We start from the raw sequence: 922746 nt of genomic DNA on the forward strand, positions 1-922746 counted from the left end.
GGCACCGGTCAGTCGGGCCAGCTCGATATAGGTGAACAGCGCGATGGTCTCTGCCGCGGTCGGAATGCCGGCCAGGCCGAGGCGTGAGGCGACTTCGCCATCATGGGCGACGCCCTCGCGGGCGAAGTGCGGGGCGATGGGCTGGAGCCAGACGCGGAAACCGAAAGTGGCAGCGTACTGGAGGGCGCAGAACAGGACCTGGGTGTCCCCGATCGGGCGGTTGACCTGGCTGAACGCCACGCAGCCGGCGTCCTTGAGCTCGGCCATCTCGGACAGGCGCTTGCCTTCCAGGCGCTCGGTGAGCGCACCCACCGGGTAGATGTGAGCCTTGTTCAACAGTTTGGCTCGGTAGCGAAGCATCTCGACCAGGCCGGGCTCGTCGAGCGGAGGGTCGGTGTCGGGGGGAATGGCCAGGCTGGTGACGCCGCCCGCCATGGCGGCTTCCATTTCGGAGTCCAGGGTGGCGAGGTACTCAAAACCGGGCTCGCGCAGGCGTGCGGCGAGGTCCACCAGCCCGGGAGAGACGATCAGCCCCTTGGCGTCGATGACCGTGTCGGCTTCGAACCCGTCCGGGCGCTGGCCGACACTGGCCACTTTGCCGTCGGCGATGAACAGGTCGTGGTTGTGGTCGATTTCATGGGCCGGATCCACCAGACGGCCATTGGCGATATGCAGATTCATTCGTGTTCTCTCAACTGCGACCGAGCATGCTCATCACCGCCATGCGCACGGCGATGCCGAAGGTGACCTGCGGCAGAATGACCGCCTGCGCGCCATCGGCCACGGCTGAGTCGATTTCAACGCCGCGATTCATGGGGCCCGGGTGCATCACGATGGCGTCCGGCCGGGCACGGGCCAGCTTTTCCGCAGTGAGGCCCCAGACCTTGAAGAACTCCTGTCCGCTGGGCAGCAGTGGGCCGTTCATGCGTTCGTTCTGCAAGCGCAGCATCATGACCACGTCCACATCCCTGAGGCCTTCGTTCATGTCATGGAAGACCCGACAGCCCATCTGCTCGAGACCGGTCGGCAGGAGCGTCTTCGGGCCAATGACACGCACCTCGGGCACGCCCAGCGTGGTCAGCGCGGCAATCTGCGAGCGGGCGACCCGGGAGTGGAGCACGTCGCCGACGACGGCCACCACCAGCTGGGTGAAGTCCTTCTTGAAATGCCGGATGGTGTACATGTCCAGCAGCCCCTGGGTGGGGTGTGCATGACGTCCGTCGCCGGCGTTGACCACATGGATGTCATGGCGGCCGGTGTTGCGCAGATGATCGGCGATCAGGTAGGGCGCACCGCTGGAAGCATGGCGTACCACGAACATGTCGGCCTGCATCGCGCACAGGTTGTCGATGGTGTCGAGCAGTGTCTCGCCCTTGTTGGTGGACGAGGTGGAGATGTTGAGGTTGATCACGTCGGCCGACAGGCGCTTGGCGGCAATCTCGAAGGTCGTGCGTGTCCGTGTCGAGTTTTCGAAAAACAGGTTGAAGATGCTTTTGCCGCGCAGGATGGGCAGTTTCTTGACTTCGCGCTCGGCCACTTCGGTGAAGGGCGCAGCGGTGTCGAGAATGGCCGTGAGAATGTCGCGCGGCAGGCCATCGAGCGACAGCAGGTGCTGAAGCTCGCCATTGGAATTGAGTTGCGGGTTAAACATCGATCAACCTCAGGGAAAGCGCGCCGTCATCGGCCTGGTCCAGTCGAAGGCGTTGTTTGCCGCCCAGGGGCTGGGGCAGCGTGTGGGCGCAGTAGAGCGGGGCGATCGGCAGCTCGCGCTCACCGCGATCGACGAGCACGGCCAGATCGACCCGGCCCGGGCGGCCGTAATCGAACAGTTCGTTGAGTGCCGCTCGGGTGGTGCGCCCGGTAAAGAGCACGTCATCGACGAGGATGACGGGAGCGCCCTCCATGTCGAACGGGATGTCCGACCGGCGAAGCTGCGGCTGCAGGGCACGCTCGCCGTAGTCGTCACGGTAGAAGGCGACATCGATGGTGCCCAGGGGCTGCTGGATGTCCAGCGCTTCATGCAGGCGTTCTGCCAGCCACGCGCCCCCGGTGTGGATGCCCACCAGGGCCGTCTCGGGGGTGACGTGAGGCTTCATCTTCGCGACGAGCACCTCAAGCAGGGCTTCTGCATCGGGGATGGCGGTCATGGTCAGTGGTCCAGGTAGTGCTGCAGAATGATCTGGGCAGCGGCCGCGTCGAGTTCGGGCTTGCGCTGCTGCCAGCGGGTTTTGCCGGCATCGGCCAGCCGGTGTTCGGCTTCGACCGAACTGAAGCGCTCGTCCACCAGGGCGACGGGCAGGTTGTAGCGGCCATTGAGCTGATTGGCAAATCGCTGGCAGCGTGCGGTGCGCTCCTGGGCTTCGCCCTCCATATCGAGGGGCAGGCCCACCACGAGCTGCACGGGGCGCCATTCGTTGATCAATGCGCCAATGGCATCGAAGCGCGCCCGATTGCTCTGAACGTGCAGGGTCGTCAGTGCGCTGGCCTGTGCTGTTTCGTATTCGCCCACGGCGACGCCAATGCGGGCTTCGCCGAAATCGAAGCCGAGGAGTGTGCCGCGGGTGGGGCGGGGGCCGCCGGCCGCCGCATCAGGCATGCCCGGCGTCCTCCGACAGGTTGGTAAAGTCGATGCCCATCGATTGCATGGCGGCCACCAGTCGTTCTTCGGGCGGCAGATCGAAGATGATGGACGGATCGGCCGGCGTGGAAAGCCAGGCGTTCTCGGCCAGTTCCTGCTCCAGTTGTCCCGCGTCCCAGCCGGCGTAACCCAGGCTGACAAGGATGTCCTGCTCGACCAGACCGCCGGCCACGGCCTCGAGGATGTCGCGCGAACTGGTCATGCCGATCTCTTCATTGACGCTGAGCGTGGCATTCCAGTTGCCTGCCGGTCGATGCAGCACGAAGCCCCGGTCGGTTTGCACGGGCCCGCCGTAGAAGACGGGCTGGCGTGCCAGCGTGGGATCGGTCAGGGGGATTTCAATCCGTTCGAACAGATTCGCCAGATCCATGTCTATCGGACGATTGACGATGATGCCCAGGGCGCCCCGGTCGCTGTGCTCGGCCACGTAGGTGAGCGTGCGTGCGAAGTTGGGGTCGTCCATGAGTGGCATGGCGATGAGAAAGTGATTCGTCAGATTCATGTCAGGCTAGATTTTAAAGGGGCTGTCCGGCCGGCGAAAGCGCTGGGCGACCAAAGCCCGGAAATTGGGCAGAATTTACACCGCCGGGAACCCGTCGGGCGACCCGTGTGGGGAGGCAATGCGTGTCAAATAGCTACAAGTCGGGGTTGGTCTGGTTTCGTCGGGATCTGCGTGCGTATGATCATGCCGCGCTTCATCATGCCTTGCAGGCGTGCGAGACGGTGTACTGCGTGTTCGTGTTCGACAAGGCGATTCTGGATGAGTTGCCCTCCCGGACGGATCGGCGCGTGGCATTCATACACGACAGTGTAGTGAAACTTGACGAACGATTGCGTCAACTGGCTGATCGGCAGATGCCGGTGCTGCATGTCCTGCACGATGTGGCGGCCGATGCGATCCCCCGTTTGGCCCGGGCCTTGGGCGTCGAGGCCGTGTTTGCGAACCGGGACTACGAACCCGACGCGGTGGCGCGTGATTCGGCTGTGTCAGACGCCCTTGCCGGGGCCGGCATTGCCTTTCACGACTTCAAGGATCAGGTCATTTTCGAGCGCGATGAAGTGCTGACCAACAAGGGCACGCCCTATGGGGTGTTCACGCCCTACAAGCGGGCCTGGCTGCAGGCGGTGACACCCGCACACATCGAAGCTTTTTCCATTGAGGTGGCCCCAGACCAGATGCCTGCGCAAGCGCCTGCGCTGCCCAGTCTGAACGATCTCGGATTCGATGCGGGCAATCTCGACGCGCTACCGATCGAGACGGGCGCAGCGGGCGGGGAGGCAGCATTCGAAGATTTTCAGGCGCGCATCAACCGCTACAAGGCGCTGCGTGATTTCCCGGCGAAGAAGGGGGTTTCCTATCTGTCCGTTCATTTACGCTTCGGTACGGTGTCGATTCGCCAGCTGGTGAGCTACGCCCAGGCGCAGGGGGGAGAAGGTGCCGAGACCTGGCTGTCGGAGCTGATCTGGCGCGAGTTCTACCAGATGGTGTTGTGGCATCGGCCAGATGTGGTCACCAAGAGCTTCAAACCGGAATTCGATGCGCTCAAGTGGGATGACAAGCCCGAGTGGTTCCAGGCCTGGTGCGAGGGGCGTACCGGCTATCCGCTGGTGGACGCGGGCATGCGCCAGCTCAACGAGACGGGGTACATGCACAACCGCCTGCGCATGGTGGTGGCTTCGTTCCTGACCAAGGATCTGGGCATCCACTGGTTTGAGGGCGAGCGGTACTTTGCCGCTCATCTGAATGATTACGATCTGGCCGCCAACAATGGGGGCTGGCAGTGGGCGGCGTCGACCGGGTGTGACGGCCAACCCTGGTTCCGGATTTTCAACCCGGTGACCCAGTCAGAGCGATTCGATCCGGAAGGCAAGTTCATCCGGCGGTATGTGCCCGAGCTGACGAAGGTGCCGGATAAATTCATTCATGCGCCATGGACGATGCCTGACGAAAAACAGCAGGATTCGGCTTGTGTCATCGGTCGCGATTACCCCAGGCCGATCGTTGATCACGCGGTGGCGCGCGAACGTACGCTGGCACGATTCAAGGCGATCGGGTCGGACGACTGACGCCGGGACAAAGAAAAAAGGGCCGGATGTTTTCCGGCCCTTTTTTCTATTTGCTTGGCACCCCGGTGTATTGCTCGATGAGGCTGAGCAGTTCGTCTTCCTGGTAGGGCTTGCCCAGATAGTGATTCACCCCGATCTGCTCGGCGTACTGGCGGTGCTTGTCCGCCAGACGCGAGGTGATCATGATGATCGGGATGGCCTTGAGCCGCTCGTCGTTCCGAATGTTGCGGGCCAGATCGAAGCCGTCCATGCGGGGCATCTCGATGTCGGAAAGAATCACATCAGGAGATTCTTCCAGCAGATGCTCCAGGGCATCGACGCCATCCTTTGCCGTGATCACCGTATAGCCCTCACGCTCCAGCAGACGGCCGGTAATCTTGCGCACGGTGAGCGAGTCATCCACCACCATGACGGTCGGGGTATGCGCCGCGCTTTGCGGGGTGATCTCAACTGCATCACCGTCATCGATTTCCACCGCGACGCCCGACAGCGCAATCGGGTTGATGATGAGGACGATCTCGCCGTCGCCGAGCACCGTGGCGCCGGTGTAGCCCACCAGACGGGCCAGCTGCGGCCCGGCCTTCTTGACCACGATTTCCTGGTTGCCTCGCAAGGCATCCACATGCACCGCCAGGGTCTGGTTGCCTGAACGCAGCAGCAACACCCAGTTGAAACGGTGAATCTCCGGCTGGCTGGCATGGTCGGCCAGCAGGCGCGGCAGATAGGCATAGGTGTAGAACTCGCCCTGCCAGGTGGTGCCACTCGCTTCCTGAAGTTCGGCCAGGGCATCCGGCTTGAGCTCCATGACCTGGGCGACCATGTTGGACGGAACCGCATAGGTCCGGCCGCCCGCCTGCACCAGCAGCGCCTGGGTGACGGCAAGGGTCAGGGGCAGATACAGGCGGAAGGTAGTACCTGCGCCAGCGCTGCTGGCCACCTCGATGCGCCCGCCCACGGCGGCCGTCTCGGCCTTGACGACGTCCATCCCCACGCCACGGCCCGAAACCGCAGACAACTCGCCGGCGGTCGAGAACCCGGGTTGGAAGATCATGTTGGTCAGGCGACGCTCATCGGCCTGCTCGCCATCGGCCAACAGGCCCGCTTCGCGAGCGCGCTGTTCGATGCGCGGGTAATTCAGGCCGCTACCGTCGTCGGCCATCTCGACCACCACTTCGTTGCCTTCGTGGCGCACGGTGAGGGTGATCTGGCCGATCTCCGGCTTGCGCGACTGCTTGCGCTCATCCGTCGACTCGATGCCGTGAGCGACTGCATTTCGCAGCAGGTGCTCCAGTGGGCTGGTGATGCGTTCGAGCACCGAACGGTCAAGTTCGATGCGCCCGCCACGCAAGTCGAGGTTGGCCCGTTTGCCCAGGTCTTTCGCACTTTGCCGAACCACGCGATAGAGACGGTCAGCAAGGCTGTCGAACGGGGTCATGCGGACCGACATCAGTTCCTGCTGCAAAGAGCGGGTCTGCCGGCTCTGCGCGACCAGTGCGGCATCCGCCTGGTCGAGGTTGCGCAGCAGGTTGTGCTGCACCGTGGTGACGTCGTTCACGCTCTCGGCCATCATCCGCGTCAGTTCCTGCAGGCGCGTGTAACGGTCCATTTCGAGCGGGTCGAAGTTGGCGTGCTGCGATTCAGCCTGCGCGATGCGCGACTGCATCTGGATGTCGGCCTGGATCTCCACTTCACGCAACTGATTGCGCAAACGGATCACGTTTTCGGTCAGGTCGAGCAGGGCGCGCCGCTGGGTGCGCAGCTCGCCTTCGATACGGGTTCGGGCAATACCGATTTCGCCCGCTTCGTTCACGAAACGATCAACCAGATCGGCGCGAACCCGCAATGTGCCGCCAGACGCGCTCCCGGGCTCGTCTGCCTCGATGGAAACGGCGGCCGGCTTGGCGGTTGCGGTTGAGCCCGCCTCGGCCTCGGTTTCGGCTTCGGGCACGGTCGGCTCGCCCCGGCTGAGGCGGTCGATGTACTGGCTGGTGACGTCCAGGCCCTGTTCGAGTTCATCGAGCAGGTCCGGTGTGGCCTCGGGAGAAGCCTCGAGCCGGCCCTCGAGTGCGTGCAGGTGCTCGCCGAGGGTCATGGCGCCGGTCATCCGCGCGCTGCCCTTGATGGTGTGGAGCAGACGGGCGATGGTGGCGCGGTGTTCTTCATTGGCCGGCTCCGTGCGCCAGTCACGCACGGCGGCGTTGAGCTGCGCCATGAGATCCAGGCCCTCTTCGATGAAGATGGGCAGCAGCTGCTCGTCGATATCGTCCTGCACGTCCAGTGTCTGGACACTGGCCTTTTCGCTCGTCGGGGCATGAACCGGTGCTGCGGTGTCGGCCGCTGCGATCGGTTCGGCATCCGCGAAGTCATCCGCCTCGGACATCGCCGAGTCGTCCGCCTGGAACGCTTCACCTGACGAGATCCCGGACGCAGCGGGAGCTTCATCCGCTTCCGTGTCGGAGATGATGGGCGTGCGCAGCAGGCTGTCGAGCTGGGCTTCGAGTACTGGTGCTTCGAGCGGCAGGCTGCCGCTACGAATCTCGGCGACCATGGCGTCCAGCGTGTCCGCCGCGGTCGTGATCAGCGCGGTCTGCTCTTCCGTGGGGGCCGTGTTGGTGTCCAGCAGTCGGGCCATGGCGTGTTCAAGCGCACGACCCAGCGTCTGGGTGGGGTCAAAACCCGCCGTGCCGGAGATGCCCGCCAGGGTGTGAGCGGCGCGTACTGCATCTTCCTGCGGAACGCGGGTCGGGTTGACACCCAGTTGGGCAGTCTCTGCGCGCAACACCGCGAGATGCTCGCGGGATTCATTCACGTACAGATCGTAGAGCGGGCGGGATAGCGTGACGGAGCCGACCGAGATGGTTTCGTCCGGCATAGCCTCTGACGCTTCGGCTTCGGCTTCGGCTTCGGCTTCGGCTTCGGCTTCGGCTTCGGCTTCGGCTTCGGCTTCGGCTTCGGCGGTTACCTCAGGTGTCTCGGGACTGGCGAGCGAGGCCGGGTCGATGCTGTCGGTGTGGAGTTCGGGCTCGAGTGCTGCGAAAGTGCTCACCTCGGCCGACTGAACGTGCATGCCGGCATCTGGCGTCGATGTCGCCTCGTCGTCGAAATCGTCCAGATCGGGGATGTCGAGCGGTTCGAGTGACGTGATTTCCGCGTCGCCGTTGTCGTCGAGATCGATATCCAGATCGAGCTCGATATCCAGCGTCTCTGCTTCTTCAGGCAACTGGTTCGGGGATTCGAGTTCCGCTTCGAGTTCGCTGAGGTCGAATTCGAGGCCCGCGGCGGGCGCGGACTCGGCTGATGCCGCCTGTTCCGCGGCCTGAACGCCGCTGTCGGCGGTCATGTCGTCCGTGGCCGATGTCGTCGGCACGACCTCTGCCGTCGGCAAATCGGCTTCTGCGACCAGTTCGGGAAAATCGATGGATTCCGGCGCGGGCGGTTCGGCGCTGTCGGCGGTCGGGGCAAGCGGCTCGAGCACCGTGAATTGCAAGCTCTCGTCTTCTTCGCTGGGTGCCTCGGGCACCATCGGGTCGAACGCCAGATCGGTGGCTTCGAGGTCGGAGAAGTCCAGTTCCTCGTCGTCGGATTGATCGAAGACCGGGACCTCTTCTGACGGCGGCGCCATTTCATCGAGGGAGGGCAGGTCCAGTCCGTCAATGGCGGTGGACTCAAGCGACATCTCGAAAGACGCCTCTTCCTCGTCGTCTGCCTGAGGCGCCGACTCGCTAAAGCTGTCTGAAGTCGCAAGCGCGTCGGCCGGAGCATCCATCGCCGGTTCGGCCGCTTCGTCTTCAAGCACCACCGGCTCGGGGGCAGTGTCGACCACGGTTTCAGCGGCTGCGCTGGTGTCGTCCGCCTGGAACTCATCCAGCGGCGCATCCGGGCTGTCGACCGACATCAACTGCTGTGCGCGAGCGCTCACGGCAGCCGTGTCGTTCCTGCCTGTCGCACCGCCGGCCGCCAGTTGCTTCACCCAGGCGTCAAACAAGGTATGGGAATCGCCGATGAGGTCGAGTACGGCGGTGTTGGGCGTCCATTCGAGCTGAAGCCAGCGGTTGAGCATCTGCTCAATGTCCCAGGCCACTTCACCAAGCGCATTGAGGCCAACCATGCGGCCCGAGCCCTTCAGGGTGTGGAAGCCGCGGCGCACTGTCGTCAGCTCTTCACCGTCTTTCGGGTTGGCGCGTACGGCCTTGAGGCTCGATTCGATGTTGCCGAGCACTTCGCGCGCTTCTTCGATGAAGATGTCGAGCAACTCAGCGTCGATCTCTTCATCGCTGGCCTCGAGGAGCTGGGCCGCTTCGGCGGACGTCTCGGGGACCGGGAGCGGAGCATCCGGGCGGTCCTCTTCGTGTTCGATACGACCTTCGTTGCCCGAGAGTTTGACTTCAGGCATGGCCGCAGCTTCCGGCGGCAGCGGACTCGGTGCCGCGGTGGAGGCCGCCACATCGGGTGCGGGCAGATCGAGTGTCGGCGCTTGTGCAGCTTCGTCGTCCTCGGGCTCGTCTTCGCCGGTCAGATGGCGGCGTTCCGGGCGACCCCGGGCGAGGCTGTCGATATAGAACCCGAGCCCGGACAGCAGGTCGGCGAGGGGTTCGAACAGTGCGGTGTCGACTTCCTGCTCTGGATCGGCCAGGCGCTGGATGATGCTTTCGCAATCGCTCAGGCTGTCCTGGGCCTCGGTCTCTTCAAGCAGATTCAGGATGCCGCTGATCTGGGCCATGGGGCCCATGACGCCCTTGAGGGTGTCGCGTTTTTCCGGTGCCCGGAAGAAGCTGTCGAGCGTCTGCTCGATCTGGGCGAGGCTGGATTGCACTTCCTTGCACAGCTGTTTGACGGCGCTGCGCTCCTGGGCAGCACGTGCCGAGGCGGCAGCATCCTGGCTCTCGACCTGTTCGCCGCGAGAGCAGGCTTCGATCCGCGCGATGGCGTCCTCGACCTGCATGGAAAACGAGGCATCCGGAACGCGACCGGAGTCGAGTGCGTGGTCGGCCAGCAGCAGGGCGGATGCCACCTCCATGGAGATGGCATCGTTGGCTCTCATCGGGTCTTTGCGCAGCCACTGCGCAAAGGCCGACAGGGTGCTCATCAGGCGGACGAAGGCGGGGCGTCCCAGCTTGCGACTGGCGCTGGCAAGCTTGGCCATGCGCTCTTCGAAGCTCGGCAGGGCCGCAGCCGTGCCTTCCGAGAACTGGTCCCAGGCATCCTTGGCGTGGTTGAGTTGATCGCGCAACTCGGCCAGCATGGGCGCCAGGGGTAATTCGCTCACCGCGGAGTTGGGCGGCGGCAGCTGGTCGGGCAGTCGATACAGGCCGTGGAGTGCCTTGACCAGCGGTGATGTGGCGGGCGCCTTGGCGACGACGAACATGGTGTCGCGGTGCAGGCGCTCGGGGTAATGTGATGCGCCCGACACCAGGCGACGTATCTGCGCGTCTATACGACCGCAAATACGGCGAATGCGCGGCGTGATCGGAACATGCCCCTCGGCCAGAACCTCGCAGAATGCCGCGGCACTGAGCCAGAATGCACGGTCTTGCTGGCGGGTCTGGCGCGACTCGATGCCGGCAACCGCCTCGTGCATCTGACGAGCCCCTTTCGGGTCCTGCGGCGTGCGGATCCAGTTAAGCAGGCCCTGCTGGAACTGAACACGCAGCCAGCGGGCGAGGCGTTGCTCTTCGTCGGCGCTCAGGGGTTTCGGATCGGCGCGCTTGGGAATTCGCACGCCCGTCGAAGGGAAGAAAAGGTCGCTTTCGTCGGGGGGCTCGATACCGCGCGCAAGCGCGACACGGGCATGCAGGGGCGCCAGACGCAAGGGCTGGTCGGGGGCGCCGTGAGAGATTTCATCCAGGTAGTTGCCGGTGGCAGCGAACGAGCGCCGGCACAGGTCAACCATCTCATCGCTAAACTCTTGCTCGCCCCGGGCGAGCTCGCCCAGCAGTTTGTCGAGGCCATCGGTAAATTGCGTCAGGCCGTCGAGCCCGATGATGGACAGGGCGCCGCGCGCCTGGTGCAGGTGCGTTTGCGCAAACTGCAGGTGCGAACCGCGTTCTTCCTCGTTCTCGGCAGCCTTGTTGATGGCCGTGAGGGCCTGAGCCAAGGCCTGGTCGATTTCGCTCTTGACCCAGGTCAGCGGACCCAGATCCTGCTCAATGGCTTGAGTCATGAATTACAGCCTCGTGGCGCGGGTATGACGGGTCAGACCTTGAAGCCCGACACCGAGCCCTTCAGTTCGACAGCAAGTTCGGCCAATTCACCAATGGACACCGCGGTCTGCTTGGTGCCGCGGGTGGTCTGTTCGGTAATGGCCTGAATGCCGCGCATGGATTCGGCCACTCGCATTGCGTTGGCGGCCTGCTTCTGCGTGTCGTTGGAAATCTGCTCAATGAGGTTGGCGGTTTCGGCAGACACGTGGGAGATCTCTTCCAGCGCCTGACCGGCGGAGTCGGACAGGGCCGCACCGGCCACCACGTCGTGGGTGGCGTTCTCCATGGCGGACACGGCATCCTGAGTGTCGGTCTGAATCGTCTTCACAATGGCCGAGATCTGTTTCGTTGCTTCGGCGGAGCGTTCAGCGAGTCGCTGCACCTCTTCCGCAACCACGGTAAAGCCGCGGCCGGCTTCACCGGCCGATGCGGCCTGAATGGCCGCGTTCAGCGCCAGCACGTTGGTCTGTTCGGTAATGTCCGAAATCAGTTCCACGATCTCGCCAATCTCCTGGGAGGATTCACCGAGTCGCTTGATTCGCTTGGAGGTTTCCTGAATCTTCTCGCGAATCTCGTTCATGCCCTTGATGGTGTTCTCCACCGCCTCGGCACCCTTGTTCGCGGAATCGAGCGAGCGACGGGCAACCTGTGCGGACTCGAGGGCGCGCTGGGAGGCTTCACTCATCGAGCGGGCCATGGCCTGCACCGTCTGACCCACTTCCTCAAGCTCTTCGGACTGTCGCTGCGTGGCGTCGAGCAGTTCGTCGGAGGTCTGCTTGGCGGCCTCGGTGGCACTGGTCACGCGACCGGCTGCGTCGTTGATGCGTCGCACCAGCACGGCGAGTTCTTCAACGGTGTAGTTCACCGAGTCGGCAATGGCGCCGGTGATGTCTTCGGTCACCGTGGCGCGGATGGTCAGGTCACCGTCAGCCAGGTCGCCCATTTCGTTCATCAGCCGCAAGATGGCCTGCTGGGTCATGTTCCGTTCTTCCTCAGCGCTGGTCCGCTGGGATTCGGATTCTTTCTGACGCGCGTCCTGTTCGTTGCGGTAGATCGTCACCATTCTCCAGATGGTGAGCAGAATCAGCACACCGACAGCGGCAATACCGATCTGCAGCAAACCGAAGCCACCGAAGTAGCTGGCGTATTGGCCAGTCAGCTCATGGGCCTCGGAGGAGAGTTGCGGGGCGTTTTCGATGATGCGGCGGCCGGCCTGCTTGGCCTGCACGAGGTACTGGATGTTGCTCAGAATGCCCGAGACAGCGCCCAGTGATTCATTGGCCACCGCTTCGAGTTCGGCCAGCTTGTCCTGGGTCATGGAATCCGGCGTCATGTCCTTCAATTGAGCCAGGATCTCGCGGAAGCTGTTGGTGTCCTTGCCGAGCAGGAAGGCAACTTCCGGGTCGATGGCATCGGCCACGAGCAGGGCGTTTGCGTTCTTGGCGATCCGCTGGGTCAGCATCACCAGCCGGTTGGCGGTGGCGATCTCGGCAGAGGTCGCGCCCGACTGCAGCTTGAGTGCGGCGACTTGCTCGGAAACGTCGAGCAGTTGGGCGTTCTTGTCGTTAATTGTGCTCACCGAACGACCCAGTGTGGTCAGGTTCTTTTCCTGGGACAGCAGGAGGTTGGTGTCTTCCTCGGTCTTGGTCCAGATCGTCGACAGCGCGCTGAGGCGGTCGGTGAACGCCGCCGGGCTGGGCGGCACGGCGCTGGTTTCAACGCTGGCGTCAACCAGGCCCCCTTCGGTCACGGCGCCGAGCATCTTGTTGAATTCAGCCTGGCCATCGCGCAATTCCGTAAAGGCGTCCCGGTCACCCTGGAGGGCCAGCTGGCCGGCCTTGGCGGTCTGTTCGGACAGCATCCGCATTTCACCCGCCGCATAGAGATAGGAGGTCGAGTTCGCGGCACGCTGCGCCTGCAGCACGATCAGCACGATCAGTGCAATGAACAGGAGGGCCAGAATCACGAAGAACTTGCGCAACTGGTCAGACATGGTTCGACCGCCTGTCGCCACGCGCGCTTTGCGCTTGCCCTTCGTCTGAGGGGCGGCGGGGGCGTCCATGACGGTTTCGTCGGGGGCCATGGTGGCCGTCGGGTTCTGTGCTGTGCTCATGAAGATCGCTCCGAAGATGAGGGCGAGTGCATTGTCGGGATGTGGATCAGGCCGCGCTGGCTTCGAGGAAGGACGGATGGCCCAGGAGGCGGATCACATCAATGTGATGCCATGGGCGTCCGTGGCTGTCCCGAAGGGTGTGGCTGACCCAGTCATGGGGTTGGTAGGGGGCGTTGTCCGGCTCGAAGTCGTCCGGGCTGCGCAGGCCGGTGGTGGCGCTGACCAGCAGGCCGCAGTTGGCGCCATGCTTCTGGCCCACCAGCACCAGTCGGGCACTGCCGCCCGTGTTGATGACCGGGCCGCCGCAAAAGGCCGACAGATCAACGATACCGAACAAGGTGCCGCGGACGTTGGCCAGGCCGCGAAACCAGGGCCGGGTAAGTGGTACGGACGCCAAAGGCGGCACCGGCAGGATTTCGCCTGCATCGGACAGATCGACCAGCCAGTTCCGTTCGCCGGCGGCGAGACCGAGAAGATCTCGCCGGGGCGCTGATTCGGCGTCTGCGAGGCGCTTGACCAGGCCTTCCTGAAACTCCCTCAGACTGACGCGCTTGGCCATCGGGTCAGTCCATCGCGCGGATGCGCTCGAGCAGGACGGCGTGGTCCAGCGGTTTGACCAGATAGTCGAAGGCGCCCTGGCGCATGCCCCAGATCTTGTCGGTCTCCTGCCCCTTGGTGGTGCAGATGATGACCGGGATGCTGCGCGTGGCTTCGTCGCGCGAGATGGTGCGCGTCGCCTGGTAGCCGTTCATGCCGGGCATGACGACATCCATCAGGATCAGGTCGGGCAGTTCGGACTTGCTCTTGGCAATGCCCTCTTCGCCATTTTCAGCAGTGATGACCTCGAAGCCGTTCTTTTGCAGCACATCGCTCAGGGCGTAGCGCTCGGTCGGAGAGTCGTCAACGACAAGAATCTTTTTGATCGGCATGTTTTGAAACTCACTCGGTTGCTTGTGGTGTGGAGGCGTGCGCAGCAACTGCTTTGAGCAGGCTGTCTTTTGTAAACGGTTTGGTCAGATACTCGTCCGAGCCGACCATGCGACCGCGAGCACGATCAAACAGGCCGTCCTTGGACGAGAGCATGATGACCGGCGTACTCGACAGGCGCGGATTCTTCTTGATCAACGCGCAGGTCTGGTAGCCGTCTAGGCGCGGCATCATGATGTCGACAAAAATGACGTCCGGTCGGTGGTCGGTGATTTTGGCCAGTGCATCGAAACCGTCTTCCGCGAGCAGCACCTGACAGCCTGCCTGCGCAAGAAAGATTTCAGCACTGCGTCGGATGGTGTTGCTGTCATCAATCACCATCACCTTGAGTCCGGTCAGATCCACGATGTCTCTTCCTGCGAATGGGTTTATGACGCGTGTCGCCCAGGGCAAAACATGACGTCGTCTATTCCTAACGGAGAATCGTCTCGCATCTTGAGAGCGAACGAATCAGATTTCGACCATCTCGAAATCGTCTTTCCTTGCGTCGCATTCCGGGCAGGACCAGTTGGGGGGAATGTCCTCCCAGCGCGTCCCCGGTGCGATGCCCTCATCAGGCAGACCTGCCGCTTCGTCGTAGATGAAGCCGCAGATCAGACACATGTAAGTCTTGTAGTCGTTTTCGGCCATATTGCTGCTGTTGTCTTTGGCGTTGGGTGTGGATGCTAGAATCCGCCAGATCTTAACGCATTTCGAACGTCCCGACTCGGCTGGCATGAGCCCCGATCCCGTGTAGGAAACAATGCTTCGTCTCCCCGCCGTACTGACCATCTCTCCAACCGAGCCGACAAGTGCAACCGGCCTTGCGGCCGATGCCCTGACTCTTGCCTGCATGGGTGTCTATCCCCTGTGCGTCGCCAGCGAAGTATGCCTGCGCGATACCGCGCAAGTCGAGGCGCGAATTCCATTGGAGTGTGACATCGTTGTCGATCAGGCCCGAGTTGTGCTCGAGGATGTGCCGGTCAGTGCCATGAAATTCACGGTGCCGGGCAGCGTGGCCATGGTCTCTGCCATGGCCGAACTGGTCGCCGATTATGCCGAGACGCCCCTTGTGCTCGAGTTACCGCCGCTCATGGCGGAAGAAGACGAGGCCGATGACGATCACCTGACCGCTGCCCTGGAGTTGTTGGTGCCCTATGCCACCGCACTGGTGCTTGATCCGAGTGCCGGGCGCCGTTTGATCGCGGCGGGCGTCGCCGACGAAGAGCCCGATGACCTCACGCTGGAAGAGATGTCGTCCCTCCTGTGTGGCATCGGTTGCGAATCGGTGCTGTTCCTGGGCGCTGGCGGTCACGGACCCAAGGCCGTGCATCTGCTCTATGGCGAGCAGGGCATCTTGCAAAGTATCGACCTGGAACATATCGGGCGTCGTACCCTGGGGTTCGGTTGTTCCGTGGCGTCCGGGCTTGCCGCCGGCCTGGCCCAGGGGCGTTCGCTCGATGAAGCGACGCGTGAAGCCATCCAGTTCGCGCACAAGTGTGAAGCGTCCGCGCTGCACATGGGCATGGGTGCGCTGGTGCCCGATCGCATGTTCTGGGCGCGCCCTGAGGGGGAAGTTGAATGAACAAGGCTGCCAGACGTCTGCCGCAAGGCTTGTACCTGATCACGCCCGACACCCCGGACACCGAGGCGCTCATCGCACGGGTCGAAGTGGCCCTGAAGGGCGAGCCCGTGATGCTCCAGTACCGCAACAAGTGTCTGACGGGGGATGCTCAGCTGGAGCAGGCGGCCGAGATCCGTACCCGATGCTACGCGTCAGGCGTCCCCTTCATCATGAACGACAACCTGGAGCTGGCCGTTCGCCTCGATGCCGATGGCGTCCATCTGGGCCGCGAGGACGGCGACGTGGCGCGCGCGCGTGCCCGCCTCGGTGGCGAGCGCATCCTCGGAGTGTCGTGCTACAACGAATGGCCGCTGGCCGAAGCGGCTGCCGCGGCGGGTGCCGACTACGTGGCCTTCGGCGCCATGTATCCGTCCAGTACCAAACCGGGTGCGGTGGCGGCGAGTGTCGATCTGCTCACGCGTGCCCGAAAGTCGCTTGCGGTCGGCGTTGTCGCCATCGGTGGCATCACACTCGATAACGCGGGCGCGCTGGTTGGGGCGGGGGCATCTCAACTGGCCGTGATCTCGGACGTGTTCGACGCGCCGGACCCCGCGGTTCGAGCGCGCGCATACGCTACGCTGTATGCCAGTCAATCCAATCTTTCAGCTTGATGGACCTAACCGACATGAGTCAGAACGAAACCCTTTTCAATCGTGCCCAGCAAGTGATTCCCGGCGGCGTGAACTCGCCGGTGCGGGCATTCGGATCCGTGGGGGGATTTCCCCGCTTCATCCAGCGGGCGGAAGGGGCGCGGATGTGGGATGCGGACGGCAAGGCCTACATCGACTATGTGGGTTCATGGGGGCCGGCAATCGCGGGTCATGCGCATCCCGAGATTGTCGAAGCCGTGCGCAAGGCCGCGCTCGACGGTCTCTCCTTTGGCGCACCCACCGAGGCGGAAGTCGAGATGGCCGAGCAGTTGTGCGCGCAATTGCCCGGCATGGACATGGTGCGGCTGGTCAGCTCGGGGACCGAAGCGACCATGAGTGCCATTCGGCTGGCACGCGGCTTCACCGGGCGTGACGCCATCATCAAGTTCGAAGGTTGCTATCACGGTCATGCGGATTGCTTGCTGGTCAAGGCCGGTTCGGGCGCACTGACCTTCGGCAATCCGTCCTCCGGTGGCGTGCCGGCCGATTTCGCCAAGCACACGCTGGTGCTCGACTACAACGATCCCGATCAGCTCGAGGCCACGTTCAAGGCCAAGGGTAGCGACATCGCCGCCGTCATCGTCGAACCGTTTGCCGGCAACATGAACCTGGTTCGTCCGAGCGACCGCTTCCTGCAAACACTCCGCGAGTTGTGTACTGCCCATGGGGCGGTGCTGATCTTCGATGAGGTCATGACCGGCTTCCGTGTCGGGCCGCAAGGCGCGCAAGGACTGGTGGGCATCACGCCCGACCTGACGACGCTGGGCAAGGTGGTCGGGGGGGGCATGCCGGTCGGCGCCTTTGGCGGGCGTCGCGACATCATGGAAAAGATTGCACCGCTCGGTCCGGTCTATCAGGCGGGGACGCTCTCGGGCAGTCCGGTGGCTGTGGCCGCGGGGCTGGCCTCGCTCAAGCTGGTGCGCCAGGCGGGGTTCTACGAGCAGCTGGCTGATCGCGCACGGCAGCTGACCGAGGGCCTGAGCGCCGTTGCACGTCAGCATGGCGTGGCCTTCTGCGCCCAGTCCGTGGGCGGCATGTTCGGTCTGTATTTTTCCGAAGAGCCGCCTCAGGGGTTTGCCGACGTCATGGCCTCGGATCGCGAGCGATTCAACCGCTTCTTCCACGCCATGCTGGAGCACGGTCATTACTTTGCACCATCGGCGTTCGAGGCCGGTTTCGTGTCAGCGGCGCACACCGTGGAAGACATCGATGCCACCATCTGCGCCGCCGAGCAGGTGTTTGCCGATCTGGCGGCATGAAGCCGACAGGCGGACTTGAAAAAAAGAACGAGCGTTCGATAAAATGACAGCCATGAATAAAGGTGCACGTACCCGTCAGACCATCCTGGATGCTGCGGTCGCCATGGCGTCCGAGGCCGGATTCGAATCCCTCTCCATCGGCGCGCTGGCCGGGCGAGTGGGCATGTCCAAGAGCGGTCTCTTCGCCCACTTCGGCTCGCGTGAAGACTTGCAGGTTGCCGCCATCGAAGCGGCCGCCGCACGGTTCTCGGACCTCGTCTTCGTACCGGCGCTCAAAGCGCCCAGAGGTATAGCGCGAATCGAGATTCTCTTCAACCGGTGGCTCAACTGGGTCGAACTCGGCGGGCTGGAGGGCGGTTGCCCCCTGCAGGCGGCCGCGCTTGAGTTCGATGACCGACCAGGGCCGGTCCGCGATGCGGTGATGACGCACTTCCTTCAACTGGAGAAGGAACTTGGCAAGGCCGTCACCATTGCCATCGAGGAAGGGCAGTTCCGCAAGGGACTGGACGAGGGGCAGTTCGTGTTCGAACTGTTCGCGATCGTCAGCGCGGCCTACTACCGCGGGCGCCTGCTGGATGATGACATCACGCCGCAGCGGGCGCAGACGGCCTTTGAGGGGCTCGTCGAGCGCTCTTCGGCGAAAACCGTGCATTGATCCTCCGGGGGCGCGATGGCGCCCCCGTTCCAACCGTCATTCGGGACCAGAGAACAGCGTGAAGAAAGCGGGCAAAAAAAGGACGAACGGTCGTGTTGAGTTGCTGACGCCGAATCAGCGTCGCTGGGTGCGCGTCACATCCTCCCTGTTGCCAGGCTGGACGGCCGAGCGTGCCGAGCGTCTGCTGGTGCGCCCGCCGCGCGCACGTGGCCGGGCGGCCGAGGTCCTCGACGCCTGGGGCGCGCGGGAAGATGTCGAGCTGAACGGACAGGCGATGGCACTGTGGCACTTCGGTGAGGCGGCCGGGCCGCGGGCCGTGCTGGTGCATGGTTGGGGTGGCTATGGAGGCCAGTTCTCGACATGGATCAAGCCCTTGCTCGACGCAGGCCTGGCCGTGACCGTGTTCGACATGCCGGGCCATGGCGAGAGTGCCGGTCGTGCCGGGAGGGTGGACGAATTCATGGCGGCCATCTCGACGGTACTGACCCATGTGCCCAATGCGGTGGCGCTTGCCGCCCACTCCATGGGCGGCGCCGCGAGCATGCAGGTCCTGCGGGAACATCACGAGCTCGAACGGGTTGTGGTGGTGGCGGCGCCGGCATCGCTTGCGCATCACATGGCCGACTTGTCCCGTCGGGTGGGACTGAGCCCCGCGGCGCATGAGAATCTGGTCGACCGCATGGAGTCGGCGCACAAGCCGGTGGCTGAGCTCGATGCGCTCTCGGGGCTCCCGCTGGGGCGCACACGCGCGCTGTTCGTCCACGATCGGGACGACGCGGAGGTGAGCTTTGTGCATCTGGCGCGTTTCGGAGATTTGTGGCCGGGCAGTGAATTGATGGCGACCGAAGGATACGGACACTACAAGGTGCTGGGCGCGCCCGAGGTGGTGTCGAGGGCGGTCGGTTTTCTGGCGGGTGCCTGAGCGCGGCCTCAGATCAGGAACAGCGTGGCCAGACCCAGGAAAATGAAGAAGCCGCCGGAGTCGGTGCAGGCGGTGATCATCACGCTCGAACCGAGTGCCGGGTCGCGGCCGAAGCGTTGCATGCCCATGGGAATGATGACCCCCATACTGGCGGCGAGCAGCAGGTTGAGCGTGGTGGCGGCGGTCATGACCGCACCGAGTTGCCAGTTGCCGTAGAGCCACCAGGCCACCAAGCCCATCAGGCCGCCCCACACGAGTCCGTTGATCAGTGCGACGCCCATTTCCTTCTTGAGCAGGCGCTTGCCTGAATCGCCATCCACTTGGCCCATGGCCATGGCACGCACGATCATGGTGATGGTCTGGTTGCCCGAATTGCCCCCGATGCCGGCGATGATGGGCATGAGCGCGGCGAGGGCGACCAGCTTCTCGATCGAGCCCTCGAACAGACCAATCACGCGCGATGCGGCAAATGCCGTGATCAGGTTGATGGCCAGCCAGGCCCAGCGGTTCTTCACCGAGTCGAGCACCGGCGCGAAGATGTCTTCCTCTTCGCGCAGACCGGCCTGGTTGAGCAACTCGGCCTCGGACTCCTCGCGGATGTAGTCCACCACGGTATCGACCGTCACCCGGCCCATGAGCTTGTGCTCGGCGGTGACCACGGGCGCGGAGACCAGGTCATAGCGCTCGAAGGCATTGGCCGCATCTTCGGCCTTGTCGTCCGGGCGCAGGGTCACCGGATCGGTGATCATGATCTCGCTGACCAGCAGCTCCGGGTCGCTCACCAGCATCTTGCCCAGCGGCAGCACGCCGACGAGGGCCTCGTCGCGGCTGGCGACAAACAGCTGGTCCGTGTGGTCCGGCAGTTCGGAGAACCGCCGCAGATAGCGCAGCACCACTTCCAGCCGGATGTCCGGCCGGATGGTGACCATGTCGAAATCCATGAGCGCGCCCACCGCGTCCTCGTCGTAGGACATGGCCGCACGCAGCTGGGCCCGCTCCTCCAGGTCGAGTGCCTGGTAGACGTCCTCCATGACCTCATCGGGCAGATCGGGCGCCAGGTCGGCGAGCTCGTCGGCGTCAAGGGTTTCGGCGGCGGCTTTGAGCTCATCGTTGTCCATGGTCTCGATGAGCGATTCGCGCACCGCGTCGGACACTTCGAGCAGGATTTCACCGTCGCGCTCCGCCTTGACCAGGTCCCAGACGAATTTGCGGTCCTCGATGGGCAGGCTTTCAAGCACCACGGCAATGTCGGCCGCGTGCATGTCGTCGAGCCGGCTGGACAGCTCGTGCACATGTTGTTTGTGCACCAGGCCTTCGACCAGCTCGTGCCGGGGCATGTCTTCCTGACGCTGGACGAGCGACTCCACCAGCTTGTGCCGGTGTAGCAGTTCCTGGATCTCCTTGAGTTGATCCTGAAGCGTATCGCGGGGCTTGATCTCGGGTTCGGACATGGTTTGGCGAGGGGCATGCGGGTCGCCCCGGCGCAAATTGTACGTGCTTTGTTGTTGCAGCGCGATGTGCGCCGGTGCCGCTGACCTAACCCCGTTTCAGGGCACGACGGAGCGATGCATTCGCGCCTGGACGCGGCGGGCATGAGCGGCCAGACGGGGGCCGAACTGGCGCTCGTAACGGCGCGGATTGGGTAGCATGACAGCGAGTCGGGCCGCCTGCTCGGGGCCGAGCCGGCTGGCCGGAATGCCATAGTAGTGAACGGCCGCCGCCTGGGCACCAAAGACGCCGGCACCCCATTCGACCACGTTCAGATACACCTCGAGAATCCTGCGTTTGGACCAGCAGGTTTCGATCATCAGGGTGATGAGCGCCTCCTGCGCCTTGCGCAGATAGCTCTTGCTGGGCGTGAGGAACAGGTTCTTGGCCAGTTGCTGGCTGATGGTCGAGCCGCCGGCCACCGGTTTGCCCTTGCGGGCATTCTTCTCGATGGCGTTCTGGATGCCTTCCCAGTCGAAGCCGTCGTGTTCAAGGAAACGATCATCCTCGGCGGCGACCACGGCTTGCTTGAGATGGCGGGAGATGCGCTCGTAGTCGACCCATTCATGCTTGAGCTGCGCGTCGGGTCGGGCCTCGCGCATGGTCGTCAGTTGCAGATCCATGAAACGGGTGCTGCTCGGATTCACGTGCTGCCACCACAGCACGTGGGCGAAGATCCACACCTCATAGAGCACGAGGGCCGCAACGGCAATGAGCAGGGCGCGCCCGATCACGCGGCCAATGGATTTCATGAAGGCGTCAGCGGCCCGTGGCCAGCTGGGTTCTCAGCATGGCCAGGACCGGGCCGGTTTTCGGCCTGATGCCGCGCCAGATGTCGAAGCTTTCGGCGGCCTGCTCCACCAGCATGCCCAAGCCGTCGGCGGTGCGCGCGGCGCCGCGATCGGAGGCCTCGAGCATGAAGGGCGTGGGGCGCGCACCATACATCATGTCGTAGGCCAGCTGGCAGCCTGAGTAGGCCTGCGGCGGAATCGGCGGCACTTCGCTGCTGAGGCTGGCCGAGGTGGCATTGATGATGACGTCGAATCCCTCGTCTCCCACCGCGTCGAAGCCGCAGCCGCGCAGTACCGTGGCCTCGCACAGAGGGCGAAAGCGTTCGACCAGTTCGTCGGCGCGCGAGGCGGTACGGTTGGCGATGGTGATGGAATCGGGGCGGGTGGCCAGCAAGGGCAGCATCACGCCACGGGAGGCGCCGCCGGCACCGAGCAGCAAGACCCGGCTGCCCTGAAGCGCACAACCGAGGTTGTCCTGCAGGTCGCGTATGAGGCCGACGCCGTCGGTGTTGTCGCCGTGAATGCCATCGGCACGAAAGCTCAGCGTATTCACGGCCCCGGCGGCCTGGGCGCGCTCGGAGAGCTGGTCGGCGAGATCATAGGCCTGGAGCTTGAATGGCACGGTGACGTTCATGCCGCGGCCGCCGCTTGCCGCGAAGGCTCGCACGGTATCGGCAAATCCCTCTTCGGGGCCGAGAACGGCCTCGTAGGTCATGACCTGGCCGGTCTGTTCTGCGAAGGCGGCGTGAATGCGTGGCGACTTGCTGTGGGCAATCGGATTGCCGATGACGGCGTAGCGTTCCATGGCGGGGCGATCTCGGATCAAAAAGGCATTCTACCGGCTGATGGCCGGGCCGTTTTGCCCGGGTGACTCAGTCGGTGCGAATGGCGTCCGCGTTGGTGAAGGTCCAGGTGCGGGTAATTTCCAGCTCGTCGGTGTCCTTGCGGATGTTCGGCGGGAACGGCGAGAAGGGCGCGGCGAGGCGGACGATATTCTCGGCCGCCTGATCGAGCACCGCATGGCCCGAAGAGCGATGAATGGTGAGACGCCCCACCGTGCCATCGGAGCGGATGACCACGGACATCAGCAGGCTGCCGTAGAGCTTGCCCCGGGCCGAGTCCGGGTAGTTGAGCGTGCCGACCCGTTCGATCTTCTGGCGCCAGTCTTCCACGTACTGGGCGAAGCGATATTCCTTGGTGCGCGCGCCGATGAACTTCTTGCGCGGACGCTTGGAATATTCGTTGAGCTGCTTGTCGAGCTTGGCTTCAAGGCGCGCAATGGCCGCGGCGCTGTCGGCCAGATCGGCGCCCGACACTTCCGCCGGTTCTTCAGCAGGGGTATTGCTGTCCTTCTGGACCTGCTTGACCGTTTGCGCCTTCCTGGATTCGGCCAGCAGCTTGCGCTGGGCGGCTTCGAGCTTGGCGACGCGACGCTTCGCTTCGGTCAGCTGATCTCCGTCGACCCGCTTTTCCTTCGGGGGCAGGGGGGTGCTGGCCATCTGTTTGGTGTCGGTGTTGCCGCCACCGTCGAGATTGGCCTGGGCGAGAGCCTCCGCCTTCTCCGGTGCTTTGGCATGCCGGGCGTTCACCAGTACCACCTCGAGACCCGAGTCCTTTTTCAGACTCTGGGCGATGTCCGGAAACTTGAACTGGATGGCGAGGATGACGGCGTGCAGCAGGAACGAGATGCCCAGGGCGGCCATGAACAGCGGCGAGGTCTGCGAGCCCGGTCGGGGCGCCTGGACGGCCTTGGCCCGACCCTTGGCGGGCGCCTTGATCTTGGGGGGCTTCGGCGAGCGCGTCATGACGGCATTCTACTCGGAAGCGTCGGCCCCGGCCGCGGGCTCGGAGAGTACGGAAACGAAGCGAGCGCGCAGATCCACGTCGAGCAGGTCACTGTCTTTCATTTCCAGTGCTACATGCGCACCCGGCACCTGCAGCGGCATGCCGCCGACCTTGAAGACGAAGGGCATGTCGTCGATGCGCACCACGTTTTCGCGCAGCACGCGGGCGGTGATCCGGTCGTCGTCACGCTGGCGCAAGGCACGGATGCACCAGTAGCGCTCCATGTGGCGCTGGAATTCGGCATAGGCGCTGTAGGCCATATCGAAGTCGCGCACCACTTCCATCAGGTCGGGGGACTTGGGCGGGAAAACCGGGTCGGTGGCCTGGAGCACGCTGATCAGCTGCCACTGATTGACCAGATCGACGTAGCGGCGCAGCGGTGAGCTGGACCAGGCGTAGCAATCGACACCGAGCCCCTCGTGCGGCGCGGCCACGGTGGCCATGCGCACCTTGCCGCCGCCCTGCACGCGGTAGATGCCGGGGATGCCGGCATCGTCCAGCTGTTTGCCCCAGGTGGAGTTGGCCACGATCATCAGTTCGGCGACCAGCTTGTCCATGGGCGAGCCACGCAGGCGAGGGGAGATGGCGGCGGCACCGGGGCCGTCACTGGTTTGCACGCCCCAGTCCACATAGAAGCTGTAGTCCACCTGGGTCTGGTTGGTGGCGGGCTTGCCGCGGCCGGCCTCCATGATGGTGGCCAGTTCCCACAGCAGTGTCAGTTCCTGCTTCCAGGGGTAGTCGGGGCCGCCATTGAGCAGGGTGTCCTCGTTGAACACCGGCTCCAGGTCGTGATGACGCAGGTTCGCTTCGACGGGGATGCGCTCAAGGCGCGAGTACTGGTTCGACACCGACAGGTCGGCATTGAGTTCGAGATAGAGCGACACGGCCGGGCAGGTGCGGCCGGCCTGCAGGGTGAAGATCTCGACCAGCGCGTCGGGCAGCATGGTGATCTTGTTGCCCGGCATGTACACGGTGGACAGCCGCTGACGGGCAATGGCGTCGAGGGCCGAGCCGCGTTCGATGCCCAGGCCCGGCGCGGCAATGTGGATGCCCACGGTCCAGCCGCCGCCGTCGCGGGGCGTCACTGAAAAGGCGTCGTCGATTTCCGTGGTGGTTGCATCGTCGATGGAGAAGGCGCGTACATCGGCCACGGGCAGATCGGTCGGGACCTGCGGCAGATCGAGTGCCGGGAAGCCTTCACCCTCCGGGAAAAAGTCGAAAAGGAAGCGGCCATAGTGAAAGTCGTAGCTCGACTCGAGCGCGCCGCAGGCCAGCATCAGGTTGGCTGCGCTCAGGCCGCTGTCGACGCAGGCGGCCTCGAGCGCCTTGGCTTCGAGACGGTTACGGTCGGGCCGGTACAGCAGCTGGGGCACCATGCCCTCGAATTCGGCGGGCAGTTTGTGCGCCAGCAGCTCGTCGCGCATGCGATCGACGGCTTCGGCCTGCTGACGTTTTTTCTCCAGGCCGGCCAGTGCCGCCTGGAGGATGTCGGTGGGGGCCTTGCGGAAACGGCCGCGGCCCTTGCGGTGGAAATACACCGGGGCGGAATGCAGCCTCAGCAGCACGGCGGCGGCTTCGACCGTGTTCGGTGTGTGGCCGAAATATTCTTCGGCAAATTCTTCAAAGCCGAATTCGTCCTCGCCGCACACCTCCCAGAGAAAGTCCGTGTCCAGCTGTTCGGCCTCGGCTTCGGCACGTGGCAGCAGTTCGCTGGCCGTCGGGCTGTCGAAGGTCAGTAGCACGTGATTGCGCTTGAGCTTGAGGCGTTTGCCGGTGGTGGCTTCAACCTGCAGGGAAGCGTCGTTGTCCACCAGAACGGTGCCGCACTTGAATGCACCGCTCTCTTCAAATAACACGAACATCGGATCGACCGTATGAGAACAAGCCCGACAGTTTAATGGATTCGCCCGGCACAATGTCGTGTGATACCGCTCAGCGGACACGCCTGCGGCCAGCGCGCCAGAGGTCGAGCGAATACAGCGCCAGGCCCAGCCAGATCAGCACGAATCCGAGCAGATGACCGGTGTCGAACGGCTCCTTGAAGGCGAACACGGCCAGACAGAACGAAATGCTCGGTGCCAGATATTGCAGAAACCCGAGGGTGGCCAGCGGCAGTCGCCGGGCACCCACGGCAAAGAGCGTCAGCGGCACGGCGGTGACAATGCCGGCCAGCGGCAACAGGATTTCAACCGATGGGTCGCGGCCAATCCATGCTTCGCCCTGGTACACCCGCCAGACCAGCCAGCCGACGGCCAGCGGCAGCACCAGCACCGTCTCGACCAGCAGCCCGGTGAAGGCGTCTACGGCAGTGCGCTTGCGGATCAGCCCATAGAAACCGAAGGTCAGTGCCAGCATCAGGGCCACCACCGGCAGGTGGCCCACACCGACGATGCGCCACAGTACGCCGGCCATGGCCAGCAGCACGGCGGCGCTTTGCCACGGGCGCAGGCGCTCGCCCAGGAACAGGCGGCCGAGCAGCACGCTGAGCAAGGGGTTGATGAAATAACCCAGACTCGTCTCAAGCACCTGGTCGTGGGCGATGGCCCACACGAAAATCAGCCAGTTGGTGCCGTTGAGCACTGCCGTCAGACCCAGGGTGGCGAGCAGGCGCGGTTGCCTGAATACGGCGGTGACCCGGTGCCAATGGCGCCGGGCCAGCACCAGCAGGCCCAGCAGCACGACGGACCACACCACGCGGTGGGCGACGATTTCGCTCGCGGGCACGGCGGCGACCCATTTGAAGTAGATCGGCGTCAGGCCCCACAGGCTGAAGGCCGCGATCGCCGCGGTCAGTCCGGCGCGGATGCCCGCCGGTTCGGCATCACGAATCATGGCATTCAGTCGCTGGCCAATCCGGCAAACGCCAGAACCTCGTCCAGATGCTCATCCCAGTGACGGAAGCCATGGTCACCGCCCGCATGGATGGTCTGGCGACAGCCTGCGTAGCGCGCCACCGCGTGCCGGTAGTCGAGTATCTCGTCGCCGGTGTCGACCATCAGCCAGTAACGCTCCGGGCGGGTGATGCGAGGCACTTCAATGGCGCGCAGCGCCTCGATGTGCGCCGGGGTGAAGTCGAAGGCCTCCCCCGTGTAGAGGTTGGTTTGCGGGCCGACGTACGGTGCCAGCGAGATGTGCGAGACCACACTCGGATTGACCAGAATCGCCTTGAGGTCGTGCTTTTCGGCCAGCCAGGTGGCGTAGTAACCGCCCAGTGAACTGCCGATAAGGGTGGGCGGCGTCTCGCAGCGGGCTATCTGCGCTTCGACCAGGGCGATGACATCGGTGGCGCACACCGGCAACTGCTCGCACCAGTAACGTGCGCCAAGGCCGCGTTCGGTCAGATAGTCACGCAGCCGGGTGGCCTTGACCGAGCCGGGCGCAGAGCGAAAGCCGTGCAGGTAGAGAATCATGGCGCTCAGGCGTCGTTCCAGGTGATCCAGTCAAAGTACCAGGAGGCGAGAATCACCAGTCCGAAAATGATGCGGTACCAGGCGAAGGGTACGAAGCTGTTGTTCGAGACGTACTTGATGAACGCTTTGACGGCGACCATGGCAGCGAAGAACGAGGCAACGAAACCAACGGCGAAAACCGGCAGATCGGCCGCGTCGAACTGGGCCCAGTTCTTGTAGATGTCATACACCGTGGCCGCAAACATGGTCGGGATGGCCAGGAAGAACGAGAATTCGGCCGCGGTTTTGCGCGACAGGCCGAAGATCAGGCCGCCCATGATGGTTGCGCCGGAGCGCGAAGTGCCCGGGATCATGGCCATCGCCTGCGCGAAACCGACCTTGAGCGCGTCGGTCCAGCGCATGTCCTCGACGGTGTTGAGTCTGGGGTGATACGCGCGCTTTTCGATGTAGAGGATCAGCAAGCCACCGAGGATGAGCATGCTCGCCACGACCATCGGATTGAACAGATACGCCTTGATGATCTTGTAGAACAGCAGCCCGAGCACGGCCGCGGGCAGAAAGGCGACGAACAGATTCCACCAGAAACGGATCGAATCCTCACGCAAGAAGCGCGGAAGCGCTTGCATGAGGCCGTGCTGCTTGAATTCCACCCTGGCGTAGTGGCCGGTGACGCCGGCCGCCTGAGTCAGACGGTCCGTCAGTCGCGCCCGATAGTCCCAGCACACGGCGAGAATGGCCGCGAACTGGATGACGATCTTGAACACCTTGCTCTTCTCGTCGGTGTAGTTGAGCAAGTCCCCGAAAATGATCAGGTGTCCAGTGGATGACACTGGCAAGAATTCGGTCAGCCCCTCGATGATGCCGAGCAGAAGGGCCTTGAGCAGAAGCAATAAATCCATGGTGGTTCGGGGCCGGTGGAATCGAGCGCTCGATTATACCGATGCAGTGCAACAAACAGGCGACGCCGATCCGTTGATCTCCCCCTCAAGTATGTTCAATGCATGACGATAATCTGACAATGCGTGTAGCTTTATGCCTTGAGGGCAAATGCCAAGCGCAAAAGAGAACATTCGTGCCATCATGCCCATATGGCGGTATTTGATGTCTGGGGACCGTCCGAGTGAACGGTGAGTCTGCATGAAAGATGAGATTGTCCGTGCCGGATGGTGGCCTCGCGGGCTGTGGCTCGGCGTCGCGCTGGGCGTGGTCGCCAGCATTCTGCTGGGTTGGCAGTTGCGTGAACAGGAGCTGCGTCGGGCGACCGACGAAGTGGCCCGCCTCGCCGATGCACGCGCACGCCAGCTGGTTCAGCAGCTTGAGGTCCGCGCCGAGCGGCTCGGCCAGATCGCCGCCACCATCGCCTCGACTGAAGGTACGCTGCCGACCGAACACCGTCGTGACGCGGCCGACCGGGCGCTGATCTATTTTGATGAAAACGGCGTGGCCCATTCGCTCATGGCGCCGGCCGAGGCAACCGTGGTTCCGGCATCGACCACACACATGCGTGCGCTCGCGCACATGGCACTGGGGGGGCGGGAGCGCGCCTTTGTGATTGACCCGGGCGTTGCGGGCGTCGACGGGCCTGGCGCGTTCTGGTTTTACCGCGTCGAGCGGCCGGGTCGGGAGGGCGGCATGGGCTTGCTGGCCCTGTCGCTCGATCTCGGTGCCTTGCCCCAACCGTTCGAACTCGACAGTCTCAGCCTCTCACTGCATACACCGGATGACCTGCCTGCCGGGCAAATGCCGGGGGAAGGGCCCGGTGCCGTCAGCACCGTGACAGTAGACGGACAGCACATCGCGGTGCGAGCCGAAGCCCGGGCGGGATTCGTCTCGACTCACCTGACTGCCGCGCCGGTCATCGTCTCGCTTTTCGGTATGGCCGCCTCGCTTGCGACCGCGGTGGCGCTAAATGGGCTGTGGCGGCGACAGACCGCCATCCGCCGCGTTGTCGAGTCACGGACACGTGAGTTGCGCGAAACGGAAATGCGCTTTGCGGCTGCGTTCGAACACGTGGCGATGGGCATGGCTCACATTGGTCTGGATGGCGAGTGGGTGCGAATCAACGCGACGCTGTGCCGGGTGCTGGGGCACACGCGCGAGCGCTTGATGAATCTGGGGCGTGCCACCGTGAGCGACCCGCAGGATCTGGCGCGCGAAGCCGATGCACGCGTCCAGATGCTGGCGGGCGAACGCGATATCTACGTCACCGAGTGTCGCTACCGGTGCCATGGTGAGCAGGTGGTGTGGGCGCGATGCGTGCTGTCGCCGGTGCGCAATCATGAGGGCGAAGTCGTCTATTTTTCCCTCAGCGTCGAAGACATTACCCAGCGCAAGGCCGCGGAGGACGAGGCGGAGCGCGCCGAAGAAGACAAGAGCCGCTGGCTGTCGGTGATCGAAGCGGCGGGACACGGCCTGTTCGATTGGCGCTTTGACTCCGACATGGTGCTGGTGTCCCCCATCGGCAAACGGCTGATCGGATTCGACGACTGGGAGCTGGACAACACCTTTGCGCAATGGCTGTCCCTGGTGCACCCGGACGACGTGGAAGTGGCGCGCCAGGCCATTACCGCACATCTCAAGGGCGAGACCGAGGCCTTGCGCGTGGAGACCCGGATCCGTTGCAAGGACGGGACCTACCGCTGGATGCTCAACTGCGGCACCGTGGTCGAGCGTGACGAAAACGGTTGGGCGCTGCGCCTGGTGGGGACCAACACCGACACCACGGACCAGAAGCTGATCGAGAAGGCGGCGCGCGAGGCCGAGATGCGTTGGCAATTCGCCCTTGAGAGCGCCGACCACGGCATCTGGGAATGGGATGTCTCATCCGACGTTCTCGACTGTTCGCCTCAGGCCAAGGACATGTTCGGTCTGACCGATGAAACCATGTTCGCCTCGTTCGGGCAGTTCCTGGCGCGAGTGGCGCCCGAAGACCTGTCTCGTGTGGAAAAGACAATTGATGACATGGTCAAGGGCGTGCGCAGCGCCATGTCCATCGAGTTCAAGGCGCGTCACGCCGGTGGCGGCTGGCGCTGGGTCATGGTGCGCGGCAAGATTGTCGAGCGCGACCGCCACGGGCGCGGACTGCGTGCGGTGGGCACCTACACCGACGTGACGGCCAGCCGGCTGGCTGAAATCGGTCTGCGCGAGCGTGAGAAACAGCTCTCGACACTGGTCGATGCCATGCCCGACGGTGTTTTCCTCAAGGACGGTCAGGGCCGCTGGCAAGTGGTCAACCTGGTCGGGCTCAGCCTGTTCAACCTTCAGCACATTCAGTGGCGCGGCTGCAGCGACCTCGATCTGGCGCGGCAGTTTCCCGATCGTCGCGCCGAGCTGCTGGGGTTCTGGAGCAACGACGAGAGCGCCTGGATCGCCGGGTCGACCACCATGTCTCGTGAAGTGATTTCAGTCTCGGGTATTGGCGAGCGCCAGTTCGATGTCACCCGCGTGCCCCTGTTCGGCCCCGAGGGCGGGCGGCAGGGCATCGTGGTGGTGGCGCGTGACGTGACGCAGCGCATCGAATCGGAGCGCCGCATCAGCTCGGGCGATGCCCTGTTGCGCGGCGTGTTCGAGGCCGTCAATGACGGTCTCATGGTCTTCGATGCAAAGGGCGGGTGTCTGCAGTGCAATCCGATGGCCGAGGCGCTGCTGGGCCGTGTGGCGGCACACCCCGGTCAGATCGAAATGGCGAACCTCCCGCCGGATGAGCGTCGGGTCGCTCAGCGGCTGCTGGCGCGCATGCGCCGGCGCCAACCGGCGCTCGAGACGGCAACCCGTGTGCGCGAAGACGGGGAGGTGGTCGAACTCGAGCTGACCGGTCTGCCCATGAGATCAGACCACGAAGAGCGCTACCTGATCGTGGTGCGTGATGTGACGGAGCAGCAGCGCCATGCGCGCGAGCGTGAGCAGCACAACGAGGCGCTCGAGGCCCAGGTCATCGAGCGCACTGCCGATCTGGAGGCCGCCAAGGAAAGTGCCGAGCGCGCCAACCAGGCCAAGAGCATGTTCCTGGCCAATATGAGCCACGAAATCCGCACGCCCATGAACGCCATCATCGGCCTGTCCGGCCAATGCCTGAAATCCGATCTGGACGCGCAGCAGCGTGATTACATCACCAAGGTGAACGGCGCGGCGCTCTCGCTGCTCGACATCCTCAACGACATCCTTGACTACTCCAAGATCGAGGCGGAACGGCTGGAGCTGGAGCGCGCGCCGTTCGATGTGCGCGAGGCCGTGGGCAATGTCTCTGCCATGGTCTCGTACCGGGCCGTGCAGAAAGGTCTGGATTGGCAGGTCGAGATCGCGCCTGATGTGCCCGAGGTGGTGCAGGGTGACGCCCTGCGTTTTCGCCAGATCCTCACCAACCTGTTGTCCAATGCGGTCAAGTTCACCGAGCATGGCGGCATCTCGGTGCATCTTGCGGCACGCCGGGACGGCGCCCGCCGGGTGTGGTTGCGTGGCGAGGTCAGCGACACGGGCATCGGCATGGCGCCCGCCGTGCTGGCCCGCTTGTTCGAACCCTTTCAGCAGGCGGACAACACCACCACACGCCGCTTCGGCGGTTCGGGCCTCGGGCTGGCCATTGCCAAGCGGCTGGTCCATGCCATGGGTGGCAAACTGACCGTTTCCAGCCACGAAGGGCAGGGCTCGACCTTCGGCTTCGAGATTCCGTATGAACCCAGCTCACGCTCGCAACTGGTGATCACCGCGCGCGCGCAACCCGCGTCGGAGCGGTTGGCGCAACTGGCGGGCGCCCGTGTGCTGCTGGTGGAAGACAACGAACTGAACCAGCAGCTTGCGGTGGAGTTGCTCGAAGAGCGGGGTATTCAGGTGACCGTGGCCGAGCATGGCGAGATGGCCCTGCAGCGTCTCGCTCGTGACCGCTTCGACCTGGTGCTCATGGACATCCAGATGCCGGTCATGGATGGGTACGAAGCCACTCGGCGCATCCGCCTCATGAGCGAACACAAGGCACTACCGATTATTGCCCTGACGGCCCATGCCATGGCCGAGGAGCGTGCGCGCTGCCTGCAGGCGGGCATGAACGATGTGCTCACCAAGCCGGTGGATCCGATCGATCTCAATACCCTGCTGGTGCAGTTCCTGGTTGATCGGTCGCAGGCGCAAGACACCCCGCGCGTGTTCGGCAAACTGCCGCTGCCGGCCGTGGCACAGGTGCTCGACGAAAAGGTGGGCATGCGCTACGCCGGTGACAAGCCGGACCTGTACCTGCGCTTACTCAAACGCTTTCGCGAAACCCAGCATGACCTGATGGATCGTCTGGACGCGGCCTTTGCGGCGGGCGATGACGTCGAGGCTTACCGCCTGGTCCATACCCTCAAGAGCACGTCCGCGACAGTTGGCGCTGTGTGCCTGAGCGAAGCTGCGCGCGAGTTCGAGCGTCTGTTCGAAGCCGGAAAAGCCGACCGGCACCAGGCTCAGCTCAAGCGTCTGCACAAGGTGTTTGCGGATGCGCTGGCAGCGATCGGTCAACGGATCGATCAGCCCGAGACCATGAAATAGGCGCTAGCGGCGGGGCGTGTGTTCCACCCAGCCGATCACATGCCATTGCCGGGGCGTGAGCGGCCACAGGGCAAATTTTGCGGGTGGACGCCAGCCGAAAGTGCCGTGATCTTCCACTTCGCAACGCATGCCGGCCCACAGGGCGCGGGCCACGTCGATTCCGGCCGTCGGCCCCATGGCCGCTTCATTCGAGTCGGGCAGGCGGGCAGGCGCCACGCTCGACGAGAACACGTCATGCCAGCTGGCCCAGGAGTGAGTGTCGAACCAGGCCGCGTGTGTAGTCAGCCAGCGGCCCAGCGCATCGGCCGGAAACACCTGCCCGATCACGTTGCAGAACAGAAAGGCGGCATCTGACCAGTGCTCCGACAGCCGCGACAGGGCCTGCAGATCGTGGAACACGTCGTCGCGCGGGAAGTGCCAGGGCATGTCCCGGAAACGATGGCGCAGCAGCCAGCGGGCGAGGGGGTCCGGCTCGAGCGCGACAAGGCGCCCGAAGCGCGACAGAAAGCGTGCGTTGAGCGCGTAACCACCGGATGGGCCGACCAGTACCAGCGTGCGTGCGTCCGGCTTCCAGGCGTTCAGCCAGGTGCCGACGGCCTGATGAAAAGGTGCCCAGCCTCTGGCGTGGTAGCGCCAGGCGCGCCAGTGGTAGCCCAGCCCGCCGCTGGCATCGTTCCAGCGGTCGCGCAGCTTGGTCGGGTCGGTGTTCAGGCGTTCAGGGCCTGCCACCACTGGCGCAGGGCGTCGGCCGTCATGGCCAGGCTGGCGCTTTCACCACCGGTGAATTCGTTCCACTCGGCGGTGAAACGCTCGGGTACGGCCGTGAGCAAGGGAATGCCGGCAACAACCGCATCGATCATCTCGGCACGCAGACCGTCGCCACCCGCCTCCTGAGCGCCGAATTTGTTGAAGATGGCCAGTTGCGCACCGGCGCTGATGCCCTGCTTGATCAGTGCGGCGGCGTCGGCCATGGCGTTCGGGTCGAGCCGGCAGGCGTTTGACCCGGCACCCAGGTCCTGAGACAGACCCATGCGCTGCCCGGTGGGGAGGACTTCGAACTCGATACCGCAGGTTTCCATGGGCCCGTTGTCATACTGGACAGCGCCCACAAGACGGACACCGGCGGCCTTGAGTTCCTGGGCGAAGTCGGCCAGCAGGGGAGAGGGGTTGTAGTCGGCCGGGTAGATGACCGCGGCAATGGGCATGGCTTCCATACTGCGTTTCCGCTCAATGAACTGGCCTCATTGTCGCATGAGGCGGTGATGATGCATCGACCCAGATCAAGTCTCGCTGGTTTGCTTCAGGTGAGCGCGGATCATGGCGAGCGAATGGCTGTACATGTGCTCGATCTGCTCGGGCGGGTAGCGAAACTGCGTGCCCACCGGGCAGGCGAGCCGGGCCAGACAGGTGGTGGCGCAACTCGAATCCGGGCGGGTGCGATTGGCCAGGCAGGCGGGCAGCGAGAAGCCGTCGCCATCCATCGCGCGGGCCGGGCAGGCGCTCACGCAGGGCGTGCCCTCGCAGCTTTGGCAGGGGCTGACAAGCAGTTCGGCCCGTGGGGTGATGGGCAGGTGCGTGTCGGCGAGGACGGCCGCACGATAGGCAAACCAGCTGCCCCAGCCTGGGTGAACCCCCACCTTGAACGGCGAGTCGTGATGCCAGCCGGCAAGCTGGCCGAGTCGTTGAAGGCCGACGGCAGTCTCTCCGGGATACAGCCAGTGCACATCGGCCATGTCGGTCAGCCCGGCGAGCCACGCGGCGACGACATGCCGGCTGAAGTCATCCATCGGATGGGCGCCGGTGGTGTTCGATTGAAGCAGGGCACGCCAGAAGCCGGGGCCGGCGTGACCCACCAGAATCAACTGTCGGGGTGCGGTGCGCGGCAGGCCGGCACGAACATCCGCCGGCAGTGTGGCCACGTCGAATACCGCCTGCAGGTTGAGCCCGGCCGCATCGAGGGCCGCGAAGGCCGGGCTGCTCACGGGCACGGGCCCATGGCGGCGAGCGCGTCTTCGACCTCCTGAGGCTGTTGCGGGCGCACCACACGGGTGCGCTCCACACCATCACGCAAGAAGATGAGCGTTGGCCACAGCTTGACCTTGAAGTGGCGCCCGAGGCGTCGGCCGGGGCCGTCTTCGATACGCACATGGTTCAGCGATGGATGAGCACTCAAAGCCGGATCGACCAATGCACGTGCCCGCGCGCAGTGCCCGCACCAGGGGGCGCCGAAATCGAGGATCAGGCAGCCGGGCGTCAGGCTGACTTCATCCGGGGTGAGGGGGCTGGGGCTGTACTCGGGCATGGGCTGCGGGGCCGCGGCGGCGGGCATCATCGTTGTTGCCGCAGTCTGACACAGACCCGTAGCACGTGCGTCCAGCGCGGTGTGCCGCCGCGCTCAGTCCTGCAAGAACCCCGGATCGGCAAAGGCTCCGGTGAAGTTGGTTGATGTCGTCGCGTCGAAGATGGCGTAGCCGTTCTTGCCGGCATGCTTGGCTTCGTACATGGCTTTGTCGGCATGCCGGATCAGGTGCTCGCCGTCAACATTGTCATTGGGATAGGTGGTCATCCCCACGCTGGTCGATACCTTCAGTTCGACACCTTGAAAGGAGACCGGTCGGGCGCATTCCTCGATGATCCGCTCGATCAGATGAATGCACTGGTCCAGGTCCGAGAGCCCCGGCATCACCGCGACGAATTCATCGCCGCCAAGTCGCGCCAGGGTATCGGTGCGTCGCAGGACGGCCTTGACCCGGTTGGAGACGGCCTTGAGCACTTCGTCGCCGGCCTTGTGCCCATGGTTGTCGTTAACGGCCTTGAATCCGTCCAGGTCCATGTACAGAAGGGCCAGTGAGGTGTCGTCCCGGTCGCAGCGGGCGATGCCTTGCTCAAGGCGGTCGTGCAGCAGGGCGCGATTGGGTAGCCCGGTCAGCGCGTCGAAATGCGCCATGCGCTTGAGCGCCTCGCGTTGTTCGCGCAACTGGGTGATGTCCGAGATCAGCGCCACATAGCGCCCCACCGACATGTCGTCGCTGGGCACCGAGCTGATGGTGAGCAGACCGGCGTAGTTCTGACCGCTTCTGCGCCGCCCCTGGACTTCACCGCTCCAGCACCCCTCGGTCTGGAGGGCCTGCAGTATGTTGGTCTTGAGCCGCTCAAGCTGAGGGCCGGTGGTGAACATCTCGCCGGTACGGCCGATCGCCTCGCGCCGGTCGTACCCGGTGATCTGGGTGAAGGCCTCGTTGATCTGCAGAATGCGTCCGCTGAAATCGGCGATGGCGACACCCTCGTGGGTATGGTCGAACACGGTGCTGGCCAGGCGCATGTGGGCTTCGGCGCGTCGTCGCTGTGTGATGTCCCGGGCGATTTTCGAGGCGCCGACAATGCGTCCGTGTTCGTCGTGCACAGGCGAGATCGTCACCGATACGTGGATCGGGGTCTTGTCACGGCGGATGCGCACCGTCTCGAAATGGTCGACCCGTTTCCCCGCCCGGATCTGGCCGAGAATGAAGTCCTCTTCATGGGCCTTCTCCTGCGGGAAGAGCATCAGCATGGGTTGGCCGATGGCTTCTTCGGCAGTGTAGCCGAACACGCGCTGCGCCCCGGTGTTCCAGCTGGTGATGATGCCGTCGAGCGTCTTGCTGATGATGGCGTCGTCCGAGGATTCGATCAGCAGCGCGGCGAGTGCGTTCTGTGCATCCGCCTGTTTGCGGGCAGAAATGTCGCGGGCGATTTTCGAGGCCCCGACGATGCGCCCATGCTCGTCGCGCAAGGGCGAGATCGTGGCCGAAATGTGGATCAGTCGCCGGTCCTTGCGGACGCGAAGGGTCTCGAAGTGCTCGATGCGCTCGCCGTTGCGAATCCTGCGCAGGATGTCGTCTTCTTCGTCGATCTTGTACTGCGGGAAGAGCATCAGCATGGGCTGGCCGATGGCTTCTTCGGCGGTGTAGCCGAACACCCGTTCGGCGCCCTTGTTCCAGCTGGTGATGATGCCGTCGAGCGTCTTGCTGATGATCGCGTCGTCCGACGATTCGATCAGCAAGGCGGCCAATGCTTTCTGGGCGTCGGTGTGCTTGCGTTCGGAAATGTCGCGGGCAATCTTGGCCGCACCCACGATCTGTCCGGCCTCGTTCTGCATGGGCGAAATGGTGATCGACACATGAATCAGCCGGCCGTCCTTGTGCCGTCGCACCGTGTCGAACGGGTCGATGCGCTCGCCAGCGCGCAGGCGATCGACGATCTGGTGCTCTTCATGACGGCGCTCGGCCGGGTAGAGCATCAGTACGGACTGGCCGATGGCCTCGCCAGCGGTGTAGCCGAACATGCGCTCGGCGCCCCGATTCCAGGTGGTGATGGTCCCGTCGAGGGCCTTGGTGATCAGGGCATCGTCCGAAGCGTCGAGAACGAACCTGAAGCGCTCGAGTTCCAGAGCGCTGTCGGATGAAAGCGCGGGCGTGGCCGTCTGCGCTGCCATCGGCGCGCGCTGGTCCTGCATGTCGCTCTCGTTCAAGGCGAAATCCTTTCCTGACTATCCGGTTCGGGCGCACCGGACATATCCACATTTACCCTATTGGTATCGGTCGGGAATGGGAAAACTTGAAATAATAAAATCATCAAAAAACATATTTTGACCAAGGTGTATTTGCAGTGCGTCGGCCTGATGGTGGCCGCCTGATCGACTCGACATGGGGTGTGCACCCCATGGTGGAACCCGTCGGGGCTCGACAGAATGACGAAACCGGCATGTGCCGCGTCGGATTCACAACCAACGACCCCGGTGATTGCCAGGGTGCTGACTCAAGGAGAGGCCATGATCAGGCGAATGGCTGGACTGCTACTGCTGATTTCAGGTGCGTCGATGGCCGCGACGCCCGAGGCGCTGTACGCGCAGCGTGACGCGGTCACCGGCGGCGCCTGCGTCCCGATGGCGCAGCTCGCGGATAGCGGCACCGTCGTTCATCCGCTCGAGGACGGTACTGCCCTTCATGTCGTCCCGTGTCGCGCCACCTTCGCCGACGTGATCTCGGTCGTCATTCTTGAGCAGGACGGAGGGCTGCGGACCCTGCACTTTCCCGAACCCGGCATGCGCATGGGCTCGCGCTGGCAGGATGCACGTATGGATCGTATCGGGGTGACCACCCAACTGTCGTCCCCGACAATGCACGATGACGGTTCGCTGGTGAGCCGTCAGCGCATTGCTCCGGGCATGGGCGATGGCTACATCGTCCAGTGTTACCGCATCGAGGATGGCGCGCCCGTGCTGAGCCACTTCACCATTGAACGGGTGGGCGAGCCCGCCATCATCCTGTGGCCCTTGCCCTGAGCGGGGCAAACAAATAACGAGAGAACGCGTATGCGCCCGATACTCAAGACGCTGCTCATGACCGCCCTCGCAGCCATCCATCTGCCTGCAAGCGCGCAGGACGTCCATCGTGACGCCATGGCCCTGACCATCGATCATTTCAACGCCGGCCACACACGTGAGGTGACCGACGCGGGACCTGAATTCCGCTTCATGGTCGCCCTGCTCAAGGCGGTGGGTGAGACCATCCCCGAACTTCAGCCGGCTGAGGCCACTCAGCCCCCGGGGCGAGCCGGTTACCATGAGCCCTTTCGCTTCCTCTCGGCCAGTGACTTCATGGCCGCAGCGACGGACGCGGTGGCAGAGGCGCAGCCGCGCCGGGGCGACGTCCTTCGGGCGGCCGTTGACGATGTCGTTGCAGCTTGCCCGTATCGCAAGAGCAGCACGATCTCCGAGATCTCCAATGGCGAGATGCAGGTGACCCGAAGTACCACGACCATGTACGAACTGGGGACCCGAAGCCGACAGCAGTGCGCTGCCAAAGGGCTGACCGATGCACTGGCCGCCATCGGGCTGAATCTCATCGTCGTCAAGGAAGACGCCGCCCGCTACGGCACCACGCTGACGGTTTATGCCGGTGGGGATTCGGACGGCTGGCGGGACATGCGTTTCGTCAAGGCGGAGGCGCTCAGAATTGAAGGGGCCGAGACACTGTTCAGTGCGCTCGACACCATCAGACTCGCCCGGATCGGTGAGAACAAGGGTGTGCAACTGATCGGCAGTTCCGGGGCCGCCACGTTCACCGATCCCGTCAAGCTGCGCTATGAGCACGGCTGGGGTGATTGTCCGGCCGGTTGCATCCATCGACACTTCTGGGTGATCCGTGTGAAGCCGACGGCCACCGGGGGTGGTGCTTATGATTTTGCCGTGACGGTGGAGCAGGAAGGCGGCGATTCGCTTCCCGGGCGCTAGGGGTGCTTCCGGGCACCTGACCCCCTGAAAAGCACGGCCGTGATTCGATTTGCGCCTCCAAACCCAATACAATCGGGTAACAGGAGATGGCCCGTCGCTCACGATGCAGGCCGCTCCATGGCAGGATAAAACGACGAAAGCCAGGGGGGCGTCGTGGACGAACAGGTCCAGAAAGGACTCATCATCGGCATTGGGGCGTCGGCGGGCGGCTTGCAGAGCTTGCGCCCTCTGGTGAAGGAGATTGCCTCCGACACCCCGCATTTCATCCTCGTGGCGCACCACATGGCGTCGCATCAGCTGAGCAATCTGGCGGAATTGCTGGCCACCCAGGCCGCCGTGTCGGTCAGTTACGCCAGCGATGGCAGCCCGATCAGCCCGCGGCAGATTCTGGTGTGCCCGCCGGGATACGACATCATCGTCGAGCAGGAGCGCGTCCGCCTGGTCGATCCGCTTCCCGGTGCGTCGATCTCACCGTCGATCGATCGCCTGTTTGCGTCCATGGCCGACGTGTTCGGCGAGCGTGCCGTGGCCGTTGTTCTCTCCGGTTCGGGCCGTGACGGCACGATCGGCGCTGGCAAAGTGGCCGCGGCCGGGGGGCATGTCATAGCGCAGGCACCAGATCAGGCGGTGCATCCGTCAATGCCCGAATCGGTGCTCAATGCGGATATTGCCGATCTGATGGGCGATACCGGTCAGATTGCCGCCTGGCTGAACCGGCCGGAGGCATTGATCAGCGAGGGCAACGCCTGCCACGAGGTGGACGCCAAGCGCATCGATGAACTGCTGCAGCGGGTCAGCGCCGCAACCGATCTGGATCTGTCCCGCTACAAGGACCAGACGCTGCGGCGCCAGATCGTGCGGCGCTATCGCAGCCTGGGCCTGGACGGGTTTTCCGACTACATGGAGTACGTCGATACCCATGAAGACGAGCTGCTGACGCTCTACCAGAACTTCCTGATTTCAGTGACCACCTTCTTCCGCGACGAAGAGGCCTTCACCGCCTTGCGCGATGCGCTTGCGCCGGTCATCGAAGCACGTCGCGAAGGGGACAGCTTTCGCGTCTGGGTGCCTGGCTGCGCCACGGGCGAAGAGGCGTATTCGATTGCAATCCTGCTCGCTGAGCTGCTTGAGGGGGCTGACAAGCGCCTCGATCTGCGGATCTTTGCCACGGATGTGGATCAGCGCGCGCTCGAGCGTGCCCGGGGCGCTGTCTTCTCGCAGGAGGCCATTGCCAAGCTGAAGCCGGCACACCGGGACCGATGGTTCTCGGCGTGCAGTGACGGGTGGCGGATCAGCAAGGACATCCGTGATCGGGTGGTGTTCTCCCTGCATGACGTGACGGTCAATCCACCCTTCATCCGGATGGACCTCATCAGCTGCCGTAACCTGCTGATCTATCTCAAGCCGGAACAGCAACTGGAGCTGATCCGCACCTTCCACTACAGCCTCAATCCTGACGCCTTGCTGTTGCTGGGGCGTTCTGAGTCGGTCGGATTCGCGAGCAATCTGTTTTCGGCGGTCGAAGCCGATGCCAAACTCTTCCGGCGCAAGAACAGCGTGGAATCCTATCCGTTGGGACAGTTGCGCTTTCGCAGCCACCGGGCCGGGCCGGTTCAGGCGTTTTCCAAACCGACGGCCACCGTGCAGCGCCAGCATCAGGTCGATGACGCCATGGCGGCGCTGGTCGCCCAGTACGCGCCGCCGGCCGTGCTGGTCAACGCCAACTTCGAACCGGTGCGCTTCTTCGGTCGCGCGCAGCGCTTCTTCTCGCTGGACGAAGACAATCCTGACTTCGCGGTGTTCTCCCTGTGCCTGCCCGAACTGCGTTCCGAACTCAAGGCGCTGTGCTACCGCATGGTGCAGGAGAATGCGCAGGCACTCCATGGCGGCACCATCGCCCTGAGTCATCACGGACTGCCCTCGAGGATTCGTCCATTGGTGCGGCGGCTCGACGTCAACGATGGCGCCAGCGACCTGTCTCTACTGGTGTGCTTCGAGGAGCTCAGCGTCGAGACTGTCGTGGCGGGTGCACCCACCGGTGACCAGGAGGTACTCCCGGCAAATGAGGTGGCGACCCTGAGAACGGAACTCGCCAACACCCGCGAGCACTTGCAATCGGTCATCGAAGAGCTCGAGACCTCGAACGAGGAACTGCAGTCGCTCAACGAAGAGGTTCAGTCCTCCAGCGAGGAGCTGCAAGCGTCCAACGAAGAGTTGCAGTCGTCCAACGAGGAGCTCACGACCCTCAACGACGAGTTGCGCACCAAGTCGATGGAGGCAATCGACCTCAACACGACGCTGGCGAATATCCAGAACTCCCTGCGCTCAAGCCTCATCGTGGTGGACAAGAGCGGCCGGATCGCGCGCTTCAATGCGCTGGCCAGCCGTATTTTCGGGATCGTCGAGAGCGACGTGGGGCAAAGCCTGTATGGCATCCCCTGCCATCTCGATCTGTCGCAGTTGCGCGAGCAGGTCAGCCAGGTCATCGAGACCAGTGTGTCGGTCAAGGAGCGTGTGCATCACGGCGAGTTCCACTACCTGATGCAGATCGACCCGTACCGCAATGAAGTGCAGGAGGTGGCCGGGGCGGTGCTGATCTTCTCCGACGTCTCCGCATTGCATCGTGCCGAGAGCGCCAACGAGGCGCTTGAGCGACGCTTCCGGCTGGTGTGGGAGTCGAGCGTCGAGGGCATGACCGTTGTCGATGGCGACGGCTTCATCCAGATGTGCAATCCGGCACTGGCGCTGATGTTCGGCTACTCGGTCGAGGAATTGACGGGGCAGAGCATCGAGACCCTGGTGCCCGAGGCACAGCGTGCCGCGCACGAGCATTTGCGCACCCGGTTTCTTGGCAAGCATGGATTGCGTCCAACGGCCCGCCTGAACGATGTCGTCGGACGCCGTCGCAACGGCGAGGTATTCAGCGTCGAGATCAGTCTGAGCGCCTTCGAGATCGATGGCGAGAATCAGGTCATCGCGACGGTGACGGACGTGTCGGCGCGAAAGGCCGCCGAGCAGGCCTTGCGTCGCAGTGAGGAGCGTCTGAGGTTCGCACTGAGCGCCTCCAACGCCGGGGTGTGGACCTGGGATGTCAAGACCAACGCCAATGAATGGTCGGACAATCTCTGGGCGGTCTATGGTGTGGCCGATGCCGAGGTCAAGCCCAGCTTCGATGCCTGGCGAAAGAGTATTCGACCCGAGGACCGGGACGCCGTGGTCGAGGCCGTGGAGCGCGCTGCGCACGACAAGGCGCAGTTCGACATCGAATGGCAGGTGGATGTGCCGCGCGGCAGCAAGGCGCGGTGGTTGTTCGCCCGCGGCATGCCTTCTTTCGACGCACAGGGGGAACTCACTCAATACCAGGGGATTGTGCTCGACATCACAGCCCGCAAGGAAGCGGAGCTGGAGATGCAGAAATACGAGACCCTGTTCGCCAACGCCGGCTGGGGCATGGTGATCGTCGACGCGGCGAGCGAACGCATCACGCACGTCAACGAGGCCTTCGCCCAGATGCATGGTTATGCCATCGATGAGGTGCGCGGGCGCAATTTCCACGACTTTTACGCCCCGGATGTGTGCACGGTCATCGACGAGACAAAGGCGCAGGTTGATCGCCAGGGGCATCTTGCGTTCGAGACCGTTCGCTTGCGCAAGGACGGTTCGACCTTCCCGTGTCATGCGGCGGTCTCGGCCTATCGGGATGCGTGGGGCAATGTCGTGTTCCGCGCGGGCGCCTACGAGGATCTGACCGAGCGACGAGCGATGGAACGGCAACTGCTCGAATGGGCCAACGCCTTCCAGAATGCCGAGTTCGGTCTGGCACTGAGTGATCCCCATCGCGGCGTTTTCGTGGCGGTGAACCCTGCGTTCGCGCGGCGGCGCGGCTACCGGGAGGACGAGATGGTCGGCATGTCGATCATGTCGGTTTTTCCGCCGGATATTCATTCCCGGGTCAAACAGCAGCTCGCCGATGTGGATGTGGTCGGTCACGGGGTCTTCCAGAGTGAGCACATCACCCGGTATGGGGATCGTTTCCCGGTGCTGCTCGACATCACCGTCACCAAGTCCGACGAGGGCGTACCGCTTGCCCGGGTGGCCTATGTCGTGGATATCTCCGAGCGCGTGGCTGCCGACATGGAGCTGGCGCGTTATCGCGAGCATCTGGAGGAACTGGTCAGCCAGCGGACCTCGGAGCTCACCGAGGCCAAGGCCGCCGCTGAAGTGGCGTCCAGGGCCAAGAGCGCCTTCCTGGCCAACATGTCGCATGAAATCCGTACGCCGCTCAACGGCATCCTGGGCATGGCACACGTCATTCGCCGCGACGGGCTGTCGGATGAGCAGCTCGCGCGTTTCGACAAGCTCGAAGCCTCGGCCCGGCACCTGCTCGATGTCATCAACTCGATTCTCGATATCTCGAAGATCGAAGCGGGGCGGTTTGAACTCGACGACGAGATGGTCGATGTGTCCCGAATCGTCAATTCCTGCATGTCGATCGTGACCGAGCGTGCGCAGATCAAGGGCTTGAGTCTGGTGCACGACGTGGCTCGGCTGCCCGACCCCCTGAGCGGTGACCCGGTGCGTATCCAGCAGGCTTTGCTGAACTACATGGCCAACGCCATTCGCTTTACCGACACCGGCAGTGTCGTCGTCCGTGTCGAGCAGCTGCAGGAGTCGCCCACCGAGGTGCTCGTGCGATTCTCGGTTGAAGACACGGGCATCGGGATTGAAGCCGAGGCGCTCGAGCGCCTTTTCAGGGCGTTCGAGCAGGCCGACAATTCCCTGACCCGAAAGTATGGCGGCACTGGACTGGGGCTGGCCATCACCTTGCGTATCGCGCGGCTGATGGGGGGCGATGCAGGCGCAACGAGTGTCCCCGGCAAGGGCAGCACGTTCTGGTTCACCGTTCGCCTCAAGAAGATCCAGGCGCCGCCCAAGGCGCGCGAGCCCATTGCGCCAGAGGTGGTCGAGCAGCGCTTGAGAACCGAGTTTGCCAATGCCCGAATCCTGGTGGCCGAGGACGAGCCTTTCAACCAGGAAGTTCTCGACGCCATGCTTTCCGATCTGGGGCTCTCCATCACAATTGCGGGTGATGGGCTCGAAGCCGTCACCATGGCGGGGGATCATCAGTACGACCTGATCCTCATGGACATGCAGATGCCGCGCCTCAACGGACTGGATGCAACCCGGCAGATCCGGCAGCTTCCCGGCTACAGCAAGACACCTATCGTGGCGCTGACCGCCAATGCATTTCTGGAGGACCGGCGGCGCTGCATCCAGGCGGGGATGAGCGACTTCATTCGAAAGCCGGTCGATCCCCAGGGGCTGTTTGCCGCCTTGCTCGACTGGCTAGAAGCAAACCGGTCATCCCGGGCCGAACCGCCGACCGGCGGACAGTAAGTACGTCATGCCACAAGAAACGGGCCGCATCTGCGGCCCGTTTCTGTTCGTCCGTCGCTTGGTGTGGCTCACACCTTGCGATAGATCTCGGCCCCGGATTTGACGAACTCAACCGCCTTCTCCTCCATGCCCCGGGAGAGCGCCGCGTCCTCGCCGATGCCCTGCTGGGCGGCAAACTCGCGCACCTCCTGGGTGATCTTCATCGAGCAGAAGTGCGGCCCGCACATGGAGCAAAAGTGGGCGACCTTGGCCGATTCCTTGGGCAGCGTCTCGTCATGGAACTCGCGCGCCTTGTCCGGATCGAGGCCGAGGTTGAACTGGTCTTCCCAGCGGAACTCGTAGCGCGCCTTGGACAGCGCGTTGTCGCGGATCTGCGCGCCCGGATGGCCCTTGGCCAGATCGGCCGCATGGGCCGCCAGCTTGTAGGTGATGATCCCTTCCTTCACATCATCCTTGTCCGGCAGGCCCAGATGCTCCTTCGGGGTCACGTAGCACAGCATGGCGGTGCCGTACCAGCCGATGTTGGCCGCGCCGATGCCGCTGGTGATGTGGTCGTAGCCCGGGGCGATGTCGGTGGTCAGCGGGCCCAGGGTGTAGAAGGGCGCCTCCTTGCAGTACTCCAGCTGCAGATCCATGTTCTCCTTGATCATGTGCATGGGCACATGACCCGGGCCCTCGATCATCACCTGCACATCATGCTTCCAGGCAATGTCGGTCAGCTCACCGAGGGTCTTCAGTTCCCCGAGCTGGGCTTCGTCGTTGGCATCGTAGATCGAACCCGGACGCAGACCATCACCCAGGCTGAAGGCCACATCGTAGGCCTTCATGATCTCGCAGATCTCCTCGAAGTTCGTGTAGAGGAAACTCTCCTTGTGATGGGCCAGACACCACTTGGCCATGATCGAACCGCCGCGAGACACGATGCCCGTCATGCGATTGGCCGTGAGCGGCACATAACGCAGCAGCACACCGGCGTGGATGGTGAAGTAATCCACCCCTTGCTCGGCCTGCTCGATGAGCGTGTCGCGGAAGATATCCCAGGTCAGTTCCTCGGCCTTGCCATCGACCTTCTCGAGTGCCTGATAGATGGGCACGGTGCCGATGGGCACCGGCGAATTGCGGATGATCCACTCACGGGTTTCGTGAATGTTCTTGCCCGTGGACAGATCCATCACCGTATCCCCACCCCAGCGGATGGACCAGGTCATCTTGTCCACTTCCTCGGAGATGGAAGAGCCCAGGGCCGAGTTGCCGATGTTGGCGTTGATCTTCACCAGGAAGTTGCGCCCGATGATCATCGGCTCCGATTCCGGGTGGTTGATGTTCGAGGGGATGATGGCGCGGCCACGGGCCACTTCATCGCGCACGAATTCGGGGGTGATCTCGCCGGGAATCGATGCCCCGAAGCTCTGGCCCGGATGCTGACGGGTCAGGAGTTTGGCCATGCGTTCCCCCATGGGGCCCGTGCCCTGCAGGGACTCGATATACGCCGCCCGGTTCATGTTCTCGCGAATGGCGATGAACTCCATCTCGGGGGTGATGATCCCCTGACGGGCGTAGTGCATCTGCGTGACGTTGGCGCCGGCCTTGGCCCGACGCGGCGTGCGGTGCAGGCCGGGGAAGCGCAGCTCGTCGAGCGCGCTATCCGCAGCACGGGCACGACCGAACTCGGAGGACAGGTCCGGCAGCACCTCGGTGTCGCCGCGCTCTTCGATCCACTGCTGGCGCAGCGGGCTCAGGCCGGAGCGGATGTCGATCTTCGCCGCCGGGTCGGTATAGGGGCCGGAACAGTCGTAAACGAAGATCGGCGGGTTCTGCTCGCCGCCAAACCCGGTGGGCGTATCGGCCTGGGAGACCTCGCGCATGGGCACACGCACATCGGGGCGTGAGCCTTGCACGTAGATCTTGCGTGAGTTGGGCAGCGGGGCAATGGCCGCTTCGTCCACGTGGGCAGATGAAGCGAGGAATTTTTCGGTGGCGTTCATGCGGTCTCCTGCTGGGAACGGGGAATGGGCGTGGCCCTCTGGGGGGCTGTGTGCCGGTTCAGGTGCAAGTTCCACGCCATTCGGGGGCGGTGGGCCATCCCTGGTGCTCGCATGCCGTCAAACCGCGTCGATCAGGCGGGCTGGGGCGTCGATGTGCTCATGGGCAGGTACCGGCGAGTTCGTGAGACATGGGTCCCGGTACCGCGGATTAAGACACAACTGTCGCGGACAGGCTTCTCCGGATTGAACATCTGTCTCAGCGTTTTTCTCCGATTTTTGCGGTGCAATAACTGCAAGATGCCCGAATTTAGGGGCTCTTGGGCCTTGGCACGGTTGCTGCCTGAGATGCCCTCTGACGGACCATGGCACGCGCCGTGTCATGGCGTCGGACTGAGACAGAACACCACCCAGACTCTCGGAGGAGACAATGAAAAAGCATAACCATGGTGTGACGACCGGGGCACTCGTACTGGCACTGAGCATGGCTTCGGGCTCCGCCCTGGCCGACAAGACCATCGCTGAATTCGAAGGCGGCAAGATTTCCATCTTCGGCATCATCGACGTCGGTCTGCTCTACATGAGCAAGTCCGGCAGCAACGGTGACAGCAAGGTGTCGATGGAAACCAGTGGCCTGCGCCAGACGGTGCTGGGCTTCAAGGGCGAGCGCGACATGGGCGATGGCATCACCGCCTTCTTCAATCTCGAATCGCACTTCGACACCAATAACGGTCAGCTGCACGGCACCGGCGATGCGCGCGATGCCAACGGCGATTACTCGGTGCCGCAATGGCGTCGTCAGGCCAACATCGGCATCCGCGGCGACTGGGGTAGCCTGACCTTCGGTCGCCAGTACGGTCCGGCCCTGCTGGCCCACATCGGCACCGAACCGCGCGCCTTCAAGGAGCAGTTCTCCAACCTCTACGCCTGGGCCTACAACCAGTTGCTCACCACCTGGGACTTCGGTTCCGGTGATCGCAACACCAACAACGACGTGGGTATCTTCTTCAGCAACGCCATCCAGTACCGCAACACGCTGGGCCCGGTGGACTTCGGGATCATGTACGCCCTGGGCGGGCAGGAAGACAGCGCCGAGGACAACAGCGCCTTCGCGCTCGGCGCCGCCTACAACGGCCCGGTCACCCTGTCGGCTTCCTACCAGCTGATCAAGGACGATACCACCGGCAACAACAACGTCACCCACTGGGGACTGGGCGCTGCGGTGCCGGTCGGGGACTTCACCTTCAAGGGCAACTACCTGGGCGCCAAGAACGAGACCGAAGCCGGTGTCGAGCAGTCCGATGTGGCGGCCATCGGCGTGGGTGTGGACTGGAAGTGGAACGAGCGCAACTCAGCCACCGTGGCCTACTACCACAACAAGGATCGCAACAATAACGATGACGAGACCCGCAACCTGGTGATCAGCAACGACTTCGCCTGGAAGCCGGATACCACCATCTATGTGCAGGCGGCCTGGGTGGATGCCGGCGATGCCGCCACCATCAAGACCAGCATCGTGGCGGCCGGTGTGCCGTCGGTGGGCGAAAAGTCCTTCCTGATCAACACCGGTATCAACTTCATGTTCTGAACGTGAGCCGACAGGCGCGACGCCGAACCCGGTCGGCGTCGCGCCTTCGCGCGTCCGCACACCGGACGTGCCAACGATAAGAAACAGAGAGGAAGACCATGACCACACATGCATCAAGCCGCATGGCCGTGCCCAGGGCACTGGCCGCACTCACGCTGAGCCTGGGCGTCGCGTTGCCCGCCCTGGCTGAAGATCCTGAACCGCCCCTGGGCGTGAACGTGCTCGAGGCCAGCTTCAAATGGCGGCCCAATTACGTGTCGGAAGACATGCTGCTGCACGCCGACAAGGACGCCAACAACTGGCTGCATTACGGCAAGGACTATCAGGCCACGCGCTTCTCCCAACTGCGTCAGATCACCCAGGAAAACGTGGGCAAACTGGTGCCCAAGTGGAACCTGTCCTTCGGTGTGACCGACGCGCAGGACAGCCAGACCACCGTGGTCAATGGCCGCATCTACGTGACCGCCAGCCAGAACAAGGTGTTCTCCATCGACGGAGAAACCGGTCGCATCATCTGGAAATACGAGCATCCGCTGCCCGGTGACATCGGCCCGCGCCTGTGCTGCGAGGCGGTCAACCGCGGCGTCGCCGTGTTCAAGAACATGGTCTACATGGCCACGCTCGACTCGCATGTGGTGGCGCTCGACAACACCACCGGCCGCGTGGTGTGGGACGTGAAGCTGGGCGACTACACCACCGGCGAGATCTACACCTCCATGCCGCTGGTGGCCAACGGCAAGATCGTGGTCGGCAACTCGGGCAGTGACGTGGGCGCCAACGTGGGCAAGATCACCGCGCTCGATCCGGACACCGGCAAGATGATCTGGCAGCGCCACACCCGCCCCATCAGTGCGGACGACCCGGTTGCCAAGACCTGGAAGGACGGCTCATGGAAAACCGGCGGCGCCTCGGCCTGGCTGACCGGCAACTACGACCCCAAGACCAACACCATCTTCTGGGGCGTGGGCAACCCGACGCCGGACTTCGACCCGCGCGTGCGTGAGGGCGACAACCTCTACAGCAACTCCACCCTGGCGCTCGATGCCGACACCGGCGAGATCAAGCACCATTTCCAGTACACCCCGAACGGGGCCTGGGACTACGACGGCAACAACGAGACCATCCTCATCGACGACGAGAAGGGTCGCAAGGTGTGGCTGCATGCCGACCGTAACGGCCATCTGTACTCGATCAATCGCGACTCCTCCAAGTGCAACTGGGTGGTGCCCATCGCGCGGGTGAACTGGGTCACCGGCTTCAAGGACAACTGCCGCCCGGTGGTCAATCCGGACAAGGTGCCGGCCTACGACAAGGTGGTCACCGACATCGCCCCGATTCTCGATGGCGGCAAGGAATGGCACCCGGCGGCCTACAGCCCGCTCACCAAGCTGCTCTATGTGCCCTTCATCGACAGCTCCATGGACATCCAGGCCAAGCAGATGGAGTGGAAGTCGGGTGAGTGGTTCCTGGCCTCCAAGGTGCTCAAGGCCAATCCCTACACCGGCGGTGTGAAGGCCTTCAATGCCACCACCGGCGAGTTGGTGTGGACCCGGCCGCAAAGCACGCCGGCCACCAGTGGTCTGGTGAGCACGGCAGGCGGGCTGGTGTTCTCGGGCGATGCCGAAGGCTGGTTCTCGGCCCTGCGTGACGACACCGGCGAGACGCTGTGGCGCTTCAACGTGGGCACCGGCATCCATGGCAACCCGACCACCTACAACGTGCATGGCAAGCAGTACGTGGCCATCGTGTACGGCCCGGGCGGCGGCAGCCTGTGGCCGCTGGTGTACGGCGAGCTGTTCAAGCACCAGAACCGGGGCGGCGGCATGATTGTCTTCGCGCTGCCGGACTGAGCCTGACAGGCGCGCCCGCTGCGGCGGGCGCGCCGGGAGACCGTCATGAAGCACACACGTTTTTCAATCACGGCACTGGCGGCGCTCATGTCCATGCTGGTGAGTCTGCCCGTTCAGGCAGGCGCGCCGCTCAAGGTCTGCATGGCCGAGGACAATGCGCCGTTTTCGTCATCGGCGGGCGGCGGCATCGACCCGCTCGTGACCGCTGAACTCGGTCGCCGGCTCGATCGCCCGGTGCGCATTGAATGGGTGCAGATTCCCGCGCGCGGCGGGCTGGGCAAGGCGCTCAACCAGACTGTGCGCAAAGGCCGGTGTGAGGTGTTTGCCGGCGTGCCCACCGACGGGGAGGAGGGCGAGTCCCTCGCAGAGCGCCAACTGGTGGCCAGTGACACCTACCTGACCGTGGGCTATGTGCTGGTGCGCGCGCCGGGCAGCGGTATCTCCGGCCGGGCCGATCTGAAAGGCGCCCGTCTGGGCGCCGTGACCGCCACGCCGGCCGACCTCTTTCTGTTTCGCGAGCATCTGACCCGGCAACCCTATGGCAACAACGCCTCCTTGCTGCGCGCTGTGCAAACGGGCGATGTGGACGCCGCCATTGTCTGGGGGCCGGCGCTGGCCCGGCTGGTGGCAGATGGCAACACCTTGTGGCCCGGCGCCGTGGTGCCCGACACCCGCTTCGACGATGACATGCTCGCGCACCTGACGCTGGTGTTGCCGGCCGATCAGACCGAGCTGAAAAAAGACATTAACCAGGCCCTGGCCGCCATGCGTGCCGAGGGGGCCATCGCCCGTGCCGGTGCGCAATACGGCCTGCCATCGACCGGGCCTTGAACAGGACTACGCAATGAATCGAATTCACACCAAAGCTCACCTGAGCTACCGCCGCGCCGCCGCGCTGACATCGACCGTCCTGCTGATCGGCTGGGCCGGCGTCGTCGCTGCCTTCGGCGTCGGTGGTGCCGAAGGCGGTGCAGCGCCGTCGGCCGCTCAGACCCAGCAGGATGCGGCGGAGGGCGAGGCCCTGTTCGGTCGCATCTGCCAGCAGTGCCACAACACCCGTGGTCACGGCGGCAAGTGTCCGCAACTGGTGCGCGGCGCCTGGGCGCCGGGCGGAGCGAACTCCGATCAGCTCATGTTCGACACCATCGCCCACGGCCGGCCCAACACCCAGATGGGCGCCTTCGCCGGTATGCTCAGTGACGCGCAGATCTGGCAGATCGTGCGCTTTCTGAGAGAAGAATCCGTGCGCGTCCAGGCCGAAGACGCCAAGGCGCCCAAGAGCGCCGAAGAAGATCTTTGGTACTGATACCGCGCCCACCCAAAGGAGAAGACCGAATATGACACTCAAACCACTGGCCACGACCCTGGCGCTGATGTGCGCGACCCTGGCCGGGGCCGCGTCGGCCGCCCAGCCCCTGTGGCAGACCGACGCCGTCTTTCGCACCCCCGAATCCGTGCTGCCCGACACCCAGGGCGAGCGCCTGTTCGTGTCCAACATTGATGGTGCGCCCAACGACAAGGACGGCAACGGCTTCATCTCCCTGATGGGCAAAGACGGCCACGTTCAGCAACTCGAGTGGGTGACCGGCCTGAATGCCCCCAAAGGCATGGCCCTGGTCGGCCGGCGTCTGTTTGTCGCCGATGTGGATGTACTGGTGGTGGTCGACGCTGACAGCGGACAGGTCGTCGCACGCCATCCGGCCCAGGACGCCGTGTTCCTCAACGACGTGGCGGCCGACGCCCAGGGCCATGTCTATGTGACCGACATGCTGCTCAATCGCATCTACCGTTTTGACGGCAAGGCATTGTCCGTCTGGCTCGATTCAGCCGATCTGACCAATCCGAACGGCCTCGCCGTGAGCGGGGACACCCTGTACGTGGCTTGCTGGGGGGTGATGAATCCGGCCGACTTTTCCACCGAGGTACCGGGGCATGTGAAGACCGTTTCACTGACCACCAAGGCCTTGAGTGACTATGGCTCGGCAGCCCCGATCGGGAACCTGGACGGCATCGAGATGACTCCGGGCGGCCGGCTGCTGCTCACTGACTGGATGGCGGGGGGGCTGTTGAGTGTGGCGCCCGACGGGGCCGTGAGCAAGCTCGATGCCCTGGCGCCCGGCTCGGCGGACCTGGGCGTCTCCGCCGACGGCAAGACGGCCTACATCCCGATGATGAAGGACGGCACCGTCCGCGCGTTCTCCCTCGACGACTGAGCGTTCCGGCACAGTCGATCTCCTCGCAGGTTGCGGCGTCACCTTGGTCCGTGCCTGTCTTCATGCCCCGCGACATGTCGCGGGGCATTTTTCTTTGATGAAGCGCCCATGGCCTGCCGGCCGTGTCCGCCGCCGATGAGACAGATGTCGCTCGCGTCTCACCTCATGGAAACGGGTGAGACAGCTGATCAAGCAGTGGTGTTTTATAAGTTATTGATTTAAGTTGTATTTCCATCTGGCACGGAAGTCGCACTTAGGAGACGCGCGACACCGCCAACGCACCACGGGCTGGAGCGTCGCGGAACCAGACACCGCTCAATGGCGGCTGAAAAAACAACTCACGGAGACACTCATGATTTCAGCGCGAACTACCGTCGTCTGCAGCATGCTCGCCCTGGTGGGGGCCATGGCGACCACGCCGGCCCTGGCCGAATCCGGCCCGGGCTACGACGATCCGAACAACTGGCCGCAGTACCACCGCAGCTTCAACGCCTGGCGCTACAGTCCGCTCAAGGACATCACCACCGCCAACGTGAAGGACCTCAAGGTGGCGTGGATCCACCAGCCGGGTAACATCACCCACGGTCTGCAGGCCACCCCGATCGTGATCGACGGCGTGCTGTACTACATCTCGGCCTTCAACAACGTGTGGGCCGTCGATGCCGCCACCGGCAAGACCCTGTGGCATTACGAGCCCAAGCTGGCCCCGATCTCCAAGCAGGTGTTCTACGCGGCCGCCAGCCGGGGCGTGACCGTCGGTCGTGGCAAGGTCTATGTGGGCTCGCTGGACGGGCGCTTCATCGCGCTGGATCAGAAGACCGGCAAGGAACTGTGGTCCACCCAGCTCACCAACCAGAAGGAAGAATTCGGCGCACTGTTCTCCGCACCGCCCCAGCTGGCGGGCGACGTGCTTTTCGGTGGCACCACCGGCGGTGACCAGCCGATTCGCGGCAAGATCTACGCGGTCAATGCCGACACCGGTGAGCGCGTGTGGACCTTCGACATCCCGCAGGACGATCCGGAGAGCTTCCCGGGCGAGTCCTGGAAAGTGGGTGGCGGTTCCGCCTGGATGCCGGGCACCTACGATCCGCGCACCGACACCATCTACATCGGCACCTCGAACGCCGCGCCCGACTACTTCGCGCGCGACCGCAAGGGCGACAACAAGTGGACTGCCAGCCTGCTGGCCATCGACCCGAAGACCGGCAAGCTCAAGTGGGGCCGTCAGGAAATCCCGCATGACTCATGGGACTTCGACGCCGCCTACGAGGCCCTGCAGGTCAAGGACAAGGACGGCAAGGACGTGATTGTTCACCTGAACAAGAGCGGCTTCGTGTTCGTGATGGACAAGGACAACGGCGACCTGGAAAACGTCTGGCAGTTCGCCGAGCACATGAACTGGGTCAAGGGCATCGACCCCAAGACCGGCGCACTGATCGACCCGGTCTACCCGGAGCAGGGCAAGGTCAAACTCTTCTGCCCGAACCTGCTCGGCGCACGTAGCTGGAACCACGGCGCCTACAACCCGGGCACCGGCCTGTGGTACTCCCACGCCATGGAAGTGTGTAACGAGGTGTCCTCGGCTCCGGACGATCCCGACAGCCTCAAGGCCATCTCGGCCCTGTCGCTCGGCATCGAATCCATCAAGCTGGTGCCGCCTCCGGGTGACAAGCCCCATGGCCGCCTCGACGCCCGTGACCCGATCACCGGCAAGCGCGTATGGTCCATCCGCTACGACATGCCGCCGCTCTCCAGCGTGCTCACCACCGCCGGTGGCCTGGTCTTCACTGGCGACATGGAAGGCAACATCTACAGCTACGATGCCAAGGACGGTAAGGAACTGTGGAAGTTCAGCGCCGGCTCCGGCCTGCGTGGCGGCCCGGTCAGCTACAAGGCCGGCGGCAAGCAGTACATCGTGATCCCGACTGGTCTCGGCTCGCATGCGCCGGGCTTCCTCGCGGGTGCCTATCCGCAGATCAAGGATCTGCCGGGCGGGGCGGCGCTCATCGCCTTCACCCTGCCGTAACGACCTCCTGTCGGCGGGGCGCATGGCCCCGTCGTATTGCCCCGCGGGCGTACTCATCGACGCCCCGGGGATTTTTGTATCACCACGCGGGAGACCCGACCCGCAGGGAGTTGAAAACATGAGTCGAGTCGAGAAATCTATTCCCCAACGGATTCAACACGTGCTGCTGGCATTTGCCGGCATCGCGCTGAGCGCATCGGCCTTTGCGGTCGCGCCCCCGGCCAAGGACAAAACGGCCGACACCACCGCCGGGCAGCATCGCTTCGAAAAGCTGTGCGTCACCTGTCATGGCCCGTCCGGTGATGGTGCCCCCGGTCGCGCACCCAAGCTGCAAGGGCGTACCGATCTGACCAAAGCGGCCATTCACGATCGCATCGTCACCGGCAAGCACGGCGAGCACCCCATGCCGCCCTGGGGCACGGTGCTGGATGAAAAAGCCATCGGTGAGCTGGTCGCCTACGTGAGCTGGCTGGGCACGCAGCAAGGCAAGGTCGAACACGCCGGCCTGGCCCCCTTCGACCTGAAAGACCCGGAACGCATCGAAGCCGGCCACAAACGCTTCAACAAGACCTGCGCAGGCTACTGCCACGGCTACGAAGGCGTCGGCGGCCGCGCACCCGATTTCAAAGGGCGGGATGACCTCACCGCCGAAGACATGTACCAGACCATCTACCACGGCCGTGAAGGTGCCGACGTGATGCCGCCGTGGGGCGGAGCGCTGTCGGACGAGATCATCTGGGAACTGGTGGCGTACCTGCAGTATCTGGGGACGCAGCCGGCGGAGTGAGTATCGCGACGGAATGAAAGCGGGCGGCTTTGGCCGCCCGTTATTGTTTGCTGGATTCGAATTCTGGTGAGGTGCGTAGGGTGCGTTAGGCGAAGCCGTAACGCACCGAACGGGGGGGGAATAAACAAACGCCGCCCGAGGTCGAGCGGCGTTTGAGAAGGCGCACTGCGGGACCGGGGCGGATTTTCGATAGGTAATTGAGTCCCGAGTTGAGGCGCCCAATGGTGCGTTACGGCGGACGCCTAACGCACCCTTGTATTGTTTTCCCAGACCTCTTGTCAGCCTATTCTTCGGAATTGCGGTCATCAGGTCGGGTCGGGGGATCCCCCGACCCGAGTGGCTGGATGCCGAACGCACCCTTGGGAACGAACCCGTAGCGTAGATCCAAGCAGCAGCCGCTCACCCTCACCAACAGATCGGACAGTATCTTTGGCCCGGCATGGCCGGCAGCCCGGATGAACAAGGTGGATCAAGGGAGGAATCGGGATGGACACGGTTGTACTTGGTATCGATGTCTCAAAGAGCAAGCTGGACTGCGTGTTGCTCTATTCGCAAGGCAAGACGCGCCACAAGGTTGTTGGCAATAGCGTTGAGGGGCTTGCCATGCTTGAGCAGTGGCTCGACAAGCACGAAGTGGAGATGCTGCACGTGTGCATGGAAGCGACGGGCATCTATTGGGAGCTGGCGGCCGAAACGATGGCCAAACGCTCAGACTGCGTTGTCAGCGTCGTCAATCCTGCTCAGATCAAGGCCTTCGGTGCATCGCGTCTGGTTCGCACCAAGACCGATAAGGCCGACGCAGCGTTGATTGCCCGGTTCTGTACGGAGCGCCGTCCTGAGGCCTGGCAGCCACCAAGTGCTCAGGAGCAGGCTCTGCGCGCGATGGTGCTTCGGCTCGATGCCTTGCACGGCATGCGCACGCAGGAGAGCAATCGACTTGAGAGCGCTCGGGAAGCCGTTCGCGCAGGAATCGAAGAGCATCTGACGTGGCTGGACGAGCAGATCGCCCGGCTGGAGCGACAAATCCGCGATCACATCGATAGCGACCCTGATATGCGTGACAAGCGACAACTGCTCGAATCAATCCCTGGAGTCGGGGAGCGAACCGTCGCTGTGCTGCTGGCCTTCTATGCGCACCCCGAACGCTTCGGCAAAGCCCGCAAGGCCGTTGCTTTCGCAGGACTCGACCCACGACAGCACGAATCCGGTTCGAGCGTGCGAGGCCGAACGCATCTGTCGAAGATCGGTGATGTGTTGGTGCGCAAAGCGCACTACATGCCCGCCATGGTCGCTGCTTACAAAACCCGCTGGGGCGGCCTGTTCCGTCTAAGACTCGCCAGTGCGGGGAAGCATCCCAAACTCATCATCGGCGCAATGATGAGGAAGCTACTGCAGGTCGCCTTCGGCGTTCTCAAATCAGGAAAACCATTCGATCCGGCCCTTCATGGGGCTTGATTCGGATAACAGTATCTACAGAGTCCGCCTTGCGCGCGTTGATTGTTTGTACGAGTTTGCGATAGTTCGATTGGTAGGTCTGTATGAGGTTCCTTCTGATCTTTTTGAATGCTTTATCAAAATTCTTCTTAAGTACGCTGGAATGTCCATGTCCGACCCAAATGCGGAGATGTCAATTTCGTTAAGTTGATCCGAAAATTCTGAAAGCAGACTAAGTATCTCTTTTTCATCCATAAACTCTCGGCTTGTTTCTGTTGTTGCTCTCTGTCCATTGGGCTCGATGTGGTTTTCGTAACTGAATAATTCCTCTTTTAGGCGTAGGTTTACCTTTTCAGTGTTGGCTTCCAAGAGCTGTTTGATAAAATCAGTTGGATATATCTTTCTATTTTCATCTATCGATGCTACTTCAAGAATAAAGTGAACTACTAAGAATTCCTGAATGCTGTAGTGCGAAAAACGATAATCACCGTCTGAGTTTCGATTGAGTAGCGACCTCCCGGTGATGTCGAGTCTGGTTAATTTCTCGATTTCGCCAAAGCTTTCCGTTAGCTCATCTAGCTCCGGAGGAGATATTTTTACTTTCTTCTTGGCTTGCATCTCAAACGCGAGTCGAGCGCAGACGAGAAATAACGTTTCTGATTTTATTCCGGTTTTAGCTTCCTCTCGAATAAGCCAATTCTTAACAAGAGAGTAGTACAGAGAGTATTCTGACCAAACTTTAAGTTTCTCGTCAGCTTCGACAAGTTCGCCGATGAACGACAACAACATTGGACGGCACCTAAGAGATCCCATTCTCGAGACTATTTGCTTGGCTTTGGATCGGCGCGCCTTGTTTTTGTCGTATATAAAAGATTTTGGAAATCTATTTTCTAGGTATCTGTCGACTTGATAGTCGTCGAAGACGGATAAGTATTTGGATGGGCAGACAAATGGGCCTATTTTTATTCTTCCTAGTGCCTCAAGAGGGTCTGACTCGTGTTCGGGGAAGAATTGTGTTCGGCATGTGATTATTACCTTGCTAAAAGTTTTTGTGGCTTCGAGTATTTCTAGTAGCCTCTCGTGTGTTCTGCCGTACGCAGTAATGTCCTCATCAAGTGAGTCAAGGAGTAATAAAGTTTTTCTTCTGTTTTCAATTGCAGAAATTCTATTTATTGTGTCTTCGCCAAGCTTTTCGAGGTGGCAAGAATAGCCTTTAGGCCAAAATGGAGAGAGATGTAGAAGCTTTATCATAACGAGCGATGATGTTTTTCCCATCCCTGCGTCAGATAGTATGAATAATTGATTGTTTCCTTGTTGGAAGCTTTTTGCTTTTAAAAATTCCTCAATCTTTCTAAAAAGAGGTTGTTTTGAAATGAAAAAATCTTCATCGTGACGGTCGGCTGGATTGACTTCTTGGCAGCAGGGCTCGACGTAAACTTCTGCCAGCTCTAGTGGGTCGCTAAATAGAATTACGTTGTTTATTGAATTCAGCTCGCTATGTCTTTTTTTTCGGATGCGGCCAATATGCGCCCAGAGAGACTTAAGCCATTTGTCTCCCAAATCAAGAGGGATTATTTCAGTAAGCATTCGATTTGAGGCCTTTTGTGCAGGTTTTTTTTTGGTGCTGAAATGACATTGCTGTAATGTGTTGAAGTATTTTCTTGGAAAGAATTTTATATTTTTTATTTTGAATTGTGGTTTAAGCATTTAGTCATGCAAACCTATCTCATCAATACCACACCACCGATCCCCGCGAAGCAAACCAGCTGCGCCAGAAACAGCAAAAATCTGAGCAACACAACCCGGTTCGTCTGCACCATCGACACATGAACCAGTGACTGCAGCACCCGCGCGACCACCGCGATGACCGACAACGTATCAACCGTATGCGTGATCGAATTCGTGGCATACGCACCAAACACCACTGCGATAAACACCGGCAGGTTTTCCACACAGTTGGCATGAGCGCGCATGGCGCGTTTGTAGAAGTCGCTGCCGCGAACGTCGTCGGCCTTGTAGTCGGTGAGTTGTGCCTTGCCTCTGAAGATGTTTCCCCAGCGGTAGATGCCCACGGTCATGACAAGCAGGAGCAGGGTCCAGAGGGCGAAGAGTACGACCATGATGATGGCGATTGGCGTCATGGCGATTCCGTTTTGCGCGGTTCAAGTATCTGAGGGTGTTGCGCTGTGTGGCGTATCTCTCACAGGGCCAGAAGATGCGGCACCGGGTCGATGTTATGGTGCCTCGACCCGACAGGCGATGCAATGCCCCATGGCTAGTGGGCTCAGGGCATCAGAATGCTTCTTATAGCCGTTTGGCAATGGCTATCGATCAGCAAACCGGAATCATTACGCCGGAATAAGTCGCAACGTGCGTGTGTTCATGCAGATGTTCGCCAGGAGCGAACTCCGATCCATGAATGAGCAGGAGCGCAAGATGCTTTCGATCCGACATATCGCCCTCGCACTGGGCACTATCCTTACTCTGGGCGCGGGTGCCGCGCAGGCAAATGGCGCGGTGGTGGACGCCTATGGTGATTTTCTTCCCACGTTCACGGGCCCGGCCAATGGTGATCTGGACGTGATTGCGGCAGCCGGTTTCTACGACGGGGCGGCGCAAAACTTCACCTTCAGCACGATCCTGGCCGACACGGTCGGCACCACCCCGGGGGCGCTGTATGTGTGGGGCATCGACCGGGGCCTGGGCACCGAGCGCTTTGTGACCGGCACGCCGTCCATCGGCGCGGGGGTGAGCTTCGACTCGGTACTGCTGGTCCGGCTGGATGGCACCGGCGTGTTCAACGATTTCATCCAGGGGGTCGTCACGCCGCTCGATCCGTCGATGATTCACCTGAGCAGTGTCACCGTCTCGGTGGAGGCGTTGCCCCTGAGCCTGTTTGCGCCCAATGCCGCGGGATTCGTTGCCCCCGACCAATACACCTGGAACCTGTGGCCGCGTGTGGGGCTGGGCAGCAACAGCCAGATCTCGGACTTCGCCCCCGATGCGAGCAACCTGGCATTCCAGGTCACCGCGGTGCCAGAGCCGGAGAGTTGGGCGCTGTTTCTTTCCGGCCTTGCCGTGACCGGGTTCGTGGCGAGACAGCGCGCTCGCGAGGCCCGCTGATCCGGCGGATGCCGGGTGTCGCGTCGGGCAGGGCAAAGTCACTTGGCCGCAAAATACTCACCAGTGAAATGCGCCCCTGGAGTCTGGTTCTCCAACAAAAAAAAGGGGCGGCACATGCCGCCCCTTTTTTCTTTGCTGGCCTGAGCCGCTTACCAACCGTCCCTCCGGTTCGGCGGCACGATCTGCAGCTTGTCCAGCTTGCGATAGAAGGTCGCCCGCGACATGCCAAGTTCCTCGGCGGACTTCTTCACCTGCCACTGGTTGCGGCGCAGGGTTTCGATCATCTGGGCGCGCAAGGTGGCTTCGGCGTCGGTCTTGGAGACCGGCGTGCGTGGTGCCGGGGGGGCGCGGCCGGTCGTGCTATGGCGGGCATCTGCAGGGGCGTGCGGTCCATGGGCGGCATGTTGGGGGGCGTCATGCAGTCCGAGGCGCCGGAGAAGATCTCCGGCGGGAAGTGCTCGGGACGCAGGGCGTTGCCGTCGGCGATTAAACAGGCGTAGTGCAGTTAGCAGATATTGCCAGGCCATCCTGCTTTTGCTTGATGGAGTATGACAAAGGGTTCAGTCCATGGAGTACAATGAGAATGTCAAAAAAATACCCAAAAGGAATTTCGATGAGGTTTTTGTTCGCTTGTGCATTGGCGCTGACGGTTTCGGGTCCGTCTCAAGCGTTGACCCTGAATTTCTCCGACCTTGAGCAGGCCGGTGATTCTTACGTGCTCATGAATCACTACGAATCGTCGGGTTTCAAAATTGAGCACCCAAATCCTCTATATCCAGAGGATCCAGATCTCTTCGGAACGTGGGGTAGCTCGCATCCAGAATACGACGCGTCGGCAGCGCTCTTTAATAACTACGGAGGGGAGACCTCGCGGATATCCGCCACAAATGGAGGTACATTCGGGTTGGTCTCGATGGAGTTTGACTTGCTCTTTTACGAAGACTACTTCGATCCCAATGGCTTCCCTCTTTTGATCGAAGTCAGGGGGTTTGATGCTTCTGGGGTTGAGCTTGCAAGGCAAGAGGTTGTCCTCGAAAGTGACGGCTGGTCAGCGGTTAATTTTTCCGATGCGTTTCGCAGCATCGCTTACGCTGAATGGATCCAAGCTTATCCGCCAGAACAGACATACGGCTTCCAAATCAAGCCCTTTCAGTTCGATAACGTGGTCTTGTCTCCGGTGCCCGAAGCTAACATTGCCACCATGCTGATTGCCGGTTGCTGTCTTCTCACGGCTGTCGGCAGGAGACGGTAGATCAAGGGCGGCTAGCCAAGCCTTGGGCGATGGGTGGTCGGTAGCGCGCGTTGGGCTGCGATACCGTTACATTGACGAGTCGTTCTGTCGGGAAAAAGGGGCGGCACATGCCGCCCCTTTTTTCTTTGCTGGCCTGAGCCGCTTACCAACCATCTCTTCGATTCGGCGGCACGATCTGCAGCTTGTCCAGCTTGCGATAGAAGGTCGCCCGCGACATACCCAGTTCTTCGGCGGACTTCTTCACCTGCCACTGGTTGCGGCGCAGGGTTTCGATCATCTGGGCGCGCAGGGTGGCTTCGGCGTCGGTCATGGAGACCGGCGTGCGTGGTGCCGAGGGCGCGGCCGGTCGTGCCATGGCGGGCATCTGCAGGGGTGTGCGGTCCATGGGCGGCATGTTGGGGGGCGTCATGCAGTCCGAGGCGGCGGAGAAGATCTCCGGCGGGAAGTGCTCGGGGCGTAGGGCGTTGCCGTCGGCGATGGCACAGGCGTAGCGCATGGCGTGGCGCAGCTGGCGGATGTTGCCCGGCCATTCGTACTGCTCCAGCGCGCGGCGCACTTCGCTGTCCAGCTCCTGCCCCTCGCGTCCCATGGCGGCCGATTCGTCGCGCAGGACCTTGTCGATGACCTGGCCGATGTCGGTGCGCTCGCGCAGGGGCGGGAGCATGAAGACGGCAGCGTTGAGGCGGTAGTAAAGGTCCTCGCGGAAGCGGCCTTCGCGCACCAGCTCGGGCAGGTTCTGGTGAGTGGCGCAGATGATGTGCAGGTTCACCGGGATGGGGGTCTCGGCGCCCAGAGGCAGCACTTCGCCTTCGGCCAGCACGCGCAGCAAGCGGCACTGCAGCTGCAGCGGCATGTCGCCGATTTCGTCCAGGAAGAGGGTGCCGCCGTCGGCCTGCAGGATCTTGCCGCGGGCGCCCTTGTTGCGCGCGCCAGTGAAGGCGCCGTCCCGGTAGCCGAACAGTTCGCTCTCGATCAGGTTTTCCGGAATGGCCGCGCAGTTGAGGGCCACGAAGGGTTTGTCGCGCCGCTCGGAGTAGTCGTGGATGGCGCGGGAGAAGGCTTCCTTGCCGGTGCCGGTTTCGCCCAGCAGCATGGCGGGGATGTCGCGGTTGGCAATCTTGAGGGCGCGCTCCACGTTGTCGCGCAGGCGCACGTCTTCGATGGCCAGGTGGCTGAAGCCGCGCAGGTGTTCTTTCGGTTCGCGTTTGGCCAGTTCCTGCCGCACCATTTCCGGTTCGGGGCGGATGGAGGTGCGCTTGCGCAGCGCCGGGGAATGCAGGTTGGCGAACAGGCGCTCACCCGAGCCCTGGATGCGCAGCGGGAAGGCCTGACCCGGACGACCGTGGGCGGTGGCAAGGATGTCGTGGGCGGTGCACTCGAACAGGTCGTGAATGAACTCCGGGGGCGTGCCGTCGCGGGTGAACAGCTCGAGCTTGGCGCGCCGGTTGCCGCCCATGATGCGTCCGTTCTCGTCGAAACCGATGAGGTAGTCGGTCTGCACGCTCAGGTATTCGGCCAGGCGACCACACTGCAGCACCCAGTAGGGGCGCAGGGTGTAATAGGCAAAGGCATTCTCGATCTGTTGCGCCCGCTCGATCACCATGCGGAACACCAGCGCCTGACTGTCGCGGCCGGTGGGGGAGTGCAGCGCCGAGGCGTCGAGGATGGCGATGGGCGAGTCCTCCATGCCGAAGATGGGGGCCGAGCTGCAGGTGAAGGCGATGTTGTGGGTGCGGAAGTGTTCGTCCCGGTGCACCAGGGTGGGCTGGCCGTCGATCAGGCTGGTGCCCACGCCGCAGGTGCCCTCGGTATCTTCCGACCAGCAGGTGCCGGGGCGAAAGCCCTGTTCGCGGAATTCCTTTTCCAGACTCGGCACGGTGCGGTAGTCGAGGGTGATGCCGGCGCCGTCGGTCATGAGTACACAGTAGTTGGCGGGCAGCACCTGGGCGTGCAGGCGGTCGATGCCTTCACGGGAGATGCGCATGAAGGCTTCCAGGCGGTCGCGGTGCTCGCGCAATTCCTGCGAGGTGACGATACGGGGCGTATTGACTCGTGCCGGATCGACCTGGTGGGTGTTGAGCGAACGCTGCCAGGAGCGCATGAGCCGCTGTGAGCTGGCGTCGGGGCCGAGCTGTGTCTTGCGCTCGACGACTTCCAGCACCTTGCCGACATGTCTTGCGACTGTCTGTGGTGATTGCATTTTGTCTCCTCCGTTCCGGTCTTGTTGCGCCGGATATCTCGAGTAGCACCGATCTCTCGGGGAGCGGTGCGGAGCATCTTTGACCCCGAGTCAAGACTAAGAGTGTGTTTACACGAACGCAATAGGTACACGTGTCTCATTTGGCTGAGACAGCTGTGGCCGGACACACGGTCACTGACGCACCTGTCTTCGAGCGATGCGCCGGTTTTGCATGCCCGTAGCGGGTTGTGGCTGATCTGTGCGTCTGTTTCAAGTGGCTGAAAATAAAGCGATTAGCGAAGTTTTAGCGGTGGATTTCGGTTTGGGGGGGGTGTTCCGGCACGACTCCTGCGCTAGGGCTGAGGACTCAATCCACAGGATGCCTCGTGCCCCACATCGCTCAACCTGCCATCACTGTCGGCATCATCGCCAACCCGGCTTCCGGGCGCGACATTCGCCGGCTGACCGCCAAGGCCTCGGTGTTCCCGACCGCCGAGAAGGCGAACATGGTCCAGCGCGTTCTGGGTCCGCTCGGTCGGCTCGGCGTTGATCGCGTGCTCATGATGCCGGACAAGACCGGTATCGCTGCCGGGGTGATCCGCGCCCTGCGCACCCACCACGCCACCCATCTGCCGCCCTGGCCGCAGGTGGACTTTCTCGACATGCCGATCACCGAAACGCAGGAAGACACGGTGGTGGCGGCGCGCATGCTGGTCGAGGCCGGCGCACAGCTGGTGGTGGTGCTCGGCGGTGACGGCACCCATCGGCTGGTGGCCGCTGCCGCGCCCGAGCTGCCCATGGCAACGCTCTCGAGCGGCACCAATAACGTGTTCCCCGATCTTCGCGAAGCGACGGTGACCGGACTGGCGGCGGCCATGTATCTGACCGGGCGCGTGTCGCGAGAAAAAGCGCTCAAACCGAACAAGCGGCTGGTGGTGCGCTATGGCGAGCGTGAAGAGATCGCGCTGGTGGACCTGTGCGTGACCCGTCACCAGCACATTGGCGCTCGCGCCGTGTGGGAGGCCGACACCATCACCGAGCTGTTCGTCACCTTTGCCGAGGCGGACGCCATCGGCCTGTCGGCCATCGCGGCGGCAGTGGCTACCGTGCCGCGCGAGGGCGATCAGGGCTTGCGGGTGGTCTGCGGGCCGACGGGGCAGCCAGTCCTGGCGCCCATCGCCCCCGGGGTGCTGGCCGAGCTGGGCGTGACCCGCGCCGAGGCGCTGGTGCCCGGCACCGAATATCGCATCGAGCCCCTGATGGGCAGCGTGGCCCTCGATGGCGAGCGCGAGATCGAGCTCGATGGCCGCACGCCGGCCTTTGTGCGCATCGACACCCGCGGGCCGCTCACGCTGGACGTGCCGGCAACCCTGGCCGCGGCCCGGGAGGCATCGATGCCTTCATCCATTTTCCAAGTTGCAGCGTCGCCCGATTCGCGGCGGCTCGCATCCGGTCGATCCGACCAATAACCCAAGAAGGAGACAATCGTGACCAGCACGCTCAATCGTGAAGGCCTGCTCGAGGCCTACCGGACGATGCGCACCATCCGCGAATTCGAGGAACGGGTGCACAACGACTTTGCCACCGGCGAGATCCCGGGCTTCGTTCACCTGTATGCCGGCGAAGAGGCTTCGGCCACCGGCGTCATGGCCCACCTGAACGGCGACGACTACATCGCCAGTACCCATCGCGGCCATGGCCATTGCATTGCCAAGGGCGTCGATCCGGTCGGCATGATGGCCGAGATCTGGGGCAAGGCCACCGGCACCTGCAAGGGCAAGGGCGGCTCCATGCACATTGCCGATCTGGAAGTGGGCATGCTCGGCGCCAACGGCATCGTCGGTGGCGGCGGCCCGCTCATCTGCGGCACCGCGCTGGCCTCCAAACTGCGTGGCGACAGGACCGTGGGTGTGTGCTTCTTCGGTGACGGCGCTTCCAACCAGGGCACCATCTTCGAGGCCATGAACCTGGCCACGGTGTGGAATCTGCCGGCCATCTTCGTGGCCGAGAACAATGGTTACGCCGAGGCCACGTCCTCCACCTTCTCCGTGGCGGTGGACAACATCGCTGACCGCGCCTCCGCCTTCGGCATGCCTGGCGTGATCGTCGACGGCTTCGATTTCTTCGCCGTGCATGAAGCGGCAGGCGAGGCCATCGAGCGCGCCCGCAATGGTGGCGGCCCGACCCTGCTGGAAGTGAAGCTGTCGCGCTACTACGGCCACTTCGAGGGTGACCAGCAGACCTATCGCGCGCCCGGCGAGGTGCAGAAGCTGCGCGAAACCAAGGACTGCCTGATGCAGTTCCGCAAGCGCGTGACCGCCAACGGTGAAATCACCAACGAACAGCTCGATGCCATCGACGCCGAGGTGCTGAAGATGATCGACGACTCGGTGATCAAGGCCAAGTCGGATCCCAAGCCTGATGCATCCCAACTGATGACCGACGTGTACGTGAGCTACTAACAGAATCCGAGGAGACGACAATGGCAAGAAAGATCAGTTACCAGCAGGCCATCAACGAGGCACTGGATCAGGAAATGAGCCGCGATCAGACCGTGATCGTGATGGGTGAGGACAATGCCGGCGGCGCCGGATCGCCGGGCGAGGAAGACTCCTGGGGCGGTGTGCTGGGCGTGACCAAGGGGCTGTTCCACAAGCACCCGGGCCGCGTGCTCGACACCCCGATCTCGGAGTCGGGCTTCATTGGTGCCGCGGTGGGCGCCGCCTGCAACGGCATGCGTCCGGTGGCCGAACTCATGTTCGTGGATTTTCTCGGCGTGTGTTTCGACCAGATCTTCAACCAGGCGGCCAAATTCAAGTACATGTTCGGTGGCAAGGCGGAAACGCCGGTGGTGATCCGTACCATGTACGGTGCGGGCTTCCGCGCAGCGGCCCAGCACTCCCAGTGCCTGTACAACATCTTCACCCACATCCCGGGTCTGAAGGTGGTGGTGCCGTCCAACCCGTATGACGCCAAGGGCCTGCTGATCCAGTCGATCCGCGACAACGACCCGGTCATCTTCATGGAGCACAAGGTGCTCTACACCATGGAAGGCGACGTGCCCGAAGAGAGCTACGCCATCCCCTTCGGTGAAGCCAACGTGCTGCGCGAAGGTAACGACGTGACCATCGTGGCCATCGGCCGCATGGTGAATCTGGCCATGGAAGCGGCCGGCAACCTGCAGAAGCAGGGCATCCAGTGCGAAGTGATCGACCCGCGCACCACCTCGCCGCTGGACGAGGACACCATCCTCGAGAGCGTCGAGAACACCGGTCGTCTGGTGGTCGTCGATGAGTCCAACCCCCGTTGCAGCATGGCCAGCGACATCGCCGGCATTGTTGCCCAGAAGGCCTTCGGTGCCCTGAAGGCGCCGATCGAGCAAGTGACCGCGCCCCACGTACCGGTGCCGTTCAGCGACGCGCTGGAAGACATCTACGTGCCGAGTGTGGCCCAGATCGAAGCGGCCGCCAAGCGAGTCAAGGAGTACAAGTAATGTCTGCAATCCACACCCTCACCATGCCGAAATGGGGCCTTTCCATGAAAGAAGGGAAGGTCAACGGCTGGCTGAAGGACATCGGCGATGAGATCAGTCTGGGCGAGGAAATCGTCGAGATCGAATCGGAAAAGATCGCCGGTGCGCTCGAAGCCGGTGTGACCGGCGTGCTGCGCCGCCAGAGCGCCAACGAGGAAGACGTGCTGCCCGTGGGCGGACTGCTGGGCATCGTCACCGAAGGTGATGTGTCCGACGCCGACATCGACGCTGCCGTGGCCGAGTTCAACGCCAACTTCGTGCCGCCGTCCGACGATGAGGAGGACGACGGCCCCGCCACTCAGAACATCGAGATCGGCGGGCGTCGCATCCGTTACCTCAAGCGTGGCGACGGCGGCGAGCCGATGATCCTGATCCATGGTTTTGGCGGCGACCTCAACAACTGGCTGTTCAACCATGAGCCCCTGTCGGCCGAGCGCGAGGTCTATGCCCTCGATCTGCCGGGGCATGGTGCGTCGGTCAAGGAGGTGGGCGACGGCAGTCTCGACACCCTGGCGGCCACGGTCATCGGTTTCATGGATGAACTGGGCATCGGCGCGGCGCATCTGGTGGGGCACTCCATGGGCGGCGCGGTGTCGCTCTCGGTGGCCGACAAGGCACCGGAGAAGGTGCGCTCGCTCACCCTCATCTGCAGTGCCGGTCTGGGCGACGAGATCAACGGCGAGTACATCGACGGTTTCGTGGGTGCGGCGGATCGTCGCTCGCTCAAGCCGCTGCTCAAGGAGCTGTTCTCGGACGAGAGCCTGGTCACCCGCCAGCTGGTGGACGACATGCTCAAGTACAAGCGCCTCGAGGGTGTGGATGCGTCCCTGTCGGCCATCGCGGCCTCGGCCTTCAAGGGCGGCAAGCAGCAGACCGTCCTGCGTGGCGTGATCGAGCGGCTGGACAAACCGGTGCTGGTGATCTGGGGTCAGAACGACCGGATCATCCCGTCCGCACATGCCCCGGCGGCAGGTGGCAAGGTGCAGACCGAGGTGCTCGAAGGGCAGGGCCACATGGTCCAGATGGAGTCGGCGAACGACGTCAATCGAATCATCGAGCGATTCCTCGCTTAAGCCTTGCGGCGGCCATCCGGATGGGTGGCCGCCGGTTTTTCCGGAGTGACCCATGATGACAGAGCCAAAACCCGTGGGCCTGCGCGGGGGGGACAAGCTCGCCCGTATCCCGGTGAAGGTGGACAGCGAGCGCGCTTCGCCACCTAAACCGGCCTGGTTGCGCGCCCGTGACCCGGGGCTGCCCGCCGTGGCGCGCCTGCAAGGCATTCTGCGCGAGCATGAGCTGCACACCGTGTGCGAAGAGGCTGCCTGCCCCAACATTGGCGAGTGCTTCAGCAACGGCACCGCCACTTTCATGATTCTGGGGGGCATCTGCACGCGGCGCTGCCCCTATTGCGATGTGGCCCACGGTCGCCCGGCGGCTCCGGACGCCGACGAGCCCGAACACCTGGCCCGCGCCATTGCCGCCATGGGATTGCGCTATGTGGTGATCACCTCGGTGGACCGTGACGACCTGCGCGATGGCGGCGCGGACCATTTCGCCCAATGCATTCGCGCCGCACGCGAGGCGCACCCGGGCATCCGCATCGAGGTGCTGACACCGGATTTTCGCGGCCGTGAAGCGGTGGCGATGGACATCCTCGCCGCCACGCCGCCGGACGTGTTCAACCACAACATCGAGACCGTGCCGCGGTTGTACCGTGCCGCGCGCCCCGGGGGCGACTATCTCGGCTCGCTGGCTCTGCTGCAAGCGGCCAAGGCCGCCATGCCCGGTGTGCCCACCAAGTCGGGCCTGATGCTCGGGCTGGGTGAATCCGATGCCGAAGTGATTGCCGTGATGGCCGACCTGCGTGACCACGGCTGCGACATTCTAACCCTGGGGCAGTACCTGCGCCCCTCGAAAGACCATCTGCCGGTGGACCGCTATGTGACACCCGCCGCCTTCGACCGCCTGCGTGAGCACGCGGTGGGCCTCGGTTTTGCCGAAGTCGCTGCCGGCCCGCTGGTGCGCTCGAGCTACCGCGCCGATCAGGTGGCTGCCGCTGCGGGGGTGAAGCACGCATGAACCGAATCGAAATCAACGCACGCCCGACCGACATCCCGACCGGCTGGCGCGTGTCCGATCTGATTGAAGACCTGGGCTACACCGGCAAGCGCATCGCCGTGGAGATCAATGGCGAGATCGTCGTGCGCGGGGCCCACGAGGCCACCGTGCTGCGCGATGGCGACCGGGTCGAGATCGTGATTGCCGTGGGCGGCGGCTAGAGCACACACCGCCCAACCACCACACCAAAACAAGGAGACACCCATGAAACTGCTGCACGCACTTGGACTGAGCATTGCCCTGCTGGTCGCCCTGTGGGTCTATGTGAGCATCGGCATGCCGAATCTCGGCTTCTATCCCTGGATCGGCTTTGTGGCCTGGGCCGCGTTCTACGCGGCGGGCGGCGGGCGCGACGGGGTGTTCAAGCCGCTCGCGGCCGCCACGGTCGCCATCTTGCTGACCGCTGTCACCATGTATGCCGTGGGTGTCGCGGGTGGCGGCCTGGGCGCCATGATCGGGCTGGTCGCCATCCTGGCTTTCGTGCTGGTGGTGCTCTCGGACGTGGCGGTGCTGTCGTATACCCCTGCGGCCTTCCTGGGGGCGGCCACCTACTTCGGCTCGGGGGGCAAGGTCGACGAGAGCATTCTCTTCGTGATCCTCTCGTGGATTGCCGGTCTGGTGCTCGGCTACGCCAGCGAGGCGCTGGGCAAGAAGATGGCCAAGCCGGCCTGAGGACTGCTTCATGAACAAGCCCAAGGACTTCCCCATGGATATGCTGCAACTGGGCTCGCACATCGTGAGCTCCCGCCTGCTGGTGGGCACCGGCAAGTATCGCGACTTCGACGAGACCCGCGCCGCCATCGACGCCAGCGGGGCGCAAGTGGTCACCGTGGCCATTCGCCGCACCAACATCGGGCAGGACCCCAACGCACCGAGCCTGCTCGATGCGCTCCCGCCCGACGAGTTCGTGATGCTGCCCAACTCCGCCGGCTGCTTCACCGCCGACGATGCGGTGCGCACGCTCAGGCTCGCCCGCGAGCTGCTTGACGGGCACAACCTGGTCAAGCTGGAAGTGCTGGGGGACCAGGAAACCCTGTTCCCCAACATGCCCGAAACGCTCAAGGCGGCCGAGACGCTGGTCAAGGACGGCTTCGAGGTGATGGTCTATTGCTCGGATGACCCCATCCAGGCACGCATGCTCGAAGACATGGGCTGCGTGGCCATCATGCCCCTGGCCAGCCTGATCGGCTCGGGGATGGGCATTCTCAATCCGTGGAACCTGGGCATCATCATCGACCGCAGCCGCGTGCCGGTGATCGTCGATGCGGGTGTGGGCACGGCCTCGGATGCCGCCATCGCCATGGAGCTGGGCTGCGACGGGGTGCTCATGAACACCGCCATTGCCGCCGCCAACGATCCGGTGCGCATGGCCGGCGCCATGCGTTCGGCCGTGCAGGCCGGGCGCGACGCCTTCCTCGCCGGGCGCATGCCCAAACGCCTCTACGCGGGCAGCCCCAGCTCGCCCGTGGGCGGCGTGATCGGCGCCAGCAAGTAATTCAACCTATTGAAGTGCCCGCCCGGACCGGAAACGGTCCGTGGCGGCGCTCGTCCGAACACATCACACTCAAGGAGAACAGGGCATGAGCACAAGCACGCCCCTCGAATGCGACATGCTGGTCCTCGGGGCCGGCCCCGGCGGCTATTCGGCCGCGTTCCGGTCAGCCGATCTGGGCATGAAGACCATCCTCGTCGAGCGCTACGGCACCCTCGGCGGCGTGTGCCTGAACGTGGGCTGCATTCCCTCCAAGGCCTTGCTGCATGTGGCCAGCGTGATGGAAGAGGTGGCCTCTTTCGAAGACCTCGGCGTCGAATACGACGAGCCGAACATCGACGTGAGCCGTCTGCTGGCCCACAAGAACAAGGTGGTCGGCAAACTCACCGGCGGGCTGGCGGCCATGGCGCAGATGCGCAAGGTGACCGTAGTGCGCGGCAGCGGCAGGTTCGCCGATGCGCACACGCTGTCCGTCGCGCTGACCACCGGGCCGGGGCAGGCCGCCACGGGCGAGACGCAGCAGATTCGCTTCAAGCAATGCATCATCGCGGCGGGCAGTTCGGCGGTGCATCTGCCCTTCCTGCCCGAGGACGCGCGCATCGTCGATTCCACCGGCGCGCTGGAACTGCGTCAGGTGCCGAAGAAGATGCTGGTGATCGGCGGCGGCATCATCGGGCTGGAGATGGCCACGGTGTACTCCGCGCTCGGCGCCCGGGTGGATGTGGTCGAGATGCAGGACACGCTGATGCAGGGGCCGGACCGGGATCTGGTGCGGGTGTGGGAGAAGCAGAACAAGCATCGCTTCGACCGCATCATGACCGGTACGCGCACCACCGCCGTGCATGCCCGCGACGACGGGCTGCATGTGAGCTTCGAGGGCAAGAAGGCGCCGGCCGAGCCGCAGCGCTACGACCTCATCCTGCAATCGGCCGGCCGCAAGCCGAACGGACTCGCCATTGGCGCTGACCAGGCCGGCGTGACCGTGAGCGAGCAGGGCTTCATCTCGGTGGATGCCCACATGCGCACCAACGTGCCGCACATCTTCGCCATCGGCGACATCGTCGGCCAGCCCATGCTCGCCCACAAGGCGGTGCATGAGGCCCATGTGGCCGCCGAAGTGGCGGCGGGGCACGATCGCCGCTTCGATGCCTCGGTGATTCCGAGCGTGGCCTACACGCATCCGGAAGTGGCCTGGGTGGGCATGACCGAAACCCAGGCCAAGGCCGAGGGCAGGGCGGTGAGCGCCGCCAAGTTTCCCTGGGCCGCCAGCGGCCGGGCCATCGCCAATGGCGCCGACTACGGCATGACCAAGCTCATCTTTGACGAGACCACGCATCAGTGCATCGGCGGCGCCATGGTCGGCCCCAGCGCGGGCGACATGATCGGCGAGGTGGTGCTGGCCATCGAGATGGGGGCCAAGGCTCAGGACATCGGGCGCAGTATTCACCCGCACCCGACACTGGGCGAATCCATCGGCATGGCGGCCGAGGTGTTCGAGGGCGTGTGTACCGATCTGCCGGCCGCGCGCTGAGCGCGGTGGCCAGGTGAATCAGCCCGGGCGCATCTCGCCGCACAACGGTTGGCGGAGGTGCACGCGCACCTGCGCGGGCGTGTGCGCGACGGCCAGCAGGTAGTGCAGCTTGGCGAAGGCGGCCTCGGGCGTGAGGTCGGCGCCGTCGATCACGCCCAGACGGGAGAGTGCCGCGCCGCTGGCGTAGGTGTCCTGCGCCACGCGGCCCTGCCAGCACTGGGTCAGGTTCAGCACGACCAGCTCGCGCTCGGCGGCGCGCTCCAGCGCGGCCGATAGCGTCGGATCGTCGCTGGGCAGGTTGCCCACGCCGTAGCTGAGCAGAATCAGCCCGCGCACGGCCGGGTCCGCCGACAGGGCGTCGATGCGGCGTCCGCTCAGGCCCGGGTGCACGGTCAGCAGTTCGACCGTGTCCGTCGAGAGTGGCGGGTTGCGAAAATCCCGCGCTGGCGGCGAGAGCAGGGCACGCTCATCGACCTGAAGGTCGATGCCGATGCGGGCCAGAGCCGGCGCGTTGGGCGAATCGAAGGCGTCGAAATCGCTGCTCGCACGCTTGCGACAGCGGTTGCCACGCATGAGCGTGCGCCCGAAGCACACCGCCACCTCGCGGATCTCGCGCCGGGCGGCGAACTGCAGCGCCGCGTGCACGTTGCCCAGGGCGTCGCTGCGTGCCTGCAACCAGGGAATCTGCGCCCCGGTGAGAATCACCGGCTTGTCCGCGCCCATCAGCAGGAAGGACAGGGCGGAGGCGGTCCACGCCAGGGTGTCGGTGCCGTGCAGGACCACGAAGCCGTCATACGCGTCCCATTGCGCGATGAGCGGGGCGGCAATCGCCGACCAGTCGCCCGGGCGCAATTGCGCGCTGTCGATAGGGTGCTCGAGCGACTGCACATCGAAATGCGGGAGACGATGAGCATCTTCAGCGAGCGCGGCATGCAGCCGCTCGGCGAACCCGTCCATCGGACGCAGCCCGTCGGGCGAGGGCGCCATCCCGATGGTGCCCCCCGCGTAGAGGACGAGAACCCGCGATGCCATCAGGCCGCCGTCCTTGGCGCGAGCATCGAGCTCGGGCTCAGCAGGGCGTCGAGTTGCCCGTGGTCGAGCAGGCCCTCGGCCACCACCAGCTCACGCACGGTGCTGCCGCTCATGAGCGCGGTCGAGGCAATGCGCGTGGCGTTGCCGTAACCGATATGCGGCACCAGCGCGGTGATCACGCCGATGCTGGTGTCCACGTGGCGCTGGCATTGCTCGCGATTGGCGCGGATGCCCCGGATGCAGCGGGTTTCGAGCATATGGCAGGCGGAGGCCAGCATCTGGGTGGCGTTGAGCAGGTTGTAGACGATGAGCGGCTCCATGGCGTTGAGCTGGAGCTGACCGGCCTCGGCCGCCAGCGTGACCGCCAGATCGGCGCCGATCACCTGATAGGCCACCTGATTGACCGCTTCGGGGATCACCGGATTGACCTTGCCGGGCATGATCGACGAGCCCGGCTGCATCGGCGGCAGAAAGATTTCGCCCAGGCCGGTGCGCGGGCCGCTCGAGAGCAGGCGCAGGTCGTTGGCGACCTTGGAGAGCTTGACCGCGAGGCGCTTGAGAATGCCCGAATAGAGCACGAAGGCCCCCATGTCGGAGGTCGCCTCGACCAGATTGGCGGCCGGGACGATGGGTTTGCCCGAAATGTCGGCCAGGTGACGCACCGCGAGTTTCGCGTACTGCGGGTGGGTATTGATACCCGTGCCGATCGCCGTGCCGCCGAGGTTGACCTCGCACAGCAGCAGGCACACCTCGCGGATACGGTCGATGTCCTCCCCCAGATTGACCGCGAAGGCATCGAACTCCTGCCCCAGGGTCATGGGCACGGCGTCCTGCAACTGGGTCCGGCCCATCTTGAGCACGTCGGCAAATTCCAGCCCCTTGGCTTCGAGGGCACGCTTGAGGCTGGCGATGGCGTCCATGAGCGGTTCGGCCGCGAACTGCAGGCCCACGCAGACCGCCGTGGGATAGGCGTCATTGGTGGACTGGGACTTGTTCACATCATCGTTGGGGTGCAGGTGGGCGTAGTCGCCCTTGGCATGGCCGAGCTTCTCCAGCGCCAGATTGGCGATCACCTCGTTGGCGTTCATGTTGGTGGAGGTGCCGGCGCCACCCTGGATCAGGTCAACCACAAAGGCCTCGTGAAGACGGCCACCGATGATGTCGTCGCAGGCGGCGAGAATGGCTTTCGCCTTTTCGGGCGCCAGCAGGCCCAGATCCCGGTTGGCCCGGGCTGCCGCGGCCTTGACCATGGCCAGGGCCTTGACGAAGTGCGGGAAATGACTGATCGGCACACCGGTGATGGCAAAGTTGTCCAGTGCGCGCTGGGTCTGGATGCCGTACCAGGCATCGGCCGGAATGGCCATGTCGCCGAGCAGATCGTGTTCGATGCGGGTGTTCATGAGAAGGCTTCCGTTGGGGTTGGGGGTGCCCGGATGCAGGGGAGCGTCCGGGCGGGCGGCGCACTCAGGTACGCTCGGGTGTCAGTGCAGAAGAGGCGGACTGCGGAAGCTCGGGCTCCAGTGTCCAGGCAGCGGGGTCGACGCCCACGTCGGTAAAGCGGCGGGCATCGAATCGCGGTTCGTCCGCCCCGGCAGCCACCTGTTGGTCGTAGTCCTTCATCAGACGCAGGCCGGTCTTGAACAGCATGGCCAGGGCAAACAGGTTGACCAGGGCGAGCAGGCCCATGGTCACGTCGGCGAAGGCGAACGCGGTGCCCAGATCGGTGGTGGCGCCCCAGCCGCACAGGGCAATGACCATCACCCGGTACACCACCAGCACGCTGCGGTTCTCACCGGTGAAGAAGCTCAGGCTGTTTTCACCCAGGTAGTAGTTGTAGACCATGGTGGTGAAGCCGAAGAGCATCAGGGCAACGCTCACGAACACCCGGCCCCATTCGCCCACGATGCCCGCCAGTGATGCCTGGGTCAGCGCAACGCCGCCCAGCTCGGTGGCCATGCCGGGTTGATAGACATTGCTCAGCAGCACCATGAAGGCGGTGCAGGAACACAGGATGAGGGTGTCGATGAATACCGAGAACGCCTGCACGATGCCCTGGCTGGCCGGATGGGGCACGTAGGCCACCGCCGCCACGTTGGGCGCGCTGCCCAGACCGGCCTCGTTGGAGAACAGACCGCGCTTCACGCCCAGCAGAATGGCGCCACCGATGCCGCCGCCAATGGCCGGCTCAAGACCGAAAGCACTCTTGAAGATCAGGGCAAACACGCCGGGGACCGCGTCGATGTTCATGGCGATGACGATCAGCGCGATGGCCAGATAGCCCACCGCCATGACCGGCACCAGGAATTCGGCCACCTGGGCGATGCGGCGCACACCGCCGAAGACGATGCCGGCCACCACCAGCGCCAGCACGATGCCCGAGGCGAACACCGGCACGCCGAAGGCGTCGTTGACCGAGGTGGCCACCGAGTAGGACTGCAGGGCATTGAAGCCGAAGCCGAAGGTGGCAAGCAACAGCACCGAGTAGATGCCGGCCAGCCACTTCCACTGCGGGCCCATGCCGCGCGAGATGTAGTATGCCGGCCCGCCGCGGTAGGTGCCATCGGGCTCGGCCTGCTTGTAGGCCTGGGCGAGAGTGCATTCGAAATAACTGGTGGCCATGCCGATCAGGCCCACCACCCACATCCAGAAAATGGCGCCCGGTCCGCCCAGGGTGATGGCCACGGCGACGCCGGCAATGTTGCCGCCGCCCACGCGACCGGCCACGGACAGCATGAGCGCCTGGAAGGAGGACAGATGCCCGTAGCGGTCCTTGGCGAAGGCCTGGTTGGCCCCGAGAATGCGGAACATGCGCCCGAAGTAGCGGAACTGGACGAAGCGCGAGCCCACGGTAAACCACAGGCCGAGACCGATGAGCACCACGATCAGCACCTTGCCCCAGAGCAGGTCGTTGAGCAGATCAAGCATGGTGGCCTCCAGTGAATGAGGCGGTGTGACGGGCGTAGCCAGGTGTGCGCGAATGAAGCAGGGTCATGTCGTTGTCTCCTTGTTCGGTCGTGTGGTCACGACGGCAGCTATGTTTTGCCGACAGGTGATGCCATTGGAACAAGGAGGAGGGCGCGCCGGGAATTTGACGGCTTGATACACATTGGCGCCAATCGACGCTGAAACTGCGCCATACTGCGCCAGTTGCCATGGGCGCTCCGGATCTGCAACCTCATGAATGAAGACTTCGCGCGTAATCTGCGCCTGCTGTGCAGCTACTACAAATCCATCGCCGAGGTGTGCCGGCGGCTGGACATCAACCGCCCGCAGTTCAATCGCTACCTGTCAGGGCGGTACCGTCCCGGCGACGGTACCCTGCGCCGGCTATGCGATTTTTTCGGTGTCGAGGTGCACGAGATCATGCTGCCCAGCGCGCAGTTCGAGCGACTGGTGTCGGTGCGACCGCGTCCGCAGCATGCGCCCGAGGCGCAAACCGCCGAGGCCCGCCATCTGATCCACCTCAAGGAGATCGGCAGTGCCGGGCTGGACCGTTTTCTGGGCAGTTATTTCGAGACCTATCTCTCCATGGCCTGCCCGGGCAAGATACTGCGTACGCTGGTGACCCTTGAACGGCAGGACGACGGCGTGGTGTACCAGCGCACGGAACGGCTCATCGAGCATCCAAGCGAGAAGGCCTATCACGGTGTGTATCGGGGCGTCGTACACCTGCTCACCGATCGCATCTTCCTGAACGACTACGAGACCCTGACCGGGCTCGAAATCACCCAGACCATTCTGTTCCCCTCGTTCAAGAACCGGGTCTCACGGCTGACCGGACTCAAGCTTGGCGTCTCGGGCAGCGGCGAGCGGATGCCATGCTGTGCGCGGGTGGTCTATGAATTTCTGGGGCCGCACATCGACGTGCGCAAGGCGCTGCGTTTGTGCGGTCTCTACGATATGGATGATGCGCGTATTGATTCAGCGACCCGGCAGGCCATTCGGAACGATATGGCACCGGGCGAGTGGCACTTTCGGGCGCGATACTGACTCAAGGCCAAGGTGGTTGAACAGCAGCCAAAGGCAGCCTGACCGGGGGAGGGGCCAGCATAAGGAGTAAACGAAAAAAGGGGCGGTGAAACCGCCCCTTTTTCAGACCTGGTCACGAGCCCGAAAGCGGGCTCTGACGCAATTATTACTCGGCCTTGATGTTGCTTGCCTGCTTGCCTTTCGGGCCGGTGGTGACGTCAAACGACACCTTCTGGCCTTCGGTCAGCGTGCGGAAACCGTTGGACTGAATCGCGGAGAAGTGCGCGAACAGATCTTCGCCGCCTTCATCCGGGCTGATGAAACCGAATCCCTTGGACTCGTTGAACCATTTGACAGTGCCAGTAGCCATGTCTTGTATCTCCGTAGAAATTAATGGGGTCTAGCCCCGAACGTAAAGGGCGAGATCAAGACGGCGAGTACAGATGGGGCTTGGTACGGCGCAGGAGTGCGTGAACACAACCGACAAAAGAACTGGACTGCTTAAAATCGCTGATGCGTACGCTACACGGCATTTCCCATAACTGCAAACAAAATTTTGAATTGGTGAAACACCGTCGAGCCCATATGGCGGGTTTACGTCGGTGCAATTGCGCCCCATGGCCCGGCAAACTGACGCCATGAAGTCGGAACCGGACTGTCTCGCCACCAGCCATTCAGGGGCATGGTGCGAGGTGTGGGCTCAGGCTGTTGGCATGCGCCGTGCCGCAAGCCCGGCGGCGAGGGCCACGATCAGCCATGCGAGCACGGGAAAGGCGAGTATCCATGGTAGCCAGTCAGCCTGCCGGGGCACGCCGCTGGCGCTGACGCCGAGTCGTACGAAGGTGGCCAGTGCCAACAGGGCGAACAGGATGCCCGTCAGGCGTCCATGCTGACCGCGGGCGCTGCCGAACTCGCCGACAAGACCGAAGACGGCGGCCAGGGACACGCCCCAGCCAATGCCGGCGATGAGTTGGCCTGAAGCTGCGGCGGCCAGTCCGGGTGCCAGTCCTGTCAGCGCGGCACCCACGGCGCCGCCAGCGCAGCCCAGCGCCAGCGCGGTGGTGCTGCCCACTGCGCGAGTGAGGCGGCCCGTCTGGGTCAGCGCCAGATGGAATCCGATCCAGAAGATGGGCAGCAACCAGGGCAGTTCATTGGCAGAGGCGTCCAGCAGATAGCGGGGACGCGCATTCAGGTTCGCGTCCGCCTGAAAGCCCAGGGCCGCCAGCATGATGAGACCGAACAGGGTGGGGAGCCGGAATTGGGGCAGGGGCCGCGCCTCACGCGCTGGTTCAGTCTCGCTCGAGGCGTGGCGTTCGGCCTTGATCAGACCGATGGATAAGGCCGCCAGCGCAGCACTCGACAGCGCAAAAGGCAGGCGCGGATCGAGCCCGCTCAGCACGGTGCCAAGGTACGGCGCCAGTGCGCTGGCAAGTGCGGTGCCCATCAACATGGTGGAGGCAAGGCGGGGAATGGCCGGGCGCGCAGCGTGACGGGTGATCATCGCGAAGACAGGTGCCCGAAGCGCCGACGAGGTGATCGCCCACAGGGCCGTCAGCGCCAGCAACAGCGGGGCCCGCCAGGTGTCATCCGCCGGGCCCGCCAGCCACGGTAGCGCCGCAAAACTCGCACACGACAGCAAGGTGGCGCCGAGCAACCATGGGCCGATTCGAGCGTAGGCGCGTCGGGCCCGGTCGGCGGCGAAACCCGCGACCACGTCGAAGACGGCAAACAGGATCTGATCGACCAGCAGGAGCCAAATGGTCATCTCCCGCGCAATGCCCACGCTCTCGAGCAGCGCTGGCAGGAACACGACATAGGCCGTCCAGCTGCACAGGAACAAGAACTGGACGACCGCAACATAGCGCGCAAGGGCGGAGGAGGTCGTCGCAGTCATGATATTGGCAGTGAGAATGGGAGGCTTCGGGACTTTAGCTGAAGCGCGCTGGGAAAAACGTTGATCCGTCACACTGACGTGGAAAATGGCGGCCGTGCGCTCTTGCGGCGCGCGTGCCACCGGCGTCTTGCATCAGCAGGCAGCCCCGAGTTCGCGCTTCGCCTTTTACGACATCCAACAACACAATGCCCGGCATCTTTCGATGCCGGGCATTGTGTCACCTCCCGCGCCGGGCCTCAGGCGTTATTCACATTTCGGACTGCGGCCCGTTTCTGTTGGTCCGTCGCCTGGTGTGGCTCACACCTTGCGATAGATCTCGGCCCCGGACTTGACGAACTCAACCGCCTTTTCCTCCATGCCCCGGGAGAGCGCCGCGTCCTCGCCGATGCCCTGCTGGGCGGCAAACTCGCGCACCTCCTGGGTGATCTTCATCGAGCAGAAGTGCGGCCCGCACATGGAGCAGAAGTGGGCGACCTTGGCCGATTCCTTGGGCAGCGTCTCGTCATGGAACTCGCGTGCCTTGTCCGGATCGAGGCCGAGGTTGAACTGGTCTTCCCAGCGGAACTCGTAGCGCGCCTTGGACAGCGCGTTGTCGCGGATCTGCGCGCCCGGATGGCCCTTGGCCAGATCGGCCGCATGGGCCGCCAGCTTGTAGGTGATGATCCCTTCCTTCACATCATCCTTGTCCGGCAGGCCCAGATGCTCCTTCGGGGTCACGTAGCACAGCATGGCGGTGCCGTACCAGCCGATGTTGGCCGCGCCGATGCCGCTGGTGATGTGGTCGTAGCCCGGGGCGATGTCGGTGGTCAGCGGGCCCAGGGTGTAGAAGGGCGCCTCCTTGCAGTACTCCAGCTGCAGATCCATGTTCTCCTTGATCATGTGCATGGGCACATGACCCGGGCCCTCGATCATCACCTGCACATCATGCTTCCAGGCAATGTCGGTCAGCTCACCGAGGGTCTTCAGTTCCCCGAGCTGGGCTTCGTCGTTGGCATCGTAGATCGAACCCGGACGCAGACCATCACCCAGGCTGAAGGCCACATCGTAGGCCTTCATGATCTCGCAGATCTCCTCGAAGTTCGTGTAGAGGAAACTCTCCTTGTGATGGGCCAGACACCACTTGGCCATGATCGACCCGCCGCGAGACACGATGCCCGTCATGCGGTTGGCCGTGAGCGGCACATAACGCAGCAGCACACCGGCGTGGATGGTGAAGTAATCCACCCCTTGCTCGGCCTGCTCGATGAGCGTGTCGCGGAAGATGGCCCAGGTCAGTTCCTCGGCCTTGCCATCGACCTTCTCGAGTGCCTGGTAGATCGGCACCGTGCCAATCGGCACCGGCGAATTGCGGATGATCCACTCACGGGTTTCATGGATGTTCTTGCCCGTGGACAGATCCATCACCGTGTCCCCGCCCCAGCGGATGGACCAGGTCATCTTGTCCACTTCCTCGGAGATGGAAGAGCCCAGGGCCGAGTTGCCGATGTTGGCGTTGATCTTCACCAGGAAGTTGCGCCCGATGATCATCGGCTCCGATTCCGGGTGGTTGATGTTCGAGGGGATGATGGCGCGGCCACGGGCCACTTCATCGCGCACGAATTCGGGGGTGATCTCGCCGGGAATCGATGCCCCGAAGCTCTGGCCCGGATGCTGACGGGTCAGGAGTTTGGCCATGCGTTCCCCCATGGGGCCCGTGCCCTGCAGGGACTCGATATACGCCGCCCGGTTCATGTTCTCGCGAATGGCGATGAACTCCATCTCGGGGGTGATGATCCCCTGACGGGCGTAGTGCATCTGCGTGACGTTGGCGCCGGCCTTGGCCCGACGCGGCGTGCGGTGCAGGCCGGGGAAGCGCAGCTCGTCGAGCGCGCTATCCGCAGCACGGGCACGACCGAACTCGGAGGACAGGTCCGGCAGCACCTCGGTGTCGCCGCGCTCTTCGATCCACTGCTGGCGCAGCGGGCTCAGGCCGGAGCGGATGTCGATCTTCGCCGCCGGGTCGGTGTAGGGGCCGGAACAGTCGTAGACGAAGATCGGCGGGTTCTGCTCACCGCCAAACCCGGTGGGCGTATCGGCCTGGGAGACCTCGCGCATGGGCACGCGCACATCGGGGCGTGAGCCTTGCACGTAGATCTTGCGTGAGTTGGGCAGCGGGGCTATGGCCGCTTCGTCCACGTGGGCGGATGAAGCGAGGAATTTTTCGGTGGCGTTCATGCGTGACTCTCCAGATGGATTGGGGGGAGAGTCGGATCGCGCTCAGGGCAGGGGCTTTGGCGCGTCGTTTCCCTTCGCCGGCATGATCCGGATCAGGTTCCAAGGGACTCTCTCAGCCGCACCGGCGGCACCCCCAACGAATGAGTGACACGCTAAAGGAAAACGCCAACAAGTTCAATTCAGGTTGACGCCCACTGCCAACGCGATGTGCGTACCGGCCCGGCGAGGCGTGACACATTCATGAGCTTCGGCTCGCTCATTGATTCAATCTATGAGCGCTTCGTATGCCCTGCGTATATAAATAAAGCTGCGTAATATGATCAAGGGGTACTTGATGGCTTCGAACTGGACGACGATGGGTGGGCTTGGTCGCGCACTGGTACTGGCAGCCACCCTGGCGGGGGGCTCGGCCCAGGCGGCTGATGCGTTCGACGTTGATAGCTTGGTCTGGTTCAAGGGCGGTACGCTCGCCGACTGGACCGGGACGAATGCAGCCAGCTTTGCCGCCTTCTACGACGACTTTACCGACAACGTGCCGCCGCCGTCCTCGCCGTGGATCTACGGGACCGGCAACCCCGCGCGTTATGCCCTCGTCAATGTTGCTTCGGGCGCAACCGACGCAGTGACCGAGTCGAACGGTTTTCTGCATATGCACCCCCGTCAGAGCACACCGGGTAGCAACGCGGCGGGTCAGGGGTTTGCGCACTCACTCGGTGTCCGGCTGCTCTCCAATGACGACGAGGCGTTCCCCGAGCGGGGGTTCAACTTCGCGGCAAGCAATGCGGTTGCCGGCATCTTTGCGCTGCCGAGCTTCAGTGACGGGAGCGCCATCGGCATTCGCCTGACCGATGCATTCAGCAACGCCAATAATATGGTCGATCTGCGCATGGGGCGCGAAGCAGGGGCTGAATTCATTCACTGGCGCGTACAGGATTTCATCAACGGGACGGCAACCGTCATCGATTCGGTGCCCTACGCCGTACCGGTGGGGGCTGACCGCCTGGTGCTGGCGCTGACGAAGCCGAACGAGAACGATTCGGAAGTGTTCGCTTACTACGGTTTCATGGACAGCGCGACAGGGGCGTATGTGGCCGGTGGCGAGCTCACCGCGCTCGGTGGCAGCACCGAGATCTTCGACGGCGAGTCGTTCTCGTCGATCGAACTGCGTGCGGTGACAGCGGTGCCGGAGCCCGCCTCGGCGTTCATGTGGTTCGCCGGCATGGCATTGCTGGCAAACCGCATCCGCCAGACACGGCGCAGGGCAGGTGACCCCGCGGTTTAAGGATTTGTTGCGCTGCGGTACCATGGGTTCGACCATCCTCACGACGGGAGAGCTTCATGGCGCTACGCAATGCGGTGCAACTCATCGTCTATCCGGACCGAATCGGTCAGGATCTGGCGGATCTGGAAAGTTTTCTCGATGAGCAGGTCGGGGATGCGATCGGCGGCGTGCATCTGTTGCCGCCGTTTCCGTCGAATGCCGATGGCGGGTTCTCGCCGCTGACGCATCAGGAGATCGACCCCAGGTACGGGAGCTGGGCGCAGGTGTCGAGCATTGCAGCCAAGTACGATCTGTGCCTGGATCTGGTGCTCAACCACATTGCCGATGAATCCATCGAGTTCAAGGATTATCTCGAGAAGGGGAGCGCGTCCGACTATGCCGCCCTGTTCATCAATGTGGACAGCATGGGCGAGATCAGTCATGACGATCTGGCCAAGATCCATATCCGCAAGGAGAAGGAGCCGTTTCGCGACGTGAGCTTTCGCGATGGCAGTCAGGGGCGCGTCTGGTGCACCTTCACCGAGCACCAGATCGATCTGGACTACCGCAACGAAGAAACCTACGCCTTCATGGACGACAACCTCAGGTTCATGACCGAGAAGGGGGTCAAGCTCTTCCGTCTGGATGCCTTTGGCTACACCACCAAGGAGATCGGCACCAGCTGCTTCCTGGTCGAGCCCGAGGTGTGGCGGATTCTCGAATGGTTCCGTGACAAGGCCGCGGAATACAACGCAGAAGTGATGCCAGAGGTGCACGACCACCCCAGCTATCAGTACGCCATCGCTGACCGGGGCATGTGGTGCTACGGCTTTGCGCTGCCGCCATTGGTGCTGTATTCGCTGCTCGATGCCGACAGCAAGTACCTGAAGGCGTGGCTGCGCATGTGCCCGCACCAGATGGTAACCGTGCTCGATACCCACGACGGCATCTGCATTCCTGATGTGGAAGGCATTCTGCCGCCCGAGGCGATCGAAGGGCTCATCACCAATGTGTCCGAGCGCTCGGCTGACCCGATTCTGCGCGGCTCGGCCGCCAACGTGCACAGCGTGGGTGCCATCTATCAGCTCACCTGTACGTTTTACGACGCGCTCAAGCGTGACGACAACGCCTACATCGCCGCCCGGGCCATCCAGCTGTTCGCGCCGGGCATCCCGCAGATCTATTACGTGGGCCTGCTGGCGGGGCAGAACGATGAAGCGCTGATGACTTCCACCGGTGAGCTGCGCGACATCAACCGTCACTACTACACGCTCGATGCCGCCAACATTGCCACCGCTCAACCGGTGGTGCAGCGCCTGCTGGCGCTCATGCGCCTGCGCAGCAACCACCCTGCCTTCGAGGGCGAGTTCGAATTGCGCTACTCGAACGATACGTCGGTGGATCAGGGGTGGCGTTCGGGCGATCACTTCTGCCGCGCGCACATCGACCTGCGCTTCCGCACGGTGACGGTCACGCATACCGATCCGGAGACGGGCGAAGTGATTGAATTCCGCGCCTGAGCGGGCGTGCCTGACAAGAACAAGGTCGGCGTTTGCCGGCCTTTTTTCATGACATCGGTGCGTTCAGTCCCGGCACCACAGTCGGTGGAAGTGATGCACCGGCCCGTGCCCGTGACCCACGTCGAGCTGGCCCGAGGCCGCGATGGCGCCGGCCAGCCACTGACGGGCATCGCGCACCGCCGCCTCGACCGGGCGCATCTCGCGGGTGCGCTGGGGTAGCAGTGCGGCCACGGCGGAGGACAGCGAGCAGCCGGTGCCGTGGGTGTTTCTGGTCTCGATACGATGGCCGCCCATCTCCACCATGCGATCTCCGTCGAAGAGCAGATCGGTCAGTTCGTTGCCGGGCAGGTGGCCGCCCTTGAGCAGTACCCAGCGTTCGGATGACGTGGGGAGCTGCTCGCGCAGGCGCTCGGCCGCCCGGTACATCTCCTTGACCGTTTCCGGCGCACGCTGTTCGAGCAGCACCCCCGCCTCGGGCAGGTTGGGCGTGATCATGAACGCCTGCGGGAACAGCGCCTCGCGCATCATGGCCACGGCACTTTTGGCCAGCAGATGGTCGCCGCTCTTGGCCACCATCACCGGATCGAGCACGACATTAGGGGCGTTTTCGCGAGCGAGGGTGTCGGCCACGGTGCCCACCACGTCGGCGCCGCCCAGCATGCCGATCTTCACCGCGTGCAGGGTGACATCGGCGAACAGCGTGTCCAGCTGCTGGCGCAGGAAGTCGATGGGCGGTACGTGCACGGCCGCCACCACCTGGGTGTTCTGCGCCGTGAGCGCGGCCACTACGCCGCAGCCATAGGCGCCAAGCGCGCTGAAGGCTTTCAGGTCGGCAAAGATGCCGGCGCCGCCCGACGGATCTACGCCGGCGATGCTCAGCACGTTGGGAATGGTGGAAGCCACGGGTTTCTCCAATTCAAGAATTCGTTGCGCCTGCCGAAACAGGGGGTATCCCTGTGATTGTAAAGGTCCGCAGGCTGGAGACCGACATGAAGCAACGACTGATCATCGCCGCGCTCGCCTTGAGCGTTACCCTGCCCGCGACGGCAGCCGACTGGACCATGGTGGTTCAGGATCGCACGCGTCGCATCGAAATCGACCGCGACAGCGTGCTGCAGTCCGACCCCGGTACCAAGGTGGCGTGGGGCCGTATCGTGCTCTCGCAGGAAGATGCCGGCGAAGCCGGCTACAGCACGGTGAAGGCGCTCAATCGTTACGATTGCAAGGCGCGCAGTTTTGCCACGGTCAAACGGGTCTATCTGGATGGCGAGAGCCGTGTCATTCGCGAAGAGCGGGTGGTCGAGCAGCGTCCGATTCAGGTCAATCCGCGCAGTGTGGACGAGCGTCTGTGGCGTGAGGTGTGCAGTCCCCCAAAAGCAATGGACATCGCTTCGCTGGCTGAAGCGGCAAGCCAGGCGGCGGCGGAGGTGGCCAAGGAAAACCCGGTGCGCCATGCGGATATGGCGAGCCTTGACGAGCGCAAGCTCGAACCCCTGCGCACGGCCGATACCGACCACGGAGACGCTAGCCACGGTGGAAAGATCGGTGGTTCTCACAACGCACCGGCGCCCCAGGTGGCTGCACCGGCCCACGAAGAGCTGCGACCCGGTAGTGCCCAGCCGGGTCATGAGCTGGTGACCGAAGGCAAGATCGAGCTGCCTTTCAAAAAAACCAAGAGTGCCGAGGCCGAACCTGCCGATGCACATGCACCGGCCGAGGTGCATGCAGCAGACAAGCACGACACCAGCGGCCACGAGCAGCCGGCGCCCACGGCGCGTGCTGAATCCACACCGGCCAAAACGCACGCCGCAGCCGACCATGCGCCGGTGGTGAAGAAGACCGCCCCCGCGCCCGCACGCAAGGTGGCCAGTCATGCTGAGCCGGCCCGGAAGGTGGCGCATAAAGCAACGCCCAAGGCCAAAGCGAGCAGTCAGCCGAACCTGCTTCAGGTCGCCATGCGGGAAGATGGTCATGGCGCAGCCGAGTCACCCGCCGCGGCGCACCAGGATTTCCACTGGTCCTACGAGGGCCTGGATGGCCCCGATCGCTGGGGCAAGATGAACCCGGCGTGGGGTACCTGTGACAGCGGCAAGCGACAGTCACCCATCGACATCCGCGACGGCATCGGGGTGGATCTCGAGCCGATCAAGTTCGATTACGTTCCGACCTATTTCCGCATTCTCAACAACGGTCACACCGTCAAGGTGAGTGTCGGCATGGGCTCACGCATGACGGTGATGGGGCGTGACTTCGATCTGGTCCAGTTTCACTTCCATCGCCCGTCCGAAGAGCGTGTCAATGGCCGTGGCTTCGAGATGGTGGCGCATCTCGTGCACAAGGATCTGGACGGTCGCCTGGCGGTGGTGGCCGTGCTGATCGAGCGTGGCTCGGCCCACCAGTTGATCCAGACCCTCTGGAACAACCTGCCGCTGGAGCAGGGGCATGACTATGCGCCGGATGCCACCATTGATCCGCTGGCGATCCTGCCAGCCGATCCAAGCTACTACACCTACATGGGTTCGCTGACCACGCCGCCCTGCAGTGAAGATGTGCTGTGGATGGTCATGAAGCAACCGATCCAGCTCTCGCCGGAGCAGATCGCGATCTTTGCGCGCCTCTATCCCAACAACGCACGGCCCATTCAGAAGGGTAACGGTCGCCTGATCAAGGCATCACGCTGAGCGCATTTGGCGTCGGGGTGAATAACGGCGGCTCTGAGCCGCCGTTATTCATTTCAGGCCTTGGCCAGCGCCTCGTCGAGGAAGCGTTCCAGCCGGGGTTCCTTGCCAAAGGTGACGTTCAGTCGAATCCAAGGGCTGGCCTGCATCTGCGGACGGAACACCTTGCCCGGCGCGAGCATGATGCGAGATTCGGCTGCGCGTGAGGCCAATGGCGCCGAGTCTTCGATGTGGGGCGCTCGGGCCCACAGGAAGAGGCCGCATTTGGGTTCGTGGAACACCTCGAGCCCGACGCGTTCGGTCATGCGCAGGGTGACGTCGCGGTGTTCGTCCAGACGGCCGTGGAGTCGCTCGACGTACTTGCGATAATGGCCGTCCGTGAGCATCTGATAGACCAGCTGTTCGGTGAATTCCGAGGTGGAGACGGCAGTGAGCGTCTTCACATCCGTGAATTGCGCGATGAGATCGGGGCGTGCGGCGAGAAAACCCACGCGCAGGCTGTTCGACAGGGTCTTGCTGAAGCTGCCCACGTAAATGACCCGGTCGAGCTGGTCCAGATTGGCCAGTCGGGTCACGGTGCCCGGATGCATGTCCGCGTAGGTGTCGTCCTCGATCACCAGGAAATCGTACTTTGCCGCCAGCTGCAGCACACGGAAGGCCGTTGCGGCAGACAGGTCGGCACACGTGGGGTTGTGCAGCACCGAATGGGTGAAGAACACCTTGGGTTTGTGGGTTTCCAGCAGGGACTCGAGCGCATCGGCGTCGGGGCCGTCAAGGCCGCGCGGTACGCCCACCAGCTTGGCCCCGAGCAGACGCAGGTTACCGAAGAAGTTGAAGTAGCCCGGATCGTCCACGAACACCGTGTCACCCGGCTTGATCAGGTGGCGGGAGGCAATGTCCAGCGCCTGGGTGGCACCATGGGTGAGCATGATCTGCTCTGGTGGGGCGCCGATGCCGAACTCGGCGAGGCGAATCTGCAATTGCTGGCGGAGCGGCAGATAGCCGGCCGGGGTGCCGTACCCGGTGACCCGCGCGTCGGCGCGACGGCCGAGCGAGCGCAGATGGCGTCGCAGGCCGTCCTGGTCCAGCCACTCCTGGGGCAGCCAGCCAGCACTCGCCTTGAGAATGTCGGGCGAATCGTCCAGTGCCTGTCGCATCAACCAGGCCACATCCACGGCCTGTTCGGTGATGACCGGGTCGGGCTTGCGGATGGTTGCCGCACGCTGCGGAGCGATATAGAAACCCGAGCCGCGCTTGGAGTGCAGGTAGCCCAGGGCCACCAGCCGATCATAAGCCTCGACGACCGTAAAGCGGCTCACCTGCTGGGTTTGCGCCAGTTTGCGGATGGGCGGCAGGCGCATACCCGGGCGCAGGATGCGGTCGTCCACCTGGTGGCGGACGGCCTGGACAATCTGTTCCACCAGCGGGGTGGGCTGGTTCGGGTCGATGCTCAGCTGCAACATGCTCATGCCCTTGTCCTCAAATTCGAGTCAGCCTGTCATGGTCGTTTGACCGGTACAGTGTGCTCGGTGTCTGTAGGATTGTTTCTGATTTAACGAGTAACTGTCAGGTATTGTCTGGCTCATGGTTTAGCGGTGTCAAGGAGGCCGCCATGGAACGGAGCAGACTTTTATTGAGCGTGTCGGGCGTGTTGCTCACCTGGGCGCTGGTGTTGGCCGGCTGCAGTGAGCGCGTGGCGGGCATCGATACCGACACACAGGTTTACGGCATTTCTGGTGATGGGCGCGCTCTGGTCGGGCATCTGCGAGGTGAGCCGGGCGTGGAGACCGGGCGCGTGTCCATTGAGCCGGGTAGCGTCTGGTCCATGGCCGGCACGGGAGATGCTGCGCTGGTGTGGGTGCATGGGCCGAGCGAGACCCTGTTGGTCGATGCCCGGCGCTGGCAGGTGCTCAACCGCTGGGCGCGGGTCCGACCGACCGACGAGTCGATGGTGGCGCGTCGCTGAGGGTTGAGTCACAAGCTTGGGGGTCGATGCTTTGCTTCCTTTGAAGGGGTCGGCTCCGGGGGAGCTCGCCGCCGATCCGGGGAGCGGGTCGCACTGAAATTCCGCTGGAAACGATCGCCTTGCCACGGCTGTAGTGGCGCTGGGCGATCGTTCTTTTTTTACCATGGCCAATGGGCAGGGTGTTGGCGACTCCCGATGCTCCCTTTATCGCTCGCGGGGCGTATCGACGCTGCTCGCGCGGTTCGATGCCGGAAGCCGCAGTGTTTGGTTTCGGTTCGCTACACGCGCAGGTCAGGCGGTGCTGGGGCCTAGTTTCCGGCTGGAGTTCGTCGTTCGTTGCATCTGCATGGCAAGGGGCTTGGCGCACCTTGGTGTTCTGCGGGCGGCTGTCTTCCGTGATTCGACGAGCACCAGCTTCGCTGGCGCATGTGAGCATGATCAAAAAGCTAGCGCGCGCTGGCCTGTCTTTGATTCGTTTGTTCTCGCCGCGACGTGAGGGCTCGCCGAGGACGTGCCCATAGTGTGTCCCTGGCGTCGATGGCCGTGGGGCTGAGCGCGAGGAACCCGTTCACGTGCTTCCCGGCGGCGTCGATTGAGGGAGCGTGTCGCGCCAACGACGGCGAGAGGGCACTGCCGGACATCTCGCGGGTGACGCCCGGCGCAGTCAGTGCATTCGCGGTCATACGCATGCCTTGTCAGCGATTCCGAGCGCGACACATAGGCGGCAGCCAAGGCAAATGAGTGCTTGAATAATTCGCGCAACCCACTAAACTGACTAACCGGTCAGTTATTAACTTAGAGGGGCGGCGATGGGTATCGATCCGACGATCTCCTGCATCGGCGAGAACGCGAATGAGTGAGCACACTGCGACCGTGCGCAAACGACGCAAGGAGGCGAGACCCCAGGAGTTGGTGGCCGCCGCGCTGGATCTGTTCGTCGAGAAAGGGTTTGCTGCCACGCGCCTGGATGAGGTGGCTGCCCGCGCCGGCGTGTCAAAGGGCACGCTCTATCTGTATTACGACAGCAAGGAAGCGCTGTTCCTGGCGGTGATCCGCGAGGGCATCCTGCCGGTGGTCGAAGAGGGGCGCCGGTTGCTCGAATCGCACTTGGATGATCCGGTCGGGGGCTTGCGGGCCTATATCCATGGCTGGTGGTCGATGATTGGCGATACGCCCTACGGCGGCATCCCCAAGCTGATGATGTCCGAGGCGCAGAATTTCCCCGATGTGGCCGACTACTATCTCAAGGAAGTTATCCAGCCGGGCCGTGCCATCCTGCTCGAGATCGTCGAGCGGGGCATTCAGCAAGGCGTGTTTCGCCCGGTGGACCCGAAACTGATCACCCATATCGTCATGGCGCCCATGCTGCATCTGGCCCTGTGGCGCAACTCGTTTGCCGTGTGCTGTCAGGTGCCTGACATGAACGCGGACGATTATCTGAACGAATATATCCAGTTGCTCGTCCACGGGCTCTTGGTCGAGGTTAAGGAGTCTTCCGCATGATCCGTCGCATTGTGTCCGTGGGACTCCTGGCCGCGCTCGCTGGGTGTTCAAAAGAAGCCCCCCCGCCGCCTCCGCCGCCGTCGGTGCTGGTACAGACGGTGGCTGACGGGGCGGGCGAACAGCTCCGCGTGTTTACGGGTGAAGTCGTGCCCCGTTACGCCTCGGACCTGGGGTTTCGTGTCGGTGGAAAACTCATTGAGCGGAAGGTGGACGTGGGTGCTGTTGTCAGCAAAGGACAGGTACTGGCCAAGCTCGACGGGACCGACATGAAGCTCAACGTGAGTGCGGCTCGTGCGCAGGTGGCGGCCGCAAAGTCGGATCTCGATCTCGCCCGCACCGAACTGAAACGTGTCGAGACGTTGCTGTCGCAGAACTTCGTGAGTGATTCCGCCGTGGACTCCCAGCGCACGTCGATGGAGGCTGCTGCTGCACGGCTGCGCCAGGCGCGCGCCCAACTTGAGCTGGCCGAGAATCAGACTGAGTACACCAGTCTCGAAGCGGATGCCGATGGTGTCGTGACAGCGGTCTATGCCGAGGTGGGACAGGTGATGGCAGCGGGAAACCCCGTGGTGACGATTGCGCGTGAGGGCGACCGGGAGGTGCGGATCAATGTGCCCGAAGGCATTCAGGAAAAACTCGGCGTCGGCCGGGCTGCTCAGGTGCGGCTGTGGTCCGAGGGGGAAAAGCAGTTCGTCGGGCAGGTGCGGGAAGTGGCGCCTTCGGCTGATACGGTCACCCGCACGTACGCCGTGAAGGTCAAAGTGGACGCCCCCGTGGTTCAGCTGCCGCTGGGGGCAACGGCTACCGTGGTATTCGACGGCGGCGAGCTGGCGGGCGTGCGCGTGCCCCTGCGTGCGTTGGGCAAGCTTGATGATCAACCGGTGGCCTGGGTGTTCGACGAGGGCGCTGGCACGGTGAGCCCGGTGCCGGTCAAGGTGCTGCGATATGACGAAGACGGTGCCGTGGTGAGCGACGGCCTCCTGCCGGGCATGAAAGTGGTGGTCGCCGGGATTCATCTGCTGCAGTCAGGTCAGCAGGTCAATGCTGTGGCTGCTGATTCGGCCATCTTGCTGGACGCCAGCCGATGAGCCGTTTCAACCTCTCTGCCTGGGGAATTCGTCACTCTTCCCTGGTCGCTTACTTCCTGATCGTGCTGACGCTGATCGGCATGCTGGCATACAAGGATCTGGGGCAGTCGGAAGATCCGCCCTTCACCTTCAAGATCATGCTCGTCCGCGCGATGTGGCCGGGCGCGACCGCGAAGGAAGTGGCCGATCAACTGACCGACAAGATCGAAAAGACGCTGCAGGAAATTCCGCAGACCGACAGTATCACCAGCTACTCCAAGCCGGGCGAGATGGTGATCCTCTTCGAGGTGAAAGATTCCACGCCCGCGAAAGAGATGCCGGACATCTGGTATCAGGTGCGCAAGAAGATCGGCGACATGGCCTACACGCTGCCTCAGGGCGTGCAAGGCCCGTTCTTCAATGACGAATTCGGCGACGTTTACGGCAATATTTTTGCGCTGGTGGGCGAGGGCCTCAATTATGCCGAGCTCAAACGGTATGGCGAGGCCGTCCGCACCGAGTTGCTGCGCGTGCCGGATGTGGCGAAGGTGGACTTCTTCGGCGCGCAGGACGAGCGCGTGTTCATCGAATTGTCGAACACCAAGCTGGCCACCTTCGGTCTGGCGCTGAGCGACGTCACCGGTGCGCTGGCCAACCAGAATGCGATGATCGAGTCGGGTTTCTTCGAGACCGGTGAAGAGCGCATCCGCTTGCGTCCGGATGGCCAGTTCGCGGATCTTGAGGATCTGCGCAATACCCTGATCCGAGCCGGTGGGCGAACGTTCCGCCTGGGTGACGTGGCCAAGGTCTGGCGTGGCTATGAAGACCCGCCATCCGACCGGGTGCGATTCATGGGGCGTGCGTCGCTGGGGGTCGGGGTCTCCATGCGCACGGGCGGCGACATCATCGCGCTGGGCAAACATCTCGATGCGGCGGTCAAGCGGATCGACCAGCAGTTGCCCGTCGGGGTGGAGCTGGCGAGGGTTGCCGATCAGCCACGAGCTGTGCAGCGCTCGGTGAATGAGTTCGTCAAGGTGCTCACCGAAGCGGTGGTCATCGTACTGGCCGTGAGTTTGCTGAGCCTGGGCATGCGCACCGGTATCGTGGTGGCGATCACCATTCCCGTCGTGTTGGCCATTACCTTCCTGTTCATGCGCGAATTCGATATCGGGCTGCACAAGATCTCACTGGGCGCGCTGATCCTGGCCTTGGGACTGCTGGTCGATGACGCGATCATTGCCGTCGAGATGATGGCCACCAAGATGGAGCAGGGGTGGGATCGGCTCAAGGCCGCCAGCTTCGCTTTCACCTCCACGGCCAAACCGATGCTGTCCGGCACGCTGGTGACCGCAGCCGGCTTCCTGCCGATTGCGACCGCAGCCTCTGCGACCGGGGAATACACCCGCTCGATCTTCCAGGTGACGGTCATTGCTCTGCTGATCTCGTGGGTTGCTGCGGTGGTGTTCGTGCCGTATCTGGGCTACTACCTGCTGCCGGATTTCACCAAGAAGCGCGACAAGCCGGGCTGGCTCGCCCGGCTGGTGGGCAAGGTGTCACCCAGGCTCGGCAAGCGTCTGGCCGCAGCGCAACCGGGTGGCGGCGAGCACGACGAACATGCGATCTACGACACCGGCTTCTATCGACGCTTCCGTGTGGTGGTGCAGGCCTGCGTGCGCCACCGCTGGGTCACCATTTTCGTGACGCTCGCCGTCTTTGCCGGCTCGATCGTCATGTTCGGTTCGGTGCCGCAGCAATTCTTCCCGGATTCAACCCGGCCGGAGTTGCTGGTGGATCTGGAGTTGCAGGAGGGCGCCTCGCATCAGGCCACCGAGCGCGAAGTGCGCGATCTTGAGGCCTGGCTGGAAAAACAGGCGGGCATCGAAAACTATGTGGCCTATGTGGGCGCCGGGGCGCCGCGCTTCTACCTGCCGATCGACCAGAAGCTGCCCCAGGTGAATTTTGCCGAATTCGTCATCCTGACCGACGGGTATGAAGCCCGTGAGGCCTTGAGAGCAAAGCTGATCGAACACTATCAGGGTCGCCCTGACGGCGTGATGGCAGTTGTCAAACGCCTGGAAAACGGGCCGCCAGTGGGCTTCCCTGTGCGCTACCGGGTCAGCGGGCCGGAACTCGACACCCTGCAGACAGAGGCCGAGCGGGTCGCGGCTGTCCTGCGTGGAAATCCGCATTTGAGCAATGTTCACCTGAACTGGAACGAACCCTCCAAGGTGGTGCGGCTGCGTATCGATCAGGACAAGGCTCGCTTGCTGGGCCTGTCATCGGCGCAGATCTCCAGCTTCCTGAAAACTTCGCTTCACGGCATGCAGATGACCGAGTTCCGTGAAGGTACGGAAACCATTGGTGTCCTGCTTCGCGGTGCGCCGAACGAACGCGAGCACCTGTCCTTGCTCACCGATCTGGCGATTCCGGTTGTGGGCGGTAAAAGTGTGCCCTTGGGACAGGTGGTCACGCCGGAGTATGACTTTGAACCCGGGGTGATCTGGCGGCGCAATCGAATCCCGACGGTTCGGGTGCAGGCGAGTCTCTATGACGGCACCCAGCCAGCGGAGGTGGTGGCCCAGTTGTCCGATCAGATCGCTCAAGTGCAGCAGAGCCTGCCGCTGGGTTATCGGCTGGAGATCGGGGGGGCCGTCGAGAAGAGTGCCCAGGGTGGCGCCTCTGTTGCGGCAGGCATGCCCCTGTTCATCATCGTGGTGCTCACCGTGCTGATGATTCAGCTGCAAAGCTTCTCGCGCATGATCATGGTGGTGCTGACCGCGCCACTGGGCATCATTGGCGTGGCCTCTGCGCTATTGCTGTTCAACAAACCGTTCGGCTTCGTGGCCATGCTCGGCACCATTGCCCTGTCCGGCATGATCATGCGCAATTCGGTGATTCTGGTCGATCAGATCCGTCAGGATCTCGAGGACGGCTTTACGCCGTGGGAGGCGGTGGTGGAATCCACCGTGCGGCGCTTCCGCCCGATCATGCTGACGGCGGCAGCCGCCATTCTGGCGATGATCCCGCTCTCTCGCAGCGTCTTCTTCGGGCCGATGGCCGTGGCCATCATGGGTGGCCTGGCAGTGGCAACGGTGCTGACGCTGATCTTTCTGCCTGCGCTGTATGCCGCGTGGTACCGCGTCAAGCCCGATGAAACATCGGGCCCGGAGCGCGCCGAGGTGCATCAACTGAGCTAAAATAGCGCAGTTTTCGCCCGCTCATACATATTAGAGTGTGCTAATATTTGCACAGGAGTTGATGATGGATTTCGAACGCGCCCGATTCAATATGGTCGAGCAGCAGGTCCGCCCGTGGGAAGTGCTGGATCAGGATGTGCTTGAGTCGATGATGACGGTCAAGCGCGAAGAATTCGTGCCTGCCCAGTTCAAGTCGCTGGCCCTGTCCGAAGCCGAGATTCCGATCGGTTGCGGTCAGATCATGCTGGCGCCGGTAATTGAGGGCAAGCTGCTTCAGGCCGCCCAGGTCAAGAAGACCGACACGGTGCTGGAAATCGGCGCAGGCTCTGGCTACTTCGCGGCCCTGCTGGCCTCCCGTGCCGAGTGGGTGCGCTCCATCGAGATCGAGCCCCAGCTGGCTTCCCTGGCGAGCAATAATCTGCACAACGCCGGTGTCGAAAACGTCATCGTTGAAGAGGGCGACGGCGCTGAGGGCTGGGCCGATCGTGGGCCGTACGATGTGATCGTGGTCTCCGCCGGCATGCCGATGCTGCCGCAGGCCTTCAAGGCTCAGCTCAATGTGGGTGGCCGCCTGGTCGCGTTCATCGGTGAGGGCCATCTGATGACGGCACGTCTGGTGACCTGTGTGAGTGAAGGCAAGTTCGAGACCGTGAATCTGTTCGAGAACGTCGTGCCGATGCTCAAGAATGCCAAGCGCGCCGACGGCTTCCGCTTCTGAGGTTGAATGTCATGCAACAGTGGTCACCTGCCCAGTTGAAAGAGCGCCTCGATACGGCTGGCGATACTCCGCTGGTCCTGCTTGACGTGCGTGAGCCGAATGAATTCGAGTACTGCCACATTGATGGTTCGCTGCATATGCCGATGGCGTCGGTGCCGGCGCGGGTGAGCGAGCTCGACCGCGATGCCGAGACGGTGGTGATCTGCCATCACGGTGGGCGGAGCATGCAGGTCGCCATGTTCCTCAAACAGCAGGGTTTTTCGAACGTCATCAATCTGGCAGGGGGTGTCGCCGGCTGGGCACGGCAGGTTGACCCGTCCATGCCCCAGTATTGAGACAGCAACGGAGTGGTTCATGAAGCGTAGTCTGGGCGTCTTGTTGGCAGGGTTGTTTTCGATCTCCGCGCAAGCGGCAGATCTGATGTCGGTGTATCGCGACGCACTGACCCACGACGCGCAGTTCATGGCCGCCAAGGCGTCGCTGGATGCCGGGCAGGAAAAGCGCATTCAGGGGCGGGCGGGGCTGCTGCCCGGCGTTGGCGCTTCGGCCACGACGGCGTGGAACCAGAACACCTACAACGGCACTGACCGCGACTTCAACAGCAATACGATCGGTGCCGAGCTGCGCCAGCCCATATTCAACTGGAACAACTGGGTTCAGTACCGGCAGGGCGAACTGCAGACACTGCTCGCCGATGCGCAATTCGAGCTCGCCCGACAAGATCTGATCCTGCGTGTTTCACAGGCCTATTTCGACGTGCTCAATGCGCGCGATTCGCTCACCACGCTCAGAACGCTGTATGAAGCTTCGGGCCAGCAGCTCGAGTTGGCCAAGAAGAGCTTCGAAGTCGGAACCGTGACCGTGACAGACGTGCACGAGGCTCAGTCGCGATATGACCTCACCTCGGCACAAGTGATTGCCGCCGAAAATGCGCTTGAAGTGGCACGCCAGCGGCTGGCGCAGATCATCGGCAAAGAGCCTGAAGGTCTCCAGGGCTTGCGTGAAGGTGCAAGCCTTGCCTTGCCCGAGCCGCAGGATATTGGCCAGTGGGCAAGCGCAGCGTCCCAGCAAAGCTATGGCGTACAGATCCAACAGATCGTGGCAGACATCGCGCAGCGTGAAGTATCGCGAACGCGCGCCGGCCACATGCCCACGCTCGACGTGGTGGCGCGCTATGGCGAGTCCAATGCGGGGGCCACGAACTTTACTGATGCGCGCTCTGAAGTGACGACCCGGTCCATCGGGCTTGAGCTCAATGTGCCGATTTTTCAGGGCGGGCTCGTCAGTTCCCAGACGCGCGAAGCAGCGGCGCTGCTGACCAAGTCCCAGGCTGATCTGGATGATGCTCAGCGCACCGCCGCCCTGGCGGCGCGTCAGGCGTATCTCGGGGTGACGAGCGGACTGGCGCAGGTCAAGGCACTCGAAGCTGCCCGTGTTTCATCGCGCTCTGCGCTTGAAGCGAACCGCTTGGGCTACGAAGTGGGCGTGCGGATCAATATCGATGTGCTCAATGCCCAGAGCCAGTTGGCCGACGCTGAGCAGCAATTGGCCAAGGCGCGCTACGACGCACTCATCGCACAATTGCAGCTCAAGGCGGCCGTGGGGACCTTGGGTGAGGACGACGTGGCTCAGCTCAATGAACTGCTGCAAAACCAGTGAGGCGGCGTCCCGACTGATAAAAAGCCGGCACGAGCCGGCTTTTTTTATTTGCTGGGCTCAAGTGCCGCGTCAATGATGGGGCAGAGCATCGCCATGGTGCGTTCAGTGGCGCCGCCATGGGCCGAGGCAAAGGCGCACCCCGCCGTGCTCATTGCACGCAACTCTTCAGGTGCAGACAGAAGGCGAGTCGCCAGCTCAATGGCACTGGTGAGGCCCTCGCAGCGGTGTGCTGCGCCGCAAGCCAGAGCCTGCTCGGCCGCCTGAGCAAAGTTGAACACGCTGGGGCCCAGCAACACCGGTGTGCCAACGGCGCAGCACTCGATAAAGTTCTGGCCGCCCAGCGGTAGCCAGGTGCCCCCCATGAGGGTGAGATCGGCGAGTGTGTAATAGGCGGTCATTTCGCCCATTGAATCACCGATCCAGATCTGCTCGTCCGGCGCTGGGCCGTCTGATTGGCTGCGCCGACCCACCCGGTAGCCTGCCTTCACGGCCAGTTCGGACACGTCGTCGAAACGCTGAGGGTGGCGCGGCACGATGACCAGAAGTACGCCGGCGGCAATCAGCGGGGCCGCAGCGTCCAGCAAAGGCGCTTCTTCGCCTTCGCGGGTGCTCGCCGCCAGGACGACCTGCCGCTCGCCGATGTATTTGCGGAAAGACAGTCCACGCTGAATCTGGTCGGGCTGCGGTTGATTGTCGAACTTGATGTTGCCGGTCACCGTGACAGCGTGACTTCCCAAGGCTTCGAGTCTGGCCGCGTCGGCTGGGGATTGGGCGCCGATACGCGTAAAGCGGGCAAACGCGGCGCGCGCGATCGATCCCATGGTTTCGTAGCGTTTTGCCGAGCGCTCGGACAGGCGGGCATTGACCAGACAGACCGGCAGTGCTGCTCCCTCGCTGGCAGTCAGCAGGTTGGGCCATACCTCGGTCTCCATGATGATCCCGACTCGCGGCGAGAAGTGTCGGAGAAATCGGCGATGGAGCCAGCGCAAGTCGTAGGGCAGATAGACCGAACGGATCATCGGGTCGGCCGCGCCATAGAGCGCCTCTCCTGTGGCTCGGCCGGTCGGTGTCATGTGCGTGATGATCAACGGCACATCCTGATAGCGCTCGCGCAGCGCACGCACGAGTGGTGCGGCTGCGCGCGTCTCTCCGACCGAGACCGCATGCAGCCACAGTGAACGGTCCAGGCGCTCGGCAGCGTATCGTCCAAAGCGTTCAGCCAGATGCTGGCGATATTCCGGCTGTTTTCTTCCTTTCCACCACAGGCGTGCCAGAACGAGGGGCAGGGCGAGTGTCCAGATGCTGGAGTAGATGTGTTGAGCAACAGGCGTACGTGGGGGGCGCATGGCGCGATTATAGGCGAGTGCTTGCTGCAGTCTCGCGCGCATCGCTGGCAGGACTGCCGCGTGCCGTCGAAACCCGGGCCGGATGTGAGACAATGGCGCCCAATTTCAAACTGCAGGAATAACGCAATGAAGGTGCTGGTTACCGGGGCAGCCGGCTTCATCGGTATGCACGCGTCCGAGCGACTGCTGGCTCGTGGCGACGAGGTTGTGGGGCTGGACAATCTGAACGACTACTACGACCCGCAGATCAAGCGTGACCGACTTGCGCGAATCGAGCCGCACGAGAACTTCCGTTTCGTGAAGATGGATGTGGCAGACCGTGCAGGAATGGAGAAGCTCTTTGCCGAAGAAAAGTTCGACAAGGTGATTCACCTCGCGGCTCAGGCGGGCGTACGCTATTCCCTTGAAAACCCCCACGCGTACATCGACAGCAATATCGTCGGGTTCATGAACATTCTCGAGGGGTGCCGACACAACGCGGTGAAGCATCTGGTGTACGCGAGCAGTTCCAGCGTATATGGCGGCAACACGAAGATGCCGTTTTCCGAGCATGACTCGGTGGATCATCCGATCAGCATGTATGCCGCAACCAAGAAGGCCAACGAGCTGATGGCGCATACCTATAGCCATCTGTACGGCCTGCCGACGACCGGCCTGCGCTTTTTCACCGTGTACGGCCCATGGGGACGTCCGGACATGGCCTTGTTCCTGTTCACGAAAGCCATGCTCGAAGGCAAGGCGATCAACGTGTTCAACCACGGCAAGATGCAGCGCGACTTCACCTATGTGGACGACATCGTCGAAGGCGTGATTCGTGTGACGGATCGCGATGCTGCCGCTGACCCCGAGTACGATGCAGTCAAGGCCGATCCGGCACGTAGCAGCGCACCGTACCGGGTGTTCAACATTGGCAACCAGGGGCCGGTCGAGTTGATGGCATTCGTGAACGCCATCGAGAAGTCGCTTGGCATTACTGCCGAGAAAAACCTCATGCCGATGCAGCCGGGCGATGTTCCGGCGACCTTCGCTGATGTCTCGGAACTGTCTGATTGGACAGGATTTCATCCGGGGACGTCGATTGACGATGGTGTGGCGCGGTTTGTGAGCTGGTATCGGGATTATTTTCGCCTCTGAGCGGAGACACGGTGTTTGCCAAAGGTGGGCTGGGTGCTGACTCAGCTCAGCCTGATCCTGCGTTTATGAGCGGTACGTTTCGAAGCTGATCAAGGTGGTTGGCTTTGGCAATTACCTGTGTGAACTGCCCCGGGAATCGTTTGCGTTTACAGCCGATGTTATGAGCGCAGTGTGAAGCATTGGGCGTTCAACGGCTTACGCCCGAATGCCCGCAACACGCAGCCGCCAAGTCGTCAAACGGGGGCTGCTCTGGGACGGTGAAGTCGGGGAGTACCGGTGGGGCACTCGCAGTCCGTTCAGGTGGGGCAGGGCGGTCAGGCCAGACCGTAATCCCGCGTCGCCGGTCGCTGCGTCATGCGTGACGTGTGATCTCTCGTCCGGATCGAAAACATCGTGCTTGGCAACCGCTTCGAGACAATCCCGGGCTGCAAAGCGCGTCGATATATCGCACGGCGCCAATCGATCATTTGCCCCAAGCGTCTGACGCGAGATTTCAAGGTGGGTCACTCTGGTCGAACCTGGGTGACCGACATCATGTGTCATCGTGGCGCTATATGGCAGTTCATGCGCGCCATGTCGCCGCCGGGTCTATCAAGCCGCCACCGGCGAGCGAGCGTGTTGATACCCATCTGTGGCGAAAATTCTGACGGGCGCGTGATCGAACATTCCAATCCGGATTCCCGGTACGATCGCGATGACTGGCAGAGCTTCTGTCGTTCGTAAGGACTTGAACCAGGTATGAGCCGCGGTGACGGTTGCTGGGACGACGCGGTTGCTGAATCCTGCGTGCGCAGTTTGCATATGGAGCGGGCGCGAAAACGTGTCGACCAAGTCCGAGATCTCACCCGCCTTGACGTTTTTGACAACAGCGAAGTCCTCTACAATCGGCCACTCATTGACAGCCATCTGGATGGAATCTGTCCCGCGGCTCTTGTGCAAGCCTCAAATGGAGGCTCAAGAAAACCTCGGACCTCGTCAGAATCATGACGACCTGGCTTCAATATGCAACGGAATGCGGCGTCACTCGATGAATCAATGGCGATCGGGTATTTTCTGCACCTTGATTCGTACAAGATATTTTGCAGTTTTGGGGGTGGCATGGTTCGAGTGCTGGTGACGGGCGCCAGTGGCTTTGTCGGGGGGCATTTGGTGCGGCATTTGGCGACCTTGCCGCATGTCGCGGTCAGGGCCGTTTCGCGGCGTAGGTGCGACGACGTCCCAGCGGGTGTTGAGAGCCTGGCAATTGGGGACTTCGACACGGCAACGCGATGGGAGGGGGCGCTTGCTGATGCGACGGTGGTCGTCCATTGTGCGGCCAGAGTTCACGTCATGTCGCCCGACAATGAAAGTAGTCAAGCATTCGAGGACACCAACGTTGGCGCTACGATGGCTTTGGCCAAGCAAGCGTGCCTGTCGGGTTGTCGCCGTTTCATTTTTATCAGCTCGGTGAAGGTGCTCGGCGAAAGCACGACTGGCCGCCCCGCTTTTACCGAACTCGATACGCCGGCGCCGGTTGACCCATATGGGGTGTCCAAGCTAAACGCCGAGCAACGCTTGTTTGAACTATCGGCTCAGAGCGGGATGGAGGTGGTCGTGATTCGACCGCCGCTGGTGTATGGCCCGGGCGTCAAAGCAAATTTCCAGCGTCTCGTGAATTTGGTTCGAAAAAGCGTTCCATTGCCGTTTGGCAAAGTCGAAAATCGCAGATCTCTGGTCGGAATTGAGAATCTGGTCGATCTCATCGCGACCTGCATCGACCATCCAAAAGCCGCAGGGCAGGTGTTCCTGGTGAGTGATGGGCAGGATGTCTCCACGTCCCAACTGGTGCAAAGCATCGGTCGAGCCATGGGCGTGTCAACGCGATTGGTTCCTGTGCCCGTGCGACTTCTCACCTGGGTCGCCAGGAGATTGGGCCGAAGTGACATGATTGATCGCTTGTGCGGTGACCTGCGCGTCGATATCCGGAAGGCGCGAACTGAGCTCGGTTGGAAACCACGGGTCTCGCTAGACGAGGGGTTGAAGCGCATGGTTACATCCACTGACCCGATGGGCAGAACATGACCGACGAAATCTTGATGGTCGGTGTGCTCGTTGTGGGTGCTCTGGCGTGTGCCTGGTGGTTGACCGGTCGTCTGCGCATTTACGCATTGTCGGCGCAGATCCTCGATGTACCGAATGCGCGCAGCTCTCATGCCACCCCGACACCGCGCGGGGGTGGTGTCGCCATTGTGTTGACCTTTCTGACCAGCCTTCCCGTTCTCTACGCATTGGGAGAGCTGAGCGCCGGGGTCGCCGTGGCGATGTTTGGCGGTGGTGTGGTGGTGGCCGGTGCCGGATTTGCGGATGATCGACGTCATGTGCCAGCGCGCTGGCGCTTGCTGGCGCATTTTATGGGTGTTCTCTGGGTGCTGTTCTGGTTGGCTCCAGCGATTGCGAGCCCGCTGAGTGCGGTATTGCCCTTGGCTGTCGCGTTCCCCGTGCTTGCCATCTTCATGGTCTGGATGCTCAACCTGTACAACTTCATGGACGGTATCGACGGGATCGCCAGCATCGAGGCCATCACGGTATGCGCCTTGGGTGCGGCATTGCTCTGGAGTCTCGGGCAGCCCGACATGGCGGTGCTCCCTCTGGTATTGGCCGCATGTACTGCAGGATTTCTGACATGGAATTTTCCGCCCGCCCGGATTTTCATGGGTGATGCGGGCAGTGGCTTCCTTGGACTGATCGTGGGCTCGATCGCAGTGTGGTGCCTGTCTCTTGGCCTTCCGCTCTTTGCGGCGTGGGTGATTCTGCTTGCCACGTTTGTGGCGGATGCATCCGTCACGCTGTTCCGGCGTGCACTGCGCGGTCAGCGAGTCTGGGAGGCCCATCGGTCACACCTGTATCAGCGTGCAGCCCGGCATTTCGGGCGGCACCTGCCCGTCACGTTGTTGTTTGCTTTGGTTAACCTGTTCTGGCTGGGCCCCATCGCGTTACTCGTCGCGCATGGTTGGGTGCCGGTGCTGATCGGATTGGCGGTGGCTTATGTTCCCTTGATGATCATGGCTTGGTTGCTGGGCGCGGGCCAGCCGGACGAGGTGCCGTTATTTGGTGGAGACTAATGCTGGCCGGATATAATGTCGCTGGTCCAATAGTCTGCACGCCTTTTTGAATGCTGAAGCGCTCCATACTCATCGTCCTTTTTGATTCGCTTGCGGCGGTTGTCGCGTGGGCGCTGGGGTTTCTGCTGCGTTTCAATTTCGAATGGCCTGCAGGCTACGAACTCAAGTTCCTCCTGAGTTCGTTCGCGTTGCTTGTCGTACACATCGGTGCTTGCCGATGGGCCGGCCTCTATCGGGGCATGTGGGTATTCGCGAGCTTGCCCGACCTCAAACGCGTACTCAAGGCAGTCGGTGTTTCGTTTGTCGCCGTGCTGCTTCTGCTCTCGATTGATCGCAGTTTGCCGAATATCCCCCGTTCGATGTCAGTGCTGTACCCCCTGTGCTTGCTGATGTTGATGGGCGGCGGGCGGGCTGCCTGGCGTATGTGGAAAGAGCATCGGTTATACGGCGATCTGAAGGCCTCCGGGAAGCCAGTGGTTGTGGTTGGCGCCGGGTCGGGAGGCGCCATGCTGCTTCGCGAGCTTGAACGCAGCCCCGACTGGCGCGTCGTTGCGCTGGTTGATGATGATGTGCGCAAACGCGGGCTCGAACTGCACGGCAAGCTTGTAGCAGGCGCAATTGATGATCTTCCGGGGGTGCTTGAGGTCTTCAAGGCGCAGCATGTCATTCTTGCCATGCCGTCAGCAGCCCGGCAAGCATTATCGAAAGCGGCTGACCTTGCCGTCAGATCGGGGGCGCACACATTCACGGTCCCCGGGCTTGAAGATATCATGGGCGGGAAAGTGGCCATCAATGCCATGCGCCCGGTGGATATCGAGGACCTTCTCGGACGCGAGTCAGTATCGATTCAGACGGACCATGTCAGTGCGATGGTGCGAGGCAAGACCGTGCTGGTGACCGGAGCTGGTGGTTCGATTGGGAGTGAGCTGTGCCGCCAGTTAAAACGTTTCGAGCCGGCGAGGCTTGTTCTGTTTGAGGCCAGTGAATTTGTGCTTTACAGCGTTGAGCAGTGTCTGAACGATGGAACCGGCGCTGTTCAGATCATTCCGCTTGTCGGCGACGTCAAGGATGCGCTGCGTGTGCGAGAGGTGTTCAGGCAATGGCAGCCACATCTGGTCTTTCACGCCGCTGCATACAAGCATGTGCCCTTGATGGAAGTGTCCAACGCCTGGCAAGCAGTTCGCAACAATGTGCTGGGGACGCTGACGGTGGCACGCGAGGCGCAGGCGCATGGGGCCGAGCGCTTCGTGCTGGTGTCGACGGACAAAGCGGTCAACCCGACCAATGTCATGGGGGCGACCAAGCGTCTGGCTGAGATGGTATGCGAGGCACTGCACACGCGAGGCGGATCGACACAGTTCGAGATGGTCCGCTTCGGTAACGTGCTGGGGAGTACGGGCAGCGTGATCCCCAAGTTTCAGGAACAAATCTCTCGTGGAGGCCCGGTGACCGTGACCCATCCCGAGATCAACCGGTTCTTCATGTCCATTCCCGAGGCGGCTCAGCTGGTGCTGCAGGCAGCGAGCATGGGGCGCGGGGGCGAGGTGTTCGTGATGGATATGGGGGAGCCAGTCAAGATCGTTGATCTGGCTCGCAACATGATTCGTTTGTGCGGCTACACCGAAGAAGAGATCAGGATCGAATTCACCGGGCTGCGGCCGGGCGAGAAGCTCTATGAAGAGTTGCTTGCCGACGCCGAAGAGACCCGCGAGACGCCGCATCCCAAACTCAGAATCGCGCGTTCGCGACCTGTCGACGCGGGCTTCCTGTCCGCTGTGACGGCCTGGCTGGATCAGCCGGGACCGGTCGACGATGCTCGCGTGCGCGACGAGTTGAGACGCTGGGTGCCTGAGTACGCGCCGGCCGTCCACAAACCAGAGCTGACGCTGGTGCACGACCGCGCTGCTGACGCGGTCAAGCGCGCGTCCTGAGTTCGGTTGTGGCGCGATACGTCGTCGGAGACATCCAGGGCTGTCTTGATTCGCTCCATGCCCTGTTGCACCGGGTGCGGTTCGATCCGGAAAGCGACGTGTTGTGGTGCGTGGGTGATCTGGTCAATCGAGGGCGGAAGTCCCTTGAGGTCTTGCGGTTCGTTCGCGGGCTGGGTGACCGGGCGCGCGTCGTGCTGGGCAACCACGATCTCTATCTTCTGATGGTTCAGGCCGGCTTTCGCAAGCGCGGCAAGGACGATACGCTTCAGCCTGTTCTTGACGCGCCCGATGCCGATGCCTTGCTTGACTGGGTGGCCTGTCAGCCGCTGATGCATGTCGAAGACGGGTTCGCGATGGTGCATGCGGGCATCCTGCCTCAATGGGATGTGCCCAAGGCCAAGGATTTGGCTGATGAGGTGACACAGGTCCTGCGGGGGTCGGGGCGGAACGCATTCCTCGCGGCGCTGGCGGGAAACCTGCCAGCGCGCTGGGATGACAGCCTCTCCGGGCAGGGGCGGTTGCGTTGTATCGTGAATGCGATGACGCGAATGCGCTTCTGCTCGGCGGGCGGCGAGATGGAGTTTCGTCACAAGGGCGCCCCGGACAACGCACCGGAAGGGACGATGCCCTGGTTTGACGTACCGGGTCGCTTACACGGTGCATTCACGCTGCTGACGGGGCATTGGTCTGCGCTCGGTCTGCGGGTGACCGATCAGGTCGTCAGTCTGGACACGGGTTGCCTCTGGGGCGGTCATCTCACGGCCTATCGGCTGGAAGACGGCGCCATTTTTCAGGTGCCGTCCCAGGAGGTCAAACCTTAAGCCGCGAGCGAGGCCTCGGCAGGTTGAGCCTGCGTGGGCGAAGCATCAGCGGTGACAAGCGCCTCGATGGCTTGATGCGCCTGCAAGGCAATCTCGCGGCGATGCAGGTTGTCCGTCTCGATTGCCGGAAGAATATCGACCCTGACCACGATTCGCTCGGCGCCGACGATGCTGGCCATGCTCTGCCCTAGGGAAAGATCGCCGTCATAGGCCGCCGCGCGCGTGTAGTCCCCATCTGGGGTCTGATAGCGCAGCGCCATCGGCTGTATCGGGTTGCCGGTGAGGATGGCGGGCTGAAGTAGCGCGGCATGGAAGTGCTGCACATGGCTGCCGTCGGTGGTGGTGCCTTCGGGAAAGAGTGCCACATGGCGACCGCTCGCCATGCAGCGGGCGATCTCTTCATTGATGATCCGTGCATGGCCCCGACTGCCCCGTCGCAGAAACACCGTCTCGTTCACTGCCGCCAGCCAGCCGATGACGGGCCACTGGCGGACTTCGGATTTGGAGATGAACGCCGATGGCGTGATTGCGTTGATCACGAAGATGTCGACCCACGACACGTGATTGGCCACGATCAGCCCGCGCTCGATCAGCGGCGCGCCGCTGCTCTGCAGTTCAATACCGAGGATGGTCAGCAGTTTGCACGACCAGCGTTGTCGGCTGCGCCCGCGTTGCTCTTGAGAGAGCATCGGAAATACGAGGGCGGAAGTGAGCATGCCCCGCAGCAGGTGCAGGGCGATGCGTGAGTAGCGCCACAGACGCTTGGGTCGAGAAGTTGGCTGCAGGGTGCTCAGTCTTTACGTCCCATGAAGTGTTTGGCGTACTTGCCGTCCACCCGGGTCATCGGCATCAGGATGGGCAGGTCGGCGGTGTTGAAGTCAGGATCCCAGGCTGGCTCTCCGCAAATCCAGGCGCCTGCACGCAGATAGCCCTTGATCAGCGGTGGGGCTTCGGCGTCGAGATGCCCGTTCAGCTTGTCCAGCGGCAGTGCCGTGCGTGGGAAGACGCGATATTCAAGCGGTGCCAGGTGTTTTTCCTTGAGCTGATTATACAGACTCGCTGCCAGATGACCGCCGTCGGCCATGCTCACGGAGGCGCAGCCGACCAGATAGTCGTAGCTGCGCTCCTGCATGTAACGGGCCAGGCCCGACCACAGCAGGGTAATGACCGCGCCGGTGCGATAGTCGGCATCGATGCACGAGCGGCCGATCTCGACCAGACGTCCGCGCAGATGCTGCAGGCGGGTGAGGTCGAATTCGTTCTCGGAGTAATAGCCACCGACGCGACGGGCTGCGTCCGGCGGCAGGATGCGGTAGGTGCCGACGATCTTGCCCTGATCTTCGTCGCGAACGATCAGATGTTCACAGAACGGATCGTAGATATCGCGATCGACGCCGGGTGTGCGTGAGGACAGCTTGGCGCCCATCTCTTCGGCAAACACGCGGTAACGCAGCTTCTGGGCTTCGAGGATTTCGGTCTCGCAGGTGGCCAGGCCAACGCGGAGATTGCGGCGACGGCGTGCGGCGGCGTCAAGACGTTTTTCCAACATGGTGCTGTCCTTTTTTCTGAAGTTGCCCCGCACTCTAGAAATTCGACTTTGCAGCACCATGACGGCCGCGTTACGCGAAGGTGACGATGCTTCCCGGGCGACGATGTCATGCGATCGTCACGAACACGTCATGGTGATGTCGCGTACCGGTAGCAGCATCCCGTGCCATGAATCAGAGTCCGCTGACCCTTGAGCACCTGGCCGGGGTGCGCCGACAGTTGCGCGTGGCCGTGGTGACCGAAACCTATCCGCCCGAGGTCAATGGCGTTGCCATGACCACGGGGCGTCTCGTGTCTCAATTGATCGAGATGGGGCATATCGTGACCCTGGTCCGCCCGCGTCAGGGGGCGGCCGACATCCCGGCCCAGGACGAGCGATTCGAGGAGGTGTTGTCCCGCGGCATCCCCATCCCGAAGTACAACCACCTCAAGATGGGCTTGCCGGCGCGCCACCTGCTGACCAAGTTGTGGTCGGTGCGTCGCCCGGATGTGGTGCAGATCGTGACCGAAGGCCCGCTTGGCTGGTCGGCGCTGGGCGCTGCGCGCAAATTGCGCATTCCGGCCATTACCGAGTTCCACACCAACTTCCACAGCTACAGCCGGTATTACGGCGTCGGCTGGCTCAAACAGCCCGTGGAGGCCTACCTGCGCCGATTTCACAACAAGGGCGAGATGTGTCTGGTGCCGACGCGGGCAATGGCGGACAAGCTGAGCCGAAAGGGGGTTCGCGCGGTCGAAGTGGTCGCACGCGGCGTGGATACCGCCCTGTTTTCGCCCGCGCGCAGAAGCGAAGCACTGCGGGAGCAATGGGGCGCCAGGCCAGAGACACTGGTCGCGACGGTGGTCGGGCGGGTCGCTCCGGAAAAAAATCTCGCACTGGCCTTGCGCGCGTTCGATGCGCTGGCCGAGCGCCATGGGGATGCCCGCCTGGTGGTGGTCGGTGACGGGCCGTCACTCGATGCGCTCAAGGCCTCCCACCCGCGGCACATCTATGTCGGCATGCGCACGGGCGAGGATCTGGCTTCGCACTATGCTTCCGCAGACCTGTTCCTCTTTCCGAGCACGACCGAAACCTTTGGCAATGTGGCCACCGAAGCGCTCGCCAGTGGCTTGCCGGTGGTGGGATACGACTACGCGGCCGTCGCCGAGCGGGTTAAGACCGGCCTCAACGGGTGGCGCGTGCCGATGGATGACGAAGCGGCCTTCGTTCATGCGGCCATGGCCGCCGCTAACCCGGGTGCTCTCGAGCCGCTGCGTCATGGCGCTCGTGAGAGCGTCCTGGAGCTCGATTGGCGCGCCATCGCGCAGACCCTGGTCGATGTGATGGAGTCGGTGCTGGCCCGGCACGAAGCGCGGGCGGGGCTGGCGGCGGCGCGCTGAGACGCAGTCAGGCTGCAGGGCCGCGCCGCGTACGCGAATGAAAGCCTATACTTTCACTTTCGCTTAACAGAACGGTTTCCCATGTCAGTGCTTGTCTGCGGTTCCATCGCCTACGACACCATTATGGTGTTTCATGATCGCTTCAAGGATCACATCCTCCCGGACAAGATTCACATTCTGAATGTCGCCTTTCTGGTGCCGGATATGCGTCGCGAGTATGGCGGTTGTGCGGGCAATATCGCCTACAACCTCAAACTGCTCGGCGGCGAGCCCATGATCATGGCCACGGTGGGTGATGATGCCGCGCCATACCTCGACCGTCTCGATGGTCTCGGCCTCAGCCGTGCTCATGTGCGTCAGGTGTCGGGCAGCTTCACGGCCCAGGCATTCATCACCACCGATCTGGACGATAACCAGATTACGGCCTTTCATCCGGGAGCGATGAACTTCTCGCATGAAAACAGGGTCGAGGAAACGAAGGGCATCAAGCTGGGCATCGTGGCGCCGGATGGGCGCGATGGCATGATCGAGCATGCACGGCAGTTCGCCGAGGCGGGTATTCCGTTCATTTTCGACCCGGGTCAGGGCCTGCCGATGTTCTCTGGCGACGATCTAATGCGTTTCCTCGAGGCGGCCACCTATTGCGCACTCAACGACTACGAGGCGCAGATGATGACCGAGAAAACAGGCAAAAGCCTTGAGCAGATCGCAGAACTCGTCGATGCGCTGATCGTGACGCGGGGCGCTTCCGGGTCGGAGATTTACACGGCAGGACAACGTATTGACGTGCCGTGCGTTAAAGCAGATGAGCTGGTCGATCCGACGGGCTGTGGCGACGCCTTCCGGGGCGGCCTGCTGTACGGCATCGTCAACGGCTTCGACTGGCAGACGACGGGGCGGCTTGCCGCCGTGATGGGCAGTATCAAGATTGCCCATCGTGGCGGGCAGAACCATGCGCCCAGTCGGGATGAAATCGCCGAGCGCTATGCGACGGCTTTTGGAGAAAGACCATGGTAAGGAAAGATCTGCGTGCTCGCGTCACCCTGCTGGCGCTGGTCGCAAGCCTGGGGCTGGCCGGTTGCGCGAGCAACCTCACCGGTGACAGCTATTCACGCGACGAGGCCCGACGGGCCATGGTGGTGCGCTATGCAACCATCGATTCAATGCGCCTGGTGAAGCTCGAGGGCACCAAGAGCAATGTGGGGACGGTGGCCGGTGGTGCCGTGGGCGGCATTGCGGGTAGCAGCATCGGCAGCGGCAAGGGCTCGGCCGTTGGCGCCGTCATTGGTGCGGTGGCCGGCGGGCTGGCCGGTGCTGCGGCCGAAGAGGGGCTGACCCGCTCGCAGGGGATCGAGATCACCGTGCGGCTCGACAACGGCTCGCACATGGCGATCGTTCAGGAATACAACGGCGAAAATTTTGTGCCGGGTCAGCGAGTGCGGCTGGTTCAGAACGGTAGCACGACACGCGTGACCCCCTGAGAGACGCACCAGGGCTCAGCATTGAGAAGCACCCCGCGGGGTGCTTTTTTTCGGGCTTCAAGCCAAGAGCACGAAGCCCCAGACGGTGGCCAGATTGATCAGCGTGATCAGAACGGCGGCACTGCCGATATCCTTGGCGCGTTTGGCCAGACGGTGCCGTTCGAGCGAGACGCGATCGACCACGGCTTCTACGGCGGAGTTCATCAACTCCACGATCAGCACCAGCAGCACCGAGGCGATGAGCATGGCCTTGCTCGGGCCTGGGACCGAGAGAAACAGCGCGATTGGAATCAGCACGATGGCAAGCAGGCATTCCTGCCGGAAGGCGTCTTCGTGCTTGAATGCAGCCTTGAGGCCATCAAGCGAGTACTTGAAAGCGTTCCAGATGCGTTTGAGGCCTGTCTTGCCCTTGTAGGGGCTTTCGCCGGGCGGGGGATTGTCCGGGGGCAGCATGGGGGCTGTCATCTGGGTGGTGTCTCGCAGAGGTTATGTTGGCGGTAAAGGCGCGAGTCTCACGCGGCCACATGTCACCCGTGTTAAGGGTAGAAGGCGTAGAGCCGATACCCGGCCGCATTGACGTTGTCGGCCGAGAATTCCACTTCGACTACTTCGGTCGCGCCGCCCGCAAACCCGGTGCCATCCGGCGCCTTGCCGAGCCACTCTTCCGGCGTGAGCACCTTGCGTACCACCGGTTGGTCTCGGGCGTCGGTGAGGGTCAGCTCCAGATGGGGGAACGCCTGGGCTTCCCGGTTGCGGTTGGTCAGCGTGGCCGTCAGCAGGAAAACGCCTTCACGTTCGGGCAAACGGTTCAGATCGGAGGCCTCGATGCTGATCTGCTTGGGGTCGCGGGGCAGGGCCATGCTGCATCCCACGCTCGCGCACAGCGTTTCGAAGAAGGGCTGGAGCTGAGGTGCGGCCTCGATGAGCTGCTTTCGATAGTAGATGGCAATCTGCGCCGCAAGGACTGCAATCAACACGCCGGCAAGCATACCCGAGAACCACGGCGTGCCTTCGCGCCGATCGGGAAGCGAGTCGAGTGCCTTTTCTTCGGGTGCGGGCTCTGTTTCCGGTTCGTCGGCACCGGCGGTCTCGTCCTGCCGGTTGGCCGATTCCGTGTCGGTGGGCGGTTGCTTGCTCTCGACATCCATGATGGTGAACACGTCTTCCGACGATGCCGGCGCCTCGGCTTCGGCATCGTCGGCCCGTGGTTCTTCATCGATGTGTTCTTCCTGGTCGCTTGAGCCTTCAACCGGAGCTGCGCTGGCCTCGGTGGGTGACGCTTCGTCGAGCGTCGATTCGGCCGATTCAGGGTCGTCAATGTCGAGCACGAAGTCGGCATACGCGTCGGATGCGTCTTCCTCGACGACAGTCTCCTGAGCCGCACGTTCGGCGCGCTGCTCGCTGACCTTCGCTTCCAGATGCTCGTCCGGTGCCAGCAAGGCGTCCAGGTCGGCCTCTGCTGTTGCGGGCGAGCCTGCTTCTTCCTCCGTTCGTGTGCTATCCGGCTCCCCCTGCTCAAACTCGCGCAGTGATTCGGGGTCCGTCATGGAGGCCTCAAAGGCGTCCAGCGATGGTGCAGTGAAGCCACCCTCGCTTGGCACTGGAGGCGGAGGCGCGGTTTCTTCGGTGGGCACGGCCTCGTTCGCCATGGCGTAACCATCGGAACTAGAGTCCTCTGCCTGCTCATCAGGCTCGTCTTCGAGCTGAGCATCCAGCTCAAACGTGTCTTCGGCCTCTGGCAAAGAGTCAATCGCCGCCAGCGCGCCGGATTCTTCTTCTGACTCAAGGTCGAGATCAATCGCGGCGTAGTCGCCCGTGTCGGGTTCGAAAGCGTCGCCAGCGCTGGCGGCGAAGCTGGCATCCGACTCGAGGTCTACTTCAAGCGCGGAGTCGAGTGGTGTGTCTGGATCAAACCAGGTCGACGTCGCGTCCGCGGGCATTTCTGCCTCGGGTTCTGCCTCGGGTTCTGCCTCGGGTTCTGCCTCGGGTTCTGCCTCGGGTTCTGCCTCGGGTTCTGCCTCGGGTTCTGCCTCGGGTTCCGGCTCGGGTTCCGGCTCGGGTTCCGGCTCGGGTTCCGGCTCGGGTTCCGGCTCGGGTTCCGGCTCGGGTTCCGGCTCGGGTTCCGGCTCGGGTTCCGGCTCGGGTTCCGGCTCGGGTTCCGGCTCGGGTTCCGGCTCGGGTTCCGGCTCGGGTTCCGGCTCGGGTTCCGGCTCGGGTTCCGGCTCGGGTTCCGGCTCGGGTTCCGGCTCGGGTTCCGGCTCGGGTTCCGGCTCGGGTTCCGGCTCGGGTTCCGGCTCGGGTTCCGGCTCGGGTTCCGGCTCGGGTTCCGGCTCGGGTTCCGGCTCGGGTTCCGGCTCGGGTTCCGGCTCGGGTTCCGGCTCGGGTTCCGGCTCGGGTTCCGGCTCGGGTTCCGGCTCGGGTTCCGGCTCGGGTGGCGTTGTCATATTCTGTTCAGCCGAAGCGGGTGCGCTGAACCCGAAGCCAGTGGCCTCTTCGTTTGACATGGGCGGCGCTGTGAAGCCGCCATCCATGGGCGTGCGCTCTTCCAGAATGAACACACTGGTCGCGGCAGCCCCCGTCACCGCTGATGTCGCAGGGCTGTCTGCGGGGTCGGTAGTCGCAGTCGCCGGGGGCGGCGTTTCGGTCTCGAGCGTGTCGAGGGCGTTGAAGACATGGCGGCATTGACCGCATCGAACGCGGCCCTGTCGTACGCGCAACTGCTCCGACGTAATGCGAAACACCGTCTGGCATGCGGGGCAGCGGGTGCGCATCATGCGCGTACGCCTTCCAGTCGCGCCCAACCCTCCCGCAACTTGCCGACATGCAGGGAGATCCAGGGGGCGTAGGCTTCGATCACCTGATCGGTCTGGCTATCCAGGATGCCGGACAAGGCAATGCGTCCCCCCGGGGCCACGAGGGTACACAGGGCGGGCGCGAGTACACGAAGCGGATTGGTCAGGATATTGGCCACGACCAGATCATATTGCCCTTCAACCGCTTGCGTCGACAGGGCGGCTTCAATATTGACGCCATTGCGTGCGGCATTGTCACGCGCCGCGTCGACCGCCTTCTCGTCGATATCGACGCCTTTGACCGAGCCCGCGCCGAGGCGCGCTGCGGCAATGGCCAGAATGCCGGAACCACAGCCATAGTCCATCACGCTGCAGCCGGGTGTGACCGTCTGCTCAAGCCATTCGAGGCAAAGATGGGTGGTCGGGTGCGAGCCGGTGCCGAAGGCCATGCCCGGGTCGAGTTCGATATTGATGGCGTCCGAATTCGGGGCTTCGTGCCATGAGGGGACGATCCACAGCCGGTCGGTAATCCGGATCGGGTCGAACTGCGACTGGGTCAGTTGCACCCAGTTCTGGTCTTCGATCTCTTCGACGGTAAAGGCCGGCACCTGCTCGAGGCCCGCTTCACCGGCGGCCAGTGACAGGGTCGAGGTCAGATCGCAGTCGGATTCGAACAGGGCGATGACCCGGCTGTGATCCCACAGACTGGCGGGCTCCATGCCGGGTTCGCCGAACTGGGGCTTTTCGGCCTCGGTGCCGGCGTCGGCATCTTCGATGCTCACCGACACGGCGCCGTGGTTCATGAGGGCATCGGATAGCGCTTCGGCGCGCTCTGCATCCGCCTGAAGGGCCACCGACAGCCACATGATGGTCAGCCCTTTTCGGTCTGGGAGCGATCCGCCAGGCGACGCTCCAGATAATGGATGCTGGTGCCGCCCTCGAGGAAGCGCGGGTCGCGAACCAGGTCGTTATGCAGCGGGATGTTGGTCTTGATGCCTTCGACTACGGCTTCGGACAAGGCGATCTGCATGCGGCGCATGGCCTGGTCACGGGTGTCGCCGTAGGTGATCAGCTTGCCGATCATGGAGTCATAGTGCGGGGGCACCATGTAGCCGGCGTAGGCGTGGGAGTCGACGCGAACGCCCGGGCCGCCGGGCATGTGCCAGTTGGTGATGCGTCCGGGGCTGGGGGTGAACTTGTAGGCATCTTCGGCGTTCAGGCGGCATTCGACCGCGTGGCCCTTGATCTCGATGTCCTTCTGCTTGAACCAGAGTTTCTCGCCCGCCGCGATGCGGATCTGCGCCTGAACGATGTCGATGCCCGTGACCAGTTCGGTCACCGGGTGTTCCACCTGAACGCGGGTGTTCATCTCGATGAAGTAGAACTCACCGTTTTCGTACAGGAATTCGAAGGTGCCCGCGCCGCGGTAGCCGATGGTGCGGCAGGCTTCGGCGCAGCGCTCGCCAATCTTGGCAATCAGCTTGCGGTCGATGCCGGGTGCCGGGGCTTCCTCGATCACCTTCTGGTGGCGTCGCTGCATGGAGCAGTCCCGCTCGCCCAGATGAACCGCGTTGCCGTGTTCGTCAGCCAGCACCTGGATCTCCACGTGACGCGGGTTCTCCAGATACTTTTCCATGTAGACCACCGGGTTGCCAAAGGCGGCTCCGGCTTCGCTGCGTGTCGTGGTGACCGCGTTGATGAGCGCCGCTTCCGTATGCACCACACGCATGCCGCGGCCGCCACCGCCACCTGCGGCCTTGATGATCACCGGGTAGCCCACGCTGCGGGCAATCTTGACGATTTCCTTGGGGTCGTCGGGCAGGGCGCCTTCAGAGCCGGGCACGCAAGGCACGCCGGCTTCAAGCATGGCGTCCTTGGCGCAGACCTTGTCGCCCATCAGGCGAATGGTGTCCGGGCGCGGGCCGATGAAAACGAAGCCGGACTCTTCCACCCGTTCGGCAAAGTCGGCGTTTTCGGACAGGAAACCGTAGCCGGGGTGAATCGCCTCGGCATCGGTGACCTCCGCAGCCGAAATGATGGCCGGCACGTTGAGGTAGCTCTGGCCGGAGGGGGCGGGCCCGATACACACCGACTCGTCCGCCAGCTTGACGTACTTGGCTTCAGTGTCGGCGACCGAATGGACCGCCACGGTACGAATGCCCAACTCGCGGCAGGCGCGCAGCACACGAAGTGCAATCTCGCCGCGGTTGGCTATGAGGATCTTGTCGAACATATGCCGTTTTATCCGATGGTCGTTTCAGGGGCTGGATGGGCGATGCGCCCGATCAGCCAACCACCATCAGCGGCTGACCGTACTCGACTGGCTGACCGTTCTCGACCAGGATGGCCTTCACGGTGCCGGAGACTTCCGAATCGATCTCGTTCATGAGCTTCATGGCTTCGATGATGCACAGGGCCTGACCTTCGGAGACGCTGGTGCCGATCTCGACGAACGGGTCCTGACCCGGGGCTGAGGCGCGGTAGAAGGTACCCACCATCGGAGAGGTGACCACGTGCCCTGCGGGCAGGGCATCTTCAGCCGGTGCTTCAGCCACGACTGCTGGCGCTGCCACGGGGGCGGCGGCCACGTGCGTGACTGCCGGGGCCGCTGCGTAGGCCGCCGGGGCCAGGGTCTTGGCAATGCGAACCTTCTCTTCACCTTCGGTGACTTCGAGTTCGGAAATGCCGGATTCCTGAACCAGGTCGATCAATTTCTTCAGCTTGCGCAGATCCATGAAGTTCTCCATACGGCACGGGCCCTTGGGGCGCCGCGCGAGACTTAATCTTGAGTCAGCCGGTTGAGGGCGAAATCGAGCGCAGCCAGGTAGCCATCGGCACCCAGCCCGCAGATCACACCCACGGCTTGGTCGGAAAAATAGGAATGGTGGCGGAACGCCTCCCGGGCGTGGACGTTCGACAGGTGAACCTCCACGTAGGGAATGGCGACCGCCGCCAGCGCGTCACGCATGGCGACGCTGGTGTGTGTATAGGCTGCCGGATTGATGATGATGAAATCCACGCCTTCGGACGCCGCGGCCTGAATGCGGTCCACAAGCTCGCCTTCGTGATTGCTCTGGAAGGATTCGAGCCGCACGCTCGCCACCTGGCAGCGGTTGAGCATGGCTTCGTGGATGTCATTGAGCGTCGTGCGACCGTAAACCTCGGGCTCGCGGGTGCCGAGCAGATTGAGGTTGGGGCCGTGCAGCACCAGGATGAGGGTGCTGTTGTCGGGCGCACTTTGCGCTTCGCTTTGGGCGTCGCTTTGTGACTTTTTCGTGCGTTTTTTCGGCGTCATGACTGCAAGTTTGCCGTAGATCGCTACATTTTGTCCAGCCGGGTTGCTGTTTTCGGAGCTCGTTTCAGAGCATCAGCGCCCGAATTTTGCCCTCAAGTTCCGCTTTGCTCAAGGTGCCGAGCCTGATCTCGCGAATCATGCCTTCGCCATCGAGGATGACAGTGAACGGCAATGCCTGGGAGGGATTGCCCAGTCTGGCCGCCAGCTGGAGGATTTCCGGCGGTGCGATCAGCAGGGGATAATTCACCCGGTATTCATCGCGAAAATCGGCGACCTTGTCGGGCATGTCCAGGCTCAGGCCGACGAACGCGACGTTCTGGTCCTTGAACTGCTCATAAGTCTCGACAAACTCCGGGATTTCCCGCCGGCAGGGCGGACACCAGGTCGCCCAGAAGTTTACCACCGCGATCTTGCCCTTGAGTGTTTTCAGGTCGTGAAACTGGCCGTTGGCGTCGGGCAGACGCAGCGCATGTACCTGAAGACCGGCTTCGGGCGCCACGGCATTGGTGTCGCCTTCAGCGGCGGCTTTGGAATCCAGACGAGGCATGAGGTACACACCGCCACCGCCACGGCTGGTCCAGTAACCGGCAGCAGCAGCAACGATCGCCACGAGCACGTAAAGCAGGGGTTTGGGCAGAGACTTCATGGGGTCGGCAGGCTGTCGTCGATCAGTTTCTCGACCGCGTCGAGGCGGGCGCGTTCCACGTGGCTACGCCGTTCCTGGCGCGATTCGAACAGCGTGAGACGCACGGGAAAGTCATCCCACTCGAACACCAGGATGGCCTCCGGTGTGTCATGCGTGAGTTTGCGTGGCTCGCGGTGCTCGTAGCGGATGTCCTGGTTGAGGAAGAAGATCTCCACGTCCTTGGCGCTGTCGGCGAACACTTCGATGTCCACCTCGGCGTAGCGGCCTGCGGTGCCGTCGAGCACGGGGCCGGTCAGGTAGGCGCGGAACGGGTTGAGCAGTTCGAGAACATCGGCGGCGGCACAGCGCATGGCATACAGGCGCTCTTCGTGCTCTTCATCCTGATAGATGGATTGATATTCGCGCAGTGCCGCTTCGATCTCGGCATTGGTGGGGAGCGAGTCGGCATCGACCGCGCCCAGTTGCTTGGCGGCCTTGCGTTTGGCGAAGCCGTAATCGCTGATGCCATCCTCAGCCATCATGCGGGCGGCGGCGGCGGCGACTTCCTGTCGAAGATGGCTGGATCGGAACCCATGAGCACGGTTTGGCATGCGCTTGTCCCCTATCGCCGTTAGAATCCGGGCCATTCTACACGGCCATCCGGATTTCGGAGTTCGGGTGCGCGCAGCGCTGGAGCAAGCATGCATATTCACATTCTGGGCATTTGCGGCACCTTCATGGGGGGGCTTGCGGTGCTCGCTCGGGCCGCTGGACACACGGTGACCGGGTGCGATGCCAACGTCTATCCGCCCATGAGCACTCAGCTTGAATCCGAAGGGATCGAGCTGACCCAGGGCTATGGGGTGGAGCAACTGGATATCGCCCCCGACGTGTTTGTCGTCGGCAATGCCATCTCCCGCGGGAATCCGCTGCTCGAGGCGATTCTGAATGCCGGTCTGCCCTATGTCTCCGGGCCGCAGTGGCTTGCCGAGCATGTGCTGCAGGGCAAATGGGTTCTGGGGGTGGCCGGCACGCATGGCAAGACGACCACCAGTTCCATGCTGGCGTGGCTGCTCGAGGATGGTGGCCTCAATCCCGGCTTCCTGATCGGTGGCGTGACCGGCAATTTTGGTGTCTCGGCGCGGCTGACCGACTCCCCGTTCTTCGTGATCGAGGCCGATGAATACGACACGGCCTTCTGCGACAAGCGCTCCAAGTTCGTGCACTACCGCCCGCGCACGGCGATTCTGAACAACCTGGAGTTCGATCACGCCGATATCTTTGTCGATCTGGCGGCCATCGAGACCCAGTTCCATCATCTGGTGCGCATCATGCCCGGGCAGGGGCGCGTCATCGCCAATGCCAATGCGCCGGCGCTGGACAGGGTGCTTGAGCGGGGATGCTGGTCCGAGCTGGAGCGCTTCGCCGGCGACGGTGGCTGGACGGCCACGCTCGATGCCGATGGCACCGGGCACTTTGCATTCGATGGCGCGTCCGTCGGTTCCGTGATGATGCCCATGGCGGGCGAGCACAATCTGCACAACGCGCTTGCCGCCATTGCCGCAGCCCGTCACGCGGGGGTGCCGGCGGCCATGTCGGTCGAGGCCCTGTCCCGCTTCAAGGGCGTCAAGCGTCGGCTGGAAGTGCGTGGCACGGTCGGTGGTGTGACGGTTTATGACGACTTCGCCCACCACCCAACCGCTATTGCGCTGACCATCGATGGGTTGCGTAAGCGCGAGCACGACGGCCGGATTCTGGCGGTGCTCGAACCGCGGTCCAATACCATGAAGCTGGGTGTGATGAAGGCGCAGCTGCCGGACAGCCTCATGGCGGCTGACGCCGTGTTCTGTTACGCCGGCGGGGTGGATTGGGACGTGGCAGGCGCGTTGAACCCGCTCGGGGCCAAGCTCGATGTCCGCACCGATCTGGACGCCCTGGTGAGCGCCATCGTGGCCGAAGCCCGTCCGGGTGACCATGTGCTGGTCATGAGCAACGGCGGGTTTGGCGGTATTCACCAGAAGCTGCTTGACGCGCTTGCCTGAAGGGGTTTTGTCGGGCATGAAAAAGCCGCCCGGTGGGCGGCTTTTTCGTTGAAGCGCAATGGCTTACTGGTCGCGCTTGAGCAGATCCAGCCGGCGCGCCTCGTTGGCGTCGATGTACTCGAACACGCGAACCACTTTCTTCACGCCGCTGGTGGTGCGTGCCACCAGCGTGGCGGCATCCGCTTCATTGCGGGTCACCAGACCCATCAGATAGACGGTACCGGCTTCGGTGACCACCTTGATGAGATTGGCCTGCACAGCCTCCGAGTCGATCATGCGCGCCTTGATCTTGGACGTGATCAGCGCGTCGTTGCTGCGCGAGGTGAGGGAGCTATGGCCTGCAACCTGAGCGTCATTGGTGATACCGCGTACGTTCGGCACGCTGGCCACGATGCCCGGCAATTGGGTCTTGACCGTCTCGTTCGGCACTTCGCCGGTGATGAGGACGTTGCGGTTGTAGGACGTGATGTTCAAGTGCACCAGATCGCCCAGTTTTTCTTTCACCGCGGCGCTGGCTTTCCACTCGATGCCTTCGTCTTCCACATAGGCGCCGGAAGTGCGGCGATCGGCGGCCATCATGGCACCGGCGCCAACACCGCCGGCCACCACGGGGAAGCACCCCTGCAGCAGTGGAACGGCCGCAGCGGCCAGGGCGAGTGCGAGCACGGTGCTGCGCAGACCTTTATTCATCATTCAACTCCAAGTAGAAGGCTATCGATACCGTCGCACAGGCAGTGCAGCACCAGCAGGTGAACTTCCTGAATGCGTGCCGTACGCTCGGCCGGGACGCACAGATGGACATCATCCGGGCCGAGCAGTTCGATCATCTGGCCGCCGCCTTTGCCGGTGAGCGCAACCACGTGCATTTCCCGTTCGTGGGCCACATGGATGGCTTCGATCACGTTGGGCGAGTTACCGCTGGTGGAAATGGCCAGCAGGATGTCGCCCGGATGCCCGAGTGCCGCAACCTGTTTGGCAAAGACCTGGTCGTAGGCGTAGTCGTTGGCGATCGAGGTGAGTGTTGACGTGTCGGTGGTCAGCGCAATCGACGCGAGCGGCGGACGTTCCATCTCGAACCGGTTGACCAGCTCGGCCGCGAAGTGCTGTGCGTCTGCCGCAGAACCGCCGTTGCCGCAGGCGAGAATCTTGCCGCCATTCATGAGGCTGCCGGTCATCAGGTCGACTGCCTGGGCGATGGGCGCCACCATGAGTTCGGCGGCGGCACGCTTGGTCGCGATGCTCTGTTCAAACTGGTCTGAAATCCGGGCGTTCAGGTCCATGCAGCGGCGTATCCGGGGGCGAAAAATCGAGCGCCGATTCTAGCATGTGGGCTCTGAACGACTATGTCCGGCGAAGTGCTTCGTTACATTCTGCCTTCAGCGTCAAAGGCATTCTGCAGCCAGACCGGTGCGGCATCGTCTGCTGCGTTGAGCAGGACGACATCGAATCGGCAGGGGGTTTTGGCGTGTCGCGGGTTCGCCAGTAACCAGTGCTGTGCGGCGAGCACGATGCGCCGCCGTTTGGCCGGTGTGATGCTGGCGGCGGCACCGCCGTAGTCTGCGCGTTGGCGCATGCGTACCTCCACGAACACCGTGGTGCCCCGGTCGGTGCAGATCAGGTCGAGTTCGCCCCCGCGCACCGCGTAGTTGCGGTCCATGACCTTGAGTCCGGCTTCGGCCAGGTAACGGGCCGCACGCGCTTCGGCCGCCTTGCCGTCGGCTTGCCCTGTGGGTGCCTCGCGGCCGACAATGCGAGCCTTGAGTCCGCCCAAGAAGTTGCGCATGCCCGACATATCCCGCTCCCTGAATACGACGCCGTCATTGTATGTGGTCGCCACGCCGATGGGGAACCTGCAGGACATCACCCTGCGCGCACTCGATGTACTGCGTCAGGTGGACGTGGTGGCGGCCGAGGACACGCGCCATACCCAGCAACTGCTCACGGCGCATGGCATTGGCGCCAGGCTGATGGCGGCGCATGAACACAACGAACAGAAGGCGGCCACCCAGATTATCGACCGGTTGACGGTAGGGGAGCAGGTGGCCTTCGTCTCCGACGCCGGCACGCCGGGCATTTCCGATCCGGGCGCGCGGCTGGTGGCGCGTGTGCGCGAGGCGGGGCACCCGGTGGTGCCGATTCCCGGTGCCAGCGCGGTCGCCGCGGCCGTCTCGGTGGCCGGGCTGGAACAGGGCGGGTTTCACTTTGTCGGTTTCCTGCCACCCAAATCAGGCGCTCGCAAGACCCGGCTTGCGGCGCTGGTTGGCGAGGCCGACGCGCTGGTCTTCTATGAGGCGCCTCATCGGGTGCTCGATACGGTGGCGGACTTGCTTGCGGTGTTCGGGCCGGAGCGGGCGTTGATCGTCGCGCGCGAGCTGACCAAGCGCTTTGAGCAGATCGTGCGTATGCCGCTGGCCGATGCTGCCGACTGGTTTGCGCAGGACACCAACCGGGTGCGTGGCGAGTTCGTGCTGATCGTCACCGGGGCCCCTCCCGAGACCGGTTTGTCGGCGGAGGCGGAGCGGGTGCTCGGTCTGTTGCTGGACGAAATGCCGCTCAAGCGTGCCGCCCGTCTCGCGGCCGACATCACCGGTGCGTCCAAGAATGCGCTCTATCAGCGGGCCCTCGAGTTGAAGTCCGCAGAAGATTGATTGCGTCCGGGCCGATATAATCCGGCCCAGTCATCCCCGAGGTTCTTTCATGCAAACGCTTACCATCACCCGCCCCGACGACTGGCACCTGCATGTGCGCGATGGCGCCGCCATGGCCGCCGTCGTGCCGGCCACCGCGCGTCGTTTCGGCCGCGCGATCATCATGCCCAACCTGAAGCCGCCGGTGGTGACGACCGCCGATGCGCAGGCCTACCGCGAGCGCATTCTCGCGGCGGTGCCAGAGGGCCTCAAGTTCGATCCGCTGATGACGTTGTATCTGACAGACAACACGGCCCCCGACGAAATCGACCGGGCCCGCGAGAGCGGCATCGTGCATGCGGTGAAGCTCTACCCGGCCGGGGCAACCACCAATTCGGACCATGGCGTGACCTCGATCGACAAGGTGCGCCCGGTGCTCGAACGGATGGAAAAGCTGGGCATGGTGTTGTGTGTTCACGGAGAGGTGACCCATGGTGACATTGATATCTTTGATCGCGAGCGCGTCTTTATCGATCGTGTGCTGGCGAATCTGGCAACGGAATATCCGGCGCTGCGCATTGTCTTCGAACACATCACGACCCGTGAGGCGGCGCAGTTCGTAGCCGAGGCGCCAGCCAACATCGCCGCCACGATCACGCCGCAGCATTTGTTGCTGAACCGCAACGCGATATTTGCCGGCGGGCTGAATCCGCATCATTACTGCCTGCCTGTGCTCAAGCGCGAAATCCACCGCGAGGCGCTGGTGGCCGCGGCCATTTCGGGTAGCCCGAAGTATTTCCTGGGTACCGATTCGGCGCCGCATGCCAGGGGGGCGAAAGAGACGGCCTGCGGCTGTGCAGGGTGTTATTCGGCCCATGCGGGCATCGAGTTGTATGCCGAGGCTTTCGAAGCTGCCGGTGCGCTGGACAAGCTTGAGGGCTTCGCCAGTCACTTCGGGGCGGACTTCTATCACTTGCCGCGCAATCAGGATTCGATCACGCTGCGTCGCGCCGAGTGGACCGTGCCTGAGGCCATTGACTACCTTGAGGGCGATCCTCTGGTACCCCTGCGCGCGGGTGGCCAGATCGCCTGGACGCTCGACTGAAGACAAGCCCAAGCATGAAACCGATTCGCCGATCCTTGCTGATGCTTCCCTTGCTGGCAACGCTGCTCACCGGATGTGAGAACTCGGGGACAGCCTATATGGTCGATGGCAAGGATCACGCGCTCATCCTCGTGCGCGAGCAGCGATTCTTCTGGTCTGACGAGATTGATCAGGCCGTTGTGGTCTCGCGACTGCCCGACTGCCAGCGGCGTGTTGCGATCTGGCCTGGAAATCCCACTGGTCCTGCCATGGATGTGTATGAGGCGGGCTATCGTCTGTGGGCGCTCAATCAGGGGCCGCGCTGGTATCTGGCCAGTACCGACAAGTGCATGGTTCAGGACTGGAATGATCCGCCGGCGTCGCCGCCCGGCGCGCTCGTGGGCACCTTTGTCATGCGCGACGGCGAAATGCAATTCGATCCGGCGACCACGCCCGGGCAATGACCGACGTTGCGACCCACGACCGGCCTGATCTGTTGGCCGGTCGTGTTCTGTTCGAGCCGCTCGCCCACTGGCTGGGCCAAAGCGGTCAGACCCTGCCTTCGCTGGACGCCATCAACCGTATTGAGGCCCCTCGTGGCGGTCGTCCGACCAATGTCCGTGGACAGCCTGTCAGGTTTGCGGCGCCGATAGAGGAGGGGGCCGCCTACGAGACGGCCGTCTTCGACGAAGGGGTCGTTGCGACGCGCCCCGATAACTGGCACGACTACTTCAATGCGCTTGTGTGGTGTGCCTTTCCGCGAACCAAGGCGGCACTCAACGCGCGCCACGTGGCGGAGATCGCCCGATTGCGGGCCAACGGTGCGTCCGAACGGGGGCGAGTCCGCGATGCGCTGACGCAATTCGACGAATGCGGCATGGTGGTGCTGGGCGCTGCCGGGCAGTTGCTGGACGGGTTGGCGCATCACGCCTGGTCCGAGGTGTTCTGGCGCTCACGCGGCGAACTGGTGTCGCGCACGCGCTTCATCCTGTTCGGTCACGCCAGCTACGATGCACTGCGTCAGCCGTTTCCGGGCCTGTGCGCCAAGGTGATCTATCTGGCTGTGCCCGAAGCGGTCATCCAGTCGTCGGTGAGTGACCAGGTGGCGCTGGTCGACCAGTGGCTGGCGCACTATTTCAAGCATGCCGACCATACGCTGAGTCCGCGAGATTTTGCGCCGCTGCCTCTGCTCGGCATTCCCGGCGTCGTTCCCGATAATCAGGCGATCGACTACTACAAGGACGTGACCCAGTTCCGACCGCTGGGTGCGCGCAAGGCACCGGATATTCATGGTTGGCGCCCGCGGGTGGTCAACCCGCTATAATCCGCGGCGGGAAGTTCGCCAGGCAGTCGCGACACGCCGTGTGCGTATCGAGGAAAGTCCGGGCCCCGTAGAGCAGGATGCCGGCTAACGGCCGGGCGCCATACGCTGGAAACAGCTAAAGCGATGGAAAGTGTTGGCCGAAGGGCTGACCCGGTGACTGATGTGATCTGTACCGCATGCGGTGGGGCAACCCGGGCATGAGTCACCCGGCAACAGAAAGGATACCGCCGACGACCACAGGTGTCGGGTAAGGGTGAAAGGGTGAGGTAAGAGCTCACCGCGGACGTGGCAACACGGACGGCACGGTAAACCCCATCCGGGGCAAGGCCAAATAGGGGAGCAATGACGTGGCTCGCGTCGCTCCCGGGTAGGCTGCATGAGCGGCATGGCAACATGTCGCCGAGAGGAATGACTGCCCGGCGCCCGCAAGGGCGTTCGACAGAACCCGGCTTATCGGCGGGCTTCCCACTTTCTCCCCCTTTCGGGGGAAACCGGCGTTCTCGATCGCGACATTCTGTTCGATCAACCCCTTTTCTGGCTGAATCCAGCCGCTGGCGAAAGCGCACTCGCCATTTCGTCCCACTTCGATCTTCGGCCTCGTCGCCCGACGAACGGCCAGTTCACATGATTTCTCATGAAGTTTCCCGTTGTCATTGATTTGACTCGGGAAAAACCGCACTTTGTGCACGTGAAGAATGACACATAAGTGGTTGTGTCCATTGGCAAAAGCCCATCTGGAATGGCTTGACCCCCTGTGACCTTTGCTCTAAAGTGGGCTCAAGTGCACAAATGTGGGAGAGAGTGCACCAAACACACTCTCCCGGTCCGTCTCAGGGGGTTCAATGTTCCAAGGCGCAGCAGCGCTCAGTCTCGATGCGAAGGGTCGCTTGTCGATTCCTGCGCGGCATCGTGGCGCGCTGGCCCAGGACCATGGTGAGGTGGTGGTCACCGCCCATCCCCAGCACTGCCTGCTGATCTACCCCGCGCAGGCATGGCAACCCATTCGGGACAAGATCCTTTCCGGCCCCAGTCTCGACAAGCGATCCGCGGCGCTCAAGCGGCTCTTCGTGGGTAACGCGCGGGACGAGAGTCTGGATGGCTCCGGTCGCGTGTTGATCGCACCGGAGCTGAGAAAGTGGGCCGATCTCGACAAGGCCGTGTGGCTGGTCGGGCAGGGCTCTCATTTCGAGCTGTGGTCAGACGAGCGCTGGCAGCAACAGCAGCAGGAGTGGGAAGAGCTCACCACCGAGGACCTCATGGCCCCGGGGCTCGAGGATCTGTCGCTGTGAGCGCCGAGCACATCACCGTCCTGCTCAACGAAGCCGTCAATGCGCTCGCCATCCGGCCGGACGGGTGCTACGTGGATGGGACCTTCGGTCGCGGTGGGCACAGCCGGCTGGTGCTCTCGCGTCTGGGAGCCCAGGGGCGCCTGATCGCTTTCGATCGCGATCCGCGTGCCGTGGAGGCGGGCGCCGCGATCAATGACTCACGTTTTTCAATGGTGCATGCACCGTTCAGCGATATGGCCGATTCGCTCGATGCCATGGGTGTGTCGCGGGTGGATGGGGTGTTGCTTGATCTGGGGGTTTCATCGCCCCAGCTGGACGAAGCCGCGCGCGGCATGAGCTTTCGATTCGATGCTCCGCTGGATATGCGCATGGATACAAGCCGCGGGCAAACCGTGGCGCAATGGCTGGCCTCAGCCGAGGTTGGCCAAATCACCGAGGTGATCAGGGACTATGGGGAAGAACGGTTTGCTCATGCGATTGCAAAGGCGGTTGTTGCTGCTCGGGCAGGGGGAGCTGTGTCAACCACTGGACAACTTGCCGCTCTCGTGGAGAAAGCGGTCCGCACGCGCGAGCCGGGGCAGCACCCGGCGACGCGCACCTTCCAGGCTCTACGGATTTTCATCAACGCGGAGCTTGAAGAGCTGTCGCTAGTCTTGCCGCAGTGTGTGGCACGACTGAGCGCGGGTGGGCGGCTGGCGGTGATCAGCTTCCATTCGCTGGAAGATCGCATCGTCAAGCGCTTCATGCGTGACGAGTCGAACCCGCCGCCGATTCCCAAGGGTTTGCCGATTCGCGAGGCGGATCGCCCGAAGCCTCGGCTCAAGCTGGTGGGCAAGGCGACAAAGCCGGGTGAGGCCGAAGTGAGTGCAAACCCGCGCTCGCGCAGCGCCGTGCTGCGGGTCGCCGAGCGGACGGAGGCTGCGTGATGGTCAGGATCGATGCCCTGCTGGTCACGCTGGTGGTGCTCAGTGCCCTTGGTGTGGTGGCGTCTCAGCATCAGTCGCGCAAGTTGCACACGGCGCTGGAGCGGGAGACCTCACGCATGCAGCAGCTGGAAGTGGAGTGGGGGCAGCTGCAGCTGGAGCAGAGCACTTGGGCTGCCCATGTGCGAATCGAAAAAATTGCCCGGCAGCGATTGCAGATGCAGATGCCACCGGTCGAGCAGATCCTCGTGATCGAGGGGGGAACATGAAAAAGCGCCGTAATGTGACCTTCAACCACAATCCGCTCCTCGACAAAGGGCTGCCCGTCTGGCGGCCCCGTGTCGTTTTGCTGGCTCTGTTGGCGGGATCGTTCGCGCTGGTGGCGCGTGCCGGCTATCTGCAGGGCGTGAACAACGAATTTCTGCAGGCCGAAGGCAAGCAGCGCTACTCGCGGGTGATCGAGATTCCCGCCACGCGCGGCAAGATCACGGACCGTCACGGCACGGTGCTGGCCGCCAGCACGCCGGTGAAGTCGATCTGGGCGATTCCGTCCGATGCCGAGCTCAAGCCCGCTCAGGTGCGCGAACTGGCCTCACTGCTCGACATGGATGTGCGCGACCTGGATCGCCGTCTTGCGCGCAACACCGATTTCTCGTACCTGAAGCGTCAGGTGCCGCCGGGCATCGCGGAAAAGGTGGAGGCGTTGAATCTGCCGGGGATTCACGAGCACCGTGAATATCGCCGCTATTATCCGGGTGCCGAGGTGATGTCCCACGTGCTGGGCTTTACCGGCGTGGATGACAAGGGGCAGGAAGGCACCGAGCTGGCGTTCGACGAACAACTGTCGGGCAAGCCGGGTTCGCGCAGGGTGATCAAGGACCGTCGCGGGCGCATCGTGGAAGACGCCGGCTCCATCAAGAAGCCGCAGGAGGGGCAGGACATCGCCCTGTCCATCGACGCCAAGATCCAGTACCTGGCCTATGCCGCGTTGCAGGAGGCCATCTCCGTCCACAACGCGAAGGCCGGCGGCGTGGTGGTGCTCGATGCACGCACCGGCGAAGTGCTGGCCATGGTCAATGCGCCGACCTACAACCCGAACAACCGCGGCTCGCTGACCGGGGCGCAATTGCGCAATCGGGCGCTCACCGACACGTTTGAACCGGGTTCGGTACTCAAGCCGTTCATCGCCGGTCTGGCCATCGAGCGCGGCAAGGTCCGGTTCGATACGGTGATCGACACGGGTGAAGGTCGGCTCACCATCGGCAACGCCACCATTTCCGACACGCACAGACACGGTCTCATGACTGTCGCGGAAGTCATTCAGAAATCGTCCAATATCGGCATCGTCCGCATGGCGATGAACTTCGAGCCAAAGGAAATGTGGTCGCTCTACGACAGCCTGGGTTTCGGCAACTCGCTGCGCACCGGCTTCCCGGGCGAGGCGGGTGGCCGGCTGCGTCCGGCGGAACACTGGCGCCCGATCGAGCAGGCCACCATGGCGTATGGTCACGGCATCTCGGTCAGCCTGATGCAGCTGGCGCATGCCTACATGGCGTTTGCGCGTGATGGCGATCTGGTGCCGGTGTCCCTGACCCGCGCAGAAGCACCGCAATTGTCGGGCCAGCGCATCTTTTCGCCCCAGACCGTGCGGGAGCTGCGCGCCATGATGGAAATGGTGACCGAAGAGGGGGGCACCGCCACTCAGGCGCGTGTGCCGGGCTATCGTGTTGCCGGCAAAACCGGGACTGCCCACAAGCTTGAGGGCGCCAAATACACCGACAAGTACATTGCCTCTTTCGTGGGGCTTGCGCCCGCCAGCGATCCTCGTCTGGTGGTGGCGGTGATGATCGACGAGCCGCGCAACAAGAAGTACTACGGTGGCCAAGTGGCCGGCCCGGTCTTCTCCAAGGTCATGGCCGGCGCGCTGCGCGCCATGTCGATTCCGCCGGATGCGCCGATCACGCCCATGCAGGTGGCCCAGGGCGGTAAAACCGAGACGCAGGAGAAGATGTGACGGAAGCCGTTGCCGACACCCTTCTTGCCGAACTGAAAGACGCTGGTATCGAACCGACGGGGGTCACCGCCGACTCCCGTCGTGTCGTGTCCGGCGATCTGTTCCTCGCCTATCCGGGGCTGACCGTGGATGGGCGTCGTTTCATCCCGGCTGCGGTCGAGGCCGGTGCCTGCGCCGTCGTGGCCGAACGAGGCGCCGGCGCATCCGCCGATGCCGGGGTGCCGATCATCGACGCGGACGGCGCCCAGCGACTGGGCGGTTATCTGGCGGATCGCATCTATGGCAGGCCCAGTGCCACCTTGTGGGTGGCCGGTGTTACCGGGACCAATGGAAAGACCACCACGAGCCAGTGGCTGGCGATGGCCCTGGCCAGTTGCGGCGTTCGCTGCGGCATCATCGGCACGCTGGGGAGCGGTTTCCCGGGCCGCCTTGAGGCCGGCATGCACACAACGCCTGACGCGCCTGCCGTGCATCGTGAGTTGGCGTCACTGCGTGATGCCGGTGCCGAGGCGGTGGCAATGGAGGTGTCATCCATTGGCCTGCACCAGGGGCGCGTCAATGGTGTGCGCTTCGATGTGGCCATCTTCACCAACCTGAGCCGCGATCATCTCGACTACCACGGTGACATGGAAACCTACGCCGAGGCCAAGGCGGACCTGTTCCGCATGGCGGTCGGTCATGCCGTGATCAATCTGGACGATGCTTTCGGTGTCGAGCTGGCCCGTCGTATGGTCGACGCCGGAACGGCCACCATTGGCTACACGCTGGTGGCCACCAATGCTGCGGCAGCCCCCGGGGTGCAGCATCTGGTCGCAGAAGAGGTGCGCAGTACCGCGTCCGGCATCCGCTTTACCGTGTGCTGGGCGGGCGAGCAACTGCCCGTCAGCGTGCGCCTGGTGGCCCCTTTCAATGTGTCGAACCTGCTCGCCGTCATGGCGACCCTGCTGGCGCGCGGCGTCTCCCTCAAGGATGCCGTGCAGGCGTGCATGCCACTGACCCCGCCCGAGGGGCGCATGCAGATCGTCGGCGGCGTCGGCGAGCCCCTGGTGCTGGTCGATTACGCGCATACGCCCGACGCACTGGAGAAAGTGCTCGAAGCGGCACGGGACACCACCCGGGCACGTCGCGGCAAACTGATCTGTGTGGTCGGTTGTGGTGGCGATCGCGACAAGGGGAAGCGCCCGATCATGGGTGAGGTGGCCTCTCGGCTGAGTGACACGGCGTGGCTCACCAGTGACAACCCCAGAACGGAAGACCCGAGCGCGATTCTGGAGCAAGTGGCTGCGGGCGCCGGACAGAATGCCGTGCTCGAAATCGACCGTGCGCAGGCGATTCGTTTTGCCATTCACTCGGCCAACCCGGACGACGTCATCGTGCTTGCCGGTAAAGGGCATGAGACGTATCAGGAAATCAACGGCGTGCGTCATCCGTTCTCGGATGTGGACGAAGCCCGGGCCGCGCTGGTGTCGCGCCCGGAAGGCGGTGCCGCATGATCGATCTCAAGTTGGCCGCCGCGACCATGCAGGCGACGCTTTCCGCGCCCGTGAGCGTGGATGCGGTTCAGACCGATACCCGGGCACTGACACCCGGCTGCCTGTTCGTCGCGCTGCGCGGTGAGCGCTTCGACGGCCATGAATTCATCAGCGCCGCCATTGATGGGGGCGCCGCTGCCGTGATGGTCGACGAGCGCTTCGTGGCGGTGCTTGAGGCGCCGTTGCCGGTGCCCGCGCTGGTCGTGGCCGATACCCGTTTGGGTCTCGGGGCACTGGCAGCATGGTGGCGTCTGCAGTTCGACATTCCCCTGATCGGCGTGACCGGCAGCAACGGCAAAACGTCGGTGAAGGAAATGTGCGCGGCCATCCTCGGCGCCAAGGCGCAGCGCGAGGGCGAGGTGCCTGAAACCGCCGTGCTGGCGACCGCGGGCAATTTCAACAACGACATCGGCCTGCCGCTGACTCTGCTGCGCCTGAAACCCGGGCACAAGGCGGCGGTGATCGAGATGGGCATGAACCATCCGGGTGAAATCGGCTACCTGACCGCCGTGGCCCGGCCGACCGTTGCGCTGGTGAACAACGCACTGCGCGCGCATCTTGAAGGCATGGGCGGGCTCGACGCCGTGGCGGTCGAAAAGGGCAGTATCTACCAGGGTCTCGGGGATGCCGGCGTGGCCATCATCAACGCCGATGACCCGTTTGCCGACTACTGGCGGGGGATCAACCAGGGGCGCAAGGTCGTCACCTTCGGCCTGGACGCCGACGATGCCGACGTACGCGTGGTCGGTCAGCTCGACCGGCTCTCCGTGCAGATCGACCTGACCGCACCCCAGGGGCAGGCCAGTTTCGAACTGCCCGTGCCGGGTCTTCACAATGCGCGCAATGCCGCGGCCGCGGCGGCCGCGTGCCTTTCTGCGGGTGCATCGCTGGATGATGTGGCTGCCGGGCTGAGTGCCTATACGGGCACCAAGGGGCGGCTGCAGCGCAAGCCCGGCAAGGGGGGCGCGGTGGTGCTCGACGACAGCTACAACGCCAACCCTGACTCGGTACGGGTGGGTATCGATGTGCTGGCCTCGACGGCTGGGCGCACGGTGCTCGTTCTCGGTGACATGGGTGAGCTGGGTGAAGCCTCTGCGCAGCTTCATGACGAGGTCGGCGGCTACGCCAAGAGCCACGGTATCGACTTCCTGCTGGGATTGGGCAGTGCAAGTGCGACAGCGGTGCACAACTTTGGTGAGGGTGGCAGCCACTTTTCGGATGTGGCGCCGCTCGTCAAGGCGCTCGAGAAACTCATGGATGCCGACACCGTGGTGCTGGTGAAGGGCTCGCGTTTCATGCGCATGGAGCGAGTGGTGGACGCCATCGTGGCTGACGACAACAACAAAAAGGAGCAAAGCCATGTTGCTTGAGCTGGCGCTCTGGCTGGGCCAGGACATCCGGACCTTCAACGTGTTCGGCTACATCACCCTGCGAACGGTGATGGCCGCACTGACCGCACTGGCGATCTCGTTCATTTTCGGCCCGGGCGTCATCCGCTGGCTGGCTGCCAAGAAGATTGGCCAGGCGGTGCGTGACGATGGCCCCAAGTCGCATCTGACCAAGGCGGGTACGCCCACCATGGGCGGGGCGCTCATCCTTATTGCGATTGGCATCACGACGCTGCTGTGGGGCGACCTGCGCAATCTGTATGTATGGGTCACGCTCCTCGTGACCCTGGGCTTTGGTGCGGTGGGCTGGGTCGATGACTGGCGCAAGGTCGTCCATCGCGACCCGAAAGGCTTGGCCAGCCGCTGGAAGTATATGTGGACCTCGGTGATCGCCATCGTGGCGGCCCTGGTGCTGGGGCTGACCGCCGACACGCCGGCCCAGACCGAACTGATCGTGCCCTTCTTCAAGGGTGTGGTGTACCCGCTGGGCGTGGGCGGCTTCGTCATTCTGTCCTACTTCGTGATCACGGGCTCGAGCCACGCGGTCAACCTCACCGACGGACTCGATGGTCTGGCGATCATGCCCACTGTCATGGTGGCCTCGGCGCTGGCGATCTTCGCCTATGTGGCAGGCCACGCGGGCTTCGCAAAATACCTGGGCGTCCCGTACATCGCCGGTGCCGGTGAACTGGCGGTCTTCTGTGGTGCGCTGGCCGGCGCGGGCCTGGGTTTTCTGTGGTTCAACGCCTATCCGGCCGAAGTGTTCATGGGCGACGTGGGCGCACTGGCGCTTGGCGCCGCGCTGGGCACCGTGGCAGTGGTCGTGCGCCAGGAAATCGTGCTCTTCATCATGGGCGGTCTGTTCGTGGCCGAAACCCTGTCGGTGATGATCCAGGTGATCTATTTCAAGGCCACCGGCGGCAAGCGGATCTTCCGCATGGCGCCGCTGCATCACCACTACGAACTGGGTGGCTGGAAGGAAACGCAGGTGGTGGTCCGCTTCTGGATCATCACCATCATGCTGGTGCTGTTCGGTCTGTCGACCCTGAAGCTGCGGTGAGAAAGCAAAGACGATGATGAGGCAAGGCAAAAACGTGTTGGTGCTGGGGCTGGGTGAATCCGGCCTGGCCATCGTGCGCTGGCTGGCGCGCGAGGGTGCGTCATTGCGTATCGCCGACAGCCGCCAGCACCCACCGGGTCTGGAGGCGCTGCATGCCATCGCACCTGCCGCGGAGGTGGTGCTGGGGCCCTTCGAGGCCGGCCTCATCGACGGTATCGATACCATCGCCATCAGTCCCGGGCTCGATCCGCGGATCGAATTGATCGAGGTGGCGCAGGCCCGGGGTATCCGGGTCACCGGCGAAATCCAGATCTTCGTTGACGCACTCAAGGCGATGGGTGAGCGTGATAAGACGCGCATCATTGCGATCACCGGCACCAATGGTAAAACCACGACCACCTCGCTGACTGCGGCGCTATGCGCGGCGACCGGGCTTGATGCGGTAGCTGCCGGCAACATCAGCCCGGCGACGCTGACAGTGATGCAGGACCGTCTCGACCGAGGCGAACCGCTGCCCGACTGCTGGGTGCTCGAGCTGTCGAGCTTTCAGCTTGAAACCGTGAATGCACTGGGCGCGGACGTGGCCACCGTGCTCAACGTCTCCGACGATCACCTCGATCGCTATGCGTCGCTCGATGACTACATTCAGACCAAGGCCAAGGCGCTTTCGGATGCCCGCGCGCGGGTGCTCAACCGCAACGACATGCGTGTTGCCTGCCTGGCTGAGCGCGCCATCACCTTCGGGCTCGATGCGGCACCCGGTGCCGCCGACTTTGGTCTGGCCAATGGATTTCTCATGCGCGGCAACGCACCGCTGCTTGCCGAAACCGAACTGGCACTGCGCGGCCGCCACAATGTGGCCAATGCGTTGGCAGCGCTGGCCATGGCCGAGGCCGTGGGTTGCCCGATGCCGGCGCTGGTCACCGCCTTGCGCGATTTTCGCGGGTTGCCCCATCGGGTCGAGGCCATCGCCGAACGCGACGATGGTGTGACGTACTTCGATGATTCCAAGGGCACCAACGTGGGTGCCACCATGGCGGCGCTCGAAGGTCTGGGGCGCAAGGTCGTGCTGATCGCCGGTGGCGATGGCAAGGGCCAGGATTTCACGCCGCTGCTGACCGCCGTGCGCGAACATGCGCGTGCCGTGGTGCTGATCGGCCGCGACGCGTCGCGTATCGAAGCGGCCATTGCTGAGGCGGGCGTGCCCATCGAGCACGCCACTGATCTTCCCCGTGCCGTGTTGCGTGCCGACGCCATGGCCCGCGAGGGCGACGCGGTGCTGTTGTCGCCGGCGTGTGCGAGCTTCGACATGTTCCGCAGCTACGTGCATCGCGCCGAAGTGTTCGTCGAGGCCGCTCAGGCCTTGCCGCGGGTGAGGGCGCTATGAAACTGAGCCTGAACCTCACCGATCTCTTTGGCCGCAACAAGGGGCATAGTCCCGTGACCAGCCGTGCGGTCCGCCGTCTCGCAGCGCCCGCCAACGATCAGCCCAGCGAGCTCGATCCGGCGCTGATCTGGTCGGCTGTCTCCCTGCTGCTGTTCGGTTGGGTGATGGTCTACTCGGCATCGATCGCAACCGCCGAGGGTCTTGCCTACACCGGCCACCAGGCAACCTTCTATCTCGTGCGTCACGGGGTGTTTCTCGCGATCGGGGCCGTTCTGGGCGTGCTCGCCTTCCAGATGCCCATGCGGGCCTGGCAACAGATGTCGCCCCACCTGTTCATTGTGGGGATCGTGTTGCTCACGGCGGTGATCGTGCCGGGGATCGGCAAGACAGTGAACGGGGCCAGCCGCTGGTTGCCGTTCGGGCCCGTCAATTTCCAGCCGTCTGAAGCCATGAAAATGTTCGTGGCGCTGTACGCCGCCGACTACACCGTGCGCAAGCTGCCGCACATGCAGAGCTTCAGGCGGGCATTCCTGCCCATGGCCGGTGTGATTCTGCTGGTGGGCTTCCTACTGCTCGCCGAGCCGGATTTCGGCGCCTTCGTGGTCATCACCTGCATCGCCTTCGGCATTCTGTTTCTGGGCGGTATCAACGTACGTGCCTTTGTGCTGCTGGCCATCGTGGCGTTGATCGGCTTCGTGCTGCTGATCTGGGCGTCGCCCTACCGGCGGGACCGCATCTTCGGTTTCATGGATCCGTTCGAGGATGCCTTCGGCAAGGGCTATCAGCTCTCGCATGCCCTGATCGCCTTCGGCCGCGGCGAATGGTTTGGCGTCGGTCTGGGCGCCAGTGTGGAAAAGCTCTTCTACCTGCCCGAGGCGCATACCGATTTCATTCTCGCGATCATTGCCGAGGAACTGGGGCTGGTGGGCGTGATCGTGGTGATCGCCCTGTTCGCAACGCTCGTTCAGCGCGCCTTTGCCATTGGCCGCCGGGCCATCGATCTGGAGCGCTTCTTCCCGGGTCTGGTGGCGCAGGGTATTGGCCTGTGGATCGGTGTGCAGTCTTTCATCAACATGGGCGTGAACATGGGCTTGCTGCCCACCAAGGGGCTGACGCTGCCGCTCATGAGCTTTGGTGGTTCGGGTATTGTGGCCAACTGCATCGCCCTGGCGATCCTGCTGCGAATCGACTGGGAGAATCGCCAGATCATGCGGGGAGGTGGCTCATGAAGACACTGCTCGTCATGGCCGGCGGTACGGGCGGTCACATCTACCCGGGGGTTGCGGTGGCCGAAGTGCTGCGCAAGCTCGGCTGGCGCATTGTCTGGCTGGGCAATGAAGACCGGATGGAAGGTCGCATCATTCCCCAGAAAGGCTATGAAACCGCGTGGATTCATTTTGGTGCGCTGCGTGGCAAAGGGCTGATGGCCAAGCTGTTGCTGCCGCTCAACCTGTTGCGCGGCTTCTGGCAGGCGCTTGCGCAGCTGCGCCGGGTCAAGCCCGACGTGGTGCTCGGCATGGGCGGTTACGTGAGCTTTCCGGGCGGCATGATGGCCGCACTGACCGGACGGCCGCTGGTGCTGCATGAGCAGAATTCGGTGGCCGGCCTGGCGAACCGCGTGCTGGCCGGCGTGGCCGATCGGATCGTGACCGGCTTCCCCAACGCGCTGAGCAAGGGCTTGTTCGTTGGTAATCCGGTGCGTGAAGACATCGTGGCACTGCCAGAACCGGAGACCCGTTTCGCGGGCCGCGAAGGGCCGCTGCGCATCCTGATCATCGGTGGCAGCCTGGGCGCGAAAGTGCTTAATGATACGGTGCCCGAGGCGCTCGCGCTGCTGGGCGAAGAGCGCCCCTTGGTGATCCATCAGGCGGGCACCGCGCAGATTGATGCACTGAAGGCGAGCTATGCGAAGGCCGGTGTTGCAGGCGATCTGCGCCCCTTCATTGAGGATATGGCGCAGGCCTATGCCGATGCGGATCTGGTGATCTGCCGCGCCGGTGCGCTCACGGTGGCCGAACTGGCGGCGGCGGGGGTCGGCAGTGTGCTGGTGCCGCTGCCCCACGCGGTGGACGATCACCAGACCGGTAACGCCCGTTTTCTTGCAGATGCGGGGGCGGCTTACCTTTTGCCACAAAGCGATCTGACGGCTCAGACACTTGCGGGTATCCTTCGCGACCTGGAACGAACACGCCTGCTGGATATGGCGCGTGCGGCCCGGGCTTTGGCACGTCCCGACGCAGCCGAGGAAGTCGCCGGGATCTGCCGCGTGCTGGCAGGTGACGAGGAGTCATCGCAATGAAGCACAAGGTCAAACACATTCACTTCGTGGGCATCGGCGGCGCCGGTATGAGCGGTATCGCCGAGGTGCTGGTGAACCAGGGATTCGCGGTCAGCGGCTCCGACCTGGGCACATCCGCCACCACACGCCGCCTGGCAGCCATGGGCGCCAAGGTGATGAAAGGGCACGATGCCGAACACGTGGCGGAGGCCGACGTGGTCGTGACCTCCACGGCGGTCAAGCCGGACAACCCCGAGGTTCGTGCCGCGCGTGCCCGCCACATTCCGGTCGTCCCCCGCGCACAGATGCTGGCGGAACTGATGCGCCTGAAGCAGGGCATCGCCATCGCCGGCACCCATGGCAAGACGACCACCACGTCGCTCACGGCAAGCATTCTGGCCGAGGGGGGCATCGACCCCACCTTCGTGATCGGCGGTCGGCTCAATGCCGCGGGCGCCAACGCGCGCCTGGGCAAGGGTGACTTCCTGGTGGCCGAGGCGGACGAATCCGACGCGTCATTCCTGCTCCTGAGTCCGGTGATTTCGGTGGTGACCAACATCGACGCCGATCACATGGAGACTTACGGGCACGACTTCGCCAAGCTCAAGCAGGCCTTTATCGATTTCCTTCAGCACCTGCCGTTCTACGGCGTGGCCGTGCTGTGCGAGGACGACCCCGGCGTGCGCTCGATCATGCCGCTGGTGTCCAAGCAGATCGTGCGATACGGCTTTGCCGAGACCGCCAACGTGCGCGCCGAGAACGTGCGCGCCGAGAACGGTCAGATGCGCTTCGATGTGGTGCGCATCAACGGCACGGAGGCGCCCAGACTGTCGATCACGCTCAATCTGCCGGGCATGCACAACGTGCTCAACGCACTGGCAGCCATCGCCGTGGCCACCGAGGTGGGTGTGCCGGATGAGGCCATCGTCAAGGCGCTGGCGGACTTCAAGGGTGTCGGTCGCCGCTTCCAGCGCTATGGCGACGTGGCCATCCCCGCAGGCGGGCAGTTCTACCTGGTGGATGACTACGGGCACCACCCGGTCGAGATGGCCGCCACCATCGAAGCGGCGCGCGGCGCTTTTCCCGATCGACGTCTGGTGCTGGCTTTCCAGCCTCACCGTTTCACCCGCACCCGCGACTGCTTCGAGGATTTCGTGAAGGTGCTCTCGAGTGTGGATGCCGTCGTGCTGGCTGACGTGTATGCCGCCGGTGAGGCGCCCATCGTGGCGGCTGACGGTCGCTCGCTGGCGCGCGCCGTGCGCGTGGCCGGCAAGGTGGAGCCGGTGTTTGTTGAAGACATCGGCGACATGCCGCAAACGATCCTCGATGTGGTGCAGGACGGTGATGTGGTGCTCACCATGGGTGCAGGATCCATTGGCGGTGTGCCCGGCCAGTTGGCCGCGACGGAAGAAGAGTAGGGCGTGGGACGGATGAACCAGGACAACATGAAACAGTTCGGCAAGGTGGCAGTGTTGATGGGCGGTGCATCGGCGGAGCGCGAGGTGTCGCTTATGTCGGGCAGGGCTGTGCTGGCGGCCTTGCAGTCGCGCGGTGTGGATGCCCACGCCTTCGACCCGGCCGAAACCGACCTGCACGCGCTCAAGGAACAGGGCTTCGACCGCGCCTTCATCGCCATGCATGGACGCGGTGGTGAAGATGGCACGGTGCAAGGGATGCTCGAGATGCTCGGGATTCCCTATACCGGCAGCGGGGTCATGGCCTCGGCCCTGTCAATGGACAAGTGGCGCACGAAGATGGTCTGGCTGGCGGCCGGGCTGCCCACGCCTCGCTTTGCGATTCTTGAGTCCAGCACCGATTGGGATGCCGTCGCCACCGATCTGGGCTTGCCGATCTTCGTGAAGCCGGTGCATGAAGGCTCGAGCATGGGCGCCACCAAGGTGACCGAGGCGTCACAACTGCCTGCCGCGTATGAACTCGCGGCACGCTACGACACCCTGGTCATTGCCGAAGAGTTCATCGATGGTCAGGAACTGACGGTGCCGTTCCTGGGTGATGCGGTGCTGCCGGTGGTGCGCATTGTGGCGCCCGATGGCAACTACGACTACCAGCACAAGTACTTCACCGACGACACCCAGTATTTCTGCCCGAGTCAGTTACCGGCGGCGCAGGAAACCGAGCTGCAGGCGCTCATCGCCAAGGCCGCCCAGGTGCTCGGATGTCGTGGCTGGGGACGGGGTGACGTGATGCTGACCAGCGACGGCAAGCCTTACCTCCTCGAAATGAACACGGCTCCCGGCATGACCAATCATTCCCTCGTGCCCATGTCTGCGCGTGTGGCCGGGCTGAGCTTCGAGGATCTGTGTCTGCGTATTCTGGAGATGGCCCGCCTTGGTTGATATGCGCCAGCGCCCCGCGTCGAAGAAAACCACTGCACGTAATCGTGCAGCGGGCGGGGCTGTGCGCGAAGGCCTGTGGCACCGACCGGCGCTGCTCAACCTGATCTCCGATGTGCTGCTGCTTACGGCGGCAGCCATCCTCGGCTACGCTATTGTCGTCTGGGTCGCCAATCGCCCGAGCTTCCAGTTGCGCGAGGTGGTCGTGCTCACCCCGCCGGCGCAGGTCAGTGCCGAACAGCTCGAATATGCGGCGCGCTCTGCCGTGAAAGGCAATTTCTTCACGGTGGATCTCGCCCACGTGCGCGAATCCTTCGAAAAGCTGCCGTGGGTGCGCCACGCGCAAGTGCGCCGTCGCTGGCCCGATGCGCTGGAATTGAAACTCGAAGAGCATCAGGCGGTGGCTTACTGGACAGTCACCGACAGCGGCGACACCCGGCTGGTCAATCGCCAGGGCGAAGTCTTCGTGGCGGCGAGCAACGCGCGCATGCCGTTGTTTGCGGGACCCGAGGGCTACGCGCCGTATCTGTTGGCGCAATACACACGCTTTGCCGAGGTGCTCAAACCGCTCGGCCATGACCTGGTCGAAGTGGGCCTGTCGGCCCGCGAGGCCTGGCAACTGACGCTTGACGACGGGCTCGTGATCCGGTTGGGCCGTGATCAGGAGCGGGCACCGGCAGAGGCTCGACTGAACCGGTTTGTCAGTGCCTATCCCAAGGCGTTGGCGCAACGCGACATGCAGGTGGCGGTGGCCGACCTGCGCTATCCCAATGGATTTGCTCTTTTGCCCCGCAATGAGGGGCAAGGAACGGAAAGCGGAAAATGACTAAGGAATACAAGGATCTGGTCGTCGGTCTCGACATCGGGACATCCAAGATCTCATGTATGGTCGCCGAAGTGCGGCCCGACGGCTCGCTCAATGTGATCGGCCTGAGCTCCGTGCCTTCCAGCGGCCTGCGTCGTGGCGTGGTGGTCAATATCGAGGCCACGGTCGATGCCATCTCCCGCGTGATCCAGGAGGTCGAGCTCATGGCCGACTGCAAGATCACCGACGTCTATACGGGCATCGCCGGCAGCCATATCAAGAGTTTCAACTCCAACGGCATGGTGGCGATCAAGGACAAGGAAGTCACCCCCATGGACGTGGAGCGGGTGATCGAAGTGGCGCGTGCCATGCCGATCCCGGCTGATCAGCAGATCCTGCACATCCTGACCCAGGAGTTCATCATCGACGGTCAGGACGGCGTGCGCGAGCCCATCGGCATGAGCGGCGTCAAGCTCGAAGTGAAGGTGCATATCGTCACCGGCGCAGTCTCGGCGGCCCAGAACGTGATCAAGTGCGTACGCCGCTGCGGGCTCGAAGTCATGGACCTGATTCTCCAGCCGCTGGCCTCCAGCTACGCCACCTTGTCCGAGGATGAAAAGGGCCTGGGTGTCTGTCTGGTGGACATCGGTGGCGGTACGACCGACCTGGCGGTCTTCACCCAAGGGGCCATTCGCCATACCGCAGTGATCCCGGTCGCCGGTGATCAGATCACCAACGACATCGCCATGGCCCTGCGCACGCCGACCGCCGAGGCCGAGGAAATCAAGATTCGCCACGGCGTGGCCATGAGTTCCCTGGCTGATCCGGAAGAAATGATCGAAGTCCCGGGCGTGGGCGATCGCGCCCCGCGTCGCATGTCGCGCCAGGCGCTTGCCGACGTGATCGAGCCACGGGTGTCCGAGCTGTTTGAACTCGTGCAGTCAGAACTGCGGCGCAGCGGTTACGAAGAGCTGCTCTCTTCCGGGCTGGTGCTCACCGGTGGCGCCTCCGTCATGGACGGCATGGTCGAACTGGGGGAAGAAATCTTCCATCTGCCGGTGCGCATCGGTGCGCCGCAGTACTCCGGCGGGCTGGCCGACGTGGTGTGTCATCCACGGCACGCGACCGCCATGGGGCTGATTACCGAGGGCATTGCGCAACGACGCCGGGGGATTCAGGCGCGTGACACGCAGAGCTTCCGCCACATGTTTGCGCGTATGAAAGCGTGGTTTGAGCGGAATTTTTGAACGGGTGTTTTTACCCAGGATGTATGAATTTGTTTGTTGCCTGTCGTTCCACAGTATTTAGTTATAGAATGCTCCGTTAATACTAGATACCGTAGGGCGCGGGCGCGAAAGTGGCTGATTAAAGCCGATTTTCAAGGAGGCTTGGCATATGTTTGAAATCGTTGAAAAGGAACCGGTCGGAACCATCATCAAAGTGGTGGGTCTGGGCGGCGCAGGCGGCAACGCGGTGGATCACATGATCCGCGAAAGCGTCAATGGCGTTGAGTTCATCACCGCCAATACCGACGCGCAGGCGTTGCTGCGCAACCTGGCCACCGACAAGGTGCAATTGGGTAACTCCGGACTGGGCGCTGGCGCCAAGCCGGAAGCCGGCCGTTGCGCTGCCCAGGAAGCGCGCGACCAGATCGCCGACGCGATCCGCGGTGCTCACATGGTCTTCATCACCGCCGGAATGGGTGGCGGGACCGGAACCGGTGCCGCGCCTGTCGTGGCCGAGATTGCCAAGGAAATGGGCATTCTGACCGTTGGCGTCGTGACCAAGCCCTTCGATTTCGAAAACCGTGACCGTGTTGCCGACAGCGGCATCGACGAGTTGTCCCGACACGTGGATTCGCTCATCGTCGTGCTCAACGACAAGCTCATGGAAGTGCTGGGCGAAGATGCCAGCCTGGAAGACGGTTTCCGTGCGGCTGACAATGTCCTGCGCAACGCCGTCGGCGGTATCGCCGAGATCATCAACATCCCGGGTCTGGTCAACGTCGATTTCCAGGACGTGCGCACCGTGATGGCCGAGATGGGCCGTGCCATGATGGGTTCGGCCGAAGCCGAAGGTATCGACCGCGCGCGCATCGCTGCCGAGCAGGCCGCCGCCAGCCCGCTGCTCGAAGGCGTGGAGCTTTCAGGCGCCCGTGGCGTGCTGATCAATATCACGGCCAGCCGTTCGCTCAAGATGTCGGAAGTGAAAGAGGCGGTGAATACCGTCCGTGCTTTCGCTGCCAAGGATGCGTTCGTGATCTACGGCACCGTGTTTGAAGAATCCATGGAAGATCGTATTCGCGTCACCGTGGTGGCGACAGGTCTGGGCAAGCCGGCCGTGTCGAACAAGCCGGTCATGGAAGTGGTTCAGGGCACGGGCACCTACGGTCCGTCCGAGCCGATGTCTTCCGACGTCCCGGCGGTGATCCGCAGTGGCCGTCGCACCACCGTCGAGGCCATGAGTGCCAGCGGTGTGGGGACCTACGACATTCCGGCTTTCCTGCGCAAGCAGGCCGACTGAACGTCGTTACGCCCGCCGGGCGCTCAAGGTGCGAACGAACGCCTCCCGTTCGCGCCTCGGGCGCCCGTCTCCGTTCACCGGCACCTTTCGGAACAAAAGTGACGTGCTAGAATCCAAGCATATTGTGCAAGGCAGCATAAGACGTGCCTGACAACGACGGGAGTCATCCGGGAGCCATGATCAAACAACGAACCCTCAAATCCAGCGTCTCCGCCACCGGCGTGGGACTGCATGGCGGCCGGAAAGTGACGCTCACCCTGCGTCCGGCGGCGCCGGACACAGGGGTCGTGTTCCATCGTGTCGATCTCGATCCGGTCGTGAGCATGCCGGCCGATCCGTATGCCGTGTGCGACACGCGTATGTGCTCGGGCCTTCAGAAGGACGGTGCCAAGGTCAATACGGTCGAGCATCTGATGTCTGCACTTGCCGGGCTGGGTGTGGACAACGTGCATATCGACGTCGATGCGCCGGAAATTCCGATTCTTGATGGCAGCGCAAGTCCCTTTGTCTTTCTGGTGCAGTCCGCCGGGCTTGAGGAGCAGAAGGCCCCCAAGCGCTTCCTGCGCGTCAGAAAAACGGTGGAGTACAAGGAAGACGACAAGTGGGTTCGTCTTGAACCCTACGACGGCTTCAGGCTCAACTTTGCCATCGTGTTCAATCATCCGGCCATTTCCCGGACCGGCACCGAAGTGACAGTGGATTTCGCTGACCAGTCGTATGCTCGCGATGTGGCGCGTGCGCGCACCTTCGGTTTTACTCAGGATGTTGACGTGCTGCGTGCGAACGGCCTTGGCCTGGGCGCGAGCATGGACAACGCCATCGTGATGGACGAGTACCGTGTGCTCAATGTGGATGGCCTCCGCTACGGCGACGAGTTCGTCAAGCACAAGGTGCTCGACGCCATCGGCGATCTCTACCTGTGCGGCCACCCGCTGCTGGCGAGCTACTCGGCCTACAAGGCGGGGCATGCCCTGAACAATCAGATCCTGCGGGTGCTGCTCGAAGATGAGAGTGCCTGGGAAATCGTGACCTTCGAGCAGGAAACCAAGGCGGCCCCCGGCGTGGCCGGCATGTTCGAACCGGTATGGGCCTGATCGCGAACCGATGTTCGTGATCCGTCTGGCCGCCGTGCTCGCGCTACTGAGCGTGGGCGGTGCCATTGTTCTGTATTTGCTGACCGGAAACCCTGCCTACCGTGTCTGGGCGTGGCGCTTTGCGCGTATCGGCGCGGTGGTTCTGCTGGTCTTTCTCGGGCTGCTGTTCATTGAGCGATTGCTCGCCCCCATGATCTGATCTGGCCAGTCAGTCTTCCCGCGTGCGGCTGTGTTGCACGAAGCGCTCCAGCGCTTTTCTCAGCGGATCGTCCTCCGGTAAGTGTGCCGCGAGATCATGCAGCGTTTCGCAAGTGTCCTGGCTGACCTCCCGGATCGTGGGTGGTCGTGCCGGCGGCACGCTGGCGGGGGGGCGTGTGGCGACCTTGATCGACGACAGGACGACACCCTGGGCAAGCAGCGCATTGAGTAGCCGTGGTGCCGCCTGGCGCAGTTTGGCCGCGATGGCGCCATTGTTGGCGTGAATCACCAGCACATCGTCTTTCAGGTTCGCCACGTGGCACAGACCCGCCAGATAGGGGGGGAGTGCTTCAGCCACGTGGGTCTGCAGCCGCGTGAGTCGAGACGCGTGAGCCTTGAGGCGATCGAGCGTGTCGGCACGGCCGACAAAACGGTTGAGCGGTTGAGTCATGGTTTGATTCCAGTGCTATCGGCATGTCGGGCAGGCGTTTTCACTCCCAAGGGCCTGTCATGCCGACCGTGCTAGTATTCGCATTTTGCCCGATCTGCCGCCCACTCAACATGATTTCCGGCCTTCTCAAGAAAGTCTTCGGTAGCCGCAACGACCGGCTGATCCGTCAGTATTCCAAGACCGTTCGCGCCATCAACGCCCTCGAACCCGAAATGGAGGGCCTGTCGGACGAACAACTGCAGGCCAAAACCGTCGAGTTCCGCGACCGTCTTGGTCAGGGCACACGGCTGGACGATATCCTCCCTGAAGCTTTCGCGGTCGTTCGCGAAGCCGCCAAGCGCGTCCATGGCATGCGACATTTCGATGTCCAGCTCATCGGCGGCATGGTGCTGCACGACGGCAAGATCGCCGAAATGCGCACCGGTGAGGGCAAAACCCTGGTGGCGACGCTGCCGACCTATCTCAACGCCCTGGCGGGGAACGGTGTTCACGTGATTACGGTGAACGACTATCTGGCCCGACGCGACGCGGAGTGGATGGGGCGCATCTACAATTTCCTGGGTTTGTCTGTGGGCATCAACCTCTCACAGATGGACGAGGCCAGCAAGCAGGCGGCCTACGCCGCCGACATCACCTACGGCACCAACAACGAATTCGGTTTCGACTACCTTCGCGACAACATGAAGTTCGACGCGGGTGATCGGGTTCAGCGCCCGCTCAGCTACGCCGTGGTGGACGAGGTCGACTCCATCCTGATCGACGAGGCGCGCACGCCGCTGATCATCTCCGGGCAGGCTGAAGATCACACCGATCTGTACCTCAAGCTCAACGAGGTGGCCCCGCTGCTCAAGGAGCAGAAGGGTGAAGAAGACAATGTGACCGAGCCGGGTGATTACACCGTCGACCTCAAGTCGCGTCAGGTTCTGCTCACCGAAGATGGTCATGAGCATGCCGAGCAGATCCTCTCAGAGCGCGGATTGTTGCCGGCGGGCACCTCGCTTTACGAGCCGGCCAACATCCTGCTCATGCATCACCTGTATGCGTCGCTGCGTGCCTATGCGCTGTTCCACAAGGACCAGCACTACGTGGTGCAGAACGGCGAGATCATCATCGTCGATGAATTCACCGGCCGGCTCATGCCGGGCCGCCGCTGGTCCGAGGGTCTGCATCAGGCGGTCGAGGCCAAGGAAGGTGTTCAGATCCAGGCCGAGAACCAGACGCTTGCCTCGATCACCTTCCAGAACTACTTCCGCATGTACAAGAAGCTGGCCGGCATGACCGGTACGGCCGACACGGAAGCGTTCGAATTCCAGAGTATCTATGGCCTGGAGACGGTGGTCATCCCGACCAACAAGCCCATGGCGCGTCTCGATCGCAACGACAAGGTGTATCGCACCGCGAAAGAGAAGTTCGACGCGGTCATCGCCGACATCAAGGAATGCCACGAGCGTGGTCAGCCGGTGCTGGTGGGGACCACCTCCATCGAGGCGTCCGAATACCTGTCGGACTTGCTGAGCAAGGCCAAACTGCCCCATCAGGTGCTCAACGCCAAGCAGCACGAGAAAGAGGCCCAGATCGTGGCTGAAGCCGGTCAGCCGGGTGTCATCACCATCGCCACCAACATGGCAGGTCGTGGTACCGACATCGTGCTGGGCGGCAACGTGCAAAAGCAGATCGACGCTGTCATGGCCGATGGCTCCCTGACCGAATCCCAGCGTACGACCGAGGTCGAGAAGATTCGTGCCGACTGGCAAGGGGTTCACGACAAGGTGCTGGCAGCCGGTGGTCTCATGATCATCGGCACCGAGCGGCACGAATCCCGCCGCATCGACAACCAGCTGCGAGGTCGTGCCGGTCGTCAGGGGGATCCGGGTGAGAGCCGCTTCTATCTGTCGCTCGAAGACCCGCTCATGAAGATCTTTGCTGGCGAACGGCTCAACGCCATCATGGTGCGACTCAAGATGCCTGAAGGCGAGGCGATCGAGCACGGCATGGTGACGCGCTCGCTCGAATCGGCGCAGCGCAAGGTGGAGCAGCGCAACTTCGACATTCGCAAGCAACTGCTCGAATTTGATGACGTTTCGAACGATCAGCGCAAGGTGATCTACCAGCAGCGCAACGAGCTGCTGGAGTCGGACGAAATCTCCGATACGATCACCGCCATGCGCCAAGGCGTGCTACACGACACCTTCCGCCTGTACGTGCCACTCGACAGTGTCGAAGAACAATGGGACCTGTCGGCGCTGGAAACCGCACTCGAGGGCGAGTTCTCGCTCAAGCTTCCGGTGACCCAGTGGGCGAAGGATGAGCCCAATATCGACGACGACGCCATTCTTGAGCGCGTCATCAAGGCGGCAGACGAGCAGTACGCAGCCAAGGTCGAGCATGTTGACCCGACGGCCTGGCATCAGTTCGAACGCAACGTCATGCTCCAGAGCCTCGATACCCACTGGCGCGACCATCTGGCTTCGCTCGATCACCTGCGTCAGGGGATCCACCTTCGGGGTTATGCCCAGAAGAATCCGAAGCAGGAGTACAAGCGCGAGGCGTTTGAACTGTTCGAAGCGCTGCTCGATCAGGTTCGTGCCGAAGTAACGCGACTGCTGATGACGGTGCAGATTCGCACCGAAGCCGCATTGGAAGAGTCCGAACCCAAGGCGGAGCTGGAGAACGTGCAATACCACCACGCCGATTATGACGAGGCCCTCTCTTCCGAGGGGGAGGCGGCAGGTGATCTGCCGGCCGACGCCGGGTCGAAAGTGGGGCGGAACGAGCCGTGTCCCTGTGGCTCGGGCAAGAAGTACAAACACTGCCACGGCAAGCTGGCCTGACGGCCACTGTCTGGTGAAAGCGAGCGGCGCCCGATGGGCGCCGTTTTCGTGCCGGGGTGCTCAAGCGTGGGCAGGTAAATGCCGTTAGCTCCGGCATGAACCCAGAACTTGATTTCGAAGATATTCCGCCGCTGACCAACGCCCCTCCGCAGGGGCTTTCTGCGTGGGTTGACCACATTCGCGAGCAGGACATGCCTGCGTTCGGGCAGACCGTTGAGGCGGTGCGCGGAATCGTGGCGGATGACAATGCGTCGGCCAGCCGCCTGGCCAGCGTGATTCTGCGTGATCAGGCCACCACCACCAAGGTGCTGAAACTGGCCAATAGTGCGTATTTCAACGCCTCGCGCCAGGGTGTCAGTACGATCAGTCGCGCCATCGTGGTGCTCGGTTTCGACGTGGTTGCCGACATGACCCTGGGGCTGGCGCTGGTCGACGCCCTGGTCAAGGGCGGGCTGCGCTCACGTGTGACGGAAGAAATGGCCCGCTGCTTTCTGGCCGCTTCCGTCGCCCGTGGCCTGGCCAAGATGCGCGGCGAGGGCCGTGCGGAAGAGGTTTTCATTGCTGCCTTGCTGGCACGGGTCGGCGAGATGGCGTTCTGGTGTTTCGGTGGCGAACCGGCCGAGTCGCTGGATGCCAGGCTGGATGCGGTCTCGGATGATGCGGGCATCCTGGCGGCACAACAATCGGTGCTGGGATTTCCCTTGCGCCAGCTCACCACGCAGCTGGCGCGGGAGTGGCGCCTCAGCGCTTTGCTGAATGACGCGATCGACCCGTCGGTCAAGTCGGGCACGCTGGTCGAATCGATCCGTCTCGGGCACGCCGTGGCCAAGGCCGTGGATGTGGGCTGGGACAGTCCGAAAATGCGTGGTGTGCTTTCCAATGCCGCGGCGTTTACCGGATTGCCGCTGGACGAGCTGAACAAGGAGTTCATCCGCCTTTCGAGCGAAGCGAGCCGGCTGGCGGCCGGTTATGGGGCCCGCGATGCGGCCGCGGCGATTCCGGCGCCACCGGGTGCGGTGCCTGAGCCGGTCGATGAAGTGGTTGCGGCAGTGGAGTTGTCCAGTGTGTCGCCCGCTGAGCGGCAACTGAGCATTCTCCGCGATCTGTCGATGCGCATTCTGTCGGGCGCGAGTTTCGCCGACGTGGCCTATCTGGCCTGCGAAGGCGTGCTGCACGGGGTTGGCTTCGACCGCGTGGTGGTGGCACTGGTCGCCCCCAACCGTCGCCAGATCATCGGTAAATATGCGCTGGGGAACCAGAGCGAAGGCTTGGCGCGCCGGTTCAACTTTGCGCTTGGCGAGTCCCAGAGTGATCCGATCGATCTGGTCTTTCAGTCCCACAAGCCGCTCATGCTCGAACGCCCTCGCGGGCGTCTGCAAGGTATTGCCGGCACGGGGCCCTGTTGTCTTGCGCCGATCATGGGGGTCGGGCGCTGCGTCGGCATCATCTTTGCCGAACGGGATGCCGACAGCACCCTGGATGAGGCCAGTTACTACGCATTCGTGCACTTCGCGCAACATCTGTCGCTGGCCGTCCACTCTCTGCGTGGCAGCGGTACATAGATTTCATCTGCATTCATCTGCGCAACGGGTATGATTCAGAAAAGACGGCTTGGCGCCGTCTTTTGCATTGAACTGAACTACGGAGCGAGCCATGCCTGTCAATCTGCCTGAACTGACCCCTGAAGCCATGCATCCGGTCGCCGGTGTGCGACTCGGTGTGACCGAGGCCGGGATCCGCAAGGCCAACCGTCGGGATCTGACCGTCATTGCGCTCGATTCCGGGAGCCGTGTGGCCGGGGTGTTCACCAAGAACCGCTTCTGTGCGGCGCCGGTGCAGGTGTGCAAAGAGCACCTGGCCAAGAGCGACATTCGGGCGCTGATCATCAATACCGGTATCGCCAATGCCGGCACCGGAGAGCAGGGCCTGGCCAATGCCCGTGCCACGTGCGTGGCAGTGGCGGAGGCGCTGTCGATTGCGCCCGAGCAGGTGCTGCCGTTCTCGACAGGGGTGATTCTCGAGCACCTGCCCATCGAGCGCCTGACGGCCGGCGTGCCCGGTGCCGTGGCCGACCTGAGACCGAATGCCTGGGTGGATGCTGCACGCGCCATCATGACGACCGACACCGCGCCCAAAGGTGTTTCCCGGGTCATCCAGATTGACGGGAAGGATGTGACCATCACCGGCATGAGCAAGGGGGCCGGCATGATCAAGCCGAACATGGCGACCATGCTCGGTTATATGGCGACCGATGCCAATGTCTCTCAGTCTCTGCTCGACAAGCTGGTTGTCGAAGCGGCGGATCTGTCGTTCAACTCGATCACCGTTGATGGCGATACCTCGACGAACGATTCCTTCATTCTGATGGCCACCGGCAAGGCCGGAAATTCGATCATCGAGGACGAGCATTCGGCCGCCTGGGCAGCGTTGCGCGAGGCTGTGGTTGGCGTGGCGATCGAGCTCGCGCAAGCCATCGTGCGCGATGGCGAGGGGGCGACCAAGTTCATGACCATCCGGGTGCAGGGCGGGCGTACGCGCGAAGAATGCCGTGCCGTCGGATATGCCATCGGACAGTCCCCCTTGGTCAAGACGGCCTTTTTTGCGTCCGACCCCAACCTCGGGCGCATTCTCGCGGCCATCGGCTATGCCGGCATTGCCGATCTGGACGTCAGTCGGATCAAGGTCTGGCTGGGTGATGTGCTGGTGGCCGAGCAGGGTGGTCGTGCCGTCAGCTACAAGGAAGAGGACGGCGCCCGAATCATGGCCGAAGCCGAGATTGAAACCACTGTCGATCTGGCTCGGGGTGACGCAGAGGCCACCATCTGGACCTGCGATTTCTCATACGACTACGTGAAGATCAACGCGGACTACCGCAGCTGATGCCGGGGCGTGTTTTCGCGTTTCAGCCCGCTGCTCTATGTTCAGATCTCAGCTGAGCGTATCGTCATCGAAGATGCCTCGGGCGCCCGTCTCGTCGATGAGGTGCCCGATCTGGCCATTTCCCGAGGCCCCGACGTTCGGGTAGTGGCGGTCGGGGCGCCGGCGTGTGATGCAGCCGTCCGGGCAGGCGGGCGATGTGTGAATCCTTTCGCTCATCCACGGACGTTGATGTCCGACTTCACCTCAGCCGAAGTGGTGCTCAGGTATTTCGTCCGACAGGCTGTGGGGAATGGATGGCTCACGCCTTCACCAAGAATTCTGCTTCATCCACTTGGTGATCCGGAGGGGGGATTCACTCAGGTCGAGTGGCGGGCGTTTCGCGAGCTTGCGCTGGGCGCGGGTGCAAGCAAAGCGTATCTGTGGTCGGGGCGTCCCGTCAGCGTGGTCGAGCGCAATACCGCCGAATTCCTCAAGCGCTGCGAGGGCGCCGGCTGACCCGGTGGGTCAGGCCGATGCGACCTGTTTCGGTGCCACGTAGCCAACATGCGACGCCGAAGCTTCGGCCAGTGTCGTCATGAGCTGGTTCAAGCGCGGGTCGCCCGCCAGGTCGGCACGGCCGGCGAGAAAATAGGTTTCCTTGCCCACCGGGATGAAATCCACATTCAGCGTCTCGGCCACCGCACGGAGCGTAAAGCACACGTCCGCCGTTCCTGCGGCCACTGCGGTGGCCACCGCCATGTGGGTGAACTCTTCCCGGCCGTAGCCATTGACCTCGTCCGGCGTAATGCCTGCGTCGCTCAGCAGGGTGTCAAACCAGCGCCGCATGCCGGCGTTTCGCTGGCGGTTGATGAAGCGCACTTCATCGCGCACCAGATCAGCCACCCCGCGGATGTGCAGCGGATTGCCACGGGCGACGACCAGCCCCACCTCCCGCTCCATGACGGCGCTCAGAAAGCAGCTTTTGCTGTGCTTGAGCATGGAGAGGGCCTCGGGCCAGTGCTCGGAAATGGGCTGGTGAAAACCGATCACGTCCGCCTGGCGGTCGAGCAGGGCGGCAGCGACTTTCTGTGTGCCCATGTAGTCAACGCTCCAGCCGGGCAGTTGTGCCTCCTGCAGGCACTCATCCAGCACGGGATCGAAATTGCACGCCAAGCGCAGCGGGGGGGCAGCGCCGGCGAAAAGTTGCAGGAACTGGTGCTCGAACCGGTCGATGTCACGGGCCATGGCGGTGTGCATGCGGGCGTCGAGTTGCTGTAGCAGATCGAGCAGGCGTTGGCCTGCCCGCGTCAGCTCGCTGCCCCGACCACGGCTTTTCTCGATGAGTGGCTGGCCGAGCAGCGCTTCTGCCTGCTCAAGGCGCCCCCAGACGGTCCGATACGACAGCTCAAGGGTATTGGCGGCGCCCCGCACCGTCTGGGGTTCGACCAGCGCGTGCAGGATGCGGCCCAGTTCGGCCAGATCGAGCGTGCCGTCGGCTGACGTCCACGCGGCGGAAAGTTGGATGTTGATGCCCATATGGACAGCAAGGTTACCGCGCAGGCGCTCGCTTGTGTTCAATGTTTCCCGCAGTTGATCGATGGCCGCACGACAATTGCCGTCCTCGCGTCTGAAATAGGCACGCATGTGCCTATTGTTATCGCAATCAAGAACGAATAGAGTCTGCTCGCAATATCTGCGGTTAACAGCAGCAATGAACGTCAGCCCCAAACCCGTCCCTGCCTCGAACGCCTCCCCGCGGATTCGACCCGTGGTCGACGCCCGTCTGTTGCTTGGCATCGATGACACGGATGGCCTCGATAGCCCCGGTACTGGCGTAATCGCCTGCGAGATCGCCAACCGGCTGGGTGTGCAGCCCTGGGCGACGGTCGGGGTGGTCAGTGCGCACCAGCTGTATTCACACCATGACGTGCCCTACACGTCGTTCAATCGAGCCATGGCGTTTCCGCTGGTCGTTCCTGTCGGTTTCGAGGACGAGGTTCTGCGCGTGGCAGCCACCTGTGTGCGTGAATTCGTCGGTCCTGGTGCCAACCCCGGCTTGTGTCTGGTTCCGCTGGATCGACTCGACAACGAGGCCGCATTGCTCGACTACGCCTGGTGTGCTAAGGATCAGGTCCTGGGGATTCCCATTGCCTATGCCGTTGCCCACAAGCTCGGTATTTCATTGCTTGACCTCGGTGGCAACGGTGCCGGCGTGATCGGGGCGTTGGCGGCGTGCGGGCTTCGACTGAGCGGTGACGATGGGCGAGTGTGGTCCCCTCTGCCGTTGCCGGCCCAGGGGGGGCGTTGGTCGGTGCAGGAGTTGACCGAGCGCAGTGGTGTGCACACGGTGCTGTCCGTGCGCGGAGAGCGCATCGAGGACGAGGCGATCGTCGAGGTGGGCGCCGAGGTGTGGCCCATCCTGCGCGATGAGCGCGCCGTGCTGCTGCTGACCGAGGCGCTGGTGGGTGAAGCGCCGTGGCGCACGTGCACCGACCGGGAACTCGACGTTTTCTAGTCTCTTTCAGACCTTGCGGATGACCACCCGGCGGAACCAGCCACCGGCCAGTGCAGGTTCGTCGTGCTCCACGATGGCGTCCGCGCGAGTGCTGAGGAGATCTTCGAGCACCACATCCATGCGGGTCGCGATGCGACCGGACAGCGGCGTCAGCGCCCGGCGAAGCACCGCCCGCTGGCCGGGTCTGAGAAATTTGTCGAACACATGGAGGCGCCCCCCGGGGCGAGTGACGCGAAGGGCTTCGGACAAGGCCTGCGTCGGGTCGGGAACCACCGCCAGGATCAGGTGCAGCACCGTGTGATCGAACTGGTGGTCGGCAAAGGGCAGGGCCATGGCACTGCCCTGGACGGGGGTGTAACGATGCGCCGCCGCGCGTGGGAGGCTGCGCGAAAGCATGGCCCTGGTCAGATCCAGCCCGACGTAGTGATGAACCGTGGGCAGGTGAGGCAGATCGAGGCCGGTACCGACCCCGGCAACCAGCACCGTGCCGGCAGGTGCGCTCGCCAGCGGCCTGAGGCTGAGCGCGCGAGCGCGGCGTGTGGCCCTTTCGAGTACGAGGTCGTACAGCGGGGCGATGAAGGTGTAGCTGGTTTTCAGTGACATGCGGGAGACGCCGGACGCCTCGCCTCAGCAGATGGCCTCAGTGCAGCACATTGGGCACCGCGAGACCGAACTCGGCGATCGGCGCTTCGAAATTCTCGCCATCGGCAGCCACCATCTGATAGCTCCCGCGCATCGAGCCAACCGGCGTTTCCAGCGAACAGCCACTGGTGTATTCGAAGGACTCGCCCGGCGCCAGATCGGGGTGTTCACCAACGACGCCCAGGCCCTTGACCTCCTGCTCCTCGCCGTTGCCGTCGGTAATGATCCAGTGACGGCTGATCAGTTGGGCGGACACGGTGCCGGTATTGGTGATGGTGATGCGGTAGGCGAAAACGTACTGGTCTTCGTCCGGGTTCGACTGCTCCTCCAGGTAAAAGGACTTGGCGGTGACGTCGATACGGTATTTCGGGGTGTCGTCGGACATGGTCGGGGTGTTCTGCGGGGCGAATGAATGCTCATTGAAGCCCAAACGGCGCGCTTCGCGCAACCGAGGTGCCGCGCTCACGGTAGAATGAGCGCAAACAAAAACGGGATCGGGACTTTCACCCAAGAATTGGAGTCACTATGTTCAAGATTGCGCCAAGTCTGCTCTCCGCCGACTTTGCCCGCCTGGGAGAGGAAGTTCGCAACGTCATTGCCGCCGGTGCTGACTGGATTCACTTCGACGTCATGGACAACCATTACGTCCCCAATCTGACCATTGGTCCGCTGGTCTGCGAGGCCATTCGTCCGCACACCACAGCGCCGATTGATGTCCATCTGATGGTCAAGCCGGTCGATCGCATCATTCCCGACTTTGCCAAGGCGGGGGCCGACATCATCACCTTTCATCCGGAAGCGTCCGAGCACATCGACCGGTCGCTGGGACTGATCAAGGAGTCGGGCTGTCAGGCCGGCGTGGTCTTCAACCCAGCCACGCCGCTGCATCTCATGGATCACGTCATGGACAAGCTCGACATGGTCTTGCTCATGAGCGTCAATCCGGGCTTCGGTGGCCAGAAGTTCATTCCCGAAGCGCTCACCAAGCTGCGTGCCGCCCGCGAAAAGATCGATGCCTACACAGCCCGGACCGGTCGCAAGATCCGCCTGGAGATCGACGGGGGCGTGAAGGTGGACAACATCGCCGAGATCGCGGCCGCAGGGGCAGACACCTTCGTGGCCGGCTCTGCCGTGTTCGGTGCCGCCCGTGCTGAAGATCCCAACCACTACGACACCGTGATCGCCGCCCTGCGTGCGCAACTGGCCAGCGGTGGTGCATGATGGCGGCGCGTTTTGATGTGGATGCGGTGCTGTTCGATCTGGACGGCACGCTGCTCGATACCGTGGACGATCTGCACGAAGCGGCCAATCGCATGCTTGCCGAGCTGGGGCGGCCCCTGCGCACTCGCGAGGAAATTCGCAACTTCGTCGGCAAGGGCATCCCGAAGCTGGTCGAGCGCTGCCTTGCCGATCCCGACGTCTCTGCTGCCGATTTCGACGCTGCGGTCGAGGTCTTCCGCACGCATTACCGGGAGACCAATGGATCGAAATCGGCGCCCTACGACACGGTCCGCGAGACGCTCGATGCGCTCAAGGCTAGCGGCGTGTCGATGGGCGTGGTGACCAACAAGGCTCAGGACTTTGCCGTGCCCCTGCTCGAAGCGACCGGGCTGGCGGACTACTTCGGCGCTGTCGTGTGCGGTGGCATGCTCCCGAACAAGAAGCCTGCACCGGACATGTTGCTGCACGCCTGCGAGCTGCTTTCCGTCGGTAAGGAGCGCGCGATCATGGTCGGGGATTCGGGCAACGATGCCCAGTGTGCCCAGGCGGCGGGCGTGCCGGTGCTGCTGATGACCTATGGCTACACGGAAGGGGTGCCGGTGGACACCATCAATTGCGATGGGCTACTATCGAAATTCGCCGAGCTGCCGCCCTTGCTGGGCCGCTGAAGCTCAATGAATTCGCCGCTTTCAGGCATAAACGAAAGATCCAAAGTGACTCAAGTACGTTCGCTGTATCGAAAGGAGATCGCCCCGGTCCGCGCTGGCAATACATGCTGGCGCGGCTGGCGTTCATGGTCGTGGCGTTACAGCCACTAAGCCATCGCGGGGCACACCCGCATCCCCCGGGGCACGCGCTGCCCCCGCTTTCGAATACTGCCAGTCGAACCCGGAGTCATCATGCTGGAATCTGAATTCAATGCCCTGGCCGCACAGGGCTACAACCGTATCCCGGTCACCCTCGAGACCTTTGCCGATCTCGATACCCCTCTTTCGCTTTACCTCAAACTCGCCAACGCACCCAACACCTACCTGCTCGAATCCGTGCAGGGGGGCGAGCGCTTCGGTCGTTACTCGATCATCGGCTTGCAGGCGAATACCCGCATCGAAGTGCATGGCACGAGCTCGTTGCTGCTGACCGGTAACAGTCTGGTCGAACGTCACGACGACAAGAATCCGCTGGATTTCATCGGCGAGTTCATGGACCGGATCAAGGTGCCGCCGCGCGACGGTCTGCCGCGTTTTGCCGGTGGTCTGGTCGGTTGCTTCGGCTACGACACGGTGCGCTATATCGAATCGCGTCTGGCCAAGGCCGATCACCCGGACCCACTGGGCACTCCCGACATCCTGCTGCTGCTGTCTGAAGAGATTGCCATTGTGGACAACCTGTCGGGCAAGCTCACCCTCGTGGTGTATGCCGATCCGCAGGTCCCCGGGGCCTTCCGGCGTGCGAAGCAGCGCCTGGCTGAACTGGTCGACAAGCTGCGCTCGCCGGTGACGCTGCCGACGGACACCTGCGTGGAGCCCGAGCCGGAAGTGTCCAGTTTCGGCGAGGCGGCATTCAAGGAAGCCGTTCAGAAGGCCAAGGATTACATCGTCGAGGGCGACATCATGCAGGTGGTGCTGTCCCAGCGCATGAGCAAGCCGTTCAAGGCCACGCCGCTGGCGCTGTATCGCGCCATCCGCACGCTCAATCCCTCGCCGTACATGTTCTATTTCAACTTCGAAGACTTCCAGGTCGTGGGCGCTTCGCCCGAGATTCTGGTGCGCCTCGAAGACGACAAGGTCACCTTGCGTCCGATTGCCGGCACACGGCCGCGCGGCAAGTCGCAGGAAGAAGACCTGGCACTTGAGCAGGATCTGCTCTCTGATGAGAAGGAACGTGCCGAGCATGTCCAGCTGCTCGATCTGGGCCGCAACGATGTGGGACGTGTGGCCGCCACCGGAACAGTCAAGGTGACGGACCAGTTCACCATCGAGCGCTACTCGCATGTGATGCACATCGTCTCCAACGTGGAAGGCGATCTGCGCAAGGGGCTCGACGCCCTGGCCGTCCTGCGGGCCAGCTTTCCGGCCGGTACCGTCTCCGGCGCGCCCAAGGTACGCGCCATGGAGATCATCGACGAGCTCGAGCCGGTCAAGCGCGGTATGTATTCGGGGGCCTCGGGCTACCTGGGCTTTCATGGTGACATGGACGTGTGCATCAACATCCGCACCGCCGTCATCAAGGACGGGCAGATCCATGTTCAGGCCGGTGCCGGCATCGTGGCCGACTCGGTGCCCGAGAATGAATGGATCGAGACTCGCAACAAGGCGCGCGCCATGCTGCGTGCCGCGGAGATGGCCGAACGCGGTCTCGATTCCCGGCTGGACTGATCCAGACCCGGCGCGTCACGCGCACAAGAACAACGAAGAGGCCGGAGGTGCCCGATGGGTGAAGATACCAACGTTTTCTATCGCGATCCGTTCGCCGAATACCCGATGGTGGCCAAAGGGGAGGGGATCTATCTCACCGACACCAAGGGCAAACGCTATATGGATGCCTGTGGTGGCGCCGTGGTGTCATCCATCGGTCACAGCAATCCCGAAGTGGTCGAGGCGCTCAAAGCGCAGCTGGACAGCTGTGAGTTTGCCCACACCAGCCAGTTCACCAACCGCCCGCAGGAAGAATTGGCCCGTCTGCTGGCCGAGATTGCGCCGGGCGGGCTGAACCATGCCTACTTCGTTTCCGGGGGTTCCGAAGCGGTTGAATCCGCCATCAAGATGGCGCGCTCGTACTGGGTGCAGATGGGGCGACCCGAAAAATGGATGGTGATCGGTCGAGAGCAGAGTTACCACGGCAATACCCTGGGCGCACTGGCTGCGGGGGGTAATCCGTGGCGTCGCGCGGTCTACGAGCCGATGCTCTATCAGCGTCCGCGCGTGGCACCGTGCTACTGCTATCGCTGCCCCTTCAACAAGCAGCCCGAGTCCTGTGGCCTTGAGTGCGCCGAGGATCTCGAACGCGCCATCAAGGAAGTGGGGCCGGAGAAGATATCGGCCTTCATCGCCGAGCCTGTGGTGGGCGCCACCGCGGGTGCCGTGCCGCCCCCCGACGGTTACTTCCGCAAGATTCGCGAGATCTGCGATCGCTATGACGTCCTGTTCATTGCCGACGAGGTGATGACGGGCGTCGGGCGCACCGGCAAGTGGTTTGCAATGCGTCACTGGGGCGTGGTGCCCGACATGCTCACCACCGCCAAGGGGCTGGCTGCCGGCTATGTGCCCATCGGGGCGGTGATGGTGCACGACCGTATCGTCGACACCTTCAACAACCGGCGTAACGTGTTCCAGCATGGCCACACCTACATGGGGCACCCGCTGGCCGCGGCGGCGGGCGTGGCGGTGATCAACTACATCAAGAAGCATGACCTGGTCGAAAAGAGCGCCAGGATGGGGGACGAGCTCATGGCGCGGCTGCGCGAGCACCTGGGGGACCATCCCCATGTGGGCGACATCCGCGGCAAGGGCATGCTTCTGGGCGTGGAATTCGTCGCTGATCGCGAGACCCGGGAGCCGTTCGAGCCGGAGTGGGGCTTCAAACGCCTGGTCGGCGAGGCGGCCTTCAAGCTTGGCCTCATCATCTATCCGATGTCCGGCACGATCGATGGACGCCGGGGGGACCACGTCCTGCTCGCGCCGCCATTCATCATCACCAAAGCGCAGATCGGTCGTCTGGTCGAATTGCTGCACCGAGCCATCGATCAGGCGTGTGACCAGTTGCGTGCCTCAGGCAAGCTCAAGACATGAGCACGCAGGCGGTCAGCATCACGGTGGCGCCCAACGGGGCCCGACGCGGCAAGGCCGAGCATGGGGCCATCCCGCTGCTGCCGGCTGAGATCGCGGCTGAGGCACGCCTCTGTCAGGCCGCCGGCGCAGCGATCCTGCATCTGCATGTGCGCGACGACAGCGGCGGACACAGCCTGGACGTGGGACGTTACGCCGAGGCGGTGGCGGCCGTTCGCGCGGCCTGCGATATCGTCATCCAGCCGACCACCGAGCGGGTGGGGCGTTTTGCGCCTGCGGACATGATGGCCGTGCAGCGCGGGTTGCAGCCCGAGATGATCACCTTCAATCTCAATGAACTGATCGATCCGCAGACCGAAGCACAGAACGCGCTCGTGCGGGACTTTCTCGCCGAGACCGCCGCAGCCGGCACCGTGCCGCAGTACATCGTCTATTCGCTCGATCACCTACACGAACTCGTGCGCTGGTGGGAGGCGGGCTGGGTGCCCCAGCGGGAGCCCGTGATCCTGATCGTGCTGGGGCGTTACGCGGGCACCACCAGTCATCCGACGGACATCCTCGCCTATCTGCCGCACATTCCCGTGCGATGGCGTTGGGGCGTCTGCGCCTTTGGTGCGCCCGAACTGGCCTGCGTGACGCAGGCGGCGCTGGCCGGCGGACACTGCCGGGTCGGCTTTGAAAACAACCTGACCGATGCCCACGGCATGCCGCTCAAGGACAATGCCGATCAGGTCGGCCGCCTCGCTGGCGTGCTCGACACCTTGGGCCTGGCGCGAATGAGCGCCGCCGATGTCAGGTTGCACTTTGGATTGAAGACGCCTGCCTGAGTGCAGGCGTGCAAGGAGTAACACAGCATGTTGCTGATGATCGACAACTACGACAGCTTCACCTACAACCTGGTGCAGTACTTCGGCGAACTCGGTGCCGACGTGCACACCTATCGCAATGACGAAATCACCCTCGAGCAGATCGAGGCCATGAAGCCTGCGCATCTGGTGATCTCACCGGGGCCGTGTTCGCCCACCGAGGCCGGCATTTCGGTGGCCGCCATTCAGCACTTCGCCGGGAAGCTGCCGATCCTCGGTGTGTGTCTGGGCCACCAGAGTATCGGTGCAGCCTTCGGTGGCAAGGTGGTGCACGCCAAGCAGCTCATGCATGGCAAGGTGTCGGAGGTGCATCACGAAAACCGGGGCGTGTTCAAGGGCTTGCCCAACCCGGTGACCTGCACCCGCTACCATTCCCTCGCCGTCGAGCGCGAGAGTCTGCCCGAGTGTCTCGAAGTGACAGCATGGACCGACGATGGCGAGATCATGGGCCTGCGCCACAAGACGCTCGAGATCGAAGGTGTGCAGTTCCATCCCGAATCGATCCTGACGCAGCACGGCCACGATCTGCTGCGCAACTTCCTGCAACGCAGCGCCTGAGCGCATCGGACACCAAGGAGACATGATGAGCATCACGCCTCAAGAAGCGCTTCAACGCGTCATCGAACACCGCGAAATCTTCTTCGACGAAATGATCGCGCTCATGCGCCAGATCATGGCGGGCGAGATTTCTCCCGTGCTGACGGCTTCCATCCTGGCCGGACTGCGCACCAAGAAGGAAACCATTGACGAGATCGCCGCGGCCGCCACGGTGATGCGGGAACTGTCCACCAAGGTGGTGGTGCCGCCACCCAACGACAATTTCCTGGACGTGGTCGGCACCGGTGGGGACGGGATTCACACCTTCAATGTGTCGACCGCCACGATCTTCGTGGCCGCCGCCGCAGGCGCGCGCGTGGCCAAGCATGGCGGGCGCAGCGTCTCTTCCAGCTCCGGCAGTGCCGACGTGCTCGAAGCGCTAGGGGTGAATCTGGCCCTGTCGGCGGACCAGGTCGCCGAATGCATTGCCGAGACGGGGATCGGCTTCATGTTTGCGCCGAACCATCACAGCGCCATGAAGAATGTCGCTCCGGTGCGCAAGGAAATGGGGGTGCGCACCATCTTCAACATTCTCGGCCCACTCACCAACCCCGCGAGCGCGCCCAACACCCTGATGGGCGTATTCCATCCCGATCTGGTGGGCATCCAGGCGCGCGTCATGAAGCAGCTGGGGGCCGACCATGTGCTCGTGGTCCACGGTCGCGACGGCATGGACGAAGTCACCCTGGGCGCGCCGACCATGGTCGCCGAGCTCAAGGACGGCGAGGTGAGTGAATACGACATTCATCCGGAAGACTTCGGTCTTCAGATGCAGTCCTGCCGCCAGATCCAGGTGAATGACGCGGCCGAGTCAAAGGCCATGCTGCTGGGCGCCCTCGACAATGTGCCCGGTGCCGCGCGTGACACCGTCGTTCTCAATGCCGGGGTGGCGCTGTACACCGCCAAACTGGCCGACTCGGTCGCCAATGGCATCGAGCAAGCCCGGGAGGCGGTTGCCAGCGGCGCGGCACGAGCCAAGGTCGATGAATTTGCGAAGTACACGCAACGTTTCGCCTGAGACGCTGTCCATTGAATGAACCGCGACGCCCCGGGGCGGCAAGCTGCCCCGGGGCGCCCGATTTTTGAGAGTCCGATGAGTGATGTCCTGAACAAGATCCTCGCCGTGAAGGCCGAGGAAGTGGCCGCCGGTAAGCGGGCGAGAAACCATGGCGAAATCGAGCAACAGGCGCGCGCCGAGGCTGCGCCGCGCGATTTCGTCGGTGCGTTGCAAGACAAGATTGCGGCCGGTCAGTCCGCCGTGATTGCCGAGGTGAAGAAGGCGAGTCCGTCCAAGGGCGTACTGCGCGAGCACTTCGTGCCCGCCGACATCGCCGCGTCCTACCAGGCGGGCGGGGCCGCCTGCCTGTCCGTCCTGACTGATCGTCAGTTTTTTCAGGGCGCGACCGAATACCTGCAGCAGGCTCGCGCCGCGTGTGCCTTGCCGGTGCTGCGCAAGGACTTCATGATCGACCCCTGGCAGGTGTTCGAAGCGCGTGCCATGGGCGCCGACGCCATCCTGCTGATCGTGGCCGCCCTGTCGCTGGCCCAGATGCAGGAGCTCGAAGCGGTCGCCGACGGACTGGGCATGGCGGTGCTGGTCGAGAGCCACAGTGAAGGCGAACTGGACCTGGCCCTGCAACTGCGTACGCCGCTCATCGGCATCAACAACCGCAACCTGCGCACCTTCGATGTTTCGCTCGACTTCACCATCGACCAGCTTGGGCGCATCCCCGAGGACCGTCTGGTGATCACCGAGTCCGGCATCCTCTCGGCCGATGACGTGAAGCTCATGCGCAGCCACAACGTTAACGCCTTCCTGGTCGGCGAAGCCTTCATGCGCGCGCCGGAGCCGGGCCAAGCCCTGAAGCAGCTGTTCGCTGCATAACTTCGTACTGAATGAGCGACACGCCTGCCCCCAAATCTCGTCGACGCGTCTTTCGCTGGATTGTCGCGGCACTTCTGGGGGCGGTGGTGCTGTTGCTGGCCTTTGTCGGCTGGCTGGTGGCCAGTCAGTCGGGCGCCGCGCAGAGCGCGACATGGCTCGCCCGGCTGACCGATGACGGCGTACGGCTGGAGGGCGTCAACGGCGCGCTGGTCGGCCCGCTGACCATCGACAAGGTTCGCGTGCGTCTGCCGAGCCTGCATGTCGACATCGATCAGATTTCACTCGACTGGAAACCATCCGCGCTGCCCGGGCAGATTGAAGTGGCGTCGCTGGAAGCCCGGCGGGTGGCACTGGCGAGCGCGCCCGCCGAAGACGACACGCCCGCTCAGGCACCTGCCGGATTTGAACTGCCCGTCAATGCCGTTGTGGATCGGCTGCATGTGGCTCAGTTCGCCATTGCACCCTTCCCGTTGCAGGAAGGGGCGGGCGAGGTGCTGGTGAGTCCGCTGTCCGGCAAGGCGACGGCGATCGACAACATGATTCACCTGACGGTGGACGAGGTGGCGACACCCTGGGGTGGAGGGCAGGCGGATGTCTCGCTCGGGACGCTGGCACCGATGGACCTCAAAGGCACGGCGCGCTGGACGACCGAAGCGGCAGGGCCCACAGTCAGTACGGACCTGACCGTGGGGGGCGTACTTGAAGCCATTGAACTGGCTGCCAGGTCCAATGGCGCAGGTGCCAACGTGCGCCTTGAGGGGGTGGTGACCCCATTCGGTTCGCTGCCGGCCGCTCGGCTCAAGATCGAGGGTGAGGGAATCGATCCGTCGAAGTGGCGTGAGGGCCTGCCCGGCGCCGACTTTGCCTTGCAGGCCGATCTGACGGAAAAGGACGGGGCCCTGAGTGGTCCGGTCTCTGTCGCCAACACCCGTGCGGGTACTGTCGACGCGGGTCTGATCCCGCTGGCGTCGCTGGTGGGGCAGCTCAAGGCCAATCTCACTTCGGCGTCCATCGATAACCTCGAGGCTAAAACCGGCGGGGCGGGGCGTGTGACAGGCCGGGCCTCGTGGGCCATGGACGCCCCGGCAACGGCTGAGCTGTCGCTGGCCGAATTGAATCTGAAAGGCATCGATGGCCGTTTGCCCGATACCGCGCTGGTCGGGCCGATCTCGCTTTCGGCGGATGCTCAGGCGCAGCGTGTGCAGGCGAAACTGGCTGATCAAGGCTTGAAGGCGGATCTGGTGGCCGAGCATGCGAACGCTCGTGTGGTCATTGAACAGCTCAAGCTGATGCAGGGTGAGGCAAGGGCTGAGGCGACCGGCGAAATCGCTCTTGAGGGGACGATGCCGTTCAAGGCGGACATCAAGGCGCAGACATTCAACCCGGGTGCGCTATGGGCCGACGCCCCCACCGGCTCGATCACCGGTGATGTGACCGTGTCCGGGCAGGCCGGCGTGCCCAGCGCCAGTGGTCAGTTCAAACTCGGCAACAGCCAGCTGGCGGGGCGCCCATTGGGCGGACAGGGCAGCTTTGAATGGAACAAGGACCGCCTCGCACAACTCAAGGCCTGGCTGGCGGTGGGTGACAACCGGCTGGACGCCCAAGGCACCTGGGGGGCACCGGGGGATGTGCTCGAGTGGCAGCTCGATGCCCCCGAACTCGGACAGCTCGACATGGGCGTTGCCGGGCGGGTGTCGCTCAAGGGACAGCTCACGGGCGGCATTGATCGCCCGGCCGGCAATGCAGAAGGCTCAGCCCGGAATCTGAGTCTGCCGGGGGCCGTGCGGATCGGTCGCGCCGGCATCACGGCGGATCTCGCGCAGGGGGTCGATGGTGAGTTCGCGGTCAATCTTGATGTCAGCGATGTGCGTCTCAGTGCCGAGAACACGCTCGATACGGTGGCGCTCGACCTGGCCGGCACCCGCGGCCGTCATGTGCTCGATCTGAACGTCAAGACACCCCAGGACACCGCCAGCCTCGAAATGCAGGGTGGCCTGACAGGCGACGAACTCGTCTGGGAAGGGGCCATGACCCGTCTGGCCACCACCGGGCGATTCCCGCTCACGCTGCAGTCGCCGGTCAGCCTGACGCTGGCAGCCGATCAGGTCACGACCGGGCGTGCCCGGTTGAGTGCGGGCGAGGGCGGTTCGATCATCCTCGAGCCGGCGCGCTGGTCACCGGGACAGATCGTCTCGGCGGGGCGTTTCACCGGGCTGACCGTCGGGCTCGAGACCCAGCCAGACGCACCGCCCAAGCAGCGTAGCGGTGATCTGGTGCTGGGGGGCGAATGGGACGTCAATCTCGGGCGGACGGCTCAGGGCAACGCTCGCATTTTCCGCGAGTCCGGGGATCTGATTCTGGTGGGCGACACCGTGGTGCGCTTCGGCCTCGAGCGCTTCGAACTGATTGCCTCCATCGACAACGAGCGCCTCGCGGCGAGCGTGGATGCCGCAGGCAAGGCGCTCGGCACACTCACCGGCAGTGCCACCGCGCAACTCGAGCGCAAGAACGGATTGTGGCAGCTCAACGAGGATGCGGCCTTGCTCGGCTCGGCGGATCTGGACGTGCCCGGCATCTCATGGGTGGGTGCCTTGTTGAGTCCGGTCGTCCGCACCGACGGGCAGTTGAAGGCCCAGTTCAACCTGAGCGGTACGCCGGCCCAGCCGGTGGGGGCGGGGCAGATCAACGGCCAGAATCTCGTGATCGAGATCCCCACCGAAGGTCTGCGTCTGGCGGGGGGCACCGTCGACGCGCGCTTCGACGCCGAAAAGCTGGACATCAATACGGTGCGCTTCGTCTCGCAAAGCGAGGTGCGGCCGCGTGATTCCCGTGTGCCATACGATGCGCTGACCCGCACCCCCGGGACGCTGACCGCCAGTGGCAGCATCCGCCTGGCGGACGGCGCGGGTGGGCTGGACTTCCAGGCCGACCGCTTCCCCCTCTTCCAGCGTGCGGATCGCTGGTTGGCCATCAGTGGGCAGGGGCGAATGGACACCCAGTGGGAAGCGCCGCGCATCGAGGCGAGCATGGTGGCTGACGGTGGTTACCTGGAGTTTGCGCGCTCGCCCGCGCCGAGCCTGGGGGGTGACGTGGTCGTCGTCACCGATGAGACCGAGGACAAGACCAGCAAGCCAAGCCAGCTCAAGGCGCGGGTGGCGATCGATCTGGGCAGTCAGTTGTATCTGTCGGCGCTCGGCCTCGACACCCGGCTGGCCGGGCAACTCACCCTGGTGGCCAATGCGGGCGAGCCCCTGCGTGCCACCGGCACGCTCAACACCGTGGCGGGCACCTACGAAGGTTACGGACAGAAGCTCAGCATCGAGCGTGGCGTGGTGAACTTCCAGGGGCCGCTGGACAACCCGGGGCTCAACGTGGTGGCACTGCGCAAGGGGCTGGAGGTGGAGGCCGGGGTGTCGATCTCGGGCACCGTGCGGCGTCCGGTCATCGCACTGGTGTCGAGCCCCGATGTGCCCGATGCGGAAAAACTCAGCTGGATCGTGCTGGGCCGCTCGCTCGACAGCGAAGGCGGCAGTGGTGATCTGGCCTTGCTCATTCCGGCGGCCCAGGCGTTGCTGGGTGGGCCGGGCGGTGGCATCACCAGCCAGTTGCAGCAGGGGCTTGGCCTGGATGAGTTCTCCATCGGGCAGGGCGATTTGAACAGCGTGGGGCGCTCGGCGTCGAGTTCGGTCGTCGGGTCCGGGTATTCGAGTCAGGACGCTTCGGTCAGTGGTCAGGTGCTGTCGCTGGGCAAGCGCTTGTCGGCAGACACCACGCTATCCTTTGAGCAGAGTCTTTCCGGGGTCGAGCATGTGGTCAAGCTCACACATCAACTCAGCCGTCGCCTGGCGGTGATCGGTCGCGCGGGCACGGACAACGCGGTCGATCTGCAGTGGTCGCTCAGTTTCCGCTGAGGCTTGGGCTGCGCGCGCCAATCTTGATCTGAGTCGTTTTCATGGCACGCGCCCGGGGCAAGAATGCAGGCGTCTTCGTCCCGGGATGCGTCCATGTCACCGACGGCTCAGCCGCTCAGTCTGGCCAGTCTTCTTGCCGCCGTGCGCGCGGGCTGGCTGGATTTTCGCGCCCGCCCGGTTGCGAGCATGGCCTACGCGGCCGTGTTCGTCGTTGTCGGTGGCGGGCTGGTCTCACTGCTGGTGAGCATCGGCCTGGCGCCGCTGGCGCTGGCGCTGGGCATCGCTTTCCTGCTCTTCGGTCCGGTGGTGCTGGCCGGCTTCTTTGCCCTGGCCCGCCTGCCCATGGGAACGCCGCTGGGGCCGTCGCTGGCCGCTGCCCTCCTGGCCATGCGGCGCGCGGATCGATCTGTCTGGGCCATTGGGGCCTTCTGCGTTTTCATGGCGCTGGTGTGGCTCACCGATGCCGGCACGCTCTACAGCTTCATGATCGGCGAGCGTTTTCACGACTGGAGCATGGTCGTGCCCCGCTGGTTTCATCGGCGCTTTCATGGCGGCGCCTTGGTGATGGGGGCCGGACTGGCCTTGGTGGTGTTTGTGGTTTCGGTGCATGGCGTGCCACTCATGCTCCGCTGGCGGCTGGGTCTGGTCGCTGCCATCGTGGCCAGTGCGCGCGCGGTGGGGCGCTCGCTCCTGATGCACATGCTCTGGGCGCTCCTGCTCGGAGTGACAGTCATTTGCTCGATCTTCGTGTTCCCCGCATTGGTGCTCGTATTGCCCGTCGCGGCTTACGCAAGTGACCACATCACGCGTCAGGTTTTTGGTGCGCCCCGGGAACGCGGCCCTCAAGAGACGGTCTAGCATCTATTGCAGATGAGAACTGGGGGTGGCCATGAGCAAGCAGACAGCCATCTTGGGCGGCGGCAACTTCTGGAATCTGGATGCCGTGTTCAGTGAAGTCGAAGGCGTGCTCGCGGTCGAAGCGGGCTATGCCGGCGGATGGCTTCGAGACCCGGACCGCGAGCAGGTCTGCAGCGGGCAGACCGGGCATGCGGAAGTCGTACGCGTGACATTCGAATCAGGCAAGGTGCGTTATTCGCAGTTGCTCGACATCTTCTTCGCCATCCACGATCCCACCACGGTCAATCGGCAGGGCGGCGACGTCGGGCCGCAGTACCGATCGGTGATCTTTGCCTTGTCGCCGCGTCAGCGCCAGGTGGCCAACGCCACGATTGCCGAGCTTGAAGCCCAGCACGCGTTCAACGCACCCATCGTGACCACGATCGAAAACGCGGCCACCTTCTGGCCTGCGGAGTCCCATCTGCAGCACTATTTTGCCCAGCATCCGTCCATGTCCTACTGCCGGTTCGTGGTGCAGCCCAAACTGGACAAATTCCATCGCCGCTTTGCCGCGTTGTCGCGCAGCTGATCCCGGTACAATGGCCGCTCGACGAAATCAGGAGTAAACATGTCTGAAATCACCACCGAAAGCGGTCTGGTCTACGAAGAGCTCGAGATCGGCGATGGCGAAACGGCTGCGGCGGGCAAGATGGCGACGGTGCACTACACCGGCTGGCTCACCAACGGGCAGAAGTTCGATTCGAGCAAGGATCGCAACGATCCTTTCGATTTCCCGCTGGGCCAGGGCTACGTGATCCGCGGATGGGACGAAGGCGTTCAGGGCATGAAGATCGGTGGCAAGCGCAAGCTGACCATCCCGCCGGAGCTGGGCTACGGTGCCCGTGGTGCCGGTGGCGTGATTCCGCCCAACGCGACGCTGGTGTTCGAAGTGGAGCTGCTCGGTCTGAAATAAGACCCGGCGCACCGAATGAAAAAAAGGCCGCACATGTCGCGGCCTTTTTTCATTCGGTGCGTTCAGAGTCGGGACAGGGGCGCCTCTGGCGGTTTGTCGCGCTTGACGGGGCGGGGTGTGTCGGCGCTGCCGGCCTTGCGCCGTCTCAGCAGCGTCAATTCGTCTTTATGGCCGGGTGGGTAGTGCAGCAGAGCGCCATAGTTGGTATTGATGAGCAGGCCGCGTTGCAGATAGGCCCAGCGCTCCAGCGGATACTCAGGCTTGAAATGCCCGGCATCCAGGTCCACGACTACCGTCCCCCGGTAACGATTGTCCACCTGGACTTCATCGCCAACCTCGACATCCACGCCGTTCTTGTACTTCATGGTGTCATCCTCCATCAGGTACGGTCTTTTGACTGGATCAAACGATCATATGACATGATGGCATGCGGATCGGGAATGACGAGGACGTATTTCACGGCCGTATGACGACAGCGAATGTCACGCCGTCCTGGTTTGACCGGGTTGGCGCCGGAGGCTGATGCCGGCAACCAGCGCCAAGCCGGAAACGAAGAGCGCGACGCTGCCAGGCTCCGGTACGGTGGAGACGGCTTGCACGGCGGCCGCTTCGCTCGTCCAGTAACCGGGGAGTCCTTCCCAGGCGCCGGCACCGTCGATGTCGGTGACCAAAATGTAGCCATAATTGTTCGCGGCTGCCTGATTCACCAACGACTGCATGGTGGCTTCGTTCGCCCCATAGACCAGCTGTGCGAAGCGGTCAGCCGTGTAGTTGCGCTGGTAGCTCGCCGGGGTGTGGCTGCCGAGTGCGGCGGCCGAGGATTCGTAGGCCACCAGCGTGTCGAACAGGGCCAGATAGCCCTCGTCAGCGGTGGTGCCCGGGTTGGCGATGGTCCGTAGGGCGGGCGAGATGTCGGTGATGTGATCGCTGATCTCGCTGTAGTGGCCGAGCATGTTGGTGCCGGTGGCCATTTCATCCAGAAAGAAGCCGTCGATGTCGTACATGCTGTTGAACGCGTCGAGGTCGGCGGTGACGGCGCTCAGATCACGGGTGCCCCAGGCGGTCGACACATAGCCGTACAGCGTGGCGCCAGCGGCGTGCAGATCGGCAATCACCGCCTGATAATCGCTGTTGACGGTGCTGCCCGGCCCGCTGTTGGGGTTGATGATCACGCTCAGGGGCTGTTGCTGCGCGGTCTCGACCAGTGACTGCCATTGCGCCACATGGGTACTCGGGTAGAAGTACCCCGGCACCAGCAACTCAAGCGCGTGTGCCGGTGTGGCCGCCCATGCGGCGAACGACAGCGCGGTGTATCGGAGCATCTTGCTTGTGGTGTGGGCCATGGTGAGCTCTCCCATCGTCTAACGATCAGGTCCGCATCATGGCACAGTGGATTGCGGATGTCATAGACCGGCGGGTGCCTGCCTCGTGCTCGCCGACAAGACGCACAGATGGGTTGCCGGGCAAATTCCCCGGCAACCGACACGCTTTTGCCCAGCCAGTGGTGGCCGTCTGGCCTTCCTGCATGACGTCCCTACAATTTGCGTCATGAAACCGTGGCTCGACTGGAGATGGGAATGAACACGTGTGTCCGCTGGCTGATGGTGCTGAGCGCAATCTTTTCGGCCGCACCGCTGTTGGCTGCCTCGAACTGGACGGGCGACCTGTCGCCCCTGCCGGCCGAGGACTGGAGCCGGGAGCGCGCGGCACATTTGCTCGACCGTGCCGGCTTCGGCGGCACGCCGGCCCAGATCGAGGCGCTGGCGCAGTTGAGCCCTCGGCAAGCCGTCCGGCAGCTGGTTTATTTCGAAGGCGCGGCTGATGGCGATCTGCCGGCCTTTGAGCACTCGGGCGTCTGGCAGCCGGGTATCGACGAACTGCCCCCGAGCCGCCCGGCCACCACGACACTCGCCAAAAAGACAGGCGAGGCCATCGGTGTGAAGGTCAAACCCGCCGGCAACCGTCCGTTGCAGCCGGTGGTCAATCAGTTCTTCTACTGGTTGCGTGCCAGCAAGCTGGAGACGGGACGGTTGAGCTACTGGTGGGCCAATCGCATGCTTGCCTCGCCGCGCCCGCTGCAGGAAAAGATGGCCTTGTTCTGGCATGGTCACTTTGCCACCAGTGAAGACAAGGTGCGCGACTACCGCAAGATGCTGCAGCAACTCGAGCTGTTCCAGGCCAAGGGCCTGGGCAACTTCCGCGAGTTGCTGATCGACGTGGCCAAAGGGCCGGCCATGCTGGCCTACCTGGATGCCGGCATCAACGTGAAGGACGCGCCCAACGAGAACTTCGCCCGCGAGATCATGGAGATGTTCACCATGGGCGTGGGCCACTACAGCGAGCACGATATCCGCGAGGCGGCCCGTGCCTTCACCGGCTGGAACTTTCAGGGGCTTGAGTATCGCTTCAATGCCGACAAGCACGATGAAGCCGCCAAGACGGTCCTCGGGCGCACCGGCAATTTCGGGGGCATCGAGGTGATCGATATCATCCTCGAGCAGCCGGTCACCGCCGACTATCTGGCCAGCCGCATTTACGCGTTCTTTGTGCGCACAGCACCCGATAGCGACTTGCGCAAGCGCCTGGGTGAGCTGTTGCGGGAAAAGAACTACGAGCTCGCCCCCTTCATGGAGGCCGTCTTTCTCTCGAAGGACTTTTATGCCCCCGAGTCGATGGCAAGCCACATCAAGAGCCCGGTCGAACTGCTCGTGTCCACCTATCGCAAGCTGGAACTGGAGGCCATTCCCGGCGTGCCCGATTTCAACGAGACGACGGCGGCGCTCGGCCAGCGGCTGATGTATCCACCCACCGTTGCCGGTTGGGCCGAAGGCCGCGCCTGGGTGACGCCGGGCCTGCTCATCCAGCGTGGCAACTTCGTGCTCGATGTGGTCTTTCCGGACATCAATTTCCTGCCCACCGACCGCTATCCGGTCTATGCCACGGGGGCTGAGATCCGCCAGGTGCACGAGCGCCTGCGTGCCGGCATGGATATCTCGTCGGCGACCAAACCCGCGGGCATGGGTGAAAACACCGACGTGATGGCCATGGCCAATCGCAATGTGGATCGAGACGAGGATTTCAACACCCGGTACGGCAGCTACCGCGGCTGGCAGATGGCGATCGAGCGCGTCAAGCCGATTCCGCGCATGCTGCCGCGCCTGGACCTCACCGGCTTGGTGCTCGATGCCGGTTGCCGCAAGCCCATGGATGCGGTGCGTCATCTGGAGACGCGTTTTCTCTCCGTGCCGCTGGACGCGGCGACACGTCGATCAATGGCCGATTTCCTGACCACGGAACTGGGCACGGAGGATCTGAGCGCCGCCAGAAGCTATGCCGAAGAGAGCTTGCGCCTGACCCTGCACGTGCTTCTGAGCCGCCCTGAATACCAGCTGAACTGACCGCCCGGATCGGCCACGCGAGGAACCTGATCATGTTCAATCACGACACCAATACCACCCGGCGGCGCCTGCTCAAGGGCGCGCTCGCCGGCCTCGGCCTGCCCGCGCTGACCGGCGCCGGCCTCTTCCCGGCCATCGCCCGCGCAGCGGCAGCCGCGGCGGCGGATGATCGTATTCTTGTGGTGCTTGAGCTCTCCGGTGGCAACGACGGTCTCAACACCGTCGTGCCTTATGGCGACGATGCGTATTACCGGCTGCGCCCCGAGATCGGATTGCGCGCCGACGCGTTGCGCAAGCTCGACGACCATTATGGTTTCAACCCGGGCCTGGCCGGCTTCGAGCGGCTGTGGAAAGACGGGCAGATGGCCATCGTGCATGGCTGCGGCTACGACCAGCCCTCGTTCTCGCACTTCAGCTCGATGGCGTACTGGCACACCGCCGCGCCCGGGGGCGGCGACGACTATGGCTGGTTTGGTAGACTGGCCGATCAGATTGCGCCGCACGCATCGCCCAACCTGCTCATCAACATCGACGCCACCCAGTCGCTCGCGGTGAAGAGCCGGCTGCACACGCCGGTGGTGTTCGACGACCCGGACAATTTCATGCGTCAGGGCTGGCCGCAGGAGCGGCATCTGCTCGATGGCATTGCAGAAAAGGCGCAGGGCAACCCGAGTCTGGCCTACCTGAACGACGTGGCCCGTAGCGCCCGCGATGCCTCCGCCCTGGTGCGCGAGGCCTGGCAGCGTTATCGCACGCCCATGGACTATGGCATCAACGACCTCGGCCTCAACAAGATCGCCGCCTGCATCGCAGCCGGTCTGCCCACGCGGCTCTACTACACCGCGTACCGGAACAACGCCTTTGACACCCACGTGCAGCAAAAGGCGCTACACCAGCGACTGCTGACCTACACGGCCGATGCCGTCATGGCCTTCATGCGGGACATGGAGCGCCTCGGTCAGGCCGACAGGGTGGCCCTGCTGGTATTCTCGGAGTTTGGCCGGCGTCCCAAGGAGAATGCCAATCTCGGGACCGATCATGGCACTGCCAATCACATGTATCTGATTGGTAAGGGCGTGCGCGGCGGCCACTACGGGCAGGCGCCATCACTCACGGCCCTGGACGATGGCAACCTGATTCACACCATGGATTTCCGGCGCGTGTACGCCACGGCGATGGAAGGCTGGCTCAACCTGAAGTCGTCCGACGCCGTGCTGAAGGGGCGCTTCGAGCCCTTGCCGGTTTTTGCGTGAGGGGTCAGCCAAACATCATCAGGAGCAGCGAGAGCAGGGGCACGATCGTGGCGATCGCCCAGCAGCGCAGGATCGCGCCAGCGCCGGCCGTGTCTTTCACCGAATAGAGATAGATGCCATTGACCACTGCAGTGGCTGGAATGGCAAACATGCCCAGCAGCAAGGCCGCCAGCCCCAGCCAGGAACCGTTGCCCGTATTGGCTTCGATGATCACGAAGACGATCAGGGCCTGAAGTGCGCAGGGTAGCAAGATGCCCAGCAGGTATTTCATGACATCGGCCTCATGTAGGTCATGGCTTCATGGTCGATCAGCACGCGCGATGGCGCAAGCCCGCACCGGATTCATTCGGCATGGTCCTGAGCGCTCACGTGCAGACGGGTCGAGAAACGCAGTCGACGGCTCACGCCCGGCGGGTCGGAAAGATAAGGCACATGCCATGACGGTGACGGGCTCACACGCACCGTCCAGCGCAATGCGCCCATGAAATCGAAGCTCAGCGCATCGGCCGCATCGACGCTCGGCGAACGAAACAGCCCCGTGTGATACGCCGCGCCAATGGTGACCGACTCGATCAGCTCATGGTTGGCGCTCAGCAGGTGAATATGCAGTGTCTCTTCAAAAGGCACGTCATCGGTGGTGAATATCAGCGTCTCATCGCCCGCTCTCGCGCAGGCTTCAAGGATCTTGCCCGCGACCCGCGTATCGGTGAGCGCACCACCGAGGACCAGACGGCTCACCGGGGGCTGCTCTTCCGTCACCTGCATCGGGGCCAGGGCGATGTGCGAGTCGCTGATCAATTCCATAAGGCCAGACTCTAGCAGGCGCTGCGCGCCCCGTCCGACACTGCTACACTGGCCATTCCATCGCTGACTATCATCCGGCTCACGCCGACCTTTCAACTTGAGGGGTTACAGGAGACAGCGCGATGGCGACCTTGCAGGCTTTGCTTTTTGATGTGGATGGCACGCTCGCGGACACCGAACGGGACGGCCACCGGCCCGCGTTCAACATGGCCTTCGCCGAGGCCGGCCTGGACTGGGTCTGGGACGAAGCGCTCTACGGCCAGCTGCTGGCCGTCACCGGCGGCAAGGAACGCATCCGCTACTACCTGGATGCCTTCAACACCACGTTCGAAAAGCCCGACGACTTCGACGCCTTTGTGAAAGGCCTGCACGAAGCCAAGACCCGCTTCTATACCCAATTGATGGCCGAGGGGAAAATCCCCCTGCGCCCCGGCGTCGAAAACCTCATTCTTGAGGCCCGCGCCGCCGGTATGCGCATGGCCATCGTCACCACCACGACGCCCGCGAATGTTTCCGCCTTGCTCGAAAGCACCCTCGGGCCGGGGAGTGAAGACTGGTTCGAGGTGATCGCCGCGGGTGATATCGTGCCGGCCAAGAAGCCCGCACCGGATATCTATGAATGGGCACTCAGGGAGATGAAGCTGTCACCGGAGGAAGCGATTGCCTTCGAGGACTCGGGCAATGGGGTGCGTTCGTCGCTGGGGGCAGGGGTGAAGACCATCGTCACGGTGAATGGTTATACGAAGGGCGATGATTTTTCGGGGGCGGCGTTGGTGCTGGATCACATGGGAGATGAATTGAGCTTAGGGCCCGATATTTCTGGTAGTTGCATGGCGAAGGTGTCTTTAGACCTGAGTGCAGTTCAGAAAATTTTTGCCCTATGACTAGAAGCGGTCGGTAAGACTAAATGAGACTGATTCGGCAGCTTGGACGTGGGCTTCCCAAGCTCAAACGATCTCTGTTTCTTAAGGCCAGCCCTGAACTTCATAGCCACAAGCTACGAGTTCTTTCACGACTTCTGTCTTCCACGCACCATAGGTGTCGAACCCGACATATACAACTCCACTGATGTCGTTCGGAGTCTCAATCTCACCTTTGACTAAAGCGCATACGTTTTCTCGACCGAGCCTCGCCATCAAATACCCGTGTTCAAAAACGACGTTTTGGCGTGCGCGTTGTCGTGGGGGCACCTTCGTTTCTGTTACCGCACGACCAAGATCGCAGGGAGTATATAAGACGAGAGCAAAGTCAGCGTCGTTGGCATAGCGTTCAATTTTCTCAATGATTGTCATTCCTGAACTTGCTTGTTCATGGAGGATGATCGATTTGAGGCCGATTTTTTCGATAAATCGTGCAACTTCTTGTTTTGTTTCATTATCTCTGCCATGGACGATGAACACGTTGCGTTTGTTTCGAGCCGCTGGCGGGCTGCCTGGAACTGCGGATGAGGTTGTGCTCGAAGCTGCACCAAATTCGAGCATATCCAACAGAGGGGTAAATTCTTGGGATAGGAACGTTCTTCGTTCAGCGTAACTCCCGAACTTTCCTTTGATGAATCCCCAAAACGCTCCCAGATTACGATTAGTGCGAACGAATGATGGAGTAAGTGCTGCCGTTTCTGGGTCTGACAGTAGTTCGTGCCTTAGTGTTTCATATTCCGATGATTCGGCGGGATTTCCTGTCGCATGGGCTACAAGGAGGTTTTCCAAGTAGCTAGCTTTTTCAAACTTTGAGTTTAAAAATTCAATGCCCATGGTTCTGTGGCCTGAGTTAAATGGGTGTCGGCTCGGAATGATGTCGTCGCGAGATGAGGCGGTTGGAATAGTGTCGCAAATTCTCGTCGGTTACACACAAATCATGGCACAGGGAGATTTAATAGGTGGTGTTATCTTTCTTTTCGAAAGGCCTACGCGGTACGAAATTGGTCCAGGTTAACTAAGTGCGCCCTTGCTTGGCGGGGGGGCAGTCAACAGTTCGATCAACGCCGGCCCGTAAGCTTCAAGCTTCCGATCCCCGATCCCCGAGACGGTCCCCAATTCAGCCATCGACGCCGGCTTGCGCACGGCGATCTCCTGCAACGTGGCGTCATGAAAGATCACGTAGGCGGGGACGTTGCGTTCCCGGGCGGTGTCGGCGCGCCATTGGCGCAGGCGTTCAAACACTTCGGCCTCGGCGCCGGTGGGGACGATGCCGCCGCGGCCGGCCTTGAGGCGTTTCTTCTTGGTGGGGACGCGAATCTCGAAGCGGTCTTCGCCGCGTAGCAGGGGGCGGGCGCTTTCGGTGAGCATGAGGGCGCCGAAGCGGTCGTGGTCCACGCGCACGTAGGCGCGGGCGGCGAGTTGGCGGAAAACGCTGCGCCAGGTCTTATCGTCGTGATCGGCGCCGATGCCGAAGGTGGTCACCGACTCATGGCCGCGCTCGACAACCTTTTCGGTGCGCTCGCCGCGCAAGACGTCGATCAGGTGACCGGCGCCGTAGCGCTGGCCGGTGCGGTAGATGCATGAGAGCGCCTTGCGGGCTTCGTCCGAGGCGTCCCAGGTCTTGGGCGGATCGATGCAGTTGTCGCAGTTGCCGCAGGGCTGGGCGTCTTCACCGAAATAGCGCAGCAGATGGATGCGGCGGCAGTCGGTGGCTTCGACCAGACCCACCAGGGCATCCAGCCGGCTGTTGGCGAGCCGCTTGAATTCGACCGAGCCTTCCGATTCGTCGAGCATGCGGCGCTGCTGCACCACGTCCTGCGCGCCCCAGGCCATCCAGGCCTCGGAGGGCAAGCCGTCGCGCCCGGCACGACCGGTTTCCTGATAATAGCCTTCGATGCTGCGCGGCAGATCCAGATGCGCGACGAAACGGACGTCGGGCTTGTCGATGCCCATGCCGAAGGCGATGGTGGCGACCATGACGATGCCGTCTTCACGCAGGAAGCGAAGCTGGTTCTCGTTGCGCACTTCCTGCGGCAGGCCGGCGTGGTAGGGCAGGGCGGTGATGCCGGCGTCGCACAGGGCCTGGGCGGTTTCTTCCACCTTGCGCCGAGAGAGGCAATAGACGATGCCGGCTTCACCCGGATGCTCGCCAAGGAAATCCAGAAGTTGCTGGCGCGGGCCGTTTTTCTCGACCATGCGATAGCGGATGTTCGGCCGGTCGAAGCTGGAGACGAAGCGCCGCGCGTTGGCAAGGTTCAGCCGTTGGGCGATTTCCTCACGCGTCTGGGCGTCGGCGGTGGCGGTGAGCGCAATGCGCGGCACACCGGGGAAACGTTCGCACAGCACCGACAGCTGCAGGTACTCCGGCCGGAAATCGTGCCCCCACTGGGAGACGCAGTGGGCCTCGTCGATCGCAAACAGGGCGATGCCGTGCTGTTCGTGAGTGTGCTCCACCTGCGCCAGCGTGCGTGGGTTGAGCAGGCGCTCGGGGGCGATGTAGAGCAGGTCCAGCTCGCCGCGCATCCAGCGCTGCTCGACGTTGGCCGCTTCGTCCTGCGTGAGACTGGAGTTGAGACACTCGGCAGCGACGCCGGCTTCCTGCAGGGCAGCCACCTGGTCGCGCATGAGGGCGATGAGCGGGGAGACGACGATCGCCGTGCCCGGGCGCATGAGCGAGGGGATCTGGAAGCACAGTGACTTGCCACCGCCGGTGGGCATGAGCACCAGGGCGTCGCCGCCGTTGGCGACATGGTCGACGATATCGGCCTGCTCGCCGCGAAAGGCGGTGTAGCCGAAGACATGTTCGAGAATTTCCAGTGCGCGGGACATCGGTCGGTATTGTACCGGGGTGTCGAGCGATACGTGCGCCTTGAGCCGGCGTTTGGTCGCGCGCTATCCGGCGCGGTTTCCGCCACCTCTTTCCGGCAAGTTCGGTGCTGCGCAGCTCAAGCGCGCTTCAGAGCTTCGGTTTGGTGGCCCCTGCGTTGCGCGTTTCGACTGCGTCGGCCTGCTGCTTTTCAATGGCTTCCATGGCTGCGAGCTGAGCCTTGACCCAGGTACCCGGATCGATCAGCTCGGCCGTGACCCGTTTGGCCGGCTGATTGTCGCCCAGCCCCAGTTTGTAGCTCAGGCGAATCGCGCAGTCGTCCGGTCCCTTGATCAGGCGGGGATTGACCAGGTGCTCAAGGCTTACCCGCCCCTTGACTCGGCGGTAGATGGCATTGACGTACGCATCTGCCCCTTTGCCCTTGGCGCCGGTGACACAGTCGGCCTTGCCCGGTCCACGCATCCAGACGGGGTTGCCGGAAACATTCTGGTCCGGTGGTCCGTACTTCTCCACCAGCGCGCTCCGGTAAACCCCGATGGTGGGCGCGTCAACGTAGTTTTCGATCGTGCGCCGGATGCGAACGAGCCGGCCGCCCTGCGGCGGTGGTGCGAAGCTCAGTTCCAGCTGATCCTTGATCCACTTGCCGTCCTTGAGGACATCGTTGTTGCCATTGATGCGCTCGATGAAATCTGGCGTCTCGTGTCTCTTGTCTCCGTCCATGAACCAGAAACTCGAGCGTGATTCCTGGATCTTGTCGGCCGGCGCGCCGAAGGCGATCAGCGCCTGGCGGGCTTCCTCTGGCGTCATCCCCAGTCGCAGCCCGGCGACGTCCAGCTCTTCGGCCGTGGCGAGACCGGGGAGCGTGAGGAGAAGTGCCGTCAGAACGGAAACAGTGGCGGATTTCAGACACGGTTGGGTCGGCATGAAACTCTTCCCTCGATGGCAGTGTGCGGTTGGCTGTCGGTGGTCTGGCCGGGCCGATCCACCGATGGGCAACCCGAATGGGCGCATGTTGCGCGTGCGCCTTACCGTGGATGTTGCTGGATCGATCAACTTATCCAATATAGCCGAAGCGCATGATCATTCGATGAACTTGTTTCGCGTGCTCTGCCGCCCCCGGGTCTCGTCTGCATCCGTCAACGAAACGGGCGGCCCGAAGCCCGCCCGCGATGTGGCCGAGGCAAGGATCAGACTTCGAGATCCTGGAACAGGGCGGTGCTGAGGTAGCGCTCGCCGAAGGACGGGATGATCACCACGATCAGCTTGCCCGCGTTTTCCGGGCGCTTGCCGATCTCGATGGCGGCCGATACGGCAGCACCGGAAGAAATGCCGACCAGCAGGCCTTCTTCGGCGGCGAGACGGCGGGCGATGGTGAAGGCGTCTTCGTTCTTCACCCGGGCCACTTCGTCATAGACCTCGGTGTTGAGAATCTCGGGCACGAAGCCGGCGCCGATGCCCTGGATGGGGTGCGGGCCTTTCTGGCCGCCGGACAGGACCGGGCTGGCGTCGGGCTCGACGGCCACCACCTTCACATTCGGGTTGCGCTGCTTGAGCACTTCGCCCACGCCGGTGATGGTGCCGCCCGTGCCCACACCGGAGACGAAGATGTCGACCTTGCCATCGGTGTCGGTCCAGATCTCTTCTGCGGTGGTGTTGCGGTGAATGGCCGGGTTGGCCGGGTTGGCGAACTGCTGCGGGATGAAATAGCGGCTGTCGGCCTCGGCCATTTCCTGTGCTTTTCTGATGGCACCGCCCATGCCGTCGGGCCCCGGGGTGAGGATGAGGTCGGCCCCGTAGGCCTTGAGCAGCAGCCGGCGCTCGCGGCTCATGGTCTCGGGCATGACGAAGGCGCACTTGTAGCCGCGCGCGGCGCAGACCATGGCCAGGCCGATGCCGGTGTTGCCGGAGGTGGGTTCGAGGACGATGGTGTCGGGCCCGATCTTGCCGGCCGCTTCGGCGGCGTTGATCATGGACACGGCGATGCGGTCCTTGACGCTGTGGGCGGGGTTGAAGAACTCGAGCTTGAGCGCGATGGTGGCGCCAACCCCTTCGGCGACGCGGTTGAGTTTGACCAGCGGAGTGTTGCCGATCAGGTCGGTGACATTGTTGGCGATGTTCATGGCTGAGACGTCCGTGTTCTTGCGGTTGATCGCTCCATTGTAGGGAGCGAATCGGGGCAGTCAAAGCCTGTTGGGGAATATGCACATAACCCCTGACTCATTGTCAGCGGGACGACTCAGGTGTGCAGCTGGATTTCGCCGGTTTCGACTGCGCTGGTGAAGGTGTCGGCCAAGGCGGGGCGCCCGAAGCGGTAGCCCTGCGCAAGGGTGCAGCCCATCAAGCGCAGCGCACTGACCTGCGCGGCCGTTTCGACACCTTCGGCCAGGACCCGCAGCCCCAGGCTGCGGCCCATGGCGAGCACGGCGGTGACGATGGCGCGGTCGTTGGCATCGGCCGGGAGCCCGTCGACAAAGCTGCGATCGATCTTGAGCATCTGGATGGGCAGGCGTTTGAGGTAGCTCAGGGAGGAAAATCCGGTGCCGAAGTCATCGAGCGACAGGCCGATACCCATCTCGCGGATGCCGTGCAGGGTGGCGATGGCCGGTTCGGCGTCCTTGAGAATGTCCGATTCGGTCACTTCCAGTTCCAGCCACTCGGGGCGGCAGCCTTCCTCTTCCAGGATGGTGCACAGGCTGGAGAGGAAGTCGAGGCGGCGCAGCTGACGCCCCGAAACATTGACCGCGATCGTCGGGGGCGTGAAACCGCGCGCGCGCCAGGTGGTGATGGTGCGGCAGGTCTGACGCAGCACGAACTCGCCGATGCTCACGATCAGACCGGTCGTCTCGGCCAGGGGGATGAAGTCACTCGGCGGGACATACTTACCATCGCCCGTGGGCCATCGGCACAGGGCCTCGAAACCGGTGAGCTTGCCGCTGCCCAGTTCCACCTGGGGCTGCAGCCACACTTCAAAGGCCGAGTCCTCCACGGCGCGGCGCAACGAGGTTTCCATGCGCATGCGCTGGCGTGCGGATTCGGTCTGCTGTTCGGCGTAGCGCTGGATGCTGTTGCGGCCCAGGCGCTTGGCCTGGTACATGGCGGTGTCCGCATTGCGGATGAGGGCGTCCACGTCCGAACCGTCGCGCGGATACATGCTGATGCCAAGACTGGCGCCGACAAAGAACTCGTGGTGATCGACGGTCATCGGCGGATGCAGGCAGGCGAGGACCCGCTCGGCCGCCAGGTCCGCCTCTGCCGGCGATCCGACCTCTTCCATCAGAATCACGAATTCGTCGCCGCCGAGGCGGGCCACGGTGTCTTCGGTCCTGACGGTTTCCACCAGCCGGCGGGCCACATGCTTGAGGACTTCGTCGCCGGTGGCATGGCCGAAGGAGTCGTTGATGTCCTTGAACCGGTCCAGGTCGAGAAAGACGACGGCGACCATGCCCTCGGCGCGCTTGGCGCGGCGAAGTGCCGTGTCGATGCGGTCGTTGAGCAGGACCCGGTTGGGCAGGCCGGTGAGCGCATCGTGGTGGGCCATGTGCTCGAGCTTCTGCTCAGAGTGCTTGACGTCGGAGATGTCGGAGAAGATGCCCAGGTAGTGGGCCACGTTGCCGGCATCGTCGCGTACGGTCGAGATGTTGAGCCACTCGGGGTACACCTCTCCGTTCTTGCGCCGGTTCCACACTTCGCCCTGCCACAGATCCACGTTGTTGATCGACGACCACATGGTTTCGTAGAAATCGTGCCCGTGACGGCCTGAGTGAAGCAGGTTGGGCGTCTGGCCGACTACTTCGTCGGCGGTGTAGCCGGTGATGCGGGTGAAGGCCGGGTTGACCATCTCGATGATGCCCTGGGGCGAGGTGATCACGATGCCTTCGGCGGCGTGTTCGAACACCTGCGCGGCCAGTTGCAGCCGGTCGCTGGTCTGATATTCGGTGGTGATGCGCCGGGCGACGCCCATGATGCCGATGGCCTGGCCGTCGGGGCCCAGTACGGGGGCCTTCATGGTGTCGAAGATGTCACTGCCCCCATCGTGGCGCGAAACCATCTCGGTGCGGCGCAGCGGGCTGCCGCTCTCGAGGACGGTGCGGTCGATGGCGCGGAATTCTTCAGCCTCGCTGCGCGAGAAGTGGTCGTAGTCGTCGGTGCCGAGCACGTCCTTGACCGTGCTGCCGAGCAGGGCGGCCCCTGCTTCGTTCAGCATCTGGAAGCGTCCCTCGGCATCCTTGAAGAAGATGACGTCCGGGCTGGCGTCGATCAGTGCGCTCAGCAAGGCGCGCTGACGGGCCGTTTCTTCATGGAGTCTGGCGCGCTGACGGCTGGCCCGCATGAGGGCCAGCATGAGGGTGGTCATGACCAGAAAGACGAGCACGGCGCCGGTGACCTGGCGCGGGTACTGGTTCAACAGCGAGTCGGGCTGGTTCACGAACACCGTGTTGTCAGGCAGACCCGCGCTGGACAGGCCCCACAGATCGAGCGCGGCCACGTTGATCATGGGCGAATTCGGGCTTTGGTAGACGATCGGGATGTCACCAGCCGGCGTTCCATCGAGAGCCTTCAGCGCCATGCCCGCGGCCACTTCGCCGTGAATGCGATGGCTCATGACCCAACCCCCGACCAGCCCCTCGCGGACGCCATGCTCCCAGAGGTGGAAGACCGGGCTGCCGGCGTGCTTGAGCAGGAAGTCAACACTGTCTTCGAAATACTTCGGCTGGCCGACGCTGTCTTTGTAGGCGGAGAGCAGGAGCACGGGTTCGTTCGCCGGCGTGCGTTCGAGAATCATCGCCAGCTCGGGCCAGGTCAGGCGCTGCAGGTCGTGAGTCACGAAGGGCAGGGCGGGATAGTCATCTTGCAGGCCCATGAGGGCTCGAAGGTCGGACTGGCCGCCCACGGAGCCGTCGGTGACCACGTGCAATGCACGGGCATCGGGCGAGGTCGTGAGAATCATGTCGAGTGTCTCGCGAAGCGAGACGTGCTCCACGACCCCGGTCACGTCGGGCAGGGCGTCTGCGCTCTTGGCGGCGTCGACATTGTTGACCCCCAGGAAAACAATGGGGGCGTTGGACAGCAGTTCCCGATGGTCAAGCGCGTAGTTGAATGCGTTGTCATCAGCGGTGATCACCACTGAAGGCGGTTGTTTCTGCACCCGGTCGGCAAGCCAGCCCGAGAACTTTTCCAGGTAGCTGGGGCGCCGATCGAAACGGGTGTGCATGAACTCCACCTGGAGTTCGACGCGACGGTCGCTCAGGCCGGACTTCACCCCTTCAATGATCTTGCTCGAGGTGGGAAACTCCGGGTCGTAGGAAAGCAGCAGCAGAACATGGGGTGATGCTCCGTCACCCGGAGCTGGTACTCCGGGGGCATCACCAGCATGAACGCCGGGTGCCAGCACGGCCATCCACAACCAGATCAAACCGATGAAGGTCCGGTATCGTTTTGGTCGGGTCGCGGGTTTCATTCCATGCATTCTGTCGGGTCTTGGCGAGCAGATGCCTGCCGGGTCAGCTGTTCATGAAAGGTTAACGTCCCGCTCAGTTCGCCCTTGAGGGGTTTGTTGCCCGAGGTAGAGCGCTATTTCTGTGCAATCTGGCCGAGCGTGGAACGAATGCGTTCAATGACCCGCGTGGTCGAGCGCTCATGCTCGAAGGGAATGGCGGCGACCGTACCGCCCCATGCCTTGACCTCTGTGGCGCCGACGATGGTGTTGATCGGCCAGTCGCCGCCCTTCACGAGGACATCGGGGTGGCAGGCCAGAATGGTCTTGAGGGGGGTGTCTTCATCAAACCAGGTCACCATCGACACGCTCCCCAGGGCAGCCATGACCGCGGCCCGGTCTGCGAGCGGGTTGATGGGGCGCTCGTCGCCCTTGCCCAGCCGGCGCACCGAGGCGTCGGTGTTGAGTGCCACGATCAGGGCTGCCCCCAGCTCGCGGGCGCGTGCCAGACAGGTCACGTGGCCGCGATGAAGGATGTCGAAGCAGCCGTTGGTAAACACCAGTGGTCGTGGCAAGTCGGCAATGCGCGCCGCCAGTGATTCCGGTGGGCAGATCTTGGATTCGAATTCGGGCGCGGGCATGAGTCAGTCGCTGGATATCAACTACGGAAGCATAGCGGATCGTCGTGGCCTCGTGCGGCGTCAGTGGGAGGGATGCGCTGCACGCCAGCTGAGCAGCGCGTCGAGCGTCTCGCCAATGACCTTGAACGTCAACACGCCCGACGGCAGCTTGCGGGCGGACGGCACACCCGCACCACCGGCCCACAACTCGACATGCTCGGGCAGGTGCGAACGCAGCGCCGAGAGCCCCTCGATGGCCAGTCGTGCAGGAAAGGCGCTACTGAACGACAGCGCGACAATGTCGTAACGGCCTTCACCCGCTGCGGTTGCGATGGCCTCGATGGGTGTGCGGGTTCCCAATGACACGCAGTACGCGCCCTCGGGCACGAGCATCGCTTCGACCATCAACAGACCCAGACCATGCGGTTCGTCGGGAAAGGTGGTCAGGAGAATGCGTGGCGAGCCCAGGTGACTGGCGTGCTGGCCAACAGCCCCACGCACGAGATTCTGCACTTGCTCGGTGTACATGTGCTCTTCCGAGACCCCGAGCGCGCCTTTGAACCACGCCAGACCGACCTGATGGTTGAGCGGGGCGACCGTTTCAGAGACGAATCGCTGCAAGCCTTCGCGCAACAGACGTTGCTGCAACTCACGGCGCAGCTGATCGCAATCGTGGGCGGCCACCATGTCGACCAGGGGTTGCAGTGCGGCCGCCTTACTGTCGCCCTTGGCCTCGCGGGCGCTCTCCCGGTCGATCAACTCGGCGAGGACTTCGTCGGGCGCACCGACGATCTTGCCGGGACGGTATCCGAGATCCATCAGACGGCGGATAAGACGCAGACGCGCCACCTGGTCGGCGGGGTAGAGGCGCTCACCCTTTTCGTCGCGAACCGGCACCGGAAACTCGTAACGGCGTTCCCACACACGCAGCGTGTCCTTGCCGATACCGGTATCACGTTCGACCGCTGCAATCGGATAGAGCGTTTCTGGCATTTGTCTAAGACAAACCTTGACGGAGGAAATTGTTAAGCCTATCTTAGGGGTGAGATTCAGATTTGTCTAGGACAAAGATTATGCGAGTAACAGATTTGGCGACATGGAGCGCCACGCTGTCCTTCTTGGCAGCATTGCTGGTGTTGTCGGCAGGTGCGGTGCGCCCGGCCGGGGCGGGCGAAGCGGACAGCGACATGATAGTTGAGCGTGCCGTTGTCCATGACAAACCCGGTGTCCACGCCCAGCATATCGAGCTGCTGGAACGCCTTCATCGGGGATGGTGATCATGCGCAGACTGATTGCCACGGCTTTGCTCCTGCTGTTCGGCACCGTGCCTGCCCAGGCTCAACCGCCGTGCCCGCCGCTCTTGCAGCAACCGTATCGCGCCTTGCAGGGCGGCGAGCAGGGCGACATGTGCCGGTTTGCGGGCAAGGTGATCCTGGTGGTGAATACCGCGAGCCGTTGCGCCTTCACGCCCCAGTACGAAGGGCTCGAAACGCTCTACCGGACATACCAGTCGCGCGGGCTGGTCATCGTCGGCTTTCCGTCGAATGACTTCGGTAATCAGGAGCCGGGTGACGCAGCGCAGATCAAGGACTTTTGCGAGACCACCTACGGCGTGAAGTTTCCCCTGCATGCCAAGACTGCCGTGACCGGCGCCGACGCACACCCGCTCTACAAGGCGCTCTTCAAGCAGACCGGACAGGTGCCGGGCTGGAATTTCCACAAATACCTCATCGATCACACCGGGACCGAGGTGGTGAGCCTGCCCAGTCAGGTGCAGCCGACCTCAGCACGCATGGTCGAGCTCATTGAAGCACGTCTGAACACACGCAACGGCAACGATTGAGTCCGGAGACAAGCACATGGACATGAATGAAGCGGGCCGGTTTTCCCCCTTGCCCGGGCAGAAGGTGGCGGTGGTCGGGAGCGGCATTTCGGGGCTGGCCACGGCCTGGCTTCTGCGCGAGCGCTACCGGGTGACCCTGTTCGAGGCAGCGGATCGCCCGGGCGGCCACACCAATACCGTCGAGGTGGAGCTCGATGGACAGCGGGCGCCGGTCGATACCGGGTTTCTCGTCTTCAATCGCAAGACCTACCCGAATCTGTGCGGGCTCTTCCAGACGGTCGGGGTTGAATCGGTGGCGTCTGAAATGACGTTTTCGGTGTCGCTGCGCGATCCCGAGCTGGAGTGGGCGGGAACGTCGCTCGATACGGTCTTTGGGCAGCGCTCGAATCTGGTCAAACCGGCTTTCTGGACCATGCTGCGCGACATCATGCGCTTCAACCGCGAGACCACCGGCATGGCGGTCACGGGTGAATCGACGGGTGTTTCCCTGGGCGACTACCTGGAAGGCAACGGCTACAGCCGGGAATTTCGCGACTGGTACCTGCTGCCCATGGCCGCCGCCATCTGGTCGTGCCCGACGCAGCAGATGCTGGCCTATCCGCTGGCCACCTTTGCCCGGTTCTGCCACAACCACGGCTTGCTTCAGGTGACCAACCGCCCTCAGTGGCTGACCGTGGCCGGGGGCGGCCGCAGCTACGTGAGCCGACTGCTGTCGGATCTGAGTGATGTGCGTCTGGGCTGCCCGGTGACATCCATGGCACGGGACGGGCTGGGGGCGACGCTGACCACGCCCGACGGCGAAGAGCGCTTTGATGCAGTGGTGCTGGCCTGCCACAGCGACCAGGCACTGCGACTGCTCGGCGGCCAGGCCACCGACGCCGAGCGCAGCGTTCTGGGTGCCGTGCGCTACCAGCCCAACGTGGCTTACCTGCACACCGATCCGGCCCTGTTGCCGCGCCGGGAAAAGTTGTGGTCGGCGTGGAACTACCTGGCCGGCGAGGGGCTGCCGGGGCAACAGCCGGTTTCCGTGTCCTATCTCATCAACCGTCTTCAGCCGCTGCCGTTCAAACGGCCGGTGGTGGTCAGTCTCAATCCTGAACGTGCGCCGGCGGACGACCATGTCATCGAGCGCATCGAGTACGCACACCCCATATTCGATCAGTTGGCGATCGAGGCGCAATCGTGGCTGGCCGGGCTCCAGGGCCGGGAGCGCACCTGGTATGCCGGCGCCTGGTCCGGTTTCGGTTTTCACGAAGACGGACTCAGATCGGCGCTGGCGGTGGCCTCGCAATTCGGTGTGGAGGCTGCCTGGACGACGCGCGCCGAGGCCGTGGCGGCATGAGCGAGACAGTCTCGATGCTTGACGCCGCGGTGGGCTTCGGCCGGGTCATGCATCGGCGGCACGGGCCTGCACAGCACGGCTTCGTCTATCCGATTGCGTTCATGCGCGTGCCGCTGGGGCAATGGGACGCCTTGCGCGCGCCGTTGCTCGGTGTCGACCGGATCGGGGTCTTCTCGCTGCGCAAGCGGGACCATGGTGCGCGCGACGGTAGCGATCTGGAGCCGTGGATGCGGGGTGTGCTCGACCAGGCCGGGCTGGCCGGTGCGTGCAACGGACGCATCGTCCTGCAGACCTTCCCGCGCATGTTCGGCTACGTCTTCAATCCGGTCAGTTTCTGGTTCTGTCACGACACCGACGGTCGGCTGCGCGCCGTGCTTGCCGAGGTCAACAACACCTTCGGCGAGCGCCACAGCTATCTGGTGGCCCACGAGGACGCTGCGCCCATCCGCGACGGGCAGACACTCGGGGCGCGCAAGTGCTTCCATGTGTCGCCGTTTTTCCCGGTCTCGGGCGAATACCGCTTCCGCTTTTCCGTCACCGACGGGCGCAGCCGGGTTCACGTCGATCTGTGGGAGGCCGGCGAGCGCCGTCTGAGCACCTGTATCGACGGCGCGCTGGTGCCGCTCGATGGTCGCAGCATGACCCGCTGGCTGCTGCGCTTCCCCCTGATGACCTTTGCCGTGATGGCCCGCATCCACGTGCAGGCCTTCCACCTGTGGCGCAAGCGGGTGCGCTTTTTCCGCAAGCCGGCGCCCCCGATCCAGGAGATCAGTACATGAACGTCAATGAAAATACGCTGAGCAGTGGCCTGCCGCGCCTGGAGAAGCGCCTGCCGCGACGGGTGCGCGACGTGCTCTCCCTGCTCGAGGGGCTCGAGGGCGGCAGCATCAGCATGAGTCTGCCGGGCGGCGGCACCGTGCAACTCGGCCAGGGCGAGCACGTGGCTCACTGGGCGGTCAAGGACATGGCGATGTTCGACCGGGTCATTGCCACCGGCGATATCGGCCTGGGTGAAGCGTGGATGGAGGGGCTCTGGCACACCCATCACTTGCCCGAGTTGCTGACGCTGCTGGCGAACAACCGGGCCCGCCTGGGTGCGCGGCTCTATGGGCGCGGGCTGTCGCTGCTGGCCTACCGGATATGGCACCTGCTGCGGGCCAATACCCGCGCAGGCTCCAGGCGCAACATCGAGGCCCACTACGACCTGGGCAATGATTTCTATGCGCTGTGGCTCGATCCGACCATGACGTATTCCGCCGCCTGTTTCGCCACGCCCGACGAATCACTGGCCGCGGCCCAGCGGCGCAAATACCGGCGCATCCTCGACACCATGGATGTGCGTGCGGGACAGCACCTGCTTGAAATCGGCTGCGGCTGGGGCGGGTTCGCGGAAGTGGCGGCCAATGAGTACGACTGCCGGGTCACCGGGCTGACGCTCTCGCCGTCTCAGCTGGCCTTCGCTCAGGCGCGCGCCGAGCGGGGCGGTTGGGCGGATCGCGCCGAGTTCGTGCTGCGGGACTATCGCGACGAGCACGGGCAGTACGATCACATCGCGTCCATCGAAATGATCGAGGCGGTGGGGGAGCAGTTCTGGCCCACTTACTTCGAGCGCATTTCACAGTGCCTGGCGCCCGAGGGCAAGGCGGTGATTCAGGCGATCACCATCGACGATGACCTGTTCGCGCGCTACCGTCGCGGGACGGACTTCATTCAGCGCTATATCTTCCCCGGGGGCATGCTGCCCAGCCCGGAGCGCATGAACCGGGAGGCCGGGCAGGCCGGTCTGGCGCCAGTCGGCCGTTATCGTTTCGGGCGTGATTACGCCCGTACCCTGCGCCGGTGGGACGAGGCTTTTGCTGCGCAACGAGACGCCGTGGTCGCGCAGGGCTTCGATGAGCGCTTCGTGCGCATGTGGCACTTCTACCTCGCCTATTGCGAAGCCGGTTTTCTCGCCGGCGACATCGATGTGTGCCATGCCGCCTTTGTGCACGAGGCCGGCCAGTGAAGCGCGCGGCGCTGTGGGCGTTCATGTGCTGCGCCGCGCTGGCCCTGCCGGCGCATGGCCGCGTGCCCCTGCCGGCAGCGCTGGCCGCGTCTGCCAGTTGGCAGTTGCAGGGGGCCGGCGAGATGAGTTTTCTGGGTTGGCGCATTTACGAGGCGGCCCTGTGGCGGCTGCCCGCCGGTGGGGAGCGCGAGGTGCTGGCGATTCGCTACAACACCGACATCAGCTGCAAGCAACTGGTCGAGAGCACCCTCGATGAGATGCGTCGCATCGGCATCGATCAGCCGGAACGCTGGACCGTTCAGCTACAGAAGGCGTTTCCTGACGTGGACGAAGGCGACACCCTGTTCGCCGAGCGTCATGCGGGCGGCGTGCGCTTCTTCAATCGGACGGGCCTGATCCATGCGGTGGATGACCCTGCGTTCGCGCCGGCCTTTTTCGGCATCTGGCTGCACCCCAAGACCCGCGAGCCGCAACTGCGCGCAGCCTTGCTGGGCGAGGCGCGCCAGTGAGTCAGGCCCGTGCGCTGTCCATGCCACAGATCGTGTTTTACGGCGCGCTCGGGCTGCCACTGGCCTTCGCGGCGCTACCGATCTACGTGCACGTGCCCAAACTGTATGCCGATGATCTGGGCCTGTCGCTGACCGTGGTGGGGGCGATCCTGCTGGGCGCGCGGGTGGTGGATGCGGTCACCGATCCACTGTTCGGGTGGCTGGGCGACCATGTGGCCTCGCGCCTGCGCTGGATAGTGCTGGCCCTGCCACTGCTGGCCGTCGGGATGTTCGGCCTGCTCTCGCCGCCGGGCGATGCCGGGCCGCTGTGGTTGCTGTGCTTGCTGGTGCTGGCCTGCGCGGGCTACTCGATGGCCAGTGTGAACTATCACGCCTGGGGCGCCGAGATGGCGGGCGGGCCCGGCGAGCGCACGCGTGTGATGGCCAGTCGCGAGGGCTTCGGCCTGGTCGGGGTGGTGATGGCGGCGGCCTTGCCCGGCTTTCTGGCGGACGACATCGCACCGGGGCTGCAGCGATTGGCGTGGGGGTTCATTCCCCTGCTGGGCATCGCGGCGCTCATTACGCTCTGGGGCGCACCGCAGGCGGGGGCGTCGGCGCCCGCGCGGGAACGCCCGTGGGTTGCCTTGCGGCGGGCCTTGGCGCGTCCGGCATTCGTGCGCCTGCTGATCCTGTTCGGGCTGGGCGGTATTGCGGCGTCGATACCGGCGAGCACGGTGCTGTTCTTCGTGGAAGACGTGATCGGACGTCCCGACGCCTCCGGCCCGTTGTTGGCGGTGTATTTCGTGGCGGGGGCCGCGGGGCTGCCGGTGTGGGTGAAGCTGTCGGACCGGTTGGGCAAGGTGGGGGCGTGGATGGTCGCCATGATCGTGGCGATTGTCGCCTTCGTTTGGGCGGCCATGCTGGGGCCGGGTGACCTCATGGCCTTCGGCGTGATCTGCGCCTTGTCGGGTCTGGCGCTGGGCGCCGATCTGGCGCTTCCGCCGGCCATTCTGGCGGACCAGCTGGGTGAGCGCGGCGGTGCTGGAGAGGGCGCCGGTGCGGGATCGAGTTTCGGCTGGTGGAATCTGGTCGCCAAGGCCTCGCTGGCGCTGGCGGCAGGGCTCGCGCTGCCGCTGCTCGATCTGTTCGGCTACACCCCGGGGCGTGACGGCGAGGCAGGGCGGCTGGCGCTCGCCCTTGTCTATGCGGCGCTGCCGGTGCTGCTCAAACTGTTCGCACTGGGTCTGACCTGGCACTGGCGCCATCAATTGGGAGCGAAATCATGACGAAATGGATCTGCGCGGTGCTCGGCGTGCTGGGCATCAGTGGCTGCAGCACCACCATTGAGGATTATCGAGACACCACGCCACCGCTGGTGCTGGAGGACTACTTCAAGGGTACGCTTGACGCCTGGGGCATGTTCCAGGATCGCAGTGGCAAGGTGATCAAGCGCTTTCACGTGGTGATCGATGCCAAATGGGAGGGGCCTGTCGGCACGCTCGATGAGCGATTCACCTACGATGATGGCTCTACCCAGCGGCGGGTGTGGACGCTCACTGCCCATGGCGATGGTCGCTACACCGGCACGGCCGGTGATGTGGTGGGCGTGGCCGAGGGCCAGGCGCGTGGGAATGCGTTCCGGTGGAAGTACGTGATGGCCCTGCCGGTGGACGGCAAGGTGTACCACGTGGACTTCGATGACTGGATGTATCTCGTCGACGACAAGGTGATGCTCAATCGCTCGGAGATGAGCAAGTTCGGTTTCCATCTTGGCGAAGTCACTTTGAGCTTCACCCGTCGGAGCGAGGCATCGCCATGAGTCTGAATCGCAAACGATCGGACTGGCACGGCCAGCGCGTCTGGCTCATCGGCGCATCGAGCGGCATCGGTGAGGCGCTTGCCCGGGCGCTGGCGGATGCGGGGGCGGAACTCGCCCTCAGTGCGCGCAGCAAGGACAAGCTTGAGGCCGTGGCCGGGTCGCTGGGTGGCGCCCTGGTTGTGCCCTTCGACGTTACCGAGCCCCATGGCTATGCAGACGCCTGGGCACGCATTGGCAAGCGCTGGGATCGTTGTGATCTGGTCGTGTTTCTGGCGGGCGCCTACAAGCCCACCCGGGCGTGGGAGCTAACTGACGAGGAGATCACCAGGACGGTCGAGACCAATCTGGTGGCGACCATGCGCGGCGTCGCCACCGTGTTGCCGGACTTTCTGGGCCGGGGTGGGGGCGGTGTTGCGCTGGTGGCCAGTGTTGCGGGGTACGGGGGCTTGCCTCAGGCGTGCACCTATGGTCCGACCAAGGCGGCCCTCATCAATTTCGCCGAAACGCTGTACATGGATGTCAGGGAAAAGGGCGTCGATGTGTACCTGGTCAACCCCGGTTTCGTGGAAACCCCGCTGACTGCCGACAATGACTTCGAGATGCCCGCATTGATGCGGCCTGAAGAGGCGGCCCAAGCCATCCTCGAGGGCATGGCCCGCGGGCGTTTCGAGATCCATTTCCCGAAGCGCTTCTCGCGCGTGCTCAAGCTGCTTCAGTGGCTTCCGCGCGGGGCGTACTTCAAGCTGATCAAGAAGGTGACTGGCTTATGACCACTGCACGGCCCATCGATGCCCTGGCCCGCTTCTACGAGTCGCTCACGGCGGACAAGTTGTCGAGCATCACCGCCTTCTATGCGGCCGACGCCCGGTTCAAGGACCCATTCAACGACGTGGTGGGCGTCGCGCACATCGAGCGCATCTTCGAGCACATGTTCGTGCAGGTCGAATCCCCGCACTTCGAAGTGACCCGGTGTTTCGACGATGGTGATGCCGGGGTTCTGCTGTGGACGATGCACTGGGGCGAGGCGGGCAGCGGTGGGTGCATCGAGGGCGCATCGCGCGTTTCGTTTGATGACAATGGCAAGGTTGTCGATCATCGCGATTACTGGGACCCGGCTGAAAGCCTGTATGAAAAGGTGCCGATCCTCGGCGCCGTGATGCGTCGCATTAAACGTCGGCTCGCCACCGACTGATTCGATCACCCGCCATCCGAGGCGGGCACGCTGACCGCATGCGGCGCCCGAGTCGGCGCGCTTGCTGGATCCTATGCGGCCAAAGCGATTGAGGCAGAAAACGTTACGGTAAATGTAACGCTCCTTGCGGCAGGGTGTTTTTTTGCCTATGCGATTTTGCGCTGCAACATATTGATTTAAATCAAAAAAAGCCTTGCGACCCTGAAAATGGGTGTGGCACTATGCCGCAGAGGTTCCGGCCGCGCCAAACCACTAGATATAGCGGGTTCCGGGCCCTAGGGAGTTCGCGACTGGCGCATTGTCACGACCGGATTGTCCACGCCCCAAGGAGATGCAGTAGCGGAGCGTAGGCTCGATGGTTGTGTTCTTTTGCGTCCCTCAAAGACCAGGATGGGGGTTGCACATGAGCTTGTTTGCTCGAACTGCAGTAACCACGGGGCTCGCATCGCTCAGCGCGTCTGCGCTGGCCGTGGAGAAGAACGGCGTCAATCTGCAGACGCCGGTCACCGAAGTGGCTTCACAGATCTACAACATGCACACGCTGATGCTGATCATCTGTCTGGTGATCTTCATCGGGGTTTTCGGTGTCATGTTCTGGTCAGTGTTCAAGCACCGCAAGTCCAAAGGGGCGGTGGCTGCACACTTTCACGAAAACACCACTGTCGAGATCGTGTGGACCGTGGTGCCCGTGCTGATCCTGCTTGGCATGGCCTATCCGGCCACCAAGACGGTGATCTCCATGAAGGATACGTCGAACCCCGACATCACCATCAAGGCCACCGGTTATCAGTGGAAATGGGGTTACGACTACATCAAGGGCGAGGGCGAAGGAATCCGCCTGATCTCGAATCTGTCGACCTCTCAGGAAGCCATCAATGGCAATGCCGAGAAGGGTGACAGCTACCTGCTCGAAGTCGATGAGCCGCTGGTCGTGCCGGTGGGCAAGAAGATCCGTATTCTGACCACGGCCAATGACGTGATCCACGCCTGGTGGGTGCCCGCCTTCGGGGTCAAGCAGGATGCGATTCCGGGCTTCATTCGCGATACCTGGTTCCGTGCCGAGAAAGAAGGCATCTACCGTGGCAACTGTGCCGAACTGTGCGGCAAGGACCACGGCTTCATGCCGATCGAAGTGCATGTGGTCTCGGATGCTGATTACACCGCCTGGGTGAAGACGCATGCCGAAAAGGCCGAGGCCGCTGCCGAGGGCAACGCCAAGGTCTGGGACAAGGGTGATCTGGTCGCCACAGGCGAGAAGGTGTTCAACGCCAATTGTGCGGCGTGCCACCAGGCGGATGGCAAGGGCTTGCCCCCGGCCTTCCCGGCGCTGGATGGTTCGGCAGTGGTCAATGGGCCGGTGGGCGAGCAACTCAATACCGTGATGCACGGTCGCCCCGGAACGGCCATGGCCGCCTTCGGCAACATGCTCGACGACGCCCAACTGGCCGCCGTCATCACCTACACGCGTAACGCCTGGGGCAACACTGCGGGCGATGTGATTCAGCCGGCCGATGTTGCGGCCGCGCGCAACTGATCGCCCAAGGAGGACAACAGAATGTCTGCTGTGACCCCCGACCACGTCCATGATGATCACCACCACCACGGCCCCACCGGGTTGATGCGCTGGATCACCACGACGAACCATAAGGACATCGGCACGATGTACCTGATTTTCAGCTTCATCATGTTCCTCTCCGGGGGTGTGATGGCGCTGACAATCCGTGCCGAGCTGTTCCAGCCGGGCCTGCAGATCGTGCAGCCCGAATTCTTCAACCAGCTCACCACCATGCATGGCCTGGTGATGGTGTTCGGCGCGATCATGCCGGCCTTTGTGGGCTTTGCGAACTGGATGTTGCCGCTCATGATCGGCGCCTCCGACATGGCCTTTGCGCGCATGAACAACTGGAGCTTCTGGCTGCTGCCCCCGGCGGCGCTGCTGCTCATCGGTTCCTTCTTCGTGCCGGGCGGTGCCACTGCCGCGGGCTGGACGCTGTATGCCCCGCTGTCGGTGCAGATGGGCATGGGCATGGACCTGACCATCTTCGCGGTCCATATCATGGGTATCAGTTCCATCATGGGCGCCATCAATATCGTGGTGACCATCCTGAACATGCGCGCACCGGGCATGACGCTCATGAAGATGCCGCTGTTCTGCTGGACCTGGCTGATCACCGCCTACCTGCTCATTGCCGTGATGCCGGTGCTGGCCGGGGCGGTGACCATGATCCTGACGGATCGTCACTTCGGCACGGCGTTCTTCAATGCCGCCGGTGGTGGTGACCCGGTGCTGTATCAGCACGTGTTCTGGTTCTTCGGTCACCCGGAGGTCTACATCATGATTCTGCCGGCCTTCGGCATCGTGAGTCAGATCATCCCGACCTTTGCCCGCAAGCCGCTGTTTGGCTACGCCTCGATGGTGTACGCCACGGCGTCCATCGCGATCCTGTCCTTCGTGGTCTGGGCGCACCACATGTTCACCACCGGCATGCCGGCAGCCACGCAGCTGTTCTTCATGTACGCGACCATGCTGATCGCCGTGCCCACGGGCGTGAAGGTGTTCAACTGGGTGGCCACCATGTGGCGCGGTTCCATGACCTTCGAAACCCCCATGCTGTGGGCCACGGGCTTCATCTTCGTGTTCACCATGGGCGGCTTCACCGGCCTGATCTGCGCGATCGCACCGATCGACATCCAGGTGCAGGACACGTACTACGTGGTGGCGCACTTCCACTATGTGCTGGTGGCCGGCTCGCTGTTCGCGCTGTTTGCCGGGGCGTACTACTGGCTGCCGAAATGGACCGGCCATATGTACTCGGAGACGCTCGGCAAGATCCACTTCTGGTCGTCGATCATCTTCTTCAACATCACCTTCTTCCCGATGCACTTCCTGGGGCTGGCCGGCATGCCGCGCCGGATTCCGGACTATGCATTGCAATTCACAGACTTCAACGCGATTGCATCCGTCGGCGCTTTCGGCTTCGGCCTGACCCAGCTGCTGTTTATCGTGGTAGTGGTCAAGTGCGTGCGCGGCGGCAAGAAGGCATCGGCCCAGGTCTGGGAAGACGCCGAGGGGCTGGAGTGGACCGTGCCGTCGCCGGCACCGCACCACACCTTCGAAACCCCGCCGGTCGTGAAGTAATAGGGTAAAGGAGCGAGCACGATGACCAATCGCCAGGGAAATCGCAGAACCGGACTGATCCTGCTGTCCATCGTGCTCGTCTTCTTCGTGGGCATCATGGTCAAGACAGCACTGCTGGGCCGATGAGCGATCCCGCCAACGAAAACAAACGCCTGATGCTCCGACTGGGCATTGCCGCCGTGGCGATGTTCGGCTTCGGGTTTGCATTGGTGCCGTTCTACGAAGCGATCTGCCAGGTCACCGGGCTGCGCAACATCCTGCAGCCCGATGAGGTGGTCAATACACAGGTTGATCGCAATCGTTCGCTGGTGGTCGAGTTCGACTCCAACGTGCACGACATGGCCTGGACCTTCCGTCCCGTGCAGGGCTCGGTGGAGATTCATCCCGGCGAGCTGGTGACCGTCGAATACGAAGTCACCAACACCAAGGATGAGGCGGTCACCGGCCAGGCCGTGCCCAGTTACGGCCCCCAGATTGCCGGGAACTACTTCAAGAAGATCAACTGCTTCTGCTTCGAACGCCAGACGCTCAAGGCGGGTGAGAAGCGGGTCATGCCGGTGGTCTTCGTGGTGGATCCCTCACTGCCTGAAGATGTGCACACGATCACTCTGTCGTACACCTTCTTCGAGATCGCGGGCACCCGCGCGGAGAAGCCGGCACCGGGTGACAGGAGTTGATATGACCGAGCCAGTCAGGCGCGCAAGCTTTTTCGCCACCATGCGGGCGGTGATGTGGTCGTTTCTGGGCGTGCGCAAGAAGCGCGCGTATCAGGAGGATGCTGCGTCGCTCAACCCTGTGGCAGTGATTGTGGCGGGGGTGCTGGCGGGCGTGATTTTCGTGTTGAGTATCGTCGCATTCGTACGCTTCGTGGTCGGCGCCTGACCACCGAGCGGGAAATGAAACTTTCGTTTTGGCATCAAGCCGGGAGAGCATCCCTATGAGTCAAGCCGTCGAGAAGTACTTCGTACCGGAACCTTCCAAGTTCCCCATCTTTGGTTCCTTTGCCCTGCTGTGCATCGGGGCGGGTGCCGTCATGTGGCTGAACAAGGTGGGCCCGGGCCAGCTGGTGTTCTTCCTCGGTCTGGCCACCCTGATCTACATGTTGTTCGGCTGGTTCGGGCAGGTGATCAAGGAATCCGAAAGCGGCCAGTACGGCAAGAACGTGGATGCGTCGTTCCGCTGGAGCATGGGCTGGTTCATCTTCTCCGAAGTGATGTTCTTCGCCGCCTTCTTCGGCGTGCTTTTCTACGTGCGGGTCATTTCGGTGCCATCGCTGTCTTCGGGCGATAACGAAGCCTTGCTGTGGCAGGGTTTCCAGTCGGCCTGGCCAACCGCCGGGCCGAACGCAGTCGAAAGCTTCTCGCCCATGGGTGCATGGGGTATCCCGGCGATCAACACGCTCATTCTGCTGACCTCGGGCGCGACGCTGACCTGGGCCCATTGGGGGCTGATGAAAGGTAATCGCGGCCAGTTGATTTCGGGCCTGGCCATCACCGTGATCCTCGGCGCGATCTTCATGTGCTTTCAGGTCTATGAGTACATGCATGCTTACAGCGAGATGAACCTGAAGCTGACCACCGGCATCTACGGTTCCACGTTCTTCATGCTCACCGGTTTTCACGGGATGCATGTCACGATCGGCGCCATCATGCTGCTGGTCATGATGTTCCGCGCGATGAAGGGGCACTTTACAAAGGAACACCACTTCGCCTTTGAAGCGGCCGCGTGGTACTGGCACTTCGTGGATGTGGTGTGGCTCTTCCTCTTCGTGGTGGTCTACTGGCTGTAACTCACCGCAAGGAATGAAACCGGCCGCCCGAGGGCGGCCGGTCGATAGACGAGAAACCGAGATCGATCAGAGTCGGGTCTGGATGAGGCCAGTACCGTAACCAAGCATCAACAGCAAGAACAGGCCGATGGAAAGACCCACACGGAAGGTAAGTGCCCGAACGGTTCGCTCCGTGCCCTTGCCCCGGTCGCGGAACAGAAAGGTCAGGGCTGAGCCCAGGCTGAGCAGGATCAGAAGAAGCAACAGAATGACGACGATTCGCATGTGTGTCCCCTCGATAGTCTCCGGGCAGTTTAGCCCAGTGATGCGCAGTTTTGGGGGCGGTGCTTGCGGCGCGTGATGGATTGGCTGCCCTTTGTCGTCGGCATTCTCCTGTGCATTCTCACCGTTCAGCTGGGGCTGTGGCAGACGCGACGTGCGGAAGAGAAGATTGCACTGGGCGAGCGGCTGGAGGTGGCCCGGTCGGAAGCCCCAGTCCAACCGGCAGACATCGATACTGTCGATGAATGGACGCGAGTGGAACTGGCAGGCCACTGGATCGCCGACAAGACCATCCTGGTGGATAACCGGGTCCATCAGGGGCAGCCGGGTTTCCACGTGATGACGCCGCTGCAGACGCGAGGCGGGTCAATCGTTCTGGTGCGACGTGGCTGGGTGTCTACCGGGCGTGATCGTTTGGTGTTGCCACAGATCACGACACCGTCCGGCGACGTGGTCGTGATCGGGCAGGTGCGGATTCCAGAAAAGAAGCCGTACTCACTCGCTGATCAAGCGGGGCAGGGGCGGCTCTGGCAGTACCTGGATATGAACGCCTATGCAAAGGCCTTCGATGTGGCGGTGGCACAACGCATCGTCGAGCAGTTGAGCGACGCCGACGACGCTCTGGTGCGCGATTGGCCGCGGCCGGATCTGGGTATTGACCGGCATCGCGGCTATGCGGCGCAATGGTTCGGATTCGCGGCACTGTCCGCTGCTCTGGTGATCTGGTTCGGATGGAGACGGTGGCAACAACATGGCAACAGCTGAAATGACGGCAGAAGCACCCCGAATGAACAAGAAATCGCGCAGGACCCTGATTGCGTTGATCGCGGTCTGTGTGTTGCCGGTCGCAGCATCCTATTTCGCCTTCTATGTGTGGAAACCCGATGCACGCATGAACTACGGCACCCTCGTGAGTCCGGCGCTGCTGCCTGAAGCGCCGTTGATGAATCTGGCCGGCGAGCCGGTGGCACGTGAGCAACTGACGGGGAAATGGACCTATCTGGTGGTGGCGCCTTCGGCATGCAATGACGCCTGCCAGGAAGCGCTCTATCTCACGCGCCAGATCCGTACTGCGCAGGCCAAGGAGATGGACCGGGTTCACCGGATCTGGCTGGTGACCGACAGCGGCATGCCGGACGGCAAGCTGCTGAGTGCTCACGAAGGGATGGGCGTCGTGGTGGCCAATGACGCCTGGCGCGAACGCTTCGCCTTCGACGGACTGCCCCGGGTGTGGCTGGTCGATCCGCAAGGCTACGTGATGATGCGCTACCCGGACTCGCTTGAGGCCAAGCGCATGATCAAGGACCTCGGCCGCTTGTTGAAGTATTCGCAGCAGGGGTGATCGGCATGTATCGACGCCTGGTTTTCATTGCTCTTGCCCTGACCCTCATCGTCGTTGTGCTGGGTGCCTATGTTCGCCTTTCCGATGCCGGGCTCGGCTGCCCCGACTGGCCCGGTTGCTACGGTCAGCTGACGCCGGCCCATGCGGCGGATGAAATCGCGGCTGCCGTTGCTGAATCGCCCGAGGGTCCCGTGTCCATGCACAAGGCCTGGAAGGAGATGGTGCATCGATACCTGGCGGCGAGTCTGGGGTTCATCATTCTGGTGATTGCCGGGTTGGCCTGGCGACGCCGGGCCGATCCGAGCGTGCGTGCGACGATTGCCGTTTCCTTGGTCGCGGTGGTGATCTTTCAGGGCCTGCTGGGCAAATGGACGGTCACCTTGCTGCTCAAACCGGCGATTGTGACCGGACATCTGATTGGCGGTCTCACGACGCTGTCTCTGCTTGCCTTGCTGGCGCTCCGTGCGGCGCAGGTATCGCGCCCGACTGTCTCCGCTTCGTTGGTGCGGTGGGCGCGAATCGGTCTGTTGGTGGTGATCGTGCAGATCATTCTCGGCGGCTGGACCAGCACCAATTACGCGGCGCTGGCGTGTACCGACTTCCCGACCTGCCATGGCAGCTGGTGGCCCGACATGGACATGGCGAACGCCTTCCATGTGGTTCGCGAGCTGGGTATGACGGCTCAGGGCGACATGCTCTCGTTGCAGGCGCTTACCGCCATTCACTGGATGCATCGACTCGGTGCCCTGGTCGTCACTGGCGTCCTGCTGGTGCTCGCGCTGCGGCTGGCCCTGGCTGGCCAACGCGGTATGGCGAGTGCGGTGTTCGCTGCGTTGGCCGTTCAGGTGAGCCTGGGAATTGCCAATGTCGTGATGAGCCTGCCGCTGGGGCTGGCGGTCGCGCACAATGCGGGGGCGGCGGTCCTGCTGCTGACCCTGGTGGTTGTCAATGAACGGCTCGTGCCTGCACGTGCCTGGGATCTGGCCGGAAGGAGAAATGATGAAAACGCTTACGCTTGATCAATACGATGTCGTCCGTCGTCTGCGCCAGTTCTCGGTGCTGACCAAGCCGCGCGTCAATTCACTGATTGTCTTTTGCGCGATCATTGGCATGTTTCTCGCCGTGCCGGAGGGGGTTCCCTCCGCGGGTGTGGTGCTGGCAGCGACACTGGGTATTGCTTGTGTGGCCGGCGCGGCTGCGGCCATGAATTGTCTGATCGAGCAGCAGATTGATGCGCGCATGGCGCGCACACGTGCCCGCCCCTCGGCGCGCGGTGAGTTGAGTAATTCCGAAACGCTGATGTTTGCCGGTGTGCTCGGTGCAATCGGCTTGTGGATGCTCTACGCGCTGGTCAATCCGCTGACCATGTGGCTGACCTTTGCTACCTTCGTGGGCTACGCGGTGATCTACACCATTTTTCTCAAGCCACGCACGCCGCAGAATATCGTGATCGGCGGGGCCTCGGGCGCCATGCCGCCGGTGCTGGGCTGGGCCGCGGTGACGGGCGAGGTCAGTGCGGATGCACTGTTGCTGTTCCTGATCATCTTCGCGTGGACGCCGCCCCACTTCTGGGCGCTGGCCTTGTATCGCACGGCTGACTACGCCCGCGCCGGGCTGCCGATGCTGCCTGTCACCCATGGCTCGAAATACACCCGCCTGTCGGTGTTGCTCTACACGTTCATCCTGTTCGGCGTCACGCTGCTGCCTTTCGCCACCCGGATGAGTGGCCTGATCTATCTTGTGTCAGCCGTGGTGCTCGGGGGTATGTTCCTGCGTTACGCGTGGCGTCTGTATGTCGATTACAGCGACACGTTGTCGCAGCGCACCTTCCGCTTCTCCATTGTTTATCTATCATTGCTGTTTGCCGCCTTGCTGGTGGATCATTACCTGCGTTTCTGATGGGGCAACCATGCTTCGTGCGTTTATTGTGGCGGCTGCGTTCGCGCTGACCGCCTGTTCTCCTGCTGACCCGACGGTCAGCTACCGCAACACCGATATTACCGGCGCCGAATACGCGCGTGACTTCAAGCTCACCGACCACAATGGTCAGGTCCGCACCTTGGCCGATTTCAAAGGCAAGGTGGTGACCATCTTCTTCGGGTACACACAGTGCCCCGACGTGTGCCCCACCAACTTGAGTACGATGGCGGCGGCCATGCAGCAGTTGGGACCGGATGCCGACAAGGTGCAGGTGATGTTCGTGACCGTGGATCCGGAGCGGGATACGCCCGAACTGCTGAAGAACTATGTGCCGGTGTTCAATCCGACCTTTCTCGGACTGTACGGCACAGCCGAGGAGACGGCGGCAGTGGCCAAGGAGTTCAAGGTCATTTACCGCAAGGGCGGAGACACGGACGGGCCCAACTACACCGTCGATCACTCGGCAGGGACCTACGTGTTTGACCCTGCCGGCAGGTTGCGGCTCTATATCAAGCATGGCACGTCGGTCGATGATATCGCCGCGGATCTCAAGCAGCTGGTCGCTGGCGCCTGAGGTGATGCGGTACCCATGAAAAAGGCGACCCGAGGGGTCGCCTTTTCAACGCGGCCTGTCTATTCAGACCACGGCAGCCAACTCGCCGCGCATTTTCTTCATGGCCTTGGCTTCGATCTGGCGAATGCGCTCGGCAGACACCCCGTATTCATCCGCGAGTTCATGCAGGGTGGCCGACTTGCCTTCTTCGCCAAGCCAGCGCGCCTCGATGATGCGACGGCTGCGTTCGTCGAGGTTCTCAAGCGCGCTGCGCAAACCTTCGGTCGCAAGCATCGCCTGCTCGGTGCGCTCGATCACGTCGACCGGTTCGGCACCCGGATCAGCCAGATAGGCGATCGGGGCAAAGCGCTCTTCGTCCTCATCGCGACCGCCGTCGAGCGGGATGTCCTGACCGCCGAGGCGGGTTTCCATCTCGACGACCTCTTCGGGTTTCACCCCGAGCTGCTCCGCCACAATGGCCACGTCGTCCGGGCTCAGGGCGTTGCTGTCTTTCTTGAAGCTGCGCAGGTTGAAGAACAGCTTGCGCTGCGCTTTGGTCGTGGCGACCTTCACCAGACGCCAGTTCTTGAGGATGTACTCGTGAATCTCGGCCTTGATCCAGTGGATCGCGAAGGACACGAGACGCACGCCACGGCGCGGATCGAATCGCTTCACGGCCTTCATCAGTCCGATGTTGCCTTCCTGAATCAGGTCCGCGTGGGGCAGGCCGTAGCCAAGGTAGCCCCGGGCAATGGCGATGACCAGACGCAGGTGCGACATCACCAATTCGCGTGCCGCATCCACGTCGCCTTCATCATGAAAGCGTGTGGCGTAATCGCGCTCTTCCTGCTCGCTCAACACCGGAACCCGGTTGGCGAACTGAATGTACTGGTCGATGCTGCCGACGGAAGTCGGAACAGGCATGGTCATGAGCTGTGTCATTGATGGATGCCTCCCTCTAGTTCATTGCTATGTTAGCACTCGATGGATGAGAGTGCTAACAGCGGAATTGGTTCCGGAATTCTTGAGTTGTTTCGTCGGGTATGTAACGTGATGTGCATCACGTAAAGCATCGTGCCAAGTGGGCTGACGCCCCCCGAAGCGCTTGTTCTCTATGCGATCATTGGCCTTCGTCATCAAGTTATGACGCTCCTTGTCGTTACTGACAGGAGTTGAGCGACGCCCACTGAACAAGCATGCCAGCATGAAGGACACCATGTCGGAAGACGCGAGCGCAGTATCCGAACCGGACGCCCAGGTGACGCCTGTCGACGCGAGTGCCGATCCGGCCCCCGAGCGCGATCCGCATCGGCCGGACGCCTTGCTCGAGTGCCTGTTGGTGGTGGCGCGTGCCTACAGCACGACCTTGACGCGGGATGCGGCGACGGCGGGCCTTCCGCTTGAAGACCACCGGCTGACCCCTTCGCTGTTCGAGCGCGCCGCCCGACGCGCCGGTCTGGCCAGCCGACTGGCCAAGCGACCGCTGGACCGCCTCAATGAAGACCTGTTTCCGGTCGTGCTGCTGCTCGACGATGAACAGGCCTGTGTGCTGCTGGGCTGGGCCGACGACGGTCAGGCCCGGGTCATTTTTCCCGATCTCAACGATGCCGAAGTGATGGTGCCGGCGCAGACGCTGGCCGAGCGCTATATCGGGATGGCGATCTTCGTGCGTCCGCGCTTCCGCTTCGATGCGCGCAGCCCGTCGGTGGGGTCGATCAAGCGACGTCACTGGTTCTGGGGCGCCGTGCGCGAAAACAGGGCCTTGTATCGTGACGTCTTGCTCGCGGCCTTGCTGATCAATGTCTTCGCTATTGCGATGCCGCTGTTCACGATGAATGTCTACGATCGGGTCGTGCCGAACAACGCCGTCGAGACGCTTTGGATGCTTGCGATTGGGGTGTCACTGGTGATGGTGGCCGACGTGGTGTTGCGCACCATGCGGGGTTACTTCATCGATTTGGCCGGCAACCGGGTGGACGTGAAGCTCTCCGCTTACATCATGGAACGGGTACTCGGCATTCAGATGGAGCAACGTCCGCCGTCCGCAGGTTCGTTTGCCGCCAACCTGCGCTCTTTCGAGACGGTGCGCGACTTCATCACCTCGGCCACCGTCAGCGCCTTCATCGATGTGCCGTTCGCCATCATCTTTCTGATCGTGATCGGCTGGATTGCCTGGCCGATGATCATTCCGATCGTCGTTGGTGCCTTGCTGGTGCTCATTTACGCCATGAGTGTGCAGAGCCGGATGCATGATCTTTCGGAAACCACCTATCGTGCCGGGGCGCTGCGCAATGCCACCCTGGTCGAGAGCCTGGTGGGACTGGAGGCGGTCAAGTCGCTCGGTTGCGAGGGGCATATGCAGCGCAAGTGGGAGCAGAGCGCCAGTTTTCTGGCCCGGGTGAGCTCGCAACTGCGCCTGCTCTCGTCCTCGACCATGAACACCGCGTTGTGGATTCAGCAAACCGTGAGCATCGGCATCATCGTGCTGGGGGTTTATCTGATTGGTGAGGGCGAACTGTCCATGGGTGGGTTGATCGCCTGCTCGATGCTGTCGTCGCGGGCACTGGCGCCGGTCGGTCAGGTCGCCGGATTGCTGACGCAATATCACAATGCATCGACCGCACTGACCTCACTCAACGAGATTCTGTCACGCCCCGTCGAGCGACCCGAGGATTCCAACTTCGTGAGTCGCCAGAGTTTCGAGGGGCGAATCGAATTCAAGGATGTGAGCTTTCAGTATCCGGGTCAGGACATGCTGTCCCTGCGCAACGTGAGCTTTGCGATTCAGCCGGGTGAGAAGGTGGCTTTTCTGGGCCGGATCGGCTCGGGCAAGACCACCATGGAAAAGCTCATGCTCGGCCTCTACCGGCCGACCGAGGGTGCTGTGCTGGTCGATGGCATCGATCTGCGTCAGCTCGATCCGGCCGAGTTGCGGCGCCACATCGGCTACGTGCCGCAGGATGTCACCCTGTTCTATGGCAGCCTGCGCGACAACCTGACCATCAACTCTCGCGATGCCGATGACAATGACGTGCTGCATGCGGCGCAGATCGGCGGCATCGCGGAGTTCGTCAATGCGCACCCCAAAGGGTTCGACATGCTGGTCGGCGAGCGGGGCGAGTCGCTCTCGGGCGGGCAGCGGCAGGGCGTGGCGATCGCACGGGCGTTCATCAACGATCCGCCAATCCTGCTCATGGACGAGCCCACGGGTTCAATGGATCACTCCAGTGAAGAGCACGTCAAGCAGCAACTACGTGCGCACACCGCGGGCAAGACGATGGTCGTGATCACGCATCGCACCTCGCTGCTTGAACTGGTCGATCGCATCATCGTGGTCGATGGCGGCAAGATCGTGGCCGATGGGCCCAAGCAGCAAGTGGTCGAAGCGCTGCGGCAAGGACGTATCGGGAGGGCTTCATGAGTCATCTCGACGAGAAGCACTTCGAGCGCATCGGGACGGTTTCCAATGCCGTGTCAAAGCGCACCCGACCGGTGTTCGATCGTGTTTTCGGACGCTGGCTGTCCGACAAGGACGAGCGCGACCATGGCTGGGTGGGCGATGCTCACTGGGCGCACCTTCAGCAAGAGCCGCTGCGTGCGCGTGCGCTCATGCGCGTCGTGGCGGTCGTGTTCGTGGCACTGATCGTGTGGGCCGCGTTTGCCAAGATCGATGAAGTCACGCGCGGCGAGGGGCGGGTGATTCCGTCCAGCCAGTTGCAGATCGTTCAGTCGCTCGACGGCGGTGTGGTTGAGGAAATTCTGGTCAGGGAGGGCGAGATCGTCCAGCGTGGCCAGGTCATGGTGCGTATCGATCCGACACGCTACATCTCATCTTTCCGAGAGAACCAGGTTCAGTACCTGGCCTTGCTGGCCAAGGCAGCACGCCTGCGCTCGATTTCCGAGGGCAAGTCCTTTGAGCCTCCGCCCGAGGTCGTCAAGGGCGCGCCCAAGGTGGCCATCCAGGAAGAGGCGCTCTACGAGTCGAGCCGTGCTGAGCTCGAGGCCGAACTGGCCATTGCCCGGCAGCAGACCGCGCAGCGCAATCAGGAGCTGCGCGAGGCAAGAGCGAGGCTCTCTCAGGCCAGCCAGTCGCTGGCGCTGGCGGACCAGGAGCTCAAGGTCACCCGGCCGCTACTGGCATCTGGTGCCGTCTCGGAAGTCGAACTGTTGCGTCTGGAGCGGGATGTATCCAATCTGCGTGGCGAGCGAAACCAGGCCAGTGCCCAGATCGCGCGCATCGAATCGTCCATTCTCGAGTCGGAGCGCAAGCTTCAGGACGTGGAGCTGACGTTCCGCAATGCGGCACGCACTGAACTGTCCGACACCATGGCAAAGCTCAACAGTCTCTCGGAAGGCAGCGCCGCACTGCAGGATCGGGTGGACAAGGCCGAGGTGCGTTCGCCCATGCATGGCACGGTCAAGCGGCTGCTGGTCAACACCATCGGCGGGGTGGTTCAGCCGGGCAAGGAAGTGGCCGAAGTGGTACCGCTGGACGAAGCCTTGCTGCTCGAAGCACGCATCAAACCGCAGGACATCGCCTTTCTGCGCCCGGGGCAGGACGCGCTGGTGAAATTCACGGCGTATGACTTCGCGATCTACGGCGGGCTTGAGGCAACGGTTGACCATATTGGGGCGGATACCGTGACGGACGACAAGGGCAATGCGTTCTATGTCATTCGAGTAAGAACAAAGGCTTCAAGTTTGGGTGAGAATCTGCCGATTATTCCTGGAATGGTGGCGCAAGTTGACGTGCTGACAGGCAAGAAGACGATTCTCGATTACCTGCTCAAGCCGGTGCTTCGCGCCAAGGCCAATGCCCTGACGGAACGATGACAAAACACCTCTTCATCAGTTCGAGATCCAGCCTGATGCCCCGATGGCAACAGGCCTTCGCCAATGCTCACATCGCAACCGATATGGGCGGCCAGCGGGCGGATGTCGTCTGGTGGGCTCCCACGGCTTTTGAGCCCGAAGTGCTCGGCCGGCTTCTCGCGCGGGTCGGCGGTGCTGCCCCCGTGATTGTGCTGGTGAATCAGCCAACCCCCGCCGAGGCCATGCAGGCGCTCGCGGCGGGTGCTCGCGGGTACTGCCACGCCTATGCCACGCCCCAGATGCTCGAACAGGTGGCGACTGCGGTCATCAACGGCGGCCTGTGGCTGGGGCCGGAGCTGATGAGCACCATGATCGGTGCGGCCAGCAAACAGTTGTTGCAGGACACCCCCCGGCCTAACAGCTTCGAGAACCTCACACCGCGTGAGCGCGATGTGGCCATTGAGGTGGCCCACGGTGCCACCAACAAGGAAGTGGCGCGGCGGCTGAACATTACCGAGCGCACCGTCAAGGCGCACCTGGGCGCCGTCTTCGAGAAGCTGGGCGTGCGTGATCGCCTGCAACTCGTACTCGAATACAAGGACGCGGCCAAACAGGTCGGCCAGGCCGCTTGATGCGGTCGGGGTGGACCCTGTCCACCAGTCCAATACCGGCCGCGGACCGCGCGCCGTAAATTCCCAGTATCGAATCAGTCTAAGCTGGCCGAGCGTGCCAGCACACGGAGAAAACCGTCATGGCGAGCAATCAACCCATCGCAACCGTTGTCGCAGTCACCGGCGAAGCCTACGCCCGCAACCCGGAAGGCGAATTGCGAGCGCTCAAACCGGGTGACGTACTGCGTGAAGGCGATGTGGTGATCACGCGCAACGGTGGACAGGTCGAACTGGCGACCACCGACGGCCAGTTGCTTGATATCCAGCCCAACGAGACGGTTGCCATGACCGTCGAACTCTCCGAAACGACACGTCCGGCCCCGGAAGAAGCCGTGCTCGGCGACGCCACGATCGACCAGGTCATCCAGGCGCTCGAAGGCGATGGCGACATCGACGCACTGCTCGAAGCGCCTGCCGCTGGCTTGGGTGGTGCCGGCGGTGGTGAAGGCAACAGCTTTGTCCGCTTGCTGCGGATTACGGAAGATACCGACCCGCTGGCCTTCGATTTTGGTGGCACGCGCCAAGGGGAATTCCCGGAATTCGACAGCACGGGTGATGCGTTCGTGCCTGAAACCATTGTGGCCGACGCTGAGCCGACCATTGGCGTGCTCAGTCTCTCGGGCGACGCGGCTGTCGTCGAAGGCGAGATGGCGACCTACACCTTGAGCATCAGTGTCGCGCCGAGTACCGATCTGGTCGTGAGCGTTCTGACCGGGCACGTCACCACCGATGACGGTGATCTGGTGCCGGTGAGCACGACCGTCACGATCCCGGCCGGCAGCACGTCGGCCACCTTCACCGTCTCCACGATCGATGATGCCTATGCTGATGACGGCGAAACCTTCACCGTGAGTATCAATGGCGCCAGCGGCGGTGGCTTCGACAGCATCGATATCGCGACCGGAAGCGTCACCACAACCATCAACGACCAGACCGGGCCAGATGCCACTCCGGGGCCCGAAGATACGGCAACCATCACGCTTGCCGGCCCGGATTCGGTCGTCGAGAGCAATGACGCGACTTACACGGTCAGTGTAGACCGCCCCGCAGCGACGGATCTGATCCTCAACGTCACGCTCACCCATATCGACACCGATAGTGGTGACATCGTCAGCGTGCCAGCCACGGTCACCATCCCGGCCGGTGCGACAAGCGCCAGTTTCGATGTATCGACTTTCGACGATGTGATTACCGAGGCTGGCGAGAACTACAGCATCTCGATCAGCCTGCCGGCGAGCCCGGGCGGTGGTTTCGAGAACGTGGTGATCGGGACCGGGACCAAGGTGACTCAAATCGTCGACAACGACGGAATGCCGCAGATCACGATCGACGACGTGAGCGTCAATGAAGATGCCGGCACGGCGACCTTCACGGTGAGCCTGTCGAACGCCTCGACCTCGACGGTGAGCGTGGACTACGCCAGCGTGAGCGGCAGCGCCACGGGCGGAGCCGACTACGGCAACGTCAATGGCACGCTGAGCTTCGCCCCGGGGGTGCTGACCCAGACGATCACGGTGGCGATCACTGATGATGTGTTCGCCGAAGGCGTCGAGAACTACACGATCGAACTGAGCAACGCAGTCAACGCCGGCATTGCCGACGGCACTGGCCTGGGCACGATCACGGATGAGCCGACCGCAGGGCCGGAAGATACCGTCACGCTGAGCATCAGCGGTGATGCCACGGTGGTTGAAGGTGAGACCGCAACCTACACCGTGAGTGTGGATCAGGCTCCGGCCACCGACCTCGTGGTGAGCGTCGTGACCGGCCATGTGACGACCGACGACGGTGATCTGGTCCCGGTGAGCACCACCGTCACGATCCCGGCCGGTTCGACCAGTGCGACCTTTACCGTTTCGACCATCGACGACGCCTACGCCGACAATGGTGAAACCTTCACGGCCAGCATCACCGGCAGCACCGGCGGCGGCTACGAGAACCTGGTCGTCGGCACATCAAGTGTCACCACCACCATCAACGATCAGACCGGCTCCGACAATCCGCCGGGAGCGGAAGACACCGTTACCCTGAGCATCAGTGGCGACGCGACTGTCGTTGAAGGTGAAACCGCGACCTACACGGTCAGCGTCGACCAGGCTCCCGCAACTGACCTCGTGGTCAGCGTCGTGACCGGTCACGTGACGACGGACGACGGTGACCTCGTGCCGGTGAGCACGACGGTGACGATCCCGGCTGGTTCGACCAGCGCGACCTTCACGGTCTCGACCATCGATGACGCCTACGCTGACAACGGCGAGACCTTCACCGCCAGCATCACCGGCAGCACCGGTGGTGGCTACGAGAACCTGGTGGTGGGGACTTCAAGTGTCACCACGACCATCAACGACCAGACCGGCAGCGACAACCCGCCGGGAGCAGAGGACACCGTCACCCTGAGCATCAGCGGCGATGCCACGGTCGTTGAAGGCGAAACCGCGACCTACACCGTGAGCGTCGATCAGGCTCCGGCGACCGATCTCGTGGTGAGCGTCGTGACCGGTCACGTCACCACCGATGACGGTGATCTGGTGCCGGTGAGCACGACGGTGACGATTCCTGCCGGCAGCACGAGCTCGACCTTTACGGTCAGCACGATTGACGACGCCTACGCCGACAACGGTGAAACCTTCACGGCGAGCATCACCGGCAGCACCGGTGGCGGCTACGAGAACCTCGTCGTCGGCACATCAAGTGTCACGACCACGATCAACGACCAGACCGGCAGCGACAACCCACCGGGAGCAGAAGACACCGCAACCATCACCCTGAGTGGTCCGAACACGGTGACCGAAGGCAACGACGCCACCTACACAGTGAGCGTCGATCAGCCGACGGCGACGGACCTGACGCTGAACGTGACACTCACGCACATCGACACGGTGTCGGGTGACATCGTGAGCGTGCCGGCCACGGTGACGATCCCGGCCGGCAGCACCAGCGCGACCTTCGATGTATCGACCTTCGATGACACGATCACCGAAGCCGGGGAGAACTACAGCATCTCGATCAGCCTGCCGGCAGTGCCGGGTGGTGGCTTCGAGAACGTGGTGATCGGCAGCGGCACGCAAGTGACGCAGATCGTGGATAACGAAGGCGCCCCGCAGATCACGATCGATGACGTGAGTGTGAATGAAGATGCGGGCACGGCGACCTTCACGGTGAGCCTGTCGAACGCCTCGACCTCGACGGTGAGCGTGGACTATGCCAGCGTGAGCGGCAGCGCCACGGGCGGAGCCGACTACGGCAACGTCAATGGCACGCTGAGCTTCGCCCCGGGGGTGCTGACCCAGACGATCACGGTGGCGATCACTGATGATGTGTTCGCCGAAGGCGTCGAGAACTACACGATCGAACTGAGCAACGCAGTCAACGCCGGCATTGCCGACGGCACTGGCCTGGGCACGATCACGGATGAGCCGACCGCAGGGCCGGAAGATACCGTCACGCTGAGCATCAGCGGTGATGCCACGGTGGTTGAAGGTGAGACCGCAACCTACACCGTGAGTGTGGATCAGGCTCCGGCCACCGACCTCGTGGTGAGCGTCGTGACCGGCCATGTGACGACCGACGACGGTGATCTGGTCCCGGTGAGCACCACCGTCACGATCCCGGCCGGTTCGACCAGTGCGACCTTTACCGTTTCGACCATCGACGACGCCTACGCCGACAATGGTGAAACCTTCACGGCCAGCATCACCGGCAGCACCGGCGGCGGCTACGAGAACCTGGTCGTCGGCACATCAAGTGTCACCACCACCATCAACGATCAGACCGGCTCCGACAATCCGCCGGGAGCGGAAGACACCGTTACCCTGAGCATCAGTGGCGACGCGACTGTCGTTGAAGGTGAAACCGCGACCTACACGGTCAGCGTCGACCAGGCTCCCGCAACTGACCTCGTGGTCAGCGTCGTGACCGGTCACGTGACGACGGACGACGGTGACCTCGTGCCGGTGAGCACGACGGTGACGATCCCGGCTGGTTCGACCAGCGCGACCTTCACTGTCTCGACCATCGACGATGCCTACGCCGACAACGGTGAAACCTTCACCGCCAGCATCACCGGCAGCACCGGTGGTGGCTACGAGAACCTGGTGGTGGGGACTTCAAGTGTCACCACGACCATCAACGACCAGACCGGCAGCGACAACCCGCCGGGAGCAGAGGACACCGTCACCCTGAGCATCAGCGGCGATGCCACGGTCGTTGAAGGCGAAACCGCGACCTACACCGTGAGCGTCGATCAGGCTCCGGCGACCGATCTCGTGGTGAGCGTCGTGACCGGTCACGTCACCACCGATGACGGTGATCTGGTGCCGGTGAGCACGACGGTGACGATTCCTGCCGGCAGCACGAGCTCGACCTTTACGGTCAGCACGATTGACGACGCCTACGCCGACAACGGTGAAACCTTCACGGCGAGCATCACCGGCAGCACCGGTGGCGGCTACGAGAACCTCGTCGTCGGCACATCAAGTGTCACGACCACGATCAACGACCAGACCGGCAGCGACAACCCACCGGGAGCAGAAGACACCGCAACCATCACCCTGAGTGGTCCGAACACGGTGACCGAAGGCAACGACGCCACCTACACGGTGAGCGTCGATCAGGCACCGGCGACGGACCTGACGCTGAACGTGACACTCACGCATATCGACACGGTGTCGGGTGACATCGTGAGCGTGCCGGCCACGGTGACGATCCCGGCCGGTAGCACCAGCGCGACCTTCGATGTATCGACCTTCGATGACACGATCACCGAAGCCGGGGAGAACTACAGCATCTCGATCAGCCTGCCGGCAGTGCCGGGTGGTGGCTTCGAGAACGTGGTGATCGGCAGCGGCACGCAAGTGACGCAGATCGTGGATAACGAAGGCGCCCCGCAGATCACGATCGATGACGTGAGTGTGAATGAAGATGCCGGCACGGCGACCTTCACGGTGAGCCTGTCGAACGCCTCGACCTCGACGGTGAGCGTGGATTACGCCAGTGTGAGCGGCAGCGCCACGGGCGGAGCCGACTACGGCAACGTCAATGGCACGCTGAACTTCGCCCCGGGGGTGCTGAGCCAGACGATCACGGTGGCGATCACTGATGACGTGTTCGCCGAAGGGGTCGAGAACTACACGATCGAACTGAGCAACGCAGTCAATGCCGGCATTGCCGACGGTACCGGCCTGGGCACGATCACGGATGAACCGACCGCAGGGCCAGAAGATACGGTCACGCTGAGCATCAGTGGCGACACCACCGTGGTCGAAGGTGAGACCGCAACCTATACCGTGAGTGTGGATCAGGCCCCGGCGACCGACCTTGTGGTCAGTGTCGTGACCGGTCATGTCACCACCGATGACGGTGACCTCGTTCCGGTGAGCACCACCGTCACGATCCCAGCCGGTTCGACCAGCGCCACCTTCACGGTCAGCACGATTGACGATGCCTACGCCGACAACGGCGAGACCTTCACCGCGAGCATCACCGGTTCGACCGGCGGCGGTTACGAGAACCTGGTGGTGGGGACTTCAAGTGTCACCACGACCATCAACGACCAGACCGGCAGCGACAACCCGCCGGGAGCAGAAGACACCGTTACCCTGAGCATCAGCGGCGATACGACCGTGGTCGAAGGTGAGACCGCGACCTACACCGTGAGTGTGGATCAGGCTCCGGCGACCGATCTCGTGGTCAGCGTCGTGACCGGTCACGTGACGACCGATGACGGTGATCTGGTGCCGGTGAGTACGACGGTGACCATCCCCGCCGGCAGCACGAGCGCGACCTTCACGGTCAGCACGATTGACGACGCCTACGCCGACAACGGCGAGACCTTCACCGCCAGCATCACCGGCAGCACCGGCGGTGGCTACGAGAATCTGGTCGTCGGCACCAGCAGTGTCACCACGACCATCAACGATCAGACTGGTTCTGACAATCCTCCGGGAGCGGAAGACACCGTCACCCTGAGTATCAGCGGCGACACCACCGTGGTCGAAGGCGAAACCGCGACTTACACGGTCAGCGTCGACCAGGCCCCGGCCACCGACCTCGTGGTGAGCGTGGTCACCGGTCATGTGACGACCGACGATGGCGATCTGGTCCCGGTGAGCACCACGGTGACGATCCCGGCCGGCAGCACGTCAGCCACTTTCACGGTCAGCACGATCGATGACGCCTACGCCGACAACGGCGAGACCTTTACGGCGAGCATCACCGGCAGCACCGGTGGTGGCTACGAGAACCTGGTGGTCGGCACTGCCAGTGTCACCACGACGATCAACGATCAGACCGGCAGCGACAACCCGCCGGGAGCGGAAGACACCGTCACCCTGAGTATCAGCGGTGATGCGACGGTGATCGAAGGTGAGACCGCAACCTACACGGTCAGTGTCGATCAAGCGCCCGCAACCGACCTCGTGGTCAGTGTCGTGACCGGTCACGTCACCACGGATGACGGTGACCTCGTGCCGGTCAGCACAACGGTGACCATTCCGGCTGGCTCGACGAGCGCGACCTTCACGGTCAGCACGATTGACGATGCCTACGCCGACAACGGCGAGACCTTCACGGCCAGCATCACCGGTTCGACCGGTGGCGGCTATGAAAACCTGGCGGTTGGCACCAGCAGCGTCACGACCACGATCAACGATCAGACTGGTTCTGACAATCCTCCGGGAGCGGAAGATACCGTTACCTTGAGCATCAGTGGCGACGCGACTGTCGTTGAAGGCGAAACCGCGACCTACACCGTGAGTGTGGATCAGGCCCCGGCCACCGACCTCGTGGTCAGTGTCGTGACCGGCCACGTGACCACCGACGACGGTGATCTGGTGCCGGTGAGCACCACGGTGACCATTCCGGCTGGTTCGACCAGTGCGACCTTTACCGTTTCGACCATCGATGATGTCTACGCCGACAATGGTGAAACCTTCACGGCCAGCATCACTGGCAGTACCGGTGGCGGCTATGAAAACCTGGTGGTCGGCACCAGCAGTGTTACCACCACCATCAACGATCAGACTGGTTCTGACAATCCTCCGGGAGCGGAAGACACCGCGACCATCACTCTGAGTGGTCCGGGCACGGTGACCGAAGGCAACGACGCCACCTACACGGTGAGTGTCGATCAGCCCACGGCGACGGACCTGACGCTGAACGTGACGCTCACGCATATCGATACGGTGTCGGGCGACATCGTGAGCGTGCCGGCCACGGTGACCATTCCGGCCGGCAGCACCAGCGCGATCTTCGATGTATCGACCTTCGATGACACGATCACCGAAGCCGGGGAGAACTACAGCATCTCGATCAGTCTGCCGGCAGTGCCGGGCGGTGGTTTCGAGAACGTGGTGATCGGCAGCGGCACGCAAGTGACGCAGATCGTGGATAACGAAGGCGCCCCGCAGATCACGATCGATGACGTGAGTGTGAATGAAGATGCGGGCACGGCGACCTTCACGGTGAGCCTGTCGAACGCCTCGACCTCGACGGTGAGCGTGGACTACGCCAGCGTGAGCGGCAGCGCCACGGGCGGAGCCGACTACGGCAACGTCAATGGCACGCTGAGCTTCGCCCCAGGCGTGCTGAGCCAGACGATCACGGTGGCGATCACTGATGACGTGTTCGCCGAAGGCGTCGAGAACTACACGATCGAATTGAGCAACGCGGTCAATGCCGGCATTGCCGACGGCACCGGCCTGGGCACGATCACCGATGAACCGACGGCAGGGCCGGAAGATACGGTCACGCTGAGCATCAGCGGTGATGCCACGGTCGTCGAAGGTGAGACCGCGACTTACACGGTCAGCGTTGACCAGGCCCCGGCCACCGACCTCGTGGTCAGCGTCGTCACGGGTCACGTGACGACGGACGACGGTGATCTGGTGCCGGTCAGTACGACGGTGACGATTCCCGCCGGCAGCACGAGTGCGACCTTCACGGTCAGCACGATTGATGATGCCTACGCCGATAACGGCGAGACCTTCACGGCGAGCATCACCGGTTCGACCGGTGGTGGCTATGAAAACCTGGTGATCGGCACGAGCAGTGTCACGACCACCATCAACGACCAGACCGGTTCTGACAATCCGCCGGGAGCAGAAGATACGGTCACCCTGAGCATCAGCGGTGACGCCACCGTGGTCGAAGGCGAAACCTCGACCTACACCGTGAGTGTGGATCAGGCTCCGGCGAGCGACCTTGTGGTCAGCGTCGTGACCGGTCACGTGACCACCGACGACGGTGATCTGGTCCCTGTGAGCACCACGGTGACAATTCCCGCTGGCTCGACCAGCGCGACCTTCACGGTCAGCACGATCGATGACGCCTACGCCGACAACGGCGAGACCTTTACGGCGAGCATCACCGGCAGCACCGGTGGTGGCTACGAGAACCTGGTGGTCGGCACTGCCAGTGTCACCACGACGATCAACGATCAGACCGGCAGCGACAACCCGCCGGGAGCGGAAGACACCGTCACCCTGAGTATCAGCGGTGATGCGACGGTGATCGAAGGTGAGACCGCAACCTACACGGTCAGTGTCGATCAAGCGCCCGCAACCGACCTCGTGGTCAGTGTCGTGACCGGTCACGTCACCACGGATGACGGTGACCTCGTGCCGGTCAGCACAACGGTGACCATTCCGGCTGGCTCGACGAGCGCGACCTTCACGGTCAGCACGATTGACGATGCCTACGCCGACAACGGCGAGACCTTCACGGCCAGCATCACCGGTTCGACCGGTGGCGGCTATGAAAACCTGGCGGTTGGCACCAGCAGCGTCACGACCACGATCAACGATCAGACTGGTTCTGACAATCCTCCGGGAGCGGAAGATACCGTTACCTTGAGCATCAGTGGCGACGCGACTGTCGTTGAAGGCGAAACCGCGACCTACACCGTGAGTGTGGATCAGGCCCCGGCCACCGACCTCGTGGTCAGTGTCGTGACCGGCCACGTGACCACCGACGACGGTGATCTGGTGCCGGTGAGCACCACGGTGACCATTCCGGCTGGTTCGACCAGTGCGACCTTTACCGTTTCGACCATCGATGATGTCTACGCCGACAATGGTGAAACCTTCACGGCCAGCATCACTGGCAGTACCGGTGGCGGCTATGAAAACCTGGTGGTCGGCACCAGCAGTGTTACCACCACCATCAACGATCAGACTGGTTCTGACAATCCTCCGGGAGCGGAAGACACCGCGACCATCACTCTGAGTGGTCCGGGCACGGTGACCGAAGGCAACGACGCCACCTACACGGTGAGTGTCGATCAGCCCACGGCGACGGACCTGACGCTGAACGTGACGCTCACGCATATCGATACGGTGTCGGGCGACATCGTGAGCGTGCCGGCCACGGTGACCATTCCGGCCGGCAGCACCAGCGCGATCTTCGATGTATCGACCTTCGATGACACGATCACCGAAGCCGGGGAGAACTACAGCATCTCGATCAGTCTGCCGGCAGTGCCGGGCGGTGGTTTCGAGAACGTGGTGATCGGCAGCGGCACGCAAGTGACGCAGATCGTGGATAACGAAGGCGCCCCGCAGATCACGATCGATGACGTGAGTGTGAATGAAGATGCGGGCACGGCGACCTTCACGGTGAGCCTGTCGAACGCCTCGACCTCGACGGTGAGCGTGGACTATGCCAGCGTGAGCGGCAGCGCCACGGGCGGAGCCGACTACGGCAACGTCAATGGCACGCTGAGCTTCGCCCCGGGGGTGCTGACCCAGACGATCACGGTGGCGATCACTGATGATGTGTTCGCCGAAGGCGTCGAGAACTACACGATCGAACTGAGCAACGCAGTCAACGCCGGCATTGCCGACGGTACCGGCCTGGGTACGATCACGGATGAGCCGACGGCAGGGCCGGAAGATACCGTCACGCTGAGCATCAGCGGTGATGCGACTGTGGTCGAAGGCGAAACCGCGACCTACACCGTGAGTGTGGATCAGGCTCCGGCGACCGACCTCGTGGTCAGCGTGGTCACGGGTCACGTCACCACCGATGACGGCGATCTGGTGCCGGTGAGCACCACGGTCACGATCCCGGCTGGCAGCACGAGTGCGACCTTTACGGTCAGCACGATTGACGACGCCTACGCCGACAACGGTGAAACCTTCACGGCGAGCATCACCGGCAGCACCGGTGGTGGCTACGAGAATCTGGTGGTCGGCACCAGCAGTGTCACGACCACCATCAATGATCAAACCGGTAGCGACAACCCGCCGGGAACGGAAGACACCGTTACGCTGAGCATCAGTGGCGACGCGACTGTCGTTGAAGGCGAGACCGCGACCTACACCGTGAGTGTCGATCAGGCCCCGGCCACCGACCTCGTGGTGAGCGTCGTGACCGGTCACGTCACCACCGATGACGGTGACCTAGTGCCGGTGAGCACCACCGTCACCATCCCGGCCGGTTCGACCAGTGCGACCTTTACCGTTTCGACCATCGACGACGCCTACGCCGACAACGGTGAAACCTTCACGGCGAGCATCACCGGCAGCACCGGTGGTGGCTACGAGAACCTGGTCGTCGGCACCAGCAGTGTTACCACCACCATCAACGATCAGACTGGTTCTGACAATCCTCCGGGAGCGGAAGACACCGTCACCCTGAGTATCAGCGGCGACGCCACCGTGGTCGAAGGTGAGACCGCGACCTACACCGTGAGTGTGGATCAGGCCCCGGCGACCGATCTGGTGGTCAGCGTCGTGACCGGTCACGTGACCACCGACGACGGTGATCTGGTCCCTGTGAGCACCACGGTGACAATTCCCGCTGGCTCGACGAGCGCGACCTTCACGGTCTCGACCATCGACGACGCTTACGCCGACAACGGTGAAACCTTCACCGCCAGCATCACCGGCAGCACCGGTGGTGGCTACGAGAATCTGGTCGTCGGCACCAGCAGTGTTACCACCACCATCAACGATCAGACCGGCTCCGACAATCCGCCGGGAGCGGAAGACACCGTTACCCTGAGCATCAGTGGCGACGCGACTGTCGTTGAAGGCGAAACCGCGACCTACACCGTGAGTGTGGATCAGGCCCCGGCCACCGACCTCGTGGTCAGTGTCGTGACTGGTCACGTCACCACCGATGACGGTGATCTGGTGCCGGTGAGCACCACTGTCACCATCCCTGCGGGCAGCACGAGCGCCACCTTCACGGTCAGCACGATTGATGACGCCTACGCTGACAACGGCGAAACCTTCACCGCCAGCATCACCGGCAGCACCGGTGGTGGCTACGAGAACCTGGTCGTGGGCACATCAAGTGTCACCACCACCATCAACGATCAGACCGGTAGCGACAATCCGCCGGGAGCAGAGGATACCGTCACCCTGAGCATCAGCGGTGATGCGACTGTGGTCGAAGGCGAAACCGCGACCTACACCGTGAGTGTCGATCAAGCCCCCGCGACTGACCTCGTGGTGAGCGTGGTCACGGGCCACGTGACCACGGACGATGGCGATCTGGTGCCGGTGAGTACCACCGTCACGATCCCGGCTGGTTCGACCAGCGCCACCTTCACTGTCTCGACCATCGACGATGCCTACGCCGACAATGGTGAAACCTTCACCGCCAGCATCACCGGCAGCACCGGTGGTGGCTACGAGAACCTGGTCGTCGGCACCAGCAGTGTCACCACGACCATCAACGACCAGACCGGCAGCGACAACCCGCCGGGAGCAGAGGACACGGTCACGCTGAGCATCAGTGGTGACGCCACGGTCGTTGAAGGTGAAACCGCAACCTACACCGTGAGCGTCGACCAGGCTCCCGCAACTGATCTCGTGGTGAGCGTGGTCACGGGCCACGTGACGACGGACGACGGTGATCTGGTGCCGGTGAGCACCACCGTAACGATCCCGGCCGGCTCGACCAGCGCGACCTTCACGGTCAGCACGATTGACGACGCCTACGCCGACAACGGTGAAACCTTCACCGCCAGCATCACCGGCAGCACCGGTGGTGGTTACGAGAACCTTGTGGTCGGCACTGCCAGTGTCACCACGACCATCAATGATCAAACCGGCAGCGACAACCCGCCGGGAGCGGAAGATACCGTCACGCTGAGCATCAGCGGTGATGCCACGGTCGTTGAAGGCGAAACCGCGACCTACACCGTGAGCGTCGATCAAGCCCCCGCGACTGACCTCGTGGTGAGCGTGGTCACGGGCCACGTGACGACCGACGACGGTGATCTGGTGCCGGTGAGCACCACCGTGACGATCCCGGCCGGCTCGACCAGTGCGACCTTTACCGTCTCGACCATCGATGACGCCTACGCCGACAACGGCGAGACCTTCACGGCGAGCATCACCGGCAGCACCGGCGGTGGCTACGAGAACCTTGTGGTCGGCACTGCCAGTGTCACCACGACCATCAATGATCAAACCGGCAGCGACAACCCGCCGGGAGCGGAAGATACCGTCACGCTGAGCATCAGCGGTGATGCCACGGTCGTTGAAGGCGAAACCGCGACCTACACCGTGAGCGTCGATCAAGCCCCCGCGACTGACCTCGTGGTGAGCGTGGTCACGGGCCACGTGACGACCGACGACGGTGATCTGGTGCCGGTGAGCACCACCGTGACGATCCCGGCCGGCTCGACCAGTGCGACCTTTACCGTCTCGACCATCGATGACGCCTACGCCGACAACGGCGAGACCTTCACGGCGAGCATCACCGGCAGCACCGGTGGCGGCTACGAGAACCTCGTCGTCGGCACATCAAGTGTCACGACCACGATCAACGACCAGACCGGCAGCGACAACCCACCGGGAGCAGAAGACACCGCGACCATCACCCTGAGTGGTCCGGGCACGGTGACCGAAGGCAACGACGCCACCTACACGGTGAGTGTCGATCAGCCCACGGCCACGGATCTGACGCTGACCGTGACGCTCACGCATATCGATACGGTGTCGGGCGACATCGTGAGCGTGCCGGCCACGGTGACGATCCCGGCCGGCAGCACCAGTGCGACCTTCGATGTATCGACCTTCGATGACACGATCACCGAAGCCGGGGAGAACTACAGCATCTCGATCAGCCTGCCGGCGGTGCCGGGTGGTGGTTTCGAGAACGTGGTGATCGGCAGCGGCACTCAGGTGACCCAGATCATCGACAATGATCCGGATGCGGTGGATGACACGATTTCGACCAACGAAGACACCGCTGTCGTCGTGCCGGTTCGTGACAACGATATCGATCCGGATGGCGATCCGCTCACCGTGACGGCAGTCACCCAAGGCAGCAACGGTACCGTGACGATCGATCCGGTCTCGGGCAACCCGGTCTATACGCCGAACCCGGACTTCTTCGGTTCTGATTCCTTCACCTACACGATCACTGATGGCAATGGTGGTGTCGATACGGCCACCGTGACGGTCAATGTCGTGCCGGTCAATGATGCTCCGGTCGTCACCGGTGGCGCGGTCAGCGGCACCGAGGATACGTCGGTGGTCGTTGATTGGGCGAGCTTTGGCATCAGTGATGTGGACAACCCGACCTCGGCGATCGAGGTGGAATTGACCAGCCTTCCATCGGACGGCGTGCTCGAAGTGTTCAACGGCACGTCCTGGGTGGCCGCTGTTGCTGGTCAGACACTTACATCCGCCCAGATCCAGGCCGGCAACCTGCGCTTTACGCCGGATACTCATGAATCTGGCGACGACGGGTTTGCGACCGCAGGCACGGGCGACCAGCAAGACGACTACGCCAGCTTCAGCTTTACCGCCAGTGATGGCGCCGGTGGTGTGACGCCGGGCGTGGTCACGGTGGACATCACGCCGGTGGCCGATGCGCCCACGCTTTCGCTCGGCACCACCGTGGTGGATTTCACCGACGGTGTCGCCAGCGATCTGTCGGTGCCGGCCGGCACGGGACTGGTGCTGGATGTGTTCCTCAACGTCTCGACGATGGACAGCACAATTGCCGCCGACGCCGATACGCTCGAGGCGGCGGTGTCGGGCCTGACGCCCAACAGTTCATCGGTTGTTCAAAGTCTCGGGACCGATTCGACAGCCGCCGGTGCCGCCGATATTCCGACGGATGGCCTGTTCCGGCTCACCGGGGTGATCTTCCTGGAGGCGGGTCACACGTATTCGCTTGAAGGCTACCGTGACGACACGATGCACATCGAAATCGGTGACAACGTGGTCTATTCGCAAGGCTTCAATAATTGGGGCGACTACCAGAGCGCGGATTTCGTGCCGAGCGAGAGTGGCTACTACACCTTCGAGCTGTACGCGTACAACGGCGACGGCGTGGGTGACATCAGTGCGCTGATGTCTATCGATGGCGGCACAGCCGTGGCGCTGTCGAACTTCCCCATCTACACGAACATCGGTGATGTTGCGGACGCAGGCGGACAGTACTCGGCCTACGTGGGCAGCGCCGATGGCGGGTATTACCCCATCCGCTACAACGAGGGCCTGGAAGACACGCCGATTCAGTTGCAGGACGTGGCCTCTGCGCTGGTGGATACGGACGGTTCGGAAGTGCTCGACGTCGCCATCTCGGACATTCCCGTGGGCGCGGTGCTGACCGATGGAACAAACAGCTTCACCGCCTCCTCGGGCAACACCACGGCCAACGTGACCGGTTGGGATCTGACGCGCCTGAACATCACGGCCCCGCTCGACTTCGCTGGTAGCTTCGACCTGACGGTGACGTCGACCAGTACGGAATCGTCCAACGGGGATGCGGCCAGCACGACGGCCATCATTCCGGTGACCGTACTACCCATCAATGATGCGCCCACGATCGTTTCCGGCAGCGTCAATGTGTCGGAAGAAGGATTGACCGGTGGCTTGGTGGATACCAGCGGAACACCGGTCGATACCACCGATTCGGCGACCCAGACCGGCTCGATCAGCATCAGTGACCCGGACAGTACCGTCAGCGTCACGCTGTCGGGGCCGGCCGGCATCACCTCCAACGGTGTCGCCATCACCTGGTCGGGCGATGGTACGGCGGGCAACCCCTTGATCGGCAGCGCCGGCGATACGGAAGTCATGCGTGTCACCATCGACTCGGCTGGCAACTATTCGGTGACCCTGGTGGCGCCGATCGATCACGACCCCGGCAATGGCGAGAACATCAAGGCCATCGACCTGAACGTCGTCGCCACCGATGGGGAACTGACCACCACCGGTACGCTGACCGTCAATGTTGAAGACGACGCGCCCAACGCGGTGGCTGCCACCAACACGGTGGTTCTGCCCGCCGTCGATACCAACGTGATGCTCATGCTCGATATCTCGGGCAGCATGGGGCAGAACGGTGGTGAGCGTCTGACGATCATGAAGCAGGCCGTGAATGAAATGCTCGACCAGTACGACAACCTGGGCGACGTCATGGTGCGTGTCGTCACGTTCAACTCCGGCGCTTCGGCCTACCAGAGCAACTGGGTCACGGTCGATGCGGCCAAGGCATATGTCAATGGCCTGACCGCCAACGGCAACACCAACTACGATGCGGCCTTGCTGAGGGGGATGGACGCGTTCGATGATCCCGGCAAGATTGCGGGGGCGCAGAACGTGTCCTACTTCCTCACGGATGGTCAGCCGACAGTCTCCTACGACTGGAACAACGCAGGCTATTCCGGGTTCCTGCCGAACCAGACCGGAATCCAGCCGAGTGAAGAAGCCATCTGGACGAACTTCCTGACCACGAACTCGATCAAGTCGTACGCTTACGGTATGGGCACGGGCGCAACGCTCTCGGCCATGAACCCGGTGGCGTACGACGGTACGACGGCAACCAACACCAACGCGATTGTCGTGGCCGACATCAACGAACTGCCCCCCATCCTGCGCGACTCGATCGTGATCCCGACCACGGGCAACATCACCTCAGGGACGCTGGGTGCCGGGTCTGGCCTGGGCGCCGACGGTGGCTACATGGAAACGCTGACCATCGACGGGGTGGAATATGCCTACGACGGCAGCGTGACCGGTACCTCGGCGGGCGACTACAACGGCACGACCCATGTGTGGTCGATCCAGACCGTCGATGGCGGCAAGTTCGAGGTCGATATGGACACGGGCGACTACGACTACACGCCGTCGGCCGCCTCGGGCGTGGCTTACAGTGAAGACATTGCCTACACCCTGGTCGATCACGATGGCGACCGGGCCTCGTCGATACTGACCATTGATGTGCAGCCACCCGTAGTGGTCGATCTGGCGACCGAGTCAGGCGCCAATACCGGCACCACATACACCGGCGGTGACGCGTCCGAGAAGATCATCGGCACCGATGGAAACGACGTCATCCACGGGGGCGATGGCGATGACATCATTCGTGGTGGCGCAGGCAACGACCTGATCGGCGGCGACGGCGGCGACGACGTGCTGTCCGGTGGCCTTGGCGCCGATGTCTTCGAGTGGACGCTTGGTGATGCCGGTACCAGCGGCGCACCGACGGTCGATCAAATCACCGATTTCGACTCGAGCTCGGTGGCCGCGGGCGGCGATGCCCTCGATCTGCGCGATCTGCTTCAGGGCGAATTGCATGCCGGGAACGATGCCGGCAATCTGTCGGATTTCCTGCACTTCGAGCAGAGCAATGGCAACACCATCGTCCACGTGAGCAGCAATGGCGGGTTCTCGGGCGGTTACGCCGCCGGGCAGGAGGATGCCACCATCGTGCTCAACAACGTCGATCTGTTCGCCGGCGGTCTGTCCAATGACCAGCAAGTGATTTCCGATCTGCTGTCCAAGGGCAAGCTGATTACCGACTGATCTGAGGGGCCGCCCCAAGCGGGCGGCCCGCACTCCGGAGAACGACATGGTGTATGTCAAACGCGATGCTCAAGGGCAACTGATCTCCGTCAGCCTCCAGGCCGATGCCGAGCACACGGAACAGGCCGATACATCGGACCCGACCGTGGCCGCCTTTGCCCACGGCTTGCTGGGAGAGACCGCCCTGGTCGATTCCGACCTGCGGCTGGTGCGGGTGCTTGAAGACGTGATTGATCTGCTCATCAGCCGCGATGTGATCCGCTTTACCGATTTGCCCCCGCCCGCTCAGGCCAAGCTCATGGAGCGTCGCTCCATGCGTCAGAGTCGGGGCTCGCTCGACTTGCTCGGTGACGACGAAACGGTCTGAGCATGAATAAAGGCGCCCGCGGGCGCCTTTATTCATGGGCGGTTGAATCAGCGAACGCCGGGCCCGGTCATGGCATCGAAGCCCAGCTCGGTCAGCAAGCTCTTTTCCTCCGGGCGACTGACGCCCTCGGCAATCACCTGCATGCCCATGGTGTGACCGATGGAGACCAGTCCGCGCAGGAAGGTCTGGTTGCCCGGATGGTGGTCGATTTCACGCACGACGCTGGCGCTGATCTTCAGATAGTCGAGGCCCACATCATGGAGCTCCCCGATCCGGCAGACCTGCTGGCTCACATGCTCGAGGCCAATCCGGCAGCCCAGGGGTTTGAGCGCACCGCACAGGCGGCGGAAGGCTTCGGCATGACGGAAGGCGGCATTCTCGGGTAGATCGATCCATAGTCTGCGCGCCGAATCGGGTTGTGCCTTGAGCTTGTCGAGCAGACGAATGACGGTGCCCGGATGGCACATGGACTCCACCGACAGATTGATACAGACGTCGATTTCGGCCGATTCGGCCAGACTCAGCGCTTTATCGACCACCAGCTCGTCGATCTGAGGCAACAGGCCGCAACGGGTCGCCCAGGGAATGACATCGCCTGCGGTCAGGACGCTGGTGTTGTCGGGATGGTGCATGCGCATCGGCAATTCGTGGTGCAGCAATCCGCCGTCGCTGCGCATGACCGGGAACTGAACCAGACTGAATCGGCCGAGTGCCAGCGCTTCGCTGATCAGGCCACGCCAGCTCGACAGATCCGTGGCGGGTCGGATCGTGGTGTCTACGCGCTCGATGTGCGGTGTCTGCCCGTCATTTTCTTTCGAGCGGTTAAGCGCCACATCGGCGTGGGCCAGCAGTTGCGGCAGCGGCGCGCCGCGACGATAGCAGGCGATGCCCACCGGCAGAACGGCGTGTTCGACCGGCAGGCTTGAGCGCACGCTGACATCGAGTTGTTCCGAGATGCGCAGACCGAGTGCCTCGGGATCCGGCTCGTCGGGGCTCAAGAGCGCGAAGTCGGTGCCATTGAGTCGGCCCAGAATCATCTGACCATCGTCGCCTGCAACGCGCTCAAGCGCATTGGAAAGCTTGCGCAGCACCTCGTCGGCCGTCTTGCGACCCAGGGCCTCGTTGATCTGGATGAGATGTTCAACACGCACGATCGCCAACGCACCTTCGGCCGGGGCGTCGTCGTTGTCCAGCGTGGCGGACACCTGCGCCATGAAATGTTCGCGATTGGACAGGCCGCTGACCGCGTCGTGCTGTGCCTGCCGGCGCAATTGGTCCAGACGCGCCGACTCTCCGTCGAGAATGGCGCGGACCCGTTCGCTCAGGATGTTCATGGCATTGACCACGGCGGCGAACTCCGGCGTCGAAGGCGCGGGGCTCGAAATGAAGCGACGCTCGCCAATCGCCTCCGCCTGTTCGACAACGATATCGAGCGGTTTCAGCATCCAGCGCAGGACCAGACTGCCGAGGGCGCAGACAACGAGCGCGCCGATGGCGAAGCTGCCCAATAAATTCGTGGAGCCGCGCCACAGGCTCTCGTAAGCAAAACCGGTGTCGCTGCGCACCGTCAAAGTACCGAAGGCCTGCCAGCCATCGTTGATGAAGGCGACGCCGGCATCCGGGTGGAGTGTGACCATGTGCTTGAACCACGCTGGCACGGTTTGAAGATCGTCACGGATGCCCAGTTGGCGTTTGCCTTCGGCATCGCTCGTTGAGCGTTCCAGAATGACCTTCTCGCCCGTCGGGTCGGTCAAGCGGATCAGATCGTAATGCGCGTTGTCGAACTGTGCGGCCACCAGCAGTTCAACGGTGGCCGCGTCTTTCGGCATTTGGGTCATGGCCAGTGCCAGCACGTTCGCGTTGTCGCGGTTCTTGAAGCTCAGTTCCTGCTCCAGATAATTGCGTGCAGACAAGGTGCTGATCACGAAGCTGCAGCCGAAGGCCGCGAGCATGAGCACTAGAGTGGCGAGCCAGAGTTGTTTGATCAGGGACATGCGAGCGTCCTCTCGTTGTCGTGTGGTGTCATGGTTCAAACCCTTCCTCGGTCAGTCGTGCGACCAGATCGCGCCAGCGTGACAGGCGCTCTGTGGAACTGGCGCTCGGTCGGCTTGCGCCCTGGACCCAGAGGCCGCTGCTGTTGAAACTGAAGATCGGCGACAGGTCGGTACGACGCGATGCGGGTTGAATGTCTCCGAGCAGATTATCCAGTACAAGTGGTTCTGCGGTCGGCGTTTCGTAATATCCCAGCACCATATGGGCCTGAGTCAGAGAACTGTTGGGCCCGCCGATGCGCGCCCGGACATAGATGAGGCGTAGCTTGCTGTCAGGGATGCCCAGCAGCCTCAGGGAAAGGTATTTGGCGATCACGAAGTCCTCGCAATCACCCGCACCTTTGGAGAATGTTTCAAGCGGCGTTGCCCAGTAGTCTTTCGAGCGCCAGACAACCGGATCGTCACTGAACTGGATGTTGCGATTGAAAAACTGGTTGATGTCGCGCAACTGATCGCGCTCGGACTGCTCGTTCGCCGTATTCAGAGCACTGCGCCACTGGCGAACACGCTCGGCGACGGTGTCGCCGTAGCGGGAGAGGGCGGTGGCTTCGACACGATCCAGGGTGGAGTTCGCGGAAGAAACCAGTGCAATGAAGAAAACGCCGGCTGCAAATAAACGCCGGCGTAGTGCTCGCCAAAAGAAGTCAGGATGACATCGTGATGACGAAGAAATCACGATGCTTATGACAAGGCGTCACAAGACGCCGTTTTCGTGCTGTGCAAAAAGGGATACCCTTCCTGCGGCGCGTTACCGACTGAGCTTGCGATTTGGTTAAAAATGCCAAATTCCTTACATTCTTTCGCAATCTTGGTGGTTATCATGATTTTGGTCGATTCGGGTGATCTTCTCGCCGGGTCTGCGCCACAGATATGAATAACGGATCAACTGGTCAGAAATTGAGTTCATGAGAAAAATTGCCCGAGTCGTGACTGTCGCACTGGCCGTTGTTGCCGCATCAGCGCCGACCTTCGCCGAGCCCGCCGCCAATCTTCGTGAGGCCATCCAGAAAGCCGTTGTGTCGAATCCTGAAGTGCAGGCTGCATGGCATGCTTACCTGGCGGCCGAGCAGGAGCGCAATGTGGCCGAAGGCGGCTACTACCCCCGTGTGGACCTGACTGCAGGCATTGGCCGGGAGCGTCAGACCGATCCGGGCCAGGCCGACCGTAACTACAGCCGCCGCGGCGCGACACTTTCGCTGAACCAGATGGTCTATGACGGCTTTGCGACGCAAAGCGAGGTCTCGCGTCTCGATCACGCCAAACTGACCCGCTATTTCGAACTGCTCGATGCATCCGAGCAGACGGCGCTCGAAACCGCGCGTGCCTACGCCGACGTCCAGCGATATCGTGAGCTGGTCACGCTGGCGCGGGAAAACTACGATCAGCACAAGAGCGTGTTCGATCAGATCGAAGAGCGGGTGAGAGCCGGCGTCGGTCGCCGCGTGGATTTCGAGCAGGCCGCCGGGCGTCTGGCGCTGGCCGAGTCCAACCTGCTGACCGAAGCCTCCAATCTGCATGACGTGAGTGCCCGCTACCTGCGCGTCGTCGGTGAGCTGCCCGCAGACACCCTGGCGCCACTGGACAGGCTCACCAGCAACATCCCTGCAGACGTGGCCGAGGCGCTGCGCCTGGCTTACACCGCCAACCCGGCCTTTCAGGCCGCGATCGAGAACATGAGAGCCGCCCGCGAAGAGGCGCGCGGCAAGAAATCCGCGTTCCATCCGACCGTGGATCTGCGCGCGCGTCAGGGAGTGGACTGGAATACCGATGGCGCGGCAGGGCGTCATTCCGATCGCGTGATCGAGCTGGTGCTGAATTACAACCTGTTCAACGGCGGCTCGGATCGTGCCACCGTCAATCAGTTTGCCGAGCGGCTGAATCTGGCCAAGGACCTCCGTGACAAGTCGTGCCGCGACATGCGCCAGACACTGTCGATTGCCTACAACGACGTGGGCCGGATTGCCGAGCAACTCACCTACCTGAACCAGCATCAACTGTCGATCGGCAAGGCTCGCGAGGCCTACCGTCGTCAGTTCGACATCGGCCAGCGGACGCTGCTCGATTTGTTGGACACTGAAAACGAATACTTCCAGGCGCGTCGCGCTTACGTGAACGCTGCCTTCGACGAGGTGACGGCGCATGCGCGGGCGCTGGCCGGCATGGGCAAACTGCTCACCTCGGTGGAGGTGGCGCGCGAAGACCTGCCGGCCCTCAGTGACATCAGTGACGAGCGCGAAGCGGTCGATCCGGGCGCGGCCTGTCCTGTCCTGGCACCGGCACCCAGCGCAGTACTCAAGACCACGATGGCCGCGGTCAAGGCTGAGCCCGTGACCACCGAGACGCCGGCAGCCGCCGTGGATGGCACCGTGGTTGCCTTGCAGACGGCCACCTCGAACTGGGCCAAGGCGTGGGAAAGCAAGGACTATCCGCGTTACCGCGACTTCTATGGCGAAGCCTTCCGTCCCGAGGGGGGTGAGTCGCTCGCGGCCTGGGAACGCGTGCGCCAGCAACGCCTGGGTAAAGCCGGGCCGATCAGCATCGAAGTGGCGGATGTTCAGGTGCAGAAACTGGGCGCTGATACTGCGGCGACAGTGTTCCGTCAGACATATCGCTCCAATGACTATCAGGATGTGGTGACCAAGCGTCTGGAATGGGTGCGTACCGGTGGTCGTTGGCAGATCGTGAGGGAAGTGGCGCAATAAGCCGGACCGCGTTCAAATCGACACATGAAATTCGGGCCTTCGGGCCCGTTTTCATTTCAGATACCGCTGTTGGGGAACGATCGAGTGCCGATCCGGTTCGAATTGATACTCAGGACTATCAAGGAGACCAGTCATGGCGGACTCGCGAACCGAATACGACTCGCTGGGGGCTGTCGAGGTGCCACGCGAGGCGCTGTGGGGGGCGCAGACCGAGCGGGCGCGACACCATTTCGATATTGGTGACCAGCGCATGCCCATGGCAGTCATGCATGCCCTGGCGCGGGTGAAGGCTGCGGCGGCCCAGACCAATGCGGCATTCGGGCGACTCGACGAGCGCACTGCGGATGCGATTGTCGAGGCGGCGCAGGAAGTGCTCGACCTGCGACATGAACACCAGTTTCCGCTCGCCGTCTGGCAGACGGGCTCAGGCACGCAGTCGCACATGAACATGAATGAGGTGCTCGCCAATCGTGCGTCGGAACTGCTCGGTGGCGAGCGGGGGGCGTCGCGCCAGGTGCATCCGAACGATCAGGTCAATCTCGGGCAGTCGTCCAATGACGTTTTCCCGACGGCCATGCATGTTGCCGCGGCGATGGAGGTTCGTGAGGCACTGTTGCCTGCCGCCCGGCAATTGACGCTGGCGCTGTCAGCGAAAGCCTCTGCTTTTGCCGGTATCGTCAAGATCGGCCGTACCCATCTTCAGGACGCCACGCCGCTGACCCTGGGGCAGGAGTTTTCCGGTTACGTGGCCCAGCTCAACCTGGCGGTGGGGGCCGTCGAGTCTGCCATGCCGGCCGTTCTGTCCCTGGCGATCGGCGGAACGGCCGTCGGTACCGGGTTGAATACGGTGGAAGGTTTCGGTGAGGCGGTGGCCGATCGGCTGGCCAAGGCCACCGGTCTCGAATTCGTCGCAGCGCCCAACCGGTTTGCTGCGCTTGCTGGACATGAAGCCCTGGTGACACTGCATGGCGCGCTCAAGACCCTGGCTACCACGCTTAACAAGATTGCCAATGACGTGCGCTGGCTCGCCAGTGGTCCGCGTTGCGGCATTGGGGAACTGAGCCTGCCCGCCAATGAGCCGGGCAGCTCGATCATGCCGGGCAAGGTCAATCCCACCCAGTGTGAGGCCATGACCATGATCTGCGCTCGGGTCATGGGCAACGACGTGACGGTAGGCATCGCGGGCGCGAGCGGCAATTTCGAACTCAACGTGTTCAAGCCTGTGATCGCTCACGCAGTGATTGAGTCGATCCGCCTCCTTGCCGACGGAATGCGCAGTTTCACGGTGCATTGTGTCGAAGGAATCGAAGCCAACACCGGGCGTATCGAGTCGTTGATGGAACAGTCGCTCATGCTGGTGACGGCGCTGACGCCACGCATTGGTTATGACGCGGCCGCCGCCATTGCCAAGCAAGCCCATGCTGAGGGCCTGAGCTTGCGCGAGGCGGCGGTGGCCAGCGGTCAGGTCAGTGAAACCGATTACGATGCCTGGGTTGATCCTTCGGCCATGGTGGCGCCCACGTCGAGGTAGCGCGCCACGTAGGCGCCCACCGTCGATTCGGGCAGGGGTAGCCACACCCGGTGGCCACTGCCCGGCGCAGCCTCGACGGGCTCGCGCTTGGCGTTTTCCATGACCGCAATCCGGTGATCATGATTGCCGGCCGGTTGAATGATCTCGATGGTGTCACCCAGCTCGAAGCGGTTCTTGACCACGATCTCAACCATCTGGCGGTCGGCATCCCAGGACACGATGTCGCCCACATACTGACTGCGGCCCGACAGGGAATGGCCGCGCAGATAGTTCTGAGTTTCGTGCGGTGTGTGGCGCTGGTAGAAGCCGTCGGTGTAGCCCCGGTTTGCCAGGCCTTCGAGCTGGCCGAGGAGGGCTGGGTCGAGCGGGCGACCGGCCACGGCATCATCAATGGCCTGACGGTAGGACTGGCAGGTGCGAGCCACATAGTACGGGCTCTTGGTGCGGCCTTCGATCTTGAGCGAATCGATGCCGATCTCGGCCAGACGGTGCACATGCTCGATGGCGCGAAGATCCTTCGAATTGAGGATGTAGGTGCCGTGTTCGTCTTCCTCGATGGGCATCTGCTCGCCGGCACGCTTGCCGTCGGGCTCCTCGATCAGATAGACGTCACCGGTGGCATCTTCCTGAGCCTTGTTGACCTTGAAGTCCCAGCGGCAGGCATTGGTGCAGGTGCCCTGGTTGGCGTCGCGGTGATTGAAGTAACCCGACAGCAGGCAGCGACCGGAATAGGCGATGCACAGCGCACCGTGCACGAACACTTCGAGTTCCATGTCCGGGCAGGCCTGTCGGATTTCGGCGATCTGGTCGAGCGACAGCTCGCGCGAGAGAATCACCCGCTTCACGCCGGCCTGCTGCCAGAAGCGCACGGCAGCGGCATTGACGGTGTTGGATTGCACCGACAGATGCACTTCCACGTCAGGCCAGGTCTCGCGCACCATGAGAATCAGACCCGGGTCGGACATGATCAGCGCATCGGGCTTGAGCTCGATGACCGGTGCCATGTCTTCGATATAGGTCTTCAGTTTCGCCCCGTGCGGGTAGATGTTGGAGACCAGATAGAAGCGGTGGCCAAGACGGTGGGCGTGTTCGATGCCCTCGGCCAGAACCGGAAAATCACCGAAGTCGTTGTTGCGCACGCGCAGCGAGTAGCGGGGCTGACCGGCATAGACGGCGGTCGCGCCGAAATCGAATGCGGTCTTGAGCATGGCCAGGGAGCCGGCCGGAGCGAGAAGTTCTGGGGTGCGCACGATGTTCTTCTGTTGGGTGATTCGAGTGCGCATTATAGAAGATTGGCTCATCCGCTTATCGGCCGCTCGGCGCACGGGTGAACGACATCACTGCCACAACCGGGGGATCGGCAGAGCATGGATTGACTCAAGCGAGGAGAGAATCCATGGCAAAGATCACATCGATTCACCTGATCGCATTTGCATTCGGCTTGTGCCTTGCGGGTCATGGCGTGGCGGCTGAACGCATGGTGGTGGTCAATGGCCAGCGCATGACCCCAGCGCAGATTGACATGCTCGACCAGGCCGCCTGTGCGCGGGTGCCCAATGGGCGCTACTGGATCAACATGAGCAATGGGGTGTGGGGCTACGAGGGCGGGCCGCCGCAAGGCCGTGTGGGTGACGCGTGTCGACAGCGGCGCCGAAGCCTTTCCGAGCGGGGCTTGCTCTATTCGCCCGGAGAGCTGCTGCGCTGAGGCTCGTTGGCCGGATCAATTCGCTGCCGAACTGATTGAATTTCCATTCTTTTAAAAAAAGTTTCGCCTCCGCGGGTTGAAATAGCCCAAGGCCGTCCCTATTATTAGCACTCGTCGGCGGTGAGTGCTAACAGTGATTGGCGCCGCCAGTCGAAGACCCGATTTTTTAGTTGATATGCGGCCATGTGGCCGCGAGCAATCGAACCTGTTCCAAGGAGAGAACTCGATGAAAATTCGTCCTTTGCATGATCGCGTGATCGTCAAGCGTGTTGAAGCCGAGCGCACCACGGCCAGTGGCATCGTGATCCCGGATTCCGCCGGCGAGAAGCCTGATCAGGGCGAAGTGATCGCTGTCGGCAACGGCAAGATCATGGACAACGGTGAAGTGCGTCCGATGGCCGTCAAGGCCGGTGACCGCGTGCTGTTCGGCAAGTATGCCGGCCAGGGCGTCAAGGTCGATGGCGAAGAGCTGCTCGTCATGCGCGAAGAAGACATCATGGGTGTTGTCGAGGGCTGATCTGCCTCCCGCCTAAAGTCGTTCAACGTACTAAAACGAATTTCAGGAGCAAGAAATAATGGCTGCAAAAGAAGTCAAGTTTGGTGATTCCGCCCGTGCCCGCATGGTCGAGGGCGTGAACATCCTCGCCAACGCCGTCAAGGTGACCCTGGGCCCGAAAGGCCGCAACGTGGTGCTCGAGCGTTCCTTCGGCGCCCCGACCGTGACCAAGGACGGTGTGTCCGTCGCCAAGGAAATCGAACTGAAAGACAAGTTCGAGAACATGGGCGCCCAGATGGTCAAGGAAGTCGCTTCCAAGACCTCCGACATCGCCGGTGACGGCACCACCACGGCCACCGTGCTGGCCCAGGCCATCGTTCGCGAAGGCATGAAGTTCGTGGCCGCCGGCATGAACCCGATGGACCTGAAGCGCGGTATCGACAAGGCGGTTGCCGCCACCATCGAGCAGCTCAAGGACCTGTCCAAGCCGTGCTCCACCACCAAGGAAATCGCTCAGGTCGGTTCCATCTCCGCCAACTCCGACACCGACATCGGCGAAATCATTGCCAATGCCATGGAAAAAGTCGGCAAGGAAGGCGTGATCACCGTTGAAGACGGCAAGAGCCTGCAGAACGAGCTGGACGTCGTGGAAGGCATGCAGTTCGACCGCGGTTACCTGTCTCCGTACTTCATCAACAACCCGGAAAAGCAGGTTGCTGAACTGGACGATCCGTTCATCCTGCTGTTCGACAAGAAAGTCTCCAACATCCGAGATCTGCTGCCGGTGCTCGAGCAAGTGGCCAAGTCCAGCCGTCCGCTGCTGATCATCGCTGAAGACGTCGAGGGCGAAGCCCTGGCGACCCTGGTGGTGAACAACATGCGCGGCATCCTGAAGACCTGCGCCGTCAAGGCCCCGGGTTTTGGCGACCGTCGCAAGGCCATGCTCGAAGACATCGCCATCCTGACCGGCGGTACCGTGATCTCCGAAGAAGTGGGTCTGTCCCTCGAGAAGGCCTCCCTGGAAGATCTGGGCCAGGCCAAGCGCATCGAGATCGGCAAGGAAAACACCATCATCATCGACGGTGCCGGTAACACCAGCGACATCGAAGGTCGCGTCAAGCAGATCCGTGTCCAGATCGAGGAAGCCACCTCCGACTACGACCGCGAGAAGCTGCAGGAACGTGTGGCCAAGCTGGCGGGCGGCGTGGCCGTCATCAAGGTTGGCGCCGCGACCGAAGTCGAGATGAAAGAGAAGAAGGCCCGTGTGGAAGATGCGCTGCATGCAACCCGCGCAGCCGTCGAAGAAGGCATCGTGGCCGGTGGTGGCGTTGCGCTGCTGCGCGCTCGTGCCAACCTCGAAGGTCTGAAGGGCGACAACCACGACCAGGACGCCGGTGTGAAGATCGTGCTGCGCGCGATGGAAGAGCCGCTGCGTCAGATCGTGTCCAACGCCGGTGACGAGCCGTCCGTGGTGGTCAACAAGGTCTCCGAAGGTAACGGTAACTTCGGTTACAACGCCGGTACCGGTGAGTACGGTGATCTGGTCGAGATGGGTGTTCTGGACCCGACCAAGGTGACCCGCACCGCACTGCAGAATGCTGCTTCCGTGGCTTCCCTGATGCTCACCACCGACTGCATGGTCGGCGAGCTGCCGGAAGACAAGCCGGGCATGCCCGACATGGGCGGTATGGGCGGTATGGGTGGCATGGGCGGCATGGGCATGGGTATGTAATTGCCCGGACCCAAGCGTCCAGCGAAAAAGCCCCGCGTCAAGCGGGGCTTTTTTTATGCCTGTCACCTTGGCAAGGGCGCGCGAATGCGACCCGGCAAGGCGCGAAGCATGGGATAATCGTCGGAAAAAAATCGGCAGGGAGCAGCCCGATGCAGGTGCTGGGTGCTCCCTGGAGACTGTGCCGGAAACCGGACAGAACTCCCGCAGACCGAGAAAAGGAGAACAGCGAGGGAGAAAATAACGATGCCCGCTTACGCAAAACTTACAGACATCAGAATATGCGGATATTGCTAGCCGAGGATGATCCCGTCATTGCCGACGGCCTCGTGCGAGCGTTGAAGCGCGCCGGATATGCCATGGATCATGTGGCCACCGGGACCGAGGCTGACGCCGCGCTGGCGAGTCAGATCTATGATTTGGTGATTCTCGATCTGGGCTTGCCGAAACTGCCCGGGATCGAGGTGCTCAAACGTCTCAGGGGCCGAAAATCGGCCATGCCGGTCCTCATCCTGACGGCGCAGGACGGTGTCGACGATCGTGTGCGCGGTCTGGATGCCGGGGCTGATGATTACCTGACCAAACCCTTCGCCTTACCCGAACTGGAAGCGCGTGTTCGGGCGCTGACCCGGCGTGGCACGGGCCAGCCGCGCTGTATCGAACTTGGACAGCTGAGCTACGATCAGGCGGACCGTGTGGTCAAGATCGGTGGGCAGGTGGTCGAATTCTCGGCCCGCGAAATCGGGCTGCTGGAGATCTTCATCTTGCGTGCAGGGCGGCTGGTCAGCAAGGATCAGTTGGTGGACCATCTGTGCGGGTGGGGCGAAGAAGTCTCGAACAATGCCATCGAGGTGTACGTGCATCGCCTGCGCAAGAAACTCGAGTCCAGTGGTGTGCGCATCGTGACCGTGCGTGGCTTGGGCTACTGTCTGGAAAAGCCCGAAGGTGAAGCCAAGGGTGGCTGATCACGGCACCGGAGGGTGCGTGTGATTCCGCGTCGTCGCAAGGAAAAGGATGGCAACAAGGGGCAGTACAACTCCTTGTTTGGCGAAATCCTGGACTGGATGCTGGCCCCCTTGCTGTTTTTGTGGCCGATCTCGATCATCGTCACCCACAACGTGGCTGACAACATCGCCAATGAGCCATATGACCAGGCCATGGCCGAGAGCGTGCGGACGCTTGCCCGAATGGTCGAGTTCAATGGCACGCAGCCCGAGGTTCGATTGCCGGCGCCGCCGCGCATTCTTTTTCGCGCCGACCAGGAAGACACGGTGTACTACCAGGTGGCCGATCAGAAGGATCGGGTCATCTCCGGTGACGTCGAGATCCCCTGGACGGCGCCACCAGTGCGCCTGTTGCCGGATGAAGTTCATTTCCGTGACGAGGTGATCCATGGCGAGGAAGTGCGTATCGCCTATTTGTTTGCCCGGCCCGAGCCCGACCCGACACGGCCTCCCGTTCTGGTTCAGATCGCGGAGACCCGAAACAAGCGAGCGGATCTGGCCTCGCAGGTAGTGACCGGGGTGTTGCTGCCCCAGTTCGCCATCATCCCGCTGGCGGTGGTGCTGGTGTGGGTGGGGCTCTCCCGGGGGATCTCGCCGCTCAGCCGCCTTCAGGCGCTCATCCGGCGTCGCCGTCAGACCGACCTGTCGCCGATCTCGACGGCAGGCGTTCCCGAAGAACTGCGACCACTGATCGTCGCCTTCAACGAAATGATGTCCCGCCTCGAAGAAAACCTTCAGGCCCAACAGCGCTTCATTGCGGACGCCGCTCATCAGATGCGAACCCCGCTGACCGGATTGCGCATGCAGACCGAACTGGCGCTGGACGAGACCGACCCCGAGTTGTTGCACGATTCATTAACCCGGATCGCCCGAAGTACGGAGCGCGCCAGTCATCTGATCAATCAGCTGCTCACGCTGGCCCGGGCAGAATCAAGCTCCGAGAAAATCTATGCGGTCGAACAGGTCGATCTCGAAATGCTGGTGCGTGAAGTTGCGCTTGATCTGTTTCCCCGAGCCCAGGCCAGGCGCATTGATCTGGGTGTCGAGGATACGGGGTGGCCGCTGCTTGTCGATGGCAACCCTGTGCTGCTGAATGAGATGATCATGAATCTCGTGGATAACGCCATCAAATACACGCCCGAGGGCGGAACCGTGACCATTCGGACGCAGGCCACGGACTTTGCCATTCTCGAGGTCGAGGATACGGGTATCGGCATTCCCGAAGAGGATCAGGAGCGCGTCTTCGAGCGTTTCTACCGGGTACTTGGTAGCGATGCCGATGGCTCAGGTCTGGGGTTACCGATCGTGCGCGAAATTGCCGACATGCATAGGGCGAGCGTGACATTGAAGCCCAATCCCGCAGGGCCGGGATCGATCGCGCAAGTGGTGTTCCCGCGCAGTTACGCGCGTCGCCGGCCGCTTGATGAGGCGTAGTTTCAGAACTATTTGACTCGGACCGAGATTGGGCTATAATGCGCGCTCTTCGGCCAGTTAGCTCAGTTGGTAGAGCAGCGGATTGAAAATCCGCGTGTCCGTGGTTCGATTCCGCGACTGGCCACCAGAATCAAGAAAAACGCCGATCCTCAGGGTCGGCGTTTTTCTTTTTTACCGGGTACCTGCCGTCAATCATCGGCAAGAACCGTCTGATTTTCCTCAAGCTTTGGTCGCGGACGCGGGTGATATAATTCGGCCTCAGCCTCCCGACCTCTTTGCTTCATGCACCTTTTCGCGCTCGGATTGAATCACCACACCGCGCCCCTCGCGATTCGCGAGCGGGTGGCGTTTGGTCCTGAGCGTTTGCTGACCGCCCTCAAGGATCTGACCGGGCGTTGTGCGAAGGAAGCGGCGATTCTCTCCACGTGTAATCGCACGGAAGTCTATTTTTCGACGCAAGAGCCTGACGCCGCTGCGGACTGGCTGGCGCGCTATCACAGCCTGTCTCTGTCAGAGGTGGCGCCCTACCTCTATACCTATCCGGATCGCGATGCCGTGCGTCACGTGTTTCGCGTGGCCAGTGGTCTGGATTCGATGGTGCTTGGCGAGCCGCAGATTCTGGGGCAGGTCAAGGAAGCCATGCGTCAGGCGGAAGAAGCCGGCACGCTGGGCACCACCTTGCACAAGCTCTTCGAGCGCACGTTTTCTGTGGCCAAAGAGGTCCGTTCCACCACCGCGATCGGTGCGAACGTCGTGTCCATGGCCGCAGCATCGGTCCATCTGGCCGAGCGGATCTTCGAACGCATGTCGGATCAACGCGTGCTCTTTATCGGTGCAGGCGAGATGATCGAATTGTGTGCTGCGCATTTCGCAGGCACCGGGCCGAAGCAGATCACGATTGCCAACCGGACGCCCGAGCGTGCGACCGCCCTGGCGGAACGTTTCGGTGCCGACACGTTGCGCCTCGATCTGGTCGGCGAGCTCATGCACAAGTACGACGTAGTGGTCTCCTGTACGGCAAGCCGACTGCCGATCGTCGGCCTGGGGATGGTCGAACGCGCACTCAAGGCGCGTCGCCACCGCCCGATGGTGATGGTGGATCTGGCCGTGCCCCGCGATATCGAGCGCGAGGTCGAGGGTCTCGACGACATCTTCCTGTACACCGTTGACGATCTCGCCCAGGTTGTTGCGTCGGGCAAGGAGTCGCGACAGGCGGCTGTTCTTGAGGCCGAGTCGATAATCGAAGAGCGTGTGACCGGGTTCTTCAACTGGCTTGAAGCGCGCAATACCGTACCGACGATCCGGGCGCTGCGTGAAGAAGCGGACCGCTTGCGTCAGCAGGAACTGGAGCGGGCCATGCGCCGTCTGGCCCGCGGCGATTCGGTGGATGTGGTGCTGGAGTCCCTGAGTCATGGTCTGACGAACAAGCTATTGCATGGCCCGTCCCATTACCTCAATCACGCCGAAGGTGAAGAGCGTGCTCGTGCGGGCGAGCTGATTGGCCAGATCTTCAAACTCGGTGATCGCGGCGATTAGCCCGGACGCCTCGTGTGCCCGCCAGGGCATGCAGTGAGAATTCATGAAAGAAAGTATTCGGGACAAACTCGACCAACTGGTGGCGCGACTCGCCGAGGTGGATCATCAACTCGCCGACAGTGCCTCGCTGGATGGTCAGGCACTGGCTCGTCTGGGGCGCGAGCGCGCAGAGATCGAGCCGGTGGTATCCGCCTTCGGCCACTATCGGCAGGCAGAAGCTGACAGGGCCGCTGCCCGGGAGATGCTCTCCGATCCCGAGATGGCCGAGCTGGCTCGGGAAGAAATTGCGACCGCGGATGCGCAGATAGAGCAGCTGGAAAAAGATCTTCAAACAGCGCTGTTGCCCAAGGACCCGGACGACCACCGGAATCTGTTTCTCGAAGTCCGTGCCGGTACCGGGGGCGATGAAGCTGCCTTGTTCGCCGGGGACTTGCTGCGCATGTATCTTCGGTACGCCGAGTCCCGCCGCTGGAAGGTGGAGCCCGTGTCCATGTCGGAATCCGAGCTGGGCGGTTACAAAGAGGCTATTGTGCAGATCAGTGGCGAAGGTGCGTACGGGCGTCTCAAGTTCGAATCGGGGGGGCATCGAGTACAGCGTGTGCCGGTGACCGAGACTCAGGGGCGCATCCACACGTCGGCTTGCACCGTCGCTGTCATGCCCGAAGCAGACGACGTCGCGGAAGTCGATATCAACCCGGCAGACTTGCGAATCGATACCTATCGGGCGAGTGGCGCCGGCGGGCAGCACATCAACAAGACGGACTCGGCTGTGCGTATCACCCACCTACCGACCGGCATCGTCGTGGAGTGCCAGGATGACCGCTCGCAACACCGTAACAAGGCACAGGCCATGTCGATTCTGGCTGCACGCATTCGAGATGTTCAGTTGCGTGCTCAGCGTGAGTCCGAGGCGGCCACCCGGAAAAGTCTTGTCGGCAGTGGCGACCGCTCCGAGCGAATTCGGACGTACAACTTTCCACAGGGGCGCGTGACCGATCACCGCATCAATCTGACGCTCTACAAGCTGGACGCCGTTCTCGCGGGCGATCTGGATGAGCTGATTGGTGCCTTGTTGGCCGAATATCAGGCAGATCAGCTCGCGGCGCTGGCTGGCGAGGGCGCTTGAGCGGGCTGACCGTCGGTGCGGCGCTGCGGCAGGCCGGCGCGTTGATTGGGCGGGTCGATGCCCGGGTCTTGATGTGTCACGTGCTCGCATGCGGGACGAGTTACCTGATTGCCCATGATGACGCGCCACTCGACGCGAAGCAGACGGCGGCGTTCGATGCGCTTGTGCAGGGGCGGTGCCAGGGGCGCCCTGTCGCCTATCTGGTCGGCCATCGAGAGTTTTACGGACGTGAGTTCCTGGTGAACGAGTCGGTGCTGATTCCGCGGCCGGAGACCGAGCTCATTGTCGATCTTGCCAGGCAACTCTATCCGGAAGGGGCTGCGCGCGTGCTCGATCTCGGGACGGGGAGCGGCGCCCTTGCTGTCACGCTGAGCCGGGAATGGCCCGAGGCGGATGTGGTTGGTGTGGATGCCTCGGTGCCGGCGCTGGATGTTGCAAAGGTGAACTCGCAGCGTCTGGGTGCACAGGTCAGGTTCTGCGAAAGCGACTGGTTTTCTGCATTGAGCGACGAGCCACTGTTCGATCTCATTGTGTCCAACCCGCCTTATATTCGTGAATCGGACCCGCATCTGGCGGCGGGGGATGTTCGTTTCGAGCCCGCGAGTGCGCTGGTGGGCGGGCGAGACGGCCTGGCTGACATTGCGCGAATCTGCGCGGATGCGCCCGCGCACTTGCAGGCGGGCGGATGGCTGTTGTTCGAGCATGGCTATGATCAGGCCGGCGATGTTCGCTCGCTGCTAGCGACCGGGCCATTTCGGGACATTCAATCGTGGCGTGATATCGCCCGGATCGAACGGGTGACTGGCGGGCGGCTTGACGCTGCACGGGCACAGGCCTAAAATTCCCGATCATTTGACTCAACTATTGCGGGTAGCTTCATCATGAGCATTCAAGAGCAGATCAAGGAGTTCGTCTCCGCCAACCCCGTCGTGCTTTTCATGAAGGGCACGCCGCAGTTCCCCCAGTGCGGTTTCTCAGCCAAGGTTGCCCAGGTGCTGAAACTGGCAGGTGTCGAAGAGTACGCTGCGGTGAACGTGCTGGCTGATGAGGCGGTGCGTCAGGGGATCAAGGAGTACGCCAACTGGCCGACCATTCCGCAGCTTTACATCAACGGCGAGTTCGTTGGTGGCTGTGACATCATCAGCGAGATGTATGAAAGTGGTGAGTTGCAGGAGATGCTCAAGCAGGACTCCGCTGCGGGCTGAGTCATCAGGTAGGTTGCGGATCATTGAAAAGGGTGCCCTTGAGGCGCCCTTTCTAATTCTCGGCTGTCCGGATGGGCTCTTTGTCACGCCACTGCATCCATGCTTTACGCACAAGATGCCGCAGGAGCATCGCGAGTGGCATTCTCAGACTATGGCCTCTGATGTAGATAAGTTGTCGGGCCAGCGCCTTGCCCCAACTGGGCGTCGAGTCCAGATCCGGCCCGATGGCGCGCAGATAGCGATTGACCAGACGCGCGTGTGACGATTGCCAGTTGTGCGCCTCAAGAGCGTCCAGAATCGGGGCAATCTCGGGCCGATTGAAATACTGCTGAACGAGCAATAGCGCCAATGAAGTGGGTTCCTGCAGATCATGATGGATCGCCGCTTGCGCCAGCTTCATCCGGGCGTCATGACTGGAAAAACAGGTTTCGAGAAGGCGTGCTATATCGTGAATGTCGCGCAGGATGTTATCGACTTCACCCTCATGCACCAGGTGGCAACAGCTGTGGATCACGAGATCTTCAGGTGACGGGATCCTGAGGCATCGGAAACCGTTCAAGCGCGACGCTTCGGAAAAGATCCGCGCTGGGTCGGGGCGATAGCGTGCCGTCAGCGGCAGGATGGTGTGGTGAACGTCGATCACCGTCCCGCGATGTACATGCATCATGGGCGGTATTTCGTGCATCCACTGCCGATAGTAGCGTTGGTCGTAGGCATCAAGTTTCAGGCTGTTCCAGCCGTGCACTCTCAATTGCATTTCGACCCGGGCAATATGTTCGCGCGGGACGAGGATATCCACGTCGCCGAAGAGGCGGCCGTCAGCTGACGCGAAGTTGCCAAGGGCGTAGGCGGCCCCTTTGAGTAGCACCACGGGTACGTCAAGTTCGGACAACGCCTGATCAATCTTGTGCGCTTCCCAAGTCACTGACTGGCGCTGACGCCGGCTCAGCATCAGGGCGCCGACAAGATGTCTTGCCGGGCTTCCCTTCGGTATCTGATCGTGCGAGGTCAGAATCGCCCCGAGCTTGCCCAGCAGGTTTTCCTCGCGCGCAAGTGCGATCAGCTCGCGCCATTCGGACGAGCTCAGGTCCGCTGACAGCGAGGGTGCTGTCATCAAATGGGTCAGCTTGACGATGTCGGCGCGCATCAGTCAGCCTCAGCGACGATGCTCGCAATAGCGCGCAATCCTGCGTCTGTCGAGCCGTAGTTGATGCTGTAGCAACGTGTTTCGCTGAGCAAACTGCATAGTGTGTCGAAGCCGACGTCCCCCATTCGCTCCTGATTGAACGATTGTTGCTGAATCAGGGTGAAGGCTTCAGCCCGTGTAATCTCTTCAATGCTTGTCGTGCCGTCTTTGCTGAACTTGGGGAAAACAATCCACTTGGCTTGAGCGCTGCTTTCTGCTTTGAGCACCGATGTTTCCGGGACAGCTGCGTGGGCAACCGTGCCTTTTCGCGTGTCGTGAAAAAGAGGGCCGAGGCGGGCCCCCGGGAAACCGGAGACCAGATCAATGGATTCGTTCTTGAGACTGATCGGGCGCGGATGGGCGATCAGGCGACGTGTTGCCGGATCAATGATGGCAAGTTCGTCGGAGAAGAGTTGCCAGTCTTTCAGGTGGCACATCGATGCACACAGGGTGCTTTTGCCGGCGCCCGGGAATCCCGGCAGGATCACCGCGCGTCCTTCCCGTGCGAGAACTGCAGCGTGCAGGACGAGATAGCCGAGAGATCGGCTTGCAATGGTCCAGTTCAAGCCCCATTCGAGTAACGGGGCTGCCTGGTCTGCAGGGAGTGGGAGGAAGGGCATTTGTGCATCGGCGCGAAACCTCACCTGCTTTCGCCACCATCGGCGAACCCCTCCGCCAGGAATCAATTCCACGTCGAAGTCGACAAAGGCGGTTCCTTCGAGGCGTTCATAGGCGGAGTAAAACCGCGCCAGATGAGCGGCGACGTCCGCAAAAGGAGCGCGGACCCTGACATTGAAGGGTGGAATGCGAAGAATCGTGTCGAGCACTGTGTGGCGCGCTTAAGGAGGCGTCATTCGCTGGTGACTCGGAATATATCAAGCGTGACCAGCTGCTTCAAAGCCGCGTCGAATTCCTCGGGTGTCAATTCTTGAGTCACACCATGCAGCGACTCGGTGTTGATCGGTCCCCCGGCATCGAGCAGATGTTCGACCCAAAGCCGGGTCGTGCCGGGAATGACCCAATAGTCGCCGGAGTGCCTGTCAAAAAGAACAGATGGCTCTTCCGGGTGCCACTCAGGTGAAAGCGCCAGCGAGCGCCCCGGGTGAATGCACGTAAGGCTCACGTCGGGCGACTGAGATCACGGATTCGACGCGGACCAGGAGCGCTGGCTGATGAGTTTACTTGGACGTGCACCATTCGATGTTGAGGTCGGCGTTGATGTCATACATGCCGCTAATGTACGACACGAACGAGGAGGGGGTGAATGCTCGCTCACCGCATGCCTCTTCCGAGATGGCATCTGGGCACCAGTTCTGGTTGTTCAGGAGCGCCATGCCGGCATCAATCACCTGGGCGGTGGTCAGGGCGTAATCTTCGAACGCCAGCGAGTTGAGGTAGGCCGCACACAGATGCCACAGCAGATCACCTTCGTTGATGCCGGCGTTCTTCGGGAAAGCCAGAATGCCCCAGAGACCCCACTCTTCAGGGTTGATGGTGAAGGGGCCACCGGAGCCGCATTCGACGCTGCCTTGCGCCGTACCGGAATAGCTGGCCAGATGGTTGCTCGCAGCAGCTCCCCAGACTTCGAATGCCGTGGTTCCTTGGGCGCAGATGTTCGCTGGCGTCATGCCACCCAGGCCGGTCGGACAGAGTTTGACGTTGCGCAGTGTCGGCGGCGTGGCACCAATCCAGGCATTGAAATGCTGAGGGTTGCGCCAGAAGCCCGGAGAGCGGCCACCAGAGCACGGCGGGGGGGCGCCTCGCTCAGGACTGGTGTTGCCACTGACCATGGCCGAAGGGCTTTGGCAGATGTTTGTCCCCAGTGCCGTTTTGGCGCTCACCGCCATCATGACACCAACGCCGCCAGCGGCGCCGCGAACGAGGCGTCGACGCGAAATGCGGACAGACTCACTGGTGCCGGTGTTGGGCATTTGGATGTCTTGGTCTTTGCTGGGCATATTTGTCTTCATAACAATCTCGATCGCGTTTGGACGCTGGATTTAGCTCGGTTGACTCGAGTAAAAGCAAAAAGCAGGCCAAAACATTTTTCTGTGTATGTCCATGAATCTAAACATAAAAGTATTTATGCCATACACGTACTTGGCGGCTCTGTAAGAAAAATCGACAAGCCGATACACGGCATATCCTAGCAAAATGAGGGGCGGGATTCTGTCGATACCTCGCCGCAACGTGACGAAAATCGCGATCCCGTCTCAAGTCCAGGCATTGAGCCATTCAAGATGGCGAAGTGTTTCACGCTTGTATGCGGCGCCGAAGAGGACAAGGTGGTTCAGAAGGTGAAAGCAGCGATAAAGGCGCTCGCGCATGGCGTGATCTTCACGCGCCGGCATTGCAGCGCGATAGGCAAGAAAGAAGCTGTTTGGAAAGCCCCCGAACAGTGAAGCCATCGCCAGATCCGCGTCGGGGTCACCGAAGCTGGTCGCCGGGTCGAAAAGGACTGGCGTTCCGTCCGCCGTCATGCCGGCATTGCCGTGCCACAGGTCTCCGTGAGTCAATGCAGGCTGGAGGGGGTTGTTGGCAAAGAGTGCTGGCAGGCGGTTCAGCAGCTTCTCTCCCGGGATTTTCAGCTCTGTATGGCCCTGGTCAATTGCAGTCGCCAGAAGGGGGGCGAAGCGGGTTGTCGCGAGGAAGCGGCTCCATTGCGTTGTCCAGGTGTTGTTCAGTGGTGTGCGGCCAAGGTAGTGATCTCGCCGCCAGCCAAACTCGGGATTCGTGATGGTATGCAATTGGGCCAGCGCTTCGCCGAATCGTTTGCCTTCCGCGTCCGTGCCCACCGGGCGCAGGTCAAGATGCTCGAGGATGAGGCACGCGTGATCTGCGTTTCCGCGGACCGCGATGACTTCCGGAATCTTGAAGCAGCCAGGCGCCCGGAGCCCATCGAGTCCATCGCACTCGGCTTCGAACATGTCGAGTGCGACGGCGTCACCGGTTTTGACGAAGTATCTTGAGCCATCGCTAGCAAGAACGCTGAAGCTGTCGTGGACGCTGCCGCCGCTCACGGATTCGACGCGAGCAATCGAAAACGCGGGGGCGCAGGTCTGCCGAATCGTATCGGCGATGAAGTCCAGCCGCGCTGTGTTCATTGCTAGACGTTTGCGTAGCGCGCGCTGGTCATCGACAGGCGGGTGGCGAGTACTTCCAGAAATGCCTTGTAGAAGTGCATCCTGCAGGCATCGGAGGCACGCTGCAGTGCGCGGGAGCGCACGGTGATGATTTCGACCTCGGTGCTGGCCTCGACCGAAGCGGTCCGAACGCCACTGCCGGCCGAGAAAACGGCCATTTCTCCGAAGCAGTCGCCCGGCGTCAGCAGGTGCAGCAGGCGACCTTGCTTTGATACGCGCGCTTCGCCGCGTGCGAGGAAGCAGAAGTGATCGCCGGGTTCGCCTTCTTTGAGAATCATGGTGCCGGGCTGGGCGAAGCGCCATTCGGAGAACCGCACCACCTCCCAGATTTCGACGTCGGTAAATTCCCTGAAGAAGGTGAGGCCACGGAGCGTCTGGAACTTCTGGGTGTCCGAGGTCGCGGTTTTGCGGGCCGCCAGACCGATGTTCCTGAACGCGTGGGCGAGGTCATGGGAGAACTCGACCCACGTCTCGTAGCGATCTTCCAGATCCTTCTGCATGGCGCGCTGGACGATGGCGTCCAGTTCGTCAGGGACTTCCGGGCGCAGGGTCGCCGGGGATGGCGGCGTTTCGTTGGCAATCCGGTAGAGCAGGCTGTAGTTGTTCGTGGCCTCGAAGGGCAGCCGGCCGGTGAGCATCTGGTACATGACCACGCCCAGTGAGTAGATGTCGGTCTGATGCGTCAGCGGCATCTCGCGTACTTGCTGGGGCGACATGTAAGCCGGCGAGCCGACACCGGAGATCTGGGTCGTGTCCGACGCTGTAAACAGGGCGGCGCCGAAGTCGGACAGCTTGATGTCCTGCCCCTCCGGGTTGCACATCAGGATGTTGGCCGGCTTGATGTCGCGGTGGGTGATGCCCTGGTGATAGGCGTAGTCGAGGGCGCGGGTGGCCTTGAAGATGATTTCAATGACGCGATCGAAGGGCAACAGGCTGTCTGGCCGGCAGAACTGTTCGAGCGTCCCCCCCGGGACATATTCCATGACCACGTAGCCGTCGTCGTCATCGACCATGGCATCGTAAATCTGGGCGATGTGCGGATGTGACAGCCGCCCGGCGAGTGAGGCCTCGGTGATCAGCAGATGGCGATAAAGGCGCCCCCGTTCGGGGTCCTTGAGGACCTCGGGGTAGATGCGTTTGATCGCAACTTCGCGCTGGGCAAACGGATCGTAGGCCAGGTAGACGGCGCTGGTGGCGCCTTCACCCAGCAAACTGCGAAGCTCGTATTTGCCCAGGCGTTCCATGGCGTCAGCCCAGTCGCGCTCGTGCGCGCTCGACTGCGGCGCGCACCTGATTGGGGGCGGTGCCGCCGATGTGATTGCGGCTGTCCAGTGCGCCTTCGACGGTGAGCACCTGATAGACGTCCTCTTCGATCAGGTCGGAAAAGGCCTTGAGGTCGGGCAGCGGCAGGTCGGGCAAATCACAGCCGCGCGTCTCGGCGGCACGCACGGCGCGCGCAACCACTTCATGGGCGTCGCGGAACGGCAGGCCTTTCTTGACCAGATAGTCGGCCAGATCAGTTGCCGTGGCAAAGCCCTGCGAGAGGGCGTCACGCATGGCGTCGGCCTTGACCCGGATGCCGGGAATCATGTCGGTATAGATGCGTAGCGTGTCGATCACCGTATCGGCGGTGTCGAACAGCGGCTCCTTGTCTTCCTGATTGTCCTTGTTGTAGGCGAGCGGCTGGCCTTTCATGAGGGTGAGCAGGGTGATCAGGCTGCCGTTGACCCGGCCGGTCTTGCCACGCACCAGCTCGGGGACGTCCGGATTTTTCTTCTGCGGCATGATCGAGCTGCCGGTGCAGAAACGGTCGGCCAGATCAATGAAGCCCACGCGCGGGCTCATCCACAGGATCAGCTCTTCGGACAGGCGCGAGAGGTGCACCATCAGCAGTGACGAGGCGGCGCAGAATTCGATGGCGAAATCACGGTCGGAGACCGCGTCGAGCGAGTTTTCGCAGACGTCGTCAAATTCCAGCTCACGTGCGACGAACTCCCGGTCGATCGGGTAGGAGGTGCCCGCCAGCGCTGCTGCACCCAGCGGCAGCCGGTTGATGCGCTTGCGGCAATCGGCGAAACGCTCGGCGTCGCGGCGTGCCATTTCGCAGTAGGCCATCAGGTGGTGCCCGAAGGTCACCGGCTGGGCCACCTGAAGGTGGGTGAAGCCGGGCAGGGGCGTGGCGGCATTGGCTTCGGCCAGATCGAGCAGTGCCAGCTGGAAGTCACGCAGCAGGACAATGATCTGGTCGGTGGCGTCGCGCAACCAAAGGCGGATGTCGGTGGCGACCTGGTCGTTGCGGCTACGCCCGGTGTGCAGGCGTTTGCCGGCATCGCCGATGAGCGCAGTGAGGCGCTTCTCGATGTTCAGGTGAACGTCTTCATCCTGCAGCGACCACTGGAATTGGCCGTTGGCGATCTCTTCCTGAATGGTGTCCAGACCGCGTTCGATATCGGCCTGATCCTGATCGCTGATGATGCCCTGGCGGGCCAGCATTTTGGCGTGAGCGCGCGAGCCCCGAATGTCCTGCGTGGCCATGCGCTGGTCGAAGAACACGGAGGCGGTGTATCGCATCACAAGGTCGGAGACGGGCTCGGAGAAGCGTCCGGACCATGCCTTGCTGTTGTCATCCCGGTTGTTTTGTTGATCTGCCATAATGCGGAAAAAATTTTGCCAGGTTGGAGGATCGGGGCGGACGAGCGTTCAATGCCTGCCGACATGCCGGCCGCCGAATGGAGACGTTGCGCCCGCCAACGGGCGTCATCACGAAAGAGGCAAAGTATAAGTCAAAAGCCACGCGCACTCGCCACCCCGGGCGCACTGCCCGACTTCCGCAATATGGGGGTCATGCTCCGGGTGGTTCTGCTGGTCAATGTCCTGGTGGCGCTGACCGTGCCCATGCGTGTCGATCTCCCTGCTGGCTGGTTCGACGCGTGGCTTGCCCTCATTGGCGTCGTTGAACTGCCGCTGTTTCTGGTGCTCATCTTTGCGTACGTGATCAACCCCGTCCTGGCTGGTCTGCGCCCACGCACCTTCTGGTTCAGCGTGGTCGCGTTGGTCCAGGCAGTGGCTGTGCTGAGCCACCCCCTGCTGGGCGCACAGGCGGGTATCGACACCTGGCGCTGGCATGCCTGGGCACTGGCTGCCACCGTGATCAGTCTCGCGTATTTCGATCATCGCGGTCGTCTGCATTCGCCAGCACTTACCGAGGCTCGCCTGCATGCACTGACGGCGCGCATTCGACCGCACTTCCTGTTCAACAGCCTCAATGCCGTCCTTGGTGTGATTCGGGAAGATCCACGGCGGGCAGAGCGCGCGCTCGAAGAGATCGCGGACATGTTTCGCGTGCTCATGAAAGAGCAGAAAGAGCTGGTGCCGCTCGATGACGAACTCGATCTGTGCATGCGCTACCTCGATGTGGAGCGTTTGCGTCTCGGAGATCGGCTCAATGTGGTCTGGGACCTCGAGAACAAACCGATCGCGGCGCTCGTTCCGCCGCTGTTGCTTCAACCTTTGCTCGAAAATGCCGTCTACCATGGAATTGAACCGTCATCGGCGCCGGGTGACATGGATGTCAGGGTTGCCAGGAGAGGGAATGAAGTCTTGCTGGAAGTCAGTAATCCGATCGTCGAGACGCCCCGCCAGCAGCAAGGCAACCGCATGGCGCAGGAGAACATCCGCGAGCGCCTTGCCCTGTTCTTCGATCTGGAGGCTGACATGACCATCACGCGCCGCAGCGGACGTTATTCGGTTCGAATCCGATTTCCCTACCGGAGGATCAAGTCATGACGCAGTCGGAGCTTCGGGTTCTGGTGGTCGACGACGAGGCGCCGGCGCGTGCGCGGCTCAGGGATCTGCTCGGCGACATTCGCGAGGAGCAGCCCAACCGGATCGCGGGCTTCGCCGCCAATGGCGAAGAGGCGTTGCGACTGGTCGAATCCGAGAAGCCCGATGTGGTGCTGGCGGACATACGCATGCCGGGCATGGATGGCGTCGCGCTTGCCGAGCACTTGCACGCGGTGCATCCGGGGGTTGTCGTCATTTTCACGACGGCCTATGAAGAGTACGCCGTTCAGGCCTTCGATCTGGCGGTGGCCGACTATCTGGTGAAGCCGGTACGGGCGAGTCGCCTGGTCGATGCACTCGAAAAGGCCCGCAAACTGTGCGGACAGCACGGTGAGTCCGATTCCGAAGAAAAGCCGCTGAGCGTCACGGAGCGTGGCCGAATTCTCCTGGTGCCCATCGACACCATCCTCTATCTGAGAGCCGAGCAGAAGTACGTCACGGCCAGAACCCACGAGCGCGAGTACCTGCTGGACGATTCACTTGTGCATCTCGAGCAGGCGTATCCGGATCGTTTCTTGCGCATTCACCGCAACTGTCTGGTCGCCAAGGCGGCCATTGCAGGGGTGGAGCGCGAGCACTCGGAAGGCGAGGGGCGCTGGCTGATCGTGCTCAAGGAGTTTGAAGAGCCATTGCCGATCAGTCGTCGGCAGTGGCCTTCGGTGAAGGAAGCGCTCGGTCTTTAACGACCTCGCACGACCGGCGGCTCAAAGGCCGGGAATGACCTGCATGCCGTCCGACTGACGGCGGCCGCGTCGATGGCGGCGTTCATCGCCACCATGCACCGTAAAACCATGAGACTGGGCGCTGTACGGATTGCGTCGATCGCCCCTGCGCCGATCCGCGTGATGCATGAACGTGCAATTGCATCTCGATGCATCACAACTGACCAGGGGAAGAAGGGGGGCCTCCGCAGACAGGAAGCGGACGCCCTTGAGTGTTTTTGCGGTCTGGCAGGCGCCCGCGCCGAGGGTGATGGAGACACAGTGAAAAGGGGACGGTTGAGGGCCCGACTCATTTTCCGTGTTCGAGCGTTTACGATTCTTGACCAGCCAGAAGACGAGCACGACCGCCAGTGCAAGCAAGATCCACGTAGTAACCGACATGACAACTCCCATACGTTCTTCCCTGCAAGTATGGGAGTTGCATGACGGCAGATGTTTCACCCGGAAACAGACGGCATGCTGTTTTGTATCCGGGTGTATCCATTTCGGCTGTCAACCGCTGTTTCTGAGTCCTGCGGCGATGCCGTTGATGGCGATGTGGATGCCGCGTCGGATGCGTTCGTCCTCGGCACCATTCCGATGTCGCCGCAACAGTTCCACCTGCACATGGTTGAGCGGGTCCAGGTAAGGGAAGCGGTTGTGGATCGAGCGGCGCAGCAGCGGGTTGCCCGCGAGCAACTCCTCCTGTCCGGTGATGTCCAGCAAGGCCTTCAGTGTGTGAGCGTGTTCCTCGCAGATGCGCGGGAAGATGGCCGCACGCAAGGCTTCGTCTTTCACCAGGCGCGAGTAGCGGCTGGCGATCCCCAGATCGCTCTTGGAGAGCACCATGTCCATATTGGACAGGGTGGTGGCGAAGAACGACCACCCCTGGGCCATCTCCTGCAGCAGGGCGAGCCCGTCGTCAGGGCGCTCTGCCAGGAACGCTTCGACGGCCGAACCGAAGCCGTACCAGCCCGGTAGCATGAGACGACACTGTGCCCAGCTGAACACCCAGGGAATGGCGCGCAGATCTTCGATCGCCGTACTCTTCTTGCGCGATGCCGGGCGCGAGCCGATGTTGAGATCGGCGATCTCGGTGATGACCGTCGATTCCCAGAAATAGTTTTCGAAGCCCGGCGTCTCGTACACCAGAGACCGATAGGCAGCGAACGCCAGGTCCGAGAGACGCTGCATGGCTTCCATGTATTCCGGTCGGGGCGCCGGCGCAGCGTCCTTGTCGAGGCTGGCCTGCAGTGTCGCCGCCACCAGCACCTCCAGATTGCGCCGGCCCACCTCCGGGTTGCCATACTTGGCGCCGATGACTTCACCCTGTTCGGTGAGGCGGATCTGCCCCTGGACGGCGCCCCCGGGCTGCGCCAGGATGGCCTCGTAGCTCGGCCCGCCCCCGCGACCGACAGAGCCGCCGCGACCATGGAACAGGCGCAGGCGGATGCCATGCCGCGCAAACACCTCGACCAGCTCGACTTCGGCCTTGTACAGCTCCCAGCCCGAGGTGAGGAAGCCCCCGTCCTTGTTGCTGTCCGAATAGCCCAGCATGACTTCCTGGGCCATGTCTCGAGAGCCGAGCAGCGCCATGTAGGCGGGTAGAGAGAACAGCCGGTCCATGGCCCGGCCGGCGGCCTGCAGGTCCCCGATGGTTTCGAACAGGGGAATCACGTTCATCGCCAGCGATGGCGCACGTGGGTCGAGCAGGCCCGCTTCCTTGAGGAGCAGCGCCACCTCGAGCATGTCGGAGACGCCATCCGTCTTGGAGATGATGTAGTTGGGCAGGGCGGCGGGGCCGAAACGCTCGTGCGCCCGCCGGGCGGCGAACAGAATGGCCAGTTCCTTCTGTGTTTCCTCGCCGTAGGCCACGTGGGGCGAGTAGAGCGGCCGAGGGGTCACGATCTCTTTCAGGAGCTGGTCAATCCGGGCATCTTCATCCATCGACAGATAGTCGATTGACGGGTCCGCGACCTGAAGCAACTCGGCCACCATGCGTTCATGCACGTCGGAATTCTGGCGCAGGTCGATGGGCGCCAGATGGAAGCCGAAGACCTTCACGGCGCGACGCAGCTGCCGCAGGCGTCCGCGGGCGAGTGCGGCGGAACCATTGTTCTCCAGCGAGGCATGGATGATGTCCAGGTCGGCTTCCAGTGCTGCGGCATTGGCGTACGGCTCGGCGCGACTGGCGGCCGGACGGGATGGCTGTGTGCCGAGCAGTGCCTCGTAGCTTGTGGCGAGGCGGCCATAGATGCCGGCCAGGGCGCGTCGGTAGGGTTCGTCCGCCCGATGCAGCGAGTGGTCACCGGATGCGTCGGCGAGGGCGTGCAACGCGTCCGAGGAGGACACCAGCCGGTCGGCCAGGGAGAGTTGCGACGATAGCGTCCAGATCTCGTCGAGGTAGAAATCAAGGGCAGTCCGCGACTGCATCGAGAGGGCCTTTTCGAGCACCTCGGCCGTCACGAAGGGGTTGCCATCCCGGTCGCCGCCGATCCAGCTGCCGATGCGCAGGAAGGCGGGCAGCTCGTTGGTGGCGGTCGGGACGTCGTGCGCCTGAAGCGTGTCCTCCACCTTGGCGTACAGGCGCGGGACCTCGCGCAGGAAAGTGGTTTCGTAGTAGGACAGGCCGTTGGCGACCTCGTCGATGACTGAAAGCTTGGCGGTGCGCAGCATGCGTGTCTGCCACAGCGTCAGCACGGCCCGGCGCAGCGCCGCGTCGTTTTCTTCAGTCTCTTCAGGCGTGAGCGCCATGCGGTCGCGCTCGTCGAGCAGGCGGGCGATGGCGTTCTGACAGTTGAGGATGCTCTTGCGCTGGACTTCGGTCGGGTGTGCCGTCAAGACCGGGCTGACCATGGCGGTACCGAAAAAGTCCTGAAGGTCGCGGGCGTCGGCACCATTGTCGAATGCGTGATCGATGGCATGGGCAAGGCTGCCTGCGCGCGGGGCTGACCCCTTGATCAAGTGTGCCCGTGTGCGCCGGATGTGATGCTGGTCCTCGGCGATATTGGCCAGATGGGAAAAATAACTGAAGGCACGAACCACATCGATGGTCTGGTCGCGGGACAGGGCGTCCAGGGTGGTCTCGAGGGCCTTGCGCGCCTCGGTATCGTCGTCCCGATGAAAGCGCACCGACAGCTGCCGGATGCGCTCGACCAGATCGAAGGCGGATTCGCCGCGCTGATCACGTACCGTGTCGCCCAGCAAGCGGCCCAGCAGGCGAATGTCTTCCCGTAGCGGGAGGTCCTTGTCCTGATTCATGGTGTGGTCCAAAAGTAGTCAATCATTCTGTCGCGTCTGGACCAGACCGCGCCGCCCTAGTGGGCGACGAGCTTTTCGCGTGCCACCTCGATGGCCTGCTCCAGGTATTGTCCGTAAAAGTCCGGCAGGGTGACGCCCACGATGGGTTCGGCCAGGGCGGTGCCATCCGGTCCGAACACCATCACGGTGGGTGTGACGAACACGCCGACCGCCTTCGCGAAGCTGCGGTGGCTTTGCGCCGTGCCGTCGAAACCGATCAGCGCATCATCCGAGTCCAGATCAATCTGCCGGTACAGCGCGCGATCCTGCCAGGGCGGTCGCGAAGCCATGGGCCCAATGTAATGCACCCGGGCCTTTTCGCAATAGCTGCATCCGGCCTGACTGAAGAGCACGAGCATGGGCATTTTCTGGCCCCGCATCAGTGCTGCCTCCTGCCGCAAATCGGTCGGCCGGGTCAAGCCCTCTTGAGCAAAAAGCGCGCCCGGTACCCATGCTAGAATCGCCGCCAGCACAGGCGCTATCAGTGCGAACCCTGATGTTGCGCTGCGATATCCGTTCGGAATGCGTTTAAATGGGTGTCGCATTGCCCCCGTCCTTCCTCTGTCTGATGAGATGACCAACGTGAGCCAGTCCCAAACCAACGTGAATCCGCCTGAAAGGCTCGTGATTGCCACCCGTGAAAGCCGCCTTGCCCTGTGGCAGGCCGAGCATGTCAAGGCGCGGCTCGAGGCATTGTATCCCGGCTGTCAGGTAGACCTGTTGGGTATGACGACCCGTGGCGATCAGATTCTCGATCGGCCGCTGGCCAAGGTGGGTGGCAAGGGGCTTTTCGTTAAAGAACTCGAAACGGCACTGCTTGACCGGCGTGCCGACATCGCCGTGCATTCGATGAAGGATGTCCCGATGGACATGACCGACCCGTTTGCATTGGTGACCATCTCGGCGCGCGAAGTGCCGCTGGATGCTTTCGTCTCGAACAAGTACGACAGCCTCGACGACATGCCGCCGGGCGCCGTGGTCGGCACCTCCAGCCTGCGTCGGGAGTCGCAATTGCATGCCAATTATCCGATGCTGGCGGTCACCAGTCTGCGCGGCAACCTCGACACCCGGTTGCGCAAGCTCGATGAGGGGCAGTACGACGCGATCATCCTCGCCGCAGCCGGTCTGACCCGGCTGGGCTTGGCGGAGCGTATTCGCGGCGTGCTGCCATCCGAAGTGTCGCTGCCGGCGGCCGGGCAGGGGGCGTTGGGCATTGAAGCCCTGTCCGATCGCCCCGAAGTGGCCGCCTGGATGGCGCCGTTGAACGACCGGGTGACGTCGGCCTGCGTGCGTGCCGAGCGCGCCGTGGCCAAGGCACTCGCCGGCAGCTGTGAAGTGCCCCTGGGCGCATTTGCGGTTGAAGAAAACGGTGGCCTGTGGCTGCGCGGCTTCGTTGCGCGACCGGATGGCAGCCAGATTGTCCGGGCCGAGCGACGTGGTTCGCTCGATGAAGCCGAGGCCCTGGGCCAAGCACTTGCCGACGAGCTGCGCGCGGGCGGTGCAGCCAAGATCCTCGCCGAACTCTGATCACATGAATGGGGCGTCGCCCCTGGCGGGGCGCTGCATCATCGTGACGCGCCCGCCGCGTCAGGCCGAAGGGCTGGCCGCTGCCATCGAGGCACGCGGAGGCGCGGCCGAGTGCATTCCTGTCATGGTGGTCGAGGCGGCGCCCATGGATGCTGTGCTCGCCGGTGTCATCGAGCGGCTCGACGATTTCTCACTGGCTTTTTTCGTCAGCGCGAACGCGGTCACATACGGCCTCGCGGCCGTTCAACAGCGGCGCTCATGGCCACATACCCTCAAAGTGGCTACGGTCGGGCCCGGGAGCGAGCGCGCCTTGCACAAGGCCGGCTTCGACCGGGTCATTGCGCCGGACAGCGGATTCGATAGTGAATCCGTACTCGCCCTGCCGGAATTCGCTGCCGAAGCGGTGAAGGGCAAGGGGGTCGTCATTTTTCGTGGCAACGGTGGCCGTGATCTTCTGGGTGATACACTCATGAAACGCGGAGCGAGCGTGGCCTATGCCGCGTGCTACCAGCGCCAGGTCCCCCAGGTCGGGGCTGAGCGGCTGCTGGCCTTGGCCGATTCGGCCGATGCCATCGTACTGACCAGCAGTGAGGGTGTTGGTAATGTGGCAGCCATGCTGGGCGAGGCGGTATCCCGCCTTCATGTCGTTCCCGTGATCTGCTCTCACCCGCGAATCGCTGCGCGGGCGCGAGCGGCCGGATTCCGGACCGTGGTGGAAACCATGCCAGGGGACAACGGCCTGATCGAAGGCATGGAAAATTTTTTCAGGGTTGAATCGAAGCGATGAGCGAAGAAAACAAGAAAGCCGATACAGACGAAGCGAAAGTGCAAGACGCGGATGTGGTCGGCACCGAGTCGTCCGGCGGGACTGAATCGACTGCCCGGCCGGCGAGCGACGCGCCTTCCTTGGCGCGCAGTGATGCATCGGAGCCGCCAAGGAAGAGCAAGCTCGTGCCCACCCTGCTTGTCTTGTGCTTGCTGGGCATCGGGTTCCTGGGCTGGCAGTGGTGGCAGTTGCGCTCGCAACTGACCAATGCCCAGACTCTGGTCACCGAGCGACTCGGCCAGAGCGACGACGTGGCACGCGAAGCGCGCGCTGGTGTGCGCACCGTGCAGGACACGATCACTTCGTTGCAAGGCAAGGTGGGCCTGCTCGAAGCCAAGATGGAAGAGTCCCAAGGGCAGGCCGCTGCGCTCGAAGACCTCTATCAGGAATTCTCACGTACCCGTGACGAACGCATGATGGCCGAGATCGAACAGGCCGTGACCATTGCCAGCCAGCAACTGCAGTTGGCCGGCAACGTCGAGGCGGCACTGATTGCGCTGCAGGGGGCGGAGGCCCGCCTGGCAACCACGACTCAGGGCCGGCTTGGCCCGCTGCGGCGAGCACTGGCGCGGGATGTGGAAGACCTTCGCGCCGCGCCGCGTGTCGATGTGACCGGTATCACCCTTAAGCTGGAGCATCTGCTCGAAGCGGCCGACACCTTGCCGCTGACATTTGCAGACCAGGCTGAAGCCAACCCTGAACCCGAGACCACCCCGAAGGGTCCGTTCCTCGATGACCCTTGGGCTTATGCCAAAGCCTTGGCGCAAGATGTGTGGGCGGAAATTCGCGCCATGGTTCGGGTCGAGCGACTCGATGCCCAGGCCGATCCCGTTTTGCTGTCGCCCTCCCAGAGCACCTACCTGCGTGAAAATCTCAAGGTCCGCCTGCTGACAGCACGACTGGCGCTGCTGGGTCGCGATCCACGTACTTACGAAGCCGACGTGTCGCGGGCTGCTGGCTGGGTGGGCAAGTATTTCGATCTGAGCAAGCCTGAGGTCAAGGCGGCGCTCGACACCCTGAACGAGCTGAAGACGATCCAGATCGCGCCGGAGCAGCCGATGCTCACCGAAACGATGGCTGTGTTGCAGAACATGCAGGGGCGTCCGCCGATTGCGCCGGTGGTGCCGGTCAAGCCGGAACCTGCCAAACCAGCGACCGCAGCGCCTGCCGCCAGTACGCCAGCCACCCCTGCAGAGGCCTCCGAAGCGCCTGCCGCCGAGGCAGCCAGCGAAGCGCCGGCGGAACAGGCACCGGCCCCGGTCGAAGAAGCCCCGGCTGCGGCCACGGGCGAAAAGACGGAGTAAGCCGACATGCGTGGATTGCTCTGGTTGATTGCCCTGTTCGCGCTGGCCGTCGGCGTTGCCATGCTGGCCACGGTCAACGACGGTTATGCCCTGCTTGTGTTGCCCCCGTACCGGGCGCAGGTGTCCCTGAATTTCCTCGTGTTGTCCATTCTCGGCACGGTATTGCTGGTGTACTTCCTTATTGGTGTCGTCAGCCGGGCGGTGCGTCTGCCGGCCAAAGTGGTGGCGTACCGTGACCGCCGTCGCCGCGAGCGCGCTGCCGACTCGCTGCGTGATGCGGTGCGTCTGCAGCTCGAAGGCCGCTACTCCCAGGCCTTGAAGATGGCCAAGAAGTCCTGGGGTGCGGGTGATCAGAGTGGCGTGTCCGCACTGGTGGCGGCGCGTGCTGCCCATGCCTTGCGCGATGAGACCCGCTACCGTGAGTGGATCGGCCACGCTGCCGAGCATGACGACAAGATCCAGACCGCCCGCCTGATGACCGAAGCAGAGATGGCGGTCGATGGTCGTCGCTTCGACGAGGCGGCCGAGCGGATCGAAGCCATGAAAGAGCACGACAGCCGTCCGGTGGCCACGCTGCAGCTGGCGCTCAAGGTGGCTCAGGCGAAGCAGGACTGGAAGGCCGTCGTCAAGATTGTCCGTCAACTTCGCAAGCACCACTTGCTGAGCGACGAACAGGCGGCACCCATGGTGCGCCGTGCACATCTGGCCACCATGAAGGCACTGGATGGACAGGGCGACGCGCTGGTTGAGTACTGGAATGCCATTCCCGCCGATGAGCAGAAAGATCGCATCCTGATTGAAAAGGTCGTGCCGCTGATGGTGTCCAACGGTCAGGGCGCGACGGTACGTCGCGTGCTCGAGAAACAGCTCGACGTGGAGTGGGAGACTGAGCTTGCCCGTCTGTACGGACAGTGTGGCGAGGAAGATCCGGTTGCCAGCCTTGCGCGGGCCGAGAAATGGCTGCAAGCTCACCCCAAGGATGCGGGTTTGCTGTACTCGCTGGGCCGGCTTTGCATGGCTGCCGAGCTGTGGGGAAAGGCCGAAAGCTACTTGCATGCCTCGGTGACGGCGACACCTGCGATCGAGGCGCATCTGAGCCTGGCGCAACTATCCGAGAAGCTCGAGCGTCCGCAAGAGGCACAGAATCACTACCGTCGGGCGGCCCAGCTCACCCATGCCACGGCGAGCGTGCCCGCCTTGCCACCCGCTGAAAACGAGGCTGCATAGAGAATCTGCACTCATGAAAAAGCCCCGATGGATCGGGGCTTTTTTTGGTTCTGAGCGGCGCTGAGAGGGACCTGTAGACCGGGTTCAGACCCATTCGCGAATGGGCAGAAAGTCCTCGTAAAGTCTGGCCTCTGGCGTGCCGGCTTCCGGATGCCAGTCATACCGCCATGCCACTCTGGGTGGCATGGACATCAGAATGGATTCGGTCCGACCGCCCGACTGAAGGCCGAACAGCGTGCCCCGGTCGAAGACGAGGTTGAACTCGACATAACGACCGCGGCGATAGGCCTGGAAGTCACGCTCGCGTTCGCCATAGGCCATGTCGCGACGACGCTCCAGGATCGGCGCGTACGCTTCGACGAAGGCGTCGCCGACCGCCTGGGTGAGGGCGAAGCAACGATCAAAGCCGCCCTCGTTCAAATCATCGAAAAACACGCCACCGACGCCACGCGCCTCGTTGCGATGCTTGAGGTGGAAATAGCGATCACACCAGGCCTTGTAGTCGGCATGCACCGCGTCGCCGAAGGGGGCGAGCGCGTGCTTGCAGGTGCGGTGGAAGTGCATCACATCGTCTTCGAAGCCGTAATAGGGCGTCAGGTCCATGCCGCCGCCAAACCACCACACCGGTTCGGCGTCGGGTTTGGTGGCGATGAAGAAGCGCACGTTCATGTGCGCGGTGGGGCAGTAGGGGTTGCGTGGGTGCATGACCAGCGAGACCCCCATGGCTTCAAACGCGCGCCCGGCCAGTTCAGGTCGGCTGGCGGTGGCTGAGGCGGGAAGGCCCTGGCCCTTCACATGCGAGAAGTTCACGCCGCCGCGCTCGAAGAGGTTGCCTTCCTCCAGCACGCGGGTGATACCGCCGCCGCCTTGTTCGCGGGTCCAGCTGTCTTCGATGAATGGCTTGCCATCGAGCGCCTGCAGCCGGTCGATAATGCGGGTTTGCAGGCCCGTGAAATAGGCGTAGGTCTCGTCCGTGCGCATGGGCTTATCGCTTGACCGCGCGGTGGCCGATGTCGCGACGATACTGTTTGCCCGAAAACTGGATTCGGTCGGCGATATCGTAAGCGCGCGTCTGTGCCGTGCGCACGTTGTCCGACAGGGCGGTCACGCACAGCACCCGTCCGCCGCTGGTGACCACCTGACCGTCCTTGAGTGCGGTGCCAGCGTGGAAGACGTGGGTGTCTTCGGATGCGTCCGGCAGGCCGGTGATCACGTCGCCCTTGCGGGGGTCAGCCGGGTAGCCCTCGGCGGCCAGCACCACGCCCAGCGCGATGCGGCGATCCCATTCGGCCTCGGCGGTGTCGAGGGTGCCCTTGATGGCCGCGTCCACGAGATCGCTCAGGTCGGACTTGAGGCGCATCATGATCGGCTGGGTTTCCGGATCGCCCATGCGGCAGTTGAATTCCACCACGCGCGGGTTGCCGTCGGCGTCGATCATCAGGCCCGCGTACAGAAAGCCGGTATAGGGCGAGCCCTCGGCTGCCATGCCCGCCAGGGTCGGGTGGATGATTTCGCGCATGACCTTGGCGTGCACCTGAGGCGTGACCACCGGGGCGGGGGAGTAGGCACCCATGCCGCCGGTATTCGGGCCTTCGTCGTTGTCCTTGAGGCGCTTGTGGTCCTGGCTGGTGGCCAGGGCAAGGGCATTCTTGCCATCGGCCATGACGATGAAGCTGGCCTCTTCGCCTTCCATGAATTCTTCGATCACCACGCGTGCACCCGCCGAGCCCATGCCGGCGTCACGCAGCATCATGTCGATGGCTGCATGGGCCTCGTCGAGCGTCATCGCCACGACCACACCTTTGCCGGCCGCGAGGCCGTCCGCCTTGATGACGATGGGGGCGCCTTGCGAATCGATGTAGGCGTGCGCCTCGTCAGCGTCGGTGAAGGTGGCGTAGGCGGCGGTGGGGATCTTGTGACGTATCAGGAACTGCTTGCAGAAGTCCTTGGATGCTTCGAGTTGGGCCGCTTTCTGCGTCGGACCGAAGATCGGCAAGCCTGCGGCGCGGAAGGTGTCCACCACCCCGTCGGCCAGCGGGGCTTCCGGGCCGACCACGGTCATGGCCACATCGTTTTCCTTCACGAAGGTAACGAGTGCGTCCTTGTCCGTGATGGCAATGTTTTCGAGCAGGGGCTCATGGGCGGTCCCGGCGTTGCCCGGGGCCACATACACTTTGTTGACCTTAGGGGACTGGGCGAGGCGCCAGGCCAGAGCATGTTCGCGACCGCCGCCGCCAATGACGAGTACTTTCATGTTGCGCTGAATTCCTTCGTGAGGCCCTGGGGTCAGTGACGGAAGTGGCGGAAACCGGTGAATACCATGGCAAGACCGTGCTCGTTTGCCGCCGTGATCACTTCTTCGTCGCGCATGGAGCCGCCGGGCTGAATGACCGCAGTGGCACCTGCTTCAGCCAGCACGTCGAGGCCGTCGCGGAAGGGGAAGAAGGCATCGGAGGCCACGACCGTGCCCGCGATGGACAGCTGGGCATTTTCTGCCTTGATCTTGGCAATGCGAGCGGAGTCCACACGGCTCATCTGGCCGGCACCGACGCCCACCGTCATGCCGTCCTTGCAGTAGACGATGGCGTTGGACTTCACGTATTTAGCGACGCGCCAGGCGAACAGGAGGTCACCCATTTCCTGTTCCGTGGGCGCACGCTGGGTCACGACCTTGAGATCGGCCACGGCGATAAGTGCGGTGTCTGCCGACTGGACCAACAGGCCACCGCCGACGCGTTTGTAGTCGAGCGCGCCTTCGATGGTGCCCAGCGGACAGGTCAGCACGCGCACGTTCTTCTTGGCGGCGAGCAGGGCCAGCGCTTCGGCCGAGTAGGACGGGGCAATGAGCACTTCCAGGAACTGGGCGCTCACGGCTTCGGCCGCGGTTACATCCACTTCGCAGTTGAAGGCAATGATGCCGCCGAAGGCCGAGGTGGGGTCGGTGGTGAAGGCTTTCTTGTACGCTTCAAGCGGGGTCGTGCCCATGGCCACGCCACAGGGATTCGCGTGCTTGATGATGACGCAAGCGGTGGTTTCGAAGGCTTTCACGCATTCCCAGGCGGCATCGGCGTCGGCGATGTTGTTGTACGACAGTTCCTTGCCTTGCAGCTGGGTGTAGCCGGCAACGCCGCCCGCCGGGGCGTTGGGCTCACGGTAGAAGGCCGCATTCTGGTGCGGGTTCTCGCCGTAGCGCAGATCCTGAACCTTGTCGAAGGCCACCTGCAGGCGCTCCGGATAGGCCTGGCGTTCGCCGGATTCCGTGAGCGAGGTGAGGTAGTTGGAAATGGCGCTGTCGTAGCGGGCGGTGTGGGTAAAGGCCTTCACGGCCAGCTCGAAGCGGGTGCGATAGGACAGGGCGCTGCCGTTGGCCTTGAGCTCTTCGATCACCTTGTCGTAATCCGCAGGATCAGTGACGATGCCCACGCCGCCGGCTTCGTCGCCGTGATTCTTGGCTGCGGCACGGACCATGGTCGGACCGCCGATGTCGATGTTTTCGATGGCGTCTTCGAGCGAGCAGTCGGGCTTGGCCACGGTCTGGCTGAACGGATACAGGTTCACCACCACCAGGTCGATACGGTCGATGCCGTGCTCAGCGATTGTGCTCAGGTGTTCGGGCAGGTCGCGACGGGCAAGAATGCCGCCGTGCACTTTCGGGTGCAGGGTCTTGACGCGGCCGTCGAGCATTTCGGGAAAGCCGGTGTAGTCGGAAACATCGGTCACCGGCAGGCCGGCGTCGCGTAGCAGCTTGGCGGTGCCGCCGGTGGACAGCAGCTTGACGCCTAGGGCGTTCAGTTCGCGGGCGAAGGCTTCAATGCCGGTCTTGTCGGATACGCTGAGAAGAGCTTGAGTCATGTGCATGCTTGATGATGAGGCGCTGTCAGAAACGCCGGGGTGATTTAGATGAGGTCGTATTCGGCCAGTTTGCGACGCAGGGTGTTGCGATTGATGCCCAGCATCTGCGCGGCCAGGGTCTGGTTGCCCTCGGTCTGGGCGAGCACGAACTCGAGCATGGGGCGCTCGGCGCTGCGCATCACCATGTCGTGAAGCGCTGCGGGCTGTTCGCCCTCCAGATCCTTGAAGTACTGATCGAGTGTGCGGGTGACCGCACAGGCAATTTCGTTCTTTTGGCTCATGCGGCCAGTTCCTCGTAACAGGACGGCTGACGCTGCAGTTGCACGCCCTGTCGGTGCAGGTGGTCGAAGAAGCGGTCTGTTGCCGCCAGTTGCCCTTCGACCGTCTCCTCGACGTTCATTGCCTGGCGAAACTGTTGGGCACCTGCCAGACCCTTGGTGTACCAGCCGATATGCTTGCGCGCGATGCGCACGCCCGACCACTCGCCGTAAAACGCGTAGAGATCGTTCAGATGACTTCGGCAAATGTCGCGGATCTCGAGCACCTCGGGCGCCGGCAACTCTTCGCCGGTGGCCAGGAAGTGTTCGATTTCGCGGAAAATCCACGGGCGGCCCTGAGCGGCCCGGCCGATCATGACGCCATCTGCGCCAGTGTACTCAAGCACGGCCGCTGCCTTGCGGGCGGAGTCGATGTCGCCGTTGGCGATGACCGGGATGCGCACTTGCTGCTTGATGGACGCGATGGTGTCGTATTCGGCATTGCCCATGTACTTGTCGGCGCGAGTGCGCCCATGAATGGCCAGGGCACGAATGCCAGCCTCCTGGGCAATGTGCGCCAGGCGGGGGGCGTTGCGATTGTCCCGGTCCCAGCCGGTGCGCATCTTGAGTGTCACCGGGAGGTCGGGCACGGCGCTGACGACGGCCTCGAGGATCTGGCCGACGAGCACTTCGTCGCGCATCAGCGCCGAGCCGGCGGCCTTGTTGCACACCTTCTTGGCCGGACAGCCCATGTTGATGTCGATGATCTGAGCGCCATTGGCCTGATTGTGTCTGGCCGCCTCGGCCATCATCTGCGGATCGCCGCCGGCAATCTGGACCGAAATGGGTTCGGTTTCGCCCGCGTGATCGACGCGTCGCTGCGTCTTCTTGGTGGCGTACAGAAGGTTGTTCGATGTGACCATCTCGGAGACGGCCAGTCCCGCGCCCATCCGCTTGCACAACTGCCGGAACGGTCGATCGGTCACCCCGGCCATGGGGGCGACGAACAGATTGTTACGCAGCTGGAAGCCGGCGAAATCCATGGTGTGGGGCAGTGCGGGGAAAAGCGGCAATTCTACCCGATGCCGGCCGCTGGGCGAAGCCCGAAATTGTGACGCACCTCCTTGCCGGCGTTGAATTTTTTCACTTATTCGACGGCAGGTTCAGGGCCAGGCGCGTGCGCCGAACATCATGCGTTTGGCCACGAAATGGCGCAGCGGCGGTGCCAGATCAAGGGCGGTAAGCCCGAGTCCGCGCAGGTGGCGCAAGGGGCCGATGTCATTGCTGAAGACACGTACCAGGGCGTCGGTAAAGCCCACGGTGCTGCGCCGATCGGTCCGTCGAGAGCGCAGGTAGGCGTCAAGCACGTGCTGGTCGCCGGGGTCGTCGGATTCGAGCAGATGTTCGCTCAGGGACCAGACGTCACGCAGTGCAAGATTGAAGCCCTGGCCGGCCACGGGATGGAGTGTCTGAGCGGCGTTGCCGAGCCAGACCAGCCGTTCGTCGGCCGGATGACGGCGCACGCGTAATTGCAATGGAAAGCGTTCGCGCTGACTCACCCCCTGAAGCCGCACTCGATACCCGAATGACTTCTGGAGTTCGGCGAGGTAGGCGGTGTCGTCGAGCGCCAGCAAGGCGTCGGCGTGCTCCGGGCTGGCCGTGTGCACGACGGCAAAGTCGGTGCCGCATGGCAGCAGGGCGATGGGGCCGGTGCCGGTGAATCGCTCATAGGCAGTGCTGCCATGCGCACGGCTCGGGGTGGCCATGCAGATGAGCGCATGTTGATCGTATTCGCGTATTTCAATCTCGGGGTCGTCGGCGCGCATGCCGCCTTCGGCGCAGGCGGCCAGGCGAGACTCGAGGATGTCGGTCACGCCCTCGCGCTCGATCCTGACCCGGCCCGGCAGATGCCTGTCGATCTCGGCCCGGGTGTGATCAAGGAGCTTGATGCCTGCGGTTCGGATCGCGTTGTCCAGTGCGGCAGCCAGATCCCCGGCCCGCACCACGTGGCCCAATCCGTCGACCCCGTAGTCATCCTCTTCAATGACCGTGCGCCCGCCGCCGCCTTGCTGCGATACATGGATGTGGCGGATCGGGGTGGTGGGCAGGTCTTTCCAGACGCCCAGTCGTTCAAGCGTGAGGCGGGTGCCGTGAGACAAGGCCAGCACGCGCGGATCTTGGCGGGCGGCACCCCGTTCGCGGGCGTCCAGCAAGGTGACCGAGTGCGGTCCATCTTTGAGGGCAAGCGCCAGGGCCATGCCCACCGGGCCGGCGCCAACGATGGCAATATCCGATTTCGTCATGCCGTGTCGCGCATCAGCGCTTCAATGTCGTCGATGGTTTTGGGGGCGTCGGCCGTGATCAGCTCGCAGCCTTCAGGGGTGACCAGTGCGTCGTCTTCAATGCGAACCCCGATGTTCCAGAAGGCCTCGGGCACATCGTCGGCGGGTCGGATGTAGCAACCGGGTTCGATGGTGAGCACCATGCCCGGTTCGAGTTCGCGCCAGTCGCCGTGGACTTTGTATTCACCCGCGTCGTGAACATCCATGCCCAGCCAGTGACCGGTACGGTGCATATAGAAGCGGCGGTAGTCGCCTTTTTCGATCACTTCGTCAACGCTGCCCTTGAGCAGGCCGAGGTCGACCATGCCTTGGGCGAGCACCGCCACCGCTGCATCATGAGGGTCGTTCCAGAGGGCTCCGGGGCGGGTTGCTTCGGCTGCGGCGCGCTGAGCGTCGAGCACCAGGTTGTAGATGTCGCGCTGGGCGCCGCTGAAGGTGCCGTTGACCGGGAACGTGCGCGTGATGTCAGAGGCGTAGCCGTCGAGTTCGCAACCGGCGTCGATCAGCAGCAGCTCTCCGTCACGCATTCGCCGGTCGTTGGTCACGTAGTGCAGCACGCAGGCATTGGGACCGCTGGCAACGATGGATGAATAGGCGGGAAACGGAGAACCCGCCGATCTGAATGCATGCAGGAGTTCGGCTTCGATCTCGTATTCGAAGCGATCCGGCGCACTGGCGCGCATGGCACGCCGATGGGCACCGGCCGAAATCTGCGCGGCCTTGCGCATGATGTTCTGCTCAAAGTCGTCCTTGATCAGGCGCATTTCGTCGAGCACGGCATGAATGTCGGCAATGGCGCCGGGTGCCGTGATGCCGGCGCGCGTCTTCTCGCGCACGCGGCCGAGCGCATCGATGATGCGTTTGTCCCATGCGGCATCGTGACCCATGGCGAAATGGATGGTCGGTTGATCCGCCAGCAACTCGACGATCTTTTCGTCGAAATATGCAATGGCGTGGGCTTCGTTCACACCGAACTGGGCCGTGGCAGCCTCTGGCCCCCAGCGATAACCGTCCCAGATCTCACGCTCTTCGTTCTTTTCGCGGCAGAACAGAATGCTGCGCGGGTTGTCGCCGCCGACCAGCACGAGAACGGCCTCCGGCTCAGGAAAGCCGGTGAGGTAGTGAAAGTAGCTGTCAGGCCTGAACGGGAAGTGAGCGTCTCGATTGCGCACCACTTCGGGTGCCGTCGGGATGATGGCGACGCCGCCGCCGGTCTGTTGAATATGGTCGAGCAGGCGCTGGCGACGCGCTATGAAAGGGGCGTAGGGGTGAGTCAAAGAGGGCTCCGGGTCTGCAATGCGTCGATGGTGTGACTTTACGCCCGATCAGGCGTTCTCGCGAAGCTGCCGATCGAGTTCGGCCAGCCGTTCGGGGGTGCCGATGTCCATCCACCGGCCGGTGTGGTGCTGGCCACTGATCCTGCCCTCGGTCATGGCCTTGCGCAGCAAGGGGCCGAGAGGCGCGCGCTCGTTGGCGTTGAGCCCGGCGAACAGGTCCGGATGGTAAGCGCCGATACCGGAGAATGTCAGCATGGGTTGCCCTGTGCTCGACACACGTGCGCCCGCCAGATGGAAGTCCCCCGCGGGATGGTGTGGCGGATTGTTCACCAGCACCAGATGGGCAAGATCCCCGCGAGCTGACAGTGTCCGGGCACGCAAGCACAGGTCGGCAAGATCGACATCGGCGAACACGTCGCCATTGATGACGATGAACGGATCGTGTCCGAGCAGGGGGAGGGCCGTTCGAATACCGCCCGCTGTTTCGAGCGCTTGTGATTCGGGTGAGTACGCAATCGAAAGGCCGTAGGCCGTGCCGTCGCCCAGCCGCGCTTCGATCAGGTGGCCGAGGTGGGCATGGTTGATCACCACGTCGGTGATGCCGGCGCGTTGCAGGCGCTTGAGGTGGTGACCGATCAGGGGCTCGCCACCGGCTTCCAGCAGCGGTTTGGGGCAGGTGTCGGTGAGCGGTCGCATGCGCTCACCCCGGCCGGCGGCCAGAATCATGGCTTTCATCAGAAGGTGTAACCCACGCTGGTCTCGATCGGATCGGATCGGTCGATCAACCTGAGAATGGGTTTGAGTTCGCCATAGCGCTCGCAGGCCTTGCGGAGGTAATTCATCACCCGCGGCATGTCGGCCAGATAACCGTCCTTGCCATCGCGATGGTACAGGCGGGCAAAAATGCCGAGCACCTTGAGATGGCGCTGGACGCCCATCCATTCGAAATCGCGATGGAAGTCGGCAAAATCCTCGCGCACGGGCAGACCGATCTGGCGGGCGGTCTCCCAGTAGCGGGCCAGCATGTCGAGCACGAAGGCTTCGTCCCAGTCGATGTAGGCGTCTTTGAAGAGCGAAACCAGATCGTAGCTCATGGGGCCGTAGACGGCGTCCTGAAAGTCGAGCACGCCAGCGCCGTGGCTGGTGACCATGAGATTCCGACTGTGAAAGTCCCGGTGTACGAAGACCTTGGGCTCGGCCAGATTGACCTCGAGGATTTTGTCGAAGGTCTTGTCCAGCAGCTTGCGTTCGGTCTCGTTCAGCTCGATCTGCTTGTGCGTGGACAGGTACCACGCCGGGAACAGCTGCATTTCGGTAAGCAGCTTTTCGCGACTGTATTCCGGCAGGGCGTCGGGCGTGCTGGCACGCTGGATGCAGACCAGGCTGCCCAGCGCATCGGCGTAAAGGGCGTGTGCCGTTTCCGCGTTGAGCGCCGACAGGTAAGTGGTGTCCCCCAGGTCTGTCAGCAGGAGGAAGCCCGCTTCGATATTACGATCGAGCACGTGCGGCACCTGGGCCCCCGCTTGGCCGAACAGTTCGCTCACATGGATGAAGGGCCCCGTATCTTCCTTGTCCGGTGGCGCGTCCATGACGATCCGGGTCTCGGGTTCCCCCTTGATGTGCGCGCGAAAATAGCGACGGAAGCTGGCATCGGCCGAGGCGGGCGTGAGCTCGATCCGGCGGCCAGGAAAACGGCTTTCAAGCCACTGCTGCAATTGGTCGAGTCTTTGCACTTTTGGCCTTTCGTGTTCGTGTAAAATGCCCGGATTTTAGCAAACAGCACCGTCGGGCCGTTGACCCCAGCGTTCGCCCGAGCGACATGCCACATGGAGACAAGCATTGCCGCAATCTGAATGCTGGAAGATGAAAGCCATCCCGTGTCTGCTGGCCGTATTCCCGGCCCTGGCGGGTGCGGCCGAGGGGCTTTCCCCGCTGCAGGTCGATCCGGCGCTGTTGGCGCCCGCGACTGCACCATCGAACGCTGGTCGCGTGGTTGCGCCCCGGTCGATTGAGCGTGAGCCGGGCGGCGTGACGCCGGCCGACCCCGGGGGGGCGGTGGTGACACCCGTGCCCGAGTCCCGACCCGAGGCGGCCTCCGCCCGACCGGAGTCGGTGCCGCTCGATGACGAGCTGGAGAGTCCGACGCCAGGGGCGACGGTAGTCGTTGCCGACCGTATCGACGGTCAGCAGGATATCGAGATGGTCGCCGAGGGCAATGCGCGCCTGGGTCGCGATGGCACGCGGCTGCGTGCTGACAGAATCGTGTATCGGGAGGTTCAGGACGAGATCGAGGCGTCGGGCGACGTCGAGTTCCGCCGGGGGACCGATACCATTCAGTCACAGAACCTCCGTGTTCAGCTCGATGCCCAGACCGGTGAGGTCACGGAACCCGCCTACTCTTTTTCGCGCGAGGTCGTTCAGGGCGGCATGAGCAAGAAGGTGGTCGGCGGCGGCAAGGCTGATGTGCTCAGACTCGAAGGCGAGAACCAGTACGCGCTCGAAAATGCCACCTGGAGTACCTGCGCACCGCCGGATCCGGACTGGTATCTCAAGGCGGGTGAACTTGAGCTCGACTACGATCGGGAAATCGGCGTTGCCCGCCACACGACCGTCGTGTTCAAGGATGTGCCGATCTTCTACATGCCCTGGGCAGAGTTCCCGCTGGCGGCTCAGCGCAAGTCCGGTTTCCTGCCGCCGACCTTTGGTACCTCGAACAAGACCGGTGTGGATCTCACGGTTCCGTACTACTGGAATATCGCGCCGAATTACGATGCGACCATTGCGCCGCGTTACATGAGCCGTCGCGGCTTCCTGCTTGGCGGCGAGTATCGCTATCTGACCGATTCGATGGATGGCGTGATCAGTGGTGAATGGCTGCCCGAGGATCGGGTGGCGGGTCGCAAGAACCGGGCGGCCGGATCGCTGAGACATAACCAAAATTTCGGCAGTGGATGGACCGCTTACGCAAACCTCAACGGCGTCTCCGATAAAGAATACCTTGAAGATTTGAATTCCAGTCTGGCGGTTGCCTCCCAGACGAACCTGTTGCGCGAGGTAGGCGTGACTTATTCCCCTGGCACATGGTGGTCGGCAAGTCTGAGGGGGCAGAGCTATCAGACACTCACGGGCGAAACACCGTATCGCCGTTTGCCGCAGCTCACGTTGGGCGGCAGGAGGACTCTCCTGAATGATCAGGCGGACCTGATCCTCTTGAGCGAGTATGTAAATTTCGCGCACCCGGATGAGGGCAAGCCCGAGGGCTCTCGGCTCACGCTCTATCCAAGCGTTGAGGCGCCGCTCGGCAATGCCGCCTTCACCCTGACGCCGAAGCTGGGTCTGCACTACACACGCTACTCGCTCGACCGGCCATTGGTCGAGGGCGAGGAGCAGATCACGCGCACACTACCCATTTTCTCGCTGGACAGTGGTGTGGCGTTCGAACGGGAAACCACCTGGGGTGGTCAGAACGCGATCCAGACGCTGGAGCCGCGCATCTACTACGTCAACGTGCCGTACCGCGACCAGGACGCGATCCCGAATTTCGACTCCGGTCTGTATGACTTCAGCTTTGCTCAGATCTTCTCCGAGAACATCTTCAGTGGCGGAGACCGCATCTCGAACGCCAACCAGGTCACCGCCGCAGTGACCACACGTCTGATCGACGCCGAGACCGGGGTTGAACGTATGAAGTTCGCGCTCGGCCAGCGCTATTACTTTGCCGATCAGCGCGTCACGCTGCCCGGGGTGCCGGCGCGAACCGGACGCCGGGCGGATGTTCTGGCTGCCTTCGAAGGACGGATCACGAATACGGTCAGCCTCGATACGGCGTGGCAGTACAACCCGCGTGACAAGCAGACCGAGCGATTCAACACCGGTTTGAGTTACCAGCCGGGCTTTGCCCAGGTCTTCAACATCGGCTATCGCTACACCCGGGACGTCCTGCGCGATCTGGACATCTCTGCGCAGTGGCCGCTTGCCAAGCGGTGGTATGGTGTGGCCCGGTACAACCGTTCGCTTCGGGATCACCGTGTGACCGAAGCACTGGCGGGGCTTGAGTATGCCGGGGACTGTTGGGTCTTTAGAACGGCCCTGCATCGATTCGCGACCACCGAGAACGAAGTGACACAGGCGATTTTCCTGCAGCTGGAACTGACCGATCTGGCCAGTGTCGGATCAAGCCCGGTCGATCTGCTCAAACGCACCGTGGGTGGTTATGGCGTCATCAATCAGCCCATCGCTGATCCGGTGTTCGGCCAGTAATGTCCGATGGGACATGGTTTTGACAGGATGTATATGAAGAAAACGATTTTCAGCATGGCCTTTGCCGCGCTCGCTGTGTCGTCCGCGTTGCACACGGGGGCCGCAGTGGCTGCCCGGGTCGAACTGGTGGACCGTATTGTCGCAGTCGTCAATAACGAAGCGATTACGGCGTCGGCGCTGGAAGAGCGGATCGAACAGATCCGTCGTCAGTTCGCCCGCAGGGGCGACCAGCTGCCGTCCGATGACGTGCTGCGCCGTCAGGTGCTCGACCAACTGGTCGCCGAAAGCGTTCAGGCCCAGCGCGCGCGTGAGGCCGGCGTCCGTATCGACGACATCACGCTCGATCAAGCCATCCAGCGCATCGCCGACTCCAACCGCATGACGCTGTCCCAGTTTCGCTCTGCGCTGGAGGGTGACGGCATTTCCTGGGAGAGCTTCCGGGCAAACATCCGGCGGGAGATGCTGATTTCGCGATTGCGCGAGCAATCGGTCGAGTCCCGTGTCGTGGTCACTGACGCAGAGATCGACAACTTCATCAAGAACAATCCCGACGTGGCAAGCGAGACCGAATATCGCGTTGCACACATCCTGGTGCGTGCGCCCGAGGCGGCTTCGCCCGAGCAACTCCAGGCGCTGGCGCAGAAAGCCGAAGCGGCGCAGCAGAGCGCTGCGGCGGGCGCAGACTTTTCCGCACTGGCCGCAGAGGTCTCGAACGCACCGGATGCGCTTCAGGGCGGTGACATGGGCTGGCGCGCGCCGAGCGCCATGCCGGGACTCTTCGCGCAGGCGGTGCAGAACATGTCGCCGGGCGAGGTGTCTCCTGTGCTGCGCAGTGCCGCCGGCTTTCATGTCATGAAGCTGATCGACAAGCGAAGCACCGGCAAGGCCGAGGCCATGGTCGAGCAGACACATGTCAGCCACATCCTGATCAAGACCACGGAACTCATCACCGATGACGATGCGCGCAAGCGTCTCGAAACCCTGCGCACCCGTGTGCTGAACGGCGAATCCTTCGAGGATCTGGCTCGGGCCAACTCGGACGATCTGTCTGCTGCCAAGGGCGGGGATATCGGCTGGGTCTATCCGGGTGATACGGTGCCCGAGTTCCAACGGGCCATGGATGCGCTGGCGCCGGGCGAATTGAGCGAGCCGGTGAAGTCGCCGTTTGGCTGGCACCTCATCCGGGTCGAAGAGCGCCGGACCGAGGACGTGTCCGACAAGCGCAAACGTGCCGTGGCGCGCAATACGCTCAAGCAGCGCAAGATCGAAGAAGCCACCGACGACTGGCTGCGCCAGTTGATCAGTAGCGCCTTCGTGCAGTACCGGCTCGACGACGTCGAGTAAGCCGACCGATCATGATGGCGCGCCCCTGTCTGGCAGTGACCAGCGGAGAGCCGGCGGGCGTCGGGCCTGAACTGTGTCTGCGCCTGATTGATCACGACTGGCCGGGGCGGCTGGTGGTGCTGGCCGATGAGCAGATGCTGGGCGAGCGCATGCGCCAGCTGGGGATGTCGATCCCCTTGCATTCCTACGAGCCGTCCGAAGCGCCGCCAGCCGGCGCGCTTGAAGTGTTGCATACCCCATGTGCGGTGCCGGTGGCGCCAGGCAGGCTCGACGCGGACAATGGCCGCAGCGTGCTGGCCATGCTCGATCGGGCGATTGATGGGTGTGTGCGCGGAGAGTTTGCCGGCATGGTGACGGCGCCGGTGCACAAGGGCGTGATCTGCGAGGCCGGTGTGCCGTTTTCTGGGCATACCGAATACCTGGCCGAATCAACGGGAACAGCTCGGGTCGTCATGATGCTCGTGGGCGGTGGCATGCGCGTCGCATTGGTGACGACGCATCTGCCGCTCGCGGATGTGCCCTCGGCGATCACCACGACGGCACTGGCTGAAACCCTGGACATCCTCGATCACGATCTGCGCGAGCGATTCTCGCTGACGCAGCCGCGCATCCTGGTGGCAGGCCTCAATCCCCATGCCGGAGAGGGCGGACACATGGGCCGGGAGGAGATCGAGGTGATCAGCCCCGTGCTTGAGCGTTTGCGCCAGACGGGCATGGATCTGGTCGGGCCGCTGCCGGCTGATACCCTGTTTGTGCCACACACCCTGCAGCAGGGGGACGCGGTGCTGGCCATGTATCACGACCAGGGCTTGCCGGTGCTGAAGCATGCCAGCTTTGGCGGTGGCGTGAACGTCACGCTGGGCCTGCCCATCATCCGCACCTCGGTAGACCACGGCACGGCGCTCGATCTGGCGGGGACGGGCCGTGCAGACCCGGGGAGCCTGTTCGCCGCGGTCCGGTTGGCATTCGAGATGGCGGGCGTCGATACCATCGGCTGTGCCGCTTGACCCCCCGGCCTCCGCGGCAGGCCTGACATGCAACCAAACCGGTGTGCATCACACTAAAGACTGTGCGAGCGATCAATCGGGAGAAGCGGTGCGATTCAGACTCTTGGCATGTCGAATCACGAACTATCTGACGCCGGCAATGGCCTGTCTGGCCGTGCTGACCATGGTCGCAAGCACCCTCGCCCGTGCTGCCGGACCATCCGTGGTGGTGGGCGAGAGTCGGCAGCAACCCGTGGTCGAAGAGGTTCGTGTTTCGGGTTCGGTGATTTCTCCGCAATCCTCGCGCTTGTCGCCTCAGGTCGCGGGTCGCGTCGCGCGGCTCATGGTGGACATCGGTTCCCGGGTTAGTGCCGGCGATGTGATCCTGGAACTTGACTCTGCGCTGGTGCGCATCGAGGGCGATGCGGCCCGCGCCGCAGCGGCACAGGCACGCGAAATTCTTGCCGATGCACAGCGCCGGGAGGCGGATGGACGGCGTCTGGTCAAGTCGCGAACGATCACGGCCACATCCTATGAAGCGCTGCAATCCGAAGTGCGTGCCAACGCGGCCGCGCTCCGCCTGCGGGAGGCCGAGCAGCGCGCCGCGGACGAGCGCCTGAAGCAGCACGTGCTGAGGGCGCCCTTTGCGGGCGTGATCAGTGCCAAGCTCACCGAGGTCGGCGAGTGGATCACGCCGGGTACGGCGGCCGTCTCGCTGGTGGCCGATGAGCGGCTCAGTGTCGATCTTCAGGTGCCCCAGCGTTACTTTCCCAGACTCGATCGTGATGTTCCGGTGGAGCTCCATCTACCGGCGCTCGATGATCGTGCCGTCGAGGCGAGCATCACGGCGATCGTGCCGGTGAGTGACGCCGATGCCCGCAGCTTCCGCATGCGTGTCACTCCGGTGGAAAATGGATTGCCACTGACGCCCGGCATGTCGGCCTCAGCGACCTTGCGCCTGGGCGCCGGACGCGAAGGGGTGCTGGTTTCCCGTGACGCCTTGCTACGTCACCCCGATGGACGGGTGACGGTCTGGGTGCTTGAGGGCGCGCAGGACGGCGAAGTGAAAGTCTCGGAACGCGTGGTCAAGACCGGATTGAGTTTTGATGGTCTGGTCGAGATTCGCGACGGTCTGACGGCGGGTGAGCGGGTGGTCGTGGAGGGCAACGAGTCGCTGCGCAATGCCCAGACGGTGACGGTCGCGGGAGCGCGCTAGTGTTCGAGCGCATCGTCAGTCGTGGCACGCTGATGACGGTCACGGTACTCATCGTGACGGTCATCGGCATCGTGGCGGCCTTGCGTATTTCGGTACAAATGATTCCCGATCTGGACGTCCGGACGGTGACCGTGCGCACCTCGTGGCCGGGTGCCACGCCGCAGGACGTGGAGAAGGAGATCCTGCTCGAGCAGGAAGAATTCCTGCGTACCGTGCCCAGTCTGCAGCGACTGGTGTCGACGGCCTCGTTCGGGCGCGCGGACATCCAGCTCGAGTTCCCCTACGGCGTCGACATGAACGAGACGCTGATCCGCATCACCAATGCCCTCAGCCAGGTGCCGTCCTATCCCAACAACGTGGACGAGCCGAGGGTGTACGCCACCTCGTTTTCGGCCAACTCCTTCATGTATTTCCGCATCACGCCGCTGGCGGGCAATCCACGCCAGCTCAACATGGTGATGATGCAGGACTTCATCGAAGACAACGTCAGGACGCGCCTCGAAAGCATCAACGGCGTGTCGCAGATCAGCGTCTATGGTGGCGCCGACCGGCAGGTGCAGATCCTGATCGATCCGGCACGGCTGGCCGAGTACGGGCTCACGGTCGTGGACGTGCGCCAGGCGATCAATGCGCGCAATCGCGATGCCTCCGGCGGTGAGATCGAGTCGGGCAAGCGCCGCTACCTGTTGCGCACCATCGGCCGTTTCGAAAATCTGGATGATCTGCGGGAGATGATCCTGACCCGGCGCGGTGACACCCTCGTGCGCCTGGGTGATGTGGCTGAAGTCAGGCAGGGGCATTTCGAGATCACCAGTCGCATGCTCATGGATGGCGAATCCGTGATCGGCCTGTCGGTGCGTCGCGAGGCCGGCTCGAACGTCATCGAGATCAAGCGGGCGATGATGAGCGAGATGGAGGCCATCAACCACGAGGTGCTCGAACCGGCCGGCATGAAGATGCACGTGATCGGTGATGACGTGGCCTATGTCGAAGCATCGCTCCAGAACGTGTGGCAGAACCTCATCATCGGTGCCTTGCTTGCCAGCGGGGTGATGTATCTCTTTTTGCGCTCGTGGAAGATGACCCTGGTCGGGGTCATGGGTATCCCCATCTGCACCATTGCCGCTTTTCTGGGCTTGCTGCTGGGCGGTCGCACCATCAACGTGATTTCGCTGGCGGGGATTGCCTTCGCCATCGGCATGACGCTGGACAACAGCATCGTGGTGCTCGAGAGCATCGAGCTGGCGCGCCGGCGCGGGCTTGACCGCTTCCGCTCTGCGGTCGAAGGGGTGCGTCAGGTGTGGCCGGCGGTGCTGGCCTCGACGCTGACCACGGTGCTGGTTTTCGTGCCCATCCTGTTCATCGAGCAGGAAGCCGGGCAGCTGTATTCGGACATCGCCATTGCCGTGTCCGCCTCAATTTTCGCTTCCATGGTGGTCGCCATTACCGTGTTGCCCACCGCCTGTGCTTATCTCGACTTCGGTCCGGCAACGCACAGCGCTGCCGAGCAGGGGGGGACGCGGGTGGTGCTCGCGGCCGTGGAGCGCATCGTGGCCAGCCGCCCGCGTCGCATCCTCGCCATCGTGGTGACCAGTTGCGTGAGCCTGGGCATTCTGGTTGCGCTGACGCCGGCGGCCGAGTACCTGCCGGAAGGCGAAGAGCCCAAGGCGTTTGCCCGCATGAATGCGCCACCGGGGTATAACCTGGCGTCGATGGAGCGGATTGCAAAGCAGGTACAGGCGCACTTTCTGCCCTACCGCGACGCAGATCCGTCTCGCTTTGCAGACGGTGAGGACGCCGTCCCGTCAATTCGCTACCTGAACATGCGTGTGCAGGCCGATGGGCTGGTCGTCGTGGTCGAGCCGACGGTGGCCGCCGACATCCGCCCGCTTATGGATGCCCTGAGCAGCCACTTCAAGAGCTATCCGGGCATGCGCTCCTTTGTCTCGAGAGGATCGATCATCACCAGCAACGACGGTGGTACCCGAAGTGTGAATCTCGATATCGCCGGGCCGGACCTGGAGACCATCTACGACGTGGCACTCACGGCCTACCAGCGGGCGCAGGAGGTCTTCGACGGGCCACGCATCAACGCCCAGCCGTCGAGCCTTTCGCTGTCCCAGCCCCTAGTCGAACTGAGGCCCGACTGGCGGCGCGCCAGCGAACTGGGCTTGAGCGCCCAGGACATCGGTTTTACCGTGGCGGCATTGACCGATGGCGCGTTTGTCGATGAGTTCCTGCTCAACGACGACAAGATCGATATCTATCTCTACGGTCACGCCGGCGCCGAGGCGACGCTCGACACCTTGTCGCAGGTCACGTTGTACTCCTCCGCGGGTGCCGTGGTGCCCCTGTCGTCGGTGGTCGATATCGTCGAGCGGGTGGATACCAACCTGATCCGGCGGGTCGACGGTCGGCGCATGGTCACGCTCAACATCATTCCGCCTGAGTCGGTGGCACTCGAAACAGCTGTCGATGTGGTGCGCCAGCAGGTTGTTCAGCATATGCGTGACCGCGGGCAAATCCCCATCAGTGTCGGCATGAGCATCTCGGGGGCGAGCGATCAGCTTGACGCCACCCGCGAGGCGCTGTCCGGCAACTACGTGGTGGCCGTGATCATCATCTATCTGCTGCTCGTCGCCATCTTCACCCATTGGGGTTACCCGGTGCTCATCATGACCACCATTCCGTTGGGGGTCGCGGGCGGCATTCTCGGCTTGTGGCTCATGAACCTGGCTGGCAGCTGGTTGCCGCTGATCGGCCTTGCGCCGCTGGTGCAGCCCTTCGACATGATCGCGATGCTCGGCTTCCTGATCCTGATGGGGACGGTGGTGAACAACCCGATCCTGATCGTCCATCAGGCCATGATGAACGTGCGTGAAGAGGGCATGAAGGCACGCGAGGCCGTGACGGATGCAGTGCAGACGCGGCTGCGCCCGATCGCGATGTCCACCCTCACCACGGTAGTCGGCCTTGCCCCGCTGGTCTTCATCCCGGGGGCCGGGGCAGAACTCTATCGGGGCGTGGGGGCCATCGTGCTCTTTGGCGTGCTGGGCACCGCCATCGTGGCGCTCACCTTCCTCCCCGCCCTGACGGTGATGGTGCTGAACTGGGTCGAGGGTCGGCGCAAGCCATCCCTGTGAGATTGCCCTACAGCGCCATCATGGCCTCGAGTTCTGCACTGCTCATCACGTTGCAGTAGATCATGTTCATGATCTCGAGCTCATGGCGGTGCAGCGCGTCGGTGCCCGCCGCGCAGCAGTCCTCGATCAACACCACGCGAAAGCTTTCGTCGGCCAGCGCCCGCACGGTCGATGACACGCACTGGTCGGTGTATATGCCGGTGACCACCACGTTGCGGATGCCCATGTTGTGGAGGATGAAGCGCAGGTTGGTGCCGGTGACGGCACTGTCTGTGGTTTTGACGATGACGATCTCGTCCCCCACGGGCGCCACTTCCGGCACGATCTGGGAGGCTTCGCTGTCCTTGGGCATGAGCAGGTTGTTCCAGCCCGGCAGTTTCTGGACCAGCGAACGATCGCGTCCGTCATCGAGCTGGCAGGCAATGCGGGCATGCATGACGTCAATGCCTTTGGCCCGGAACGCTTGCTGGAGTGCCGCCAGCTTGGGCAGCACGGTGTGATGCATGCGATCGAGAAAGGGTTGCCAGCGTGCCTGCTCTTCTGGTGTGTCCCGTGGCACAAGCCCATAGTTCTGCACGTCGATGCACAGCAGGGCGGTCTCGTCATGGGGGAGGACGAGATCTGCAGGTTCTGGCGCGTGTTCGTAGTAGAACGAGCGGTGTCGGGTTTTCCAGTTCATGTCGTCGAACAGCGGTTTGGGACATGAACACCATAGCGCGACGGGCGCGCTCGTGCGAACCGGCGTCGCGGATACCGGCTCAGAATTCGACCTCGACGGTCCACTTGAACGTCGTGTTCGGGGTGTTGTCGTTGAGCCCGAACAGAAAGCCTGCCCCCACCAATAGCGCCGTACCGTCGTCCCCTCGACCCAGTTCAGTCGTGTAGTAAAGCAGGGGGCCGAGACGATGCTGGTCGTGGTCGCCAAACAGGCGGGCTTCCTCGTTCCTGCGGCCCGAGTCACCCAGCCGGTCCACGGTACCGTAGGCTTCGATCGTGGCGTGCCAGTGTTCGCTCAGGTGACGGCCAAACTGCGAGGCATAGGCAAAATCGAGTTTCTCGTCACGAGGCCGGTCGCCGCCCAGGTGTTTGACCAGATAGAGGTTCACGTTCGCCCACCAGGGCCCCTGGTTGGTCTGGATGATGCTGCCGAAGAGCAGGGTGCTCGCCTCGCCGTCTTCGAGCGCATGCTCGTATTCGGTCACCAGACCGAAACCCCAGTCGTCGTTATCCTCGATGGGGTCGATGATGGCAATCAGTTCGCCCCCGATTTCGGTCAGCTTGAGGTCGGCATATGCGTTGGCTTGCGCAGGCGAGTCGGGGTCGTCGATGCGCTCCTTCTCGAACTCGATGCCCACACGCGACTTCCATCGGGGGGTGATGCCAAATTCGAGCTCCATCGCGTGGCGTTGCTTGGTGACGCTGTTGTCGTCGTACTCGAACTCGCCATTTTCTTCTTTCACGGCCCGGCGGGGCTGGCCGAACATGTGGGCGTTCTGGGACTGGAATTCCAGGCTACCCGGTTCGGACTCCAGGTCCTTGACCTCGAACTGGCCAATCGATGGACCGGCCAAGGCCCACGCTGGAATGAATAGAAAGACGGAAAGGGCGCCCATGCGGCGCCATTGGGAACGCAGAGTTGTTGGGGGCACGGTGCTTGCCTGTGGATCTGATTATTTTGAGCTTGTGCGCCCATCATCGCCGGAATCGCTCGTGCTGACCAGCCCGGCGTTGCGCTCACGCCATGCAGCCCGGCAGCGCTGACGGCGACATCGTTCGTCGTCGCCGTCGTGGCATCGGTTGAATGGTGAGAGATTCGGCCCGGCCGGCCCGGTACGCCGGGAAACGATGCGCCCGGGCCGAATCGGGATTACGCCAGACCGGTTGGTTGCGGCGTCTTCACGCGGTTGATGCCAGCCCGAGCAATCCCAGACCCGGTGGCATGGTTTGGCGCAAGGCAGACCGGATCAGTCGGCGAGCAAGCAGCGGTTCGCCTGACGGATCTTGCGGCGCAGAAGCGGCGCCAGACCCGCCAGCATCAGGGCGACGGTGGAGGGCTCGGGGACGGCCGTGGCGAGTTCCGGTGTGGCGAAAACGAAGTCGTCTGTCACCACCAGATCGATGCCGTCCTGAAGGCGCTCTGCGCCGAAGCTGGCGACGTTCGTGCCGTCGAAACTGAACAGTGCGTGGGTGCCGACCACCAGTTCGACTTCCGTGATGACCGGAGCGTCGAAGAGCACGCCCAGGAACTGGGTTTCTCCATTGCCGCCGACAGGCACATCAAAGCTGCCCAGATCGACTTCATGGCCATTGATGTTGACGCCCCGGAATTCGATGCGGGTCGCCCCGGCCAGTTCGGTATCGACAAAGATCGCGCCAAAGCCACGGGTGCCGGCAGCGATGTCGGTGTTGGGCAGGACGAAGGTCTGCTCGATGACCTGATCGCTGAAAGAGCCGTTTTCCGGATCGAACATCACAAAGGTGTTGTTCGGGGTGAAGGCGGGAAACTGACCGGCGGACTCTGGATTGACGCTGCCGAAGCCGTCTGCGCTTACTGCATACGGATCCTCGAAGATGGCGCCACGACCACGGAAGCGATCCACCGGAATTTCCACCGTCTTTCCCGTGTCGATGATGCGCGTTTCGGGGTTGGCGTCGGTGCCGTCGACGGCAACGCCGTCCCAGTTGATGCGGCTGCCGCCGTTGATGGCGACACGAAAGGCGTCAAAAGCGGTCGTCGCGTCGGCACCGCTACCGGAAAAGATCTGAGGGCCTGCCCAAGCGTTGAGCGGGCTCAGTAGAGTGATGCCGGCGAAGCAGGCGATGGTCTTGAGTGACAGGTTCATTTGATTCTCCAATAAACTGAAAAGGGATGAGGTGGACTGAATTGACCCGTTGCGGGCAGTGTCTTCTTCCCCGCATTGCCGGGGTCGGCGAAGGGGGGACATGGCGATCACGCGGCAGTGGCTACATGGGCGGTTCCTCTGGTGTCGATAGTGGGCAGCGGCGGCATCTGGACGGGATATTCCATTGGCCTTCACTGAGCACATACGAGGCGACGCCGCGCAGAGGCTTCAGGAATTAATTCCTAAATGAGACAGGATGTTTCGAGGGCGCCGAGGGGCCTCGGGCGTGCCGGCAGCTGACAAATCACGACCTGCACGTCCAGTGACTGCTGCACTCCCGCGTGAGGATTTGCCGGGACGCGGGCTGACTTTTTGTAAGTCGGGGTAAATATGGCGGTGCGGACTACGGTTGCCCGCGTGGCGCTGATAGGCTGCGGTGGTTGCTATCGGTGCCTGCCGACTGCGCGATAACCGACTTCGAGTCTGGTCTGATGCGGTAACCAACCCGCTGGAGCAGACGCCGCGAACCCACTGTTCCCCATGACCCGCCGCCCCGTTCGAAACGCCCCAACGGATCTCGCCATGCTCATCGCGCGCTGCGCACTGCGTGACCAGGCTGCATTTCTGGCGCTATACGATGCGACCTCGGCCAAACTCTTTGGTGTGATCCTTCGTATCGTCAAAAGGGAGCCGTGGGCGGAAGAAGTCGTGCAGGATGTCTATCTCAGGATCTGGGATTCGGCGCCGCGCTATAACGCGACACTGGGGCAACCCATGACCTGGCTGATCAACATCGCACGCAACCGCGCCATCGACTTCCTGCGCAGCAGCGAATACGCGATGGCGCATCAAAACGAAGAACTCGACGATGCCTTGCCCGCAGACGTCGATCTCGCCCTGTCAGCAGAAACCCGCGCGGAGATGAGCCGGCTGGCCGGCTGTATGGATTTGCTGAAGTGCGATCAGCGGGACTGCATATTGCTGGTCTATCATCTGGGCTATACGCCGACCGAAGTCGCCGAGCGGGCCGGGCACGCCATCGGTACCGTCAAGACCTGGCTTCGGCGCGGCGTTCAACGGCTGCGGGATTGCATGCGCTCATGAGATACGACAACCCGACCCTGAGAGAGCACCTCGCAAGTACGTATGCGCTCGGGAGCCTGCGCGGTCTGGCGCGTCTGCGCTTCGAGCGATTGATGCGCGACGATGCGGCCTTGCGGGCGCTGGTCGTCGATTGCCAGGAAATGCTCACACCGCTCGCGCTCGGTGCCCCGGACGTGGCGCCGCCGGCTGTCGTGAGGTCGCGGCTGGCAAAAGCGACATCTTCCGGAGGCGCGACGTCGACGGAGCGAGGGTTGTGGCAGCGTCTTTCGTCGTGGCGAGCGCTTGCCGCTTTCAATGGTCTGGTGGCTGCCGCACTGCTGGCTGTGGTGGGCCTGGGTCTGATCCAGCCTGCCGTGGTCGACTCCCCGGAACTGGTCTATGTCGGTGTGCTCTCCGACCGAGCGAATCGACCTGCACTTGCGGTGCTGGCCTATAACAAGCCGTTCCGTCTCAGCGTCGAGTCGAAGCTGCCGCTGAGCACGTCGGCGGACCGGGAATTCCGGGTATGGATACGTGACAGCGAAACGGATGCGATCGTGTTTCTCGCATCCATTCCTCCGGGCCAGAAGACGCTGGTCATTGAGGAGGCCGCATGGCGTCGATTGAAAGCGGCCAAGGCGCTGTTGGTGACCGAAGCCATGTCGGGCAGCCCGACCGACGCACCCACCGGGGACATTCTCTTCGAGGGGGTGTGCGTCAATCTCAAGAAGTGGTCCGAGGCCGCCGATCCATCCGCCAAACCCTGAGCAGGTGGCCGACATGCGTTTCAGGCATGAAACTCTCTTGGCGGTTGATCCAGACGCCATCGCTCGCCGGTACATAATGTCGTCGAGGCGCGAGTGGCAAGGGCGGAGGGATGCCGCCTCGTAGGCGAGCGGGTGCGTTTCAAGGATAATCGGACCGAAATTGACGTTCCAGGAATGAGCCTTGAATCACCGCGCCCGCAAACGCTTCGGCCAGAATTTTCTTTCCGACCCCAATATCATCCGCAAGATCATCGATACCATTGCCCCTCAGCCCGGGCAGAATGTGGTCGAGATCGGACCGGGGCTCGGGGCCATGACCGCACCCTTGCAGGAGCGCCTGGGGCACCTGAGTGTGGTCGAGATCGATCGCGACCTGATTGCGAAGCTGCACGAGCGCTACACGCCCGAGCAGATCACGGTGCACGAAGGTGACGCGCTGAAGTTTGATTTCGCCATGCTGGGTGAAGACCTGCGCGTGGTTGGCAATCTGCCCTACAACATCTCCACGCCCTTGCTGTTTCACCTGGCTTCGTTCGCCGAACAGGTGCGCGACATGACCTTCATGCTGCAAAAGGAGGTCGTCATGCGCATGGTCGCCGAGCCCGGTTCGAGCGACTACGGTCGCCTGTCGGTGATGCTGCAGTACCGTTTTCGCATGGGGCGCATGTTCGATGTGCCCCCCGGTGCGTTCCGTCCGGTGCCCAAGGTGATGTCGAGCATCGTTCGTCTGATGCCGCGTCCGGCAGATGCCCTGACGGCGATCAACGAACAGACACTCTCCCGGGTGGTTGCGGCGGCCTTCGGACAGCGGCGCAAGACCCTGCGCAACACCTTGCGCGAGTTCATTGACGATGCCGGCCTCGAAGCCCTGGGCATTGACCCCGGGGTACGCGCCGAGCGTCTGGCGGTGGCTGATTACGTCCGCATCGCCAATGCCGTGAGTGCATGAAAAAAGCCGGGCACTGCCCGGCTTTTTTCATGAGGCAGCCGTGCGCTTACTGGCTGCTGCCTTCTTTCTTGAGTGGGCAGGTACTCATGCCCAGCAGCGGGTAGAGCGGGCAGAAGCCGATCAGGCCGGTGGCGAGCGGCACCACGCCGATCCACGCCCAGATCGGGCCACCCATCAGCGCCCAGGCGATCAGCGCGATGCCGGCGACGATACGAAGAATCTTGTCGATACCACCTACGTTGGATTTCATGGTGTCCTCCCATCAATTCGGTTCCAGTGAGTGCATTGGAGCAAATCGGGGTCCGGTGCGTCTGTAACCAAGGTTACACAGCGTGCCGGCGGGGCGGCAGCGTATGGAAAACGTAATAAAGAGTTCGGCCCCGCTGCCGTAATCCTCAACGACGACAAGAACAACACGAATCGAGTCTTGACCCACCCTGTGGCGTAACACGGCTAATCCGGCGCCGTGACCGAGCAGAGGCGGATTCCTGAGGGTAGACAGGCGACGAAGCAGGCAGAGACACTGCGGGCGCGCCGGGAGAAAAACATGCAAAGCGTCTCGGATACACCCATCTGGCTCAGGCTTACGGCCGTCATCGCGGCCATGCTGTTGTGCGCCTTTGGGGCCATGATCTATTGGGAAACCCAGGTCAATCGGGAAACCGCCATCGATCAGGCCCGCGAGTTCGCCCTGTCGGTGCACGACATGACCATGGCCGGGCTGACCGGCATGATGATCACCGGCACGGTGGGGCAGCGCGACGTCTTTCTTGATCAGATCAAGGAGCTGTCCTCCGTGCGTGACCTGACGGTCATTCGCGGTGAGGCCGTGTCGAAACAGTTCGGCCCCGGCATGGCGGGCGAAACGACCGTCACCGCTGAGGAGAAAGAGGTACTGGCGAGCGGCAAGCCCCTGTTCGATGTGCGCACGGAACCAGGCATCGGTGAGCATCTGCGGGTTATCGTGCCGGCGCAGGCCTCGAAAAACTACCTGGGCAAGGACTGCACCACCTGTCACATGGTCGCCGAGGGGACGTCTCTGGGGGCCGTCAGCATGAAGATCGACCTCGCCAAGGTGAATTCGGCGGTTTCGGATTTCCGCAACAAGAGCCTGCTCTTTGCGTTGCTGGTGTCGGTACCGCTGGTCGGTTTCATCTTCTTCTTCATTCGCCGTTTCGTCACGACACCGTTGGCTCACATGACCGGTAACCTGGAAGAGATCGCCAACGGCAAGGGCGACCTCACCGCCCGACTCGATGTGAGCCACCGGGACGAGATCGGGCGCGCGGCCGAGAGCTTCAACCAGATGCTGGCGACCATCGCGGAACTGGTGCGGCAGGTGGGCGGTTCGGCGGCCAGTGTGGCCGGCGCAGCCCGTGGTGTTTCCGGCAGTGCCAACCAGCTGGGGGATGGCTCCCATCAGCAGAACCGACAGTCTCTCGCCGCGGCCGAGGCCATGGAAGACCTGATGCAGAAGACGGCTCACATTGCGACCAGTGCCGAGAACGTGCGCGATCTGTCGCATGAGTCGCTGGCTCGTTCGGAAGAGGGCCTCAAGCGCTTGCGCCACCTGATCGGCGAGGTTGATCACGTGGAAAGCGCGGTGTCGCAGATGGATACGACCGTGACCGCCTTTGTCGATTCGACCACTGAAATCAACCACATGACCCAGGAAGTGCGCGAGATTGCCGAGCAGACCAATCTGCTGGCCCTCAATGCCGCGATTGAAGCCGCCCGTGCCGGCGAACAGGGACGTGGATTTGCGGTGGTGGCGGACGAGGTGCGCAAGCTGGCGGAAAAATCGGCCAAGTCGGCCGGTGAGATCGATGCGATCACCACCACCTTGTCCAAACAGTCCGGTGAAGTGAAATCGGCGCTGCACAGCGGTCGCGATCACCTGGCCAGCTCACGCAAGGCCGCTGACGATGTCAAAGGCGTGCTCGACGCGGCCAATGCATCGGTCTCGCAGGTGTGCAGCGGTCTGGATGACATTGCCGAGGCCACTGAAGCACAGCGCGCCTCCAGCGTTCAGGTGACCCAGAGCATCGAGGCCATCGCTTCGATGGCCCGTGAAAACGATGCGGCCATCAGCAAGACGGTGGGATCCGCGCAGGACATGGAGCGTCAGGCTTCCGGTCTGCAGGAGGCGGTTGCCCGCTTCCGCGTCTGAATCTGACAGCTTGATCGGCGTGCCCCATGCCACCTATAACAGGTGGCATGGGGCACATTTTCATTTCATATCGACGTGACGACAGCGCCGGGTATGCGGGCCGGCTGGAGGAGGCGCTCCAGGCGTACTTCGGCCCCGATGCCGTGTTCCGCGATGTGGACGATCTGGTGCCCGGCATGGCTTTTTCCTCGGCGCTTGATGCCCGGATCGACGCGGCACGGGTGGTGCTGGTGCTGATCGGGCCCGGGTGGCTGGACGCCGATCGCGACGGCGTGCGCCGTCTGGAGCAGGCCGACGACTATGTCCGGCGGGAGGTCGCACAGGCCCTCGCCAGTGCGAAACCGGTCATCCCCGTCCTGCTCGGCGGAGCGCAATTGCCCGCGCGCGAGGCGCTTCCGGCGCCGCTCAAGGGGTTGGTCGATCGTCATGCAGTGTGCCTCGATGACTCCGGTTGGCGCGATGACGTGGCACGCCTGTCAGGTGCACTTGCTCAGTGGGTGCCGCCTGCCGGGCACTCACGGTTTCCGGGCGCAGCCAGATGGGGCGTTGGCCTTGTCGTGCTGCTCGGCGCACTCATGCTTGCCTGGCCTCATGAACCCCCCTTTCCCTCGGGTGCCTGGGAGACCGAGGTGCGTTACGAATGGGGGCCGGTGGTGACCGAACGCTTCGTCCTCACCGAGCGCGGGGAGCAGATCATCGGGTGGGCAAGTTTTCTCGGCGTGCCCCGGCCCATCGTTGCCGCGAGCTGGTCGGAGGGTGTCCTGCAGTTCGAAACGCGCACGCACAGCCAGATGGGCGATGAAGAGCGCAGCCTGCACCATCGCTATCTCATGCAGCGCGACGATACGGACCGCACATGGCGGATGGACTACGTGATCGAAGGCGGATTTTCGCCTGTGAAGCCGATGCGTCTGTCGCTTCGCTACGCCGGTGCCGAACCCTGATCAACCGCCTGCGACGTGTCGCAATCCGGCCGGATCTAGAATCTCGATCTGTTCCCGGGAAAGCTTGACCAGCGACTGGGCGGCAAATCCCTTGAGCAGGCGGCTGATGATCTCGCGCACGCTGCCCAGTTCGTCCGCCAGTTGCTGGTGGGTGGTGTGCAGGATGCGCCCTTTTCCCAGTAGCAGCGTCGCCAGGCGTTGATCGAGTTTGTGGAAAGCCACTTCCTCGATCAGTTGCATGAGCTCGGCAATGCGATCGGAGAACAGGTGAAAAACGAAGCCGCGAAAGGCGGGTTCGCCCAGCAGGGCGTCGAACACCGGCTTGGGCAGCATGACCATCTCGGTTTCCGTTTCGGTGATGCCGCGTGCGTTGTAGTCCTCGTGACCCAGCAGGCATGACGAGGAAATCACGCAGGTTTCGCCCGGAGACACCCGGTACAGCGGCAGCTCGCGACCATTGGGAGACGCCTTGATGACCCGCACCGAGCCGCGAACCACGAATGGAAAACCCTCGCAGGCCTGGTGATCGTCGAACAGCACGGTCCCCGCCGGGACGGTGACCCACTGGGCGGCGTCAAGCAGCGCTGTCCGCGCGGCCTCGGGCAACTCGGCCAGTACCGGATAGCGCTCGATGAAGGTGTCGGTGGAACTCATGCGGTCTCTTCCAGGCGTTTGAGCCAGTCGGTCACGACAGTGATCGCCGCCGCTGGCGTCTCTTCATGCCGTGCCGGAAGACACACGTGGCGGTCCAGCGGATGGCGGCGTTTGCGCGTGAAAGCATAGTCGATTCCCAGCCCGGCGGCAGGGTCTTTGTCACCCACGATCCAGAGCAATGGCAGCTTTGCCTCGAGTCGCCCCATGTTGTCCGGCCACACCAGAGCGCCCACCGGATCGAAATACGACAAATAGTGAGCCGGTCGCATGCGAATGCGACGGGTCGTGCCCTGAAAGGTATCGGTGAGGGGAATGCGCTCGTGTTCAGTGGGCTGGGTCTGCGCGATGGCCAGCGCAGCGAGCGTGTGTCCGTCGGCGGCCATGCGCTCGGGGAAATGCCCTGGTGCCAGAAGCACCAGCCCATCGGCGGCAGCGCCTTGCGCCGCGTGGGCGAGGGCCACCGCTGCGCCGAGGCTATGGCCGCACACGACGATCCGCGCACAACCGTTTTCACGCAGGCTCGCGACATCCGCGTCGATGGTGGCCATGGCCTCCTCGAGCGGGCGGTCGTAAAGACGCCGCAGGGCCCACGGATAGGTCGAAACGGTGGTGCGGTGCCCGGCGTCGTTCAGTGCGTCCGCGAGGGGCGTTACGGCAAAGGGCGGGGCGTCCCATTTGCCGTGCAGCAGGACGACGCCGAGCGTGCTCACAGGTCGAGGTCGAGCACCACCGGGGCGTGGTCGGACGGCCGTTCGAGCTTGCGTGGGGCCTTGTCCACGTGGCAGAGCGTCGTCTTGCTCACCAGCGGTTCGCTGATGAGCAGGTGGTCAATGCGCAGGCCGAAGTTGCGACGGAATGCCCCCATGCGGTAGTCCCACCAGGAAAAGCTGCGCTCTTCCTGTTCAAACAGGCGGAAGGCGTCGGTCAGTCCGAGTCCGGCCAGCGCGCGGAACGCGGCGCGCTCGGGCTCGGAGACGTGGATTTCGTCCTTCCAGTCGGGGTGAGCATCGCGGTCTTCGGGTGCGATGTTGAAGTCGCCCGTGAGCACCAGCTTGGGATGGCGTGTCATTTCTGCCTTGACCCAGGCGGTGAGCGCCTCAAGCCAGCGCATCTTGTACTCGAACTTCTCCGAGCCGACGGCCTGGCCGTTGGGAAAGTAGCCGCAGATAACACGTACGTCACCGACCGTGGCGGCGATGATGCGTTTCTGTGCGTCTTCGAAATCGGGAATGTCCTTGATCGTATCGCTGACCGGTTCGGGGGAGAGGATGGCCACGCCATTGTAGGTTTTCTGGCCGTTGAACACGGCGTGATAGCCCGCTTCCTGAATCGCCTCGAGCGGGAAGGCCTTGTCTTCCATCTTGAGCTCCTGAAGGCACAGGGCATCGGGTTTTTCCGACGCCAGCCAGTCGAGGACGTGGGGCAGGCGGACTTTCAGGGAATTGACGTTCCAGGTGGCGATTCGCATGGGTCGGGTGACTTTGAAAGGCTGAAACCCCGATTCTGCCAGTCCTTGCCGCAATGGGCACGGGAGGCGGCCATGAACGTCGTTCCACACCGGCCGGTTCCGGCTGTGGCTGTCACGAAAACTTCATTCAAGTTGCGGTGCAGCAGTCCGTATTGGGCGTGTCTGCTGTTGCCCGGAACGAAATCATGCGTGCGCCCTCATTCGGATTACCCAGTATTCTGCGACTTGAACAGATCCTGTCCCGGCGCAAGCTGCGCTTTGTTTTCCAGGCGATTGCCGATTGTGGCGACGGCCGCGTGTTCGGGTACGAGGCCTTGATGCGAGGCCCCGACGGAACCGATCTGGCTTCGCCGGAACGCCTGCTGGAAGTGGCCCGCTACGCCGGCATGAGCATGACGCTCGAATCCGTGGCTTGCGAGGAAGCCGTGCGCCAGTTTGCCGCGCTGGGGCTCGGTGGAAACGTGTTCATCAACCTGAGCGCACCCACGCTGGGCGCATTTGCTGATGCCCAGGGCGGTTCGCTGGTGAAGACGGCACTGCGCCACGGCATCGCCCCCGAGCGTATCTTCCTTGAACTGACCGAGCATGAGCGCGTCCCCGACGTGGCACTGTTTGCCGCACAGATGGAGGTGCTTCGAGGGCAGGGCTTGAAGCTGGCCATTGATGACTTCGGGGACGGCCGCTCAAGCCTCAGGCTCTGGTCTGAGCTTCGGCCGGAAGTGGTCAAGATGGACGCCTATTTCGCCAAGGGTCTGAACAAGTCCCATCGCAAGCTGGCCATCCTGAGGCATACGCAGGAACTGGCCGACTTGCTCGACACCCCGCTTGTGGTCGAAGGGATCGAAACGCCCGAGGAGCTTCGGCTGATTCGCGACCTGGGCTGCCGGTTTGCACAAGGCTATTTGCTGGGCCGCCCTTCGGAGGCGCCTGATGATCGCATCAGTATTGCGGCACTCGACGCGCTGGCCGCGCCGTCGCTCGAACTGCAGCCCCAACGGCCGCAGCGTGCCAGCCTGATCGAAACGGTCGAGTCGTTATGCGTGACCACGCCAGCGGTTCGCGCGGGCGATACCTGCGAGCATGTGCTGCAACTGTTCGGCCGGCTCGATGAGGCCCATGCGGTGGCCGTGCTCGAAGGGGAGCGACCGATCGGCTTGATCAACCGGCAGCGTTTCATTGACCGGATGTCTAAGCCTTTTCACGTCGATCTGTTCGGACGCCGTCCGTGTGCGCTGTTCATGGACTCGAATCCGTTGCGGGTGGATCGGTACTCAAGCATCGAATCGCTGACCACGGTGATGCTGGGCGAAAACCAGCGCTACCTGACCGACGGATTCATCGTCACTGATCGGGGCGGCTACTTCGGCCTGGGCACCGGCGAGCGGCTGGTGCGTGCCGTGACCGAGCGACGTATCGAGGCGGCTCGCCTGGCCAATCCGCTGACCTGTCTGCCCGGGAATGTGCCCATTACCGACCACATCCGGCGCCTGCTCGATGCACGGGCACCGTTTAACGCCGCCTACTTCGATCTGAACAACTTCAAACCCTATAACGACCTCTACGGTTACTGGCGCGGGGACGAGATGATCAAGCTCGCCTCGGCTGTGCTGGTGCGGCACTGCGACAGTCGCTGCGATTTTCTCGGGCACGTGGGCGGGGACGACTTCGTGGTGTTGTTCCAGAGCCGGGACTGGGAGATGCGCTGCCGGCGGATTCTGGACGAATTCGATCGTCGCGCCCGAGATCTGTTCGATCTCGCCGAACTGGAGCGCAACGGCTTCATGTCGGAAGACCGGCGCGGTTTCGCGGCCTTCTTCCCGCTGACGTCGATCAGCGTCGGCGTGGTGAGCGTCCCGGCGGGGTGTGATGCGACGCCAGAGGCGGTGGCCTCGTGTGCCGCCGAAGCCAAAAAGGCGGCGAAGCGGTCCGGAGACCACTTCGCCGCCACGTCGCAGCCCGAGACGGGGCGATCAGGCCGTCGTTTCGAGCATGCCGCTGTGGCGTAACAGCGCCTCGACCTGAGGCTCGCGACCACGGAAGGCGCGGAAAGACTCGATGGCCGGGCGGCTGCCGCCCACGGCCAGCACTTCGCGCCAGAAGCGTTCGCCGGTTGCCCGGTCGAGCAGTGAATGCTTGCCCTGACCGGCTTCTTCAAACGCCGCAAAGGCGTCTGCCGAGAGCACTTCAGCCCATTTGTAGCTGTAGTAGCCTGCTGAATAGCCGCCGGCGAAGATGTGCGAGAAGCTGTGGGGGAAGCGGTGCCAGGCGGGCGGAATGAGCACGGCAACCTGCTTGCGCACATCGTCGAGCAGCTTCAGGACCGTTTCGGCCGCCACCGGCGCGTCGGCCTCGATCTCATGATGCAAGCGCAGATCGAACAGGCTGAATTCGAGCTGGCGAACCATCTGCATCCCGCTCTGGAAGTGGCGTGCCGCCACCATCTTGTCGAACAGTGCTTGCGGCAGGGGCTCGCCGGTATTCACGTGGCTGCTCATGCCCGAGACCACGTCCCACTCCCAGCAGAAGTTCTCCATGAACTGGCTGGGGAGCTCGACGGCATCCCATTCCACGCCATGAATTCCAGAGACCGCCACCTCGTCGACCTCGGTCAACAGGTGGTGCAGGGCGTGGCCGAACTCGTGGAAGAGGGTGGTTACGTCATCGTGGGTCAGGGTGGCGGGCTTGTCGCCGACCGGCGGCGAGAAGTTGCACACCACGTAGGCCACCGGTGTCAGCAGGCGACCCCGGCTCATCTGACGGCTGCGGGCCGAATCCATCCAGGCGCCACCGCGCTTGGTCTCACGGGCGTGCAGATCAAGATAGAGCTGGCCGATCATTTGACCGTCGCGTTCGATGCGCAGCACCGTGACCGACGGATCCCAGGTCGGCGCGCTGTCCCGCTTGAGCGACACGCCGTACAGCGATTCGATGACGCCGAACAGGCCGTCCAGCACCTTCGGCTCGGGGAAGTACTGACGCACTTCGTTCTCTGAGAAGGCGTAGCGGGCCTCGCGCAGCTTCTCGCTGGCATAGGCCACATCCCACGGGTTCATCTCGCGCATGCCCAGTTGCTCGTCGGCGAACGCCTTGAGCTCGGCCAGATCGCGTTCTGCAAACGGCTTGGCCTTGTGTGCCAGGTCATTCAGGAACGCCAGTACCTGTGCCGGACTGTCCGCCATCTTCGGCACCACCGAGAGTTCGGCATAGCTCTCGAACCCGAGCATGCGCGCTTCCTCGGCACGCAGGGCGAGGATCTTGCCCATCAGCGGGCCGTTGTCCCATTTGCCATCGCCGTGCTCGGAAGCGCGAGTGGCGTAGGCGCGATACATCGTCTCGCGCAGGCGCGCGCTGTCGGCGTACTGCATCACCGGCAGATAGCTGGGCATGTGGAGGGTGAACTTCCAGCCGTCCTTGCCTTCCTTCTCCGCCGCGGCGCGGGCTGCATGGATCACGTCTTCAGGCAGACCGGCCAGTTCGGCCTCGTCGGTCACGTATTCGGCAAAGGCGTTGGTCGAGTCGAGAAGATTCTCGGAGAATCCGGCAGCGAGGCTGGAGAGGGCTTCCTGGATCTCCTTGAAGCGTGGTTTCTGCTCATCGGGCAGCTCGGCGCCCGAGAGGCGGAAGTCGCGCAATTCATGATCGATGATGCGCTGGCGAACGCCGTTGAGCCTGGCGTACTCCGTGCTCTTGGCCAGCGCGTGGAATTTCTCGTAGACCCCCTGATTCTGCCCCAGCTCGGCGAAGAAACGACTGATCTCGGGCAGCAGCTTGTTGTAGGCAGCGCGCCACTCCGGAGTGTCCATCACGCTGTGCATGTGACCGACCACGCCCCAGGCTCGCCCCAGGTGCTCGGTGGCCTCCGTCATGGGGATGACGAAATCGTCCCAGGTGGCCGGTGTCCCGGCCTGTGCCAGCGCGTCGATGGTGCGCTGGGCATCTTCGAGCAGGTATTGAATGGCAGGTTCGACGTGGTCGGGCGCGATCTTGTCGAAATGGGTCAGGCCGGTGAAGTCGAGCAGGGGATTGCTGGTTGGGCTTGTCATGCGTGAGATCCGGTGGTGATGCTGCGCAGTTTCTGGAGAGTCTGATACGCGCGAACGGCCCTCGCCACCCGCGCACTTTGCTTAGATCGGGGGCGTCGGAAAAAATTCAAGCCCCGGACCGAAGAGCCCGGAGCCTGGTGGACGGGAAAAACGGCGTCGAGCAGACCTGCGCGCCTGGCTCAGCCGACAATATCGCGATACGCGTGCCAGGTGGCATGACCCAGCAGCGGTAACACGATGACCATGCCGACCATCAAGGTGGCGAAACCCACGGCAATGAGGGCCACGATCAGGGCCGCCCACACCAGCATGGGCAGCGGATTGGTGGCAACGGCACGGGCACTGGTCGCCATGGCGGTGAACATGTCGGTATCGCGCGCCATCATCATGGGGATGGCCACCACGGTGGCACTGAAGACAATGGCAGCGAGTGTGCCGCCAATCACGATGTAAGCGGCGAGCAGTACGTTGTAGTCGCCTGAAAACAGGATGGATTGGGCGAAATTGGTCAGATCCGGCACGTTGTCCATGTAAAACAGGGCGAATACCACCGCCGAGACGCGCTCCCACAGGACAAGCATGAGGGCAAGCAGGATGCCGAAGTGAAACAGCAGGTCACTGTGGGCCCGCAGCCCGGAAATGGACGCCTTGAGCGAGGTGCTCTGGCCCTGCTCGTGCCGGCGCGACACCTCATAGAGGCCCGCGGCCGCCAGCGGACCAATGAGCAGAAAGCCGGAAATGGCGGTCGAGAGCAGGTAGGGGCGCGGTGCGGCAAAGGCCAGCAACGCGTAGCCGAGGATGGCAAAGAACACGCCATAGACAATGCTGGTGCCCAGGTTGTCGCGCATGTCTGACCAGCCTCGCGCCAGCCAGTCGAACGGTCGCTGGGGCGTGACCTCTCGCAGATGGGGAATCGAAAAATGCTGCGACAGGAAATCCGCGTGTTCTTCCATGCAAACGCTCCTCGTTCAGACATTCGTCAGAACACTCTAGATCGCTGCAACGCGGAAGGAAAGTTGCGCTGCATCATGGGTTTGCATGATGCAGCAGACAATCAGGGCAGCGTCTTGCCGGTCAGGCGCTCATAGGCCTCGACGTACTTCGCACTGGTGCGCTCGATGACCTCGGCCGGCAGACGGGGGCCCGGAGCACGCTTGTCCCAGTCGAGTGTCTCGAGATGGTCGCGCACATACTGCTTGTCGAAAGACGGCGGGCTGATGCCCTCCTGGTACTGATCCGCAGGCCAGAAGCGGGATGAATCGGGCGTGAGCGCTTCGTCGATCAGGTGCAGCGTGCCGGTTGCATCGATGCCGAATTCGAACTTCGTGTCGGCGATGATGATGCCGCGGGTGGCGGCGTAGTCGGCCGCTTCCGTGTACAGCTGGATCGCGGCGCGGCGCGCCTCATCCGCCAGTTGGGCGCCTTGCTTGCCGGTGCCCGTCAGTTGGTCGGCGAGTACGGTCTGGGTGCGCTCCTGAGCCTGGGCGAACGAGATGTTCTCGTCGTGGTCGCCCACGTCGGCCTTGGAGGCGGGCGTGAAGATCGGCTCGGGCAGCTTGGCAGCCTGTTTAAGGCCGGCGGGCAGCTCGATGCCGCAGATGGCGCCGGTGGCCTGATAGTCTTTCCAGCCCGAACCGATCACGTAACCGCGAACGACCGCCTCGATGGGCAGTGGTGCCAGGCGTTTGACGACCAGAGCACGCCCGGTGACCTGATCGCGCTCATCGGCGGCGACCACGTCTTCGGGGGCAATGCCGGTGAGCTGATTGGGGACCACGTGGCCGAGTTTCTCGAACCAGAAATTGGCCATCGCAGTCAGCACCTGACCCTTGCGCGGGATCGGGTCCGGCAGGATCACGTCAAAAGCAGACAGGCGGTCGGAGGTGACGATGAGCAGTTTCTCGTCATCGATGGCGTAGATGTCACGTACCTTGCCGCGGGCGAGCAGGGGCAGGGAGCGGATGGTCGATTCGAACAGCGGGGTCGTCATGGCAGAACAATCGCCTGAGTGGGATCAAAGCGCGATTATAACGGTGCGCCCGTGAGCTTCGCTCAATAATCAGGCAGCTACCCTGGTGTCGGACTCCTGTGTCACGACCGCTCAATTCCCAAGCCGGTCGGCAACCGCTTCGGCGGCCAGGCGATGTGCGGTGGCGTTCCAGTGCTTGTCGTAAGGACCCACGGCCAGGGAGAGGGGGGACGAGGTCTCCCAGCGAGCGAAGATCGGCGCAAGCGGCACCACGTGCATGCCGGCTGCGCGGGCCTTGTCGGCGAGCATGTCCATATGCACTTGATTCCACGCCTGAATGTTGCCGCTGAAGTGAGAAACGTTGATCACGATCACCGGCGGGCGAGATATGCTCGGCATCGATGCAATGAATCGGTCGATCAGTTGGCTCGCCTTGGTCGCATCGACCGGATCGGCACTGGTTTTGTCCGACGCCGGCTTCGCCTTTCTGGCCTGGTGGGAAACGAGCTCCTTGAGCCACTTGCCCGGTTGGATTCTCAATTGAGAGAAGAGGTATTGCGCCAGCGCCGAGTGACGCATGACACGTTTGAGCAGCCCGGGCTGTGGCGGCGTGACCTGACGAAGTTCCAGCGTATCGGTGTCAACACAATCACGCGCATGGTTGCCCGAGCCACAGAGCATCTGGCGGACATCGCCGGTTTCGACCACGATGACGAACTGCTGAACGCCCCACTGCTCATGAGCGAAGCGCGCCCGGTGTGCGTAGTCGAGCAGGCTCGTGCCGGGCACCCCCATTGAATACACCGGCCCGTCGTTTACGAGAGCTTCAAGCTGCGGCCCGATACGGAGTTCTTCTGCCAGCATGTTGGCTTCGACGTAGCTGTCACCAATGACTGCGATCGCGGCCGGGTTGGGCGCGAAGTCGTGTGCGTCGACAAAACCGAAGTTGTTGGTCTCGTGATGGCGAGCGTTCTTCAGATCCCAGCCCGTGGCAACAGTGAAGCGATGATTGGGCGGATACGTCTCGATGGCGGGGTCGATGTAGTAACCCGCCATGGTCGCCGAAGGGACGGGCAGGAGTTGCATGATGCACTCCAGCCCGACCAGTGTGGCAAGGAAGCCGGTGACGAAGAGCGCTGGTTTTCGTAGCACAAGGCGCCTCAGAAATTGAAGTAGATGAAGGCGCTCATGGCGTCGCGTGTCTCATTGAGCAGGACCAGCAGGCAGGCCAGGATGAAAGCGCTGCCCGCGAGAATCGATCGGGCGTTGCCGTGTTGTCGGGTGACGTTGAGCGCCAGCTCGCCCAGGCGGTTGCTGTTGGGCCCCACAAATGCGATCAGGGACAGGCTTGCACACCAGGAAAGGCCCCGGGCAACGTCCAGCCCGCTGTTCCACAAAATGCCGTGATCGCCACCGTGTGTCGGCGCATACATCGCGCGAAGCATGGCGAACGCGGCGGCGAAGCTTTCTGCCCGGAAGAACACCCAGGCGATCACGACACTCAGGAACGTCAATCCCCACCCCAGGAGTCGGTAGGCCGGCAGGCTGGAGAGTCGGGGCGCCCTGCGCTGGACGATGGCACTGAAGGCGTGATTGATGGCCAGATAGAGTCCGTGCAGCCCACCCCACACCACGAAGGTCCAGGCCGCGCCATGCCACAGGCCGCCCAGCAGCATGGTGATGAACAGATTCACATAGCGCCTTGACGGTCCTTTGCGGTTGCCGCCCAGCGGAATGTACAGGTAGTCACGCAGGAAGTTCGACAGGCTGATGTGCCAGCGGCGCCAGAATTCAGAGATGGACCGGGCCTTGTAGGGCGAGTCGAAATTGAACGGCAGGCGGATATTGAGCATCCATGACAGTCCGATCGCCATGTCGGAATAGCCGGAGAAATCGAAATAGAGCTGGAAGGTGTAGGCCAGTGCCGCCATCCACGCCTCGAGCGTGTCGGGCGTGGCGCCTTGCTGGACGGCATTGAACACCTCGTCGGCATAGGGCGCGATACCGTCGGCAAGCACGACTTTCTTGAACAGGCCGATCATGAAGATGATCAAGCCCCCGACGAAGTTGCCGCTGTTGAAGCGGTGAGTCGAGGTGTCCCTGAACTGCGGCATCATCTGGGCATGATGAAGCACCGGGCCGGCGACCAGGTGGGGAAAATAGGTGACGAACAGCCCGTAGTGGGAGAAAGCATATTCGCGCGTGCCCTTCTGGTAGGCGTCGGCGAGGAACGCGATCTGCGTGAAGGTGAAGAACGAGATGCCGATGGGCAGTTCGATGTGAACCGGCGGCCAGTCTGCGCCCAGCAGCGCGGCCATGCTGGCGACCAGGAAGCCCGCGTACTTGTAGTAGGCCAGCAGCGCCAGGTTGACGGTGACCCCGGTGATCAGCCAGGTTTTACCCCCGGCGGTGCCAGCGCCGTGCGTGGCGATTCTGAGGCCGACCCAGTAGTTCCAGACGATGGAGCCGAGCAGCAGAACCACGTACTCGGGCATCCAGTAGCCGTAAAAGAACACCGACGCGGCGAATAACCAGGCTGCACCCCAGCGACGACACTTGGCCGGCAGCAGAAAGTAGACGCCGACGACGACCGGAAGGTAGAGAAACGCAAAGGCTGCGCTGGTAAAAAGCATCGGACGTCAGCGTGAAAAGATGAAGCCGGGAATATCCCAAGTGCAAGGGGCTTCGTCAATGAAGCGAATCACGCCCCCAAGTGTTATTCGTGCGCCTCAGCGGCGGCAATTTTCTTTTTCATTCGCCTCAGCCCCAGCGCAACCATCAGCGCGATCACCGGAATCGAGATGGCCGTGATGACGTCGGGGGTCAATGGCTTGATGAGAGGTTTTGCGCCCTTGGAGAGGTAATTGACCAGTTGGGACGCGTAATAGGTGATGGCGACGACGGACAGGCCTTCGACTGTTTCCTGCAGGCGTAGCTGGAGCTTGGCGCGCTTGTTCATCTGGGTCAGCACGCCCTGGTTCTGCTGCTGCAGCTCGATATCCACCCGGGTTCGCAGCAGCTGGCTGTTACGGGCAATGCGGGCGGAGAGGTCTTCCTGTCGGCGCGCGATGGCGGCGCAGGTGTTGAGCGCAGGGGCCAGGCGTCGTTCGATGAAATCGGCAATGTTCGGAAAGCCGGGCACGCGCACTTCGCGCAGCTCGGCGGTGCGTTGCTTGACCAGGCCGTGGTAGGCCGCGGCCGCGCCGAAGCGGAAGGTGGTCCGCGCCACCGATTGTTCCACCGTGGCGGACAGGCGCGTCAGGCGGGTGAGGATGTCGCGTTCGTCCTCGTGGGTCTCGGCCCGGCCCATGGCGTCCATGAGATCGGCCAGTTCATTCTCGGCCTCGGTCAGCAGCGGGCTGATGGCCTTGGCGACCGGAAAGGCCAGCAAGGCCATGGAACGGTAGGTTTCGATTTCGAGCAGGCGTTGCACATTCCGACCAGCCTGGCGGCGTTCCAGGTTCTCGTCGATGACGGTTATGCGTGAAAAACCGTCGTGGATCTTGAAGTCGGAGAACATCCAGCCGGCGTTGCCGGCGAAACGCGAGACCACACACATCTGCGACGGGTCCTTGAGCTCGGCGACCCGGGCCTCGGGCGGGTGGGTCTTTGCATCGAGGACGTGCAGGTGCGTGGCGACCAGCACCTGCCCCGGAATCGCCTTGCGCCACGCCGCAGGTACTGTCAGCAGCGCCGTGGTGTCCTCGGATTCGGCGGGGGCCACATCCCGGTAGAAGGTGTAGCTGGAGAACTCGTTGTGGCGCTCCCACTTGAGACGGAAATCGCCAGCGTCGATGATCACGTGCCCCTTGCCGGTGGGGGGCAGTGCAATGCCCAGCTGCTGCGCCAGTTGCTCCAGATGGTGATGTTCCGCATCACTGCTGCCATTGACGTGCACGAACGCCAGATAGCTGATACGTGTGGGGCCGTAGAGCGGTACGGAAGGGCGCGCGTGGACTTCGTCGTTGAGCGCCTGACGGAGCGGATGTTCTTCGAACAGCGACATGGCAAAGGTCAGTCGGGGCGGGGCACCTAATGTAACAGGCTGTCGAGGCGTCGAACAGACGGTGACGACCGGGGTTACAGCGGTGCGGGCGGGTGCCGCTGCAGGAACCGGGCCTTGCCTTCGGCGAGGAAATGCTCGAAATCCCAGTCGCCTGCTGCCAGACGCTCGCGCTGGTCGGGATGAAAGACGTAAACCCAGGCGCTTTCGATGCGACCGTCGCTCAACCTGACCTGAACGCGTTCGCGCAGATACTCGTCACCTTCGAAATGATCAAGCCGAGCCAGACCGTCATGAGGGACATCCAGATACAGCATGCCCGGCACGGATTTGCCTTCGGCCGGCTGGATGCCCGGGTAGTCGGTGCCGATGACCGGATGACGCGTATAGCCGGCCAGTTGAGCGGGCAGGGGGCTGAGCGTCAGGCCGGTGACCGCGGTGAAGATGTCCTCGCACATCAGCGAGCCGTAGGTGAAGCAGTGCGTCATGAGGCACTCCATGAAAAACGGCATCCCGAGAGATGCCGTTGTGATGTCTCATCAGGCGCTGTGTCAGCGCACGACCTGTTTGAGTTCGCCGGCCTTGTAACGGGCGGCGATCTTCTCGAGCGACACCGGCTTGATCTTGCTGGCCATGCCGGCGCAACCAAAGGCTTCGTAGCGGTCGATACACACCCGCTTGGCCGCTTCACGGGCCGGCTTGTTGAATTCGCGCGGGTCGAACTTGGAGGGGTTCTCGGCGAAGAACTTGCGCACGGCGCCGGTCATGGCCAGGCGGATATCCGTGTCGATGTTGATCTTGCGCACGCCGTACTTGATGCCCTGGACGATTTCCTCGACCGGCACGCCGTAGGTTTCCTTCATGTCGCCACCGTATTGGCGGATGATTTCGAGCAGATCCTGGGGCACGCTGGAGGAGCCGTGCATCACCAGGTGGGTGTTGGGGATGCGCTCGTGAATGGCCTTGATGCGCTCGATGGCGAGGATGTCGCCCGTGGGCTTGCGGGTGAACTTGTAGGCGCCGTGGCTGGTGCCGATGGCGATGGCCAGGGCGTCGCAGTCGGTCTGCTTGACGAAGTCGGCGGCCTGATCCGGGTCGGTGAGCAGGGCGCTGTGATCGAGTACGCCTTCGGCACCGATACCGTCTTCTTCGCCAGCCATGCCGGTTTCGAGCGAGCCCAGGCAGCCCAGTTCGGCTTCGACCGTCACGCCAATGCTGTGGGCCATCTCGACAACCTTGCGGCTCACATCGACGTTGTATTCGTAGGAGGATGGTGTCTTGCCGTCTTCCATGAGCGAGCCGTCCATCATCACCGAGGAGAAGCCGGAGCGCATGGCGGCCATGCACACCGCAGGCGACTGGCCGTGGTCCTGGTGCATTACCACCGGAATATTGGGGTAGGACTCGACCGCTGCATCGATCAGATGACGCAGGAAGGCTTCGCCGGCGTATTTGCGCGCACCGGCAGAGGCCTGCATGATCACCGGGCTGTCGGTTTCGGCGGCCGCTTCCATGATGGCCTGAACCTGCTCCAGGTTATTCACGTTGAAGGCGGGCAGGCCATAGCTGTTTTCGGCAGCATGGTCGAGCAGCTGGCGCATGGATACGAGCGGCATGACAGTCTCTCCAGATGATCTGTTGGGTTGTTCGTTGGGGTTGCGGTCGCAGTGCCGCAATGCAATCTTGGGATTTTAACGCGCTTGCATGAAAGTTGTGGTGCGACGCATCACAATGGAGGGCAACCATTTGTTGCCAGCGCCTGCGCAGCCCGCACCTCGGCGCGCAAGGCGTCGTCGCTGTCCTCACCCCCCCACTGGTCGAAGTGGATGAGATCCTCCAGGGGCAGTCGCTGTCGCCAGCCGGCTTTCTCCAGTTCGGGCTGGTCGAGAAAGTGGCTCACATGGCCGATGCACAGATAGGCGACCGGCATGATGCGCTCGGGCAGCTTGAGGATGTCGCGAATGGCGGCCTTGTGAAAGATGCTCACCCAGCCCACCCCCAATCCCTCGGCGCGGGCGGCCAGCCACAGGTTCTGCACGGCACACACGGTGCTGTAGAGGTCCATGGCTTTTTGATGGGTGCGGCCGAGAACGACCGGCCCGGCACGATCACGATCGCAGGTGATGCACAGATTGACCGGCGCCTCGAGAATGCCTTCGAGCCGCAGCGTTTTGTAGGCCTCGCGCTGAGCGCCTTCGAACATATCGGCAGCTTCGTGATTTGCCGTCAGGAAAGCGTCATGCACCTGCTGCTTGATGGCGTCGCGTCTGACCAGCACAAAGCTCCAGGGCTGCATGAAGCCCACCGAGGGCGCAAAATGCGCTGCGGTGAGAATGCGGGCGAGCAGGGCGTCGTCCACCGGGTCGGGGACGAACTGGCTGCGCACGTCGCGACGCGACAGCATGTTGCGATAGATGATGGCGCGTTCGGTCGCATCGAGTGCGGGCGCGCGAGGGCTGGACGCTTGCATGATTCCCCTTGATCAAGCGTGTGGGAAACAGCCGGGCCTTGCTGTTTCAGGTGCCTTCCGGCCGGTCTTCTGACTCGGGTTCATCCACCGGCGACGCCTTCCCTTGCGGTGGCATCGTGGTCGCCGGCGTCCCCCTCACAGCGTTGGGCACGTTGCGGAATCGGGCTCAGCCCTGCACCGCATTCCCGATTCTCCCGCCATGGCGGGCACCGGAAGGTCGATTAACGATTCGGGGCGCAGTCTAGCAAAACTGCAGCCCTCGGGTGGTATGCGTTCAGTCAGCGACGCCCGGTGCCGGGTGGTCGCCCACGCGCACGATCTTGAGCGTGTTGGTGCCGCCGCTCGAGCCGATGGGTTCGCCAATGGTCAGCACGATCAGGTCGCCATACTCCACCGCCCCCTGGTCGAGCAGGATCTGCTCGGCCTCCCAGAGCAGCACGTCGCGATCCTGATGGGTCTGCGACATGAGCAGCGGATAGACCTCCCGGTACAGCGTCATCTGGTTGCGGGCCGCTTTCTCCGGGGTGAGCGCGTAGATGGGCACGCCGGAATTGAGCCGGCTCATCCACAGCGCGGTGGAGCCGGTCTGGGTGAGCGATGCAATGGCCTTGACCTTGAGGTGGTACGCCGTCCAGATGGCCGCCATGGCAATTGACTGGTCGATGCGCGTGAAGGTGCGGGCGAGGAAGTCGCGCTCAAGCGTCACTTCGTTGGATTTCTCAGCCTCGAGGCACACCCGCGACATGGCCTCGATGGTCTCGACCGGGTAGTTGCCGGCGGCGGTTTCGGCGGAGAGCATGACCGCGTCGGTGCCGTCGAGCACGGCGTTGGCGACGTCGGAGACTTCGGCGCGCGTGGGCACCGGGCTGGTGATCATCGATTCCATCATCTGGGTGGCGGTGATGGTCAGCTTGTTCCGGTCGCGTGCGGCGCGCAGCATTTTTTTCTGCAAGGCGGGCACGGCCGCATCGCCGACTTCGACGGCCAGATCGCCACGCGCCACCATGATGCCGTCAGAGGCGTCAAGAATCTCGTCGAGGTTGGCGCAGGCTTCGACGCGCTCGATCTTCGCGATCAGCAGGGCTTTCCCGCCGGCGGCACGCAGTAGCTGACGTGCCATGTACATGTCCGCCGCACTCTTGGGGAACGAGACAGCGACAAAGTCCACACCGATCTTGGCCGCGGTGCGGATGTCGTCCATGTCCTTGGCCGTGAGTGCCGGCGCCGACAGACCACCGCCCTGGCGGTTGATCCCCTTGTTGTTGGACAGCAGACCGCCCACCTTGACCCGGCAATGGATGGCCGAGCCCAGCACCTTTTCGACACGCAGCTTGATGCGCCCGTCGTCGAGCAGCAGGATGTCACCGGGGCCCACATCGTTCGGCAGGTCGGGGTAGTCCAGACCGACGGTCTGGTTGTTGCCTTCCTTGCAACTGGCGTCGAGGACGAAATCTGCGCCTTCCTTGAGGGTGATCTTGCCCTCGGCAAATTTGCCGACGCGGATCTTGGGCCCTTGCAGGTCGGCCAGAATGCCGACCGGGCGACCGGCGCGTGCGCTGGCCTCGCGAATGGCTTCGGCGCGTGCGATGTGGTCTTCGGCCGTGCCGTGGGAAAAATTCATGCGGACCACATCGACGCCGGCATGAACCATCCGTTCAAGGACGGGCAGTTCAGACGAACTCGGGCCGAGGGTGGCAACGATCTTGGTGTGGCGAGCCATCAGGACTCCTCTCGATTTATTGTGATTTCTCTGGCTGCTCGCATTCTAGCGCGATGATGTGTCAGTGATGCGCACGCCGAGCGTCATTGCGACTGAGCGTCCTTGGGTATTGCGGAATTCGTCACCTGCGTGCGCCACAGGTTGCTGCCACTGCGCTTGGCTTCATACATGGCTCGATCTGCTGCGGCAATCAGGGCGTTGATGTCGTAACTGTCGGGCGTGTAATGTGCGACGCCGATGCTCACGCCCAGCGACTTTCCATTCACCGACATGGGGCCGACGCTGCGCACCGCGTCAACAATGCGCTCGCACACGCTGTCGATGGTCGATGCGCCCTGAAGGCCGGGGCACAGCAGAACGAACTCGTCGCCTCCGAGCCGTGCTGTCACATCCGATTGGCGGGCGATGCTCTGAAGGCGATCACCGAAGTTCTTCAGTACATGATCGCCGATCGGGTGGCCGAGGGTGTCATTGATGGGTTTGAAGCCGTCGAGGTCGAGCAGGAACAGGGCGCCGCACTCCGATTCGCGCTGAGCGCGGCTGAGGACCCGTTCCGCGGCTTCGAAAAACCCCTTGCGGTTGGTCAGGCCAGTGAGCGCGTCGTGGCGAGCGAGTTGCTGCCAATGCTCTTTTTCGTTCTCCATCTCTTTGTGGCGGCGGGTCAGGCCGATGACGATGGCGATGAAATTACCCAGTGCGAGCAGGAACGCGAGCGTCTGGATGACGCGAAGCTGCTCGGTCCGTTGGACGGAATCGTGCTCCAGGCGGGAGGTCAGCCGGTTCATCAGCTGGAGGATTTCAACGTTGGTGCTGACCATGTAGGTGGCGGCTGGTGCCCACACAGCGTCCGTCTTCGCGTGATCCACCAATTGCACGGTGAGCGGCTTGAGCAGGCGGCGGGCTTCGGCGATGTACTCGCTGGCGGCGCCGTCGACGGCATGCAATTGCACCGTCTTGCCGTCGCCGCCAAGTGTCTGGCCACCGTGAGCGAAGGCTTCAAGTGTCTGATTGAACAGGGAGTAAGCCGAAATGAACTCTTCGGCGGCGAGGTCGGCATGCTCGGGGGCGCTGGAGTTTGCGGCCAGCAAGAGTGATTTGGTCATGCGCTGGGAGAGCATGCGCTGGCGCCCGGCCATGTTGATGGCCACAGCATCCTCAGCCACCTGATGGGCGATCCACAGGTTGGTGACGAGGACGGAAAGGTCCAGTGCCACGAACAGGAGGATTGCCGCAAGCAGGCGTCGCGGGGAAGCGATCAGAGCACTGACGGGGATGGGCATGAATCTATGTTAGGCGCGATCTACACTGATCGATAATGTCTCAACGGCGCGTCCGCATCATGTTTGAGCGATTTTTGCCCTTGCGGGATGGTCGTGCAGCGCCATCAGGACATCGTATAAAAAAGGGCGGCCTCGGGGCCGCCCTTCATCACGTGTGCGCGAACACAACCGGCTTCAGTCGTTGAAGCGCGCTTCGAGTGCTTCGATGGCCGGCAGGGTCTTGCCTTCGAGAAACTCGAGGAAGGCGCCACCACCCGTGGAGATGTAACCCACGTCGCCAGCGATGTCGAACTTGGCAATCGCGGCCAGCGTGTCACCGCCGCCCGCGATTGAGAAGGCTTCGGAGTGGGCAATGGCCGAGGCCATCATCTTGGTGCCACCGGCAAACTGGTTGTACTCGAAAACGCCGACCGGGCCGTTCCAGACGATGGTGCCGGCATGAGCGATGATGTCGGCGAGCTTGGCGGCACTCTTGGGGCCAAAGTCGAGAATGCGGTCGTGATCGGCCACGTCATCAATGGCGACGCGGTTGGCACGGGCCAGCGCAGACACCTCGTCGGCCACGACCACGTCGGTGGGCAGGGGGACTTCGGCGCCACGGGCGGCCATGATGTCCATGACCTCTTTGGCTTCCTTGACCATTTCGGGTTCGGCCAGCGATTCACCGATGTTATGCCCGGCGGCCAGCAGGAAGGTGTTGGCGATGCCGCCACCGACGATCAACTGATCGACCTTGTCGGCCAGCGTCTTGAGGATGGTCAGCTTGGTCGATACCTTGGCACCACCGACAATGGCCACCAGCGGACGTGCCGGGGCGTGCAGAGCCTTGGAGAGCGCGTCGATCTCGGCGCCCATCAGCATGCCGGCGCAGGCGACCGGGGCAAAGCGTGCGATGCCGTGGGTCGTGGCCTGGGCGCGGTGGGCCGTGCCGAAGGCGTCGTTGACGTAAATGTCGCACAGCGCGGCCATCTTCTTCGACAGCGTCTCGTCATCCTTCTTTTCGCCCTTGTTGCAGCGGCAGTTCTCGAGCAGGACGATCTGGCCCGGTTCGACCTCGACGCCACCATCCACCCAGTCGGACACGAGCTTGACCGGCTTGCCCAGCAGCTGACCCAGACGCACTGCGATGGGCGCCAGGGTGTCGTCGGGGCCCACGGTGCCTTCGGTGGGGCGTCCCAGGTGGGAGGTGACCATCACCGCCGCGCCCTTGTCGAGGCAGTACTGGATGGAGGGAATCGAGGCGCGAATGCGGGTGTCTTCGGTGATGTTGCCGGCCTCGTCCTGCGGCACGTTCAGGTCGGCACGGATGAAGACGCGCTTGCCGGCAACGTCCAGGTCCTGAAGCTTTTTGACTTGCATGAGTTGAATCTCCTGAGAATGGTGAGGATGGCGATGGAAGTTGAAAATTCTGTGCGTCAGTGTTGCCAGCGAGGGTGCCAGTGCGAAAGCACGTCCACCATCCGGCTGGCAAAACCCCACTCGTTGTCGAACCACAGCAGCATGGTGGCGAGCCGGTCGCCGCTGACCAGGGTCTGGCCGCCGTCGATGACGGCCGAGTGGGGGTCGTGATTGAAATCGATCGAGGCATGCGCCTGCTCGGTATAGGCGAGCAGATTGGCAAAACGTCCGTGCGCGGCATCGGCCACGAGCCGGTTCAGGCGCTGGGTGTCGACCGGCTGGTGCAGAGTCAGCGTCAGTTCGATGGCCGACACGTTGAGGGTGGGTACGCGGATGGCCTTGGCCTGAACGCGGCCCGTCAGCTGTGGCAACAGACGCTCGACGCCGCGCGCCAGCCCGGTAGCCACCGGGATGATCGACTGCATGGCGGAGCGGGTGCGTCGCAGATCCTTGTCGTGATAGCCGTCGATCAAGGGCTGATCGTTCATCACCGAGTGCAAGGTGGTCAGCAGGGCATGGTCGACGCCAAACGCAGCGTCCAGCAGGCCCAGCACCGGCACGACGGCATTGGTGGTGCAGGAGGCGTTCGAGACGATGGTTTCGGTACCCTTGAGGTCGTCGTGATTGACCCCGAACACGGTCGTGGCATCCACGGCCTCGGCGCTCTGGCCCGGCTGCGAGAGCAGCACACGCGGGCAGCCGGCCTGGATGAACCGGGTCAGGTCTTCACGGGTGCCGTAGCGTCCGGAGCATTCGACGAGCACGTCAATACCGAGGGCTGCCCAATCGACATCCTCCGGGCGCGTGGCGTGAGTGACCACGATGGGCTCGCCATCGATGCGAAGTGCGCCCTCGGCCACATCCACGACACCGGGAAAACGGCCGTGAGTGGAGTCGAAGCGTGTTAGGTATTCGATACTGGCCAGGTCGGCCGGTTCATTGATGGCCACGACTTGCCATTGATCGCGACGCGGCGATTCATACAGCGCGCGCAGGAAGCAACGGCCAATGCGGCCGTAACCGTTGATGGCGATGCGGACGGTCATGAAGGTGTTGCTTGAGCGTTCACGAAATCGGGGGCGCCGTGGCGCCCCCGAAAACGGTCTTACTTGGCAGCGGCGAACGCGCGGGCGGCGTCCAGCATGCGGCAGGAGTAGCCCCACTCGTTGTCGTACCAGGCCAGCACCTTGACCAGATTGCCGTCGATGACGCGGGTCTGGGTCAGGTCGAAGGTGGAGGACACCGTGGTGTGGTTGAAGTCGCTGGACACCAGCGGCTCGTCATTGACGGCCATGATGCCCTTGAGCGGACCGTTGGCGGCCGCGATCATCAGTTCGTTGATCTCTTCCTTGGAGGTCGGACGCTCGGCGGTGAAGGTCAGATCCACCAGCGACACATTCACGGTCGGCACGCGCAGGGCGAAGCCATCGACCTTGCCCTTGAGCTGAGGCAGCACCAGACCCACGGCCTTGGCGGCACCCGTCTTGGTCGGGATGATGTTCTGGGCCGCGGCACGGGCACGACGCAGGTCCTTGTGGCGCACGTCCACGGTCACCTGATCGTTGGTGTAGGCGTGCACGGTGGTCATCAGGCCCTGCTTGATGCCGATGTTGTTTTCCAGCACCTTGGCGACCGGAGCCAGGCAGTTGGTGGTGCAAGAGGCATTGGAGACCACGGTCATGCCGGCGGTCAGCACTTCTTCGTTCACACCCATCACCACGGTGGCGTCCACATCGTCACCGCCCGGGGCGGAGATCAGCACACGCTTGGCGCCCATGTCCAGCAGCTGCTGCGCCTTGGCCTTGGTGGTGTAGGCACCGGTGCACTCCATGAGCACGTCCACGCCATGGTCACCCCAGTTCACGCCCTTCGGATCCTTGGTGGAGTAGAAGGCGATCGGCTTGCCGTCGATGATGATGCAGTTCTCGCCTTCGGTGCTCACCGAAGTGGCGAAACGACCGTGGGTGGTGTCGTACTTGAGCAGGTGGGCGTTGGTGGCCAGATCGCCGGAGGCGTTGATGGCGACCACTTCCAGCTCGTTCTGCAGGCCCAGTTCGTAAATGGCCCGCAGCGTGCAGCGACCGATTCGACCGAAACCGTTGATTGCGACTTTGATGCTCATAGGATTGCTTCCTTTTCCAGGTTTTAGATTCTGTCTCCCTGTCGCGCCTGCGCTCAACCCACCAGGGTGCGCACGGCATCGACGACGGCATCGCTGGTGATGCCGAATTCCTTGAAAAGCTGCCCGGCCGGTGCCGACTCGCCGAAGCGGTCGATACCGATCACAGCGCCTTCAAGGCCTACGTACTTGCGCCAGAAGTCGGTCACACCGGCCTCGATGGCCACGCGGGGAGCACCCGCGGGCAGGACAGAGGCCTTGTAGGCGGCTTCCTGGCGATCGAATACATTGGTACTGGGCATGGACACCACCGACACGAAGGTGCCCACCTCGGCCAGTTTGGCCTGTGCCTCCATGGCCAGCGCGACTTCCGAGCCTGTGGCGATGATAACGGCGTGGGGCGCTTCACCGCGTGAGGCATTGCCGGCTTCGGACAATACGTAGCCACCGCGACGGATGCCGCTCACCTGCGCGGCAGAGCGCGGCTGGAACGGCAGGTTCTGACGCGAGAAGCACAGGGTGCTGGGGCCATCGGCTCGCTCGATGGCGCAGGCCCAGGCCATGGCGGATTCGGTCGTGTCGCACGGGCGCCAGACATCCATGTTGGGGATGTAGCGCAGGGTGGCGATCTGCTCGACCGGCTGGTGGGTCGGGCCATCTTCGCCCAGGCCGATGGAGTCGTGGGTGAAGACGAACAACTGACGGATCTTCATGAGCGCAGCCATGCGCAGCGCATTGCGCGCGTACTCGCTGAACATCAGGAAGGTGGCAGTGTAGGGGATGAGGCCGCCGTGCAGGGCCGCGCCGTTGGCGATGGCGGCCATGCCGAACTCGCGCACGCCGTAATACACGTAGTTGCCGCCATGCTCACGACTGACGCCCTTGGCGCCGGACCACAGGGTCAGGTTGGAGCCGGCCAGATCGGCTGAGCCGCCGAGCAGTTCCGGCAGCTTCGGGGCAAAGGCTTCGATGCTGTTCTGGCTGGCCTTGCGGGTGGCGATGGTCTCGGCTTTGTCGGTGACCTGGTCGAGCACGGCATCCACATGGGCGGTCCAGTCGCTCGGCAGTTTGCCGCTCATCCGGCGCTCGAATTCGGCGGCCAGATCAGGATGCGCAGCACGGTAGGCGGCAAAGCGCGCGTTCCACTCGGCCTCAGCCTGTGCGCCGGCTTCACGTGCGTTCCAGGCCGCGTACACGTCGTCGGGGATTTCGAACGGCGGGTGGCTCCAACCAATGTACTCGCGCGTGGCGGCGATTTCGGCATCCCCCAAGGGGGCGCCGTGCACGTCGTGGCCACCCTGCTTGTTGGGGGCGCCCGCGCCGATGACCGTTTTGCAGCAGATCAGGGTCGGCTGGGTGGTGTTGGACTTGGCCTGTTCGACGGCCGCCTGGATGGCGACCGGGTCGTGGCCCTGCACATCACGGATCACCTGCCAGCCGTAGGCTTCGAAACGCTTGGGCGTGTCGTCGGTGAACCAGCCGTCCACATGGCCGTCGATGGAGATGTTGTTGTCGTCGTAGAAGGCGGTCAGCTTGCCCAGCCCCCAGGTGCCGGCCAGCGAGCAGGCTTCGTGGGAGATGCCTTCCATCAGGCAGCCATCACCCAGGAACACCCAGGTGCGGTGATCGACGATGTCGTGTCCTGGCTGGTTGAATTCGTCCGCCAGCACTTTTTCGGCCAGCGCCATGCCGACCGCGTTGGTGATGCCCTGGCCGAGCGGGCCGGTGGTGGTTTCGATGCCGGGCGCGTAGCCGTATTCCGGGTGCCCCGGGGTCTTGCTGTGTAGCTGACGGAAGTTTTTCAGATCGTCAATGGACAGATCGTAGCCGGTCAGATGCAGCAGCGCATAGATGAGCATGGAGCCGTGACCGTTGGACAGCACGAAGCGGTCGCGATCGGCCCAGTCCGGGTTGGCCGGGTTGTGCTTGAGATGATGGCGCCACAACACTTCGGCGATTTCCGCCATCCCCATGGGTGCGCCCGGGTGGCCCGATTTGGCCTTCTGGACGGCGTCCATCGCCAGGGCGCGAATGGCACCGGTGATGGGATTGAACTGGGGGGCGGTGATGTTGCGCTCGACTGACATTGCTCTCTCGCGACGGGTGAGTCTGTGGCGGAAAAGGCGCAATTATCGTCGAAATGGGCCCACTTGGGTAGTTTCGAGACACTGGCGCCTGTCACACCTGATGTAACGTGGAAACTAAATTAACTTAATGGAATCATTAATTTGCTTGATCTTTACACCCACTGGCGTCGGCGCTCCATGAGCTTCCAGATCAGCGGGGTGAGGATCAACTGCATGGCCAGGTCGAGCCGACCGCCGGGCACGACAATGGTATTGGCGCGCGACATGAACGAGTCGTGCAGCATGCGCAGCAGGTAAGGGAAGTCCACCCCGCGTGGATCCTTGAAACGAATCACGACCATCGATTCTTCCAGCGTCGGTACGTCGCGCGCCGAAAACGGGTTGGAGGTGTCCACCACCGGCACGCGCTGGAAGTTGATGTGGGTGCGTGAGAACTGCGGCACGATGAAGTGGACGTAGTCGTGCATCCGTCGCAGCACCGTGTCCTGAACGGCTTCCTTCGAGTAACCGCGCACCCGGGTGTCCCGATGCAGCTTCTGGATCCACTCCAGGTTGATCGTCGGCACCACACCAATGAGCAGGTCCACATGGCGTGCCACGTCGACCTCTTCAGTCACCACGGCGCCATGCAGGCCTTCGTAGAACAGGCAGTCGGTGCCCACCGGCAGGTCTTCCCACTCGGTGAAGGAGCCCATCGGCAGTCCTGTCTGTACCGCCTGCGCTTCGTCGTGGATGTAATAGCGCCGCCGCCCGGTGGCCGAATCACCGTAGGAGCGGAACAACTGCTCCAGCAGGTCGAGCTTGTTCGACTCGGGGCCGAAATGGCTGATGCCGCGTTTGTTCTGCGCTTCGGCCTGCTCGATTTCCCGCTTCATCTCGTCGCGGGTATAGCGATGGAAGCTGTCACCCTCCACGATGGCGGCATTGACGTTTTCGCGATGAAAGATCGCCTCGAACGTGTGCTTGACCGTGGTGGTGCCCGCGCCCGACGAGCCGGTCACGGCGATGATCGGATGCTTCATGGACATGGGAGTGCTCCGGAAAGGGGAAAATCAGGGGCGGCAGGGCGTCATGCCCTGCAGTCAGTGGTTCTGCAGCCAGGTGCGCCACTCGGTAAACAGGCTCGGGCAGGAGGCGGCAATGACACCTCGTTTGACCGCCGGGCCGGCCAGCAGGTCGCCGCCATCGAGCGAGACCGCGGTGCCACCCGCTTCTTCGAGAATGAGATGCCCTGCGGCGTAATCCCACAGCATCTGCCCACCATGCAGGTAGACATCCAGTCTACCTGCGGCCACGAAACACCATTCGAGCGCGCTGGAACCGAAGTTGCGCTGAGAGTAATAGGGAGGGCGCACGGCCAGTTCATCGCCCAGATGGTTGCTGATGCGCTTGAAGTCAACGCCGGCGACGGCGTCTTTCAGTTCGGGCGCGGGCTCGCGTAGCGGAAGTTCCGATCCGTTGAGGAACGCGCCGGCCCCCCGCGCGGCGTAGAACGATTCGTCCGTCGCCGGGTTATAGACCACGCCGAACAGCGGTTTGTGGTCCATGAGATAGGCCACCGAGACGGCAAAGAACGGAATGCCATTGGCGAAGTTCGTGGTGCCGTCGATCGGGTCGATGCACCAGAGGCCGCGTTTGCCCTCGGCCCACAGGTGCGCCTGCTCCTCTTGCGTCATCTCTTCGCCCAGGACCGGACCCGGCGCGAGGTTGGGCAAGGCTTTTTCGAGCAGTCGCTGGGATTCCAGATCGGCCTCGGTGAACAGTGAACCGTCACTCTTGCGACGGCGGGCGACGTTCAGATAGCGCGGCAGGATGGCCTCCCGGGCGATTTCGCGAACGAGGGACTCAAGGGCGTGGGCGCGGGACAGGCGCTTGGCGGCGGTGTTCATGCTACCTCCAGCCGCACGGGCATGCGGCAGATGGATCTCGGTGATGCGGGGCGTGACGTGGAGGTCGCCTCGCGCGATTTCAGACGTCGTTGTCGGCCCTATAATAGCACGATGATTTTTCGCTTCTTTTGCCCAATCCCGCTCGTGGCGGGCGATTGCGTCGAGCTTCCTGAGGCCGCGGCGCATCATGCAGCGCGTGTTCTCAGGCTGTCGCCGGGTGCGGCGGTCGTGCTCTTCGACGGGGAGGGCGGGGCATGTGCCGGCACCATTGCTGCGGTCAAACCCCGCGTGACGGTCGATCTCCTGCAGGCTCTGCCCGCAGAGCCGCCATCGCCGGTACGCGTGACGCTTGTGCAAGCGTTGGCCGCGGCCGACAAGATGGACTGGGTGATTCAGAAAGCGGTTGAACTGGGGGTGAGCGCCATCGTGCCAGTGGCGGCGAAGCGCTCCATCCTCAGACTCGATGGTGCCCGTGCTGAAAAGCGCATGGCTCACTGGCGCAACATCGTCGTTTCCGCCTGCGAGCAATGCGGGCGCAATACCATGCCCGAACTTGCGCCCATTCAGCCACTGGGCCAATGGCTGGCCAAGGCGCAGGGGGGCTGGGTGTTGGCGCCTGGCGCCGTTCAGCCGCTGCGTGAACAGGCCCGCCCGGCGGCTGACCTGACGATTTACGTGGGGCCGGAAAGCGGTTGGGAAGAGGCGGAGCTCACGGCCATGGCAGCGCGCTGTATCGAACCGGTGCAACTGGGCCCACGTGTATTGCGCACCGAGACGGCCGGCCTGGCTGCCCTGTCGGCCATCCAAGCCCTCTGGGGCGATTTTTGAAGGATTGACACATGTTCGAATCCGCCGAGTTGGGACACCGGGTCGACAAGGCCGCCTATGAGGCCGAGGTGCCTGAATTGCGCACCCAGCTCCTCGATGCCCAGTTCGATCTGCTCGAATCGGCCGGTTTCGCGGTCGTGATCCTCGTCAATGGCGTCGATGCTGCCGGCAAGGGGGAAACGGTCAAGCTGCTGAACGAATGGCTCGATCCCCGCCACGTCATGACCCGCGCCTTCGACGCGCCATCGTCTGAAGAGCAGGAGCGCCCCCCGATGTGGCGTTTCTGGCGGGCCCTGCCGCCCAAGGGAAAGATCGGCGTGCTCTTCGGCAACTGGTACGAAGGGCCCATCAACGCCCGGGTCGAAAAAGACATCAAGCAAAGCGAGCTCGATCAACGCCTGGCTGAAATCAACCGCTTCGAGCAGATGCTCACGCGCGAAGGCGTGGTGTTGCTCAAGTTCTGGTTCCATCTTTCGTGCAAGCAGCAAAAGGCGCGGCTGGAAAAGCTCGAGTCCGACCCGCTGACCCGATGGCGCGTTACCAGAGCGGATTGGCGTAACTACAAGCAATATGATCGACGGCATGATGTGGCCGAGCATGTGGTGCGTCACACAAGCACCGCCGAGGCACCCTGGCTTATCGTGGATGGTTCCGACGAGCGTTATCGCGGTCTGCTCGTCGGTCAAACCCTGCTCGACGCACTCAGAAAGCGGCTCGACGTGGCGCACAAGTGGCAGGCCCGTGTCAGCACGGCGCCTTTGCCGCCGCAGCTCGATGAGCGCAATTTGCTGCGCCAGCTGGTGCTCGATCAGCCTCTGGACAAGAAGGATTACAACAAGGAACTGGAGCGCTGGCAGGGGCGCCTGGCGTTGTTGACCCGCAGCAAGGCCTTTTGCGAGCGCTCTCTGGTGCTGGTGTTCGAAGGAATGGACGCGGCCGGCAAAGGCGGTTCGATCCGGCGGGTAACCGCGGCGCTCGATACGCGGCAGTACCAGGTCGTGCCCATTGCCGCCCCGACAGAGGAAGAACGTGCGCAGCCTTATCTGTGGCGCTTCTGGCGTCATGTGCCGCGGCAGGGCAAGGCGGTGATTTTCGACCGCTCCTGGTATGGGCGCGTACTGGTCGAGCGGGTCGAGGGTTTCTGCTCGGAAGCCGACTGGATGCGCGCGTACGAGGAAATCAACGACTTTGAGGATGCCCTGATCCGGGCGGGTGCCGTGGTGGTGAAGTTCTGGCTGGCGATCAGTGACGAAGAGCAACTGGCCCGTTTCAAGGCGCGGGAAGTGGAGCCGCACAAGCGCCACAAGATCACCGACGAAGACTGGCGCAATCGCGAGAAATGGCCGCAATACGAACGTGCGGTGTGCGACATGATCGACCGGACCAGTACCGAGGCTGCACCGTGGACCCTGATCGAGGCAGACAATAAGCGATTCGCCCGCATCAAGGTGTTGCGCACGATCTGCGAACAGCTTGAATCCGCGTTCGATGAATAAATCAACCTGCACGATGTGCAAGCTGTCGCGCAATGCACAATCCCGTTAAACTGCGCCTCATTCAACGACTTCCGGCGGATGTTTCATCCCGTTCATGAGCTTGGGAGGCCTCGTGCATTCAGATCCAGACATGCTAGACCCGGCCAAGACGGCCAGTGATCTCACCCGTCACTTCGTGGCATGGGTGCGAGGTGCCGCGCCCTACATCCACGCCTTCCGTGGCAAGACGTTCGTGATCGGGTTCGGTGGCGAGGTGGCGACGGGGCAACTGGGCCAGGCGCTGGCCTACGATTGCAACCTGCTGGCAGCCTTGGGCATCCGGCTGGTGCTTGTCCATGGCGCGCGCCCGCAGATCGACGCAGAAATGGAGCGGCGCGGGCTGGAGTCCCGTTTTCACAACGGCGTGCGGGTCACCGATGCCGCAGCGCTCGATTGTGTGAAGTCGGCCATGGCGGTCACACGTCTTGAGCTCGAAGCGCGGCTCTCGCAGGGGCTGCCCAACACCCCCATGGCCGGAAGCTACATGCGCGTGACCGGGGGAAATTTCATCACGGCGCGGCCGGTCGGCGTGGTCGACGGGGTGGATCTTCAGTTCACCGGGAAAGTGCGCAAGATCATGGCCGACGAAATCGCCGCCGACCTGGATCAACAGAATGTGGTCCTGATCTCGTCGCTGGGGACATCGCCGTCGGGTGAGATTTTCAACCTGCCCGTCGAGGAAGTGGCCGAATCCGTGGCCGTGGCGCTGAACGCCGAAAAGCTGCTGTACCTGTGCGATGCGCCGGGTCTGCTCGACGAACAGGGGGAGTTGATCGATTCGGTCACCGCCGATGAAGCCGAGCGCATGCTGCTCGCTGGCCAGGGACTGACCGAGGATCTTGACCTGTTTCTGCCGTGTGCCATTCGGGCGGTGCGTCAGGGCGTCCACCGGGCTCACCTCATCGACCGCGATCGGGACGGTGGTCTGTTGCTCGAATTCTTTACCCACCAGGGCGTGGGTACCATTCTGTCGCGCGATCCGCTCTTCCGTCTGCGAGAAGCCACCGTAGAAGACGTGGGGGCCCTGGTGACGCTTCTGGAGCCTCTGGAGGCGGATGGCACATTGGTGCGTCGTGGTCGCGAGTTGCTTGAACAGGAAATCACCCGTTTTTCGGTGGTGGAGCACGACGGCGTGCTGGTCGGCTGTGCCGCGCTCTATCCCTTCAGCGAAGAGAAGGCGGGGGAAATGGCGTGTGTGGCAGTGATGACCGAGTTCCGTCGCGCCGGCCTGGGGGAAATGCTCATGCGTCGCATCGAGCGCCGCGCTCGCGAACAGCAGCTTGAGGCGCTGTTCGTGCTCACGACACGGACGGCCCACTGGTTTCGCGAGCGTGGCTTTGACGAGGTGAGCCCGGACCGTCTGCCCAGTCTGAAGCGGGAGCTCTACAACCTGCAGCGGCGATCCAAGGTGCTCATGAAGCCGATCTGAGGCGGCAGCGCAGCACGGGCGTGGCAATCACGCTAGAATGAACCATTGTTTTTCCGCTATCAGAACGCAGGTATCGACATGACGCGAATGGTCAAATGCATCAAGCTGGGTGAGGAAATGGAAGGGCTGGATCGCCCGCCGGTGCCCGGCGAGCTGGGTAAGAAAATCTACGAAAACGTGTCCAAGGAAGCGTGGGCCCAGTGGGTGAAGCATCAGACGATGCTGATCAACGAAAACCGCCTGAACCTGATGGATGCGCGTGCGCGGAAGTACCTGTCGGAGCAGATGGAACGCCATTTCTTCGGTGACGGTGCTGATGGCATCGGTGGGTTCGTGCCGCCGTCTGCCTGAATCGGGCGCTGCACAACAAAAAAGGACGGCCGTGGCCGTCCTTTTTTGTCGGGTGTCGTGATCCGGCCTCAGTCGTTGGCCACTTCCTGCTCGAGGGCTTCGATGCCCGCGTGGCGAATATCCCGACCCTTGACCATATAAACCACGTACTCGGACATGTTCTTGGCATGATCGCCGATGCGCTCGACGGCCTTGGCCATGAACAGCATGTCGATGCCGGCCGAGATGGTGCGCGGGTCTTCCATCAGGAAGGTGATCAACTGGCGGATGATGCCCTTGAATTCGGCATCCACCTGCTTGTCCTCGCGCACGATGTCGGCCACCGAGGAAATGTCGAGCCGGGCGAAGGCATCCAGCGTCTTGCGCAGCATGTCGATGGCGATATTGGCCGAGTGACGCAGCTCGATGCGCGGCTGGAAAGGCTTCTCGCCTGAGTGCAGACGCTTGCTCATCTTGGCGATCTTCTTGGCCTCGTCACCGATGCGCTCCAGGTCGGTGATCATCTTGAAGACGGTCATGACCAGACGCAGGTCGCGCGCCGTGGGCTGGCGCTTGGCGATCATGTGGGTGCAGGCTTCGTCGAGCTCGATCTCCATCAAATTGATGCGGTGATCGTCATCAATGACGTGTTCGAGTTCGTCGAGATCGCCATTGGCGAGCCCGTCGAGTGCCCGGGCAATCTGGAGTTCGACCATACCCCCCATCTGCAACACCTTGGTGCGCATTTGTTCGAGTTCAGCATCGAATTGCTTGGAGATGTGCTCGTTCATGGGGGGGAGAGAATCCAAGTCCACTGAGAAGGCAGACATGTTATTTCGCTTCGATGACATAAATATTTCAGCCTTCTTTGATTTCGCGTACGCCCTCTGGGGTCGCGAGCAGGAGCACGTCGGCGCCACGAAGGGCAAACAGTCCGTTGGTGACCACGCCGGCGATCTGATTGACGGTGGTTTCAAACCCCTTGGGGTCGGTGATCTCGAGATCGTGAACGTCGAGAATGATGTTGCCGTTGTCAGTGGTGAAGCCCTCGCGGAGCACCGGGCGGCCACCCAGTGCCTCGAGCTGGCGGGCGACATGGGCTCGCGCCATCGGGATGACTTCCACCGGCAGCGGGAACTTGCCCATGACCGCGACCTGCTTGCTCTGGTCGCAGATGCAGACGAAGCGGCCGGCAACTGCGGCAACGATCTTCTCGCGGGTCAGCGCGCCGCCACCACCCTTGATCATGGCGAGCGAGCCGTCGATTTCGTCGGCGCCGTCCACATAGACAGGCATCTCGCTGACGTCGTTGAGATCGAACAGGCGAATGCCGTGGCTGGCCAGGCGTTGTGCACTTGCTTCCGAACTGGCCACCGCACCCTTGATGTCCTCCTTCATGCGGCCGAGGCCGTCAATGAAGAAGTTGGCCGTCGAGCCGGTGCCGACGCCCACGATGCTGCCTTTCTCAACAAAGGCCAGGGCGGCCTCTGCGGCCGCTTTCTTCATTTCGTCTTGTGTCATTTCTGGTGTGTCAAAAAGGTCGGTCAATGGTGCCATTCTAGCCAATAGAGAAGGCCAGCTGGGGGTGTTCCATACAAACTTGGCTCGCGGCGAAAACGTGAAACCCTGTCTCGGGACTTGAGGCCGTGCGCTCAAGCGGCCATCATGAATGGTTCAAGGATGTCATCGGTGTATGCAAAAGGAGAGAACGCATGGGATTGTTTGATCAATTGGCAGGGCAGGTACTGGGCGGCGGCCAGAACGGCAATATGGTTCAACTGGTCATGGCACTGATCAACAATACCGAAGGGGGGCTGCCCGGGCTGATTTCCCGCCTGCAGGCCGGGGGGCTGGCCGAGCAGGTGAGCAGCTGGCTGGGTGGCGGTTCGAATGAATCGGTGGGTGCAGGTGAAATCACCAACGCACTGGGCGACGGCATGATCGGTCAGTTGGCCAACCAGTTCGGCATGAGCCATGGCGATGTCGCGGGTGGCCTTGCTCAGGCGCTACCGGGGCTTATCGACAAGCTCTCCCCGCAAGGCGAAGTGTCGAACGACAATGCATTGCTGGAGCAGGGTTTGTCCATGCTTGGCGGCATGTTTGGTCGCTGAGCGGGTCTGGCAGCAACGAAAAAGCGCCCCGCGGGGCGCTTTTTTCATGCCTTGGCTGATTCGCTGGCGGCCACCAGTTGTGGCGCGGATTCGATATGTAGCCCTTCAGGCAAGTGGAGGGTGCGCGTCGGAAAGGCAATTTCCGCTCCATGCGCTTCGATGATGCCGGCAACCTTGAGCAGCACGTCTTGTTTCACTTCGTGGAACTTCACCCATTGAGTCGTTTTGGTGAAGGTGTAGACGAAGAAATCGAGCGATGAGGCGTTGAAAGCGTCGAAGTGCACGATCATGGTCTGTGTCTCATCGATCTCGTCGTGCTCAACCAGCATCTGGCGAACCGCGTCGGTGATCGACTGCATCTTGTCCAGATCGTCGTAACGAATACCGATGGTTTCGTAGATGCGCCGATGGGTCATGCGCGAGGGGTTCTCGACCGAAATCTGCGTGAACACCGAGTTGGGCACATACAGCGGACGCTTGTCGAAACGCCGGATGCGTGTCAGGCGCCAGCCGATTTCCTCCACGGTGCCTTCGATATCCCGGTCTGGCGAACGGACCCAGTCGCCGACCGCGAAGGGGCGGTCGAAGTACACCATCATGGCGCCAAAGAAATTGGCCAGCAGGTCCTTGGCCGCAAAACCCACCGCGATGCCGCCGATACCGCCGAAGGCAAGAACGCCCGAAATGGAGAAGCCGAGCGATTGCAGAACGATGAGCACGGCGGTGATGAGCACGGCCAGGCGCAGCAGCTTGGCGATGGCATTGACCGTGGTCTGATCGGTCGGCTTGCCCAGCTTCGTGCGATGCCTCACCAAGGCCACTTCAATGTTCTTGATCAGGCGCGAGCATGCCCAGGCGATGAGGGCAACGACGCCGATGGTGCGGACCGGTTCGATGACGCCGAAGATGGGCGCCTCGGTGTGCTTGCCGACCATTTCGGCGGCAAAGGCGATGCCGTTGAGCCAGATGAGGAAGCGCAGTGGTCGGCCGATGGCCTCCAGCGCCGCCTCGTCCCAGACGCTATCGGTCTTGTGCGTGCGCGCCAGCAGCTGGCGCAACACGATGCCGAGCACGAAGTTGATGAGCAGCACGCCCACCACGACGAGGAAGACTTGAACGATCAGCCCGCTATGGGCGATGTCGATGCCAATGGCGCTAAACCATTGTTTGATGAATTCGGGTACTTGCATGATGTGCGTGTGGCGTCTGTTTTCTGCGTGAAAACCGAAGCAACTCGGCCTGAACGGCACGCCTGTGGGCGTGCCGGGCGCATCATACCAGCGCCTGTTCGCGGGCGCTCGTCAGTGGAACTGAATCAGCCGGCGCCGCGAACGATCAGCACCGAAATACCCACTTTTTTCAGCAGGCGCTCGGCCACGCTGCCCAGGATCAGGCGCTGTACGCCGCGTCGCCCGTGCGAACCGACCACCAGCAGATCGCCGCCAAGCTCCTGAACGGCTTGATGGACCTGATCCGAGGTGGACTGATGGCGAGAGGTGAGCAGTCGTGTCTTGGCCGTCATGCCGGCATCGGCTGCAATCTGTGCCGCGTTGTCGAGGACGGTCTGGCCTTCATTGATGAGCGCTGCCTCCACTGCATCGCGATTGGCCAGAGTGGTGTGGGTGAAGTGTGCGAACAGCGCCTCGTCCACGGCGTGGACCAGTGTCAGCTCAGCGCCACTGGCAGTCGCGAGAGCCACGGCCTCGCGGATGGCTCGCGTCGAGGTGTCGCTGTCGTCAATGGCAGCAATGATGTGTTGGTACATGGGAAGTATGGCTTCGGGGTAGGAAAAGATGCTTGCGAGGCTAGCACTGAGGGGCACTGGCGGTTATCCGCGTTTTCCCGTAGTGCGTGCAGAAATGAAAAAGCCCCCGCCGAAGCGGGGGCTTGTCCGAATCACGCTTGCGCGTTTTTTCGGTATCAGTGACCGGTGGCCACACCAGCACCACGCGGGGTACGGATGGACTCGACCAGATCCTGAATGTGCTGCGGCGGCTCGGCGGTCATCTTGCACACGATCATGGCGACTGCGAAGTTCACCACTGCGCCGATAGCACCGAAGGCGTTCGGCTGGATGCCAAGGAACCAGTTGGGGCCCAGATCACCCAGGAACTCAGTGCCCTTCACGAAGAAGATGCCTTTGTGCTGGAACACGTACAGCATGGTCACCAGAATGCCGGACAGCATGCCTGCGATCACACCTTCCTTGTTCATGCGCTTGTAGAAGATACCGAGCATGAGGGCCGGGAAGATGGACGATGCAGCCAGACCGAAGGCGATGGCCACGGTACCTGCGGCGAAGCCCGGGGGGTTCAGACCGAGGTAACCAGCCACCACGATGGCGCCCGCCATGGCGATACGACCGGCGTTCAGCTCCTGCTTCTCGCTGATGTTCGGGGTGAAGACACCCTTCATCAGGTCATGCGAGATGGCGGAGGAGATGGCCAGCAGCAGACCGGCAGCGGTCGACAGTGCAGCAGCCAGACCACCGGCGGCGACCAGGGCGATCACCCAGTTCGGCAGCTTGGCGATTTCCGGGTTGGCCAGCACGATGATGTCGCGGTCAACCTTGACCATCTCGTTGCCTTTCCAGCCGAAGGACTCGGCCTTGGCTGCCATTTCCGGGTTCTTGTCGTTGTAGTACTGGATGCGGCCGTCACCGTTCTTGTCTTCGAACTGCAGCAGACCGGTGGCTTCCCAGTTCTTGAACCACTGGGGACGCTCGTCGTACTTCAGGTTGCCGTCCGGAGCGCCGATTTCGCCAGTTTGGATGGTTTCGTGCAGGTTCAGGCGAGCCATGGCGCCGACAGCCGGAGCGGTCGTGTAGAGGATCGCGATGAACACCAGCGCCCAACCCGCGGAGGAGCGGGCATCAGCCACTTTCGGCACGGTGAAGAAGCGGACGATCACGTGCGGCAGACCTGCGGTACCGATCATCAGCGACATGGTGTAGACAAACATGTCGAAGCGGCCGGCGATGGTCTGTTCCGTGTATTTCGGGAAGCCCAGTTCGGTCACCACCAGATTGAGCTTGTTCAGCAGGGTCATGCCCGAGCCGTCAGCCATGGTGGAACCCAGACCCAGTTGCGGCAGCGGGTTGCCGGTCAGGTTCAGGGAGATGAAGATGGCCGGGATGGTGTAGGCCAGAATCAGCACCACGTACTGGGCGATCTGGGTATAGGTAATACCCTTCATGCCGCCGAGCACGGCGTAGGCGAACACGATGGCCATACCGATGTACAGGCCGGTGTCGTATTCCACTTCCAGGAAGCGGGAGAACGCGACGCCAACACCCTTCATCTGGCCGATCACGTAGGTGATGGAAGCCAGGATCAGGCAGATGACGGCCACGATACGCGCGCCGTTGGAGTAGTAACGATCGCCGATGAACTCGGGCACCGTGAACTTGCCGAACTTGCGCAGGTACGGAGCGAGCAGCATGGCCAGCAACACGTAGCCACCGGTCCAGCCCATCAGGAACAGGGAAGCGCCATAGCCGTTGTAGGCGATGAGACCTGCCATGGAGATGAAGGAGGCTGCCGACATCCAGTCAGCGCCGGTGGCCATACCGTTGGCGACCGGGTGGACACCACCGCCGGCGGTGTAGAACTCGCCGGTGCTGCCAGCACGTGCCCAGAAGGCGATACCGAGGTAGAGCGCGAAGGTCGCGCCAACCACGATGTAGGTTAGGGTCTTAAGATCCATTCGTCCGCTCTCCTCAGTCTTCGTGAACGTCGTGTTTGCGGTCGATCTTGCCCATTGCTGATGCGTACCAGAAGGTAAGGATCAGGAAGACGTAGATCGAACCCTGTTGAGCGAACCAGAACCCGAGCGGGTAGCCGCCGATGTGGATGGTGTCGAGCATCGGCTGCAGAATGATGCCGAGGCCAAACGGAACGATGAACCAAATAATGAGAATCGTGGTCAGCAGTCCGAGCGTGTCGCGCCAGTACGCTTCGCCGGATCCTTGAGGCTTCTCCATCGCGTGTCTCCTCTCAAATATTGTTGAAAGCCAGTCTTCCGGACCGACCGATGCCGGTTGTCAGAATGACCCCTGACGCCCGCCACCGGACCGTGTGCTTTGGTTTTGACGCACGCCGCACGCTGCCGGAAGAGGTTGGGCAAGGGCAGTATCGAGAAGAAAACTTACAGAAACCTTAAAGATCTTTATGTGTCGATAAAATGGCTTGAAATGCGCATTTAATCGTCGCTGAATGGCCCTCGGGCCTGAGACAGCGGGGGTGAAGCCTCTTGCTGATAGCGGCGGTCGAGCTGCTCCATGCGACGTACATAGATGGCGATGATGACCAGAAAGGCGACGAGCGCGCCCTGCGCGAAGAGGTAGAAGCCCAATGGAAAGCCGAACACTTCAAAGCGGTTGAGGTCGGCGGCAAAGTAGCCGCCGACGAACGTCACCGCAAACCACACGCACAGCAGGGTGAGGGTCAGTTGCAGGTTCTTGCGCCAGTAGCGGGCTTGGGCAGGCGTGGGGTCCATGGTCGAGGGCGTCCTCCAGCGCGCAGTATGGGGCAGGCGGCCGCGGGCGGGCAAACCGTCAGTGACTGATCCAGTGCTTGAGCATGGGTACCAGCCAGGGGGCGAGGACGGCGGTCAGCAGACCATTGGCGGCCATGGCCAGGGCGGCGAATGCGCCGGCTTCGGGGCTGAGCTGAAAGGCGCGTGCCGTTCCGATGCCGTGGGCGGCAATGCCGATGGCAAATCCCTGTGCGGAGCGATCCTGAATGCGCATGAGGCGAAACAGGCCTTGGGCGGTCATGGCGCCCAGGATGCCGGTGGCAATCACCAGTGCGGCTGTCAGCGATGGCAGGCCACCGAGGGCCTCGGCAACCGCCATGGCAATCGGGGTCGTAACGCTTTTGGGGGCCAGGGAGATCAGGGTTCTTTCATCGGCGCCCAGCCAGGCGCCCACAATCCACGCGGAAGTGATGGCCACCGTACAGCCGAGCAGCAAGGTGACGCCCAGCGGCAGCGCCATGGCGCGCATGCGGTTGAATTGTCGGTAGAGCGGGATGGCGAGGGCGACGGTGGCCGGGCCAAGCAGGAAGTGCACGAACTGTGCACCATCGAAGTAACGCGGGTAGGGCGTGTCGGTCAGGGTGAGCACCAGCACCAGCAAGGCCACCGCCATGAGGACCGGATTGGCCAGCGGATGGCCCCTTAGGCGTTGGTGGATGCGCCAGGCGATGCCATAGGCCACGAGTGTCATGGTGAGACCGAGCAGGGGGCGGGTCGACAGATAGACCCATAGACCGGTAATGCTCTGCTCATTCATCGGATGCGGCCCGGCGTTTGACGAACAGTTGCAGACACAGGGCCGAGACGGCGATGGTCAGTACAGTACTGACCAGAAGTGCGGCGGCCAGCGGTAACCACTCGCTCTCGAGTCGTTCGGCGTGCAACATGATGCCGGTGCCTGCGGGGACGAACAGCAGGGAAAGGTGGCTCAGCAAGCCGTTGGCCGTGCCCTCGAGCGAATCGTCCGGTCCGCCGCGCAGCACCAGCGTGAGAAACAGCAAGCCCATACCGATGACCGGGCCTGGCACCGGCCAGTCGGCCAGGCGGGTGATCACCTCGCCGATGAGCTGAAAGACCAGCAGTATGGTCAGGGCGTTGAGCACGAGCGCCTCCTCAGAAAAGCATCACGTGGGCCAGTGTGCGCACGGCGACGCCCACGCAGGCCGCCATGAGGGCAACCTTCCAGACCGACGCCACCCGCTTGCCCGCCGATATCAGCACAGCGATGCCCGGAATGTCCAGCGGATGGAGGAGGAAGCCGATACTGGCATTGAGCGTGGCAACCGAGGCACTGCCATCGCGCAGCATTTCGCCCATCACGCCCATCATGGCAGTGCCGCCACCGAGGTACTTGGTGAGCGTCGGTAGCACCATGGCTGGGTCGATGCCCAGCGGCGTCAACAAGGGTGCGATCAACGCGGTCAAGGCAGTGATCGCGCCGCTGTTGCGCAGGGCCGCGACGGTGACCAGCGCGAGGACCAGCATCGGAATGGCGCCGATGGTGATCTTGAAGGCCTCGGCGCCAGCCCGATTGATGACGTCGAGCACACCTTTGGCATCCTCGGCGACTGGATGTTTCAGCGTTTCATCCACGTTGCCTTCCCGATTCGACAGGTGTCGGCCGAACACGTGGTAGCTGGCGGTGGCCGCGACGAGCCCGCCGATGAGCGAGAAGAGCATGGTGGTGCCAAGCGACAAGCCCATCGTCGACATGGGCAGCACGACATTGGCCTGTGCCATGGCCATCACCATGGCCAGCGTCGCGGCAATGTGCCGGTCGGAGGCGCCGCGCTGCTCCATCATTGCCAGCGTGGCGACCGGTGCGGCAAAGCTGACGAAGCTGATCTGCATGGCCGCGAAAACGCCGAGGCCGGTCAGCCCCAACGGCCGCAGGAGCGGGGCCAGCAGGATGACGAGTTTATCCAGCACGCCCTTGGCCTCGAGCAGGCGCATCAAGGCCAGCATCACGACCATGACCGGTAGCAGGATGAAGAGTGCAAGTTCGACGCCGGAGCGACCTGCGCGCAGGACGATATCGAGGAATTCAACCATCGGAGGGCCAATGCACGGCAGCGTGCGTTGTGGTTTCTCGTCGGGAGCGCGTCAGTGCGCCCCGATCAGCCAGCCGATTTTACGTGATGTTGCAGCGCGTCAGGCGGGCTCGGCCCGCTTGAGCACATCGTCGGCGTCGGTCAGAAGCCATTGCTCGAGCTCGGGTAGGGGCATCGGTCGGGCGATGAGGTAGCCCTGAATCTCGTCGCAGCCAAGAGCACGAAGGCGTGCGAGCTGGGCGCGCGTCTCCACCCCTTCGGCCAGGACTTTCATGCCAAGATGCTTGCCGAGCGGGACGATCATTTCAGTGACACGGCCCGATGAGCCGTCGTCGAGCGTGCACACAAAAGCGCGGTCGATCTTGAGACGGTCCACGGCGAGGCGATCCAGGTAGGAAAGTGATGAGAAGCCGGTGCCGAAATCGTCGATGGCCACCGCGATCCCGCGTGAGCGAATCGACCTGACCAGACCCGCGACCTGGTCAAGGCCGAGCGCAGCCGCCGATTCCGTGATCTCCAGTTCCAGGTACGTGGGGTCGACGCCGCTATCGGTCAACGCCTGGTCGAGTACGGCGAGGAAATTGGGCTGACGCAGTTGCACGGTTGAAACATTCACAGCCACCGTCAGTCCGGCATGGCCGTTACGGTGCAGATGATTGATTGCCTCCAGCGCGTTTCTCAGAACCCATTCGCCCAGATTGACGATAAGCGAGGAGTGCTCTGCGATCGGGATGAAATCGGACGGAGGCACGAATTGTCCGTCTGGAAGACGCCAACGCACCAGCGTTTCAAATCCGGTCAGACTGCCGGAGCCGAGGCAATACTGAGGCTGAAAGACGGTGAACAGCTGGTCCCCGGAGAGCAGGGCACGCTGCAAGTCGCTGAGCATGCGGCTGCGGGCGCGCGTCTCGTTGGCAATGGCTTCAGAGTAGTAGGCACTCTGACCCATGCCTGACGACTTGGCACGCTTGAGGGCGATGTAGGCGTTCTGGATGCCGTCGGAGCCGTCACCCTGGACATCGCCCAGGTGCACGACACCAATGGACGTGGACAGCGGGTGTTCGACCCGGTCGATACTGAAGGGCGCGGCAAAGACGCGGTGAATGGCCTCAGGCGTCAGGCTTTCGCGACGCCCCAGTATGCCGAACACATCACCCGCGACGCGCGCGATGAAACAATGCGGGAAAAAGGCGCGCAGGCGCTCGGCGATGGCGCGCAGCAGGCTGTCGCCATAGTGATGGCCGAAGATGTCGTTGATGGAGGAAAACTGGTCCACGTCGATGATGGCCAGCCCCTGATGGCCACAATCCGGACCGCCGAGTGCGTTGTCCAGCTCCCGGAGCATGGCCACGCGATTGGGCAGGCGCACCAGGCGGTCGAAGAAGGCCTGCTCGCGTAAAGCGGAGACCAGTTCGATGTTGTTGGCACACAGCGCGATATTGGTGCAGAAAACCTCGAGCAGGTGCTGGTCGACGGCAGCAATGGCCTTGCTTGAATCGATGAACGCCGCGTACTTGTGCCCTTCGCGGGACTCGAAGTAGAGCGTGACGTTGTTGCTCCCCCACTGGCTCCGATGTTCGGTCAGGCTGGTGGTCAGTGCGGCCGAAATCTCGGGCGCCGAGATGCGGTTCAGGTCCTGATCGATGAAATGACAATACTTGCCCGCGGCCGCAATGACCTTGAGCTGCTCGGCGGCGTGCTCGGGCGAGTCGGACGGTATCCGGCTCGCGCAGACGAGCCCCTCGGGCGTAACCCCAAGCAGCCCGGCAATCTGAGTGATCACGCCCTCGGCAAAGCTCTTGAGCCCCGGTTTCGTGATGAATTCATTGCTGGCGGCAATGATTTTCTCCAGCCCCAGTCGGCTGGCGTCCAGACGTTTGAGCTGATCGTACGAGCGTAACGCTGCCGTAAGCGTGGTGAAGAGCTTGTTTCGGGTCAGCTCGTTCTTGGTCTTGTAGTCATTGATATCGAAGCTGCTGATCGCATCCATCTCCGGGGCCTGGCCCGGCTGGCCCGTGCGCAAGACAATACGCAGATTGACGAGTTTCAACTCGGTGCGCACGACCCGAATGATCTGCAGACCGGCATCAGGGGTTTCCATGACCACATCGAGCAACATGACCGCGATGTCGTCGTCCGCGCGAAGCTTTTCGAGGGCCTCGGCGCCGGAATAGGCATGCAGAAACTCGATCGGGCGGTTGAGGATGGTGATGTCGCGCAGGGCGAAAGTGGTGGTCTCGTGAACGTCGGCGTCATCGTCCACAATCAGCACGCGCCATGGCGGGAGCATGGCGATGGTTTGCCCACTGCCGGCTGCCGATTCCTCTTCATCCAGAAACACCAGACGGTCGTCTGTGTCGGTCATGCTGACGCTCTCCCCGCTAACCTATTTATCCGCTCTTTTCTGGTAACGGACCGATGGCAGTGGACTTAAGGCGTTCATGCTTTTTGGGCAGAGATGCAAGGTGAAAAAAAGAGCCGCTCGAAAGCGGCTCTTTTTTCTTCAGTGATTAGACAGTCTTACTGGGAGACCTCAGGCAGTTCCCGCCAGGAGACGCGCTCGGGTGTGCCGCCTCCGGGAGGCGTCGGGACATCGCTATTGAGGGTTTCACCCGCTGAGGTACGCGTTGTTGCGCGAACCTGACCACTCGTCGTGCGGAAAAGCACTGGGCGAGAAAGCAGTGCATTTGCTTGGAATTCGGCGACAACGGTAGCACCAGGAACCAGTGAGCCCGTGGCGATGTCCAGGTAGAACTGATGACCGGAGCCACCGGGTTCGCACGGGTCCGAGTTAGGGATGTTGGTGTTGAAGACCAGCGTGGTAAACGCGATCGCCGGGTCCGTGTTCACTCGCTCACCGGTCAGGTTGAGGTCCAGGTACCATCCCCGCTTGGTATTCAAGTCGACGGTTTGCGGATTCACGATGGTCCGAGTCCCGTTGGAGAGCGTACTGAGCGTCTGCCCGACGAGTTCTCCGCGTACGGCGATTTCACTAAGGCTGTCATCATCGTAAAGCCCGTACATGGTCTGGGTCTGGGCGGCATGGGAATTTGATGTGCCCGTGCCCGGAATGTCGCTGAGTCCGAGATACTGGCCGGTGCCCACATAGATCATCCGCTTGGAATCGCTGGCCGTACCCACCACGCTGAGCTTGGGGGCCGTGGTGATGGGTTGGGGGTTGCCTGAACTATCCTTCAAGGCGGCCAAACGAGTCACGCTCCACTGGCTGCTGTTATTGGCTGACAGGTCGAAGCGCCACAGGTTGCCGAGGAGATCGCCGCCGTAGATCTGTGAAGCCGTGACATCAATGGTAGCGTCGTACGCGAAGGCAGTCAGTTGGGCAAGACCGCTCGGGTTGGCCGCCGTACCCACTCCTGTATCAATGGCCTCGATCACCTCGCCCGTGCGCGCATTGAGCACGAACAGGTAGCCATGTCCGTTCCCACCCGTGGAAGTCCCGTTGTTGTACCCAGAGGAGACGACGACCACCCATTCGCCGTCAGCTTTCAGGATGATCGGCCGACCGAAACTGTAGCCCACGTTGTCCGCATAAAGCGCCGAAGTGGACGCATTCGGAAACTCCCAAAGGACTCGGGTGGCTGCATCTGCTTCGTCGTCGGGCGTGGGGTCGGTCACATCCAGCGCATAGAAGCCGCGCCCACCCTTACCCAGGCCGCCCACAAGAATCGTGCGCCAGTCGGTTCCGTTTCCGTTGTTGCCTCCGGTGTCTTCAAAATCCACATCGCCCGTGGTCATTAACCCATCCACATGATATTCATGCGTCAGGCCGCCGACGTTTGTGAGGTGGTTGAGATCGTCCAGCGCCTGGCTGGGGATATAGGCCCACAGCTCTGCGCCGGTCAGCGCATCGAACGCGTGCACCATGCCGTCGTTGCTACCGACGAAGATCACCCGTTCCCGGTTCGCATTGGCGGATTTGAAGGTCTCATAATCCGTGTACTCATTTCCGGAGTAGTCGGCCTCAGGTGGGTTGAGCAGGACCGGCTCTGCGTTGACCATGTCGCCGAGCAGGCTGTTACGGGTTCGATAGACCGTTCCCTCAAGGCTTCTGTCGCCGCGCAGGTAATTGATGACTGCGGCCCCATCCAGGTTGGTCAGTGACGTGTTGAGTGACGTTTGCTGTGCATTGTTGACCGTGCTCGATGTGCTCGAGCCCACTGGCTGAAACTGCACACCAGTGTTGGTGGCAGTGTCATAGGTGACGATGTAGCGCGTGTCCGGCGCACGCTGCGTGAGCTGCTCCCCGGCGGAGCCTGCGGCCCAGACCACGTCCGGAAGGATGTTGCCGGTTGCGGGGTCTACCTTCTCGGCGAAGAGGTCGCCAGTCCAGCCGCCAGACTCGTACTCGGTGCTGAATATCAGGTTGAGTGCATTGCTGGCAAGATTGACGTCGGTCACGGCAACGGCCGCTGCGGCAGACGTCTGAGCCACGATGGCGTCGAGGGTACGCGTGAGCTCTTCAGCAAACACGTCGGGCTCTGCAGCACTGAAGAAGCCGCCGCGACTGTTGATGGCCGCATGCGCAAAATCGTCCAGTTTTTCCGGATTGCCGTTGGCCGGATTCGGCCAGTTGATGGTAGTCGGGTCGCCAGCCAAGGCTTGGTCGATCAGGTCGCTGCTCACCGATCCCGTCACGCCAAGGCCGATGTTGTACATGGCGACGTGTTGCCAGAACGCGGGATCCGTGTCGCGCGGCTTGACGTCGTTCTTCATCGTCGCGTCGGTGCGCAAATCGTTCTTCCAGTAATACATGGCGACGTCAGCCAGTGTATTTTGGAAGGAGTCGGAGTAGGGCGATCCGGGCGTATAGGTATAGTCAGGTAGGCCATTGGCCGAGCTGATGGCCCCCGAGGTGGTGGATGTGGAGCCGGCTGTACCATCGGTGTTTGCACGTGCAAGTGCGGTGCGGGCTTCGTTGGCCGTACCTTCGGACCAGTAGCCGTCGGACATCAGCACGTGGAAGTTGGGCCGGCACGAGAACTGAGTGCCGGTGGTGAGCCCCGGGAATTCACCATAGGGTCCCGCGTTGTCGCTACGCATGAAATACTGGCCCACGTCGTCTGCTGCGCGCCGCAGTGGCGTGGACAGTGTGGGGATCTGTGCGTTGTAGAGGCGATTGAAAAACGCATCACGGTCGGTGCCGGAGAACTTGCGAACGCCTAGTTCAATCGTGCCGGTGTCAACGCCGTCAATAGTATTTACGCCGGTATTGATCTGTCCGAAGCCGACCCGGATGTTTTCGTTCTGAGACGAAAATGCTGCGCCAATGCCCGCTCGGGCGGCCAGGCCACGCGATCGATAGTAGGTAAACCAGTTGGCGAAGTTCTGGATTTCCTCGGCATAGGTGCACACAGATCCGGCACAGTCGGTTCTCTCGGCTGATTTCGGATACGTGCTGCCGCTCGTGATCACGACACGCTGAAAGTTGCCAACCGTATTGTTGGGATCCGCGAATCCACTCAGCCGCCCGGTGCCCAGGTAGCGGAAGTAAGTCGCGGGTTTGAAGCTGAAGTTCGTACTGAGGTAGTTCTGATACCCGCCGGAACTCGACGTGGAAACGAAAAATCCGGACAGGGAGAGTGTGCCCGTGAGATTCACGGTGCCCGCCACACTGCGAGTGGGGTGCAAAGGTGCGCTGGACGGAGTTGAATTGGGGTAGAACGTGCCGTCCGAACGTCGCCAGGGCAGGTAGCGGATGTTCGGGTTGTAGTACATAGGATTGCCCGCGGCCGAGCGAGCGTATCGGGCAACCGGGTTGTTGATATTGAAATCCGGGATGAGATACTCGAAATACCACTGACTCCCAGTCCAGATCCAAGACCGGTAAAGGTCGCCCGTGTCGTTGTACGTGTTGCTGTTGCGGGGAGGGAACAGGTATTGGATGCCTGCAACCTGCCAGATGGTTGGGTAGTTGGGCACCTGAGCGTCGGCAAGCTGGAATTCCGGGCTGGCTTCAAACTGCATTGAGCCGGAGTCGTCCAGAGTGAACATGATGTTCGGTGAGACCGCGTTCATCACGTTGATCGGCGTGTCGGACAAGTCAGTCGCTGAGTAGGCCGCTGGAAGGTTGGCGGCGGCAAGCAGCGTGACGAACGTGCCACGTGTCAGGGCGCGCATGAGATTTCGTTTTGTGTTCATGGCAATACTCCTTGCCTTACATCTTCACGATGGCTTGAACAAAGGTTTCGGTCGACTTGGGGCCGGTAACACGAACTGTCACGCGGTAGGCCACCGCGTTGGCTTCCGTCAGTTTCTTGCCGCCGACACTGAGGTCACCACCCTGTCGCCCATCGTTGAATGTTTCTGAAACACAGTCATCGATCGGATTGTCAATCGGGAGTCCAGCGGCCGGATCGCACATACGGTCGGCGACGTACTGAACCGAATAACCGCTCGGGATTGAGAGGCTGGCGATGGTGGCGACCGAAGACCAGTTGATTGTCAGCGGAACCCCCTTCGCGTCCGCAGCCTGCTGATTGGGGTAATAAGTGCAATCCCCGTTCGCTACGCTGCAACTGTTCGGCCAATAGTTCTCCTGCGACGCTCCCAAAATGCTCGTGGTCATGTCCGTAATAGCGGTTTCGATGCCAATATCCGCGATATTCAAAGAGTTCTGTTTGAATGACAGGTTGCCCGCGATAGCGTTTGCATTTGAAATCGTTCGTGTCAGTGCCGCGGCGCCGATCATCATGGTCGCCAGAATAATCAAGGCAAGAATGAGCACGACGCCGCGCTGACGACGATGCTTCAGATTCGTATTCATGGCGTGTTCCAGATGACGTTACGGAAGGGCACCGCGGTTTGGAGCACCGCATACCGGTAGTTGGGCCCATAGGTGCCGCCAATGGTCAGTACCGGCCCGCCATCCCACAGTTCCTTGCCGGAGGCAAACGGTGAGGTGTATTCCCGGTCATACTGCGAATTCCGGACCACCAGCGCGATCCGGGCTCCGACGACTTGGTGGGGCTTAACTGCGTTGCCTGCAATTTTCGCTTCCATCTCATCGCGTGACCAGAACTCGTCAGCAACACCGTCAGGGATGACGCTGGTGTCAATAGCGTAAAGGCCCTTCAACGCAACGACGCCTTTCGCGAGGGTGATGGTTGTCACGGCAGACGGGTCGGACAGATCATCCACCACCAGCTCATCGTTATTGCTGATTCGGTAGCGCTGTCGGACCATATCGCCCAGTCGGAAAGCGAGGGCGCCAACGCCGTAGCCTGCTGGAATAGGGGGGCTTGCAGTAGGGTCACCCGCTGGGAAGAAGTCTGTGCCGTTGGGCGTGTTATATGGAAAGGAACCGGAACTGTGCAGAAGATTCCACATGGTTCCGCTTGTTGTCGTATTCGCGGTACCCGTACGTTGTCCGTCCTTGCTCATTTGAACGATCGCGCACGGTTTGCTTGGGTACGCGGGGTCACCGAGTAGTACGAGTTCCCCCTGGAAAAAACCATGGCCGTCATCGACACGCAAGACAGACGAGGACGTAGGCATGGCGGTTTGCAGAACGCTTGGGATCGCACCAAGTGGAGAAGCGCTGTACAAAACTTCAACCTGATCGCTGTCGTCGGGAACATAATCAGAAGCACTGATCAGGAAGTTGGTGTCTGCTGAAAGCCGCACAGGAAAAGTTGAGACACTCTGAGTGCCAAGGCCTTGGTAGAAGATCAGGATGTCAGGGCAACTCATTGCACCGACGGAAAGCCCGGCCATTCGAAGATCGCGTTCGATCTGGAACAGCGCAATCTGTCCGTTGGTAATAGCGTCTGCGCCTCCCGATGCGACACGCTGTTGGCCTTCGTTTACGGAAAACAGCTGCAGCATGAAGACGCTGGCAATCATGGCAATGGCAATGCCCACGAGCAGCTCGACGAGCGACATGCCGCACTGGCGGACAAAAGCAGCGACCGGTTGTGGTTTCGCGTACATGGTGATTTACCTCTGAATCTGCGAGACCGTCTCGTAGTTGTGCATGGTGAATCCCGAGGCAGATTGTGGATCCGCTGACTGCCAGCAGACGGTGACCGTGGCAATGTTGGTTGAACCCGCGCCAATAATCTGAATGCGCGCCTGACCGCCCGGAAGGGTGCCAAGAACCGAGCCGGGCTCGCTGGACGAGCCCAGCCACGTGGCAAGATTGCCGGTAGGAGTGGACGCAGCCGCTGCGCCTGCAGCGAAGGGCGCCTCACACAGTGAGCCGGTTGAGGTGCCGGACAGGTAGGCGTATGAGCCAATGTTGGCAGTGGCGTCTGCCCACATCATGCCGATGACTTGGTTGGCCAGCATGGCAGCGTCGGCACGGACCGACGCTTCGGCCACAGCCCGTGCCGAACTGGCTTGCAGACTGACGATGCCGAGCACCCCAAGCGAAAAGACGAGGATTGCAATGAGTGCTTCAAGTAGGGCAATGCCTCGTTGCGATTGGCGAAGTGAGAATTTCATACGCATCGGTTCTGTCCTGCATTTGCGGCGTCGCAGTAGCGGGGGTCTCGGGTGTCCGCGGTCACGTTAGGGTCGCACATGCGAACCTGACCACCACTTGAGATCATGATGCGGAGGTTTCGGCTGTCCGCCGCGGGGAGCGTGGACGTCGGGACATCGATATCGATGCACGCGAGTGATGTTGCTGTCGTGCTCGATAGAATGCGGCCAAGTCCATCAAAAACGGCTAAGGTCCGGCCATCTGCACCAATGACCTGGGTGTCGACACTCGCTTCGGCGCCGCCGTTGGAGGCAATGATGATCGGGTCGGCGGCAGTGGGCGTTGACGTCGTGTTGGACGGGGAGACACTGCACAGCCCGGCAGCAGCGCCACGGCTGACCACCCAGGCCGGTCCGGTCGCCCTCGGCGCACAGCCCGGCCCAGTGTTAGACATCAGTTGAAAACGAACCGATGCATTTCTGCGGACGGCCTCGGCGCGAGCCATCTGCAGTCCGGAAAGGACGGATTCAGCAGCGGTGCGAATTCGGCGGTTGGTGATCCACTGACTGAAAGATGGGGCGGCAAGTGAGGCGATGACGCCCAGGATGACGACCACAACCATCATCTCGACCAGTGAAAATCCGCTGGAATGACGTTTCAGTAGCATGATCCGCTCTTAGAGACGACCCAGCAGGTAGTGCTTGTCACGCCGGACCACTTGGTCGCCGTGGTTGCCTTCTGGCCTGCTTGATTCATGGTGTAAGTGAACGCTGAGGTTTGGCCCGTGCCGGATGCGGTCAGGGTATATCCTTGTCCGCCGTTGTTCGTCGCGCAATTGAACCCGAAATACTGAACTGAAGTGGGGGCGGCTGCACCGCAGGCTCCGCCGTTGTCATAACTGCGATTGTCCTGATAGAACTGCTCCATGCGGACGCGCCATTCGGACAGGCCGCTCAGCGCCTCCGAGAGTTGGCTGCGCAGCACGTAATCCCGATACGAAGGCAGCGCAATGGAGGCAAGGATTGCCAAGATGGCGACCGTCACCATTAGTTCAATGAGGGTGAAACCTCGTTGTTGATGTGCTTGCGGTTTGTTGTTCATCTATCAACCCCTTTGAGGACACCCTTATCATCGGCATCGCCGGCCGGCAATGCTCCTGTCGTGCGACAAATGGCAAATCGCGCTGGACGGATGGTTTTTCGGCGGGGTGCCGTGCGTGACGTGATTCACGTCTCTTGTCTGTCGGGAGATTCGAGACTAGAATGCCGTCCTCTTGCTGCTGTAGCTCAGTTGGTAGAGCAACTGATTCGTAATCAGTAGGTCGGAGGTTCGACTCCTCTCAGCAGCACCAGACATCGGAGCGGGGCGCATTGCGCCCCGTTTCTTTATCCATTGTGTTACGTTGACGTAAACGTAACACAATGGGGTGTGCAATGAATCTGGCCGGATCGGTTTTTGTCGTGACAGGGGCTCGCTCAGGTTTGGGGGCGGCGGTCACGAAACGTTTGGTTGATGGTGGAGCGCGTGTCGTCGGGGTTGATGTGTCCGAAGGTGACGAGGTGTCTGAATCTTCGTTTTGCTTCGTCAGGGCTGATGTGACCGACGAAGACGCGGCGCGGCGTGTCTTTTCTGTGGCACGTGAGCGATTCGGTGCGGTTCATGGTCTTGTCAATTGCGCCGGTGTTGCCCCTGCGGAGAAGGTGCTTGGGCGCGAGGGCGTGCATCGGCTCGACACCTTCATGCGAACGATCAGTATCAATCTGATGGGCACGTTCAATATGCTCCGCCTTGCCGCCGATGCGATACAGGCGGTTGCGCCGAACGACGCGGGCGAGCGGGGCGTGATCATCAATACGGCGTCGGTGGCCGCATTTGATGGCCAGATCGGTCAGGCCGCATATGCCGCATCCAAAGGCGGGGTGGTTGCCATGACGCTGCCGCTGGCCCGGGAGCTGGCCCGTTTCGGTGTCCGCGTCATGACCATTGCGCCGGGCATCATGGAAACACCGATGCTTTCGGGCATGCCGGATGATGTCCAGCAGGCGCTCGGCAAAATGGTCCCGTTTCCTCCGCGACTGGGCAAGCCCGAGGAGTTTGCCTCGCTGGTTTGCCACATCATCGAAAACGCTTATCTCAACGGTGAGGTCATTCGTATGGACGGGGCGATCCGGATGGCGCCCAAGTGACGGCGCTGTCCCTTCGGGGGGCGGTTGTGCCCTGCGCTTGATGTGGTGCAGCACTGTGCCTTGTCATTTGTGATACAAGGCATCGGTCGGCGCGTCTGGCGCCAGCAACATCGAGGTACCGAGTGTCCGAGTCGTCCGTGTCCTTCCGCCCCAGCCAGGCAGAGTGTTACCACTGCGGTCTGCCGGTACCGTCGGACGCCCGTTTTGAAGTCCGGATCGGTGGCGCGCCCCGCGAGATGTGTTGCGCCGGTTGTCAGGCGGTGGCGCAGGCAATCGTAGACAATGGTCTGGATGACTACTACCGGCACCGCGATGCGATGCCCGAGTCGCAAAAAGAAGCGATTCCGGAGGCGCTCGAAGAACTCGGCCTGTTTGACCACCCAGATTTCCAGAAGAGTTTTGTCCGGCCTGTCGGCGAACATGAACGCGAGGCAGCCCTGATTCTGGAAGGCATTACATGTGCCGCTTGTGTGTGGCTCAATGAGCAGCATGTGGCGGCACTCAAAGGCGTGACCGCGATCTCGATCAATTACGCCACGCGACGGGCGCGTGTCAGATGGGATGAGCGCGAGGTCCATCTCTCGGATATCCTGGCTGCGGTCCAGGCCATTGGCTATCGCGCCTATCCATATGACGAGGCGCGCTCGGAGCAGATTGCCAAGCGCGAGCGTCGTTCGGCCCTGTGGCGACTGTTCGTGGCGGGTTTCGGCATGATGCAGGTCATGATGTATGCCATTCCCGCCTATGTGGCGGGCGATGGCGACATGACTGCCGACATTGAGCAGTTGTTGCGCTGGGCCAGCTTCATCCTGACCCTCCCCGTCGTTTTCTATTCGGCAGCCCCTTTCTTTCAGCGCGCGTGGCGTGACGTGCGACTCAAGCGCCTGGGTATGGATGTGCCCGTGGCGCTCGGGGTTGGGAGCGCCTTTCTGGCCAGTTGCTGGGCGACGTTTACGGCCAGCGGCGAGGTGTACTTCGATTCGGTCGCCATGTTCGTCTTCTTTTTGCTGTGCGGACGCTACCTGGAAATGGTGGCAAGGCAGAAAGCGGTTCGCGGTGTCGAATCGCTGGGCAAGGTTCTGCCGGTTTTTGCCGACAAGCTGCTGGCTGACGGCGGCGAAGAGCGCGTGCCCGTATCAACGCTGGTGGTTGGAGACCAGGTGCGGGTGAGGCCGGGGGAGGCCATTCCTGCGGATGGTCAGGTGCTCGATGGCGAGAGCGCTGCCGACGAGGCCTTGTTGACCGGAGAGAGTCGCCCGGTGAGTAAAACCCCGGGCGATCTGGTCACAGGAGGTAGCGTCAATGTGTCCAGTCCGCTGGTGATCGAGGTGCAACAGATTGGAGACGCCACGCGTCTCGCTGCCATCATGCGGCTCATGGAACGGGCCTCCGCAGAAAAGCCGGCCCTGGTGCAGATGGCAGATCGTATTGCGGCACGCTTCATCGCCTTTTTGCTTCTGGTGGCGGTTACCTCAGGCATTGGCTGGTACCTGGTCGATCCGGATCGGGCGCTCTGGGTTTTTGTTTCAGTGCTGGTGGTCAGCTGCCCCTGCGCGCTTTCCCTGGCCACGCCAGCCGCATTGACGGTTTCGTCCGACGCCATGTCGAAGCTCGGGGTGCTGATCACACGCGGGCATGCCATCGAAGCGCTCGCCAAGGTCGATACGTTCATGTTCGACAAGACCGGTACGCTTACCGAAGGGCGGATGCGTCTGGCCGAGGTGCGTCCGGTCGCCGATGGCTCTCGAGACACCGCCGTGAAAATAGCCGCGGCGCTGGAGGCGGGGTCCGAGCACGCCATTGCCACGGCCATCCTCAATGCCTCCCCGGGGGGCGCCTCGGCCAGTGGCGTGCGTGCCACGACAGGGCAGGGCGTAGAAGGGGTTGTAGACGGCATCCGCTACCGGATCGGGCGCGAAGGGTTTGTGGCCGACCTGGTCGGTCGTGGCGTGCCTGACGTCCTTGCTCAAGGCGACGCCCGCCACACAACCGTCTTCCTGGGTAGCGAAGGCGCCTGGGTGGCTGCGCTCGACTGTACTGATATGCCACGCGAGGATGCTGCTCAGACCATCCGCCAGCTTGAGGCGGCGGGTATTCGAACCGGTGTTCTCAGTGGTGACGCGCCGGACACGGTGACCTCGTTTGCGAAGTCCTTGTCGCTCGATGACGCACGTGGCGGCCTGACGCCGCAGCAGAAATACGAGGCAATTGCATTGCTGCAAGCGCAACACCGGGTCGTGGCGATGGTGGGTGATGGCGTGAACGATGCGCCGGTGCTTGCCCAGGCGCACGTCTCGATCGCCATGGGCGGGGGGACCGAACTGGCGCGCACCCAGGCAGATGTTGTCCTGCTGGGTGGGCGCTTGCAGGCTCTTGTCGATGGGATGATGCTGGCGCGCAGAACCTTCCGGATCATTCGTCAGAATCTGACCTGGGCCTTTGGCTACAATATGGTAGCGATCCCGCTGGCTGTGGCCGGCTGGGTGACCCCGTGGATGGCCGGTATCGGCATGTCTGCCAGCTCGCTCATGGTGGTGCTCAATGCGCTGCGCCTGCAGCGAGCCAACAAAGGGCCCGCGCGCTAATGGAAAGCCTCTATTTACTCATCCCCCTGTCGGTCCTGCTGGTCTTCATCATCGGCTTTCTGTTCTGGTGGTCTGTCAAAAGCGGACAATTTGATGATATGGAAGGACCAGCGTATCGTATGCTGATGGATGATGATGATCCGGCCGCTGATCGCCTGTCCGATACACCGGATGGCGAAGACGGGCGTGATCAGAAATCGCTGTAGAAACAAGGCTTGGCGCCGGGGAATAATGGCGCTGGCAACCGATCAGGGCAAATTTCTGCAACCCGCGTGTGTTTGATTGATCCATGTCAATGACTGGATTCGTGCAATAGGCACAATGCACACATGGTTAATTGAGTTGATCGACGCAAAGGCGGATCGGCTCATGACGCAGGAATTTTTGTCTCTCTGTTGGGGTTGGGGGTGCGTGCAAACGCACCCTTTTTTTTATCCTGCTACCCCAAAAAGCACTCCACATCAAGCATTGGCGAGCATCGTGCGCTGCAATACAATGCTCTATTGATCTGTATCAAAAGGCTTCCCCGACCGGCGCGTATCCTTCGGTTCGATCGTGCCGACAGTCTGTCGCCGCGCGGGAGGTTATAAGGTTTTAAATCAAAGAGGTGACTCACATGCAATCGCAAGCGACTTACAACTATAAAGTCGTGCGCCAGTTCGCCGTGATGACGGTGGTTTGGGGTATTGTGGGCATGCTGGTTGGCGTGATCGCTGCAGCACAGCTCGTATGGCCCGAACTCAACTTCGCCGAGTGGTTCCACTTCGGCCGACTGCGCCCGCTCCACACCAACGCCGTGATTTTCGCTTTCGGCGGCTGTGCGCTTTTCGCGACGTCTTACTACGTCGTTCAGCGCACCAACCACACGACGCTGTTTTCACCAGCGCTGGCCGCGTTCACGTTCTGGGGCTGGCAACTGGTGATCTTGCTTGCGGCCATTACGCTGCCGCTCGGTTTCACCTCCGGCAAGGAATACGCCGAACTCGAGTGGCCGATCGATATCCTGATCACCCTCGTGTGGGTTGCCTACGCTGTGGTGTTCTTCGGCACCATCGCCAAGCGCAAAACCTCGCACATCTACGTGGCCAACTGGTTCTATGGGGCGTTCATTCTGGCCGTGGCGCTGCTGCACCTGGTCAACAGCGCAGCCATCCCGGTCACGCTGACCAAGTCTTACTCCGCTTACGCCGGTGTCCAGGACGCCATGATCCAGTGGTGGTACGGCCACAACGCCGTGGGCTTCTTCCTGACTGCGGGCTTCCTGGGCATGATGTACTACTTCGTGCCGAAGCAGGCTGAGCGTCCGGTCTATTCCTATCGCCTCTCCGTGGTGCACTTCTGGGCTCTGATTTTTACCTACATGTGGGCGGGTCCACACCATCTGCATTACACGGCCCTGCCTGACTGGACCCAGTCCATCGGCATGATCTTCTCCCTGATTCTGCTGGCTCCGTCCTGGGGCGGCATGATCAACGGCATCATGACCCTGTCGGGCGCATGGCACAAACTGCGTACTGACCCGATCCTGAAGTTCCTGATCACCTCCCTGTCGTTCTACGGCATGTCGACCTTCGAAGGCCCGATGATGTCCGTCAAGACGGTCAACGCCCTGTCGCACTACACCGACTGGACCGTCGGTCACGTGCACTCCGGTGCCCTGGGCTGGGTGGCCATGATTTCCATCGGCTCCGTGTATTACCTCCTGCCGCGCATGTACGGCAAGACCGAGATGTACTCCACCAAGCTGATCACGACCCACTTCTGGATCGCGACCATCGGTGTGGTCCTCTACATCGCTTCCATGTGGATTGCCGGTGTGATGCAGGGTCTGATGTGGCGTGCGACCAACCCGGATGGCACCCTGACGTACTCCTTTGTCGAGTCGGTCAAGGCCAGCTACCCGTTCTGGTCCATCCGTTTGCTCGGTGGCGTGCTCTTCCTCGGCGGCATGTTCCTCATGTTCTACAACATGGTCATGACCATCGCCGGCCAGAAGGCCTACAACGCTCCTGTGGTGACCCCGCAGGCCGCTCACGCCTAATCGCAGGAGACGAACATGGCTCAAAATTCGAAGCACGACTTCATCGAGCGTAGCGTTCCCTGGATGATCGTCCTGACGCTGCTCACCATCAGCGTCGGCGGTCTGGTCGAGATCGTTCCGCTGTTCTTCCAGAAATCCACCACCACGCCGGAAAACGAGCTGGTCAAGCCTTACGACCCGTTGCGTCTGGCCGGTCGCGACGTGTATGTCCGCGAGGGCTGCTACAACTGCCACTCGCAGATGATCCGTCCGTTCCGTGCCGAGACCGAGCGTTACGGCCACTACTCAGTGGCGGGTGAGTTCGTTTATGACCACCCGTTCCAGTGGGGCTCCAAGCGGACGGGCCCGGATCTGGCCCGTGTCGGTGGTCGCTACTCCGACGAATGGCATCGTGTTCACCTGAACAACCCGCGTGACGTGGTGCCCGAGTCGAACATGCCGGCTTTCCCGTGGCTCAACCGTGCGGTCAACAGCTCCGATATCGAAGCCAAGATGCACGCGCTGAACAAGGTCGGTCTGCACAAATACTCGAACGAGGAGATCGCCGGTGCCAAGGCGGCTCTGAAGGACAAGACCGAGATGGATGCCGTCATTGCCTATCTGCAAGGCCTTGGCGTCGCGCTCCAGAACGTGCAGTGATCGGGTGAGGTTGCGCTGTGGAAATCAATGATCTGCGTTCCATCCTGACGGTGATTGCCTTGCTCTGTTTCCTGGGCATTGTCGCCTGGGCATACAGCAAAGGCGCCAAGAAGGGATTTGAAGAAGCGGCGCAACTGCCCTTTACCGATGAAGATCCGCCCGCCGGTGACAAGGCCGACGGGCAACGGAAGGAAGGATAAGAAAATGGCTGACTTTGTAAGCGGCTTCTGGAACGGATACGTCATGGTCCTGGTGGGCCTGAGTCTCGCGTTCTGTGTGTTCATCCTCGTGTCCAATATGGGCAAGGGGGCCAAGAAGGGCGAGAAGGTCGAACTGCACGGCCACGTGTGGGACGAGACACTTGCCGAGTACAACAACCCTTTGCCCCAGTGGTGGATGTACCTGTTCTGGATCACGGTGATCTTCGCGATCATCTACCTGGTTCTGTTCCCGGGTTTCGGCAACAACAAGGGTGTGCTGGGCTGGAGTTCCTCGGGCGAGGGTAGCCAGTACGCGCTGGAAATGAAGAAGGCCGAAGAAAACTACGCGCCGATCTTCAAGAAGTACGCCGACATGGACCTCAAAGCCGTGGCGGCCGATCCGGAAGCGAAGGCCATGGGCCAGCGCCTGTTCCTGACCTACTGCGCACAGTGTCACGGGTCCGACGCCAAAGGCGCCAAGGGCTTCCCGAATCTGACCGACAGCGACTGGCTGTATGGCGGTGAGCCTGACACCATCAAGACCACCATTCTCGGCGGTCGCTTTGGTGTGATGACGCCGTTCGGTTCCGTGCTCGGCGCCGACGGTGTGGAAGACGCGGCGAACTATGTTCGTTCTCTTTCCGGTCTGGCTCACGATTCCCTCCGCGCCCAGCGTGGTCAGGAACTGTTCCAGAACAACTGCGTGGCGTGCCACGGTCCGGACGCCAAGGGGACGCAAGCCATCGGCGCGCCGAACCTGACGGACGGTACCTGGCTGTACGGCTCGTCCAAGACCACCATCATGGAAACCATCACCAATGGTCGCCAGAACAAGATGCCTTCGTTCGAAGCCTTCCTGGGCAACGACAAGGTTCACCTGCTGGCTGCCTACGTGTGGGGTTTGTCCAACAACGCCGAAGCCAAGTAATTGCTTCTGCGCATGACAGAGTATCCCCGGGCTCGACCCGGGGATATTTTGGGTTAGTAAATTAGAATCTACTAATAAGGCAATTATGAGTGATCCGGCCCCCCAAACTCCGAATCCTTCCTCCCCGGGCGGCGAGGGTGAAAGCACCCTCTACGCAGCACGCAAAAAGATCTATGTGCGTGCGGCCAAGGGACTGTTTGCCAATTGGCGTTGGGCGCTGGTGTGGTTCACTCAGTTGCTTTTCTACGGTCTGCCCTGGATCAACTGGAACGGGCGGCAGGCCGTGCTGCTCCACCTCGTGGAGCGCAAGTTCTACATTTTCGGCTGGGTGTTCTGGCCCCAGGATGTCTTCTTCCTGGCCATCCTGCTGATCATCTCTGCTTACGCACTGTTCTTCTTTACGGCGATCGCCGGGCGACTATGGTGTGGTTACGCCTGTCCACAGACCGTCTATACCGAGATCTTTCTCTGGATCGAAGAAAAGATCGAGGGGGACCGCAACAAGCGCATGAAGCTGGACAAGGCGCCGTGGAACGGTCGCAAGCTGAGTGTGAAGTTGCTCAAATGGGGTGCCTGGGCGGCCGTGGCGCTTTGGACCGGTTTCACCTTTGTGGGGTACTTCACCCCAATCAACGAACTGCTGGCCTCGGTGCCGACCTTCAGCTTTGGCGGCTGGGAGATCTTCTGGATCATCTTCTACGGCTGCTTCACCTATCTGTTTGCGGGTGTCATGCGCGAGCAGGTGTGCAAGTACATGTGCCCGTATGCCCGTTTCCAGGGCGTGATGTTCGACCCGGACACCCTGGTCATCACCTATGACGAGGAACGCGGCGAACCGCGTGGTGCGCGCAAGAAGGGCATTGATCCGAAAACGGTTGGAAAGGGCGATTGCGTCGACTGTGGGATCTGCGTGCAGGTCTGTCCGACCGGTATCGACATCCGCCAGGGGCTGCAGTACGAGTGCATTGGCTGTGCCGCCTGTATCGACGCCTGCGACGAGGTCATGGACAAGATGAACTATCCGCGTGGTCTGATTCGCTACTCCACCGAGAATGCGATGAAGAAGCACTGGGGCATGAAGGAGATCATCGGTCACGTGATGCGTCCGCGCACGATGATCTATGGTGGCATCCTGGTAGCGATCTGTATTGCCTTTGTTTACGGGCTGGCCACGCGTGAGCCGCTGCGTGTCGACATCATCCGGGACCGTACGACACTGGCCCGAGAAGTCGCTGGTGGCAAGATCGAGAACGTCTATCGGCTGCAGGTCATGAACATGACCGAGGCGCCCCGGACCTTCTCGGTGAGCGTCGAGGGCATGGACGGCATCAGTATGGATGGATTTAATGGCACTATTGAGGTCGAGCCGGCCGCGATGCAGGCCCTGACTGTTCAGGTGCAGGTGCCGGTCGATGTGGGCGAGCCCGGTTCGTCCAACCAGATCTTCTTCAATGTGACGGCAGCCGACGATGACAAGATTGCCGTCAAGGAAAAATCAACCTTCCTGTTGCCCAGATGAGTAATTCGACAATGACCCTTCGCAAGACATCCGACCCCTGGTATCGCCAAGGCTGGCCGTGGTTCCTGATCGCGCTGCCCGCTTCCGCTGTGGTGGCAGGGATTGCGACGATAGTGATTGCGGTCAAATCGAATGACGGGCTGGTGGTGGATGATTACTACAAGCAGGGTCTGGCCATCCAGCAGACCATGGCGCGCAGCGAGGCTGCAGCGACCATGGGCCTGGTGGCGGACCTGCGTCTGATGGCCGAATCGGTCGAGGTGGACCTGAGCAGCGCGCAAGGCGCGCCGTTGCCGGACGCCTTGCAGTTCACCATCAGCTTTGCCACGAAGGGCAACATGGACCAGTCCGTGACCCTGGTAGGCGAGAACGGAAAATATAAGGCCGCAATCCAGCCGCTCCAGCCGGGGCGTTGGCATCTGCTGCTAGAAGACGAGTCCCGCGCATGGAGATTGACCGGGACCACCAATCTCCCGACAGAGACCAATGTGAGGTTGATTCCTCCCGACAAATAGTCTCAACTGAAGGAGATTCGTCATGGCTATGCAAGAGCTTTTCACGACTGATATTGGCCTGCTGAGCGTCTTTACCATTGGCTTCATCCTGGTGATGGGCGTCTATATCTACCGTTTCGTCAGACGCCACATGGCTGAAGATGAGCGGTTGCACGGCGACCACAGTCACAGCCATTAAAACACCGCGGTTCACTGCGGAACTGGAGGAGCACGTGCATGATGAAGTTGATTCAGGTGTTGTGGCCGTCCTTTCTTGTGGCCGGTCTGGCCGAGGCCTTGTTCTTCACCATCGTTAATCCGCAGGAGCTGTACCTGTTCGGCGAGCCGGTGGACTTTTCCGCCGTGGCCACATACTCCATCGGCTTTTTCGCCTTCTGGCTGGTCTGTGCAGCGTCAAGTTTGACAACGATTTTCCTGCAAACGCCCTGCGAGGAGCTCAATCACCCCCAGTCACACTGAGGCACCGGGGCCGGCGTCGCCGGCCTAGTGCTGACTGTCTGCGAAGCGGGTGACCTGCTGCAGTAGCTGATCGATGTCTGCGCGTCGGCTGACGCTGTAGGCAGGGTCGTCGTTTTCGCCGAACGCCTCGGCCACTTTGGCCCAGTCGGCATCGGTGAGGTGTTCGCGTGCCAGCGGCAGAAGCACCTTCTCTTCCATGGCCATGTGTTGCCACATGGCTTCGGTGAAGCGGTCTACCGCGCTTGAAAAAGCCGCCAGTCCCCCCGTTTCTCCGTTTTCAAAGTCCTCAAGCCGTTCGTGCAGTCGCGCCACCAGTGCGTCGGTGCGTTCGTGCTGCCGTTCGAGTTCGTCGAGCACCTTGTTCGCCTCGTCCGTGCGCTCACGCAGTTTGGCGAAAAGGTAGGTTTCTTCCTTGGGGTGGTGGCGCTTCTCCGGATAGGCGTCGATGTAGTAGATCAGCGCCCGCAGGGCTTTGAAGTCGCACCGGCCACCGTTGGATCGGGCTTCGTTGACCACGTGCTTGAGACCGTGCACAACGGCTTTGAGCGAGTGGTGTTCTTCCAGGATCGTGGCGATGGCGTCAGTGGACATGGCAACTCGGTGTGTCAGCGATAGACCAGAACCGGGATTTTAGAATGAGTCAGCACCTTGTGGGTCTCGCTGCCCAATAGCAGGCTTGCCAGACCCCGGCGGCCATGCGAAGCCATGAAGATGAGGTCGCACGCATGCCGGTCTGCGGCCTCGATAATCGCTTCGTAAGGCACTTCGCTCACGACGGTATCTGTATCGCAGACGAGTTCGACCGCTTCGGCCTTGCCACGAGCCGCGTCGAGAATACGGGCTGCCTCCTGTGCTGCGCCCTTGGCGAACTGCTCTGGCGTGGTGGGATCAATCAATGCGCCCTCACCATAGATGGGCATCGGAAAGTCGGGTTGGGCATAAAAGAAGGTGACGCGCGCGCCGGCCTCCCTGGCAAAACCGATGGCCCGGTCAACCGTGGCGACGGACAGCTCGGAACCGTCGGTTGGGACGAGCAGATGCTTGAACATGATGCGACTCCTTGTCGATGGCTTCATCAGTATAGTGAGCCTTTCTCGATGTGACCGATTGACGATGGTCAAGACCGTGTCTGTTGGGCGGCGCACAATGTCATCTGCAACAATGCAACAGCGGTCGAGAGACTTCGAGGAGAGGCATTCATGAGCGCGCGCAAGCATCTGGCTCCTGTTCAGGTCGTCGATCAGGCGATTCACCGGGTCAATGACCAATGGCAGACCTTGGTCGATCCTCTGGGCATGATGGCCCCCATCATCCACGCACATCTGGCGTGGCTGGCCCATCCTCAGGAACTTACCGAAAAGATGGTCGCCTTTTCGGGGCAGGTGTGGGCGCTTCAATGGCACACCATGCAGCGCATGATCGGTGCGCCGAGCAAGAGTCCGGTCGAGCCCCATGGCGACGATACGCGCTTTTCCGACCCGATCTGGGATGACTCCGCTACCTGGGACCTGGTGAAGTCCTGGTATCTGCTGGCCACCCGGCACACTCAGGACATGCTGTACACCACGCCGGGTTTATCCAGTGAAAACCGCCGGCGGGCCGCGTTCTGGTGGCGCAATTGGCTCAACGCCGTGGCGCCCACCAACTTCCTGTTGTCCAACCCGGTCGCTTTGCGCAAGGCAGTCGAGACAAAGGGCGAGAGCCTGCGCCAGGGCTGGCAAAACTACCTCGAGGACATGAAGGCGCGCATGGTGCGCATGAGTGATCCCGACGGTTTCAAGGTCGGGGGAAATCTGGGCAATACGCCGGGCAAGGTGGTGTTTCGCAATCGCCAGCTGGAGGTGATTCACTACGCGCCCACCCAGCCCAAGGTGCATGCACGCCCGGTGGTGCTGATCACGCCGTGGATCAACAAGTTCTACATCCTTGATCTCAACCCGCGCAAGAGCATGGTCAAGTATCTGCTCGACCAGGGGCTCGACGTCTACATCACCAGCTGGAAGAACCCGGACGCGTCGATGCGCGACGTGCGCTTCGACGACTACATCGTCGATGGTGTTCATGCACTGGTCGAGACGGCTTGCAAACTCAGCGGTCAGTCCAAGGTGCATGCGGTGGGCTACTGCATCGGCGGCACCGCTCTGTCCATCTACATGGCGTGGGCGAATCGCCGTTTTGGCGAAGCGGCCATGCCGGTGGCCGACTGGACGCTGCTGACGACCCTGGTGGATTTTCGCAAGCCGGGCGACATCGAAGTGTTCATCGACGAGGGCAGTATCCGCTATCTGTGCAACAGCATGGCCCGTACCGGTTACCTCGATGGCGCTCAGATGGCGGCGTCCTTCCGTCTGCTGCGGTCGAACTCGCTCATCTGGCACTACGTGGTGCACGGCTGGCTCTACGGCGAACCGCCGCCCGCCTTCGATGTGCTGTTCTGGAACATGGATACCACGCGCATGCCTTATGCAATGCACGCCTGGTATCTCAAGGAACTCTACCTGCACAACCGGCTTATCGAAGCGGATGCGCTCACGGTGGCGGGCGAGCCGATTGATCTGAACCGGATCACACAACCGCTCTACATGGTCGCCGCCGAGGATGATCACATCGCACCGTGGCATCAGACATTCCGCATGATCCACTTTGCCCGGGGCGCAAAGCGTTTCGTCCTGTCGAGTTCCGGCCATATTCTGGGCATCGTCAATCCACCGGTGAATCCGCCGAAGCGCCATTACTGGGTCGCCACGGCGCATCGGGCCGATCGCTGGGAGGCGTGGCGCGAACGGGCGCAGAAGACAGAGGGCTCCTGGTGGGAGGACTGGATGGCCTGGATCAAGCCCAAGAGTGGTGATCTGGTGCCCGCACCCGACGTCACCAATGGCGAGTTTCCGGGCCTGGCGGATGCCCCGGGGGCTTACGTGCGAGAGCCATGAAACCCGGGTGAAAAAAATCGGTCGGCCGTTCAAGGCGGACAGGCGGTTGCCGTAATAAAGGCACACGTCCCGGCGAGGGGGCAGCGGGTCATGCGCCCCGTTGATCCGAGAGGCGATTTCGCGGCCGGCGGGCGTGTCAGTGAGGAGAATCATGGACGTCGCAGCGCCGGAAGACACCAGCGAACACATTCACGATACCGAGTTGGCCCGCATTGTCCGGGTCAATGAAGAGATCAAGGGGATTGTCGCGACCGCCTTCAAGATCAATCTGATGGCGCTCAATGCCATCTTCCTGGCCAAGCGGGCAGGGCATGCGGCACGCGGTTTTGGCGTGCTGTCGAATGAGCTTCGCCGCTTTGCGCAGGACCTCACCCGGGAAATGACGCAATTGCGCGAAATGACGGCCAATACCGTCTCGACAGTGACCGGCGTCGTACAGCAGAAGCGGCTCAACGGCATTCTGGACGAGGCCGTCAAGCGCTGTCCCGAGCCGGTGAGCGGTGAGGCGCGCGTCCAGCAGCGGGGGCATGAGCAACTGGCCGATAAACAGGGGTGTCTGAGTGCGCTCGACAAGCGCCTGCGTCGATCCCTGGACGACACGGCTCAGCTGGTAGAACTGGGCGGAGTACTCGCCAGGTCGGCAAAGATCGAAGCCGCCTACGGGGGCAACTTCAGCGCCTCGCTCATGCAGGTGTCCAGCGACTTTGGCGACGTCATCTGCCTGATTCAGGAATCGCTCGAGCGTCTGCGCCATCTGCGCCTGACCTGAACACACGTAAGGAAATACACATGAAGCATGCGCGTTGCATCTTCGATGAAGGCGAGCACCAGTGGTTCGCCATCGTGCGCGATCCGGACAAGCCCGGCTATATCATCGATACCAACGAATACATCATCCGCAGCGGCGCGGAGTTGCTGCTGTGTGATCCGGGCGGCATCGAGGTGTTTCCGGCCGTGTTCTCTGCCCTGTGTCAGGTCTGTGATCCGCAGGCGCTCAAGGCCGTCTTCGCTTCGCACCAGGACCCGGACATCGTTTCGTCGCTGGCCTTGTGGCTTGAGTTCAACCCCGATCTCAAGTGCTACACCAGTCGATTGTGGACCTCATTTCTGCCGCATTTCGGCGGCTGTGCCGAGACCTTCAAGAGCATCCCCGACGAAGGGATCGAGATCGATCTGGGCAGCACGACCTTGCACGCCCTGCCGGCACACTATCTGCATTCGTCCGGCAATTTTCATTTGTATGATCCGAAGGCGAAGATCCTGTTTTCCGGCGATGTAGGCGCAGCGATGCTGCCCGAGGGCCAGGACGATCTGTTCGTTGAGGATTTTGATCAGCACATCCGCTATGCGGAAGGCTTTCACAAGCGCTGGATGGGCTCCGAAAAAGCCAAGAACCAGTGGTGCGACCGGGTGGCCATGCTCGACGTGGACATGCTGTGCCCACAGCACGGTGCCATCTATCGTGGCAAGGACGTGCATCGCTTCATCGACTGGTTCCGCGAACTGGAGGTCGGTGTCGCCAGCAACTGACACCGACCCACCTCACGCGAGCAAGGGCAGGCCTCCGGTCTGCCCTTTTGTCATCGAGTGGGCAGTCCGGTTGATGCCGGTCAATGTCGGGCGAGCCCAAATCGCCAGAATGGGCCATAACCCCAGTGACATTTTCGGAGTCAATCCAATGAAACCTCTGGCCCAGACCATGCGCCTAGACCATGCGCGATGCGATCTGCTTTTCTCCAAAGCGGAGGCCGCCGCGGAAGACGCCCGCTGGCCCGACTGCCATGCGCAGACACATCAGTTCGTCGAGGCCTTGCTGCAGCATTTCGCGCTCGAAGAGGATGTGCTCTTTCCCGCCTTCGAGCGGCGCACCAGCATGACCGGTGGGCCCACTCAGGTCATGCGTAGCGAGCACGACCAGATGCGCCAGCTGGTGGCCGCACTCAATGACGCCGCGAGCTCTCAGGACGCTGACGCCTTCGCCGACGCAGCAGAAACCCTGCTCATCCTCATGCAGCAGCACAACATGAAGGAAGAGAACATCCTCTATCCCATGGTCGAAGATTCCGTCGGCGCCGAACCCGACGTTCAGGCCGGCGTGGAGTCGCTGGCGCAGGAGGCTGCATGATGAGCCCGACGCGCACACCCGATCTCGTTGTCGATGCACGTGCCATGCTCCCGCCAGAACCGCTGGAGCGCACGCTGGAGGCGCTCGATGCGCTACCTGAGGGCGGTACCTTGCTGCTGATCATTCCGCGGCAGCCCGCGCCGCTCTACGACATGCTGGTGAACAATGGCTACACCTACGAGGTAAAGACACGCGACGACGGCGCCTTCGACATTCTGATACGCCAGGCTGATCAGGCTCATGGCGACGGCTGAACTGTCCTTCGAGCAGGCGCCACCACTGTCCGTACCCCTGCGGTTTTTCTATGGCGCGCCGATCTTTCTGTTTTTGGCCGCCCTGTTGATGATGTTCCGGTTCGATCAGGTGTTCGTGTCGCGCTGGACGCCGCAAACGCTGGCGCTCACGCATCTGGTGACGGCGGGCTTCATGTTGCAGGTCATGCTCGGTGCGCTGTTCCAGCTCATGCCGGTCGCCGCGGGGGCCAATCTATGGCGGCCCCACTGGTTGGTATGGCCCGTGCATGTGGGGAGCTTCGCGGGGGCACTGGGCCTGGCGTGGGGGTTCTACGCCAGTCATGGGGCTTGGCTGGCGGCTGGCGGCGTGTTGCTGACGCTGGCGGTGCTGGTGTTCATGCTTGCCTCGGCCCTGGCGCTGCTGCGCACCCCGGCCCGTGGGCCGACAGTCTCCGCGTTGCGTCTGGCGGTTCTTTGGCTGGGGGTGACCGTCGCGATCGGTCTGAGCATGGCCGCCGCACGTGGCGGTTATCTGGGGCTTGAGCCGCTGCAATGGTCGCAGCTTCACGTGGCCGGTGGTCTGGTCGGCTGGGGTGGTCTGCTTGTGGCCGCGACGGCCTATCTGGTGGTCCCCATGTTTCAGCTGACGCCCGCGTATCCGGCGTGGTTCAGTCGAGCCTTCGCCTGGGCGCTCGCTGGCGCGCTGGTGCTCGGTGCCGCAGCGACGCATCCGTTGGCGTGGATTCCGGCCGTCGTCATGGTCATGGGGTTTGCGGTGATGACGCTCGACCGGCAGCGACGGCGGCGTCGCGCCAAGACCGACCTGACGCTGAGCCTGTGGCGCCAGGCCATGAGCTGCGTCCTGCTCGGGGGGGGGCTGTCACTGCTTGTCCTGCTGGGGGAAAACGATCCACGCATCAGCGTGGCGGCCGGTGTGCTGGTGCTGTACGGGGCGTTCGTGTCGCTGATTGCAGGCATGCTCTACAAGATCGTGCCCTTCATCCTCTGGCTGTTCCTGCAGCCGCGCCTGTCACAGGTGCCGCCCATGACGCGCATGCTCAATCAGCCGCTCATGCGCTGGCATTGGTGGGTGCATTCCGGTGGGCTGGTGATGGCCGGACTGGCCGCTTTCTGGAGCCCGATGGGGCTGGGGGCAGGGGTTGCCATCGGTGCGGCCAGCCTGCTCCTGCTGGCCCAGCTCATGCGCGTCGGGCGTCATGCCCAGCGCGCACTGGCGACGCTCTCTCAGCCGTCGTAGCGGCTGAGTTTGGCCACGTCATGCAACATGATCTGCTTGCCCTGGACCGTGATGAGCTTGTTTTCCGACAGATCGTGGAAAACCCGCGAGAGCGTTTCGGGCGTGAGATTGAGGCGGGAGGCAATCACCTGCTTGCTGGTGGGCAGATCGATGGTTTGCTCGCCTTCCTGACACGGGGCCGCATGCGATTGCTGAAGCAGATAGCCAATCACACGCTGGGTGCTCGAGCGCAGGGAATAGGATTCCACGTCGCGTACCATGCTGTGCAGCCGGATGGCCATACCGGCGAGCATGCGCCGGGCAAACCCGGCATCGTGCTCGATCTGATCGAAAACAGCCTCGCTGCTCACGTGCAGCAACAAGGTGTCGCCCAGGGATTCAGCGAAAACGGGGTAGGGCCGGTCCATGAACATCACCGCTTCGCCAAAGCTCTGATGCGCACCCAGAATCTCGACCACCTTCTCATTGCCCTGCGGCGAGGAGAAGGCGAGTTTCATCTGGCCAAAGATGACGTAATAAAACCCTTGGGGGTGGTCGCCACGCTGGAAGAGCATTTCGCCCTTCTTCAGACGTTTCTCGCGCGTGTTCTCTGCAATCTGCTCGATGTCCTCGGCCGACATGGCACTGAACAAGGGCATGCGGCTGAGCAGCCCGGGGATGTCGATCTTGTTTTGGCTCATGGGTCCAACCTTTGTTGATCCGCGAGACTCTAACACGCGGGATTGATCTCTATTTTGATCTTGTTTAACTCACTGACTGTGCCTGAAAAACATGACTGATGCACCCGCCCAACGAATGATCCTCTTCGCAACACCGCATCGAGGAATGTTTTTCACCGGCATGCTACAGAGCGTGCTGGTGATGTTGCCCTGGTGGATCGAGCTGGTCTTGCGCACGCGCGACGGGGGGCTTGACTGGCCATGGCCTGCCGTGTGGTGGCATGCATTGATGCTCATTTACGGGGTGTTCCCGTTCTTCATCTTCGGGTTCTTGTTGACCGTCATACCGCGCTGGCAGAATCAGCCGGATCTTCCGCGCCGTGACTACGCATGGATCTGGGTGGCGCTGACCACCGGGTGGCTGTTGCTTTACGCCGGCTTCGTGGTCCCGGCGCTGCGTGTGGGGGGGCTGCTCGTGGTTGCGTGTGGGTGGGCTGGCGTGTGCGTGCGTTTGCTGCCGATTGCACTTCTCCCCGGACGCGGGCGCCTGCATGCCATGCCCGCGTGGCTGGCGCTCTTTGCCGGCTGGGTGGGCTGGGTCTTGCTGATTGGAATGGCGCTAGATGGAGATGGTCGTTGGGCTCTGTGGGCCATCGACATCGGATTGTTTGCGTTCCTGCTGCCGATCTTTCTGTGCGTGTGTCACCGCATGGTGCCTTTCTTCTCGAACTCGGTACTGCCCGATTACCAGATGGTTCGCCCGGCCTGGGCGCTGTGGGTGCTGCTGGCCGGTGCCGTCCTCCACGGTCTGCTGAACCGGATGGATCTGGCGGCGTGGCGCTGGCTTGTTGATCTGCCGATGGCGGTGCTCGGGCTATGGCTGAGCTCGCAGTGGCGTCTGTTCGACAGCTTTAAGGTGAAGCTGCTGGCCATGCTGCATGTGGGCTTTGCCTGGTTCTGGATCGGCATGGCCTTGTTCGGGCTTCAGTCCCTGCTGCCGTGGTTCGGCATCAGTGCCCTGGGCCTGGCACCGGTGCACGCGCTGGTCATCGGCATGTTTTCGGTACTGGTCATCGGCATGGTCTCGCGGGTCACTTTGGGGCACTCGGGCGCGCCACTGGCTGCCGACGGGCTCACCTGGTATCTGTGCTGGGCGCTGCAGCTGGTGGTCGTTGTCCGCATTCTGGCCGAGTTGATGCCGGGGCGTTCCCTGTGGCTGGTGGCGGCCTCGACCGGGTGGCTGTGCGTGTTTGTGCTGTGGACTTTGCGGTATCTTCCAAGCTTTGTCCGTCCGCGCGTGGATGGAAAAGCCGGATAGGAAACTAACGATGTACATGGCCTTGAAACACCTGCACATGACATGCGTCGCATTGAGCCTGCTGGGCTTTGTGGTCCGTGGGTTCTGGATGATGACGGAGGCGCCGCAGCTCAAGGCGAAGCTCAGTCGCGTATTGCCGCACGTGGTCGATACGGTACTGCTGGGGAGTGCGATCGCGCTCGTGAGTTACTACGACGCGGTGCCCGACTGGGTGTGGGCGAAGGTGGTCGGCTTGCTCATCTACATCGTCCTCGGTACCGTAGCACTGAAGCGTGGGAAAACGCGCCAGGTACGGATCGCTGCATTCGTGCTGGCCTTGATCACGTTTGGCTGGATCGTGTCGGTGGCGCTCAGCAAGTCATCCGCCGGCTTCTTCGCTTGAGTTTCGGAGTCTAAAAGAGCATGACCGAATCGCTCATTCCTGTGGCGCCGGCCTTGGACGAACCGCTTGAAATCCTGTCCGCCTGCCACGGGCGGGTGAGGGCGAATCTTCAGACGCTGGACCGGCTCATTCGCTGGCTGCCCGATCACGGCGCTGACAAGGATGCGCAGCAGGCGGCAATCAATGTCATGCGCTACTTCAACCTCGGTGCGATGAACCATCACCAGGATGAAGAAGAGGATTTGTTCCCGGTGCTGCTCGAACGCTGCCCGGCGAATGTCCGCCAGCGCATCCGGCGCCTGGTTGCCTGGATCAAGGACGACCATCGCGCGCTGGAAGCCACCTGGGCGCAACTGCGTGAGCAGCTTGTGATGGTGGCGTCGGGTGACAGTGATCAGCTCGACGCAGACGTGGTGGCAAATTTTTCGGCGCAGTACCTCAATCACCTCGATCGGGAAGACAACGAGCTGTTTCCGCTGGCAGCCAATATTCTGACCGACGCGGACATCCGTCAGATGAGCGAGCGGATGCGGGCACGGCGAACCGGTAGCCATCAATGAAAACGGGCGCCAGAGGCGCCCGTTTTCATTGATTGAGGCTCAATCAGGCACTCGACTGATTGTTGAGCAGGGCCTTGAGGCCATCGATATCCAGGATCTTGATGTGTTTTTGCTGCACCGAAATCAGCCCCTGATCCTGGAAACGGGAGAAGGCCCGAGATACGGTCTCCAGCTTCAGACCGAGGTAGGAGCCGATTTCGTCGCGCGTCATGCGCAGGTGGAATTCGGCTGCGGAGAAACCGCGTGCAGTGAAGCGCTGTGACAGGTTGATCAGGAACGCTGCCAGGCGCTCCTCGGCACGCATGGACCCGAGCAGCATCATGACGCTGTGATCGCGCACGATCTCGCGGCTCATCACCTTGTGAAACTGGTGTTGAAGTGACTCGACCTCCCGTGACAGCTCTTCGAGCTTGTCGAAAGGAATGATGCACACTTCACTGTCTTCGAGCGCCTGCGCATCGCAGGTATGGTTCTCGGTGCTGATGCCATCCAGACCCAGAATCTCGCCGGACATCTGGAAGCCGGTGACCTGATCCCGCCCGTCCTCGAAGAGCACGTTGGTCTTGAAAGACCCGGAACGCACAGCGTAAATGGCCTCGAAATGATCGCCGGCGCGGTAGAGGTGCTGGTGACGCTTCACCTTTCGACGGCTGCCGATGAGTTCATCAAGCTGCTCGATCTCGCCGTTCTCGAGTCCAAACGGCAGGCATAACTCCTGCAGATTGCACTGGGAACAGGCGGTTTTCAGGTCCGCTGCCGTGACCTTGATGATGGCGCCGCGTTGCATTCAGCTCTCTCTCCGTCTTACTTCCAGTTGCTTGTTCCGGGGCTGTCCGGCAAGCCCCGTTGATCCACGTCAACTCAGTTGGGGCGGGTTTTTGAGATGGTAGGCTCCAATCGAGGAAGCCGCAAATCATGGACAACCAGAAAGAACTTGTATTCGACCCGAACCTGATCCGCAAATTCGACGTCAATGGCCCACGCTACACGTCGTACCCGACAGCGGACCGCTTCGTCGAAGCCTTCAATGCCGACGCGCTAACCGATTGGCTTGGACAGCGCGCGGGCGGGGGGTTGAGCCGACCCTTGTCATTGTACTTCCACATTCCGTTCTGCAACACCATTTGCTACTACTGTGCCTGCAACAAGATCATCACCAAGGACCACAGTCGTTCCGCCAAGTATCTGAAATACCTGGCGAAAGAAGTGGCCATGCAAGCGGCTGCCCTTAATGGAAGCCGGGAGGTGATCCAGCTCCATCTGGGCGGTGGTACGCCCACTTTCCTGTCGCATGACGAAATGCGCGAGCTCATGACCATCGTGCGACAGCATTTCACGCTGTTGCCCGACGGCGAATATTCGATCGAGGTGGACCCGCGCAAGGTCGACTACGCCACCGTGGCGATGCTCGCAGAAGCAGGTTTCAATCGTATGAGCATCGGCGTGCAGGATTTCAACATCGATGTTCAGCGAGCGGTCAATCGGGTACAGAGCTTCGACGAGACCAAGCTCGTGCTTGATGCCGCGCGCGAAACGGGTTTTCAGTCGATCAGCATGGACCTGATCTACGGCTTGCCCAAACAGAATGTGATCAGCTTCAATCGCACACTGCAGCAGGTGCTTGAACTGTCACCCGACCGCATTTCACTCTACAGCTACGCTCACCTGCCAGGGCTGTTCAAACCCCAGCGGCGCATCGACGCGGCCGACATGCCCAGTGCCGACACCAAGCTCCAGATCCTTCAACTGGCCATTCGCCGGCTGACCGAGGCGGGCTACGTCTACATCGGCATGGATCACTTCGCCAAGCCGGACGATGAACTGGCCATCGCCCAGCGCCAGGGCCGGTTGCATCGAAACTTTCAGGGCTACAGCACGCACGCCGAATGTGACCTGCTGGCCTTCGGTGTGTCGGCCATCGGCAAGATGGGCCCAACGTATTCACAGAACGTGAAAACGCTCGACGAGTATTACGACGCCCTCGATCAGGATCGCCTGCCTGTGCTGCGCGGTATCGAGGCGACCCAGGACGATCTGCTGCGCCGTTCGATCATTCAGGCGTTGATGTGCCACTTCGAGCTGTCGATTCCTGCGCTCGAACAGGCGCACATGATCGATTTCAAGAGTTACTTCGCGGCCGAACTCGAAGACCTCCGCGCCATGGCCAAATCGGGCCTGGTGACCGTGGGTGACGAGTGGCTCACCGTCGAGCCTGCCGGGCGCCTGCTGGTGCGTGGCATTGCCATGGTTTTCGACAAGTACCTGCGCGCCGATCGCGAACGGGCCCGCTACTCCAAGGTGATCTGACGCTGGGGCAGGTCGCGTGCTAGGCTCGCGGCCTGTCGTCTCGTTCTGATGTCCCATGCCCGAAACCGGTTACTTCGCTGTCTTTCTCATTGGCCTGCTCGGTGGAACGCACTGCGTCGCCATGTGCGGCGGGATTGTGGGCGCGCTGACCGTTCAGATCCCCGGGCAGGTCAAGCGCCAGTGGCCGATCCATCTCACCTATAACCTCGGCCGCATCACCACGTATACGGCGCTCGGGGCCCTGCTCGGGGCCATCGGCTCGGTGGGCTTGTTGTTTGACAACTTTCTGCCGGTCCAGATGACGCTGTATGTGCTCGCCAACGTCATGCTCGTGGCACTCGGCCTGTACCTCACCGGTTTCACCAAGTTGCTGGCTCCCATCGAAAAAGCAGGGCATGGCATCTGGAAGCGTGTTCAACCACTCACCCGGCGTTTCCTGCCGGCGCGTGGGCCAGCGCAAGCCTTTCCGCTCGGATTGCTGTGGGGGCTGATTCCGTGCGGGCTCATCTACTCGGTGCTTGCCACTGCACTGGTCACCGGGTCGGCGGCCCGAGGGGCAGGGTTGATGCTGGCCTTCGGTCTTGGCACCTTGCCCAACCTGTTGCTGGCCGGCATGTTGCTCAAGCGTCTGAGAGGTATCACGCGCAATACTTGGGTGCGCACGGGCTCCGGCATTCTCGTCCTGGCGTTTGGCGTCTATGGCCTGATCAACGCCCCGACGCTGGGTGCGGCCTTGTGGAGTGGGGTGGTCTGCCACACCTGAAGGGAAAGGGCACTGCGGCGCACGACATGGAAAGGCGCGCTATCATGTCTATATTCAGTTTCTCTAATGGAGTAAGCCGTGGCCAAAACCAGTCATGACCTCGTCGTCGAGGCCAAATCCAAGATCAAGGAAGTGTCCGTGGTCGACGCCCGCGAAATGATCCAGAGCGGCGCGGTCGTGCTCGATGTGCGCGAACCTGGCGAATTCGAGAACGGGCATGTACCGGGCGCCATCAACTTGCCGCGCGGTCTGCTGGAATTCAAACTGGCCGCCACCCCCGAACTCAATCAGCCGGACACACCCATTGTGGTCTACTGCAAGACCAGCGGTCGCTCTGCGCTGGCCGTGGCAACCCTGGCGGACATGGGCGTGACCAATACCGTGAACATGGGTGGCGGCTACGATGCCTGGGCCGAAGCGGGTTATCCGACCGACAAGCCGCCCGCAATCGATTACAACTGATCGGCCGGCTCGTCCGGATGGGCGAGCGTATGCAGGATGGGGCAGGGCTGGGCCTCGCTGCCATGCGCGCAGCAGATCACCAGCTCGGCCAGGGCCTGCTTCATGGACTGGAGTTGTTCGATCTGCGCTTCGATGCGGATCAGTTTTTCAGAGGCGATCTGTCTGGCCAGCGTGCGGTCCTCGTGCTCGTCGAGATCCAGCAGCTCGGCAATCTCGTCGAGCGAAAATCCCAAGGCCTGAGCGCGCTTGACGAAGCGCAGGCGGGAGAGCACGTTCTGGTCGTAGCGGCGGATGCTGCCGCCGGGTAGCGCCGGCGTGGGCAGCAGACCGCGTCGCTGGTAGTAGCGTACGGTCTCGACCCCGACGTCGGCCGCCTTGGCCAACTGGCTGATGGTCATCGATGACATGCGAACCCCGTTGAAAGTGTGTTGACTCTGTACTCAGGTACGGAGTTTAGACTCATATCCATTGAATGGTTCGGAGTTCATCATGAACGCACCCCAACCCCTGGCCACTGCACCACAGCAACTGGATCTGCCCATTGAAGGCATGACCTGCGCTGCCTGCGCTTCGCGCATCGAGCGTGTTCTCAACCGATTGCCGGGCGTGGACGCTCAGGTCAATCTTGCCGCCGAGCGCGCGCGCGTCCGCATCGATGGCAGCGAGACGGACCGTAACCAGGTGGTCGACAGCATTCGCAAAGCGGGTTTTCAGGTGCCTGACACGCACCAGGAACTGGCGATCGAAGGCATGACCTGCGCCGCCTGTGCCACCCGTCTGGAAAAAGTCCTGGGCCGGGTCGATGGCGTCGAAGAGGCAACCGTCAATTTCGCCACCGAAACAGCGCAGATGCACTACCGGCCCTGGGACGTGGTCCTATCCGACATCTTCGCTGCCGTCGAGAAGGCGGGGTTCACGGCGCACCCCCACGGCGACGACAGCCGCACACAGGAAAAAGCCCGCAAGGTCGCCCTGTGGACGGCTGAGCGTAACCGGTTCTTCATCGCGCTTGTGCTTACCTTGCCGCTCGTGGCGCAAATGCCGTTCATGTTCTTCGGTGACGGCGGGCATGACCTGATTCCGCGTGGTTGGCAATGGGTGCTGGCCACGCCGGTGCAATTCTGGATCGGCGCGCGTTTCTATCGGGGGGCGTGGTCGGCGCTGCGCGGCGGCGGTGCCAACATGGATGTGCTCGTGGCACTCGGCACCTCCATGGCCTACGGTTTCAGTGCCGTGGTGACGGCGCTGGGACTGCATCAACACCATGTGTATTTCGAGGCCTCGGCAACCATCATCACCCTGGTGCTGATGGGCAAACTGCTTGAAGCCCGCGCCAAGGCGAAAACGGCAGACGCAATCGAATCCCTGGTGCGTCTGCAGCCGCGCACGGCGTGGGTGGAGCAGGACGGCCAGCTCGAGGAAGTGTCCGTCGACAGCCTCAAGCCGGGGCAGGTGTTCGTGGTGCGTGCCGGCGACAGCGTGCCGGTCGATGGCGAGGTGGTTTCGGGCCGGTCAGCGATTGATGAATCCATGCTGACCGGCGAGAGTTTGCCAGTGGGCAAGAGCGCAGGTGACAAGGTGTTTGCCGCGACGGTCAATGGCGAGGGTGCGTTGCGTTGTCGAGCCGAGGGCGTCGGCAGCAACACCTTGCTCGCGGGCATCATCCACATGGTGGAACAGGCACAGGGGTCCAAGGCGCCGGTGCAGCGCCTGGCCGACAAGGTGTCGGCGGTCTTCGTGCCCGCGGTTGTGGGGCTTGCGGTGCTGACGTTCATCGGTTGGTGGCTCGTGGCCGGAGACGCCGTGCAGGCGCTGGTGAACGCGGTTGCGCTGCTGGTGATCGCCTGCCCGTGTGCGCTGGGCCTGGCAACGCCCACGGCAATCATGGTGGGCACCGGGCAGGGGGCGCGAGCGGGCATTCTGGTCAAGAACGCCGAGGCGCTCGAGCGCGCGGAGAAGCTCGCGGTGCTGGCAGTGGACAAGACCGGCACGCTCACCGAAGGCAAGCCGGCGGTTGTCGACGTGCAGACCTTTGCCGGTTTTGAGCGCCAACAGGTGCTCCAGGCAGCGGGGGCGCTCGAAGCGGTGAGCAGCCATCCTCTGGCGCGGGCCATCGTGGCCGCCGCAGGTTCGACGGCTGCGGCCGCCGAGGTCGATACCGTGCCGGGCAAAGGGCTTCAGGGTGAGATCGACGGCCGTCTGTGGCGGGTCGGCAGTCCGGATTTCCTGCGAGAGCAGGGTGTTGATGTCCCGGGGGAGGCGATCGAAGCGCTGGTCCGCGCCGGGCGCACGCCGGTGGCCGTCGGTGCCGATGACACCCTGGCCGCCCTGATTGCCATTGCCGATCCGGTCCGCGAAACGTCGAAGGCGGCTGTCGCTCGATTGCAGGCCGAGGGGGTTCGCGTGGTGATGCTCACGGGCGACCACCCGGGTACGGCTGCGGCGGTGGCGGGCGCGGTGGGCATCGATGATTATCAGGCCGGCGTGATGCCTGGCGACAAGGCTGCAGCGGTGGCAAGGCTTGCCTCCGACAAAGGGCTGGTCGGCATGGCGGGCGACGGCATCAATGATGCGCCGGCGCTGGCGGCGGCCGACGTGTCCTTCGCCATGGGCGGTGGCTCGGATGTGGCGCTGGATGCGGCCGATGTGACGCTGGTGCGGAACGACCTGAACAGCGTTGCCGATGCCGTGGATCTGTCGCGGGCAACGCTGGCGAAGATCCGTCAGAACCTGTTCTTCGCATTTTTCTACAACGCGCTGGGCATCCCGCTCGCCGCGTTGGGTTTTCTCAATCCGGTGGTGGCCGGTGCCGCGATGGCGGCCAGTTCGGTGTCGGTGGTGAGCAATTCGCTGCTGCTGCGTCGCTGGCAGCCGGGGCGTGGTAGTCGCCGCTGACTATCAGCAAGGAGTTCAGTCATGGAAACAGCACAGTTCAAGGTCGAAGGCATGAGTTGCGGCGGATGCGTCAAGGGCGTGACCGCAGCGCTGTCGGCGGTTGAGGGCGTGACCGATGTCAAGGTCGAGCTGGAGGCCGCTCAGGCGACGGTGCAGTACGACCCGGCCAAGGCCACGGTCGCCCGCTTGCATCAGGCGGTGGAGGACGCAGGCTTCGACGTGGCCTGATAGTGCAGATCGATCTGCATCTGACGGAAGTCGGTGCGTGACAGGGGTCTGGCGTAGAGGTAACCCTGCGCAAGGTCACACCCCAGTTCGCTCAGGAAGGCTTCCTGGGCTTCGGTTTCCACCCCTTCGGCAATCACCTTCATGTCGAGGTTGTGACCGATGCCGATGATGGCCCGGGTGAGGTGGGCGTCTTCCTTGTCGTCGGGGAGGTCGTCGATGAACGAGCGGTCAATCTTGAGTTTGTCGAGCGAGAAGCGCTTCAGATACCCGAGTGAAGAGTAACCGGTGCCGAAGTCGTCGATGGCGAGTTTGACGCCCAGCGACTGCACCGCCTTGAGCGTTGACGAGACGTGGTCCTGGTTGGTCATCAGGGCGCTTTCGGTGACCTCGAGCTCCAGCAGGTCCGGCGGGAAGCCGGTTTCGCTGAGTGCTTCGAGGACAACGGCGTCGAACTGGCCACGGCGCACCTGCATGGCCGATACATTCACAGCAATGGTGATGTCGGGAAGCCCTTCGTCGCGCCATTTCTGGCCATTGGCGCAGGCCTGGCGAAGAATCCAGGCGCCCAAGGGCACGATCAGGCCGGTCTCTTCGGCAATCGGGATGAACTGATCGGGTGGAATCATGCCGCGCTCGGGGTGGTGCCAGCGCACCAGCGCCTCCGCGCCGACCAGCTGACCGCTGCGCAGGTCGAACTGGGGCTGGAATGCGAGGGCAAATTCATGGCGCGACAGGGCACGCCGCAGATCGTTTTCCAGTTCCAGACGCAGCTGAGCGCGTTCGTTGAGTTCGCTGGTGAAGAACTGATACCCGTTGCGGCCGTTTTCCTTCGCGTGATACATGGCGGCGTCGGCGTTCTTGAGCAGGATGTCGCGGTTGTCGCCATCCTCCGGAAAAACGGTGATGCCGATGCTCGGGGTGATGGTCAGCTCATGCCCGTCCAGATAGAAGGGGGCGGCCAGTGACGAAATCATCTTGGAGGCGATCGTCGCTGCGCGCCCGGGCGTGTCCAGCTCGGTGAGCAGCACCACGAACTCGTCACCCCCGAGGCGGCTGACGGTGTCGCTGCCGCGCACGATGCCGCTCAGCCGGTGTGCCACCTGGCGAAGCAGTTCATCGCCCACGGCGTGTCCCAGTGAGTCGTTGATGTTCTTGAACCGGTCGAGATCGATGAACAATACGGCCAGATGGTGACCATGGCGGCGCGCGGACAGGATGGCACTGGCCATGCGGTCGAGCAGCAGGACCCGGTTCGGCAGGCTGGTCAGGGCGTCATATTCAGCCAGGTGGCGGAGTCTTTGTTCGGTTCTCTTCTGGTCAGATATGTCGGAGATCGAGACCACGAAATGGGTGGCATGGCCGGCGTCGTTGGTGACTTCACCCACCGAGACCCATGCCGGGTAGGCGCTGCCGGAAGGGCGGACCAGTTCCAGTTCGCCGGTCCAGTGGCCTTCGCGCTGGATTTCGGCCGCCGTGGTCAGCCAGATGCGGCTGTCGGTAAAGCCGTCGGTCAGTAGGTCGGCGCAATGGCGCCCGATGAGGCCCGAGCGAGTGAAACCGCTGATGCGCTCGAGTGCCGGATTGACCGAGACGATACGGAAACGATGGTCAAGGATGGCAATGGCCTCCTTGCTCGCTTCGAACACCTGGGCGGACAGCCGCAGTTCCTGCGCGTTTTCGCTCAAGGCCCGGTTCCGGCTGGCAATGTCGGTGTGGTAGTGCTGAAAACGCGCTTCGATCCAGCGATAGAAGAGCACTGACAGCAAGATGGCAATCGTGGTGACTGCCAGCATGATGAGCGCAGTGAGCCGAAAATCATTCGCCGTGGCGGTCGAGATGGACTGGCGTTCTTCGGCAACCAGCGCGTCGATCTGGTCGAGCGGTGAGATCGAAACCAGCGTCCATCCCCATTCGTCGGGCATCGAGGCATAAGCCAGATAGCGACGCGACGGCTGGGCGCTGGTCGGTGGTACCTCGAATTTGACAACGCCGCCACCGCGCAGGCTTGCGTCCGCAAACCGGCTCACGTTTCGTAGCAGTGGGTGCGAGTTTTCGGCGAGGGCGGCACGCATCAGGGGGGCTGGCGCCGCAATGAGATGGCTGTCCCGGTCAAGCACCATCAACACATCGCTGTCGACGCTGGAGCCCGAGGCCGCTTTGTTGTTTGCGCGCGCCGAAAGCTGCTCGAGCATGCGGGTACGGAGGCTGGCGTAGGCCGCATGAACGAATTCGCTGTTGCCAATCGTCCAGCCCAGGGGCTCGACGATGCGAACGTAGGCGACGGCGTCGGCCATGGCTTCATTTTCCCCGCGCGGATGCCACCGGAAGCGAACGGAATGAGCCGCGTTTTCATCAGCGGCAATACGTCGGAACTCATCGGCAAAGGCGAGCCCCGTATCGTCCCGCAATCCGGTGAGATGCTGACCCTCCAGCTGGGGCGCGAGCGGAAAATGCAGTGCTGTTCCGTCCTGTCCAATGACGAACCCGGTACCCGCGCCATCAAGATTACGTAGTGGCCGAATGGCCTCGAGAATGAAGGTTTCGATCTGGGCGGGGGCTATTTCCCCCTGGACGGCATGGTAGAGCGCACTGATGAGGTCATGTTGCTCGTCGGTGCGCTGGCGCAATGCGTCCTGAAGATCGGCCGCGAAACGGGCTCGATGGGTCTTGAGCTCCTGACTCAGGTAGTCGATCTCGCCGGCCAGCAGTCGTTCGCGATTGGCGATGGCGCGTTCGGCGATCTCACGGATCTGGTCCGAGGTGGCTTGCTGGTGACGATAGACATAGTAGGCGCCCATGCCGATGACCAGACTGAGCACAAGCGTCATCATCCCGCCGAGGATGACCCGGGGGAGCCAGCGTTCGATGCCGGTGGTGCTGTCTGTCTGCCACGCCGCACGAGGCGGGCTCTCAGGCGGCTGCCTCAATCCGATGTCTCCTGTGAGCGTGGTGTGTTTGGGGAGCCATTTCGTTTTTACGACATCGGGGCGGGGGACTTGAGCCCGTGAGCGTTCGGCAAACTGGCCGCCAGCGCGTATAATCGCGACAATTTTTCAACGGGAGGGGAAGCATGGGCTTCGATCAAGTCAAGGCCGGCAAGGACGTGCCTAACGACATCAACGTCATCATCGAGATCTCGGCTCAGGGCGAGCCGATCAAGTTCGAGGTGGACAAGGATAGCGATTGCATTTTCGTGGACCGTTTCATGGGCACGAGCATGCGCTACCCGGTCAACTACGGCTACGTGCCGCACACGGTGGCTGGCGACGGTGATCCGGTCGACGTGCTGGTGGTCACCCCGTTCCCGCTGCCGCCGGGTTCCGTGATCCGTTGCCGCCCGGTCGGCATCCTGAAGATGGAAGACGAGTCCGGTATCGATGCCAAAGTCGTCGCCGTGCCGGTGTCCAAGCTGACCCCGCTGTACGACAACGTCCAGACGACGGACGATCTGCCCGAGCTGCTGATGAAGCAGATCGCGCACTTCTTCGAGCACTACAAGGATCTCGAGCCCGGCAAATGGGTCAAGGTCACCGGCTGGGGCTCTGTTGAAGACGCCCGTCAGGAGATTCTGACCGGTATCGCCAACGACAAGTAATCGCGTCGTTCGCCATGTAAAAAGCCCGCGGATCCGCGGGCTTTTTATTGTCCGTCACTGTGTCGGAAGGGTTGCCGTTCGTTGAGTTCGTCCAGGTACAGCGAGACGCCATGACGTTCCCGGCGCAGGAAGTCGTCAATGGCGTTGGCGAAGCGTGGCTCTCGAATCCAGTGCGCTGAGCATGTGGGGGTCGAGAGCAGACCGCGCGAGAGTTTGTGCTCGCCCTGGGCGCCGCCTTCGAAGCGTTTGAGCCCATGGCGAATCGCATGTTCGATGGCCTGGTAGTAGCAGGTTTCGAAATGCAGGCAGGAGACATCCTCCATGGCGCCCCAGTAGCGTCCATAGAGGGCTTCGTCGTCTTGCAGAAACCAGGCGCAGGCGATGGCGGTGCCGCCACGATGGGCGACGACCAGTCGTGTCTGATCGGGCATGGATGCATGCAGACGCGCAAAGAAATCCTTGTTCAGATACGGCATGGAGCGGCGTATGGCGTAGGTGGTCGCGTAGCACTGGTAGAAGAAATCGAGCAGATCCTCGCCAATCTGGTCACCGGAGAACCATATGAACTCGATCCCGGCGTCGCGCACCTTGCGCCGTTCCTGTCGGATCTTCTTGCGCTTCTCCCGGGTCAGTGACTCGAGAAAACCCTGAAAGTCGTCATAGCCGGGGTTCTTCCAGTGAAACTGAACACCCTCGCGAATCATCATGCCGGCACCGGCCAGCAAGGCAGCTTCTTCCCGGGTGGGAAACAGGACGTGGAAAGACTCATGCCCGCCCGACTGGATCGACTGCATCAGCGCAGCGACCAGATTCTGTCTGTGCATGGGCGAGGCACCCAGGACCCGTCGCCCGGGAACCGGCGTAAATGGTATGGCGCTGAGCCATTTGGGGTAGTACGTCAGGCCGTGTTGCTCATAGGCCTGGGCCCAGGCCCAGTCAAAGACATATTCACCCCAGGAATGCTGCTTTTCGTACAGGGGCATGGCGGCCACGAGCGTCTCCCCCTCCCACAGCGTGGCATGGTGCGGAGACCAGCCGGAGTCGCCACCGACGGCGCCACTTTCCTCCAGGCTCGACACGTAGGCATGGGACAGACACGGCTGAGCGCCCGCCAGTTCATCCCACGCTGTCGCGCGGAGATCGGCCAGGCGGGTGATGAAGCGAAGCTCAGAAGTCATGTGGCGCAGTGATTCCGTTCAATCGAGCATGGACCGGTCGTTCGGAGTGGTGGTTCCCGCTGCCTCATTTTTAGGCAGCGGAAAAATTCCCAATCCGATCATTGTCGGGCCGGTTTTATCCACCCATTATCCACAGGCTTGTGCACGCGTGCTGTGAATAAACCGAAATCGCTCGAACGCCTTTGTGGCGGGCACAAAAGACCGCGCTGACGGTATAGTTACACCGATATGAACACATCCCTCGCCATTGCCGTCGCCCAGATCAATCCGGTCGTGGGCGACCTTGCCGGAAATTCCCGACTCATCCTCGATGCCATGGCCGAAGCCCAGGCCGGCGGGGCGCGACTGCTGCTGACGCCGGAGCTGTCCCTGTGCGGCTATCCACCAGAGGATCTGTTGCTGCGGCCTGATTTTTTCGAAGCCTGTCAGTCCGCCGTCGAGGCGCTGGCTCGCCAGACGGGCGACATGGCGGTGATCGTCGGGCTGCCCGATTTCGACGAGTACGGGCGCTACAACGCGGCTGCCGTGCTTCGGCATGGGCGCGTGGTGGCGCATTGCCGCAAGCAGCGCCTGCCCAATTACGAGGTATTCGATGAAAAACGGTACTTCGATGCGGCCACCGAACCCTGTGTCTTCGAACTCGACGGCGTGCGCTGCGGCCTGCTGATCTGCGCGGATCTGTGGGGCCCGGCACCGGCGGAAGGGCTGGTGCGTGCGGGGGCTGAACTCATACTCGCGATCAACGCATCGCCGTGTCACCTGGGCAAGCAGCAGGAGCGCTATGCCGTGGCCAGGGCGCGTGTGGCTGAAACCGGGCTGCCGGTGCTCTACGCCAACATGGTCGGCGGTCAGGATGAACTGGTGTTCGATGGTGCCTCGTTTGCCATGCAAAGCGACAGCACGCTGGCGTGGCAGGCAGCTTCCTTTGAATCGAATGTGACCGTGTTGAATTTCGATGCAGGGCGCTGGGCGGCCGCGCCGATTACACCGCTGCGCAGTGTCGAAGACGAGGCCTACACCGCCATGGTCGTCGGTGTTCGGGACTATCTGGGCAAGAACGGTTTCCCAGGTGCCATCATCGGCCTGTCGGGGGGTGTCGATTCGGCGCTGACACTGGCCGTGGCCGTCGATGCGCTCGGCGCCGACCGGGTGCGGGCGGTGATGATGCCGTCGCCGTACACGGCGCAAATGAGCCTGGATGACGCGGCCGATATGGCCCGGCGTCTGGGCGTGCGCTACGATATCCTGCCCATCGAGCCCGCCATGAAGACCTTCCAGGGCATGCTCGCCGAGCAGTTCGAAGGGCTTGCGGAAGATACGACCGAAGAGAACCTGCAAAGCCGCATCCGGGGCATGCTGCTCATGGCCCTGTCCAACAAGACCGGTTCGATCGTGCTGACCACCGGCAACAAGAGCGAGATGGCCACCGGCTATGCAACGCTGTATGGCGACATGGCGGGGGGGTTTGCCGTGCTCAAGGACCTCTACAAGACACTGGTGTATCGTGTTTCGCGCTGGCGCAACGAGCGATCGGAGGTGATGCCGGTCAACATCATCGAGCGGCCACCATCGGCAGAACTCAAGCCTGACCAGGTGGATCAGGATACCTTGCCGCCCTACGAAATCCTCGATGCCATCATCGAGGCGTACATGGAGCGGGATGAATCTCCCCGCGAAATTGTTGCGCAAGGGTATGATGAAGCCATCGTTCGTCGCACCGTCACGATGCTCAAGCGCAATGAATACAAGCGCCGCCAGGCACCCGTCGGCATTCGCCTGACCCGGCGAGGCTTCGGTCGGGACTGGCGCTATCCCATCACAGCCCGGTATCAAGACCCCTATTGACGGCCGGCGACTTACCAACCAGAACCTAGGAGATGAGCAATGAAGAAGATTGAAGCGGTGATCAAGCCCTTCAAACTGGATGAAGTCCGCGAGGCCCTGTCCGAAGTCGGGATCACCGGCCTGACGGTGAGCGAAGTCAAGGGTTTCGGTCGTCAGAAGGGGCATACCGAACTGTATCGCGGCGCTGAGTACGTGGTGGATTTTCTGCCCAAGATCAAGGTCGAGATCGTGGTCGCGGATGACACCGTGGACCAGGCCATCGAAGCTGTCGTGAAAGCAGCTCACACCGGCAAGATCGGCGACGGCAAGATTTTTGTCACCCCGGTCGAGCAGGTGGTGCGTATCCGTACTGGCGAGACCAACGAAGACGCCATCTGAGCGTCTTGCGCGCATGCAAGAACGGCCGCGTTTGCGGCCGTTTCTGTTTTTCCGGAGTCCTGTCAGCGCGTGCGCTTGTCCGCCGCGCGCAGCAAGACCCTCAGGGCGCCGCCGCCGCCTTCGTGGGCCCTGGCCTGGCAAAAGGCCAGAATCTCCTCGCGTTGGGCAAGCCAGCCCTTCGATAAGTGTTTGAGAACGCCGACCTTGCCCGGCGAACGCAGTCCCTTGCCATGCACGACGCGCACGCAGCGCCAGCCCTTGATCAGGGCGCGCGCGAGAAATTCACCCAGTGCGCTACGGGCTTCATCCCGTGTCAGTCCGTGAAGATCGATTTCGCCCTGAACCACCCAACGGCCACGGCGAAGATCGGCCAGCACCCGTCGCGGGATGCCGGGGCGGAGAAAGACAGCTTCCTCGCCGATATCGAGTCGATCCTCAAGCGAAAAGGCGTCGAGACTCTCTTCGAGCACGGCTCGTTGGTCTGCCTCGTGCTGACGCGGTGCCGGCACGGGAGGTAGCGGCTCGACCTCGATACGATTTCGGTCTTTGAGCGGTTGTGTCCCCAGAGCGAGCCAGCCGAGCACATCTTCGGGATCAAGCACCTCTTTGGGTGCAGGTAATTCTCCCGGATCGGGCTTGGCGCTACCGTCGTTTTCGGCCAGGTTGCGGTCCGGCAGCGGGGACACGTCGTGCATCATGTGACGGAACCATGCGGATTCGTCGGCAGGCGGTGGCGGTCGATCAGCTGTCTGGGCAGGGGTGTCCTGCTCATCGGGCTGTGGCTGCCGCGGCACGGGGGCCGGGCGCGTGGTTTCGATTTCCGCCCGATTGAGTTTATTCAGCGGTTGGGCGCCGGCGACGGCGGCACGGAAGAGGGCTGTCTCGTCGTCTTCCGATCGTTCGGCTTGCGCCTTTGGCGTTGTCTTGCGGACTTGAGGTCTGGCCGCGGGTTGCGCGGCATTTGCCTTGAGTTGCTTGAGCGAGGCGAAGCGGTTGTCCGCCAGCCGCGCCGGGCGCTCCCCCGTTGCAGGCGGCGTCCGGCGCTTTTTTGTCATCGATCAGGCGACGCCGAGGCTGTCCAGGTAGCGTTCGGCGTCGAGCGCGGCCATGCACCCGGTGCCGGCGCTGGTGACCGCCTGACGATAGATATGGTCTTGCACATCGCCCGCGGCGAAAACACCCGGGATGCTGGTGGCCGTGGCGTTGCCTTCGCGGCCGCCATGGGTGACGATGTAACCGCCTTCCATTTCCAGCTGGCCTTCAAAGATGTCGGTATTCGGCTTGTGGCCGATGGCGATGAAGACACCCATCAGTTCGATGTCTTCAGTCTCGCCGGTCTCGACATGCTTGAGGCGCATACCGGTCACGCCCATGTTGTCGCCCAGCACCTCGTCCAGCGTCGAGAAGAGCTTGAGCTCGATCTTGCCGGCGGCAACCTTCTCCATGAGTTTGCCCACCAGAATCTTCTCTGCGCGGAAGGTGTCGCGGCGGTGCACCAGCGTGACTTTGCTGGTGATGTTGGCCAGATAGAGGGCCTCTTCCACCGCGGTGTTGCCACCACCGACCACGGCCACGGGCTTGTTGCGATAGAAGAAACCGTCGCAGGTCGCGCACGCGGACACGCCCTTGCCCATGAAGGCCTCTTCCGAGGGCAGGCCGATGTACTTGGCAGTGGCGCCCGTGCAGATGATGAGTGCATCGCACGTGTATTCGCCCGCATCGCCAACCAGCCGTATCGGTTTTTCGTTCAGGTGCGTGGTGTGGATGTGATCGAAGACCATCTCGGTTTCGAAACGCTCCGCGTGCTTCTGGAAACGCGCCATCAGATCCGGCCCCTGAACACCGTCCGCGTCGGCCGGCCAGTTGTCCACATCAGTGGTCGTCATGAGCTGGCCGCCCTGAGCCAGGCCGGTGATCAGCACCGGATTGAGGTTGGCGCGGGCTGCATAAACCGCAGCGGTGTAGCCGGCGGGACCGGAGCCGAGAATGATCAGTTTTTCGTGACGCGTGCTCATAGGAAACTCTTCGGGGGGATACGGTTCATGGGAAGCGTCCGATTATAGCCCGCACCTAAAATTCGGGCTTTCGCTGTCGTAAGAGCATACAGGCGGCATCGACTACCTGCCCGAATCCAATGGCAGCAATCTGGCGCGGTAGCGGGGTTTTCGTGATACTTTCGTGTAAAACGCATAAAAGCGCGTGGCAGGACATTGCTGTCACGACACGTCATCTACCACCAAAGGAGTGTGGCATGGGTCAAACGGCGGCGGTCTCGACGATCGCCTTGCGTACGTTCTCCCTCTTTCAGGGTCTCCCTGATGAGCGGCTCGCCAACGTGACCCGGTGCGCCATGATGCGCCGTGTCCCCCGCGGGCAGGCGGTCGTGCACGCGGGTGACCAGCCGGATTATGTCTATTTCGTCCTTACCGGCAGCCTCAAGGTGCTTGTCAGCGACGAAGACGGTCGTGAGGTCATTCTGACCATTCTCGGGCAGGGCGAGATCTTCGGCGAGATGGGGATCTTTGACGAGCAACCCCGTTCCGCGTCGGTCGTGGCCGTTCAGCCTGCTGACCTGGTGATGATCTCCAAACAGGATTTCAAGCAACTCATGCGCGATGATTTCGATATCGCATGGCGTGTGATGTGCAATCTGGCCGATCGCCTGCGTAACGCAGACCGCAAGATCGAGAGTCTGGCACTGATGGATGTGTATGGACGTGTCGCCCATCTGCTGCTGGAGATGGCCGAGCAGAAAGACGGGCAGACCATCGTGACCCGCAAGATCTCCAAGCAGGACATCGCCAAGATGATTGGTGCCTCGCGCGAGATGGTCAGCCGGGTGATGAAGGATCTGGGCATGCAGGGGCTGATCGAGGAGACGTCGGGCGGGATCATCCTGCGCGAGCGTATACTCGATATCTGATCTGGCGGCAGCGCTGCTGCGGCCTTTTCGCAACGTCTGCTCACATCGCCCCGCCGGAACGGCGGGGCGTTCTCGTATAATGCACCTGTTTTTTTTGTCAGTTGTTCGGTCGATACCGCCCAGCGCTCAATTCGATGGCGTCGAAAATCAGTACTCGTAATCCCCCCTTGCCGGAACGCATTGCCCACTTGCTTCAGGAGACCCGCTGGATCGTCCTCGGTGTCCTGTCCATTTACGTGGCAATGATTCTGCTTGGCTACAGCAAGGCCGACCCGGGCTGGTCGCATGCCACGGAAGTGGCTCGGGTGTCGAACCCGGGCGGCCGCTTTGGCGCCTGGCTGGCCGATGTGCTGCTCTATCTGTTTGGCGGTTCGGCCTGGTGGCTGGTCATTTTCCTTGGATATGGCATCGCCTGGGGTTTCCGGCGTTTTCGTGAAGAGTTCAAGGCCGACAAGCGCTCGTTTGCCATCGTCATGACCGGTTTTCTGGTCGTGCTGCTGGCCAGTGCCGCCCTTGAGTCGCTGCGATTCCATACGACGGGTGAGGGCTTGCCGCTGGCGCCGGGTGGCTTGATCGGCGTCGAACTGGGGAACGCGGCCCGAACCTATCTCGGCTTTACCGGCGGCACTCTGGTGCTCCTGGCGATGATTGCCGGGGGGCTGAGTCTGTTCACCGGCATTTCCTGGCTGATGGCGACCGAGCGGCTGGGTCAGTGGATTGAAGATGCCTGGGCCCGCACCCAGGCCACCTATTACGCCTGGAAAGACCGACGTGCCGGCCGCGAGCTGGCGCAGAAGCGCGAGGCGGTGGTACAGACCCGCCGGGCCAAGGTTGAAAAAACACAACCTGCGCCGGTCCGCATCGAGCCTGCGGTCAAGCAGGTCGAGAAGTCGGAGCAGGTGCTCAAGGAACGCCAGCAAACTCTGTTCGAGGATGCCGGCGAGGGTGCCCTGCCGGCCATCTCCCTGCTCGACCCGGCCTCCAATGACGTGGAGCCGCCCAGCGCCGAGTCCCTTGAGTTCACCTCGCGTTTCATCGAGCAGAAGCTGGCCGATTTCGGTGTGGAGGTGAAGGTGCTTGCGGCCTATCCGGGCCCGGTGATCACGCGGTACGAAATCGAGCCGGCGACCGGGGTGAAGGGCAGTCAGGTGGTCAACCTGGCCAAGGATCTTGCGCGTGCCCTGTCGCTCATATCCGTCCGCGTGGTCGAAACCGTGCCGGGCAAGTCGTGCATGGCGCTTGAGTTGCCCAATCCCAAGCGCCAGACGGTGCGACTGTCGGAGATTCTTGGCTCCAAGGCCTACTACGACATGGCTTCGGCACTGACGGTGGGGCTGGGCAAGGACATCTCGGGCAATCCGGTGGTGGCCGATCTGGCGAAGATGCCGCACCTGCTGGTGGCCGGTACCACCGGCTCCGGCAAGTCGGTGGGGATCAACGCCATGATCCTGTCGCTGCTCTACAAGAGCGAGCCCGACAAGGTGCGGCTGATCATGGTCGATCCGAAGATGCTCGAACTGTCGATCTACGAGGGTATCCCGCACCTGCTCGCACCGGTGGTGGTCGACATGAAGCATGCTGCCAATGCGCTCAACTGGTGCGTGGCCGAGATGGAAAAACGCTACAAGCTCATGGCGGCAGTCGGTGTGCGAAATCTTGCCGGCTTCAACAAGCAGGTGGCTGAAGCCAAGAAAGCCGGTGTGCCGCTGACCAATCCGTTTGCCATCAACCCGGACAACCCCGAGCCGCTCGAACACCTGCCACATATTGTGGTGATCGTGGATGAGCTGGCCGATCTGATGATGGTGGTGGGCAAGAAGGTCGAAGAGCTGATCGCGCGATTGGCGCAAAAGGCGCGAGCCGCGGGTATTCACCTTATTCTGGCGACCCAGCGCCCGTCGGTGGATGTGATCACGGGTCTCATCAAGGCCAACATCCCCACCCGGATGGCCTTCCAGGTGTCCTCCAAGATCGATTCGCGCACCATCCTCGACCAGATGGGGGCCGAAAACCTGCTGGGCATGGGCGACATGCTCTACCTGCCGCCGGGTACCGGTCTGCCGGTGCGTGTGCACGGCGCCTTCGTCGATGACAACGAAGTGCACAAGGTGGTCGAATACCTCAAGAAACAGGGTGCTCCGGACTATATCGAGGGCATCCTCGATGGCCCCGAAGAGGCCATGGATGCGCTTGGCGGCGGAGAAGGCGGCGAAGACATGGAAGCCGATCCTCTCTACGACCAGGCGGTGGAAATCGTGGTCAAGACGCAACGCCCGTCGATTTCACTGGTCCAACGACACCTGAGAATCGGATACAACCGGGCGGCCCGCCTGATCGAGCAGATGGAACGCTCCGGGCTGGTCTCGCCCATGGGCACGAACGGCAATCGTCAGGTGATTGCGCCGTCGCGCGAGGAGGATTGATGCGTTTTGCCGGAATCAAAACACTGCTGGTTGGCGCAGTGGGCCTGGGCGTCAGCCTGTCGGCCCTGGCGGCCGATGGTGTGGTGTTGCTCAGACAGTTCGTCGATTCGACCCATGCGGCCAAAGGCACCTTCGTGCAATCGGTCTATCGGGCCAACGGTGGGCGTGGGGAAGAGTCGAAGGGTGACTTCATTTTCGAGCGCCCGGGCAAGTTTCGCTGGAACTACAGTCAGCCCTATCCACAGCTGCTGGTGGGCGATGGGCACAAGCTGTGGTCCTACGACCCGGATCTGGCGCAGGTGACCGTGAAGACCATGGGTGATGCGCTGGGCGGCACGCCTGCGGCCATCCTCTCGGGGGCCGGCGATCTCGACAAGAGCTTTACGCTGGAGAACGCGGGCGAGGGCAACGGGCTGACCTGGGCGGTGGCAACACCCAAGGCGAGTGACAGCAGTTTTGCCAGCATGAAGCTCGGCTTCGATGGCGCACGCCTGGTGGGTATGGAGATTCGTGACAACTTCGGCCAGATCACCATTCTGAAGTTCACCAAGTTCGAAGCCAATCCAGTCGTTGCCGAGGATGCCTTCGTGTTCACACCGCCAGCCGGCGTGGACGTGATCGGCGACCTGTAAACATGGACGACCTGTTCGCCGGCGTCGAACCGGTCAACGTGCCGCTGGCTGAGCGCCTGCGGCCCCGCACCATCGACGAAGTGGTCGGGCAGGGGCATCTGCTCGACGCGGGCAAGCCGCTCCGCCTGGCTTTTGCTTCGGGCAAGTTGCACTCCATGATTCTCTGGGGGCCGCCGGGGGTGGGCAAGACCACGCTGGCGCGCCTCATGGCGGATGCCTTTGACGCGAGCTTTGTGGCGCTCTCTGCGGTGTTCTCGGGTGTCAAGGACATCCGCGAGGCGGTGCAGAAGGCGGAGGCCGAAAAGGCCCGGGGCCGACACACCATCCTGTTCGTGGACGAGGTGCACCGTTTCAACAAGGCCCAGCAAGACGCCTTTTTGCCGTTCGTCGAGCAGGGGCTCGTGACCTTCATCGGTGCGACCACCGAGAATCCTTCCTTTGAAGTGAATGCGGCGCTGCTGTCTCGGGCCGCTGTGTATGTGCTCAAGTCGCTCTCCGACGACGAGCTGCTTGAGCTGCTCGAGCGGGCGCGTGTCGAGGCGGATGCCGACCTCGAATTCGAGCACGATGCACGTGAGCGTCTGGTGGGCTTCGCTGACGGCGATGGGCGCCGTCTGATCGGGCTCGTGGAACAGTTGGTGACTGCGGCGAGAACGGCCGGCGTCAATCCGGTGACGGCCGAGTTCCTCGATCAGGCGCTGTCGCGCAACCTGCGCCGCTTCGACAAGGGGGGGGATGCCTTCTATGACCAGATCTCGGCGCTGCACAAGTCGGTGCGGGGATCGGACCCGGACGCCGCGTTGTACTGGTTCTGTCGCATGCTCGATGGCGGGGCTGATCCACTTTACATTGCGCGGCGGCTGGTGCGCATGGCCAGCGAAGACATCGGCCTGGCCGACCCGCGTGCCCTGGAAATGACCTTGCAGGCCTGCGCGGCCTACGAGCGTCTGGGCTCACCCGAAGGGGAGCTGGCACTCGCGCAGGCCGTGGTTTTTCTGGCCTGTGCCGCCAAGTCGAACGCGGTCTATGCTGCCTACAAGGCAGTGCGCCGCTTTGTCGAAAGCGACGGCTCGCGCCCCGTGCCCATGCATCTGCGCAACGCGCCAACCAAATTGATGAAGAACCTCGGGCATGGCGACGGCTATCGATACGCGCATGACGAAGCCGGTGCGTACGCGGCAGGCGAGCGCTATCTGCCCGACGAGGTGCCGACCCAGCATTGGTATGAGCCCACCGACCGCGGCATGGAAGGCAAGATCCGCGAAAAGCTCGAGCGTCTTCGCGCGCTTGACGCACAGGCGAACAAGCGCGGCAACTGACTCAGGGGTAGTTCGTCAGTGAGGGACCGGGTGGTCAGCAACGAACTGGGCATAGACCGCCTTGGCTCGCTGCAACTTATCGATCTGCCCCTCGTCCTGTGCGCGCTGGAGCAGGGACTCCATGCATCGCGTCAGTAGCAGGGTGCCTTCGTCCGTCTGCACCAGCCCGCAGGCCATCTGTGCAGCCACAACATCGGGAATTCCTTCATGCTCGGCTATCAGTTCAATCTCGTCATCCGTGAGATTGCAATAGTCGAGGCAGTCTCGCATGGACAGCATCGCTTCTCCTCCGTCATCTCGACCGTCTGTTGCGGTCATCGGCGATATTGGTTTCGCCTGTGTCGTCTCTCAATTTAACTCGCTGTTCACGGAAAGCAAGGCACGGTTTTCTTTCGGTTTTTTACGGCTGATAGGAGAGTTCAATGGTGCGTTGCGAGCAAAGATCACGGGTATGACGGTGCTTCCCGCGCAGTGTCTGGCATGCGTCGCAACAAGCAATTCATTCAGCAAATTCGGTGATTCATAATTACCCGTAATAAATATTTTTTCCAGATTTGAGTCGGCGTTCGGAGCGTGGCTTACGGCTCCAACCCGCGACGGTTTAGAATGTCGGCTTTCCATTGAACACGCGCCGCGCGCGGCCAGGGTTTTTCATGCTCGACATTCAGCTTCTTCGTTCCGATATCGATACTGTGGCCGCCCAGTTGGCCACCCGAGGTGCCACGCTCGATACCGCTGCCTTCACGGCCATGGAAGGCGAGCGTAAGCAGTTGCAGACGCGCACCCAAGAACTTCAGGCGCAGCGCAATGCCTTGTCGAAGCAGATCGGGGCACTCAAGTCGAAAGGGGAGGATGCCTCCGAAGTCATGGCCCAGGTCGGTGGCCTTGGCGATGAGCTCAAAGCCAACGAGGCGGCGCTGAACGATTTGCTGGCGCGTATCGAGGCCTTCGTGAGCGCTTTGCCGAACCTGCCGGCGGAAGATGTCCCGGTGGGCAAAAGCGAAGAGGACAACGTGGAAGTGAGCCGCTGGGGCACGCCGCGTGAATTCGATTTCGACGTGAAAGACCATGTCGATATCGGCGCGGCGCTGGGCGGGCTGGATTTCGAAACCGCGGCCAAGATATCGGGTGCACGCTTTGCGATGATGCGTGGCGGCATCGCCCGACTGCATCGGGCGCTTGCGCAATTCATGCTCAACACGCACACCGGTGAGCACGGCTATACCGAGGTGTATACGCCTTACCTCGTAAACGCCGACAGCATGTACGGCACCGGGCAGCTGCCCAAGTTCGAGGAAGATCTGTTTTCGGTGCCCAAGGCAGATGGGGGCAAGTTCTATCTGATTCCCACCTCGGAAGTCCCGGTGACCAACATCGTGCGCAACGAAATGGTGGCCGCAGAGACGCTGCCGCTCAAATTCGTTTGCCACACGCCTTGTTTCCGTTCAGAGGCGGGCTCTTACGGGCGCGACACCCGGGGCATGATTCGTCAGCACCAGTTCGACAAGGTCGAACTCCTGCGCATCGAGCACCCGGACAACGCCATGGCCGCGCTCGAAGAACTGACTGGCCATGCCGAAGCCATCCTGCAAAAGCTGGAGCTTCCGTACCGCAAGATCGTCCTGTGCACCGGTGACATGGGTTTCTCTGCGACCAAGACTTACGATCTGGAAGTCTGGTTGCCGGCTCAGGGCACCTACCGCGAGATCTCGTCATGCTCCAACTGCGGCCCGTTCCAGGCGCGGCGCATGCAAGGGCGCTTCAAGGATGCCCAGGGCAAGAAAGGCTTGCTGCACACGCTCAATGGCTCGGGTCTGGCCGTGGGCCGCACCCTGGTGGCGGTCCTTGAGAACTATCAACAGGCAGATGGCTCCGTGCGGGTGCCCGCTGTGCTGGTGCCCTACATGGGCGGTCTCGAGGTGCTCGTGCCGAACGCCTGATCGAGAAAACCGCCGGGTGCCGGGGTTTCGAGCGGCATCCGGATCTGGGGCAGCGGCAAGGCCTCTTCGGCATTCGGGCTGTCCATGCGCTGCAGGATGTCGTAAAAGGCGCGGACGTTCTCGGTCATGATGACAGCTTCGCCGCCCCGCGCCCGGCCCGCCTTGAGCCGGCGCGCAAAACTCGGTTTGGACAGCAGCGGCAGCACGGCCCGCATCGACACCCAGGTGGTGTTGTCCCGCTTGAGGCTGCTGGCGATCTGCCGCGCGCCGCGCAGGTGACCGAGCCCCAGGTTGTAGGCGGCGACTGCCATCCAGCTCCGGTCCGGCTCGGGGACGTCTCCATCGATCGATTCACGCATCAGTGCGTAGTATTTGGCGCCGCCCATGATGCTCTGGGCCGGGTCCAGACGATCGCGAACGCCCATGCGTCGAGCGGTGTCGTCGGTGAGCATCATCAGGCCGCGAACGCCGGTGAATGACACGGCGTGCGGATCCCACTGCGATTCCTGATAGGCAATCGCGGCCAGCAATCTCCAGTCGGTATCGGTTTCGGCCGCAGCGTCCTTGAACATCGCGATAAAGCGTGGCAGACGGGTTTGCATGCGATCCACGAAGGCCGCGATATCAACCTGGCTGAGGCGCTCGATATGGCCAAAATACCGGTCTTCGAGGCGTTCGATCAGGTTGTCTTCGTGGGCCTGTTCAATGAAGCGGCTGACCGTGTCGAGCAGTTTGGGCGATGCGTTGGTGGGAAACGCCCATGCCATCTCGGCGCGATTGGGCAGCGTGATCACGGCCTTGAGCTCGGGCCGCAATACGGCGGCCGCAGAGAGATGGACCGAATCCGTCACCAGCAAGGTCAGCTTGCCATCGGCCAGGTCGTTGAGCAATTGCCCGTCGCGCCGCCCGCTGACGCGGTCGACCTTCAGGTTGGGCAAGTCCGCCTGAAACACCTTGAGTTGCTCTGCGGCAAGGGTGTTGCGGCGGACGGTGATCGTATGACCTGCCAGGTCCTCGGCCGACTTGATTTCACTGGCAAGCGGTTCCGTCGCGGCGATGACCAGCTCCATCTGTCGAACAGGCGGTGACCAGAGAATGCCCTTGCGGTGGGGGTTGAGCCCCAGTCCGGCGGCCGCCATGTGAGCATCGCCGCGTCGCACCGCATTGAGCACCTGCGCCGTGCTCTGATAGACCATGAAACGCACGGGAATCTGCAACTCGCTGCCCAGGTCGACCAGCAGGTCATGCTCGAAGCCGCCGGTCTCGCCTTCGGGGGTTTCCCGATAGGCCACGGTGTCGACCCGGGTGGCTACGCGCAGCTCGCCCAGTGTTTCGAAATCGATGATCGCCGGCGGCTCCCCTCGTGGGCAGCCGGTGAGCAACAGGGCGGTGGTCATGAGAACCAGCAGGCGCATGCGCGACGCTCATGTGATGTTGGAACGACGATTGTGACCCGTGGGCCGCACCGGTGCAATTGCACGACCCGCAGATTTGCGCTGGCTCAATATTGGTGCAATGCGGCATGCGTTAGAATGAATATTCGCCAGTTCTAATATTCAAGAGGTCTAACGTGAGCAAGTCCTTCGTCGAAATCACCAATGATGTCTCCCAGGGTCTCGCCGCCATGCGCAAGGACGTGCCCGAAGTCATGAAAGGCTTTAACGACATGGCCAAATCGGCACTGGCCGACGGCGCCATCGACGGATTGCACAAGGAGTTGATTGCATTGGCGATTGGCGTTGCGTCCCGATGCGATGCCTGTATCGGGTTTCACGTCAAGGCGCTCATCCGGCTGGGGGTGAGCCGCGAGCAGTTGATGGAGACGCTCGCCGTCTGTACCTACATGGGGGGAGGCCCGACGCTCATGTATGCCGCCGAAGCCGTGCGTGCCTACGATGAGCTGATGCCCCGCCTCAAGCCACAAACCGCCTGATACTTGTGGCAAAGCCGGGTTGCAGTGTTATAATCCGCAGCCTTCGCGTCAGGCCCCATCCCTGACCGACGGAGAGGTACCGAAGTGGTCATAACGGCGCCGACTCGAAATCGGATGGTCGGCGAAAGCCGGCACGTGGGTTCGAATCCCACCCTCTCCGCCAGACGACCAAAAAAAACGCCGCATTTGCGGCGTTTTTTGCTTTCTGCCCCACCTCCCGACCCACACCTCTCAAACGCCTGGACGACGAGCCCGCCAAGGAGGCCACCGACGATGGTGGCGGCGACAGGATATTTCACCGCATCTCTGTGGGCTGCCGCTGAAAGCGAGTGTTGCAACCGGGGGCCGTCCAGCGTGCCTTTGGTCGTATCGGGGTCGTTTTGGAGGCGAGGGGTGTCGCTTCATGACTCCAGTCTTGTCCTGATCCATAACAACATAACGTGGCGACCTTGCCAGGGGTTCGAGCGTATTCGCTGATTCCGTGCGCATGTCGCTGGTGATGACCTCAGCTTCTCCCGTCAGGTGTCGCGTTCGTAGCGCGCCCCTCGGGCACGGACACGACATGAAAGAGATCAAGAGCATTCTGGTGGCCAACCGCAGCGAGATCGCCATTCGCGTGCTGCGCGGGGCGTCCGAACTGGGCCTGCGCACGGTGGCCATCTTCTCCAACGAAGACCGCTTTGCCCTGCACCGCTTCAAGGCGGACGAATCCTATCTGGTGGGCGCGGGCAAGAAGCCGCTGCAGGCCTATCTGGACATTGACGACATCATCCGCATCGCCAAAGAGAACGATGTGGATGCGATCCACCCGGGCTACGGCTTCCTGTCCGAGAACCCAGAGTTTGCCGACGCCTGTGCCAAGGCGGGTATCGCCTTCATCGGCCCCAAGGGCGCGGTGATGCGCACCCTGGGCAACAAGGTGGCCGCGCGCGAGGTGGCGATCAAGGCCGGGGTGCCGGTGGTACCGGCCACCGGTGCGCTGCCCGGCGACATTGAAGAAGTGAAGCGCATGGCCGCCGAGATCGGCTATCCGCTCATGCTCAAGGCCAGCTGGGGCGGGGGTGGGCGCGGCATGCGCGCCATCGAGACCGAAGCGGATCTGGCGCCGATGATCGACGTGGCCCGCCGCGAGGCCGCCGCCGCCTTCGGTAATGACGAGGTCTATCTCGAGAAGCTCATCCGCCGCGCCCGCCATGTGGAAGTGCAGGTGCTGGGCGACCAGCACGGCAACCTGGTGCACCTGTTCGAGCGCGACTGCTCGGTGCAGCGGCGCAACCAGAAGGTGGTCGAACGTGCCCCGGCGCCCTACATGGACGAGACCAAGCGCACCGAGCTGTGCGAATCGGCCCTGCGCCTGGCGCGCGAAGCAAACTACTCCCACGCCGGCACGGTGGAATACCTCTTCGACGCCGACACGGACAAGTTCTACTTCATCGAAGTGAACCCGCGCATCCAGGTCGAACACACGGTCACCGAGGAAGTGACCGGCGTGGACATCGTCAAGGCGCAGATCCGCGTCACCGAGGGGAAGCGCATCGGCGCTGACGACCTGCTGCCCAGCCAGGACCAGATCACCCTCAACGGCCACGCCCTGCAGTGCCGGGTCACCACCGAAGACCCGGAGAACAACTTCACCCCCGACTACGGCAAGATCGCGGTGTATCGCTCCGCCGCCGGCGGCGGCATCCGCCTGGATGCGGGCACGGCCTATTCGGGCGCCGTCATCACCCCGTACTACGACTCCCTGCTGGTGAAGGTCACCGCCTGGGGTCACACGCCGGACGAGGCGGCCTCGCGCATGGACCGGGCGCTGCGCGAGTTCCGCGTGCGGGGGCTGTCGACCAACCTGCAGTTCCTCGAGAACGTGATCGACCACCCGCTGTTCCGCTCGGGCGAGTGCACCACGCGCTTCATCGACACCACCCCGGAGCTGTTCAACTTCCAGAAGCGGCGCGATAGGGCCACCCGATTGCTGCGCTTCCTCGGCGAAGTGGCCATCAACGGCAACCCGGAGATGAAGGGCCGCGTGGCCCCGGCGCTGCCGCTCTCCAAACCCATCAAGCCGACGCTCAACCTGCGCACCCAGATCCCCAAGGGCACCCGCGACTACCTCAAGGAGATGGGCCCGACCCGCTTCGCCCAGTGGATGCGCGACTGCAAGCAGGTGCTGCTCACCGACACCACCATGCGCGATGCGCACCAGTCGCTGTTCGCCACGCGCATGCGCAGCCACGACATGCTGGCCATCGCCCCGCACTACGCGCGCATGCTGCCCGGGCTGTTCTCGATGGAATGCTGGGGCGGCGCCACCTTCGACGTGGCCATGCGCTTCCTCAAGGAAGACCCGTGGGACCGTCTCGCCCGCCTGCGCGAAGCGGTGCCCAACATCCCCTTCCAGATGCTGCTGCGCGCCTCCAATGCGGTGGGCTATACCAACTACCCGGACAACGTGGTGCGCTACTTCGTGCAGCAGGCCGCGCAGAACGGCATCGACATCTTCCGCGTGTTCGACTCGCTCAACTGGGTGGAGAACATGCGCGTGGCCATGGACGCGGTGATCGAGTCCGGCGGACTGTGCGAAGCGGCCATCTGCTACACCGGCGATCTGCACGACCCCAAGCGCAGCAAGTACGACCTCAAGTACTACGTGAATCTGGCCAAGGAGTTGGAGAAGGCCGGCGCCCATGTGCTGGGCATCAAGGACATGGCCGGGGTGTGCAAGCCGCGCGCCGCCAAGGAACTGGTCACCGTCCTCAAGCAGGAGGTGGGGCTGCCCATCCACTTCCACACCCATGACACCAGCGGCATTGCCGCCGCCTCGGTGCTGGCGGCCATCGAGGCCGGGTGTGATGCGGTCGATGGTGCACTCGATGCCATGAGCGGCATGACCTCCCAGCCCAACCTGGGCTCCATCGCCGCTGCGCTGACCGGCTCCGAGCGCGACCCGGGCCTCGACCTGGACGCCATGCAGAGCCTCTCCCACTACTGGGAGGGCGTACGCCGCCAGTACAGCCCCTTCGAGGCCGACATGCGTGCCGGCACCTCGGACGTCTACAACCACGAGATGCCCGGCGGGCAGTACACCAACCTGCGCGAGCAGGCCCGCGCCATCGGACTGGAGCACCGCTGGCCGGAGGTCTCGCGCGCCTATGCGGATGTGAACCAGCTCTTCGGGGACATCGTCAAGGTCACCCCCACCTCCAAGGTGGTGGGCGACATGGCCCTGTTCATGGTGGCCAACGACCTCACCCCGGCCGACGTGCGCAACCCGGCGCGGGAGATCGACTTCCCCGAATCCGTCGTGCAGCTCTTCCGCGGCGAACTGGGCTACCCGGCGGACGGCTTCCCCAAGGACCTGGAAGCCCGGATCCTGCGCGGCGCCCAGCCGGTGGAAGGGCGCGTGGGCGCCACCCTGGCGGAGGTGGATCTGGACGCCGCCCGCACCAAGGCGGAGACGGCCATCGGCCGTCAGGTGACCGACACCGACCTGGCCTCGTATCTCATGTACCCCAAGGTGTTCACCGACTTCGCCCACCACCGCAAGCAGTTCGGCGATGTGGCGCGCATCCCCACCCCGGCCTTCTTCTACGGGCTGTCGGACCTGGACGAGATCTCGGTGGACATCGACAAGGGCAAGACCCTGGTCATCCGCCAGACCGGCCGCTCGGACACCGTGGATGAAGAGGGCAAGATCAAGGTCTTCTTCGAACTCAACGGCCAGCCCCGCGCGGTGCGTGTCGCCAAGGCCGGCCTCCAGGGCACCGGCACCGCCCGCCCGCTGGCCAAGGACGGCGACCCGAAACAGGTCGGCGCCCCCATGCCGGGCATGATCGCCACCGTGTCGATCAAACCGGGCCAGAAGGTCAAGAAGGGCGACGCGCTGCTCTCGCTCGAAGCCATGAAGATGGAAACCCTGCTCACCGCCCCGGAAGACGGCACCATCGCCGCCATCCATGTGAAACCGGGCGAGACCGTGCAGGCCAAGGAGTTGCTCGTTGAATTGCGCTGAAACCGCGTCTTGATCGGAAGGTCTCGGCGGGCTGAAGCCCGTTCTGCGCAGGTGAACTTCGCTCGCCGCAGGACGGGTTTCTGCCGGCCGGTATCCCACCTGATCACGCCGACGACCGTATCAGTGCCGAACCGTCGGCATAGAGCCACCAAAGAGTGCGAGCCGGCTCGGTGGTGAAATGGGGGCGGGCGCGTGCCCCGGGGCGGCTGTGTGCGTCGTGAGGTTCCGCGGCCGTGCGCGCCTGCCCGGCAAGTTCAACTGCGCCGAATGTGTCGCATTCGAACAACTGCGTTCAAACGGCGTTTCAACCACGCTGATGGGCCGATTGGCTCCGGCACACCTTTGTGTGCCAGTCATTCAGCGGATTTTCGACGCAAGCCCCGCATGTGATCGCATCAATTTTCGTGCAGTTCAAACCCGCATCGGGTGCTGGCGTTTCCTTCGCAAGTCGCAATTGATCAAGTGGGCGTCTTGTATGGCCAATCGTCCCGGAGGCGGTGGGCCAACAATTCGACTTCATTAATCGTCATTTCGCGACACCCGAAGGAGAAGCGCGCCATGAATTCGTTGCACGAAGAAAGCATCATCATCGACGGGCTGATCATCGCCAAGTGGAACCGGGCGCTGTTCGAGGACATGCGCCGGGGCGGCCTGACCGCCGCCAACTGCACGGTATCGGTGTGGGAAGGCTTCCAGGCCACCGTGGACAACATCGCGATGGTCAATGGTCTGATCGCCGAGAACGCCGATCTGGTGATGCCGGTGCGCACCACCGCAGATATCGCAGCTGCCAAGGCCGCCGGCAAGACCGGCATCATCATGGGCTTCCAGAATGCGCACGCGTTCGAGGACAAGCTCGGCTATGTCGAGATCTTCAAGAAGCTCGGCGTGGGCGTGGTGCAGATGTGCTACAACACCCAGAACCTGGTGGGCACCGGTTGCTATGAGCGCGACGGCGGCCTGTCCGGCTTCGGTCGCGAGGTCGTCGCCGAGATGAACCGCGTCGGCATCATGTGCGATCTGTCGCACGTGGGCTCCAAGACCTCCGAAGAGGTCATTCTCGAGAGCAAGAAGCCGGTGTGCTACTCGCACTGCCTGCCCTCCGGCCTCAAGGAGCACCCGCGCAACAAGTCCGACGAAGAACTCAAGTTCATCGCCGACCACGGCGGTTTCGTGGGCGTGACCATGTTCGCCCCCTTCCTCAAGAAGGGCATCGACTCGACCATCGACGACTACGCCGAGGCCATCGAGTACGTGATGAACATTGTGGGTGAGGACGCCATCGGTATCGGCACCGACTTCACCCAGGGGCATGACCAGCAGTTCTTCGAATGGCTGACCCACGACAAGGGCTATGCCCGTCGCCTGACCAACTTCGGCAAGATCGTCAATCCGCTCGGCATCCGCACCGTGGGCGAATTCCCCAACCTGACTGAAACGCTGCTCGCTCGCGGCATGTCCGAGCGCGTCGTGCGCAAGGTCATGGGCGAGAACTGGGTGCGCGTCCTGCGCGACGTCTGGGGCGAGTGATCGTCCACCTTGTCGTCGCCTCCGAACCTGCACCAATCGAATACTGGAGTTCAAAGAACATGAAAATCGCCCCTCAAATGCCGATCGAAGTCGATTCCGAAACCGGCGTCTGGACCACCGATGCGCTGCCCATGCTGTATGTGCCGCGTCACTTCTTCATCAACAATCACAAAGGCATCGAAGAGGTGCTGGGTGCCGAGACCTATGCCGAGGTGCTCTACAAGGCCGGGTACAAGTCCGCATGGCACTGGTGCGCGAAGGAGGCCGAGCTTCACGGGTTGTCCGGCGTCGATGTGTTTGAGCACTACATGAAACGCCTGTCGCAACGCGGCTGGGGCCTGTTCTCCATTGAAGCGATTGATCTGGATGCCGGTACCTGCCGCGTGCGCCTGGATCATTCGGCTTTCGTCTATGAATATGGCAAGGTCGGTCGCAAGATCGAATACATGTTCACCGGCTGGTTTGCCGGGGCCATGGACCAGATCCTGGAAGCCGCTGGCAGCCCGCTGCGTACCGTCGCCGAGCAGACCCAGAGTGCAGCCGAGGAAGGCTGCGATTACGGCGTCTTCGTTACCCGCCCGCGCTGAAGGAGTCCAGACCCATGGCACAGTTCGACGCCCTGTTTCAGCCGATGCAGATCGGCAAGCTGACGGTGCGCAACCGCATCGTCAGTACCGCCCACGCCGAGGTGTATGCCACCGACGGCGGCATGACCACCGATCGTTATGTGAAGTACTACGAGGAGAAGGCCAAAGGCGGTATCGGTCTTTGCATCTGTGGCGGCTCCTCGGTGGTGGACATCGACAGTCCGCAGAGCTGGTGGAGTTCGGTGAACCTGTCCACCGACCGGATCATCCCGCACTTCCAGAATCTGGCCGATGCCATGCACAAGCATGGTGCCAAGATCATGATCCAGATCACCCACATGGGTCGTCGCTCGCGCTGGGATGGCGAAAACTGGCCGCATCTGGTGTCACCCTCCGGCATCCGCGAGCCGGTGCACCGTGCTACCTGCAAGACCATCGAGCCGGAAGAGATCGAGCGCATCATCGGCAGCTATGCCCAGGCGGCGCGTCGTGCCAAGGAAGGTGGTCTGGACGGTGTCGAACTGTCGGCGGTGCACCAGCACCTGATTGACCAGTTCTGGAGCCCGCGGGTCAACCACCGTACGGACGAGTGGGGCGGCAGCTTCGAGAACCGCATGCGCTTCGGCATGGAAGTGCTCAAGGCCGTGCGCGCCGAGGTCGGTCCCGACTTCGTGGTCGGCATGCGGATCTGTGGTGACGAGTTCCATCCCGATGGCCTCACCCATGACGACATGAAGCAGATCGCCAAGTATTACAGCGATACCGGCATGCTCGATTTCATCGGCGTGATCGGCTCGGGCTGTGACACGCACAACACGCTGGCCAACGTGATCCCGAACATGAGCTATCCGCCGGAGCCGTTCCTGCATCTGGCGGCGGGCATCAAGGAAGTGGTGTCGGTGCCGGTGATCCACGCACAGAACATCAAGGACCCGAACCAGGCCCAGCGCATTCTCGAGGGCGGTTACGTGGACCTGGTGGGCATGACCCGTGCGCACATCGCCGATCCGCACTTCGTGAACAAGATCAAGCTCGGCCAGGTGGACCAGATCCGCCAGTGCGTCGGCGCCAATTACTGCATCGACCGTCAGTACCAGGGTCTGGACGTGTTGTGTATCCAGAACGCCGCCACCTCTCGCGAGCATCTGGGCCTGCCGCACATCATCGAGAAAACCACCGGGCCGAAGCGCAAGGTGGTGGTCGTGGGGGGCGGGCCGGCCGGCATGGAAGCCGCACGTGTCGCCGCCGAACGCGGTCATGACGTGACCCTGTTCGAGAAGAAGGATGCCCTGGGCGGTCAGATCACCCTGGCTGCACGCGCACCGCAACGCGACCAGATGGCAGGTATCACCCGTTGGTACCAGCTGGAACTGGCCCGCCTGAAGATCGACCTGCGCCTGGGCGTGGCAGCCGATTCGGCCACCATCATGGACCTCAAGCCCGACATCGTCGTGCTGGCGGTGGGTGGTCGTCCGTTCCTTGAGCAGAACCCGCATTGGGGCGCTGCAGACGGTTTGGTCGTGAGCAGCTGGGACATCCTCGACGGCTCCGTCGCTCCGGGCAAGAACGTGCTGGTGTACGACACCATCTGTGAATTCTCCGGCATGTCGGTGGCGGATTATCTGGCTGACAAGGGCGCCAAGGTGGAGATCGTCACCGACGATATCAAACCGGGCGTGGCCATCGGTGGCACGACCTTCCCGACCTACTACCGCAGTCTGTACCCCAAGGAGGTCATCATGACCGGGGACCTGATGCTGGAGCAGGTTTACCGCGAAGGCGACAAGCTCGTGGCGCTGCTCGAGAACGAGTACACCGGCGCCAAGGAAGAGCGGGTGGTCGACCAGGTGGTGATCGAGAACGGTCTGCGTCCCGATGAAGCGCTGTACTACGAGCTCAAGCCGGGTGCCCGCAACAAGGGCCAGATGAACATCAAGGAGCTCTTCGAGATGCAGCCGCAGTCCAGCCTGACGTCAAACGAATCCGGCTATCTGCTGTTCCGTATCGGTGATTGCGTGTCGCAGCACAACACCCATGCCGCCATCCTCGACGCCTTGCGCCTGTGCAAGGACTTTTGATCCCCGCCGGTGATCACGCAGCGCGCCCGTGAGGGCGCTTGCGTGGCCCGGCCCGGTTGTCGTTCGCGGACGCCGGGCGTCCGGGCCGATGCCAGGAGAGAAGAATGCTTGACGTAGTGTTGCCCATCCTGATCTTCGCCGCGCTGGCGCTTGCCCTGGCGGGCGCGGTACGGCGTATCGGGTTGTGGCGTCAGGGCCGCGCCGCGCCAGTGAATCTGATGGCCGGCCTGGCGGCCATGCCGCGCCGCTATCTGGTGGATCTGCACCATGTGGTGGCGCGCGACAAAGTTTTCGCCAACACGCACGTGGCCACTGGCGGGGGCTTCGTGCTCGCCGCGGTGCTGTTGATCGCGGTGCACGGTTTCGGCGTTCACAACCAGATCCTGGTCTGGGCCCTGTTGCTCGCGACCGTGGCGATGTTCATCGGCGCACTGCGTGTGGCCGCGCGCCGCAAGAACCCCCCGGCGCGCCTCTCGCGCGGGCCGTGGATGCGCCTGCCCAAGAGCCTGTTCGCCTTCTCGTTGAGCGTGTTTCTGGTGACCCTGCCCACCGCCGGCATCCTGCCGGAACACTTCGGCGGCTGGGTATTGGCCGCTATCCTGGCGGTTGCCGTGGCCTGGGGGCTGGGTGAAATGTTCTTCGGCATGACCTGGGGTGGCCCGATGAAGCACGCCTTTGCCGGCGCCCTGCATCTGGCCTTCCATCGCCGGCAGGAGCGTTTCGGCGGTGGCCGGTCGACCGGACTCATCGCACTCGACCTCAATGACCCGAAAGTACCGCTGGGTGTGGGCAAGCCCGAGGAATTCACCTGGAATCAGCTGCTCGGCTTTGACGCCTGCGTGCAGTGCGGTCGTTGTGAGGCCATGTGCCCGGCCTTCGCGGCCGGCCAGCCGCTGAACCCCAAGAAACTCATCCAGGACATGGTGGTCGGTCTCGCCGGTGGCACCGATGCCGCCTACGCCGGCTCGCCCTATCCGGGCAAACCGGTGGGAGAACACGGGGGTGACGCACACAGCCCGATCGTGCTGCGCGAGGGTCGCGCCCTGGTGGATGCGGAGACGCTGTGGTCATGCACCACCTGCCGCGCCTGCGTGGAGGAGTGCCCGATGATGATTGAGCACGTGGATGCCATCGTCGACATGCGCCGCTATCTCACCATGGAACACGGGAACACCCCCAACAAAGGTCGCGAAGTGCTGGAAAACATGGCAACTACCGATAATCCCGGCGGCTTCGATCCCGCCTCACGCATGAACTGGGCTGCCGATCTGGACCTGCCCGTGATGTCGTCCTGCGGGACCACCGACGTGCTGCTGTGGCTCGGGGATGGTGCCTTCGACATGCGCAACCAGCGCACCCTGCGTGCCCTGGTGAAGGTGCTGCGCGCGGCGAAGGTGGAGTTCGCCGTGCTGGGCAACGAGGAACTCGACTCGGGTGACGTGGCCCGACGGCTCGGCGACGAGGCCACTTTTCAGGCCATGGCAGCGCGCAACATTGCGACCCTGTCCAAGTACCGTTTTTCCAGCATCCTGACCTGCGATCCGCACAGCCTGCATGTGCTCGCCAATGAATATCCGTCGCTCGGCGGGCGTTACACCGTTCGCCACCACAGCACCTTCATCGCTGATTTGATGGCGAAAGGACGCTTGCCGCTGAATGCCTGGTCGGGTGGTGAGGTCACCTACCATGACCCATGCTACCTGGGGCGCTATAACGGGGAATATGAAGCACCGCGCACGGCACTCAAGGGCATCGGCATCAAGGTGGTCGAGATGGAGCGTTCGGGCTACCGCTCGCGCTGCTGTGGCGGCGGTGGCGGCGCGCCGATCACCGACATCCCCGGCAAGCAACGCATCCCCGACATGCGCATGGCTGAGATCAATGCGACCGGCGCCGGCATCGTGGCCGTGGGTTGTCCGCAATGCACCGCGATGCTCGAAGGCGTGGTCGGCGAGCGTGCCGAAGTGCTGGACATTGCCGAACTGGTCGCAGCCCAGCTCAAGAGCGCACCGGAGGCGACGCGTGGTTCGGCCGACCCTGTCGCCAAGGAGGTGGCCGCATGAGTGACATCATTCGACGCGATCCGCGCACCGAGTGGATCGCCCGCAACCGGCTGCATCCGGAGCATGATGCCGTGCTCGCCGCGCTGGGCGGTGGGGCGTCGTCGGCCGAGTGGATGGGGCCCAACGGCGTCATCCGGCGCGACCCGCACGCGGTCGGCTTCATTGGCCCGAACGGTATTCGCCGCATTGATCGCAGTGGTGTTCAGTCGGCCAGCGGCGCCAGTGCGGTGCGCCGCGAAAGCGCGGCAGCGCCGAAGAGACAGGCGGTCACGATCGCCAGCCCGGCCTTCATGATTGCAGTAGTGGGCGACATGCCCGGTGGGCGGCTTTCCGCTCATGATCGCGATGTGCTTGGCCTCGCCCGGCAGCTCGCCGGCGCTGACGGCGCCGTGCTGCTGGCCGTCTTCGGCGACATGCGCGAAGACGGGCTTGGTGAGGCGGGCGTCGATCGAGTTATCCATTTCACGGGCCAGGAGGTTGAAGGTTACGCGCCGGACGCACGACTGGCAGCCCTCGAAGGCGTCGAGCGCGAGCATGCGCCACGTCACTGGCTGTTCCCGGATTCCCCCCTCGGTGGTGGCGAACTGGGCCGACGCCTCGCTGCGCGGCTTTCAGAGCGGCCAGCAACCCAGGTCTGGCAGGTTGCCGGCGATCAGTGCACCGGCCGAGGTTCGGCCGGTTCGACCGACATCACTCGCGCCTTGCCTCGCGTCGTGCTTGCGCTGGCCGAGTGTGCCGAGCCTGTCGCCGATACGGTTCATGCGGCCGAGCCGATGGCGCTGCCGTCGGGCTTGCCCACGGTCCTCCGACGCATCGAGGACCTGGGAGCGGTGGCGGTCGATCCGTCCGGCGTGGCCTTGGCCGAGGCGGAGTTCATTCTCTCGGCGGGGAACGGTATTCATGACTGGGATGGTTTCCACCATGCCGCGAAAGTGCTCGGCGCGACCGAAGGCGCATCACGGGTTGCGGTGGACAACGGCTTCATGCCGCGTCATCGCCAGGTGGGTGCGACCGGAACCTGGGTGACCGCACGCGTCTATCTGTCGGTGGGTATCTCTGGAGCCATTCAGCATCTGCAGGGTATTCAGCAGTGTGACAAGGTGGTGACGATCAACAAGGACGCCGGCTGTGACATGGTCAAGCGGGCTGATCTGGCGGTGATCGCGGATTCGGGCGAGGTGCTCTCCGCGCTCGTTGAGCTGGTTGAAGGCAGCCGCAAGGAGCAGCGCAATGCAGCGTGATGGGAAGAACACAACCGGGCAGGGGACGCGCCCCAGGATTGCGGTGCTGGTCTCCGTCGGGCGCCACCCGGTGACCGGAAGGCCCCGTCGGGCCGAATTCGACGCGCGTGCTGTCGAGATGGGTTTGTCGCTCGCTGCGGCCGATGACGTGACGCTGATCCATGCCGGGGTGCGCTCGCCGGAAGCGGAAGGCGCACTGCGCGGCTACCTGGGGATGGGCATCGACTCGATCGAAGTGTTGCTGCAACCGGATGACGCAGACGTTGTACCTGCCCTTGAAACCCGCTTGCGCGACATGGCGCCAAAGCTGGTGCTGTGTGGCGCCCGGGGCGAAACCGGGGAGACTTCCGGTCTGGTGCCGTTCTTGCTCGCCGAGCATCTGGGATGGTCGCTGGTGACGTCGCTGGCGCAAATCGAGTCGATTGATGGTGACAGCATGACCGTGCTGCAAGCCTTGCCCCGAGGGCAGCGGCGTCGGCTGAAGGTGTCACTGCCGGCGATCGTGACGGTCGATGCGGCCGCTCAGCCTGCACGACAAAGCGCCTTCGGCCCCGCGCGGCGAGGCGAGCTGTGCGCTTCGCAGAGCGCGGTGACGGCAGATGTCATGGCCCGCGAGTGGACGGTCGCGCCTGCCAGAAAACGCCCGAAGCGCCTGAAGATCGTCAAGGCTGCGTCCGCTCGAGATCGTTTCAAGGCTGCTGCGGCCAAGGCGGAAGGGGGGACCGGTCAGGTGCTCAATGGGGTGTCGCCGCAGGAAGGCGCAGAGGCGATCCTCAAACTGTTGCGTGAAGAGGGCGTGCTGCGATGATGTTTGCCGATCTGGTGGATGTCGAGGACTTCCGTGTGTGCATGCGTGAATTGGGGGTCGATCTGCCGGCGGATGGATCGCCCGAGCAATGGGCCCGGATTGTCAGGGCGGCCCAGCCGGTCGACGGTTTGCCGATGGTGATCGAAGGCTTGTGCGCAAGCGACGTGACGCTCCAGCCGGAAGTACGACGGGCTGTCGAGCTGATCATCGCTGACTGATCAAGGTTCCGGCCGGCCGCTTCGGCCTGGCCGTGCCCGAGGATCTGCATCTTGCCGCTGCTTCAAGCAGCGGCTTTTTTTATGCCATCCCCGGGACCGGCGGATGGTTTGGAAAAGACCTTTTTCTGCATAAGGTCGTTCTCGGCAAAGTGGGCGTCTGCTTTGGCCAATCTCCCGATGCCGGAGCGTCGAAGAATACGGGCTATGGGCAGTGATGACCGGCGCGCCGACAGAGCACCAAACGAGGTGATCGTCGTTCAGTCGATCAGCAGCCAACGGGCCGGAGATCCGGCAGCGCTCTGATGGGAGGTGACCAATGAAACCGCAGGTGCGATTTGAACTCGATCGACAGGCCGGGATGCCCCTGTCGAATGTTTATGCCAAGTTTCTGTCGAACGACCACGCGGTGTTCGAAGCCTCACTTGGACGCGAGCGTTATGCCGGGATCATGTATCAGGCAGGCTACAAGTCGGCGCGGTACTGGTGCGAGAAGGATGCCAGGCTACACCGCCTGAGCGGCCGTGCCGTGTTCGACCATTTCCTCGCGCATCTGTCCGAAAGCGTGTGGGGCCGCTTCAGTCTTGTCGAGATTGATGCCGAGGCACGGGCGGCCGAGATCCGTCTCGATCATTCGCCTTTTGTGCTGGCTCAGGGAGAAACCTGCGCGGCCAAGCATTGCCATCTTTTCTGCGGCTGGTTTGCCGGTGCGACCGACTGGCTGGCAGGACAGCCGGTCGTCGAGGCGGGCGAAAACGCCGTCCGCACCTGCCAAAACCACCAGTGCGGCGCACGCGGGCACGATCACTGCCTCTTTCGCGTGCGAGCCGAATTGCCGACGGCGTGAAGCCCGTCCGAGCTGCCACCGTGCATTTTTTCGTTCTCGACAAACGGCCCGCGCTTGACCGACCGGTCACGCCGGGTGCACGGGTCGAGCGACGAATCATGTCGCAATCGGATTGGATTGCGTCCGGAAAGTACAAGTGATGCGCGTGAAACTACGCGACCATCGCTCCATAGACCTCCAGATAATTTGGGAGACATCGTGAAGGTTTCCAACGAAGTTCGTGAATTGATTGCCAGCCGCGAGGCGGGTTTCAACCTTGAAGCACCGTTCTACACGTCGGACGAGATTTTCAATCTCGACATGGAGGTGATCTTCGGTCAGCACTGGGTCTACGTCGGTGTTGAGCCGGACATCCCCGAGCCGGGTGACTACTTTACCGTCAAGCTCGGACGCGCGTCGATTGTCGTGTTGCGCGACGATGACATGAATGTCACGGCATTCCACAACGTGTGCCGTCACAGGGGTGCCGAGCTGTGCAGCGAGCAGAAGGGCAGCGTCGGCAACCTGGTGTGCCCGTATCACCAATGGACCTACGACCTGACCGGCCAGCTCATCCATACCGAGCACATGGGGCAGGAGTTCGAGTGCAGCAAAGTGCGCCTCAAGCCGGTGCACGTGGGCAACATCGCCGGCTTGATTTTCATTTGCCTGGCCGACGAGCCGCCGGCAGACTTCGAGCAGATGCGCGCCACCATGGAAGAGTACATTGCGCCGCATCGCGTGGCCGACTGCAAGGTGGTTGCCCAGGACGACTACATCGAGGCGGGCAACTGGAAGCTCACGATGGAGAACAACCGTGAGTGCTATCACTGCGTCAGTAACCACCCGGAACTGACCCAGTCGCTCTACGAGTTCGGTTTCGGCTATCAGCCCAATCCGAGCAATGCGGACGAAATGAAGGCCTTCACCGATCTGATCGGGCAGGAGCATGCGCGCTGGGAGGCCGCCGGCTTCAAGTCAGCAGAGGTCGAGAAGCTTGACGGGTGCGCCACCGGTTTCCGCACGCAGCGCCTGCCGCTGACCCGCGACGGCGAGTCCCAGACCTTGGATTCGAAAGTGGCTTGCCAGAAACTGCTGGGCGACCTCACCGAGCGCAAGCTCGGCGGGCTGTCCTTCTGGACCCAGCCGAACTCCTGGCACCACTTCATGAGCGATCACATCGTCACCTTCACGGTGTTGCCGATCGATTCGCAGCGCTCGCTCCTGCGCACCAAGTGGCTGGTGCACAAGGATGCGGTCGAAGGCCGCGACTACGACGTCAAGCGTTTGACCGAGGTGTGGATCGCCACCAACCGCCAGGACGGTGCCCTTGTCGAAATGTCGCAGCGCGGCGCCGTGAGCCCGGCGTATCAACCCGGCCCGTACTCGCCTTATACCGAGGCATACGTCGAGAAGTTCGCCAACTGGTACATCGAGCGGCTCAACACCGCCGTCGCCTGACGTCCGCCTCGACGATCTGGAGAAGTTATGAGCGCCCACATTGATCCACTCGACCCGGAAACGGTGGAAGGCCTGCCGCCCAAGTGGCAGGCCGACGCCGATGACGAACTGGTGTGTTGCCAGCGGCGGCAGGAGACGGAAGACGTCGTCAGTTTCATCTTCCGTCCGCGTACCCCAAGTGCGTTCCGTTTCATTCCGGGGCAGTTCATCACCCTGGAACTGGAGATCGATGGCGAGACGATCAATCGGTGCTACACCGTCTCATCGGCGCCCACCCGCCCGGACCGCTTGTCGATCACCGTCAAGCGTACGCCGGGTGGCGTGGTCTCGAACTGGTTGCATGACAATCTCCAGCCCGGCATGAGCATTCACGCGCTCGGGCCGTCGGGTGATTTCTGTGCCAGCCATCATCGGGCCGGAAAATACCTGTTCCTCTCCGGCGGCTCGGGTGTGACGCCGCTGATGTCCATGTCACGCACGGCGCACGACATGGCCGAGCCGACCGACATTGTCTTCGTGCACAGCGCCCGCACGCCGAAGGACATCATCTTCCGCGACGAATTGCAGTTGATGACGCGGAACATGAACAGTTTTCGTACCGCCTTCGTGTGCGAACGCCGTGATGGCGAGCCGGGCTGGTCCGCACCGACGGGTTACCTCACGCTGGCGCTGCTTCAACTGATCGCGCCGGACTATGCCGAACGCGAGGTTTTCTGCTGCGGTCCCGAACCGTACATGCGCGCGGTGCGTTCGATGCTGGCCGACGCCGGTTTCGACATGACGCGCTACCACGAGGAGAGTTTCAACTTCGGCAGTACCGCTGAAGCCGACGCTGAACCCGTCGCCGTCGCGAATTCCGAAGACGGTTACTCGGTGGAACTGACCAAGACCGGCGTCACCTTGCGCTGCGCGCCTGGCCAGAGCGTCCTGGACGCGGCTCGCGTGGCCGGCCTGCGAATTCCCTCTTCGTGCAGCAAAGGCGTTTGCGGTACCTGCAAGTCAAAGCTGGTCTCGGGCCAGGTGGACATGAAGCATGGCGGCGGAATCCGCCAGCGTGAGATCGATCAGGGCATGTTCCTGCCGTGTTGCAGCACACCTTTGAGTGATCTCGTGATGGATCGATGAACGCGGCGGTGTGCGCAACCGGTGGCCATGGCCGAGGCGGCGAGCACCTCCGACAACGTGTTTTTCAGCACGACGAAGCGACTCACCCGGGCGGTGAGTGCGCAAGTGGCGAATTGCCTGAAAAAAGGCCAACAGGATATTCAGCGCGGGTCGCCAGAGGGTGGCCCATCAACAGGGAGTCGCACCATGATGAGACCTTTCAAGACCCGATCCACCCCCATTGCACTGGCCGTGGCTGCGGCACTGAGCGTTCCGCTCGGCGCACATGCCCAAAGCGCCGCGGAGTTGAAGGCTCGTATCTCCGAGCTCGAGCAGGCGCTTGCCCAGACTCAGTCCCAACTGAAAGAGGCAAAAGCCAACGAAGCCGCCAGCCAGGAACAGCTGGCCTCCGCCTCCAAGGCACCTGTCGGCCCGTCTTTCGATATCCTCGGTGGGACGCTGAAGGTCGGCGGTGCCATCCGCGCGAACTATGCCATTGGTGATTATGGCAAGTACAGTGGTTACCCGACCCGCGCCGAGCGTGATGGTGGCAACTTCACGCTCGATACCTATCGCGTCAACCTCGATTACGCCAACAACACCAACGGCGTGATCGGCAAGCTCGAGTACCGCTTCTACAACGGCTACCACTTCCTGCACACCGGCTGGCTGGGCTACAACTTCGACGATGGCGGTCAGATCCAGGTCGGCGTCAACCGAGTGCCCTTTGGTCCCGGCCCCTACGGCGTGTCGCAAAGCTGGTTCTTTGATCAGCACTACTACGTCGGTCTGGCCGACGACATGGATCTGGGTGTGAAGTACACCAAGCCGATCGGCAACTGGACCGTGGATGCTGCTTACTACCTCAGCGATGAGGGGACCGGTGCAGGAAAGAGTCGTGACAGCGCCCGCTACTCCTACGACGTAGTGAACGAAAGTGGCGATGGTTACGAGGAAGAGAATCAGGTCAACCTGCGTGCCATCTACCACTTCAAGGACGGGGCCGTGAAGACCGATCTGGGGGGCTCGCTGATGTACGGCAAGCTCAACAGCCAGGGGGCGCAGGATGATGGCGATCGCTGGGCGGCCTCGGCGCACATGGTCAACAAGTGGAACAACTTCACCCTGGCCACTCAGCTGACGCGCTACTCGTTCAATGTGGACAAGGATCAGCCGCTGGGTAACGACAAAGTGGTCCAGTTCGGCGCTTTCGATTTCGGCACTGAGGTTGCGGCCAAAGGCTGGATCCCGGCGGTGTCACTGAGCTACTACAAGGAGACGCCGAGTATCGCCTGGCTCGACTACGTGATCCCGTATATCGAATACAGCAGCATCGTCAAAAGTGAGAGCAGCTTCAAGAACAGCGATCTCATGACGCTGGGTGCGGCCTGGGGCCATGGTGGCTGGTACATCTACACCGAATGGGCGCGTTCGAACGGCAATGACTTCGTCGGTAACGAGACGAGCTTCGCTGACCGCTTGGCGGCGAACTCCCAGCGCGACTGGCAGAACCGCTTCAACATCAACCTCGGCTACTATTTCTGATCGCGTTTCGGGCGGAGGTGGCGGACGGGTCCCCCGACACCTTCGCTTGAGCGCCCTGACGCCGAACCCGGTATGTCCGCCCACGAATGGGTCGGGCATACCGGGTTTTTCGTTCTACCTGGTTGAAAGACCGTGTGGATGAGGCACGAATTCAGCGCTCGGCGAAGCGTGTATCGATGCGAACGATTGCGCCTGCGATAGCCCCAACGAACAACGCCCTGACCGGCTCGGGTCAGGGCGTTGCTCATTTGGAAGGACTCATGTCCTGCGTGCGGGATGTCTGCACCGGGACCTTCACGGATCGAGCCGCACGGGCCGGGTGCCTTAATGCGCCGAGAGGCCTTCGGCGGCGTACTTGTTCGCCCGAGTGGGCGCCGCCAGGTGCGTCATGTCCGGATGCGCGGTGGCGGGTTCCTTGGTGCTGCGTCGGCCAGTGACCAGGCCACTGGCATGCTGTCGCTCACTGCTCGGCGACTGACCGAAAAGCGCACGATACGACTTGCTGAAGTGGCACGGTGACTGGAAGCCACAGGCCACGGTGATGCTGGTGATCGACATGCCGGTCTGAAGCAGCAGTTCGCGCGCGCGACGCAGGCGCAATTCCAGGTAGTACTGGCCCGGTGTGCTGCCCAGTACGACGCGGAACATGCGCTGGACGTGCCGTTGGGAGAGCCCGGCGAGGTGGGCGAGTTCTTCGAGCGACAAGGGCTCTTCGATATTCGCTTCCATCAGCGCCGCAACCTCGGCGATGGCCTGGTTGTTGCAGCCCATGCGGGCCGCGATCGGGACATGCTGCCGGTCCTTGCTGTCACGGGCGCGCTCGTGACTGAACTGGTCGCAGATCTGCGCCACCAGTGTCTTCCCGCAGCGTGCCTGGATCAAGGCCAGCATGAGGTCGATCGGCGCCGTGCCGCCCGTACAGGTGATGCGATCACGATCGATGACGTAAAGGTCATCAACGAAATCGATACGCGGATGCAATTCGCGTACGCCTGAAATGTTCTCCCAATGAATCGTGGCCTTGTAGCCGTCGAGCAGACCTGCCTTGACGAGTGCATAGCTGCCGGTGCACAGACCGCCCAGACTGATGTCGTCCTTGGCGATGCGTCGCAGCAGGCGCAATGTGTCGTCATCGGCGGACCGGGTGACGTTGGTGCCGCCGCAGACAAGAACCAGGTCCAGCGGGCCGACATCGTCGTAGGTCTTGCCGGGTGCGTAGGGGAGGCCGTTGCTGCATTCGACGGACTTTCCATCGACGCTGAACACTTCCCAACTGTATTGCTTCTGGCCGCCGGCGTAGTTCGCCATTCGCAGCGCTTCTATCGCGCTTGAAAACGCGATCATGGTGAATTCATCGAGCAGTAAAAAGCCGATGCGGGACATGGATGACAATTCGACGGACATGGCTGACCTCGTCACTCTGTTTGGGGAAATGCAAACGCTTTATGTGCACGGCGGCCTTGTTTGCGTCGAAGCCGTCGACTTTTCTTATCCAAAGCAAGTCCGATGCCATTGGCACGGACATGATCCGGGTGCGTTTTGCGTTATCCCGCCAGGAAGGAAAGGGCGGTGTTGCCAACTCGCGGATGCGCCTTGATTGGCGGCACATTGCGTGAGCGTTGGCAGACGAGAGCGTCGAATTCGGGAGGGTGAATCTCGGGGGGTTGTTGCAACATCGTTTGTCTCCTCTCTATGGGGTTCGATGTCATTCGTGCCCTCTGGTGGGGCTTGTTTGTTCGTTTTGTGCTGCTTTTTGGGGCGCGATCGTTTGTCGCTGCTCTTTAAACACAATACGCCGGATTTTGGCGCCTTGCCAGCGCTTTAACGAAAGATACCGTCACGATTGAGACAGTGCGATTGCAGTCTGTATGCCCGTGACGGGTTTTTTTGGTATTTGTGCCGCTCCTGCCGGATGTGCGCAAACGCCACCTCGGCGGGCATCCGCGTCGAACCGTGACGCACTTGAAAGAGGATGCATTTGTCGTCTTTGCCGGGTGATTTTCCTGGCTTCATCCGGTGCGCCCCTGCGTGGAGACCCGACGAGCGGAAGCTCGATTCAATGAACACCGAAGCCCGCGCATCGGCGTGGTGGACTCCATTGCGGCCACGGTCAGATCGCCTTTGTCCGTATTGAGCAAGCGGACGGCGGATACAGGCAATACCACCAGCGGCGAAATTCCTACCATCGTTTCCCATCATGTCGCCGTCTTTCGTGCCGGCGCCCGGCGGACTGCCAACCCCAAGGAGATCCATAAAAATGTTTTCAATGACCGACCGTATTGCCGGATTCGACGACGAACTGAAGGCCGCGATGGATGCCGAGTTCAGCCGCCAGGAATCGCATATCGAGCTGATCGCTTCCGAGAACTACACCAGCCCGCGCGTGCTCGAGGCACAAGGTAGCGTGCTGACCAACAAGTACGCCGAAGGCTACCCGGGCAAGCGCTACTACGGCGGTTGCGAGCATGTGGATGTGGTCGAGCAGCTGGCCATCGATCGTGCCAAGGAGCTCTTCGGTGCCGACTACGCCAACGTGCAGCCGCACTCCGGTTCGCAGGCCAACGCCGCGGTCTACATGGCCTTGCTCGAGCCGCACGATACCGTGCTGGGCATGAGCCTGGCCCACGGCGGCCACCTGACCCACGGCGCCAAGGTGAACTTCTCCGGCAAGATCTACAACGCCGTGCAGTACGGGCTCGACGAGTCCACCGGCGAGATCGACTACGCGCAGGTCGAGTCGCTGGCCAAGGAGTTCAAGCCGAAGATGATCGTCGCCGGCTTCTCCGCCTATTCGCGGGTGGTGGACTGGAAGCGCTTCCGCGAGATCGCGGACATGGTCGGTGCCAAGCTGTTCGTCGATATGGCGCACGTGGCCGGTCTGGTCGCGGCAGGGCTGTATCCCAATCCCATGCCTTACGCCGACGTGGTCACCACCACCACGCACAAGACCCTGCGCGGCCCCCGTGGCGGCCTGATCCTGGCGCGTGCCAATGCGGATCTGGAGAAGAAGCTCAACTCCATCGTCTTCCCCGGCATCCAGGGTGGCCCGCTCATGCATGTCATCGCCGCCAAGGCCGTGGCCTTCAAGGAAGCGCTGCAACCCGAGTTTCGCGATTACCAGCAGCAGGTGCTGATCAACGCCCGCGCCATGGCCGGCGTGTTCCAGGAGCGTGGTTTCAAGATCGTCTCCGGCGGTACGGATGATCACCTGTTCCTGGTCGATCTGGTCGCCAAGGGCATTACCGGCAAGGCTGCGGATGCTGCACTGGGCGAGGCCTACATCACGGTGAACAAGAACGCCGTGCCGAACGATCCGCAATCGCCGTTCGTGACCAGCGGTATCCGCATCGGTACGCCTGCCATCACCAGCCGTGGTTTCGGCGAGGCCGAGGCCAAGGAACTGACCGGGTGGATCTGCGACGTGCTGGACAACATCGAAGACGCCTCGGTCATCGCGTCCGTGCGTGAAAACGTCAAGGCCCTGTGCGCGCGCTTCCCGGTCTATCCGGCGAACCGTTGAGCGACCCCCTCAAGGAGAGTGCCCCGATGGCAATCAGTGTCTTCGAGATGTTCAAGGTCGGTATCGGCCCGTCGAGTTCCCACACGGTGGGGCCGATGCGTGCTGCCCTGACCTTCGTCTCCGGCCTTGAGGAGCGTGGCACGCTGCCGCAGGTGCGGCGCGTGCGTGCCCAGCTGTACGGTTCGCTGGGTGCGACCGGCAAGGGGCACGGTACCGATACGGCCGTGCTGCTCGGGCTCGAGGGCGAGGCCCCGGATCTGATCGATCCGGACTGCATCGAGGCTCGCCTCGCACATATCCGCTCGACCAAGACCCTGCAGCTGGCCGGCAAGCACGGTGTGCGTTTCGACGAGAAGGAAGACCTGAGCTTCCTGCGTCGCCAGAGCCTGCCATTCCACGCCAACGGGATGCGCCTGACCGCTTACGGTGAGGACGGGGCCGAAGTCGACAGCCGCGTGTATTACTCGGTGGGCGGTGGTTTCGTGGTGAACGAGGAGGCGGCCGGTGCCGATCGTATCGTTGAAGACACGACGCCGCTCAAATACCCGTTCAACAGCGGCGACCAGCTGCTCAAGCAGTGCGCCGAGCATGGCCTGTCGATCAGCCAGCTGATGCTGGAGAACGAGACGGCATGGCGCAGCGAAGAAGAAACGCGCGCCGGTCTGCTGAACATCTGGCAGGTGATGCAGGCGTGCGTGCGCCGTGGTTGCGAGGTCGAAGGCGTGCTGCCGGGCGGCATGAAGGTCCAGCGCCGCGCAGCCGCCCTCTATCGAAAGCTTTCCGGGTCCCCCGAAGCGGCCCTGCGTGATCCGCTGACGACGATGGACTGGGTGAATCTCTATGCCCTGGCGGTGAATGAGGAAAACGCGGCCGGCGGACGCATCGTCACGGCGCCCACCAACGGTGCGGCCGGGATCATCCCGGCGGTGCTGCACTACTACCACCGCTTCTTCACCGGTGCCAACGACGACGCAGTGGTGCGCTTCCTGCTCACGGCGGCGGCCATCGGCATCCTGTTCAAGCAGAACGCGTCCATCTCTGGCGCCGAGGTCGGCTGTCAGGGCGAGGTGGGTGTGGCCTGCTCGATGGCGGCGGCCGGGCTGGCCGAGGTCATGGGCGGCACGGTGGAGCAGGTCGAGAACGCAGCCGAGATCGGCATGGAGCACAACCTGGGGCTGACCTGCGATCCCGTGGGTGGTCTGGTGCAGGTGCCGTGCATCGAGCGCAACGCCATGGGCTCGGTCAAGGCCATCAATGCCGCGCGCATTGCGCTGCGGGGCGATGGCAAGCACTTCGTGTCCCTGGACAAGGTCATCAAGACCATGCGCGACACCGGTCGGGACATGAAGGAAAAGTACAAGGAAACGTCCCGCGGCGGTTTGGCGGTCAACGTGATCGAGTGTTGAGGGCTGCCACGCGCAGCGCAGCAATGAAGACGGCCTTCACGACGAAGGCGATTGCGGTCCGGTGAGGCGATGCGTCTCCGGACGCCAGGAGAAAGAAGCATGCAACGTTATTCAGGATTCGGCCTGCTCACACATGGTTTGAGCCATCACGAGAACTGGCAGCGCGCCTGGCGCAATCCGGAGCCGCGCAGCCAGTACGATATCGTCATCGTCGGCGGCGGCGGCCACGGGCTGGCAACCGCCTACTACCTTGCCAAGGAGCACGGCATCACCAACGTGGCCGTGGTCGAGAAAGGCTGGCTGGGGGGCGGCAACACCGCGCGCAACACCACCATCGTGCGCTCGAACTACCTCTGGGACGAAGCAGCGTGGCTCTACGAGCATGCCATGAAGCTGTGGGAGGGCCTGTCGCAGGACCTGAACTACAACGTCATGTTCTCCCAGCGCGGCGTGATGAACACCGGTCACACCCTGCAGGACATGCGCGACATCCAGCGCCGCGTGAATGCCAACCGCCTCAACGGCATCGATGGCGAAGTGCTCGATCCGCAGCAGATCCAGGAAATCGTGCCGATGATGGACTGCTCGAAGAATGCCCGCTATCCGGTGCTGGGTGCTTCCTGGCAGCCGCGTGCCGGTGTGGCGCGTCACGATGCCGTGGCCTGGGGCTTTGCCCGCGGCGCCGATGCCCTGGGTGTCGATCTGCTCCAGCGCACCGAAGTGACCGGCATCCGCACCAGCGGCGGCAAGGTACTCGGCGTTGAAACCAACCGCGGTTTCATTGGTGCCAAGACGGTCGGTGTGGTGACGGCCGGTAACTCCGGCGTGCTCGCCAAGATGGCCGGCTTCCGTCTGCCGGTCGAGTCGCACCCGCTTCAGGCGCTGGTGTCCGAGCCCATGAAGCCGATCCTCGACACCGTGGTCATGTCCAATCATGTGCATGGCTACGTGAGCCAGTCCGACAAGGGCGACCTGGTGATCGGCGCCGGTATCGATGGCTACAACGGTTACGGCCAGCGCGGCAGCTACCCGACCATCGAGCACACCCTGCAGGCGATCATCGAACTGTTCCCGACGTTCTCGCGGGTGCGCATGAACCGCCAGTGGGGCGGCATCGTCGATACCACCCCCGATGCCTGCCCGATCATTTCGGCGACGCCGGTCGGCGGTCTGTTCTTCAACTGCGGTTGGGGCACCGGCGGCTTCAAGGCCACCCCGGGCTCAGGCAACGTGTTCGCGGCCACGCTGGCGAACGGCAAGGCCCATCCGCTGGCCGCGCCGTTCAGCATCGACCGATTCATTTCCGGAAAACTGATTGACGAGCACGGCGCCGCTGGCGTCGCGCACTGACGGGAGCAGGGACCATGCTGCATATCTATTGTCCGCATTGCAACGAATACCGCGAGGAAGAAGAGTTTCGCCCCAAGGGTGAAGCCCACATTGCGCGGCCGAAGAATCCGGAAGAAACCAGCGACGAAGCGTGGGGTGATTACCTGTTCTTCCGCACCAACCCGCGTGGCCTGCACCACGAGCAGTGGTACCACGGCGCCGGTTGCCGCAAGTTCTTCAACGTGACCCGCGACACCGTGAGTTACGAAATTATCGAAACCTACAAGGTGGGCGAGTCCTCTTGCCGCCATCGGCCGGAGTGATGATCCATGAGCCAACGTAACCGACTTTCCAGCGGCGGTCGCATCGATTTCGGCCGCAAGTTGCGCTTTACCTTCAACGGCACGTCCTATGAGGGCTATGCCGGCGATACGCTGGCCTCGGCCTTGCTGGCCAACGGCGTGGACATCGTCAACCGCAGCTTCAAGTACGCCCGGGTGCGCGGCATCGTCGCCGCTGGCGCCGAAGAGCCCAATGCGATCCTGCAACTGGGCAAGGCGGAAGCCGAACAGATCCCCAACGTGCGTGCCACCCAGCAAGCCCTCTACGACGGCCTGACGGCGGCCAGCACCAGTGGCTGGCCCAACAAGGACGGCGACATGATGGGCATGGTGGGCAAGGTGGGCGGCCGCTTCATGCCGGCGGGCTTCTACTACAAGACCTTCATGTCCCCGGCCTCCATGTGGCCGGTGTATGAAAAGTACATCCGCAAGGCCGCCGGCCTGGGCCGTGCACCGCGCGAACGCGATCCGGACATCTACGACCACATCAACGCCCATTGCGACGTGATGGTGATCGGTGCCGGTCCGGCCGGTCTGGCTGCGGCACTGGCCGCCGGCCGTGCCGGCGCCCGCGTGATCCTGTGTGATGAACAGGAAGAGATGGGCGGCTCACTGCTCGATTCCACCGAGGCCATCGACGGCAAAGACCCCATGGTCTGGGTCCAGAGCGTGTTGGCCGAGCTGGCCGGCATGCCCGACGTGCTGGTGCTGCCGCGGACCACCGCCAACGGCTATCACGATCACAATTTCGTGACGCTGCACCAGCGTCGCACCGAGCATCTGGCCGATACCGCGCCGAAACGCGATGGTCGTCGCCAGGCGCGTGCCCGCATGTACAAGGTGCGTGCCGCTCAGGTCATCCTGGCCACCGGTACGCACGAGCGTCCGCTGGTATATGCCAGCAACGACGTGCCCGGGAACATGGTCGCCGGTGCCGTGGCCACCTATATCCGCCGTTACGCGGTGGTGCCGGGCCAGCGTCTGGTGCTGTCCACCTCCAATGATCACGCCTACCGCGCCGCGCTCGAGTGGCATGCTGCCGGGCGTGAGGTGGTGGCCATCGTCGACGCCCGCGACAATCCGGACGGCGATCTGGTGGCTGAAGCCCGCGCCAAGGGCCTGCGCATCATCACCGGCAGCGCCGTCATCGAAACCCGTGGCAGCAAGCGCGTGACCGGTGCCCTGGTCGCCGCCATCGACATCAAGAACTTCGCGGTCCGTGGCGAGGTGAAGGAACTGGCCTGCGACACCGTGGCCAGCTCCGGCGGCTACAGCCCCGTGCTGCACCTGTCGGCCCACACCGGTGCGCGCCCTGACTGGAACGAGTCCCTGCTGGCCTTCGTGCCGGGCAAGGTGAAGGGCATGATCGCGGCCGGTGGCGTCAATGGTCGTCTGGCCCTGGGTGAAGCCATGGCCGACGGCCTCGAGGCCGCCAGTTCTGCGCTCATGGCCTGCGGTCTGAAGAGCGAAGGCATGGCACTGCCTGCGGTCAGCCCCGTGCGTGAAGGCAAGGCGGCACCGTTGTTCCAGGTGCCCCACACCAAGCCCACCAGCCGTGCGCCCAAGCAGTTCGTCGATCAGCAGAACGACGTCACCGCCGCCGGTATCGAGCTGGCCACGCGGGAAGGCTTCGAGTCGATCGAGCACGTCAAGCGTTACACCGGTCTGGGCTTCGGCACCGACCAGGGCAAGCTGGGCAACATCAACGGCATGGCCATCGCGGCGCGCTGCCTGGGGCAGACGATTCCGCAGACCGGCACCACCGTGTTCCGTCCCAACTACACGCCGATCACCTTCGGTGCCATCGCCGGTCGTCATTGCGGCGAGTTCTTCGATCCGCGCCGGTATACCGCGCTGCATGCCTGGCACGAAAAGCAGGGCGCCAAGTTCGAAGAGGTCGGCCAGTGGATGCGCCCCTGGTACTACCCGCAGGGCAAGGAAACCATGCACGAAGCCGTGCAGCGGGAGTGCCGCGCGGTGCGTGAATCGGTGGGTGTGCTCGATGCCTCCACCCTGGGCAAGATCGAAATCCAGGGCAAGGATGCGCGTGAATTCCTCGGTCGCCTCTACACCAACCCGTGGGCGAAGCTCGACATCGGCAAGTGCCGCTACGGCCTGATGTGCAAGGACGACGGCATGGTCATGGACGATGGCGTGACCGCCTGCCTGGGCGAGAACCACTTCCATATGACCACCACCACCGGTGGTGCCGCGGCCGTGCTCGAATGGCTGGAGCTGTGGCACCAGACCGAGTGGCCCGAGCTGGAGGTGTATTTCAACTCCACCACTGACCACTGGGCGGCCATGGCGATCAACGGGCCGAATGCCCGCAAGCTGCTGGCCGAGCTGACCGACATGGACCTGTCGAACGACACGTTCAAGTTCATGGACTGGCGTGAAGGCACGGTGGCCGGCGTGCCGGCCCGCGTGTATCGCATTTCCTTCACCGGTGAGCTGTCCTACGAAATCAACGTGCAGGCCAACTACGCCATGCATGTGTGGGAAGCACTGTTCGAGAAGGGCAAGAAGTACAACCTGACGCCGTACGGCACCGAAACCATGCACGTGCTGCGGGCCGAGAAGGGCTTCATCATCGTCGGTCAGGACACCGATGGTTCGGTGACCCCGGAAGATCTGGGCATGCAGTGGTGTATCGGCTACAAGAAGCCGTTCTCCTGGATCGGTCGTCGTGCCCTGTCGCGCCCCGACACCAAGAGTGAGGGCCGCAAGCAGATGGTGGGCCTCAAGCCGCTCGATCCCAACCTGGTGCTGGAAGAAGGCGCACAGATCGTCCTCGACAAGGAAGTGAAGATTCCGATGAAGATGGCCGGTCACGTGACCTCCAGCTACTTCAGCCCGATCCTGGGCCACAGCTTCGCACTCGCGCTGGTCAAGGGCGGTGCCGAGCGTATGGGCCAGACCGTTTATATGCCGATGGCCGACGGCAAGGTGCACGCCGCCGAGATCGTCAGCCCCGTGTTCTACGACCCGAAGGGGAGCCGCCAAAATGTCTGAGTTTGCAATGATCGACCTCGTTCCAACGACGCCGGTGAAGGCAGAATCCCCGCTGGCGATGTGCCGCTCGAAGGTCGCCCAGGTGGCCGCCAGCGAGGCGGGGATCGTGATCCGTGAGCACGCCTTCCTGGGGCATCTGGTGCTGCGCGGCAATGCCACCGACGCCGCCTTCGTCAAAGGTGTCGAGCAGGCCCTCGAGCTGCCGTTGCCACTGGTGATGGGGCCGATTGCCCGTGACGCCTCCCGTGGTGTGAGCATCCAGTGGATGTCACCTGACGAGTGGCTGGTCATCGTTCCCTCAGGCACCGAGTTTGTCGTCGAGAAGCGGCTGCGTGAACTGCTTTCCGGCCATTACGCGGTGATGAACGTCGGCGGCGGGCAGAGCCTGCTGGAGCTGAACGGCCCGTACGTTCGCGAGATGCTGATGAAGTCCACCGGCTACGACGTGCATCCCAGCAACTTCCCGGTGGGCAAGGGCGTGAGCACCACCTTCGCCAAGACCACCGCGATCATTCGCCGTGTCGGCGAGACACAATGGGAACTGGTGATCCGCCGCAGCTTTGCGGACTACCTCTACCGTTGGCTGCTGGACGCGAGCGAAGAGTTCGGCGTGCACGTGGCCGGTTGAGCGGGGCGGTCCGATGAAGATTGAAACCGCCGAAGTGACGGCCCGGCCCCAACGGGCCAGTGCCGCGCCTGCGCCAGGAGATGACAGCATTTTCCTGCGCGGGCTGCGTGTCGAGGCGCTGATCGGCGCTTACGAACATGAGCGTCATGCGCCGCAGCCGCTGGTGATCGATCTCGAACTGGGCCTGGCCCAGTCCCGGGCCTGCTTCAACGATCGCCTCGATGACGCGGTCGACTACGGTGACATCATCGCCGCCGTGCGTCGCCATGCGCTACTCAATCGTTGCGAGCTGCTCGAATACTTTGCGCAGAACGTTGCCGACAGCCTGCTCGCCGATTTTCCGCTGGTGTCGGTCGGGGTGTCGGTGTCCAAACCCGGTATCTTCGATATCGCGGACAGCGTCGGCGTATCGATTCGTCGCCGGGCCTTGCGGGCCTGCGACGCCTGAAGGCCGCGCCGGTCGGTTGTCTACCGGGACCCCCGGTGGACAAACCGATCGCAGCGGTTCGCGGCCGTCAGACAGATGGGCATGAACGCTGTGGCGGACGACACCCCCCGACTGCGCTTTGATTTTCCTGGCGCGGACGGTGTCAGCGAAACGCTGTGCTTTACCGCCCCTTGCCGCACGCTCGTTGCCCGCGCGCCGGGCGAGGTTGCCCAGGTGCTGGCACAGGCGGATGCCGCCTCGCGGGACGGTCATTGGGTCGCCGGGTTCGTATGCTACGAGGCGGCCGCGGCCTTCGATCGTGCCTTTCACTTTCGCGGAATCACCGAGCTGCCCCTGGTCTGGTTCGGTGTCTTCGATGAACCGTCTGCGCCCCAGGATCCGATGACGGACTCCGGGGTGAGCGGATTGGCGTGGACGCCGACGACCGGCCGGCGCCGCTTCAATGACGACATCGCGGCCATACAGGCGCATATCCACGCCGGGGACGTCTATCAGATCAATCACACGCTACGCCTGGCCGGCAGCTTCCGGGGCGACGATCTGGCGCTCTACGAGCAGCTGCGCGCCCGCCAGCCGGGTGGCTACTGCGCACATCTTGCCGTCGGGCGCCATCGCATCCTCAGCCTCTCGCCCGAACTGTTCTTCTGCCGCGACGGCCAGCGCCTGACCCTCAAGCCCATGAAAGGCACCGCACGGCGCGGCGCAACAGCGCCAGAGGACCGGGCGATGGCCGACGCCCTGCGTGCGTCGGAGAAAGACCGTGCCGAAAACCTCATGATCGTCGACCTGATCCGCAATGACGTGTCCCGCATCGCCCGCCCCCATTCGGTTCGCGTTCCGGCGTTGTTCGGGCTCGAAGCCCATCCGACGGTGTGGCAGATGACCTCGACGATTCAGGCCGACCTGCGACCCGGCGTGGACCTCGCGCAGATCTTTGCGGCCCTGTTCCCCTGCGGCTCGATCACGGGGGCGCCCAAGATCAAGGCCATGGACATCATCGCCCGGCGAGAGTGTTCGGCACGTGGTGTCTATTGCGGCGCCATCGGGCTCATCCGGCCCGGCGGCGACGCCGTTTTCAATGTGCCCATCCGTACCCTGACGCTCGATATGGCGCGCGGGGAAGGGCAGTACGGCGTTGGTAGTGGTATCACCGCCGATTCGACCGCGGCGGCCGAATATGACGAAGTGCTCGCCAAGTGTCTGGTGATTCAGGCGCCCCGTGCGGCGGCGCCTGAACACGTGCCGCTGGCAAATCCATTGGCCAGGGTTGCCCTTATGGGTTCCGCCACCCCGGCAGGCGCCAGTCGAAGGTGAGCGCCAGGGCGCGCAGCACGAAGGTGACAGCGGCGCCGGCAATCAGGCCCACCCAGTCTGCGGCATTGAACTGATCGGCCAGCACCACGCACCAGGCGCCGACAAAGGCGCAGATCGCGTAAGGGCGGTGGCTGCTGAACACTCTTGGCACTTCGTTGCACACGATGTCGCGAAGCACGCCGCCGAACGCGGCGCTGATCGTGCCCATCAGCACCGCGACGATGGCGGGCATCGAAGCGGCCAGCGCGATCTGCGTGCCGCTGGCGGCAAACAGGCCCAGGCCCACGGCGTCGGGCCACTGCATGGCGCGCTCCGTGGGGTCGAAGTAACGGCTGCGGACAATCAGCATCGAAACGCATCCGAGGGCCAGAAAGGCCCACAGCCAGTTCGAATGCTCCACCCAGAAGAACGGGCGCCGGTCGAGCAGCACATCGCGCAGCGTTCCGCCGCCAAAGGCCGTCAGGCCCATCACCATGCACACCCCCACCAGATCGAGCTTCTTGCGCTCGGCCTCCATCAGGCCCGAGGCGGCGAACGCCAGGATGGCCGCCGCTTCGATCACCGTCTGGGCGGTGGACAGGTTCAGCAGGGTGTCGACGTTCTGCAATGGATTGGCGAGGGGCATGAATTCCGGCGGTGATGACAAGGTTGAACGATCTGTACCCCCGGACAAACGCGAGGCATTGCACGCGGTCCGGTGCGCCAAGCGTACCAAACTTGCCGAGCGTCGAGGCGACCTGATTGCGGCCGCCGACGGGCGTGCGCAGGCGGTCTGGAGCCAGGTCTTCCACGGGCTACAGGATGTCGCAGACAGACAAGTGGGGGTATCCGCCGTGGCGTACCGTGGCGAGCGTACACACTAGAGGAATGCACGTATGAAACCAGAGCATCGATGGATACTCACCGTATCCTGCCCGAGTTCGATCGGTGAGGTGGCCGCGATCTCCGCGTTTCTGGATGGTCAGGGGTGTTACATCAGCGAGTTCTCGTGCTTTGACGATGAGCTGACGGAGCATTTCTTCGTGCGCTGCGTATTCCGGCCGCCCGCGGGGGCGGAATTCGACGCCGGCGCCATGCGCCAGCAGTTCGAGCCGGTTGCCGAGCGCTTCGGCATGAGCTGGGCCTTGCACGACGCCAGCGAGCGTGCCCGCATTCTGATCATGGTGTCCAAGTTCGATCACTGCCTGCGCGATCTGCTCTACCGCTGGCGCATTGGCGAGTTGCCGGTTAATATTGTGGGCGTGGTGTCCAACCACCCGGACCTGCGCTACCTCGCCGACGCCGATGGGCTGCCCTATCACCACATTCCGGTGACGGCAGACACCAAGCCCGAGCAGGAAGCCAAGCTGATGGCGCTGGTCGAAGAGACGGGCGCCGAGCTCATCGTGCTGGCCCGTTACATGCAAGTGCTGTCAGAAGACCTGTGCGAGCAGCTCTCGGGCCGGGCCATCAACATCCACCATTCCTTCCTGCCCGGCTTCAAGGGCGCCAAGCCCTACCATCAGGCCCATGCCCGTGGCGTGAAGCTGATTGGCGCGACCGCGCACTACATCACCACCGATCTGGACGAAGGCCCGATCATCGAGCAACTGGTCGATCGCGTCACCCATGCCTACACCGCCGAGCAACTGCTGTCGGTCGGTCGGGACATGGAATGCCAGGCGCTCGCCCGTGGCGTGCGTTACCACGTTGAGCGACGTGTGTTCCTGAGCGGCGGACGGACCGTCGTGCTTCCCTGAACCTCAGGTGCTTTTGCGGCGTGCGTCGCTGGGCGTCTCACCGAAGAACTCACGGTAGCACCGGCTGAAGTGGGGCGCGCCGGTAAAGCCGCAGGCAATGGCGATGCTGGTGATTGGATCGCAGGTCTGGAGCAACAGCCGCCGAGCGCGGGTGATGCGCAGTTCGAGGTAATAGCGCGCGGGACTGGTGCCGATGTGACGCTGAAAGAGCCGATCCAGCTGGCGCAGGGAAATCTCGGCCAGGCGGGCGAGATCTTCCATGGTCAGCGGCTCTTCGATATTGTTTTCCATCAGCTCAAGTACCAGGCGTAACGGTGCCGGCAGGGTCGGGCTGCGCGCGAGCGAGGGCATGGAATGCCCTTTCACGTCGTCCATGCTCCGGTCGCAGGCCAGAATGTCGGCGATGCCGCTGGTGATTTCGTCGCCATGTCTTTGCTGGATGAACGCGAGCATCATGCCCAGCGCACTGTTGGCGCCGGCGCAGGAGAGACGATCGCGATCGATCACGAAGGGCAGGGGCTGGACGTGCACGTTCGGATAGGCTTCCTCGAGGCCGGGCCGGCTCTCCGGATGAACCGTGCACGCATAGCCATCGAGCAGTCCTGCCGCCGCGAGCAGGTGAACGCCATTCCACAGGCTGCCCAGAGCGATCTGCGCGCGTGCCGCCTTGCGCAAGATGTCGAGTTCTGTGCGCTGGGCCTGCAGGTTTGAGCGATAACCGCCACATACGATGAGCAGGTCGAGGGCATGCAGTCTGGCATCGGGCAGCGTTGCGTCCACCGATACCTGGATGCCCAGGTCACTGCGAACCGGCTCTGTCTCCAGGCCGAAGGTTTGAAAGGCAAACAGGGGAGTCCCGTTGACCAGATTGGCGGTCACGATGGCATCGAGCGCCCCGGTGAATGCCATGAGCGAAAAATGCTCAAGCAGCAGGAACCCGACCCGGGTGTTCTCTTCAGGCACATCTCCCGTCAGTTCGTCGCTGCGCGTGAACGGCCGGTTGCTGTGGCGCAGCGGGCTATCGAATGGGCGTGACGGTTGAGGGAGCGCAAAAGCACGCGCCGAAGGACTGAGCCCATCCACGCCGGCCGGCCGGCTCGGCGTCGGACGTGTCGCTGACGACGTGCTCGAACTCACTCTGTCTGACTCCCCAAATTCCAATCTAGGCCCTCGACTCGTGAATATTTGCCCGTGCCCCCACTGGCTGAACGCCTTGGCTGTCTTGCGCGGCGCAGACTGCGGGCGTCGCTTCGAGCCATGGTACGTTATTTGCATTGAAGCCGACACTGACGCCGCTCCTTTGTCGCCGACGTGCGTGGCGTCGGTGATCGGCGTTTTCTGTACTCGCTTTGCGCTCGAAGCCCGCGCCAATTCCGTCCGGGCGTGACGGCGGCGGTTGTTCTCTCAGGGGCACCACTCGCGACACAGGGACCCAGGCGGTCGAAAGGCGCATCTGAGCGAGACTGCGTCGGCAGGTGCTCGCGATTTTCCCGTAGCTCGGTGACCCGCTCTCGATGCCCCGGTTCGCCCCTGACCGGGCGCTGGCAACCCTTCAGCCTGAGACTGAAAAAGCCTCGAAGCAGAGGCGCACCATGTGCTCGGCAAGTCAGACGGCTGCAACGTGCCAGGCGCCGCGCGCTTACAGAAAACCCAGGGCCTTGAGACTGGCTTTGCCGATCTCAAGACGTTTCTTCGCGTCAGACGGCTTCCTGATGTCGATATTCAAGGCAAAGGAGTACACGCGATTCTCCTTGACGACCCAGCCAACCCACCAGGCGACACCCGGTTCGGGCGCATTTTCCCAGCCGGTCTTTCCATAGAGTTGCCAGTTCTCACCTTGGTCTTGAAGCACGATATCTCGAACGCTCTGTTGAATTTCAACTGATACTGGAAGCTGATCTTGAGCCAACCTGGATAAGAAAACCGCTTGTTCCTGAGCGCTGATCTTGAGCGGTCCGTCGAGCCAGAAAGTATCGACAGACGTTCCGATATCTGCATTTCCATAGCCGAGCTTCGAGACATGCTCTTGCATTTTCGCCAAGCCGATGCGACGAGCCAACTCCTGATAGATTGGAACATTGGAGATGGCAATGGCATCTCGCAAGCCCATGTCTTTTTCCCATGCATCGAATGGCTGATCCTGTCCCCCGTAGGGAAGAACATCATCAACACTGGTCACGGCACCGACAGAGAGGCCAATCAGGCTGTTGGGGATTTTGAAGGTAGATGCAGGTACAAACCGTACTTTGGATCTCCTCTGGTCATGGCCTGCAAAATGTCCGGAGCTGGCGTCGTAGACGACGAACGTTCCCGTAACGCCTGAACGTCTGAAAAACTCCTTGATTTCAGGGTTTTCCTCCCAGTCTGCGGCAAAGCACTGCACAGAAAAAAATGTAACGACTATTGCAAGAACGAATCTCATATCCCTGATGATCTGGTTGGCCATGGCGTCATGGAAAGGGGCATTGAGCAGGAGCCGCTTGTCCGGGTAGCGGTGACGAAGCCCCACTCGGCATTCCCGCTTCGGGTGAAATGAACGGAGTGCGTTGCACCGCATGGGGTGTTGCATAGTGCCTTGGCGCAACACTCGGTGCAATGCGCAATGGCTATGCGCTCTGAACTCGACCGTCCGCTTCTTCTCCATCTGGCGCTGCAGTGTTTCTTGGTTGAATGAGCCTCCCACCGAGCACTTGATATGCCGACGCTCTATGAATGGTCCGATGGCCCCCGAGACGCGTCGTCGCGTGATCAGGGTGGTTGCCCGACAGCATGGGGCGGGAGCTGTCCCGGCGCCGATGCGCTTCCGCCGGAGATCGCGAAGAAGCAGACCCGACCACGGCCGGCTTGAAGCCCCGGTTGGATCTCCGATTCGAAGGAAAAAGAGGCCGCCCAGTGGGCGGCCCCTTTTGCCGGGTATTGATTGTCGGCGCCTCTCCCTGGCGCCGACTCGGCGCTCAGGCGTAGCGCTCCTGGTGCAATGCCTTGTACAGACCCACGGTCATGATCAGCAGCACGACCGTGAAAGGCAGGCCTGTTGTGACTGCACCAGCCTGCAGTGCGCTGAGCGCGTCCTTGCCGCCCACCGACAGCAGAATGCCGGCGATGGTGCCCACCAGGATGGCCCAGAACATCCGCTGGGTACGCGGGGTGTCGGTCTTGCCGCCGGCCGTGATGGAGTCGATCACGAGGGACCCCGAGTCGGCGGAGGTCACGAAGAACACCAGCACCAGCATGACGGCGAGGGCAGAGGTGATGGCGGTCAGGGGCAAGTGCTCAAGCATCTGGAACATGGCCAGGGACACGTCGCCAATGCCGTTGGCCAGCTCGCCAACACCGGTAGAGGCTTCTGTCAGTGCATTGCCACCGAAGGCGGTCATCCACAGGATGGTCACCAGGGTCGGCACCAGCAGAATGGCGGTGATCATTTCACGGACGGTACGACCCTTGGAGACACGGGCGATGAAAATGCCGACAAAGGGTGACCAGCTGATCCACCAGGCCCAGTAGAAGACGGTCCAGCCGTGGAACCAGGTCTGGTCGTCACGTCCGATCCAGTTGGACAGGGGCAGGATGTATTCCGCGTAGTCGACAAGACTCGTCCCCAGCCCTTTCACGTAGGCCACTAAACCACCGGCGATTGCCACGAACACCATCAGGATGGTGGCAAGCACCATGTTGATGTTGGAGAGGACTTTCACGCCACCGTCGATGCCGCGCCACACTGACAGGATGGTCACGGCACTGACCCCGACGATGATTGCCAGCTGAAGACCCAGGGTGTTTTCAAGGCCGGTCAGGAAGTGGATGCCGCTGGCGGCCTGCTGCGCGCCGAGGCCCAGCGAAGTGGCCAGACCGAACATGGTGGCCAGCGCGGCGATAATGTCGACCACGTGACCGCCCCAGCCGCGGACGCGATTGCCAATGATCGGGTAGAAGGCCGAACGCAGGGTCAGGGGCAGGCCCATGTTGAAGGTGAAGAACCCGATTGCGACGGCGACGACACCGTAGATGGCCCACGGATGAAGCCCCCAGTGGAAAATGGTGGCACCCATCGCGGCGCGCATGCCTTCCGGCGTTCGTGCCGCTGCATTGAGCGGTGTGCCGTACCAGTCGGTGTAGTAGGCCACCGGTTCGGCCACGCTCCAGAACATCAGGCCGATGCCCATGCCGGCAGCAAAGAGCATGGCGAACCAGGACCAGGTGGAGTATTCCGGGCGCTGGGTCGGGCCACCAAGACGCACCTTGCCGACCGGGAGAAATATCAGCGCGATGCAGAAGATGACGAAAAGGTTGCCTGCAAACATGAATAGCCAATCGAAATGCTCGATCGACCATGTGCGTGCTGCACTCATCTGCGCACTGGCCTGCGCAGGATCTAAGAGGGCGTAGATGATGAAGGCGACAATCAGCGTCGCCGTGATTGGAAAGACCGGGTTGTGAAAATCCAACCCCCAAAATTGCTTGTTATCAATACCCGGCTCTAGAACCGTCTCTGAACTGCTGCTCATGGGGAATGCTCCTGTGATCGTTCTGGATGCAGCCTTGGATCCACGCCGTGACCGAGCGAATCGGAGTCCAACGGGGCCAGTTCATTTTGGTGGCAGAGCTCGAAGCGTTATTTCTCAAAAGCGACATCGTGCTGGCCGGATGCGCCATTTGCATCCGGCTGTGGGCACGAAGAGAGATTGTCTCCAGGCGATGCAGGGCATTCCTGGAAACCTTCAATGGCGCGTTTGCGCCAGGAGGGAGATCGGCGCGCGTGCGCGTTTCAGATCACGTATGACCGGTGTTGCGGGCCTCCACTGGCGCGTCGTCACTGTGACTGGACGGCTCCGCAGCCGGCATCAGCTCCAGTGCCTCGGACGAAGTTCGCATCATCGAGACGTAAGGCGTGTGTTCGACCACATCGTCGCGGACGCGGCGTCGGGACACCAGGGCCGTCAGCATGAGCACGACGTGGGTGGCGATGAACCAAACGGCCAGGGCTGAATTGTCCACCCAGGACATCATCAGACCCACCATCAGTGGCCCGATCGCTGCGCCGATTCCGTAGAGCAGGAGCACCACGTTCGAGCCCGAGACGATTTCGTCCCCGCTGAGGTGGTCGACCAGGTGGGCGACGACAATCGGATAGATCGCAAACCCGAAGCCGCCAAACAGGGTGATGGCCGCGATCGCGGCCGTTGCACCCAGATGACCCCACAGGAGCGGCACGGCCGACAGCGCGGCGCAGCCTGCCGCGAAGGCCAGTACGGTGCGCCGATCGCTGCGATCGGACAAAGCGCCCAGTGGCCACTGCAGCAGTGCGCCGCCAAGGATGCCCGCACTCATGAACAGGGCGATCCAGTCGTTGTCGTAGCCGGTGCGCGATGCATAGACCGGTCCCATGCTCCAGAATGCGCCGATCGCCATGCCGGTCAGTACGGCACTGGTGGCCGCAACCGGTGCCCGGCGCAGCAGCGGCCAGGGTGAGAAGCCGCTGGTCTTGTGAACGGTGGGCTGCGCCAGCGGGGTCGCCGCCACCGGCATCACGGCAAAGCAGACGCAGAACGCGGAAATCATGAAGACCGACAGTGAGGTGCCCAGATCGAAGCCGAGGATCTGCTGAGAAAGGGCCAGGGATGTCTGGTTGACGATCATGTACATGGCGAAGATGCGCCCGCGCTGAGCCTGTGGCGTCTGATCGTTGAGCCAGCTTTCGATGAGCGTATACAGCGACACCACCGAGGCGCCGGCCAGCACGCGCAAGACTACCCAGGTGGTTGCCGAGACGAACAGGCCGTGCAGCAGGGCGATACCGGCCAGGCCGGCGGCAAAAAAGGCAAAGGCACGAATGTGGCCAATGCGCTGGATGAGCGGACGGGCAAGCAGGCCGCCGAGCAGGTAACCGGCGAAATACCCGGACCCGAGCAGGCCGAGCAGGGTTTCGCTGAAGCCGGCTTCATTGCCCTTGATGGCCAGCAAGGTGCCGAGCAGGCCGTTGCCGGTCAACAGCAGGGCGACGCCGCTCATGAGGCCGGCGATTGGAAGTATGTTCTTAAACATGTGTCAGTTCGGGGGTGACGTATAGCTCGTCATGATTACGGCAAAAAATGGCACGAAAACAGGGCTGTCCGTGCAAGTCCTTCAATCAGCGTCGACAGCGCGCCGGATGGGCCCGGGGCCTGGTGTTCCGGATCGTTTTTTATCCACGGGAGACCCTTCGCTCATATACCGGCACACGCTGAACAAGGCCTCAATTTGACGTGGCGCCATCGGCGCCCGTTTGCATGCGAGCGACATGAAATTGTCGGATTGAGCCAGCCCGGGCGCAGCGGGATTGGACCTATGCTGCAGTGCAGCGCGCGCGACATTACACCGGGCCGCTGGTTCTGGCAATAGTGCTCGACATGGCCGCTGTTTTTGGCCTTCGGTTCGGCGCCGTCCGGCGGTCAGTGCGCCGGATCCGGCGCAGGTGCCCCGCGGCGCTCGCCCAGCCAGACCCTGATCGCCAGTAGCGTCAGCACGAGGCTCGTGCCGCCGATGACCCCGTACATGGCCTGCAGGCTGCCGGTGAGCTCTTGCAATGTGCCGGCAAGCAGGTTGCCCAGCGCGCCGCCCAAGCCGAAGGTGACCATGCCGATGCCGCTGATCTGCATGGTGGCTTTGGAGTGATACCGCTTGCTGACCCAGCCGGCAACAATGCCCCACATGGGGAAGTACATCAGGCCGTAGCCGAAGCCGGCAAGGATCGCGAACCGCGCCGGGTCGTGCAGAAACGCCATCAGGCAGAGTGCAAAGCTGCCGAAGATCAGCACGAGGGCCAGACCGTGGCCCTTGCGGTCGGCGAGCTTGCCGATCAGGAAGCCGGCCGCCATGCCGCTGATGCCGATCATGGTCCACGCATAGCCACCGAGTGCGGGTGGCAGCGCCAGTTCGGCAAGCCAGGTATTGAGCCAGGTCGAGAACGGCATGGCCGAGAAACCGACCAGAAAGCACACCAGGCAGGCGTAGAACGCGGTGCGCTCGCGAAAGATCGTCTTGAAGAGCTCGCTGGTGTTCATCACGGGCGGTGCGTCCATCGGGTTTGAAGCCTGAACGTTGCCGCGCTTCATCTGGTGCAGCACCAGGGCTGTCAGGGAAAGGGTGAGCAGCCCCAGCACGCCGGCCGCCAGCCAGCCACTGCGCCAACCGAGCGCTGGCACGACCAGCAGAATCAGCAAGCCGTTGAGACCATACCCCCACGCCGTGCCGCTGGAGGCGGTCGACAGGCTGGTGGCGTGGTGCTCCGGCTGGCCGTAGCGGGTGACCAGCTCGACAATACCGCCCCAGCTGATGGCTGCGCTCGCGGACATCACCGTGAGCGCGACGAGCATCAGCATCGGATCGTGAAGGCTGGCCATGCTGAACAGCAGGACGCTGGTGACGACTCCGGAAGACAGCATCAGACGACCGGAATCGATGCGGTGGCCAATCACGCCCAGCAACATCGCGCCGCCCAGATACGCCAATTGCGTCAACGCGCCGATGGTCGCCAGATGCCAGTGGGTGATGCCGATCTCCGCCTGCATGAGCGGCACGAGCGCCGCGAACAGGAACAGACCAAAACCGTGGCTGATGATCTGGTTGATGCCGAAAGTGACGGTCATTCGCATCGCGTGGCTCCGCTGGCCTTGAGATTGATTCAAGAATGATGAAAACTGATTGCGGCTGCGTTTGTTGAAAACCCAGCACTCTGGTGACTTGGTGCTATCGTAGTGTCTTGTGCTGGCGTGGTACATCGATAAATATTCACATCTATGTTCAATTAAATTGAAAACTGAGCCATGATCGACCTGCCCATCAATCTGTTGCGGACCTTTGTCGTCGTAGCCGAAACGCTCAATCTGACCGAAACCGCACGCTTGCTGCACAAAGCACCGTCGACGGTCAGCATGCAGTTGAACAGGCTTGAAGCCTTGGTGGCGAATCCGCTGATGCAGCGCGGTCAGCACGGGGTGCGACTGACCTCCGCCGGAGAGCAACTGACCGGGCACGCCCGCAAGTTGCTGAACCTGCACGACGAAATCGTGGGCGCGTTTCAGCACATGGACATTGGCGGCAAAGTCCGCCTCGGCACCCACGATCAGTACGCCAGCCGCACGCTCGCGCCGCTGCTGGAGGCGTTCATCCTCAAGTACCCGGAGGCCGAGCTGGAGGTCTTCTGCGATCACCGCCCAGACCGGCTGGTCGATATGCTGGAGGGCGGCAAACTGGACATCGCACTGGTGGAAATGCTCGCCGGCACCGAAGACGGTTTGCGCCTGCGTCGCGATACCCTGGTCTGGGTCTGCGCCCGGAACCACGACATTCTGTCGCAACCCGTCTTGCCATTGGCCGTGTTTGAGGAAGGTTGTTACCACCGGCGCTACGCCTGTCGGGCACTTGATGGCGCCGGAATTCCATGGCGGGTTGCATTTACCAGTCAGAGTCGGACGGGGGTGCTCGCAGCAGTTCGAGCGGGTATTGGCGTCGCCATCATCCCGTTGCATACGGTCGAGGACGATCTGGTCGTGATTGATGACGCTCTGCCCGCGCTGCCCGATACCGAGGTCTCCCTTTTTATCGGCAAGCAGGTCAATGAAGCGACGCGGCGCCTGGAGCAGATTGTTGTGGAGAGTCCGCTGTTTGTGCGGGCTGATCGCGTCGAAGAAGCCGACGTCCGGCCTGGAATGGCATCAGTCTGACACTGATGAGTGCGCTGACTTGCGTTCGACCGGTTGAGCGTGTCTGATGCCACTGAGCCAAGCGTGATCCCGCAGAATCATGGACAGTCCGGGAGGCCGGAAGTACTGTCGGCCTGAGGTTTGGGCACGGGAGGAGGTGGTGAGCAAGCAACGTTTCACGACCGACTTCAAGGAGGAAGCCGTCCGCCAGCTCATCGAATGGGGACAGTCTGTGGCCGAGACGTCGGCCCTCAACTGAGTCTCCCCCATCGTCTGTCGTTGGGTTCGTCGATGGCCGTTGCGGGTATCACACCCCGTTGTCGCGACTGCCAGGCGGGGCGGAACGAGGCCTTTGGCGCCAGCTTTGAGCCGGATCCATGCCGGTATGGCCTGCTTGGGTCAGTCTGCCAGGGTCTTGATGTCGTCGCGCCGGGGCGCGATGCGCGGCATCGTGAGGACGAAGCGGGCGCCCTGACCGGGCTCGCTCTCGGCGTGGATCTTGCCCCCGAGCATGCCGGTCACCTGGTTGTAGGTAATGTGAAGGCCCAGGCCGCTGCCACCACCGCCAAGACGGGTGGTGAAGAAGGGGTTGAAGATGCGACCGATGTGCTCCGGGGCAATGCCGCAACCGTCATCGCTGACCACCAGCATCACTTCGTCGTCGCCCAGTGGGCCGGCTTCGATGCGGACGATGCCTTGTTCCTTGTCCGTGAACGCGTGGATGAAGGCGTTGTTCACCAGATTGGCGAGAATCTGGCTCAGCGCACCGGGGTAGCTGTCCATGATCACGTTCTCGCTGATTTCCTTGATTACCTGGTGACCGCTCTTGCGAATGCAGGGGCCGAGCGTGAGCAGGGTTTCGTTGACCACTTCATCGAGCGGGAAGCTGCGTCGCTGGTCGCTGGTCTGGTCCACGGCCACATGTTTGAAGCTGGTGACCAATTCTGCCGCCCGCTGCAGGTTACGCAGCACAATGTCCGAGGCCGTTTGCGTGTTTTCCACAAAGCGGTCCAGGGCGGATCGGGTGATGCCTGACTCGAGTTGAGTGGTAAAGCTCTGCGTCTGGTCGTGCAGGGTGCTGGCGGCAGTCACGCTGTTGCCGATGGGCGTATTCAGTTCGTGAGCGATACCGGCGACCAGGGCACCGAGCGCGGCCAGTTTTTCCCGCTGCAGCAACTCATGCTGGGCCTGCTCGAGTTTGGCGACGGCGGTGCGAAGGTCTTCATTGGTCCGGCTCAGGGCCGCGGTGCGTTCTTCCACCCGCTGTTCGAGCAGGTTGTTCAATTGCATCATTTCCTGCTCGTGGCGGTGCAGGGCGGTGATGTCCTGCTGCGAGACCAGCACCATGCGCTGCTTGCCGACCTCGACCGAGCGTGCGCTGATACGACACAGAATGGGGTCGCGCGCGCCTTTGGCGTATACCCAGGCGTCGTAGGCGCCAAGCTGGCCAGTGCGTTCGATCTGGTCGATGATCTTGCGGCGGTCGTTGGGGTCGGCCCACACGCCCAGCTCGGTTCCGGTCTTGCCGAGGGCTTCTTCGCGGGTGTAGCCGAACTGACTGATCCACTGTTCATTCACTTCGATGACCGCATAGTCCAGTTCGCGGATGGCCACCGCAATGGCGATGGGTGAGGCGTTGAACAGGGTCTTGAACTTGGCTTCCGTCTGGCGCAGGGCCTCCTCGGTGGCGATGCGCTCCTCCAGTTCCTGCTCAAGCTCCACCTTCTTGAGGTCGATCTCGCCAATCACCTCGCGCAGTGCCTGACGCATCACGTCGAGGCCACCGGCGAGCTGGCCGATCTCGTCATTCCGGCTCCAGTAGAGCGGCTTGTCGAGTTCGCCCTTTGCCAGCCGGACGGCTTCCTGCTTGATGTCTTCGATCGGGCGGATGACCCGGTGGTCGAGCGCCAAATACACCAGGATCATCGACAGCGCGACCTGAACGGTCAGCGTGGTGATGGCGGAGAACATCTCGCCGGCGAGCCGGGCATCCACATTGCTGGTGTTCATGGCAATGGTGGCGGTGCCGATGGGCTCGCCCTGATGAATCACGGTGCGCCGGACGGTGTGGATCGACGCTTCCGGGACGTCGGCCAGTTCGCCACGTTCGGAAAAGATGCCCTGGTTGAGCTCCTCGACCCGGACGAGCAGCACGTCCGGGTTGCGCAGCAGGGCGTCGGCCAGGCTGTCGACGGCATCCACGTCGACATTCCACAACGGGATGGCCGCCGCCTGCGCGAGGACATCGGCGTACTGGTTGGTCAGTGTCTCGACGTAAAACCGGCGCTCATCGTCCAGGCGCGTCTGCAGCGACCAGGTGCCGAACACGATGGCCGGCAGCAAGATGCCCAGACCGACCGCGAGAACGGCGATCTGGCGCAGGGAAAAGGATTTTGCATGCTTCCCGGACAGGGGTGACATTACAACTGGAAGCGCTGGAACTGGGATTGCGTGTTGCGCGCGAGCGAAGCGAGCTGGTCGACGGTGCTGCGGGCGTTCTGCAAGGCAACGTCGGTTTCCTGAACACGCGTGGTGATGTCCTCCGTACTCTGCGCGATGGAGGTGGTGGCGCTGCGCTGCTCCTGAATGGACAGGGCGATCTCGCTCATGCGTTCCACCACCGAGCCGATGCGCTGGCCGATGTCGTCGATGCGGGTCTGGGCATCGCCGGTCAGGTTGGCACTGCGCTCCACGCTCGTGACGGTCTGCTCCATCACGCCCACCGCCTGCTGGGTCTCGTGGCGCATGCCGTCGAGCATGTCGGAAATTTCCAGGGTGGCCGAGCCGGTGCGTTCGGCCAGCTTGCGCACTTCATCGGCCACCACGGCAAAGCCGCGGCCCTGTTCGCCGGCGCGCGCTGCTTCGATCGCGGCATTGAGCGCCAGCAGGTTGGTCTGATCGGCAATTTCGCGAATGGCGCCCACGATGCCGTGAATGCTTTGCGAACGGTTATCGAGCCCGGACAGCACCATCGAGAGCTGGCGCACCCGCTCGGCCGATGACTGTGCTTCGGAGACAATGGTGGCAACCTCCTGGGCGGTATCCGTCGTCAGGCGGCCGGTGTCGCGCGCCATGGTGTCGGCGTCGTGACTGTTGTCCGCGATATGCGACACACTCACCGTGATCTCTTCGATGCTGGCGGCGTTGGAGGTCGAAATGTCGGCCAGTGCCTCGGAGCGGCGGCCAATGTCGCCCAGCGTTTTCTCAAGCTTCTGGATGCCCTGGGTGAGCTGCTCGGCATCGCCGCGCAGCTGCCTGAACATGCTCCCCAGGTTTTCGAGCAACTGGTTGAAGCTGCCCGCCATCTGGCCCAGCTCGTCGCTTGAATTCACCGGCAGACGCGCGCTCAGGTTGCCACCACCGGCGGCCACTTCACGCAGTTTGTCGTTCAGTGTCTTCAGTGGCGACAACACATAACGCGGCAGGGTGAAGAGCACGATGGCGAGAATGACCAGCGCGATCAGCCCGGCGATCACCGAACCCGTGTAGGACTGGTGTGCTGCGCTTTCAGCGGCGGCTTCTGCTGTCTTGGCTGCATCGTTGATCAGCCCGGTCAGTTGATCGATCTGGTCGCGCATGGCGCTGAACTGCCTGGCGGCATCGCCCTTGCTCAGCGCGCGCGCCTGGTCCATTTCGCCACGACTGAGCAGGGACACCACCTGGTTGTTGAGGGCTTCCCATTTGGCGCGTTCGCTCAGATAGTTCTTCACCAGTCCGGCAGCGGGGCCGGCAATCTGCGGGAGCCCGATCGTGATGTTGGCCACCTTGGCGACGCGATCGGCGGACTGCTGTCGGTTTTCATTGATCTGATCGAGCAGTTTGGCCTGGTTGCCATCGTTGCCGGTGACAAGCCAGGTGCGCTCGGCCACCAGGACCTGGTAGAGGTCGCGATCGGCTTCCAGCAAGGTGCTGACGGCCGGCATGAAGCGGGAGCCCAGCTCGGTCGTGATCGCTTCGCTCTGTCTGGCGTTATTGACGCTGTAGCCGGCCAGTACCAGCGTAATGACGCCCATGGCCAGCACCGGCCCGAGCGTCTTCCAGCGAATGGAAAGATTTGAAAACATGGTATGCCCTCATCGCATTGGATCGGCGAATTGTTTTTTTCAATGTCGACACGCGTGCCTTCGCCTGGCACGCGATCGGGTCAATCGGGTCAACAACACTTACGGCAGGGCGGAAACAAGCTTTACGATTGGCAACAGATGTTTTCAATGGACCCGTGGCGCATGTCGTCACAGAGGAGCAGCGGATGCAGGAAGGCGACGACTGGACCCTGGTGGCACGCAGCCTCGACCCCACCGAGGCGCACCTGTGGTGCGGATGTCTTCAGGCGGCGGGCGTCGACGCCATGGTGGCGGATGCCCATCTGGTGCAGACGCATTCACTCATTGGCGTGGCGGTTGGCGGGGTGCGGGTGCTGGTGCCGTCCAGTCAGCTGGCTGACGCGCAGGCGGTGCTCGCCGCGTTTCACGACGGGGCGTTTTCCCTGCCTGACGAACCCTGATTGCACAAGAGAATCATGGGCGTGAAATATCCCTTCAAAGTCGGCCCCCTAGAGTGTGGCGCGAGGCATGTGCCTCCACTCAACTCAGGGGAAAACGATGAAGGTTCAAATCAGGCGGCTGGCGCTCGTGCTGGCGACACTGGCGCTGCCGATGGCAGCTCATGCAGATGATCGTGAGCATGGTCGCGCGCACGACCGGGGACATCACCTTCCGCAGGCCGGCTCGTTCGCGCTGATCGGAGACACCCCCTACGGCGCGGCCCGGGAGCCGATGTTCGACCGGGTCATCAAGGACATCAACCGCAACCATCAAGTGCGTTTTGTCGTGCACACCGGTGATATCAAGGCGGGTAGCGAGCGCTGTGACGATGCCCTGTTCATTCACCGTTTCGAGCAGTTCGAGACCTTTGACGTGCCGTTCATCCTCACCCCCGGTGACAACGAATGGACCGACTGTCACCGCACCAGCAACGGCGGCTACCTGCCCACCGAGCGTCTCGCGCGCCTGCGCGAGATCTTCTACCCCGAGGCAGGTGTGACCACCGGGGGGCGCAAGGCTCGGGTCGAGAGCCAGGCCAGCATGCCGGGGCACGAGGCCTACGTCGAGAACACCCTCTGGCAGTTCGCCGGCACCGTCATGGGTACGATTCACGTGGTGGGCAGCAACAACGACCTGGCGCCCTGGAACCAGATCGACCCCAACGATTCATACGAATCACCGCGTGCCGATCGCATCGCGGAGTTCGAGGCCCGTCAGGCCGCCGCACTGGCCTGGATCAACGCCATTTTCGACCGGGCGACCGCCACTGGCGCACGCGGTGTCCTCATCGCCATGCAGGCCAACCCCAACTTCGACCTCGATGCCACCGATCGGCAGCGTGAAGGCTTCAACGCCGTGCTCGATCTCATCAGCACGCGCGCCATTGCCTTTGGCAAGCCCGTGGTCATCGCCCATGGCGACAGCCATTACTTCCGCGTGGACAAACCGCTGGCAGCGGCCACGGTCGACGCAGGCGTACAAACCATCGAGAACGTGACTCGCGTTGAAAACTTCGGCTCCCAGAACGTGCATTGGGTCGAAGTGAGTGTGGATCCGCGCGACGAAAACGTCTTCAGCTTCCGTCAGCACATTGTCGAAGCAAACAGGTTCGCTCGTTAATCATGCACTTCTGGCCGCCCTGCGGGGCGGTCAGGCCTGCGCACCGAGGCCCGTTGCCGTGGAGAGGGCCTTGTCGCGACGCTCCACGCCCTTGAGTGCGATCAGGATGAGCGTGCCGATGACCATGACCCCGGCCGCCATCCACAGCCCCGCGGCATAGCTGCCACCGAGGTGCTCCGCCAGCTTGCCGGTGATCGCCGGACCAATGATCTGCGCCACCCCGTAGGAAATCGTCATCTTGCCCATCATCTTGGCGGGGCGTGTGGGGTAGTAGCGCCCGGCCATGGTCAGCACCAGGCTCACCATGCCGATGAAGGTGCCCCCGAACAGCGCGGCACCGAGCATGACCATCGCGATCGAGTTGCTCAGTGCCGGCAGCAGGATGCCGATGATCTGCAGCACCGAGGCCAGGATCAGGGCATTGAGATCGCCGGTGCGCCGGGCGATGAGATCCCAGTTGATGCAGGCCGGCGCCGCTGCCAGCCCCACGACGATGAACGCCAGGTTGCCATAGCCTGCCGTTGCAGGCAGGTCATCAACGATGGCGACAATGAAGGTGATCGAGACCACATAACCCACGCCGGCACAGAAATAGGCTGCCATGAACAGGCGGAGGAAGGCCGGGCTGGGGGGGTTGTCCACCATGGCCTTCCCGCTGGTGGTTTTGCCGCTCGTGTCGGGCGGGGGTAGCCAGCCGAGCGTCGGCACCAGCAGGATGGCGGCGATCCCGGTGAAGATGAACCACTGCTCGCGCCAGTCGAGCACCGGGTCCATGAGCGCCACTGCGGCGGCGCAGCCGGCGATGCCAGCGCCCATGCCGATGAAGTGGATACCCATCTCGCTCCGGTAGTTGTGCCGCATGAGCCAATTGAGGACGAGACCGGTGCCCAGCAACAAGCCGGCCGTGCTCGACAGGCCGGCAATGTAGCGGGAAATGGCCCAGATCACCCAATGGTCGGACAGCCCCATCATCACGGTGCTGCCGACCGCAACCAGCATGCCGATGCGAAACAGTCGATCCTTGAGCTTCAGGCTATCGATGCGTGAGGCGATGAGCGCGCCTGTCAGGTAGCCCATGTAATTGATCGCGGCCAGCCAGCCCGCCTCTGCGACGCCCAGTTCGGCTTGCTCGCGCATCAGCGGAAGCAGCGGGGTGTATGCGAACCGTGCCACGCCAACGGCGAGGAGCAGGCCGCAGATGCCCGCGATGAGAACCTTGGTGCGGTCGCTTGAAGCTGTCATGGGGCAGGGCGTATTTGGAGGAAGGGGATCAGGCAACATAAACCGCCGCCCTGCCAGCGGCAAATGGAATTTATGCAGGTGACGCATGCGCTTGAAGCATGCGTGCTTCCGGTGTCCGGTTCAGATCTCGAAGCGGGGCACCTGGCGGGCGGGCGCATCGGCCTGGATGCGCGCCATGAACTCGGCAACAGGCATGGGGCGCCCGATGAGAAAGCCCTGGCCGAAATCGCACTGTTCGCGGATGAGCAGGGCACGGTGATCTTCGCTTTCGATGCCTTCGGCCACCACGCGCACGCCCAGCTTGTGCGCCATGGCGATCACGGCTTCAACGATGGCCTGGTCGCTGGGGCTCGAGAGCATGTCCTGCACGAAGGAGCGGTCGATCTTGATGTTGTCGATGGCAAAGGTCTTGAGATAGGACATGGCCGAGTAACCGGTGCCGAAGTCGTCCAGGCTGATCTCCACGCCGGCGCGACGGAAGATGTCCAGCTTGCGGAAGACCTCGTCACTGGCGTCGAGCAGCAGCCCCTCGGTGATCTCGATATTCAGATAGTCGGCCGGTACGCCCAGATCGTTCAGGTAATCGAGCCAGTGAACTTCACTGGTGCCGTCCAGAATCTGACGTGGCGATTTGTTCAGGCTCACCTGCACCATGGGATGCTCTGCGGGCCGCTGCTGGTTCCAGCGCATGACGTCCTGACACGCCTGCTGGAACACCCAGTCGCCGATGGGGCCGATCAGGCCCATTTCTTCGGCCAGCGGAATGAAGCGGTCCGGTGGAACGTTGCCGAGGCTCGGGTGGTTCCAGCGCAGCAGGGCCTCGGCCTTGACGATGTGTCCGCTCTTGAGGTCGATGATGGGCTGGTAGTGCAGGTGAAACTCGTGGCGCGAGAGCGCATCGCGCAGGTCGACGGCCAGATCGCGGCGCGCCCGCGCAGCCGCCTGGCGCGCCGGCACGAACTGGCAGTAGCCGTTGCGCCCGGCGGATTTGGCGGCATACATGCCCTGGTCCGCGCACGACAACAGGGCTTCGATGTTGTCACAGTCGTCCGGGTACATGGCCAGACCCACACTGGCGGTGACCTGGGCGAACTGACCGGACAGATGAAAGGGGCGCGAGATCTGCCCGATGACTTCTTCCACCACGCGGGTGGCGTCGCCGGCATCGCTCACATCGGACAGGGCCACGATGAATTCGTCTCCGCTCCAGCGCGCAACGGTGTCCGATTCGCGCAGGCAACTGCCAATGCGCTGGCCGGCCTCGATGAGCAACTGGTCACCGATGTGGTGGCCCTGGGTGTCGTTCACTTCCTTGAATCGATCCAGGTCGATGAACAGCAGGGCGAGCTTTGTGTGGTGGCGCTTGGCCAGCTTGAAGGCTTCGCCCACGCGGTCTTCGAACAGACGGCGGTTGGGCAGGCCGGTCAGGCTGTCGAAATAGGCGTCCTGGCGAATGCGGGCTTCGAGTTCCTTGCGCTCGGTAATGTCGAGAATCACGCCCACCAGACCGCCGAGCTCACCGTCGGCGCGATTGAAGGTGGCTTTGTTGAAGATGACGTCCCGGTAGCTGCCGTCGGCACTCTTGACCTGCGCTTCGTATGTCTGGGTGCCGGGGGCATCGAACAGGGCCTGGTCGGCCGCGTGGTAGCGCTCGGCCAGCTCTTTCGGTGACAGGTCGAACACCGATTTGCCCACGAAGGACTCGCGCGATGCGCCCAGAAACGCCTCGAAGGCCTTGTTGCACCCCAGGTATTCGCCGGTCGCGTCCTTGTAGAACACCGGATTGGGAATGGTTTCCACCAGGCCCCGAATGAACGCGAGCTGGTCGGCGGCCTCTTTCTCGGCATGCACGCGCTTCGAGACGTCCATCAGAATGCCGATGATCGCCGGGCGGCCCTGGAACTCGGTGGCGACACCGAACACTTCGGTGTCGAAGGTGCTGCCATCCTTTCGTGTGCCCTTGAAGCCGTAGAAGCTCGCACGTACTTCGCCACGCACGCGCTTGTCGATTTCCTGGGCCGCGTGTTCCCGCGTGTCGGCGTCGGTCAGATCCAGCGGCCCGAGCCGGCCGCACACCTCGTCTTGCGTGTAGCCGAAGAGCCGGGCCAGTGTTTCGTTTACATAGGCGAACAGACCGTCCTGTATGACATAGACGCCCACGAGAGCGTTGTCGAACAGGGCGAGCAGGAGCTTCGAGGCATCATGGCGCAACGCATCGAGCGGAGCGTTCCGACTGCTCTGGGTCATGGGGGGGCGCGCTGTGCTCACGAACGTAGATCAGGTGGGTGATTCAGGACATTACGGACATGTGCAACATAACTTGATCTTTCGTTCCGCGCGAGCCTAGCTGCCCCCGAGCGTCTGCAGCATGGCGGCAATCGCTTCGAAACCACGGTCGTAGAACATGCGCATCACCGGGGCAAATGCTTCCAGTGTGAGCACCAGCACGGCGAAGCCGGCCGTCATGGTGATGGGGAAACCGACCGCAAACAGGTTGATCTGCGGCGCCGCGCGGGTGAGCACGGCCATGGCAATGTTGGTGATCAGCAACGCGGTGATCAGCGGCAGGGCCAGCAGAAGGCCAGCGGCGTACAGCAAGGTGCCGGCGGCGGCGACGTCCTTCCAGCCCATGGCGCTGGCCGGTTCGATACGGATGGGAATCCACTCGAAGCTGCGCACCAGCACCTCGATCATGAGCAGATGGCCGCCCAGAGCAAGGAACAGCAGGGTGGCCAGCAAGCCGATGAACTCGGCCAGCACGCCGGTCTGACCGTTGGCGTCCGGATCGAAGAAGGTGGCGAAGGAAAGCCCCATCTGCAGGCCGATCAGCTCGCCGGCCAGATCCACGGCGGCAAACACCAGACGCATGATGAAGCCGATGGCCACGCCGATGAAGATCTGCTGGACGAAGATGGCCAGCCCCAGGCCGGAGCCCGGATCGATGGCCGGTCCCGGCGGCAGGATGGGTACGATGGCAACCGCGGCGGCCAGCCCGAAGCCGACGCGGATGCGGATCGGCACCGCGCTGCTGGAGAACAGCGGCGCGGACGACACCATGCCCAGGATGCGCGCCAGCGGCAGCATCATGCCTGCCATCCAGGCAGAGAGCTGGGCGCTGGAGACCTCGAGCATGCGTTCAGCCGATCAGCATGGGAATGGACGAATACATGCGCTGGATGAAATCCGTGAGCATGGTGATCATCCACGGTCCGGCCACCACCATGGTCACGAAGATGGCAATCACCTTCGGCACGAAAGAGAGGGTCATTTCGTTGATCTGGGTGGCGGCCTGGAAGATGCTCACCAGCAGGCCGGTGATCAGTGCGGCGGCGAACAGCGGGGCGGCCACCAGCAGGGTGACTTCAATGGCCTGGCGGCCGATGTCGATCACGGTGGTTGGCGTCATGGGGGTGTCCTCACACGATGAAGCTCTGCACGAGCGAGCCGATGAGCAGGGTCCAGCCATCGACAAGCACGAAGAGCATGACCTTGAACGGAAGGGAAACGATCACCGGCGACATCATCATCATCCCCATGGACATCAGCACCGAGGCGACCACCATGTCGATGATCAGGAAGGGGATGAACACGATGAAACCGATCTGGAAGGCGGTCTTGAGTTCCGAGGTCACGAAGGCCGGCAGGATGACCTTCATGGGCAGATCGGTGGGCTTCTCCACCGCCTCGACGGCCGCCAGTTCGGCAAACAGGTTCAGATCCGGCTCGCGGATCTGCTTGAGCATGAAGTCCTTCACCGGCGCGGCGGCGCGGTTGGCCGCTTCGTCCAGACCGATGGTGTCGGCAGACAAGGGCAGATAGGCCTCGTTGTATACCCGCTCGATCACGGGCGACATGATGAAGAAGGTCAGGAACAGCGCCATGCCGATCAGGATCTGGTTGGGCGGCGAGGTCTGGGTGCCCAGGGCGTGGCGCAGCAGCGAGAACACGATGATCAGCCGGGTGAAGCTGGTCATCATCAGCAACACCGCCGGCAGGAAGGTGAGAGATGTGAGCAGCACCAGGGTCTGGATGCTGAGACTGTAGGTCGTGCCCCCATCGGCCGCGGGGGTGCCGGTGATGGCCGGCACGGCCTGGGCGAAGGCCAGGTGCGGCAAGAGCAACACCAGCGCGGCCAGCAGGCCGGGAGCGCGTCGGCGAATCCACTCAGCCATGCTTGTTCGCCTCCAGCATCTGCTTGAGGCGCTGGGCAAAGCCGCCGGGTTCGTGGCGATCTGACGTGGGCTCAGTCAGTTTGAGTTCATCGGGCGAGAGGGTGTCGAGCGTATTGATCTGACCGGGCGCCACGCCCAGCACCAGCACTTTCTGACCGACTTCGACCAGCACCACGCGCTCGCGCGGGCCCACCGGGGCGGCCCCCAGTACCTTGAGACCACGCGCGCGGCCGCGTGGCGCGCCGAGGCGTTTGAGCAACCACAGGCAGCCCACCAGCACCACGATGACCACCGCGAGCCCGAAGAACATCTGCCCGACAGAGCCGGCGAGATCGGAGCCGCCGGCCAGGCTTGAGGGCGGTAGCGTTTTTTCAGCCGGCGCCGCGGCATCGGCCAGGGCGGGCAAGGGGAGAAACAACAGCAGGCTGCGAAACAGCATCAACGGCCTCGGGGCTTTCATGACGTGTTCGCAGATTAGCCCCCGGTCTGGCAAACCGAGGGCCGGATAAAGCGGCAAAAATTGCCGCTATTCCATGGGCCGAAGCCTCGGGGACGGCGCCTTTCGGGGTCGAAGGGCGCCAATACCATTTACGGTGTGCGACGGCTCAGCCAGTGGTCCACCGAGGCGCGTCCCGGGCCGAAGGCCACCAGGGCCAGCAGCAGTGCCCCCCAGTAGAAATGGTCATTGACGGCCGCCGGGCAGGAAAACTCGAACAGGGCCGGATAGCTCAGCACCGCCATGGCATTGACCAGGAACAGGCCGAGGGCGGCCGGCCGTGAAAACAGCCCCACAAAGAGCAGCGCGGGCAGCACCAGTTCGCCGAAGGTGCCGGCCCAGGCGGCCAGTTCGGGCGGCAGCACGGGCACGCTGTATTCCTCGGCAAAGAGGAAGAGCGTGGAATCCCAGTCCTGAATCTTGGTCAGGCCGGCCTTGAAGAACTGCCAGCCCACATACAGGCGGATGGCCAGCAGCAGTGCGGCACCGCCCCAGTCGGCAATCAGCTGATCGAAGCGGGTGGTGGATTGGTGGAGTCGGAGCAGGGCGTTCATGGCAATGTTCCTTCAGATGGCGGTGTCGGGTCGGGCGATGAGCCCGTTCTTGAGCCACATGGGCAGCGCCGTGGCAGGGTCGAATGCGGGGTCGAGATCAAAGGCCAGTTGCAGCGCGCCACCGAAGGTGTCACCGGCGTCCATGGCTTCGAGCGCCGCGAATTCGCCGAGTGACAGGCTCACCGGCTGGGGCTGCCATGCCGGGCGTGCGACCACCAGGCGACAGGGCACGGCAAGTGCGCTGGGCCAGTCCGGACCACCGGGTTGATGCGCCCGCCAGAGCGCGTTGATGGCCCATTCGGAGGTCACCAGCCGGGCGCTCGGGACGAGGCTGAACACGGTGCTCTCGAGTTGTTCCAGCGGCAATGCAGAGAGCGTGGGGCCATCCAGCGCGGGGGTGTTGGCCGCGCTGTGCGCTGCGTGAATGGCCCATTCCAGTCGCGCCATGTCGGGCATGTACGGGTAGGGCGCGACCGGCTCGAAGGTCTCGAGAAAGTCCGGCAACTGCGCGCCGAAGTCATTGAGATCGCCTGTTTGCGGCGGCACTGCGCGGCCGTATTCTCGCGCCAGGGCACGAAAGAACTCCGCGCCCACCATCTGCTGTATCACCGGATAGGCGATGGCCAGCGCGCGGTCCCAATGGGCGGTGAGGTTGCCGCGATACAGCGCAAAACGCCGGGCCGCAAGCTCGGCGTCGCCTTTGAATGCATGGGCCGGTCGCTGATTGCCCACCAGCAGGGCATCGGCGAAATCGCGCTGGAGGGTGGCCAGTTCAGACATGGGCGAGCTCCTGATGCTGATTGACGTGATGGGAGTAATCGCACACGACGCGGGCACGGGCTGCTTCTGCAAGCAGCACGTCAAGCGCGGGAATGTCGGTATCCCATTCGATCAGGGTCGGCACGTTGCCAAAGCGCTCGATGCAGCGGCCATAGAGTGCCCAGACTGCGGCCGAAACCGGCGCCCCGTGGTGGTCGATGAGACCGTCGTCCGTCACCAGATGACCGGCCAGGTGAATTTCATCCACCACGTCGATGGGCAACTGTGCGATCGCGGTGCGTGCATCTTCGGCGTGGTTGCGCTCATTCACGTAAAGGTTGTTCACGTCGAGCAGCACGCCGCAGCCGGTGCGCCGGGTGACGGCAGCGAGAAATTCTGTCTCGCTCATGGCGTCGGCCTGATAGCGCACGTGGCTCGACACGTTTTCGAGCAGAACATGGCCAAGGCGGGCCTGCATGCGCTCGACCCGTTCGCACACCAGATCGAGCGCTTCGAGCGTCAGCGGCAGCGGCAGCAGGTCGTTGAGGTGCCGGCCCGGGACAGCGGCCCAGCACAGGTGTTCGGAGATCAGCGCAGGGCGGACACGCTCGACCAGACGGGCCAGCCTGTCCAGGTGCGCGTCGAAATGCGCGTCGCTGGCCGATCCCAGCCCCAGGCCCACGCCGTGGACGCTGATTGGATAGTCGGCACGCAGTTGCTCCAGCACGTGCTGCTCCCAGCCGCCATCGCCAAAGAAGTTTTCTGCATGGATTTCCAGCCAGTCGACGCGGGGCCGGCGCTCAAGAAAGTCGCGGTAGTGCGGCGCGCGCAGGCCGATGCCGATGCCGTTCAGTGGGCGAACCTTGGAGTGCATGGTCGTGTCCGGGTAGGGAGTCAGGGCAGGGGGATGAGGTGCGCGGGCAGCAGGAGGAGACAACAGACCGGTGGGAGGTCGGCTGCCCGCGCGGGGAAACTTACTTGCCGCCGCCCTTCAGCGAGCCGCCCATGTCGGTGCAGGTGCCCTTGGCGACGTACTTCCACTCGTTCGGGTCGTTATCGACCTTGGCCTGGCCCGCGCAGGAGTGGGTGCCGGTGGTCGAGGCGCAATCGTTGGCGCCGGCCTTGGCGATGCCGTAGCACTTTTCCTTGGATGCGTCGGCTGCATGGGCGATGTTCATGCCGGTGGCGGCAAGACCTGCGATGGCGGCGGAGAGAAGAAACTGGCGCTTGTTCATGGTGAGGCTCCTGAGATGTTCGAGTCGATGTACTGCATGAAAAAGAGGGGCTCGGGCAACCGGGGCGACGCATTCTTTCGTCATGTGCGTCGCATTCCGTCTGCTTGCTCGATGAGACCAAGCACGCCTCGCGGAACTTACACTTCAGGCACGAAAAAAATGCGAAGCGCCGGAAAAGCGCTTCGCATTCAGCGGGTTGCAGGGGAAAAGAAACCCCTCGACGGATCAGTCTTGCGAGTTGCCTTCTCGATTGAAGCAGGCCCGGAGCAGGGCACGCATGTGGTCGATGCCGAGTCGCTCGACCGTCTCGATGTTGCGCTCGGGAATGCCTTCCGGGTCCGGATAGTTGGCGATGGCTGCGCCGATGCTCGCCTCGCGGATGAGGTGCAGCATGGGGTAGGGCGAACGGTTGGTGGTGTTCTCGACATCGTCCGGCTCGGTGCCCTGGAACTGGTAGTCCGGGTGAAAGCTCGCCACCTGGATGTCGCCGCTCAGGCGCAGCTGCCGGATGAGAATGTCGACCAGATCGAGAAACTGGTTGTAGTCCTCGAAGTCGGTGAGCACGTCGGGGTGAACCAGCAGGCTGGTCTCGATCTCGGGGTGCTCCTGCAGGTGCCGCAGTTCCTGTTCGAGCGCCTGGATAAGGCCTTCCTCGTTGCTCACGCGCGTCACTGCAAAGCGGATGCGCTCCTTGACCAGCTCGCGCTTGGCAAAGGGGCACAGGTTCAGGTCGATGACCACCGTTTCCACCCAGGCGCGGGTGGCGGCGATGATGTCCGTATCGTTCAAGGTGTATTCCGTGGTGTCATTCGGCGTCAGGCAGCGGATTCGGCGTCGGCGCCGAGCGGATATACACGTCGCGCTGCGGGTAGGGGATGGTGATGCCGGCGGCCTTGAAGGCGCGCCAGATTGCCAGGTTGATGTCGGTGCGCACGTTGCCGATGCCGTTCTCCGGGTCGGAGATCCACACCCGCAGCTCCAGCTCGATACCGTTGTCGCCGAAGTTGATCAGCCGCGCGGTCGGGGCCGGATCGTCGATGACACGCGACGAGGCGCGCGCGGCCTCCACCATGAGTGCCATGGCCTGCTCGGGGTCGTCGTCGTAGCTTATCGACACCGGCAATCGCACACGGGTGTTCTTGTCGGTGTAGCTCCAGTTGATCACCTCGGAGGTGATCAGGTTCTCGTTCGGGATGAGGCGCTCGACCCCGTCGCGGTCGCGCACGACCACGTAACGGGCGCGCAGCTCCTGCACCCAGCCGTACTTGGCGCCATCGGCACCCACCGAGATCACGTCGCCCGGCTTGATGGAGCGGTCCAGCACCAGGATGAAACCGCTGATGAAGTTGCTGGTGATCCGCTGCAGGCCAAAGCCGATGCCGACACCCAGGGCGCCGCCGAACACCGCAAAGGTGGTCAGGTCGATGCCCACCGCGTCGATGGCAACCAGAAAGGCCACGGTGATCAGGAACACCCTGGCAAACTTCGCAAACGCCACCTGCAGCGACGGCGTCATGTTGGGCGAAGCGCGCATGCGCCGCTCGATCACGCCCGACACCCAGAAGGCCAGCGTCAGCGTGAGCCCGATGAGCCCGACCAACTTGATGGTGGCCAGCAGCGAGATGCGTGTCTCGCCCACCGAAAACGCCATGGCATCGAGCGCCGCCTCAACCGCCGGCAGCCAGCCGAGCAGATGCAGTGCCACCATCGACCAGATGAGCGCCACGAACACGTTTTCCCACGCCTTGAGTGCCTTGGTGACGCGAAAGCCCTTGCGCAGCAGATAGACGCCGATGCGAATCGTGGCCAGCGAGGTCAGCAGCGGGACCGCCACGTTTAGGACCGGCGTGGGTTGCCCCTTCGACACCAGCGCGGCCCGGCCGATCAGCACGAAGGCAAGCATGATGATTGGCCACAGCAGGCGTTGCAGCGTGCGCAAGGCCAGGTGGTGGAAGGTGCCCTGGGTACTCGAGTCGGCGCGCGACGACAGGGCCCGTGCCGCCACGTGATGCACGATCAACGAGCCGATGGCGGCCAGTGCCAGTGCCACGAGTTCGTTCTGCACCTCGGCGCGCGCGAGCGCGGCACCGATCAACGGCAACTGGGCAAGCAGGTTATTGAGTGCGTCAGGCATCGGTGTGTCGAACGGGGGATCAGGCCGCCAGTGTACCGCGCTTCAGTCGCGGGGTTTCGCGTGCAAACGGTCCAGCCGCAGGCGCTCGCGCTCATCGAAGAGGCGGCGGCTGGCCGCCGTGACCGCTGCCAGCGTGCCAAAACCGGTGCCCACGGTGATCGTGAACATGATCAGGATCTGGTATTTGACCGCAATCGATGGCGGCGCCCCAGCCAGGATCTGACCCGTCATCATGCCCGGCAGGCTCACGATGCCGGCGGCCGCCATCGAGTTGATGATGGGGATCAGGCCCGCGCGCATGGCATCGCGGCGAATGTCGCCCACGGCTTCCTGCCAGCGGGCGCCCAGCATCAGCCGGTTCTCGATGATGGCGCGCTGTCGCCACACGCCGTCGGTCAGCCGGTCCAGCCCGAGCGCCACGCCGGTCATGGTATTGCCCAGCATCATGCCCAGCAGCGGAATGGCGTACTGCGGCTCGTACCAGGGCGTGGGCTGAACAATGGCCAGCAAGGTGAGGATGGTCACGCTGAAGGCCGAGATGAACATCGAGAGCGTGCCAATGCCGAAACCCCAGCCGCCGGTCATGCGGTGCTTTTGCCGCGCACTCACCTCGCGCCCGGCCATGAGCAGCATCACCATCGCCATGAGCGCAATCCAGGGCAGGGCGGCTACAGCGAACAGCGCTTCGAGCACCACCCCGATCAGGCTGAGCTGGATCACCGTGCGCGCCGCCCCCACAAGCAGCGGCTTGCTCACCCCCAAGCGGGCGTACCAGGTGCAGATCGCCAGCGCCACCACCAGCGCGGCGCCCAGGCTCAACTGCCAGACAGAGAGATCGATGACGTTCATTCGACCGCCTCAAGCCGATGGTTGCGGATCTTCAGGTGCCGCGTGGCGACCCGCTTGATCTGTGCCGGGTCGTGACTCACCCACACCGCCGGGCAGCCGCCCTGGCGAATCCTGTCGAGCAACCACTGCTCGACGCGCGCCGTGGTCTCGGCGTCCAGATTGGCCGTCGGCTCATCGAGCAGCAGGGCCCGGGGCTGGTGGGCCAGGGCCCGCAGCAAGGCCAGGCGCTGTCGCTCGCCGGAAGAAAGCCGGCTCACCTCCCACTGCGCCACATCCGCCGAAAAACCCAGCGCCGCCCAGTCCACCGGCTGACCGGCCGGGAAATGCTCCCCCACCGTATCCGCCCACCACTGGCTATCCGCCGGCACCAGCATCACCTGCTGCCGCCAGTGATGGCCGGGCATGGCCGCTTGCGCCGTATCGCCCAGCCGAATCTCGCCCCGATGAGCGTCCAGATCGGCAATCGCACGCATCAACCGGCTCTTGCCCGAACCCGACGCGCCGGACAGGGCGAGCACCTCGCCCGGGGCAACAGAGAACGTGATTCCGCTCATCTCGCCCACGGTGACATCGGCGAGATGCAAGGTGACGGAAGCGTCGGACCGGAGGATTTGAGGATTCGAATCTGGCATACCCGCCATGATACGGGGCGGAGGCGTCAGTGCTGTCGCACCTTAGGCCCCTTTAGGTGCGCGGGCAGTCGAACCATAGGCCGAAAGTGCTTACGATTCCCCGGGGCCGTCCAAGCGAGCAGGAAAACCGTCTAGGAAACACGGGTCGATTCATCTGGGGATTTTTCTCTGGCCAGCATTTGAAAGAACTGGCGAATTGACTGGTTGACCTCCCGAACTGTTTGAAGGCGGCACTTTGCTACGTTGGAGGACCAACGCTTCAGCAGCTCAATTCGGACGTTGAAGATCAGCATTGCGACAAGACGAGCGTAGAACTCGACATGCCGCTTCGTTATGGAATATCGCAGCCTTATCAACACCGTTTGATATGTGCTGTAAACGGCCATGAACGCAATGAACGGTGTGTACAGGGCCGAAAGGATTACTGGCAAGACAAAGTCCGATGCCGCTTGGCGATTTGCTACTTGTTCAAAGTCCTTGACGAGCAGATACATTACCGAGCCAAGGATGGCAGCTCCGACAATGGCCAAAACGGCGTTTAGAAATCTCTGCACCGATTCATACTTGGGCTTAGTCTCAGCAAAAGCCAGCAAGGCAGACAACAACACAATCAGCGGCAGCAAGACGAGTTCAACAGCAATATGAAAGGTATACGCCCCAACTAGATATTCGATAACAACTACAAGTTTGAAGCTGTCTGCCACTAAGCCCTTGAGCTTGTGGGGCGACTCCGAGAACTTGTTGACTTGGACAAGCGAAAAGACTGCCACCGAGAAAAACCATATCAAACTTCCTTTGAGCAGACTGAAATCCCATAGGCCCAAACGCGCCAGCCCATAAATCATTGTGACCACGTACATGGTCATCAGCGTGATTGCGGAGACAAGGTGCCGTGAGCCGAGCGCTCGAAGCACCCTCTGCAAAGGCTCTTTCAACTTCCGCCATCGCGGAGGCCGAGTGATGTAACCGATCGCGATGAACGCCCAGATCAGGATTGCCCATTCGCGGCTGTTCAGAATGTCCACGTTGGTTCAGGGAGGCATTTAACGTTGGAGTTGTGGGGCCGGGAAAAATGCGCAGCATTTTGGACGGTCCCACACGAACGAATTCTTGGGCCGGTGATTACGCAACATGCTGGAATTGCCAGCGGGGCCGAACCCGGAAAATGAGTATTGAGGGTTCATTGTTGGAGCACGAGAAAGAGCGCAATGACACCAATGGCGACTAGCGCGCCGCGAATCGGGAATAACGCCCAAGCGTTCAGCGCAATAAACGCAACTTTCAGAATCCCGTGAGGCCATAGTGGTTGCTTCCGGTACCACTGTAGCTTTTCATACGCGCCTTTCCGCTCCTGCGACGTGGCATAGAGTAGCCAATAAGCCGGTAGGCCAATTAGCCACAAAAACGCGAGAAATGCGGCGAAGAACGCTAATGACATGCTAGGCCCAACGTTCGAGGTAAGGGGCGGCTTGCGCCCCGGCGCAAGACGTCCCCTTGGAGGGGTTAGGCCTCGGCGACGAGCAACTTTGCAACGGCATTGCGGAGATAAACCGGTTTGAGGGCGGAGAGCGCTTGAGAGCGAAGTTGCTTGGCTCTGCCTTCGTGCCCTGTAGAGTTTAGGAGCTCCTCCATTTGCCGAAGATCCTCGGCAAAGATCTGCAAGAACGCGCGATAGCGCGGCGCTCGTGTTCTTGGTCGCGTTTCAATCTCAGCAACATCGCGCACGAGTTCGCTTGCCTTGGCAAGAACTTGGGTCTCTGGCTCCGGAACGTACTTTGCTGCCAGTGCATAGCATTTGACGCGCACGAGGGCTGGAACTGCAATACGAGCACAAGACTGCGCGAACTCGGATTGCGTTGCGTCGAGCGCAGCGAAGACTTCTGCGGTCCTTTGGTCCTCATTGAGAGACTCGTTCATTGCCTCGATGTCGTAAAACAGGCTACGGCGGAGCTCGCCACCCAGGAGCCTTTCAATCTTGTCATTGAGCTTCGCTTGGTACTCGGCCATGGCGGGTGGGTACTGCTCGGCCAGCTCCAGCCAGTATGAGAGAGCAAAGGACAAACGGACGCCACGGTACGAAGGGTCTTCTTGAAGAGCATGCTCATGGAACCAGACAAAATGCGCTAGAGCATCTTCAAACTGTCCCGCGTGAGTCGCTGCTCTTCCGGCCTGAAGTCTGTCACGTGCGTTCATTCAGATGCCAAACGATTTACATAAGGGGCGCGACGCGGCGCGGCGCGTCCCAGCCCGAAGGGCGACTTGTTGTGATTGTTAGAGCGGTGTGCGCGCATGGAAATCAACATAAAGGTTTTTCAAAACTTGAGGAAGTACCTGCCAGTACGGCGCGGATTTCTGGGGTGATACCTGCCAAAACAGATTTTCGGCAAATGCGACATCTATGCACTTTTTGACTTCGGCACTACCGGTAAGGAACGAGCATTCTACAAATTGAAAGAACGCATGGCTTTCCGATATGTATGCCTCGCGTTGCATCTCGGAATTCAGCGCACGTGACACACTTTCAAACCAACAGTAAGCGTCTTCTGCTGCCGACGGTTGTTTCCCCCAATACTTAACGTGCTGACGATCCACTTTCTCAGCCAGCTCGGGAAATTTGGCGCGAGCACTTTCGAAAAACGCGGCGTTGTTTTCCATCAGAAAGCTCTAACGATAAGTAGACGCCCTAAACGACGTAAAACTTTCCGTCGTTACCCGTAAGGGGTGTTTCTGGATGATAAGAAAATTCAATTTATTCAACGGATTTTCCCCAATTAGTACGTCCTAAACGGAAAAATCAAATTCGTCGCTTTTGAGATGCTGACGAACTCGGGCCTGGCATAGTCGGACGCAGGGTCCAGGTCGCGGTTTATTGTCGAAATATGTTGATCGGATTAGACGACACCTCAACATGAATGGCAAGCCGGGCCGTGAGTGTTCCGTATATATGCATACCGACTGGAGCAGTCTCCTGGCGTGCGGGTCATCGATTGGCATCAATCATTCGACGGTGGTCGTGGAGAACGGCGGATGAGGTCGATCGGCTCATGAGGTGGAAACGCGGCGCTGGTTTCGGTGTAGAGTTGTCGTTAACTCTTCGCTTACCATCGAACCATGAAAGACACCCCTGATATTGCACAAGTCGCTTCACTCATTGGCGATCGCGCTCGCGCGGACATGCTCATGGCGCTCATGGCGGACCGAGCTTTGACGGCGACGGAGTTGTCGTCGGTGGCCGGGGTGACCCGGCAGACGGCGAGTACTCACCTGTCACGGCTGGTGGAGGCGGGGCTGGTGGTGATGTCGCAGCAAGGCCGTCAGCGCTTTTTCCGCCTGGCGGCGGACGATGTGGTCGAGCTGGTGGAACGGCTCATGGCGGTGGCGTTTCGCATCGGGGCGACTCAGGTGCGCAAGCCGGTGGGGACGCCCGCGCTGGCGAAGGCGCGTTTGTGCTACGACCATATGGCGGGGGATCTGGCGGTGTCCGCGTTTGACGCCATGCTCATGCGCGGCTGGTTCAGTGCTCGCCCCGGCATGCTTGAGCTGACGCCCACCGGGCGGCTGGGGCTTGAGGGTATCGGCATCATGGCGGAAAACCACGACACCGGCCGCCGCCCCTTGTGCCGCATGTGCGCCGATTGGGGGGAGGGGCGTCAGCACCTCTCTGGCGCCTTGGGTGCCATCATTCTGGATCACGTATTGACTGAGGGTTGGGCCGAGGTGGATGCCGAGCGGCGGGTGCTGCGGTTCTCCGATGACGGCGAGGACGCGTTCCGGGCCAGCTTTCTGCTCGAGTAGCTCAAGTTTTACGGCGCTGCCTCCGTTACTCTCAATGGGCAGCATCGCGATGGCGACACGCGCCCACCGACAAAGGCAAACCCGACCGAAAGGCGGGGGCGCAAAGTCACCGGCCTTCGGGGGGCAACTCCCATGGTAGCGGGACCGCCGGCACGTCAGGTCATCCAGTGTTCGCTGGTGTCATGACTTCAGTTTGCAGACGGTCGTGTCTTTCCGGTTCGACCTTGGCCTCCGTGGGTCGTCACCGGAGGCAGGCTCATGCGTACTTTCTTTTCCAGGCTGGCACGGTCAGTCGCGGTCGCCGCCGCGCTTGGGTGTTCCCCCGCGCTTTTCGCTGCAGCGCCTGCGGACTTCGCCTGCAGTTACGTGGGCGGGATTGACCTGACATGCACCGAGACGCTGAGCGGCACCGCGGTGCGTGTGCCCATGTATTCCGAGGCCTATGATCTGGCGCGCGTTCAGCGGCTCGCGCGGGCCGTGCTGTGCGGCGGTGCGGTCGATTGCCGGGTGCGTTTCGCCGATGAACCGGTCGCTCTGGCCGGGCTCGACCCGCTGGCACTTGTCGACCAGACGGACGCGGCACTGATCGACTGATCGGCGCCGGGGGCGATCTGGTCCCCGATTTGCTACGTATCGGGCATGAGACGCCCGATATCCCCCATTACGCTTTGCCTGTTCTTGCTTGGTCTGTGTGCGCCTGAAGCCGGCGCATTCCTGCGCGCAGTCGAGCCCAGACCGAGCACTTCGCAGCCCGCCGCCGCGACCGCAGCGACGCCCGAGGGCGAATCGATTCGCCCGAAGGGCTTTATCGATCCGGCCGGCCCCGGGAGCGCGCAATTGCAGCCACCCGGCGAGGCCTTGCACGGCCTGCCCAGAGATGCCGACGGCCGTGTCGATTGGGTGCAGGCCCTGCGAGATGGGCGCATCACGCCCCGTGCCGATGTGCGCGGCGAGCGCTCGGCTACGGTGCTCGACACCGATGTGCTGCTCAAGAACACCAAGGCCATGCCCTGGGTGCGATTCCCGCACCGGGCGCATACCGAATGGCTCGACTGCAGCAACTGTCATCCCGACCCGTTTCCGGCGGGGCAGGCGCCGTTCACCACCCGGATGGAATCCATCTTCCGTGGGCAGGCCTGCGGCAAGTGTCATGACCGGGTGGCGTTCGTGACCCATCGCAATTGCTACCGCTGCCACAGCGTGCCGCAGCCCGGCGCGGCCGCGGTGCCGATGCCCTAGCGCAGCGCCTCCTGCGCCAGCAGGCGGCGCACGTCGGGGATGTGCACGCAGCGCCCCTGGACTTCGATCAGGCCGTCGTCCGAGAGCTGGCGCAGCAATCTGGAAAAGCTCTCGTGCGTGAGATTGAGCAGCGAGGCGATGGTGCGTTTGGTGGCGGGCAGGGAAACCGTCTGCACGTTCTGAGAATCCTCGACCAGATTCGACAGGTAATGGACCACCCGCAAGACCCCCTTGGGGGTGGCATTACAGCAGATGCGTTCCATGAGCCGCTCGGCCCGGCGCGACACCTCGAGCATCACTCGGCGCGACAGGGCCGGGTCGCGCTCGAGGGCGTCGAGAAAGGTGGATCGGGGGATGCGCACCGTTCGCGTCATCAGGTTGGCCTGGGCCCAGTGACGGTGGCTGTGGCTCAGCAGCAGGTTGATTTCGCCGAACAGGTCGTTCGCTCCGAACAGTTCGAGCGCGCGCTCGCGCCCGTCGGCATCGAGCGCCACCAGTTGCACGCTGCCTTCGAGCAGGCAGAACACGCTGTCGGCGGGGGCGCCGCGCCGGTAGATCATGTCGCCGCGCTTGAAGCGCTCGATGCGCGCGTGGGCGGCCAACTGGTACTGAATGTATTCGTCGCACGGGGCGAAGAGGGGATGGCTGGCCAGGGAATGCATGATCCGCTGGCGGCGATGCGCGCGAAAGCGCGGCTCGGTGGCGTAGGTGGCGGAGCAGTCCATGATCAGTTCACCGCCATTTCGCCGCGCAGGTGCGCCACGCCGCCGAAGCTGCCCACCCACAGGCCGCCGTCGTCGGTGGTCGCCATGGAAAACACAGTGTTGTTGAACAGGCCATCTTCGGCCTTGAGAATGCGGAACTGGTCGCCTTCCTTGAGCGCCAGGCCGTTGTTGGTGCCGATCCACAGGCGGTCTTTGCGGTCGCGGTGGAGCATGAACACATGGTTGCCCGGCAGCCCTTCAAAGGTGGTCAGGTTGGTCCACTGGCCATCCTTGAAGTGCGCCAGCCCGCCACCCCAGGTACCGGCCCAGACGCTGCCGTCGGCATCGACCTCCAGCGAGACGATGTAGTTGGGGTTGTAGGCCTGATCCACGTCGTCCAGCCCCATGTCCTTCTTCTGCTGGGCGTGGTGGACCGAGGCCTTGGAGGGGTCGCTGTTGAAGGCGATGGCTTTCTTCACCTTCTCGTAGGGCGCGCCCACGCCACGAGCGTGATTCCAGTTCTCCCACTGGCCGTTCTCGAAGCGCGCCATACCACCTTCGGTGGCCAGCCAGATCTCTCCGTGCTTGCCCTCGGCCAGACCATAGACCCAGTCATTGGGTAGCCCGCCCTGGGTGCTGGCCACGGTGTGCAGCTCCCAGGCTGCGCGGTCGTCAAGCTTGCCGCCGCGAATGCGGTTGACGCCCGACCAGGTGGCCACCCAGATGTCGCCGTTGGCCGCCTCGATCACGTCGTAGACGAAGGCGTCGCCCAGCCCCTCGGGGATGTTGTAGGTCTTCCACTGGTCTTGCGCCTCGTCGAGCACCGACAGGCCGCCGCCGTAGGTGCCCACGGTGAGTCTGCCCTGGATGCGGCCCACGTAGAAAACCCCGTTGGAGAGCAGGCCACTCTTGACGTCGTAGAGTTTGAATTCGTCCTTGCGGGTGTTGTAGCGCACCACGCCGCCCGAGGTGGCCACCCACATCACGTCGTTGTCGGCGTGCAGGGCCTTGACGTTCTTGTTGCCGACGCGGAAATGGGTGAATTTGTCGCCCAGGTTGGCGCCGGTGGAGCCGCTGAGGGGGGCGTCCGGTGATGGGGCCTTGGCCGCTGTCGGCATGGCAGCCGGTGAGGGGGCTGCTGCTGTCTGCGGGGCGAGTGCGGCGGCAGCCGGCGCATCGTTCTGGCCGAGGTGGTAGGCGCCCACCAGGGCGATGGTGACGGCGATCAGGCCGATACCGAGTTGGCTGTGGTTCATGTGCGTTTGACTCCCTATTTGCTGCGGCCGATGCGGGCGACACCACCACGGGTGCCGACCCAGACATCGCCATTGGCAGCGGTGGCGATGGCATAGACATGGCTGTCGAGCAGGCCGTCGTGATGGGTGTAGTTGGTCCAGGTGCTGCCGTCGAAGCGGGACACGCCCCGGTTGGTGCCGAACCACAGGGCGTTGTCCGGATCGCGGGCGATGGCATAGACGATGTCGCCCACCAGGCCGTCACGGCTGGTGAAGTTGGTCCAGGTGCTGCCGTCGAAGCGCGCCGCACCGCCGCCCCAGGTACCGGCCCAGATGCGCTGTTGCTCGTCCACATGCATGGCAAACACGTAGTTGGGGTTGTAGGTGGCCTTGCCCGCCTGCATCGTCGACAGGTCGTGGCGCGAGCGGGTGCCCAGACCGGTGTTCTCGCTGGCCGGCAGCTGCGCCACGTTTTCGCCGCCCAGGCCGTCGGCATGGGTCCACGACGTCCACCGCTGGCCGTCGTACATGGTCACGCCGCCTTCGGTGCCGAACCACACCCGGCCGCTGGCATCCACGTCGATGCCATAGACCCATTCGTTGATCAGCTCCTTCACATAGGTGGTGAGCTTGCCGGTCTTGACGTCGAAGTGATTGACGCCGGCCCAGGTGCCGATCCACAGGTTGTCCTGGGTGTCGTTGGCGAAGGCGTAGATCCAGTAGTCGGCCAGGCCATGCATGGGGAAGTAGGTCTTCCACTGGCCGTCCTTGTAGCGCGAGGCGCCCCCGGCGTTGGTGCCGAACCAGGTGTAGCCGGCCGTGTCGGTGCCCACCGCGAAGACGTACTCGTTGGCCAGCCCGTCCTTGCGGGTGAAGGTATTGACGGCGCTCTTGGTGGCCAGGTCGATCTCATGCACGCCGGCCGAGGTACCCACCCACAGGTGCTTGCCGGTCGGGTCGATGTGCAGGGCGCGCACGTAGACGTTTTCGCCCACCTTGAAGGTTTCCTGCACGGGCGGTTTGTCGGCGGCGGCGGGCGTGGTGGCATGGAACGCCAGGAGTACGGTGCCGAATACGGCCGCGCACAGTCGTTGGAGTCGGGTCATCGGGGTAAGGTCCGCAAGTAGGCAATAAGGTCGAAAATCTCGGCGTCGCGCAGAATGCCGAAGTAGGCCGGCATGGCGCCGCGACCGGTCTTGATCTGCTGCAGCAGGTCCGTGTCTGCGCGCATCAGGCCGTCGCCGCGATTGAATTTGGGAGCGTTGGGGATGACGCCTTCGCCGGTGGCACCGTGGCAGCCGATGCAATGCACGCCGTACAGACGCTGGCCGTTGGCGACGTCAGCCGCGTGGGCGAGGCTGGCGATGCACAGCAGCCAGACGGCGAACAGGCACTTCATGAGGCGGTATCCGCAGGCAGCTTGCGACGGGCCTCGCTGGCGCGGTCGCGCCAGCGGGCGGCCTGGGCCGGGTCGGGTGTGAGTCCGTAGGCGCCGCGCTCGAAGGCATCGGCCAGGGCGTCAATGGCGGGCAGGTAGCCCAGCTCGGCCGCGCGGGTGATTAGGCTGCGGCCTTCAGGAGAGGCGGCATCCTGTGCGTCGAGTTCAGCATCGCCGCGCAGATAGGCCTGTGCCAGCGCGTTGATGGCCAGACGGGCGTCCTGGCGCGCTGCGGCGCGCAGCAGGCTCGCGGCGCGCGCCGGATCGCGCTCGGTGCCTTCGCCGGCCAGCAGCATCACCGCCAGACCGTACTGGCCATCGGCGTTGCCTTGCGCTGCCGCTCGGGTGAGATAGTCGATCGCGTCTTCGTCCATCTCGGCCTTGTCGAGTATGTCGCCATACAGGGCTTGCGCTTGCGCATGGCCGGCGTCGGCCGCGGTTTTGAGCGGTGCCATGGCGCCCATCATGTCGCCATCGCGATAGCGTTTTGCGCCTAGCTCGAAGTCCTCGACCGGGCCGGCCAGTGCGATGCCCGCAACACCGATCAGGCCAAAGAGGATCGAGCGCGCATTCCCGATGACGGGGGCGTTTTTCCCGAATCCGGGAATGAGCCAGAGGCATCCAAGCCGCATGTGTGTTCCTTTTCATGTCGGCCTGTCATGCACTCATGACAGGTCGGTGGTTTCCTCGAGCTTGCGGTACAGGCTGGAGAGTCCGATGCCCAGCCGTTGGGCCGCGAGGCGCCGGTCGCCGCCGGTCTCTTCGAGCATCCGGCGGATCAGCGCTACTTCGATCTCGCGCATCTGATCCCGCAGATACCCTTGATTAGCAATGGATGTGCCAGTGGATGAACCCAGTGCGTGGGCCATGGTCACCTCCGGCGGCAGGTCACTGGTGTTGATGCAGTCGTCGTCGGCCAGGATGCAGGCGCGGTTGATCACGTTTTCAAGCTGACGGACGTTGCCCGGCCATTCGTACTGACAGAGCAGGCGCTCTGCCTCGGGGGCCAGCGCAAGATCCCGCAATGGCCCGCTGCGCTGGGTTTCACGTGCGATCAGAAAGCGGATCAGCGGCAACAGGTCGCCACGGCGTTCGCGCAGCGGCGGGATGAGGATGTGGAACATCGACAGGCGGAAGTAGAGGTCCTCGCGGAAGGTCCCTTCGGCCACCATGCGACCCAGATCCCGGTTGGTGGCGGCGATGATGCGGCAATCGACCCGGCGCGGCTGTTCGGAGCCGATGGCGCGGATTTCCTTGTCCTCGATGGCGTGCAGCAGCTTGGTCTGCATGTGCATGGGCAGCTCGCCCACTTCATCCAGAAACAGGGTGCCCCGGTCAGCCTGGAGGAACAGCCCCTTGCGCGCCTTGTCGGCCCCGGTGAAGGCACCCTTGGTGTGACCGAAGAACTCGGATTCGAGAAGATTCTCGGGAATGGCACTGCAGTTGACCGGAAGGAACAAGGCGTCGGCGCGCTGGCTCTGCTCGTGAATGCTGCGCGCGAGCACCCCCTTGCCGGTCCCCGACTCACCGGTGATGAGCACGGTGCTTTCGGTGGGGGCGACCTTGGTGACAAGGCGCTCAAGGCTGCGCATGGCGGGTGAGTTGAACTCGAATGTCTTCGTTTGCGGCCGGCTGATCTGGCGCAGGACCTGGTTCTGCTCGCGCAGACCGCGCATGGCCGCCACCTGGCTGATGCGGTGAATCAGCTCATCGCCATTGACCGGTTTGGTGACGTAGTCGCTGGCCCCGGCGCGCAGGGCCTCGACGGCGCTCTCCGTCGAGGCGAAGGCGGTGACCATGATGAAGCTGGTCTCGATCCGTGAATCGCGAATCGAACGCACCAGATCCACGCCGCTGCCATCGGGCATCTTGATGTCGCACAGGGCGATATCCACGTCGCCGCGCACCAGCTTGCTCGCTGCCTCCTGGCAGTTGCGGGCTTCGTCGGTGGAGTAGCCAGCGCGCCGGCATGCATCCACCAGGATGTCGCGCACGGCGCGTTCGTCGTCAATGACCAGCACATGCATCGGGTTTGTCTGCCATGGTGTTGTCGTCGCAGTGCGGCACCGGGAGCTCGATCGTGGCGGTGGTGCCAAAGCCCGGGGTGCTGTCGATCTGCAAGATGCCGCCGGCCTCGCGAATGAGTTCCCGGCTCAGGGACAGGCCCAGGCCCGTGCCTTTGCCGACCGGTTTGGTGGTGAAGAATTCGTCGAACACCCGGGCGGCTGTTTCGGCATCCATGCCCTTGCCGTTGTCGGTGACCTGCAACAGCACGCGATCGTCCTCGCACCGGGTCGAGACCTCGATCCGGCTTTCGCTGCGGGACGTGTCCTCAAGCGCGTCGGCCGCGTTGATGAGCAGATTGAGCAGCACCTGCGTGAGCTGATCGGCAATGATGCGCACTGCAGGCAGTTCACTGTCGAGATGTGGCTCGAGCTTGAGGTGACGAAAGCGCTGGTCGAAGCTCAGAAACGCGCAGGTGTTGCGCACCAGCTGGTTAACGTCCTGCAACTGGGGCACTGCGGGCTGCGGGTGGGCGAAATCGGCGATCTGCCGGGTGATGGTGGAAATCCGCCGGGTCTGCTCCAGAATCATCTCGGGCTGGCAGTGCCGGCCGCGATGGGCACAGGCATGTTCCTGGCGCATGTCGAGAATGGCATCGGCCACGCCGCTGATGGCGGCGATGGGGTTGTTGATCTCGTGGGCAAGCTGGGCCGCCAGTGACCCGATGGCGGCCATTTTCTCGCGGTGGAATTCTTCCTGGCGACTGCGCTCGATGTGGCGCTCGCGCTCGCGCAGATCGTGCTGCATGCGATTGACCGCCTCGATGAGCCGGCCCACCTCGTCGTGGCGATTGACGGTCAGGGGGGCGCCGCGGTAACCCTGCACGATTTCCCGTGCGCGGGTCTCGAGTCTGAGAATGTCATCGCTGAGGCGTTTGAAGAACACCGTGATGGCCGCGCCCAGCATGATGAAGGCAATGGCCGAAAACACCATGCCTTGGAGGGTGACGCGGTCGTAGGTGGCCTGATAAGCATCGAGCAGACGCAGTTTTTCCTCCCGTGTCTGGTGGGTGATGGCATCCAGTTCGGTGATGAGTTCATGCAGGGTGTTGCGGGTCACCGCAAGCACCCCGCGCGTGGTCTGATGAACGATGTCATTGACCAGCGCTTCGAGCTTGTTGGCCAGCATCAGCACCCGGGCGTGACGCCCTTCGAGTGCCGTGAGCAGGGAGCGGGTGGCCTCGATCTCGATGACGGTCGGGGGGGCGGCGGACAGGGGGTCGGCGGCCGAGAACGCAATATTGACGGTCAGCAGGGTCCGGGCCATGGACATGTTGATCTGCACCAGCTGTTCCTCGGAGCGGTGAACGGCTTCGAGCTCATGGACCGTGTCGAGCAGCTTCTTGCGCTCCATGTTCGTGAACACCCCCACCAGCAACCCGTAAGTGACCAGCACCAGCAAGGCCAGCATGCTCTTGCCGCGCAGGCTGCCAAGCCATGCACAGCAGGCGCGCAGCGAAGCACTGCGGGTCATGAAGGGGGTGGTCGCGGATTCGGTGTTCACCGATGAGGGTTCCTGTCCCGGGTATGCAAATTGCTGATTGATCAATGACCGTCGAGCAAGAACGGTGCCGGCACGGTTGCCGAGGCCGGAAGCAACAACCTTTCAACAGACAAAAGGGGTGCTTTATTCCAATGGAGACGAGACAGATTCAGCGCCGCCGTCGGTGGCATGGTGTGATGACCGGCTTTTTACTGGCCGCGCTGGCGTCCGCCGTGTTCGCACAGACGGATATCGAGGCGGCGCTAAACGACTACGACAGCGGCAACTACACCGAGGCGGCGCCGGCCATGCAGTCGCTGGCGCGGGCAGGTAATGCGGTGGCCCAGTACAAGCTCAGCATCATGCATTTCTATGGGCATGGCGTTGCCGAAGATGAAAGCGAGGCCATGGTGTGGGCGCAGCGCGCGGCTGCCCAGGGCGAGGTGGACGCCATGTTCTTTATCGGCACGATGTACGTGTTTGGCGACACGGTGCATCAGACCGTGGACGATCCCGACGTGGAGGCGGCCAAATGGTTCTTCCAGGCGGCCAGCCGCGGCCACGCGGATGCCGAATACAGCCTCGGGCTGCTGTTTCTGGCGGGCAAGGGCGTGACCCAAAGCCAGGAAGAGGCGCTCAAGTGGATCGGGCGTGCGGCCGAGCATGGCCATGCCAGTGCCCGCGATTTTCTCGCCGGGCACCGGGGCGGGCACTGAGTCAGAGCGGTTTCTTGTAGGTGACGGCGCCGCGAATTTCGCCCTCGCGGTAGCCGGTCGCCTTGTCGTGCGGGTACTCCGTGTTCATCTGGGCGCGGGTGGCCGCGCTGATCTGCGCCTCGTCGCCATGGCAGTTCAGGCACACCGCCTTGACCGGAATGGCCTTCATGTAGCGGTAATACTTGCCCAGCGGCTCGCTGACCACCTCCCCGAATTCGATGGTCGATGGTGCTTCGCCCGCGGCTGCCCGGGCATCGAAGGCCCTGAGCACTTCCTGCTCCCAGGCATCGGGAGAGCCCAGTGCCGGGTTCCGCACACGCAGGCTCACCCGCTTGATCTGGACACCATACTTGCGTGACACCGACGAGGACACCTCGGGCGCGGTGTACTTGCACACGATCACCGAACGCAAGGCACCACTGATGCGGTATTCGCGCAGCAACTCTCCGGCGATCTGGCTGATGAGTTCTTCGCTGATCTGACGCGCGTCCGAGCGCAGCACGTCGGCATCGGGTGGTGGCGTCTGGGCGCTTGCCGGCAACGGGAGTGCGGTGGCTGCGGCGAGGACAGCCAGCGCTGGAAAGAGCGGTTTCATGGGGTGCGCTCCTGCAGTGAGATGGTGGAACAGACCTCCGGTGCATGACCCGGGCAGGCCTCGACGGACAGCGCCGGTGAGGCGCTCAGGCTTGCCAGCACCGCAAGGGCGGCAAGTGCGAGAGTGAAGACAAGATCACGGATCGGCATGCTTGATTTCCTCCGGTGTTCCTGTGTTTGGTAATCCGCTTCCCGGATTCGGGAAAGCGAGCGGTGTTTGCGGGGTCGAGCCGGTCCACTCCCACAAGGCGGCTTCGGCCTTGCGGCGGAATGGATCGTCGGTGCCTGCCAGGTGAATGTAGGTGCGCATCGCGCCGATGGCGCCCGGGCGGTCCTGCAGGGCGTCGAGGGCGATTGCCAGACCGAAATAGGCGTTGGCCTGCTGCGGATTGAGTTCGATCGCACTGGCGAAAAAGTGGCTAGCTTCCGTCCAGCGCGACAGGCCGGTCAGTGCATAACCCATATTCACGTGGGCTTCCGGCAGATCGGGGGCGTGCGCGAGTACCCGGTGAAAACTCACCATGGCGTGCTCGTATTCGCGCATGTGGAGCATCAGCACGCCCTGGCGGAACTGCTGTTTCAGCGCGTCGGCCCCTTTCGGGCTACGGCTACCCTGGGTGGGATAGAGCGGGCGCGAGGGCGCCAGACGGTCGAGCCAGTCAAAGCTCGGCCAGAACGCAATGACCGCGCCGAGGGCCAGAATGGCCACGCCGCTGCCCAGCCCGGCAGCCACGCGGGTGTCGGTGCGCCGGCTCATGTGATGCCCAGTCGTCGGGCGAGCGCGTGCCTCAGGGGCGCCGCCGAACCCATCGCCGTGAGCACGGCCAGGGCGGCCACCAGCCCACCGAGGCCGACCAGACTCGAACCGAGCAGAGCCAGCCCGTCGGCCGTGCTCGCGTCGAGCACCTGTTTGCGTGCGAGGTCCGAAGAGCCCGCGGTGAGCAGGCCGAGCATCATCAGGGCGAGGCCCGTGCCATGAACGCTGACGGCGAGGCGGGCCCGTGGCAGGGCCAGGGCAATGAGGCCGATGCTCACGGCGCCGACGGTGCCGTGATAGTGCGCCGGGATGGTCGTGTTCTGGCCGTCGATCAACCCGCCGATGAGCAGCCCGAGCACGCTCAGCGCCGTCGCCCAGCGGGTGGCGAGATCGGCATGCCAGGGCTGGAAGACGATCAGGCCGACGAACAGGCTCGACCCCAGGCCGGTGCGCATCACGGTCGAATGCATGTGATCGGCGTCGGCCAGTCCCGACAAGGCGAGGCCGGGCGCCACCACGCAGAGCAGGGCGGTGGACGCAATCAGGGCGGAACCCGTCCCTGGTCGGGGTGCGTGGCGTGACCACAGGCCCAGCAGCAGGACGGTCCAGGCAATCTGCAGCGCATGGCCGCCCCCCCAGAGCGCGCTTGAGGGTGTGTCGCCCATGGCCAGCCGGACGAGCACCTCGATCACGCCGGTCAGCAGTGGCAGACGCATGAAAGTCAGCGCAAGGGCCCAGGGGGTGGCAAGTGAAGACGGTGCCGTGATCGCGGCGGCCGTCAGGGCAACCGTGAAAAGACCGGCGCCGAGCCTGAAAAGGCCGTGATCGAGGTAGGGCAGGTAGTCGACCAGCACCGGTGTGCCGAGCCCGCCGAGCCCGGCCGTGACCATGAGCGCGGCACCTGCCATGGCAAGCCGGGCCGTTCGCGAGCCCGCGCCCCAGAGCCCGGCACTCATGGCGGCGAGCCACAGTACGCTGATCAGGGTGACGTGCAGGACCAGCGCCCGCTCGAACGCGGTCTGGGCGATCAGGCTCGAGAACAGCGGCGTGCGGGCCACCACCAGCAACAAAGCCATGAGGGCGCCGGCGGCGAGGGCGCAGAGGGCGAGGGTGTGCCAGGTGGATGCAGGGCGATCGGTGGGTGAAATCATCAAACGGCTCCCTGGTGAGGCACGGCGGAGATGAAGGGCACGCCGAAGAAGGTGAGAAAGGCCAGGGCAAACACCGCCATGATCATGGTGGCGTGGGCGGGGGGCGCCAGGCGCAGGGTGACGCGGGCGTGCAGGGTGGCGGCGAGCGCCAGCCAGGTGATGAAGGCCCAGGTCTCGAGTGGGTCCCAGGCCCAGTAGCGGCCCCAGGCGTCCTGCGCCCAGATGGCGCCGGCCACCAGCATCAGCGACTCGAAAACGAGACCGATGGCCAGGCAGCGGAAGGCCAGTTCATCCAGGCGGCGGTTGTCGGGCAGGTGGTCGAGCCGCTGTGCGCCCCGGCCGGTGCGACGCAGCAGGATGACCCCGGCCAGCCCGACGGCCACCAGCACCGCCCCCAGAAACACCTTGCCAAAGCCGATGTGGATGTACAGCCACGGGGTCTGGTAGGTGGGCGGGAAGTGTCCCTCGCCCGGGTGAGCCAGCATCAGCCAGCCCATCATCACGAACAGCACCGGCATGACCACCACCGCGGTGGCGCGAATTCTGGGGATACGCCAGTAGGCCAGGGTGAAGGCGAGGGTCAGGCTCCAGACGTTGGAGTTGAGAATTTCGAACAGGGTGATGAAGGGGCCGTGATCGAGTCGCACCCAGCGCATGCCGATGGCCAGGGCGTGTACGGCCAGGCCGCCGACGAGCAGTTGCAGGATGCGCCGGCCGGGCATGTGCCCGAGCGCCACGCGGATGATGGCCGTGCTGCCCGCCAGTACGTAGAGGATGATGGCCGCCCACAGCAGGCGCAGTTCGTTTTCCATGTCAGGCGTCCCAGGCGGTGGCGGCGAACTTGCGCCAGAAGTGGAATCCGAGGCTGAGGATGGCCACCACGGCGGCAGCGCCCAGCCAGGGCAGGGTCCAGTCGTAGAACACGGTGTAGCCCATCCAGCTGGTGAGCCCGTCGAAGCGCAGTTGTCCGCTCGCCAGCACGGCCACCTCGCCGGGGCGAAGTTCGTGACGCTGGTTGCCGTCGCGCACGACCAGGCGGGGCGACTCGGGCAGCCGAAAGCCGTCCTCGCGGGTGGCGTCGATGACCGCTTCTTCCAGCACCAGCCGGAGGTGAATGGGACGTTCGGCGCCCGGCGGCACCCAGTCCTGCATCTGTGCGTCGGCGTGCAGGGGGTAGGCGGGCAGGTGCACGGCGCCATGGACCCATGGGCGGGCATCGAGACGCCAGGCCAGCAGCGGCGCGAAGCCCTTGTTGAAACTGGTGTAGAAGCGGTAGCCCTCGAGCGTGAGCGGGGTCTGGTCACCGATCTGCGCCTCGCGGCGGTGACCGTCCCGGTCGGTCCACTGCACCCGGTTCCGGGTCTGGCCGCGACGCAGTCCGGGGGCGTAATCGATCTCGAATCCCATGTTGGTGAAACGCACATCCGCCAGCGCCCCGTGATGCCACGGGCCGGCCCGCGTCTCGACAAGGCGCCCGTCGAACTCGCCGCCCACGGTCAGTTCGGTATGTCCGCCCAGGGCCGTGAGCCGGCCGATCGCCACCAGGGCGATGAGGGCGAGCAGGGACAGGTGAAAGGCCAGCAGCGCGGTTTGCCGTCGGAAGCGCGTATTGACCGCGATGGCGGCCATCAGGTTCACCGCCAGCGCGACCAGCGGAACGACGATGCCCCACACGCGTGCCGCCTCGACGGTGTAGGCCAGCACCGTGCCGGCGAGCAGGAGCAGCAGCAGGCCGAGCGTCAGGCGCAGCGAGGCGAGCAGATGCAGCATCAGGCGCAGCCGCAGTGGCAGGCGGGCGAGGGGCATCAAGGTGGATTGCTGCATGTGTCGATCATCCAGTCCTTGCCCGTCTGGGTATCGTTGGCGGTGTTGCCGTTACTCGCCGGAATGCGGCTGCCGGTCGCCTTGCCGGCAGACCCGCAGTTGCTGTCCGACCAGTTCCCCGATGCGGCAAAGGTGCGCACCTTGAGTTTGGCGCGCATGTAGTAGGGACCTTCGCTGAAGTTGTCGGTGTTGCCGTTGGTGGCCACTTCCATGCTGCCCGGATAGCCGGCCTCGGGGCCGACATCGTTGAGGTTCACCAGCAAGGCCTTGTTCTTCCAGCCGTGGGGTACGGCCGCATGGCACCAGCTGCAGTAGATTTTCTCGACCTTGTCGGCGTGGTAGTTGTGCAGGTTGCCCTTGCCGCCACCGAAAAATCCGCTGCGCCGTCCCGAGTCGTTGCGCCCGGTGTAAACCGCCGGATCGTGGCACTTGAAGCACAGGAAGTTGGGTGTCGGATCGCCGTCGCGAGTGGCGCCGCCCAGGCCCGGACCCCATTCGCCCTTGAGGATGAACTTCCGGTTCGAGCCGTGAGGCCCCCACGGCTGGTTGCCGGTGGGCACCACGGTGCCATCGGGCGTTTCGGCGCCATGGCAGTCGCTGCAGAACATGGTCTGTGTCCCCACATCGTTGCGCCACGGAGTGAGCCAGGGGGAGTTGGTGATGTTGCCGCGGGCACCCAGGTCCCGCCCGGTGGGACCGATGACCGGATGCCATGAGCGGTGGTTACCGGTGTTGAAGGCGCCGTCGGCGCCGGTGTTGTTGATCGCGTTGTTCGGCTGCAGTTCGCGTGCCTGATTGGTATAACGCGAGAAGTTGTTGCGTCCGTCCGGGTCCTCGGGGGTCAGTCCGGTCGTATTGCCCAGCAGGGGACGCGTCACGCCGTTGGGTAGCACGTTGTCGTCGGTGTAGCCGTAGTCGGAATGGCACTTGAGGCAGATCTGGTATTCACGGGTCACGTAACTGGCGCTGGCCGTGGTGTTGACGCTGGCGCCCGGGTCGCCGCGCTTGACCAGGTAGCTGCCCGGCAGACTGAAGAAGCTGCCGTCCCCATACACCGGCTCAATGCCCCAGGCACCGCGCAGTGCGCCCGAGATGATGTTGGTGTGGCCGGGAGCGTGGTTGTGGCTGGCCCGCTGGTCGGTGGACGTGTTGGCGGCATTGAGTACGCCGGGTAGACCGTTGGCCGAGCGGATGATTCGGTGGGGGTTGTGGCAGTCGGTGCATTCGGCGTGGCGGTTGTCGGTATTGGCGACGCCCAGGCGTTCGCGCGGTTCGAGCATGTCCTTGCCGCACTGGCTGGCCGGGCCGGTACAGTCGATGAAACCGGCGTCGGTAAAGTTGGCGTCGATGTCATGGCGCTCTTCACCGGCCGCCTGCTCGACCGAGCGGATCGGCATGTGCCGGGCGAGCGAGAACTCGGTCTGGATGTCGGGGACGTTGCCCGTCGCATTCACCACGACCGCGCCGGCGCTGTTGGTGTGGCACTGGTAGCAGGTCTCTTCGATGGCGGGGTTGCCGCCGGCTTTGGGGCTCAGCGGGCTGTCGGTGCCTTCGCGCAGCAGGCGGCGCGCTCCGGCCACCGTGTGGGTGTCATGGCAGTTGAGGCAGGCCGCCTTCCACACCGGCTGGGCGGGCGGGAACTGGCGTTGTGCGGCCGGCAGGGTCTTGTAGGTTTCGTCGGCCACGTTGGGGTTGGCGTGAGCCGAATGGGCCCAGCTGCCGTTGCCGGTGTTCTTGTCGTGACACGCCAGGCAGATGATGTCGCTATCGGGGTTGGCGGCATTCGACGGAGGGATTTCCTGGAAACGGTTCAGGCGCAGAAACTTCTGCAGGCCCTTGGCGGCCTCTTCGGTGTCGTACAGGTGGGGGTCATGACAGGTGGCGCACTGCAGCTGACCGGTGCCGCCACTGCCGGTGGGTTCCAGCGGGAGTTTCGGTTTGTAGCCGGGCGCACGCACGCCCAGCACTGAACCATCGGCCGGCCACTGCTGGTTGGCATCGACCACGCGCATCTCGCCGTCGCGCGTGGCCAGGGCGGTGGTGTAGTCGAGCGAGATGGGGTGGTCGTTGCGCAGATCGATCCCCAGGCGGCGGGTGAAGCCGGTGGTCTCGCCAGCGCCATCGGGCATGGTGCCGCCCACCCCGGTGCCGTTCATGGCGATGCTCTGGCTGCCTTCGGCACCGCCCTGGCCGGAGAGCACGTTCACGTTGCCGATGGCCAGCGAGCCGTCGTGGCACGACAGGCACAGCTTGGACGAGCCGGCCGGCTGATCGAGCACCCGGCCGAGCAGGACTTCTGCATCCAGGGAGGACGAGGTGTAGGGCGTGTAGGTCTGCCCGGAGAGTTTGCGATTCCACAGCGGAGCGGTGCCGGCGGTGGCCCCGTGCGGGGTGTGGCAGAACACGCACACCTGCGATTCGCCGGTGGCCTGAACGTCGCGCTGCGGCGGCTGGCCGGTCGTGCGCCCGACGGCAGTCGCCGAGAAATTGTGCTTGGTGGCGCGCACGTCGGACACCTTCTCGGCGCTGGCGGCCAGCGTGACGGCGAGGGTGATGGTCATGACCGCAGCCAGTTCAAAGCGCATCGATGTCGCCTCCGCCCAGATAACGGAAGATCACCACACGCCCGTTGAAGGTGTCGGCGATGAAGATGCGGTCCGTGTCGTCCACGGTGACCCCGGCGGGCAGGTAGAACTTGTCGATGGCGGTACCGGTGCCGCCGATGGGCAGCAGGAACTGACCGTCTGCGTTGAAGACCAGCAGGCGGTCGTAGTAGGACTCGATCACGTAGAGGTTGCCCTCGCTGTCGCTGGCCACGCCCTTGGGCCGCACCAGATTGCCCAGATACAGGCCGCGCTCCCCGACCACGCGCGGCTCGCCACCGTCGAGCGGAATGATCTGGATGCGGCTGTTCATGGTGTCGGTGACCTGAAGCTCACGACCGCGCAGCGCCACATGCGTGGGGTAGTTGAATTGCCCCGGCGCTTCGCCGCGCTGGCCGATGGCACGCAGCCAGCGACCGTCTTCGTCGAACACGTGAACGGTGTGGGCGTAGGTGTCGGCCACATACAGGTGACCGGTGACCGGGTCGCGGGCCAGCCCGGTGGGGCGTTTGAGCAGCGGCTTGCCGATGTGCTGAACGCCATTGCCTTCGGCGTCGAGCCGGACGAGCTCGGCCAGATCGGCATCCGCGACCCACACGCCGCCCCGGCCGTCGGTGGCGATGCCGACCGGCGAGGCGAAACGGGTCACCCCTGCGGCGTATTCCCACACCTTGAGTTCGCCGGCGAGCGGATCGAACACGAACACGGCGGCGCGGCTCACGTCGGTGACGTAGATGCGCCCGTCGGCTGCCGAGATGGCCACGGCCTGGGGGCGCTGCAGAACGTTGGGACGCGCCTCCTGACCGAGGCCGGTGATCCATCGCCACACCTTTTGCAGGCCGCTCTCTTCCGCCTCGTCGCGCACGAAGTTCTGCTCGCCGGTCAGCTCGCCCGCGTACTGGTAGCGCGGGATCTCGGGCGCAGCCGGCCACAGGCGCCGGGCGCTGCCTTCGATGGCATCGATGCCGAAGCTCAGACGTGCCGGCGTGCGCTCGCTGGCGCAGGCACTGAGCAGCAAGGTGAGCACGAGGGTGAGCAGCAGGGGCTTCATGGCGTGCGGACCATCGGTAACAGGCGCAGCTCGATGATGCGGGCGCCCGGCCCGTCGGCCACGAACAGGCTGCCGGGGCCGCTTGCCAGGGCGGTGATCCGGCTGGCGCCGAGGGCGGCCGGCGCATAGAGCCCGAGGCGCTGGCCGCCGAAGTGCGCCTGAAGATGACCGTCGGCATTGTCCACCAGCCAGACGCGGCCGTCGCGATCCACCGACATGGCACCGGGGTCGTCGAAGCGCACATCGTCGAAACGTCTCAACTCACGGCCGTCGAAGCCGACTTCTGCCAGACACAGGCAGTCGTCGGCGATGCCCCAGGCCCGACCGCCACCGCTCTTGATCATGCGCCAGGGCGTGGGCTCGGTGGCGCCGGGCAGGGCGTAGGCCTGGCGTCCGAGCCCGCCAAAGGCATGAAGGCTGCCATCGGCATCGGTGACCCAGGCTTGTGTGCCGTCGGGCGAAAGCGTGATGTCGCGGGGTTGCATTACGGCGTCCTGTCCGCGCAGGCGTGCCAGTTCGCGACCGTTGCGGTCGAGCCGCTGCACCACGCCCAGATCCGGGCGCAGGACGAAAACGCCGCCGGCGGGCGCCGGCTGCAGGCTCACGGCGGGCAGCCCGGGAATGGAAGCGATCTTGCGGACGCGTTCCGTGGTGAGATCAATCACCAGCAGGGCGCCCAGGCCACTGTCCAGCACATACAGTTCGCCCGCGCCGACGGCGATTGCACTTGGATAGACAAACTTCACGTAACCGCCCGCGCTGACGGGCAGCCCGCCCACCAGGGTGCGCAGCGGGGTCAGCGGCGAGGCCGGGTGGGTCGGTTCGGCCAGCGACATGGCGCTGACCGACAGCACGATGGCGCCCATCAGGCGACGCGTCACCATCGGCCCGGCCCATTGGTTTCATGCCCGCCGAAGATCCCCGAGGGCAGGCCGGGCTTGCCTGAATGGCACAGGTGGCAGTTGTCGGGAGCCCAGGCGGTGTGGCCGTCGTGGCAGGCACCGCAGAAGCGACCTTCGACGATGTCGTTCATGGTCACGTCGTTCGATCCGGCGCGCATCTCGAAGCCCAGCTCGGCATGGCAGACCTTGCAGCGAAATCGGATGCGGTGGAACCAGTGAGGAAAGATCACGGGGCGCATGCCGTTGGCCTCGGACCGGCGATTGAGGACCACGTCGGCGTATTCGCCGGCGCCGGGGAGTGGCCATAGCAGCAGGGGAACAAGGGTCAGGAGGAGCGCGCGCGAACGGTTCATCTTGCCGGCGTCCGGGCCTGCGCGGCAGCGTCGAGTTCTTGGCGGGCCGCCTTGTGGGAGACGCTGTGGCAGCGGTTGCACTCGGTGAGCGGGAACGAGACCGCGCCGTGGCATACCCCGCATTGCTCGCCTTGCAGAATGCGATACATGCTGATGCCGGTGGCACCGGTCTTGCGCTTGAACAGATGGTCGTGGCAGTTGCTGCAGTCGAGCCATTCGGTGTGCGCCTTGTGCGGAAAGCGCACCACCGGCATGCCGCCACGCAGGTTGAGCAGAATGTCCTTGTCCAGTTCCGGTGTCTCGCGCGTGGGGTCGAGCTTGCGTCGGGGCTGAATGTGGCCCTCGCGCAGCGCACGTACCCAGCGCACCTGATTGCCGGTCGAATCGGGGGGCAGCGGCGCGAGGGCGTCCGCCGGTTCCTGCAGCAGGCCGATCGCCGGGCCGGCCGGATCGTGCAGATCGTCCTCGGCCAGGGGCTGCCAGTTCCCCGCGTGGGCCGCCGTGAGGCAAGCGGCCATCGCCCAGGGCAAGGGCCAGCGGACAGCGCGATACATCGTCGCCATCAGCCCGGAATGTAGACACCCGCATTGCGGATCGCCTTGACCAGTTCGCCGGTGGATGACTCCAGCAAGTCGATGGCCTCGGCATGCTGCCCCCGGGACGCTGCGGCCTCGGCCTGGCCGCGCAGGGTGCCTGCCTGTTGCAGGAACTTGCGCACCTGCGGATCGAACTGGGTGTTTTTCTCGTCGAGCAGCACCTTGATGAGCATCTGGTGGGTGTCGTTGCGATCGAGCTCGTAGTCGTATTCCTCTTTCGGATTGGCAAAGTGCAGGGAGCGCACCAGGGTGTCGCCGCCGCGCAGGGTGCCGATGGAGGCCTTGGCGATCAGATAGGCACGCTCGAGCGTGGCGCGCGCGGCGGCGGTGTCGCCCTGGCTTGCCTGGGCATCGGCCTCGGCGAGCAGGCCGTCCACCTGGGCGGTGCTCTCGCGCACTTCGGCCTCTCGGTGCTTCTCGGTGGCGATGCGTTGCTGGGCATCGAGCAAGGCGCGCACGCTGTCCCGCTTGGCCCGGTAGTCGGACTTGGCCTTGTCGTCGGACAGGGTGCGGGGCGTGGCGTCGCGCGCGGCATCGAACATGGTCACGCTGGCCTGCGACAGGCGCTCGCTCGCCGCCCGCAGATCGCCGGCAGCCAGTGCCGCCTCGGCCTGGCGGAAGGCTTCGCGCGCCTGGGCATGTTTCTGACGGGCGGATTCATCGCCGGTCTCGTCGATCTGCCGTGCCGCGGTCGATCGTTCGATCAGGGTACGCACGGACTCGAAGCGCTGTTCGAGCTGGCCGCGGTCAGGCGTTCGCGATTCGATCCGGTCCTTGGCGCTTTCGGTATGACCGCTTGTGCTCGTGATCGCCAGCAAAAGCGCGCCGAGGACGGCGAGGATCAGGCCAACGGGCCGATTGGGCATGGTGAACTCCAGAATCTTGAATGCATTCAGTGCTACGAACAGCTGTCATGGGCAATTCATTCCCGAGCTGCCTTGATGAGGTTGAGGCCGGCCGCCTCCAGGCTGCGCTGAATCACCTGGGTGGCCCGGTTGAGGCGCGCCGTGGCGTCCGGATACTGGTCCTGGGCGGCGGCCTGGACGGCTTCATCCACGGCCACCCGGTTGTCGGCAAGGGTGGCGTTGAGTTGGGCCGTGCGCTGGCTGTCGGTATGCAATTCACTGATGGCCAGCGGAATGAGATCGGCGAAACCCTGATTGCGTGCCAGGGCGGCCCGGTAGCGCTGCTCGGGGGTGGCGTGCTCGAGGGTGTAATCGACCGTGGTCGAGCCGACGGCGGAAACGTGCAGGGCGCTGAGCAAGCGCTCCGCTTCGTCCAGATGACGCAAGGCCGCCGGCAGATCGCCGTCGTCGGCGTCGTGACGGCTGTCGGCAACCAGCAGATCGATGGGCAGCAGGGCCTCGGTGGTCGCGCTGCCGGGCGTGAGCCGTTCGTGCAGTGCGCTGCGCAGCGACAGGATGCCGGCCAGTTTGGTCTCGAACTGCGTTCGCGTCTGCGGGACCGGCTCGGGGCGCAGGTTGAGGTGGGCGCGGGCCTCGCGCATCAGGCGAAGGGCCTCGTCCAGCTCACGGTTGGCCTCGGCGTTGTCACTGGCGGCCATGGCGTCGCGGGCACGGGCCAGCGTGGCGCGCGCTTCGTCGAGCAGGGCGCGGCTGCGCACGTCGCTGCCGGCCTCGATGCGCTTGACCAGGGCCGAGTCCGAGAGCATCTGGTCCACGAGGCGCGCCTTGTGGACCACCGGGGGCGCCACGGCGACGTCGCCGATCGCGGCCGGCGATGAGAGCAGGGCCAGGCAGAGCGTCAGACGGTTACGGGCGGGGCGTGGCAGCTTCATGGCGTCGGGCTCAGGGCTTGGCTGCGCTGGCAGTGGGCATGGGCGCCTTCTTTTTGGAATGGCAGTTGCGGCATTCCGAGACCGGGAAGGCCACCTTGCCATGACACACGCCGCACTTCTGGCCCAGCAGGATGGCGGCCATGCTGATCTGGTTGGCGCCTTTTTGCGGCACGAAGATCTGCGGGTGGCAGTTGCTGCAATCGAGCCATTCGGTGTGCTGCTTGTGCGGATAGACCACATCGGGCATCGAGCCCTTCACCTCGCGGACGATGTTCAGGTCCATCACCACCGGTGCCGCCTGGCCGTCGAGCCGGTCCCAGCGCGGGGCGATGTGGCCCTTGCCCAGGGCCTGAACCCAGTTGATGCGGTTGCCCGAGTTGGACTTGGGCAGGGGGGCAAAGGCGTCGCGTGGTGGCTGGAGGGCGAGGGTGCCGTCGTTGGCCGGGTCGTGAATACCGTCTTCCGCCGGGGGCAGGTTGCGTTTGCCTGCCGGCTTGAGCAGGCGATTGAAGGCATTGACCTCGGCGACCGCCGGCGGGGGCGCGGGGGGCGGTGTGGCCTCGGCCGCCGCTTGTGTCGGTGCTGGCGCTTCGGTGGCGGCGGGTGCCGGTGCGGCGCCGGGGCTGTTTGCGGCGGCCACCATGTAGTCGACCGCGGCCTTGATGTCGCTGTCGCTGGCACCGGCCATGCCGCCACGAGGCGGCATGGCCGGTGGCTTGCCCTTGAGGGCCGACTGGTACAGGGTATCGATACCCTGTTTGATGCGCGGTGCCCAATCGTCGGCGTTGCCGAAACGCGGGGCGCCTGCGATGCCCCCGGCGTGGCAGGCAGCACACGCGGAGTCGTAGACGGTCTTGCCGGCCGCAGCGACCGCATCGAGGGGGGTGCTGACGAATCCGGTCAGCGCGGCGAGGGCGAGAAGGGCCGCTTTCATCACTGGCCTCCCTTGGCCGCTGGCGCAGCCAGTTTCTGGATGGTGCTTTCGTGCACCTGGGTGGGCGTGCCGGGCACGGCCGAGTGACACAGGTTGCAGTTCTCCACCGACCAGGCGACGTCGCCGTTGTGGCAGGCACCGCAGAACTGGCCGTCGATGATCTTCAGCATGTTGATCTCGTTGCCCCCGGCCTTGAACTTGAAGCCCAGATCGGCATGGCAGACCTTGCAGCGGAAACGCATGCGGTGAAACCAGTGGGGAAAGACCACCGGACGCATGCCGGCATCGTCCGAATAGTTGTTGATGACCACATCACCGTATTCGGCGCGGGCAACGTCGGCCGGGCCGAGCAGGGTGATGAGCACGGCGGCCAGAAGGGACAGCAGCGCACCGAGGCGCCATCGACGGGGTGGGGGATGCACGGGCATGTTCAACCTCGAAGCGTTGGGTGTTGGGGGTGTGTTTTCATCAGAAGGACCCGAAGTCGCGACTGACTTTGAGGAAGACCAGAGCATTTTTCTTGCCATCCACGGTGGCGACACGGACCTGCAGGTCGGAATGCAGCCGTCCGACGCGATATCGCAGGTGCTGGTCGAGGTCGCGCGTGACGCGCTCGCGGGTGGCATCCGGGTTGCCGCCCAGACGGGTGTCGGTCTGGAAGGTGTTGGTGGTGAATCGCAGCGAGTAGCGCAGGTTCACCACGTCGAAAGCGCGGTTGTGGTTGTAGCTCAGGTTCGCCGACAGGTTGGTGTCCCGGGGCGCTTCGGTGCCGCTGGAAAACAGCGAATCCTCACGCGCTTCTCGGCGCTGTTCGGTGCGCTGCCAGGTGACGTTGGCGCTCGCTTCCGAGCGCGGAGATAGGCGCCAGGTGCCATTGGCCTGCAGGTTGTAGAGGCGGAAGTTGGTGTCGATGTCGCCGCGCGTGCGGCTGTCGGAAACATTGGCGCTGACATAGGTGAGCAGGCCTTCGGCGGGGCGCGCCCGCCAGGCCAGACCGAGGGTGTGGTTGAGCGTGCGGCTGCTCAACGCATCGACCCCGGTAGCGCGGGTGATGGTGAGGTTCTGTGCTGCGCTCAGGGTGAGGCTCGATTCGTCATCGAGCAGCCAGTTGCGGTTGAGGCTGTGGCCGCCGCCGACGGTGCTGGCGCGCTGGTCGGCATCGTCGGCACTCACGGTCGAGAAGCTGCCCGAGCCATACCAGTTGTAGGAATAATTCCCGAAAGTGAGAGGGTCGCCGGTGTAGTTCGCGCCCAGGGTTTCGGCATGGGTGAAGAAGCCGGTCGTACTGGATGTCGTGCGCGTGGCCGACAGGGCGCCATAGACCCCCAGGTTGCGATTGGGCTGATAGTTGAGGCTGGCCGTGCTGCCGACGGACTGCAGCGAGATGTCGCTCTGGCCGCTGTTGGCCTGGGTACCCAGGTAACGCACGCTGGCGGTACCGCGCCAGACGGACTCGGGTGGCGTCCAGTTGGCGAAGGAGTAGGCCTGCAGGGTGCGGTTGCCGCCGCTGAAACCGGCGCTGCCGGCATCGTCGAAGCGTGCGTCGGTGAGCGTGCCCAGCGTCTCGATGGCCAGCGCATCGCTGGCGCGAAAGCTGTGCCGCCCCGAGGCGACCAGGTCGGAGACGCTGCCCTCGTCCTCGCGGTCGTTGCGGGCATAACTGCCGTCCAGGGTGACGGTGTGGCGGTTACGGGTGAGCTGGTAGCCGCCGGCGAGCCGGTTGACCGTGTCCGCACCGAAGCTGCCGGTGAGGCGGCTCATGTCGTACTGGGCGAAGCTGCTCCAGCTGTCGCGCGGAGGACGGTATTCCTGCCGCAGGCTCAGGCGGGTGCGTTGGTATTCAGTCTCGGTGATGGCGCCGTCGGTGCGGCTGTCCGAGAGCGAGAGCGTGGCCAGGAACGGAAAGCGGCTGAGCGGAAAGACGTTGAGGGTGGTGGTGCCGGTGAGGCTCGTGGCATTCAGCGCACTGCCCCCGTCGGTATCGGCATCGATCAGCGTGAACGCCAGATCGGCGCCGACGCGGGCGTACCAGGGTTGCACGAGATAGGAGTTCGCTCGCAGGCGGGCTTCGTACTGGCGCTCGTTGCTGCGACCGGCAGTGTCGCTGTCCCGGTGGCGAAGACCGAGAGACAGGGTGCCGCCCCAACGGATCGGGGCCACGCCCCATCGCGTGGGCACGCCATCGTCAGCGAGCGGCTCGGCACCCGGTGCGTCGGTCGGCGCTTCGCCGGATGGCGCCGGGGGCTCCTCGGCCACCTCGATGACGGCATCCTGGGCGAACACGTCGGGCTGTGCGGCGCCATGCAGGAGGAGCATGGCGCCAAGCAGTGCGCGTCGTGATCGTCGGGTGGCCTCGCACCTGTGCCCACTCATTCACTGCAACCGCCTCAATGCACGGCGGCCGAGCCGTCCGCCAGTGCCGGGTATCGCCGGGTGTTCAGCTCGATATCGGCCTTGCGGCGCAGGCTGAGCCGGTAATCCTGCCACACGGCGTCGCGTCGCTCGCGCATGAGCAGATCGCGGGCGCGTTCGGCCACCCGGTCGAAGGGATGGTGCACGGCCGCCTTGCGTTCGAGCAGTTTGAAGATGGCGACGCCCTGAAGCACGCGGGTCGGGGCTGAGAGCGCACCGGCCTGCATGGTGTCGATGGTGTCCTGCAGGCCCTCGGGGATCATGCCCCGGTGCAGGTAGCCCAGGTCGCCCCCTTCGCTGGCCGAGGCGTCCGCCGACACCAGGCGGGCCTGTTCGGCAAAGTCTTCACCCTCGAAGAGACGCTCGTGCAGGCGCTCGGCCTCGGCATCGGCCGCTTCCCAGGATTCGGCGGGCGAGGAGGGGGCGACGGCGAGCAGGATCATGGCGAGGCGGAGTTTTTCCGGTTCGGTGAACTTGTCGGGGTGCGATTCGTAATAGGCGTGAACCGCCGCGTCGTCTGCTTCCGGGATGTTGCGGATGCGCGCCTCGAGCGCCTTGAGGCGGCTGTCTTCTTCCAGACGGGCCTTGACGGCGGGAATCATCGTGTGGCGGTTCTGCTGCCAGCGCGGGCTGTCCTTGTAGCGTTCCTCGTAGCCGGCGATCGTGCGGGCCACCGCCGCGTCGTCGGCGGGAATGTCGAGCTGTCGAGCGGCCTCGATGAGCAGGATGCGGTCGATCATCTGGTCGGCCACGTCCTTCATGAGCGCGTTGATCTCGGCCTCCGGCGGCTGGCCGTGATAGAACTTCTGGCGGGCCGCGGTGTTGGCGGCCTGCTCGTATTCACGTGCGGTGATGGTGACCGTGCCGACGCGCGCAAGGTAGTCGTTGGTGGCCGGTTGTGCCTGAGGCGCGGCCTGGGCCAGCGCGTGGCTGCCGGCGAGGGCAAAGGTGGTGGCCGAGAGCATGGCCACGATCAGCGGACGTAGGGAACTCATGGCGTTCCATCTCCTGGAATGGGCGGGGAAAGATCCGGGCCGTCGCGCGACGGCCCGGACGGGCCTTACTTGACGTGGCAGGACAGACAGATTTCGCTGCCGGCCAGGGTCACGCGCATGAAGTGCACGTTGTCGGTACCCTTGGTTTCCACGTGCGGGTCGTGGCAGGAGGCGCACTCGACCGAGGGGCCGTCGCCACCCGCGAAGGTGCGGGTATAGAGCGCGATGTCGGTCTTTTCGCGCACACCGGCCGTGCCGACCGAGGTATCGACCCAGAACACCTGACGGGTGTTGACCTCTTTGGTCTGCACTTCGGTGGTCTTGAAGTCCAGGTCGTCACAGGTGCCGCTCACCGTGGTGCTGGTTCCGGACAGGCCACCGCCGCAATACTCGATACCGATCGGGTGATCGTTTCGCAGATCGGTCCCGAGGTTCGGAATCGGGCTGCCGGTGAGCGTGTCGGTGCCGCTGGTCCATGTGAAAGCCAGGCCGCCTGCACCGCCACCGGTGACGTCGTAGCCGCCGGAGCCCGGCGCGTTGATGATGTTGTCCATCGCCTGGGTGCCGTCGTGACATGACAGGCAGGCCAGCGACACCGACCCGACCGGCAGGATTTCACCGTCCAGGCTGGAGGTGTTCAGATCCGCATAGGTCTGATAGGTGTTCGTGGGCAGGTCCTTGTTCCACAGCGGCACCGAGGCCGAGGTGTCGGCGCCGTGTGGCGTATGGCAGAACACGCAGATCTGGTCGGTGGAGCTGGTGTTGTTCGGTCCGGGACCGGTGCTGGTGAGATTGTGCTTGGTGTTGGAGATGCCGGCCCAGGCAGCACTGGAGAGTGCTGCGAGGGCGGTGGCCGCCACCAGGCGTGCGAGTGATTTCTTCATGGAAGACCCCCTTGTGACCCCCTAAAAATGACGAGTACCAAATGTGCAGGCGCATGCTTCGGACATGTCCGAGGTGACTGCGCAGGGGCTTATGCAGCATTCATGCCACGAAGATTGTCCATGGCAGCGTCAGGGGTAATTCGCTTCAGGGTGTTGAAAACAAAAGGAAATGTTTTTTCTTTCGATCCCGTTCAGGTCTGATTGCCGGTCCAGGCGAGCGCGCGCCATTCCCAGCTTTCGGAACGTGTTTTCATCGAAATCGGGAATTCAACCGTCCTGTTTCGGTCGCTGTGCCACCAGGTTGCCGCCGTCTTCGGGCAACGACCAGGGGCGAAACACATCGAGCTTGCGAAACCACTGGTCGACGAAGAACACACGGCCGTCGTCATCGATGGCGATACCCGAAGGCAGCATGTATTTGGCCGGGCCGTTTTTCTCGGAGCGTTCGCCGATGAACATCAGCAGCTCGCCGTCCGGATTGAAGATCTGGAAGTTGCCGAAGGCGGCGTCCACCACATAGACGTTGCCCTCCGGGTCGGTGGCTACCTCCTTGGGGCGGGCGAAATTGCCCACCTGGCGCCCCACGGCACCGAAACTTTCCCGGTAGCTGCCGTCGGCGTTGAAGATCTGGACGCGGAAGTTGCCCCCGTCCACCACATACAGGCGACCCTCCTTGCCGATGGCAAGATCGCGCGGCAGGTTGAATTCACCGGCGCCGGTGCCGCGTTTGCCGATGTCCATGATGTGCTTGCCGTTGTGCGGGTCGAAGACGCGCACCCGATGATTCTCGGAATTCACTCCGCCGATATCCACGATATAGACCCGCGTCCCCTCCGGATTGACGGTCACGCTGGAGAGTCGGTCGAAGAGGTCCTCGCCACCGACCTTGCGCAGGTAGCGCCCGTCACGGGTGTAGATCAGGATGGCCTTCTGGGTGGCGTCGGCCACGTAGAGATTGCCGGCCGCATCGGTGTCGATGCCCAGGGGCTTGACCAGCTGACCGCGCTCCTCTTCACCGATGGTGAAGTAGCGCTGGCCCGGTACGTCGAACACCTTGATGTGTCGCGACGCGGTATCGCTCACGAAGATGCGGCCGTGATGAACCGCCACGGCGTAGGGTTTGCCGATGAAGTCGCCGGTGCGGGCCTCGCCGGTCACATAGCGGCGGAAGGCGTCGTCTTCGCTTTCGGGCTTGATGTCCGCCGAACTGAGGATGGTGCGCTCATAGACGAAGCGCGGCGAGTCCGGTGGCTTGGGGAAGACGATGGGCTCGGCCTTGGTCCGGGCGCGCTGGCTCTGGTCCGGCAGTTGGGCGCAGGCGGCCAGCGCAATCACCGCAACCAGGGTCAGCCGGTGCAGCAGGGTGGCGGTGCATGGAGCCATTTCGGGTCCTCTCGATCGTTGCGCCATGTCACTTCACATGGCAGGTCAGGCACAGGCCGCCATCGGTGGGCGAGCCGCGCAGAAAGACGGGATTGGTCGAATGCGGGTTGTGGCAGCTGGCGCATTCGATGAAGGGCACTTCGGCGCCGTCCGGCCCGTCGGTGCGAACGAACAGGGGCAGATCGTCGCGTTGGCGGCGGTCCGACTGGTCATGGCGGGACGCCCACCACACCGGGCGGTTGTCCACCAGCGCCCGGTGGGCGGGGCGAAAGTCGTCAGGAAATTTCAGTTGCTCGGCGAGCTTCAGGGGCGTTCCGCTCAGCAGCGCGCTGTCCAGCGCCTGCTGGCGCGCGGTCTCTGTAAGGCCGCCGCGGTAGGGCACGCCGAAGGGGTGGTCATAGCCCAGGGGGGAGACTTCGAAGGCTTGCACCGCGTCGTGACACGAAAGGCATGCCAGCGATTGCGAGCCCACGGCCGTACTGTCGCTCAGGCCCAGGCGTCCGATATCGTCAAACATGTCGTAGCGATGCGCTTCGGGCACCGAGGGTTGCCAGCGGGGTGGGCCGCCGTCGGCGCTGGAGGCAATGGGGGTGTGGCAATAGATGCACAGGGCGTCCACGCCCGGCGGTGTCGCACCGGTGCGTCGCGCCAGGTTGTGGGGTGTGTCGCGCAGGTCCAGCGCCAACGCGTTGGCCACCAGCAGGATCAGCACCCCCCGGCCCGACAGGGCGATGGCGCGGCGACATATGAGCGGCCATGACACGATCTTTCTTGCCAATCCAGAGACGGGATTCCCGGAATCGGGAATGAATCGGTGGTGCGACACCACCGATTCGCGTCACCGGATCTACTTCGCGGCGCTGACCATGTAGGCCACGGCGGCGGACAGTTCGCCATCGCTCAGAGCGCTTGCGCCGCCCTTGGGCGGCATGGCGCCTTTGCCCTTGGTGACCGATGCGACCAGCGCGGCTTCGCCTTGCTCGATACGGGGTGCCCAGGCGGCCTTGTCGCCAAACTTGGGGGCTTGTGCAACACCCGTGGCGTGGCAGGCGGCACAGGTCTTCTCGTAGACGGCCTTGCCGTCAGCCGCGAATACCCCGCTGCTGGCAGCGATCAGAAGGGCGGACAGACACAGTTGCAGTTTCATGGTGCGAGCTCCTAGGAACGATGAATTCAACCGCCGAACCGTCGGCGGGTCCGCTACCTAAAAGCAACCCACATGCCATGGACCCGCGCGACGGAAAAAGCTGGATCACTTCTTGCAGAAGGAGGGCATCTGATTCGTCCCCCATGGAGGGTCTGCGTGAAGCCGATTTCGATCCTGTGCCGAGTGGCGCCCATCGTGTTTTCCATGTCGGCCGTTGCCGCCGGCGGCATCCAGCCTGATCTGCTCTATCACAACTACTGTTCCGTCTGTCACGGTGACAAGGGCGATGGCAACTCGCGCGCTCGCAACAGTCTCAAACCCCCGCCGCGCGACTTCACCCAGCCTGGCCAGGCCAACAGGGACGCCATGGTCCAGATCGTGACGCATGGCAAACCCGGTACGGCAATGGTCGGCTGGAAGACCCAGCTCTCGGGCGCCGAGATCGAGGCCGTGGTCGATTACGTCCGCACGCGCTTCGTCTCCGGTCCGGCCTCGCCGGGCCTGCCGCCCGTGGCCGGTGTGTCGGGGATACATGCTCACGGCGGGCGCGCATCGCCCCCCGCGGCGGGCGTGTCGGTGGCTGAACCGGCGGTGCGACGTCTGCCGACGGTGCGCGTCGACATGAGTCTGCCGTACATCGGCGGGCTCAAGGGCACCGCCTCGCAAGGCAAGGCGTTCTATGACGACAACTGCGCCACGTGCCATGGTGTGAAGGGCGACGGGCAGGGGCCGCGGGCTTACTTCATCCGGCCGGTGCCCAGAGACTTTCTGAGCGATGAAGCGCGCATGACCTTGAACCGCCCGGCGCTGCAGGCCGCCATCTCCGCCGGGCGGCTGGGCACCGAGATGCCGGCCTGGAGCAAGGTCATCAATGAGCAGCAGATCGCCGATGTGGCGGAGTACGTGCTGCAGTCTTTCATACTGCCAGCCCCGGCAAACGCGCGGAGCCAGTGATGAGGCCGTGGCAGCGCTGTGTGCGGACAGCCCTCGTGCTTGCCGGCCTGTGGGGCGGGCAAGTGCACGCCGGGGTCGAGACCGACGCCGGACGCGCGGTCTATAACTACCGGTGCTATTTCTGCCACGGCTATTCGGGTAATGCGCAGACACTGGCATCGACCTATCTGTCACCCAGGCCCGCGGATTTCACCCGGCTGTCACCCGATGAGCGCAGTCGGGCGGGCATGATTCGCAGCGTCACCGAAGGGCATCCCGGGACCGCCATGAAAGGGTTTGCCGGTGTGATCGATGCGCGAGAGATCGAACAGGTGGTGGATTTCGTGCGCGATGAATTCATGCGCCGGAAGGCCGTCAATACGCGTTATCACACGGTCGAGAACGGTTGGCCCGATCATGAACGCTACCGGGCGGCCTTTCCGTTTGCCACGGGCGACTTGCCCCTGGACGGGGCCTGGTCATCCTTGTCGCCGGAGGCTCAGTCAGGCAAGCGGCTGTTTCTCACCGCATGCGTGTCCTGCCATGACCGGGCCCGGGTCATGAGCGAGGGGCCGGACTGGGAGGGGCGGCCCCTGTCCTATCCGAGAAACCGGCATCAACCCGGCGTGCAGCCGCCGCCCAGCCGGCTCGATGCCATCACGAGTGCGAGCCCGTACCTGCTTCACGACGTGATTCCGCAAATCGAGGGGCTATCGCGGCTGGAACAGACCGGTGAGCATCTCTACCAGAAGAACTGCGCCTTCTGTCATGCGGCGGACGGTACAGGTAAGAACTGGATCGGCAGCTTCATGCAACCGCATCCACGCGATCTGACGGATGCGCGATTCATGAACGCGATGACGCGGGCGCGCCTCAAGCATACGATCCAGAAAGGACTGCCCGATACCTCAATGCCGGCGTGGGGCGGTGTGCTCGATGAAGCGCAGATCGATGCCATCGTGGCTTACGTATCGCGGGCGTTTCATTCGCTGGAATGAGGCGCACGGCGGCGCCAGAGCCAGCTGACCACCAGCCAGAGCGCGCCGATGGCGGCGCCCAGCCCACTGAAGATGGTGCCGAACATGGCGATCACGCCGGGTGTGGCGGCGCCTTCGCCCGCCAGACCGAAGCCCAGGCTGAGCCAGAGGGGCACGGTGCTGAGGACGCCCAGCATCAGACAGGTGACGATGATCTTGGCGCCGGTGGGCGTGGCGGAGCGATAGAAACGGCAGATCGGGTTCATGGGCGGTTCCTTGGCGAGCAGGTTCAACCTAGCCTGGCCCGCCGGGATTCGCCTTGATCCAGATTCACTGGGTGGCGATATCTTCCGGACGGTCGGTCTCGTCAGCCGCGTCGTCCGCGCCGACCGGGTGCAGCTCGATCAGGGAAATATCGTCGGAGGGGGTGCTGGTGCCGATGAAGGTATCGAGCGTTGCCTGCAAGTGGTCGATCCGGGTCGAGTCGATATCGTCCTGCGCGAGCGCCGCTTTCAGGCGGTGCAAGCCCCAGGCGTCGCCGCGCTCATCACTGGCCTCGATGAGGCCGTCGCTGAAGACGTACAGGGCATCGCGCGGCGCCAGGCTGGTGTGGGTCAGGGTCTTGTTGAACGGCAGCTCGTCACCACCGACCGCCAGTGGCAGATGTTCAGACGGATATTCTTCGACGTGGCCGGTTGCGTGCCGACGAATCAGCATGGGCGGCAGGCCACCGTTCCAGACATTGAGGCGGCCACTCTCGGGATTGAATTCGCCGATGGAGGCGCAGCAAAAATAGCCGACCGGCAACAGGGTGGCGAGCCGTTTATGCAGTTCCTGAGCAATGAAATCGACGCTCATGCCCTTGTGCGCCATGGCCAGGAAGATGCCGGCAGTGGGCACCGCGCCGAGGGCGGCGGGCAGGCCATGGCCGGTGAAATCACCGAGCATGAAATAGATGTGCCCGCTGGGTCCGCGCGTGACCAGCGCGAGATCGCCCGAGAAATTGCTGACCGGTTGCGTCCACGTGCGCACACACGAGGCCTTGCGGTCCGAGCCCGACACCAGCTGGCGATAGACATGGGTCGCCAGCGCCTGTTCCTGTTCAGCCTGCGCCTGCTGGCGGGCAAGGGCTTCGTTGGTGGAGGCCAGCTCTTCATTGGTGGCCTGCAGGCGCACCTGCGCGTCCAGTGCGTCCATCAGCGCGCTCTGAAAGTGTCGGGCCATGCGCAGCAAACCGCCGACGACGAAGACGAAGATCACGTCGGTCAGCAGGGCCTCCATGCCGCTGTGCCATGCGTGGCTGACGATCAGGCTGAAGAAGATCGAGAGCAGAAAGGCGCGGTACTGCGGAAGGATGATGCCGTAGGCGTTGATGGCCCCGGTGGCGATGAAGGTGGGAATGATCAGAACCAGCGCCTGGAAGGCCAGTGGCTGCCCCTCGACCGAATGCAGCGGCAGCAGCCCCCAGGCGAGGCCGGTGAGCACGCCGGTGAGCATGTGGGTACGCAGCCAGAATTTCAGTGGCTTGTGATGCCTGTGGTGCTGGTAGGCGTTGAACAGCAGGAAGCGACCGGCATTCGTGACCAGCACGGCACACAGCCAGAACCACAGGGCAGGGGTGGTGCCCATGTAGGCGAAAACGCAGAAACACACGATGACGGCAACGGCAGCCACCGCGGACGCGGAACGGGCCGTCCTGAACATCAGATCGACCCGTTGCTCAAGAAAACGGCCGTGCCCGGTGCTGAAGGATCGCCCTGTCGCTCGCGACAGGATGGTTTCTGAGCCGGTATTGGTTTCTGTACTGAACATGCTGTTCCATTCCTTCCTGTCGCTCACAAGCTCAGGCTTCGGGAGCGATCTCAATCACTATATCGTGATTAAGTGATATTTATGAAGGATTTTATGATTTTGTTGTTTGACGGCCGACTTGCCTGCAGCAAGTGGCTTTTCAAGTTTTTTTTCATTCAATCGTTTGAATCGAATCCATTCTAGAAGGCAGTTCTCTAGAGATTTGCTGATCTTTCTCAGCCTGTGACGTTTCTGACGTCAATTTCACAAAATGAAACAAAAAACGCCGCCCGAAGGCGGCGTTTTTTGCAAACCGGTGTCGCTCAGCTGCGACGACGGCGGGCTACGGCGCCCATCAGGCCCAGACCGGCCAGGAACATGGCGTAGGTCTCGGGTTCCGGCACGGCCGAGACGCTGATCATGACCAGGCGGTCATTGTCGCTGCTCGGGTGCTGGAAGTTGATGTAGGCCTTGGTGCCGTCGTACGGGTCAAAGAACAGACCGGTCGGCTCGGCGCCGGCCACCTGGAGAGCGGCCCAGCGCTTCACGCCTTCGGCCACGCCGTCACCGTTCTCGTCGATCACCTGGAAGATGTCGGCATTGGGCACGCCCTGATCTTCGATGATGTAGAGGTTGCCGTCGTTGTCGATGGCCATGTTGTCCGGGCTGCGCAGGTCCTCGCCGATGGCCAGGCCGGTGGCCACGTCGATGGTGTCGCGGGTCACCAGCTGGAAGATTTCGCTGGAGTCCAGATCGACCGTCCATACGTCGTTCGAACCGGTGGCGGTGAAGGCAATGGCTTCGTGGCCGCTGGCCAGGGTGAAGATCTCCATGTCTTCAGGACGGTTGAAGGCCGTGGCGCCGACGTTGTCGGCCAGGGCGCGACCGTCCTGGTCGGCACCGGTGACACCGATATCGACCCAGTCAAAACCGTTGCCGTTGCCATTGGTCTTGAGCGCGTAGGTGGTGCCGTTGGCGAAGAAGTCGTCGCCAGTGCCGGCAGTCGGGTTCGTCGAGACGAACTTGTAGAACGAGCCGCTGCTGTTCTCGTCGATGAAGTAGAAGTTGTTGGCGCTGTCGAAGGCCAGACCTTCATGCGAGACGAGCGGCAGCAGGTTGTTGCGCTGGACCAGGTTGCCGTTGCCATCGGTCAGGCTGGTGGCGGTGGCGCTCACCGGGTTGGTCACTTCGAACAGACGGCCGGTGCCGGTGGAACCGTTGAAGTTCTCTTCACCGGTCATCCAGCCGCCCCACGGCGCCCAGCGAGAGGCGTCGCCGCGTTGCCAGTTCTGTGTGCCGACCGGCACGATGGTGGTGGCCGTGCCGGTGAGCAGGTCGTAACGCAGTGCGCCGGAGCCGGTGTTGTTACCACTCTGGTTGCTCGGCTCGAACGGCATGAACAGATAACGACCCTGGTCGGGGCCAGTGCGGTTGGTGTCGATCATGTCCCAGTAGCGACCGACGTTCACGTCACTCAGGCTACCGACCGTGCTGCGCGAGGCGAGCGTGGTGATGTTCAGCGTGAAGCCGGCACCCTGCGACACCAGCAGGCCATTCGTGCCTTCATCGGCAACGGCGACGGCACTTGCCACGTCTGTCAGCGGGGCGACTTCATCGAAAAGGGTATTGCCGGCGGCGAACGCATTGGCAGAGGCAAATGCACCGAGAACGGCGAGGGTGAGCGGTTTAACCATGGCTACTTTCCTTGTCTTGGCTAGGTCTGTCTTTATGGGTATCGGATGAGGGCAACCGACAGCCGGGAAGGTAGGGGGTTAAATTGACCGCCATGTGACGGATGCATGATCCTTTGACGCCATCGGCCATGTTTTTTGGCCTGGTGTCTGTAAGTTCGAGACCTAGGGCGCGGTCGTCTGGATGTCGTCTGCACAGCAGGGGTGAGTCTGTGCCTGGTGTGCACGATTGTGCCCTCAGGTGGCCTGCCCGGAGAGTGTTCGAGCACCGAGTGTCTGCTGCCGGATCGCGTGATGAAACGATGTCGGGTACCGTATCCGTCCCTGCTAAGATGACAGGTAACCGAAATGTCATCTTCAACGCCTAACCTACGCGGTCTTTGCCACGTGAATGGAGCCTAAGTCGTATGCCTCAGATCAGCCGTTGTTCCAGGAAGCAGCAATCGGGTTTCACGCTTCTCGAGCTTTTGGTTGTGATGGTGATCATCGGCCTGCTGGCTGGTTACGTGGGGCCCAAGTTCTTCTCCCAGATCGGCAAGTCCGAGGTCAAGACGGCCCAGGCGCAGATCGTGTCGCTGGAAAAAGCGCTCGATCAGTTCCGGCTCGATGTCGGGCGTTATCCCACAACCGAAGAGGGCCTCGGGGCGCTCAACAGCGCGCCGGCCGGGCTGAACAAGTGGGACGGGCCCTACCTGCGCAAGGGCGTGCCGCTCGATCCCTGGGAGCACGCGTATCAATATCGTTCGCCGGGTGAGCACGGCGATTTCGATCTGTTTTCCTTCGGCAAGGACGGCCAGCCAGGCGGCAGCGATGAAGCCGCCGACATCGTTAACTGGTAGCGCCGGTCGCGGACATGCGATTTCGAATCAAAGCGGTAGCGGACGGTGCCGATCCGGTCGAGGCGGAATTCGAAGCCTCGACGGAGGCCGAGGCCCGTGAACTGGCCAGCGCCCGTGGGCTCACCGTGCTCGCAGTGCGTGCGATGCGGCAAAGCGGTCGCCAGGGGCGCTTTCCCCTGCTGCTTTTCAACCAGGAACTGCTCGCCTTGCTGACCGCCGGCATCCCCCTGGCCGAGGCGATCGATGCGCTCACGGAGAAGGAAAGCCGCCCCGCGGTGCGCGGCGTGCTCGACGATATCCGCAAGGCGCTGCGAGAGGGGCGCACCCTGTCTTCCGCGCTCGAGCGCGCACCCAATGCCTTTCCCGACCTGTATGTGGCCATGATTCGTGCTGCCGAGCGCACCAGCGATCTGGTGCCTGCGGTGAGCCGCTTCATTGCCTATCGCCAGCAACTTGATGTGCTCAAAGGCAAGCTGGTGAGTGCCGCGATCTATCCGGCGCTGCTCGTGGGGGTGGGTTCGCTGGTGGTGCTGTTCCTGCTCGGCTACGTGGTGCCGAACTTCTCCCATATCTATGAAGATGTGGGGGGCGATCTGCCCTTCATGTCGAAGCTGCTCATGGAGTGGGGACATTTCGTTCAGAACAATGCGCTGGTGATGGGCATCGGTTTTCTGTGTGCGGTGGCGGCGGTGGCTTACCTGCTGCGGCAGCCCGCGACCAGTGCCGCCATGGGGCGGGCCATGTGGCGCAGTCCGTTCATTGGTGAGCGTTTGCGGGTGTTTCAGCTGGCGCGTTTCTATCGCACGCTGGGTATGCTGCTTTCGGGCGGCATTCCGGTCGTGACCGCGCTGACCATGGTGTCCGGCCTGCTCAGCCCGGCCCTTCGGGGCGGGCTTGATACGGCCATTGCGCGGGTGCGCGAGGGGGCGGGCTTTGCCAGCACGCTGGCGGCGCAGGGGCTGGCCACACCGGTGGCCTTGCGCATGCTCCAGGTCGGCGAGCGTGCCGGCAACCTGGGCGAGATGCTGACCCGGGCTGCCGAATTTCACGAAGACGACACGGCACGTCAGGTGGAGTGGCTGACCCGGCTCTTCGGTCCCCTGCTCATGCTGTTCATTGGCGTGGCCATCGGTGGCATTGTGGTGCTGATGTACCTGCCCATCTTTCAGCTGGCGGAGAGTGTGGGATGAACGCCACCGACATTCACGCCTTCTCGGACGAAGATCTCGCCGCGGCACGTGCTGCGGGCGGGCGCATGATCGACGCCCTGGTGAAGATCGAATCCGATGCCGAGCTGCGTCTGGCGCGGCTGGCCGAAACCTTCGCCCTGCCGGCGCTGGGCCATGCCCGGCTGATGGCCATGACCCCCGATTTTGCCGTGCTCGGTTTCGAGCAGGCCCTGCGCAAGGAGTGCATTGCGCTGCGTGACGAGGCGGGGCGGCTGTGGCTGGTGCTGGCCGACCCGTTCAACAGGGCCATGATCGATGGCATGGGGGCGCGCATTGCCGAGCCGATTGCCTGGGCGCTGGCCGACCACGACGATCTGTCGGCCTGTCTGGCACGCCATGAAGATGAAGTCCGCCGCGCGGCCGGTCTGTCCGACCAGCGCAGTGAATCCGCGTCGGGCGACGGCGCCGAGGATCTGTCCCTGCGCCGTATCAGCGAAGATGCCAGCCCGGTGGTGAAACTGGTCAATTCGACGCTGTACGATGCCCTCAAGCAGGGCGCCAGCGATATTCACCTGGAGTGCATCCCGGCCGGGCTGGTGATCCAGTACCGGGTCGATGGTGTGCTCTCGCGGGTGGGCAGTGTGCAGGGCAGCGACCTGGCCGAGCAGACCATCTCGCGTATCAAGGTGATGGCGGAGCTCGACATTGCCGAGCGACGCGTACCGCAGGATGGTCGCTTCAAGGCCCAGTCCGGCGGGCGGCAGATCGATTTCCGGGTGTCGATCATGCCCAGCATCCATGGCGAGGACGCCGTGCTGCGTGTGCTCGACAAGGAGCATCTCACCCAGGAAATGACCGGGCTCACGCTCGAGGCACTCGGCTTCGACGACACGGCCCGCGCCACCCTGCGCCGGCTGGCCAGCGAGCCCTACGGCATGTTGCTGGTGACCGGGCCGACCGGCTCGGGCAAGACGACATCGCTCTACGCCACGCTCGCCGAAACGAATCGCGGGCTGGAGAAGATCATCACCATTGAGGATCCGGTGGAGTATCAGCTGCCCGGCGTGCTGCAGATCCCCGTCAATGAAAAGAAGGGCCTCAACTTTGCCCGTGGCCTGCGCTCCATCCTGCGGCACGATCCGGACAAGATCATGGTCGGCGAAATCCGCGACGGTGAGACTGCAGAGATTGCGGTGCAGGCGGCACTCACCGGTCACCTGGTCTTCACCACGGTGCACGCCAACAACGTCTTCGACGTGATCGGGCGTTTCATGCACATGGGGATCGATCCCTACAACCTTGTCGCCGCACTCAACGGTGTGGTGGCTCAGCGACTCATTCGCGTCAATTGTCCGCACTGTACCGATGACATCACCCCGAACCCGCAGGAGCTGGCCGACTCGGCGCTGGTGTCGACGGCCGGGTTCCGCTTCCGCGCCGGTCACGGATGCGGGCATTGTCGCGGGTCGGGCTACAAGGGCCGACGCGCCATTGCCGAGGTGCTGATTCTGGACGACGAGATTCGCGAACTGATCACGACCCGCGCGCCGGTTCGTGTCCTCAAGGCCAAAGCGGCCGAGCGCGGCTTCCGCAGCCTGCGCGATGCGGCGACCGAACTGGTCCGCGACGGACTGACCACACTGGAGGAGCTCAATCGTGTCACGCTCCTCGGCTGATTTCATCGACCTGCAGCTCCTGAGCGACGGCTGCCGTGTGGGCACGGGCAGCCGCGCCATCGTCCATGCCAGGCCGGAAGGCGAGGCGCTCTGGCCCGAGGCACTGGCAAATACGCTGCCGGCCAAGGCCAAGGTGCGCGCGACGATCGCCGACAGCCACCTGCGTTATCTGGTGTGCCGCTGGCCGAAAACCCTGCGTGGCCGGATCGAACGTGAAGCATGGCTGGCGCACCAGTTTCGACAAGTGCACGAAATCGACACGGCCCAGTGGCGGATCATCGCCGATGCAGATGCCGTCGATGCGCCCTTCGTCGCCTGTGCCATGCCCCGACGCCTCGAAATGGAGCTGCGCGCCCTCATCGATCGTGCGGGGGCGCGGCTGGTCAGTCTCAGCGGCCAGTTCGTCCGTCAGTTCAACGCTCATTGCCCGACCATGAGCGAGACTCACGGCGCGCTGGCGGTGGTCGAAGGCGGGCGCATGACGCTGGGCAGCTGGCGCGACGGTCACTGGACGCGCGTGGCCAGCCGGCCCATGGCCGATGGCGATGCCGACGTGGCAGCGCGCGAACTGGCGCAGTTGAAGGTGACCGGCGAGGTGGCTGCGAACGGCACCCTCTATGTCTGTGGCGCCCGCATGGGCGCACCGGCTGGCTGGAATGTGTCTGCCATGGAGATCGCCTGATGCGCCCCGCACCGCTTGGACTCGATTTCGTTCCGCAGCGGCGCCGACCGGGCGCGCTCGGCTGGGTGTTGCTCGCGCTGGGGCTGGCCGTGACGGGCCTGGAAGTGAACCAGTTTCTGTCTCGCCGTGCCGATCTCGATGAACGCGAACACATCGTCGAACGCATGCGCCATCAGCTCACCCGCCAGCGCCAGGCCGACATGGTCGTGGACGACTCGCCCGTGAGCGCCGAGGAGGGCGAGCCGGCACTCAAACTTGCTCAGCGCCTCGACCGCAACTGGCCGGCCTTGCTCGCCGACGTGGCCAGTGCCGGTGGCACCGATGTCTCGGTGCTGGGGTTGTCGCCCGATGGCGCGCGTGGCGTTGTGCTGGTGCAGGCGAGCACGCGTCAGCTCAAGGCCATGTTCGACTACATGGGGCGGCTGGAGGCGACGGGCGCATTGCAGAACGTGGAGTTGCAAGCCTTCGAGCAGCGCAACGGCACCTTCGTGTTCAGTCTCGCCGCACGGTGGCCCGCATGATCCGCCTGTCCCGACTGCCCATGGATGAGCTTCGCGAGCGCACCATCCGGGCGATCCGTCGTGCCGGCTGGCCGGGTGCTGTCGGCCTGGGGTTGATCGCATTCAGCCTAGCGTTTTCGTACTCTGCCGCCGAACTTCAGGATAAACGCGAGGCCGAGCTGGTGACCGAACGCACCAAGCTCATGAAGGTGGCCGCTTCGCCGGTGGGCGGCAGCAACACCAACCGGGCCCGGCTGACCGCCTTCTACGATCGCTTTGCCATGGCCAGCGAGCTGTCGAATGTGCTGGCCGACATCCATCTGGCGGCGCAGCGGCGGGGCTTGCTGCCCGAGCGGGCCGACTACCGCAGCGCTGTGGTGACCGGCACGCCGCTGGTACGCATCAACGCCACCTTGCCGATCGAGGGCCGCTTCGACGCGCTCTACGCGTGGCTGGGTGAGGTGATGCGCGATCATCCCGGCGTGGTCATCGATCAGATGTCGCTCAAGCGCGAGAGCGCGCAGGCGAGCACCTTGTCGGCGGATGTGCGCCTGTCGGTACTGGTGCGGGGGGGCGAATGAACAAGCGTCATCTCGTGCTGGGGACTGCGCTGGCGGTGACGCTGGCGGCCACCTGGTGGGCATCGACGGTCGAGGACGACGATGGGCTGGCGGCGGATGACCGCGCTGGCGAGTCGCGTCCCGTGGCGACGCGCCCGGCGCGTGCGGCGACCCGGTCGGTCGCTCAGGATCTGTCGCCTCTGGCATCGCAGCGCGCGCCGTTCGATGCCCAGGCTCCGGCGCTGTTCGGGCGGCCCGCACCGGTCGTGGCACCCGTGGTGCGCCGTGCGCCTCCGCCGCCGCCGGTGGCGCGTGCCCCGTCGGCGCCCCCCTTGCCCTACACCTACATCGGCTCGCTCAAGGAAGAGGGCCGGAGCGCGGTGGTGTTTCTCATGCGCGGGCAGGAATTCGTGTCCGCGCGCGTGGGGGGCGTACTTGAAAAGAACTATCGAATCCAGTCGGTGGACGAGACCGGGGTAACCCTGATCTATCTGCCGCTTGGACTGACCCAACGAATCGAACTGGCTGACCGCTCATGACACAACCTGTCCTCGTGAGGATCATCAAACCCGTCTGCATCGCGCTTGTCGTGCTCACGCTCAGTGCATGCGCCCACCAGCGCGCGCTCGAATCGGCACAGGCCGAGTTCGAGCAGGAACCCGAGCTGGTGGCCTTCGAGCGTTTGCAGGCCAAGGTGAAGGCCTCGCCCGGAAACGTCGAACTGCGGACCTACTACCTCAACCAGCGCGAGCGCCTCATTCTCAAGCGCCTGGCCTTGGCCGAACGGATGCAGCGTGCCGGTAACACCGACGAGGCCCTTCGCCTGTACGACGAAGTGTTGAGCCTGGCGCCGGGAGAGAAGCGGGCCGAGCGCGGTCGAACCCTGCTGTTGCGCGAGCAGGGCCACGACGAACTGCTGGCGCGCGCCTACAACCTGGGCCAGCTGGGCAAACTCGACGAGGCGCAGGATCTGGTGGACAAGGTGCTGGCCGAGAACCCCCGCAACGCCCGCGGCCGGCAGTTGCGTGCCGACATCGACGCCACGGTCGCCGCGCGCCAGCCGTCGCCGGCCAAGGTGCTCGAAGGCCCGTTCGCCAAGCCGGTGACGCTGGAATTCCGTGATGCGCCGCTGCGTGTGGTGTTCGAAGCACTCTCCGACGCGGCCGGTATCAACTTTGTCTTCGACCGTGACGTGCGTCCGGACGCCAAGGTGACCATTTTCGTGCGAAAGACCAGCGTCGACGAGGTGATCAAGCTGCTCACGGCGACCCAGAAGATCGAGAGCAAGCTCCTGAATGCCAATTCCGTGCTGATCTACCCGTCAACACCGGCCAAGACCAAGGAGTACCGCGACCTGGTCACCAAGACCTTCTATCTGGCCAATGCCGACATCAAGCAGGCCCAGTCGCTGGTGCGCCAGCTGGTGAAGGCGCGCGACGTGTTCATCGACGAGAAACTCAACCTGATGGTGGTCAAGGACACCCCCGAGGCCGTGGCGCTCGCCGAGAAGCTGGTGACGTCGCTCGATGTGGCCGAACCCGAGGTGATGCTAGAAGTCGAGGTGCTCGAACTCAGTCGCACCAAGGTCAAGAACCTCGGCCTCGACTTCCCCGATTTCGTCGGCTACGGCGCGCTCGATGGCAGCGGCGTGGCGCGTACGGTGGCCAGTGGTGTCGTTGATTGGCGCAGTCGTGGCGATCTGCGCCCGTATATCTCCAATCCCTCGCTGCTGCTCAACATCCGCCAGGAAGACAGTGACACCAGCCTGCTTGCCAACCCCCGCATCCGGGTCAAGAACAAGGAAGAAGCCAAGATCCATATCGGCCAGAAGCTGCCGGTGTTCACCACCACCGCCACGGCCAACGTGGGTGTGTCGGCCTCGGTGAGTTATCTGGACGTGGGCCTCAAGCTGGATGTGCAGCCCACCGTGCTGCTCGACGACGAGGTGGAGATCAAGATCCAGCTCGAAGTGAGCAACATCGTGAGCGAAGTGACCGGCCCCTCCGATTCGCTGGCCTATCAGCTGGGCACCCGGACCACCGGCACGGTGCTGCGTCTGCATGATGGCGAGACCCAGATTCTTGCCGGCCTGCTGCAGGACGAAGACCGCAGCGTGGAGGAGGGCTTGCCCGGGATCGCCGACGTCCCGGTGCTTGGTCGTCTGTTCTCGACCAAGCGCGACAACAATGCGCGCACCGAGATCGTGCTGCTCATTACGCCGCGCGTGATCCGCAACGTGATTCCGCCGAGCGTGGCCCGGGCGCTGCTGCCCTCCGGCACCGAAACCAATATCGGCTCCGCGCCGCTCACGCTGACGCCCAAAGAGGGCAAATCGCTGACCCTGTCGGGGGATGGATCGCCGGTGGGTAGTGGTATCCGCGGCCGGGGTTTCAGCACCGCACTGCGCCCGGCCATTCGTCCTTCAAGTACACGCGGCGTGATCCTGCCCGACGATGAATTCCCCGTTGAGGATCCGGCGCAGGATCCGATCGAAGACCCGCTGGACGAAGCGGTTCCCTCCGGGCCACTGACGGTCAGCGTGACCGGGCCCGCCGAGGTTCAGGCCGGGGGCGCCATTGATGTGGAAATCGTGGTTTCCGGCGGGGGCGCCATCGACGGCGGTGAGGTGAGCCTGCGCTACGATCCGGGCCGCGTCGAAGCACCGGGCGCGAGCGAGCCGGGCCTGCTGACGGTTGAAGTGCCTCCCGGGCAGGATTCGGTCACGGCCACCGCGAGCTTCCTGACCCGTCAGGGCACCATCGGCTCGGCCGTGATCGCACCGGTGTCGGCCTCTGTGGGCCGGGGTGGCCAGGTTGAAAGCGTGACGCCCAGCGGTGCCGTCACGGTCAGCATCAAGCCATGAGGGTTCGTGCGCGTTCGGCCCGGCGGCCCGGCAGCCTCAGGGCCGCCGGCTTTACGCTGATCGAGCTGATCGTGACCGTGGCCATCCTGGGCGTGCTCGCCAGCGTGGCCTTGCCGCTGGCGCAGATGACCGCTTTGCGGGCCAAGGAATCCGAACTGCGTGTCGCGCTGCGCACCCTGCGCAACGGCATTGACGCCTACAAGGCCGCCGGAGAGAAGGGGCTGATCGAGGTGGCGGCAGACAAGAGCGGTTACCCGCCCAACCTGACCGTGCTGGTCGAAGGCGTGCCGGATATCTCGTCTGCAGAACCGAAAATGATCTACTTCCTGCGCCGCATCCCGCGCGATCCGTTCAATCAGGACCTCGATCTGGAGCCGGCTCAGACCTGGGAGTTGCGCAGCTACGCCAGTCCGCCGGACAACCCGGCGCCGGGTGATGATGTCTTCGATGTCTACTCGGGCAGCGACCGGGTCGGGCTCAATGGCATTCCGTACCGGGAGTGGTGATGAAGTTGCAACGTGGTTTCACCCTTATCGAACTGCTGGTGGTCATGGCCGTGATCGCCTTGCTGCTGTCGATCGCCGCGCCGCGCTATTTCAACCACCTGGACCGCGCGCGAGACAATGCGCTCAAGGAATCGCTCTTCGTGATGCGCGACGCCATCGACAAGTACGCGGCGGACAAGGGGCGCTACCCCGAGGGACTCGATCAACTGGTCGAAGATCGCTACCTGCGCTCCATCCCCGAAGACCCGTTGACCGAGCGCAACGACACCTGGATTACGTCACCGCCACTCGACGGCTCGCTCGATGGCGTGGGCGATGTGCACAGTGGCGCCGGTTCGCCCTACAGCGAGTGGTGAACGTGCTTTGAGGCGCGCTCACGCACAGGCAGGTTATACCTACCTGCTCATTCTTTTCGTGGTGGCCGGGCTTGGCCTGCTGGCTGCCGGCCTGGGCCAGACGTGGCGCGATCGGGCACAGCGCGAACGCGAGGCTGAACTGCTTGCGGTCGGGGTGGAGATGGCCCGTGCGCTAGCCAGCTACCAAAACCGCTCGCCCGATGCCGGAAAGCAATGGCCTGAGTCGCTCGATGTCCTGGTCGAGGACCGGCGGTTTGCGACACCCCAACGGCATCTGAGGCGCATTTACCGGGATCCGATGACCGGTGAAACGGACTGGGGACTTGTCCGCGACAAGGGGAAAATTGTCGGTATTCACAGTCTGAGCGAGAAAGTTCCGTTCAAGACCCACGACCTCCCCGAAGAGCTGGGGGAGGGGGGCGAATCCGCGAAAAGCTATCGGGAGTGGGTTTTCAGGCCGGTCATGCCCGCCTCAGGCGGCGAGCAGCCGCAGACGCCTGAGCGCGACTAGTCCTTTCGGACTACGGTCGGGTACCTGACGCAGTCAAACTCATTGGCTAACGTTCGGCAGCTTGAATCCTTTGGTTTCACTCTTGCTGCCCACCGATGCCCATCCTGAAGTCTCCAATGCTGTTTCTGCTCGTGAGTGTCTCCATGGCGCACGCCGACGACGTTGCGCAACGCAATCGTCTGGCGGCACCCGAAGCACGTTATGACGAGATTCGCGCGGATGCGCCCGCATGGCAGACGCCGGTGCGCGGGCAGCTGGACTATCAGCTGGCGCTCGCCGCTCAGAGTCACGACTGGAAGGCCGTTGAAGCCGCGCTGGCCGAAGGGGGTAATCCCAATACTCGCGTCAAGCATGTACCCAGTGTGCTGGTCGAGGCGGCGCGTGCCGGCCGGACCGAGACGGTGCGCAAGCTCCTCAAGGCGGGCGCGGATCCCGATGCGCGCGCGCTGGATGGCCAGACTGCATTGACCGTTGCCGTCATCAACCAGGAGGCGAGCTTGCTGCCGCTCCTGATCCACGCGGGTGCCGATGTCAATCGCTCAAACAGCGGCGGCGACCGACCGCTCGGCCTGGCGCTTTCGCTCGGTCGCGCGGATCTGGCCGACCTGCTGATCGACGCCGGCGGAGATATCGACGCCTTCGACGGCGATGGGCGAACCATGCTGTCGGTCGCTGCCCGGCATGGCGACATTGCGCTGATCGAACGGCTTGTCAGCGCCGGGGCCAGCGTCAACACTGTTGGCAAGGATGGGCGCAGCGCCCTGCAATGGGCGGTCACAGCAGGGCAGCCCATGGCAGCCCAGGTCTTGATTGCTCACGGCGCACTTATCGGCGACCTGAGCGAGGGGCACTGATATGCGTTGCGAAGTCATGACAACGACGTGCGGCCGACTTACGACTGCAACGTGTACCGCCGACAATTTCATTTCCAAACGTTTCCGGTTCTGGCCATGAGTGACCAGGTTTCGCTCGACACTGCTGATCTGGAGCGTCTCTTCTTCACGATCGACACTTCGATCAAGGTCACGAAGCGCTTCCAGTTTTTCTTGTGGGCCCAGGGCGCGCTGCAAAGCTTCCTGCCGCACGAGACCATGATCTGTCTTGTCGGTGATCTGGGGTCAATGCGCTTGCGACATGAAGTGTTCTCGCGAGCGCTCGTGGCGCCCGAACTGGACGAAGTCATCGCCGACCGGATCAACGGATTTGTGCCGGCCATCGTCTCTCGATGGGTCGCCAATGATCATGCGCCCCTGAGCTTTCACGAGCAGTCCGTCCCCCACGACAGCCTCAGACGGCTGATGCCCGGGCATCTGCTATGCCACGGAATGCGCCACGGCGCCGGCCAGTTCGACTCGATGTTTATCTTTGTCCGCACGCCGACCGAGGCCAGCGGGCGCGAGAAATATCTGGCCGAACTGCTCATGCCGCACATGCATACCGCAGTGCATCGCGTCTGCACCAACGAAAGTGCCAGCCGGGGCACCACCCACGAACCCCACTCCCTGTCGGATCGGGAGGTTCAGGTTCTGCACTGGATCCGTGACGGGAAGACCAATCATGAAATCGGGCAGATCCTCGGGATCAGCCCGCTGACGGTCAAGAACCACGTCCAGAAGATCCTGCGAAAGCTCGATGTGGCCAACCGTGCACAGGCGGTTGCCAAGGCGGCGGCTGGCGGGCTTTTCAACGGCCAGGCCAGCGCCCGGGCCTGACCGGTATCGAGCGGGCGCTCGCTCGCTGCCTGTTCGTCAATCCCTTCCCATCGAACCACGCGCCTAGTCCTATCGGCCCATCTGCCGGAGGTGTCCGGCGTCTCAGGGCCGACATGCGACATCCCTAGAGTGGCGCATGTCGTTCTCATGGACCAGTGCGGTAGTGCCAACGGACTACGTTGATGACATATCAATAATCACCGCCTGTAAAGCGTGCTGACGAGAATGGGCTCCGACTTCTCTCATTGGAGTCGGGGGTCACCCCAACTGAGCAAACTCAAGGAGTGTTAGACAATGAATTTCAAGACCAAAGCCCTGGTTGCTGCGCTTGCCCTGTCGGCAGCCGGCGCCGCCAACGCTGCCATCACCACTTTTGAAGAGGCAGGCGGTGGCTCTATTGTTTTGTCTGTCTGGGACAAGACCAACCAGGTCTCCGCCATTTTCGATCTGGGCATCGATACCGGTAGCTTCACCCCCGCTACGGCGACCGCCAACATGAGCTGGGACCTGAGCAGCGGTGATTACGCCGACGTCTGGGCCGCCGTGAGCGGTTACGACATGGCCAACACCTACTTCATGGTTTTTGGTGGTGATCGCACGGGCTCGCTGATTACCGATCAGTATTTCGTGTCCACGGCAACCAGCCAAGCGGGCGTCGATGCCATGACGGCTCAGGCAATCCAGAAGTTCGTTAATCAAGACACCCTGCTAATCAACAGTAACGCGCTGGGTAATCACGCGCTCGTTGAAAATGGTGCAAACGTCGACGTTGGTGGGCCTTCATACCAAGGCACCTCGATGGGTGACAACTGGGCCACTTGGTCCACTTTCACCGCGACCGCTCTGATCGGCGACTCCTTGGGTTTCTACGCCCTCCAGGGTGCCGGCTCCGCCCGCAACGTTTACGTGACCAACGAAGTGTTCGCTGGCGAGTTCTCCATGAGCGCCGCGGGTCAGCTCAGCTACGTGACCGCCCCCGTGCCGGAGCCCGAGACCTATGCCCTGATGCTGGCGGGTCTTGGTCTGATCGGTACCGTGGCCCGTCGTCGCGCAGCCCGCTGATTCAACTGTCTTCACGCATCTTCTCGACCCGGTGGTCGAGCGGATGCGCACTGCCCGAATACCAAAAGGATTGATGCAATGAAACTCAAGATGATCGCCCTGGCCGTGGCTGCCGCCGCTGCCGCTGCACCTGCCGCTGCTGCCGTGCCGACCATGGCACAGATGTCCGGGGCCTATGCCGCCGGCCGTTACATGAACGTCTCCGGTGCCTCCGCTACCAAGGCGTCCGTGAAGAAAGCCTTCCAGAACGCCTGCGCCACCCCGGCCGACCTGGTGACCCTGACCAACGATGGCAAGGACGTTAACGCCTACGCTTGCATTCTTGCCGGTGGCAAGGGTTATCCGGCCGCCTGGGCTGGCCAGACCGTGGTGATGTTCCACACGGTCAAGGGCGGTTCGCTCAACTCCATCCTGGGCATGTCGTCTGATGCCGCCCAGCAGGTGAACTTCGTGTCCTCCACCCTGGCCGGCTGCTCGGGCAGCGGCACGGCCTACACGGGTTGCGCCGCCGAGAAGCGTCGCTCCAACGGTGGGTTCTCCGACGTCGAAAAGGCACTGTTTGCCGACGTCCTGGGTGCCACGCCGCCGGCTGGTGTTGACCTCAACAAGATCGAAGTGACTCAGGCACTGGCCGGGCAGTCCTTCGGTATTGCCGCCTCGCTGCCGCTCTTCTATGCCCTCCAGGCGGCCCAGGGCATCAGTTGCGCAGCGGGTGATTTCTCCGCCGCCTGCACCCCTTCTATCTCCCGCACAGAGTACGCCACCCTCGTAGCCAAGCAGAACGCGGGCTCCATCGGCTCCTTCTACGGCTGGGATGTGCTGGATCTGGGTTCTTCCGCAAACGGCACCGCCGGTGATGGCCAGGACGAGGATGTCATCGTTTGCCGTCGTCCGGTCACCTCGGGTACTCAGGCATCCTCCAATGCCTTCTTCCTGAAGAAGAATTGCACAGCTGCTGGCTATGAGCCCTCCACGCCGACTGATTCCGTTGGCAAGTATGTGGTCATCGAAGGCTCCGGCACGTCCGACGTGAAGGCTTGTCTAGGCGACGGCGAAACGGCGGCTGCCGGTTCCAAGTTCCGTATCGGTGTGGTCTCTGCAGAGAACGTGCCGGAGGCCACCGACAAGTGGCAGTGGCTGAAGCTCGACGGCGCAGCGGTGCATGCCGATGCGGGTCAGCGCAAGAACACCATCGAGATGGAATATCAGTTCGCCATGGAAATGGTGCTGCACACCTCGTCTGAAACCACCATCACCCCGGTGAACCAGAACACGGCCCTGAAGGCCCTGACGGCGGAGCTGGGTAACGAGACCAGCCCGAAAACCGGTCTGTACATCGTCCCGAACGGCGGTACGTACTACACCGGCCCGGGCGGTGTGATCGGCCGTGCTACCAACGGTGGCAACAGCTGCGCAGCCATGGTCGAGTTCCTGTAATTCGCCCGGCGTGGCGGGTACTTGATACCCGCCTTGCGTGACTAAAGGGGGGCCTTCGGGTGCCCCTGCAACGAGCCTCTTTTCTGAAGAGGCTCGTTGTTCTTTCAGTTGCCGGGTGCTCGATGGCCTTGAAGGCACGTTGGTCGAGACCCGATCGATATAACGAAAAACGGAACGTCGTCCTGATGCCCAATCGGAGATCGGCCACCTGGCTTCGCCATGTGTGTGCCCTCGTGTTCTTCTGGTCTGCCCTCAGCCTGGCGCAGGGGCTGCCTGAGCGATTCATCCTTACCGAGATCCAGGTCAAAGGAAATACCGTGCTCCCGCAAACAACGGTCGAGCGCGCCATATACCCCTTTCTCGGCCCGGACAAGTCGGAGGCCGACATGCTGGCGGCGCGTGACGCGCTCGCCGCCGCCTACGAGGCGGAGGGCTACCTGTCGGTGCAGGTACGCCCGGTGGCCTGGACCCAGCAGGCGAGGGATGCGTTTCTGTTCACCTTTGAAGTGACCGAAGCCTCCATCGAGCGCGTCCGGGTCAAGGGCGCCGAATACAACCTGCCCAGCGAAATCCGCGCCGAGGCCGAATCGATTGCGCCCGGCAAGGTGCCGCATTTCCCCTCGTTGCAGGAGGATCTGGGACGCTTGCAGCGACGGGCCGACATGTCCGTCACGCCGGTGTTGCGCCCGGGCCGTGACCCCGGACGGATGGAAGTGGAACTGCAGGTCGAAGACACACTCCCCCTGCATGGTTCGATCGAGTTGTCCAACCGTCAGAGTGCCGATACCTCGGCCCGTCGTCTCGAAGCCGCCGTGCGCTACGACAACCTGTGGCAGGCGCAGCACAGCATCGGGCTGAGGTTCATCAATTCGCCGCTCGATACCGATCAGGTCGAGGTGTACTCCCTGGTCTATGGCATGCCGCTGGGCGGCCAGGGGCGGCGGCTTACGGTGTTTGCGGTCGAGTCCAACAGCAATGTGGTCACCGCACAGGATTTCGGGTCGCAGGGGAACGGCATCACCGTGGGCCTGCGCTACTCGATTGAGCTGCCCGCACGGCAAAGTGGCCTGTTCCATTCGGTGTCGGCGGGTGTCGACTACAAGCACCTGAAAGAAACGAGTGGTCTCGTTGGTGCAGACCGGAGCGACAAGCCGGTGATCTACATGCCGCTTGCACTTCAGTACAACGCGGCGCTGCCGGGAGGCGACCGGACCTGGGTCTTCGGGGTGGGGAGCACCATTGGCCTGCGCGGTCTGACCGACAACAACGTGGACTGCGACGGCATTGCCACGGTGGATCAATTCGAATGTCGCCGCGCGGGGGCCAATCGCAACTTCATGACCGGGCGCGTCGATCTGGGCATCCGCCAGTCATTGGGACAGTGGCGTCTGAACGCCGACCTGGCATCCCAGTTCGCCAGCGGCCCGCTGATTTCAAGCGAACAGTTTGCGGTCGGCGGCGTGGATTCCGTACGCGGCTATCTCGAAGCCGAAGCGCTGGGTGACGACGGTGCACGTCTGGGGCTGCAATTGACCTCACCCGGCTTTGCCCCCAAGGCCTGGCCGCTGGCGGTCAATGCGCTCGCTTTCTATGAGACCGGTTGGGTGCATGTCCAGGAGTCACTGGACGGACAAGTGGAGAACCAGGTGCTGGCCGGGGTCGGCGTTGGCCTTAGAGCGAAGGCCGGCAAGTTTCTATCGGCCGCGATGGACTATGCCCATGCGCTGCGAGACGGGCCGCAAACCCGAAAGGGTGACGACCGGTTGCATGTGTCCGTCGGGCTTGAGTTCTAAATCAATCTGGATGTTGGTCGCCCCGGGGCGGCGTTGGGTGGTGGCGTCATGAATCAAAATCGTTTTCGACTGGTGTTCAACGAGCGTGTTGGGGCCTGGCAGGCAGTGCCCGAGACGGCACGCGCGCGTGGCAAACGAGCATCGAGCGGTGTGGCGGCAGCGCTGGCTACTGTGCTGCTCGGTACTTCGGTGGCCGCGTTCGCCGAGCCGGCGGCAAATGCCTTGCCGGTGCCGCGCCTCGACTTCGTGAGCCGCGGCAGTGTCAGCGCGCCAGTCACCAGCGGGGCGGTGATGCGCATCGACCAGCATTCCGACAAGGCCGTGGTCAATTGGTCCAGCTTCAATGTGGGCCGGGACGCTACCGTGCGTTTCAACCAGCCGTCCTCTTCTGCGGCCATTCTCAATCGCATCTGGGACAGCCGCGCCAGCGAAATTTACGGCCACCTCGAAGCCAACGGGCAGGTCTATCTGATCAACCGCAATGGCATCCTGTTCGGCCGGAGCGCGACGGTGAATGTCGCCTCGCTGGTTGCCTCGGCGCTGAACATCAGCGATGACCTGTTCGAGGCCGGCTTTCTGAACAATCCGCAGGCGGGCAACAATCCTGCCTTTTTCCTCGACAGCGCGAATTACGACGGTTCGACCGTCGCCGACGCGCAGCAAGTCTTTCAGGCGGCGAAAGTGGTGGTGGGCGAGGGCGTAACCATCAACAGCGTTGACGGTGGGCGGGTGATGCTGCTTGCGCCGACCGTGGAGGTGGCCGGCAAGGTGCAGACCCCCGGCGGCCAGGCCGTGATTGCGGCGGGCGCCAAGGTCTATCTGGCGGCGAGCGAGAACGAAAACCTGCGCGGCATTCTGGTGGAGGTTGATCCGCTCAATCCCAACTTCAGCACCGGCGACAGCGACGGCGATGGAAAGGTCACCATCGACGAGGCAGCCGAGGTGGTCGCACGGCGTGGCAACGTGAGTATTGCCGCCTATGCGATTCAGGTCGATGGCAAGATCGCCGCCAGCACGGGGGCCACCGGAGCGGGCTCCGTGTTCCTGCAGGGGCGCGACTCGGTGAAGGCCCAGACCGACCCGAATGCGGCGGCCTATAACTATGCCTATTCGAACCGGGCCGGCGAGGTGACGATCGGCTCGACAGGGCGGGTGGAGGTCGGGATCGAAAATGCCGGGACCGACACGTTGCTCGACAGCGTGGACGCGCCTGCGTCACGGGTCTCGGTGACCGGCAGCAAGATCCTGCTGGAAGACGGTGCACGCATCAGCGCGCGTTCGGGCACCGTGTCGATGATCGCTACCACGCGGTTTGATTTCGAGAACGGCATTCAGCGGCTGTCGTTCGGCGATACCGGCCTGAACCAGCGCCCCATCGACGTCAAGGATGTCGATCCGGGTTTCGTGCTGGTGCCGGGTGAAACCGGCAGCGATGCCCGCATCGTGATTTCCAGGGGGGCGAGCATCGACGTCTCCGGAATGCGGGGAGGCGAGGATGTCGGCGCCACGGTCAGCGCGGCGCGAAATCAGATCGACGTGAAGTTTCTGCGTGCCGAGTTGAAAGATGCCCCCTTGCAGCGCAACGGTATTCTGTATCGCAAGGACGGTAGCTTCGACCTGGGTAAGGCGCGTGACGGCGTCCTGCGCATTGCCGACCTGTCGGGCTACGCTGCACTGGTCAAGCGCAGTATCCAGGAACGCAGCACCGATGGAGGCACGGTGCGCCTGCTATCCCAGGGGGATGTGGTCGTCGACACGGGGGCAAAAATCAACGTCTCGGGGGGTTGGACGCGATTCCTTTCGGCCGATATCGTCACCACCGTACTGAGCGCAAACGGTCTGCTCTTCGATATCGAGGCGGCTGACCCGGATCTCATCTACACCAGTATCGCGACGAAACGCACCACAATCCCGACCTACGATGAGGGGGCTGATGGTGGCACGTTCGAGGTGGTGACCCGCAATGCGGTGCTCGATGGCGATGTGGATGCCACGGCTCGTGTGGGGCTCTACCAGCGCCAACGGGGTGCGGCGGCGCCGAAGCGCGGCTCGCTGATCGTGGGGGGCGCCATCGGCAATGGTGACCTGGCAACCGACGGGGTTGAATTCGCTGCGGGCGAGGCGCTGGGAGCCGCGTTTCACGCCGACCCGTTGAATGCCGGCCTTGGTGCGCGCGCCGGCACACTGAGTCTCGACCCGGCACGGCTGGTTGCCTCGGGATTTCAGAACATCGAGATCTACTCGAATTCAGGCATTTCGATCCCAGCGGCAGCGACCTGGTCGTTGCCAGCACTGACATCGCTGACGCTGACGGCGGTTGACGATATCGCGATCAATCGCTCCATTCGGGGGGCCGGACTTGAACTCGCGGCGTCATCCACGGCGGGCGGTGTGAGCGTGGGCGATGGGGTTGCGATCGACACCAGCGGGCTGTGGGTCAACGATTCGCTGGCGCTGTTGACCGGCCGTTCTCCATATGCCGGCCTGATGGCGCTTGACGGTGGCGAGGTCACGCTATCGGCCTCCACGGCGCTTGTGCTCGGTACCGGCAGTGTGATTGACGTGTCCGGCGGTGGCGCCGTCGATAGCAGTGGCCGTTTCACGGCAGGGGACGCCGGGGCGATCAATCTGGCGCACACCGGTGGGCGTGCGCTGGATGGCGGCGTGACGCTCGGCGGCAACCTGATGGGCTATGCCTTCCAGTACGGCACCGAAACCGGGGGCGGCGGTGCCCTCAGCCTGACGGCCGACGATATTGTGGTCAATGGCACCGCCAATTCGAGCGAGTCGCTCGTGCTCGACGACGGGCTATTCACCCAGGGCGGATTCTCCAGCTACGCTCTGACGGCCACCTGGGGGGCCGTTGAAGTCGGCGCCGATAGCCGGATCAATCTGGCGCGATCGGTGCGCAGTCTCGGCCGGGCCCATGCCACGGCAGGCAGCGCGTCCGAGGCTCGTGCCGGTTCGACCATGGCGCGCGTCAACGCGTTTGTCGATGATCCGGCGCAACTGGTCCTGAGCGCCAATAGCCTGCCCGAGGATGTTCCGTCGCCCGAACCTGAGGATCGTCTCCGTGTGGGGCGTGTGCTGTTGAACGACGGCAGCGCCATCCGGGCCACTTCGGGCAGTGAAGTCACGTTTTCTGCCGGCCGCCAGGTGATGGTCGGGGCATCGATTCAGGCCGCGGGTGGTGATGTCAGCTTCAGGATCGCCGACACGGTGGACAGCAATGGTAGCGACGTGGGCTATTTTGACGATCAGGGCATCTTCCTGAGCGGCGCGGCGTCGGTTGATGTCTCGGGGTATTCGCGGGTCTTCTCCAACGTCCTGGGACAGCGTTCCGGGAGCGTGTTCGATGCGGGCACGATCAACTTCACGGCGAACAAGGGTTACGTCATTGCGCAAAGCGGAAGCCAGCTGAAGGCGGACGGTGTCCTTGATCGCGTCAACCTGAGGAATGGGGCAAGCCTCACGGTCGCCAGTGCCGGTGGGGTGATCAACGTCAGCACCCGCGAGGGTGGATTGATTGCCTCGGACATGAGAGCCCGGGGTGGCGACGCCACTGCCCGCGATGGCCGTTTCCATCTGAGGTTGAACCGGGATAACAACGATGCCGTTGCCCTGCGTACCGGTGGCATCGCTTACCCGACCGGCGAACGCGTGATCCGCGTCGTCGATTCGCTGCCCACGCTCGGCGCCTGGCAGGTGGGTGAGGCGGTGCCGGGTGAGCTGATCGCCACAGCCTACGTTACTCCGGCGTCGCTCTCCGCGGCCGGGTTCGACAACGTGACCCTGAATAGCGACAACGTCGTTCGACTGGAAACGGAAAGCGCGCTATCGGCCACGCAGTCCCTGCGCATCGAGTCGCCGGTGGTGGCTGTCAGCGATGGAGTCGAGGGGCGGATCGAGGCACCGCACGTGGCTTTCGTCTATGACGACAAGGACGATCAGGTGGCGCGGAGCGTTGGCGATGGCGCCGGGGTGCTCACCGTATCGGGCAACACCATGGATGTGGCCGGTCAGGTCGGCTTTGACAACCTTGACGCGCTCTACGTGGCCCTGACCGAAGACCTGCGCCTGAGCGGTGTGCAGCCGAACGGCGAGCGCATCTACACGGGCAGCCTCACCGCTGCCGGCGATGCCCATGTCACGGCTCGCCAGGTGTACGCCAGCACGAATACGAGCTTCGACGTCGATCTGGTCACGCCGGGGGCAAGCTTGACGATTGACGGGACCGGGCATGTCCCTGACACCCCGCTGTCTGCCGGCGCAAGGCTGACCCTCTCGGCCGATTTCATTGACCAGGGGGGCGTCGTGCGTGCGCCGTTTGGCGAACTGACGCTCTCGGCCGCCGAGACCCTGACCCTGCGTGACGGCAGCATCACCTCGACCTCGGGTGAGGGAGCCTCGATCCTGTTCGGCCTGCTCGAGGGCAGCGACTGGGTTTTGCCTTACGCAGACGGTTCGAGCGACGTGCTTGCGACCGCGCCGGGCAAGGTGGTCAAACTCGAAGCGTCGGCAGTGGACATCCAGACCGGGGCGGTGGTCGACCTGTCTGGTGGTGGGGAACTGCTGACTTACGAATTCACGCCTGGGTCCGGCGGTTCAACGGATGTGTTGGCCCGGCCAGGCACCTACGCCATCCTGCCCGGCTACGATGGCAGCTACGCGCCCATCGACGCAGCGCATGAGGCGGGATTCGACCTGCCGGCCGGAACGACGATCACGCTGGGCGCCGGCAGCGGCGTGCCGGCGGGCACCTATGTCCTGTTGCCGGGCCATTACGCACTGTTGCCCGGCGCCTACACGGTCACACGGCTCTCGGGTCAGGACATGCTGGTGAGCGAAACCACACGGATGCCGCTTGGTGGCTCGGTCATTGCGGGCACCCTGTCCGAGGCCGCCGCAGGGAAGGGAGATGATCGCACTTCGCGCTGGCTGGTCGAATCCGGCGCACTGACGCGGGAACGCTCGGCATTTGTCGAGACGAACGCGGACACCTTCTTTGCCGAGCGAGCTGACGCGGCCGGCCGTGTGCGCCCGCGTGGCACGCAGGACGCCGGTCAGCTGGTCGCATCAGCAGCCCGTGCGCTGACGCTGGATGGTGACATTCGTTTCGATGTGGAGGACCAGACCGATCGGGGTGGTTTGCTGGACATCGATGCCAACCGGATTGCCATCGGCGCGCCGGTGGCCGATGCGTTGGTGATTTCAGTCGATCAGCTCAATGCGTCCGGCGCGGACAGCATCGTCATCGGCGGGCGTCGCGACATCGACAGGGAGGGCAATACCACGCTGCAGGTGGGCGCGAGTGAGGTCAGCCTCGATTCGCCCCAGACGCTGCGCGCTGGCGAAGTCGTGCTGGCAGCCACGGACACCGTCAGGATCGAGGATGGCAGCAGCATCGAAGCTGATCCGGGTGTCGCGATCGGGGACGCCGGCATGACGACAAGCGGTGACGGCGCACTGGTGCGTGTGGCCAACGGCGGTGTCAGCGTCGCGCGGACCGGGACGAATAGCCTGGCGGGCGTCGCCAGTGTCGGCAATGCACGGCTGACCGGCGAGCACGTCCAGATCGACGCCACGTTGAGCACCTCGATCAGCGGTCAGGCGCATATCGACAGCCGCGCTTTCGCGCTGGGCGCCGACCGGATCACCCTGGGTGATGCCAATCCGGCACAAGGCGTCGGGCTCGATCACGATGCGTTGCGCAGTCTGACGAGCGCCGACGACATCGTCCTGCGCAGCTATACCTCCATCGATTTTGCCCAGTCGGTCGATCTGGGTTCGGACGTCAGTCCACTCAGCGCGTTGACCTTCGATTCGGCACGCGTGGGATGGACCGGACCGGTCGGCGGTGTTGCCCGGATCGTTGCCCGGTCAGTGACCTTCACCAACACGACGGGGACGACCCTCAGCGATGCGGGCGCGCGCGAGTTGACCGGCAATGGCGGGGTGCTCAAGGTCAGCGCGGTTGGCAGTGAGGCCGGCGCCGGGGTGGTGACGGTGGGCGAGGGTGGTTCCTCGATTCGTGGCTTCGATGCCACCGAGGGGCTCCAGCTCAGTGCGGAGCGCGGCATGGTGTTCGCTGGCTCGGGCCAATTGTCCTCTGCGGGCAATGTGCTTATCACCGCGCCGACCATGGTGGCCGAGGGGGGGGCGGACAGTGGTATCGAAGCCGATGGGGTCCTGAGGGTCGATGCTTCGAACCTGACTGACGGCGCGGCGGAACTCGGGGCTGCGCCCGGTCGCCTGCGTCTGGCCGGGGCGAGCGTGTTCCATGGCGGATCCGTCGAGCTGCCCAGCGGGCGCCTGACACTCGAGGCGAACTCGGGCGACGTGGTGCTGGTTGATGGCGCTCATCTTTCGGTGGCCAGCCTTGTCCGGAACTTCGATGGTTCGCAGGTCGCCTTCGATGCCGGTACGGTCGAACTCATTGCCAGCGGAAATGTGAGGGTCGACAGCGGTGCGACCGTGGATGTCAGCGGTCAGGTCGATGCCGACGCGGGCACGCTGGTGGTCACGGCCATTCAGGGGGCGGCGACACTCGATGGTCAGCTGCTGGCCGGGACCGGGTCGGCCGATGCAAGAGGCGGCGTCTTCAAGGCCGACCTCGGCCAGCTGTCGAGCCTGGACGCGCTGGCCGCGGCGACCCACGAATTCACGGAGGGGCGTCACATTCGCTTGCGCGAGGGCGACCTCGTGCTCGGCGCCGCCACGCGTTTGCAGGCCGCGTCGGTCAGCCTGGGGGCAGACAGGGGCGACGTGACGGTCGATGGTGTCATCGACGCCCGCGGGGCTGATGGCGGTGAAGTGCAACTGGCGGCGCGTCGCGCAGGCGCTCAGGGCGGGCAGGTTGCGCTCAATGGCCAGATTCTCGCCAATGCCACCGGGGCAGATGGCTCGGGCGGCCGGGTCGAGCTGGCGGTGAGTGCGGACACCGCCGCCGGGGAGACGGACACCCGGATTGCGCTCGATGCTGGCGCCGTTGTCATGACAGCGGGTCGAAATGCCCAGGGCAATGCGATGGATGAAGGTACACTGATCCTCAGTGCGCCCGTGGTGGCCCGGGCCTCCGACTCGACGATCAATGTCGAGAACCGCGGCGCCTCCCTGTCCGGCATGTCCGCGGTGGAGGCACGCGCCATGATCGTGCAGCGAACCACGGGCGACCTGAGCGTCGACGCCCTGTGGCAGACCCGGGTATCGGGCAGTCTGCAGTCGCTGCACAACCAGTACGCTCAGGCGATCGCCACGCGTGTCGCCGGCAGCAGTGGTGTGGCGGTCAATGTGACGCCCGGCATCGATGCGCAGGCGACTGGTGACATCACCTTGGCCTCGAACCTCGATTTCAACGCAGGGAACGGAAGCACCTGGCGATTCGGAAACGCAGACGAGCTTGGCGGGCTGTTGAGCCTGCGCGCAGCGGGCGACGTGAATGTGGCGCAGTCCATTTCCGACGGCTTCGCCTCGGCGAGCAGCAGCACCGTCACGACCCGGGCGGATGGTTGGGACTACCGGATCGTGGCCGGCGCCGACCTGTCAGCCGCCGATGCGCTGGCTGTGGCGGGCGATGGTGATCTGAGCCTGTCGGGGGCGGCGCTCATTCGCAGCGGGACTGGCGACATCGATATTGCGGCCGGTGGAAATGTTCTCCTGCCGGAAAGCCGAAACGCGATCTACAGCGCTGGCCGTTTGGTCACCGATGTACCGGCCTTCGCCAAAGTGACGGGGGGGCGCGGCGGCAGCGGGTTGAGCCCCGTGTTCACGACTGATGGCGGGTCGGTCAACGTGCATGCGGACGGCGACGTACTCGCCGTGGCCGGACCGTTGTCGCCGTCGCAGTGGTTGTGGCGCCAGGGCGCAGTCGTGCGCACTCGGGTGACGGAGAGCCCCGCCTATTGGGTCGAGTTCGCGAACGTGGCGCAGGTGATCGGTGCCTTGGGTGGCGGGGATGTCAGCGTGACGGCGGGGGGTAATCTCGTTGATCTGGCCGTGGCCGTGCCTCAGACCGGCGTGGCCACCACCTCCGAAGGTGTGAAAACCTGGGGGGGCGGAACGCTGAATGTGATGGCCGGCGGCGATCTCGTGCGGGGAGACTATCTGCTGGGCGCTGGCGACGGCACGATTCGTGTCGATGGACGCGTACGTAACGAACACGAAGGCACGAGTGCCGACGGCGTCTTTGCGTTGCGGACCATGCTGTATGTGGGTGACGCGCAACTGACCCTCAACGCGCTGGGCAATGTGTCCGTCCAGTCGGTGATGGATCCCGCACTGCTCCCGCTGGTGGCCGCGAACGGATCCCGTCGGCTCAGGTTCAGCAGCATGAGCGCGGACAGTGCCGTCGACATTCGTTCTGCCGCCGGTGGGGTGACCTTGGGGAATCCCGCACAGGAGTTCGTGGGCAACGGTCTGGCCATCGCGGCTTCGTCTGTCGCTTTGAACGATGCCCAGGATCTGGGCGCGGAGTGGATCGGGTTCCAGCTCCTTCCGGCATCCGTGTCCGTGATTTCGATGCTCGAGAGCGTCGTGTTGGACTCGGGCAGCGCCCCCACCTACATGATGCCGGCACCGTCCGGACAACTGGCGCTGATGGCAGGAACGTCGGTCGAGGTGGCCGAGGGGCAGGCTTTCGGTCTGCGCATGTATGACATGGATGCCAGCCTGATCGGCAGCCTGTCCAATGCCCTTGAGACAGACGATTTCAGCCAGGTGTTCGTGGCCTCGGAAGGGGCGGTGCGCACCACGTCCAATCGATTGACGAGGGCCTTGCACGCCGGCGATGACGATCCGGCGCGCATCGTGGCTGTGAACGGCGACATTTCCGGCAGTTTCGTTATTTCCAAGGCAGCCGAAGTGGTGGCAGGTGGCGATGTGCGAAACCTGCGCCTGATCACTGCGCATGACGATCACCTCGACACCACCCGTGTCGAGGCCGGTGGCGACATCGTCGTGACCGAACAGCGTGAAGCAGCGACCAACGCCCGCTTGCTCAGTGACGCCGGCATCATTGTGCACGGCCCCGGCGAGCTGCTTGTCCGTGCCGGCGGTGATGTCAATCTGGGCACGGGAGAGGGCATTCGCTCGGTGGGTAATTCGGTGCATTCCGTGCTGCCCGATGGCGGTGCCAATGTGCGCGTGATCGCAGGGCGTCCGGCCACCATCGATGCCGGTGCCTTCGCGTTACGGTATCTGACGCCGGGTTCGGAGGCCCGCGCTGAACTTGTCGCCTGGCTCAATGCCAGTGGCCATTCGGTGGCCGATACCGATGCTGCGGTGGCCGCGTTCGCCACGCTGGACGAATCCGCTCAGATCGAATTTGCCTCGCATTGGCTCCGTCAGGCATTCATCAGCACCTATCTGAACGGTGCGGGTGATCGCGATTACACGCGTCAGTGGTCCGATTACGCCACCCGCCGGGGCTTGCCGGCCGATGCCGCGTCGGCCGGCGATCGCGATCTGGACCGCTTCCGCTACCAGGTTCTTTGGCAGGAGCTGATCGCGGCTGGCAGTGCAGCCGAAGTGGTCAAAGCCGATGCTGAAGCGAATCCGGGCAAATACTCGGCGGCGGAACTGAGTTCGGAGACGCTCTACGCGCGAGGTTTCGAGGCGCTGGATCTGGCAGGGCTGTCGAAGCCCTTCGGGATCAACGGCGACGCCCGTCTCGTGTTCAGTCAGGTCAAGACGGAAGATGGCGGCAATCTGGACATTCTCGTGCCGGGGGGCAGCCTTGACGTGGGGCTGGTGAATCAGCCGGCGGGCTTTTCCAAGTCGGCTTCCGAGCTGGGCATCGTGGCCACCCGGGGCGACGTGAACATCCTGGTCGACGACAGCATTGCGGTGAATCAGTCCCGGGTGTTCGCGCTCGACGGTGGCGACATCCTGATGTGGGCCTCGACCGGTGATGTGGGTGCCGGCAGTGGCGAGCGCACGGCGCTGTCGGCGCCGCCGCCCGTGCTGACCATCGACCGCTTCACCGGGGCGGTCAAACTGGAATATCAGGGGGCGACCTCGGGTTCGGGGATTGCCACCATCTTCACCGATGCGTCGATTACCTCCGGCGGCAACGTGCGGTTGTATGCCCCGGCGGGCATCATCGACGCGGGGGAGGCGGGCATCCAGTCCAGCGGCAATCTCGAACTGGGTGCGATTGCCGTGCAGGGCGCCGATCTCATCGTCTCGGCGGGTTCCAGCAACGTGGCAGCAGCGCCGTCTGTGCCGCAAGTCGCTTCGGTGAGCAATCCGGCCAATGATGCGGCCGCTGCAGCCAACGACCTGATCGAGTCGGAACCGACTGCCGCCGGCCAGGGGGGACTGTCCTCGTTGCTGACCGTCGAGGTGCTGGCGGTGGGGCCCGATTGCGAGGGTTCTGACCGCAACGCCGATGAGTGTCGTCAAAACGAAGGCGGGTAAGCGTTTTCATGTCCCCTGCACCGGGCACTGCCCGACCGATCGAACCCCGCCTGTGGCGGGGTTCTTTTTTGTGACTTTCAGGTAGTCCGAACTGACTATCAGTCACGCGTCATGGCGTCGGGCTGACTTAACACGACATCGACAACATGTCGGGCTCAGTCTGATGACCCCGAGCCATGAAAAAACTTCTTGTTCTCCTGCTTGCCATTGCCTTGCCCGCCACCGCGTTTGCCTGGTGGAACGAGTCGTGGACCGCCCGTCGCGCCATCGTCGTCGATACCTCTGCTGAAACCGGCGTGGCACCCTCGGGCGCCGTGTCCAGGCTGACGATTCCGGTGCGCCTGCACAGCGGGAATTTCGATTTTCTCGGGGCGAAGCTCGACGGCGCCGACCTGCGGGTCATGGCGGCGGATGATCTGACGCCGCTGAGTTTCCATGTCGAGCGCTTCGATTCGACCGAAGAGCTTGCGCTGATCTGGGTGCAGCTGCCCCAGGTGGCGCCACTGATGGCCGATCAGCGGGTCTATCTGTATTTCGGCAATGTGAGCGCCGATGCCGCGGGTGATGCCGCTGCCAGTTTCGACCCGGGCACGGCGGCTGTCTTTCATTTCGGCGAACTCGATGGTGCCATCAAGGATGCCACGGGCAACGGCAACGTGGTCGCAGCACCGATCGCCATCGAACCGGCCGGCCTGCTGGGGCCGAGCGCCCGTTTCGACGGCACGCAGACCCTGGAGATCGCCGCCTCGGCCAGTCTGGCCATGGACGATGCCCGGGGCAGCACGATTTCGTTCTGGGTGCGGCCAGATGCCGGTGTGACCGACGGCACGCTCTACCACCAGGGCGATGTGCGGTTGGACATCGACAATGGCGTGCTCACCCTGCGCACGCCCGAGGCTGAACTGGTGGGTGGCAGCATCACCCCTGACGTCTGGCAGCATGTGGTCGTGACCGCGCGCAGTGGCGAGGTGAAGTTCTATCTCGATGGCCAGCAGTCGGCCGCCGGCGCCGCTGCGCTGCCTTTGCAACAGGCACCGGTGATCGTGGGTGAGGGATTTTCCGGCCTCGTCGATGAACTGCAGATCGCGTCCACCGTGCGCAGTGCCGACTGGGTGAAACTCACCGCCGCGGCGGAAGGGCCCGACGGCCAGTTCGTGAAGGTGACTGAGGACAACGGCGAAGTGGCCGAGGAGGGCGGGCACAACTACTTCGGCATTCTGGTCGAGAACCTCACCACCGATGCCTGGGTGGTCATCATCATTCTGGGCGTGATGTTCGCGCTCGCGGCGGTGGTGATGGTGCTCAAGTCGATGCTGGTGAGCCGTATCGACAGCCACAATCGTGCCTTCCTCAAGCGTTTTCGCGATGCCGGGACGGATTTCCTCAGCATCGACGCACAGCGCAGGCACGACAATTCTTCGCTGTTCCGGCTTTATACGGCGGGCGTGCGCGAGTTGCAGAAACGCCTCGACGCCGGGCAGCAGGATATATCCAGTGCGTCGATCGACGCCATCAAGGCCGCAGTGGATGCGGATCTGGTGCGCGAGTCGCACAAGCTCAATTCCAAGATGGTGGTGTTGACCATCGCCATCTCCGGCGGCCCGTTCCTGGGGCTGCTCGGTACCGTGGTGGGCGTGATGATCACCTTCGCCGCCATCGCGGCCGCGGGCGATGTGAACGTCAACGCCATTGCGCCGGGTATTGCTGCCGCGCTGCTGGCGACGGTGGCGGGGCTGGCGGTCGCAATTCCGGCGCTGTTTGGCTACAACTACCTCGCGTCGCGCATCAAGAACATTTCGGCGGACATGCAGATCTTTGTCGATGAGCTGATCACGCGCATCGCAGAAATGTACGCAAGGTGAGCGGTCATGGCCGGTGACGTTCGCGAAGACAACCAGCCGTACGACGACATCAATGTCACGCCCATGCTGGATCTGGCCTATGTGCTGCTCGTGGTCTTCATCATCCTGACCACCGCATCGGTGCAAGGCATCAAGGTCGATTCGCCTGAAACCTCGGTGGCCGAGAACCTCGCCAAGCCGCAGACCCGCGCCATCACCATCACCCAGCAGGGGGACGTGTTTCTCGATGCCTACCCGGTGGACATGGCGCAGCTCGAAACCCGTCTGGCCCAGTTCAAGGCCATGAATCCGGCCTTGCCGGTGGTGCTCAAAGGCGACGCCGCGGCCCAGTACGACAAGGTGATGCAGGCCCTGGAGATCTGCAAGAAGCTCGGCATCACCGAAGTGGGCCTGGTCACCAAGCGTGCGCAGCCATAGGGACGACCATGCAGGTACACGACGACGCTAAACCCTACGACTCGATCAACGTGACGCCCATGCTGGACCTGGCGTATGTGCTGCTCGTGGTGTTCATCATCATGACCACCGCCTCGGTCCAGGGGCTGACCATGAATCTGCCCAAGCCGAGCAACAAACCGAGTGAGGAGAAGCACGAGACCAAGATCGTGCAGATCTCGCCCGAGGGGCGGTTCATGATCAATGGCATCGGGGTGACCCTGCCCGAGCTCGAGTCTCAGTTGCTCGCGGCCAAGGCGCGCGACCCGAAGCTCTCGGTCATGGTCAAGGGGGATCCGGCCACCCAGTACGCCCGCGTCATCGAGGTGGTGGATCTGGTCAATCGCCTGCAGATCAGTGGTCTCGGGCTCATCACGGCGCGAATCGGCACATGAGCGGCTTGGCTGAAGACGACATCGTCGAGGCTTCGTGGAAGCGCTATGCCCGGGTCGGGGTGCTGGCCGTGCTCGGCCTGGGGCTGGCGGCCGGTCTGGTTTATCTCGTCCAGGGCCTGGGCAGCGATGCCAAACGACCTGCGCGCCAGGTGACCAGGATCACCATCATTCCCGATACGCCGCCGCCACCGCCCCCACCACCGCCCAAGGAGCAGCCCAAGCCGGAACCGCCAAAGGCCGAAACCAAGCCGATGAAGGTGGATCAGCCCAAGCCGGTCGACGCCCCCAGACCCGAACCAGACCCGCAACTGAAGATGGAAGGTGAGGCGGGCGACGGTCCCAGCCCCTTTGCGTCGGGTGAAGTCACCCAGGAGTACTCGGGTGGCGATATCGGCAGCGGCAACGGGTTGCAGTTCCGCTTCTACACCAACCTGATCCAGCGCCACATCCAGGGCAGCCTGCAGCAGGACCAGATACTCAAGGGTGTTGATTTTCGCGCGGTGGTTCGCGTCTGGCTGGACGCATCCGGCCGGTTGGTGCGTTCGGAGCTGGTGGGCAGCACGGGGGATGCGGAAACGGACCGCGCCTTGCGCACCGCCATGGCCGGGTTGCCGAACATGGGCGAGCCACCGCCGCAGAACATGCCTCAACCCGTCAAGTTGCGCATCACCAACCGGGTGACGGGCTGAGCCAAAGACAGAATCAGAAAGACATCAAAGGTCAGATATGAAACGACTTGCCCCACTCGCGATGAGTGTCGCCCTGGCGCTTCTCGCCATGCCGGCCTCTGCGGTCGATGAACGCCATGAGCTGGAGATGCTCCGCGAAACCACGCTCAATCTCATCGATACCCTGGTCGAGGCCGGCGTGTTGAGCCGCGAACAGGCCGACGGCATGCTGGCCAAGGCCCGGCGCAAAGCGGCGCAGACCATTGCCGAGAAGCCGCTGGACGAATCGACGATCCGCGTCACATACGTGCCCGAGTCAGTCCGCCAGGAGATCCGCGAGCAGATCAAGAAAGAGGTGGTGAGCCAGGCGCAGGCCGAAGGCTGGGCCCAACCCGATGCGGTGCCCGGATGGATCAAGCGCATCAAGGTGGAGGGCGACATCCGTCTGCGCTACCAGACCGACAACATGGCCGAGGCCAATACGCCGGCCGCCGACTATGTGCTGGCGGCGCAGAACGGCGCGACCCGGGCGGCCAGCTTCGCGACGGTGGACGGCAACGGCGTGCCGGCAGCGAACACGCTTGAGGATATCGGGCGCTGGCGCGTGCGTGCCCGCCTGGGCGTGCTCGCCGATGTCACCGATCATGTGAGCGCCGGGCTACGGCTGAGCACGGGCAATACGCGTGACCGGGTGTCCACCAATCAGACGCTCGGGCAGAACCTCAATAAATACGATTTTCTGGTCGAACGGGCCTACGTGAAGCTCCAGCCGGTCAGCTCGATCAGCCTCACGGGCGGGCGCATTCCCAACCCGTGGTATTCGACCGACCTGATGTGGGACACCGACCTGAACTTCGAGGGCGTGGCCGCAAGCTGGCAATACAAGGAGCGCGGCGCCCGCTTCCGTCCGTTTGCCACCGTGGGTTACTTTCCGATTCGCGCAGACGATCCACCTTCGGCGCCCGAGGGGCGCAGCCTCATCGGCGCCCAGGTCGGTGCGGGATGGGACGTGGCGCCCTGGCAGCAGTTGCGCTTTGGTCTCGCGCTCTACGACTTCAGGCAGTTCGAAGGCAAGCGCGAACCCAATACGGCATTGGGGATTTCCGGGGCCAATCAGATTGTCCTGACGTCGGACTATGGCAGCACCCAGTACGAGAGTGGCCTCCGGCAGAAGGGCAACACGCTCTTTGAAACGAATGCCAGCAACGACATCTCCCAGCCGATCTACTTCGGACTGGCATCGAAGTTCCGCCCGCTGAACCTGACCGGGGCCTGGGTGCTGGACTACTGGCATCCCGCGCAGGTGGTGTTGTCGGCCGACTATGTCTACAACACGGCCTTCGACAAGCGCGAGATCGAGCGTCGTACCGGGCTCGACGTCAGCGACGCCAGTGCCAACGCCTGGCGTCTGGGCATCAGTGTGGGACAGGCGAAGATCGAGGACCGGGGTGACTGGAAGGCGTCTATCGTGTACAAGCGCGTGGGTAGCGATGCACTGCTCGATGCCTTCACGGATTCCGACTTCGGTGGCGGTGGCACCAACCTCAGGGGTTTCGTGCTCGGGTTCGGTTACGGCCTGGATCACAACACCGCCCTGGGCCTGAAGTACGCTTCCGCGGATACGATCACATCGCCGACACTGCGTTCGGGCGACTCGTTCGGGCAGGATACGTTGCAGCTCGACCTCGCGGTCAAATTCTGAGGAGGCGGCATGAGACAGACACTGATCAGCCTGCTTGTGCTCATGCAGGTCGCTGCAGCGCCTGCGTGGGCTGCCGATGAGCAGCAGATTCGCCAGCTTCGCCTACAGGTGCGCGAATCCATGCAGATGGCGCGTGACGCGCAGCAAGAGGCCGCGAAAGCATCCGCAGCGGCCCAAGATGCGCAGACCGAGCGCGATGCGCTGGCCGGAGAACTGGAAACCATTGGCGAAGAGCGAGGCAAGCTGGCGGCTTCAGTCGGGTATCTGAGGGTGGAGCGTGAGCGCCTCTCTGCGCATGTCGCCGAACTGGAAGCAGCGCTTGAAACGGAGCGATTGGCTCACGAAGACACGCGCGGGCGTTTGCAGGTGCAGACGCGCGGCCGGCTGGAGGCGGAGGCCGCCCTGACCCGCGAGACGGCTCAACTGATGACCTGCCGACAGCACAACGAGGAGATGGCACGTGCCGCCGAAGACCTGTTGAAAGCCTATGAGGAGAAAGGCGTATTTTCAGCGCTGGGCGAACAGGAACCGGTGACGGGCATTGGTCGCGTTCGCCTGGAGAATCTGCTGGAAACCTATCGCGACAAGGTTGAGGAGGCGCGCGAGCCCGAGGTGGCGTCGTCGCCTGCAAGCTGAAGCGCTCACTTTGTCAGCTCTCGGTCAGGGCATAAAAAAACCGCAGCCTCGTTGCTGCGGTTTTTCTGTTTTGGGGACGTTGATCGCCTCAGCTGCACCACTCGCAGGTGACCGGCTCATCGTCGTCGTACCATTCCATCATGGCTTCTTCGTTCGTGTCCTCGTTAACACGCGCGGCTTCCATTTCGAGTTCTTCTTTCATCTTTTTATACCTATCTTATGTTTTTCTGTTTTATACGCGAACACTATGACACGACAGTGACGCGCAAAGTTCCTCCCGAACCGGGTAAGGTGTAACAGATTACGTATGCATAAACAAGTCCGAATCTCCCTGATTCGTGACCCGTTTGGGTAGAAACGCCTCTAATGGCGCAGTTTTCGCATGCGTTCGGCCGGGGTGATGATGTCCGTCAGGCGGATGCCGAACTTCTCGTTCACCACCACGACTTCACCCTGTGCGATGAGCGTGCCGTTGACCAGCACGTCCATGGGTTCGCCGGCCAGGCCGTCGAGTTCCACCACCGAGCCGTGCGCCAGTTGCAGCAGGTTGCGGATGGACAGCTTGGTGCGCCCCAGTTCCACGGTGATCTGCACCGGGATGTCCAGGATCATGTCCAGCTCCGCGCTGCCGCCGCCTGCGGCACCCTGGGCGCCAAAGTCGGGGAACAGCTGGCTGGCCGGTTTGGCCTGGTAGGGCGAATCGGCACTGTCGGCCGCCGCCTGCAGGTCGGCCGCAACCTGCTCGGCTTCGGCCTGTTCGTTCATGGCCGCCGCCCAATCGTCCTCGGCGCTGCTGTCGCTGCCTTCCGTGTCGGCCTGCTCCTGCATGGCAGAAGCCCAGTCGTCGTCGGAGACCTGGTTTTCGTCGGTATCGGTATCAGCCATTTTGCTCTCCCGGATCGGGGGGATCGTCGGAGTCTTCCGGTGGAATCATGCGGTCGACGCGAAGGGCGTATTGGCCATTCAGCACGCCGTACTGGCCTTCGAGGACAGTCACGCCGTCCACTTCGCCCTTGATTCGTTCGGGTACGTTTAGAGGGATGACATCGCCCACACGCATGTTGACGATGTCTCTGAGGGTTACGGTCGCCTCGCCCAGATTCGCAGTCAGTTCCACCGTGGCGGACTTGATCTGCTTGGTCATGGTGCCGATCCAGCGTCGATCCTGGGTGACGCTGTCGCTCTGCATGGTCGAGTAGAGCGTCTCGCGGATCGGCTCGAGCATGGAGTAGGGGAAGCAGATGTGCATGTCTGCCTGGGCGCCGCCCAGTTCGAGCGAGAACATGGTGGAGACCACGATCTCGGACGGGGTGGCGATGTTGGCGAACTGGGAGTTCATTTCCGAGCGCACATATTCGAGCTTCAGTTCATAGACCGGCGCCCAGGCGCGCTCGTACTCCTTGAACACGGTCTCGAGCATGCCCATGATGATGCGGCTCTCGGTGGCGGTGAAATCGCGGCCTTCCACACGGGTGTGGAAACGGCCGTCGCCGCCGAACATGTTGTCCACGACCAGAAACACCAGGTTCGGGTCAAAGACCACCAGGCCGGTGCCGCGCAGGGGCTTGGCATTGACCAGGTTGAGGTTGGTGGGCACCACCAGGTTGCGCACGAACTCGCTGTACTTCTGCACCTTGATCGAGCCGACGGAAATTTCGGCGTTCCGGTGCATGAAGTTGAACAGGCCGATACGCAGGTAGCGTGCAAAGCGCTCGTTGATGAGCTCCATCGTGGGCATGCGCCCACGCACGATCCGCTCCTGCGTGCCCAGGTTGTACGGGCGAACGCCACCCTCGTCGCCGTCATCGGCTTCGGATTCCTCGGTTTCCCCGGTGACGCCGCGCAGTAGCGCGTCGACTTCGTCCTGGGAGAGAAAATCTGACATGGTGGCGTGCGTCCCTTATTGAATGATGAACGAGTTGAACAGCACCGTGATCACCGGGCCCCAGGGGCCGGGGTTGCGGCGCATTTTGTCTTCCGACGGCTTCTCGAAGCCGAGGATGTAATTCACCCGCTCCATGGATTCGACCGCCAGTGCCTCACGTCCCTGAATGGACGATATTTCCGAGGGCCGCTTGCTCGAGAGCACCAGATTCACCTCGTGGCGGATCTCCGGCATGAAGGCTTTCATCTGCTCGGCCACGGTCGGGTCCACCACCTTGAGCACCATCACCACCTGAAGATAGTGGTCGCCGTCCTCGGGCGCCAGATTGACCGTGAAGGGGTCCAGCGGCACGAACGTGGGCGGGTGAGACAGATCCACCTTGAGTTCCGGTGGATGCTCCTCGACGTGCGCCTGCTGGGCACCTCCATGCCCGTCACCGCCTTCGGCATCGGCTGACTTCTTGCTCAGCAGCAGGAAGACCACGCCGCCTGCGGCAATCAGCAGCAGGATCACCACCACCAGCAGGATGATGATGAGTTTCTTGCCACCACCTCCTTTCTTGGGTGCTTCTTCGCCTTCAGCTTCGGTTTTGGCGCCCTTGGCCATGGGTTCGATCTCCGTTTACGACAATTGAATTGTTACGGACACCTTGCCAATCGAATGCTGAAAAAAGCGGGGTTCCATCACCCTTATTCCTCCAGCCTCAGGCAAAGGTGTCGATCATGCCTTCACCCCGGGTCATCCATTGACCTGCCGGGGTGCTGACGGCGTTCATGCTCATGTCCGCGCTGCCGCCGTGGCGGCCGCGTTGGCCATGACCGTCCTGACCACCGCCGCTCGCCTGGTCTTGCGAGGCGGTGTTCACATTCGATTCGGCCAGCGTGATGCCGGCCTGTTCAAGCATTTCACGCAAACGCGGCATGGCCTGCTCGAGGGCTTCACGTGCTGCCGGTGTGGCCGCCGTGAATTGCGCGGTGGTGGTATCACCAGTCACCGTCAGCGAAATCTCCAGCTTGCCCAGCGACGGGGGCGTGAGAATCAGATCGGCCTTGGATTCATCCTTGCCGGCCAGCCACAACACCCGGTTTCCGACCGCATCGGGCCAATCACCACTGGTGGCGGGGGTGGCCAGATGCGAGGGCAGGGCCGACTTCACCGCGGCCGGCATGGCGGGTTGCATGGGCGTGCCACCGGCGATGGCTGCGGTGGCATTGCCGGGCGCTGCCTGTCCGCCCTGTGCGGTCATGGGCAGGGGCTCGCCCGGCTTTACGCCCGCCGTGATGCGTTGTTCCAGTTGCTCGGCAAAATTCGTGGTGCCTTCGCGCAGGGCGGCAGCGCCGGGCCGGATGTCCGAGTCCATCACACGAGCAGCGGCACCCTTGCCGTTCCCGATATCGGCGCGCACGTCGCCTTTCAGGTCGGCCTTCGTGTCTGTGGCGGCGGTGTCGTCGGACAGCACCGCTGCGGCCAGCTCCGCCGGCTGCCCGCCTTTCCCGGTGTTCTTGCCATCCATCAGCGACACACCGGCCGCCGCGGATTCTGCGGCCGGCTTTGCGGTCTTTGCCGCTTCGACGGCAAGCGCTGCCGGTGCGCCGGCAATCAGTTCCGCCGGCGTTGCCGCTTCGCTGGCCGCGGTGGCATCGTCGGTGGTGTCGACGTCTGCCGTCGCGGTGGCGTCTTCATTGGCGTCAGTGCTTTCCTTGCCCGTGGCCTCACGGGGCCCGGCCGGCTTGGCGTTGGCCTCGGCCGGGGCCGTATCGCGAGGCGGCTCGGCAGCCTCGGGCGGCTTCTCGGTCTCAGCCTGCTTGCCCTGAACTGCCTGTCGTTCCTGGGGTTTGGCCGATTCCTGCGGGCGCTGGGCCTGGGGCTCGGGGGGGCGCTCGGGCTCGGACATCTTGCGTTCGAGGGTCTGGGAGAAGGCGTTGGCAGCCGTGTCGCTGCCATTGGCGCGCAACTGGGCGCCCGCGGCCTGAGCCGGGGTCGGTTGCAGCAGTTGCGTCAGGGTCTGTTTTACCGCGGTGGCCATGACCGTGATCCTTTCGTGGATGGTTCAGGCCGTTCGTTGCAAGCCCTGTGCCAGCTCGCTGGCGGCTTGACACTACTCGTCGGAATGGCGGTCGCGGAACTGCTTGCTGGCGTGTTCGTCACTCTGGCGCTGTTCGCGCTTGTGCTCGTCACGGGCCTCTTTGACCTGATGGCGCTTGGACAGGGCATCGAATGCCTTGGCCTTGGTGCGCTGGTCGATCCAGGCTTTCTGGCCAACCGCCGTGCGCTCCTTCGACTGGGCAACCACCTCGCGCTGGGCAATGATGGCCTCGTCGAGTTTGCCGATGAACAGGCTGTAGTTGCGCATGGCCTGCGGATCGATTCCGTTGCGCAGGGCCTCTGCAAACTTTGCCTGGTACTCGGTCCGGTAGTCCTCCAGCACCTCCAGCTTGCGACAATCCTCCGACTCGTTGGCGATCAGTTCGCCCAGCCGACGCGCAGCGTCGTCCATGCGGCTGTTTGCCATGTCGAGCAGGGTTTGCAACGGAAACGGCTTGCTCATCCGTCTTCTCCGTTGCAGGCGGCACACTGCCGCCGTGCAAGGCGTTCAACGGCCAGGGGGCTGAATTCTTTAGGGGCGGCCATGCTTAAAGCTTGTCCCCGAACAGGCGATGGAGCTTGGCGACCGCGTCTTCGTACCCTTCGCGCTCATCGATGGCCTGCTGCAGGAAGGTTTCCAGCGCAGGATAAGCGTCCACCGCCTGATCGAGCACCGGATCGGAGCCCGGCTGGTAGGCCCCGACGGCAATCAGGTCGCGGGAGCGCTGATAGCGGGAGAACAGCTGCTTGAACTTGCGGACATGGTCCCAGTGCGCCGGCTTGATGAGGTTGTGCATCGCGCGGCTGATCGACTGTTCGATGTCGATGGCCGGGTAGTGGCCCTGATCGGCAAGGGTGCGGGACAGCACGATATGGCCGTCCAGAATCGCGCGGGCGGAATCGGCAATCGGGTCCTGCTGGTCATCGCCTTCGGCCAGCACGGTGTAGAAGGCCGTGATCGAGCCGCCGCCGTCGGGCCCGTTGCCGGCGCGTTCGACCAGTGCCGGCAGGCGCGCGAATACGGAGGGCGGGTAGCCCCGCGTGACCGGCGGTTCACCGATGGCCAGGGCGATCTCGCGCTGGGCCATGGCGTAGCGGGTGAGGGAGTCCATGATCAGCAACACCTGCTTGCCCTGATCGCGGAAGTATTCGGCGATGGTGGTGGCGTAGGCAGCGCCCTGCAGGCGCATGAGCGGGCTGGTGTCGGCCGGGGCGGCAACCACCACCGAGCGGGCACGGCCGGCTTCACCCAGGTTGTGTTCGATGAATTCCTTCACCTCCCGGCCCCGTTCGCCGATCAGCCCGACCACGATCACGTCGGCCTTGGTGTAGCGCGCCATCATGCCGATGAGCACCGATTTACCGACGCCGGAGCCTGCAAACAGGCCGAGCCGCTGGCCACGTCCTACCGTCAGCAGCGAATTGATGGCACGAATGCCCACATCGAGCGATTGATTGATCGGGGCGCGCTGCAGCGGGTTGAAGGGGCGGCTTTGCAGTGAGCGACTGTGCTCGGCGTCGATGGGGCCGAGTCCGTCGAGCGGCCGGCCGGCGCCGTCGATCACGCGACCGAGCAGGCAGTCATCGAGCGGCAGGTGTTTGGCGCGGTCCGACGCACGACGGCGCGGAATGGTGCGCTGTCCGGCCACGAGCTTGGGTTGTACCGGTTCGATCGGCAGGACCTGGGCGCCGGGGGCAAGGCCGAACACGTCGTCGGTCGGCATCATGTAGATGCGCTCGCCGTTGAAGCCGACCACCTCGGCTTCCACCGAACCGCCGCCCGGCACCACAATCCGGCAGCCGGAACCGAGCGGCAGCTTCAGGCCGGCAGCTTCCATCACCAGCCCGTTGATGCGCGTGAGCCGGCCCGACAGCTGGAACGGGCTGCTAGCGCCCACGAGCCGCTGGGCGTCGTTGAGCAGGTGCTTCCAGGTTTCGGTGTGGCGTTCCATTTAGTCCTGAGGCTCCCAGTCGGTGTCCTCGCAGTTGAGGTTCTCCATGATTCGCCGCCAGCGGGTCTGCACCGTGGCATCGACCACCGAGCCGGAAGCTTCGACCCGGCAGCCGCCGCGGGCCACGGTGTCGTCCTCGACAATGCGGTGTTCGTTGTGCGCCAGCTGTTCGCCCAGATACTCGCGCACCAGCGTGGCGTCGTCCGGGCTGAGATGGATCATGGCCTTGCCCTGGGGCAGGTGGTGCAGGGCTTCGCGCACCACTTCGACCACCATGCCCGGGTGCTCCTTCATGTTCTGGATGACCATCTGACGGGCCACTTCAATGGCCAGCGCCACGACTTCCTCGGCCACGTCCTGGTCAATCTGCTTGAGCGCGGTGTCCATGCTCTCGACCAGCGTGTGCAGTTGCAGCGCCTCGACGCGACCGCGCGCGGTGCCTTCCTCGTAGCCGGCGTTATAGCCTTCCTTGTGCGCTTGTTCGTGGATGCGTTCGATGTCTTCCGCCGTGGGCAGCTTGAAGGCCGGTTCCGCGGGGGCGTCATCGAACGTCTCTTCCTCGGCCTGGACGGCGTCGGGTGCGTCGGCGTCCTCCGGCGCAGGCTCAAGCACGTCCAGTTCAGGCGGTTCAGGTGCCGGTGGCGCGTCGAAACTGGGGGGCTCCCACTTGCGATAGGCGCCTGCAGCCTGGTTGCGTTCGAACGCCATCAGCACAGCCCCCGATTACACGAAGGCATCGTCGCCTCCCTTGCCGCCGAGCATGATCTGGCCTTCCTCGGCCAGGCGCCGCACGATCTTGAGGATTTCCTTCTGCTCGGCTTCCACCTCGGAGAGGCGCACCGGGCCGCGCGATTCCAGATCCTCGCGCAGCATCTCGGCGGCGCGCTGGGACATGTTCTTGAAGATCTTCTCGCGCATGTCTTCCTGGGCGCCCTTGAGGGCCACCACCAGCGAGTCGGACTGCACCTCGCGCAGGATGGTCTGGATGCCGCGATCGTCGATTTCCATGAGGTTGTCGAACACGAACATCTCGTCGAGGATCTTCTGTGCCAGATCCGGATCGTATTCGCGCACATTGTCGATGACCGCCGTCTCGGCCGCCGCACCCACGAAGTTGAGGATGTCGGCGGCGTGGCGCACGCCGCCCATGGCCGCCTTCTTGACCGTGGAGGCGCCGGAGAGGGTGCGGGAGAGCGCGTCATTGAGTTCTTTGAGCGCACTGGGCTGCACGCCGTCGAGCGTCGCGATCCGCAGCACGACGTCGTTGCGCAGGCGGTCGGTGAAGTGTTTGAGAATCTCGCCGGCCTGGTCGTATTCCAGGTGCACCAGGATGGTGGCAATGATCTGCGGATGCTCGTTCTTGATGAGGTCGGCCGCGGTGGCCGCATCCATCCACTTGAGACTCTCGATGCCGGCGGTGTCGGAACCCTGCAACACCCGCGAGATGATGTGCGCAGCGCGGTCATCGCCCAGCGCCTTGGTGAGCATGGCGCGAATCTCTTCCTCGTTGGCCTCGATGGGTGAGCCCTGTTCGCTATGCGTCTCGAGTTCGTCGAGGATGGGCTCGACCTTGGAGCGCGGGTGCGAGGGCATGTTGGCCATGGCGTGGCCGAGCTTCTGCACTTCCTTGGGCCCCAGGTGCTTGAGGACCTCGGAGGCCAGATCGGAGCCCAGCGAGAACATCAGCAGGGCAGCTTTTTCAATGCCTTCTTCGGCGCTCATTTGCGAGCCTCCTCATTGACGCCCATCCATTCCTTGATGAGGTTGGCCACCAGTTTCGGATCACTCTGTGCCAGCTCGCGGGCACGGGCCAGCTTGGCTTCGTAGCTGTTGGCCAGTCTGGCCGCTGCCGACAGGCTGGTGGTGGCGTCCTCGCCTTCTTCGCCTTCCCCGGTGCTCGTGGCCATGGCGCTGTCCTCGTCCTCGTCATCCGCGTCGGTCCGCTGCGGCAGCACCGACTTCATCAAGGGCTTGATCACGCCGAAGGCGACGAAGGCCAGCACGGCGAGCACGATCAGGTAGCGCAGGGCCTCCTTGCCGATGGAGATCATCTCCGGATCCTTCCAGACCGGGATCTCCGGGGCGACCTGGAACATCTCGGGCGCGAATTCGCTGGCCGCCACGTTCAGGCTGTCGCCACGATCGGCGTTGAAGCCCACGGCCTCGCGCACCAGGTTGTTGATGCGCTGGATCTCGGCGTCGGTCGGCGGTACGGCGATGTCCTTGCCGTCCTTGTCCTGCTGTGTCTTGTGATTGACCACCACTGCCACCGACAGGCGCTTGATCAGACCCATGGCGCGGCGTGTGTGCGAGATGGTCTTGTCCAGCTCGTAATTGGTGGTGCTGGCGCTGTTCCGGGTCTGGAAGTTGTCGGTGGCTCCACCTGGCTGAGCCGTCGCCGGATTGGTGATCGGTGCCTGAGCGGGCACTGGCGGCTGATTGGTCAATGCTCCCGGTACGCCTTCGGGACCCGGATCGCGGGTGACGTTTTCGCTTTCCTGGCGCGAACGGATGGCGGTCTGGGTGGGGTCTGCGTTGGGCTTGTAGGTTTCGTTGGTCTGCTCGATCCGGTCGAAATCCACATCGGCCGTGACCTGAACGCGGAAATTGCCTTTGCCGACCAGTGGTTCGAGGATGTTTTCCACCCGTTGCACATAGGTGCTTTCGAGTTCCTGCACGTAGCTCAGTTGCGTGGGGTCGAGGCCGGCGGCGCGCAACGGGTCACTCTTGTTGGTGAGCAGCTTGCCGGTTTCGTCGATCACGCTCACGCCATCATTCGACATGTTCGGTACGCTGGAGGCCACCAGATGCACGATGCCGGCCACCTGGGCCGCGTCCAGATTGCGACCCGGATGCAGATTCACGAACACCGAAGCGGTCGGTTGCTTGGCGTCGCGCAGAAAGGCGGTGCGCTTGGGCATGGCCAGATGCACGCGGGCACCCGCAACTGCGGCAATCGACTGGATCGTGCGCGCCAGCTCGCCTTCCAGGCCGCGCTGGTAATTGATCTGTTCATGAAACTGGGAGACGCCCAGCTTCTGGTTCTCCATGAGCTCGAAGCCAACCATGCCGCCGCGCGGCAGGCCCTGTGCGGCCAGTTGCAGGCGCACATCGTGCACCCGGTCGGCCGGCACGCGGATGGTGTTGCCGCCGGGGCCGATGTCGTAGGGAATGTTCTGCGCCTGCAGTGCGGTGACAATGGCGCCGCCGTCTTTCTCCTCCAGATTGGAGAAGAGCACCGCATAGTCGGGGGTGCGGCTCCACAGCATCACGCCCACGGCCAGCGCGATGGCCGCGGCAAGCGCCGCCATCATGGCCAGCTTCTGGCGTGATGTCAGCGCGTTGAAGTTTGCAAGTGCTTGCTGAAGCGGCGAGGGCGCGGCTGCAACAGCGTCGTCTGCGGTGGCCATTGATGGGTCCTCGGGCATGTCGCTTTTTTCGATGGAGGCATTCTGGCGCCCTGATTGCAAAAGCTTAGTCGGGAAAAGCGGCAGTTTTTGCCGCCTATTTGCCGTCTGTTCACTTGCCCGGATTCCGTAGTCTTCGCACTGTGCCAAATGACGACATGAGCGAGCGCAGTGACCGAAACCGCTTCTCCACCGCTTGACGCTGCCCAACTGGCGGCGGCCTTCGAACAGTTCAACCGGGTTTCCGCTGAACTGACGGAGGCCTATTCAGGCTTGCAGGGGCAGGTGACGCAACTCAATGAGCGTCTCTCGGTGCTGATGACTGCCTTGCCCGCTGGCGTGGTCGTGCTCGATCGCGATGGCGGCGTGGTGCAGGTCAATCGTGCCGCGGAGGCGTGGCTGGGCGAAGGGCTGGAAGGCCAGTCCTGGCTCATGACCAGCACCGCATTCACGGCCACGGAAACGCCGGGCGAGATGGAGATCACCCCGGCCATTGGGGGCGAGCCGCGGCGCGTGTCGGTGTCGTCCACTGCGCTCGACTCCGGGGATGGCAGCATCGTGCTCATGCACGACGTGACCGATACCCACCGCATGCAGCGCGAGGCCGAACGCAATTCGCGACTCGCTGCCATGGGCGAGATGGTGGCCGGGCTGGCGCATCAGCTGCGCACGCCGCTGTCTGCCGCCATGCTCTACACCAGCAACCTGGGCAAGCCCCAGCTGCCTGAATCCGAGCGTTCGCGCGTGGCCGACCGGGCCGTCGAGCGCCTGCGCCATCTGGAGCGCCTGATCCGTGACATGTTGCTGTTCGCGCGCGGCGACTGCCTCGGGCGTGAGCCGGTGCCGGTGTGCCAGATGGTCGACGAGCTGGCACACACGCTCGAGCCCATCGCCCGAGAGCGGGGCATTGCCTTCGAGTACGCCTGCGATTGCGGGCAGACCGAGGTGGTGGCCGATCGCAAGGCGCTGGTCGGTGCGCTGACCAATCTGCTCGAGAACGCCCTGCAATTCACGCCCGCCGAGGGGCGCGTGCGATTGCACGCCGCCATCGAGGACCGGCATGTGTGCTTTACCGTGGCCGATACCGGCAAAGGCATCCCCGCCGACCAGCAGGATCGCCTCTTCGAACCCTTTTTCACCACCCGCGCCGAGGGTACCGGACTCGGTCTTGCCATTGCCCGCGGTGTGGCGCGCGCCCACGGGGGCGAAATCGATCTGACCTCGCTCGAAGGCGAGGGCACCACTTTCCGCCTGAGTGTGGCCATGGCCACCAGTGGCGCTGAAGACGAGCATGATCATGAGTGACGCACTGAACCTGTTGTTGGTCGAAGACGACGAAGCCCTGCGCGATGCCGTAGGGCTCACGCTGGAGATGGACGGGCACGTCGTGACCGCCGTCGATGGAGGCCCCAAGGCGCTCGAAGCCCTTGAAAAAGGGGTCTTCAACCTCGTGCTGAGCGACCTCAAGATGGACCCCATGGACGGCCTCACGCTGCTGGGCGAGATCCGCGCCCGCCTGCCGCAGTTGCCGGTGATGCTGATGACCGCCTTCGGCGATGTGGAGAAGGCGGTGGCCGCCATGCAGGGCGGCGCCTGCGACTTCCTGCTCAAGCCGTTCGAGCCGGAAACCCTGCTGGCGCATGTTCGCAAGTACGCGACGGCGCCCGTGGCCCAGAGTGGCACGGTCGCCGAGGACCCGCGCACGCGCGAACTTGTGGCGCTGGCGGCCCGCGTGGCCGAGACCGATGCTACCGTGATGCTCACTGGCGAGTCGGGCACCGGCAAGGAAGTGTTTGCCCGTTACGTGCATGACCACTCGCCGCGTCGAAGCAAACCCTTTGTGGCCATCAACTGCGCGGCGATCCCCGACAACCTGCTCGAAGCCACCTTGTTCGGCTACGAGAAGGGGGCCTTCACGGGGGCCCAGACCGCCCAGGCGGGCAAGTTCGAGCAGGCAGACGGCGGCACCTTGCTGCTCGACGAGATCTCGGAAATGCCGCTCGGGCTGCAGGCCAAGCTCTTGCGTGTGCTGCAGGAACGCGAGGTCGAACGTGTTGGTGGCAAGAAGCCGATCAGCCTCGATATCCGCGTGCTCGCCACCAGCAACCGGGACATGGCCGCCGAAGTGGCGGCTGGGCGCTTCCGCGAGGATCTCTACTACCGGTTGAACGTGTTTCCGCTGACCATTCCGGCCCTGCGCGAACGGCCGGGCGACATCCTGCCACTTGCGCGGCATTTCCTTGCCCGGCACGGCGAGCGCATCGGTCGCCAGGCCGTGCTGGCCGACGATGCCACCGCACTCATGTGTGCCCATCCCTGGCCCGGCAATGCCCGCGAGCTGGACAATGCCATGCAGCGTGCGCTCATACTGGCCAGTGCCGGCGTGATTCACGCCGATACGCTCAGGCTTTGTCTTGGGCATGCGCCGGCGATGGCCGCCGCGGTGCAACCGGCAAACGCTGCCGTCCTGCCGGCAAATATTGCCGCCACGGCCCCCGTTGCTCCGGCGGGGGCGCCGAGCAACATGAAGGATCTGGAGCGCGAGCACATCCTGACGACGCTTCAGGCGGTGGGCGGGTCGCGCAAGAAAGCCGTTGAAAAACTTGGGATTTCCGAGCGGACCCTGAGATACAAGTTGCAGCAGTACCGGGAAGAGGGCTACGCTGTGGACTGATCGCTCACTCTTGGCACAGGCTTTGCTGTGTATAGGGTGTCAATTCACAAGGAACTGGACGACTGAGCATGGATTCCGGCGGAATCAACAAGGTACTCGGCGAGTTGCAAGCCACGGCCCAGGCGGCCGCGAGCAAGCCTGCGACCAGTGTCGAGCAGACCGAAGGCCCGAGTTTCGGCGATGCACTGCAGAACGCGTTGGCCGAAGTCAGTGCTGCACAGAAGGATGCCCAGCAGATGGCGAAGTCCTTCTCGGCCGGTGATCCCAACGTGAACCTGCAGGATGTGATGGTCAATCTTCAGAAGGCCAATCTCAGCTTCCAGCAAATGACGCAGGTGCGAAACAAACTGGTGTCTGCCTACCAGGACATCATGAACATGCAGGTCTGACCCGGGTTCGCGTTCCCGTGAAAAGCCGCCTGAGGGCGGCTTTTTTGCGCTTGTTTACCCCTTTGAACCCCACGTTCAGAGGCTGGAAGGCGCCCCCTTCGCTATACTCGAACTCAATTTCGGCCGGATCGTGCATTGCAGCAATCGATCCGGAACGCATGGTTTGAAAAGAAGGAGGTGGGATCATGGTTGACGAAGCAATGTGGCCGGCAATCATCGTTGCGGCGCTGGTATCGCTGTTCGTGGGGTTCCTGATCGGGCGTTTTGCCGGTGGCCCTCGCAGGAAAGCCGATCAGCTGGCGGCCGAACTCGAAGAGAAGCGGGCGGAAACCGAGCGCTATCGGAACGAGGTGGACGCCCACTTCGACAAGACCGCCACCCTGTTCGTTTCCATGGCCGGTTCTTACAAGGACTTGTTCGAACACCTGTCCACCGGTTACGAAAAGCTTTCCGACAAGTCCGCGCGCGACGTGTTTCGCGAACGCGTCGATGCCATGCTGGTGGGCTCGAGCCTGGAACACAAGATGATCACCGAAGAGACGCCCGAGCCGGCTGTGCCCGCAACCGAGAATGAAACGGCGGCAGACGCGCCCGAGGCTGCCGAGGCGCCGACACCGGTCGCGGAAGATGCCACGGCCGACCAGGGCGCACCGGCCATGCCGGACGGCGAGCCCATGGTCGGGGCTGAACCCGTGCAGGCCAAGGACGAGGTCAGCAAACAGGGTTGAGCCCGCATCCGAACCCATGAAAAACCCCGCCGAAGCGGGGTTTTTCATGACCTGCAACTGCAGTCAATCAGCGCTTGCGGGTCTGCATGTAGCGGCTGTAGTTGGCTTCTGCCACGCTCTGCCACAGGTTCTGGTCGTCACGGAACTTGACCATGGAGTCGTAGATCTTCTTGAACTCGGCGTTGTCTTTGCCGGTTTCCTCATAGACTTCGAGGGCGGCCTTGTAGCAGGCGTCCATCACGTCTTTCGGGAACGGGCGCAGCTTGGCGCCACCAGCGACCAGCCGCTTGAGGGCGTCCGGGTTCTTGGCGTCGTACTTGGCCATGCAGTCGACGTTGGCTTCGGCCGCAGCGGCGGACACGATGGCCTTGTACTCTTCGGGCAGGGCCTTCCACTTGTCCAGACCGATGTACAGCGTCAGGTTGGCACCACCTTCCCACCAGCCCGGGTAGTAGTAGTACTGGGCCACTTTCTGGAAGCCGAGCTTTTCGTCGTCATAAGGGCCGATCCACTCAGCGGCATCGATGGTGCCTTTTTCCAGCGACGGATACACGTCACCGCCCGGAATCTGCTGCGGCACGGCGCCCAGCTTGGCCAGCACCTTGCCGGCGAAGCCACCGACGCGAACCTTGAGGTCCTTCAGGTCAGCGGCGGACTTGATTTCCTTGCGGTACCAGCCGCCCATCTGGGCGCCCGTGTTGCCGCAGGGGAAGGGCATGATGTTCTGTGCGCCCAGCAGATCACGGATCAGCTCACCGCCGCCGCCGTGGGTAAACCAGGCATTGAATTCGCGATAGTTCAGGCCGAAGGGCACTGCGGTGTCGAATGCGTAGGCCGGGTTCTTGCCGAAATAGTAGTAGGAGCAGGTGTGACCGGCTTCAACGGTGCCGTCCTTGACCGCGTCCATCACCGAGAAGGCGGGCACGATCTCGCCGCCGGCGAAGCAGCGGATCTGGAACTTGCCACCGGTGGCAGCGGCCACGCGGCTGGCGAAGACTTCGGCTGCCCCGTAGATGGTGTCGAGGCTCTTCGGGAAGCTGGACGCCAGACGCCAGCTCAGGGTCGGCTGGGATTGTGCGATGGCCGGTGCTGCGACAGCGCCAGCGGCAATGCCGGCACCTGTTTTCTTCAGAAAGGAACGGCGTTCCATAAGTCTCCTCGCTCTATGATTGTTTCACGGGACAGGTTTGTTTTATTGCCCTAAAGCGATTCGATTATAGAAACGCCGTGCACCGGCGACCTATAGGGGTTTCCCACAAGACTTCATGAAATTTCGATTACTGGCCGGCCACCGTCATGCGATCGATGAGGATAGACCCCGTTTGACGCGAACCACGGTGGAGCACGTCGTTGCCGATGGCCTGAATACCCATGAACATGTCCTTGAGGTTGCCCGCGATGGTGATCTCCTGCACCGGGTAGGCGATCTCGCCGTTTTCCACCCAGAATCCGGCTGCACCGCGTGAATAGTCACCGGTAACGCCATTGATGCCGTGGCCGAGCAGTTCGGTGACCACCAGGCCGCGGCCCATGCGTTTGAGCAGGGCGGCAAAATCATCGTCACCCGATTTCAGGATGAGATTATGCGCGCCACCGGCATTGCCGGTGGTCTGCATGCCCAGCTTGCGCGCCGAATAGGCACTGAGGAAGTACCCCTGGACAACACCGTCGACGACGACCTCGCGATCGCGGGTCTGTACTCCGTCGTCATCGAAGGGGCCCGACGCAAAGCCTTTTTTCAGATATGCCCGCTCCGACAGCTGCACGATAGGTGAAAACACCTGCGTGCCCAGGCTGTCGAGCAGGAAGCTCGATTTGCGGTAGAGCGATCCGCCGCTGACCGCGCCGATGAAAGAGCCGATAAGGCCGGTGGCCAGCGGGGCCTCGAAGATCACCGGCACGTCGCAGGTGCCCACCTGACGCGCGCCCAAGCGCGCCACCGCGCGTTCGGCGGCCTTGCGTCCGATGGCCTCGGCCGACATCAGCTCGGCGGCATCACGCTTGCTGTCGTACCAGTATTCGCGCTGCATGGCGTCGCCCTCGCCGGCGATGACCGAGCAGGAGACCGAATGGCGCGAGCTGGCGTGTCCGCCCATGAAACCATGGCTGTTGGCAGAGATGAAATGGGATTCCTGCACCGACACGCTGGCGCCCTCGGAATTGGTGATCAGCTCCGAGTGGTCGTAGGCTGCGTTTTCGCAGTCCTGCGCCAGCGCGATCGCCTGCTCGACCGGCATGTCCCAGGGGTGGTGAAGATCCAGTTCAGGAAACTCGGTCGCCATCAATTCGGCGTCGGCCAGACCGGCGCAGTTGTCCTCGGCCGTGAACCGGGCGATCGACAGTGCGGCCTCGACGGTCTTTTCCAGGGCCGCGGGCGAGAAGTCCGAAGTGCTGGCGTAGCCACGCTTCTGACCCACATAGACCGTCACGCCCACGCCCTTGTCGCGGTTGTATTCGATCGTGTCCACCTCGTTCTTGCGTACGCTCACCGAGGCGCCGAAGCCTTCGGACACGTCGGTGTCGCAGCCGGTTGCGCCCTTGCTCTTTGCGTGCTTGAGGATGTCGCTGGCGATCTGACGCAGGGCGTCCTGCGAGTAGCTGAAACCTTGTTGGGACATGGAATCTCTTGGTTGGCGCCGGAAAGCTATAATCTTAACCCTTTAGGCGAAAGGCCCGCGGGCAAATGAACGAATACGACGGCGACGACTACGACGAAGAGGAATTCGAAGGCTATGACGGCCCGAGCAAATCCCAGCTCAAGCGCGAAAGCCATGCCCTGCAGGATCTTGGCAAGGAGCTTATCGAACTCAGGGCAGATCAACTCGCGAAGATCCCGCTGCCCGAAGACTTGCTCGAGGCCATCCACGACCACCAGCGCTTCAAGAAGCACGAAGCCAAGCGGCGCCAGCTGCAATACATCGGTCGCCTCATGCGCAGTCTCGACCCGGAGCCGATCCAGGCGGCGCTCGACGACGTCAAGGGCGTCTCGGCCACCGAGGTGGCGCGCCAGCATCGGCTCGAACGTCAGCGTGACGAGTTGATGGAAGACGAGGGCATCCTCTTCCGCATTGCCGAGGCCAATCCGGGGGCCGACCTCCAGCGCCTGCGTGTGCTGCGTCGCAATGCCATCAAGGAGCGCGAGGCGGGTAAGCCGCCCAAGTCCTACCGCGAGATCTTCCGCGTGCTGCGCGAGATCGACGAATCCAACCCAACCGAAGACTGAAGCAAAAAGGGACGAGCAATGAGTGGTGATCTGATTCGAATCGGCCTGGTATCCATCAGCGACCGTGCCTCCACCGGCGGCTACGAGGACCAGGGTATTCCGGCCCTCAAGGAATGGTTCGGCAACGCACTGACCTCGCCATGGGAAACCGAAGAGCGCCTGATCCCGGACGAACAGGCCATCATTGAACAGACCCTGGTCGAACTGTGTGATGAAGCCGGCTGCAGTCTGGTGCTCACCACTGGCGGCACCGGCCCGGCCCCGCGCGACGTCACCCCCGAAGCCACCATGGCCGTCATGGACAAGCTCATGCCCGGCTTCGGCGAGCAGATGCGCCAGATCAGCCTCAACTTCGTGCCCACTGCGATTCTGTCGCGTCAGGTGGCCGTGATCCGCGGCAGCACGCTCATCATCAACCTGCCGGGGCAGCCCAAGTCCATCAAGGAAACGCTGGAAGGCGCGCGGAACAAGGCGGGTGAATTGATTGCGGAGGGGATTTTTGCGGCGGTGCCTTATTGCATCGATCTGATGGGGGGGCCGTACATGACCACCAACGAGGCGGTGACGCGGGCCTGGCGGCCGAAGCATGCGATTCGGCCTGAGTGAAGATTTCGCGTCAGCGCAAAAAGCGTGCTGCGGCACGCTTTTTTTTGTGTCGGCACAAAGAAAACTCGAGCTGCTAGATTTCGTGTTCAATCCAGGGAGCTAGGCGCAAGCTGCGTGTAACGCGTCTTCGGGCGTTTGTCTGCAGTGAACCTGAAGCGGAAGTAGGGGGTGTAAATCCAGCAATCCCGCTACCGGTCGAGGCTGTGTAAAAACAGCCCTCATGGCATGATGTTCGCATCATCAGGATGATCAGATGCCATGAAGCGATTCATTGAAGGGCAAAGCCGCATACAAGGCAGCTTGCTGCCGGAGACGCTGGATGACTTTGTGTCCGAGACCAATCCGGTTCGCGTCATTGATATCTTTGTTGATGAACTCAATCTGCGACAGTTGGGTTTTGCTGGTGTCGAGCCGGCGGAGACAGGTCGGCCGGCGTATCACCCGTCGGTGCTGCTCAAGCTCTACATCTACGGCTATCTGAACCAGGTTCAGTCAAGTCGGCGCCTGGAGCGCGAGGCGCAACGGAACGTCGAGTTGATGTGGCTGGTGGGCCGTCTGGCGCCTGATTTCAAGACCATCGCCAACTTCCGCAAGAACAATCCGAAGGGTATTCGCGGCGTATGTCGTCGGTTCGTTGTGCTGTGTCGGGAACTGGAGCTGTTCTCTGAGTCGGTCGTCGCCATCGACGGCAGCAAATTCAAGGCCGTCAACAACCGAGATCGCAACTTCACCAGTGCCAAGCTGCAGCGGCGCATGAACGAAATCGAAGCAAGCATCGAACGCTACCTGGCCGAGATGGATACGGCGGACCGTCGCGAGCCCGAAGTGGCTCAGGTGAAGAAGGCGCGGCTCACCGACAAGATCAACATGCTGAAGGCGCGAATGAAAGAGCTCGAGGCCATCGGCGCGGAACTCGAGAACACGCCCGACAAGCAGATCTCCCTCACCGACCCCGACGCCCGCGCCATGAAGACGCGGGGCACCGGTATCGTGGGCTACAACGTTCAGACGGCCGTCGAGACGAAGCACCATCTGATCGTGGCGCACGAAGTGACCAACGACGGACTCGACCGGGATCAGTTGAGCAAAATGGGCAAACAGGCTCGCAAGGTCATGCGGGTGGAGTACCTCACTGCCATTGCGGATCGGGGGTATTTCAAGAGTCAGGAAATCCTCGCCTGCCACAAGGCCGGGATCGTGCCGCTTGTGCCCAAAAGCATGACTTCCAACGCTAAGGCAGACGGCCGGTTTGATCGAGCGGACTTCGTGTATGACCGCGACAACGGCGAGTATGTTTGCCCGGCCGGCGAGCGCCTGATCTGGCGCTACACCAGTGATCAGGCTGGACTGAGGGTGCATCGCTATTGGAGTTCGAAATGCCCGACCTGTCCTATCAAATCACGATGCACTCCCGGGGACTATCGACGCGTCAGTCGCTGGATCCATGAGGAAGAACTGGAGGTCATGCAGGCGCGGCTCGACGAAGCGCCTGAGAGTATGCGCATCCGTCGTCGCACCGTGGAGCATCCGTTCGGGACGCTAAAGGCATGGATGGGCGCAACGCATTTCCTGACCAAGGGACTTGAACGCGTGAAGACCGAGATGAATCTTCACGTTCTGGCCTACAACTTGAAACGGGTGATGAATCTGATGGGAAATGAGGCCTTGATAAGAGCGATCCGGGCCTGATCAGGCCTTTGTTCGGTCGCAAATTCGCAACTCACCTCTCGCCGACGGAATCGATTGACTCGGGGACGTCCTGAATTTCTCGATCCAGGTGCGCGTCCAGAGGCGTTTTTACACAGCCTCGGTCAGGAGCAGCCATAAGGTGACTAATTGGAACAGTGCCAAACCATGCATAATATCGGTCACGAATTAAGTAAACTGCCCCTGTATCTCCAGTTCCTTTTCTATATGCGCGCAATTCTCCCGCTACATTAATCTCCAACCTAATGAACCAAGGACAAGAACAATGAGACAAGCTGATCTGCCGGCTACTGCACTTTTGCTTGATCCCAACAACTATCGTTTCCATGAGCTTGAACACTACGTGGAAGCGGCAGAAGACAGGTTCGCCGAAGATGCAGTTCAGAAGCGCGCCCAGCAGCGGTTGCGGCAGGAAGAGGGCATCCAGGAGCTTAAGAACTCGATCGTTCGAAACGGATATATCCCAGTCGAACGGATTGTCGTTAGACCATACGCCCACGCAGAAGGCAAATACGTGGTTGTGGAAGGAAACCGGCGTACTGCTGCGGTTAAATGGATACTCGACGACCAAGACGCTGGCGTGAACATTCCCCAAGCGACTCTCAATTCTATCGCCAACCTTCCAGTCGTAATCGTCGAAGAGGCCGCACCCGACGAGATATTTCGCGCATCTTTAATGGGCATTCGACATGTATCTGGAATTAGGCAATGGGGTGGCTACCAGAGGGCTAAGCTCGTCGCGCACATGCGTGACGCTCTACAGTTGGAAAGCGGCGAGGTGTCTGATCGCCTTGGCATGAGCACGAACGAGGCAAACCGGCGATACCGCGCCTTTCAAGCGCTTCGGCAAATGCAAATGGATGAAGAATTCGCAGATTTCGCGAACCCATCAATGTACGCAATTTTCCATGAAGCGGTTTCTCTTACGGCCGTAAAGGCTTGGCTCGATTGGCGCGACGTCGAGGGAAAGTTCTGCAACGAGGAAACCCGCACTCAATTTTACGAATTGATCACGCCCCGAGAGGATGATGAAGGGCACAAGCTGGAACCAAAGATTACGTCGTATTCCCAGGTTCGCGAGTTGCGATCAATCCTCGACAAACCAGAGGCAAAGCGAATCCTACTTGATCCATCTCGGCCATTCGTCGAAGCCTTGGGGATCGCGAAACAGGAAGAGTTCGCGAGGCTCTGGGTTTCGGCGGTAGCCGAGGCCATTTCGTCTCTCGAGTCACTTGGGGTCAAAGAACTCAAAGACCTTCAGCAGGCCGAAGTTGACTCCCTTAATAAGCTGCGCAACTTGGCGAGCGAGCGACTTAATGATTACACAGCGTTGACTGGAAAGCAGGTCTGACATGCGGCCCGGGCCGGCAGCTGCAGCAGACTTAATCCAAGGTGAGCTGCCGATTGATGCGCCGCCAAGAAGAGTAAGGGAGATTGTTTCTGAGTTTGTTCTATCGCGCGGGTGGGCAGATAGTGCTCAGGGTGCGCAGGAACTTGGCGAACGCTGGGAAGACCGCGTACTGTCGCGCCTTCGGGTAACCCACAGCGAATACAACAGGGTCGGGCGACCGACGACGTTCGCCTTTAATACATCTTCGGAATATCTCGTTCAGGGAGCTTGCTTTGTCGAGGGGCTAGATTCCCCGGAACTTGTAGAAAAGAAAGCGCGAAGACTCAAACATTCCGAGTATCGTGCTGCGTTGAAAAGACTTAGCCCCAATCAGTTTGAAACCTTATGTGGCAAACTCATCGGCCTTTTAGGTGTCAACGATCCAATTGTGACTAGGTCATCTGCTGATGAAGGGATCGATTTCTTTGGGAAACTCTCACTTGGCGGATTTTTTTACCCTGATGATCTGACACCTACGGTGCAGCAGCAATTGGATATCTGGCTTGTTGGACAAGCAAAACACTATCAAGAAACGCAGGCTGGTACGCCAGAACTGCGGGAGCTCGTCGGATCTGTAGAACTCGGCCGCGCCAAGACGTTCGGTAGTATTCGTTCCCCCCTTGACGCGATGGATATTCGTGTTGCAGATCCTGTATTTTTGATTTTCGTCACGACTGGAGCTATCAGCACGAATGGCTGGACACTCCTTAAACGATCAGGCGTGATTGGGTTCGATGGTGAAATGGTCGCTGCGTTTCTCGCTGATCGAGGCGCCGGCATGGGCGGAGATGAATTCTCCACAGAAGACTTCATCGCGTGGCTGGACACGTAGCGAGCGTAGCCCGGACAAGGCCCGTAGGGCCGCCTCCGGGATTCAACGGTCAATTGCCCACCGCTGCCCCGGATTCCGCTGCGCTGCATCCGGGCTACGACATTACCCACCAGCGGTGTGGCAACCACCTACTGTGACTTGATCGGAATGATCCGCTGATTGAGCTTCACCCCCGGCGGGCCTTCCATGCCGTATTTCCCCGCCAGCTGTGCCTTGCGCTCTTCATTGCGCCACCACACCCGGAAACCCAGCAGCATGGCCAGTACCAGTGAATAGAGGATGGGTTCGGTCAGGTCGGCCTTGACCAGCCACCAGTAGTGAATGACGCCCATGATGGCGATCGCGTACACCGAGCGGTGCAGCGACTGCCAGCGCTTGCCGCCGAGGCGCTTGATCATGCCGTTGGTGCTGGTGGCGGCCAGTGGGATGAGCAGCACGAAGGCGGCGAAGCCGACGGTGATGTAGGGGCGCTTCAGGACATCGTTGGCGATGGCCTGAAGGTCGAAAAACTGGTCGAGCCCGATGTAGATGGAGAAGTGGGCGAACACATAGAAAAACGCGAACAGCCCGAGCATGCGGCGCAGGCGGATCAGCCAGTGCCAGCCGGTGAGGCGGCGCAGCGGGGTGACAGCCAGGGTGATGAGGAGAAAGCGCAACGCCCAGTCGCCAGTGGCGTGGGTGATGGTCTCGATCGGGTTGGCGCCCAGGTCCTGCTGAAAGAAGCGCCAGACCAGCCAGGCCGCCGGGATCAGACAGAGGGCAAAGAGCACTGCCTTGAGCGTGCTGATTTGCCCGGGCGAGAGCATGCGCAGCCCGGGGCTGCGTGATTGAGCTGCAGTGGTCATGACTCAGAAGTTCTTTTTGAGGTCCATGCCTGTGTAGAGCGAGGCGACCTGATCAGCATAACCGTTGAACGGCAGGGTGGGGCGCTTGAGGAAGTCGCCAATGCGGCGTTCCTTGGCCTGGCTCCAGCGCGGGTGATTCACGTCCGGATTCACGTTGGAATAGAAGCCGTACTCGCTCGGCGCGGCGTCGTTCCAGGCGGTGTTGGGCTGCTTGTCGGTGAGGCGGATGTGGACGATGGACTTGGCGCTCTTGAAGCCATATTTCCAGGGCACGACCAGGCGCAGCGGCGCGCCGTTCTGGTTAGGCAGCACATCACCGTAGAGGCCGACGGCCATGAGGGTGAGCGGGTGCATGGCTTCGTCCAGGCGCAGGCCTTCCTTGTACGGCCAGTTGAGCACCGGCAGGCGTGACATCACCTTGGGGTCATAAAGCGTGGTGAATTCGACGTACTTGGCGCTACCGAGCGGATCGACCTGCTTGAGCAGGGCCGAGAGCGGAAAACCCACCCAGGGCACGACCATGGACCAGGCCTCGACACAGCGCAGGCGGTAGATGCGCTCTTCGAGGGGGGCGAGCTTGATGAGCTCGTCAATGTCGAAGGTCTTCGGTTTGCCGACCAGACCATCGACCTTGACCGTCCATGGGCGGGTCTGCATGCGTCCGGCGTTGGCTGCGGGGTCGGACTTGTCGGTACCGAACTCGTAGAAGTTGCAGTAGCTGGTGATGTCCTTGCGTGGGGTGAGTTCTTCCGCTGTGCTGAGCGGGCTCTTGGCGATGGGGCCGGGCAGTCCGCTCTGGGCCGCCAGCAGGCGCGTCGGTTGCGACAGGGCCAGTCCGGCAGCGCTCAGCCCGGCCACCTGCAGGAAGCGCCGGCGGTCGGCATAGACCTCGGGCGGCGTGATTTCGGAAGGCAGGATGTCGTTGGGGCGTTTGATCAGCATGGCGTGTCTCGGTGTGTTGTCCTGTAGAGCAGACCGTGTGGCCTGCCACTTTCTTACACTCGGACGCAAAACCCGTTGCTGAGGTTCCGGGTGTGACGTCTGCTCAGGGGTTGAGTGCCTGATACACCGAGATTGCCACCGCCTGCAGTTCCTCCCGCGGAATCGGGCCCGTGAGTGCATAGCCCAATGGGCCATCGACCCAGTAGAACACATTCACGTCCTGAGCCTGTGCAAACCGGAAGGCGGTTTCCGTCGCTTCTTCCTCGTGGCATATGAACAGCGTCAGGCGCTGCCCCGTGGGGTCTTCATACATGAGCAGGGCGCCCGGACCATCGTGGCTGGCGATCAGGCGTCCACCGATCAGGCTGTAACCGTGTTGCTGCAGGTCGGGGGCGGTGATATGCCCACCAACACGCTTGCTCAACCAGGCGACCAGATGCTCGCGCTGGTCAGCCCCCACTTCGACCGGATGGCGGACCTCAGGGCTATAGACCGCATACGCCATCGCCGCATCCCTGACGATTGGAGACTGGGCCAGTGACGCGTCGGGTTGGCCAGCCTGATGGCCGACCAGATAGCCGCCGAACAGCCCAATGGCCAGCCAGCCGATGGCGGCGGCCATGCGCCAGCGACCGGCACTGGCCGGCTGCCCAGCGTCGATCCTGTCGAGAAGGGCTTCGGGAAGTGGTTCATCCATGACCGGGTCAAAGGCGTCATGGAAGAGCGTGCGTTGCTCGGCCCACGATGCCACGTCAGCCGCCGCTTGCGGGTTGCGCGCCAGCCAGGCGGCCACGCGCTCGCGTTCGGCATCGGCCAGCTGGTCGTCTGCGTAGGCGTGCAACAGGGATTCGTCGGGTGCGTTGTGTGTCATTTGATTCGCGTCAGTACGGCCTTGGGGCTCATGTGGTCTTTCAGTTGGCGTCTGGCTCGCGACAGGCGAGACATCACCGTGCCGATGGGCAGGTCCAGTACCTGGGCAATCTCCTCGTAACGCAGGTTCTCCAGACCGACCAGCAAGAGAATCTCTCGATGATCGGCACTCAATTGCTGCAGCGCCCGGTCCAGATCGCGCAGCTTCAGGCTGTCCTGTGTGGCATCGCGAACCGGCAAGGGTTCCACATCCACATCACTGCTGGCCCGCATCGGGTCGTTCTTGCGGATCTGATTCACGAACACGTTGTGCATCAGGGTGAGCAGCCATGCGCGCAGCGAGCCGCCCTGCCAGTGCCCCTGCTTGCGCAGAGCACGCTCCACCGTGTCCTGAACCAGATCGTCGGCACGCGCCTGATCGCCGACCAGCGCCCGGGCATAGCGCCTGATGCGCGGCAGTTCCGCAATCAAAGCCTGATCGTCGATCATCGACAGGTCCTGTTTTCGTTTTTCATGAGCGGGTTGGGCGTTTGACCTTTGATGGACAGCCTTCATGGGCAAGAACACATGGCATCCCGGATTATTCCCACACACATGAAAAAAAGCTTGACGCACTGCAGCCGCGACAGGTGTGGCGTGATTGGGCTAAACTTGAAGGCTTGTTTTTACACCGCTTTTTGCAGGAAAACCGATGTCCGACGCGACCAACAAACCCATTGACGATGTCCGAATCAAGGAAATCAAGGAGCTGGCGCCGCCCGTGCATGTGCTCCGCGAGTTTCCGGCCACCGACCGGGCCGCGGCCACCGCCTACGAGACGCGTCAGACGCTGCACCGTGTGCTGCACGGCATGGATGACCGCCTGATGGTGGTGATCGGCCCCTGTTCCATCCACGATTACGATGCGGCCATGGAGTACGCCCGTCTGCTCAAGGAGCAGGCTGACCGTCTCAAGGACGATCTGGTGATCGTGATGCGCGTGTACTTCGAAAAGCCGCGCACCACCGTGGGCTGGAAAGGCCTCATCAACGATCCGCACCTGGACGGCAGCTTCCAGATCAACGAGGGCGTGCGCCTGGCGCGCAAGCTGTTGTGGGAGATCAACGAGCTGGGCCTGCCCGCCGGGACCGAATTCCTCGACATGATCACGCCGCAGTACGTGGCCGACCTGATCAGCTGGGGCGCCATCGGCGCGCGTACCACGGAAAGCCAGGTGCACCGTGAGCTGGCCTCCGGGCTGTCCTGCCCGGTGGGCTTCAAGAACGGTACCGACGGCAACATGCGCATTGCGGTGGATGCCATCAAGGCCGCCCAGTCGCCGCACCATTTCCTGTCGGTGACCAAGGCCGGCCACTCGGCCATCGTGTCCACCACCGGCAACGAGGACTGTCACGTGATCCTGCGTGGGGGTAAAGCGCCCAACTACGATGCCCAGAGCGTGGACGCCGCCTGCAAGGAACTGGCCGCCAGTTCCGTGTCGGCCCGCGTGATGATCGATTTCTCCCATGCCAACAGCCGCAAGCAGCACCAGTTGCAGATCGAAGTGGCCGAGGATGTGGCCGGGCAGATGGCCGCGGGCGATGACCGCATCGTCGGTGTCATGGTCGAGTCGCACCTCAAGGAAGGCCGTCAGGATCTCAAGCCCGGTTGCGAGCTGGAATACGGCAAGAGCATCACCGATGCGTGCATCGGCTGGGACGACAGCATCAAGGTCCTCGATACCCTGGCAGAAGCCGTGCGTAACCGCCGTGTGAAGACAGCCAGCGTCTGATTTGCGCCGGCAACGGGCATCGCCCTGCATGAAAAGGTCCGCTCAAGGCGGGCCTTTTTTTGTGCTGGACTGAGCCCGGACGAGAAAAAAAACCCGCTCAGTCTCCCTGAGCGGGTCGGAAACAACAGCCTCGGCGCCGGGATCGGGACGAGTAATGCGCGTTGGCCGGTCAATGCTCCAAATCGTGAATTCCTTGAATCGCCTCCCTTACTTGCCGGCGTACTGGCGCACCAGCGCGTCCAGGGGAAGCGGGCGGATACGGCTGGCGTTGCCGGCGGAGCCGAAGGCTTCGAAGCGGGCACGGCAGATCTCCTGGGCGGCATCGCGGGCCGCCTTGAAGAATTTGCGCGGATCGAACTCGCTCTTTTTCTCCACCGCCAGGCGGCGCATGGCGCCGGTCATGGCCAGGCGCAGGTCGGTGTCGATGTTGACCTTGCGCACGCCGCTCTTGATGCCTTCGACGATGGCCTCGACCGGCACGCCGTAGGTTTCGCCGATTTCGCCGCCGTACTCGCGGATGATCTTGAGCCACTCCTGCGGCACGCTCGATGAGCCGTGCATCACCAGGTGGGTGTTGGGGATGCGGGCATGGATCGCACGAATACGGTCGATGGCCAGGATGTCGCCCGTGGGCGGGCGGGTGAATTTGTAGGCGCCATGGCTGGTGCCGATGGCCACGGCCAGGGCATCCACGCCGGTGGCGGCGACGAAGTCGGCCGCTTCGGACGGATCGGTGAGCAACTGGCTGTGATCGAGCACGCCTTCGGCGCCCACGCCGTCTTCCTCACCGGCCTGGCCGGTTTCCAGAGAACCCAGGCAGCCGAGCTCACCTTCCACGCTCACGCCCACAGCGTGGGCCATCTCGACCACGCGGCGGGTGACGTCGACGTTGTAGTCGTAGCTGGCCGGGGTTTTCATGTCTTCACGCAGGGAACCGTCCATCATCACGCTGGTGAAGCCGGAGCGGATCGACTGCTGGCACACGGCCGGGCTGGAGCCATGGTCCTGATGCATGCAGATGGGGATGTGCGGGTGCTGTTCGACCGCCGCTTCCACCATCTTGCGCAGGTAGGCTTCGCCGGCGTAGCCGCGGGCGCCCGCGCTGGCCTGCAGGATGACCGGGCTGTCGGTCTCTTCGGCGGCGGCCATGATGGACTGGATCTGTTCCATGTTGTTGATGTTGAAGGCGGGCACGCCGTAGCCGTTCTCGGCGGCGTGGTCCAGCAACTGTCGCAGGGCAATCATTGCCATGAGGATGTCTCCTGAAAAGGGGTATTCGTTGGGCGCGCGCTCAGGCCACCAGGGCGCGGGCGGTGTCGGTCACGGCCTCGGCGGTGAAGCCGTAGCGCTTCATCAGGGCGCCGGCGGGGGCTGACTCGCCGAAGCGATCCACGCCGATCACATCTGCCTTGGGCGCGCCGACCATGTACTTCCACCAGGTATCGGGATGCGCGGCCTCGACCGCCAGGCGCGCGACACCATCGGGCAGTACGCTGCGCTTGTAGCTGTCGGCCTGGCGGTCGAAGACGTTGGTGCAGGGCATGGAGACCACGCGTACGCCGATGCCCTCGGCGGCCAGTGCTTCGCGGGCCGCCATGGCCAGCGCCACTTCCGAGCCGGTCGCCATGATCACCAGCTTCGGCGCGTCGGCGTCGGCCAGCACGTAGCCGCCACGGGCAATGTCGTCGAGCTGGGCTTCATCACGCGACTGGTGCGGCAGGTTCTGGCGCGACAGGGCGAGCAGGGTGGGGCCGTCGGTGCGGCTGATGCCGGCGTTCCAGGCGGCCTGGGTCTCGACCGCGTCGCACGGGCGCCAGACATCGACGCCCGGAATCAGGCGCAGGCTGGGCACATGTTCCACCGGCTGGTGGGTGGGGCCGTCTTCGCCCAGGCCGATCGAGTCGTGGGTCATCACGAACACCACGCGCTGCTTCATGAGCGCGCTCATGCGGATGGCGTTGCGGGCGTAGTCGGAAAACACCAGGAAAGTGGCGCCGAAGGGCACATAGCCGCCGTGCAGGGCGATGCCGTTGAGGGCGGCCGACATGCCGAACTCGCGCACGCCCCAGTTGATGTGGCGGCCGAACTGGTCGGCGCGCACGGCACCGCAACCCGGCCAGTCGGTCAGGTTGGAGTGGGTCAGGTCGGCCGAACCGCCGAGCAGCTCGGGCAGGGCGCGAGCGACACGCTCGATGGCGACCTGACTGGCCTTGCGGGTGGCGATGGTGGCGGCCTCATTGTCGGCACGACGCACCAGGGCCGGGGCGAGGGCGCGCCAGCTCGAGGGCAGATCGCCACGCATGCGGCGTTCGAACTCTGCCGCCAGTTCGGGATGGGCGGCACGGTAGGCTGCCATGCGGGCTTCCCATTCGGTGCGATCGCGTTCGCCCTTGGCGCGGCCATCGAAGCTCTCGCGGATTTCCTGCGGGATGTCGAAGGGCGCATGGGCCCAGTCGAGCGCGGCTCGGGTGGCGGCGATTTCGTCTGCGCCCAGCGGGGCTCCATGCACGCCGGCGGTACCGGCGCGCGCCGGGCTACCCTTGCCGATGGTGGTGCGGCAGCAGATGAGAGTCGGGCCGATATCGTTTTCGGTATTGGCCAGAGCTTCGCGGATGGCACGGTCGACGTCTTCCACGTCGTGGCCGTTGACGTTCTCGACCACGTTCCAGCCGTAGGCACGGAAGCGGGCGGGTGTGTCGTCACCGAACCAGCCGGCGGTGTCGCCGTCGATTGAAATGCGGTTGTCGTCCCAGAAGCAGATGAGCTTGGACAGGCGCTGAACGCCGGCCAGGCTGGCGGCCTCGTGGCTGATGCCTTCCATCAGGCAGCCGTCACCCAGGAACACCCAGGTGTGGTGATTGACGATGTCGTGGCCGGGGCGGTTGAATTCCTGAGCCATGAGCTTTTCGGCCATGGCCATGCCGACGGCGTTGGTGATGCCCTGACCGAGCGGGCCGGTGGTGGTTTCCACCCCCGGTGTGTGCCCCACTTCCGGGTGGCCGGCGGTGCGGCTGTCGAGCTGGCGAAACTGCTTGATGTCATCCAGCGAAACGTCGTACCCACTCAGGTGAAGCAAGGCGTAGAGCAGCATCGAGCCATGCCCGTTGGAGAGCACGAAACGGTCGCGGTCGGCCCAGTCCGGGCGCGCCGGATCGTGCTTGAGATGGCGTGTCCACAAGGCGACGGCAATCTCGGCCATGCCCATGGGCATGCCCGGGTGGCCGGACTTGGCGGCCTCGACGGCGTCGATGGCCAGAAAGCGCAGCGCATTGGCGCGCAGGGTGTCGATGGCGGCGGTCGAAAGACGGGTGTTCATGCAGCGGTCTCCGAAGTTTTGGGTGTCCGTGGGCCGGGCGAACCCGGCCGGTGAAGTGATCCGAAGCGAGCCGTGCTCAGAGCAACTTCCTGCGCTGTTCCATCAGGCGCCAGACGAAGGGCGTGAAGATCAGCTGCATGGCCAGCTCCATCTTCCCGCCGGGTACCACGATGGTGTTGGCGCGGCTCATGAAGCTGTCGTGGATCATGCCCAGCAGGTAGGGGAAGTCGATGCCCTTCGGATTGGCGAAACGGATCACCACCATCGATTCGTCCGCGGTCGGGATGTCGCGGGTGATGAACGGGTTCGACGTATCCACCATCGGCACCCGCTGGAAGTTCACATGGGTGCGGCCGAACTGCGGCACGATGTAGTGCACGTAGTCGTGCATGCGCCGCAGGATGGTGTCGGTCACCGCCTCGGTGGAGTAGCCGCGGGTGTTCTTGTCGCGGTGCAGCTTCTGAATCCATTCGAGGTTCACCACCGGCACCACGCCCACCAGCAGGTCGGGATGCTTGGCCACGTTCACGTTGCCGTCCACGACCGCGCCGTGCAGACCTTCGTAGAACAGCAGGTCGGTACCCGGAGGAACATCTTCCCATGGCGTAAAGGTGCCCGGCTCCTGCTTGTAGGGGGCGGCTTCCTCGGCGTTGTGCAGGTATTTGCGGCGCTTGCCTTCGCCGCACTCGCCATAGGTGCGAAACAGGTTTTCCAGCTCGCTGAACAGGTTGGCCTCGGGGCCGAAGTGGGAGAGCTTGCAGTCGCTGCCGGCGGTTTCGCAGGCGGCCATCTTCTCGCGCATTTCAACACGGTTGAAAGCGTGGAAACTGTCGCCCTCGACGATGGCCGGTGTCACGCCTTCACGACGGAAGATGTGTTCGAAAGTGCGTTGCACCGTGCTCGTGCCGGCGCCGGACGAGCCGGTGATGGCAATGATGGGATGACGTTCGGACATGATGTGTGCCCCTGTGACGATGGAAGGATCTGTGCTGGATCGTGCCGAACGGCAGCGTCAGCGATGCCGCGCGACAGTCCTCACTGTCACGTGCCAACGCGCCGTCCGGGCGGTCCGGGTTGTCAGGTGGTCAGGAACAGGCCGCGCGCGTGAAACAGCGGCAGCTCGTGTGTCTCGCTGTTGAACAGCGGCTCCGCGTGGTAGCGCTCGATGCGCTCGACCTCTTCCGAGGAGCCGAAGACGAACCCGATGCGCTGGTGCAGCGATTCGGGTTCGACCTCCAGGACCGGTAACATGCCGGTCGAGGCGCGGCCGCCGGCCTGCTCGATCAGGAAACCGATCGGATTCGCTTCGTACAGCAGGCGCAGACGTCCGGGCTTGCTCGGGTCCTTCCGGTCGCGGGGGTACAGGAACACGCCGCCGCGGGTCAGGATGCGGTGGGTTTCGGCCACCAGCGAGGCCACCCAGCGCATGTTGAAGTCCTTGCCGCGCGGGCCGCTCTTGCCGGCCAGACACTCTTCCACGTAGCGGCGCACCGGGGATTCCCAGAAGCGGGAGTTCGACGCATTGATCGCGAATTCCTGCGTGGCGGCGGGAATACGGATGTCCGGGTGGGTGAGAAAGAAGTCTCCGATGATCGGATCGAAGGTGAAACCGGCCACGCCGTTGCCCACCGACAGCACCAGCATGGTCGAAGGACCGTAGATGGCGTAGCCCGCAGCCACCTGCTTGACCCCCGCCTGGAGAAAGTCTTCGGGCTTGGCATGCTCGCCGGGCGTGGGTGCGCGCAGGATGGAGAAGATCGAACCGACCGACACATTCACGTCGATGTTGGACGAGCCGTCGAGCGGGTCGAAGGAGAGCAGGTACTTGCCCAGCTTGTGACCGTCGGGAATGCGGATCGTCTCTTCGTTTTCCTCGGACATCATCCCGGCGAGGGTGCCACCCCAGTGGGTGGCACGTTCGAAGATTTCGTCGGCCAGCACGTCGAGCTTTTTCTGGGTCTCGCCCTGGACGTTTTCCGTCTCGAGCGAACCGAGCACGCCGCCGAGGGCACCGTGCGCCACAGCCCGCGAGATGGCCTTGCAGGCCTGGGCGACCTGAAGGATGAGGGCGTTGAATTCGCCGGTGGCACCGGGGTGCTGCCGACGTTGGGAAATCAGGTATTCCGTGAGCGTGGTGCGTTCCAGGCTGAACATGAGTGTCTCCTCACAAGGTGTTCCTGGGTCGGCGCTTCTGTGGCGCCGTGGGTGTTACGGGGTGGGCGCCCGGCGTCAGGCGGCCGCTTCGGCAAAATGCCGGCTGCTACGCACGTCTGCGGCAGTCAGGGTCTGGAGTTGATCGACGCTGATCGTCTGATCGGCGCCGTTGAACAGTCTCAATGCCTGGCGCAGGCGCATGCGGTCGAGCGCATTGCGCACACTGCGCGCGTTGGCGAAGTGCGGGTGCTGACGACGCAGGACGAGGTATTCCTCGAAGGCCTTGCGGGCCCCGTCGTCAAAGCGGTAGTTCCAGTCGTCGAGCATGCGCTCGGCGATCTTGAGCAGTTCTTCGTTCCCGTAGTCGGGGAAATCCACGTGATGGGCGATGCGCGATTTCATGCCGGGGTTGGAGGTGAAGAACTTCTCCATGCGGTCGGCGTAGCCGGCCAGGATCACCACCAGGTCGTCGCGCTGGTTCTCCATCACCTGGAGCAGGATCTCGATGGCCTCCTGGCCATAGTCCTTTTCGTTCTCCGGGCGGTAGAGGTAGTAGGCCTCGTCGATGAACAGCACGCCGCCCATGGCGCGCTTGAGCACTTCCTTGGTCTTGGGCGCGGTGTGGCCGATGAACTGGCCCACCAGATCGTCACGGGTCACCGACACCACGTGGCCCTTGCGCACGTAGCCGAGGCGATGCAGCACCTCGGCCATGCGCAGGGCGAGGGTGGTCTTGCCCGTGCCGGGGTTGCCGGTAAAGCACATGTGCAGGGACGGCGGCTCGGTGGCCAGACCCATGCGCTGGCGCACGCGGTCCACCAGCAGCAGGGCGGCGATTTCGCGCACGCGCTGCTTGACGGGGGCCAGGCCCACGAGCTCGTTGTCGAGCCGGTCGAGGACGTCGGCGACGCCCGCTTCGCGGTATTCCGCGGCCAGATCGATCTGCTCGATCGCCTGTGTGCCTTCGGTCTGCTCGGTACGTTCTTCAGTGGCTTCGGTCGTGCTCATGATGCGTGTCCCGTGTTGCTTTGTGTTGGGTGGGGCGAGGTGCGTCCATCGCTGCACACCCCGCCCCGAACTTCCCTGAGGGAGGGGAAGACGGTACTGCGCTCGGGCGTATCAGCCGTAGCGCTTGCCCTCGGGCTGGCGGTTGACCGCGTAGCTCTCGAGCGTGTAGTGGATCGTGCGGCCGGAGCCCTCACGACGGGTCAGGCGGAAGCCCGGCTCCTCGCTGGGACGGCTGACGATGAAGGACAGCCGGATGGTTTCCCAGCCCTTGGTGGAGTCGAAGGCGTTGATCCGGATGTAGTGCTCCGGGTTGGCCTCGCGGCAGGCCTTCAACTCCATCATGGCGCCGGCAGCGTCACTCAGGTCGAACATCGGGTGGCCCCACATGTTCCAGTAGGTGTTGCGCGGGTGCGGATCGTCCGTGTATTCGATCGATACGGCCCAACCCTGACGCAGGCAGTACTCGAACTGGGCGGAAATCTGCTCGTCCGTCAGGTCCGGCAGGAAGGAAAAGGCGCCTTGTGTGATTCGCATGTTGGTCTCCTTGATCTGGTTCAGGCTCAGGCGCTGGTCGGCGTGGCCACGAAGTCGGACGTGTCGGTGCTCGTGTAGTTGAAGGTGACTTCACCCCAAGTATCGAGCGCGGCGCGCAGCGGGCTGCAATGCTCGGCGGCGGCCTTGAGGATCTCCGGACCTTCGTTGACGATGTCGCGGCCTTCGTTGCGAGCCAGCACCATGGCTTCGAGCGCCACACGGTTGGCTTGCGCGCCGGCCTGGATGCCCATCGGGTGGCCGATCGTGCCGCCGCCGAACTGCAGCACCACTTCGTCGCCGAACAGGTCGAGCAGCTGGTGCATCTGGCCGGCGTGGATACCGCCGGAAGCGACCGGCATAACGCGCTTGGTGGAGCACCAGTCCTGATCGAAGAAGATGCCGCGCGGCAGATCCTGCTTGGTGTACATGTCGCGGCAGGTGTTGTAGAAGCCCTGGACGGTCATCGGGTCGCCCTCCAGCTTGCCCACGGCGGTGCCGGCGTGCAGGTGATCGACACCGGCCAGACGCAGCCACTTGGCAATGACGCGGAAGCTCACGCCATGGTTCTTCTGGCGGGTGTAGGTGCCGTGGCCTGCGCGGTGCATGTGCAGGATCATGTCGTTCTCGCGGCACCAGTTGCTGATCGACTGGATGGCGGTGTAGCCGATGATCAGATCGACCATGACGATGCACGAACCCAGGTCGCGGGCGAATTCGGCACGTTTGTACATCTCCTCCATGGTGCCGGCGGTGATGTTCAGGTAGTGGCCCTTGAGTTCGCCGCTGTGGGCCGCCGCGCTGTTCACCCCTTCCATGCAGTACAGGAAACGGTCACGCCAGTGCATGAACGGCTGGGAGTTGATGTTCTCGTCGTCCTTGGTGAAGTCGAGACCACCTTTCAGGGCCTCGTACACCACTCGGCCGTAGTTCTTGCCCGACAGGCCCAGCTTCGGCTTCATGGTGGCGCCCAGCAGCGGACGGCCGAACTTCTCGAGGCGCTCGCGCTCGACCACGATACCGGTCGGGGGGCCACGGAAGGTCTTCACGTAAGCCTGCGGCAGGCGCATGTCTTCCAGACGGGCGGCCTTGAGCGGCTTGAAGCTGAACACGTTGCCGATGATGGAGGCGGTCAGGTTGGCGATCGAGCCTTCCTCGAACAGGTCCAGGTCATAGGCCACGTAGCAGAAGTACTGGCCTTCCTGTCCCGGCACCGGATCCACGCGGTAGGCCTTGGCGCGGTACATGTCGCTGGCGGTCAGGCGGTCGGTCCACACCACGGTCCAGGTGGCGGTGGAAGATTCACCAGCCACGGCGGCGGCCGCTTCGATCGGATCCACACCTTCCTGGGGGGTAATACGGAACACCGCCAGCACGTCGGTATCCTTCACTTCGTAATCCGGATCCCAGTAGCCCATCTGGGCGTACTTCAGCACGCCAGCCTGATAACGCTTTTTCGGATCGGTGATGATCGAATCGCTCGCACCCATTTGTCTTGTCCTCCGTTGTTGATGGACTCGACAATACGGCGGTGTCGATATAAGGTCGAATCGTTTATTCTGAGATTTGAGATAAGGTTTTGTTATGAAGCTCGACCAGCGGGTGACATTGAAGCAACTTCGTGCACTGCTCGCCGTCGCCGATACGGGCAGCTTCACCATGGCAGCGCGCCATCTGCACATCACGCAACCTGCTGTTTCCATGCAGATTCGGGATCTCGAGGCGGTGGTCGGGGGCGTTCTGGTCGACGGTCGGCGCGAGGTCCGGCTGACCGCGTCCGGTGAAATCATGGTGCGGCGCGCAAGAGAGGTGGTGCATGCGCTGGAAATGGCAGGGCACGAATTATTGACGGCGCGCGGGGTCGCGGCGGGCACCATCGACATGGTGGTAATCACCACGGCCGAGTATTTCGTGCCCCGCTTACTCGCCGAATTCGGCCGTCGCTACCCCGACATCCGCATCCGCCTCTCGGTGGCGAACCGAGCCGAGGTCTATCAGATGCTCGACGAGCGCCGCGCGGCCCTGGCCATCATGGGCACGCCGCCCGGGCGGCTGCCGCTCAAGGTGATTCCGTTCGCGCCGCACCGCCTGAGTTTCGTCGCCAGCCCGGACCATCATCTGGCCGGCAAGACCCATATTCCACCGGCAGCGCTGGCTGAGGAACGCCTGCTGTTGCGGGAGCGAGGGTCCGGAACGCGGGATCATCTGGAGCGCTATCTCAAGTATCACGGGGTCCGGCCGCTGCGGGCAGACGAACTGGGCAGCAACTCCACGCTGAAGCAGGCGGCCATGGCGGGGCTGGGGGTGGCCTTTCTGTCACACCACGTGTTCGAGATGGAAGAGGCCGCAGGCCGACTCGTTCGACTCGATGTCACGGGCACGCCGGTAGAGCGCGAATGGAACGTGATCGTGCGCGTCGACCAACAGGTGAGCCCCGCGGTGCAGACGCTGGTGGACTTCCTTCAGGACGACGGCGTGAAGCTCATGCACGCCAAGCCGGCTCAGAACGTGAAGTAGGACTTCTTGTAGGCGATGGCAACCATCAGCAACAGCAACGTGACCAGCCAGCCGCCGATGTAGACATAGGTGACCTTGCGGGCGCGCTCGGCCTCGACCCCCTTGCGCGGATGCATGCCCTTGAACAGGAAAACCAGCTTCGCGGACAGGTTGATGCACACGATGTTCACCGCCAGCAGCATGAGCGCCCCGACCGCGGCGTTCCATTGACCGACGCCAAGGCTCAGACCCACCGCCGCGGCAGGCGGCAGCAGCGCCACTGCCACCATGACCCCCACGAGAATGCTCGATAACCCGGTCGTGAGCGACAGGGCGGCAGCGGCACCAGATGCCAGTGCCAGCGCGATGGCATCCATGCCGACCAGGGTGCGTGAGGTGAGTTCATGGCTCTTGGCGAAGCCTTCAGGCCAGATCAGGCCGATGAATGAAGACACGCCGAGCGCGATGACTACGCCCACGGCCAGCGCCTTGGCGGCCTTGCGCATCAGCTTGAGTTCGCCCAGCGCGGTGCCCAGCGACAGGGCCAGGTTGGGGCCGAGCAGGGGGGCAATCACCATGGCGCCGATGACCACGGCCGGGCTGTCTTCAATCAGGCCGATCGAGGCGACAAGCGCAGACAGGAACATCAGTGCGATCACGTCGCGATCGACCCGGCAGTTGCATTCGACGGTGGTCAGCAGGCTTTCGCGGGTCTCCGGTGCCTTTTCTTCAACCTCTTCTTCTTCGATATCCGGCTTGGGCAGAATGGTCTCGACCGGCAAGACAACGATGCGAGCTGTCATCTGAGCGCCAAGCAAGGACTGAGTGATGTCCAGGGCTTCCTGCAGGTGATCGTCGCGAACGAGCATGCGGCATGGACGCATGCCGTCATCCCCGACGGGGAAAAAGCGGATATCGAGGGCTTTGACCTTGTCGGCGATGCCGATCAGGGTGTCGGTGCTGGTCGCCTCTGCGACGACTTCTACATATTTCATGTCGGGGTCCGGGTTGGGGGGTCAGCCGAACATCAGCGGCCACAGGGCGGTCACCACAGCGACGAGCGCGACCACAAGCGCCAGTCGGGTGCGCTTTTGTGCCCGGTCAATGGCCGAGACCAGTTGCGCCTGTTGCTCGGCCAGCCGGGTGATGAGTTCGGTCTGGGTTTCGTTGCGCTCCTCGAGGGTCAGCACGATGCGGTTGAGTGCGTCGAGCCGGGCCTCGGGCGTGGCGGCTTCAGCCCCATCGTCGGCGGTGCCGGGCTTGGGGTCGGTACGCATGCGCGACCACAGCTCCTTGGCGCCCTTGACGATGGCGGGGGAGGCGGCGATGACTTCGGTCCAGGGAATGGCCTTGGCGGCGATAGCCCACGGGAACGGCATGGAAATCTCCTGAGCGGGTTGTTCATGACGTCGGGTCTTTCTGTCAGACCCGGCGCTCGTGGGGTCGTTCCGGGCGAGCACGGAAAAATGATATTCGGCTCAAGTCGGACGGGGATCGACCGTGAGAACAAGATACAAGTAAAACCGTTCCAGCGAGGGAGCAACCATGATCGACAGCGAATTACGCCATTCGAGGGTGCTGATCTGCGACGACTCCACCACCAACGTGCTGCTGCTCAAGGCACTGCTCGAAGCCGAGGGCCTGACCCGGATCGAAACGCAGACGGACCCACGCCGCGTGCTGCCGTGCCTGGAGGCCAACGTCGACACCGATCTGCTGCTGCTGGACCTGGAAATGCCACACATGCATGGATTCGATGTCATGCGTGCCATTCGCGAGACGATGCCCGGCCGTGCCGATGTGATGCCCATTCTGGTTATCACCGGCACTGCGGCGGCCGACGCCCAGACCCAGGCGCTTGAGCTGGGCGCGACGGATTTTGTCCACAAGCCCTTCGATCAGACCGAGGTGCTGCTGCGGGTGCGCAATCTGTTGAGAATGCGCTACGGCTACGTGCGCCAGTTGCAGATCAGCGAGGAACTCGAGCGCAAGGTGCAGGCGCGGACTCAGGAGCTCACGCGGGCGACCGATGCCTTTGTCCATAAACTTGCCCAGGTGTGCGAGATGCGTGATATCGAGACCGGCAAGCACATCCTACGCGTCGGTCGCATGGCGCGGATGCTGGCCGAAGCCTGTGGCATGCCCGAGACCATCTGTTTCATGATCGAGCGCGCCGCGCCGCTGCACGATGTGGGCAAGATCGGGATTCCCGATGAGATTCTGCTCAAGCCCGGCAAGCTGACCGATGACGAGTACCTGCATATGAAGACCCACGCGACCATCGGGCAGTCCATTCTCAACGAGCATGATTCGCTGCTGGTGCAGATGGCCGCGACCATTGCCACCTCACATCATGAACGCTGGGACGGCACCGGCTACCCGGAAGGCCTGCGGGGCGAATCGATCCCCATCGAGGGGCGCATCACCGCCATCTGCGATGTGTTCGACGCGCTGATGTCACAACGGCCCTACAAGAATCCGTGGTCGGAGCAGGATGCGGTGGAGTATCTGGTGTCCCAGTCCGGGCACCAGTTCGATCCGAAGCTGGTGGATCTGTTCGTTCAGCACATCAACGACGTGGAGCGCATTCGCGACGAGTGCGATGCGATGGCCTGAGCGAAGACCGACGCCGGGCTGACCCGGCGCCGGTTCTCTTGGTCAGCCGGCCTGGTTCAGCTTGTCGAGCTGCGGCTTGAGCTTGGACAGGGTGTCCTGGAAAGCGGCCAGGCGCTCGCGTTCCTGATTGACCACGGCCTCGGGGGCTCTGGCCACGAAGCTCTCGTTGGCCAGTTTGCCTTCAGCCTTCTTGATTTCACCTTCGAGGCGGGCCACTTCCTTGCCCACGCGCTCGCGCTCGGCGGCAATGTCGATCTCCACCTTGAGCATGAGCTTGAAGTCGCCCACCACGGCCACCGGGGCCAGTTCGTCGGTGCCGATGTCGGCCACCGCCGTGACCGACTCGAGCTTGGCCAGCCCCTTCAGATACGGCGCCAGTTCGGCAATGGCCTCGGCCGGACCCGCCACCACCAGCGGCAGGCGCTGGGCGGGGGAGATGTTCATCTCGCCACGCAGGTTACGGCAGGCGTGGGCGAGGCGCTTGAGCTCGGCCATCTTGGCTTCGCAGGCTTCGTCGATGCGGCTCATGTCGGCAGCCGGGTAGCGGGCCTCCATGATGCTCTCGGTGTCCTTGCGCTTGGCCAGCGGCGCGACCGTCTGCCACAGCTCTTCGGTGATGAAGGGCATGAGCGGGTGGGCCAGGCGCAGCGTGGTTTCGAGCACGCGCAGCAGGGTGCGGCGGGTGGCGCGCTGCTGGCTCTCGGTGCCTTCGTTCATCTGCACCTTGGCCACTTCCAGATACCAGTCGCAGTACTCGTCCCAGACGAATTCATAGACGGCCTTGGCCAGCAGGTCGAAGCGGTAGTCGGCGAACTGACGGGCCACTTCGGCTTCCACACGCTGCAGGTGAGAGGTGATCCAGCGGTCGGCGAAGGAGAAGTCCAGGTAGCCGCCCGGGGTGCACGCGTCGGCGTTGTGGTTTTCCAGCCCGCAGTCCTTGCCCTCGACGTTCATGAGCACGAAGCGGGTGGCGTTCCACAGCTTGTTGCAGAAGTTGCGATAGCCCTCGCAGCGCTGCAGGTCGAACTTGATGTCGCGGCCCGGGCTGGCGAGTGAGGCAAAGGTGAAGCGCAGGGCGTCGGTGCCGAAGGCGGCAATGCCGTCCGGGAACTCCTTGCGGGTCTTCTTCTCGATGCTCGCGGCCTGCTTCGGGTTCATGAGGCCGGTGGTGCGCTTGGCGACCAGATCGTCGAGGGAGATGCCGTCGATCAGGTCGATCGGGTCGAGCACGTTACCTTTGGACTTGGACATCTTCTGGCCTTCACCGTCGCGGATCAGGCCGTGCACGTACACGTCCTTGAACGGGATCTTGCCGGTGATGTGCTTGGTCATCATGACCATGCGCGCCACCCAGAAGAAGATGATGTCGAAACCGGTGACCAGTACGGTCGAGGGCAGGTAGAGGTCGATGGCCGGGTTGGATTGCTCCGGCCACTCGGGCGTCCAGTCCAGGGTCGAGAACGGCCACAGGGCGGAGGAGTACCAGGTGTCGAGCACGTCGTCGTCACGCTTGAGCGTGCCGGTGTAGCCGTCGTTGGCAGCCAGCGCCTTGGCTTCGTCCTCGTTGTGGGCCACATAGCACTGGCCGTCTTCGCCGTACCAGGCCGGGATCTGATGACCCCACCACAGCTGACGGGAGATACACCAGTCCTGGATGTTGTTGAGCCACTGGTTGTAGGTGTTGACCCAGTTCTCGGGGTGGAACTTGATCTCGCCCGAGGACACCACTTCCAGCGCCTGCTCGGTGATGCTCTTGCCGTTGGCGCCCGGCTTGCTCATGGCGACGAACCACTGGTCGGTCAGCATAGGTTCGATGACCACGCCGGTGCGATCGCCGCGCGGCACCTTGAGCGAATGCTTTTCGATCTCGACCAGTACGCCGGCCGCTTCCAGATCGGCGACCACCTGCTTGCGTGCGTCGAAACGGTCCATGCCGGCCAGATTGGCGGGCATGTCGGTCGTGCTCTTGGCCTGGCCTTTGGTATCGAAGACTTCGGCGGTGGCCGGCACCGTGCCATCCAGATTGAGGATAACGATCATGTCGAGGCCGTGACGCTGGCCCACGGCATAGTCGTTGAAGTCATGCGCCGGGGTGACCTTCACGCAGCCGGTGCCGAACTCGCGATCCACGTAGTCGTCCGCAATGATCGGGATCTGACGGCTGGTGAGCGGCAGGGTGACGGTCTTGCCGATCAGGCTGGCGTAGCGCTCGTCTTCCGGATGCACCATCACGGCCACGTCGCCGAGCATGGTTTCCGGACGCGTGGTGGCCACGGTCAGGCCCTTCAGATCGCCCACGGGGCCGTCGGTGAAGGGGTAGAGGATGTGCCACAGGTGGCCGCTCTCTTCTTCCTGCTCCACTTCCAGGTCTGAGACGGCGGTGCCGAGCTTCGGGTCCCAGTTCACCAGGCGCTTGCCGCGGTAAATGAGGCCCTCATTGAACAGGCGTACGAAAGTTTCGGTGACGGTCTTGGACAGGCCGTCGTCCATCGTGAAGCGCTCGCGCTTCCAGTCCGGGCTGGTGCCGAGGCGACGCATCTGCTGGGTGATGGTGCCGCCGGAGTATTCCTTCCACTCCCACACCTTCTCGAGAAACTTCTCGCGGCCCAGGTCGTGACGGCTGACGCCCTGTGCGTCGAGCTGGCGCTCGACCACGATCTGGGTGGCGATGCCGGCATGGTCGCAGCCCGGCTGCCACAGGGTGTTGGCGCCGCGCATGCGGTGGTAGCGGGTGAGCGCATCCATGATGGTCTGGTTGAAACCATGACCCATGTGCAGCGTGCCGGTCACGTTCGGCGGCGGCAGCAGGATGCAGAAGGCGTCGGTGTTGGAGGTGTCGAGGCCGGCGTCGAAATAGCCGCGCGACTCCCATTCGGGGTACCAGCGGCGTTCGATGTCCGCCGGCTCAAAGCTTTTAGCCAGTTCCATGGTGTTCAAGAACTCGATGTTGGAATTCGGAGCGAATCCGCGATTATAGCGGACGCAGGCGGGCGCTTCCCGATCGAAGCGCCCGGATTGGGGTGTGGCGTGACTTATCTGCTGCGCGGATCGTTGGCGTCGAGCAACTGGGAGATTTCGTTGGAAATGTCCGAGAGCAGGGTGGAGCGCACATGCGCGTGGATTTCGTCACGGATGCGTGCTTTGGCCGCGTCGATCTGGGCCGAGAGGACGACGGGCAGTTCGGTATTGAGCCAGTCGTCCACCCGGCGATGGATGAGGGCGTCAAGCTCGATGAGCTGCTCGACAAAGTCGGGTGGCACGCTCTGGGGGCTTGCCGCCACGTGGGTGGATGGCGCTGGCATGCCGTCGTCCACCGAGGTCAGGACCGGTAGATCGTCGTCTTCGTCCACCACTTCGGTGAGCATGGGGGGCTCGTCGTCACGCATCGGTGGATGGCGGTGGCGCTGCAAGAAGGCGTCCGCCTGATCGATGAGGCGGTCAGCCTCTTCGGTCTCGGGCAGGAAGATGAAAGGTTCCCGCTGGTCGCTCAAGCGCGCTCTCCCGTGTTGTGAGCCTGCGGCTTGATGCCGCTGGCAGCATATTGCTTCCAGCGCAGGCGCGCCGGCCCCCGATGGTGCTCCTCGCGTCCGACCACCTCGACCACCATCTTGAAGCGGTCGAACCCCGGCGGGACCTCTTCGCAGAGATTGATGATCACATCGTCGTGCAGCCAGCCGCCCTCGGGCATGCCCGTGCCCAGGGTGATCGGCGTCTCGGCCGCCAGCGGGCTGAGGATGCCCACGTGGGGCATGAAGCCCATGGGCTGGCGCGTCCACATCAATTGGTCCAGCTGCCGGGCGATGGCGTCGTCCGGCAGTAGTACGGTCACCTTGCGCCCGGCGTTGAAGGCCTTGGCCGCCAGATGGCAGGCCACACCTGCCAGGTCGGGCGCGTCGTGATAGAAGTGGACGTCGGTCACCGGGCTCAGGCCGCGTTGGCGCGCTGGATCAGGAACTCGGCCAGCAGCGGCACCGGCCGGCCGGTGGCGCCCTTGGCGTCGCCGGACACCCAGGCGGTACCTGCGATGTCCAGATGGGCCCATTTATAGGCCTTGGTGAAGCGCGACAGGAAGCAGGCGGCGGTGATGGAGCCGGCGTCACGACCACCTATGTTGGCCATGTCCGCGAAGTTGCTCTTGAGCTGGTCCTGATAATCGTCCCAGATCGGCAACTGCCAGACCCGGTCGCCCGTGTCGTTGCCCACGGCCGTGAGCTCTTGCGCCAGCTCGTCATCGTTGGCGAACAGGCCGGTGGGCACCTTGCCCAGGGCGATGATGACCGCGCCCGTCAGGGTGGCGATGTCGATCACGCAGGCCGGCTTGAATTTCTCGGCGTAGGTGAGGGCGTCGCACAGGATGAGACGGCCTTCGGCGTCGGTGTTGAGAATCTCGATGGTCTGGCCCGACATGGAGGTGACCACATCACCCGGCCGCGTGGCACGGCCGCTGGGCATGTTCTCGGTACTGGGCACGATGCCGACCACGTTGATCGGCAGGTCCATCTCGAGGACGGCCTTCATGGTGCCGAAGACGGTGGCCGCGCCACACATGTCGTACTTCATTTCGTCCATGCCCGCACCCGGCTTGAGCGAGATGCCCCCGGTGTCGAAGGTGATGCCTTTGCCCACCAGCACCACCGGCGCGTCCTTCGCCTTGCCGCCCTTGTATTCCATGATGATGAACTTGGGCGGCGTGTCGGCGCCCTGGGCAACCGAGAGCAAGGAGCCCATGCCGAGTTTTTCCATGTCGGCGCGCTCAAGGACAGTGGTCTTGAGCTTGCTCTTCTTGGCGAGTTTTTCGGCGGTCTCGGCCAGGTAGGTCGGGTTGCAGACGTTGGCCGGCAGGTTGCCCAGGTCCTTGGTCAGCGCCATACCGCTGGCGATGGCCTGGCCCTGCGCAATGGCGGTCTTGAGCGCGGCGCTGGCGCTCTCGGCCACAAGGAACTGCACCTTGCGGATGCCCGTGGCCGGTGATTTTTCCTTGCGCGGTGCGTCGAACTTGTAGGCGGCGGCAGCGAGAATGCGCGCTGCCTGCTGCAGGCACCAGGCAGCGTCGCGCCCGGGAATGCTCATGTCGATGCACACGGAGGCATCCTTGCCCGGCAGCTTGGCCAGGGTGCGGCCGACGGCAGTCATGGCGTCACGGAAGGCTTTGTCATTGACTTCGTCCGGCGCGCCCAGGCTCACCAGCAGCAAGCGTTCGGCCTTGAGGCCGGCCAGCCCGGCAAGCAAGGCAGTGCTGCCGGCCTTCTTGTCCAGATCGCCCTGCTTGAGCACGCGCGACAGCGCTCCCTCGGTGGCAGTGTCGACTGCCTGGGCAGCGGCTGTGAGGCTGCCGTCGCTGTACGCACCAACGACGATGCAGGCGCGCTTGAGTTCTTCGGGGGTGCCGGTCTTTATGGTAAATTCCACGTGCTGTTCCTCTGGCGGGGATGTGTTCTTCAACGTGTTCGATTATGGCGCGTCGCCAGAGTGCCGTCAAAACGCCCAAATGCCCTCAAACCTCATTCTTTCGTCATTCGCGCGATGATCTTTCTGCGCGCTGCCCAGCGTGAATTTGCCAACACCGCCATCGCGGTGTTCGTTGCCCTGTTCGCCATTCTGGTGACCACGGTGCTCATCCGCCTGCTCGGCCAGGCGGCGGGTGGCTCCGTGCCGTCCGAGGCCGTCGTGGCCCTGATCGGCTTCGGCGCGCTGGCCCAGTTGCCGATCGTGCTGTCCCTGACCGCCTTCATTGCAGTGCTGATGACGCTCTCCCGTGTCTATCGCGATTCCGAGATGGTGGTGTGGTTCGCCTCGGGGGTGCCGCTGACCCGCTGGATTCGCCCGGTGTTGCGCTTTGTGGTGCCGTTGGTGGTGGTCATTGCCGGCGTGACGTTCTTTGTGGCGCCGTGGGCGCAGCTCAAGAGCACCGAATACAAGGCACGCCTCAACAACCAGGACGACGCGACCCGGGTAGCGCCCGGCGTATTCCGTGAATCGTCCGGGGCGCAGCGCGTGTTTTTCGTCGAGGTCGGTGCCGGTGATGATGGCCGGGTCAAGAACGTGTTCGTGAGCACGACCCAGAACGGCAAGCTGGGCGTGATGGTCGCCGAAGAGGGGTTTGTCGAGACAGGTGAAGACGGGCAGCGCTATGTCGTGCTGGAGCGCGGGCGGAGATATGAAGGTACGCCGGGCTCGCCCGATTACAGCGTGATGCTGTTCGAACGCTACTCGGTCCGGATCGAGTCCAAAGCCGCGGCTGCCCTGCCGACAAAGACGCGCATGGTGGCGACCCAGACGCTGGTCGACATCCCCACGCCAGACCATCTCGGTGAGCTGTCCTCGCGTTTCGGTATTCCGATGGCGGCCCTGGTGCTGTCGCTGATGGCGATTCCCCTGTCGTATGTGAATCCGAGGGCAGGGCGGACCAGCAACATGATCGTCGCCATCCTGTTGTATCTCGTCTACTCGAATATGGTCAGCGTGGCCCAGTCCTGGATTTCGCACGGAAAAGTCAGCTTCTGGGTCGGTGCCTTTGCGCCCCATCTGGTCATGGCGGCGCTTGTGGTGGTGATGATGCTCCGACGCATGTGGGTCGTGGCGCCGTGGCGCAGGCGGGCTGCCGCATGAACATACTGCGTCGCTACATTGCGCGTGAAGTGCTCGGCGCCACCTTCATGGTCCTGGTGGCGTTTCTCGGCCTGTTTGCCTTCTTCGACTTCGTGAATGAACTCGACAGCATTGGCAAGGATGGCTACCAGATCCACCATGCGCTGGTCTATGTCGCGCTGATCCTGCCCGGTCGCGTGTATGAGCTGATGCCCATTGCGGTGCTGATCGGGACGCTCTACGCGCTCACGACCCTGGCGCGTCACTCCGAAATCACGGTGATGCGCGCGTCCGGTCTGTCGACCGGACATCTCATGCGTTTGCTCGGATCCATCGGCCTGCTGTTCGTTGTCTTTACTTTCGTGTTCGGTGAGTACGTGGCCCCCCCGGCCGAGAAAGCGGCGCAACAATGGCGCCTGACGGCGACCGGGTCGTCGGTGTCAAGCGAGCTGGAGTCCGGCCTGTGGGTGAGGGATGGCAAGCGCTTCATCAATGTGAAGACGCTGACACCCGAGCGGACCATGAAGGGCGTGCGGATCTACGAGTTCGACGATGCCAAGGCCCTCAGTTCGATCAGCTATGCCCAGGACGGTGAATACGACCCGGGTCATGGATGGACGTTGACGGACATTTCCCGCACCGTCTTCGAGGCCGATCGCACGCGTATCGAGCATGTGCCCACCCTGAGCTGGGCGTCCGATCTGACGCCCGAAGTGCTCAGCGTGCTGATGGTGGCGCCTGAGCGCATGTCGGTGACCACGCTGTATGCCTATCTTCAGCATCTCGAGGACAATGCCCAGCGTGCGGATCGTTACGCGATTGCCCTGTGGAAGAAGCTGGCCTACCCGTTTGCCGTGCTGGTGATGATGGCGCTGGCTTTGCCCTTCGCATACAGCCACGACCGCATGGGGGGGGTGAGCGTGAAGGTGTTCATCGGCATCATGCTCGGTGTGGGCTTCCACCTGCTGAACGGACTGTTCTCCAATCTCGGCGTGATCAATGCCTGGCCTGCGCCGGTCGCTGCACTGGCGCCGAGCCTGGTCTTTCTCCTGGCCGCCATGGTCATGCTGTACTGGACGGAGCGTCGCTGAGCGCTGGAATGCCATCCGGGCACTCTTCATCAATTCGTGTGTCTGAGAGCCTGTCTCGCATCGAGGCAGGTGTCGCCACGCTGTCTCTTTTTGGCGACGAACTTTGCGCGGCGCAGCAAAACTTACATTTAGTAATTGTACGAGTTGCCGGCTTGTCGAAAAATACCGTGCGCTCGACATCCGGCCACGGCTGTCGCGGCGGCCTGAACCCACTCAACTGAACAAGGAAAATTCGTGCTCGATTCGATGTTTCAGCGTCTCCGGCGGTGCCGTGCTCCATGGGCTCTTCTCGCCGCGCTGGCGTTGGCAAGTGGTTTCGGTGCGACGACGGCTCAGGCGAAACGCGGCGGGTTCGGTTTTGATGATGTGGTCGAACTGGCCAAGGCGCGTGCCGGCAGTCCGTACGAGGCACCGAGACAGATCCCCGATTTCATGCAGAAGCTCAGCATGAACGAATACCGGGCCATTCGCTTTGATTCCGACCAGAGCCTGTGGCGGGACGGGGGGGCGCGTTTCGAAGTGCAGATGATTCCGGCTGGCGCGTATTATCGTCGCCCCGTGAAGATCAACCTCGTCGATGCCGGTGGCGCGAAGCCGCTGATGTTCCGCAAGGAGATGTTCGTGGTCGAGAACGAAAGCCTGGCGCGGCGGATTCCCGCCAACCTGGGCTTTGCCGGGTTCAAGCTGACCTATCCCCTCAATCGCAAGAGCCTTCGCGAAGCCGTGCTGACCTTCGCCGGGGCGACCTACTTCCGCGGTGTTGGCGCCGGCAATGAAACCGGTCTTGCCGCGCGCGGTCTGGCGATCGACACCGGGCTCATGTCCGGCGAAGAATTCCCCCAGTTCGTCGAGTACTGGCTTGAGCGACCGGCCAAGAACTCGGAAGCCATGCGTTTCTATGCGCTCATGGACAGCCGTCGGGTCAGTGGCGCATACCAGTTCAGTGTCTATCCCGGCGCGCCCACCAAGGTGGATGTCAAGGCCGTTCTGTTCACGCGCGAACGCGTCGAATTGCTTGGCGTGGCGCCGCTGACCAGCATGTTCTACTACGGCGAAAATACCTCTCGCCCGGTCGGCGACTGGCGTCCTGAGGTCCATACGTCCGATGGTCTGCTGATGCAGATGGGTAATGACGAGTGGGTGTGGAATCCGCTGCTCAATCCCAAGGCGCTCCATGTACAGGCGTTCGGTGCCAACGCCATCAAGGGCTTCGGCCTGTTGCAGCGCGACACCCGCTTCGAGAGCTACGAGGACAGCGAGGTGCGGTTCGACCAGAAGCCCAGTGCCTGGGTCGTGCCCAAAGTGTCCTGGGGGGACGGGCGCATCATGTTGATCGAGATCCCCTCCAAGGATGAGAGCAACGACAACATCGTCGCGTTCTGGGCGCCCAAAGGCGCCATGGAAGGAGGTCAGGAGCTTGCGCTGGAGTACAGGATCAGTTTTGGTTCACCCGACGTGGACAAGGCGGCTCCGCCGAGGGCAATCAACACCTTTGTGGGTCGGGGCGAGCCGCTGGACGAGGAGAGCGCGCAGCGCGCCTACCGCTTGGTCGTGGATTTCGCCGGGGAGGCGCTCGACAAGCTGACGCCTGAGGTCTTGCCTGTGGCCGACGTATCGGCGCAGGAGAATGGCGAGGTGATCGAGCAGTTCCTCACCTACCTCGAAGAACGCAAGATCTGGCGGCTCTCCATTCTGGCGCGACCTGCTGACGGGCGTCCCCTGGCCTTGCGGGCTGCTCTGACCGCCGAGGGCAAGCCGGTGACCGAAACATGGACATATACGCTGCCCGAACCGAATTCAATCTACGGAGCCAAGCGATGAGCGAGGCCGCCCCATCCTGTCTTCATCTGCTTGAGCGGGCCTACAGCTACCTGCAGCGTGCCGGGCTGAGCGAACTGGAGTGCTGTCATCAGGTGCAATGGCTGGCCGGCGCCATGGCCGACGCGCTTGCCCACGGACCCATGTCGGAAGCGGCGCAGGAGGCTTTGTGGCAGGCCCTGATGTCGGAGGCCAAGATCCCTTTCGAGTCAGTTCAACGCGTGCAACTGGCGCCGCCACCGCAGCGTGGTTCGATCGGTTACGCCCGTTTCGGGCGGGGGTAACGCACCATGGCGCAAACCCTGGCCGCTGATCACAAGGCGCGCAAGACGGCGGGACCACGCAGGCGGCATTGGCGCCTGGCGGCCTACCTGCGCAGAACGCTCTACCTCCTGCTGGTTGGTACCCAGACGGCGGGCGCCTGTTTTGCAGTGCTGGCCGTGCTGCCCTATCACGGCACCACGGCCATCGAGATGGCGATTGTCGTGGTGTCGGCCGTCCTCTTCGGCTGGATCTCGGCCGGCTTCTGGATGGCGGTCATGGGCTTCATCTGGCGACGGGTGGGCGGTGACCCGCACAGTCCGGCGCGGCGCCTGGCGCCCGAGAAAATCGGTGACGTGCCGCTGGCAAGAACGGCGGTGGTCTACCCCATCTATCACGAAGACGTCCAGCGTACCCTGTCGGGTCTGTACAGCACATGGCGCGATCTGGAACGCACTGGTCAGATCGATGCCTTCGATTTTTTCGTGCTTTCGGACAGCCGTGATCCGAACATCTGGCTGGCCGAGCGCGAAGCGTGCCTCGCCCTGCGTGAGCGCCTCGGTCCTGACGCGCGCATCCACTATCGTCGCCGGGTGCTCAACCTGAACCGCAAGACAGGAAATGTGAGCGACTTCCTGCGCCGATGGGGGCGAGGCTACAAGTACATGATCGTGATGGACGCGGACAGCGTCATGACCGGCGCCAGTCTCGTTCGCATGGGGCGGATCATGGAGAGCGATGATCGCATCGGCATCCTCCAGACGGCGCCGGCCCTGATCAATTCGACCTCGGCACACGCACGCATCCAGCAGTTCGCAAACCGCCTTTATGGCCCGATCTTCACCGACGGTCTGGCCGCGTTGCAGCTGGGCGAAGCGGTCTTCTGGGGGCATAACGCGATCATCCGGGTGGAGGCCTTCATGCAGCACTGCGGTCTGCCTCACTTGCGCGGATGGGGCTTCCTGCGCGGCAGTGTGCTCAGTCACGATTTTGTCGAGGCTGCGTGCATGTGGCGCGCCGGCTACGAAGTCTGGCTCGATTCGAGTATCGAGGGAAGTTACGAAGAGTCACCCCCGACCCTGGGCGATGAGCTTGAGCGGGACCGCCGCTGGGCGCACGGCAATTTCCAGCATCTCTATTTTCTCTTCCGCCGCGGGATCTCCAGTGCTCATCGGGCCGCTTTTGCCAACGGCATCATGGCTTATGCGGCGTCGGCCATCTGGTTCGCCTATCTGGTGCTGATCACGGTCGAGCTAGCCCAGTTCACCCTCCAGCCCATCGAGTATTTCCCCGATCCGGACAGCCCGTTCCCGGTGTGGCCCGAATGGCAGCCTGAATGGGCTGTTCGCCTGGCCTTCAGCACCGTGTTCGTGCTCTTTGCCCCGAAGCTGCTCGCGGTCGTCGATCTTTTCTTTGATCGGGAGCGACGACGCCAGATGGGCGGTGTCATGAACGTGATGGTCGGCACCATGGTCGAGATGGTTTTTTCCATGCTGCTTGCCCCGGTGCGCATGCTGGCGCACACGCGCTATGTGGTCGTTACCCTGTTTAATCTCAAGGTCAGATGGGCTGGTCAGAACCGGACCGAGGAGGAGGGGTGGCGCGATGCGCTGGTGGATCACCTGCCAGGCGCCTTGCTGGCGGTCGCGTGGTCTGGCTTTGCCTACTGGCTCCAGCCGCTGTTCTTTTACTGGTCATTGCCGATCGCCATCCCGCTGGTGATGGCGGCACCGGTGTCTGTCTGGCTGAGCCGTTTCGCCAATGGACGTCGCCTGCGCGAGCGCGGCGTCCTGCTGACGCCGGAAGAGGCCGCACCGCCGCCAGTGGTTCAGGATTTGCGTGATGCGCCGGCCCTGCGGGAGCCTTCGCGGCTGACGGCCTTCGAACTTGCGGTCATCGATCCGGCACGGCATCGCTTTCACCTGGGCATGGCGCGGCAAAGGAGCGACATCCCGTTCAGGCAGACGCGGCGCGAGGCGCTGGTGGCCAAGGCCATGGAAAGCGGGGCGGGGGCGCTCAGCGCAGGCGAGCGCAGCTGGCTGGTGGATGACGGCAGGGGACTTGCTGAACTGCACCGACTCGTCTGGATGGCGCCGGAGGAGAGTCTGTGGGGGCGATTGGTGAGGCAGATGTGCCGGGAAGCCGGGGCTTGAACTGTGCCGGGCAGACATGAAAAACGGGACCCGAAGGTCCCGTTTTTCATGTGACGCCAAAGATCAGCCGTTCTTGCGAACCAGCTTTTCCTTGATACGTGCGGACTTGCCAGTGCGGCCACGCAGGTAGTACAGCTTGGCACGACGGACATCACCGCGACGCTTGACTTCGATACTTGCAACCAGCGGGGAGTACGTCTGGAACGTACGCTCCACGCCTTCACCGGAAGAGATCTTGCGCACGATGAAGGACGAGTTCAGACCACGGTTACGCTTGGCGATGACCACGCCTTCGTATGCCTGCAGACGTTCACGGTTGCCTTCCTTGACCTTCACGCTGACGACCACGGTATCGCCCGGGGCGAAATCGGGGACGGTCTTGGTTTCGGTCAGACGAGCGATTTCTTCCTGCTCGAGTTGATCAATCAGATTCATTGCGTCATTCCTAAGTTCGAGTGGCCATTGGCCTTGCGGAAAGAGCAGGTCGCAACCTGGTATCCGGCTTTTCTTCGTATGGCGTGTCGGGTCAGACCCTCAACGCCCCGCGTGTTCCTGCCTGAATTCATCAAGCAGTTTCACTTCTTCCTTGCTCAGCGGTCGCGCTTCGAGAAGCTCGGGCCGTCTCAGCCAGGTTTGCCCAAGCGCCTGTTTCAGGCGCCAGCGGCGAATGTTCTTGTGGTCCCCGGACAACAGTACCGGGGGCACTTCGACGCCATGGGCGTCCACTTCCGGTCGCGTAAAATGCGGGCAATCGAGCAGGCCATCCACGAAGGAGTCCTCGACTGCCGAGTCCGCATCGTTCAACGCGCCCGGCAACTGACGGATGATGGCATCGAGCAGCACCATTGCCGGCAGTTCTCCACCAGACAACACGAAGTCGCCCAGCGATATTTCTTCATCCACGCAGCGGTCGATCAGTCGCTGATCCACCCCTTCGTAGCGACCGCACAACAAGGTCAGAGATGGCAGCGTCGCCAGTTCCATGACCTTCTGGTGGTCTAGCCTGCGCCCTTGGGGCGACAGGTAGATCACCCGACCGGTGCTGCCGGTATCGACCAGTTGTGCCGCCCTGGCGGCTGCGATCGCCTCTTCCAGCGGGCTGGCCAGCATGACCATGCCGGGGCCGCCGCCATAAGGGCGATCGTCGACCGTTCGATGAACATCCGTCGTGAAGTCACGCGGATTCCAGCAGGTCAGAGCATACAGCCCCCGGGCAAGCGCCCGACGGCTGATCCCGTTTCCGGTCAGTGCCCCGAACATGTCGGGGAACAGGGTGACGATATCGAACCGCCGCGTGCGGCGATCCAGATCGGTCACGGTCAAGCCCACTTCACCAGTCTTTTTGCCATTGGACCCGGATCACTTTCGCATCGGTATCGACCTTGTCGACATACGCCGGTACGAACGGAATCAGATGCTCGGACTCCCCGTCATTGACCTGCAGCACATCATGTGCGCCGGCTGAAATCAGTGTGGAGACCGTGCCCAAGGGTTCGCCTTCGGCATTTTCGACTGCCAGCCCGATCAGATCGGCCCAGTAGTACTCATCTTCCGCGGTGGGCGGCATCGCCTCGCGCGGGGCTGCAATGTAGCAACCCTTCAAACTTTCGGCGGCCGTGCGGTCGTCAATCCCTTCAAGCGAAGCAACCAGACCCTTGCCCTGAAAACGACAGTTCTTCAGCGCGTAGGCCTGCCAGCTCGTCTCTGCGGCTTTGTCGTCCTGACACAACCACCAGCGGGGCATCTTTTTCCAGGACAGCGGGTCGTCACCGAACGGGTGAATCTTGACCCAGCCCTTGATGCCATAGGGGGCAATGATTCGCCCCATGACAATCATGGATGCTCCGCCTTACGCAGCCGATCAGGCCGCGGCTTTGGCAGCCTGCTTGACCAGACGGGCAACGGTGTCGGACAGCTGGGCGCCGTTCTGCTGCCAGTAGGTCAGGCGCTCGGTGTTGATCACCAGGCCTTGCTCGCTTTCGGAGGCAACCGGATTGTAAAAACCAACACGCTCAATGAAGCGGCCATCACGGCGCTCGCGGCGGTCAGCAGCAACGATGTTGTAGAAAGGGCGCTTCTTGGCGCCGCTACGTGCAAGGCGAATAACAACCATCTTGGCTTCGTCCTGATCTGTGGAATCGAAAAGGGCGAAATAGTACGGGATAAATCCAGAAAAAACAATCTGTTTCGGGCGCTTCAGCCCGTGAAGATCTCCGCGATCGTCTGCTGGATGTCGCGTGCGGCTTGAGCGGGATCGGCCGCGTTGCGAATCGGACGGCCGACAACGATGTAGTCGGCGCCGTTGCGGAAGGCTTGCGCCACGTCCACGGTGCGCTTCTGATCGTCCGACGGGCGGTTCTCCACCGGGCGGATGCCTGGTGTGACCACCAGCAGGCGTTCGCCGAGCTCGCGGCGGATCATCGGCGCTTCGAGTCCGGACGAGACGATGCCATCGACACCGGCTTCGAGGGCGCGGCGCGCACGCGAGAGAACCAGTTCTTCGACGTTGCACTGGAACCCTAGGTCGTTCAGGTCGCCCTGATCGAGGCTGGTGAGCGCAGTGACGGCGAGAATCTTGAGGTCGCCTTTGTCCTTAACGGCGGCTTCCATGATCGATTGGTTGCCGTGGATGGTCGCCAGGGTGGCACCACTTGAGGCGAGTGCCCGGACGGCCTTGCGGACGGTCTCGGGTACATCGAAAAATTTCAGGTCGACGAACACCTTCTTCTGCTGGGCGACAAGCCAGTCCAGGAGTTCGAAGTAGCCACCAGCCATGCACAACTCAAGGCCGATCTTGTAGAAGGTGGCGGCATCACCCATTCGCGTGACGAGGTCGCGAGCCTCATCCGCGTTGGCGACGTCCAGCGCCACGATCAGGCGATCCTGGGGCGCAATGTGTTTTTCCGAGCGGTAATCGATGGCTTCAGATGTCATAATGTCAGGTGCAACTTTCTAAACAGGCGCGCGAAATGCAGTTAGGGAAATTTTCCCCGGGCGCAATGGAAATTGCTGGCATTGTGCCAGAAACCGGCCGTTATTCATTAGAATGAGCTATCAAACCACACCTGAACGGACCGCCATGAGTCCCGGCGAGAGCACGACACAGAGCGCTGCCAGCGGCACAGCCGCAGAGGTCATCGCATGGCTTGGCGCAGAGCCCTCGGTTGATCCCGTCGCGGATCTGCCGGATATGCTGCGCCAGCTCGAGCGCCTGCTGCGTTCCGAGGATGTCATGCCGCTCCAGTTGCATCGTGCGCTGGAGCTTTTTGTTGTCCGGGTCGCCGATGCGCGGGAAGCACTGGTGCCGCGCCTGACAGGGCGGTCCTTGCCACTGCCATCCGATCTATTCAATGCGGTCAGCACGCTCGAGCGCGTCGTGATCAGCATGGCCAATGGTTACAGTCGCGTGCTGTCGGATGTCGGTTCGGCGATGGTGACTCAGAGCCGCAAGCCGGAGGTGCTTTCCGCGCGAGCCCTGGCCTTGCTGACCGATGCAGTGTGGCTGGCCGCACTCAAGGGCGCTTCGCCCCGTGCGGGGGTCTGGAATGAGGCGCATCGCGTCTTCCATATGGCGACGGTGGCGGCGGGGTCGGAGGCACTGCCGGCTGAGTTACCCCGTGGTGCGGTACAGGGCGCCTACAAGGCCATGCTTGCCATGGCGGCGGCACAGCCCGAGGCGCTCACGGCGCGTGAGCAGGAGTGGCTCTACCAGTATCTTGAGCAGACGGCCTGGCGTGCGGAGCTGTCCACCAAGCCCAAGACCGGTATCGAGACCTGGGATTACTGGATCGACCCGGCGCAGGATGCGGGGCCGATCGCCATGGTCCGGCGCTCACCGCCACCGGTCGAGGGCATGATCTATTTCTCGGCGGCGGAGTTGGCGCGAGGAGCGACCGGGCATCTCGAGCGCATCGATGCTGCGCTCGGCGCCGGTGGTGAGGTGATCCCCGGTGCGAGTCTGCCGGAACTGCCGGCCGGATTGCCGCCACAGGAAATTGCGAAACTGCTGCGCAGCTTGCGCGAGCGCTGGGCGATGCCGCCGCGGCGCGAGCAAATGCGCCGTCACAATGACTACACGGTCGATGTCTGCATCGGACTGCGCTCGATCTGGCGGCTCAAGCACGCGGGTGAAGAGGCTGCGCAGGTGATGTCGTGGCGCGTTCAGAATGAAAGCCCCGGCGGCTACGCCATCATGAGTCTGGAGGTGGCGTCGAATACCCTGTCGCCGGGCATGGCGGTTGCGCTCCGTCGCCAGGTGGGTGCGCAGTGGTCCGTGTGCGTGGTGCGCTGGGTACGCTCTGACGCGCCTGACCGTGTGGAAGTCGGGCTTCAGACGATCAGTAACGAGTCCACGCCGGTCCGCGTGGGATTCCGGGGTGGCGAGGGGCCGGGCGAAATGATGCCTGGCCTGGTGCTCCCACCCGTGCCCGGCATCCGGAGCCACCAGGCGATTCTGGCGCCATCAGGGGCCTATCAGTCACGTCGCTTCCTGCTTGTCCACGAGGGCGAGCACATCTATGTGGCTCAAGGACGGCTCTTGAGCCTCGATATGCAGACATCTCACGTCGAACTTTTTCAGTTCGAGTACGACCCCTATCCGCTCTGACCGGCAGGTGAGCCGACACGTCTGAACAGCTCAGGCAGGGGCAGATCACTCGCGCTGAGCATGGCACGGATGTGAGCGGCGGTTTCCGGTGCCAGCCCGTCGGCGGCGAGACCGTCAATGGCCGGGGCGGAGATGCAGAAGCGGGTCAGTACGTCGGAGAGTCGGATGTCATCAATGCGTCTGGCCAGAATCCAGTCTTCCTCATCCGTCCGTGCCAGCCATCCGGCCTCGTGCATGTCCTCCAGGATGGGTTCGCCATGCGCGGGGGTCTGACGGGCAATGCGATACAGCGTCTCAGCCTGGCGGCTGTCCCCGGCGGTCTGCGCGGCGGCCAGTTCCCGAAGCATCAGCAGGGCGCCGTAGGCGCGCGTGCCGGGAAAACTCGGCAATGCACGAATGCGGGACAGGTACGTGGGGATGCCCGCCGCCAGGATGGCTCCGAGCAGGATCACGATCCAGGACAGATACAGCCACAGCAAGAAGATCGGCAGCGTCGCAAAGGTGCCGTAGATCAGCGTGTAGCTCGGAAAGTAGGCGAAATAGAAGCCGAGTCCCCGCTGCATGGCGATGAAGCCGAGTGCGGCGGCCACGCCACCAACAAGGGCGTGCCAGGGATTGATGCGCCGGTTCGGAATGCTGTAGTAGAGGAAGCTGAACAGCATGCCCAGTAGCAATACGGGCAGCATGCGGGCCACGATCAGGCGCAGCCAGGGCGGATCGTTGACGAGCCCCAGCGATGTGCTCACCACGTAGCTGGTGGCTGCCAGAGAGCCGCCCAGGAAGAGGGGGCCGACGGTCAGCACCACCCAGTAGATGGTCAGGCGTGTGACCAGTGGTCGGGGTGTGCGCACGCCCCAGATGGTGTTGAGCGCGCTGTCGATGGTCAGCATCAGGCTCAGCGCCGTGATGATCAGTACGGCCGAACCGATCACGGTCAGATCGCCCGCTTTCTGGGTGAACTCAAGCGCATAGGTGGCGATGATGCGCCCGGCGGTCTCCGGCAGCAGGTTGTCGAGCAAGAAGGCGCTCAGGCTGTCCCCGAACTGGGCGAAGCCGGGAAAGTGGCTAAATACCGACAAGGCGACTGCGAGGAGTGGCACCACGGCCAACAGAGAAGTGAACGTGAGGCTGCCCGCGACCAGCGGGCAGCGGGTGTCGACGAAGCGCTCGAGCAGCAGGCGAAGAAAGTTCTGGATATGTGTCAGTGACATGTTCGGCACGATGTCGGCTTGCCCCGGCCTTGATGGGCTGCCCACCTCGATATCTGGGATAATCGCCGCAATTTAGCCACAGAGTCGTTCATGAAAGAAGTCCTCGTCCTTTATTACAGCCGCAAGGGCTCGGTCCATGCGTTGGCCGAACAGATTGCGCGCGGTGTCGAGCGCGTGCCCGGTGTCGGGGCACGCTTGCGCACGGTGCCGGCCGTGAGCACGGTGTGCGAGGCCACTGAAGACGAGGTGCCGGCAGAGGGGCCACCCTACGTGAGCCTGGATGACCTGGAGTCGTGTATTGGCGTTGCGCTGGGGAGCCCCACGCGTTTCGGCAACATGGCGGCACCGATGAAGTACTTTCTCGACGGCACGATCGGTCCGTGGGTCAATGGGGCCCTGGTGGGCAAACCGGCTGCCGTGTTCACGTCCAGTGGCAGCCATCATGGCGGACAGGAGACCACCCTGATGTCGATGATGCTGCCGCTCATGCACCACGGCATGGTGATGGTTGGGTTGCCGTACAGCGAGCGTACCTTGTCGAGCACTACCACCGGCGGGACGCCGTACGGTGTGACGCATGTGGCCGGCCACGATGGCAATCCGGCCCTGAGTGATGATGAGATCACCCTCGCCGTGGCTCAAGGCGAGCGCCTGGCGCGTATCGCGCTGGCCCTGGAGGGCGCCCGATGAGTCCGCGCATGCTGATCTGGATCTCCTCAATCCTGTGGTTTGCGCTGATCGTGCTGTGCGTCGGTTGGGAGGCCTGGTGGGCGCCTCTGCGTCCGGGCGGCTCGTGGCTGATGCTCAAGGCGGCATTCCTGCTGATTCCCCTGCGTGGCATCCTGTATGGGAAGCGTTACACCTATCAGTGGGGATGCATGTTCGTTTTGCTCTACTTCATGGAAGGTGTCGTCCGCTTCAATGATCCGGATGGCGTCGCCTTGCTGGCGCGCATCGAAGTGGGGCTGACGATCGCGGTGTTTCTCGCCATGGTGCTCTATGCGCGTCAGACGGCACCGTCGAGACTCAAGGCGGCGCAGGAAGCGCCGGGTAAATGAAAAAAGGCCGGCTGATCGCCGGCCTTTTCCTTTTCTCTGAGAGCGCCTGTCTCAGACCCCCTGGCCTTGCGGGTTGAGCTTCTGGATGTTGCTGTGGAGCTTGTTGAGCGCGTTCAGATACGCCTTGGCCGAGGCAACGACGATGTCGGTGTCGGCGCCCTGACCGTTGACGACTTTCCCGTCGCGCGCGAGGCGGACGGTCACTTCACCCTGGGCATCGGTGCCGGTGGTGATGGCATTGACCGAGTACAGCAGCAGGTCGGTACCGCTACTGGCGACCTGCTCAATGGCCTTGAACGCGGCGTCGACGGGCCCGGACCCGTCGGATTCCGCTCTGGCTTCCTTGCCGCCCACGGAAAGCGTGAGCTTGGCGCGCGGGGTTTCGCCGGTTTCCGAATGGAAACAGGACGAGATCAGGCGGAAATGTTCGCTGGCAGGCGTGACCGCCTCGTCTGACATGAGTACCTGAAGATCCTCGTCGAAGATCTCGTGCTTCTTGTCGGCCAGTTCCTTGAAACGGGCGAACGCCGTGTTCAGATGCGCCTCGGATTCGATGGCGACGCCCAGTTCCTCAAGCCGGCTTCTGAAGGCATTGCGGCCGCTATGCTTGCCCAGCACCAGCTTGTTGGCGTGCCAGCCCACATCCTCGGCACGCATGATCTCGTAGGTTTCGCGGTGCTTGAGGACGCCGTCCTGATGGATGCCTGACTCGTGGGAGAAGGCATTGGCGCCGACAATGGCCTTGTTGGGCTGCACCGGGAAGCCGGTGATGCCCGACACCAGTTTGGACGCTGGCACGATCTGGGTGGTATCGATGCGGGTATCGCAATCGAAGATGTCGCTGCGGGTGCGCACGGTCATGACGATCTCTTCGAGCGCCGCATTGCCGGCACGCTCTCCGAGGCCGTTGATCGTGCATTCCACCTGACGCGCGCCGGCCTGCACTGCGGCCAGCGAGTTGGCCACGGCCAGACCGAGGTCGTTGTGACAGTGGACCGACCACACGACCTTGTCGCTGTTCGGGACGCGTTCGATCAATTGACCAATGGTGCTGGCGAACTGCTGCGGCAGGTTGTAGCCCACCGTGTCCGGCACGTTGATGGTGGTTGCGCCGGCCTTGATGACGGCATCGAAGATGCGGCACAGGAAATCCAGTTCGGAGCGACCGGCGTCCTCGGCAGAGAATTCGACGTCGTCGGTGAATTCGCGGGCCCAGCCAATGGCCTTCACGGCCTGCTCGACCACCTGGTCGGGGCTCATGCGCAGCTTTTTCTCCATATGGATCGGGCTGGTGGCGATGAAGGTGTGGATGCGGCCACTGGCGGCGGGTTTGATCGCCTCGCCGGCGCGACGGATGTCGTTCTCGTTGGCGCGGGCCAGCGAACAGACCGTGGAATCCTTGATCGCCTCGGCGATGGACCTGACCGACTCGAAGTCACCGTTGGAAGCGGCCGCGAAGCCCGCTTCGATCACGTTGACCCGCATGCGCTCGAGCTGGCGTGCAATACGCACCTTCTCGTCACGCGTCATCGAGGCGCCCGGGCTTTGCTCGCCATCACGCAGGGTCGTATCGAAAATGATCAGTTCGTTGTTCATGGTCGCTTCCTGTCAGGTACGCGTATTCAGTTCAGTGTAGGCAATGTCAGTCCTCGGACCGTTCCTGTGCGGCTTCCGTATCGGGGTCGCCAGGCACTCGCTTGCCCAGCTTGCGCATGGCGTAGATGGCATAGCCTGACAATGCGTAAGCGAGAAAGAGCAGAAACAGCACGATGGCCGGATCGACTGACACCAGCGCAAAGGCCAGCATAATGCCGAGCACGGCCATGAAGGGCACGGTCCGGCGCAGGTTGATTTCCTTGCCACTGTAGTAGAGCACGTTGCTGACCATGGTCATGCCCGCAAATATGGTCAGGAAGGTCGCCGCCCAGCGCAGGTCGTTTCCGTCAAATCCGTTGTCGATACCGACCCAGACCAATCCGGCAATGAGCGCGGCAGCGGCCGGGGAGGGTAGTCCCTGAAAGAAGCGTTTGTCGATGACTTCGATGTTGGTGTTGAAGCGCGCCAGCCTGAGCGCAGCGCCACAGCAATAGATGAAGGCAGCGATCCAGCCCAGCTTGCCCATACCGCGCAGGGACCACTCGTAGATCACCAGCGCAGGTGCGGCGCCGAAGGACACCATGTCGGCCAGCGAGTCGTACTGGGCGCCGAACTCGCTCTGGGTGTGGGTGATACGTGCGACGCGGCCGTCGAGCCCGTCGAAGATCATCGCCACGAAAATGGCAACGGCGGCATGTTCAAAGCGATCGTTCATGGCCTGAACGATGGCGTAGAAGCCCGCGAACAGCGCTGTGGTCGTGAACAGATTGGGCAGGATGTAGATGCCGCGACGACGCTTGTGGGTGTCGATCAACGGAGGATGCGATGAATTGTCAGACATGCGATGTCTTTGTGTGAAGCCGGCGAACGGCGTTGAGCCGATTCTACCGCAGCGCGGGGCCGGGCATCATGACACGAGTTCCGCCAGAATCGTCGAGCCGCCGGCGACCTTGTCGCCGATGCAGACCCGCGCCAGTGTGCCGGGCGGCAGATAGACGTCCATGCGCGAACCGAACCGGATGAAACCGTAGCGCATACCGCGCCGGACCTGGTCTCCGGAAGAGACGCTGCACAGAATGCGGCGGGCGATGAAACCGGCGATCTGGACGCAGGTGACGTCAATGCGGTCGGCACAGCGAATCCACAGGGCATTGCGCTCGTTCTCGGCAGAGCTTTTGTCGAGCGCAGCGTGAACGAAGCGTCCCGGTGAATACCACTGCTGCTTCACTTCTCCGTCGACCGGACTTCGATTGCTGTGCACGTTGAGCAGCGACATGTAGATGCTGATGCGCAGGGCATCGCGCTTGAGGTAGGGGTCGGTCGTGCGCTCGATTGACACGACGCGGCCGTCGGCAGGTGCAACGACGGCATTCGGGCTGGATGGCGTTTCGCGCTCGGGGTCCCTGAAGAAGAACAGCAGGAATGCCAGTAATGCCCATAGCGGCATTGAGACCAGCCAGCCGAGGGCGCCATGAGCCAGCACGGCGAGGCCGAGCGTGATGCCGATGAAGGTCCAGCCTTCACGGGCGATGATGGAGTGGTGTCTGCGCGAGGGCATGGGTCAAATAAAACCGGGCCGGCACCCGCTCCCGAACGGGAAGGGTGCCGGCCCGGTCAGACAAGAGGTCCGATCAGTTCTTGGACTGGTCGACCAGCTTGTTTTTCTTGATCCACGGCATCATCTCGCGCAGCTGGCCACCGACCTGCTCGATCGGGTGTTCGGCATTCAGGCGACGGCGGGCCGTCATGGACGGGTAGTTCGTCTTGCCTTCCTGGATGAACATCTTGGCGTATTCACCGGTCTGGATGCGCTTGAGTGCTTCACGCATGGCGTAGCGGGACTCTTCGTTGATGACTTCGGGGCCGGTCACGTACTCGCCATACTCCGCGTTGTTGGAGATGGAGTAGTTCATGTTGGCGATACCGCCTTCGTACATGAGATCAACGATCAGCTTGAGCTCGTGCAGGCATTCGAAGTAGGCCATTTCCGGCGCGTAGCCAGCTTCGACCAGGGTTTCGAAACCCATCTTGACCAGCTCGACGGCGCCGCCGCAGAGCACGGCCTGTTCACCGAACAGATCGGTTTCGGTCTCTTCGCGGAAGTTGGTTTCGATCACGCCGCCCTTGGTGCCGCCATTGGCAGCCGCGTAGGACAGGGCGATGTCGCGGGCCTTGCCGGACACGTCCTGATGGATGGCGATCAGGCTCGGCACGCCGCCGCCCTTCAGGTACTCGGAACGCACGGTGTGACCCGGGCCCTTCGGGGCCACCATGATCACGTCCAGGTCGGCGCGCGGCACGACCTGGTTGTAATGCACGTTGAAGCCGTGAGCGAAGGCCAGGGTGGCACCCTTCTTCATGTTCGGGCCGACTTCTTCGTTGTACACCTGCGGAATGTTCTCGTCCGGCAGCAGGATCATGACCACGTCGGCAGTCTTGACCGCCTTGGCGATTTCCTCGACCTTGAGACCGGCGTTCTTGGCCTTGTCCCAGGAAGCGCCGCCCTTGCGCAGGCCGACGGTGACCTTGACGCCGGAGTCATTGAGGTTCTGAGCATGGGCGTGGCCCTGCGAACCGTAACCCACGATGGTGACCTTCTTGCCCTTGATCAGGGAGAGGTCGGCGTCCTTGTCGTAATAAACTTTCATGATCGTCCTTATCTTAGATCGCTGTCGCGATGGCGGCCGCCATCATAACCGGCAAGCCGTCAGGTCGCAAAGAGTGACCCGGTGTGGGTGGGTCAGAGTTTCAGAATACGGTCACCACGACCGATGCCCGAGATGCCGGAACGCACGGTTTCCAGGATCAGGCTGTTGTCGATGGCGCCGATGAATGAATCCAGTTTGGTCTGATTGCCTGTCAATTCGATGACATAGCTCGACTCGGTGGCGTCGATGACACGGCCACGGAAAATGTCGGCCATGCGTTTCATCTCTTCGCGGTCCTTGCCGGTGGCGCGCACCTTGATGAGCATGAGTTCGCGCTCGATGTGCGCCGCTTCGGACAGGTCGACCACCTTGACCACATCGACCAGCTTGTTCAGCTGCTTGGTGATCTGCTCGATGATGTCGTCCGAGCCGGTGGTGATGATCGTCATGCGCGACAGGGACGGGTCCTCGGTCGGCGCGACGGTGAGCGATTCGATGTTGTAGCCGCGGGCCGAGAACAGGCCGGAGACGCGCGAGAGGGCGCCGGCTTCGTTTTCGATCAACAGGGCAATGACGTGACGCATGTTCTTCCCTCAGTCAGAGGTCTTGTGGATGTCTGATGGTGCTCGACGAATCACCGAAGGCCGGTGTTCGCTGCCGGTATCACCGGGTGGGCGAACCGGCGGCCCGAAGAGTCGTCTCCGCGGGCCGGGCTCCGTTCAGGCCGTTTACAGGTCCTCGGCGGACAGGATCATCTCGGTCAGACCCTTGCCACCCTGAACCATCGGATACACGTTTTCGGTCTGGTCCACGAGGAAATCGAGGAAGACCAGATCGTTCTTGCGCGAGAAGGCTTCACGCAGTGCGCCTTCCACGTCGCTCGGGTTCTTCACCTGGATGCCGATGTGGCCATAGGATTCGGCCAGCTTGGCAAAATCGGGCAACGAGTCCATGTAGGACTCGGAGTATCGGCCACCGTGGAACAGCTCCTGCCACTGGCGCACCATGCCCAGATAGCGGTTGTTCAGGTTGCAGATCTTGATCGGCAGGCGGAACTGCTTGCAGGTGGACAGCTCCTGGATGTTCATCTGGATCGAGGCTTCACCGGTCACGCAGGCCACCTGCATGTCCGGGTGCGCAAGTTGCGCGCCCATGGCGTAGGGCATGCCCACGCCCATGGTGCCCAGGCCGCCGGAGTTGAGCCAGCGGCGCGGCTTGTCGAACTTGTAGTACTGCGCGGCCCACATCTGGTGCTGGCCCACGTCGGAGGTGATGATGGCGTCGCCGCCAGTCACTTCCCACAGTTTCTCCACCACGAACTGCGGCTTGATGATCTCGTCCGAGTTCTTGTACTTCATGCAGTCGCGCGAGCGCCATTCGTCGATCTGTTTCCACCAGGTGGCCAGGGCGGCTTCGTCCTGCTCTTCCTCGGCGGTGTCGACGAGGCGGATCATCTCTTCGAGCACTTCCTTCACGTCGCCCACGATCGGCACATCCACCTTCACCCGCTTGGAGATGGAGGAGGGGTCGATGTCGATGTGGATGATCTGGCGCGGTTCCTGGCCGAAGTGGTTGGGGTCGCCGATCACGCGATCATCGAAGCGCGCACCCACGGCCAGCAGCACGTCAGAAAAATGCATCGACATGTTCGCTTCGTAGGTGCCGTGCATGCCCGGCATGCCCAGATACTGTTTGTCGGTGGCCGGATAGCCACCCAGGCCCATCAGCGTGTTGGTGACCGGCATGCCCAGCTTGCGCACCAGGGTCGTCAGCGCCTCTGCCGCGTTACCCAGCACCACGCCACCACCGGTGTAGATCATCGGGCGCTTGGCTTGCTTGAGCAGCTTGATGGCCTTCTTGATCTGTCCGTGATGGCCTTTGACCACCGGGTTGTACGAGCGCATGTCCACGGAATCGGGATAGCTGTATTCGCCTTTCTGGGCGGTGACATCCTTGGGGATGTCCACCAGCACCGGGCCCGGACGGCCGGTGTTGGCCAGATAGAAGGCCTTCTTGATGGTCGGCGCGATTTCGGCCACGCTCTTGACCAGAAAGTTGTGCTTCACGCAGGGGCGGGTGATGCCCACCGTGTCCACTTCCTGGAAGGCATCCTGACCAATCGCGGCGGTCGGGACCTGGCCGGAAATGATCACCATCGGGATCGAGTCGCAGAACGCAGTCGCGATACCGGTGACCGCGTTGGTGGCGCCCGGGCCGGAAGTCACCAGCGCCACGCCGATTTTCTCGGTCGAGCGCGCGTAGGCGTCGGCGGCGTGCACGGCGGCCTGTTCATGGCGAACGAGGACGTGACGGACCTGATCCTGCTTGAACAACTCGTCGTAGATAAACAGGACAGCGCCACCAGGATAGCCGAACACGTAGTCGACCTTTTCTTCCTGCAGGCACCTGATTACAATTTCCGCCCCAGTCAAGACCATCGCTGCCTCTAATTCTCTGTATTTGCGTGGGAAACCCGTAACAGTACCTATTGGGGCAGTCCCGGTCAAGGTGCGGCTTGTGCGTGGCACAATGGCGTCCTGGCCCCACCGTGAGGATTACTTCTGGCTTCTGATCGCGAACTGAACGCCTTTCTCGCCAGCGTCGAGCGGCGCGCCTTCAAACAGGCGGTATTGCTGCTCAGGGATGACGCCGGGGCGCTCGACGCCGTGCAGGAAGCCATGCTGCGTCTGGCCACCAAATATGGTGACAAGCCGGCCGGGGAATGGCCGATGCTGTTCCAGCGCATCCTGCAGAATGTGGTGCGCGACATGTTGCGGCGCCAGAAAGTGCGTAACCTCTGGGTGTCGATGTGGTCCGGCTTTCGCCAGCGGGACGGCGAGGAGGACGCAGGTGATCCCCTGGATACACTCGAAGCGGCCGATGAATCCAACCTGCGTCTGTCGCCCGAAAAACTTGCTGGGCGAGACGAGTTGCTGGGCATCATCGAGGCCGAAATCGAGCGCCTGCCACAGCGTCAACGTGAAGCGTTCATGATGCGTTACTGGGAAGACATGGATACGGCAGAGACGGCAGCGGCCATGGGATGCTCCGAAGGCAGCGTGAAAACGCACTGCTCGCGGGCAACCAAGGCACTGGCTGCGGCATTGAAGGCGAAGGGGATCGAGTTATGAACGAAGAGCAGCGATTTGGTCGGCGGGTGGCGCACCTGCTGAGCGAGTCGGCCAGCCGGATCGACCCGGCGACGCTCGATCGGCTTCAGCAGGCCCGTCGTGACGCCGTACGGCTACGCCGGCGCAGCCGCCTCGACCTCATTCCGCACCGTCTCGACTGGGGCATGCTCACGGGCGCCCTCAGGCCGGCGCTGACAGCCATGCTGGTGGTGGCGGTCTTCGCCGCCGGTGACTATTTCAATAAACAACACACGCTCGCACAACGCAGCGAGGTGGAGACGGCATTGCTGGCAGACGATCTGCCCATCGATGCCTATCTGGACCAAGGATTCCGAGCATGGCTGCAAAACGAATCGCGCTCCTGATCGGTGCGCTGCTGCCGATGATGGTCGGGGCAGCGGACTGGTCGAGCCTGAGTGGGCAGGAGCAGCGCGCCCTGGCGCCGCTGTCGTCCCAGTGGCCCTCGCTCACCGGTGACCAGCAGACCAAGTGGCGGGGCATCGTCGAGCATTTCGACAGCCTGACGCCCGAGGAGCAGGAACGTGTCGGGCGACGGATGAAGGAGTGGTCAAGCCTGTCGCCGCAGGAGCGTCAACGTGCGCTCGACCAGTACCGGGCGTTGCGCAATATTCCCCCGGAAGAGCGTGAAGCGTTGCGCCAGCGCTGGCAGGAGTACCAGAAGCTGTCACCGGAAGAGCGTGAGCGGGTTCGGGACGAAGCGCGTCAGAAGCGCAGCAATCGCAGCAACAAGGGTGAGCGGTGACTGAACGGGATGTGGTCGAGATCGCCGGATTGCGGCGACGTTTTGCGGCGCTGGTTTACGAAGCGCTACTCCTTCTCGGTGTGCTGGCGCTGTTGTGGCTGGTGCCGAATCTGATTGTGAGCCTGGTGTTCGAAGTTGCTGAACCCGGATGGCTGGGGTGGCTGCATATCTTCGCCGTTCTGGGGTTTTACTTTCTCTGGTATTGGCGTGGCAGCGGGCAAACCCTCGCCATGCAGACCTGGCGGTTACGTCTTGTGACGGCGCAAGAGGGCAAACAGGTCAGCTTCAAACGCGCCCTGTTGCGTTATGTGCTGTGCTGGCCCTCGGTGCTGTTGTTCGGCGGTGGCCTTTGGTGGGCCTTCATCGATCGGGACAAGCAGTTCGCCCACGATCGCCTGGCCGGGACCGTGGTGGTCCTGCTTCCGGGGCGGCCGAGCTGAGCTTTGCGCCTGCCGGCCATCTGCATGATTCTGAACGCCGCTCAACGCGGCGTTTTTCATGTCTGAAAGAGTGAAAAAACAAGCCGTTGCCTTGTCTGTCGCGTGCGTGGCAGCTATAGTCCGACCCGCGGTCTGAGATACCGCACATGAAGATTCGAGCCCGCCTGCGTGCGGGTGATTTAAGCCTTGGCACAGGTTCCGTGTCTCGGCAGATGAAATTTGGGACTCCAATGACTCACTTCGCCTCGCGACGTGCGCTGATGCGCGCGCTCGCTGCCGGTGCTGCCGGCCTTTGCCTCTCCTTTTCCGCTTTCGCCGCTGACGTGCTGCGTGTTTCAGCGATTCCCGATGAGTCGCCCACGGAATTGCAGCGCAAGTTCCAGCCGCTTGGCGAATACCTCGAAGCCCGGTTGGGCATGCCGGTGAAGTTCGTGCCGGTGACCGATTACGCGGCCGTGGTCGAAGCGCTGGGTGCCGGCAAGGTGGATCTGGCCTGGCTCGGCGGCTTCACCTATGTTCAGGCCAAGCTGCGTACCGACGGCAAAGCGGTGCCGCTCGTTCAGCGCGAGCAGGACGCCGTCTTCACCTCCAAGTTCATCACCGCGCGCGACGATATCAAGACCTACGCCGACCTGAAGGGCAAGACCTTTGCCTTCGGCTCGCCGTCGTCCACGTCGGGTCACCTGATGCCGCGCCATTTCCTGGCCGAAGCCGGTGTGGTGCCTGAAGACGATTTCGCCAATGTGGCGTTCTCCGGTGCCCACGACGCCACGGCCGCCTTCGTGGCCGCAGGCAAGGTTGATGCCGGCGCCCTGAATGCTTCGGTGTGGGACAAACTGGTCCAGCAGGGCAAGGTCGATACGAGCAAGGTGCACGTCTTCCAGACCACGCCGGCCTATTTCGATTACAACTGGACGGTGCGCGGTGATCTGGACCCGGCGGTTCAGGAAAAGATCAAGGCAGCCTTCCTGGCGCTGGATCCGGCCAATCCCGAGCATAAGGCGATCCTCGACCTGCAGCGCGCCAGCCGTTTCATTCCGACGCAATCGTCGAACTATGACGGCATCGAGTCGGCGGCCCGTGCCGCCGGCCTGATCCGCTGAGTCGTTCGCCAGGAATCCCGATGAGCGCCATCGTCCTGCGCTCGATCAGTGTCCGACTCGGCGGCCGGCTCGTGCTCGATGATGTGAGTCTGAGCATTGCAGCCAGTGACCGTGTGGCACTGATCGGGCCGTCCGGAGCCGGCAAGACCACGTTGCTGCGGGTGATGGGGGCGCATCTGCGCCCGACCTGCGGCGAAGTGGATCTGCTGGGCGGGGCGCCCTGGCGCCTGGGCGCTGGCGACTTGCGCCAATTGCGGGCGCGCATCGGCAAGATGTATCAAGCGCCCCCGTTGCCGCCGCGCCAGCGCGTGGTGACGGCTGTGCTCGCCGGTCGACTGGGGCAATGGCCTTTGTGGCGATCACTGGCCTCATTGGTGTATCCGCTCGATATCGGCGGTGCGCGTGCGGTGCTCGCTCCCCTCGAACTCGAAGACCGGATGTTTGATCGCTGCGACGCCCTGTCCGGCGGGCAGCGTCAGCGGGTCGCGGTGGCGCGTCTGCTTTATCAGCAGCCCGATCTGCTGCTGGCGGACGAGCCGGTCTCCGCACTCGATCCGGCCTTGGCCCGGTCGGTCATCGTGCGTCTGGCAGAAACGGCGCAGGGGCGGGGAGTGCCCCTGGTGTCCAGCCTTCATGCCGTGGATCTGGCCATCGCGCACTTCACCCGTGTGGTTGGACTGCGTGAGGGCCGCGTTGCTTTCGACCTGCCTGTCGAGGCGGTGACCAGGACCCATATCGACGCGCTGTATGCCGGGGTGCCCGCAGCCTCTGTGGCTGCCGATGAGCGCATCACCGCCCCGCGCCTGACGCGCTGCGCATGAACCCCAGCGAGCGTGACCCGGCGGCGCGTGGCCGCCTGACGGCGCTCCTGTGCGTGCTGGTGGTGCTCTGGCCGTTGCTGAGGCTGGCCGAATTTCAGCCGGCTGCGTTGTTTGATCCGGCCAACCTGAAAACGATCGGCGCCTTCCTGGGGACATTCCTTCCGCCGGAAACCGGGGGCGATTTCCTCGTGCTTCTGTGGGGGGCCACGCTCGATACCCTGGCCATTGCCACGGCCGGTATCGCGGGTGCCTGGGTGATTGCGATTCCCCTGGCCTTGCTGCTCACGCGCAGTCTGAGCGTGAGTCGCCTCGAAGGCGGGGGTGGATGGCCCGGGCGCGTCGTCCGCGCCGGTGCACGGCTCATCACCCTTGTGTTGCGTGGCGTCCCTGAGCTGGTCTGGGGGCTCGTGTTCGTGCGTATTTTCGGTCTCGGACCGGCGGCGGGTGTCGCGGCGCTGACGGTGACCTATGGCGGCATGCTGGCCAAGGTGTATGCCGAAATTTTGGAGTCGACCGACCAGCGCCCGGTACGTGCGCTGCTCGCGTCCGGCGCGGGCCGTTTGCCCGCGCTCACCTATGGGCTGTTGCCGACCGCGAGCGATGAGCTGATCTCATACACGGTCTATCGGTGGGAATGCGCGGTACGTGCTTCGGTCGTGATGGGTTTCGTTGGTGCGGGCGGGCTGGGCCAGTTGATGGACCAGTCCATGAAGATGCTCAACGGTGGCGAGGCCAGTGCCATCCTCATGACCTTCCTGCTGCTGGTGATGGCGGCAGACGCCCTCAGTCGCACCCTGCGCCGATCACTCGCATGAGCGCGCAGTTTCACGCACCGCGACGCGGGCCGCTGATCTTGCTGGTCCTGATGCTGGCCGTCGTGGCCAGTGTCGTCCGGCTCGATCTGCTCCCCGCGCTTGCCGAGGCGAGCGGCAGCGCTGGCGAGTTGCTGGGTTTTCTTGCGCGCTTCACCGCTCCCGAACTGAAGCCGGCGTTTCTGGCTAAGGTTGGTCAGGGAGTGCTCGAGACGCTCGCCATTTCCCTGATCGGCACCTTGCTGGCGGTGATCGGTGCCGTGGCGCTGGCGCTGCCAGCGAGCGGGCGCTGGGGGCGCACGGCGTCGGTGGTCAGCCGGTTCTGTCTGAACGTCTTGCGTTCGGTGCCCGAGCTGGTGTGGGCGACGATCACCGTGCTCGCCGCGGGCTTGGGCCCCTTTGCGGGCACCCTGGCGCTTTGCCTGCACACTGCGGGTGTGCTGGGCCGTCTCTATGCAGAGGCGCTCGAGAACGCCGATCAGCGACCCGAGGCCGCCTTGCGCGCTGCGGGTGCTCCCGTGGTGCCCGCGTTCGTGTACGGCGTGCTCCCCATGGTGGCGCCGCAGTGGCTGGCGTACGGGCTGTATCGCTGGGAGATGAACATTCGTATGGCCGCGGTGCTGGGTTTCGTCGGCGCGGGGGGGCTGGGCGCGCAGTTGTACTACGCGATGTCCTTGTTCCAGGAGGCTCGCGCTGCGACGATCATCGTCGCCATGTTGCTCTTGTCATGGGCGGTGGACGCGGTGAGCGGAGCACTCAGGCGCCATTTCGTGCTCGCCGCCTGAGCTTCAGCCCGGCTTCCCCTCCAGATTAGGAACTTGAATAAGCCCCGAATTTTTCGGGGCTTTTTTGTTTTCGAGATATTTGAATGGCATGGATTCGAGCGCGTCGTCCCACGAAGTGTAGGTGCCGTCCGACAGGCCTTTCAGTGGGCGCCGATGATGTCCGGCAGGCGCGGCCGCTAAATTGGAATCGTACGCAGCAGCCACACAAGAACACCACGGGGCGGCTGAGCACACAGACTCGAAACCAGACAAGGAGTTCAGACATGAACAGCGACATTATCGAAGGCAAGTGGGAACAACTCAAGGGCAAGGCCAAGGTCAAGTGGGGCAAGCTCACCGACGACGATCTTGATGTGGTTGAAGGCCGTCGTGACATTCTCGCCGGCAAGATCCAGGAGCGTTACGGCATCTCCCGCGATGAAGCTGAAAAGCAGCTGGACGCGTGGGAAGACACCGGCCGTCACTGATCCACGACCGCTACCAAGACATTCACACATTTCGTCAGGGCGCGTACGCGGGCCCTGACGATGAGGAGAACATCATGCTTCACTATGCTATCGTTTTTTTCATTATTGCCCTGATCGCCGCTCTGTTCGGCTTCGGTGGTATCGCGGCCGGTGCCGCAGGAATCGCCAAGATTCTGTTTGTGGTCTTCCTGGTCATGGCCATCGCCAGCTTTGTGGTCAATGCAATGCGCAGTCGATGAATGTTTCAGGAAAGATGGGGTCTCATCCGGTGAGGCCCCATTTGTCGTCTCGCAGGGACGTTAGAATGGGCTTGGCAACACGAACATAGTCAGGAGCACTCATGCTGCGAGTGGGAATCGTGGACGATCATCAGATCGTTCGCGCAGGTTTCAAGGAAATGCTGGGCGATGCCGTTCAGTTGCGTATCGTCTTCGAGGCAGGCTCGGGCGAAGAGGCGCTCAGTGCACTTCGCGAACAGGAGTGCGACGTGATGCTGCTGGACCTGTCGCTACCGGGTCAAAGTGGCATGGATGTACTACGCATCGTGCGCCAGCGGTTCCCCGATGTGTCGGTGCTGGTGCTCAGCGGATTCCCCGAGGAGCGCTACGCGCTGTCGATGATCCGCAATGGTGCGGGCGGATACATCTGCAAGGATTGCGAGCGCGACGAATTGATCAAGGCGATCCAGACGGTCGCAGCCAAGCGGCGCTATGTATCGGCCAAGACGGCTGAGCTGCTGGCGGAAGAAATGCTCGGTGGTGGGGTGTCCTCACCTCATGAGTCGTTGTCGGAACGGGAGATGCAGGTGTTTCTGCGTCTTGCCAAGGGAGAATCGGTCTCCGATATTGCAGATACGCTGAATCTGAGTGTCAAGACGATCAGCACGTACAGAACGCGCTTGCTGGAAAAACTCGAACTTGCCAGCAATGCGGAACTCGCCGCGTACGCGGTGCGCAATGGACTTCTGATGGAGTAGGTAACGTGAAGGGGGTAGCAGCCGTATGCCAGATTTCGGAGCACAGGGGATGCTGAAGATCCTGCTCGTTGAGGATTCGCCGATCCTTCAGGAAATGTTGGCTGAGATGATCGACGACATCGATGGCGTCGAGCTCTGCGGCAGAGCGACGGGTGAGCAGGAAGCCTTGGCATGCCTGAACGAATCCTCGATTGACCTGGCCATTGTCGACCTCGAACTGAACGAGGGCAGTGGTCTGGGTGTGCTCAAGCATGTGAGCGAATGCGACAATGCATCGTCGCGGCCGCGTGCGGTCGTATTTTCCAGTTATGCCCATTCGGTCGTGCGTGCGCGCTGCGAAGCGCTCGGCGCGGAAGCCTTCTTCGACAAGGCTCAGGGCATGGATGAGTTGATCGACTTTGTTGAACAGGCAGCCGCCGAAGCGGCCTGAGTATCGCCCACAATCGCCACGCCGGTCAGTCCTTCGGGATGACCGCGCTGATCGTCGTGCCCTGTCCAGGCGCTGAGCGCAGCGTCACCTCACCCCCATAGGTTTTCACCCGATGACGCATGCCGGCCAGTCCGTGACGCGTTGTCGAGACCTGCTTCGGATCGAAGCCGTCTCCATTATCCGCCACGGTCAGTCGCGCCGCGTTTTCCAGATTCTTGAGCGTCAGGTGCACCTGCGTTGCCTGAGCATACTTGCGGATGTTGGTGATCGCCTCCTGCGCAATCCTGAATACGGCCAGGCTGCGCTCCTGATCGAGATCGATACGCTCGGGCACGTCAATCTCGACCTTGATGCCGGTGCTGCGATGCAGATCTTCCCCGAGTGCACGAATGGCTTCGATCAAGCCCATTTCCGCCAGCAGAGGCGGGCGCAAGTCGTCGATGATGCGTCGTTTCAGGGCAATGCCCTCGGTCAGCATCTTCTGCAGGCGATCGAGTCGTGACTGGAAGTTGGCGCGCACGTCTTCGGGCAATTTGCGGGTAATCCAGCTCGCATCCATTTTGGCTGCGGTGAGCAGTGCGCCCATCTCGTCATGCAGTTCGCGCGCCAGGCGCGATTTTTCCTCTTCGCGGGCGTTGGTGATCATGCGGGCCAGCTCGCGCAACTCGGCAGTTCGCCGTTTCACCTGTTCTTCGAGTCGCTCGTTTTCGCTCGCCAGCAATCGGGAAATGCGCTCGCGCAGGGCGAACTGGCGCTGGAGGATGCCGACCAGTGCCAGCAGCAGCACCAGGGTGCCAGCGGCCAGGGCGATGCTCACGTACTGAGCCAGCTGGAAGCGGCTCATGGAGCGGTCGAGAATGTCGTGGCCTTCCGTGGCGACCTGATGGCGAAGCTTGGCGGTCAGTATGCGGATACTGTCCATGGCCTCCTTGCCCGCTTCGGCAGACTCTCTTGCCGTTGCTCTGTCTGCATCCTCGGCAGCCACGGCCTGGGCCATCAGCCGCTGATGTTGGTTCACGTCGGCGATCAGCGTGGCCACATCGACGACGCTGGCCGATTCGAAGGTGACGCGCAGGTCGGCAATGGTCTCGTCGAGCTGTTCGCGGGTGTTGTTGTAGGGCTCCAGGAAAACCCGGTCGCCGGTCAGCAGGTAGCCGCGTACGCCGGTCTCGGCATTGACCAGCTGCAGTTGCAAGCGGTCGATGACGTCGAGTTGATGGGCCTGGGCTCGCAGGTTCTCAAGCGCTTTCACCCCCAGCGACGTCTGAAGATAGTTGGTGACCAGCAAGGTCAAGGCGATGGCACAGCCAAGGGCCAGGAGAATGTGTGGCCATTTGCGCGACGAGCGGCTGCCATGCGCCTTGTTGCGCTGATAGACGTCGCTCAGGTGCGTGTTGTTGTTCGAAGTCATGGTGTCCCGAATGACGTAAACATGCAGGAATCGTCTTACGTCCCTTTGAGCCAGTTCCGACACGGGTCGCGCACGACGGTTCCTAATATTGAAACCGTAGAGAGCATAACCGAGTGAGCCACAGCACGCTCATCCGGCACTCAAGGATTCGATGACAAGGAGTACGACATGAAGATCTGGATTGCCACCGCACTGACCGCCCTGTTTGCCATGACCGGGTGCAACACCATCCAAGGCGCCGGCGAAGACATCGAGGCTGGCGGCGAGAAGGTGCAGGAAACCGCGAAAGACGTGAAGAAAGACATGTAAGTGGCCGGGCCGCTTTTTAGAGTGGCCAAGTGCCCCCAACCGAACAAGGAGATCAGCATGAACATGCCGGGAGAACTGCCCCGCGAATATCACTGTGAAAAGCGTGACCCGTCTAAATTCCTGTCCGATGTGCAGACGCTGCGCAAGCGTGCCCGCGAACAGATCATGGAAGGTGCCGTGACCCACGATTACGGTATCGACCCTGCTCAAGCCATCTCTGTCCTCAACGCCGCGCTGGCGACGGAACTGGTGTGCGTGATGCGGTATCGCCAGCACTACTACGTGGCCAAGGGGATTCATGCCGAGCCGGTGGCCAATGAATTCCTGACCCACTCGAACGAAGAACTGGGTCATGTGGACCAGCTCGCCAAACGCATCGTCCAGTTGGGCGGTACGCCGGATATGGACCCCGCGAATCTGACGGCGCGTGCGCACGCGGAGTATGTCGAAGCGCCTTCGCTGATTGAAATGATCCGCGAGAACCTGGTTGCTGAGCGCATCGCGGTCGAAAGCTATCGCGAAATGATCAGTTTCTTTGGTGACAAGGACCCGACGACCCGGACCATGCTCGAGGGCATCCTCGCCATGGAAGAAGAGCACGCTGACGAGTTGGCAGATCTGCTCGAAGACGACTGAAACACCTATCACCGATTGTCTCCCCCGACCAGGTGTTATTGCCCCGGCTTGCCGGGGCTTTTTTTTGCCTGAATCAGGTGTCGGTGGTCAGGCGATCAAGGTCGGGCAGGTGGCGGTTCCCGAGCAGAAGTATCGGCATGCCATCTGTGTATCGCTTTGGTGCTCGGGGGGCTGAAGTCGTTGCCATGGCTTTGGGTGCCTTGCTGCAACGCGTTGTAACAAGCGTGGCTCAACTTGCCTGATTTTTCTCCGTATATAAGCAAAGTACCAACTTCTAACCGAATGAAATAAGGCGCGTTCATGTTCTCAGGGCTCAAGCTCACTCGAAAACTCCTTCTCCTGGCCTGCATCGGTCTGCTTGCTCTGGCCCTGGTGGCATTCGGGGCCATGCGCACGCTTGACGACGCGCTTACCAGCGAACGCCGTGCCGGGATCGAGCGATTGACCGAATCCGTGTTTGCCATCGTGGGTCACTACCAGCAGCTGGCCGCCGATGGGGTCCTTGACACCGCCGAGGCTCAGGCGGCAGCGAAAGCGGCCGTACGGGCAGTGCGCTATGGCGACGACGACTATTTCTGGATTCATGATCGACAGTTGCGCATGGTGATGCATCCAATCAAGCCGGACCTGGAGGGGCAGGCGCTTGATGACCTGGCCGACTCCAATGGCACGTTCATCTTCCGGGAGATGAACAAGGTGGTGGCAGGGCAGGGCGCCGGCTTCGTCGATTACACCTGGCCCAAGCCGGGTGAGGCCAACCCACAGCCGAAAATCTCCTATGTGATGAGCTTCGAGCCCTGGGGCTGGGTCGTGGGCACGGGCGTATACGTCAGCGACCTCCACGCGTCATTCTGGGCAGCAGCCTCGCAGGCGATTGCCATGGTGGTGGCCGGATTCGTGGTGGTGCTTCTCGGGTCCTGGTGGGTGGGGCGCAGCATTCTGGCCTCCCTGGGCGCCGAGCCTTCAGTTCTGGCGCATATGGTCGAACGCATCGCTGGCGGTGATCTGAGCGATGATGCTGCGTCGGCCACCAGCAAGCCCGGCAGTGTGGTCGCGTCCATCGCCCGCATGCAGCATGACCTTCGCGGCATGATTTCGGCCGTCCGCGCACAGGCGCTGCAGATCACCACGTCTGCCGCGACCCTGTCCCGGGCGTCGAGTACGGTCCGTGAAGCGGCCAGTGGCCAGTCAGAGGCGGCGGCGGCGACGGCATCGGCGGTCGAGGAAATCGCGGCCAGTGCCGCGTGCGTGGCGACCAATACCGAGGCCTCGCGTGACAATTCAGCGCGTACCGCGGAGGCCGCCAAGGAAGGAGAGCGCCAGTCCAGCGTGGCTTCGGAGAGCATAGCCAATGTGGCGGATACGGTGGGCCACGCGGCCGCGCAGATTCAGATTCTCAAGCAGCGGTCGAGCGAAATCGGCTCCATTGCCCAGGTGATTCGGGAGATTGCCGACCAGACCAATCTGCTGGCCCTCAATGCGGCCATCGAGGCGGCACGGGCCGGGGAGCAGGGGCGCGGCTTTGCTGTCGTGGCCGACGAGGTGCGGTCGCTGGCCGAACGCACCGGCGAGGCGACGGCCAAGATTTCGCATGTGATCGAAGCCGTTCAGCAGGAAACCAACTCGGCTGTCGAGCAGATCGAGGCCATCACACCCAAGGTCCGGGCCGGCAGCGAACTGGCTGAACAGGCGGCCCAGTCGTTGCGGGCCATTCAGCGCAGTGCGCATGAAACCCAGAGCCGGGTCAGCGACGTGGCCAGTTCGATGCGTGAGTTGTCACTCGGGGCCGAGGAGATCACGCGCAACATGAGTTCGATCACGCGGATGTCTGAACAGAGCGAGGCGGCCATCGACCAGAATACGGCCGTCACCCGCGATCTGGAGAGTACGGCAAGTGAGCTGACCCGACTGATCGATCGTTTCCGGATCTGAGGCATTCCCTCTTCAGCACGAAAAAGCCACCCTGCGGGGTGGCTTTTGCTTGGGTGCAAGCGATCAGAGGCCGCGTTCGCGAGCGCTGCGTTCGCGTTCGACGTTGAGGATGTACTTGTGAATCACCGAGGCGACCTTGTCGGTGAGGTCCACGAACTCGCAGCCGGCGCGCAGCATGCTGATGCCGTTGCGGTTGGTCACGCGGAAGACGTTGCAGATGCGGAGCCGTGCGGTCACGACGCCGGCGTCGGGCAGCTGGATCTGGCAGTCGACGAACTCGGTGTCGGGTTTGAATTCCACCCCTTCCGGCGGCACGACGATGGCCACGCCACCCCCGGAGATGTCGAGCACGCGGGCTTCGAAGGTGTTCACCCGTCCGTTCTCGCCGGGCACCGGAATCTGGCACGTGAGTGAGTGCGACACCGGCGCGGTCAGCCGGAAGTATTCACGCCGTTGCAGACGCAGCAGACGGTCCGGCAGGTTGGCTTCGAGTGCCGGTCGGCCTTCGTGGGTCGTGACGTCCACGCCGTCGAGCGGAAACTGGATCTTGACGCTGTCCACCTGCGTGATGCAGATCAGCTCTTCGGCCAGTTCGGCCTTCTTCAGCTGGACGTCGTTGGGCGGTGCGTCGAGGATGACGTCGTTGCCGCGCACATCCAGAATGGTGGTCATCAGGAAGTCGCGCGAGCCATCGAGGTAGGCGGTCACATTGGCGCGCTTGCGAATGAGGTTGCGCAGAACACCTTCAATCTCGGTCGCGTCCCGCATCAGGTAGCGGGCAAAATCGTCCGACTGCAGCAACTCGAATTTGAGTGACGGGTTGTCTTTCTGGGTCATGCCGTTGGCGTTGGGTAGTTCAGTGGGGTGAGCTTAACGCATCCATCGCGTGGTCGCAGTGACAAGTGCGTCACTTTTCATCGAGTGTGCCGCGCTCCGTCTTGTACAGCCAGGCGAGCAGTTCGGCCACGGCAATGTAGAGCTGTGGCGGGATGCGTTCGTCCAGGTCCACCTGCATGAGCAGCGCCACCATTTCCGGCGATTCGTGAACATAGACACCGGCCTCCCGGGCGCGGGCAATGATTTCCTTGGCAATCAGTCCCTTGCCCTTGGCGACCACGCGCGGCGCTGCATCGCCGGCCGAATAGGCCAGTGCAACGGCTTCGGCGCGCGGATCGTCCGCGGTGTCAGGTGTCGCTTCGGCCATCACGCAGGCTCACATGCAGGTTCTTGAGCGGCACGTTGGCCGCCTCCAGGGCGCTGGCCAGCTCGCCGCGCGCCTGATTCAGAGCGCGCACCGATGCCGATTCATCGGCCGTCATGCGCACGCGAATGCCCGTCCGGTCGAGTTCGAGCCGGGCTTCGACGCCGCCTAGGGCCGGCAGTGTCAGGCGCAGGGTGGTTCTCCAGGCCGCGTTGTCTTCCGGGTCGTCACGGCCGTCGTCAGGATCTTCGATCTCGATTTCCACGTCCTGGCCCGGCCACGCCTGACCCTGCCAGACGTAGTGATGGGTGGCCAGCGCGTCGAGTTGCTGGTGCATCACCGGGAGCAGCCGCTCGGCCGCGCTCGACCGCGCCGCGGATGCGCCTGCGGCCGCCTGCGCCTGAGCGGATTTGTCCGCGCCGCCTGCCGCCTGTGCGGCTTCCTCGGCCATCTGTGCCGCGATCCATTCGATGGCGCCACGACTAGCGGGGGCGCCCACCGGGTTCGGGGCCTGCGCGATGCCGGTGGCTGTGCCGGCTTTGGTCGAGGCGGCATCGCCTTGTGGCGCAACCGCCGATTGACCGGGGAGCGGTGATTGCTGCTGCGCGGCGGGGGGCAGGGGCCCCTGGCCTTGCAACAACGGTGATTGCTGCCCCTGCGGCTGCCTCAACAAACTGGCCAGGTCGGTTTTTCCCGACAGCCATCGTGCTTGTTGTGCCTCGTAGAACAGCCCGCTTTCATCGATGGCCTGTTTGATCGAACTGGCCAGCGCACGTGCTTGTGGCGGGGTGTTCTGATTGACGTTGGCCAGGGGTTGCCCGCCCGCCAACGCGGCAGGCTTGGGGGCGGGTTGGCCCGTGAGCAGAAAGCTGATGAGCTGACCGGTGTGGCTCAGGGCGGGGCGGGCGCCCCCCTGGGCCGCCGATTGGGCGGCTGCGCCTGCGGTGTCCGCCGTATGGGCGAGCACGGCGCGGGGCGTCTGGCGCGCGACCACGAGTTCGAGCGTGTCGCCGGGGCGTGCATTCTGCGGGAGCGCGAGTTTGATGGTCTTGCCATCGACGAGGCCTTCGAACGTCCCGTCCGGCAAGGCCTTCTGGATCTGGGCGGTCAGGCGGTCGCCGGGCCGGTAATCGGGCAAATCGGCCGGAATCGGCCGCACGCCCTTGAGCTCGGCCAGCGGAGGATCGGTATCGAAGAAACTGGCTTCGGTCAGTAGTCTGAGCCGTGCCGCAAGATCGCCTGGAATCATGCTGTTCGTTCGGTCATTGGGTCGGGAGCGGGCTTGCGCCCGGCTCGGGAATGGCGCTCGGCGATGGCCGGTTGAGAGACGTCTCCCGACTCAGCGATAGCTTTGCGCCACTTTGCGATGCATGCGCGTGGTGGACGCTTCGCCGATGAGCTCGTCCTGCATCGCCTTGATCTTCGGGGCGAATCGTTTGATTGTGTCGATGGATCGACGAATGGTCTGTACCAGCTGCTCGTGCTCGGGGATGTCGGCGAGGTGAACGTCATGGGCGCGGATTCTCGCCATGATTTCGTCGTGTCGTGCCTGGCATTGTGCCAGTTGGTCGGCATCGCTGAGTTCGGCGGATTTCGCCATGTCGTCGAGCACCTGGGCCAGTGCCTCGTAGTCCCTCCGGATCGATGCCGTATTCATGATCATGCCTTCCGGGCGGCTGCCGGATCGGTGCCCACGTCCTTCCAGGCGTCGGCCAGCTGTTCGAGCAAACCGTAGGATTCGTCGAGCAGTGCTGCGTCATTGTTGAGGTTGGCCTTGAGGAGTTGCATGACCACATACTCGTAGAGCTCGTCCAGGTTATTGGCCAGTTCGCCGCCTTCCTTCAGGTTCAGCGCGGCTCTGAGACCACTGCCGACGATATCGATGGCCTTGTTGATCGACTGGGCCTTTTCGATGGTCTTGTTTTCCATCATGTGGGCCTTGGCGAGTTTGATGGCCAGGAGCGCACCGTCGAACAGCATGGTGATGAGGCCATGAGGCGTCGCTTCCATCGCCTGCACCTCAATGCCTGCAGAGTGGTAGGCCGCAGTCGGGTTGTTGGTGTTCATGAGCATGTCGGTGATTCCCCGTCAGTGGTTCAGTCGGTGCGTCTGTGGTCAGGACGAACTCGAGCCAGGCAGGCTGGACAGTTGTTGTGAGAGGTAGGTGCTGGTCGTGGTCAGGCTCGCCATCAAGGTGTCGAGCGCGGTGAATTGGGCGCGCAGGCGGGCTTCGGTCAGATCGAGCTGTCGCTGGATCCGGTCGCGCTGGCCTTCGATGCCGGACATGGACGATTCGATGCCGGTCACGCGGCTGTCGAGCAGTCCGTCGGTGTCGGTAAAGGCGCTGGCCATGTCGTCGAAGGCCGTGCCATAGGCGCCGAGTGCGCCGACCACGCCGTTGAAGTCGGAAGCGACCGCGTCTTCAAGCTTGCTTTTGTTCAGGGTCAGCGTGCCATCCTGCGTCAGCTCGATGCCCATCGAATAAAGGTATTCGAAGGCGCTTCCCGAGAGGCTGGACGGCGGCTGTCCGATGGCATCGCGCATGCGCCCGAGCAGGGTGCGCATGGTCGAATCACCATTGAGGGGCTCGCCTTCCTTCGTCTCCGAGTTGTAGGCCGTTTTCGACCCGATTTCCGTCTTGAGGGCGTTGTAGGCGTCGACAAAGGCTTGGGCCGAATCGGCGATGCCCGAGGTGTCGCGGGCGACATCCAGTGTGCTCGTGCCCAGGGCCTTGGCCGAAATGGTCACGTTCGGAATCGCCGAGGTGATCTGGTTGCTTTGCGAGGTGACGGTCTCGCCTTCGACCTGGATGATCGAATTGGCCGCCGCGACCGCATTCGGGTTGGCGCCATCGAAGGTGCCCAGGCTGGTGAGGTTCGCGTCGCCACTGGTGACCGACAGGGTGAAGGCATTGTCGGTGCCGGTCTCGCGCGAGGTGAGCACCAGGCGGCTGCCCGAATCGCCGTTGACGATCGTTGCGCGCACGCCGATGTCGGCGTCGTTGATGTCGTTGGCAATATCCTGCAGCGAGTTGCCGGTGCTGGAAATGGTGACATCCTGGGTGGTGCCGTTGATGTTGAAACTCAAGGTGCCGGAGCCGAAGGTGTCGGTGCTGCCATACAGCGAGGAGAACGACTTCTGCGCGGCGGCCAGCTGCTGCACGTTGACGCTGTAGCTGCCTTCGCGCGCAAAGGTGCCCGCCGTGGCAGACATGACGTCAGCGTCGCCGGCCGTGGCCTGATAGGCGGCCAGTGCGTTCGGATCGCCCAGCGTCTTGGCGGAAGACTGCAGATCGGCCAGCCGGCTGCGGATGGTTCCCAGGGCCGAGATCTGCGCCGAGAAGGCGCTTTCCTTGGCATTGAGCAGCGTCAGCGGACGTCGCTCAAGCGCCATCAGCTGTGTGACAAGGCTGTTGGAATCGATGCCTGAGCCGATTCCCAGCGAAGAAATGGTTCCGGTGGCCATGACGACCTCCTTAAGCCTTTTGCTCTAACAGCAGACCGGCCCGGATGGATTCGATCTGCTCGCTCAGTGCATCGGCGATTTTCAGAAACTCTTCCGATGGAATCTGACGGATGACTTCATCGGACTTGCTATCGATGATGCGCACCACAACCGCATCGTTGCCGTCGTGCAGCGAGAACGCGATGTCTCGTGCCTGCGAGGGCAGCGCGCTTTGCGCACGGTCGAGGGCCTCTTTCAGCTTCTCGGGGTCGAACCCCTGTTTGTTGGACTCTTCGGCGGCGGCTGCGTTCGCTTCAGCTTCGGCGGCGCGTGCTTCTGCGCGTGCTTCCCGGGCGGCCACATCGGGCGAGATCTCCGACGGCGCCATCGCAGCGTCGCGCTGCCGCACGGTGGCGGCCCCCGATGCCTGCGCCGCAGAACTCACGATCTGCGGGCTGGTGATGGAAGTCGATTGGATAGCCATCTCTTACTCCTGTCCCAACGCTCCGGGGGGCAATTTCGCCGCCCCGGGTCGAATGTGCCGGCAGCACTTGCCGGTGATGCCGCCGCACGGCCTTAGCCGAGCAGCGACAGTACGTTTTGCGGCACGGCGTTCGCCTGAGCCACCATTGCAGTTCCCGATTGCTGCAGGATCTGGGAGCGGGTCAGGTTGGCCGTTTCCGCGGCAAAATCGGCATCCATGATTCGGCTGCGGGCGGCGTACTGGTTTTCGCGTGCCGTCTCGAGCTGCTGGATGGTGAAAGTCAGACGTCCCATCACACCGCCGATGGTGGCGCGGTTCGATGCGATCGTGTTCAGCGCGGTATCGATGGCCGTGATGGCCGTGGCTGCGCCGGCAGAGGTCGCAATGGAACCGCCGGGGGCCGCCGTGCTGGCAAAGGTTGCGTTGATCGAGTCGCCTGCGGCGGCGCCGACCTGGAAGCTGAAGGTGCTGAACACCGAGGTGTTGTTCAGCTTGGCCGCGCCTTGCAGACGGGTCAGTTCGGCATCGAGCTGGGCGTATTCCGAGTTCAGATAGCCGCGCTCGGTATCCGAGATCGTGCCGTTCAATGACTGGACAGCCAGTTCGCGCATGCGCTGAAGCATGTCGGCGGAAGTGCCCAGGGCGCCATCGGCGGTCTGGGCGAAGGAAATGCCATCAGAGGCGTTGCGCATGGCGACGGTGAGGCCACGGGCATCGGCTTCCATTCGCTGAGCAACCGCGAGACCGGCTGCATCGTCCCGGGCGCTATTGACGCGCAAACCGGAGGACAGGCGTTGCAGTGAGGTGGCCAGGCCGTCCTGACTGCGGTTGAGGTTACGCTGGGCGTTCAGTGAATAGATGTTGGTGTTGATGATCTGAGGCATGACGATCTCCTGTGGTCGGGCTTTTCGACAGGCCGGCGTGACTGCATTTTCGTGTCACGCCGGCCTGCTGGTTTCAGTTCGCCCGATCCACTGCGAGGGAGACCCTTACAGCAAGGACAGGACGTTTTGCGGCACGCTGTTGGCTTGCGCCACCATGGCTGTACCCGACTGCTGCAAGATCTGTGCCCGTGTGAGGTTTGCCGTTTCCGCGGCGAAATCCGCATCCATGATTCGGCTACGTGCAGCGTACTGATTCTCGCGTGCCGTCTCGAGCTGCTGGATGGAGAACCCGAGGCGACCCATCACACCACCGATGGTGGCGCGGTTGGAGGCCACGCTGTTCAGTGCGGTGTCGATGGCAGAAATTGCCGTGCCGGCAGCCGTCGAAGTGCTGATGTTGCCGGTCGGTGCCGCCACACTGGTGAAGGTCGCGGAGATGGTGTCGCCGGAGGCGGCACCCACCTGGAAGCTGAAGGAACTGAACACGGACTGGTTGTTCAGTTTTGCCGCGCCCTGCAAGCGGGTCATTTCGCTCTGAAGCTCGGTGAATTCCGAGTTCAGGTAGCCGCGCTCGGTGTCCGAGATCGTGCCGTTCAATGACTGGACTGCCAGTTCGCGCATCCGCTGGAGCATGTCTGCGGAGGTCGACAGAGCGCCGTCAGCGGTCTGTGCGAAAGAAATGCCGTCGGAGGCGTTGCGCATCGCAACCGTCAGACCGCGGGCGTCAGCTTCCATGCGCTGGGCAACTGCCAGGCCGGCTGCGTCGTCACGGGCGCTGTTGACGCGCAGGCCGGAGGACAGACGCTGCAGCGACGTGGCGAGCGTGTCGGAGTTCCGGTTGAGGCTGCGCTGTGCATTCAGCGAATAGACGTTTGTGTTGATGACTTGTGCCATGATTCTTCTCCTGATTAGGACTGCAAGAGCACTTGATGACGGTGTGTTCCGTGGCTCTTGCCCCTACCTACGGCGGCAAGTTGTGAAACTGAAGGCAATTTTTGCCGGCAAGAAAGTCCGTAAAACCCTGTGCCATAAAGGGAAGTGGCTCCACTGCCCCGAGGCGTGATGGCACCTTTTCAGCACTGTGAGTGCCCCGGCTGCCGCAAGGGGCGACGGTGCCCGAAAGCAAGCGACCGCCCCGGTGGGCGGTCGCAATTTCAAGACGTGGCGCGGGTTTCAGGGCAGGTGGTGCGAGAGCCAGTCATCAACATGCTCTTCGAGTATGTAGTCGGAGATGACCCACTCGCGCAATGCATCTCCAGCACGCTGTGCTGCGTCCGGATCGCTCACATGGGCGCGTATGGCGTCCACCCAGGCCGCGGTGTCGTCCGTGACGCGCGTCACGGGTGCACTGCGATATGGCGTGACATCGGAGCACACCACGGGCCATCCCAGAATGCCGTAGTCGAGAAGCCGGAGATTGCTCTTGGCGTCGTTGAAGGGGTTGGCCTCAAGGGGGGCGACCGCCAGATCCAGATTCAGGCTGGCGAGTTTTTCCGGGTAGGCATCGTAGGGCACCCAGCCGTGATGCTCCTTGATATACGGGCGCAGGGACGGGGGGCACATGCCGAAGAACACCCAGTCCACTTCCTGGCTGGTCTGGCGAACCGCGTCCTCGATGATCGCCAGGTCGCCAGCGTGCTGGAACGCGCCGGCCCAGCCGACCCTCGGCTTGGGCCCCGTCTGGCGTTGCGAGCTCAGATGACCCCAGCGCGACCATTCGACCCGGTTCGGTACCACCCGGATGTCGTCGATCATGTGGCGCGCAAATTCGGCCAGCGGCTCGGTGGACACGACCAGCCGATCACACATGGACAGACATTGACGGACGAAGCTGCGGGTTTCGCGGGACCAGAACTCGAACATGTCGCTTTCGCGCGGGACGGCCGTGCACAGGTCGTCGAGCAGCCCGATGATGGGCAGGTCGGGCAGGTGGGTCCGTATCTGGCGCAGCGACGGGACCTGCTGTTTGGTGGTCGGATTGTGAATCAGCAAGCTGTCGATGCGGCCGGCCCGCGCCAGTTCGATGACACTCAAGGTGCGACGCTGATCGTGGGAAGGCGGCTCGATGATGGCCGCCTGCGCCTTGCCCTGCTGGCGCGCTGCCCGCAAAGGCGCCACCGCGCGAAACTCCCCGGCACCCTGGACGACGTCGGCCACGACATGGGCCACATCCGTGGGGACGGCATGCCAGGGCGGGACGAAGCTGGCGTCGGGGGTGATGATTCTTCCGTCAAGACGCAGATTGAGGTTCCACGCAGAATCGCGCGCGAGCGCGGGGAGGTAGGTGTCGAGCAGATCCGTGCGCTCGCGGGCAAGCCCGAGTGTGCGCTCGCTGCGCTGATTGAAGTACTCGCGCTCGTCGGTGGTGTCGATGGCCGGCAGACCGACGTCGTAATGGGCAATCGTGGTATTGGGCGTCCACACCAGGCGACCGTTGCGCCCGAGTCTGGCGCTCAGATCGACGGTGGCGTCGCGCAGCCCGTAGTGCTCGTCAAACCCGCCCGTGGCGTCGAAACGCGCCTTTGAGGTGAGCAGGCAGGCGCTGTCCAGCACATTGAAGTTCTGCACCAGCTGCAGTCGGCCAAGATAACCCGGATAGTTGAGCGACACCGCGTCCGATTCGGGCGATGCGATGCCCGGTTCGAGGCCGAAGATGCTGCCGGCCATGGTGAGTTCGTCCTTGCCGGGCTTTGCCTGGCGGGGTGCGACCGCCGCCACGTCCGGGCGTTGAGCCACGGCCATGAGGGTGTCGAGCCAGTGCGTCGAGATGATCTGGGTGTCGTGCTGCAGGAAGACCAGGTACGGCGCATCGGCCTGCGCCGCGCCGGCGTTGAACAGGCGCGACAGATTCCACGGACCTTCGAGACGCACATGCTTGATCCGTGCCCCGTGGCGGGTGCAAACGTCGGCCAGCCAGCGGGCACAATCCGCGTCCTGGGTGTCCGCATCCACCAGAATCAGGCGGAAATCCGGCCAGTGGGTCCGTTCGAACAGGCTGTCGACCAGCGGCTCCATGAATTCGAGCCGGTCGCGGTAGGGAATGATGATGTCGACCGCCGGGCGCTGCGCGTGCTGGTAGTCCACACACCATGAGCCATGCAGGGGCCCCGGGCGGATCGCGTGGGGCAGTCCGTTGCGCTCCAGGTGGGCGCCCAGCACCTGCGCGCCCTGATCGTCGGCAATCAGCACGCAGGGGGACACCGGGAGACTGAGCAGGGGGTCGGCGACATGCCCGATGGCGTCGGCTCCGGCGGCGTCCACTGCGCGCAGGGTGAGGTCGTAGAACCGCGCACCGCTCAGCGCGCTGAAGCCGCCCATGGATGCCCAGATCGACGTCCGTATCCAGAGGGGACCGATGTAGTCACTGCTGCGCAGCAGGTCGAGGTTGAAATCCGGCTTGAATCGCGGTTCGACACGTCGGTCGTCCTCACGCATCACGTCGTCGTCGGTGTACAGCGCAAACCACCCGGGCTGATGTTCGAACGCGTCGGCCACGCGCCACAGGCACAGCGGGTCGAGGACGGTGCCGGGGGGCACGTAGACCACGATCTGGGCCGCTGCGGCATCGACGAGGCTGTCGAAACAGGGTTTGGCGTCGCTGCTCACCATCCAGTCGATATTGGGCAACTCGGCGATGGCCGGATCGGGGCAGGGTGCGCTTGAGACGACCGAAAGGTGCCACAGGCCATAGGGCTGGTTGGCCAGGCTGTCGAGCGTCTTGGCGAGCAGTTCGAATTCGCTCGGGCGTGCCTCGGTCAGCACCTGGATGTGTGGTGTGGACGCCCAGGTGGCGACCCGCGCTTCGATGAACTGCATGTCCGCGTCCATGGGCGCGCGCCGTGCCAGGAGGTCGGCGTAGTCGTCATCGAGCAGGCGAGAGGCCGCGTCGGCGGTGCCTGCTTCGATCACCGCGCGTCGCGCAGCGGCCAAGGCTTCGTCCTTGTCGTCGGCCTCCTGGGGCTGGGCCGGGCTTGCCTTGGCGATGGGGGGCGTCTGTGTGGGTGCTGGCGCCGCGGTGCTTTGCTGCGCCCCTGCCGGCACCGGCACGGGGGGAACGTCCAGCAAGGGGGCGAGTACCGAGGCAAGCGCCCGGCGTACGGTCTCGGGCTCGGCCGTCAGTGGCGCCGGGGCGGCTTGATCCGTCGCCGGTACGAACACCGATCGCCAATGCTGTGCGTAGTCTTCGATGCAGCCGCTCTGTGTCAGGACCGCACTGCGCAGCGCGTTGCCTTCGGCATGACGGCGTGCCGGATCGTCCAGCAGGGTTTCGATTGCGCTGATCCAGGCATCGAGCGTATTGGGCAGGGCCGTGGTCGGCAGGCCAAGATCGCAGGCCGGTTGCTGCGAGGTGAGCAGTGGGCGGCCAAGCCATGCCAGGCGAGTCACCTGGATATCGCTGCCCAGCCGCGCAAAGAGACCGTCGCGAACCGGGTGCAGCGAAATATCCCAGGACTGGCGGGCGAGCCAGCGCGGCAGATCGAGCTCGTCGGGCGGCAGGAGCGATGTCACATGGCCGGACAGCTCGGCCGGGGCCATGCCCAGGCAGACGAAGTCCACCCGACCGGCAAAGTGGGGGACCAGGCGCGTGAGCAGCGTGTCGTCGGTCCACGGCAGTGCCCACCAGGCGAGTCGCGGGCGCGACCCCGGTTCGGCGCTGACGGGCGTGATGGATTCGCTCCACAGGCCCGGATTCAGCCGCGGCGCGTGGACGCAGATGTTGTTCTGCAAGGGTGCGAATGCCTGAGCCAGCCGCTCGTTGGTGACCAGCATGCGGTCGGTGCCGGCGATGAATGCCTGCATGACCGGTGCAAAGAACTGGCCGGGGTCGGTGTCCCTGGCGCCCCCCATGACCATGACCGACAGCAGGTCATCGCCATCCACACAGGTGCTCACATCGGGCAGTGAAGTGATGGCCTGGCGGGCCGTCAGCTCCGCGTCGTTGGTGGGCAACTGCAGCAGGAGGCAGTCGGCGCGCAGGCGTAGTGCGACGTGCGTGTCCAGGGGCGCGGTCCACACGCCACCGTGACCCAGGCCGGTGGCCAACAGCGCACTGAGCGGTTCGATGACATGGGCGCGCAGCGTGTCCTGCCCCCCGTTCGAGACCGCCACGATCTTCGCGCCGCCCAGCTCATCCATCGGGTGAGTGCGCAGCAACGGGTCGTCGGCGGGACGGTACCCATCGGCGCGGACATCGAGATTGGGGTTGTAGGCCGGATCGTTGGCGACCCAGCTGCCCCAGCGCTGATGGAAGGCCAGCTGCTCGCCGCGAAAGCGCTTGGCCTTGGCCGCCAGATTGGCGTCGTTGATTTCGGCCTTCTGACTCACGCTGCTCACATGGATGAGACGCGCGAGCGGTGACCAGACGACACGGTAGCCGGCCTCGCGCACTTTCAGGCAGTAGTCGATGTCGTTGTAGCTGACGGCAAAACGGGTCTCGTCGAGGCCGCCGAGGGACTGATAAAGCGATTTGCGCGTGAGCAGGCAGGCGCCGGTGACGGCGCTCATGTCCTGCTGCACGTGTTTGCGTCCCATGTAGCCGGGGTCATCCGGATCGGTGAGCACGAACGGATGTTCGGCAGGCCCTCTCAGACCGATGATCACGCCGGCATGCTGGACGCGCCCGTCCGGAAAGAGCAGCAGGGGGCCGACCACGCCGACGTCGTCCCGGATCGCATGGCGCATCATGGTCGTGAGCCACATGGGGTCGACGATCTCGGTGTCGTTGTTCAACAGCACCAGATAGTCGCCCCTGGCCTCGGCGGCGGCGTGGTTGTTCATGGCGGAGAAATTGAACGGGCCGCCATGGCGGATCACCCGCAGTGTCGGGTCGCCACGTTCAGCGACCTGGGCCAGATAACGCTGTGCCGCGGGGGTCTGACTGTCGTTGTCCACCACGATGACCTCGAAGGCCGGGTAGCGGGTCTCGGTCAGCAAGGTGTCCAGGCAGCGGGTCAGGAAGTCGAGCTGGTCGCGGGTGGGAATGATGATGGAGACCAGCGGTGTGCTGTCCAGCGGCGGGAGCCAGCCGAACTGCCCCGCCGCAGGGCCGTCGAGCACATAGACGCCCGGCATGCTCGCTTCGGCCAGCGAATGAACCGCCATGCTCAACGCTTCGGCCTGTTCTGCGTTGGCGGGGCGATCAATCGCCGTGCCCGCATCCAGATGCATGAGCACGTCTGGCACATGACCCAAGGCGTCTGCCCCGCGGCGGGCGAGCAGGCTCAGGGCGATTCGGTGGCTCGAGACCAAGTCGAGGGGCGCCAGGCCCTCGGCAAGCAGTTCGTTTCGCAGTAGCACGGCGCGACCGATGAAGGGGGTGCTGCGCAGCAACTCGGCGTTGGGTTCAGGCTTGAATTTCGGATGCCGGGCACAGCCGTCCGGGCCGAGTTCGTCGTGGTCTGCATAGACCAGCCCAATCGCGCCATCGTTGCGCCCGCCGTTCAGCAGACGGACCAGCGCATCGTCTTCGAGCGTGTCACCGGCCACGAGCCCGAGCGTCCAGCCCGGCATGCCGGCCCGGGCACCGAGCCAGGGCGCGAGGGTGTTTGCACTGATCTGCTCGTGGCTGGATTCCACCAGACCGGCGGGGCCATCGATGACGCACACGTGGACGGGCATCAGACTCTGACGCTTGAGGCTGCGCAGGGTGCGTCGCAGCGGGCCGCCGTTGCGTGCATCGACCAGAACGGTGATCTGAGGCGTTTCCCCGGCGCTAGCGCATATGGTGCTCGCCCGGGCGTGGGCGATGCTGGCCTCCACCTCGTGTCCGATGGTGAAGGTGTCGAACGAGCCATTGTGCTCGGCCAGCAGGGCGAGTGCGCCCGGGTGGCGGGGGGCTGACTCAAGCACCCTGCTCAGGGCTGCAAATGCGCTTCCGGGCGTATCCAGCGCGTTGGGAATCGGGGTGTATTCGAGCACGGCGCGCGCGGCGCCCACGATCACTTCGTTGCGGACCTGGGCCATCATCTGCTGAACGATGGGGTGAGCGTGCTCACCGCCGAGGCGCTCGACGATGGTCATCAAGGGTTCGCCGGTCATCCAGCGGATCTGGTGCGCCTTGGCCAGACAACGCATTTTCATCGACCAGCGTTCGCTGTTGAACAGCAGATCGTAGAAGCGCATGTGGTCGACACCGGCGCGGTTCTCGCTTGTCAGGCGCTCCGACTCGGCGTCGCCATGCAGGCGGTAGAAGCCGTGGACATCATTGACGAAGTAGGCGGGGCCTTCGGACAGCAGGCGGTGGTACAGATGCCAGTCGCCCACATACCGGAGGCCTTCGCTGTCGAGCCGGCCGGTGACATCGCATACCTCGCGCCGCCACAGGCAAATCGAGTTGGTGATCCAGTTGTGCGAGAGGAGCACTTCGGACTCGTCGAAGACGCCGCTATCCGTGTGGGGGATGTAGGGCTGGGGCGGCGGCGCGTCGCTCTGGCCTTCAACAAGCCCCTGCCAGCGGGTGTAGGCGAAGACGCATTCGGGGTGACGGTTGAGTGCGCCTGCGGTGGCCTCGAGAAAGCCCGGGCCGAGTGCGTCGTCTGCGGAGAGCATCATCATCAAGGGGTTGTCCAGCAGGTCGTAGGCCTTGAAGAGGCTGCCGGAAAGGCCGATGTTGGTGTCGTTGCGCACGTAGCGGAAGCGCGCATCGCGCGCGACCCACGCCTGCGCGATTTCCCGGGTGTTGTCGGACGAGGCGTTATCGATGATCAGGGCCGTGAAGTCGCCGAAGCGTTGGGCCGCCAGCGAGCCGAGGCACGTTTCAAGGAAGTGGCCGTAGTTGTATGCCGGCACAATCACGCCAACCTGGGCGGGTGAGGAGGCGGGATTCGAGGTCTGGGGCGTCTTGGGTGTCATCGGTCGCTCTTCGATTGTTCAGCGGCGCATCCGCTCGGCCGGAATGCCATACACGACAGCGCCGGTGCCGCACCAGCCATGCATGCGCATGAAAAAGCGGTAGTCCGGCAAGGTGTCCATCAGCCAGGCGGGGGTGCGCCACAGGCCATCGCGGTTGTGGTAGGTGGTCAGGGCCAGCACGGGGCGGCATCGGTGCAAGGTGTCGACAGCGCCTTTGAGCGCGGGAAGCTCGTGCCCTTCCAGATGCAGCTTGATGAAGGTGGGCGAGAGTGCGAGCGAGTCGATCCGGCAGGTGCCGACCTGTTGGCTGCCGGTGCTCTTGAGGCGTGACGCCATGCCGGCGCCGGCGCAGAAGGCGGCTTGCCCATCGGTATCGCTCAGGGCGCATGCGACAAGACGGATGCGCTCACGGTCGTCCGGCGCCAGGGCATCGCGCCATGCGCTCAGGGCGCGGTGGTTTTGCGGGTCCGGCTCGATGGCGGTGGCGCGGGTGAAAGATGGGACGCCGCGCTGGAGCCAGTTGTCGAGAAACTCGCCATGCCAGGCGCCGCCGTCGATGAGTGTCTCGCCGGGCTGCAACGCGTCCAGGATGTCAGGAATGAAATAGCGGTCGTCGATCGTGACGGGGGCGTGTCCGAACGACCATTCGGCGCGCTGCACGCGCCACGCCAGACTCTGCAGGTGTGCTGCACGGGAGAAGTCGTCGTGCCAGCCGTCGAGCACGCGCGCGATGCCGTGTTGGTCCTCAGGAGTCAGCACTCCGGAAAACCATCCGTTGTTCATGACGCCGTCTGGCCCCCCTGCCTGGAGCAGGTCATAGACCGGCACGATGTGGGTCCAACCCGCTTTCGCAAGGGCGTCGCGAATCGGCTCGTAGGGGCTGGTGACCACGCACACGGCAACGGGCCGGCGTGCCCGTTCGTCCATTGGAACCTCATCCGGATGCCTGACGGGCAGGCCGGTCTTCAGGCAGCCCGAGGGCGGTGGCTGTCGATCGATGCAGAAGGCGAGGGCGCGGCCGAGCGTGTTGAACAGCTCGGCGGCGAGATGACCGAGTTTGCCTGCGCCGTAGAGCACCAGGGCTTCTCCGGGCAGCGTTGGTGGCGTCGCGGGCGGGGTGGCGCACAGACGCGCCAGCCATTGGGCTGCGCTGTCGCGGTCGGTGCGTGTCCCGGCGCTCATCGGGCGTGCTCCGCCTGGCGTGCCCAGCCGGCCAGTTGGGCATCCTCCGGGAAGTGATCCCGGTAATGAAAGACCGAGCCTTTGGTGGCTTCGAGTTGGGCGTGCGCGCTGCCCGCGCCGGCGCACCCGAGCGCGTCGGGCGTCCAGATGTCGGGGCGCTGGCAGGCCATGAACCACTGCGCAGGCGTTGTGCCGAAGACCGACCGAAAATCGAAGCTGCGTTTGTCTTCGTCGAGCACGGCGGCGTAATGGGCGTGCAGGGCGTCGGCGGTGACGGTGATGTCGAAGCGTTTGCGCACATGGGCTGCGGCCTGTGCCGAGAGCGTCGCGCGCAGGCCGGGGGTGGTGGCCAGTCTGTCCATGGCGTCGGCAAATTCGCTCGGGGTGCGCACGATCAGTCCGGTGCGTTCGTGCTCCACCAGTTGCCGCTCGGCCGGGTTGTCCAGCACCACCGGCACGACGCCCATGGCCATGGCTTCGAGCAGGGCGTTCTCGGCGGTGCCGTAGTGCTGCGGGTTGAGCAGATAGGCGAGGACATCGAAGTGCGACAAGGTGCCCGCGATGTCATGGGTAAAGCCGCGCACATCGAGTCGCGACGTCAGCCCGCGCGCCCGGGCTTCGGTATGCAGCGCGTCGGCGGTGGTCGGGTCGCCCACCAGGGCGAGACGAAAGTCCGGGATGCGCACCGCGGCGACAAAATCCATCAGGTCGGGGTGCAGCTTGGCGAAATTGAGGGTGCCGACATAGCCCGTGCGAAGCGGGGTATCGTCACCTCGCCGTGGGGCTTCGGGCAGGTCGTCGAAGCCCCCCGAGCTGAAGACCACCCCCAGCCGGGCCCTCGCTTCGTCCGATAGCTGACGGACCGCCGGGGCGTCGAGCGAGCAGGTGGAACTGAACAGGAAGCGGTGGGGGAGCGTCAGAAACCGCGATGGGAAGGTCGGCAGACCAAGCCCTGACACATGGCTCCAGACCACCAGACGCATGGGCGGGTGCGCTGTGGCGCCCATCCAGCGCGCGACGAGCGGGTGGTGCCACCATTCGAGCTGAACCACATCGGCTTCGCGCACCAGGGTGTCCAGTGAACGTGCGTCTGGGGCACACACCACGCGGGCGCCGTGGGCACGGGCGTGATCGACGAAGAGCGTCTTTTCCGGCATGGCGAGGCAGGCGATGGTGTGCTCGATGCCGTCTGCGCGCCGCGAGGACGCCTCGACCAGACGCGAGAGCACCTTGCCGACGCCGCCGCCCAGATGTGCGGTTACGTGAAGCAGGCGCATGCTCAGGCGGCCGATTGCGGCATCGTTCGGCCTGTGTGGGCTTTCGCCCCGAGCAGGCCGAAGTGCTGCGCATGATCGCGCCACCACGGGTCGTCTTCGATCAGCGATTCGAAACGGGTGCGCGATGCCATCACACCGGCCGGGTCGCCGGCGTCCATGGACAGGATGCCGCAGGGTATGGTGAAGGGCGGGAGGGTGTTGCCACGGCACGCGCCCACGTCATCGTCAACGCTGAAGTCGGGCGGGATGATGAACAGCAGTCGTTCCGTGCGCATGAGGCTCTCCTTGGCTCAAGCGGCCTTGTTGATGCGTCGTTGCAGGCGAGTGAGCAGCTGCGGTGCGTGAGCGTCGATGTTGTCCGGCAGGCAATGGCTCAACTGACCGCAGTCACCGCAGGTGGGGTTCTCCTTGCGTCGGCCTTCCAGATGCGCAATGCGGTGGGCATTCATGGCCTCGCCCAGCCAGATGTCGCGCACGCTCTGCGTCTTCACGTTGCCCACGTCGAGTTTTCGCGCCCAGTCAAGGAAGCACAGGCTGACCGAGCCGTCCGTATTGACGGCCATCGAGTAGAAGATGTACGGGCACACCGAGACTTCATGAATCGCATTGCCGTAAATGCCCTCGGTGATCTCGATGCCCGTGCGCTCCTCGATGTCGAAGGTGGGCCAGCAGGGGGCGAAATTCTCGATGAAGACCCGATCGGCAATATCGCCGAAGGTGTCGAAGAAGCGCTGCCGGTCGTCCTCGGAGAGGATGTCGCCGGGAATCTTGATGCAGATCTCGCAATCGCCCTTGCGATCGTAGAGTCTGGCGATGTTGTCCACGAAACGGTCGAAGTCCACCCGGGTTTTGGTGAAGGTCCAGAACTGCTCGCTCGACATGCCGTCGACGGAGATGTTGATGCGGTCGATGCCCGCATCGATGATCGGCGCCACCTTTTCCGGTGTCAGCAAGTACCCGTTCGTGGTGGTGTCGATGTACTGCACGTGACCGCTTTGCTTGGCGTAGGCCACCATGTCCGCGAACCGGGTGTGCAGCAGCGGCTCACCCTCTTTGTAAAGACGCAGGACCTTGAGTGGCTGATCGAATTCGCCCAGGTCGTCGATCACTTTCCGGTAGACGTCGAAATCGAGCCGACCCTGCCAGCGCCCGGTCGATTTGATGAGGTCCCGGTCGCCGGTCGGGCAGAAGGTGCATTGGAAGTTGCAGGTATTGACCGGGTCGACGAACAGCACATAGGGCGTCGTCAAGGGGATCACGTCCTGCAGCGGTGTGCGGCCTTCCAGGTTGATGCGGGGTTTGATCTGAGCCTTCATGGTTCACCTCGTGCGTCTGTCGGCGCGACGGGGACGAGGCGTTGAACGCGTCGTCGGGGGCTTTGGACTGCCGCCGGAACTTCCTGCGGCTGGTCGGAAAGTTTGCAGCGTCCGCAGGCGTCGATGAACGGGCGGGCGGCAAATCGATTGAGTGCCTGGACCAGTGCCGTGCCGTCGAGCGCATCGACCTGAACCATCTGGTCCTCGACCACGGGCAACTGCCCGAGCTGGACGCCTGCCAGTTGGTGAGGGCAGCGATAGAGGCGGCCGCGGGACAGCGTCATGCAGTTGGTGAACGCGCATTTGGCAAAGGACTCGCGCATGGCCGCTTCGTCGAGGTGCAAATCCTCGAACTGCCCCATGTCCATCCACACCTTGTTGGGGAGCACGGCATAGCTGACGCCGTGTGCCTCCATGGCCGCCCGGAAGCTTTGGAAATTCTCGCGCAGGCGCGGCGGCGTGTTGTCGCCGTAATCGGAGATGTTGAGCACCACGCGCGGATGGGCCAGGCGTTCGATCAGTCCGGCCTTGGGGGCAACGGTGCCGCTGGTGTACAGATAGATGAAACCCAGGCCGGGCATGGCGAGCAGACCGTCGAGAATGTCGCTCAGGCCGCGATGCAGAAGTGCCTCGCCGCCGGTGATGGAAAAGCGGTGAATGAAGCCGCAGGCGTCGACCATCCTGGCGGCGGCGCCGAGGATCTCATCGACGCTGTCGTTGTAATGCGTTTCGTGACTGGGCAAGGCCTCGACGCAGTGGGTGCAGTTGAGCGTGCAGCGGTTGGTGATGAAATAGGCCACGTCGTTGATGTCGGCAACCGCCCGGGATGCAGCGCGAAGCGGGCGCACGGGCGAGGCTTGCTCGGCGCCGCGGCGAAACGCGGGGCAGGCGGAAACGTCGGCCCGGCAGGCCATGCAGTCGGTGAGCGCGAGCGCTTGGCCCGAGTCGAGAAGCGTGTGGCAGGCAGACTCCGCCAGTGACTGGACCACCGGTTGGGCCCAGAGCGGCGCACCAAAGGCGGGGAAGCGCGACTGAAGCTGTGCCGCAGCGGCGGTGTAGGCGTGTTCCGAGTTCAGGGCCACCACCAGCACATGGGCATCGGGTTGGCCGATCTGGTCCAGGTGTTCCGGCGGGCTGACGGGCATGTCGCCGATGTGACCGATGTCATGCGCCTTGGCGTCAATGCACGCCGCCACACGAATGCTGGCCGTCTTCAGGCGGCGCAGCAGATGGCGCCCGGCGCTGCCAGCACCATAGATAATGGGCGTGCGCCCCGCGAACAGCGCGGTTGAAGGCGTCGCCTCGCTGGGGCGAACGGCCGTCAGTCCCACAGGCGTCGCTCCGTGCGGGCGCGAAACGCCTCATCGACGAAAAAACTCTGTTTCAGGGGTTCCGCCATGCGCACGCCGCCTTGCATGCTGGTGCCGAAGATGGCGTCCACCAGGGGGCGCGACAGGCGCCTGGGTGCGCCCGAACCGCTGGCCATCCAGTCGTCAAAAAACGCTTCGATTCCGTCGTGAATGGCTTGCTTGTCAGCAAAGTGCTGCTGGTTGCCGCGCGGTGCATCAAAGTGCGGCTCGCCCTGCGCGTCGGCATACAGCGCCATGCCCACGGGCGCCACGAGGACGGATTCGCACAGGATGTGGTAGCGATACACGGCGTCCGGCGCTTGTCCGCTGCGCTGATTGAAGAGCGCATCGGTGCGATCACACATCCCGAACGGATTGTCGTCGCCGAAGTGGCCGGTGATGTAGTAGCCGTCCAGCGGCTGCTGGAAGACCTGCTCGAGGGCGTGCTGAATGGTTCCCTTGAGCCCGAGGTCGCACACGGCGGTCGGGCGGGACGGGTCGATGCCCTGGGCGGCGAGGTAGGCCTCGTAGCCGGCACGCTCTTGCGCTGCATGGGCGAGGATGGCGTCCATGTGTTGCTCGACCAGCTCACGTGCCCTTGCATCGGTGTTGTCGAGCGCGGCTTCATCGTCAAGTTCGGGGGCGTCGAGCCCGAAGCGCAGCGCCAGCCATTGACGCGCGGTGCCCGTAAAGGCCTCGTTCATGAGGGCGCGCACGTCGTCCTCGGTGCGCAGGGCGGCGACCGTGGCCATTCGGCGCGAGGTGACGAAGTAGGTGCCAGCGGGCAAGTGCGTGCCTCCGAGGTGGGTGCAGAGCTTTTCATAAAGATGCACCAGCAGATGTCCTTCCCGTGCGAAGAAAAGCAACTGCTCGACCGGCTTATTCTCAAGCTTGCGTACCAGCCAGCCCAGATAAGCGAGCAAGAGCGGGCCGAAGAAGGTGTAGCCGAAGTCCTCGAACGACTCGATGTGAAGCGTTGCCGGCGGGGTGAAGGGGGTCTTGAACAGCCGCTGCGCGAGCAGACCGATGACCTGACCGTCTTCCGCAGTACGCACCGCATCGGCCCAGTGCGCGCATGGACTGGCGGCCAGCTGCTCGGCCGGGGCGGCCAGGCGCAGGGCCGCGAGGCCGTGGGCGCGGGCTTGTGTGACGTCGCTGTGCAGGCTGTCACCCACGTGGACAATGCTTGCGTGGGGATGCCGGGCGCGCAGCAGATCGAACAGTCCGCCCTGGGACTTGCTGAGGCCGGCTTCGGATGAAACGAGTAGCGACGGCGGCTCCGGCAGGCCGCATCGGGCAAGGATCTGGTTCAGCGTCTCGCGCGGGAGCATGGTGTCGGTGGTGATCCAGACCGACTTGCCTGCCTGCCGGGTGCGCCGTAGGGCGTCGATCATGGCGGTTCGTGGCAGGCACAGTGCAAGTTCGGTTGCCAGCTCGGCGGCGTGGAGTCGATCAATGGCATTGGCCGGGAGGTCGGATGCGGCGCGCATCTGCGCATAGATGACATCCAGCGCGACCGTGTGGTGGCCGTGCTGGCGCAGACAATCCGCTTCGGCCGCTTTTCGGGCCGAGAGCAGGGTCGGCGCGTCCGGCCCATCCGGGTTTGTCGCTCGTTGCGCGGCCAGTTCGAGAATGTCATCCGGACGCCAGGCCTGGCGGGTGACGAGGGTTTCAAACAGATCGAAGGAGACCACCTGGTGCCCGGCGATGGCCGCCTCCAGCGCCGCCCGGTCGCAGCATGGGGGCAGCGTGGTGCCCGTGGGCGCGTCGTGCAGGGCCAGCGTGCCATCCGGGAACACGATGCTGACATCCGCCGCATCACACCAGGGCCGTATGCGCCGAGCGATGGTGTGCCAGTAGACGTCGGTGGCGGCAATGACCACTGCGCGGGCGCCCCTGGCCACTGCGGTCTCGGGCGACAGCACGGGCTGGCCGAAAAAGTGTTTGCCGATATTGTCGGCATCCTTGTCGAGCAGCCCCACGATGGGGTAGTCGCTCAACTCGTCGATCAGGTCCCGAGCCCGCATGCCGATACCGTACAAGGCAATGGCAGCCGGCCCCAACTGCGCCAGGCGTGCGCGCAGCGCCGTTGATTGGGGGGTGTCCGAGTCAGGAAGTCTCTGCATGAATGCGGATCACCTTGTGGCGCCGATCGAGCTGGCGGCCGGCGGTGACTTCCGTGGGGCCCTTGGGCAGGTTGCAGTAGCGGCAGGCGTCGATCACCTTGGTGTTCTCGAACTTGTCCAGTTCGCTCACCAGCCCGGCCAGATCATGGGCGTGAATGTCGACCACATCGCGTTTCTCGAACTTCTCCATCTTGATGCCGCCGGCCTGGTACGGGCAGTGATACAGGGTACCGTCGTATATCCGGTGGCACGCGGCCATGAAGCAGTTGGAGAAGTGCTCCTCGAGCCGCGCCTCCGGCACATCGCCCTTGTCGTAGCCATTGAGGTCGACCCAGTAGCGATCCGGATAGACCACGAAATTGACCTCATGGGCGGCGAGCATGTCGATGGTGCGATGAATCTTGTCCTTTTGCTTGTCGGTCAGGTTGTTGTCGTGTCCGTAGTCGGAGACGGTGACGATGATCCGGTCGTGCCTCAAGGCCTCGCACAAGGCGGCGTCGGGGACCGAGGTGCCGCTGGTGAACACCCCGATGTAGCCGATCTTGGGGACGGTGACCAGCTCACGGACGATGTCGGCGATCTGCGGATGGGAGAAGGGTTCGCCGCCGACCAGATCGAGCCGGTGGAGGAAGCGGCTCGCTTCGGTCAGCTTGCGGATGTCGCGCAGCACGGTTTCCTTGGGCAGGCGCTCCGTGCTGCCCAGATACGGCACGCCTTCGTGGCAGTGCTCGCACTTGAGGGTGCACACCTCGCCAAGCATGTAGCCGACGTCGTTGAAGGTCGAGCCTGCCTCGACCGTGCTTTGAGGCGTCGCATTGCAGGCACTGTCGCAGCCGCAGTCACCCGAAGCGTCGGCTTCAGCCAGCTCGGCTTCGGCCAGCTCTTCCACGTGGCGGCAGAAGATCGGGCATTTGTACGGTTTGACGTGATACGAGATGCAGTGTTTGAGCGGCGGGTACTCACCGTGTTCCGCCTTGGCCTTGCAGCTTTGATAGTGCAGCAGATAGACGAGGAAGACGCCGTTGGCCCGCTCCAGCGACGGAGCCAGCCGGGTGATGTCGGCCTCGATCAACTCGGTCAGCTGCATGGTGCCTGCGCCGAGCACCACCAGCGGCTCGGGGCGTCCGTCCTTGAGGCTGAGCCAGCCCGGGCGCTGGACGTCCATGCCGTCGATCTGGCCGATCTTGGCATGTTGCCGATCAACGAAGGCGCTGACGGGGACATTGAGTCCGTCGAAGAGACTCTTGAGCATGCGCCCCGATCGCCCGGCACCGTAGATGATGACTTCCCGCGCACGGATCGCCTCGATGAGGGCGTCCAGTTCGGACGGATCCGGATCCTTGCTGTCGAGGAGGCCGGCATACATGCGGGCGAGGGTGTCGTTGATTCGGGTTGAACTCATGGGGTCATACCTCTTCACTATCGGGGTGGGCCCGAAATTGTCGGAGTCCGTCATCGAGCAGCACGCCGGGCTGCCAGTCAGGCAGAACGGGCGCGTCCGCCCACGGATCGATCACTTCACGTGGACGGTAAGGCCGCGCGCCCCAGCGCACGCGCACCGGTTGGTCGGGTGCGGCGGCATTGAAGCGCTCTACCAGCGTTCTGAGGTCGATTGCTTCCGGGCTCGGCAGGCGGTAGCAACGCCGTTCGCCGGGCGCGAGACCCGTTGCCCGCTCGCAGGCGAGGGTGAAAGCGTCGGCCAGATCGTCCACGTGCACGAGATGCAGGCGCTGCTCTCCCGGGCTCATGTCCAGAACATCGGCTGAATCCGCGGCTTTCTTGAGCAGGTTGAGGAGTTTGGGGCGCGAGTCGCCGGGGCCGTAGCTGTCGTAGATGGCCAGTTCGATCGTGCGCAAGGCATGGGCGCTGCGGTAGTAATCGGCCAACGCGAGTGCGGCGTTCTTGGCTGCGGCGTAGAGGTTGACGGGGGCCTCACCATATTGCCAGGCGCTGGCGGCGTACACGAGTGCATTGCAGTCGGCTCGGGCCATGGCATCGAGCACGTGAGCGGTGAAACCGACGTTGTCGCGGATCAGGTCATCGATCTCGGGGGGCGTATGGCTGGCGACGTAGCGCGCAGCCAGATGCACGACGCAGTCGGGGCGTTCGCGCTGCATGATGCCGTTCAATGCGTCAGGCGCGGCATCGACGATGTGCATCGGCACATGGCCAATGGCGGTCGGGATGCGTGAAGCCGCGCGCACGAGGCCAGCGACCTCATGGCCGGCCCGGTCGAGATGTTCAACCAGGTGTCGCCCGATGAAGCCGCTTGCGCCGGTGACCAGAATCTTCATCGCTCGTCCACGAACCGGAAGGGGGTGTCGAAGTCAGCCAGTCGGGGGTGGGCGCGGTCCCGCGCCGAGAGCGTGGGCTCGTCGGTGGCCCAGGCGACCCCGGCCGAGTCCCAGGCGATCCCGGCATCGTGTTCAGGGGCGTGCTCGGTGGTGGTGAGATAGATCATGGTGGCCGAGTCACTCAGCACGCAAAAACCATGGGCCAGGCCGCTGGGCAGGTAGAGGGCGTTGCCGGCGTCGGCCGACAACGAGACCGCGATATGTTGGCCGTAGCCGGGTGAGTCGCGCCGCAGATCCAGAGCGACGTCCTGAACCGCGCCGTCGATGCAGGCGACCAGCTTGGCATGGGCATGCGGCGGTCTCTGAAAGTGCAGGCCGCGGATGACATGTCGATGCGAGGTGGTGCAGAACACTTCCGCAACACCCGGGTCGAGCCCCATGGCGGCAAATGCGTCGCGATGAAAGAGTTTGAGAAAGCGGCCGCGGGTGTCCTCGCTGCGCGGCAGCGTCAGCTCGACACAGCCGGGCAAGGCCGTGGGGCGCAGGCTGAAACCGGCGTTGCTCACCAGCCCGCTCCCAGGAAAGTCCGCAGCTGTTCCGTGGCGTAGTCGAGCATGGGCTCGGTGAGGCCGGGCCAGAGTCCGATCCAGAAGGTGTCGTTCATCACCCGGTCGGTCTGCGCCAGCGTGCTGGCGACCCTGAATGCGCGGCCGTCAAAATAGGGCTGGCGCACGAGGTTGCCAGCGAACAGCAGACGAGTACCGATCTTGTGCTGGTCCAGCCACTGGAGCATATCGACCCGGTTCAGCCCGGCTTCGGCACGCAGCGTGACCGGGAAACCGAACCAGCTGGGCTGGGCGTGAAGGGTGGGCTGCGGCAGATCGAGCAGGCCCGTGCAGTCCGCCAGGCGCTGCGTCAGGTAATCGAAGTTGGCGCGGCGCGCGCTCACGAAGCCCTCGAGGCGGTCGAGCTGGGCGAGGCCACAGGCGGCCTGCATGTCGGTGATCTTGAGGTTGTACCCCAGGTTCGAGTAGGTGTACTTGTGATCGTAGCCCTGCGGCAGATCGCCCAGTTGCCAGCCAAAACGCTTCTTGCACGTGTTGTCGCAGCCGGGCGCGCACCAGCAGTCGCGCCCCCAGTCGCGGATCGATTCGGCGATCTTCGCCAGCAGCGGGTCGCTCACCAGCACCGCGCCCCCTTCGCCCATGGTGATGTGGTGCGCGGGGTAGAAGGACAGGGTGGCCAGATGGCCGAAGCAGCCCACGTGGCGCTCCCGTGCGTGCGCGTCAGCACGGCACCAGAGCGCCGGATCAGCCCCGTCGGGCGTGCGCGGCCACCAGGCGTCGTGGGTGTCGGGGATGCGGTAGCGGGCGCCGAGCGCGTCGCAACAGTCCTCGATCAGCCACAGGTTGTGCCGGGCACAGAAGGCGGTGATTGCGCTCAGATCGAACGGGTTGCCCAGTGTATGGGCGATGACCACGGCGCGTGTCCTGTCGCTGAGGGCGCCATCGAGATGGGTGGGGTCGATGTTGTACGTGTGCGGCTGGATGTCGATGAAAACCGGGACACCGCCGTTCTGGAGAATCGGATTGACCGTGGTCGGGAAACCGGCCGCGACAGTGATCACCTCGTCGCCGGGGCGCAAGGCAGCGGCACCCAGCTGCGGCGAGAAAAGCGATGAGACGGCCACCAGATTGGCCGACGAGCCGGAATTGACCGTCAGTGCCCGGCGCGTGCCGACGAAGGACGCCAGCCGGGTTTCGAATTCGGTGTTGAAGCGCCCGGTGGTCAGCCAGCCATCTAGTGCGGCGGCGACCATGGCTTGTGTTTCAGTTTCGCCAATGACTTTGCCGGAGGGCGGAATCGGTGTCTCTCCCGGGATGAATTCCGGGGTCTCGGTCCGGTTCGAAAAATGGGCATGGACCGCCTCCTGGATCGCGTCCCGGCTCATTCGGCGGGCTCCAGCAACGCAGCGTAGGCGGCGATATTCTCATCCATGAGCACCTGCGCCGATTCGCCATCATGGTGACGCCGGTACCAGTCAGCCACGAGATCGAGCGTGTCGGGCAGCGAGCAGCGCGGTTGCCAGCCGAGCAGGGATCGGGCATCGGAGCTGTCGAGGCGAAGCACGCCCGCTTCGTGCGGATGGGGCTGCGTATCGCTGACCCATACGCCACCGAGGCGTTCGCACAGGGCGTCCGCGACATGGGCGACCGAGGTCATGTCGGCGGCGGCCGGACCGAAGTTCCAGGCGCGCTCTGCCGTGGTATCGCCGGCCAGCAGCCGGGCCCCCAGGTTCAGGTAGCCGGCGAGTGGTTCGAGGACGTGCTGCCAGGGACGAATGGCGTGCGGCTGGCGAATCCGGGTCTCGGCGCCGCTCAATGCTGCCCGGACCAGATCCGGCACGAGGCGGTCGGCGGCCCAGTCTCCACCCCCGACGACGTTTCCGGCGCGCGCGCTGGCAATGCGTGGTGCGCCCGTGTCGCGAAAGCTCGCACGCCAGCTCGCAGTGACAAGTTCAGCACATGCCTTGGAGCTGCTGTAAGGGTCGTCACCGCCCAGCGCGTCGCCCTCGCGGTAGCCCGCGGCGCCCGGCGGGGGGGCGTAGCATTTGTCGCTGGTGACGACCACGACGCCCTGAGCGCCGCATCGCTGGGCCGCATCGAGCACATGGGCCGTGCCCATGACATTGGTTGCGTAGGTGCCGATGGGGTCTTCATAGCTTGCCCGTACGAGGGATTGGGCGGCCAGATGAAAGACCAGTTCAGGTCGGCTCGACGCGAAAATCTGCTGTACCGCCGAGGCATCGCGGACATCGGCGATGTGGTGGGCCAGTGTGTGCTCGAGTGAGGCCTCGATGAACAGGGCAGGGTGTGATGCCGGCGGCAATGCGAGGCCCGACACCCGGGCGCCCAGGTGCGTCAGCCAGCGGGTGAGCCAACTGCCTTTGAAGCCGGTGTGGCCCGTCACCATGATCCGGCGGCCTTGATAGGCCGACGTGCTTACCAGCACTTCCATGGCGCCTGTCCGCTGTCCCACAGATTTTCGAGCAGGAGCTTCTCGCGCAGGGTGTCCATGGGCTGCCAGAAACCATGGTGGCGAAATGCGTTGAGTTCGCCGCGCTCGACGAGACGCTCCAGCGGGGTGCTCTCCCAGGCGGTCTTGTCGCCGTCGATGGTGTCGATGACCTTGGGTGAGAGGACGAAAAAGCCCCCGTTGATGGTGTTGGTCTGCTCCAGGGGCTTCTCGACGAAATGAGTCACGCAGTCGCCTTCGAGCTCGAGCGCCCCGAAGCGGCCTTTGGGGGTGACGGCCGTGACGGTGGCCAGCTGGTCGTGCGTCTCGTGAAAACGCCACAGGGCGGTCAGATCAATATCCGCCAGACCGTCACCGTAGGTGAAGAAAAAGGCGTCGTCATCGGCGACAAAACGTTTGACGCGCGCCAGACGGCCGCCGGTCATGGTGTGTTCGCCAGTGTCGACGAGGGTCACCCGCCAGGGCTCGGCGTGCTGCTCATGCACCTCCATGCGGTTGTTGCGCATGTCGAACGTGACGTCGGAGGTGTGGAGAAAATAGTTGGCGAAGTACTCCTTGATGACGTAGCCCTTGTAGCCCAGACAGATGATGAAATCCGTGATTCCGTGAGCGGTGAAGATTTTCATCAGGTGCCACAGGAGCGGGCGGCCGCCCACTTCCACCATGGGTTTGGGTTTGAGGTGTGTTTCCTCGGTCAGCCGGGTGCCGATGCCACCTGCAAGAATGACGGCCTTCATGCCTCGTCGCCTTAAAGGTCAATGAGCGCATGGTAGGGGATTCTGTCAAGAAATGCGGACGAAACAGACCGGTAAAACCGGTCTAATTCAAGCGCTCAGCAGCACCTTGGCGTCCGGATCAGGCAGCAAGGTCCAGCCGGGGGAGAGCTCATCCGGCGTGAGGGCACCGTATCCCCAGGTGGCAGCGAAGAAGGCCAGCGCGTTGGCGTCGGCGGATTCGCCGTCCTCGGCCCGGTCGCCCACGTAGGCGGTCTCAGTGGCCTGAAGTGACAGTTCGCTCAACTGACGTTCGATCATGGCCGCCTTGCTGGGCAGGCGCGGTTCGGTCATGTCGAGCGCATAGACGGAGTCGAACAGGTCGCGCCAGCCGAACATGTCGAGAATCGCCCGGGTCGGGTGCAGGCGCTTGTTGGTGGCGATGTGCAGCGATTTTCCGGCGGCCCTGAGGTCGTGGAGCATCCGGTCAACGCCTTCGTAGGCTGTCGTCGCCTTCAGGCCGCCGCCGTCGTAGGCCGATTTGAACGCGTCGCTGAGGCGCTCGATCGTTCCGGGGTCGGTGGTGCCGCTGAGCAGTTCCAGTGTTTCCTTGAGCGGGGGGCCGATGATGTCCGATCCGATGGGGCGGACCGGTGCGGTGCCGGTCTGTTCGAAGGCCTGACGAAAGCTGGCCAGAATGGCCGGGGCCGAGTCGATGAGCGTGCCGTCGAGGTCGAAGATGTACGTGGAGAAACGGGACATGGCGGCAATGGGCTGCGGGTGGTGAGCGTTGGGGCGCCCATTGTCGCATGAGGCGGCTCAGGCCATCATCACCCGGTTCTTGCCCGCTTTCTTGGCGCGGTACATGGCCTTGTCGGCGCGATCAATGGCGGCTTCGGCGGGTTCATCGTCTTCCAGTCGCGCCACCCCGGCGCTGAAGGTGATGAGCAGCTTCTGGCCGCCGGTCAGGAAGTACTTGTTGGTCAGCGCGCGTTGCAGGCGATGCATGGCCTTGACGGCATCCTCGGCATCCGTGTCGGGCAGGATGACGACGAATTCCTCGCCACCGAAGCGGCCGAGGCTGTCCTGCGGGCGAAGGTTTTCCTTGACCACTTCGGTCAGGTGAAGCAGGGCGGCGTCGCCCGCATGGTGACCGTGGTTGTCGTTGATCTTCTTGAAATTGTCCACATCCAGCAGGCCGATGCACAGGCTGCTTGACCGGCGCTGTGCCCGGGCAATCTCGCGTTTGAGCGCTTCGTCCAGCCCTTTGCGGTTGAGGGCGCCGGTGAGCGGGTCGTGGCGCACCATCTCGCTGGTGTGATGCAGTTCGTTCTGCAGTTTGGCAATCTCGGCGTTGGCCAGATCCACCTGGTCGCGCAAGGACTGCAGGTCTTCACTCGAGCGCTTGGCCGACTCTTGTGCCGCACGCGTCTCGCGAAGCAGGTTTTCAACCACATCGGACAGCTGGCTGATGTCTTCTGCCTGCTCGATCTCGCCGGCGCACTGCTCCAGCGTGTCGTGGAAGGTGCCGGCCGAGTCGCTCATGTCCGCCAACCGGTCGATGAAGCCGGCGAGCATTTGTTTGAGGCGGGACTGTGCGTTTGACAGTTCCTGCTTGAGCTTGCCTTGCTGGTCGATGACGTCGCGCAGGCGGCGTTCGACTTCATCGAGGCTGCGGATGTCGAGCGGTTGGCTGAAGGCCTGGTGCAGCACGGCCAGCTGACCGCTGAGCCAGCGGTCGTCGATCACCAGCGCGCTGATGTTCTGGACCACGAGCTGAAGCAGGGCGGTGAGCGACTCGCGCACCGAGGCCTGGTCTTCGCCTGCCCATTCCAGTTTCAGGGCCAGCTCTTCCAGGCTGGCCTGGAGTTCGGGCAGGTCGGTCCGGCTCGGGTTGGCTGCGAGACGCTTGCCAACGGTGTCGACCGCGTCGGCAAGGGCGGGCAGATCGCTCAGGAACGAGCGTACGCCGCGGTGCATCAGCAGCTCGAGTTCCGCCCCCAGTTCAGGCGCGAGTGTCGCCAGTGCAATTGCATTGAGGGTCTGCTGATCCGAGGGGCTGCCGACCAATGCTGTGGTTTCTGGCTTCTCAGCCGCTGCACTGGCCTGTGTTTCGCTGGCGGGGGTGTCCGGCACCAGTTGTGCATCATCGGCTTCGGAATTGCTTGACCAGCTTCTCACCAGTCCGCCGAGCCGGGTGTGGAGCACGGAGGCATCACCGCCGGTCGATTTGAGTACATGCGCCAGCGACTCGCGCTTGCGGGCTTGTGTCAGGTTGGCGTGCCGGCGGTCGAGTTGCTCGATCAGTTGTTGCAGCAGCGAGCTCCACGCCAGATTGCCGCTATCGGTTGCCGTCGATAACTCGATGAGCGCACGTGCGATCGGGGGCCAGCTGCGTTGGACAACCGCCTGTTCGAACTGGCGCACAAACTTGAGTTGGGGGGGCGAACCGGACGGGAGTTGGCTGATGATGCGTTTGAATGCCTGGGCCGGAAAACAGTCGTCATCCTTGGTGCCCGAAATACGGTGATACAGCGCCCGGTAGTTGTCCGGCGTGGGTGGCACACGCTCCATGGCGAGGCGCCTGAGCGTTTCCCTTGCTATTTCCGATGGCGAGCTGAAATCCGACATGACCGCGCGAAGGTGGGTGACTTTGCGCTTTAACGGCCGTTGCGACAACGGACTTTAGCCATAATTCGACGATGTCATGGGCTCGTGCGGGCGAATGGGAGCACTCAGTCGACGAGGCCGTACTTGAGGCCGTAGTGCGTCAGCTCGGCGTTGTTGCGCAGGCGCATCTTTTCGAGCAGGCGTGCGCGATAGACGCTCACCGTCTTGACACTCAGATTGAGTTCTTCGGCAATCTGGGTCAGGGTCTTGCCCGAGGCGATCATGCACAGGGTCTGGTATTCCCGATCAGAGAGCTTTTCATGCAAGGGGCGATCGGTGTCCTCGCTGATGGCTTCAGCCAGCTCCATGGCCAGTTCGGGGCTGACATACTTCTTGCCACTGGCGACCTGGCGGATGGCCGTCACCAGCAAATCAGGCGCGCTCTGCTTGGTGAGGTAACCGGCAGCCCCGGCCTTGAGGGCACGAATGGCGTACTGGTCTTCGGGGTACATACTCAGGATCAGAACGGGCAGGCGTGGATGTTCTTTCTTGATCAGTTTGAGGGCGTCGATGCCGTTGCGGTCGGGCATGGAGACGTCCATGAGCACCACGTCCCACTCGCCCTCGCGGCTTAGATGAAGGGCCTCCACGCCGTTACAGGCCTCGCCCGCGACCTCCATGTCCTCGGTGTCCGACAGAATCTGCCTCAGACCCTGACGCACAATGGCGTGGTCGTCGGCAATCATGACGCGGATGCGCTTGGTCATTCGGTAGGCTCCTGGTGAATGGCGCTCTGGATCGGGTCGTCCGCAGGTACCGTGATCTGCAACAGGGTACCCTTCGGTGCGCGAGCTTGCACGACGACAGTGCCGCCGAGGCTGGCGATCCGCTCGCGGACGCCGCGCAGACCGAAGGACTTGGGTTTGGCCAGATCTTCGTCCGAAATGCCGACCCCATTGTCGCCGACCTCAAGCAGAACGCCGTCGCCCGTGTGCATGAGCCTGACTTCGACTTCGCTGGCCTGGGCATGCTTGCTGACGTTGGTCAGCGCCTCCTGGAAGATACGGAAGAGCGCAATCGATTCGTCTTCGGGCAGCTCGGCATCGTCGTCCGCGCACAGAATGCGGCAGGTCAGTCCGGTGCGCTGGGCAAAGTCTTCCGCCTGGCTTTCGATGGCGGCCGCCAGACCGAAGTCCTTGAGGATACCCGGGCGTAGTTCGCGGGTGACACGCCCGACCGTTTCAATGGCTTCATCGATCAGCGTCTGGATCTGCCCAATGCGCTCATGCAGCTGCTCTCGAGGTATGTCGGGCTTGGAGGCAATCAATGCGGTGGAAAACTTGAGCGCCACAAGGTGCCCGCCCAGTACGTCGTGCACATCGCGGGCAATGCGCTCGCGTTCCTCTTCCTTCGCATTCTGCAGGTGGTTGGACAAGGCCTTCAGGTGCAACTGGGATGCGCGCAGTTCGGATTCCGTGCGCTTGCTCTGGGTGATGTTCCACATCACGCCTTCCCACACCTGGGTGCCGTTTGCTTCCGTGCGAGCGGACCCACGCACGTTGATCCATTTGGTGTCACCTGCCGTGGTGTGAATGCGTCCCTCCCAGTTGAGCTTGTCGCCCGAACTTGCGCTGTGTTCCAGCTCGGCGAAGAGCGTCTGGCGGTCTTCCGGGAGCAGTTGCGACTCGAAACGCGTGCCGTTGGCGCACAACGACTTGGGGGACATACCCAGCAGCATCTCGGTCGCTTCGCTGGCAAACAGGAATTCAAGGGCCTCGCCGGGCCGGCGCTCCATCTGGAAAATGACGCCCGGCGTGTTTGCCGCTGCAGCATGAAGGCGCGCCTCGGTCTGCTGTTGAATCTTGAGTTCGCGTTGCCGTGCGCGCCGGTTCTCAGCTTCGCGCAACTCGCGCTCGACGGCGGGGAAGAGGCGTTCGAGCCGGTTCTTGCTCAGGTAGTCGTGCGCCCCGGCGCGCATGGCGGCGATCGCGGTTTCCTCGCGAATCACCCCGGAAACAATGATGAAGGGGATGTCCAGTTGCAGTTGCTGGAGGATGCCCAGTGCGGCGATCGCGCTGAACCCGGGCAGGTCGTGATCGCTGATGATCAGATCCCAGGTGTGATGTCGCAGCGCAGATTCGGTACCGGCGGGAGTGTCTACGCGCAGCACATCGAGGTCGTATCCGGCGTGTCGAAAGCGGTGCGAGAGCAACAGGGCGTCGTCCTCGTTGTCTTCGATCATCAGGAGGCGTAGCGGACGGCGAGCCTGTATTGCGGGATTCATTCGGACGATTCTTCGCTGCGCAGTGTGGTCTTGATATCAGGAGATTATGCCGCGCAGGACCCGGGCATCCAAACTTCTGTGCGAATGGCTTCGCTTGAGGCTATAATCGCCAGCCTGCCGGTTTAGCTCAGTTGGTAGAGCAACTGATTTGTAATCAGTAGGTCGCGGGTTCGACTCCTGCAACCGGCACCAGCCGATCCTGATCTTCAGGATTTATTTTTGGTCTTTTTCTTGACACTGAAAATATTGGCGGCTATAGTTATGCCTCTCTGACGCGGGGTGGAGCAGTTGGCAGCTCGTCGGGCTCATAACCCGAAGGTCGCAGGTTCAAGTCCTGCCCCCGCAACCAAACACCGAACAGGCCGACAGATTATTCTGTCGGCCTGTTTCTTTTCGTCCGGCGATTATTCACTTTGTCGCTCGAATGCATGGGCGATACAGTGTCAGTCCGACAGAAATTGTGAGCCTCCGATTGCAACCGGAACACACGTTGCTTCTCAGCTTGTTCGAGTCGAGCGGGTATCGTGCTTTCACGGCCGAGCTCGATCGTCATGACGTGGATTGGGAGCGCCTGATCGTGCTTGCCTTGGAGCACGGTGTGGCGGAGCGCCTGTGTGAAGCCGTTGTGTCCGTCGGAGAAGGATGCGTTTCAGCTGACATTGTCGCGGGAGCGCACGTGTTTCTCGACGATCGGCGCAATTTGAACCGGCGGCTGGTTGAGGCTTTCCAGGGGATATTCACGACGCTGGAGGGCCATGGGATTTCAACGATCGCCTTCAAGGGGCCGGCCTTGGCGTCAAGTGCATATGGCGATCCGCTGGCACGTCATTTTCGCGATCTCGACTTTCTCGTCAAACGCGAGGATTTTTCGCGCTGTCTCGCCGTTCTGGCAGAGCTCGGATATGCGGATGACGCAACACTGAGCCCGCGGCAGTACCGCGAATTCTGTGACTACAACGGTGAGGTGTTGCTTTTCGGCCCCGCCGGTGCAATCGAGCCCCATTGGGCTTTTGCGCCACGGACGCTTGCCATCGAGTTCGACTACAACGATCTTTGGCTCAGGTCGCGAATGGTTGACATTCTGGGGTGCGAGATTCGTGTGTTGTGCCCGGAAGACGAGTTACTGGCGATATGCGTCCATGGATGCAAGGAGCGCTGGGTCAAGCTCAAGTGGATTGCCGATGTGTCCGCATTTCTCGCGCGCCACGATTCGCTTGATTGGGATGAGATGGTGAAGCGCTCAGCGCGCATGGGTGTGGCTCGAATGCTCAGAATCGGTCTGATGCTCGCGGCGCAACTCACACGGGGACGCAGTCCGCTGCCCGAGCATTTGAGATGCTGGCTTGATCGTGATCTCGTTGCTCGTGAATTGGCGCTGGAGGCGATGGGGGGGCTGGCCGCTCAGCATGCGCCAGCGTCCGTGTTCGATTTGAATGCCTTTCACTGGCGTATGAGGGAGCGTGTCTGGGATCGCATGAACTATGCGTGGCGGACGATAACGCAACCTCAGAGTCGCCACTTTGAGGCAATGGATATCCCGGATGTGTTTTTCCCGCTCTATATCCCCTTGAAGGTAGTCCACGATTATTTCGCTTTGCCAGCGTGGTTGATGCTTAAGCGGCTGCGCAGAGGAGTTGGCCGGTTCCATGAATCTAGATGATCGGCAGATTTGTCCCGGACAGGGCGTTCACGCCTTTTACCTCGAGCGTGACTGCGTGCTCTTCCATCAGGACGCTCAGACCCTGTTTCACCTGAACGCGACCGCCGGCTATGTGTGGTGCCTTCTGGAGATGGAGAAGCGTCCGAACGATATCCCGTCGGTACTTTCCGAGGCCTTCGGTCTGGCGCCGGACGCTGCTCGTGATGCGGTTCTGCAGGCTTTGGCGATGTTCGAAGAGGCGGGCGTACTGGCCAACTCATCGTGCCGCGAGAGCGATCCTGATGCGATTGACCCAAGTCCAGATGCACCCGAATCTGTCGTTCTCGCAGCCTCGTCAGGCCCCGTATTTTCTTGCCAGCTCTTGAGCTCAGGCTTCGAGATCCGGTTGGCAAACGAAGCTCAGCGAGCGCTTGTGCACTCCATGCTGGGGCATCTGGCGGTTGTTGCTGCTGTCGAGGCAGATGCTCCCCGCTTCAGGATTGACGTGACCGAAGACCCCTCCGGGCAGATCGGCATCTTTCTGGATGGTCGCTGCATGAGAGAGGGGAGGGGCAGGAATACCATGGCGCCAATGCTGAAGAGCTTGGTGTGGCAGACGGCCTTGCTCAATCATGATTTCTTCGTGGACATCCATGCCGGAGTCGTCGGTGATGGCGAGCGGTGCCTGATGTTCCCGGCGGCGGCCGGCAGTGGCAAGACCACACTGACGGCGGCAATGATCCATGAAGGGTATGAGTACTTGTCGGACGAAGTGGCCCTGTTGAGCCTGCCGGAGATGACGGTCGAACCAATGCCGATGGCAATGTGCGTGAAGAGCACCGGGGTCGAGGCTCTGCTTTCTCGTTATCCCGTGCTGGCTGAATTGCCGGAACACCTCAGGGGCGACGGAAAGCATGTGCGCTACCTGCGCCCGCCCGCCGGAAGCATTCCAGGAGGTGAGGCACGTCGAGCGGTTCAGGCCATTGTTTTTCCGGTCTATCGGCCGGGAGGGACGACCTACTTGCAACCGCTGTCGGTTTCCGAGGCGTTGGCGGCGTTTCTGGATGAGTGTCTCGTGGTTTCGAAACCGCTGGACGTGACTTCTGTGGGAAGCATGTTGGATTGGTTCGTCACGACCCCTTGTTATCGTTTGACCATTGGAAATACCGAAGAGAGTGTCAGGATCGTCCGGGGGTTGTTGGGCGCTGTTCCACGGCGTTGAACGAACGAGAGTCGGTGTTTTTTACACTCGGGGCGATAGGGGGGCGTAGCGGCGCCTGATCGGGTTTGTAAATATTGGATAAACAAACGTTTTTATATTCGGGTTCGATTTTTGCTACGATCGTTGTGGAAAGGTTTCCAACGTGACATTTGGAGGTTTAAATGAGTCAAGACCAACAGAGTGCAAGCGTTGAGGCGCGTCGCAAGTTCCTTCAAACTGCAGGCAAGGCAGTTGCTGCGGCACCGGCGGTCACCCTGCTGATGTCAGCTGGTCGTGCCAATGCTCAGACTGCTGATCCGTACGGCCCCACGGGTGGCGGCCAGGGCCCGGCGACTGGCGGCGGCAACTGATCGCACAGTCCGCTTTCAACAAAAAAGGCAGACCTCAGGTCTGCCTTTTTTGTTGTCTGATTCAAGCGTTGTTGTCTAGCGGTCACCGCGAGTCATCTGAAGTATGGTTCTCAACGAAAGCGCACAGATCAAGGGGAGAACATATCGGATACCGTCCGGCTGGGTGGCGATGGCGGCACCACTTGCAAGACCGATGGCGACAAGCAGGATTGAGCTGGTTTTCAACATGGCAGCATCTCCGGAGGTGGTTGCAAATACAGTACTGATCATAAATACAGTTTTTGCGTTGTGCAAGCCCGTTTGTCGTGCGCAAAAAAAACGCCAAGGCGATGTGCCTTGGCGTTCGGTATCGGGTTGGTGGAGCCGGGGGGAATCGAACCCCCGTCCGCAAGCCCTCTACAGCGAGCTCTACATACTTAGTCTGTCAGTTTTGATTTAATCACGGGGGTCGGCCGACAGACGGACCATCCCGCAACGAGTTGCCTTGGTTTTAGGCTTCGCGTCAAGCAACCCGACGCGTCACCGAGTCCCTGTAAATGACACTGCAAGATGCGGCTTTCACCCCATCATCCGACCCAGGAACCTGTCGGTGCAGCGCCCGCCGGGGTTAAGCGGCGAGAGCGAAACGCTCGTCGTTGGCGTTTATTGATTTCCAGCGGATTTACGAGGTGACTGGACCTCGGCATGCACTCATCTGCTTCGCGACCCACGTCGAAGCCATGTCGGCCCCACGCGTATCCTGAATATCGGGGGTATTCTTCCGATTTCAAGAGCCGCCAGTCTACCACGTTGCGTTCTAGTCAGCCGAGTTCCAGTAGTTGGGCTGGCTCGTCAATGATCCAGTCAGCGCCCCAGGATTCAATGGGTGAATCAACGCCAAGATAGCCCCATCGTACAGCGACCGTTTTCATGCCGGCGGCGCTGCCGGCTTCGATGTCCCTGAGGTCATCGCCAACATAGAGGCATTCGGTGACGGCAAGGCTGATTTTCTGAGCAGCCAGAATCATGGGGTCGGGTGCGGGTTTCGGGCGCTTTGCACTGTCTCCGCTGACGATGCAGGCACTACGCGTCGAAACCTTGAGTGCATCAAGGAGGGGTTCGGTAAACCGGCGTGGTTTGTTGGTGACCACGCCCCATAGAGTACCCCTCGCCTCCAAGGATGAGAGTACAGGTTCAAGGTCGGCGAAAATCCGGGTGTTAACGCAGAGGCGCTCTGCGTAGATGTCCAGATAACGCTCGGCAAGCGGCCCATAAGCTTTGTCGGCCGGGGAGAGTCCGAAGCCCACCCGAAGCATGCCACGTGTGCCTGCTGACGTGTGGGGGCGCAATGCCGCCATCGGAAGTGGCTCAAGGCCGCACTCGCGCCGCAATGAATTGAGGGCGCCCCCCATATCCGGTGCTGTGTCGGCAAGTGTGCCATCCAGGTCGAAGAGGATTGCCTTAAAGCTCACGCTGTGTATGCATCAGGTAATTTACGCCGGTGTCATTGCCCAGGGCGTACACCTTGGTGATCGGGTTGTACGTGAGACCGCACATGGTGCGTGTTGCAAGGCCATTGACGCGCGCCATGCGACTCAGTTCGGAGGGCTTGATGAATTTCGCGTAATCATGCGTTCCGCGAGGCAGCAAATTGAGGACGTACTCTGCGCCGATTACGGCCAGCAGATACGCTTTTGCATTGCGATTGATCGTTGAAAAGAAGACGTGGCCGCCCGGCTTCACCATGCGCGCACACGCGGCGACAATGCTGGCCGGATCAGGCACGTGCTCAAGCATTTCGAGACAGGTGACAACATCGAAAGCGTCAGGATTCGTGTCCGCCATGTCTTCTGCGCTGATGTGTTGATAATCGATGTCAAGCCCTGATTCGTGCAGGTGAAGCCTGGCAACACTGAGTGCTTTTTCCCCGAGGTCGATGCCTGTCACGTTGGCGCCCCGGAACGCCATGCCCTCGGCAAGAATGCCGCCGCCGCAGCCAACATCAATCACGCGCTTCCCTTCGAGCGAGACAATGCCGTCGATCCAATCGAGGCGTAGGGGATTGATTTCGTGCAGCGGGCGAAATTCTGATTCCGGGTCCCACCACCGATGGGCTATTTCACTGAATTTTTGCAACTCTGCTGGATCGGCGTTCATTTATTTCTTGCGGCAGTGGCGAGGGCAAAAAAGATAGCATGAAAAGAAAAAGCCCCGCTTGATGCGGGGCTTTTTCTTGAGCAGAAGGTCGATTACTTGGAACCGATCACTTCGATCTCAACACGACGGTCCGGCTGCAGGCACTCGATGAGCTTCTTGCGGCCCAGGTTGTTCTTGCAGTTGTCGGTCGTCACTGGCTGGGTTTCACCCTTGCCTTCGGTGTAGATACGGTTGGCTTCGATACCCTTGCCGACCAGATAGTCCTTGACGGCAGCAGCGCGCTTTTCGGACAGTTTCTGGTTGTAGGAAGCGGAGCCGAGACGGTCGGTGTGGCCGACAGCCAGGATCACTTCCAGTTTCAGGGCTTCAGCCTGGGATGCAAGACGATCCAGCTTGGACTTGCCTTCCGGCTTCAGAACAGCCTTGTCGAAATCGAACAGGGCGTCAGCAGCCAGCTTGACCTTGTCAGCGGAGGGCTTCGGTGCCGGAGCAGCCGGAGCTGCAGGCTCGGCGGCAGCCATTGGAGCCACACAAGCGTCTTTCGGCATCAGGTCACCGTCGCAACCACAACCGACCGGGAACTCGCCAGCAGCGACATTCGCAGCTGCGGCCGGGGTCCAGTAACCGGTGCGCCAGCACAGGTCATAGCCACTGCGCGCAACAACGTTGCGGCCGTCGATCACGTACGGGATTTCGCCCTTGCCGGTCACGACGATGTCGTCCGCTGCGATGGCAGCAGTTGCGGTGATACCCAGTGCAGCAGCCGCAGCAGCCATCGTGAGCTGTTTTTTCATTTGTTTGATCATAGGTTCCTCGTCAATTGGCAAGGTTTTAAAAGTCACTGACCGTCGAAACTCACGGTAATACTCTAATTAATTACCGAGCTTATTCTGCCATACGCGTGCGATGGCGAGCAATTCGCTGTTGGGTTTTTGCAACACTTGTTTTTCTCCCACCACAAGCGTTCCGCCCACCCAAACGTCGGTCACGTGCTCGCGGCCTGCACAGTACACCAGATGCGAAATCGGGTTAAAGCAGGGTTGTGTTTCGATTTCTGACAATCTGACAGCGCATATATCGGCGAGTTTCCCGATTTCCAGTGATCCGATATCTTTTTCCATGCCCAGCGCCTCGGCGCCATCGAGGGTGGCCATGCGTAAAACGCGGGCAGCAGGCAAGGTTGACGCGTTTCCGGTGGAGACCTTGGCCAGCAAGGCCGCATGGCGCATTTCGCTGAACAGGTCGAGTCGATTGTTGCTGGCAGCGCCATCCGTGCCCAGCGCGACTTTCACGCCTCGGTCAATCAGGGCGCTGACGGGTGCGATCCCCGAAGCGAGTTTCATGTTCGAGGATGGGCAGTGCGCGACGCTCGCGCCATGGGTGGCGAGGATGTCTATGTCCTGATTGTCTAGATGGACGGCGTGGACCGCGATCATGCCGGGCCCTGCGATACCGAGTCTGGCCAGCCGCTCCAGCGGGCGCATGCCGTGCTGCTTCAGGCTTTCCTCGACTTCAAACGCCGTCTCATGCACATGAACGTGGATCACTGTATCAAGCTCGTTAGCGAGATTGGCGATTCGGCGGAATGTGTCATCGGAGACGGTGTAGGGCGCATGTGGCGCCATCGAGAAACGTATCCGTTCATGACCACGCCAGTTGTCACGGGCGGCCAGTCCCTTTTTGAGATATTCGTCTACGTTGCTGGCGTAAGGGGTCGGAAATTCGATCGCAGTTACGCCGATGACTGCCCGCATTCCGGTTGTGTCAAAGGCCTCGGCCGCCGCATCCGGGAAAAAATACATTTCGTTGCAGGTGGTGATGCCGCCGCGCAGCATCTCGGCGGCGGCCAGCAGGCTGCCGTCCCGAACGAACTGAGGGCTGACGTATTTGCCTTCGGCAGGCCAGATTGCCTCTTCAAGCCACTGCATGAGGGGCAGGTCGTCCGCCAGGCCGCGGAGCAGGCTCATGGCTGCATGGGCGTGAGCATTGATGAGGCCCGGGATCAGTACATGTTCGTTCATGACCTGCTCTTTGGCGTCGGGGTAGCGAACTTGCGCCTGATCGCGCGGCAACAGATCGACAATCCGGCCGTCTTTAATGGCGACGCTGTGGTTTTCCAGCACCACATTTGCCGGTTCGACCGGAACAATCCAGCGGGCCGTGAGCAGTTGGTCGGCGGTAGTGCTCATGCGTTTTCTCTCAACCATGGGTAGAGGCATTCAATCCGCTGTGATCGAAAAGATCAAGCAAAGGGGCGAACTGGCCGCCGGGTCTGACCGACCACGCCATCAGGATGTTCCCGGAACGTCGGAAAGCGATGCCTGACGTGATAATATTTCCCTCTTTTTACTACCGCCCTGCGGGGCTGTACGGACACCATGGATCAATTCGCCAAAGAGACGCTCCCAATCAGTCTTGAGGAAGAGATGCGCCATGCCTATCTCGATTACGCCATGAGCGTGATTGTGGGGCGAGCGCTACCGGACGCACGGGATGGTCTCAAGCCGGTTCACCGGCGCGTGCTTTTTGCCATGGACGAGGCAAACAACGCCTGGAATCGCCCGTATGTGAAGTGTGCCCGCGTGGTCGGCGATGTGATGGGTAAGTACCACCCTCACGGTGATTCGGCCATCTACGACACGCTGGTGCGCATGGCGCAGGACTTTTCGCTGCGTTACATGCTGGTTGATGGTCAGGGCAACTTCGGCTCGATCGACGGCGATAACGCCGCGGCCATGCGTTACACCGAATGTCGTCAGGCGCGTATCGCGAGCGAGTTGCTCGCCGACATCGACAAGGAAACGGTCGATTTCGTGCCCAACTACGACGGCAAGGAAAAAGAGCCGTCTGTCCTGCCCGCTCGTATCCCGAACCTGTTGATCAACGGTTCCGCCGGTATCGCGGTCGGCATGGCGACCAACATTCCCCCCCACAATATTTCGGAAGTCATCGAGGCCTGCCTGCTGCTGCTCAATCAGCCAGACACGGATATCGAAGACCTGATCCGCATCGTCAAGGCACCGGACTTTCCGACGGCCGGACTGATTTACGGAATTTCGGGCGTTCATGACGGTTATCGGACGGGGCGTGGTCGCGTGATCATGCGCGCCCGAACCCATTTCGAAGATGTCGAGAAAGGCAATCGCGAAGCGATCATCGTCGATGAGTTGCCGTATCAGGTGAACAAGCGCGCACTGCTCGAACGTATTGCCGAACTGGTCAATGAGAAGCGGATCGAGGGTATCTCCGAAATTCGTGACGAGTCCGACAAGTCGGGCATGCGGGTCGTCATCGAGCTCAAGCGCGGCGAGATGCCTGAGGTGGTGCTCAACAAGCTGTTCAAGCAGACCCAGTTGCAGGACACCTTCGGCATGAACATGGTGGCCCTGGTTGACGGGCGTCCCAAGGTGCTGAACCTGCACGAGATGCTCGACTGCTTCTTGCAGCATCGTCGTGAAGTGGTGACGCGCCGGACCATTTTCGAACTGCGCAAGGCCCGTGAGCGCGGCCATGTGCTCGAAGGTTTGGCTGTAGCGCTGTCGAACGTTGACGAGATCATCGCCCTGATCAAAGCAGCGGCGAACCCGGCCGAGGCCAAGCAGGGGTTGATGGCGCGTTTGTGGCGTTCGGATCTGGTCGAAGCGATGCTGACGCGTGCCGAGGCCGATAGCAGCAGTTATCGCCCTGATGGGCTCGCGCCCGAGTTCGGACTCCAGCCCGATGGCTATCGCCTGTCGGAAACTCAGGCGCAGGCAATTCTCGATCTGCGTCTTCAGAAGCTCACCGGGCTTGAGCAGGACAAGATCGTCGGCGAGTACAAGGAGATCATGGAACTGATCACCGACTTGCTCGACATTCTCGCCAAGCCCGAGCGAGTGACGGCGATCATCGGCGAAGAGCTTGAAGCCATCAAAGAACAGTATGGCGACGAGCGTCGCTCGGAAATCGTGCTTGATACGGCCGATATCAATATCGAGGATCTGATCGCGCCCGAAGAGATGGTGGTGACGCTTTCGCATACCGGTTACTTCAAGCGTCAGCCCCTGACCGACTATCGATCTCAGCGTCGTGGCGGACGTGGCAAGCAGGCGACGCAAATGAAGGACGACGACTTCATTGACCGGCTGTTTGTTGCCAATACGCACGACACGATCATGTGTTTCTCAAATCGTGGCCGCGCCTACTGGCTGAAGGTCTATGAGGTGCCCGAAGGGACGCGCAATTCACGCGGCAAGCCCATCATCAACCTCTTCCCGATGCAGGAAGGCGAGAAGATCACCGCCGTACTGCCGGTCAAGGAGTTCGATGAAGGTCACTTTGTCTTCATGGCGACCTCACGCGGCACCGTCAAGAAGACCCCGCTGTCAGACTTCTCCAATCCGCGCAAGGCCGGCATCATTGCTGTGGGCCTGGATGAAGACGATTACCTCATTGGCGTACAGATCACGGATGGTGGCTATGACGTCATGCTCTTCTCCGACGCCGGCAAGGCCGTCAGGTTCGCCGAAACCGACGTGCGCCCGATGGGCCGAACGGCACGCGGGGTGCGCGGCATGATGCTCGAACCGGGTCAGCAGGTCATCAGCATGCTGGCCGCCTCCGACGAAAGCTGGTCGGTACTCACGGCCACCGAAAACGGTTATGGCAAGCGCACGCCGGTGGCGGAATACACCCGCCACGGTCGCGGCACCAAAGGCATGATCGCCATTCAGTCCTCCGAGCGTAACGGCAAGCTGGTGGGGGCTGTGCTGGTTCAGCCGCAACACCAGATCATGCTGATTTCGACCGGTGGTGTGCTGATTCGTACCAAGGTTGAACATATCCGGGAGATGGGGCGTTCCACACAGGGTGTGACGCTGATTTCGCTCGACAAAGGCACTTTCCTCGCCGGCATCGAGCCCGTGGCAGAAACCGACGATGAAGACGACGAATTCATCGAGGGTGAAGAGGGCGCAACCGGTTCGGCGGATGTACCCGCTGACGACGCTCCGGCCAGCGATGAAGGCGAGGACGGAGAAGCATAATGTCTCGCGTGCTCAACTTTTCGGCGGGCCCCGCAGCCCTGCCGGAGTCGGTCCTGAGGCGGGCTGCCGAGGAAATGCTCGACTGGCATGGAACCGGTGTCAGCGTGATGGAAATGAGCCATCGCAGTGCCGCCTTCCAGTCGATCTATACCCAGGCAGAGGCCGATTTTCGCGAACTCCTCGGGGTGCCGTCGAATTACCGCATTCTTTTCATGCAGGGCGGGGCGATCGCCGAGAACGCGATCATTCCCATGAACCTGCTGGGCGACAAGCGCGTCGCCGACTACGTGGTGACCGGTTCGTGGTCCGCCAAATCGCAGAAAGAGGCGCGCAAGTTCGCCGAGGTCAATATCGCTGCGTCGAGTGAAAGCACGGGCTTCACTACCATTCCAGCCACGGAGCAATGGCAGCTGTCGGCGGATCCTGCCTACGTGTTCATCTGCTCCAACGAGACCATCGTGGGGGTTGAATACGGCTTTGATCCGGATCTGGCAAAGATCGGTCGAGCGGGGCTCCCCCTGGTGGCGGACATGTCGTCGAACATCCTGTCCCGACCGATGGACGTGTCCCGCTACGGCCTTATCTTCGGCGGCGCGCAAAAGAATATCGGCCCGGCGGGGCTCACCTTCGTGATCGTCCGCGAGGACTTGCTGGGCAAGGCGCACCAGGACTGCCCCTCGGCATTCGACTACAAGCTCGTGGCCGAAAACGAATCCATGTACAACACCCCGCCCACTTACGCCATCTACATCGCAGGACTTGTGTTCCAGTGGCTGCGCGCGCAGGGCGGGCTCGAAGCAATGGCTGAGCGCAATGCGGCCAAGGCGGCCTTGCTCTATGACACCATCGACGCGAGTAGTTTTTACGAAAACAGGATTGATCGCGCGTGTCGCTCGCGCATGAACGTGCCATTCCTGCTCCGGGATGAATCGCTCAACAGCGTCTTTCTGGAAGAGAGTGCCGCGGCGGGCCTGGTACAGCTGAAAGGTCACAAGTCAGTGGGTGGCATGCGTGCTTCCATCTACAACGCCATGCCGATCACCGGGGTGCAGGCGCTCGTGGATTTCATGCTTGATTTTGAAAAGCGAAAGGGTTGAAGAGGCGAAGACATGAGCGAAGAAAAGGAACTGCTCAAGCTGCGCAACGAGATCGATGCGATCGATGACGAGTTGCTGGCGAAGTTTTCGCGGCGCGCCCAGCTCGCACAGCGCGTGGGTGAAATCAAGCACGGCAACATCTACCGGCCGGAGCGCGAAGCCCAGGTGCTGCGTCGTCTGGCCGAAGCCAATCCGGGTCCGCTGCCCGATACGGCAATTCAGCGGGTTTTTCGTGAATTGATGTCTGCCTGTCTGGCGCTCGAGCAACCGCTCAAGGTGGCTTATCTCGGCCCGGCCGGAACGTTCTCGGAAAGTGCGTCTCGCAAGCACTTTGGCAGTGCGCCGACGCTGATGCCGATGCTGGCAATTGACGACGTCTTCCGCTCTGTCGAAGCCGGCACTGTCGACTACGGTGTCGTGCCGGTCGAGAACTCCACTGAAGGTGCTGTGGGGCGTACGCTGGATCTGTTGCTGGCCAACCCGCTGAAGATCTGTGGCGAGGTCAAGCTGCGGATCAATCAGCACCTCATGTCAAAGGCTGATGGTCTTGGTGCAGCACGGCGCGTCTATTCCCATGCGCAGAGCCTTGCCCAGTGTCAGGAGTGGCTCAACCGCAACCTGCCGGCCTTGCCTCGCGTCCCGGTGGCCAGCAACGCTGAAGCGGCACGACTGGCCTCCGAAGACCCCGAATCCGTGGCCATCGCGGGCGAGGCGGCAGCAGAGTTGTACGGCCTGAACATTCTTTCGGCCAACATTGAAGACGACCCCAACAACACGACGCGCTTTCTCGTGATTTGCCAGCACGATGCCGGGCCTTCGGGAAAGGACAAGACGTCGATCGTGTGTTCGACACCGAATCGCGCGGGCGCAATGCATCGACTGCTTCAGCCGCTGGCCGACTTCGGTGTGAGCATGACCAAACTTCAGTCGCGTCCGGCTCGTTCGGGGCTGTGGGAATACGTGTACTACATTGACTTTGAGGGGCACCAGAGCGACGACTCGGTGGCATCGGCGCTCAAGGCGCTGGAAGACAACGCCAGCTTCGTCAAGGTGCTGGGGTCGTATCCTGCCGCAGCCATGTAACGCTCGGCTGGGCATCATAAAGAACTAGCGGGAGACATTCGTGGGCATCCCTGAGCAGGTTTCAGCGTCCATTCGCGCCATTTCGCCATATCAGCCCGGTAAACCGATTGCTGAGTTGGCCCGCGAGATGGGTTTGCGTGTGGGTGATATTGTCAAACTGGCGTCCAACGAGAATCCCCTGGGGATGAGCCCCCGGGCACGTGAGGCGATCGCCCGGGAAGTGGCGGACTTGCCGCGCTACCCGGACGGGAACGGTTTTGAACTGAAGGCCGCCCTGGTGCGCAAGTATGGCGTTGCCCACAACCAGATCGTGCTGGGCAACGGTTCCAACGATGTGCTCGACCTGCTAGCACGAACGTTTCTCGCGCCTGGCGACGAAGCCGTGTTTTCCGAACATGGTTTCGCGGTGTATCCCATCTCCACGCTGGCCGCCAGTGGCAAGCCGGTTCAGGTGCCGGCGGTCAACTTCGGACATGATCTGGACGCCATGGCTGCCGCGGTCACCGAGCGTACACGCATCATATTCATTGCCAATCCGAACAACCCGACGGGCACTTTCGTGCCGGGGGAGCGGATTGCTGCGTTTCTTGCGAAGGTGCCACGCAACGTGGTTGTGGTGCTTGACGAGGCTTATACCGAATACCTCCCCGATGCTGACCGCTACGACAGTGTTGCGTGGCTCGCCGAGCACCCCAACCTGATCATTTCGCGGACTTTTTCGAAAGCCTACGGGCTCGCCGGCTTGCGGGTCGGTTTTGGTCTCGGTAGTCCGGAACTGATCGATTTGCTCAACCGTGTGCGCCAACCCTTCAATGTCAGCACACTCGGCTTGGCCGCTGCTGCCGCCGCGCTGGAAGACGAGGCCTTTGTGGCACGTAGTGCCGATCTCAATCGTCGCGGCATGACTCAGCTGACCGAGGCGTTCGAACGCCTGAACCTGACCTGGATTCCGTCCTGGGGCAATTTCGTCACAGTCAGAGTCGGCGACGCCGTAAGCATCAATCAGCGACTGCTGGCTCAGGGCGTCATCGTGCGGCCGATCGGTGGCTACGGTTTGCCTGAATGGCTGCGGGTTTCGGTCGGCTTGCCTGAGGAGAATGATCGTTTCATCAATGCACTGCGCCATGCGCTCGAAGAAGAGGCGGGCCAGTGACGTCGCCAGTGCTGATCAACAAACTCGTGATCTGTGGCGTAGGATTGATTGGCGGCTCTTTTGCGCTGGCGCTCAAGAAGGCCGGCGCGGTTGGCGAGGTGGTCGGTATCGGGCGGACTGCAGCTTCGCTTGAACGGGCGCAGGAACTCGGCGTTATCGATCGCTACAGCACAGACTGGGCAGAAGCGCTCGCGGGTGCGGACATGGTGCTGCTCGCCATGCCGGTTGGGCAGGTCGGGGCTGTGACCGAAGCGATGGCCCCGCATCTGGAGCCACAAACGATCATCACGGACGCAGGGAGTACCAAGCGCGACATGATCGAGGCCTTCTATGCGAACCTCGGGGAACATCTTTCTCGCGTGGTTCCGGCCCACCCGATCGCTGGTGCCGAAAAGAGCGGAGCCGATGCGGCGTTTGCCGATCTCTATCAAGGCCGGAATGTGGTCGTCACGCCCCTGGGCGAAAGTGATCCCGAGGCGATTGAGCAGGTCTCGTCCGCCTGGGCTGCGTGCGGAGCGATCATTCGGCGCATGACCCCGCAGGAGCACGACCGGGTCTTCGCCGCGGTGAGTCACTTGCCGCACTTGCTGGCCTACGGGCTCGTTCACGATCTGGCCAGTCGCGCCAATTCGGAAGAACTCTTCAGTTACGCTGCGGGTGGTTTTCGCGATTTCACGCGCATTGCGGGAAGTCATCCCGAAATGTGGCGCGATATCTGTCTGGCCAACCGACACGCCTTGCTCGCCGAACTGGACCAGTATCTGGGCGAACTGGCGTATCTGCGCGCTCTGCTGCTGAGTAACGACGGCAAGGCCCTCGAATCCCTGTTTGGCGAAGCGCGCGAGGCGCGCAACCGTTGGGCCGAAAAGGCCTTCCCATCCTGATTCAAACGGAGTTCCGAAGCATGGAATTTCTTGATCTGCCGCCCATGATGTCGGCGGCTGGCCGTGTCCGGCTGCCTGGCTCGAAGAGCATTTCCAATCGGGTCTTGTTGCTCGCCGCACTGAGCGAGGGTGAGACCGAGGTTCGTGATCTGCTCAAGTCAGACGACACCGACCGTATGCTCGACGCGCTGCGCGTGCTGGGCGTTGAATGGTCGCACGATCAGGCGCAGAACGTGTATCGCGTGGCGGGCGTGAGTGGCTGTTTTCCGAATCGTCAGGCGGACCTGTTCCTGGGGAACGCGGGGACCGCTTTCCGGCCTTTGACTGCGGCGCTGGCGCTGGCCGGTGGCGACTATCGCCTGTCGGGTGTGCCGCGTATGCACGAGCGCCCGATCGGCGACCTCGTGGATGCCCTTCGCGAGCTGGGTGCCATCATCGATTACGAGGAAAATAAGGGCTATCCGCCGTTGCGCATCTCGCCGACGCCAGAGCGCCTCAATGCCGAAGTGTCGGTGCGTGGCGATGTCTCCAGCCAGTTCCTGACCGCATTGCTCATGAGTGCGCCTTTGGTCGGCCATGCGGTGACCATTTGCGTCATTGGCGAATTGATCTCGAAGCCGTATATCGAGATCACCCTCGATCTGATGCGTCGATTCGGGGTCACGGTTGAGCGCGACGGCTGGGAGCGCTTTGTCGTGCCTGCCGGGAGTCGCTATCGGTCCCCCGGCTTGGTCTATGTCGAGGGCGATGCGTCGTCTGCTTCTTATTTCCTTGCGGCTGGTGTGCTCGGAGGCGGACCGGTCCGGGTTGAAGGGGTGGGGCGTGAGAGCATCCAGGGCGATGTCCGCTTTGCCGAGGCTCTGGAGAAACTCGGGGGGCGGATCACCTGGGGTGACAACTGGATCGAGGCATCCGCGCCAGCCGATGGTCGACTCAAAGCCTTCGATCTGGACCTGAATCACATCCCCGACGCCGCCATGACACTGGCGGTCATGGCCATGTTCTGCGATGGCCCCTGCTGGTTGCGCAACATCGCAAGCTGGCGAGTCAAGGAAACAGACCGTCTTGCAGCCATGGCAACAGAGTTGCGCAAGGTGGGCGCTGTTGTTGAAGAATTGCCTGATGCCTTGCGCGTCGAACCCCCCCGGCAGATGCAAACGGCGGCCATCGACACCTATGACGACCATCGCATGGCCATGTGCTTTTCCCTGGTTACGCTGGGTGGCCCGATGATGAGAATTAACGACCCAGCCTGTGTCAACAAGACGTTTCCCACCTATTTCGATGTCTACCGTGAGGTCACGACGCCAGTGCCGGTGGTTGCCATCGATGGCCCATCGGCCTCTGGAAAAGGAACGGTTGCTGCCCGGGTGGCCGACGCGCTCGGTTATCACTACCTTGATAGCGGCTCTCTGTACCGGCTGGTGGCGTTGGCGGCACTCAAGGCGGGTTTGGCCGAAACGGATGAAGCGGTTGTCGACGTTGCGCGGCACCTTCCGGTCGAGTTTCACGAAGGTTGCGTGCGCCTATCAGGCGAAGATGTCACCGACGCCATCCGGTCGGAGGCCTGTTCCGCCATGGCCTCGAAAGTCGCCGCCATTCCTGCGGTTCGCGACGCATTGCTCGATCGTCAACGGGCTTTCCGTCAGGCGCCGGGCGTGGTCGCTGAAGGGCGGGACATCGGGTCAGTCATCTTCCCGGATGCCGCAACCAAGGTTTTCCTGACCGCATCTGTCGAGGCACGTGCTGGGCGGCGCTATAAGCAGTTGATGGAAAAGGGTTTGCCTGCTAACATTGATAGTCTTTCACAGGATCTTCGCGAACGGGACGAGCGTGATGCCTCCCGAAGCGTTGCTCCTTTGAAGAAATTACCTGAAGCCAGCTTGCTTGACACGTCTGATATGGGTGTCGATGACGCCGTTCAGTTCGTGCTCGATCTGGTGGCTCAGGGTTGAATTGTCGTTTGCCGGCTGCAGCCGGCTTTTTGATTAACGCTTAACCCGCTGCCTCGTTGCAGCAACCAGGTTCCTTTTATGTCCACTGCCACCCCCGAAATGTCCATGGAAAGTTTTGCCGAGCTGTTCGAGGAATCCCTCGCCCAGCAGGAAATGCGTACCGGCGAAGTGATCACTGCTGAAGTGGTCCGTGTCGATCAGAACTTCGTTGTCGTGAATGCCGGCCTCAAGTCCGAGAGCTACGTGCCTATCGACGAGTTCCGCAACGACCATGGCGAACTTGAAGTTAACGAAGGTGACTACGTCCAGGTCGCCATTGATGCCCTTGAAGATGGTTATGGCGAGACCCGCCTGTCCCGCGACAAGGCCAAGCGCATCGCCGCCTGGAACGATCTTGAGCTCGCCCTCAACGAAGGTACCCTGACCAAGGGTGTTGTCAGTGGTCGCGTGAAGGGTGGCCTGACCGTCATGATCAACGGCATCCGCGCCTTCCTGCCGGGTTCTCTGGTTGACATGCGTCCGGTCAAGGACACCACGCCGTACGAAGGCAAGGAATTCGAGTTCAAGGTCATCAAGCTGGACCGCAAGCGCAACAACGTGGTTGTGTCCCGCCGTGCCGTGCTTGAAGAGACCATGGGCGAAGAGCGCGACAAGCTCCTCGAGAACCTCACCGAAGGTATGGTCGTCAAGGGCATCGTCAAGAACATCACCGACTACGGCGCATTCGTGGATCTGGGTGGTATCGACGGTCTGCTGCACATCACCGATCTGGCATGGCGCCGTGTGCGTCACCCCTCCGAAGTCGTGGCCGTGGGCGACGAACTCGAAGCCAAGGTCCTCAAGTTCGACCGCGAGCGTTGCCGCGTGTCTCTGGGCCTGAAGCAGCTAGGCGAAGATCCGTGGGTGGGCATTGCTCGCCGCTACCCGAACGGCACCCGCCTGTTCGGCAAGGTCACCAACATCACCGACTACGGTGCATTCGTTGAAGTCGAGCAGGGCATCGAAGGCCTGGTTCACGTCTCCGAAATGGACTGGACCAACAAGAACATCCACCCGACCAAGGTTGTCCAGCTGGGCGACGAAGTCGAAGTGATGATTCTCGACATCGACGAAGAGCGTCGCCGTATCTCCCTGGGTATGAAGCAGTGCATGGCCAACCCGTGGGAAGAGTTCTCCATGAACTTCAAGAAGGGCGACAAGGTTGCCGGTCAGATCAAGTCCATCACCGACTTCGGTGTGTTCATTGGTCTGGATGGTGGCATCGACGGTCTGGTTCACCTCTCCGACCTGTCCTGGTCCGAGCAGGGTGAGGAAGCTGTTCGCAACTTCAAGAAGGGCGACGAAGTGCAAGCCGTGGTGCTGGCCATCGACGTCGAGCGCGAGCGTATCTCCCTGGGTATCAAGCAGCTCGATGGGGATCCCTTCACCAACTTCATCGCGACGCACGAGAAGAACAGCCTGGTGCAGGGTACGGTCAAGACCGTCGATGCACGCGGTGCCGTGATCACGCTGGCCGAAGACGTTGAAGGTTACCTGCGCGTGTCGGAAGCCGCTGCTCACCGCGTTGAAGACCTGAGCACCATGCTCAAGGAAGGCGACGAAGTCGAGACCATGATCATCAACGTGGATCGCAAGTCCCGTTCGATCAATCTCTCCATCCGCGCCAAGGATCAGGCTGAAACCTCCGAGGCCATGCAGAAGCTGGCGTCCGAAGGTTCGGCTGTCTCTGGCACGACGAGCCTGGGCGCATTGCTCAAGGCGAAGCTGGACGAGCAGAAGCAGTAATTTCGTACAGCCATGACCAAATCGGAACTGATTGCGCGACTGGCGGGACGTTTTCCGCAACTCGTCGCAAAGGACGCCGATTACGCTGTGAAGATGATTCTCGATGCGATGACCGATTCGCTTTCGCGCGGTGATCGTATCGAGATTCGCGGGTTCGGCAGCTTTGCGCTGAACTATCGACCGCCCCGCGTGGGTCGCAACCCGAAATCCGGCGAACGTGTTGAAGTGGCAGAGAAGTATGTGCCTCACTTCAAGGCCGGTAAGGAGTTGCGCGAGCGCGTAGATCTGAGCTGATCGGCAGTGGTCGTGTTACTGACTTATTTGGAAGGCGGTGAAAACCGCCTTCTTTTTTGTCCTCGTCTCCGCCATAATCCCACCTCATGCGCATACTGATCTGGATTGTCCGTCTGGCGATTTTTCTGGTGCTGTTCGGCTTTGCCGTCAAGAACGACCAGATTGTCACCCTGAAGTCGTATCTCGGTGGCGAGTGGCAACTGCCACTGGTCTTCGTGATACTCATCGCTTTCGCCGCAGGCGCGATTGTCGGTGTTACGGCAACGGTCTCCTCGCTGCTGCGTCAGCGCCGGGAAATTGCCAAGCTTCGCAAACAGTTGCGAAAGGCAGAGCAAGCTGCCGACAAGGCACCGGAATCCACCGAACTCGTACCGCAACGGTCCGAAGAAGGCGCTCCCGCAGTCTGATCATTTATGGAAATCGAACTGTGGTGGCTGCTGGTCATTCCGCTGTTTTTTCTTCTCGGGTGGCTGGCGGCGCGGATTGACATCCGACATGTTGTTCGCGAGTCGCGCTCTTTGCCGCGCTCGTACCTCAGCGGTCTGAATTTTCTCCTGAACGAACAGCCTGATAAGGCAATCGACGCCTTTATCGAGGCGGTGCGCATCGACCCGGACACGGTCGAGTTGCACTTTGCTCTCGGTAGCCTGTTTCGGCGACGTGGCGAGACAGAGCGGGCCATCCGAATGCACCAGCATCTGGTTGAACGCGTGGATTTGCCACATGCGCAGCGCACTCAGGCGCTGGCCGAGCTAGGTCAGGATTATCTCAAGGCAGGTCTGTTGGACCGTGCAGAAGACGTGTTCCTGCGCCTGCGTGGTACCGAGCTCGATGACATGGCCCTCAATCAACTGCTGGAGATCTACCAGCAGGAAAAAGAGTGGGCAAAGGCCATTGAAATCGCCCAGGCCCTGCCCGATCACGAGAGTGTCTGGTGGCGCAAGGAGATGGCGAACTTCCATTGCGAAATTGCCGAAAGTGCGATGACCGAATCAAGGTTCGGGGACGCCGAGCATTCCGTGTCCGCTGCATTGGCGGTCAACCCGAAATCGGTGCGGGCCAGTTTGCTTCGCGGCGATTTGTTGCTTCGAGACGGTCAGCTGGAGGCCGCCATCGACGCCTGGAAACGAATCGAAACGCAGGACCCGGCTTATCTTGCACTGGTTGCGGATCGAATCATGCAGGCCCATCAGAAGACGGCACGCGCCGAACAGGGCTTGCAAATGCTGCGTTCCTTCATGGAGCGGCACCCCTCGCTCGATTTGCTCGACACGGTCTTTGAAACCACTCTGAAAATGCAAGGGCCGCAACTGGCGTACGATCTGGTTCGTGAGGAACTACGCCGCAATCCGACGCTGCTCGGGCTGGACAAGTTGCTGGAGGCGGGCATCATGACCGCGCCGGACGAGTACCGCACGGACATCGAACTGGTGCGCCAACTTGTGCACGGTCACACGCGGCGCGTGGCCCGCTATCGCTGTGGTGCCTGCGGCTTCAAGGCCCGTCAGTTCTATTGGCGATGTCCAGCGTGCGGTGGTTGGGAAACCACGCCGCCCAAACGAACGGAAGAATACGATTTGGCGCCCTGAGTCCGCGCAGGACAATGGGGGCTTACAACACTTCAAGGAATTCATACATGAAAATCACGGTGATCGGATCGGGCTACGTGGGCTTGGTGTCTGGGGCCTGTCTTGCTGACGTTGGCAACGATGTGATGTGTCTGGACGTGGATCCGGCCAAGATCAAGATCCTCGAGGACGGCGGCATCCCCATTCATGAGCCGGGGCTCGAGGAGATGGTTCGTCGCAATGTGGCGGCAGGGCGTCTGTCTTTCACCACCGATGTGGCCAAGGCGGCGCAATATGGGGCGATTCAGTTCATTGCCGTTGGCACGCCGCCTGATGAAGATGGATCGGCCGACCTGCAATATGTACTCGCCGCTGCCCGTAACATTGGCAAGTACATGGATGGCTACCGCGTCATCGTCGACAAGTCGACCGTACCGGTGGGCACGGCAGACAAGGTACGCGCTGCAGTGGCCGAAGAACTGGCCGCCCGTGGCAGCGACCTTGAGTACAGCGTGGTGTCCAACCCCGAGTTTCTCAAGGAAGGCGCCGCGATCGACGACTTCATGCGCCCGGATCGCATTGTGGTGGGTGCCGACGATGAACGCGCTGTCGATCTGATGCGCCAATTGTATGCCCCCTTTCAGCGCAATCACGACAAGCTCGTGTTCATGGACGTGCGCAGTGCCGAACTGACCAAGTACGCGGCCAATGCCATGCTGGCGACCCGGATCAGCTTCATGAACGAGTTGGCTAATCTGGCCGAGACCCTGGGGGCCGATATCGAACTGGTCCGCCAGGGCATCGGCTCTGACCCCCGCATTGGCTGGCACTTCCTCTACGCAGGTTGCGGATACGGGGGCTCTTGTTTCCCGAAGGACGTCAAAGCGCTGATTCGTACCGGCCGCGAATACGGACATGATCTGAAGCTGCTCAACGCAGTCGAAGCGGCCAACGACGATCAGAAGCACGTGCTGGTGAACAAGGTGGTCAAGCGCTTTGGTGAGGATCTGACCGGTCGCAAGTTTGCGATGTGGGGGCTGGCTTTCAAGCCGAATACCGATGACATGCGTGAAGCGCCAAGTCGCGTGATTGCTGAAGAGTTGTTCAAGCGCGGCGCTACCGTCACAGCCTACGATCCGGTGGCCATGACCGAGGCAGAGCGCATTTTCGGCGATGAGACCCGTATCAGCTTTGCCGGTCGTCCCAAGAGTGCGCTCGATGACGCTGATGCACTGCTGATCGTGACCGAGTGGAAAGAATTCCGTAGCCCGGATTTCGAAGCCATCAAGGCCCGGTTGAAGCAGCCGGTTGTTTTTGATGGCCGCAATATGTACGACCCGGCCATGGTGCGCGAACAAGGCATCGAGTACCACGCCATCGGACGGGTGTAAGCACGTGTCTGCGCGCGTCCTGCCGGAGACGTCTGACGCACGTATTCTCGTGGTGGGCGACGTCATGCTTGACCGATATTGGTTTGGTGACGTCAGTCGCATTTCGCCCGAGGCGCCGGTGCCTGTCGTTCGCATGACGCGCTCGGAGGATCGGCCCGGCGGTGCGGCCAACGTGGCCCGCAACGCTTCGGCCCTGGGCGCTCAGGTCTCTCTCCTGTCGGTGGTGGGTGATGACGAGGCGGCCAATGCGCTAGGGCATCTGCTCGGCGATTCGAAGATTGAGGCCCATCTTTTTCGGGATGCTTCAGTTCAGACCACGCTCAAGCTTCGGGTGATCGGTCGCAGTCAGCAACTCCTGCGGATCGACTTCGAGCAGCGTCCGCAAGCAGACACTCTGGCTGCCAAACTCGAAACCTACCGCGAACTCGTGGATGGCCACGATCTGGTGCTGTTGTCTGACTACGACAAGGGCGCGCTTGACCACGTCGAGCAGATGATTGCGCTCGCGCGGAGCGCGGGCAAGCCGGTATTGGTCGACCCCAAAGGCGATGATTTCTCTCGCTATCGGGGCGCGACGACCCTCACCCCAAATCGGGGGGAGTTACAGGACATCATTGGGCGTTGGCGATCAGAGGAGGATCTGAAAGCGCGGGTGGATGCCCTGCGTCGGGATCTGGAACTGCCCGCCCTGTTGCTGACACGCTCCGAGGAGGGCATGAGCATGTTTACCGATGCCGGGGTGACTCACGAGCCAGCGCGCGCGCGCGAGGTGTTCGATGTCTCCGGTGCCGGAGATACGGTCATTGCGGCCTACGCAGTCATGAAAGCCAGTGGTGCCAACGACGCCGATGCGATGGCCTGGGCGAACCTTGCGGCCAGTATTGTTGTCGGAAAGCTCGGCACGGCAGTTGCTACCATAGAGGAACTGCGCGCGGCTGCTGCGTCATCCCCAAGAGAATAGGTTGCATGGACTACAAGACACTCGAAGATTATGTCGGAGATACCCCGCTCGTTCGATTGAAGCGTATCGGGTCCGACACGGGCAACATCATTCTGGCCAAGCTCGAAGGAAACAATCCGGCCGGTTCCGTGAAGGATCGGCCGGCATTGTCGATGATCGTGCGCGCCGAGTCGGCCGGGCGTATCCGGCCGGGCGACACGCTGATCGAAGCCACCAGTGGCAACACGGGTATTGCGTTGGCAATGGCGGCGGCAATTCGCGGCTATCGCATGATCCTGGTGATGCCGGAGAACCAGAGTGTCGAGCGTCGTCAGACCATGCGTGCGTTTGGTGCCGAGCTTGTCCTCACGCCAAAGGAAGGCGGCATGGAGCTGGCACGCGACATGGCTGAGCGCATGCGCGATGAAGGGCAGGGTGTGATTCTTGACCAGTTCGGTAATCCGGACAATCCGGTTGCACATTACGAAGGCACCGGACCCGAGATCTGGCGCCAGACGGGCGGTGAGATCACGCATTTCATCAGTTCCATGGGGACTACAGGCACCATCATGGGGACCTCGCGCTATCTCAAGGAAGTGAAGCCGGCGATCGAAATCGTGGGTTGTCAGCCGGCTGAAGGCGCTCAGATTCCCGGTATCCGTAAATGGCCAGAAGCGTACCTGCCGACAATATATGACGCTGCGCGTGTCGATCGTATCGAACCGGTCACTCAGGCTGATGCCGAAGAGATGACGCGACGCCTCGCTCGGGAAGAGGGGATCTTCGCCGGCATTTCCTCCGGCGGCGCAATGCATGTGGCGCTGCGAATTGCCGAACAGGTTTCCAATGCGGTCATCGTCTCGATCGTGTGCGACCGGGGCGATCGCTATCTCTCAACAGGTGTCTTCCCCGCCTGAATGAAGTTTGGCCGCAACGCGCATTTGTCTGGGTTGGCCGGTTTCGTTGTTTTTCTGTCGATTGCCGTTTGGACTGTGCCAGCGTTGGCCTCGCTTGCAATCAAGCTGGCAGAGCTGGATACCGGTGATGTGGTACTCCAGCAGGTCGAGCTGACACTGCCAGCACAGGACGGGCGCTCGGGGGGCGTAAAGATCGGCCGCCTGAAGTTTGGCGAGCACGTCTGGACGTCCGTCGCGCTGCACTGCGATCAGATGCGTTTGGCTGATGGCGTCTTGCAATGCCGGGGCGGTCAGCTACGCGGTATAGAAGGGCTTGAGAGCGCGAAACTGACTTTCGCCGTCGATATGGCCCGCCAGTCACTGACTGGCGAAGTCGTTGTGGCGGGCGGCGTGGTTGCTGTTCGGCAATCGGGCAAGCATCGATTGACGATTGATATCGGAAGTCTCCGGATGGCTCCGTTGGTTGATTTGATCGGACGCCTGCCCGTCGGTGCTCAGGTGAGCGGTCTGCTCAATGGCCAGGTCGAGCGACTCGGCCGCCGCTGGAGCGTCAGGCTCAACGCAAGCGAAATGGCCTTCTCGGATGAAACCGGAATGCGTGCCGCCGAGGGACTTGCTCTCGATGTCAATGCACGCGCCGAGATGCTGCCTGACGCAAATGTGCGCTGGCAGCTCAAGTCGAATTGGACGTCCGGCGACGTCTTCTGGAATCCCGTTCTGCTGTCCGGCGGCTGGAAATTTGATGCCACCGGCGGATTCGGCAATGGACTTCTCCGAATCGCCTCGGCAAACCTCTCAGGCCCGGGTCTTGACAAGGTTGAGGGCTCTGCTGAATTCGACCTTGCTCGTCGGACTGTCACGTCGGGTGAACTGGCGTTCAACGGGGCGGAGCTGGCGTTGCTGGTTCCCCAGTTCGTGCTGCCCTTGCTCGTCCCCGAGCAGGTTGAGCGCTGGCAGGTGGCTGGAGGAGCGTCGGGTCACCTGTCTTGGGATGACGGGATGCTTCAGGCGGCGAATCTTGAGCTCGCCGACGTTGGCTTTTCCTACCTGGGGCAGCGTTTTCGCGTTGGCCCGATTCGTGGCGAGTTGCCTTGGCGGCGTGGGGCGGCAACCCGGTGGTCAATCGAAGTTGATGGCTTGCGATGGCAATCACTTTCCTTCGCGCCGTTTACGCTTGTTGCCGACGCGACCGAGCGCCGGGTTGCGCTGAGGCCCGCTCGTTTGCCTCTGCTTGACGGAGCCCTCGTGATCGACGCCCTGAGTTTCGAGCACGCGGGAGCGCGCTGGCAGGGCTCGGGCAGCCTCTACGCAGAACCGATTTCGCTGATGGCGCTGACAGATGCGTTGTCACTACCGAGCATGCAAGGCACGGTCTCGATTGCTGTGCCGGGCTTTAGCGTGACGCCTGAGCACATCGGCCTTGACGGCACTCTGGTGATTTCGGTGTTCGACGGCTATGTGCAGGCGACCCGCCTGAGTGTGGCCGACCCGTTTGGTCTGTTGCCTCGACTGACAGCCGATGTCAGCGCGGAGCACCTGGATCTGGCTCAACTGACGCAGACTTTTTCCTTTGGCTCTGTCAGCGGATTCATCGATGCAAACGTTGACGATCTTGTCATGGCCAGATGGAAGCCGGTTCGTTTCGATGCCAATGTAAGAAGTTCCGCCGGTGACTATGAGAGGCGTATCAGCCAGCGGGCGGTGGAGAACATCACGGCGCTCGGTGGCGCCGGGGCCATGGCGGCGATTCAGCGCAGTGTGCTGGGATTGTTCAGCGATTTTGGCTATCGGGAAATCGGCCTGTCGTGCCAGCTTCGAGGCAATGTCTGCCAGATGGCTGGCCTCGATGGTGCGGGTGCGGACGACGTGCCGTTCAAACTGGTGGCGGGGGGAGGAATCCCGGCGCTGGATGTCATCGGCTACAATCGCCGAGTGGATTGGGCTGAACTGATCGAGCGGCTCCAGCGAGCCATTGCCGACGGGGCTGAGCCCATCGTGAATTGAGGATGGCATGACACAGACAAAGCGTTTGTTGATGGCTGTTGCGGCCGTTTCGCTGCTGGCGGGATGCGTGACGATCAACATCTACTTCCCGGCCGCGGCTGCAGAGAAGGCCGCTGACCGGATCATTGACGAAGTGTGGCAGCTAAAGCAGAGCAAGACCTCGACAAAGACCGAGGAGCAAAACCAATGAAACCGATCTTTACGGCGTTCGTGATCGCGGCCTGCCTGATGTCGCCTGTCGTGCAGGCGCAGGGCAATCTCGAAATCAACACGCCCGGCATCTCAGCCATCAAGTCGTCAATGCAGTCACGGCACGCTCAGCTGGCTCCGCTCTATGCTTCGGGCGCGGTGGGGCTGACTGCTCAGGGTACCTTGGCTGTGCGAGATGCCAAGGCCGTTCCTCTCGCTCAACGCGCGAGTCTCAATGCGCTGGTGGCGGCAGAGAATGCTGATCGCACCAAGCTCTACAAAGAAATCGCCAACGCGAACGGGCATCCGGAATGGGCCTCTCAGGTCCAGAAAACCTTCGCCCAGCGCTGGATCGACAAGGCGCCATCGGGTTGGTACATAGAGCAGGGTGGAAACTGGAAGCAGAAGTGATTCCGCGACTCATATTCGATATCGAAACGATTCCGGATGTTGCCGGGTTACGGCGCCTCCACGATCTGCCCGCCGACTTGCCCGACGATGAGGTTGCCGAGCTTGCCTTTCAGCGCCGCCGCGCTGCCGTGGGTAACGATTTCCTGCCGCACTACCTCCAGCGAATCGTCACCATCTCGTGCGTGTTTCGTGACGCCACGCAGTTCAGGGTTTTCAGCCTTTCGGAACCTGATGCGGACGAGGCACAAATCATTCAGCGCTTTTTCGATGGGATCGAGCGATTCACGCCACAGATCATTTCCTGGAACGGCGGCGGTTTCGATTTGCCGGTACTGCACTATCGGGGCTTGCTGCATGGCGTGACTGCGCCGCGCTACTGGGAAATGGGCGAAGGTGATGTGCGCGATGCGCGGGACTTCAAGTGGAACAACTACATCAGTCGCTACCACAGCCGCCACCTCGACCTGATGGATCTGCTGGCGCTCTATCAGCCGCGCGCCAATGCGCCGTTGGACGAACTGGCCAAACTGATGGGCTTTCCGGGCAAACTGGGCATGGATGGCTCCGCAGTCTGGGGGGCTTATCAGGACGGTCGAATCGAGGAAATCCGCGACTACTGTGAAACCGACGTCGTGAATACCTATCTGGTCTTTTTACGCTTTCAGCTGATGCGAGGCGTGCTAACCTCCGAAGAGTATGACGAGGAATTGAAGGTGGTTCGAGAGGTCCTTGAGGGGATCGGGGCGAACCACTGGAAGGCCTTCTTGTCGGAGTGGTCCTAGCAACCGCGTTTCATCTAATACGGAGAGGTCATGGGTATTATCTGGACAATTCTTGTCGGCCTGGTGGTCGGCGTCATCGCCAAGTTTCTGCATCCTGGCAAAGAAGACCTTGGGTTGATCATGACCTCGTTGCTCGGTATCGCCGGCTCCGTCGTCGCTTCTTTCCTCGGACAGTTTCTTGGTATCTACCACGCGGGCCAGGGGGCTGGATTCATTGGAGCGATCGTCGGCGCCGTCCTGATCCTGTTCGCCTACACGAAACTGAAGAATCGATAATAAATTTCGCTAAGGCGATTGACAGCTGAATACTTTGAGCTATAATTCGGCCTCCTTAGGCGCGTAGCTCAGTTGGTTAGAGCACCACCTTGACATGGTGGGGGTCGTTGGTTCGAATCCAATCGCGCCTACCAAAATTCTAAGGAGCGGGTTGCAGTGGCGTCACGAACTTGTACCGTTATTGATTCATAATCGGTCCGGTACCGCGACGTTTGCGATTCGAACGAAAAAAGTGCGGCTAGCCCGCACTTTTTTTTTGTCCATGAGGTTTTTTCATGCCCAGCATTACGCTTCCTGACGGTTCTGTACGACAGTTCGATCATCCAGTGACGGTGCTCGAAGTGGCGCAGTCGATTGGCGAAGGCCTGGCTCGTGCAGCCCTTGCCGGTAAAGTCGATGGCAGGGTGGTTGATGTGAGCCACACGATTGATCGGGACGTTTCACTGGGTATTGTCACCGCGAAAGACGAAGATGGCTTGGAGGTCATCCGGCACTCCACGGCCCACTTGTTGGCTTACGCCGTCAAGGAGTTGTTTCCCGAGGCTCAGGTCACGATTGGACCGGTGATCGAAAACGGCTTTTACTACGACTTCTCCTACGAGCGAGCCTTTACGCCTGAAGATCTGCAGAAGATCGAAAAGCGGATGAAAGAGCTGGTCAAGCAGGATATCCCTGTTACCCGCGAAGTTTGGCCGCGGGATAAAGCCGTCGAGTTCTTCAAGTCGATCAACGAGCATTACAAGGCCGAAATCATCGCCTCGATTCCTTCGGATGAGGATGTCTCGCTCTATCGAGAAGGCGATTTCGTCGATTTGTGTCGTGGGCCGCACGTGCCGTCCACGGGCAAGCTGAAGGTCTTCAAGTTGATGAAGGTCGCCGGCGCCTACTGGCGTGGTGATTCCAAGAACGAAATGCTTCAACGCATCTACGGTACGGCTTGGGCATCAAAGGATGATCAGGCGCAGTATCTGCACATGCTCGAAGAGGCTGAAAAGCGCGACCATCGACGTCTTGGCAAGCAGCTCGATCTTTTCCATCTGCAGGACGAAGCGCCGGGCATGGTGTTCTGGCACCCACATGGCTGGACCCTGTGGCAGCAAGTCGAACAATACATGCGTCGCACCCTTGATGGGGCGGGCTACAAAGAGGTGAGGACGCCGTTCATGATGGACCGCGCCCTCTGGGAACGCTCCGGTCATTGGGAAAACTACCGCGAGAACATGTTTACCACCGAGTCGGAAAAGCGCGACTACGCGGTGAAGCCCATGAACTGCCCGGCACACGTGGAGATTTTCAACCACAGTCTGCATTCCTATCGTGACTTGCCGCTGCGCCTGGCCGAGTTTGGCTCCTGCCATCGCAATGAGCCCTCGGGTGCGTTGCACGGCTTGATGCGCGTGCGTGGTTTCGTGCAGGACGACGCACACATCTTCTGTACTGAAGATCAGGTGGTTTCTGAGGTCGTGGCGTTCAACGATCTGCTCAAGCAGGTTTACAAGGACTTCGGTTTTGAAGATGTCGCCGTGATGCTCGCCTTGCGTCCGGAGAAACGTGCGGGCACGGACGAAGTGTGGGACAAGGCGGAAGAGGGCTTGCGGGAGGCGCTTCGATCTTCCGGTGTCGAGTGGCAAGAGCTTGAAAATGAAGGGGCTTTTTATGGTCCCAAGATCGAATACCACATCAAGGATGCGCTTGGGCGTTCGTGGCAGTGCGGCACGATGCAACTCGATTTTGTCCTACCCGAGCGCCTCGGCGCCGAGTATGTCACTGTGCATAACGACCGGGCTCGCCCGGTGATGCTGCATCGCGCCATCCTCGGCTCGCTCGAGCGCTTCATCGGCATCTTGATCGAAAACTACGCAGGCAACTTCCCGCTGTGGCTGTCCCCGATTCAGGCTGTTGCCATGAATATTTCCGATCCGCAGGCGGACTATGTCTCGGACGTTGTGCGGCGCCTCCAAAAAGCCGGATTCCGGGTTGTTTCGGATTTGCGGAACGAGAAAATTACGTATAAAATCCGCGAACATAGCGTACGCCGGCTCCCTTATCAGCTCGTGATAGGCGACAAAGAGAAGGAAGCTGGCCTTGTGGCCGTGCGCGCGCGAGGTGGTCAAGACCTCGGACAAATGTCCCTCGATGAATTGATCGAGCGTTGGCAGCGTGAAGTTGATGCGCGTGCCGGCACGGCCTGATTTTGTTCAAAAGAGGAGAGTGGAACCATCGCTCAGGAAAAGAAGCAGCGCGTTAACGAAGAAATTACCGCGACTGAAGTGCGTCTGATTGACGCTGAAGGGGAGCAGGCCGGCATCCAGACGATCCGTGCCGCGCTGGAACTAGCAGACGAAGCCGGGCTTGATCTGGTGGAAATCGCCCCTCTGGCCAAGCCGCCCGTTTGCCGGATCATGGATTACGGCAAGTTCAAGTATCAGGCGGCCAAGAAAGCGCACGAGGCAAAAGCCAAGCAGAAGCAGGTGCAGGTCAAGGAAGTGAAGTTGCGTCCGCGTACGGACGAGAACGACTACCAGATCAAGCTGCGTAATCTGCGCCGGTTCCTGGACGACGGTGACAAGGTTAAGGTGACGTTGCGCTTCCGTGGCCGTGAAATGGCCCATCAGGAGTTTGGCATGCGACAACTTGAGCGCATCAAGGCCGACCTGGAAGAAGTCGCGAACGTCGAGCAGATGCCCAAGATGGAAGGCCGCCAGATGGTGATGGTGATGGCGCCCGTCAAGAAGGTATAAGCAAGGTTTTTCGCCGGAAACGGTGAGCGTTGAATTTCGCCGGTGACGGTGAAAAGTAGGTGAGGGCACCTCGGTGCCCTTTAGACAAGTGGGAGCAGGTCCTCAAATACGCCTTGAGCGTTGCCTGTGACCATGACAAAAAACAGGAGCATTTCATGCCCAAGATGAAAACCAAGCGGGGCGCCGCCAAGCGCTTCCGTGTTCGCGCGAGCGGTTCCGTCAAGCGCGGTCAAGCCTTCAAGCGTCACATCCTGACCAAGAAGACCACCAAGGCCAAGCGTCACCTGCGTGGTGCCACGGCGGTCCATGATTCGGATAGCAAACTCGTCAGCGCCATGCTGCCGTACGCCTGATAGGAGAGAACCATGCCTCGAGTAAAACGTGGTGTAACCGCACGCGCCCGTCACAAGAAAGTCCTTGCCCAGGCCAAAGGTTTCCGCGGCCGCCGCAAAAACGTCTATCGCGTCGCCAAACAGGCGGTGATGAAGGCTGGTCAATACCAGTATCGTGACCGTCGTCAGCGCAAGCGTCAGTTCCGCGCGCTGTGGATTGCCCGTATCAACGCCGCTTCCCGCGAGCTGGGCATGACCTACAGCACGTTCATGAACGGTCTGAAGAAAGCTTCGATCGACGTGGATCGCAAGGTGCTGGCCGACCTGGCAGTGTTCGACAAGGCAGCTTTTGCTGCACTCGCCGAGCAAGCCCGGGCCAAGCTCGCTGCGTAAGCACTCGCAGCGGAAAGAAAGGAGGCCTAGCCTCCTTTTTTTTTCTGACAATCATGGCGCAGTTTCATGAACGATCTTGATTCCCTAGTTTCACAGGCGCATACGGAATTCGCTGCTGCGGCAGATGCCAATGCGCTGGATGTGGCCAAGTCCCGTTATCTCGGCAAGAGTGGCGCCATCACGGTGCAACTCAAATCGCTCGGACAGCTGGCGCCCGAAGAGCGCAAAGCTGCTGGCGCACTGATCAATGCTGCCAAATCGAAGATCGAGCAGGCGCTCGAAGCGCGGCGTGAGGCCATTCGTGACGCACAGCTTGCCGAGCAACTGGCGGCCGAGTCGCTGGATGTCACGTTGCCGGGCCGTGGGAACGGCAAGGGCGGGTTGCACCCGGTCAGTCGCACGATCGAGCGCATCGAGGCCCTGTTCCGTTCCATCGGGTTCGAAGTGGCGGATGGCCCTGAAATTGAAACCGACTTCTTCAATTTCACGGCGCTTAATACGCCGGAGAATCATCCCGCACGCTCCATGCACGATACGTTCTATCTCGAGGGGGATGCGGACGTGTTGCTTCGGACGCATACCAGCCCGGTGCAGATTCGAACGATGCAGGCTCATGCCGCGCGCCACGCAGGTGCCGACCACATGCCCGAAATTCGCATCATCGTGCCGGGGCGGGTGTTTCGAGTCGATTCCGATGCCACCCATTCGCCCATGTTCCATCAGATGGAGGGGCTATGGGTGGGCGAGCACGTCAGCTTTGCTGACCTGAAAGGTGTGATTGCCGATTTCCTGCGCAAGTTCTTCGAGACGGACGATCTTCAGGTTCGCTTTCGTCCCTCTTTCTTCCCGTTTACCGAACCCAGCGCAGAGATTGACGTTGGGTTCATGCATGGCGACATGAAGGGGCACTGGCTCGAGATTGGCGGCTGCGGGATGGTGCATCCGAACGTGCTGCGCCATGGCGGGATCGATCCGGAGAAATATACGGGATTTGCCTTCGGCATGGGCTCGGATCGTTTGACCATGCTGCGCTATGGAATCAACGACCTGCGTCTGTTTTTCGAAAACGATCTGCGTTTCCTTAGCCAATTCAGGTAAGCCACCATGCAATTTTCAGAAAAATGGTTGCGCAGCTTCGTCGATCCTGCGCTCGATACCGAGGCACTCGGCCAGCTCATTACCATGGCTGGTCTCGAAGTCGAAGAGATCAAGCCGGCAGCGGTCGATTTTTCCATGGTCGTTGTCGGGCATATTGTCGAGACTGAAAAGCACCCGGATGCCGATCGCCTTAAGGTGTGCAAGGTCGATGCAGGTCAGGAGGAACTGCTCCAGATCGTGTGTGGCGCCCCGAATGCGGCAGCTGGCATGAAGGTCCCCTGCGCACTGGTGGGCGCCAGGCTGCCCGGGTTTGAAATCAAGAAGGCCAAACTGCGTGGAGTGCCTTCGTTCGGCATGCTCTGCTCAGCCAAAGAACTGGGTATTTCGGACGATCAAGGCGGGCTTTATGTCCTGCCAGATGATGCTCCGGTCGGGCGGGATGTGCGGGAACTGCTTGACCTGAATGATTCCATCATCGAGATCAGCCTGACGCCGAACCGCGCTGATTGTCTGAGTCTTCTGGGCGTTGCTCGCGAAGTGGCCGCACTGACCGACATGCCGCTGACGGCACCTGTCATTGCGCCCGTCGCGCCGGTCATCGACACTCGCCGTGGCGTCGTGCTCGATGCGCCCGAAGCCTGCCCGAGATTCTGTGGTCGTGTTATCGAGGGTGTGAATGCAGCTGCGCCGACACCCGACTGGATGAAGCGTCGCATCGAACGCAGTGGTATCCGCTCAATCAGCGCGTTGGTGGATATCACCAACTACGTCATGCTCGAGCTGGGGCAGCCGCTGCACGCTTACGACAACACCAAGCTCAATGGTGATATTCACGTTCGTCTGGCCCGGCCTGATGAAAAGCTTCTGTTGCTCAACGAGCAGACCATTGACCTTGAACCGGACACCCTGCTTATCGCTGACGAGCGCAACGTGCTCGGTATGGCCGGCATCATGGGCGGCGAGGAAAGCGGCGTAACTGCGCAGACGCGCGACGTTTTTCTCGAGGCTGCCTTCTTTTCGCCCGATGCAGTGGCTGGCCGGGCCCGCGAGTATGGCTTTTCTTCCGATGCGTCACATCGCTTCGAGCGCGGCGTCGACTTCAATGCAAGTCAGGGGGCGATCGAGCGCGCAACTGAGCTGATCGTCAGCATTTGCGGCGGTCAGCCGGGACCGGTCGAGGTCGCTGAATCCCTCGGAAAGCTGCCCGCTCGCAATGCCGTCATGCTGGCGCCGGCGCGTGCCCGGAAGTTGCTTGGCGTCGATCTGGATGACGATCAGATTGCTGCACTGCTGTCCCGCGTGCATCTGGATGTGACCCGTGAGGGCGAGCTCTTCAAGGTTGTTCCGCCATCCTATCGTTTTGATATCGAACTTGATGTCGATCTGGTCGAGGAGCTTGCGCGGCTCTACGGATATGACAACATTCCCGCCTTGGCCCCGCAGGGCACGATGGCCATGCTGCCTCGCAGCGAGGACGCACGTGATTTGTGGATGGTGCGCCGCCAGGTTTCTGATCGCGATTACCAGGAAGTCGTTAACTACGCTTTCATCGAAGAGGCGTGGGAGCATGACTTCTGCGGAAACGGTACGCCCATTCGCTTGGCGAATCCGATTGCCAGCCAGATGAGCGTGATGCGATCGAGCCTCATTCCGGGGTTGGTCAATACCGTCGCGGTCAATCGAAAGCGACAGAATCCGCGCGTGCGCGCTTTCGAAGTCGGTCGTTGCTTTATCGCTGATGCAAATGCAACACCGGTGCCGGGTTATCACCAGCCGGTTCGCGTCGGCCTGATCGCTGCGGGCAGTGTGGCTGCCGAGCAGTGGGGGCAAGCCGCCAGAAACATCGATTTCTACGACATCAAGGGTGACATCGAGGCCTTGTTCGCGCCTGCGCAGCTTCGCTTCGAGGCGGCTGAACACCCGGCGCTTCACCCGGGGCGCTCTGCTCGAATCCTTCTCGACGGCGACGATGTCGGCATGATCGGCGAAATTCACCCTAAATGGGTGCAGAAATACGATCTGGGTACGCCACCGGTTGTTTGCGAGATCGATGCCGATGCTGCGATGAGTTCAAAACTTCCAGTCTATGCCGTGATCTCGCGCCAACCTGCCGTGACCCGTGATATGGCGCTGGTGCTGAATCAAGATGTCAGTGTCGATAGCGTGCTGGACGCGCTCAGGACCGTTGAATCGCCGATCGTGAAGGGAATCGAACTGTTTGATGTCTATCAGGGCAAAGGCATCGATCCAGACAAAAAGAGCCTTGCTTTCAGGGTGTTGATGCAAGATACTCAACGAACCCTTGAAGACGCCGAGGTGGACGCTGCAGTTGCAGCACTCGTCCAGCGAGCCGAGGCAGACTTTGGTGCCCGCCTGCGTGGATAAGGGAAGTTATGATGACATTAACGAAGGCTGAACTGGCAGATCTGCTCTTCGAGCAGGTCGGTTTGAACAAGCGCGAAGCAAAGGACATGGTCGAGGGTTTCTTTGAAGAAATCCGGATGGCGCTGGAGCGTGGCGAGTGTGTGAAGTTGTCCGGTTTCGGTAACTTCCAGTTGCGCGACAAACCCCAGCGTCCGGGGCGCAACCCCAAGACCGGGGAAGAAATTCCCATCACGGCGCGTCGTGTGGTGACCTTTCATGCCAGTCAAAAGCTCAAAGCTGCTGTGGAATCCCTGAGCGATGCAGGAAAGTCCTAATACCGAAGGCAGTGACAGCCTTCCGCCGATCCCGGCCAAGCGTTACTTCACCATTGGTGAAGTGAGCGATCTGTGTGGTGTAAAACCACATGTGCTGCGCTACTGGGAGCAGGAGTTTACCCAGCTGAAGCCGGTCAAGCGGCGGGGTAACCGTCGCTACTACCAGCATCACGAGGTACGGCTGATTCGGCGGATTCGGGAGCTGCTCTACCAGGAAGGTTTCACTATTTCCGGTGCGCGAAACCAACTCAATGCGGCAGCGATTCATGTGCATGAAGATGCCCATGAAGCCGCCGAGTTGAAAGAACGGATCGGCGAAGCTCGTACCGTGCTGGGCAACTTGCTCAACGAGTTGAAAAAAGAGTGATTTGAATTGTGGTTTTGGCTCGCATTGCCTATAATTGCGGGCTCGTGTCGGGGCGTAGCGCAGCCTGGTAGCGCACTTGCATGGGGTGCAAGGGGTCGCGAGTTCGAATCCCGCCGCCCCGACCAAATTCAACATCTGGAGTTGACCACTCCAAACCACTGCAGACTGATAAAAACCCCTTTAAATCAGCCTGTTGCACGAAACCCGCCCGTCAAACCGGCGGGTTTTTTGTTGTCTGGAGTGGTCTGTTTTGGTCGCTTCCGTGGGACAGACGTGGGACAGAATTGGCTCTGTCCCAGTTGATGTCCCCCGCTCAATGGAGGCTCTGGATGGATACGTTGTCCCCCGATGTACTGGTAGATGTCTTCAAAACGTTGGAGATGACCCGAGGAAACCCTGGCGAACGCGTACCCGAGTTCATCAGCCGTGTGCTGTCCGAGTATGAACCGGAGTCATTGCGCCTCCTGATTCAAAAGGCCGTCTTGCATGTAGCTGAAGTTGTGGAGGTGTTACATGATGACGCGAGTAAGGAGCATGTCGAGGGTGTGTGGCGGTTGCTGCAAGATCCAACTAACCTGGAAGTGCTGGAGAAGGCCATAGCCGACACAAGTTGCGGATGAACGTGTTTGGCTTGACCGGTGTGGGCCTCGAGCACCGTCGAGATTAGATGCAACTCTTGGATCGGTGCGCAAACTCACCTCTGAGGGACTCTGATGCAAATACACGCGATAGCCTGTGGGCTATCAAACCAAGGCATAGAGTTAGTCTTTTGGCGGCCAGCCGGGTAGTAGGGAGTGTAGTAGAGGTTTCGTTCCAGCCTGCGGCCGAACAGGTTTGGTGAGACACAGTAAAAGGCCGAACGAAAGGGGCGCTGGACGGATCGGTAGGTTAAATTTTCGCCGTTTGTTCTGAATCGATGACTACTGGTGTGCCTGCTTACTGAGCGTCCAAAGCCGCAGGCCAGAGTTCGGCAAGCGCTGAACGTATCGGTGCCGGGTACCACTGGCCGGGCAAGGTTTCCCGTTGGGACGACGTCGCTTCCACTCGGCTCGAAATAGGCTCTTCACTTTTTTCACTTGTTCTCGAACGCCAGCAAAGCCAGGTGTCGCGTGCAAGGCGTCAAGGTACTGGGTGACTTCGAAGTCGTTGCCGCCGCGGCAGACCTCGAGCGAGCGCAATCTCCAGCCCTCGTAGGCCTCCTGTGTGAGACGCCACGTCCACGCGGGGCGAAGGCTTTCTGCCCTTGGACGCTGCACGAGTTCATACTCCCCGAGCGTCAGCCGGGTGTCGCGCGCATGCACATCGCGCAGCGACTCGAGCGAGTGCGCCGCGTGCGGACCGGGCGTGACCAGCAGACAGAACACGAGGGTGTCCGTATGCGCACGCCACCAAAGCAGGCATGCGGACGCATGCCCGTAGGCGCGTTCCCGGGCCTTCTGATTACGATGCAGATGGACGCCATAGAGTCGCGCGAATTTCATGGCCAGCGGCCTTGCCCGGTCGATGGAGACCTCGCCGAGGGCGTAGTGGCGATAGCCACGTCGGACCTGATCGGCAATTCGTTGCATGAAGACGGACTTCTTGTTGAAGATGAGGGGGTCGTAACGCATCCATCGCTCCTTTTGAGTGCCGCGCGTACGTGCGCGAACAAGCGAAGCGCACCGCGGAGCGGGTTTTATTCGTATAGCGACAGCGTCTCGTGCGTGAGCACAAAGGTTTCCAAGGGCGAAGCCCCAAAAGAAAGCCCCCGCCCGGAGGGCGGGGGCACGAAGGCTGCGCTGCAGGCGCAGGTCATCGGGTTCGGAAGCGGGACCTTATTGGGGAGCGTCGACGCTTTCCCGATGGCGCCGAACGGCTTGAAGAATGGCCAGACGCGCCTCGGGAGCTGGAATTTTTTTGAATGCGGCCAGCGCTTCTCTCATCGGAATACGCTCGCGCGACATGTCGATGCCCACTGCCTGGCACCAGCTCTGAATGCCAGGCTCGCAGCTGCCGGACTGGCGTGCATCGTCAAGCGTGACCTCGCATGGTGAGCGACGATAGCGTTTGACGAATGCATTGATGTCGTCTGTCGTCGTGTCGTTATTGGCGACCCTGGCGCGTTCACTCGCGCGCCGTTTGCGCATGAGTCCCGAGATGGCGGCCTCCGCACTTGTTGCATGAAACGACAGGTCCCCCGAGCGGGCGATGTATCCGTGCTCCGTGACGACAGAGTAGGCCCGGCTCTGGCGTGCCCAGGTCGCCTGAAAGACATCGCACCCATTGACGGTCGTGACGTGCCAGGCGTCGAGGGTAAGGAGTCCATCAAGCAGGGTAAGTCCTTTGCGTTCGACGCGGGTAAGCCACTGCGTGTGGACCCTAATGTGGTGATTGTCTTCGGTTGCACGCCAACCCTTAAACGCGCCCCCATACGTGTCCCAGTTGTATGAAATATCAACTTCGTAACTGGCAGGCTCGCCAGGCTGACAGAACCACACGTAAAAACTGCTTCCACCAGCGGCGCCCCAACGCATTGCACTCTTCGCGGCTTTGACGACGCTCGAGGTGCGAAGCTCATTGAGTCGCTCTTTCACGAGCCCTTTTGGGAGCATCACGGGGGAGCGCGGGCGCTTGGGTGCCGGAAGTGCTCGAATTCCGGGGATTCGGCGCTGGGCGTGAAGCAGATGCCGGACTCTATGCCACTCATCATGCAACGCGACGCGATTGAGCATCCACTCGACGTACTCGTTGCGTCCAGGAAGCCCTGCTGCCCGAAGTGCAGCGATGCAGGCCTTCTTTGTGCGTTTTGGGATGCCTTCTGCAATCTTGATGAGGTGTACTTCGATAGCTGTCGGTGTCTGGGTTTTGGGCGAATTCAACATTGTCTTGGTTCCATTTCAGTATTCGGGACACCGTCTAGCGCATGGATTTATTTGTGCATACGAGGTCGCCGAAATTTGTCTGTGAGATTTCCTAGGCGAAAGGGCGCCGATCGGCCGATCGATAGGCCGGGGCGTTTTTGAATCGCGTCGGGAGAATCAGGAGCGGGGCGTCGGGAATGCTCGATCGCATTGCACCCCGCTCAAGGGAGCTAGGTCACCGACCTGTCACTCGGCAATGCACCGGGCGGTGGCGATGGCCAGCATGTCGTGCAGTGTTGGATACGCTGCATACGTCGCCTGGATGAGCCGGTGGTACGCAAATTCCGTCATGGAGGTGCGTGCTTGTCGGTTCATCGCGCTCATCAGCTGGGCGGAGAAGTCGGCGTCCAGATTCAAGGTTCGAACCGCATTTACGCGAAATTCGCTATCGTCAAAGATGTACAGCGAGAACGGCAGAGGCTGTCCCTTCTTCCATCCCTCGCAGGCTCCGCGAAGCTCGAACGGGTACAAGCCCACATGGTGGGGCAGTGCCATCCAACCGGCTTCGCCAAATTTGACGAAGAGGATGTCTAAGTCGCCGTGTGTCGCCATCGCGAACTGGACTGCTCCGTGCTCAAAGTCGTCGAGCGACTGAAGTTGAGATGTGGGAACGCCGAGGTGAAGCATCGGAGGCGACTTGCGATGCATCATCAGAGTAGTGAACGGCGAATGGAAAACGTCGGAATTTGCTTTCATCTTCATGCTCCTGATTTACGGATAAGTGATTCGGGCAGCAGCCTTGCTGCCCTTGATCAATCGGCATGAAAACGTGCCGCTCAGTTTAATAGACGGATGACGCAGCCAACTGTTACCGACTTTTTGCGCTATACGTAGGGACACTCGTGTGCTGCAACATGGCTGTCGGCCTGCCTGAATTTCGCTAGGAACTCATCGGGGGCCGCCAGCCCCCGATACGATTGCCACAAGCCGGATGGCTTGTACCTCCAGTTGCCAGCTGGAGCAGACTGCGGCAGCCGCATGCCTTTAATCGGGCTGGTGCGGCAATGGATCAGAAGGCATTCTTTCTGGTCCCGCAACGGGGCGCTTTGGGCTGAAATGCCCGATTCGACCCCATTCCCCGAGGAAAGCCCGGGTTTGGGCGACGTGGACATGTGGCGGTCGGGAGTAAATGCCCGACAGGCTTGTCATAGAGAACGTGGGTGACCAGTCCCACTCCGGGGGTGCTCGAGAGGGTAGAACCGGAAGGCGCCGTGGTCAGATGAGGCTGCCGAAATGCAGCAGGGGTATGAGCGAGAGTGGATTACCCGGGCGCGGCAGGCGCAAGCTTGCCGCCTTTCTGAAAGCTAAAGCGGATAAGGGCTCTGAAGAAGAGTCTTGCTGGGTGTGATGCGTGTGTGCGGCCGCAGGCCGTTCAAGCCAGTGTTGATGAAGGTTGTCGAGCGTACCGGAGCCGTCCTGGAAACCTGGGCCCGGAAAAGCCTGCCCTCGCCAGCGTGCGCAAGGGGGGTGAGCAGGGAGACCCTGCAGAGCATTCGACGACGTGAGACAGCACGCTAAGCACAAAACTCTATGACTAACACGGGAAACACCGACCCTGGCGCATTGGCAATGCGTGCAACAGGAGGTGTGGGAGACCGGCTCAGTAGCGACAGCGCCGCAAGGTGCGAGTCGATCCCTGAGTGCTGACTGGCTGATGAGTGCACAGTGGCGAAAGGCCGGAGCAGTTGAAAGTGGCAATCTTTCTTTCACCTTGGCAGGTGATATCGAGTAGTACTTTGTCATGCGATGGCATCGCATGACAACCCGGGTGGCACCGGGGATGACGATGCAGCAGAGCGGGTGTACAGGAAAGGCTGACGCCGCTTGATTGAGGGCCCCCCGACGATTCGGGGGGCTTTTTTGTGCGGTGATTTTCTGTGCGCAACACGACATGTTCGCATGCGCAGATCGTGGTGCCGCCGACGGATAAAACGTCGTCGCTATACGGCGCTATACACACAAGGAGCCGCCCATGCAGATTCGTATCCGTCGCCACACTGTCACCCTGATTCGCACGGTCTATGACCCCAAAATCAAGCGCGGGCGTTCAGTCTCGCTCGGGACATTCTCGCTTGACGCGGATGAAATTCCGCCAGAAATCGACGCGCGCTTGCGCGCCGACGAGCGCGAGCAGATTCAAGCCATCCTTAGACGTCGAAAGACGTCGCGCGAACTCGAGCTTGAGGAAATCGCGGCGCGCGCACTGCCGGCCAATTTGCGCCGTGCGGTGCGCTGGTATGAACGCCAGAACAAGTCCACGGATCTGGCCGCGCTGGCACGCACCTCACGAGACGAATTCAGTCAGTTGCTCGCCGCCATGGTCCGTGCCGGCGTGGGGCGCACGCGCCAGCGCCGCAAGACGTCTAAGTCCTGACTCGGTTGTCTGACGCGGTTTCCTGAACCAGTTGCTACACATAGCAGCAGGAATCGTCCTGCAAACCCAAAAGGACACTCGAATGAAAGAAAAAGGCAAAAACACCCGCGAACGCTTCCAATCCCGCTCCGCCCACCGTAACGAAACCGCCCAGGAGCGCGTTGAGCGGCTGTATGCCGCCAAGGGCGGACCGCTCATTGGCTGGCTAATGGATGAAGCACACGCACGGGGCATGCAGGTCAACCAGCTCGCTGATGCGCTCGGCGTGACCTACAGCTACATCAATCAGCTCAGAACTGGCATTCGCAGCACTGCGGCTATTGGCCAAGGCTTTGCTGAGGCTTGCGGCCGCTTTCTGGGGGTGCCGCCGGTGGTTGTGAAGCTGCTGGGTGGGCGGATTTTGCTGAGCGACTTCTTTACCCCGGACGAACCAGAGGAGCAAATGGTGGAGCGAGCGTTTCGAAGCATGCTCGCTGACCCGGTAGCCCGAAAGTGCCTGCCTGCCGACGTAGGGAATCTCGACCCAGTTGCAAGGCGTGCTTTGGTCCTGATGTACGCCGAAAGTGCAGGGCAGGCAATCTTCCAGCTCGATGCCTTGCCGACGGTGTTGCGTTTCCTGCACAGCGCCGCGCAGGCGCATCAAGACAACGAACTCAAGCAGGTCAATGCAGCTTAAAGCCACACATTGATTCTCTTGCGGGCCTTCGGGCCCGCATTTCTATTTCAGATCGCTACACGTAGTGCAGGACATCTGCGTTTAAAGAGGAAATTCTGAAATGACAGAGCAAATGTGTTTCGGTGGCGATGCCGTTCTTTCACGCTCGAACGATTTTCTGGCTTCGCTGCGAGAGGGCGCTTCACTGGGCCACGTGCTGATGGAAGCAGTATCAGTCGAGGCCGCCCGCCAAGGGCTCAGCCTCGAGGAAGCCGCTCATCGGTGTGGCGTGATGAACGCCTACTTTAAGAAGCTGGCCAGAGACCAGGTGGATGTCGTCTCGGTCCATCCGGCGACATGGCTGCCCTTCGCCGCGTTCCTCTCCATCGAGCCGTCCGTTTTGCTGATTGCCGCAGGGCGACTCGGCCGGGGAGACCTGGACCCTCAAAGCCTCAGCGACAACGCTCTGAAGGCAGCACAACAGGCGGAGGCGCGCTGGTGCGTCACGCCACAGGGCGTGCGCTCGGCAAAACTGGTGAGTTCTTGGGGGAGAAAGCTTGAAGCGCCATGTCCCGCGCCACTGGTCGATGCCGACGTTTCCGCCCTGAATCGCGATGCCAGCCTCTGGAAGCAATTCCTGGGGCGGGTTGGCAAAGTGCCGGGTGGGACACTGCTGAGGTGGTATGCCCAACAGGGCTTGGCACGTGGATGGTCGGTGGAAGTGATGGCCCGAGCTATTGACCTCTCACCGGGTCATCTGGCTGCGCTGTACCACGGGCGACACGACCCGCGCGGTCTGTGTCACACCACGCTGAGTCGTACCGCCCAGGTACTTGGCATCTCGGCGCTGGCGACGATGTGTGCTGCCGGCCAGTTGGGCGCGGCACACGAGATGGGGGTGGCCTGATGACTTCCAAGAACGGCGACAAATTCTATGCTGACGCGTTTGACATCGGATGCAGTGCCTTAGGTGTATATCGCGGGTATGTCGTCACACCCGAGACAATCACCCAAATCACGCAGTCGGAAGCAAGGGGACCGTTCGCTGCAACAGGCTATGGCCTGCTTTTCCAGCTCACGCCCGATTTCATCGAGCGTATCAAGAACGGGGAACAGCAGGCGACGAGCCTGCGGGTGTTTCACTCGTCCAATGACCAGTTGATGCTCTTCATTCGATTCCAGGCCGGAAGTTCGCTCGTGGGTATCGTGCTGAACATTGCCGAGCAGGAATTCGTTGACATGCTGGAAGCGTCAAGAAAGGATGGAAGCCTGACTTTTGTGGGGTATTGCCCGACGACGGGGGAACTCATGAAAACCACCCAGATGCTCGGAAGCGAGAACATCGAGCGGATGTTGCGTGACGCTCGTCGAGCGCTGGCCTTGTCACCAGAATCTCAAGTGTGGGAGTTGGCGAACTCCGCCGTCTGGGTTCTCGAAGAAGAGTGTAAGTCACTGATACCGTCGATAGCAGTCGGAAATGTTGCGGTGTCGGCGATGTTGCCGTCGTACCAGCATTTGAGTGCAGAAAGCATGGTGCATTGAGCGTGGAAATTCTGGAATGATTCGGCGGGCCTTCGGGCCCGCTTTTTTGTGGGTTCAGATCGTGCAGGACAATTACATTGACCGCAGATGCCCCCAGAAGGTGGCGCCCCTCATACGAGGGGCGCTTCAATCAGGTGGGGCGACGCGATGACCTTATGGGTCGGACAGCCCGGTCGGAAGAGAAGGAACAGGGGTCATTCATCGCAGTATCGGCCGGCGAGTCGCGTGCGCACCTGGCGAGCGATGCCTTCGAACATCCGGTCTCCATCCACAAAATAGACATGTGTCTCGCGCCCCGTCGAGGCGTAGCCCGCCATGGCGGTGACGACGTCCCTGAACATATCGGCATCAATGCGTCGGCATAACAGCTGCATGTCAGGCGCCCAGGTCTCACCGTCGTAGAGCGATAGCAAAAAGGCATTCAGCGGAACGGTGCTTCCGCCCTGGTGGCGGTCGCATTGCTCAAGTATTCGCAGCAGCGCTCGAGCCACCGGGTCCTCCACGTACTCGTCTTTCAATCTCACGGGCAGGTCTGTGAGCATTCCCATTTTCGATGTCTCCGCAAAAGGCAACATTGCCTCTCTGGTCTAGCGAGAGCGTTTATATGCGGCGGCGACCGACGACTATTGTGTCGGAGAGCCCGTCAGCAAGTGGAGCCTTGAACTGAAGACAATCGAAGAAAGATTCGTATGCGATCAACTCTGTGCCGTATCCGGACAGAAAAGATAAACAGGGCTGATTAGACGTATTCCACAGGCCGCGCGGAGCGGGCTGGACAAAGCGCCTCACCTGCACACGCCCAAGGCGATGGTGCGAGGCGTTCGGAACAGACTGCGATGCGGGTAAGGCGATTTGCAGCGACGTTCCGATGCGGAGCGTCCGATGGTACAGACAAACGAACAACTCCTGCTCGCACTGGACTGCGAGGAGCCGTACCTGATTCATCAGCCCGAGTTGCCCGGGTTCATTTCGATTCTCGTCCAGGGGAAGGACGGACGAAAACGTCAGCAGCCGCACAGGCTCGAAGCGCTGCCGAACGTGCTGGAACGCCTGACTCCGGACCTGGATACATGGATTTCCCAGGCGCAGTTTCGCAAGCCCAACAGGCGTGCGGTCAATGTCTGGCGAATGCCGGTCGCTTTCGTCGACATCGATACCTACAAAATCCCTGCGCTGCAGGGGCTCTCGGTTTCAATGCTGCTCGCGCGTCTCCTGATGACGTGCGATGACGCGGGTGTTCCGGAGCCCAGTCTAGTGGTGTGGTCTGGCCGAGGCCTGCAGGCGAAGTGGGTTTTTGAAAGTCCCGTGCCGTCTAGGGCGCTGCCGCGGTGGCAAGCGCTGCAGAACGAGCTGTGTCGGCGTTTGGCTCCCATCGGCGCAGATCTGATGGCGCGTGATGTGTCTCGCGTGCTGCGCCTTGTCGATACCGTGAATACGAAGTCAGGAGAGCGTGTGCGCCTGGTCCATCAGGCGAGCGTGCCAACGATGGGTGGAATTCGGCGAGGGCAGAACATCGTCTACGCGTTTGATGCGCTCTTCGATGAACTGATGCCAGTCACTCGGGGGGAGTTGGACGCGCTTCGTGTCGAGCGGGACGAAAATGCAGTTCGTCATGAACTTGAGCGCTCGGCACGCGTTTCGCAAGGGGGAAGGCTGACGCTGCTGCACGGCGGAAAAGCCAACCTCAAGGGCGGTATAGAAAATCTGCGCCCATTTGTTCCAAGTCAGCTCGCGTGGGATCGGGTGGGCGACATCCGAAAGCTGGCTGAACTCCGCGGGTGGGGGAATGGTGCTCCGGCCGGCGAGCGGAATCTGCCCCTTTTCCTCTGTGCGTGCTTTCTTGCGCAGGCGCTCATCGTCCCGAAGCTGGAATTCGAGCTCGCGGCATTGGCCCGAGAATTGGCTCCCACCTGGACACGTGCTCAGGTCGGCTCCTGTGTCTCGGCGGTCTTTGAACGAGCAAAGGCGGCCGCTCGGGGCGAGACGGTGACTTTCGGGGGTATTCAGGTGGACCCGCGCTACCGTTGGAAGAACGCGACGCTCATTGAGCTTCTTCAGATACGTCCTGAGGAGGAGCGCCAACTCGCGACAATCATCAGTAAGACGGAGTCGCGCCGTCGGTCCGCCGAGCGCTCGCGTGCCCAACGCGAGGCGAACGGGGCGCAAAACCGTGCTGAGTGGCGTGCTTCGCACAGTGCGAAGCGTCTGCAGGCCGTGAAGATGCGAGAAGAAGGTGCCACGTGGCAAACGATTGCGGAGGTTTGTGGCTACCCTAGTAAGGACGCTGCGCGCATGGCCTACCGGTCAGGCGGGGGCTGATCGGGCGCTCGTATTCTGAGGCCACGATACCCTGCCAGCTTCGCGAGCCCCGGAGGCCTCGCGGCTGCGCCGCGTCCTCCTATCGGACCCGTCTTTTTTATGCTCGCCCGAGGCGAGCCACCATTCGCCCATATCACTGGCTGCGCCACTCACATACATACGGACGGACTTTTTCACCCTGGCGCTTCTCTCGTGTTCTCCGCCGCCCTGCAGCGTCGACGTTTCGATGCCAGACCTACCGTTTTCAGACATGCTCACTGGCTCTCGGTCAAATGTTCCGAGCCAAACATAGGCCGAAAGTGCTTACGATTCCCAGGGTAGTCCAAAGCCGCAATCTGAACGGATGTTACAGATGCTCTGACATTCTCTGCTCCGCACTCGGGCACAGTTCAAAGCATTTGCATATACTTCTGTCTTTTCGAATAAACGAGCGATCCGAATGCCAGCAGCTAGAATACCTGTCCTCGATGTTCTTAAGAATGTCTCTGACGCTCTTCAGGAGCGAGTTCTAGCGCCTCGTGGACTGACAATGCGTCGTTGTGGAAATAAAGTTCCCCAATTGGAAGAGAGTGTATCCTCAACAACTGGATTTTGGGATGTTCCAAATAGCAAACCTAAACGCTGGATAATCCAAGTTGTGCAGACACCTACCGGGGCGGACGCTCGTTTTTCTCTCGACGAGCGTGGTGATCAATTCAAGTCATCTAGGTTACTCGGCTATATCAATAATTCCAACGGTGGTCCATGCGCCGTCACGGCATTCCGTGTACTGCTATCGGTTTTGCCCTTGGGTTCAACTAATTGGATTTTTCCAGATGGATGGGAATGTATCCTGCTAATTGCGTTCAAGGAACCGTTGCCGCCGATGCATTCCGGACCGACCTTATCCGAATTCGACCCAACAGAGCGAACAATTAAATTTGGGCCCCCGAACGAAAAGGAAGCCTTGGGATTCGACAAGATCGCTCTTTTGAAGGTCCCTGGGGGTGAGGTTCTTCCATCGGGCCCTGGATATGATGAGGCGGTAAATTCTGTTGCCGTTTTGACCGGAGCTACGATCGTCGACGGTTCGTCTACTAGTGAATTGAGCATGCTTGTCGACGAATTCGAGGATCTATTTTCCGTTGGAGCGGCTGTCGGTTCGTTCGCCCTCGCCGAGGACACAAATCTCTCCGGCGTCGACTCAATGGTCTATAAGCAAATCGAGGCCGCCGTTAACTCGGGTAAGAGGCACATTATTCTCTACGGCCCTCCCGGTACAGGGAAGACGACGCTGGCGGAATATCTCGCCCGAGAACTTTCCGAGTGGGAGGAGGGGGACGGCTCCACGCTGATGTTGACAGCATCATCCTCGTGGAGCGCTCAGGATCTGGTCGGCGGCTATCAGCCCATGGGCGGGGGGAAAATCGGCTTCATCCCGGGCGCATTGCTGCGCGACTTCGATAAGCCTGCAATTATTGACGAGTTAAATCGCTGCCCAATCGACAAGGTTCTCGGCCCGCTGTTCTCCGTCCTCAGCGGACAGTCATCGGTGCTTCCCTGTCGCGTTGACGTTGCTAACCCTGCCAGCCCCTTTTACGTGGTTTATCCCGAGCCTAGGCAGGGGATGGCTGCGCACGAGTTTGCCCCGGGGTCGGCTTGGCGCCTTATTTGCACCCTGAATACCTATGACAAAACACAATTGGGCCAGATTTCCTATGCACTAAGTCGCCGCTTCGCATGGATTAAGGTCGGAGCTCCGGCAGATACGGTTTCCTTTGTGACGGACATCGCGGTGAAAAAGGGATTCGCGGCACCGAGTCCAGCCGATCCCCATCCGGTCGCGAAAATGTGGTCAGAGGTAAACTCAGTTCGAGAAATCGGCGGTGCGCCTGTCATTGACTTTCTTGTGTCCCTGCGCTCCATTGAGCCGGCTGCAAATCCGTTCGAAACCCCCGCCGGTTCCGCCGTGGAGGCTTATCTCGCGGCTTTCAGAATGTGCATTCTTCCTTTGATGGATGGACTTTCGCCCAGGCAGGCAGCAGACCTGGCTAAGGGGGTGGCCGACATCTGGAGGCTGGACACCTCGAAGGCGGCCCAATTACTGGTTGACTGCCAGGAGTTTGCTGCTTGACCAGAGAGGAGCGTCTGGACGCGCAGTGCGTCCGAGGTCTCATTCGCTGCCTTCGAGCGGGTGATCGTGCCGGATTAGCAGCCTCAACAGTAGGCGCTCGCGCCGAGGATGTTGAGGCCCTAAAGTTCTGGTGGTCGCTCTCCGACGAAGTGGGCGAATTGGCCGAGCGCGTCCGAGCGAACCCTCGCGAGATAGCCGGCTCGATAGCCGACGAGGAGCGAATATCCGAGGGCGAGATAGCCGGGGTTCTCGACGCCTCGGAAACGGCGAGACTTCAAGCGCGAGTGGGGGACCCATGCCTTTTCGTGGTCACCGAGCCTTCCAGAACTTGGCTGTCAGGCCCCAATAGGGTACTGGCCCTCACCCTTGCCGAAGCGCTTAGAGCGCTGAGTTCAGGGCTGTCCGACTATAAGGGAAAGGCGGCGCCAGATTTTGCCTCTCGGCGCCTGATTCTTCTCGAGGAGGCGCTGCGCTCGTCGGCGCTACGCGAGATTCTGTCGTCTCCTGCCGGTCGAACCAGACTTACCTCATACGACAGACGGCAGGCTGGCAAGGCCAGGGCGCCGCTTTACAGGCTTGCCGTGGAGGCCTCGGAGAGCCTTCGGGCGGTAGAAAGTTTAGACGAGCACGCTCTCGCCTCCTTGTTCACGCAGACCTTGCTGCCGGCATTTGAGCCATGGCGCAGATTCGAACTCGCTACGCTACTTGCTTGTGCGGAGGCTGTCTCCAAGGCTAGATCGCAGCCGGTCGAGCTTGATCCATTTTTCTCCTCTCGTCGTCCTGCGGCCAGAATCGGCGAGGCGGAAATACGTTGGCAGAAAGTCATGCCCGCTCGTCCGGATTCCGTTCTGGAGCCTGCGGAGTTAAGGGCACGTAACCTAGCCTCGTTCCTCGGGGTCACTAAAGGGTCCGGAAGAGCTGACCTTACCTTAGAACTCGAGGGAAAGGTCATTGCTCTCGTTGAGTGCAAGTGGTTCGGAAGTCCTGAATCCGTTCAAGGGGCGGTTCTGGAAGCGAGCCCCCAGTTGGTCGGCTACGCGCTAGACGAGGCGCATTTCAACGGCACGGACCCGGATATACTTTTGTCGCGCAGCCTCCTTGCGGTCGCTGACCGAGGTAAGGTCGCGTTCTCGGACGGCAGTGCAGGACTGGCCTGCGCCGACTTGTCGGACATGGAATCGGGTGCTCTCGCCAAATGGGCCGCCAAAGTTGCGGCCCTCTGGTAGTTCAGAGCCTCGGCGCTCGTTTCTGACCGCCGTCAGGCACCAGGGGAGTCCCGGCCTCGTCGATTGGTGCCGCGCACGGCGTGTGAATCGTGTAGGAGGAGGGTTTGTCGGCGGCGAGGGGGCCGCTCTCGCCGTCGAATCTAGCCATGGCGCCTTCCAGATAGGTGCGGTTCATCTCGACGCAGGCCCAGCGACGTCCGAGGCGCTCGGCGACCATCCCCGTCACACAGGAGCCTCCAAATGGATCGAAGACGAAGTCGTCTGGGTCAGTGGTCATCCGGATGAAGTATTCCGGAAGGGCCGCCGGGAACCGCGCGGGATGAATGTCGATGCCTCTGGCGCGACAGTAGTCCTGATAGGCGCCGTTCGACTCGGTATTCGCCACTGCTAGCAGGTTCGGCGGGACCGATCCCCCGTTGTCCTTGCCGAACTTCTCCGAGATGACATGGCCGGAGGGCCGAGTCTTCGCCTGATACCCGTTCTTTAAAAGCGACTTCATCGAGTCGCTGTAAGGGGCCAGAACACGTCGATTACTCGTCTTAGGCCATGGAGTCTTAGACAGCCACCATACGCAGTTGACCGCATCCTTCGGTCGAACGCGCCGCACGTTCACCCATTCTGCAGGCGTAGGAAGTTTCGCCGGATTCCACCAGAAGTGTTCGAGACATAGGTGAAAGCCATATTCCTCGCAGAGCATGATCAGCAGTTCGAAGTGGTAGAGACTCCGAGTCGGAATGCCGGGTTTCCAGGCTCCACCGATGTCGATGACCAGGCTTGCGTCGTCCGCGAGCACGCGACAGAACCCCTCGGCAAAGGGCCTGAACCAGTCGCAGTAGGCGTGGGCGTCCTCGTTGCCGTACGTTTTCTTGCGGACCAGACCGAAGGGCGGGGAGGTCATGATCAGATTGACGGAGGATGGCTCGCGCTGAGCCATCCAGTCGAGCGAGTCGCCGTTCCACATGGTCCCGAGGTCCGTGGTATGAAACCGGGAGACTTGGCCGAGGCGGCGTTCGGGACGTGGTTTTTCGGCGCTCGCCTCGAGATCGGCCCGGGCTAGAGCTCGTAGATAGTCGCTCAGCGACTGTCCTTTCGCTCGCGCCCGCGCTTCAAGTGCTGATTTCTCGGATGCACTCATGCGCACGGACGCAGTGGTTTCTCTCGGCTCCGCGACGTTTGGCCGCACCATTCGTTTCCCTCTGCTCTTAGATTATGTCATGCGAAAACCTAGCCGGTTTTCGTATTACGCGGGCCGGATTTTCGCCCGGCCAGAATCTTTGTGCAAGGGGTATCTGGTCAGGTTTCGACCTCTTCCTGCTCGGTCAGAGGCTCGTCCTCTGGCAGTCGCCAGATTTTTGTTGCCTCGTCGTAAACGGCCCCAAGATGATAGGCCAACTGGCCGAAGGGGGTCTGGGGAGGGAAGGGGCGCTCGAGCAGTTCGGATACTCGCTCCATGCCCTCCTGAATGGTGACGCCGCTCCGACCGGCGGTGTTGAGCACCTGTGATATGGCGTCATTCGTGTTCATGCGTCGCGACTCTCCCCACTCAGAGAGATAGAGATATTGCCCCCTTGACACAGAGAAGCCTTGGAGCTTCTGGGCAAGGCCTAGAAGAAGAATCGGATCTTTCACGCGTCGAACGATAGGTTCGACTCCTTCGAGTTCATCGATGAGTTCGGAAGAATGAATTCCCTTACACTTTGCGAGTAACGTCGAATGCAGAGCGTCTAAGATGCGTCTCGACTCCTCCTCCGAGAAGGGAACGTCGCGATCAACGAGTCCCCAGACCCCAGATCCCACTCGGACTAGGCGGCCTTCCGGCTGGATCTGAAAGAAGCAGTTAAGACCTCGCTCGGCTGCTAGGCGATCTTTGATTTCGTTTGACGGCATCGGTCTTCCGTTCTCGATTAGAATCGAGACGACGGCTTGAAACACGTCTAATCGGTTTGCCGCACCTGTAGCGCCGCTGGACTTCGACGCCCAGATCATGCGGCGCAGATAGGTCAGACGCTTCGATCTCGAAAGGGCTATCGAGACGACGTAGTGGTTCAGATTTCCGCCGCAGTCGATTCCACGCTCTTCGAGTCGCTCAGTGATTTCCCGAGCGTGCCATTGTCTCGTCGCATCCTCACTCTCGATAAGGTCCTCCGCCTCGGAAACGACGAGCCGAGTCTCCGCCTCGTTGAGGGGGAAATGGCGCATCGTTCCGTATGTTCCTCTGCCGTATAGAAGACCGACTTCGGCGGCTGCAAAACGAATGCGCCGCGGTTCGTAGTCGTATCCCATTTTCTCTGTCATGCGGAGAATCTCGGAGTAGTGCATAGGCCTCTCGGACGATTCAAGAACCGCCAATACTACGTGATCGGCACCCAACCCGTAGGCGACCAGATTGCCGTTCGCGGAATGGGCATACTTGCTTGCAGCGTTCCATAGTTCCTCACGTAGCTCTCTTCCTTTTCCCACGAGAAGTCCGTCGACCATGGTGCGCGCCTCTGCGATCGAAGTTCGTTTCTCGGTCAGCGCTTGAAGCAGCGTCCGAGCCTCTCGCACCGCATCGAGCCACTCCTGCTGCGTGATATCGGTCACGAAGCAGAGAGCGCCCTCTTTGACGAGGTGAAGTTCGGGGTCAACAAAGCGTTTGAGAACGTATTCCAGAACGCCGATAGATTTCGCCGCACCTTTCAGCGCTGGGTCCATCACTTCGAGGCCGTGTGGGGCTAGGTAGTCTTCCCGCTCTTCGAGCATCCGTCTAATTGCGGGCCCTAGAGTGCCATTCCAGAACGGAAGGGAATGTATTGTCCGGATGCATCGACTTTCAATCTGTCGAATGCGCTCTCTCGTTAATCCGTTGGCTGCTCCAATTTCCGTGAGCGTCTTAGGCTCTCCGCCGACTCCCATCCTCATTTTCATGAGGTTTCTATCCTTTTCGGATAGCAAGCCGAACGCTTCGTCTAGAGCGTCGGTGAAGGTCGTCGAAGTGCCTCCCGGGGACTCTCCTGCAGTCGACGACGCGGGGGGCGGAAGCCCCTTCCACGGATCGTCTATCTCGCCGATCTGGGGCCCCACGTCACTTAGGTAGGTTCTAATCTTCGGCGACGTGATGCCTGACGAGAGAACTGAAAGCAGGCCGTCGCCAATTTCTTTAAACGACTTGCGACCCATGTTTTCGAAGGCAAATACCTTCTGCGCCTCATAGTGCCGAAAGTCTCCAATGACTCGAATGGACTTTGCCAGCAAGACGTTTGTTGGTCTCGTGGACAGGTCGAGGACGTGGATGGGAAGAGACTGAAACCACAGTGGCGTGAAAGCAATCTGGTCGATTATGTTTTCGGCGGTGGGCCGAGTAGGGCAGTACCAGCGAAACCTCGCTTTCCCAAGGTTATCCCGAAGCGACAATGGCAGAGATTTTTCCTTGGCCAGATAGGAGTCTTCGTCGAATACACCCTCGTCAAGAGCCTTCTGAAACATCTCCGGGCTTTCCTGCGAGAGCATCGTGATCCATTCGCACTGAATATCTGGGATTTTTACCGGCGTATCAGGTGTGGCTCGAACGGAAGGCGTAGATACAATGCTCGTCGTAATATCCGAGGCGGACGAGTCGTTAATCTCGTATCCCCAGCCCGTCAGCGCGAGGTGAAGAGGCAGGTCTCCCGCTGAGCCTATGGGCGCGGAGGACGAGCGATAAGAGGGGGGCAGAGCGTAGACGGCCGAAGCGCTGACGAGGACACGTCCAGGGTGTTCTCTGATCGTCTCGACAAAATCTTCCGTATCGGGACGCCAGTATCCTACGTGAATTGCTGCCGAAGCATCGGGGTAGAGGCGCTCGCGCCACGTGCTCTCGACGCTCTCCAAGTCGCGATGCGTAGAGACGTCGACGTCGCCGGAGGGAAGCCGAAGCAGAAGGTAAGCCCGTAGAGGCCTCATCCGTTCCCTCCCTCCGCGAGGCGCGTGGCCTCGCTCAGCAAACCCGCGAAGTTGATTTCTCCGTCATCGGCTTGCTGAGCCAACTCTCTGACGCCCCATTCCGCGAGACGTTCTACGCGCCTATATATCGACGAGCCGTCTGCGCCAAGAATGGTTCGGACGGCCGTCGCTATCTCGCGGTCCGGGTCGATGGTCGCCACGCTGAAAACAGTCTGCCTGGTTCCCATTATTTCTTCGGGTTGGACTCCGTGGGCGAGGGCTAAGGCTACGGCGAAGCGGTAAGCGTCAGCCATCTCCGCGAAGTGTCCGTCGTCCTTCAGTCGCTTTAGAAGCGGATGAGTGCGCTCGCTCAGGCCGATCATCGTAGGCTCATTTGCTGTCGTCGTTTCGTTCATGACAGAACTCTCTCGATTTTTGAATGACGGGGAGAGACCTCTTTGATTTCGTACGCAGCTCCAATACGTGAGGCTACCGGAGCGAGGTCACTGTCGCGGCGGATCTCGCCGTCGTGAACCAAGAGGACCAGCTGACCCGTGGTCGTAGGAAGGTAGCGCAGAATGTTGTCGCGGTGCCTTAGGTCCAGTCGGCCGAACGGCGTGTCCATGACCACCGGGCCGGCCGCGCGTCCGGTTCTCGCGAGGCCGTCGATCAGGGAAAGGGCAACAATTTGCTCCGCTCCCGCGCTTCGGACGGTCACGCGTCCGCCGTTCTCGTCGAGGATGGTCAGGCCATAGTTGTCGTTAATCTCCAAACCGGAGTAGGACTTCTGAGTCGTGAGCTTCGCGAATGCGCCAGTCGCTTTGCCCGAGACTTCCTCTTTCAGTTTGTTGCGCAACCGCTCGATACTTTCGTCGAACAGTTTCTCGACGGCCATACAGACCTTCACCATCGCCGAGCTTCTCTTCGCTCTGGCCTGCGGGAGATTGTCCAAAGATTTGGCAATGATGGCGAGTTCGCGCTTTACCTTGTCGATCTCGCGCAACCGGTCGTCAACGTCTCGCTCCAACCTCCCTTCCTCGTGGAGAAGGCTGTCACGAAGAACTCGCTTTCTGGCGATTTCGGCCGTGTCGACGCCCTTTATCTCGTCAGACAGGTTTTCTGCGTCGTTCTCGATCTTCGTGAGTTCGACGTCCAGGCGGACTCGCTCCTCGTCCAGCGCTCGAATTCTAGCGGCTGCTCCAGAACCGGCAAGTCGGTCAATCTCGCGAATCTTCGCGTTGACTTCTCCGAGCGAGGCGTGATCCACCAATATCTCGCGCAGTTTCGCCTCAACGTGTCCGAGAGCCGTCCCTATTTCGGCTCGCTTCGACTCCTCCGCCGGTCTTCCGCACGTCGGGCAGGAATCGTTATCGAGCATGTTCCGAAGGTCGCCACGCTTGGCTTCCAGTGCCGATTTTTCGGCCATGAGGGCGGTCATCGCAGACTGCTCCTCATACAGAGCCTGCTTGCACTCTCTGAGCTTCGATTGAAGGAGATCCTTCCACGCGTCTCGAAGGGTCAATTGCTTGTCTGTGGAGATAGCGCCCAGGCGCTTGTCGATTTCCCCTTGGCGACGTTTCAGGAGATCAAGCCTCGTCTTCGCGCGATGTATGGAGTCGACCTTCTCCAACTCGTCATCGAGCGTCGAGCGCTCCGATTTGGTTTGGACGAGCTTCTTACGCAGTTCCGCCAAATCGTTCTCGAACGACTCTTGGCGCCGCTGGTACTCCGCTTGTTTTTCCGCCTGTCGTTCGAGGCCCACGACGTGGGACAGGTCCTTCTGCTGCTGGCGTTGAAACTGTTTGAGAAGGGTCCCTGCTTCGTCTCGTCCATTGACCAGCGTAGGGACGCCGAGAACCTGCTCGATGGCCTCTTTGATGCGCCGCCCCTGTTCGCTGCCTTCGATAAGCAGGGACTCGTACTCCTGTAGAAGTTCGCCGTCAAACAGGAAGAAGCGAGAAACCTGCTCTGGGGCGAAGCGGTTTATCTCCGACTCGATCATGTGGCCCGGCAGCGCCATTCCGTCTTTCTGCAATCCGACGGAAACTTCGAAGTCCTCGGGACGGGAAGGAGCGGCGACGAGCGGCCTTTTTGTCGCTCTTCTGCGTAGATCGTATCGGTGTCCTTCGGCTACGAAGGTGACCGCCGCCTCAACGACGAAATCGCTCTCCATGGAGGCCTCCTTATTCAGAAGCTCGTGGAGCGGGATCTCTCTGAGGTGCCTGCCCAGCGCCTTGCCGTAGAAGGCCCAGCGCAGGGCGTTCAGAAGGCTCGTCTTACCACGCATGTTGTCGCCGAAGACCACCATCACGTTGCGCGTCTCGTCCTCAGGAAAGGTGATGGAGGTCTCCCCCTTGTAGGGCATGAAGTTCTGCATGGAGAGTGATACGAGCCTCATTTGGACGTTCCTTCCGCGAGAGAATCCACGTATTGCTCGAGAAGACGCTGCATTTCTTGAACAGATGCAGATCTGTCCGAGTCGAACTGATGGCGCTTTTGAAGGCGATAGAGCTTCTCTACCAAATCGGCGGGGAAGTGCACTTCCCCCTCGATTGCTACGGCGCGAAGCGTCGCTAGTGCGAGGTCCTCGCGCTCGCTATGGTCGTTGCTCATTCTTCGGTTTCCTCCTCGATACCTTCGTCTCTCAGCGTCTCTGGGTCGAACCCCAGAGACGCGGCCACGGAGCGTATTTCTGCTCCGGCTGTCTTGTTGACCGCTGAGTCGGCAAACTCTATGGCTCGGGCCAACTCGCTCTTCAGCAGCGCCAGTTGTTCCGGTTCTTCATCTAGGCTAAGCGGAACGACCAACGCGTCGTGTATTACTGCCAGCGTCTTCTCTGAAGCGGTTCGCAGAACGCGACCTCGACGCTGAATGAACTGTCTCGGATTCTGAGACGAGGCGAGAATCAGGGCGTGATCTACCGCCGGAATGTCCACGCCCTCATCCAGACATTTGATAGAGACGAGTATGCCTCCGAACGAGCGGAACCACTCCAAGGCGGCGGCCCGGTCTCCTTCCATTTCCGTGTGATATTCGATGGGGGCGAGGTCTTTCTCGCGCAGAGCGCCCATGGTCTGGCGAAGGTGGTCGCCGTCCTCGCAGTAGACCAGCCAGCGTTGTCCTGGCTCGTAGGCGTCGGATAGGACCTCGGCCGCCAGTCCGATCTTTGCCGAGGCCTTCTTCGCTATGCGGGATCGGCGAATCAGGAGCATCTTCGCCTTATCGGAGAGAGGCTTCGGTCGGTCATCGGACTTGCCGCCCATTTCCCTGACGATGAGCAGAGTCAGGCGCTTCCACTCCTCGGCCTCGTGGGCAGACAGATGGATTGGATGCGGGAAATACTCGTATTCGACGAGCCGCTTCGCGCGAATCGCGTCGCTCAAAGTAAATGGAGGGGGTACGACGGGGCCGAAGTAGCCAAACATCCTCGCTGTGCCGTCAGGATCGCCATAACGCTTAGGCGTCGCGCTCAACCCCAGTCGAACCCCGGCGTCGATGCCGAAGATTTTTGAATGATGCGAGCTCCCGCTCTGATGAACCTCGTCGGCTACGATCATCAGATGAGGGCCGCCCTTCACCGCGCGGCGAAAGTCCTCCGTGGCCGCCGTTTGCATGGTGGTCAGGACGATGCGCTTGAGGTCAAATGAACCAGGGGCCGTCATCGACCTCAGTCGTCCAGGTTGTCGCCACTTCGTATGGCCAGCGCCGGCTACGATCATCGCGGCGTCCGGAATTTCAGCGCGTAGCTCTGATTCCCACTGTTCGAGGAGCAGACGGCTTGGCACGAGAACCATAACGGCACCGCCCGAATCAAGATGCTCCCTGATTGCTAATATCGCGGTAAACGTTTTGCCGCTGCCGGTGGCATGTTCGAGAATGCCCCGACGGCCGGCGGCTTTCCAAGCGTCGAGAGCGGCTGACTGATGCGGAAGAGGTTTTCTGCGACGAGGATGCGAGGATGGCTCGCATATGCGCTCGAAGTCGATTCCTTCCGCCGAGTCCAAAGCGTTGGAGACCAGTTTGCGCTTGGCCGCGTCGGGGAAGGGAACAACCTCAACGCCTGGAACGAGGTTGCTCCAGAGACGCTCGAAGTAGGACTCGTGCCGTGCCACTCTTTCCGCCTCGCCTTGCCCCTTCCACGAGCGGAAGACTTCGATGGCCTCATGATTGCCGGCGAAGTGCCAGCCATTCCAAGTTTCGTTCGCCGAGCCCAGGAAGGAGACCGCTGCTCCCGAGGCGTCCCGGAAGATCCCGATTTTTTCGTGATAAAGGCCTCTGGCCGAGGGGCGCAACGCGAGTCTTATGTCGAGCGACCCGGAAGCGACTAACGTCGAAAGGACGCGTAAACGATATGAGGTGTCGTCTCGGGCTAGCAGCCCCTCTATCTCGTCCGACAGGGCTTTCTCGACAAATTCTCTACGTGCTTCGTAGCCCTCGACGATAGTTTCCGCATCCGTGCCTTCCAACTCCGGGGAGCAGACGAGTCGGATTTTCCCGCCGCGTCTGGCGAATTCCACAGTTGAGGGGCCTACGACGAGATAGATGCTCGACCTGAAGTAGCCAACAGCGCGCCTGTACTCGCGCGAGTTCAGCAGACATGGGCGATAGAAAAATGACACCGGATCACTTTCGCCGGTGCGGTACTGGTCTGCCAAGGAAAGAGAGGATAGTCCGGAATCCCCGGGCATGAGGCTATTTTTGAAATTAAATTGCGATCTTGAGAGTATCTCGCAACTTTGATTGATGCCCAATTGTTTCTTGGCGCGTGGCGTCGAGTTCGACACGAACACCCGTGGTTGGGATTATTTGGATCTCGAAGATGCTCAGATTCGATGGGTGTTCCGTGAGGCTGTCCCCGAATTAGAACAGGTCAGAAGTTCACAGATCCACGGTGGGAGAAGATTTTTCTTATCTTTTCCCACCGGTGGGCTATGTCGCCACGGATATGATTACTCGTGTGTGTCGAACCAATGTGTGCGATTCGAAGCGCGGGGAGTCAATTGAACGTTCTGCCCGTCAACTTCAATGGCGTCGGGTTCTGCTTTTGGGTCGTAGTCACCGGCATTCATCTTGGCTTCATCGAGTTCTTCCTCCGTAAAGACCCGGTCTGGTCTGAAATTGACGGAAGACACGCTCGCCGCCTGATGTTGGTCAGCCATGGGGGTGTCGTACCAAAAGCCGCCGCAGGCGACGGTATTGCCACACACGGCCATGACCGGGGTGAAAAGTCCTGGCAAGGGGGCTTTATTAGCGTCTTCGCAGGCGTATTGAATGGCTGATTCATAGACCCTGAAAGAGATATGCGCGTCGTCGTCTTCGGCGCTCCAATAGAAATGAGTCATGGCTCGCATCAGGTCCGGAGTGAGTGTATTCATGATTTGAGGAGTCTGCCCCACCAGTTGTGCGGCGAGCCGTTCAAAACGCTCCGGTAGTAGGAATATCAATGCCCTTCCACTGGGCGATACATCCGAGTCAGTCCGACAGAAGAGTCCGGGGAAGTCTTTTCGTGCAACGACAATCGCATTGACGCTGATGTCGGACTCGAGCATCTCGGCCAAAAACGGAAAGTCTGTGTCGATGTCAGCTCGGTCAAAAACCGATGCCGTTAGGCACGGAGCACCATAGTTCTCAAAGTAGTGCGATTCGCTTCTATAAAGCCTGTCGCAGACTACATGGATGTAGCTGTTTTGGTCGGGGACGTTGTTGTGGCGGTCGTTTGAAGGCATATGCCCTCCTTACAGGTTGTAGCAGAGCACCATTGCTGCTGCTCTTTTCTGTAGCGAGGTTGTTTATACCTAAAGATCTCCAGCGTACTTTTCCTAAAGCGGGACGTGCTGGAGGCTCACTGCCGCGAGATCAGGCTCTCCGACGAAGTGGTGACGGAACGGGCGGTGGGGCGGGGTCTCGCCCTCGTCGCGCCGAACAGGCTGCGACCGTTCGAATTTACGCGAGGCGCGCTGAATGCTTTCGAGTCTCTTGAAGTAGATTACTCAGGGAGCACAATACGGCGATGTCATATTAACTTGCCGACAATGATAGTCTGATGGTTTTTTTAGAGAAAACCGTGTATAATAACACCCTGGCAAAACGGTGCAACCCCGCCGGCCGTTCGCAGTGCAGTAGGTAAATAGGGTCAAGCAGTAACGCCATTCAGTCTTGTAGTAAAGCAATAAAGGCCGGTAACGCGAGCAGCCCGCCTTCAACGACCAGACCAATTTTTCGTTGGAGGCTTGATGCTATCCGCACGTCGTCATGTGCAGGGCTCCCCGTCCCTGCCTAAATCACAGAATATAAAGTTCGGCTCTTCACTTAGCTCCACAGAACCGGAGTTCAAGATGAAAGCAGCGAACGACCCGCGGTGGGTCCTGGCCCACCTTGTCACAGAGCACACGGGCTACTCTGACGATGCCATCCGGGCCAAAAAGCGGCGCGGGGAATGGCGCGAAGGGGTCCATTGGCGCAAAGCCCCTGACAATCGAATTGTCTTCAACCTGACCGCGATTAACGCGTGGATGGGGGGAGCCGATGTCTAAAGGAGTGCGCAAATCGCGAGCAAACCCGCTCGATAAAGTCGCTCAAATGGTCGTGGCCCCGGGTGCGAAAGTGTTCCCAAGGACGGAGTGTGATGATTACCCAGAGGGAATTCCGTTGCCAGACGGCATCCGGGTGCGCACCGGGCGGGGTGTGGAAGTGCGCTTCGTATTAGGCGGCGAGCGAATTTCGGAAACTGTACGAGGCAGACCCACGGTTGCATTCGTGCAGGAGGTCGCTCGCAAGCGCGAACGTGTCGAACAGCTCATCGGTCTCAACCGCTTCGATGAAGCTGAGTATGCGTTGGAGTTTCCGGATAGCAAGCGCCTAGCTGCGCTAGTTCCACGAGAAACGACGGTCTACACGGTCTGGCAGGCTCTTGAAGACTGGTATGCAGCACGAAAGGGCACCTGGGGCGGAAACACCGACGACGACTATCGTCGGGCCATTCGAAACCAGCTCATACCGTTGAAGCTCTCCGAGGCCGCACAAATTCGTCGGGACGAGTACATTCGGCCCGGGAAAGACTTCACGCCTCCAGTGGAGTGGTCTTTACCGCGTCACGAGGGCGGTCCATCATCGCCCGTTGACCCAAGTGACCATGAAATCCTCGGCAACTTGCCGCTGTCTCGTCTGAACGACGTGCTGTTCAACCAGATCCGCAGCCAGTTGCTGGAAGGGCGAGGCGTCAAGCGGGTGAACAACATGATGGCGAACTTGCGCGGAGCCATCGAACGCGCTCATGCGAATAAGTTAATTGAGAGTAACCCGCTTTCGTTGGTGAAGCCCCTGCGCAAGACGCTCAAGGAAGAGGCCGTTGGGTGCGTCATGGATGACGACTCGCTCGATTCGTCTTTGCTCGACGATGACGATTCGAGGCAAGTTGAATCTTTCTATCGAACCGAGGGAAAGCCCGACCCGTTCTCGATGCGTGATATCCAGGTGATTGTCGAGCATTTGGATGCGCCCATGGCAAATCAGCTGATGTTTTCGTTCTGGACGGGGCTTCGCACAGGAGAGACGATTGCTCTCCGAGAGAGCGACTTGCAGTTGGATAAGAACCGAATTCGTGTAAGGCGCTCCGTGTCACGTGGGAAGCTCAAGCGCACCAAGACCGACCGGGAGCGTTGGGTCGAACTCCTGCCCCCGGCGCGAGAAGCTCTTGAGGCTCAGATGAAGCTATTCGGTGCGCCCGACGGCTGGGTCTTTCCGAACCCGTTCACCCGCCAGCGATGGGCAAACGACAGCAAAATCACCAAAAGGTGGGAGCGAGCCCTCAAGGCAGCTGGGGTGAGATATCGCAGGCCGTATCAGACTCGGCATACGTATGCGTCAATGATGCTCTCAGCTGGCGAGCACACCATGCACGTGGCCGGACAGATGGGGCACGCCGACTGGACGATGCTAGTCAAAGTCTACGCGCAGTGGATGCCTGCTGCCGCGGAGACGCGCGCCGGGTCGTACATCCGCAAAGTCCAGGAGGCAAATTGGGGTAAGCTTGCCGAAGTCCTGTCAGAACGCGCCCACGTGGCGGCCGATGAAGACGCGTATGCGGGGGACAGTGACGGGACAGAAAGTGAAAACGAGCTTGAAGCCCAGTAAATACAAGGGGTAGCTGCGAGTTCGAATCCCGCCGCCCCGACCAATTGATTCAAGCAAAAAGCCCAGTCCTCGGACTGGGCTTTTTGCTTTCTGAGGTTTCAGGCGCGTGGAATTCGTCTTTTCATTTTTGTTCGTGCTGAGTTAACGAGCGTCGTTGTCGGGAGGCTTGAAAGCAAGGAACAGATTCATCCACAAAATCTGTGGACAAGTCTCGGGATAGGAACATCAAGTGGTTGATTTGAAATATGTTCCGTTCATGCTTTCAAATTGATCGTTAATTCGGACGACGCGATGTTCATGAGGGGCGGCGAGGCAGGCGGTGCCTGTGCATGAGTGGATTTATTTAAGTCAGCGCGATCTGCCTTGATGAAGTTCCTGCACGCCAGTTGCCTTGCATGCAGGTGTAGGGTGTTTCGTTTGATACCGTCGGTCGCGTGCGATCATCGTGGCGGCTCCGAGCGCATCAGCGTCGTCGGTATGATTCCGAATTTGACTGCGGGCTTGCTCCCAGGTGGGCTTCTCGCCTTTCGAGCAGCGCGTGTGCGCGGACAATGAGACTGCATGAATCCGGAACTGCTTCAACTGCTTGTGACCCGCGAGATGCCTTTTGGGCGCTACAAGGGACGCCTCATCGCCGATCTGCCCGGGCCGTATCTGGGCTGGTTCGCACGCGAAGGCTTTCCGGCGGGACAACTAGGCCAGTTGCTGGCGCTCATGTACGAGATTGATCACAACAACCTAAAGGGCCTGCTCGCGCCGTTGCGTGCTGCGCGCGAGCCGCGCTGATCAAGTCGTCGCCAGCTCGTCGAGTGTGCGGATCAGGCGTTCGAGCGCGGTTTGCATGGTGTCGACATACTGATGAGCTGCGAGCCCCTGATGGCGGATCGCGCTGCTCACTTTCTGAGCGGATAGATACAGTTCGATGGCCTGCAGATGGCCCGCCATGCCTTTGAGCGTGTGGGCAATCTGGCCGATTGTTTTCCAATCTTCTGAGGCGATCGCACTCTGGAGACGCGCGGGGGTGTCACGATGGCGCGTCCGGAAGGTGGCGAGCAGTTTCCGGATCAATCCTTCATGCTCCTTGAACCTGCGCTGCATTCGCCGTATGTCGAAAATCTGGCTCTCACCTTGTCGTGCGGGTTCTAGTCCGCTGGGTGCTGTCTCGCCGGGGCGTTCGGGCGCATCGCCGATCACGGCGGAGACGAGTGCCTTATCGGTGACCGGTTTGGTCAGGAAGGCGATCATTCCGGCATCGTGCGCACGCGCCTGAATCACCGGATCGGATTCGCCGCTGAGCGCAATCACCGGTAGTTGTGGCGCAATGTTGCGAAGTTGTGTGGCCGTTTCGATGCCGTCCATGCCCGGCATCTGAATATCGAGGATGGCCGCGGCGAAATAGTTTGGATCGCGGGTGACAACCTCGCAGATCGCGTCAGCGCCCGACTCGAACAATTTCACCTCTTGCGCCCCGGCGCGCTGCAGCATGTCTTCGACGATCAATCGGTTCATGGCGCAGTCGTCAGCCACCAGAACGCGCAGATCATGCATCCGGGGCGGGCGGTGGCAGTTGTAGGGGGCGCCGATCGTGGCGATAATGTGGCGGGCGCGCAGGGGGGCTTCCACGCAGAAGACTGGCTCGTCATCAGCCGGGTCGGGGGGCATCTCGCCGTGGTCGAGTGCGAGGATGGTCTGTACTCTGAGCCCGGCGGGCTGCGGATGAGCACGGGCAGCACGCTGGGGAATCACCAGGCAATCGGGCAGCGGCAGCACGTACGCATCTTCGCCGCGCGTGCTTTCCACGGTGTAACCGCGTTGGCGCAGCTGATCGGTCAGATGGCGGGTCTCCAGTTCGGGGAAGCCGGCCAGACGGATGACCGTGCCGGTTGCGTCCTGATTGACAGGTGACCAGACGGGCTGACGCAGCGGCAGCACAACCGAGAAGCGGCTGCCCTGGCCCGGCGTACTGCTCACATCGATGAAACCGTCCATCGCGTTAACCAGATGCTTGCAAATGGCCAGCCCGAGCCCGCTGCCGCCATAGCGTCTCGCGGTGCATGTTTCAGCCTGCGTGAACGGTTCAAAGAGTTTGCTGATCTGCCGTGGCGTCAGGCCGATGCCGGTATCTTCAATGTCGAAGCGGATGGTGTCGGCATCCGAGGTGACGTGCAGGGCGACATGGCCCATGTCCGTGAATTTGATGGCATTGCCCAGCAGGTTGATCAGAATCTGGGTGAGGCGCAAACCGTCACCAATGAAGGTATCGGGCAATCCGGGAGCTTCATTGAGAATGAGCGAGATACGCTTTGATTGTGCCCGTTCTGCAACCAGGTCGACGCAACGGTCGATGACTTCGGACGTGCGCACGGTGGTGCTTTCAAGCACCATGCGTTCGGCCTTGAGTGCCGAGTAATCAAGAATCTTGTCCACGACCTCGAGCAGGTATTTGCCGGACTTTTCGATGCGGGAGAACAGCGCCTGGATGCTTCGGCCGGCGCTTTCCTGTTCGCCAATGCGCGCGAGGCCGAGAATCGAACCGAGCGGCGTTCTGACCTCATGGCTGAGTGCAGAGAGCAGGCTGCCTGCCGCGCTGGCTGCCTGTCGGGCACTTGCGGCGGCTGCCGCGAGCTCGGATTCTCGGACGACGCAGTGGGTGATGTCGATCAGGCAGCCTTGTAGCATAACGTCGCCCTCAGCGCCTGCTTCGGATTTTGCCATGTCCACCTGAAACCATCGCTTTGCGCCATCGCAGCAAATGCTGATTCGGGTGCGGCTGTGCATTTTGCGGCTTGCCTGGCGCACCGCCAGTGACACCTGGCGTCGCGTTTCAGCGTCGAGACGACGCAGGACTGTACGCAGCCCCAGGCCCGGCTCAAGGGCGAGCAGGCGGGCACAGGCTGGCGTCATCTCCAGCGTGCGCGCTTGCAGCCTGACCTGAAAACCACCGACGCCTGACAGGTGGGCGACTTCCTCCAGCATCATCCATCTCTCCAACAGGGGGCCAATGCCCGGTGAGATCGCCGTTGCGCTCTATTGGCGCGGTTGCCGGCGACTCCCTCGCTCAAGACAACTGGTATTCATGACAGACCGACCGGTGGTGTCTTCGAAGGCCCCGTGGGGCCCAAGACACAAAATTTATAACGGCATACGGTCGTTTCAACTTGAGCAAATTAGGTCAACGTCATGACCCGGATGTTGGGATGGAGATGAAAAAAACCGGGCTGTCACCCGGTTTTTCGTGTCGTCGAAGGCGTTCGTTCAGCGTTTGCTTCGTGCCTTGCGCATCAAGTGACGCGCAGCAATCAGCGTGGCAGCAACGGCACCGGCGCCCATGAGCCATTCAGCCAGATGAATGCTCTGATCGGCGTGACCGGGATGCGCCAGTGCGCTGCCTGTCGCAGTCAGGAAAAAGGCAGTGGCCAGAAACTTGGTCATGATGTTCTCCACAGGAAGGTCAGGCCGCCACAGGTGGGCGCAGCAGACCTTCAGTTTCAATGAATCGGATAATGTCGTCCAGCCCCTGACCGGATTTCAGGTTGCTGAACAGGAAGGGGCGTTCGCCGCGCATCTTTTTCGCGTCGCGGTCCATCACCTCGAGGCTCGCGCCCACCAGCGGCGCGAGATCGATCTTGTTGATGATGAGGAGATCACTCTTGGTGATGCCCGGCCCGCCTTTGCGGGGGATCTTGTCGCCAGCGGAGACATCGATCACGTAGAGCGTGAGATCGGACAGTTCCGGTGAAAAGGTGGCCGCCAGGTTGTCGCCGCCGGACTCCACAAAGATGATCTCCAGGCCCGGAAAGCGCTGGTTGAGTCGATCGACCGCTTCGAGGTTGATCGAGGCATCTTCGCGGATGGCGGTGTGCGGGCAGCCACCGGTCTCGACGCCGATGATCCGCTCCGGGTCGAGTGCCTCGTTGCGCACCAGGAACTGGGCGTCTTCGGCCGTGTAGATGTCGTTGGTGACCACCGCGATGTTGTAGCGCTCGCGCAGGGCGCGGCACAGATTCAGGGTCAGGGCCGTCTTGCCGGAACCGACCGGGCCGCCAATACCGACACGTAGGGGGGCGTTCTTGCTCATAGAGTCTCTCTGTTGTTGCTCAGGAGCGGAATAACCGCGAGTACTGTGTTTCGTGTTTGCAACTGGCAATGGCCAGGCCGGGGTTGAAGTTCGTCCAGTCGTCCTCGGGCAGGGTGGCGGCGCGCTGCGCCAAAGCGGGGATCTCGGCGCCGAGCCGCGAGAGCAGCCGCTGCCCGGCGGACTGCCCCAGGGGCACGGCCTTGATGGCCGCCATCACCTGGTTTTCCAGCCATGCCCACAGATAGGAGGGCAGGGCATCGCGGACAGGAATCTGCCAGGCAGTTGCCGCAGCGGTCCACGCCAGCGGAAAGCTTGGGGTGTCGACGGCGCGCAGGCGCTCGGGCCAGCCGTCGAGCGCGCTGAAGGTGTCGAGCTCGAGCAGCAGACGGGTGAGGGAGTACCCCATCTGCACGGTCTCTGCGCGTAGCTCGCGGGTTTCCCGGCTGGCGAGAAAGTCATCGTTCAGGCGGGCGATTTCGGCATCGTGATCTGCCTGCCAGGCCTGCATCAGGGCGCCCGCCAGCGGGAGTTCGAAGCTGGCGATGCTCTCGCGCATCACGTCGGCAATCCATTCGCCGGTGTCTGCCTCGGTGCTTACACGCCCGCAATCGATGGCCCACTCCAGGCCTTGCGAGTAGGTGTATGCGCCGACCGGCAGGGCCGGCGTGGTCAGTTGCAGGAGGCGGACGAGGGGCAGGCTCATGCGTTGTGACGGTATTCGTGAATCTTGGGGCCGCGGCGCTCGGACGGCTCGCCGTGGTGGTGGTGGCCGCCCGAGTAGGCGCCCGATTCCGGCTCGAAGGGCGCTTCGATGGCCAGGACCTCGCACCCGAGGCCCAGGAGCATTTCCTCAAGCACATGGTCGGCGGCGATGCGCAGCCAGTTGCCCTGAGCGTCCTGGCCCACCTCGACCGCCACATGGCGGTTGCCCAGGTGATAGGCGGCGCGGGTGAGGTCGAGCAGCGTGGCACAGCGGGCTTCGACCAAGGCCTCGCTGGCGGAGACCACTTCGACCACGCCGCCGTCACTGGCGAGCAGGCGCTGACCGCCGCGCAACACCGTGCCGCGTGGCAGGAACAGGCCGACTACCTCGCCGCTGTCGAGCTTGGTGCGCAAGCGGCTCTTGGTGCGCTTGTCGTAGCTCAGGGTGAGTGTTTTGGTGGTGGCGTCGTCACCCTCGTACATCTGCTCGATCAGCAACATCTCGACATCCTCAGAACAGGAAGTAGCGCTGCGCCATGGGCAGCACGTCGGCCGGGTCGCAGGTCAGCAGCTGGCCGTCGGCGCGGACCTGATAGGTTTCGGGGTCCACTTCCAGCGTGGGCATCCAGCCGTTGTGGATCATGTCGCCCTTGCGCACTTGGCGGATGTTCTTCACCGCCACCAGTGGCCGACTGAGGCCGAGCGCGTCGAGCGCACCGGTCTCGAGCGCCGACTGGGAGGTGAAGGTGACCGAGGTCTTGAGCCCCCCGCCGTAGCTGCCGAACATGGGGCGATAGTGCACTGGCTGCGGGGTGGGAATCGAGGCGTTGGGATCGCCCATGGCCGCAGCGGCGATCATGCCGCCCTTGATGATGAGGCTCGGCTTGACGCCGAAGAACGCCGGCTTCCACACCACCAGGTCGGCCAGCTTGCCCACCTCGACCGAGCCCACCTCATGGGAGATACCATGGGAAATGGCCGGGTTGATGGTGTATTTGGCCACATAGCGTTTGACGCGGAAGTTGTCGTTGGACGACGGATCGCCCTCAAGCGAGCCGCGCTGCACCTTCATCTTGTGGGCGGTCTGCCAGGTGCGGATGATCACTTCGCCTACCCGGCCCATGGCCTGGCTGTCGGAGCTCATCATCGAGAAGCAGCCCAGGTCGTGCAGGATGTCTTCGGCGGCGATGGTCTCGCGACGAATGCGGGACTCGGCAAAGGCGACGTCTTCGGCGATGGACGGGTCCAGGTGGTGGCACACCATGAGCATGTCCAGATGCTCGTCGATGGTGTTGACCGTGTAGGGCCGGGTTGGGTTGGTCGAGCTGGGCAGCACGTTGGCCATGCTGGCCAGCTTGATGATGTCCGGCGCGTGGCCGCCGCCAGCGCCTTCCGTATGGAAGGTGTGGATGCAGCGGTCCTTGAAGGCCGCGGCGGTGTCTTCCACAAAGCCGGATTCGTTGAGTGTGTCGGTGTGGATGGCCACCTGGATGTCCATCTGCTCGGCCACCGACAGGCAGTTGTCGATGGCCGCGGGCGTGGTGCCCCAGTCTTCATGCAGCTTGAGGCCGATGGCACCGGCGGTGATCTGCTCGGCCAGTGCGCCCGGCAGCGAGGCGTTGCCCTTGCCGAGAAAACCCAGGTTCATCGGAAAGGCGTCGGCGGCCTGCATCATCTTCTGGATATGCCAGGGGCCGGGCGTGCAGGTGGTCGCGTAGGTGCCGGTGGCCGGCCCGGTGCCGCCGCCAAGCATGGTGGTGACCCCGCTCATGAGCGCCTCTTCGATCTGCTGCGGGCAGATGAAGTGGATGTGGGCGTCGATGCCACCGGCGGTGATGATGTTGCCCTCGCCGGCAATCACCTCGGTGCCCGCGCCGATGGGGATGGTCACCCCCGGCTGGATGTCCGGGTTGCCGGCCTTGCCGATGGCGCTGATGCGGCCATGCTTGATGCCGATGTCGGCCTTGACGATGCCCCAGTGGTCGATGATGAGCGCGTTGGTGATGACTGTGTCGGCCACGTCGGCCGCGAGCAGCTGGCTCTGGCCCATGCCGTCGCGGATGACCTTGCCACCACCGAACTTCACCTCTTCACCGTAGATGGTGTAGTCCTTCTCGACCTCGATGATGAGGTCGGTGTCGGCGAGACGCAGGCGGTCGCCCGTGGTCGGGCCGAACATTTCCGCGTAGGCGCGGTGGGAGATTTTTGCCATCAGAGTGCTCCCATCACTTTGGCATTGAAGCCGTAGACCTTGCGGTCGCCATCGAGCGCGACCAGTTCGACCGTCCGCACCTGGCCGGGCTCGAAACGCACGGCGGTGCCGGCGGCGATATTCAGTCGATAGCCGCGAGCGGCTGCCCGGTCGAAGGACAGCCCGGCGTTGGTCTCGAAGAAGTGATAATGCGAGCCGACCTGAATCGGGCGGTCGCCCGTGTTGGTCACCTCGACGGTGATGGTGTCGCGCCCGACGTTGAGTTCAAGCTCGCCGTCCTGTGGGAGCAGTTCTCCGGGGATCATAGGCACCCCCACGCTCGCATGCGATCGCTGCCCCCCAAGGGGGCCGCGCCCGCCCTTGGGGCGGCCCGGCGGGCGGGCGACCCTGCGACAGACGCCCGAATGCGACCGGCCCGAACGGCAGTAGGGAGAATCAATAAGGTAGGCATGGCGAGGTACCTCATACGATGGGGTTGTGGACGGTGACGAGCTTCGTGCCGTCGGGAAAGGTCGCTTCCACCTGGATCTCGGGAATCATCTCGGCAATACCGTCCATGACCTGGTCCCGGTTCAGCAGCGTGGTGCCGTAGCTCATCAGCTCGGCGACGGTCCTGCCGTCGCGGGCGCCTTCGAGAATGCCGGCAGACAGGTAGGCGACCGCTTCCGGGTAGTTGAGCTTGAGGCCGCGTGCCATGCGGCGTTCGGCCAGCAGGGCTGCGGTGAAGATGAGCAGCTTGTCCTTCTCGCGAGGGGTCAGTTCCATGGGTCTCCTCAGGTCTTCCAGATGCGGGGGATGCGGGCTTCCTGGCCGGTCAGCGCCGGCCGCAGCACGCCCCACAGGGCGGCGAACCAGTCGCGGCCGGCTTCGCAGCGGTCCCCCAGATAGCGGGCAATGAACAGGTCGGGCAGCAGGGTGATGCCCCCGTCGCCGTGGGTGATCGATATCTCGCGGCAGCGTTCGACCAGGGCGTCATTCAGGCCGGGGCCGGCAGCAATGAAGGTGCCGGTAACCCGTTGGCCGTCGAGCCCGCTGGCTGCGTGCATCAGCCGGTGACCGCCATCAACGCGCCCTTGCTCACGCCACAGGGTTCGGCCATCTCGCCGGATACGCATCGACTGTGCGAATCTGCCGTCGTGAAACTGGTGGTCTTCGCCGTGGCGACCGAAAGCCGTCATTTCCATGGCGAACAGGCAGGCGTCGGGCGCCAGATCGATCTCCGTGACCAGCCGCGCATTGGCCTGGCGGAACACGATGTTCTCCTGCGGGAGCCACTCCAGCACGCCACCGGCGGCAACGCTCAGGTGTTGTCGAAGCACGCCTTCCGCGCCGAGGCTGCGGTACCATTTGCCGGCCCCCGGGGTGGTGATCAACGCGTGGGCCTTGTCGTGCACCGAGACACTCACATCGAGCACATCGCCGCCAGCGATGCCGGCCGGAGGATGCAGGACGATACCGTGGCAAATGCGTTCGCCTTCCGGGTAAAGGGCTTTCTGTAGTCGCAACGGCCCTTCATGAATGCGCTCGACAAGCGCCGTGCGCTCGCCACGGGCCTCGAAGCCCAATCGCAGCCGGGCCTGCCAAGAGGAGGCGGCCGCAAGATCGGTGCGAAGCAGAGCAGGCGCGCGGGCGTTCATGTGGTTCGTGATTGCAACATGCGGGCCAGATTCGACGCCGGATAAATTCCGTTTGAATGACAACGAGTTACTGTTGGCTTGTACATGCAGTGGGCGTGGAATCGACGATCGACCGTGAATTTGCGCACGGCCTTGGTGAAAAAACGCGGGTTTTCACCATTATGGTGCAAATCAAATCGTCGGGGCGGGGCTCTACGCCAATGTGCGTACTCCCTCGTGGTGGCGCCTTCCGGGGGGCTTAGCGGCCGCTGCGGATGATCGAGAACACCACCACCACGGCGCCGATGAGCGCCAGTACGAAACCGCTCACCCCCAGGGGCGGGAAACCCGCCAGCAAAGGCTCTTTCTCCACGCTAATGACGATCGACGAGCCCACGATCATGGCGGCGGTGAGAATGGCCAGTGCCACCCGGTTGCTGGCCTTGTCCATGCGTTCCGTGAAGCGGTCCAGCGGCGGCACGTCCACCTGGATCTGCATCTTGCCGCGCTGAGCCGATTTGATCAGTTGCCTCAGATCACGGGGCAGGTCGGTGAGCAGGCTGACGGTGTTCGACAGGGTGCGCCAGCCGCGTTTGGCCACCGCCTTGGGCGCCATGTGGGTCAGCAACGCCTGTTGCAGGTAGGGGGCGGCTTCGCTGGCCATGTCGAAGGCCGGGTCGAGTTGCCGGCCAAGGCCTTCTAGGGTGATGAAGGCTTTCACCAGCAGCACCAGATCGGGGGGCAGGGCGAGCCCATGCTCGCGCAGGATGGTGACCACGTCGCTGAGCATGGCGGTCACGTCCAGGCGCTCGAGTGGCACCCCGCGGTACTGATCCACAAACGCGTCGATTTCGGTGCGCAGGGCTTCTTCATTGACGTGGGTGTCGCTGTCGCCACTCCAGTCGAGCAGCACATCGGCCACGACCGGCGCATCCTGGGAAACCAGGGCGTTGAGCACCTGGGCCACCTGATAGCGGCGGTTTTCGGAGAGGCGACCCACCATGCCGAAGTCGATGAAGGCAATGCGGTTGTCTTTGAGGTAATACACGTTGCCGGGGTGCGGGTCGGCGTGAAAGAACCCGTCCTGCAGGATCATCGTGAGTACCGCCGTGGCGCCGCGCTCCGCCAGCAGCTTTGCGCTCAATCCGGCGGCCGGCAGCAGGCGCACCTCGCGACCGCTGACGCCGTCGACGTAGTCCTGCACGTTGAGGCGCTCGCAGGTCCATTCCCAATAGACGCGCGGGATTACGATGTCTTCGCGATCTTCCAGGTTGCGGGCGACGCGCTCTGCGTTGCGTGCCTCTGCGGCGAAGTCCAGCTCCCGGCGCAAGGAGAGCACGAACTGGCGCACCACCTCCTTGGGTCGATAGCGTCTGAGATCGGGCGAGTCGGCATCGACAATCTCGGCCAGCCGTTCCATGAGCCGGATGTCGGCTTCGATGACCGGGCGGATGCCGGGCCGTCGGATCTTGAGGATGACCGGCGTGCCGTCCGGCAGGCGTGCCCGGTGCACCTGGGCGAGCGAGGCTGCCGCGAGTGCCGTGGTGTCGAAGCCGGTGAAGATGTCTTCGGGTGGGGCGCCGAGGTCTTCTTCGAGCTGGGCGCGCAGTTGCTCGAAGGGCAGGGGCGGGGCCTCGTCCTGCAGCTTGCTCAGCTCGTCGATCCATTCCGGCGGGAACAGGTCGACGCGCGTGGCGAGCACCTGGCCCAGCTTGACGAAGCTCGGGCCCAGTTCTTCAAGCGCGCGCCGCACCCGGGCCGGAGGCGCCAGGTGGGCGAGCTCTTCCGGCGCACGCCAGTTGAGCGCCTTGCCGGCTTTTTCGAGCGCGCCGGACATGCCGATCCGGCGCACCATGTCGCCGAAGCCGTAACGGATCAGGACCGAGGCAATGTCATGCAGGCGCCCCAGATCGCGCACCGCGCCCAGCGCATCCCAGAGCATCAGCGGCCCTTGCCGCGATCTGCGGCGTCCTGGAGTCGGTCGGCAATGCCGCGCAGGAAACCCGCGGTGAGCCCGGCCATGAGTTTGCCACCAGCCTGCAGCGTCTTGGTGCCGTCGCTGACGGCCTCTTTGGTCACTTCCGCCATGGTCTGGGTCAGGCGTGTCTGGATGGCGAACAACTCCTTGCCGGCGGCCGTGCCGTGGATGCGCGCATGGTCAGCGAGCTGACCGAGTGTGTTCTGCGCAGCCCCCGTGGCCTGCTTGGCGCCCTTGGTGAGCGTGTCGGCCATCAGCGTCTGCAAGGACTTGACGTCATCGAGCAGGCTTGAAAACTCTTCGGATGAATAGGCCTTGCCCTCGCTGCGGGCCTCCTGAATGGCCAGCGAGGTGGCCTCGGCGAAATTGCGCAACGCGCCATCCATGCCGTGCATGGCTTCCTTGATGGCTTCTTCCATGCGGGCGCTGCGACGCGACGCGCCCTCGCGAATGCCGTCGGTCACGGTGGCGAAGGTCTCGCGCATGCCCGTGGTGTCAAGCGGTCGGCCTGAGAGCGCGTCCACCGTCAGTTGGCGAACACGTTCGGCGATCTCCTTGGGGTCTTCCTGCAGGGCGTCGCTGACCTGCTGTTCAAGCGGTTTCTGTTCCATGAGGCACCTCCGTATCGGATTCACCTCCATGGCAGCACTCGGCGATGCTGGCGTCAAGTCGACGACGGCGAATACCGCTCTATGGGCTGACCTGATCGGCGCCGCTACCAGCGAGCATGACGACCCGCGGTTCGATCAGCTTGGCCAGTGCCTCTCCGGGCGATTGATCGATGCGCTGACCGTCGTGATAGAGCACCGTCACGTCGAAGCGCCCGTCGCCCACTGCCTGCTGGGCAATGTTGTCCGGGCTGACCACCACGCGGCCGAGTTTGCGGTCAGTGGGCCACGGCACGTTGCCGTAGGCGTGATAGACCAGTTCCGAGCATACGATGCGATCGATACTCTGGGCGTCGAAGTTGAAGTCGTAAGCCTTGCCGACCTGACGCAGGGTCTGGAGGATGACTTCGCGGCGGGCGTCGTCGTCCAGAGTGCGATGGCGCAGCACGGCCAGATCATCGACGTTGAGAAAGTGCGCCATGGTGTTCATTTCGACGCCCGATCGCAGGGCTTCGACGACGCCGTGCCCGTCGGCGATGGCCTGCTGATGCGGCAAGACGACCGGATGGTCCCACAGGCCCAGTTCGCGGAGCTCCGCCTCGGTGCCGATCCACACGGCCGCATGACCCCAATGGCCGGGAATGAATGAGTCGGTCAGGCGGAATGGCGTCTTCTCGAGCAGCACATCACCTGCCTTGAGCTGGGCGGTCACCGCATCGTGAATGGCAGGGTTGTCATCGAGCTTGCCGCGACGCGATTCGACCAGCCCCACCACGTTGCCGAAGACCATGCTCGACAGGTTCACGCCTTCGTTGGAGACGTCTCGGAGCACGTCGGTGGAAACCGTGCCGACCAGGCCGAGCACGTGACCGGCGTAGTCCAGCGGACGGAGCTTGCGGATCATGCGGTAGGCCGGGCTTTGCTCGACCAGTTCGGCCAGATAACGCTCATCTTCGTAGTCTGAGGTGGCCAGCGTCCGGCCGTATTTTTCGTACCACTCGATCCCGCGTCGCACCCGTGCCCGGTTGGCTGCAGAAGCGAAGGCAATGGCACTGCGACGCAGTTCGCCCCTGGGCACGTGAAAGCCCGGATCGCCCTTGTTGATGTGATCGCGCAGGATGCGATTGTCCCGATACAGCGCCACGGCGGCGGCGTAGTTGTCGTAGAGGGTGAGTGCGGCGGCCAGCGACATGGTGACGCCCATCGCCTGGACCCGTGCCTGGACCGGGTCGCGCGGCATGGGGGCGTCGAGCCAGCACTCATGCGCCTCGGCCAGGTGCCACAGTTGCTGGCGCTGGGCTACCAGCTCGGCCGCGCCTTCCCCCAGACGGCGGATGTCGGCCCCCAGCAACGCCTTGCCGAACAGCTGCTTCTCTTCAAGATACTTGAGATAGGTGATGGCCCGTGCGCGCAGGCTCAGCGCTTCTTCCGTGAGCACCTGAAACGCCATGACCTTGGCGCCCATCCGGGCGCGGTCATAGCGGACGTCGTCAGGGAGGTTGCATACGGGCTGGTCGAGCACGTCGGCGTGTGCGGGGGCAAGGCCCAGACTCGCGATCACGGTGACGGCAAGGGTGGCCAAGCGTAATCGAAGGGTGGCGTTGAGCATCATCGGTACTATCCAGGTGGGCATGTCATGCTTTTATCAAGTGCTGCGCGCTCGGGCAATGAACCAGGTCAATGCGTCCGACATGCGGTGACTACCAGCTGCTGCTCGACCCGCCGCCGCCAGAACTGCCGCCGCCCCAACTGCCCGAGCTGCTGCTGCCACTGCTGCTGCCCCCGGAGGACGAGCTGCTGCTGTGCGTGAGTCGGGCAATGTCGTATTCGCTCACGTCGAGATAGTCGCAGTGCTTGCAGGCCTCGATCCGTCGGCCCTTGCCGCGTCGCTCGTAGGTGGGTTCGAGCAGCGTGGTGTCGCTTTTCGTATAGCGGGTCAGGTGCCCGCAGGCGCTGCATGTGTCGTAACCCGCTTCTGCGCCGTCGAACGTGCGCACTGCGGTTTTACCGCAGGCCGTGCAATGCCAGACATCGTGATCGGCTGAACGGATCTGTTCCTCGACCTGCTGGCCACTGCTGAGGAAGGCATCCTCTTCGGCCTCACTGAGTCGCTGCATGGGCGCTTTGCAGGCGGGGCATTTGCGTGGGTGGGCCCGATAACGCCAGATCTTGCTCGTGTAACCCACACGGTAGAGCAGCAGAGGCAGCGGGAAGAGCACCGCCATCGCGGTCCAGAATCCGCGCTGGCGTTGCAGATAACGCGCAATGGCGGTGTAGCTGTGCTGCTGGAGCAAGCGTGCCACGTGGCGGTCCTCACGCACGATCTGCAGGAGCGCGAGGACGAGCAGGTAGACGTAAATGCAGGCGAGGCTGACCAGAATGGGGGAGTCGGTCGGGATGAAGCCGCTGGCATAGAGTACGAGCATGGGGCCGAGCATGAACAGCGCCAGCCAGTACTTGAGCGGATAACGGGTCTTGGGCGGCGCGCTTGGCAGCGGACGCGACTCGTTGAAATATCCGGACAGGCTCTTGAACAGCAAACCCAGCCCGCTGACGATGGCCACCACGAACATGCCGATGTTGCGGAAAACAAGCCAGTTCTGATGTGTCGGCGAGGCAAGCTTGGCAAATTGGGCTGCATACGCCGGATCACGCAGGATATCGTCCACCTGGCGCACGCCGGCGAACATGCCGCGATCGTAATCACCCGTGCGAAACGCGGGCAGCATGTCGTCTTCCTGGATGCGCTTGCACACCACGTCCGGCAGTACGCCTTCCAGACCGTAGCCGGTATGAAAGCGCACGGTGCGGCGGTCTTTGACCAGCAGGATCAGCAGCCCGTCATCACGCTGCGCATGGCCGATGCCCCAGCGGCTGAACAGACGGTGCGAAAAGCTGAAAATGTCCCCGCCTTCGATGTCATCGATGGCCACCACGGCAACCTGGGCGCCGGTGGCATGCTCGATGGCGGCCAGTTCCCGGTTGATCTGCGCGACGGCGGCGGCGCTGAGGACGCCATCGGGGTTGGAGACATATCCGCCTCCAGATTGTTTCGGGTCCGGGACCGATTCGACCGAATAGCGTGCCGCCCAGACGGGCGATGCTGCCAGAAAACTCAGAAGCAGGATCGCGAGGGCGGCTCTGAAGGCGTGAAGCATGGGCGTCGCAGGGCGTGTGATGATACCGAGGCGCGCACCATATCAGAAAATGCGCACGTCATTCGAACGGCGAGTTGGCCGAGCGCTTGATTTTCATCGTTTCACCGGCAAAGCAGATCACGTCTCCCGCCACGATCTGGCGGCGTTTCCGGGTCTCGATTTCGCCATTGACCTGAACCCGGCCATCGGCCACAGCGGCCTTGGCATCGGCGCCACTGGCCACGAGGCCCTCGAACTTGAGGATTTTGTATAGCTCGACGGGCTCATGGGTGATTTCGACGGTTTTCATGGCGGCTGTCGCTCAGGGAAAAAGCGAGATGCTACGCCTGAGCGCACCGGAAATCAGCGCTTTTGCAGATGAATCGCTTGAACGCCAGTGGCGCGGTCATAGTGGAAGTACGATGAGCCAGCGGACTTGAGGGGTTCGATCGTTGCGGCAATCGGCGCTTCCACCTGGCAGAACACGTCGAGCATGTTGCCCAGGCAACGGGCGTTGGCCACGGTCTCCAGTGGCCACTGCATGCGCTTCCAGAGGGCCTGACGGCCGTTGTCGGTCAATTCGAAGACCGGCTGAACGTCCGCCTGTGTGTGTGAGGTGGCTTGATAGCCGCTGTCGGTGGCCTGGATCGACCACACGGTGTCTCCGGCGCTCAGGCTGAAGTCACCTGTTGGCAGTGCGGGGGGCGTAGCCGCCAGTGCTGCGGCGCAGATCAGGGATGTGGCGAGGGCCGACAGGCCGAGGACAGGAGCGCGATACATGGACATTTTTCCGAGTGTTTTTTGTGCACAGCAGCATAGCAAACGGGCATGACTTGGGCATGAAAAATTCTGATGGCGCCAGAGCCGGAGTCAATCGTGTTCGACGCCGCCCGGATTTTCGCCTTGAGTCCTGCCCCGGCCTCGTTTAGGGTCGGGGTTTCAACCGGACTGACCCAAGCCCCATGAGTGAAACGCCCCCGAAGGCCTCGCCGCATCACCCGGTACTCGACGCGCGCTACATCGTGCTGTCGATCCTCTCTTCACTGATGATGGTGGCCGGGTTGATCGGCCAGTTCGCCCCGGCCTCGGTGGTCGAGGGTATTTTCGGCTCGCTTGCCCCTCGCATCGAGCACAATGGATGGGTGCTGATCGGGCTGGCGGTGGTGGTGGGTGTGTATAACGCCATCACCACCTTGACCCGCAAGCGTGCAGCGCTCAGGCGCAAGAGCGGGTTCATGGCCTGAAACTCATCGATCATATTGACGTCTCATGGCAAAGGCCTCAAATGCGGGAGTGGATATGAGCCAGTTCGATTCAGACGTAAGAAACGAGTGCGGTTATTCGGACGGTGGTGCATCCATCGAACTGGTGATCGAGCCGCGCGAGAAAGACCTGGGTGGATTCTCGGTGCGCCGCGTGCTGCCCTCGGCGCGTCGCCAGATGGTGGGCCCCTGGATCTTCTTCGATCACATGGGGCCGGCGGATTTTCCGGCGGGCGAGGGCATCAGCGTGCGCCCCCACCCTCACATCAACCTCGCCACGGTCACCTACCTCTTCGAAGGCGAAATCTTCCACCGCGACAGCCTGGGCAGCGAGCAGGCGATCCGGCCGGGAGATATCAACCTGATGGTGGCGGGGCGGGGCATCACCCACTCGGAGCGCGAGCGACCCGTGGTCCGTGGTGTACCGCACACGCTCAACGGCCTGCAACTGTGGCTGGCCCTGCCGGAAGCCGACGAAGAGTGCCCGCCCGAGTTCATCCATTACCCGTCGGAGAGCATTCCGCGGGTGGACGTGGATGGCGTGGCCGTGCGCGTGATGATGGGGCATGCCTACGGTGAGGCCTCGCCGGTCAAGACCTTTGCCGACACGATCTACATCGAGGCCGCGCTCGATGCCGGGCAGACGCTGGAGCTGCCCGATGCCGAAGCCCGTGGGCTCTACGTGGCGGATGGCCGGGTCACCGTGGATGGCCGATCACTCGACACCTACGCCATGGCGATCCTCAAGCCCGGTGCCACGGTTGAGGTCACCGCCACGGTCGCGACCCGCCTGGCCATGATCGGCGGTGAGACGCTGGGGGAGCGATTCATCGAATGGAACTTCGTTTCCAGCGACCGGGAGCGTATCCGACAGGCGAAACTCGATTGGGCGAACCAGCGTTTTCCCAAGGTCGTGGGCGACGAACAGGAGTTCATCCCGCTGCCGGAAAAATGACCGCCAGCACATCCGTGGCCCCACAACGGGAAGTGCACTGACGAACCGGTCTCGCTGCGCAACCACGACGCGTGAAGGAGAGCTGGCTCCGGGTCGAGGCAGCGCTCCGGCGTGAACGATCATCGGCACGCATCAAGGCAGAGTTCCCACCCAGAGCCGGTCTTTGTGCGCTTTACTTTTACCGGCGCGCGGACTTCAATTCCGGCAGATTCTGCCCATCTGAGGCAGATGCTGCTTGAGAGTGCTGCGATGCCGAAACCCTGTCTGCGCTGGTTGATGCTGGCCCTGGCCTGCGCCGGGACGGCCCATGCCGACGACTCATGCGCGCTGCGACAGCCGCCCGCCAGCGCGGGGGCCTATGTGACGCCCGGCGGCTTCCTGCTGATTCATCCGCGCAATGCGGCATTGCCCGACGACTACAGCGGTTGCAAGCAGGTGTGGATCATGCGCGCGCCTGGCAACACGCCGCTGCTCATGCAGCTGCAGTTTGAGCGCGGTACGCGGGTCATGGCGCAGGTGTTCGACGGCCGGGGTGGCGCAGTGCCGCGTGCCCGTTGCGCAGCGAATGACACCGAGGGCGCATGCGCCGGTCTGGCGGGCAATCCACTCGGACAACTGCATGTCCCCACCTGGCCGCGCATCTGCGCCGAGGATGCCGAGCGACCCGAATGTGCGCAGGCGCCGGAATGAGCGCCATTGCATGTCGAGTGCTCATGGTGGCCGCCTTGGCGATGAACGGGAGCCTGCAAGCGGCGGATGCGGACAGCTTCGACACGTTCCTGCGTGAGTTTCGTGCGGCGGTGGCAAGGCAGGACGCGGCGGCGGTCGCCGGCATGACCCGGCTGCCGTTTCTCTACGAAGGGCAGGCACTGGGGCGTGAGGCCGCCATTGATGCCTTGCCAGGCCTCTTCCCGCCGGCCGTGCGTAGCTGTCTCGATCAGGCCGAGCCTCTGGCTGAGGACGATGCCCGGGTGATCTTCTGTTCGCCCTATGCCTTCTATTTCCGGGCCGGGGCGGACGGGCGCTGGGCGTTCGACACCTTTGGCGCCGATGGCGAGGAGGCGCCGTGAACTGGACCGTGGTGTACGAGATCGACCGTTCGGGTGCGGGCACCCAGTTCATCCCCTTCGTCTACATGGGGCTGGGCGTGCTGGCCGTGGCGCTGATCCTGCACCTGCGGGCGCGTCGCCATGGACAGCGTTCAAGCGTCGCCCGGTTCTTGTTGATCGGGGGCGCGTTGATCGGCGTTCTCGGCTATGGCGTCAACACTTGGGATCAGGACCGTCTGGCAAAACAGCTTGCGGCGGGCGATGCGCAGGCGGTGGAGGGGCCGGTGGTGGCCCACCAGATCTGGCGCGAGGATGTGACCAACCCCGGAAAGGACACGGCGCGGCGCTATCGGCGCTGGGAAACCATCACGGTCGGTGGCGTCCAGTTCATCTGGCACCCCGGCGCGCAGGAGCCGGCCTTCACCAATGCGCAGACCCCGGCCGTGGACTTTCATGATGGACTGTATGTCCGTCTCGCCTATGTCGAGGACGTGCCGGGGCAGGCCCACCAGCGCCGCATCCTGCGGCTGGAAACCGCAGAGGTCGGTGACGGCCGTGTTTTGCCCGGCGCGCCGTTTCCGTCCGTGGCGCCGGTGGTGGTTCCTGCCGCACGGTGAACGCGCCCTAAACCCCCGGTCCGCGATGGAAGACCAGGGGCTCGACCACCGCGCCGTCGCGAAGATGCTCTTCCACCACCCGTTGCAGATTCTCCGGTGTGAGCTGGTAGTACCACACCCCGTCGGGCTGAACGCACATGATGGGCCCGCCCTTGCAGGCCGCGAAGCAGCCGCTGCGGGTGCGTTTGACGCGCAGATCGCCCCGATTCAGACCGGCGGCGCCAAGCATCTCGCCCAGTTGCTTGAACAGTGCTTCGGGGTCACTCCGGGCCGAGCAGCGCGGGCCGGTGCATAGCAGTACATGACGGCGATAGGCGCCGATGCTCGGTTTTTCTTCGCTGCTCATGCCGCCTCCGTGGCCGTGGCGTCGTCGGCCGACGTGTCCAGTACCGCGCGGATGTAGTCCTCGGGCAAGCCGTGGCGGGCGGCCAGTCGGGCCGGGGTCTCGTCGCTGTCACGCAAGGTGCGCAGCCACCCGTCCAGCCCCGTGGACAGGGAACGACCGGCCTGTTCGCCGGTGTGTGCTTCGCCGCTGTCGATCGCGTACTTGTTGTCGTAGCCGCGCGGCGTGACCATGAGCCCGTCGCGGATGAAGGTGCGGCTGTTGCCCACCAGGACCGTTGACAGCATGCCGATGTCGGCGTCGCACATGGCCTCCAGCGTGGTGAGCTCCACCCGTTGGCGCGGCCGGAATGCCGATTTGACGATCGCCACCGGGGTGTCCGGTCGGCGATGGCGCAACAGCAGACGCTGCGCTTCGACGATCTGCCGGGTGCGCCGACCGCTCTTGGGGTTGTAGAGCGCGATCACGAAGTCCGAGGCGGCCACCGCGTCGATGCGCCGGGCAATCACCGGCCAGGGCGTGAGCAGGTCGGAAAGGGACACCGCGCAGAAATCGTGGGTCAGCGGTGCGCCCACCAGTGCGGCGCAGGTGTTCAGCGCCGAGGCACCGGGAATGACCTCCACATCCACGTCCAGCCCCGGTGCCCAGCCGGCGTTGAACAGAACCTCGTAGGTGGGGCCGGCCATGCCGTACACCCCCGCGTCACCCGACGAAATCAGCGCCACCTTGCGACCGGTGCGTGCCCGCTCCAGCGCGGCGACGGCCCGGTCCAGCTCCTCGGTCATGGATTTCCTGATGATCTCCTTGCCAGAGGTGAGGTCTTCGACGAGACGCAGGTAGGTCACGTAGCCGATCACCGTGTCGGCCTCGGCGATGGCCTCGCGGGCGCGTTGTGTCATGTGTTCCACATGCCCGGGGCCAATGCCCACGAGCATGATCTTGCCGGTCTGGTTCATTCGGGAATCCTTGCGATGGAAATGGTGGCGTTGCGGCCATCGGAGCCGCGCAACCGGTGTTTTTCGATGAGCAGCGCCTCGGCCGACGCGCCTGCCGCCAGCAGCGCAGCGGCCTCGGCCACCGACGGTGTGCCGGTGTGCCGACGTACGGTTTCCGACGGATTGGGCACGGGCACGCGCGCCAGTGACTCGGCGGAGAAGAACTGCACCGGCCAGTTGTTCCAGGCCACGACCGTGAGCAGGCCGGTCTCGTCCGATTTGAGGTCGATGCTGGCGACCCGGTCCACGGCGGCATGGGTCAGGCCGCAGGCCGCCAGTGCCTGGGCGACGGCGTCAGAGAGGGTCTGCCAGGGGGTGTCGCGATCGCAACCGATGCCGAGGGCCACCTTCATCGGGCGTCCTCCTGCGGGCGATACACCACCAGCCGGTCGGCGATGGCCGACTGCAAGGCGGCGGGCAGGGCGCTGAGCGGGCGGTGGGTGATCCACAGCACGCCCCGGTGTCGCTGAGGATCCACCGCGGCCAGGTCGGTCAGAATTTCGATATTGGCGGGCACCGCGTTGCTGCGGCCATTGGCATGATTGCGCCACCAGTCGGTGCTGCCGGCTTCCTGCACCAGGGCCACCGGCTCGTCATTGACGACCGCCGCACTGGCGGCGACCACGGCCGCCTTGCTGGCTTCGAAGTGCCAGCCCAGTTCGCGGCCGAGCAGGTCCACCGCCAGGCTTTGTCGGGCATCCGATGCCGTGGTGAGCACGGGCTGGGCGCCGATCGCATCGGCCACGCGGGCGGCCAGTGCATTGGCGCCGCCCAGGTGGCCCGAGAGCATGGGAATGGCGAAGCGACCGCCTTCATCGAGAACGATCACCCCCGGATCGTGGGTTTTGTCGCCCAGGTGCGGGGCCAGCAGGCGCACCATGGCGCCGAGCGAAACCACCGCAACGATGCCGTCGAAGCCGGTGATCAGGGCGGGAATCTGCTCGGCGGTGCGCCCGGCATACACCGTGGCGCGGCCGGGCGCGGCGGCTTCGGCCAGCTCGGCGAACTTGTCCGGGGCGAACAGGCGGGCGCCGGGCAGGGCGTGGGCAATCTTGCCCGCCAGGGCGATGCCGTGGCGGGTGATGGAGACGATGGCAATACGGGTGTCGGCAATCAGTGTGTCAGTCATGCGGGTTCGGTGTCGGGGTTCGGGGCAATGTCGTGATGGGTCGGCGTGCGCTGGCGGCAGCCGCGTTGGAGGGGGCCGCGCGGGCGGTCCGGGTGATGAACCAGAATCAGCGAGAGGTAATTGACCCTGGTGTCGCGCAGTCGGCCCAGGGCATGCACCACCCGCTCCTCGGGGGCGCCGGCTTTCTCCACGAACACGCTGGTGGCGAGCAGGCCCCGACGTTCGAGCAGGTCGAGGATGTCGTTGATGAGCGGCTTGACCTTCATGAGGACCAGGGTGTCGAACTGGTCGATCAGGGCGTCGATCACCGCCACGCCGTAGGCGGCGGGAATGATCGCGACCGTGTCGTCCTCCTCGGCCAGCGTGACATCGGCGCGCGCGGCGGCGGCGGCAAACGCATTGACGCCGGCAATGGTTTCCACCACCACCGTCGGCACCAGTGCGCGCACCGCCCGGGCCAGATGACCGAAGGTGGCGTAGGTGGAGGCGTCGCCCTCGACCAGAAAGCACACGTCGCGCCCCGTGGCCAGCAGCGCCGCGGTGCGCTCGGCGGCACGGCCCCACGCCTTGCCCAGCGCAAGCGTATCGCGGGTCATGGGAAACACCAGTTCGACCGCATCGGGCGGGCAGGGGATGCCGGCGCGCATCGCGATGTCGAGCGCGTAGGACCGTTCAGCGGCGCGCTTGACCGGGTAGCACCAGCGGGCGCCCGAGTGCAGCGCGTCCCACGCGCGGCGGGTGATCAGGCCCGGATCGCCGGGGCCGAGGGAGACACCGATCAGGCGTCCGTGGGCGGGGGCGTTCATGGCGTCTCCTTGATGGCTGTGACGATCCAGACCGGGTTCTGCGCGGCCAGTCGGTGCATATCGAGAATGGGCTGGCTGCGGGCCGTGGCCAGCTGGGTCGCCTGCCAGCGGACGCCTGCCGCCGTGAGGGTGGCAGTGGCGGTGGCCAGGTTCTCAAGGGTGATGAAGTTCATCACCAGCCGTCCGTGCGGGCGCAGTCGTGCGAGCACGTCGGTGATCAGGGTGGGCAGTTCGCCGCCCGAGCCGCCGATGAAGACCGCATCGGGCGCCGGCCAGTCCGCCATGCCCGACGGCGCCCGGTCCTGAACCAGGGTGTAGTTGGTGGCGCGAAGGCGCCGGGCGTTGTCGAGGGCGTTGGCCGCGTCGGCGGCGTTCTTCTCGATGGCCCACACATGGCCGTCGCGGGCGATGCGCGCCGCTTCCAGCCCGACCGAGCCGGAACCGGCGCCGATGTCCCACACCTGGCTGTCGGGCCGCAGGGCCAGATGGGCGAGGCTCACGGCGCGCACTTCACGCTTGGTGATGAGCCCCTTGTCTGGCTGGCGTTGCACGTAGTCGTCGTCGGCAAAGCCGAAGATGGCGCGCCGATCGTTTTCCGTGCGCTCGACGAGAATCACGTTCGGGTCGTCGAAGCTGCGCCGGGCCGCGTCGGTGAGCGGCAGATCGGGCAGCACGGTCTCGTCCGGCAGGCACAGGCGGCTGCCCACGCTGATGCGCGTGTCGGCCTCGAAGCCGGCCGCCAGCAGGGCACGGGCAATGCGGTCGGGGCTGTTGTGCGGGCTGGTGAAGGCGGCCACACGCCGATGGGCGGCCACCTGCTGGATCAGCGGGTAGAGGGCATGCTCAGGCGGCGCGCCGGGCTGCCATTCGCCACTGTCTCGGGTATGGGCGGAGCCGATAACCGCGTCCTGCCAGGGACGGCCGAGGCGGGCGAACAGCAATTGCAGCGTCGACGGCGCGGGCAGGATGCGTAGCCGATCGGTCGGCAGTTGGCGGCCCAGATAGCTGCCCAGCCCGTGGCACAGCGGATCGCCGGTGACCAGGACCGCGCAGGGCTCCGCGCGGTCCTGGTGTTGCCTGATCCAGCCGGGTACCTCGGCCAGCACGCCATCCATGGCCCGGCGACGGGTGTGGACCGGCAGATGGGCATCCACCAATGCCAGGGTGCGCTCGGCGCCGATGACCGTGGCCGCCTGTTCCAGCGCGGTACGCGCAGCCTCGGACAGACCGGCCCAGCCGTCGTCGAGGATGCCGATGAGGGCGCAGGTGTCAGTCAATTTCGGATTCCTCCACGGTGACGATAGGTTGGCCTTCGAAGTTGCAGGCCAGTACCGTGAGCCGGTGCGGCCCCGGGTAGCGGCCGCGCAGGCTGCGGATGGCGCGGATGGCCAGCGCGCGGTGGAAGGCCACGGCAAGCCCCAGTTCGCCGAGCTGTTCTGCCGCGAAGCGGGCGGTTTCGGCGGCCCGCACGGCCTCGATGAGTGTCTCGGGGGCGCCCACTTCACGCGCGGCCTCGGCGATCAGGTCCCGATCCACTGCTTCGCGCCAGGCATGGGTCACCGACAGGCCCTGGGCGATCTTGGTGAGCTTGCCGACCATGGCACCGACGATGATGTGGCGCATGCCCTGGCGTACCGCCGCGGTGAAGGCGGCCTTGACGAAGTCGCCCATCTGCACGAAACACACCTCGCCCAGTGCCGGAAAACTGCGCATGGCGCATTTCTCGGTGCGCCCGCCGGTAGTGAACACCACGGTGTCCTGACCCTGATTGGCGGCGACCTCGACCGCTTGGATCACACTGGCGCGGAAGGCCGCGGTGGAGTAGGGGCGCACGATCCCGGTGGTGCCGAGAATGGAGATGCCGCCCAGGATGCCGAGGCGGGCATTGAGGGTTTTCTTCGCCATCTCCTGGCCGCCGGGCACTGAGATGGTCACTTCCAGGCTGTCGCCCCGGGCCAGCAAGGGCGCGCCGGCGAGGCTGACGTTCTCGATGATGTTGCGTCGGGGCACCGGATTGATGGCCGGCCCGCCCACGGTCAGGCCGAGCCCGTCGAGGGTGACCGTGCCGACGCCGTCGCCGCCCTTGAGATCGACGCGCCCGGCGCCATCGGGCATGCGCCTGACCACGGCCGTCAGATGCGCTCCGTTCGTGGCATCGGGATCATCGCCCGCGTCCTTGATGCTCACGGCACCGGCCTGATCCTGGCCCACCCAGCCATTGGTGATGGCAAAACGCACCCGGGTGGTGTTGGGCAAGGTGGCTTCGACCATCTCGGGCACGCGGCCGAGCACCAGCCCCAGGGTGGCGGCGGTGGCGGCCGCGGCGGCGTTGGCACCGGTGGAATATCCCGTGCGCTGACCGCGATTGCGTCGCGCATCGCCTTTACGGACTTTTTCCGGTGTGGCTGCCACGGTGCCTGTCACGTGCGGGTCGCGGCTTGACGCGCTTCGGCCAGTGCCAGCAGGGCGTGGAGGGCCGCGACCACCAGGGTGGACCCGCCTTTGCGTCCGTCGATGACGATCCAGGGCACCGAATCGATCTGCGTCATCAGCGCCTTCGACTCGGCCGCGGACACGAAACCGACCGGCATGCCGACGACCAGGGCCGGGCGTACGCCCTCTTCACGAATCAGGCGGACCACCTCGATCAGTGCCGTGGGGGCATTGCCGATACCCACGATGGCGCCGTCGAGCAGCCCCCGGCGATGAGCCTTGCGCATGGCCTGGACGGCGCGCGTGGTGCCCTCGGCGCGGGCCTGTTCGATCACGTCCGCATCGGAGATGAACTGGTGGGTGTCGAGTCCGAAATGTGCCAGGCGCGATGGCGACAGGCCGACGCAGATCATCTCCACATCGGCAACGATGCGGCTATGGCCGCCGTTGATGGCCCGCAGGGCCGCGTCGATCGCGTCCGGATGAAAGCGGGTGAGGCCGTTGAACTCGAAATCCGCGTTGGCGTGGATCATGCGGCGCACGACCGGCCATTGCTCGGGGGGGTAGGCATGGGGGCCGACCTCGGCATCGATGATGGCGAAGGAGTCGTGCTCGATGGCCCGACCGGCAGCCGTGAGCTGTTCGGTGACGATGTTGGTCTGCATGATTCAGGCGTGATTGACGTGGGCGTGCACGTGCATGTGTCCGTGGCTCGCGGGGAGGTGTGTATGGCTGTGATCGTGCAGGTGCTCGGCCTCGGCCGCGCGGCGGTACTTGCAGCCATCGCATTCGAGCAAGCCCTGGTCACCGCCCAGGTCACGCACGCGCTGATCGACCAGTGCGAAGATGCCCTCGTCGAACCCGAAGTGGGTGCCAAGGGCAATGCTCAGTTGCGGGTACTGGTGGCGAAGCCGCGCCACCTGGGCCTGGATGCGGTCCATCAGCACGCCGGTGAACAGGTACACCGGCAGCACGCACACCTGGGTCATGCCCAGCCGTACCTGACGCTGCACCACGGTTTCGAGCCGTGGCCAGGTGATGCTGGTGAAGGCCAGATCCACGAGTTCATGGTCGCTGTCCTCGAACATCCAGCGTGCCATCTTGGCCAGCTCCCCATTGGCCCCCGCGTCTGACGAGCCCCGACCGAGCAGGACCACGCCGGTGGTTTTGGGATCGGGATGATCGAGTTGTGCCATCTGGGCGGCCAGTTGGGCCTTGAGCACCGAGAGCACCGCCGGGCCCATGCCCAGATGCCGGGCGCACTCGAAGCGCACATGGGGGTGTCGCTTGCGCGCACGCGCGATGGCCGCGGGCAGCTCCATCTTCACGTGGCCGGCGGCATTGAGGATGAACGGCAGAACGATCACGCGCTGGACGCTGTCGGCCGCCCGGTCGAGCCCGTCATCGAGCAGGATATCGGCGTGCTCGATGAAGCAGATGACAATGCGCCAGTGCGGCTGGCGGGCACGCCATTGTTCGGCAAAGTGTTCGATCTGCGCATTGCCGGCGGGATTGCGCGACCCATGGCCCACGAGCAGGATGGTGGTGTCGTTGTTCATTGTTGAATCTCCCTCGTCCGCGCGCGGCGGAAACGATGGCTGAAATCGGGGTCGTAGAGCTTGCTGCGGGCGATGTCGGGCCAGTGCCGCGCCCCCAGCGCCGGGCTGGCAATGACCATGGCCTGATGGTCGATCCCCTCGGCGCGGCAGCGCTCGGCGATGTCGGCAAGGGTCCCGCGCACCACCGTCTCGCGGCCCGGCCAGCTGGCCTTGTGCACGACCACCATCGGTGCCTCTTCGGCCCAGCCGGCAGTGCGCAGATCGCGCTGGATCTGATCGAGCAGGGTGATGGACAGGAAGAGGCACAGCGTACAGTGATGGGCCGCCAGTTCGGCCAGGGATTCGCCCTCAGGCATGGGCGTGCGCCCGGCCACCCGGGTGAGAATCACCGTTTGCGTCACTTCGGGCAGGGTCAGCGTTTCACCGGCGGCGGCGGCCGAGGCCATCGCCGAGGAGACGCCGGGTACCACTGCCCAGGGAACGCCGGCCGCATCGAGCGGGCGGCTTATCTCGGTGAGAGCCCCGTACAGACCGGGGTCGCCGGTCTGCAGACGAACCACCGTTTCATGGCACGAGGCCGCGTCGATAAGCCAGGTGCAGATGGCGTCCAGCGTCATCCCTTTGGAATCGCGAATCTCGCAGCCATCGGGCGTCCAGCGGGTCGCCGCCCGGTCAACGAGCGAGCCGGCATAGAGTACTGCGCCAGCGCGCTCGAGCAACGAGCGTCCGCGCACGGTGATCAACTCGGGGTCGCCCGGCCCGGCCCCCACAAACCAGACCGTCCCGCTCATGAGCGCCGGGCCACGTCGAAGCACATGCGCACTGCCGGATGATCGGCATGGCGGCGCAGCAGATTGACGGTGATGTAGGTGACCAGCGGTTCGATGGCGACAATGGCGAGGTACGAGGCGGTGAAGCTCGCCCATGCGCCCAGCGGGACAGCCACCTCGGCCATGGACAGCCAGAAGCCGACCATCAGGGTGACCCCGGCGTAGTAGGTAGCGTCGAGCTTGAGGATGGTGCGCACGTCGAGGCGGGCGAGGGCGCTGCCGAAGAGGCGATGGACGACCATCAGCGGCACGACGAGCGACAAGGTGTTGACCCCCAGATGCACCAGATCCGCGGGTTCGAAGAGCAGGCCCTGGGCCAGCAGGCCGAACCCGAAGCCCAGTGCAGTGGGTGCAAACCCCAGCGTGAGATAGATGGGTATGGCGCCGACGAAATGCAGCTCCGACGCGCCCACGGGTAAATGAAAGGCCTGCATGAAGAGGGTGAAGAAGCAGGTTGCCAGCAGGGTGCGTAGCAGCAGCGCAGGGCGCAGCAAGGCGTTGCGCAGGGGAAGGGCGAGAACGCCGGCGGCCACGACGGATGCAACGACGGTTTTGGTGTGGGCGAGCATGCCCGGTTCGATGTGCATGATGAGTCCTTGAGTGGATGAAACGACGCGGACCGGGCGCGTTCAGCGACCGGTCCGTGGGGAAAGGCAGGGGCGTGCGCACGCCGCGACGGGCCTGATCGCAGGAGGCGATGGGCGACGACGATGTGAGGCGTTCGTGAGAACGAGGGAAAAGCGTTGCAGGTCGCGAAAGGCGACCGGGCGGATTGACGGCATGGCGTACTCCGCGTGCTCACCCGCACGCACAGTTCAAAATCACGACATGCTTATGGAATACGGGCGGGCGGAAGCCGGAAAGGAGTGCCGGTCGCCTGCTCGCATTGCCCGCCGCAATGTCGCACCGATGCTGTCAGGCCGGTCTCCGGACTTGCGAGTGGAGCAGATGCTCGGGCTTCGCGCCTTCCCATGCCATGGGCACAGTGGCTTATCGCGAAGCTTTCACTCGCTTACCGTTGCGGGGGCAGTGTCGGACTTTCACCGACTTCCCGTTTCACTCGGCAGAACTTATGCCAAGCACCTGAAAGCGAGGCGCCATTATGCCAGTTGGCTGGAGAATGGCAAGCGGTGTCTTGTGTGCAACGCGTTCAGGCCATGCTCGGCAGGAAGGAGATATCCATGTGATGTTTGCGCGGGTCGTCGCGGTTGACAAGCACCGTGACCGTCTCGTGACCGGCCAGATATTCGCTGGGATCGAACCACAGGTTCTCGCTCAGGAAAATGTGAATCCGCTGGGTGGCGGGGTCTTTCCACTGGGCGCTGATCCTGAACGGATGACGGCCGTTAGCCTCCAGCGCCATGTTGCGTTCGACTTGCTAGAAACGTGCCTTCACCGCGACCCCGTGCTTTTCCAGCCACGCCTTGCGATTGTTCCGGAGCAGGCCGTAAACGATCATGCCGCCGCCGATGAGGAAGAATACAGCACCGAGAATGCCGGTGATGAGTGCGCCTCCCCACAGGGTCATGAATCCGCTGATTCGCGCATCTACCGGGCGATCCGCCGGGTAGATGACGTCGACCTCCTCGCCGACCTCGTAGGCAGGCGGGTTGGCACTGGTGCTGGAGGTGAACTCGACCACGCGCTCCTCGGGTGTTTCGAATCTCACCCGTGGGGCATAGGTGCCTTCGCCCGACCGCAGCAGATCGATCACCGTGCCGGTGCCGTGTTCGCCCTCACTGACAAAGATGCGCGTGTCCTGATACAGGTACGCGCTGAGCGCCAGCACCAGAGCGCCGACCAGAGTGAATACGAATTTGACGATCTTGATGACTTGCATCTTTCCGGCTCCGTGAAGGGTGGCTGTAACAGGGGTCGAATTATGCCATTGTCCTTATATGTTGCTGCGATGGCGACACGCCTGGTCACAATCGGCGGCGAGACGCGACGCGGGCGATGCATTGATTTGTGCCGCGCCCTGGCAGACGGAAGCTCATCCGCCAACCTGCTCGGGATCGGACGAAGCCGCACTTTCTCAGGGGCGTCCGGGCGCATATAGAGGGCGCCATGCTCGTGCCCACCCCGAATCGACCGAGCATTCCGACAACCTCTGACGGGCTTTTCCTACAGCCAGGCAGGGCGCCTCTTGTCATCATGTTTGTGAACCAATCAAGTAATGCGGCGCCACCAGTGGCTCACGGCAAGACGGGCCCGCGCGGCATCGCATGCATGAAGGAGGCTTTCATGACCACCGCTGTCCTCTATCGAATGGCGACCGACGAGCACCTGTGCCCGTTCGGCCTCAAATCCAAGGCCTTGCTTGAACGCGAAGGCTTCGAGGTTGAAGACCACCTGCTGACATCTCGCGACGAGACCGAGGCCTTCAAGGCGGAGCACGATGTCAAGACGACACCTCAGACCTTCATCCGCGGCGAGCGGGTGGGTGGATACGACGCTCTTCGAGAGCGCTTCGGCCTGACCACGAAACGTGATGACGGTACGACTTACACCCCGGTCATCGCCGTGTTTGCCACTGCCGCCCTGGGCGCCATGGCCTTGCAGTTCGGGCATGCAAGCGGCTTTTTCCCGATCATGTGGATCGTGCAGTTCGTGGCCTTGTCGATGCTGATTCTGTCAGTGCTGAAACTGCGCGATCTGGAGTCGTTTTCCAACCAGTTTCTCGGCTACGACCAGTTGGCGCGCCGCTGGGTGCCATACGCCTATGTCTACCCATTTGCGGAGGCCGCAGTGGCGATCGGCATGCTGGCTTGGCCGACCATGGGCGTGTTGATGGTCCCGGTCGCTCTGACCGCCATCTTCATCGGGGGCGAGGGGGCGTACTCGGTCTACCGGGCGGTGTACATCGAGAAGCGGGAACTCAAGTGCGCCTGCGTGGGTGGCGACAGCAACGTGCCGCTCGGCGCCGTGTCCCTGAGCGAAAACCTGGCGATGCTGGGAATGGGTCTGTGGATGCTGTTCGGTGGGCTCATTTGAATACGGATGGCCAACGCAGAAAAAAGCGCCCACTCGGGCGCTTTTTTTACGTGATGCCGATGCTCAGACGCGCCGACGCGCGCAAGGCCCGCGCTATTGCTTTGGGTATTGTTTCTTTCTGGCCACGGCGCCGAGCAGCCCGAGGCCGGTGAGCATCATTGCAACGCTGCTGGCTTCGGGGACCGCCGAGACACCAGTCACGGCGATCTCGCCAATACCGTACTGACCATCGCCGCCCGAAGCGGTCAATCTGAGTTCGCGATAGGCCGGCGCATTGAAGAGTGGGAAGGTGTAGCCCGACACCATGCCATCGTTGGCCGCATTACTCGCGGGGAAGCTGGCCAACAGATCCCAGGCTTGACCATCGGCGCTGGCATAGAGGGCATAGTCGTCGTTGCTGTCGTGAAAAAGACCGATGTTGCCGAGCTGGTAAAGGCCGGGGAGCGTGAAGTGGATCTCGGCCGAACTGTCGGTCCACCACGTCTGGCTTTGCCAACTGCTCCCCGGGTCCGGCTTGACGCCATCGGTGATGGCGTCGAGGCCATTGACGGATGAAGGGGCTGTCACGGACTCAAACGTGACGATGTCCTCAGTGATTGGCCAGGGGTCGAAGATGACATTGGTGACGACAACTGCATGCGCGGACAGGCTGAACAGGGAGGTGGCGGCGAGAAGGGCGAGGCGCATCGGAGGCTCCGGCGGAGGGTAAAGCGAGAAGCATATTCATTCGCATGGAATATGCAACAGGGGTGTTCGCGCCTTTGCGCTGGAAGCGCGTTTTTATTTTGTAAGCGACCATCTCCGCCGTGATCCCGAGCACTCACACCGACAGCGCGTCTTTCACCCCATGCGCCTGCATTTCGTCACCACGGCCGCGCATGATGATCTCGCCGCGCTCCATGAGCAGGTAGTGATCCGCCAGCGATTCGGCAAAGTCGTAGTACTGCTCGACCAGCAAAATCGCCATCTCGCCGGTTTCGGCCAGGGTGCGGATGGCGCGCTCGATGTCCTTGATGATCGAGGGCTGGATGCCTTCGGTGGGCTCGTCCAGGATCAGCAGGCGCGGGCCCATGGCCAGGGCGCGGCCGATGGCCAGCTGCTGTTGCTGGCCGCCGGAGAGATCGCCGCCGCGACGGCGCATCATCTTGAGCAGCACCGGGAACATCTCGAAGATGCGATCCGGCAGTTTGGCGGAGGCGGGGCAGGTGGCCAGGCCCATCTGCAGGTTCTCTTCCACGGTCAGGCGCGGGAAGATCTCGCGACCTTGCGGGACGAAACCGATCCCGGCTTTGACCCGGCCGTAGGAGGGCGCCTTGGTGATGTCGTGCGTCTTGCCATCGACCTCGAAGGTGATCGAGCCGGTCTTGCTCGGGACCAGGCCCATCAGCGTCTTGAGCAACGTGGTCTTGCCCACGCCGTTACGCCCGAGCAGGGTCGTGACCTTGCCCATGGGTACGTCGAAGCTCAGGTTGCGCAGGATGTGACTGCCGCCGTAGTACTGGTTGAGGTTGTTGACTTTCAGCATTGGGGTCATTCCTTGGCGGGCTCAGCGGCCCAGATACACTTCGATCACACGCGGGTCGTTCTGCACTTCGTCCAGATCGCCTTCGGCCAGCACCGAGCCTTCATGCAGCACGGTCACCTTGCCGCCGAGCGCCTCGACGAAGGCCATGTCGTGCTCCACCACCATCAGCGAATGCTTGCCGGCCAGGCTCACGAAGAGCTCGGCGGTGCGTTCGGTTTCCTCGTCGGTCATGCCGGCGACGGGCTCGTCGAGCAGCAGCAGTCTGGGCTCCTGCATGAGCAGCATGCCGATCTCCAGCCACTGCTTCTGGCCGTGGGAGAGCAGGCCGGCCTGCCGGTCGGCCTCGCCCGCCAGGCGAATGCGCTTCAACACGTCGGCCACCCGGTCGCGTTCGTCGTCGGCGAGCTGGAAGAACAGGCTCTTGAACACGCCCTTGTTCATCTTCATGGCCAGTTCCAGGTTCTCGAACACGCTGTGGTTCTCGAACACGGTCGGCTTCTGGAATTTGCGGCCGATGCCCGCATGGGCGATCTGCGGCTCGTTCATGCGGGTCAGGTCAATGGTCTGGCCGAAAAACGCCTTACCCTCGTCCGGCTTGGTCTTACCGGTGATGATGTCCATCATCGTGGTCTTGCCCGCACCGTTGGGGCCGATGATGGCGCGCAACTCGCCCGCGTCGATGGACAGGTTCAGGTTGTTGATGGCCTTGAAACCATCGAAGCTGACCGAGATGCCTTCCAGATACAGGATGACCTTGTGGGACAGATCCAGCTCGCCCGGCTGGACCACGTGGCCGCCGCTGGCGTTGCCCGAAACGGCCTGGTTGTCATGCAATGCGGGGCTCATGCGGTGGCTCCTTTGGCAGTGTCGGCGCGGGTGGTGTCAGGGGCGCCGAGGTCATCCTCGGTCTGGGGCGTGTCGCGTTGGAAGAACTGCTTCCACAGGCCGACGACGCCGTGCGGCATGAACAGGGTGACCGCCACGAACAGGAAGCCCAGGAAGAACAGCCAGTAGTCCGGGAAGGTGACGGTGAAGAAGCTCTTGGCCAGATTGACGATGAAGGCGCCGATGACCGCGCCGATCAGCGTGCCGCGACCGCCCACGGCCACCCACACGGCGATCTCGATGGAGTTGGCCGGGCTCATCTCGCTCGGGTTGATGATGCCCACCTGCGGCACGTACAGCGCACCGGCCAGGGCGCACAGCACGGCCGAAAGCGTCCAGATGGCCAGCTTGTACTGGGTCGGCTCGTAACCGATGAAGCGCACGCGGGATTCCGAATCGCGAATCGCCGCCAGCACCCGGCCGAATTTCGAGGTGACGATGTAGCGGCCCAGCACCAGCACGGCGATCAGCAGCGCCGCCGACAGCCCGAACAGCACCAGCCGCATTTCGGACGTGGTGATGTCGTAGCCGAGGATGCGCTTGAAGTCGGTAAAACCGTTGTTGCCGCCGAAGCCGGTCTCGTTGCGGAAGAACATCAGCATCGCCGCGTAGGTGAGCGCCTGGGTGATGATCGAGAAGTACACCCCCTTGATGCGCGAGCGGAAGGCGAACCAGCCAAAGATGTAGGCGATCAGGCCCGGCACGGCGACGACCAGGATCATCGACCACAGGAAGCTGTCGGTGCCCACCCAGAACCAGGGCAGCTCCTTCCAGTCCAGAAAGACCATGAAGTCGGGCAGCATCGAGCCGTAGCTGCCGTCGGTGCCGATCTCGCGCATCAGGTACATGCCGAAGGCGTAGCCGCCCAGCGCGAAGAACAGCCCGTGGCCGAGTGACAGGATGCCGGCGTAGCCCCAGATCAGGTCCATGGCCACGGCGACCACGGCGTAGCAGAGGATCTTGCCCAGCAGGGTGACCGTATAGGCCGACACATGCAGCGCGCTGCCCTCGGGCAACAGCAGATGGGCGGCGGGCACGCCCACCCAGGCGATCAGGGCGAACAGGGCAATGGCGATCCAGCCACGGCGCGGTGTGGCCTGAAACAGGCGGACAGTCAAAGGTGTTCTCACGATTAATCCTCCACGAAGCGGCCTTTGACCGCGAACAGACCTTGGGGGCGCTTCTGGATGAAGACGATGATGAAGACCAGCACCAGGATCTTGGCGACCACGGCGCCCGACCAGCCTTCGAGGAACTTGGTCATCAGACCCAGGCCCATGGCGGCCGTCACGGCACCGGCCAACTGGCCCACGCCGCCGAGCACGACCACCATGAAGGAATCGACGATGTAGCCCTGGCCCATGGCCGGGCCCACGTTGGCCACCTGCGACAGGGCGCAGCCGCCCAGGCCGGCAATGCCGGCGCCGATGCCGAAGGCCAGGGTGTCGATGCGCGCGGTGGGCACGCCCACGCAACCGGCCATGGCGCGGTTCTGGGTGACGGCGCGCACGAACATGCCCAGGCGGGTCTTCTGCATCATCAGCCACACCAGCAACAGCACGAAGCCGGCGAAGGCGATGATGACGATGCGGTTCCATGGCAGCACCACGTTGGCGAACACCTCGACGCCGCCACTCATCCACGAGGGGTTGGCCACCTCCTGGTTCTGCGGGCCGAAGATCACGCGCGCGCCCTGGATGAGAATCAGCGACAGGCCCCAGGTGGCCAGCAGGGTTTCGAGCGTGCGGCCATACAGCCAGCGGATGACCGTGCGCTCCATGATCATGCCGACGATGGCGGCGATGAAGAAGGCGGCCGGCACGGCGGCCAGCACGTACAGGTCGGCGTATTCGGGCAGGTAGCTGCGGAACAGGCTTTGCACCACGAAGGTGGCGTAAGCACCCACCATGAGCAGTTCGCCATGGGCCATGTTGATCACGCCCATCACGCCGTAGGTGATGGCCAGCCCCAGGGCCGCGAGCATGAGGATGGAACCCAGCGAAATGCCACTGAAGATGGTGTTGGCCACATCAGCCATGGCCAGGCGTCGGTCGATCTGCTCGATGGAGGCCTTGGCGGCGGCACGCACCGCCTCGTCGGGTTCGGCAAAGCTGCCGTCCTCGTTCTGTTTGAGCAGGTCGCCCAGCATGAACTTGACCGAGGCGTCGGCCGATTCGCCCAGGTTTTCGGCGGCCTTGCGGCGTCGGCCGCTGTCGTCTGCAGCGATATTGATCTTGGCGGTCGCAAGAATGAGGGCGGCACGCACCGCCTTGTCCTGCTCCGTGTCCAGCGCCGACTCGAGCATCGGCAGCATGGCTTCGTTGGCGTCCTCGCGCAGCTGGTTGGCGGCGGCGAGGCGCACCGCGCGGTCGGGCGACTTGACGCGGCTGGCGGCCATGGCGCCTTGCAGGGCACCACGCACGCGGTTGTTCAGGTAGATGGCGTCGGCGTATTCCGGATACCGGTCGAGCAGGGCGCCGGTTTTCGCGTCGCGCGCCTCGGTGTCGCCGAGGATCACCAGTTGCCCCTCGGCCGTGATGGCCAGCGCATCGTTGGCGAGCGCGTCGAGCAGTTTGAGGCTCTCTTCGCTGCCGTCGGCGGCCAGCGCGGTGATCGCCTCGATCCGGCTGTCTGAATCGTCTTCCGCCAGCTTCGCAAACACCTCGTCAGAGGGGGCTGCATGGGCGAGGAGGGCGAACAGGGCCAGGACGAATGTGATGAGCGTTCGCATCATGATGTCGTGTCCGGTGTTGCGGGGATGGGGCAAAACTGCGGGCGATAAAAAACCGGGTCGGTCGCGGACCGACCCGGCTGACCATGCAGTGGGGTGATACGTCAGGCGTTCAGCTCAGGATGTCCGGGCCGAACGCCTCGGGGCTTACATGCCCTGCTTGGACTCGTTACCCTCGATGTACGGGCTCCACGGCTGGGCGCGGATCGGCTCCTTGGTTTTCCACACGGTGGAGAACTGGCCGTCCGGGCGCACTTCGCCGATCAGCACCGGCTTGTGCAGGTGATGGTTGGTCTTGTCCATGGTCAGGGTGAAGCCGCTCGGCGCCTTGAAGGTCTGGCCGCCCATGGCTGCAATCACCTTATCCACGTCGGTGGTGCCGGCCTGTTCGACCGCCTGCTTCCACATGTGGATGCCCACGTAGGTGGCTTCCATCGGGTCGTTGGTGACCACGGTGTCGGCGTTCGGCACACCGTTGGCCTTGGCCCAGGTCTGGTACTTCTTGATGAAGGCCGCATTGGTCGGGTTCTTCACGCTCATGAAGTAGTTCCAGGCGGCCAGGTGGCCGGCCAGGGGCTTGGCATCCACCCCGCGCAGTTCCTCTTCACCCACCGAGAAGGCCACCACCGGCACATCGGTCGCCTTCAGGCCGGCGTTGCCCAGTTCCTTGTAGAAGGGCACGTTGGAGTCACCGTTGATGGTCGAGACCACGGCGGTCTTCTTGCCCTCGGCAGCGAACTTCTTGATCTTGGCGATGATGGTCTGGTAATCGGAGTGACCGAAGGGGGTGTATTCCTCCATGATGTCCGCATCCGCAACGCCTTTGGAATGCAGGAAGGCGCGCAGGATCTTGTTGGTGGTGCGCGGGTACACATAGTCGGTACCCAGCAGCACGAAGCGCTTGGCCTCGCCACCGTCCTTGCTCATCAGGTATTCCACCGCCGGAATGGCCTGCTGGTTGGGCGCTGCGCCTGTGTAGAACACGTTCTTCTCGAGCTCTTCACCCTCGTACTGCACCGGGTAGAACAGCAGGCTGTTGAGCTCCTTGAACACCGGCAGCACCGACTTGCGCGACACCGACGTCCAGCAACCGAACACCACCGACACCTTGTCCTGGCTGATCAGCTGGCGGGCCTTTTCGGCAAACAGCGGCCAGTCAGAGGCCGGATCCACCACCACCGGCTCGAGCATCTTGCCCATCACGCCGCCGTTGGCATTGATCTCTTCAATGGTCATCAGCGCCGTGTTCTTCAGCGCCGTTTCGGAAATGGCCATGGTGCCGGACAGCGAATGCAGGATACCCACCTTGATGGTGTCGGCGGCCTGGGCAAACGTGGACACGGACCCGATGGCAGCAATCGAAGCAGACAGCGTCAGGGCCTTGATGAAACTACGGCGGTTCTTCATGGAAGCGACTCCCTTTATTGAACTCAAGTCGGATGCCTGGCCGAAGACAGGCGAATGCAGTACATGGCCTGCAGCTTAGGGAGCGGTGCACAAACGAGGAATACGCAATGTGGCGTAGGTGTGCGCAGGGTGGGGCGCGAAACTGAGTGCATGAGCCGGCGCAGTGCTTTTGCCTCAAATCCGGATCGCATATGATGGGGCGGTGTCGTGCGACCATGGTTCGATCCCTTGCGGCGCGAGCAGGCCCCAGGGATGTGATTGGACACATGTCCGTATAAAAAAACGAGGAAATGAGCGATGGCGCGGGTTTCAGGCGAATTGCTGCTGGATTTACGCCTGTCGTATATCCCATTTGTCACACCATTTGGTGTTACTAATGGTTAAGGTTTCAATATGCCGTTTTACCCACCGGATCATTTACCGCCTATGTCGCCACGAGAGCCGGAACGGCACCTCGGCGTCGCGAACGCTCAGAGACGTTCAAAGGCTCAATATCTTTTCGTTTGGGGGCTGGTCGGCTGTGTCGTAACGGTTCTTGGTTACCGCTTTGTTGGCGGCGCTGTATGGCTTTTGGCTATTCCTATGGCTCTCGTGTGTGGCTGGAAAATCGCTGACCAAGCGTCCGCCCCAGCGCCACCCAACTCGCAGGGTGCTCGTGTTCTATGGTAGGCATCAAACACCCTGACAATCACAGCAAGTCGCCCTTCGGGCTCGGACGCAGCGCTTCGCGAAGCGCCCCTCATGTAAATCGTTGGCAGTCATGAGCCAGTTCGTAACAACCTCTGGTCAGGAGCTCGGAGAACGAGTGCGCACCGCATTCAACTTGGTTCCAGTCGATGAGGCCCAACCTTATCTCTTCAAAGTGGCTGCAGAAATTGCGCTACTCGACGGCCCTTGTGTTTATCTGGTTTCCGATGGCGAGACGGATACGTCCGAAGAGTTGTTTGTCGAGGTTGATGAGATGTGCCAACGGCAAGTGCGTCTGATTGGCTCCTGCCTCTACAGATGCGTTACTGAACTTCATCGCTTAGGCCACGTAGTCCGCGTTTGGGATGCCGGCGAGGGTGTTGGCGCGCCTTTTAATGTTGTTGAGTGCACCACTATCGAGGAGTTTGAACAAGCGCTAATCCATCAGGCGCCAACCTCCTCCTATCGGGTGCGTTTGTCTGCCAACAAAGAACTCAACTCGGACGCGCTAAAGCGCGCCGGTTAGTTCAATTCCTTAGACAGCATGAGTTCCTCTTACCCTCTACCTCGGCCAGTCAAGTTCGCACTCTGGGCCGCTACCATAGGTCTACTCGTTGGACTCATTAATACTGTCCGTTTTTGGCAGCCACTTCATGAGCGCGTTGGCTTTCTTGTGGGCTTCGCGCAAATCGTTGTTCCAACCGGGCTCTTTGTGTTGATCCTTGTCTTCATTGCCCGCCGAAAGAAGTGGGCGCGAAATCTGTTCTTGATTCTGATCGCCCTTTCAGTCCCAGGATATTTATCAACGGTAATTGCGACTGTCGGGACGCTTACAGCGTGGATTCAAGGGGCAAATGGTCTCTGTTTCTTGGCGTCTGGCGTGCTGTTGCTGCTAGGACAATCCCGCGCGTGGTTTCGTGGAGACGACCATGCTGTGTAACGCTCCGGCCGAGGCGCGGCTTTGTCGCTGGGACGCCGTGCCGGCAAAACCGGCCCGTTGCCCCGCGCCTTCACGTTAGGCCGCATCGTATGGATCGCCAGAGTATCTCGAAGACCCTGCGACTTCTTTCGTACATCGTGTTTCCTGCTGCGCTCGTATTCATCGAGGTAGTGGGCGTAACTAACCCGTGTCAAGGTGTTGGGTGTATGGGAAACATGTTTGGCGTCATGGCCACTCTCGTGGTTGTGCCACTTCTCGCCGCTGCCCTCAACGGTGCATCCTGTTTGCTGGTTCGGAAGAACGTCTCAAAACTGCGGTCCATTGAGTTAGCCGTTTTCGCCGTACCTGCGCTCTGTGCACTTGTCGGCGTTGCGCTCTTCGTTGCCGAGAGGTTCTTCTAGTTTTGTCGTGCCCCACCATCTTTTCGGCGGACGCTTCTGGTTCCCGGACTTCGAATGAAGTTCGGACTCACCCAAGACCCGGACGAACCTGAATTCGGCTTAATATCTCTCATAGGTATTTCACAGCGCCTGACCCGGCGTTGCAAAGGACCCTCTCAAGCGGCTGGTGAGCTTCAACTGCATGCACTTCCCCCCGAATATCAAGCAACGGTTCAAATCGTGTGATTCTCCGTTTTCGAATCGACACGGGTTTGGTTGAAGCTGATGAACTGCGTGACCACAACCGGTCATGTTGGGCATCGATGGCCAAAAAAGCGCGTGCAGCGCAGGGTTGGTACGCTCTGCTGCTGTGCGTTCTTCACCGGGGCGACGCGAATTTGGGGCGTCGTACCGCGTCGCAGATGGCCGCCGCATCAGCCGGGTCATTCTTGCCGCGCCGGCCGCTGAGCCGATAATGGGCGACAAACCTGGGGGTCATCAATCGCACGGTATGATCGGGCTTCTCGAACTGCCATGCCCAGTGATGCGCACCGCGATTCCCGTCATGGCACCTGATGCCGAGCGCAGCTTTGCCCGCACAACCGGGACAGGGAAGTCCCTTTCATTCGTTTTGCTACATCGCCTAGGATGAATTATGTCCGTCAAATTAATCGAGGAATCCGACTGGGAAGGCATTCTCAAGGTACAGGCCGGGGCCTACGAAAAACTCGGGCCTGAGGCGCTGGAAGTCTTGAAGTGTAAATGGCGGAATTTGCCGGCCGCCAACTTTGTTCATGCAAAGGATAAGGTAGTAGATGCCTACCTGATCGCTCACTCATGGAATCACCAGGTGCCTCCGAAGTTGCACACGCTGCTACCTGAAAATATCCATGGGTCCATTTTGTTATTACACGATTTGGCTGTATCGAATACGGTCGCTGGGCTTGGGGTTGGCTCGAAATTAGTGGCACACCTTGTCAACGCAGCAAGGCTCATGAAGTTTGCTGAAATCAGGCTGGTCTCTCTTCGGGAATCTGTCGCCTTTTGGCAGAAGATGGGCTTTGTCGAAGACTCGAAAGTAGGTGCCTGTCCAGGCTATGGCTCAGGAGCAAAGGTCATGTATCGAGTGCTTTCGACATGTACTGATGCGGCATAACACATTGCTCAAGTACGCTCATGCCACGGCGTGGCCTCGGTGGAACAGCCAATATGCTGCGCGTTTCGCTTATCCCTTGGCGAGACGTTTTTCATCCCGACGCCCATTCATCGCCACTCCGCTGAATTGTCGTGGCAAGTCGGTCAAGTTCTGTACTCTACCCGGGACCCGATTGGCGTCACGCCGCGAGGATTAATACCGTTGAGAAGAGGCACAAAAACAAAGGCTTTGACCGGGTTTTTGCGCCCCACTGGTAGTGAGTTATCGTTACTTTGAAATGAAAAAATCTGAAGCCGATTACTTCGAAATGAATCGCGTTGGTTGGGATCGCCGGACTGCGGTTCATTTTGAGTCCAGGTTCTATGACGTGGATGGATTTTTGGCCGGCAATTCATCACTTCGAGAGACTGAGTTGTCGGAAATGGAAGATGTCCGCGGCAAGAAGCTGTTACATCTGCAATGCCATTTCGGGCTGGATACGCTCTCGTGGGCTCGGCAAGGTGCTATATGCACTGGCGTCGACATATCACCAGTGGCAATTCAAAAGGCGCAGGAATTGGCACGGAAAGCTGATTTATCAGCGCGGTTCGTGTGTTCCGATGTCTATGGCTTAGCCGGCTCGGAAAACGAACCCTTCGATATTGTGTTCACCTCCTATGGGGCACTCTGCTGGCTTCCCGACTTGACGCGTTGGGCGGAGGTTGTTGCGGCAAATTTGGCCATTGGTGGCCGGTTCTACATCGTGGAATTCCACCCAATCCACGACTTGTTAACGGGCTTTCCGTACTTTACTCGTTCAGTTCCCGACATCGATGAGGAGGGCACGTACACCGAGAATGGGGCGAAAGCAGTTGCCGAGTTGGCCACTTGGTCGCACCCGATTTCTAGCGTAATCAATGCGTTGGTGCGTGTCGGAATCAGGGTTGAACGGTTCAACGAATATCCTTTCAGCCCATACGATTGTTTCGAGGGTATGGAGGAGCCGGAACCTGGCCGGTTCTATTTGAGCCACAAAGGGAACGATATACCGATCGTTTACAGTATTGTCGGGACAAGAGTTGCCTGAAGAATGCGTATGTATTTCCAAAAAAATCGAGCCGGATCAACGGTGTAGCCGAATCGGATAAAGCGCATGCAGGCGCATATCCGGGCTCTTGGGTGGGCCTGCTTTGGCCCATGACGTCATGGTAGCTCCCAGGAATGCGCCACACGCTCTGAGCGGCCGGCGAGCTGCCGGCATTGTTGTCGGTACGAGTTCCCGTCAGTTTGATCCGCCGCATCCCACCATTGTGCGGACCAGCGAGCAAGCAATCCGTCCAGGAAGCCAGGGGCGATTCGGATTGGCGAATTGCCCCGGGTTTCATGAGCCGGAAAGATGCGACGTCAACGGTAGTGCTCGTCATCGAGCAGCATGTCCTCGTAGAACGCACCAAAGCGTCGCTCCGGGTCACGCAGATGGATCTCCAGAATCCAGCGCATTGCTGATGGTGTGACGTCCAGGTCCGCCAACGACCCCTTGTGGATCGCTGCGTGGGGAAAATCCGACACACGATGCCCCGGGAGGTCGAAATTGAGCTCCCAGCCCATCTTGCGGGCGGCGCCCTCCGCATACGCGTACAAGGCTTCGCCGGTTAAATGCCGGGTTGACCATATGTTTCGAACGTCGTGAAAAAGACGTTCTGCATCTGACGCACACCGCGCATGGTCAGCATGCTCACCGACAACGAAACTCGCGCCACCATCGCCTTCCCATGCGTTGAGGCGGGGTGCGATATCAATGAAGAAGATGTCGTTTTCCTGCAGTACAACGCCAGGTTCCGAGGCCATCTTCATCGGCTTGATCGTATTCCGGCCAAAGCGAACACGGGTTGGATGCCAGCTCAAGGCCATACCGCTGTCGACCAGTATCTGCTTCGCCATGGTGACCGCGTCTTCTTCCACCATGCCGGGAGTGACACGGGTCGCGATATCGCAAATGGCCTGTCGGGTTTTCTGGCGGGCCCGCAGCATGCCGTCGTTCGAGAATGCCGGACCGACACGTTCGGCAGCGTGCGTCGTAGGGGTGATCATTGATATTTCCTTACTGAGGAGTGGGGTGCGCTCCGGATGAGCGTGTTCTTATTGTTGCGGCGCAAACGGGACATGCCCAGCGGCGTGTGGCTTGGATTCGGGACAATCTGCGAGTGATTCGTGCCAACACTTTTCCGGGCGGCCATGGTGTGCGAGCAACTCGCTCTAACATGCTTGAATAGTGACTTTGACCAGGTAGGTTGTTCGCAATGACGCGTCACATCGGCATCGTCTGTCCGCAGGGTGCGCAAGCACTGGATATCTCTGGACCACTGGACGTTTTTGCGGAAGCCAACCGATTCACTTGTGCGAGCGATCAGTATTGCCTGACTGTGATCGGGATCGAGCCCGGTCCGATCAGATGCTCGAACGGTGTCTTGCTTCAGCCACACCGTTACTACGCCGATGCTTGCGATGCGTTCGATCTGCTACTTGTGGCAGGCGGACCATCTGTGCCGGATCAGAAGTTTTCCGATGACTTTGCGCAGTGGCTGCGCCTGGCATCCGACCGGGCGCGGCGCTTCGGTTCGATTTGCAACGGCGCATTCGTTCTTGCCAGAGCGGGTCTATTGGCGGGCCGGAATGTCACCACCCACTGGAACGATGCTCCGGCATTGTCGGAGCTCTGTCCCGACGCCAATGTTCAGGCGGATCGGCTCTACGTATGCGACGACAAGCTCTATACGTCGGCGGGCGTCACCTCCGGTATCGATCTTGCGCTTTATCTGCTTGCCCTCGATCACGGCCAGGACATCGCGCTCAATGTCGCTAAACGGCTCGTTGTCTTTGTCCAACGATCTGGAGGTCAATCGCAGTTCAGTCCGCACCTGATGCCGTTCATCGACCATGATTCGCCAATAGCCTTGGTGCAGCAGCATGTCCTTGCATGTCTCGACGGCGATCTTGGCGTGCAGACGCTGGCACGTGTGGCTCGAATGAGCCCGCGTAACTTTGCCCGCGTGTTCTCCCGGGAAGCCAAGATGACGCCAGCGGAGTTTGTCGAGCGAGCACGCATGGACGCGGCACGCAAGCGATTGGAGCGCGACAGGAGGCCGCTCAAGACCATTGCAGCGGAATGTGGATTTCGTGACGGGCAGCATATGCGTGATGTGTTCCGCCGCCGCCTTGGTGTGTCGCCGCAACAATACCGACTGAGTTTCGGGTCAGTGAATGCAACGCGACCACGTACCGGGATCAACTCCAACGAGTGACATGATGACGTCGGCGGGCGATCAAGATGGAATCGCGACGCCAAGGTCGCTTCATGACAGTGACCGAAAGCCCCATTTCGCGCCTGCTGCAGCGCGGCTGCATATGAAGCGATGGCCACTGTCGCTCGCCATTCCGGTGCTGACGACAACTTGGTCATTCAGCTTTTCGGTCTGGCAAATGGCATGTCCCACGCAGGTCTACTGTTCTTGAACAGCGCGTCGGCCGTCCTGAACGCACCGTACCACTCGCTCAATAAAGCCACGGTCAGTGCCCGGTGCCCAGGGCGCTTATTTCGGCGGCCCGATCCGCCAGGTGCATTGGGCGTTCTTGGTTCTCAGGAAGTGGCTCTGGGCGTCGTTGCACAGGTACTGCTTGGCGTACTGGCTGTAGATCGAGATGCGATCGCCATAGTGAATGGCATCTCCGTGCTTGGCTTTGCCCAGCTTTTTGAAAATCCAGTTCTGCTTGATGCTTGAATCCGGTTTGTCGTAGAAAACGAAGGGTTTGGAACTCCAGCGTCCCAGTTCGGCCGGTTTGGGGAGGGCTCTTTTCTGGGCCGTGGTTTCCTGCGTGGCAAAGCGGATGTTTGCACCCGATGTCAGTGTTTCGCTACCGCCTCGAAACTGCAGTGTGACCGGTGCGGACTGAAGGGTGGGGTAGGGGTATTTGCCGGCCAGACCCACCTGCTGCCAGTCGGCCACCGACAGGTAGCGGTTGTCGCCACCCCCGATGTATTGCAGGGTGAAGGTGTCGTTCTTCTTGACGGCCTTCGGGCCGACCTTCTGGCAGGTTTTTTGGGTGTAGCGGGTGGCTTCGGCCACGCGAGCCTCGCTGCCGTCAATCAAGGTGCTCAGTTTGTAGCTGATGGCCGGTGCCGTGCTCAGCGGGGGCACCTTGTCGGAGAAATAGTCTTTCAGGTTCGCGCTGCGAATGAGTTGGGCCGCTGACTCCCACGGCCCGCCATAAGGAACGACGCTGATGTCGGACGACGAGAGAATCGTCTTGTACTTGGCCTCCAGGCTGGCGTCGCCATGGGCCACCTTCGCGTCGTACGCGTAGCTGATGGCCGCTTCCATGTCTGTTTGCGATGAGGTGGAAGTCATGCGGAACAGCAGGATGCGCCCGTAGCTGACGCTCGACACGTACAGCGGTGGGTTGTCGGGGCCGATGCGGCCCAGTTCGGCCTGATCCTGGATATGGTCCATGGTGATGGCGCCGGGGGCGAAGTACTCGCTCGGGGTGCGCGGGGTCGGCACCGAGACGGTGAACATCTTCTGGACGAAGTAGGCAAACACCGTGTGGGTTTCTTGTGAGGACTGGAAAGACAGGGCTGCCTTGGCTTGCTGGCCGAGATACTTCGCAGACAGGTTCATGTCCAGGAGCGATTGCTGCGAAGAGAAGGCTTCGGTCACGTGATACGACGCCTGCGTCGGCACCGGCGTCGATTCGGCGCGTTTGACGAGTGTGCCGATGGCGGCCTGCATGTTGGCCTTGGTGGGTGACGGCACTTCCACGTAGGGTTCGGGAATCGACAGGTCGACAGTGAGGCGTGTCGGAGCGAGCTGGGCCAGGGGCAGGGCCTCGAACTTGCCATCGAGAAACTTCTGGCCTTGCACCAGGGCGCCGGGCCAGAGGACGTCGGCGTCCTTGTCGCTGAACATCACCAGTTCATCGGGCGTCTTGCTGATGTCGTAGTCCTGCGACACGCACTCATAGCCGTTTTCGGTGCTTTTCGATGGATCTCCGACGGGCTGGCCGGCGTGATCCGGCTTCGCCGGAGACAGCTCGGCCCATTTTTTCAGCGACAGGAAGTAGCGATCGATGTCATTGAGTGTCAGCGTGGTCGGGGGCGGCGGGGCCGGGGTGGTCGAGGTGTCCTCAGGCTGGGCGCTGCAACCGGCCAGCAAGATCAGAACGATGACCGCTGGCACGTGGTGGTGACCGTGCTTCTTCATGGCGTTGTTCTCTTTTTTGTTGGAGTGGCAAGCGCCAACATATGCGGGTTGATGTCGGATGTATAGCTCATCAAGGTGTTTTTGAAAGCCATTCGCCGCAATACGCGGTCATGCGGAGTCCGGTAAGGGCAGCATGGCAATCGGGTGAGCGGTGCCTTTTTCGAAGTCTGCTGTGAGGCGCTTTGATGGTCGATCAGCCACCGGAGTCCGCTCGCTCCCGCTGTCTCGCGTGTCATAACTTGATGTTTTTTCTATTTTTCTCAAGTTTTGCCTATGGCATCCGATAACTGCGCTAGTTGTAGGGATATCTGCCGAAGCTCATGACGTTTGCCCTCGTCAAGCGCCGCAGGCCCCTATGTGCTGCTGGCGCTGTGTATGCGGGGGTCAATCGCGCCCGTCGATGAGCGTCGCGTTTGCGCGCGACCTGGACCTCGTAACGCGCACTCTGCGCACGTGGGAGAGTCATATGTTCACCTCAGTTCGTTCGCGTCTCATGGGCGTTGTTGGCCTGGGGCTTCTGGCCATCACGGCCGTGCTTGCCACTGTGGTCGTGGAGCTCAATCGCCTTGCCTCTGAGCATGATCATGTGGTGGGTCGGCTTCAGGCGATGGACACCGCCGTGCGCGGGGAAGCCATCGGCGAGCGTTTCTCGCATATCGTGGGCAACGCCATCATTCATCACGATCTAGAGAAGACGCGCACCAGACTCGACGCCCTTGCCGAGGATGCAAAGCGGCTCATCAAACAACTTGAAGCGGAAGCCGACACGCCCGAGCAGCGGGCGGAGATTGCGCAGGTCAATGAGCACATCGGCGCCATCGAGACTGTCCTTGAAAAGCGCCTATTGCCCCTGCTGGAAGACTCCGGCCCGATGGAAGAAGCGGTCCGCGTGGCCAGTAAAGACATCAACGAGCATATTGCAGGCATGGGAACCGTGCTTGAGACCTTCGTCCATGCCGCCGAGAACGAAGCCCGGGACATCGAAAGCCAGTTTGCGGCGACCAAGTCCGAAACCCTGACTTACGTGATCATCATTGGCGTGATCGCGGCGATTCTGAGCGCCGTGTTGACGCTGCGTGTGACGCGCACGATCACGCGTTCGCTTGACGATACCAACGAGATCACCCACCGGATCGCATCCGGAGATCTGAGCCGGGAGTTGCACGTCACGGGCAAGGACGAGTTTGCCCAGTTGATGAATTCGTGCGCGACCATGCAGTCCAACCTGCGGTCCATCGTTAGTCAACTGCAGCAGGATGCCAAGCAGATTTCTTGCATGAGTGGCGAGTTCTCGACCTCGACCGGACAGATCGCCCAAGCCACGGACGACCAGTCCGAAGCGGCCTCGTCCATGGCTGCCAGCATCGAGGAGTTGTCGGTGTCGATCACCCACATGTCGGAACAGGCGGGTGAAGTTCGTGCGTCTTCGTCCAGTTCCGGAGAGGCGTCCCGACAGGGTGGTGTCGTGGTCGACCAGTTGCTGGCGGGTAACAAGGGAACTGCGAATTCGGTGGACGCGGCGGCCAGCCGTGTGGCGGAACTCGGGCGGCTCTCCAACGAAGTGTCGACCGTGGTGAAAGTGATCCACGAAGTGGCGGAGCAGACCAATCTGCTGGCGCTGAACGCCGCGATTGAAGCGGCGCGTGCCGGCGAACAGGGCCGGGGCTTTGCGGTGGTTGCCGACGAGGTGCGGAAACTGGCCGAGCGTACCGGCCAGTCCACGCAGGAAATCACGCAGACCATCAGCGAAATCCAGTCGGTGGTCGATGAAGTGTCGACCGCCATGAAAGCGGCTGTGGATCAGGTGCGTGACGGCGAAACCCTGTCGCAGAAGGTTCGTCATTCCATCGACGAAATCGCCAAGCGCACGACGGATGTCATCCATTCGGTGCATGAAATCACCCATGCGCTCACCGAACAGTCGACGGCCAGCGCCGATATCGCCCGCCGGGTCGAACAGATTGCCTCTGCCAGCGAGGAAAACAGTGCCGCCGTGCGCACGACAGCGGACGGCGCTCATCGGCTCAACGAGGTGTCGAGACGGCTGGAGCAGGTCGCCGGCCGGTTCCGCCTGGCCTGATTCAGCCGGTTTGCGGCACGACCCGGCAGACGTTTTTCGCTGGGGCATTCATCCATGAAGTTTCAGTTGCTCTCCATGACACGCCTGTTGGCGATATTACCCATGTCGGCGGTGTCGTATGCCGAAGGTGGACTACGCTGTCTCGAGCCCAGTCACGCCACGGTGCTTGCGCGGAGCGTGTGAGACCGGCCCGGTTGCCGGGCAGGATACACCGTCGTCTCTGCGTCCGTTCACAGGGAGTTAACACGCCCTCAGGCATCGAGGCTGGGGCGGATTTGCCTGCGTCAGCCTGCCGTGCGCTGTCGCGCGTCCAGCGCTCCGCGCAACTGGGCCATCAGCCGGCGGGCATCGTAGTCCCATCGCGTATCGCTGATTTCGAACGCATTGCGGTCGCACAAGGGGGCCAGATCGGCGGGTAGTTCTGCGGGTGAGGGCAGTTGCGCGCCGCCGACCAGTACCGGGACGACCAGAATGTCGCGGGCGAGGGCGGCTGCCACTTCGGCCCGCACCCAATCGTCCGGGTCGGCCAGCCGGGGGGCTCCATTGTCGCTGACAGAACTCAACCAGCGTGGGCCTATCATGACCAGCACGGCGGCACATTCACTCAGGTTCCGGTTCAGCACATCACCATATTTCTCCCCGGCACCAATGGCATGGATGTCCAGAAAAATCTGATCCCGGTGGACGTGGTCGGACAGGTAGTCGTAGAGGCGTCCGGTGTAGGCCGCGGAATCCTGTCGCCGATAGCTCACGAAAATGCCGGCATCGAGCTTGCGGCCGGGCAGGCGCAGCTCGGGCAGCGGGCCGGAGGGCGGGTCGACCAGTCCGTCGTCCACGTAGCGCAGCGACGAGTGCAGTGCCCCCATGATCAAAGCCTTGGCCCCCCAGGCAATCAAGCCCATCGTCAGCACACTTGCCGCTAGCAGGGGCGGGTTGTCGAGTGGCGGGGCGATCAGCACGATCTGGCCGATCCACAGCGCGAAAAAGAACAGTTGCGCGCCCCGGTTGTTGCCGGTGGGCCAGAAAGAGTGACTGGCAAAGCGGGCCGCGAGCGCAGCGATTTCTTCGGGGCGCGGGTTGAGCCCGAAGGGCCAGCGGCGCGGCGACATGAATTCGAGCAGATAGCTGCCGATCCGCCGGCTGGCGCGCTGATTGCCGATGAAGGGCAGGCGGGGCAGGAGTTTGACCAGCGCCGGCAGTGAGATGACGCACAGGCCCACGAACCAGCCACCCACCATCATCACCTGACCCACCGTGGGCAGGATGGCCGTCGGGTCGGCTTTCATCTCGTCCCAGGTGGCCGAGTACTGATACCGGCTGAACAGCATCATCAGCCCGCCGCCCATGAGCAGCATGATCTGGGTGTTGAAGGCGCTGTTGGCTTCCCGGAAACCGAAGCAGCGATCTTCGTCCGCCAGGTTGATCTCGAAAAAGTGATCCTCCTGCCCGTCCGGCACCCAGCGTCGCTGATAGACGTGGCGCAGAAAGTACAGATTGTGCGCCAGCAGAAGCAGGCCACACAGGCAGCCCAGCCAGACCATGGCGAACTGGACCGTGTAGGCGACCAGGGCAAACAGCAGATTGGCACTGGGACTGATGAGCCCCGAGCGGTGCAGGTTGCGCCAGTCGTATGCGCCAACGGGTGGGTCGGCCGGGTTGATGTAGTCGGCGAGCAGAAAGCCACTCATGTCGATCACGTTGATGGCGACCGCCAGCACCAGCGCCGCTGTCGCCACGCGCGGGCTGAGCACCCACCGACGAAGCCCCTCGTAAGCGACACGCTTGCCCGCCGGGGTGTCGAGCAGGGCCAGAATGGGCGGCTCTTCGCTGGGCGGCCATTCCCTGCTCACCGGGGCGATGCGGTTCATGGCCCAGCGAATCAGCCACAGCAGAGCGGGCAGGAGAAAGACCAGTGTCCAGAAATTGGGGGCGTCCGCGTAGCCCTTGAACGCAATCTCGCGCTCGGTCGCCCGTGACCAGAACAGCCCCATCGGGATGGAGAGAGCCACGGGAATCGCCGCGAACAGGGCGAGCACCAGATAGTCGCTGCGCCGATCGCGATCAATCAGACGGGTGAGCAGGCCGGACAGGCGAGGCGTGGGAGAACTGTCGTTCGAGTGCGTCATGACCTTGGCGGATGGGGTAGGTGATGCGGTTCGAAGTGACGCCAGCCTGCGCGCGCCCTGTGTGTCATGCCGATTCTAATCGCGTGAGGTCCCTGCGGCATGACTCGCTCGCCAGAAAGTTGAAGCGGCTCCTGACGTGGCCATCTATCACGCAAGTCGAATGGCATTTCCCCACTGGTTTAACTTAACCTTGATGAGCCTATGTCATTTCAATGCGGTGAGTTTCGACAATGATCGATCAGCACGATTTTTCCGTGAGCAAGGGGGATTGGCCCGTCGAGCTTGTCGAAGTGGTAGCGCGCTTTGGTGCACGAGCGCTTCGCGACCTGTCCGACCTGAACTGGTCGGGTGAATGGGCCTTCTGGGAGTGGTTCTGGGCGCTGTTGCTTGTGTCTGCCGTGTCGGCCGTTGCATGGGCCTGGTTGAAACGCGCCAAATCTGCACGGCAACCCGCTGCCTGATCCCGGAAGCGCTATGTGCTGTGCAAGGCGAACCACGCCCAGGCGATCCGCAGTGCGTCGGGTCCGCCGGGGTCTGAATACTGCTGCCTGGCGGTGCCACCACTCCAGGCATGTCCGAGGCCATGCACCTGCACCAGGCGCAGGTAGGGCCGGCCGTTGCGCTTCCAGTCGAATCGTGTGATCGCGTAGCGTGTGCCCCGGGCCGACCGGCGCGGCGGCAGCGCGCGAATGGCGTCGTTTTCATCGCAGATGGCCAGCCACAGGGCCGCTGCGGCCTCTGCGCTGGCGGTATTCACCACAGGGTCGCGGTCGCCATGAATGATGAGGAGCGGCGGGGCGGTCTGGCCCGCGAGCTGGCGGTAGATCTCCTCCACATCGGGCGCCCGCCGCCCGCGCATGGCTTGCCCTGCCTGTAACAGGTTGCGCGCGCTGCTGGCCACGGCGCCCGAGTGGCTGGCGACGGCACGGAAACGATCGGGGTAGCGCAGGGCGAGCGTGGCAGACATGGCACCGCCCGCGGACAGGCCCATGGCAAACAATGCGTCTGTCCTGACCGGTTCGGTGTTGCCGACGTGATCGACGATGGCCATGAGAATGCGTGCTTCCAGCGCCACCATGTGCTCGTTGCCGAACCAGTTCCAGCAGCGTTGCGGGTTGGCCTCCTGGGCCTGCTCGGGCATGAGGACGGCAATCCCCTTCTGGCGGGCAAAGCTGGCGACGCGGGTGCTGGCGGCGAAACTGGCGGTGTCCTGCTGGCACCCGTGCAGGAAGAGCAGTAGTGGCGCGGGGCGACGCTTGCCGGCGCCGGGCGGCAGGTAGAGCCGGTAGCGGCGCATGGCCATGGGGCCGAGCCCCCAGCGGCCCTCGAGCCAGCGCCCGCTGCCTGCGCGCGTGACCGGCGGCTTGGCGGGCGAGGCGATACCGGCCAGGGCGTCGCGGGTTTGCTGGGCAGCCCGGGTGGCCTGCGCCGTGATGGCCTTGGTGGCGGCACGCGTGGTCTTGCGCGTTGCCGTTTTGGCCGCACGGGTGGCAGTACGCGTGGCGCTGCGGCCCAGCTTGAAAAAGGCATCGACGAGCGGGCTTTTGCGGCGGCGTTTCATGGGCACATCTTCCTACGAGTCGCGGCGGCAGACCATGGTTTTTTCGGGCGCCTCTTGAATCGGGCAATGCGACGAGTGCAAACCCGGGAGTCCTGGTGTCTGATCCGAGTCCGCCGTGGGGCAGACCTTTGACGGCCATACCGTCCGGGTTCATGATCGATCGGGTCGAACCGGCGCATTCAGATGCCGGTCGTGCCCCAAGGAGACAAAATGAGCGAACTGTATGGTGCGCAGCACCGGGCCTTGCAGCAGGATTTCGAGACCGGGCCCCTGGCCGACCGCGTGGCGGAATTCATCGTGGTCAATGAGGTCGGTGACGATCACAAGGGGTTCATTGAGAGTCGCGGTTTCTTCTTTCTCAGCACTATTGATCACCGTGGCTTCCCGACCTGTTCGCACAAGGGCGGCGCGCCCGGCTTCGTGCGGGTGCTGGACGCTACCACGCTGGCGTTTCCCAGTTACGACGGCAACGGCATGTTCCTGTCCATGGGCAACATCACCGCCAACCCGAAAATCGGCCTGCTGTTCATTGATTTCGAAACGCCTCACCGCGTGCGCGTGCACGGCACGGCCAGCATCGACCGCGACGATCCGCTGATCGACACTTTCGAGGGTGCCGAGTTGCTGGTGCGTGTGGCGGTTGAGGAAATCTTCGTGAACTGCCCCCGGTATATCCATCCGCACCAGCGGGTCGGTCTGTCGAAATACACGCCCATGGGCGATGCCCGGCCAACCGAAACACCTCAGTGGAAGCGGATCGACGGACTGCGTGACGTGATTCCGGCGCGTGACGGCCCGGCCGTGGATGCCCTGGGCAGCATCACGCCCGAGGAATACGAGGCCCTGGTGCGCGCAGGCAAGGGCTGAAGCGGGCGGTGTCGGCAGGGTTGCCGGGCATCTTTCCATTGCGCTCGGGCGTGACGGCAAGGGCCCGGCCATGATGGCCTGTCGCGCCAGGTGGACGTGGGCGGCAGATGCCGGGCACCGATGGCCTCTTGCCCACGCGCCCATCGTGAGGGCGCGTTGTCGTTACGCCTCGGCCGGCTTGGCGTATTCTTCAAGGTAAAACACCTTCGCCGCACACGCGGTGGCCCCATCCCGGAAGTCTCCATGCAATCCGTCACCACTTTTGCAGCCCTGCTGGCCGTTGCCGTGCTGCTCGTTCCCCTGTTCAAGCGCGCCGGGCTCGGTACCGTGCTCGGCTATCTCGTGGCCGGTGTGCTGATCGGCCCGTGGGGCTTCGGCCTGGTGAGCGATCCGGACAACCTGCTGCACACCGCCGAGTTGGGCGTGGTGTTGCTGTTGTTCGTGATCGGGCTGGAGCTGCAGCCCTCGCGACTGTGGGCACTGCGCAAGCCGGTGTTCGGCTTGGGGGCCCTGCAGTTTTTCGGGGTCGGGGCCTTGCTCATCGGTGTGGCGCGCCTGTTCGGCATTCCCTGGCCGGCGGCGATTCTGGCCGGCCTCGGCTTGGCACTGTCGTCGACGGCCTTCGTGCTGCCCACCCTGTCTGAACGCGGTGAGCTGCGCTCGCGCTACGGGCGCGAGACCTTTGCCATGCTGCTGTTTCAGGATCTGATGGTCATTCCGCTGTTGGCGATCCTGCCTTTGCTCGGCGGTCGTGCCGAAGGCGGGGTTTCGCCGCTCATCGGCCTGGTCGTGCTGGGCGTGGTGGTGGCCATCGGTCGGCCCGTTCTCAACCAGGTGTTTCGTCACGTGGCCAAGGTCGATAGCCGCGAGATGTTCACCGCGGCGGCTCTGGCCGTGGCACTCGGACTGGCGCTGTTGATGCAGGGGGCGGGCCTGTCCATGTCGCTGGGGGCCTTTGTGGCCGGGGTGTTGCTGTCGGACTCGGACTTCCGCCACGAGCTGGAGGGGGCGATTGCGCCCTTTCAGGGTTTGTTGATGGGCCTGTTTTTCATCGCCGTGGGCATGGGCATGGATCTGGGGCTGATTGCCCGGCATCCGGTTGATATTGCTGCCATCACGCTGGGGCTGCTACTGATCAAAGGCGTGGGGCTGTACGGTTTGCGGCGGCTGGTCGGGGGCAAGCCGCGCGTGGCCCGCATGGAGGCGCTGGCGCTGGCGCAGTGTGGTGAATTCGCTTTCGTGCTGTTCGGCGCCGGTGCGGGCGATATCCTGCCAGGCAACCTGACCGGCAAGCTCACGCTGGCCGTGGCGCTGTCCATGACCATTGCGCCCCTGTTGTTCATTCTGGGCGACCGGATCAACCGGCGGGAGGATGCAAATGCACCCGATCCCGAGCCCGATGAAATGCCTTCCGATGCCAGCCCGGTGGTGATTGCCGGTTTTGGTCGGGTGGGACAGATCGTGGGCCGGATGCTGCGCGTGCGTGGCGTGGCGTTCACCGCCCTCGATATCGACCAGGACCGGATCGACACCGTGCGCCGCTTCGGGTCGGTGGCCTACTACGGCAACGCGGCACATCTCGAGGTGCTTGATGCGGCGCAGGTGAAGGAAGCCAAGGTGCTGGTGCTGGCCATTGATGACGTCGAGTGTTCGCTGCGCTGCGCCGAGCTGGTGCGGCGGCATTTTCCGCAGGTGCAGATCATTGCGCGCGCGAAGGACCGTTTCCACGCCTACCGGTTGATGGATGTGGGCGTGAGCCACATCATGCGCGAGACCTTCCGCTCGAGTGTGGTGATGGGGCGGCAGGTGTTCGAGGCGCTGGGCAAGGCGCCCGACGCCGCATCACGAGTTGCAGAACGATTCGCGACACATGACGAAGACCTGCTTCGCCGTCAGCAAGCGCTTTACCACGACGAGAACCAGCTCATTGCCAGTGCCCGGGAGAGCTACAAGGAACTGGCATTGCTGCTCGAACAGGAGCTTGTCGCGGCGCATTCGGACAGCGACGACGTCAGTCCGGCACCGAAGCGCGCGTGAATGGCACAGCGCCCGGCCGATGAGGCCAAGCGCTGTGCCTTGTTGGATGCTTCTGCCATCCGCTTACTGGTTGAACTTCATCTTGGCATCGCTGATGCACGCGTCTTTGGCGTCGCCGGTCATGGCGTCGCATTTCTCGCGCGCGGCTTCGTAGCGGGCTTCCATTTCGTCGTCGATCGTGTCCGCGCGTGCCTCACCGGCCTTGAGGGCCACCTTGGCCTCCGACATGGCGCTTTCGTAGTCGGCTTTCGCCTCTTTTTCACATACGTCCTCGGCATTCCCCGAGAGCTTGTCGCACTGCTTCATGGCGGCGTCGTAGGTGGCCTCGGCCTTGTCCTTGCTGGCCTCGTAAGTCGCTTCGGCACGGTCCTCGATCACGTCTTCAGTGTCGATGGCGTGTGCCGTGTTGGCAAAGCTGTACATGGCGGTGGCCGTGAGCACAATGGCAAATGTGGTCTTCATGATCTGATCTCCTCGTTGCAGTCGGGTGTGCTCGCTCAGTGCCAGTGCGGCTTCACGTTGTAGTAGGCGTAAATACCTTCCTCCCACTGGCGATCCGCGAAATCGGGCCAGTGGTCCTTGTCGAAGCCGGGGGCGTTTTCCAGCCGCTCCTTCGACTGATGGAAAACGAAGCGCTCGTTGTCGGTGTCCAGTTCCATGGCGTTGATCGGGACGGCGAACAGCTTGCTGCCCAGGCCCAGGAAACCGCCGAATTCGAGCACGGCGTAGGTGACCTTGCCGCTTTCGACATCGATCATTACGTCTTTGACTTCGCCAAGGTTTTCACCCGCGGGGTTCACAACTTCATTACCGGTCAGGGTGGATGCGGATAGGGTTGTCATGCGTTTCTCCTTTGGATCGGAATCAGCGGGCTGTGAGCCCGTCTGCGGTGCCGGAGGCGATGTGCCCGGCGCTGGAACTGAGTATCCCGCCATCATGGTGGGGTGGACGTCGGCGGCGCGCGCAACTGCGGGTAGGAGGCGGCCGACGCCATGTCAGTGCGCGGCGAGGGCTGTCAGGGCCGGCCGGATGGCGCTGCCGGGTCTTGCCGGTACGGCCGGCGATCCGGTACTCGGTGGGGCGGGGGCGAATCTTCGTGACCCGCTCACGTCGTTCGGTGGCTAGAATGGTCCGAAGCGCCGTTTCAACGAAAACACAGGCGCATGGTGTGAGGAGAGAGATCATGACGCAGTCGTTCCGGCTTGGTGTCTGTCTGCTGTTGCTGGCCGCAGTGACGCCCGCACAGGCGCAGTACCGCTTCGATGAAATCGCCCCCGGCGTCTATCTGCACACCGGCGTGCATGCCGAACCCGACCCGCACAATCATGGCGACATCGCCAACAAGGGCGTCGTGGTCGGCGAAAAATGCGCGGCGGTGATCGACTCGGGCGGCAGCCGCATGGATGGCGAAGCACTGCTCGAGGCGGTGCGTGCGGTCACGGCCTTGCCCATCTGTTACGTGATCAATACCCACATGCATCCGGATCACCTGTTCGGCAACGCGGCATTCGCTCAGCTCAAACCCCGGCCCGTCTTTGTGGCCGACGCGCGACTGCCCGCGGCCCTGGCGCAACGCGCGGCGACCTATCTCACCCGACTCGACGAGCTGCTCGGCGACGCAGCCAAGGGAACGGTGCCGGTGCCGCCCGACATGGTGGTTGAAGGGCGGATGTCGCTCGATCTGGGGGGGCGAACCCTGCAATTGCAAAGCTGGCCCACAGCGCACACCAACAACGACCTCACCGTGTTCGATCCAGCCAGCGGTGTGCTGTGGCTGGGCGACCTGCTGTTTCGCGAGCGCATCCCGTCCCTCGACGGCAGCATCAAGGGCTGGCTGGCGGTCAGCGAACAGCTCCGCGCGCTGCCCGCCACCATCGGCGTGCCCGGGCACGGTCCGGCCGGGACCGACTGGCGGGATGGCCTGAGCGCGCAGGATGCCTACCTCGGGCAGGTGGCGGAGCAGGTGCGGGCAGCCATCGCTGAAGGCAAGTCGCTTTCAGAGACGGTATCGAGTGCCGATCCGGCGGCAGCCGCCCCCTGGCTGCTGGCACCGGCTTACCACGTGCGCAACCTGACCGCTGCCTTCGCGGAGCTGGAGTGGGAGTGAGCGCAGGTGATGACGTGCTGACAAGCACCGCCCAGCAACTAGAATGAAGTAGTGCAGCGTGCGCACGCCCCAACACAACGAGATGCACGCAACCACCCCAAGGAGATGGAGACCATGAAGGGCATACTCACCGGCGCGCTTGCAGGCTGGTTGTTACTCGTGGCACCGGTTCAGGCCGCCGACGACCAACCCGATCCCGAGCTCAGTCCGGGTTGGCAATCCACACGTCAGGCCTTGTTCGAGAGCCGCCCGATCGCTGAGGGTGGCGACCGGCTGGTGCTCGAGGCTCCGCCGCGTGCCGCCGATGCCGCGGTGGTGCCCATCGCGATCCGCAGCAACTTTGGCGATGCGCCGGACAAGGAGATGCGTCGTGCCTGGCTCATCATCGACAAGAACCCGGGCCCGGTGGCGGCCATCTTCACCTTCGAGCCGGGCAGTGGCGTCGTCGACATGGAGACCCGGGTGCGTGTCGAGGAATACACCTGGATGCGCGCCGTGGCCGAACTGGCCGACGGCTCGCTGCACATGACCACCCGGTTCGTCAAAGCCTCGGGCGGGTGTTCTGCCCCGGCGGGCAAGGACCCGGCCGTGGCCGCGGCCAACATGGGTCGCATGAAGCTGCGCGTGCTTGGCGCCACCGAGGATAGCGGGCTGACCGGGGCGCAACTGATGATCAGCCACCCGAACGAGTCGGGCATGGCCATGGATCAGGTCACGCGGCTGTACCCCCGGCCGCACTTCGTGCGCACCATCAAGGTGAGCTACAAGGGCGAGCCCCTGATGACGGCCGAGGTGAATTTCTCGATCAGCGAGAACCCCAATTTCCGTTTCCATTTCCGCACGCCGGAAGGCGACCTTCGTGAAGGTGGCGGTGAGTTGAAGGCCGAGGTGGTGGATACGGATGAGCTTCGTTTCGAGACGAGTGTGAAACTGGGTGCAAGTTAAGACCTTGGCGTTGCTCAGAGTTCTGGGGTGTCTGTGTCTGGGGCTGTGGTCCGCCGTTGCTGCGGCCGTCGGCCTGGGCGAGGCGCAGGTCATCGATGCCGGGTTGATGGTGCTGCCGCCGCTGCATGCAGGCCCCCCGCCCGATGGCGGTGCCAATGTGATCGTGCTGCACGGCAATCGGCGCAGTCTCATCTTCGGTACCGGTCAGGCCTATCGCGACGGGCGACAGATTCTGGATCTTGTCCGGCTCGAACGTTTGCCGGACCCCTACATGGCGTTCATCCCGGCGGCGTTGCCCGGTTATGTGTTCGGCGGTACTGCCTTGCAGCACGGGGGCGTTGCCCTGGCCGATACCGGTGCCACGGGCGATCTGATCAACCAGCGCTGCGACCATTGCCTTGAGCGCTTGCGTGCGTCCGACGGCAACGAGGCCATGGCGGGCTCGGCGGTACCGGTCGCCGATGTGGCGCTCATGGGTGAGATCCGCATCGATCTGGGGGGGCGCATGGTGCAGGTGATGGACATGGGTTGGGCGGCGGTACCCGGCGAGCTGGCCCTGTTCGACGAGGCGACCGGCACATTGGTGACCGCCGAACTGGTGGTCGGGCAGGGGCTACCGCAACTGCGCGATGCCCATCTGGACGGTTGGCTCCAGGCGCTCGACCGCATCGAGGCGCTGGCGCCCAAACGCATCGTGCCCGGGCGTGGCGGCGTGCTGCCACCGTCCGCAATTGCCTGTACCCGCGACTATCTGGTGAATGTCGGCAAGCAGGTGCGCAATGCCTACGCACGTGGTCTGAGCCTGAGTGAAGCCGAAAACGAGCTCAAACTGCCGGGCGCCACGCCCGACGAGGCACGGGTTCATTCGTCCAACGTGCAGGTGCTGTACCTTCAGATGGAAAAGGCGGATCTGGGCGCAGAAGCGTCTGCGCCGCTTCGCTGAAACTGCGTCGGGATCTGGAGATTTCGCGTTGAAACAACGCTATGCCTTACCCGCTGACTTCGAGGCGGAGATCCGGATTCTTTCTGAAGAGGAAGGCGGGCGCGCGACCCCTGCGTTCAATGGAATCCGCTGGGATTTTGCGTATGGGGATCTGTTGCCGCTCGACGACCAATACATGATCTGGGCCGATTTCATGAGCGGCAATGGCGACTCACTTGAATCGGACATTCCTCTATCCGGTACCCTTCGCGCCCGCATGCACATTGTCAATCGCGATGCGCGCGTGACAGTGCACCGACCGCGGATTGAGGTCGGTGTGGGGTTCTTCTGCATGGAGGGGGCAAGACAGGTCGCCCGGGGTGTCGTCACCAAAGTGACCGGTCTGGCGGATGTGGCGCTCGATCCCGAGCCCGGGGTTGATCGCGGGCCGCCGCGAGTGCGGCCCACGATCTGACGTCGCTCAGCCCCAGGCCGGCGCCGTCTCCAGGATGTTGCCATCCACGGCACTCCACTGGACCAGCGAGTTCTCCTTCACCTGCATGATGATATAGACGAGCGACTCATCGCCATTGTTGCGCCAGATGCGTTCGGCGTCCGGGGCGATGCGCACGATGCTGCCTTCTTTCACATCCAGCGTCTCGCCGTCAATTTGCAGCTGACCACGACCCTTGATGAAGATGTAGACCTCCTCGTTCTGCTTATGCGTGTGATAGAAGGGGACTTCGCCGCCCGGCGGCATGGCATTGATCGAAATTTCACAGCCGGTCAGGCCCAGGGTCTCCTTGATGAAGAGTTTGCCCGGGATGTCGAGGCCCGGCAGGTGCACCGTGTAGTCCGGCCATTGGTTCATCGGGCCGGCTTCCATCTGTGCGAAGTGGCGGCCGGTTTTCGTGAGTGTCTGAGTCATGGTGAGGTCCTGTTCAGTTGAGTTATCTACCAGTAGGTAGGTTGGTGGGTCAAAAATTGAGCCGACATGCATCGGCTCGGGAAGAAAACAGAATCAGCTGGCGCGCAGGCGGTCGATGACCCCGTGGGCGCATTGGTCGAAAAACATGTTCGTTCTGGCCGAGCGCGAGACGACCAGGCCACCCTGAAGGGCGGCGATGATGGCGGAGGCGTCCTGCTCGGCGGTGCCCGTCTGCGTCAGCTCGCCCTTGGCGCGGCCGGCCTCGATCACCTGGGTCAGCCACTGCACTTGCAAGTCAAAGAAATGCGCGAGCTGCGGGTGGACACGTTCGTCGAGTGTCATGGCCTCGGCTGACAGCATGCCGCCCATGCAGACCCGCTCGCTGTCGAGGGTTTTGCGGTACAGGTTGGCATAGCCTTCCAGCCGGCCCATGGCGGACGGCTCACTGTGCAGGAGCTGGTCCAGGTATTCCTGCAGCTGGGCCGAATACCGGTCGAGCAGGCGCGACACCAGATCGGTCTTGGTGGCAAAGTGGTGATGCAGGCTCGCCTTGGAGACGCCCACCTCTTTGGCGATGTCGGCGTAACTGAAGCCATTGACGCCCCGCAGCTGAATCAGGCGCTGGGCGATATCCAGAATGTGTTCCTTCATGTCCATGGCGGTGAAATTAACCTACCAGTAGGTAGGTAGTCAACTCACAACATCAATTTGTTTGACCTGCCTGACTTCGTGTCCGCGGCGCTGTGCTCAGTCGCCCCCGGCCTTCAGTGTATTGATGGCCAGCGTGGCGGCTGCCGTCCGTGTCTCGACGCCCTGTTTGGCGAACACGTGCTCCAGGTGCTTGTGCACCGTGCGTGGCGACAGCCCGAGGATGTCGCCGATGTCGCGATTGGTCTTGCCTTTCGTGACCCAGTAGAGCACTTCAGCCTCGCGCTGGGTGAGGCCGAAGGCGGGGATCAGGGCGTCGATGCTGGCACGGTCCGATTCTTCACGCAGGCTCACCAGCCACTCGCCGTCGGCGGTCTGCTCGTTGAGATTGAAGACCAGGCGGCGGTCGGCGACCACCAGCGAGAACGGCAGGACCGTCTGGTTTCCGGTGCGCGCCTGGGCGGAGGCGGTGATCCACTGCAGCAGGTCGGCGGGTGCCTTGTCGCCATCGGGCGGAGCAAACTCGGCCAGCAGTTGCCGTGCTTTCGGGGTTTGCCAGACGAGAGCGCCCGTATCCATGCGGATGGCGATGGTGGCCTGTCCGCTGGCGTCGAGCGCGCTGCGTGCCAGGCTCACCTGCCGGGCGCCCTGCATGTGGGCGGCAATGCGCACGATGACTTCCTGTGGCCGGATCGGCTTGGTCACATAGTCGATGCCGCCGGCCTCGAACGCGGCGACCACGTGTTCGGTCTCGGTCAGGCCGGTCATGAACACGATGGGAATGTGCGCCGTGGCAAAGTCCGCCTTGAGTCGCCGCGCCACTTCGAAGCCGTCCATGCCCGGCATGAGCGCATCGAGCAGGATCACGTCGGGCTGCTGTCGGCCCGCACGCGTCAGTGCAGCCGCGCCGTCCGTGGCGACGAGTACGGTGTAGCCGGCCTCGTCGAGCGCGTCGTGCAGCAAGGACAGGTTGTCCGGGATGTCATCCACGATCAGGACGACTTTGGGGCGATTGGACTCAGAGGTCGGCATCTTGCGAAATGAGACTCATGATGGCGTCGAACTGGAACTGGCTGGCCAGCGTGCGCACCCGGTGGGTGAAAGGGCGGTATCTGGCGTCGGCAGCCTCGATGGCGTCGAGCTGATCGAGCACACCCCGAACATAGCCCATCTCCACCGGGTCGGCGAGGGCGTCGAGCATGGCATCCGGTGGCATGACCAGCGCGCCGGATTCTGACACCGGCGGCGGTGGAGGCGCTTCGATCCAGACAAGATCGAGCTTGTGGGCGATCCAGTCGAGCACTTCTTCGACCTGCACCGGCTTGACCAGGAAGTCTTCCGGGGGCAGGGCGACGTCGTTGTCGAGCCCCTTGTCGAAGGCGTTGGCCGACACCACGGCAATGGCCGCTTGGCTGGTGCCGGTGGCACGAATGCGGCGGATCGTCTCCCAGCCGTCGATGCCGGGCATCGCCAGATCCATGAAGATTACGTCGGGTCTGAATGCGTCTAGCATCTTCAGACATTCAAGTCCGGAGGCGGCTTGCGCCACTTCGAAGCCCAGCGGTTCAAGAACGCTGGTGAGCATCAGCCGGTCATCCGGCTCGTTGTCCACCACCAGCACGCGTTTGCGGGGGCCTTGGTAACCGCGGCGCTTGGCGCGCGCCGGACGCACCACGTCGTCGGCGCCATGCACCTGCGGCAGGAACAGGCGCACCGTAAAGCGGGTGCCGGCGCTCGAGGTCTGGTCCAGCTTCAGTTCGCCGCCCATCACGTCGGCGAACATGCGGCTGATGGTCAGACCCAGGCCCGAGCCGGCAGTGCCGCTGGCCGAGCCGCCGCGACCGAAGGGTTCAAAGATGCGTTCGGCGTCTTCGGGCGAAATACCCGGCCCGGTGTCTTCGATCTGGAAAGTGGCCATTTCGCGGGCGTATCGCACCGTCAGACTGACCCGACCCTGGCGGGTGAACTTGATGGCATTGCCCACCACATTGATCAGAATCTGGCGCAAGCGCTTTTCGTCGGCACGCACGACTGCCGGTAGCGTGCCGTCGATCCGGTAGTCGAACTGCAGCCCCTTGCTGCTGGCTTGCGGCTCGACCATGTCGACCACTTGCTGGAGCAGGGCGGGGAAGTCGATCGGACGGACCTCCAGCGTAAGCTTGCCGCCTTCGATGCGGGCGATGTCCATGGTGCCCTCGATGAGTGAGAGCAGATGGTCGCCACTGCGTCGAATCACCCGGATCGCCTGCTGGCGCTGCGGCGGTATGGTCGGATCGCCATCGAGAATCTGTGCGTAGCCCAGAATCGAGTTCAAGGGGGTGCGCAGTTCGTGGCTGATGGCGCTGATGTAGCGGCTCTTGGCCTGGTTGGCCAACTCCGCCGACTGCTTGGCTTTCTGCAGGGCCTCGTCGGTGCGGCGGTGGTCTTCGATCTCCTGTACCAGCAGTGCGGTCTGGCGGTTGGATTCCTCCTGCGCCACCAGCCGGCTCTTGTTGGTGAGCACCAGCCACCAGGCCACCACCGCGCTCACCAGCACCAGCGCGGCGTATGCCTTGATGAAGGCGTGGCTGAGCGCCGGCCCGAGCGTGTCGGCATCGTTGCCCAGCACACGCAGCTCGTGGAAGTAGAGCACGCCCAGCAAGAAGGCCAGCATGGGCAGAATGGCGCCCATGAGCAGCAGGAAATGACCGACGCCGGTATCAAGGTAGGGCCAAAGCCGGTCGGGCAGGAGGCGCTGCATGGTGCGCATCCACTGCTCGGAGATGCGGGCGTGTGGCTTGCACTGATCATGACAGCGCGCGTCCAGCGAACAGCACAGGGAGCAGATCGGGCCGCCGTAAGCGGGGCAGCTCGATACGTCCTCCGTTTCGTAGGTGCGCTCGCAGATCACGCACTTCTGGTGAGTGGTCGCATAGCGGCCCACCGGGCGTGCCAGGTAGTACTTGCCGCGTGTGGCCAAGGCGATCAGCGGCGAGGTCACCATCGCCGTGACCAGCGCAATCAGTGCCGAGAAGGCCTGGGCCAGTTCGCCGAACAGGCCGAAGTAGGCGCTGATCGACAGCACCGAGGCGAGCAGCATGGCACCGACCCCGACCGGATTGATGTCATAGAGGTGAGCGCGTTTGAACTCGATGCCCTTGGGTGACAGCCCCAGGGGCTTGTTGATCACCAGATCGGCCACCACCGCCATCATCCACGAGATGGCGATATTGGAGTAAAGCCCGAGTACCCGGCCCAGTGCCTGGAACACGTCGAGCTCCATGAGCACCAGGGCAATGATGGTATTGAACACCACCCACACCACCCGGCCCGGATGGCTGTGGGTGAGCCGGGCAAAGAAGTTGGACCACGCCAGCGAGCCGGCGTAGGCGTTGGTCACGTTGATCTTCAGCTGGGAGATGATCACGAAGATGGCGGTGGCAGCGACGGCCCAGCCGGCGTGCGAAAACACGTATTCGTAGCCGACCAGGTACATCTGGTTCGGGTCCACCGCGCGCTCGGGCGGTACCGAGTGGCTGATGGCCAGATAGGCGAGCAGGGCGCCGCCGAGCATCTTGATGACGCCAGGAATGACCCAGCCCGGTCCGCCCACCAGTACGGCCAGGTTCCATCGCTTGCGATTGGCGGCGTTGCGCTCGGGCATGAAACGCAGGTAGTCCACCTGCTCGCCCATCTGCGTGATGAGCGCGATGCCCACCGTGAGCGCCGCGCCGAAGGCCAGCAGGTTGAACTCGCCATAGACGCCGTCCTGCCCCGGATAAGCCACCATGCCGGCAATGACGCCGGGGTTCTGCTTGAGCACGTAGATGAACGGCACCACCAGCATGACCAGCCACAGGGGCTGGGTGATGACCTGTAACCAGCTGATGGCGGTGACCCCGTGGGTGACCAGCGGAATGACGACCAGCGCGCAGATCAGGTAACCCCACACCGGCGGTATGTTGAAAGCCAGGTCGAGCGCGTAGGCCATGATGGCCGCTTCGAGCGCAAAGAAGATGAAGGTGAAGCTCGCGTAGATCAGCGAGGTGATGGTCGAACCCAGGTACCCAAAGCCCGCGCCCCGGGTGAGCAGGTCCATGTCCAGCCCGTAGCGGGCGGCGTAGCGGCTGATCGGCAGGCCGGCCATGAAGATGATGAGGCCGGTGGCGACGATGGCCCACAACGCATTCCAGAACCCGTATTCCACCAGCAGGGCGCCGCCCACGGCTTCGAGCACCAGAAAGGCGGCCGCGCCAAACGCCGTGTTCGCCACCCTGAGTTCCGACCACTTGCGAAAGCTGTGGGGCGTGAAGCGCAGGGCGTAGTCTTCGAGCGTCTCGCGTGCCACCCAGGTGTTGTAGTCGCGGCGGACCTTGATGACACGTTGCGCAGGGGCGGGCTGAGTGGGGTCGTTCAAGGCGATGGGCGGGCAGAGTCGGTGACAGGCGAAGCATACCTGCACGGGCAGGGTGCGCCTATGCGCGCTTCGGCGTAGGCCGGGCCGGGTTTTGAGCCTGGGTGAATGTGACAGACGCAGTTGCCTGTGTGTCGTGACGGGGCTGGATGGTGATTTGCGGACGTATCGTGCCGGATCAACGTTCTTGCATTTGAATTTTTGATTCAACGCGTTGAAATGTAATGAAAAATCGTCACTATCAAGCCAGCGGGAGCGTTACGACTTGTGTCTTAGTGACGGTGAAATCGATCGTTTGAACGGGTTTCACATGACTGTAATGTTTCTGACAAATAATGGCGCCGCTCGAGAGACAACACCGATCCGGTGCCGACTCTCAACGAACATAGCGACCGCCCGCCGATGTGGCAGGTGGCGCCAAAGCTTCATCTCTACAGGAGGTTTCTTGATGAAAAAGGCGGCTTTCGCCCTGGCTGCACTGACGGCAGCTTCGATCGGCTCTGCTTTTGCACAGGCTTCGCGTGACTACATCAGTATCGTGGGTTCCTCCACGGTGTATCCGTTCGCTACCGTTGTGGCCGAGCAGTTCGGCAAGGCGACCAAGTTCAAGACGCCTAAGATCGAATCCACTGGTTCGGGCGGCGGCATCAAGCTGTTCTGTGCCGGTGTGGGCGTTCAGCACCCGGACATCACCAACGCTTCGCGCGCCATCAAGTCCACCGAAGTGGAGCAGTGTGCTGCCAATGGCGTGAAGGAAATCGTTGAAGTCAAGATCGGCTACGACGGCATCTCCGTGGCCCACGCCAAGACCGGCAACCCGGTCAACGTGACCCGCAAGGAACTGTACCTGGCCCTGGCCAAGGACGTGCCGAATCCGGACGGCTCCGAGACCATGGTGCCGAACCCGTACAAGACCTGGAAGGACATCAACGCTGCGCTGCCGGCCACCAAGATCGAAGTGCTTGGCCCCCCGCCGACCTCCGGCACGCGTGACGCCTTCGTGGAACTGGTGATGGATACCGGTTGCGAAGAGTTCCCGTTCCTCAAGGCCATGGCCAAGACCGACAAGAAAGCCTTCAAGGGCGCTTGCCAGACCATGCGTGAAGACGGTGCTTTCATCGAAGCCGGTGAAAACGACAACCTGATCGTGCAAAAGCTCGAAGCCAACCCGGCTGCCTACGGCATCTTCGGTTTCAGCTTCCTGGACCAGAACCGCGACAAGGTTGAAGGTGTGTCGATCGAAGGCGTCAAGCCCGAGTTCGAAACCATCGCCTCCGGCGACTATCCGGTGTCCCGCCCGCTGTTCTTCTACGTGAAGAAGGCGCACGTTGGCGTGATCCCGGGCATGAAGGAATACCTTGCCGAGTTCACCAGCGAGAAGTCCATGGGCCAGGAAGGCTATCTGGCCGAGCGCGGTCTGATTCCGCTGCCCGCCGAGGAATACGCTGCAGTTAAAAATGCAGTGATGAACCTCACTCCGATGAAGTAAAATGTCGGGCCGGCAGGTGGGGTTCGTGCCCCGCCTGCCGATTTGCTTTTTCCGATAGCGACATTCCATCGTGACCCAGACGCCGATCATTCTCTTGTTGCTGCTGGCTTTTTGCTCGGCGGCTTTTTATGTTGGGCGCCGCCGGGCGCTAAGCGTCGCAGGCGGCCAGATCCGAAACCTGCATTCGCTCCCCGGTTACTACGGCCTGTATGTAGCGCTTTGGGCTGCCTTGCCTGCCCTGATTCTTTTCGGCTTGTGGTCGGCCTTCGAAGGTTCGATCATCACCCAGATGGTGGTGGCCGAGATGCCCGCGAGCGTGCGCGCACTTGAGCCGGCCAAGCTCAACCTGCTGGTCAATGATCTGCACAATCTGGTTTCCGGCAACGTGGTTTCCGGAACGCCTGATGCCGCCATGCAGGCGGCCGCCGAGCGTTACAGGAACCTGCAATCCATTGCCAGTGCAACGCTGATTGCGGTGACCTTCGGCATCGCTGCTGTCGCCGGCTGGTTCGCGTTCTCCCGCATTCGTCCGCATCATCGCGCCCGCAACGGCGTCGAGCGCATCATCATGGGCGTGCTGATTGCCAGCTCGCTCGTCGCGATCCTCACCACCGTCGGCATTGTGCTGTCGGTGCTGTTCGAGTCGATCCGTTTCTTTCATGCTGTGCCGTTCCACGAGTTTCTGTTCGGTCTGAACTGGAGCCCGCAGATCGCCATCCGCGCCGACCAGGCCGGGTCGACCGGTGCATTTGGCGCCGTGCCCCTGTTTGCCGGCACCATGCTCATTACCGTCATCGCCATGGTGGTGGCCGTCCCCATCGGACTGATGGCGGCCTTCTACCTGTCAGAGTATGCCGGGCCAAAAGTCCGTTCCACGGCCAAGCCGCTGCTTGAGGTGCTCGCCGGCATCCCGACCGTGGTGTATGGCTTCTTCGCCGCACTGACCGTAGCGCCGTTCATCCGTGACTCGGGCACGATCCTTGGGCTCGATGTGGCCTCGGAGAGTGCGCTGGCTGCCGGTCTGGTCATGGGCATCATGATCATTCCCTTCGTTTCCTCGCTGTCCGACGACGTGATCAATGCCGTGCCCCAGTCACTGCGTGATGGCGCCTACGGCATGGGGGCGACCCAATCCGAAACCATCCGCAAGGTGATCTTTCCTGCAGCGTTGCCGGGGATTGTTGGTGCCGTGCTGCTGGCGGTCTCCCGTGCCGTGGGTGAAACCATGATTGTGGTCATGGCCGCCGGTCTGTCGTCCAACCTGACCGCCAACCCGCTTGAGGCGGTGACGACGGTGACCGTGCAGATCGTGACGCTGCTGGTGGGTGACCAGGAGTTCGACAGCCCGAAAACACTGGCGGCCTTTGCACTGGGCCTGATGCTGTTCGTCACGACCCTGTGCCTGAACGTTTTCGCCCTTTACATCGTGCGCAAGTACCGAGAGCAGTATGACTGATCAAACCAACGCTCAGACCCGGAGCCGCGGGGAGCGCAATTTCGAAGTCGTCATGGCGGGCATGAAGAAGCGCCGCGCGGCGGAAGTGCGGTTCCAGCTGTATGGCAAGGTGGCCGTCGGCTTGGGTCTGCTCTTCCTGTGCCTGCTGCTGTTCAGCATTGTCAGCAAGGGATATTCCGCCTTCTGGCAGACCTACATCCGGCTCGATGTGCCCGTGATTGCCGCAGACGTTGATCCCGAAGGCAAACACAATGTGGCCGCCATTCGCGCGGCCAACTATTCGGGCATGATCAAGCAGCACCTGCGCGAGCTGTTCCCGGAAGTGACCGAGCGACGCGAGAAGTTCGCCCTTTACGGGCTGGTGAGCAACGGTGCCTCGTTCGAGCTGCGCGACAGGATTCTGGCCAATCCCGAACTCATCGGTCAGACCGTGAGTTTGTGGGTGCCTGCGGACGACGATGTAGACATGCTCATGAAAGGGCATATCGATCGCAACGAGCCGGAAGTTGACCGCCGTATCAAGGACAACCAGCTGGCCTGGATCGACAAGCTCCAGAGCGAAGGCCGTCTTGAGTCCCGCTTCAACGTGGCGTTCTTCACCAACGGTGATTCGCGTGATCCGGAACTGGCCGGCATTCGCGGCGCGCTGACGGGCTCGATCCTGACCTTGATCGTGACCCTGTCACTGTCGTTCCCCATGGGCGTGCTGGCGGCGGTCTATCTTGAGGAGTTCGCACCCAAGAATCGCTGGACCGACCTGATCGAGGTGAACATCAACAACCTCGCTGCCGTGCCTTCGATCGTGTTCGGTCTGCTCGGCCTGGCGGTGTTCATCAACTTCTTCGGCCTGCCGCGTTCCGCACCGCTGGTCGGTGGTCTGGTGCTCACGCTGATGACCCTGCCGACCATCATCATCGCCGGTCGGGCCGCACTCAAGTCGGTGCCGCCGTCCATTCGCGAAGCAGCACTGGGCATTGGCGCATCACCCATGCAGACGGTGTTCTATCATGTGCTACCGCAGGCTTTGCCTGGCATGCTGACCGGTACGATCATCGGTATGGCGCAGGCGCTGGGTGAGACCGCGCCCCTGCTGATGATCGGTATGGTCGCCTTTATTGCCGACGTGCCCTCGGGCGTGTTCGACCCGTCGACTGCACTGCCGGTGCAGATCTACCTGTGGGCAGACAGCCCCGAGCGTGCCTATGTGGAACGTACCTCGGCCGCGATTATCGTGCTGCTCGTGTTTCTTGCCGCCATGAACGCCATTGCGGTGCTGCTGCGCAAGCGATTTGAGCGTCGCTGGTAAGGAGGGCAAAATGAAAATGAATTTTGATGAGGCGAACGTGCCCGAAACTGCAGAAAAAGCCATGAGTGCTGAAACGTTTGAAGACACGGCAAAAGTGGAAAGCAATGCGCGCAAGTCCACCGCGACGGTTCACCGTGACAGCCGTACCACCGTGGGTGAGCCGCGAGTTGAAGATCCGCGTATTCGCTGTACCGACGTGAACGTCTATTACGGCGAAAAGCACGCCATCAAGAACATCAGCCTCGATGTTGGCAAGGGCGAGGTGCTGGCCATGATCGGTCCGTCCGGTTGCGGCAAGAGTACCTTCCTGCGGTGTATCAACCGGATGAACGACACGGTGTCGATCGCCCGCGTGACCGGCGAGATTCTGCTCGACGGTGAGAACATCATGGACAAGAACGTGGATGTGGTGCCGTTGCGCGCCCGTGTTTCCATGGTCTTCCAGAAGCCGAACCCGTTCCCGAAGTCCATCTACGAGAACATCGCGTTCGGGCCGCGTATTCACGGGCTGGTTCAATCCAAGGCTGACCTAGACGAAGTGGTTGAAAACAGTCTGCGCAAAGCCAACCTGTGGGATGAAGTCAAGGATCGTCTGGACGATCCTGGTCTGGGACTGTCAGGTGGCCAGCAGCAGCGTCTGTGTATCGCCCGTTCGATTGCCATCGAGCCCGAGGTGATCCTCATGGATGAGCCGTGCTCGGCGCTCGATCCGATCTCCACTGCCAAGGTCGAGCAGCTCATCGATGAACTGCGTCAGCAGTATTCCATCTGTATCGTCACCCATTCGATGCAGCAGGCAGCGCGGGTGTCCCAGCGCGTGGCTTATTTCCATCTGGGTGATCTGATCGAGATCGGCTCGACCGACGATATCTTCATCAATCCGCGTCATCAGCTGACCGAGGATTACATCACCGGTCGATTCGGCTGATTGTAGATTCTCAGCATCAAATGAAACGCCCCTGCGAAGGGGCGTTTTTTCATGGCAGCGTGATGGTCAGTGTCGGCGCTCTGGGCGCAAGCTGAACGATCTGCTGATAAGGCTGCAGGGCCTCGCGGGTCTGGCGCGCCAGCAGATGGTTCATCCCAAGATAGGCGATGAGACCGCCAAAGGAAAAAACTGCCGCCAGCACCCAGACCGGGAGTTCGCGCTTGAGCGTGTGCGACACCTTGTCCGGAATCTTCCAGTGCGGCGCGAAGGCATTCTTCTTGCCCTTGATGTGGGCGATCTGCTCGCCCAGCTGACTGGTCAGATAGGCGAGTTTCTCGGGGCCTTCGAGCATGTATTTGCCCTGAAAGCCCAGCAACAGGCACATGTGGAAGACCTCGAGCGCCTGAATGCGGCTCGCGCCACCGTTGCGGGCTTTTTCCAGCTTGTCGAAAAAGTGTTCTCCGGCCAGTTGATCGCCGAAAAGGCTCAGCTGAAGCGGTCGGCGCTGCCAGATCTCGCGAATGCTCAAGCGGGAAGACAGGATCGTCTCGTCGACCATGGCGCAGAAGGCATACTTGCCATCGAAGATGTCCTCGGAGGCGAAGTTCATGCGTTGGGCCCGGCGCTCGAACTCGCCCAGAAACTTCTGGATCTGCGTGGTGAACCGGTCAGCGTCGTCCGGCGACTTCTGGTTCTTCAGCAGAAAGATCATGTAGAGACCGTCGTAGAGCAGGTCGACAAGACTATGCGCCGTCGTGTTGGGCTCGACACTCGGGTCGGGTTTGGCGAAATCACCGAACAGGGAAGGGGGCGGGGCGGGAATGGTCATGAGTTAACGGCAATGAGTTCGAGTTTCAGATCCCCGAAGCTCTCGGGAATGTAGATGGTGATCGTGCCCGCCTGCAGCATGCGGTCATACAGCGCCGAGCGTCGATCCAGCGAAAAGTAGGTGGCATTCGGCTTGACCGGGATCGCCGGAGGCACTTGTGCCGCATGCTCCAGCCGGACCCCGCCCATGGCAGAGAGAACGAGCTTGTCCACATCGTCTGGCGCCCCGACCTTGAACTGCAACGGCACCGATTCGATGAGTTGCGCCATGGGCATGGCGGCCTGAATGGACAGGTAGAACGCGGTGTCGTCGTCGATCTTCTCCGACTCGAGGCGTCCCATGTGGAAGGCAGGCTTCGGCTCGGACAGGGCGATCGAGAAGTAACGGGTCGAAATCACGGTCTCGAGAAGTTCGCGCAACAGATGGTCGAGCTTGAGAAACGCAGGGCCCGGGTTTGCATGCTCGTAGGCGGGCAGGTCGTTGACCGTGAACCCCTTCGAAAAGGTCATGAGGCCGCCGGCTAGTCGCAACAGCTCCTGGAACAGTCGCTCTGGATGAAGCAGCGGATTCTGATGCAGGTGCGAGAGTGCGGCGAAAGCGCTGCTGGCCGTATGCAGCAGCCAGAAAGAGGCAACATCGCCCGAACGGAATTCAATGATGTGTTTCGACGGTTCACGGTGAAACCCGTACAGCGCGTTGATCTTGGCTTGCAGCGCATCGAGCAGACGGCGCAACTGGAGCTGGAGCAGCGGTGCGCCTGCCAGTGTCAATGACGGGGGCACAAACCGTGGATCCTTCTCGTAGCCGTTTGCCGGGGTCTTGCGAAGACGCAGGATGGGAACGGTCAGGTAAGCGTCGGTACTTTCGCTCGCGGCCTTGAGCACCGATGTCTTGACGAGCACGGGCAGCGGGGCCTCGGCCGCGTCGGTAAACAGATCAACGGTGTCGCGATTGTCGATCAGGTATCGGGTGCTTTCCTCCGTGTCGCCCTCCGGGCTGGCGTTTCCACCATGTGGCCTGAGATGCTGGACCGCGAGCAAGATGTCCGTGGCACCCTCGTCGAGATCGAGTCCATCGAGTGAGAGCGGGGCGGGCAGGCGGTCCTCGTCGGGCGCCAGATAACGCTCTCCATTGGGGAGGACTGCGTCGATGCGTTCAATGCGCAAGGTGCCGCTGGACAATGCATCCTGATCGATGTCGAGGCTGCGAAGCCCCCAGCCAAACGGTTGCGCTGTCAGCAGTGCCTGACGGATCTGAGCTTCGTGATAGGCGTCCTGCTGCTGAAAATGCTGTGGGCGGAGGAAAAGGCCTTCGCCCCAGAGTACTTTGGCGTGACGGGTCAATGGAGCGTCCTGTACTTCAAGAGCCACAACGCACGCCGGCGAGGCGTGCCGCAGTTGCGGCGTTTTGGGGGTTGGTGAGTTGACCGTGCCCGACGGTCATCGAGCAGGCATGCAGTCCGACGGCAATGCCTTCGTCATTGTCGGTGGTTGTGTCGAAGGCATACTTCCAGCGACTGGGCGCCGGCGAATGGAACAGGGCGACGATACCGATGACATGCGTCTGTTCATCCAGCCGCTCTTCGATCGAATAGGACTTGCCCGGGAGCAGCATCATCTCGCGAACGTGGACGACCTCGTCGGCGAGCTGGCTCTGTTCCTCTCCCGGATTGGCGAACTGGGCATAGCTGAGCGAAGAGAATCCCGCGTCGGATTTGAGCTGATATATCCGCACCAGCAAAGCCAGAGGTTCACCATCAGACGTGCTGTTGAGGGCGTCGCCCGTATCCAGACGGACGGTGACTGTCTTGGGGCCCTCTTTGGACTTGAGGCCGCTCGTCTCGAGTGCCGCATTCACTGCGGCGCCGACAACCTGCACGGCGGTGGCCGTTCCACACCCGGTTAATGTCAAGCAAATACAAAGGGTTGCCGCAATCAACGTCGCGGACCGGGAAACAGTCGAGTGGAAAGTCACGAAATGTCTGAGGAAAGTGTGAGCAAATGCTTAAGAGATATGCAAATGCGTTGCTTTAAAAGAGATGTCAATGTACTATGGCGCTCCGCATTTGGCAATGTCTATGGCATCATGCCGCTCGTTGCCAGTCCAGATGTTTGATAGGTGTTTTATGTTGTTTTTCGGTCGTGGGGCGCTCCTCCCTCTCTTCGGTTTGCTGCTTGTGCTCTCAGGTTGTGCGACCACAACCAAGCCGCTCTCCGATATGGATTTTGCCAAGGCGATGGAGAGTTCCGAAAAGCAGGTCACTGGACTCATCGGCGAAAAGAAGTCGAATGAGGCGGTGGCCATGCTCAGCAAACTGGCCAGCGAAAACCCCACGCGCAAGGCGCCCTGGGCGCGACTCGCAAAGCTCTACTTCGATGCAGCCAATTATGGTGAGGCGATCGTCGCGGCCGATGAGGTTCTTCAGCGTGATCCGGCCGATCGCGTTGCCAAGAGCATTCGTGCGGTCAGTGGTCTGCGGGTTGCGACCCAGTCTCTCGATGATCTGAGAAATGATGAAGACATGAAGGGGTCTGCACGCGCCGATGCGGTCAACCTGGCGAAGGTGCTCAGAGAAACCTTGGGTGAAGAGGTGCTCGTGCCTCCTGTCGATAAGGAAGCCCAGGCCCGGGCTGAGGAAGAGGCCAAGGCGAAAGCCAAGGCGCGGGCGCGAGCGCGCTACCTCAAGCGCAAGGCTGCCGAAGCGGCGGCCAAGACCGAGAGTGCAGTGGCTGCAAAACCTGACGTCAAGGTGAACGGAGATCCGTTCAGCGCTCTCGAATAATTCAACGCCATGCTGTTGCTCGTCGAAGTGACAGTGGCCTCTCGGAGTGTCGGCTCAGGCGCTGCACTCCATCCCTGAACAGGAGATGATCGTGTCCAAGAAAGAAAGTGTTCAGAAGCGCCTGCAGAAGGTGCGTCCGCCGCGCGTTCAGCTGACGTATGACGTCGAGAAAGGTGACGCTGTCGAGCAGAAGGAAATTCCGTTTGTGGCAGGTGTGCTCGGCGATTTTGCCGGACAAAGCCAGGCGCCTCAGGGCAAGCTCCGCGATCGCAAGTTCGTCAATGTTGATCTTGATAACTTTGACGACGTCATGGGTGCGATTGCGCCTCGTGCCGCGTATCGCGTCAAGAACCGACTGTCGGAAGACGGCGGGGAGCTCGGCGTTGATCTGACCTTCAACAAGTTCGAAGATTTTCGGCCGGAGTCCGTCGTCGAGCAGGTCGAGCCGCTGAGAAAGTTGATGGAAGCGAGATCCAAACTTGCCGATCTTCGCAACAAGTTGGCCGGTAACGAAAAGCTCGAGGATCTGCTTGCTGAGGTGCTTCAGAGCACCGAGCAACTGCAGGCTCTCGGTGAAGGCAAGTCGAAGTCGGAGGATCAGTAATGAGTGCCCAGGCCGAAATGTCAAATGGCGCGACCGTAGCCGAAGGCAGTCTGCTCGACTCGATCGTCGCTGAAAGTCGGGTTGCCCGTTCGGACGCTGAGCGCGAGCGCGCCAAAGATATCATCAGCGAGTTCGCCAGTCAGGTGCTTGAGGGCGAGGTCGTGGTGTCCGAGAACCTCGCTGCGTCACTCGATGCCCGGGTGGCGGAACTTGATCGCCTGATCTCGTCTCAGCTGAGTGAAGTGATGCACGCGCCCGAGTTTCAGGCGCTCGAAAGTGCCTGGACCGGCCTGCACTATCTGTGCAAGCAGACCTCGACCGGCGAGCTGATGAAGATCAAGCTCATGAGTGCGACCAAGAAGGAGCTGGTCAAGGACTTCAAGACGGCCATCGATTTCGATCAAAGCGCGCTCTTCAAGAAAGTGTACGAAGAAGAGTTCGGTACGTTTGGCGGTTCTCCGTTTGGGACGCTGATCGGGCAGTTCGAGGTCTCGCGTCAGCCGGAAGACATGTACTTCCTCGAGCAGATGTCCCACGTAGCAGCCGCAGCGCATGCACCGTTCATTTCTGCGGCGTCTCCCGACATGTTCGGACTCGAAACCTTCACGGATCTGGGCAAGCCGCGCGATCTGTCGAAAGTGTTCGATACCGTTGAGTACGCCAAATGGAAATCCTTCCGCGAAGCGGAAGATTCGCGTTACGTTGGCCTCACCTTGCCGCATTTCCTGGGTCGCTTGCCTTACAACCCGGTGGACGGCATCACCACCGAGGGCTTCAACTTCGTCGAAGAAGTGGATGGCTCCGATCACAGCAAGTACCTGTGGTGTAACGCGGCGTTTGCGTTTGCTGCACGACTGACCAGTGCCTTTGAAAGCTACGGCTGGTGTGCCGCTGTCCGGGGCGTGGAAGGTGGCGGTCTCGTTGAAGACCTGCCGACGCACACCTTCCGCACCGACGATGGCGAAATCGCGCTGAAATGCCCGACCGAAGTGGCCATTACCGATCGTCGCGAGAAAGAGCTGAGCGACCTGGGATTCATGCCGCTGGTTCATTGCAAGAACACCGATTACGCGGCCTTCTTTGGTGCCCAGTCGTGCCAGAAGCCCAAGAAGTACGATACCGACGCGGCCAACGCCAATGCATCGCTCTCCGCACAGCTGCAATACATCTTTGCCGTGTGCCGTATCGCGCACTACATGAAGGCGATGATGCGCGACAAGATCGGTAGCTTCGCGTCTGCGGCAAACGTCGAGATGTACCTCCAGCGCTGGGTGGATCAGTACGTGACTGCCGACGATTCCGCATCGCAAGAGACCAAGGCTCAGTTCCCGCTTCGTGAAGCTTCCATTGAAGTGAGTGAAGTGCCGGGCCGTCCTGGCGTCTATCGCGCCGTGTCGTTCATTCGACCCCATTTCCAGCTCGACGAATTGTCGGTATCGCTTCGCCTGGTGGCAGAGCTGCCCAACTCGAACGGCTAAACAGAACATTGACCCCGCAGACCCCGTTTCTACGCAAGGAGTAGATCAGCAATGAAGGATATTTACGTCGAATTCAAGGGTAGCGACCTGAAGGGTGACTCCCGCGACGCCAAGCACAAGGATCAGGTTGAAGTGTCGACCTGGAGTCACACCATGCGTCAACCCAAGTCGGCGACCGCGTCGGCAGCGGGTGGTCACACGGCCGAGCGTGTCGAGCACGGCGAGATGATCTTCACCAAGGACATCGATGGTTCGAGCCCCAAGCTCTACCAGGCATGCTCCTCGGGTCTGGTCGTCAATGACGTGATCATCTATTTCTACCGTGCTTTCGGTGGCAAGAACACCACTGGCAACCCCAGCGGTACCCAGAACCGTCACCAGTACATGAAGATCGAACTGAAGAACGTGATCGTTTCTTCCGTTTCCCCGTCTGTGTCCGACGAAGGCATCCCGTCCGAGACCTTCTCTCTGAAGTATTCCGCTGTGAAGTGGACCTACGACGAGCTGAACATCGACGGTAACAAGTCCGGCAAGGTCAACATCCAGGGCGCCTGGAACCTGGCCAAGAACACGCCGAGCCTGACGTAATCGGTCGGTTGTTCCAAGGAACGGCGGAACGTTTGTTCCGCCGTTCTTTTTGGTTGGATCCGCCATGAAAGGCTTCGAACCCTCCCTGCTCGACAAGCTCTTCTGCGACGACGTGGCTTCGCCTGTTCGACGCAGGCTTTCGCTCGACGAATTGAAAGACTCGGTCGCCCGAGATCTCGAGGCGCTGCTCAATGCCCGGACGACGGTTGACGAAGGCTTGTCCAAGGCGTTTCCGGAGAGCATGCGCTCTGTGGTGACGTTTGGCCTGAATGACTTTGCCGGCATGTCCCTGGCGAGCGTGCATGACAGGGCCCGGATTTGCCAGTCGATCGAGCGGACGATCGCTCGTCATGAGCCCCGCTTGCGCGACGTTCGCGTCAACCTAGAGCTGGATCGGCACTCGATCAATGCGCTGTTCTTCTCGATCAAGGCCATGCTGGTGGTTCGTCCCGCGCAAGAACCTGTGAGTTTCGACGCCATGCTGCAGCCCACGACGCTTCAGTATTCGGTCAATCGCCAGATCAACCGGGGCCTTGGAGGCTAAATGGAAGATCTGCTGCCTTACTACGAGCGCGAGCTGGCCTTTCTCAGAAGGCATTCGCGGGAGTTTGCCGAGCGGTACCCGAAAATTGCCTCTGGTTTGCTGTTGTCGGGCGAAGGCTGTGACGATCCGCATATCGAACGGATGATCGAATCCTTCGCGCTGCTGAACGCACGCGTCAGCAAGAAGATCGAAGACAGCTATCCGCAATTTACCGAGGCGTTGCTCAACGTTCTCTACCCGCACTACCTGAGACCGTTTCCCGCGTGCTCGATTGCATATTTCGACACCGAAGGCGCTGACCTTCAACTGTCGTCGCCGGCAAGCCTGCCCCGAGGTACCGAACTGACGTCCCGTCCCATCAAAGGGGCAAACTGCCGATTCAGGACAGCATGGGATGTCGAACTAGCGCCTATCAGGGTCAGTGGTCTGGAGTTCGACCCCCTGGTTCGAGCGCCGTCCTCCGTGCGGGTCCCCGTCAAGACGTCGGCCCTGTTGACCTTGTCGCTGGATGTGCCGGCCACAGAGGAGGGTTGGCGCGTTCAAAGTCTGTCGCGTCTGCGCTGTTACATCGATGCCGAGCCCTCGATTGCCGCCGCCCTGCGCGACTGCCTGTTCGTCAGGCTGAAGGGGCTCTGGGCGTCGGGCTCGGATGAGCTCTGGCGCAAGGCTGATCCTGCGCTGATTCAGCCGGTCGGGTTTGATGACGAGGAGGCGTTGATCGAGATACCCGACAGTACGCACGCGGCGTATCGCATCCTGACCGAGTATTTTGCCTTTGCCGAGAAGTTCAATTTCTTCGATGTCGATCTGTCGAAACTACCCGGATCGGCCCGGCGCGGGAGCCGACTGAACATCCACCTTGCGTTTTCGGACCTGAGCGCCGACAGCGATGCGGCTCGACTGCTGCAGACGCTGGGCCCAAAGAATATCCGTCTCGGTTGTGTTCCGGTGGTGAATCTGTTCGAACAGCGCGGCGAGCCGATTCGAGTGACCCACCGCCAGACCACTTACCCGGTGGTCGCCGACGCGCGTCGCGCCTATGCCTACGAGGTGTATTCAATTGACTCGGTTCGCCGTGTCAGGCAAAGCGCGCAGGGCGAGCACATCACCGAATTCCGCCCGTTTTTCTCCTTGCGGCACGGCGAGGTGCCGGAGGAAAACGGTAACTACTGGTATGCAGAACGCAATGAACTGGTGGCTGAGCGGAGTCCGGGGTATGAACTTGAGTTGTCGGTGGTTGATGCCGATTTCGATCCCCTGGAGCGCTACGCAGACACCCTGAGCGTCAAGCTCAAATGCACCAACCGGGACTTGCCGACGGCGATGTCGATCGGTATGCCCAGTGGAGACCTCTTTCTTGAGGGCGGCTCGGTCGCCAAGTCGATTCGTCTCTTGCGCAAACCGACGCAACCCGCACGATTCGAGCATCGACGCAGTGGGCAGTGGCGTCTGATCTCCCATCTGTCGCTCAACCATCTTTCGCTGACGCGCAGCGGATTGTCAGCATTCAAGGAAATGCTCACGCTCTACGATCTGCCTCGCACTGCGGTTACGCGCCGGCAGATCGACGGCATCATCGATATCGATCATGCCGACAAGACCGTGTGGATGGCCGGTCAGCCCTTCGCCAGCTTTGTCCGTGGCGTCGAAGTCACGCTGACGGTGGACGAAGAGAGCTTTGTCGGTACCGGGCTGCATGTCTTCGCCCAGGTGCTGGACCGATTCCTGGGGCTTTACGTGCACCTGAACAGTTTCATCCAGCTCGTGCTGATTTCCAGCCGTACCGGGGAGGTATTGATCCGATGCGAACCGCGCACCGGCAATTCGATCCTGGGCTAATCGATCAGATCGAGCAATCGCCACAACAGTTCGAGTTTTTCCAGGCGGTGCGACTGCTCGATCGTTTCTTTCGCGCGCATGGCCGCGGTCGGGGGAACGACGAGGGTGCTGTCTCCGATCTGATCCGTTTTCGAAATTCGCTGCAGCTGTCTTTTGCGCCCAGTCAGATCGAAGCCGCATTGATCGAAGCCGACACTGCCGCGCCTGAGAGTGCGCATCCGAGCCGCAGCATTCGGTATGTCCAGATCACCCCGGCGTTCATGGGCATGCTGGGCATGCATGGGACACTTCCCGTGCATTACACCGAGTCGGTGGAGCGACGCGAACGATTTAACCGCGACCGCAGCGCCCGCGCTTTTTTCGATCTGTTCTCGAATCGGGCGGTCGGCCAGTTTTATCGCGCCTGGCGAAAGTACCGGCTGGCAGTCCAGTACGAAACCGACCGGCGTAATCGTTTCCTGCCCCTCATTCTGGCACTCGGCGGCTTGGGCTTCGAATCTCTGCGCGACCGTCTTGCCGCGTCACCCGGGCGTATCGATGATGAATCGATTGCCCATTTCGCCGGGCTCATGCGCCAGCGGCCGGTGTCGGCGGTTGCATTGCAAAGCATGCTGAGCCAGTACTTCGGTGTTCAAGTGCGTATCGAACAGTTCGTGGGGCGCTGGTATGCACTCCCGAAAGAACAGCGCACGACGCTCGGGGGACGCAACGCGTGCCTGGGTCAAACGGCCATGTCCGGTGAGCGGGTCTGGCAGCGAAATCTCAGGGTACGCGTGCACATTGGTCCGCTTGCCCGCGAAACCTATGAATCTTTCCTGCCCCAAGGCGAGCAGGCTTGCGCACTCGAAAAACTCCTGTCACTCGCCACGGGGTCCCAGTTCGAATACGAAGTACGGCCGATTCTCAGAGCGGCTGACGTCAGACCAACCCAACTGAGTTCTCACGGAGGCGTTCGGCTTGGTTTCGACGCCTTCATGGTCACGCGTGACGTTCACGAAGACCGCGCCGACACGGTGTTTGAACTCCATGCCATTCACTGAAAAATCGAATCGTCATGAGCACATCCCTGAAAACACTCATCAGCAAACTCAACGACCCGTGCCGCGCAGCGGCCGAACGTGCCGCCAACCTGTGCATCTCGAGGGGAAACTACGAGGTGGATCTGGAGCATTTGTTCCTGGCCTTCACCGAACAGCCGGATTCAGATTTCATTACCGTGGCCAAGCGCAGCGGCATCAGTCCGTCCGCGCTTGAGCGGGATCTGTCCGAGGAGATCTCGCGATTCAAGACTGGCAATACGCGTACGCCGGTATTCTCTCCGCATGTGCCCAAGCTGTTCGAGCAGGCCTGGTTGATTGCATCGCTCGACACTCACAACCCGCGCATCCGCTCAGGCCACCTGTTGCTGGCCATGATGAACGAGCCCGACCTGTCCCAACTGGCCTTCCGCGGCTCCAGGCAGTTCGAGAAAATCAAGCGCGAGTCGCTCAAGCACGAATTCGACAAACTGACCGATGGCTCGGCGGAGGCCCGCGCAGCGCGCGGCATGCAGGATGCCACGGACAACGCGGTCGATGACGAGGCTGCGGTCTTGGGGCAGGGCGGCGCCTCTGCCACGCCGGCGCTGGACCAGTTCACCACCAATCTCACCCAGCGTGCCCGGGATGGAAAGATCGATCCGGTGATCGGTCGCGATGCCGAGATTCGGCAGACCATCGACATTCTCATGCGCCGGCGCCAGAACAATCCGATTCTGACCGGTGAAGCCGGCGTCGGTAAAACGGCGGTCGTTGAGGGGCTCGCACTGCGCATTGCCAAAGACGACGTACCGCCACCGCTGGTCGGCGTCGAACTGCATACCCTCGACATGGGCTTGCTGCAAGCCGGCGCCAGCGTAAAGGGCGAATTCGAGAACCGCCTGAAGAATGTCATCGACGAGGTCAAGAAGAGTCCCAAGCCGATTATTCTCTTCATCGACGAGGCCCACACCATGATTGGTGCCGGTGGGCAGTCCGGGCAGAACGACGCGGCCAATCTGCTCAAGCCGGCCCTGGCGCGCGGCGAACTGCGCACGGTGGCTGCAACGACGTGGGCGGAATACAAGAAGTACTTCGAAAAAGATGCCGCGCTCGCGCGTCGCTTTCAGGTGGTGAAGGTCGAAGAGCCCTCCGAGTCACTCGCTGCGGCCATGCTGCGCGGCATGGTGCCGCTCATGGAGTCGCATTTCGGTATTCGGGTGCTGGACGAAGCGGTCAGCGAAGCCGTGCGCCTGTCTCACCGCTACATCAGCGGACGTCAGCTCCCCGACAAGGCCATCAGTGTGCTGGATACCGCGTGTGCCAAGGTGGCCCTGGGGCAGAGCGCGACCCCCGCCCTGATCGACGAAGCAGAAAAACGACTGGAGCGAGAGCGCGCCGAACTGGTGGCCCTGGAGCGTGAGGCCGCTTCGGGCATGTGGCATGACACCCGTCTGGGCGAACTCAAGGCACAAATCAGCGCCATCGAGAAAGATCTGGTCGATCACCGCCAGCGATTTGAGCAGGAAAAAGCCCTGGTGGCAGAGATTCTCGCGCTGCGTGAAGTCCGCGAGAGCAGTACTGCAAACGACGCAGAGCCGGCGCCAAAGGGCAAGAAGAAGGCGGCCAGGCAAGACGATGAAGTCGACGCCAAGCTGGCGCAGCTGCGCGAGTTGCAAGGTGAGACGCCCATGGTGCCTCTACAGGTGGACGGACATGTGGTTGCTGAAATCGTGGCCGCCTGGACCGGTATCCCGTTGGGCAAGATGGTCAAGGACGAGATCCAGACCGTGCTCAACCTCAAACCCATGCTGCAAACCCGCGTCATTGGTCAGGATCATGCGCTTGACGCGGTTGCCCAGCGCGTACGCACCGCTCGCGCCAACCTTGAAGACCCGAACAAGCCCAAAGGCGTTTTCATGTTTGTTGGGCCGTCCGGCGTTGGCAAGACCGAGACCGCACTGGCCCTGGCCGACATTCTCTACGGTGGCGAGCGCAAGCTTGTGACCATCAACATGAGTGAATATCAGGAGGCCCACTCCGTCTCCGGCCTCAAGGGCTCGCCGCCGGGGTACGTGGGCTACGGCGAAGGCGGTGTGCTCACCGAGGCCGTGCGTCGTAACCCGTACAGCGTGGTGCTGCTCGATGAAGTCGAAAAGGCGCACCCCGATGTGCTCGAGTTGTTCTTCCAGGTGTTCGACAAAGGCGTGCTCGACGATGCCGAGGGGCGCGAGATCGACTTCCGCAACACCTTGATCATCCTGACGAGCAATGTCGGCTCCAGCCAGATCATGCAAGCCTGCCTCAATCAGGCGCCCGAAGATCTGCCCGCTGCCGACGACCTGGCCGATGCCTTGCGCCCTGTGCTGTTCAAGCATTTCAAGCCGGCGTTCCTCGGGCGAATGAAAGTGGTGCCGTACTACCCGATCAGCGACGAGGTTCTGGTGAGCATCATCGAACTCAAGCTCGGTCGCATCCGCGATCGCGTTGCTGCCAACCACAAGGCGGAATTTGTCTGGGATGACAAACTCGTCGACGCGGTGCTGGCACGCTGCACCGAAGTGGATTCCGGCGCACGCAACGTGGACCACATTCTCAGCGGTACCTTGTTGCCGCAGGTGGCCGAAGAAGTGCTGGCGCGTATGGCCGAAGGCGGCGAGATCTCGCGGATCCGGGCGACGGCGCTCAAGAGCGGCGAATTCAAGTACACCATCAAATGAAACGAGAGACCCACGTGCGCCCGATCCCGCCTCGTGCCGCCCGGTGGCTCGCAGGGCTGTCGACGATGGTGGTGGTGAGCGGCGCCGGGTTCGCGCACAACCATGGCGCGGGGGCGGTCGAATCTGCCTCGGGCGAGACCATGAGCATCTCGCGCCTGCTCACGCACGCGGATGGGCAGCCGGTGACCCCGATTCCACCGTCTGTCTCCGTCGGCATGCGCAAGAGCCTCGCGCACGATCAGGTCATGATGTTCATTGCCGGGGTGGTCGACAGCGGTGAGGGCTCTCGCTGGTGTATCGATGCTTCCGGACAGTCCCGCCTGGCGGTGTCCCGCGATTTGATTGATGGTTTGCGCAGCGATCCGGTTCCGACACGTTCTGCGGCGCACGCGCTTGCCGACCTGTTGTTTGCGACCTATCCGTGCGGCGAGAAGAAGATTGTCGACTCTGAGACCGAAAACAGGCATTAATCCATACTGAATATGACAATGTTGTGAGATATTCGCCCCTGAATTTTCTGGTGAACCTCTCTGTAGCGCGAATGTAACGGCATGAACCCACTTGATCTAGGCTCTTTCTGGCATCAGACCGACCGTCTGATGATTTTGCAGACGCCCCTTGGTCGCGACGTCCTTCTCGCCGAATCGGCGCAAGTCGTCGAGGGGCTTGGTCCGGTACGCGCGCACGCCGGGTATCGCATCAAGCTCACCGCCTTGTCGTCCCGCGCCGATCTCGATCCCACGCAACTGCTCGGCCAAACGGTTCGTCTCGATCTGCAGACCAGCCTGGCCCGTGACGACCGACGTCCCTTCCATGGGCATGTCACCCGCTTCGAGCGCACCGGCGCCAATGGCGGTTTCGCCCGCTATGCCCTCACCATCGAACCGTGGCTGGCCATGCTCGGTTATCGTGCAGACAGCTACGTGTTCCAGGACAAGACCGTCTTCGAAATCGTCGACGAACTGCTGGGCGACTGGCAGGGGCAGGGCATGATGGTGCCCGCCTGGTCCTGGGAGATCGCCGATCGGGCGCGATACCCCAAGCGCTCGTTCACGGTTCAGTTCGAGGAAACCGACCTGCATTTCCTCCGTCGCCTGTTGGCGGATGAAGGCCTGTTCTGCTGGTTCGAACACCAGGCGGACGAAACACAAGCGTTCGGTGCGCACACCCTGATCATTGCCGACCACAATGGCGCCTTTGCCGACAACACTCAGGCGCAGTTCCGTTTCACCCAGCCCGGTGCCGCCCTGGCGGAAGACAGCCTCGATCGCTGGGCGGGGGCACGCCAGCTGGCCACCCGTGAATCCGCCGCGGCTACCTGGGACTATCGTGCCGCCCAGGCACAAACACAGACTGGTGCCTCGCTTACGGACAATGGGGAGGCAGCACCGCCCATGACCGCGACTGACGATGCGGGTCAGTACGGATGGCAGTCGGCTGCTCAGGGCGAGCGACGCCTGCAGAACCGACAGCAAGCCATTGACGCCCGCAACAAGCTGTTCGCCGCCGAAGGCAGCGTACGCACCGCGGCGCCCGCCACCGTCTTTACGCTGGCAGACCACCCCGAGCATGCGCTTGAGGGGGAAGACGACGCCCGCTTCGTGATCGTGAGCGTCACGCATCAGGCGCGAAACAATCTGGCCGAGCGGATTCCGCAAGCCATCGAAGCACTCGGCGCCTCGCAAGACAGCGACAACGAGACCACGCCGCTTTACCGCAACCAGCTCACCGTGCTGCGCGCCTACGTGCCCTGGCGGGCCCTGGCCATCCAGGCATCGGGGCAGCCCGTATTCCCGAAGCCGGCCGTGCCGGCCATGCTCAATGCGGTTGTCGTCGGTGCAGGCGAGCCCACGCACACCGACCGCGATCTGCGCGTACGGGTGCAGTTTGCCTGGCAGCGTGGCGGACAGGGTGCCAACCGGCTCGAACACCCGGCCGGTGACGACAATGCACCTGCCTCCGATGCGCTTGGCGTCTGGCTGCGCATGGCCGCGCCAGTGGCCGGCGCCAATTGGGGCGGCCACTTCCACCCGCGCCCCGGGCAGGAGGTCGCGGTCGGATTCCTCCATGGCGATATCGACCGCCCGGTCATCCTCAGTGCCAGCTACAACGGGCGCGGCGCGGCAGACGCACAGAGCAACCAGCAGTCGCAGGGCGACATGCAAAGCAGCGGCAATGCGCCGGCCTTCTTTGCCGGCGAGCAAAACGAGCCGCACACGCATCGGGCTAGCCTGTCCGGCCTCAAAACCCAGCAGCTGTCCGCCAGCCGCAGCGGGGGCGGCGGATTCAACCAGATCGTGTTCGACGACACGCCCGGCCAACCGCGCATCGAACTGGGCACCACCGAATACGCCAGCGCACTGCAGCTGGGCCACCTGAAGCATCAAAGCGACAACGCCCGCCACGACAGCCTGGGGCATGGCGCCAGCCTGCACACCCAGGCCAGCGGCGCGCTCAGAGCCGGCAGCGGCCTGCTCGTGAGCGCTGATGCCCGTCAGGGGGCACGCAGTGCCCACCTCGACAGCCGCGAGCCCATCGCCCAGACGCAAGAGGCCCAGGCCTTGAGCACCGCACTGGCCGACGTGGCTGCCAAGCAAAATGCCGCGCTCGACGGCGATGCTGCGGCGGCCGAGCTCAGCGCCAACGCCGCACTTCAGAACGCCGCAGACACCATGGGCGCCACCACCTCGCGTTCGTCCAGCGCCAGCGCGGGCGGCAGCGCAAGCGGATCGGACTTCGTGGCCGTCCAGGGCGGCACGGGCACCATCCCCGCATGGAGCAAACCGCGCATCCAGTACGCGGCCCCCAAAGGCATCGCCCAACTGACCCCCGCCAACGCCATGCTGGTCTCCGGCAAAACCACCAGCCTCACCACCGGTCAGGCCACCAACTGGGTCGCCCAGGCCAACCACACCCTGGCCACCAAGGACGGCATCGCACTGTTCACCGTCGGCAAGGCCGAAGGCCGCGCCGCAAACACCGAAACCGGCATCCACCTGCACGCCGCCAGCGGCAAGGTCAGCACCCAGGCCCAGAGCGGCCAGATCCGCGCCGCCGCCGACAAAAAGGTCACCGTCGCCAGCACCGCCGCCAACGTGAACGCCAGCGCCCAAGGCCACCTGCTGGCCACCGCCAAGGGCGCGTACCTGAAAATCGATGGCGGCAACATCCAGATCCACGCCCCGGGCGCAGTGCAACTCAAGGCCAGCCAGAAGAATCTGACCGGGCCGAAGAGCAGTAGTGTGAGTGCGAGTTTGCCCAAGGCGGGGGATTTGAAGGGGTGCGTTCAAAATGCGGCAATTGCGGCGGGCAATGGTGGGGCGCTCGCGTGATACCGTCAGATTGGGCGGTGGCACGTCTTGACGGTGTAATAACGCAATTTTGGGAGCGAGTGGAACAGACGGGTGGCGCCAGCGTGTTCGTGTTTTGCGACCCGATACTGACCGATCCCGTGTTGGCGTTGACGGGGCAAGGTTTCAACCTGCCTGTGCCAAAGACTGTCCGTATGCCGCTTAGCCGCGGACTCCAGCCATTTACGCTGCAGATACCTAGCGATCTTGCTGGTGAAAAGTTGCTTCAGGCTACGTTCGAAATTGCATTGGGTGAAGTCGAATTTGCCTCGGCAAACCTGCCAGCTCCGCGAAGCGTGTGCGCCTGGTTAATGGTTGATGCCGTCGACGTCGCCGCCTTGCATGTAAACCTGTCTCAGGCGGCTCGTCCGCCGAAGGGCCTCGCTGGTTCCAGCCTATTCCGTTATTGGGATCCTCGCGTCTTCGCCCATCTGATACGGATCCTGGGTAGCTCTGCGCTTTCAGCTTGGCTCGGCTCGAAGATGCGCTGGTGCTGGCTCGACTGGGCCGGTCAGTTGCAGTGCTTCGATGCATCGCCTTCCGAAGCAATGCCGCAATATCTTGAAGCACCACAGCTTGCCGCGCTCGAGCGTATCGCGGAAGTTAACCAATGCCTGGTCCATAGCGGCCAAGCGCTTGCGTTGGATCAAGCTCGAGCTTTGCTGCACTTCGATTCCCTAGTCGAATACGCCAGTCAGTCCGGTTGTCGAAGTGCGACCGACCGCGTGCTCTTTGCCTTGTTGTCGTCGCAGTTCGGTCGTGGCTTCGAGCGCGCCGAAGCACTCCAACCGTACTTCAATGATTTTCTTCAACGAAAAAGCGATTTCTCCACTTGCGCTGCTTCCGTACCCGAAACGGTTTGGGAAGTGCTGGCGCACTCGGCAACGGAGGCCCGAAAATGAGCACGACTGAGCTGATCCAAAAAACGCTGGCATCCAGCACCACCGACACTGGTAGCGATTGCGACGCCTGCCCCAGCGTTGGCCTGCCCATTCTGCTCACACGCATCGGTGTCGCCCCAAAGGCCATGCCGGTATTTGACTTGCCCGCTCAGGCACAAGCGGTACTCGACGGCATTGGCGCTCCTGCCCTCGGGCATGCGCGCTACACGCTCAGAACCATGCGCGCCGGCTTCGTTTACATCCGATACCAACGCGCCGATACGGGCATTTGGCGCTGGCAGTGCTACATGGTCTCGCCGTCGGGTCTGCTGCGCGAGATACCGCTCAGTACCCAGCCCGTGCCAACCCCCAGCGAACCGGCCTGCAACCGCAAGGCTCACAGTATCAACGCGTCCATCATCAGTCTTCCCGAGCCGGAAAAGATCGCCAAGGCCTACTTCGCGTACAGCGAACATTTCTGGACCAAGAGTGTGCGTGATCATTGGGCGAAAGATCCGCTACCTCGTTTTATCGAATTCAGTCCTCAGGCATGGCTCGGCTCACAGCAACAGACCGGTGCCATCCCGGTAGGCGAAGCGTCTGGACGCATTCCCGAGTATGGTCCGAAATACGTTGCGAGCTATTTCAAGGACAACTATTTCGAGTTCAAGCCGCGCACCGATGGCGCCGACTTCGCCAGCCTCTCCGATCGCATGAATATGATCCTGCCGGGCAAGGGAGCCGTGCTCACGTTACCAGACCCAATCGGCTGCGCTACGGATCTGAACACCTGGCGCATGTTCGAACTTGACCGCTACAAGACTTATCTTGCCGACCCCGAGGTCGCTTGGAAATACTCCTGCGCCACACAGATCGAAGGGTTGCGCGAGTTCATTCAGGTGCAGACCAAGGCTGAGGTCGCGGCCGAGAAGAAGCGACAACAACGCCGTCGGGGCCCTTATCGCACCGACGCGCAGCGTGCGGAATCGCGTACCCGAAAGAAATGGGAAGATCTCGAAGCACACTACGACGAGGCCGCGCGCAGTGCATTCCTCAAGAGCTACAAGAACAAACGCGACGCGCACCTGAAGAAGATCGAGCAGATCGACCCGGACTATGTCGCCTGGATGAGCGCTACGTCGCTGAGCCTCGCCATGAGCGACTACGACGCGCACAACATCGCCGACGGCCCCGGGGCCATCGAGGTCAGCAGCCGCTTGCTGGCCGGCGGAGTGTTGGGAAAAGATAGTCTCGAGTACTGGAAGCAGATGGCCGAAAAGGATGCGCTGGACGTCTCCAACTACGCCATTGGCGGCATCCTTGCCAATCAGGAGCAGTGGCGCACCGCGTTCAAGAACGCGGATGAGCAGAACATCGGCCAACTGCTGACCGATACGGGCACCCACGGCAAGCTCTTCGACATGCTCTCCAAGGCGGCCGAATCGGACGACCTGGGTGGCGTGACCCGCCATGCCAACACCATCATCAACGAAACGAGCGCCGCACTGCTCACCACGGTGACTGGCGCCTTTAGCGCTGTGGCGAGTGATGCAGCCCGCCGCGCTACCCAGGGCATGACCGACGCGGGCCAGGCGGCCAGCGAAGCGGTCGAAAAGGCCACGTATGAACTCGACCGGCTGCAGGTCAAGCTCGGGCTCGCCTACGCTCACCTGATCGCCGACACGTCCGTGGTGTTGATCAAGATCGAACTGACGCTCGACGAATGGCACCGCATCGCCATGCACATGCTCGGCGAAGGCTTGAAGGACATCACTCGGGAAGCGGGGCGTAACTTCGCCGCTATGGCGCTCGGCGCCCAACTGCGCATTCCGCACGACAGCCCGATGGCACAGCGGCTCATCGGTTTTACCTTCTGGATCTCGGGTAAAGGACACGCCCTGGTCAAGAACCTTGCCGACGCTCTGGGCACCACCGCCGAGGTGTTGATGGGCGCTGGTGCCAATGCCACCAAAGCCTTGGCACGTGGGGCTGCCGCCGGTGCCGAATCGGCCGCCGGCGCTGGTACCCGCATCGGTCAAGGCGCCGCCAAAGGCGCCCAAGCGGCCCTGCGGCGGCTCACCGTCGTCGGCCACAACCTTGCCGAAGGTAGCCAGGTCCTTTCGCGCCTGCCCACCCAATTGGCGGAAACGCGCGCCGTACAAAGCGCCACCCGCATGACCCGCTCCGCCCTGACCATGGCCGGCAGTTCGGAAGTGCGCATTGCCAGCGTCGCCTTGGTATTTCAACTTTATGGGATCAAGCAGGCGATCGATGTTTATGGCAAGACGGATGGTTGGCGCCATAGAGACGCGGCATGGGCCTTGGGCTCATCTGCCGTCGGCCTCACCGGCGCAAGCCTGGAACTTTGGGGTAAGGCCGTGCAAGTTGCCCGGGGTGCCGAAGCTACGATGGTGGGGATATCGGCTGCGACGGTGATCAGGGTAGGCGGGTATTTCGGGGTCGTGACAAGCGCTTATGATTCATATCAGGGTTTCGTGAAGGCCTCGACGTTCTATAAGAGTGGCGACTATGACGCCTCAACGCTTATGGGGATTGCGGGACTTTTTGGAGGAGTAGGGGCAGGGGTCGGGGCTTGGGGGGTGTACATAGGGTCATCTGCATTCTTTGGTCCGGTCGGGATCTTAATTGCTTGCATCGCTTTGGGTGTGGTTTTTACGTATGTCGCCTTCTTGGTAAAGGATACTCAGGTAGAAATTTGGCTGGATCGAAGCAAATTTGGTGCTCACAAACGTACGGAGGGGGCGTTCAAGAGCGCCAAGCAGGAACGCGAAGCAATGGAATTGCTCGGCAGCCAATTAGTGGTCGAATTGGAATGGCACGATACCGGGGTAACGTTCATCAGCGAAGAGGACGAAATCTCCGTCACCGTAAAATGGCCCCATGATTCGCGGGGTACCGTGATGTATGGCCTCGTGCTCCATGGTAAAGGGCGAAAGGTCATCGGAGATCCGGTGATTGACGGTCCCTTGTCCGACCAAACGCTTGCGATACCCGCTGCACTCAAAGGTGGCAACAAGGGCGCGCCGTCTCTGGCGAGTTCTACAGATCTCATGAGGCTACCATCTGAGCATAGCTACAAGCGGGAAGGTGGTCAGAGCAATGGTTCAGGGCAGATTGTTGTCTGGGACGAAGTGTGGAAGGTCAGTGAGCGTTTTGATAAAGCGGAATTGTATTTGCGGTATTTCCCCGAGGAGGGGAATGCAGCGAAGTATTTTGATGACGTGCTTGAAGTCGCAGATTGAAAGTATGGGGTTCAATGGAATGAACGAGAACGGTTGGGAGAATGACCGGAATGTGACCGATGTGGCGCTGGAGCCGGTTTCTGCGGGGGTCGTGAAAACTTTGCCGAAGTTATCGGAATCTGTTTCTTGGAGAGATTTTGGCTCAAATTTCTTCTCAGACGTTTCTGGACTTAATGGTAGCTACTTGCAGGTTACTTGGAATGACGCTGTCGATCGAATTGCTGGTATGGTTGTTCTATTATTCATTCTCCCTCAGATGGTTGTCGCAAGTGTATTCTTACTTTTGGTAGGGGCGAAAGCTGGACATGGATATATGCTCCTTGTGGCAGGTGTGATGCTTGTTTGCTTTGTCGTCCTGTATTTTGTGAGTAGGGCGTTTTTCTCGCTTCCACGAGGAGAGGTCGTTCGTTTTTGTAGAAAGAATCGGAAAATTTACAAAGCATACGCCCCGCGAAAACAAGTAATTGGCTTTGTGGTTCCGACGAAACGGCGTGCAGAAATCGTTGCCTATGACTGGGCCAATGTCCGTGCCGAGATCACGAAGGGTTACTACGCGACCGGAGCAACCGCGGGCCGGCTGCATTTTCTCCAACTGGCCGTGCTTGATCCTCAGACCAAGCAGGTGATCGACCGCTTCATCATCGGAAAGAAGTCTTTTGTCGGGTTCGCCGACCGGGTCCAGCTTTGGGAATTGATTCGCCGTTACATGCAGGAGCCCGATCGCAAGTGGGACTATGTCCCGACGAACGTTTACCGTGAGTCGAGTTTCGAATCTTTCGACTACGCCAATCCGGTATCCATCTTCCTGCGTAACGAGACCACCCCGGCCTTCTTCATCGGTCTCTTCGGTTGGCTTCTGAGCCCCGTGATGGCACTGGCCGGTGTCAGTCGCTGGATCATCTTCCATCTGACGACCGCGCCGGATTGGCGCGAACTGGATCGAACGGTATTTCAATACCCCGAGCAGGGCGACGAGCAAAAACCCAATCTGAGTGCTACGGAACGCAAGCGCCGGGTTCGTTGGATGTGGGTCTGGGTGCTGTCGGTGGGGTTCGCGATGGCAGGCTTTGTGGCGATCGCGGTCATGCATTCAAGCGTTTGATCGTTTCGCGGTAGGCGTGAATCCACTGGGTCATGGGCTGGTTTGGACTGGCTTGGGAAGAGTGGAGATTAATTGAATGAATGAGAACCGTTGGGAGAATGATCGGAATGTGACGGAGGTGGCGTTGGCTCCAGCTTCTGCGGGGGGCATCAAGACGTTGCCGAGATCGACTGAAATGGTCAGCAGTAAGGAGCTTGATTCACGCTCTTTCTCTGAGGTAACTGGGGCAAACGCAAGCTATCTTCAAGTCGTTTGGGGGGATGTGTCGGATAGAACAATGGGAGCAGGGATGGTTGTTCTGTTGACGCCATTTTTCTCTCTTCTGCCGTTCGTGGCGTTTTATATGTTTGGTGATGATGACCTAGGCGTCTTGAGTGCCGCATTACTCATGATGCTGCTTTTGTGTTTTCTCTATTACGTATCAGTTGCGTCATTTGTCATTGTTCCAAGAGGTGAAGTTGTTCGTTTTTGTAGAAAGAGCGGGAAAATTTACAAAGCATACGCCCCGCGAAAACAAGTAATTGGCTTTGTGGTTCCGACGAAACGGCGTGCAGAAATCGTTGCCTATGACTGGGCCAATGTCCGTGCCGAGATCACGAAGGGTTACTACGCGACCGGAGCAACAGCGGGCCGACTGCATTTTCTCCAACTGGCCGTCCTGGATCCTCAGACCAAGCAGGTGATCGACCGCTTCATCATCGGAAAGAAGTCTTTCGTCGGGTTCGCCGACCGGGTCCAGCTTTGGGAATTGATTCGCCGCTACATGCAGGAGCCCGATCGCAAGTGGGACTATGTCCCGACGAACGTTTACCGTGAGTCGAGTTTCGAATCTTTCGACTACGCCAATCCGGTATCCATCTTCCTGCGTAACGAGACGACCCCGGCCTTCTTCATCGGTCTCTTCGGTTGGCTTCTGAGCCCCGTGATGGCACTGGCCGGTGTCAGTCGCTGGATCATCTTCCATCTGACGACCGCGCCGGATTGGCGCGAGCTGGATCGATCGGTATTTCAATACCCCGAGCAGCGCGACGAACAAAAACCGAATCTGAGTGCTGCGGAACGCAGGCGTCGGGTTCGTTGGATGTGGGTCTGGGTGCTGTCGGTGGGGCTCGCGATGGCAGGCTTTGTGGCGATCGCGGTGATGCATTCAAGCGTTTGATCGTTTCGCGGTAGGCGTGAATCCACTGGTCATGGGCTGGTTTGGACTGGCTTGGGAAGAGTGGAGAACAATTGAATGAATGAGAACCGTTGGGAGAATGATCGGAATGTGACGGAGACGGCTTTGAAGCCTGTTTCTGCTGGAGTCGTCAAGACTTTGCCAAGCTCATTGGAGTTGGTCAGCAGCAAGGAGCTTGATTCGCGATCCTTTTCAGAAATAACCGGTGTTAACGACAGCTATCTGCAGATTACGTGGGGTGATTCTTTGGATCGAACAATGGGGCTGTTGCTTATGTTTTTTCTGGCCCCATTGTTGCTGAGTATTCCCCTATTTATACTTTATTTAGATGTATTTAAGACAAGCGATTTTAGTGTCTTTTCTTTTCTTATCTCAATTTTTTTCTGCTTTATTGGGTATATTGGAATTAAAGCCTTTGTCTTTGCTCCAAATGGCGAAGTAGTTCGTTTTTGTAGGAATGACGGGAAAATATATAGGGGTTACGCAAACAGGAAACGTCAACTTGGTTTTGTAGTCCCGACGAAACGGAGCGCAGAAATCGTTGCCTATGACTGGGCCAATGTCCGTGCCGAGATCACGAAGGGTTACTACGCGACCGGAGCAACCGCGGGCCGGCTGCATTTTCTCCAACTGGCCGTGTTGGATCCTCAGACCAAGCAGGTGATCGACCGCTTCATCATCGGAAAGAAGTCTTTCGTCGGGTTCGCCGACCGGGTCCAGCTTTGGGAATTGATTCGCCGCTACATGCAGGAGCCCGATCGCAAGTGGGACTATGTCCCGACGAACGTTTACCGTGAGTCGAGTTTCGAATCCTTCGACTACGCCAATCCGGTATCCATCTTCCTGCGAAACGAGACGACCCCGGCCTTCTTCATCGGTCTCTTCGGTTGGCTTCTGAGCCCCGTGATGGCACTGGCCGGTGTCAGTCGCTGGATCATCTTCCATCTGACGACCGCGCCGGATTGGCGCGAACTGGATCGAACGGTATTTCAATACCCCGAGCAGGGCGACGAGCAAAAACCCAATCTGAGTGCTACGGAACGCAAGCGCCGGGTTCGTTGGATGTGGGTCTGGGGGCTGTCGGTGGGGCTCGTGATGGCAGGCTTTGTGGCGATCGCGGTCATGCATTCAAGCGTTTGAGCGTTTCGCGACAGGCGTGAATCCACTGGGTCATGGGCTGGTTTGGACAGCCCGGGGAATCATGTGGTTTCTAAGCCTCCAGTCGAGGTTTGTTGTGTTGGTCGTGAATGATTTTGGCTACCGTGCTTGAGGTATAAAGATTGCTCTTATACCATCGGCGTATTTTGTTAGCTAAACGTCATTGTGCCTCCTATGCATCGAACGACAACCGAGGAGCCGCGCCGAGAGAGTGAACGCTTGTTCGCGTTTGTGAGCCGTGCCCCGGATGGTTCGGTTTCCCTCGGCTGGGTGGAATCGGTGGTTCAGCTGGTGATCGTGGTGTCGCTGGCGGCGTTTGCGCTGGAGACGCTGCCGGATCTGACTGACGGCCAGAAGTCGGTGCTCGGTTTGGTCGAGTTGGGGTGTGTGGGTGTCTTCAGCCTTGAGTATGTCGTGCGTCTGGCGCTGACCCGGCCCTGGCGAAAGTACGCCTTCAGTTTCTTTGGGGTGGTTGATCTGGTGGCCATCCTTCCGTTCTATCTCAGCCTCGGGGTCGGGACGGAGTCGGTGAGGGCGCTGCGCTTGTTGCGTCTGTTTCGCATGCTCAAGCTCATGCGCTACAACACGGCAATGCTGCGCTTCTACCGGGCTTTGTGTCTGGCGCGCGAAGAACTGACCCTGTTCGGCACGGCGGCGCTGATCCTGCTGTATCTGTCGGGTGTCGGGGTGTATCAGTTCGAGCACGCGGTTCAGCCCGAGGTGTTCAGGTCGGTCTTCGATGGCTTGTGGTGGGCGTTGTGCACGCTCACCACGGTTGGATACGGTGATCTGTATCCGGTGACCATGGGCGGGCGAATTTTCACTTTCGTGATTCTGGTGATCGGCCTGGGTGTCATTGCCGTTCCGACGGGCCTGGTGGCCTCGGCCATGTCGGAGGCGCGGCATCAGATCGAGCGTGAAATGGATGCCGAAGCACGTCAGCAAACCTTGGTGGTCGAAGAGCCGGAAAACGCAGTGGTGAACCGCCCTTGAATGGCTGCCGCAGGGCGCCGTCTGGAGTATTGGAATGAATCAGGAAGAATTGCTCGCCCCGGTGGCTGGCCCCAACGGTTGTGGCGAGGACATGCTGTTCTCTGACGCCTTTGATCGTATCACCGAGATGCGCCGCTTCGATGATCCGTCGCTGAGCCAGGGCGAGTGGGTGACCGAGATCAAGGAGGCGGACTGGCCGGGCGTGGTGCGTGAATGCACCCAGCTGCTGTCGGGCAAAACCAAGGATCTGCGGTTGGCTGTGTGGATGACCGAGGCGTTGTCCTGCACGAAGGGCTTTGACGGGCTGGCCGAGGGTTACGCGCTGACCGCAGGGCTGATGGATCAGTACTGGGACGGGATTCATCCCTTGCCGGAAGACGACGATCTGGAACAGCGCATTGGCGTGCTGGACTGGCTGTTGGCGCAGTCGCCGCGTTTGGTGCGCCAGATACCTGTCACCCAGTCGCCGCGCGGCCGCTTCAGTTCGCTGGATCTTGCCTCTGCGCAGGCACTCGAGCAAGCCATGGAACGCAATCCGGGTGAGGCCGAATCCATGAAGGCGCAGGCGCATCTGACCCAGGAGGCCTTTGATGCGGCGCGCCGTGATACGCCCGGTGCGTTCTTTGCACAGACGGCGCAGTCGGCGGGGCAGGCACTCGATGCCCTGGCGCGGCTTGAGGCCTCCGTGGACGCGCGCCTCGGGATGGAGGGGCCCGGATTCAGTGCAGCGCGCGACGCGCTCAAGGGCGTGATCGACCAGCTGGGTCGATTTGCGCGCGATGCCGGCGTCCATGCCGATGTTGCCGCCAGTGACGTGCCGGTGACCGAACCCGGTATCGCGAGCGAACAATCGACTCCTGCGGTATCTCCGGTCGTGAGCGCCATGCCGGGCCCGATTCAGACGCGCGCCCAGGCCATTTCCCAGCTCAAGGCCGTGGCCGAATTCTTTCGGCGTACCGAACCCCATAGCCCGGTGGCCTATCTGGCGGACAAGGCGGCCAAGTGGGGTGACATGTCGCTGCATGAATGGTTGCGCACGGTCGTCAAGGACGAGGGGGCGCTCTCTCATGTCGAGGAGTTGCTCGGTGTGCCGTCCAACACCACGCCAAACGAGGGCGACTACTAGCCCGGTGTCTTGGCGGTACCCTGGATTGGTGTTTTGCGTCGGCTGGCCAGTGCGGTCATGACGCCCGCGCTGGCAATGATCAGAATGCCGATCAGCCCTGTCCAGGCGGGCAGCTGACCGAAGAAGACCCAACCCAACAGCGTGGCCCACGCCAGCTGGATATAGAGAATCGGGCTCAGCGTCGACGCCGGCGCAAGCCGGAATGCCTGAATCAACAGCAAGTGCCCCGTGCCGCCGAAAACGCCCATGGCCACCATCTGGGCAGCGGACCAGGCGTCCGGCGTTGGGCCGTGCCACGCCCAAGGCAGTGCGAAGGACATGAGTACGGTACCGACAAGCGCTGTCCAGAAGAGCAGGGTCAGCGGGCGCTCGGTGGGCGATAGCAGGCGCGTGAGCAGCTGATAGGCCGCAAATCCGGTGGCGGCGCACAGGGCCAGCAGAACACCGTACAGGTCGATATCGCCCGTCGGTTGAGCGACCAGGATGACCCCCATAAAACCCAGCACCACCGCGGCCCAGCGCACGCGTCCGACCTGTTCGCCCAGCAGACGGCCCGCCATGGCGGTCACCATGAGTGGCGCGGAGAACATGATGGCTGTGGTCTCGGCCAGTGGCATGCGCTGCAGGGCAGCGACGATGAACCAGGAGGTGATCAGCAGGCAGCCGGCACGCACGATCTGCAAGCGAGGGCGGCGGGTGGAGACAAGCCGCAGCCCATGGCGAGGCGCCAGCAGGAGCACCATGAGCAGGAGGTGCACGGCGTAGCGGATCCAGACCACGAGTGAGACCGGCCATTGCTGACTCAGATGCTTGCTGGTGCTGTCGAGGAGCACAAAGAACAGGACCGCGATGACGAGCAGGGCAATGCCGCGCAGCGGATGCTCGTTCGCCTGGGGGGCGACGGAGCTCACTGCCGTGTTTCCGCCCGTTCAGTGACCCAGCGTAAAGCGGAAGACGGCACCGCGCTGATCGAGTGATTCTCCCTCGATCCGCCCGCCGTGGCGGCGGATGATGCGGTCCACCGTGGCCAGGCCGATGCCGTTGCCGTCGAAGTCACGGGGGGAGTGCAGTCGTTGGAAAGGTTGAAACAGCTTGTCGGCATAGGCCATGTCGAAGCCGGCACCGTTGTCCTCGATGATGAATTGGACGCCGTCATTGGCCGGTTCCGAGTAGAGGCGGATGTGGGGCTCGGGGCAGTCGCGGGTGAATTTCCACGCGTTGCCCATGAGGTTGTCGAGCACGGAGTGTAGCAGCAGCGGATCGGCGCTGGTGTGCATGCCGGGCTCGATGTCCCAGGTGATGTGCCGCTCGGGCGATCGCTCGTTCAGCTCTTCGGCAATGCGCCGCGCCATCTGGGTGAGGTCGACCGGCTCGCGACGCAGCGGTTTTCGAGAGAGGCGCGCCAGATCGAGCATGTCGTCGATCAGGCGGTCCATGCGATCGACCGAATTGCGGATCCTCTCCAGATAGCCGAGACCTTCAGGGGGCAGGTGTTCGCCAAAATCGGAGGTGAGCAGGCGGCTGAAGCCGGCGATGCCACGCAGCGGGGCGCGCAGGTCGTGCGAGAGCGAATAGCTGAAGGCTTCGAGTTCGGTCAGCGCGGCTTCGAGTTCGGACGTGCGTTGGGTGACACGTTCTTCAAGCCCCGCGCGCAGACGTTCGAGCGCTTCGGTCGTGCGGCGGGTCGCGCTGATGTCGCGCACCATCAGGGTCATGCCGCGAGAGCCGCCCTCAAGGTGCTTGTGGAGCGAGATGCGTACATTGAACCAATGGGTCTGATCGCTCTCGTGTTGCCGGTAATCGAAGCTCTGAACGCCGCGGCCGTCCTCGAGGTCCTGCTGCGCCTGTTTGAGTCGCTCGGCGGCCTCCGGCGGCAGCAGATTGTCGATGCACTTTCCGATCAGCTCGCCATGGTCCATGTGAAACCGGTGCGGGGCCGGCTTGGGGTAGTGGTCTCGAATCACGCGGCGGGCATTGACGATGATCATCAGGTCATCCATCCCCGACAAGGCGCTGTGCAGGCGTCCGTCCGCCTCGCGTCGGGCACGCTCGGCCTGCATGCGCTCGGTAATGTCGCGGCCGACCACCATCAGTGCCTTGGGCTTGCCGTCAGTATCGAAGATCGGGGTCTTGAGCATGTCGAGCTGGCGGGCCGGCTGATCGCCGATCGGGGGGACATCCTCGATGTAGCGCACGGTCTGGCGCGAACTCCAGGCCAGCCGGTCGGTGTTGGAGCATCGCCTGAGCGCGTCGTCGGCCGGCGGTGGCAGCAAGTCGGCCAGCTCGGTGTTGTTCTTGAAGCGCCAGTCGGCCGACAGCAGACCATACATGCGCAGGCCGGCCGTGTTGGCCATCTGCCAGCGGCTTTGTGGATCCTTGACGGCGATGAAATCGGGAGATGTGTCCAGCAGCGCCGTCAGGCGCTGTTCGGTGTCCTGCAGGGCGTGCTCGATGCGTGCCTGGTCCGACTGGTCGTGGATGAACCCGCCCACGTAGGCCTCGCCGCGAAACTGCATGCGCGAGAAGAACAGTTCGACCGGAATGCTTGAACCATCCCGCCGGCGGAATCGTGCCCGGGTGCGGATCGAGACCTCTGGCCGGTCGTCAGCCATGAGCAGGTCGGGGATGTCTTCGAGCAGCCAATGGAGATCGTGGATCTCCGGAGTGTCCGCCTCGGCACCGATCAGCTGGTCGAATGCCTGATTCTTCATGGTGATACGGCCGCTCTTGTCGGCCCAGACCATCGGCAGGCTCATCGCGCCGAAGGCGTGGCGGCTGAATCCGAGCCACTCGCCGGCTTCTGCCGCAATGCGGTCGTCCACCAGTAGCAACATGGTTTCCCGGGGCACGCCGTCCGGGACCGTACCGATGCGATAGGCGCGCGCCAGCATGGTCCGCCCCGAGGCGCGCAAGGTGGTCGGCGAGCGCGTCTCGGCGCTGTCGAGCAGCGCGCACAGGGCGTCGCGGCTTTCGGCGTCGATGGCCAGCAGCAGTTGATCGAGCGTCTCAAGTGACTCATTGCTGTCGATCGACAACAACTGCAGGGTGGCGGCATTGGCAAAACGGATGCGACCGTCGCGCGCGATCAGGCAAACGCCCAGCTCGCGGGTGCGTGAGAGCAACTGGTCGAGCAGATTGGTCTGGGCGATGAGCTGCCGGTGGGCGTCGATCTCGTCAGACTGGCGGGCGATCATGTGCCTCAACACGCTCACATAGCGATGCTCGAGACAGCGCACGATGTCGTGCTGGGACAGCACGCCCACGACCTTCCCGGCATCGGTCACGACGACATGCCTGATGTGGCGTGCTGCCATCAACTGGGCTGCTTCGATCACGGGCCGTCGCTGATCAAGGCTGATCACCGGGGCACTCATGTGCTCGACGAGGCGTTCCTGCGCAAGATCGCGACGCTGGGCCAGGAGGCGGGTGATGTCCCGTGTGGTGAGCACGCCTTCCGGTTCGGCCTCGCCGGACGTGACGATGATGCAGCCGATGTACCCTTCACGCATGGCCTTGAGCGCGTCGTGAAGCACGCTGCTGCGATCGAGCGTAAAGGGGTGTGGCGTCATGATCTGCTCGATCGAGTCGAGGTGCACGAAGTGCTCCACCCCCATCTGGTTGAGGATGGCTGTTTCGCTCAGAATGCCGCCGATCTGTCCATTGGCGCCACGCACCAGCGCATGCCGAACACCACGGTCGAGCATGCGTTCGTAGATCTCTACGTAAGACTCGTCGCTATCGCACCACAGCAGGGTATGGCTGCACACTTCGCCGAGCAGGCGTTCGTACTGAAGGCCACCCATGGTCAGCTCAAGGGCGGTGCGTTCGGTGAGGATGCCGACGAATTCACCCGCGGCTTCGACAAGCACGGCGCCGGATGCCGCCTGGGCAAGATGATCCAGTGCCTCGGCCAGCGGGGTTTCCGCGGAGAGGCTCGTGATCGTCTGGGCCAGTTGACCGGTTGTCGGGGTTCGGGTCGGTGAGGCGCCCAGCGCCGCGTGATCGGCGTGCATCACGCCGAAATCCAAGGGTCGAGTCGAATGGCCGCAACTATCCAGTACATTTCAACAGTCTAGCGAATTGAATCGACTGCTGTACATAGTATTCCTGATGCATAAGAGCGAGCGTCAGCCGCGGTGGCTCAGGGGGTGAGGCGTGGCAAAGTCGTCTGCGACCCACTGGTTGATCAGGTCGCGCGCAGCATCGGGCAGCTCGGCGGCGCCCATGCCGATGGGGCCGATGCCCCGGGCCAGCAGCAGGTCGGCGGCAGCACCGTGCAGATGCACACCCATGGCGACCGCATCGTTCATGTTCAGGCCCTGGGCCAGCAGCCCGGCCAGCAGCCCGGTGAGGACATCGCCCATGCCGGCGGCGGCCATGCCCGGATTGCCGGTGCGGTTGATGCGCCATTGTCCGTCCGGCCGGGCGATGAAACTGCCGCAGCCCTTGAGCACCACATGGCTGTTGAAATGGCGTGCAAGCGCCATCGAGGCCTTGAGCCGGTTCGTTTGAACCTCGTCGGTGCTTTGCCCGAGCAGCCGTGCGGCCTCGCCCGGGTGGGGCGTGAGCACCATGGGGGCCAGCCGCTCGCGCGCCTGGGTGGCGAGCGCGGCATCTATGGCCAGCAGATTGAGGGCGTCGGCGTCGAGCACCAGGGTGGCGTTACTGGACAGCGCGCGGGCGAGCAGGGCGTGCGCCGCGGCGTCGCGACCCAGGCCGGGGCCGATGGCAATGGTGTCGCCGTCGGCCAGCGCGGTGTCCGCCCGGCGAATCATGAGTTCGGGTTGTACCTGATCCACGGCCGGGCCACGCTCGTCCAGCAAACCGACGAACACGCGCCCGGTGCCCACGCGCAGGGCCGCCCGGCCGGCCAGCAGGGCGGCACCACACATGCCCGGTGCGCCGCCCACGATCACGGCGTCGCCGAAATTGCCCTTGTGGGTATTGAGTCTGCGCGGCGGCAAGGCGTGGCAGAACAGTTTGGGGGAAACCTCCCAGCCTTGAGCAGGGAGCAGACTGTTGGCGTCCAGATCGAGCCGTTTGAGCACCACTTCACCGCAGTGATCGGGGCCGTCGAGGGTCAGTTGCCCCGGCTTGAGTGCAATGAAGGTCACGGTCTGTGTGGCCTTGAAGGCCACACCGAGCACGCGGCCGGTGTCGGCACACAGCCCACTGGGCACGTCGATGGCCATGCGGGGGCCCGGCAGGGCATTGAGGCTGCGAATCCAGTCGGCGTAGCGACCTTCGATGGGGCGCCGCAAACCGATACCGAACAGCGCGTCGACCACCAGAGCCCAGCCACCCGGCGGTGGCGCCGGCAGATCCGACAGGGTCTGACCGCCGGCATCGCTCCATGCGGTGTAGGCCTTGTGTGCGTCCACGGGCAACTGCTCGGGGTTGCTGGCGAACGCCACCACCACTTCGCGGCCCGCCTGCATGAAGTGGCGCGCCATCACGAAACCGTCGCCCCCGTTATTGCCGGGGCCACAGGCGATGAGCAAGGGGCCGGGGCGGTCGATCATCAGACGCACCGCCTCTTCGGCGGATGCCCGTCCAGCGCGTTCCATGAGGGGCGGTTGAGCAGTCGGCATGACCGCGTGTTCAATGGTGCGGATGCCGGCAACGGGGTAAATCGGGTGACAATGACTCTGCATGATGGGCTGCGCGGCGAAGGATTGGATCAGGCCATTTTACGCCCGATTTTTCGGCTGACCAGTACGGGCGTAAGCTCGAAAAATCCGGTTAGGGTCAAGTCCGGAGAGAATCGTCCGTAGTTCATGGATAAGGCGTCATTCGGGTAGGAGGCGATGTGCGTCCCCGCCCGGTGAGAGGAGAGCGAAATGAAGCGTGTCATGTGGCTTCAAACCGGTGCGTGCAGTGGCGAGACCATGGCCTTGCTGTGTGCGGAAAATCCATCGATCGAACAACTGATCAAGGGCGGCGCCATCGAGATGCTCTGGCATCCGTCCCTGACGGGCGCCGGGACCGATCTGGCCGCGCTCATTGCCGCCATCGAGGCCGGCGAGCAGCCCCTCGACATTCTCTGCGTGGAGGGCAGCATCATCACGGGCCCCAACGGCACCGGCATGTTCGACAGTTTCCGCAAGCGGGCCAAGAAAGACATCGTGCTGTCGCTGGCGGAGAAGGCCGGTTGCGTGGTTGCCATGGGCACGTGCTCGTCTTTTGGCGGCATCCCGGCATCAGGCAACAACCCGACCGACAGTATCGGCATGCAGTTCAATCGCGACCAGAAAGGCGGGCTGCTGCCCTTCGAGTGGCGAAGCCGCGAGGGCTTTCCGGTAATCAATGTTTCCGGATGCCCGACCCATCCCGAAACGATCGTGAGGACGCTGGCGATGCTGGCGCGCGATCTGCCCGTTGAACTCGATGGCCTCAACCGGCCGGCCGCGTTCTTCAGCTCGATGGTGCATCAGGGCTGCACGCGCAACGAGTATCACGAATACGACATGGAAGACACCGAACTCGGTGGCCGTGGCTGCATGTACTTCAATCTCGGCTGCAAGGGGCCGCATACCCAGGCGGTGTGCAATACCACCTTGTGGAACGGTCGCTCGAGCAAGACACGCGCCGGCGTGCCGTGTTTTGGCTGCACCGCGCCGACCTTTCCGGTCGATACGTCGCTGTTCGCCACCGAAAAGATTGCCGATGTGCCGGTGGTCATGCCCCTGGGGGTGCAGCGGGCCCAGTACATGGCGTACAAGAATCTGGCCAAGGCCGCGGCGCCCGAGCGGGTGCGCCTGCGAAAGATGGAGCCGTGATTCATGGCGCTCAGAACTGTTGATGTCGATCTGAACCGGGTCGAGGGCGATCTGGCCTTCGAGATCGATCTTGATGACCACCGGGTGGTGGACGCACGATGCATCGGTACCCTGTATCGCGGCTTCGAGCAGCTGATGATCGGTCGCGCGCCCAAGGACGGGCTGGTGATCACGCCTCGGGTGTGCGGCATCTGCGGCACGGCGCATCTGTATTGCGCAGCGCTGGCCATCGAGGCCGCGGGTCGATTCGACGTGCCGCCGCAGGCAACTCTGGTGCGCAATCTGTGCCTCATGGCCGAGAACGTGCAAAGCGACATTCGCCAGACCTTTCTGTTCTTCGTGCCGGATTTCCTGCATTCGCGCTACGCCGGTCACGACATGGCCAGTGAGATACAGCGAGCCTTCGAGCCCATGAAGGGCAAGGTGGTGCGTTCGGCACTGGGCATTTCAAGAGAAATTCTGGGCATCGTCGCGCTCTTCGGCGGCCAGTGGCCGCATTCCTCCTACATGGTGCCGGGCGGTGTTACGCGCCCTGCATCACCGAAGGACATGGTCGAGTGCCATGGCATGGTCGATGCAACCATCGAATGGTTCGAGGACACCGCCGTGGGCATGGACATGCAGGTCTGGCTGGCCATCGATACCGCCGCGGGTTTTGAGCACTGGCTCGAGTCGTCCGAGGGCGCGGGGTCGGCCATGGGCCTGCTTACGCGTTTCTGTCGTGCCGTGGGCATCGACCGGATCGGTCGGGGCGTTGATGCCTTCATCAGCGCGGGTGCCTACCACGTGCCGGTGGAAGCTGGTGCCATGCCGGATGCCGACGCTCGCTACATGGCGGGTGGGCTGTATGACGGCGTCAGTGGCGAATGCTCCCCGTTTGACCAGAGCATGATCAGCGAAGAGGTGCGCCACTCCTGGTACCGCCCCTACGAGGGCGGACTTCACCCGTACGAGGGTGAAACCGTGCCCGATTACTCGACCAATGACGATCGCTATACCTGGTCGAAAGCGCCACGATATGGTGATCGGGTGGTCGAAACCGGGCCACTGGCCGAACTGCTCACCGGCGGTGATGAGCTCGTGCGCGATCTGCTCCATGTTCACGGCGGTAGCGCCTGGCTGCGGCAGTTCGCGCGCATGCGTCGGGCCGCTCACGCGCTGGTGTGGATGAAGCACCATCTGGACATGCTGTCGGGCCTGATTGGCTCACCTCACGTGATTGCGCCGGATGAGTCGGCCCTGCAGTCGGGGCGCGGGTACGGCATGGTTCAGGCAGCGCGCGGTACGCTGGGACACTGGATCGAACTGGACGAGGGCAAGATCAGCCGCTATCAGATCGTCACGCCGACCGCGTGGAATGCGTCCCCGAAGGATTCGGCCGGTCGGCACGGGCATTGGGAGCAGAGCGTGATCGGATTGACGCTGGCGGATCCGGACGACCCGGTCGAGCTGGGACATGTGATCCGTTCGCATGATCCGTGTCTGGTGTGCACCGTGCATTTCGCGGGCTCCGGAAAACGGGTTCGATATGGTGTGTGAAGCACGACAGGCGCCGATCAACATCGTGTGCGTGGGCAATGCCCTGCATGGCGACGATGGCCTGGGCGAAGTGGTGTTCGACACCCTGAGTCAGCAAGCGCTGCCTGACGGCGTTCAACTGATCCGCATGCCGTTCATGGGGCCCGATGCCTTGTCCTGTTTCGAAGGCTGCCAGCGTGTGCTCGTGGTCGATGCACTGCAGGGGTTTGGCGCGCCGGGGACGGTTCACCGGCTTTCGCCTGAGCAGGTGGCTGAGGAAACATCGCCCTTGAGTCATGGTGTGGGGCTGGGGACCTGGCTGGCCCAGCTGCCGGAGTGGCTCGACGATGTGCCGCAGATCGAGGTCATCGGTGTAGAGGCGGCAAGCATGACGCCGTTTTCACCCGGTTTGAGTGACGCGGTGAGCGCGGCCGTCGAGCAACTGTGCGCCACCGTCAAGGATCGTGCAGATCATGAATAGAACGCCGCGCTACCGGCTGGTGCCGATCGATACCGTGGTGAAGGTCAACGAGCAGCCCTCACGCTGGTGTGGCCAGGCCGTGCTCCCGGGGGAGCAGACCGTGCATTCGGTCACCATCGATTGCATCGGCGATCAATGGATCGCGCATCAACCCCTGTGTCAGTTCGATGGCTGGCGGTCGTATTCGTGCCCGACGCGTTCTGGCGCGCAGCTGTGCGACTCTCAGTGCTCGCCCCGCTCGGGTGAGGCGAGCTATCCGGTGGTGCGCATCGGTGACGACTTCTTCCTGGCTGTGGATCGTCGGGACGACAGCACCAATTCAGCCAATAGCGTGTTGAACGACGAACTGGATGCCTTGCGCAAAGCCAACCGGGCGCTCGAAGAACAGGTGCTGACGGTGTCACGCACCATGGACGACATCATCAACGAACTGTCGGGACAGTCGCAGGAAATCAAGGCCAAGGCGCGTGAGCAGGCGCGCCTGAACGAGTTTGTTCGACGTGTCATGGACACCATGGACAACCTGCTGATCGTGCTCGATCGTTTCGGCCATATCTCTCGCGTCAACAAGTCGGCCTGCAAGCACTTCGGACGCGACGAAGGCGCGCTGATCGGCGAGAGCGCCGATGCCTTGCTCTCGGTTGCCGATCGGGCCGAGCTGGCCCGGGGCAACCCCAACGCGCCGCCGGGTTTGCTGCTGTTCCAGGCGGCGACCGCACGCGGTGGGCTCTCGGTCGAAATTGGTCTCGGGGGGCTGAGCGACGGGGAAGGGGCTGCCCGGAAGGTGTTTTTCCTGCGCGGCGCGGCCATTTACGACGGCGCTGGAAAGATGGAAGGTGCTGTCATTGTCGCGACTGACGTGACCCAGCTGCGCGAGCGCGAACGCTTGCTTGAAGAGAGCGAGGATCGCTTTCGCGACTATTCGAGCATGTCGACCACCTGGCTGTGGCAAACCGACGAGAACCATCGCTTCGTGCCGATCGAGAAGGACGACCCCCACTACGAAACGCTTTTCAAGGGCAAGTATGTGCGCGACATGGCCCTGCCCGGCAAACCCTTATCGAATGAATGGCTGCGTCATCTCGAGCACATGGACGCTCGCGAAACCTTTCGTGACTGGGAAATTCAAGCCATCTCGCCCAACGGGCCTTGCTGGTATTCGATCACCGGGCGCCCAATGTATGTGGATGGTCGCTTCATCGGGTATCGCGGGACGGCCAAGGACGTGACCCAGCGAAAGGCCATGGAAGAGGAGCTGGTCAAACACCGGGATCACCTGTCGGATCTGGTGCGCGAGCAGACGGCGGATCTCATCGAGGCCAAAGAGTCGGCGGAACACGCCAACCGCATGAAGAGCGAATTTCTCTCCAACATCTCGCACGAACTGCGCACGCCCTTGCATTCGATCATGTCGTTCTCGCGGCTCGGCATCAAAAAGGCGCCGGACAGTCAGCAGCTGGACAAGATCACCGGCTACTTCGAGCGCATTCATGCCAGTGGTTCGCGCCTGACCGGGCTGGTGGACGACCTGCTCAACCTGGCGAAGCTGGAGTCCGGCAAGATCCTGCTCGATTTGAGCATCGTCGACCTGGGCAAGCTCGTGTCCGATGTCAGCGGAACGCTTGACGCGTTGCTCATCAGCCGTGGCCAGCACATCGAGATCGACAACCGGCTGGACAACCAGGCGGTGCGTATCGACCCGAACCGGTTCTCGCAGGTCTTGCTCAACCTGATCGGCAATGCGAGCAAGTTTGCGCCTTCGGAAAAACCGATCGAAGTGTCACTGGGCGCGGCCACGCTTCCCAGCGGAGAGGCGGCGTTCCGGCTCAATGTGGCTGATCATGGCCCGGGCGTCCCGGAAGATGAACTCGAAGACATCTTCGGCAAGTTCGTCCAGAGCTCGCGTACCAAGACCGGCGCGGGCGGGACCGGACTGGGCCTGGCCATCTGCAGGCAGATCATCATGGCCCACGGCGGGACCATCACCGCATCGAACCGCGCCGAGGGCGGCGCGATCTTCGAGGTGCTCATGCCCATGGAAACCGCTTTCGAGGCGCGCGCACCCGAACCCTTATAAGGTCGCGATCCAGCCTTCCAGGGGGTCTGTGTCGTCCGGGCAACCGTAATTCCGCTCGGCGCGCGCCAGACACCAGCCGGCCTGCATCAGGGCGAGACTCGCATCGAGCAGGTCGCCTGAGCCATCGTCCATCAGTTGCTGCGCGTCATCGTCCGTGGCCACCAGTCGCAGTCCCGGCAGGGCAGTACCGTCAATCAGCGCCTTCAGAATGCGTTCGCGCTCGATGCGCCGTTCATGCGTTTGCTTGGCCCGGGTATCGCTCTTGTATGAACGCGAAGTCACGGCCCGGGCGAGCAAGCCCGGATAGGCCTCCACCGCGACTCGTGTCGGATCGCCGGCATGCACCCCCGGAATACTCAGCCCGGCCGCCAGCAAACGCGGCGCGCCTTCGAAGCACATCAGACCCACGGGGGGATTGACCAGTTTCATGGGGCTGTGCGAACGCGCCGGGATGTCGACGGCGCGATGCGGGTAGCGGGCCCCGACAGGTCTCGACTCGCGATCAGCATCGAGCGCGGCGCGAAACTGCGCCTTGGACAGTGTGCGCAGATGCGATATCAGCGCCACCCAACTGGTCGCTGGCCAGCCCATGGCCTCGACCCCGGCCCGCGGAAGGCTGAAAGGAAAGTCGAGCGCCGCCAGCCAGGGGCCTGCCTCGTCGAGAAGCGCTTCGAAATGGTGCCAGTCGTGCACCCGCATCAGCGATTCGAGCATCACCGCGTCGCCGTCGAGCCGCCCGTGCGCCACGGTGATGGGTTTGGCTTTGCGGGGCGCGGAGGTGAAGTCGATGCCCATGAGGCGAGTTCGAGAATTCATCGCTGGACCCCCAGCCCGCCAATAAACCGGGTGATCTCCTGCGCTGCGGTATCGGGACGGCATTGCAGCAGCATATGGGGGGCCTCGATGACCACGGAGGTGACGCCAGGCGCGTGCTTTTCAATCTCCCGGCTGGACCGACGCGGCACCAGGCGGTCACGAGCAGCAACCAGTTGAAGAATGGGAACGCCGACCGCGGCGAGTTGAGTCCGAACATCCACGCTTGCTACCGAATACAGACGCGATGCCAGTACCTGCGCCGGCACGGACACGATGGCGGCCCTGAGGGCATGGTCGAGTGAATCCGTTCTGAAACGCCCCAGAAGCGTCCAGGACACGAGTGCCCGGGGGAGGTGCTCGAGCAGGACGTTCATGCCACGGACCGGGACCCATCTGCCCAGCGGGGCGGGGCTGCGTGCAAAGGTGCAGCACAAAACCACCCCGATGAGGTTCCCCGGGTGGGACGCTGCAATGTCGATGGCGATGGGGCCGGAAAAGGACTCGCCCAGCAGGACACAGGGCTCGCTGGTGGGCAAGCGGTCGCTCACGTATGAGGCGAGCGCGCGATAGTCCAGTCCCTCCGTTGGCGGATACCGGATGATCCGGGTGGCAATGACTTCCGACAGCGCATCAACCAATGGAGAGAACAGGGTTCCAGTTCCGTCCATACCCGGCAGCAGAACCAGCGTCGGCATGTCTAACTGCCTTTGCGATCCTTCTTGCGCTTGTCCTTCATGTACAGGTGAGAGCCCCTGCGTTCGGTGTCGAACAGCCCGATGGCTTCGATCAGATCCCCCAGCTTCTTGTAGCCGTAGTTGCGGGGGTCGAACGATGTCTGGTTGCTGATGTGCGAGCCCACCGATGACAGGCTGGCCCAGTAGTCTTCGTCGGCGCAGGCTTCGACCGCGTTGCGCAGCAGACTGGTGATGCGGGAGTCGCCGCGCAGGGTCTTGCCACTGGCTTTTTCGGGGCGCGGTTCGGGGGCGGTGGTGTCGTCTGCGGCGGTCTGTTCGACCACCAGGTTCTCCAGGTACAGAAAACGCGAGCAGGCATTGACGAAGGGCGAAGGCGTCTTCTTTTCGCCGAAGCCATACACCCGCAGGCCATCGGCACGAATGCGCATCACCAAGGGGGTGAAGTCGGAGTCGGAAGAGGCCAGGCAGAAGGCGTCGAGCTGTTTGGTGTAGAGCAGGTCCATGGCGTCGATGATCATGGCGCTGTCGGTGGCGTTCTTGCCCTTGGTGTAGGCGAACTGTTGCACCGGCTGGATCGCGTATTCGTGCAGCACGCTTTCCCAGGTCTTGAGCCCGGTGCTCTTCCAGTTGCCATAGGCGCGGCGGATATTCACCACGCCGTATTTGGCCAGTTCATCGAGGATCACATCGATCTTGCTGGCGGGGCAGTTGTCTGCGTCGATCAGCAGGGCGATGCGGTTGTCGCTGTTTGTGTTCTTGTCCATCAGGACCTCTTGAAGCGCCGTGCGGCGGTGAGCAGGGTGGTGGCGTGAATCGCCACCGTATCTGCAATGTCGTGACCATACCCGCCTGCCATGGCGATGGCTACCGGCACCTGATGACGGTCGCAGGCGGCCAGCACCATCTCGTCGCGCTGGGCGAGACCTTCGCGAGACAGGGACAGCCGGCCCAGGCGGTCGCCCTCGAAGGGGTCGGCCCCGGCCAGGTAGATGGCAAGCTGGGGTCTGAAATGGTGAAAGATCTCGTGCAGGGCGTCGTCGAGCAGGGGGAGGTACTCGGCGTCGCCGGCGCCGTCGGGCAGGTCGATGTCGTGGCGGGACTGCATCTTGCGGAAGGGGAAGTTCTTCTCCCCGTGCATGCTCAGGGTGTAGGTGTCCGGGTCGCGTCCGAGGATGTGCGCCGTGCCGTCCCCCTGATGCACGTCGCAATCGATGATGGCAACGCGTCTGACCCGGCCTTCTGCACGCAGGGTCAGGGTGGCCACGGCCGCGTCGTTGAAGACGCAGAAACCCGAGCCATAGTCCTTGCCGGCGTGATGCGTGCCGCCGGCCAGATTGGCGCTGCATCCATCGATGAGTGCGCTACGGCAGGCCGCCAGCGTCGCCCCCGCCGAGCGGCGCGATCGCTCGACCATTTCGGGGCTCCAGGGAAAGCCGATGCGTCGCTGTTCGGCTGCCGGCAGGGTGCCGGCCACCACGTTGCGGATGTATTCGGCGGTGTGCGCGTGCTGCAAGGTGGCGTCATCGACCGCATCGGGGACGCAGAAATCGTCGGGCGCAAAAACACCGCTGTCCATCAGCGTCTGACGCAGCCGGCTGTATTTCTCCATCGGGAAGCGGTGCCCTTCGGGCAGCGGCAGCACGAAATGGTCAGCGTAGTAGAGCTTCACTTGGGTACGCGGGCCATGCAGCGGTTGTAGCGCGATTCCACCCGCTGAGCGAACCATTGGGTCGTCAGTTTGCGGGTGATCTTCGGGCTCTTGAGATCAATGCTCGGGATCAGCTGACGCGGGATGTTGCCGCCGATGCGCCTGTCGGCCAGGGCGAAGACCCGCTGAAACGTGGCAGTGTCTGAAAAGTCGGGCGACTTTTCCTTTTCGAGGTCGTGGCGGATCTGGCGCGGACTGAGCTGAATCGCGTCGCCGAGCATGCGCACGGCCGCTTCAGTGTTGCTGACCGAGTCACTGGGGCGGCTGCCCTCGTAGCGCAGCAGATCGCCATCGAGCACCAGCGGGCGTCCGGTCAGTTTCGCCACGGCCGACTGGAAGCCGGCGTTGCGGCTGCTGTGCTGACCGGCGTTGAAGTCGGCAAACCGGTAGCGCGGGTGCGGGTAGCTGGCCGGATAGTCGAGCAGGTTGGCGATGCCGAAATACAGCCCGCCGCGCCGGGTGAACACTTCGTCGCGCACGCTGCCCTGGCGGGCGTACGGATAGTCCCGCTCACGCAGGTGTTGCTCGGCGAAGGCAACACTCACCTGCATCGGTCCGCCGGTGCGGATGGGGTTGAATCCCGAGAGCAGCTCACGCCCCAGCGGCAGCTCGGAGAGCATGTCGTTGAACAGGGTGTTCATCTCCCGCTCGGTGCGCAGCGCGGCGATGCGCTGTTCGTAGCTGCGCCCGTCTGGCGAGCCCTTCTTGAGCGCAGCGGTCACGATGAGCGCGGGGATGTGATAGCGCTCGGCGCGACCGTAGATTTCCTTGTTGACGATTCGGGACAGCCCCGGCACCACCGGGTCGGCCTGCCAGCTCGATTCCTGTTCGATGACGGCCATGGCCGCGCATAGATTGCCGGCCGTGGCGGGAATATCCATGTGCGCGAAGGCGGTGTCGATATCCTGCCCCCAGCCCCGGCGATCGTTCATCTGCGCTGGTAACAGATCAACGGCACGGTAGCGCGGTTCGAGCGCTTGTTGTCCCGGCATGTCGGGCGAGGGAAGGGACTGATAGCCGCTCTGGCAGCCGGCCATCAGGACAGCCGCGGCAAACGCGCCGGTCAGGCGCCGGAGACGGATCATGGCCTTAGCGTTCGGTCGGACCGATCGCCCGCATGAATTCGGCCCGCGCCTGTGCGTCGTGTTCAAAGCTGCCCGCAAACGCCTGGGTGACGACGCGCTCGTCGCCGCGGCGGTCCTCACCGAGCAGCAGGCAGAGTTGTTCCGCTTCGATCACGCAGGCTGCGCCGGCGGCCTGACCGTGATTGACGAGCGCATCGGCCACGTCGCGGGTCATCCATTCCTGATAGGTGAACCGGTGTCCGATGGCATCGACCATGCGGGCAATACGGCCGAAACCGTGCAGGCGGCCACCCGGCAGATAGGCCACGTGGGCCACACCGCGAAAAGGCACGAGATGGTGCGGGCACACGCCGTGAACGGCAATGCCGCGGATCACCACCATGTCACGACGCGGATCATCGAAGCCATCGCCCAGCGCTTCTGCCGGGTCCAGATCGTAGCCCCCGAGCAGGCGCTTCTGCCACAGCTCGCGCACGCGCGTGACGGTGCGACCGGTGTGCGGGCCGTCAGGGGAGACGCCGCAGGCGCTGAGCAGGTCGCCGACAGCGCGCTCGAACGCCTCGGCGTCGAACTGACCTTCGCGGGCGATGCCGATGCCGCGACGCGGTGTGGGGGCCTGGTGGCAATCGTCAGACATGGGAACTCCGGATCGGATACTGGTCCGATGGTACCGGAAGCGGGCGACTCAGGCGTTGGCGCGTGCCGCGAGCAAGGTGCGCAGTGAAGGCAGCTCTTCGGCGTTGTCCACCGGACGGTGATTGGTCTGCGGGTCGAGCATGGTCTCGAGCGCGCGCTGCAGGTGGTTCAGGTGCGGCAGCATGGTGCCAAAGAAGCGGATGGCGTCGCCCTGCATCACGAACACGGTGGGGAAGTTTTCCACGTCGATGTCGTCCGCCCAGTCGGCGTGGGTTTCGATGTCCACCCAGAAGAAGGCGGCCTGTGGAAAACGCGCTGCCATGGCCTCGAAGCCGGGCTGATACTCACGGCAGGTGCCGCACCAGTCTGCGCACAGACAGGCCACGAGCCATTCGCGCTCGTTGGCGGCGCTGGCGTCGGCAGGGTTGTCGAGGTCGAACATGCGGGTCATGGTGCACCACGGAAATGATTTAGTGCTTATACCCCATCAGGCCGTTCGTCGTCACGTGTGGCAGACCATGGCGCCTTTGCGCCGATTGGATGACAATCTCGCCGCCATGGACACGCGCCACCGATTTCTCCAGTTGCAGACGATGCTCAGCGAGCATCAGGATCTGTGGCGCCCGCAGCCATTCCACGGGCGTGCTCTCGCCTGGCGCACCCAACGTCCGGAATTGGCGCAGGCGGTTGATCGACTGGCGGATGACGAAGTGGCCTGGCTTGAGACATCGCCCGAAGCGCTCGTTGCCTGGGTGGCATCACATGTGTCGTCACTTGCGGTGCTGCCGGAGCTGGTGGCCGTGCCCGAACTGCCGCGTCAGGCCATGGCGCCGGTGGGGCCTCACTTCAGCTGGCACATTCCAGGGCGCAAGCAAGCGCAGATCGAGGCATTTGCCGGTCATGTGATCGATCCACGTGCGCCGCTGTTCGAATGGTGTGCGGGCAAGGGGCATCTTGGGCGCCGACTGGCCGTGGCGCACGGGCAGCCGGTCACCAGTCTTGAGATCGATCCACTACTGGTCGATGAGTGCGAGGTACTGGCCCGTCGTGCCCGAATCGCGCAGGAGGCTGTTTGCGCCGATGCCCTGCTGGCGTCCTCCAGAGCACATGTGAGCGGGGCACATGTGGTGGCATTGCATGCCTGTGGTGAATTGCACCGCACGCTGGTGCGTCATGCGCGCGACGATGGTGCTCATGGCTACAGCATTGCGCCGTGCTGCTATCACCGCTGGGTAGATACTGCGTATGTGCCGCTTTCGGACGCCGCGTCGCTGGCCCTCGATGGCGTCGGGCTGCGACTTGCCGTGACTGAAACAGTCACTGCGCCGGGCCGCGAGCGCCGCGCGTTGCAGCGCTCGCAGGCCTTCAAACTCGGGTTTGTGGCCTTGCGCGCCAGTGTCTCCGGGCACGCCTACCAGTCGTTCAGACCGGTACCGCCCCAGTGGTCATCGCTTGTCTTCGAGGACTTTTGCCGCCGGCTGGCTGAGCGCGAGGGCGTGATACTGCCCGAGCGGTTGGACTGGGCGCATTGGGCGCAGGTGGGCTATCAGCGGCAGGCGGAAGTTGCCCGCGACTCGCTGGTGCGCCACGCGTTCAGGCGTGCTATCGAATTGTGGCTGGTGGGTGATATGGCGCTGGCACTTGAAGCAGCGGGCTTCGCAGTGACGGTGGGCGCCTTCTGCGAGCGGCCGGTAACACCCCGGAACCTGCTCATTCAGGCGCAGCGCTGATCACAGGCCGCTGTTTTCTGCCGTTTCGTCGACAATGGTCTGAACGAGTGTGTTGACTGCATTGATGGCGGGCGTGTCGCCCGGCAGATGGCGCCAGGCCAGATAGACCGCGTTCGGGTCCTTGGGGATCTGATAGACCGCAATGGTCATCGGGCAGTAGACGATGTTGTGAGGATCTTCCTCGGTCATCATGGCGCCCAGGCGGATCGAGCAGAACGCCACGATCTCGCCGTTCGTGAGGATGTCGGGACGATGTCCCAGGTCTTCGGCCGTGCGCGCCATGATCTTGGCGGCCTCGTGGCGTGCCGCGATATTCAGGCCCTGGTTGCCGATGGCAATTTCCAGTGATTCGAGCGCGATCGTGTAGTCCGCGTCGGCAATGCGAAGCTTGCGGGTCGTGTCGTCAGCCAGTGCAGGCAACGCAAACACGACTAGCAGCAGGGTCAGACGGCGAAAAAAAGCCATGGACATTGTCTCCCGGTGAGCGCGTCAGTGCGCTTCTGATTCGGATTCGAGGCCCGCATTGTGCCAGCACGGGCCCCGATTCGGGAGAGGATTACTTCTTCTTGGGCTTCTTGGGGCCGTCAAAGCCGCTATTCTTCGGGCCGTCGAATGAGCGGGGCTTGCGCGGTTTGAAGTCGCCACCTTTGCCCTTGTCGCCAAAGCCCTCGCGCTTGCCTTTCTTGTCGAAGGACTTGCCGCCGGGCTTGCCCTTGAACGGGCGGGCTGGTGCATTGCCTTCATGGCGAATGCGGATCGCCTGACCACACACGCGCGTGCGCTGGAGTTTGCCCAGCACGCCTTCGGACAGGTTACTGGGCAGCTCGACGATGCTGTGATCGTCGAACAGGTGGATCTGGCCGATCTCCTTGCCCGGGATGCCGCCTTCGTTGGCGATGGCGCCGACGATTTCCTTCGGCGTCACGCCATGCTGGTAGCCCACTTCGATACGGTATTGCGCGAGCTTGCCGTCGGCCACGTCACGACGACGACCCAGGATTTCGTCGCGATTTTCGCGGCGGGGTTTGTCGTGATCGCGCTTCGGGCCGTCCTTGCGGTTGGCATCGAGAATTTCGGGCCAGTCCGCCGGATCGAGCTGCAGGGGGCGCTCGCGCTGGGCGATGAACGCCAGGGCGCCGGCAATCAGGTGCGGCTTGATGTCATGCTCATCGCGGATCTGACCGACCAGTTCGTTGAAGAAGAAGAGGTCTTCGTTTTCGAGCACATCCATCACTTGCTGCTTGAACTGGCCGACGCGTCGCTCGGTCAGGTCGGTCAGACTGGGCAGGGTCAGGGGCTGGATCTTCTGGCGGGTGGCGCGCTCGATGGTGCTCAGCATGCGACGCTCGCGGGGCGTCACGAACAGGATGGCACTGCCCTGGCGGCCGGCACGGCCGGTGCGGCCGATGCGGTGCACGTAGGCTTCGGTGTCGTAGGGAATGTCGTAGTTGATCACGTGGCTGACGCGGGGCACGTCAATGCCGCGGGCGGCCACGTCGGTAGCGACCACGATGTCGAGCTGACCGCTCTTCAACTGGGCGATCACGCGCTCGCGCATCCCCTGGGTCATGTCGCCATTGAGCGCTGCGGCGGCAAAGCCACGCGCCTCAAGCTTCTCGGCCAGCTCGTCAGTGGCGATCTTTGTGCGTGCGAAGACGATGGCGGCGTCGAGGGATTCTTCGGCCTCGAGAATGCGGGTGAGCGCATCGAGCTTCTGATTGCCGTGAACGACGAGCGCGCGCTGATCGATGGCCGAGACGGTGGTCGTGGCCGACTTGATCTTCACTTCCTGCGGATCGCGCAGGTGATTGTGGGCGACGCGGCGGATGACGTCCGGCATGGTGGCCGAGAACAGGGCGGTCTGGCGCGTCGCGGGGGTGTGCTCGAGAATCCATTCCACGTCGTCGATGAAGCCCATGCGCAGCATTTCATCGGCTTCGTCGAGGACCAGCATGCGCAGATCGTCCAGCACGAGAGAGCCGCGCTTCAGGTGATCCATGACCCGGCCCGGGGTACCGACGATGATCTGCGCGCCGCGCGAGAGCTGGCGCAACTGCACCACCATGCTCTGGCCGCCGTACAGCGGGACCACGTGAAAATCCTTCATGTGGTGGGCGTACTTCTGGAAGGCTTCGGCGACCTGAATGGCCAGCTCGCGCGTCGGTGCCAGCACCAACGCCTGGGGCTTGCGTGCCTTGAGATCGACCAGATCAAGCGTGGGCAGCGCGAACGCCGCTGTTTTACCGGTTCCGGTCTGTGCTTCACCCAGCAGGTCCTTGCCTGCCAGCAGGTGCGGAATACACGCGGCCTGGATGGGCGAGGGCGTTTCGTATCCCACGTCGGCCAACGCCTTGAGCAAGGGGGCGGACAGGGAAAGGTCGGCAAAACGGATGCCGTCGGGTACAGCTTGGGACATATCAGGGACCTGCGAGGGGATAAGGCGGCCGGAATTCGGGCAGCGAACCCTCAAGTATCCCCCTTAAACGCAGGAAAGGAAAGAGATTTTTGCGGTGCAGCGAAGCTCTTCGATAAACGGTTTGGCGTCAAGCCGGGTCAAATTAACGGCGTGACATGAATCCGATCAGCGCGAGCGTCGCGAGCGCGAGTCCGTAGCCACTGATGGGCGACTCTTCCGGGTCGGGCGCTTTGATGCTGGAGAGCTTGGTACTCACTGCGCGGGTCGCAGTACTCAAGTCGCTTTCGGATGAGACCGATCGCTGAATCTCGAGGGCGGCTGCCGGCAAGGCGGTGAGGGTGAAGACAAGAAATATGGTGCGAAGCAGCATGATTCACTCCTGTGTTGCGAGTGCAGGTACGCGACTGGAAGTCGGATGCGGTGGCATGCGTTTCCGTCGAGCCCCTAGATTGCCGGTGTTGCATTGTCTTTTGATGACAATGGCAACATCGACAGACGAATCATGCGCCAGAATCAGAAATGTTGCAATGCAGAAAATATTGCAAAATTTTGTTAAATGAGCGGTCGGTGCCGCGGTGGAAGTGCGTGGTAATCCGCAAGTCTTTGAAGTTGTGTCAGATTGCCCAGCCGGAGTGTGCCGGGACGCCAGTCGACAAGGCCCAGGTCACGCAGGCGCTTGAGCGATTTGTTGGTGTGAACAAGTGACAGCCCCATGGCGTCGGCCATGTGCTGTTGTGTCAGAGGCAGGCGAAGCATGTCACCGTCAGTCAGTCCGAGCAGTTCCGAGCGCCGGAACAGATGGATGAGCAGCATGCCGATGCGCTCCATGGCACGGCGTTGACCCACGGACACCAGATTTTCGTCGACGATGAGTTCAGCGTTGGCGCTCAGCCAGGTGATGTCATAGCCCAGCGATGGCTGTTGCTGAAACAGGTTCCACAGTTTCCCGTGCGGGAAAACGCAGATGCGGCCCGCCGTGATCATCTCGACGCCCACGGGCGAGTCTTCGCCGACGCGCTCCTGCAGGCCGATGAAATCGCCCGGAAGCAGGAAGTTGAGAATCTGCCTGCGGCCGTCCGACAGACTGCGGAACCGGAAGGCCCATCCATCGAGCAGCGTGAACAGCGAGTTGCTGCGTTCTCCTTCACGGACGATGGCGTTGCCGGCGGAGAGCTGTTTCTCGTTCTCCTTGAAGCTGTCGATGAATTCCAGCGTCTCGCCGCTGGCCGAATGAAAACAGTTGCGTGCCCTGAGCGGGCAGTGCTGACATGAAGTGTATTCAGCGTTTTGGGTCACCAAGGGCGTCTCCCGAGTGCCATGACGACATGGAGTGCAAGTGAAAAAGTGACGAAGCGTATTCGATGTTACACCCTCGTCATACGTCTTTTCTTGTAGCGTGCCGAACATGGCCGCGATAGATTGATGCGGTACTTAAAAGTAATAGAGAAAACTACCATGATGGTCGGGTCAGAATCACTTTATCAGCTTGTTTATACAAGCCGGCTGGCATTTGATGCCAGTGTCAGCAGCGTGGCGGACATCTGCCGGGTCGCGCGTGTGCGCAACGATCAGGACGGTGTCACGGGGCTGCTCATCTTCGACGGCTTGCGCTTCTGCCAGTACCTGGAAGGGGCGCGTGACAAGGTTCGGGCATTGGCCCAGGTGATCTGTGAAGACGTGAGACACGAACAGTTCATGATTCTTCATGAAGGCGAGTTCAGCGGTCCGCGGCTCTTCAACGACTGGTCGATGGGCTATGCCCTGACCGACGACGAGGACATGCTGTCGTCCGTGCTGGGCATGCGTGGTGTTTCCACAGTGCAAGCGGTGCAGGGCCTGGTGCCAAGACTCGACTTGCAACCCTGAACCCCGTGCCCGCCAGCGGGCGCGCCACTTTCTGAAACACGGCTCGCTACATGCGGGCCGTTTTCACGTTACGATCCCGCCCCGCGTCGATGTCGGCGCGGCAACACATGGTTTTAGACCGGATCGGAGCGTGTATGAGCGCAGCGGGTTGGTACGTTCTCATTGGTGCAGTTCTCATATCCATGGGTCTGCTCGCCTGTCGGTTGCGCGGGCTGGCCATCACCAGCGCCGTGGTCTATCTGGGGGTGGGGGTGCTCATCGGCCCGACCGTTTTCGGGCTGTTTCACTTCAACCCGCTCAAGCAGGCGCATCTGCTCGAGGTCATCACCGAAATTGCGGTGCTCATGTCGCTTTACACCTGCGGCCTGAAGCTCAAGGTGCCGATCCGGTCACGGCTGTGGCGGGTGCCGTTCCGGCTGGCGACCATTTCGATGGTGATCGGCATTGCTCTTGTGGCGGCGCTCGCCCATTGGGGGCTGGATATGCCCTGGGGGGCGGCGATACTGATCGGTGCCGTGCTTGCGCCGACGGATCCGGTGCTGGCGACGGATGTGCAGGTCCGCCATCCCGGCGACAACGATCGGCTTCGCTTTGGGCTGACGGCCGAAGCGGGTCTCAACGATGGCACGGCCTTCCCGTTCGTGATGCTCGGCCTCGGTTTGCTGGGCCTGCATGACATCGGCAGTGGCGGTGCCTGGGTGGTTCGCGACGTGGTGTGGGCCTGTGTTGCCGGCCTTGCGCTCGGGGCAGGGTTGGGGGTGGCCACCGGACGGCTGATCTTCTTCATGCGCCGCCGGCATCTGAACGCCGTCTTCATGGCCGACTTCATCGGTCTGGGCTTGATCGCGCTGGCTAACGGATTGGCATTGGCGATTTCGGCTTATGCCTTCCTGGCTGTCTTTGCTGCCGCGCTGGCGGTTCGGCAGACCGAGCAGTATCTGCTGTCTCGACACCTCGATACGCCTCAGGGCGAGGCGATTCGCTCCGCGGGCCTGGTGGATCGTTCAATGCATTTCAACGAGCAGCTCGAGCGCATCGGTGAAGTGCTGCTCATCTTGCTGCTGGGAGGCAGTCTGTTTCTCAACTCGTGGAGCTGGGAAGCGGTGCTGGTGGCCGCCTTCGTGTTCTTCGTGGCACGGCCGGTCGGGGTCTATGTTGGACTGTGGCGGGCGGATGTCACCCGAAAGGCCAAGCATTACATGGCGTGGTTCGGCGTGCGGGGTATCGGCTCGCTCTACTACCTGATGTATGCGATTGCGCATGGCCTGCCCAAAGAGCTTGGCCTGCAATTGCTGTCGATCACGCTGATCGTCGTGACCCTCTCGATCATCGTGCACGGTATGAGCGTTACGCCGTTGATGCGCAGGTACGCGCAGCCGGCCTGACGGGTTTGCGTCTCCGGCCCGCCACCCACGCGGCGGCAAACAGGGCGGAAAAAGTCACCGCGAGGATGGCGACATCGATCAGATATGCGCGGTCGCGAATTTCGTCGCCCGCGATCCCCAGAACGAGCATGGCGACCACCGCATGGGTACAGAACACCGGCAAGGAGGCTTTGCCCAGAAATTGGAGCGGTCGGGTCAGACGCGCTGCCGTTTCTCCGCGCGGCCCGAAGCGCAGCACCAGCAAAAGCAGGGCGGTCGCGTTCAGCAGGCGTAACGGCCCCATGTGCCATTTGTCGAACCAGGCGTTGAGGGCTTCATGCTCGGGGAAGGGGATCTGCCCGATCGCATGGCGCCAGGCGAAGCCGATCGCAGCGAAGGTGAGCGCGCCGATCACCCACCCGGCGGGCCAGCGACCGACGTTGGGCGTCCAGCCGTTGGCCATCGCCCAGCCGCCCAGCAGGCCGGTGGTCCAGACCAGTTGCCATGCCAGCAGGTCGAAAGCACCGGTGGCGCCGCGAATGATGGGAAACCCTGTCGACGCGACAAATGCGTCGTACCACTGCCCAGCGAGTCCGGTCTGAGCGAACAACCACAGGCCGACCGTAAAACCGGCGACAGAGCGCCAGTAGCCCTTGGCCAGCGCAGCCAGGATCAGCGGACTGACGAGCAGGAACACCACGTACATGGGGAGGATGTCGAGCAGGCCGGGTTGATGGATCAGTGCCATCCCGCCGAGCACGGCAGCCCAGGGATCCATCTGGAAGAACCACATCATGCCGGGCAGCGGCCCTTTTTCGGGTACGACGCCCGTCAATGGCAGGATGAAGAACAGCAATCCCAGCAGGCCGATGTGGCACAGATAGACCAGCCCCGCACGACGCACCAGCGCGCTGCGTACGACGTCCACACCCTGGCTGAGCAGACGTCGGCCGTGAACCCGGCCGACCAGCATGCCCGAAATGAACACGAAGCCGAACGCGGCCGACACAAACCCGAAGGGTTGTCCCATGGGCTGCGTCAGGCGCGTCGGCACGTGCGTCAGCGTCATCAGGACGAGCATGAGGCCGCGCAATGCGTCGAGCTGCCACAGGCGCGAACTTGGCTGGGCGGCGGGCAGGGGAGTCGACATGCGTTTCAATATCCGGAAACAACCCCGATCGGGTGGATTCGCACTTTAATTGAACTTGTGTATGCTGCAGTGCGTCATTTGTAATGAAAGGTCTCGTTTTCGTGGAGACCCAAGACATTGCTGACTGCTTCGACAGTCGGCCCAAAAAGGAGTTTGCTGCATGGACACCATATTCTGGCCGCTGGAAGCGGGTTCGCTCGTTCTGAAGAACCGCATCGTGATGGCACCGCTGACCCGCTGCCGCGCAGGTGAGTCCCATATGCCGAACGCACTGATGGCCGAGTACTACGCCCAGCGGGCCAGCGCCGGGCTAATCGTGGCCGAGGCCACCATGGCCATCGCGGGAAACTCGGCCTTCTGGAAGGAGCCGGGCATCTACAGTGAAGCGCAGGTGGACGCCTGGCGGCAGGTGACCGATGCGGTGCATGCACGCGGGGGCAAGATCGTACTGCAGATCTGGCACGGCGGCCGGGCCTGCCACCCCCTGCTCAACGGTGGCATCACGCCCGTGGCGCCAAGCGCGCTGGCCATTGTCGGTGAGGAGGTGCACACCCCCGAAGGCAAGCAGCCCTACACCCTGCCGCGTGCCCTTGAGACGGATGAGGTGCCCGATATCGTGGCCGGATTTGCCCAGGCCGCCGACAATGCGATTGCGGCCGGTTTTGATGGTGTCGAGGTGCATGGTGCCAACGGCTATCTGATTGACCAGTTCCTGCGCGACGGCAGCAACGTGCGTGACGACATCTACGGTGGCAGCCGCGAGGCGCGCGCCAAATTCCTCTTTGATGTGCTCGATGCCGTCTGCGAACGCATCGGCAGTGACAAGGTCGGCTTGCGCCTGTCTCCGCTCAATGGCTTCAACGACATGCGCGACTCCGACCCGGTGGGGCTGACGGCCTGGCTGACCGCCAGGCTCGGGCGTTTCAACCTGGCGTATCTGCACATGATGCGCGCTGACTTCAAGGGTGAGCAGCAGGGCGATGTACTTGCTGCGGTGCGCGAAAACTATCCGGGCGTGGTCATTGCCAACATGGGCTATACCCCTGAAGAGGCCAAGGCCGCGGTCGGTGCCGGCCAGCTCGACGCGGTCGCCTTCGGTGTGCCCTTCATCGCCAATCCCGATCTGGTCGAGCGCATCGAGCTTGGCGCGCCCCTGGCCGAGGCCAATCCGAAGACGTTCTATTCCGATGGCCCCGAGGGGTACACCGATTACCCCACCCTCGAAACCGCGCACGCTTAAAAAAACGGCGCCAATCGGCGCCGTGAAGTGCAACGAGGAGAAGAGCCGCCGGGGTCTTGCTTGCAGGTACCGCCCCCGGCCTGAACTTGCGCTGTTGCCGGCCGAATGATCGTCGCGCCGACAACGTGCTCTTCCTTCCGATTTCTGCGAATTACGTGCCAATCATCGCAATGACGTTCAAATTGCCCGATCTGCGCGTCATTCGGACCGATGGTCGCAAAACCGAGCCGTACCGCGATGTTCATTCGCGACACAGCGGTCGTGCCGACCTGTGTCGATATTCAACAGTGACAGGACAAAAAAAGCCCGGCTCGCGGCCGGGCAATGGGTCAATTAAGGTGGAAATCAGAACTGGTAGGTGGCGTTAGCCCCGGCGTACCAGGCCGCACCCGATCCAGGTTCGTAGTAGCGGCCGTTCGAGTCGCCGACAACGACAGATCCGACGTAGCCACGATCGAAGATGTTGTCGAAGCGAATCATCTGTCCGAGTGTCCACGGTCCGTGTTTCTGTTCAGCCGTGATACGCACGTTGAAGATCGCATAGGACGGTGCCGCACGATCCTGGTTCAGGTCATGAACCTCGACGTTGCTGCGGTAGATCCCTTCGATCGCCGCCTTGACGCCTGCCGGGTGCGCATAGGCAAGCTCGGTAAAGAGCATAGTTGCCGGAATGCCGGGGATGCGGTTGCCCTCGTCGATGGTGGTGCTGTTGCTCACAAAGCTCTCGTCGTAGACCGCACGCATGTGTGTGAAGCTGGCCCGCGCGCTCAGCGCGTCGGTGATTTTGCTGTCGAGTGCGATCTCGACACCTTGACGGAGGGTCTTGCCGGCGTTCTGGTATACGGTGCGGCCCCCGGCGGAGCTTTCCACCACGACTTCGTTGTCGGTATTGACCTGGAAAACCGCGGCGTTCAGTCGGGTTCTGAGGGGCAGCTGTGCCTTCAAGCCGACCTCGAACTGTTCGCTCGTGGCTGGCTTCAGACCAAGATTGAGTGTGCCGGTACCACTCGAATACGAGACTTCACCGAACGTGGGGGTCTCGAAACCCGTGCCCGCACTGGCGTAGAAATGCAGGTCGTCGGTGGCACGGAACATCACGCCAATCGTGGGGGTGGTGCGTGAATACGTCTGCTCGCCGCTGTCGTCGCCGTTCGAGAGAAACTTATCGTTCACGTCGAATTCAACGCGACTGTGGCGCACACCCGCCGAGAGCGTCCATCGACCTGCTTCAAGGCTGGCCTGGAGATAAGGGTCGATGCTGGTCAAGGTGTCGACTTCATCCCGGCGCAGAGCGCCCTTCACGCCGAGCGTCGATCCGACGAAGTTCTGGAAACCCCGGCGATCGTCCTGCATCCAGTCGTAGTCAAGGCCAGCAGTCAGACTGAGCAGCTTCTCATCCAGCTCGATGTTGTGCGTCCAGCGCGCGCCAAAGCCGGCAAATTCCCGATCGAAATCGACGATCCCACCGGAGTTGCCCGGGCGTGTGACCGGATTCTGAAGGAAGAACGGAATCGACAGCACCTGCATGACATGGCGCTGCCCCGCGTAGGCAGAGACCTCGAGTCGATGAGGGCCGACGTTGCGTTGGTAGGTTGCGCCAGCCTGCGCGTGGGAGATGTCCTTTCTCGTGTCGTAATTGAGTGCGGAATCGTCGACCGATGCGGGGTCGTTCCGATACTGGTCCCAATCGATTCCTTTGGGGTCCTTGGTGTCGTCCTGATTCAGACTGTTCGCGACGATCGTCAGTTTGCTGTCTTCGTCAGGCTTGAAGAGCAGCTTGGCAAAAGCCTGATCGCGCACAGCGTCGCTGTGATCTCGATATCCGTCGGTCTCGAAATGGGAAAGATCGAGCAGGTAGCCGATGTCGTTCTTTGTGCCCTCGGCCCCGATACCGATCTTGAAGGTATCGAAACTGCCGGCAATGACACGACCGCTCACTTGCGGCTTCTCTGCCGGATCACGCGTAAATAGCTGAATCACGCCGCCCGCATGGTTGCCGTAGACCGTCGAGAAGGGGCCGCGCAGCACCTCGATGCGATCGGCAACGTCCAGATTGAAGGTTGCCACCTGGCCCTGACCGTCCGGGTTGGTGGCCGGAATGCCGTCGGCGATCAGCTTGACGCCACGTACGCCGAACGCGGCCCGGGCACCGAAGCCGCGGACCGAAATCTGCAAGTCCTGCGCGTAGTTCTGACGGTTCTGGACGACCAGGCCGGGGACGGCAATGAGCGACTCCGACGCGTTCACCCCGAGTTGCCCCTCGGTGATGTCCTCTCGGCCGACGGCATCGACTGAATACGGTAGCTCGAAGCTTTCGGTGGGGGTTCGCGAGCCGCTCACCACCACGGTGTCGAGCGCCGCGTCATCTGCCGCGATGGCCAAGCCCGCCGGCATCAGCCAGGCCGCGGCAACACACGCGACCACGGGCTTGAGCGTGAAGAATTTCCGGCGATGATGATGTCCTGACATAAAAAGTTTCCAGTTTTGTGAATTTTGGCCGAAGTTTATTGGGTAGGGCGGTGGCACGCTTCCCCGGGATGATGACTTTGGCCTCATGAAAATCATGAACATGGGCTGTTTGCTCCAACCTGAAACACTGTGTGACGAGGTGGAACAGGCCCATGCATGTTGCGGTGTGATCGGGGCGGAAGTTGATCGACTGGCGAGCCGCACGGCGGCGCGGTTTGCATGCATGTTGCATTGCAGCGTGCTTTCAGGTACGCGATCTGCTCTTGTAATTATGCAGGTCGGTGCGGCCGGAAACGCGCTGAACCCGAAAAAAGCAAAAAATGCTCATGGAGAAGACAGATGACTGATCAGCGAGAAACCTGGGGGCAACTCCTCCAACTCGATGCACCCTGGCAGGTGCTCAAAATCCAGCAGGACGTCAATGCCCGCCGCTACGACGTCTGGGTGGGGCTTGAGGCACCAAAGCAGTGGTTCGGATTCATCCGGCGCAGCCAGGAACAGGCGGTGGAACATTACTCCTGGCGCCATGTGAACTTCGGTGACTGGCGCGTGCACCTGCATGTGGCACTGCCCGTCGGACAGACGCTCGAGGGCCTGGCCTGGGCGGGCGAGTTCGACCTGCCATTCACCAACTCACTGGCCCGCCAGATCTTCTCCCTGCTCAAATCCGATGTGAGCCTGCAGCGCATTTGCGATCTGCTCGATCTACCGGTGTCGGAACTGTGGCGCTTCCGCTATGCGCTCGACTCCGGCCGGCTCAACGTGGGCGAGATTGCCAGCGACGATATCAAGGTTGCCGAAGAGGCCGACAGCGACATCCCGTCGCTCGACGATCCGGTCTGGGGCGCCCTTGTCGATGGCAAGCTGGAGATCGACATCCGGGTGCTTGGCCTCAAGCTGATGCTGAGCCGCCTGCGCGCGCAGATGAGCAAGATCTCCGACAGCGAAATCCGCGATCTGAAGCTTCAGGAATTCCAGCGATACTTCGCCAAGAACAAACAAATGCTCGGGCATGAACTGGCCCAGCTCAAGGAGGGCGCTGCAAGTGTCTGAACATGTGATTGAGGCGTTGCCCGGTGGGCTCATGGAAGTGTCTGCAGCGGCAGACCTGATCAAGAAGGGTGAGTTCGTTGTCGTGGCCGGTGATGCCGAATTGCTCGACAAACTGCCCAAGGGAAACTGGATCGGTGGCACGATCCCGTACTTCATGGGGCCGCGCGGCGGCGAGTGCTCCAAGAAACAGGTCTATGTGACCCGTGTGGGTGGCCCGTCCGACAAGCCGGTCATCAAGGTCTATGACGTCACCAACATCGAGAATCTCTGCCTGGAGGCGCCGGACAATGGCTACAGCCTGATCATCCTGCCCGCGTTCTCTCCGATTCACGCGCATTACGCGCGCAACGCCCCCGGCTTTGAAGACATGTTCGTCAAGCCCGTGATCGGCTGGGTTTCGGGGGTGCATCTCGAACAGCTGGCCGATGCCGTACCCAAGGTCTATGACGGCACGCGGGGCGTGGCCGAGTCCGACGCCGCGGTTGTCATGCATGTGGCGTTGCCGGCCAACTGCTACGCACGTGTCGACATCATCAACGGCATGCAGCAAGGCAGCGGACCGACCATCAAGTTTCCGAACACCGGTTTTTCGGCCACGACGGCAACCATCGATGGCAAGGAGCAGAACCTCGCCGAGTTCCTCACCCGGAACAACATCGATACCAAGCTGCCGCTGGTGGCCGACTACTGCGGTGCGATGATCAACGTGTCGATCAAGGGTGTCGATGCCAAGGAAGGGCGGGTCGATTTCTACGCCCCGGTGTTCTCCGACTCCGAGTACCGGATGGCCGAGGGAGATATCCCGCAGCTGAACGAAGGCGAAGGCAAGGGCACCACTTTCTCGTGCAACTGCATCCTCAACTATCTGTATGGCAATCTCGAAGGCAAGCGGACCGCGAATTTCACCGGCCCCATGACCTTTGGCGAAATTGCTTACCTGCTGCTCAACCAGACACTGGTGCACATGAGCATCGTCAGGGACTGACGTCCGGTGTCGTGGCAAAGGCTTGAAACGGATCAAGGCGACGGCGGGGTGAAGTGATTATCATGGGCGCATGAAAGACACGACCGCCTCCATGTCGCTGCCTGATCGGCTCCGCCAGATCATCGCGACTCTCAAGCACGGCCTCGTCGAAAGAGACGAGGCCGTTCGTTTGGTCCTGCTTGCCGCTTTGGCTGGCGAGCACAGCCTGCTGATCGGCCCCCCGGGGACCGCCAAGAGCGAGCTGGCCCGGCGACTGCATCGCGTCTTTGAAGAGGCGCCTTACTTCGAGCGCCTGCTGACCCGCTTCTCGGTGCCGGAAGAACTCTTCGGGCCGCTGTCCATCAGTGCACTGGAGCAGGATCGCTACGAGCGCCAGACGCGCGGCTTCCTGCCTGAGGCAAGCATCGCCTTCATCGACGAGGTGTTCAAGGCCAACAGCGCCATCCTCAATGCCCTGCTCACCCTGCTCAACGAGCGCGAGTTCGACAACGGCGCAGGTCGTCAGCGCTGCCCCCTCGTTTCGGTGGTCGGGGCCACCAACGAGGTGCCCGACGACGAAGTGGCCGAGGCCTTTTTTGATCGCTTTCTGGTGCGCCTGACCGTGGCGCCAGTCAGCAACGAAGGCTTCATGGATCTGCTGTCGCTGCCTGCGGCCCTTAAAACGCCGTGCATCGATGCGCCGCTGTCGGAAGCGGATCGCAGCGCGCTCACGAAAGCGGCCGACGCGGTTGTGATGCCGGCCGAGGTAAGCGAGTTGCTGGCCGAACTGCGTGATTTCCTCAGCGCCCGCGACACTGCCGTCTCCGACCGGCGCTGGGTCAAGATCGTGTGGTTGATGAAAACCGCCGCCGCCAGTGAAGGACGTGCGCAGGTCGTGCTCTGGGATCTGTGCTTGCTGCCCGCGTGCCTGGCGTCGGATGCCGAAACACAGGTCGAGATTTCCGACTGGTTGACCACACGCCTGGGCGTGCAGGCGGCCTTTCTGCCCGAGCGCGTCACCCGTGCGGTTGAGGCCTTCGAAGCGCAGGTGATGCTCGAGCAGCGGGCCAACGATCTGGACTTCGACGAAAGCGGGCGGCTGCGTTTTTCACCGGATGTCGTGACCGAAGACATCGCCGAAGGCATTGCCGGCGCCATTGGCGATGCCAAGGGCGGTGCTGGCGCCACGCGCATGACCTATCAGCGCAAGCGCCGCTACGGCCAGATCCACATCGATGCCCGCACCGGGCAGATCGATGACCTGATGCAGCGTCTGGCTGCGTATCGCGAGACCCTGCAAGCGTGCATTGCCTCGCTCGCGCAGTTCGATGTGCAGGCGTTGTGGATGAGTCGCGCTTTTGCCGATGCCGCCCGGACCCACCTGGAGGGCACGGGCGCGGCCTTGGCGCAGCTCGAAGCGCGACTGGGACAGGCTCGCCGGAGTTTCGAAGCCTTGCCGCGTCTCGACGCCGATCCGGGCACGGTGCCCGACCCCGTCCGCTTCGATTGAGCCATGGCGGCGGCCAGGCCTGCCCCTCCGTCGCCCAGACTGTTTGCCGAGCTCGAAGCCCGGCTGGCAGATCTTGACGCGCTGCCACGCGGCCTCTGGCTGGGTGGGCTGACCAATTCCCAGGGCACGGTCGAGCCGCGCCTGAGACAGCTGCTGGCGCTGCGTCTCGCGCTCATTGAGGGGGTGCTGCCATCGGCTGATGACTGGCGCTGGCCCGATGGACAGATTGCCCATCCCTTGCGAGCAATCATCGAGCGCCTGTCGCTGGTGTCCTATCTTGTTGATCAGGGGGGCCTAGTCGATACGGTGCTCCAGAGCCTGCTGTTTCACCTCGATTTCATCGTCGACTACCAGGATCGGGGCGCCACGCCCGAGCGCGCCCTGCAGATGGCGCTCGAAGCCTTCGAGGCCGACTGGCAAGACCGGCGCAGCGAGATCGACGAGCTCATCAACGTGTTCGGCTCGCTTCCGGATGACGGCAAGAACACCCGCTGGGATCACATGCGCGGGCTGCTGCGTTCAGCCGGCTGGCAGGAGGTGATGCGCATCCGCAAGCTCATCGAGCGGCTGCCGGAGCTCTCGCGCCTGATCCGTTCGCTGGGGCGCGCGCGCCCGACGGACGATCTCGACACCGGCCGGCTGCGCAGCACGCCGACCATGATGCCGGCCACCGCACTGCGTACGCGAACGCGCACCGTGCATGTACCGCATTTGCCCGGTGAGACACGCGGGGTGGAGCGCTCGGATCGCATCGCCCGCATGTTGCCGATCGAATCGACGCTGCTCGGGCACCGCAAACTGCGGCTGATCTGGCATGCCCGCCGGGCCGAGCGCACGCTGCTCACCTATGAAGACGATGACCGCATGGAAGAGGTGGTCACCGAAGAAGCGCCGGTGTGGCTACCCGACCCCGCCCCTCAACCCGAAAAGCGTCAGGAGATGGGTCCGATGCTCATCTGTGTGGATACCTCAGGGTCCATGCAGGGCGGTGCCGAAGCGGTCGCCAAGGCCACGGTGCTTGAGGCCGTGCGCCATGCCCATGCGCAAAAACGCGATTGCCATGTGTTCGCCTTTGGTGGTCCGGACGAAGTGGTGGAGATGCGCCTGTCGGTCGATACCGACGGGATCGAGCGCATCACCCGTTTTCTGGGGCAGGCCTTTCGGGGTGGCACGGACATCTGCGGCCCGATCGGCCGCTGTATCGACAAGGTCAGCGAGCAGGAATGGGAGCTGGCCGACTTGTTGCTCGCCACTGACGGCGAATTCGGTGCCACTGCCGAGCTGGCGGCGCGGCTCGACGAGGCCAAGAAGACCCGCGGACTGCGCGTTCAAGGCGTGCTCATCGGCGATCGCGAGACCATCGGCCTGCTCGAAATTGCCGACGATATTTTCTGGGTGCGCGACTGGCGCCGTTATGGTGCCTCCGATGCCGACTCGCCGGTGCATTCCAAGAGCCTCACCTCCATCTATTTTCCCGGCGCGCTGCGTACGCCCGAAAACCGTGACTCGACACGAACCGGCTCCGATGCGTCGGCCGCATTGCGCGCCGGGGAACGCAACCGTGTGCCGCGAAAGGACCCGAAATCATGAGCTTTGCCCACGACTACCTCAATCGGCTGACCCCTTTTGCCGATCAGCTCCCCAAAGTGAAGGCGCTTCACCTGCCGCCCCTCGAAGCGGCGGGCAGCAAGAACGGGGAGTTCTGTGCGCTTGAACTTGAAGATGGCTCGCTCGGTCTGGCGTACGTCCTGCTCGATGACACGCTGAAAAAGCTGATCGACGCCTCACCCGGCCAATCACTGGCCGGCATGGATGCCATGGAGCTGGCGCGGCAGTATGCCACGGCTCAGGGCACCCTCAAGACGCTAGGCTTTGCCGCGGCCAACGCCATTACGCGCCATCTGTTCGACCGCGCGGGCTATGTGCCGCCCGACAGCCAGGACTCCATCGGTGGCATCGATCCGCAAGCGGGCGACCGGGTGGGCATGATCGGCTACTTCTGCCCCCTGGCCGATCGCATTGTCGCCGCCGGGGCAACGCTGACCGTGGTCGAACTGAAGGCGGATCTCGCTGGCAATCGTGACGGCTATGTCGTGACCACCGATGCTTCTGCATTGGCCCAATGCAACAAGGTGCTGTCGACCAGCACCATTTTGCTCAACGATACGCTGGAGGCCATTCTGGCCGCGTGTGGCTCAGCGCGCCGCTTTGCCATGATCGGCCCCGGCGCGGGCTGTCTGCCGGATGACCTCTTTGCCCGGGGCGTCACGCTCATGGGCGGTAGCTGGATCGAAGACAGTGCCGCGTTCGTGGATGCACTGCTCAGTGGTGAAGGCTGGAGCAAGATGGCGCGCAAGAGCGCAATCACGGCCAGCGACTACCCGGGGTGGGACGCCCTGGTGGCGCGCATGCGCGGCGCCTAGCGGCCGAGCAGGGCGTCGACCGGGGCGGTCAGTTCCGGCGCCATGCGGCGAAGGACGACGTAGCCGAGCATGAGCAGCGCCAGTGCCAGCGCCCAGCGAAGCCACCCTCTGCGCTTGTGTTGCGGCGCCGCCAGGCCCGTATCGCGCTCGACGACCGGCGGCACCCGGCTGGTGTCGATGGCGTGGCGTGCAGCATGAGCCGTTGAATGATCGGCCCCATCGTCGAGCATGAATCGGGCAAGCGGGCCAAACAGGGTGATGTCATGCCCGCCACTGCGTAACTGCAGCCGGTGTTCGTCTGCCTCGACCTGTTCGATGCTGCCGCTGGGGAGCCAGATCAGGCCACCGCCGAAGATCGGGTGCATTTTCACCGCGTGGCCGCTGACGTACTTTTCGACGCGGATCGAATTGCTGCCTTTGGAACCATTGACGAGCGCATCGCCCCAGCGCGTCTTTGCCAGACGCTCGCCCGCCATCGCCGGAATCGTGTCCGTCATGCGAGAGACGCGACGCAGCAGCCGGATGATGAACATCCAGATCGCCACAAAACCCGCAATGAAAATGATGGGGATGAGCGCGCCGGTCAGTGGAAAGTCGAACATCGTGATCGCCAGGGAAAGATGAGCCCAAGCCTAACGGAGCGGCGCAGCCGCCTCAAGCCCGGCTTGTGCCAGGCGCTCAAGCTGGGCAAACTGCTACGCCATTTCAATAAGAAACCTCCGGAGACGCCATGCGCTTGCCGCTCTTCTGTCTGCTCACCGGCCTCACGGTCGTGATCTCGCCTGCCATGGGCGCACCGCTGTCGGAAGCGGATTCGACCTGGATCAATGGGTTTGCCGACAAGATGGAAGCGACCTGTGCGCAGCGCTTCGACCAGGCCGAAGCGAAACTCGCCGACAAGACCGGATGGCAGGGCGATCGCGCCCGCGAGATGATGGCAGCTGAGCGCCGGGTCAATTGCGGTTGCCTGCCAACGCGCATTCGCGTTCGTGCCACGCCGGAGGTGGTCGCTGCGCTCAAGGATCGCAACGTCAGCGCCGGGCGTGCTTTCATGGCCGAACAAGCCAAGGCCTGCGGCGCGCAGGGGCTGCGCGACTCGGCTCGCACCAATTGCCTCGCCACGGAACAGGAAGCTGCCTTTGAGGCCGTGCACGGTCGAAAGCCCGCCGAGGACGATGCCGAGCCGGTGCCCGCGTTGACGGCGGCAAACGAGCGCACATGTGCCTGCTACGCCGAGGCCGTCGGCGCTCTGGATGACGCCACCATCATTGCCGAAGCCGAGGCGGCCTACGCCAACTTCCGCGCGCGCGTTGAAAACCCCGACACGCCCCGGCATCAGGGCCGGATGGAAAACCTGCTGAACGACTGTCGACAGCGGACCGGCCAGTAACTACCGGTGACTACCGGTTGTTGGGGGCTGGTTCATCCACCATCCCGAGTCGCTGCGCAGCCTGCGGATTCTTGCGCATGAGCAGCAGGGGGGCGCAGCGTTTTTCGTCGTGGTAGATGCCCACACAGTCCAGACACTGAAAACAGTCGTCGTATCTGATTTCGCCGGTGGGCTCGATGGCGTCGTACTGGCAACGGTGTCGACAGGTCTGGCAGGGCGTGCCGCAGGCCGAACGCCGCGGCAGCCAGTTGAGGAAGCGCAGCTTGCCGCCCAGGGCCATGAAGGCACCGAGCGGGCACAGATAGCGGCAGAAGAATTTGTAGACGAACAGGCTGGCTATCAACAGCGCCACCGCGTAGATCACGAATGGCAGCTCGCGGTCGAAACCGACGGTAATGGCGGTCTTGAAGGGCTCGACCTCCACGCCTTTTTCTGCCCACTGGGGTAGCACGGCTGCCAGCGCCACCAGGACCAGCAGGATCACGTACCGGCCGCGATCGAGCACCCGCGCCAGCCCTTTGTGCAACCGCCGTTGCTTGATGCCCAGCTTGCGGCCGATCTGGGTGGTCAGATCCTGTAGCGCGCCGAAGGGGCACAACCAGCCACAGAAGGTGCCACGTCCCCAGACGAAGAAGGTGATCAGGGTAAAGGCGATGATCAGCAGGGCCACAGGATCGTAGAGGAAGCTGGCCAGGTTCTGTCCCTTGGCCAGGGTCTTGATGGCGCCGGTGAGGTGCACGATCGAAAGCTGCCCCTGTGAATACCAGCCCAGGTACACGAGGGTGAATAGCAGGAAGGCGTTCCGGAAGATCGCCAGGCGTCTGCCCGACACGCTCGGCCAGCGGGGCTTGGCCAGTGCGACCGTCAGTATCAGCAAGGCGATGCCGATGACGATGAGCTCGTTTGCGCGGTCCATCCAGCCGAGCAGCCAGTCCGGCGGCGGGGCCGGAGGCCGGTCAAAATAGCGCTCAGGGGGTTCGTAGTCGAGCTTGGCATCGCGATAGGCGACGATGGGGTGAAACTGGCCGCGCGCACGGCGGATGGAAAAGCTGAATTCCTGCTTGCCTGCCGGGTCGATTGCTGACAGGGGCGCGGCGCGCAGGACGAGCGCGGTGTCGATCGGCGGCGCGTTTTCCGGCTGTTGTGGGTCGAGGTCGAAATCGCGCAGTTCGTAGGGCGCACCGCCCTGGACCAGACTCAGGTTGCCGGGCGAAGTGCCCCGGACAAACTCGGGGCCGACCAAGGTCGAGCGTCCGTGCGTTCCCACCCACCACACATGCTGGTCGGTGTTGAGCGCATCGCGCATCTCCTCGTAACCCGCGTCTCCGAGCACGGCACGGCCGATGGTCGGCACATTCAGGTAGGCCACGTACAGATCCAGATGCGTCGCGTCTGGATGTTTGTTGGCGTAGTCGTCCCAGCCGGCCACTTCAGAGTCGGCAAAGAGCTTTTCCACCTCGGCTTCGGTCAGGTGCAAGTGTCCGATCGCACCTTCTTCGACCAGCTCGTTGAAGGTCTTGCGTTCGAGCATGTCGGGTTTGGGCACGGCGGGCGGCCCGGTTTGCACCAGCGGGGCGAAGCCCAGTTTGGCGCGGGCCACATCGAGCCCCGCGGTGAGGACCGTCTGGTTGAGAATGCGCACCGAGGCAGTGGCCTTGGTGACACCGTCGAGCACCACGCGCTTGCTGTTGTCGCCCGGCAGATCGCCATAGGCCGACGAGACGGTGATGTTTTTCTTGAGGCTCAAGCCCTTGTACTGCTGGACGAATTCGAGCAAGGGGGCGGGGCCAAGACCGCCGAGGAACACCGGCTCATGCTGGTGCAGCACTTCCACATCGATGAAGCGGCCTTCGCCATCGAGGGTGATCAGCAGGTTGAACGGCGTGCCTTCGAAACCGGGGATCGGCGCCAGATCGATGGATTCGAAGGCCCAGTAGATGGGTGGGCCGTCGGGCTGCAGTTCGGTGCGGATCGGCCAGGCGGGCAGGTCTGCGGGTTGTTCGCCCACTTGCAGCGGCGGACCGTAACGCTGGGCGATGTCTTCGCGGGTGAGCGAGCCGGCCAGGGCCGGGAAGCTCAACAGCAGGGTGAAGAGGAAGATCAGGCTGTTCAGTGTGGTGGTGCGGTGCATGTGACCTGCATTGTTATGGTTCTGGTCCATGCATCATATTCGACGCGTCCGGCCGCTAGAACGACCGTTTTCACGCTCGGGCAATTTGCCCGGGACTACCAGGCCGCTTCTGCCCGGCGCCGTGCTGGTGTGGGGTGTCAGGTCTCGATCAGGCCGCAGCGCACGGCGATCAGCGTCAGTTCGGCCGCGTTGCTGGCCGAGAGCTTCTGTTTGATGTGGTAGAGGTGGGTGCCCACGGTACTGGGCGCGACGTGAATGGCCTCGGCCACTTCATTCACCGATTTGCCCTGCGCCAGCTGGAGAAAAACGGTGAACTCCTTGTCGGTGAGTTTCGACAGCGGGTCGGCGTCGCCATTGAGTTGGGCCAGCGCCAGGTTGGCCGCCAGTTTGGGGTCCACGTACTTCTTGCCGCGACTGACCGACTGGGCGGCGCGCAGGAACTCGTCCGGATGCGCCGATTTGGACAGATAACCGGTGGCGCCTGCTTTCAGGGCCCGCACCGGAATCTGCGAGTCTTCATGGGCCGAGAGCATGAGCACGCGGGCGTTGGGGTGGTGCGACATCAGGCGTTCAAGCCCTTCCAGGCCGCTGCCGCCGGGCATGCTCACATCCATGATGAGTGCGTCCGGCGCGTGTTCATCGTAGGCGGCAAAAGCAGCCTGGCCGTTGTCGGCCTCGGCCACGACCGTGGCGCCTGCGCCTTCGAGCAGCAGGCGAAAGCCCATGCGCACCACCGCATGATCATCGGCGAGCACGAAGCGGGTGTCGGCAAGGGAAATGGAACTCATCGATCAGGTTGCGTATGCGGAGCAGGGGCGCCATGTTCGCTTTCCTGCGTGTCTTCGGGCAAGGGCAATATGACCGAGATGGTGCAGCCGCCTTCGGGGGGAGAACTGACCGATAGCCTGCCATGCCAGATTTCGGAGCGCTCGCGCATGCCTGCCAGACCATAGCGCTCGGTGCGCGCCATGGGGTCGAAGCCTCGGCCGTCGTCATTGACGGTCAATTCGATGTCGTTCTGGCGCCGTTCGAGTTTGACCTCGACCCGTTCGGCGTCGGCATGCCGGGCCACGTTGGTGAGCGCTTCCTGCGCCAGGCGCAACACGTTGCTGCGAAACGCTTCGGGCAGGTCGTCGGGCATGCGATCCACATGATGAACGACGTCGACCGCTGGGTAGCAGCTGGCCCACCGTCTTACGTAATCGTCGAGCGCTTCGTCCAGTTGCGCGGGGGCCTGGGGCGCCTCGGAGCGCAGGCGCTCGAGAATGCCGCGCACGTTGTCCTGCAGTTGCCCGCTCACGGCAAGCAAGGCCTGGGCGCTGCCGTGCAGGGCGTTGTTCTCCGCCGTGGTCCGCTGGGCAATGCCGCCGGCGATGGCGCGGATGGCCGTGATGCCCTGGCCGAACTCGTCGTGGAGCTCGCGGGCAAGTGATTTCTGGGTGTCTTCCATGCGCTGGTTCAACGCATGGGCGAAACGTTTATCCTCTTCCAGCCGGGCATTGCGCACCAGGGTCTGGGCAAGGTTTTCCGCCATGTGGTTGTAGGCCTTGGCCAACTCGTCGAATTCGGCATTGCCGAGCGAATCGAGGCGCCGGTCGAACTGGCCGGTGGCCGAGTGCCCGAGGGCTTCGCGGATACGTGACAGTGGCGCGACGATCCGGTGAGTGGCGTGGCGCACGAAAACGCTGAGCAGGATGATGGCGGCCACGGCCCAGCCAGCGCCAACCCAGAGATTGTCCCAGGCGTCGAGTACGGCACGCGAAGTGTCCGGCTCGAGCTTGAGTCGCAAGGGGCCTTCTTCCCAGCGTCGTGTCTCGACCACGGGAGAGACCAGCGCAGAGAACCAGGCCGGTGCGTCGCGGCCGGCTTTGTAGGTAGGGGCGGGCGAGCTGTAGAGCAGCTCGCCGCTTTCACTACGCACTTCCAGATGGTTGGCGCGCAGGCGGCCCACCGTGGTGATCATGTCCAGGCGGGCGCCCACGCTGAAGGCCAGTGGGGCGGTGGAGTGCAGCCACTGCTCGGAGACCCGGGTGGCCGCTTCCACTTCCTCATGAATCGCCGCACGCGTGATCACGCACCACAGCACCATACCCACCACCAGGCCGGTGGCGGCCACGGCGGCGACCAGTGCAGTTACCTTGTTGCGAAGCGATCCGGAGGGTTGGCTCATGCCGCTAGTTTAGCCTCCAAAGCGGTAGCGCAGTCCAATCCAGGCAGAACGCGGTGCGCCGGGGGCGACAAAGCGCTCGTCTTCCCAGTCGTTGGGGTCGGTGATGAACTGGCCGTTGGCATTGAACACGTTCTCGGCCAGCGCCCCAGCGGTTTCGTACTCGGTGTCGAACACGTTGTTGATGCGGCCGAATACCGTCCAGCCCTTGGAGAACGTCCAGTCGGCGTCGAGGTTGAAGATGGTGTAACCGTCGATTTCGCCGTTCTCGTCATGCTTGCCGTTCTCGTTGCCACGCACCAGCTGGCTGGTGAAGGCCTGCACATTGGTGCCGATACGCAGCGAATCGGTCGGCTTCCAGTCCAGCCCGAGCTTGAGGGCGTGGCGGGGTAGTGCGGGCAGGCGGTCGCCAGATTTGATCCGGATTTCGTCGGCGCCGCACTGGCTGTAGCTGCCCGCCGAACTGTTCGACTCGGCCATCAGGCAGGCCTCGCTCTGGAAGGTGGCATCGAGCCAGGTGTATCCGGCGCGCCAGTCGAACTGACCGTGACGACCCGACAGCCCGAGCTCGAGACCCTGACGGCGTGTCTTGCCGAAGTTGGTGAAGTACCCGGCGCTGGTGGATGTCCCGACGAACAGGATGTCGTCGTGATTGGTGGTGCGGAAGAGGGTGGCATTCCAGTTGAAAGCGTCCCCTTGTGCACCCCGCAGACCGAATTCAATGGTTTTGGCAACCACTTGCTTCAGGAACGGATCGGCGGCCAGCGCATTGGGCAATGTGCACGGGTTGGCCGGGTCGGCACAGCCCAGTTCGATCGGGGTCGGTGCGCGGTTGCCTTCGTTGTACGAGGCGTAGAAGCCCATGGTGGGGGCCACTTGCCAGGTGACACCAACGGCCGGATTGACCCGGTGGTAAGTGAAGTCGCCATCCAGGTTGGGGTAGGTGGGCACGAGCCGGTCTTCATTGATGACGCGGGTGCGGTTGTAGCGTGCGGAGCCGGTCAGCGCGACGGTCTCAGACAGGTTGAAGGTGTCGGTCAGGTATACGCTGGTGGTGCGCGTGCGGCCATACAGACTGTTTTCGAGTTCGACGGGATTGCCATCGGCGTCGACGCCGCGATCCTCGGTCAGATCACCTTCCTGTGCCGTTTGAATGAAGCCCGCACGGGTGCGATCGTGACTGACGCCGGCCGTCAGCTGATGCGCGTCGGCGTAGTGGGTCCACTGGCCGGTAAAGCCGAGCGCGTACTGATCGGTTGCCGTGCGGTTGAGCACGCCCGATTCGTCGGCGGGGCCTGAGTAATCATCATTACCGTCGCCGTTCAGTGTGCGGGTGCGCACGTTGCGCCAGTACATGCGGGCGGTGAGCTGGTTGTTGTCGTTCAGCCAGTGGTTGCCCGTCAGCGCGATCTGACCGAGACGGTTCCGGGTCTGGTCCGGGTGGGTGAAGACCTGTTCGCGCTCGTCGTCGTACATGCTGTCCGGGAGCAGACCGTTGCCGATCAGATCGCTGTTGGCGTAATTGATGGACAGTGACAGGTCGGAATATTCGTTGCGCCAGCCCAGTTTGGTGAACAGATGCTGAACGTCGCTGGGGGAATGATCGCGCCAGCCTTCTTCACGGAAGCTGTCGGCGGCGATGAACCAGTCGAAGGTGTCGTCCGACCCGCCATGAGCGAGGCCGATGGTCCAGCGCCCGAAGCTGCCGCCGGACACCTCCAGCTCGGTGCCCGGATTGTTGCGGCCATCCTTGGTGCGGAGGGAAACAGCGCCACCGAGGGTGTTCAGCCCGAACAGCGGGTTGGAGCCGGGCACGACGGTGATGTCCTGCAGGGCGGACTGCGGTATCAGGTCCCAGTTCACCACATCGCCAAAGCCTTCATTGACCCGGATGCCATCCACAAAGACAGACAGCCCCTGCGGTGTGCCCAGCAAGGGCGACGCGGTGAAACCGCGGAAGTTGATGTCGCCCTGGTACGGGTTGCCCTGCACTTCGTTGATGGTGACGCCATTGAGGTCGCGCGTCATGTTGCTCACGACCGGTCCGCCTTCCCCGATGTCCCGGCTGCGCTGCACGTTGGCCGGGACACGATCCCGCTCGATACCGATCCCCGGCAGCGGCGTGCTATCGATGACCTCCACCGTCGATAGCGTGGTCTCGCCATGGGCCGCGGTCCCCATCGCGGCGATCATCATGGCAAGCGGGAGTCTGGGGAAGCTGACTTTGATCATTGGTTTCCTTTTACGAGTCAGGTCTATTGATTTAGGACCTCGAGCTCCATGGCCGGGTACAGGTGGCTCACCGAACGGGTGAATTCCGACTTGGCCAGGGAGAGTTGGGCGAGGTCCTCAGGAATGGGCTTGGCGAGAACTTCGTTCATGTCCAGGCCTTGCTGTGCGGATTGGCGCAGTGTGGTCTCCAGCCACTGCAACCAGGCGCGGGTTTGGCGAATGGGCGCGTCGGAGGTCGATGCGGGGCCGTGTCCGGGGACCACCAGCTTGGCGTTGAGCTTGGCCAGGGTGTCCAGAGAAGCGTTCCATTCACTCAGGATGGCATTGGGCGTCGTCGGCGCGCGCTGATGGAAAATCAGGTCCCCGCCGAACAGGATGCCGGTCGTGCGGTCGTAGATCGCAAGATCCCTCGGGGTGTGGCCCGACAGGGAAAGCAGTTCGAACTCGTGGGCACCGAGTTTCAGGATACCGGCGTGGGCCTCGGTCCCGGGCGGGGTCACTTCGGTGCCGGCCATGGCGTCGCCTGCGAGGCGATACATGTTCTCGTTGAAGGTTTTGCCGTCCTGCCGGATTAGGGCAATGGTCTCAGGCAGGGCTTCGACCGTCTTGACGTCGAAGGCCTGATTGCCAAGGAAGTGGTCCGGGTGATGGTGGGTGTTGAAGACCACCACGATCGGCTTGTCGGTGACGCCCTTGATGGCAGCCTTGAGCTGTTCCCCGTACTGTCGCGAGGGGCCGGAGTCGACCACCATGACGCCTTCATCCGTGACCACGAAGGCCGTGTTCACAATGTTGCCGCCGTTCTCGTAGGAGAAGTCGCTGGTCGAGCCTTCCACGTACCAGGTGTCAGGACCCAGCTGGATCGGTTTGAGGCCGTAGTTGAAACTGGCTGCAGCGTAAGCGACCGTGGCGACCAGGGCCATGGCCATGAGCGGGGTGCGGGCAAGAATGTTTTTCATGTTCATCGCTCCACCCATGCGTCAACTTTGTTGCCGTTGTTGTCACGCCCGACCACGCGGACCTTTTCAATGTCCTTGTAGAGTGCGGGCAGGTCGAGGGTGAATAGCGGGTTCTCGGCGACCGGTTCGAAAGCGTGAATGCGCATCAGGGCGGTCCCGTCGGCCTGACGAACCTCCAGCGAGTCGATGTAGAAGGCCGGAATGTCCGCCGCCAGGCCCGTGTCCATCGGATGGATGATCCGGAGCCGCAGACGACTGCCGTCATCTTTTTCCCAGAGACGGCCGCTGACCTCGTTGAGGCGCGATTGCCACTCGGGGGACGCAGAGCCCACGGAGGGCGCCGAACAGCCGCCGCCCGTGGTATTGACCCAGGCGCCACCAACATGCCACACGCCGTCCTTGGTGCGAGCCGCGGCCCGTACCGGTGTCGATTGCTGAAGCTTGACCCGGAAAGAGAGGCGCGCGTTGGCCGCCAGGGGCTCGAAGGTCAGAACCTTGAGGATGGGATTGAAGTCCGCGAAGACGACGACTTCCTCAATGTCGGGCAGGGTCGAGGCGTCGACCGTGATGGGCACTTCCATCGAGTTTTCCGCCGACAGCGGCGCCAGGACACGGACCCGGCTGTCGAACTCGACGGACTGGTTGGCGAAAAAGGCCTGCTGCATGTCACCCCAGCGCGCCGAATCGAGCGGATCGGTGGCGGTGTGGCCGGCGCTGGCCAGGAAGAATGTTGCTGCGCATGCAAGGGCACGCACGAATGGTGCACGTATCACAAGATGTCTCCGTATCGGTTTTTGTTTTTGTATTGACGCAATTCACATGCCACGCATTTATATCCGGGGTTACGGACCCGGTGACACATTCGCGCGGAAGTATCTTCGAAAACGCTAATTAACGAAGCCCGAGGCCCGAAGATACGTGCTTTCCGGGATTTGTGTCAGCCGAAAAAACGTGTCACGTTTTGGAGCACTTGGTTGTTAATGGAGCAGCGGTCAGCAGATAAAAAAATTGACGCATTGCAGCAATAGATCGCCCGTGTTGTTTTAAATAAATTTGTAATTTCGGCAATACTACGGGCAAAGGACATTGCTTTCTTGGGAAAAATTCCCGATTTGCGAATCGCTGATTATTCGGGCGTTTCGAGCATGCTGTGCGGCATTTCACGGCTGGCACACGCTTTGCATGTAGAAGTGCGGTGGAGCGCATTGCTCCACGCCCAAAAACACATACGACACTGGGTCAATTCTAGGAGGAATCTCGATGAGACAATCGCGCAAGCCGTTCAACTGGACGGCACTCTCGGCCGCCGTTGCTACCGCGTTCACACTGGGCGTCGGTTCTGCACAAGCCGGCGTGACCGACGCGGACATCCTGAACGATGCCAAGACGACTGGGGACGTGGTCTCCTTCGGTCTGGGCACGCAAGGTCAGCGTTACAGCCCCCTGACGATGGTCAATACCAAGACGGTCAAGGACCTGGTGCCCGTGTGGTCCATGTCTTTCGGTGGTGAGAAGCAGCGCGGCCAGGAATCCCAGCCGCTGGTGCACGATGGTGTGATGTTCGTGACCGCTTCCTACAGCCGTATCTTTGCTGTTGACGCCAAGACCGGCAAGAAGCTGTGGAAGTACGAGCATCGTCTGCCGGACGGCATCATGCCGTGCTGCGACGTGATCAACCGTGGCGCTGCGCTGTACGACAACCTGGTGATCTTCGGTACCCTGGACGCTCAGGTCGTTGCGCTTGACCGCGAAACCGGCAAGGTCGTGTGGAAAGAGAAAGTTGACGATTACAAGGCTGGCTACTCCATGTCCGCTGCCCCGATCATCGTCAAGGGTATGGTCATCACCGGTGTGTCCGGTGGCGAATTCGGTGTTGTGGGTCGCCTGGAAGCCCGTGATGCCAAGACCGGCAAGATGGTCTGGGTTCGCCCGGTGGTCGAAGGCCACATGGGTTACACCTTCGACGCCTCCGGCAACAAGAAGGAAAACGGTATTTCCGGTAACACCAACGCCACCTGGCCGGGTGATCTCTGGAAGACCGGTGGTGCTGCGACCTGGAACGGCGCCACCTACGATCCGGAAACCAACCTGATCTTCGTCGGTACCGGTAACCCGGCTCCGTGGAACAGCCATGCACGTGGCGCTGGCGAGCCGAAGGCCGACAACAGCGGTGACAACCTGTTTGCCGCTTCCACCGTGGCCATCAACCCGGACAACGGCAAGATCGTCTGGCACTACCAGACCACCCCGCGCGAAGGCTGGGACTTTGACGGTGTGAACGAGTTCGTTTCCTTCGACTACAAGGATCCGAAGTCCGGCAAGGTCATCAAGGCCGGTGGTAAGGCTGACCGTAACGGCTTCTTCTACGTGATCGACCGTACCAACGGCAAGCTGCTCAACGCTTTCCCGTTCGTCAACAAGATCACCTGGGCCAAGGGTATCGATCTCGAGACCGGTCGTCCGATCTTCAACGAAGACAACCGTCCGGGCAATCCGACCAAGGGCGCAGATGGCAAGAAGGGTGAAGTGGTCTTCGCCGTGCCGTCCTTCCTCGGCGGCAAGAACCAGATGCAGATCGCCTACAACCCGGATACCGGCCTGTTCTACGTGCCGGCCAACGAGTGGGGCATGGACATCTGGAACGAGCCGGTTGCCTACAAGAAAGGCGCTGCCTACCTGGGTGCTGGCTTCACCATCAAGCCGCTGCATGAAGACTACATCGGTGCCCTGCGCGCGATCGACCCGACCACCGGCAAGATCGTGTGGGAGCAGAAGAACTACGCTCCGCTGTGGGGTGGTGTCCTGACCACCGCAGGTGGCCTGTCCTTCTACGGTACGCCTGAAGGCTACCTGAAGGCGCTGGATGCCAAGACCGGTGAGGAAGTCTGGAGCTTCCAGGTCGGTACCGGTATCGTGGCCCCCCCGATCACCTGGGAAATGGACGGTGAGCAGTACATCTCCGTCGCCGCAGGTTGGGGTGGTGCTGTCCCGCTGTGGGGTGGTGACGTGGCTCGCCGCGTGAACTACCTGGAGCAGGGCGGTTCCGTCTGGACCTTCAAGCTGCACAAGTAATCGATTCGTTGGCCCTGCCTGGCAGGGTCGGCGATTGATGCGAAAACCCGCGCCTCGGCGCGGGTTTTTTTATTGCGTGTCAGCGAGTGGCAACCTGAAATGAGGGAAGTTGAAGCTGGACACGATGGGGTGTCAGGCCTGACTGAGTGACCCGTGGCGGTTGGCAATCCGTGTCTTGTCGGTGTGCCTGGGTCGGGTGAGGCCGGCGGGAGCCGGGACGCCCCGATGGGAGATGAGCGCGAAAAAATCCCACGAGCCGCGCCGCCTGTGGCGGCGAGCCATATGCCTGCACCGTTGGCGTGGCCCTTCGCGGTCGTGGTAAGGGGCTTAGGTCCTTGCAGTGCGGAGACATATGCCTTGCGTGACCAGTCCTTAGTCTCTCGCATCCGCACGGGATATTTCCGGGAGTGTGTCCCGGCAGATTCGGGAATTTTTCCCGCCGTCGGGCGGGGGTCATTCTTTGCGTTGCTCTTGGCGGGCGTTCTCCACGAAACTCCGAATTGCCCAGATCACTTCAGTGCTGATCAACGCCTTCCAGGCCGGCATGTGGCGCACCCCCACCTTGACCTTGCCTTCCTCGACAGAGGTCTTGAAATAGAAGTCGGCATCGGATTGACAGCGCCGTTTCCACTGACCGGCAATCAGGCGATCGCAGCCCTGACCCACACGACGCAAATCCGGCGCGGGCATCCTGCTGCCATCGGCGTTGGCACCATGGCATACCGCACACGATTGGTGGTAGGCCTCGCGCCCGGTCGCGATCGCCACCGCATTGCCGCGATAGGGGTTGAGATCGGTCGACCGATCAGCGATGGGCGGGAGTGCCGATGTATCGACGGTGGGGGCGACAGTGGCAATTTCAGCCCGCGCTGGCGGGGCACTCAATATGATCAAGAGCGCGAACCCGACTGTCGCGCAGCGACGATGGTGTGTGTGCGTCATCGCGCCCATCCCTCAGGACAGCCTGTGCACCCTGTGAAGTCAGAATCCGGGAAGATCGTGAATCGCAACTTGCAGCCCTCCATGGTGGCGCCGCGCAGATTCACCGTGACGAACTTGGCCTCTTGCAAATCGGCGCTGATGAGCCTGGCATGATCGAGCCAGGCGAAATTCAACCGGGCGAATTCGAGACTGGCACCGGTGAAGTCGGCGCCGGTAAAGTCGGCGCGCATCAGACGGGCAGAGTAGAGATTTGCGCCAGTGAGCGTGGCATTTCGAAAGAGGGCGGCGGGGGCGCTTGCCTTGCTCAGGTCAGCCGCAGTGAGGTTGGCACCGTCGAGATTGGCAATGGCCAGATTGGCGGCCCGCAGGTTGGCGCGGGTGAGATCGGCGCCGCGCAGATCGGCGCCCACCAGATTCTTGCCAGACAGATCGGCATGGCGCAGATCCGCCCCGGGACACCGGGTGTAGGGCCAGATCGGACAGCCATTGATCACCAGCGGTTCGACAAGTGGGGCTGCAGCGACGCCAACGGATGGCACCATGATCGCTGCGGACGCCACGGCAAGCGCCTGAATGGTCTTGTTCATAGGGAGACTTCCAGAGGGGCTGGCATCGGGAGGCGTGAACTGCGTCCCGATGCCGGGTGAAGACGCGTGCGTCAGTGGCGCGCGATCTGTTTGGGCAAGCGGAACACCCAGAACGAGCCGCCTTGCGTCACCTGCTTCGTGAGTTCTGCCATGTCACCGCCCCACAGAGGCACCGCACCGCCGTAGCCCGACTGGATGCCAACGTATTGCTCTCCGTCCATCTCCCAGGTGATGGGGACCGAGACAACGCCGGAGCCTGTCTGGAACTTCCACAGTTCTTCACCGTTCTTCGCGTCAAAGGCCTTCACATAGCCGTCGGACGTGCCGGTAAAGACGAGCCCGCCCGCCGTGGTCAAGGTGCCGGCCCAGAGCGGGAAGGTTTCCTTGTGCTCCCAGGCGATCTTGCCGGTCTTGGGATCAATGGCGCGCAGGATGCCCACATGGTCGTCGTGCAATTTCTTGATGCGGAAGCCCTGGCCCAGGTAAGCCGAACCGGCCTTGTACGTGAGTTTCTCCGTCCAGTAGTCCATGGCCCAGTGGTTGGCCGGAATGTAGAACAGCTCCGTGTCCGGGCTGTAGGACATGGGCATCCAGTTCGTCCCACCCAGGAACGGGGGAGAGACGAAGACGGAGTCGCCCTTGTCCGCGCCCGGTGCGACTTTGGGCGGACGGTTGTTGTTCTCGATCGGTTGCCCGGTCTTGAGGTCGAACCCGGACGCCCAGGTGATGCCGTCAACGAAAGGCCATGCGCCAATCAGCGACGTGGGCTTGTTGGGGTAGCCCGCGCCCTTGGCGAGTTTTTCGCGATCGGTCACGAAGAAGAAACCGTTGCGGTCGGCGTGCGCCGAGGCTTTGACGAGCTTTCCTGTCTTCGGATCCTTGTATTCGAAGAGCAGCACGGAGTTGTTGCCCGAAAAGTCCCAGGCATCGTTCGGGGTGTGCTGGAAGAAGCCCTTGAGTTCGCCGGTCGAGGCATCCACATAGGCTTGGCCAGAGGTGAACAGGCTGGGCCAGTTGCGCGGGTCATCGCCCTCGGCCGTTCGCTTCCAGGTGTTCCAGGGGGCCGGGTTGCCGGTGCCGATCACGACCATGTTGTTCTCAATGTCGAAACTGGCGGTCTGCCAGGGCGCGCCACCACCATGGCTCCAGGCTTCGACCTTGCCGGTGGGGGATTTCGGGTCGTCCGGCCAGCTGGGTGCTTTCGCGTCACCCGTCGGTGTGCTTTCCTTGCCGTTGAGACGCCCCATATGGCCTTCGACCATCGGGCGCGCCCACACCTCTTCGCCGGTGTCCGGGTCACGCGCAAACAGCCACCCGACCACGCCGAACTCGTCACCGGATGAGCCATGCACCAGCAGGACGCGATCGTTCTTCTGGTCCTTCACGATGAAGGGGGCGCCCGTCATGGTGTAGCCCACCTTGTGATCGCCGAATTTCTTTTTCCAGACCACCTTGCCGGTGTCCTTGTTCAAGGCCACGACGGCAGCGTCGAGGGTGCCGAAATAGACCTTGTCGCCATAGATGGCCGGCCCGCGATTGACCACATCGCAGCACGGGCGGATGTCGTCGGGCAGTCGCGCCTCGTATTCCCAGATGCGTTTTCCGGTGCGGGCGTCAATGGCGAAAATGCGCGAATAGGATGCGGTCACGTAGATCACGCCGTCATGAACCAGTGCCTGTGCTTCCTGGCCACGCTGTTTCTCGCCACCGAACGAAAAGCTCCACGCCGGCACGAGCCCCGCAACGGTTTTGGTGTTGATCTGTTTGAGCGGGCTGTGCCGCTGCGCCTTCAGGCCCAGACCGTAGGACAGCACATCCTCGGTGCTGTTGGCATCGTTGCGGATCTCGTCCCATGTGACATGCTTGCTTGCTTGGGCTGTGGCACTCAGCGCAGCCATGACGGCGATCGACATGATCGTCAGGGTTCGCTCACCTCGGTGATTTTTTCTCATTTTGACTCCTGGTCTCCAATACTCGATTTGCCGACGAACACGGAGATGTGCCGGTCGGGTGGCAGCCAGTATCATGATTAGCGCGCCCGCTCGCCCGGGAGCCCGACCCACCGAAACCGGGATTTGTTCCCTTCTGCCGCGACCATGCGCAAAGCCGTGATTGCCGGGCATGGACTCTGCTTAATGTTTCGTATGCACGAAAAGACAATGGATCTGCGCTGGCGCCTGAGTTCCTACCTCGCGCTGTTCTTCGGGGTACTGCTGATTGCGGTGGCCGGGGGGAGCGCTGTTTCGCTCAAGCACGACGTCGGAGAGGAAATCGATGCCTCCGTGCGCATGCTCGAGCTGATGAGTGCCGCCGCCAAGGGCGATGGCAGCGGTGTCGAAGCGCTGGCGCGTGACGGCGTGCGTCATATTCGCGTCGGACTCACGCGCGACGAGTTGCTCGATGCTTCCGGTCCGCAGGAAGCGTGGTGGGTTCGAGCAGCAACCCGATGGCTGGCGGCGGATCGCACTCGTGACGCGCAGATACGCCAGATCGATGTGGGCGGCCTGACGCTTTACGTCAAACCCAATCCCGAGAGCGAAATCAGTGAGATCGTTCAGGACGTCGGGCGCTGGATCGCGACCATCCTGGCCTTTTCATTGCTCACGAGCGGGATGGTGTGGTTCGCGGTCGGACGGGCGCTCGCACCCGCGCGGGTACTCAAGTCGCGGATCGACCGGCTCGATAGTGCCGACGGCAAACACCTGGCCCCGCACAACTTCGCGCTGCAGGAATTCAACATGCTCTCGGACGCCGTCGACGACATGGCGCGGAAGCTGGCTGTTGCACGGGCGGCACAACGCTCATTGTCACAATGTCTCATTTCGGTACAGGAGAGCGAGCGCAAGGACATTGCGCGCGAGTTGCACGACGAATTCGGTCAGTCCCTGACGGCGATCAGTCTGTCAGCGGCCTACATCGAGCGTCACTCGCCCGGCGAGGCGATGGTCCAGCAGCGTCAGGCCGCTGCCGACATCTGCGGCCAGGCTGACTATCTGGCGCAACACCTGCGCGCACTGCTCTCACGATTGCGGCCCTACGGCCTCGACAGTGTGGGGCTGATCGAAACCATGCGGGACTGCGTGCGGTCCTGGCAGGATCGCCGACCGGGGGTGCACGTGGCCTTTGCTCCGCCCGAGCGGCTGCCGGTGACAGACCCGGGCAAGGCATTGTTCCTGTACCGTGGTCTGCAGGAGGCGCTCACGAATATCGCCCGGCACAGCAATGCGTCGCATGTCGTGATTGCCATCGTCGAGGGTGCCGATCAGATCGAAATGACGATCAGCGATGACGGCGTTGGTGTCGATGAATCGAGCACCGCTCAGGGCGTCGGTCTGATGGGGATGGCCGAGCGCGCCGCCATGGTGGGCGGATCGTTCAGGATGGTCTCGAGTCCCGGGCATGGGTGTACCGTCAAGCTGACGCTGCCCGCGGGCGATGACGCAGATGACACACAGAACAAGCAAAGCAAGGAGACGCTATGACCCGCATTCTTTTACTGGATGATCACGCGATCGTCCGTTCCGGCTATCGACGTCTGATTGATGCAGAGCCTGACATGTGCGTCGTGGCTGAAGCCGAGGATGCCGATCAGGCGTACGCAGCCGTCCGGGATGCCTCGCCGGATGTGGCGGTCGTGGATCTGAGTCTGCGTGGCGCCAGCGGAATCGAAGCCATTCGCCGCATGATGTCCCGCCAGCCGACATTGAAGGTTCTGGTGATGTCGATGCATGACGGTGCGAACTTTGTCACCCAGGCCTTTCGAGCGGGGGCCACCGGATACCTGACCAAGTGCAGTGAGCCGCAACAGATGCTCGACGCGGTACGCAGTGTGTCAGCAGGGCGTCGAGTCATGTCTGCGGACGTCGCCCAGGCGCTTGCCAGTGCGTCCCTTGAATCGAAAGATCTGACCAGCCAGCTGACCACGCGGGAGTTCGAGGTGTTGCGCCTGGCGGTCAGTGGCGAGTCGACGGCGACGATTGCCGAGCGAATGCACCTGAGCCAGAAGACGGTCATCAATTATCTGTCGATGGTGCGACAGAAACTCGAAGCGGAAAACGACTTCTCACTGCTTCATCTTGCGGCGCGCCATGGCCTCGTGACCCTCGAGAACCAGTTTTCCGAATAAATTCTTTCGCATTGCAGCGTCAATGTAGTGAAGTTTGATGTCGGTCAGAAAACAGCCTTCTTTCTGTTCCTACAATGCTTCTAACGGCGATTTCAGGAAAGAAAGCGCAGTAGAGGGAGATGTGCCGGCGGTTGAGCCAGACCGGACACACAATAAAACGCATCGAATACACAGTTTCCGCAATCGATTTTTGGAGGATTACCATGAAACTCGCTCAAGCCGCTGCTGCTGGTGCACTTTGCCTGGCCATGGCCACGCCTGCGCTCGCTGATAACCACACCGCTGACGAAATGAAGGCGCTCGCTGTCAAGAGCGGCTGCATGACCTGTCACTCCATCGAGCCTGGCAAGCCTGGCCCGAACGGTGAAAAGCCGATCGGTCCGGCATGGGAAGACGTGGCCGCCCAGTATGCAGGCAAGCCCGGCGCGCAAGACTTCCTTACCCGCATCGTTCTTGAGGGGTCCAACCCGTATTCCAGCCACTGGAAGGACAAGGTCAGCGGGCTGTCCATGCCGCCCAACGCGGTGGCGATTACCGAGGGTAATGCCCGTCTGCTCGTGAGCTGGATCCTGTCGCTCAAGAACTGATTCAGGTTCGCGTGAAATGAAAAATGCCGCTTGAGAGCGGCATTTTTCGTTGGGGGAGGCGGCCTTACTCGACGTCGGATGCGTGCAGTCGCCGATACAGTGTGTTCCGACTGATCCCCAGCAGGCGGGCGGCGGCCGATACATTTCCGCCCGTGCTCTCGAGGGCCTGATCGATGGCGGATCGCGTCGTGGTGCGCAGATCCGCCCCCTGGCGCGAGAGCGCGCGTGGGCCTACCTGACCGTCTCCCGCTGTTTCCAGAATCTCTTCGGAAAGGTGGTCGAGCGTCACGATACGCTCATCGGCGTCGAGCAACGCGACCGCTACGCGGATGGCGTTGTTCAGCTGACGCAGGTTGCCAGGCCATGGATGGCGCAGGAAGAGTGCGCGGACGTCCTGAGAAAGTCTCAGTTCGCGACCCGGGGCGCATTCGAGCAGCATTGCATCGGCCAGTTCGAGCACGTCTGTCCGCTCGCGCAATGGTGGCATGGTGACGGTCAGGCCATTGATACGAAAATACAGATCTTCCCTGAAGCGACCTTCGGCGACGGCATCCTGCAGCTGGTGATGGGTCGCGCAAATGAGGGAGACATCGACCGGGATCGACTGCATGCCGCCCAGGGGCACGACCACACGTTCCTGAAGGACGCGCAGGAGTCGCACCTGAAGGCTCAGCGGCATGTCGCCGATTTCATCCAGAAACAGGGTGCCTCCGTTGGCCTGGACGATCTTTCCGGTCGCACCTTCCTTGCGGGCGCCGGTAAATGCGCCGCCTTCGTAGCCGAACAGATCGGATTCGATCAGATGCTCCGGGATTGCAGCGCAATTGAGCGCCACAAACGGTGCGTCGGCACGGTCGCTGCTGGCATGGAACGCTTTGGCGAACATGTCTTTGCCAACCCCGGACTCCCCCTGAATCAATAACGGAATGGGCTTGTCCAGAATGCAATGGGCGCGATCGATGGCCCGACGCACTCGCGTATCGCCGCTGGCCAGGCGGCCCAGTGCGCAATTGGGTGGTGTCGGCATCATGAGCGTGTCTTCCCGACGACGTGCGCCGAGGCGTGACATCCACCACCGATGATCCGGGCGTCAGCGTGTGGCCGGTGTACGGTGGTGTCAATTGCGTACGCATGGCTGTTCGCAGCGTACAGATCGGTGCGTTCGACCACGACATTTCTCCGAAAAAAAACGGGCGGACATAATGTCCGCCCGGAAGGTGTCTCATCTTTCGATGAGGAGGGAGACCCTGTCCGGTTCAATCTTGTTTTCTGTCTGCACTTGCAGAACCGGACTTTTTCGGGGTTCAGCCAGCCGGGCGGAGCTCAGCTAACTGACAATGTTCGTTCGTCTTTACAACCGACCGGATCGGCTCTGATACGCCCTGTGAGCGTTGGAGCACTTCTCTGAGGTGCGGTGCATATTTGTCTCCAGCGGGTTTTTATATTTTTTTGCGTTTCACACAGTCGTTTAACGCATTATTAATAGAGCAACTGCCATGCCGGGCGTGCCAGAAAGATAAAAAATCAAACGAAACAATGAGTTGTGGTTTTGTATGTGAGCTTTCTTTCTGCCGATGTGCAGGGATTGAACACACGGGCGGTGCAGTTGTGTTCCGTATTGGAGCAAGTGGAGCAGGCGGAAATTCGAGACGGAAGAGATGCCAAGTATTTGATTTTTTGAGAAAAGAAAAACCCGCAGTTTGTGGCTGCGGGTTTTTCTTGTGCCGTGCCGGCAAATGTCAGGGATCATTCACCCGTCTGCGGATTTTCGATTTGGGTGTGGGGCCATCCGTTGTAATGTGCCATCTCGCCGGATGCCGTGATGAATGGCTGCTGCCACGTGAATCACGACCAGGGCAATCAGTCCATAGGCAAGCCACTGGTGAGTGGTGCTGAACAGGTGGTTGATCGCTTCATCCGGATATCCGAATTTCGGAATCTCGATACCGAAAAACTTGAGCGGGTACTTGGTGAAATTGACCGACGTCAGGCCTGCAAGCGGCACCAGAATCAGTAGCCCGTACAAGCCCAGATGGCCAAGACTCGCCAGACGATTCTCCTTGGGGCTGAGCGCCGGATTCGGCGGGGGTGGGGGGTGCCCGATTCGCCATCCGAGGCGCACAGCGATCAAGATGATGGCCAGCAGACCAAACGACTTGTGAATCCCAAACGCCCAGCCACGGTCAGGCCCCTTGGGCAGATCGGCCATCCACAGGCCCCATCCGATCAGGAAGAAAACAAGCAGCGCATGCAGCCAGTGGATTGCAATGGCGCCCGTGCCGTACCGGGGCTGCTTGCTCATTTGATTACGACACCCCAGGGACGCTCACCTACTGGGATCTCGCTCAGGGTTTTCAACTCGACCGCGTCCATGACGGTTACCGAATCCGAGCGGCCGTTGGCAACATAGACTTTCTTGCCGTCTGGCGTGATGGCCATGTTCCACGGGCGCTTGCCAACGGGCATCGTGCCGATGACCGTGTTGGTTGCGGTGTCGATCGCCATGACGGTGCGGTCCTTGCCGTTGGAGACAAAGACGCGTTTTCCATCGGGCGTGACGACAAGACCGTTAGAGAATTTGCCAGCCTTGATCGGCGTGATGACCGAGTGCGTTGCCACGTCGATTGCGTACACGGTATCGGCGAGCTCGCACGCTACGTAGGCACGACTGCCGTCGGGCACAAACGCGATACCCCGTGGGCGCTTGCCCACTGGAATGTGACCGATCTGTTCGCGCTTTTCGACGTCGATCACGTCAACTTGCTCAGCATCTTCGGCACTGGCGTAAATCCATTTGCCGTCCGGGCTGAACACTGCGTGCTCCGGATTCTCACCCTCGACCTTGATGTGCTTGAGCTGTTCACCCGTGGTGGTGTCGATGAGGACAATACTGTTGTCCTCTTCGACCGCAACGGCCGCATATTTGCCATCTGTCGACAGGCTGGCGCCTTCGGGGGAGTCGCCAACCTTCCAGCTGTGTTCCACCGACTCGGTCTCAAGGTTATAGACGATGAGCGCCTCGGTGGGCGTGTTGGTGATATAGAGGCGTTTGCCATCAGGCGACACCGCGATGCCGCGCGGCCGCTCACTGACCTTGAGGTTTTTGACGACCTTGTCGGTTGTGGTGTCCACCACGCTGACGGTTCCCGATACTTCGTTGGGCACGTAAGCCATGGGGGCTGCCAGCGCGAATCCTGAAAAAACGGCGGGCAACAGGGCGGCTGCGACATGCATCGCTTTCATTGTGGTGTCTCCTTGTCTTTTTGGTTCAGTCAGGGCGTACGGTGGGTCAGACCGTGAGCCTCGAAGATCTTCGACAGGGTACCGTCTCGCTGGATTTCCTGCATTGCGACGGACAGGGCTTGCTCCAGCGAATCATTTTCCGCCTTGACCGCCATGCCAAGGGGCCAGCCCTTGATTCGCAGCTCCGGCATTTCCACTGACGAGATCTCGTAGGTGCTCTGATTGCCCAAGGCGCTTTCGAGTTCCGCACGTGTGCCCATCACCGCCGCGACTTCACCGTTCTTCATGGCTTCGACGGCTTGGGAAACGTTGGGGAAGTGGGAGACGTTTTCGCGCAGGCGACCATTGAGAATGGAGAGCATGAAGTCGTCGCCGAGACTGGCAATTTCAACGCCGATCTTTTCGCGGGTGAAGACCTCGAGGGCACGCGCAGCGGAGCCGACCACGGGCGGGACGCGCTGCGGGTTGCGGGCGATGGCCATGGTCTCGAGATGGTACGGGCCAAAGATCTTGACCTGTTCGTTCCGGCTCGCCAGGTAGTTGTCCACCGGCACATGCAGCATGACATCGGCCGGACGAGTGCCCAGATAGTGCCCCTTCCAGACCATGTTGCGCAGATCGTCATTCATGTCTTCGTCGGCTGTGAAGCTGACGATATCGGCCTGCAGTCCCAGGCGCTTGGCCAGTTCCTTACCGATGGCAACGTCGACACCCTTGCCCTCATTGGAGTAGGGCGGGTAATCGTTGTAGACAGCGATGCGAAGACGACCCTCCTCTTGAGTCTGGGGCGCCTCGGCGGCGACCACGGAGGTGGCCGCACCGAGTACCAGACCCGCGCTCAGCAAGAGCGCGCGAAAGGTGGTCTTACTCTTCATGCACCGTCTCCAGGTAGGAGCGGATCGACCACATGGCTTCCTGCTGCAGGATGCCTTCGAACGGAGGCATGTAGACGCGGCCACCGCGGACAGAACCGTGACGGATGCGATTCAGGAAAATCTCGTCGCCCTCGTCACCGGCCGGCAGGTAACGCAGATCCGGAGCGATACCGCCCGAAATGGCCTCCAGGCCGTGACACCGGGCACAGTTCTGGTTGTAGGCAGAGGTGCCGATACGGATGGCCTCCTTGTCGCCACGGTACGGATTGGCAGTCAGCCATTCCTCGCCGATGGGTTTGAGCGTGGAGACATCGACCGCCTGCGGGGTCACGTCACCGTGAGCGGCAACCTGGGTCGCGCCCAGCGCCAGAGAGAAGACAGCCGCGCAGGTCGCGGCACGGGCAAACATCGCTTTGCGGAAGTTCAGGGTCACCTCGGTTACTCCTTTGTTTTATGAATTTCAGACATTTTCTGCGGGCTCGCACACCCGGGGGTTGTATCAACGAGCAACAGGCGTGCCAGTCGATCAATCAGGTTTGTCCTTGGGTAATAACGACCCGACGCTCGGTCAGGTTGACCGCCCATTCGTCGATCAGGTGTGATGATCTGCCTTTTTGGCAGACTTTTTGATACAGTTGCTGCTTGAGCGGGTGCTCAACTTTGGAGCAGGTGTGCTGTTTCAAAGCAGCGGGAACCATCCCATAAGAGGAGGAGACCGGCACGGCTTGGTCCGGCACGGTGTCCCGACGGAGGAGAAATGGAGCAGTCATCTGATTTGCGTCGCCTCGACCAGATCGAGCAGGCGCGTCGGTTGTTCTTTGAGCGCAATGACCGTCCTGAGACGCTGGTCGGTGCGGGCGTGCTCAGGTCGTGGGAGCGATGCCGCCGCACCGGACTGAGCGAAAAGGCGCAGTCTAGCATCGGCGATCCGGTCAGCGACAGCCATTTGCGGGAGTTGCGCGAGCGCAATCACCGCTTTCTCTCCCACGGGCTCGGTATCGTCGAGTCTCTCTATCAGCAGGTGCGTGACTCGGGCAGCGTTGTCCTGCTCGCAGACGCGACGGGCATGTTGCTTCACAGGGTCGGTGATACTGGTTTTGTAAATCGGGCCGATCGTGTGGCCCTGACGCCCGGCGCTTCGTGGGACGAGACCTTGAGAGGCACGAACGCCGTGGGTACGGCGATTGTCGACCAGACGCCCACCGAGATCTTCGGGTGCGAGCATTTCCTGCCGCAGAACGGCTTCCTGACCTGCAGTGCGTCTCCCGTTTTTGACCCGCATGGCGCACTGATGGGGGTGCTCGACATCTCTGGCGACTCCCGTCTCTATCAAAGTCACACCTTGGGGCTGGTACGGATGGGCGCGCAGTTGCTGGAGCGCAATCTGTTTGACGCCGAGTTTGCGTCTGACCTGCTTGTTTCCCTCTACTTGAACCCCGATCAGGTCGGGTGTGTTCAAGAGGCTGTGCTCGCGGTGTCCACCGACGGCCAGGTTCTGGGCGCCAGTCAGGCCTGCCTTGAACTGCTGGGTGTGGCGCGTAGCAATTTGTCCCAAGCCGACTTCAGTATGCTGTTCAAAACGCCGTTAGGTCAGTTGATCGACCGCGCCAACGGCAACCCGACTGCACTGATTGCACTCGAAACGCTGAGTGGCTCACGAATGTATGCACGAGTGAGGGGCAATTACTCAATGATTTCCAATGCTTCGCGTCGTAGTCGCGTCACCCAGGTCACGAGCGAAGAGTCCCCGCTGCAGAAGACGGCGTCCCTCAAGGTGGCCCCGGCCCCGGTGAGCGAGGCGTCCGGGCCTTTGACTCTTGAGGATTTGCGTACCGGTGATCTGCGAATGGGTCTGGCCATCGATCGCGCCATTCGAATCTCGGGCAAGGATATTCCGATCCTGATTCAGGGGGAATCCGGCGCCGGCAAAGAAGTGTTTGCCAAGGCGTTTCACTACAGCGGACCGCGTGCAGCTGGCGAGTTCGTGGCGCTCAACTGTGCCGCCATTCCTGAGAATCTCATTGAGTCGGAGTTGTTCGGCTACGTGGGCGGAGCTTTCACGGGGGCGCGCAAGGAAGGGGCGATCGGCAAGATTCAGCAAGCGCACGGCGGTACGCTGTTCCTTGACGAAATCGGAGATATGCCGCTGCATCTGCAGGCGCGCCTGCTGCGCGTGCTGCAGGAGCGCAGCGTGATTCCCGTGGGCGGAACCAAGCCCATTGCCGTGGATATTTCGCTCGTGTGCGCGACGCACCGAACGCTGAGATCCGAAATTGCCGCCGGACGATTCCGCGAGGATCTGTATTACCGGGTCAATGGCCTGACGGTAACCCTGCCGGCGCTGCGTGAGCGCAACGATCTGCAATCGCTCATTGAAACCCTGCTGCGCATCGAAGGGGAAGGGCGGGGGCTGACAGTGTCCGCGGCGGCCATGGATTGTTTCCGGGGGTATGACTGGCCTGGCAACATCCGGCAACTGCACAACACGCTGCGGCTTGCAGTGGCGCTGCTCGACGATGACGAAGCGGTCATAGGTGTCGAGCACCTGCCGGAGGAGCTCTTCTCTTTCGATCACTCTGAAATGCGCGAGCCGATGACGCAGCCAAGCTTGCGTCCGGCACCGATGCCGGGCGTGTCCGGGACGGGGATGGCGCGCCTGGCAGTGATCGAGCGCGAGGCAATCGACCAGGCCCTGGCCGCTTCCAACGGCAACATCTCCCAGGCTGCGCGTCGTCTGGGGATCAGTCGCAATACGCTCTATCGGAAACTCGGGCGCCTCTGACGATTGCCGGTGCGCCCGTCTGACTGCCTGTCCGTTACCATCGGGCAGGCAGTTTTCGTTTGAGCAGCATGTACTGGTGGTGGATTTCGATGTAGTCCCCTGCGACCAGTTCGCGCAGGATCCGGTTGACCATCTCGCGCGACGCGCCAACCAGATTCGCCAGATCCTGTTGGGTCATGCGCCGCCGAATGATGCGCATGTCACCTTCAGGTTCCGCCATTGAGTCGAAGACGCGCGAAATGCGACCGAAAACATCGATCAACGCGAGTGCCCGCACGTTGTCAGTCAGTTCGCGGATGCGGCCAACCAGATTGCGCATGATGATCTGCATGCACGCCGGGTTGGCGGTGATGACCTCATTGAAGTCTGCACGCGAAATCTGCAGCAAGGTGGTTTTTTCAACCGTGATGACCGATGCCGAGCGGGGCGCCTCGTCGAGCAGGGCCAGTTCACCGAAATAGTCTTCGGGCCCGAGGAGCGAGAGGGTGACTTCCTTGCCGTTTTCCTCTGTCACGAAGACCTTGAGCGCGCCGGTGTCGACAATGAACATGCCGTGGGCCTCGTCGCCCTCATTGACGACAATGGCGCCAGCTGGATAAACCCGCTGACGCATGTGTTGCGCCAGACTCTCGAGCTGGTCTTCGGGCAGTCCTTCGAAAAGTTCAATCTTGTCGAGCGTCATACTGAGCCTTGTATGATTACGGTATTGATTGGCAGGAGATTAGCGGTTTGAGCCGCCTTTGGAAACGTACCCTGTTACTGGTTGTATTGTCCGTGATCGGCGTCGGCGCGCTTTGGCTGACACCGCTGCAGGGCCTTGAACGTAGTACCGGCCTGACAGCCCTCTATGCATTTCGTGGTATCCGCACCCCTCCTGATTCAGTCGTCATTGTAGCCTTGGATGCCCGGTCTGCGCAGCAATTGGGCGTGCCGCGCCGGCCTGACCTCTGGCCCCGCCGATTACATGCGGCCATGATTGATGGCCTTTACGACAGCGGGGCTGTCGCAATCGGCTTTGATCTGCTGTTCGAGCAGGAAGGTGATCCGCAGGACGATCAGGCGTTGGCGAGCGCACTTCGGCGCGCTGGCAATGTCGTGCTGGCCGAGCGAGTGGTCAGGCATCTGATTCATGCGGAGGAAGGCGAGTTGCTGGCCGGCATGGATCGGCTCATCCGTCCGTTCGACCTTCTTGCGGAGGCGGCCTGGGTGACTGCGCCGTTTTTGTTACCCAAGACGCTCGATGGCGTTTTCGAATTCTGGACGTTTCCCACCGGCGCGGGTGGCAATCCGTCCATGCCGGTACGGCTCTATGAGCGCTGGGCGAGTCACCATGGCCACCAAAGCGATTATCCCGCCGGGGCAGGTGACCGGCTGGCGCTCAACTTGTATGGCCCGTTCGGTACCGTGCCGATCATCTCCTACGCCGATGCCCTCAAGCGTTTCTCGGCTGGAACGCGGCTGCCCGAGGTGGCAGACAAGGTGGTGCTGGTGGGGCTGGCCGAACCCAACCAGTCTCTCCAGTTCGATGCCTATCGCACGCCCTACAGTACGCCCGATGGTGTGGACATCAACGGCGTCGAACTGGCTGCGACGGCGATTGCCAACATGGCCGAAGGCAGCTCGCTGATTCGTCTTGCCGGGTCTTCCGCATTCATGCTGGTTTGCCTGTGGACCGCTTTTCTGGCTGTGATGTGGAGTGTCGCCCGTGCCGACGTTGCTGCCGTCGGCAGCGTCATTGGCGTTGCTGCCTACGGCGTCGCTGCGGTGGGTCTATTTACGGTGTTGTTCGTCTGGCCGCCGCTGATCTTCCCGATGCTGGTTGCACCGATTGTCGTTGCCGGTATCGGCATGGCCCTGAAGTACCGGTTTGCCCGCGGCCGCAAACGCAGACTTCAGCAACTGATTGGCAACGACGAGCGAGGTGGTGCGCTCTCAAGACTGGGACGAATGCTGGACACCCGTCCGGAAGGCCGGGTTGTGCGTGCCGTATGCCTGAGCAGCGATATTGCAGCTTATACCTCGCGGGCTGAGGGAATGTCGCCCTCAGATGCTCGTGACATGCTCAATCAATACTTGGCTGAGTTTTTGCCTATCGTGGAGTCGCACGGGGGGGATGTCACTGACCTCGTGGGCGATTCGTTGATGAGTCTCTGGGTGGTCGGGCACGACGAGGCGGGCGCGTGTCGCAGTGCCGTTGAGGCTGCGCTTCAGTTGAACGAGAAAATGAACCGGATCGGCGGCGAAGGGACCTTGCCCACCCGCTTCGGACTGCACCTGGGTGACGTGTTTTTCGGCGAGCTGGGGGTCGGTGAGCGTCTTGAAATCCGTCCTGTGGGTGATGTCGTCAATACGGCGAGCCGGGTGCAGAGTGCGTGTAAAACACTCGGCGTTAACATGCTGGCGTCTGAATTGGTGACCCGCTATCTCGATGCGGAGCGAGTCTGTGCGGTCGGGGCATTTCGTTTCAAGGGCAAATCTGAACCCGTGCCGCTATCGATGCTGGATCTGAGTGATTTGCCAGCTGAGCTCAAACATCGCTTCGAGGCCGCTCTGGCACTTTTTCTGGCGGAGCAGATCGAGGAGGCGAAGTCAGCGTTTGCGGCGATTTCGGACCAGTGGCCCAGCTATGTTCCAGCACACTTCTTTCTAAAGGCCTGTGTCGTACCGGCATTGCGTGATGGCGGGACGGTGGTGCTGACCCGGGCTTGATCCGGCCGCAAGTCGAAGCAGATGTGGAGCGTTTCACTTTGTGAGCGCGTCATAAGACATAGGTCCAATCCCGATCGCAATCGATACTGGGGCTGTAATCAACGGTACTCAGTGATCATGACCTGGAGGTTGCGATGTTGCCCGGACCCATGCACTTCACATTGAGAGGCATTCCCACTCCCCCCGTCGAGCGAGAGGAACGCAAATGCAACGAGCGATGCACGTCAGCTTCGGGTATTTTGCCCCCCGATACGCCCGATTCAGCCGGTAAAACGCACCACGGATGGATTGACATGCTGCTCGGCGACACCTCGCTGGATGATCTGTTCCGCGACGAGGACTAGCTGCGATTCGCTGGCGATTGTGATCAAGCGGTGCGTCATCTATCATGCGGCTCATTGAATGTCATGACATTGAGCTGATGCGTCCCCCTATCGCTATCGAATTTCAGGCGCGATGCGCCGGGCGGTCTGCCCGCCGTATTTTTGTATTCCTCGGTTTATACCTGACGAGTCAATTGGTGTTCGCTGAATGCAGCAATCCAGTGGCCACGATCGTATCGATGCAGGGCTCGGTCGAATACAGCGCCGCGGGCCGCACAGAATGGCATCCGGCGCGCGTGGGACAGGGGCTTTGTCCGGGCGAGCTGGTGACGGTGCGGCGATATGGCCGCGCCGCTGTGCAGTTCGATGGAGACGTGCTGACGCGACTAGACCAGTTCTCCACGCTCGAGATCGCGGCTACGCCGAGAGACGGTGATGTCGCCCTGGGGCTTCAGGAGGGGGTTGCCCACTTCATCAGTCGTCTCAAACGGAGGGTGGAGGTCATCACGCCGGTGGTTAACGCTCTGGTCGAAGGCACTGAATTCACGGTTGTTGCCACACGCGATGGTGGCAAAGTGGTCGTTGCCGAAGGGCATGTGGCGGTCGCCAATTCGGCAGGGCGTGTGCGTCTGACTGCTGGCCAGGCCGCGCAGGTCACGCCGGACGCCGCACCCGTGGCGAATCAGGTACAGCCACTGGATTCGGCGCGTTGGGCCATCTACTACCCGCTGGTTGCGTGGCCGCTGGATAAGGGTATCGAACAGTCGACCGCCTTCGCAGCGCAAGGAAAGTTCGAACAGGCGCTCGACCATATTCCCTCTGAATTGAATGAAGGCCTTGCGAGCTACCGCGCCAACCTCCTGCTCGGCATCGGTCGGTTTGACGAGGCTGCTGGCGTACTTGATGCGGCCGGCGAAAAGGCGCGCGACCCCCTGGCGGTCCGGGCCATCATGCAACTTGCTCAAGGGCAATTCGGGGCGGCACGCCAGAGTGCGGAAGCGATGGGGGGGGCGTCTGCCTCGAGCCTGCTGGCGCGCAGCTACGTCGAACAGTCGGAAGGGCGTCTGGATGCGGCGCTCGCCTCGGTCGAGCAGGCGATTGCCCTGGTGGACCGGAATCCTCTGGCCTGGGCGCGCAAGGCCGAACTCGAACTGACCCTCGCGGATGCCGACGCTGCCGAGACGAGCGCAAGCAAAGCCTTGTCTATCGCGCCGGGTACGGTGCACGCCAAAGCGTTGCTGGGCTTCGCGCGGCTGTTGGGCGACGAGCGCGAGCGGGCTCGCGCAGTGCTCCTTGAGGCCGTCGGCGCCAATCCAGCAGATCCGCTGGCACACTTCGCACTGGGCTTGCTCCATGTCCGTGAAGGCAATGACGTCGAAGGGCGCCGTGAGCTGGAGCTTGCCGTGCTGCTCGATCCATCGAACGTGGAGTATCGATCAGCGCTGGCCAGTGCCTACATGAGATCAGGCGACGATTATCGCGCCACCAATCAGCTCGCCTTGGCCGAGACGCTTGACCCGGCCTCACCTACGCCGAAATTTCTCAGCGCGCAACGCAAGTTGAGACAGGGTGACGTCATCGGTGCGATGAGCGATGGTGAAAGCGCGCTCGCGGCGAACGGAGCACGGCTGACTCTGCGAACGCCGGCCATGCTCGACAGTGACCAGGCTGCGCGGGGAGTCACGCTGGCGTCGTCCTACCTGACGGCGGGTTTCGATGCGACATTGACGTCGCTTGCGCGCGACGTGGTCGAGTCTGACCCGCAGAGCGCATCCGGCCACCGCATGATGGCGCGTGCCCTGACTCGCGACCGGCGCCTCGAAAACGCCCGGGTGAGCGAGCAGTTGCAGGGGTTTGCGTTCGGTAAGGTAGGCGATCCGATGATCATGCCAGAAGCGCTGATTCCCAGTCTGCCGGCACTGCAAGGCGCTCGTCTGTCATCTCTGCATGAAACCACAGCGCTTTTTGACGAGCGCCCCTATGCCTTTTCTGCCGGCGTGCTTACTGGCTCTCAGGAAACCTTTGCCAGCAGTGTGGCGGCCAGCATGACGGCGGATAGGTTTCAGGCTGGCATTGGTCACTTTGACTACAACAGTGACGGATTCAGCGAGGGAGGCAACGTTGACCTCGAAGCGACCCGAGCTGAGTTTCGTTGGCGTGCCAGTTCCGATCTGACCTTGTTTGCTGATCTGTTGCACGACAATCTGGCTGTCAAGGACGTGACGCAAGCGCTCTACACGATCAACGACGAAACTGCCTACGAAAGGCGTGGCGATTTGGTACGCGTCGGTTTCCGGTCACGGCTCCGTCACGATTCCCAGTTGACTGGGCTTGTCGCCAACGAATACGGCCACCGGTCAAACGAAGAGTCCAGATTTCCGCTGTTGGTCAATTTGCCGGGGATCTTTGTCGGTTCCACTCAATCATTCCTGCCCTTCGATGAAGTTGTTTCCCGGCGCGGCGGAGAATTGCGCCTTGACGGGGCTGCAAACGGTTTCAAGTACTTCGGCGGGGTCTCGTACTGGCATGGCAAGAACGATGGCGTTGGTAACCAGATATCCCGGACTCTGGGCGAAGGGCTGACGCCTATCCCGGTGTTCCCGTTTGTGATCTACGGCCCTATTGATAGAACAGACGAGCGGCCGTTCTCGCTGCGCGAGGATTTTGCCAGTGTTCGGGTTGCCGGGGGCGTCACCTTGCCTGTGGCTCATCGAACCGACATGGTTGCTCGGGCGGACTTCGTACGATTTGACAACGATCGGATCAAATGGGATCAGAGTGGTTCGGCCGAACTTGGCCGGCGCGACACGGATCGCATCTTGCCGAGTATCGGTTTGGTTTCCAGTGACTTTTTCGGCACAAATGTCCGAGCCGCTTTCATCCAGACTGTTGCCACGCCGACAGCCGGAAATCAATCACTCTTGCCGACTCAGTTTGCCGGTTTCGACGCTGTGTTCGATGACGTCCCGGGGACGCGCTCGCGCCGCTGGGCGTTGGGTGCCGATAAAGTGCTCTCAGGCGGTGTCCGGATCGGGGGGGAGTGGTCACTTCGCAAGCTGGATTTACCCGGTGAGATGTGCGGTATCGATGATTGTCTGACCCACTGGACTGAACGCCGCCATCGGCTTTTCGCTAGCTGGCCGATCACGGCCCGAGTTGGGGCTGAACTGGGCTGGGCCTATGATTCGCTGGCGCTTGATCGCAGCGACCAAGCCTCAGGCGGCACTTATCTGCCACTGTCGGCCAGAACCGAGACCTTGCCCGCCCGGATTTTTGTCCAGTGGTCCGACTCGGTCCGCACTCTGGCCGAAGTGGTTCGTGTGCGCCAGGATGTCAGCAACCTGAACGGCACCAGCACCGAGCGTCATCACGCGGGTTTCTGGGTGACCAACCTTAGGTTAGAGTACGGAAAGCCTGACGACCGGTGGGGATTCGGGCTGGATGTACGGAACCTGTTCGACCAGGACGCACTGATTCAGGATACGGATCTGGTGACCGGGGTCCCACGCACTCCGGCGTGGTATCCCGAACGCTCGATTTTCGTTTCCGGGCGACTTCGTTTCTGATTGAACCGGCTTCTGCAGGTAGTGACTCAGGGTAGGTAATAATCAGAAAAGGGGGTCTTGTGCGTAAGGTACTGGTGTTGTTGATTTCGTTCGTAGCACTTGTGATGGGTGGCTGCGCCACGATGGAACAGAGTGGATCGGAGCTTGGCCCGACATTGGGGGGCAGTGCTCACGGTGGCGGGGTTGCCTATCTCAACAATGGCGAGAAGCTCACGATTGACGCGCAAGGTGCCATTCAGGGGCGATGCCAGTTATGTCAGGATCGTGAAGGCGATCTGGCCAGTTGCAAGTCACTTGCCGCCTCCAAAGGCATCGAACTGTGCCCGGAAATGCTGAATATTTCCGTTCCGCGCGGCCCCTTGATGTGCCCCGTGGTCGCCGGCCCTCACGCGGGCAGCGACGTGCCATACGGCAGTGCTGGATATACCTGCTATCTCATTGGCGCCGCGCAGTGCATGTGCGTGGGATGACAAGGTCGCGCTTGGCGCGGATCGCTTTTGCGCGCCCATGAAAAAGCCGCCTCCCTCTCCTGGGCAGGCGGCTTTTTCGTTTGAGGTGGTGCTGCTTTAACGCTTGGTCTGTCCGGTCAGTTCGTCCATGAGCATCTGTTGTGCCGCTTTCCGAACGCCGCGTGGTGAGCGTCTGCGGTACTGGCCGTCGGGCAGCATTTCCCAGGCCATGCAGTTGTCGTTCAGATAGACGCGAAGGCCTTCCTTCATGACACGGCGCTTGAGCTTGGGGTCGAGCACCGGGAAGGCCACCTCAATGCGGCGGAAGAAATTGCGATCCATCCAGTCGGCGCTGGACAGATACATCTTTTCTTCACCATCGGCGTGGAAGAAGAAAATGCGATGGTGCTCAAGGAAGCGTCCGACAATCGATCGCACGCGGATATTCTCCGACAGGCCCTCGACGCCCGGGCGCAGGGCGCACGGGCCGCGCACGATCAGATCGATCTCGACACCGGCCTGCGATGCATCGTAGAGCGCTTCGATGACCTCGGACTCGAGCAGGGCATTCATCTTGGCCATGATGCGAGCCTTGCGCCCGGCACGGGCGTTTTCGGCTTCTGCCCTGATGTGGGCAACCACATTCGCGTGCAGTGCGAAAGGCGCCTGCCACAGATGGGTGAGGCGTGTGGACTTGCCGACCCCGGTAATCTGCTGGAAGAGTTCGGCCATGTCTTCGCCAATTGCTTCGTTGCAGGTCAGCAGTCCAAAATCAGTGTAGAACGCAGTCGTTCGCGGGTGATAGTTGCCTGTGCCCAGGTGGACGTAGCGACGCAGCTTGTCGTCGTCGCGACGGACCAGCATGAGCAGCTTGGCGTGGGTCTTGAAGCCGAACACGCCGTACACCACGTGTACGCCCACTTCCTCCAGCTTGGATGCCCAGTTGATGTTGGCCTCTTCATCAAAGCGCGCCATCAGTTCGAGCACAACGGTGACTTCCTTGCCTTTCTGGGCGGCGCGGATCAGGTGTTCCATGAGGATGGATTGGCTACCGGTGCGGTAGACCGTCATCTTGATGGCCAGTACTGCGGGGTCGTCGGCGGCGGCACGTAAAAGGTCGATCACCGGGGTGAAGCGCTGGAAGGGGTGGTGCAGCAGGATGTCGCGCTTGCGGATGGCCGAAAAAAGATCTTCCTTTTCACCATCGAGTTCGGCGGGCAGACCCGCCTTGTATGGCGTGAAGGTCAGGTCAGGGCGGTCGATGCGATCAGGTAGCTGCATCAGCCGAACCAGGTTGACGATGCCCGGCGTGCGGTAGATGTCACCTTCGGTCAGCCCGAAGTGGCGCATGAGGAAGCTGGCCATTGCGTCGGAGCAGTTGTCTGCCACTTCAAGGCGCACCGAATCGCCATAATGGCGCTGCTGCAATTCCCCCTTGAGGGCCGAACGCAGGTCGGTGACTTCTTCTTCATCCACGAACAGGTCGGAGTTGCGGGTCACGCGAAACTGATAGCAGCCCAGCACCGACATGCCGGGGAAGAGTTCGCCGACGTGGGCATGAACCACCGACGACAGAAAGATGAATCCATGGTCGACACCACTGATTTCACGCGGAATCGGAATGATGCGGGGCAGTGCGCGCGGCGCCTGCACGATGGCAGCACGCGTTTCGCGTCCGAAGGCGTCCTCGCCACTCAGTTCAACCGCAAAGTTCAGACTCTTGTTGAGCACACGCGGAAAGGGATGGGCTGGGTCGAGGCCGATCGGCGTCAGCACCGGTTCGACTTCCTGCTGGAAATAACGGGCGACCCACTGGCGTAATTCGGGTGACCAGCGATCACGGCGCAGCACCACGATGCTTTCATTTTCGAGGGCGGGCAGAATCTCGGCGTTGAGCAGTCGGTACTGCTCTTCGATGATCTCGTGAACGCTGGTGCTGATGGCGTCGAGCAGTTGTGCCGGGGTCAGGCCGTCTTCTGGATCGGGGGTCTTGATGCCCAGGCGGATGCGCTCTTTCACCCCCGCCACTCGCACCTCGAAGAACTCATCCAGGTTGCTCGAGACGATGCACAGGAAGCGCAGGCGCTCAAGCAAGGGGACATCGGCGTCCGCCGCCTGGGCCAGCACGCGACGCTGGAATTGCAGCAGGGACAGTTCCCGGTTGATGAAGGTGACGGCAGGTGCGTTCTCGGGGCTCATCGTGGTGTCGGTCATAAGCTCTTGTTCGGTGTTGAGTCGACGGGCCAGCGACCAGCGCGGACCAATTGTCATGCAATTAACCCCCCATTCTGGCACGGGAGTCTTACGGGTGCATGAATCGGCCCGGATGGCGTCCATCGTTGGCGTCGGGTGCTATCATCCGCCTCACGCTTGTCATCGCTCTAGCGGATCCATCGCAACATGCATAAAGAACTGGTCGCAGCAGTCGATCTGGGGTCAAACAGCTTCCGGCTTCAGGTCGGTCGTATCGTCAATGACCAGATTTATCCACTCGACGGGCTCAAGGAGCCCGTCAGGCTGGCGGCTGGGCTGGGTGAAGACAAATGTCTCGACGACGCCTCGCAGGGCAGGGCCTTGCTGGCCCTCGCGCGGTTTGGCGAACGTCTCTCTCAGTTTCAGCCTCATCGCGTTCGCGCGGTGGCAACCAATACCCTGCGGGTGGCCAAGAACGCGCCGGAGTTCATCGCCAAGGCCGAAGTGGCGCTGGGCTTTCCGATTGAAGTGATTGCCGGTCGGGAAGAGGCGCGGCTGATCTACGTGGGGGTGGCGCATACGCTGCCGGAACCCCATCGTCAGCAGTTGGTGGTCGATATCGGTGGTGGTTCCACCGAGTTCATCATCGGCAAATCGTTTCAGCCGCTGGAACTCGAATCGCTCTACATGGGTTGCGTGAGCTATACGCTTCGCTACTTTCCCAACGACCGGATCAAGAAGCGCGGTTTCGAAGACGCCCAGCTGGCAGCTCGCCGGGAGCTGGAAGCCATTGCCGACGGCTATCGTCGCCAGGGGTGGGAGCTGGCCGTGGGGTCGAGCGGTACGGCCAAATCGCTGCGCGACATTCTGGTGTCCAACGGCATGTCGGAGCGCGGCATCACCCGCAGCGGCCTTGAGGAACTCAAGCAGTTTCTGATTCGCAACGGTTCCCTCGACAAACTCGGTCTCAAGGGCATCAAGGCGGACCGCTTGCCGGTGCTGCCGGGTGGCCTGGCCATCATGATGTCCATCTTCGATGCCTTCGGGCTCGACGAGATGCAGTTTTCCGACGGCGCCCTGCGGCTGGGCGTGCTCTACGACCTGCTCGGGCGTTATCACCACCATGACCTGCGCGATGCAACCGCCGAGGCATTTGCCGATCGCTATCGGGTGGATCGCAAGCAAGCGAGTTTGGTCGCCGAAACGGCGCTGTACCTGCTCGAACAACTCGACGAGGCGACAAAGGATCCTGACAACCTGGATCGCCGATTTCTGCATTGGGCCGCCATCCTCCACGAAGTGGGAATTTCGGTCGCGCATTCGAGCTATCACAAGCACAGTGCGTACATTCTTGCCAATGCCGATATGCCGGGCTTCTCCCGCATGGACCAGGGGCGACTTGCCCGGCTGGTGCTGGGGCATCGGGGGAAACTGGCGCGCTTGTCCGATATCGATCCGGAAAGTCCTGACTGGCAATTGGTCGCCTGTCTTCGTCTCGCTGTGGTCTTTCACCGTGCTCGGACCGAGCGCTGCTGCCCGCCGATCGCCATCGAGCGCGTCGGTCACGGGTTCGCTCTGACGGCGGACGCGGACTGGCTCAACGAACTTCCGCTCACGGCGGCGGCGCTCAATGACGAGGTGGCACAGTGGAATGCCATCGGCCATCCATTGCAACTGACCGTCTCTGAACGGGGCAGTCAGGCAGGCTGAGCGCAAGGTCCATGGCACAACCCCGATTGCAACACGTTGATGGCTGCATGCAGGTGGCGGGGGAGTGGACACTGGCGGCATTGACGCCGCGCGTGGGCGAGCTGCGAAAAGCACTTGCCCGCAATCACGGCGGTTCATGGGATCTGTCCTCGCTGTCCCGGCTCGACAGTTTTGGCGCCATGTTGCTGTGGCGCGCCTGGGGGCATCAACTGCCCGTCGGCCTGGACATCCCGCCGGATCATCAAGGGCATTTTGACCGGCTGGCGCGCATCGGCCGCACACCAAGTGGCAAGCGGGCGGCGTTCGGTCCGGTGGATGCCCTGGCGGCGCTGGGCGTCGTCGTGCTTGGGCTGCTTGGACATGTCACCGATTTCCTTGCGCTGATCGGCCGGCTTGTCATCGACGTGGTGTATCTGATCGGCCGCCCGCGGGACTGGCCGCTCCGCGAGTTTTCCGCAAATCTGTTCAAGACCGGCGTGCGCGCGATGCCGGTCAGCGCGCTGGTGGGCTTTCTGATCGGCGTTGTGCTGTCCTATTTGTCGGCGCTGCAGCTCAAGGCCTTCGGCGCAGATATCTACATCGTCAATATTCTTGGCCTGGGCATCATTCGCGAACTGGGGCCGGTGCTGGTGTCGGTACTGGTGGCCGGGCGTTCGGGCTCTGCCATGACCGCACAGCTGGGCGTCATGCGGGTCACCGAGGAGATCGACGCACTCACGGTCATGGGCATTTCGCGATACGTGCGCCTGGTTCTGCCCAAGGTGATGGCCTTGAGTGTTGCCATGCCACTGCTGGTGCTCTGGACGGCCGGGGCGGCACTGCTGGGGGGCATGATCTCGGCAGAACTTCAGCTGGGGCTTGGCTACGCCTATTTCATCGAAGCGCTGCCCAAGGCCGTACCGCCCGAGAACCTTTACATTGCCTTGTCGAAAGGGACGGTTTTCGGCGTGCTCATCGCGCTGGTGGCCTGTCACTTCGGTCTGCGTGTCAAACCCAACACTGAGAGCCTGAGCGCCAATACCACGGCTTCGGTTGTCACCTCCATCACCACCGTGATTCTGGTTGATGCCGTCTTTGCCATTGCCACGAAGTCGATCGGGGTGCCGATTTGAGCGAGGCCGTCGTCAGCCTGCGTGCCCTGTCGACCCGGTTTGGCGACAACTGGGTGCATAAAGGTATCGATCTGGAAATTCCGCCGGGCGAGGTGGTGTCCCTGGTGGGCGGCTCGGGCAGTGGAAAGACCACCCTGCTGCGCCAGATGGTGGGTTTGCTTCAGCCGGCGGAAGGCGAGGTGCGGCTGTTTGGCGAGCCCTTGTTCGCCGGGTCGCGCGAAGAGCAGAAATTGCGTCGGCGACGGTTCGCCATGTGTTTTCAGCAAGGCGCGCTGTTCTCGGCTTTCAATGTGTTCGAGAACATCGCCTTTCCCCTGCGCGAAAGCCGGGTGGCGACCGAGGCCGAGATTCGCGAACTGGTGGCGCTCAAATTGCAGATGGTGGAGTTGCTGCCGGAGCACGCCGACCTGATGCCGGCCGAACTGTCGGGCGGGATGATCAAGCGGGTCGCGCTGGCCCGGGCGCTGTCGCTGGAGCCAGAGCTCTTGTTGCTGGACGAACCCACCGCCGGACTCGATCCGACGCGCAGTGCATCCTTCGTGGCGCTCATCAAGGATCTGCAGCGACAACTCGGGCTCACCGTCGTGCTGGTGACCCATGATCTGGATACGCTGGCGGCACTCTCGTCACGCGTGGCGGTCCTTGGCGAGAAGCGCATCCTCGCATTTGATACGCTGGAGGCTGTCATGCAGGTGCCGCATCCCTTCATCGAAGAATTCTTTCTCAGCGAACGCAGCGCCCGAGCCATCGCGCGCGGCCGAGAGATCTAAGCTATGGAAAATCGTGCCCACGCCATTCTGGCCGGCCTCTTTGTTGTACTCCTCAGTCTGGCAACCGCCGTGGCCTTGTGGTGGTTTTCGGGATCGCGTGAAGTCATGCGCGAAGTCGTGCTGGTCAGCCAGGGCAACGTGACCGGGCTCAATCTGCAGGCGGCGGTGCGGTTTCGCGGCATCGATGCCGGTCGGGTGGACGAGATCACCATCGACCCGGAAAACCCCCGCGACATCCTGGTGCGCATCAGTCTGCGTGAAGACTTGCCGTTGACGCGCGGCACGACCGCGTCGCTGGGCTATCAGGGAGTCACCGGGCTGGCCTTCGTTCAGCTCGAGGACCGGGGCGAGGACTTGCGCCCGCTCGATACGCCACCGGGCGAAGCCCCCCGGATTGCACTTGCGCCGAGTCTGTTTGATGAGCTGTCCGACGTGGCGGTCACGGCTTTGCAGCAGTTCAAAACGGTGGCTACTCAGATTCAGGACCTCTTTGCCGACGAAAATCTCGGTCGCATGGGGGACACCCTTAAGCGACTGGAGTCGGCGGCCCAGGGGATGGACGAGACCTTCACTGAAGCGCCGGAAGCCATCGCTGCGATCAAGCGCCTGTTCACGCCCGAGAATCAGGCCCGTTTCGCGTCGGTGATGGACAATCTCGACCGGACCAGCGGCGAGGTGGGCCCTGCCGTGGCGGAATTTCGCGCACTGCTGACAAAGCTGCGTGAAACCAGTGAGCACATCGACCAGGCAACGGTGGCGGCTGGCAACGACCTGCTCAACGGTTCTCTGCCGCGCCTGAACAGCATGATGAAGGAGCTCACCATCACTTCCAAGCGACTGACCCGTCTCATCGAGGAAGTGGATGCGGCGCCGCAGATGTTGTTGCTTGGCCGGGGCGAGCGCGCGCCGGGGCCGGGCGAGGAGGGCTTTGAACTTCCCGGCAGCACTCAGGAGAAGCGTTGATCATGAAGCGGTTTGGATGGTTGAGTGCGATCACACTGATCGCCGTCACTTCGATTAGCGGCTGCGGTTCGCTCGGCAGGCCTGAATCACCCCCGACGATATACGACATTGCGCCGCAGACGAATGCGATCAAACGGATCGAGGTGCCCATCACCGACGTGGATGTCGTTGCGCCTTCGTGGTTGTCCTCCTCGGCGATCCAGTACCGGCTCGATCCGGTCAGCACGCTTGAGCGACGTTTCTACGGCACGAGTCGCTGGGCCGGCATGCCGGCAGAAATGCTCGATGTGGTCTTCGGGCGCATCTTGCAGACACAACCGGCTGAAAACGGTTCGGGGTGTCGCCTTCGGGTCGATCTGGACGAATTCATTCAGCGTTTCGAGACGGTGAGTGACAGTGTCGGCCTCATCGAGATGCGAGCCAGCCTGCTGGCGCCGCGTACGGATGTGATCCTGGCGTTCGAGTCTTTCTACGCGAAGCGTCCTGCACCGTCCGCAGACGCGGCCGGGGGGGTGATTGCCCTGCGGGAAGGTGCGACGGCGCTGAGTCTCCAGTTGGCCGACTGGCTGGCGCATCTCGAAACCACGCCGGGTTCGCAAGCGAATATCATGGAGCGATGCGCGCGGTGACGCGCACGCCATCACTGAGGGAGAGAAGACATGACACGAAGTGACAGTCCTTACGCGAGTGGCCTGGCGCAGTGCGCAGCCAATTATGTGGCCTTGACGCCCTTGAGCTTTCTCGAACGCAGTGCCTATGTGTATCCGGACCGGCTTGCCGTTGTTCACGGTAAGCGTCGCTACACGTGGCGCGAGGTCGAGACGCGCGCGCGCAGACTGGCCGGGGCGCTCAAGGCACACGGGGTCGGTGCGGGCGACACCGTGGCTGTCGTGCTGAACAACACGCCCGAAATGTATGAAGCGCATTTCGGCGTGCCGGGCACGGGGGCTGTGCTCAACACCATCAACACACGACTGGACGCCGAGGCGATCGCCTTCATCCTCAATCATGGCGAAGCCAGGGTGCTGCTCACCGACCGTGAGTATTCGCGCACCATGGTCAAGGCCATCGAGATGGCCGGGCGCACCGACATGCTGGTGATCGATATCGACGATCCGGAATATACCGGGCCGGGTGATCGCGTTGGCAGTCTCGAGTACGAGGCCTTCATCGCGGAAGGCAATCCGGAAACGCCATTCGACATGCCCAAGGACGAGTGGGACCCGATCTCGCTCAATTACACCTCGGGCACCACCGGCAACCCGAAAGGCGTGGTCTATCACCACCGCGGCGCTTACCTCAACGCGATGTCCAACATCATCTCCTGGGGTATGCCGCCGCATTCCGTGTATCTGTGGACCTTGCCGATGTTCCATTGCAACGGCTGGTGTTTCCCGTGGACCATGGCGGCCAACGCGGGCATCAATGTGTGCCTGCGACGGGTCGACCCACGTCTCATCTTCGATGCGATCCGGACGGAAAAGGTCACCCATTATTGCGGCGCGCCCATCGTCCACTCCATGCTCGCCAATGCACCGGCCGAATGGCGTGAGGGCATCGATCACAAGGTCTCCGGCCTGGTTGCCGCCGCGCCGCCCCCGGCTGCCGTGATCGAAGGCATGGCCAGGATCGGTTTCGACATCACCCATGTCTATGGCCTGACTGAAACCTATGGCCCGGCGTCCGTGTGCGCCAAGCATGACCATTGGGCCGACCTGCCGGTGGCCGAGCAGGTGGCACTCAACGGTCGCCAGGGCGTGCGCTATCACGCCCAGGAGGGCATCACGGTGATGGATCCTCAGACCATGGAAGAAGTGCCGCGGGACGGCGAGACCATGGGCGAGATCATGTTCCGCGGCAATATCGTCATGAAGGGCTATCTCAAGAACGAAAAAGCCACTGAAGAGGCCTTCCGCGGCGGCTGGTACCACACCGGCGATCTTGCCGTGATGCAGCCGGACGGCTACGTCAAGATCAAGGACCGTTCCAAGGACGTCATCATCTCGGGGGGTGAGAACATTTCGTCCATCGAGGTCGAGGACGCGCTCTACAAACACCCGGCCGTGATGGCCGCCGCCGTGGTGGCTGCGCCGGATCCCAAGTGGGGCGAAATCCCGGCTGCGTTCATCGAAGTGCGTGAGGGCGCTTCTGTGACCGAGGAAGAAATCCGCGAGCATTGCCGGGCCCATCTGGCGGGCTTCAAGCAGCCCAAGATCATCACCTTCTGTGAGGTGCCCAAGACATCCACCGGGAAGATCCAGAAGTTCGTGTTGCGCGAGCGCATGAAATCGACCGGCGCGATCGAGTAAGCACCAGAACCACTCATGCCGGGGCGCAGAAACGCTCCGGCGAACCATTCAATGCGACAAAGATCGCTGAGGAGAGGAGAGAACCATGTCGGATTCGATCGAACCGATGGTGTTGCGCAACGACCGTGACGGTGTTGCCCACCTGATCCTGAACCGCCCGGCTCAATTCAACGCCCTGTCGGATGCCATGCTCGGCGCACTTATCGAGCAGCTTGAAGTGATCGGGGCGGATGAGTCCGTGCGCGTTGTCGTGATCGGCGGGGCCGGCAAGGCCTTCTGTGCCGGCCACGATCTGAAGGAAATGCGTGGCAACCACACCCTGGACTTTCAGCAGGCGTTGTTCCGCAAATGCGGCAAGCTCATGATGAAGATCCAGAAGCTGCCACAGCCGGTGATCGCGCGTATTCACGGGATTGCCACCGCAGCCGGTTGCCAGTTGGTGTCCATGTGCGATCTGGCCGTGGCGGCTGATGTGTCACGCTATGCGGTTTCGGGCATCAATGTGGGCCTGTTCTGTGCCACGCCTGCCGTCGGGCTGTCGCGCAACATGGGCCGCAAGGAAGCCTTCGAGATGCTGGTCACCGGCGATTTCATCGACGCGGCCGAGGCGCAGCGTCGCGGATTGGTGAACCGGGTCGTTCCGCTCGATCAGCTCGATGATGAGCTCGGCAAGCTGACGGCCTCCATCTGCGCCAAGACACCGGTCGCAGTGCGCATGGGCAAGCAGTTGTTCTATCAGCAACTTGAAACCGGCATCGAGGCGGCGTACCAGATGGCCTCCGAGACCATGGCCTGCAACATGATGACCGAGGACGCGGCCGAGGGGATCGACGCCTTCATCGCCAAGCGCCCGCCCCAGTGGAAAGGGCGCTGAAATCTGATCGATGCTGATCGACACCCACTGTCATCTGGACGCCGCCGAGTTTGCGTTTGATCGCTCTTTGGTGATCGCGCGGGCGAGAGCGGCGGGTGTCGAAGGCTTTGTTGTGCCGGCGGTGACTGCAGCAGGCTTTGATGGGCTCAACACGCTTGCCGACATGACCCCGGGCGTGGCCCGAGCGTTCGGCCTGCACCCGATGTTCATCGGCTCGGCGTGCCCAGACGATCTCGACTGCCTCGAACGGCAACTCCAGCGAAATGATGTGGTGGCCGTGGGTGAAATCGGTCTCGATGGCTTTGTGCCTGAGCCCGACATGTCACGCCAGCAGACCTGGTTCGAGGATCAGCTGCAGCTGGCGAAGCGTCATGACTTGCCGGTGATTCTTCACGTCAGAAAGGCCGTCGCGCCCATCATCGAAGCGCTCAAGCGGGTCGGCGTGTCGGGCGGGATCGCCCATGCCTTCAACGGATCGCGCCAGCAGGCGGATCAACTCACTGCGCTGGGTTTCAAGCTGGGGTTCGGCGGTACGGTCACCTTCGAAGGTTCACGCCGGATTCGGGCGCTTGCCGCTGAATTGCCCCTCGATGCCATCGTGCTCGAAACGGATGCGCCGGACATCCCCCCCGCCTGGGATCGTGGAGGGCGCAACGAGCCCGCCAATGTTGCCCGGGTGGCGAGCGAGATTGCCCGGCTCAGAGGGCTCGATGTCGCAACGGTGATCGCGGCCACCGGGCGAAATGCCCTGGCCGTGCTGCCGCGTCTAGGCGACGTGCTCGCGGCGGGTTGAAGCGGAGCGGGCGATCAGGTCCGCAATGTCGCGCTTGAGCGTGTCGAGGTCGGGTGAAAACTGGTCGCAAAACATCAGCGAAACGCCGAATACATACGCATAGAGCAGCATGCTGCGACTCGACGCTTCTGCCATTGGCACACCGCAGGCCAGGAACAGCGCACGGGCGCAATCGAGGCGCTTGGTATCCACCTCTTCAACGACCGCCGCCGCCAGGGCGTCGCGTTTGGCCCAATCCCTGACCGCAAGCTCGATCATGATGCCCCGCCGGCTGCGACTGGTGCTGTAGACATCGATCACGTGGTGAATCTGCGCCAACTCATTGCCGGGCTCGGCCGTGGTCTGTTTGACGATGTCGCGGATGCGGCCATCTTTCCAGTGGTTCAGCACGGCGTCGAGCAGATCGCGCCGGTCCTTGAAGTGCCAGTAGAAGCTGCCCTTGGTGACTTTGAGGTGCTTGGCGAGCAGCTCGACACGCAAGCCGGTGACGCCTTCCTTGGCCAGCAGCTCGATCGCTGAATCCACCCACGCCTGACGGTCGAGCTGGGTACGCGGCTTGGTCGAAGTTTTTTCCATACGCAACAGTATTGACAAAAATTGGCTCCATACGCTACCGTACGGTCGCTGATTGGGAAACAGCCGATCCGGGCACCGTCTCCTGCAACATCAAGGAATGACATGCGGTGCCATAATGAGGGTGCTTTCAGGCGGCGCCGCCAGGTGCTTGCAAAGAGATAACGAACAAGTTTGAGGAGCTCGGTTTTGAAGATTCTGGTTCCCGTAAAACGGGTGGTCGATTACAACGTCAAGGTGCGCGTCAAGAGCGATAACACCGGCGTGGATGTGGCCAACGTGAAGATGAGCATGAACCCCTTCGATGAAATCGCTGTGGAAGAAGCAGTGCGTCTGAAGGAAGCCGGTATTGCCACCGAGGTGGTGGCGGTATCGTGCGGCGTTGCCCAGTGTCAGGAAACGCTGCGCACGGCGATGGCCATCGGCGCTGATCGCGGCATTCTGGTGCAGACGGACGAGGAGTTGCAGCCGCTGGCGGTGGCCAAGCTGCTCAAGGCCATCTGCGAGAAGGAAAATCCCGAATTGGTGGTGCTGGGCAAGCAGGCGATTGACGACGACGCCAACCAGACCGGTCAGATGCTCGCATCGATGATGAAGCTGCCGCAGGCAACTTTCGCGTCCAAGGTGGCGATTGCCGACGGCAAGGCCACGGTGACGCGTGAGATTGACGGCGGACTCGAGACACTGACCATGCCGTTGCCGGCCATCGTGACCACCGACCTGCGTCTGAACGAGCCGCGCTACGCCACGCTGCCGAACATCATGAAGGCCAAGAAGAAGCCGCTGGACAACTTCACCCCGGTCGATCTCGGGGTTGATGTCAGCCCGCGCCTCAAGACCCTGAAGGTTGAAGAGCCGCCCAAGCGTAGCGCTGGTGTGAAGGTTGCGGATGTGGCCGAACTGGTCGCCAAACTCAAGAACGAAGCGAAGGTGATCTGACCATGAGTATTCTTGTCATCGCAGAACACGACAACGCCGAAGTCAAGGCGTCCACCCTGAACGCCATCGCAGCCGCAAAGGCCATCGGTGGCGACATCGATCTGCTCGTCGCCGGTAGCGGTTGCGGTGCCGTGGCCGAGGCCGTCGCCAGGCTCGATGGTGTCACCAGGGTGCTGGTGGCCGATGCGGCCCACTACGCCGATCAGGGCGCCGAGAACGTGGCCGAACTCATCTCGTCGCGGGCGTCCGGGTACAGCCATGTGCTGGCGCCGGCAACCACCTTCGGCAAGAACGTGCTGCCGCGTGTGGCTGCCACGCTGGATGTGGCGCAGATCTCCGACATCATCGCAGTGGAATCGGCGGACACGTTCAAGCGCCCGATCTATGCCGGCAATGCCATTGCCACCGTGCAGAGTGCGGATGCCGTCAAGGTGATCACCGTGCGGACCACCGCGTTCGAGGCCGTGGGCGAGGGTGGCTCGGCGAGCGTCGAGGCGATTGACGCGGCCGTCGATACCGGCATGTCGTCGCTGGTTGGCCGCGAGCTGACGGTGTCGGAGCGTCCCGAGCTGGGCGCTGCAGGCATCATCGTCTCCGGCGGCCGCGGTCTGGGCAGTGGGGAAAACTATCACCAGCTGCTCGAGCCGCTGGCCGACAAACTCGGCGCTGCGCTGGGTGCCAGCCGTGCGGCTGTGGATGCCGGCTACGTGCCGAACGACTATCAGGTGGGTCAGACCGGCAAGATCGTCGCCCCGCAGCTGTACGTGGCCATCGGTATCTCCGGTGCCATCCAGCACCTGGCCGGCATGAAAGACTCCAAGGTGATCGTGGCGATCAACAAAGACGAGGAAGCGCCAATCTTCCAGGTGGCCGACTACGGGCTTGTGGCCGACCTGTTCGAGGCGGTCCCGGCGCTGACCGGCGAGCTGGGCTGAGAGGCCTGTTCAGGTGAATCTGGCTGCCGAGCTGTTTCCGGCCGCCTGGCTCTGGAGCGCGGGCCTGATCGCGCTGGCAGTGGCTGTGTGGATGGTGCGCACGGGGCCCTGGGCCTCGTTGCGAGAGCCGGTTCGCCTGAACCTCTTTCTCGGCTGTGGCGTCATGCTGGCGCTGGTCTGGAGCCTCAAGGCCGGAGTCAATCCCGGACTCGATATCCATCTGCTCGGTGCCATGGTCGTCACGCTGGTGATGGGCCCGCAACTGGGCATGGCCGCGCTGGGGCTTGCCCTGGCGGGTGTCACGCTCAACGGCGGCGCTGAATGGTTGGCGTTTCCGATCAACTGGCTGGTGATGGCGGTGGTGCCCGTTGCAGTTGCCAATACGTACTTCCGATTGATCGAGCGGTTCGCCCCGAAGCATTTTTTTGTGTTCATTTTCGTGATCGCGTTTTTCGGCAGTGCCATCACGGCACTCGCTCAAGGCGTGTTTGCATCAACCGTACTGTGGGCGGCAGGGGCCTACACCTACGATTTCCTGATGGCGCAATACCTGCCGTTCTTCCTGCTGCTGGGTTTCTCCGAAGCCTGGTTGTCGGGGGCTGCGGTCACCATGATGGTGGTGTTTCGCCCGGGTTGGGTCATCCGCTTCGATGACCAGGTCTATCTGTGGAACAAATAGGTGAGGGCCGGTCGGCCACACCAAGGTGAGGAGAAGAGAGAATGAGTGAGTATCGCGCCCCGATCCGGGACATGCAGTTCGTCATGAAGGAGCTGGCCGGGCTCGACCAGGTGGCTCAGTTGCCCGGTTGTGAGGAGGCTTCCGAGGATCTGGTGGATGCCATCCTGGAAGAGGCTGGCAAGTTTGCATCCGGTGTGCTGTCACCCCTGAACCGGGTGGGCGACAAGGAAGGTGCCAAGTGGAATGACGGTGAAGTCACCACGGCACCGGGCTGGAAAGAGGCCTATACCCAGTTCGCCGAGTCAGGCTGGACCTCACTCGCGTGCGATCCGGACTACGGTGGTCAGGGCCTGCCCAAAATCATCAATGTGGCTGTCATGGAGATGTGGAAATCGGCCAACATGGCCTTTTCCCTGTGCCCGATGCTCACCACCGGTGCCATCGAAGCGCTGATGTTGCGCGGGACCGATGAACAGAAAGCCACTTACCTGACCAAGATGGTCAGCGGCGAGTGGACCGGTACGATGAACCTCACGGAGCCGGCTGCAGGTTCCGACCTGGCCGCCGTGCGCACCAAGGCAGAACCGCAAGGCGACGGCAGCTACAAGATATTCGGCCAGAAAATCTTCATCACCTACGGCGAGCACGACATGACGGACAACATCGTCCATCTGGTGCTGGCTCGTCTGCCGGACGCACCCGAGGGCGTGAAGGGCATCTCCCTGTTCGTCGTGCCCAAATTCATGGTCAAGGACGACGGTTCGCTCGGTGAGCGCAATGATGTCAAGTGCGTGTCCATCGAGCACAAGCTCGGGATTCACGCCAGTCCGACCTGCGTCCTGGCCTTTGGCGATAACGGTGGTGCCGTCGGCTATCTGGTAGGTGAAGCCAACCGGGGTCTCGAGTACATGTTCATCATGATGAACGAAGCCCGTTTCGCGGTGGGCATGGAGGGGGTCGCCCTCTCCGAACGTGCCTATCAGCAGGCCGTGTGGTATGCCAAGGATCGCGTCCAGGGGACCGAAGCTGGCGTGCGCGGGGGGCCGAAAGTGCCGATCATCCGTCACGCGGACGTTCGTCGTCTGCTCATGAGCATGCGCTCTCAGACCGAGGCCATGCGTGCGGTGGCCTATGTGGTGGCGGCAGCGACCGACGTGGCACATTGCCATCCGGACGAGGGTGAGCGTCAGCGCGCGCAGGCCTTTGTGGATCTGATGATCCCGGTCGTGAAGGGCTGGAGCACCGAGAACTCGGTGGATATCGCCTCCATGGGTGTCCAGGTGCATGGCGGTATGGGCTTCATCGAGGAGACCGGCGCCGCCCAGCATCTGCGTGATGCGCGCATCACGCCGATCTACGAAGGCACCACTGCGATTCAGGCCAATGACCTGATCGGCCGCAAGATCGCCCGTGAAAAAGGCGTCACGATCAAGGCTGTGATTGAAGATATGCGCGGCACGGTGCAGGCCCTCGGCGGCCAGGATGCACCGGCGTTCGCGGCCATGGCCACGAGCCTGACCGAGGGCATCAACGCGCTCGAGGCGGCCGTTGAATACATCCTTGCCACTTACGCAGATGACATCAAGGCCGCTTCTGTCGGTTCCGTGCCGATGCTCAAGCTGCTCGGTATCGTTGCAGGGGGCTGGCAGATGGCGCGCGCTGCGTTGGCGAGCCAGAAACAGATCGATGGTGGCAGCTCAGATGCGTTCTATGCCAACAAGATCGTGACGGCGCGGTTTTTCGCCGATCACGTCCTGTCCCAGGCGGCCGGCCTGTCCTACACCATTCTCAATGGTGCGGAGGGCGCTCTGGCACTCGAGGACGACGCGTTCTGAACGACGTAGGGGAATAAAAAAGGGAGCGCGCTGCGCTCCCTTTTTTTGTTGGTAGAAAACCCGGGCCGGGTTACTCGACCTTTGCAGCCTGACGGAGCGCAGTGATGTGCTCTTCGAGTTTCTGGCTCTGCAGACGTTGCTTGATCTGCGGGGCGATCTTGTCGAACTCGGGTGCATCCAGCTTGCGGGTGTCTTCCACGCGGATGATGTGCCAGCCGAAGTTGCTCTGGACCGGCGTCTTGGTCATCTCGCCCTTCTTGAGGCTCGTCATGGCTTCGGAGAAGGCCGGCACATACATGCCCGGGCTGCTCCAGCCCAGATCGCCGCCGCGCTCCTTGGAGCCGGGGTCGGTAGACTCGGCTTTGGCGACGTCTTCAAACTTGTCGCCCGCTTCGATCTTGGCGATAAGCGCCTTGGCCTTGGCTTCATCCTCGACCAGGATGTGGCTGACCTTGTACTCGGTGTCACCCAGACGCGCCTTCATGTCGTCGTACGCTTTCTTCACGTCGGCATCGGTGACCTGGTTGGTATTCACGAAGTCCTGCAGGTAAGCGCGCAGCACAACCGCCTGTCGGGCCAGTTCGATCTGGGTCTGGACTTCAGCCTGCTTGTCGATGCCTTTCTTCTTGGCGGCCTGGAAGAGAATCTCGCGTCGGACAAGTTCTTCTCGCACGGCATCGCGCAGTTCCTGGGAATCCGGCGCGCCCTTGGCGGTCTGCTCGGCCATCATGGTGTCGGCGTAGGCTTGGGGGATGGCCTTGCCATTGACCTTGGCCACGGTGTCTGCGGCCATGGCACCCGTGGTGGCAGCACCGGACACGAGCAGGGCAATGAGGGTCTTGCGGAACAGCTTCATCTGGAATCCTTCTATCTGTGCGATCACAGTTCGTCAGGGGTGCTGGCCTTGATGGCCAACGCGTGGATTGCGGCAGGCATCAGTTCGCCCACAGCAGCGTAGATCATGCGATGGCGGGCAAGGGTATTCTTGCCGGCAAACGCCGTTGAGACGATGTCGACGCGATAGTGGCCGCCACCGTCTCGAGCGCCGGCGTGGCCGGCGTGCAGGTGGGAGTCGTCATGAACGGTGAGCGACTCGGGGCTCAGGGCCGCGCGCAGCAAGGTGTCGATACGTTCGACCGTCGAACTCACGGTAGCACCTTCTTGAACGGCTTCACGGTGGTGCGTGCGAACACGCCTTCGATCACGTAGGGGTCCTGGGCCAGCCAGGCCTCGGCGTCGGCCAGCGACGCGAATTCAGCCACCACGAGCGAGCCCGAGAACCCGGCCGGACCCGGATCGGGCGAATCGATGGCGGGGCAGGGGCCGGCGATCAGCAGGCGGCCCTCGTCCTTGAGTGCATTCAGCCGGGCCAGATGCTCGGGTCGCGCGGCCATGCGGGCTTCAAGGGAGTCCGGGGCGTCTTCCCCGATCATTGCGTAGTACATCATTTGCTTTCTTCTTCCAGATGGCGCGACAGGTAGAGGCCCTGCACGACGACGAACACGAGCATCAGGCCCGTTCCGCCAAAGAGCTTGAAGTTGACCCAGGTGGACTCTTCGAAATTGAACGCAACATAGAGGTTGAGGACCCCCATGACGACGAAGAAGCCGGCCCAGGCCAGATTGAGCTGTTTCCATACCGGCTCGGGCAGTTGCATCTGCGCTTCGAGCACGGCGCGAATGAGGTTCTTGCCGAAAAGCACGGGTGCCAGCGCGAGCACGAGGGCGAACAACCAGTACACCGCCGTGGGCTTCCACTTGATGAACACCGGATCATGAAAGGCGAGGGTGGCGCCGCCAAGCAGCGTCACGATCACCAGGGTTACCCAGAGCATGGTGTCGACCTTGCGGTGCTTGAGCCAGACGATGCCGATCTGTATGAAGGTGGCGATGATGGTCACCGCCGTGGCGATCAGGATCGGTGCCTGCTTGGCTGGAATGTCGGTGCCCAGCATCTGAGACGCGAATTGACCCGCGGCGGTCTCGTCCAGTCCGGCGAGCTTGTAGGCGCCGAAGAACAGCAGCACGGGCATGAGGTCGAATAGGAATTTCATGGCCGGGGATTATACGGCGTTGATCTTTCAGGCGTCTTGCGACGGAGCTTCGGGCTGATTGCGCATGAAATCAGCCGTGCCGAACAGGGCTTCGATGAGCTTCTCGCGCAGGACTTCGTCATCCACATGTTCTTCGAGGGCCATGCGCATGCACATCATCCACTGATCGCGCTCGCGGCTGGCGATCGGGAATGGCAGGTGGCGTGCTCGCAGGCGCGGGTGGCCGTAACGATCAATGTACAGCGAAGGCCCTCCCAGCCAGCCGGAAAGGAACATGAACAGCTTGTCCGCCGATCCACTCAGGTCCTCCGGGTGGAGCTTGCGGATCTCCCAGGCTTCGGGCAGCTCGTCCATGAGCTGATAGAAGCGGTCCACGATGGTACGGAGGCGGGTTTCTCCGCCGATGAGTTCATATACCGTGGGTTGATTGATGGATTCAGACACCTTGAGCCTCGATGATCTCGAGCCGCATTGACCGGCAGCGCATCGAAATGAATGGAAACAGCGCGTCGGGTGCCGGCCCCGACGCAAACACGCATTCTAGCCTGTTCGATTTGACGATGTTCTTCAGCTTTTCTGGGGGGCTGCTGTCGGCAGGGTGATGGATGCAATCAGACCGCCGCCCGGATGGTTGGCCATATCGAAGCGCCCATCGTGGCCGCGCGCGAAACGGTCGACAATCGCCAGGCCCAGTCCGGCGCCCTGCGTGTTGCCGCGTGCCTCGTCAAGTCGCACGAAGGGGCGTTTGAGCCGTTCGATCTGATCGACCGGAATGCCCGGGCCTTCGTCGCGCACCGAGATCTTCCATCCGTTCTCCACCGGTTCGGTGGTGATCCGGATGATCTGGTCGTCATGGCCGTATCGCTCCGCATTGTCGATGAGGTTGCGCAAGGCGCGTCGCAGCGGCAGCATGCGGGCCAGCACGGCAGCCGCCGGGTGCACATTGGTCTCGATGGTGTGGCCACGCAGACGGTCCCCGGAGACCACGTCTTCGATCAGTGGCTTGAGTTCGATGGCCTCCGGTTGTGCCTCATCGCTGCGACCATAGTCCACGAACTGGCCGATCACCCGGTCCATCTCCTCGATGTCGCTGACCATGGCGGCGATGTCGTCGTCCGGCGCTCCACTCATTTCCACCCCCAGGCGCAAGCGGGCCAGCGGGGTGCGCAGATCGTGAGAGACGCCGGCGAGGATCACCGCCCGGTCATTTTCCAGTTGGGCCAGGTCGCCGGCCATCTGGTTGAAGGCCGTGGCCACTTCGGCGATCTCGCCCGGTTCATCCTCGGAGAGCTTGGGGGGGTGCTTGCCTCGACCGATGAGTCGGGCCGCGTGCGCCATGCGACGAAGTGGACCACTGATACGGAACACGATGATGTAGGCGCCGACCACGGCAAAGCCCATGGTGGCGACACCCCAACCCAGCCATTCGAGCGGCCGCGGCCGCTGGATGCGCTCTGCGGGCAGCATGACCCAGTATTCGTCCGAATCGCTCGGATCGAGGCGAAAGCTGACCCAGAAGCCCTCAAGGCCCTCCCAGCTGCTGGCAAACCGGGTACGTGCGCCAAGTTGCTGACGCACTTCCCTGATCAGCAGATTCATGGCCCGGGTGTCCGGGAGCGATTCGATACGATCACCCGCTTCGGCCGGATAGACACGAATGCCCTCCATGGCGGTCAGGTCGATCAGCAGTTCGAGGCGACGGTCTGCATCGGCGTTGATCAGCGCGGTACGCGTGAGATTCACCACGCTGGTGACCGTTTGCGCCAGGTCGCGCGCACGTGGCGCCTGCTCGAAGTGACGCACGATCTGTGACCACGCGCCGAAGGCCAGAAGCAGCAGCATGGTGAGCATGGCAAAGGTCTGCCACAGCAGCGTACGGGGCAGCAGGGAAGGTTTGCCGTGCGGAGGGGGCATGCGGGTCAGCGGGTCAGTGAGAGCCTGCGGCACGAGTCAGGGACAGTCCGGGAACGGACTGCCCCAGCGATGAAGCGCGGATCGTGATCAGTCGGCCTTGGTGCCGTCGGGCACGAAGACGTAGCCGAAGCCCCAGACCGTCTGGATATAGCGGGGCTTGCTCGGGTCGTCTTCAACCATTTTGCGCAGACGGGAGATCTGCACGTCAATGGCGCGATCGAAGACGCCATACTCGCGACCGCGAGCCAGTTCCATCAGCTTGTCGCGCGAAAGGGGCTGGCGCGGGTGCTGGACGAGCACCTTGAGAAGCGAAAACTCGCCGGTGGTCAGCGTGATTTCCTCGCTGCCCTTGACCAGGGTTCGATTACCCAGATTGACCGTCACCGAACCGAACTCGACGATCTCGTCGTCCATGGTCGGCGCCCCTGGCAATTGCTGTGGCTGACGCCGCATGACGGCCTGGATGCGCGCGACCAGTTCACGGGGGTTGAACGGCTTGGGCAGGTAATCGTCGGCGCCCATTTCCAGGCCGACGATACGATCCACATCATCGCCCTTGGCGGTGAGCATGATGATGGGCGTGGCGTCCTCGGCCGCGCGCAGGCGGCGGCAGATCGCCAGGCCGTCTTCACCCGGCAGCATCAGGTCCAGAACGATGAGGTCGTAGTGCTCACGATGCAGCGCCCGGTCCATGGCGGTACTGTCCACCACGGCCTTGACGGTGTACCCTTGCTCGGACAGATAGCGAGAGAGGAGATCGCGCAGGCGTGCGTCGTCGTCAACAACGAGGACGCGGCAACGTGTCTTTGTGCTGGCTAGTGTATTCATGGGCTGCATCGTATCCAGTGCCTTGCCGACGCGCTAGCGAAAACAGGTGGGCAAGGAAATTTATGCGTAACCGTTCGTAAGATCACACTTGAGGCGCAACAAAGGCTTACACGCACGTTGGCCTCTCGCTAGAATCCAAGTATGAATCAAACCTGCCGCTAAAGGCATTGTCACTTTCAAAGATCATCTCATGACCCGAGTCCGATTCGCTCCCTGCCGACTGCTGCCACTGGCCACCGTGCTGGCCGGCCTCGTCGTGTCGGTTGCCCATGCGGGGCCGATGCATGACTCGCCGACGGGCGCAGCAACATCAGGCCCGGTCGTGATCGCCAATCCGCCGATCGTGGTCGAGGCGCCTCGTGACCGCTTTGGTGGTGTGCGTGCGAGTGTCAGTGACTTTGCCCATGTGGATGGCGCCCAGATGCCGCGTCGCTCGCTCAGCGACGAAGAGCGGCAGGAAATGCGTCGTCAGATCGACGAAGCCATCCGCAAGGCCTACCCGCGACGTCGGGCTCAGGACTGACCGCCGGTCGCCTCCGACGGGTACAATCCCGTCTCGATGAAACTCCTTGGCATTGAATCTTCCTGCGAAGTTGTCTCCGTAGCGCTTTCGCTCGATGGCTACATCGAGCAACGTCCCGTTCATGGCGGCAAGAATGCGTCTGAAACCCTGATTCCGACGATCATGCGCCTGCTGGCGGACATGGGCCTGAGCCTTGCAGCGCTTGACGGCATCGTCCTGGGGGCCGGACCCGGAGCATTTACCGGTTTGCGTCTTGGTTGCAGTGTCGCGCAGGGGTTCTCCCTGTCGGCCGATCTCCCCATACTGCCCGTCTGTTCGCTTGAGGCCATTGCACTGGATCAGGCGCGGCCGCGGGTGCTTGTGGTCACCGACGCACGCATGGGCGAGACCTACCATGCGGCCTACGCCTGCGATGGCGAGACGGTGGTAACGTCGGTGGCACCGGCGTGCGCGCCGCCCGAATCGGTCGTGCTGCCCGACAGTGGCACCTGGTGGGTGGCCGGATCGGCGCTTGGTGCCTATCCGGATCGATTGTCCCTTGAGTCGGCACGTGTTGACGGGGTCGATGCCAATGCCTTGCCGCAAGCCAGCGCACTGGTGCGACTGGCCATGGCGCGTAGCCTGAGTGAAGCCGTCGATGCCGTGCATGCCGCGCCGTTGTATGTGCGTGACAAGGTCGCCTTGACCACTGCAGAGCGGCTCGCCCGGGGAGGGAAGGCGTGAGTGTGGTGACGGCCGCGCGCTTGCGCCCCATGTGCTCTGAAGATGTTTCCTGGGTGATGCTCCACGAGCCTCAGCTGTATCCCTATCCCTGGTCGGCGGGCAATTTCTCCGATTCCCTGTCAGCGGGCTATCTGTGCCGAATCCTGGAAGTGGACGGTCAGGCGGCCGGGTACGCGGTCATGATGCTGATTCTCGACGAAGCCCATCTGCTCAATATCAGTGTCGTTGCCGAGCATCACGGGAAGGGCTTTGGACATCTGCTGTTGCAGCGCATGTGCGACGAAGCGCATCTAGCGGGCGCGTGCCAATGTTTCCTCGAGGTGCGGCCGAGCAACACGCCGGCAATGTCGCTCTACGAACGCTTCGGATTTACGCCGATCGGCCGGCGTCGTGGCTACTATCCGGCGCCTGAAGGGCGCGAGGATGCAGTGGTGATGAGGCTGGCACTATGAATGCGCGTCGTGACAGCATCCTGAGGGAAATGGGGCTTGGGCCGATCTGGCGGCTGCGGGGTGCGCCCGGCGACGAGGCCGATGCGTTCGACCCGGCCAATGAGCAGGCGCCGCCCGATACTTCGGTCGAAGAGGCGCCTGCGGTCGTAGCGCCGGTCGTGGATGCTCAGGTTCGCCCGCGGGAGCAACCTTTGCGTGCCGAGTCGCCTGCGCCTGCGCCGCAACCGGCACGTGAACGCTCGCCTGCCGTCAATGCGGATGCTGTTGGCGGCATGGGCTGGGATGAGCTCACCCAGGAAATCCTCGCCTGCAAAGCGTGTCGCCTGTGTGAGCAGCGCCGTCAGGCCGTACCCGGTGTGGGTGACCGGCAGGCTGACTGGCTGTTCGTGGGTGAGGGCCCTGGCGCGGAAGAGGACGCCAGAGGCGAGCCGTTTGTCGGTAAAGCCGGGCAATTGCTCGACGCCATGATGTCGGCCATCGGCATCAAGCGTGGCGACAACGTCTATATCGCCAATACGGTCAAGTGCCGCCCCCCGGCCAACCGCACGCCCGAGGTTGAAGAACTCGCTGCGTGCTTCCCCTATCTGGCGCGCCAGATCGCGTTGATCCGTCCTCGACTGATCGTCGCCCTTGGCCGGCCGGCGGCACAAAGTCTGTTAAATACCGACATCCGGATTGCGTCTGCGCGGGGCAAGTGTTTTGATTACGACGGCATTCCGGTGGTGGTGACCTATCACCCGGCATATTTGTTGAGAAATCCCATGGACAAGGCCAAAGCCTGGGAAGACCTTTGTTTCGCGCGCCGCGAGATGGCGCGCCTGGCTGGTGGAGAGAATTGATGAAGACCGTGCGTCTGTTTGCGCTCATGCTGGTGGCAGCGGTGCTGTCGGGTTGTGGATACAACACCATTCAGGTCAACGACGAGAAGGTGACGGCCGCCTGGGCCGAGGTCCTCAATCAGTACAAGCGTCGCGCCGATCTGGTGCCGAATCTGGTCAATGTGGTCCGCGGTTATGCCGATCATGAGCGCGAAGTGCTCACCCAGGTGACTGAGGCGCGTTCCCGGGTGGCTGGCATTCAGGTCACGCCGGAACTCATCAACGACGAAGCGGCCATGGCGAAGTTCCAGCAGGCCCAGGCGAATCTCTCCGGTGCGCTGTCGCGCCTTCTGGTCACCGTCGAGCGGTATCCCGATCTCAAGGCAGACCAGAATTTCCGCGATCTTCAGGCCCAGCTCGAGGGTACCGAGAACCGTATCGCCGTGGCCCGCAATCGCTTCATCCAGTCGGTGCAGGAATACAACGTTTCGGTGCGCACCTTCCCGAACAACCTCACGGCCATGATCTTCGGCTATGAGCGCAAGGCCAGCTTCACGGTTGAAGACGAAGCGACCATCAGCCAGCCGCCGACCGTCGACTTCAAGAAGCAGTAAGGTCCGATGCGTTTGAACCTGCGCAGGCTGAGCCTGCGCGCGCTGCTTGGCCTGTGGCTCGTGATGTTTGCGGGGCTTGCGCTGGCGCAGGGCCTGCAGCCCATCCCGGCGCTGAAAGCGCGTGTCACCGACCTGACGGGCGTGCTCGACGCAGGCGCGCGCTCTATGATCGAGTTGAAGCTCAAGAATTTCGAAGCCGACACCGGGAGCCAGATTGCCGTGTTGCTGGTGCAGAGCACCAAACCGGAAGCGATCGAGCAGTTCAGTATCCGGGTCGTGGACCAGTGGAAGCTCGGGCGACAAGGTGTCGACGACGGTGTGCTGCTGCTGGTCGCGCTGCAGGACCGCAAGTTGCGTATCGAGGTAGGGCGGGGTCTGGAGGGCGCCATCACCGATGCCCAGGCAAATCGCATCATCGACGACACCATTTCTCCATTCTTTCGACAGGGGCGCTTTGCGGACGGGATCAATGCCGGTGTAGACGCATTGATCGGGCTTGCTCGCGGTGAGCCCCTGCCGCCACCCAAGCTCGGCGCCAGAGGCTCGAACGACGCGGACTTTGGTCAGCTCTTGATGATGACCATGATTCTGGCGATGTTCCTCGGGCCGATCCTGCGTTCCATGTTCGGCCGCATGGGCGGCAGTGGCGTCGCTGCCCTCGCCGGTGGTGGCTACTGGTTCATGGCCACGACTGCACTGGGCATGGCTGGCGTGGGTGCAGTGGTCGCCGCGCTGGCAGTACTGATGCTGGGCGGGCGGGGCGGCGGTGGGCCATGGATCACCGGTTCCGGTCACGGTGGTGGCTTCGGTGGCAGCGGTGGCTGGTCCGGGGGCGGTGGCTTTTCCGGTGGCGGCGGTGGATTCAGCGGCGGTGGCGCCTCGGGAGGTTGGTGATGTCATTGACGCGTTTTCTTCGCCATCTGTCCTTGCCAGGCTGGATCGTTCGCAAACACTTTCCTGAAGACTTGCTGACCCGGATCGAACGCTCGATTCGTGCCTCGGAGAGTGACCATCGGGGCGAGATCGGTATCGCCATCGAAGGCGGGCTGGAGCTGGCGGACCTGTGGCGGGGCGTGACGCCGCGTCAGCGTGCCTTGGCGGCCTTTGCCTCACTGGGCATCTGGGATACCGAAGAAAACACGGGTGTGCTCATCTACATCCAGTTTGCCGATCATGCCGTCGAGATCGTCGCGGACCGCGGGATCAATCGTCATGTCTCTCAGGCGCAGTGGGACGAGATTTGCCGTGCGCTTGAAACGCACTTCAAGCGAGGCGACTTTGCCGCCGGTTGCGAGGTTGCGGTCAGGGCGATTGGCGAACTCATCGAAGCGCATTTCCCCAAGGGGGAGAACAACCCCGACGAGTTACCGAACCGTCCGGTCATCCTCTGACCGGGTCCGGTTTCAGTGTTTGGAGTCGTCGAGTAGCGCCACGCTGTCGAACTCGCGCTGGTTGGCGAAGTGCTTGCGCTGGATGATGAACATCGATACGGCCATGAACAGCCCGAAAGCGATGATGACCGCGCTGATCGATACGTCGAGCCAGATGAGCAGTGCGTAGAGCAGGATCATCACCAGAATCGACAGGTTCTCGTTGAAGTTCTGCACGGCGATCGAGTGACCTGCACCCATGAGAATGTGTCCTCGGTGCTGCAGCAGGGCATTCATGGGCACCACGAAGAAGCCGGCCATGGCACCGACCGCCACCAGCAGAAGCATCACGGCGATCATGCGCAGATCGATGGCCATGGCGTGTCCCATCAGCTCGAAGTTCGTCAGCGGTATCTGCGGCACGTAGGGCACTGCGACCATCAGGAACATCGCGAAACCCATGGCGATGCCCAGTGGAATCACGCTTGGAGAACGTCTCAGCGTAATCTTGCGCGCCGCCATGACCGCACCGACCGAGATGCCGATCGCCACCACACCTTGAAGCAAGGAAGCCTTTGACAACTCGATGCCCAGTGAGTCGTCCGCCCATTTGAGCACGATGAACTGCAAGGTTGCGCCGGCGCCCCAGAAAAGAGTCGTGACGGCGAGGGAAATCTGACCAAGCTTGTCACGCCACAGCAGCTTCAGGCAGTGATTGAAGTCATGGAGCAGGTAGAGCGGATTGTTCTTGAGCGGCTTGTGATCGACGCCCGTGTCGGGGACGAACAGGTTGAAGATCGCCGCCAGCAGATAGATGAAGCCGACAACCAGCAAGGCCATTTCGAAGGACGTATCCATGAACGGAATGTTCAGAGACAGCAACTTGTCCGATACGCCCGGGAAGATCAGTGCGCCTCCGATGCCGGTCCCGAGGATGATGGCGCCGATGGTCAGGCCCTCGATCCAGCCGTTGGCGACCACCAGCAGGCGGTGGGGCAGGTACTCGGTGAGAATGCCGTACTTGGCCGGTGAGTAGGCCGCAGCACCCAGGCCCACGATGGCGTAGGCGAACAGGGGATGCATGCCGAACAGCATGGTCATGCAGCCGCCGATCTTGATGGTGTTGCTGATGAGCATCACCCGCCATTTGGGCATCGAATCGGCGTACGCGCCAACGAATGCCGCCAGGGCCACATAGGAGATGGTGAAGAAGAACTTCAGCATCGGCTCGTATTGCGGCGGCGCCTGCATATCCTTGAGCAAGGCGATCGAGACGATCAGCAGAGCGTTGTCGGCCAGCGCGGAGAAGAACTGCGCTGCCATGATGATGTAGAAACCGAGCGGCATCGTGCGGGCCGGAAGCTTTTGTGGCGAGCCCGGTTTATACCACGAAGACAGTATTGATTCTTGCGACATGATTCCGCCTGCGAATCAATTGGTGCGAACGGACGGTCATTTGTGTTCAAATCACCCTACATAAACTAGATTTATCAGACCCCATGGCAGATCGACGTTTGCAGGTGTTCTCCGCCGTCGTCAAACACGGCTCATTCACACGGGCGGCCGAGCGCCTGTTCATGACCCAGCCTGCGGTCACCTTTCAGATCAAGCAGCTCGAAGAGCACTTCAACACGCGCTTGCTCGAGCGCGGACACGGTCACGCCAAGCCGACACCGGCGGGGCAGATCGTGGCTGACTACGCGGAAAGGATTCTTGAACTCAATGCCGAGCTCGAATCGCGTGTGGCCGAACTCACGGACGAGTTGGCAGGCACGCTCAACATCGGTACGAGCACGACGATTGCCGCCTACTGGTTGCCACATATTCTGGAGGGCTTCAAGCGCACCTATCCGCGCGTGATTCCCCGTGTCTCGGTCGGTAACTCGCAGCTGATCGTCGACCGGGTGGCCTCGCGGGAGCTGGATCTGGGGCTCATCGAAATCGTCAGCGACGAGCCCTCGCTGGAGCGCCATGCGGCTGCGGACGACGAGTTGCTGGTGATCTGTCAGCCCGGCTGCAAGCTCACCGCGCACGCCTCCCTGAGTGCGGAAAAACTCAAGGATTTCGCGTTCATCACGCGCGAGCCGGGCAATGCCATCCGCGATCTGGCCGAGCAGTACTTCGAAGCGGCGGGCATTCCGATGGACGACGTGAACATCGCGGCCGAGCTGGGGAGCCTCGCCGCCGTCAAGCAGCTGGTGAGCGAAGGCTTTGGCTATGCAATTGCCTCGTATTCAGCGATCCAGCGCGACATCAACGAAGGGCGGCTGGCCTCGGTGCCCTTGTCTCCGCGCCTGTACACGCCGCTCGAGGTCATTCTGCCGAAGGACAAGTTCCGTTCGCGCCTGATCACCACCTTCGCTGAGTTCGCCACCGAGGTGATCCAGAACCGCGCAAAGCGCGACTGAGTCCATGGCAACAAAGGCAAAACAGAAAAGCACATACGCCTGTACCGAATGCGGCGGAAACACACCGCGCTGGCAAGGCCAGTGCCCGCATTGCGGGCAGTGGAACACCATCGTCGAAACCGCGCCCGAGGTCTCCAGTGGCCCGGCCCGTTTCGCCGCCCTGGCGGGTGCCACGGCCGGCTTGCAGGATCTGGCCGAAATCGCCCCCAGGGAAACCCCGCGGATCTCCACCGGAATCAGTGAATTCGATCGGGTGCTCGGCGGTGGCCTGGTCGCCGGCGGCGTCGTGCTGATCGGGGGTGATCCGGGCATCGGCAAATCGACCCTGCTATTGCAGGCGCTCTCGGGGCTCGCCTCGACGCAATCGGTTGCTTACGTGACCGGTGAGGAGTCGGCTGATCAGGTGGCGTTGCGCGCCCAGCGCCTGCAACTGCCCACCAAGGGGCTGCAACTGCTGCCTGAAATCGGCCTTGAGACCATCCTCAATACGCTCTCCAAGGCCAAGCCGAAGATCGTGGTCATCGACTCGATCCAGACCTTGTATTCGGATGCCTACACTTCGGCGCCCGGTTCAGTCACCCAGGTACGCGAGTGTGCCGCGCAGCTGACGCGTTACGCGAAGCAGACCGGCACCACGCTCATCATCGTCGGCCATGTCACCAAGGACGGTGCGCTGGCCGGTCCGCGGGTGCTTGAGCACATGGTCGATACGGTGCTGTATTTCGAAGGCGACACCCATTCGAACTTCCGCCTGATCCGCGCCTTCAAGAACCGCTTCGGTGCGGTGAACGAGCTCGGTGTATTTGCCATGACCGACCGCGGCCTGCGCGAGGTTTCGAATCCGTCAGCGATTTTCCTCTCGCAACACAGTCAGCAGGTGGCCGGCGCCTGCGTGCTGGTGACGCAAGAGGGCACACGCCCCTTGCTGGTCGAGGTACAGGCGCTGGTGGACAGCTCCCATGCTCCCAGTCCGCGCCGCCTGAGTGTGGGGCTGGAACAGAACCGTCTTGCCATGTTGCTGGCGGTCGCCCATCGTCACGCCGGCATCCAGTGCGCCGATCAGGATGTCTTCGTGAACGCCGTTGGCGGTGTCAAGATCACCGAGCCCGCCGCCGATCTGGCGGTGCTGCTGGCGATTGTGTCTTCACTCAAGAACCGCGCCTTGCCGCGCCAGCTGGCCGTCTTTGGCGAGGTCGGTCTGGCCGGAGAAATTCGCCCTGCGCCGCGCGGTCAGGAGCGCCTCAAGGAAGCCGCCAAGCTGGGCTTTACCCACGCGGTCATCCCGAAAGCCAATGCGCCCAAGGGCGGGGTTAAGGGCATTCATGTGGTGGCGGTCGACCGGGTGGAAGAGGCGATCTCGGCCGTGTCATCGCTTGAGTGAACGCCGAGCCCGGGTCAGAGGAGATGCCCCCATGAAAAGTCGTCGTGCTGGTTGGACCGTACTGCTCTTTCTGGTCTGGATTTTCCCTGTCTGGGCTGAGGACTTCGGCGCGCCCAGGCTCGTTAACCCTGATGAACAGGCCTGGTTTTCACCGCCGGGACTGACCGGCGTCCAAGGCGCGTGGATGCTCAGTGACGGCAAGTCCGCCACCTCGTACGCACTGCGTGTTCGGCTTGAGCCGGGCGCCCGCATTCCGCCGCATACCCATCCGGATACCCGCTACTCCACGGTGCTTTCCGGTACGCTCTACGTGGGCTTTGGCGAGCAGTTTGACGAATCCAGACTGGTGGCCATTCCGCAAGGCGCTGTGTATGAGGCGCCGGCAGGCGTACCGCATTTCCTGTTCGCCAAGGAGGGGCCGGTGGAATACCAGGAAGGGGGTGTCGGCCCCACCGGCACCACCCCGATCAAACACTGACCGGAGGCCCGCATGATCGTGACTGTCTTTCGTTCCCGCCTCAAACCCGAGGCAATGACGGCGTACATGCCCATGGCCGCGCGCATGAGCGAGCTGGCCCGGGGGATGCCGGGGTACGTCTCGCACAAGGTGTTTACGTCGGAGGATGGCGAGCGGGTCACCATCGTCGAATTCGAGTCGGAGGCGACCCACCGTGCCTGGGCGACGCATCCGGAGCATATCAATGCGCAGCGCAAGGGGCGGGCGGACTTCTACGAGGCCTACTCCCTTCAGGTCTGTGAGGTGAAGCGTCAGACGGTTTTTCCCTCGGATGCCTGAGGCGGGTCGTGTGACGCGCCGCGACCGGATTGCGCGGGCGCGGCGCCGGTTGCTGGAAGAAACGTCACCGCGCCTGCACATGGCGCTGATCGTGGCGATGACCGCCATCATCGGTTGGGTGGCTTCCTTCGTGCTGTTGCGTCTCGGGCTCGACAGCATGGCCGTACGCTACCCGCTGGCCACCGGCGTGGCCTACATCGGCTTTCTGGGCTTGATCTGGTTGTGGCTGCGGTCCAATGCGGGTGACTACGCGGATGTGGTCGATCTGTCGTCTGATCTGCTGATGCAGGTGCCTGACGCCGGGCCCTCTGGTGGTCTCTTTTCTCAGCCGGTGAGTGGCGGGGGTGGGCAGTTCGCGGGGGGCGGTGCGTCGGGCGGCTGGGACAGCGCAATTGCGGACGATACGACGGCCCTGGATGGCGTCGACGGCGACAGTCTGGGCGAGGCGCTCGGTTCCGTGAGCGATGCCGATGAGATGACCATTCCGCTGGTGGTGATCTTCCTGTTGATCGGACTCGCGTTTGCGTCGTTCTATGTGATCTATGTGGCGCCTTTGCTGCTTGCGGAGGTGATGGTCGATGGCGCCATTGCGTACGCCTTCTTTCGCCACATGCGAGGGCTCGACCCGCACCACTGGCTCAGCAGTGCCATGCGCCGCTCAGTCGTGCCGTTCGCGCTGACGGCGGCCTTCCTGTCCGTGACGGGTCTGGCGATGGCGCACTATGCGCCCGACGCGCATTCCATTGGCGGGGTCGTCAAGCACGCGTCCTCGCCTTGAGCCCGGTCGCGTGGTGCCGCCTTTCGCCAGTTCATTCTTCCCGTCGTGTCGCTGCGCAAAAAAACGTGGGCACGCGGCCCACGTTGAGTTGCCCGTCGGGCGTGGCAGGAAAACTTACTTTTCGACGAAGGCGCGTTCGATCACGTAGTCGCCGGGTTCGCCGATGCGAGGCGAAATCTCGAAGCCAGCTTCATCGAGCAGGTCGCAGCAGTCCTTGAGCATGGCCGGGCTGCCGCAGATCATGGCCCGGTCGACTTTCGCATCCAGTGGCGGCAGGTCGAGATCGCGCATGAGCTTGCCACTGCGAATCAGGTCGGTCAGGCGACCGTTGTTGCGGAAGGGCTCGCGGGTGACGGTGGGGTAGTAGAGGAGTTTTTCCTGAACGGCCTCACCGAAGTACTCGTGCTCGCGCAGGGTGCTTTCGATGAACTCCGAGTAGGCCAGTTCGTTCACCTGGCGCACGCCGTGGATCAGCACGATGCGGTCGAAGCGCTCGTAGGCTTCCGGATCCTGAATCACGCTCATGAAGGGTGCCAGGCCGGTGCCGGTGGCCATGAGGTAGAGGTTGCGGCCCGGTCGCACATCGTGCAACACCAGGGTGCCGGTGGGCTTGCGGCTCACCACGATCTCGTCGCCCGGCTGCAGGTGTTGCAGTTTGGAGGTCAGCGGACCGTTCGGCACCTTGATGCTGAAGAACTCCAGGTGCTCTTCATAGTTCGGACTGGCGATGCTGTAGGCGCGGGTCAGCGGGCGGCCTTCGTGCTGCAGACCGATCATGACGAACTGGCCATTCTCGAAACGCAGGCCACGGTCGCGCGTGGTGCGGAAGCTGAACAGCGTGTCGTTCCAGTGGTGAACGCTGAGGACGCGTTCGGTGCCCAAAGTGCTCATGGTGTTCTCCGTGGGGGTGATCAGGGTTGGACACAGTGTAGGCGGGGCTCTATATTCAAAAAAGCGAATTGTTTGAATATGGTTTATCGGATAAATCGATATGAAGCTCACCCTGAGACAACTGGATGTGTTCTTTGAAGTGGCCCGCCTCGGAAGTGTGTCGGAGGCGGCCAAGAGCCTGGCGATGTCCCAGTCGGCAGCCAGCGCGGCGCTGGGGGAACTGGAGCGCCAGTTCGATATCCGCCTGTTCGACCGGATCGGCCGCAACGTGAGGCTCAACGCGCTGGGCGAGCAGATGCTGCCGATGGTCTCGGAGGTGCTCGACCGGGTGCGCGAACTGGAGCAGCACCTCGGGGGCGAGCAGGGGCCGGGGCATCTGCGGGTGGGGGCGACGCTGACCATTGGCAACTACCTGGCGACGCTGATCGTGGCCGAATATCTGCAACGCTACCCGGCCGCACGCACCGACCTGCATGTGCACAACACCTCCGACATCATCAGCGGTCTGCTGGCCTACGAACTCGACATCGGCCTGATCGAAGGCCCCTGCAACCACCCCGACCTGATCGTCGATCCGTGGGTGGCGGATGAACTGGTGATCTTCGCCGCGCCCGATCACCCGCTGGCCGGGCGTGTCGATGTGAGCGTGGCCGATCTGGCGGCGGCCGACTGGATCCTGCGTGAGCGGGGCAGTGGCACGCGCATCACCTTCGAGCAGGCCATGCGCCATGTGTGGGGTGAGTTGTCGATCCGGCTGGAGCTGGAGCACACCGAGGCCATCAAGCGTGCTGTCGAGGCAGGTCTGGGGCTGGGTTGCATCTCGCGCCTGGCCTTGCGCGACGCGTTCCGGCGCGGCTCGCTGGTACCCATCGAGATGCCCCGACTCGATCTGGCCCGGGAATTCTCCTTCGTGTGGCACCGCCACAAATTCCGCACACCAGGCATGCAGCGCTTTCTCGAACTGTGCCGTCAACGCACCGAAGGCGTGGATCGCAGTGACCACATCGCCTTGCCGTTCGTGCCGTGAGCGTGCGCGGCGGTTCTCGGGGGGCGCCCGGCGGGGTATAGTCCGCACTCCTTTGTTTCACCCGCGAAGCGCTGCTGGCGCTGCCGCTGCTTGTTCTCTCCGTTCCCATGCCGCTGCCCACATTCGATCCTGCTGATTACGATCAACAACTGGCCGACAAGGTCGCCCGCTACAAGGCCGACTTCGCGGCAGTGGGGCTGCCTGAGCCCGAGGTGTTCGAGTCCGAGCGCTCGGCGTATCGCATGCGCGCCGAATTCCGCATGTGGCATGTGGGCGAGGAAGTTCACTACGCCATGTTCGATCCGGCCGATCGAAAGACGCCGGTGATGATTGATGTCTTTCCGCCTGCGGCTGAACCCATTGCACGGGTGATGAGCTCGCTCCGGGCGCGTCTCAACGCGAACGAAACCCTGCGCCACCGGCTGTTCCAGACCGAGTTCCTGGCCACGCTCAGCGGCGAGGTGATGGTCGCGCTGGTCTATCACCGCAAGCTCGACGATGCCTGGGAGGTTGAAGCGCGTGCGTTGTCGGCCGATCTCGGGGCCGTCGTCATCGGGCGCAGTCGCAAGCAGAAAATCGTGCTTGAGCGCGACTGGCTGCAGGAGCGCTTCGAGCTCGATGGGCGCGAGCTGAGTTATCACCAGGTCGAAGGCAGTTTCACCCAGCCCAATGGCGAGGTGAATCGCCACATGTTGCGCTGGGCGCGGCGGCAGGTGGCCGGTGTCGGCGGCGACTTGCTTGAGCTGTATTGCGGGAACGGCAACTTCACCATCGCACTGGCGCCGCTGTTCGACAAGGTGCTGGCCACCGAGATGAGCAAGACCTCGGTGTATTCGGCACAGACCAACCTGCAGGCGAACGGTATTGAGAACGTCGCCATGGTGCGGATGGCCAGTGAGGAGATCAGCGATGCGCTCGCCGGTGGTCGTGAATACCGGCGCATGAAGGATGTGGATCTGGCGAGCTACAACTTCACCACCTTGTTCGTCGATCCGCCGCGCGCGGGCCTTGACGAGGCCACTGTCACGCTGGCCGGGCGCTTCGATCACATTCTGTACATCTCGTGCAATCCCGAGACCCTGCGCGCCAATCTCGATGTGCTGACCCGGACACACCGTGTGGCGTCGGCTGCGGCCTTCGATCAGTTTCCATACACCCATCACCTGGAGTGCGGGGTGTTCCTCGTCAGGCGTTGAGCCGATTGTCAGCCGTTGCCGGGTCGTAACACGCGGATTCGCACTCTGCGGCGCAGGGGTGACGTCCAAGGCCCTCGGTCAGGCATTCCAGCGCGCATTGGGCGCAGCGACCACAGGTGTCGACGATGCCCAGTGCCTCGCGCAAGTCCCTCATGGATTGCACCCCACCGGCCACGGCGTCCTGAATCTGCCGCTCGGTCACTGCAGTGCACACGCACACATACATCGAAGACTCCTTGCCGATGTGGATTTTCCTCATATCAAGCAAGACACAGGCCAGTGCAGATTTTGTTGGACTGGTCTTCAAGTGATTGAAAGAACGGCCGAACTCCGTTGTGTCTTGGGTGCGGTGCTGGTGTCGGTTGTCTACAACACGACATACCGCGCTTGCGACGGCACGGCGAAACGGGTTGCAGCTGTTACACTTATTTACCTTCAGTGCAATTGGCGACCGGCCGATAAATGACACTCACAGACACAAAGAACGACTGACGGCAATCCAATGGATGCTCGTGCCACGCCAGAAGATTCGCCGCAACATGTTGATGCCCGATCCGGGACCCGTGTTTTCCCCTCGTTGATGCCTGATGTTGAAGTGCCTGAGTTGCCTCGTCAGCGGCCGCTTGTGCTCGGGATACTGCTGTTCTTTCTTGTGCTCGTTGCCGGTCTCTGGCTCGCCATTACGCAGCAGCTGACCGAACTGGGCCACGCCGCCGAGGCCGGTGCCCGCCGCGATCTGTCCAACCTCTCGCTCGCTTTTGGCGAACATATCCGATCGCTGTCTCAGGGACTGGATCAGACGCTGGTGAGTCTGCGTCAGCAGTGGGTGGACGATCGAGCCCGGTTCGACGCATCCGTCCATCGCTATACCCAGGCCGTCGCTCAGGATTACAACATCCAGATCGCGGTCATCGGCCGCGATGGCCGCCTGGCGTACAGCAACCTCAATCCCGACGTACAGCCGATCGATCTGTCCGACCGGGCGCATTTCAAGGTGCATCGCGAACGCGACACGGACAGCCTGGACATCAGCGAGCCGGTACTGGGCCGGGTATCAAAGCGCTGGAGCATCCAGTTCACGCGCCCGATTCTCGATCGGGACGATCAGTTCGCAGGCGTCATCGTCATGTCGGTGGCGCCCGAGTATTTCTCGAACTTCTATCAGCGCATCGGCCTGGACGAAGGTGGGGTTGTGACCCTGATCCGTCGGTCCGGGGAAGTGCTGGCGCGTTGGCCGCCTCTGGACATGGCCATTGGAACCCGGGTGGGTGACCTGCTGCCCCCCGCCGGCAATGGGCAGGGGGTTGTCACCGAGTTTCGCTCGCCGATCGACGACGAACTGCGCATCTACGCACTACGGGCTTTGCCCGAACTCGGTCTGATCGTGTCGGTCGGTCAGTCGGTGCGGGCCATCGAGGCGACGACCGCCGATCAGAGAGACTCCCTCATTCTCGTCGGTGCCGGCGCCAGCGTCGCCATTCTCGCGTTCGCATTGAGTCTGTTGAGCAGTCTGGCCAATCGCGCTCGCGCGCAGAGGCGGCTTGCCCGGGCGCGCGAGCGCGACCGGGTGCTGCTGACCGCGCTCGAATCCGTGCCCAGCGGCATCATCGTGACCGACGCCGAAGCGCGCATCCAGTGGGTCAATCCCGCGTTTCTGGCGCTGACCGGTTACTCGATGGAGGAGGCGATCGGAAAGAAGCCCTCCGAGCTGGTGAAGTCGGGCGTGCAGGCGCCGCCGTTTTACGAGTCCATGTGGGCCCGCCTCAGGTCAGGGGCCGTCTGGCGCGGCGAACTGGTCAATCGGCGCAAGGACGGCAGCCAGTACGATGAGGAGTTGATGATCGCGCCGGTGGGCGACGAAAACGGCCAGACCACCCACTTCGTGGGCATCAAGCTCGATGTGACCGAACGCAAGCGTGCCCAGCTGGCACTGGCCAACGAAAGTGAGCGCAATGAATTGCTGTTGCGCATGGCCACTGACGGCATCCTGATCGTGGATGGCGATTGCCGAATCGTCGAGGCCAACAATGCCTACGCCAACCTGGTTGGCTTCAGCCGGGATGAACTGTTGCGCATGGGAGTCGGCGATATCGATGCATGTCTGTCCTCGGGGCAGATCAGATCGATGGTGGCCGAACTGTTCGATGGCCGATGTGATCGGCGTGACTTCGAGAGCCGTCATCGCCGCGTGGATGGTCAGCTCGTCGATGTCGAGGTCAGTGCCGGTCGCGTCAGTATCGGCGATGATGTCTTGTTGTACTGCTCGGTGCGGGATATTACCGAGCGCAAGCGGCTCGCGGCAGCCACGAGGGAAAACGAGCAGCTTTGGCGCTTTGCGCTCGATGGCTCGGGCGTGGGTGTTTTCGACTGGCATATGGACACCGGCGAGATCAGCTTCTCGGCCTCGGCCAACGCCTTGCTCGGCATCGAGCCCGATGATCCGGTGAAGCGCATCGAGGACTGGGAGGCCCGGGTCCACCCGCTTGATGAACGTGCTCGCCGTGAGGCGATCAACACGGCCATATCGAGCGAGTCGGGCTTGTATCAGTGCGAGTACCGTTACCGGATTCCTTCCGGGCACTGGAAATGGATCCTCTCGCGCGGCGCCGTCATCCGCCGCGAAGCCGATGGGACGCCGTTGCGCATGGTCGGCACCTTTGCCGATATCGATGCGGAGAAGCGCAAGCGCGAGCAAGCGGCGCTACGCACGCGGGTGATGGAGTCGCTCACCCGTGGCGGAAGCATGGAAGACGTGCTGGCAATGACGCTGCGCGGGCTCGAGCGAAACAATTTCGGTCTGTTGTTCGCCATGATGAGCGAGTTGGACGATCATCGCCTCTCGGTGGACATGACCTCCGATATGGGGCGTTATTTGCTGGGCGGACGCGCCTTCGACTACGAGGGTGACATCGTCTCGGCCGGCAACAGTCTGTGTCTGGGTGAGGAGATCCACCTCCCGGAGGGCGCGAACGTCTTCTGGGCATCCTTGCAACGATTTGCCGAATCGGTGGGGCTGGTGGCATGTTGGGCGGAGCCGGTGGCGCTTGCTTCCGGGCAACTCAATGGCGTGCTGGTGGCCTTCGGGCGTGAGGAACAGCGCTTCGTACCGCCCGATCTGCCGGAAATGCAGCAAAGCGCAGCCCTGATCGGGATTGCCATTCATCGCAAGCGCACCGACGAAGCCCTGCGCCTGGCGGCCTCCGTGTATGAAGCCAGCAGCGAATCGGTCATGGTGGTTGATCCGCAGAACCGCATCGTGGCGATCAACCCGGCATTCACCGCCACCACGGGCTACACGCTCGACGACATCTTCGGTCACGACCCGAAAATCCTCTCGTCCGGACGCCACGACGCGAGCTTCTACCAGGACATGTGGCATTCGATAATGACCACCGGAAGCTGGCGGGGTGAAATCTGGAACCGTCGCAAGAGCGGAGAAGAGTTTGTCGAGTGGGTGAGCATCAATACCGTGCTTGACGAGGCCGGCGAGGTGCAGCGGCGGGTGGCGGTGTTCACCGATATCTCGGATCGCAAGGCGGCCGAAGAAATGGTGTGGCGCAAGGCCAATTACGACGGTTTGACCGGCTTGCCCAACCGGCAACTGTTCATGGACCGCGTGCAGCATGCGCTCACCGCAGCAGAGCGCGACCAGGAAGTGGTGGGCCTGCTGTTTGTCGATCTGGATCATTTCAAGGATGTGAACGACACGCTCGGCCATGAAATGGGCGACCTCATGTTGCAGGAAGCGGCCCGGCGCATTCGCGCCTGTGTTCGCCAGTCCGACACGGTCGCGCGGATGGGGGGAGACGAATTCACCGTGTTGCTGCCATCGCTCGACACGGCACTGGTGGCCGAGCGCATTGCCCAGCAGGTGACCGAACGCCTGGCCGAACCCTTCCAGCTCGGAGCCGAAGTGGCCTATGCCTCGGCCAGCGTGGGCATCACCTTGTATCCGGAAGACGGCCAGACGACCGAGATGCTCTTCAAGCAGGCGGATCAGGCCATGTATGCGGCCAAGGCCGCGGGCCGGAACCGTTACTCCTGGTTCACGCCGCAGATGCGGCGTGAAGCGGAGTTGCGCCATTCACTGGCCAACGACATCCGGACGGCCCTGGCCGAAAACCAGTTCGAACTGCACTACCAGCCCATCATGTGCCTGCGCACGGGGCAGGTCAGCAAGGCCGAAGCGCTCATTCGCTGGCACCACCCGGAACGCGGCCCGATCTCGCCCGGACTGTTTATCCCCATTGCCGAGGATACGGGGCTCATCAACGATATCGGCCACTGGGTGTCGCAAGAAGCCCTGCAGACCCTGATCCGCTGGAATTCGTCGACGCCGGAGCGCGGCCAGCCGCGAATTTGCATCTCGGTCAACCGCTCGCCGCGCGAGTTTCTGACCCCCGGGACGCACGAGGAATGGGTTCATACGCTCAGGGCGCACGGGGTTCCGCCCGAAGCGCTCATCGTCGAAATCACCGAAGGGCTGCTGCTGGACGACCGGGAAGAGGTCACCAGCAAACTCAGCGCTTTCCGGGATCGTGGCATCCAACTGGCGCTGGATGACTTCGGTACCGGTTATTCCGCCATGTCGTATCTCCAGCGCTACGACATCGATTTCCTCAAGATCGATCGCTCCTTCGTCAAGCATCTGGCCAGCTCGTCGCGCGACCGGGCCATCGCCGATGCGGTCATTGCCATGGCCCACGCCCTGGGTATCCGGGTGATCGCCGAGGGGGTCGAACATGAAGGCCAGCGAGACCTGCTGGCGGCCGCCGGCTGCGATTTCATGCAGGGTTACCTCTGTGCGCCGGCCTTGCCGGCGCACGAGTTCGAGTCCCGCTTCCTGAGCGCGTCAGCGCCCTGAGGCCTCAGACCGCCGCCACAAGACCGTCACTGCGCGGGTCGGCGGCGCCTTCGATCCGTCCATCGGGATGCCTGACCAGCGCGCCGGCGTGGCCCATGGTGTCGCTGAACGCTTCATCGAGCAGCTCGACGTCATGGCCGGCCGCTTTGAGCGACTCGACCAGCGCCGGGTCGAAGCGGCTTTCGAGTTTGAGTGTCGTGGTCTCGTCCCCCCAGGTGCGACCGAGCAGCCAGCGCGGGGCGCTGACGGCATGCTGCAGGCTGTGGCCGAAGCGGGCATAACGGGTGAACACCATGGCCTGGGTCTGGGGCTGACCTTCGCCGCCCATGGTGCCGTAGGGCATGACGCGACCGTCATCGAACAGGGCCATGGACGGGTTGAGCGTGTGGAAGGGCTGACGGCCGGGCTCCAGCGTGTTGAGGGCGCCGGGGTCGAGCGAGAAGCTGATGCCCCGGTTCTGCCAGGTGACGCCGGTGTCCTTGAGCACCACACCGGAGCCGAACTCCCAATACACGCTCTGGATGAAACTGACCGCGCGCCCGTCCTTGTCGATGCAGCCCATCCAGATGGTGTCGCCGGGTGCGGCCGGGTCGGGCCAGGGCAGGGCGACCTGCATGTCGATGGTGGCGGCGCGTTCCTTGAGTGCGGACTCTGACAGAAAGCCCATCGGATCGGCCGGCAGTCGGCCCGGATCGGTGACCACCCGGTCGCGCACGCGGAAGGCGCGCTTGGTGGACTCGACCAGCCCGTGAACGTAATCGAAACCTTCGCCTGTCTTGATCCCCAGTTGCTCGAAGATGCCGATGATCATCAGGTGCGCCAGCCCCTGGGTCGGCGGCGGCATGTTGTACACCGTGGCGTCATTCAGGCGCACCGACAGCGCATCGACAATCCGGGCCTCGTAGGCATTGAGATCGCTGGTGCGCACCGGGCTGCCCAGGCGCTCAAGCTCGGCGCCCATGGCCTCGGCGATCTGGCCGCGGTAGAAGTCATCAAGACCACGTTCGGCAAGACCTTGGAGCGTTGCAGCCAGGGCGGGTTGACGCAGGATGTGGCCCACTTCGGGCGGCGCGCCATTGACCAGGAAGGTATCGGCGAAGCCCGGGGCGTCTTTCAGGCCGTCGAGCTTCGCTGTGGTCAGTGCCGTCTGGCTGGCCGTCACGGCAATGCCGTCGGTGGCATGGCGGATGGCGTCGGCCAGCAGGCGCGACAGGGGCAGTGCCTTGCCCCAGTGCGAGGCGACCTGCAAGGCCTTGTCCCAGCCGCCGATGGTGCCGGCAACCGTGAGCGCCGCCTTGGGGCCGCGCGAGGGGATGGCCGTCTCGCCGGCGTAGAACGCGCGACTCGCCAGTGCTGCGGCCGGACCGCAGGCCGAGATCGCCACCGGCGCCTTGCCCGGCTCGCGAATGAGCCAGAAGCCGTCGCCACCGATGGCATTCATGTGGGGATAGACCACCGCAATGGTCGAGGCGGCAGCCACCATGGCCTCGACCGCATTGCCGCCGTCGCGCAGCACGTCGCGTCCAGCTTGCGCCGCCAGATGGTGAGGGGCCACGTGCATGCCGCCCAGGGCGCTGAGGGTGTGAATCATTGTTGTCTCCGATCCGAATCAGATCATCATGCCAAAAGGCCGTAGAACATGCGAAGGGAAGTGAGTAGCAGGAAGACCGCGAACACCTGTCGAAGTCGGCGCGCGTCGATGGCATGAGCCAGTGCGGCGCCCCAGCCGCTGGTGAGCATGGTCATGGGCACGATCAGGGCCCAGCCCAGCAGATTCACGTAGCCGATGCTGCCAGGGGGGCGCAGCGGCACATCCATACCGTTGATGAGAAAGCCGATGGTGCCGGGGATGCTGATCACCACGCCCAGCGCGGCGCCGGTGCCCACGGCCGTGTGCATGGGGGTGCGAAAGGCGCTGAGTGTCGGGACCGACAGGGTGCCGCCGCCGATGCCCATGAGGCAGGAAATGCCGCCGATGATGAGGCCCATGAACGAGGTGCCCGCTGTGCCCGGCAACTGGTCAGCCACCGCGAAACCGTCTTTCTTGAAGGCCATGTTGATGGCCACGAGCAGCGCCACGGTGGCGAAGATCGACGACAGTACCTTGCCGCTCAGATAGCCCGACAGGATCGTGCCCACGATCACCCCGATGATCACCCCCGGCATGAGCTTGGTCAGCAGTCCCTTATCCATGCTGCCGCGCTTCCTGTGCGCCCGGGCCGACATGATCGAGGTGGGGATGATGGTGGCCAGTGAGGTGCCGACGGCCACGTGCATGCGCACTGATTCGTCGATGCCCAGCAAGGTGAAGAGATGGTAGAGCACCGGCACGATCACGATGCCGCCGCCCACGCCCAGCAAGCCAGCCATGATGCCGGCGATCACGCCGGTGGCGAGCAGGGCTGCAGCGAGCCCCAGCAACCACAGGGTGCTGTATCCGTCAAAGATTTCCATTGTTGTCTCCGTGTGTCGGGCCCACCGGGGCCCGACGCGAGAAAGTCAGCCGTGTTTTTACCAGCCAATCGCCTTCGGAAGCCAGGTGGCGATACCGGGGAAGAAGAACACCAGCGCCACCGCCGCCATCTGCAAGCCCACAAAGGGCAGGGCGCCGGCATAGATGTCCCGGGTGGTGATGCCTTTGGGGGCTACCCCTTTGAGGAAGAACAGCGCCCAGCCGAAGGGCGGCGTCAGGAAGGACATCTGCAGGTTCATGGCCACCAGCGTCGCCAGCCACACCATGTCGGTGCCGTAGCTGTGGAACACCGGCAGGAACATGGGCAGGGCGATGTACGAGATCTCGATCCATTCCAGGAAGAAGCCGAGCACGAACAGCAGCAGCATCAGGAACAGGATGGCGCCCATTTCGCCGCCAGGGAGCAGATTGAATACATCGTGCACCATCTGCTCGCCGCCGAGGCCACGGAAGGCCAGCGCGAAGGGCTGGGCGCACAGCAGGATGAAGAACACCATGGCCGTGATGGTGAGCGTGCCGTGCAGGGTGTCGCGCAGCAGCGCCCAGTTGAAGCGTCTGGCGAACAGGGCGATGACGATGCTGCCCAGTGCCCCCATGGAGGCGGCTTCAGTCGGTGCGGCGACGCCGCCGATGATCGAGCCGAGCACGGCGATGACCAGCAGCAGCGGCGGGAGTACCGAACGGATCAGGTCGCGACCCAGTGTGCCCGGCTCGGCCTTGGCGCGTTCCTCAGCCGGAATGGCGGGCACCCAACTCGGGCGGAGCTTGCCGATCACGAGCAGGAACAGCACATAGATGAGGGCGAGCGCCAGGCCGGGCACGAAGGCCGCAGCGAACAGTGTGCCCACCGACTCGCCCACGATCTCGGCGAGCAGAATCAGCACCAGCGAGGGCGGGATGATCTGCCCCAGCGTGCCCGAGGCGCAGATGGTGCCGCAGGCGATCGAGGGCTTGTAGCCACGGCGCATGAGCGTGGGCAGGGTAAGCATGGCGACGGTCACAACCGTAGCACCCACGATGCCGGTCGAGGCGCCCATGAGCACGCCGACCAGGATGATGGCGATGCCCATGCCGCCATTGACCGGGCCCATCGCGCGGCCGATGGTCTCGAGCATGTCCTCGGCGACCCGGGACTTTTCAAGCATCACGCCCATGAAGACGAACAGGGGGATGGCCAGCATGGTGTAGTTGGTGACCACACCGAACAGGCGGGCCGGCAGCAGCGAGAACAGCAACTCGCCGAAGCCCAGGTAGCCTGCGACGAAGCCGGACACCGCCAGGGCGATGGCAACCGGGATGCCGAGCATCATCAGCACCAGGAAGCCGCCGATCATGCCCAGCGCAATCCATTCGTTGGGCGTCATGTCCGCACCTCCATGGAGTCATGCGGTGTGTGCGGTGCGCCGCACACAAGGGTGGCGATGGCGCGCAGCGAATCGATCAGACCCTGAATGGCCAGCAGCGAGAAGCCCAGCGGGATGAACGCCTTCACCAGATACCGGTAAGGCAGGCCGCCCGGGTCGGGCGAGCCCTCGCCGATGTCATAGGCCTGCATCACGTACGGCACCGCCAGCCAGGCGATGATGATGCCGATGGCCAGCGTCAGCAGGCCGCTGATGAGGTCGATGGTGGCTTGGGCGCGCAGACCGAATCGGTCGTACAGGAAATCCACCCGCACGTCGGCGCGGTGATAGACCGCATACGACATGCCGATCAGCGCGATGGGGGAAACCAGGTGCCATTCGAACTCCTGCATGGACACCGGGCTGAACGAGAAGGCGTAGCGCAACAGCACATTGCCCGCCACGATCAGCACCAGTGCCAGCAGGGCACCCTTGGCGACCCACCCCAGGCCCTCGATGAGGGCTTCCAGGGGTTTGAGGAGCGTGTCCATTCAGGGTCTCCGGCGCCTTACAGCGAGAGGAAGGCTTTTTCGCTCACGGCGGCCCAGGAACGATGCTTCTCGCGGAAGGCAAAGAACGCGTCGTGAACCTTCTTGGTGGCCGGGTCGGACGCGGCCAGGGTGGCCAGCGTGTCGTCAGTGACTTCCTTGAGTTTGACGATGACCGGATCAGGCAGCGGGCCGGCCTTGACGCCGAAGTTCTTGACCAGATCGTCGAGCGCGTCGGCGTTCACCGATTCGCACCAGGCGTGGCTCTCCACGTTGCAGGCGGCCGCTGCCGCCTTGACGATGGTTTGCAGGTCCGGCGGCAGGCTTTCCCAGGCCTTCTTGTTGATCATCAGTTCGGTGGCGTTGGTCGGCTCTGCCCAGCCGGTGGTGTAGTAGTAGCTGGCGGCTTTCTGCAGACCCATGCGGCGATCCTGATAGGGCCCGACAAACTCGGCCGCGTCGATCACGCCGCGCTCCAGCGCCGGGAAGATCTCGCCGCCCGGTAGCAGGCGCACGGCCACGCCCAGTTGTGAGTACACCTTGCCGGCCAGACCCGGGATGCGCATCTTCAGCCCGTCGAAGTCTTCAACCTTCTCGATCGGCTTGCGGAACCAGCCGGTCATCTGGGTGCCGGTGTTGCCCATGGGCATGGCGACGAGGCCGTGGTCGGCGTACAGCTCGTTCCACAGTTCCAGACCGCCGCCGTGGTACAGCCAGGCGTTCATGCCCTGGGTGTTCATGCCGAAGGGCACGGTGGTGAAGTACTGGGCGGCGGGGATCTTGCCGGCCCAGAAGTAGGCGTTGGCGGCGTTCATTTCTACCAGCCCCTTGGAGCAGGCATCGAAGCCTTCGAGCGCGGGGATCAGTTCGCCCGCAGCGAAATGCTGGATCTTCAGGCGGCCGCCGGACATGGCCTCCACCTTCTTGCAGAAGTCAGTGGGGCTGCCCGGGCCTTGCACGTAGAAGGGGGCGCCCGGACCGTAGGCATTGGTCATCTTCCAGTTGAAGGTCTTGGTTTCAGCTCGGACGATGGCCGGGGCGCCGAGGATGGTGCCACCCACGGCGGCACTGGAGAGGAATTTGCGACGGTTCATGCTCATGCTGAAAACTCCTGTGGGAGGTTGATTCGAAATGGCGGCTTTCCGGGGTGCCATTTGTAAAGTGCTTCAGCTGAGCTTTTGCAAGGGGTGTGCCAGTCTCTTTTTTCTCTTGATAGTCGTTAAAAAACAGATTGATAGCTTTGATTTCTGCGGTCGGGGAGTGTATTGCGCATCGCACCAAAACGGGTCCCGTATCACTTTGGTGATGCTCGGGATGGTCAGATGTGTCTGGATTTGGTGCCATTTGTAATCATCGGGACGACGATCTGGAATCAAATGCCTGCAATCGCCATCGTTCGCTGACACATGGCTGATTTGCACGACGATTGACGGGTCTGGCACCAGACTGGGGCAAATTGAGGGCAGTTTCAGGCAGAAAATGCCGCGTTCTGTTGCCTCTGAGCCTGAAGATCGCCCGCCTCAGGGCTTACAGGCGCGCACCGCCCCGACGGTTCTTAACGCGCGACAGGAGGGTTTTGCATTCAACCGAAATGATCTCGGGGCGGTTGAAGATGTGCTCGCGCACAAAGGCGTCGAAGCCCTCGGTGGAATCGGTAAGGGTGTGGATGTGCAGGCTTTGCAGGTCGCTCATGATGTAGAGGCTGACCACCTCGGGGCAGTTGGCCAGTTCCTGCGCGATCGGCTCGATGGCGACCGGGGAGACTTTCAGGTCCACGAAGGTGGAGATGACCTTGCCCAGCTTTTCCGGGTTGATGACCGCGGAGAACTGTTCGATCACGCCGGCGTCGACGAGCGCCTGCACCCGGGTGCGGGCGTGAGCGCGCGAGATGTTCAGTTGCCGGGCGATGTCGGCAAAGGAAGCGCGGGCGTCCTTGATGAGGATGGAGAGCAGGGCGCTGTCGAGCTTGTTCATGACGAGTCCGTCGCCAGCATGGCGAGTCGATGTTGGGCTTGATTATGGCCGATCAGTCGCGGCCGAGCATCTTTGTTGGCTAGGCTGCCGCATCTGATCGTTCCGGACACCGCTTGTTCTTCCGTGGCTCCATCTGTCCATGCGCCCGAGAAATTACCCTTTCCTTCGTGCAGGCTTTGATGACATCAGCGACGTGCGCAGGCTCATCATGGTCGAACACGGCGTTTTCTTGCGTCTTGCCGAGTTCTGGAGCTGCTCACCAGGGGATTCGAGCGTCGTGGGTGGCGGTCCGATGTGTCCATCGACGCTCCAGAACATGCACCGGCGCTGAACGCAGCGCTGCATCGCGGGTTCGGCGCGGCCCCCGACCTTGATGGCATCGCGCCGTTGCCGCGGGCAGCAGTGACGGTGAGCGACCACGGGCCATTGGCCGGCCAGGAGTCACCGAGCGCTGTCGGCGCGCGCTGACAGGGCAATCAGCACTCGCCCGACGAGCGCGGCTTCTGCCTGAGCGCATCATTCGTCGAACGCGAACAGACAAGAGGTCATCCCATGTCGACACTCAAGCTCATCAGAGAACGATCTGCCACGCTCATCGCAGGCGTCTACAACTCAGCGCCCATCGCCGGCCATGTGGCCGGCATGATTGGTCAGAGTCGGCCCAAGTGGCAGGTGGATGTCGTGGCACCGGGCGATATCGATATGAATCGCAAGCTCGTGCCGGAAAACAGCCGTGTCTGGCAGACCTTCAAGCGCACACACAAGGTGTTGGGTGCCTTTGGCCTGATCGGGGGCTTGGCGATCGGGTTGGTGCTGACATTGACGAATGCGGCAGTCTTCGCCTCTTCACCTGAGATGACCCTCATTGCGTTCGGCCTCTACGGCCTCTTTGGCGGACTGTTGGTGGCCGGGGCGACTGCCTTGCGGCCCGATCGGGACCTGGCTGCCATGCGTATTTCGGATGCGGCCGCTGAACATAAATGGACCGTGGTTGCACATGCCCGCGACGAGCGTGAGGCTGACTATCTGAGCGATGTCATGGCTCAATCGGGTGGGCGCGTGATCCGTTCGCTCTGACAGCCGCTGCCTGAGGGCCCGACCCGCTGTTCGGCACCGCCGTTCCCTTTCACGACGTGAGTCAATGCCATAGCCGCTGTAAAGTGGAGCCCAGGTTGTTCAGGGGGCGTGGTCGCGAATGGAGTCTGTGGATTGCGTGGTGGTTGGTGCCGGCGTGGTGGGGCTTGCGTGTGCGCAGGCGTTGGCCAGTGCCGGTCGTGAAGTGATCATCCTTGAACGGGAATCAGCCTTCGGCACGGGAATCAGTTCGCGAAACAGCGAAGTGATTCACGCCGGCCTCTACTACCCGGCCGGGTCGCTCAAAGCCCGTTTGTGCGTCGAGGGCAAGCACATGCTGTACCGATGGTGCGAAGCGCGGGGCGTGGAGCACAAGCGTTGCGGCAAGTTGCTGGTGGCGACACGGCCCGAGCAGGTCGCACGTCTCGATGCCATTACCGCCGGCGCGGCGGCCAACGGCGTGGACGACCTCAATCGGCTCGAGCGTGCGGATGTGGCGGCGCTTGAACCCGCACTGGACGTTCATGCAGCCTTGCTCTCACCGTCCACCGGGATTGTCGACAGCCACGGCCTCATGTTGTCGCTGCTGGGCGATGCGGAGGCTCACGGCGCCGTGCTGGCGCTGGAAAGCCCCGTCATGTCGGGGCGTGCCGAGGGAGATGGTGTCGTACTCGATGTCGGTGGCGAGGCGCTGATGACGCTCAAGGCGGATTGGGTCATCAACGCCGCCGGGCTTGATGCCGTCGCGCTCGCACGTAAGATCGTCTCCCCTGTGCAGTCCCGTCTACCCGTGGCCCGTTTCGCCCGCGGCGTGTATTTCACCCTCAGCGGCAAGGCACCGTTCTCGCACCTGATCTACCCCATGCCCGAAGCAGGCGGGCTGGGCGTGCATCTGACGCTCGATCTGGGTGGCCAGGCCAAGTTCGGGCCGGATGTGGAATGGATCGATTCGATCGATTACACCGTCGATCCGGACCGAGTGGGCCGCTTTTACGACGCCATACGCCACTGGTGGCCCGATCTGGACATCGCCCGACTCAGCCCCGGGTATGCCGGTATCCGCCCCAAGCTCGTGGGGCCGGGTGACGCGGACGCTGACTTTCGCATCGACGGACCCGACCAGCACGGCACGCCGGGGCTGGTTCATCTGCTTGGTATCGAATCGCCGGGTTTGACGGCGTGCCTGGCGATTGGTCGCCATGTCGAGCGAATCGTGAGCGCGACTCAAGCGTGAGCGGTGCCCTCCAGCTGCATCAGGAGTATCTGCGCAAGGTGTAATGAACTGCGCCCGGTTCCGTGCTGGATCTGCTGTCGACAGCTTGTGCCGTTCGCGACAATCAGCGCGCCTGTCGGCGCGTTTCTCACAGCGGGAAGGAGTTGCTCTTCGGCCATGCGTATTGAGAGGACATCATGCTCGGCTTCGTAGCCGAACGCGCCTGCCATGCCGCAGCAGCCGGCCTTGATGGGGGTGACGAAGACGCCGGGGATCATCCCCAGCAGGCGTTCGACCGCGGCCTGTGTGCCGAAGGCCTTTTGATGGCAGTGGCCGTGCACGAGGATCTGACGGTCGGGCAGCGGTTTGAGCGGCAAGGCACCGGGCGTCTCGTCGACCAGACGGACAAGAAACTCTTCGAGCATCAACGCGTTGCGCGCGAGCGTCGTGACTTTGCTGCCTAAACCCATTGCCCGGTACTCGTCCCGCAGCATCAGCAGGCAGGACGGCTCAAGGCCGACGATGGGGATGCCCGCCTCGGCGAAGGGCGATAGTGTGTTCAGTAGTTCCGACGCGCGATGCTTTGCTTCCTCGATCCTGCCCTGGGACAGATAAGTGCGCCCGCAACACAGTGGTTGACCCTGCGAAGATCGTCGTGGCAGGTGAACGCGGTATCCCAGTCCGGTGAGCAGCTCGAGTGCGGCCTTGGCAATGGCCGGTTCGAAGTGATTGCTGAACGTGTCTGCCAGCAACACAACATCTCCGCGCTCGCCAGTGCCATAGGCATCGAGGGGGTGTGTGTCGTGAAAACTTTTAGCCGCGGGCACCGGCAGCGGGCGGCGGGGTGCAATGCGCAGGAGGCGTCGCGCCAGCCGCCCGATGCCGGGCATGATGTTCGCCAGGTGAATGAATACGCGAAATCGTCGCGCGTAGAACACCAGATCGGGTATGCCTGCAAACAGGCGATCGCGGCGGCTGAGGTCGGAGGCGGCAGCGCGGGCGCGTGCCTCGGTGGCCAGCAACGCGATATCGACGCCGTTCGGGCATTCCCGCTTGCAGCCTTTGCATCCGATACACAGTTCCAGCGCAGAACGCAGCGCTTCGCTCTCGAAGCAGCTCCCGTCGCCCGGGCTGGCGGCCAGCGCTGCGCGGATTGCCTGCGCCCGGTGGTAAGGACTGTGCCGCGCCTCACCGGTGACCCGATAGCTGGGACACATCACCTCGTTGTGCCCAGCCAGGCATCGTTGTTGGCCGTTGCACAGACTGGCTGCTGCGGCGTAACCGGCGTCGGGGTTCGAGGGGGTGCCGATGGCTGGAGAGAAGCCGAAAGGGTCGGTATTTTCGAATGCGGACCAGTCGAGGTGGGGTGGCATGTGGGATCTCCTGCTAGATGGGTCCCCTCATGCAAGAAAGGTGCCGAGCTGGGCGAAGTGTTGCTGCATAGCGTCATACGCCTGTTTGAATGACGTCTGGGCACGACGACTTGAAATAAAAGTGTTTCTCTCAGTAAAAAGTGCTGATTTTTAGCGGCACTCTGGTATAAACCGTCAATGCCGAATAGATATTGCGAGCCGCTTGCGGTAAGCCTCTATGCTGGCATCAATGTATCACTGCAGTGCGTTGCAAGATCACTGGTCGGACCGCGTTCGTCGAGGTCTCTCCAGGACGGGCAAGAACAGTTTTGTGTCATAAAACTGCATTGCCCGGCAGGTAGAGTACGCGTTGCTCAGGTCATTGGCCCCTATACCTCCGGAGTGTTTTATGAAGAGAAAACTGCTGGCAGTTCTGCTGCCGATCGCTTGCGCGGCGTCGTCCGTTCAAGCAGCCGATTCCCTCGTCTTTGACGGGTTCGGCGGTCTCCATGACGCCGTTGAGAGCGGCACGGAGATCATGACCACCGACGGCATGTTCTCTGGCGTGTTCGACTTCTCGCTGGATATGAGTTCTCTGGTGAGCTTCACCGGTTACTCCAACCTGCCTGTGCTGACCTTTGGTCTGTTCGATAGCACCGACACGCTGGTGTCCGGCACTGTTTTCGCGCCGAACACCTTCGAAAACAGCGTCACTTCCGTGACTCTGGCCGCCGGTGACTACTACTACAAGGCCATCGCACCCATGAGTGCCGCCACGGGGAGCATGTACTCCTTCGAGTCCACCGTGTCCGCCGTGCCGGAACCCGAGACCTACGGCATGATGCTTGCCGGCCTCGGCATGCTCGGCTTTGTGGCACGTCGCCGCATGGGTCGCATGTAATCACCAGCAGTCAGTGGTGATGAAAAAGGCGGGGGCAACCCCGCCTTTTTTTGTTGGGCTATTATTCCCACGTTGAAATAAGGCCGGTTTGCGCACGCACAGGCTCATGAACGCTCTGGCGTTCGGGTTGTCTCGATGTACACCCCATCATCGAGACCTGCATGCCGTCCAGCAACGAACCCCATTCGAAAGAACGTCATCGCGTCGAGTTGGGCGTTGCCCTGTGGCTGAGCCTGCTCTGGCTCTGGCTTGCCATTGACCCGACCGATCGCACCGACTGGTTGCTTGAGAACATCCTGGTGTTCATCTTCTGCGGCTTGCTGGTCGCAACCTATCGGCGGTTCCGCTTTTCGTCGGTCTCGTATCTGCTGTTCGCCGTTTTCATGAGCCTTCATCTCGTGGGGGCTCATTACACCTATTCGGAGACGCCATTCGGTTTCTGGTTGCAGACGCTGTTCGATCTTCAGCGGAACCACTATGACCGTATCGTGCATTTCTCTTTCGGGTTCGTGCTGGCCTGGCCGTTCCGCGAACTGCTGATTCGCGCCGTCGGCGTTCGACCTGCCTGGTCCTACCTGATGGTGATGATCACCGTGTTGGGGTTCAGCGGATTTTATGAAGCACTGGAGGGCATGGTCGCAATGACGGTCAGCCCCGAACTCGGGGCGGCCTATCTGGGGACCCAGGGAGATGAATGGGACGCACAGAAAGACACCGCGCTGGCGTTTATCGGCTCCGTGCTGACGATGGGCTGGGTGTGGTGGCGGGTCCGTTCAGAACAGTCGAGCGCATGAAGCGTGCCCCGCCATGCTTCAATGCACCCAGGAGGCCATCGGGGCAAACTCCTGCCAGCGCAGGTAGATGACAGAAGCGGCGCCGACGCACAGCGCGGCGACCAGGGCAAATGCGATGGTTCCCTTGATATTCATGGTGGCTGACCTCCGGAGCACAACATCTTTCGTCGCGAGGCGACCAGACTTGTATATTTGACATTGTGCAACGCACAATGGTTCGCGGGTCAAATGAATTCTTTCGATTTCGGGCTGGCGTCTATTCGATGGCGCCGGGGCGATGTCGGGCGCCACGCGATGCCGGCGCCGGACGATCGATCAGGAGACGGTCATGCGCAAGAGGAATTCCCGGATCGGGATCGACGGAAGCGATCGTATTCCGGGCGAAATCGGATGTCTTGATACGATCCGGCTACCGGCAACGCTGATTTCCGATGCCGGCAACCATTGTCAGGTGTGGCGTCAGGGGGGCGTTTTCGTCAAGGATGGCCAGCGCGTGGATGGCGATCTGGTGATCAAGATCTTTCGCGAGCCCTGCATGTTCGGCGAAGCAAGGCTTTACGCCAGGGAATACCGACGGCTGCGCGACGCACTCGGCTCGATGATTCCCGATACGGTGTTCGCGTGCACGCAGATCGACGGGCAGGACAGTGTGATTGCTGTCTCTCATACGGTCTCTGCCTGGTTCAACATCGCTAATCCGCATAACGAGTCCGACGCCATCCCGCTATTGCGGATGCTGCATTCCACGCGGGAGGAATTGCGCGATTTCATCCAGGCGGCCCACCGGTGGCGGGACACCGATGACCCGAAGGTGATCGACCTGTACGGGGTGGACAATCTTGTCCTCGATCGCGGTTATCGCCTCAAGTACATGGACAGCTTCGGTGTGTTTTTCCATGAAAGCCTGCTCCATATTCTGGCTGAGGTGGATTACGACCTGAAAGCCAAAATCGATCTGTCGCTCTGGCGGCTGCGTTATCTGGAGCATTTGCTCGCAGAGGCCGACAAGCCCGGCACGATCTACTGAGTCCGGCGCTGCCGCAGATCAAGATCCGGCCGCACGGCGGGGACTAGACTCTTGAGTGTCTTCAGGAGCCACCACGATGAAAGCGATGCGATTGCACGGGCTTGGGCCCATCACCGAACACAGCGACGGTCCGCTCGTGCTCGACGACATTCCTGTGCCGACGCCGGGGCCGAACCAGGTCTTGATCCGGGTCCGCGTTTGCGGGGTGTGCCACACCGAGCTCGACGAAATCGAAGGACGCACCCCACCGCCGGTGCTGCCCATGACGCTCGGCCATCAGGTGATCGGGGATGTGGTTCAGGTGCCGGATGGCTGCGGTTTGCTGCCTGGGCAGAGAGTGGGGGTAGCGTGGATCGCCTCCGCGTGCGGTGAATGCGAGTATTGCCAGAACAATCTGCCGAACCTGTGCCCGGGATTCGAAGCCACGGGTCGGGATCGCATGGGCGGATACGCCGAGTACATGACGGCGGAACCCGCCTTCGTTTATCCCGTCCCCGAGGTGATTGAAGATGAAGCCGCCGCGCCGCTGCTATGTGCTGGTGCGATCGGATTCCGCTCACTCAGGCTTTGCCAGATGAAGAACGGCCAGCGACTCGGCCTGACCGGTTTCGGCGCCTCGGGGCATCTGGTGCTCAAGCTCGCGCAGGCCATTTACCCGGACAGCGAGGTATTCGTGTTCGCGCGCAGTGAGCTCGAGCGGGCGCACGCGCTGGCCCTGGGGGCTGTGTGGGCCGGCGTGTCCGGTGAACATCCGCCGCACAGGCTTCACGCCATTATCGACACCACACCGGTATGGAAGCCGGTGCTCGACGCGCTCTCCATCCTGTTGCCGGGCGGCCGTCTCGTCATCAACGCAATCCGCAAAGAGGGGCACGACGTCGATCAGTGGCTGCGGCTCTCTTACCCCGATCAGCTGTGGATGGAAAAGGAGATCAAGAGCGTCGCCAACATTACCCCCGCCGATGTGCGCGAGTTTCTCGACATTGCCGCGGGCGCCGGAATTCGTTCCGAGGTCCAGGTCTATCCCCTTGAGGCGGCCAACGTTGCCCTCAAGGAGCTGCGTGCAGGCATGATCAAAGGGGCCAAGGTACTGCGCGTGAGCGAAGCGTGAAGCACCGGCCGGTGCGGTGCAAGAGCGCTGGCCGGCGACGCGTCGCTTGACGCCCGTCAAGCGAACGCAGATTGCGGCTCAAGGATCTCAGACTCAGCTCCGATATCAGAAAAGGATAGCCGGTTCGGATACGGGCCTGATGGAGCGGGAATGAAAAAGAAGATTGAGCCCACCAACGTGGAACGGGTCATGCGGGACGATGAAATCATTGTCTCCAAGACCGACCCCAAAGGCCGGATTGCCTACGGGAACGAGAAATTCATCGAGTTTTCGGGCTATCCCGAGGCCGAGTTGCTTGGCTCGCAACACAACATCGTTCGACATCCAGACATGCCCCGCGGAGTGTTCCATCTGCTGTGGCAGACCGTTGCAAGCGGCAACGAAATCTTCGCCTACGTGAAGAACATGGCCCTGGATGGATCGTTCTACTGGGTGCTGGCAAACGTCACGCCGGATTACGACGCGGCCGGAAACATCACGGGCTACCTCTCGGTGCGCCGTGCTCCGCGTCGTGGCGCTATTCCCATCATTGAAGATCTCTATCGACGAATGAAACAGGCGGAGCAGAGCGCCGGGCCGCGCGATGCGTGCGATGCGTCTGTGGGCATGCTGAACAAGCTGCTGAAGGAAAAGGGAGTGAGCTATGAGCAATTCGTCCTCAATGTCTGAGTCTTGCGCCGACGATCGTATCGCTCGACTCAAGGCGGTTGTTCGCGAGGTCGCTGCCGGCAAGCTCACCGGGCGTATCACCAACATCGGTGAGCGGGACGACATCGGCGAGTTGTGCTGGTACGTGAACGACATGCTCGACCAGCTCGAAAGCTGCTTTCGGGAGCAGACCACGGTATTGCGTAACTCCACCGAGGGGCGTTACGACCGCAAGGTGCAGACGGCCGGTCTGAACGGAGAATTCTGTCAGGCGCTTGAGCGAAACCAGGCCTCCATCGACCAGCTCGCAGCCAACGCCAGGGCCAAGGCTGAGGCCGAAAGAATCGAGCGGGCCGCGCAAGAGGACATTGCGGCGCTCATTGCCGCCGCCGCAGCCGGGGACTTCACCCAGCGTATCGATACGCACGGCAAGCGCGGCTTCTTCCGCAAGCTCGCCGAAGACGTCAATGTGCTGATGGAAACCACAGAGCGGGGGCTCTCGGATGTGGCGGGCGTGCTCAAGGCGGTGGCCGAAGGTGATCTCACGGCGCGGATCGAAGCCGACTATCAGGGCATCTTCGGTCAGCTCAAGGACGACACCAATCTGTCCACCCAAACGCTGCAGGAGATCATGAGCGGCATTCAGGATGCAGCACGATCCATCAATCTGGCCGTGAGCGAGATTGCCGACGGCAATCAGGATCTGTCCCGGCGAACCGAGGACCAAGCCGCCAGTCTGGAAGAGACATCCTCATCCATGGCTGAACTCAACGCGACGATTGCCACCAATGCCCAGAATGCAGCGGAGGCGCGCAGCACCGCCGACGACTCGCTGCAGCGCGTCTCCAGAAGTCGCGAGGCGATGGCGCGCCTGGTGGCCACCATGGGCGATATCGAGGGGAGCTCGAAGCAGATCTCGAACATCGTCAGCCTGATTGAATCCATTGCGTTCCAGACCAATATCCTGGCGCTCAATGCCGCCGTCGAGGCCGCGCGAGCGGGCGAGCAGGGGCGGGGCTTCGCGGTGGTTGCGACCGAGGTTCGTAACCTCGCCCAGAAGTCCTCGGATGCAGCCAAAGAGATCAAGAACCTGATCGAGATATCCCGCCAGCGGGTTGCCAGTGGCTCCAAGGAAGTGGGGCAGATGGAAGGCGTGATCAACGAGGCCTCGGACGCCTTCGAGCAGCTGAACCAGATGGTCGCCGGCATCGCCGAGGCCAGCCGCGAACAGGCGCTGGGTATCAATCAGGTCACTACGGCCGTGGCACGGATGGACGACGTCACCCAGCAGAACGCGGCGCTCGTCGAAGAGGCTGCCGCCGCCGCTGACAGCCTTCGCGAACAGGCCAACGGACTCGACAAGGCGACCCGGCGTTTCGTGCTAGTCAAAGCGGGTCGGCGAGGTCTGCGTCACGCCTCCTGATCCGCGGGACCGCAGTCGACAGAAAAGCGCCCCCGGTTGAGGGGCGCGTTTTTTTCCGACCCGGTGAAGTTGAGCGGAAATCTGCCGTTGAGCATGCTGTAAGGGATTTTTGACTCGCGCCAGTCCGCAAGGGAGCGCTCCATGGCTGACCACGCCGCATTGAACATCGACCTTCGGCAGATGATTCTGGCCATCGAGACGGCCGTGTCGTTGGTCGGGATGAATGACACCAACCACGGCAAGCGGGTGGGTTTCATCGCCAGTCAGGTCGCTCACCAGGCAGGCATGCCAGAGGCGGAGTCGCAATTCGCCTTCGAGCTGGGCCTGCTTCACGACTGCGGTGTGTCGACCGAGCAGATGCACAGCAGTCTGGTGAACCACTTCGACTGGAATGACGCCCACATCCACTGCGAGATCGGCTACCGGCTACTGCGCGATTTCGAGCCGCTGGCGGCTTTTGCCATGCCGATTCTTCATCATCACACGCCCTGGTTGCGTCTGCGCGGACTGGAGGTTGCGGCGCGGGACAGGCGCATGGCGAACCTGATCTTCCTGTCCGACCGGGTTGATGTGATGGCCGCGAGTCACTATGGCGCCGACATTCTGCTGGCGAAGCGGCAGATCGTTGACTACATCCAGCGACAGAGCGACGTGTACTTCGATCCGGCGCTGGTCGATGCATTTCGCACCGTGGAGCGTTCCGAAGCCTTCTGGATTGCCCTCGAAGCGCGACACATCACGCGATACACCTGGGACATGGGGCTGCGCGAGAATTCGCGCCCGCTCAGCCTGGCCGAGATCCGCCAGCTGTCGATGATTCTGGCCTACATCGTGGACCAGAAGAGCCCCTTCACCGCGCAGCACTCCATCTTGGTGGCCGACGTGGCACGCTACATGGCCGAGCAGCACGGCTTGAGCACCGAGCAGTGCGAAAAGGTGGAGATTGCGGCGCTATTGCACGATCTGGGCAAGTTGCACATGCCCGATCACATTCTCGACAAGCCCGGGCCGCTCAACGAGACCGAGCGCTCGATCATGAACCAGCATAGCTTCGAGACCTACGAGATTCTGCGGCATATCAACGGTCTGGGCGAACTGGCCCGTTGGGCGGCCTATCATCACGAAGGCCTCAATGGGGCCGGCTATCCGTTTCACCCGGCCAAGCGCGATCTCAGTGTGGAGGCGCGCATCATCGCGGTGGCCGATGTCTTTCAGGCCCTGGTTCAGGACCGACCGTATCGCAAGGGCATGATGCGTGACGAGGTGTTGGACGTGCTTCGCGGGCAGGCGGAACGGGGGCGGCTCGATCGGGATCTGGTTGATCTTGCCGTGGCACGTGCCGACACGTGCTATGCCATCGCCCGTGGCGACAGTGCGGAACACAACCGTCCGGCACTGGATCTGTTCGCGTCCAAGGCAGATGCTGCCGAGCAACTGGCCTCTCTGGTGGCGGGCTGAGCCCCGGACAGCGAAAGACCCCCTGGATCGGCGCCGGGCGTTCTGGTGCGCCATCTGTGCTCTGTTCCCCTCGATGGTCCTGCGAGACACCCGGACTGCTTAATGCGTTGCGGCGGACGCTTTGACATCAGTCGAAGCGCTCGGCATGACGACCGATCGCCCCTCGGTTGAGGCGTCAGTGAACCCGACGACGTATTCGAATATCGAAATCGAAGTGCTGTTTTGGTGATTCGAGCGGCATTTTTAGTGATGTGGGTCCGGGGAATGAACCGAACCGGGTGGGTTCGAGTGCGGCGTGACAGCCATTGAAATGGCTTCGAATACTCCGCGTCATGAGTCACGGGCTTTGCACCTTGTTGATCTCGTCATGCGCTTCTCAATACGCCGGAATCGTCTTGGAATTCGCCTCCGAACTTGCACTCTGGGACTGAGTCGTTAGACTGATAAGGAGGGGGTACCCCCCTGTCAATTCAGCCCAGATGCGACGATCGCGTCCCTCGGGCTGTTCAAATCGGCCGTTGCCGAGCCGCACATTGGCTGGTCGTTGATGCATTCCGGTTGAGCGCTTTTTTGATATTCAAAATGGCGGAGAGCTCACCCGATATCGATATTTCAGTGAATTGTCTGCCGTTTCATTTCGGCAATACCCCGGCCGTCGTGCAGGTCCTTTTTCTATTGGAATACTGGCCAGCACCACCCGGTTGAAAGGCAATTCACGTAAAAACAAAGCTGTGGTCATGGTGCATTTGCCAAAGCGCGTGCCGACCGCACAAGCCAGGGGAACTCAGTGGCTGATCTTTACGACACCGACTACGAAATCGGTCAGGACAACATCCAGCCTTGGGGCATGGACGTCCATAATCCGGTCTTTCTCATCTCTTCCGTCCTGGTGCTGGTTTTCGTGCTCGGAACGCTCATGTTCCCCGAGGGGGCGAAGGCCGCGTTCGATGGTTCCAAAGCCTGGGCGATCAGCAACTTCGACTGGCTCTTTCTCGTGGCCGGTAACATCTTCGTGATCTTCTGTCTGGCGCTGATCGTCCTGCCGGTGGGCAGGATCCGGTTGGGCGGGGTGGATGCCAAACCCGAATTCACCAACATCTCGTGGTTCGCCATGCTGTTTGCCGCCGGCATGGGCATCGGCCTCATGTTCTGGAGCGTGTCCGAACCGGTGGCCTATTACACCGGCTGGTATGGCACACCGCTGGATGTGGTCAAGAACACGCCCGAAGCCGCCGAACTGGCCATGGGGGCGACCATGTTCCATTGGGGGCTGCATCCATGGGCGATCTACGCCGTGGTGGCCCTTTCGCTGGCCTTCTTCAGCTACAACAAGGATCTGCCACTGACCATCCGCTCGGCCTTCTATCCGTTCATCCAGGACAAGGCGTGGGGCTGGTTCGGCAACGTGATCGATGTGGTTGCGGTCATGGCCACCATCTTCGGCCTGGCCACCTCGCTGGGTTTCGGCGCCAAGCAGGCTGCAGGCGGCTTGCATTTCCTGTTCGGGATGTCGGACGGTATCAATACCCAGATCGCCATCATCATCGGGGTGACTGCGGTCGCGGTCGTCTCGGTCGTTCGCGGTCTGGACGGCGGCGTGAAGATTCTCAGCAACATCAACATGGGTCTGGCCTTCCTGCTGCTGCTGTTCGTGATCGTACTGGGCCATGGTTTCGGTATCTTCGCCTCGGTGGCCGACACCACCATGGCCTATGCCTCCAATCTGCTGCCACTGAGCAACTGGATCGGGCGGGAGGACGAGACCTTCTACCACGGCTGGACCGTGTTCTACTGGGCGTGGTGGATTTCGTGGTCACCGTTCGTGGGCATGTTCATCGCCCGCGTCTCGAAGGGGCGGACCGTGCGCGAGTTTCTGACGGCGGTGTTGCTCGTCCCGCCCGCGGTGACCATCGTCTGGATGACCGCCTTCGGGCAACTGGGCCTGGAGCAGGTGCAGTCCGGTGTCGGCCAGCTGGCCAATGGCATCACCGATGTCTCCCTGTCACTGTTCCAGCTGCTTGAGAACCTGCCCATGGCGACCGTGACTTCGGTGCTCGGCATCGTGCTGGTGCTGGTGTTTTTCGTGACCTCGTCCGACTCCGGCTCACTGGTGGTCGACAGCATCACGGCCGGCGGCAAGCTCGATGCGCCGGTCCCCCAGCGTATCTTCTGGGCGGTGATGGAGGGCCTGATTGCCGGGGCCTTGCTCTTCGGTGGAGGTGCCGACGCGCTCGGCGCGCTGCAGGCGGCCGCCATCACCGTGGGCTTGCCGTTCACTCTGGTGCTCATCGCCATGTGTGTCGCCCTCTACATGGGCCTGCGCCACGAATTGAAGTACGTGCTCGCCAAAGAAACGGCCTGAACTCAATGCCGGTGATGACCATGAGCCGCCGCGCCCGACCGGGCCGGCGGCTTATTTCATGCGGCGACCGGCTCGGCAAAGATCACGATGAAGGCCATGACCAGGGACAGCGCGACAAAGCCGCCCACGACGAGGCGCCGACGCGGCAATTCGGTGCGTAGCCAGGCCAGCCGTGCGGCCAGCAGGGCCTGGAGCAGGTAGTAGAACGCAAACGCGCGCGAAGCCAGCGCGATCACTTCGAAGATGTTGGCGGTCCAGATCAGCACGATGGCCAGCCCCGTGATGACCGGATAGCACAACTGGCACGATATCCGACCCTTCACCTCGCGCTCGGCCACGCCACCGGCGCCGATCGTGTCGGCAATGGCAGCACTGAACTGGCTCATGGCGGCCGCCACCACCAGCATGACCGGTAGCACCAGGGTGATGGTGCCCGACAGGTGAATGATCGCCGTCTCGTCGGGTGACTGGTGGGCCAGCGGGCCCATCAGCGGCATGGCGAGCACCACGAAGGCCACGTAGATCACACCCGCCACGACCTGCGCGAGCAGCATGGAGCGCGCCCGCAGCGGCGCATCGTATTGTGCGTCCAGGTATTTGGAGGTCTCAAAACCCTGCACGATGAGCACCATGCCAGCGAGCTGGCGCAAGGTGTCCCAGACGCTCATGTCGGGCATGGGCAGGCCGGACAGATCGTACCCGTTCGCCACGTCGTGCCAGGCCAGACCGAAGAGCAGGGCAGCGATGATCGCCAGCTTGATGGTGACCGAATACTCTTCGAGGCGTTCGAGCCCCAACAGCCCCCGGCGCCAGCCATACAGCCCGATGAAGGCCAGCACGAGCGTGGCCAGCACATCGGCGTTGAAGTCCGAATGAGTATGGATGCCGGCCAGGACGAAGCTGCACATGAGGCGCACATAAAAGGTGATCGAGATCACATAGGCGGCCGCCAGCGCAATGTCGGAGAGCCGCTCCAGTGTCAGCACGATTCGGCCCGCGCCGGGCACCGGCGCGCGGCCGTCATGCACGATGTTGTAGCGCACCGCGGCACCCAGCCAGAACGACAAGGCGACGATGGCGCCGATGGCGAGCACCGACATCGGGCCGGCGATACCGGCCAGCAGGGGCACGACCACCAGAAATCCGCTACCGATGATGGAGGCCAGTGGCGTGACCGTGGCGCGCCAGAAGGCCGCGTCGCGCACCTGGGGGCGCAGCATGACGAAGGCAATGCCTGTGGCCAGCAGGACGAGAAGGCCATCAAGAAGGGTGAAGTTGCCTGACATGGGGTGCGTGCGAATTGGGGGTGATGCAAGCCCTCAAGGATACGCCTGCTGGCCGCGCCCGCGTCGTGGCTCGCGGTGTGGCATGCGCGCGTCGTCCCCCCCATGCCGGACGGATTAAGGGAATACCACAGGTGGGCAGGGCGTTTGCCATCAACTATAAAGTCACCTGAAACGCCGCTGCGTCGGGCTGTTCGGCCAGATGATGGCGGCGTTGAGACCCTGACGGACTGCCTTCGGAGAATGAGGCAGCCAGACCCAAACGAATTCGTGCGCGGGGCACTGCGTGGATGCAGCCACTGCCCGTTGTCGGCGCCATTTTCTATAGGTGTGGAGACGATTCATGAACCATCGACGTTCATTGCTGGGTGTGCTGGTGTGCCTTTCTTTCGCGACGCCGGTCGCGGCCATCGCCGGGGCGAAGCCGCCTGCGATCTCGCGTTTTCTCGCCGGTGAGGTGGTCGTGACGGCCTACGATGGCGTCAGCGACGATCTGCTCACGGCAGGCCTGGGGGCTTCCGGCCTGGCCAATCCGGTGCCGCCCGCGGTGTCGTCGGACCCGACCGGGGCCGAGATGCGCCGTCTCGCGATCTACAACAACTATCGCGCCCTGGTGCCCACCGATGCGGGCAACGGCTACGGGGTGTTCTTCGGACCCGGCGTGGACGCCAACGGCCAGCCAACCGGGACCGAAGGCCTGATTGCCGGCGAGGAGTATCTGGTCTTTGCCGGCCCGCGCTCGGGCAAAGTGAATGTGACGCTGATGGTTCAGGTGCCGGACAGCTTCGATGAGGCAGCGCCATGCATTATCACCGCGCCGTCCTCGGGTTCCCGTGGCATTTACGGTGCCATCGGCACGGCGGGCGAATGGGGCCTCAAGCATGGATGCGCGGTGGCCTACACCGACAAGGGCACGGGTATCGGCGCATACGACCTTGATGCCGACGAGGCGCTGTCGGTCGACGGTCTGTGGTCGCCCGCCGACGCGCTGGGCAAGGGCAGCATCTTCACCGCGCGCATGAGCGAGCCGCAGCGCGCCGCCTTCGCCAGCGAATTTCCGCATCGCTTTGCCTTCAAGCACGCGCACTCGAAGCAGAACCCCGAAAAGGACTGGGGCCGCAATGTGCTGCAGTCCATCGAGTTCGCCTTTCATGTGCTCAACGAGAAATTCCCGCCCGTCGGCAAGCACCGGAAGGCACCCCGCTTCACCCCGGAAAACACCCTGGTGATCGCCTCCAGCGTGTCCAATGGCGGGGGGGCGTCGGTGCGGGCGGCCGAGCAGGACCGCTACGGCCTCATCGACGGTGTGGCGGTCTCCGAGCCCAACGTCAATCCGGTCAAGGCGGATTTTGCCATCGTGCAGGGCGCCAATGCGCCCATCACCGAGCACAGTCGCAGCCTGTTCGACTACACCACGCTCATCAACGTCTATCAGGGCTGCGCGAGCCTGGCCCTGCCCACGGCACCGTTCAACTTTGCCCCCAGCGCCAATGCCTGTACCTCGCTGGCGGAAAAGGGGCTGCTCGCAGCGGGCACGACCGAGGCGCAGGCGCTTGAGGCGCAGCAGATCATCAACGCCTACGGCTGGAATCCGGAGCAGAACGCCGTGCAGCCCTCGCACTGGTTCCTCAACGTGCCGCAGAGCATTTCGGTGACCTATGCCAACGCCTATGGCCGGGCCGACGTGCGGACCAATCTGTGCGATTACAGTCTGGCCGCCACCGATGCCGCCACGGGCGCACCCGTGCCGTTGTCGCCGACGGCGAAGCTGCTCCTGTTCGGCACCGCCAACGGCATTCCGCCGAGCGCAGGGGTCAATCTGGTGAACAATGCCGCCGTGGGCGGCGCGACCGAGAACCGCCTTTCCGTCAGTGCTTCAAGTGGTCGTGCCGATCAGAACCTGGACGGTGCCCTGTGCCTGCGAGCGCTGGCAACCGGTGTCGATCCGGTCACGGGCGAGCGTTTGCGTGGCAAGGATCGGGCGATGCATCGCCACATCATGAAAGGCATTCGCGACATTCGCGCCAGCGGTGATCTGGGCGGCAAGCCGGCGGTGTTCGTGACCGGCCGCAATGATGCCATTCTGCCGATCAACCACACTTCGCGCGGCTATTACGGTCTGAACCAGACGGTGGAAGGGGCCCACAGCCAGCTGCGCTACTACGAGGTCACCAACGCCCACCACCTGGACATCCTCAACGCTTTCCCGGGCTTTGCGGAGCAGTATGTGCCGCTGCACCACTACCTGTTCCAGGCGCTGGATCTGATGTGGGCACACCTCAAGACCGGCGCGCCGCTGCCGCCCAGCCAGGTGGTGCGCACGGTGCCGCGCGGGACGGGGGCCCCGGCCATCACCGACGCCAACCTGCCGCCGATTGCCGATGCGGTGCCGGTGAGCGACCTGATCCGTTTCGACGGCAGCACCCTGTTCGTGCCGGAATAAGACGACCGGGCAGGACTAGCGGGTGGCGGCGTAGGCGTCCGTCGCCCGCATCAGGGCATCGAGAATGCCGGGTTCGGCATGGGCATGGCCAGCGGCTTCGATGAGCCGGAAGTCGGCCTCGGGCCAGGCCTTGTGCAGCGCCCAGGCGTTGCGCAGGGGGCAGGGCATGTCGTAGCGGCCATGCACGATGGTGGCGGGAATATGCCTGATCTTGCTCACATCGCGCAGCAACTGGTCGTCTTCAAGCCAGGCGCGATGATAGAAGTAGTGGTTTTCGATGCGCGCAAAGGCCAGCGCGAACTCGTCTTCGGCAAAACCGGCAATGAAGTCCCCCTCCGGCACCAGCTTGATGGTGCCACCCTCCCACAGGCTCCAGGCCCGTGCGGCCTTCATGCGTTCGACCGGATCGTCGCTGGTCAGCCGCTTGCGATAGGCCGCGACCATGTCGTGACGCTCGTTTTCCGGGATGGGTGCGACGAAGTCGTCCCAGCGGTCCGGGTAGATCTCCGAGACGCCAAACTGGTAGTACCACCGGTATTCGGCCGGTGACGCGAAGTAGATGCCGCGCAACACCAGTTCGGTGACCTTGTCCGGGTGCGTCTGCGCGTAGGCGAGCGCCAGGGTCGAGCCCCATGAACCGCCGAACACCAGCCATTGGCGCACACCCATCAGCCCGCGCAACCGTTCGATGTCCGCGACCAGATGCCAGGTCGTGTTGGCGTCCAGGCCGGCGTGGGGGGTGGATTGACCGCAACCGCGCTGGTCGAACAGCAGTAAGTCGTAGCGGGCCGGGTCGAACAGGCGGCGATGGTCCGGCGAAATGCCGCCGCCCGGGCCGCCGTGCAGAAACACGGCGGGTTTGGCGCCGGGTGTGCCGACCCGCTCATAGCGCAGCCGGTGACCATCGCCGACATCGACAAAGCCCGTGTCGTAGGGGTCGATCGGGGGATAGAGCCCGCGCAGTACGCTCATGCTCAATCCTTGGGGACGTCAACGCCGTGGCTGCCCAGCCAGCGGCGGTCGATTTCCCACACCACGGTCTTGATGCCCGCTTGTCGAAGCACGATGTCCTTGGCCTCGAACTGAAGCCCGGCCAGTTCCTTTTGCGCGTGGATGAAGGCCGCATCGTTGGTGTCGAGCACATTGACGTCCGGATAGATGATCGAGATCGCCTTGCCCACGGACACTTCCCGGCTGCGCGGGGTGCCCATCACGGCCTTGCCGTCCTCGACCCGCAGCACATGAAAGGGGTAGGGATAGTTCTTCAGGGCCTCGCTGCCCTCGGCGGCGATGGCTGCATTGAGCTCACGGGTGCGCGAGTCCGGTCGCTGGATGACCCAGTCGATCAACCAGGCCGCGACCAGAAAGACGAGCAACCATTGCCAGACTTTGAGTTTGGGAAGCACTTTCATTGCACACGGCGCCGATGAATGGAGCTGTTCATTCTAAGGCAGACGCGTGGGAAGCGGCCCGGCATCGACTGCGGCGCAGGGTCGCAACCACGTGCGATGGGGGGCGGGGCGGCGTAATCGACCGGCGGGGATCTTGAAGCGTCCGGTGGCTGTGGGTAAATTTGGTGTTGGCCCGCGCGGGCGGGTCGTCAGGTTCGACTGTTTTGTTTGCAGGGAGGATGGCCATGAACATGTTGGCGACCATCTTGGAACAGATCAGCGGCATGCGCCTGCCGCTGTATGCCGTCACCGTCACCGTGCCCCGTTGGCCGGACACGCCGGCCTTGCTCATGCTGCACTGGCACGGCTTCCGCAAGGCGCGGCACTACGCCCAGCCGCACGCGCCCCTGCATGAGCAGTCAATACCGGGCTCGGCCTTGCAGTTCAACACCCGCTGGACGCGCTTCGACGATATCGAGGCGAGCGTGCTCGATGCCGCCTGGCAACTTGGTGCCTGGGACATCGAGCGCCGTGACCGACGCGGCTGCAACACCATCGGCGCCTCGGAACAGGAAGCCCTCGAATGCCGACAGGCCTTTGGCGATAACCCGTTCATGCCCGGTGACGAGGATCATCTCGTCTCGGAAGCCCCTGATCGCGGCGACATGATGGCGCTGGCCGCTCGCAAGGGTTATGTGAAATGGCAGTTTCGCCCGGTTCGGGACGGGGTGTGGCGATCGGTGGCCGAGGATGACACCCTCGCTGCCGACGGCAGTCGCGAACCCCCGTGCCCGCTGTCACCACGCGAGCTGACCGAGCCCGAATGTGCGCCGGTGATCTATCGCTTCGGACGCATCGAGCGACTGATCCTGCCCTGAGGTTCTCGCCCGCGGGTCGTGCCTGCCGCGGGTTTCAAAACCCGGTTGCAATTCCCGGCTGTCATTTTCAGGCAGCGTGACCATACTCCTTCGAGGGGTCTTGCGCTTGTGCAGTCTGGCGTCAGATCGATGCTCGGGACGGTTATGGGGAGATTGCTGTGCACACCGTTGAGAAATCGATTCGCCATTGTGTTGTGCTCGGCGCACTGCTTGGCGCGCCCATGCTGGCGCACGCCGGGCTTACGGGCGACCAGATCAGCTGGCAGTACTATGCTTACGGTGACCCGTACGTGACCGGCGGCAGTCCTGGCGAATTCGTGGCCGGGGTGAGCGAAGACCACTTTGCCGATTTGTCGGCCAACTACTTCACTGTCAGCGGCAACGACAGTCAGATCATCTTCAACGAGTTCGGTGCGCCATCGCCGTGGAGCCCCTCGGTGGTGTCTCTGGACGATGCCGGGCTGTTCATTCGCAACGGCGTACTGCTCTACAACTTCGACGCCCCCATCACCAACGTCTTCATCGACACAAGTACCAACATGGTCGGCATGACCATGGACCGGATTACCTATACCAGCACCGCCATTGCCGTCGACTGGACCGAGGTCGGATATCCCACCCCCGGCGGTCGGCTGGTGCTCAACGTGAGCGTGGTGCCCGAGCCTTCGAGTGCGCTCATGCTCGGTGCCGGGATGTTGCTGATCGGCTCGCTGTTGCGCCGTCGCCGCAATTGATCGGCGCGCCCAGCGGGGCGTTCTCGGTCCCTGAAAAAAATCTGCTTCAGGGCGCTTGAAATCCTTTTCGACGATCCCCAATAAACGATCCAGCAGGCGCTGAATGCCTGCGCGCATGGGCTCGCAGCCTGCGGTGCTCATGCGTCGTGCATTGTTTTATTGGTGATATGAAATCGTTAAGGAGTGATCCCATGCAGATTCGTCCTCTACGCGACCGGATTATCGTCAAGCGGGTCGAGGCCCAGCGTACGACCGCGTCCGGCATCGTCATCCCCGACAACGCGGCCGAGAAACCGGAGCAGGGTGAAGTGCTCGCCGTCGGGCCGGGCCGTCTGAACGACAAGGGCGAGCTGGTCGCCATGCAGGTTCAGGTCGGCGATCGGGTGCTGTTCGGCAAGTACGCCGGGCAGACCGTCAAGATCGACGGCGAGGAAGTGCTGGTGATGCGCGAAGACGACGTGATGGGCGTCATCGAGTATGACGCCGCTGCCGAGCGCAAGGCGGCCTGAGGCCGACACGAGTCAATCAGAAGGAGTTGAAACACATGGCTGCAAAGATTGTTCACTTTCACGACAGCGCCCGCGAACGCGTGGTCAAGGGCGTCAACATCCTGGCCGATGCGGTCAAGGTGACCCTGGGGCCCAAGGGCCGCAACGTGGTGCTCGAGCGCAGCTTCGGCGCGCCTCACATCACCAAGGACGGCGTGTCGGTGGCCAAGGAAATCGAACTGAAGGACAAGTTCGAGAACATGGGGGCTCAGATGGTCAAGCAGGTGGCCTCCAAGACCGCGGATGTGGCCGGTGACGGCACCACCACGGCCACCGTGCTGGCTCAGGCCATCGTGCGCGAGGGCATGAAGCACGTGGCCGCCGGCATGAACCCGATGGATCTCAAGCGCGGCATCGACGCCGCCGTCTCCACCGTGGTCGAAGAGCTGGCCAAGCTCTCCAAGCCCTGTGATACCAGCAAGGAAATCGCCCAGGTGGCGGCCATCTCCGCCAATTCCGATACGGCCATCGGCGACATCATCGCCCAGGCCATGGAGAAGGTCGGCAAGGAAGGCGTGATCACCATCGAAGAGGGCAAGTCCCTCGAGAACGAGCTGGATGTGGTCGAAGGCATGCAGTTCGACCGCGGCTACCTGTCACCGTATTTCGTCAACAACCCCGACAAGCAGATTGCCGTGCTTGATGATCCGCTGGTGCTGCTCTTCGACAAGAAGATCTCCAGCATCCGTGACCTGCTGCCGGTGCTTGAGGAAGTGGCCAAGGCCGGGCGTCCGCTGCTCATCATCGCCGAGGACATCGAAGGCGAGGCGCTGGCGACGCTGGTGGTCAACAGCATGCGCGGCGTGCTCAAGGTCGCGGCTGTGAAGGCGCCGGGCTTTGGCGATCGTCGCAAGGCCATGATCGAAGACGTTGCGGTGCTCACTGGCGGCACCGTCATCTCCGAAGAGGTGGGCCTGTCGCTCGAGAAGGCGACCCTGGCCGAACTCGGTCAGGCCAAGCGGGTCGAGGTGCGCAAGGAGTCCACGGTCATCATCGACGGGGCAGGCGAGCAGTCGGCCATCGAGGGGCGCGTGCAGCAGATCCGCGCCCAGATCGAGGAGGCCACCTCCGACTACGATCGCGAAAAGCTCCAGGAGCGTGTCGCCAAGCTGGCGGGTGGTGTGGCCGTCATCAAGGTCGGCGCCGCCACCGAAGTGGAGATGAAGGAGAAGAAGGACCGCGTCGACGACGCCCTGCACGCCACCCGCGCCGCCGTGGAAGAGGGCATCGTGCCCGGCGGTGGTGTGGCCCTGCTGCGGGCGCGCAAGGCGATCGGTGAGCTCAAGGGCGCCAACCATGATCAGGAGGCCGGCATCCAGATCGTGCTGCGCGCGCTCGAAGCACCGCTGCGTGCCATTGCCGCCAACGCGGGCGATGAGCCCTCGGTGGTCGTGGCCAAGGTGGAAGAGGGCGATGGCAACCAGGGCTACAACGCGGCCGATGGCAGCTACGGTGATCTGGTCGAGATCGGCGTGATCGACCCCACCAAGGTCACCCGGACCGCCCTGCAGAACGCGGCGTCGGTCGCGTCGCTGATCCTCACCACGGATGCCACCGTCGCCGAGGCCCCCAAGGAGGACAAGGCGGGCGTGCCGGCCATGCCCGACATGGACTACTGATCCGATAGGGCGACACGGGCGCCCGAAGCGCCCGTGCATTCAACTTTGTCTAGCCGGTGCTGGCCGTGGGGCCGCACCGGCTTTTTGTTGCTGTTCCGTTGTTTAGCGGTCGATCCTGAATCCGGAGACCATCTCCTCCAGTGTGCGCGACATGTCGGCCAGTGAACGCGCCGAGCGTGCGGTCTCGACCACCATGGTCCGGCTCTGTTCCGCCGAACTCGCCACGCGCTCGATGCTCGCGGCAATGTCGCGGGTGGCGCCGGATTGCTCGACCAGGATCGATGTGATGTCCGCGACCGAGTTCGCCACCTGATCGGCACCTTGCCGGATGGTCGAGACCGAGGCGCCAGCGGCCTGAGTGAGTTTGACGCCTTCATCGACCTTGGTGACGCCGGAGCGCATGTCCTCGACGGCACGGTGGGTGCCGTGCTGAATCTTCTCGATGGTGTCGGTGATCTCCCGCGTGGAGTTGGCGGTGCGTTCGGCCAGGTCACGCACTTCGTCCGCCACCACCGCGAACCCGCGTCCCTGCTCGCCGGCGCGTGCTGCCTCGATGGCGGCATTGAGCGCCAGCAGGTTGGTCTGGTCCGCAATGGCACGAATCACGCCCACGATGGACGAGATCTGGTCCGAATAGCCTTCCAGTTCGCTGATGGTCTTCGCTGTTTCGGTGACGGCACCTGCGATGGTGCGCATTTCGTCGGCCGCGTTCTGGATGATCTTGCCGCTTTCATCGAGCTGACTCGACGAGGCCTTTGAGACCTCATTGGCGTCGTGCGCACGCTCGCCCAGATGGTCGATGGAGACCGACAGTTGTTCGACCGAGGCCGCCATGTGGGTGGCGGCGTCCGATTGCTCGGTCGATGCCTGTTCGCTGCTGCCCGCCGAAGCCTCAAGCACTTTGGCTGAACGGTTCAGATCGTTGATGTTGTCCCGCAGGCGCGCAATCATTGTGCTCAGCCCCGAGCGCATCCCGTCGAGCGAGTGCATGAGCTGGCCGATCTCGTCATTGCGGCGGATATCGAGGGATGCGGTCAGGTCGCCATGCTCGATCCGTTTGGCCAGGTCCACACATTCGCTCAGCGGCGTCGTGATGGCACGGGTCGTGATCTGGCCCAGGATCAAGCCGGCAATGACCGCAATGGCCACCAGAACGCCAAGCGTGATGTTGCTCTCGTCAATCGCGCCCCGCAGGTGGTCCAGCGCCTGGGCGACTTCGGTCTGAATCGCCGTTTCGAGTTTGTCGATTTCGGTGATGAAGCTGTCGAAGGTGGCATCGAACTCGGCGTCGATGGCATGAAAGGACGCTTCGGACAGATTCTGGCCACGGCTGGCGTAACGCTTGTCGAGGGCCTCGCTCAGGCGGTCGAACTGCTCGAGCGCCTTGGCCTGAAGGAAGCGACCCTCGGGCTGCGTGATCGGGAAAAAGTGACCTTCCTCGTTTTGACCGCCTTCGGCGATGGCGACGATATACCAGCGCGCATCGGCCATGCGTTGTCGAACGGATTCAATCGACTCAGCGTCGTCACCGCCCATGATTTCCTCGAACTTGAGGTGCGCTTCGGTGGCCAGAAGTTTGGCTTCCATGACCGCATCGACCAGTGGCGCATTGTGTTCGCCCACCAGCAGGCCGTCATTGCCGACCTTGTGCACGAAGAAAAACCCGGCTGCGCCACACAGCAGGGTGATCGTCGCCAGCGCCAGAAAGGCGCCGACGAGCCGGGTGCGGATGTTCATGAGTGATCTCCTGCCCGGCCTCTGGCCGGTGTTTCATTCCACTATCTACGGCAGATGTCGGGCAGGGTTGATCTTTTACTCGGGCAGGGCGGGGCAGGTGCGATCAGGCCGGTGTCTCTTCGACGCTCACTTCGACATTGACGGTCATGCCCTGATAGGCATTGCCGGCGCCCACGTAGCTGCCGGTCAGGGGGGCGGCCTGCGACGGATCGCGTGCCGTGGCCACACGAATCAGGTTCTGCCCGCCAACGATGGCGTTGGTGGGGTCGAAGGGGAGCCAGCCGGCGCCGGGCAGGTAGACGTTCACCCAGGCGTGGGTTGCACCGCCGCCCACCACGCCACTTTCCGCCCCCAGCAGGGACTCATCGTAGAGATAGCCCGAAATGAAGCGGGCGGCGAGCCCGAGACTGCGCACGGCTTCCATCATGAACAGCGCAAAGTCGCGGCAACTGCCGGTGCCCAGGGTGAGGGTTTCGACCGGCGTCTGTGTGCCTTCGTCGTCGCGCGCCTGATAGGTGAATTGGGCCTTGATGTCCTGCGTGATGGCGATGAGTACATCAAGGGTGTTGTTGCCCACGCGCGCGAGCACATTGCGCACCCAGGCATCGACCTGATGACCGGGGTCGGGGTAGTGGCGCTCCACATAGCGCGCCAGATCCGGCATTTCGCTGGCGTCGTAGCTGAACGGAAGCTGTTCGGCAAAGGGTTCGATCAGGCTGGTGTCCGGTGCCTGGGGGAAATGCTCGGCCACGAAACTGGATTCGAACATCAGCTCGGTGCCCATGTCATCGAAATGAGCCACCACGACCGAGTTGCCCATGGCGTCGTGTACCCAGCGGGTGGTCGCGGGCGGGCTGATGACCAGGCTGGTGTCGAGCAGGCGCAGATCGTGGCTGTCGCGTGGGCGGCACATGAAGCGGTGCTCATTGAACTGCACCGGTTCGTTGTAGAGGTATTTGGTGGTGTGAACGATACGAAGACGGGCCATGAAAAAGTGCTCCAGAAAAGCCTGCGTGATGCGATGGCCAGAGTGTGCGTCAGGCGCGATGTGCCGACTGTAGGACGTATCCTGTTTTTGCGCACCCATCGAACGCGCTGGCACGCGCCGCGTCTGACAGTAAAACCACCACGATGCGTGGATGGTACACACAGGAGTGTCGCTTGACCGTCCAACGAATTGTTTCGCGGGGTATCGACGACGCTGCCAGCGCGGTGCAGCGCAGCGACGCGCCGCTGTGGCTGGTGCTCATGGCCAAGCTCGGTTATGCCTCCCGTGGCATCGTGTATCTGGTGATTGGCGCCCTGGCGCTGTTTCGCGCCGCAGGGTGGGGCGGTGATACGGCCAATACCCGTGCCGCCCTGCGTCATGTGCTGGGCGCAACGGGTGGCACTGCCTTGCTGTGGGTGCTCACGGCCGGTCTGGGGGGGTATGCGCTGTGGCGGCTATGTCAGTCGCTGCTCGATGCCGACGACAAAGGCGATGGCCCGCGTGCGCTTGCGGCCCGTGCCGGGTTGTTCATCAGTGCCTGCACCCACGGTGGGCTGGGCGTCTATGCAGGCTATCTGGCGACCCATGCCTTTGCGTCCGATTCGGGGCAAGACGGGCCCTCCGTCCGCAGCCTGTCGGCCATGGTTCTGGGCTGGCCGGGGGGCTCGTGGCTGGTGGCCGGCGCAGGAGTTTGCGTCGTGATCGTGGGCACGACTCACTTCGTGCGCAGTTTCGGCATCCGGTTCGCCGATCCGCTGGTGCTCTCGCGCCGCACCCTCACACTGCTGGCCCCGATCTGCAAGTTCGGCCTCGTGGCGCGTGGCCTGGCGCTTGTGTTCATTGGCGCGCTGGCGATCCATGCAGGCCTGACTCAGCAACCCGATGAAGCGGGCGGCTTGCGCGAAGTGTTGCAAGGGATTGCGGCGCAGCCGTTCGGGGCGTGGCTGCTGGGCGCCATGGGGAGCGGATTGATGGCCTTCGGGCTTTACAGCCTCATTGAATCCGCTTTCCGCGAGATTGACGGTCCGGGCGACGGCTGACGGCAGAGCGGGACGCGCTGGCGGAACATGCCTGCGCAAGTTCTGTCAGCATCAGGGAATCACTCTTGTCGAGACATCTCATGTCCACCTTGTCTGCATACGAGGCGCTGGTCGATCACTACCGGCGCCTCTACCACTTTGACCATCTCGCCGCCATTGTCGGCTGGGACCGCCACACCATGATGCCTCCGGGCGGTCACGCGGCGCGCGCTCAGGCTGAAGCCCAGCTGTCTGCACTGATGCACGGCATGCGCACCGATGCGCGCTTGCCGGCCTGGCTCGACGCTGCCGAACAGGCGGATCTCGATGCCGTGCAGCGTGCAGACCTTCGCGAAATGCGCCGGGACTGGATGGACGCCAATGCCTTGCCCGGTGATCATGTCGAGGCCGTTTCGCTGGCATCGAGCCGGTGCGAGCATGGTTGGCGCACGCAACGGCCGGCGAACGACTGGCCCGGGTTCCTGGACAACTTCCGTCCATTGCTTGAGCTCGTGCGTACCGAGGCACGTCTGCTGGCCGAGCGGACGGGACTCGATCCCTACGACGCGTTGCTCGATCGCTACGAACCGGGCACTCGCGCCGCACACATCGACCAGCTCTTCGGCGAACTCAAGTCCTGGCTGCCCGGCCTGATCGAAGCGGCCTGCACGCGGCAGACCCGCATTCCCCTGATCGAACCGGTCGGGCCGTTTCCGGTGGCCGCTCAACGCGCGCTCAGCGAGGCGGTGCTGGATCTGTTCGGCTTCGACTGGGAGAAGGGCCGACTCGATGTGAGCGCACACCCCTTCACCGGCGGTGTGAGCGAAGATGTCCGTATCACCACACGCTACGACGAGGCGGACTGCCTGCAGGCGCTGATGGCGACCATTCATGAATGCGGCCATGCCCGCTACAGCCAGAACCTGCCCGCCGAGTGGGCGGGACGGCCCATTGGCCGGGCCAGATCGTTCGGTATTCACGAGAGCCAGAGCCTGTTCTTCGAATTGCAGATCGCCCGGCATCCGGCCTTTGCCCGGGTGCTTTCGCCACTGCTCGTGGCTCATCTGGGTGACCAGCCGGCGTTCGCCCCAGAGAACCTGGCGCGCCTGTTGACCCGGGTCGAGCGCGGCAAGATCCGCGTCGCGGCGGACGAGGTGACCTATCCGGCGCATGTGATCCTGCGCTACGAGATCGAACGCGCCCTCATCGCCGATGAGATGCAGGCCGAGGATATTCCCGCCGCGTGGGATGAAAAAATGGCGGCACTCCTCGGCGTCGATACCCGTGGCGACTTTCGCAATGGCTGTCTTCAGGATGTCCACTGGACCAAAGGCGCCTTCGGCTATTTCCCGTGCTACACGCTGGGTGCCATGTATGCAGCGCAATGGGCGGCGACCATCCGCCAGACCCTGCCCGACATGGATGCCTGCATCGCCCGGGGCGAACTGGCCGATATTCTCGACTGGCACCGGGCGCAGTTGTGGACGCAGGCCAGCCGGTGGGAGACCGCCGAACTGGCTCGCCGGGCCAGTGGCGAGCCGCTGGACGCTCGGCATTTCAGAGCTCACCTGGAGGCCCGCTACCTGAGTTGAGTGACGGCTCCTGACGATTTTCCCGACCCCTGTTTTGACGCGCGGTCGGGAACCGGAGATACTCGCGCCTTCATTTTCAAATGGCATATTTCGCGGGTTTCGAAGCATGGATTATTCGTTGGGAGACGCCTGGCAAGCCGCCAGTGGCGCAGGACCCTTCCTGACCGGGTTGTTGGGCTCGATGACGACCTTTGCCGTCCTGTTCGCAGGCCTTGGTGTCGTGCTCGCGGTGTTGTTCGTGGTCCTGGCCTATCGCAGCGGGGTGCTGCGGCGCGACCACCGGGGTTGGAATCTCGGCGCGAAGCTGTGGTACCCCCTGGTTCTGTGTCTCTTGCCCCTTGCCGGCGCAGCAAGCGGGGCCGCGTTCGGTGCTCACAGGGTCTGTGACCGTCTGATCGAAGATGCCCTCAAGCCCGCACTGGTTGCGGCCATGCCCGGTCTTCGCCAGGCCATGGCCGAGCGTCTTGCTCCGCTCAGTGACGACATGACCGTCACGGCCCGCGATCTGGTGCGCCCCATCGTTCAGGATCTGCTCTATGAGCCTGCGGACGACTCGTTCTCCGAGCGCCTCAAGGCGCGCTTGTTCAACGGGCTGCTCTACAAGGCGGGCGCTTTCGCGCTCACGCAGGCATTCGGTCGTGCGCTCGACGCGCTGCCCGAGGTCGTCAAGAGCCCCGATTCACGGGCAAGCGGCGATCTTGCCGCCTTTGGCGCGCAGTCGGTCATGAGCGTGCTGGCCGGCGCTGGCGCTCGGGCGGACTTTTCCCAACTCGACAAATCGGTGCCGCAGATTTTCACCGAGGCCATGCATGAACAGACGGCTGCCCTTTTTGCCGGCGTGTATCTGAGCATTGCGCTCTACGCCGTCGGCCTCGCCATGGCGATCGCCTGTGAAGCGCTGCTGTATTTCAGATTCTATCTGCCTCGGAGAGCGCGGCCTGGCCTTGCACCCGTGGCATGAACGCCGCAGGCCATGTCCATAAAGGGGCTTCAACACCGTCTGCCGGCTGCGTTTCGATTGATTTCTTGCCCCGACGGGTTTGGCCGACTACAGTGAAATTTCCCAGTCTGAAGGGAGAACACATGAAGCGTTTTGTTGCTGCGTTGCTCACGGCGTTCTTTACGCTTGGCACCGGATCGGCGGTTGCCGATGGATGCACAGGATCAAAAGCCAAAGACAAGGACGGCATGAGCACGATGTCGGGTACCCGGGTTTAGGTACCGTTCTTCTAGACGAAAAAAAGGGCCGGTCATGCCGGCCCTTTTTCATTGCGCATCGAGCTGATCAGCGCATGCAGACCGTACCGCCGATGTTCACCGTCTCGTTCGAGATCGGTTCGCCCGGGCCGGTATGGAAGGCTGAGGTACCCACCAGACGACCGGTGACAGAGCGGTATCCGCGAGAACCCAGAATGGTGAACTCTTCGACATCGGGTGCCGGGAAGGTGGAGTAGTCGATGGTGAAGCGGTCTTCGGTCACGATCTGCACGAAGAACCACTCGCTGGTACCCCAGAGTGTCACCACCGAGGTGGTGGCGCCCGAGGCAAACGGGCCATTCTGGTTCACGCCGCTGACGAACAGACCGTTATCGACGGCCTGAGCCTCCGGGAAGATGCGCTGGGCCGAGGCTGTCTCACCCTCCACCAGGATCTTGTGACCCGTGTTGAGCATGGTGATCACCCCGGTCAAGCCGCTGCCCACCAGACACGTGCCCGGCACCGCCGGATAGGCGTAGGTGGCGCCGACCGTGTGGCGCTCGATCAGGCGTCGCGTCGAGCGTTGCTCAAGCGCCGGACAGTCGGCCACATGAGACAGCTGCACTGTAAGTTCGACCTTGGCGGGCTCGAAGTAAGCCGGACACTGGGCGATCGTGGTTGGCGCCCCGGCGTTTGCCAGCGCAAATGAAGCAGATGCGCTCAGCGCAAACGCCACAAATGAATGAGACAGCTTCTTCATGGATCGAGTCCTTTCTTGTTTGTCGAGGAGTGTTTCGGCGCAGCTTTCCTCTGGGCGTTTTGCCAGTGTCAAGCACGACCAACACGCTTTGTAACACGTTGGCATGCGCAGGTTAAGCGTTGTTTCAAGATATTTGCTATCTATTTGGCATGTGCTGAAAACAGCCTTCAGGGGCTTTTATTCTTTGTGGAACCGGTGCCCAGTGTTCCCGATGCAAAAGGCGTATTTTGATGGTGATTTTTCGCCCGATTCGTGCGCTGACCCGTTAAGCATCGCGATCCATCATTTATTGCGGCTTTGCCCCTTTCCGGCACCCGGAGACCGTCACGGTTTGAAACCTTTCGACCGCGGCAGGTATGGTGGACCGCTCCCATGAGCACTGCGACTTTCTCCGAATGCCCGATCTCTGCCCCGATTCGACCCGCCGGACCCGACCTTCAATCGACAATGCAGCCTTCCTGCCGCGCCTGAGTACGGTCGAGCGGTTGCTCGTGATTCAGGATCTGGACGGGGTGTGCATGGACCTCGTGCACGATCCGCTCACACGAGAGATCGAACTGTCCTATCTGCACGCCGCGCGCCAGCTTGATGGCGAATTCTTTGTGCTGACCAATGGTGAGCACATTGGCAGCCGGGGGGTTAACCGTCTGGTGGAGGCTGCCTGTGGCGGGCTTGATGCGGCGGAAGAGGGCCTCTACCTGCCGGGCCTCGCGGCCGGTGGCGTCCAGTACCAGGATTGTCGAGGGCAGGTCGATCATCCGGGTGTGAGTGAGGCGGAGCTGGCGTTTCTGGCACAGGTGCCCGCCATGGCGAGCGACTGGTTGAGTTCGGTGCTCCAGGCCCCACCGTTCGATCTATCCGAATCCGACCGTCGCGATCTGGTCGCGCGGTGCGTGCTCGACAACCCGGTCTCGCCGACACTCAATCTCAACACCGCGTTTCAAGCGTTGAACCACCAGCCGGGGGCCTACGAGTTCTTGCAGCATCAGGCCGCGAAGTGGTGCGAGGGTCTGTTGGCCACGGCCGAGGCTGCCGGACTGGGCGATGCCTTTTTCGTCCACTACGCGCCCAACCTCGGGCGGGATGCTCACGGGGAGCGACTCAAACCTGCGCTCGACGGGCAGGCTGGGACGACCGACTTCCAGTTCATGCTGCGTGGTGGTGTCAAGGAGGTGGGCGTCCTGGTGTTGCTCAATCGTTATTACCAGCGCCTCACTGGCGAGTTTCCGCTGGGCGAGGGTTTCAACGCCCGAAACGCACCCCAGGGGCACGAAGCGCTTGTGTCGCTTGCCCGCGAGGCTTTTGATCCGGCCCTGATGCCGTGCATTCTCGGCGTGGGCGATACGCTCACCTCCGCGCCCGATCCGGACGATGCGGCGCGGCGGGTAAGGGGGGGCAGTGATCGTGGCTTCCTGACCCTGGTGCAGGCGCTGGGCGATGCGTTTGGCAGCGGCAATGTGGTGGCCTTTGTCGATAGCAGCGCTGGCGAGATTCGACGACCGGGGGTTCGGCTCGAATACCTTGCAGACGCCCCCGGTCGTGCGCTTGAGGGTATTTCGGATGCTGCCGATCCACTGGCCATCGATCTCATATTTGCCGAAGGGCATCGACAGTACCTGCGCTTTTTCGGCGAACTTGCGCGCCTGAGAAACGTGTCGCGGCGTGAGATGTGAATCAACCTGACGTTAATTTCGTCAAAAACACCTGAAATTGTCGCGATGATGCACCGATTCGGTGCAGTTTGAAAATTAATTCCCGCAACGTCGCGGAATTGTCGCAAGCCGGTGTTAGCATGCTTGCCTCAACGAAGTCCTCCCGCGAATCACGCAGCGACAATCACCTGCGATCACGGGATGCCTGGCGGCCATCGCGGTCCTGCTGCCAGCGAATCACCCGGCCGGCTCCGCGCCCGGCCCACTCGGATGGAACCCCTCATGCAACAACTCACGCCCCAAGGCCAAGCGATCGTCAATGATCTGGCCGCCCGCCACGGGTTCAGCACCGACGCCGTCACCCACATGATGTTCGCGGTGCTCAACGGCAACGGCAGTCAGGCCCAGTTCAGCCATGGCGAATTCGGTGGCTCAGGCCAGTGGATGCTCGGTGGCATGATCATGCTCGGCGACATGTTCAACAACTACCTCAAGGGACGGGTCGACAGTCTGTGCTCCGAGATCAGCAACATTCTGGCCAATCAGCCGGGCTTGCTGCGCTCCGGTAGCTTTCAGTCGCAGAGCCAGAGCGGCGGCGGCTATCAGCACCAGGCCAATGGCGCGGGCATGGGCGCATCCAGCCTGTTCGTGCCGGACCCGGAAGACAACTGGTGGCCGCAGGACCTGGGCAGCCCGAATGCCACCGGCGCGCAGAACAATGTGCGCTACGCCTACTTCGCCAACGCGCGTCGACTGGCCGTCAAGACCGGTGGCGAAGTGTGGGTGTATGACACGCTCGACCACAACATCGGTGGCTTCTCGCAACAGCAGGGCTACGGTAGCGACATCGTGTTCGGTAGCCAGTACGGTACGGTCATTCTGTCGTCACTGCCTTTGGTGTCGCGAAACGGGCTGCACGTCAATCAGCCCGTGAGCCCGCCACCGAGCGCGGCCCCGGCGCCGGCCGCTGCCCCCATGCCTGCGGCGGGCGGCAATAGCGACGACATCTTTGCCACCATCGAACGTCTGGCCGACCTTCAGAGCAAGGGCGTCATCAGCGCCGAGGAATTCGCCACCAAGAAAAGCGAATTGCTTTCGCGTCTGTAATCGCCGACGCCGGATCGGTCGAACGGCGCCGTTGCTTTCGGGCAGCGGTGCCGTTTTTCATTTCGGGCGGGTTTGGCCGCGTCAGCGACGCTGTTCGAGCAGCTTGACGACCCGCAGCCGGGTGGCATCGTCTGGATGCACTTCCATTGCCTGACGGGCATAGTCGATCGGCAGGCGCCCGGTCAGATCCCTGAGCATCGGGTTCGCGCCGTGGCGCAGCAGTCGTGATAGCTGATCTGCGTCGGGGCTGACGACCGCAATATGGACGGCGGTCATGCCATTGACCTGCAGATCCCGCGCGTCGATATCCACCCCCTGGGCGAGCAGTTCGTTCAATACCGCCTGCGCCTCTCCGGCGTCACGCATGATGCTGGCCCACTGGGCGCCAGCCTGCCTGTTCAATGCCACCCGCTCGTCGTCCGAGAGCGAACTGCCAAAGAAGGAACGCTCGCACGCCCACCGCACCGGTACCGGCCCGTTATCCATGCAGGCCAGCAGGTGCGGAATGCCTTGTGAGCGAATCGAGCCGGCCACGACGAAGCTGACCGCAATGGCAACGAGAGCAAGGGCCATGACAAGGTATATCGCGCGTTTCATTCAGAGGATGGGCTTGAACAGACAGTGGCCGAGCATACCGGAGTTCGGTTCCTGCAGCCGCCGGGTGGTGCGTTCACGGCCCATTGTCCCGATGGCTTTCGTCCTGTCGCGATCCAGCCCGGCCGCATCCGTCTGCTCCGGTCAGTTAAATATGTCACTCGGATGCAATGGGGAAGGGTGGTTACAATCGTCCGGATTGAATCGATTTGTAACGAAGTCTTGCCCATGCGTCATGGTGCCGGCTCGCAGGTTCAGGCGTTCCGATGCGCCTGACGTGCGTGACCGGCCCGGGCGGATACGGAGAAAGCCGTCTTGTATTGCGCCCAATGTGAATCCGAACGCCCGCCCGAAGAGTACATCTGCAAGGCCTGCGGCGCCTTGCTCACCCACGCCCCCCACGACCCGGACGAACCGGTTGAAACGGCTCACGAGCCTGCGCCGTCGGGCAACCCGATCGTCAGGCACTGGAAGGGCGATTACTCACTGGGCGTGTCCTACTGGGTTTTCGGCGTTCTTTTGACGCTGGTGATCGGCGCAATTTCAAGCTCGATGAAATCGAGCGACAACGTCTCGGTGATGACACCGATGGCCGCCGGCTACTACATCGCCTTCGCGTATCTGTTCGTGCTGACGATCACGGTCTGGCAACTCGTGGGCATCTTCCGGTCGGCGAGAAAGCACACCTCGCGTGGCGGGTCCCGGGGGTGGGCCGTCATTGCAATGATCATGGTCGGCTTTGGCGTGCTGAAGGTCGGCGTCGATATGTCGAGATCCGGCATTCCGATTCTGCGCATGGCCTCCCGCATGATCACCAATGAGGACACCATGCCGGCCTATCAACTGCGCCGGTTCAATCAGGACACCGAACTCGAACTGACAGGCGGCATGCCGTTCGGCACGGCGGCGGCCGTGCGCCGTGAGCTTGAGGCATATCCGGGGATTCGCGTCGTCCACATGAACAGCCTCGGCGGGCGCATCGGCGAGGCGCTGCAGCTCATCCGGCTGTTCGAGCAGCACAAGGTGACCACGTACACCTCGTCCGTCTGCGTCAGCGCATGTGCGATCGCGTTTCTCGGAGGGGAAGAGCGTTACATCAGCGAAGATGCGAAGCTCGGCTTTCACTCCAGTTCCCTGGGCGATATCAAGGCCGATGCCGACGAACTCAATGCGCCGGTGCTCAAAGCCATGGAGGCGCGAAAGATTCCGCGCTACTTCGCCAAACAGTCGGTGGAAACCCCGCCCGACGACATGTGGTTTCCCTCCCATGACGAACTCAAGCGCGCGCGTGTGGTGCATGCGGTGGTCGATCGCAACCGGTTCGGCATTTCCGGTGTGGCGAGCTGGCAGGATGTCGATCGCCTGGAGGCCGACCTGCTCAAACTGCCTGCAATGGCCGCCATGAAGCGGTTCGATCCGGACAATTTCGCCGCCTTGCGCGACCAGATCTCGAAAGGTCTGGAAGCCGGCTTGCCATTGCTGGAAATCACCCATCGCACACGGATCTACTTCTCCGACGTGATGGTGCCGGCCTATGTACGTACCGCGCCCGACGGACCCCTTGTGCGTTACTGGCAGGTACAGCTCGACGAGATGAATTTCCTGTTCAAGCGCGACCCCCAGTTGTGCTTCAACTTCCTGATGCCGCAGATGGCGAGCGAACCCGTGGATGTGGATCGCATCATGCCGATGGCACTCAAGCAGGCCGATCTCGACGCGCTCGCTCAACTGATCGAAGGTGCTGCCACCCATCCGATGGGCTTCGACTACACGCCTGAGGTCCAGGCGGATCTGGAGGCTGTTTTCGAGCGCTTGAGCGCACGCGACCCGCACAGCGTGGAAGTGATCCAGCAACTGGGGAACGGAGAGATCGCAGCGCCAGCGCCTTACTGCAAGGCCATCATCGGGTTGTATAGCGAAATATTGAGCATTCCCGACCCGGCACGACGCGGTGCTCTGCTCCGGTACATGATGGACAGTTGAGGGCCGCGCGCGCTCGCGAACGGGCAGCGAAGATCGCTTGTTCTCGGGCGTGGTTCGTCGGGCCTTCGACTCGCAGGGCGCAGTGGGGTCAAGAAGGCGTTGCCAGCCCCCCACGAGGCTGCGGCCGACCGGTGAGGCGTGCATCCGGGCGCTGGCCAGCAAAGAAAATCGGCCCCGCAGGGCCTAATGCCGTTCAGTTACGGCACGGTTCCTCCCCCTTCAAGGGGGACGTCAGGAGGGGGATGGGGTTTGAGCAGCCCTGTTTCACCCCATCCCCACCGCAACCCTCCCCTTGAAGGGGAGGGAGCGACCCGTCCATGAGGCTCGGATTCGCTTGACTGAACGGTTTTGCCCCGCAGGGCCGATTTTCACGGGCAAGCGTCGTGCGTCAGTGCCTCAATGCCCCAGCGCGACAAACGCCTCCATCACCAGGCTCGGGTTCTTGCTGAGTTTGTCCTTCCATTCGCCCAGCTTGCGGCGCGTCTGGATCAGCCCGCGGATGGCGCCGACATGGTTCGGCTTGCCGATGGTGATGGCGCCGATCATGCGGTCATCGTTGAAACACAGGCGGGTGTAGAGGTTGCGCTCTTCGTCCACCGTTTCGACCATCTCGCCGCCCTCGACCCCTTGCCAGATACCGAAGGTGTGGGAGATGAGCCCGGCCGTGTCGAGCACGTTCATCGACAGGCTGCCGCGGTAGGGCAGCTTGCGGCCGGCCATGTTCATGGCGGCTACGCGACCGTGTTCGGTCGAGGTCGGCTGCAGCGCGTGCACCACCCAGCCCCCGGTGGAGAAGTCGCGCCCCTGGGCCACGTCGCCTGCGGCGTAGATGTGCGGAACGCTGGTCTGCATGTATTCGTCGACCACGATGCCCTGGTCGATATTGGCGCCGGTGCCTTCCAGGAAGCTCACATTGGGCTTCACGCCCGTGGCCAGAATGATCAGGTCGGATTCAATGGTCTGGTTGTCCATGACCAGTTTGGGGCCCGGCTCGATGCGCTCGGTCTTGCCCTTGGTGATGACATTCACGCCCTTGCTCTCGAGCCAGCGCTGGATCATGGCGCTGCCGGTGGGGGTCATCATGGTGCGCAGGATCTGGCCCGCGCGACCGGCGATCACCGTCAGATCGACACCCCGCTGCAGGAACGACTTCATGCACACGCCGGCGACGAAGCCGGCGCCGATGATGGTGACCCGCGTGCCGGGCGCGAGCTTGGCGGCGATGGTGCGCGCGTCGTCCAGCGTCCAGCAGGTGACCACGCCGGGCAGGTCGGTCCCCGGCAGCGGCGGCAGGGAAGGGGACGAGCCCGTGGCGACCAGCAGGCGGTCGTAGTCGAGCACCGTACCGTCATCCAGATCCACCGTGCCGCCATCGGGGCCGGCATGCACCTGCAGCGCCTTGTTGTTCAGGTACTTGACGCGCAATTCGTCGAAATGACCGGCCGTCTTGCGCTGGTGGGCACCGCTTTCCTGGATGTCGCCGTTGAGAATGTACGGAATGGCCATGCGGGCATAAGGCTCGCCCGGCTCGCCGCTCACCAGGGTGATCTCCCCGGTCGGGTCCTGCTGGCGCAAGGTCTCTGCAGCGCGAACGCCCGCAGGGCCCGCGCCGATCAGCACGTATTTCATGTGTCGTCTCTCCCTTTGTCAGAAGAAACAGGCCGGATGTCGACCTGTCACTTCCCCCTCCTCAAAGCCCCCGGGCGAGTGATTGTTGTCTTGGCACACCGTGCCTGAAGCCGGGGTTCGCTGTTGCTGGCGAAAATTGTAGTGCACGAAGCCTGCCCGCGAAAAGCACCATCGTCGTGCTTAGTCATCGCCTGTCAGGTGCGCAGCATTTTGCGGCCTAGAGCATGTCAAGGGGGCTGGCCGCGTGCGGTGGCGCAAACAGGGCATCGAGGGCAGCCAGCGTGTCGGCATCCAGCGCGGTGCGGGTGGCGGCGAAGTTGTCGTCCACATGGGCGGGTGTTCCGGCTTTCGGGATGGCAATGATGCTCTCCTGATGCAGTAGCGAGGCCAGGGCGAGCCGGGCCGGCGTCATGCCCAGCGAGCCGGCCAGATCACACAGGCCGGGGTGATCGAGCATGCGGCCTTGCTCGATGGGGGAGTAGGCCATCACCGGCATGTTCCGCTGCCGGCACCAAGGCAGCAGATCCCACTCGATGCCGCGCCGCCCAAGGTTGTAGAGCACCTGGTTGGTGGCGCAGCGAAGGCCACCGGGGGCGCCGAGCAGGGCGCGCATGTCGTGTACGTCGAAATTGCTCACGCCCCAGCGCTTGATCTTGCCCTGGGCCTGCAGCTTGTCGAAGGCGGCCACGGTTTCATCCAGCGGCACGCGCCCGGGCCAGTGCAGCAGGTAAAGATCCAGGCACTCCACCCCGAGCCGGCGCAGACTGGCCTCGCACGATTCGGGCATGGCGGTGGCGCTGGCGTTGTAGGGATAGACCTTGCTCACCAGAAAGAGCCCGTCGCGCCGACCGCGAATCGCTTCGCCCACCAGGGCTTCCGATGCGCCGTCGCCATACATTTCGGCGGTGTCGATGAGCGTCATGCCCAGATCGATGCCGCGTTGAAGCGCCGCGATCTCGCTGGCGCGCTTGTGGGGGTGCTCGCCCATCATCCACGTGCCCATGCCAAGGGCGGGGACGCGGGCGCCGTCGGGAAATTCGATACTGCGCATGTCCGACATGGCTCCTGATCAAGCACGCCCGCTGTTGGCGGTTGCTTCGCTGCGCGAATGCGGCGGCGTGGTGTCGGGCGTGCGGTGACTCCGATGCCTGAGGATACGCCGCCAACGCCCGATCGGGGCGGTCAGATCCGGAAACGACTGGTCGTGCCCGCCAGCTCCGTGGCCAGGTCGCGCAATTGACTTGCGTTGTCGGCCAGCGCTTGAATCGCCGTGCTGTTCTGCTCGACCTCTCTCGCAATCCGGTCCACGGCACCCACGATCTCGTCGCCGGTGTTTTTCTGCCGGTTGACCGCATCGGTGATGGCGTCCATGCCCTCTGCGGTGGCACCCACCGCGTGGCCGGCCACCGACAAGGCTTCACTCACATCGCTCATGCGCTCCTGGGTGGTCCGGATCGCGCTGATGCCGTTGGCCGTGACGGACTTGGCGCTTTCCGAGCGCTCGGTAAGGGTACGGGTGACCTGATCGATTTCGTTGGCGGCCTGGGCCGACTTCTCGGCCAGCTTGCGCACTTCGTCGGCCACCACGGCAAAGCCACGCCCCTGTTCGCCGGCACGCGCCGCTTCAATGGCCGCATTGAGTGCCAGCAGGTTCGTTTGCTCGGCAATTTCGCGTACGTGGCCGGTCATCTTCGTGATGTTGCCCGCGCTTTCCACGAACGCAGACGTCGCTTCGCTGATCTGCTCGATGGCCTCGCGAACGGCATTCATCTGATTGCCCACCGCATTGACGGCCTCCTGACCCCGACGGGTCTCGGAGAGACTGTTGGAGGACTGAACCTGAACGTCGGCCGCATGGTCGGCAACCTCGGCATTGCCGGTCGACAAGAGCTCGGCGGCGTTGGCCACCTCACGTGCAGACGCGCTCTGACGGCGCGACGATTCGCCCACGCATGCCGACATGGTGGCCATGTTTTCGGTCGCCTGGGAGACGCGGGTGGCGCCGCGTTGCAGTTGGTCGATCAGCTCGCGCAGCGACGAGGACAAGGCGTTGAACGCATTGGCAATCTGCCCCATCTCGTCGTTGTTGTGATCGTCGATGCGCACGGTGAGATCGCCGCTGGCCATCAAGCGGCCACTCTCGGAAATGCGCTGGATCGATCGCCGCAGCGAGCGGCCGATCGCCCACATGACGAGGAGGGTGAGCACGATCGCGCCGACGGCCAGGCCGACATTGAGCACAAGATCGGTACGCGCGGTTGCCCGGTGTGCGTCGAGCACGAGTTGAAGTTCTTTCGCCAGCTCCGTGGCCAGCACCACTGCCTGATGCAATGTCGAATTCGCGCTCTCGCCGATCTCGCCTGCGCCCACCATGTTCGAGTTCCCCTCGATCACGCGCCCGCGAATGCGCTCGGTGGTTTCGGCGAACCCCTCATACAGTGCAGAAAACACCGGTGCCAGGCGTTCTGCTCGCGCCGGGGCGCTACTTTCAAGGAGGTGTTCGATCTCGGTCAGGGACTTGATCTGGGCGGACGACAGCTCCATGGCACCACCCAACTGAGCGAGCTTGTCCGGATCGTCTGAAAAATTCTCGGCCATCGAGTAGCCAAGGTCCCGCATGCGGCTGGTGTACTCGATCAGTGGCGGGATGATCCGGATGCTTGCATCGGCCAGCGCGCGCGTTTCGGTGTCGGTCGTGTTGCCCAGATCGGTCAGTTGGGCGGCGCTGAACCAGTGCTGCATGACGCTGTCGAGCCAGGCATTCTGTTGCGCGGGCGTCGAGCCCCCGCCAAATGCACCCGGCGGTTCGCTCACCGCGGGCCATTGCTCGGCCAGCTCATCGAGTGATGGCGACACCGCTGCCAGGGTCGCGTGCTCGGAGCTCATGGCCCGGGCATGTTCAAGTGCCGCGACAACCTTGTCGCGTGCCACCACGGTGGCTTCTTCGGCGTCGTCGTCGCCAAAGCTCACACCGCTGCGCAACGCACGAAAACGCTGCGCCGGGACAATGATGTCGAGCAGGGCCGATGAATACGCGGCGCCTGTCGTCTGTCGGTCAAGTCTTTCGACTTCCTTGATTCTCTCGCTCGCCAACTGCGCAAGCATCATCCCCATGCCGCCGAGCGCGACAATGCACACCACGATCATTTTCTGACCGATGGTGAGCCGGATTCCGGTATGGCCCATCTGTTCTCTCCAGAGTGCTCTTGGTCTAATTCCAAAGCGAGCAACTCTCCCTCGCGCGGCTGCCGCGGCTGCACCTGCATTGGATGCATTGTTCTGACTCTGATGTCGGCAGAAAACGCCCCGGCTTGAGGGTGCAGCGCGCCAGGCGTGCTTTCCGTCAGGCAAAAAAAGAGCCGCAGATGCGGCTCTTGAAAAGAAGAGATGAGAGTGAATCCGTGCCGCGTTCAGCGGTCGTCGGCATCCCGATTGACGGAGGCTTCGATACCGCCCTCGATCGCCGTGGCAAAACCGGAGGCCACGTAGGCACGCTGGCTGGGCGCAAAGCGCGGTGCCAGCAGACCGTCGTTGATCTCGCGGGTCACGGCAAAGCGGTTGAAGTCGTTGGCCGACAGGTACAGATCGCGCCCGGTCAGCACCTCGGTGCCGTTCGGGATCTCCCGCAGGATGCTTGCTTCGCCAAACGAGATGGCGCCGTCGCCATTGGCGTCGAACTTGGCCACCTGATGCTGGTAGGCCATGTACAGACGGGTCGGCAGGCCGACACCCGGTGCGAACGATTCGGTGCGCACGAACACGTCGAGCAGAATCTCGTTGGCCACGTTACTCGGGATGAAGCGGTTGCGGCTCTCGGCCTGGGTGAAGTTCACCTCGTCTTCGGTGCGGTCCGGGTCACGCGGGTCGAGCGGATTGTCGCCCAGCGCGGCTCGGCGCAGTTCGTCGATGATGCGCACCGGGATGTCATCAGAGAGCAGCGCATCGGCAGAGGGCGGCACGATGGACGGCGTTTCCACCGCCGGGCGTCCGTCCAGACCGCCGGTGAATGGCAGCTCATAGAGCGGGAAGGTCCAGTTGGTGCCCGGGTTCAGTTCCCAGTAGGCGTGCACGTCGCTCTGCTGCAGCGAGTTGAAGGCACCGATACTTACCGGGAAGCCCACCGTATTGCCCAGATCGCCATTGGCGAAGTTGTCTTCGGCAGAGGGGAAGCGCACCGCCTGACCGTCGAGCGTGAAGATGTCGCCAGGCTTGTTGGCGCCCTCGGCGGAGCGGGCGCGCAGTGCATCGTAGTCGGCCCGGGTCATGGTGCCCCAGGGATTGACGCCCTGAGCGTCCAGCTCGGCGATTACGGTCGGCACGGTCAGGTCGCGAATCAGCCAGCCTTCGTACCAGCCAGCTTCATTGTTGATCACGAACAGGCCGGAGATGTCGGTGAAGATGTCCACGAAGGCAGCCGGGTCGGCGGCGGTTTGCGGGTCGCCGGGCAGGCCTTCCTTCGGCTCGAACACCATGCGCACCGCGCCCACCGTGGGCAGCCCGCCGTTCGCCGTGTTTGCGCCGGTCTGGATGGCCTGGTCGTTGATGCCGGCAATCGGGCCGGTGAACGGGTTGGCTTCGAACTCGGTCGTGTCGAGCAGGTAGTAGCGGAACAGCAGGCTCGGCTCGTCGGCCTCGGCAAACACCGTCAGCGGCGATTGAGAGTGCGGGCGCTTTTCCAGTTCAACAATGCGGTCGCACAGATCGAGCGGCAGGGGCGCAACGTCACCGCGCCGGCGCAGCTGGCGAACGCTGCGCGTGTCGCCGGCCTGGGGGCGGGCGCACTCATGCGCACCGCGGCCCTTGCGGTTCTTGAACGCCGTCTTGATCTGCTCAAGATGCGACTTGTGGAACTTGGGCGATGACTCCGGCGCGGCGCTGGCCACGTTGGTCAGGGCGATGGTGCCAACCGCGGCCATCGACAGGGCGAGGCCAAGCGCCTTGGGGCGCAGTTTCGTGTGTTGAGTCTTCATGGGTTTCTACCTTTGCAGTTGCGTCAGAAAATTCGCCGTGCCAGCCACGTCGTCATGGCCAGCCACGCGTACTCGAATCGAGTAGCGGTTTTGTGCAGTTGCAATAAGGCAGGTTCCTGCACCCGGGGCAGAACCGGAGCATCGGCAAATGATTCGGGCGTATCGGTCAGAATTCGGGCTCAAATCAAGCCGCGAGCACAGCCCGGCGCCGCTCGGGTCTCGCCGGCAGGCAGCCGCCAGACGGCCCGGCACGCCCAGGCGACCCCGCCCGGGCAAATCAACGACCCGTGTCAGTCAGGCCGAATGGCTGGATGGAAAGGAGGCCGATTGATCGGCGCATGTCTGCTGCAGGAGGCGGGCCGTCCGGGCGGATCGAGATTGCAGCGACTCCGCGCTACAGGTTGCGCGCCGGAAAGCCCGGTCCACCGGCCTGTCACGCCATCCCATTGGAATTTTTGCTTGCCAGAAAGCCCGTGCTTCCTTAGCGTAGGGGGACGTCGTGCTTCGTGGGTGCGGCGTACAGGCCCATTGCACCATGGAGGGCGCTTTTCAGTGGCAAAACCTCGACTTCTTTTCAGTATTGTCCTCGCCATTGCGGCGAGCACGGCCGTGGCGGGCAAGCGTGTTCCCTTGCCCGGTATTGATAACGCGCTGGCCGATTGCCTCAGCATCGAACCCAAGCGCATGCGGCTCGAACGCGGCCAGGCGGTCCTCGATGCCGACGTCACCCTCGCGCGATCCATCGGCGAATGCGGCTGCACATCGGCTATGGCCGCCTATCACGCCATCGCCACGCGGGGTGAGCGCAAACAACGGCTTCCACGCGGGGAAGTGGCGCTCAAGACCGGTGGCCTCAAATCCCTCGTGCTGGGGGATGGGCGCAGCGTCATCAACGCCACAGGGGTGGTGGTGGCACTGAGCTGTTCAGGCGCGTAGTCACCTTTGGCGATTGCGTTTGCGCGCCGTCGCGCGTGTGCGGGCGACGCCAGCCGCTGGCCGGGCGTATCGATGCGCCCGAAAAGGCCTTTGAGCGAAGCCTCATTCGCCATCAACCGCGCTGACGCGGGGCTCGATGCCGGCATGCAAGCGCTGACTCCCGCTGATGCCGCAGACCCCGTTCTATCCCCGGACCCGCCCCTCAGCCACCTGCGTTCGGGCGATTTCCCATACGGAAGGCGCCGGGCGAAACGCCATAGGCCGCCCGAAACACACGGCTGAAATGCGCCATGTTGTTGAAGCCGCATCCCATGGCAATCGTCGTCACCGAGTCGTGGGCGCGCAGGCAGCTCGCCAGTTGGCGACGGCTTGCCTCAAGGCGTTGGCGGGTGAGATGGCGCATCGTCGAGGTGCCCTCCGCGGCGAACAACTCGTTGATGTAGCGCGCAGAGAGCCCCACGCCGTGGGCGATCGCGGCGGCATCGAGCTGCGGGTCGGCAAAGTGGCAGGCAATGAACTGCTTGACCCGCGCCAGCGCGAGGCCACGATGCCTGGAAAGGTTTTCGGGTTGCGGGTTGGCGTCATTGATTGCAAGCGCGAACAGGTCCAGCGCTTGTTCCGACAAGTCGAGGAACTGAGCCTGGCCCAATTCGCCCAGGTGCTGCGCGGTCGAGCGGATCAGCGTCGAGGCCACCGCGGCGATGCCGTGCCCGCCACCGATGGGCGTCGCGGTCAGATCACCGGGGTTTCGAACCCGCTGCCGCAGCAGCGCGCGGGGAATCGAGATCAGGATCTTCGAGAAGCACGACGGAATCTCGATGCGATGGGGCTGGGTGGCATCGTAGAAACTCATCTCCCCGGGCTTCAGAAACACCTCGCGCCCGCCCTGCGCCAGGCGGTAACGGCCTGCGGTCAGCACCACGGCGAAATAGCAGTCTTGCGCGGCTTCCGACGGCTCTTGTGGCAAGCGCTCAAGAACGATCGGGTTGGAGCGGATCGGCGACAGCCGCATGCCGTGACGGCCCGGGTAGATCCACATGTCGTTGTACAGCCGGCGGTCCTTCGGCGGCGTAATCTCGACGTTGGCGTACTCGCGCCCGATGACCTCCTTGAGCCATTCCAGACGGTGGGGGGCGCTTTGCTGCGCGGTGCAGAAGCGCTGGCCACCGAGCCGCGCCAGGCTGTCTTGTCGCCACTCGTCCATGTCTTGCGAAGCCGACCGGTTCATCGCACGCACACCGTCCAGGTCAAGAAAATCCACCGTTTGAGAATAGCCGACCGCATGCGGCGTGTCATAGGCTCGATGCCATCGTGACAACCAAGGAGGCGGACGCCATGTCTCGAGACACCAATCACACGATCAACATCATGATGCTTCGCGGCGCCTGTCTGTGGATTCTGATGGCCCTCGCGCTGGCCTGGACTCTGGTCGGGCTCTACAACGAGGTCGGATTGCTGAAGTCCATCTTTCCGGGGCGGCCGGCCCGGGTCCTGCAGGGGCACATCGACTTCCTGCTGATGAGCGCCCTGATTCTCGGCTTCTTCGCCACCCGCGTGTGGTTGCCGTGGCACGTCCGCTGGGCGATTGTGGTCGGCGCATTCACGAATTCCAGCCTGTTCGTCCTCATGGCGATGTTCCCGAGCGTCGATCCGCTGCACGAGAGCTTCGCGCCCTCGAGCACCGGCAATACGGTGTTCAACGTCTATCTTTACGCCAGCCTGCTGCTGACGAGCTACGGTTTCGGCAAGGCGGCGGTACTGGTGCTCAAATCGACGCTGCCGCACCGGCATGCCGCCCGGCACGGCAATGCCCCGGCGCAAGACGGGGACTACCGGGTCCAGAACGGTTGAGCGCCCGTTGGGGAGATCCGGGGGCAGACCCCGAGGTTTCCCCACATCGTCATCCCCACTGGCGCGCGCCACTGCGCGAGCCTGCCGCCGACGGCCTCAGGCCGCTTCCGCCTCGGCGTCAACAATCCGTTCGGTGAATTCATTCTTCTCCGACGCCGCCATTACCAGATAGCGCCGCGCCCGCGTCATGCCCACGTAGAGCAGGCGGGCGTTCTTGGTGCGTTCACTCGTTATTCTTGCACCAAATTTAAGTGCAGGAATCCGTCTGTGAATTAGGTCACTTGGCCTCAGTGACACGTGCTGTGTAGAGTCACCCTAATTGCATCACGATGTAACGGGCATGATTCTCAAGAATGCCGACGACAAGGCGTCGTCGATTGCGCAGCTCGAACTGCTTCTCAAAACCGGCCGGGTGCCGGACAAGCAGGTCAAGCACGTCGAAAAAGAAGTCCGCCTCATCAAGGCCGGCATCAAGGGGGAGGCTGAAGCCGCCTACCTCATCGACTTCTACATGAAAGACAGCAAACGAACCGCTGTCATCCATGATCTGCGCCTGGAGCTGGCTGATGGCCGTGTGGCGCAGATTGACCATCTGCTCATTCACCACACCTACCGCTTCTACGTCCTTGAGACCAAGCACTTCAACCACGGGCTGAAAATCACCGACGAAGGTGAATTCCTGCGCTGGAACGACTGGAACAAAACCTACGAAGGCTTTCCATCACCCATTGAGCAGAACCAGCGTCACGCGCTGGTGCTGGCCCGGAAGATGGAAGAAATCGGTCTGCCGAAAGCTGAAATCAAATCGCTGATACTCGTCGCGCCCCATGCGCGCGTGATCCGCTCCAAGGTTTTCGATTCGTCCATGGTAGTGAAAGCCGACCAGTTTTTGACCGCGCTGGAAAAAGACCTCGAAAACGCCGGGGTATTCAACGTGCTCGGTGGATTCGCCAAAGCCAAATTCATTGGTTCGGTCGAAGAGATCGGCAAAAAAATTGCTCGCTACCATCGCCCAACCAAAATCAACTACGTCGCCAAGTTCGGCCTGGCTAATGCCAAGCGACCAGCCGCTGTCCAAGCAGAAGCGGCAGAACACGCCCTTGTGGAAACGGTGGAAGCCGTTTTACCAGCCGGCGCCGCCATCGATGATGAGCGTCCACCGAAGGCTGCATTTATCTGCCGCCATTGCAGCAGCGACATGCTGGCAATCGAATACGGCCGCTATGGCTACTACTTCAAGTGCAAGGCCTGTGGCGGCAATACACCAATCAAACTTGGCTGTGGGGTGGAAGGCCACAAAGAGCGACTCAGAAAGGCCGGCGCCCGGTTCTATCGTGAGTGTGAAGCGTGTGGCTCAAGCGTGTTGTACTTCTGTAACGAATAGCGCTTGAGTGCAAATGAACCAGAGGGCTGCCAACGACCGCGCCCGTGTTGTTGAGAGATGAACAGATGAAAAATATCAGGCGGCTTCTGCTGGGAATCACTCTTGTCTTCATAGGAAACACCGTGCTCGCCCATGGGGGTGGTTGCCGCAAGAATTCGCCGCCGGGGCAGTGCTGCCACAAGGATAGCCGTACCGGGACTGTTCACTGTCATTGATTAATGGCGATTTTCCATAGCGATAGTGGGCTCACGGCCAAGGCGGATGAGATTTTTCTCAGAATGGGTGATGTTGGAACGCAAGACCTGACCCTCATAAGTAAGTAAGTAAGCGTTCGCGCTTAAAAATGTGCGTGGGGAAGGATGAAGGGCATACGGAAAGGGTATGACGTTCTTGAGCGTGTGCGGCGGAAAGCACCGTATGTTGGGGCTTCATGACATACGCGGTTGGGTAGTGTCTGTGAAGTGGGTCACTTTTCGGGAGTGAGGTGGTGTGTGTAGAGTTGTTCACAATTGCATCGGGATGTAACGGGCCGTCGCGATGAAGGCGCCGAAGCACCTTAGCTGTATCACTTTAGTGATGCGAAGAACTTGGAATTCAAGACATATTCCTGATTGATTTCTTTGCCGCAAACCGATTGTTAAAACTAGATAATAGCCATGACAACGAACTTTTCGACTGAATTTCCAATTAATGCTGAACGCAGTGTCTCCGACGTTGTTCGCCTCGCCTGTCAATGGATCTCTGGTAGCCCTCATACGGCGATCCTTGATAGTGAGTTGGTTGATCTCCCAATTGACTCTGAGAGAAAAGTGAATGCGCCAGGTGAAGAAGTGACCGTCGCAATTGTGCGGCCTCAAGGTTACGAAGTGGGAGGTATGCGTTACGTTAGAACAGAGGATGGCTTGGAGTGGACGACCACAATTGTTGCGCACAAGACAAGTGATAAACATCTTCTTAGCATTCAGGTTTCATGCGAGGCGATGAGTACTGCGGTTCAGCTTCCTCCACCTAAAAAACCATATTTTATTCGTCAGGCTCTCGATAATCTCGGAGGGGGCATGGATGGCGAGATTCCCGTGTCTGATAAGCCAATTCGACTTGCAGAAGGCGAGGCGGGAGTCGCGGCAGCTCTTATAAAAGGCCTAGCAAAAAACAAACTTCCGATAGTGTATGTAAGTTGCGGTTTTGACGGCATGCTTCTTGTTGATCCTAGTGAGCTCGCTCGATACGTTTCTGGAATGGCACATGTAATAGTCGAGCCTAGCAGAGAGTTTTCATATCAAGTAAAAAACCTTACGACATCAAAAAACGCTTTTGGCGGCACCGTTGGAGTTTATTGGCCTGAAAGTGATGCCAAGAAGTCATATTTCGTTGACGATGGTAAGGTTGATAAAAGAACAATGCAGCTTGAAATTGCAAAAGACATCAGGCTTGCTCTCGCTAATCGCCGACTGAGATCAACATGTACTTGGGGTCATCTCCAAGAAACTATATCCCGGAATCGATACGAGTTGCTGAAGTCTCAGGGATCAACGGAACTTCAAGAATACGTCGATGTGTTTGAGGCGGAGCAGGCAGCCAAGGATGAAAAGCTAATTGAAGCGGAGCAAGAAATATCTCGATTGCATTCTGAAATTCGACGGCTCTCGGCATCGGTTGATTCTTGTAGTGCAGGATTTATTTCAGCGGGCGAAGAGCAAGATCTCTATACGAACGAGATTCGTGAAATTGTCATCGCTGCGCTACGGGAAGCATATAGGTTGTCCCGAGAAGGTAGCCGTCGGCAGCATGTTCTTGCGGATCTCTTGGCGAAGAACAAGACTTTGAATGGTAGTGAAAAAAATCAGGAAGAGATAAAGAATTTATTTCGGGCCTATCGAGATATGGATTCGTCAACGCGTACAGCTTTGAATCGACTGGGGTTCTCATTGTCTGAAGAAGGGAAGCACTATAAATTGGTTTTTCAAGGTGATGGGCGATACACGGTTACTCTGCCCAAAACGAGTAGTGATCACAGGGCGGGAAAGAATATTGCGAGCGACATAAACAATCTTATCTTTTAGTTCCTCGTGAGTTGTTTTTTATGTTTTACGTAATTTCATGTTTTTGTTCAAAATACTGCTTGAATGTGTTTTTAACAACAATAAATATGAAAATAAAAACGGCCCGAGTTTGAGGCGTTTTTATCTGCTGAGTTCGAGGTTTGCTCAGTCTTCATAAGCCTACATTGGCACACAAGTACGGAACAGATTCCGGTCCCCATACACATCATCTAGGCGATTCGCGCTTGGCCAGAACGTGTTGTCCGCCACCTAGGGCAGGGGAAGACGCCTTCCTGGTTGTTGCAGGGGCGATCCCAGTCGGCGAATACGTCCGCCTGGCTGTGTCGGTCTAAGAATTCTAAGACGATAGTTTATGTTGTTTCTCTATGGTCGGTAGTAGATCGGGGTTATGGTTTCCGCTGCCTCTATCATTCTCGCTCTTTCGTTCATTTTGTGGCGTCGGAGATCGAGCTGGCTTATTAATAGACAGGTTGCATACATGCAAAAAAGTAGTGTGGTAAGAACAACGAGCTGAGGTGTATAACAAGAGTCGTCGTTGTTTTTTGCTGCAAACGAAGAAAGTAGGGCCATCGCCCCGAGCCCAAGGGAGCTGTAGTAAATGGATACTAGTTCAAAGAAAATAAGCCCGTCTCTTGTCAGCAGTTTTTTTGTGGCGGTGAGAACATTTTCTTTGGCTTTTTTCCAGTCGATGAATTTTTGTTGTGGCTTGAGTATGTTATCTACAAGGTACAATTCAAAGTCTTTGGCTTCCTCTATGGTTGAGTAAGTTTTGATGTTTTTGAATTTTAAGCTTTCTAGAAATCGTCCTAGAAAATGAATGCGAAGCGATATGTCTGTGCATAACGCATCAATGCACAGACATAATAGTGGGATTGATGACATGGCGTATTCGCGCATGTTTGAGGGGCCGAAATCAAAATGGGTGCTAAAACAAAGTGCGAATATAGCGCCTACACTCGCAATTTTCCATTTTAGGAATGATAGCCTTTGATTTCGCAATAGAATTATTTCTTCACGGGTCTGAGACATGACGATTCCGATATACGATTGGCATTTTCTAAGATAGCACGCATCTCACGGAGTACAAGTGTCTGATTGAGGTTATTTAGAATTGTGATATTCGCCGGACTGGGAGGTTGCTCTTGGTGCTATTCAGCGCTATTAAGTATTAAATGAAAAAAGTCCCGATGTCGGGGCGTTTCTGTTTTCTTATTGAAGACCGGTCAGTCCTCATAAGCCTCCATCGGCACACAAGCACAGAACAGATTCCGGTCCCCATACACATCATCGATGAGATTCACGCTCGGCCAGAACGTGTTGTCCGCCGCCCAGGTCATGGGGGACGCCTTCCTGGCGTGTGTAGGGGCCGCCCCAGTTGCCGGATTCGGTTGGGTCGATTTCTCGCTGGCGGATCGATCTGCGCTTTTGTTTCTGCATATTGCATACCCGATGTGCTTAAGCATTCCTTAAGAATTCCATTCGACTATCGATCTGCAAGCCGTGTCGAGCTGCGACGGACTTGTCCGCGCTGCAGCCCGTGTGCGCTGTTCCTGATCAATTCACCCGAATGGAGTCCGCAATGCGACACTTTGGATTCACTACGCTCATCCTCGCTGCCACCGTGAGCGCGGGGGCGCATGCTGCCTCGGCCTGGCAGGCGCTGCCCGCGCAGCCGCCGATTCCGGCAGACAATCCGCAAACGCCAGCAAAGATCGAGCTGGGCAAAACGCTCTTCCACGACCCGCGCCTGTCGTCGACCGGTACCGTTTCTTGCGCGTCCTGTCACAGCGTGATGGAAGGCGGGGACGATCACCGGCCGGTCTCCATCGGGGTGCATGGTCAGACCGGGGGGCGAAATGCGCCAACGGTATGGAATGCGGCCTATCACTCGGCCCAGTTCTGGGATGGTCGCGCCGCGACACTCGAAGCGCAGGCGGTGGGGCCGGTGACGAATCCGGTCGAAATGGGCATGGCCGATCTGGGGGCGGCGGTGGGCCGTCTCAAGGCCATTCCCGGGTATGCGCCCCTGTTCGCCAAGGCGTTTGGTGCCGGTGACAGCATCACGGTCGAGAATCTGGGCAAGGCGATTGCGGCCTACGAGCGCACGCTCATCACACCCAACAGCCCCTACGACCGCTACGTGCGGGGCGACAAACGCGCACTCAGCCCCCAGCAAGTGCGCGGCATGACCGCCTTTGCCGAGACGGGCTGCGGGGCATGCCATGCTGGCGCGGCCTTCAATGGGCCAACGCTGCCGATGGGCCAGGCCAACCTCATGCGCTTTCCCGCCTTTGCCGACAATCCGTATGTGGCGCGCTTCAAGCTCGATGAGGACCCGGGGCGTTTTGCATCGACCGGCAAGGAGGAAGACAAGCACATGTGGCGCGTGCCCACCCTGCGCAATCTCGCCTACACCGCGCCGTACTTCCACAATGGCGCGGTCAAGCGCCTGGACGATGCGGTGAAGGTGATGGCAAAAACGCAACTGAACGTCGATCTCGACCCATCGACCGTGGCCGACATCGTGGCGTTTCTGGATGCGCTGAACGGTGAATTCCCCGACCAGACAATGCCGCGCCTGCCGGCAACGCCGGGGGATCTGGTGGAGTAAGTGCCGGACGGTGTCTGAGCGTTAAGCAAACACGCCCCGATTTCGGGGCGTTTTCATTTGCTGCGTCTGGATTGCTGCGATGGCAGATTGGTCAGCGCTCGTGCGCCTCAAATGGCACACACGTACAGAGCGGATTCCCGTTGCGATATGCGTCGCCGGTGATGACGGCCTGGCTGTGCGGGGTGTCCGGCGTCGCTACCCGCTGGCCAGATCTCGCTTGTGCGGTTACTGCACGGCCAGCAGGCTGATGACTTCGTGCCAGGCGCTCTGGTCGGAGGCTTTCGCCTGAATCTCGCGGGCGTAGTCGACCGGTGTTCGACCGGTGTCGTCTTTGATGCTGCGATCTGCACCGTGGGCCAGCAGGCGTTTGATCTGGTCGGTGTTGCCTTCGATGGCGGCGGCGTGCAGGGCCGTCATGTGATTGAGGCGGGTGTCGCGTGCGTCGATCTCGAGCCCTGCAGCAATCAGGCGGTCCAGCGCATGATCCGCGCGTTCAGGCCCGGTGAGCACGGTCACCAGTCGTGCGCCGGCGCTTTGATTGAGCTCGGCGATGTCTTCTTTGCTGAATTCGTCGCGATAAAACACCTGCTCGCACACCCAGGCCATGAGGGGCTTTTCGACCTCCATGCAGGACATGAGGTACGCCGGGTCGTGCTGACGCGTTGCGCGAACGAGCAGGAACCCGACACCCAGTGCCGCGACAAGAATGAGGCCAAGGCCCCAGGCAAGGAATCGCTTCATCAATTCAACTCCAGACGAAGCCGGACGTCTGTTGTAGCAGCGCGAAGGGGAAGGGCACGCGGTTCAGGGCGACACCATCCAGAACGAGATGGAATCGGGTCTTGAGTGCATTGGCAATGTCGGCGCGAACGTTCTCGTAGATGCGGACGTCTTCAAGGTCTGTCTGAGTAGCGTGTTTGAACTGGTGGCGGGCAAAGTTGCGTGCGAGCTTTTTCCCGAAAGTCGACAGGGACTTGCTGGGTCGCGACAGGCTCTTGAGGAGCGCCTCGACGAAGCCCATGGCATAGGAACCGTCTACGGCCGCAATGAGTGCGGTCTGCGCGAGGCGGCGTGCGTTGTTGTCGATGCTGAGGGTGTCGATTCTCGAGGCCAGATCGGGCCAGAAGAACTTGAGAATTCGGCGGGTTTCCATCTCATCGAAAATGAGATCGGTGTCCGGGATGTCCGGTACGTTCACAAGGATGCTTCCCATGGTGCGCTCTGCCTTGGTTAATTTGGCTGGAATGCTAATGGCATCGGGTCGTGAATTCAAGCCAGGTTTCAACGGCACGTGTCAGTGATGGCCAGTGGGGACTTCAACCGGGGCGGGGCGCTTCAAGCCCGTCAGGCCGACAACGATACCCAGCGTGGCGATCCCCACTGCGGTGGCGACAATGCCCGGCCAGCCGGCGTGCGCATAGAGATAACCGGCCAGCCATGAGCCGGTAGCCCCGCCGATGAAATAGCAGGTCATGTAGCCGGCATTGAGGCGGTTGCGGGCGTTGGGATCCAGCGCGTAGATGGCGTTCTGATTGCTGACGTGCACCAGTTGTACTGCCAGATCAAGCATGAGTACGCCAATCAGCAGTGCGACGAGCGAGCTTTGAGCGTAGCCCAGCGGCAGCCACGCCAGGAGCAAGCCCAGCAACCCAAGCCAGACACCGGTGGCGCCTTTGCCCTGATCGGCCAGTCGTCCCGCCCACGAGGCCGCAAGGGCGCCTGCAGCACCCGCCAGACCGAACAGACCAATGACGGCGTCGGAGTAGCCATATGGGGGGGCTGTGAGCACAAAGGCCAGGGGTGTCCAGAACAGACTGAACAGGGCGAACGAAATCATGCCGAGCAGCGCACGCACGCGGAGCACCCGCTCCTGAAAGAACAACTGGATGACCGAGCGCAGCAAGCCGGTGTAACCGATACCTGCGTCGGCGCGATATCGGGGGAGGGCGCGTCGCAAGGCCACCGCACACAACATCATCAATACCGCGGCCACCACGTACACCGCGCGCCAGTGAAGGAGGGACGAAAACCCACCCGCTACGGTGCGTGCGAGCAAGATGCCGATCAGCAGGCCGCTCATGACCGTGCCGACCGCACGCCCGCGGTGTTCGGGCGCCGAAAGCGTGGCGGCAAAGGGGACGAGGACTTGTGCCACCACCGAGCAGAATCCGGTGATGGCAGTTCCGACCAGCAGCATCGGCAGCTGTGTGGC

At 62.5% G+C, this 922746-nt stretch carries 824 protein-coding genes, 7 tRNA genes, 2 other RNA genes, 2 pseudogenes and 4 riboswitches (2 of these 839 cut by a window edge); of the genes and pseudogenes, 436 read left to right on the top strand and 399 right to left on the bottom strand.

The genetic code is table 11. From position 1 onward, the window contains the following. The 5 genes in view from J0W34_RS05080 to J0W34_RS05100 are tightly spaced (at most 10 nt apart) and all read right to left on the bottom strand, a layout consistent with a single transcriptional unit that may run on beyond the window. A protein-coding gene (locus J0W34_RS05080) for a dihydroorotase (RefSeq protein WP_227815897.1) crosses the window boundary here: on the bottom strand, positions 1–681 show its 5' portion. It extends 606 nt beyond the left edge of the window; 681 of the gene's 1287 nt are visible here — the first part of the coding sequence; its start codon is at positions 679–681; its stop codon lies off the left edge, out of view. A 10-nt stretch (positions 682–691) separates the two neighbouring features. Then, a complete protein-coding gene (locus J0W34_RS05085) occupies positions 692–1651 on the bottom strand; it encodes an aspartate carbamoyltransferase catalytic subunit (RefSeq protein ID WP_227815898.1) in 960 nt (319 codons plus the stop codon). Further along, a complete protein-coding gene (gene pyrR, locus J0W34_RS05090) occupies positions 1644–2147 on the bottom strand; it encodes a bifunctional pyr operon transcriptional regulator/uracil phosphoribosyltransferase PyrR (RefSeq protein ID WP_227815899.1) in 504 nt (167 codons plus the stop codon). The genes J0W34_RS05085 and pyrR overlap by 8 nt, the downstream gene beginning before the upstream one ends. A gap of 2 nt (positions 2148–2149) precedes the next feature. Next, positions 2150–2596: a Holliday junction resolvase RuvX gene (ruvX, locus tag J0W34_RS05095; RefSeq protein ID WP_230970945.1), complete on the bottom strand. Its 447-nt coding sequence runs from the start codon at positions 2594–2596 to the stop codon at positions 2150–2152. After that, positions 2589–3140 (bottom strand): YqgE/AlgH family protein, encoded by a 552-nt coding sequence (locus J0W34_RS05100; protein ID WP_227815901.1) that lies wholly within the window; start codon positions 3138–3140, stop codon positions 2589–2591. The genes ruvX and J0W34_RS05100 overlap by 8 nt, the downstream gene beginning before the upstream one ends. Positions 3141–3262: 122 nt before the next feature. On the opposite strand from J0W34_RS05100, the gene J0W34_RS05105 reads away from it, so the two are divergent. Next, entirely contained in the window at positions 3263–4705 is a 1443-nt protein-coding gene (locus J0W34_RS05105) for a cryptochrome/photolyase family protein (protein WP_230970946.1), read from the top strand. A 46-nt stretch (positions 4706–4751) separates the two neighbouring features. Here the strand turns inward: J0W34_RS05105 and J0W34_RS05110 are convergent, their stop codons facing one another. The 6 genes from J0W34_RS05110 to J0W34_RS05135 all read right to left on the bottom strand — a co-directional run bounded on the left by J0W34_RS05110 (position 4752) and on the right by J0W34_RS05135 (position 14608). Then, positions 4752–10865: an Hpt domain-containing protein gene (locus tag J0W34_RS05110; protein ID WP_230970947.1), complete on the bottom strand. Its 6114-nt coding sequence runs from the start codon at positions 10863–10865 to the stop codon at positions 4752–4754. A 32-nt stretch (positions 10866–10897) separates the two neighbouring features. After that, positions 10898–13018, bottom strand: a complete 2121-nt coding sequence (locus tag J0W34_RS05115) for a methyl-accepting chemotaxis protein (protein WP_227815904.1) — start codon at positions 13016–13018, stop codon at positions 10898–10900. A gap of 46 nt (positions 13019–13064) precedes the next feature. Beyond that, entirely contained in the window at positions 13065–13577 is a 513-nt protein-coding gene (locus J0W34_RS05120) for a chemotaxis protein CheW (protein ID WP_230970948.1), read from the bottom strand. Positions 13578–13581: 4 nt separating this feature from the next. Then, on the bottom strand, positions 13582–13947 hold the full coding sequence (locus J0W34_RS05125; protein WP_265332664.1) for a response regulator: 366 nt from the start codon (positions 13945–13947) through the stop codon (positions 13582–13584). A 10-nt stretch (positions 13948–13957) separates the two neighbouring features. Beyond that, positions 13958–14350: a twitching motility response regulator PilG gene (gene pilG / locus J0W34_RS05130; RefSeq protein WP_321573655.1), complete on the bottom strand. Its 393-nt coding sequence runs from the start codon at positions 14348–14350 to the stop codon at positions 13958–13960. A 105-nt stretch (positions 14351–14455) separates the two neighbouring features. Next, complete coding sequence (locus J0W34_RS05135; RefSeq protein WP_407941167.1) at positions 14456–14608, bottom strand: rubredoxin; 153 nt, start codon at positions 14606–14608, stop codon at positions 14456–14458. Between the two features lie 139 nt (positions 14609–14747). Here J0W34_RS05135 and thiD (J0W34_RS05140) point away from each other — a divergent pair, with 139 nt between their 5' ends. From thiD (J0W34_RS05140) to J0W34_RS05160, 5 genes are read left to right on the top strand one after another with little or no spacing between them, the layout of a single operon-like run. Continuing rightward, positions 14748–15569 carry a bifunctional hydroxymethylpyrimidine kinase/phosphomethylpyrimidine kinase gene (gene thiD, locus J0W34_RS05140; protein ID WP_230970949.1) on the top strand — a complete coding sequence of 274 codons (822 nt, stop codon included), beginning with the start codon at positions 14748–14750 and terminating at the stop codon, positions 15567–15569. Then, positions 15566–16219 (top strand): thiamine phosphate synthase, encoded by a 654-nt coding sequence (gene thiE / locus J0W34_RS05145; protein WP_230970950.1) that lies wholly within the window; start codon positions 15566–15568, stop codon positions 16217–16219. The genes thiD (J0W34_RS05140) and thiE overlap by 4 nt, the downstream gene beginning before the upstream one ends. 14 nt (positions 16220–16233) lie before the next feature. After that, positions 16234–17517, top strand: coding sequence for a glutamate-1-semialdehyde 2,1-aminomutase (gene hemL, locus J0W34_RS05150; RefSeq protein WP_230970951.1), 1284 nt, complete (start codon positions 16234–16236; stop codon positions 17515–17517). A gap of 52 nt (positions 17518–17569) precedes the next feature. Beyond that, a complete protein-coding gene (locus tag J0W34_RS05155; RefSeq protein ID WP_227815910.1) occupies positions 17570–18172 on the top strand; it encodes a TetR/AcrR family transcriptional regulator in 603 nt (200 codons plus the stop codon). Positions 18173–18230: 58 nt separating this feature from the next. Further along, the gene (locus J0W34_RS05160; RefSeq protein WP_230970952.1) at positions 18231–19094 is read left to right on the top strand and encodes an alpha/beta fold hydrolase; all 864 of its coding nucleotides are present in this window, start codon (positions 18231–18233) and stop codon (positions 19092–19094) included. 8 nt (positions 19095–19102) lie between these two features. On the opposite strand, the gene mgtE is transcribed toward J0W34_RS05160, so the two are convergent. The 8 genes from mgtE to J0W34_RS05200 form a co-directional block, all read right to left on the bottom strand. Next, entirely contained in the window at positions 19103–20545 is a 1443-nt protein-coding gene (gene mgtE, locus J0W34_RS05165) for a magnesium transporter (RefSeq protein ID WP_227815912.1), read from the bottom strand. A 96-nt stretch (positions 20546–20641) separates the two neighbouring features. Further along, positions 20642–21334: a monofunctional biosynthetic peptidoglycan transglycosylase gene (gene mtgA / locus J0W34_RS05170; protein WP_227815913.1), complete on the bottom strand. Its 693-nt coding sequence runs from the start codon at positions 21332–21334 to the stop codon at positions 20642–20644. A 7-nt stretch (positions 21335–21341) separates the two neighbouring features. After that, positions 21342–22178: a shikimate dehydrogenase gene (aroE, locus tag J0W34_RS05175; protein WP_230970953.1), complete on the bottom strand. Its 837-nt coding sequence runs from the start codon at positions 22176–22178 to the stop codon at positions 21342–21344. A gap of 67 nt (positions 22179–22245) precedes the next feature. Then, entirely contained in the window at positions 22246–23178 is a 933-nt protein-coding gene (locus J0W34_RS05180; RefSeq protein ID WP_227815915.1) for an energy transducer TonB, read from the bottom strand. A gap of 9 nt (positions 23179–23187) precedes the next feature. Further along, positions 23188–25080 (bottom strand): ribonuclease catalytic domain-containing protein, encoded by a 1893-nt coding sequence (locus J0W34_RS05185; RefSeq protein ID WP_230970954.1) that lies wholly within the window; start codon positions 25078–25080, stop codon positions 23188–23190. Between the two features lie 70 nt (positions 25081–25150). Continuing rightward, entirely contained in the window at positions 25151–26050 is a 900-nt protein-coding gene (gene rarD / locus J0W34_RS05190; protein ID WP_230970955.1) for an EamA family transporter RarD, read from the bottom strand. 5 nt (positions 26051–26055) lie between these two features. Continuing rightward, the gene (locus tag J0W34_RS05195; RefSeq protein WP_230970956.1) at positions 26056–26628 is read right to left on the bottom strand and encodes a YqiA/YcfP family alpha/beta fold hydrolase; all 573 of its coding nucleotides are present in this window, start codon (positions 26626–26628) and stop codon (positions 26056–26058) included. Between the two features lie 5 nt (positions 26629–26633). Further along, positions 26634–27527: an undecaprenyl-diphosphate phosphatase gene (locus tag J0W34_RS05200; protein ID WP_227815919.1), complete on the bottom strand. Its 894-nt coding sequence runs from the start codon at positions 27525–27527 to the stop codon at positions 26634–26636. A gap of 238 nt (positions 27528–27765) precedes the next feature. Here J0W34_RS05200 and J0W34_RS05205 point away from each other — a divergent pair, with 238 nt between their 5' ends. Then, on the top strand, positions 27766–32148 hold the full coding sequence (locus J0W34_RS05205; RefSeq protein WP_230970957.1) for a PAS domain S-box protein: 4383 nt from the start codon (positions 27766–27768) through the stop codon (positions 32146–32148). A gap of 3 nt (positions 32149–32151) precedes the next feature. Here J0W34_RS05205 and J0W34_RS05210 read toward each other — a convergent pair whose 3' ends face one another. From J0W34_RS05210 to J0W34_RS05230, 5 genes are all read right to left on the bottom strand, one after another. Then, positions 32152–32877, bottom strand: a complete 726-nt coding sequence (locus tag J0W34_RS05210; RefSeq protein ID WP_230970958.1) for a hypothetical protein — start codon at positions 32875–32877, stop codon at positions 32152–32154. Further along, entirely contained in the window at positions 32856–33362 is a 507-nt protein-coding gene (locus J0W34_RS05215; protein WP_227815922.1) for a DUF2478 domain-containing protein, read from the bottom strand. Before J0W34_RS05215 ends, J0W34_RS05210 begins: the two co-directional genes overlap by 22 nt. Before the next feature lie 66 nt (positions 33363–33428). After that, complete coding sequence (locus J0W34_RS05220; protein ID WP_230970959.1) at positions 33429–34130, bottom strand: hypothetical protein; 702 nt, start codon at positions 34128–34130, stop codon at positions 33429–33431. Continuing rightward, positions 34127–34480, bottom strand: coding sequence for a thioredoxin family protein (locus J0W34_RS05225; RefSeq protein ID WP_230970960.1), 354 nt, complete (start codon positions 34478–34480; stop codon positions 34127–34129). Before J0W34_RS05225 ends, J0W34_RS05220 begins: the two co-directional genes overlap by 4 nt. A gap of 63 nt (positions 34481–34543) precedes the next feature. Continuing rightward, the gene (locus J0W34_RS05230) at positions 34544–36655 is read right to left on the bottom strand and encodes a PAS domain S-box protein (RefSeq protein WP_230970961.1); all 2112 of its coding nucleotides are present in this window, start codon (positions 36653–36655) and stop codon (positions 34544–34546) included. A 300-nt stretch (positions 36656–36955) separates the two neighbouring features. Here J0W34_RS05230 and J0W34_RS05235 point away from each other — a divergent pair, with 300 nt between their 5' ends. From J0W34_RS05235 to J0W34_RS05245, 3 genes are all read left to right on the top strand, one after another. Further along, positions 36956–37468 (top strand): hypothetical protein, encoded by a 513-nt coding sequence (locus J0W34_RS05235; protein ID WP_230970962.1) that lies wholly within the window; start codon positions 36956–36958, stop codon positions 37466–37468. 30 nt (positions 37469–37498) lie between these two features. Beyond that, positions 37499–38419, top strand: coding sequence for a hypothetical protein (locus J0W34_RS05240; protein WP_230970963.1), 921 nt, complete (start codon positions 37499–37501; stop codon positions 38417–38419). 153 nt (positions 38420–38572) lie between these two features. After that, positions 38573–43816 (top strand): PAS domain S-box protein, encoded by a 5244-nt coding sequence (locus J0W34_RS05245; RefSeq protein WP_230970964.1) that lies wholly within the window; start codon positions 38573–38575, stop codon positions 43814–43816. 68 nt (positions 43817–43884) lie between these two features. Here J0W34_RS05245 and thiC (J0W34_RS05250) read toward each other — a convergent pair whose 3' ends face one another. Continuing rightward, positions 43885–45801, bottom strand: a complete 1917-nt coding sequence (gene thiC / locus J0W34_RS05250; RefSeq protein WP_230970965.1) for a phosphomethylpyrimidine synthase ThiC — start codon at positions 45799–45801, stop codon at positions 43885–43887. A gap of 427 nt (positions 45802–46228) precedes the next feature. On the opposite strand from thiC (J0W34_RS05250), the gene J0W34_RS05255 reads away from it, so the two are divergent. From J0W34_RS05255 to J0W34_RS05290, 8 genes are all read left to right on the top strand, one after another. Beyond that, positions 46229–47386, top strand: coding sequence for a porin (locus tag J0W34_RS05255; protein WP_227818330.1), 1158 nt, complete (start codon positions 46229–46231; stop codon positions 47384–47386). A gap of 98 nt (positions 47387–47484) precedes the next feature. Then, positions 47485–49236, top strand: coding sequence for a PQQ-dependent dehydrogenase, methanol/ethanol family (locus J0W34_RS05260; protein WP_227818329.1), 1752 nt, complete (start codon positions 47485–47487; stop codon positions 49234–49236). Positions 49237–49281: 45 nt separating this feature from the next. Then, the gene (locus J0W34_RS05265) at positions 49282–50067 is read left to right on the top strand and encodes a substrate-binding periplasmic protein (RefSeq protein WP_227818328.1); all 786 of its coding nucleotides are present in this window, start codon (positions 49282–49284) and stop codon (positions 50065–50067) included. Positions 50068–50080: 13 nt separating this feature from the next. Next, the gene (locus J0W34_RS05270) at positions 50081–50542 is read left to right on the top strand and encodes a c-type cytochrome (RefSeq protein WP_230970966.1); all 462 of its coding nucleotides are present in this window, start codon (positions 50081–50083) and stop codon (positions 50540–50542) included. A gap of 31 nt (positions 50543–50573) precedes the next feature. Then, positions 50574–51449 carry an SMP-30/gluconolactonase/LRE family protein gene (locus J0W34_RS05275; RefSeq protein WP_230970967.1) on the top strand — a complete coding sequence of 292 codons (876 nt, stop codon included), beginning with the start codon at positions 50574–50576 and terminating at the stop codon, positions 51447–51449. 352 nt (positions 51450–51801) lie between these two features. Next, positions 51802–53475 (top strand): pyrroloquinoline quinone-dependent dehydrogenase, encoded by a 1674-nt coding sequence (locus J0W34_RS05280; protein WP_230970968.1) that lies wholly within the window; start codon positions 51802–51804, stop codon positions 53473–53475. Positions 53476–53593: 118 nt separating this feature from the next. After that, positions 53594–54262, top strand: coding sequence for a c-type cytochrome (locus J0W34_RS05285; RefSeq protein ID WP_230970969.1), 669 nt, complete (start codon positions 53594–53596; stop codon positions 54260–54262). A 486-nt stretch (positions 54263–54748) separates the two neighbouring features. Then, the gene (locus J0W34_RS05290) at positions 54749–55717 is read left to right on the top strand and encodes an IS110 family RNA-guided transposase (protein ID WP_230970970.1); all 969 of its coding nucleotides are present in this window, start codon (positions 54749–54751) and stop codon (positions 55715–55717) included. Positions 55718–55732: 15 nt separating this feature from the next. On the opposite strand, the gene J0W34_RS05295 is transcribed toward J0W34_RS05290, so the two are convergent. Together J0W34_RS05295 and J0W34_RS05300 are read right to left on the bottom strand one after the other, a co-directional pair. Then, complete coding sequence (locus J0W34_RS05295) at positions 55733–57403, bottom strand: NACHT domain-containing protein (RefSeq protein ID WP_230970971.1); 1671 nt, start codon at positions 57401–57403, stop codon at positions 55733–55735. A 14-nt stretch (positions 57404–57417) separates the two neighbouring features. After that, positions 57418–57837, bottom strand: a complete 420-nt coding sequence (locus J0W34_RS05300) for an MAPEG family protein (protein ID WP_227818269.1) — start codon at positions 57835–57837, stop codon at positions 57418–57420. A gap of 295 nt (positions 57838–58132) precedes the next feature. On the opposite strand from J0W34_RS05300, the gene J0W34_RS05305 reads away from it, so the two are divergent. Continuing rightward, positions 58133–58819, top strand: coding sequence for a PEP-CTERM sorting domain-containing protein (locus tag J0W34_RS05305; protein ID WP_227818268.1), 687 nt, complete (start codon positions 58133–58135; stop codon positions 58817–58819). Positions 58820–58968: 149 nt separating this feature from the next. Here the strand turns inward: J0W34_RS05305 and J0W34_RS05310 are convergent, their stop codons facing one another. Beyond that, entirely contained in the window at positions 58969–59346 is a 378-nt protein-coding gene (locus J0W34_RS05310; protein WP_230970972.1) for a helix-turn-helix domain-containing protein, read from the bottom strand. Between the two features lie 56 nt (positions 59347–59402). On the opposite strand from J0W34_RS05310, the gene J0W34_RS05315 reads away from it, so the two are divergent. After that, positions 59403–60071 (top strand): hypothetical protein, encoded by a 669-nt coding sequence (locus tag J0W34_RS05315; protein ID WP_227818266.1) that lies wholly within the window; start codon positions 59403–59405, stop codon positions 60069–60071. A gap of 142 nt (positions 60072–60213) precedes the next feature. Here J0W34_RS05315 and J0W34_RS05320 read toward each other — a convergent pair whose 3' ends face one another. Beyond that, the gene (locus J0W34_RS05320) at positions 60214–62271 is read right to left on the bottom strand and encodes a sigma-54-dependent Fis family transcriptional regulator (RefSeq protein ID WP_230970973.1); all 2058 of its coding nucleotides are present in this window, start codon (positions 62269–62271) and stop codon (positions 60214–60216) included. Between the two features lie 365 nt (positions 62272–62636). Here J0W34_RS05320 and J0W34_RS05325 point away from each other — a divergent pair, with 365 nt between their 5' ends. The 9 genes from J0W34_RS05325 to lpdA all read left to right on the top strand — a co-directional run bounded on the left by J0W34_RS05325 (position 62637) and on the right by lpdA (position 70923). Then, positions 62637–63719, top strand: coding sequence for an ATP-NAD kinase family protein (locus tag J0W34_RS05325; protein WP_227818264.1), 1083 nt, complete (start codon positions 62637–62639; stop codon positions 63717–63719). A gap of 18 nt (positions 63720–63737) precedes the next feature. Then, positions 63738–64712, top strand: a complete 975-nt coding sequence (locus J0W34_RS05330; RefSeq protein ID WP_321573685.1) for a thiamine pyrophosphate-dependent dehydrogenase E1 component subunit alpha — start codon at positions 63738–63740, stop codon at positions 64710–64712. 20 nt (positions 64713–64732) lie between these two features. Next, a complete protein-coding gene (locus tag J0W34_RS05335) occupies positions 64733–65743 on the top strand; it encodes an alpha-ketoacid dehydrogenase subunit beta (protein ID WP_227818263.1) in 1011 nt (336 codons plus the stop codon). Then, a complete protein-coding gene (locus J0W34_RS05340) occupies positions 65743–66855 on the top strand; it encodes an acetoin dehydrogenase dihydrolipoyllysine-residue acetyltransferase subunit (protein ID WP_227818262.1) in 1113 nt (370 codons plus the stop codon). Before J0W34_RS05335 ends, J0W34_RS05340 begins: the two co-directional genes overlap by 1 nt. Before the next feature lie 55 nt (positions 66856–66910). Beyond that, positions 66911–67861, top strand: a complete 951-nt coding sequence (gene lipA, locus J0W34_RS05345; RefSeq protein ID WP_227818272.1) for a lipoyl synthase — start codon at positions 66911–66913, stop codon at positions 67859–67861. Further along, positions 67858–68061 (top strand): sulfur carrier protein ThiS, encoded by a 204-nt coding sequence (gene thiS / locus J0W34_RS05350; protein WP_227818261.1) that lies wholly within the window; start codon positions 67858–67860, stop codon positions 68059–68061. The genes lipA and thiS overlap by 4 nt, the downstream gene beginning before the upstream one ends. Before the next feature lie 43 nt (positions 68062–68104). After that, complete coding sequence (locus J0W34_RS05355) at positions 68105–68572, top strand: DUF1097 domain-containing protein (protein ID WP_227818260.1); 468 nt, start codon at positions 68105–68107, stop codon at positions 68570–68572. Between the two features lie 34 nt (positions 68573–68606). After that, entirely contained in the window at positions 68607–69395 is a 789-nt protein-coding gene (locus J0W34_RS05360; RefSeq protein ID WP_321573686.1) for a thiazole synthase, read from the top strand. Positions 69396–69480: 85 nt separating this feature from the next. Then, the gene (gene lpdA / locus J0W34_RS05365; RefSeq protein ID WP_227818259.1) at positions 69481–70923 is read left to right on the top strand and encodes a dihydrolipoyl dehydrogenase; all 1443 of its coding nucleotides are present in this window, start codon (positions 69481–69483) and stop codon (positions 70921–70923) included. Between the two features lie 18 nt (positions 70924–70941). On the opposite strand, the gene J0W34_RS05370 is transcribed toward lpdA, so the two are convergent. The 3 genes from J0W34_RS05370 to J0W34_RS05380 all read right to left on the bottom strand — a co-directional run bounded on the left by J0W34_RS05370 (position 70942) and on the right by J0W34_RS05380 (position 74880). Continuing rightward, the gene (locus J0W34_RS05370) at positions 70942–71955 is read right to left on the bottom strand and encodes an asparaginase domain-containing protein (protein ID WP_227818258.1); all 1014 of its coding nucleotides are present in this window, start codon (positions 71953–71955) and stop codon (positions 70942–70944) included. Further along, a complete protein-coding gene (locus tag J0W34_RS05375; RefSeq protein WP_227818257.1) occupies positions 71955–73355 on the bottom strand; it encodes an aspartate ammonia-lyase in 1401 nt (466 codons plus the stop codon). Before J0W34_RS05375 ends, J0W34_RS05370 begins: the two co-directional genes overlap by 1 nt. 64 nt (positions 73356–73419) lie before the next feature. Next, positions 73420–74880 carry an alanine/glycine:cation symporter family protein gene (locus J0W34_RS05380; RefSeq protein ID WP_227818256.1) on the bottom strand — a complete coding sequence of 487 codons (1461 nt, stop codon included), beginning with the start codon at positions 74878–74880 and terminating at the stop codon, positions 73420–73422. Between the two features lie 252 nt (positions 74881–75132). Between J0W34_RS05380 and J0W34_RS05385 the strand changes: the two genes are divergently transcribed. Beyond that, positions 75133–75945 carry a helix-turn-helix transcriptional regulator gene (locus J0W34_RS05385; RefSeq protein WP_230970974.1) on the top strand — a complete coding sequence of 271 codons (813 nt, stop codon included), beginning with the start codon at positions 75133–75135 and terminating at the stop codon, positions 75943–75945. Positions 75946–76090: 145 nt separating this feature from the next. Here J0W34_RS05385 and J0W34_RS05390 read toward each other — a convergent pair whose 3' ends face one another. The 3 genes from J0W34_RS05390 to thiC (J0W34_RS05400) form a co-directional block, all read right to left on the bottom strand. Beyond that, positions 76091–76294 carry a cold-shock protein gene (locus tag J0W34_RS05390; RefSeq protein ID WP_227818254.1) on the bottom strand — a complete coding sequence of 68 codons (204 nt, stop codon included), beginning with the start codon at positions 76292–76294 and terminating at the stop codon, positions 76091–76093. A gap of 330 nt (positions 76295–76624) precedes the next feature. Continuing rightward, positions 76625–77818 carry an MFS transporter gene (locus tag J0W34_RS05395; RefSeq protein WP_227818253.1) on the bottom strand — a complete coding sequence of 398 codons (1194 nt, stop codon included), beginning with the start codon at positions 77816–77818 and terminating at the stop codon, positions 76625–76627. A gap of 297 nt (positions 77819–78115) precedes the next feature. Beyond that, positions 78116–80032, bottom strand: a complete 1917-nt coding sequence (thiC, locus tag J0W34_RS05400; protein WP_230970975.1) for a phosphomethylpyrimidine synthase ThiC — start codon at positions 80030–80032, stop codon at positions 78116–78118. Positions 80033–80084: 52 nt separating this feature from the next. Next, positions 80085–80177, bottom strand: a riboswitch (TPP riboswitch). A 189-nt stretch (positions 80178–80366) separates the two neighbouring features. Here thiC (J0W34_RS05400) and J0W34_RS05405 point away from each other — a divergent pair. Further along, a complete protein-coding gene (locus tag J0W34_RS05405) occupies positions 80367–81314 on the top strand; it encodes a hypothetical protein (RefSeq protein ID WP_230970976.1) in 948 nt (315 codons plus the stop codon). 56 nt (positions 81315–81370) lie between these two features. Continuing rightward, on the top strand, positions 81371–82813 hold the full coding sequence (gene gtfA, locus J0W34_RS05410) for a sucrose phosphorylase (RefSeq protein WP_227818208.1): 1443 nt from the start codon (positions 81371–81373) through the stop codon (positions 82811–82813). Positions 82814–82876: 63 nt separating this feature from the next. Here the strand turns inward: gtfA and thiD (J0W34_RS05415) are convergent, their stop codons facing one another. Continuing rightward, positions 82877–83716 carry a bifunctional hydroxymethylpyrimidine kinase/phosphomethylpyrimidine kinase gene (gene thiD / locus J0W34_RS05415; RefSeq protein ID WP_230970977.1) on the bottom strand — a complete coding sequence of 280 codons (840 nt, stop codon included), beginning with the start codon at positions 83714–83716 and terminating at the stop codon, positions 82877–82879. Between the two features lie 86 nt (positions 83717–83802). Here thiD (J0W34_RS05415) and J0W34_RS05420 point away from each other — a divergent pair, with 86 nt between their 5' ends. Then, a complete protein-coding gene (locus J0W34_RS05420) occupies positions 83803–85494 on the top strand; it encodes a carbonic anhydrase (protein ID WP_230970978.1) in 1692 nt (563 codons plus the stop codon). A gap of 53 nt (positions 85495–85547) precedes the next feature. On the opposite strand, the gene J0W34_RS05425 is transcribed toward J0W34_RS05420, so the two are convergent. After that, a complete protein-coding gene (locus tag J0W34_RS05425) occupies positions 85548–86960 on the bottom strand; it encodes an aminotransferase-like domain-containing protein (RefSeq protein ID WP_230970979.1) in 1413 nt (470 codons plus the stop codon). A gap of 143 nt (positions 86961–87103) precedes the next feature. Here J0W34_RS05425 and J0W34_RS05430 point away from each other — a divergent pair, with 143 nt between their 5' ends. The 7 genes from J0W34_RS05430 (at position 87104) to J0W34_RS05460 (ending at position 95601) form a co-directional block, all read left to right on the top strand. Then, complete coding sequence (locus J0W34_RS05430; protein WP_230970980.1) at positions 87104–87457, top strand: hypothetical protein; 354 nt, start codon at positions 87104–87106, stop codon at positions 87455–87457. Positions 87458–88309: 852 nt separating this feature from the next. After that, complete coding sequence (locus J0W34_RS05435; protein ID WP_230970981.1) at positions 88310–88960, top strand: TetR/AcrR family transcriptional regulator; 651 nt, start codon at positions 88310–88312, stop codon at positions 88958–88960. Beyond that, the gene (locus J0W34_RS05440; protein WP_230970982.1) at positions 88957–90048 is read left to right on the top strand and encodes an efflux RND transporter periplasmic adaptor subunit; all 1092 of its coding nucleotides are present in this window, start codon (positions 88957–88959) and stop codon (positions 90046–90048) included. The genes J0W34_RS05435 and J0W34_RS05440 overlap by 4 nt, the downstream gene beginning before the upstream one ends. Then, positions 90045–93224: an efflux RND transporter permease subunit gene (locus J0W34_RS05445; RefSeq protein ID WP_230970983.1), complete on the top strand. Its 3180-nt coding sequence runs from the start codon at positions 90045–90047 to the stop codon at positions 93222–93224. Before J0W34_RS05440 ends, J0W34_RS05445 begins: the two co-directional genes overlap by 4 nt. A 64-nt stretch (positions 93225–93288) precedes the next feature. Next, positions 93289–93942 (top strand): protein-L-isoaspartate O-methyltransferase family protein, encoded by a 654-nt coding sequence (locus J0W34_RS05450; protein ID WP_227818200.1) that lies wholly within the window; start codon positions 93289–93291, stop codon positions 93940–93942. 11 nt (positions 93943–93953) lie between these two features. Further along, complete coding sequence (locus J0W34_RS05455; protein WP_227818199.1) at positions 93954–94277, top strand: rhodanese-like domain-containing protein; 324 nt, start codon at positions 93954–93956, stop codon at positions 94275–94277. Between the two features lie 19 nt (positions 94278–94296). Then, the gene (locus J0W34_RS05460) at positions 94297–95601 is read left to right on the top strand and encodes a TolC family outer membrane protein (protein ID WP_227818198.1); all 1305 of its coding nucleotides are present in this window, start codon (positions 94297–94299) and stop codon (positions 95599–95601) included. A 44-nt stretch (positions 95602–95645) separates the two neighbouring features. Here the strand turns inward: J0W34_RS05460 and waaA are convergent, their stop codons facing one another. Then, positions 95646–96947: a lipid IV(A) 3-deoxy-D-manno-octulosonic acid transferase gene (gene waaA, locus J0W34_RS05465; protein WP_230970984.1), complete on the bottom strand. Its 1302-nt coding sequence runs from the start codon at positions 96945–96947 to the stop codon at positions 95646–95648. Between the two features lie 126 nt (positions 96948–97073). Here waaA and J0W34_RS05470 point away from each other — a divergent pair, with 126 nt between their 5' ends. The 5 genes from J0W34_RS05470 (at position 97074) to J0W34_RS05490 (ending at position 103934) form a co-directional block, all read left to right on the top strand. Then, positions 97074–98081, top strand: a complete 1008-nt coding sequence (locus J0W34_RS05470) for an NAD-dependent epimerase (RefSeq protein WP_230970985.1) — start codon at positions 97074–97076, stop codon at positions 98079–98081. Positions 98082–99116: 1035 nt separating this feature from the next. Next, on the top strand, positions 99117–100142 hold the full coding sequence (locus J0W34_RS05475) for a UDP-glucose 4-epimerase family protein (protein ID WP_230970986.1): 1026 nt from the start codon (positions 99117–99119) through the stop codon (positions 100140–100142). After that, entirely contained in the window at positions 100139–101182 is a 1044-nt protein-coding gene (locus tag J0W34_RS05480; protein ID WP_227818194.1) for an MraY family glycosyltransferase, read from the top strand. Before J0W34_RS05475 ends, J0W34_RS05480 begins: the two co-directional genes overlap by 4 nt. Before the next feature lie 50 nt (positions 101183–101232). Continuing rightward, the gene (locus tag J0W34_RS05485; protein ID WP_227818193.1) at positions 101233–103113 is read left to right on the top strand and encodes a polysaccharide biosynthesis protein; all 1881 of its coding nucleotides are present in this window, start codon (positions 101233–101235) and stop codon (positions 103111–103113) included. An 8-nt stretch (positions 103114–103121) separates the two neighbouring features. Continuing rightward, positions 103122–103934 (top strand): symmetrical bis(5'-nucleosyl)-tetraphosphatase, encoded by an 813-nt coding sequence (locus J0W34_RS05490; protein ID WP_227818192.1) that lies wholly within the window; start codon positions 103122–103124, stop codon positions 103932–103934. On the opposite strand, the gene J0W34_RS05495 is transcribed toward J0W34_RS05490, so the two are convergent. Both J0W34_RS05495 and J0W34_RS05500 read right to left on the bottom strand, forming a co-directional pair. Further along, a complete protein-coding gene (locus J0W34_RS05495) occupies positions 103931–104650 on the bottom strand; it encodes a lysophospholipid acyltransferase family protein (protein WP_227818191.1) in 720 nt (239 codons plus the stop codon). The genes J0W34_RS05490 and J0W34_RS05495 overlap by 4 nt on opposite strands. A 74-nt stretch (positions 104651–104724) precedes the next feature. Beyond that, entirely contained in the window at positions 104725–105483 is a 759-nt protein-coding gene (locus tag J0W34_RS05500; protein WP_230970987.1) for a GNAT family N-acetyltransferase, read from the bottom strand. A gap of 167 nt (positions 105484–105650) precedes the next feature. On the opposite strand from J0W34_RS05500, the gene J0W34_RS05505 reads away from it, so the two are divergent. The 3 genes from J0W34_RS05505 (at position 105651) to J0W34_RS05515 (ending at position 108343) form a co-directional block, all read left to right on the top strand. Next, complete coding sequence (locus tag J0W34_RS05505) at positions 105651–106862, top strand: glycosyltransferase family 4 protein (RefSeq protein ID WP_230970988.1); 1212 nt, start codon at positions 105651–105653, stop codon at positions 106860–106862. An 81-nt stretch (positions 106863–106943) separates the two neighbouring features. Further along, complete coding sequence (locus J0W34_RS05510) at positions 106944–107879, top strand: carbohydrate kinase family protein (protein WP_230970989.1); 936 nt, start codon at positions 106944–106946, stop codon at positions 107877–107879. After that, a complete protein-coding gene (locus tag J0W34_RS05515; RefSeq protein ID WP_227818187.1) occupies positions 107873–108343 on the top strand; it encodes an outer membrane lipoprotein in 471 nt (156 codons plus the stop codon). The genes J0W34_RS05510 and J0W34_RS05515 overlap by 7 nt, the downstream gene beginning before the upstream one ends. 57 nt (positions 108344–108400) lie before the next feature. Here J0W34_RS05515 and J0W34_RS05520 read toward each other — a convergent pair whose 3' ends face one another. The 8 genes from J0W34_RS05520 to J0W34_RS05555 all read right to left on the bottom strand — a co-directional run bounded on the left by J0W34_RS05520 (position 108401) and on the right by J0W34_RS05555 (position 115666). After that, positions 108401–108796, bottom strand: coding sequence for a diacylglycerol kinase (locus J0W34_RS05520; protein WP_230970990.1), 396 nt, complete (start codon positions 108794–108796; stop codon positions 108401–108403). Between the two features lie 83 nt (positions 108797–108879). Further along, entirely contained in the window at positions 108880–111117 is a 2238-nt protein-coding gene (locus tag J0W34_RS05525; protein WP_230970991.1) for a DUF3426 domain-containing protein, read from the bottom strand. Then, the gene (gene prmA / locus J0W34_RS05530; RefSeq protein WP_230970992.1) at positions 111114–112001 is read right to left on the bottom strand and encodes a 50S ribosomal protein L11 methyltransferase; all 888 of its coding nucleotides are present in this window, start codon (positions 111999–112001) and stop codon (positions 111114–111116) included. The genes J0W34_RS05525 and prmA overlap by 4 nt, the downstream gene beginning before the upstream one ends. A 5-nt stretch (positions 112002–112006) precedes the next feature. Then, entirely contained in the window at positions 112007–113368 is a 1362-nt protein-coding gene (accC, locus tag J0W34_RS05535) for an acetyl-CoA carboxylase biotin carboxylase subunit (RefSeq protein WP_227817767.1), read from the bottom strand. Positions 113369–113420: 52 nt separating this feature from the next. After that, positions 113421–113870, bottom strand: coding sequence for an acetyl-CoA carboxylase biotin carboxyl carrier protein (accB, locus tag J0W34_RS05540; RefSeq protein WP_230970993.1), 450 nt, complete (start codon positions 113868–113870; stop codon positions 113421–113423). Between the two features lie 44 nt (positions 113871–113914). Beyond that, complete coding sequence (gene aroQ / locus J0W34_RS05545) at positions 113915–114430, bottom strand: type II 3-dehydroquinate dehydratase (protein ID WP_230970994.1); 516 nt, start codon at positions 114428–114430, stop codon at positions 113915–113917. Positions 114431–114494: 64 nt separating this feature from the next. Then, a complete protein-coding gene (locus J0W34_RS05550) occupies positions 114495–115076 on the bottom strand; it encodes a TlpA disulfide reductase family protein (RefSeq protein ID WP_230970995.1) in 582 nt (193 codons plus the stop codon). Next, positions 115073–115666 carry a hypothetical protein gene (locus tag J0W34_RS05555; RefSeq protein ID WP_227817771.1) on the bottom strand — a complete coding sequence of 198 codons (594 nt, stop codon included), beginning with the start codon at positions 115664–115666 and terminating at the stop codon, positions 115073–115075. Before J0W34_RS05555 ends, J0W34_RS05550 begins: the two co-directional genes overlap by 4 nt. Positions 115667–115756: 90 nt before the next feature. Here J0W34_RS05555 and mpl point away from each other — a divergent pair, with 90 nt between their 5' ends. Continuing rightward, positions 115757–117097: a UDP-N-acetylmuramate:L-alanyl-gamma-D-glutamyl-meso-diaminopimelate ligase gene (gene mpl / locus J0W34_RS05560; RefSeq protein ID WP_230970996.1), complete on the top strand. Its 1341-nt coding sequence runs from the start codon at positions 115757–115759 to the stop codon at positions 117095–117097. Between the two features lie 63 nt (positions 117098–117160). Here the strand turns inward: mpl and J0W34_RS05565 are convergent, their stop codons facing one another. From J0W34_RS05565 to J0W34_RS05575, 3 genes are all read right to left on the bottom strand, one after another. Then, entirely contained in the window at positions 117161–117790 is a 630-nt protein-coding gene (locus tag J0W34_RS05565; protein ID WP_407941141.1) for a BON domain-containing protein, read from the bottom strand. After that, a complete protein-coding gene (locus J0W34_RS05570) occupies positions 117787–118377 on the bottom strand; it encodes a phosphoheptose isomerase (protein WP_227817773.1) in 591 nt (196 codons plus the stop codon). Before J0W34_RS05570 ends, J0W34_RS05565 begins: the two co-directional genes overlap by 4 nt. An 83-nt stretch (positions 118378–118460) precedes the next feature. Beyond that, positions 118461–118880 (bottom strand): YraN family protein, encoded by a 420-nt coding sequence (locus tag J0W34_RS05575; protein WP_230970997.1) that lies wholly within the window; start codon positions 118878–118880, stop codon positions 118461–118463. Between J0W34_RS05575 and rsmI the strand changes: the two genes are divergently transcribed. From rsmI to J0W34_RS05685, 22 genes are all read left to right on the top strand, one after another. Further along, entirely contained in the window at positions 118879–119745 is an 867-nt protein-coding gene (rsmI, locus tag J0W34_RS05580; RefSeq protein WP_230970998.1) for a 16S rRNA (cytidine(1402)-2'-O)-methyltransferase, read from the top strand. The two genes, J0W34_RS05575 and rsmI, sit on opposite strands and share 2 nt — an antisense overlap. Positions 119746–119794: 49 nt before the next feature. Then, the gene (pyrC, locus tag J0W34_RS05585; RefSeq protein WP_230970999.1) at positions 119795–120829 is read left to right on the top strand and encodes a dihydroorotase; all 1035 of its coding nucleotides are present in this window, start codon (positions 119795–119797) and stop codon (positions 120827–120829) included. A 14-nt stretch (positions 120830–120843) separates the two neighbouring features. Continuing rightward, entirely contained in the window at positions 120844–121272 is a 429-nt protein-coding gene (locus J0W34_RS05590; RefSeq protein WP_230971000.1) for a hypothetical protein, read from the top strand. Beyond that, a complete protein-coding gene (locus tag J0W34_RS05595; protein WP_230971001.1) occupies positions 121269–122132 on the top strand; it encodes a DUF3025 domain-containing protein in 864 nt (287 codons plus the stop codon). The genes J0W34_RS05590 and J0W34_RS05595 overlap by 4 nt, the downstream gene beginning before the upstream one ends. 10 nt (positions 122133–122142) lie before the next feature. Then, positions 122143–122601: RNase P RNA component class A (rnpB, locus tag J0W34_RS05600), an RNA gene on the top strand. Positions 122602–122974: 373 nt separating this feature from the next. Then, a complete protein-coding gene (mraZ, locus tag J0W34_RS05605) occupies positions 122975–123421 on the top strand; it encodes a division/cell wall cluster transcriptional repressor MraZ (protein ID WP_227817779.1) in 447 nt (148 codons plus the stop codon). Then, on the top strand, positions 123418–124347 hold the full coding sequence (gene rsmH / locus J0W34_RS05610; RefSeq protein WP_227817780.1) for a 16S rRNA (cytosine(1402)-N(4))-methyltransferase RsmH: 930 nt from the start codon (positions 123418–123420) through the stop codon (positions 124345–124347). Before mraZ ends, rsmH begins: the two co-directional genes overlap by 4 nt. Further along, the gene (gene ftsL / locus J0W34_RS05615) at positions 124347–124613 is read left to right on the top strand and encodes a cell division protein FtsL (RefSeq protein WP_227817781.1); all 267 of its coding nucleotides are present in this window, start codon (positions 124347–124349) and stop codon (positions 124611–124613) included. The genes rsmH and ftsL overlap by 1 nt, the downstream gene beginning before the upstream one ends. After that, positions 124610–126358, top strand: coding sequence for a peptidoglycan D,D-transpeptidase FtsI family protein (locus tag J0W34_RS05620; RefSeq protein ID WP_227817782.1), 1749 nt, complete (start codon positions 124610–124612; stop codon positions 126356–126358). The genes ftsL and J0W34_RS05620 overlap by 4 nt, the downstream gene beginning before the upstream one ends. Next, on the top strand, positions 126355–127851 hold the full coding sequence (locus J0W34_RS05625; protein WP_230971002.1) for a UDP-N-acetylmuramoyl-L-alanyl-D-glutamate--2,6-diaminopimelate ligase: 1497 nt from the start codon (positions 126355–126357) through the stop codon (positions 127849–127851). The genes J0W34_RS05620 and J0W34_RS05625 overlap by 4 nt, the downstream gene beginning before the upstream one ends. Then, positions 127848–129260, top strand: a complete 1413-nt coding sequence (locus J0W34_RS05630) for a UDP-N-acetylmuramoyl-tripeptide--D-alanyl-D-alanine ligase (RefSeq protein ID WP_407941143.1) — start codon at positions 127848–127850, stop codon at positions 129258–129260. Before J0W34_RS05625 ends, J0W34_RS05630 begins: the two co-directional genes overlap by 4 nt. Then, complete coding sequence (gene mraY, locus J0W34_RS05635) at positions 129250–130338, top strand: phospho-N-acetylmuramoyl-pentapeptide-transferase (RefSeq protein WP_230971003.1); 1089 nt, start codon at positions 129250–129252, stop codon at positions 130336–130338. Before J0W34_RS05630 ends, mraY begins: the two co-directional genes overlap by 11 nt. Before the next feature lie 13 nt (positions 130339–130351). Then, on the top strand, positions 130352–131725 hold the full coding sequence (gene murD / locus J0W34_RS05640; RefSeq protein WP_230971004.1) for a UDP-N-acetylmuramoyl-L-alanine--D-glutamate ligase: 1374 nt from the start codon (positions 130352–130354) through the stop codon (positions 131723–131725). After that, entirely contained in the window at positions 131722–132954 is a 1233-nt protein-coding gene (gene ftsW, locus J0W34_RS05645; protein WP_230971005.1) for a putative lipid II flippase FtsW, read from the top strand. The genes murD and ftsW overlap by 4 nt, the downstream gene beginning before the upstream one ends. Then, positions 132951–134024, top strand: a complete 1074-nt coding sequence (murG, locus tag J0W34_RS05650; RefSeq protein ID WP_230971006.1) for an undecaprenyldiphospho-muramoylpentapeptide beta-N-acetylglucosaminyltransferase — start codon at positions 132951–132953, stop codon at positions 134022–134024. Before ftsW ends, murG begins: the two co-directional genes overlap by 4 nt. After that, complete coding sequence (gene murC, locus J0W34_RS05655; protein ID WP_227817788.1) at positions 134021–135421, top strand: UDP-N-acetylmuramate--L-alanine ligase; 1401 nt, start codon at positions 134021–134023, stop codon at positions 135419–135421. The genes murG and murC overlap by 4 nt, the downstream gene beginning before the upstream one ends. A gap of 27 nt (positions 135422–135448) precedes the next feature. Then, positions 135449–136360, top strand: coding sequence for a D-alanine--D-alanine ligase (locus J0W34_RS05660; protein ID WP_227817859.1), 912 nt, complete (start codon positions 135449–135451; stop codon positions 136358–136360). Then, complete coding sequence (locus J0W34_RS05665) at positions 136353–137183, top strand: cell division protein FtsQ/DivIB (protein WP_407941144.1); 831 nt, start codon at positions 136353–136355, stop codon at positions 137181–137183. The genes J0W34_RS05660 and J0W34_RS05665 overlap by 8 nt, the downstream gene beginning before the upstream one ends. Continuing rightward, on the top strand, positions 137180–138409 hold the full coding sequence (gene ftsA, locus J0W34_RS05670; RefSeq protein WP_227817789.1) for a cell division protein FtsA: 1230 nt from the start codon (positions 137180–137182) through the stop codon (positions 138407–138409). Before J0W34_RS05665 ends, ftsA begins: the two co-directional genes overlap by 4 nt. A gap of 148 nt (positions 138410–138557) precedes the next feature. Then, on the top strand, positions 138558–139685 hold the full coding sequence (ftsZ, locus tag J0W34_RS05675) for a cell division protein FtsZ (protein ID WP_227817790.1): 1128 nt from the start codon (positions 138558–138560) through the stop codon (positions 139683–139685). A gap of 176 nt (positions 139686–139861) precedes the next feature. Next, positions 139862–140779, top strand: a complete 918-nt coding sequence (lpxC, locus tag J0W34_RS05680) for a UDP-3-O-acyl-N-acetylglucosamine deacetylase (protein ID WP_227817791.1) — start codon at positions 139862–139864, stop codon at positions 140777–140779. A 10-nt stretch (positions 140780–140789) separates the two neighbouring features. Continuing rightward, complete coding sequence (locus J0W34_RS05685; protein ID WP_227817792.1) at positions 140790–140978, top strand: hypothetical protein; 189 nt, start codon at positions 140790–140792, stop codon at positions 140976–140978. A gap of 9 nt (positions 140979–140987) precedes the next feature. On the opposite strand, the gene J0W34_RS05690 is transcribed toward J0W34_RS05685, so the two are convergent. Further along, positions 140988–141428, bottom strand: coding sequence for a DUF721 domain-containing protein (locus tag J0W34_RS05690; RefSeq protein WP_230971007.1), 441 nt, complete (start codon positions 141426–141428; stop codon positions 140988–140990). 110 nt (positions 141429–141538) lie between these two features. Between J0W34_RS05690 and secA the strand changes: the two genes are divergently transcribed. The 3 genes from secA to argJ all read left to right on the top strand — a co-directional run bounded on the left by secA (position 141539) and on the right by argJ (position 147139). Further along, the gene (secA, locus tag J0W34_RS05695) at positions 141539–144259 is read left to right on the top strand and encodes a preprotein translocase subunit SecA (RefSeq protein WP_230971008.1); all 2721 of its coding nucleotides are present in this window, start codon (positions 141539–141541) and stop codon (positions 144257–144259) included. Positions 144260–144354: 95 nt separating this feature from the next. After that, positions 144355–145821, top strand: a complete 1467-nt coding sequence (locus J0W34_RS05700) for an HDOD domain-containing protein (protein WP_227817795.1) — start codon at positions 144355–144357, stop codon at positions 145819–145821. Positions 145822–145912: 91 nt separating this feature from the next. Continuing rightward, positions 145913–147139, top strand: a complete 1227-nt coding sequence (gene argJ, locus J0W34_RS05705; RefSeq protein ID WP_227817796.1) for a bifunctional glutamate N-acetyltransferase/amino-acid acetyltransferase ArgJ — start codon at positions 145913–145915, stop codon at positions 147137–147139. A 48-nt stretch (positions 147140–147187) separates the two neighbouring features. Here argJ and J0W34_RS05710 read toward each other — a convergent pair whose 3' ends face one another. Beyond that, positions 147188–147355: a hypothetical protein gene (locus J0W34_RS05710; protein ID WP_230971715.1), complete on the bottom strand. Its 168-nt coding sequence runs from the start codon at positions 147353–147355 to the stop codon at positions 147188–147190. A gap of 12 nt (positions 147356–147367) precedes the next feature. Between J0W34_RS05710 and J0W34_RS05715 the strand changes: the two genes are divergently transcribed. Continuing rightward, positions 147368–147634: a hypothetical protein gene (locus J0W34_RS05715; RefSeq protein ID WP_321573681.1), complete on the top strand. Its 267-nt coding sequence runs from the start codon at positions 147368–147370 to the stop codon at positions 147632–147634. Positions 147635–147643: 9 nt separating this feature from the next. Here J0W34_RS05715 and J0W34_RS05720 read toward each other — a convergent pair whose 3' ends face one another. Further along, positions 147644–148762 (bottom strand): substrate-binding domain-containing protein, encoded by a 1119-nt coding sequence (locus tag J0W34_RS05720; RefSeq protein WP_230971009.1) that lies wholly within the window; start codon positions 148760–148762, stop codon positions 147644–147646. A gap of 124 nt (positions 148763–148886) precedes the next feature. Here J0W34_RS05720 and J0W34_RS05725 point away from each other — a divergent pair, with 124 nt between their 5' ends. Continuing rightward, positions 148887–149633 (top strand): hypothetical protein, encoded by a 747-nt coding sequence (locus J0W34_RS05725; protein ID WP_230971010.1) that lies wholly within the window; start codon positions 148887–148889, stop codon positions 149631–149633. 6 nt (positions 149634–149639) lie between these two features. Here the strand turns inward: J0W34_RS05725 and J0W34_RS05730 are convergent, their stop codons facing one another. Together J0W34_RS05730 and apaG are read right to left on the bottom strand one after the other, a co-directional pair. Then, positions 149640–150236, bottom strand: a complete 597-nt coding sequence (locus J0W34_RS05730) for a class I SAM-dependent methyltransferase (RefSeq protein WP_230971011.1) — start codon at positions 150234–150236, stop codon at positions 149640–149642. A 37-nt stretch (positions 150237–150273) separates the two neighbouring features. Beyond that, a complete protein-coding gene (apaG, locus tag J0W34_RS05735) occupies positions 150274–150660 on the bottom strand; it encodes a Co2+/Mg2+ efflux protein ApaG (RefSeq protein WP_227817800.1) in 387 nt (128 codons plus the stop codon). Between the two features lie 140 nt (positions 150661–150800). Here apaG and rpe point away from each other — a divergent pair, with 140 nt between their 5' ends. The 12 genes from rpe to J0W34_RS05795 all read left to right on the top strand — a co-directional run bounded on the left by rpe (position 150801) and on the right by J0W34_RS05795 (position 164350). After that, positions 150801–151496 carry a ribulose-phosphate 3-epimerase gene (rpe, locus tag J0W34_RS05740; RefSeq protein WP_230971012.1) on the top strand — a complete coding sequence of 232 codons (696 nt, stop codon included), beginning with the start codon at positions 150801–150803 and terminating at the stop codon, positions 151494–151496. Then, complete coding sequence (locus J0W34_RS05745) at positions 151493–152164, top strand: phosphoglycolate phosphatase (RefSeq protein ID WP_230971013.1); 672 nt, start codon at positions 151493–151495, stop codon at positions 152162–152164. The genes rpe and J0W34_RS05745 overlap by 4 nt, the downstream gene beginning before the upstream one ends. A gap of 231 nt (positions 152165–152395) precedes the next feature. Continuing rightward, a complete protein-coding gene (gene trpE / locus J0W34_RS05750) occupies positions 152396–153871 on the top strand; it encodes an anthranilate synthase component I (RefSeq protein WP_230971014.1) in 1476 nt (491 codons plus the stop codon). 54 nt (positions 153872–153925) lie between these two features. Further along, positions 153926–155284: an aspartate aminotransferase family protein gene (locus J0W34_RS05755; protein WP_227817804.1), complete on the top strand. Its 1359-nt coding sequence runs from the start codon at positions 153926–153928 to the stop codon at positions 155282–155284. After that, positions 155281–156108 carry a BKACE family enzyme gene (locus J0W34_RS05760; protein WP_230971015.1) on the top strand — a complete coding sequence of 276 codons (828 nt, stop codon included), beginning with the start codon at positions 155281–155283 and terminating at the stop codon, positions 156106–156108. Before J0W34_RS05755 ends, J0W34_RS05760 begins: the two co-directional genes overlap by 4 nt. A 27-nt stretch (positions 156109–156135) precedes the next feature. Continuing rightward, positions 156136–156705: an aminodeoxychorismate/anthranilate synthase component II gene (locus tag J0W34_RS05765; protein ID WP_227817806.1), complete on the top strand. Its 570-nt coding sequence runs from the start codon at positions 156136–156138 to the stop codon at positions 156703–156705. 25 nt (positions 156706–156730) lie between these two features. Further along, positions 156731–157762 (top strand): anthranilate phosphoribosyltransferase, encoded by a 1032-nt coding sequence (gene trpD / locus J0W34_RS05770; protein ID WP_227817807.1) that lies wholly within the window; start codon positions 156731–156733, stop codon positions 157760–157762. A 75-nt stretch (positions 157763–157837) separates the two neighbouring features. Further along, the gene (gene trpC, locus J0W34_RS05775; RefSeq protein ID WP_230971016.1) at positions 157838–158629 is read left to right on the top strand and encodes an indole-3-glycerol phosphate synthase TrpC; all 792 of its coding nucleotides are present in this window, start codon (positions 157838–157840) and stop codon (positions 158627–158629) included. An 11-nt stretch (positions 158630–158640) separates the two neighbouring features. Next, positions 158641–162540 (top strand): translocation/assembly module TamB domain-containing protein, encoded by a 3900-nt coding sequence (locus J0W34_RS05780; protein WP_230971017.1) that lies wholly within the window; start codon positions 158641–158643, stop codon positions 162538–162540. A gap of 93 nt (positions 162541–162633) precedes the next feature. Continuing rightward, positions 162634–163398 carry a DUF2189 domain-containing protein gene (locus tag J0W34_RS05785; protein ID WP_227817810.1) on the top strand — a complete coding sequence of 255 codons (765 nt, stop codon included), beginning with the start codon at positions 162634–162636 and terminating at the stop codon, positions 163396–163398. 31 nt (positions 163399–163429) lie between these two features. Next, complete coding sequence (gene msrA / locus J0W34_RS05790) at positions 163430–163966, top strand: peptide-methionine (S)-S-oxide reductase MsrA (protein WP_230971018.1); 537 nt, start codon at positions 163430–163432, stop codon at positions 163964–163966. Positions 163967–164005: 39 nt separating this feature from the next. After that, positions 164006–164350, top strand: coding sequence for an FKBP-type peptidyl-prolyl cis-trans isomerase (locus tag J0W34_RS05795; RefSeq protein WP_227817812.1), 345 nt, complete (start codon positions 164006–164008; stop codon positions 164348–164350). A gap of 62 nt (positions 164351–164412) precedes the next feature. Here the strand turns inward: J0W34_RS05795 and J0W34_RS05800 are convergent, their stop codons facing one another. Beyond that, positions 164413–164715, bottom strand: coding sequence for a hypothetical protein (locus J0W34_RS05800; RefSeq protein WP_227817813.1), 303 nt, complete (start codon positions 164713–164715; stop codon positions 164413–164415). 117 nt (positions 164716–164832) lie between these two features. After that, positions 164833–165693: a spherulation-specific family 4 protein gene (locus J0W34_RS05805; protein ID WP_230971019.1), complete on the bottom strand. Its 861-nt coding sequence runs from the start codon at positions 165691–165693 to the stop codon at positions 164833–164835. A gap of 234 nt (positions 165694–165927) precedes the next feature. Here J0W34_RS05805 and J0W34_RS05810 point away from each other — a divergent pair, with 234 nt between their 5' ends. Next, on the top strand, positions 165928–167748 hold the full coding sequence (locus J0W34_RS05810; RefSeq protein WP_230971020.1) for a DUF1800 domain-containing protein: 1821 nt from the start codon (positions 165928–165930) through the stop codon (positions 167746–167748). Positions 167749–167780: 32 nt separating this feature from the next. Beyond that, positions 167781–169001: a DUF1501 domain-containing protein gene (locus J0W34_RS05815; RefSeq protein ID WP_230971021.1), complete on the top strand. Its 1221-nt coding sequence runs from the start codon at positions 167781–167783 to the stop codon at positions 168999–169001. A 4-nt stretch (positions 169002–169005) separates the two neighbouring features. Here the strand turns inward: J0W34_RS05815 and J0W34_RS05820 are convergent, their stop codons facing one another. Then, positions 169006–169272 carry a hypothetical protein gene (locus tag J0W34_RS05820; protein WP_230971022.1) on the bottom strand — a complete coding sequence of 89 codons (267 nt, stop codon included), beginning with the start codon at positions 169270–169272 and terminating at the stop codon, positions 169006–169008. Between the two features lie 71 nt (positions 169273–169343). Then, positions 169344–169805 (bottom strand): hypothetical protein, encoded by a 462-nt coding sequence (locus J0W34_RS05825; RefSeq protein WP_230971023.1) that lies wholly within the window; start codon positions 169803–169805, stop codon positions 169344–169346. Positions 169806–169927: 122 nt separating this feature from the next. On the opposite strand from J0W34_RS05825, the gene J0W34_RS05830 reads away from it, so the two are divergent. Continuing rightward, positions 169928–170689, top strand: coding sequence for an HAD family hydrolase (locus J0W34_RS05830; RefSeq protein WP_230971024.1), 762 nt, complete (start codon positions 169928–169930; stop codon positions 170687–170689). An 81-nt stretch (positions 170690–170770) separates the two neighbouring features. Here J0W34_RS05830 and J0W34_RS05835 read toward each other — a convergent pair whose 3' ends face one another. From J0W34_RS05835 to J0W34_RS05865, 7 genes are all read right to left on the bottom strand, one after another. Next, the gene (locus J0W34_RS05835) at positions 170771–171559 is read right to left on the bottom strand and encodes a TIR domain-containing protein (RefSeq protein ID WP_230971025.1); all 789 of its coding nucleotides are present in this window, start codon (positions 171557–171559) and stop codon (positions 170771–170773) included. A 177-nt stretch (positions 171560–171736) separates the two neighbouring features. Further along, entirely contained in the window at positions 171737–173554 is a 1818-nt protein-coding gene (gene recQ, locus J0W34_RS05840; RefSeq protein WP_230971026.1) for a DNA helicase RecQ, read from the bottom strand. 127 nt (positions 173555–173681) lie between these two features. After that, positions 173682–174476 (bottom strand): hypothetical protein, encoded by a 795-nt coding sequence (locus J0W34_RS05845; RefSeq protein WP_230971027.1) that lies wholly within the window; start codon positions 174474–174476, stop codon positions 173682–173684. Between the two features lie 263 nt (positions 174477–174739). After that, the gene (gene cysK, locus J0W34_RS05850; protein ID WP_230971028.1) at positions 174740–175672 is read right to left on the bottom strand and encodes a cysteine synthase A; all 933 of its coding nucleotides are present in this window, start codon (positions 175670–175672) and stop codon (positions 174740–174742) included. Positions 175673–175788: 116 nt separating this feature from the next. Continuing rightward, on the bottom strand, positions 175789–179010 hold the full coding sequence (locus tag J0W34_RS05855) for a GGDEF and EAL domain-containing protein (protein WP_230971029.1): 3222 nt from the start codon (positions 179008–179010) through the stop codon (positions 175789–175791). A 113-nt stretch (positions 179011–179123) separates the two neighbouring features. Next, on the bottom strand, positions 179124–179627 hold the full coding sequence (gene rfaE2 / locus J0W34_RS05860) for a D-glycero-beta-D-manno-heptose 1-phosphate adenylyltransferase (protein WP_230971030.1): 504 nt from the start codon (positions 179625–179627) through the stop codon (positions 179124–179126). Positions 179628–179687: 60 nt separating this feature from the next. Then, positions 179688–180599 (bottom strand): MerR family transcriptional regulator, encoded by a 912-nt coding sequence (locus tag J0W34_RS05865; protein ID WP_230971031.1) that lies wholly within the window; start codon positions 180597–180599, stop codon positions 179688–179690. Between the two features lie 286 nt (positions 180600–180885). Here J0W34_RS05865 and J0W34_RS05870 point away from each other — a divergent pair, with 286 nt between their 5' ends. The 15 genes from J0W34_RS05870 (at position 180886) to J0W34_RS05940 (ending at position 193223) form a co-directional block, all read left to right on the top strand. Beyond that, positions 180886–181449 carry a glutathione peroxidase gene (locus tag J0W34_RS05870; RefSeq protein ID WP_269144637.1) on the top strand — a complete coding sequence of 188 codons (564 nt, stop codon included), beginning with the start codon at positions 180886–180888 and terminating at the stop codon, positions 181447–181449. 16 nt (positions 181450–181465) lie between these two features. Next, complete coding sequence (locus J0W34_RS05875) at positions 181466–182791, top strand: NAD(P)/FAD-dependent oxidoreductase (protein ID WP_230971032.1); 1326 nt, start codon at positions 181466–181468, stop codon at positions 182789–182791. After that, positions 182788–183570 (top strand): DUF1365 domain-containing protein, encoded by a 783-nt coding sequence (locus J0W34_RS05880; protein ID WP_230971033.1) that lies wholly within the window; start codon positions 182788–182790, stop codon positions 183568–183570. Before J0W34_RS05875 ends, J0W34_RS05880 begins: the two co-directional genes overlap by 4 nt. After that, positions 183567–184796, top strand: a complete 1230-nt coding sequence (locus J0W34_RS05885; protein ID WP_230971034.1) for an SAM-dependent methyltransferase — start codon at positions 183567–183569, stop codon at positions 184794–184796. The genes J0W34_RS05880 and J0W34_RS05885 overlap by 4 nt, the downstream gene beginning before the upstream one ends. Continuing rightward, positions 184793–185305, top strand: a complete 513-nt coding sequence (locus tag J0W34_RS05890) for a chalcone isomerase family protein (RefSeq protein ID WP_230971035.1) — start codon at positions 184793–184795, stop codon at positions 185303–185305. Before J0W34_RS05885 ends, J0W34_RS05890 begins: the two co-directional genes overlap by 4 nt. Then, positions 185302–186570: an MFS transporter gene (locus J0W34_RS05895; RefSeq protein ID WP_230971036.1), complete on the top strand. Its 1269-nt coding sequence runs from the start codon at positions 185302–185304 to the stop codon at positions 186568–186570. Before J0W34_RS05890 ends, J0W34_RS05895 begins: the two co-directional genes overlap by 4 nt. Continuing rightward, positions 186567–187103 (top strand): DUF3833 domain-containing protein, encoded by a 537-nt coding sequence (locus J0W34_RS05900; protein WP_227817837.1) that lies wholly within the window; start codon positions 186567–186569, stop codon positions 187101–187103. The genes J0W34_RS05895 and J0W34_RS05900 overlap by 4 nt, the downstream gene beginning before the upstream one ends. Further along, positions 187100–187873, top strand: coding sequence for an SDR family NAD(P)-dependent oxidoreductase (locus J0W34_RS05905; protein WP_227817838.1), 774 nt, complete (start codon positions 187100–187102; stop codon positions 187871–187873). Before J0W34_RS05900 ends, J0W34_RS05905 begins: the two co-directional genes overlap by 4 nt. Then, positions 187870–188295: a nuclear transport factor 2 family protein gene (locus J0W34_RS05910; RefSeq protein ID WP_230971037.1), complete on the top strand. Its 426-nt coding sequence runs from the start codon at positions 187870–187872 to the stop codon at positions 188293–188295. Before J0W34_RS05905 ends, J0W34_RS05910 begins: the two co-directional genes overlap by 4 nt. 403 nt (positions 188296–188698) lie before the next feature. Further along, positions 188699–189829 (top strand): cytochrome c oxidase subunit II, encoded by a 1131-nt coding sequence (coxB, locus tag J0W34_RS05915; protein WP_230971038.1) that lies wholly within the window; start codon positions 188699–188701, stop codon positions 189827–189829. 21 nt (positions 189830–189850) lie between these two features. Then, entirely contained in the window at positions 189851–191434 is a 1584-nt protein-coding gene (gene ctaD, locus J0W34_RS05920; RefSeq protein ID WP_227817842.1) for a cytochrome c oxidase subunit I, read from the top strand. A 21-nt stretch (positions 191435–191455) separates the two neighbouring features. Beyond that, the gene (locus J0W34_RS05925; RefSeq protein ID WP_227817843.1) at positions 191456–191560 is read left to right on the top strand and encodes a cytochrome oxidase small assembly protein; all 105 of its coding nucleotides are present in this window, start codon (positions 191456–191458) and stop codon (positions 191558–191560) included. Then, positions 191557–192111 (top strand): cytochrome c oxidase assembly protein, encoded by a 555-nt coding sequence (locus J0W34_RS05930; protein WP_230971039.1) that lies wholly within the window; start codon positions 191557–191559, stop codon positions 192109–192111. The genes J0W34_RS05925 and J0W34_RS05930 overlap by 4 nt, the downstream gene beginning before the upstream one ends. A 1-nt stretch (position 192112) precedes the next feature. After that, positions 192113–192316, top strand: a complete 204-nt coding sequence (locus J0W34_RS05935; protein ID WP_227817845.1) for a DUF2970 domain-containing protein — start codon at positions 192113–192115, stop codon at positions 192314–192316. A 55-nt stretch (positions 192317–192371) separates the two neighbouring features. Next, positions 192372–193223, top strand: a complete 852-nt coding sequence (locus J0W34_RS05940) for a cytochrome c oxidase subunit 3 (RefSeq protein WP_230971040.1) — start codon at positions 192372–192374, stop codon at positions 193221–193223. Positions 193224–193289: 66 nt separating this feature from the next. Here J0W34_RS05940 and J0W34_RS05945 read toward each other — a convergent pair whose 3' ends face one another. Continuing rightward, positions 193290–193487: a twin transmembrane helix small protein gene (locus J0W34_RS05945; RefSeq protein ID WP_230971041.1), complete on the bottom strand. Its 198-nt coding sequence runs from the start codon at positions 193485–193487 to the stop codon at positions 193290–193292. Between the two features lie 75 nt (positions 193488–193562). Between J0W34_RS05945 and J0W34_RS05950 the strand changes: the two genes are divergently transcribed. The 5 genes from J0W34_RS05950 to J0W34_RS05970 are packed head-to-tail and all read left to right on the top strand — an operon-like array spanning position 193563 to position 197320. Then, positions 193563–194249 carry an SURF1 family protein gene (locus tag J0W34_RS05950; RefSeq protein ID WP_230971645.1) on the top strand — a complete coding sequence of 229 codons (687 nt, stop codon included), beginning with the start codon at positions 193563–193565 and terminating at the stop codon, positions 194247–194249. Positions 194250–194271: 22 nt separating this feature from the next. Next, positions 194272–194826, top strand: coding sequence for an SCO family protein (locus tag J0W34_RS05955; protein WP_230971042.1), 555 nt, complete (start codon positions 194272–194274; stop codon positions 194824–194826). A gap of 5 nt (positions 194827–194831) precedes the next feature. After that, positions 194832–195845 (top strand): COX15/CtaA family protein, encoded by a 1014-nt coding sequence (locus tag J0W34_RS05960; protein WP_331001535.1) that lies wholly within the window; start codon positions 194832–194834, stop codon positions 195843–195845. Further along, positions 195826–196725: a heme o synthase gene (gene cyoE, locus J0W34_RS05965; RefSeq protein ID WP_230971647.1), complete on the top strand. Its 900-nt coding sequence runs from the start codon at positions 195826–195828 to the stop codon at positions 196723–196725. The genes J0W34_RS05960 and cyoE overlap by 20 nt, the downstream gene beginning before the upstream one ends. Positions 196726–196735: 10 nt before the next feature. Further along, on the top strand, positions 196736–197320 hold the full coding sequence (locus J0W34_RS05970; RefSeq protein ID WP_230971043.1) for an SCO family protein: 585 nt from the start codon (positions 196736–196738) through the stop codon (positions 197318–197320). 63 nt (positions 197321–197383) lie between these two features. Here the strand turns inward: J0W34_RS05970 and rpoH are convergent, their stop codons facing one another. Beyond that, on the bottom strand, positions 197384–198241 hold the full coding sequence (gene rpoH, locus J0W34_RS05975; RefSeq protein ID WP_227817852.1) for an RNA polymerase sigma factor RpoH: 858 nt from the start codon (positions 198239–198241) through the stop codon (positions 197384–197386). Between the two features lie 262 nt (positions 198242–198503). Between rpoH and J0W34_RS05980 the strand changes: the two genes are divergently transcribed. The 5 genes from J0W34_RS05980 to J0W34_RS06000 all read left to right on the top strand — a co-directional run bounded on the left by J0W34_RS05980 (position 198504) and on the right by J0W34_RS06000 (position 219924). Then, entirely contained in the window at positions 198504–200720 is a 2217-nt protein-coding gene (locus J0W34_RS05980; RefSeq protein ID WP_230971044.1) for a type I secretion system permease/ATPase, read from the top strand. Continuing rightward, complete coding sequence (locus J0W34_RS05985) at positions 200717–202132, top strand: HlyD family type I secretion periplasmic adaptor subunit (protein WP_230971045.1); 1416 nt, start codon at positions 200717–200719, stop codon at positions 202130–202132. The genes J0W34_RS05980 and J0W34_RS05985 overlap by 4 nt, the downstream gene beginning before the upstream one ends. Before the next feature lie 35 nt (positions 202133–202167). Further along, a complete protein-coding gene (locus tag J0W34_RS05990) occupies positions 202168–202743 on the top strand; it encodes a LuxR family transcriptional regulator (RefSeq protein ID WP_230971046.1) in 576 nt (191 codons plus the stop codon). Between the two features lie 119 nt (positions 202744–202862). Continuing rightward, the gene (locus tag J0W34_RS05995; RefSeq protein WP_230971047.1) at positions 202863–219557 is read left to right on the top strand and encodes an immunoglobulin-like domain-containing protein; all 16695 of its coding nucleotides are present in this window, start codon (positions 202863–202865) and stop codon (positions 219555–219557) included. Between the two features lie 46 nt (positions 219558–219603). After that, positions 219604–219924 carry a hypothetical protein gene (locus J0W34_RS06000; RefSeq protein WP_227817110.1) on the top strand — a complete coding sequence of 107 codons (321 nt, stop codon included), beginning with the start codon at positions 219604–219606 and terminating at the stop codon, positions 219922–219924. 47 nt (positions 219925–219971) lie between these two features. Here J0W34_RS06000 and J0W34_RS06005 read toward each other — a convergent pair whose 3' ends face one another. Then, positions 219972–221918, bottom strand: coding sequence for a bifunctional diguanylate cyclase/phosphodiesterase (locus J0W34_RS06005; RefSeq protein WP_230971048.1), 1947 nt, complete (start codon positions 221916–221918; stop codon positions 219972–219974). A 28-nt stretch (positions 221919–221946) separates the two neighbouring features. Further along, the gene (locus J0W34_RS06010) at positions 221947–222651 is read right to left on the bottom strand and encodes a transglutaminase-like cysteine peptidase (protein ID WP_230971049.1); all 705 of its coding nucleotides are present in this window, start codon (positions 222649–222651) and stop codon (positions 221947–221949) included. 229 nt (positions 222652–222880) lie between these two features. On the opposite strand from J0W34_RS06010, the gene J0W34_RS06015 reads away from it, so the two are divergent. Next, positions 222881–224677, top strand: a complete 1797-nt coding sequence (locus J0W34_RS06015) for a TolC family outer membrane protein (protein WP_230971050.1) — start codon at positions 222881–222883, stop codon at positions 224675–224677. Positions 224678–224810: 133 nt separating this feature from the next. After that, the gene (fumC, locus tag J0W34_RS06020) at positions 224811–226208 is read left to right on the top strand and encodes a class II fumarate hydratase (protein WP_230971051.1); all 1398 of its coding nucleotides are present in this window, start codon (positions 224811–224813) and stop codon (positions 226206–226208) included. Here the strand turns inward: fumC and J0W34_RS06025 are convergent. Further along, a complete protein-coding gene (locus tag J0W34_RS06025) occupies positions 226157–227491 on the bottom strand; it encodes a peptidase U32 family protein (protein WP_230971052.1) in 1335 nt (444 codons plus the stop codon). The two genes, fumC and J0W34_RS06025, sit on opposite strands and share 52 nt — an antisense overlap. A gap of 113 nt (positions 227492–227604) precedes the next feature. On the opposite strand from J0W34_RS06025, the gene J0W34_RS06030 reads away from it, so the two are divergent. From J0W34_RS06030 to grxD, 10 genes are all read left to right on the top strand, one after another. Further along, positions 227605–227913, top strand: coding sequence for a hypothetical protein (locus J0W34_RS06030; RefSeq protein ID WP_230971053.1), 309 nt, complete (start codon positions 227605–227607; stop codon positions 227911–227913). A gap of 226 nt (positions 227914–228139) precedes the next feature. Then, complete coding sequence (gene groES / locus J0W34_RS06035) at positions 228140–228430, top strand: co-chaperone GroES (RefSeq protein ID WP_230971054.1); 291 nt, start codon at positions 228140–228142, stop codon at positions 228428–228430. A gap of 58 nt (positions 228431–228488) precedes the next feature. Continuing rightward, positions 228489–230141, top strand: a complete 1653-nt coding sequence (gene groL / locus J0W34_RS06040) for a chaperonin GroEL (protein ID WP_227817102.1) — start codon at positions 228489–228491, stop codon at positions 230139–230141. 278 nt (positions 230142–230419) lie between these two features. After that, the gene (locus J0W34_RS06045; protein WP_227817101.1) at positions 230420–231103 is read left to right on the top strand and encodes a response regulator; all 684 of its coding nucleotides are present in this window, start codon (positions 230420–230422) and stop codon (positions 231101–231103) included. Positions 231104–231124: 21 nt separating this feature from the next. Then, positions 231125–232576, top strand: a complete 1452-nt coding sequence (locus J0W34_RS06050) for a sensor histidine kinase (RefSeq protein WP_230971055.1) — start codon at positions 231125–231127, stop codon at positions 232574–232576. A gap of 51 nt (positions 232577–232627) precedes the next feature. After that, positions 232628–232703 (top strand) — tRNA-Phe (locus J0W34_RS06055). A gap of 155 nt (positions 232704–232858) precedes the next feature. After that, on the top strand, positions 232859–234112 hold the full coding sequence (hemA, locus tag J0W34_RS06060) for a glutamyl-tRNA reductase (RefSeq protein ID WP_227817087.1): 1254 nt from the start codon (positions 232859–232861) through the stop codon (positions 234110–234112). A gap of 43 nt (positions 234113–234155) precedes the next feature. After that, positions 234156–235238 (top strand): peptide chain release factor 1, encoded by a 1083-nt coding sequence (gene prfA, locus J0W34_RS06065; protein WP_230971056.1) that lies wholly within the window; start codon positions 234156–234158, stop codon positions 235236–235238. Next, on the top strand, positions 235235–236077 hold the full coding sequence (gene prmC, locus J0W34_RS06070; protein ID WP_230971057.1) for a peptide chain release factor N(5)-glutamine methyltransferase: 843 nt from the start codon (positions 235235–235237) through the stop codon (positions 236075–236077). The genes prfA and prmC overlap by 4 nt, the downstream gene beginning before the upstream one ends. Positions 236078–236119: 42 nt before the next feature. Then, entirely contained in the window at positions 236120–236443 is a 324-nt protein-coding gene (grxD, locus tag J0W34_RS06075; protein WP_230971058.1) for a Grx4 family monothiol glutaredoxin, read from the top strand. A gap of 52 nt (positions 236444–236495) precedes the next feature. Here the strand turns inward: grxD and J0W34_RS06080 are convergent, their stop codons facing one another. The 7 genes from J0W34_RS06080 to argH all read right to left on the bottom strand — a co-directional run bounded on the left by J0W34_RS06080 (position 236496) and on the right by argH (position 243424). Next, a complete protein-coding gene (locus tag J0W34_RS06080) occupies positions 236496–237590 on the bottom strand; it encodes a nucleotidyltransferase domain-containing protein (RefSeq protein WP_230971059.1) in 1095 nt (364 codons plus the stop codon). Beyond that, on the bottom strand, positions 237590–238456 hold the full coding sequence (locus J0W34_RS06085) for an HprK-related kinase A (RefSeq protein ID WP_230971060.1): 867 nt from the start codon (positions 238454–238456) through the stop codon (positions 237590–237592). Before J0W34_RS06085 ends, J0W34_RS06080 begins: the two co-directional genes overlap by 1 nt. A 23-nt stretch (positions 238457–238479) precedes the next feature. Continuing rightward, positions 238480–238752 (bottom strand): hypothetical protein, encoded by a 273-nt coding sequence (locus J0W34_RS06090; RefSeq protein WP_230971061.1) that lies wholly within the window; start codon positions 238750–238752, stop codon positions 238480–238482. A gap of 55 nt (positions 238753–238807) precedes the next feature. Further along, entirely contained in the window at positions 238808–239587 is a 780-nt protein-coding gene (locus J0W34_RS06095; RefSeq protein ID WP_230971062.1) for a hypothetical protein, read from the bottom strand. 255 nt (positions 239588–239842) lie between these two features. Next, positions 239843–240733, bottom strand: a complete 891-nt coding sequence (locus J0W34_RS06100) for a fructosamine kinase family protein (RefSeq protein WP_269144638.1) — start codon at positions 240731–240733, stop codon at positions 239843–239845. A gap of 2 nt (positions 240734–240735) precedes the next feature. Then, the gene (locus J0W34_RS06105) at positions 240736–242016 is read right to left on the bottom strand and encodes a serine/threonine-protein kinase (protein ID WP_227817079.1); all 1281 of its coding nucleotides are present in this window, start codon (positions 242014–242016) and stop codon (positions 240736–240738) included. Between the two features lie 4 nt (positions 242017–242020). Beyond that, on the bottom strand, positions 242021–243424 hold the full coding sequence (gene argH / locus J0W34_RS06110; RefSeq protein ID WP_227817078.1) for an argininosuccinate lyase: 1404 nt from the start codon (positions 243422–243424) through the stop codon (positions 242021–242023). Between the two features lie 183 nt (positions 243425–243607). On the opposite strand from argH, the gene J0W34_RS06115 reads away from it, so the two are divergent. Together J0W34_RS06115 and J0W34_RS06120 are read left to right on the top strand one after the other, a co-directional pair. Continuing rightward, a complete protein-coding gene (locus J0W34_RS06115) occupies positions 243608–244558 on the top strand; it encodes a sensor histidine kinase (RefSeq protein ID WP_227817077.1) in 951 nt (316 codons plus the stop codon). Beyond that, on the top strand, positions 244555–245298 hold the full coding sequence (locus J0W34_RS06120; protein WP_227817076.1) for a LytR/AlgR family response regulator transcription factor: 744 nt from the start codon (positions 244555–244557) through the stop codon (positions 245296–245298). The genes J0W34_RS06115 and J0W34_RS06120 overlap by 4 nt, the downstream gene beginning before the upstream one ends. 531 nt (positions 245299–245829) lie before the next feature. Here J0W34_RS06120 and ppc read toward each other — a convergent pair. Both ppc and J0W34_RS06130 read right to left on the bottom strand, forming a co-directional pair. Further along, a complete protein-coding gene (gene ppc, locus J0W34_RS06125; protein WP_230971064.1) occupies positions 245830–248577 on the bottom strand; it encodes a phosphoenolpyruvate carboxylase in 2748 nt (915 codons plus the stop codon). A 56-nt stretch (positions 248578–248633) separates the two neighbouring features. Continuing rightward, positions 248634–248996, bottom strand: coding sequence for a thioredoxin fold domain-containing protein (locus J0W34_RS06130; protein ID WP_227817074.1), 363 nt, complete (start codon positions 248994–248996; stop codon positions 248634–248636). A 193-nt stretch (positions 248997–249189) separates the two neighbouring features. Between J0W34_RS06130 and hemC the strand changes: the two genes are divergently transcribed. The 4 genes from hemC to J0W34_RS06150 are packed head-to-tail and all read left to right on the top strand — an operon-like array spanning position 249190 to position 253500. Continuing rightward, positions 249190–250143 carry a hydroxymethylbilane synthase gene (gene hemC / locus J0W34_RS06135; protein ID WP_230971065.1) on the top strand — a complete coding sequence of 318 codons (954 nt, stop codon included), beginning with the start codon at positions 249190–249192 and terminating at the stop codon, positions 250141–250143. Positions 250144–250147: 4 nt separating this feature from the next. Continuing rightward, the gene (locus J0W34_RS06140; protein ID WP_230971066.1) at positions 250148–250930 is read left to right on the top strand and encodes a uroporphyrinogen-III synthase; all 783 of its coding nucleotides are present in this window, start codon (positions 250148–250150) and stop codon (positions 250928–250930) included. Beyond that, positions 250927–252273, top strand: coding sequence for a uroporphyrinogen-III C-methyltransferase (locus tag J0W34_RS06145; RefSeq protein ID WP_230971067.1), 1347 nt, complete (start codon positions 250927–250929; stop codon positions 252271–252273). Before J0W34_RS06140 ends, J0W34_RS06145 begins: the two co-directional genes overlap by 4 nt. Before the next feature lie 6 nt (positions 252274–252279). Beyond that, positions 252280–253500, top strand: coding sequence for a heme biosynthesis HemY N-terminal domain-containing protein (locus J0W34_RS06150; RefSeq protein WP_230971068.1), 1221 nt, complete (start codon positions 252280–252282; stop codon positions 253498–253500). An 84-nt stretch (positions 253501–253584) separates the two neighbouring features. Here J0W34_RS06150 and hemF read toward each other — a convergent pair whose 3' ends face one another. From hemF to J0W34_RS06195, 9 genes are all read right to left on the bottom strand, one after another. After that, complete coding sequence (gene hemF / locus J0W34_RS06155) at positions 253585–254481, bottom strand: oxygen-dependent coproporphyrinogen oxidase (RefSeq protein WP_230971069.1); 897 nt, start codon at positions 254479–254481, stop codon at positions 253585–253587. A gap of 4 nt (positions 254482–254485) precedes the next feature. Beyond that, positions 254486–255754, bottom strand: a complete 1269-nt coding sequence (purD, locus tag J0W34_RS06160) for a phosphoribosylamine--glycine ligase (RefSeq protein ID WP_227817068.1) — start codon at positions 255752–255754, stop codon at positions 254486–254488. Positions 255755–255786: 32 nt separating this feature from the next. Then, on the bottom strand, positions 255787–257358 hold the full coding sequence (gene purH / locus J0W34_RS06165) for a bifunctional phosphoribosylaminoimidazolecarboxamide formyltransferase/IMP cyclohydrolase (RefSeq protein ID WP_230971070.1): 1572 nt from the start codon (positions 257356–257358) through the stop codon (positions 255787–255789). A gap of 38 nt (positions 257359–257396) precedes the next feature. Then, on the bottom strand, positions 257397–257633 hold the full coding sequence (locus J0W34_RS06170; protein WP_227817066.1) for a helix-turn-helix domain-containing protein: 237 nt from the start codon (positions 257631–257633) through the stop codon (positions 257397–257399). Further along, positions 257630–258652 (bottom strand): tRNA dihydrouridine synthase DusB, encoded by a 1023-nt coding sequence (gene dusB / locus J0W34_RS06175; RefSeq protein ID WP_230971071.1) that lies wholly within the window; start codon positions 258650–258652, stop codon positions 257630–257632. The genes J0W34_RS06170 and dusB overlap by 4 nt, the downstream gene beginning before the upstream one ends. A gap of 120 nt (positions 258653–258772) precedes the next feature. After that, complete coding sequence (locus J0W34_RS06180; RefSeq protein ID WP_230971072.1) at positions 258773–259912, bottom strand: FAD-dependent monooxygenase; 1140 nt, start codon at positions 259910–259912, stop codon at positions 258773–258775. After that, positions 259909–261228, bottom strand: coding sequence for a Xaa-Pro aminopeptidase (pepP, locus tag J0W34_RS06185; RefSeq protein WP_230971073.1), 1320 nt, complete (start codon positions 261226–261228; stop codon positions 259909–259911). The genes J0W34_RS06180 and pepP overlap by 4 nt, the downstream gene beginning before the upstream one ends. Before the next feature lie 48 nt (positions 261229–261276). After that, on the bottom strand, positions 261277–261954 hold the full coding sequence (gene murU / locus J0W34_RS06190; RefSeq protein WP_331001542.1) for an N-acetylmuramate alpha-1-phosphate uridylyltransferase MurU: 678 nt from the start codon (positions 261952–261954) through the stop codon (positions 261277–261279). 8 nt (positions 261955–261962) lie between these two features. Next, positions 261963–262961 (bottom strand): aminoglycoside phosphotransferase family protein, encoded by a 999-nt coding sequence (locus J0W34_RS06195; RefSeq protein WP_230971075.1) that lies wholly within the window; start codon positions 262959–262961, stop codon positions 261963–261965. A gap of 106 nt (positions 262962–263067) precedes the next feature. Here J0W34_RS06195 and lptD point away from each other — a divergent pair, with 106 nt between their 5' ends. From lptD to J0W34_RS06220, 5 genes are all read left to right on the top strand, one after another. Next, positions 263068–265488, top strand: coding sequence for an LPS-assembly protein LptD (lptD, locus tag J0W34_RS06200; protein WP_230971076.1), 2421 nt, complete (start codon positions 263068–263070; stop codon positions 265486–265488). 33 nt (positions 265489–265521) lie between these two features. Beyond that, entirely contained in the window at positions 265522–266832 is a 1311-nt protein-coding gene (locus J0W34_RS06205) for a peptidylprolyl isomerase (RefSeq protein WP_230971077.1), read from the top strand. An 11-nt stretch (positions 266833–266843) separates the two neighbouring features. Beyond that, entirely contained in the window at positions 266844–267839 is a 996-nt protein-coding gene (gene pdxA, locus J0W34_RS06210) for a 4-hydroxythreonine-4-phosphate dehydrogenase PdxA (protein ID WP_230971078.1), read from the top strand. 88 nt (positions 267840–267927) lie between these two features. After that, positions 267928–269034, top strand: coding sequence for an efflux RND transporter periplasmic adaptor subunit (locus J0W34_RS06215; RefSeq protein WP_230971079.1), 1107 nt, complete (start codon positions 267928–267930; stop codon positions 269032–269034). Beyond that, the gene (locus tag J0W34_RS06220; protein ID WP_230971080.1) at positions 269034–272177 is read left to right on the top strand and encodes an efflux RND transporter permease subunit; all 3144 of its coding nucleotides are present in this window, start codon (positions 269034–269036) and stop codon (positions 272175–272177) included. Before J0W34_RS06215 ends, J0W34_RS06220 begins: the two co-directional genes overlap by 1 nt. 7 nt (positions 272178–272184) lie before the next feature. On the opposite strand, the gene J0W34_RS06225 is transcribed toward J0W34_RS06220, so the two are convergent. From J0W34_RS06225 to J0W34_RS06235, 3 genes are all read right to left on the bottom strand, one after another. Beyond that, complete coding sequence (locus J0W34_RS06225) at positions 272185–272856, bottom strand: cysteine hydrolase family protein (RefSeq protein ID WP_230971081.1); 672 nt, start codon at positions 272854–272856, stop codon at positions 272185–272187. Positions 272857–272935: 79 nt separating this feature from the next. After that, the gene (locus J0W34_RS06230; RefSeq protein WP_230971082.1) at positions 272936–273826 is read right to left on the bottom strand and encodes a hypothetical protein; all 891 of its coding nucleotides are present in this window, start codon (positions 273824–273826) and stop codon (positions 272936–272938) included. Between the two features lie 315 nt (positions 273827–274141). Further along, positions 274142–275020 (bottom strand): PEP-CTERM sorting domain-containing protein, encoded by an 879-nt coding sequence (locus J0W34_RS06235; protein WP_230971083.1) that lies wholly within the window; start codon positions 275018–275020, stop codon positions 274142–274144. Positions 275021–275602: 582 nt separating this feature from the next. On the opposite strand from J0W34_RS06235, the gene J0W34_RS06240 reads away from it, so the two are divergent. The 3 genes from J0W34_RS06240 (at position 275603) to rsmA (ending at position 277819) form a co-directional block, all read left to right on the top strand. After that, on the top strand, positions 275603–276124 hold the full coding sequence (locus J0W34_RS06240) for a sigma-70 family RNA polymerase sigma factor (protein ID WP_227817052.1): 522 nt from the start codon (positions 275603–275605) through the stop codon (positions 276122–276124). Next, positions 276121–276870: an anti-sigma factor gene (locus J0W34_RS06245; RefSeq protein ID WP_230971084.1), complete on the top strand. Its 750-nt coding sequence runs from the start codon at positions 276121–276123 to the stop codon at positions 276868–276870. Before J0W34_RS06240 ends, J0W34_RS06245 begins: the two co-directional genes overlap by 4 nt. A gap of 181 nt (positions 276871–277051) precedes the next feature. Continuing rightward, positions 277052–277819: a 16S rRNA (adenine(1518)-N(6)/adenine(1519)-N(6))-dimethyltransferase RsmA gene (gene rsmA, locus J0W34_RS06250; RefSeq protein ID WP_230971085.1), complete on the top strand. Its 768-nt coding sequence runs from the start codon at positions 277052–277054 to the stop codon at positions 277817–277819. A gap of 46 nt (positions 277820–277865) precedes the next feature. Here rsmA and J0W34_RS06255 read toward each other — a convergent pair whose 3' ends face one another. Next, complete coding sequence (locus J0W34_RS06255; RefSeq protein ID WP_227817049.1) at positions 277866–278069, bottom strand: YgaP family membrane protein; 204 nt, start codon at positions 278067–278069, stop codon at positions 277866–277868. Positions 278070–278366: 297 nt separating this feature from the next. Between J0W34_RS06255 and J0W34_RS06260 the strand changes: the two genes are divergently transcribed. Beyond that, complete coding sequence (locus J0W34_RS06260) at positions 278367–279989, top strand: methyl-accepting chemotaxis protein (protein ID WP_227817048.1); 1623 nt, start codon at positions 278367–278369, stop codon at positions 279987–279989. Between the two features lie 47 nt (positions 279990–280036). Beyond that, positions 280037–280933: a toll/interleukin-1 receptor domain-containing protein gene (locus tag J0W34_RS06265; protein ID WP_230971086.1), complete on the top strand. Its 897-nt coding sequence runs from the start codon at positions 280037–280039 to the stop codon at positions 280931–280933. Here the strand turns inward: J0W34_RS06265 and J0W34_RS06270 are convergent, their stop codons facing one another. The 3 genes from J0W34_RS06270 to xth are packed head-to-tail and all read right to left on the bottom strand — an operon-like array spanning position 280934 to position 283055. Then, the gene (locus tag J0W34_RS06270; RefSeq protein ID WP_230971087.1) at positions 280934–281587 is read right to left on the bottom strand and encodes a Crp/Fnr family transcriptional regulator; all 654 of its coding nucleotides are present in this window, start codon (positions 281585–281587) and stop codon (positions 280934–280936) included. Then, positions 281584–282297, bottom strand: coding sequence for an alpha/beta fold hydrolase (locus tag J0W34_RS06275; RefSeq protein ID WP_230971088.1), 714 nt, complete (start codon positions 282295–282297; stop codon positions 281584–281586). The genes J0W34_RS06270 and J0W34_RS06275 overlap by 4 nt, the downstream gene beginning before the upstream one ends. Continuing rightward, the gene (gene xth / locus J0W34_RS06280; RefSeq protein ID WP_227817044.1) at positions 282294–283055 is read right to left on the bottom strand and encodes an exodeoxyribonuclease III; all 762 of its coding nucleotides are present in this window, start codon (positions 283053–283055) and stop codon (positions 282294–282296) included. Before xth ends, J0W34_RS06275 begins: the two co-directional genes overlap by 4 nt. Positions 283056–283240: 185 nt before the next feature. Here xth and J0W34_RS06285 point away from each other — a divergent pair, with 185 nt between their 5' ends. After that, positions 283241–285061 (top strand): EAL domain-containing protein, encoded by a 1821-nt coding sequence (locus J0W34_RS06285; RefSeq protein WP_230971089.1) that lies wholly within the window; start codon positions 283241–283243, stop codon positions 285059–285061. Here J0W34_RS06285 and J0W34_RS06290 read toward each other — a convergent pair. The 17 genes from J0W34_RS06290 to J0W34_RS06370 all read right to left on the bottom strand — a co-directional run bounded on the left by J0W34_RS06290 (position 285026) and on the right by J0W34_RS06370 (position 306033). Beyond that, positions 285026–287098 carry a M3 family metallopeptidase gene (locus tag J0W34_RS06290; RefSeq protein ID WP_230971090.1) on the bottom strand — a complete coding sequence of 691 codons (2073 nt, stop codon included), beginning with the start codon at positions 287096–287098 and terminating at the stop codon, positions 285026–285028. The two genes, J0W34_RS06285 and J0W34_RS06290, sit on opposite strands and share 36 nt — an antisense overlap. Positions 287099–287277: 179 nt before the next feature. After that, positions 287278–288051 carry a DUF2189 domain-containing protein gene (locus J0W34_RS06295; protein WP_230971091.1) on the bottom strand — a complete coding sequence of 258 codons (774 nt, stop codon included), beginning with the start codon at positions 288049–288051 and terminating at the stop codon, positions 287278–287280. Between the two features lie 101 nt (positions 288052–288152). Further along, positions 288153–289088, bottom strand: a complete 936-nt coding sequence (locus J0W34_RS06300) for a phosphoribosylaminoimidazolesuccinocarboxamide synthase (RefSeq protein ID WP_230971092.1) — start codon at positions 289086–289088, stop codon at positions 288153–288155. A 111-nt stretch (positions 289089–289199) separates the two neighbouring features. Beyond that, positions 289200–290153 carry a hypothetical protein gene (locus J0W34_RS06305; protein ID WP_230971093.1) on the bottom strand — a complete coding sequence of 318 codons (954 nt, stop codon included), beginning with the start codon at positions 290151–290153 and terminating at the stop codon, positions 289200–289202. Between the two features lie 74 nt (positions 290154–290227). Beyond that, on the bottom strand, positions 290228–291700 hold the full coding sequence (locus J0W34_RS06310; RefSeq protein WP_230971094.1) for an MBOAT family O-acyltransferase: 1473 nt from the start codon (positions 291698–291700) through the stop codon (positions 290228–290230). A gap of 83 nt (positions 291701–291783) precedes the next feature. After that, complete coding sequence (locus J0W34_RS06315; RefSeq protein ID WP_230971095.1) at positions 291784–293073, bottom strand: DUF3422 family protein; 1290 nt, start codon at positions 293071–293073, stop codon at positions 291784–291786. Between the two features lie 74 nt (positions 293074–293147). Then, positions 293148–293558 carry a gamma-glutamylcyclotransferase family protein gene (locus tag J0W34_RS06320; RefSeq protein WP_230971096.1) on the bottom strand — a complete coding sequence of 137 codons (411 nt, stop codon included), beginning with the start codon at positions 293556–293558 and terminating at the stop codon, positions 293148–293150. 63 nt (positions 293559–293621) lie between these two features. Beyond that, positions 293622–294686, bottom strand: coding sequence for a class II fructose-bisphosphate aldolase (gene fba / locus J0W34_RS06325; RefSeq protein WP_227817035.1), 1065 nt, complete (start codon positions 294684–294686; stop codon positions 293622–293624). Between the two features lie 110 nt (positions 294687–294796). After that, complete coding sequence (bluB, locus tag J0W34_RS06330) at positions 294797–295540, bottom strand: 5,6-dimethylbenzimidazole synthase (RefSeq protein WP_230971097.1); 744 nt, start codon at positions 295538–295540, stop codon at positions 294797–294799. Between the two features lie 42 nt (positions 295541–295582). Further along, positions 295583–295769, bottom strand: a riboswitch (cobalamin riboswitch). Between the two features lie 45 nt (positions 295770–295814). Further along, positions 295815–297260, bottom strand: coding sequence for a pyruvate kinase (gene pyk / locus J0W34_RS06335; protein WP_227817033.1), 1446 nt, complete (start codon positions 297258–297260; stop codon positions 295815–295817). An 83-nt stretch (positions 297261–297343) separates the two neighbouring features. Next, the gene (locus tag J0W34_RS06340; protein ID WP_230971098.1) at positions 297344–298540 is read right to left on the bottom strand and encodes a diguanylate cyclase domain-containing protein; all 1197 of its coding nucleotides are present in this window, start codon (positions 298538–298540) and stop codon (positions 297344–297346) included. Between the two features lie 174 nt (positions 298541–298714). Next, positions 298715–299899, bottom strand: a complete 1185-nt coding sequence (locus J0W34_RS06345) for a phosphoglycerate kinase (protein WP_230971099.1) — start codon at positions 299897–299899, stop codon at positions 298715–298717. A gap of 56 nt (positions 299900–299955) precedes the next feature. Beyond that, entirely contained in the window at positions 299956–300984 is a 1029-nt protein-coding gene (locus J0W34_RS06350) for a type I glyceraldehyde-3-phosphate dehydrogenase (RefSeq protein WP_230971100.1), read from the bottom strand. A 59-nt stretch (positions 300985–301043) separates the two neighbouring features. After that, positions 301044–302060: a type I glyceraldehyde-3-phosphate dehydrogenase gene (gap, locus tag J0W34_RS06355; RefSeq protein ID WP_230971101.1), complete on the bottom strand. Its 1017-nt coding sequence runs from the start codon at positions 302058–302060 to the stop codon at positions 301044–301046. 53 nt (positions 302061–302113) lie between these two features. Further along, positions 302114–304144 (bottom strand): transketolase, encoded by a 2031-nt coding sequence (gene tkt, locus J0W34_RS06360; protein WP_230971102.1) that lies wholly within the window; start codon positions 304142–304144, stop codon positions 302114–302116. A gap of 152 nt (positions 304145–304296) precedes the next feature. Next, entirely contained in the window at positions 304297–305172 is an 876-nt protein-coding gene (locus J0W34_RS06365) for a phosphoribulokinase (RefSeq protein ID WP_227817027.1), read from the bottom strand. Positions 305173–305226: 54 nt separating this feature from the next. After that, positions 305227–306033, bottom strand: coding sequence for an inositol monophosphatase family protein (locus J0W34_RS06370; protein ID WP_227817026.1), 807 nt, complete (start codon positions 306031–306033; stop codon positions 305227–305229). Positions 306034–306144: 111 nt separating this feature from the next. On the opposite strand from J0W34_RS06370, the gene J0W34_RS06375 reads away from it, so the two are divergent. The 4 genes from J0W34_RS06375 (at position 306145) to J0W34_RS06390 (ending at position 310176) form a co-directional block, all read left to right on the top strand. Continuing rightward, positions 306145–306861, top strand: coding sequence for a 16S rRNA (uracil(1498)-N(3))-methyltransferase (locus J0W34_RS06375; RefSeq protein WP_227817025.1), 717 nt, complete (start codon positions 306145–306147; stop codon positions 306859–306861). 11 nt (positions 306862–306872) lie between these two features. Further along, positions 306873–308357: a polyphosphate:AMP phosphotransferase gene (pap, locus tag J0W34_RS06380; RefSeq protein ID WP_227817024.1), complete on the top strand. Its 1485-nt coding sequence runs from the start codon at positions 306873–306875 to the stop codon at positions 308355–308357. 130 nt (positions 308358–308487) lie between these two features. Then, a complete protein-coding gene (gene argA, locus J0W34_RS06385; RefSeq protein WP_227817023.1) occupies positions 308488–309825 on the top strand; it encodes an amino-acid N-acetyltransferase in 1338 nt (445 codons plus the stop codon). 78 nt (positions 309826–309903) lie between these two features. Beyond that, on the top strand, positions 309904–310176 hold the full coding sequence (locus J0W34_RS06390; protein WP_227817022.1) for an oxidative damage protection protein: 273 nt from the start codon (positions 309904–309906) through the stop codon (positions 310174–310176). Positions 310177–310244: 68 nt separating this feature from the next. Here the strand turns inward: J0W34_RS06390 and phoU are convergent, their stop codons facing one another. Both phoU and rpiA read right to left on the bottom strand, forming a co-directional pair. After that, the gene (gene phoU, locus J0W34_RS06395; protein WP_227817021.1) at positions 310245–310946 is read right to left on the bottom strand and encodes a phosphate signaling complex protein PhoU; all 702 of its coding nucleotides are present in this window, start codon (positions 310944–310946) and stop codon (positions 310245–310247) included. A 67-nt stretch (positions 310947–311013) separates the two neighbouring features. Then, positions 311014–311676, bottom strand: coding sequence for a ribose-5-phosphate isomerase RpiA (rpiA, locus tag J0W34_RS06400; protein ID WP_227817020.1), 663 nt, complete (start codon positions 311674–311676; stop codon positions 311014–311016). Between the two features lie 191 nt (positions 311677–311867). On the opposite strand from rpiA, the gene J0W34_RS06405 reads away from it, so the two are divergent. Next, positions 311868–312266 carry a YidB family protein gene (locus J0W34_RS06405; RefSeq protein ID WP_230971103.1) on the top strand — a complete coding sequence of 133 codons (399 nt, stop codon included), beginning with the start codon at positions 311868–311870 and terminating at the stop codon, positions 312264–312266. Positions 312267–312310: 44 nt separating this feature from the next. Here the strand turns inward: J0W34_RS06405 and J0W34_RS06410 are convergent, their stop codons facing one another. The 15 genes from J0W34_RS06410 to J0W34_RS06480 form a co-directional block, all read right to left on the bottom strand. Continuing rightward, positions 312311–313456, bottom strand: a complete 1146-nt coding sequence (locus J0W34_RS06410; RefSeq protein ID WP_227817018.1) for a mechanosensitive ion channel family protein — start codon at positions 313454–313456, stop codon at positions 312311–312313. 125 nt (positions 313457–313581) lie between these two features. After that, positions 313582–314031 carry a universal stress protein gene (locus J0W34_RS06415; RefSeq protein ID WP_227817017.1) on the bottom strand — a complete coding sequence of 150 codons (450 nt, stop codon included), beginning with the start codon at positions 314029–314031 and terminating at the stop codon, positions 313582–313584. Between the two features lie 155 nt (positions 314032–314186). Then, positions 314187–315971: a sodium:solute symporter family protein gene (locus tag J0W34_RS06420; RefSeq protein ID WP_230971104.1), complete on the bottom strand. Its 1785-nt coding sequence runs from the start codon at positions 315969–315971 to the stop codon at positions 314187–314189. A 13-nt stretch (positions 315972–315984) separates the two neighbouring features. Further along, the gene (locus tag J0W34_RS06425; RefSeq protein ID WP_227817015.1) at positions 315985–316248 is read right to left on the bottom strand and encodes a DUF4212 domain-containing protein; all 264 of its coding nucleotides are present in this window, start codon (positions 316246–316248) and stop codon (positions 315985–315987) included. A gap of 218 nt (positions 316249–316466) precedes the next feature. Next, the gene (locus tag J0W34_RS06430) at positions 316467–316763 is read right to left on the bottom strand and encodes a DUF4212 domain-containing protein (protein ID WP_230971105.1); all 297 of its coding nucleotides are present in this window, start codon (positions 316761–316763) and stop codon (positions 316467–316469) included. Positions 316764–316821: 58 nt separating this feature from the next. Beyond that, on the bottom strand, positions 316822–317559 hold the full coding sequence (locus tag J0W34_RS06435) for an LrgB family protein (RefSeq protein WP_230971106.1): 738 nt from the start codon (positions 317557–317559) through the stop codon (positions 316822–316824). Next, entirely contained in the window at positions 317552–317905 is a 354-nt protein-coding gene (locus J0W34_RS06440) for a CidA/LrgA family protein (protein ID WP_227817012.1), read from the bottom strand. The genes J0W34_RS06435 and J0W34_RS06440 overlap by 8 nt, the downstream gene beginning before the upstream one ends. A gap of 10 nt (positions 317906–317915) precedes the next feature. After that, positions 317916–318854 (bottom strand): nucleoside recognition domain-containing protein, encoded by a 939-nt coding sequence (locus tag J0W34_RS06445; protein WP_230971107.1) that lies wholly within the window; start codon positions 318852–318854, stop codon positions 317916–317918. Positions 318855–318953: 99 nt separating this feature from the next. Beyond that, positions 318954–321218 (bottom strand): bifunctional diguanylate cyclase/phosphodiesterase, encoded by a 2265-nt coding sequence (locus tag J0W34_RS06450; protein ID WP_230971108.1) that lies wholly within the window; start codon positions 321216–321218, stop codon positions 318954–318956. 155 nt (positions 321219–321373) lie between these two features. After that, on the bottom strand, positions 321374–325012 hold the full coding sequence (locus J0W34_RS06455; protein ID WP_230971109.1) for a pilus assembly protein: 3639 nt from the start codon (positions 325010–325012) through the stop codon (positions 321374–321376). A gap of 16 nt (positions 325013–325028) precedes the next feature. After that, a complete protein-coding gene (locus J0W34_RS06460; protein ID WP_230971110.1) occupies positions 325029–325637 on the bottom strand; it encodes a pilus assembly PilX family protein in 609 nt (202 codons plus the stop codon). Further along, positions 325634–326803: a PilW family protein gene (locus J0W34_RS06465; protein WP_230971111.1), complete on the bottom strand. Its 1170-nt coding sequence runs from the start codon at positions 326801–326803 to the stop codon at positions 325634–325636. The genes J0W34_RS06460 and J0W34_RS06465 overlap by 4 nt, the downstream gene beginning before the upstream one ends. Positions 326804–326809: 6 nt before the next feature. Next, positions 326810–327322, bottom strand: coding sequence for a type IV pilus modification protein PilV (gene pilV, locus J0W34_RS06470; protein WP_230971112.1), 513 nt, complete (start codon positions 327320–327322; stop codon positions 326810–326812). Beyond that, the gene (locus tag J0W34_RS06475) at positions 327313–327963 is read right to left on the bottom strand and encodes a GspH/FimT family pseudopilin (protein WP_230971113.1); all 651 of its coding nucleotides are present in this window, start codon (positions 327961–327963) and stop codon (positions 327313–327315) included. Before J0W34_RS06475 ends, pilV begins: the two co-directional genes overlap by 10 nt. Then, positions 327954–328397, bottom strand: a complete 444-nt coding sequence (locus tag J0W34_RS06480) for a type IV pilin protein (protein WP_269144639.1) — start codon at positions 328395–328397, stop codon at positions 327954–327956. Before J0W34_RS06480 ends, J0W34_RS06475 begins: the two co-directional genes overlap by 10 nt. Positions 328398–328571: 174 nt before the next feature. Between J0W34_RS06480 and J0W34_RS06490 the strand changes: the two genes are divergently transcribed. From J0W34_RS06490 to J0W34_RS06545, 12 genes are all read left to right on the top strand, one after another. Beyond that, positions 328572–328647 (top strand) — tRNA-Thr (locus J0W34_RS06490). A gap of 82 nt (positions 328648–328729) precedes the next feature. Beyond that, positions 328730–329482, top strand: coding sequence for an SDR family NAD(P)-dependent oxidoreductase (locus J0W34_RS06495; protein WP_230971114.1), 753 nt, complete (start codon positions 328730–328732; stop codon positions 329480–329482). Positions 329483–329604: 122 nt separating this feature from the next. After that, positions 329605–332067, top strand: coding sequence for a heavy metal translocating P-type ATPase (locus J0W34_RS06500; protein WP_230971115.1), 2463 nt, complete (start codon positions 329605–329607; stop codon positions 332065–332067). Then, positions 332067–332273, top strand: coding sequence for a cbb3-type cytochrome oxidase assembly protein CcoS (gene ccoS, locus J0W34_RS06505; protein ID WP_230971116.1), 207 nt, complete (start codon positions 332067–332069; stop codon positions 332271–332273). Before J0W34_RS06500 ends, ccoS begins: the two co-directional genes overlap by 1 nt. Before the next feature lie 410 nt (positions 332274–332683). Then, positions 332684–334108, top strand: a complete 1425-nt coding sequence (ccoN, locus tag J0W34_RS06510; protein ID WP_227817001.1) for a cytochrome-c oxidase, cbb3-type subunit I — start codon at positions 332684–332686, stop codon at positions 334106–334108. A gap of 15 nt (positions 334109–334123) precedes the next feature. Then, positions 334124–334747 carry a cytochrome-c oxidase, cbb3-type subunit II gene (gene ccoO, locus J0W34_RS06515; protein WP_227817000.1) on the top strand — a complete coding sequence of 208 codons (624 nt, stop codon included), beginning with the start codon at positions 334124–334126 and terminating at the stop codon, positions 334745–334747. Positions 334748–334764: 17 nt separating this feature from the next. Continuing rightward, positions 334765–334947 (top strand): cbb3-type cytochrome oxidase subunit 3, encoded by a 183-nt coding sequence (locus J0W34_RS06520; RefSeq protein WP_227816999.1) that lies wholly within the window; start codon positions 334765–334767, stop codon positions 334945–334947. 4 nt (positions 334948–334951) lie between these two features. After that, positions 334952–335875 (top strand): cytochrome-c oxidase, cbb3-type subunit III, encoded by a 924-nt coding sequence (ccoP, locus tag J0W34_RS06525; protein ID WP_227816998.1) that lies wholly within the window; start codon positions 334952–334954, stop codon positions 335873–335875. Positions 335876–335960: 85 nt separating this feature from the next. Beyond that, positions 335961–337394 carry a cytochrome c oxidase accessory protein CcoG gene (gene ccoG, locus J0W34_RS06530; RefSeq protein ID WP_230971117.1) on the top strand — a complete coding sequence of 478 codons (1434 nt, stop codon included), beginning with the start codon at positions 335961–335963 and terminating at the stop codon, positions 337392–337394. 11 nt (positions 337395–337405) lie between these two features. Then, positions 337406–337909, top strand: a complete 504-nt coding sequence (locus J0W34_RS06535) for a FixH family protein (protein ID WP_227816996.1) — start codon at positions 337406–337408, stop codon at positions 337907–337909. A 22-nt stretch (positions 337910–337931) separates the two neighbouring features. Further along, positions 337932–338087, top strand: coding sequence for a DUF3149 domain-containing protein (locus J0W34_RS06540; RefSeq protein ID WP_227816995.1), 156 nt, complete (start codon positions 337932–337934; stop codon positions 338085–338087). A gap of 38 nt (positions 338088–338125) precedes the next feature. Beyond that, a complete protein-coding gene (locus J0W34_RS06545; protein ID WP_227816994.1) occupies positions 338126–338368 on the top strand; it encodes a hypothetical protein in 243 nt (80 codons plus the stop codon). A 24-nt stretch (positions 338369–338392) separates the two neighbouring features. Here the strand turns inward: J0W34_RS06545 and J0W34_RS06550 are convergent, their stop codons facing one another. Next, on the bottom strand, positions 338393–338959 hold the full coding sequence (locus J0W34_RS06550; protein WP_227816993.1) for a hemerythrin domain-containing protein: 567 nt from the start codon (positions 338957–338959) through the stop codon (positions 338393–338395). 14 nt (positions 338960–338973) lie between these two features. Further along, the gene (locus J0W34_RS06555) at positions 338974–339417 is read right to left on the bottom strand and encodes a universal stress protein (protein WP_227816992.1); all 444 of its coding nucleotides are present in this window, start codon (positions 339415–339417) and stop codon (positions 338974–338976) included. A 150-nt stretch (positions 339418–339567) separates the two neighbouring features. On the opposite strand from J0W34_RS06555, the gene J0W34_RS06560 reads away from it, so the two are divergent. From J0W34_RS06560 to J0W34_RS06585, 6 genes are all read left to right on the top strand, one after another. Continuing rightward, positions 339568–341301 (top strand): PHA/PHB synthase family protein, encoded by a 1734-nt coding sequence (locus J0W34_RS06560; RefSeq protein ID WP_407941148.1) that lies wholly within the window; start codon positions 339568–339570, stop codon positions 341299–341301. 151 nt (positions 341302–341452) lie between these two features. Beyond that, positions 341453–342070 carry a methyl-accepting chemotaxis protein gene (locus J0W34_RS06565; RefSeq protein WP_230971118.1) on the top strand — a complete coding sequence of 206 codons (618 nt, stop codon included), beginning with the start codon at positions 341453–341455 and terminating at the stop codon, positions 342068–342070. A 20-nt stretch (positions 342071–342090) separates the two neighbouring features. After that, complete coding sequence (locus J0W34_RS06570) at positions 342091–342831, top strand: oxygen-binding di-iron domain-containing protein (RefSeq protein WP_230971119.1); 741 nt, start codon at positions 342091–342093, stop codon at positions 342829–342831. Positions 342832–342979: 148 nt separating this feature from the next. Then, positions 342980–343426, top strand: a complete 447-nt coding sequence (locus J0W34_RS06575) for a hemerythrin domain-containing protein (RefSeq protein WP_230971120.1) — start codon at positions 342980–342982, stop codon at positions 343424–343426. After that, positions 343423–343680 (top strand): DUF2249 domain-containing protein, encoded by a 258-nt coding sequence (locus J0W34_RS06580; protein WP_227816988.1) that lies wholly within the window; start codon positions 343423–343425, stop codon positions 343678–343680. The genes J0W34_RS06575 and J0W34_RS06580 overlap by 4 nt, the downstream gene beginning before the upstream one ends. Next, positions 343667–344917, top strand: coding sequence for a hypothetical protein (locus tag J0W34_RS06585; protein ID WP_230971121.1), 1251 nt, complete (start codon positions 343667–343669; stop codon positions 344915–344917). The genes J0W34_RS06580 and J0W34_RS06585 overlap by 14 nt, the downstream gene beginning before the upstream one ends. Here J0W34_RS06585 and J0W34_RS06590 read toward each other — a convergent pair. After that, complete coding sequence (locus tag J0W34_RS06590; RefSeq protein ID WP_230971122.1) at positions 344905–345597, bottom strand: Crp/Fnr family transcriptional regulator; 693 nt, start codon at positions 345595–345597, stop codon at positions 344905–344907. The genes J0W34_RS06585 and J0W34_RS06590 overlap by 13 nt on opposite strands. A 115-nt stretch (positions 345598–345712) precedes the next feature. Here J0W34_RS06590 and J0W34_RS06595 point away from each other — a divergent pair, with 115 nt between their 5' ends. The 3 genes from J0W34_RS06595 to J0W34_RS06605 are packed head-to-tail and all read left to right on the top strand — an operon-like array spanning position 345713 to position 347836. Further along, complete coding sequence (locus J0W34_RS06595) at positions 345713–346894, top strand: NnrS family protein (protein ID WP_269144645.1); 1182 nt, start codon at positions 345713–345715, stop codon at positions 346892–346894. Positions 346895–346904: 10 nt separating this feature from the next. After that, on the top strand, positions 346905–347276 hold the full coding sequence (locus J0W34_RS06600; RefSeq protein ID WP_230971124.1) for a SirB2 family protein: 372 nt from the start codon (positions 346905–346907) through the stop codon (positions 347274–347276). Positions 347277–347296: 20 nt separating this feature from the next. After that, the gene (locus tag J0W34_RS06605; RefSeq protein WP_230971125.1) at positions 347297–347836 is read left to right on the top strand and encodes a hemerythrin domain-containing protein; all 540 of its coding nucleotides are present in this window, start codon (positions 347297–347299) and stop codon (positions 347834–347836) included. A 43-nt stretch (positions 347837–347879) separates the two neighbouring features. Here J0W34_RS06605 and fnr read toward each other — a convergent pair whose 3' ends face one another. Further along, positions 347880–348623 (bottom strand): fumarate/nitrate reduction transcriptional regulator Fnr, encoded by a 744-nt coding sequence (gene fnr / locus J0W34_RS06610; protein ID WP_230971126.1) that lies wholly within the window; start codon positions 348621–348623, stop codon positions 347880–347882. Between the two features lie 128 nt (positions 348624–348751). Between fnr and hemN the strand changes: the two genes are divergently transcribed. From hemN to J0W34_RS06625, 3 genes are all read left to right on the top strand, one after another. Next, positions 348752–350143: an oxygen-independent coproporphyrinogen III oxidase gene (hemN, locus tag J0W34_RS06615; protein WP_230971127.1), complete on the top strand. Its 1392-nt coding sequence runs from the start codon at positions 348752–348754 to the stop codon at positions 350141–350143. A gap of 55 nt (positions 350144–350198) precedes the next feature. After that, the gene (locus J0W34_RS06620; RefSeq protein ID WP_227816981.1) at positions 350199–350906 is read left to right on the top strand and encodes a sulfite exporter TauE/SafE family protein; all 708 of its coding nucleotides are present in this window, start codon (positions 350199–350201) and stop codon (positions 350904–350906) included. 78 nt (positions 350907–350984) lie between these two features. Beyond that, complete coding sequence (locus tag J0W34_RS06625; RefSeq protein ID WP_230971128.1) at positions 350985–351368, top strand: rhodanese-like domain-containing protein; 384 nt, start codon at positions 350985–350987, stop codon at positions 351366–351368. Here the strand turns inward: J0W34_RS06625 and J0W34_RS06630 are convergent. After that, the gene (locus tag J0W34_RS06630) at positions 351359–351775 is read right to left on the bottom strand and encodes a MerR family transcriptional regulator (RefSeq protein WP_230971129.1); all 417 of its coding nucleotides are present in this window, start codon (positions 351773–351775) and stop codon (positions 351359–351361) included. The two genes, J0W34_RS06625 and J0W34_RS06630, sit on opposite strands and share 10 nt — an antisense overlap. A gap of 82 nt (positions 351776–351857) precedes the next feature. Between J0W34_RS06630 and J0W34_RS06635 the strand changes: the two genes are divergently transcribed. Together J0W34_RS06635 and J0W34_RS06640 are read left to right on the top strand one after the other, a co-directional pair. Continuing rightward, a complete protein-coding gene (locus J0W34_RS06635; RefSeq protein WP_230971130.1) occupies positions 351858–354263 on the top strand; it encodes a heavy metal translocating P-type ATPase in 2406 nt (801 codons plus the stop codon). Positions 354264–354284: 21 nt separating this feature from the next. After that, positions 354285–354491, top strand: a complete 207-nt coding sequence (locus tag J0W34_RS06640) for a heavy-metal-associated domain-containing protein (RefSeq protein ID WP_227816977.1) — start codon at positions 354285–354287, stop codon at positions 354489–354491. Here J0W34_RS06640 and J0W34_RS22275 read toward each other — a convergent pair. Next, complete coding sequence (locus J0W34_RS22275) at positions 354455–357418, bottom strand: bifunctional diguanylate cyclase/phosphodiesterase (RefSeq protein WP_331001536.1); 2964 nt, start codon at positions 357416–357418, stop codon at positions 354455–354457. The genes J0W34_RS06640 and J0W34_RS22275 overlap by 37 nt on opposite strands. Positions 357419–357561: 143 nt before the next feature. On the opposite strand from J0W34_RS22275, the gene ppa reads away from it, so the two are divergent. Further along, positions 357562–358086, top strand: coding sequence for an inorganic diphosphatase (ppa, locus tag J0W34_RS06660; RefSeq protein WP_227816976.1), 525 nt, complete (start codon positions 357562–357564; stop codon positions 358084–358086). A 44-nt stretch (positions 358087–358130) separates the two neighbouring features. Here ppa and J0W34_RS06665 read toward each other — a convergent pair whose 3' ends face one another. Further along, positions 358131–359264, bottom strand: coding sequence for a GNAT family N-acetyltransferase (locus tag J0W34_RS06665; RefSeq protein ID WP_230971131.1), 1134 nt, complete (start codon positions 359262–359264; stop codon positions 358131–358133). Between the two features lie 228 nt (positions 359265–359492). On the opposite strand from J0W34_RS06665, the gene J0W34_RS06670 reads away from it, so the two are divergent. Then, positions 359493–361109: an NAD+ synthase gene (locus tag J0W34_RS06670; RefSeq protein ID WP_230971132.1), complete on the top strand. Its 1617-nt coding sequence runs from the start codon at positions 359493–359495 to the stop codon at positions 361107–361109. A gap of 39 nt (positions 361110–361148) precedes the next feature. After that, positions 361149–361487 (top strand): P-II family nitrogen regulator, encoded by a 339-nt coding sequence (locus tag J0W34_RS06675; RefSeq protein ID WP_227816973.1) that lies wholly within the window; start codon positions 361149–361151, stop codon positions 361485–361487. Positions 361488–361549: 62 nt separating this feature from the next. Here J0W34_RS06675 and J0W34_RS06680 read toward each other — a convergent pair whose 3' ends face one another. Together J0W34_RS06680 and trxB are read right to left on the bottom strand one after the other, a co-directional pair. After that, positions 361550–362542, bottom strand: coding sequence for a Smr/MutS family protein (locus J0W34_RS06680; RefSeq protein WP_230971133.1), 993 nt, complete (start codon positions 362540–362542; stop codon positions 361550–361552). 3 nt (positions 362543–362545) lie between these two features. Continuing rightward, complete coding sequence (gene trxB, locus J0W34_RS06685) at positions 362546–363502, bottom strand: thioredoxin-disulfide reductase (protein ID WP_227816971.1); 957 nt, start codon at positions 363500–363502, stop codon at positions 362546–362548. A 236-nt stretch (positions 363503–363738) separates the two neighbouring features. Here trxB and J0W34_RS06690 point away from each other — a divergent pair, with 236 nt between their 5' ends. The 4 genes from J0W34_RS06690 to J0W34_RS06705 all read left to right on the top strand — a co-directional run bounded on the left by J0W34_RS06690 (position 363739) and on the right by J0W34_RS06705 (position 368784). Next, positions 363739–364410: a Crp/Fnr family transcriptional regulator gene (locus J0W34_RS06690; RefSeq protein WP_227816970.1), complete on the top strand. Its 672-nt coding sequence runs from the start codon at positions 363739–363741 to the stop codon at positions 364408–364410. Between the two features lie 134 nt (positions 364411–364544). Beyond that, complete coding sequence (locus J0W34_RS06695) at positions 364545–366833, top strand: DNA translocase FtsK (protein WP_227816969.1); 2289 nt, start codon at positions 364545–364547, stop codon at positions 366831–366833. After that, positions 366833–367465, top strand: a complete 633-nt coding sequence (gene lolA, locus J0W34_RS06700; protein ID WP_230971134.1) for an outer membrane lipoprotein chaperone LolA — start codon at positions 366833–366835, stop codon at positions 367463–367465. The genes J0W34_RS06695 and lolA overlap by 1 nt, the downstream gene beginning before the upstream one ends. A gap of 2 nt (positions 367466–367467) precedes the next feature. Beyond that, on the top strand, positions 367468–368784 hold the full coding sequence (locus J0W34_RS06705; protein ID WP_230971135.1) for a replication-associated recombination protein A: 1317 nt from the start codon (positions 367468–367470) through the stop codon (positions 368782–368784). Between the two features lie 15 nt (positions 368785–368799). On the opposite strand, the gene J0W34_RS06710 is transcribed toward J0W34_RS06705, so the two are convergent. Further along, entirely contained in the window at positions 368800–369063 is a 264-nt protein-coding gene (locus tag J0W34_RS06710) for a hypothetical protein (protein WP_227816966.1), read from the bottom strand. On the opposite strand from J0W34_RS06710, the gene J0W34_RS06715 reads away from it, so the two are divergent. Further along, positions 369053–369310 (top strand): hypothetical protein, encoded by a 258-nt coding sequence (locus J0W34_RS06715; protein WP_227816965.1) that lies wholly within the window; start codon positions 369053–369055, stop codon positions 369308–369310. The two genes, J0W34_RS06710 and J0W34_RS06715, sit on opposite strands and share 11 nt — an antisense overlap. A 127-nt stretch (positions 369311–369437) precedes the next feature. Next, a complete protein-coding gene (serS, locus tag J0W34_RS06720) occupies positions 369438–370724 on the top strand; it encodes a serine--tRNA ligase (protein ID WP_230971136.1) in 1287 nt (428 codons plus the stop codon). On the opposite strand, the gene mltF is transcribed toward serS, so the two are convergent. Continuing rightward, positions 370685–372139: a membrane-bound lytic murein transglycosylase MltF gene (gene mltF / locus J0W34_RS06725; protein ID WP_230971137.1), complete on the bottom strand. Its 1455-nt coding sequence runs from the start codon at positions 372137–372139 to the stop codon at positions 370685–370687. The two genes, serS and mltF, sit on opposite strands and share 40 nt — an antisense overlap. 155 nt (positions 372140–372294) lie before the next feature. On the opposite strand from mltF, the gene J0W34_RS06730 reads away from it, so the two are divergent. From J0W34_RS06730 to J0W34_RS06800, 15 genes are all read left to right on the top strand, one after another. After that, complete coding sequence (locus J0W34_RS06730) at positions 372295–372657, top strand: carboxymuconolactone decarboxylase family protein (RefSeq protein WP_230971138.1); 363 nt, start codon at positions 372295–372297, stop codon at positions 372655–372657. Positions 372658–372727: 70 nt separating this feature from the next. Next, positions 372728–372820, top strand: a tRNA-Ser gene (locus tag J0W34_RS06735). A 399-nt stretch (positions 372821–373219) separates the two neighbouring features. Next, positions 373220–376666 carry a pyruvate carboxylase gene (locus J0W34_RS06740; protein WP_230971139.1) on the top strand — a complete coding sequence of 1149 codons (3447 nt, stop codon included), beginning with the start codon at positions 373220–373222 and terminating at the stop codon, positions 376664–376666. Positions 376667–377224: 558 nt separating this feature from the next. After that, a complete protein-coding gene (locus tag J0W34_RS06745) occupies positions 377225–378196 on the top strand; it encodes a dipeptidase (RefSeq protein ID WP_227816750.1) in 972 nt (323 codons plus the stop codon). A gap of 59 nt (positions 378197–378255) precedes the next feature. Then, positions 378256–378783, top strand: a complete 528-nt coding sequence (locus tag J0W34_RS06750; RefSeq protein ID WP_227816751.1) for a DUF5943 domain-containing protein — start codon at positions 378256–378258, stop codon at positions 378781–378783. Positions 378784–378797: 14 nt separating this feature from the next. After that, a complete protein-coding gene (gene dgcA, locus J0W34_RS06755; protein WP_230971140.1) occupies positions 378798–380861 on the top strand; it encodes a dimethylglycine demethylation protein DgcA in 2064 nt (687 codons plus the stop codon). Positions 380862–380965: 104 nt separating this feature from the next. Continuing rightward, a complete protein-coding gene (locus J0W34_RS06760) occupies positions 380966–382924 on the top strand; it encodes a (Fe-S)-binding protein (RefSeq protein ID WP_321573664.1) in 1959 nt (652 codons plus the stop codon). Beyond that, on the top strand, positions 382921–384165 hold the full coding sequence (gene etfA / locus J0W34_RS06765; RefSeq protein ID WP_230971141.1) for an electron transfer flavoprotein subunit alpha: 1245 nt from the start codon (positions 382921–382923) through the stop codon (positions 384163–384165). Before J0W34_RS06760 ends, etfA begins: the two co-directional genes overlap by 4 nt. Next, positions 384155–384973: an electron transfer flavoprotein subunit beta gene (gene etfB / locus J0W34_RS06770; protein WP_230971142.1), complete on the top strand. Its 819-nt coding sequence runs from the start codon at positions 384155–384157 to the stop codon at positions 384971–384973. The genes etfA and etfB overlap by 11 nt, the downstream gene beginning before the upstream one ends. Beyond that, on the top strand, positions 384970–385191 hold the full coding sequence (locus tag J0W34_RS06775; RefSeq protein WP_230971143.1) for a hypothetical protein: 222 nt from the start codon (positions 384970–384972) through the stop codon (positions 385189–385191). Before etfB ends, J0W34_RS06775 begins: the two co-directional genes overlap by 4 nt. A gap of 32 nt (positions 385192–385223) precedes the next feature. Continuing rightward, entirely contained in the window at positions 385224–385406 is a 183-nt protein-coding gene (locus J0W34_RS06780) for a hypothetical protein (protein WP_230971144.1), read from the top strand. A 101-nt stretch (positions 385407–385507) separates the two neighbouring features. Beyond that, positions 385508–386035 carry a 4-vinyl reductase gene (locus J0W34_RS06785; protein WP_230971145.1) on the top strand — a complete coding sequence of 176 codons (528 nt, stop codon included), beginning with the start codon at positions 385508–385510 and terminating at the stop codon, positions 386033–386035. A gap of 198 nt (positions 386036–386233) precedes the next feature. After that, the gene (locus J0W34_RS06790) at positions 386234–387475 is read left to right on the top strand and encodes an aromatic ring-hydroxylating oxygenase subunit alpha (protein ID WP_227816757.1); all 1242 of its coding nucleotides are present in this window, start codon (positions 386234–386236) and stop codon (positions 387473–387475) included. A gap of 27 nt (positions 387476–387502) precedes the next feature. Next, complete coding sequence (locus J0W34_RS06795; RefSeq protein WP_227816758.1) at positions 387503–388600, top strand: hybrid-cluster NAD(P)-dependent oxidoreductase; 1098 nt, start codon at positions 387503–387505, stop codon at positions 388598–388600. Positions 388601–388786: 186 nt separating this feature from the next. Next, positions 388787–390124, top strand: coding sequence for a coiled-coil domain-containing protein (locus J0W34_RS06800; protein ID WP_230971146.1), 1338 nt, complete (start codon positions 388787–388789; stop codon positions 390122–390124). A 324-nt stretch (positions 390125–390448) separates the two neighbouring features. On the opposite strand, the gene J0W34_RS06805 is transcribed toward J0W34_RS06800, so the two are convergent. Both J0W34_RS06805 and J0W34_RS06810 read right to left on the bottom strand, forming a co-directional pair. Continuing rightward, positions 390449–391528, bottom strand: a complete 1080-nt coding sequence (locus J0W34_RS06805) for a GlxA family transcriptional regulator (RefSeq protein WP_230971147.1) — start codon at positions 391526–391528, stop codon at positions 390449–390451. Positions 391529–391945: 417 nt separating this feature from the next. Beyond that, positions 391946–392377 carry a hypothetical protein gene (locus tag J0W34_RS06810; RefSeq protein WP_230971148.1) on the bottom strand — a complete coding sequence of 144 codons (432 nt, stop codon included), beginning with the start codon at positions 392375–392377 and terminating at the stop codon, positions 391946–391948. Between the two features lie 4 nt (positions 392378–392381). Between J0W34_RS06810 and glyA the strand changes: the two genes are divergently transcribed. The 8 genes from glyA (at position 392382) to pabB (ending at position 402125) form a co-directional block, all read left to right on the top strand. Beyond that, positions 392382–393644 (top strand): serine hydroxymethyltransferase, encoded by a 1263-nt coding sequence (glyA, locus tag J0W34_RS06815; RefSeq protein ID WP_230971149.1) that lies wholly within the window; start codon positions 392382–392384, stop codon positions 393642–393644. Between the two features lie 26 nt (positions 393645–393670). After that, positions 393671–395050 (top strand): L-serine ammonia-lyase, encoded by a 1380-nt coding sequence (locus tag J0W34_RS06820; protein WP_227816762.1) that lies wholly within the window; start codon positions 393671–393673, stop codon positions 395048–395050. A gap of 99 nt (positions 395051–395149) precedes the next feature. Next, positions 395150–396400, top strand: coding sequence for a sarcosine oxidase subunit beta family protein (locus J0W34_RS06825; RefSeq protein ID WP_227816763.1), 1251 nt, complete (start codon positions 395150–395152; stop codon positions 396398–396400). 14 nt (positions 396401–396414) lie between these two features. Further along, positions 396415–396702 (top strand): sarcosine oxidase subunit delta, encoded by a 288-nt coding sequence (locus J0W34_RS06830; RefSeq protein ID WP_227816764.1) that lies wholly within the window; start codon positions 396415–396417, stop codon positions 396700–396702. A gap of 6 nt (positions 396703–396708) precedes the next feature. Further along, on the top strand, positions 396709–399735 hold the full coding sequence (locus J0W34_RS06835) for a sarcosine oxidase subunit alpha family protein (RefSeq protein WP_230971150.1): 3027 nt from the start codon (positions 396709–396711) through the stop codon (positions 399733–399735). Next, entirely contained in the window at positions 399728–400363 is a 636-nt protein-coding gene (locus tag J0W34_RS06840; protein ID WP_230971151.1) for a sarcosine oxidase subunit gamma, read from the top strand. The genes J0W34_RS06835 and J0W34_RS06840 overlap by 8 nt, the downstream gene beginning before the upstream one ends. A 13-nt stretch (positions 400364–400376) precedes the next feature. After that, positions 400377–400811, top strand: coding sequence for a dihydroneopterin aldolase (gene folB, locus J0W34_RS06845; RefSeq protein WP_230971152.1), 435 nt, complete (start codon positions 400377–400379; stop codon positions 400809–400811). 81 nt (positions 400812–400892) lie between these two features. After that, on the top strand, positions 400893–402125 hold the full coding sequence (gene pabB / locus J0W34_RS06850; protein WP_230971153.1) for an aminodeoxychorismate synthase component I: 1233 nt from the start codon (positions 400893–400895) through the stop codon (positions 402123–402125). Here pabB and J0W34_RS06855 read toward each other — a convergent pair. Beyond that, on the bottom strand, positions 402085–402750 hold the full coding sequence (locus tag J0W34_RS06855; RefSeq protein WP_230971154.1) for a trimeric intracellular cation channel family protein: 666 nt from the start codon (positions 402748–402750) through the stop codon (positions 402085–402087). The two genes, pabB and J0W34_RS06855, sit on opposite strands and share 41 nt — an antisense overlap. A gap of 250 nt (positions 402751–403000) precedes the next feature. On the opposite strand from J0W34_RS06855, the gene purU reads away from it, so the two are divergent. After that, entirely contained in the window at positions 403001–403864 is an 864-nt protein-coding gene (purU, locus tag J0W34_RS06860) for a formyltetrahydrofolate deformylase (RefSeq protein ID WP_230971155.1), read from the top strand. A 3-nt stretch (positions 403865–403867) separates the two neighbouring features. Here purU and J0W34_RS06865 read toward each other — a convergent pair whose 3' ends face one another. The 5 genes from J0W34_RS06865 to J0W34_RS06885 form a co-directional block, all read right to left on the bottom strand. After that, complete coding sequence (locus tag J0W34_RS06865) at positions 403868–405001, bottom strand: GlxA family transcriptional regulator (protein ID WP_230971156.1); 1134 nt, start codon at positions 404999–405001, stop codon at positions 403868–403870. 502 nt (positions 405002–405503) lie between these two features. Beyond that, positions 405504–406286 (bottom strand): class D beta-lactamase, encoded by a 783-nt coding sequence (blaOXA, locus tag J0W34_RS06870; RefSeq protein ID WP_407941168.1) that lies wholly within the window; start codon positions 406284–406286, stop codon positions 405504–405506. Between the two features lie 532 nt (positions 406287–406818). Continuing rightward, complete coding sequence (locus tag J0W34_RS06875) at positions 406819–408372, bottom strand: BCCT family transporter (RefSeq protein ID WP_227816773.1); 1554 nt, start codon at positions 408370–408372, stop codon at positions 406819–406821. A 265-nt stretch (positions 408373–408637) separates the two neighbouring features. After that, positions 408638–409909 carry an MFS transporter gene (locus J0W34_RS06880; protein ID WP_227816774.1) on the bottom strand — a complete coding sequence of 424 codons (1272 nt, stop codon included), beginning with the start codon at positions 409907–409909 and terminating at the stop codon, positions 408638–408640. 386 nt (positions 409910–410295) lie between these two features. Further along, positions 410296–411498 carry an MFS transporter gene (locus J0W34_RS06885; RefSeq protein WP_230971158.1) on the bottom strand — a complete coding sequence of 401 codons (1203 nt, stop codon included), beginning with the start codon at positions 411496–411498 and terminating at the stop codon, positions 410296–410298. A gap of 171 nt (positions 411499–411669) precedes the next feature. Between J0W34_RS06885 and J0W34_RS06890 the strand changes: the two genes are divergently transcribed. Beyond that, positions 411670–412569, top strand: coding sequence for a LysR substrate-binding domain-containing protein (locus tag J0W34_RS06890; protein ID WP_230971159.1), 900 nt, complete (start codon positions 411670–411672; stop codon positions 412567–412569). Positions 412570–412947: 378 nt separating this feature from the next. Here J0W34_RS06890 and J0W34_RS06895 read toward each other — a convergent pair whose 3' ends face one another. Together J0W34_RS06895 and J0W34_RS06900 are read right to left on the bottom strand one after the other, a co-directional pair. Continuing rightward, the gene (locus J0W34_RS06895) at positions 412948–414969 is read right to left on the bottom strand and encodes an ATP-binding protein (RefSeq protein ID WP_230971160.1); all 2022 of its coding nucleotides are present in this window, start codon (positions 414967–414969) and stop codon (positions 412948–412950) included. Then, the gene (locus J0W34_RS06900; protein ID WP_230971161.1) at positions 414969–416612 is read right to left on the bottom strand and encodes a methyl-accepting chemotaxis protein; all 1644 of its coding nucleotides are present in this window, start codon (positions 416610–416612) and stop codon (positions 414969–414971) included. The genes J0W34_RS06895 and J0W34_RS06900 overlap by 1 nt, the downstream gene beginning before the upstream one ends. 185 nt (positions 416613–416797) lie before the next feature. On the opposite strand from J0W34_RS06900, the gene J0W34_RS06905 reads away from it, so the two are divergent. Then, positions 416798–417052 (top strand): putative signal transducing protein, encoded by a 255-nt coding sequence (locus tag J0W34_RS06905; RefSeq protein ID WP_227816779.1) that lies wholly within the window; start codon positions 416798–416800, stop codon positions 417050–417052. Between the two features lie 97 nt (positions 417053–417149). Continuing rightward, entirely contained in the window at positions 417150–418211 is a 1062-nt protein-coding gene (locus J0W34_RS06910) for a metallophosphoesterase (RefSeq protein WP_230971162.1), read from the top strand. A 30-nt stretch (positions 418212–418241) separates the two neighbouring features. Here J0W34_RS06910 and J0W34_RS06915 read toward each other — a convergent pair whose 3' ends face one another. The 17 genes from J0W34_RS06915 to J0W34_RS06995 all read right to left on the bottom strand — a co-directional run bounded on the left by J0W34_RS06915 (position 418242) and on the right by J0W34_RS06995 (position 432939). Further along, the gene (locus tag J0W34_RS06915) at positions 418242–419453 is read right to left on the bottom strand and encodes a YbfB/YjiJ family MFS transporter (RefSeq protein WP_230971163.1); all 1212 of its coding nucleotides are present in this window, start codon (positions 419451–419453) and stop codon (positions 418242–418244) included. A 120-nt stretch (positions 419454–419573) separates the two neighbouring features. Next, positions 419574–421721, bottom strand: coding sequence for a putative bifunctional diguanylate cyclase/phosphodiesterase (locus J0W34_RS06920; RefSeq protein ID WP_230971164.1), 2148 nt, complete (start codon positions 421719–421721; stop codon positions 419574–419576). A 75-nt stretch (positions 421722–421796) separates the two neighbouring features. After that, positions 421797–422585 carry a flagellar biosynthetic protein FliR gene (fliR, locus tag J0W34_RS06925; RefSeq protein WP_227816783.1) on the bottom strand — a complete coding sequence of 263 codons (789 nt, stop codon included), beginning with the start codon at positions 422583–422585 and terminating at the stop codon, positions 421797–421799. 4 nt (positions 422586–422589) lie between these two features. After that, positions 422590–422859: a flagellar biosynthesis protein FliQ gene (fliQ, locus tag J0W34_RS06930; RefSeq protein WP_227816784.1), complete on the bottom strand. Its 270-nt coding sequence runs from the start codon at positions 422857–422859 to the stop codon at positions 422590–422592. Positions 422860–422869: 10 nt separating this feature from the next. Next, positions 422870–423625: a flagellar type III secretion system pore protein FliP gene (fliP, locus tag J0W34_RS06935; RefSeq protein ID WP_227816785.1), complete on the bottom strand. Its 756-nt coding sequence runs from the start codon at positions 423623–423625 to the stop codon at positions 422870–422872. Next, entirely contained in the window at positions 423618–424085 is a 468-nt protein-coding gene (gene fliO, locus J0W34_RS06940) for a flagellar biosynthetic protein FliO (protein ID WP_230971165.1), read from the bottom strand. Before fliO ends, fliP begins: the two co-directional genes overlap by 8 nt. 128 nt (positions 424086–424213) lie before the next feature. Further along, positions 424214–424675, bottom strand: a complete 462-nt coding sequence (locus tag J0W34_RS06945) for a DoxX family protein (protein WP_230971166.1) — start codon at positions 424673–424675, stop codon at positions 424214–424216. Positions 424676–424687: 12 nt separating this feature from the next. Further along, positions 424688–425455, bottom strand: coding sequence for an HvfC/BufC N-terminal domain-containing protein (locus J0W34_RS06950; protein WP_230971167.1), 768 nt, complete (start codon positions 425453–425455; stop codon positions 424688–424690). Further along, positions 425448–426308, bottom strand: a complete 861-nt coding sequence (gene bufB, locus J0W34_RS06955) for an MNIO family bufferin maturase (protein ID WP_230971168.1) — start codon at positions 426306–426308, stop codon at positions 425448–425450. Before bufB ends, J0W34_RS06950 begins: the two co-directional genes overlap by 8 nt. A 100-nt stretch (positions 426309–426408) precedes the next feature. Beyond that, positions 426409–426669, bottom strand: coding sequence for a BufA1 family periplasmic bufferin-type metallophore (locus tag J0W34_RS06960; protein WP_227816790.1), 261 nt, complete (start codon positions 426667–426669; stop codon positions 426409–426411). Positions 426670–426894: 225 nt separating this feature from the next. Beyond that, positions 426895–427458 carry a DUF1415 domain-containing protein gene (locus J0W34_RS06965; protein WP_227816791.1) on the bottom strand — a complete coding sequence of 188 codons (564 nt, stop codon included), beginning with the start codon at positions 427456–427458 and terminating at the stop codon, positions 426895–426897. A 16-nt stretch (positions 427459–427474) separates the two neighbouring features. Then, positions 427475–428803 (bottom strand): mechanosensitive ion channel family protein, encoded by a 1329-nt coding sequence (locus J0W34_RS06970; protein ID WP_230971169.1) that lies wholly within the window; start codon positions 428801–428803, stop codon positions 427475–427477. 42 nt (positions 428804–428845) lie between these two features. Then, the gene (locus tag J0W34_RS06975) at positions 428846–429652 is read right to left on the bottom strand and encodes an ABC transporter permease (RefSeq protein ID WP_227816793.1); all 807 of its coding nucleotides are present in this window, start codon (positions 429650–429652) and stop codon (positions 428846–428848) included. Further along, positions 429649–430206, bottom strand: a complete 558-nt coding sequence (locus tag J0W34_RS06980; protein ID WP_230971170.1) for an ABC transporter ATP-binding protein — start codon at positions 430204–430206, stop codon at positions 429649–429651. Before J0W34_RS06980 ends, J0W34_RS06975 begins: the two co-directional genes overlap by 4 nt. Positions 430207–430415: 209 nt before the next feature. Then, the gene (locus J0W34_RS06985) at positions 430416–431309 is read right to left on the bottom strand and encodes a hypothetical protein (RefSeq protein ID WP_230971171.1); all 894 of its coding nucleotides are present in this window, start codon (positions 431307–431309) and stop codon (positions 430416–430418) included. Positions 431310–431787: 478 nt separating this feature from the next. Then, positions 431788–432477 carry a hypothetical protein gene (locus J0W34_RS06990; protein WP_230971172.1) on the bottom strand — a complete coding sequence of 230 codons (690 nt, stop codon included), beginning with the start codon at positions 432475–432477 and terminating at the stop codon, positions 431788–431790. Positions 432478–432555: 78 nt separating this feature from the next. Then, the gene (locus J0W34_RS06995; RefSeq protein ID WP_230971173.1) at positions 432556–432939 is read right to left on the bottom strand and encodes a DUF7674 family protein; all 384 of its coding nucleotides are present in this window, start codon (positions 432937–432939) and stop codon (positions 432556–432558) included. Between the two features lie 456 nt (positions 432940–433395). On the opposite strand from J0W34_RS06995, the gene J0W34_RS07000 reads away from it, so the two are divergent. The 3 genes from J0W34_RS07000 to J0W34_RS07010 all read left to right on the top strand — a co-directional run bounded on the left by J0W34_RS07000 (position 433396) and on the right by J0W34_RS07010 (position 435318). Further along, positions 433396–434079, top strand: coding sequence for an ArsR/SmtB family transcription factor (locus tag J0W34_RS07000; protein WP_227816798.1), 684 nt, complete (start codon positions 433396–433398; stop codon positions 434077–434079). 64 nt (positions 434080–434143) lie between these two features. Then, positions 434144–434231, top strand: a riboswitch (cyclic di-GMP riboswitch). Positions 434232–434337: 106 nt separating this feature from the next. Further along, positions 434338–434673 carry a hypothetical protein gene (locus tag J0W34_RS07005; RefSeq protein ID WP_227816799.1) on the top strand — a complete coding sequence of 112 codons (336 nt, stop codon included), beginning with the start codon at positions 434338–434340 and terminating at the stop codon, positions 434671–434673. Positions 434674–434718: 45 nt separating this feature from the next. Beyond that, positions 434719–435318, top strand: a complete 600-nt coding sequence (locus tag J0W34_RS07010) for a c(7)-type cytochrome triheme domain-containing protein (RefSeq protein ID WP_230971174.1) — start codon at positions 434719–434721, stop codon at positions 435316–435318. Here J0W34_RS07010 and J0W34_RS07015 read toward each other — a convergent pair. From J0W34_RS07015 to J0W34_RS07045, 7 genes are read right to left on the bottom strand one after another with little or no spacing between them, the layout of a single operon-like run. Then, positions 435315–436043, bottom strand: a complete 729-nt coding sequence (locus J0W34_RS07015; RefSeq protein ID WP_230971175.1) for a Crp/Fnr family transcriptional regulator — start codon at positions 436041–436043, stop codon at positions 435315–435317. The two genes, J0W34_RS07010 and J0W34_RS07015, sit on opposite strands and share 4 nt — an antisense overlap. Before the next feature lie 2 nt (positions 436044–436045). Next, positions 436046–437278, bottom strand: coding sequence for a ligand-binding sensor domain-containing protein (locus tag J0W34_RS07020; protein WP_230971176.1), 1233 nt, complete (start codon positions 437276–437278; stop codon positions 436046–436048). A 14-nt stretch (positions 437279–437292) separates the two neighbouring features. Continuing rightward, positions 437293–438363 carry a ligand-binding sensor domain-containing protein gene (locus tag J0W34_RS07025; protein WP_227816803.1) on the bottom strand — a complete coding sequence of 357 codons (1071 nt, stop codon included), beginning with the start codon at positions 438361–438363 and terminating at the stop codon, positions 437293–437295. Continuing rightward, positions 438360–438656, bottom strand: coding sequence for a c-type cytochrome (locus J0W34_RS07030; RefSeq protein ID WP_230971177.1), 297 nt, complete (start codon positions 438654–438656; stop codon positions 438360–438362). Before J0W34_RS07030 ends, J0W34_RS07025 begins: the two co-directional genes overlap by 4 nt. Then, a complete protein-coding gene (locus J0W34_RS07035; RefSeq protein ID WP_227816805.1) occupies positions 438653–439327 on the bottom strand; it encodes a tetratricopeptide repeat protein in 675 nt (224 codons plus the stop codon). The genes J0W34_RS07030 and J0W34_RS07035 overlap by 4 nt, the downstream gene beginning before the upstream one ends. A gap of 33 nt (positions 439328–439360) precedes the next feature. After that, the gene (locus J0W34_RS07040) at positions 439361–440722 is read right to left on the bottom strand and encodes a sigma-54-dependent transcriptional regulator (protein WP_230971178.1); all 1362 of its coding nucleotides are present in this window, start codon (positions 440720–440722) and stop codon (positions 439361–439363) included. Beyond that, positions 440703–442262, bottom strand: a complete 1560-nt coding sequence (locus J0W34_RS07045) for a sensor histidine kinase (protein WP_230971179.1) — start codon at positions 442260–442262, stop codon at positions 440703–440705. Before J0W34_RS07045 ends, J0W34_RS07040 begins: the two co-directional genes overlap by 20 nt. A 176-nt stretch (positions 442263–442438) precedes the next feature. Between J0W34_RS07045 and J0W34_RS07050 the strand changes: the two genes are divergently transcribed. Then, complete coding sequence (locus tag J0W34_RS07050) at positions 442439–442957, top strand: tetratricopeptide repeat protein (RefSeq protein ID WP_230971180.1); 519 nt, start codon at positions 442439–442441, stop codon at positions 442955–442957. A 1-nt stretch (position 442958) separates the two neighbouring features. Here J0W34_RS07050 and J0W34_RS07055 read toward each other — a convergent pair whose 3' ends face one another. The 21 genes from J0W34_RS07055 to J0W34_RS07155 form a co-directional block, all read right to left on the bottom strand. Further along, entirely contained in the window at positions 442959–443552 is a 594-nt protein-coding gene (locus J0W34_RS07055; protein WP_227816809.1) for a Tll0287-like domain-containing protein, read from the bottom strand. Continuing rightward, complete coding sequence (locus tag J0W34_RS07060; RefSeq protein WP_230971181.1) at positions 443549–443701, bottom strand: hypothetical protein; 153 nt, start codon at positions 443699–443701, stop codon at positions 443549–443551. Before J0W34_RS07060 ends, J0W34_RS07055 begins: the two co-directional genes overlap by 4 nt. Next, entirely contained in the window at positions 443688–444308 is a 621-nt protein-coding gene (locus J0W34_RS07065) for a tetratricopeptide repeat protein (protein ID WP_230971182.1), read from the bottom strand. The genes J0W34_RS07060 and J0W34_RS07065 overlap by 14 nt, the downstream gene beginning before the upstream one ends. Beyond that, positions 444305–445459 carry a hypothetical protein gene (locus J0W34_RS07070; protein WP_230971183.1) on the bottom strand — a complete coding sequence of 385 codons (1155 nt, stop codon included), beginning with the start codon at positions 445457–445459 and terminating at the stop codon, positions 444305–444307. Before J0W34_RS07070 ends, J0W34_RS07065 begins: the two co-directional genes overlap by 4 nt. Continuing rightward, positions 445459–446271 (bottom strand): cytochrome c biogenesis protein CcsA, encoded by an 813-nt coding sequence (gene ccsA, locus J0W34_RS07075; protein WP_230971184.1) that lies wholly within the window; start codon positions 446269–446271, stop codon positions 445459–445461. The genes J0W34_RS07070 and ccsA overlap by 1 nt, the downstream gene beginning before the upstream one ends. 1 nt (position 446272) lies before the next feature. Next, on the bottom strand, positions 446273–447283 hold the full coding sequence (locus J0W34_RS07080; protein WP_230971185.1) for a cytochrome c biogenesis protein ResB: 1011 nt from the start codon (positions 447281–447283) through the stop codon (positions 446273–446275). Further along, the gene (locus tag J0W34_RS07085; protein WP_230971186.1) at positions 447265–449868 is read right to left on the bottom strand and encodes a cytochrome c3 family protein; all 2604 of its coding nucleotides are present in this window, start codon (positions 449866–449868) and stop codon (positions 447265–447267) included. The genes J0W34_RS07080 and J0W34_RS07085 overlap by 19 nt, the downstream gene beginning before the upstream one ends. Further along, on the bottom strand, positions 449858–450937 hold the full coding sequence (locus J0W34_RS07090; RefSeq protein WP_230971187.1) for a 6-bladed beta-propeller: 1080 nt from the start codon (positions 450935–450937) through the stop codon (positions 449858–449860). The genes J0W34_RS07085 and J0W34_RS07090 overlap by 11 nt, the downstream gene beginning before the upstream one ends. Further along, positions 450934–451821, bottom strand: coding sequence for an NHL repeat-containing protein (locus J0W34_RS07095; protein ID WP_230971188.1), 888 nt, complete (start codon positions 451819–451821; stop codon positions 450934–450936). Before J0W34_RS07095 ends, J0W34_RS07090 begins: the two co-directional genes overlap by 4 nt. Then, complete coding sequence (locus J0W34_RS07100) at positions 451815–452192, bottom strand: c(7)-type cytochrome triheme domain-containing protein (RefSeq protein ID WP_227816818.1); 378 nt, start codon at positions 452190–452192, stop codon at positions 451815–451817. The genes J0W34_RS07095 and J0W34_RS07100 overlap by 7 nt, the downstream gene beginning before the upstream one ends. Continuing rightward, positions 452189–452746 (bottom strand): c(7)-type cytochrome triheme domain-containing protein, encoded by a 558-nt coding sequence (locus tag J0W34_RS07105; RefSeq protein WP_230971189.1) that lies wholly within the window; start codon positions 452744–452746, stop codon positions 452189–452191. The genes J0W34_RS07100 and J0W34_RS07105 overlap by 4 nt, the downstream gene beginning before the upstream one ends. Positions 452747–452754: 8 nt before the next feature. Further along, complete coding sequence (locus J0W34_RS07110) at positions 452755–453654, bottom strand: hypothetical protein (RefSeq protein ID WP_230971190.1); 900 nt, start codon at positions 453652–453654, stop codon at positions 452755–452757. Between the two features lie 56 nt (positions 453655–453710). Next, positions 453711–454586, bottom strand: a complete 876-nt coding sequence (locus J0W34_RS07115) for a hypothetical protein (protein ID WP_230971191.1) — start codon at positions 454584–454586, stop codon at positions 453711–453713. A gap of 10 nt (positions 454587–454596) precedes the next feature. Further along, positions 454597–455520, bottom strand: a complete 924-nt coding sequence (locus J0W34_RS07120) for a c(7)-type cytochrome triheme domain-containing protein (RefSeq protein WP_230971192.1) — start codon at positions 455518–455520, stop codon at positions 454597–454599. Continuing rightward, positions 455520–455948, bottom strand: a complete 429-nt coding sequence (locus J0W34_RS07125; protein ID WP_227816823.1) for a c(7)-type cytochrome triheme domain-containing protein — start codon at positions 455946–455948, stop codon at positions 455520–455522. The genes J0W34_RS07120 and J0W34_RS07125 overlap by 1 nt, the downstream gene beginning before the upstream one ends. A gap of 40 nt (positions 455949–455988) precedes the next feature. Beyond that, positions 455989–457893 carry a hypothetical protein gene (locus tag J0W34_RS07130; RefSeq protein WP_230971193.1) on the bottom strand — a complete coding sequence of 635 codons (1905 nt, stop codon included), beginning with the start codon at positions 457891–457893 and terminating at the stop codon, positions 455989–455991. A 14-nt stretch (positions 457894–457907) separates the two neighbouring features. Further along, entirely contained in the window at positions 457908–458927 is a 1020-nt protein-coding gene (locus J0W34_RS07135; protein ID WP_230971194.1) for a peptidylprolyl isomerase, read from the bottom strand. Between the two features lie 65 nt (positions 458928–458992). Further along, on the bottom strand, positions 458993–459811 hold the full coding sequence (locus J0W34_RS07140) for a cytochrome c3 family protein (RefSeq protein WP_230971195.1): 819 nt from the start codon (positions 459809–459811) through the stop codon (positions 458993–458995). A gap of 267 nt (positions 459812–460078) precedes the next feature. Beyond that, positions 460079–461194, bottom strand: coding sequence for a 6-bladed beta-propeller (locus J0W34_RS07145; protein WP_230971196.1), 1116 nt, complete (start codon positions 461192–461194; stop codon positions 460079–460081). A 28-nt stretch (positions 461195–461222) separates the two neighbouring features. Then, positions 461223–461957: a cytochrome c3 family protein gene (locus tag J0W34_RS07150; protein WP_230971197.1), complete on the bottom strand. Its 735-nt coding sequence runs from the start codon at positions 461955–461957 to the stop codon at positions 461223–461225. An 84-nt stretch (positions 461958–462041) separates the two neighbouring features. Next, entirely contained in the window at positions 462042–462341 is a 300-nt protein-coding gene (locus J0W34_RS07155) for a c-type cytochrome (RefSeq protein ID WP_227816829.1), read from the bottom strand. Between the two features lie 156 nt (positions 462342–462497). Between J0W34_RS07155 and J0W34_RS07160 the strand changes: the two genes are divergently transcribed. Further along, entirely contained in the window at positions 462498–463295 is a 798-nt protein-coding gene (locus tag J0W34_RS07160) for a c-type cytochrome (RefSeq protein WP_230971198.1), read from the top strand. Next, positions 463295–464272, top strand: a complete 978-nt coding sequence (locus J0W34_RS07165; RefSeq protein ID WP_230971199.1) for a c-type cytochrome — start codon at positions 463295–463297, stop codon at positions 464270–464272. The genes J0W34_RS07160 and J0W34_RS07165 overlap by 1 nt, the downstream gene beginning before the upstream one ends. Here J0W34_RS07165 and J0W34_RS07170 read toward each other — a convergent pair. From J0W34_RS07170 to J0W34_RS07180, 3 genes are all read right to left on the bottom strand, one after another. Continuing rightward, positions 464257–464517 carry a hypothetical protein gene (locus J0W34_RS07170; RefSeq protein ID WP_230971200.1) on the bottom strand — a complete coding sequence of 87 codons (261 nt, stop codon included), beginning with the start codon at positions 464515–464517 and terminating at the stop codon, positions 464257–464259. The two genes, J0W34_RS07165 and J0W34_RS07170, sit on opposite strands and share 16 nt — an antisense overlap. 64 nt (positions 464518–464581) lie before the next feature. Continuing rightward, a complete protein-coding gene (locus tag J0W34_RS07175) occupies positions 464582–466063 on the bottom strand; it encodes a PP2C family protein-serine/threonine phosphatase (protein WP_230971201.1) in 1482 nt (493 codons plus the stop codon). 302 nt (positions 466064–466365) lie between these two features. Then, complete coding sequence (locus J0W34_RS07180) at positions 466366–467736, bottom strand: alkaline phosphatase PhoX (RefSeq protein ID WP_227816834.1); 1371 nt, start codon at positions 467734–467736, stop codon at positions 466366–466368. A 404-nt stretch (positions 467737–468140) separates the two neighbouring features. On the opposite strand from J0W34_RS07180, the gene gspG reads away from it, so the two are divergent. The 23 genes from gspG (at position 468141) to J0W34_RS07295 (ending at position 499513) form a co-directional block, all read left to right on the top strand. Beyond that, positions 468141–468572: a type II secretion system major pseudopilin GspG gene (gene gspG / locus J0W34_RS07185; protein WP_227816835.1), complete on the top strand. Its 432-nt coding sequence runs from the start codon at positions 468141–468143 to the stop codon at positions 468570–468572. A gap of 14 nt (positions 468573–468586) precedes the next feature. Then, on the top strand, positions 468587–469762 hold the full coding sequence (locus tag J0W34_RS07190) for a type II secretion system F family protein (protein ID WP_230971202.1): 1176 nt from the start codon (positions 468587–468589) through the stop codon (positions 469760–469762). Next, positions 469759–471417 (top strand): GspE/PulE family protein, encoded by a 1659-nt coding sequence (locus J0W34_RS07195; RefSeq protein WP_230971203.1) that lies wholly within the window; start codon positions 469759–469761, stop codon positions 471415–471417. Before J0W34_RS07190 ends, J0W34_RS07195 begins: the two co-directional genes overlap by 4 nt. Then, positions 471398–472099 carry a hypothetical protein gene (locus J0W34_RS07200; protein ID WP_230971204.1) on the top strand — a complete coding sequence of 234 codons (702 nt, stop codon included), beginning with the start codon at positions 471398–471400 and terminating at the stop codon, positions 472097–472099. Before J0W34_RS07195 ends, J0W34_RS07200 begins: the two co-directional genes overlap by 20 nt. After that, entirely contained in the window at positions 472099–472620 is a 522-nt protein-coding gene (locus J0W34_RS07205) for a hypothetical protein (RefSeq protein WP_230971205.1), read from the top strand. The genes J0W34_RS07200 and J0W34_RS07205 overlap by 1 nt, the downstream gene beginning before the upstream one ends. Next, a complete protein-coding gene (locus J0W34_RS07210; protein WP_230971206.1) occupies positions 472617–473180 on the top strand; it encodes a hypothetical protein in 564 nt (187 codons plus the stop codon). The genes J0W34_RS07205 and J0W34_RS07210 overlap by 4 nt, the downstream gene beginning before the upstream one ends. Further along, positions 473177–473698 carry a hypothetical protein gene (locus J0W34_RS07215; RefSeq protein ID WP_230971207.1) on the top strand — a complete coding sequence of 174 codons (522 nt, stop codon included), beginning with the start codon at positions 473177–473179 and terminating at the stop codon, positions 473696–473698. The genes J0W34_RS07210 and J0W34_RS07215 overlap by 4 nt, the downstream gene beginning before the upstream one ends. After that, a complete protein-coding gene (locus J0W34_RS07220) occupies positions 473695–476022 on the top strand; it encodes a secretin N-terminal domain-containing protein (RefSeq protein WP_230971208.1) in 2328 nt (775 codons plus the stop codon). The genes J0W34_RS07215 and J0W34_RS07220 overlap by 4 nt, the downstream gene beginning before the upstream one ends. After that, positions 476019–476528 carry a type II secretion system protein gene (locus tag J0W34_RS07225; protein ID WP_227816843.1) on the top strand — a complete coding sequence of 170 codons (510 nt, stop codon included), beginning with the start codon at positions 476019–476021 and terminating at the stop codon, positions 476526–476528. Before J0W34_RS07220 ends, J0W34_RS07225 begins: the two co-directional genes overlap by 4 nt. Then, positions 476528–476884, top strand: coding sequence for a type II secretion system protein (locus J0W34_RS07230; protein WP_230971209.1), 357 nt, complete (start codon positions 476528–476530; stop codon positions 476882–476884). The genes J0W34_RS07225 and J0W34_RS07230 overlap by 1 nt, the downstream gene beginning before the upstream one ends. A gap of 7 nt (positions 476885–476891) precedes the next feature. Continuing rightward, entirely contained in the window at positions 476892–477395 is a 504-nt protein-coding gene (locus J0W34_RS07235) for a type II secretion system protein (protein WP_227816845.1), read from the top strand. Between the two features lie 116 nt (positions 477396–477511). Beyond that, entirely contained in the window at positions 477512–478249 is a 738-nt protein-coding gene (locus J0W34_RS07240; protein WP_230971210.1) for an ankyrin repeat domain-containing protein, read from the top strand. Between the two features lie 96 nt (positions 478250–478345). Beyond that, positions 478346–479107 carry an XrtB/PEP-CTERM-associated transcriptional regulator EpsA gene (epsA, locus tag J0W34_RS07245; RefSeq protein WP_227816847.1) on the top strand — a complete coding sequence of 254 codons (762 nt, stop codon included), beginning with the start codon at positions 478346–478348 and terminating at the stop codon, positions 479105–479107. Positions 479108–479401: 294 nt separating this feature from the next. Continuing rightward, positions 479402–480169, top strand: coding sequence for a PEPxxWA-CTERM sorting domain-containing protein (locus J0W34_RS07250; protein ID WP_230971211.1), 768 nt, complete (start codon positions 479402–479404; stop codon positions 480167–480169). Between the two features lie 78 nt (positions 480170–480247). After that, positions 480248–481606 (top strand): hypothetical protein, encoded by a 1359-nt coding sequence (locus tag J0W34_RS07255; protein ID WP_227816849.1) that lies wholly within the window; start codon positions 480248–480250, stop codon positions 481604–481606. 185 nt (positions 481607–481791) lie between these two features. Next, positions 481792–483399: a ShlB/FhaC/HecB family hemolysin secretion/activation protein gene (locus J0W34_RS07260; protein ID WP_230971212.1), complete on the top strand. Its 1608-nt coding sequence runs from the start codon at positions 481792–481794 to the stop codon at positions 483397–483399. Between the two features lie 48 nt (positions 483400–483447). Further along, positions 483448–493815, top strand: coding sequence for a two-partner secretion domain-containing protein (locus J0W34_RS07265; RefSeq protein ID WP_230971213.1), 10368 nt, complete (start codon positions 483448–483450; stop codon positions 493813–493815). 176 nt (positions 493816–493991) lie between these two features. Further along, entirely contained in the window at positions 493992–495677 is a 1686-nt protein-coding gene (locus J0W34_RS07270) for a DUF2341 domain-containing protein (RefSeq protein WP_230971214.1), read from the top strand. Between the two features lie 6 nt (positions 495678–495683). After that, a complete protein-coding gene (locus J0W34_RS07275; protein WP_230971215.1) occupies positions 495684–496094 on the top strand; it encodes an ExbD/TolR family protein in 411 nt (136 codons plus the stop codon). 8 nt (positions 496095–496102) lie between these two features. Then, positions 496103–496507: an ExbD/TolR family protein gene (locus J0W34_RS07280; protein WP_227816854.1), complete on the top strand. Its 405-nt coding sequence runs from the start codon at positions 496103–496105 to the stop codon at positions 496505–496507. Further along, a complete protein-coding gene (locus J0W34_RS07285) occupies positions 496504–497196 on the top strand; it encodes an energy transducer TonB family protein (RefSeq protein WP_230971216.1) in 693 nt (230 codons plus the stop codon). The genes J0W34_RS07280 and J0W34_RS07285 overlap by 4 nt, the downstream gene beginning before the upstream one ends. A gap of 37 nt (positions 497197–497233) precedes the next feature. Further along, positions 497234–498877, top strand: a complete 1644-nt coding sequence (locus tag J0W34_RS07290) for a putative porin (RefSeq protein WP_230971217.1) — start codon at positions 497234–497236, stop codon at positions 498875–498877. Positions 498878–498886: 9 nt separating this feature from the next. Next, the gene (locus J0W34_RS07295; RefSeq protein WP_230971218.1) at positions 498887–499513 is read left to right on the top strand and encodes a hypothetical protein; all 627 of its coding nucleotides are present in this window, start codon (positions 498887–498889) and stop codon (positions 499511–499513) included. Positions 499514–499876: 363 nt separating this feature from the next. Here the strand turns inward: J0W34_RS07295 and fliN are convergent, their stop codons facing one another. The 9 genes from fliN to fliF form a co-directional block, all read right to left on the bottom strand. Beyond that, positions 499877–500398 carry a flagellar motor switch protein FliN gene (gene fliN, locus J0W34_RS07300; RefSeq protein WP_407941151.1) on the bottom strand — a complete coding sequence of 174 codons (522 nt, stop codon included), beginning with the start codon at positions 500396–500398 and terminating at the stop codon, positions 499877–499879. After that, positions 500391–501398 (bottom strand): flagellar motor switch protein FliM, encoded by a 1008-nt coding sequence (fliM, locus tag J0W34_RS07305; protein WP_227816859.1) that lies wholly within the window; start codon positions 501396–501398, stop codon positions 500391–500393. Before fliM ends, fliN begins: the two co-directional genes overlap by 8 nt. Before the next feature lie 15 nt (positions 501399–501413). Then, the gene (locus tag J0W34_RS07310) at positions 501414–502004 is read right to left on the bottom strand and encodes a flagellar basal body-associated FliL family protein (protein ID WP_227816860.1); all 591 of its coding nucleotides are present in this window, start codon (positions 502002–502004) and stop codon (positions 501414–501416) included. Positions 502005–502101: 97 nt separating this feature from the next. Then, on the bottom strand, positions 502102–503424 hold the full coding sequence (locus J0W34_RS07315; RefSeq protein ID WP_230971219.1) for a flagellar hook-length control protein FliK: 1323 nt from the start codon (positions 503422–503424) through the stop codon (positions 502102–502104). Between the two features lie 72 nt (positions 503425–503496). Next, positions 503497–503946 carry a flagellar export protein FliJ gene (gene fliJ, locus J0W34_RS07320; RefSeq protein WP_230971220.1) on the bottom strand — a complete coding sequence of 150 codons (450 nt, stop codon included), beginning with the start codon at positions 503944–503946 and terminating at the stop codon, positions 503497–503499. Between the two features lie 85 nt (positions 503947–504031). Further along, entirely contained in the window at positions 504032–505435 is a 1404-nt protein-coding gene (gene fliI, locus J0W34_RS07325) for a flagellar protein export ATPase FliI (RefSeq protein ID WP_230971221.1), read from the bottom strand. Beyond that, complete coding sequence (locus tag J0W34_RS07330) at positions 505436–506143, bottom strand: flagellar assembly protein FliH (RefSeq protein ID WP_230971222.1); 708 nt, start codon at positions 506141–506143, stop codon at positions 505436–505438. Positions 506144–506158: 15 nt separating this feature from the next. Beyond that, entirely contained in the window at positions 506159–507157 is a 999-nt protein-coding gene (gene fliG / locus J0W34_RS07335) for a flagellar motor switch protein FliG (RefSeq protein WP_227816865.1), read from the bottom strand. Continuing rightward, complete coding sequence (gene fliF, locus J0W34_RS07340) at positions 507154–508845, bottom strand: flagellar basal-body MS-ring/collar protein FliF (RefSeq protein ID WP_227816866.1); 1692 nt, start codon at positions 508843–508845, stop codon at positions 507154–507156. Before fliF ends, fliG begins: the two co-directional genes overlap by 4 nt. Before the next feature lie 168 nt (positions 508846–509013). Between fliF and J0W34_RS07345 the strand changes: the two genes are divergently transcribed. The 4 genes from J0W34_RS07345 (at position 509014) to J0W34_RS07360 (ending at position 512633) form a co-directional block, all read left to right on the top strand. After that, positions 509014–510147, top strand: a complete 1134-nt coding sequence (locus J0W34_RS07345; RefSeq protein WP_230971223.1) for a sensor histidine kinase — start codon at positions 509014–509016, stop codon at positions 510145–510147. Beyond that, on the top strand, positions 510140–511516 hold the full coding sequence (locus tag J0W34_RS07350) for a sigma-54-dependent transcriptional regulator (RefSeq protein ID WP_227816868.1): 1377 nt from the start codon (positions 510140–510142) through the stop codon (positions 511514–511516). The genes J0W34_RS07345 and J0W34_RS07350 overlap by 8 nt, the downstream gene beginning before the upstream one ends. Before the next feature lie 68 nt (positions 511517–511584). Next, positions 511585–511905 (top strand): flagellar hook-basal body complex protein FliE, encoded by a 321-nt coding sequence (fliE, locus tag J0W34_RS07355; protein ID WP_227816869.1) that lies wholly within the window; start codon positions 511585–511587, stop codon positions 511903–511905. Between the two features lie 185 nt (positions 511906–512090). After that, entirely contained in the window at positions 512091–512633 is a 543-nt protein-coding gene (locus tag J0W34_RS07360; RefSeq protein WP_230971224.1) for a YhcB family protein, read from the top strand. 67 nt (positions 512634–512700) lie between these two features. Here J0W34_RS07360 and J0W34_RS07365 read toward each other — a convergent pair whose 3' ends face one another. Both J0W34_RS07365 and pmbA read right to left on the bottom strand, forming a co-directional pair. Next, positions 512701–513783 carry a TRAP transporter substrate-binding protein gene (locus J0W34_RS07365; protein WP_227816871.1) on the bottom strand — a complete coding sequence of 361 codons (1083 nt, stop codon included), beginning with the start codon at positions 513781–513783 and terminating at the stop codon, positions 512701–512703. Between the two features lie 127 nt (positions 513784–513910). Then, positions 513911–515251: a metalloprotease PmbA gene (gene pmbA / locus J0W34_RS07370; protein WP_227816872.1), complete on the bottom strand. Its 1341-nt coding sequence runs from the start codon at positions 515249–515251 to the stop codon at positions 513911–513913. A 65-nt stretch (positions 515252–515316) separates the two neighbouring features. Between pmbA and yjgA the strand changes: the two genes are divergently transcribed. The 5 genes from yjgA to J0W34_RS07395 all read left to right on the top strand — a co-directional run bounded on the left by yjgA (position 515317) and on the right by J0W34_RS07395 (position 520391). Then, entirely contained in the window at positions 515317–515856 is a 540-nt protein-coding gene (gene yjgA / locus J0W34_RS07375; protein ID WP_227816873.1) for a ribosome biogenesis factor YjgA, read from the top strand. An 18-nt stretch (positions 515857–515874) separates the two neighbouring features. Continuing rightward, positions 515875–516462 carry a molybdopterin adenylyltransferase gene (gene mog, locus J0W34_RS07380; protein WP_227816874.1) on the top strand — a complete coding sequence of 196 codons (588 nt, stop codon included), beginning with the start codon at positions 515875–515877 and terminating at the stop codon, positions 516460–516462. Positions 516463–516720: 258 nt separating this feature from the next. Continuing rightward, entirely contained in the window at positions 516721–518151 is a 1431-nt protein-coding gene (locus J0W34_RS07385) for an IS1182 family transposase (protein ID WP_230969588.1), read from the top strand. Positions 518152–518434: 283 nt separating this feature from the next. Next, the gene (locus tag J0W34_RS07390) at positions 518435–519520 is read left to right on the top strand and encodes a ParB N-terminal domain-containing protein (protein WP_230971225.1); all 1086 of its coding nucleotides are present in this window, start codon (positions 518435–518437) and stop codon (positions 519518–519520) included. A 1-nt stretch (position 519521) separates the two neighbouring features. Beyond that, a complete protein-coding gene (locus tag J0W34_RS07395) occupies positions 519522–520391 on the top strand; it encodes a restriction endonuclease (RefSeq protein ID WP_230971226.1) in 870 nt (289 codons plus the stop codon). 128 nt (positions 520392–520519) lie between these two features. Here the strand turns inward: J0W34_RS07395 and J0W34_RS07400 are convergent, their stop codons facing one another. The 4 genes from J0W34_RS07400 to J0W34_RS07415 form a co-directional block, all read right to left on the bottom strand. Beyond that, a complete protein-coding gene (locus J0W34_RS07400; RefSeq protein ID WP_407941152.1) occupies positions 520520–521236 on the bottom strand; it encodes a protein-methionine-sulfoxide reductase heme-binding subunit MsrQ in 717 nt (238 codons plus the stop codon). 3 nt (positions 521237–521239) lie between these two features. After that, complete coding sequence (gene msrP / locus J0W34_RS07405) at positions 521240–522178, bottom strand: protein-methionine-sulfoxide reductase catalytic subunit MsrP (protein WP_230971227.1); 939 nt, start codon at positions 522176–522178, stop codon at positions 521240–521242. A 103-nt stretch (positions 522179–522281) separates the two neighbouring features. Beyond that, a complete protein-coding gene (locus tag J0W34_RS07410) occupies positions 522282–523049 on the bottom strand; it encodes an anti-sigma factor family protein (protein WP_230971228.1) in 768 nt (255 codons plus the stop codon). Beyond that, on the bottom strand, positions 523046–523537 hold the full coding sequence (locus J0W34_RS07415; protein WP_230971229.1) for an RNA polymerase sigma factor: 492 nt from the start codon (positions 523535–523537) through the stop codon (positions 523046–523048). Before J0W34_RS07415 ends, J0W34_RS07410 begins: the two co-directional genes overlap by 4 nt. A gap of 202 nt (positions 523538–523739) precedes the next feature. On the opposite strand from J0W34_RS07415, the gene aroG reads away from it, so the two are divergent. Then, positions 523740–524819 (top strand): 3-deoxy-7-phosphoheptulonate synthase AroG, encoded by a 1080-nt coding sequence (gene aroG / locus J0W34_RS07420; RefSeq protein ID WP_227816881.1) that lies wholly within the window; start codon positions 523740–523742, stop codon positions 524817–524819. Positions 524820–525026: 207 nt separating this feature from the next. Here aroG and fba (J0W34_RS07425) read toward each other — a convergent pair whose 3' ends face one another. The 7 genes from fba (J0W34_RS07425) to J0W34_RS07455 form a co-directional block, all read right to left on the bottom strand. Then, positions 525027–526070, bottom strand: coding sequence for a class II fructose-bisphosphate aldolase (gene fba, locus J0W34_RS07425; protein ID WP_230971230.1), 1044 nt, complete (start codon positions 526068–526070; stop codon positions 525027–525029). A 40-nt stretch (positions 526071–526110) separates the two neighbouring features. Further along, the gene (gene tkt / locus J0W34_RS07430; RefSeq protein WP_230971231.1) at positions 526111–528135 is read right to left on the bottom strand and encodes a transketolase; all 2025 of its coding nucleotides are present in this window, start codon (positions 528133–528135) and stop codon (positions 526111–526113) included. 76 nt (positions 528136–528211) lie between these two features. Next, a complete protein-coding gene (locus tag J0W34_RS07435) occupies positions 528212–529090 on the bottom strand; it encodes a phosphoribulokinase (RefSeq protein ID WP_230971232.1) in 879 nt (292 codons plus the stop codon). A 122-nt stretch (positions 529091–529212) separates the two neighbouring features. Next, the gene (locus J0W34_RS07440; protein WP_230971233.1) at positions 529213–530289 is read right to left on the bottom strand and encodes a class 1 fructose-bisphosphatase; all 1077 of its coding nucleotides are present in this window, start codon (positions 530287–530289) and stop codon (positions 529213–529215) included. A 75-nt stretch (positions 530290–530364) separates the two neighbouring features. After that, positions 530365–531297, bottom strand: coding sequence for a CbbX protein (cbbX, locus tag J0W34_RS07445; protein ID WP_227816886.1), 933 nt, complete (start codon positions 531295–531297; stop codon positions 530365–530367). 111 nt (positions 531298–531408) lie between these two features. Continuing rightward, entirely contained in the window at positions 531409–531831 is a 423-nt protein-coding gene (locus J0W34_RS07450; RefSeq protein ID WP_227816887.1) for a ribulose bisphosphate carboxylase small subunit, read from the bottom strand. Positions 531832–531857: 26 nt separating this feature from the next. Then, the gene (locus J0W34_RS07455) at positions 531858–533318 is read right to left on the bottom strand and encodes a form I ribulose bisphosphate carboxylase large subunit (RefSeq protein ID WP_227816888.1); all 1461 of its coding nucleotides are present in this window, start codon (positions 533316–533318) and stop codon (positions 531858–531860) included. A gap of 94 nt (positions 533319–533412) precedes the next feature. Here J0W34_RS07455 and J0W34_RS07460 point away from each other — a divergent pair, with 94 nt between their 5' ends. After that, entirely contained in the window at positions 533413–534345 is a 933-nt protein-coding gene (locus J0W34_RS07460) for a LysR family transcriptional regulator (RefSeq protein WP_230971234.1), read from the top strand. Here the strand turns inward: J0W34_RS07460 and J0W34_RS07465 are convergent. Together J0W34_RS07465 and J0W34_RS07470 are read right to left on the bottom strand one after the other, a co-directional pair. Further along, the gene (locus J0W34_RS07465; protein WP_230971235.1) at positions 534330–535319 is read right to left on the bottom strand and encodes a TIGR00341 family protein; all 990 of its coding nucleotides are present in this window, start codon (positions 535317–535319) and stop codon (positions 534330–534332) included. The two genes, J0W34_RS07460 and J0W34_RS07465, sit on opposite strands and share 16 nt — an antisense overlap. Before the next feature lie 21 nt (positions 535320–535340). Continuing rightward, positions 535341–535703 carry a hypothetical protein gene (locus tag J0W34_RS07470; RefSeq protein ID WP_227816891.1) on the bottom strand — a complete coding sequence of 121 codons (363 nt, stop codon included), beginning with the start codon at positions 535701–535703 and terminating at the stop codon, positions 535341–535343. A 166-nt stretch (positions 535704–535869) separates the two neighbouring features. Between J0W34_RS07470 and J0W34_RS07475 the strand changes: the two genes are divergently transcribed. Further along, positions 535870–536940: an HD domain-containing phosphohydrolase gene (locus tag J0W34_RS07475; protein WP_230971236.1), complete on the top strand. Its 1071-nt coding sequence runs from the start codon at positions 535870–535872 to the stop codon at positions 536938–536940. A 42-nt stretch (positions 536941–536982) separates the two neighbouring features. Here J0W34_RS07475 and J0W34_RS07480 read toward each other — a convergent pair whose 3' ends face one another. The 4 genes from J0W34_RS07480 to J0W34_RS07495 form a co-directional block, all read right to left on the bottom strand. Continuing rightward, entirely contained in the window at positions 536983–539868 is a 2886-nt protein-coding gene (locus tag J0W34_RS07480; RefSeq protein ID WP_230971237.1) for a valine--tRNA ligase, read from the bottom strand. A gap of 104 nt (positions 539869–539972) precedes the next feature. Continuing rightward, positions 539973–540431 carry a hypothetical protein gene (locus J0W34_RS07485; RefSeq protein ID WP_230971238.1) on the bottom strand — a complete coding sequence of 153 codons (459 nt, stop codon included), beginning with the start codon at positions 540429–540431 and terminating at the stop codon, positions 539973–539975. Beyond that, on the bottom strand, positions 540428–540859 hold the full coding sequence (locus tag J0W34_RS07490; protein ID WP_227816895.1) for a DNA polymerase III subunit chi: 432 nt from the start codon (positions 540857–540859) through the stop codon (positions 540428–540430). Before J0W34_RS07490 ends, J0W34_RS07485 begins: the two co-directional genes overlap by 4 nt. Before the next feature lie 5 nt (positions 540860–540864). Next, a complete protein-coding gene (locus J0W34_RS07495; RefSeq protein ID WP_227816896.1) occupies positions 540865–542349 on the bottom strand; it encodes a leucyl aminopeptidase in 1485 nt (494 codons plus the stop codon). Positions 542350–542463: 114 nt separating this feature from the next. On the opposite strand from J0W34_RS07495, the gene lptF reads away from it, so the two are divergent. The 5 genes from lptF to mdoH all read left to right on the top strand — a co-directional run bounded on the left by lptF (position 542464) and on the right by mdoH (position 548851). Further along, on the top strand, positions 542464–543549 hold the full coding sequence (gene lptF / locus J0W34_RS07500) for an LPS export ABC transporter permease LptF (RefSeq protein ID WP_227816897.1): 1086 nt from the start codon (positions 542464–542466) through the stop codon (positions 543547–543549). After that, positions 543546–544619, top strand: coding sequence for an LPS export ABC transporter permease LptG (gene lptG, locus J0W34_RS07505; RefSeq protein WP_227816898.1), 1074 nt, complete (start codon positions 543546–543548; stop codon positions 544617–544619). Before lptF ends, lptG begins: the two co-directional genes overlap by 4 nt. Positions 544620–544853: 234 nt before the next feature. Beyond that, complete coding sequence (locus tag J0W34_RS07510) at positions 544854–546440, top strand: glucan biosynthesis protein G (protein WP_230971239.1); 1587 nt, start codon at positions 544854–544856, stop codon at positions 546438–546440. Beyond that, on the top strand, positions 546437–546721 hold the full coding sequence (locus J0W34_RS07515) for a hypothetical protein (RefSeq protein WP_227816900.1): 285 nt from the start codon (positions 546437–546439) through the stop codon (positions 546719–546721). The genes J0W34_RS07510 and J0W34_RS07515 overlap by 4 nt, the downstream gene beginning before the upstream one ends. Before the next feature lie 6 nt (positions 546722–546727). Then, positions 546728–548851, top strand: a complete 2124-nt coding sequence (gene mdoH / locus J0W34_RS07520) for a glucans biosynthesis glucosyltransferase MdoH (protein WP_230971240.1) — start codon at positions 546728–546730, stop codon at positions 548849–548851. Between the two features lie 63 nt (positions 548852–548914). Here the strand turns inward: mdoH and rplS are convergent, their stop codons facing one another. From rplS to pyrF, 5 genes are all read right to left on the bottom strand, one after another. Beyond that, positions 548915–549286 carry a 50S ribosomal protein L19 gene (gene rplS / locus J0W34_RS07525; RefSeq protein ID WP_227816902.1) on the bottom strand — a complete coding sequence of 124 codons (372 nt, stop codon included), beginning with the start codon at positions 549284–549286 and terminating at the stop codon, positions 548915–548917. Positions 549287–549385: 99 nt separating this feature from the next. Beyond that, the gene (trmD, locus tag J0W34_RS07530; protein ID WP_269144642.1) at positions 549386–550174 is read right to left on the bottom strand and encodes a tRNA (guanosine(37)-N1)-methyltransferase TrmD; all 789 of its coding nucleotides are present in this window, start codon (positions 550172–550174) and stop codon (positions 549386–549388) included. 7 nt (positions 550175–550181) lie between these two features. Further along, entirely contained in the window at positions 550182–550688 is a 507-nt protein-coding gene (rimM, locus tag J0W34_RS07535; RefSeq protein ID WP_227816904.1) for a ribosome maturation factor RimM, read from the bottom strand. 24 nt (positions 550689–550712) lie between these two features. Then, the gene (gene rpsP / locus J0W34_RS07540; protein WP_227816905.1) at positions 550713–550964 is read right to left on the bottom strand and encodes a 30S ribosomal protein S16; all 252 of its coding nucleotides are present in this window, start codon (positions 550962–550964) and stop codon (positions 550713–550715) included. A gap of 83 nt (positions 550965–551047) precedes the next feature. Then, a complete protein-coding gene (gene pyrF / locus J0W34_RS07545) occupies positions 551048–551785 on the bottom strand; it encodes an orotidine-5'-phosphate decarboxylase (protein WP_227816906.1) in 738 nt (245 codons plus the stop codon). A gap of 145 nt (positions 551786–551930) precedes the next feature. Between pyrF and J0W34_RS07550 the strand changes: the two genes are divergently transcribed. Further along, complete coding sequence (locus J0W34_RS07550; RefSeq protein ID WP_227816907.1) at positions 551931–553457, top strand: hypothetical protein; 1527 nt, start codon at positions 551931–551933, stop codon at positions 553455–553457. Here J0W34_RS07550 and J0W34_RS07555 read toward each other — a convergent pair. Continuing rightward, entirely contained in the window at positions 553445–554668 is a 1224-nt protein-coding gene (locus J0W34_RS07555) for a YihY family inner membrane protein (protein WP_230971241.1), read from the bottom strand. The two genes, J0W34_RS07550 and J0W34_RS07555, sit on opposite strands and share 13 nt — an antisense overlap. A 90-nt stretch (positions 554669–554758) precedes the next feature. Here J0W34_RS07555 and wrbA point away from each other — a divergent pair, with 90 nt between their 5' ends. Continuing rightward, positions 554759–555358 carry an NAD(P)H:quinone oxidoreductase gene (wrbA, locus tag J0W34_RS07560; RefSeq protein ID WP_230971242.1) on the top strand — a complete coding sequence of 200 codons (600 nt, stop codon included), beginning with the start codon at positions 554759–554761 and terminating at the stop codon, positions 555356–555358. Next, positions 555355–555726 carry a DUF2069 domain-containing protein gene (locus tag J0W34_RS07565; RefSeq protein ID WP_227816910.1) on the top strand — a complete coding sequence of 124 codons (372 nt, stop codon included), beginning with the start codon at positions 555355–555357 and terminating at the stop codon, positions 555724–555726. The genes wrbA and J0W34_RS07565 overlap by 4 nt, the downstream gene beginning before the upstream one ends. Before the next feature lie 51 nt (positions 555727–555777). Here the strand turns inward: J0W34_RS07565 and J0W34_RS07570 are convergent, their stop codons facing one another. The 6 genes from J0W34_RS07570 to J0W34_RS07595 all read right to left on the bottom strand — a co-directional run bounded on the left by J0W34_RS07570 (position 555778) and on the right by J0W34_RS07595 (position 562408). Further along, entirely contained in the window at positions 555778–557322 is a 1545-nt protein-coding gene (locus tag J0W34_RS07570) for a 2-isopropylmalate synthase (protein WP_230971243.1), read from the bottom strand. 46 nt (positions 557323–557368) lie between these two features. After that, positions 557369–558163, bottom strand: a complete 795-nt coding sequence (gene pssA / locus J0W34_RS07575) for a CDP-diacylglycerol--serine O-phosphatidyltransferase (RefSeq protein ID WP_227816912.1) — start codon at positions 558161–558163, stop codon at positions 557369–557371. 66 nt (positions 558164–558229) lie between these two features. Beyond that, a complete protein-coding gene (locus tag J0W34_RS07580; protein ID WP_230971244.1) occupies positions 558230–558880 on the bottom strand; it encodes a phosphatidylserine decarboxylase in 651 nt (216 codons plus the stop codon). Between the two features lie 73 nt (positions 558881–558953). After that, on the bottom strand, positions 558954–559970 hold the full coding sequence (gene ilvC / locus J0W34_RS07585; RefSeq protein ID WP_227816914.1) for a ketol-acid reductoisomerase: 1017 nt from the start codon (positions 559968–559970) through the stop codon (positions 558954–558956). Between the two features lie 92 nt (positions 559971–560062). After that, the gene (gene ilvN, locus J0W34_RS07590) at positions 560063–560554 is read right to left on the bottom strand and encodes an acetolactate synthase small subunit (protein WP_227816915.1); all 492 of its coding nucleotides are present in this window, start codon (positions 560552–560554) and stop codon (positions 560063–560065) included. Positions 560555–560698: 144 nt separating this feature from the next. Then, entirely contained in the window at positions 560699–562408 is a 1710-nt protein-coding gene (locus J0W34_RS07595; protein ID WP_227816916.1) for an acetolactate synthase 3 catalytic subunit, read from the bottom strand. Between the two features lie 123 nt (positions 562409–562531). Here J0W34_RS07595 and J0W34_RS07600 point away from each other — a divergent pair, with 123 nt between their 5' ends. The 12 genes from J0W34_RS07600 (at position 562532) to J0W34_RS07655 (ending at position 569698) form a co-directional block, all read left to right on the top strand. Next, positions 562532–563101, top strand: a complete 570-nt coding sequence (locus J0W34_RS07600; RefSeq protein WP_265332774.1) for an RNA polymerase sigma factor — start codon at positions 562532–562534, stop codon at positions 563099–563101. Further along, complete coding sequence (locus J0W34_RS07605; RefSeq protein ID WP_227816917.1) at positions 563098–563466, top strand: DUF3619 family protein; 369 nt, start codon at positions 563098–563100, stop codon at positions 563464–563466. The genes J0W34_RS07600 and J0W34_RS07605 overlap by 4 nt, the downstream gene beginning before the upstream one ends. Continuing rightward, entirely contained in the window at positions 563439–563864 is a 426-nt protein-coding gene (locus tag J0W34_RS07610) for a DUF3106 domain-containing protein (protein WP_227816918.1), read from the top strand. Before J0W34_RS07605 ends, J0W34_RS07610 begins: the two co-directional genes overlap by 28 nt. A gap of 11 nt (positions 563865–563875) precedes the next feature. Continuing rightward, the gene (locus J0W34_RS07615) at positions 563876–564304 is read left to right on the top strand and encodes an RDD family protein (RefSeq protein WP_331001537.1); all 429 of its coding nucleotides are present in this window, start codon (positions 563876–563878) and stop codon (positions 564302–564304) included. Between the two features lie 230 nt (positions 564305–564534). Then, on the top strand, positions 564535–565407 hold the full coding sequence (locus J0W34_RS07620) for a putative selenate ABC transporter substrate-binding protein (RefSeq protein WP_230971245.1): 873 nt from the start codon (positions 564535–564537) through the stop codon (positions 565405–565407). Between the two features lie 20 nt (positions 565408–565427). Beyond that, positions 565428–566228 carry a phosphonate ABC transporter ATP-binding protein gene (locus J0W34_RS07625; RefSeq protein ID WP_230971246.1) on the top strand — a complete coding sequence of 267 codons (801 nt, stop codon included), beginning with the start codon at positions 565428–565430 and terminating at the stop codon, positions 566226–566228. Beyond that, entirely contained in the window at positions 566225–567043 is an 819-nt protein-coding gene (locus J0W34_RS07630) for a PhnE/PtxC family ABC transporter permease (RefSeq protein WP_230971247.1), read from the top strand. Before J0W34_RS07625 ends, J0W34_RS07630 begins: the two co-directional genes overlap by 4 nt. Further along, complete coding sequence (gene phnE, locus J0W34_RS07635) at positions 567040–567825, top strand: phosphonate ABC transporter, permease protein PhnE (RefSeq protein WP_230971248.1); 786 nt, start codon at positions 567040–567042, stop codon at positions 567823–567825. Before J0W34_RS07630 ends, phnE begins: the two co-directional genes overlap by 4 nt. Before the next feature lie 263 nt (positions 567826–568088). Further along, positions 568089–568292 carry a CsbD family protein gene (locus tag J0W34_RS07640; protein WP_227816924.1) on the top strand — a complete coding sequence of 68 codons (204 nt, stop codon included), beginning with the start codon at positions 568089–568091 and terminating at the stop codon, positions 568290–568292. A 74-nt stretch (positions 568293–568366) separates the two neighbouring features. Continuing rightward, entirely contained in the window at positions 568367–568531 is a 165-nt protein-coding gene (locus J0W34_RS07645; protein ID WP_227816925.1) for a DUF1328 domain-containing protein, read from the top strand. Positions 568532–568632: 101 nt separating this feature from the next. Further along, on the top strand, positions 568633–569268 hold the full coding sequence (locus tag J0W34_RS07650; protein WP_227816926.1) for a response regulator: 636 nt from the start codon (positions 568633–568635) through the stop codon (positions 569266–569268). Between the two features lie 49 nt (positions 569269–569317). After that, entirely contained in the window at positions 569318–569698 is a 381-nt protein-coding gene (locus tag J0W34_RS07655; protein ID WP_230971249.1) for a response regulator, read from the top strand. A gap of 25 nt (positions 569699–569723) precedes the next feature. Here the strand turns inward: J0W34_RS07655 and J0W34_RS07660 are convergent, their stop codons facing one another. After that, on the bottom strand, positions 569724–571109 hold the full coding sequence (locus J0W34_RS07660) for a CHASE3 domain-containing protein (RefSeq protein WP_230971250.1): 1386 nt from the start codon (positions 571107–571109) through the stop codon (positions 569724–569726). Positions 571110–571277: 168 nt separating this feature from the next. On the opposite strand from J0W34_RS07660, the gene J0W34_RS07665 reads away from it, so the two are divergent. The 3 genes from J0W34_RS07665 (at position 571278) to J0W34_RS07675 (ending at position 573986) form a co-directional block, all read left to right on the top strand. Next, entirely contained in the window at positions 571278–571418 is a 141-nt protein-coding gene (locus J0W34_RS07665) for an entericidin A/B family lipoprotein (RefSeq protein ID WP_227816929.1), read from the top strand. Between the two features lie 57 nt (positions 571419–571475). Next, positions 571476–572054, top strand: coding sequence for a ferritin-like domain-containing protein (locus tag J0W34_RS07670; RefSeq protein ID WP_230971251.1), 579 nt, complete (start codon positions 571476–571478; stop codon positions 572052–572054). A gap of 300 nt (positions 572055–572354) precedes the next feature. Then, a complete protein-coding gene (locus tag J0W34_RS07675; protein ID WP_230971252.1) occupies positions 572355–573986 on the top strand; it encodes a methyl-accepting chemotaxis protein in 1632 nt (543 codons plus the stop codon). A 63-nt stretch (positions 573987–574049) separates the two neighbouring features. On the opposite strand, the gene J0W34_RS07680 is transcribed toward J0W34_RS07675, so the two are convergent. The 26 genes from J0W34_RS07680 to J0W34_RS07805 all read right to left on the bottom strand — a co-directional run bounded on the left by J0W34_RS07680 (position 574050) and on the right by J0W34_RS07805 (position 606037). Then, positions 574050–574823: a flagellar brake protein gene (locus J0W34_RS07680; RefSeq protein ID WP_227816932.1), complete on the bottom strand. Its 774-nt coding sequence runs from the start codon at positions 574821–574823 to the stop codon at positions 574050–574052. A 70-nt stretch (positions 574824–574893) separates the two neighbouring features. Then, positions 574894–575190, bottom strand: a complete 297-nt coding sequence (locus J0W34_RS07685) for an EscU/YscU/HrcU family type III secretion system export apparatus switch protein (RefSeq protein WP_227816933.1) — start codon at positions 575188–575190, stop codon at positions 574894–574896. Beyond that, positions 575171–576436, bottom strand: a complete 1266-nt coding sequence (fliK, locus tag J0W34_RS07690; RefSeq protein WP_230971253.1) for a flagellar hook-length control protein FliK — start codon at positions 576434–576436, stop codon at positions 575171–575173. Before fliK ends, J0W34_RS07685 begins: the two co-directional genes overlap by 20 nt. A 90-nt stretch (positions 576437–576526) precedes the next feature. Next, positions 576527–576844, bottom strand: coding sequence for a hypothetical protein (locus tag J0W34_RS07695; RefSeq protein ID WP_230971254.1), 318 nt, complete (start codon positions 576842–576844; stop codon positions 576527–576529). A 2-nt stretch (positions 576845–576846) separates the two neighbouring features. Continuing rightward, a complete protein-coding gene (gene fliS, locus J0W34_RS07700) occupies positions 576847–577254 on the bottom strand; it encodes a flagellar export chaperone FliS (RefSeq protein ID WP_227816936.1) in 408 nt (135 codons plus the stop codon). 48 nt (positions 577255–577302) lie between these two features. Beyond that, positions 577303–578652, bottom strand: coding sequence for a flagellar filament capping protein FliD (gene fliD, locus J0W34_RS07705; RefSeq protein WP_230971255.1), 1350 nt, complete (start codon positions 578650–578652; stop codon positions 577303–577305). A gap of 10 nt (positions 578653–578662) precedes the next feature. Next, positions 578663–579115: a flagellar protein FlaG gene (locus tag J0W34_RS07710; RefSeq protein ID WP_227816938.1), complete on the bottom strand. Its 453-nt coding sequence runs from the start codon at positions 579113–579115 to the stop codon at positions 578663–578665. Positions 579116–579207: 92 nt separating this feature from the next. Then, positions 579208–579999, bottom strand: coding sequence for a flagellin N-terminal helical domain-containing protein (locus J0W34_RS07715; RefSeq protein WP_227816939.1), 792 nt, complete (start codon positions 579997–579999; stop codon positions 579208–579210). Positions 580000–580104: 105 nt separating this feature from the next. Beyond that, complete coding sequence (locus tag J0W34_RS07720) at positions 580105–580893, bottom strand: flagellin N-terminal helical domain-containing protein (RefSeq protein ID WP_227816940.1); 789 nt, start codon at positions 580891–580893, stop codon at positions 580105–580107. Between the two features lie 279 nt (positions 580894–581172). Next, positions 581173–587850: a glycosyltransferase gene (locus J0W34_RS07725; RefSeq protein WP_230971256.1), complete on the bottom strand. Its 6678-nt coding sequence runs from the start codon at positions 587848–587850 to the stop codon at positions 581173–581175. A gap of 18 nt (positions 587851–587868) precedes the next feature. Then, positions 587869–589032, bottom strand: coding sequence for an FkbM family methyltransferase (locus J0W34_RS07730; protein WP_230971257.1), 1164 nt, complete (start codon positions 589030–589032; stop codon positions 587869–587871). Then, positions 589029–590309, bottom strand: coding sequence for a glycosyltransferase family 4 protein (locus J0W34_RS07735; protein WP_230971258.1), 1281 nt, complete (start codon positions 590307–590309; stop codon positions 589029–589031). Before J0W34_RS07735 ends, J0W34_RS07730 begins: the two co-directional genes overlap by 4 nt. Positions 590310–590311: 2 nt before the next feature. Then, positions 590312–590584, bottom strand: a complete 273-nt coding sequence (locus J0W34_RS07740) for a hypothetical protein (protein WP_230971259.1) — start codon at positions 590582–590584, stop codon at positions 590312–590314. A 15-nt stretch (positions 590585–590599) separates the two neighbouring features. Next, entirely contained in the window at positions 590600–591625 is a 1026-nt protein-coding gene (locus J0W34_RS07745; protein WP_230971260.1) for a radical SAM/SPASM domain-containing protein, read from the bottom strand. Beyond that, positions 591622–592956, bottom strand: coding sequence for a radical SAM protein (locus J0W34_RS07750; RefSeq protein WP_230971261.1), 1335 nt, complete (start codon positions 592954–592956; stop codon positions 591622–591624). Before J0W34_RS07750 ends, J0W34_RS07745 begins: the two co-directional genes overlap by 4 nt. Then, positions 592947–595100 (bottom strand): hypothetical protein, encoded by a 2154-nt coding sequence (locus J0W34_RS07755; RefSeq protein WP_230971262.1) that lies wholly within the window; start codon positions 595098–595100, stop codon positions 592947–592949. The genes J0W34_RS07750 and J0W34_RS07755 overlap by 10 nt, the downstream gene beginning before the upstream one ends. Further along, positions 595084–596502, bottom strand: coding sequence for a radical SAM protein (locus tag J0W34_RS07760; RefSeq protein WP_230971263.1), 1419 nt, complete (start codon positions 596500–596502; stop codon positions 595084–595086). The genes J0W34_RS07755 and J0W34_RS07760 overlap by 17 nt, the downstream gene beginning before the upstream one ends. 4 nt (positions 596503–596506) lie before the next feature. Continuing rightward, positions 596507–597394: an NAD-dependent epimerase/dehydratase family protein gene (locus J0W34_RS07765; RefSeq protein ID WP_230971264.1), complete on the bottom strand. Its 888-nt coding sequence runs from the start codon at positions 597392–597394 to the stop codon at positions 596507–596509. Then, positions 597391–597960 (bottom strand): dTDP-4-dehydrorhamnose 3,5-epimerase family protein, encoded by a 570-nt coding sequence (locus tag J0W34_RS07770; protein ID WP_230971265.1) that lies wholly within the window; start codon positions 597958–597960, stop codon positions 597391–597393. The genes J0W34_RS07765 and J0W34_RS07770 overlap by 4 nt, the downstream gene beginning before the upstream one ends. Continuing rightward, positions 597957–599345: a lipopolysaccharide biosynthesis protein RfbH gene (gene rfbH, locus J0W34_RS07775; protein ID WP_230971266.1), complete on the bottom strand. Its 1389-nt coding sequence runs from the start codon at positions 599343–599345 to the stop codon at positions 597957–597959. Before rfbH ends, J0W34_RS07770 begins: the two co-directional genes overlap by 4 nt. Further along, complete coding sequence (gene rfbG, locus J0W34_RS07780; RefSeq protein ID WP_230971267.1) at positions 599342–600412, bottom strand: CDP-glucose 4,6-dehydratase; 1071 nt, start codon at positions 600410–600412, stop codon at positions 599342–599344. The genes rfbH and rfbG overlap by 4 nt, the downstream gene beginning before the upstream one ends. Beyond that, positions 600397–601167 (bottom strand): glucose-1-phosphate cytidylyltransferase, encoded by a 771-nt coding sequence (rfbF, locus tag J0W34_RS07785; RefSeq protein ID WP_230971268.1) that lies wholly within the window; start codon positions 601165–601167, stop codon positions 600397–600399. The genes rfbG and rfbF overlap by 16 nt, the downstream gene beginning before the upstream one ends. An 87-nt stretch (positions 601168–601254) precedes the next feature. Continuing rightward, positions 601255–601905: an HAD family hydrolase gene (locus tag J0W34_RS07790; protein WP_230971269.1), complete on the bottom strand. Its 651-nt coding sequence runs from the start codon at positions 601903–601905 to the stop codon at positions 601255–601257. Between the two features lie 57 nt (positions 601906–601962). Continuing rightward, on the bottom strand, positions 601963–603717 hold the full coding sequence (locus tag J0W34_RS07795; protein WP_230971270.1) for a GGDEF domain-containing protein: 1755 nt from the start codon (positions 603715–603717) through the stop codon (positions 601963–601965). A 161-nt stretch (positions 603718–603878) separates the two neighbouring features. Continuing rightward, entirely contained in the window at positions 603879–604520 is a 642-nt protein-coding gene (locus tag J0W34_RS07800) for a response regulator (RefSeq protein ID WP_227816956.1), read from the bottom strand. Next, entirely contained in the window at positions 604517–606037 is a 1521-nt protein-coding gene (locus J0W34_RS07805; RefSeq protein ID WP_230971271.1) for a hybrid sensor histidine kinase/response regulator, read from the bottom strand. The genes J0W34_RS07800 and J0W34_RS07805 overlap by 4 nt, the downstream gene beginning before the upstream one ends. A gap of 116 nt (positions 606038–606153) precedes the next feature. Between J0W34_RS07805 and J0W34_RS07810 the strand changes: the two genes are divergently transcribed. The 5 genes from J0W34_RS07810 (at position 606154) to J0W34_RS07830 (ending at position 609248) form a co-directional block, all read left to right on the top strand. Continuing rightward, positions 606154–606229, top strand: a tRNA-Thr gene (locus J0W34_RS07810). 81 nt (positions 606230–606310) lie between these two features. Further along, positions 606311–606386, top strand: a tRNA-Met gene (locus J0W34_RS07815). Positions 606387–606527: 141 nt separating this feature from the next. Beyond that, positions 606528–607697 (top strand): nucleotidyltransferase domain-containing protein, encoded by a 1170-nt coding sequence (locus J0W34_RS07820; RefSeq protein ID WP_230971272.1) that lies wholly within the window; start codon positions 606528–606530, stop codon positions 607695–607697. Then, positions 607684–608898 (top strand): PqqD family peptide modification chaperone, encoded by a 1215-nt coding sequence (locus J0W34_RS07825; RefSeq protein WP_227815068.1) that lies wholly within the window; start codon positions 607684–607686, stop codon positions 608896–608898. The genes J0W34_RS07820 and J0W34_RS07825 overlap by 14 nt, the downstream gene beginning before the upstream one ends. Positions 608899–609059: 161 nt before the next feature. After that, complete coding sequence (locus tag J0W34_RS07830; RefSeq protein ID WP_227815067.1) at positions 609060–609248, top strand: hypothetical protein; 189 nt, start codon at positions 609060–609062, stop codon at positions 609246–609248. A gap of 355 nt (positions 609249–609603) precedes the next feature. Here J0W34_RS07830 and ssrA read toward each other — a convergent pair. The 5 genes from ssrA to J0W34_RS07855 form a co-directional block, all read right to left on the bottom strand. Continuing rightward, positions 609604–609978, bottom strand: a transfer-messenger RNA (tmRNA) gene (ssrA, locus tag J0W34_RS07835). Between the two features lie 70 nt (positions 609979–610048). Next, positions 610049–610699, bottom strand: coding sequence for an HAD family hydrolase (locus tag J0W34_RS07840; protein WP_230971273.1), 651 nt, complete (start codon positions 610697–610699; stop codon positions 610049–610051). Further along, the gene (ubiG, locus tag J0W34_RS07845) at positions 610689–611384 is read right to left on the bottom strand and encodes a bifunctional 2-polyprenyl-6-hydroxyphenol methylase/3-demethylubiquinol 3-O-methyltransferase UbiG (protein ID WP_227815065.1); all 696 of its coding nucleotides are present in this window, start codon (positions 611382–611384) and stop codon (positions 610689–610691) included. Before ubiG ends, J0W34_RS07840 begins: the two co-directional genes overlap by 11 nt. A 92-nt stretch (positions 611385–611476) precedes the next feature. Next, entirely contained in the window at positions 611477–612190 is a 714-nt protein-coding gene (locus tag J0W34_RS07850) for an OmpA family protein (protein ID WP_227815064.1), read from the bottom strand. Between the two features lie 66 nt (positions 612191–612256). Continuing rightward, positions 612257–613573, bottom strand: coding sequence for a TRZ/ATZ family hydrolase (locus J0W34_RS07855; protein WP_230971274.1), 1317 nt, complete (start codon positions 613571–613573; stop codon positions 612257–612259). Between the two features lie 189 nt (positions 613574–613762). On the opposite strand from J0W34_RS07855, the gene gyrA reads away from it, so the two are divergent. The 29 genes from gyrA to J0W34_RS08000 all read left to right on the top strand — a co-directional run bounded on the left by gyrA (position 613763) and on the right by J0W34_RS08000 (position 641387). Further along, positions 613763–616408 carry a DNA gyrase subunit A gene (gene gyrA / locus J0W34_RS07860; RefSeq protein ID WP_230971275.1) on the top strand — a complete coding sequence of 882 codons (2646 nt, stop codon included), beginning with the start codon at positions 613763–613765 and terminating at the stop codon, positions 616406–616408. Continuing rightward, entirely contained in the window at positions 616408–617505 is a 1098-nt protein-coding gene (serC, locus tag J0W34_RS07865) for a 3-phosphoserine/phosphohydroxythreonine transaminase (protein ID WP_230971276.1), read from the top strand. The genes gyrA and serC overlap by 1 nt, the downstream gene beginning before the upstream one ends. A gap of 12 nt (positions 617506–617517) precedes the next feature. Next, the gene (pheA, locus tag J0W34_RS07870; protein ID WP_227815060.1) at positions 617518–618588 is read left to right on the top strand and encodes a prephenate dehydratase; all 1071 of its coding nucleotides are present in this window, start codon (positions 617518–617520) and stop codon (positions 618586–618588) included. Positions 618589–618628: 40 nt separating this feature from the next. After that, positions 618629–619741 carry a histidinol-phosphate transaminase gene (gene hisC / locus J0W34_RS07875; RefSeq protein ID WP_230971277.1) on the top strand — a complete coding sequence of 371 codons (1113 nt, stop codon included), beginning with the start codon at positions 618629–618631 and terminating at the stop codon, positions 619739–619741. Further along, positions 619738–620625 carry a prephenate dehydrogenase gene (locus J0W34_RS07880; RefSeq protein ID WP_230971278.1) on the top strand — a complete coding sequence of 296 codons (888 nt, stop codon included), beginning with the start codon at positions 619738–619740 and terminating at the stop codon, positions 620623–620625. Before hisC ends, J0W34_RS07880 begins: the two co-directional genes overlap by 4 nt. A gap of 20 nt (positions 620626–620645) precedes the next feature. Continuing rightward, positions 620646–622580 carry a bifunctional 3-phosphoshikimate 1-carboxyvinyltransferase/cytidylate kinase gene (locus tag J0W34_RS07885; RefSeq protein ID WP_230971279.1) on the top strand — a complete coding sequence of 645 codons (1935 nt, stop codon included), beginning with the start codon at positions 620646–620648 and terminating at the stop codon, positions 622578–622580. A 78-nt stretch (positions 622581–622658) separates the two neighbouring features. Further along, positions 622659–624365, top strand: a complete 1707-nt coding sequence (gene rpsA, locus J0W34_RS07890; protein WP_227815056.1) for a 30S ribosomal protein S1 — start codon at positions 622659–622661, stop codon at positions 624363–624365. A 12-nt stretch (positions 624366–624377) separates the two neighbouring features. Beyond that, on the top strand, positions 624378–624659 hold the full coding sequence (locus J0W34_RS07895; protein ID WP_227815055.1) for an integration host factor subunit beta: 282 nt from the start codon (positions 624378–624380) through the stop codon (positions 624657–624659). A gap of 86 nt (positions 624660–624745) precedes the next feature. Next, entirely contained in the window at positions 624746–625066 is a 321-nt protein-coding gene (locus J0W34_RS07900) for a LapA family protein (RefSeq protein ID WP_227815054.1), read from the top strand. Between the two features lie 6 nt (positions 625067–625072). Beyond that, on the top strand, positions 625073–626248 hold the full coding sequence (gene lapB / locus J0W34_RS07905) for a lipopolysaccharide assembly protein LapB (protein WP_230971280.1): 1176 nt from the start codon (positions 625073–625075) through the stop codon (positions 626246–626248). A 47-nt stretch (positions 626249–626295) separates the two neighbouring features. Continuing rightward, on the top strand, positions 626296–627618 hold the full coding sequence (locus J0W34_RS07910; RefSeq protein WP_227815052.1) for a UDP-glucose dehydrogenase family protein: 1323 nt from the start codon (positions 626296–626298) through the stop codon (positions 627616–627618). 4 nt (positions 627619–627622) lie between these two features. Beyond that, a complete protein-coding gene (rfaE1, locus tag J0W34_RS07915; protein WP_269144643.1) occupies positions 627623–628579 on the top strand; it encodes a D-glycero-beta-D-manno-heptose-7-phosphate kinase in 957 nt (318 codons plus the stop codon). A gap of 5 nt (positions 628580–628584) precedes the next feature. Further along, entirely contained in the window at positions 628585–629475 is an 891-nt protein-coding gene (cysM, locus tag J0W34_RS07920) for a cysteine synthase CysM (protein WP_227815050.1), read from the top strand. Beyond that, positions 629476–631479, top strand: a complete 2004-nt coding sequence (locus J0W34_RS07925; protein ID WP_230971281.1) for an AsmA family protein — start codon at positions 629476–629478, stop codon at positions 631477–631479. A gap of 7 nt (positions 631480–631486) precedes the next feature. After that, positions 631487–631669, top strand: a complete 183-nt coding sequence (locus tag J0W34_RS07930; protein ID WP_230971282.1) for a hypothetical protein — start codon at positions 631487–631489, stop codon at positions 631667–631669. Then, positions 631666–632079, top strand: coding sequence for a YdbL family protein (locus J0W34_RS07935; RefSeq protein WP_230971283.1), 414 nt, complete (start codon positions 631666–631668; stop codon positions 632077–632079). Before J0W34_RS07930 ends, J0W34_RS07935 begins: the two co-directional genes overlap by 4 nt. Continuing rightward, complete coding sequence (locus J0W34_RS07940) at positions 632076–632861, top strand: 3'-5' exonuclease (RefSeq protein ID WP_227815046.1); 786 nt, start codon at positions 632076–632078, stop codon at positions 632859–632861. The genes J0W34_RS07935 and J0W34_RS07940 overlap by 4 nt, the downstream gene beginning before the upstream one ends. Positions 632862–632891: 30 nt before the next feature. Beyond that, the gene (locus J0W34_RS07945) at positions 632892–633137 is read left to right on the top strand and encodes a GlsB/YeaQ/YmgE family stress response membrane protein (protein ID WP_227815045.1); all 246 of its coding nucleotides are present in this window, start codon (positions 632892–632894) and stop codon (positions 633135–633137) included. A gap of 57 nt (positions 633138–633194) precedes the next feature. After that, a tRNA-Val gene (locus J0W34_RS07950) sits at positions 633195–633271 on the top strand. Positions 633272–633412: 141 nt separating this feature from the next. Continuing rightward, positions 633413–635329, top strand: coding sequence for a threonine--tRNA ligase (gene thrS / locus J0W34_RS07955; protein WP_227815044.1), 1917 nt, complete (start codon positions 633413–633415; stop codon positions 635327–635329). 27 nt (positions 635330–635356) lie between these two features. After that, positions 635357–635878 carry a translation initiation factor IF-3 gene (gene infC, locus J0W34_RS07960; RefSeq protein WP_227815114.1) on the top strand — a complete coding sequence of 174 codons (522 nt, stop codon included), beginning with the start codon at positions 635357–635359 and terminating at the stop codon, positions 635876–635878. A gap of 155 nt (positions 635879–636033) precedes the next feature. Next, positions 636034–636231, top strand: coding sequence for a 50S ribosomal protein L35 (gene rpmI / locus J0W34_RS07965; RefSeq protein WP_227815043.1), 198 nt, complete (start codon positions 636034–636036; stop codon positions 636229–636231). 12 nt (positions 636232–636243) lie between these two features. Then, a complete protein-coding gene (gene rplT, locus J0W34_RS07970; RefSeq protein ID WP_227815042.1) occupies positions 636244–636603 on the top strand; it encodes a 50S ribosomal protein L20 in 360 nt (119 codons plus the stop codon). Positions 636604–636669: 66 nt separating this feature from the next. Then, positions 636670–637701, top strand: a complete 1032-nt coding sequence (gene pheS, locus J0W34_RS07975) for a phenylalanine--tRNA ligase subunit alpha (RefSeq protein WP_230971284.1) — start codon at positions 636670–636672, stop codon at positions 637699–637701. A 6-nt stretch (positions 637702–637707) separates the two neighbouring features. Next, a complete protein-coding gene (gene pheT, locus J0W34_RS07980; RefSeq protein ID WP_227815040.1) occupies positions 637708–640086 on the top strand; it encodes a phenylalanine--tRNA ligase subunit beta in 2379 nt (792 codons plus the stop codon). 11 nt (positions 640087–640097) lie between these two features. Then, positions 640098–640400: an integration host factor subunit alpha gene (locus J0W34_RS07985; RefSeq protein ID WP_227815113.1), complete on the top strand. Its 303-nt coding sequence runs from the start codon at positions 640098–640100 to the stop codon at positions 640398–640400. Further along, positions 640384–640767 carry a MerR family transcriptional regulator gene (locus J0W34_RS07990; RefSeq protein ID WP_227815039.1) on the top strand — a complete coding sequence of 128 codons (384 nt, stop codon included), beginning with the start codon at positions 640384–640386 and terminating at the stop codon, positions 640765–640767. Before J0W34_RS07985 ends, J0W34_RS07990 begins: the two co-directional genes overlap by 17 nt. 48 nt (positions 640768–640815) lie before the next feature. Continuing rightward, positions 640816–640892: transfer RNA gene (locus tag J0W34_RS07995), tRNA-Pro, on the top strand. A 204-nt stretch (positions 640893–641096) separates the two neighbouring features. Next, positions 641097–641387 (top strand): hypothetical protein, encoded by a 291-nt coding sequence (locus J0W34_RS08000; RefSeq protein WP_230971285.1) that lies wholly within the window; start codon positions 641097–641099, stop codon positions 641385–641387. Positions 641388–641687: 300 nt separating this feature from the next. Here the strand turns inward: J0W34_RS08000 and J0W34_RS08005 are convergent, their stop codons facing one another. From J0W34_RS08005 to J0W34_RS08015, 3 genes are all read right to left on the bottom strand, one after another. Continuing rightward, positions 641688–642377 (bottom strand): hypothetical protein, encoded by a 690-nt coding sequence (locus tag J0W34_RS08005; RefSeq protein ID WP_230971286.1) that lies wholly within the window; start codon positions 642375–642377, stop codon positions 641688–641690. Between the two features lie 204 nt (positions 642378–642581). After that, a complete protein-coding gene (locus J0W34_RS08010) occupies positions 642582–643628 on the bottom strand; it encodes a hypothetical protein (protein WP_230971287.1) in 1047 nt (348 codons plus the stop codon). A gap of 225 nt (positions 643629–643853) precedes the next feature. Then, positions 643854–644363: a hypothetical protein gene (locus J0W34_RS08015; protein ID WP_230971288.1), complete on the bottom strand. Its 510-nt coding sequence runs from the start codon at positions 644361–644363 to the stop codon at positions 643854–643856. A 1276-nt stretch (positions 644364–645639) separates the two neighbouring features. On the opposite strand from J0W34_RS08015, the gene J0W34_RS08020 reads away from it, so the two are divergent. The 4 genes from J0W34_RS08020 (at position 645640) to J0W34_RS08035 (ending at position 648238) form a co-directional block, all read left to right on the top strand. Further along, a complete protein-coding gene (locus J0W34_RS08020) occupies positions 645640–646041 on the top strand; it encodes a hypothetical protein (RefSeq protein WP_230971289.1) in 402 nt (133 codons plus the stop codon). A gap of 82 nt (positions 646042–646123) precedes the next feature. Beyond that, complete coding sequence (locus J0W34_RS08025) at positions 646124–646717, top strand: helix-turn-helix domain-containing protein (protein WP_230971290.1); 594 nt, start codon at positions 646124–646126, stop codon at positions 646715–646717. 100 nt (positions 646718–646817) lie between these two features. Next, positions 646818–647603, top strand: a complete 786-nt coding sequence (locus tag J0W34_RS08030) for a helix-turn-helix domain-containing protein (RefSeq protein ID WP_230971291.1) — start codon at positions 646818–646820, stop codon at positions 647601–647603. Beyond that, entirely contained in the window at positions 647603–648238 is a 636-nt protein-coding gene (locus J0W34_RS08035; RefSeq protein WP_230971292.1) for a hypothetical protein, read from the top strand. The genes J0W34_RS08030 and J0W34_RS08035 overlap by 1 nt, the downstream gene beginning before the upstream one ends. Positions 648239–648432: 194 nt before the next feature. Here the strand turns inward: J0W34_RS08035 and J0W34_RS08040 are convergent, their stop codons facing one another. Continuing rightward, on the bottom strand, positions 648433–648786 hold the full coding sequence (locus J0W34_RS08040; protein WP_230971293.1) for a DUF7673 family protein: 354 nt from the start codon (positions 648784–648786) through the stop codon (positions 648433–648435). A gap of 334 nt (positions 648787–649120) precedes the next feature. Here J0W34_RS08040 and J0W34_RS08045 point away from each other — a divergent pair, with 334 nt between their 5' ends. From J0W34_RS08045 to J0W34_RS08055, 3 genes are all read left to right on the top strand, one after another. After that, positions 649121–650557, top strand: a complete 1437-nt coding sequence (locus J0W34_RS08045; protein WP_230971294.1) for a hypothetical protein — start codon at positions 649121–649123, stop codon at positions 650555–650557. Between the two features lie 439 nt (positions 650558–650996). Further along, positions 650997–652670 carry an AAA family ATPase gene (locus J0W34_RS08050; protein ID WP_230971295.1) on the top strand — a complete coding sequence of 558 codons (1674 nt, stop codon included), beginning with the start codon at positions 650997–650999 and terminating at the stop codon, positions 652668–652670. Then, entirely contained in the window at positions 652667–653896 is a 1230-nt protein-coding gene (locus J0W34_RS08055) for a hypothetical protein (RefSeq protein WP_230971296.1), read from the top strand. Before J0W34_RS08050 ends, J0W34_RS08055 begins: the two co-directional genes overlap by 4 nt. Before the next feature lies 1 nt (position 653897). On the opposite strand, the gene J0W34_RS08060 is transcribed toward J0W34_RS08055, so the two are convergent. From J0W34_RS08060 to J0W34_RS08090, 7 genes are all read right to left on the bottom strand, one after another. Then, the gene (locus J0W34_RS08060) at positions 653898–655082 is read right to left on the bottom strand and encodes a DNA methyltransferase (RefSeq protein ID WP_407941155.1); all 1185 of its coding nucleotides are present in this window, start codon (positions 655080–655082) and stop codon (positions 653898–653900) included. Positions 655083–655189: 107 nt separating this feature from the next. Next, the gene (locus tag J0W34_RS08065; protein ID WP_230971298.1) at positions 655190–657817 is read right to left on the bottom strand and encodes a sigma factor-like helix-turn-helix DNA-binding protein; all 2628 of its coding nucleotides are present in this window, start codon (positions 657815–657817) and stop codon (positions 655190–655192) included. Continuing rightward, positions 657814–658212, bottom strand: a complete 399-nt coding sequence (locus tag J0W34_RS08070; protein WP_230971299.1) for a hypothetical protein — start codon at positions 658210–658212, stop codon at positions 657814–657816. Before J0W34_RS08070 ends, J0W34_RS08065 begins: the two co-directional genes overlap by 4 nt. Then, on the bottom strand, positions 658209–660194 hold the full coding sequence (locus tag J0W34_RS08075) for an AAA family ATPase (protein ID WP_230971300.1): 1986 nt from the start codon (positions 660192–660194) through the stop codon (positions 658209–658211). Before J0W34_RS08075 ends, J0W34_RS08070 begins: the two co-directional genes overlap by 4 nt. Continuing rightward, a complete protein-coding gene (locus J0W34_RS08080) occupies positions 660191–660409 on the bottom strand; it encodes a DNA modification system-associated small protein (protein ID WP_230971301.1) in 219 nt (72 codons plus the stop codon). Before J0W34_RS08080 ends, J0W34_RS08075 begins: the two co-directional genes overlap by 4 nt. Beyond that, positions 660406–662580, bottom strand: a complete 2175-nt coding sequence (locus tag J0W34_RS08085; RefSeq protein ID WP_230971302.1) for a DEAD/DEAH box helicase family protein — start codon at positions 662578–662580, stop codon at positions 660406–660408. Before J0W34_RS08085 ends, J0W34_RS08080 begins: the two co-directional genes overlap by 4 nt. 165 nt (positions 662581–662745) lie before the next feature. Then, positions 662746–663522, bottom strand: coding sequence for a hypothetical protein (locus tag J0W34_RS08090; protein WP_230971303.1), 777 nt, complete (start codon positions 663520–663522; stop codon positions 662746–662748). 609 nt (positions 663523–664131) lie between these two features. Here J0W34_RS08090 and xisR point away from each other — a divergent pair. From xisR to J0W34_RS08105, 3 genes are all read left to right on the top strand, one after another. After that, entirely contained in the window at positions 664132–664329 is a 198-nt protein-coding gene (gene xisR / locus J0W34_RS08095; protein ID WP_230971304.1) for an excisionase family protein, read from the top strand. Next, entirely contained in the window at positions 664322–665929 is a 1608-nt protein-coding gene (locus J0W34_RS08100; protein WP_230971305.1) for a tyrosine-type recombinase/integrase, read from the top strand. The genes xisR and J0W34_RS08100 overlap by 8 nt, the downstream gene beginning before the upstream one ends. A gap of 561 nt (positions 665930–666490) precedes the next feature. Continuing rightward, positions 666491–666715 (top strand): DUF3820 family protein, encoded by a 225-nt coding sequence (locus J0W34_RS08105; protein WP_230971306.1) that lies wholly within the window; start codon positions 666491–666493, stop codon positions 666713–666715. Here the strand turns inward: J0W34_RS08105 and J0W34_RS08110 are convergent, their stop codons facing one another. The 15 genes from J0W34_RS08110 to J0W34_RS08180 all read right to left on the bottom strand — a co-directional run bounded on the left by J0W34_RS08110 (position 666716) and on the right by J0W34_RS08180 (position 681040). Further along, on the bottom strand, positions 666716–668908 hold the full coding sequence (locus J0W34_RS08110) for an ATP-binding protein (protein ID WP_230971307.1): 2193 nt from the start codon (positions 668906–668908) through the stop codon (positions 666716–666718). Between the two features lie 276 nt (positions 668909–669184). Further along, on the bottom strand, positions 669185–669361 hold the full coding sequence (locus J0W34_RS08115; RefSeq protein WP_227815026.1) for a hypothetical protein: 177 nt from the start codon (positions 669359–669361) through the stop codon (positions 669185–669187). Between the two features lie 19 nt (positions 669362–669380). Further along, on the bottom strand, positions 669381–670007 hold the full coding sequence (gene ureG, locus J0W34_RS08120) for an urease accessory protein UreG (protein ID WP_227815025.1): 627 nt from the start codon (positions 670005–670007) through the stop codon (positions 669381–669383). Between the two features lie 19 nt (positions 670008–670026). Continuing rightward, positions 670027–670710, bottom strand: coding sequence for an urease accessory protein UreF (locus tag J0W34_RS08125; RefSeq protein ID WP_230971308.1), 684 nt, complete (start codon positions 670708–670710; stop codon positions 670027–670029). Further along, positions 670707–671210 carry an urease accessory protein UreE gene (gene ureE / locus J0W34_RS08130; protein WP_230971309.1) on the bottom strand — a complete coding sequence of 168 codons (504 nt, stop codon included), beginning with the start codon at positions 671208–671210 and terminating at the stop codon, positions 670707–670709. The genes J0W34_RS08125 and ureE overlap by 4 nt, the downstream gene beginning before the upstream one ends. A gap of 10 nt (positions 671211–671220) precedes the next feature. Further along, the gene (gene ureC, locus J0W34_RS08135; protein WP_230971310.1) at positions 671221–672921 is read right to left on the bottom strand and encodes an urease subunit alpha; all 1701 of its coding nucleotides are present in this window, start codon (positions 672919–672921) and stop codon (positions 671221–671223) included. Further along, the gene (locus J0W34_RS08140; protein ID WP_230971311.1) at positions 672921–673226 is read right to left on the bottom strand and encodes an urease subunit beta; all 306 of its coding nucleotides are present in this window, start codon (positions 673224–673226) and stop codon (positions 672921–672923) included. Before J0W34_RS08140 ends, ureC begins: the two co-directional genes overlap by 1 nt. A gap of 157 nt (positions 673227–673383) precedes the next feature. Then, positions 673384–673686: an urease subunit gamma gene (locus J0W34_RS08145; protein WP_227815020.1), complete on the bottom strand. Its 303-nt coding sequence runs from the start codon at positions 673684–673686 to the stop codon at positions 673384–673386. 8 nt (positions 673687–673694) lie between these two features. Further along, complete coding sequence (locus J0W34_RS08150) at positions 673695–674558, bottom strand: urease accessory protein UreD (RefSeq protein WP_227815019.1); 864 nt, start codon at positions 674556–674558, stop codon at positions 673695–673697. A gap of 238 nt (positions 674559–674796) precedes the next feature. Next, on the bottom strand, positions 674797–676479 hold the full coding sequence (locus J0W34_RS08155) for an ABC1 kinase family protein (protein ID WP_230971312.1): 1683 nt from the start codon (positions 676477–676479) through the stop codon (positions 674797–674799). Next, complete coding sequence (locus J0W34_RS08160; RefSeq protein WP_230971313.1) at positions 676479–677126, bottom strand: DUF6781 family protein; 648 nt, start codon at positions 677124–677126, stop codon at positions 676479–676481. The genes J0W34_RS08155 and J0W34_RS08160 overlap by 1 nt, the downstream gene beginning before the upstream one ends. Positions 677127–677205: 79 nt before the next feature. Further along, the gene (locus tag J0W34_RS08165; RefSeq protein ID WP_230971314.1) at positions 677206–678756 is read right to left on the bottom strand and encodes a YiiX/YebB-like N1pC/P60 family cysteine hydrolase; all 1551 of its coding nucleotides are present in this window, start codon (positions 678754–678756) and stop codon (positions 677206–677208) included. A gap of 67 nt (positions 678757–678823) precedes the next feature. After that, complete coding sequence (locus J0W34_RS08170; protein ID WP_230971315.1) at positions 678824–680281, bottom strand: TPM domain-containing protein; 1458 nt, start codon at positions 680279–680281, stop codon at positions 678824–678826. Positions 680282–680339: 58 nt separating this feature from the next. Further along, positions 680340–680570 (bottom strand): RNA-binding S4 domain-containing protein, encoded by a 231-nt coding sequence (locus tag J0W34_RS08175; protein ID WP_227815014.1) that lies wholly within the window; start codon positions 680568–680570, stop codon positions 680340–680342. A gap of 53 nt (positions 680571–680623) precedes the next feature. Continuing rightward, a complete protein-coding gene (locus J0W34_RS08180; protein WP_227815013.1) occupies positions 680624–681040 on the bottom strand; it encodes a hypothetical protein in 417 nt (138 codons plus the stop codon). Between the two features lie 182 nt (positions 681041–681222). Here J0W34_RS08180 and J0W34_RS08185 point away from each other — a divergent pair, with 182 nt between their 5' ends. The 5 genes from J0W34_RS08185 (at position 681223) to J0W34_RS08205 (ending at position 684143) form a co-directional block, all read left to right on the top strand. Further along, on the top strand, positions 681223–681504 hold the full coding sequence (locus tag J0W34_RS08185; RefSeq protein WP_230971316.1) for a hypothetical protein: 282 nt from the start codon (positions 681223–681225) through the stop codon (positions 681502–681504). 55 nt (positions 681505–681559) lie between these two features. After that, positions 681560–682477, top strand: a complete 918-nt coding sequence (locus tag J0W34_RS08190) for a pirin family protein (RefSeq protein WP_230971317.1) — start codon at positions 681560–681562, stop codon at positions 682475–682477. Between the two features lie 249 nt (positions 682478–682726). Next, on the top strand, positions 682727–683167 hold the full coding sequence (locus J0W34_RS08195; RefSeq protein ID WP_230971318.1) for a hypothetical protein: 441 nt from the start codon (positions 682727–682729) through the stop codon (positions 683165–683167). Continuing rightward, entirely contained in the window at positions 683164–683547 is a 384-nt protein-coding gene (locus tag J0W34_RS08200) for a hypothetical protein (protein WP_230971319.1), read from the top strand. Before J0W34_RS08195 ends, J0W34_RS08200 begins: the two co-directional genes overlap by 4 nt. Next, positions 683544–684143 (top strand): hypothetical protein, encoded by a 600-nt coding sequence (locus J0W34_RS08205; RefSeq protein ID WP_227815008.1) that lies wholly within the window; start codon positions 683544–683546, stop codon positions 684141–684143. Before J0W34_RS08200 ends, J0W34_RS08205 begins: the two co-directional genes overlap by 4 nt. A 7-nt stretch (positions 684144–684150) precedes the next feature. Here the strand turns inward: J0W34_RS08205 and J0W34_RS08210 are convergent, their stop codons facing one another. The 13 genes from J0W34_RS08210 to J0W34_RS08270 form a co-directional block, all read right to left on the bottom strand. After that, positions 684151–684489 (bottom strand): (2Fe-2S) ferredoxin domain-containing protein, encoded by a 339-nt coding sequence (locus J0W34_RS08210; RefSeq protein ID WP_230971320.1) that lies wholly within the window; start codon positions 684487–684489, stop codon positions 684151–684153. Continuing rightward, positions 684486–685442 carry a precorrin-3B C(17)-methyltransferase gene (gene cobJ / locus J0W34_RS08215; RefSeq protein WP_230971321.1) on the bottom strand — a complete coding sequence of 319 codons (957 nt, stop codon included), beginning with the start codon at positions 685440–685442 and terminating at the stop codon, positions 684486–684488. The genes J0W34_RS08210 and cobJ overlap by 4 nt, the downstream gene beginning before the upstream one ends. Next, complete coding sequence (locus J0W34_RS08220; RefSeq protein ID WP_230971322.1) at positions 685439–685834, bottom strand: cobalamin biosynthesis protein; 396 nt, start codon at positions 685832–685834, stop codon at positions 685439–685441. Before J0W34_RS08220 ends, cobJ begins: the two co-directional genes overlap by 4 nt. Further along, entirely contained in the window at positions 685831–686610 is a 780-nt protein-coding gene (locus J0W34_RS08225; protein WP_230971323.1) for a cobalamin biosynthesis central domain-containing protein, read from the bottom strand. Before J0W34_RS08225 ends, J0W34_RS08220 begins: the two co-directional genes overlap by 4 nt. Further along, a complete protein-coding gene (cobI, locus tag J0W34_RS08230) occupies positions 686607–687416 on the bottom strand; it encodes a precorrin-2 C(20)-methyltransferase (RefSeq protein ID WP_230971324.1) in 810 nt (269 codons plus the stop codon). The genes J0W34_RS08225 and cobI overlap by 4 nt, the downstream gene beginning before the upstream one ends. Then, positions 687413–688693, bottom strand: a complete 1281-nt coding sequence (gene cbiE, locus J0W34_RS08235; RefSeq protein WP_230971325.1) for a precorrin-6y C5,15-methyltransferase (decarboxylating) subunit CbiE — start codon at positions 688691–688693, stop codon at positions 687413–687415. Before cbiE ends, cobI begins: the two co-directional genes overlap by 4 nt. Next, positions 688686–689828 (bottom strand): cobalt-precorrin-5B (C(1))-methyltransferase, encoded by a 1143-nt coding sequence (locus J0W34_RS08240; RefSeq protein ID WP_230971326.1) that lies wholly within the window; start codon positions 689826–689828, stop codon positions 688686–688688. Before J0W34_RS08240 ends, cbiE begins: the two co-directional genes overlap by 8 nt. Before the next feature lie 8 nt (positions 689829–689836). Further along, on the bottom strand, positions 689837–690514 hold the full coding sequence (locus tag J0W34_RS08245; RefSeq protein WP_230971327.1) for a precorrin-8X methylmutase: 678 nt from the start codon (positions 690512–690514) through the stop codon (positions 689837–689839). Between the two features lie 3 nt (positions 690515–690517). Further along, positions 690518–691408: a sirohydrochlorin chelatase gene (locus tag J0W34_RS08250; protein WP_230971328.1), complete on the bottom strand. Its 891-nt coding sequence runs from the start codon at positions 691406–691408 to the stop codon at positions 690518–690520. Further along, positions 691405–692199 (bottom strand): precorrin-4 C(11)-methyltransferase, encoded by a 795-nt coding sequence (cobM, locus tag J0W34_RS08255; protein WP_230971329.1) that lies wholly within the window; start codon positions 692197–692199, stop codon positions 691405–691407. Before cobM ends, J0W34_RS08250 begins: the two co-directional genes overlap by 4 nt. Beyond that, on the bottom strand, positions 692196–692825 hold the full coding sequence (locus J0W34_RS08260) for an energy-coupling factor ABC transporter permease (protein ID WP_230971330.1): 630 nt from the start codon (positions 692823–692825) through the stop codon (positions 692196–692198). Before J0W34_RS08260 ends, cobM begins: the two co-directional genes overlap by 4 nt. A 314-nt stretch (positions 692826–693139) precedes the next feature. Then, positions 693140–693340, bottom strand: a riboswitch (cobalamin riboswitch). Between the two features lie 48 nt (positions 693341–693388). Continuing rightward, complete coding sequence (locus J0W34_RS08265) at positions 693389–693601, bottom strand: hypothetical protein (RefSeq protein ID WP_230971331.1); 213 nt, start codon at positions 693599–693601, stop codon at positions 693389–693391. A gap of 15 nt (positions 693602–693616) precedes the next feature. Further along, positions 693617–694078 carry a DUF3592 domain-containing protein gene (locus J0W34_RS08270; protein ID WP_230971332.1) on the bottom strand — a complete coding sequence of 154 codons (462 nt, stop codon included), beginning with the start codon at positions 694076–694078 and terminating at the stop codon, positions 693617–693619. Positions 694079–694482: 404 nt separating this feature from the next. Here J0W34_RS08270 and J0W34_RS08275 point away from each other — a divergent pair, with 404 nt between their 5' ends. Beyond that, positions 694483–695232 (top strand): MauE/DoxX family redox-associated membrane protein, encoded by a 750-nt coding sequence (locus J0W34_RS08275; protein WP_227814995.1) that lies wholly within the window; start codon positions 694483–694485, stop codon positions 695230–695232. A gap of 93 nt (positions 695233–695325) precedes the next feature. Here the strand turns inward: J0W34_RS08275 and J0W34_RS08280 are convergent, their stop codons facing one another. The 6 genes from J0W34_RS08280 to urtA form a co-directional block, all read right to left on the bottom strand. Then, entirely contained in the window at positions 695326–695919 is a 594-nt protein-coding gene (locus J0W34_RS08280; RefSeq protein WP_230971333.1) for a PEP-CTERM sorting domain-containing protein, read from the bottom strand. A 133-nt stretch (positions 695920–696052) separates the two neighbouring features. Continuing rightward, positions 696053–696757: an urea ABC transporter ATP-binding subunit UrtE gene (gene urtE / locus J0W34_RS08285; protein ID WP_230971334.1), complete on the bottom strand. Its 705-nt coding sequence runs from the start codon at positions 696755–696757 to the stop codon at positions 696053–696055. A gap of 21 nt (positions 696758–696778) precedes the next feature. After that, entirely contained in the window at positions 696779–697603 is an 825-nt protein-coding gene (urtD, locus tag J0W34_RS08290; RefSeq protein WP_230971335.1) for an urea ABC transporter ATP-binding protein UrtD, read from the bottom strand. Then, positions 697600–698772, bottom strand: a complete 1173-nt coding sequence (gene urtC, locus J0W34_RS08295; RefSeq protein WP_230971336.1) for an urea ABC transporter permease subunit UrtC — start codon at positions 698770–698772, stop codon at positions 697600–697602. Before urtC ends, urtD begins: the two co-directional genes overlap by 4 nt. Positions 698773–698774: 2 nt before the next feature. Next, complete coding sequence (urtB, locus tag J0W34_RS08300; protein ID WP_230971337.1) at positions 698775–700376, bottom strand: urea ABC transporter permease subunit UrtB; 1602 nt, start codon at positions 700374–700376, stop codon at positions 698775–698777. Positions 700377–700520: 144 nt separating this feature from the next. Beyond that, positions 700521–701780 carry an urea ABC transporter substrate-binding protein gene (urtA, locus tag J0W34_RS08305; protein WP_230971338.1) on the bottom strand — a complete coding sequence of 420 codons (1260 nt, stop codon included), beginning with the start codon at positions 701778–701780 and terminating at the stop codon, positions 700521–700523. An 805-nt stretch (positions 701781–702585) separates the two neighbouring features. Between urtA and J0W34_RS08310 the strand changes: the two genes are divergently transcribed. Next, positions 702586–702993: a hypothetical protein gene (locus J0W34_RS08310; RefSeq protein ID WP_230971339.1), complete on the top strand. Its 408-nt coding sequence runs from the start codon at positions 702586–702588 to the stop codon at positions 702991–702993. A gap of 1129 nt (positions 702994–704122) precedes the next feature. On the opposite strand, the pseudogene J0W34_RS08315 reads toward J0W34_RS08310, so the two are convergent. Continuing rightward, a pseudogene (locus J0W34_RS08315) lies at positions 704123–704340 on the bottom strand (IS110 family transposase); the annotation flags it as partial. 102 nt (positions 704341–704442) lie between these two features. Between J0W34_RS08315 and J0W34_RS08320 the strand changes: the two are divergent. Next, entirely contained in the window at positions 704443–704943 is a 501-nt protein-coding gene (locus tag J0W34_RS08320; protein ID WP_230971340.1) for a GNAT family N-acetyltransferase, read from the top strand. A 256-nt stretch (positions 704944–705199) separates the two neighbouring features. Beyond that, positions 705200–706009 carry a class I SAM-dependent methyltransferase gene (locus tag J0W34_RS08325; RefSeq protein ID WP_230971341.1) on the top strand — a complete coding sequence of 270 codons (810 nt, stop codon included), beginning with the start codon at positions 705200–705202 and terminating at the stop codon, positions 706007–706009. Between the two features lie 317 nt (positions 706010–706326). Here the strand turns inward: J0W34_RS08325 and J0W34_RS08330 are convergent, their stop codons facing one another. Further along, positions 706327–707013 (bottom strand): M24 family metallopeptidase, encoded by a 687-nt coding sequence (locus J0W34_RS08330; RefSeq protein ID WP_230971342.1) that lies wholly within the window; start codon positions 707011–707013, stop codon positions 706327–706329. Between the two features lie 209 nt (positions 707014–707222). Here J0W34_RS08330 and J0W34_RS08335 point away from each other — a divergent pair, with 209 nt between their 5' ends. Continuing rightward, a complete protein-coding gene (locus J0W34_RS08335) occupies positions 707223–708224 on the top strand; it encodes a GlxA family transcriptional regulator (RefSeq protein WP_230971343.1) in 1002 nt (333 codons plus the stop codon). A gap of 288 nt (positions 708225–708512) precedes the next feature. On the opposite strand, the gene J0W34_RS08340 is transcribed toward J0W34_RS08335, so the two are convergent. Next, the gene (locus tag J0W34_RS08340; protein WP_230971344.1) at positions 708513–710180 is read right to left on the bottom strand and encodes a thiol-activated cytolysin family protein; all 1668 of its coding nucleotides are present in this window, start codon (positions 710178–710180) and stop codon (positions 708513–708515) included. A 466-nt stretch (positions 710181–710646) separates the two neighbouring features. On the opposite strand from J0W34_RS08340, the gene J0W34_RS08345 reads away from it, so the two are divergent. Continuing rightward, positions 710647–712260 carry a methyl-accepting chemotaxis protein gene (locus J0W34_RS08345; protein WP_230971345.1) on the top strand — a complete coding sequence of 538 codons (1614 nt, stop codon included), beginning with the start codon at positions 710647–710649 and terminating at the stop codon, positions 712258–712260. 284 nt (positions 712261–712544) lie between these two features. On the opposite strand, the gene J0W34_RS08350 is transcribed toward J0W34_RS08345, so the two are convergent. After that, positions 712545–714386, bottom strand: coding sequence for a toll/interleukin-1 receptor domain-containing protein (locus J0W34_RS08350; RefSeq protein WP_230971346.1), 1842 nt, complete (start codon positions 714384–714386; stop codon positions 712545–712547). 230 nt (positions 714387–714616) lie between these two features. Here J0W34_RS08350 and J0W34_RS08355 point away from each other — a divergent pair, with 230 nt between their 5' ends. Next, a complete protein-coding gene (locus J0W34_RS08355) occupies positions 714617–714847 on the top strand; it encodes a hypothetical protein (protein ID WP_227814980.1) in 231 nt (76 codons plus the stop codon). A gap of 11 nt (positions 714848–714858) precedes the next feature. Here the strand turns inward: J0W34_RS08355 and J0W34_RS08360 are convergent, their stop codons facing one another. Beyond that, entirely contained in the window at positions 714859–715947 is a 1089-nt protein-coding gene (locus J0W34_RS08360; protein WP_230971347.1) for an extracellular catalytic domain type 1 short-chain-length polyhydroxyalkanoate depolymerase, read from the bottom strand. A 210-nt stretch (positions 715948–716157) separates the two neighbouring features. Here J0W34_RS08360 and J0W34_RS08365 point away from each other — a divergent pair, with 210 nt between their 5' ends. Beyond that, a complete protein-coding gene (locus J0W34_RS08365) occupies positions 716158–716814 on the top strand; it encodes a pyridoxamine 5'-phosphate oxidase family protein (protein ID WP_230971348.1) in 657 nt (218 codons plus the stop codon). Positions 716815–717057: 243 nt separating this feature from the next. Then, the gene (locus tag J0W34_RS08370; protein WP_230971349.1) at positions 717058–718851 is read left to right on the top strand and encodes a monovalent cation:proton antiporter-2 (CPA2) family protein; all 1794 of its coding nucleotides are present in this window, start codon (positions 717058–717060) and stop codon (positions 718849–718851) included. Between the two features lie 63 nt (positions 718852–718914). Here J0W34_RS08370 and J0W34_RS08375 read toward each other — a convergent pair whose 3' ends face one another. After that, the gene (locus tag J0W34_RS08375) at positions 718915–719313 is read right to left on the bottom strand and encodes a hypothetical protein (protein WP_230971350.1); all 399 of its coding nucleotides are present in this window, start codon (positions 719311–719313) and stop codon (positions 718915–718917) included. A 35-nt stretch (positions 719314–719348) separates the two neighbouring features. Continuing rightward, entirely contained in the window at positions 719349–719693 is a 345-nt protein-coding gene (locus J0W34_RS08380; RefSeq protein WP_227814975.1) for a PRC-barrel domain-containing protein, read from the bottom strand. Between the two features lie 341 nt (positions 719694–720034). Between J0W34_RS08380 and J0W34_RS08385 the strand changes: the two genes are divergently transcribed. The 4 genes from J0W34_RS08385 (at position 720035) to J0W34_RS08400 (ending at position 723300) form a co-directional block, all read left to right on the top strand. After that, entirely contained in the window at positions 720035–720958 is a 924-nt protein-coding gene (locus tag J0W34_RS08385) for a quinoprotein relay system zinc metallohydrolase 2 (protein ID WP_230971351.1), read from the top strand. Positions 720959–721072: 114 nt separating this feature from the next. Beyond that, on the top strand, positions 721073–721903 hold the full coding sequence (locus J0W34_RS08390) for a quinoprotein dehydrogenase-associated SoxYZ-like carrier (RefSeq protein WP_227814973.1): 831 nt from the start codon (positions 721073–721075) through the stop codon (positions 721901–721903). Next, complete coding sequence (locus tag J0W34_RS08395) at positions 721893–722846, top strand: MBL fold metallo-hydrolase (protein ID WP_230971352.1); 954 nt, start codon at positions 721893–721895, stop codon at positions 722844–722846. Before J0W34_RS08390 ends, J0W34_RS08395 begins: the two co-directional genes overlap by 11 nt. A gap of 28 nt (positions 722847–722874) precedes the next feature. Continuing rightward, complete coding sequence (locus J0W34_RS08400; RefSeq protein WP_230971353.1) at positions 722875–723300, top strand: hypothetical protein; 426 nt, start codon at positions 722875–722877, stop codon at positions 723298–723300. A 6-nt stretch (positions 723301–723306) separates the two neighbouring features. Here J0W34_RS08400 and J0W34_RS08405 read toward each other — a convergent pair whose 3' ends face one another. The 4 genes from J0W34_RS08405 to J0W34_RS08420 all read right to left on the bottom strand — a co-directional run bounded on the left by J0W34_RS08405 (position 723307) and on the right by J0W34_RS08420 (position 728797). Then, positions 723307–723753: a cupin domain-containing protein gene (locus tag J0W34_RS08405; RefSeq protein ID WP_230971354.1), complete on the bottom strand. Its 447-nt coding sequence runs from the start codon at positions 723751–723753 to the stop codon at positions 723307–723309. Between the two features lie 93 nt (positions 723754–723846). Further along, positions 723847–724410, bottom strand: a complete 564-nt coding sequence (locus J0W34_RS08410; protein WP_230971355.1) for a TetR/AcrR family transcriptional regulator — start codon at positions 724408–724410, stop codon at positions 723847–723849. A gap of 90 nt (positions 724411–724500) precedes the next feature. Then, on the bottom strand, positions 724501–725433 hold the full coding sequence (locus J0W34_RS08415; RefSeq protein WP_230971356.1) for a response regulator transcription factor: 933 nt from the start codon (positions 725431–725433) through the stop codon (positions 724501–724503). Beyond that, the gene (locus J0W34_RS08420) at positions 725420–728797 is read right to left on the bottom strand and encodes a hybrid sensor histidine kinase/response regulator (RefSeq protein WP_230971357.1); all 3378 of its coding nucleotides are present in this window, start codon (positions 728795–728797) and stop codon (positions 725420–725422) included. Before J0W34_RS08420 ends, J0W34_RS08415 begins: the two co-directional genes overlap by 14 nt. A gap of 445 nt (positions 728798–729242) precedes the next feature. On the opposite strand from J0W34_RS08420, the gene J0W34_RS08425 reads away from it, so the two are divergent. The 4 genes from J0W34_RS08425 (at position 729243) to pstB (ending at position 733973) form a co-directional block, all read left to right on the top strand. Continuing rightward, entirely contained in the window at positions 729243–730283 is a 1041-nt protein-coding gene (locus J0W34_RS08425) for a PstS family phosphate ABC transporter substrate-binding protein (protein ID WP_230971358.1), read from the top strand. Between the two features lie 70 nt (positions 730284–730353). Continuing rightward, on the top strand, positions 730354–731739 hold the full coding sequence (gene pstC / locus J0W34_RS08430; protein WP_230971359.1) for a phosphate ABC transporter permease subunit PstC: 1386 nt from the start codon (positions 730354–730356) through the stop codon (positions 731737–731739). Continuing rightward, positions 731732–733045: a phosphate ABC transporter permease PstA gene (gene pstA, locus J0W34_RS08435; protein ID WP_230971360.1), complete on the top strand. Its 1314-nt coding sequence runs from the start codon at positions 731732–731734 to the stop codon at positions 733043–733045. Before pstC ends, pstA begins: the two co-directional genes overlap by 8 nt. Before the next feature lie 10 nt (positions 733046–733055). Further along, the gene (gene pstB / locus J0W34_RS08440; RefSeq protein WP_227814964.1) at positions 733056–733973 is read left to right on the top strand and encodes a phosphate ABC transporter ATP-binding protein PstB; all 918 of its coding nucleotides are present in this window, start codon (positions 733056–733058) and stop codon (positions 733971–733973) included. Between the two features lie 49 nt (positions 733974–734022). On the opposite strand, the gene icmH is transcribed toward pstB, so the two are convergent. From icmH to tssJ, 3 genes are read right to left on the bottom strand one after another with little or no spacing between them, the layout of a single operon-like run. Then, a complete protein-coding gene (icmH, locus tag J0W34_RS08445) occupies positions 734023–734802 on the bottom strand; it encodes a type IVB secretion system protein IcmH/DotU (protein ID WP_227814963.1) in 780 nt (259 codons plus the stop codon). Further along, positions 734799–736145 (bottom strand): type VI secretion system baseplate subunit TssK, encoded by a 1347-nt coding sequence (gene tssK / locus J0W34_RS08450; RefSeq protein WP_230971361.1) that lies wholly within the window; start codon positions 736143–736145, stop codon positions 734799–734801. Before tssK ends, icmH begins: the two co-directional genes overlap by 4 nt. 16 nt (positions 736146–736161) lie before the next feature. Further along, positions 736162–736776: a type VI secretion system lipoprotein TssJ gene (tssJ, locus tag J0W34_RS08455; protein WP_227814961.1), complete on the bottom strand. Its 615-nt coding sequence runs from the start codon at positions 736774–736776 to the stop codon at positions 736162–736164. 70 nt (positions 736777–736846) lie between these two features. Here tssJ and J0W34_RS08460 point away from each other — a divergent pair, with 70 nt between their 5' ends. The 17 genes from J0W34_RS08460 to tssA all read left to right on the top strand — a co-directional run bounded on the left by J0W34_RS08460 (position 736847) and on the right by tssA (position 759423). Beyond that, on the top strand, positions 736847–737584 hold the full coding sequence (locus J0W34_RS08460) for a tetratricopeptide repeat protein (protein ID WP_230971363.1): 738 nt from the start codon (positions 736847–736849) through the stop codon (positions 737582–737584). Positions 737585–737675: 91 nt separating this feature from the next. Beyond that, positions 737676–738188, top strand: coding sequence for a type VI secretion system contractile sheath small subunit (gene tssB, locus J0W34_RS08465; protein ID WP_227814959.1), 513 nt, complete (start codon positions 737676–737678; stop codon positions 738186–738188). Then, on the top strand, positions 738188–739666 hold the full coding sequence (tssC, locus tag J0W34_RS08470) for a type VI secretion system contractile sheath large subunit (protein WP_227814958.1): 1479 nt from the start codon (positions 738188–738190) through the stop codon (positions 739664–739666). The genes tssB and tssC overlap by 1 nt, the downstream gene beginning before the upstream one ends. A 51-nt stretch (positions 739667–739717) precedes the next feature. Next, entirely contained in the window at positions 739718–740254 is a 537-nt protein-coding gene (locus tag J0W34_RS08475; protein ID WP_227814957.1) for an Hcp family type VI secretion system effector, read from the top strand. Between the two features lie 64 nt (positions 740255–740318). Continuing rightward, on the top strand, positions 740319–740798 hold the full coding sequence (gene tssE / locus J0W34_RS08480; RefSeq protein ID WP_227814956.1) for a type VI secretion system baseplate subunit TssE: 480 nt from the start codon (positions 740319–740321) through the stop codon (positions 740796–740798). Beyond that, on the top strand, positions 740799–742637 hold the full coding sequence (tssF, locus tag J0W34_RS08485; protein ID WP_230971364.1) for a type VI secretion system baseplate subunit TssF: 1839 nt from the start codon (positions 740799–740801) through the stop codon (positions 742635–742637). Then, positions 742601–743677, top strand: coding sequence for a type VI secretion system baseplate subunit TssG (gene tssG, locus J0W34_RS08490; protein ID WP_230971365.1), 1077 nt, complete (start codon positions 742601–742603; stop codon positions 743675–743677). The genes tssF and tssG overlap by 37 nt, the downstream gene beginning before the upstream one ends. Before the next feature lie 14 nt (positions 743678–743691). Next, positions 743692–746373, top strand: coding sequence for a type VI secretion system ATPase TssH (gene tssH / locus J0W34_RS08495; protein ID WP_230971366.1), 2682 nt, complete (start codon positions 743692–743694; stop codon positions 746371–746373). Continuing rightward, on the top strand, positions 746370–746843 hold the full coding sequence (locus J0W34_RS08500) for a Rap1a/Tai family immunity protein (protein ID WP_230971367.1): 474 nt from the start codon (positions 746370–746372) through the stop codon (positions 746841–746843). The genes tssH and J0W34_RS08500 overlap by 4 nt, the downstream gene beginning before the upstream one ends. Positions 746844–746924: 81 nt before the next feature. Further along, positions 746925–749705, top strand: a complete 2781-nt coding sequence (locus J0W34_RS08505; RefSeq protein ID WP_230971368.1) for a type VI secretion system Vgr family protein — start codon at positions 746925–746927, stop codon at positions 749703–749705. A 59-nt stretch (positions 749706–749764) separates the two neighbouring features. Further along, complete coding sequence (locus J0W34_RS08510; RefSeq protein ID WP_230971369.1) at positions 749765–750625, top strand: hypothetical protein; 861 nt, start codon at positions 749765–749767, stop codon at positions 750623–750625. Then, complete coding sequence (locus J0W34_RS08515; protein ID WP_230971370.1) at positions 750622–753867, top strand: T6SS effector BTH_I2691 family protein; 3246 nt, start codon at positions 750622–750624, stop codon at positions 753865–753867. The genes J0W34_RS08510 and J0W34_RS08515 overlap by 4 nt, the downstream gene beginning before the upstream one ends. Next, positions 753851–754969: a DUF6708 domain-containing protein gene (locus tag J0W34_RS08520; protein WP_230971371.1), complete on the top strand. Its 1119-nt coding sequence runs from the start codon at positions 753851–753853 to the stop codon at positions 754967–754969. Before J0W34_RS08515 ends, J0W34_RS08520 begins: the two co-directional genes overlap by 17 nt. Before the next feature lie 76 nt (positions 754970–755045). Continuing rightward, a complete protein-coding gene (locus J0W34_RS08525; RefSeq protein ID WP_230971372.1) occupies positions 755046–756128 on the top strand; it encodes a DUF6708 domain-containing protein in 1083 nt (360 codons plus the stop codon). A 75-nt stretch (positions 756129–756203) separates the two neighbouring features. Beyond that, positions 756204–757286, top strand: a complete 1083-nt coding sequence (locus J0W34_RS08530) for a DUF6708 domain-containing protein (protein ID WP_230971373.1) — start codon at positions 756204–756206, stop codon at positions 757284–757286. Positions 757287–757523: 237 nt separating this feature from the next. Further along, complete coding sequence (locus tag J0W34_RS08535) at positions 757524–758297, top strand: ion transporter (RefSeq protein ID WP_230971374.1); 774 nt, start codon at positions 757524–757526, stop codon at positions 758295–758297. A 34-nt stretch (positions 758298–758331) separates the two neighbouring features. Continuing rightward, on the top strand, positions 758332–759423 hold the full coding sequence (tssA, locus tag J0W34_RS08540) for a type VI secretion system protein TssA (RefSeq protein WP_230971375.1): 1092 nt from the start codon (positions 758332–758334) through the stop codon (positions 759421–759423). On the opposite strand, the gene J0W34_RS08545 is transcribed toward tssA, so the two are convergent. The 3 genes from J0W34_RS08545 to J0W34_RS08555 all read right to left on the bottom strand — a co-directional run bounded on the left by J0W34_RS08545 (position 759420) and on the right by J0W34_RS08555 (position 765077). Next, positions 759420–760334 (bottom strand): DMT family transporter, encoded by a 915-nt coding sequence (locus J0W34_RS08545; RefSeq protein ID WP_230971376.1) that lies wholly within the window; start codon positions 760332–760334, stop codon positions 759420–759422. The genes tssA and J0W34_RS08545 overlap by 4 nt on opposite strands. An 18-nt stretch (positions 760335–760352) precedes the next feature. Further along, positions 760353–763436, bottom strand: coding sequence for a CBS domain-containing protein (locus tag J0W34_RS08550; protein ID WP_230971377.1), 3084 nt, complete (start codon positions 763434–763436; stop codon positions 760353–760355). A 114-nt stretch (positions 763437–763550) separates the two neighbouring features. Continuing rightward, positions 763551–765077, bottom strand: coding sequence for an NAD(P)H-hydrate dehydratase (locus J0W34_RS08555; protein WP_230971378.1), 1527 nt, complete (start codon positions 765075–765077; stop codon positions 763551–763553). Positions 765078–765263: 186 nt separating this feature from the next. Here J0W34_RS08555 and J0W34_RS08560 point away from each other — a divergent pair, with 186 nt between their 5' ends. Genes J0W34_RS08560 through J0W34_RS08575 form a run of 4 tightly spaced genes read left to right on the top strand, consistent with a single transcriptional unit; the run spans position 765264 to position 770278 of the window. Next, positions 765264–766202: an NADH-quinone oxidoreductase subunit B family protein gene (locus tag J0W34_RS08560; RefSeq protein ID WP_227814939.1), complete on the top strand. Its 939-nt coding sequence runs from the start codon at positions 765264–765266 to the stop codon at positions 766200–766202. 3 nt (positions 766203–766205) lie between these two features. After that, positions 766206–767741, top strand: a complete 1536-nt coding sequence (locus J0W34_RS08565) for a nickel-dependent hydrogenase large subunit (protein WP_230971379.1) — start codon at positions 766206–766208, stop codon at positions 767739–767741. Beyond that, the gene (locus tag J0W34_RS08570; RefSeq protein WP_227814937.1) at positions 767731–768201 is read left to right on the top strand and encodes a hydrogenase maturation protease; all 471 of its coding nucleotides are present in this window, start codon (positions 767731–767733) and stop codon (positions 768199–768201) included. The genes J0W34_RS08565 and J0W34_RS08570 overlap by 11 nt, the downstream gene beginning before the upstream one ends. Then, on the top strand, positions 768194–770278 hold the full coding sequence (locus J0W34_RS08575; protein ID WP_227814936.1) for a sensor histidine kinase: 2085 nt from the start codon (positions 768194–768196) through the stop codon (positions 770276–770278). Before J0W34_RS08570 ends, J0W34_RS08575 begins: the two co-directional genes overlap by 8 nt. Here J0W34_RS08575 and J0W34_RS08580 read toward each other — a convergent pair. From J0W34_RS08580 to J0W34_RS08610, 7 genes are read right to left on the bottom strand one after another with little or no spacing between them, the layout of a single operon-like run. Next, positions 770273–771094, bottom strand: a complete 822-nt coding sequence (locus J0W34_RS08580) for a DUF429 domain-containing protein (protein ID WP_227814935.1) — start codon at positions 771092–771094, stop codon at positions 770273–770275. The genes J0W34_RS08575 and J0W34_RS08580 overlap by 6 nt on opposite strands. After that, the gene (locus J0W34_RS08585) at positions 771091–771789 is read right to left on the bottom strand and encodes an alpha/beta fold hydrolase (protein ID WP_230971380.1); all 699 of its coding nucleotides are present in this window, start codon (positions 771787–771789) and stop codon (positions 771091–771093) included. Before J0W34_RS08585 ends, J0W34_RS08580 begins: the two co-directional genes overlap by 4 nt. A gap of 2 nt (positions 771790–771791) precedes the next feature. Further along, entirely contained in the window at positions 771792–772553 is a 762-nt protein-coding gene (locus J0W34_RS08590) for an NYN domain-containing protein (protein WP_230971381.1), read from the bottom strand. Further along, positions 772553–773458, bottom strand: a complete 906-nt coding sequence (locus J0W34_RS08595) for a histone deacetylase family protein (protein ID WP_230971382.1) — start codon at positions 773456–773458, stop codon at positions 772553–772555. Before J0W34_RS08595 ends, J0W34_RS08590 begins: the two co-directional genes overlap by 1 nt. Next, positions 773455–774582, bottom strand: a complete 1128-nt coding sequence (locus tag J0W34_RS08600; protein ID WP_230971383.1) for a DUF1615 domain-containing protein — start codon at positions 774580–774582, stop codon at positions 773455–773457. The genes J0W34_RS08595 and J0W34_RS08600 overlap by 4 nt, the downstream gene beginning before the upstream one ends. Before the next feature lie 4 nt (positions 774583–774586). Continuing rightward, positions 774587–775219, bottom strand: coding sequence for a GTP cyclohydrolase I FolE (gene folE / locus J0W34_RS08605; protein ID WP_227814930.1), 633 nt, complete (start codon positions 775217–775219; stop codon positions 774587–774589). Positions 775220–775267: 48 nt separating this feature from the next. After that, a complete protein-coding gene (locus J0W34_RS08610; protein ID WP_227814929.1) occupies positions 775268–775669 on the bottom strand; it encodes a thioredoxin family protein in 402 nt (133 codons plus the stop codon). Between the two features lie 106 nt (positions 775670–775775). Between J0W34_RS08610 and J0W34_RS08615 the strand changes: the two genes are divergently transcribed. After that, on the top strand, positions 775776–776948 hold the full coding sequence (locus J0W34_RS08615; RefSeq protein WP_230971384.1) for a methyltransferase: 1173 nt from the start codon (positions 775776–775778) through the stop codon (positions 776946–776948). On the opposite strand, the gene J0W34_RS08620 is transcribed toward J0W34_RS08615, so the two are convergent. The 4 genes from J0W34_RS08620 to J0W34_RS08635 all read right to left on the bottom strand — a co-directional run bounded on the left by J0W34_RS08620 (position 776949) and on the right by J0W34_RS08635 (position 780660). Continuing rightward, positions 776949–777413 carry a hypothetical protein gene (locus tag J0W34_RS08620; protein WP_227814927.1) on the bottom strand — a complete coding sequence of 155 codons (465 nt, stop codon included), beginning with the start codon at positions 777411–777413 and terminating at the stop codon, positions 776949–776951. A 91-nt stretch (positions 777414–777504) separates the two neighbouring features. Further along, a complete protein-coding gene (locus J0W34_RS08625; RefSeq protein ID WP_227814926.1) occupies positions 777505–779364 on the bottom strand; it encodes a DEAD/DEAH box helicase in 1860 nt (619 codons plus the stop codon). A gap of 142 nt (positions 779365–779506) precedes the next feature. Next, positions 779507–779734, bottom strand: a complete 228-nt coding sequence (locus J0W34_RS08630; protein WP_230971385.1) for a hypothetical protein — start codon at positions 779732–779734, stop codon at positions 779507–779509. A 182-nt stretch (positions 779735–779916) separates the two neighbouring features. Further along, on the bottom strand, positions 779917–780660 hold the full coding sequence (locus J0W34_RS08635; protein ID WP_230971386.1) for a Crp/Fnr family transcriptional regulator: 744 nt from the start codon (positions 780658–780660) through the stop codon (positions 779917–779919). Between the two features lie 159 nt (positions 780661–780819). On the opposite strand from J0W34_RS08635, the gene J0W34_RS08640 reads away from it, so the two are divergent. Both J0W34_RS08640 and J0W34_RS08645 read left to right on the top strand, forming a co-directional pair. Next, entirely contained in the window at positions 780820–781230 is a 411-nt protein-coding gene (locus tag J0W34_RS08640) for a BLUF domain-containing protein (RefSeq protein WP_227814923.1), read from the top strand. Between the two features lie 134 nt (positions 781231–781364). Further along, entirely contained in the window at positions 781365–782615 is a 1251-nt protein-coding gene (locus J0W34_RS08645; protein WP_227814922.1) for a cation:proton antiporter, read from the top strand. On the opposite strand, the gene opgC is transcribed toward J0W34_RS08645, so the two are convergent. Next, complete coding sequence (gene opgC, locus J0W34_RS08650) at positions 782578–783744, bottom strand: OpgC domain-containing protein (RefSeq protein ID WP_230971387.1); 1167 nt, start codon at positions 783742–783744, stop codon at positions 782578–782580. The two genes, J0W34_RS08645 and opgC, sit on opposite strands and share 38 nt — an antisense overlap. A gap of 160 nt (positions 783745–783904) precedes the next feature. On the opposite strand from opgC, the gene J0W34_RS08655 reads away from it, so the two are divergent. Next, entirely contained in the window at positions 783905–784984 is a 1080-nt protein-coding gene (locus J0W34_RS08655) for an alkene reductase (RefSeq protein ID WP_230971388.1), read from the top strand. Between the two features lie 345 nt (positions 784985–785329). On the opposite strand, the gene J0W34_RS08660 is transcribed toward J0W34_RS08655, so the two are convergent. Continuing rightward, on the bottom strand, positions 785330–787453 hold the full coding sequence (locus J0W34_RS08660; protein ID WP_230971389.1) for a TonB-dependent receptor family protein: 2124 nt from the start codon (positions 787451–787453) through the stop codon (positions 785330–785332). An 85-nt stretch (positions 787454–787538) separates the two neighbouring features. Here J0W34_RS08660 and J0W34_RS08665 point away from each other — a divergent pair, with 85 nt between their 5' ends. The 6 genes from J0W34_RS08665 (at position 787539) to J0W34_RS08690 (ending at position 793403) form a co-directional block, all read left to right on the top strand. Next, positions 787539–787796: a hypothetical protein gene (locus J0W34_RS08665; RefSeq protein WP_230971390.1), complete on the top strand. Its 258-nt coding sequence runs from the start codon at positions 787539–787541 to the stop codon at positions 787794–787796. Continuing rightward, complete coding sequence (locus tag J0W34_RS08670; protein WP_230971391.1) at positions 787793–788506, top strand: hypothetical protein; 714 nt, start codon at positions 787793–787795, stop codon at positions 788504–788506. Before J0W34_RS08665 ends, J0W34_RS08670 begins: the two co-directional genes overlap by 4 nt. After that, a complete protein-coding gene (locus J0W34_RS08675) occupies positions 788499–789491 on the top strand; it encodes a DUF6976 family protein (protein ID WP_227814916.1) in 993 nt (330 codons plus the stop codon). The genes J0W34_RS08670 and J0W34_RS08675 overlap by 8 nt, the downstream gene beginning before the upstream one ends. 70 nt (positions 789492–789561) lie before the next feature. Continuing rightward, entirely contained in the window at positions 789562–790980 is a 1419-nt protein-coding gene (locus J0W34_RS08680) for an AAA family ATPase (RefSeq protein WP_230971392.1), read from the top strand. Positions 790981–790983: 3 nt separating this feature from the next. Continuing rightward, positions 790984–792570 carry a VWA domain-containing protein gene (locus tag J0W34_RS08685; RefSeq protein WP_230971393.1) on the top strand — a complete coding sequence of 529 codons (1587 nt, stop codon included), beginning with the start codon at positions 790984–790986 and terminating at the stop codon, positions 792568–792570. Further along, positions 792567–793403, top strand: a complete 837-nt coding sequence (locus J0W34_RS08690; protein ID WP_230971394.1) for a Rossmann-like domain-containing protein — start codon at positions 792567–792569, stop codon at positions 793401–793403. The genes J0W34_RS08685 and J0W34_RS08690 overlap by 4 nt, the downstream gene beginning before the upstream one ends. Here J0W34_RS08690 and J0W34_RS08695 read toward each other — a convergent pair. Then, positions 793400–794005 (bottom strand): hypothetical protein, encoded by a 606-nt coding sequence (locus J0W34_RS08695; protein WP_230971395.1) that lies wholly within the window; start codon positions 794003–794005, stop codon positions 793400–793402. The two genes, J0W34_RS08690 and J0W34_RS08695, sit on opposite strands and share 4 nt — an antisense overlap. Before the next feature lie 128 nt (positions 794006–794133). Here J0W34_RS08695 and J0W34_RS08700 point away from each other — a divergent pair, with 128 nt between their 5' ends. After that, complete coding sequence (locus J0W34_RS08700) at positions 794134–794793, top strand: hypothetical protein (protein ID WP_230971396.1); 660 nt, start codon at positions 794134–794136, stop codon at positions 794791–794793. A 10-nt stretch (positions 794794–794803) separates the two neighbouring features. Here J0W34_RS08700 and J0W34_RS08705 read toward each other — a convergent pair whose 3' ends face one another. The 6 genes from J0W34_RS08705 to J0W34_RS08730 form a co-directional block, all read right to left on the bottom strand. Continuing rightward, positions 794804–796954 carry a 4Fe-4S binding protein gene (locus J0W34_RS08705; protein ID WP_230971397.1) on the bottom strand — a complete coding sequence of 717 codons (2151 nt, stop codon included), beginning with the start codon at positions 796952–796954 and terminating at the stop codon, positions 794804–794806. Between the two features lie 107 nt (positions 796955–797061). Further along, complete coding sequence (locus J0W34_RS08710; RefSeq protein ID WP_227814909.1) at positions 797062–797712, bottom strand: response regulator; 651 nt, start codon at positions 797710–797712, stop codon at positions 797062–797064. Continuing rightward, positions 797709–799094 (bottom strand): HAMP domain-containing sensor histidine kinase, encoded by a 1386-nt coding sequence (locus J0W34_RS08715; RefSeq protein WP_230971398.1) that lies wholly within the window; start codon positions 799092–799094, stop codon positions 797709–797711. The genes J0W34_RS08710 and J0W34_RS08715 overlap by 4 nt, the downstream gene beginning before the upstream one ends. Before the next feature lie 9 nt (positions 799095–799103). Further along, on the bottom strand, positions 799104–801323 hold the full coding sequence (locus J0W34_RS08720) for a TonB-dependent receptor (RefSeq protein ID WP_230971399.1): 2220 nt from the start codon (positions 801321–801323) through the stop codon (positions 799104–799106). A 23-nt stretch (positions 801324–801346) separates the two neighbouring features. Continuing rightward, complete coding sequence (locus J0W34_RS08725) at positions 801347–802282, bottom strand: quinoprotein relay system zinc metallohydrolase 1 (RefSeq protein WP_230971400.1); 936 nt, start codon at positions 802280–802282, stop codon at positions 801347–801349. A gap of 2 nt (positions 802283–802284) precedes the next feature. Further along, positions 802285–803052, bottom strand: a complete 768-nt coding sequence (locus J0W34_RS08730) for a quinoprotein dehydrogenase-associated SoxYZ-like carrier (protein ID WP_230971655.1) — start codon at positions 803050–803052, stop codon at positions 802285–802287. A 490-nt stretch (positions 803053–803542) separates the two neighbouring features. Between J0W34_RS08730 and J0W34_RS08735 the strand changes: the two genes are divergently transcribed. Further along, a complete protein-coding gene (locus J0W34_RS08735; RefSeq protein WP_227814905.1) occupies positions 803543–805354 on the top strand; it encodes a PQQ-dependent methanol/ethanol family dehydrogenase in 1812 nt (603 codons plus the stop codon). Positions 805355–805807: 453 nt separating this feature from the next. On the opposite strand, the gene J0W34_RS08740 is transcribed toward J0W34_RS08735, so the two are convergent. The 3 genes from J0W34_RS08740 to J0W34_RS08750 all read right to left on the bottom strand — a co-directional run bounded on the left by J0W34_RS08740 (position 805808) and on the right by J0W34_RS08750 (position 808796). After that, on the bottom strand, positions 805808–806248 hold the full coding sequence (locus J0W34_RS08740; protein ID WP_227814904.1) for a c-type cytochrome: 441 nt from the start codon (positions 806246–806248) through the stop codon (positions 805808–805810). 44 nt (positions 806249–806292) lie between these two features. Further along, a complete protein-coding gene (locus tag J0W34_RS08745) occupies positions 806293–806883 on the bottom strand; it encodes a pentapeptide repeat-containing protein (protein ID WP_230971401.1) in 591 nt (196 codons plus the stop codon). 71 nt (positions 806884–806954) lie between these two features. Beyond that, positions 806955–808796 (bottom strand): methanol/ethanol family PQQ-dependent dehydrogenase, encoded by a 1842-nt coding sequence (locus tag J0W34_RS08750; protein WP_407941169.1) that lies wholly within the window; start codon positions 808794–808796, stop codon positions 806955–806957. 246 nt (positions 808797–809042) lie between these two features. On the opposite strand from J0W34_RS08750, the gene J0W34_RS08755 reads away from it, so the two are divergent. From J0W34_RS08755 to J0W34_RS08765, 3 genes are all read left to right on the top strand, one after another. Beyond that, a complete protein-coding gene (locus J0W34_RS08755; RefSeq protein WP_227814901.1) occupies positions 809043–810365 on the top strand; it encodes a sensor histidine kinase in 1323 nt (440 codons plus the stop codon). Then, a complete protein-coding gene (locus tag J0W34_RS08760) occupies positions 810362–811009 on the top strand; it encodes a response regulator (RefSeq protein ID WP_230971403.1) in 648 nt (215 codons plus the stop codon). The genes J0W34_RS08755 and J0W34_RS08760 overlap by 4 nt, the downstream gene beginning before the upstream one ends. Positions 811010–811212: 203 nt before the next feature. Next, positions 811213–811596, top strand: coding sequence for a c-type cytochrome (locus J0W34_RS08765; RefSeq protein WP_227814899.1), 384 nt, complete (start codon positions 811213–811215; stop codon positions 811594–811596). Between the two features lie 64 nt (positions 811597–811660). Here the strand turns inward: J0W34_RS08765 and J0W34_RS08770 are convergent. The 6 genes and pseudogenes from J0W34_RS08770 to J0W34_RS08795 form a co-directional block, all read right to left on the bottom strand. Continuing rightward, a pseudogene (locus tag J0W34_RS08770) lies at positions 811661–812599 on the bottom strand (sigma-54-dependent Fis family transcriptional regulator); the annotation flags it as partial. A 747-nt stretch (positions 812600–813346) separates the two neighbouring features. Continuing rightward, positions 813347–813898: a cytochrome b gene (locus tag J0W34_RS08775; RefSeq protein ID WP_230971405.1), complete on the bottom strand. Its 552-nt coding sequence runs from the start codon at positions 813896–813898 to the stop codon at positions 813347–813349. Continuing rightward, positions 813895–814770, bottom strand: a complete 876-nt coding sequence (locus J0W34_RS08780; protein WP_230971406.1) for a beta-propeller fold lactonase family protein — start codon at positions 814768–814770, stop codon at positions 813895–813897. The genes J0W34_RS08775 and J0W34_RS08780 overlap by 4 nt, the downstream gene beginning before the upstream one ends. A 98-nt stretch (positions 814771–814868) precedes the next feature. Beyond that, the gene (locus tag J0W34_RS08785; RefSeq protein ID WP_230971407.1) at positions 814869–815714 is read right to left on the bottom strand and encodes a substrate-binding periplasmic protein; all 846 of its coding nucleotides are present in this window, start codon (positions 815712–815714) and stop codon (positions 814869–814871) included. Next, positions 815704–816123 (bottom strand): cytochrome c-550 PedF, encoded by a 420-nt coding sequence (gene pedF, locus J0W34_RS08790; RefSeq protein WP_227815110.1) that lies wholly within the window; start codon positions 816121–816123, stop codon positions 815704–815706. The genes J0W34_RS08785 and pedF overlap by 11 nt, the downstream gene beginning before the upstream one ends. A gap of 121 nt (positions 816124–816244) precedes the next feature. Next, a complete protein-coding gene (locus J0W34_RS08795; protein ID WP_230971408.1) occupies positions 816245–816484 on the bottom strand; it encodes a hypothetical protein in 240 nt (79 codons plus the stop codon). On the opposite strand from J0W34_RS08795, the gene J0W34_RS08800 reads away from it, so the two are divergent. Continuing rightward, positions 816472–818496, top strand: a complete 2025-nt coding sequence (locus tag J0W34_RS08800; RefSeq protein ID WP_230971409.1) for a sigma-54-dependent Fis family transcriptional regulator — start codon at positions 816472–816474, stop codon at positions 818494–818496. The two genes, J0W34_RS08795 and J0W34_RS08800, sit on opposite strands and share 13 nt — an antisense overlap. 34 nt (positions 818497–818530) lie before the next feature. Here the strand turns inward: J0W34_RS08800 and J0W34_RS08805 are convergent, their stop codons facing one another. Beyond that, positions 818531–819178 carry a Crp/Fnr family transcriptional regulator gene (locus J0W34_RS08805; RefSeq protein ID WP_227814893.1) on the bottom strand — a complete coding sequence of 216 codons (648 nt, stop codon included), beginning with the start codon at positions 819176–819178 and terminating at the stop codon, positions 818531–818533. A gap of 8 nt (positions 819179–819186) precedes the next feature. Here J0W34_RS08805 and J0W34_RS08810 point away from each other — a divergent pair, with 8 nt between their 5' ends. The 3 genes from J0W34_RS08810 (at position 819187) to J0W34_RS08820 (ending at position 825564) form a co-directional block, all read left to right on the top strand. After that, positions 819187–821205, top strand: coding sequence for a CHASE2 domain-containing protein (locus J0W34_RS08810; RefSeq protein ID WP_230971410.1), 2019 nt, complete (start codon positions 819187–819189; stop codon positions 821203–821205). A gap of 388 nt (positions 821206–821593) precedes the next feature. Continuing rightward, positions 821594–825094, top strand: a complete 3501-nt coding sequence (locus tag J0W34_RS08815) for a FecR domain-containing protein (protein WP_230971411.1) — start codon at positions 821594–821596, stop codon at positions 825092–825094. Positions 825095–825216: 122 nt separating this feature from the next. Beyond that, a complete protein-coding gene (locus J0W34_RS08820) occupies positions 825217–825564 on the top strand; it encodes a hypothetical protein (protein WP_230971412.1) in 348 nt (115 codons plus the stop codon). A 96-nt stretch (positions 825565–825660) separates the two neighbouring features. Here the strand turns inward: J0W34_RS08820 and ppk1 are convergent, their stop codons facing one another. Further along, positions 825661–827757 (bottom strand): polyphosphate kinase 1, encoded by a 2097-nt coding sequence (ppk1, locus tag J0W34_RS08825; protein ID WP_269144646.1) that lies wholly within the window; start codon positions 827755–827757, stop codon positions 825661–825663. A 186-nt stretch (positions 827758–827943) separates the two neighbouring features. On the opposite strand from ppk1, the gene ppx reads away from it, so the two are divergent. From ppx to J0W34_RS08865, 8 genes are all read left to right on the top strand, one after another. Beyond that, entirely contained in the window at positions 827944–829446 is a 1503-nt protein-coding gene (gene ppx, locus J0W34_RS08830; RefSeq protein WP_227814889.1) for an exopolyphosphatase, read from the top strand. 11 nt (positions 829447–829457) lie between these two features. Further along, positions 829458–830558: an ABC transporter permease gene (locus tag J0W34_RS08835; RefSeq protein WP_230971413.1), complete on the top strand. Its 1101-nt coding sequence runs from the start codon at positions 829458–829460 to the stop codon at positions 830556–830558. Continuing rightward, positions 830555–831328 (top strand): ABC transporter ATP-binding protein, encoded by a 774-nt coding sequence (locus J0W34_RS08840; RefSeq protein ID WP_227814887.1) that lies wholly within the window; start codon positions 830555–830557, stop codon positions 831326–831328. The genes J0W34_RS08835 and J0W34_RS08840 overlap by 4 nt, the downstream gene beginning before the upstream one ends. Before the next feature lie 3 nt (positions 831329–831331). Next, positions 831332–832291, top strand: coding sequence for an MlaD family protein (locus J0W34_RS08845; RefSeq protein ID WP_230971414.1), 960 nt, complete (start codon positions 831332–831334; stop codon positions 832289–832291). A 2-nt stretch (positions 832292–832293) separates the two neighbouring features. Next, positions 832294–832920 carry an ABC-type transport auxiliary lipoprotein family protein gene (locus tag J0W34_RS08850; RefSeq protein WP_227814885.1) on the top strand — a complete coding sequence of 209 codons (627 nt, stop codon included), beginning with the start codon at positions 832294–832296 and terminating at the stop codon, positions 832918–832920. Positions 832921–832950: 30 nt separating this feature from the next. Continuing rightward, positions 832951–834600 (top strand): acyl-CoA synthetase, encoded by a 1650-nt coding sequence (locus J0W34_RS08855; protein ID WP_227814884.1) that lies wholly within the window; start codon positions 832951–832953, stop codon positions 834598–834600. Positions 834601–834685: 85 nt separating this feature from the next. After that, the gene (locus J0W34_RS08860; RefSeq protein ID WP_230971415.1) at positions 834686–835474 is read left to right on the top strand and encodes an enoyl-CoA hydratase; all 789 of its coding nucleotides are present in this window, start codon (positions 834686–834688) and stop codon (positions 835472–835474) included. Positions 835475–835484: 10 nt separating this feature from the next. Then, on the top strand, positions 835485–836267 hold the full coding sequence (locus J0W34_RS08865) for a TatD family hydrolase (RefSeq protein WP_230971416.1): 783 nt from the start codon (positions 835485–835487) through the stop codon (positions 836265–836267). Here the strand turns inward: J0W34_RS08865 and J0W34_RS08870 are convergent. Continuing rightward, positions 836241–836843 (bottom strand): TetR/AcrR family transcriptional regulator, encoded by a 603-nt coding sequence (locus tag J0W34_RS08870; RefSeq protein ID WP_227814881.1) that lies wholly within the window; start codon positions 836841–836843, stop codon positions 836241–836243. The genes J0W34_RS08865 and J0W34_RS08870 overlap by 27 nt on opposite strands. Before the next feature lie 186 nt (positions 836844–837029). Here J0W34_RS08870 and J0W34_RS08875 point away from each other — a divergent pair, with 186 nt between their 5' ends. Genes J0W34_RS08875 through J0W34_RS08890 form a run of 4 tightly spaced genes read left to right on the top strand, consistent with a single transcriptional unit; the run spans position 837030 to position 841228 of the window. Then, complete coding sequence (locus tag J0W34_RS08875) at positions 837030–837779, top strand: electron transfer flavoprotein subunit beta/FixA family protein (protein ID WP_230971417.1); 750 nt, start codon at positions 837030–837032, stop codon at positions 837777–837779. A 2-nt stretch (positions 837780–837781) separates the two neighbouring features. Beyond that, complete coding sequence (locus tag J0W34_RS08880; protein ID WP_230971418.1) at positions 837782–838714, top strand: electron transfer flavoprotein subunit alpha/FixB family protein; 933 nt, start codon at positions 837782–837784, stop codon at positions 838712–838714. Positions 838715–838727: 13 nt separating this feature from the next. Continuing rightward, positions 838728–839393: an energy-coupling factor ABC transporter permease gene (locus tag J0W34_RS08885; protein ID WP_227814878.1), complete on the top strand. Its 666-nt coding sequence runs from the start codon at positions 838728–838730 to the stop codon at positions 839391–839393. 41 nt (positions 839394–839434) lie between these two features. After that, positions 839435–841228 carry an acyl-CoA dehydrogenase gene (locus J0W34_RS08890; RefSeq protein WP_230971419.1) on the top strand — a complete coding sequence of 598 codons (1794 nt, stop codon included), beginning with the start codon at positions 839435–839437 and terminating at the stop codon, positions 841226–841228. A gap of 70 nt (positions 841229–841298) precedes the next feature. On the opposite strand, the gene J0W34_RS08895 is transcribed toward J0W34_RS08890, so the two are convergent. From J0W34_RS08895 to ompR, 7 genes are all read right to left on the bottom strand, one after another. Further along, complete coding sequence (locus tag J0W34_RS08895; protein WP_227814876.1) at positions 841299–842084, bottom strand: peptidylprolyl isomerase; 786 nt, start codon at positions 842082–842084, stop codon at positions 841299–841301. Positions 842085–842107: 23 nt separating this feature from the next. Continuing rightward, positions 842108–842377: a BolA family protein gene (locus J0W34_RS08900; protein WP_227814875.1), complete on the bottom strand. Its 270-nt coding sequence runs from the start codon at positions 842375–842377 to the stop codon at positions 842108–842110. Continuing rightward, positions 842374–842673, bottom strand: coding sequence for a YciI family protein (locus tag J0W34_RS08905; protein ID WP_227815108.1), 300 nt, complete (start codon positions 842671–842673; stop codon positions 842374–842376). Before J0W34_RS08905 ends, J0W34_RS08900 begins: the two co-directional genes overlap by 4 nt. Then, positions 842673–843281: a septation protein A gene (locus tag J0W34_RS08910; protein WP_227814874.1), complete on the bottom strand. Its 609-nt coding sequence runs from the start codon at positions 843279–843281 to the stop codon at positions 842673–842675. The genes J0W34_RS08905 and J0W34_RS08910 overlap by 1 nt, the downstream gene beginning before the upstream one ends. Before the next feature lie 27 nt (positions 843282–843308). Then, entirely contained in the window at positions 843309–843725 is a 417-nt protein-coding gene (locus J0W34_RS08915) for a group II truncated hemoglobin (protein WP_456238058.1), read from the bottom strand. A gap of 123 nt (positions 843726–843848) precedes the next feature. Next, on the bottom strand, positions 843849–845195 hold the full coding sequence (locus tag J0W34_RS08920) for an ATP-binding protein (protein ID WP_230971420.1): 1347 nt from the start codon (positions 845193–845195) through the stop codon (positions 843849–843851). 87 nt (positions 845196–845282) lie between these two features. Then, positions 845283–846023 (bottom strand): osmolarity response regulator transcription factor OmpR, encoded by a 741-nt coding sequence (ompR, locus tag J0W34_RS08925; RefSeq protein ID WP_227814872.1) that lies wholly within the window; start codon positions 846021–846023, stop codon positions 845283–845285. A 190-nt stretch (positions 846024–846213) separates the two neighbouring features. Between ompR and J0W34_RS08930 the strand changes: the two genes are divergently transcribed. Genes J0W34_RS08930 through J0W34_RS08960 form a run of 7 tightly spaced genes read left to right on the top strand, consistent with a single transcriptional unit; the run spans position 846214 to position 850544 of the window. After that, the gene (locus tag J0W34_RS08930) at positions 846214–846546 is read left to right on the top strand and encodes a hypothetical protein (protein ID WP_230971421.1); all 333 of its coding nucleotides are present in this window, start codon (positions 846214–846216) and stop codon (positions 846544–846546) included. Between the two features lie 36 nt (positions 846547–846582). Then, positions 846583–847269, top strand: coding sequence for a tRNA (adenosine(37)-N6)-threonylcarbamoyltransferase complex dimerization subunit type 1 TsaB (gene tsaB, locus J0W34_RS08935; protein ID WP_230971422.1), 687 nt, complete (start codon positions 846583–846585; stop codon positions 847267–847269). Continuing rightward, positions 847266–847721, top strand: a complete 456-nt coding sequence (rimI, locus tag J0W34_RS08940) for a ribosomal protein S18-alanine N-acetyltransferase (protein ID WP_230971423.1) — start codon at positions 847266–847268, stop codon at positions 847719–847721. The genes tsaB and rimI overlap by 4 nt, the downstream gene beginning before the upstream one ends. Then, positions 847718–848560, top strand: coding sequence for a uracil-DNA glycosylase (locus J0W34_RS08945; RefSeq protein WP_230971424.1), 843 nt, complete (start codon positions 847718–847720; stop codon positions 848558–848560). The genes rimI and J0W34_RS08945 overlap by 4 nt, the downstream gene beginning before the upstream one ends. After that, complete coding sequence (locus tag J0W34_RS08950; protein ID WP_227814867.1) at positions 848560–849153, top strand: LemA family protein; 594 nt, start codon at positions 848560–848562, stop codon at positions 849151–849153. The genes J0W34_RS08945 and J0W34_RS08950 overlap by 1 nt, the downstream gene beginning before the upstream one ends. 6 nt (positions 849154–849159) lie before the next feature. Continuing rightward, positions 849160–850047 (top strand): TPM domain-containing protein, encoded by an 888-nt coding sequence (locus J0W34_RS08955; RefSeq protein WP_230971425.1) that lies wholly within the window; start codon positions 849160–849162, stop codon positions 850045–850047. Continuing rightward, entirely contained in the window at positions 850047–850544 is a 498-nt protein-coding gene (locus J0W34_RS08960; RefSeq protein WP_230971426.1) for a TPM domain-containing protein, read from the top strand. Before J0W34_RS08955 ends, J0W34_RS08960 begins: the two co-directional genes overlap by 1 nt. A gap of 12 nt (positions 850545–850556) precedes the next feature. Here J0W34_RS08960 and lplT read toward each other — a convergent pair whose 3' ends face one another. Next, positions 850557–851870 carry a lysophospholipid transporter LplT gene (lplT, locus tag J0W34_RS08965; RefSeq protein ID WP_230971427.1) on the bottom strand — a complete coding sequence of 438 codons (1314 nt, stop codon included), beginning with the start codon at positions 851868–851870 and terminating at the stop codon, positions 850557–850559. A gap of 152 nt (positions 851871–852022) precedes the next feature. On the opposite strand from lplT, the gene J0W34_RS08970 reads away from it, so the two are divergent. The 5 genes from J0W34_RS08970 to J0W34_RS08990 are packed head-to-tail and all read left to right on the top strand — an operon-like array spanning position 852023 to position 855886. Further along, on the top strand, positions 852023–852931 hold the full coding sequence (locus J0W34_RS08970) for a LysR family transcriptional regulator (RefSeq protein WP_230971428.1): 909 nt from the start codon (positions 852023–852025) through the stop codon (positions 852929–852931). 4 nt (positions 852932–852935) lie between these two features. Then, positions 852936–854312 (top strand): DNA repair protein RadA, encoded by a 1377-nt coding sequence (gene radA / locus J0W34_RS08975; protein WP_230971429.1) that lies wholly within the window; start codon positions 852936–852938, stop codon positions 854310–854312. A 31-nt stretch (positions 854313–854343) separates the two neighbouring features. Further along, a complete protein-coding gene (locus J0W34_RS08980; protein ID WP_230971430.1) occupies positions 854344–854790 on the top strand; it encodes a cupin domain-containing protein in 447 nt (148 codons plus the stop codon). Between the two features lie 12 nt (positions 854791–854802). After that, the gene (locus J0W34_RS08985; RefSeq protein ID WP_227814860.1) at positions 854803–855108 is read left to right on the top strand and encodes an antibiotic biosynthesis monooxygenase family protein; all 306 of its coding nucleotides are present in this window, start codon (positions 854803–854805) and stop codon (positions 855106–855108) included. 10 nt (positions 855109–855118) lie between these two features. Beyond that, the gene (locus J0W34_RS08990; RefSeq protein WP_230971431.1) at positions 855119–855886 is read left to right on the top strand and encodes a hypothetical protein; all 768 of its coding nucleotides are present in this window, start codon (positions 855119–855121) and stop codon (positions 855884–855886) included. Positions 855887–856000: 114 nt separating this feature from the next. On the opposite strand, the gene J0W34_RS08995 is transcribed toward J0W34_RS08990, so the two are convergent. Further along, entirely contained in the window at positions 856001–856777 is a 777-nt protein-coding gene (locus tag J0W34_RS08995) for a ferredoxin--NADP reductase (RefSeq protein ID WP_227814858.1), read from the bottom strand. 100 nt (positions 856778–856877) lie between these two features. Here J0W34_RS08995 and J0W34_RS09000 point away from each other — a divergent pair, with 100 nt between their 5' ends. Together J0W34_RS09000 and trmA are read left to right on the top strand one after the other, a co-directional pair. Next, positions 856878–857804 carry a LysR family transcriptional regulator gene (locus tag J0W34_RS09000; RefSeq protein ID WP_227814857.1) on the top strand — a complete coding sequence of 309 codons (927 nt, stop codon included), beginning with the start codon at positions 856878–856880 and terminating at the stop codon, positions 857802–857804. A gap of 107 nt (positions 857805–857911) precedes the next feature. Continuing rightward, on the top strand, positions 857912–859000 hold the full coding sequence (gene trmA, locus J0W34_RS09005) for a tRNA (uridine(54)-C5)-methyltransferase TrmA (protein WP_230971432.1): 1089 nt from the start codon (positions 857912–857914) through the stop codon (positions 858998–859000). Here the strand turns inward: trmA and J0W34_RS09010 are convergent. Then, positions 858990–859226 carry a (2Fe-2S)-binding protein gene (locus J0W34_RS09010; RefSeq protein WP_227814855.1) on the bottom strand — a complete coding sequence of 79 codons (237 nt, stop codon included), beginning with the start codon at positions 859224–859226 and terminating at the stop codon, positions 858990–858992. The two genes, trmA and J0W34_RS09010, sit on opposite strands and share 11 nt — an antisense overlap. A gap of 369 nt (positions 859227–859595) precedes the next feature. Here J0W34_RS09010 and J0W34_RS09015 point away from each other — a divergent pair, with 369 nt between their 5' ends. Continuing rightward, positions 859596–863864 (top strand): EAL domain-containing protein, encoded by a 4269-nt coding sequence (locus J0W34_RS09015; RefSeq protein WP_230971433.1) that lies wholly within the window; start codon positions 859596–859598, stop codon positions 863862–863864. A 4-nt stretch (positions 863865–863868) separates the two neighbouring features. Here the strand turns inward: J0W34_RS09015 and J0W34_RS09020 are convergent, their stop codons facing one another. From J0W34_RS09020 to J0W34_RS09045, 6 genes are all read right to left on the bottom strand, one after another. Next, on the bottom strand, positions 863869–865455 hold the full coding sequence (locus J0W34_RS09020) for a gamma-glutamyltransferase family protein (protein ID WP_230971434.1): 1587 nt from the start codon (positions 865453–865455) through the stop codon (positions 863869–863871). A 26-nt stretch (positions 865456–865481) separates the two neighbouring features. Continuing rightward, positions 865482–866318, bottom strand: a complete 837-nt coding sequence (locus J0W34_RS09025) for a sulfite exporter TauE/SafE family protein (RefSeq protein ID WP_230971435.1) — start codon at positions 866316–866318, stop codon at positions 865482–865484. A gap of 57 nt (positions 866319–866375) precedes the next feature. Next, positions 866376–867701: a TRAP transporter large permease gene (locus J0W34_RS09030; protein ID WP_230971436.1), complete on the bottom strand. Its 1326-nt coding sequence runs from the start codon at positions 867699–867701 to the stop codon at positions 866376–866378. Further along, entirely contained in the window at positions 867698–868231 is a 534-nt protein-coding gene (locus J0W34_RS09035) for a TRAP transporter small permease subunit (protein ID WP_230971437.1), read from the bottom strand. The genes J0W34_RS09030 and J0W34_RS09035 overlap by 4 nt, the downstream gene beginning before the upstream one ends. 17 nt (positions 868232–868248) lie before the next feature. Beyond that, positions 868249–869328 carry a TRAP transporter substrate-binding protein gene (locus J0W34_RS09040; RefSeq protein WP_230971438.1) on the bottom strand — a complete coding sequence of 360 codons (1080 nt, stop codon included), beginning with the start codon at positions 869326–869328 and terminating at the stop codon, positions 868249–868251. Between the two features lie 427 nt (positions 869329–869755). Continuing rightward, positions 869756–870202: an Lrp/AsnC family transcriptional regulator gene (locus J0W34_RS09045; protein WP_227814848.1), complete on the bottom strand. Its 447-nt coding sequence runs from the start codon at positions 870200–870202 to the stop codon at positions 869756–869758. A 552-nt stretch (positions 870203–870754) separates the two neighbouring features. Here J0W34_RS09045 and J0W34_RS09050 point away from each other — a divergent pair. Continuing rightward, complete coding sequence (locus J0W34_RS09050) at positions 870755–871279, top strand: hypothetical protein (RefSeq protein WP_227814846.1); 525 nt, start codon at positions 870755–870757, stop codon at positions 871277–871279. A gap of 118 nt (positions 871280–871397) precedes the next feature. After that, on the top strand, positions 871398–872510 hold the full coding sequence (locus J0W34_RS09055; RefSeq protein ID WP_230971439.1) for an NAD(P)/FAD-dependent oxidoreductase: 1113 nt from the start codon (positions 871398–871400) through the stop codon (positions 872508–872510). Here J0W34_RS09055 and J0W34_RS09060 read toward each other — a convergent pair. Further along, positions 872501–873862: a (Fe-S)-binding protein gene (locus J0W34_RS09060; RefSeq protein WP_230971440.1), complete on the bottom strand. Its 1362-nt coding sequence runs from the start codon at positions 873860–873862 to the stop codon at positions 872501–872503. The two genes, J0W34_RS09055 and J0W34_RS09060, sit on opposite strands and share 10 nt — an antisense overlap. A 388-nt stretch (positions 873863–874250) precedes the next feature. Here J0W34_RS09060 and J0W34_RS09065 point away from each other — a divergent pair, with 388 nt between their 5' ends. The 8 genes from J0W34_RS09065 to J0W34_RS09100 all read left to right on the top strand — a co-directional run bounded on the left by J0W34_RS09065 (position 874251) and on the right by J0W34_RS09100 (position 883565). Further along, complete coding sequence (locus J0W34_RS09065) at positions 874251–874742, top strand: FxDxF family PEP-CTERM protein (RefSeq protein WP_227814843.1); 492 nt, start codon at positions 874251–874253, stop codon at positions 874740–874742. Positions 874743–874903: 161 nt separating this feature from the next. Continuing rightward, positions 874904–875536, top strand: coding sequence for a DUF2238 domain-containing protein (locus J0W34_RS09070; RefSeq protein WP_230971441.1), 633 nt, complete (start codon positions 874904–874906; stop codon positions 875534–875536). A 328-nt stretch (positions 875537–875864) separates the two neighbouring features. After that, entirely contained in the window at positions 875865–876563 is a 699-nt protein-coding gene (locus J0W34_RS09075) for a hypothetical protein (protein ID WP_230971442.1), read from the top strand. Positions 876564–876639: 76 nt separating this feature from the next. Next, positions 876640–877674 (top strand): alcohol dehydrogenase catalytic domain-containing protein, encoded by a 1035-nt coding sequence (locus tag J0W34_RS09080; RefSeq protein WP_230971443.1) that lies wholly within the window; start codon positions 876640–876642, stop codon positions 877672–877674. 150 nt (positions 877675–877824) lie between these two features. After that, on the top strand, positions 877825–878343 hold the full coding sequence (locus J0W34_RS09085; protein ID WP_230971444.1) for a PAS domain-containing protein: 519 nt from the start codon (positions 877825–877827) through the stop codon (positions 878341–878343). Beyond that, positions 878336–879745 carry a methyl-accepting chemotaxis protein gene (locus J0W34_RS09090; protein WP_227814839.1) on the top strand — a complete coding sequence of 470 codons (1410 nt, stop codon included), beginning with the start codon at positions 878336–878338 and terminating at the stop codon, positions 879743–879745. The genes J0W34_RS09085 and J0W34_RS09090 overlap by 8 nt, the downstream gene beginning before the upstream one ends. A gap of 141 nt (positions 879746–879886) precedes the next feature. Continuing rightward, positions 879887–881203, top strand: a complete 1317-nt coding sequence (locus J0W34_RS09095; protein ID WP_230971445.1) for an HD-GYP domain-containing protein — start codon at positions 879887–879889, stop codon at positions 881201–881203. A 787-nt stretch (positions 881204–881990) separates the two neighbouring features. After that, on the top strand, positions 881991–883565 hold the full coding sequence (locus tag J0W34_RS09100) for a BCCT family transporter (RefSeq protein WP_230971446.1): 1575 nt from the start codon (positions 881991–881993) through the stop codon (positions 883563–883565). Positions 883566–883621: 56 nt separating this feature from the next. Here the strand turns inward: J0W34_RS09100 and J0W34_RS09105 are convergent, their stop codons facing one another. Beyond that, complete coding sequence (locus tag J0W34_RS09105) at positions 883622–884851, bottom strand: hypothetical protein (RefSeq protein WP_230971447.1); 1230 nt, start codon at positions 884849–884851, stop codon at positions 883622–883624. Positions 884852–885191: 340 nt separating this feature from the next. On the opposite strand from J0W34_RS09105, the gene J0W34_RS09110 reads away from it, so the two are divergent. Then, positions 885192–887291, top strand: a complete 2100-nt coding sequence (locus J0W34_RS09110; protein ID WP_230971448.1) for a D-(-)-3-hydroxybutyrate oligomer hydrolase — start codon at positions 885192–885194, stop codon at positions 887289–887291. Positions 887292–887306: 15 nt separating this feature from the next. On the opposite strand, the gene pip is transcribed toward J0W34_RS09110, so the two are convergent. Both pip and J0W34_RS09120 read right to left on the bottom strand, forming a co-directional pair. Continuing rightward, entirely contained in the window at positions 887307–888263 is a 957-nt protein-coding gene (gene pip, locus J0W34_RS09115) for a prolyl aminopeptidase (RefSeq protein WP_230971449.1), read from the bottom strand. A 2-nt stretch (positions 888264–888265) separates the two neighbouring features. Continuing rightward, complete coding sequence (locus J0W34_RS09120) at positions 888266–888703, bottom strand: hypothetical protein (RefSeq protein WP_227814833.1); 438 nt, start codon at positions 888701–888703, stop codon at positions 888266–888268. A gap of 224 nt (positions 888704–888927) precedes the next feature. Between J0W34_RS09120 and J0W34_RS09125 the strand changes: the two genes are divergently transcribed. The 4 genes from J0W34_RS09125 to groL (J0W34_RS09140) all read left to right on the top strand — a co-directional run bounded on the left by J0W34_RS09125 (position 888928) and on the right by groL (J0W34_RS09140) (position 892461). Then, a complete protein-coding gene (locus J0W34_RS09125; protein ID WP_230971450.1) occupies positions 888928–889560 on the top strand; it encodes a hypothetical protein in 633 nt (210 codons plus the stop codon). A 158-nt stretch (positions 889561–889718) separates the two neighbouring features. Then, entirely contained in the window at positions 889719–890294 is a 576-nt protein-coding gene (locus J0W34_RS09130) for a PEP-CTERM sorting domain-containing protein (protein WP_230971451.1), read from the top strand. 191 nt (positions 890295–890485) lie between these two features. Beyond that, positions 890486–890803 carry a co-chaperone GroES gene (locus J0W34_RS09135; RefSeq protein WP_227814830.1) on the top strand — a complete coding sequence of 106 codons (318 nt, stop codon included), beginning with the start codon at positions 890486–890488 and terminating at the stop codon, positions 890801–890803. 35 nt (positions 890804–890838) lie between these two features. Next, positions 890839–892461: a chaperonin GroEL gene (groL, locus tag J0W34_RS09140; protein ID WP_230971452.1), complete on the top strand. Its 1623-nt coding sequence runs from the start codon at positions 890839–890841 to the stop codon at positions 892459–892461. A 102-nt stretch (positions 892462–892563) separates the two neighbouring features. Here groL (J0W34_RS09140) and J0W34_RS09145 read toward each other — a convergent pair whose 3' ends face one another. Both J0W34_RS09145 and J0W34_RS09150 read right to left on the bottom strand, forming a co-directional pair. Beyond that, the gene (locus J0W34_RS09145) at positions 892564–894198 is read right to left on the bottom strand and encodes a methyl-accepting chemotaxis protein (protein ID WP_230971453.1); all 1635 of its coding nucleotides are present in this window, start codon (positions 894196–894198) and stop codon (positions 892564–892566) included. A 103-nt stretch (positions 894199–894301) separates the two neighbouring features. Then, on the bottom strand, positions 894302–895186 hold the full coding sequence (locus J0W34_RS09150) for a transglutaminase family protein (RefSeq protein ID WP_230971454.1): 885 nt from the start codon (positions 895184–895186) through the stop codon (positions 894302–894304). A 173-nt stretch (positions 895187–895359) separates the two neighbouring features. On the opposite strand from J0W34_RS09150, the gene J0W34_RS09155 reads away from it, so the two are divergent. The 4 genes from J0W34_RS09155 (at position 895360) to J0W34_RS22215 (ending at position 899015) form a co-directional block, all read left to right on the top strand. Further along, complete coding sequence (locus tag J0W34_RS09155) at positions 895360–896226, top strand: DUF1206 domain-containing protein (RefSeq protein ID WP_230971455.1); 867 nt, start codon at positions 895360–895362, stop codon at positions 896224–896226. 80 nt (positions 896227–896306) lie between these two features. Next, positions 896307–897797: a carboxypeptidase M32 gene (locus J0W34_RS09160; RefSeq protein ID WP_230971456.1), complete on the top strand. Its 1491-nt coding sequence runs from the start codon at positions 896307–896309 to the stop codon at positions 897795–897797. A 106-nt stretch (positions 897798–897903) separates the two neighbouring features. Continuing rightward, a complete protein-coding gene (locus J0W34_RS09165) occupies positions 897904–898758 on the top strand; it encodes a hypothetical protein (protein ID WP_230971457.1) in 855 nt (284 codons plus the stop codon). Positions 898759–898880: 122 nt separating this feature from the next. Then, entirely contained in the window at positions 898881–899015 is a 135-nt protein-coding gene (locus J0W34_RS22215; protein ID WP_265332579.1) for a hypothetical protein, read from the top strand. Positions 899016–899082: 67 nt separating this feature from the next. Here J0W34_RS22215 and J0W34_RS09170 read toward each other — a convergent pair whose 3' ends face one another. Next, a complete protein-coding gene (locus tag J0W34_RS09170) occupies positions 899083–899754 on the bottom strand; it encodes a hypothetical protein (protein WP_227814823.1) in 672 nt (223 codons plus the stop codon). A 395-nt stretch (positions 899755–900149) separates the two neighbouring features. On the opposite strand from J0W34_RS09170, the gene stpA reads away from it, so the two are divergent. Together stpA and J0W34_RS09180 are read left to right on the top strand one after the other, a co-directional pair. Next, entirely contained in the window at positions 900150–901427 is a 1278-nt protein-coding gene (stpA, locus tag J0W34_RS09175; RefSeq protein ID WP_230971458.1) for a glucosylglycerol 3-phosphatase, read from the top strand. 261 nt (positions 901428–901688) lie between these two features. Next, positions 901689–902513 (top strand): SHOCT domain-containing protein, encoded by an 825-nt coding sequence (locus J0W34_RS09180; RefSeq protein WP_230971459.1) that lies wholly within the window; start codon positions 901689–901691, stop codon positions 902511–902513. Positions 902514–902594: 81 nt separating this feature from the next. Here the strand turns inward: J0W34_RS09180 and J0W34_RS09185 are convergent, their stop codons facing one another. Beyond that, entirely contained in the window at positions 902595–903086 is a 492-nt protein-coding gene (locus tag J0W34_RS09185; RefSeq protein ID WP_227814820.1) for an ankyrin repeat domain-containing protein, read from the bottom strand. Between the two features lie 336 nt (positions 903087–903422). Between J0W34_RS09185 and J0W34_RS09190 the strand changes: the two genes are divergently transcribed. After that, positions 903423–905090 (top strand): COG3904 family protein, encoded by a 1668-nt coding sequence (locus J0W34_RS09190; protein WP_230971460.1) that lies wholly within the window; start codon positions 903423–903425, stop codon positions 905088–905090. A 396-nt stretch (positions 905091–905486) separates the two neighbouring features. Here the strand turns inward: J0W34_RS09190 and J0W34_RS09195 are convergent, their stop codons facing one another. The 4 genes from J0W34_RS09195 to J0W34_RS09210 all read right to left on the bottom strand — a co-directional run bounded on the left by J0W34_RS09195 (position 905487) and on the right by J0W34_RS09210 (position 911689). Further along, complete coding sequence (locus J0W34_RS09195) at positions 905487–906719, bottom strand: NAD(P)/FAD-dependent oxidoreductase (protein ID WP_230971461.1); 1233 nt, start codon at positions 906717–906719, stop codon at positions 905487–905489. 217 nt (positions 906720–906936) lie between these two features. Beyond that, complete coding sequence (locus J0W34_RS09200; RefSeq protein WP_227814817.1) at positions 906937–907770, bottom strand: aldo/keto reductase; 834 nt, start codon at positions 907768–907770, stop codon at positions 906937–906939. A 131-nt stretch (positions 907771–907901) separates the two neighbouring features. After that, positions 907902–909905 carry a methyl-accepting chemotaxis protein gene (locus tag J0W34_RS09205; RefSeq protein WP_230971462.1) on the bottom strand — a complete coding sequence of 668 codons (2004 nt, stop codon included), beginning with the start codon at positions 909903–909905 and terminating at the stop codon, positions 907902–907904. A gap of 224 nt (positions 909906–910129) precedes the next feature. Then, complete coding sequence (locus tag J0W34_RS09210; RefSeq protein WP_230971463.1) at positions 910130–911689, bottom strand: hypothetical protein; 1560 nt, start codon at positions 911687–911689, stop codon at positions 910130–910132. A 552-nt stretch (positions 911690–912241) separates the two neighbouring features. Here J0W34_RS09210 and J0W34_RS09215 point away from each other — a divergent pair. Next, a complete protein-coding gene (locus J0W34_RS09215) occupies positions 912242–912625 on the top strand; it encodes a DUF2195 family protein (protein ID WP_230971464.1) in 384 nt (127 codons plus the stop codon). Positions 912626–912827: 202 nt separating this feature from the next. Here J0W34_RS09215 and J0W34_RS09220 read toward each other — a convergent pair whose 3' ends face one another. Further along, positions 912828–913853, bottom strand: coding sequence for a helix-turn-helix domain-containing protein (locus tag J0W34_RS09220; RefSeq protein ID WP_230971658.1), 1026 nt, complete (start codon positions 913851–913853; stop codon positions 912828–912830). A 107-nt stretch (positions 913854–913960) separates the two neighbouring features. Here J0W34_RS09220 and J0W34_RS09225 point away from each other — a divergent pair, with 107 nt between their 5' ends. The 3 genes from J0W34_RS09225 (at position 913961) to J0W34_RS09235 (ending at position 917923) form a co-directional block, all read left to right on the top strand. Next, a complete protein-coding gene (locus J0W34_RS09225) occupies positions 913961–914476 on the top strand; it encodes a hypothetical protein (protein ID WP_230971465.1) in 516 nt (171 codons plus the stop codon). A 340-nt stretch (positions 914477–914816) separates the two neighbouring features. Beyond that, a complete protein-coding gene (locus J0W34_RS09230) occupies positions 914817–915860 on the top strand; it encodes a nuclease-related domain-containing protein (RefSeq protein ID WP_230971466.1) in 1044 nt (347 codons plus the stop codon). Between the two features lie 656 nt (positions 915861–916516). Continuing rightward, positions 916517–917923: a hypothetical protein gene (locus tag J0W34_RS09235; protein WP_230971467.1), complete on the top strand. Its 1407-nt coding sequence runs from the start codon at positions 916517–916519 to the stop codon at positions 917921–917923. Between the two features lie 363 nt (positions 917924–918286). On the opposite strand, the gene J0W34_RS09240 is transcribed toward J0W34_RS09235, so the two are convergent. After that, positions 918287–918952 carry a hypothetical protein gene (locus J0W34_RS09240; protein ID WP_230971468.1) on the bottom strand — a complete coding sequence of 222 codons (666 nt, stop codon included), beginning with the start codon at positions 918950–918952 and terminating at the stop codon, positions 918287–918289. 550 nt (positions 918953–919502) lie between these two features. Between J0W34_RS09240 and J0W34_RS09245 the strand changes: the two genes are divergently transcribed. Next, complete coding sequence (locus J0W34_RS09245; protein ID WP_230971469.1) at positions 919503–920534, top strand: cytochrome-c peroxidase; 1032 nt, start codon at positions 919503–919505, stop codon at positions 920532–920534. A gap of 225 nt (positions 920535–920759) precedes the next feature. Here the strand turns inward: J0W34_RS09245 and J0W34_RS09250 are convergent, their stop codons facing one another. From J0W34_RS09250 to J0W34_RS09260, 3 genes are all read right to left on the bottom strand, one after another. Then, positions 920760–921275 (bottom strand): ankyrin repeat domain-containing protein, encoded by a 516-nt coding sequence (locus J0W34_RS09250; protein WP_230971470.1) that lies wholly within the window; start codon positions 921273–921275, stop codon positions 920760–920762. 4 nt (positions 921276–921279) lie between these two features. Then, positions 921280–921747, bottom strand: a complete 468-nt coding sequence (locus J0W34_RS09255; protein ID WP_230971471.1) for a hypothetical protein — start codon at positions 921745–921747, stop codon at positions 921280–921282. 81 nt (positions 921748–921828) lie between these two features. Then, positions 921829–922746: the 3' portion of an MFS transporter gene (locus J0W34_RS09260; RefSeq protein ID WP_230971472.1), read on the bottom strand. It continues 300 nt past the right edge of the window; 918 of the gene's 1218 nt are visible here — the last part of the coding sequence; the start codon falls outside the window, past its right edge; the stop codon is at positions 921829–921831.

Source organism: Nitrogeniibacter aestuarii, assembly GCF_017309585.1.
Taxonomy (GTDB): Bacteria; Pseudomonadota; Gammaproteobacteria; order Burkholderiales; family Rhodocyclaceae; genus Nitrogeniibacter; species Nitrogeniibacter aestuarii.

Bases quoted from the DNA above. Each gene is read 5' to 3' on its own strand.
- J0W34_RS05085 (WP_227815898.1), bottom strand. From the start codon at position 1,651: ATGTTTAACCCGCAACTCAATTCCAATGGCGAGCTTCAGCACCTGCTG.
- pyrR (WP_227815899.1), bottom strand. From the start codon at position 2,147: ATGACCGCCATCCCCGATGCAGAAGCCCTGCTTGAGGTGCTCGTCGCG.
- ruvX (WP_230970945.1), bottom strand. From the start codon at position 2,596: ATGCCTGATGCGGCGGCCGGCGGCCCCCGCCCCACCCGCGGCACACTC.
- J0W34_RS05100 (WP_227815901.1), bottom strand. From the start codon at position 3,140: ATGAATCTGACGAATCACTTTCTCATCGCCATGCCACTCATGGACGAC.
- J0W34_RS05110 (WP_230970947.1), bottom strand. From the start codon at position 10,865: ATGACTCAAGCCATTGAGCAGGATCTGGGTCCGCTGACCTGGGTCAAG.
- J0W34_RS05115 (WP_227815904.1), bottom strand. From the start codon at position 13,018: ATGAGCACAGCACAGAACCCGACGGCCACCATGGCCCCCGACGAAACC.
- J0W34_RS05120 (WP_230970948.1), bottom strand. From the start codon at position 13,577: ATGGCCAAGCGCGTCAGTCTGAGGGAGTTTCAGGAAGGCCTGGTCAAG.
- J0W34_RS05125 (WP_265332664.1), bottom strand. From the start codon at position 13,947: ATGCCGATCAAAAAGATTCTTGTCGTTGACGACTCTCCGACCGAGCGC.
- J0W34_RS05135 (WP_407941167.1), bottom strand. From the start codon at position 14,608: ATGTGTCTGATCTGCGGCTTCATCTACGACGAAGCGGCAGGTCTGCCT.
- thiD (WP_230970949.1), top strand. From the start codon at position 14,748: ATGCTTCGTCTCCCCGCCGTACTGACCATCTCTCCAACCGAGCCGACA.
- thiE (WP_230970950.1), top strand. From the start codon at position 15,566: ATGAACAAGGCTGCCAGACGTCTGCCGCAAGGCTTGTACCTGATCACG.
- hemL (WP_230970951.1), top strand. From the start codon at position 16,234: ATGAGTCAGAACGAAACCCTTTTCAATCGTGCCCAGCAAGTGATTCCC.
- J0W34_RS05155 (WP_227815910.1), top strand. From the start codon at position 17,570: ATGAATAAAGGTGCACGTACCCGTCAGACCATCCTGGATGCTGCGGTC.
- mgtE (WP_227815912.1), bottom strand. From the start codon at position 20,545: ATGTCCGAACCCGAGATCAAGCCCCGCGATACGCTTCAGGATCAACTC.
- mtgA (WP_227815913.1), bottom strand. From the start codon at position 21,334: ATGAAATCCATTGGCCGCGTGATCGGGCGCGCCCTGCTCATTGCCGTT.
- aroE (WP_230970953.1), bottom strand. From the start codon at position 22,178: ATGGAACGCTACGCCGTCATCGGCAATCCGATTGCCCACAGCAAGTCG.
- J0W34_RS05180 (WP_227815915.1), bottom strand. From the start codon at position 23,178: ATGACGCGCTCGCCGAAGCCCCCCAAGATCAAGGCGCCCGCCAAGGGT.
- J0W34_RS05185 (WP_230970954.1), bottom strand. From the start codon at position 25,080: ATGTTCGTGTTATTTGAAGAGAGCGGTGCATTCAAGTGCGGCACCGTT.
- rarD (WP_230970955.1), bottom strand. From the start codon at position 26,050: ATGATTCGTGATGCCGAACCGGCGGGCATCCGCGCCGGACTGACCGCG.
- J0W34_RS05195 (WP_230970956.1), bottom strand. From the start codon at position 26,628: ATGATTCTCTACCTGCACGGCTTTCGCTCTGCGCCCGGCTCGGTCAAG.
- J0W34_RS05200 (WP_227815919.1), bottom strand. From the start codon at position 27,527: ATGGATTTATTGCTTCTGCTCAAGGCCCTTCTGCTCGGCATCATCGAG.
- J0W34_RS05205 (WP_230970957.1), top strand. From the start codon at position 27,766: ATGAAAGATGAGATTGTCCGTGCCGGATGGTGGCCTCGCGGGCTGTGG.
- J0W34_RS05215 (WP_227815922.1), bottom strand. From the start codon at position 33,362: ATGGAAGCCATGCCCATTGCCGCGGTCATCTACCCGGCCGACTACAAC.
- J0W34_RS05225 (WP_230970960.1), bottom strand. From the start codon at position 34,480: ATGATGCCCGCCGCCGCGGCCCCGCAGCCCATGCCCGAGTACAGCCCC.
- J0W34_RS05235 (WP_230970962.1), top strand. From the start codon at position 36,956: ATGATCAGGCGAATGGCTGGACTGCTACTGCTGATTTCAGGTGCGTCG.
- J0W34_RS05240 (WP_230970963.1), top strand. From the start codon at position 37,499: ATGCGCCCGATACTCAAGACGCTGCTCATGACCGCCCTCGCAGCCATC.
- thiC (WP_230970965.1), bottom strand. From the start codon at position 45,801: ATGAACGCCACCGAAAAATTCCTCGCTTCATCTGCCCACGTGGACGAA.
- J0W34_RS05255 (WP_227818330.1), top strand. From the start codon at position 46,229: ATGAAAAAGCATAACCATGGTGTGACGACCGGGGCACTCGTACTGGCA.
- J0W34_RS05260 (WP_227818329.1), top strand. From the start codon at position 47,485: ATGACCACACATGCATCAAGCCGCATGGCCGTGCCCAGGGCACTGGCC.
- J0W34_RS05265 (WP_227818328.1), top strand. From the start codon at position 49,282: ATGAAGCACACACGTTTTTCAATCACGGCACTGGCGGCGCTCATGTCC.
- J0W34_RS05270 (WP_230970966.1), top strand. From the start codon at position 50,081: ATGAATCGAATTCACACCAAAGCTCACCTGAGCTACCGCCGCGCCGCC.
- J0W34_RS05275 (WP_230970967.1), top strand. From the start codon at position 50,574: ATGACACTCAAACCACTGGCCACGACCCTGGCGCTGATGTGCGCGACC.
- J0W34_RS05280 (WP_230970968.1), top strand. From the start codon at position 51,802: ATGATTTCAGCGCGAACTACCGTCGTCTGCAGCATGCTCGCCCTGGTG.
- J0W34_RS05285 (WP_230970969.1), top strand. From the start codon at position 53,594: ATGAGTCGAGTCGAGAAATCTATTCCCCAACGGATTCAACACGTGCTG.
- J0W34_RS05290 (WP_230970970.1), top strand. From the start codon at position 54,749: ATGGACACGGTTGTACTTGGTATCGATGTCTCAAAGAGCAAGCTGGAC.
- J0W34_RS05295 (WP_230970971.1), bottom strand. From the start codon at position 57,403: ATGCTTAAACCACAATTCAAAATAAAAAATATAAAATTCTTTCCAAGA.
- J0W34_RS05300 (WP_227818269.1), bottom strand. From the start codon at position 57,837: ATGACGCCAATCGCCATCATCATGGTCGTACTCTTCGCCCTCTGGACC.
- J0W34_RS05305 (WP_227818268.1), top strand. From the start codon at position 58,133: ATGCTTTCGATCCGACATATCGCCCTCGCACTGGGCACTATCCTTACT.
- J0W34_RS05310 (WP_230970972.1), bottom strand. From the start codon at position 59,346: ATGGCCTGGCAATATCTGCTAACTGCACTACGCCTGTTTAATCGCCGA.
- J0W34_RS05315 (WP_227818266.1), top strand. From the start codon at position 59,403: ATGTCAAAAAAATACCCAAAAGGAATTTCGATGAGGTTTTTGTTCGCT.
- J0W34_RS05320 (WP_230970973.1), bottom strand. From the start codon at position 62,271: ATGCAATCACCACAGACAGTCGCAAGACATGTCGGCAAGGTGCTGGAA.
- J0W34_RS05335 (WP_227818263.1), top strand. From the start codon at position 64,733: ATGGCAAGAAAGATCAGTTACCAGCAGGCCATCAACGAGGCACTGGAT.
- J0W34_RS05340 (WP_227818262.1), top strand. From the start codon at position 65,743: ATGTCTGCAATCCACACCCTCACCATGCCGAAATGGGGCCTTTCCATG.
- lipA (WP_227818272.1), top strand. From the start codon at position 66,911: ATGACAGAGCCAAAACCCGTGGGCCTGCGCGGGGGGGACAAGCTCGCC.
- thiS (WP_227818261.1), top strand. From the start codon at position 67,858: ATGAACCGAATCGAAATCAACGCACGCCCGACCGACATCCCGACCGGC.
- J0W34_RS05355 (WP_227818260.1), top strand. From the start codon at position 68,105: ATGAAACTGCTGCACGCACTTGGACTGAGCATTGCCCTGCTGGTCGCC.
- J0W34_RS05360 (WP_321573686.1), top strand. From the start codon at position 68,607: ATGGATATGCTGCAACTGGGCTCGCACATCGTGAGCTCCCGCCTGCTG.
- lpdA (WP_227818259.1), top strand. From the start codon at position 69,481: ATGAGCACAAGCACGCCCCTCGAATGCGACATGCTGGTCCTCGGGGCC.
- J0W34_RS05370 (WP_227818258.1), bottom strand. From the start codon at position 71,955: ATGGCATCGCGGGTTCTCGTCCTCTACGCGGGGGGCACCATCGGGATG.
- J0W34_RS05375 (WP_227818257.1), bottom strand. From the start codon at position 73,355: ATGAACACCCGCATCGAACACGATCTGCTCGGCGACATGGCCATTCCG.
- J0W34_RS05380 (WP_227818256.1), bottom strand. From the start codon at position 74,880: ATGCTTGATCTGCTCAACGACCTGCTCTGGGGCAAGGTGCTGATCGTG.
- J0W34_RS05385 (WP_230970974.1), top strand. From the start codon at position 75,133: ATGAATGAAGACTTCGCGCGTAATCTGCGCCTGCTGTGCAGCTACTAC.
- J0W34_RS05390 (WP_227818254.1), bottom strand. From the start codon at position 76,294: ATGGCTACTGGCACTGTCAAATGGTTCAACGAGTCCAAGGGATTCGGT.
- J0W34_RS05395 (WP_227818253.1), bottom strand. From the start codon at position 77,818: ATGACTGCGACGACCTCCTCCGCCCTTGCGCGCTATGTTGCGGTCGTC.
- thiC (WP_230970975.1), bottom strand. From the start codon at position 80,032: ATGAACGCCACCGAAAAATTCCTCGCTTCATCCGCCCACGTGGACGAA.
- J0W34_RS05405 (WP_230970976.1), top strand. From the start codon at position 80,367: ATGGCTTCGAACTGGACGACGATGGGTGGGCTTGGTCGCGCACTGGTA.
- gtfA (WP_227818208.1), top strand. From the start codon at position 81,371: ATGGCGCTACGCAATGCGGTGCAACTCATCGTCTATCCGGACCGAATC.
- J0W34_RS05420 (WP_230970978.1), top strand. From the start codon at position 83,803: ATGAAGCAACGACTGATCATCGCCGCGCTCGCCTTGAGCGTTACCCTG.
- J0W34_RS05425 (WP_230970979.1), bottom strand. From the start codon at position 86,960: ATGAGCATGTTGCAGCTGAGCATCGACCCGAACCAGCCCACCCCGCTG.
- J0W34_RS05430 (WP_230970980.1), top strand. From the start codon at position 87,104: ATGGAACGGAGCAGACTTTTATTGAGCGTGTCGGGCGTGTTGCTCACC.
- J0W34_RS05435 (WP_230970981.1), top strand. From the start codon at position 88,310: ATGAGTGAGCACACTGCGACCGTGCGCAAACGACGCAAGGAGGCGAGA.
- J0W34_RS05440 (WP_230970982.1), top strand. From the start codon at position 88,957: ATGATCCGTCGCATTGTGTCCGTGGGACTCCTGGCCGCGCTCGCTGGG.
- J0W34_RS05445 (WP_230970983.1), top strand. From the start codon at position 90,045: ATGAGCCGTTTCAACCTCTCTGCCTGGGGAATTCGTCACTCTTCCCTG.
- J0W34_RS05450 (WP_227818200.1), top strand. From the start codon at position 93,289: ATGGATTTCGAACGCGCCCGATTCAATATGGTCGAGCAGCAGGTCCGC.
- J0W34_RS05455 (WP_227818199.1), top strand. From the start codon at position 93,954: ATGCAACAGTGGTCACCTGCCCAGTTGAAAGAGCGCCTCGATACGGCT.
- J0W34_RS05460 (WP_227818198.1), top strand. From the start codon at position 94,297: ATGAAGCGTAGTCTGGGCGTCTTGTTGGCAGGGTTGTTTTCGATCTCC.
- waaA (WP_230970984.1), bottom strand. From the start codon at position 96,947: ATGCGCCCCCCACGTACGCCTGTTGCTCAACACATCTACTCCAGCATC.
- J0W34_RS05470 (WP_230970985.1), top strand. From the start codon at position 97,074: ATGAAGGTGCTGGTTACCGGGGCAGCCGGCTTCATCGGTATGCACGCG.
- J0W34_RS05475 (WP_230970986.1), top strand. From the start codon at position 99,117: ATGGCGATCGGGTATTTTCTGCACCTTGATTCGTACAAGATATTTTGC.
- J0W34_RS05480 (WP_227818194.1), top strand. From the start codon at position 100,139: ATGACCGACGAAATCTTGATGGTCGGTGTGCTCGTTGTGGGTGCTCTG.
- J0W34_RS05485 (WP_227818193.1), top strand. From the start codon at position 101,233: ATGCTGAAGCGCTCCATACTCATCGTCCTTTTTGATTCGCTTGCGGCG.
- J0W34_RS05495 (WP_227818191.1), bottom strand. From the start codon at position 104,650: ATGCTCACTTCCGCCCTCGTATTTCCGATGCTCTCTCAAGAGCAACGC.
- J0W34_RS05500 (WP_230970987.1), bottom strand. From the start codon at position 105,483: ATGTTGGAAAAACGTCTTGACGCCGCCGCACGCCGTCGCCGCAATCTC.
- J0W34_RS05505 (WP_230970988.1), top strand. From the start codon at position 105,651: ATGAATCAGAGTCCGCTGACCCTTGAGCACCTGGCCGGGGTGCGCCGA.
- J0W34_RS05510 (WP_230970989.1), top strand. From the start codon at position 106,944: ATGTCAGTGCTTGTCTGCGGTTCCATCGCCTACGACACCATTATGGTG.
- J0W34_RS05515 (WP_227818187.1), top strand. From the start codon at position 107,873: ATGGTAAGGAAAGATCTGCGTGCTCGCGTCACCCTGCTGGCGCTGGTC.
- J0W34_RS05520 (WP_230970990.1), bottom strand. From the start codon at position 108,796: ATGCTGCCCCCGGACAATCCCCCGCCCGGCGAAAGCCCCTACAAGGGC.
- J0W34_RS05525 (WP_230970991.1), bottom strand. From the start codon at position 111,117: ATGATGCGCACCCGCTGCCCCGCATGCCAGACGGTGTTTCGCATTACG.
- prmA (WP_230970992.1), bottom strand. From the start codon at position 112,001: ATGTGGCTGTCGGTGGCCCTTCAGGCGGATGCAGAGCGCGCCGAAGCG.
- accC (WP_227817767.1), bottom strand. From the start codon at position 113,368: ATGTTCGACAAGATCCTCATAGCCAACCGCGGCGAGATTGCACTTCGT.
- accB (WP_230970993.1), bottom strand. From the start codon at position 113,870: ATGGATCTGCGCAAGCTGAAGAAATTGATCGACCTGGTTCAGGAATCC.
- aroQ (WP_230970994.1), bottom strand. From the start codon at position 114,430: ATGACGCCGAAAAAACGCACGAAAAAGTCACAAAGCGACGCCCAAAGC.
- J0W34_RS05550 (WP_230970995.1), bottom strand. From the start codon at position 115,076: ATGAAGTCTCTGCCCAAACCCCTGCTTTACGTGCTCGTGGCGATCGTT.
- J0W34_RS05555 (WP_227817771.1), bottom strand. From the start codon at position 115,666: ATGCCAAACCGTGCTCATGGGTTCCGATCCAGCCATCTTCGACAGGAA.
- mpl (WP_230970996.1), top strand. From the start codon at position 115,757: ATGCATATTCACATTCTGGGCATTTGCGGCACCTTCATGGGGGGGCTT.
- J0W34_RS05565 (WP_407941141.1), bottom strand. From the start codon at position 117,790: ATGATGAATAAAGGTCTGCGCAGCACCGTGCTCGCACTCGCCCTGGCC.
- J0W34_RS05570 (WP_227817773.1), bottom strand. From the start codon at position 118,377: ATGGACCTGAACGCCCGGATTTCAGACCAGTTTGAACAGAGCATCGCG.
- rsmI (WP_230970998.1), top strand. From the start codon at position 118,879: ATGCCCGACATATCCCGCTCCCTGAATACGACGCCGTCATTGTATGTG.
- J0W34_RS05575 (WP_230970997.1), bottom strand. From the start codon at position 118,880: ATGCGCAACTTCTTGGGCGGACTCAAGGCTCGCATTGTCGGCCGCGAG.
- pyrC (WP_230970999.1), top strand. From the start codon at position 119,795: ATGCAAACGCTTACCATCACCCGCCCCGACGACTGGCACCTGCATGTG.
- J0W34_RS05590 (WP_230971000.1), top strand. From the start codon at position 120,844: ATGAAACCGATTCGCCGATCCTTGCTGATGCTTCCCTTGCTGGCAACG.
- J0W34_RS05595 (WP_230971001.1), top strand. From the start codon at position 121,269: ATGACCGACGTTGCGACCCACGACCGGCCTGATCTGTTGGCCGGTCGT.
- mraZ (WP_227817779.1), top strand. From the start codon at position 122,975: ATGTTCCAAGGCGCAGCAGCGCTCAGTCTCGATGCGAAGGGTCGCTTG.
- ftsL (WP_227817781.1), top strand. From the start codon at position 124,347: ATGGTCAGGATCGATGCCCTGCTGGTCACGCTGGTGGTGCTCAGTGCC.
- J0W34_RS05620 (WP_227817782.1), top strand. From the start codon at position 124,610: ATGAAAAAGCGCCGTAATGTGACCTTCAACCACAATCCGCTCCTCGAC.
- J0W34_RS05630 (WP_407941143.1), top strand. From the start codon at position 127,848: ATGATCGATCTCAAGTTGGCCGCCGCGACCATGCAGGCGACGCTTTCC.
- mraY (WP_230971003.1), top strand. From the start codon at position 129,250: ATGTTGCTTGAGCTGGCGCTCTGGCTGGGCCAGGACATCCGGACCTTC.
- murD (WP_230971004.1), top strand. From the start codon at position 130,352: ATGATGAGGCAAGGCAAAAACGTGTTGGTGCTGGGGCTGGGTGAATCC.
- ftsW (WP_230971005.1), top strand. From the start codon at position 131,722: ATGAAACTGAGCCTGAACCTCACCGATCTCTTTGGCCGCAACAAGGGG.
- murG (WP_230971006.1), top strand. From the start codon at position 132,951: ATGAAGACACTGCTCGTCATGGCCGGCGGTACGGGCGGTCACATCTAC.
- murC (WP_227817788.1), top strand. From the start codon at position 134,021: ATGAAGCACAAGGTCAAACACATTCACTTCGTGGGCATCGGCGGCGCC.
- J0W34_RS05660 (WP_227817859.1), top strand. From the start codon at position 135,449: ATGAAACAGTTCGGCAAGGTGGCAGTGTTGATGGGCGGTGCATCGGCG.
- ftsA (WP_227817789.1), top strand. From the start codon at position 137,180: ATGACTAAGGAATACAAGGATCTGGTCGTCGGTCTCGACATCGGGACA.
- ftsZ (WP_227817790.1), top strand. From the start codon at position 138,558: ATGTTTGAAATCGTTGAAAAGGAACCGGTCGGAACCATCATCAAAGTG.
- lpxC (WP_227817791.1), top strand. From the start codon at position 139,862: ATGATCAAACAACGAACCCTCAAATCCAGCGTCTCCGCCACCGGCGTG.
- J0W34_RS05685 (WP_227817792.1), top strand. From the start codon at position 140,790: ATGTTCGTGATCCGTCTGGCCGCCGTGCTCGCGCTACTGAGCGTGGGC.
- J0W34_RS05690 (WP_230971007.1), bottom strand. From the start codon at position 141,428: ATGACTCAACCGCTCAACCGTTTTGTCGGCCGTGCCGACACGCTCGAT.
- secA (WP_230971008.1), top strand. From the start codon at position 141,539: ATGATTTCCGGCCTTCTCAAGAAAGTCTTCGGTAGCCGCAACGACCGG.
- J0W34_RS05700 (WP_227817795.1), top strand. From the start codon at position 144,355: ATGAACCCAGAACTTGATTTCGAAGATATTCCGCCGCTGACCAACGCC.
- argJ (WP_227817796.1), top strand. From the start codon at position 145,913: ATGCCTGTCAATCTGCCTGAACTGACCCCTGAAGCCATGCATCCGGTC.
- J0W34_RS05710 (WP_230971715.1), bottom strand. From the start codon at position 147,355: ATGAGCGAAAGGATTCACACATCGCCCGCCTGCCCGGACGGCTGCATC.
- J0W34_RS05715 (WP_321573681.1), top strand. From the start codon at position 147,368: ATGTCCGACTTCACCTCAGCCGAAGTGGTGCTCAGGTATTTCGTCCGA.
- J0W34_RS05720 (WP_230971009.1), bottom strand. From the start codon at position 148,762: ATGCGTGCCTATTTCAGACGCGAGGACGGCAATTGTCGTGCGGCCATC.
- J0W34_RS05730 (WP_230971011.1), bottom strand. From the start codon at position 150,236: ATGTCACTGAAAACCAGCTACACCTTCATCGCCCCGCTGTACGACCTC.
- apaG (WP_227817800.1), bottom strand. From the start codon at position 150,660: ATGTCCGACGACACCCCGAAATACCGTATCGACGTCACCGCCAAGTCC.
- rpe (WP_230971012.1), top strand. From the start codon at position 150,801: ATGTTCAAGATTGCGCCAAGTCTGCTCTCCGCCGACTTTGCCCGCCTG.
- J0W34_RS05745 (WP_230971013.1), top strand. From the start codon at position 151,493: ATGATGGCGGCGCGTTTTGATGTGGATGCGGTGCTGTTCGATCTGGAC.
- trpE (WP_230971014.1), top strand. From the start codon at position 152,396: ATGCTGGAATCTGAATTCAATGCCCTGGCCGCACAGGGCTACAACCGT.
- J0W34_RS05755 (WP_227817804.1), top strand. From the start codon at position 153,926: ATGGGTGAAGATACCAACGTTTTCTATCGCGATCCGTTCGCCGAATAC.
- J0W34_RS05760 (WP_230971015.1), top strand. From the start codon at position 155,281: ATGAGCACGCAGGCGGTCAGCATCACGGTGGCGCCCAACGGGGCCCGA.
- J0W34_RS05765 (WP_227817806.1), top strand. From the start codon at position 156,136: ATGTTGCTGATGATCGACAACTACGACAGCTTCACCTACAACCTGGTG.
- trpD (WP_227817807.1), top strand. From the start codon at position 156,731: ATGAGCATCACGCCTCAAGAAGCGCTTCAACGCGTCATCGAACACCGC.
- trpC (WP_230971016.1), top strand. From the start codon at position 157,838: ATGAGTGATGTCCTGAACAAGATCCTCGCCGTGAAGGCCGAGGAAGTG.
- J0W34_RS05780 (WP_230971017.1), top strand. From the start codon at position 158,641: ATGAGCGACACGCCTGCCCCCAAATCTCGTCGACGCGTCTTTCGCTGG.
- J0W34_RS05785 (WP_227817810.1), top strand. From the start codon at position 162,634: ATGTCACCGACGGCTCAGCCGCTCAGTCTGGCCAGTCTTCTTGCCGCC.
- msrA (WP_230971018.1), top strand. From the start codon at position 163,430: ATGAGCAAGCAGACAGCCATCTTGGGCGGCGGCAACTTCTGGAATCTG.
- J0W34_RS05795 (WP_227817812.1), top strand. From the start codon at position 164,006: ATGTCTGAAATCACCACCGAAAGCGGTCTGGTCTACGAAGAGCTCGAG.
- J0W34_RS05800 (WP_227817813.1), bottom strand. From the start codon at position 164,715: ATGAAGTACAAGAACGGCGTGGATGTCGAGGTTGGCGATGAAGTCCAG.
- J0W34_RS05805 (WP_230971019.1), bottom strand. From the start codon at position 165,693: ATGGCCCACACCACAAGCAAGATGCTCCGATACACCGCGCTGTCGTTC.
- J0W34_RS05810 (WP_230971020.1), top strand. From the start codon at position 165,928: ATGAACACGTGTGTCCGCTGGCTGATGGTGCTGAGCGCAATCTTTTCG.
- J0W34_RS05815 (WP_230971021.1), top strand. From the start codon at position 167,781: ATGTTCAATCACGACACCAATACCACCCGGCGGCGCCTGCTCAAGGGC.
- J0W34_RS05820 (WP_230971022.1), bottom strand. From the start codon at position 169,272: ATGAAATACCTGCTGGGCATCTTGCTACCCTGCGCACTTCAGGCCCTG.
- J0W34_RS05825 (WP_230971023.1), bottom strand. From the start codon at position 169,805: ATGGAATTGATCAGCGACTCGCACATCGCCCTGGCCCCGATGCAGGTG.
- J0W34_RS05830 (WP_230971024.1), top strand. From the start codon at position 169,928: ATGGCGACCTTGCAGGCTTTGCTTTTTGATGTGGATGGCACGCTCGCG.
- J0W34_RS05835 (WP_230971025.1), bottom strand. From the start codon at position 171,559: ATGGGCATTGAATTTTTAAACTCAAAGTTTGAAAAAGCTAGCTACTTG.
- recQ (WP_230971026.1), bottom strand. From the start codon at position 173,554: ATGTCCCGCGCACTGGAAATTCTCGAACATGTCTTCGGCTACACCGCC.
- J0W34_RS05845 (WP_230971027.1), bottom strand. From the start codon at position 174,476: ATGCCGACCCAACCGTGTCTGAAATCCGCCACTGTTTCCGTTCTGACG.
- cysK (WP_230971028.1), bottom strand. From the start codon at position 175,672: ATGAACATCGCCAACAATGTCACCGACCTGATCGGCAACACTCCGCTG.
- J0W34_RS05855 (WP_230971029.1), bottom strand. From the start codon at position 179,010: ATGAAACCCGCGACCCGACCAAAACGATACCGGACCTTCATCGGTTTG.
- rfaE2 (WP_230971030.1), bottom strand. From the start codon at position 179,627: ATGCCCGCGCCCGAATTCGAATCCAAGATCTGCCCACCGGAATCACTG.
- J0W34_RS05865 (WP_230971031.1), bottom strand. From the start codon at position 180,599: ATGCCAGAAACGCTCTATCCGATTGCAGCGGTCGAACGTGATACCGGT.
- J0W34_RS05870 (WP_269144637.1), top strand. From the start codon at position 180,886: ATGCGCAGACTGATTGCCACGGCTTTGCTCCTGCTGTTCGGCACCGTG.
- J0W34_RS05875 (WP_230971032.1), top strand. From the start codon at position 181,466: ATGGACATGAATGAAGCGGGCCGGTTTTCCCCCTTGCCCGGGCAGAAG.
- J0W34_RS05880 (WP_230971033.1), top strand. From the start codon at position 182,788: ATGAGCGAGACAGTCTCGATGCTTGACGCCGCGGTGGGCTTCGGCCGG.
- J0W34_RS05885 (WP_230971034.1), top strand. From the start codon at position 183,567: ATGAACGTCAATGAAAATACGCTGAGCAGTGGCCTGCCGCGCCTGGAG.
- J0W34_RS05900 (WP_227817837.1), top strand. From the start codon at position 186,567: ATGACGAAATGGATCTGCGCGGTGCTCGGCGTGCTGGGCATCAGTGGC.
- J0W34_RS05905 (WP_227817838.1), top strand. From the start codon at position 187,100: ATGAGTCTGAATCGCAAACGATCGGACTGGCACGGCCAGCGCGTCTGG.
- J0W34_RS05910 (WP_230971037.1), top strand. From the start codon at position 187,870: ATGACCACTGCACGGCCCATCGATGCCCTGGCCCGCTTCTACGAGTCG.
- coxB (WP_230971038.1), top strand. From the start codon at position 188,699: ATGAGCTTGTTTGCTCGAACTGCAGTAACCACGGGGCTCGCATCGCTC.
- ctaD (WP_227817842.1), top strand. From the start codon at position 189,851: ATGTCTGCTGTGACCCCCGACCACGTCCATGATGATCACCACCACCAC.
- J0W34_RS05925 (WP_227817843.1), top strand. From the start codon at position 191,456: ATGACCAATCGCCAGGGAAATCGCAGAACCGGACTGATCCTGCTGTCC.
- J0W34_RS05930 (WP_230971039.1), top strand. From the start codon at position 191,557: ATGAGCGATCCCGCCAACGAAAACAAACGCCTGATGCTCCGACTGGGC.
- J0W34_RS05935 (WP_227817845.1), top strand. From the start codon at position 192,113: ATGACCGAGCCAGTCAGGCGCGCAAGCTTTTTCGCCACCATGCGGGCG.
- J0W34_RS05940 (WP_230971040.1), top strand. From the start codon at position 192,372: ATGAGTCAAGCCGTCGAGAAGTACTTCGTACCGGAACCTTCCAAGTTC.
- J0W34_RS05945 (WP_230971041.1), bottom strand. From the start codon at position 193,487: ATGCGAATCGTCGTCATTCTGTTGCTTCTTCTGATCCTGCTCAGCCTG.
- J0W34_RS05950 (WP_230971645.1), top strand. From the start codon at position 193,563: ATGGATTGGCTGCCCTTTGTCGTCGGCATTCTCCTGTGCATTCTCACC.
- J0W34_RS05955 (WP_230971042.1), top strand. From the start codon at position 194,272: ATGAACAAGAAATCGCGCAGGACCCTGATTGCGTTGATCGCGGTCTGT.
- J0W34_RS05960 (WP_331001535.1), top strand. From the start codon at position 194,832: ATGTATCGACGCCTGGTTTTCATTGCTCTTGCCCTGACCCTCATCGTC.
- cyoE (WP_230971647.1), top strand. From the start codon at position 195,826: ATGAAAACGCTTACGCTTGATCAATACGATGTCGTCCGTCGTCTGCGC.
- J0W34_RS05970 (WP_230971043.1), top strand. From the start codon at position 196,736: ATGCTTCGTGCGTTTATTGTGGCGGCTGCGTTCGCGCTGACCGCCTGT.
- rpoH (WP_227817852.1), bottom strand. From the start codon at position 198,241: ATGACACAGCTCATGACCATGCCTGTTCCGACTTCCGTCGGCAGCATC.
- J0W34_RS05980 (WP_230971044.1), top strand. From the start codon at position 198,504: ATGAAGGACACCATGTCGGAAGACGCGAGCGCAGTATCCGAACCGGAC.
- J0W34_RS05985 (WP_230971045.1), top strand. From the start codon at position 200,717: ATGAGTCATCTCGACGAGAAGCACTTCGAGCGCATCGGGACGGTTTCC.
- J0W34_RS05990 (WP_230971046.1), top strand. From the start codon at position 202,168: ATGCCCCGATGGCAACAGGCCTTCGCCAATGCTCACATCGCAACCGAT.
- J0W34_RS05995 (WP_230971047.1), top strand. From the start codon at position 202,863: ATGGCGAGCAATCAACCCATCGCAACCGTTGTCGCAGTCACCGGCGAA.
- J0W34_RS06000 (WP_227817110.1), top strand. From the start codon at position 219,604: ATGGTGTATGTCAAACGCGATGCTCAAGGGCAACTGATCTCCGTCAGC.
- J0W34_RS06005 (WP_230971048.1), bottom strand. From the start codon at position 221,918: ATGTCCCTGATCAAACAACTCTGGCTCGCCACTCTAGTGCTCATGCTC.
- J0W34_RS06015 (WP_230971050.1), top strand. From the start codon at position 222,881: ATGAGAAAAATTGCCCGAGTCGTGACTGTCGCACTGGCCGTTGTTGCC.
- fumC (WP_230971051.1), top strand. From the start codon at position 224,811: ATGGCGGACTCGCGAACCGAATACGACTCGCTGGGGGCTGTCGAGGTG.
- J0W34_RS06025 (WP_230971052.1), bottom strand. From the start codon at position 227,491: ATGCGCACTCGAATCACCCAACAGAAGAACATCGTGCGCACCCCAGAA.
- J0W34_RS06030 (WP_230971053.1), top strand. From the start codon at position 227,605: ATGGCAAAGATCACATCGATTCACCTGATCGCATTTGCATTCGGCTTG.
- groES (WP_230971054.1), top strand. From the start codon at position 228,140: ATGAAAATTCGTCCTTTGCATGATCGCGTGATCGTCAAGCGTGTTGAA.
- groL (WP_227817102.1), top strand. From the start codon at position 228,489: ATGGCTGCAAAAGAAGTCAAGTTTGGTGATTCCGCCCGTGCCCGCATG.
- J0W34_RS06045 (WP_227817101.1), top strand. From the start codon at position 230,420: ATGCGGATATTGCTAGCCGAGGATGATCCCGTCATTGCCGACGGCCTC.
- hemA (WP_227817087.1), top strand. From the start codon at position 232,859: ATGCACCTTTTCGCGCTCGGATTGAATCACCACACCGCGCCCCTCGCG.
- prfA (WP_230971056.1), top strand. From the start codon at position 234,156: ATGAAAGAAAGTATTCGGGACAAACTCGACCAACTGGTGGCGCGACTC.
- grxD (WP_230971058.1), top strand. From the start codon at position 236,120: ATGAGCATTCAAGAGCAGATCAAGGAGTTCGTCTCCGCCAACCCCGTC.
- J0W34_RS06080 (WP_230971059.1), bottom strand. From the start codon at position 237,590: ATGCGCGCCGACATCGTCAAGCTGACCCATTTGATGACAGCACCCTCG.
- J0W34_RS06095 (WP_230971062.1), bottom strand. From the start codon at position 239,587: ATGCCCAGCAAAGACCAAGACATCCAAATGCCCAACACCGGCACCAGT.
- J0W34_RS06100 (WP_269144638.1), bottom strand. From the start codon at position 240,733: ATGAACACAGCGCGGCTGGACTTCATCGCCGATACGATTCGGCAGACC.
- J0W34_RS06105 (WP_227817079.1), bottom strand. From the start codon at position 242,016: ATGGAACGCCTGGGCAAATACGAGCTTCGCAGTTTGCTGGGTGAAGGC.
- argH (WP_227817078.1), bottom strand. From the start codon at position 243,424: ATGGCAGATCAACAAAACAACCGGGATGACAACAGCAAGGCATGGTCC.
- J0W34_RS06115 (WP_227817077.1), top strand. From the start codon at position 243,608: ATGGGGGTCATGCTCCGGGTGGTTCTGCTGGTCAATGTCCTGGTGGCG.
- J0W34_RS06120 (WP_227817076.1), top strand. From the start codon at position 244,555: ATGACGCAGTCGGAGCTTCGGGTTCTGGTGGTCGACGACGAGGCGCCG.
- ppc (WP_230971064.1), bottom strand. From the start codon at position 248,577: ATGAATCAGGACAAGGACCTCCCGCTACGGGAAGACATTCGCCTGCTG.
- J0W34_RS06130 (WP_227817074.1), bottom strand. From the start codon at position 248,996: ATGCGGGGCCAGAAAATGCCCATGCTCGTGCTCTTCAGTCAGGCCGGA.
- hemC (WP_230971065.1), top strand. From the start codon at position 249,190: ATGACCAACGTGAGCCAGTCCCAAACCAACGTGAATCCGCCTGAAAGG.
- J0W34_RS06140 (WP_230971066.1), top strand. From the start codon at position 250,148: ATGAATGGGGCGTCGCCCCTGGCGGGGCGCTGCATCATCGTGACGCGC.
- J0W34_RS06145 (WP_230971067.1), top strand. From the start codon at position 250,927: ATGAGCGAAGAAAACAAGAAAGCCGATACAGACGAAGCGAAAGTGCAA.
- J0W34_RS06150 (WP_230971068.1), top strand. From the start codon at position 252,280: ATGCGTGGATTGCTCTGGTTGATTGCCCTGTTCGCGCTGGCCGTCGGC.
- hemF (WP_230971069.1), bottom strand. From the start codon at position 254,481: ATGCGCACGGACGAGACCTACGCCTATTTCACGGGCCTGCAAACCCGC.
- purD (WP_227817068.1), bottom strand. From the start codon at position 255,754: ATGAAAGTACTCGTCATTGGCGGCGGCGGTCGCGAACATGCTCTGGCC.
- purH (WP_230971070.1), bottom strand. From the start codon at position 257,358: ATGCACATGACTCAAGCTCTTCTCAGCGTATCCGACAAGACCGGCATT.
- J0W34_RS06170 (WP_227817066.1), bottom strand. From the start codon at position 257,633: ATGAGCCAAAAGAACGAAATTGCCTGTGCGGTCACCCGCACACTCGAT.
- dusB (WP_230971071.1), bottom strand. From the start codon at position 258,652: ATGGATTTCGCCGGCTTCCAGCTGCGTAACAATCTGTTCGTCGCCCCC.
- J0W34_RS06180 (WP_230971072.1), bottom strand. From the start codon at position 259,912: ATGACGAAATCGGATATTGCCATCGTTGGCGCCGGCCCGGTGGGCATG.
- murU (WP_331001542.1), bottom strand. From the start codon at position 261,954: ATGATTCTGGCCGCCGGCCGGGGTGAGCGCATGCGACCGCTCACCGAC.
- J0W34_RS06205 (WP_230971077.1), top strand. From the start codon at position 265,522: ATGAAGAAAACGATTTTCAGCATGGCCTTTGCCGCGCTCGCTGTGTCG.
- pdxA (WP_230971078.1), top strand. From the start codon at position 266,844: ATGATGGCGCGCCCCTGTCTGGCAGTGACCAGCGGAGAGCCGGCGGGC.
- J0W34_RS06225 (WP_230971081.1), bottom strand. From the start codon at position 272,856: ATGAACTGGAAAACCCGACACCGCTCGTTCTACTACGAACACGCGCCA.
- J0W34_RS06235 (WP_230971083.1), bottom strand. From the start codon at position 275,020: ATGAACCTGTCACTCAAGACCATCGCCTGCTTCGCCGGCATCACTCTA.
- J0W34_RS06240 (WP_227817052.1), top strand. From the start codon at position 275,603: ATGCTCATCGCGCGCTGCGCACTGCGTGACCAGGCTGCATTTCTGGCG.
- J0W34_RS06245 (WP_230971084.1), top strand. From the start codon at position 276,121: ATGAGATACGACAACCCGACCCTGAGAGAGCACCTCGCAAGTACGTAT.
- J0W34_RS06255 (WP_227817049.1), bottom strand. From the start codon at position 278,069: ATGAAATCCAACGTAGGTGGTATCGACAAGATTCTTCGTATCGTCGCC.
- J0W34_RS06260 (WP_227817048.1), top strand. From the start codon at position 278,367: ATGCAAAGCGTCTCGGATACACCCATCTGGCTCAGGCTTACGGCCGTC.
- J0W34_RS06265 (WP_230971086.1), top strand. From the start codon at position 280,037: ATGGGGCACATTTTCATTTCATATCGACGTGACGACAGCGCCGGGTAT.
- J0W34_RS06270 (WP_230971087.1), bottom strand. From the start codon at position 281,587: ATGAGTTCCACCGACACCTTCATCGAGCGCTATCCGGTACTGGCCGAG.
- xth (WP_227817044.1), bottom strand. From the start codon at position 283,055: ATGCGAATCGCCACCTGGAACGTCAATTCCCTGAAAGTCCGCCTGCCC.
- J0W34_RS06285 (WP_230971089.1), top strand. From the start codon at position 283,241: ATGCGTGCGCCCTCATTCGGATTACCCAGTATTCTGCGACTTGAACAG.
- J0W34_RS06290 (WP_230971090.1), bottom strand. From the start codon at position 287,098: ATGACAAGCCCAACCAGCAATCCCCTGCTCGACTTCACCGGCCTGACC.
- J0W34_RS06295 (WP_230971091.1), bottom strand. From the start codon at position 288,051: ATGGAAGAACACGCGGATTTCCTGTCGCAGCATTTTTCGATTCCCCAT.
- J0W34_RS06300 (WP_230971092.1), bottom strand. From the start codon at position 289,088: ATGACGACCCCGCTGTTCGAATCGACCATCCGCTCCCTGCCCCTGCTC.
- J0W34_RS06305 (WP_230971093.1), bottom strand. From the start codon at position 290,153: ATGCAACTCCTGCCCGTCCCTTCGGCGACCATGGCGGGTTACTACATC.
- J0W34_RS06310 (WP_230971094.1), bottom strand. From the start codon at position 291,700: ATGCTTTTTACCAGCGCAGCCTTTGCGTTTCTCTACCTTCCGGTCGTC.
- J0W34_RS06315 (WP_230971095.1), bottom strand. From the start codon at position 293,073: ATGTCGCTGTTCGAAGAACATCCGCTCCGTCAGGCGCTCAACGACGAA.
- J0W34_RS06320 (WP_230971096.1), bottom strand. From the start codon at position 293,558: ATGACGCACTGCTTCACCTACGGCTCGCTGATGTGCGAGGACATCTTC.
- fba (WP_227817035.1), bottom strand. From the start codon at position 294,686: ATGCCGCTCGTATCCATGCGCCAGCTGCTCGACCATGCTGCCGAAAAC.
- bluB (WP_230971097.1), bottom strand. From the start codon at position 295,540: ATGCAAGCGTCCAGCCCTCGCGCGCCCGCACTCGATGCGACCGAACGC.
- pyk (WP_227817033.1), bottom strand. From the start codon at position 297,260: ATGGCTCGCCACACCAAGATCGTTGCCACCCTCGGCCCGAGTTCGTCT.
- J0W34_RS06340 (WP_230971098.1), bottom strand. From the start codon at position 298,540: ATGCCCATCCCCGTCAGTGCTCTGATCGCTTCCCCGCGACGCCTGCTT.
- J0W34_RS06345 (WP_230971099.1), bottom strand. From the start codon at position 299,899: ATGCAAGTCAAAAAGCTTCAGGACCTGGACGTTGCCGGCAAGCGCGTC.
- J0W34_RS06350 (WP_230971100.1), bottom strand. From the start codon at position 300,984: ATGACCGTCCGCATCGCCATCAACGGTTACGGCCGCATTGGCCGTTGC.
- gap (WP_230971101.1), bottom strand. From the start codon at position 302,060: ATGAGCATCAAAGTCGCAATCAACGGTTTCGGTCGAATCGGTCGCTGC.
- tkt (WP_230971102.1), bottom strand. From the start codon at position 304,144: ATGTCAGTCGAGCGCAACATCACCGCCCCCCAGTTCAATCCCATCACC.
- J0W34_RS06365 (WP_227817027.1), bottom strand. From the start codon at position 305,172: ATGTCCATGAAGCATCCGATCATCGCCGTGACCGGCTCGTCGGGCGCG.
- J0W34_RS06370 (WP_227817026.1), bottom strand. From the start codon at position 306,033: ATGAACACCGCCGCCAAGCGCCTGTCCCGCGCCCACGCCCTTGAGTCC.
- J0W34_RS06375 (WP_227817025.1), top strand. From the start codon at position 306,145: ATGATTTTTCGCTTCTTTTGCCCAATCCCGCTCGTGGCGGGCGATTGC.
- pap (WP_227817024.1), top strand. From the start codon at position 306,873: ATGTTCGAATCCGCCGAGTTGGGACACCGGGTCGACAAGGCCGCCTAT.
- argA (WP_227817023.1), top strand. From the start codon at position 308,488: ATGCTAGACCCGGCCAAGACGGCCAGTGATCTCACCCGTCACTTCGTG.
- J0W34_RS06390 (WP_227817022.1), top strand. From the start codon at position 309,904: ATGACGCGAATGGTCAAATGCATCAAGCTGGGTGAGGAAATGGAAGGG.
- phoU (WP_227817021.1), bottom strand. From the start codon at position 310,946: ATGAACGAGCACATCTCCAAGCAATTCGATGCTGAACTCGAACAAATG.
- rpiA (WP_227817020.1), bottom strand. From the start codon at position 311,676: ATGACACAAGACGAAATGAAGAAAGCGGCCGCAGAGGCCGCCCTGGCC.
- J0W34_RS06405 (WP_230971103.1), top strand. From the start codon at position 311,868: ATGGGATTGTTTGATCAATTGGCAGGGCAGGTACTGGGCGGCGGCCAG.
- J0W34_RS06410 (WP_227817018.1), bottom strand. From the start codon at position 313,456: ATGCAAGTACCCGAATTCATCAAACAATGGTTTAGCGCCATTGGCATC.
- J0W34_RS06415 (WP_227817017.1), bottom strand. From the start codon at position 314,031: ATGTACCAACACATCATTGCTGCCATTGACGACAGCGACACCTCGACG.
- J0W34_RS06420 (WP_230971104.1), bottom strand. From the start codon at position 315,971: ATGGATCTTAAGACCCTAACCTACATCGTGGTTGGCGCGACCTTCGCG.
- J0W34_RS06425 (WP_227817015.1), bottom strand. From the start codon at position 316,248: ATGGAGAAGCCTCAAGGATCCGGCGAAGCGTACTGGCGCGACACGCTC.
- J0W34_RS06430 (WP_230971105.1), bottom strand. From the start codon at position 316,763: ATGGACCCCACGCCTGCCCAAGCCCGCTACTGGCGCAAGAACCTGCAA.
- J0W34_RS06435 (WP_230971106.1), bottom strand. From the start codon at position 317,559: ATGAATGAGCAGAGCATTACCGGTCTATGGGTCTATCTGTCGACCCGC.
- J0W34_RS06445 (WP_230971107.1), bottom strand. From the start codon at position 318,854: ATGGTTGAATTCCTCGATATCGTCCTGCGCGCAGGTCGCTCCGGCGTC.
- J0W34_RS06450 (WP_230971108.1), bottom strand. From the start codon at position 321,218: ATGACCGACACAGACGACCGTCTGGTGTTTCTGGATGAAGAGGAATCG.
- J0W34_RS06455 (WP_230971109.1), bottom strand. From the start codon at position 325,012: ATGAACACAAAACGAAATCTCATGCGCGCCCTGACACGTGGCACGTTC.
- J0W34_RS06460 (WP_230971110.1), bottom strand. From the start codon at position 325,637: ATGAATACGAATCTGAAGCATCGTCGTCAGCGCGGCGTCGTGCTCATT.
- J0W34_RS06465 (WP_230971111.1), bottom strand. From the start codon at position 326,803: ATGTACGCGAAACCACAACCGGTCGCTGCTTTTGTCCGCCAGTGCGGC.
- pilV (WP_230971112.1), bottom strand. From the start codon at position 327,322: ATGCGTATGAAATTCTCACTTCGCCAATCGCAACGAGGCATTGCCCTA.
- J0W34_RS06475 (WP_230971113.1), bottom strand. From the start codon at position 327,963: ATGCTACTGAAACGTCATTCCAGCGGATTTTCACTGGTCGAGATGATG.
- J0W34_RS06480 (WP_269144639.1), bottom strand. From the start codon at position 328,397: ATGAACAACAAACCGCAAGCACATCAACAACGAGGTTTCACCCTCATT.
- J0W34_RS06495 (WP_230971114.1), top strand. From the start codon at position 328,730: ATGAATCTGGCCGGATCGGTTTTTGTCGTGACAGGGGCTCGCTCAGGT.
- ccoS (WP_230971116.1), top strand. From the start codon at position 332,067: ATGGAAAGCCTCTATTTACTCATCCCCCTGTCGGTCCTGCTGGTCTTC.
- ccoN (WP_227817001.1), top strand. From the start codon at position 332,684: ATGCAATCGCAAGCGACTTACAACTATAAAGTCGTGCGCCAGTTCGCC.
- ccoO (WP_227817000.1), top strand. From the start codon at position 334,124: ATGGCTCAAAATTCGAAGCACGACTTCATCGAGCGTAGCGTTCCCTGG.
- ccoP (WP_227816998.1), top strand. From the start codon at position 334,952: ATGGCTGACTTTGTAAGCGGCTTCTGGAACGGATACGTCATGGTCCTG.
- ccoG (WP_230971117.1), top strand. From the start codon at position 335,961: ATGAGTGATCCGGCCCCCCAAACTCCGAATCCTTCCTCCCCGGGCGGC.
- J0W34_RS06535 (WP_227816996.1), top strand. From the start codon at position 337,406: ATGACCCTTCGCAAGACATCCGACCCCTGGTATCGCCAAGGCTGGCCG.
- J0W34_RS06540 (WP_227816995.1), top strand. From the start codon at position 337,932: ATGGCTATGCAAGAGCTTTTCACGACTGATATTGGCCTGCTGAGCGTC.
- J0W34_RS06545 (WP_227816994.1), top strand. From the start codon at position 338,126: ATGATGAAGTTGATTCAGGTGTTGTGGCCGTCCTTTCTTGTGGCCGGT.
- J0W34_RS06550 (WP_227816993.1), bottom strand. From the start codon at position 338,959: ATGTCCACTGACGCCATCGCCACGATCCTGGAAGAACACCACTCGCTC.
- J0W34_RS06555 (WP_227816992.1), bottom strand. From the start codon at position 339,417: ATGTTCAAGCATCTGCTCGTCCCAACCGACGGTTCCGAGCTGTCCGTC.
- J0W34_RS06560 (WP_407941148.1), top strand. From the start codon at position 339,568: ATGAGCGCGCGCAAGCATCTGGCTCCTGTTCAGGTCGTCGATCAGGCG.
- J0W34_RS06565 (WP_230971118.1), top strand. From the start codon at position 341,453: ATGGACGTCGCAGCGCCGGAAGACACCAGCGAACACATTCACGATACC.
- J0W34_RS06570 (WP_230971119.1), top strand. From the start codon at position 342,091: ATGAAGCATGCGCGTTGCATCTTCGATGAAGGCGAGCACCAGTGGTTC.
- J0W34_RS06575 (WP_230971120.1), top strand. From the start codon at position 342,980: ATGAAACCTCTGGCCCAGACCATGCGCCTAGACCATGCGCGATGCGAT.
- J0W34_RS06580 (WP_227816988.1), top strand. From the start codon at position 343,423: ATGATGAGCCCGACGCGCACACCCGATCTCGTTGTCGATGCACGTGCC.
- J0W34_RS06585 (WP_230971121.1), top strand. From the start codon at position 343,667: ATGGCGACGGCTGAACTGTCCTTCGAGCAGGCGCCACCACTGTCCGTA.
- J0W34_RS06590 (WP_230971122.1), bottom strand. From the start codon at position 345,597: ATGAGCCAAAACAAGATCGACATCCCCGGGCTGCTCAGCCGCATGCCC.
- J0W34_RS06595 (WP_269144645.1), top strand. From the start codon at position 345,713: ATGATCCTCTTCGCAACACCGCATCGAGGAATGTTTTTCACCGGCATG.
- J0W34_RS06600 (WP_230971124.1), top strand. From the start codon at position 346,905: ATGTACATGGCCTTGAAACACCTGCACATGACATGCGTCGCATTGAGC.
- J0W34_RS06605 (WP_230971125.1), top strand. From the start codon at position 347,297: ATGACCGAATCGCTCATTCCTGTGGCGCCGGCCTTGGACGAACCGCTT.
- fnr (WP_230971126.1), bottom strand. From the start codon at position 348,623: ATGCAACGCGGCGCCATCATCAAGGTCACGGCAGCGGACCTGAAAACC.
- hemN (WP_230971127.1), top strand. From the start codon at position 348,752: ATGGACAACCAGAAAGAACTTGTATTCGACCCGAACCTGATCCGCAAA.
- J0W34_RS06620 (WP_227816981.1), top strand. From the start codon at position 350,199: ATGCCCGAAACCGGTTACTTCGCTGTCTTTCTCATTGGCCTGCTCGGT.
- J0W34_RS06630 (WP_230971129.1), bottom strand. From the start codon at position 351,775: ATGTCATCGATGACCATCAGCCAGTTGGCCAAGGCGGCCGACGTCGGG.
- J0W34_RS06635 (WP_230971130.1), top strand. From the start codon at position 351,858: ATGAACGCACCCCAACCCCTGGCCACTGCACCACAGCAACTGGATCTG.
- J0W34_RS06640 (WP_227816977.1), top strand. From the start codon at position 354,285: ATGGAAACAGCACAGTTCAAGGTCGAAGGCATGAGTTGCGGCGGATGC.
- ppa (WP_227816976.1), top strand. From the start codon at position 357,562: ATGGGCTTCGATCAAGTCAAGGCCGGCAAGGACGTGCCTAACGACATC.
- J0W34_RS06665 (WP_230971131.1), bottom strand. From the start codon at position 359,264: ATGACTTCTGAGCTTCGCTTCATCACCCGCCTGGCCGATCTCCGCGCG.
- J0W34_RS06670 (WP_230971132.1), top strand. From the start codon at position 359,493: ATGAACACATCCCTCGCCATTGCCGTCGCCCAGATCAATCCGGTCGTG.
- J0W34_RS06675 (WP_227816973.1), top strand. From the start codon at position 361,149: ATGAAGAAGATTGAAGCGGTGATCAAGCCCTTCAAACTGGATGAAGTC.
- J0W34_RS06680 (WP_230971133.1), bottom strand. From the start codon at position 362,542: ATGACAAAAAAGCGCCGGACGCCGCCTGCAACGGGGGAGCGCCCGGCG.
- trxB (WP_227816971.1), bottom strand. From the start codon at position 363,502: ATGAGCACGCGTCACGAAAAACTGATCATTCTCGGCTCCGGTCCCGCC.
- J0W34_RS06690 (WP_227816970.1), top strand. From the start codon at position 363,739: ATGGGTCAAACGGCGGCGGTCTCGACGATCGCCTTGCGTACGTTCTCC.
- J0W34_RS06695 (WP_227816969.1), top strand. From the start codon at position 364,545: ATGGCGTCGAAAATCAGTACTCGTAATCCCCCCTTGCCGGAACGCATT.
- lolA (WP_230971134.1), top strand. From the start codon at position 366,833: ATGCGTTTTGCCGGAATCAAAACACTGCTGGTTGGCGCAGTGGGCCTG.
- J0W34_RS06705 (WP_230971135.1), top strand. From the start codon at position 367,468: ATGGACGACCTGTTCGCCGGCGTCGAACCGGTCAACGTGCCGCTGGCT.
- J0W34_RS06715 (WP_227816965.1), top strand. From the start codon at position 369,053: ATGGACAGCATCGCTTCTCCTCCGTCATCTCGACCGTCTGTTGCGGTC.
- J0W34_RS06710 (WP_227816966.1), bottom strand. From the start codon at position 369,063: ATGCTGTCCATGCGAGACTGCCTCGACTATTGCAATCTCACGGATGAC.
- serS (WP_230971136.1), top strand. From the start codon at position 369,438: ATGCTCGACATTCAGCTTCTTCGTTCCGATATCGATACTGTGGCCGCC.
- mltF (WP_230971137.1), bottom strand. From the start codon at position 372,139: ATGCGCCTGCTGGTTCTCATGACCACCGCCCTGTTGCTCACCGGCTGC.
- J0W34_RS06740 (WP_230971139.1), top strand. From the start codon at position 373,220: ATGAAAGAGATCAAGAGCATTCTGGTGGCCAACCGCAGCGAGATCGCC.
- J0W34_RS06745 (WP_227816750.1), top strand. From the start codon at position 377,225: ATGAATTCGTTGCACGAAGAAAGCATCATCATCGACGGGCTGATCATC.
- J0W34_RS06750 (WP_227816751.1), top strand. From the start codon at position 378,256: ATGAAAATCGCCCCTCAAATGCCGATCGAAGTCGATTCCGAAACCGGC.
- dgcA (WP_230971140.1), top strand. From the start codon at position 378,798: ATGGCACAGTTCGACGCCCTGTTTCAGCCGATGCAGATCGGCAAGCTG.
- J0W34_RS06760 (WP_321573664.1), top strand. From the start codon at position 380,966: ATGCTTGACGTAGTGTTGCCCATCCTGATCTTCGCCGCGCTGGCGCTT.
- etfA (WP_230971141.1), top strand. From the start codon at position 382,921: ATGAGTGACATCATTCGACGCGATCCGCGCACCGAGTGGATCGCCCGC.
- etfB (WP_230971142.1), top strand. From the start codon at position 384,155: ATGCAGCGTGATGGGAAGAACACAACCGGGCAGGGGACGCGCCCCAGG.
- J0W34_RS06775 (WP_230971143.1), top strand. From the start codon at position 384,970: ATGATGTTTGCCGATCTGGTGGATGTCGAGGACTTCCGTGTGTGCATG.
- J0W34_RS06785 (WP_230971145.1), top strand. From the start codon at position 385,508: ATGAAACCGCAGGTGCGATTTGAACTCGATCGACAGGCCGGGATGCCC.
- J0W34_RS06795 (WP_227816758.1), top strand. From the start codon at position 387,503: ATGAGCGCCCACATTGATCCACTCGACCCGGAAACGGTGGAAGGCCTG.
- J0W34_RS06800 (WP_230971146.1), top strand. From the start codon at position 388,787: ATGATGAGACCTTTCAAGACCCGATCCACCCCCATTGCACTGGCCGTG.
- J0W34_RS06805 (WP_230971147.1), bottom strand. From the start codon at position 391,528: ATGTCCGTCGAATTGTCATCCATGTCCCGCATCGGCTTTTTACTGCTC.
- J0W34_RS06810 (WP_230971148.1), bottom strand. From the start codon at position 392,377: ATGGATCTCCTTGGGGTTGGCAGTCCGCCGGGCGCCGGCACGAAAGAC.
- glyA (WP_230971149.1), top strand. From the start codon at position 392,382: ATGTTTTCAATGACCGACCGTATTGCCGGATTCGACGACGAACTGAAG.
- J0W34_RS06820 (WP_227816762.1), top strand. From the start codon at position 393,671: ATGGCAATCAGTGTCTTCGAGATGTTCAAGGTCGGTATCGGCCCGTCG.
- J0W34_RS06825 (WP_227816763.1), top strand. From the start codon at position 395,150: ATGCAACGTTATTCAGGATTCGGCCTGCTCACACATGGTTTGAGCCAT.
- J0W34_RS06830 (WP_227816764.1), top strand. From the start codon at position 396,415: ATGCTGCATATCTATTGTCCGCATTGCAACGAATACCGCGAGGAAGAA.
- J0W34_RS06835 (WP_230971150.1), top strand. From the start codon at position 396,709: ATGAGCCAACGTAACCGACTTTCCAGCGGCGGTCGCATCGATTTCGGC.
- J0W34_RS06840 (WP_230971151.1), top strand. From the start codon at position 399,728: ATGTCTGAGTTTGCAATGATCGACCTCGTTCCAACGACGCCGGTGAAG.
- folB (WP_230971152.1), top strand. From the start codon at position 400,377: ATGAAGATTGAAACCGCCGAAGTGACGGCCCGGCCCCAACGGGCCAGT.
- pabB (WP_230971153.1), top strand. From the start codon at position 400,893: ATGAACGCTGTGGCGGACGACACCCCCCGACTGCGCTTTGATTTTCCT.
- J0W34_RS06855 (WP_230971154.1), bottom strand. From the start codon at position 402,750: ATGCCCCTCGCCAATCCATTGCAGAACGTCGACACCCTGCTGAACCTG.
- purU (WP_230971155.1), top strand. From the start codon at position 403,001: ATGAAACCAGAGCATCGATGGATACTCACCGTATCCTGCCCGAGTTCG.
- blaOXA (WP_407941168.1), bottom strand. From the start codon at position 406,286: ATGAGATTCGTTCTTGCAATAGTCGTTACATTTTTTTCTGTGCAGTGC.
- J0W34_RS06875 (WP_227816773.1), bottom strand. From the start codon at position 408,372: ATGAGCAGCAGTTCAGAGACGGTTCTAGAGCCGGGTATTGATAACAAG.
- J0W34_RS06880 (WP_227816774.1), bottom strand. From the start codon at position 409,909: ATGTTTAAGAACATACTTCCAATCGCCGGCCTCATGAGCGGCGTCGCC.
- J0W34_RS06885 (WP_230971158.1), bottom strand. From the start codon at position 411,498: ATGCGAATGACCGTCACTTTCGGCATCAACCAGATCATCAGCCACGGT.
- J0W34_RS06890 (WP_230971159.1), top strand. From the start codon at position 411,670: ATGATCGACCTGCCCATCAATCTGTTGCGGACCTTTGTCGTCGTAGCC.
- J0W34_RS06895 (WP_230971160.1), bottom strand. From the start codon at position 414,969: ATGTCACCCCTGTCCGGGAAGCATGCAAAATCCTTTTCCCTGCGCCAG.
- J0W34_RS06900 (WP_230971161.1), bottom strand. From the start codon at position 416,612: ATGTTTTCAAATCTTTCCATTCGCTGGAAGACGCTCGGGCCGGTGCTG.
- J0W34_RS06905 (WP_227816779.1), top strand. From the start codon at position 416,798: ATGCAGGAAGGCGACGACTGGACCCTGGTGGCACGCAGCCTCGACCCC.
- J0W34_RS06910 (WP_230971162.1), top strand. From the start codon at position 417,150: ATGAAGGTTCAAATCAGGCGGCTGGCGCTCGTGCTGGCGACACTGGCG.
- J0W34_RS06915 (WP_230971163.1), bottom strand. From the start codon at position 419,453: ATGACAGCTTCAAGCGACCGCACCAAGGTTCTCATCGCGGGCATCTGC.
- fliR (WP_227816783.1), bottom strand. From the start codon at position 422,585: ATGCTCGAGGTCTCCAGCGCCCAGCTCTCTGCCTGGATGGCAGGCATG.
- fliQ (WP_227816784.1), bottom strand. From the start codon at position 422,859: ATGACGCCAACCACCGTGATCGACATCGGCCGCCAGGCCATTGAAGTC.
- fliP (WP_227816785.1), bottom strand. From the start codon at position 423,625: ATGGCTGAGTGGATTCGCCGACGCGCTCCCGGCCTGCTGGCCGCGCTG.
- fliO (WP_230971165.1), bottom strand. From the start codon at position 424,085: ATGAAAGCCCCGAGGCCGTTGATGCTGTTTCGCAGCCTGCTGTTGTTT.
- J0W34_RS06945 (WP_230971166.1), bottom strand. From the start codon at position 424,675: ATGAACGCCCTGCTCCGACTCCACCAATCCACCACCCGCTTCGATCAG.
- J0W34_RS06950 (WP_230971167.1), bottom strand. From the start codon at position 425,455: ATGTCTGAACTGGCCACCCTCCAGCGCGATTTCGCCGATGCCCTGCTG.
- bufB (WP_230971168.1), bottom strand. From the start codon at position 426,308: ATGCACTCCAAGGTTCGCCCACTGAACGGCATCGGCATCGGCCTGCGC.
- J0W34_RS06960 (WP_227816790.1), bottom strand. From the start codon at position 426,669: ATGAACAAGCGCCAGTTTCTTCTCTCCGCCGCCATCGCAGGTCTTGCC.
- J0W34_RS06970 (WP_230971169.1), bottom strand. From the start codon at position 428,803: ATGCCTGACGCACTCAATAACCTGCTTGCCCAGTTGCCGTTGATCGGT.
- J0W34_RS06975 (WP_227816793.1), bottom strand. From the start codon at position 429,652: ATGAACGTCATCGATCTCTCTGTCTGGCAGTTGAGCCTGGGCGCCGCG.
- J0W34_RS06980 (WP_230971170.1), bottom strand. From the start codon at position 430,206: ATGAGCGGAATCACGTTCTCTGTTGCCCCGGGCGAGGTGCTCGCCCTG.
- J0W34_RS06990 (WP_230971172.1), bottom strand. From the start codon at position 432,477: ATGAACGCACGTGACAGACTTCAGGCCGGAAGAGCAGCGACTCACGCG.
- J0W34_RS06995 (WP_230971173.1), bottom strand. From the start codon at position 432,939: ATGGAAAACAACGCCGCGTTTTTCGAAAGTGCTCGCGCCAAATTTCCC.
- J0W34_RS07000 (WP_227816798.1), top strand. From the start codon at position 433,396: ATGAAAGACACCCCTGATATTGCACAAGTCGCTTCACTCATTGGCGAT.
- J0W34_RS07005 (WP_227816799.1), top strand. From the start codon at position 434,338: ATGCGTACTTTCTTTTCCAGGCTGGCACGGTCAGTCGCGGTCGCCGCC.
- J0W34_RS07010 (WP_230971174.1), top strand. From the start codon at position 434,719: ATGAGACGCCCGATATCCCCCATTACGCTTTGCCTGTTCTTGCTTGGT.
- J0W34_RS07015 (WP_230971175.1), bottom strand. From the start codon at position 436,043: ATGGACTGCTCCGCCACCTACGCCACCGAGCCGCGCTTTCGCGCGCAT.
- J0W34_RS07020 (WP_230971176.1), bottom strand. From the start codon at position 437,278: ATGAACCACAGCCAACTCGGTATCGGCCTGATCGCCGTCACCATCGCC.
- J0W34_RS07025 (WP_227816803.1), bottom strand. From the start codon at position 438,363: ATGACCCGACTCCAACGACTGTGCGCGGCCGTATTCGGCACCGTACTC.
- J0W34_RS07030 (WP_230971177.1), bottom strand. From the start codon at position 438,656: ATGAAGTGCCTGTTCGCCGTCTGGCTGCTGTGCATCGCCAGCCTCGCC.
- J0W34_RS07035 (WP_227816805.1), bottom strand. From the start codon at position 439,327: ATGCGGCTTGGATGCCTCTGGCTCATTCCCGGATTCGGGAAAAACGCC.
- J0W34_RS07040 (WP_230971178.1), bottom strand. From the start codon at position 440,722: ATGCATGTGCTGGTCATTGACGACGAACGCGCCGTGCGCGACATCCTG.
- J0W34_RS07050 (WP_230971180.1), top strand. From the start codon at position 442,439: ATGACCGGCTTTTTACTGGCCGCGCTGGCGTCCGCCGTGTTCGCACAG.
- J0W34_RS07055 (WP_227816809.1), bottom strand. From the start codon at position 443,552: ATGAAACCGCTCTTTCCAGCGCTGGCTGTCCTCGCCGCAGCCACCGCA.
- J0W34_RS07060 (WP_230971181.1), bottom strand. From the start codon at position 443,701: ATGCCGATCCGTGATCTTGTCTTCACTCTCGCACTTGCCGCCCTTGCG.
- J0W34_RS07065 (WP_230971182.1), bottom strand. From the start codon at position 444,308: ATGAGCCGGCGCACCGACACCCGCGTGGCTGCCGGGCTGGGCAGCGGC.
- J0W34_RS07070 (WP_230971183.1), bottom strand. From the start codon at position 445,459: ATGATTTCACCCACCGATCGCCCTGCATCCACCTGGCACACCCTCGCC.
- ccsA (WP_230971184.1), bottom strand. From the start codon at position 446,271: ATGGAAAACGAACTGCGCCTGCTGTGGGCGGCCATCATCCTCTACGTA.
- J0W34_RS07080 (WP_230971185.1), bottom strand. From the start codon at position 447,283: ATGCAGCAATCCACCTTGATGCCCCTCGCCCGCCTGCCACTGCGGCTG.
- J0W34_RS07085 (WP_230971186.1), bottom strand. From the start codon at position 449,868: ATGCGCTTTGAACTGGCTGCGGTCATGACCATCACCCTCGCCGTCACG.
- J0W34_RS07090 (WP_230971187.1), bottom strand. From the start codon at position 450,937: ATGAAGCCCCTGCTGCTCACCCTCGTGCTCACCTTGCTGCTCAGTGCC.
- J0W34_RS07095 (WP_230971188.1), bottom strand. From the start codon at position 451,821: ATGGTGACGCGTCGCCTGATGGGCGCCATCGTGCTGTCGGTCAGCGCC.
- J0W34_RS07100 (WP_227816818.1), bottom strand. From the start codon at position 452,192: ATGAACCGTTCGCGCGCGCTCCTCCTGACCCTTGTTCCCCTGCTGCTA.
- J0W34_RS07105 (WP_230971189.1), bottom strand. From the start codon at position 452,746: ATGTATCGCGCTGTCCGCTGGCCCTTGCCCTGGGCGATGGCCGCTTGC.
- J0W34_RS07110 (WP_230971190.1), bottom strand. From the start codon at position 453,654: ATGCCCAATCGGCCCGTTGGCCTGATCCTCGCCGTCCTCGGCGCGCTT.
- J0W34_RS07115 (WP_230971191.1), bottom strand. From the start codon at position 454,586: ATGAAGCTGCCACGCCCCGCCCGTAACCGTCTGACGCTCTGCCTGGCC.
- J0W34_RS07120 (WP_230971192.1), bottom strand. From the start codon at position 455,520: ATGAAAGCGGCCCTTCTCGCCCTCGCCGCGCTGACCGGATTCGTCAGC.
- J0W34_RS07125 (WP_227816823.1), bottom strand. From the start codon at position 455,948: ATGCCCGTGCATCCCCCACCCCGTCGATGGCGCCTCGGTGCGCTGCTG.
- J0W34_RS07130 (WP_230971193.1), bottom strand. From the start codon at position 457,893: ATGAGTGGGCACAGGTGCGAGGCCACCCGACGATCACGACGCGCACTG.
- J0W34_RS07135 (WP_230971194.1), bottom strand. From the start codon at position 458,927: ATGAGTTCCCTACGTCCGCTGATCGTGGCCATGCTCTCGGCCACCACC.
- J0W34_RS07140 (WP_230971195.1), bottom strand. From the start codon at position 459,811: ATGAAGAAATCACTCGCACGCCTGGTGGCGGCCACCGCCCTCGCAGCA.
- J0W34_RS07145 (WP_230971196.1), bottom strand. From the start codon at position 461,194: ATGGCTCCATGCACCGCCACCCTGCTGCACCGGCTGACCCTGGTTGCG.
- J0W34_RS07155 (WP_227816829.1), bottom strand. From the start codon at position 462,341: ATGAAACTGCAACTGTGTCTGTCCGCCCTTCTGATCGCTGCCAGCAGC.
- J0W34_RS07165 (WP_230971199.1), top strand. From the start codon at position 463,295: ATGAGGCCGTGGCAGCGCTGTGTGCGGACAGCCCTCGTGCTTGCCGGC.
- J0W34_RS07170 (WP_230971200.1), bottom strand. From the start codon at position 464,517: ATGAACCCGATCTGCCGTTTCTATCGCTCCGCCACGCCCACCGGCGCC.
- J0W34_RS07175 (WP_230971201.1), bottom strand. From the start codon at position 466,063: ATGTTCAGTACAGAAACCAATACCGGCTCAGAAACCATCCTGTCGCGA.
- J0W34_RS07180 (WP_227816834.1), bottom strand. From the start codon at position 467,736: ATGGTTAAACCGCTCACCCTCGCCGTTCTCGGTGCATTTGCCTCTGCC.
- gspG (WP_227816835.1), top strand. From the start codon at position 468,141: ATGCCTCAGATCAGCCGTTGTTCCAGGAAGCAGCAATCGGGTTTCACG.
- J0W34_RS07190 (WP_230971202.1), top strand. From the start codon at position 468,587: ATGCGATTTCGAATCAAAGCGGTAGCGGACGGTGCCGATCCGGTCGAG.
- J0W34_RS07195 (WP_230971203.1), top strand. From the start codon at position 469,759: ATGAACGCCACCGACATTCACGCCTTCTCGGACGAAGATCTCGCCGCG.
- J0W34_RS07205 (WP_230971205.1), top strand. From the start codon at position 472,099: ATGCGCCCCGCACCGCTTGGACTCGATTTCGTTCCGCAGCGGCGCCGA.
- J0W34_RS07210 (WP_230971206.1), top strand. From the start codon at position 472,617: ATGATCCGCCTGTCCCGACTGCCCATGGATGAGCTTCGCGAGCGCACC.
- J0W34_RS07215 (WP_230971207.1), top strand. From the start codon at position 473,177: ATGAACAAGCGTCATCTCGTGCTGGGGACTGCGCTGGCGGTGACGCTG.
- J0W34_RS07220 (WP_230971208.1), top strand. From the start codon at position 473,695: ATGACACAACCTGTCCTCGTGAGGATCATCAAACCCGTCTGCATCGCG.
- J0W34_RS07225 (WP_227816843.1), top strand. From the start codon at position 476,019: ATGAGGGTTCGTGCGCGTTCGGCCCGGCGGCCCGGCAGCCTCAGGGCC.
- J0W34_RS07230 (WP_230971209.1), top strand. From the start codon at position 476,528: ATGAAGTTGCAACGTGGTTTCACCCTTATCGAACTGCTGGTGGTCATG.
- J0W34_RS07240 (WP_230971210.1), top strand. From the start codon at position 477,512: ATGCTGTTTCTGCTCGTGAGTGTCTCCATGGCGCACGCCGACGACGTT.
- epsA (WP_227816847.1), top strand. From the start codon at position 478,346: ATGAGTGACCAGGTTTCGCTCGACACTGCTGATCTGGAGCGTCTCTTC.
- J0W34_RS07250 (WP_230971211.1), top strand. From the start codon at position 479,402: ATGAATTTCAAGACCAAAGCCCTGGTTGCTGCGCTTGCCCTGTCGGCA.
- J0W34_RS07255 (WP_227816849.1), top strand. From the start codon at position 480,248: ATGAAACTCAAGATGATCGCCCTGGCCGTGGCTGCCGCCGCTGCCGCT.
- J0W34_RS07260 (WP_230971212.1), top strand. From the start codon at position 481,792: ATGCCCAATCGGAGATCGGCCACCTGGCTTCGCCATGTGTGTGCCCTC.
- J0W34_RS07265 (WP_230971213.1), top strand. From the start codon at position 483,448: ATGAATCAAAATCGTTTTCGACTGGTGTTCAACGAGCGTGTTGGGGCC.
- J0W34_RS07270 (WP_230971214.1), top strand. From the start codon at position 493,992: ATGAAAAAACTTCTTGTTCTCCTGCTTGCCATTGCCTTGCCCGCCACC.
- J0W34_RS07275 (WP_230971215.1), top strand. From the start codon at position 495,684: ATGGCCGGTGACGTTCGCGAAGACAACCAGCCGTACGACGACATCAAT.
- J0W34_RS07280 (WP_227816854.1), top strand. From the start codon at position 496,103: ATGCAGGTACACGACGACGCTAAACCCTACGACTCGATCAACGTGACG.
- J0W34_RS07285 (WP_230971216.1), top strand. From the start codon at position 496,504: ATGAGCGGCTTGGCTGAAGACGACATCGTCGAGGCTTCGTGGAAGCGC.
- J0W34_RS07290 (WP_230971217.1), top strand. From the start codon at position 497,234: ATGAAACGACTTGCCCCACTCGCGATGAGTGTCGCCCTGGCGCTTCTC.
- J0W34_RS07295 (WP_230971218.1), top strand. From the start codon at position 498,887: ATGAGACAGACACTGATCAGCCTGCTTGTGCTCATGCAGGTCGCTGCA.
- fliN (WP_407941151.1), bottom strand. From the start codon at position 500,398: ATGGCTGATACCGATACCGACGAAAACCAGGTCTCCGACGACGACTGG.
- fliM (WP_227816859.1), bottom strand. From the start codon at position 501,398: ATGTCAGATTTTCTCTCCCAGGACGAAGTCGACGCGCTACTGCGCGGC.
- J0W34_RS07310 (WP_227816860.1), bottom strand. From the start codon at position 502,004: ATGGCCAAGGGCGCCAAAACCGAAGCTGAAGGCGAAGAAGCACCCAAG.
- J0W34_RS07315 (WP_230971219.1), bottom strand. From the start codon at position 503,424: ATGGCCACCGCGGTAAAACAGACCCTGACGCAACTGCTGCAACCGACC.
- fliJ (WP_230971220.1), bottom strand. From the start codon at position 503,946: ATGAGCAAGCCGTTTCCGTTGCAAACCCTGCTCGACATGGCAAACAGC.
- fliI (WP_230971221.1), bottom strand. From the start codon at position 505,435: ATGGAACGCCACACCGAAACCTGGAAGCACCTGCTCAACGACGCCCAG.
- J0W34_RS07330 (WP_230971222.1), bottom strand. From the start codon at position 506,143: ATGGCGTTCGAACGCAACCAGGCTGCAGGCGCCTATCGCAAGTGGGAG.
- fliG (WP_227816865.1), bottom strand. From the start codon at position 507,157: ATGAGCGCCGAAGAAGGCATTGAAAAAGCTGCCCTGCTGATGTTCTCG.
- fliF (WP_227816866.1), bottom strand. From the start codon at position 508,845: ATGGCCACCGCAGACGACGCTGTTGCAGCCGCGCCCTCGCCGCTTCAG.
- J0W34_RS07350 (WP_227816868.1), top strand. From the start codon at position 510,140: ATGAGTGACGCACTGAACCTGTTGTTGGTCGAAGACGACGAAGCCCTG.
- fliE (WP_227816869.1), top strand. From the start codon at position 511,585: ATGGATTCCGGCGGAATCAACAAGGTACTCGGCGAGTTGCAAGCCACG.
- J0W34_RS07360 (WP_230971224.1), top strand. From the start codon at position 512,091: ATGGTTGACGAAGCAATGTGGCCGGCAATCATCGTTGCGGCGCTGGTA.
- J0W34_RS07365 (WP_227816871.1), bottom strand. From the start codon at position 513,783: ATGGAACGCCGTTCCTTTCTGAAGAAAACAGGTGCCGGCATTGCCGCT.
- pmbA (WP_227816872.1), bottom strand. From the start codon at position 515,251: ATGTCCCAACAAGGTTTCAGCTACTCGCAGGACGCCCTGCGTCAGATC.
- yjgA (WP_227816873.1), top strand. From the start codon at position 515,317: ATGAACGAATACGACGGCGACGACTACGACGAAGAGGAATTCGAAGGC.
- mog (WP_227816874.1), top strand. From the start codon at position 515,875: ATGAGTGGTGATCTGATTCGAATCGGCCTGGTATCCATCAGCGACCGT.
- J0W34_RS07385 (WP_230969588.1), top strand. From the start codon at position 516,721: ATGAAGCGATTCATTGAAGGGCAAAGCCGCATACAAGGCAGCTTGCTG.
- J0W34_RS07390 (WP_230971225.1), top strand. From the start codon at position 518,435: ATGAGACAAGCTGATCTGCCGGCTACTGCACTTTTGCTTGATCCCAAC.
- J0W34_RS07395 (WP_230971226.1), top strand. From the start codon at position 519,522: ATGCGGCCCGGGCCGGCAGCTGCAGCAGACTTAATCCAAGGTGAGCTG.
- J0W34_RS07400 (WP_407941152.1), bottom strand. From the start codon at position 521,236: ATGACCACTGCAGCTCAATCACGCAGCCCCGGGCTGCGCATGCTCTCG.
- msrP (WP_230971227.1), bottom strand. From the start codon at position 522,178: ATGCTGATCAAACGCCCCAACGACATCCTGCCTTCCGAAATCACGCCG.
- J0W34_RS07410 (WP_230971228.1), bottom strand. From the start codon at position 523,049: ATGACACACAACGCACCCGACGAATCCCTGTTGCACGCCTACGCAGAC.
- J0W34_RS07415 (WP_230971229.1), bottom strand. From the start codon at position 523,537: ATGATCGACGATCAGGCTTTGATTGCGGAACTGCCGCGCATCAGGCGC.
- aroG (WP_227816881.1), top strand. From the start codon at position 523,740: ATGTCCGACGCGACCAACAAACCCATTGACGATGTCCGAATCAAGGAA.
- fba (WP_230971230.1), bottom strand. From the start codon at position 526,070: ATGGCAATGATTGCCCTGCGACAGTTGCTGGACCACGCCGCCGAGAAC.
- tkt (WP_230971231.1), bottom strand. From the start codon at position 528,135: ATGAACACCCGTCTTTCGACCGCCGCCATCGACACCCTGCGCGCCAAT.
- J0W34_RS07435 (WP_230971232.1), bottom strand. From the start codon at position 529,090: ATGTCCGAACGTCATCCCATCATTGCCATCACCGGCTCGTCCGGCGCC.
- J0W34_RS07440 (WP_230971233.1), bottom strand. From the start codon at position 530,289: ATGTTCAGCCTGGAACGCACCACGCTCACGGAATACCTGATTTCCCAA.
- cbbX (WP_227816886.1), bottom strand. From the start codon at position 531,297: ATGAGCACGACCGAAGCCACTGAAGAACGTACCGAGCAGACCGAAGGC.
- J0W34_RS07450 (WP_227816887.1), bottom strand. From the start codon at position 531,831: ATGCGAATCACACAAGGCGCCTTTTCCTTCCTGCCGGACCTGACGGAC.
- J0W34_RS07455 (WP_227816888.1), bottom strand. From the start codon at position 533,318: ATGGGTGCGAGCGATTCGATCATCACCGATCCGAAAAAGCGTTATCAG.
- J0W34_RS07460 (WP_230971234.1), top strand. From the start codon at position 533,413: ATGAAGCTCGACCAGCGGGTGACATTGAAGCAACTTCGTGCACTGCTC.
- J0W34_RS07465 (WP_230971235.1), bottom strand. From the start codon at position 535,319: ATGAAATATGTAGAAGTCGTCGCAGAGGCGACCAGCACCGACACCCTG.
- J0W34_RS07470 (WP_227816891.1), bottom strand. From the start codon at position 535,703: ATGCCGTTCCCGTGGGCTATCGCCGCCAAGGCCATTCCCTGGACCGAA.
- J0W34_RS07475 (WP_230971236.1), top strand. From the start codon at position 535,870: ATGATCGACAGCGAATTACGCCATTCGAGGGTGCTGATCTGCGACGAC.
- J0W34_RS07480 (WP_230971237.1), bottom strand. From the start codon at position 539,868: ATGGAACTGGCTAAAAGCTTTGAGCCGGCGGACATCGAACGCCGCTGG.
- lptF (WP_227816897.1), top strand. From the start codon at position 542,464: ATGATCTTTCTGCGCGCTGCCCAGCGTGAATTTGCCAACACCGCCATC.
- lptG (WP_227816898.1), top strand. From the start codon at position 543,546: ATGAACATACTGCGTCGCTACATTGCGCGTGAAGTGCTCGGCGCCACC.
- J0W34_RS07515 (WP_227816900.1), top strand. From the start codon at position 546,437: ATGAGCGAGGCCGCCCCATCCTGTCTTCATCTGCTTGAGCGGGCCTAC.
- mdoH (WP_230971240.1), top strand. From the start codon at position 546,728: ATGGCGCAAACCCTGGCCGCTGATCACAAGGCGCGCAAGACGGCGGGA.
- rplS (WP_227816902.1), bottom strand. From the start codon at position 549,286: ATGAATCTGATTGATCAACTCGAGCAGGAAGAAATCGCTCGTCTGACC.
- rimM (WP_227816904.1), bottom strand. From the start codon at position 550,688: ATGATTGTCATGGGGCGAATCATTGCCCCCTATGGCATCAAGGGCTGG.
- rpsP (WP_227816905.1), bottom strand. From the start codon at position 550,964: ATGGTTGTTATTCGCCTTGCACGTAGCGGCGCCAAGAAGCGCCCTTTC.
- pyrF (WP_227816906.1), bottom strand. From the start codon at position 551,785: ATGACATCTGAAGCCATCGATTACCGCTCGGAAAAACACATTGCGCCC.
- J0W34_RS07550 (WP_227816907.1), top strand. From the start codon at position 551,931: ATGAGTCCCGGCGAGAGCACGACACAGAGCGCTGCCAGCGGCACAGCC.
- J0W34_RS07555 (WP_230971241.1), bottom strand. From the start codon at position 554,668: ATGTCACTGACACATATCCAGAACTTTCTTCGCCTGCTGCTCGAGCGC.
- wrbA (WP_230971242.1), top strand. From the start codon at position 554,759: ATGAAAGAAGTCCTCGTCCTTTATTACAGCCGCAAGGGCTCGGTCCAT.
- J0W34_RS07565 (WP_227816910.1), top strand. From the start codon at position 555,355: ATGAGTCCGCGCATGCTGATCTGGATCTCCTCAATCCTGTGGTTTGCG.
- J0W34_RS07570 (WP_230971243.1), bottom strand. From the start codon at position 557,322: ATGAACAACGAACTGATCATTTTCGATACGACCCTGCGTGATGGCGAG.
- pssA (WP_227816912.1), bottom strand. From the start codon at position 558,163: ATGTCTGACAATTCATCGCATCCTCCGTTGATCGACACCCACAAGCGT.
- J0W34_RS07580 (WP_230971244.1), bottom strand. From the start codon at position 558,880: ATGCCCTCGCGCAGACACCACTCCATCATCGCCCGTGAAGGCTGGACC.
- ilvC (WP_227816914.1), bottom strand. From the start codon at position 559,970: ATGAAAGTTTATTACGACAAGGACGCCGACCTCTCCCTGATCAAGGGC.
- ilvN (WP_227816915.1), bottom strand. From the start codon at position 560,554: ATGCGTCACGTCATTGCCCTGTTGATCGAAAACGAAGCCGGCGCCCTC.
- J0W34_RS07595 (WP_227816916.1), bottom strand. From the start codon at position 562,408: ATGGTCTTGACTGGGGCGGAAATTGTAATCAGGTGCCTGCAGGAAGAA.
- J0W34_RS07605 (WP_227816917.1), top strand. From the start codon at position 563,098: ATGAACGAAGAGCAGCGATTTGGTCGGCGGGTGGCGCACCTGCTGAGC.
- J0W34_RS07610 (WP_227816918.1), top strand. From the start codon at position 563,439: ATGGCTGCAAAACGAATCGCGCTCCTGATCGGTGCGCTGCTGCCGATG.
- J0W34_RS07620 (WP_230971245.1), top strand. From the start codon at position 564,535: ATGACTCACTTCGCCTCGCGACGTGCGCTGATGCGCGCGCTCGCTGCC.
- J0W34_RS07625 (WP_230971246.1), top strand. From the start codon at position 565,428: ATGAGCGCCATCGTCCTGCGCTCGATCAGTGTCCGACTCGGCGGCCGG.
- J0W34_RS07630 (WP_230971247.1), top strand. From the start codon at position 566,225: ATGAACCCCAGCGAGCGTGACCCGGCGGCGCGTGGCCGCCTGACGGCG.
- phnE (WP_230971248.1), top strand. From the start codon at position 567,040: ATGAGCGCGCAGTTTCACGCACCGCGACGCGGGCCGCTGATCTTGCTG.
- J0W34_RS07640 (WP_227816924.1), top strand. From the start codon at position 568,089: ATGAACAGCGACATTATCGAAGGCAAGTGGGAACAACTCAAGGGCAAG.
- J0W34_RS07645 (WP_227816925.1), top strand. From the start codon at position 568,367: ATGCTTCACTATGCTATCGTTTTTTTCATTATTGCCCTGATCGCCGCT.
- J0W34_RS07650 (WP_227816926.1), top strand. From the start codon at position 568,633: ATGCTGCGAGTGGGAATCGTGGACGATCATCAGATCGTTCGCGCAGGT.
- J0W34_RS07655 (WP_230971249.1), top strand. From the start codon at position 569,318: ATGCTGAAGATCCTGCTCGTTGAGGATTCGCCGATCCTTCAGGAAATG.
- J0W34_RS07660 (WP_230971250.1), bottom strand. From the start codon at position 571,109: ATGACTTCGAACAACAACACGCACCTGAGCGACGTCTATCAGCGCAAC.
- J0W34_RS07665 (WP_227816929.1), top strand. From the start codon at position 571,278: ATGAAGATCTGGATTGCCACCGCACTGACCGCCCTGTTTGCCATGACC.
- J0W34_RS07670 (WP_230971251.1), top strand. From the start codon at position 571,476: ATGAACATGCCGGGAGAACTGCCCCGCGAATATCACTGTGAAAAGCGT.
- J0W34_RS07675 (WP_230971252.1), top strand. From the start codon at position 572,355: ATGTTCTCAGGGCTCAAGCTCACTCGAAAACTCCTTCTCCTGGCCTGC.
- J0W34_RS07680 (WP_227816932.1), bottom strand. From the start codon at position 574,823: ATGACCCAGAAAGACAACCCGTCACTCAAATTCGAGTTGCTGCAGTCG.
- J0W34_RS07685 (WP_227816933.1), bottom strand. From the start codon at position 575,190: ATGGCCGAAGCGACACCTGACACCGCGGACGATCCGCGCGCCGAAGCC.
- fliK (WP_230971253.1), bottom strand. From the start codon at position 576,436: ATGATTCCAGGCGATCTTGCGGCACGGCTCAGACTACTGACCGAAGCC.
- J0W34_RS07695 (WP_230971254.1), bottom strand. From the start codon at position 576,844: ATGAATACGGCATCGATCCGGAGGGACTACGAGGCACTGGCCCAGGTG.
- fliS (WP_227816936.1), bottom strand. From the start codon at position 577,254: ATGAACACCAACAACCCGACTGCGGCCTACCACTCTGCAGGCATTGAG.
- fliD (WP_230971255.1), bottom strand. From the start codon at position 578,652: ATGGCCACCGGAACCATTTCTTCGCTGGGAATCGGCTCAGGCATCGAT.
- J0W34_RS07710 (WP_227816938.1), bottom strand. From the start codon at position 579,115: ATGGCTATCCAATCGACTTCCATCACCAGCCCGCAGATCGTGAGTTCT.
- J0W34_RS07715 (WP_227816939.1), bottom strand. From the start codon at position 579,999: ATGCCTCAGATCATCAACACCAACATCTATTCACTGAACGCCCAGCGT.
- J0W34_RS07720 (WP_227816940.1), bottom strand. From the start codon at position 580,893: ATGGCACAAGTCATCAACACAAACGTCTATTCGCTGAATGCACAGCGC.
- J0W34_RS07725 (WP_230971256.1), bottom strand. From the start codon at position 587,850: ATGACACCCAAGACGCCCCAGACCTCGAATCCCGCCTCCTCACCCGCC.
- J0W34_RS07730 (WP_230971257.1), bottom strand. From the start codon at position 589,032: ATGAGCGCCGGGACACGCACCGACCGCGACAGCGCAGCCCAATGGCTG.
- J0W34_RS07735 (WP_230971258.1), bottom strand. From the start codon at position 590,309: ATGCGCCTGCTTCACGTAACCGCACATCTGGGCGGCGGCGTCGGCAAG.
- J0W34_RS07740 (WP_230971259.1), bottom strand. From the start codon at position 590,584: ATGCGCACGGAACGACTGCTGTTCATCATCCCGCCCGACTTCAGCGTT.
- J0W34_RS07745 (WP_230971260.1), bottom strand. From the start codon at position 591,625: ATGAAGGCTCAGATCAAACCCCGCATCAACCTGGAAGGCCGCACACCG.
- J0W34_RS07755 (WP_230971262.1), bottom strand. From the start codon at position 595,100: ATGCAGAGACTTCCTGACTCGGACACCCCCCAATCAACGGCGCTGCGC.
- J0W34_RS07760 (WP_230971263.1), bottom strand. From the start codon at position 596,502: ATGAGTTCAACCCGAATCAACGACACCCTCGCCCGCATGTATGCCGGC.
- J0W34_RS07765 (WP_230971264.1), bottom strand. From the start codon at position 597,394: ATGAAGATTCTGGTCACCGGCGCAAGCGGCTTCATCGGGCGACACCTG.
- rfbH (WP_230971266.1), bottom strand. From the start codon at position 599,345: ATGAGCCGGGACGCGATCCAGGAGGCGGTCCATGCCCATTTTTCGAAC.
- rfbG (WP_230971267.1), bottom strand. From the start codon at position 600,412: ATGGAAGTGCTGGTAAGCACGTCGGCCTATCAAGGCCGCCGGATCATG.
- rfbF (WP_230971268.1), bottom strand. From the start codon at position 601,167: ATGAAGGCCGTCATTCTTGCAGGTGGCATCGGCACCCGGCTGACCGAG.
- J0W34_RS07790 (WP_230971269.1), bottom strand. From the start codon at position 601,905: ATGTCCCGTTTCTCCACGTACATCTTCGACCTCGACGGCACGCTCATC.
- J0W34_RS07795 (WP_230971270.1), bottom strand. From the start codon at position 603,717: ATGGAGCGTGTGCCACCCACGCCGGACAACTACCGGGCGCTGTATCAC.
- J0W34_RS07800 (WP_227816956.1), bottom strand. From the start codon at position 604,520: ATGACCAAGCGCATCCGCGTCATGATTGCCGACGACCACGCCATTGTG.
- J0W34_RS07805 (WP_230971271.1), bottom strand. From the start codon at position 606,037: ATGAATCCCGCAATACAGGCTCGCCGTCCGCTACGCCTCCTGATGATC.
- J0W34_RS07825 (WP_227815068.1), top strand. From the start codon at position 607,684: ATGAATCTAGATGATCGGCAGATTTGTCCCGGACAGGGCGTTCACGCC.
- J0W34_RS07830 (WP_227815067.1), top strand. From the start codon at position 609,060: ATGAGTCAAGACCAACAGAGTGCAAGCGTTGAGGCGCGTCGCAAGTTC.
- ubiG (WP_227815065.1), bottom strand. From the start codon at position 611,384: ATGAACGCCGATCCAGCAGAGTTGCAAAAATTCAGTGAAATAGCCCAT.
- J0W34_RS07850 (WP_227815064.1), bottom strand. From the start codon at position 612,190: ATGATCAAACAAATGAAAAAACAGCTCACGATGGCTGCTGCGGCTGCT.
- J0W34_RS07855 (WP_230971274.1), bottom strand. From the start codon at position 613,573: ATGAGCACTACCGCCGACCAACTGCTCACGGCCCGCTGGATTGTTCCG.
- gyrA (WP_230971275.1), top strand. From the start codon at position 613,763: ATGGATCAATTCGCCAAAGAGACGCTCCCAATCAGTCTTGAGGAAGAG.
- serC (WP_230971276.1), top strand. From the start codon at position 616,408: ATGTCTCGCGTGCTCAACTTTTCGGCGGGCCCCGCAGCCCTGCCGGAG.
- pheA (WP_227815060.1), top strand. From the start codon at position 617,518: ATGAGCGAAGAAAAGGAACTGCTCAAGCTGCGCAACGAGATCGATGCG.
- J0W34_RS07885 (WP_230971279.1), top strand. From the start codon at position 620,646: ATGGAATTTCTTGATCTGCCGCCCATGATGTCGGCGGCTGGCCGTGTC.
- rpsA (WP_227815056.1), top strand. From the start codon at position 622,659: ATGTCCACTGCCACCCCCGAAATGTCCATGGAAAGTTTTGCCGAGCTG.
- J0W34_RS07895 (WP_227815055.1), top strand. From the start codon at position 624,378: ATGACCAAATCGGAACTGATTGCGCGACTGGCGGGACGTTTTCCGCAA.
- J0W34_RS07900 (WP_227815054.1), top strand. From the start codon at position 624,746: ATGCGCATACTGATCTGGATTGTCCGTCTGGCGATTTTTCTGGTGCTG.
- lapB (WP_230971280.1), top strand. From the start codon at position 625,073: ATGGAAATCGAACTGTGGTGGCTGCTGGTCATTCCGCTGTTTTTTCTT.
- J0W34_RS07910 (WP_227815052.1), top strand. From the start codon at position 626,296: ATGAAAATCACGGTGATCGGATCGGGCTACGTGGGCTTGGTGTCTGGG.
- cysM (WP_227815050.1), top strand. From the start codon at position 628,585: ATGGACTACAAGACACTCGAAGATTATGTCGGAGATACCCCGCTCGTT.
- J0W34_RS07925 (WP_230971281.1), top strand. From the start codon at position 629,476: ATGAAGTTTGGCCGCAACGCGCATTTGTCTGGGTTGGCCGGTTTCGTT.
- J0W34_RS07930 (WP_230971282.1), top strand. From the start codon at position 631,487: ATGACACAGACAAAGCGTTTGTTGATGGCTGTTGCGGCCGTTTCGCTG.
- J0W34_RS07935 (WP_230971283.1), top strand. From the start codon at position 631,666: ATGAAACCGATCTTTACGGCGTTCGTGATCGCGGCCTGCCTGATGTCG.
- J0W34_RS07945 (WP_227815045.1), top strand. From the start codon at position 632,892: ATGGGTATTATCTGGACAATTCTTGTCGGCCTGGTGGTCGGCGTCATC.
- thrS (WP_227815044.1), top strand. From the start codon at position 633,413: ATGCCCAGCATTACGCTTCCTGACGGTTCTGTACGACAGTTCGATCAT.
- rpmI (WP_227815043.1), top strand. From the start codon at position 636,034: ATGCCCAAGATGAAAACCAAGCGGGGCGCCGCCAAGCGCTTCCGTGTT.
- rplT (WP_227815042.1), top strand. From the start codon at position 636,244: ATGCCTCGAGTAAAACGTGGTGTAACCGCACGCGCCCGTCACAAGAAA.
- pheS (WP_230971284.1), top strand. From the start codon at position 636,670: ATGAACGATCTTGATTCCCTAGTTTCACAGGCGCATACGGAATTCGCT.
- pheT (WP_227815040.1), top strand. From the start codon at position 637,708: ATGCAATTTTCAGAAAAATGGTTGCGCAGCTTCGTCGATCCTGCGCTC.
- J0W34_RS07985 (WP_227815113.1), top strand. From the start codon at position 640,098: ATGACATTAACGAAGGCTGAACTGGCAGATCTGCTCTTCGAGCAGGTC.
- J0W34_RS07990 (WP_227815039.1), top strand. From the start codon at position 640,384: ATGCAGGAAAGTCCTAATACCGAAGGCAGTGACAGCCTTCCGCCGATC.
- J0W34_RS08000 (WP_230971285.1), top strand. From the start codon at position 641,097: ATGGATACGTTGTCCCCCGATGTACTGGTAGATGTCTTCAAAACGTTG.
- J0W34_RS08005 (WP_230971286.1), bottom strand. From the start codon at position 642,377: ATGCGTTACGACCCCCTCATCTTCAACAAGAAGTCCGTCTTCATGCAA.
- J0W34_RS08010 (WP_230971287.1), bottom strand. From the start codon at position 643,628: ATGTTGAATTCGCCCAAAACCCAGACACCGACAGCTATCGAAGTACAC.
- J0W34_RS08015 (WP_230971288.1), bottom strand. From the start codon at position 644,363: ATGAAAGCAAATTCCGACGTTTTCCATTCGCCGTTCACTACTCTGATG.
- J0W34_RS08020 (WP_230971289.1), top strand. From the start codon at position 645,640: ATGCAGATTCGTATCCGTCGCCACACTGTCACCCTGATTCGCACGGTC.
- J0W34_RS08025 (WP_230971290.1), top strand. From the start codon at position 646,124: ATGAAAGAAAAAGGCAAAAACACCCGCGAACGCTTCCAATCCCGCTCC.
- J0W34_RS08030 (WP_230971291.1), top strand. From the start codon at position 646,818: ATGACAGAGCAAATGTGTTTCGGTGGCGATGCCGTTCTTTCACGCTCG.
- J0W34_RS08035 (WP_230971292.1), top strand. From the start codon at position 647,603: ATGACTTCCAAGAACGGCGACAAATTCTATGCTGACGCGTTTGACATC.
- J0W34_RS08040 (WP_230971293.1), bottom strand. From the start codon at position 648,786: ATGGGAATGCTCACAGACCTGCCCGTGAGATTGAAAGACGAGTACGTG.
- J0W34_RS08045 (WP_230971294.1), top strand. From the start codon at position 649,121: ATGGTACAGACAAACGAACAACTCCTGCTCGCACTGGACTGCGAGGAG.
- J0W34_RS08050 (WP_230971295.1), top strand. From the start codon at position 650,997: ATGCCAGCAGCTAGAATACCTGTCCTCGATGTTCTTAAGAATGTCTCT.
- J0W34_RS08060 (WP_407941155.1), bottom strand. From the start codon at position 655,082: ATGGTGCGGCCAAACGTCGCGGAGCCGAGAGAAACCACTGCGTCCGTG.
- J0W34_RS08065 (WP_230971298.1), bottom strand. From the start codon at position 657,817: ATGAGGCCTCTACGGGCTTACCTTCTGCTTCGGCTTCCCTCCGGCGAC.
- J0W34_RS08070 (WP_230971299.1), bottom strand. From the start codon at position 658,212: ATGAACGAAACGACGACAGCAAATGAGCCTACGATGATCGGCCTGAGC.
- J0W34_RS08075 (WP_230971300.1), bottom strand. From the start codon at position 660,194: ATGAGGCTCGTATCACTCTCCATGCAGAACTTCATGCCCTACAAGGGG.
- J0W34_RS08080 (WP_230971301.1), bottom strand. From the start codon at position 660,409: ATGAGCAACGACCATAGCGAGCGCGAGGACCTCGCACTAGCGACGCTT.
- J0W34_RS08090 (WP_230971303.1), bottom strand. From the start codon at position 663,522: ATGCCTTCAAACGACCGCCACAACAACGTCCCCGACCAAAACAGCTAC.
- xisR (WP_230971304.1), top strand. From the start codon at position 664,132: ATGAAAGCAGCGAACGACCCGCGGTGGGTCCTGGCCCACCTTGTCACA.
- J0W34_RS08100 (WP_230971305.1), top strand. From the start codon at position 664,322: ATGTCTAAAGGAGTGCGCAAATCGCGAGCAAACCCGCTCGATAAAGTC.
- J0W34_RS08105 (WP_230971306.1), top strand. From the start codon at position 666,491: ATGAATCCGGAACTGCTTCAACTGCTTGTGACCCGCGAGATGCCTTTT.
- J0W34_RS08110 (WP_230971307.1), bottom strand. From the start codon at position 668,908: ATGATGCTGGAGGAAGTCGCCCACCTGTCAGGCGTCGGTGGTTTTCAG.
- J0W34_RS08115 (WP_227815026.1), bottom strand. From the start codon at position 669,361: ATGACCAAGTTTCTGGCCACTGCCTTTTTCCTGACTGCGACAGGCAGC.
- ureG (WP_227815025.1), bottom strand. From the start codon at position 670,007: ATGAGCAAGAACGCCCCCCTACGTGTCGGTATTGGCGGCCCGGTCGGT.
- J0W34_RS08125 (WP_230971308.1), bottom strand. From the start codon at position 670,710: ATGAGCCTGCCCCTCGTCCGCCTCCTGCAACTGACCACGCCGGCCCTG.
- ureE (WP_230971309.1), bottom strand. From the start codon at position 671,210: ATGTTGCTGATCGAGCAGATGTACGAGGGTGACGACGCCACCACCAAA.
- ureC (WP_230971310.1), bottom strand. From the start codon at position 672,921: ATGGCAAAAATCTCCCACCGCGCCTACGCGGAAATGTTCGGCCCGACC.
- J0W34_RS08140 (WP_230971311.1), bottom strand. From the start codon at position 673,226: ATGATCCCCGGAGAACTGCTCCCACAGGACGGCGAGCTTGAACTCAAC.
- J0W34_RS08145 (WP_227815020.1), bottom strand. From the start codon at position 673,686: ATGGAACTGACCCCTCGCGAGAAGGACAAGCTGCTCATCTTCACCGCA.
- J0W34_RS08150 (WP_227815019.1), bottom strand. From the start codon at position 674,558: ATGAACGCCCGCGCGCCTGCTCTGCTTCGCACCGATCTTGCGGCCGCC.
- J0W34_RS08155 (WP_230971312.1), bottom strand. From the start codon at position 676,479: ATGCTCTGGGATGCGCTGGGCGCGGTGCGCGATCTGGGGCGCCTGCAT.
- J0W34_RS08160 (WP_230971313.1), bottom strand. From the start codon at position 677,126: ATGGAACAGAAACCGCTTGAACAGCAGGTCAGCGACGCCCTGCAGGAA.
- J0W34_RS08165 (WP_230971314.1), bottom strand. From the start codon at position 678,756: ATGCCCACCTGGATAGTACCGATGATGCTCAACGCCACCCTTCGATTA.
- J0W34_RS08170 (WP_230971315.1), bottom strand. From the start codon at position 680,281: ATGCTTCACGCCTTCAGAGCCGCCCTCGCGATCCTGCTTCTGAGTTTT.
- J0W34_RS08175 (WP_227815014.1), bottom strand. From the start codon at position 680,570: ATGAAAACCGTCGAAATCACCCATGAGCCCGTCGAGCTATACAAAATC.
- J0W34_RS08180 (WP_227815013.1), bottom strand. From the start codon at position 681,040: ATGTATCGCGCTCCTGTCCTCGGCCTGTCGGCCCTCGCCACATCCCTG.
- J0W34_RS08185 (WP_230971316.1), top strand. From the start codon at position 681,223: ATGAGTGAAACGCCCCCGAAGGCCTCGCCGCATCACCCGGTACTCGAC.
- J0W34_RS08190 (WP_230971317.1), top strand. From the start codon at position 681,560: ATGAGCCAGTTCGATTCAGACGTAAGAAACGAGTGCGGTTATTCGGAC.
- J0W34_RS08195 (WP_230971318.1), top strand. From the start codon at position 682,727: ATGCCGAAACCCTGTCTGCGCTGGTTGATGCTGGCCCTGGCCTGCGCC.
- J0W34_RS08200 (WP_230971319.1), top strand. From the start codon at position 683,164: ATGAGCGCCATTGCATGTCGAGTGCTCATGGTGGCCGCCTTGGCGATG.
- J0W34_RS08210 (WP_230971320.1), bottom strand. From the start codon at position 684,489: ATGAGCAGCGAAGAAAAACCGAGCATCGGCGCCTATCGCCGTCATGTA.
- cobJ (WP_230971321.1), bottom strand. From the start codon at position 685,442: ATGAACCAGACCGGCAAGATCATGCTCGTGGGCATTGGCCCCGGGCAT.
- J0W34_RS08220 (WP_230971322.1), bottom strand. From the start codon at position 685,834: ATGAAGGTGGCCCTCGGCATCGGTTGCGATCGCGACACCCCCTGGCAG.
- J0W34_RS08225 (WP_230971323.1), bottom strand. From the start codon at position 686,610: ATGACTGACACACTGATTGCCGACACCCGTATTGCCATCGTCTCCATC.
- cobI (WP_230971324.1), bottom strand. From the start codon at position 687,416: ATGAACGCCCCCGCCCACGGACGCCTGATCGGTGTCTCCCTCGGCCCC.
- J0W34_RS08245 (WP_230971327.1), bottom strand. From the start codon at position 690,514: ATGCAGACCAACATCGTCACCGAACAGCTCACGGCTGCCGGTCGGGCC.
- J0W34_RS08250 (WP_230971328.1), bottom strand. From the start codon at position 691,408: ATGAACAACGACACCACCATCCTGCTCGTGGGCCATGGGTCGCGCAAT.
- cobM (WP_230971329.1), bottom strand. From the start codon at position 692,199: ATGAGCGGGACGGTCTGGTTTGTGGGGGCCGGGCCGGGCGACCCCGAG.
- J0W34_RS08260 (WP_230971330.1), bottom strand. From the start codon at position 692,825: ATGCACATCGAACCGGGCATGCTCGCCCACACCAAAACCGTCGTTGCA.
- J0W34_RS08265 (WP_230971331.1), bottom strand. From the start codon at position 693,601: ATGGCGCTGGAGGCTAACGGCCGTCATCCGTTCAGGATCAGCGCCCAG.
- J0W34_RS08270 (WP_230971332.1), bottom strand. From the start codon at position 694,078: ATGCAAGTCATCAAGATCGTCAAATTCGTATTCACTCTGGTCGGCGCT.
- J0W34_RS08275 (WP_227814995.1), top strand. From the start codon at position 694,483: ATGACCACCGCTGTCCTCTATCGAATGGCGACCGACGAGCACCTGTGC.
- J0W34_RS08280 (WP_230971333.1), bottom strand. From the start codon at position 695,919: ATGCGCCTCGCCCTTCTCGCCGCCACCTCCCTGTTCAGCCTGTCCGCG.
- urtE (WP_230971334.1), bottom strand. From the start codon at position 696,757: ATGCTGAAAGTCAACAACCTCAACCAGTACTACGGCGGCAGTCACATC.
- urtD (WP_230971335.1), bottom strand. From the start codon at position 697,603: ATGAGCCCCGCATTGCATGACAACCAGGCCGTTTCGGGCAACGCCAGC.
- urtB (WP_230971337.1), bottom strand. From the start codon at position 700,376: ATGATGCGAACGCTCATCACATTCGTCCTGGCCCTGTTCGCCCTCCTC.
- urtA (WP_230971338.1), bottom strand. From the start codon at position 701,780: ATGAAGAACCGCCGTAGTTTCATCAAGGCCCTGACGCTGTCTGCTTCG.
- J0W34_RS08320 (WP_230971340.1), top strand. From the start codon at position 704,443: ATGTCCGTCAAATTAATCGAGGAATCCGACTGGGAAGGCATTCTCAAG.
- J0W34_RS08330 (WP_230971342.1), bottom strand. From the start codon at position 707,013: ATGATCACCCCTACGACGCACGCTGCCGAACGTGTCGGTCCGGCATTC.
- J0W34_RS08335 (WP_230971343.1), top strand. From the start codon at position 707,223: ATGACGCGTCACATCGGCATCGTCTGTCCGCAGGGTGCGCAAGCACTG.
- J0W34_RS08340 (WP_230971344.1), bottom strand. From the start codon at position 710,180: ATGAAGAAGCACGGTCACCACCACGTGCCAGCGGTCATCGTTCTGATC.
- J0W34_RS08345 (WP_230971345.1), top strand. From the start codon at position 710,647: ATGTTCACCTCAGTTCGTTCGCGTCTCATGGGCGTTGTTGGCCTGGGG.
- J0W34_RS08350 (WP_230971346.1), bottom strand. From the start codon at position 714,386: ATGACGCACTCGAACGACAGTTCTCCCACGCCTCGCCTGTCCGGCCTG.
- J0W34_RS08355 (WP_227814980.1), top strand. From the start codon at position 714,617: ATGATCGATCAGCACGATTTTTCCGTGAGCAAGGGGGATTGGCCCGTC.
- J0W34_RS08360 (WP_230971347.1), bottom strand. From the start codon at position 715,947: ATGAAACGCCGCCGCAAAAGCCCGCTCGTCGATGCCTTTTTCAAGCTG.
- J0W34_RS08365 (WP_230971348.1), top strand. From the start codon at position 716,158: ATGAGCGAACTGTATGGTGCGCAGCACCGGGCCTTGCAGCAGGATTTC.
- J0W34_RS08370 (WP_230971349.1), top strand. From the start codon at position 717,058: ATGCAATCCGTCACCACTTTTGCAGCCCTGCTGGCCGTTGCCGTGCTG.
- J0W34_RS08375 (WP_230971350.1), bottom strand. From the start codon at position 719,313: ATGAAGACCACATTTGCCATTGTGCTCACGGCCACCGCCATGTACAGC.
- J0W34_RS08380 (WP_227814975.1), bottom strand. From the start codon at position 719,693: ATGACAACCCTATCCGCATCCACCCTGACCGGTAATGAAGTTGTGAAC.
- J0W34_RS08385 (WP_230971351.1), top strand. From the start codon at position 720,035: ATGACGCAGTCGTTCCGGCTTGGTGTCTGTCTGCTGTTGCTGGCCGCA.
- J0W34_RS08390 (WP_227814973.1), top strand. From the start codon at position 721,073: ATGAAGGGCATACTCACCGGCGCGCTTGCAGGCTGGTTGTTACTCGTG.
- J0W34_RS08405 (WP_230971354.1), bottom strand. From the start codon at position 723,753: ATGACTCAGACACTCACGAAAACCGGCCGCCACTTCGCACAGATGGAA.
- J0W34_RS08410 (WP_230971355.1), bottom strand. From the start codon at position 724,410: ATGGACATGAAGGAACACATTCTGGATATCGCCCAGCGCCTGATTCAG.
- J0W34_RS08415 (WP_230971356.1), bottom strand. From the start codon at position 725,433: ATGCCGACCTCTGAGTCCAATCGCCCCAAAGTCGTCCTGATCGTGGAT.
- J0W34_RS08425 (WP_230971358.1), top strand. From the start codon at position 729,243: ATGAAAAAGGCGGCTTTCGCCCTGGCTGCACTGACGGCAGCTTCGATC.
- pstA (WP_230971360.1), top strand. From the start codon at position 731,732: ATGACTGATCAAACCAACGCTCAGACCCGGAGCCGCGGGGAGCGCAAT.
- pstB (WP_227814964.1), top strand. From the start codon at position 733,056: ATGAAAATGAATTTTGATGAGGCGAACGTGCCCGAAACTGCAGAAAAA.
- icmH (WP_227814963.1), bottom strand. From the start codon at position 734,802: ATGACCATTCCCGCCCCGCCCCCTTCCCTGTTCGGTGATTTCGCCAAA.
- J0W34_RS08460 (WP_230971363.1), top strand. From the start codon at position 736,847: ATGTACTATGGCGCTCCGCATTTGGCAATGTCTATGGCATCATGCCGC.
- tssC (WP_227814958.1), top strand. From the start codon at position 738,188: ATGAGTGCCCAGGCCGAAATGTCAAATGGCGCGACCGTAGCCGAAGGC.
- J0W34_RS08475 (WP_227814957.1), top strand. From the start codon at position 739,718: ATGAAGGATATTTACGTCGAATTCAAGGGTAGCGACCTGAAGGGTGAC.
- tssE (WP_227814956.1), top strand. From the start codon at position 740,319: ATGAAAGGCTTCGAACCCTCCCTGCTCGACAAGCTCTTCTGCGACGAC.
- tssF (WP_230971364.1), top strand. From the start codon at position 740,799: ATGGAAGATCTGCTGCCTTACTACGAGCGCGAGCTGGCCTTTCTCAGA.
- tssG (WP_230971365.1), top strand. From the start codon at position 742,601: ATGCGAACCGCGCACCGGCAATTCGATCCTGGGCTAATCGATCAGATC.
- tssH (WP_230971366.1), top strand. From the start codon at position 743,692: ATGAGCACATCCCTGAAAACACTCATCAGCAAACTCAACGACCCGTGC.
- J0W34_RS08500 (WP_230971367.1), top strand. From the start codon at position 746,370: ATGAAACGAGAGACCCACGTGCGCCCGATCCCGCCTCGTGCCGCCCGG.
- J0W34_RS08505 (WP_230971368.1), top strand. From the start codon at position 746,925: ATGAACCCACTTGATCTAGGCTCTTTCTGGCATCAGACCGACCGTCTG.
- J0W34_RS08515 (WP_230971370.1), top strand. From the start codon at position 750,622: ATGAGCACGACTGAGCTGATCCAAAAAACGCTGGCATCCAGCACCACC.
- J0W34_RS08525 (WP_230971372.1), top strand. From the start codon at position 755,046: ATGAATGAGAACCGTTGGGAGAATGATCGGAATGTGACGGAGGTGGCG.
- J0W34_RS08530 (WP_230971373.1), top strand. From the start codon at position 756,204: ATGAATGAGAACCGTTGGGAGAATGATCGGAATGTGACGGAGACGGCT.
- tssA (WP_230971375.1), top strand. From the start codon at position 758,332: ATGAATCAGGAAGAATTGCTCGCCCCGGTGGCTGGCCCCAACGGTTGT.
- J0W34_RS08550 (WP_230971377.1), bottom strand. From the start codon at position 763,436: ATGCACGCCGATCACGCGGCGCTGGGCGCCTCACCGACCCGAACCCCG.
- J0W34_RS08555 (WP_230971378.1), bottom strand. From the start codon at position 765,077: ATGCAGAGTCATTGTCACCCGATTTACCCCGTTGCCGGCATCCGCACC.
- J0W34_RS08560 (WP_227814939.1), top strand. From the start codon at position 765,264: ATGAAGCGTGTCATGTGGCTTCAAACCGGTGCGTGCAGTGGCGAGACC.
- J0W34_RS08565 (WP_230971379.1), top strand. From the start codon at position 766,206: ATGGCGCTCAGAACTGTTGATGTCGATCTGAACCGGGTCGAGGGCGAT.
- J0W34_RS08570 (WP_227814937.1), top strand. From the start codon at position 767,731: ATGGTGTGTGAAGCACGACAGGCGCCGATCAACATCGTGTGCGTGGGC.
- J0W34_RS08575 (WP_227814936.1), top strand. From the start codon at position 768,194: ATGAATAGAACGCCGCGCTACCGGCTGGTGCCGATCGATACCGTGGTG.
- J0W34_RS08580 (WP_227814935.1), bottom strand. From the start codon at position 771,094: ATGAATTCTCGAACTCGCCTCATGGGCATCGACTTCACCTCCGCGCCC.
- J0W34_RS08585 (WP_230971380.1), bottom strand. From the start codon at position 771,789: ATGCCGACGCTGGTTCTGCTGCCGGGTATGGACGGAACTGGAACCCTG.
- J0W34_RS08590 (WP_230971381.1), bottom strand. From the start codon at position 772,553: ATGGACAAGAACACAAACAGCGACAACCGCATCGCCCTGCTGATCGAC.
- J0W34_RS08600 (WP_230971383.1), bottom strand. From the start codon at position 774,582: ATGATCCGTCTCCGGCGCCTGACCGGCGCGTTTGCCGCGGCTGTCCTG.
- folE (WP_227814930.1), bottom strand. From the start codon at position 775,219: ATGTCTGACGATTGCCACCAGGCCCCCACACCGCGTCGCGGCATCGGC.
- J0W34_RS08610 (WP_227814929.1), bottom strand. From the start codon at position 775,669: ATGACCCGCATGTTCGACCTCGACAACCCTGCCGACGCCAGCGCCGCC.
- J0W34_RS08615 (WP_230971384.1), top strand. From the start codon at position 775,776: ATGGACACGCGCCACCGATTTCTCCAGTTGCAGACGATGCTCAGCGAG.
- J0W34_RS08620 (WP_227814927.1), bottom strand. From the start codon at position 777,413: ATGGCTTTTTTTCGCCGTCTGACCCTGCTGCTAGTCGTGTTTGCGTTG.
- J0W34_RS08625 (WP_227814926.1), bottom strand. From the start codon at position 779,364: ATGTCCCAAGCTGTACCCGACGGCATCCGTTTTGCCGACCTTTCCCTG.
- J0W34_RS08630 (WP_230971385.1), bottom strand. From the start codon at position 779,734: ATGCTGCTTCGCACCATATTTCTTGTCTTCACCCTCACCGCCTTGCCG.
- J0W34_RS08640 (WP_227814923.1), top strand. From the start codon at position 780,820: ATGATGGTCGGGTCAGAATCACTTTATCAGCTTGTTTATACAAGCCGG.
- J0W34_RS08645 (WP_227814922.1), top strand. From the start codon at position 781,365: ATGAGCGCAGCGGGTTGGTACGTTCTCATTGGTGCAGTTCTCATATCC.
- opgC (WP_230971387.1), bottom strand. From the start codon at position 783,744: ATGTCGACTCCCCTGCCCGCCGCCCAGCCAAGTTCGCGCCTGTGGCAG.
- J0W34_RS08655 (WP_230971388.1), top strand. From the start codon at position 783,905: ATGGACACCATATTCTGGCCGCTGGAAGCGGGTTCGCTCGTTCTGAAG.
- J0W34_RS08660 (WP_230971389.1), bottom strand. From the start codon at position 787,453: ATGTCAGGACATCATCATCGCCGGAAATTCTTCACGCTCAAGCCCGTG.
- J0W34_RS08665 (WP_230971390.1), top strand. From the start codon at position 787,539: ATGAAAATCATGAACATGGGCTGTTTGCTCCAACCTGAAACACTGTGT.
- J0W34_RS08670 (WP_230971391.1), top strand. From the start codon at position 787,793: ATGACTGATCAGCGAGAAACCTGGGGGCAACTCCTCCAACTCGATGCA.
- J0W34_RS08680 (WP_230971392.1), top strand. From the start codon at position 789,562: ATGAAAGACACGACCGCCTCCATGTCGCTGCCTGATCGGCTCCGCCAG.
- J0W34_RS08685 (WP_230971393.1), top strand. From the start codon at position 790,984: ATGGCGGCGGCCAGGCCTGCCCCTCCGTCGCCCAGACTGTTTGCCGAG.
- J0W34_RS08690 (WP_230971394.1), top strand. From the start codon at position 792,567: ATGAGCTTTGCCCACGACTACCTCAATCGGCTGACCCCTTTTGCCGAT.
- J0W34_RS08695 (WP_230971395.1), bottom strand. From the start codon at position 794,005: ATGTTCGACTTTCCACTGACCGGCGCGCTCATCCCCATCATTTTCATT.
- J0W34_RS08700 (WP_230971396.1), top strand. From the start codon at position 794,134: ATGCGCTTGCCGCTCTTCTGTCTGCTCACCGGCCTCACGGTCGTGATC.
- J0W34_RS08705 (WP_230971397.1), bottom strand. From the start codon at position 796,954: ATGGACCAGAACCATAACAATGCAGGTCACATGCACCGCACCACCACA.
- J0W34_RS08710 (WP_227814909.1), bottom strand. From the start codon at position 797,712: ATGAGTTCCATTTCCCTTGCCGACACCCGCTTCGTGCTCGCCGATGAT.
- J0W34_RS08715 (WP_230971398.1), bottom strand. From the start codon at position 799,094: ATGAGCCAACCCTCCGGATCGCTTCGCAACAAGGTAACTGCACTGGTC.
- J0W34_RS08720 (WP_230971399.1), bottom strand. From the start codon at position 801,323: ATGATCAAAGTCAGCTTCCCCAGACTCCCGCTTGCCATGATGATCGCC.
- J0W34_RS08725 (WP_230971400.1), bottom strand. From the start codon at position 802,282: ATGAAAAACATTCTTGCCCGCACCCCGCTCATGGCCATGGCCCTGGTC.
- J0W34_RS08735 (WP_227814905.1), top strand. From the start codon at position 803,543: ATGAGACAATCGCGCAAGCCGTTCAACTGGACGGCACTCTCGGCCGCC.
- J0W34_RS08745 (WP_230971401.1), bottom strand. From the start codon at position 806,883: ATGAACAAGACCATTCAGGCGCTTGCCGTGGCGTCCGCAGCGATCATG.
- J0W34_RS08750 (WP_407941169.1), bottom strand. From the start codon at position 808,796: ATGTCGATCGCCGTCATGGCTGCGCTGAGTGCCACAGCCCAAGCAAGC.
- J0W34_RS08755 (WP_227814901.1), top strand. From the start codon at position 809,043: ATGGATCTGCGCTGGCGCCTGAGTTCCTACCTCGCGCTGTTCTTCGGG.
- J0W34_RS08760 (WP_230971403.1), top strand. From the start codon at position 810,362: ATGACCCGCATTCTTTTACTGGATGATCACGCGATCGTCCGTTCCGGC.
- J0W34_RS08765 (WP_227814899.1), top strand. From the start codon at position 811,213: ATGAAACTCGCTCAAGCCGCTGCTGCTGGTGCACTTTGCCTGGCCATG.
- J0W34_RS08775 (WP_230971405.1), bottom strand. From the start codon at position 813,898: ATGAGCAAGCAGCCCCGGTACGGCACGGGCGCCATTGCAATCCACTGG.
- J0W34_RS08780 (WP_230971406.1), bottom strand. From the start codon at position 814,770: ATGGCTTACGTGCCCAACGAAGTATCGGGAACCGTCAGCGTGGTGGAC.
- J0W34_RS08785 (WP_230971407.1), bottom strand. From the start codon at position 815,714: ATGAAGAGTAAGACCACCTTTCGCGCGCTCTTGCTGAGCGCGGGTCTG.
- pedF (WP_227815110.1), bottom strand. From the start codon at position 816,123: ATGTTTGCCCGTGCCGCGACCTGCGCGGCTGTCTTCTCTCTGGCGCTG.
- J0W34_RS08800 (WP_230971409.1), top strand. From the start codon at position 816,472: ATGGAGCAGTCATCTGATTTGCGTCGCCTCGACCAGATCGAGCAGGCG.
- J0W34_RS08795 (WP_230971408.1), bottom strand. From the start codon at position 816,484: ATGACTGCTCCATTTCTCCTCCGTCGGGACACCGTGCCGGACCAAGCC.
- J0W34_RS08805 (WP_227814893.1), bottom strand. From the start codon at position 819,178: ATGACGCTCGACAAGATTGAACTTTTCGAAGGACTGCCCGAAGACCAG.
- J0W34_RS08815 (WP_230971411.1), top strand. From the start codon at position 821,594: ATGCGGCTCATTGAATGTCATGACATTGAGCTGATGCGTCCCCCTATC.
- J0W34_RS08820 (WP_230971412.1), top strand. From the start codon at position 825,217: ATGGAACAGAGTGGATCGGAGCTTGGCCCGACATTGGGGGGCAGTGCT.
- ppk1 (WP_269144646.1), bottom strand. From the start codon at position 827,757: ATGACCGACACCACGATGAGCCCCGAGAACGCACCTGCCGTCACCTTC.
- ppx (WP_227814889.1), top strand. From the start codon at position 827,944: ATGCATAAAGAACTGGTCGCAGCAGTCGATCTGGGGTCAAACAGCTTC.
- J0W34_RS08835 (WP_230971413.1), top strand. From the start codon at position 829,458: ATGGCACAACCCCGATTGCAACACGTTGATGGCTGCATGCAGGTGGCG.
- J0W34_RS08845 (WP_230971414.1), top strand. From the start codon at position 831,332: ATGGAAAATCGTGCCCACGCCATTCTGGCCGGCCTCTTTGTTGTACTC.
- J0W34_RS08850 (WP_227814885.1), top strand. From the start codon at position 832,294: ATGAAGCGGTTTGGATGGTTGAGTGCGATCACACTGATCGCCGTCACT.
- J0W34_RS08855 (WP_227814884.1), top strand. From the start codon at position 832,951: ATGACACGAAGTGACAGTCCTTACGCGAGTGGCCTGGCGCAGTGCGCA.
- J0W34_RS08860 (WP_230971415.1), top strand. From the start codon at position 834,686: ATGTCGGATTCGATCGAACCGATGGTGTTGCGCAACGACCGTGACGGT.
- J0W34_RS08865 (WP_230971416.1), top strand. From the start codon at position 835,485: ATGCTGATCGACACCCACTGTCATCTGGACGCCGCCGAGTTTGCGTTT.
- J0W34_RS08870 (WP_227814881.1), bottom strand. From the start codon at position 836,843: ATGGAAAAAACTTCGACCAAGCCGCGTACCCAGCTCGACCGTCAGGCG.
- J0W34_RS08880 (WP_230971418.1), top strand. From the start codon at position 837,782: ATGAGTATTCTTGTCATCGCAGAACACGACAACGCCGAAGTCAAGGCG.
- J0W34_RS08890 (WP_230971419.1), top strand. From the start codon at position 839,435: ATGAGTGAGTATCGCGCCCCGATCCGGGACATGCAGTTCGTCATGAAG.
- J0W34_RS08895 (WP_227814876.1), bottom strand. From the start codon at position 842,084: ATGAAGCTGTTCCGCAAGACCCTCATTGCCCTGCTCGTGTCCGGTGCT.
- J0W34_RS08905 (WP_227815108.1), bottom strand. From the start codon at position 842,673: ATGTACTACGCAATGATCGGGGAAGACGCCCCGGACTCCCTTGAAGCC.
- J0W34_RS08910 (WP_227814874.1), bottom strand. From the start codon at position 843,281: ATGAAATTCCTATTCGACCTCATGCCCGTGCTGCTGTTCTTCGGCGCC.
- J0W34_RS08920 (WP_230971420.1), bottom strand. From the start codon at position 845,195: ATGCCCCCTCCGCACGGCAAACCTTCCCTGCTGCCCCGTACGCTGCTG.
- ompR (WP_227814872.1), bottom strand. From the start codon at position 846,023: ATGAATACACTAGCCAGCACAAAGACACGTTGCCGCGTCCTCGTTGTT.
- J0W34_RS08930 (WP_230971421.1), top strand. From the start codon at position 846,214: ATGACCCGAGTCCGATTCGCTCCCTGCCGACTGCTGCCACTGGCCACC.
- tsaB (WP_230971422.1), top strand. From the start codon at position 846,583: ATGAAACTCCTTGGCATTGAATCTTCCTGCGAAGTTGTCTCCGTAGCG.
- J0W34_RS08945 (WP_230971424.1), top strand. From the start codon at position 847,718: ATGAATGCGCGTCGTGACAGCATCCTGAGGGAAATGGGGCTTGGGCCG.
- J0W34_RS08950 (WP_227814867.1), top strand. From the start codon at position 848,560: ATGAAGACCGTGCGTCTGTTTGCGCTCATGCTGGTGGCAGCGGTGCTG.
- J0W34_RS08955 (WP_230971425.1), top strand. From the start codon at position 849,160: ATGCGTTTGAACCTGCGCAGGCTGAGCCTGCGCGCGCTGCTTGGCCTG.
- J0W34_RS08960 (WP_230971426.1), top strand. From the start codon at position 850,047: ATGTCATTGACGCGTTTTCTTCGCCATCTGTCCTTGCCAGGCTGGATC.
- lplT (WP_230971427.1), bottom strand. From the start codon at position 851,870: ATGCCGCTCGGTTTCTACATCATCATGGCAGCGCAGTTCTTCTCCGCG.
- J0W34_RS08970 (WP_230971428.1), top strand. From the start codon at position 852,023: ATGGCAGATCGACGTTTGCAGGTGTTCTCCGCCGTCGTCAAACACGGC.
- radA (WP_230971429.1), top strand. From the start codon at position 852,936: ATGGCAACAAAGGCAAAACAGAAAAGCACATACGCCTGTACCGAATGC.
- J0W34_RS08980 (WP_230971430.1), top strand. From the start codon at position 854,344: ATGAAAAGTCGTCGTGCTGGTTGGACCGTACTGCTCTTTCTGGTCTGG.
- J0W34_RS08985 (WP_227814860.1), top strand. From the start codon at position 854,803: ATGATCGTGACTGTCTTTCGTTCCCGCCTCAAACCCGAGGCAATGACG.
- J0W34_RS08995 (WP_227814858.1), bottom strand. From the start codon at position 856,777: ATGAGCACTTTGGGCACCGAACGCGTCCTCAGCGTTCACCACTGGAAC.
- J0W34_RS09000 (WP_227814857.1), top strand. From the start codon at position 856,878: ATGAAGCTCACCCTGAGACAACTGGATGTGTTCTTTGAAGTGGCCCGC.
- trmA (WP_230971432.1), top strand. From the start codon at position 857,912: ATGCCGCTGCCCACATTCGATCCTGCTGATTACGATCAACAACTGGCC.
- J0W34_RS09010 (WP_227814855.1), bottom strand. From the start codon at position 859,226: ATGTATGTGTGCGTGTGCACTGCAGTGACCGAGCGGCAGATTCAGGAC.
- J0W34_RS09020 (WP_230971434.1), bottom strand. From the start codon at position 865,455: ATGATTCACACCCTCAGCGCCCTGGGCGGCATGCACGTGGCCCCTCAC.
- J0W34_RS09025 (WP_230971435.1), bottom strand. From the start codon at position 866,318: ATGGAAATCTTTGACGGATACAGCACCCTGTGGTTGCTGGGGCTCGCT.
- J0W34_RS09030 (WP_230971436.1), bottom strand. From the start codon at position 867,701: ATGACGCCCAACGAATGGATTGCGCTGGGCATGATCGGCGGCTTCCTG.
- J0W34_RS09035 (WP_230971437.1), bottom strand. From the start codon at position 868,231: ATGGACACGCTCCTCAAACCCCTGGAAGCCCTCATCGAGGGCCTGGGG.
- J0W34_RS09040 (WP_230971438.1), bottom strand. From the start codon at position 869,328: ATGAGCATGAACCGTCGCAAATTCCTCTCCAGTGCCGCCGTGGGTGGC.
- J0W34_RS09045 (WP_227814848.1), bottom strand. From the start codon at position 870,202: ATGAACAAGCTCGACAGCGCCCTGCTCTCCATCCTCATCAAGGACGCC.
- J0W34_RS09050 (WP_227814846.1), top strand. From the start codon at position 870,755: ATGTCGACACTCAAGCTCATCAGAGAACGATCTGCCACGCTCATCGCA.
- J0W34_RS09055 (WP_230971439.1), top strand. From the start codon at position 871,398: ATGGAGTCTGTGGATTGCGTGGTGGTTGGTGCCGGCGTGGTGGGGCTT.
- J0W34_RS09060 (WP_230971440.1), bottom strand. From the start codon at position 873,862: ATGCCACCCCACCTCGACTGGTCCGCATTCGAAAATACCGACCCTTTC.
- J0W34_RS09065 (WP_227814843.1), top strand. From the start codon at position 874,251: ATGAAGAGAAAACTGCTGGCAGTTCTGCTGCCGATCGCTTGCGCGGCG.
- J0W34_RS09070 (WP_230971441.1), top strand. From the start codon at position 874,904: ATGCCGTCCAGCAACGAACCCCATTCGAAAGAACGTCATCGCGTCGAG.
- J0W34_RS09075 (WP_230971442.1), top strand. From the start codon at position 875,865: ATGCGCAAGAGGAATTCCCGGATCGGGATCGACGGAAGCGATCGTATT.
- J0W34_RS09080 (WP_230971443.1), top strand. From the start codon at position 876,640: ATGAAAGCGATGCGATTGCACGGGCTTGGGCCCATCACCGAACACAGC.
- J0W34_RS09085 (WP_230971444.1), top strand. From the start codon at position 877,825: ATGAAAAAGAAGATTGAGCCCACCAACGTGGAACGGGTCATGCGGGAC.
- J0W34_RS09090 (WP_227814839.1), top strand. From the start codon at position 878,336: ATGTCTGAGTCTTGCGCCGACGATCGTATCGCTCGACTCAAGGCGGTT.
- J0W34_RS09095 (WP_230971445.1), top strand. From the start codon at position 879,887: ATGGCTGACCACGCCGCATTGAACATCGACCTTCGGCAGATGATTCTG.
- J0W34_RS09105 (WP_230971447.1), bottom strand. From the start codon at position 884,851: ATGTCAGGCAACTTCACCCTTCTTGATGGCCTTCTCGTCCTGCTGGCC.
- J0W34_RS09110 (WP_230971448.1), top strand. From the start codon at position 885,192: ATGAACCATCGACGTTCATTGCTGGGTGTGCTGGTGTGCCTTTCTTTC.
- pip (WP_230971449.1), bottom strand. From the start codon at position 888,263: ATGAGCGTACTGCGCGGGCTCTATCCCCCGATCGACCCCTACGACACG.
- J0W34_RS09120 (WP_227814833.1), bottom strand. From the start codon at position 888,703: ATGAAAGTGCTTCCCAAACTCAAAGTCTGGCAATGGTTGCTCGTCTTT.
- J0W34_RS09125 (WP_230971450.1), top strand. From the start codon at position 888,928: ATGAACATGTTGGCGACCATCTTGGAACAGATCAGCGGCATGCGCCTG.
- J0W34_RS09135 (WP_227814830.1), top strand. From the start codon at position 890,486: ATGCAGATTCGTCCTCTACGCGACCGGATTATCGTCAAGCGGGTCGAG.
- groL (WP_230971452.1), top strand. From the start codon at position 890,839: ATGGCTGCAAAGATTGTTCACTTTCACGACAGCGCCCGCGAACGCGTG.
- J0W34_RS09145 (WP_230971453.1), bottom strand. From the start codon at position 894,198: ATGAACATCCGCACCCGGCTCGTCGGCGCCTTTCTGGCGCTGGCGACG.
- J0W34_RS09150 (WP_230971454.1), bottom strand. From the start codon at position 895,186: ATGGCCCGTCTTCGTATCGTTCACACCACCAAATACCTCTACAACGAA.
- J0W34_RS09160 (WP_230971456.1), top strand. From the start codon at position 896,307: ATGTCCACCTTGTCTGCATACGAGGCGCTGGTCGATCACTACCGGCGC.
- J0W34_RS09165 (WP_230971457.1), top strand. From the start codon at position 897,904: ATGGATTATTCGTTGGGAGACGCCTGGCAAGCCGCCAGTGGCGCAGGA.
- J0W34_RS22215 (WP_265332579.1), top strand. From the start codon at position 898,881: ATGAAGCGTTTTGTTGCTGCGTTGCTCACGGCGTTCTTTACGCTTGGC.
- J0W34_RS09170 (WP_227814823.1), bottom strand. From the start codon at position 899,754: ATGAAGAAGCTGTCTCATTCATTTGTGGCGTTTGCGCTGAGCGCATCT.
- stpA (WP_230971458.1), top strand. From the start codon at position 900,150: ATGCCCGATCTCTGCCCCGATTCGACCCGCCGGACCCGACCTTCAATC.
- J0W34_RS09180 (WP_230971459.1), top strand. From the start codon at position 901,689: ATGCAACAACTCACGCCCCAAGGCCAAGCGATCGTCAATGATCTGGCC.
- J0W34_RS09185 (WP_227814820.1), bottom strand. From the start codon at position 903,086: ATGGCCCTTGCTCTCGTTGCCATTGCGGTCAGCTTCGTCGTGGCCGGC.
- J0W34_RS09195 (WP_230971461.1), bottom strand. From the start codon at position 906,719: ATGAAATACGTGCTGATCGGCGCGGGCCCTGCGGGCGTTCGCGCTGCA.
- J0W34_RS09200 (WP_227814817.1), bottom strand. From the start codon at position 907,770: ATGCGCAGTATCGAATTTCCCGACGGCGCCCGCGTCCCCGCCCTTGGC.
- J0W34_RS09205 (WP_230971462.1), bottom strand. From the start codon at position 909,905: ATGGGCCATACCGGAATCCGGCTCACCATCGGTCAGAAAATGATCGTG.
- J0W34_RS09210 (WP_230971463.1), bottom strand. From the start codon at position 911,689: ATGAAGACTCAACACACGAAACTGCGCCCCAAGGCGCTTGGCCTCGCC.
- J0W34_RS09220 (WP_230971658.1), bottom strand. From the start codon at position 913,853: ATGAACCGGTCGGCTTCGCAAGACATGGACGAGTGGCGACAAGACAGC.
- J0W34_RS09225 (WP_230971465.1), top strand. From the start codon at position 913,961: ATGTCTCGAGACACCAATCACACGATCAACATCATGATGCTTCGCGGC.
- J0W34_RS09230 (WP_230971466.1), top strand. From the start codon at position 914,817: ATGATTCTCAAGAATGCCGACGACAAGGCGTCGTCGATTGCGCAGCTC.
- J0W34_RS09235 (WP_230971467.1), top strand. From the start codon at position 916,517: ATGACAACGAACTTTTCGACTGAATTTCCAATTAATGCTGAACGCAGT.
- J0W34_RS09240 (WP_230971468.1), bottom strand. From the start codon at position 918,952: ATGTCTCAGACCCGTGAAGAAATAATTCTATTGCGAAATCAAAGGCTA.
- J0W34_RS09245 (WP_230971469.1), top strand. From the start codon at position 919,503: ATGCGACACTTTGGATTCACTACGCTCATCCTCGCTGCCACCGTGAGC.
- J0W34_RS09250 (WP_230971470.1), bottom strand. From the start codon at position 921,275: ATGAAGCGATTCCTTGCCTGGGGCCTTGGCCTCATTCTTGTCGCGGCA.
- J0W34_RS09255 (WP_230971471.1), bottom strand. From the start codon at position 921,747: ATGGGAAGCATCCTTGTGAACGTACCGGACATCCCGGACACCGATCTC.